The organism is Shewanella submarina (genome assembly GCF_042646185.1).
Taxonomy (GTDB): domain Bacteria; phylum Pseudomonadota; class Gammaproteobacteria; order Enterobacterales; family Shewanellaceae; genus Shewanella; species Shewanella corallii.
In genome coordinates this window covers 518,014-1,182,915 of record NZ_JBHRTD010000018.1, presented here as the reverse complement: position 1 = coordinate 1,182,915, position 664,902 = coordinate 518,014, and the positions used below count along the sequence as shown (strand labels likewise).

607 protein-coding genes, 19 tRNA genes, 2 pseudogenes and 3 riboswitches are annotated in these 664,902 nt (G+C 50.8%); of the genes and pseudogenes, 248 read left to right on the top strand and 380 right to left on the bottom strand.

The window, feature by feature from the left end; all coding sequences use genetic code 11:
- Positions 1 to 163: 163 nt before the first annotated feature.
- On the bottom strand, positions 164 to 1,573 hold the full coding sequence (gene gltX, locus ACFOE0_RS22380; protein WP_248934736.1) for a glutamate--tRNA ligase: 1,410 nt from the start codon (positions 1,571 to 1,573) through the stop codon (positions 164 to 166).
- Between the two features lie 364 nt (positions 1,574 to 1,937).
- On the opposite strand from gltX, the gene ACFOE0_RS22375 reads away from it, so the two are divergent.
- The gene (locus ACFOE0_RS22375) at positions 1,938 to 2,162 is read left to right on the top strand and encodes a hypothetical protein (protein ID WP_248934735.1); all 225 of its coding nucleotides are present in this window, start codon (positions 1,938 to 1,940) and stop codon (positions 2,160 to 2,162) included.
- Between the two features lie 63 nt (positions 2,163 to 2,225).
- Here the strand turns inward: ACFOE0_RS22375 and ACFOE0_RS22370 are convergent, their stop codons facing one another.
- Positions 2,226 to 3,446: an MFS transporter gene (locus ACFOE0_RS22370; protein ID WP_248934734.1), complete on the bottom strand. Its 1,221-nt coding sequence runs from the start codon at positions 3,444 to 3,446 to the stop codon at positions 2,226 to 2,228.
- Between the two features lie 130 nt (positions 3,447 to 3,576).
- Here ACFOE0_RS22370 and ACFOE0_RS22365 point away from each other — a divergent pair, with 130 nt between their 5' ends.
- Entirely contained in the window at positions 3,577 to 4,458 is an 882-nt protein-coding gene (locus ACFOE0_RS22365) for a LysR family transcriptional regulator (RefSeq protein ID WP_115134835.1), read from the top strand.
- Between the two features lie 68 nt (positions 4,459 to 4,526).
- Here ACFOE0_RS22365 and katG read toward each other — a convergent pair whose 3' ends face one another.
- The 6 genes from katG to phhA form a co-directional block, all read right to left on the bottom strand.
- Complete coding sequence (gene katG, locus ACFOE0_RS22360; protein WP_248934733.1) at positions 4,527 to 6,686, bottom strand: catalase/peroxidase HPI; 2,160 nt, start codon at positions 6,684 to 6,686, stop codon at positions 4,527 to 4,529.
- Positions 6,687 to 7,232: 546 nt separating this feature from the next.
- The gene (gene maiA / locus ACFOE0_RS22355) at positions 7,233 to 7,874 is read right to left on the bottom strand and encodes a maleylacetoacetate isomerase (protein ID WP_248934774.1); all 642 of its coding nucleotides are present in this window, start codon (positions 7,872 to 7,874) and stop codon (positions 7,233 to 7,235) included.
- Positions 7,875 to 7,919: 45 nt separating this feature from the next.
- Positions 7,920 to 8,906 carry a fumarylacetoacetate hydrolase family protein gene (locus tag ACFOE0_RS22350; RefSeq protein WP_248934732.1) on the bottom strand — a complete coding sequence of 329 codons (987 nt, stop codon included), beginning with the start codon at positions 8,904 to 8,906 and terminating at the stop codon, positions 7,920 to 7,922.
- Positions 8,907 to 9,132: 226 nt separating this feature from the next.
- Positions 9,133 to 10,671, bottom strand: coding sequence for a transcriptional regulator TyrR (tyrR, locus tag ACFOE0_RS22345; RefSeq protein ID WP_115134838.1), 1,539 nt, complete (start codon positions 10,669 to 10,671; stop codon positions 9,133 to 9,135).
- Between the two features lie 252 nt (positions 10,672 to 10,923).
- The gene (locus tag ACFOE0_RS22340) at positions 10,924 to 11,262 is read right to left on the bottom strand and encodes a 4a-hydroxytetrahydrobiopterin dehydratase (RefSeq protein ID WP_248934731.1); all 339 of its coding nucleotides are present in this window, start codon (positions 11,260 to 11,262) and stop codon (positions 10,924 to 10,926) included.
- A gap of 34 nt (positions 11,263 to 11,296) precedes the next feature.
- Complete coding sequence (gene phhA / locus ACFOE0_RS22335; RefSeq protein WP_248934730.1) at positions 11,297 to 12,094, bottom strand: phenylalanine 4-monooxygenase; 798 nt, start codon at positions 12,092 to 12,094, stop codon at positions 11,297 to 11,299.
- A 294-nt stretch (positions 12,095 to 12,388) separates the two neighbouring features.
- On the opposite strand from phhA, the gene galU reads away from it, so the two are divergent.
- The 3 genes from galU (at position 12,389) to ACFOE0_RS22320 (ending at position 14,944) form a co-directional block, all read left to right on the top strand.
- Entirely contained in the window at positions 12,389 to 13,297 is a 909-nt protein-coding gene (gene galU, locus ACFOE0_RS22330; protein WP_248934729.1) for a UTP--glucose-1-phosphate uridylyltransferase GalU, read from the top strand.
- The gene (galE, locus tag ACFOE0_RS22325; RefSeq protein ID WP_248934728.1) at positions 13,297 to 14,310 is read left to right on the top strand and encodes a UDP-glucose 4-epimerase GalE; all 1,014 of its coding nucleotides are present in this window, start codon (positions 13,297 to 13,299) and stop codon (positions 14,308 to 14,310) included. Before galU ends, galE begins: the two co-directional genes overlap by 1 nt.
- A 220-nt stretch (positions 14,311 to 14,530) precedes the next feature.
- Positions 14,531 to 14,944 carry a bactofilin family protein gene (locus ACFOE0_RS22320; RefSeq protein WP_248934727.1) on the top strand — a complete coding sequence of 138 codons (414 nt, stop codon included), beginning with the start codon at positions 14,531 to 14,533 and terminating at the stop codon, positions 14,942 to 14,944.
- 126 nt (positions 14,945 to 15,070) lie between these two features.
- Here the strand turns inward: ACFOE0_RS22320 and ACFOE0_RS22315 are convergent, their stop codons facing one another.
- The 3 genes from ACFOE0_RS22315 to cysQ form a co-directional block, all read right to left on the bottom strand.
- Positions 15,071 to 15,760 (bottom strand): DUF2982 domain-containing protein, encoded by a 690-nt coding sequence (locus tag ACFOE0_RS22315; RefSeq protein WP_248934726.1) that lies wholly within the window; start codon positions 15,758 to 15,760, stop codon positions 15,071 to 15,073.
- A complete protein-coding gene (locus tag ACFOE0_RS22310; RefSeq protein ID WP_248934725.1) occupies positions 15,753 to 16,508 on the bottom strand; it encodes a YdcF family protein in 756 nt (251 codons plus the stop codon). The genes ACFOE0_RS22315 and ACFOE0_RS22310 overlap by 8 nt, the downstream gene beginning before the upstream one ends.
- Positions 16,509 to 16,619: 111 nt before the next feature.
- Positions 16,620 to 17,420, bottom strand: coding sequence for a 3'(2'),5'-bisphosphate nucleotidase CysQ (cysQ, locus tag ACFOE0_RS22305; RefSeq protein ID WP_248934724.1), 801 nt, complete (start codon positions 17,418 to 17,420; stop codon positions 16,620 to 16,622).
- Positions 17,421 to 17,603: 183 nt separating this feature from the next.
- Between cysQ and ACFOE0_RS22300 the strand changes: the two genes are divergently transcribed.
- Positions 17,604 to 18,044, top strand: coding sequence for a copper resistance protein NlpE (locus tag ACFOE0_RS22300; protein WP_248934723.1), 441 nt, complete (start codon positions 17,604 to 17,606; stop codon positions 18,042 to 18,044).
- A 64-nt stretch (positions 18,045 to 18,108) separates the two neighbouring features.
- Here ACFOE0_RS22300 and ACFOE0_RS22295 read toward each other — a convergent pair whose 3' ends face one another.
- The 22 genes from ACFOE0_RS22295 to rfaH form a co-directional block, all read right to left on the bottom strand.
- On the bottom strand, positions 18,109 to 20,067 hold the full coding sequence (locus ACFOE0_RS22295; RefSeq protein WP_248934722.1) for a nucleoside-diphosphate sugar epimerase/dehydratase: 1,959 nt from the start codon (positions 20,065 to 20,067) through the stop codon (positions 18,109 to 18,111).
- Positions 20,068 to 20,094: 27 nt separating this feature from the next.
- Positions 20,095 to 20,646 carry a sugar transferase gene (locus ACFOE0_RS22290; protein ID WP_248934721.1) on the bottom strand — a complete coding sequence of 184 codons (552 nt, stop codon included), beginning with the start codon at positions 20,644 to 20,646 and terminating at the stop codon, positions 20,095 to 20,097.
- Positions 20,647 to 20,650: 4 nt separating this feature from the next.
- Positions 20,651 to 21,568: an NAD-dependent epimerase/dehydratase family protein gene (locus ACFOE0_RS22285; RefSeq protein ID WP_248934720.1), complete on the bottom strand. Its 918-nt coding sequence runs from the start codon at positions 21,566 to 21,568 to the stop codon at positions 20,651 to 20,653.
- A complete protein-coding gene (locus ACFOE0_RS22280; protein WP_248934719.1) occupies positions 21,556 to 22,485 on the bottom strand; it encodes a glycosyltransferase in 930 nt (309 codons plus the stop codon). Before ACFOE0_RS22280 ends, ACFOE0_RS22285 begins: the two co-directional genes overlap by 13 nt.
- A gap of 28 nt (positions 22,486 to 22,513) precedes the next feature.
- Positions 22,514 to 23,527 (bottom strand): acyltransferase family protein, encoded by a 1,014-nt coding sequence (locus ACFOE0_RS22275; RefSeq protein ID WP_283106317.1) that lies wholly within the window; start codon positions 23,525 to 23,527, stop codon positions 22,514 to 22,516.
- Positions 23,524 to 24,708 (bottom strand): hypothetical protein, encoded by a 1,185-nt coding sequence (locus ACFOE0_RS22270; protein ID WP_248934717.1) that lies wholly within the window; start codon positions 24,706 to 24,708, stop codon positions 23,524 to 23,526. The genes ACFOE0_RS22275 and ACFOE0_RS22270 overlap by 4 nt, the downstream gene beginning before the upstream one ends.
- Position 24,709: 1 nt before the next feature.
- On the bottom strand, positions 24,710 to 25,585 hold the full coding sequence (locus ACFOE0_RS22265) for a glycosyltransferase family 2 protein (protein ID WP_248934716.1): 876 nt from the start codon (positions 25,583 to 25,585) through the stop codon (positions 24,710 to 24,712).
- The gene (locus ACFOE0_RS22260; protein ID WP_248934715.1) at positions 25,575 to 26,741 is read right to left on the bottom strand and encodes a glycosyltransferase; all 1,167 of its coding nucleotides are present in this window, start codon (positions 26,739 to 26,741) and stop codon (positions 25,575 to 25,577) included. The genes ACFOE0_RS22265 and ACFOE0_RS22260 overlap by 11 nt, the downstream gene beginning before the upstream one ends.
- 53 nt (positions 26,742 to 26,794) lie before the next feature.
- Positions 26,795 to 27,913: a polysaccharide pyruvyl transferase family protein gene (locus ACFOE0_RS22255; RefSeq protein WP_248934714.1), complete on the bottom strand. Its 1,119-nt coding sequence runs from the start codon at positions 27,911 to 27,913 to the stop codon at positions 26,795 to 26,797.
- Between the two features lie 22 nt (positions 27,914 to 27,935).
- Positions 27,936 to 29,297 (bottom strand): Coenzyme F420 hydrogenase/dehydrogenase, beta subunit C-terminal domain, encoded by a 1,362-nt coding sequence (locus ACFOE0_RS22250; protein ID WP_248934713.1) that lies wholly within the window; start codon positions 29,295 to 29,297, stop codon positions 27,936 to 27,938.
- A gap of 4 nt (positions 29,298 to 29,301) precedes the next feature.
- A complete protein-coding gene (locus tag ACFOE0_RS22245; protein ID WP_248934712.1) occupies positions 29,302 to 30,783 on the bottom strand; it encodes a hypothetical protein in 1,482 nt (493 codons plus the stop codon).
- A 172-nt stretch (positions 30,784 to 30,955) separates the two neighbouring features.
- Entirely contained in the window at positions 30,956 to 31,855 is a 900-nt protein-coding gene (locus tag ACFOE0_RS22240; protein ID WP_248934711.1) for a glycosyltransferase family 2 protein, read from the bottom strand.
- Positions 31,856 to 31,869: 14 nt separating this feature from the next.
- Positions 31,870 to 32,982 (bottom strand): DegT/DnrJ/EryC1/StrS family aminotransferase, encoded by a 1,113-nt coding sequence (locus tag ACFOE0_RS22235; protein WP_248934710.1) that lies wholly within the window; start codon positions 32,980 to 32,982, stop codon positions 31,870 to 31,872.
- A 1-nt stretch (position 32,983) separates the two neighbouring features.
- Positions 32,984 to 33,442: an acyltransferase gene (locus ACFOE0_RS22230; RefSeq protein WP_248934709.1), complete on the bottom strand. Its 459-nt coding sequence runs from the start codon at positions 33,440 to 33,442 to the stop codon at positions 32,984 to 32,986.
- Positions 33,423 to 33,842: a sugar 3,4-ketoisomerase gene (locus ACFOE0_RS22225; protein WP_248934708.1), complete on the bottom strand. Its 420-nt coding sequence runs from the start codon at positions 33,840 to 33,842 to the stop codon at positions 33,423 to 33,425. The genes ACFOE0_RS22230 and ACFOE0_RS22225 overlap by 20 nt, the downstream gene beginning before the upstream one ends.
- Before the next feature lie 11 nt (positions 33,843 to 33,853).
- Positions 33,854 to 34,399 carry a dTDP-4-dehydrorhamnose 3,5-epimerase gene (gene rfbC, locus ACFOE0_RS22220; protein ID WP_248934707.1) on the bottom strand — a complete coding sequence of 182 codons (546 nt, stop codon included), beginning with the start codon at positions 34,397 to 34,399 and terminating at the stop codon, positions 33,854 to 33,856.
- Positions 34,400 to 34,401: 2 nt separating this feature from the next.
- Complete coding sequence (gene rfbD / locus ACFOE0_RS22215) at positions 34,402 to 35,289, bottom strand: dTDP-4-dehydrorhamnose reductase (RefSeq protein ID WP_248934706.1); 888 nt, start codon at positions 35,287 to 35,289, stop codon at positions 34,402 to 34,404.
- Positions 35,290 to 35,292: 3 nt separating this feature from the next.
- The gene (rfbA, locus tag ACFOE0_RS22210; protein ID WP_248934705.1) at positions 35,293 to 36,174 is read right to left on the bottom strand and encodes a glucose-1-phosphate thymidylyltransferase RfbA; all 882 of its coding nucleotides are present in this window, start codon (positions 36,172 to 36,174) and stop codon (positions 35,293 to 35,295) included.
- Positions 36,171 to 37,241, bottom strand: a complete 1,071-nt coding sequence (gene rfbB / locus ACFOE0_RS22205) for a dTDP-glucose 4,6-dehydratase (RefSeq protein ID WP_248934704.1) — start codon at positions 37,239 to 37,241, stop codon at positions 36,171 to 36,173. The genes rfbA and rfbB overlap by 4 nt, the downstream gene beginning before the upstream one ends.
- 112 nt (positions 37,242 to 37,353) lie before the next feature.
- Positions 37,354 to 38,328, bottom strand: a complete 975-nt coding sequence (locus ACFOE0_RS22200; protein ID WP_248934703.1) for a Wzz/FepE/Etk N-terminal domain-containing protein — start codon at positions 38,326 to 38,328, stop codon at positions 37,354 to 37,356.
- 76 nt (positions 38,329 to 38,404) lie between these two features.
- The gene (locus ACFOE0_RS22195) at positions 38,405 to 41,179 is read right to left on the bottom strand and encodes an SLBB domain-containing protein (RefSeq protein WP_248934702.1); all 2,775 of its coding nucleotides are present in this window, start codon (positions 41,177 to 41,179) and stop codon (positions 38,405 to 38,407) included.
- A 624-nt stretch (positions 41,180 to 41,803) separates the two neighbouring features.
- Positions 41,804 to 42,346 (bottom strand): transcription/translation regulatory transformer protein RfaH, encoded by a 543-nt coding sequence (gene rfaH / locus ACFOE0_RS22190; RefSeq protein ID WP_248934701.1) that lies wholly within the window; start codon positions 42,344 to 42,346, stop codon positions 41,804 to 41,806.
- 444 nt (positions 42,347 to 42,790) lie between these two features.
- Here rfaH and ACFOE0_RS22185 point away from each other — a divergent pair, with 444 nt between their 5' ends.
- Entirely contained in the window at positions 42,791 to 44,314 is a 1,524-nt protein-coding gene (locus ACFOE0_RS22185) for a peptide MFS transporter (RefSeq protein WP_248934700.1), read from the top strand.
- Positions 44,315 to 44,411: 97 nt separating this feature from the next.
- Here ACFOE0_RS22185 and ACFOE0_RS22180 read toward each other — a convergent pair whose 3' ends face one another.
- Together ACFOE0_RS22180 and ACFOE0_RS22175 are read right to left on the bottom strand one after the other, a co-directional pair.
- A complete protein-coding gene (locus ACFOE0_RS22180; protein ID WP_248934699.1) occupies positions 44,412 to 45,515 on the bottom strand; it encodes a response regulator in 1,104 nt (367 codons plus the stop codon).
- 42 nt (positions 45,516 to 45,557) lie between these two features.
- On the bottom strand, positions 45,558 to 46,328 hold the full coding sequence (locus ACFOE0_RS22175) for an MlaA family lipoprotein (RefSeq protein ID WP_248934698.1): 771 nt from the start codon (positions 46,326 to 46,328) through the stop codon (positions 45,558 to 45,560).
- Between the two features lie 251 nt (positions 46,329 to 46,579).
- Between ACFOE0_RS22175 and ACFOE0_RS22170 the strand changes: the two genes are divergently transcribed.
- Positions 46,580 to 47,806, top strand: coding sequence for a hypothetical protein (locus ACFOE0_RS22170; RefSeq protein WP_248934697.1), 1,227 nt, complete (start codon positions 46,580 to 46,582; stop codon positions 47,804 to 47,806).
- Between the two features lie 3 nt (positions 47,807 to 47,809).
- On the top strand, positions 47,810 to 48,100 hold the full coding sequence (locus ACFOE0_RS22165) for an EscU/YscU/HrcU family type III secretion system export apparatus switch protein (RefSeq protein WP_248934696.1): 291 nt from the start codon (positions 47,810 to 47,812) through the stop codon (positions 48,098 to 48,100).
- A gap of 73 nt (positions 48,101 to 48,173) precedes the next feature.
- Here ACFOE0_RS22165 and ACFOE0_RS22160 read toward each other — a convergent pair whose 3' ends face one another.
- The 50 genes from ACFOE0_RS22160 to ACFOE0_RS21915 all read right to left on the bottom strand — a co-directional run bounded on the left by ACFOE0_RS22160 (position 48,174) and on the right by ACFOE0_RS21915 (position 96,071).
- Entirely contained in the window at positions 48,174 to 48,584 is a 411-nt protein-coding gene (locus tag ACFOE0_RS22160) for a DUF2802 domain-containing protein (RefSeq protein WP_248934695.1), read from the bottom strand.
- A gap of 182 nt (positions 48,585 to 48,766) precedes the next feature.
- Positions 48,767 to 49,258, bottom strand: a complete 492-nt coding sequence (locus tag ACFOE0_RS22155) for a chemotaxis protein CheW (protein WP_115135510.1) — start codon at positions 49,256 to 49,258, stop codon at positions 48,767 to 48,769.
- Between the two features lie 7 nt (positions 49,259 to 49,265).
- Complete coding sequence (locus ACFOE0_RS22150; RefSeq protein WP_248934694.1) at positions 49,266 to 50,315, bottom strand: chemotaxis protein CheW; 1,050 nt, start codon at positions 50,313 to 50,315, stop codon at positions 49,266 to 49,268.
- Complete coding sequence (locus ACFOE0_RS22145) at positions 50,299 to 51,090, bottom strand: ParA family protein (RefSeq protein ID WP_248934693.1); 792 nt, start codon at positions 51,088 to 51,090, stop codon at positions 50,299 to 50,301. The genes ACFOE0_RS22150 and ACFOE0_RS22145 overlap by 17 nt, the downstream gene beginning before the upstream one ends.
- Positions 51,091 to 51,114: 24 nt before the next feature.
- Positions 51,115 to 51,585, bottom strand: coding sequence for a hypothetical protein (locus ACFOE0_RS22140; RefSeq protein WP_248934692.1), 471 nt, complete (start codon positions 51,583 to 51,585; stop codon positions 51,115 to 51,117).
- Positions 51,578 to 52,717 (bottom strand): protein-glutamate methylesterase/protein-glutamine glutaminase, encoded by a 1,140-nt coding sequence (locus ACFOE0_RS22135; RefSeq protein ID WP_248934691.1) that lies wholly within the window; start codon positions 52,715 to 52,717, stop codon positions 51,578 to 51,580. The genes ACFOE0_RS22140 and ACFOE0_RS22135 overlap by 8 nt, the downstream gene beginning before the upstream one ends.
- 17 nt (positions 52,718 to 52,734) lie before the next feature.
- Complete coding sequence (locus ACFOE0_RS22130) at positions 52,735 to 54,915, bottom strand: chemotaxis protein CheA (RefSeq protein WP_248934690.1); 2,181 nt, start codon at positions 54,913 to 54,915, stop codon at positions 52,735 to 52,737.
- A 17-nt stretch (positions 54,916 to 54,932) separates the two neighbouring features.
- Complete coding sequence (locus ACFOE0_RS22125) at positions 54,933 to 55,673, bottom strand: protein phosphatase CheZ (RefSeq protein WP_248934689.1); 741 nt, start codon at positions 55,671 to 55,673, stop codon at positions 54,933 to 54,935.
- An 11-nt stretch (positions 55,674 to 55,684) separates the two neighbouring features.
- The gene (gene cheY / locus ACFOE0_RS22120) at positions 55,685 to 56,068 is read right to left on the bottom strand and encodes a chemotaxis response regulator CheY (RefSeq protein WP_115134899.1); all 384 of its coding nucleotides are present in this window, start codon (positions 56,066 to 56,068) and stop codon (positions 55,685 to 55,687) included.
- A gap of 42 nt (positions 56,069 to 56,110) precedes the next feature.
- On the bottom strand, positions 56,111 to 56,830 hold the full coding sequence (locus ACFOE0_RS22115) for an RNA polymerase sigma factor FliA (RefSeq protein WP_115134900.1): 720 nt from the start codon (positions 56,828 to 56,830) through the stop codon (positions 56,111 to 56,113).
- Complete coding sequence (locus ACFOE0_RS22110) at positions 56,823 to 57,704, bottom strand: MinD/ParA family protein (protein ID WP_115134902.1); 882 nt, start codon at positions 57,702 to 57,704, stop codon at positions 56,823 to 56,825. Before ACFOE0_RS22110 ends, ACFOE0_RS22115 begins: the two co-directional genes overlap by 8 nt.
- 4 nt (positions 57,705 to 57,708) lie before the next feature.
- Positions 57,709 to 59,106 (bottom strand): flagellar biosynthesis protein FlhF, encoded by a 1,398-nt coding sequence (flhF, locus tag ACFOE0_RS22105; protein WP_248934688.1) that lies wholly within the window; start codon positions 59,104 to 59,106, stop codon positions 57,709 to 57,711.
- A gap of 11 nt (positions 59,107 to 59,117) precedes the next feature.
- Entirely contained in the window at positions 59,118 to 61,217 is a 2,100-nt protein-coding gene (gene flhA, locus ACFOE0_RS22100) for a flagellar biosynthesis protein FlhA (protein WP_248934687.1), read from the bottom strand.
- Between the two features lie 123 nt (positions 61,218 to 61,340).
- Positions 61,341 to 62,474: a flagellar biosynthesis protein FlhB gene (flhB, locus tag ACFOE0_RS22095; protein WP_248934686.1), complete on the bottom strand. Its 1,134-nt coding sequence runs from the start codon at positions 62,472 to 62,474 to the stop codon at positions 61,341 to 61,343.
- Positions 62,474 to 63,271, bottom strand: coding sequence for a flagellar biosynthetic protein FliR (fliR, locus tag ACFOE0_RS22090; protein ID WP_248934685.1), 798 nt, complete (start codon positions 63,269 to 63,271; stop codon positions 62,474 to 62,476). The genes flhB and fliR overlap by 1 nt, the downstream gene beginning before the upstream one ends.
- Before the next feature lie 3 nt (positions 63,272 to 63,274).
- The gene (gene fliQ, locus ACFOE0_RS22085) at positions 63,275 to 63,544 is read right to left on the bottom strand and encodes a flagellar biosynthesis protein FliQ (protein WP_115134909.1); all 270 of its coding nucleotides are present in this window, start codon (positions 63,542 to 63,544) and stop codon (positions 63,275 to 63,277) included.
- A complete protein-coding gene (fliP, locus tag ACFOE0_RS22080; RefSeq protein ID WP_380712811.1) occupies positions 63,541 to 64,284 on the bottom strand; it encodes a flagellar type III secretion system pore protein FliP in 744 nt (247 codons plus the stop codon). Before fliP ends, fliQ begins: the two co-directional genes overlap by 4 nt.
- Positions 64,285 to 64,292: 8 nt before the next feature.
- On the bottom strand, positions 64,293 to 64,649 hold the full coding sequence (gene fliO / locus ACFOE0_RS22075; RefSeq protein ID WP_380712764.1) for a flagellar biosynthetic protein FliO: 357 nt from the start codon (positions 64,647 to 64,649) through the stop codon (positions 64,293 to 64,295).
- Between the two features lie 11 nt (positions 64,650 to 64,660).
- A complete protein-coding gene (gene fliN / locus ACFOE0_RS22070; protein ID WP_248934683.1) occupies positions 64,661 to 65,050 on the bottom strand; it encodes a flagellar motor switch protein FliN in 390 nt (129 codons plus the stop codon).
- A 9-nt stretch (positions 65,051 to 65,059) separates the two neighbouring features.
- Positions 65,060 to 66,088, bottom strand: coding sequence for a flagellar motor switch protein FliM (gene fliM, locus ACFOE0_RS22065; protein ID WP_248934682.1), 1,029 nt, complete (start codon positions 66,086 to 66,088; stop codon positions 65,060 to 65,062).
- A 21-nt stretch (positions 66,089 to 66,109) separates the two neighbouring features.
- Positions 66,110 to 66,625: a flagellar basal body-associated protein FliL gene (gene fliL / locus ACFOE0_RS22060; protein ID WP_248934681.1), complete on the bottom strand. Its 516-nt coding sequence runs from the start codon at positions 66,623 to 66,625 to the stop codon at positions 66,110 to 66,112.
- An 89-nt stretch (positions 66,626 to 66,714) separates the two neighbouring features.
- Positions 66,715 to 68,370 carry a flagellar hook-length control protein FliK gene (locus ACFOE0_RS22055; RefSeq protein WP_248934680.1) on the bottom strand — a complete coding sequence of 552 codons (1,656 nt, stop codon included), beginning with the start codon at positions 68,368 to 68,370 and terminating at the stop codon, positions 66,715 to 66,717.
- A gap of 161 nt (positions 68,371 to 68,531) precedes the next feature.
- Positions 68,532 to 68,975 (bottom strand): flagellar export protein FliJ, encoded by a 444-nt coding sequence (fliJ, locus tag ACFOE0_RS22050; RefSeq protein WP_248934679.1) that lies wholly within the window; start codon positions 68,973 to 68,975, stop codon positions 68,532 to 68,534.
- Positions 68,976 to 69,002: 27 nt separating this feature from the next.
- Positions 69,003 to 70,343 (bottom strand): flagellar protein export ATPase FliI, encoded by a 1,341-nt coding sequence (gene fliI / locus ACFOE0_RS22045; RefSeq protein ID WP_248934678.1) that lies wholly within the window; start codon positions 70,341 to 70,343, stop codon positions 69,003 to 69,005.
- Positions 70,312 to 71,397 (bottom strand): flagellar assembly protein FliH, encoded by a 1,086-nt coding sequence (fliH, locus tag ACFOE0_RS22040; protein WP_248934677.1) that lies wholly within the window; start codon positions 71,395 to 71,397, stop codon positions 70,312 to 70,314. The genes fliI and fliH overlap by 32 nt, the downstream gene beginning before the upstream one ends.
- Positions 71,384 to 72,430 carry a flagellar motor switch protein FliG gene (fliG, locus tag ACFOE0_RS22035; RefSeq protein ID WP_248934676.1) on the bottom strand — a complete coding sequence of 349 codons (1,047 nt, stop codon included), beginning with the start codon at positions 72,428 to 72,430 and terminating at the stop codon, positions 71,384 to 71,386. Before fliG ends, fliH begins: the two co-directional genes overlap by 14 nt.
- Positions 72,423 to 74,111, bottom strand: coding sequence for a flagellar basal-body MS-ring/collar protein FliF (gene fliF, locus ACFOE0_RS22030; RefSeq protein ID WP_248934772.1), 1,689 nt, complete (start codon positions 74,109 to 74,111; stop codon positions 72,423 to 72,425). The genes fliG and fliF overlap by 8 nt, the downstream gene beginning before the upstream one ends.
- 32 nt (positions 74,112 to 74,143) lie before the next feature.
- Positions 74,144 to 74,479, bottom strand: coding sequence for a flagellar hook-basal body complex protein FliE (gene fliE, locus ACFOE0_RS22025; RefSeq protein WP_248934675.1), 336 nt, complete (start codon positions 74,477 to 74,479; stop codon positions 74,144 to 74,146).
- 123 nt (positions 74,480 to 74,602) lie between these two features.
- Complete coding sequence (locus ACFOE0_RS22020) at positions 74,603 to 75,958, bottom strand: sigma-54-dependent transcriptional regulator (RefSeq protein WP_248934674.1); 1,356 nt, start codon at positions 75,956 to 75,958, stop codon at positions 74,603 to 74,605.
- The gene (locus ACFOE0_RS22015; protein WP_248934673.1) at positions 75,958 to 77,040 is read right to left on the bottom strand and encodes a sensor histidine kinase; all 1,083 of its coding nucleotides are present in this window, start codon (positions 77,038 to 77,040) and stop codon (positions 75,958 to 75,960) included. Before ACFOE0_RS22015 ends, ACFOE0_RS22020 begins: the two co-directional genes overlap by 1 nt.
- A 93-nt stretch (positions 77,041 to 77,133) precedes the next feature.
- Positions 77,134 to 78,567, bottom strand: coding sequence for a sigma-54 dependent transcriptional regulator (locus tag ACFOE0_RS22010; protein ID WP_248934672.1), 1,434 nt, complete (start codon positions 78,565 to 78,567; stop codon positions 77,134 to 77,136).
- A 277-nt stretch (positions 78,568 to 78,844) separates the two neighbouring features.
- Entirely contained in the window at positions 78,845 to 79,255 is a 411-nt protein-coding gene (gene fliS / locus ACFOE0_RS22005; protein WP_248934671.1) for a flagellar export chaperone FliS, read from the bottom strand.
- 7 nt (positions 79,256 to 79,262) lie between these two features.
- Positions 79,263 to 79,586, bottom strand: a complete 324-nt coding sequence (locus ACFOE0_RS22000) for a flagella biosynthesis chaperone for FliD, FliT (protein ID WP_380712758.1) — start codon at positions 79,584 to 79,586, stop codon at positions 79,263 to 79,265.
- Between the two features lie 7 nt (positions 79,587 to 79,593).
- The gene (gene fliD / locus ACFOE0_RS21995; protein WP_248934669.1) at positions 79,594 to 80,958 is read right to left on the bottom strand and encodes a flagellar filament capping protein FliD; all 1,365 of its coding nucleotides are present in this window, start codon (positions 80,956 to 80,958) and stop codon (positions 79,594 to 79,596) included.
- A gap of 31 nt (positions 80,959 to 80,989) precedes the next feature.
- On the bottom strand, positions 80,990 to 81,373 hold the full coding sequence (locus ACFOE0_RS21990; protein WP_248934668.1) for a flagellar protein FlaG: 384 nt from the start codon (positions 81,371 to 81,373) through the stop codon (positions 80,990 to 80,992).
- Positions 81,374 to 81,486: 113 nt separating this feature from the next.
- The gene (locus ACFOE0_RS21985) at positions 81,487 to 82,305 is read right to left on the bottom strand and encodes a flagellin N-terminal helical domain-containing protein (RefSeq protein WP_248934667.1); all 819 of its coding nucleotides are present in this window, start codon (positions 82,303 to 82,305) and stop codon (positions 81,487 to 81,489) included.
- Positions 82,306 to 82,533: 228 nt separating this feature from the next.
- Positions 82,534 to 83,355, bottom strand: a complete 822-nt coding sequence (locus ACFOE0_RS21980) for a flagellin N-terminal helical domain-containing protein (RefSeq protein WP_248934666.1) — start codon at positions 83,353 to 83,355, stop codon at positions 82,534 to 82,536.
- Between the two features lie 90 nt (positions 83,356 to 83,445).
- On the bottom strand, positions 83,446 to 84,645 hold the full coding sequence (gene flgL / locus ACFOE0_RS21975) for a flagellar hook-associated protein FlgL (protein ID WP_248934665.1): 1,200 nt from the start codon (positions 84,643 to 84,645) through the stop codon (positions 83,446 to 83,448).
- Between the two features lie 11 nt (positions 84,646 to 84,656).
- Entirely contained in the window at positions 84,657 to 86,570 is a 1,914-nt protein-coding gene (gene flgK / locus ACFOE0_RS21970; RefSeq protein WP_248934664.1) for a flagellar hook-associated protein FlgK, read from the bottom strand.
- Positions 86,571 to 86,574: 4 nt separating this feature from the next.
- Positions 86,575 to 87,582, bottom strand: coding sequence for a flagellar assembly peptidoglycan hydrolase FlgJ (gene flgJ / locus ACFOE0_RS21965; RefSeq protein ID WP_248934663.1), 1,008 nt, complete (start codon positions 87,580 to 87,582; stop codon positions 86,575 to 86,577).
- Positions 87,583 to 87,597: 15 nt separating this feature from the next.
- A complete protein-coding gene (locus ACFOE0_RS21960) occupies positions 87,598 to 88,689 on the bottom strand; it encodes a flagellar basal body P-ring protein FlgI (protein WP_248934662.1) in 1,092 nt (363 codons plus the stop codon).
- An 11-nt stretch (positions 88,690 to 88,700) separates the two neighbouring features.
- Positions 88,701 to 89,378: a flagellar basal body L-ring protein FlgH gene (gene flgH / locus ACFOE0_RS21955; protein ID WP_248934661.1), complete on the bottom strand. Its 678-nt coding sequence runs from the start codon at positions 89,376 to 89,378 to the stop codon at positions 88,701 to 88,703.
- Positions 89,379 to 89,388: 10 nt separating this feature from the next.
- Positions 89,389 to 90,177 carry a flagellar basal-body rod protein FlgG gene (gene flgG / locus ACFOE0_RS21950; protein ID WP_115134963.1) on the bottom strand — a complete coding sequence of 263 codons (789 nt, stop codon included), beginning with the start codon at positions 90,175 to 90,177 and terminating at the stop codon, positions 89,389 to 89,391.
- Between the two features lie 15 nt (positions 90,178 to 90,192).
- Complete coding sequence (gene flgF, locus ACFOE0_RS21945) at positions 90,193 to 90,936, bottom strand: flagellar basal-body rod protein FlgF (RefSeq protein WP_248934660.1); 744 nt, start codon at positions 90,934 to 90,936, stop codon at positions 90,193 to 90,195.
- 165 nt (positions 90,937 to 91,101) lie between these two features.
- Positions 91,102 to 92,460 (bottom strand): flagellar hook protein FlgE, encoded by a 1,359-nt coding sequence (gene flgE, locus ACFOE0_RS21940; RefSeq protein WP_248934659.1) that lies wholly within the window; start codon positions 92,458 to 92,460, stop codon positions 91,102 to 91,104.
- Positions 92,461 to 92,516: 56 nt separating this feature from the next.
- Complete coding sequence (gene flgD / locus ACFOE0_RS21935; RefSeq protein WP_248934658.1) at positions 92,517 to 93,299, bottom strand: flagellar hook assembly protein FlgD; 783 nt, start codon at positions 93,297 to 93,299, stop codon at positions 92,517 to 92,519.
- 24 nt (positions 93,300 to 93,323) lie between these two features.
- Positions 93,324 to 93,740, bottom strand: a complete 417-nt coding sequence (gene flgC / locus ACFOE0_RS21930; RefSeq protein WP_115134971.1) for a flagellar basal body rod protein FlgC — start codon at positions 93,738 to 93,740, stop codon at positions 93,324 to 93,326.
- 3 nt (positions 93,741 to 93,743) lie between these two features.
- A complete protein-coding gene (flgB, locus tag ACFOE0_RS21925) occupies positions 93,744 to 94,142 on the bottom strand; it encodes a flagellar basal body rod protein FlgB (RefSeq protein WP_248934657.1) in 399 nt (132 codons plus the stop codon).
- Between the two features lie 111 nt (positions 94,143 to 94,253).
- The gene (locus ACFOE0_RS21920; protein ID WP_248934656.1) at positions 94,254 to 95,096 is read right to left on the bottom strand and encodes a CheR family methyltransferase; all 843 of its coding nucleotides are present in this window, start codon (positions 95,094 to 95,096) and stop codon (positions 94,254 to 94,256) included.
- Between the two features lie 54 nt (positions 95,097 to 95,150).
- Positions 95,151 to 96,071 carry a chemotaxis protein CheV gene (locus ACFOE0_RS21915; RefSeq protein ID WP_248934655.1) on the bottom strand — a complete coding sequence of 307 codons (921 nt, stop codon included), beginning with the start codon at positions 96,069 to 96,071 and terminating at the stop codon, positions 95,151 to 95,153.
- A 187-nt stretch (positions 96,072 to 96,258) separates the two neighbouring features.
- Here ACFOE0_RS21915 and flgA point away from each other — a divergent pair, with 187 nt between their 5' ends.
- The 3 genes from flgA (at position 96,259) to ACFOE0_RS21900 (ending at position 97,787) form a co-directional block, all read left to right on the top strand.
- Complete coding sequence (flgA, locus tag ACFOE0_RS21910) at positions 96,259 to 96,966, top strand: flagellar basal body P-ring formation chaperone FlgA (RefSeq protein ID WP_248934654.1); 708 nt, start codon at positions 96,259 to 96,261, stop codon at positions 96,964 to 96,966.
- Positions 96,967 to 97,042: 76 nt separating this feature from the next.
- Complete coding sequence (gene flgM, locus ACFOE0_RS21905; protein ID WP_115134978.1) at positions 97,043 to 97,363, top strand: flagellar biosynthesis anti-sigma factor FlgM; 321 nt, start codon at positions 97,043 to 97,045, stop codon at positions 97,361 to 97,363.
- Position 97,364: 1 nt separating this feature from the next.
- On the top strand, positions 97,365 to 97,787 hold the full coding sequence (locus tag ACFOE0_RS21900; RefSeq protein ID WP_248934653.1) for a flagella synthesis protein FlgN: 423 nt from the start codon (positions 97,365 to 97,367) through the stop codon (positions 97,785 to 97,787).
- 474 nt (positions 97,788 to 98,261) lie between these two features.
- Here the strand turns inward: ACFOE0_RS21900 and ACFOE0_RS21895 are convergent, their stop codons facing one another.
- Both ACFOE0_RS21895 and ACFOE0_RS21890 read right to left on the bottom strand, forming a co-directional pair.
- Positions 98,262 to 98,708 (bottom strand): LPP20 family lipoprotein, encoded by a 447-nt coding sequence (locus ACFOE0_RS21895; RefSeq protein WP_115134982.1) that lies wholly within the window; start codon positions 98,706 to 98,708, stop codon positions 98,262 to 98,264.
- Positions 98,705 to 99,349, bottom strand: a complete 645-nt coding sequence (locus ACFOE0_RS21890) for a FlgO family outer membrane protein (protein WP_248934652.1) — start codon at positions 99,347 to 99,349, stop codon at positions 98,705 to 98,707. The genes ACFOE0_RS21895 and ACFOE0_RS21890 overlap by 4 nt, the downstream gene beginning before the upstream one ends.
- Positions 99,350 to 99,564: 215 nt before the next feature.
- On the opposite strand from ACFOE0_RS21890, the gene ACFOE0_RS21885 reads away from it, so the two are divergent.
- The 4 genes from ACFOE0_RS21885 to ACFOE0_RS21870 all read left to right on the top strand — a co-directional run bounded on the left by ACFOE0_RS21885 (position 99,565) and on the right by ACFOE0_RS21870 (position 102,486).
- Positions 99,565 to 100,716: a flagellar assembly protein FlgT gene (locus ACFOE0_RS21885; RefSeq protein ID WP_248934651.1), complete on the top strand. Its 1,152-nt coding sequence runs from the start codon at positions 99,565 to 99,567 to the stop codon at positions 100,714 to 100,716.
- A gap of 10 nt (positions 100,717 to 100,726) precedes the next feature.
- On the top strand, positions 100,727 to 102,031 hold the full coding sequence (locus ACFOE0_RS21880; protein WP_248934650.1) for a motility associated factor glycosyltransferase family protein: 1,305 nt from the start codon (positions 100,727 to 100,729) through the stop codon (positions 102,029 to 102,031).
- On the top strand, positions 102,024 to 102,281 hold the full coding sequence (locus tag ACFOE0_RS21875; RefSeq protein ID WP_248934649.1) for a hypothetical protein: 258 nt from the start codon (positions 102,024 to 102,026) through the stop codon (positions 102,279 to 102,281). The genes ACFOE0_RS21880 and ACFOE0_RS21875 overlap by 8 nt, the downstream gene beginning before the upstream one ends.
- 129 nt (positions 102,282 to 102,410) lie before the next feature.
- Positions 102,411 to 102,486: transfer RNA gene (locus ACFOE0_RS21870), tRNA-Arg, on the top strand.
- 81 nt (positions 102,487 to 102,567) lie between these two features.
- Here the strand turns inward: ACFOE0_RS21870 and ACFOE0_RS21865 are convergent.
- The 6 genes from ACFOE0_RS21865 to ACFOE0_RS21840 form a co-directional block, all read right to left on the bottom strand.
- Positions 102,568 to 103,134 (bottom strand): hypothetical protein, encoded by a 567-nt coding sequence (locus ACFOE0_RS21865; RefSeq protein ID WP_248934648.1) that lies wholly within the window; start codon positions 103,132 to 103,134, stop codon positions 102,568 to 102,570.
- An 82-nt stretch (positions 103,135 to 103,216) separates the two neighbouring features.
- Complete coding sequence (locus tag ACFOE0_RS21860) at positions 103,217 to 103,804, bottom strand: YagK/YfjJ domain-containing protein (protein ID WP_248934647.1); 588 nt, start codon at positions 103,802 to 103,804, stop codon at positions 103,217 to 103,219.
- 258 nt (positions 103,805 to 104,062) lie between these two features.
- Positions 104,063 to 104,536, bottom strand: a complete 474-nt coding sequence (locus tag ACFOE0_RS21855; RefSeq protein ID WP_248934646.1) for a hypothetical protein — start codon at positions 104,534 to 104,536, stop codon at positions 104,063 to 104,065.
- A gap of 10 nt (positions 104,537 to 104,546) precedes the next feature.
- Positions 104,547 to 104,753 carry a helix-turn-helix domain-containing protein gene (locus tag ACFOE0_RS21850; protein ID WP_248934645.1) on the bottom strand — a complete coding sequence of 69 codons (207 nt, stop codon included), beginning with the start codon at positions 104,751 to 104,753 and terminating at the stop codon, positions 104,547 to 104,549.
- Positions 104,754 to 104,881: 128 nt separating this feature from the next.
- Positions 104,882 to 105,427, bottom strand: coding sequence for a hypothetical protein (locus ACFOE0_RS21845; protein WP_248934644.1), 546 nt, complete (start codon positions 105,425 to 105,427; stop codon positions 104,882 to 104,884).
- A gap of 1 nt (position 105,428) precedes the next feature.
- Positions 105,429 to 106,703 carry a tyrosine-type recombinase/integrase gene (locus ACFOE0_RS21840; RefSeq protein ID WP_248934643.1) on the bottom strand — a complete coding sequence of 425 codons (1,275 nt, stop codon included), beginning with the start codon at positions 106,701 to 106,703 and terminating at the stop codon, positions 105,429 to 105,431.
- Between the two features lie 408 nt (positions 106,704 to 107,111).
- Here ACFOE0_RS21840 and ACFOE0_RS21835 point away from each other — a divergent pair, with 408 nt between their 5' ends.
- The 11 genes from ACFOE0_RS21835 to ACFOE0_RS21785 all read left to right on the top strand — a co-directional run bounded on the left by ACFOE0_RS21835 (position 107,112) and on the right by ACFOE0_RS21785 (position 114,795).
- Positions 107,112 to 107,324: a hypothetical protein gene (locus ACFOE0_RS21835; protein WP_248934642.1), complete on the top strand. Its 213-nt coding sequence runs from the start codon at positions 107,112 to 107,114 to the stop codon at positions 107,322 to 107,324.
- Between the two features lie 201 nt (positions 107,325 to 107,525).
- On the top strand, positions 107,526 to 107,855 hold the full coding sequence (locus ACFOE0_RS21830; protein ID WP_248934641.1) for a hypothetical protein: 330 nt from the start codon (positions 107,526 to 107,528) through the stop codon (positions 107,853 to 107,855).
- A gap of 405 nt (positions 107,856 to 108,260) precedes the next feature.
- Entirely contained in the window at positions 108,261 to 108,674 is a 414-nt protein-coding gene (locus tag ACFOE0_RS21825) for a hypothetical protein (RefSeq protein ID WP_248934640.1), read from the top strand.
- A gap of 451 nt (positions 108,675 to 109,125) precedes the next feature.
- Positions 109,126 to 109,929 (top strand): hypothetical protein, encoded by an 804-nt coding sequence (locus tag ACFOE0_RS21820; RefSeq protein ID WP_248934639.1) that lies wholly within the window; start codon positions 109,126 to 109,128, stop codon positions 109,927 to 109,929.
- Positions 109,930 to 110,067: 138 nt separating this feature from the next.
- Positions 110,068 to 110,307 carry a hypothetical protein gene (locus ACFOE0_RS21815; RefSeq protein ID WP_248934637.1) on the top strand — a complete coding sequence of 80 codons (240 nt, stop codon included), beginning with the start codon at positions 110,068 to 110,070 and terminating at the stop codon, positions 110,305 to 110,307.
- 136 nt (positions 110,308 to 110,443) lie between these two features.
- The gene (locus ACFOE0_RS21810) at positions 110,444 to 110,890 is read left to right on the top strand and encodes a hypothetical protein (RefSeq protein ID WP_248934636.1); all 447 of its coding nucleotides are present in this window, start codon (positions 110,444 to 110,446) and stop codon (positions 110,888 to 110,890) included.
- Between the two features lie 117 nt (positions 110,891 to 111,007).
- A complete protein-coding gene (locus ACFOE0_RS21805) occupies positions 111,008 to 111,604 on the top strand; it encodes a hypothetical protein (protein WP_248934635.1) in 597 nt (198 codons plus the stop codon).
- 869 nt (positions 111,605 to 112,473) lie between these two features.
- On the top strand, positions 112,474 to 112,800 hold the full coding sequence (locus ACFOE0_RS21800) for a low molecular weight protein tyrosine phosphatase family protein (protein ID WP_248934634.1): 327 nt from the start codon (positions 112,474 to 112,476) through the stop codon (positions 112,798 to 112,800).
- A 244-nt stretch (positions 112,801 to 113,044) separates the two neighbouring features.
- Positions 113,045 to 113,362, top strand: coding sequence for a hypothetical protein (locus ACFOE0_RS21795; protein ID WP_248934633.1), 318 nt, complete (start codon positions 113,045 to 113,047; stop codon positions 113,360 to 113,362).
- Positions 113,363 to 113,537: 175 nt separating this feature from the next.
- Complete coding sequence (locus ACFOE0_RS21790; RefSeq protein WP_248934632.1) at positions 113,538 to 114,320, top strand: MBL fold metallo-hydrolase; 783 nt, start codon at positions 113,538 to 113,540, stop codon at positions 114,318 to 114,320.
- A 52-nt stretch (positions 114,321 to 114,372) separates the two neighbouring features.
- A complete protein-coding gene (locus tag ACFOE0_RS21785; protein WP_248934631.1) occupies positions 114,373 to 114,795 on the top strand; it encodes a hypothetical protein in 423 nt (140 codons plus the stop codon).
- 118 nt (positions 114,796 to 114,913) lie between these two features.
- Here the strand turns inward: ACFOE0_RS21785 and ACFOE0_RS21780 are convergent, their stop codons facing one another.
- Both ACFOE0_RS21780 and ACFOE0_RS21775 read right to left on the bottom strand, forming a co-directional pair.
- Positions 114,914 to 115,534, bottom strand: a complete 621-nt coding sequence (locus ACFOE0_RS21780) for a response regulator (RefSeq protein ID WP_248934630.1) — start codon at positions 115,532 to 115,534, stop codon at positions 114,914 to 114,916.
- Between the two features lie 3 nt (positions 115,535 to 115,537).
- Positions 115,538 to 116,866, bottom strand: coding sequence for a cache domain-containing protein (locus ACFOE0_RS21775; protein ID WP_248934629.1), 1,329 nt, complete (start codon positions 116,864 to 116,866; stop codon positions 115,538 to 115,540).
- 418 nt (positions 116,867 to 117,284) lie between these two features.
- On the opposite strand from ACFOE0_RS21775, the gene ACFOE0_RS21770 reads away from it, so the two are divergent.
- From ACFOE0_RS21770 to ACFOE0_RS21755, 4 genes are all read left to right on the top strand, one after another.
- A complete protein-coding gene (locus ACFOE0_RS21770; protein WP_248934628.1) occupies positions 117,285 to 118,352 on the top strand; it encodes a TRAP transporter substrate-binding protein in 1,068 nt (355 codons plus the stop codon).
- 106 nt (positions 118,353 to 118,458) lie between these two features.
- Positions 118,459 to 118,974 carry a TRAP transporter small permease subunit gene (locus ACFOE0_RS21765; protein ID WP_248934627.1) on the top strand — a complete coding sequence of 172 codons (516 nt, stop codon included), beginning with the start codon at positions 118,459 to 118,461 and terminating at the stop codon, positions 118,972 to 118,974.
- Complete coding sequence (locus ACFOE0_RS21760; RefSeq protein ID WP_248934626.1) at positions 118,971 to 120,266, top strand: TRAP transporter large permease; 1,296 nt, start codon at positions 118,971 to 118,973, stop codon at positions 120,264 to 120,266. Before ACFOE0_RS21765 ends, ACFOE0_RS21760 begins: the two co-directional genes overlap by 4 nt.
- Before the next feature lie 34 nt (positions 120,267 to 120,300).
- Positions 120,301 to 121,335 (top strand): DcaP family trimeric outer membrane transporter, encoded by a 1,035-nt coding sequence (locus ACFOE0_RS21755; protein ID WP_248934625.1) that lies wholly within the window; start codon positions 120,301 to 120,303, stop codon positions 121,333 to 121,335.
- Positions 121,336 to 121,658: 323 nt separating this feature from the next.
- Here ACFOE0_RS21755 and ACFOE0_RS21750 read toward each other — a convergent pair whose 3' ends face one another.
- From ACFOE0_RS21750 to ACFOE0_RS21740, 3 genes are all read right to left on the bottom strand, one after another.
- Complete coding sequence (locus ACFOE0_RS21750) at positions 121,659 to 122,057, bottom strand: hypothetical protein (protein WP_248934624.1); 399 nt, start codon at positions 122,055 to 122,057, stop codon at positions 121,659 to 121,661.
- A 133-nt stretch (positions 122,058 to 122,190) separates the two neighbouring features.
- Positions 122,191 to 123,651, bottom strand: a complete 1,461-nt coding sequence (locus ACFOE0_RS21745) for a M4 family metallopeptidase (protein WP_248934623.1) — start codon at positions 123,649 to 123,651, stop codon at positions 122,191 to 122,193.
- 290 nt (positions 123,652 to 123,941) lie between these two features.
- Positions 123,942 to 124,955 (bottom strand): 3-oxoacyl-ACP synthase III family protein, encoded by a 1,014-nt coding sequence (locus tag ACFOE0_RS21740; RefSeq protein ID WP_248934622.1) that lies wholly within the window; start codon positions 124,953 to 124,955, stop codon positions 123,942 to 123,944.
- A gap of 91 nt (positions 124,956 to 125,046) precedes the next feature.
- Between ACFOE0_RS21740 and ACFOE0_RS21735 the strand changes: the two genes are divergently transcribed.
- The 13 genes from ACFOE0_RS21735 (at position 125,047) to ACFOE0_RS21675 (ending at position 137,064) form a co-directional block, all read left to right on the top strand.
- The gene (locus tag ACFOE0_RS21735) at positions 125,047 to 126,132 is read left to right on the top strand and encodes a 3-oxoacyl-ACP synthase III family protein (protein WP_248934621.1); all 1,086 of its coding nucleotides are present in this window, start codon (positions 125,047 to 125,049) and stop codon (positions 126,130 to 126,132) included.
- 13 nt (positions 126,133 to 126,145) lie between these two features.
- Positions 126,146 to 126,889, top strand: coding sequence for an SDR family NAD(P)-dependent oxidoreductase (locus tag ACFOE0_RS21730; RefSeq protein WP_248934620.1), 744 nt, complete (start codon positions 126,146 to 126,148; stop codon positions 126,887 to 126,889).
- Complete coding sequence (pseG, locus tag ACFOE0_RS21725; protein WP_248934619.1) at positions 126,882 to 127,916, top strand: UDP-2,4-diacetamido-2,4,6-trideoxy-beta-L-altropyranose hydrolase; 1,035 nt, start codon at positions 126,882 to 126,884, stop codon at positions 127,914 to 127,916. The genes ACFOE0_RS21730 and pseG overlap by 8 nt, the downstream gene beginning before the upstream one ends.
- Before the next feature lie 24 nt (positions 127,917 to 127,940).
- Entirely contained in the window at positions 127,941 to 129,068 is a 1,128-nt protein-coding gene (locus ACFOE0_RS21720; RefSeq protein WP_248934618.1) for an aromatic ring-hydroxylating oxygenase subunit alpha, read from the top strand.
- Entirely contained in the window at positions 129,061 to 130,155 is a 1,095-nt protein-coding gene (gene pseI, locus ACFOE0_RS21715; RefSeq protein ID WP_248934617.1) for a pseudaminic acid synthase, read from the top strand. Before ACFOE0_RS21720 ends, pseI begins: the two co-directional genes overlap by 8 nt.
- Positions 130,152 to 130,886, top strand: a complete 735-nt coding sequence (locus tag ACFOE0_RS21710) for a glycosyltransferase family protein (protein ID WP_248934616.1) — start codon at positions 130,152 to 130,154, stop codon at positions 130,884 to 130,886. The genes pseI and ACFOE0_RS21710 overlap by 4 nt, the downstream gene beginning before the upstream one ends.
- 82 nt (positions 130,887 to 130,968) lie before the next feature.
- A complete protein-coding gene (locus ACFOE0_RS21705; protein ID WP_115135021.1) occupies positions 130,969 to 131,208 on the top strand; it encodes an acyl carrier protein in 240 nt (79 codons plus the stop codon).
- Positions 131,209 to 131,211: 3 nt separating this feature from the next.
- Positions 131,212 to 131,979, top strand: coding sequence for an SDR family NAD(P)-dependent oxidoreductase (locus ACFOE0_RS21700; RefSeq protein ID WP_248934615.1), 768 nt, complete (start codon positions 131,212 to 131,214; stop codon positions 131,977 to 131,979).
- 9 nt (positions 131,980 to 131,988) lie between these two features.
- Positions 131,989 to 132,549, top strand: a complete 561-nt coding sequence (gene pseH / locus ACFOE0_RS21695) for a UDP-4-amino-4,6-dideoxy-N-acetyl-beta-L-altrosamine N-acetyltransferase (protein ID WP_248934614.1) — start codon at positions 131,989 to 131,991, stop codon at positions 132,547 to 132,549.
- A gap of 2 nt (positions 132,550 to 132,551) precedes the next feature.
- Positions 132,552 to 132,791 carry a hypothetical protein gene (locus ACFOE0_RS21690; RefSeq protein WP_115135027.1) on the top strand — a complete coding sequence of 80 codons (240 nt, stop codon included), beginning with the start codon at positions 132,552 to 132,554 and terminating at the stop codon, positions 132,789 to 132,791.
- Between the two features lies 1 nt (position 132,792).
- The gene (locus ACFOE0_RS21685; protein WP_248934613.1) at positions 132,793 to 133,947 is read left to right on the top strand and encodes an AMP-binding protein; all 1,155 of its coding nucleotides are present in this window, start codon (positions 132,793 to 132,795) and stop codon (positions 133,945 to 133,947) included.
- Complete coding sequence (locus ACFOE0_RS21680; RefSeq protein ID WP_248934612.1) at positions 133,944 to 134,669, top strand: SDR family NAD(P)-dependent oxidoreductase; 726 nt, start codon at positions 133,944 to 133,946, stop codon at positions 134,667 to 134,669. The genes ACFOE0_RS21685 and ACFOE0_RS21680 overlap by 4 nt, the downstream gene beginning before the upstream one ends.
- Positions 134,670 to 134,682: 13 nt before the next feature.
- The gene (locus ACFOE0_RS21675; RefSeq protein WP_248934611.1) at positions 134,683 to 137,064 is read left to right on the top strand and encodes a class I SAM-dependent methyltransferase; all 2,382 of its coding nucleotides are present in this window, start codon (positions 134,683 to 134,685) and stop codon (positions 137,062 to 137,064) included.
- Positions 137,065 to 137,138: 74 nt separating this feature from the next.
- On the opposite strand, the gene pseC is transcribed toward ACFOE0_RS21675, so the two are convergent.
- Together pseC and pseB are read right to left on the bottom strand one after the other, a co-directional pair.
- Complete coding sequence (gene pseC, locus ACFOE0_RS21670) at positions 137,139 to 138,284, bottom strand: UDP-4-amino-4,6-dideoxy-N-acetyl-beta-L-altrosamine transaminase (protein WP_248934610.1); 1,146 nt, start codon at positions 138,282 to 138,284, stop codon at positions 137,139 to 137,141.
- Positions 138,281 to 139,276, bottom strand: a complete 996-nt coding sequence (gene pseB / locus ACFOE0_RS21665) for a UDP-N-acetylglucosamine 4,6-dehydratase (inverting) (protein WP_248934609.1) — start codon at positions 139,274 to 139,276, stop codon at positions 138,281 to 138,283. The genes pseC and pseB overlap by 4 nt, the downstream gene beginning before the upstream one ends.
- Positions 139,277 to 139,568: 292 nt before the next feature.
- Here pseB and ACFOE0_RS21660 point away from each other — a divergent pair, with 292 nt between their 5' ends.
- The 3 genes from ACFOE0_RS21660 (at position 139,569) to ACFOE0_RS21650 (ending at position 143,271) form a co-directional block, all read left to right on the top strand.
- Positions 139,569 to 142,019, top strand: a complete 2,451-nt coding sequence (locus ACFOE0_RS21660) for a motility associated factor glycosyltransferase family protein (protein ID WP_248934608.1) — start codon at positions 139,569 to 139,571, stop codon at positions 142,017 to 142,019.
- 106 nt (positions 142,020 to 142,125) lie between these two features.
- A complete protein-coding gene (locus ACFOE0_RS21655; RefSeq protein WP_248934607.1) occupies positions 142,126 to 142,605 on the top strand; it encodes a DUF2947 domain-containing protein in 480 nt (159 codons plus the stop codon).
- A 105-nt stretch (positions 142,606 to 142,710) separates the two neighbouring features.
- Positions 142,711 to 143,271, top strand: coding sequence for a chalcone isomerase family protein (locus ACFOE0_RS21650; protein ID WP_248934606.1), 561 nt, complete (start codon positions 142,711 to 142,713; stop codon positions 143,269 to 143,271).
- Between the two features lie 17 nt (positions 143,272 to 143,288).
- On the opposite strand, the gene ACFOE0_RS21645 is transcribed toward ACFOE0_RS21650, so the two are convergent.
- Positions 143,289 to 144,152: a DUF6268 family outer membrane beta-barrel protein gene (locus tag ACFOE0_RS21645; RefSeq protein WP_248934605.1), complete on the bottom strand. Its 864-nt coding sequence runs from the start codon at positions 144,150 to 144,152 to the stop codon at positions 143,289 to 143,291.
- 62 nt (positions 144,153 to 144,214) lie between these two features.
- A complete protein-coding gene (locus tag ACFOE0_RS21640; RefSeq protein WP_248934604.1) occupies positions 144,215 to 144,826 on the bottom strand; it encodes a TetR/AcrR family transcriptional regulator in 612 nt (203 codons plus the stop codon).
- A 235-nt stretch (positions 144,827 to 145,061) separates the two neighbouring features.
- Here ACFOE0_RS21640 and ACFOE0_RS21635 point away from each other — a divergent pair, with 235 nt between their 5' ends.
- The gene (locus tag ACFOE0_RS21635; protein WP_380712809.1) at positions 145,062 to 146,123 is read left to right on the top strand and encodes an efflux RND transporter periplasmic adaptor subunit; all 1,062 of its coding nucleotides are present in this window, start codon (positions 145,062 to 145,064) and stop codon (positions 146,121 to 146,123) included.
- Between the two features lie 2 nt (positions 146,124 to 146,125).
- Positions 146,126 to 149,191: an efflux RND transporter permease subunit gene (locus tag ACFOE0_RS21630; RefSeq protein ID WP_248934602.1), complete on the top strand. Its 3,066-nt coding sequence runs from the start codon at positions 146,126 to 146,128 to the stop codon at positions 149,189 to 149,191.
- On the opposite strand, the gene ACFOE0_RS21625 is transcribed toward ACFOE0_RS21630, so the two are convergent.
- The 8 genes from ACFOE0_RS21625 to purL all read right to left on the bottom strand — a co-directional run bounded on the left by ACFOE0_RS21625 (position 149,188) and on the right by purL (position 160,786).
- Positions 149,188 to 149,433, bottom strand: coding sequence for a YdcH family protein (locus ACFOE0_RS21625; RefSeq protein ID WP_248934601.1), 246 nt, complete (start codon positions 149,431 to 149,433; stop codon positions 149,188 to 149,190). The genes ACFOE0_RS21630 and ACFOE0_RS21625 overlap by 4 nt on opposite strands.
- Before the next feature lie 217 nt (positions 149,434 to 149,650).
- Positions 149,651 to 149,767, bottom strand: a complete 117-nt coding sequence (cydX, locus tag ACFOE0_RS21620; protein ID WP_248934600.1) for a cytochrome bd-I oxidase subunit CydX — start codon at positions 149,765 to 149,767, stop codon at positions 149,651 to 149,653.
- 17 nt (positions 149,768 to 149,784) lie between these two features.
- Positions 149,785 to 150,921, bottom strand: a complete 1,137-nt coding sequence (gene cydB, locus ACFOE0_RS21615; protein WP_248934599.1) for a cytochrome d ubiquinol oxidase subunit II — start codon at positions 150,919 to 150,921, stop codon at positions 149,785 to 149,787.
- Positions 150,922 to 150,933: 12 nt separating this feature from the next.
- Positions 150,934 to 152,490 carry a cytochrome ubiquinol oxidase subunit I gene (locus ACFOE0_RS21610; RefSeq protein WP_248934598.1) on the bottom strand — a complete coding sequence of 519 codons (1,557 nt, stop codon included), beginning with the start codon at positions 152,488 to 152,490 and terminating at the stop codon, positions 150,934 to 150,936.
- A 324-nt stretch (positions 152,491 to 152,814) separates the two neighbouring features.
- Positions 152,815 to 152,931, bottom strand: coding sequence for a cytochrome bd-I oxidase subunit CydX (gene cydX, locus ACFOE0_RS21605; protein ID WP_115135060.1), 117 nt, complete (start codon positions 152,929 to 152,931; stop codon positions 152,815 to 152,817).
- A gap of 17 nt (positions 152,932 to 152,948) precedes the next feature.
- Positions 152,949 to 154,085 (bottom strand): cytochrome d ubiquinol oxidase subunit II, encoded by a 1,137-nt coding sequence (gene cydB, locus ACFOE0_RS21600; protein WP_248934597.1) that lies wholly within the window; start codon positions 154,083 to 154,085, stop codon positions 152,949 to 152,951.
- A gap of 12 nt (positions 154,086 to 154,097) precedes the next feature.
- The gene (locus ACFOE0_RS21595) at positions 154,098 to 155,654 is read right to left on the bottom strand and encodes a cytochrome ubiquinol oxidase subunit I (RefSeq protein WP_115135064.1); all 1,557 of its coding nucleotides are present in this window, start codon (positions 155,652 to 155,654) and stop codon (positions 154,098 to 154,100) included.
- A gap of 1,253 nt (positions 155,655 to 156,907) precedes the next feature.
- Positions 156,908 to 160,786: a phosphoribosylformylglycinamidine synthase gene (purL, locus tag ACFOE0_RS21590; RefSeq protein ID WP_248934596.1), complete on the bottom strand. Its 3,879-nt coding sequence runs from the start codon at positions 160,784 to 160,786 to the stop codon at positions 156,908 to 156,910.
- A 241-nt stretch (positions 160,787 to 161,027) separates the two neighbouring features.
- On the opposite strand from purL, the gene mltF reads away from it, so the two are divergent.
- Together mltF and ACFOE0_RS21580 are read left to right on the top strand one after the other, a co-directional pair.
- Entirely contained in the window at positions 161,028 to 162,449 is a 1,422-nt protein-coding gene (gene mltF, locus ACFOE0_RS21585) for a membrane-bound lytic murein transglycosylase MltF (protein WP_248934595.1), read from the top strand.
- Positions 162,450 to 162,629: 180 nt separating this feature from the next.
- Positions 162,630 to 162,752 (top strand): hypothetical protein, encoded by a 123-nt coding sequence (locus ACFOE0_RS21580; RefSeq protein ID WP_283106315.1) that lies wholly within the window; start codon positions 162,630 to 162,632, stop codon positions 162,750 to 162,752.
- Between the two features lie 18 nt (positions 162,753 to 162,770).
- Here ACFOE0_RS21580 and tadA read toward each other — a convergent pair whose 3' ends face one another.
- The gene (tadA, locus tag ACFOE0_RS21575) at positions 162,771 to 163,277 is read right to left on the bottom strand and encodes a tRNA adenosine(34) deaminase TadA (RefSeq protein ID WP_248934594.1); all 507 of its coding nucleotides are present in this window, start codon (positions 163,275 to 163,277) and stop codon (positions 162,771 to 162,773) included.
- 95 nt (positions 163,278 to 163,372) lie between these two features.
- Here tadA and ACFOE0_RS21570 point away from each other — a divergent pair, with 95 nt between their 5' ends.
- Positions 163,373 to 164,335, top strand: coding sequence for a GGDEF domain-containing protein (locus tag ACFOE0_RS21570; protein ID WP_248934593.1), 963 nt, complete (start codon positions 163,373 to 163,375; stop codon positions 164,333 to 164,335).
- Between the two features lie 64 nt (positions 164,336 to 164,399).
- Here ACFOE0_RS21570 and guaA read toward each other — a convergent pair whose 3' ends face one another.
- Both guaA and guaB read right to left on the bottom strand, forming a co-directional pair.
- A complete protein-coding gene (gene guaA, locus ACFOE0_RS21565; RefSeq protein ID WP_248934592.1) occupies positions 164,400 to 165,977 on the bottom strand; it encodes a glutamine-hydrolyzing GMP synthase in 1,578 nt (525 codons plus the stop codon).
- A gap of 82 nt (positions 165,978 to 166,059) precedes the next feature.
- Positions 166,060 to 167,526, bottom strand: coding sequence for an IMP dehydrogenase (guaB, locus tag ACFOE0_RS21560; RefSeq protein ID WP_248934591.1), 1,467 nt, complete (start codon positions 167,524 to 167,526; stop codon positions 166,060 to 166,062).
- A gap of 121 nt (positions 167,527 to 167,647) precedes the next feature.
- Here guaB and xseA point away from each other — a divergent pair, with 121 nt between their 5' ends.
- A complete protein-coding gene (xseA, locus tag ACFOE0_RS21555; protein ID WP_248934590.1) occupies positions 167,648 to 168,997 on the top strand; it encodes an exodeoxyribonuclease VII large subunit in 1,350 nt (449 codons plus the stop codon).
- Positions 168,998 to 169,077: 80 nt separating this feature from the next.
- Here the strand turns inward: xseA and ACFOE0_RS21550 are convergent, their stop codons facing one another.
- From ACFOE0_RS21550 to ACFOE0_RS21535, 4 genes are all read right to left on the bottom strand, one after another.
- Positions 169,078 to 169,656, bottom strand: a complete 579-nt coding sequence (locus ACFOE0_RS21550) for a thymidine kinase (protein ID WP_248934589.1) — start codon at positions 169,654 to 169,656, stop codon at positions 169,078 to 169,080.
- Between the two features lie 113 nt (positions 169,657 to 169,769).
- Positions 169,770 to 171,329, bottom strand: coding sequence for a Na+/H+ antiporter NhaC family protein (locus ACFOE0_RS21545; RefSeq protein ID WP_248934588.1), 1,560 nt, complete (start codon positions 171,327 to 171,329; stop codon positions 169,770 to 169,772).
- 107 nt (positions 171,330 to 171,436) lie between these two features.
- Positions 171,437 to 171,633, bottom strand: a riboswitch (Lysine riboswitch).
- An 89-nt stretch (positions 171,634 to 171,722) separates the two neighbouring features.
- Positions 171,723 to 172,646, bottom strand: a complete 924-nt coding sequence (locus ACFOE0_RS21540) for an electron transfer flavoprotein subunit alpha/FixB family protein (RefSeq protein WP_248934587.1) — start codon at positions 172,644 to 172,646, stop codon at positions 171,723 to 171,725.
- A complete protein-coding gene (locus ACFOE0_RS21535; protein WP_115135090.1) occupies positions 172,647 to 173,396 on the bottom strand; it encodes an electron transfer flavoprotein subunit beta/FixA family protein in 750 nt (249 codons plus the stop codon). It abuts the gene before it with no gap.
- A gap of 618 nt (positions 173,397 to 174,014) precedes the next feature.
- On the opposite strand from ACFOE0_RS21535, the gene ACFOE0_RS21530 reads away from it, so the two are divergent.
- From ACFOE0_RS21530 to ACFOE0_RS21475, 12 genes are all read left to right on the top strand, one after another.
- Positions 174,015 to 174,410 (top strand): H-NS histone family protein, encoded by a 396-nt coding sequence (locus tag ACFOE0_RS21530; protein ID WP_115135092.1) that lies wholly within the window; start codon positions 174,015 to 174,017, stop codon positions 174,408 to 174,410.
- Between the two features lie 155 nt (positions 174,411 to 174,565).
- Positions 174,566 to 177,634, top strand: a complete 3,069-nt coding sequence (locus ACFOE0_RS21525; protein ID WP_248934586.1) for an amidohydrolase family protein — start codon at positions 174,566 to 174,568, stop codon at positions 177,632 to 177,634.
- Positions 177,635 to 177,649: 15 nt separating this feature from the next.
- Positions 177,650 to 178,915 (top strand): amidohydrolase family protein, encoded by a 1,266-nt coding sequence (locus ACFOE0_RS21520; protein WP_248934585.1) that lies wholly within the window; start codon positions 177,650 to 177,652, stop codon positions 178,913 to 178,915.
- Between the two features lie 66 nt (positions 178,916 to 178,981).
- The gene (gene rcsF / locus ACFOE0_RS21515; protein WP_115135100.1) at positions 178,982 to 179,368 is read left to right on the top strand and encodes an Rcs stress response system protein RcsF; all 387 of its coding nucleotides are present in this window, start codon (positions 178,982 to 178,984) and stop codon (positions 179,366 to 179,368) included.
- Positions 179,369 to 179,409: 41 nt separating this feature from the next.
- A complete protein-coding gene (gene tsaA, locus ACFOE0_RS21510) occupies positions 179,410 to 180,135 on the top strand; it encodes a tRNA (N6-threonylcarbamoyladenosine(37)-N6)-methyltransferase TrmO (protein WP_248934584.1) in 726 nt (241 codons plus the stop codon).
- A 125-nt stretch (positions 180,136 to 180,260) separates the two neighbouring features.
- The gene (locus ACFOE0_RS21505; RefSeq protein WP_248934583.1) at positions 180,261 to 180,527 is read left to right on the top strand and encodes a DksA/TraR family C4-type zinc finger protein; all 267 of its coding nucleotides are present in this window, start codon (positions 180,261 to 180,263) and stop codon (positions 180,525 to 180,527) included.
- Between the two features lie 96 nt (positions 180,528 to 180,623).
- Positions 180,624 to 181,265 (top strand): acyltransferase, encoded by a 642-nt coding sequence (locus ACFOE0_RS21500; RefSeq protein ID WP_248934582.1) that lies wholly within the window; start codon positions 180,624 to 180,626, stop codon positions 181,263 to 181,265.
- A gap of 124 nt (positions 181,266 to 181,389) precedes the next feature.
- Complete coding sequence (locus ACFOE0_RS21495) at positions 181,390 to 183,099, top strand: proline--tRNA ligase (RefSeq protein ID WP_115135106.1); 1,710 nt, start codon at positions 181,390 to 181,392, stop codon at positions 183,097 to 183,099.
- A gap of 233 nt (positions 183,100 to 183,332) precedes the next feature.
- On the top strand, positions 183,333 to 183,794 hold the full coding sequence (locus ACFOE0_RS21490) for an FKBP-type peptidyl-prolyl cis-trans isomerase (RefSeq protein WP_115135108.1): 462 nt from the start codon (positions 183,333 to 183,335) through the stop codon (positions 183,792 to 183,794).
- 245 nt (positions 183,795 to 184,039) lie between these two features.
- Positions 184,040 to 184,774 (top strand): DUF2076 family protein, encoded by a 735-nt coding sequence (locus tag ACFOE0_RS21485; RefSeq protein ID WP_248934581.1) that lies wholly within the window; start codon positions 184,040 to 184,042, stop codon positions 184,772 to 184,774.
- Between the two features lie 195 nt (positions 184,775 to 184,969).
- The gene (gene azu / locus ACFOE0_RS21480) at positions 184,970 to 185,422 is read left to right on the top strand and encodes an azurin (protein ID WP_248934580.1); all 453 of its coding nucleotides are present in this window, start codon (positions 184,970 to 184,972) and stop codon (positions 185,420 to 185,422) included.
- Between the two features lie 159 nt (positions 185,423 to 185,581).
- Entirely contained in the window at positions 185,582 to 186,751 is a 1,170-nt protein-coding gene (locus tag ACFOE0_RS21475) for a patatin-like phospholipase family protein (protein ID WP_248934579.1), read from the top strand.
- A gap of 2 nt (positions 186,752 to 186,753) precedes the next feature.
- On the opposite strand, the gene ACFOE0_RS21470 is transcribed toward ACFOE0_RS21475, so the two are convergent.
- A complete protein-coding gene (locus ACFOE0_RS21470; protein WP_248934578.1) occupies positions 186,754 to 187,296 on the bottom strand; it encodes a redoxin domain-containing protein in 543 nt (180 codons plus the stop codon).
- Between the two features lie 116 nt (positions 187,297 to 187,412).
- On the opposite strand from ACFOE0_RS21470, the gene ACFOE0_RS21465 reads away from it, so the two are divergent.
- Complete coding sequence (locus ACFOE0_RS21465) at positions 187,413 to 187,823, top strand: winged helix-turn-helix transcriptional regulator (RefSeq protein WP_248934577.1); 411 nt, start codon at positions 187,413 to 187,415, stop codon at positions 187,821 to 187,823.
- 4 nt (positions 187,824 to 187,827) lie between these two features.
- Here the strand turns inward: ACFOE0_RS21465 and ACFOE0_RS21460 are convergent, their stop codons facing one another.
- Genes ACFOE0_RS21460 through ACFOE0_RS21450 form a run of 3 tightly spaced genes read right to left on the bottom strand, consistent with a single transcriptional unit; the run spans position 187,828 to position 190,891 of the window.
- Complete coding sequence (locus ACFOE0_RS21460) at positions 187,828 to 188,889, bottom strand: DUF4056 domain-containing protein (RefSeq protein ID WP_248934576.1); 1,062 nt, start codon at positions 188,887 to 188,889, stop codon at positions 187,828 to 187,830.
- A complete protein-coding gene (locus ACFOE0_RS21455; protein ID WP_248934575.1) occupies positions 188,889 to 190,049 on the bottom strand; it encodes a BamA/TamA family outer membrane protein in 1,161 nt (386 codons plus the stop codon). The genes ACFOE0_RS21460 and ACFOE0_RS21455 overlap by 1 nt, the downstream gene beginning before the upstream one ends.
- Complete coding sequence (locus ACFOE0_RS21450) at positions 190,049 to 190,891, bottom strand: virulence protein (protein ID WP_248934574.1); 843 nt, start codon at positions 190,889 to 190,891, stop codon at positions 190,049 to 190,051. The genes ACFOE0_RS21455 and ACFOE0_RS21450 overlap by 1 nt, the downstream gene beginning before the upstream one ends.
- Positions 190,892 to 191,015: 124 nt before the next feature.
- Between ACFOE0_RS21450 and ACFOE0_RS21445 the strand changes: the two genes are divergently transcribed.
- Positions 191,016 to 191,621 carry a TetR/AcrR family transcriptional regulator gene (locus tag ACFOE0_RS21445; protein WP_248934573.1) on the top strand — a complete coding sequence of 202 codons (606 nt, stop codon included), beginning with the start codon at positions 191,016 to 191,018 and terminating at the stop codon, positions 191,619 to 191,621.
- Positions 191,622 to 191,625: 4 nt separating this feature from the next.
- Here the strand turns inward: ACFOE0_RS21445 and ACFOE0_RS21440 are convergent, their stop codons facing one another.
- Positions 191,626 to 193,572, bottom strand: a complete 1,947-nt coding sequence (locus ACFOE0_RS21440) for a monovalent cation:proton antiporter-2 (CPA2) family protein (protein ID WP_248934572.1) — start codon at positions 193,570 to 193,572, stop codon at positions 191,626 to 191,628.
- 176 nt (positions 193,573 to 193,748) lie between these two features.
- Between ACFOE0_RS21440 and ACFOE0_RS21435 the strand changes: the two genes are divergently transcribed.
- Positions 193,749 to 194,639, top strand: coding sequence for a GGDEF domain-containing protein (locus tag ACFOE0_RS21435; RefSeq protein WP_248934571.1), 891 nt, complete (start codon positions 193,749 to 193,751; stop codon positions 194,637 to 194,639).
- A gap of 2 nt (positions 194,640 to 194,641) precedes the next feature.
- Here ACFOE0_RS21435 and tilS read toward each other — a convergent pair whose 3' ends face one another.
- The 17 genes from tilS to rpsB form a co-directional block, all read right to left on the bottom strand.
- A complete protein-coding gene (gene tilS, locus ACFOE0_RS21430; protein WP_248934570.1) occupies positions 194,642 to 195,985 on the bottom strand; it encodes a tRNA lysidine(34) synthetase TilS in 1,344 nt (447 codons plus the stop codon).
- Positions 195,985 to 199,458, bottom strand: a complete 3,474-nt coding sequence (dnaE, locus tag ACFOE0_RS21425) for a DNA polymerase III subunit alpha (RefSeq protein ID WP_248934569.1) — start codon at positions 199,456 to 199,458, stop codon at positions 195,985 to 195,987. Before dnaE ends, tilS begins: the two co-directional genes overlap by 1 nt.
- A gap of 175 nt (positions 199,459 to 199,633) precedes the next feature.
- Positions 199,634 to 200,260, bottom strand: a complete 627-nt coding sequence (gene rnhB / locus ACFOE0_RS21420; RefSeq protein WP_248934568.1) for a ribonuclease HII — start codon at positions 200,258 to 200,260, stop codon at positions 199,634 to 199,636.
- 18 nt (positions 200,261 to 200,278) lie between these two features.
- Positions 200,279 to 201,427 (bottom strand): lipid-A-disaccharide synthase, encoded by a 1,149-nt coding sequence (gene lpxB, locus ACFOE0_RS21415; RefSeq protein WP_248934567.1) that lies wholly within the window; start codon positions 201,425 to 201,427, stop codon positions 200,279 to 200,281.
- A 1-nt stretch (position 201,428) separates the two neighbouring features.
- Positions 201,429 to 202,199: an acyl-ACP--UDP-N-acetylglucosamine O-acyltransferase gene (gene lpxA / locus ACFOE0_RS21410; protein WP_115135141.1), complete on the bottom strand. Its 771-nt coding sequence runs from the start codon at positions 202,197 to 202,199 to the stop codon at positions 201,429 to 201,431.
- Positions 202,196 to 202,657, bottom strand: coding sequence for a 3-hydroxyacyl-ACP dehydratase FabZ (fabZ, locus tag ACFOE0_RS21405; protein WP_115135143.1), 462 nt, complete (start codon positions 202,655 to 202,657; stop codon positions 202,196 to 202,198). Before fabZ ends, lpxA begins: the two co-directional genes overlap by 4 nt.
- 30 nt (positions 202,658 to 202,687) lie before the next feature.
- Entirely contained in the window at positions 202,688 to 203,713 is a 1,026-nt protein-coding gene (gene lpxD / locus ACFOE0_RS21400) for a UDP-3-O-(3-hydroxymyristoyl)glucosamine N-acyltransferase (protein WP_248934566.1), read from the bottom strand.
- A gap of 4 nt (positions 203,714 to 203,717) precedes the next feature.
- Complete coding sequence (locus ACFOE0_RS21395; RefSeq protein WP_240316969.1) at positions 203,718 to 204,224, bottom strand: OmpH family outer membrane protein; 507 nt, start codon at positions 204,222 to 204,224, stop codon at positions 203,718 to 203,720.
- Positions 204,225 to 204,279: 55 nt separating this feature from the next.
- Positions 204,280 to 206,757 carry an outer membrane protein assembly factor BamA gene (gene bamA / locus ACFOE0_RS21390; RefSeq protein ID WP_248934565.1) on the bottom strand — a complete coding sequence of 826 codons (2,478 nt, stop codon included), beginning with the start codon at positions 206,755 to 206,757 and terminating at the stop codon, positions 204,280 to 204,282.
- A 31-nt stretch (positions 206,758 to 206,788) separates the two neighbouring features.
- Positions 206,789 to 208,159, bottom strand: coding sequence for a sigma E protease regulator RseP (gene rseP, locus ACFOE0_RS21385; RefSeq protein ID WP_248934564.1), 1,371 nt, complete (start codon positions 208,157 to 208,159; stop codon positions 206,789 to 206,791).
- A gap of 14 nt (positions 208,160 to 208,173) precedes the next feature.
- Positions 208,174 to 209,364 (bottom strand): 1-deoxy-D-xylulose-5-phosphate reductoisomerase, encoded by a 1,191-nt coding sequence (gene ispC, locus ACFOE0_RS21380; RefSeq protein WP_248934563.1) that lies wholly within the window; start codon positions 209,362 to 209,364, stop codon positions 208,174 to 208,176.
- A 5-nt stretch (positions 209,365 to 209,369) separates the two neighbouring features.
- A complete protein-coding gene (locus ACFOE0_RS21375; protein ID WP_248934562.1) occupies positions 209,370 to 210,230 on the bottom strand; it encodes a phosphatidate cytidylyltransferase in 861 nt (286 codons plus the stop codon).
- Positions 210,231 to 210,252: 22 nt separating this feature from the next.
- Positions 210,253 to 211,080 (bottom strand): polyprenyl diphosphate synthase, encoded by an 828-nt coding sequence (gene uppS / locus ACFOE0_RS21370; RefSeq protein WP_248934561.1) that lies wholly within the window; start codon positions 211,078 to 211,080, stop codon positions 210,253 to 210,255.
- An 83-nt stretch (positions 211,081 to 211,163) separates the two neighbouring features.
- Positions 211,164 to 211,685, bottom strand: coding sequence for a ribosome recycling factor (frr, locus tag ACFOE0_RS21365; RefSeq protein ID WP_283106357.1), 522 nt, complete (start codon positions 211,683 to 211,685; stop codon positions 211,164 to 211,166).
- Between the two features lie 74 nt (positions 211,686 to 211,759).
- The gene (pyrH, locus tag ACFOE0_RS21360; protein ID WP_115135162.1) at positions 211,760 to 212,488 is read right to left on the bottom strand and encodes a UMP kinase; all 729 of its coding nucleotides are present in this window, start codon (positions 212,486 to 212,488) and stop codon (positions 211,760 to 211,762) included.
- Between the two features lie 194 nt (positions 212,489 to 212,682).
- Positions 212,683 to 213,555 (bottom strand): translation elongation factor Ts, encoded by an 873-nt coding sequence (gene tsf, locus ACFOE0_RS21355; protein WP_248934559.1) that lies wholly within the window; start codon positions 213,553 to 213,555, stop codon positions 212,683 to 212,685.
- 134 nt (positions 213,556 to 213,689) lie between these two features.
- The gene (rpsB, locus tag ACFOE0_RS21350) at positions 213,690 to 214,418 is read right to left on the bottom strand and encodes a 30S ribosomal protein S2 (RefSeq protein ID WP_248934558.1); all 729 of its coding nucleotides are present in this window, start codon (positions 214,416 to 214,418) and stop codon (positions 213,690 to 213,692) included.
- 321 nt (positions 214,419 to 214,739) lie between these two features.
- On the opposite strand from rpsB, the gene map reads away from it, so the two are divergent.
- The 3 genes and pseudogenes from map (at position 214,740) to dapD (ending at position 219,064) form a co-directional block, all read left to right on the top strand.
- The gene (gene map, locus ACFOE0_RS21345; protein WP_248934557.1) at positions 214,740 to 215,537 is read left to right on the top strand and encodes a type I methionyl aminopeptidase; all 798 of its coding nucleotides are present in this window, start codon (positions 214,740 to 214,742) and stop codon (positions 215,535 to 215,537) included.
- A gap of 54 nt (positions 215,538 to 215,591) precedes the next feature.
- Positions 215,592 to 218,162: pseudogene (gene glnD / locus ACFOE0_RS21340) on the top strand (bifunctional uridylyltransferase/uridylyl-removing protein GlnD); the annotation flags it as partial.
- Between the two features lie 77 nt (positions 218,163 to 218,239).
- On the top strand, positions 218,240 to 219,064 hold the full coding sequence (gene dapD, locus ACFOE0_RS21335) for a 2,3,4,5-tetrahydropyridine-2,6-dicarboxylate N-succinyltransferase (RefSeq protein WP_248934555.1): 825 nt from the start codon (positions 218,240 to 218,242) through the stop codon (positions 219,062 to 219,064).
- 54 nt (positions 219,065 to 219,118) lie between these two features.
- Here dapD and ACFOE0_RS21330 read toward each other — a convergent pair whose 3' ends face one another.
- The 4 genes from ACFOE0_RS21330 to ACFOE0_RS21315 form a co-directional block, all read right to left on the bottom strand.
- Positions 219,119 to 220,882 (bottom strand): HD domain-containing phosphohydrolase, encoded by a 1,764-nt coding sequence (locus tag ACFOE0_RS21330; RefSeq protein WP_248934554.1) that lies wholly within the window; start codon positions 220,880 to 220,882, stop codon positions 219,119 to 219,121.
- 100 nt (positions 220,883 to 220,982) lie between these two features.
- Entirely contained in the window at positions 220,983 to 221,432 is a 450-nt protein-coding gene (locus ACFOE0_RS21325) for a flavodoxin (protein WP_248934553.1), read from the bottom strand.
- 248 nt (positions 221,433 to 221,680) lie between these two features.
- Complete coding sequence (gene truC / locus ACFOE0_RS21320; protein WP_248934552.1) at positions 221,681 to 222,475, bottom strand: tRNA pseudouridine(65) synthase TruC; 795 nt, start codon at positions 222,473 to 222,475, stop codon at positions 221,681 to 221,683.
- On the bottom strand, positions 222,462 to 222,782 hold the full coding sequence (locus tag ACFOE0_RS21315) for a YqcC family protein (RefSeq protein WP_248934551.1): 321 nt from the start codon (positions 222,780 to 222,782) through the stop codon (positions 222,462 to 222,464). The genes truC and ACFOE0_RS21315 overlap by 14 nt, the downstream gene beginning before the upstream one ends.
- Before the next feature lie 178 nt (positions 222,783 to 222,960).
- Between ACFOE0_RS21315 and ACFOE0_RS21310 the strand changes: the two genes are divergently transcribed.
- Both ACFOE0_RS21310 and ACFOE0_RS21305 read left to right on the top strand, forming a co-directional pair.
- Complete coding sequence (locus tag ACFOE0_RS21310) at positions 222,961 to 223,971, top strand: DUF3549 family protein (RefSeq protein WP_248934550.1); 1,011 nt, start codon at positions 222,961 to 222,963, stop codon at positions 223,969 to 223,971.
- Entirely contained in the window at positions 223,968 to 224,357 is a 390-nt protein-coding gene (locus tag ACFOE0_RS21305; RefSeq protein ID WP_248934549.1) for a DUF3301 domain-containing protein, read from the top strand. Before ACFOE0_RS21310 ends, ACFOE0_RS21305 begins: the two co-directional genes overlap by 4 nt.
- Positions 224,358 to 225,908: 1,551 nt before the next feature.
- Here the strand turns inward: ACFOE0_RS21305 and ACFOE0_RS21300 are convergent.
- Positions 225,909 to 226,229, bottom strand: coding sequence for a DUF962 domain-containing protein (locus tag ACFOE0_RS21300; RefSeq protein WP_248934548.1), 321 nt, complete (start codon positions 226,227 to 226,229; stop codon positions 225,909 to 225,911).
- Entirely contained in the window at positions 226,222 to 226,860 is a 639-nt protein-coding gene (locus ACFOE0_RS21295; protein ID WP_115135187.1) for a GNAT family N-acetyltransferase, read from the bottom strand. Before ACFOE0_RS21295 ends, ACFOE0_RS21300 begins: the two co-directional genes overlap by 8 nt.
- A 127-nt stretch (positions 226,861 to 226,987) precedes the next feature.
- Here ACFOE0_RS21295 and ACFOE0_RS21290 point away from each other — a divergent pair, with 127 nt between their 5' ends.
- Positions 226,988 to 227,221, top strand: a complete 234-nt coding sequence (locus ACFOE0_RS21290; RefSeq protein ID WP_248934547.1) for a DUF2789 family protein — start codon at positions 226,988 to 226,990, stop codon at positions 227,219 to 227,221.
- A gap of 51 nt (positions 227,222 to 227,272) precedes the next feature.
- Here ACFOE0_RS21290 and ACFOE0_RS21285 read toward each other — a convergent pair whose 3' ends face one another.
- Together ACFOE0_RS21285 and ACFOE0_RS21280 are read right to left on the bottom strand one after the other, a co-directional pair.
- Positions 227,273 to 227,659 carry a DUF3192 domain-containing protein gene (locus tag ACFOE0_RS21285; RefSeq protein ID WP_248934546.1) on the bottom strand — a complete coding sequence of 129 codons (387 nt, stop codon included), beginning with the start codon at positions 227,657 to 227,659 and terminating at the stop codon, positions 227,273 to 227,275.
- 17 nt (positions 227,660 to 227,676) lie between these two features.
- Positions 227,677 to 228,051, bottom strand: coding sequence for a DUF3192 domain-containing protein (locus ACFOE0_RS21280; protein WP_248934545.1), 375 nt, complete (start codon positions 228,049 to 228,051; stop codon positions 227,677 to 227,679).
- 129 nt (positions 228,052 to 228,180) lie between these two features.
- Here ACFOE0_RS21280 and ACFOE0_RS21275 point away from each other — a divergent pair, with 129 nt between their 5' ends.
- Together ACFOE0_RS21275 and ACFOE0_RS21270 are read left to right on the top strand one after the other, a co-directional pair.
- Positions 228,181 to 228,498 (top strand): hypothetical protein, encoded by a 318-nt coding sequence (locus ACFOE0_RS21275; RefSeq protein ID WP_248934544.1) that lies wholly within the window; start codon positions 228,181 to 228,183, stop codon positions 228,496 to 228,498.
- Complete coding sequence (locus ACFOE0_RS21270; RefSeq protein WP_248934543.1) at positions 228,498 to 229,271, top strand: Zn-ribbon-containing protein; 774 nt, start codon at positions 228,498 to 228,500, stop codon at positions 229,269 to 229,271. Before ACFOE0_RS21275 ends, ACFOE0_RS21270 begins: the two co-directional genes overlap by 1 nt.
- A gap of 56 nt (positions 229,272 to 229,327) precedes the next feature.
- Here ACFOE0_RS21270 and ACFOE0_RS21265 read toward each other — a convergent pair whose 3' ends face one another.
- On the bottom strand, positions 229,328 to 230,158 hold the full coding sequence (locus ACFOE0_RS21265) for a pirin family protein (RefSeq protein ID WP_248934542.1): 831 nt from the start codon (positions 230,156 to 230,158) through the stop codon (positions 229,328 to 229,330).
- Between the two features lie 292 nt (positions 230,159 to 230,450).
- On the opposite strand from ACFOE0_RS21265, the gene ACFOE0_RS21260 reads away from it, so the two are divergent.
- The gene (locus ACFOE0_RS21260) at positions 230,451 to 231,647 is read left to right on the top strand and encodes a hypothetical protein (protein ID WP_248934541.1); all 1,197 of its coding nucleotides are present in this window, start codon (positions 230,451 to 230,453) and stop codon (positions 231,645 to 231,647) included.
- Positions 231,648 to 231,709: 62 nt separating this feature from the next.
- Here ACFOE0_RS21260 and syd read toward each other — a convergent pair whose 3' ends face one another.
- The gene (syd, locus tag ACFOE0_RS21255; protein ID WP_248934540.1) at positions 231,710 to 232,357 is read right to left on the bottom strand and encodes a SecY-interacting protein; all 648 of its coding nucleotides are present in this window, start codon (positions 232,355 to 232,357) and stop codon (positions 231,710 to 231,712) included.
- A 60-nt stretch (positions 232,358 to 232,417) separates the two neighbouring features.
- Here syd and queF point away from each other — a divergent pair, with 60 nt between their 5' ends.
- Both queF and ACFOE0_RS21245 read left to right on the top strand, forming a co-directional pair.
- The gene (gene queF / locus ACFOE0_RS21250; protein ID WP_248934539.1) at positions 232,418 to 233,275 is read left to right on the top strand and encodes an NADPH-dependent 7-cyano-7-deazaguanine reductase QueF; all 858 of its coding nucleotides are present in this window, start codon (positions 232,418 to 232,420) and stop codon (positions 233,273 to 233,275) included.
- Between the two features lie 211 nt (positions 233,276 to 233,486).
- Positions 233,487 to 234,671 carry an alginate export family protein gene (locus ACFOE0_RS21245; RefSeq protein WP_248934538.1) on the top strand — a complete coding sequence of 395 codons (1,185 nt, stop codon included), beginning with the start codon at positions 233,487 to 233,489 and terminating at the stop codon, positions 234,669 to 234,671.
- 531 nt (positions 234,672 to 235,202) lie between these two features.
- On the opposite strand, the gene fusA is transcribed toward ACFOE0_RS21245, so the two are convergent.
- Entirely contained in the window at positions 235,203 to 237,233 is a 2,031-nt protein-coding gene (gene fusA / locus ACFOE0_RS21240; protein WP_248934537.1) for an elongation factor G, read from the bottom strand.
- A gap of 111 nt (positions 237,234 to 237,344) precedes the next feature.
- Complete coding sequence (locus tag ACFOE0_RS21235; RefSeq protein WP_248934536.1) at positions 237,345 to 238,145, bottom strand: 4'-phosphopantetheinyl transferase family protein; 801 nt, start codon at positions 238,143 to 238,145, stop codon at positions 237,345 to 237,347.
- A gap of 272 nt (positions 238,146 to 238,417) precedes the next feature.
- On the opposite strand from ACFOE0_RS21235, the gene ACFOE0_RS21230 reads away from it, so the two are divergent.
- The 5 genes and pseudogenes from ACFOE0_RS21230 to ACFOE0_RS21210 form a co-directional block, all read left to right on the top strand.
- Positions 238,418 to 239,251, top strand: coding sequence for a transcriptional regulator (locus ACFOE0_RS21230; RefSeq protein ID WP_248934771.1), 834 nt, complete (start codon positions 238,418 to 238,420; stop codon positions 239,249 to 239,251).
- Complete coding sequence (locus tag ACFOE0_RS21225) at positions 239,248 to 246,660, top strand: type I polyketide synthase (RefSeq protein ID WP_248934535.1); 7,413 nt, start codon at positions 239,248 to 239,250, stop codon at positions 246,658 to 246,660. The genes ACFOE0_RS21230 and ACFOE0_RS21225 overlap by 4 nt, the downstream gene beginning before the upstream one ends.
- Entirely contained in the window at positions 246,660 to 248,813 is a 2,154-nt protein-coding gene (locus ACFOE0_RS21220) for a PfaB family protein (RefSeq protein WP_248934534.1), read from the top strand. The genes ACFOE0_RS21225 and ACFOE0_RS21220 overlap by 1 nt, the downstream gene beginning before the upstream one ends.
- Positions 248,797 to 254,625 (top strand): hotdog fold thioesterase, encoded by a 5,829-nt coding sequence (locus ACFOE0_RS21215; protein ID WP_248934533.1) that lies wholly within the window; start codon positions 248,797 to 248,799, stop codon positions 254,623 to 254,625. Before ACFOE0_RS21220 ends, ACFOE0_RS21215 begins: the two co-directional genes overlap by 17 nt.
- A gap of 146 nt (positions 254,626 to 254,771) precedes the next feature.
- A pseudogene (locus tag ACFOE0_RS21210) lies at positions 254,772 to 256,205 on the top strand (PfaD family polyunsaturated fatty acid/polyketide biosynthesis protein); the annotation flags it as partial.
- Positions 256,206 to 256,290: 85 nt separating this feature from the next.
- On the opposite strand, the gene ACFOE0_RS21205 reads toward ACFOE0_RS21210, so the two are convergent.
- Both ACFOE0_RS21205 and ACFOE0_RS21200 read right to left on the bottom strand, forming a co-directional pair.
- Positions 256,291 to 256,809 (bottom strand): hypothetical protein, encoded by a 519-nt coding sequence (locus tag ACFOE0_RS21205; RefSeq protein WP_248934532.1) that lies wholly within the window; start codon positions 256,807 to 256,809, stop codon positions 256,291 to 256,293.
- 99 nt (positions 256,810 to 256,908) lie between these two features.
- Positions 256,909 to 257,391: a DUF2569 domain-containing protein gene (locus ACFOE0_RS21200; protein ID WP_248934531.1), complete on the bottom strand. Its 483-nt coding sequence runs from the start codon at positions 257,389 to 257,391 to the stop codon at positions 256,909 to 256,911.
- Positions 257,392 to 257,681: 290 nt separating this feature from the next.
- Between ACFOE0_RS21200 and ACFOE0_RS21195 the strand changes: the two genes are divergently transcribed.
- From ACFOE0_RS21195 to ACFOE0_RS21185, 3 genes are all read left to right on the top strand, one after another.
- Complete coding sequence (locus tag ACFOE0_RS21195; RefSeq protein WP_248934530.1) at positions 257,682 to 258,002, top strand: hypothetical protein; 321 nt, start codon at positions 257,682 to 257,684, stop codon at positions 258,000 to 258,002.
- A 436-nt stretch (positions 258,003 to 258,438) separates the two neighbouring features.
- Complete coding sequence (locus ACFOE0_RS21190) at positions 258,439 to 258,912, top strand: magnesium transporter (protein ID WP_248934529.1); 474 nt, start codon at positions 258,439 to 258,441, stop codon at positions 258,910 to 258,912.
- A complete protein-coding gene (locus tag ACFOE0_RS21185) occupies positions 258,909 to 259,940 on the top strand; it encodes an HlyD family secretion protein (RefSeq protein ID WP_248934528.1) in 1,032 nt (343 codons plus the stop codon). The genes ACFOE0_RS21190 and ACFOE0_RS21185 overlap by 4 nt, the downstream gene beginning before the upstream one ends.
- 25 nt (positions 259,941 to 259,965) lie before the next feature.
- Here the strand turns inward: ACFOE0_RS21185 and ACFOE0_RS21180 are convergent, their stop codons facing one another.
- The 3 genes from ACFOE0_RS21180 to ACFOE0_RS21170 form a co-directional block, all read right to left on the bottom strand.
- Entirely contained in the window at positions 259,966 to 261,267 is a 1,302-nt protein-coding gene (locus ACFOE0_RS21180; RefSeq protein WP_248934527.1) for a glycosyltransferase, read from the bottom strand.
- A 64-nt stretch (positions 261,268 to 261,331) separates the two neighbouring features.
- The gene (locus ACFOE0_RS21175; RefSeq protein WP_248934526.1) at positions 261,332 to 261,988 is read right to left on the bottom strand and encodes a hypothetical protein; all 657 of its coding nucleotides are present in this window, start codon (positions 261,986 to 261,988) and stop codon (positions 261,332 to 261,334) included.
- Positions 261,985 to 262,263, bottom strand: a complete 279-nt coding sequence (locus ACFOE0_RS21170; protein WP_115135225.1) for a DUF4242 domain-containing protein — start codon at positions 262,261 to 262,263, stop codon at positions 261,985 to 261,987. The genes ACFOE0_RS21175 and ACFOE0_RS21170 overlap by 4 nt, the downstream gene beginning before the upstream one ends.
- A 284-nt stretch (positions 262,264 to 262,547) precedes the next feature.
- On the opposite strand from ACFOE0_RS21170, the gene ACFOE0_RS21165 reads away from it, so the two are divergent.
- Positions 262,548 to 263,051, top strand: coding sequence for an ACT domain-containing protein (locus ACFOE0_RS21165; RefSeq protein ID WP_248934524.1), 504 nt, complete (start codon positions 262,548 to 262,550; stop codon positions 263,049 to 263,051).
- A gap of 61 nt (positions 263,052 to 263,112) precedes the next feature.
- Here ACFOE0_RS21165 and ACFOE0_RS21160 read toward each other — a convergent pair whose 3' ends face one another.
- From ACFOE0_RS21160 to ACFOE0_RS21145, 4 genes are read right to left on the bottom strand one after another with little or no spacing between them, the layout of a single operon-like run.
- Positions 263,113 to 264,306 (bottom strand): sensor histidine kinase, encoded by a 1,194-nt coding sequence (locus ACFOE0_RS21160; RefSeq protein WP_248934523.1) that lies wholly within the window; start codon positions 264,304 to 264,306, stop codon positions 263,113 to 263,115.
- On the bottom strand, positions 264,300 to 264,998 hold the full coding sequence (locus ACFOE0_RS21155; protein WP_248934522.1) for a response regulator transcription factor: 699 nt from the start codon (positions 264,996 to 264,998) through the stop codon (positions 264,300 to 264,302). The genes ACFOE0_RS21160 and ACFOE0_RS21155 overlap by 7 nt, the downstream gene beginning before the upstream one ends.
- A 24-nt stretch (positions 264,999 to 265,022) precedes the next feature.
- Positions 265,023 to 265,304, bottom strand: coding sequence for a hypothetical protein (locus ACFOE0_RS21150; RefSeq protein ID WP_248934521.1), 282 nt, complete (start codon positions 265,302 to 265,304; stop codon positions 265,023 to 265,025).
- Positions 265,305 to 265,361: 57 nt separating this feature from the next.
- Positions 265,362 to 265,877 (bottom strand): PepSY domain-containing protein, encoded by a 516-nt coding sequence (locus ACFOE0_RS21145; RefSeq protein ID WP_248934520.1) that lies wholly within the window; start codon positions 265,875 to 265,877, stop codon positions 265,362 to 265,364.
- A gap of 272 nt (positions 265,878 to 266,149) precedes the next feature.
- On the opposite strand from ACFOE0_RS21145, the gene ACFOE0_RS21140 reads away from it, so the two are divergent.
- The gene (locus ACFOE0_RS21140; protein ID WP_115135237.1) at positions 266,150 to 266,893 is read left to right on the top strand and encodes a sporulation protein; all 744 of its coding nucleotides are present in this window, start codon (positions 266,150 to 266,152) and stop codon (positions 266,891 to 266,893) included.
- Between the two features lie 51 nt (positions 266,894 to 266,944).
- Here the strand turns inward: ACFOE0_RS21140 and amrA are convergent, their stop codons facing one another.
- Complete coding sequence (gene amrA / locus ACFOE0_RS21135) at positions 266,945 to 267,538, bottom strand: AmmeMemoRadiSam system protein A (protein WP_248934519.1); 594 nt, start codon at positions 267,536 to 267,538, stop codon at positions 266,945 to 266,947.
- Positions 267,510 to 268,295: an AmmeMemoRadiSam system protein B gene (gene amrB / locus ACFOE0_RS21130; RefSeq protein ID WP_248934518.1), complete on the bottom strand. Its 786-nt coding sequence runs from the start codon at positions 268,293 to 268,295 to the stop codon at positions 267,510 to 267,512. The genes amrA and amrB overlap by 29 nt, the downstream gene beginning before the upstream one ends.
- Before the next feature lie 118 nt (positions 268,296 to 268,413).
- Between amrB and amrS the strand changes: the two genes are divergently transcribed.
- Positions 268,414 to 269,484 carry an AmmeMemoRadiSam system radical SAM enzyme gene (amrS, locus tag ACFOE0_RS21125; protein ID WP_248934517.1) on the top strand — a complete coding sequence of 357 codons (1,071 nt, stop codon included), beginning with the start codon at positions 268,414 to 268,416 and terminating at the stop codon, positions 269,482 to 269,484.
- Positions 269,485 to 269,812: 328 nt separating this feature from the next.
- On the opposite strand, the gene ACFOE0_RS21120 is transcribed toward amrS, so the two are convergent.
- Positions 269,813 to 270,151, bottom strand: a complete 339-nt coding sequence (locus ACFOE0_RS21120) for a zinc ribbon domain-containing protein YjdM (RefSeq protein ID WP_248934515.1) — start codon at positions 270,149 to 270,151, stop codon at positions 269,813 to 269,815.
- A 118-nt stretch (positions 270,152 to 270,269) separates the two neighbouring features.
- Entirely contained in the window at positions 270,270 to 271,052 is a 783-nt protein-coding gene (locus tag ACFOE0_RS21115; protein WP_248934514.1) for a choice-of-anchor H family protein, read from the bottom strand.
- 225 nt (positions 271,053 to 271,277) lie between these two features.
- Between ACFOE0_RS21115 and ACFOE0_RS21110 the strand changes: the two genes are divergently transcribed.
- The 6 genes from ACFOE0_RS21110 (at position 271,278) to ACFOE0_RS21085 (ending at position 277,837) form a co-directional block, all read left to right on the top strand.
- Positions 271,278 to 271,568: a PepSY domain-containing protein gene (locus ACFOE0_RS21110; RefSeq protein ID WP_115135249.1), complete on the top strand. Its 291-nt coding sequence runs from the start codon at positions 271,278 to 271,280 to the stop codon at positions 271,566 to 271,568.
- 1 nt (position 271,569) lies between these two features.
- Positions 271,570 to 272,250 (top strand): response regulator transcription factor, encoded by a 681-nt coding sequence (locus ACFOE0_RS21105; protein ID WP_115135251.1) that lies wholly within the window; start codon positions 271,570 to 271,572, stop codon positions 272,248 to 272,250.
- On the top strand, positions 272,247 to 273,569 hold the full coding sequence (locus ACFOE0_RS21100) for an ATP-binding protein (RefSeq protein ID WP_248934513.1): 1,323 nt from the start codon (positions 272,247 to 272,249) through the stop codon (positions 273,567 to 273,569). The genes ACFOE0_RS21105 and ACFOE0_RS21100 overlap by 4 nt, the downstream gene beginning before the upstream one ends.
- 118 nt (positions 273,570 to 273,687) lie before the next feature.
- Positions 273,688 to 275,133, top strand: a complete 1,446-nt coding sequence (locus tag ACFOE0_RS21095; protein ID WP_248934512.1) for a DUF3300 domain-containing protein — start codon at positions 273,688 to 273,690, stop codon at positions 275,131 to 275,133.
- A gap of 241 nt (positions 275,134 to 275,374) precedes the next feature.
- A complete protein-coding gene (locus ACFOE0_RS21090; protein WP_248934511.1) occupies positions 275,375 to 276,532 on the top strand; it encodes an iron-containing alcohol dehydrogenase in 1,158 nt (385 codons plus the stop codon).
- A gap of 141 nt (positions 276,533 to 276,673) precedes the next feature.
- Positions 276,674 to 277,837 carry a PQQ-dependent sugar dehydrogenase gene (locus tag ACFOE0_RS21085; RefSeq protein ID WP_248934510.1) on the top strand — a complete coding sequence of 388 codons (1,164 nt, stop codon included), beginning with the start codon at positions 276,674 to 276,676 and terminating at the stop codon, positions 277,835 to 277,837.
- A 66-nt stretch (positions 277,838 to 277,903) separates the two neighbouring features.
- On the opposite strand, the gene ACFOE0_RS21080 is transcribed toward ACFOE0_RS21085, so the two are convergent.
- Positions 277,904 to 278,212 carry an ArsR/SmtB family transcription factor gene (locus ACFOE0_RS21080; protein ID WP_248934509.1) on the bottom strand — a complete coding sequence of 103 codons (309 nt, stop codon included), beginning with the start codon at positions 278,210 to 278,212 and terminating at the stop codon, positions 277,904 to 277,906.
- Between the two features lie 223 nt (positions 278,213 to 278,435).
- Here ACFOE0_RS21080 and ACFOE0_RS21075 point away from each other — a divergent pair, with 223 nt between their 5' ends.
- From ACFOE0_RS21075 to ACFOE0_RS21060, 4 genes are all read left to right on the top strand, one after another.
- Positions 278,436 to 279,341 (top strand): permease, encoded by a 906-nt coding sequence (locus tag ACFOE0_RS21075; protein WP_248934508.1) that lies wholly within the window; start codon positions 278,436 to 278,438, stop codon positions 279,339 to 279,341.
- A gap of 143 nt (positions 279,342 to 279,484) precedes the next feature.
- Entirely contained in the window at positions 279,485 to 280,606 is a 1,122-nt protein-coding gene (locus ACFOE0_RS21070; RefSeq protein WP_248934507.1) for a PQQ-dependent sugar dehydrogenase, read from the top strand.
- Positions 280,607 to 280,806: 200 nt separating this feature from the next.
- Positions 280,807 to 283,464: a TonB-dependent receptor plug domain-containing protein gene (locus tag ACFOE0_RS21065; RefSeq protein ID WP_248934506.1), complete on the top strand. Its 2,658-nt coding sequence runs from the start codon at positions 280,807 to 280,809 to the stop codon at positions 283,462 to 283,464.
- Positions 283,465 to 283,561: 97 nt separating this feature from the next.
- Positions 283,562 to 283,804 carry a putative hemolysin gene (locus tag ACFOE0_RS21060; protein WP_115135267.1) on the top strand — a complete coding sequence of 81 codons (243 nt, stop codon included), beginning with the start codon at positions 283,562 to 283,564 and terminating at the stop codon, positions 283,802 to 283,804.
- 65 nt (positions 283,805 to 283,869) lie between these two features.
- Here the strand turns inward: ACFOE0_RS21060 and ACFOE0_RS21055 are convergent, their stop codons facing one another.
- Positions 283,870 to 286,365: a TonB-dependent receptor plug domain-containing protein gene (locus ACFOE0_RS21055; RefSeq protein ID WP_248934770.1), complete on the bottom strand. Its 2,496-nt coding sequence runs from the start codon at positions 286,363 to 286,365 to the stop codon at positions 283,870 to 283,872.
- 786 nt (positions 286,366 to 287,151) lie between these two features.
- Between ACFOE0_RS21055 and ACFOE0_RS21050 the strand changes: the two genes are divergently transcribed.
- From ACFOE0_RS21050 to ACFOE0_RS21035, 4 genes are all read left to right on the top strand, one after another.
- Entirely contained in the window at positions 287,152 to 288,645 is a 1,494-nt protein-coding gene (locus ACFOE0_RS21050) for a PAS domain S-box protein (RefSeq protein ID WP_283106314.1), read from the top strand.
- 137 nt (positions 288,646 to 288,782) lie between these two features.
- On the top strand, positions 288,783 to 289,454 hold the full coding sequence (locus ACFOE0_RS21045; protein WP_248934505.1) for a DUF2461 domain-containing protein: 672 nt from the start codon (positions 288,783 to 288,785) through the stop codon (positions 289,452 to 289,454).
- Between the two features lie 10 nt (positions 289,455 to 289,464).
- The gene (locus ACFOE0_RS21040) at positions 289,465 to 290,133 is read left to right on the top strand and encodes a glutathione S-transferase family protein (protein ID WP_248934504.1); all 669 of its coding nucleotides are present in this window, start codon (positions 289,465 to 289,467) and stop codon (positions 290,131 to 290,133) included.
- Between the two features lie 125 nt (positions 290,134 to 290,258).
- Complete coding sequence (locus tag ACFOE0_RS21035) at positions 290,259 to 291,581, top strand: RsmB/NOP family class I SAM-dependent RNA methyltransferase (protein WP_248934503.1); 1,323 nt, start codon at positions 290,259 to 290,261, stop codon at positions 291,579 to 291,581.
- Positions 291,582 to 291,905: 324 nt separating this feature from the next.
- Here the strand turns inward: ACFOE0_RS21035 and ACFOE0_RS21030 are convergent, their stop codons facing one another.
- From ACFOE0_RS21030 to ACFOE0_RS21005, 6 genes are all read right to left on the bottom strand, one after another.
- Entirely contained in the window at positions 291,906 to 292,451 is a 546-nt protein-coding gene (locus ACFOE0_RS21030; RefSeq protein ID WP_248934502.1) for a YfaZ family outer membrane protein, read from the bottom strand.
- A gap of 81 nt (positions 292,452 to 292,532) precedes the next feature.
- Entirely contained in the window at positions 292,533 to 293,048 is a 516-nt protein-coding gene (locus ACFOE0_RS21025; protein WP_115135519.1) for a GNAT family N-acetyltransferase, read from the bottom strand.
- Positions 293,049 to 294,168: 1,120 nt separating this feature from the next.
- Positions 294,169 to 295,140, bottom strand: a complete 972-nt coding sequence (locus ACFOE0_RS21020) for a PstS family phosphate ABC transporter substrate-binding protein (protein ID WP_115135278.1) — start codon at positions 295,138 to 295,140, stop codon at positions 294,169 to 294,171.
- 195 nt (positions 295,141 to 295,335) lie between these two features.
- Positions 295,336 to 296,640 (bottom strand): phosphate regulon sensor histidine kinase PhoR, encoded by a 1,305-nt coding sequence (phoR, locus tag ACFOE0_RS21015; RefSeq protein WP_248934501.1) that lies wholly within the window; start codon positions 296,638 to 296,640, stop codon positions 295,336 to 295,338.
- 50 nt (positions 296,641 to 296,690) lie between these two features.
- The gene (phoB, locus tag ACFOE0_RS21010) at positions 296,691 to 297,380 is read right to left on the bottom strand and encodes a phosphate regulon transcriptional regulator PhoB (protein ID WP_115135280.1); all 690 of its coding nucleotides are present in this window, start codon (positions 297,378 to 297,380) and stop codon (positions 296,691 to 296,693) included.
- 244 nt (positions 297,381 to 297,624) lie between these two features.
- Positions 297,625 to 298,590, bottom strand: coding sequence for a porin (locus ACFOE0_RS21005; RefSeq protein ID WP_248934500.1), 966 nt, complete (start codon positions 298,588 to 298,590; stop codon positions 297,625 to 297,627).
- A gap of 434 nt (positions 298,591 to 299,024) precedes the next feature.
- Here ACFOE0_RS21005 and rdgC point away from each other — a divergent pair, with 434 nt between their 5' ends.
- Complete coding sequence (rdgC, locus tag ACFOE0_RS21000; protein ID WP_248934499.1) at positions 299,025 to 299,936, top strand: recombination-associated protein RdgC; 912 nt, start codon at positions 299,025 to 299,027, stop codon at positions 299,934 to 299,936.
- Between the two features lie 50 nt (positions 299,937 to 299,986).
- On the opposite strand, the gene ACFOE0_RS20995 is transcribed toward rdgC, so the two are convergent.
- From ACFOE0_RS20995 to ACFOE0_RS20985, 3 genes are read right to left on the bottom strand one after another with little or no spacing between them, the layout of a single operon-like run.
- Positions 299,987 to 300,619, bottom strand: coding sequence for a hypothetical protein (locus ACFOE0_RS20995; protein ID WP_248934498.1), 633 nt, complete (start codon positions 300,617 to 300,619; stop codon positions 299,987 to 299,989).
- Positions 300,612 to 301,217, bottom strand: a complete 606-nt coding sequence (locus tag ACFOE0_RS20990; RefSeq protein ID WP_240316974.1) for a sigma-70 family RNA polymerase sigma factor — start codon at positions 301,215 to 301,217, stop codon at positions 300,612 to 300,614. Before ACFOE0_RS20990 ends, ACFOE0_RS20995 begins: the two co-directional genes overlap by 8 nt.
- Positions 301,218 to 301,235: 18 nt before the next feature.
- A complete protein-coding gene (locus tag ACFOE0_RS20985; RefSeq protein WP_248934497.1) occupies positions 301,236 to 303,005 on the bottom strand; it encodes a vWA domain-containing protein in 1,770 nt (589 codons plus the stop codon).
- A gap of 222 nt (positions 303,006 to 303,227) precedes the next feature.
- Between ACFOE0_RS20985 and dauA the strand changes: the two genes are divergently transcribed.
- From dauA to hydF, 8 genes are all read left to right on the top strand, one after another.
- Positions 303,228 to 304,943 carry a C4-dicarboxylic acid transporter DauA gene (gene dauA, locus ACFOE0_RS20980; protein ID WP_248934496.1) on the top strand — a complete coding sequence of 572 codons (1,716 nt, stop codon included), beginning with the start codon at positions 303,228 to 303,230 and terminating at the stop codon, positions 304,941 to 304,943.
- A 471-nt stretch (positions 304,944 to 305,414) separates the two neighbouring features.
- On the top strand, positions 305,415 to 306,647 hold the full coding sequence (gene hydA, locus ACFOE0_RS20975) for an iron hydrogenase large subunit HydA (protein ID WP_248934495.1): 1,233 nt from the start codon (positions 305,415 to 305,417) through the stop codon (positions 306,645 to 306,647).
- 12 nt (positions 306,648 to 306,659) lie between these two features.
- Positions 306,660 to 306,977 carry an iron hydrogenase small subunit HydB gene (hydB, locus tag ACFOE0_RS20970; RefSeq protein ID WP_248934494.1) on the top strand — a complete coding sequence of 106 codons (318 nt, stop codon included), beginning with the start codon at positions 306,660 to 306,662 and terminating at the stop codon, positions 306,975 to 306,977.
- 14 nt (positions 306,978 to 306,991) lie between these two features.
- A complete protein-coding gene (locus tag ACFOE0_RS20965; protein WP_248934493.1) occupies positions 306,992 to 307,675 on the top strand; it encodes a cytochrome b/b6 domain-containing protein in 684 nt (227 codons plus the stop codon).
- A 124-nt stretch (positions 307,676 to 307,799) separates the two neighbouring features.
- Positions 307,800 to 309,251, top strand: coding sequence for a [FeFe] hydrogenase H-cluster radical SAM maturase HydG (hydG, locus tag ACFOE0_RS20960; RefSeq protein WP_248934492.1), 1,452 nt, complete (start codon positions 307,800 to 307,802; stop codon positions 309,249 to 309,251).
- A 1-nt stretch (position 309,252) separates the two neighbouring features.
- A complete protein-coding gene (locus ACFOE0_RS20955) occupies positions 309,253 to 309,888 on the top strand; it encodes a hypothetical protein (RefSeq protein WP_248934491.1) in 636 nt (211 codons plus the stop codon).
- Positions 309,885 to 311,036, top strand: coding sequence for a [FeFe] hydrogenase H-cluster radical SAM maturase HydE (gene hydE, locus ACFOE0_RS20950; RefSeq protein ID WP_248934490.1), 1,152 nt, complete (start codon positions 309,885 to 309,887; stop codon positions 311,034 to 311,036). The genes ACFOE0_RS20955 and hydE overlap by 4 nt, the downstream gene beginning before the upstream one ends.
- On the top strand, positions 311,020 to 312,276 hold the full coding sequence (gene hydF, locus ACFOE0_RS20945) for a [FeFe] hydrogenase H-cluster maturation GTPase HydF (protein WP_248934489.1): 1,257 nt from the start codon (positions 311,020 to 311,022) through the stop codon (positions 312,274 to 312,276). The genes hydE and hydF overlap by 17 nt, the downstream gene beginning before the upstream one ends.
- A 508-nt stretch (positions 312,277 to 312,784) precedes the next feature.
- Here the strand turns inward: hydF and ACFOE0_RS20940 are convergent.
- The 8 genes from ACFOE0_RS20940 to ACFOE0_RS20905 all read right to left on the bottom strand — a co-directional run bounded on the left by ACFOE0_RS20940 (position 312,785) and on the right by ACFOE0_RS20905 (position 316,776).
- The gene (locus ACFOE0_RS20940; RefSeq protein ID WP_248934488.1) at positions 312,785 to 313,198 is read right to left on the bottom strand and encodes a DUF7832 domain-containing protein; all 414 of its coding nucleotides are present in this window, start codon (positions 313,196 to 313,198) and stop codon (positions 312,785 to 312,787) included.
- Positions 313,199 to 313,317: 119 nt separating this feature from the next.
- Entirely contained in the window at positions 313,318 to 313,752 is a 435-nt protein-coding gene (locus tag ACFOE0_RS20935) for a hypothetical protein (protein WP_248934487.1), read from the bottom strand.
- A gap of 77 nt (positions 313,753 to 313,829) precedes the next feature.
- Complete coding sequence (locus tag ACFOE0_RS20930) at positions 313,830 to 314,099, bottom strand: hypothetical protein (protein WP_248934486.1); 270 nt, start codon at positions 314,097 to 314,099, stop codon at positions 313,830 to 313,832.
- Positions 314,100 to 314,173: 74 nt separating this feature from the next.
- On the bottom strand, positions 314,174 to 314,557 hold the full coding sequence (locus ACFOE0_RS20925) for a hypothetical protein (protein ID WP_248934485.1): 384 nt from the start codon (positions 314,555 to 314,557) through the stop codon (positions 314,174 to 314,176).
- A 114-nt stretch (positions 314,558 to 314,671) separates the two neighbouring features.
- Positions 314,672 to 315,166, bottom strand: a complete 495-nt coding sequence (locus ACFOE0_RS20920) for a DUF3887 domain-containing protein (RefSeq protein ID WP_248934484.1) — start codon at positions 315,164 to 315,166, stop codon at positions 314,672 to 314,674.
- A 71-nt stretch (positions 315,167 to 315,237) separates the two neighbouring features.
- Entirely contained in the window at positions 315,238 to 315,714 is a 477-nt protein-coding gene (locus tag ACFOE0_RS20915) for a YcxB family protein (RefSeq protein ID WP_248934483.1), read from the bottom strand.
- Between the two features lie 110 nt (positions 315,715 to 315,824).
- Positions 315,825 to 316,205 (bottom strand): hypothetical protein, encoded by a 381-nt coding sequence (locus ACFOE0_RS20910; RefSeq protein ID WP_248934482.1) that lies wholly within the window; start codon positions 316,203 to 316,205, stop codon positions 315,825 to 315,827.
- Between the two features lie 97 nt (positions 316,206 to 316,302).
- Positions 316,303 to 316,776, bottom strand: coding sequence for a hypothetical protein (locus ACFOE0_RS20905; protein ID WP_248934481.1), 474 nt, complete (start codon positions 316,774 to 316,776; stop codon positions 316,303 to 316,305).
- Between the two features lie 754 nt (positions 316,777 to 317,530).
- On the opposite strand from ACFOE0_RS20905, the gene ACFOE0_RS20900 reads away from it, so the two are divergent.
- The 4 genes from ACFOE0_RS20900 (at position 317,531) to ACFOE0_RS20885 (ending at position 321,608) form a co-directional block, all read left to right on the top strand.
- Positions 317,531 to 317,869 (top strand): cytosolic protein, encoded by a 339-nt coding sequence (locus ACFOE0_RS20900; RefSeq protein ID WP_248934480.1) that lies wholly within the window; start codon positions 317,531 to 317,533, stop codon positions 317,867 to 317,869.
- A 780-nt stretch (positions 317,870 to 318,649) separates the two neighbouring features.
- On the top strand, positions 318,650 to 319,141 hold the full coding sequence (gene purE / locus ACFOE0_RS20895) for a 5-(carboxyamino)imidazole ribonucleotide mutase (protein WP_115135297.1): 492 nt from the start codon (positions 318,650 to 318,652) through the stop codon (positions 319,139 to 319,141).
- A gap of 5 nt (positions 319,142 to 319,146) precedes the next feature.
- Positions 319,147 to 320,229 carry a 5-(carboxyamino)imidazole ribonucleotide synthase gene (gene purK, locus ACFOE0_RS20890; protein ID WP_248934479.1) on the top strand — a complete coding sequence of 361 codons (1,083 nt, stop codon included), beginning with the start codon at positions 319,147 to 319,149 and terminating at the stop codon, positions 320,227 to 320,229.
- A 212-nt stretch (positions 320,230 to 320,441) separates the two neighbouring features.
- On the top strand, positions 320,442 to 321,608 hold the full coding sequence (locus tag ACFOE0_RS20885) for a sensor domain-containing diguanylate cyclase (RefSeq protein ID WP_248934478.1): 1,167 nt from the start codon (positions 320,442 to 320,444) through the stop codon (positions 321,606 to 321,608).
- A 66-nt stretch (positions 321,609 to 321,674) separates the two neighbouring features.
- On the opposite strand, the gene ACFOE0_RS20880 is transcribed toward ACFOE0_RS20885, so the two are convergent.
- The 6 genes from ACFOE0_RS20880 to ACFOE0_RS20855 form a co-directional block, all read right to left on the bottom strand.
- Entirely contained in the window at positions 321,675 to 322,292 is a 618-nt protein-coding gene (locus ACFOE0_RS20880) for a transglycosylase SLT domain-containing protein (protein ID WP_115135300.1), read from the bottom strand.
- A 164-nt stretch (positions 322,293 to 322,456) separates the two neighbouring features.
- Positions 322,457 to 322,894: a hypothetical protein gene (locus ACFOE0_RS20875; protein ID WP_248934477.1), complete on the bottom strand. Its 438-nt coding sequence runs from the start codon at positions 322,892 to 322,894 to the stop codon at positions 322,457 to 322,459.
- Complete coding sequence (gshA, locus tag ACFOE0_RS20870) at positions 322,894 to 324,492, bottom strand: glutamate--cysteine ligase (protein ID WP_248934476.1); 1,599 nt, start codon at positions 324,490 to 324,492, stop codon at positions 322,894 to 322,896. Before gshA ends, ACFOE0_RS20875 begins: the two co-directional genes overlap by 1 nt.
- A 273-nt stretch (positions 324,493 to 324,765) precedes the next feature.
- The gene (locus ACFOE0_RS20865) at positions 324,766 to 327,588 is read right to left on the bottom strand and encodes a M16 family metallopeptidase (RefSeq protein ID WP_248934475.1); all 2,823 of its coding nucleotides are present in this window, start codon (positions 327,586 to 327,588) and stop codon (positions 324,766 to 324,768) included.
- Between the two features lie 40 nt (positions 327,589 to 327,628).
- A complete protein-coding gene (locus ACFOE0_RS20860; protein WP_248934474.1) occupies positions 327,629 to 329,560 on the bottom strand; it encodes an alpha/beta hydrolase family protein in 1,932 nt (643 codons plus the stop codon).
- A 98-nt stretch (positions 329,561 to 329,658) separates the two neighbouring features.
- The gene (locus ACFOE0_RS20855) at positions 329,659 to 330,087 is read right to left on the bottom strand and encodes a YqaA family protein (RefSeq protein ID WP_248934473.1); all 429 of its coding nucleotides are present in this window, start codon (positions 330,085 to 330,087) and stop codon (positions 329,659 to 329,661) included.
- A 267-nt stretch (positions 330,088 to 330,354) separates the two neighbouring features.
- On the opposite strand from ACFOE0_RS20855, the gene ACFOE0_RS20850 reads away from it, so the two are divergent.
- A complete protein-coding gene (locus tag ACFOE0_RS20850; protein WP_248934472.1) occupies positions 330,355 to 331,602 on the top strand; it encodes a dicarboxylate/amino acid:cation symporter in 1,248 nt (415 codons plus the stop codon).
- 107 nt (positions 331,603 to 331,709) lie between these two features.
- Here the strand turns inward: ACFOE0_RS20850 and ACFOE0_RS20845 are convergent, their stop codons facing one another.
- The 13 genes from ACFOE0_RS20845 to ACFOE0_RS20785 form a co-directional block, all read right to left on the bottom strand.
- Positions 331,710 to 332,840 carry a sodium ion-translocating decarboxylase subunit beta gene (locus tag ACFOE0_RS20845; RefSeq protein WP_248934471.1) on the bottom strand — a complete coding sequence of 377 codons (1,131 nt, stop codon included), beginning with the start codon at positions 332,838 to 332,840 and terminating at the stop codon, positions 331,710 to 331,712.
- Positions 332,841 to 332,849: 9 nt separating this feature from the next.
- Complete coding sequence (oadA, locus tag ACFOE0_RS20840) at positions 332,850 to 334,646, bottom strand: sodium-extruding oxaloacetate decarboxylase subunit alpha (protein ID WP_248934470.1); 1,797 nt, start codon at positions 334,644 to 334,646, stop codon at positions 332,850 to 332,852.
- 39 nt (positions 334,647 to 334,685) lie between these two features.
- Entirely contained in the window at positions 334,686 to 334,925 is a 240-nt protein-coding gene (locus tag ACFOE0_RS20835; RefSeq protein WP_248934469.1) for an OadG family protein, read from the bottom strand.
- Positions 334,926 to 335,616: 691 nt separating this feature from the next.
- Positions 335,617 to 335,693: transfer RNA gene (locus tag ACFOE0_RS20830), tRNA-Arg, on the bottom strand.
- A gap of 27 nt (positions 335,694 to 335,720) precedes the next feature.
- A tRNA-Arg gene (locus tag ACFOE0_RS20825) sits at positions 335,721 to 335,797 on the bottom strand.
- 17 nt (positions 335,798 to 335,814) lie between these two features.
- Positions 335,815 to 335,906: transfer RNA gene (locus ACFOE0_RS20820), tRNA-Ser, on the bottom strand.
- Between the two features lie 9 nt (positions 335,907 to 335,915).
- Positions 335,916 to 335,992: transfer RNA gene (locus ACFOE0_RS20815), tRNA-Arg, on the bottom strand.
- A 25-nt stretch (positions 335,993 to 336,017) separates the two neighbouring features.
- Positions 336,018 to 336,094, bottom strand: a tRNA-Arg gene (locus tag ACFOE0_RS20810).
- 28 nt (positions 336,095 to 336,122) lie between these two features.
- Positions 336,123 to 336,199: transfer RNA gene (locus ACFOE0_RS20805), tRNA-Arg, on the bottom strand.
- 29 nt (positions 336,200 to 336,228) lie between these two features.
- Positions 336,229 to 336,305: transfer RNA gene (locus tag ACFOE0_RS20800), tRNA-Arg, on the bottom strand.
- A gap of 59 nt (positions 336,306 to 336,364) precedes the next feature.
- Positions 336,365 to 336,441 (bottom strand) — tRNA-Arg (locus ACFOE0_RS20795).
- Between the two features lie 35 nt (positions 336,442 to 336,476).
- A tRNA-Arg gene (locus ACFOE0_RS20790) sits at positions 336,477 to 336,553 on the bottom strand.
- Between the two features lie 24 nt (positions 336,554 to 336,577).
- A tRNA-Ser gene (locus ACFOE0_RS20785) sits at positions 336,578 to 336,669 on the bottom strand.
- Positions 336,670 to 337,197: 528 nt separating this feature from the next.
- Here ACFOE0_RS20785 and ACFOE0_RS20780 point away from each other — a divergent pair.
- Complete coding sequence (locus ACFOE0_RS20780; protein WP_248934468.1) at positions 337,198 to 337,383, top strand: hypothetical protein; 186 nt, start codon at positions 337,198 to 337,200, stop codon at positions 337,381 to 337,383.
- A 38-nt stretch (positions 337,384 to 337,421) separates the two neighbouring features.
- Here ACFOE0_RS20780 and csrA read toward each other — a convergent pair whose 3' ends face one another.
- The 5 genes from csrA to recA all read right to left on the bottom strand — a co-directional run bounded on the left by csrA (position 337,422) and on the right by recA (position 343,306).
- Positions 337,422 to 337,619, bottom strand: coding sequence for a carbon storage regulator CsrA (gene csrA, locus ACFOE0_RS20775; protein ID WP_115135310.1), 198 nt, complete (start codon positions 337,617 to 337,619; stop codon positions 337,422 to 337,424).
- Positions 337,620 to 337,737: 118 nt separating this feature from the next.
- On the bottom strand, positions 337,738 to 338,988 hold the full coding sequence (locus ACFOE0_RS20770) for an aspartate kinase (RefSeq protein ID WP_248934467.1): 1,251 nt from the start codon (positions 338,986 to 338,988) through the stop codon (positions 337,738 to 337,740).
- Positions 338,989 to 338,998: 10 nt separating this feature from the next.
- Positions 338,999 to 341,620 carry an alanine--tRNA ligase gene (gene alaS / locus ACFOE0_RS20765; protein ID WP_248934466.1) on the bottom strand — a complete coding sequence of 874 codons (2,622 nt, stop codon included), beginning with the start codon at positions 341,618 to 341,620 and terminating at the stop codon, positions 338,999 to 339,001.
- A 187-nt stretch (positions 341,621 to 341,807) separates the two neighbouring features.
- On the bottom strand, positions 341,808 to 342,233 hold the full coding sequence (locus ACFOE0_RS20760; protein ID WP_380712806.1) for a regulatory protein RecX: 426 nt from the start codon (positions 342,231 to 342,233) through the stop codon (positions 341,808 to 341,810).
- Between the two features lie 23 nt (positions 342,234 to 342,256).
- Positions 342,257 to 343,306: a recombinase RecA gene (recA, locus tag ACFOE0_RS20755; RefSeq protein WP_380712683.1), complete on the bottom strand. Its 1,050-nt coding sequence runs from the start codon at positions 343,304 to 343,306 to the stop codon at positions 342,257 to 342,259.
- Positions 343,307 to 343,691: 385 nt separating this feature from the next.
- On the opposite strand from recA, the gene mutS reads away from it, so the two are divergent.
- Positions 343,692 to 346,271: a DNA mismatch repair protein MutS gene (mutS, locus tag ACFOE0_RS20750; RefSeq protein ID WP_248934465.1), complete on the top strand. Its 2,580-nt coding sequence runs from the start codon at positions 343,692 to 343,694 to the stop codon at positions 346,269 to 346,271.
- Between the two features lie 39 nt (positions 346,272 to 346,310).
- Here mutS and ACFOE0_RS20745 read toward each other — a convergent pair whose 3' ends face one another.
- The 14 genes from ACFOE0_RS20745 to rlmD form a co-directional block, all read right to left on the bottom strand.
- Positions 346,311 to 347,276, bottom strand: coding sequence for a sigma-70 family RNA polymerase sigma factor (locus ACFOE0_RS20745; RefSeq protein WP_248934464.1), 966 nt, complete (start codon positions 347,274 to 347,276; stop codon positions 346,311 to 346,313).
- 165 nt (positions 347,277 to 347,441) lie between these two features.
- Positions 347,442 to 348,443 (bottom strand): RNA polymerase sigma factor RpoS, encoded by a 1,002-nt coding sequence (gene rpoS, locus ACFOE0_RS20740; RefSeq protein ID WP_248934463.1) that lies wholly within the window; start codon positions 348,441 to 348,443, stop codon positions 347,442 to 347,444.
- 85 nt (positions 348,444 to 348,528) lie between these two features.
- Positions 348,529 to 349,419: a peptidoglycan DD-metalloendopeptidase family protein gene (locus tag ACFOE0_RS20735; RefSeq protein ID WP_380712804.1), complete on the bottom strand. Its 891-nt coding sequence runs from the start codon at positions 349,417 to 349,419 to the stop codon at positions 348,529 to 348,531.
- A 30-nt stretch (positions 349,420 to 349,449) separates the two neighbouring features.
- Entirely contained in the window at positions 349,450 to 350,088 is a 639-nt protein-coding gene (locus tag ACFOE0_RS20730) for a protein-L-isoaspartate(D-aspartate) O-methyltransferase (RefSeq protein ID WP_115135318.1), read from the bottom strand.
- Complete coding sequence (surE, locus tag ACFOE0_RS20725; RefSeq protein ID WP_248934462.1) at positions 350,085 to 350,831, bottom strand: 5'/3'-nucleotidase SurE; 747 nt, start codon at positions 350,829 to 350,831, stop codon at positions 350,085 to 350,087. The genes ACFOE0_RS20730 and surE overlap by 4 nt, the downstream gene beginning before the upstream one ends.
- Positions 350,828 to 351,904, bottom strand: coding sequence for a tRNA pseudouridine(13) synthase TruD (gene truD / locus ACFOE0_RS20720; RefSeq protein WP_248934461.1), 1,077 nt, complete (start codon positions 351,902 to 351,904; stop codon positions 350,828 to 350,830). The genes surE and truD overlap by 4 nt, the downstream gene beginning before the upstream one ends.
- 20 nt (positions 351,905 to 351,924) lie before the next feature.
- Positions 351,925 to 352,410, bottom strand: a complete 486-nt coding sequence (gene ispF / locus ACFOE0_RS20715) for a 2-C-methyl-D-erythritol 2,4-cyclodiphosphate synthase (protein WP_248934460.1) — start codon at positions 352,408 to 352,410, stop codon at positions 351,925 to 351,927.
- Positions 352,407 to 353,141 (bottom strand): 2-C-methyl-D-erythritol 4-phosphate cytidylyltransferase, encoded by a 735-nt coding sequence (gene ispD / locus ACFOE0_RS20710; RefSeq protein WP_380712678.1) that lies wholly within the window; start codon positions 353,139 to 353,141, stop codon positions 352,407 to 352,409. Before ispD ends, ispF begins: the two co-directional genes overlap by 4 nt.
- Positions 353,142 to 353,155: 14 nt before the next feature.
- The gene (gene ftsB / locus ACFOE0_RS20705) at positions 353,156 to 353,455 is read right to left on the bottom strand and encodes a cell division protein FtsB (protein WP_248934766.1); all 300 of its coding nucleotides are present in this window, start codon (positions 353,453 to 353,455) and stop codon (positions 353,156 to 353,158) included.
- Positions 353,456 to 353,553: 98 nt separating this feature from the next.
- Positions 353,554 to 354,846: a phosphopyruvate hydratase gene (gene eno, locus ACFOE0_RS20700; RefSeq protein WP_248934458.1), complete on the bottom strand. Its 1,293-nt coding sequence runs from the start codon at positions 354,844 to 354,846 to the stop codon at positions 353,554 to 353,556.
- A gap of 246 nt (positions 354,847 to 355,092) precedes the next feature.
- Positions 355,093 to 356,730 carry a CTP synthase gene (locus ACFOE0_RS20695; protein WP_248934457.1) on the bottom strand — a complete coding sequence of 546 codons (1,638 nt, stop codon included), beginning with the start codon at positions 356,728 to 356,730 and terminating at the stop codon, positions 355,093 to 355,095.
- Between the two features lie 119 nt (positions 356,731 to 356,849).
- The gene (mazG, locus tag ACFOE0_RS20690) at positions 356,850 to 357,644 is read right to left on the bottom strand and encodes a nucleoside triphosphate pyrophosphohydrolase (RefSeq protein ID WP_346347845.1); all 795 of its coding nucleotides are present in this window, start codon (positions 357,642 to 357,644) and stop codon (positions 356,850 to 356,852) included.
- An 11-nt stretch (positions 357,645 to 357,655) separates the two neighbouring features.
- Positions 357,656 to 359,863 (bottom strand): GTP diphosphokinase, encoded by a 2,208-nt coding sequence (relA, locus tag ACFOE0_RS20685; RefSeq protein ID WP_248934456.1) that lies wholly within the window; start codon positions 359,861 to 359,863, stop codon positions 357,656 to 357,658.
- Positions 359,864 to 360,059: 196 nt separating this feature from the next.
- Positions 360,060 to 361,385 (bottom strand): 23S rRNA (uracil(1939)-C(5))-methyltransferase RlmD, encoded by a 1,326-nt coding sequence (gene rlmD, locus ACFOE0_RS20680; RefSeq protein ID WP_248934455.1) that lies wholly within the window; start codon positions 361,383 to 361,385, stop codon positions 360,060 to 360,062.
- Between the two features lie 100 nt (positions 361,386 to 361,485).
- Between rlmD and barA the strand changes: the two genes are divergently transcribed.
- From barA to ACFOE0_RS20665, 3 genes are read left to right on the top strand one after another with little or no spacing between them, the layout of a single operon-like run.
- Positions 361,486 to 364,323 (top strand): two-component sensor histidine kinase BarA, encoded by a 2,838-nt coding sequence (gene barA / locus ACFOE0_RS20675; protein ID WP_248934454.1) that lies wholly within the window; start codon positions 361,486 to 361,488, stop codon positions 364,321 to 364,323.
- Positions 364,280 to 364,876 carry a YjaG family protein gene (locus ACFOE0_RS20670; protein ID WP_248934453.1) on the top strand — a complete coding sequence of 199 codons (597 nt, stop codon included), beginning with the start codon at positions 364,280 to 364,282 and terminating at the stop codon, positions 364,874 to 364,876. Before barA ends, ACFOE0_RS20670 begins: the two co-directional genes overlap by 44 nt.
- A gap of 4 nt (positions 364,877 to 364,880) precedes the next feature.
- Positions 364,881 to 365,105: a hypothetical protein gene (locus ACFOE0_RS20665; RefSeq protein WP_248934452.1), complete on the top strand. Its 225-nt coding sequence runs from the start codon at positions 364,881 to 364,883 to the stop codon at positions 365,103 to 365,105.
- Between the two features lie 20 nt (positions 365,106 to 365,125).
- Here ACFOE0_RS20665 and ACFOE0_RS20660 read toward each other — a convergent pair whose 3' ends face one another.
- Positions 365,126 to 366,025 carry a LysR family transcriptional regulator gene (locus tag ACFOE0_RS20660; protein WP_248934451.1) on the bottom strand — a complete coding sequence of 300 codons (900 nt, stop codon included), beginning with the start codon at positions 366,023 to 366,025 and terminating at the stop codon, positions 365,126 to 365,128.
- A 200-nt stretch (positions 366,026 to 366,225) separates the two neighbouring features.
- On the opposite strand from ACFOE0_RS20660, the gene recN reads away from it, so the two are divergent.
- Together recN and guaD are read left to right on the top strand one after the other, a co-directional pair.
- Entirely contained in the window at positions 366,226 to 367,887 is a 1,662-nt protein-coding gene (gene recN / locus ACFOE0_RS20655; RefSeq protein WP_248934450.1) for a DNA repair protein RecN, read from the top strand.
- 259 nt (positions 367,888 to 368,146) lie between these two features.
- Positions 368,147 to 369,520, top strand: coding sequence for a guanine deaminase (gene guaD, locus ACFOE0_RS20650; RefSeq protein WP_248934449.1), 1,374 nt, complete (start codon positions 368,147 to 368,149; stop codon positions 369,518 to 369,520).
- A gap of 73 nt (positions 369,521 to 369,593) precedes the next feature.
- Here the strand turns inward: guaD and gltS are convergent, their stop codons facing one another.
- Positions 369,594 to 370,817, bottom strand: coding sequence for a sodium/glutamate symporter (gltS, locus tag ACFOE0_RS20645; RefSeq protein WP_115135332.1), 1,224 nt, complete (start codon positions 370,815 to 370,817; stop codon positions 369,594 to 369,596).
- Between the two features lie 553 nt (positions 370,818 to 371,370).
- Between gltS and ACFOE0_RS20640 the strand changes: the two genes are divergently transcribed.
- Positions 371,371 to 372,294, top strand: a complete 924-nt coding sequence (locus ACFOE0_RS20640) for a M14 family metallopeptidase (protein ID WP_248934448.1) — start codon at positions 371,371 to 371,373, stop codon at positions 372,292 to 372,294.
- 50 nt (positions 372,295 to 372,344) lie between these two features.
- On the opposite strand, the gene ACFOE0_RS20635 is transcribed toward ACFOE0_RS20640, so the two are convergent.
- The 10 genes from ACFOE0_RS20635 to glyA form a co-directional block, all read right to left on the bottom strand.
- Positions 372,345 to 372,530 carry a hypothetical protein gene (locus tag ACFOE0_RS20635; protein WP_115135334.1) on the bottom strand — a complete coding sequence of 62 codons (186 nt, stop codon included), beginning with the start codon at positions 372,528 to 372,530 and terminating at the stop codon, positions 372,345 to 372,347.
- A gap of 487 nt (positions 372,531 to 373,017) precedes the next feature.
- The gene (locus ACFOE0_RS20630; RefSeq protein ID WP_248934447.1) at positions 373,018 to 373,512 is read right to left on the bottom strand and encodes a phosphatidylglycerophosphatase A family protein; all 495 of its coding nucleotides are present in this window, start codon (positions 373,510 to 373,512) and stop codon (positions 373,018 to 373,020) included.
- A complete protein-coding gene (thiL, locus tag ACFOE0_RS20625; protein ID WP_248934446.1) occupies positions 373,513 to 374,469 on the bottom strand; it encodes a thiamine-phosphate kinase in 957 nt (318 codons plus the stop codon).
- Positions 374,470 to 374,527: 58 nt separating this feature from the next.
- Complete coding sequence (gene nusB / locus ACFOE0_RS20620) at positions 374,528 to 374,932, bottom strand: transcription antitermination factor NusB (RefSeq protein WP_115135337.1); 405 nt, start codon at positions 374,930 to 374,932, stop codon at positions 374,528 to 374,530.
- Positions 374,933 to 374,947: 15 nt separating this feature from the next.
- Complete coding sequence (ribH, locus tag ACFOE0_RS20615) at positions 374,948 to 375,424, bottom strand: 6,7-dimethyl-8-ribityllumazine synthase (protein ID WP_115135338.1); 477 nt, start codon at positions 375,422 to 375,424, stop codon at positions 374,948 to 374,950.
- 168 nt (positions 375,425 to 375,592) lie between these two features.
- Positions 375,593 to 376,696, bottom strand: a complete 1,104-nt coding sequence (ribBA, locus tag ACFOE0_RS20610) for a bifunctional 3,4-dihydroxy-2-butanone-4-phosphate synthase/GTP cyclohydrolase II (RefSeq protein ID WP_248934445.1) — start codon at positions 376,694 to 376,696, stop codon at positions 375,593 to 375,595.
- A gap of 77 nt (positions 376,697 to 376,773) precedes the next feature.
- Positions 376,774 to 377,430: a riboflavin synthase gene (locus tag ACFOE0_RS20605; protein WP_248934444.1), complete on the bottom strand. Its 657-nt coding sequence runs from the start codon at positions 377,428 to 377,430 to the stop codon at positions 376,774 to 376,776.
- A 57-nt stretch (positions 377,431 to 377,487) separates the two neighbouring features.
- The gene (gene ribD, locus ACFOE0_RS20600) at positions 377,488 to 378,630 is read right to left on the bottom strand and encodes a bifunctional diaminohydroxyphosphoribosylaminopyrimidine deaminase/5-amino-6-(5-phosphoribosylamino)uracil reductase RibD (protein WP_248934443.1); all 1,143 of its coding nucleotides are present in this window, start codon (positions 378,628 to 378,630) and stop codon (positions 377,488 to 377,490) included.
- Positions 378,631 to 378,677: 47 nt separating this feature from the next.
- A complete protein-coding gene (nrdR, locus tag ACFOE0_RS20595) occupies positions 378,678 to 379,127 on the bottom strand; it encodes a transcriptional regulator NrdR (protein ID WP_115135342.1) in 450 nt (149 codons plus the stop codon).
- Between the two features lie 160 nt (positions 379,128 to 379,287).
- Positions 379,288 to 380,541 (bottom strand): serine hydroxymethyltransferase, encoded by a 1,254-nt coding sequence (gene glyA / locus ACFOE0_RS20590; RefSeq protein WP_115135343.1) that lies wholly within the window; start codon positions 380,539 to 380,541, stop codon positions 379,288 to 379,290.
- A gap of 429 nt (positions 380,542 to 380,970) precedes the next feature.
- Between glyA and ACFOE0_RS20585 the strand changes: the two genes are divergently transcribed.
- Together ACFOE0_RS20585 and ACFOE0_RS20580 are read left to right on the top strand one after the other, a co-directional pair.
- Positions 380,971 to 381,171, top strand: coding sequence for a hypothetical protein (locus ACFOE0_RS20585; protein WP_248934442.1), 201 nt, complete (start codon positions 380,971 to 380,973; stop codon positions 381,169 to 381,171).
- A gap of 8 nt (positions 381,172 to 381,179) precedes the next feature.
- The gene (locus ACFOE0_RS20580) at positions 381,180 to 382,394 is read left to right on the top strand and encodes an MFS transporter (RefSeq protein ID WP_248934441.1); all 1,215 of its coding nucleotides are present in this window, start codon (positions 381,180 to 381,182) and stop codon (positions 382,392 to 382,394) included.
- Between the two features lie 165 nt (positions 382,395 to 382,559).
- On the opposite strand, the gene ACFOE0_RS20575 is transcribed toward ACFOE0_RS20580, so the two are convergent.
- Positions 382,560 to 383,621 (bottom strand): hypothetical protein, encoded by a 1,062-nt coding sequence (locus tag ACFOE0_RS20575; protein WP_248934440.1) that lies wholly within the window; start codon positions 383,619 to 383,621, stop codon positions 382,560 to 382,562.
- Positions 383,622 to 383,970: 349 nt separating this feature from the next.
- Here ACFOE0_RS20575 and ettA point away from each other — a divergent pair, with 349 nt between their 5' ends.
- Together ettA and ACFOE0_RS20565 are read left to right on the top strand one after the other, a co-directional pair.
- Positions 383,971 to 385,638 carry an energy-dependent translational throttle protein EttA gene (gene ettA, locus ACFOE0_RS20570; RefSeq protein WP_115135346.1) on the top strand — a complete coding sequence of 556 codons (1,668 nt, stop codon included), beginning with the start codon at positions 383,971 to 383,973 and terminating at the stop codon, positions 385,636 to 385,638.
- Positions 385,639 to 385,851: 213 nt separating this feature from the next.
- Entirely contained in the window at positions 385,852 to 386,157 is a 306-nt protein-coding gene (locus ACFOE0_RS20565) for an antibiotic biosynthesis monooxygenase family protein (protein WP_248934439.1), read from the top strand.
- 24 nt (positions 386,158 to 386,181) lie between these two features.
- On the opposite strand, the gene sigZ is transcribed toward ACFOE0_RS20565, so the two are convergent.
- On the bottom strand, positions 386,182 to 386,718 hold the full coding sequence (gene sigZ, locus ACFOE0_RS20560; RefSeq protein WP_248934438.1) for an RNA polymerase sigma factor SigZ: 537 nt from the start codon (positions 386,716 to 386,718) through the stop codon (positions 386,182 to 386,184).
- 114 nt (positions 386,719 to 386,832) lie between these two features.
- On the bottom strand, positions 386,833 to 388,029 hold the full coding sequence (locus tag ACFOE0_RS20555; RefSeq protein ID WP_248934437.1) for a dicarboxylate/amino acid:cation symporter: 1,197 nt from the start codon (positions 388,027 to 388,029) through the stop codon (positions 386,833 to 386,835).
- Positions 388,030 to 388,280: 251 nt separating this feature from the next.
- On the opposite strand from ACFOE0_RS20555, the gene ACFOE0_RS20550 reads away from it, so the two are divergent.
- Complete coding sequence (locus ACFOE0_RS20550; RefSeq protein ID WP_248934436.1) at positions 388,281 to 388,883, top strand: TIGR02466 family protein; 603 nt, start codon at positions 388,281 to 388,283, stop codon at positions 388,881 to 388,883.
- Positions 388,884 to 389,064: 181 nt separating this feature from the next.
- Positions 389,065 to 390,156 (top strand): metallophosphoesterase, encoded by a 1,092-nt coding sequence (locus ACFOE0_RS20545; RefSeq protein WP_283106350.1) that lies wholly within the window; start codon positions 389,065 to 389,067, stop codon positions 390,154 to 390,156.
- Between the two features lie 690 nt (positions 390,157 to 390,846).
- Here ACFOE0_RS20545 and pyrC read toward each other — a convergent pair.
- On the bottom strand, positions 390,847 to 391,875 hold the full coding sequence (gene pyrC, locus ACFOE0_RS20540) for a dihydroorotase (protein WP_248934434.1): 1,029 nt from the start codon (positions 391,873 to 391,875) through the stop codon (positions 390,847 to 390,849).
- 410 nt (positions 391,876 to 392,285) lie between these two features.
- Here pyrC and ACFOE0_RS20535 point away from each other — a divergent pair, with 410 nt between their 5' ends.
- The 3 genes from ACFOE0_RS20535 to ACFOE0_RS20525 all read left to right on the top strand — a co-directional run bounded on the left by ACFOE0_RS20535 (position 392,286) and on the right by ACFOE0_RS20525 (position 397,643).
- Positions 392,286 to 393,383, top strand: coding sequence for an efflux RND transporter periplasmic adaptor subunit (locus ACFOE0_RS20535; protein WP_248934433.1), 1,098 nt, complete (start codon positions 392,286 to 392,288; stop codon positions 393,381 to 393,383).
- Entirely contained in the window at positions 393,383 to 396,523 is a 3,141-nt protein-coding gene (locus ACFOE0_RS20530) for a multidrug efflux RND transporter permease subunit (protein ID WP_248934432.1), read from the top strand. The genes ACFOE0_RS20535 and ACFOE0_RS20530 overlap by 1 nt, the downstream gene beginning before the upstream one ends.
- A gap of 97 nt (positions 396,524 to 396,620) precedes the next feature.
- Positions 396,621 to 397,643: an FUSC family protein gene (locus ACFOE0_RS20525; RefSeq protein ID WP_248934431.1), complete on the top strand. Its 1,023-nt coding sequence runs from the start codon at positions 396,621 to 396,623 to the stop codon at positions 397,641 to 397,643.
- A gap of 174 nt (positions 397,644 to 397,817) precedes the next feature.
- Here the strand turns inward: ACFOE0_RS20525 and ACFOE0_RS20520 are convergent, their stop codons facing one another.
- Together ACFOE0_RS20520 and ACFOE0_RS20515 are read right to left on the bottom strand one after the other, a co-directional pair.
- Entirely contained in the window at positions 397,818 to 398,414 is a 597-nt protein-coding gene (locus ACFOE0_RS20520) for an FMN-binding negative transcriptional regulator (protein ID WP_248934430.1), read from the bottom strand.
- A gap of 213 nt (positions 398,415 to 398,627) precedes the next feature.
- Positions 398,628 to 399,053 (bottom strand): OsmC family protein, encoded by a 426-nt coding sequence (locus ACFOE0_RS20515; protein WP_115135358.1) that lies wholly within the window; start codon positions 399,051 to 399,053, stop codon positions 398,628 to 398,630.
- Positions 399,054 to 399,263: 210 nt separating this feature from the next.
- Here ACFOE0_RS20515 and ACFOE0_RS20510 point away from each other — a divergent pair, with 210 nt between their 5' ends.
- Together ACFOE0_RS20510 and ACFOE0_RS20505 are read left to right on the top strand one after the other, a co-directional pair.
- Positions 399,264 to 399,683 carry a thioesterase family protein gene (locus ACFOE0_RS20510; RefSeq protein WP_248934429.1) on the top strand — a complete coding sequence of 140 codons (420 nt, stop codon included), beginning with the start codon at positions 399,264 to 399,266 and terminating at the stop codon, positions 399,681 to 399,683.
- Positions 399,684 to 399,788: 105 nt separating this feature from the next.
- Entirely contained in the window at positions 399,789 to 400,121 is a 333-nt protein-coding gene (locus ACFOE0_RS20505) for a DMT family transporter (protein ID WP_162807077.1), read from the top strand.
- Between the two features lie 29 nt (positions 400,122 to 400,150).
- On the opposite strand, the gene ACFOE0_RS20500 is transcribed toward ACFOE0_RS20505, so the two are convergent.
- Complete coding sequence (locus ACFOE0_RS20500; protein ID WP_248934428.1) at positions 400,151 to 401,647, bottom strand: putative bifunctional diguanylate cyclase/phosphodiesterase; 1,497 nt, start codon at positions 401,645 to 401,647, stop codon at positions 400,151 to 400,153.
- A 24-nt stretch (positions 401,648 to 401,671) separates the two neighbouring features.
- Positions 401,672 to 402,517, bottom strand: coding sequence for an HDOD domain-containing protein (locus tag ACFOE0_RS20495; RefSeq protein WP_248934427.1), 846 nt, complete (start codon positions 402,515 to 402,517; stop codon positions 401,672 to 401,674).
- A gap of 406 nt (positions 402,518 to 402,923) precedes the next feature.
- On the opposite strand from ACFOE0_RS20495, the gene trhP reads away from it, so the two are divergent.
- Entirely contained in the window at positions 402,924 to 404,273 is a 1,350-nt protein-coding gene (gene trhP / locus ACFOE0_RS20490; RefSeq protein WP_248934426.1) for a prephenate-dependent tRNA uridine(34) hydroxylase TrhP, read from the top strand.
- A 490-nt stretch (positions 404,274 to 404,763) separates the two neighbouring features.
- Here the strand turns inward: trhP and ACFOE0_RS20485 are convergent, their stop codons facing one another.
- From ACFOE0_RS20485 to ACFOE0_RS20465, 5 genes are all read right to left on the bottom strand, one after another.
- A complete protein-coding gene (locus tag ACFOE0_RS20485) occupies positions 404,764 to 405,054 on the bottom strand; it encodes a hypothetical protein (protein ID WP_248934425.1) in 291 nt (96 codons plus the stop codon).
- 14 nt (positions 405,055 to 405,068) lie between these two features.
- A complete protein-coding gene (locus ACFOE0_RS20480) occupies positions 405,069 to 405,794 on the bottom strand; it encodes a hypothetical protein (RefSeq protein ID WP_248934424.1) in 726 nt (241 codons plus the stop codon).
- Positions 405,766 to 406,581 carry a lipase family protein gene (locus tag ACFOE0_RS20475; RefSeq protein WP_248934423.1) on the bottom strand — a complete coding sequence of 272 codons (816 nt, stop codon included), beginning with the start codon at positions 406,579 to 406,581 and terminating at the stop codon, positions 405,766 to 405,768. Before ACFOE0_RS20475 ends, ACFOE0_RS20480 begins: the two co-directional genes overlap by 29 nt.
- A 349-nt stretch (positions 406,582 to 406,930) precedes the next feature.
- Positions 406,931 to 407,218, bottom strand: coding sequence for a hypothetical protein (locus tag ACFOE0_RS20470; RefSeq protein WP_248934422.1), 288 nt, complete (start codon positions 407,216 to 407,218; stop codon positions 406,931 to 406,933).
- Between the two features lie 85 nt (positions 407,219 to 407,303).
- Positions 407,304 to 407,798: a hypothetical protein gene (locus ACFOE0_RS20465; protein WP_248934421.1), complete on the bottom strand. Its 495-nt coding sequence runs from the start codon at positions 407,796 to 407,798 to the stop codon at positions 407,304 to 407,306.
- Between the two features lie 528 nt (positions 407,799 to 408,326).
- Here ACFOE0_RS20465 and ACFOE0_RS20460 point away from each other — a divergent pair.
- Positions 408,327 to 408,746: a globin family protein gene (locus tag ACFOE0_RS20460; protein WP_248934420.1), complete on the top strand. Its 420-nt coding sequence runs from the start codon at positions 408,327 to 408,329 to the stop codon at positions 408,744 to 408,746.
- A 106-nt stretch (positions 408,747 to 408,852) separates the two neighbouring features.
- On the opposite strand, the gene ACFOE0_RS20455 is transcribed toward ACFOE0_RS20460, so the two are convergent.
- Positions 408,853 to 410,139 (bottom strand): NCS2 family permease, encoded by a 1,287-nt coding sequence (locus tag ACFOE0_RS20455; RefSeq protein WP_248934764.1) that lies wholly within the window; start codon positions 410,137 to 410,139, stop codon positions 408,853 to 408,855.
- 377 nt (positions 410,140 to 410,516) lie between these two features.
- Here ACFOE0_RS20455 and ACFOE0_RS20450 point away from each other — a divergent pair, with 377 nt between their 5' ends.
- From ACFOE0_RS20450 to ACFOE0_RS20435, 4 genes are all read left to right on the top strand, one after another.
- Complete coding sequence (locus tag ACFOE0_RS20450) at positions 410,517 to 412,055, top strand: amidohydrolase family protein (RefSeq protein ID WP_248934419.1); 1,539 nt, start codon at positions 410,517 to 410,519, stop codon at positions 412,053 to 412,055.
- A gap of 247 nt (positions 412,056 to 412,302) precedes the next feature.
- Positions 412,303 to 413,154 (top strand): hypothetical protein, encoded by an 852-nt coding sequence (locus ACFOE0_RS20445; RefSeq protein WP_248934418.1) that lies wholly within the window; start codon positions 412,303 to 412,305, stop codon positions 413,152 to 413,154.
- 45 nt (positions 413,155 to 413,199) lie between these two features.
- A complete protein-coding gene (locus tag ACFOE0_RS20440) occupies positions 413,200 to 414,294 on the top strand; it encodes a hypothetical protein (protein ID WP_248934417.1) in 1,095 nt (364 codons plus the stop codon).
- A gap of 38 nt (positions 414,295 to 414,332) precedes the next feature.
- On the top strand, positions 414,333 to 415,427 hold the full coding sequence (locus ACFOE0_RS20435) for a ribosome-inactivating family protein (RefSeq protein ID WP_248934416.1): 1,095 nt from the start codon (positions 414,333 to 414,335) through the stop codon (positions 415,425 to 415,427).
- A 40-nt stretch (positions 415,428 to 415,467) separates the two neighbouring features.
- Here the strand turns inward: ACFOE0_RS20435 and ACFOE0_RS20430 are convergent, their stop codons facing one another.
- Positions 415,468 to 416,028: a DUF2799 domain-containing protein gene (locus ACFOE0_RS20430; protein ID WP_248934415.1), complete on the bottom strand. Its 561-nt coding sequence runs from the start codon at positions 416,026 to 416,028 to the stop codon at positions 415,468 to 415,470.
- A 682-nt stretch (positions 416,029 to 416,710) separates the two neighbouring features.
- Between ACFOE0_RS20430 and ACFOE0_RS20425 the strand changes: the two genes are divergently transcribed.
- Positions 416,711 to 417,703: a DMT family transporter gene (locus ACFOE0_RS20425; protein ID WP_248934414.1), complete on the top strand. Its 993-nt coding sequence runs from the start codon at positions 416,711 to 416,713 to the stop codon at positions 417,701 to 417,703.
- An 87-nt stretch (positions 417,704 to 417,790) separates the two neighbouring features.
- On the opposite strand, the gene ACFOE0_RS20420 is transcribed toward ACFOE0_RS20425, so the two are convergent.
- Entirely contained in the window at positions 417,791 to 418,696 is a 906-nt protein-coding gene (locus tag ACFOE0_RS20420) for a pirin family protein (RefSeq protein WP_248934413.1), read from the bottom strand.
- A 216-nt stretch (positions 418,697 to 418,912) separates the two neighbouring features.
- Here ACFOE0_RS20420 and ACFOE0_RS20415 point away from each other — a divergent pair, with 216 nt between their 5' ends.
- Both ACFOE0_RS20415 and putP read left to right on the top strand, forming a co-directional pair.
- On the top strand, positions 418,913 to 419,821 hold the full coding sequence (locus tag ACFOE0_RS20415; protein ID WP_248934412.1) for a LysR substrate-binding domain-containing protein: 909 nt from the start codon (positions 418,913 to 418,915) through the stop codon (positions 419,819 to 419,821).
- A gap of 345 nt (positions 419,822 to 420,166) precedes the next feature.
- Positions 420,167 to 421,639, top strand: a complete 1,473-nt coding sequence (gene putP, locus ACFOE0_RS20410; protein ID WP_248934763.1) for a sodium/proline symporter PutP — start codon at positions 420,167 to 420,169, stop codon at positions 421,637 to 421,639.
- A 109-nt stretch (positions 421,640 to 421,748) separates the two neighbouring features.
- On the opposite strand, the gene ACFOE0_RS20405 is transcribed toward putP, so the two are convergent.
- The 5 genes from ACFOE0_RS20405 to ACFOE0_RS20385 all read right to left on the bottom strand — a co-directional run bounded on the left by ACFOE0_RS20405 (position 421,749) and on the right by ACFOE0_RS20385 (position 425,487).
- Entirely contained in the window at positions 421,749 to 422,087 is a 339-nt protein-coding gene (locus tag ACFOE0_RS20405) for a hypothetical protein (RefSeq protein WP_248934411.1), read from the bottom strand.
- A 33-nt stretch (positions 422,088 to 422,120) separates the two neighbouring features.
- Positions 422,121 to 423,194 carry an MFS transporter gene (locus ACFOE0_RS20400; RefSeq protein ID WP_248934410.1) on the bottom strand — a complete coding sequence of 358 codons (1,074 nt, stop codon included), beginning with the start codon at positions 423,192 to 423,194 and terminating at the stop codon, positions 422,121 to 422,123.
- A 98-nt stretch (positions 423,195 to 423,292) separates the two neighbouring features.
- On the bottom strand, positions 423,293 to 423,865 hold the full coding sequence (locus ACFOE0_RS20395; protein ID WP_248934409.1) for a hypothetical protein: 573 nt from the start codon (positions 423,863 to 423,865) through the stop codon (positions 423,293 to 423,295).
- 275 nt (positions 423,866 to 424,140) lie between these two features.
- Positions 424,141 to 424,560 (bottom strand): hypothetical protein, encoded by a 420-nt coding sequence (locus tag ACFOE0_RS20390; protein WP_248934408.1) that lies wholly within the window; start codon positions 424,558 to 424,560, stop codon positions 424,141 to 424,143.
- Positions 424,561 to 424,743: 183 nt separating this feature from the next.
- The gene (locus ACFOE0_RS20385) at positions 424,744 to 425,487 is read right to left on the bottom strand and encodes a DUF805 domain-containing protein (RefSeq protein WP_248934407.1); all 744 of its coding nucleotides are present in this window, start codon (positions 425,485 to 425,487) and stop codon (positions 424,744 to 424,746) included.
- A gap of 243 nt (positions 425,488 to 425,730) precedes the next feature.
- On the opposite strand from ACFOE0_RS20385, the gene ACFOE0_RS20380 reads away from it, so the two are divergent.
- Positions 425,731 to 426,483, top strand: coding sequence for a tetratricopeptide repeat protein (locus ACFOE0_RS20380; RefSeq protein WP_248934406.1), 753 nt, complete (start codon positions 425,731 to 425,733; stop codon positions 426,481 to 426,483).
- Positions 426,484 to 426,560: 77 nt separating this feature from the next.
- Here the strand turns inward: ACFOE0_RS20380 and ACFOE0_RS20375 are convergent, their stop codons facing one another.
- Positions 426,561 to 426,992 carry a hypothetical protein gene (locus ACFOE0_RS20375; RefSeq protein ID WP_248934405.1) on the bottom strand — a complete coding sequence of 144 codons (432 nt, stop codon included), beginning with the start codon at positions 426,990 to 426,992 and terminating at the stop codon, positions 426,561 to 426,563.
- Between the two features lie 244 nt (positions 426,993 to 427,236).
- Positions 427,237 to 429,969: a PKD domain-containing protein gene (locus tag ACFOE0_RS20370; RefSeq protein WP_248934404.1), complete on the bottom strand. Its 2,733-nt coding sequence runs from the start codon at positions 429,967 to 429,969 to the stop codon at positions 427,237 to 427,239.
- Between the two features lie 277 nt (positions 429,970 to 430,246).
- On the opposite strand from ACFOE0_RS20370, the gene ACFOE0_RS20365 reads away from it, so the two are divergent.
- Positions 430,247 to 431,089 carry a hypothetical protein gene (locus ACFOE0_RS20365; RefSeq protein WP_248934403.1) on the top strand — a complete coding sequence of 281 codons (843 nt, stop codon included), beginning with the start codon at positions 430,247 to 430,249 and terminating at the stop codon, positions 431,087 to 431,089.
- Between the two features lie 6 nt (positions 431,090 to 431,095).
- Here ACFOE0_RS20365 and ACFOE0_RS20360 read toward each other — a convergent pair whose 3' ends face one another.
- Complete coding sequence (locus ACFOE0_RS20360; protein WP_248934402.1) at positions 431,096 to 431,305, bottom strand: hypothetical protein; 210 nt, start codon at positions 431,303 to 431,305, stop codon at positions 431,096 to 431,098.
- 650 nt (positions 431,306 to 431,955) lie between these two features.
- On the opposite strand from ACFOE0_RS20360, the gene ACFOE0_RS20355 reads away from it, so the two are divergent.
- Both ACFOE0_RS20355 and ACFOE0_RS20350 read left to right on the top strand, forming a co-directional pair.
- The gene (locus ACFOE0_RS20355) at positions 431,956 to 432,297 is read left to right on the top strand and encodes a hypothetical protein (RefSeq protein WP_248934401.1); all 342 of its coding nucleotides are present in this window, start codon (positions 431,956 to 431,958) and stop codon (positions 432,295 to 432,297) included.
- Positions 432,298 to 432,458: 161 nt separating this feature from the next.
- Positions 432,459 to 432,788, top strand: a complete 330-nt coding sequence (locus ACFOE0_RS20350) for a hypothetical protein (RefSeq protein WP_248934400.1) — start codon at positions 432,459 to 432,461, stop codon at positions 432,786 to 432,788.
- Positions 432,789 to 432,887: 99 nt separating this feature from the next.
- On the opposite strand, the gene ACFOE0_RS20345 is transcribed toward ACFOE0_RS20350, so the two are convergent.
- The 4 genes from ACFOE0_RS20345 to rhlP form a co-directional block, all read right to left on the bottom strand.
- Positions 432,888 to 434,798, bottom strand: a complete 1,911-nt coding sequence (locus ACFOE0_RS20345) for an alpha/beta hydrolase family protein (RefSeq protein ID WP_248934399.1) — start codon at positions 434,796 to 434,798, stop codon at positions 432,888 to 432,890.
- Positions 434,799 to 435,238: 440 nt separating this feature from the next.
- A complete protein-coding gene (locus tag ACFOE0_RS20340) occupies positions 435,239 to 436,630 on the bottom strand; it encodes an alanine/glycine:cation symporter family protein (protein WP_248934398.1) in 1,392 nt (463 codons plus the stop codon).
- Between the two features lie 327 nt (positions 436,631 to 436,957).
- Positions 436,958 to 439,996 carry a DUF2339 domain-containing protein gene (locus ACFOE0_RS20335; RefSeq protein WP_248934397.1) on the bottom strand — a complete coding sequence of 1,013 codons (3,039 nt, stop codon included), beginning with the start codon at positions 439,994 to 439,996 and terminating at the stop codon, positions 436,958 to 436,960.
- 172 nt (positions 439,997 to 440,168) lie between these two features.
- Positions 440,169 to 441,002, bottom strand: coding sequence for a rhombotarget lipoprotein (gene rhlP, locus ACFOE0_RS20330; RefSeq protein ID WP_248934396.1), 834 nt, complete (start codon positions 441,000 to 441,002; stop codon positions 440,169 to 440,171).
- Positions 441,003 to 441,389: 387 nt separating this feature from the next.
- On the opposite strand from rhlP, the gene ACFOE0_RS20325 reads away from it, so the two are divergent.
- From ACFOE0_RS20325 to ACFOE0_RS20305, 5 genes are all read left to right on the top strand, one after another.
- Positions 441,390 to 444,293: a TonB-dependent receptor gene (locus tag ACFOE0_RS20325; RefSeq protein ID WP_248934395.1), complete on the top strand. Its 2,904-nt coding sequence runs from the start codon at positions 441,390 to 441,392 to the stop codon at positions 444,291 to 444,293.
- A 333-nt stretch (positions 444,294 to 444,626) separates the two neighbouring features.
- The gene (locus tag ACFOE0_RS20320; RefSeq protein WP_248934394.1) at positions 444,627 to 444,878 is read left to right on the top strand and encodes a YfhL family 4Fe-4S dicluster ferredoxin; all 252 of its coding nucleotides are present in this window, start codon (positions 444,627 to 444,629) and stop codon (positions 444,876 to 444,878) included.
- 161 nt (positions 444,879 to 445,039) lie between these two features.
- The gene (locus ACFOE0_RS20315) at positions 445,040 to 445,594 is read left to right on the top strand and encodes a YbhB/YbcL family Raf kinase inhibitor-like protein (RefSeq protein ID WP_248934393.1); all 555 of its coding nucleotides are present in this window, start codon (positions 445,040 to 445,042) and stop codon (positions 445,592 to 445,594) included.
- Positions 445,595 to 445,607: 13 nt separating this feature from the next.
- Entirely contained in the window at positions 445,608 to 445,910 is a 303-nt protein-coding gene (locus tag ACFOE0_RS20310; protein WP_248934392.1) for a hypothetical protein, read from the top strand.
- Between the two features lie 377 nt (positions 445,911 to 446,287).
- Entirely contained in the window at positions 446,288 to 448,213 is a 1,926-nt protein-coding gene (locus ACFOE0_RS20305; RefSeq protein ID WP_248934391.1) for a BCCT family transporter, read from the top strand.
- Between the two features lie 58 nt (positions 448,214 to 448,271).
- Here the strand turns inward: ACFOE0_RS20305 and ACFOE0_RS20300 are convergent, their stop codons facing one another.
- Together ACFOE0_RS20300 and ACFOE0_RS20295 are read right to left on the bottom strand one after the other, a co-directional pair.
- Entirely contained in the window at positions 448,272 to 448,985 is a 714-nt protein-coding gene (locus tag ACFOE0_RS20300) for a class I SAM-dependent methyltransferase (RefSeq protein ID WP_248934390.1), read from the bottom strand.
- Positions 448,986 to 449,124: 139 nt separating this feature from the next.
- Positions 449,125 to 450,783: a methyl-accepting chemotaxis protein gene (locus ACFOE0_RS20295; protein ID WP_248934389.1), complete on the bottom strand. Its 1,659-nt coding sequence runs from the start codon at positions 450,781 to 450,783 to the stop codon at positions 449,125 to 449,127.
- Between the two features lie 385 nt (positions 450,784 to 451,168).
- Between ACFOE0_RS20295 and ACFOE0_RS20290 the strand changes: the two genes are divergently transcribed.
- On the top strand, positions 451,169 to 452,704 hold the full coding sequence (locus tag ACFOE0_RS20290) for an MFS transporter (protein ID WP_248934388.1): 1,536 nt from the start codon (positions 451,169 to 451,171) through the stop codon (positions 452,702 to 452,704).
- Between the two features lie 37 nt (positions 452,705 to 452,741).
- Here the strand turns inward: ACFOE0_RS20290 and ACFOE0_RS20285 are convergent, their stop codons facing one another.
- The 5 genes from ACFOE0_RS20285 to ACFOE0_RS20265 all read right to left on the bottom strand — a co-directional run bounded on the left by ACFOE0_RS20285 (position 452,742) and on the right by ACFOE0_RS20265 (position 457,092).
- Complete coding sequence (locus tag ACFOE0_RS20285) at positions 452,742 to 453,689, bottom strand: sensor domain-containing diguanylate cyclase (protein WP_283106310.1); 948 nt, start codon at positions 453,687 to 453,689, stop codon at positions 452,742 to 452,744.
- A 46-nt stretch (positions 453,690 to 453,735) separates the two neighbouring features.
- Complete coding sequence (gene thiE / locus ACFOE0_RS20280) at positions 453,736 to 454,350, bottom strand: thiamine phosphate synthase (protein ID WP_248934387.1); 615 nt, start codon at positions 454,348 to 454,350, stop codon at positions 453,736 to 453,738.
- A complete protein-coding gene (thiM, locus tag ACFOE0_RS20275) occupies positions 454,347 to 455,168 on the bottom strand; it encodes a hydroxyethylthiazole kinase (RefSeq protein WP_248934386.1) in 822 nt (273 codons plus the stop codon). Before thiM ends, thiE begins: the two co-directional genes overlap by 4 nt.
- Before the next feature lie 77 nt (positions 455,169 to 455,245).
- Positions 455,246 to 456,076: a bifunctional hydroxymethylpyrimidine kinase/phosphomethylpyrimidine kinase gene (thiD, locus tag ACFOE0_RS20270; protein WP_248934385.1), complete on the bottom strand. Its 831-nt coding sequence runs from the start codon at positions 456,074 to 456,076 to the stop codon at positions 455,246 to 455,248.
- 64 nt (positions 456,077 to 456,140) lie between these two features.
- A riboswitch (TPP riboswitch) is annotated at positions 456,141 to 456,258 on the bottom strand.
- 111 nt (positions 456,259 to 456,369) lie between these two features.
- On the bottom strand, positions 456,370 to 457,092 hold the full coding sequence (locus tag ACFOE0_RS20265) for a pseudouridine synthase (RefSeq protein ID WP_248934384.1): 723 nt from the start codon (positions 457,090 to 457,092) through the stop codon (positions 456,370 to 456,372).
- Between the two features lie 119 nt (positions 457,093 to 457,211).
- On the opposite strand from ACFOE0_RS20265, the gene ACFOE0_RS20260 reads away from it, so the two are divergent.
- Together ACFOE0_RS20260 and ACFOE0_RS20255 are read left to right on the top strand one after the other, a co-directional pair.
- Positions 457,212 to 457,688 (top strand): YcxB family protein, encoded by a 477-nt coding sequence (locus tag ACFOE0_RS20260; protein ID WP_248934383.1) that lies wholly within the window; start codon positions 457,212 to 457,214, stop codon positions 457,686 to 457,688.
- 143 nt (positions 457,689 to 457,831) lie between these two features.
- Positions 457,832 to 458,209 (top strand): hypothetical protein, encoded by a 378-nt coding sequence (locus ACFOE0_RS20255; RefSeq protein WP_248934382.1) that lies wholly within the window; start codon positions 457,832 to 457,834, stop codon positions 458,207 to 458,209.
- 147 nt (positions 458,210 to 458,356) lie between these two features.
- Here the strand turns inward: ACFOE0_RS20255 and ACFOE0_RS20250 are convergent, their stop codons facing one another.
- A complete protein-coding gene (locus tag ACFOE0_RS20250; protein ID WP_248934381.1) occupies positions 458,357 to 459,580 on the bottom strand; it encodes an L-lactate MFS transporter in 1,224 nt (407 codons plus the stop codon).
- A 355-nt stretch (positions 459,581 to 459,935) separates the two neighbouring features.
- Positions 459,936 to 460,802, bottom strand: a complete 867-nt coding sequence (locus ACFOE0_RS20245) for a TPR end-of-group domain-containing protein (RefSeq protein ID WP_248934380.1) — start codon at positions 460,800 to 460,802, stop codon at positions 459,936 to 459,938.
- A gap of 209 nt (positions 460,803 to 461,011) precedes the next feature.
- Here ACFOE0_RS20245 and glnD (ACFOE0_RS20240) point away from each other — a divergent pair, with 209 nt between their 5' ends.
- The 7 genes from glnD (ACFOE0_RS20240) to ACFOE0_RS20210 all read left to right on the top strand — a co-directional run bounded on the left by glnD (ACFOE0_RS20240) (position 461,012) and on the right by ACFOE0_RS20210 (position 469,434).
- On the top strand, positions 461,012 to 463,624 hold the full coding sequence (gene glnD, locus ACFOE0_RS20240; RefSeq protein WP_248934379.1) for a [protein-PII] uridylyltransferase: 2,613 nt from the start codon (positions 461,012 to 461,014) through the stop codon (positions 463,622 to 463,624).
- Between the two features lie 184 nt (positions 463,625 to 463,808).
- Entirely contained in the window at positions 463,809 to 464,702 is an 894-nt protein-coding gene (locus ACFOE0_RS20235; RefSeq protein ID WP_248934378.1) for a MipA/OmpV family protein, read from the top strand.
- 38 nt (positions 464,703 to 464,740) lie between these two features.
- The gene (locus ACFOE0_RS20230) at positions 464,741 to 465,133 is read left to right on the top strand and encodes a DUF3019 domain-containing protein (protein ID WP_248934377.1); all 393 of its coding nucleotides are present in this window, start codon (positions 464,741 to 464,743) and stop codon (positions 465,131 to 465,133) included.
- Positions 465,133 to 465,849, top strand: a complete 717-nt coding sequence (locus ACFOE0_RS20225; protein WP_248934376.1) for a winged helix-turn-helix domain-containing protein — start codon at positions 465,133 to 465,135, stop codon at positions 465,847 to 465,849. The genes ACFOE0_RS20230 and ACFOE0_RS20225 overlap by 1 nt, the downstream gene beginning before the upstream one ends.
- Positions 465,850 to 465,874: 25 nt before the next feature.
- Positions 465,875 to 467,134: an ATP-binding protein gene (locus ACFOE0_RS20220; protein ID WP_248934375.1), complete on the top strand. Its 1,260-nt coding sequence runs from the start codon at positions 465,875 to 465,877 to the stop codon at positions 467,132 to 467,134.
- A 269-nt stretch (positions 467,135 to 467,403) separates the two neighbouring features.
- The gene (locus tag ACFOE0_RS20215) at positions 467,404 to 468,567 is read left to right on the top strand and encodes a porin (RefSeq protein ID WP_248934374.1); all 1,164 of its coding nucleotides are present in this window, start codon (positions 467,404 to 467,406) and stop codon (positions 468,565 to 468,567) included.
- A 198-nt stretch (positions 468,568 to 468,765) separates the two neighbouring features.
- Positions 468,766 to 469,434, top strand: a complete 669-nt coding sequence (locus ACFOE0_RS20210; RefSeq protein WP_115135422.1) for a response regulator transcription factor — start codon at positions 468,766 to 468,768, stop codon at positions 469,432 to 469,434.
- A 101-nt stretch (positions 469,435 to 469,535) separates the two neighbouring features.
- On the opposite strand, the gene ACFOE0_RS20205 is transcribed toward ACFOE0_RS20210, so the two are convergent.
- From ACFOE0_RS20205 to pedF, 13 genes are all read right to left on the bottom strand, one after another.
- Positions 469,536 to 472,121 (bottom strand): PAS domain-containing hybrid sensor histidine kinase/response regulator, encoded by a 2,586-nt coding sequence (locus tag ACFOE0_RS20205; protein WP_248934373.1) that lies wholly within the window; start codon positions 472,119 to 472,121, stop codon positions 469,536 to 469,538.
- Positions 472,114 to 473,307 carry a nitric oxide-sensing protein NosP gene (gene nosP / locus ACFOE0_RS20200; RefSeq protein WP_248934372.1) on the bottom strand — a complete coding sequence of 398 codons (1,194 nt, stop codon included), beginning with the start codon at positions 473,305 to 473,307 and terminating at the stop codon, positions 472,114 to 472,116. The genes ACFOE0_RS20205 and nosP overlap by 8 nt, the downstream gene beginning before the upstream one ends.
- A gap of 7 nt (positions 473,308 to 473,314) precedes the next feature.
- Positions 473,315 to 475,627, bottom strand: a complete 2,313-nt coding sequence (locus tag ACFOE0_RS20195; RefSeq protein WP_248934371.1) for an insulinase family protein — start codon at positions 475,625 to 475,627, stop codon at positions 473,315 to 473,317.
- Between the two features lie 12 nt (positions 475,628 to 475,639).
- Positions 475,640 to 476,776 carry a pyrroloquinoline quinone biosynthesis protein PqqE gene (pqqE, locus tag ACFOE0_RS20190; protein WP_248934370.1) on the bottom strand — a complete coding sequence of 379 codons (1,137 nt, stop codon included), beginning with the start codon at positions 476,774 to 476,776 and terminating at the stop codon, positions 475,640 to 475,642.
- Positions 476,754 to 477,020, bottom strand: coding sequence for a pyrroloquinoline quinone biosynthesis peptide chaperone PqqD (gene pqqD / locus ACFOE0_RS20185; protein WP_115135427.1), 267 nt, complete (start codon positions 477,018 to 477,020; stop codon positions 476,754 to 476,756). The genes pqqE and pqqD overlap by 23 nt, the downstream gene beginning before the upstream one ends.
- Entirely contained in the window at positions 477,017 to 477,775 is a 759-nt protein-coding gene (gene pqqC, locus ACFOE0_RS20180; protein WP_248934369.1) for a pyrroloquinoline-quinone synthase PqqC, read from the bottom strand. Before pqqC ends, pqqD begins: the two co-directional genes overlap by 4 nt.
- A 10-nt stretch (positions 477,776 to 477,785) precedes the next feature.
- Entirely contained in the window at positions 477,786 to 478,703 is a 918-nt protein-coding gene (pqqB, locus tag ACFOE0_RS20175; protein ID WP_248934368.1) for a pyrroloquinoline quinone biosynthesis protein PqqB, read from the bottom strand.
- Positions 478,704 to 478,781: 78 nt separating this feature from the next.
- A complete protein-coding gene (pqqA, locus tag ACFOE0_RS20170) occupies positions 478,782 to 478,853 on the bottom strand; it encodes a pyrroloquinoline quinone precursor peptide PqqA (protein ID WP_248934760.1) in 72 nt (23 codons plus the stop codon).
- Between the two features lie 105 nt (positions 478,854 to 478,958).
- Complete coding sequence (locus ACFOE0_RS20165) at positions 478,959 to 481,055, bottom strand: NosR/NirI family protein (RefSeq protein ID WP_248934367.1); 2,097 nt, start codon at positions 481,053 to 481,055, stop codon at positions 478,959 to 478,961.
- Between the two features lie 57 nt (positions 481,056 to 481,112).
- On the bottom strand, positions 481,113 to 482,633 hold the full coding sequence (gene exaC / locus ACFOE0_RS20160; RefSeq protein WP_248934366.1) for an acetaldehyde dehydrogenase ExaC: 1,521 nt from the start codon (positions 482,631 to 482,633) through the stop codon (positions 481,113 to 481,115).
- Between the two features lie 283 nt (positions 482,634 to 482,916).
- A complete protein-coding gene (locus ACFOE0_RS20155) occupies positions 482,917 to 484,632 on the bottom strand; it encodes a PQQ-dependent methanol/ethanol family dehydrogenase (RefSeq protein ID WP_380712800.1) in 1,716 nt (571 codons plus the stop codon).
- Between the two features lie 215 nt (positions 484,633 to 484,847).
- Entirely contained in the window at positions 484,848 to 485,747 is a 900-nt protein-coding gene (locus ACFOE0_RS20150; protein ID WP_248934364.1) for a substrate-binding periplasmic protein, read from the bottom strand.
- A 12-nt stretch (positions 485,748 to 485,759) separates the two neighbouring features.
- Positions 485,760 to 486,179: a cytochrome c-550 PedF gene (pedF, locus tag ACFOE0_RS20145; RefSeq protein ID WP_248934759.1), complete on the bottom strand. Its 420-nt coding sequence runs from the start codon at positions 486,177 to 486,179 to the stop codon at positions 485,760 to 485,762.
- Between the two features lie 339 nt (positions 486,180 to 486,518).
- On the opposite strand from pedF, the gene ACFOE0_RS20140 reads away from it, so the two are divergent.
- The 5 genes from ACFOE0_RS20140 to ACFOE0_RS20120 all read left to right on the top strand — a co-directional run bounded on the left by ACFOE0_RS20140 (position 486,519) and on the right by ACFOE0_RS20120 (position 491,005).
- Complete coding sequence (locus ACFOE0_RS20140) at positions 486,519 to 487,667, top strand: ABC transporter substrate-binding protein (protein WP_248934363.1); 1,149 nt, start codon at positions 486,519 to 486,521, stop codon at positions 487,665 to 487,667.
- 3 nt (positions 487,668 to 487,670) lie between these two features.
- The gene (locus ACFOE0_RS20135; protein WP_248934362.1) at positions 487,671 to 488,642 is read left to right on the top strand and encodes a YVTN family beta-propeller repeat protein; all 972 of its coding nucleotides are present in this window, start codon (positions 487,671 to 487,673) and stop codon (positions 488,640 to 488,642) included.
- Positions 488,635 to 489,375 carry an ATP-binding cassette domain-containing protein gene (locus tag ACFOE0_RS20130; RefSeq protein ID WP_248934361.1) on the top strand — a complete coding sequence of 247 codons (741 nt, stop codon included), beginning with the start codon at positions 488,635 to 488,637 and terminating at the stop codon, positions 489,373 to 489,375. Before ACFOE0_RS20135 ends, ACFOE0_RS20130 begins: the two co-directional genes overlap by 8 nt.
- Positions 489,372 to 490,145 (top strand): ABC transporter permease, encoded by a 774-nt coding sequence (locus tag ACFOE0_RS20125; protein ID WP_248934360.1) that lies wholly within the window; start codon positions 489,372 to 489,374, stop codon positions 490,143 to 490,145. The genes ACFOE0_RS20130 and ACFOE0_RS20125 overlap by 4 nt, the downstream gene beginning before the upstream one ends.
- Before the next feature lie 287 nt (positions 490,146 to 490,432).
- Positions 490,433 to 491,005 (top strand): hypothetical protein, encoded by a 573-nt coding sequence (locus tag ACFOE0_RS20120; RefSeq protein ID WP_248934359.1) that lies wholly within the window; start codon positions 490,433 to 490,435, stop codon positions 491,003 to 491,005.
- Between the two features lie 237 nt (positions 491,006 to 491,242).
- Here ACFOE0_RS20120 and ACFOE0_RS20115 read toward each other — a convergent pair whose 3' ends face one another.
- Together ACFOE0_RS20115 and ACFOE0_RS20110 are read right to left on the bottom strand one after the other, a co-directional pair.
- Entirely contained in the window at positions 491,243 to 493,588 is a 2,346-nt protein-coding gene (locus ACFOE0_RS20115; RefSeq protein WP_248934358.1) for a TonB-dependent receptor, read from the bottom strand.
- Between the two features lie 152 nt (positions 493,589 to 493,740).
- Positions 493,741 to 494,013 carry a DUF1289 domain-containing protein gene (locus tag ACFOE0_RS20110; RefSeq protein WP_115135439.1) on the bottom strand — a complete coding sequence of 91 codons (273 nt, stop codon included), beginning with the start codon at positions 494,011 to 494,013 and terminating at the stop codon, positions 493,741 to 493,743.
- Positions 494,014 to 494,185: 172 nt separating this feature from the next.
- Here ACFOE0_RS20110 and ACFOE0_RS20105 point away from each other — a divergent pair, with 172 nt between their 5' ends.
- From ACFOE0_RS20105 to ACFOE0_RS20090, 4 genes are all read left to right on the top strand, one after another.
- The gene (locus ACFOE0_RS20105) at positions 494,186 to 494,731 is read left to right on the top strand and encodes a DUF4136 domain-containing protein (RefSeq protein WP_248934357.1); all 546 of its coding nucleotides are present in this window, start codon (positions 494,186 to 494,188) and stop codon (positions 494,729 to 494,731) included.
- A gap of 219 nt (positions 494,732 to 494,950) precedes the next feature.
- Entirely contained in the window at positions 494,951 to 496,126 is a 1,176-nt protein-coding gene (purT, locus tag ACFOE0_RS20100) for a formate-dependent phosphoribosylglycinamide formyltransferase (RefSeq protein WP_248934356.1), read from the top strand.
- 429 nt (positions 496,127 to 496,555) lie between these two features.
- Positions 496,556 to 499,003 (top strand): TonB-dependent receptor, encoded by a 2,448-nt coding sequence (locus ACFOE0_RS20095; protein ID WP_248934355.1) that lies wholly within the window; start codon positions 496,556 to 496,558, stop codon positions 499,001 to 499,003.
- A 183-nt stretch (positions 499,004 to 499,186) separates the two neighbouring features.
- Positions 499,187 to 501,202, top strand: a complete 2,016-nt coding sequence (locus ACFOE0_RS20090) for a tetratricopeptide repeat-containing sulfotransferase family protein (RefSeq protein WP_248934354.1) — start codon at positions 499,187 to 499,189, stop codon at positions 501,200 to 501,202.
- A gap of 227 nt (positions 501,203 to 501,429) precedes the next feature.
- On the opposite strand, the gene ACFOE0_RS20085 is transcribed toward ACFOE0_RS20090, so the two are convergent.
- The gene (locus tag ACFOE0_RS20085; protein ID WP_115135444.1) at positions 501,430 to 501,996 is read right to left on the bottom strand and encodes a phosphoribosyltransferase; all 567 of its coding nucleotides are present in this window, start codon (positions 501,994 to 501,996) and stop codon (positions 501,430 to 501,432) included.
- A 344-nt stretch (positions 501,997 to 502,340) separates the two neighbouring features.
- Here ACFOE0_RS20085 and proB point away from each other — a divergent pair, with 344 nt between their 5' ends.
- Both proB and ACFOE0_RS20075 read left to right on the top strand, forming a co-directional pair.
- Positions 502,341 to 503,441: a glutamate 5-kinase gene (gene proB / locus ACFOE0_RS20080; protein ID WP_248934353.1), complete on the top strand. Its 1,101-nt coding sequence runs from the start codon at positions 502,341 to 502,343 to the stop codon at positions 503,439 to 503,441.
- Complete coding sequence (locus tag ACFOE0_RS20075; protein WP_248934352.1) at positions 503,438 to 504,685, top strand: glutamate-5-semialdehyde dehydrogenase; 1,248 nt, start codon at positions 503,438 to 503,440, stop codon at positions 504,683 to 504,685. Before proB ends, ACFOE0_RS20075 begins: the two co-directional genes overlap by 4 nt.
- A gap of 160 nt (positions 504,686 to 504,845) precedes the next feature.
- Here ACFOE0_RS20075 and ACFOE0_RS20070 read toward each other — a convergent pair whose 3' ends face one another.
- Entirely contained in the window at positions 504,846 to 507,032 is a 2,187-nt protein-coding gene (locus tag ACFOE0_RS20070; RefSeq protein WP_248934351.1) for an OsmC domain/YcaO domain-containing protein, read from the bottom strand.
- Between the two features lie 251 nt (positions 507,033 to 507,283).
- Between ACFOE0_RS20070 and ACFOE0_RS20065 the strand changes: the two genes are divergently transcribed.
- Complete coding sequence (locus ACFOE0_RS20065) at positions 507,284 to 507,823, top strand: hypothetical protein (RefSeq protein ID WP_248934350.1); 540 nt, start codon at positions 507,284 to 507,286, stop codon at positions 507,821 to 507,823.
- A 21-nt stretch (positions 507,824 to 507,844) separates the two neighbouring features.
- On the opposite strand, the gene ACFOE0_RS20060 is transcribed toward ACFOE0_RS20065, so the two are convergent.
- From ACFOE0_RS20060 to ACFOE0_RS20050, 3 genes are all read right to left on the bottom strand, one after another.
- Positions 507,845 to 508,198: a hypothetical protein gene (locus ACFOE0_RS20060; protein ID WP_248934349.1), complete on the bottom strand. Its 354-nt coding sequence runs from the start codon at positions 508,196 to 508,198 to the stop codon at positions 507,845 to 507,847.
- A complete protein-coding gene (locus ACFOE0_RS20055; protein WP_248934348.1) occupies positions 508,195 to 508,929 on the bottom strand; it encodes a flavin reductase family protein in 735 nt (244 codons plus the stop codon). The genes ACFOE0_RS20060 and ACFOE0_RS20055 overlap by 4 nt, the downstream gene beginning before the upstream one ends.
- A gap of 144 nt (positions 508,930 to 509,073) precedes the next feature.
- On the bottom strand, positions 509,074 to 510,837 hold the full coding sequence (locus tag ACFOE0_RS20050) for an alkaline phosphatase D family protein (RefSeq protein WP_248934347.1): 1,764 nt from the start codon (positions 510,835 to 510,837) through the stop codon (positions 509,074 to 509,076).
- Between the two features lie 287 nt (positions 510,838 to 511,124).
- On the opposite strand from ACFOE0_RS20050, the gene ACFOE0_RS20045 reads away from it, so the two are divergent.
- From ACFOE0_RS20045 to ACFOE0_RS20025, 5 genes are all read left to right on the top strand, one after another.
- Entirely contained in the window at positions 511,125 to 511,568 is a 444-nt protein-coding gene (locus tag ACFOE0_RS20045) for a CBS domain-containing protein (protein ID WP_248934346.1), read from the top strand.
- Positions 511,569 to 511,672: 104 nt separating this feature from the next.
- Positions 511,673 to 512,323: an oxygen-insensitive NAD(P)H nitroreductase gene (gene nfsB, locus ACFOE0_RS20040; RefSeq protein WP_248934345.1), complete on the top strand. Its 651-nt coding sequence runs from the start codon at positions 511,673 to 511,675 to the stop codon at positions 512,321 to 512,323.
- A 158-nt stretch (positions 512,324 to 512,481) separates the two neighbouring features.
- The gene (locus ACFOE0_RS20035) at positions 512,482 to 513,156 is read left to right on the top strand and encodes a DNA-J related domain-containing protein (RefSeq protein WP_115135454.1); all 675 of its coding nucleotides are present in this window, start codon (positions 512,482 to 512,484) and stop codon (positions 513,154 to 513,156) included.
- Between the two features lie 169 nt (positions 513,157 to 513,325).
- Positions 513,326 to 514,000: a thiol:disulfide interchange protein DsbA/DsbL gene (locus ACFOE0_RS20030; RefSeq protein ID WP_248934344.1), complete on the top strand. Its 675-nt coding sequence runs from the start codon at positions 513,326 to 513,328 to the stop codon at positions 513,998 to 514,000.
- 189 nt (positions 514,001 to 514,189) lie between these two features.
- Positions 514,190 to 514,402 carry a hypothetical protein gene (locus ACFOE0_RS20025; protein WP_248934343.1) on the top strand — a complete coding sequence of 71 codons (213 nt, stop codon included), beginning with the start codon at positions 514,190 to 514,192 and terminating at the stop codon, positions 514,400 to 514,402.
- Positions 514,403 to 514,442: 40 nt separating this feature from the next.
- Here the strand turns inward: ACFOE0_RS20025 and ACFOE0_RS20020 are convergent, their stop codons facing one another.
- The 7 genes from ACFOE0_RS20020 to hemG form a co-directional block, all read right to left on the bottom strand.
- On the bottom strand, positions 514,443 to 514,877 hold the full coding sequence (locus tag ACFOE0_RS20020) for a hypothetical protein (protein WP_248934342.1): 435 nt from the start codon (positions 514,875 to 514,877) through the stop codon (positions 514,443 to 514,445).
- A gap of 190 nt (positions 514,878 to 515,067) precedes the next feature.
- Positions 515,068 to 515,583 (bottom strand): hypothetical protein, encoded by a 516-nt coding sequence (locus tag ACFOE0_RS20015; RefSeq protein WP_248934341.1) that lies wholly within the window; start codon positions 515,581 to 515,583, stop codon positions 515,068 to 515,070.
- A 197-nt stretch (positions 515,584 to 515,780) separates the two neighbouring features.
- Positions 515,781 to 516,188 (bottom strand): hypothetical protein, encoded by a 408-nt coding sequence (locus ACFOE0_RS20010; RefSeq protein WP_248934340.1) that lies wholly within the window; start codon positions 516,186 to 516,188, stop codon positions 515,781 to 515,783.
- A gap of 6 nt (positions 516,189 to 516,194) precedes the next feature.
- A complete protein-coding gene (locus ACFOE0_RS20005) occupies positions 516,195 to 516,602 on the bottom strand; it encodes a hypothetical protein (RefSeq protein WP_248934339.1) in 408 nt (135 codons plus the stop codon).
- Between the two features lie 440 nt (positions 516,603 to 517,042).
- The gene (locus ACFOE0_RS20000; protein ID WP_248934338.1) at positions 517,043 to 517,951 is read right to left on the bottom strand and encodes an aspartyl/asparaginyl beta-hydroxylase domain-containing protein; all 909 of its coding nucleotides are present in this window, start codon (positions 517,949 to 517,951) and stop codon (positions 517,043 to 517,045) included.
- A gap of 592 nt (positions 517,952 to 518,543) precedes the next feature.
- The gene (locus ACFOE0_RS19995; RefSeq protein WP_248934337.1) at positions 518,544 to 519,056 is read right to left on the bottom strand and encodes a cytochrome b/b6 domain-containing protein; all 513 of its coding nucleotides are present in this window, start codon (positions 519,054 to 519,056) and stop codon (positions 518,544 to 518,546) included.
- Positions 519,053 to 519,598 carry a menaquinone-dependent protoporphyrinogen IX dehydrogenase gene (gene hemG, locus ACFOE0_RS19990; protein WP_248934336.1) on the bottom strand — a complete coding sequence of 182 codons (546 nt, stop codon included), beginning with the start codon at positions 519,596 to 519,598 and terminating at the stop codon, positions 519,053 to 519,055. The genes ACFOE0_RS19995 and hemG overlap by 4 nt, the downstream gene beginning before the upstream one ends.
- Before the next feature lie 344 nt (positions 519,599 to 519,942).
- Here hemG and ACFOE0_RS19985 point away from each other — a divergent pair, with 344 nt between their 5' ends.
- Positions 519,943 to 520,782 carry a TIGR03899 family protein gene (locus ACFOE0_RS19985; protein ID WP_248934335.1) on the top strand — a complete coding sequence of 280 codons (840 nt, stop codon included), beginning with the start codon at positions 519,943 to 519,945 and terminating at the stop codon, positions 520,780 to 520,782.
- 56 nt (positions 520,783 to 520,838) lie between these two features.
- Here the strand turns inward: ACFOE0_RS19985 and cysC are convergent, their stop codons facing one another.
- Genes cysC through cobA (ACFOE0_RS19960) form a run of 5 tightly spaced genes read right to left on the bottom strand, consistent with a single transcriptional unit; the run spans position 520,839 to position 526,501 of the window.
- Entirely contained in the window at positions 520,839 to 521,450 is a 612-nt protein-coding gene (gene cysC, locus ACFOE0_RS19980; protein WP_248934334.1) for an adenylyl-sulfate kinase, read from the bottom strand.
- A 14-nt stretch (positions 521,451 to 521,464) separates the two neighbouring features.
- Positions 521,465 to 523,207 carry an SLC13 family permease gene (locus ACFOE0_RS19975; protein ID WP_248934333.1) on the bottom strand — a complete coding sequence of 581 codons (1,743 nt, stop codon included), beginning with the start codon at positions 523,205 to 523,207 and terminating at the stop codon, positions 521,465 to 521,467.
- Positions 523,208 to 523,225: 18 nt separating this feature from the next.
- Positions 523,226 to 524,671: a sulfate adenylyltransferase subunit CysN gene (gene cysN, locus ACFOE0_RS19970; RefSeq protein WP_248934332.1), complete on the bottom strand. Its 1,446-nt coding sequence runs from the start codon at positions 524,669 to 524,671 to the stop codon at positions 523,226 to 523,228.
- 29 nt (positions 524,672 to 524,700) lie between these two features.
- On the bottom strand, positions 524,701 to 525,639 hold the full coding sequence (cysD, locus tag ACFOE0_RS19965; protein ID WP_248934331.1) for a sulfate adenylyltransferase subunit CysD: 939 nt from the start codon (positions 525,637 to 525,639) through the stop codon (positions 524,701 to 524,703).
- Positions 525,640 to 525,694: 55 nt separating this feature from the next.
- The gene (gene cobA, locus ACFOE0_RS19960; protein ID WP_248934330.1) at positions 525,695 to 526,501 is read right to left on the bottom strand and encodes a uroporphyrinogen-III C-methyltransferase; all 807 of its coding nucleotides are present in this window, start codon (positions 526,499 to 526,501) and stop codon (positions 525,695 to 525,697) included.
- Between the two features lie 255 nt (positions 526,502 to 526,756).
- Here cobA (ACFOE0_RS19960) and ACFOE0_RS19955 point away from each other — a divergent pair, with 255 nt between their 5' ends.
- Both ACFOE0_RS19955 and ACFOE0_RS19950 read left to right on the top strand, forming a co-directional pair.
- A complete protein-coding gene (locus tag ACFOE0_RS19955; protein WP_248934329.1) occupies positions 526,757 to 527,677 on the top strand; it encodes a phospholipase A in 921 nt (306 codons plus the stop codon).
- 213 nt (positions 527,678 to 527,890) lie between these two features.
- Positions 527,891 to 529,255, top strand: coding sequence for a S41 family peptidase (locus ACFOE0_RS19950; RefSeq protein WP_248934328.1), 1,365 nt, complete (start codon positions 527,891 to 527,893; stop codon positions 529,253 to 529,255).
- A 41-nt stretch (positions 529,256 to 529,296) separates the two neighbouring features.
- Here ACFOE0_RS19950 and ACFOE0_RS19945 read toward each other — a convergent pair whose 3' ends face one another.
- The 3 genes from ACFOE0_RS19945 to ACFOE0_RS19935 all read right to left on the bottom strand — a co-directional run bounded on the left by ACFOE0_RS19945 (position 529,297) and on the right by ACFOE0_RS19935 (position 532,177).
- On the bottom strand, positions 529,297 to 530,988 hold the full coding sequence (locus ACFOE0_RS19945) for a hypothetical protein (RefSeq protein WP_248934327.1): 1,692 nt from the start codon (positions 530,986 to 530,988) through the stop codon (positions 529,297 to 529,299).
- An 86-nt stretch (positions 530,989 to 531,074) separates the two neighbouring features.
- The gene (locus ACFOE0_RS19940; protein ID WP_248934326.1) at positions 531,075 to 531,602 is read right to left on the bottom strand and encodes a thioredoxin family protein; all 528 of its coding nucleotides are present in this window, start codon (positions 531,600 to 531,602) and stop codon (positions 531,075 to 531,077) included.
- A 44-nt stretch (positions 531,603 to 531,646) separates the two neighbouring features.
- Entirely contained in the window at positions 531,647 to 532,177 is a 531-nt protein-coding gene (locus ACFOE0_RS19935; protein WP_248934325.1) for a thioredoxin family protein, read from the bottom strand.
- A gap of 103 nt (positions 532,178 to 532,280) precedes the next feature.
- Between ACFOE0_RS19935 and ACFOE0_RS19930 the strand changes: the two genes are divergently transcribed.
- Together ACFOE0_RS19930 and ACFOE0_RS19925 are read left to right on the top strand one after the other, a co-directional pair.
- Positions 532,281 to 533,786: a S10 family peptidase gene (locus ACFOE0_RS19930; protein ID WP_248934324.1), complete on the top strand. Its 1,506-nt coding sequence runs from the start codon at positions 532,281 to 532,283 to the stop codon at positions 533,784 to 533,786.
- Between the two features lie 54 nt (positions 533,787 to 533,840).
- A complete protein-coding gene (locus ACFOE0_RS19925) occupies positions 533,841 to 534,413 on the top strand; it encodes a LysE family translocator (RefSeq protein ID WP_380712798.1) in 573 nt (190 codons plus the stop codon).
- A 62-nt stretch (positions 534,414 to 534,475) separates the two neighbouring features.
- On the opposite strand, the gene ACFOE0_RS19920 is transcribed toward ACFOE0_RS19925, so the two are convergent.
- A complete protein-coding gene (locus ACFOE0_RS19920; protein WP_248934322.1) occupies positions 534,476 to 534,796 on the bottom strand; it encodes a DUF3144 domain-containing protein in 321 nt (106 codons plus the stop codon).
- 120 nt (positions 534,797 to 534,916) lie between these two features.
- On the opposite strand from ACFOE0_RS19920, the gene ACFOE0_RS19915 reads away from it, so the two are divergent.
- Positions 534,917 to 535,240 (top strand): DUF2956 domain-containing protein, encoded by a 324-nt coding sequence (locus ACFOE0_RS19915; RefSeq protein ID WP_248934321.1) that lies wholly within the window; start codon positions 534,917 to 534,919, stop codon positions 535,238 to 535,240.
- Between the two features lie 16 nt (positions 535,241 to 535,256).
- Here ACFOE0_RS19915 and ACFOE0_RS19910 read toward each other — a convergent pair whose 3' ends face one another.
- On the bottom strand, positions 535,257 to 535,550 hold the full coding sequence (locus ACFOE0_RS19910; RefSeq protein ID WP_115135477.1) for a winged helix-turn-helix domain-containing protein: 294 nt from the start codon (positions 535,548 to 535,550) through the stop codon (positions 535,257 to 535,259).
- Positions 535,551 to 535,674: 124 nt separating this feature from the next.
- Between ACFOE0_RS19910 and ACFOE0_RS19905 the strand changes: the two genes are divergently transcribed.
- Genes ACFOE0_RS19905 through ACFOE0_RS19895 form a run of 3 tightly spaced genes read left to right on the top strand, consistent with a single transcriptional unit; the run spans position 535,675 to position 538,300 of the window.
- Positions 535,675 to 536,214 (top strand): PH domain-containing protein, encoded by a 540-nt coding sequence (locus ACFOE0_RS19905; protein WP_248934320.1) that lies wholly within the window; start codon positions 535,675 to 535,677, stop codon positions 536,212 to 536,214.
- The gene (locus tag ACFOE0_RS19900; RefSeq protein ID WP_248934319.1) at positions 536,207 to 537,703 is read left to right on the top strand and encodes a PH domain-containing protein; all 1,497 of its coding nucleotides are present in this window, start codon (positions 536,207 to 536,209) and stop codon (positions 537,701 to 537,703) included. The genes ACFOE0_RS19905 and ACFOE0_RS19900 overlap by 8 nt, the downstream gene beginning before the upstream one ends.
- A gap of 57 nt (positions 537,704 to 537,760) precedes the next feature.
- On the top strand, positions 537,761 to 538,300 hold the full coding sequence (locus ACFOE0_RS19895) for a DUF924 family protein (protein WP_380712796.1): 540 nt from the start codon (positions 537,761 to 537,763) through the stop codon (positions 538,298 to 538,300).
- 15 nt (positions 538,301 to 538,315) lie between these two features.
- Here the strand turns inward: ACFOE0_RS19895 and ACFOE0_RS19890 are convergent, their stop codons facing one another.
- The 5 genes from ACFOE0_RS19890 to ACFOE0_RS19870 form a co-directional block, all read right to left on the bottom strand.
- Complete coding sequence (locus tag ACFOE0_RS19890) at positions 538,316 to 538,765, bottom strand: hypothetical protein (RefSeq protein WP_248934317.1); 450 nt, start codon at positions 538,763 to 538,765, stop codon at positions 538,316 to 538,318.
- A gap of 22 nt (positions 538,766 to 538,787) precedes the next feature.
- Positions 538,788 to 539,798: an adenosine deaminase gene (locus ACFOE0_RS19885; protein ID WP_248934316.1), complete on the bottom strand. Its 1,011-nt coding sequence runs from the start codon at positions 539,796 to 539,798 to the stop codon at positions 538,788 to 538,790.
- 84 nt (positions 539,799 to 539,882) lie between these two features.
- Positions 539,883 to 539,982, bottom strand: a riboswitch (purine riboswitch).
- Between the two features lie 121 nt (positions 539,983 to 540,103).
- Positions 540,104 to 541,180: a DUF4331 family protein gene (locus ACFOE0_RS19880; RefSeq protein ID WP_248934315.1), complete on the bottom strand. Its 1,077-nt coding sequence runs from the start codon at positions 541,178 to 541,180 to the stop codon at positions 540,104 to 540,106.
- A gap of 24 nt (positions 541,181 to 541,204) precedes the next feature.
- Positions 541,205 to 541,750 carry a cytochrome P460 family protein gene (locus tag ACFOE0_RS19875; protein ID WP_248934314.1) on the bottom strand — a complete coding sequence of 182 codons (546 nt, stop codon included), beginning with the start codon at positions 541,748 to 541,750 and terminating at the stop codon, positions 541,205 to 541,207.
- Positions 541,747 to 542,379, bottom strand: coding sequence for a cytochrome P460 family protein (locus ACFOE0_RS19870; protein ID WP_248934313.1), 633 nt, complete (start codon positions 542,377 to 542,379; stop codon positions 541,747 to 541,749). Before ACFOE0_RS19870 ends, ACFOE0_RS19875 begins: the two co-directional genes overlap by 4 nt.
- Before the next feature lie 128 nt (positions 542,380 to 542,507).
- On the opposite strand from ACFOE0_RS19870, the gene ACFOE0_RS19865 reads away from it, so the two are divergent.
- Both ACFOE0_RS19865 and ACFOE0_RS19860 read left to right on the top strand, forming a co-directional pair.
- Positions 542,508 to 543,422 carry an AraC family transcriptional regulator gene (locus tag ACFOE0_RS19865; RefSeq protein ID WP_283106343.1) on the top strand — a complete coding sequence of 305 codons (915 nt, stop codon included), beginning with the start codon at positions 542,508 to 542,510 and terminating at the stop codon, positions 543,420 to 543,422.
- Positions 543,415 to 543,759 carry a DUF1801 domain-containing protein gene (locus ACFOE0_RS19860; protein ID WP_248934311.1) on the top strand — a complete coding sequence of 115 codons (345 nt, stop codon included), beginning with the start codon at positions 543,415 to 543,417 and terminating at the stop codon, positions 543,757 to 543,759. The genes ACFOE0_RS19865 and ACFOE0_RS19860 overlap by 8 nt, the downstream gene beginning before the upstream one ends.
- Positions 543,760 to 543,779: 20 nt before the next feature.
- Here ACFOE0_RS19860 and ACFOE0_RS19855 read toward each other — a convergent pair whose 3' ends face one another.
- The 4 genes from ACFOE0_RS19855 to ACFOE0_RS19840 form a co-directional block, all read right to left on the bottom strand.
- Positions 543,780 to 544,214 carry a hypothetical protein gene (locus tag ACFOE0_RS19855; protein ID WP_248934310.1) on the bottom strand — a complete coding sequence of 145 codons (435 nt, stop codon included), beginning with the start codon at positions 544,212 to 544,214 and terminating at the stop codon, positions 543,780 to 543,782.
- 134 nt (positions 544,215 to 544,348) lie between these two features.
- Positions 544,349 to 545,626, bottom strand: a complete 1,278-nt coding sequence (locus ACFOE0_RS19850) for a serine hydrolase domain-containing protein (protein WP_248934309.1) — start codon at positions 545,624 to 545,626, stop codon at positions 544,349 to 544,351.
- A 153-nt stretch (positions 545,627 to 545,779) separates the two neighbouring features.
- The gene (locus tag ACFOE0_RS19845) at positions 545,780 to 546,220 is read right to left on the bottom strand and encodes a universal stress protein (protein ID WP_248934308.1); all 441 of its coding nucleotides are present in this window, start codon (positions 546,218 to 546,220) and stop codon (positions 545,780 to 545,782) included.
- 133 nt (positions 546,221 to 546,353) lie between these two features.
- The gene (locus ACFOE0_RS19840) at positions 546,354 to 546,737 is read right to left on the bottom strand and encodes a SpoIIAA family protein (RefSeq protein WP_248934307.1); all 384 of its coding nucleotides are present in this window, start codon (positions 546,735 to 546,737) and stop codon (positions 546,354 to 546,356) included.
- A 209-nt stretch (positions 546,738 to 546,946) separates the two neighbouring features.
- On the opposite strand from ACFOE0_RS19840, the gene ACFOE0_RS19835 reads away from it, so the two are divergent.
- Positions 546,947 to 548,371 (top strand): coniferyl aldehyde dehydrogenase, encoded by a 1,425-nt coding sequence (locus ACFOE0_RS19835; RefSeq protein WP_248934306.1) that lies wholly within the window; start codon positions 546,947 to 546,949, stop codon positions 548,369 to 548,371.
- Between the two features lie 9 nt (positions 548,372 to 548,380).
- A complete protein-coding gene (locus tag ACFOE0_RS19830) occupies positions 548,381 to 548,959 on the top strand; it encodes a TetR/AcrR family transcriptional regulator (protein ID WP_248934305.1) in 579 nt (192 codons plus the stop codon).
- 58 nt (positions 548,960 to 549,017) lie between these two features.
- On the opposite strand, the gene ACFOE0_RS19825 is transcribed toward ACFOE0_RS19830, so the two are convergent.
- The 16 genes from ACFOE0_RS19825 to aqpZ form a co-directional block, all read right to left on the bottom strand.
- Positions 549,018 to 549,794: a CsgG/HfaB family protein gene (locus ACFOE0_RS19825; RefSeq protein ID WP_248934304.1), complete on the bottom strand. Its 777-nt coding sequence runs from the start codon at positions 549,792 to 549,794 to the stop codon at positions 549,018 to 549,020.
- 2 nt (positions 549,795 to 549,796) lie between these two features.
- Positions 549,797 to 550,189 (bottom strand): curli assembly protein CsgF, encoded by a 393-nt coding sequence (locus tag ACFOE0_RS19820; protein WP_248934758.1) that lies wholly within the window; start codon positions 550,187 to 550,189, stop codon positions 549,797 to 549,799.
- A 60-nt stretch (positions 550,190 to 550,249) separates the two neighbouring features.
- Complete coding sequence (locus tag ACFOE0_RS19815; RefSeq protein ID WP_248934303.1) at positions 550,250 to 550,639, bottom strand: curli production assembly/transport protein CsgE; 390 nt, start codon at positions 550,637 to 550,639, stop codon at positions 550,250 to 550,252.
- Positions 550,640 to 550,799: 160 nt separating this feature from the next.
- Positions 550,800 to 551,966, bottom strand: a complete 1,167-nt coding sequence (gene iadA / locus ACFOE0_RS19810) for a beta-aspartyl-peptidase (protein WP_248934302.1) — start codon at positions 551,964 to 551,966, stop codon at positions 550,800 to 550,802.
- A gap of 91 nt (positions 551,967 to 552,057) precedes the next feature.
- Entirely contained in the window at positions 552,058 to 553,398 is a 1,341-nt protein-coding gene (locus ACFOE0_RS19805) for a sensor histidine kinase (protein ID WP_248934301.1), read from the bottom strand.
- A 28-nt stretch (positions 553,399 to 553,426) separates the two neighbouring features.
- Positions 553,427 to 554,788: a sigma-54-dependent transcriptional regulator gene (locus tag ACFOE0_RS19800; RefSeq protein WP_248934300.1), complete on the bottom strand. Its 1,362-nt coding sequence runs from the start codon at positions 554,786 to 554,788 to the stop codon at positions 553,427 to 553,429.
- A gap of 57 nt (positions 554,789 to 554,845) precedes the next feature.
- The gene (locus tag ACFOE0_RS19795) at positions 554,846 to 556,054 is read right to left on the bottom strand and encodes an FtsX-like permease family protein (protein WP_248934299.1); all 1,209 of its coding nucleotides are present in this window, start codon (positions 556,052 to 556,054) and stop codon (positions 554,846 to 554,848) included.
- Positions 556,055 to 556,064: 10 nt separating this feature from the next.
- A complete protein-coding gene (locus ACFOE0_RS19790) occupies positions 556,065 to 557,372 on the bottom strand; it encodes an ABC transporter permease (RefSeq protein WP_248934298.1) in 1,308 nt (435 codons plus the stop codon).
- Between the two features lie 10 nt (positions 557,373 to 557,382).
- Positions 557,383 to 558,090: an ABC transporter ATP-binding protein gene (locus tag ACFOE0_RS19785; protein ID WP_248934297.1), complete on the bottom strand. Its 708-nt coding sequence runs from the start codon at positions 558,088 to 558,090 to the stop codon at positions 557,383 to 557,385.
- Positions 558,091 to 558,118: 28 nt separating this feature from the next.
- A complete protein-coding gene (locus ACFOE0_RS19780; protein WP_248934296.1) occupies positions 558,119 to 558,331 on the bottom strand; it encodes a hypothetical protein in 213 nt (70 codons plus the stop codon).
- 15 nt (positions 558,332 to 558,346) lie between these two features.
- On the bottom strand, positions 558,347 to 559,609 hold the full coding sequence (locus ACFOE0_RS19775) for an efflux RND transporter periplasmic adaptor subunit (protein WP_248934295.1): 1,263 nt from the start codon (positions 559,607 to 559,609) through the stop codon (positions 558,347 to 558,349).
- 331 nt (positions 559,610 to 559,940) lie between these two features.
- The gene (locus ACFOE0_RS19770) at positions 559,941 to 560,324 is read right to left on the bottom strand and encodes an MAPEG family protein (protein ID WP_248934294.1); all 384 of its coding nucleotides are present in this window, start codon (positions 560,322 to 560,324) and stop codon (positions 559,941 to 559,943) included.
- A gap of 31 nt (positions 560,325 to 560,355) precedes the next feature.
- Positions 560,356 to 561,318: a D-2-hydroxyacid dehydrogenase gene (locus ACFOE0_RS19765; RefSeq protein ID WP_248934293.1), complete on the bottom strand. Its 963-nt coding sequence runs from the start codon at positions 561,316 to 561,318 to the stop codon at positions 560,356 to 560,358.
- A gap of 43 nt (positions 561,319 to 561,361) precedes the next feature.
- Positions 561,362 to 562,003: a porin family protein gene (locus ACFOE0_RS19760; protein ID WP_248934292.1), complete on the bottom strand. Its 642-nt coding sequence runs from the start codon at positions 562,001 to 562,003 to the stop codon at positions 561,362 to 561,364.
- A 273-nt stretch (positions 562,004 to 562,276) separates the two neighbouring features.
- On the bottom strand, positions 562,277 to 562,693 hold the full coding sequence (locus ACFOE0_RS19755; RefSeq protein WP_248934291.1) for a DUF1801 domain-containing protein: 417 nt from the start codon (positions 562,691 to 562,693) through the stop codon (positions 562,277 to 562,279).
- On the bottom strand, positions 562,683 to 563,378 hold the full coding sequence (gene aqpZ, locus ACFOE0_RS19750) for an aquaporin Z (protein WP_115137984.1): 696 nt from the start codon (positions 563,376 to 563,378) through the stop codon (positions 562,683 to 562,685). Before aqpZ ends, ACFOE0_RS19755 begins: the two co-directional genes overlap by 11 nt.
- Before the next feature lie 241 nt (positions 563,379 to 563,619).
- Here aqpZ and ACFOE0_RS19745 point away from each other — a divergent pair, with 241 nt between their 5' ends.
- Positions 563,620 to 564,939 (top strand): M20 metallopeptidase family protein, encoded by a 1,320-nt coding sequence (locus ACFOE0_RS19745; RefSeq protein ID WP_283106308.1) that lies wholly within the window; start codon positions 563,620 to 563,622, stop codon positions 564,937 to 564,939.
- Positions 564,940 to 564,945: 6 nt separating this feature from the next.
- A complete protein-coding gene (locus ACFOE0_RS19740; RefSeq protein ID WP_248934290.1) occupies positions 564,946 to 565,260 on the top strand; it encodes a zinc-ribbon domain-containing protein in 315 nt (104 codons plus the stop codon).
- Between the two features lie 59 nt (positions 565,261 to 565,319).
- Here the strand turns inward: ACFOE0_RS19740 and ACFOE0_RS19735 are convergent, their stop codons facing one another.
- From ACFOE0_RS19735 to ACFOE0_RS19720, 4 genes are all read right to left on the bottom strand, one after another.
- Entirely contained in the window at positions 565,320 to 566,225 is a 906-nt protein-coding gene (locus tag ACFOE0_RS19735; protein ID WP_248934289.1) for a discoidin domain-containing protein, read from the bottom strand.
- A 245-nt stretch (positions 566,226 to 566,470) separates the two neighbouring features.
- Positions 566,471 to 566,776 (bottom strand): hypothetical protein, encoded by a 306-nt coding sequence (locus ACFOE0_RS19730; RefSeq protein WP_248934288.1) that lies wholly within the window; start codon positions 566,774 to 566,776, stop codon positions 566,471 to 566,473.
- A complete protein-coding gene (locus tag ACFOE0_RS19725) occupies positions 566,773 to 567,639 on the bottom strand; it encodes a sterol desaturase family protein (protein ID WP_248934287.1) in 867 nt (288 codons plus the stop codon). Before ACFOE0_RS19725 ends, ACFOE0_RS19730 begins: the two co-directional genes overlap by 4 nt.
- Positions 567,640 to 567,652: 13 nt before the next feature.
- Entirely contained in the window at positions 567,653 to 568,717 is a 1,065-nt protein-coding gene (locus ACFOE0_RS19720) for a DUF2804 domain-containing protein (RefSeq protein ID WP_248934286.1), read from the bottom strand.
- Positions 568,718 to 568,973: 256 nt separating this feature from the next.
- On the opposite strand from ACFOE0_RS19720, the gene ACFOE0_RS19715 reads away from it, so the two are divergent.
- From ACFOE0_RS19715 to ACFOE0_RS19690, 6 genes are all read left to right on the top strand, one after another.
- A complete protein-coding gene (locus ACFOE0_RS19715) occupies positions 568,974 to 569,549 on the top strand; it encodes a YajG family lipoprotein (RefSeq protein ID WP_248934285.1) in 576 nt (191 codons plus the stop codon).
- Positions 569,549 to 570,133 carry a peptidylprolyl isomerase gene (locus ACFOE0_RS19710; RefSeq protein WP_248934284.1) on the top strand — a complete coding sequence of 195 codons (585 nt, stop codon included), beginning with the start codon at positions 569,549 to 569,551 and terminating at the stop codon, positions 570,131 to 570,133. The genes ACFOE0_RS19715 and ACFOE0_RS19710 overlap by 1 nt, the downstream gene beginning before the upstream one ends.
- Before the next feature lie 155 nt (positions 570,134 to 570,288).
- On the top strand, positions 570,289 to 570,612 hold the full coding sequence (locus ACFOE0_RS19705) for a hypothetical protein (protein ID WP_115137992.1): 324 nt from the start codon (positions 570,289 to 570,291) through the stop codon (positions 570,610 to 570,612).
- A gap of 161 nt (positions 570,613 to 570,773) precedes the next feature.
- Positions 570,774 to 572,174, top strand: a complete 1,401-nt coding sequence (locus tag ACFOE0_RS19700; RefSeq protein WP_248934283.1) for an AmpG family muropeptide MFS transporter — start codon at positions 570,774 to 570,776, stop codon at positions 572,172 to 572,174.
- 394 nt (positions 572,175 to 572,568) lie between these two features.
- Complete coding sequence (locus ACFOE0_RS19695) at positions 572,569 to 575,706, top strand: ligand-binding sensor domain-containing protein (protein WP_248934282.1); 3,138 nt, start codon at positions 572,569 to 572,571, stop codon at positions 575,704 to 575,706.
- Complete coding sequence (locus tag ACFOE0_RS19690; RefSeq protein WP_248934281.1) at positions 575,690 to 576,340, top strand: response regulator; 651 nt, start codon at positions 575,690 to 575,692, stop codon at positions 576,338 to 576,340. The genes ACFOE0_RS19695 and ACFOE0_RS19690 overlap by 17 nt, the downstream gene beginning before the upstream one ends.
- Positions 576,341 to 576,376: 36 nt before the next feature.
- Here ACFOE0_RS19690 and ACFOE0_RS19685 read toward each other — a convergent pair whose 3' ends face one another.
- The 5 genes from ACFOE0_RS19685 to ACFOE0_RS19665 form a co-directional block, all read right to left on the bottom strand.
- Entirely contained in the window at positions 576,377 to 578,842 is a 2,466-nt protein-coding gene (locus ACFOE0_RS19685; protein WP_248934280.1) for a hypothetical protein, read from the bottom strand.
- Complete coding sequence (locus ACFOE0_RS19680) at positions 578,839 to 579,471, bottom strand: hypothetical protein (RefSeq protein WP_248934279.1); 633 nt, start codon at positions 579,469 to 579,471, stop codon at positions 578,839 to 578,841. Before ACFOE0_RS19680 ends, ACFOE0_RS19685 begins: the two co-directional genes overlap by 4 nt.
- Before the next feature lie 441 nt (positions 579,472 to 579,912).
- The gene (locus tag ACFOE0_RS19675; protein WP_248934278.1) at positions 579,913 to 581,043 is read right to left on the bottom strand and encodes an HlyD family secretion protein; all 1,131 of its coding nucleotides are present in this window, start codon (positions 581,041 to 581,043) and stop codon (positions 579,913 to 579,915) included.
- Positions 581,043 to 581,459, bottom strand: a complete 417-nt coding sequence (locus ACFOE0_RS19670; protein ID WP_248934277.1) for a DUF3302 domain-containing protein — start codon at positions 581,457 to 581,459, stop codon at positions 581,043 to 581,045. The genes ACFOE0_RS19675 and ACFOE0_RS19670 overlap by 1 nt, the downstream gene beginning before the upstream one ends.
- 209 nt (positions 581,460 to 581,668) lie before the next feature.
- On the bottom strand, positions 581,669 to 582,151 hold the full coding sequence (locus ACFOE0_RS19665) for a YajQ family cyclic di-GMP-binding protein (RefSeq protein ID WP_248934276.1): 483 nt from the start codon (positions 582,149 to 582,151) through the stop codon (positions 581,669 to 581,671).
- A 153-nt stretch (positions 582,152 to 582,304) separates the two neighbouring features.
- On the opposite strand from ACFOE0_RS19665, the gene ACFOE0_RS19660 reads away from it, so the two are divergent.
- Both ACFOE0_RS19660 and ACFOE0_RS19655 read left to right on the top strand, forming a co-directional pair.
- The gene (locus tag ACFOE0_RS19660) at positions 582,305 to 582,673 is read left to right on the top strand and encodes a VanZ family protein (RefSeq protein ID WP_115138106.1); all 369 of its coding nucleotides are present in this window, start codon (positions 582,305 to 582,307) and stop codon (positions 582,671 to 582,673) included.
- A gap of 10 nt (positions 582,674 to 582,683) precedes the next feature.
- The gene (locus ACFOE0_RS19655; protein WP_248934275.1) at positions 582,684 to 583,577 is read left to right on the top strand and encodes a ketopantoate reductase family protein; all 894 of its coding nucleotides are present in this window, start codon (positions 582,684 to 582,686) and stop codon (positions 583,575 to 583,577) included.
- Positions 583,578 to 583,606: 29 nt separating this feature from the next.
- Here the strand turns inward: ACFOE0_RS19655 and ACFOE0_RS19650 are convergent, their stop codons facing one another.
- The 4 genes from ACFOE0_RS19650 to kdsA all read right to left on the bottom strand — a co-directional run bounded on the left by ACFOE0_RS19650 (position 583,607) and on the right by kdsA (position 586,230).
- Positions 583,607 to 583,846 (bottom strand): GNAT family N-acetyltransferase, encoded by a 240-nt coding sequence (locus ACFOE0_RS19650; RefSeq protein WP_248934274.1) that lies wholly within the window; start codon positions 583,844 to 583,846, stop codon positions 583,607 to 583,609.
- Positions 583,847 to 584,148: 302 nt separating this feature from the next.
- Positions 584,149 to 584,409, bottom strand: a complete 261-nt coding sequence (locus ACFOE0_RS19645; RefSeq protein ID WP_248934273.1) for a DUF2164 domain-containing protein — start codon at positions 584,407 to 584,409, stop codon at positions 584,149 to 584,151.
- Between the two features lie 30 nt (positions 584,410 to 584,439).
- Positions 584,440 to 585,315 carry a DMT family transporter gene (locus ACFOE0_RS19640; RefSeq protein WP_248934272.1) on the bottom strand — a complete coding sequence of 292 codons (876 nt, stop codon included), beginning with the start codon at positions 585,313 to 585,315 and terminating at the stop codon, positions 584,440 to 584,442.
- 66 nt (positions 585,316 to 585,381) lie between these two features.
- Positions 585,382 to 586,230: a 3-deoxy-8-phosphooctulonate synthase gene (gene kdsA, locus ACFOE0_RS19635; RefSeq protein WP_248934271.1), complete on the bottom strand. Its 849-nt coding sequence runs from the start codon at positions 586,228 to 586,230 to the stop codon at positions 585,382 to 585,384.
- A gap of 291 nt (positions 586,231 to 586,521) precedes the next feature.
- Here kdsA and ACFOE0_RS19630 point away from each other — a divergent pair, with 291 nt between their 5' ends.
- Positions 586,522 to 587,418, top strand: coding sequence for a DMT family transporter (locus tag ACFOE0_RS19630; protein WP_248934270.1), 897 nt, complete (start codon positions 586,522 to 586,524; stop codon positions 587,416 to 587,418).
- Between the two features lie 55 nt (positions 587,419 to 587,473).
- Here ACFOE0_RS19630 and ACFOE0_RS19625 read toward each other — a convergent pair whose 3' ends face one another.
- The gene (locus tag ACFOE0_RS19625) at positions 587,474 to 588,040 is read right to left on the bottom strand and encodes an energy transducer TonB (RefSeq protein ID WP_248934269.1); all 567 of its coding nucleotides are present in this window, start codon (positions 588,038 to 588,040) and stop codon (positions 587,474 to 587,476) included.
- 269 nt (positions 588,041 to 588,309) lie between these two features.
- On the opposite strand from ACFOE0_RS19625, the gene ACFOE0_RS19620 reads away from it, so the two are divergent.
- Positions 588,310 to 588,717, top strand: a complete 408-nt coding sequence (locus tag ACFOE0_RS19620) for a hypothetical protein (RefSeq protein WP_248934268.1) — start codon at positions 588,310 to 588,312, stop codon at positions 588,715 to 588,717.
- 546 nt (positions 588,718 to 589,263) lie between these two features.
- On the opposite strand, the gene ACFOE0_RS19615 is transcribed toward ACFOE0_RS19620, so the two are convergent.
- The 6 genes from ACFOE0_RS19615 to hemA form a co-directional block, all read right to left on the bottom strand.
- Entirely contained in the window at positions 589,264 to 590,520 is a 1,257-nt protein-coding gene (locus tag ACFOE0_RS19615) for a DUF819 family protein (protein WP_248934267.1), read from the bottom strand.
- A 129-nt stretch (positions 590,521 to 590,649) separates the two neighbouring features.
- Positions 590,650 to 591,417, bottom strand: a complete 768-nt coding sequence (locus ACFOE0_RS19610) for a SirB1 family protein (protein ID WP_248934756.1) — start codon at positions 591,415 to 591,417, stop codon at positions 590,650 to 590,652.
- Between the two features lie 56 nt (positions 591,418 to 591,473).
- A complete protein-coding gene (locus tag ACFOE0_RS19605; RefSeq protein ID WP_115138109.1) occupies positions 591,474 to 591,869 on the bottom strand; it encodes a SirB2 family protein in 396 nt (131 codons plus the stop codon).
- 136 nt (positions 591,870 to 592,005) lie between these two features.
- Positions 592,006 to 592,851 carry a peptide chain release factor N(5)-glutamine methyltransferase gene (gene prmC / locus ACFOE0_RS19600; protein WP_248934266.1) on the bottom strand — a complete coding sequence of 282 codons (846 nt, stop codon included), beginning with the start codon at positions 592,849 to 592,851 and terminating at the stop codon, positions 592,006 to 592,008.
- Positions 592,851 to 593,939: a peptide chain release factor 1 gene (prfA, locus tag ACFOE0_RS19595; protein WP_248934265.1), complete on the bottom strand. Its 1,089-nt coding sequence runs from the start codon at positions 593,937 to 593,939 to the stop codon at positions 592,851 to 592,853. The genes prmC and prfA overlap by 1 nt, the downstream gene beginning before the upstream one ends.
- A 15-nt stretch (positions 593,940 to 593,954) precedes the next feature.
- Positions 593,955 to 595,205 carry a glutamyl-tRNA reductase gene (gene hemA / locus ACFOE0_RS19590; RefSeq protein ID WP_248934264.1) on the bottom strand — a complete coding sequence of 417 codons (1,251 nt, stop codon included), beginning with the start codon at positions 595,203 to 595,205 and terminating at the stop codon, positions 593,955 to 593,957.
- Positions 595,206 to 595,450: 245 nt separating this feature from the next.
- Between hemA and lolB the strand changes: the two genes are divergently transcribed.
- From lolB to gpt, 4 genes are all read left to right on the top strand, one after another.
- Entirely contained in the window at positions 595,451 to 596,095 is a 645-nt protein-coding gene (gene lolB, locus ACFOE0_RS19585; RefSeq protein WP_248934263.1) for a lipoprotein insertase outer membrane protein LolB, read from the top strand.
- Positions 596,096 to 596,101: 6 nt separating this feature from the next.
- Positions 596,102 to 596,956, top strand: coding sequence for a 4-(cytidine 5'-diphospho)-2-C-methyl-D-erythritol kinase (ispE, locus tag ACFOE0_RS19580; RefSeq protein ID WP_248934262.1), 855 nt, complete (start codon positions 596,102 to 596,104; stop codon positions 596,954 to 596,956).
- 79 nt (positions 596,957 to 597,035) lie between these two features.
- The gene (locus ACFOE0_RS19575; protein WP_115138018.1) at positions 597,036 to 597,983 is read left to right on the top strand and encodes a ribose-phosphate diphosphokinase; all 948 of its coding nucleotides are present in this window, start codon (positions 597,036 to 597,038) and stop codon (positions 597,981 to 597,983) included.
- A 225-nt stretch (positions 597,984 to 598,208) separates the two neighbouring features.
- Positions 598,209 to 598,664, top strand: coding sequence for a xanthine phosphoribosyltransferase (gpt, locus tag ACFOE0_RS19570; RefSeq protein WP_248934261.1), 456 nt, complete (start codon positions 598,209 to 598,211; stop codon positions 598,662 to 598,664).
- Positions 598,665 to 598,751: 87 nt separating this feature from the next.
- Here the strand turns inward: gpt and ACFOE0_RS19565 are convergent, their stop codons facing one another.
- The 15 genes from ACFOE0_RS19565 to ACFOE0_RS19495 form a co-directional block, all read right to left on the bottom strand.
- Positions 598,752 to 599,144: a hypothetical protein gene (locus tag ACFOE0_RS19565; RefSeq protein WP_248934260.1), complete on the bottom strand. Its 393-nt coding sequence runs from the start codon at positions 599,142 to 599,144 to the stop codon at positions 598,752 to 598,754.
- Between the two features lie 12 nt (positions 599,145 to 599,156).
- On the bottom strand, positions 599,157 to 599,606 hold the full coding sequence (locus tag ACFOE0_RS19560; protein ID WP_248934259.1) for a hypothetical protein: 450 nt from the start codon (positions 599,604 to 599,606) through the stop codon (positions 599,157 to 599,159).
- A gap of 102 nt (positions 599,607 to 599,708) precedes the next feature.
- Positions 599,709 to 600,335 carry a Type 1 glutamine amidotransferase-like domain-containing protein gene (locus ACFOE0_RS19555; protein ID WP_248934258.1) on the bottom strand — a complete coding sequence of 209 codons (627 nt, stop codon included), beginning with the start codon at positions 600,333 to 600,335 and terminating at the stop codon, positions 599,709 to 599,711.
- A gap of 86 nt (positions 600,336 to 600,421) precedes the next feature.
- The gene (pdxY, locus tag ACFOE0_RS19550; protein WP_248934257.1) at positions 600,422 to 601,291 is read right to left on the bottom strand and encodes a pyridoxal kinase PdxY; all 870 of its coding nucleotides are present in this window, start codon (positions 601,289 to 601,291) and stop codon (positions 600,422 to 600,424) included.
- Positions 601,292 to 601,761: 470 nt separating this feature from the next.
- Positions 601,762 to 601,836 (bottom strand) — tRNA-Gln (locus ACFOE0_RS19545).
- A gap of 42 nt (positions 601,837 to 601,878) precedes the next feature.
- Positions 601,879 to 601,955 (bottom strand) — tRNA-Met (locus ACFOE0_RS19540).
- A gap of 172 nt (positions 601,956 to 602,127) precedes the next feature.
- Positions 602,128 to 602,202 (bottom strand) — tRNA-Gln (locus ACFOE0_RS19535).
- A gap of 42 nt (positions 602,203 to 602,244) precedes the next feature.
- Positions 602,245 to 602,321 (bottom strand) — tRNA-Met (locus ACFOE0_RS19530).
- 2 nt (positions 602,322 to 602,323) lie between these two features.
- A tRNA-Gln gene (locus tag ACFOE0_RS19525) sits at positions 602,324 to 602,398 on the bottom strand.
- A gap of 32 nt (positions 602,399 to 602,430) precedes the next feature.
- Positions 602,431 to 602,505: transfer RNA gene (locus tag ACFOE0_RS19520), tRNA-Gln, on the bottom strand.
- A gap of 32 nt (positions 602,506 to 602,537) precedes the next feature.
- A tRNA-Leu gene (locus ACFOE0_RS19515) sits at positions 602,538 to 602,622 on the bottom strand.
- A gap of 29 nt (positions 602,623 to 602,651) precedes the next feature.
- Positions 602,652 to 602,728: transfer RNA gene (locus ACFOE0_RS19510), tRNA-Met, on the bottom strand.
- 541 nt (positions 602,729 to 603,269) lie between these two features.
- Positions 603,270 to 604,361, bottom strand: coding sequence for a redox-regulated ATPase YchF (gene ychF / locus ACFOE0_RS19505; RefSeq protein WP_115138023.1), 1,092 nt, complete (start codon positions 604,359 to 604,361; stop codon positions 603,270 to 603,272).
- 102 nt (positions 604,362 to 604,463) lie between these two features.
- On the bottom strand, positions 604,464 to 605,051 hold the full coding sequence (pth, locus tag ACFOE0_RS19500) for an aminoacyl-tRNA hydrolase (RefSeq protein ID WP_115138024.1): 588 nt from the start codon (positions 605,049 to 605,051) through the stop codon (positions 604,464 to 604,466).
- Between the two features lie 201 nt (positions 605,052 to 605,252).
- Entirely contained in the window at positions 605,253 to 606,425 is a 1,173-nt protein-coding gene (locus ACFOE0_RS19495) for an FAD-dependent oxidoreductase (RefSeq protein WP_248934755.1), read from the bottom strand.
- A 229-nt stretch (positions 606,426 to 606,654) separates the two neighbouring features.
- Between ACFOE0_RS19495 and ACFOE0_RS19490 the strand changes: the two genes are divergently transcribed.
- The 6 genes from ACFOE0_RS19490 (at position 606,655) to lnt (ending at position 612,620) form a co-directional block, all read left to right on the top strand.
- A complete protein-coding gene (locus ACFOE0_RS19490; RefSeq protein ID WP_115138025.1) occupies positions 606,655 to 606,951 on the top strand; it encodes a hypothetical protein in 297 nt (98 codons plus the stop codon).
- 142 nt (positions 606,952 to 607,093) lie between these two features.
- Positions 607,094 to 608,521, top strand: coding sequence for a tRNA (N6-isopentenyl adenosine(37)-C2)-methylthiotransferase MiaB (gene miaB, locus ACFOE0_RS19485; RefSeq protein ID WP_248934256.1), 1,428 nt, complete (start codon positions 607,094 to 607,096; stop codon positions 608,519 to 608,521).
- A gap of 133 nt (positions 608,522 to 608,654) precedes the next feature.
- Positions 608,655 to 609,695: a PhoH family protein gene (locus ACFOE0_RS19480; protein ID WP_248934255.1), complete on the top strand. Its 1,041-nt coding sequence runs from the start codon at positions 608,655 to 608,657 to the stop codon at positions 609,693 to 609,695.
- Positions 609,685 to 610,146: an rRNA maturation RNase YbeY gene (gene ybeY, locus ACFOE0_RS19475; protein ID WP_115138027.1), complete on the top strand. Its 462-nt coding sequence runs from the start codon at positions 609,685 to 609,687 to the stop codon at positions 610,144 to 610,146. The genes ACFOE0_RS19480 and ybeY overlap by 11 nt, the downstream gene beginning before the upstream one ends.
- Positions 610,147 to 610,175: 29 nt before the next feature.
- Positions 610,176 to 611,054, top strand: coding sequence for a CNNM family magnesium/cobalt transport protein CorC (corC, locus tag ACFOE0_RS19470; RefSeq protein ID WP_248934254.1), 879 nt, complete (start codon positions 610,176 to 610,178; stop codon positions 611,052 to 611,054).
- Complete coding sequence (gene lnt, locus ACFOE0_RS19465; RefSeq protein ID WP_248934253.1) at positions 611,055 to 612,620, top strand: apolipoprotein N-acyltransferase; 1,566 nt, start codon at positions 611,055 to 611,057, stop codon at positions 612,618 to 612,620.
- A gap of 36 nt (positions 612,621 to 612,656) precedes the next feature.
- Here lnt and ACFOE0_RS19460 read toward each other — a convergent pair whose 3' ends face one another.
- Positions 612,657 to 613,613 carry a hypothetical protein gene (locus ACFOE0_RS19460; protein WP_248934252.1) on the bottom strand — a complete coding sequence of 319 codons (957 nt, stop codon included), beginning with the start codon at positions 613,611 to 613,613 and terminating at the stop codon, positions 612,657 to 612,659.
- Between the two features lie 166 nt (positions 613,614 to 613,779).
- Between ACFOE0_RS19460 and ACFOE0_RS19455 the strand changes: the two genes are divergently transcribed.
- Positions 613,780 to 614,070 carry a DUF6482 family protein gene (locus ACFOE0_RS19455; protein ID WP_115138031.1) on the top strand — a complete coding sequence of 97 codons (291 nt, stop codon included), beginning with the start codon at positions 613,780 to 613,782 and terminating at the stop codon, positions 614,068 to 614,070.
- Positions 614,071 to 614,134: 64 nt separating this feature from the next.
- Here ACFOE0_RS19455 and ACFOE0_RS19450 read toward each other — a convergent pair whose 3' ends face one another.
- The 3 genes from ACFOE0_RS19450 to ACFOE0_RS19440 form a co-directional block, all read right to left on the bottom strand.
- Positions 614,135 to 615,340: an EAL domain-containing response regulator gene (locus tag ACFOE0_RS19450; protein ID WP_248934251.1), complete on the bottom strand. Its 1,206-nt coding sequence runs from the start codon at positions 615,338 to 615,340 to the stop codon at positions 614,135 to 614,137.
- A 120-nt stretch (positions 615,341 to 615,460) separates the two neighbouring features.
- Positions 615,461 to 616,591 carry a pyridoxal phosphate-dependent aminotransferase gene (locus ACFOE0_RS19445; RefSeq protein ID WP_248934250.1) on the bottom strand — a complete coding sequence of 377 codons (1,131 nt, stop codon included), beginning with the start codon at positions 616,589 to 616,591 and terminating at the stop codon, positions 615,461 to 615,463.
- A gap of 253 nt (positions 616,592 to 616,844) precedes the next feature.
- Positions 616,845 to 617,345: a zinc ribbon-containing protein gene (locus ACFOE0_RS19440; protein WP_115138034.1), complete on the bottom strand. Its 501-nt coding sequence runs from the start codon at positions 617,343 to 617,345 to the stop codon at positions 616,845 to 616,847.
- A gap of 300 nt (positions 617,346 to 617,645) precedes the next feature.
- Between ACFOE0_RS19440 and leuS the strand changes: the two genes are divergently transcribed.
- The 17 genes from leuS (at position 617,646) to dpsA (ending at position 633,875) form a co-directional block, all read left to right on the top strand.
- Positions 617,646 to 620,225 (top strand): leucine--tRNA ligase, encoded by a 2,580-nt coding sequence (gene leuS / locus ACFOE0_RS19435; RefSeq protein ID WP_248934249.1) that lies wholly within the window; start codon positions 617,646 to 617,648, stop codon positions 620,223 to 620,225.
- A gap of 30 nt (positions 620,226 to 620,255) precedes the next feature.
- Positions 620,256 to 620,783, top strand: coding sequence for an LPS-assembly lipoprotein LptE (locus ACFOE0_RS19430; protein WP_248934248.1), 528 nt, complete (start codon positions 620,256 to 620,258; stop codon positions 620,781 to 620,783).
- Positions 620,783 to 621,817 (top strand): DNA polymerase III subunit delta, encoded by a 1,035-nt coding sequence (gene holA / locus ACFOE0_RS19425; protein WP_248934247.1) that lies wholly within the window; start codon positions 620,783 to 620,785, stop codon positions 621,815 to 621,817. The genes ACFOE0_RS19430 and holA overlap by 1 nt, the downstream gene beginning before the upstream one ends.
- 35 nt (positions 621,818 to 621,852) lie before the next feature.
- On the top strand, positions 621,853 to 622,512 hold the full coding sequence (gene nadD, locus ACFOE0_RS19420; RefSeq protein WP_248934246.1) for a nicotinate-nucleotide adenylyltransferase: 660 nt from the start codon (positions 621,853 to 621,855) through the stop codon (positions 622,510 to 622,512).
- A 99-nt stretch (positions 622,513 to 622,611) separates the two neighbouring features.
- Complete coding sequence (gene rsfS, locus ACFOE0_RS19415; RefSeq protein ID WP_115138039.1) at positions 622,612 to 622,938, top strand: ribosome silencing factor; 327 nt, start codon at positions 622,612 to 622,614, stop codon at positions 622,936 to 622,938.
- Positions 622,938 to 623,408 (top strand): 23S rRNA (pseudouridine(1915)-N(3))-methyltransferase RlmH, encoded by a 471-nt coding sequence (rlmH, locus tag ACFOE0_RS19410; RefSeq protein ID WP_115138040.1) that lies wholly within the window; start codon positions 622,938 to 622,940, stop codon positions 623,406 to 623,408. Before rsfS ends, rlmH begins: the two co-directional genes overlap by 1 nt.
- Before the next feature lie 60 nt (positions 623,409 to 623,468).
- Positions 623,469 to 625,328 (top strand): penicillin-binding protein 2, encoded by a 1,860-nt coding sequence (gene mrdA / locus ACFOE0_RS19405; RefSeq protein WP_248934245.1) that lies wholly within the window; start codon positions 623,469 to 623,471, stop codon positions 625,326 to 625,328.
- Entirely contained in the window at positions 625,325 to 626,431 is a 1,107-nt protein-coding gene (gene rodA, locus ACFOE0_RS19400; protein WP_248934244.1) for a rod shape-determining protein RodA, read from the top strand. The genes mrdA and rodA overlap by 4 nt, the downstream gene beginning before the upstream one ends.
- A gap of 34 nt (positions 626,432 to 626,465) precedes the next feature.
- Entirely contained in the window at positions 626,466 to 627,464 is a 999-nt protein-coding gene (gene mltB / locus ACFOE0_RS19395) for a lytic murein transglycosylase B (RefSeq protein ID WP_248934243.1), read from the top strand.
- Entirely contained in the window at positions 627,445 to 628,251 is an 807-nt protein-coding gene (locus ACFOE0_RS19390; protein ID WP_248934242.1) for a septal ring lytic transglycosylase RlpA family protein, read from the top strand. The genes mltB and ACFOE0_RS19390 overlap by 20 nt, the downstream gene beginning before the upstream one ends.
- Before the next feature lie 279 nt (positions 628,252 to 628,530).
- Positions 628,531 to 629,709 (top strand): serine hydrolase, encoded by a 1,179-nt coding sequence (locus ACFOE0_RS19385; protein WP_115138045.1) that lies wholly within the window; start codon positions 628,531 to 628,533, stop codon positions 629,707 to 629,709.
- 129 nt (positions 629,710 to 629,838) lie between these two features.
- A complete protein-coding gene (ybeD, locus tag ACFOE0_RS19380) occupies positions 629,839 to 630,117 on the top strand; it encodes a DUF493 family protein YbeD (protein WP_248934241.1) in 279 nt (92 codons plus the stop codon).
- 112 nt (positions 630,118 to 630,229) lie between these two features.
- Entirely contained in the window at positions 630,230 to 630,886 is a 657-nt protein-coding gene (gene lipB / locus ACFOE0_RS19375) for a lipoyl(octanoyl) transferase LipB (RefSeq protein ID WP_248934240.1), read from the top strand.
- The gene (gene lipA / locus ACFOE0_RS19370) at positions 630,883 to 631,848 is read left to right on the top strand and encodes a lipoyl synthase (protein WP_248934239.1); all 966 of its coding nucleotides are present in this window, start codon (positions 630,883 to 630,885) and stop codon (positions 631,846 to 631,848) included. Before lipB ends, lipA begins: the two co-directional genes overlap by 4 nt.
- Positions 631,849 to 632,002: 154 nt before the next feature.
- Positions 632,003 to 632,443 (top strand): excinuclease, encoded by a 441-nt coding sequence (locus ACFOE0_RS19365; RefSeq protein ID WP_115138048.1) that lies wholly within the window; start codon positions 632,003 to 632,005, stop codon positions 632,441 to 632,443.
- Between the two features lie 116 nt (positions 632,444 to 632,559).
- A complete protein-coding gene (locus tag ACFOE0_RS19360; protein WP_248934238.1) occupies positions 632,560 to 632,979 on the top strand; it encodes a hypothetical protein in 420 nt (139 codons plus the stop codon).
- Positions 632,980 to 633,401: 422 nt separating this feature from the next.
- Positions 633,402 to 633,875, top strand: coding sequence for a DNA starvation/stationary phase protection protein DpsA (gene dpsA, locus ACFOE0_RS19355; protein WP_115138049.1), 474 nt, complete (start codon positions 633,402 to 633,404; stop codon positions 633,873 to 633,875).
- Between the two features lie 101 nt (positions 633,876 to 633,976).
- Here the strand turns inward: dpsA and rimI are convergent, their stop codons facing one another.
- Together rimI and ACFOE0_RS19345 are read right to left on the bottom strand one after the other, a co-directional pair.
- A complete protein-coding gene (gene rimI, locus ACFOE0_RS19350; protein ID WP_248934237.1) occupies positions 633,977 to 634,423 on the bottom strand; it encodes a ribosomal protein S18-alanine N-acetyltransferase in 447 nt (148 codons plus the stop codon).
- Positions 634,424 to 634,444: 21 nt separating this feature from the next.
- Positions 634,445 to 634,810 carry a DNA polymerase III subunit psi gene (locus ACFOE0_RS19345; protein ID WP_248934236.1) on the bottom strand — a complete coding sequence of 122 codons (366 nt, stop codon included), beginning with the start codon at positions 634,808 to 634,810 and terminating at the stop codon, positions 634,445 to 634,447.
- Between the two features lie 192 nt (positions 634,811 to 635,002).
- On the opposite strand from ACFOE0_RS19345, the gene ACFOE0_RS19340 reads away from it, so the two are divergent.
- Complete coding sequence (locus ACFOE0_RS19340; protein ID WP_248934235.1) at positions 635,003 to 635,248, top strand: hypothetical protein; 246 nt, start codon at positions 635,003 to 635,005, stop codon at positions 635,246 to 635,248.
- A gap of 194 nt (positions 635,249 to 635,442) precedes the next feature.
- Here the strand turns inward: ACFOE0_RS19340 and lysS are convergent, their stop codons facing one another.
- Together lysS and prfB are read right to left on the bottom strand one after the other, a co-directional pair.
- A complete protein-coding gene (gene lysS / locus ACFOE0_RS19335) occupies positions 635,443 to 636,951 on the bottom strand; it encodes a lysine--tRNA ligase (protein WP_248934234.1) in 1,509 nt (502 codons plus the stop codon).
- Between the two features lie 16 nt (positions 636,952 to 636,967).
- Positions 636,968 to 638,066 (bottom strand): peptide chain release factor 2 gene (gene prfB, locus ACFOE0_RS19330; RefSeq protein WP_248934233.1). Its coding sequence is split into 2 segments (ribosomal slippage): positions 636,968 to 637,990 and positions 637,992 to 638,066, totalling 1,098 coding nucleotides; the frame shifts between segments, so codons are not numbered across the junction.
- A 489-nt stretch (positions 638,067 to 638,555) separates the two neighbouring features.
- Between prfB and ACFOE0_RS19325 the strand changes: the two genes are divergently transcribed.
- Positions 638,556 to 639,539, top strand: coding sequence for a pentapeptide repeat-containing protein (locus ACFOE0_RS19325; RefSeq protein ID WP_248934232.1), 984 nt, complete (start codon positions 638,556 to 638,558; stop codon positions 639,537 to 639,539).
- A gap of 43 nt (positions 639,540 to 639,582) precedes the next feature.
- On the opposite strand, the gene ACFOE0_RS19320 is transcribed toward ACFOE0_RS19325, so the two are convergent.
- Positions 639,583 to 639,828 carry a hypothetical protein gene (locus ACFOE0_RS19320; protein ID WP_248934231.1) on the bottom strand — a complete coding sequence of 82 codons (246 nt, stop codon included), beginning with the start codon at positions 639,826 to 639,828 and terminating at the stop codon, positions 639,583 to 639,585.
- A 585-nt stretch (positions 639,829 to 640,413) separates the two neighbouring features.
- Here ACFOE0_RS19320 and fdhF point away from each other — a divergent pair.
- From fdhF to ACFOE0_RS19295, 5 genes are all read left to right on the top strand, one after another.
- Entirely contained in the window at positions 640,414 to 644,805 is a 4,392-nt protein-coding gene (gene fdhF, locus ACFOE0_RS19315; protein ID WP_248934230.1) for a formate dehydrogenase subunit alpha, read from the top strand.
- A 793-nt stretch (positions 644,806 to 645,598) separates the two neighbouring features.
- Entirely contained in the window at positions 645,599 to 646,318 is a 720-nt protein-coding gene (locus tag ACFOE0_RS19310) for a hypothetical protein (RefSeq protein ID WP_248934229.1), read from the top strand.
- A 386-nt stretch (positions 646,319 to 646,704) separates the two neighbouring features.
- Positions 646,705 to 648,666 carry a RecQ family ATP-dependent DNA helicase gene (locus ACFOE0_RS19305; protein ID WP_248934228.1) on the top strand — a complete coding sequence of 654 codons (1,962 nt, stop codon included), beginning with the start codon at positions 646,705 to 646,707 and terminating at the stop codon, positions 648,664 to 648,666.
- A 35-nt stretch (positions 648,667 to 648,701) separates the two neighbouring features.
- Positions 648,702 to 648,893, top strand: coding sequence for a hypothetical protein (locus ACFOE0_RS19300; protein ID WP_248934227.1), 192 nt, complete (start codon positions 648,702 to 648,704; stop codon positions 648,891 to 648,893).
- Positions 648,894 to 648,929: 36 nt separating this feature from the next.
- Positions 648,930 to 649,325 carry a hypothetical protein gene (locus ACFOE0_RS19295; RefSeq protein WP_248934226.1) on the top strand — a complete coding sequence of 132 codons (396 nt, stop codon included), beginning with the start codon at positions 648,930 to 648,932 and terminating at the stop codon, positions 649,323 to 649,325.
- Between the two features lie 165 nt (positions 649,326 to 649,490).
- Here ACFOE0_RS19295 and chrA read toward each other — a convergent pair whose 3' ends face one another.
- The 3 genes from chrA to ACFOE0_RS19280 form a co-directional block, all read right to left on the bottom strand.
- Positions 649,491 to 650,639, bottom strand: coding sequence for a chromate efflux transporter (gene chrA, locus ACFOE0_RS19290; protein WP_380712792.1), 1,149 nt, complete (start codon positions 650,637 to 650,639; stop codon positions 649,491 to 649,493).
- Between the two features lie 186 nt (positions 650,640 to 650,825).
- Positions 650,826 to 652,286 (bottom strand): disulfide bond formation protein B, encoded by a 1,461-nt coding sequence (locus ACFOE0_RS19285; protein WP_248934224.1) that lies wholly within the window; start codon positions 652,284 to 652,286, stop codon positions 650,826 to 650,828.
- Positions 652,286 to 652,453 carry a hypothetical protein gene (locus ACFOE0_RS19280; protein ID WP_205407358.1) on the bottom strand — a complete coding sequence of 56 codons (168 nt, stop codon included), beginning with the start codon at positions 652,451 to 652,453 and terminating at the stop codon, positions 652,286 to 652,288. Before ACFOE0_RS19280 ends, ACFOE0_RS19285 begins: the two co-directional genes overlap by 1 nt.
- Before the next feature lie 709 nt (positions 652,454 to 653,162).
- Between ACFOE0_RS19280 and ACFOE0_RS19275 the strand changes: the two genes are divergently transcribed.
- Positions 653,163 to 654,038, top strand: a complete 876-nt coding sequence (locus ACFOE0_RS19275) for an alanyl-tRNA editing protein (RefSeq protein ID WP_248934223.1) — start codon at positions 653,163 to 653,165, stop codon at positions 654,036 to 654,038.
- Positions 654,039 to 654,115: 77 nt separating this feature from the next.
- Here ACFOE0_RS19275 and ACFOE0_RS19270 read toward each other — a convergent pair whose 3' ends face one another.
- Positions 654,116 to 656,971, bottom strand: coding sequence for a nitrate reductase (locus tag ACFOE0_RS19270; RefSeq protein ID WP_248934222.1), 2,856 nt, complete (start codon positions 656,969 to 656,971; stop codon positions 654,116 to 654,118).
- Between the two features lie 757 nt (positions 656,972 to 657,728).
- Between ACFOE0_RS19270 and cobA (ACFOE0_RS19265) the strand changes: the two genes are divergently transcribed.
- From cobA (ACFOE0_RS19265) to ACFOE0_RS19245, 5 genes are all read left to right on the top strand, one after another.
- Positions 657,729 to 658,463 carry a uroporphyrinogen-III C-methyltransferase gene (cobA, locus tag ACFOE0_RS19265; protein ID WP_380712573.1) on the top strand — a complete coding sequence of 245 codons (735 nt, stop codon included), beginning with the start codon at positions 657,729 to 657,731 and terminating at the stop codon, positions 658,461 to 658,463.
- 8 nt (positions 658,464 to 658,471) lie between these two features.
- A complete protein-coding gene (gene nirB, locus ACFOE0_RS19260) occupies positions 658,472 to 661,045 on the top strand; it encodes a nitrite reductase large subunit NirB (protein ID WP_248934220.1) in 2,574 nt (857 codons plus the stop codon).
- Complete coding sequence (nirD, locus tag ACFOE0_RS19255; protein ID WP_248934219.1) at positions 661,042 to 661,383, top strand: nitrite reductase small subunit NirD; 342 nt, start codon at positions 661,042 to 661,044, stop codon at positions 661,381 to 661,383. Before nirB ends, nirD begins: the two co-directional genes overlap by 4 nt.
- Positions 661,384 to 661,481: 98 nt before the next feature.
- Positions 661,482 to 662,957 carry a NarK family nitrate/nitrite MFS transporter gene (locus ACFOE0_RS19250; protein WP_248934218.1) on the top strand — a complete coding sequence of 492 codons (1,476 nt, stop codon included), beginning with the start codon at positions 661,482 to 661,484 and terminating at the stop codon, positions 662,955 to 662,957.
- A gap of 14 nt (positions 662,958 to 662,971) precedes the next feature.
- Positions 662,972 to 664,828, top strand: a complete 1,857-nt coding sequence (locus tag ACFOE0_RS19245; protein ID WP_248934217.1) for a bifunctional protein-serine/threonine kinase/phosphatase — start codon at positions 662,972 to 662,974, stop codon at positions 664,826 to 664,828.
- Positions 664,829 to 664,902 lie beyond the last annotated feature (74 nt).

Sequence of the window (664,902 nt, the reverse complement as noted above, 5' to 3'; positions counted from 1 at the left end):
CGCGGGATCGAACCGCGGACCTCTTGCATGCCATGCAAGCGCTCTCCCAGCTGAGCTATAGCCCCGAAATTCCTTTACATTTGAGTGCGCTGCCGTAACTCGACGCTCCCCTCAACTGCGAGGCGCATTCTATGCAGCACACCCAAATGTGTCAACGGCTTTTTTAGGAATTTATTCTGGTTGCTACAAATTCAATCGCCTTGGAGATTCTTTGTTCGCAACGTGCCTGACCAATGAGCAACATGGTCAAATCAAGCGCAGGAGACTGGCCTGCACCTGTTACGGCAACACGCAGTGGCATACCTACTTTACCCATACCGACTTCCAGTTCTGCTGCAGTCTCTTCAATCGCATTGTGAATCGCTTCCTGAGTCCACTCAGTCAGAGCAGCCAGCTTCTTCTGGATCAGTTGCAGAGGCTCCATCGCTACACCACGCAGATGCTTCTTGGCAGCAGACTCTTCAAACTCAGCAAAGTCCTCATAGAAATAGCGGCTGGATGCAGCCAGATCTTTCAGGGTCTTGGCACGTTCAGCCAGAGCCGTCACGATTTCGGCCAGTGCTGGGCCGTTGCTGGTATCGATCTGTTGGTCAGCCATGTGCCACTCAAGGTGTTTGGCAACATATACAGGATCCAGGCTCTTAATATAGTGCTGGTTCAGCCATACCAACTTCTCAGTGTTGAACGCAGAAGCGGCTTTGTTGATATCATCCAGCTTGAAGTACTGCTTCATTTCTTCAAGAGAGAAAACCTCCTGATCACCATGGGACCAGCCCAGACGCACCAGGTAGTTGAGCAGAGCTTCTGGCAGGTAACCATCATCGCGGTACTGCATAACGCTCACTGCACCATGACGCTTGGACAGCTTAGCGCCATCATCACCCAGAATCATGGACACGTGGGCATATTCAGGAATAGGTGCACCCAGTGCCTTCAGGATGTTGATTTGGCGTGGAGTGTTGTTGATATGGTCTTCGCCACGAACAACACAGGTAATCCCCATATCCCAGTCATCAACCACAACACAGAAATTATAGGTAGGAGTACCGTCACTGCGGGCAATGATCAGGTCGTCCATCTCTTCATTGGCAATTTCAATACGACCACGAACATGGTCATCAAAGACTACGCTGCCTTCAGTTGGGTTTTTGAAACGAACAACGAATGGCTCATCGGTATCACGAGGCCCCTGATCACGGCAGTGGCCATCATACTTCTGACGTTCGCCTTTGGCAGCCTGCTCTTCACGCAGAGCTTCAATACGCTCACGGGAGCAGTAACACTTGTATGCAGTGCCCTCTTCCAGCATCTTGGCAATGATTTCGTTGTAGCGATCGAAACGCTTGGTCTGATAGTAAGGACCCTCGTCCCAGTTCAGACCCAGCCACTCCATACCTTCCAGAATGGCGTCTACCGCTTCCTGAGTCGAACGCTCAAGATCGGTATCTTCAATACGCAGAACAAATTCACCCTGATTGGCGCGGGCCTGAAGCCAGGAATACAGCGCAGTACGGGCACCACCAACGTGCAAAAAGCCGGTTGGGCTTGGAGCAAAACGCGTCTTGATTGTCATAACGGGACACTAACCTATCAATTTCGCCTGAGAAGTCAGGCTTTCACGAGAAAAAGTGGCACTTATTCTAACAGTCAATTACTGAAACGGAAAAGAGAACACATGCCCGCAGTTTGTTAACCAGGATAAATGTGTAACAACTCCCCCTCCTCTTCCATGCTAATGGATAGATCACGCCTGCCCATACCGATTCCTGGATTATCAAAGGCTTGGAATTGGATTTATAGCACCATATATCCGGCATAGATATTCGGGCAATATTGATAGAAAAAAACAGCATAGCGATTGACCCGAAATTGGTTTTACTCCGTAAACCTTGGTCAACTAAGCTAACGCCAACGCACTCAGTAGAAGGAGTCACGCCATGGCCAACGTCAGCCAATCAGCGTCACTGGATAGCATTGCCGAGTATCTTAAACATGCCAACAATTATGACAGCCCAACTGCCATGCGTGAGGCCAAAGAGGTGATGCACAATTTGGTGACCATGCGACAGAAAGGGTTTATCACCGGCTGGTACTTCGATGAACAGGGACACCTGGAGTTACTCCCCAGCGATGCCGTGATGGATAAGCTTGACAAGGGCTGAGCCGATATTTAACTCGAGTACCAGCTCTCCCCTTCCCTTTTTCAACAGCTATAGCCCAGGAATTTAGTGTTCTGCTGCCCTGCCATTATATTTGGCCAACAGATGCTGGAGCACAAACAAGCCTGAGATTACCAGCAACGAACCCAACACCACTCCGGGCCATTTGCCCTGCTGCCAAAAAGGCATAAGGTAAGGTCCACCCAATGCTGCTCCGAGATAGTAACAACACAGGTACAGCGCCGTTGCCTTGGCCCGGTGGCTCACCGCTCTGGTTGCAACATATGAATTACAGCAGGCATGAGTCAGAAAAAAACCCCAGGCAGAGATAAGAAAACCCAATAGGATCGTCAGTATATGGTCATACAGGGTCATCAGGCTGCCCACCAACATGGCTATAGCAGCCAGTCGCCAAAGCTTGTGACTTCCATAACGTGCAATGGCTTTGGCAGATTTGAATGACACCCAGGTACCGCTGAGATAGCACAGGAATATCAATGTTGCTTCAAACCGGCTGAAGCCATAAGGGGCACTCATCAAGTGCAACTGAATAAAGCTGAACTGATTGACCATCACCATAAATGCGCTGCCGCCTATCAGATAGACAAGACACATTTGAGGGTCCTTAAGGTGCAACCAGAAGCCCCTCACCTCGGCACTCAATGTATCTCTGCTTGTACTGACAGCCGCTGTTTTTGGCATAGGCATGATGTAGATAATCAATGCGGACGCTGCAGCCGTCATCAATGACAGACACCACATAGACTCCTGCCAGGTAAGATGTTGTGCCATAGCCCCACCAATTAACCTTCCGACAATGCCGCCCAGGCTGTTGGCACCAATATAAAAGGCCCCGGCCTTCAACAACCAGTCACCGGTTAAATGGTCTTTAAAGCAGGCCATCGCAGTAGCGGGGATCACTGCCAGAATAATGCCCTGCATCAAGCGCAGCCACATCAGTTGGTCAAAGCTTGTGGCATATACCAACAGGGGGTTGGTAATCGCCAATAACACCAGCGACCAGATAATAGGCCGACGCCGACCAAACCGGTCGGACAGCAGTGCCATCAAGAGTAGTGACAGTGCCAGTGAGAATACTGTCGCCGACAGCAGCAAGGTGGCATGTCCTGGTGTGGTATGAAAGTGTTCAGCAATCAGTAGCAGCATTCCCTGCATCACATACAGATTGACGTACACCACGACAGACGCCAAAGACAGCGACCAGATCAGTGAGGCGCTGAAGCCAGGATTCACGATATTAAGACGAGATAAAAAAGAGTTGTTCACCAAACACCTGCATTGCGCAGACAGATAACCTGTAGTGATATTAGCAAGTGATTAAAAATAAAAATAATAGATATTTTACACGCCAAATATATGCAAAAATTATATTAAATCTCCTTTGTCAGTTCTGTTTATGGAAATCAGACAGCTCAACCAGTTTTGTACTCTGGCCAACGCCAAAAGCTATACCCAGGCAGCTAATCAGTTGAACATTGCCCAGCCCGCTCTGAGTCAGAGTATGAAGAAGTTGGAGCAAGATCTTGGAGTGACTCTGCTGGTACGTCGGGCAGGAAAACAAAATGGCTCAGTAACCCTTACCGCCGAAGGGGAAGTTTTGCTGCAGCATGCCAGGCTGGTGTTAAGCCAGATAAATACTGCCAGGAATGAAATCCGGTCTATGGCCTCATTAGAGGCGGGCGAAGTACGCATTGCCGTGCCGGGTATGTTGGGCTCATTTTATCTGCCCAGTCGACTCATGGCGTTCAGGCATCAGTACCCGGGGCTGAAGCTGTCACTGTTCTCCGGAGGCACCCGGGACGCATTAAAAATGTTGCAGCAGGAAGAGGTCGATGTCGCCATTATTACAGCTGAAGATCTCAGGCCTGAATTTGGCCATGAGCATCTGGTCAGAGAGCAGATGGTGGTTGCTGTTGCGAATGAGCATCCATTGGCAGAGAACCACAGTGTCACTCTTGAGGCCTTTTTCCAGCATGAGCTGGTGATGTTCAAAAAGGGCTACTTTCACCGGGAGTGGTTGCAACAGCAAGCAGAGCAATTGGGCCTGAAGGCGGATATCGCTTTCGAAACCAACTTGATCAATCTTATCAAGCAACTGGTCGCCCAAGGCTTTGCCATTACCAGTATGTTGGATATGGCAGTGTCCAGTGATGAGGGAATTGTCTGCAAACCATTTTCGCCACCGGTATTCCTGGACTTACACATCGCCTGGAAGCAACAAAGGCCGTTGGGACAAGCAGACAGGGCCTTTGTTGATTTCCTGCTGGCCAATGCCTGAACTAAAAAAAGCATAAAGAAATCCCCGGACAAGCCGGGGATTTTTGTCAGTAAGGGACCTGGTACAAATTACAGCAGGTCGAATCTGTCGGCATTCATCACCTTGGTCCAGGCAGCAATGAAGTCTTTCACAAACTTCTCTTTGTTGTCGTCCTGGGCATACAACTCGGCGTAAGCACGCAGAATAGAGTTGGAACCGAATACCAGATCTACACGGGTTGCAGTGAACTTCACGTCACCTGAAGTACGGTCACAGATATCGTACGAGTTGCGACCGGTTGGCTTCCAGGTATTACGCATATCTGTCAGGTTAACAAAGAAGTCGTTGCTCAGAGCACCAACGCTGTCGGTGAACACACCATGTTTGCTGTCACCATAGTTGGTGCCCAACACACGCATACCACCTATCAGTACCGTCATTTCAGGAGCGGTCAGCCCAAGCAGTTGAGCTTTATCCAGCATCATCTCTTCAGGGTTTACCACATAATGCTGTTTCTGCCAGTTACGGAAACCATCGGCCACAGGCTCCAATACTTCAAATGAGTGAGCATCGGTTTGCTCGGCACTGGCGTCACCACGACCGGGAGCGAAAGGCACTTGCAGATCAAAGCCTCCTGCTTTAACCGCCATTTCCAGACCGACATTACCACCAAGTACGATAGTGTCGGCAACACTGATGCCAAACTCTGCGGCGATAGGCTCAAGTACTGCCAGCACTTTGGCCAGACGCTCTGGTTCGTTACCCTGCCAGTCTTTCTGTGGAGCCAGGCGGATACGGGCACCGTTGGCACCACCGCGACGGTCTGAGCCACGGAAAGTACGGGCACTGTCCCAGGCTGTGTTCAACAACTCTTGTTGAGTCAAACCACTGGCAGCGATTCTGGCCTTAACGGCATCCACATCATAGTCAGTGCGACCTGCTGGGACTGGATCCTGCCAAATCAGCTCTTCAGCCGGTACATCAGGACCAAAGTAACGAGACTTGGGACCGAGATCTCTGTGTGTCAGTTTAAACCAGGCACGGGCAAAGGTTTCGGAGAAGTAATCAGGATCCCGGGCAAAGCGCTCAGCAATCTTGCGATACTCAGGGTCAATCTTCAGCGCCATATCAGCGTCGGTCATGATTGGGTTGTAACGGATGCTTGGGTCTTCCACATCGACAGGCTTGTCTTCCTCTTTGATATCGATTGGTTCCCACTGCCATGCACCGGCCGGACTCTTCTTCAACTCCCATTCGTAATTGAACAGCAAGCGGAAATAGCCATCATCCCACTGAGTTGGGTTGGTCGTCCAGGCACCCTCAATACCACTGGTAACGGTGTCGCGACCAATACCGCGTGAAGTGTGGTTATTCCAGCCAAGGCCCTGCTCTTCAATCTCTGCACCTTCAGGTTCAGCACCCAGCTTGCCTGCATCGCCATTACCGTGCGCCTTACCCACAGTGTGTCCACCAGCAGTCAGGGCAACGGTTTCTTCATCATTCATCGCCATGCGCTCGAAGGTTACACGCATATCTTTGGCAGTTTTCAGTGGGTCTGGGTTACCATCCACACCCTCTGGGTTTACATAGATAAGCCCCATCATCACAGCTGCGAGCGGGTTTTCCAGCTCACGTTCACCCGAATAGCGGCTGTTTTCGCTGCCGCTTGGCGCCAGCCACTCTTTTTCAGCTCCCCAATAGGTATCTTTCTCTGGGTGCCAGATATCTTCACGACCGAAGGAGAAGCCATAGGTTTTCAGTCCCATCGATTCATATGCAATGGTACCGGCGAGGATCATCAGATCAGCCCAGCTGATTTTGTTGCCGTATTTCTGCTTGATTGGCCACAGCAAACGGCGGGCTTTATCCAGGTTGGCATTGTCAGGCCAGGAGTTCAGAGGAGCAAAACGCTGGTTGCCAGTGCTGGCACCACCACGTCCATCGGCAATACGGTAGGTACCGGCTGAATGCCACGCCATACGGATCATCAGGCCACCATAATGCCCCCAGTCCGCAGGCCACCAGTCCTGGCTGTCGGTCATCAGGGCTTTAACGTCGGCCTTAAGTGCTTCAACATCCAGCTTTTGCAGCTCTTTGCGATAGTTAAAATCCGCACCAAATGGCGTACTTTTAGCATCATGCTGGTGAAGGATGTCTAGGTTAAGGGCCTTCGGCCACCATTCCATTTTTGCAGTGCCTTCAGATGTCGCGCCACCGTGCATCACCGGACATTTATTACCTGAACTCATACTGTATTCTCCTTAGCCGTGCAGCGCTCCCAGCGCCACACTCAACAAATCAAACTGGATAATTCCCGATAGTCACCACTGTCGACCACCGATTGCATAGGCATAAGCTAATCTACAAATGTAGTTAAGAAAATCAGATTTAACCGATTAACCTGATAGCTTAAGCCGCACTTATCAGTCATCTGGTTCCAAACGCCATGAAAGATAGCAATCTTTACTGACCTAAAATCTATATCCAGATCAACATTTGATAACCATAGATTGCTTTTTACGCCATTTTTAATGACTTTCATCACGACAACGGGAATATTGAGATGTTCAACCACTGAATAGTTACACCCGGTTTGTAACCGGATAATGAACGTCAGATTAACTTGTACCAATCACTGTTCAGAGTCGGGGAACAAACAGTTTGATGATTCAGAAGACGAGCCGACAAAGTGAAATATCCCAGCGGAACAATCGCCCGTTAATGGAATACATGAGCTCCAGACAAAAAGCCCGGCTCTTGGCCGGGCTTTTGGTTAAGTTATCGCTCTTTAAAACCTAAACCGCGTCGGCCTGGTTTTCGGGTGCTGCCTCAGCAAAAGCTGCCAGTCGGTTACAGTTTTCGACGATACGCACTATGTGGGGGTAATTGTCCAAAGGGATCTTGAATCGACGGGCATTGTAGACCTGAGGCACCAAACAGATATCCGCCAGTGTTGGTGAGTCACCAAAGCTGAACTCGCCTGCGGTGTCAGCCAGCATAGCCTCATAGGCGTTGAAGCCTGTGACTATCCAGTGCTGATACCAGGCGTCCTTCGCTGCATCATCCAGACCCGCCTCACCTTTTAAATACTGCAACACGCGCAAGTTATTGAGAGGATGAACATCGCAGGCGATGGCATTGGCCAGGGCTCTGACTTTAGCTTTAGCCAAAGTGTCTGAGGGTAGCAATGGTATCTCGGGATGGGTGTCCTCCAGATATTCCAGCATAGCCATGGACTGAGTCAGCACTTCGCCATCATCAAGCACCAAAGCGGGCACCAACTGCTGCGGGTTAAGGGAGATATAATCAGCATGATGTTGCTGACCACCATCCTTGACCAGATGCACAGACTTATGATCAACCTCAATACCCTTGAGATTGAGCGCTATGCGCACCCGGTAAGCAGCACTCGAGCGCCAGTATCCATACAAAGTCATCATGCTGTTTCCCCTCTCCTTTTATTGACTAAGCAGCTTAAGGTCTTACCCTTTATACTCGACCACCTGCTGATCGATAGTACCGAAAATGTTATTACCTTCATCATCGAACATTTCGATACGTACTTTGTCACCAAAGCCCATAAATGGAGTCGACGGCTTGCCATCGGCAATCACTTCCAACATACGCTTTTCAGCCAGGCAGCTTGAACCGGCACTGCGATCATAATTGGAGATAGTTCCTGAACCTATGATGGCACCTGTGCCCAAAGGACGGGTCTTTGCCACATGAGCAACCAGCTGGGCGAAGTTAAAGGTCATATCAACGCCAGCATTAGGCTTGCCAAACAGCTCATCGTTAAGGTGAGTCACCAGAGGCAGATGCAGCTTGGTATCCTGCCACTTATCACCCAGCTCATCCGGGGTTACAGCTACAGGGGAAAAGGCGCTGGATGGCTTGGACTGGAAGAAGCCAAAGCCCTTGGCCAGCTCACCAGGAATAAGGTTGCGCAGTGACACATCATTGACCAGCATGAGTAACTTGATATGGGCTTCAGCATTGTCGGCGGATACGCCCATAGGCACATCATCGGTAATCACTGCGATTTCAGACTCGAAATCGATCCCCCAATCTTCGCTGGCCAGTGGGATATCGGCGCGGGGAGCAATGAAGCTGTCTGAACCGCCCTGATATACCAAAGGGTCAGTCCAGAAGGTTTGTGGCATTTCAGCACCACGGGCTTTACGTACCAACTCTACATGGTTGACGTAAGCGCTGCCGTCCGCCCACTGGAAAGCGCGTGGCAGTGGAGAGTGACACAGGGTTTCGTCAAAATCCACAGCGCCTTCTACCGAACCGGCATTCAGAGCCTGATAGATCTCTTCCAGCTTGGGTGCCAATTCATTCCAGTCATCCAGTAACTGTTGCATTGTCTGGGCAACCTGAGGAACAGCAACTGCGCGGCTGAGATCACGACTGACCAGCATTAACTGTCCATCGCGACGACCATTTTGATAAGTGGCTAATTTCATTATCTCTATCCTTATATATTCCGGCAGGATCCTGCCCACTGCTCTTCTGGCAGTTAGATTTACCTTATGTGTTTACACAAATAAACCATGTGACGCAGATCACTGGTTCGACTGTCATCAGTGACTTTGTAAACCCTCGATTACAGACCTTGTCCACCAGCATTTCTGCTGACATGCAGCTGGATATAAAAATGCCCAAAGCAGTCAACTTCGGGCATTGTCACTGTTATTTGGGTTTGCTGATTTTGTACTCTCTAAGCTTATTGGCAATGGCAGTATGGGAGACTCCCAACTTGCGCGCCAACTGGCGAGTACTTGGATAAGCCGGGTAAAGGCGTCTGAGCAAACTGGCCTCAAACTGCTTCATGGCTTCATCCAAAGAGCCTTCAAACTCATGGTCAAAGTAGCCAAAGCCTTCAGCATAAGAAGGTAATTTAAGTTGCTCTACCGTCAACTCGCCGCTGCCATCCCACATTGACACTGCCCGGAATACGGCATTTTTCAACTGTCGCACGTTACCAGGCCAGGCATAAGTCATTAAATGGTCACGGCACTCAGCCGATATCCGTCTAACCGGACTGGAAAGCTGCTGACTGTAATGCTCAAGGAACATCTCGGTCAGCGGCAGGATATCAACACGGCGCTCCCGCAATGATGGCAGGTGGAAACTCAGTACATGAATCCGATAGTAGAGATCCTCGCGAAAATCTCCGGTTTGACATAGCTCAGCCAGATTTTTTTGAGTCGAGCAAATAATACGTACATCTGCCCTGACCTCTTCGTCACCACCAATACGGCGGAAACTGCCATCCTGAAGCAGGCGCAACAATTTGACCTGAGCGGCTTTAGACATCTCCGCCACTTCATCCAAAAATACGGTGCCGCCCTTAGCCTCTTCGAAGAAGCCTTTTTTCACCACCTTGCCATCACTGACGTAACCAAACAGCTCCTCTTCAGCCACGCTATCAGGTAAAGCGGCACAGTTAATGGCGATAAATGGATGCTCGCGACGCATACTGGCATCGTGGCAGGCTCGAGCCATCAACTCCTTGCCAGTTCCAGTCTCGCCGGTAATCAGCAAAGGAGCATCCAATTGCGACATACGCTTGGCCTGCTCGACCACCTGTTTCATCTTGTCGCTGATCGCAAGCACAGATTCGAATCCTGCGGTCTGGTTCTGCAATGCGTTAAACTGCTTACCCACCCGGGCCGGTGACTTAAGAGACACTACTGCCCCTGCCAAAATACTGCCCTGATTCTCATCCGGCAGATAAATCGGCAACATCTCGGCCAAATATTCGCTTTGCCCAATATGCACTCTGGTGGCCTGTGCCAATACCTGAGGTTCAGACAACCAGCGACTGAAGTTAAACCCCTGCACCCAATGATTCAGGGGCTCTTCTACCACTTCATGTTCCGCCATTCCCAGCGTCAGCAGTGCTGATTCATTGACGATACGAATTCGTCCTTTGGAATCGAGGGAAAATACCGAGTCCGGCAAAGTTTTCAGCAATGTTTTGAGGGCGTAGTGCTCTTGCTCTGAGGGCATAAATGAGACGGTTCTGACATCGTTGACCGACTCTACTTTACGGATTTGGGGCATGAGCTCACTGAGGGTGTTGAATGTCACCTCAGCAAACTGAAAATAGAGAAAACCTTTATTACTGGCATCAATGGCAATCAGGTTGATGCCGTAACGCTCCAGTACCACCAGAATATCTTTGGCCAACCCGATTCTATCCTGACAACTGACTTCCAAGCGCATTGTATGATTCCTATTCAGTGGCCTACGACTTTTAATTATTGATTGAAGTGCCGTAAGCATGGCCTTATACCCAGACAAAAAGTCAGTCTGAACATATGATGTGAGCTTCCCGCTCGGGCGCTCGCGGGGTATACGTTAAAAGGAAAAGAGTTTGCTGGCAAGAGTTGTTTACAGCATTAATACAATGCAATAAAAAACGCGCAGTAAATACTACGCGTTTTGCAGAGTTGAAGATCTTAGTTAGTCACTTAGTTAGTCGAGCAATTTGTCAGTCTTGGCCGCCATAATGAAATCGTTCTTGTGCAGACCTTTGATGGAGTGTGACCACCAGGTCACTGTGACTTTACCCCACTCGGTAAGAATCCCAGGATGGTGGAACTCTTCTTCAGCCAGATCCGCCAGCTTATTGGTGAACGCCATCGCCAGCTTAAAGTTCTTAAACTTATAAACGCGTTCCAGCTGCATAATGCCGTCCCGTACTTCCACACTCCAGTCGGGAATGGCTCGAATAAGCTCAGGTAACTCGGCATCGGTTACTTTAGGGGCATCAGCCTGGCAGGCTTCACACTTCATAGATGCTAAATCAGACATTTGTTACTCCTTGTAATTCTTCTTTATGGCCTTATCAACCCGCTTTGGCTTTAGGTTCAAACAGAGGCTCATGTAAACCCAATCGCTGTGCCTCTTTCACTGCCGCCATGATATCCATGCTTGCAATTTCATCGAGGAAGTCAATCTTATCAATCACATAATAGATCGGCTGCATAATGTCGATGCGGTATGGCGTTCTCAATACATCAAGCAGTTCAAAAGGTTTACGAATGGGCTCATCGCCCATGGCATATAGCGTCTCACCGGGAGAGCTGAGGATACCTCCGCCGTAAATCCTTAAAGGTTCATCTTTTGCCTGAACCAAACCAAACTCCACGGTAAACCAGTAAAGTCTGGCTAAAAAAACCCTTTCCTCTTTACTTGCCGCGAGGCCCAACTTGCCATACACCTCAGAGAAGTGGGCAAAAGCCGGATTCGTCAGTAAGGGGCAATGACCAAATATTTCATGAAAAATATCCGGCTCCTGCAGGTAATCGAACTCCTTTTTGGACCTGATAAAAGTCGCTACCGGAAACTGACGACTGGCCAGGAGTTCAAAGAACTTACCGAACGAGATAAGGGCCGGCACAGGTGCCGTCTTCCAACCAGTGGCATCCAATAATACCCTGTCCACTTCTTTAAGCTGCGGGATTCTATCTGTCGGTAAGCCCAGCGCCTGCAGGCCATCCATATATTGCTGGCAGGCACGCCCCGGTAAATTCCCTTCCTGGCGAGCGTACAGCTGTTGCCAGGTGTCATGCTCATCATCGGGATAGAAGATAAAGCCATCTTCATCCGGCAGACGTGCAGCATATTCCGTATTCTTGCTCATCCTGATGATCTCTTGATTGTTTGCTCTCAGTCATAGTGTGACAGCGCGCACGGATTGTTAACTTTTTGCTGCACGGAAGTCTGGTGGCATGAGGTTGAAATACGTAAACCAGGCGTTACAAACCAAAACCACTCGCCTACAATCAAGTGTATAGCCGCAACTTCCGCTGTTGGGTTTTGTTGACGCGTCAAGAAAAAATCGAATTTGATAGTGGTTCAACTAAGTTAATGATGGCGTTTGTAACCTCGACAATTACAATATGACTCAACTGAAAAATGGAGATGTTAGTCGCTCATGATTAAGCACAAAGTCAGAAAAGCCGTCATACCAGTGGCTGGGCTGGGAACCCGCATGCTGCCCGCCACCAAGGCTATTCCGAAAGAGATGTTACCGGTAGTCGATAAACCGCTGATTCAACACGTGGTCAACGAGGCGATCGCGGCCGGCATTACAGAGATTGTGCTGGTGACCCATGCCAGTAAGAATTCAATTGAGAACCACTTTGATACCAGTTTCGAGCTGGAAGCCCAGCTTGAAAAACGGGTTAAAAGACAACTTCTGGAAGAAGTACAAAGCATTTGTCCCAAAGGGGTCACCATTATTGGTATCCGTCAGGCACAGGCAAAAGGTCTCGGACACGCCATTCTATGTGCCCGCCCAATTGTGGGCAATGAGCCATTCGCGGTGCTGTTACCGGATGTCATTATTGATGATGCCAGTGCAAGCCCGGGGCAGGATAATCTGGCGGAAATGGTTAACCTGTTTGATGAAACCGAAATTGGACAAATCATGGTGGAAGGCGTCCCCCATGAACTGGTTAATCAGTATGGTATTGCCGATGTGGATGGGCATAAGTTAGCTCAAGGGGAGTCTCATCCGCTTGTTCAGTTGGTAGAAAAGCCGAGCCTGGATGATGCGCCATCAAATCTGGCTGTTGTGGGCCGTTATGTATTGCCTGCAGCTATCTGGGATCTGCTGGAGAAAACTCCTGTAGGTGCTGGTGATGAGATCCAACTGACCGACGCCATTGCCATGCTGATGGAGAAGCAAACTGTTAACGCTTACTATATGAAAGGCAAAAGCCATGACTGTGGTAACAAGCTTGGCTATATGCAGGCCATAGTGGAATACGGTATGCGTCACCCTGCCATAGGCGAAGAGTTCACTGCTTACCTGAAAACCATAGCGAAAGGATTGAAGTAATGACGATTCTTGTTACTGGCGGTGCCGGCTATATTGGCTCCCACACTGTAGTAGAGTTGCTTAATGCCGGAGCCAATGTTGTGGTACTGGATAATTTATCCAACTCCAGCGTAGAGTCACTGAGACGGGTCGAAGAGATCACTGGTAAGTCTGTGACCTTTGTCCAGGGAGATATTCTCAATAAACCACTGCTGCAAAAATTGTTTTCTGACTATTCATTTGAGGCCGTGATTCATTTCGCTGGCTTGAAAGCTGTAGGAGAGTCGGTAGCGCAACCTCTGCGTTACTATGAGAACAATGTCACAGGTACGGTAATTCTGTGTCAGGTAATGGCTGAGCATAAGGTTAAGAATCTGGTATTCAGCTCTTCTGCAACTGTATACGGCGATCCTGCCAGCCTGCCCATCACTGAAGAGTTTCCCACCGGGGCTACCAACCCCTATGGGCAGTCCAAGCTCATGGTAGAGCATATCCTTGCCGATCTTCACCAGTCAGATAACAGCTGGAATATTGCCCGCCTGCGTTACTTCAATCCTGTTGGCGCTCATGCCAGTGGTCGAATTGGTGAAGACCCCAATGATATCCCAAACAACCTGATGCCATTTATCAGTCAGGTTGCCGTGGGTAAACGCGAGTACCTGAGTGTATTTGGCGATGACTACAACACACATGATGGAACCGGGGTACGTGACTATATCCATGTAGTGGATCTGGCAATGGGCCACCTTAAAGCGTTGGATAAGTTAGCCACCAAACCAGGCCTGGTGACCTACAACCTTGGGACCGGAACCGGTTACAGCGTACTGGATATGGTAAAGGCGTTCGAAAAAGCTTGCGGCCAGCCCATAGCTTACCAAATCGCCCCCCGTCGTCCGGGTGACATTGCCGCCTGTTATGCCAATCCTGATAAAGCCAAAACGGACCTTGGCTGGGAAGCAACTCATTCCATCGAGGATATGGCCAACTCCAGCTGGAAGTGGCAATCCAACAATCCTAATGGATACAGTGAGTAAGCTGAAAGGGGCCTAATGGCCCTTTTTCTTTTGTTACTTCAAATCCCATATTCCCACCTAAACAACTGATAACTGAGTGCTGTCTCCTAGGCGTTTTCGATAAATGCTGCCAATCTGGCCCGCTGCCAAATTTATGACTGAAGTGTCAAATTTTAAGGCTTGTAACTTTAGACTGAGCAGGTAACATCAGAAGCTAAAATAACAAACGCCAATAATAATTATGTTCGGAAAAAAGAAATCACAGGCGGGGCTGACCTATATTGCTCAAGGTACCAAAATAACTGGCGAGTCCCAGTTTTCGGGTGACGCTCTGGTCGGCGGTGAAATTCATGGGACTGTCCAGTCCGAATCCAGCATTACCATAGAGCCACAGGGACTGATTAACGGCGAGGTAGCGTGCAAAGAGATAAAAATCTCCGGCTACTTTAAAGGTAAGCTTCAGTGCGAAAAGTTAACCATCACAGGTAGTGGCACGGTTGAAGGTGAAGTAGCCAGCAGTCAAATGGAGATCTTTGAAGGCGGCCAGTTCATCGGGGTGAGAGTTAAAGAGCAGACGGAGCTGCTGCAAAATCCAAATCTGGTGGATGAGCAAAAATTACAGCAGATTATGGATCTGGATAAAGCCCAGGCGTAAGCCTCAGGCACAGATTACTCATTGAGTAGAAAAACGCCCCACATTAGATTGCGGGGCGTTTTTTATTTAGCCTCATATCACTCCAAAGCTACAAAAAGCCTGACTAACTTAAAGGTATACCCAGTGCTACGGGGCCACACCATCGAGCTCATATTGGCATGCTTTAGCTCTGAACTCCTTCAACAAAGCTAAAAACTCTCCCGGGTCTCTATCCATACTGTCCTGAGGCAAAAACAGGTGAAAACCCAGAGTATCACTCAGCAACTCACATCTGTGGCCAAACATAGCCAATACACCACGGTATCTGTCTCCATTGGACTCATAGGGGGTAAACTCGGCACTTAGCTGATCCTCCAGTTTGCCAAGATCATCTGTTTGGGTCGTGGCGGTCATCAATAAAGGGCGCTGTTCACTCACCAAACCGGTTGCCAACCTGGGGGAGATAGAGTCCAGCACAGGGTTTATCTGCCTGAGCTTTATCCCTATATAAGGTAACTCTGTAATGTCCACGCCCTGAGTCACCCTCGGAATATCCATTCGCTGAATATTGTCCCAATCCACATACAGCTGGCCTTTGCGATGTCGAAACAATAACCCTGGCGGAGACAATTCAAAGCTTATTTCTGGCTCGCCCAGTTTGCTGACCCCAAGGATTAGAGAAATAGCACCAAACGTGAAAAGTACCAGGCCGGGGGCAAAACCCTGCGGGAAACCAACAAATAACCAGAAAGCCAGTGACAGGAGCAAAGCTCCAACAGCAGACAGGGTTATGCCATTACGCTTATTTACGGGGCGAACGAATAGAACATCAGTCATCGTGTTTAGCTTGTCCATCATCATACTTTAGGTTAAACCATAGCTGCCCTGCCCACTCATGAATTGCCCTCTGAGATGTGAGTAAATTATCTGCACTTAGCACCCACCAGTGCGAACTTCGACGCCTGAAGTCCGCTGGCGCAGCCTGAGGGTGCATTCCCGCATGCTCAAATATCTTTATAGCTCTGGGCATATGAGCCGCGGATGTCACTAAACGAAACGGGACATCCCCCAGTTCCATTTTCAAATACTGGGCTTCTTCTATCGTGTCTTTTGCCAGCGGCAATTGAATAATCCTGGCTGGGTCAACTCCCAACTCTACGGCTGCGTCTGCCGCAACCCTGGCATAGGAGTTCCTGTTTAACTCTCCCGACCAACCGCTGGTTATTAACATACAATCACTACCCAGGCTTAACTGTCTGAGCCCTTCGCTGAGTCTTGCCAGCCCGACAGATGAAAGTTGGTGTATAGCTTTGCCTTCAATACTGTCATCCATAGCGCTGCCCAGAACCATCACCACACAGCCGTCAGATATAGGAGCATTATTAACCTGATACTCTTGCTCCAACATACCAGTCAACCAATTACTAACCCCATTGGAGGACAAAGCCCCCAACAGAAGCATTGCAGCGCACACCAGTTTTTTTCCTGCTCTGCGCCAAAACACCAAAGCCATCATCAGTAACAACAACGTCAAAGGTATCGGCATAATAAGTTGAGATACGACTTTTTTAAGCCAAAAGGTCATGCGATTCCCTCCGCATTGCTAACTGTCCAAATACTATCCATCTAACACCAATCAATTCCGGCCAATCGTAACGTTCAGGCTTTCAACCCCATTCCAAATCAAAGCCTTGGCTTACTCGACTACGGGCCCAACACCAGGGGCGCACGCAACAAACCAGGGATTAAGTAAAGACTCTTTGCTGTTATATCTGAGCGGCTCACCGGAAACATAGTCAACCACCACGCCCCCTGCACTCTCGAGCACTGCCTGGGCAGCGGCAGTATCCCACTCACTGGTGGGGCCCAATCTTGGGTAAAGGTCTGCCTTCCCCTCTGCCAACATACAAAACTTGAGTGAACTGCCTACCGGCAAAATAGTGTGCTCCCCCAAACGTTCCAGGTAACCAGCCAGCTCAGGAGAGGGATGAGAGCGACTCCCCACAACCACTGGAGCCCGATTACCAGAGGTATTACCAACCAATGTCATGGTCTTACCCTGATGAATGACCCAAGCGCCTTGTGTCAACTCACCGACATAACACTTACCGGTTACCGGCACATAAACCACACCAGCGACAGCCTGACCATCAACGACCAACGCAATATTGACGGTGAACTCACCATTGCGGTTAATAAACTCCTTGGTGCCATCAAGCGGGTCTACCAGCCAATATTTACTCCATGCAATTCTTCTCTCAAAAGGGATCTCATTGGACTCTTCGGACATCACCGGAATATCTGCAAACGTCTGCTCGAGTCGACGACATATAACATTATGACTGGCGAGGTCCGCAGCAGTCAGAGGGCTATTATCATCCTTTAACTCAATACCGCGCTCATCAGCCATGTAAATATCCATAATGGCTTCACCAGCTTCTTTGGCTATATCAACCAACAGCTCTAACTCTTCCTGACCCATGTAGGGAGAAGTCATGATCACTCCTGTAAATCACTAAATGGAAGCCATTATGCCAGTTAACGTCTCAAGTGTTTAATAACCAAATAAAAACCTTCAAAACCAAAGGCTATGAACACCCACCAAGATGGCTTAAATTTCGTTCAAGAAGCAAGAAAACCGTCTTACACTACACACATAAGTCGTTGACAGGACTCACATATGAAATCCGTATCTAAGTGTACATTACTGTTGCTCACTGCTTCGATGCTAACAGCATGCAACACCAATGAACCCTTTAATCAAGTTGAGCTTCATCAGATAGGTTTACTTCAACCAATCGGAGATACCAGTCGCAACTCGCTGAATTGGGCTGGGACCTATGAAGCCACGCTGCCCTGCGCCAGTTGTGCAGGTATAAAAACCTTGCTCACATTAAACTCTGATGGCTCATACCAACAGAGCAGAGTTTATCAAAGCGAGGAAGACGGAAAATTCACCGAAAAGGGGACTTTCAAGTGGGATGGAAGTGGCAGCTACATCACGCTAAGCAATGGAGATAGTTACAAAGTAGGAGAGAACCAATTATTTATGCGTGACCTTAATGGCAACCGGCTTACTGGACAACTAGAAAACCATTATCGTCTGATAAAGAATAACTGACTATACCAAGCCCAGTTGTCAATGGGATTGAAGGCCCCAATAGAACAGGGGCCCCAAAATATAGTTAAGCAGATGTCAACTCAACTACAGTTTTCTTGTCCATAGGCAAGGGCTCGCTTGACTGAGCTTGTATTCCCTTTTCCCGCCAGACCAAGTCACATATGCCATCAGTCGGAGAGAAGCCTGTTGGTGCTTCCAGGAGCAGAGCTCTTATAGACTCATGATCAAAAGCATGACAAGCGAGATCCAATTTACCCAGAAGAGAATGAAGCTTATCCCAGGGCAAATGTGTTTCGTTAGCTGTCATAATCCGCTCATGCTCAGTTCCCATCACATCATCACCAATAAGCAACTCTTCGTACAATTTCTCTCCCGGCCTCAGACCCGAATAACAGATCTCAATATCTCCATCTGGATTGTGTTCGTCTCTTATGTCGAATCCACTCAGCCGGATCATTTTACGGGCAAGGTCCACAATCTTTACGGATTGCCCCATATCCAAAACGAACACGTCTCCGCCTTTGCCCATAGCGCCGGCCTGAATGACCAATTGAGATGCTTCAGGAATAGTCATGAAGAAACGCGTAATCTCCGGATGAGTTACGGTAACCGGACCACCATTAGCGATCTGCTTTCTGAATAGGGGGACAACGGAACCACTGGACCCTAGAACGTTGCCAAACCGTACCATACAAAAACGTGTAGTGTTTTGCGTTTCAGCTAAAGCCTGGAGCACAAGTTCAGCCATTCGCTTGGTTGTCCCCATAACGTTGGTCGGACGAACCGCCTTATCTGTAGATATCAAGACGAAAGTTTCCACTCCCGCAGATATAGCAGCTCTGGCGGTAAATAATGTGCCAAACACATTATTACGAACTCCTTCTACGACGTTATGCTCTACCAAAGGTACATGTTTGTATGCTGCCGCGTGATAGACAGTGTTAACTCCGAAGGCGTCCATCACCGCCTGAAGCCTGTTTTCTTTTTGTACAGACCCCATTAAAGGCAAGATTTCAACATCCAAATTCAGCTCAGCCTTGCGAGCCTGTAACTCTCTTTCTATGGCATACAATCCATACTCAGACAGCTCAAACAAAACTAATTTACTGGGCTCTTGTCTGAGGATTTGTCTGCAAAGCTCAGAGCCTATTGAACCGCCTGCGCCAGTAACCATGACCACTTTGCCGGCAATGTCAGCAGCCATAAGATCAGGTCTTGGCTCTACTGCATCCCGTCCTAGAAGATCCTCAATCTCCACTTCTTTAACGTCGCTGAACAACTTATCGCCACTCACTAAATCGGACATAGCGGGAAGCGTCATGACTTTAACTGACAAGGGTTCAAGACTTTGCAATATATGCTGTCTCCTTGCTCTACTGGCACTTGGCAAAGCCAACAACACCCTTGAAGCATGCTTCTGGGCGATCAGTTTCCTGATTATAGATGGGGAATGGATGTGCAACCCCTGTATTACCGTCCCATGCAAAGATTCATCATCATCAACAAAAGCGACGGGATGATATTCATGACTCTGAGCAAGAGCCATGGCCGTTTGCCGCCCACTGACTCCGGCCCCATAAATAATGACAGGCTCGCCACGGCGATTAATACCCCGCCCGACCATTGACCTCATTAAAGCGCGAGAGCCGCCAACCATCACGATTGCAAAAGCAGCGTAAATCAACGGAACTGTACGAGGAAGCTCGGCATCTAAAAAGTATGCAAAGAACACAAGGGAAAGAGTACTGACTAAAACCCCCCCGACAATAGCTGATAAAGCTTGAGTGCCTAGGTATCTGAGCACGGCTCGATAAAGACCCAACTTTACAAATGCGACAAGACTAATGGGGATAACCGTTGCCAACAGCAACCAGTAATGGCCTTGAAGCAAGACCTCTGCGCTATCGACCCTAACCATCAGAGCTAGCCAAAAGGCCAGAGCAATAAAGGTTGTATCGAACAGAACGCTAACCAGTCGTTTGTTTGACCGTTTCATCGAAAAAAGAAACTGAAATAAATCCATTTCTAATACCTTTTGGTAAATCAAAAGTCAGGACTTAACCCGATCCCCTTGTCCACTTCCTGAGACTGTCATCAGAATATACTTAAAGTAATTTGACAGTGACATAGAAGAGATCATTTTAGCATCTGTTTGTGCTAATAGCTCAGGGGTAGACATGTCAATATCGGAGACTTGAGCCAGACCGGTAATGCCAGGCCTAACATTGTAGACACCAAACGTTTGTCGCTCAGCGATCAACTCTTCCTGATTGAAAAGATTTGGTCTTGGGCCTACAAGGCTCATCTCACCTTTAAGGACATTAATCAACTGGGGTAACTCATCCAGTTTGGTTTTGCGCAAAAAAGCTCCCAATTTAGTGATTGAATTGCTGCTGGCAAGATGGCTGGCAACAGACTGTGTATCCAAAGCCATTGTACGAAACTTAATCAACTTAAAGGGCTTCAAATGACGACCAACACGTTCTTGGATGAACACAGGAGAACCAGTATCAAAAAAACCAACCAAGATGATAATAAGAAATACAGGCCAAAGCAGAAGAAGCCCAAAGAATGCAGCTAAAAAATCCAAAAAACGAATCATAAAGTTAACTACCTTTACTTTTTAGAAAAGTCATTGCCTTCGCCATTGTATATGGCGCTGACCAATTCAAAACTATTTCGGCATCAGACGAGTTAACAGCCAAACTCCCTGTTAACTGGTTTATCACCGAAGATCTTCCCGTCACACGACCGAGCATATCAAACAGGAACTGAGGAACAGGAATTTGTACAACCTTCCGGTCAAGTCCTTTAGCTATCGCATTCGTAAACTGCTTAATTGACACCGGGCGACCATCTGAAGCTAAAAATATATGACCAGGGGCATTTTTGTGAGTTGAGCATGTTATCAACAGGTCTGCCAAATTCTGTACGGCAATAAAGTCTCTGCGATTATGGATCGAAGCAAATGGCAAGACAGGAAGACGCTTAACAAGTTTTGTTAAGAGACCAAAATTACCGGGAGCATCTGGTCCGTATACCAGAGTAGGTCGGACTATGATCAGTTCGAATCCCATAGATTCGGATAGGTTCTGCAGACCTAACTCTGCCTCATGCTTTGACCGGGTGTAGGCATTAAAGGGCGATGCCCGATCATAGGGAGTAAAAGGAGCTTCTACCGTTTGCTGCCCGTTTACCCCAATCGAGCTTACAAATACAAAACGTTTCACGCCCGCAAGCACGGCTTGTTCAGCTAAATGCAATGTGCCATCGACGTTAATTCTACGGACGTAATCTTCATCACTGCTGGCGTTATGGGCAATGCCTGCCAAATGAACGATACACTCCACATCCTTTGGAATCAGTCGAGACCAATTAACGGAACTATCAAGTTCTGGGACAACTATAAATGAACCTTCAGCCTCCCGGGGCTGATGACGGGTGACCCTATAGCAATTTCCTGCGATTTGACACAAATGTCTGCCGACAAACCCTGTAGCGCCGGTGACCATCAATCTCGACATTGATTGCTCCTTCCGACAGTACTACACAATACTGCCATAAAAAACAAAACCTTATCTTTTTTATTGCGGCGACATTGGTTCGCAAGAGACAAAAGCTTGGCCGAAGAGCGAAAAGAACCACACTGTATGAGCTGTATAGGCTTAAGCCTATCTATGCCCAGGACGCTTGCTTGCTTAATAACCTTATCGAATGCATCGCCACTCATGACGCTATTAATGCGTTTTAACAAAGAGTCGAGACCCGAGTTGGCCCCGACTGAATTAGCACTGTGTTGCCGGTACTGCATGTAGCTTTTGGAATCGATAATCCAGCTATAACCGCGCGCCCTGGCAAACGCATAGCAAAACCAATCATGCAGCCAAATATCTGTAATTTTCTCGCCAATATTATTCAGAAACTGTTTGATATCCAAAGCAAGTCGCCGAGTCATCACAAAAGTACAACCAGGACCGGCGGATTCAAACAAAAAATCAAACTGTGACTGAGGAGAGGATTTTACAATCATTTTCTCTCTGCCATCTTCCCAAAACGCTGTCACATTCGAGGAATAACCATCATAACCTCGAGAATTAAGCATTGTTACTGCTGAAGACAACTTATCCTTCAACCATATATCGTCTTGGTCGGCAAAGGCTACGTAGTCGTATCCAGAAAAGTCAACTTCCTTTATCAGCCTAAAAAAGTTTTGCCCTGCACTGCCATAGGTTTCTCCATAACTCAGCAGCTTGATATTCTCATGGCGTTCAGCCAAATCTAACAATAATTGATAGGATTCATCAGTCGACTTGTCCAAGCTAATATAAATATCGCATTGAACTTCTACCTGACCTAATATCGTACGTAATTGTTCTAAAAGATAATCCTTCCCATTATAGGCAGCTAACAGGACAGCAATTCGTCGGGGACATTCTTTCATTACACACATCATTCATTACCTTACTACATCACTTTTCCGCTACTTGACGAATTAATCTCACCCTAACTTCATCTGAAATTCTGGATAAAAGTCTATCTACTACTACAGACAGACCCAGGGATACGGCTAAAGATATCACACTAAAAAATACAAGAAATGGCAGTTCAAAACCATATAAATTATCAAAAACTTTCCCGAACAACGATAATACTGGCTGATGCAGCAGATATAGGGTGTAAGAGGCATTCCCTAAGAACACGAAAATTCTCAACTTAAAAAACTTTCTAGCAGCGTCTTTATGTTCGAGTAGTAACAAAGCGCCAACTATTAATATTGCAACTATCATATGTTGCGTATACGAACCAAATGTAAACAATAAAACACACAACATAAAAAGGTATAAATACCTAACCGAATAGGATGTTGAGCTTTTAAAGTAGAACATTCCTAAAAGCATTCCAGCTAAAAACTCTAAAATAATGGGTTTAGACCAAAAGATAAGAGGGGTTGAATCAAATACACTAAAGTGACCGCCAACGACAAGGCCACTAAAAATTATGAATACGCCTAATGTAAAATACTTTCTTAAAATTAGAATTGCCAACGCCAAAACAGCATAAAACAGCATCTCATAGTTCAACGTCCATCCTACCCCTAAAACTGGATAGACACCATCTACCGTCTTGTAAGGAATAAATGCCAAACTAGTTAACAAGTCCTTATAATCTAATTCTCGAGGGTTATTAAGGATATAGACGTATCCAACATAAATTACGAATGTTACAAGAAAATACTGAGGAATAATCCTAATAAACCTTGCTTTTAAAAATTTAACGACGAACTTAGAGTCGAAGACTTGAACCTTTGACAATACCGCAATCATTATAAAACCACTGATTACGAAAAAAATGTCTACACCAATGTGAAAAAACTCAAACCAAGGATGCGTAATATCAGCATATATTCGAACTATATGATAAACGTGGTAAAAGAAAACGAATAACGCTGCCACCCCTCTTAAAAAGTGTATGCTATATATCAAAGCTTAACTTTCCTCATCAGAAAAATTGGGGATATATAAAAGATAAGTATAAAACAATACAAACCAATATTAACAGGAATCCCTTCCCTTACAATAAGTCTAGAAAAAACGATAAAAAGAGTAATCAACAAAACAGCATCTATGTTTTTTACTTTATATACTTGCCGGTACAAAATAAACATGAATGATGTTAGTAGTGTTATAGACGCTATGAGTCCATAGAAACCAAAGTATAAAGATTCAATCAGGAAGTTCGATCCTAAACCATAACCACGAGCAACATCTCTTGCTATAAACGTACCTGGCAGTATATAAGTATTCGATATTGACTCTCTCAACGGCTGAACAATGCCAAATAAAAGACTACCAATATATGTTAGAAAACTACCATTCCCAACATAATCAACATCTGTTATATAGAGGGGCAATGTAATATATGTTTCCCTAAATTCACCAATAGCTGAGATATACCAAGGTACGTTTTGAACGACATTGTCACTGCGTACAACTCCAATAGCCAGCATAATCATAAATAAAGCCAACAGTTGAGTTAGGTAGAGCTTCTTGTGTCTAATTATAAAACATATCAGTATAGGAACAAGGCAAATGAACGCAGTTGTTCTACTACCATGCAGTATATCTAGCAAAACGATTAAAATATTAGGGATAAAAACCCAAAAGCGATACTTATCAAAATACAGATATATTGATACTGGTATCAATAGATACGCAATATTTTTTAGTTTATAGGGATCCTTTGCCGCATCCGCATCATATAAGAAAGCGTTAGAAAATACACCTTCAGATAATTTTAATTTAAACAACCAAAAGATATAACTAACAATAACTAACCAGACACCCCATATTAAGACAGGTGAATGGCTATCTTTTTCTAAGATTATAGCACCGATATGTTTTGAGCTAAATAAGCATAATAAAAAAGAAAAATATACCGTAACCAATAGCGTTAACAATCTTGAATACAGTATGTCTGCACTAAACAGTCCCCAATTATAATAATTACTTATCTGCTCTGAGAATAAAGACGGAATGGCAAAATAAAAAAGTATCAATAATACAACCCAGGAAAATGGGTTTAGAACAATTAAATAACCCGATTTCACATAATCGAGACATAAAGCTAGAAGACAAATAGTAAGGGCTAACAGTGAAATCCACATATCAAATAATTACTTTTACGATGGCTTTCCTAATCACTTTGTATATAGATAACAACAAAAAAGATAGCTTAGGAACGCGATAGTTGATCAGTAACAAATCCAATTTATGGCTTTTCAAAAACCATCGTAATTTGCCTTCATATAGTTCACTATTGATTAAATTTGACTTTGCGACTTCGAGCGCAACCACCAACCTTGCATTTACACTCTTACGACTCAGATTACCAGTGTGAACTCGATAGTTAGCGACAGCTTGTGGTATAAATACCAGTAAATCATGGGCTAATAACCTTAGATAGAAATCCCTATCCTCAATAGCAAGTTCTTCATTGTAACACCCAACTTTATCATATGCTTTCTTGCTAATAAGCAAGGTGGGTCCCACAACAGCCCAACGTAATACTAATTCATCGACAATATTCTTTTGCAGTCTAAACATATTTGAATGATATAGAGATATCATCGCACTATCCGACACAACCGAAGAATGTTGATCTATTACTGTGGCATCACCAATACAGGCAAGCTTATCAGGATAAGCCGTCAAGCATTCTAATCGGGATGATATACTAGTTGAAGTTAAGCTATCATCGCTCGCGCATATTGTAATATATTCACCTCGGGCAAGGCTCACCAAGGTGTTTAACGTTTTACACACCCCTTGGTTTTCCTGACTAATATATTTACTTTTAATATCAGGGTGTTTAGCCAGCCACTCTTTAATCTTAGCATCTGAATTATCTGTTGAACCATCATTACAAATCAGGACTTCTATATTTTTATAGTCTTGCAAAATAACGGAGTCTAAACACTCAACAATATAATTTTCATGATTATAAACTGGAACCACTATGCTTATTAAAGGATTAACATTCATCCAAAATATCCCTGATACTATTTATAAGGCTTGTTTTATAGTTGTCCAGAGAATATCTCTCCAAACTATCAGCCTGAATAGCTAATGCCCTGCTTTTTAATAACTCAGATTCAAGCTTATCTACTTCATGTAAAACCTGAGTAATACTTAATTTTGAAAGTTCTATTTTAAATCCATTGTCTCCAATATCGAAACCACATTCCTTAGTAACAATTGGCAGCATGGCCCCATTAGCGACACAGGTAATAACCGCAGTTGCTAGCCCCTCAGAACAGGAAGGCAATAGGACAAACCCACAATCAAGACAAAGTGCCTTAAATTCTTCCGAAAATACATTGACAAAACCGTGTACAACTACGTTTTCGGGCAAACTAATAGCATCCAGTAGTTCTTTTTCCGCTTCGGTATAACCACAGATATGGAGTGTCCAACTGGGGTTTTCTCTAAACGCTTCAACGGCCAAGTCCAACCCTTTATGGAGGAGACCGTAGCTACCAAACCATAGGGCTGAGCGGCGACATGTGTCAAAGTCTTTTGATTGCCCAATGGTTAATGCATCTTCTCTGGCGTGAAAGCTGGGATCAAGACTATATACGCTTGACGCGCCCTGCTCCTTAAATGTGCTTCTTGTGACGTCGTTACCTATACATATAACTGCATCAGCCAATGACGCCGCTACTCCCCAACGGTAATCGTTGGTTCTTAATGAACCTGTTGCCAAAAACGCCTTTTGTCGATAAAAATCGATCAATCTGGATATTGATTGCTGAGAACAATGGAACGGATGGGAACCTGTACCATAATAAATCTTTAGCGCGTTTGTCTCAGACTGTAAAGCTTGATATAACGGTAGTCCTTCACCAAAAATAACGTCATAAGATGATAAATCAACTTTGGTAAACCTATTGTTGTTTACCACATCGACTTTATACCCCAAACTATGAAAAACTTCAGCTATTACCAGTGACTCGCTGTAATTAGAGTGTTTAACATAGTTGCCTTTCCTGAAGTGATAGGTACTATAGCTAAACAGTACCTTCTTATCATAAACAGAACTAAATATGTTAATCAAATCTCTCTGAAATATTGACTCATAGATATTAAGTAAGAGAGTGGACTTTTTAACCTTAATCTTTAGCTTATTTAATATAGACACGTTCTACTCATTAGTCACATTGAAATGGCATATCAAAAATAAAGATTTCAATATTATTTTTTGGCATTGAGCGCTGAATCAAAGAATGACTTTGTCTTTTTAATCTCAGCTGAACGAATATTATTTACCGCCACAAAATCGATCTCTCGATTGACCAACTCCTCAGTAACATCCTCTATTTCAAATACCAATCTGTCTTTAAGCTGAAAAAGTTCTAGAATTGATGTGAATCGCGCCAATCCCCTACCTTTATTTGCTATCGCAATAAAAGGCTTATTAAAAATAATGGAAAATGCGACTCCATGGAATGAATCTGTTACTACGAATTTAGCGTCCATAAATCCCCGTAGCCAAGCCGTAACAGGAGGAAATATGCCTGTAACCGCATCCTGCATGACAGTAAATGGAGAAAGACCTTTGATTGAAGCAACCTTCTTTATCATATCCTGCTTTATTGGATTCTTATCAAGCACGTATACCATCATATTGCCATCAGAAACAGCAATTTGGTCATTTTCAACCAAGGCAGCATAATCGGATGTGTCCAACAATAACGTTGGATCGACCACATGAATAGCATCAGCTGAAAAAGACTCTCTACATATGTCTACGGCAGATGACTCTCTAACTCCGATTGCATCAAATTGACTCAAGCACCGTGAGTAATTTGATAAATCTTGCTGTGTATATTCATTACAATTATCAACCCCGAAAGATGCGGCATAGGCTATACGTCTTACATCATAGCCTTTAACAAAGTCCAAAAAGAAGGCTGGTAGACCTGGAGAATAAATGGGTCTCCATACTTGGTCGCTGCCCACGACGTACGCATCGAACCCATAATTTTTGATATAATCAAATTCCGATAATGATCTGATAGTCTGCGTCGTCTTTATATTCTCTGCACAGAATCGTGCAGTATGTTTTGCAATCTCTCTTTGCTTGGACTTTGACATGGCAAAGACGTTAGCAACCGGTCTTCTTAACACATACTTACATATAAGGTTGTAGACAACTTCACGAGCTCTATCCCGCAATGATGGCTCGTCTCTATAAAAATCTACCGTCAAGACATCGTGACCATTGTCTTTTAGATATTTTTGTAGAGCAAACGCTTGCAATAGTCCACCATAATTATTAAAAAGTGGTTGAGTGAGAATGGCAATTTTCATTAATCTAATCCGTAAACAATACTTATACGTGTCTTCTTTTCAAGAATCTAACGACGGGCCTCAATACCCGAATGACTTCACTTTTCACAAATCGAAATAAGTCACCGTTTTTATGTTCGAACTTAAGGATCTTTATAAATAGCTTTGTAAAAAATAGGAAATACTTCCTTGAACCGACAGCGGAGGTGAATTCCATTTGACTATACTCTGATAGTTCCCACCGTCTTTTATACAAATCAAAGCGGTCTTCAGTATAGTGCTTTTGACAAAGCTCTATTCTCTTCTTCGGCTTCCAACCGTTTACAAATTTATTGCGTGCAATCACGCCACCACGACGGTGCCTGAAATTTCCCAGCTGACTATTAATCACATCCTGAGGACTTATCGCTTCAAAATAAATATCATTTTGAGATTCGAAGTGATTAAGTAACTCGCGGTTACGTATGATTACGACGTTCGTACCTCGCCAGTCAGAAGTATACTTAGGAAGCCATGCGTCACCGAAAACAATATCGCATGTCTCACCCGATATATCATCGCAAAATTCACAAGCCTTTGGCTTAAACAACCCATAACCCCAGCTATTGGCGAAAAGTTCACTTATACGTCCATATTTAGTATTGTTACTTAAATCCGTAACTGACATAAAGTAGTCGTCAGATCTGAAATTCTCAGATTTAACTCTGAAGTCATAAGACCTGATATTATTTGGCTTAACGCCTAACTGCAATGCATTAAATTGATGAAAATACTCAGACTTATAGTGACCACAAAATATACCAACAACAAATTTGATATTAGTTAACATGCCATTTCGCTGCAATAACCTAATTGCTTTAGCAAAGCATGGAATTGCCGTGATCGCATAATTTGATCCTGTATCATTTGCAACAGCTTCTATAATTTCATTTAAGGATACAGGATAGTACTTCGACTTACGCCCTTCCTCCAATGAACTTACCGATTCTGAGATAGAAAATTCGTATAGCCTGTCAGAAGACTTGGATTCCTTTACATGTATTACTTTGTCTATCTCTCCTTTAAGTAACAATTGCTGTAAAATCCAAGTTGCCCCACCACCGGAGCTACTATCAGTGACTTTTTTGTCATCTAGCCTAAACGCATAAGTCCCTACAGCTCTTCCTATATTATCATCGTATGAGGAAACATCTTTGAATAACTCATCCGCTATCTCTGTCTCACTAGCAGCGCCTTCTGAGAACGGACAAATCATGTCCAAACGATTGTTATCTTCTCTTTCTATAGAATCCAGATTAACAACAGGTATTCCTTCAACCTTTTTAAATCTCAGTTCTTTCTCTACAAGTTTACATGCGCCACAACCTATGCAGTAGCCATTTTGAACAACGTTACGAAAACTCATAAATCTACACTCTATTGGTCGTTAGTTTACTTATACTAGTTGCGACTATTTTTTTCAGAAAACTTCGCTCGTCGCTGTCCAAACCCAAAAAGTAAACCGTGATAGCGATGAATAATATGGATGACGAAACGACTACAAAAAATTTCAAATTAGTTGTTAGCTCTAAAGAATTAACAATTATGGAAGGCAAACCCGCGACGACAACGATAGATATAACTTTCAGAATAACCAACTTGAAGAAAGAAATGACATCAAAGCTCATCACCCTGGTTAACAGAACTATTCTTGCTCCGAAAGCCAACACAGACAACATAATTGCGACCCAAGCAACAACATATGGAGCAGCACCAAAGGACAAAAAAGCATAAGAGATGGGAATATTAAGGAGCAATATTCCACCTACAATAACTTGATAAGCTTTGATTTTACCAGTAGCTTGAAAAGCTGTCATCAAGCCACTAGATAAGATCACTATTAAAGAATCAACCAATATAAGTTGACAAAAAATATTTGCATACTCAGGAACCACACCGAGCCATAAGTCTAATATGTAGTCAATCTGCAACATTAGTGGAAGACTTATTAAAAACATCAATATGAAAGAATATTTAGTCCCTTTGAAAACCAAATGTTGCATATAGGACAAATCTCCATTTGCATAAGATTTGACAATCTGGGGATTAATGGCTGTCATCAAGCTATTAATAAGTCCGGTTACAGCCATCTGAACTTGAAACGCAATTGCCCTTGAAGCATTAACCGTGACGCCGAAAAACACATTTAGGATTATGTTAATTCCTTGTACCGACATAACAGATGACAAGTTACCGAAAAGGTTCCACCCTGTGTATGAAATTAATGTATTAAATAATTTTTGATCCCAATAAAAGCTATATTTTGAACATGCAAATCTGGTTTTCACATAAGCCATATGGAATATCAATACAAGAAACGAAGAAATGCAGAGTAAAAAACCATAGGCCTCTAACTTGTCGGTCGCTAGAAACTGCAAAGAAATGGCTACCAAAAACTTTAATACTACATCGACAATCCCTAACGCAGCAAAAACCGTCATTTTTTCGTAAGCAATTATCAATGCATTATAAGGTACCTGAATGACGCTACAGCAAAATGAAAATACGGCACAATAAAATATAAATTTAGCGGCCTCTTGCTTGTCGGGTTCAACATTTAGAACTGAATCGACAAGATACAATCCAAATGTAAGCGCTACTACAATCCCTATCGATACAATAAGAATATGAATATTCAAACTAGTATTGAATATGTTTTTCAACTCAATCGAAGATTTCCCACAGTCGCCCAATGTATAAGAGAAAAATCTTTGGTTAGCTGAAGCCATAGCCCCGCTGAGAAAAGACATTATCGTTACGGTGCCGCCGACAACAGAGAATATTCCAAAATCTTCTATACCTAGAGATTGTAAAACTAGTCTCGAAGTATAAAGCGTTATTATCAGTGACAATATCATTCTGGCGTATAGAATGATTGAGTTCTTTAGAAGCCTTTTATTATTCTGGCTATTAAATTTTCTGGATGGCATTATCGTTACTTATTTTTTAACAACCTATTCACAGCGTCATTAAAAATCACGGATTGTGTTGTATTATTTTGCAATCAATATCATTAATAATAGTCTAACCACGTTTTGCAGGCATAATAATAGCCAATAAGACCATCAATTTTAGCTTGGTAAATCGTCGTCCCCGAAAATTGTCTAATAGTAATTTAATTGCTTTTTTCTTATGCCCTACTCTCGCATTGTTGAAGGCTCTTTCAAGATCATACTTCTCTATAAACAAGTCAATACTTTTTATATAACTGCTACCTTCTTTTCGTTTTTTTAGTCTGGTGATAAAAGGCAACTCTTCGACCACACGACGCTGGGAAGTCAAACTATTCTCGTCAGCCATCATGTTGTATTTCGAAAGAGCTTTCGGGATGTGGACCAAACTGCCATTTTCTGCGAGGTGAAACCATACTTCTTGGTCCTCACCTAGTGATTCGCCTTCTGGAAACCATTTGTGATGGTATTGAAAGTACTCCTTTCTTACGACAATTGATGAAGCACAGAAAAATGAATCAATCGCCCATAGGCTGTAAAAATCTTCTATCAGAAAAGGTGACTTTGCATATCTGTCAGGATTGAATGAGCGAAGTTTTTCTCGGCCTCTAACTTTAAAAAAACCTGTGCAGAAAGCATCAGCGTCAGGAAACTGTTCGATAGCCAAATTTATATTTTTTAAAAAACTAATTTCGTATTCATCATCAGCATCAAGAAACGCGACATATTGTCCTTCGGCTTTTTTAATTCCATAGTTTCTAGCAGAAGATACTCCACCATTTTCCTTTCTAAATAACTTAAGACGTTCGTCATTCAATCCTGAAATTGACTCTATAGAACCGTCCGTCGAACCATCGTCGACCACGATAATCTCAAAGTTAAGGTACGTCTGAGATAACACACTTTCTATAGTCTTACTGATAAGTCCTTTTTTATTATAAAGAGGAATTATGATGGAGAATCTAGGCGTCATAATCTTTACCACTGCTACGATTTGTAAAACTGCTTAATGCTGCTGATGATAAAGTCAACATCAATATCGGACATAGTAGGATCAATCGGTAACGACAAGACCTGTGAATGAATGCGTTCAGTGATTGGCAAATCGTAACCATCAAATTCACTAGCATATGCTTGCTGGGCATGCGGCGCGATAGGATAATGAATTAATGTTTGAACTCCTGAGTTCAGCAAGTGGTCTGCTAAATCTTGTCTACAATCAGTTTGAATTACAAATAGATGCCATACGTGTTCATTCTGATTATTTACAGTCGGTAGCTTAATCTGTTCAACAGTGGCTAGTCCAATGAGGTATTTAGCCGCAATTTGTTGTCTGCGAGCAGTTTCAGCATCCAAGTGCTTCAGTTTAACCCTCAGCATCGCTGCCTGAATCTCATCTAAACGTGAATTGACACCTTTGTATTGGTTCTCATATTTTCGGTGAGAACCGTAATTTCTCAGCGCCCTTATGACATTTGCTAATTCATTGTCATTGGTTACGATAGCTCCTGCGTCACCGAGTGCTCCAAGGTTCTTCCCTGGATAAAAACTGAACGCGCCAGCATGTGCCCAGCTTCCTACTTTCTTACCATCCATATTTGCGCCATGAGCCTGTGCGCAGTCTTCCAATACCAACAGTTCAAATTCCTGGGCTATCTCCATGATTTGAGGCATAGGGCAAATTAAGCCGTAAAGATGAACTGGTAGTATGGCCTTGGTTTTGTCGGTTATTGCCGCCCTAATATTTGTTGGTGAAATATTTAAAGTTTCTTCATCAGGCTCAACCAAAACGGGAGTTAACCCATTCTCAGAAATTGCAAGTATCGAGGCTATATACGTATTTGCAGGAACAATCACCTCATCACCAACGTTCAATTTACCCAGCTCTTTCCAGGCGCGTATAGTTAACACCAGAGCATCCAAACCATTTGCCACACCTATGGCATATTCAGTTCCACAATACTGAGCAAACTCTGATTCAAAAGCTTCTAATTCCGGACCCATTATATACCAGCCAGAATCGATGACTCTTGAACATGCGTCTTTTAACTCGTTACTGTATTGGCTATTTATGGATTTTAAACTCAGGAAGTTAATCATTTTATCTCTCTAAATACTTTATAATCTTAGCGGGATTACCGGCAACGACCGCATTCGGCGGCACATCTTTTGTTACGACAGCTCCTGCTCCCACCATACAATTATGTCCAAGCTTGATGCCTGGTAGTATTGTTGCATTTGCACCAATAGACACACCATCACAAACGATTGTGTTTAAAAACTGTTCTGGATAAACCTTTGACCTTGGAGTTTTATCATTAGTAAAGGTTGCTGAAGGACCAACGAAAACATTATTACCTATTGTTATACCGTCCCAGATATAAACCCCGGACTTAACCGTAACGTTATCCCCAATTAGAACATCATTCTCAATTAGCGTATGAGCGCATATATTACAGTTGCTTCCTATTTTAGCTCCCGCCAAAATTACTGAAAATTGCCAGACTCTAGTTCCTTGACCAATACTATCGGTTTGGACATCACTTAGTGGATGGATCATTTGCTTCGCACTCTTTCAAAAAATCTTCATAGTTACGAATGTAGTCACTTTCATCATATTTTTCACTAGCGACTACCATCAATACACAATCTTCACTAAAGTCATGCATTTCTCTCCACAAACACGAATCGATCAACAATCCTTCATTTGGTGACTTAAGCCATACATCTTCTCTAGCCGTTCCATCATCCAGTACAAAGCGGCAACTACCCTTAATAGCAATAGCTACCTGCTTTAAGTTTTTATGCGCATGTAGACCACGAATCACATTTTTTTTTGTATCGAAAATATAATAAATTCGCCTAACTTCAAATGGGATATTATTATTTTGCTCGAGAGCAATTAAACTACCACGTTCATCGCCAAGAGCATTGAACTTTAACATTTTAACTATTGACATCAGCGCACCATTTAAATTGTCGGAGCATCGCATAAACTAATCGCATTGTTATCTTTCAAAGATAGCTGCGGGGTTTCGGATAGAGGCCATTCGATGGCTATAGCAGGGTCATCCCATCGAATCGAAATCTCTGATCCGCTGTTATAGTAATCAGTGCACTTGTATACAAACTCTGCCTCTTCGCTCGTAACATAAAACCCATGAGCAAAGCCTTCAGGTATCCACAGTTGACGCTTATTTTCAGCAGATAGGTAAACTCCAACCCACTTTCCGTATGTCTTAGAGTTTTGTCGAATATCCACTGCAACATCAAAGACCTCACCAGATACAACCCTCACCAGTTTTCCTTGGGTATGCTCTGTCTGGTAATGTAAACCACGCAAGATGCCTTTCTTAGATTTAGAGTGGTTATCCTGTACAAAATTGGTAGGGCGTCCGGAAACCAACTCTTCAAACTTCTGCTGTTGCCAGGTTTCCATAAAGAAACCTCGTTCATCACCAAACACTGTCGGCTCGATGATTTTCACATCAGGTATAGTCGTATCGATAACTTTCATACTTAATTCTCTAACTCACTGAATGCTATGACTTTGCTCAGTCCTAACTTCCAGTTACTCGGCTCAATACCAAAAACGACTTTGATTTTACTGCAGTCCAGCATTGAATTCGCTGGTCTGGATGCAGGTAATGGATAATCCACAGTCGCAATCTTTTTCAATGCTGGACTAGATCCCAAGCGACCACAATTGATAGCAGTGTTGAAAATTTCCTCGGCAAAATCGAACCAACTGCAGTGAGGAGCCCCCGAAAAGTGAACAATCTCTCGGCACGCCTTTTTGTCAGTCTGTATCTGGATCATCATACTAATCAATGCTGCAGCAATATCATCGGCATATGTTGGACCACCCAGTTGATCACCGACGATTCCCAGCTCCGGCTTTGTGGCCAGTTTCAACATCGTATTGACGAAATTATGTCCGTGCTCTTCAAAAACCCACGCGGTGCGAAGAATGACATGGCGACAACCCACCAACTGGATCTGCTTTTCTCCGGCCAGTTTGCTTTGACCGTAAACGGTTTGAGGGTTAGTCTCGTCGAGTTCCTGATAAGGCTCAGCTTTAACGCCGTCAAATACGTAATCTGTTGAAATATGTAGCAACAGCGCATTGTTTGTCTTGGCTGCCTTTGCAAGGTTTTCTGGGCCAGTGCAATTAATAGCGAAAGCCAAATCCTCTTCCTGCTCCGCTTTATCTACAGCGGTATACGCCGCAGCATTTATGATCACATCCGGGGCGATTTTCTCAAGCAATGCGCTTACCTGCTCGCCATCGACAATATTCAGAGCTGTTTTGTCCAATGCATAAAGCTCGATATCAGATCGCTCATTTAAGCGCTTAACCAAACATCGGCCTACCTGCCCCTGACAACCCGTAACGACTATTCTCATTGGTTAACGGCCTTTTGATTGTTCTGAAACCAATTTGCAGAGATATTGCCCGTAGTCATTTTTCATCATCGGCTTAGCAAGCTCTAGCATCTGCAAATCACTCAACCAACCGTTGCGCCACGCAATTTCTTCAAGACAAGCAACTTTAAGCCCCTGAACATTTTCTATGGTTTGCACAAAAGATGAAGCTTCATGCAAGCTTTCGTGGGTCCCGGTATCAAGCCAGGCAAACCCTCGTCCAAGTAGCTCTACATTCAGTGAACCATCTTCAAGGTAACGTTGATTAAGGCTCGTGATCTCTAGTTCGCCACGAGCAGAGGGTTCAACTTCTTTCGCCCACTCAACAACGCGATTGTCATAAAAATAGAGGCCCGTTACAGCGTAATCGGACTTTGGAGACTCGGGCTTTTCTTCAATCGATATTGCCTTCATATCTGCGTCAAACTCCACAACGCCAAAGCGTTGTGGATCTTTGACCTGGTACCCGAAAACTGTCGCTCCATGACCGCGACTTGCTGCCCGTTGTAACGTTTCGGTGAAGCTTTGGCCGTAGTATATGTTGTCTCCCAACACCAAGCAGACGTTATCATCACCGATGAAGTCTTCACCTATGATAAATGCCTGTGCTAAGCCATCAGGAGATGGTTGCACCCGATACTCCAATTGAATACCGTAATCTGAACCATCACCCAGTAAACGCTGGAAGTTTGGCTTGTCTTCGGGAGTTGTGATAATCAGAATTTCCCTTATTCCAGCGAGCATGAGTGTTGAAATAGGGTAATAAACCATAGGTTTATCATAAATAGGTAATAGTTGTTTGGAGGTCCCTCTGGTCAAAGGGTAAAGCCGGGTACCAGACCCACCTGCTAACACTATGCCTTTCATTCCTGCTCTCCTTCCCCAAGACGAGTCAATTGGTATTCTCCTGACATGACTCTTTCCCACCAGTTAGTGTTGTTGAGGTACCAAGCGACGGTTTTACGAATACCCGTTTCAAAGCTTTCTTCAGGTGTCCATCCAAGTTCGTTGGCTATTTTACGGGCATCAATGGCATACCTGACATCATGGCCAGGACGATCTTTCACAAACGTAATCAGGTCCTGATAGTGATCCACTCCTTTAGGTTTGGTCGGTGCCAATTCCTCTAACAGATCACAGATTGTTCGCACAACCTCAATGTTTCGTTTTTCATTGTGGCCGCCGATATTGTAGGTTTCACCAACTTTTCCTTCAGTCACAACCTTATAAAGTGCGCGCGCGTGGTCCTCAACGTACAACCAGTCTCGAATCTGATTACCGTCTCCGTATACTGGCAGCGATTTGCCATGAATCGCATTAAGAATTATGTGAGGAATGAGTTTTTCAGGGAAGTGGTAAGGGCCATAGTTGTTCGAGCAATTGGTGATTAAAATCGGCAGACCATAGGTTCTGCCCCAGGCTCGAACTAAGTGGTCTGAACCCGCTTTGGAAGCGGAATACGGGCTACTTGGTGCGTATGAGGTTGTTTCGGTAAACAGATCATCTGTCCCCTCTAAATCGCCATAAACCTCATCGGTAGAGATATGGTGGAACCTGAAACTAGCCTGCTTGTCTAACGGCAAAGCCTGCCAATATTTGCGGGCACATTCCAGAAGATTGAATGTACCCACCAAGTTGGTCTGGATAAAGGCAGCAGGCCCATCAATTGAGCGGTCAACATGAGATTCAGCGGCCAAGTGCATAACGGCATCTGGCTGATGTTCTACAAAGATGCGTTCGACTTCCTCGCTATCGCATATATCAACTTGCTCAAAGATATATCGCTCACTCAAAGATACTTTACCGATGGATTCTAAGTTTCCAGCATACGTGAGTTTATCGAGGTTTATTACAATATCGTTTGTATTTTCTATAATATGTCTTACAACTGCAGACCCGATAAAACCTGCACCACCTGTTACCAAAATTTTCATCATCAATCTCAAATATAAATAAATGGCTATTTAAAACGATTATTTAAGCTAAACCAAAACTGTTACGACTAAAAAAACAGTTTAGGAATGCTATCCATTAGTTAACTTGCAGTTATTTTTTACTAACAAGAAAGTATTTAAGGAATACTATTACCAAGCCAATAACAAAACCAAACAGTGTACCTAATATGCATATCAAAGAGCGTTTAGGTTCACTTTTTTCTTCTGGTACAACTGCAGGATCAATCGTTTTAAAAACGTATTCTTCACGAACATTTGCAAACATAATGGTCTTTTGAGCTTGTTCCATCAATTGATATAATACCGCTCGCATATCGGCGACATTCGTCTTTCTCAATTGCTGCTCCAAGAAGTTTTGGCCACGAATTGCTTCTTCTACATCACGCTGCTTCATCACTTCATTTATATCTATAATCAACCATTCTACCCATTGTTGAGCAACATATGGAGACAAGTGCTTTACTGTGACCGTAACCATACCTGTGGTTTTAGATTTACTGATACTAAATATCTTCAAAAACTCTTTGTACGCTTCCTGCATTGATGGTTCTGACTTGAATGGAGGGGCAACTTTTCGAACCCACCTTTCCCCTTTTGGGTCATACACTTTATCATCATAACCAATTTGGTTATTGTGCATATCCCATTTTTTTGCGGCCATCAATTCAGGCAATATCCCATGTTTTTCAATAAAGTTAGTCAAAAACTGACGAGACTTCATCACTTGGATTGCCATTTCAGTCTTATCGGCGCCGTTACTGTCGAGGTTAATTCCCGCCATGCTTGCCAAACCGCCAAATTGTCCAGCCAAAGCTGCTAATCCGCCAGCACTACCTTCAGCTTCAGCTGGAGCCAACAACGCTTCAGATTTATATACATTAGGTTGAGCAAGAGCGAATATCACAGAGCCGATAGCAAACACTGCTGTGATAGCAATAATCAGCCATTTACCTTTCCAGATGACAGAAAAAAGCTCACGGAGAGAAATTTCATCGGAGCTTTCTAAATACCGGGTGTTACCTTGAAAATGTCCGTCTTGGTAGTTAGGTTGTATTTCTTTATTCATATATTGAGTTCTAGATTCTAGGTTTAGGGCGCTCACATTTTGAGCGCCCTGAATTTACCAATACTACCTTCAACGGTTATAAGCCGCTGATCGTTGCCACAGCTACTGCGGTGTTATAAATAATCTGAGTAACTTGACTCCACAACGTCAGATTATCTTTGTACTCAGTGTCGAGAGGCACAATTACTGTGTCACCAGGAATAAGCTCATCACGGTTATTGAACCACATCGAAGCACTTGGAAGCATTACGCTACCGTCTGCTTTCAATACATAAGTGCGGTCATCATCGGCACGACGGCGGGGGCCGCCAGACATATCGACATAGTCTTCTACTGTCAGACCTTTCTTGTACCGGTGAGTTGCTGCGTGTTGCACCTCTCCCATAACAGACACAGTTTGACGGGTAGATGGAACATAAAGCACATCTTGATCTTCTAACTGCAAATCAGCTTGTTGAACACCCAATGCAATTGCCGGTAAGTCGACAACCAAGCGACCTACTGGTTGGATATTTTCCAAATCAGTAAGCATCAACTGAGCATCAGCGTAATTAACGACGTTTCCATCTTTAGAAACCCCACGAGTCGCAATATCACGACGTAATTGATCAGCAAGCTTCTTAATTTCCAGTTGTTCCTGTTTACGCACAGATTCACGTACAAACACGGAAGCAGGAAGGTAAGCGTACTCAGTAAAACCACCTGCACGATTCAGAACATCTGCCAAGGTTTCACCACGTCGAATGTTATAAACGCCTGGGAATTTCACTTCACCACGAATTTCTACAGACTGATAGTCCTGCCAATCGGGGGTAGTTTTAACGGTTAAAATATCTCTGCCTTCCAGTAATATATTGGCGTTTGATTCGCCTTTCAGCGCTTGATTAAGAGCAACGGTTTTGTGTTCAATTGTAGAAGCAGCCTCGCTGGTCACAGTACGGGTTAATTCCGCACGGGTAGTATAGGCTCCTTCTTTTAAGCCACCGGCTGCCTTAACCAAGTCCAGCACTTTCCCACCAACTGATAATGGGTATAAGCCTGGAGCACGAACCTCGCCATTGATAGCGACGACCTGAACAGGGTCGCCAGCCCTGGCCTGGCTGTTCAATTTGATGATTATCGGATAAAGCAGCTCATTACGGTTCATCTCGCCGCTAAGCTTAATGAGATCGGCATCTTCAAACATGTTGGCAAGCATTTTGTTCACTTCGCCAGTGATAAGTTTCTGCTGCTCATCAGACATAGCTTCAGAGTCACTGCTGATCACTACACCACCCAGCTCGTGACGCTGTGAAAGCGTTCTTTGCTGCAATTGAGAGAAACCAGCCTTGAAAAGATCTGAGCCAATCAAGCTGTCACCGGAAAGTGCGGTGACTTTCTCAACACGTTCTTTAACCAGCTTGTTCAGCGCATAACGATTTTGAGTTTCGTCATTGAAATTGAAGATAATGACTTTATCACGAGCCTTTAACTTCAGATTTTGGGAAGCATCTTTATTAATGATGGCGAGACCCGGAGCAAATTGATGGACTTCAATGTCACCGAAATCGTTCTTCTCTCGGATAATTAAGCCAAAATCCAGATCAGCGGACATCGCCAGCTCACCCCAGATTGACGGCAACAGGTCACTGACCCGTTGCCCTTGATACCATTGGTATTTACCTGGGCGAACGACCGCACCGACGACGGTAATCGCATCTTCAAATTGGTTTGATGCGCTTTTAACATTCAGTGCATCACCACCACGGGCTTTAAGCTGCTTTCCTTTAGCAAGTGTTAAGTCAACATTGATAACAGATTTCAATCCCTGAGCATTGAATCGTTCAATTGAACTGGACTTTGGATAGGCACCGGATTTGAGACCTGCGGCCATAGTCAAAACATCAGCCAGTGTATCGCCTTTAGTAAGCTCATAGATTGCTGGACGACGCACCTCACCTGTCACTCTGATTTGATCTTTAACAGAAGGAATAAATACCACGTCACCTGACTGCAAACGTACATCACCGGATGCATCGCCCTTCATTAGCAAGTCGTAGAGATCAAATGACCCTACTAGTTTACCGTTTCGCTTGACCTGGATATGACGCAATGAGCCAATGTCGTTGACTCCGCCGGCTACAAATAAGGCTTGAGTAACGGTAGACAAACTGGAAACCGTGTATGACCCGGGCTTATAAGCATCGCCTGCAACAAAGATACGGATTGAACGCAACTCACCCATAGTGATGTTGGACTCAACGCCAATCATCTGGTTTTTAATTTGCTTCGCCAGAGATTGACGCAATTCAGAAAAGGTCAAGCCAGCAACAGAGATTGGGCCCAAATCAGGAAACTGAATGGTGCCGTCACGGTTAACCATCAGGTTAAGTTCTTTATTGTCCTTGCCATAGAGCTGTACCTTGATGTTATCACCAGGGCCCACCACATACTCGGAAGGAACCGGTACGTCTGATACTGGTGCAAAAGTAGTGGGTTCACCAGCGAACAGGTCAATACCAAAACGCTTCAGTTCCTGTTTCTCTTCGCTTTCTTCGAAAGTAAGCTCTTTTTTCTGGTCCCCTTCCTGCACTTGCATTGGCATCATCGGGTCGTTACCCATTGGCATCCCGGTGCGAGGGTTAATCAAGTTGGGGTTTTCCATTGTCTGGTTGTTATTCCCCCCGGCTTTACCACTGAGCATCGATGGGTCAATACCGTATTGACGAGCCAGTCGCTCCTGCTCAGCTTTTGGCAGTTGCTTGAATTGCTCAATCATTTGGGGGGATGGGGTAATGGCATTGGCCTGTCCCGTCAGGATTGCAAAAGCGCTAAGGCCTGCAATGATCAGGGTTTTGGTTTTGTTAAACACCGGTCTCTCCGTGGCAAAAACAACAAGATTAACGATTGGAATTATTTTGAATGCTCGAGGGGTGAGCAGAATTTAGTTCGAGGTTCTGGGTGAAATCCGATTATAGAGAGTCGACAACAGACCGCTACGCTTATCAGTAGACCAACGGCCGCTCCGCAGCGACGAAGTCGCGTTCTGGGATTCAGGCACGCTACCGCCCATGGATTGCGGCCTCCAAATTGCCCTTAGATTCCTCTAAACATCTATTTTTTAATAACTTACGGATAATGACTTCAAAAATCGTTATTCGTAAATGTTATCTGGATTGTGCCTTCACCAACTCAACTTAGTGTTGCGGCCCCTCCAACACTATTAACTCTAACCAGCCTCCAATCTATTGCCTTGCCTAACAGCAGGAGGCGCAGATCAAGCGCGGAATTATAGCAACTCTTAACAACACAATCTGTTCACAAATCCAGCGACTGTCATTAAATCACTTTATATTCACCAAGATTCAGCGCTTGACTCTAATGAGCGCATCTAATGCGGAACATTAATTCGACTATTTATTCTCCCGGCGTCAAACTGAACCCAAAATGAACATAGTCACATGGCAAATGTCTTACACCCGAGAAGGCAGATTTCTCACCCCTCAACTCTGACCAGTTGCTCAATGGACACTTTGGTTGACTGGAGTTTCCCAAGAACCTGCAGCAGCACCATGCACCTTTTATCACCGCTTTTTTGCTCAAACACCCCTTCAAGGGCAGCAAAAGGACCGTCTTTGAATTTCACTTTTTCACCGGGCTGGAACTCAGGTATCTCTATCTCCAGGTCTTCAGCCAAGTCCTCCAATGGCAACCCATCTTCATTCAGAATTCCCAACGCTTTTTCCTGTCTGCGCAACGCAAAAACCAGGTGACACAAAGGCGTCATCTGCTCGCGACAATCAATAATACTGGCGACACCCCGGGTAGATTTAATACGGGCGACACTGGTCACGGCAGGATCAAATCGGGCGAAGATATAATTGGGAAACAGAGGAACAGACTCGACCACGTCTTTGCCACGCAGGGTTCTTTTTTGTCGAACCATAGGGAGATAAGTCTGGATATGTTGCAAATTCAGATTTTGTTGCGCCCGTATTTCATTTTTGGGCTTACAGTACAGCAGGTACCATGCATTCATTTGCAACTCTCGTGGTATCAATAAGATGGGTTCAGCAATCCTTTTGCTGGCGAGAATTCTACTAAAATGCGGGTCTATTTAAAAGCATCCATTAACTGGCTGCTCACTTTGTATCACCTTGTATCAGTGCGGTTAATTTTGTAATACAAAAGTCTAGTTACACCCACTGAGGGGTGGGTTAATTCCCCCTCCTCGATAAGTCAGGATAAACGCAAGCGAAACGCCCTCTTTCGTTGACTTCTACCCCGCTTAAAGGGTATATAAACTGGGCATTTTGGGCATTTCGATGCCAACAACTATAAAAAAGTCCAGTGAATTGCCTTTTTGGTGGTAGCAACCCAGACCTGACATTTGTCGTTGCTGTCGTGGAAAAGTCAGTTTGCCGATAAATTCTGACGGCCAATGTAGCCGGTCAGACGTACACAAGCTGAAGGTGGAGTTTTAATGAGCGCAGCAAAACCCCAGGGGACTGTATTGGGTCACCCTAAGGGATTGTTCCTGTTGTTTACAACTGAGCTATGGGAACGATTCAGTTACTACGCGATGCGTGCCATTTTGGTACTGTATCTGGTTGATCAGGTTCAAAATCAAGGTGGTGGTGGTCTGGGTTGGACCCAGGCAGACGCCCTTTCCCTCTACGGTACTTTTACCGCTCTGGTATATCTGACACCTCTGATTGGTGGTTGGCTGGCCGATAACTATCTAGGCCAGCGTAAAGCTATTTATCTGGGTGGTGCACTGATGGCTATTGGTCAGTTTACTCTGGCAGCACCTCATGATTGGATTCCTGGAATGGAGACCAGCGTCTTTTATATCGGTCTGGGTATCCTGATCCTGGGTAACGGTCTGTTTAAGCCAAACATCTCCACCATGGTGGGTGACCTCTATGAAGAGGGTGACCATCGCCGTGACGGTGCATTCACCATCTTTTATATGGGTATTAACCTGGGTGCAGCATTGTCAGGTTTCGTCGTGGCCTGGGCATACACCCACTTTGGTCACACCGAAATTGTAGGTGGCGAAGAGATCTTCGTTAACAACTGGCAGGCAGGTTTCTTCTGTGCCGGTATTGGTATGGTGCTTTCACTGATTATCCAGTTCCTGTTCGCCCAGAAGCTTTTGGGTGACATTGGTACTGTGCCAGCAGCCAAGCTTGAAAAAGAGCGTGCTGCCGAACGTGGCGAAGTCCGTAAAGAACCTCTGACGAAAGAAGAGCGTGACCGCATCAAAGTGATCATGGTCATGGGTTTGTTCACCATCATCTTCTGGGCCGGCTTCGAGCAGGCTGGCGGTCTGATGAACCTGTTTACCAATGACTTTACCGACCGCTACATTGGTAGCTGGGAAGTTCCAACCACTTACTTCCAGTCGCTGAATGCTATCTTCATCGTACTGTTTGCCCCTGTTATCGCTTCCATCTGGGTGCGTATGGGCAGCAAAGAGCCTAACTCCCCTGTGAAGTTTGCCATGGGTCTTTTCCTGCTGGCTGTTGGCTTTGTATTTATGATGGGCGCCGTGGTTGAAATGGATGGTGACCCAACCAACAAGTCAAGCATGTGGTGGTTGGTGGGTGCATACTTCTTCCACACCATGGGTGAGCTGTGTCTGTCTCCAATTGGTCTGTCCATGGTGACTAAACTGGCTCCGCTGCGTATCGCTTCTCTGATGATGGGTGCATGGTTCCTGTTTATTGCGGCCGCAAACAAAGTCGCTGGTCTGGTTGGTTCTCTGATTGGCAGCGGTGGTTCTCAGGAAGACCAGCTGGCAAACGCCATGGCTATCTTCTCTGGTATCGCAATTACGGCAACAGTTTCTGCAGTCCTGCTGTACTTCATGGCTGACAAGCTGGTTGACTGGATGCATGGTGCTGAAGAAAGCCACCATAAAAATGAAGAAGAAGCGCTGGAAGAAGAGATCGCTGTAACCGGTGAGCACGAAGCCATTATTAAAGACGCTCCTAAAGCTTAATTTGGCTGTTCATTTCTGAATTAAAAAACGCCTCTAATTGAGGCGTTTTTTATTGGTTCAATGGCCATTGAATCTGCCTTGTGGCGACCAATAAAAATCAGTTCAGTGACAGTTGAATATAGCCCCCGCCACTGACTCCAGAGTCATAGGTCAACCCAGTGAACCTGTTACCAAGAAGCCTTTCCTTATGCTCTGCAGCATGACTGACAATACAGAGTGACTCACCTATCTCCAGGCTACGAAACTGGGAACTCGGCTTCCCCCACCCAAGTATTCCCAACTGCAACGAATCATGCATCGCCAGAGGCATAATCCCTTCTGAATTGCGGATGTAACACCTTAGCCCCTGGCCAGCCTGAGCAATCGCGACTCTGTGTTGCTCTGTATCCACTACCAGGTAAATCATATCGACTGTAAGGTCCAACCCCGACTTCACCAATCTGTCGTTGAGATAACAAAGCAGATTGTATGGCTCCAGCACTACACTGTTAGCACCGTTCCGATGAGCCTTAAGTTTTTGATTGATAAAGCTCCTGAGCAACACTGAAGCAAATGCGGAGCGGTTATCCTCAGGATTGAAATGCGCCATGTAAATCATCATATGGCGCTTGCCAATCATGGCGGAATCAACGAAGTAAGCGCTGACCTCACTCTGTTTAAACAGGGTATAGGACACTTCCGCCAGCGCAGATTTTTGAACAGGTTCAGGGAAGAGTTGGGTTTGAATCTGCCCTGCTGCCTGTGCATTTTGCGAGAGCAGTTCGAGGTTATCCTCCAGCTCCTGATGCGACAGCATTTCGAGATCGGCAGTCAGTGGTTGCGCCATTCTATGTTGCAGACACTGGTGTATCGCCTGCTCGATAGCGAGCAAGTCCATCACAGGTTTCACCAAGTAATCATTGGCTCCGATCCTCAGTGCCTCAACAACATCAGCCATGACATTGTTTCCTGAAATAACGATAGAGGGAGTGCCTGGCTTGAGGCGGGACATCTCTTTCAGCATGTCCAGCCCGCCGAGATTGGGCATGGAGAGGTCTGCCAGCACCACATCGTAATCAGCTCGTTGGAACTTATCGATGCCATCCTGACCATCACAGGCTTCCGTTATTGCAGCACCACGGCTGTGCAGGAAGTCTGCGACTAATTTTCTGAATACCGGGTCGTCCTCCACCAACAACACGGATACATCGGGTAACGCCATGTCAGATCCTTCTGGCCGGTTACCCTTTTATTGTTTTCGGGGTTAATCCAGCTCGTCTAAGTATTCATCCAGCAATTCGTCATCGTCCTGGGTTACAGGGACATTGCCGTCATAAACCTTATAATCCATATGTTGAAAATAAGCATTCTTTACAAAGGTATAGGGATCCAGCGAGTTGTCAATCAAACGCTCCTGATCGATAGCATCTGCTCGTGCATGCAGACTTTTAATACCCCATTTCAATGCCGATTGAATAAAGGTCAATTCCGACAAAGGAAAGTATAGATCATCCACCCAATCAGTCGCGATTTCACGGGTAACATAAGGACCCAATACAGGAGCCATGACATAGGGACCATTGGGCACACCGTAGTAACCAAGCACTTCGTTAAAGTCATCCTGCTTACGCTGCATTCCCATCATGTCGGCGACATCAATAAGCCCGGCAAGACCTATAGTGGTATTAACTACAAACCGGCCACCGGCGTTGGCCGCATAGCCCCATTTACCCTGAAGCGTGTTGTTGACCAGACTGGAGGGCTCCTCCAGGTTGTAAACAAAGTTAATCAGGCCCAGCTTAACCGGATCAGGCACATAATCTTTATAGGTGTGAGCAACAGGCTTGGCGATATACCTGTCCAGATAGTCATAGTTGAAGTCCCACATGGCACGGTTAAAACCTTCCAATGGGTCTCTTGGATCATCGTAAACCACTTCAATGGTCTCTGTTGTGGAGCTTTCCTGCTCCTGCGCTGACGCCCAGCCAGACCCCAGTCCGGCGAAAAGCACCATAAATATCAGCTGATATTTCATATTTCTCTCTTGTTGTCACCGGAACAGAGTATCGCCCTAAAGTATTCCGGCGCATATGACGATAAGTCCATAAGCGCTTTTTATCGCTTTTTTAATGAATGTGCCCTTTTCCCTGTAGCGACGCTCTACAAAGTCAACTATCGCTCCAAGGGTTAAAATAGCCTTAGCCGGGAAAGGATACTGACTGTGAAAACAGAATCAATTTTTATTTGTGAATAATAGTGTCTATTCAGTCGAATATGGGATCAGACATGCTCAATACAGTCAAATCCCCTGAAAATGCAGCATCTGCCTCAAGCTCGCTTAAAAATGCCGTGAGCGAGTCAACTGGTTGGCAAACTGCTGTCAGGACCGGCACTCATACTTTAGTGAGCGGCGGCATTCAATATAGGTCTCAAATGCCCATCCCCCAGTCCAGCATGCTGCTTGGTTTTCAGGGTGGGCAAGCAATGCTTTACCGTCTTGGAACGGGTGAACAGCTCACTCTGTCCGCAATGCAATTGGCTGCTATCCAGCACAGCATTAAGCCATCGGATTACATTCAGCTAAGAACAGAGCAAAGGAAAATAGAACTGGGAACATTGCGTCTGTCACTGCCGCACCTTTTGCAAGGCGACTCCGTCATTTTCGCTCGCTTCGAAAACAACAGCACTGCAAAGGTTTTCCTGTATCCAGCCATCCTCCTGGGAAAGGTGACCCGGCTGTCTGCCTCAGAACAGCAATTAAATACAGTGCAAAGCCCTTCTTCATTGGGCATCATAAAGCCAGCCGTACAAGGCTCATCTTCAGAGCTTATCCTTCGCTCTCTCGCTTACCTGTATCATTCAGACCGTCAATCCCAGCTTTCGCTTTCCCCCTTGCCGACCTTGCTGCAGTTATTTAACCCTGCACTACTTAAAACGCACCTTCTCGAGTTCAACAGCCAGCAACCCGCAAGCGCTTCTCCCCTGGCCAGCTTGCTGCTCTCATTACTCGGCAGGCAATCGTCCAATATCAGCAAGCGATATCGACAAAGTGAGCCCTTACAACGCAGTACAAACAGCCTCTCCTCTATGGCAGACCTGTTCAAAGCCTTGCAAAGTATACAGCTGAGAAACCATAGCCATAACGCTGGAAAGCGCGAGTGGCTGCTGCCTTATCAAAGCAAAAATGGCCCGGGGGAGGTTCGATTATCTCAATTAACCGTACAAACATATCATCAGAGCCCCGAGAGTAAGTCCTCCCTCGCCGAACGCGGTTGGCAGCTCAAGCTTTCATTGATGTCAGAGAAAGGGCCTGTGAGCGTCGATGTCTCAAATCAGCAGCAACGCCTGACAATTAAACTCAGTTTGCCAAGCAAGGAGTGGATAGCAAAAGCATACAGGCTGTTCCCTGTTATCAGCACCAGGTTGACTCGCCTTGGGTTTCAACTGGCTCCATTACAGGCCGTTATCAACGAGACAGACGGCCATTTCGGTGACACTGATGAGGCGAAATAGATAATGACAATAAAAAAGGCAACAGCACTCCACTACGAAGGTATAGGCGCCCCTATTCTGTTGGCCAAAGGCACTGGCGTTAATGCAGAGTCACTAATCGAATTGGGGAAGCAAGCAGGAATCCCCATTCATGAAGATCCTTACCTGTGCGAATACCTGTCGATGCTGGAAGAGGGAACTGCCATTCCGGAGGAGGTATATAGGGTTGTGGCTGAACTGCTGGCCTTTATATACCTGCTGGAAGGCAAAACACCTCCCGGATGGGAGGCTGAAGGTATAGATGTCACTTTATAGGGATAACACAGGGTCGGCACCAGCTTACTTTTCCAAAGTACCCAGGAAGGCTTGCTGGGTTTAATAACGCAACTTATCCGGCCTTACGATGAAGTCTCAACAGTAGCTCTGCCTCGGCTCTGGGCAATTCACACTCAGCGACAAGTTCATCAACCCCCGCCCCCAAACCGACCATCTTCGCCGCGCGGGTATAAAGTCTGGCGCCAGGATCCTGCTCGGCATTCTCTTCCAGTCGGGCCTGTTGTTGTTTGAGTGACTTTTCCAGGTCGAGGACACGACGTCCCACACCTATAGTCCCACTTCTTAGCTCTGTTAACTCCTGACGCAGCTGCTCAGTTTGTTTCTCCGCTTCTCTCAGCACCAGAGTTGTTGCTTCAAGTTTGGCAGTCATCAAACGCATACTTTGTCTTACCCATATCCCCAAACCCAATAAAGCGATCAGGAATACCGCGACTACAACCAATAATTCAGGATTTACCGACATTACGACTCTCACTTTAGCCAACATAAACCAAGAATGGTGTGTCAGAATTCTGCCACCGATTCTTCATTTGGGTTGATTCCTGCAATTTAGATACCAAAAATCTACTTTATCCTATGGACCCTTCTTCAATTGTTGGCACAAAAAAACCCGCATATAAGCGGGTTTTAATATGAAGCTGAGGTCTACATCTCTTTCAGATCAGCCCATTCTTCGTCTGTCAGCAATTTATCCAAGTCCACCAGAATAAGCAGCTCTTCTTCACGATTACAAACCCCCTGAATGAACTTGGCGCTCTCTTCAGTACCAACATTAGGCGTATTATCAATTTCACTGCTGCGCAGATAGACCACCTCAGCAACACTGTCTACCAGAATACCGATAACCTGCTTTTCAGCCTCGATGATCACAATCCGGGTAGAGTCGTCTACCTCGGTGGAAGGCAAACCAAAGCGGGAACGGGTATCAATCACGGTAACCACGTTACCACGCAGATTAATAATGCCCAGCACGTAGTGCGGCGCACCAGGAACCGGCGCAATCTCCGTGTACCGCAACACTTCCTGCACCTGCATCACATTAATGCCGTACGTTTCATTATCAAGATGAAACGTTACCCATTGCAATACAGCGTCTTCCTTGGTTGCCACTGCTGCTACGCTACTAGTTTCGGTCATAATTACCTCAGCCAATCGGATCCTGACACCCTAACCCTGCATCAAGCATAGTAATCAAAGCGTCTACATTCAAAATGCCACACATCTGTTCCTTGACGACCCCCGCCAACCATGGGCGTTTCCCTGGTTTGGTGCGCCAATTGACCTGCGACTTGTCGATTCGGGTCGCATTCAACAGGGATTCGCAAGCCAAACCCCAGTTGCTCTTTGTTAATTGTACAACATATTGATAATTTTTCGATTCAACCGACTCTTTATCTATATGTTCCGGCATCACCCAGGCGCAGGTATCCACGACGTTAATCTGCTCACCTCTGTGGTTCTGCAACCCAAGATACCAGGCTGGGCGACCAATAATATGATTCAACTTCTCCAGCCTGACGATTCCGCCCAGACTCACCAGAGGAACTGCCAGTGTCAAACCTGCAATTTTGAAAAACAGCACCTGGAAATCATCTTCCAGACTATCGGCAAGTAACCCGGTATTCGCTGGGGGTACGCTGCCCGTTTGCGTCTCTGGAGTAACCTTGGTACTGGTCAAGCCTGCAAGATCTTCAGCCACTATATCCGCCAGACGCCTGACTGGTTCTGTGGCGGTGGCTGGCTCTTCCTCGCTGGTATTAAGCTTAGTTTTAACCTCAGGTTCAGCCAGCTTGCTTACCGGACTGTCTTCAACTCTGGTGCCAGTTTGGGCACTGGTTTTCGCTTTGGTTTGAGCTTTGGTGCTCGCCTTGACCCGGGGCGCTATCTTAACCTCAGGTGAGGTCATAACTCCTGGGTCAACCTTCTCAGTCTCTACTTCAGGTGACACCACAGGCGCCAATAAGCGCTCAAGCACAGCCCTGTCCACCTCAGGCTTATCCAGAGTTGCTGTCATCAAATTATCGATATCTTCAGCCATTAACTTGGTAACGGGCTCTATTTCAGGCGCTGGCCTTCTATCCAGGCCAGGTTCAGCCACAGCTAAATCCGACTCGTCATCCCCAATAGATGATATCGGCTCTTTCAGCAATAAACTGAAGTAATCAAATACCGCGGAATCACCCGTTGCTGACATGGTCAAATTCCCCGGCAATTAAATAATCCAATAACTTGTCATAGGCTTTAACACCTCGACTGGATGGTGCGTACTGAGGTGCCGGTAAATTAGCCAGACTGGCGTCTCTGAATTTGGTATCAACCGGCACTACATCAGGCCAAAGACTGTCGCCGTATTCTTCACCCAGCTTTTGCAATGCCGCCGGCGACGCCTTGGTTCGTCGATCATACATAGTCGGCACTATGGTGAAGCTATATTGCGTATGCTTGGAGCGCCCCATTAACTCCATAGTTTTAAGCATACGATCCAATCCTTTTATCGCCAGAAACTCAGTCTGTACCGGGATAACGATATGCTGACTTGCAGCCATGGCATTTACCATCAAGACACCCAGAACCGGCGGACAGTCGATAATGGCAACATCGTAATCATCATCAAGCAGCTTAAGCATGTTGCGTAAAATCAGCCCCATGCCCTCCTGATGCCCCAATGCTCTGTCCAGAGTTGCCAGCGCCATAGTCCCTGGCAACAGGTCCAGATTATCCACCAGAGTCGGGACAATCAGCCCTTTTACCTGTTCTGTGTTCAGGGTTTTATGTGCCTGAAACAGGTCATACAAAGAGCCTGGGACCTCTTCAGAGTCAATCCCCAGGTAATACCCCAGAGAGGCATGGGGATCGGTATCCACCATGAGCACTCTTTGCCCCTGTCTCGCCAACAAACCGGCCAGACTGGCTACAGTGGTGGTTTTACCTACCCCACCTTTTTGATTGGCTATCGTCCAGACCTTCAATTTCTACCCTAAATGCGTTTTTATTTAGTTATCGTCGCGCGTCGTTACCCGGATACCACCATGGGGCAGACGAATAATTTTAATACCCTGGTCATTCACTGATTCGACTGTCACGCCCTGTGCAGGCTGCTGTTGCGAAGAGGTCTCAGACGTCACAGACGTTTGTGCCGGAGTAACAGTTTCATCAGCTCCGACGCTGGGTTCAGCTTTTGTATCGCCTTCAATTTCGACACTCAAACTTTCCCTGTCTCTGGCCATCTCCAGTAATTCATCCACCTGCTCGGGATTCCTGCCGAGCCAATCAGACAATTGCTGCGCCTGGTTATCAGGCACCATCAGCATCACCTGAGAGGCTTTTAACTCAGTCACTTCAGCTTGCAGCTTGTTGTTTACATCCCACTGTTTAACCAACATAAAGCCGGTCCAGGTGAGGCAACCAATACTGATTGCCAGCGCCAGCACCAACAGCAGGATAACAGGTGACAACTTAACCATTGAATGACTCTTTCAAAATCGCATCAGCCATCTGCTCAATACCCACAATATGGCTGGCAAGACCAGCATTAACTACAGCCTGAGGCATTCCATAAACCACACAACTGGCTTCGTCCTGAGCCCAGATTGTCGCCCCAAGGTTGTTGAGCATACGTGAGCCTTCCCGGCCGTCAGCCCCCATGCCAGTGAGCACCACCGCCAGAATATCGCCACCATAAATTTTAGACGCTGAGGCAAAGGTGATATCCACACTTGGCTTATAATTCATATCGGCCTTACCGGCGAGAATTTTAATGCGACCATATCCGCCGGATTTTTCAATCATCATCTGCATGCCTCCGGGTGCCAGATAGGCGCAGCCCGGCTGCAACATCTCCCCGTTTTCAGCTTCTTTCACCCGAATCTTACACAGGCCATCCAAACGACTGGCAAAAGCAGGCGTGAAAGCTGCAGGCATATGCTGAATAAGCAGGATCGGCAACGGGTAATTGGTCGGCAGTTGCGTCAGCACCTTTTGAAGCGCCACAGGCCCCCCGGTCGAGGTTCCAATCAGCAAGGCTTTGTAGCGTTTACCCGAGGCGCTTGAAAATCGCTTGGGTACAGGAGCGCTGCCAACAGCAGGGCCGGACACAGGGCTTGGGGTCACACGTTCCGGCCTGCGGTTAACCAAAGGCTCTCTAACCGGCGAGGTGCCAGCGGTAGAGTTTGTCCTGACAGGAGCAACACTGCCACCTCTACGTCTGGCAATGCCTTTTATGCGATTTTGCAGCAGCGTGATGGCTTCCTGCTTATTGGTCGCAATATCTTCGAAGCGCTTGGGCAGAAAATCCAACGCACCGGCATCAAGGGCATCCAGTGTGGCTTTGGCACCATCGTGGGTAAGAGAGGAAAACATAAGAATTGGAACCGGGGTCGCCGCCATAATGCGTCTTACGGCAGTGATCCCATCCATAATAGGCATTTCAACGTCCATGGTGATGACGTCCGGCCGCAATTTGGCGGCCATGGCAATTGCCTCTTCCCCATTAGTGGCTGCACCGATGACTTCCAGACCAGGATCCTGGTTAACAATTTCAGACACTCGACGCCTGAAAAAGCTGGAGTCATCGACAACCAGTACTTTGATCGCCATTTAAATCCTTCGGCTTGTTATTGTTTTTTTGCGTACGCGTTTATCAGTCCGGGAATATCCAAAATCAGTGCAATACCACCATCAGAAGTAATCGTCGCACCGGCCATGCCAGGTGTTCCCTGCAACAGTTTGCCCAGAGGCTTAATCACCACCTCTTCCTGGCCAATCAGAGAATCAACCACAAAGCCCACCAATACATTGGCCAACTGCACTATCACCACATGGCCAAAAGACTTATCGCCGTGTTTGAATGCGCTGTCCTTGGTCAACCAGCTTTCCAGATAGAAAAGCGGAACCGCTTTGTCCCTGACATTCACTGTACGCTGACCATCAACCACATTGGTTTTGGTCAAATCCAGATGGAAGATTTCATTCACATTGGACAGAGGCAGAGCGAACACCTGCTTGGATACTTCGACCATCAGCGTCGGCATAATTGCCAGCGTCAGTGGTACTTTAATTTCCAGTATGGTGCCCTTGCCCTTGGAAGAGTCGATATTCACGGTACCATTGAGCTGGGTAATTCGGGTTTTCACCACATCCATACCCACGCCGCGGCCAGAAATATCAGAAATCTCGGTTTTGGTAGAGAAGCCGGGCGCAAAAATCAGATTATAGGCTTCGTTATCTGACATACGCGAGGCGGCATCTTCGTCCAGAACACCACGCTCAATAGCAATCTCTTTAAGCTTGTCCGGGTCCATACCACCGCCATCATCTTCGATGGTCAGCAGGATATGATCACCTTCCTGACTTGCAGACAGAGTAATGGTACCGGTTCTGGATTTGCCGTTCTTCTCGCGCACATCAGGCATTTCAATACCGTGGTCCACCGAGTTTCGAACCAGGTGAACCAGAGGATCCGCAAGCGCTTCAACCAGGTTCTTATCCAGGTCGGTTTCCTCACCCACCATCACAAGTTCTATATCTTTCTTCAAGCTTCTGGCAAGGTCCCGTACCACACGGGGGAATCGGCCGAACACCTTCTTGATGGGCTGCATGCGGGTTTTCATTACCGCACCCTGCAGGTCACCGGTCACCAGATCCAGGTTAGCCAGCGCCTTACTCATCTCCTCATCTTCACGGGTGATGCCCAAACTGACCAAACGGTTACGAACCAGTACCAGCTCACCTACCATATTCATAATTTGGTCAAGGCGGGCAGTGTCTACACGTACTGTGGTTTCGCCCTGAGGGACGGCTTTTGCCGGCGCCTTATCTTTGGCGGGGGCTGGAGCTGATTTAGCCGCAGGAGCTGCCGCCTTCGGAGCAGCTTTGGGCGCTGCCTTGGGAGCCTCAGGCTTGGCTTCAGCTTTGGGTGCCGCTTTGGGCGCTGCTGCAGCAGCCGGAGCTTCAGTCTCTTTCAGGCTGGGCCCAGTGCCTTCGCCATGAAGTTCATCCAACAGCTTTTCAAATTCATCATCTGTGATGTCATCGGATGGAGCAGCATCTGCCGCCTTCTCATCGCCACCGGCTTCGCCTTTAAAACTACCTGAGCCATGAAGCTCATCAAGCAGAGCTTCAAACTCGTCGTCGGTAATATCGTCACTGTCGGATGCAGGAGCCTGGGATTTGGCCTCAGGTTCAGATTCAGCACCGGGTCCATTCCCCTCTCCATGAAGGGCATCCAACATGGCTTCGAACTCACCCTCGTCTATCTCATCGATAGAGCCACCGTCACTGGCCTCAGGAGCGGGAGCCGGTTCAGGCTCAAACAGACCATCATCGTCCACAGGTGCGGCCTCAGCCACCTCCTCTACGGTTTCTGATTCAGCAGCAGGCTCCTCACCACCTTCAGCGGGCAAAGGAGCGCCACTGGCCAGCAACTTCAGATTGCCCAGAAGTTCATCTGAAGCCTCTTCCTGCTCCTGACCGGACTGTGTCTGTTCATATTGGGTATTAATGGTATCGACAGCCTGGAGAATGATATCCATCAATTCCGGGGTCACGGCACGCTTGCCATTTCGCAGCAAGTCGAAGGTATTTTCTGATTCGTGACAGACTGCCACCATGGGGTTCAGCCCAAGGAATCCGGCGCCGCCTTTAACTGTATGAAAACCACGGAAAATAGCATTGAGCAATTCCGTATCATCCGGATTGTTCTCAAGGGATACCAACTGTTCCTGGAGTAACTCCAGAATTTCCCCGGCTTCGACCAGAAAATCCTGCAGGATCTCTTCATCCACATCAAAGGCCATTCACTTGACTCCTTAGCTTAGAACCCGAGACTCGACAACAGGTCGTCGACTTCATCCTGTCCGGCGACCACATCCTCTCGCATTTCGGCGTTCATAATCGGTCCTTCTGCCTCGATACCCGAAGGTTTCTCTGGCTCAGATTCCAAATGAGGGATATCCCCAAAGACCGTCAGTAGCGATACCAAATTGGTTTCTACATCTTTCACCAGCTGAATCACCCTGCGGATCATCTGACCGGTTAAATCCTGGAAGTCCTGCGCAAGCAGAATTTCGTTGAGCAGGTCTTTGACCCGTAATGAGTCCTGCTCAGTGCGTTGAATAAACTGTTGAACGTCGTGACACAGACTCTTGAACTCGGCAATGTCCAGGTCACGGCGCATCAGCTTGTCCCACGACGGTTGTACCTGCTGAACGTTTACTGCCAGCGCATCGGCCAGCGGCAAACACTCCTCAACTGCGTCCATGGTTTTATTGGCCGCATTTTCAGTCATATCGATAACGAAGTTCAGGCGCTCTTTGGCGTCAGGCAGCTCAGACTGAGCCAACTCCTGCAACTTGCTGTCAACCTGAAAGTCCACCAAAGCGCTGTGCAATTGCCGGGTGAGTTTGCCCACCTCGTCAAACAGATCTTTCTGTAAAGGTGAAGCCATTTCCCGGAACAACTCATCAGCCTGCTCCTGCTCTCCGGCACTGAGCAGCTCAACCAGGCGTTGAGCGTCTTCCAGGCTGATCAGTCCGGACATCCCTTCCTGCTGCATCCGCGCCTACCTTAGCCCAGTCGTTCGAAGATTTTATCCAGCTTCTCTTTCAGCGTTGCCGCTGTAAAAGGCTTGACCACATAGCCATTCACACCGGCCTGGGCAGCAGCAATAATCTGCTCGCGCTTAGCTTCGGCGGTAACCATGAGTACGGGAAGGTGTTTCAGGCTGTCATCGGCGCGAATGGCCTTAAGCAAATCGATACCCTGCATGCCCGGCATGTTCCAATCGGTCACTACAAAATCGAAATCGCCTTTTTGCAGCATAGGCAGTGCGGTTGATCCATCATCTGCTTCCTGAGTGTTGTTGAATCCCAGGTCGCGCAACAAGTTCTTGATGATCCGTCTCATGGTTGAAAAGTCATCAACAATGAGAATTTTCATATTCTTGTCCAAGGTTTCCTCCGATGAGCCTTAGTAATTGCTCGATTATTAATATTATGTCTGCGTCCAATGCTTGAGCTTTGCTTTGAGTCTCAGTAATGCCTGACTCAGGATCTGGCTGACTCGCGATTCACTGACTTCAAGTATGGCACCAATTTCTTTAAGGTTCAGTGCTTCATCGTAATAAAGCGACAACACCAATGCGTCTCGCTCCGGCAACTGCTTAATCGCCTCTACCATTGCGGACTGGAACTGAGACTGAGCGACCAACTCATAGGAACCGTCATCGAGGTCCTCTTTGTGAGTCAGATAATCAGTCGTGCCCCCTAAATCTTCTATCCCTATGATTTTCCCAACGGAAACATCGTTAAGAATATGATGGTATTCATCCAGCGACATATCAAGTCGACTGGCAATTTCTGCATCTTTTGCGTCCCGACCCAGCTCCTGTTCCAACTCATCCATCGCCTGAGCGACCATGCGCTGGTTCTTGTGAACTGAACGGGGGACCCAATCTCCACGCCGTATTTCATCCAACATGGCGCCACGGATACGGATCCCGGCAAAAGTTTCAAACTTAGCGCCTTTGCTGCCATCAAACTTAGCGGCAGCTTCCAGCAGACCTATCATCCCGGCCTGCAGCAAGTCATCCAGCTGCACCGAGGCCGGTAACCTGGCCAAGAGATGATGCGCAATTCTTTTGACCAGCGGTGCATACTGTTCGACGATAGCGGTTTTATTGTCAAAGCAGGTATACGCTGCGGCTTTATTCACTCGCCCTGTCCCCTTGATATTCTGGACGCTGAACCAAACGTTCTACGAAGAACTCAAGATGTCCCCCGGGCTGTTGGGGAACCGGCCAGCTGATTATCTTGTTTGCCAGTCCGTGATAAGCAATAGTAGCCGGTGATTTTGGAAACGCCTCTACTACTAATTTTTGCTTACGTACTGATTTACGCAAGTTTTCATCAAAGGGAATTGTCGCAACCAACTCCAAAGCCACATCCAGAAATCTGTCAGTAACCTTACTCAGCTTAGCAAACAACTCCATTCCTTCACGTAAACTGCGCACCATGTTGGCGACAATCTTAAAGCGGAATACCCCATGCTCACGGCTGAGAATTTTGATCAATGCGTAGGCATCGGTAATGGAGGTGGGCTCATCACAAACCACGACCATTACATCCTGCGACGCACGGGAGAAACTCAGCACCATGTCTGAAATACCTGCCGCAGTATCAACAATCAGCACATCAAACTGAGTGCGCATTTCACTGAAAGCACGGATCAGACCCGCATGCTGTGCAGGGCTCAATTCCACCATGCCCTGAGTACCGGATGTCGCCGGCACAATGCCAATCCCTTTAGGACCACGCACCACGATGTCGTCCAGTTCAGCTTCACCGGATAATACATGCGACAGATTTCGCTCGGCTCTTAAGCCCAACATGACATCGACATTGGCCAAACCGAGATCAGCGTCCAAAACCAGAACACGTTTACCCTTTTCCGCCAACGCAACCGCGGTGTTAATCGATACGCTGGTTTTACCAACGCCACCTTTACCACCGGTTACGGCTATTACTTTTACTTTTTCGTTATATGGTTGATTCATAGTACGTAAACCGCTTGCTTGATCCCGGGTCATCTCTCTACTCAAATGCATAGGTCATCTCTTCTGACCGGCCAGATTGTGGCATGAATTCCTCATCGTCTCTTTGCTCCAGCACCGCCAGCGCCTGTTTGGCCAGCGCCAGGGTGTCGGCAACACTGAGGTCTTCAGGTACCCGCTGCCCGTCCGTCACATAGCTCAATGGCAAGGCGTTTTGAATCAAAACACTGAGAGCACCGGCCAAAGAAACAGACTCATCCAGCTTTGTCAGTATTGCACCGGAAAGAGGAATTCGCTTGAAATGTTTCACTGCATCCTGCATGACTTTGCGTTGCGCTGTCGCTGACATCACCAGATAACTTCTGATAGGTAAGCGTTTGTTCGCAGCCAAATTGTCCAGTTGCTGATACAGGCGCATATCTCTCTGGCCCATACCGGCTGTGTCTATCAGCACCAGTTTCCTGTTACGGAATTGGTAAAGAACCTGCTCAAGTTCATTAAAATCATGAGCCTGCTTTACCGGACACCCCATTATTTTGCCATAGGTTGCCAGTTGCTCATAGGCACCGATACGATAATGATCAGTTGTTATCAGTGCAACCTGATCGGCCCCATGATATGCGGCAAATCTGGCGGCTATTTTTGCCAGCGTCGTAGTTTTACCCACTCCGGTTGGCCCCACAAAAGCGATAACACCGCCCTGCTTGACGATATCGTCCCCTCGGTTATCCAACATATTCGCCAGACTCTGAGGCAGAGTCTTTACCAGCTCAGCTGGCTCATAATGCTGACTGAGTGCTGATAATTTCGCCGCCAATTCAGGAGAAAAGTCAGCCTGACGCAATCTTTGCTGCAACATGGCACCGACGGGATCATGACGCTCCCTTTGCTCCGTCATCAGGCTTGAAACCTGGTGAGTCAGCAGCGCACGTAACGCTGACATCTCTTCACGTAACTCGGCAACGCCGGGAGCCACATCCTGCATTTGTGCCTGCGATGGTGCCTGAGCACGACGTTGCTCTGGTCTTGATTGTTGCTGAGACTGTGGCTGCGCCGCTTCTGTCAGGCCGCGAGCCCAGGCAGGCAGTTCCGGCTCAGGTTCAGGCTGGCGACTTTGTTCACTCAACCTTTGCTGCTGACGCTCAAGCAGTGCCTGGAGAGAGTCTGCCGGGACCTTTTGAGCCTGAGCAGGTGCATTGCTGCGAGTCTTAACCACATTGCTCTTACCGAGGGAAACTGTATCCTCGTTCATACCCATGGTGGCGGGAGCCGCCGGACTTTGTCTTGGCTTGGGGTCGTCATAATCAACGGCAGCGACAATCTCGATGCCACCGGCCACTTTTTTGTTGGACATGATCACGGCATCAGACCCCAGGGTATCTTTGACCTGAGCCAGGGCCGTTCTCATATCTCTTGCGAAAAATCGTTTTATCTTCACTTATCAACCCTCTATTGACCGACGGCAGACACAATTCTTATCTGTTTCTCATCAGGAACTTCCTGATAAGAGATCACCCGCATATTGGGGATGGTGTATTTAATAAACCGGGACAGGGTGGAGCGCAGCATGCCTGATGTCAGCAAAATTGCCGGTTGCCCCACCATTTCCTGCCTTTGAGCCGCATCTGCCAGTGACTGCTGCATTCGCTCTGCAAGGCCGGGCTCGATATTCGGGCCTTCCCCTCCGGTTGCCTGCATAGACTGATGCAACATTTGTTCCAGCTCTGGCGCCAAAGTAATGACGGGGATTTCGGCTTCAGGTCCGGCTATCTCCTGCACTATCATCCGCTTCAAGGCGATACGAACCGCGGCGGTCAAAACTTCGGTATCATTACTCTTGCTGCCATACTCCAGCAGGGTCTGAATAATGGTGCGCATATCCCGGATAGAAACACCTTCATTGAGCAGGTTCTGCATCACCTTCACCACATTCCCCAGGCTCATCACATCAGGAATAAAGCCATCTACCAGCTTGGGTGATTGCTTGCTGAGCATATCCAGTAACTGCTGCACTTCTTCATAACCCAGCAACTTGGAAGCATTGTTGGTCAACAATTGACTGATATGTGTCGCCACCACTGTGGCAGCATCAACGACGGTATAACCCAGAGTTTGCGCGTGCTCACGCTGCTGAGGTGTTACCCACACGGCCTCCAGACCGAAGGCCGGATCACGGGTTGGCGTGCCCTCCAGCTTGCCAAACACCTGGCCTGGGTTGATTGCCAGCTCGCAGTCGTGGCGTACTTCTGCTTCACCGACAACCACTCCCATAAGTGAAATACGATAGGCGTTAGGCGCCAGGTCGAGGTTGTCGCGAATATGCACTGCAGGCACCAGGAAACCCAACTCCTGAGACAGCTTTTTACGGACCCCTTTAATCCGGCCCAGCAGTTCTCCGCCCTGCCCTTTATCAACCAGAGGGATGAGTCGATAGCCCACCTCCAGACCTATGGTGTCAACATGCTGTACATCATCCCAGCTGAGCTCTTTGGGTTGGCTCTTCATGGGATCCAGCTCGCCCTCCTTGGCCTTCTCCAGTGCTTCCTGCTTTTTAACTTCTGCCCGTTTTCGAATGTACCAGGCACCATAACCTGTTAAACCGGCAAAACTCAGAAACACCAGATGCGGCATGCCGGGAACCAGCCCCATAATCAGCAATACACCAGACGCGATAGCCAGTGCCTTTGGGCTGTCAAACATCTGGCTCATCACCATCTGGCCCATATCGCCGGTTTCATTCTGACGGGTCACCATCAAAGCGGCGGCAATAGAGAGCAACAGACCCGGAATTTGTGCAACCAGTCCGTCACCTATGGTCAGCAGGGTATAAATTTCGGCTGCAGTGGAGAAGTCCAGATCATGCTGCAGCATGCCGATAACGAAGCCACCGATGATATTGATAACCAGGATCATGATGCCCGCAATGGCATCCCCTTTAACAAACTTTGAGGCACCATCCATTGCACCGTAAAAGTCAGCTTCTTTGGTGACTTCATCACGTCGCTGCCTGGCCTGTTCCTGATTGATAATGCCTGCGTTAAGGTCGGCATCAATCGCCATCTGCTTACCTGGCATAGCATCCAGAGTAAAGCGGGCGCTCACTTCTGAAATACGACCGGCACCTTTGGTGACCACGGCAAAGTTGATAATAATCAGGATCAGGAACACCACCAGACCTACGGCATAGTTGCCACCTATCACCACAGAACCAAACGCCTCAATCACCTTACCGGCGGCGTCCCCGCCGTTATGGCCTTCAAGCAGTACCACCCGGGTAGAAGCAACGTTCAGTGCCAGTCTAAGCAACGTCGCAATAAGCAGTACTGTGGGGAATGCGGCAAAATCGAGAGGACGCTGGGTATAGATGGCAACCAGCAACACCACCAAAGCCAGAGCAATATTGAAAGAAAACAGAATATCCAGCAAAAAGGCAGGCATGGGCAGTACGACCATAGCCAGGGCAGCCAGTACCAATGCTGGAGTACCTATGCCTTTGAGGTGCTTGGGCCTGACCTCTTTCACCCGCCCTAAAGTGGCTTTTACATCCATCTCAACTTCCGACTGATAATTGACATCACCAGTGGAAAAGCAAATAGCGCACCAAGTTTAATTAGTGCAATGTTTGAAAGGGTTAACCCGGATAATCTGAGATGACAGAGACAGCACCAGAGATCAGTGTTTCAGCTCATCGGGAATAGGCTGATTAAGAGGAATAGGAGTGGGACGTCGGCCTTTCCCCTGCTGGTATTGCTTAAGCTGGAACACATAGGCCAACACCTGTGCCACCGCGGTAAACAGACCTTCAGGGACCTGTTGGTCGATTTTGGTAGTGTGGTAAATTGCCCTGGCAAGCGGTGGCGCTGAGACGATAGGAATCTCATACTCCCGGGCAATTTCACGGATCTTGAATGCGACTTCATCCACCCCTTTGGCCAGCACAAAAGGCGCTGAAGAACGGCTGATGTCATATTTGACCGCAACCGCGTAATGCTCCGGGTTAACGACGATAACGTCAGCATTTGGCACCTCCGCCATCATACGTCGCTGTGCCATCTCCCGCTGCAGCTGTCTGACCTTACCTTTAACTTCCGGCTTACCTTCAGTGTCCTTGTACTCGTCCTTCACTTCCTGCTTGGTCATCCTTAGCTGTTTATTGTGATTCCAGATCTGAAACGGCACATCTATCAGCACAATAATCAGTATCGAAGAACAAAGCAGGATGAACAGCCACACCAGAAGGTCCAGCGCATGATGCAGATTGCCCGGCATATACTCTTTAGACAGAGAGAGAATCTCTTCAAAATAGATATACAGCAGGGTAAAAGCCGTTATTGCTACCACAGAAAATTTTGCCAGTCCCTTGCCCAGCTCCACCAGCGCCTGAATACCAAACATTCGCTTAAAGCCGTTAATTGGGCTCATTTTGGAGGTTTTGGGCATAATGGCGTAGGAGGAAAATGTTATCCCCCCCAGCAAGATATTCCCCACAAAAGAGACCACAGCAAGAATACTGATAAACACCAACATAGGCATGGCCAGCTCGGCAAACACTATCTGCCAGATATTCAGCATATGGTTGGTGTCGAATACCTGCTCCCGCGTCATGGTAAACAAGCGGGTCATGACGCTGTCCAACGCCAACGCCAGTGAGGGACCGGTAATCAAAAATCCAAACGCGGCGGCAAGCAACACAGCGGCCGTGCCCAACTCTTTGGATCTGGCCACCTGCCCTTTAGATTTCGCATCCTGTAATCGTTTGGGGGTGGCCTCTTCAGTCCTTTCCTGACTGGTATCATTCTCCGCCATCAGAGTCCTCCATCCACGCGGCACTGCAGATTGGCAATGTCACATAGCAGGATTTGAGCACTGGTCCAGACCTGATCAAAATGTGCCATCACAGGTGACAGCGTCAGCCACAGAATGATCAGACCGCTGATCATTGTAATAGGAAAGCCTATGGCAAAAATATTGAGCTGGGGCGCCGCCCGGGTCATCACCCCAAAGGAGAGGTTAATCATCAACAGCGCGACAATGGAAGACATCGCCATGGTCAGCGCATTGGTGAACATGGTGCTGCCCCACTCCGCCAAAGTACGGTAGTTCTCGACGCTTATCCCCGCCATGGAAACCGGCAGAGTCTCAAAGCTGGTCACCACCATGCGAATAAGGGTCAGATGACCATCCACCGCCAGAAAAATCATGGTCGTCAGCAGCAAAAACAGGTTACCTACCACTGGAGTCTGCTGGCCGGATGACGGGTCGACCATTGAGGAAAAACCCAAACTAGTCTGCATACCAATAATCTGCCCCGTGAGCACAAAGGTCTGTACGATAAGAATGGTCACCAATCCCATGGCGCTGCCAATCAGAACTTGCTGGGCGATCACAAACACAGCAGCCAGGGAAAACAGCTCTATGCCCGGCATGGGAGGTAATATTGGGGCAATGGCAAAGGTGATAGCTACAGCGGCCAATAGCCTGATCCTTGCAGGCGTGGTAGTCGCACCAAAGACAACCATCACCATCAACATGGAAGAGACGCGAACAAAGGGCCACAGGTACGCAGCCAGCGCACTGTTGATGGTATCCATCAGGATATCCAAAAGCTACCCCACCACAACCGGGATTAACTGCACCATCTGCATAAAGAAATCCATCAACTTCTGAATAAGCCAGTGGCCCAGAAACATCAATGCCAGCAGGGTGACCAGCAGACGGGGAAGAAAACTCAGGGTTTGTTCGTTGATGGAGGTCGCCGCCTGAAATACAGCGACAACCAATCCCACCAACAAGCCAGGAACGACGATGGCGGAGACTATCATCACAATCACCGCCAGGGCTTCACGAAAGATATCGACTAGGGATTCTGGTGTCATGTGCCGAGTCCAAAGCTATTGGCCAGCGTCCCCATTACCAGAGTCCAGCCATCCACCAACACAAACAACATGATTTTAAAAGGCAACGACACAATCATGGGAGACAGCATCATCATACCCATGGCCATCAGAATACTGGCCACTACCAGGTCAATCACCAGAAATGGGATAAACAACATAAAGCCGATTTGGAAAGCGGTTTTAAGCTCGCTGGTAATAAACGCCGGGACTATCACGCTCATGGGACTCTGCTCCGGCGTACTGATATTGTCGTAACCGGCAATATCAATAAAGGTCTTGAGATCTGTCACCCGGGTTTGAGCCAGCATAAAGGCTTTCAGCGGCTCTTTGCCCCTGTCATAGGCCTGCTGCAGTGTCAGTTGCTCATCCATATAGGGCTTTACACCGACATCGTAAATCTCGCTGAAAATCGGTGACATAATAAACATGGTCATAAACAGGCTCAGACCAATCAACACCTGATTGGACGGGGTTTGCTGCAGACCGATTGCCTGTCTGAGAATAGAGAGAGTGACAATAATACGGGTGAAGCAGGTGAGCATGATGACCATGGCGGGCAGGAAGCTCAGCGCTGTCATCAACAGCAGGATCTGCATGGTCACCGAGTATTGAGTGCCGCCGTCAGGAGTTTGAGTGACAGTGACAGCCGGCAGTATGCCATTATCGGCAAACGCCGCGCTGCTCAGAATCATCAGCAGCATCCCTGCCAACCAGGCCATCCTTTTCATCATTGCTGTGATCTCACCTTTTGCAGTTGTTCAGCAAAACTTGTGGGGGTTATATCTATAGGCTGTTCAAGTTTGTCTATCAGATTGATTTGATGAGGAGTGACACCAAGCAGGTACTGCTGCTCCCCTACCTCCACCAACACCAATTTCTCTTTTTGCCCCAAAGGCGTTACCGCCAGGGTTTTCATCTTGCCGTTGCTGCTGGGAACCAGATTGAAACGCTTAACCAAAAAGGCCAGCGCGAAGATCAGCAAAAGCACCAAAATCAAACCACCCACCATGCTGGCCATGGTGGCGAGGTTGGATGAAGGTGTCGCCGTCTGAGCGGCCGCAGAGGCCGCCATTATTGTCATCATTACTTGCCTGCTTACTTGAGCTTCTTGATCCGCTCTGTCTGACTTATCACGTCTGTGAGACGAATACCAAACTTGTCGTTAACCACAACCACTTCGCCGTGGGCGATCAGGGTGCCATTAACCATCACATCCAAAGGCTCACCTGCCACTCGGTCCAATTCAACCACTGAGCCCTGGTTCAACTGCAGCAGGTTACGAATACTGATAAAACTGCGACCCACTTCCATTGAAATGGTCACGGGAATATCCAGAATCGAGTCCAGCTTGGCCTGTTCTTCGTCAGACAGCGGGCTGGATTCATCTTTAAGCTCATCAAGCTCTACCGCCTGTGCAGCAGCCTCCTCTTCGACCTGCTCGGCCATGGCAGCAGCCCAATCATCTCCGATATCTTCTTCACTCATACAAACACCTTATAAGTCATCTATATTTTTGGATTTCCCTTTACGGGTAATCAGCTGCAATTCTGATTTCACAGTTTCAGGCCGCGGTATCTTTTCGTAGACCTTTAATGCCAGGTTGTCTTTTGACTGGCCGAGTTTACAGCGGAAACTGGGGAGCTCTTCAACATCCATAATGATGTATTCAGGCATCTCCACCGGAATAATGTCACCCGCTTTCAGCTCCATCACATCCCGCAGACTCACAGTCTTCTCGACTACCTGAGCCTCGACACCGACTTCCACATCCATAATTTCTTCGCGCAGTGCCTTGGACCAGCGAATATCCGTATCCTGGGTATCACTCTGAACACCGGCATCCAGCAGCTCTCGAATCGGCTCAATCATGGAGTACGGCATGGTGATATGGAAATCACCACCACCACCATCCACTTCGATATGGAAGGAGCTAATCACCACAACTTCTGTCGGGCTTACAATGTTAGCCATGGCCGGGTTAACTTCGGCGTCCAGATATTCAAACTCGGCATCCATTACCGGTGCCCAGGCGTCCTTGTAATCTTCAAAGATGATTTTCAGCAGCAGCTGCACAATCCGGCGCTCGGTCGGAGTGAATTCCCGGCCCTCAATCTTGGCGTGAAAGCGGCCATCACCACCGAAGAAGTTATCCACCAGAATAAAGACCAACCTGGCTTCCATGGTAATCAGTGCGGTGCCTTTCAATGGGTTGAAACGCACCATATTAAGGCTGGTCGGAACAAACAGAGTGTGTACATATTCACCGAACTTGAGCATCTGCACGCCGTTAATAGACACCTCGGCTGCGCGACGCATCATATTGAACATGCTGATCCTCAGGTGGCGGGCGAATCTCTCATTCACCAGCTCAAGGGTCGGCATCCGGCCACGGACGATTCGATCCTGCGAAGAAAAATCAAACGACTGGGTGGCCCCCCCACCATCGCCGGGAGAATCTTCTTCGACGTCATCGACTCCATGGAGCAGAGCATCAATTTCGTCTTGGCTTAATAAGTCGGTCACGCTAAGGCCTCTGGTAACGGGTTACTGCATTACAAAACCGGTGAACAGTACTTTCTCCACCACTTTCTTTCCGGCAACCGGATTCAGGGTGTTCTGCACGTTCAGCAGGGCTTTCTGCCTCAGGTCATCTTTACCAACCTGAGTTTTTAACTTGCTGACATCTGCGGTACTGAATGTGGACAGCAGCGCGTCTTCAATAAGGGGAATGTGCTTCTTGGCGGTCACTTCATTTTCGTCACCGCGTACCATTAACTGCACTTTGATTTCGACCAGCCGACTCTTTTGAGGTCCGGCAAGGTTAAACAGGAAGGGTCTGGGCATTCCCACATACTTGGCTTCCCCGGTATTGGTTTCTTCAACTTGCGCAACAGCTTCTCCGCCGGATGCAGCTTCTTCTGCGGCAGGTTCTTCACCTCCCATCATCAGAAATGCCGCCGCACCACCGCCAAGCAAAACCACCACAATACCGATAATCAGAAACAGCTTACCTTTGCCTTTGGGCTTTTCTGTTTCTTCCAATTCCAATTCGTCAGCCATATTTGCATCCTTGTGTTTTATCTACCCGCTAAGTCCCGGAATAATTTCATTTATATTCCGACTCCTGACTTCCAGTATAGGTTACTCACTCAGGCGTAATAATCTATACCTGAGGTTCCTGTGCGGGTCGGATTTATTGTACTTGTCTGAGCGTCTGCTGCATTTTCATCCGAATCCGGGTTATTACCGCCTGAAGCGCTATTGGCTTCGCCGTCTCCCTGACCACCGGATGAACTGTCCTGGGATGAAACCTGACTGTCTGCCAACTCCATTCCCTGTGACTGCAGCATTTCTCTCAGTCTGGGGATGGCCTGTTCCAGCATGTCCCGGGTTTGCTGCTGCATCGCCTGGAACTGCACCTGAGTTTGGTCACCGTTGACCTGGATCCTGACCATCATCTGCCCCAGCTCAGGCGGGTCCAGTCGAATCTCTGCCTGCCCGATCCCTTTACTCACCATATTGACCAGTTGCTGCTGCATCAAAGGCGCAAACTTTTGAACCATATTCTGCTGTTGCACCTGAGCTTCCTGTCCCTGGCGCACAGAAAGCTGGAATTGAGGAACTTCGCTGCGGTGAGTTTGGGTCATCGCGCCCTGGTTCTGCGTCAGTTGATTGACTCTTTCGGCAGCATCTTCTGCATCTCCCGCAGTCAGAGTCAATTCAGCCCTTTGCAGTTGGACAGCGGCATCGGACAAGCTAATCTTTTCACCTTTGCCAACCAGCTCAGGTGTAAGCAATTTGATATCAGGATTGTGCTTTGGCAGCTCTTCACGGTTTGCTGATAGCGCAGTCTGAGACGAGGCTGTCACAGAAGTGGAGGCGCTTAATGCATTTTGAGTTTTGCTCGGCTCAGCAGTCTGTGCAGCTGTACTGGGAATCTGAGCGTCACGACCACTGGTTGGCAGCTCTCCACCCTTACCCACACTGTTTTCAGCCTTGATAGGCTGCACATTCTTTTCAATTAGAGCAGTGAGTTGCTGCTGTATCTTTGGCGGCAACATATCCAGCTTTGAAATAAGAGCCTGCAACTCAGCCTTGTCCATTTTGGCCAGACTGGTGACAGGAATATCGGTCAGCCTGGAAAGGGCTTGCAGATCAAGTTCTCCCTCTTTGATCAGGGTGGACATTGCGTCCACTTTACCTTTTATCTCCGGGTCAGAAGACAATAACGCCCCAATCAGGCTTTTCAGCTCTGGCTGCTGAGCAAGCAGCTTTTCAATCTCAGCAGGGTCAACCTCATCACTGCCCAGCAGAGTCATCAGCTGCTCCAACCCTTCGACTTTGCCGGGATTGCTTTGTAGGTGGACAATTATTTCCCCCTCTGGCGGCAACTCAACGCCCCCCTCGGGCTTAGTCTGCCAATTCTGGGCCAGACCGATTTGCGCGAACAGCAGATCCACTGCAGCAGGTATAGCGTCACTTTCAGTATCCTCCTGGCCAGAAAGCCCGGACTCAACCTCTTCTTCAGCCACCAGCTTCAACTCTTCTTCAGACGCCTCAGCGCGGACCTCCTCATCAGACACGCCTTGCTGCGCCAGCATAGACTCGTCCACATTGCTGACTTCTTCAGTGTCATCAAGGGTTACAGAGCCTTTCTGCGCCCTGGCTGCCTCATGGGTTTCGGCGTCCTGGTATTGCTTCTGGATCTCGGAAAACATCTCTGAAAAGCCTTCTCCCTGACTCTCTTTGTTCGAGCCGGAAGGGGCTTTATTGCCACCCAGAAGAATAGAACTGACCTGCTGCATATTAACCTCCGCTATTCTGTCGGTCTTGTGTCATTCCGCCGACAGTCACAATAGACTGGAATATGTAAAGCAAATACCTTGCCAAAAACCTTAGGTTAGGGTGGTTAAATCGATAAGAAGTTGGGGCGGGAAAGAATCAACGACAGGTTTCGCAAAGGGCACTATCTCAGATTACGTCGATGAAACTGTTGCATGGCGAACTCATCGGTTTGCTTCTGCTCCAGTCTCACCATCCTTTGCTCGGCTGCTTTGGCTTTCTTGTCCAGTAACTGCTCTACAGCCTTACGCTTTTGCTGTTTCTGCAGCCAGTTTTGCTGCCTGTGCTGTTGCATCTCCTGGCCTTCGGCGACCGAGTTAACCTGCTGCTCAATTGCATCATCAATCTGCTTGATGAACTTATGAAACTGCTGGTAAAAAGTCACACTGATATGGCCACCGGCTTTATCTTTCAGCTGTTGCATATACTCAAGACGATAGCTGTTAAGCGCCTGCAACTGGGCCTGACGCTTTTGCAGCTCGCCCCGGGCAGCCCGCAACTGCAGTGCCGCCTGCTCTTCAGCCTCTTTGGCCAGGGACAAAACGGTGAACAAAGGATCTTTAGCCATTCAACTTCTCCCAGACTACATCCGACGCTAGACCTGACACTGCGCGGCCATCTGAGTCATCATCAATTGACTGCTTTCCAGCGACACGGTTTCCTTCATGGTCTGACGCAAAAACGCATTCATCGCCGGTTGTAACCTGATGGCGTTATCCACTCTGGGATCACTGCCCTGACTGTAAGCACCAATAGAAATAAGGTCGCGGTTTTGTTGATAGAGGGAATAGGTTTGTTTCACCTTACGCATGGCATCAAGGTGCTCAGGTGATATCACCATAGGCGCGACCCGGCTGATAGAAGCCTCAATATCAATCGCGGGATAATGTCCTGCATCTGCCAGGGTTCGGGACAGCACGATATGACCATCCAGAATCGCCCTTGCGGCATCGGCAATAGGATCCTGCAGGTCATCCCCTTCGGTCAGTACCGTATAGAAAGCAGTAATTGAGCCCTCTCCCGGGGCGCCATTGCCGGCACGCTCAACCAGGCGTGGCAAACGAGCAAATACTGATGGCGGATAACCTTTGGTTGCCGGGGGCTCACCCACAGCCAGAGCCACTTCCCGCTGGGCCTGAGCATATCGGGTGAGACTGTCCATCAACAGCAGTACGCTGTACCCCAGCTCTCTGAAATACTCAGCGACACGGGTTGCCGTTTCGCAGGCGCGTAAACGCATTAATGGTGAGTTATCAGCTGGAGCAGCAACGACCACGGATCTTGCCCGCCCGTGCTCACCCAGGATCTCATCAATAAACTCTTTCACCTCACGGCCACGTTCCCCCACCAGACCAACCACCACGATATCGGCAGCCGTGCCCCGGGTCATCATGCCCATCAGCACACTTTTACCTACACCCGAGCCAGCAAACAGCCCCATGCGCTGGCCCTTACCTACGGTCAACATGGCATTGATTGCCCGCACCCCAACATCCAAAGGTTGAGTGATCGCCTCGCGGGTCAGAGGGTTGATAGGTTGACTGTGTGCCGGTGCCGTTTCACTGGTTTTAAGCGGTCCCAGCCCGTCAAGAGGCTGACCACTGCCATCCAATACTCTTCCAAGCAGTGCCAACCCCACCGGCAGACGGCTTTTCTCTCCCAGTGGTGTGACTCTGGCTCCGGGCAGTACCCCCAGAAGTTCATCCACCGGCATCAGATAAAGCAGTTCATCATCAAAACCCACGACTTCGGCGACCATCTCGCCACCCATGGTCTCAATGGCGCACAGACTGCCCACAGGCGCGCGGCAACCACAAGCCTCCAGGGTTAACCCCACCACACGTACCAACTGACCGCTAGCTACAGGACGATAAGGGGGAATGCTGTGCTGCTGTTTACGGATATTAGTCAGCAGTTGGCTCTTGCTGCTGTCCATCATCTGCCTCCTGCTTATCAGCCTGCTCTGCAATGTTTGATTCACCTTCACCGCTGGCAATCGGCTGATGCTCACTGCTCAATGGGGATGTGTCATCGGGTTGAGGCTCCTGCGCTGGCTCTTCAATGGAAGAGCTTTCAGCAACACCCTCAGCGTCAACAGCATTGCTATCGATGGTCTGTTCCTTGTTGATGGATTGTTGACTGAGTTGATTAGATGCCTCGAGTTCATGCCTGCGACTGTCATAGTCACGCTGCAATTCAGCCAGCTGCTCATCCGGCATAGCCAGCACTTTAGCCAGTCGCTCAGACAGTCTCAGATCGACCTGAGAACGCTGCGTCTGCACCAGGCAGTCGCCTTCACTCAGGGTTGGGTCGGATTCAATCTCCCACCCCTGTTTTTCCAACTGACTGTGGCTGTAGGCTTCGCCTACCCGACGCGCATCTTCAGGATGAACTCTGATACTCACTTGTTGCTGTTTAATGGGAAGAGCATCAACGCCCTGGCGCAAGGCCGTCAGCACATGCTCCGGGTGAGTTTTCAACTCTGCCATCACCACAGACTGCGCCAGCATCATGGAAAACTTCACCAGCTCCATTTCCACTTCGGTATCCAGTAACGCCAAAGGAGCCTGCAGCTTAGCCATGGCAGACTCGAGCTTGGCCAGCACCTCTGTGCTGCGCTGCATCCCTTCATCGAATCCCTGTTGACGTCCCTGCTCCAGCCCTTCTGCCATACCCTGTTCATGACCCTGGGTATGACCCTGCTCCAGGCCTTCGCGGTAGCCCTGCTCCTTTCCTTCAGCAAAGCCCTCCTGCTCAGCTTCGGCTCGAATTTGCTCCAGCTCCGCCATGGTGGGCGGCATCATGTTCTCTGACTCTTCCTCATCAGGTCGGCCCAGGCGCTCTTTGTAGCCAAAAGCATCCGACTTTGGGGCTGTGTCTGACATGCCGACATTGGGCAAATCCCAGGCTTCAAACAGCCGGGTATCATCGCCGCTCAAATAGGGCTTGCGACCTGTTACAACCTTGGTGTCAGTATCAGAGGAACTCATCGCCACCACCGCCGCCTAGCATAATCTCACCGGCATCAGCCAATCGACGGGCAACACCGAGGATCTCTTTCTGGGCCAGCTCCACTTCGCTGATACGGATTGGCCCCATGGCTTCAAGGTCGTCACGCAGCATATCTGCAGCACGCTTGGACATATTGCCCAGAATCTTCTCCTTGAGTCCTTCCTCGGCCCCCTTAAGCGCTTTCATCAGCACTTCCTGCTGAACCTCACGCAGCAAGGCCTGAATACCTCTGTCGTCGACATCGATCAGGTTGTCGAATACGAACATCAGATCCTGGATCTGCTGTGCCATCTCTTCGTCTGCCTCGCGCATAGTCTCCATAATCTGAGACTCCACCGCGGTATCCAGGAAGTTCATAATGTTGGCAGCCGCTTTCAGGCCACCCATCTTCGCTGCCTGAGCACCACCCTGACCGGCAAACTGCTTCTCCATAATGTCGTTCAATTCCTGCAAAGCCGCTGGCTGAACCTCTTCCAGGTTGGCGATACGCATCAGCAGGTCAAGACGAGTATTTTCAGGGAACTGAGAGAAGATCTCGGCCGCCTGATCCGGTTCGAGATAGGACAGCACAATGGTTTGGATCTGCGGGTGTTCGTTGGCAATAATGGTCGCCACCTGACGTGGGTCCATCCATTTGAGCGACTCCAGACCTTTGGCGCCACTGCCCATCACAATCTGTTCAATCAGATTGCCAGCTTTATCTTCACCCAGAGCGGCTGTCAGCGCTTTACGCACAAACTCTTCACTGTTGAAACCAATGGAGGAGTATTTCTGAATATCGTCGAGAAACAGCTTGTGAACGGCAATCACCTTTTCCTGACCAAAGTCCCGCATTGCCGCCATATTTTTACCCACCATCTGAACCTCTTTAGGCTCCAGGTGCTTCATAATGGAAGCCGCGTCGGACTCGCTCAGGCTAAGCAGCAAAATCGCCGTTTTCTCAATGCCGGAGAGTTCTTCAACGTTGAAGGCTCCGCCCTCACCGCCTTTTTCTTTCACTTTATCATTCATTTGTTGCCAACCAGTTCTTAATCACCTGGGTCGACAATTCAGGCTCATTGGCTACCAGAGCCCGAATTGCTTTAATCATGTCGTCATCCTTGTGCAGATCCGGAATGGTGATGGAGCCGTCTTCTGCATAGGAGTACTCTGAATCATGGGGCTTGAGCATACCCAGGGTATCGGCAGCATATTGGTCTTCAATTTCTGCCAGCTCATTACCCAGTCCAGGTTCATCGGGCATATTGTCCGCGTCGGGGTAGATAAGGCGCTTGAGCATAGGCCTTACCACAGCCAGGATAAGCACCAGAATAACCAGAGCCCCCAATACCAGTTTAACTGCTCGCCAGAACCAGGGCTGTTCCCACATTTCCGGCGCCGGGCCAGACTCCACCAACTGATCCATAAAGGGTACTGTCACCACTTCGATGGCATCGCCTCTCTGGGTGCTGAAACCAATAGCTCCTTCAATTAAACGGCGAATATTGGCCAGCTCCTCTGCGGTACGGGGAACCCGGGTCACTTCGCCATTTTCAGCGGCAGCACCGGCTTTAAAGTCCACAGCCACAGAAACACTGACGCGACGAACATTGCCCACCTGCTGACGGGTATGACTGATAACCGTATCCAGCTCATAGTTGCGGGTTGCCTCTCTGTGGCTACTGCCACTGGATTCTGAACTGGCTGCCGCGGCATCTGCCGCATTCTGTGGAATATTGGCTTCCATAGGAGGCTGATTGGTCAACGCGCCGGGAATGCCGCCAATGGTTTGACCGTTGGAGTTGTTTTCAACCGTCATCTCACTGCGCAGAGCTGGCAGATCCGGGTTATAACGTTGTGCAGTCTCTTCCACGGCAGTGAAATCAAGATTCACATCGACCTGAGATGTAAAGTTCTCAGGGCCCAGAATAGGGATAAGAATAGATTCAACCTTGGCCCGGTATTCAGCTTCCTTCTGCTGCACCAGCTCAAGCTCACGTCTGGCACGGGCAGAGACACCTGTCTGGCTGCCGGAGTTAAGCAAACGGCCATTGGCGTCTGTCACTGTCACCCGGGTTGGATCCAAACCTTCAACCGCTGACGCCACAATATCCACTACGGCGTCCACTTCACCCTGATCAAGGCCGGCACGACGAGTGGTCAGTACCACAGTTGCGCTTGGCTGGCTGCGATGGCGGGCGAATACATTTTCCTTGGGCAGTGCCAGAATTACTTTGGCACGGTTAATACTGTTGAGCTCTTCAATGGCACGGGCCAGATTCTGCTCCTGGCTGGCTTTCAGACGCGCACGTTCCATACGCTGGCTTACACCAAAGCCTGAATCCTTGCTGAGATAGTCCTGCTCACCGGCCCCAATGGCATCAACACCTTCCCGGGACAGCAGCATTTTGACTTCCTGATACTGCTCTTCCGGTACCTTGATAACATCGACGTCTATTTCGTAGGGGATTCTGGCCTTATCCAGGGCATCCAATACCTCAACCATCTGCTGGGTATCCATCTTGCCCAGCGGACGATACTCTGGCTCCTGCGCCCAGAACATAATAAATACGGCGACAGCCAAACAGATAGCCAGCGCGAGAATCATAGTGATCTGCTTTAACACATCCACTCCGCCCATACTGGCAACCACGCCGGGTTTGTTTTCCTGTGCAGTGGCGGCATCTGCCGAATCTCCACTGCCCACAACCATTTCAGTACTCACAGCTCACTCCTGTCCTGGCATTACACCGGCATGCTCATAATTTCTTTATAGGCCTCAACAAACTTGTTGCGAACCTGCACTGTTGCTTCGAAAGCGACGCTGGCCTTCTCTCTGGCAATCACAGTGTCTGACAGGGTGACCCTGGAGTCCCCCATCTCTAAACGGGTAGCCAGCTGAGCAGAGTTTGACTGCAGCTCAGTGACTGTCCCCAAAGCCTGAGACAGCAAAGCACTGAAATCGGCACCACTGGTGTTGTTAACCTGCTGGGTAACCTGAGTTTCAAGCCCCTGTGAAGGCGCAACTTCTCCTCTGAGGCGTTGCATTTCCATCATTAGTGGGTTGTCTGTAATCTGCATGCTGGACTCCTGGCGTCGAATTGTTGACGAGTCAATATCCCTTACATGAGTTAATGCAATTAGTTTGCCAAACTGAAAAAGCAGGCCAATTGGCCTGCTTTCTCTTTGAAAAATATGAAGGAGTTAGGCAGGCAGCTCAATGCCCAGTTCGCGCATTTTCGCCATCTTGTATCTCAGGGTTCTGGCACTGATCCCCAGCTTCTCGGCCACCTGTTTACGGCTGCCGTTACACTGACTCAGCGTCTCCAGAATAATGACATGCTCCTGCGCCTGCAGTTCCCGTCCAAGACTGTCTGCTGAAACGTCCTGGCTCATAGGTTGCTCAACAGGCGTACTCATGGCCATGGGCACATCCTGCAGATCCAGAATAATATCGTCGGCAACCACCCTGCCGCCCTGTGCCAGGATCAAGGCTCTTTGCATCACGTTATCCAGTTCCCGCACGTTCCCCGGCCAGCGATGGGCAAGCAACTTATGTCTGGCGTCATCATCCAGTATTGGGGGATGAGTCATTCCCTGTTGCTGACTGTGACGTCCCAGCAGATGCTCAGCCAAAGGCAGAATATCCTTTGGACGCTCGCACAGTGCAGGCCAGGCCAGCGGAAACACATTGATTCGGTAATAAAGGTCTTCGCGGAATCCGCCTTCTACAGCCATCTGCTTGAGGTCCCGGTTGGATGTAGCCAGTACTCTGACATTCAGCTTGATAGTCTTGCGACCACCCAGTCTTTCCACTTCTCTTTCTTGCAGCACCCGTAGCAGCTTGGCCTGCAGCCCCAAATCCATCTCGGAGATCTCGTCCAGCAGCAAAGTGCCGCCCTGGGCTTGCTCAAACTTACCGGGACAGGCCTGATAGGCACCGGTAAAGGCCCCTTTCTCATAACCGAACAAAGTGGCTTCCAGCATATTCTCAGGGATGGCTGCGCAGTTGATAGCAACAAAAGGTTCATCCTGTCGGTTGCTGTGTCTGTGGATATACTGGGCCATCACCTCTTTACCACTGCCGCTTGGGCCAGTAATCATCACTGAAGCGTCGGAAGTCGCAACACGCTGAGCCAGAGCCAGCAACGCATGACTGCGTTCATCGGCGACCACAGGGTCATTGCCCGGCGCTTTTGTCGGCAGATAACGACTGACCTGATTCAGCAGTACCTCCGGCGCAAATGGCTTGGCCAGGTAATCCACGGCTCCCAGTTTAATAGCATTGACCGCGTTATTGACCGTGGCATACGCCGTCATCAGCAACACAGGGATCTTGGGATAATTCTGCTGCAGAAAATTCAGCAGCCCCATGCCATCGACCCCCGGCATCTGAACATCAGTAATCACCATATCCACAGTATTGGATTTGAGCGCAATAATGGCCTCTTCACCGTCACAGCAGGTAATACACTCATACTGTCCCAGCATCAGCGTATCCTGCAGTGCTTCGCGCAATGAGTGGTCGTCTTCAACCAACAGTATTTTTGCCTGTACCATCAGATTGCCTCCGGTTGTTTTTCAGCTGCCTGGCTGTGCTGACACAAAGGCAGGGTCACAGTGGCTATGCAACCTTTGCCGGGCTGGCAACTCAGCTGCAGTTGGCCACCATGATTACGGATAACCGATTGCACGACGGCCAGACCAAGTCCGGTTCCCTGCGCCTTGGTGGTAAAGAAAGGTTCCAGTACCTGTTGCTGTAACTTGGTATCCAGTCCCTTGCCGTTGTCTATCACCTGCAATACAAGACTGCCACCTTGCTCCCGGGTGACCAGAGCAACCTGTGACGCCCCCGCTTCCAGACTATTCATCACCAAATTGCCAATGGCACTGGCAAGGGCATTGCTGTTGCCAAGGACCATACCCTCACTGTGTTCATCACGGCTAATGACCGCCGACTGACGTTTGGCGATCGGCTCACAGTTGGCCATCACAGCATCCAATACTGTCTGTAACTGCAGGCTTTCCGCCATACCATCCTGACGGCCTTTGGCCATCAGCAGCATGTCGTTAACCTGACGCTCAAGATCATTGAGCCTGTCCACCAGCTTTTGCTGGAAACGGTTTCTGGAGTCCGGCTGCAGCGTGGCACTGCCAAGATTGGAGGCATACAGAAGTGCAGCAGATAAAGGAGTGCGGATTTGATGCGCCAGCGTGGCAACCATTTTGCCCAGCGCTGACAACCGCTGAAGGTGAGACAGGTTTTTTTGCAACAGGCGGGTTTCAGTCAGATCAGTCAATACAATCAGCTGACCAGGCTCTGGGTCCAGAGGCGTCATCGCCAGTTTGACCCGACGACCATTTCGCAGCGATACCTCATGACCATCATCATCTTGAGGCGCAAAAGAGCGCTTGATGATATTCAGCCAGCGCTCTCCTTCCAGGGGCTCCCCCAGAAGCTCCACCGCAACCGGGTTGGCCTCATACACAACACCGTCGCCATTAAGCAGGATCACTCCTGAAGGCATGGCCTGCAGAATATGCTCCATGCGGGAGGACATATTGGCCGCCTCCTGCATGGGGATCCACTGCTTTCCCGTGTGCTCTATGGTAGTAAACGAAGCCAAAGAGTTCGCTGACATAAAAAACCCCGTCAAAAAAACGTTTCTGACGGGGTTTATGCATTCACTATGCCAACAAAAGACTTACTTTTAAGCTAGTGTTATTTATGGGTTTTAATCTTTACCCATACCGTATTTACGCATCTTCTCGACCAGAGTCGTACGGCGAATACCCAGCATTTCAGCAGCCCGGGCAACCACATTGTCCTGCTGCTCCAGTGCCTGACGTATCATATCGATTTCAAGCTCGGCCAGCAGATCTTTGAGGTTAACACCTTCAGGAGGCAGCTCACTGGGGAAGCGGGAATCAGGAATTTCTACCGGCTCCTCGTCACTAAAGATAGACGCCAGCGCATCACGCTCCATCTGCTCTTCGCTGACTTCAACACAGTATTCAGGCACATCGATATGACGATACTTCACCGGCAGGTCGTTGACATCTACCAGGCCGCCCGGATAAAGGATGGTCAGGCGTTCAACCAGGTTGGAAAGCTCACGCACGTTACCCGTCCAGCTGTGTTCTTTCAGGGAATCAATAGCGCGCTGGGTAAAACGCACCTTACCACGGCCTTCGTTATATACCCGGCTGACCAGCTCCTGCAGCAACAGCGGGATATCCTCTGCACGTTCGCTCAGTGATGGCATTTCTACCGGGAACACGTTCAGACGATAGAAGAGATCCTCACGGAACTCATTCCCCTCGATCATCTTTTCAAGATCTCTGTGAGTCGCAGCGACTACCCGTACATCCGCTTTCAATGTCCTGGTGCCACCGACCCGCTCATATACCCGTTCCTGCAACACTCGCAGCAACTTAACCTGCATCTGCAGCGGCATATCTCCGATCTCATCGAGGAACAGGGTACCGCCTTCAGCCAGTTCAAAACGGCCTTTTCGGGAGCTGATAGCCCCGGTAAAAGAGCCCTTTTCATGACCGAACAGCTCACTTTCCAGTAGTTCAGGCGGGATTGCACCACAGTTCACCGGAATAAAGGGGCCATCACGTCGCGTAGACAGGTAGTGGATATTACGGGCCACCACCTCTTTACCAGTACCTGACTGTCCCAGCACCAGCACTGTCGCATCAGAGCCAGCAACCTGATTAATCAGATGACGGACCCGGGCAATGCCTTCGCTTCGACCAACCAGGCTACGGAACAGCTTGGTTTGGTTACCGCTGGTAGGCACTTCAAGGCGTTTGGCCTGACCGAAGACCTGACAGAAATGAAGGAGCTCAGTGAGCTGGGGATAATTGAAAGGTTCTTCAATGGTGCCCAGCATGTTACCGGCAAGCGCGCCGTCTACTGAGCCCAGCAGCAACATAGGTTGCCAGGGAAATTTTGCCGAGATGGATTTCGCATCATCAAAGGAAACATTATCCAGCGAGATGATAAGGGCCCGAAAACGAGTCGCATCCAGCTTGGCCGATAGTTCATCCATGGACAGGTGTTCAACCTGCTCGCCCAAAAACTCAAAGATACAGTTCAGGCGGGTTAACCGCTCTGACGGCTTTGAGACAATTAAGATTTGTTGTTCTGTTTGCATCATTCAGTAGGCCGTAAAGCTCAGTTATCGGGTTTGTGGCATTTATTCTAGATGTTAGTTGCTCAGACACCCTGTTTTGGTGGGGCACAGCTTTCTGTTCTGAGTATTTTACCAAGGGCATATTCTAATATCGATGCCCCGGACGCAAGTTTCTGTGCACTCTATTTGCTCGGTAACCTAATGATAGTTCAATTCAAGCCTGCGAATGCGACAATAACGTCAAATAACCGTCAAACGTCAAAAAGGCGCATAGATGCGCCTTACTGGTCGATTTCCCTGGTCACACAGCTTCACTGTGGGAAGTCATATGGTGTTGATCTTCCGGGATAGCGTCCCAACCTTCTTTGATGTTACGCAAGATTTCCATAACATCGTCGATGGCTTGAACATCATTGTTCAAATTAGCCTCGGAGATACGGCGGAGCATAAAGTTGTATAACTCACTGAGATTATCAGAAATCTCACCACCTTCTTCCATATTCAGACTGTTATTCAAACCATTGATAATCCCGACAGCTTTGCCAATCAAAATACCCTTATTGGCGAAATCCTGCTGTTCAATGGCGTAACGGCTCTGCGCCAGTCGTTCCAGCGCCCCGGCGAACATCATCTGAATAATCCTGTGGGGCGATGCAACGGCAATTTCACTTTCCAGCGAAACCTTTCGATATGACTGCAGCGATCCTCTCATAACTCACCTACCTATTTGCATCTATCGCTTTGTAAACATTAACCTGACGTTTGCTCTTACTCCCGAGATGCAACAGGGCCTGACGATGGGCTCTCATCTCTGTCGACTGACGGGTAAAGCTTTCAGTTAATGCCAATTGCTGTTGCAAATAGGCTTTATCTGTAAAACTCTCGTCGGCCAACAAGGTATTGAGTAAAAGTTGACGCTTGCCTACTAAAGCAAGCAAATCTGATACCAAGTTGTCGACAGTTTCATCTTCAGCGGGTAAAGCTGTAAGTTTGCCGAGCAACTCAGTCAGCTGAGTATTCAATTCATCCAACGCCTGCATCATCACATCCTTAGCCGATTACGCCGGGCAGAGAGTTCAGTCTGTCCGCCAGTCCGGCACTCTGCTGGTTAAGCTGAGCAACCACCAGATCCATAGCATTGAACTGCTTAAGTAGCCGTGCTTCCAACAGTTCCATTTTTCGAGCAAAGGCTTCTCTCTGATCATCCAGCCTTTGCTGCTCAGAAGTGTATGAATTCTTACGACTGTCAATCACACCACCGGCTTTGACATAGCTTTCTACCGTGGTGTCCAGTCGATTTGCCAAACCTGTGGTTTCTGTGGAAAACAGACTCTCCAGTTTGCTCATATCATTCTCGACGGCATCAGACAGCTTACTGCTGTCTACCGACATTTTGCCGTACCTGTCCACCGAAATGCCGATGTCGTAAAGGGCAATTGTCGAGCCGTTGCCATCATCAACGCGCTCACTGATGGTATTTCTGAGCTGAGACTCCAACGAACGGATCATAGAGTCGCCCTGCAAAGCAGCGGCCTCTTTCTTGTCGGCGTCGTAGGAAGAAAGCTTGTCGATGGAGCTGATAAGGTCGTTGTAAGCTGTCACAAACGCATTGACGTTTGCTGTCACAGCTTCGTTATCCTGTGCAATGGTCAGGGTGCTGGTTTCATTGAGGTCGGCATCGGTCAATGTCAAAGACACACCTGAAATCGCCCCCTGCACCTCATTGGACTGAGAAGTGAGTTTCTGGCCGTCAATATAAATAATGGAGTCTTTGGCGTCCTGAATAGTCTCCAGGTTGCCAGTGCCAAACATATCGTTAAGACCAGTTCCCGTGGTATCGGTCGCCGTCACATTGACAGCACTGTCTGTGCCAGTTTCCTGGGAGCTGAATACCAATCGGCTGCCGGCATCACTTTTCACTACAGCAGCTGTAATACCTACATTGTCTGCGGCGCTGTTGACTTTGGAGGCAATGGCGGCCAAATCATCACCACTGGCGATATCCACGCTAAAGCTCTCGCCATTGACGGTAAAGGCAAGGCTGCCCTCACCCACTCCGGCAGTAGCATCGGCTACATTGGTGCCACCAACTTTATTGGCCTGCGCCAGCTGCTCAACAATAATGTTATAGCTGCCAGGTTGAGCTGATTTGGTCGCTTCAGCAGTGAAAAAACTGCTGTCACCAGTGGACACAGATCTTTGGTTAAGACTGTCTCCATCTTTCAGCTTTTCAAGCGCATCCTGGAAGGTGGACAATTTACTTTTCAGGGTGCCTATCGCCGACACCTTTGACTCAATGGTTTGTTCGGTTTTGTCGAAAATGGCTTCCTTTGGCACCTTTTCCGCATCAACCAATACCTGCACAATGCCGGTAATATCCAACCCTGAACCTATACCTGTTGCCGTCAGACCCATAACAACCTCTGAAAAGTGGAAGACGTAAGCTTTATGCCTCCGTCTTCATCAAAAGTCCTGTGACTTCAGTCAGTTTTGCCGCAAGCTCCAACGCTTCTTCGCTGGGAATTTGACGCAAAACCTCCCCTGACTCCACATCCAAAACACTCACCACACTGGTGCCCGAACTGTCGTCCACTCGAAAGGCCAGGCCTTTACGCATCATGGACATCATATCTGACATATTAGTTGCCAAATCCTCAAGCTGCTTCTCGGTGGGCTGCTCTTTCGCATTCTCTTTTTTGGCACTTTCTTCCACTGCATTGATCGTGCCACGTGGGTCCAGTTCAGGTTGCATTTGGTGCGACTGTTTGACCTGAATCCCACTTGCATCCTGCTTAGCGAGAGTTGATGTCGTTGCTGTTTGAATATCCATAGCGATTTCTCACCTCAACTAGCTATCTTAATGTGCTTTAACTTCAAAGCACGAAGGGAGATCCGTCACCGAATCTCCCTCCAAACCTCAGATTTTCGGTGCTTTCCTCAACCTTAGAGGAGGGAGAGCGCAATCTGTGGCAGCTGATTGGCCTGAGCCAACATGGCCGAACCTGTCTGTTGCAGCACCTGGTTCTTGGTCATGGTGGAGGTTTCTTTCGCAAAATCCACATCCACAATACGGCTCTTGGCATCTGCAACGTTGGCCTGAGTATTGGCACTGTTACTGATGTTGTGGCTCAGACGATTCTGAATCGCACCCAGTTTTGCGCGCTGGGTATCAATGGTGTTAATCGCCGCATCAATCCTGCCAATTGCAGAGTCACGACCCGCAGAGGTAGTTACTGTCAGGGCATTGACTGATAGTGAGCCGGCGTTACTTTCACCTACAGAGATAGCAACGTCTTCTCCGTCCTGGTGGCCTACCTGGAACAGCTTACCGGCAGAAAAATCACCGTCCAGCAGCTTGGTGTTACCGAAAGCGGTGGTGTCACCAATCGCAGTGATCTCTGTAGCCAGCTGAGTAATCTCATCCTGCAGGGCCTGTAAGTCAGCAGTGCTGTTGGCACCGTTTTCCGACTGAACTGCCAGGTCACGCATACGTTGCAGCATGTTAGTTTGCTCCTGCATCGCACCTTCAGAAATCTGTGCAATGGAGATAGCGTCGTTTGCGTTACGCATACCAACTTCAAGACCACGTACCTGACTGTTGAGTCGGTTGGAGATCGCCAGACCGGCGGCGTCATCCTTGGCACTGTTAATCCGCAGACCACTGGACAGACGCTCCATGGAGGTAGCCAGATGGCTGTTTGACATGGTCAGGTTCTTTTGCGCCTTCAGTGAGGTCACGTTCGTGTTAACTGTAATCGCCATAATCCTATCCTCTTGAATAACCTGGCTTGGAAACATGCCTGTCTTTCATGTCAAGCCAGGCGGGTCTTTCTCGTTACAGTCACTTTAACGGCACCAATTGGATGAACTTTAGCCTTTTTTTAAAAATTTACCCCTAACGGAATATTCACACATAAACCAATGATTTGTATAACAAAAAAGCACCGGCGGAATTCACTTCCACCGGTGCAGCTTATTTTATTTACCAATTTATCCCAGCAAAGACAGGGCGATCTGTGGCAACTGGTTGGCCTGAGCCAACATGGCAGAACCTGTTTGTTGCAGCACCTGATTCTTGGTCATAGTGGAAGTTTCTTTGGCAAAGTCGACATCCACAATCCGGCTTTTCGCATCGGCAACGTTGGCCTGAGTGTTGGCACTGTTACTGATGTTGTGGGACAGACGGTTTTGCACCGCACCCAACTTCGCACGCTGGGTATCAATTCTGTTGATCGCATCATCAATACGACCAATGGCAGAGTCACGTCCGGCAGATGTCATTACCGTGATGGCGTTAACTGACAAGCTGCTGGCGTTATTGGTGTTCACTGAGATAGTCACATCTTCGCCATCCTGGTGACCCACCTGGAAAAGCTTGCCTGCTGAGAAACCACCTGTCATCAGCTTGGTATTACCGAAGGCAGTACTGTTACCAATTGCAGTAATCTCTGACTTCAGCTGATTGATCTCATCCAACAGTGCCTGCAAGTCATCAGTACTGTTTGCACCGTTCTCCGCCTGGATTGCCAGGTCACGCATACGCTGCAGCATGTTGGTCTGCTCCTGCATCGCACCCTCGGCAATCTGTGCGATAGAGATAGCATCGTTGGCGTTACGCATGCCCACTTCCAGACCACGAACCTGAGAGTTCAGACGGTTGGAGATCGCCAGACCTGCCGCATCGTCTCTTGCACTGTTAATCCGCAGACCACTGGACAGACGCTCCATAGACGTTGACAGGTGGCTGCTGGACATATTCAGATTCTTTTGAGCCTTCATGGACGTTACGTTTGTATTAACAGTAATAGCCATTTTCAGTTCCTCTTCCTAGTTGTAACGCCAAGGCTTGGAGCTTGGCTAATCTTCAAACTAAATTCGCTTTGCACTTGGTCAGCTAAATCTCTAGAGATAATCAAACAGAGATAAATTACTGACTCTGCCAAACACACTCGACACCGCATTCAAAGCCAACTGCTGCTTTTCAAACTCGGTAATGGCCGAGGCGTAATCCAGGTCTTCCAGCAGAGAAAGAGCGCCGGTATTGGCCAACTTCTCTTCCTCGTGCCTGGAGGCATAACTGTCAAAGCTCTTTAGACTGTTACCAGTCTCGCCTCTGGCAATACTGATCTGGTTAAGACCGCTATCAGTGTTATTCAAAAGCTGTGCCAACTGTGCCTTGCCGGCCGGAGTATTAATATCTTCTGTTTCCAGCAGCGCGATCGCATCGGCGAAATTATTCAGCAGATTGATCTCTGGCTCAGGCGTCAAAGTCAGGCTATCTCCGGCTTTCGGGGTGCCGCTGAGCTTGACCTCAATACCATTGAAACTCACGGGATTAGCGGCATCGAAGTTATTTACAGTAGTCACAAGGCCGTTACCGGGGTCCCTGACCTCCAGATTCACGCCACCCGCGCCGTTATCGATAAAGTTGAAGGTATAGTCCTGCTCCACATGGGTAGCCGGATTGGTGATTTTGGCGCTTTTCACCTCGAATTCACCTGTCTGTCCAGCCAAATAATTGACGGAATAATCACCAAGTGCATTAGGAAAAACAAAGGCTTGGTCACCAGGAATATTGGTTGCCACCACCACGCCATTCGCCACTGCAGCGTCGCGCCTGCCGTCGTCTCCGGCGTACAGGTATTCGCCGTTTACATCAGTTTCAAAAGGCAGGGTGTCGGTTTTGTATCCGGCAAACAGATAATTGCCGGTTTCATCCTTGGTATTGGCAAGATTCAGCAGCTCTTCCAGGGTGTCACGCATCTCATCGGCAATCATTTGCCGCTCTGACTGACTCAAGCTGCCGTTAACGGCATTGAGGATCTGATCCCGCATCGACATGGACATCTCTTCAGCCGCGCCCAACTTGGTTTCGGCCAAAGACAGTCTGTGGGTGGCATAGTCAATGTTGCGCATATACTGATCCACCAGCGCATTTTGCTGATTCAGATTATCTATGCCGTTGGCCGCTACAGGATCGTCGGCAGAAGTGTTCACTTTTTTGCCGCTGGAAAGCTGCTCGAGTACACCGGCGGCAGAACTTTGCTGCTTCAGAATGCTGTTAATGTTCTGGTTGAACATTTGAGTCGTTGAAATACGCATAACCTAATCTCCTACCGCGCCGAGGTGATAAGACTGTCGAAAATCTGCTGAGATACCGTCATGATCCTGGCAGCAGCCTGATAAGACTGTTGAAAGCGCATCAGATTGGCGGCTTCTTCGTCGAGGTTGACGCCAGATGTACTCTCTACCCTGGCCTGTGCCTGCAGGTAAACGGCTTCCGCTGCTTCCATACTCACTTCGGCAGACTTGGTTTTATGTCCCACATTCTGCTTGGTGGTTTCATACACATCGGCAAAGCTGGACTTACCGCCATTCATCAACTTGGCTTCATTCAACTTGGCCATCTGCAGTGCATTACTGTTGTCACCGGGCTTGATTGACAAATCGAAGGTAAAGCTTTCAGTTGTCGCACCATTGGCAGTCACTTCGAAGGTAAAGCCGAATGCACTGATGGAAGGTGGTGTGTAAGCCGTTGGGCCACCAACCGCATTGCCATCAGCGTCATACACCTGGTATTGATTGGTGGCGGTGTTGATTTCAAAAGTCAGCTCACTGCCGGTCACCGGGAAATTGGCCGCACCGCGATTGTCTATGCTGGTGATCTGCACCTCGACATCACCGGCATTATTCTCATCGGCGCTGACGCCTGTGCCCGCTGCTATACCTTTAGGGTCGGTCATTTCGACTTTTAACCCGGACGCGGCACCGGCAGTGGGACGAATAATGAACTCATCACCATCTGCCAGGGCACCGGAATCAATATTGATGATAAAGCCGTCACCACCGGTCAATGTGGTTCCACTTAGAGTCAAATTCTGAACATTACCGGTGCGAGAGTCCTTCAGTTCATAGGTTGAAGGCGCGGTGAAGCTAAGCTCATATTGAGTGCCATTAAGCGCGGCGGTATCGGTTATCTCTACTGATAACGCGGCCGTACCTGCGTTATCAGACACAGCACCTACCCTTCCGAAACTGGCCACAGGATCATTGATATCGTTGAAGATGTTGCTGCCAACTTCACCGTTGAGATCCAGTCCCTGCTTCTGCATTTCATTGAATGCATCGGCCACACCCAGCGCCAGCTGGCCAATCTCATGCATTGATGGCAACAGAGTCTCATCCCGATATTGGAACAGAGCGCCGAGTTCGCCACCGACCTTGGTGCCATCAATGGCCACCGGATTGCCACCTACCTCGACAGCCAACTTAGGCTCCTGTGGGAATGGGTCACCATCCTGCAGGCTGACGGTCATCACCTCCTGACCGGACACCAACATGGCTGAGCCGCCCAGCATGACGCTCTTTACTCCGCCTTCCTGAGGAATGACATTAATCTGAACGTAACCGCTGAGCTCTTTAAGCAGTCTGTCCTGCTCATCCAGCAGCTGCATATTGTCTTCACCTGTCTTAAGCAGTTCACCGTTCAGGTGAGCCAACTCGGTGGAGATTTCATTAATGCGCTTGGTCACACCTTCTATCTGGTCATTGGTGTACTGCATCTGACCATCCAGTCCTGACTGGATCTGATTAATGGCATTGGCCAGCTGACCGGCAGAGTTGAGCACCCCACCACGGATCCCCAGGTCATCGGGCTGATCCACCAGATTCCCCAGATCGCTGAAGAGATCATTCAGGCCCTGAGGCACAGCTTTGCCTATCTGAGAAAACAGGGCGTCCAGTTCGGTCAACTTGGTATGACTGGTTTCGGCGTGGCTCAGGGTAGATTGGCCCAGTCTCAGTTCACGGGATGCAAACTCGTTATAGATACGCTTTACATCACTGACATAGGTACCCGTGCCATAAAAATTGCCGCCAATCTGCTGAGGTAACAGGGCAGACTGCTGAGCCACCTGACGGTGATACCCTTCAGTGTTGACGTTAGTGATATTGTTACTGGTCACACCCAGTTGTGACTGGGAGGCCAATACCCCTGTGCGGGCAATATTCAGTAAATCTACACCCATCTAGTTATCCTCCGGACGCCTTGTTACCGGCAATCCCGGCAACACCGGACGCCACTTGTTCAACTACTCTGCCCATTACGCCAATCACTTTGTCCGCATAAGCCGGGTCAGTTGCGTAACCCGCCTGCTGCAGCGCTTTGATAAATTGATTTGGATCTGAGGCCACAGCACGGGCATCACTGTACCTATCGCTGCTACTGATAAAGTTCACAAAGTCTTCAAAGCTGCTTGCCAATGAATCGTAAACACGGAAGTCAGCCTGCTGACGCACAGCAACTCCCTGTTCAAACTCCAGGGTAGACACTCTGGCGCGCTCACCATCCCAGCGCTTGTCAGCTTTAATATTGAATAGGTTGTTGCTGGGGCTGCCATCACCACGGCGCACCATTTTCTGGCCCCACCCGGTTTCCAGAGCGGCCTGAGCCAATAACACTTCCGGCTCGGTGCCCAGCTTATCGGCGGCTTGTTGCGCCAAAGGATGCAAGGCGCTGACAAACTCCTCTGGGGAGGCAAAGCGTACCGCTTCCTCTCCGGCTTGCCGCGACGGCAAAGATTTGCCACTGATCACTTCATCCAGCTTTTCGTTCAGTGGCTTAAGCTGTGTTTGTGATTGAGCCGGTAACGACTCCAGTGTTGAAGCTGACTGAGATACAACCGGACCATTGAAGCCACCTCTGAGTACACTGGCCGGCATAATGCCCGACTCAACCGGAGACAACTGCTGCACCATAAGGTCTGCCAGACCCAGTGCGCCCTGAGCGCCGAGCTCGACCGACATCTGCTGGTCACGCATCTGCTCATAAAACTGGGTGTATTGGGTATTGAAAGGACTGTCTGATTTAAAGGCTTCGTTGGCATCCCGCATGCTTTGCATCAGCATTTGTACGAAGATACCTTCGAATTGCTGCGCCACTTCCCTGAGGGCTGCCTTGTCATCCTGTTGTGCCCGGGCCCTGAGATTATCCAGGGCACCGAGGTCAAGATATTGTGCCGAATTTGAAAGCTTATCCATGGCCAGTGCCGGAAATCAGATGATGATAAGCTCACCATGCAAAGCGCCTGCCACTTTCAAAGCTTCTAAAATTGCCAGTACATCGGAAGGCGCAGCGCCCACCAGGTTAACCGCTCTGACCAGCTCATCCAGCGTGGTTCCGGGGTTAAACAGGAACATGCGGCGGTTGTTTTCTTCCACACCTATGGTGCTTTCAGGTGTCACCACAGTATCGCCGCCCCCCAGAGGGTTCCCCTGAGACACATTGAGTGATTCAGCAATAGTCACCGTCATGCCACCATGGGTGACCGCCGCTGGCAACAATCTGACGTTCTCGCCAACCACTATGGTGCCGGTACGTGAATTCACTATCACCTTGGCGGCTTCTTCAGCCAGATCCACCTGAATATTTTCCAGCGTTGCCAGGAATGACACCCGCTGAGAAGGATCTCTTGGCGCATTTACCTGAATAGAAGAAGCATCCAGCGCTCTGGCCATTTCAGGCCCCAGTAAGCTATTGATTGCAGTCGCCATATTTCTGGCGGTGGTGAAATCAGCTCTATGCAGATTAAAGGTCAGAAAGTCGCCACTGGCAAAAGGATTGGGCACGCTGCGCTCAACAATCGCGCCATTGGGAATACGACCCACGGTCGGTGTGTTCTGAATAACCTGAGAGCCATCCTGACCTTCAGCACTGAAACCACTGACCACCATACTGCCCTGGGCAATAGCATACACATTGCCATCAACCCCTTTCAGAAAGGTCTGCAGCAGAGTGCCACCACGCAGGCTCTTGGCCTCACCCAAGCTGGATACGGTGACATCCAACGTCTGACCCGGCTTGATAAAGGCAGGCATATCCGCATTCACTGCCACCACAGCCACGTTTTTCACCTTGGGCCTGAAGTTGTCCGGCAGATTGATGCCGAAGTTCTTCAGCATGGTTTTGAAGGTCTGTTCGGTATACCGGGTTTTCTCGCCGGTTCCGGGCAAGCCCACCACCAGACCGTAACCAATCAGTTGGTTCGAACGCACCCCCTGAATATTGGCGATATCTTTAATTCGCTGGGCGTCCGCCGGCAAAGAAAGCAGCATCAGGGCGGCAGCGATCAGAGTGGTAAATTTCATCCTGAGCCTCCTTAGAATGGCCACCAGTCACTGAAGAAGAACTGGTTCAGCCAGCCCACCTTCTGGGCTTCAGCAAAGGTGCCGGAACCGCTGTACTGAATACGGGCATTGGCCACCCGGGTTGATTCTATGGTGTTGTCGGGACGGATATCCTGAGAACGTACCAGCCCGGTCAGACGGATAAACTCTTCACCATTGTTGATGGTTATCCACTTCTCGCCACGGATCACCAGATTGCCGTTGCTCAGCACCTGCATCACGTTGGCAGAGATACTGCCCGACAGGCTGTTACTCTGATCTGCGGCAGATTCACGACTGGTATTCATGCTGTCTTTGTAGGCCAAATCAATCGGCACACCTTTAATGGTGATATTGCCGCCACCCGCCTGAATGGGGTCCAGCGTTATGTCTGAACCTTTACTGATGTCATTGTTGGCGCTTTTACTGGCCTGGGTAGATTCGCTCAATACCACGGTAATAATGTCGCCCACTTTGTGTGCGCGAATGTCCGAGTACATGCTGGCGGCCTGACTGTCCTGATAAATGGACCCCGTCACCTGCACCTTGGTCGCAGGTTGGTCCGGATAGACAGGCGCATAGTAAGGGTCATCCGGTATTGGCTTGTGGGAGGTGCTGGCACACCCCACCGTCAGCATCAAAGTACAGGCAACAACTGAGAGCCTAATCATAATTACCGCCTTACAGCTGCTGATTCACATAGCTGAGCATCTGGTCCACCGCAGAGATAACCTTGGAGTTCATCTCATAAATGCGCTGGCTTTCAATCAGGTTCACCAACTCTTCGGTGACATTCACGTTGGACGTTTCCAGCGCCCCCTGACGAATCGAACCCAATCCATCCAGAGAAGCTGTCCCCTGAATAGGTGCACCGCTGGCACCGGTTTCCAGATACATATTCTGGCCGATAGGGTCCAGACCGGATGGATTGATAAAGTCAGACACGCTGAACTGACCCACCACCTGATTCTCAGCATTACCCGGTGTCTTTACCGACACTTCGCCTTCGGCAGAAACCGTAATGGCAATGGCATCTTCAGGAATAGTGATCGGAGGCTGAACCACATAGCCGGCACCCGGCGTCACAATCTGACCTGTATCATCCAGGGTAAACTGGCCGTTACGGGTATAGGCGGTAGTCCCGTCAGGCAAGCCGATTTCGAAAAATCCCGGGCCTTCGATCATCACATCCAGAGAGTTGTCTGTGGTCAGCATATTGCCCTGAGTAAACATCTTCTGGGTGGCGACCACCTTGGTACCAGCGCCAATATTCAGACCATTGGGCAGTTTGGTATTGGCAGCACTGACACCACCTGCCTGATTGACAGTTTGGTACAGGAGATCTTCAAACACAGCGCGGGTTTTCTTGTAACCCACAGTGCTGGCGTTGGCCACATTGTTGGAAATCACCGAGATGTCGGTCTGTTGGGCATCTAAGCCTGTCTTACTTATCCATAGTGCGGGATGCATAATACTTTCTCCTGCTTAACCAATGCGCATCAACCCGGCCGAAGCGCGGTCATTTTCTTCAGCGGTTTTCATCATCTTCACCTGCATTTCAAACTGTCTTTGCAGGTCGATCATGGCCACCATTTCATGTACGGCATTAACGTTACTGCCCTCTACGGCACCACTTAAGATGCTGACAGTCGGGTCGGCCGCGGCGGGTTCACCATTAATTTGACGGAACAGGCCGTCCTGGCCCCGCATCAAGTTTTCATTGCCCGGATTCACCATCTTTATCTGGGCGACCTCTTCAATAACTTCGGCGGTTGCCCCCTGGGGACGCACTGAAATAATGCCGTCTTTGGAGATCTCAACCTTCTCAATAGGCAGCGGCAGCACAATCGGACCGGCATCGCCCATAACAGGGTTACCTCTGTCATTGCGCAGCAAGCCTGTGGCGTCAAAACTCAGGCTGCCAGAGCGCGTATAAGCCTCGCCGCCGTCTTCGGCCTGCACCGCAAACCAGCCATCGCCGTCTATGGCGATGTCCATGTCCCGGCCGGTGGTCTTGATAGAACCGTCAGAAAAGTCAGCCAGCGGGTTCTCCGTCATGGCGAAGACTCTGGTGGGTAAGCCTTCACCGAAAGCCTGCATGCTGCGGGCCTGCTCGATATCAGCCTTGAACCCATCGGTATTGGCGTTGGCAAGATTGTTCGCCCTGACCGCCAGCGAATGCATGTTCTGCTTGGCGCCTGTCATCGCGACATAAAGAAACTTGTCCATTGGCCACTCCGTCAAAGAATTTACTTAACCTAGGGTTGAGCAATCTTTGTGCCAATGATTTAAGGGAGGTAAGCGATTGAAACTGGGGAAGGAAAATCGAAAGAGAAAGATAAGCGGCAGCCATTTGCCGCAATGCGGCAAATGGCTGTTTACAACGTTAACGAATTATCGGATCTGCAGTATGGTCTGTTGCAGGGTGTTGTTCACTTCCAGAGTACGCGAGTTGGCCTGGAAGTTACGCTGGGCAGAAATCAAATCCACCAGCTCTGTGGTCAGGTCCACGTTGGACTGCTCCAGAGCCGAAGAACGGATATCACCAAAGGTACCACTGGCAGCTTCACCGGCCAGCGCCTGCCCGGATGCCAGACTTTCTTTCCAGGAGGTATTACCCACCTGAGTCAGACCCTGCTCGTTGGCAAATCGCGCCAGTGCCACCCGGGCCAGCGGTACAGTTGCACCGTTACTGTAAGAGGCAGTAATCAACCCATCAGTGCCAACTTCAACATTGGTCAGACGGCCCACAGTGGTACCATCCTGTGTCAGAGCCGTGACTTCAAATGGCGATGCGTATTGAGTCGGGGCGTTGAAGTTGATAGTTAACGCCTGAGTACCATCAGCACCTGCGCCCAGGGCTCCTGCACCATTGATACCCAACTCTTCAGTGGTTATCACAGCCGGATCTGAGCCGGTGAAGGTACCGGTGTCGTTAAAGCTCAATACCGCGCCAGTCCAGCCACCCACATCAGCGGTACCAGTTGCATCCGGGGTACCATCACCATTGGTATCAGTCTGGTAACTACCGGCGGCACCGGACATATTTACCGGCACACCGTCCACGGCCTGGAACGATACCCAATGGCTTTCACCTGTATATGCCGCGTTTTCTGGGCGAATAAAGTAGGTGGTCAATACATGAGGCTCACCCAGAGAATCGTAGAAAGTCAGCGAGGTGGAGTTGTTAAAGGTATCCGGATCATCAGGGTCAAAGTCGGCCAGCACCTTGGTAGGTTCACCGGCATTCAGGTTCATCTGCAAGCCAACCTGCTCAGTCTTCTGTGGGCTGCCCGCGGTATCAGGGATCTGTACTGAACTTGTGGTCGACAAACTCACAGAGGTGGAGTTGCCGTCTTTATCTACCGGGAAAGTCTGCAGGAAGTTACCGGCAGCATCGGTCAGATAGTTATTGGCATCAATCTTAAAGGCACCGGCACGGGTGTAAGAGTAATCCTGGTTACCTGAACCGGCAGAGGTGATAAAGAAGCCACCGCCACTGATTGCCATATCCAAAGCATTGCTGGTGAACTGCAAGCTGCCCTGATGGAACTGCTGTGCCACCTGAGTCGTGGTGACACCGCCGCCCACCGCTGTCCCCGCGTTGGAGAAGATGGAGTTGGCATACACATCGGCAAACTCAGCACGGGACTCTTTAAAGCCGACTGTACCTACGTTGGCGATATTGTTGGCCGTGGTATTCAGGTCTTTTTGCGAAGCCGCAATACCACTCAATGCAATGTTAAAAGACATAATTCACCTCTATTAATTCAGATGGAGGCGAACACGCGCCTCACGTACTGCGTGCATCAGCTTTCCGCTACCGCCAATACATCCGATAATTTCACGCCGCCAATCCCTTTAAGATTGAGGACAGCCCCCGTGGTCGCACTACCCAATGACACACTGGTAACGTGGGCATAGGTTGAGACCGCCAGTTCCTGGGATTCACCATCAACCCGTCCACTGGCCTTAAAGCTATAGTTACCTTCCGGGACCGGCTCGCCTTTGCTGTTGAGGCCATCCCAGGTGAAATCGATATTGCCGCCTGCGCTGCCATCAACCTTGAAGGTGGTAACCAGCTGGCCCTTGTCATCTTCAACCCGGACAGTGATCTCTTCTATCTGCTCTGGCGCAGTGACGACGGCTTTAACCTCCTGCTCTTCAGCACTGACATGGCCGGTACCTGATGGGATGAGTACCTTCTGTCCCACCAGACCAGAAGCCTGCAACGCCTGGCTGGAAGTCATGGTGCTGTTGAGGTTGAGGATCTCTTCGTTCAGCTTGGCGATACCATCCACGGTGGAGAATGAGGCCATCTGAGCGATCATCTGGTCGTTCTCAACCGGCTTGAATGGATCCTGCATAGACAGCTGCTGCGACAGCAGAGCAAAAAAGTCTTCCTGGGTCAGCTCCTGACCCTTTTGCTCAGGTACAGCCTGCTCAGTCTGCAAACGCATTGGGTCCAGTACCGGACTCTCGTTGCTGACCTGGTTACTCCCGGTGCCGGCATTGTTACTCTGCACCTGGGATGGGCTGCTTTGTTTACTCAGGGGTGATGCCGCACCGCTGAGGGGATTAATGAGGCTCAAGACTTACCTCCTGCTCTACCCGGATTACTTGCCGATATTCAGTGTCTGCTGCAGCATGGATTTTGCTGCCTCAGCCACCTGAACATTCATTTGATAAGAGCGCGACGCTGAAATCATGTCCGCCATCTGCTCCATCACGTTGACGTTGGGTTTGTAAATAAAGCCATCTTTATCTGCCATCGGATGCTGGGGTGCGAACTCTTTCTGCAGTGGCGCATCACTCTCTACAATCCCCATTACTTTTACACCGGTCGCTTCCTGCTGCTGATGACTGGCTTTTGCCAGCTCAGCCTGGAATACCGGATACCGGGCACGGTAGGTTTGATCTATGCTGCTGGACACCGCATCAGCGTTGGCAATATTACTGGCCGTAGTGTTCAGGCGAACCGACTGGGCTGACATGCCGCTGCCTGATACGTCGAAGATATTGAACAGACTCATGGATTAACTCCCTTTCAGCGCCTTTTTCAGGCCTGCAAACTTACGGTCCAGAAACCCCAGCGACATTTGATACTCAAGGGCGTTTTCCATAAACGCCGCCTTTTCCTGCTGGATGTCTACTGTGTTGCCATCACCCGTATCCGGCTGGTTAGGCACGCGATACTTAACATGTTGCTGGGTGAGGGCCTGCAAATCGAAGTGCTTGTCGTGGCTGCGCGCCATACTCAAGCCGCCCTGATGACTCTTTGCATCCTGCAGCGCAGTAGCAAAGTCCACATCCTGAGCCTTGTAATGAGGAGTATCCGCATTGGCGATATTGCTGGAGATCACTTCGGCACGCTGTGCACGAATGCCCACCGTGTGTTGATGAATGCCGAGAGCTTTATCAAATGAGAGCGCCATAAATTTGCCTCCTCAAAACCGTTGTGGATTTAAACTGCAAATCATGTGCCAATAAAAAAGGGACGACATAATGTCATCCCTTTTCAATCCTGGTGGTTAGCCGCAAAACCTTTAGCTGCGCTTGCGGTAGTAAATTCCGGGGTTGCAACGAACCATGTCAAACTCTTCGGTTACCCCGGCGGCAGATTCAGATGCCCCCAGAAACAGAATGCCGCCTGGATTCAAAGCGGCAGCAAATTGCCGCAGTATGTTGCTCTTTGCCTCCGGCGAAAAATAGATCAGCACATTGCGGCAAAAGATAATGTCGAACTTACCCAGGGAGGCGTAGCTGTCCAGCAAGTTATGAGGACGAAAGTTCACCATGCGTTTGACGTTATCTTTCAGCTGCATGGTGCCCGTATTACAGGGTTCAAAAAACTGGCGCTTACGCTCTTCCGACAAGCCACGGGCCAATGCCAGAGAGTCATATTCCGCTTTGCGGCAACGCTCCAGCATAGAAGGTGAAAGGTCTGTCGCCAGAATAGAGACGCCGGCAGAAGGAACCGCACCGAGTGCTCTTTGTTGGCACTCCAGCACTGTCATGGCAATGGAGTATGGCTCCTGTCCCGATGAGCAGGCTGCCGACCAAATTTTCAATGGTCCGCCTTTGCCGGCAAACTCAGGCAGTAACTCACTGGCGAGCAATTCGAAGGGATACTTGTCCCGAAACCAAAGGGTTTCATTGGTGGTCATGGCATCAATCACTTCGGCACGCAGTTGGCGCTCTGCGGGTTTCATCGACTTACTGACCAACTCAGATAAAGTTGGCAAGTCGTACTTCCCCATCAAAGGCGCCAGACGGCTACGCACCAGGTACTGCTTGTTGTCCCCCAACACTATGCCACTGTGTTGTTCCAGAAATTGCTTGAACTGAGTGTATTCAGTCTCCGCAAGTGTCTTATTCGCCACTGTCATTCCTATTCACTGCACTCGCAATGCGAGCTAAACCCTGTCCCCGAAAATCCGATCTTACAAACTAAGGTGTTTGTTTACTGTGGTTGCCAGTTCATCCGGATTGAACTTGGCAATAAAATCATCTGCACCAACCTTCTCAACCATGGCCTGGTTGAATACCCCACTCAGAGAAGTATGCAATACGACCTTGATATCTTTAAGTTTTGGGTTAGCCCGTATCTCAGATGTCAGCGTATAGCCGTCCATCTCTGGCATCTCAATATCCGAAATGATCAGCGGGATTTCATCTGCCAGATTCTCATGGTCTTCAGCAAACTCCAGCAACATATTCAAGGCATCACGTCCATCTTTGGCGGTATCAATTTCCAGCCCAAGTGACGTCAAAGAACGAATAATCTGCTTGCGCGCCACAGCCGAATCGTCAATCACCATGATGTGGTAATTCTTATCCTCTTCCAGCGTTAACTGCTCCTGGGCTTCTTCGCTGAGTTCAGTTTTCACCGGCGAGATCTGATCAAGAATCTTCTCTACATCGAGAATCTCCACCAGTTCACCTTCAATCTCGGTCACCGCCGTCAGGTAAGAGCCCTTGCCGGTACCATCCGGTGGCGGCATCACCTCTTCCCAGTTGGTGTTGATAATGCGTTCTACGCCCTTCACCAGGAAGCCCTGAACACTGCGGTTGTACTCAGAAATGATAATAAAGCAGTCGCTGACATCCTCGATGGGCTTGCCACCGGTCGCCGCACTCAGATCAATTACAGACAGAGTCTGCCCACGGATCTGTGCAATACCGCGGATAAAAGAGCTCAACTTTGGGAGATTGGTTAATGGCGGGCACTGCAGCACTTCTTTCACTTTGAATACATTGATACCAAAGCGCTGACGGCCATTAAGTTTGAATAACAGCAGCTCCAGCCGGTTTTGACCCACCAGCTGTGTCCGTTGATTAACAGAATCAAGAATGCTTGCCATAAAAATGCCCTAGCTGCTCGTTTTTGTGAGATGCCTACCTTGGAGTATAGGCATATTCCTTGCTTTGTTCCTGACTGAGGGCCTCGATAGCAAAATATCGACAATCCTTTGACAGTTTTCCCTGAGGGTGCAAACCCGCAGAGGAAAGTATAGGTGTAATCTGACACGACAAGCTAGTCTGTAACTAATGAATATTAAAGCATTTAACATCACAGCCACTTTTTTGCTCGGATTTTGCGCACAGGTCTCGGCACAAATTTCAGTGCCCACTCAGGAAGAAATTCATCAACTGGCTAAAGCGACCGTCGCGGCGAAAATCGATAATATTGCTGGTGCAAAGGTGAATATAGAACCCCAAATGCTGGCCACTCGAATGAGCCCCCCAAGATGCAGTGAACCCATGCAGGGGAGCATGGCCTCAGATCGCGAAATCGGTAAAAACAACACAGTCAAAATTTCCTGTACCTCGCCGGACATGGATTACCCCTGGCAGATGTTTATCTCGGTACGGGTAGAAATTCTCAGACCGGTAGTGGTCGCAGATGCACATTTGGGTTCCGGGCAACTGATCGACCCGGACAAAATCAGACTTGAGTGGGTTGACCAATCTCAGCTGCGGGGGTCACAGTATGAAGACACTCAGGATTTGGTCGGCACCCGCGCCAAAAGGCGGATTGCCAAAGACTCTCCCATATTCTCTGCCAATGTGTGCTTTGTTTGCCGTGGCGACAAGGTTGATATCATGGCCCGTACTGACGGCTTTATGATCAAGACCCAGGGCGAAGCCCTACAGGATGGTATTGTCGGTGACAGTATCAGGATAAAAAACAGCCGTTCAAACAGACGCTTGGATGCTACAATAATTGGCATTGGCGAAGTTGAAGTGAAAATGTAAAATTTCCCTAAAGCTATCTGCTATGCAGCCGATAAACTGTTACAGACTCTAGAGACAATCACGCAGGAGCCAAGAAATGGCTATTGATATCAACAAATTAAGCGGCGTAAACAATACCCGTAGCCGGACGGCGGTTGGTGAATCCAATCAGGCGCCCAAGTCCACAGATACTCAACCTGCGGCGTCCGGTAATAAACCTGACTCGGTAAACATTACTCCTCAGGCTCAACAACTCCAGGGAGCACACAGTAAGATGGCATCCATGCCAGAGGTCGATGTACAGAAGGTTGCCGAAATCAAACAGGCAATAGCTGAAGGACGTTACAAGGTTGACGCTGAAAAACTGGCGTCCAATATCGCTCAATTTGAGCAGGAACTTCAGGACCTGAACAACTGATATGAGCAGCGATATCGCCGTGTTGCTGGACTCACAGCAACAAACCCTGACCTCGCTCAGGGAAGTTATTTCGGAAGAAAAGCAAGCACTCAGCCAACAACAGGCTGAGTCTTTGCTTTCTCTGGCCGAGAAAAAACAGCAGTTGCTGATGCACATTCAGCGTCACGACGAACTGCTGGCCGCTCACCCGGACAAAGCACGGCTGACCGCAGACCTGGCGCCCAAGGTAGATGAAATCAAACAGGCTCTGGATGCATGTCAGCAGGCCAATGAAGCCAACGCCCAGTTGATTGATATGAACCTGGCCAGTATCAACCGCCTCGCTTCTGCACTGCAGGTGAGCCGCAATGCCACCAGCCTGACTTACGACGGTAAGGGTAAAACCTCCACTATCTCCACTCTGGGTAACAACCTCAAAGTTTAAGTCTGTGATTTAATGCCCGCAGTAAGTCTGTCTGCGGGTGTATGTCCTTCCTCAGTCACTTCCACCGTTTACTCTCATTACTGCTTACTCTCATTCCTTTTAGACCCACTCTCGCAGCAACCGAAAGTCCAGCCTCACATCCATTTCAGCTAGCTACAGCATTTACGACTTACATGACGACCGTTTGAAACAAGCACAGCGCTACCCTCACCTGGGTGCTTTGCTTGCCATAAAGCGTTGTTCAGCCCACCTAAGCGGATAGCGGCTGATGGTCGGCGCGCTCTTCGCAATTGGAAAAGCGCTATTGAAAAAGGCCAGTAGAGAAGAGAGCAAATTGGGAAAGGCTGATTGAGAAAAGACCAATTAGGAAAAGCACATTGGCAACAGAGTTAGCAGCAGGCATAAAAAAACGCCTCACCCTGAAGGAAGTGAAGCGCGTTGGAAATCAAATGGCAGCACTGCTGCCCAAGACAATCAGAAGTAAGTAATGGACTTCACTTTCTGTGGACGGTTCTCCTGCTGGTACAGATCCCACACCAGGCCGAAGTCCAGCTCAAGTTCGGTGACATAGTGTTCTCCGGCAGGATAGCTCTTCACCACCCGGGCACCACGGATAAGACCACTGACATTGGTCTTGACCTGATCGCTTTGCAGCAGCCAATCACCCACCTGACTGGTGGCAGAGAGTTGCTGACCATAAACCTGCTCAGCCAGTTCACGATAAGCGGCAATCTTGGACGCCTGCATCGCCATCAACACTTTGTGAGATTGCTCTTCAGCAGGTTGAGTTGCCAAAGGCGCGTAACCAATAGCGGTCAGCTTGGGAAAAGTCTTGGGGGCTTCAGTTTCCCACTGCACATATTTGTCATTGCTGGAGCATGCGCCCAGCAGCAGTGTCATCGCCAGTACCAGTATTCTCATATTTCATCCCCCAACAGCAGCGCCTGACCACGACCCGGCTTTTCATAGCGATAAAGCAGCCCGTTTTCTGACACCACTTTTTCTGATGCCATCAGGTACTCACCCAACTCGTTATAACTGGCAAACGCCTGCGAAGCCGACACCACACGATTATTGGCAAGGTCAATCAGACGACTGTTCAACTGCAGGCCATTAACATCCAGGCTCATGGTCGACACCAGGCTATATTCCACCAGTACATCACCGGGCAGCTGACGCCAGTCACGACTCAAAATAAAGTTGCCGTCTTTGGTCACCCGCATCGCCTCGGCTACATTCATATCCACCACGTTGAACTGATTAATATGCAGCGCCGCCATCATCCCCTGCTGCAATTGCTTGCCCAGGGCATTAGTGTCATTAAAGTCACCCACCATCACAGGGGTAGCCACCACAACCGGCTGGGTCGGACGCAAAGCATCATTGTTCATCATCAACTCAAATACCGCACGGGATGCCAGATGATTGACGGCAGACTTAGGAGGCTTGCCCATGTCATGTTGCAGGCTTTGCTGTGACAGCATGTGAGCCTGATCCGGCATTTCCGATGCACATGCCGTCACCAATACAAAGAGTGGCAGCAATTTCATTTGTTTGAACATGGTGTCGTCCTTAATCACAGACGCGATAACACAACGTCTGAGTTGATCTCATTGCATACTTTATCGACCGGTTCGCCCATGACTTTACCCCTGCTTTTGCATTTTTCCTCTTTACCTCAGCGTCCAAGGTTCTCCCCGTTAAGGCATAGATATTGCTTTGATTGGTCAGGAAAGATTGCAATGCCAACACAATGACGTTGGAGAGGACCAGAAACATGCGGACTTTTATCGCATTTGTCGCCGCCCTGATGACATTTCCAGCCTTCGCGGCCTGGATTAATGCCCAGGGAAGTGCCCAGATAGTGGATGACGATATCCAAACAGCACGGGAAGAAGCTATCGCCCAGGCGGTCAGCTATGCCTCGCTGCAAACCGGCGTCACCATTACCAGCCAACAGCAGGTGACCGGCGGACGATTGACCAGTGATCAGTTCACCATGACATCCCAGCTGAATAATCCGGATATCAAAATCATCAGCGAATCAGTCAACGGCGATATGCTGACGGTGAACTTGCAAATTGCTGCCAAAGACAACATGACCAGCCAGTGCCTGGAAAGCTCTGTCAAAGCAGCAGTGCTCATTCCTCAAAGCCTGCTCAAGCACAGAGAGCACCTAAGCTATGGTCAACTGGTAGGTTTTGAAACGGCGCTGTCGGCTCGCCTCGGCGATATGTTGGATGCACAGTCCCGCGCGGCATTCAGCCACCAACATCAATATGACAAGCTGGACATCAACAGCTCTGTGGCCGACATCAGTGGCTATGCCCTGCCCACTTGGCTGACCGAACACACAGACAGCCAGTATCTGTTGATTCCCAGCATCCGCGACCTGTCAGTTTCGCCGGCCGAATCAAGCTTTCTGGGACTGTGGCAGGACGACCCACTGCGTAACTTCGCCATCACGCTGACGCTGTTCCACGGCATCAGCGGCGAACAGATCTGGAGTCAGGATTACCACACTCAGGCCGAGTGGCAGTTCGACCGTCAGGTCAGTGTGCCCCCTACCGCCAACTACTTCTGGCAATCTGATTTTGGCCGGGAAATAGATAAAACCCTGAGCAATGCTATAAAAGATATGGATAACGCATTGATTTGTCGCCCTGTATTAGGTCAGGTCATCGCCCGTGACAGCAATCGCATCATGATTAATCTGGGTCGCAAGCACGGGGTACACACAGGGGATAAATTCAAGTTGGTACTGCAACAACAGATGACTGACAGATTTTCAAATCACAGAGCGCTGGCACACGCCAGCAATACTGAGATAACCATAGATCAGGTAACTGAGACCAGCGCCACCGCCCTGTTGGGAGCCCAACCCGGTGCCATGGCTATCCAGCTCAGTGACCTGGCAATTAAACAATAGCGGAGACCCTATGACGGATCTGTTGCAGCTTAATCTGCAAGTCATACAAGAACGCTGGCCGGATATTGCCGCCCAACTGCAACCTTTAAATATTGAAGAGCTGGATGCCGGACTCATTGAGGGTCTTGAACAAACCATCATGGTCAATGGCCTGCAGCTCTCCAGCCGTCATGCCCGGCAGCGCGAAGCCGAGCTGCTGTGCAATACATTGCCGCAGGATGCCAAAACCGTACACCTTTATGGCGTAGGTATGGGCGATACCCCAATTCGTTTGCTGGAAACCAATCGCTGCACCCAGCTTGTGGTACATCTGATAAATCCCTGCGTCTTCAAGCTGCTTATCAGCTACACCAACCAGAGTGAATGGCTGAGCGACCCCAGAGTCAGCTTAAGTATTAAGCCGGAATCAGATTACCCGCTCCTGCCCAATATCAGCATCACCCCGGAACTGACCCTGTGTGATGGTGACTACGCCTGTGTGCGTGACCTGCTGGTCTATGAGATCAACCGCGAACACGTGAATCAAAACCGCGCCAAACAGATTGAACAGTTCAAAGACAGGCTGGAGCTGAATCTGCCACGCCTGCAGCAACATCCGGATGTGATCGAGCTACTGCCCGAACACGCCAACAGCAAAGCCATTATCGTGGCATCCGGCCCCAGTCAGGAAGAAGCCTACTCAAGACTGAAAGCCATCAGTGACCTGCCTAAAGCCCAACGACCTTTGATTATCGCTGTCGATACGTCGTGTCAGGCACTTAACCAACATGGGATAAACCCTGACATAGTGGTGACGGTTGATGAGCTAATCACCCCGGAGATCGTCGATGTCGGGCAGAGCGCAGGCCGCGCTTTGGTCTATATGGCCAAGTCCAGCCCTGAGCTGATAGATGCCTGGCAAGGCCCTAAATTCAACGCCCACTCCAACCTGCCAAGAGATGATGCACTGGCAAGTCTGCTGCCGAAAACCCGCCTGTTCCTTAACGGCAGTGTTGTGCAGCCAGCGATCCATCTGGCCATCCTCCTTGGCGCCAAAGAGATCACCTTTGTTGGGGTCGACTTTGGTTATCCCGGCAAAAAAGCCTATGCCTTCTGGCAACCGGGCAACACCCTGGTGGGAATGAACAGCACCGACAGCCCCCACTGGGTATTGGATGGTCATGGCGAACGTCTGCCAACAGCCCTGAACCTGAGAGCTTATATGCGTTCACTGGAGCACTTTATCCGTAAACACCCGGATATCCGTTTCTACCGCGACAGCAAGAGTGGCGCAGCCATTAAAGGCACTGAATTCAGGGAGCTAAGCCATGACTAAAGACCAACTGACCGCCTTGCTTTCAGATACCGCCAGCCTGTTTCGACTGGGGCAGGAAGGCAAAGCCAATGCCCAGTATCAGCAAATCATAGGTCAGGTACAGGCCTGGATTGCCGCCTCAAAAAACAAAGAGGCTTACATGCCGGTACTGACTCAACTGTTGAATGCCCAGGAGCGCAAAGACTGGCTGGATCTGGCCGATACCCTGGAATATGAACTGACCGCTCTTATTCAGCACACTGATAACTAATCGGGTACAGAACATAAAAACAGCAAAGGCGGGCCTTGATATCATCTCGGCCCGCCTTTCTGATCAGTATTTAATCACTTGAATCTCAGCGCTTTTCATCCGGAGCAAAACCAGTATAATCAAACCCGTCTCCCTATAGCTCAACAGGATAGAGCAGTCGCCTCCTAAGCGATCGATCGGGGTTCGAGTCCCTGTGGGGAGACCATATCTTAAATAAATCCATTATTTTCAGTGATTTACGTGATAACTTGGATTTTTAGCCACCTATAGACCACCCCGTGTCGCATTAGATTAAATCAACCTCCTTTGCCAGCACGCCAATTCTCTTGCTTAACCGCACAAACCGCTGTTCAAAACACTCCAAATAACTAAGCTCAGCTTTATTCAACTTGTATACTGCATCAGCGAACTTTTGACGCCTTGCCCGTTTGGGCTTATCGAATGGATACGACCACTCCAAAGTATCAAGTGACGCATCAGCGCCCCAAATAGCCTTCCTTTGCTTTCTGATACGTTTCCTTAGCCTTTCCTCTGTTCCCATAGATTGAACGCTGTAATGCAGTTTTAGACACACCCTGCACGCCCAACCGTTAGCAGCCCCATAAAGATGCAGCCTTTTCTTACAACAACTAGGGCATAGAAACACCAAGCGAGGGTATCTGGTATTGTCCCACAGCAAAGGCACCGGAAAATTGTCATAATCCTGGCTCTCAAACCACAAAACTGCCGCATATTCAGCATGTGCTGCCACAGTGAAAATCTGAGGGAATTTATCCGAACAATTGAGTTTGCAGCGCTGCCCTTTATGTGACACTGCTGTTTTGAATGTTTTTGCTTCTATGCGCTGCTGCATATCAACATAGCGCCTAACCCTATCACCCTGAAAGCATCCAACCATCCGAAAAACCTTTCCTTAACCCGTAAAACCACCAGCACTAAAAAGCAGAGTCATTCGCAGCACGAATTTTTATTCGGCTTGCGCCATAGTCTTTACCCTGTCTGGCTTTGTATCCTTTGCCGCGCTTCTTTGCCAAATAGCTGACACGCTTTATCAACTCCGCATGGCGTGATTTGTCGCCCCGCTTTACCAAGTAATATGGGTTTTCGGGCACATGGGGGTGAATGTCTGTCAACCGCTCCCATACATCAGTAGCACAACTTAAAAAAACGTTTGCCGTTGGTATGCGCTCTGCATCGACCAAAAACACAAAATGGTAATGCTGGCTCTTTGCTTTTTCTATTTCTCGCACCCAAAGATAACCCAGTAGCAAGCCGGGATAATGCCGCCTTAGTTTCTTGAGCAGCCTGCGCCTGAACTTCTTAATAATGGCGTTATTTTCCGAATACCCCGACATATGGCAGTCAAAGCGAATAACTAACGCTTTACTGGTATGAGTGAGCAGTGCGTCCAGTTGATTAAGACACGTCACCAAAATATCTCTGTACCAACCTAAATGCCCATTAAGAACCGGATAGAAAACCCCCTGATAGCAAAATGTCTCCTTTTTACAGGCATACTTCATAACAGCGCACACCTATAGATAATATTTAAACGGGTCACAAACCGGTGAAACACATCCCGCCAACACACCAGCACCAAGCAAGTCTTATTTTTTGAGGGGTCACAAACCGGTGAATGAAAAGAGTTACAAACCAGTGAAAAATGATGGGCGCTTATTGCGTTTGAATGATTGGGCATAACTGACTATCCTCGAACTATGGTTAGCGGTCGTTCCGCCAAGATTGAACCGCTAACCATGTTTTACCGAAAGGGGTTTAAGTTACGGCTTAGGCTCCTTTTGTTCTTCTACGTCATACAAAGGATCATTAGCTGCTAACTCGCCTATCCTATCAACTAGCCAGCTCTCGCCCCTCCACTTAATAGCCTTTCTCAGCTGCCTATCAAGGTCTCTGGTGCGTTTTGCCCATACTATAGCAGCGACCCGTTTTCTCATTGTTTCTCTGTCATGCAAAAATTCATGGATCTGCGCTATTGTCATCATGTGATAACAGTAATTCCCTCTCACCTTTTTGCTGGTGATTTCAATATTCCAGTTAACTCTGAGATTGGAAATAATCGCATCCTCTTTATCAACCTCATACTCTGCGTAGCCTCTGGCTGGTGGGCTTACCGTCCCCTCGTTTAAAAGAACAAGCATCACTCGCCGCATGTTCGGTTCCATTGCCATAAGCTCGCTGAAAGCGTCAGGATGCGTAGTTTGCATAGACTCAAGCTGATAGATATCAGTTGTCATATCCGCCCCCTTAATTGGTCTGCGTGTGAGTACGTGACGCAATGAATGCATCCAAGTCAGATTGGCGGTAGAACACTCTTCTGCCGACTTTGATGAATGGGATGGAATACCGCCCACAAGACCGCCACACCGATAGAGTCTCAGGCTTTAAGCCCAGATAACTGGCGGCTTCTCGGTTAGATAAGCGATCTTGCTGAAAGGAAATAGTTTGATTCATGTTTATAGCTCCTTGGGTTTGCAGGTTTACCTAATCTGCTGGAGCTAGTTTGTCGTTACTGTACCTACTTTGCTGGACATAAGAGTCACTTTATTCGCTTCCACTGTCCGCTGCCAATATGCTAATCGCTACTTTTTTCGAAAGAAGCATTCAGTTTCTACGCCCCCCCTTAAAAGCAAAAGTGGGCTATGAAGTTTATCTTTATGTCGTGCAATAGCCTTTCTTGTTGCGTCAGGGGATAGTTCTAATATCTCAGCTACCAACGCTTTGAACCATTGTTCTTTGCCATATTCCTGAATAAGTCTAGTGAGTACAAAATCACGAACATCGCGAAACGGGGAGGTGATAGTTTGTGATATATCAAGCATACGCTTGAGACCATCCAATCCATCGCCGACCATCTCACCTAAGCTGGTTTTCGCTTTGTCGCCATTTGTTGATATGAAATCAGCCTCACTTTTTAAAACCATTTCCTGAAAAGATAGAGGTGTATTTTTTAACTGTCTTTCCAATTTTTTTATTGTATCCACTAGCTGCTGCTGCCATTCACCATTACTTGCTGCAAAGTTATTTCCTGCGTCAATAATTTGATTTACGCGTCTATAAACGTTTTCTAACTCATCGCCAGATAAGCTGGTGGCACCCTTGATCTGCGATTTACTTAATTGGTTCATCCTACAGCCCCCCTAACAGTTCTTTGCGCTGCTCTGGTGTCAATGCCTGTAATTCAGCCTTTAAGCCCTCAAGCTTGTTTGAGGTCGCTTGGATATGCTCAAGCCCTGCTCTCACCTGTGATAAGTCATGGTGGGCATAGGTGCGCTGGGTAATGGCAATAGATGAATGACCTAGCGCCTTTTGAATAATGGCTAGCTCAATGCCAGCCCTTGCCATACGGGTCGCTGTAGAGCGCCTGAGATCGTGAAAAGTCAGCCTTTGCGCTTTGTCATCCGAGTACAAGCCAGCACGCATGGTTATACGCCGCCAGAATGAGCCTTGTCCGGTTTTCTCAACTACATGCCCTAACTTGCTGCGCTTATTGGGAAATACAAAACCTTCGCCCTGCTCTGCCGCTTGACTGCGCCGCTGCAATATCTCCATCGCAGAGGGTATCAAGGGCACCACCAGCCCTTTTTTAGATTTGGCTTTGCTGGCAGGTATCGCCCAAATACCTTGGTGTGGGTCTATTTCTTCCCAACGCATCGACAACACACAGTTTTTGCGTTGTCCGGTCATCAAGGCAATTAATACTATGTCCTTATAGATCTTTGGCTCATCATCCAAAGCAGCTAACAGCCTGATTTCCTCATCTTGCGTTAACACGCGCTCTCTTGGCTGCTCTGCGAACTTTTTAAATACAGCAAAGTGGTTTTCACCTAACAAGCCTTCACGCTTGGCAAAGTTAAACAAGCTCTTAATCTGGGTAAGTGCTTTGTTGCTGGTGGCTGCGCTTTTGGTTGTTTTCAGGATACCGATTACCTGGCGCGCATCCTCATTGGATAGCAGCCTAATATCTGTACTGCGAAAAAGCGGGTGAGTGTGTTGCTTATACATGGATTCGGCATCTTCTAAGGATTTGCGCCTGCGCTCACCTGCCCGAATCCTTACCTCAAAGTCTGCTTTGTAGATATTGAACAAGTCGGAAAACAGAAAAACGTTTTGATGTTGCCTGCGCTTGGCTTTCTTTTCAGCATTAGGGTTTATCCCCTTACGCATTAACTCCAAGCATTCCAGCGCCGTTCTACGGGCTTGCTCGACCGTCATTGTTGGGAAACTGCCAAGCGTTACGGTCAGCTTTCGCCCTTCAAATTTCTTTATTAACTTGAACTTTTGACCACCGCCGGATGAGATTTCAAAGAAGAGTTCTTTGATTTCGCTGTCGCCGCAACGGGCTGTATCTCCCGTCACGGCTAGCTTTGAAAGAGTAGACTTAGTGAATTTGAGTCGCTGCATACTGCTTTATCCAAACCACCTATAGACCACCAGAGCAATCAAAAATAGGCTATTTTCGTATAGATTCGTAAAGCAGAGCATACCACTAAAAACGCAATAAACCATTGCTACATAAAGGTTTATATAGAAACGTCAGCAAAGGTGCATTAGTTAGACTTATCCCCTGTGGGGAGACCATAAGCAACGCCATTTCCGGCAACCTCTGCTTAGACTCATTGTTCCAATCTGCTTTGCTCAGCTCGTTTCACCAAGCTCCAACTCCATAAGTTAGCTCCTAATACGAAGGTACAGAGTTTCCTCGCTTTGTTGACCTTTCCCCTTGTATCCAGCTAAATGACCCACTAATCGCAAAAGCCAAAAAACAACAAACCCTCGTAATAAATCAATGGATTGGAAGGAGAGTAAAAGATGGGACAGATAGAAACCGTGGGAATGTTGATAAAAGTTGTATTTATAATCGGATGGCTTCTTATCCCACTCTTTGTCATCTTAATTTACCTACATGTAAAGCAGATGCGTGAAACCGCAGTGGAAATGCAAATGGAGATAAAAGAACTGAATGCCAACATAAAGTATCTGAAAAGACGATTTAACGAGAAAGAGACTGAGGGCAGCAGTTGATGTCCATAGCATTGCTGAAGGAGAACTGTTGATCGCCATCGGCAAGTCTCTAAGCGTCTACAACCAGTAACATTGCTCTGCTGACTTATCCGGACCTCCTCCTCAGCTCACCCCTATAACAACACCCTGAATACCAATATCACTTCGCAAAGCATCAACTACCAGGGTACGAACATTCGCTTTCAGCACTTCCTGTGGAAGGTGAAACCAGAGACGGTATGTATCGACCTGGAACAGCACGCCACCCACTATTCCCGCTGCACCCAAAAAGCCAAGTCGATGTTTACGGAGATTTGCTCTGAGCTGTCAGGCAAACACCTTTTAAGCAGCAAGGCTCAAAGTCTGACCCGTATGTACTGCAAAGCCTCTATTAGCTACCAACCCGTGATAGCCAGCATTGGCGAACCTAAGCCTATAACAGCGACACAAATGCAGGAGAAAGAGTGCAACCGCCTCATCCTCAAGGCGATGCAGGACGACAGCCCGGAAGTCGCAGCAAAGAAAGAGAAGGTCTGCGCTTTGGTGAGGTAGGTTTTCAAGGGGAACAACACATTACCCTGCTGTTGGTATGGTCAATGTCTTACGTCCCAAGCCCTGACCTCCTTTCCCTGGAGTACTGTCACTAGGTTTACAGAAGTGGACTCATCTAACTTCCCCATTTTGATGAAGCACTTCTGACCATCAATGCGCGGATTCGCGTAATCATTGAGCGAATAAGCCTAAACATAAAAGAAATGGAAGATGTCTTACAGCACAGCAACTTATAACGTGATAACGTCCTGCCCTCTGTTAATGAAAACAGTCAAAATTTAACCCGTACAGGGCAGCAGGGACGCTGGAACCCGTAATTCAGGGGCGGAAGCGTGTCCACAATATTCCTTCATCAAAAGCTAATTCGAAATGCATGATCAATTAAAATCTGCGCAAGAGCGCCTAATGGAAGAAAAACTCTACGAATTAGTAGTAGAAGAGCTGCAAAGTGGCAAACAAAGAATGGGAATTTGGGCAAAAGCTCTCTCCCTTTCAGGTGGTAATCAAGAATTAGCCAAGGCGAAATATATAGATTTACGAGTACAGTCTATAAGGGATGAGCAATTCATTGCAAAACAGAACTCTAGAAGGAACGACCACTCCATCAATCAATTAATAGAGAAAGCTAGAAAAAAGAACGCAAACTTTCAAGACCTGAAAACACTATGCACATTTCTAGGCCTCTCTGCTGTAGGCAAGAAAGGATTATTCAGAGATAGTTGGAAAATAAAGGACGCGAATAATGTTGAGCACATATTTAATGACTCTGATGATCTAGAAGCATTTTTGGTTGCTAGATATGACAATGATAAAACTTGAAAGGGACACAACGATCCTCAACAGTGTTTTAACAATAATAATTTATTAGCAGACTTTTTGTATCGAGGAAACCCTTCTTCCGCAACCCAAAGATAAACCTCCCATACGCTGCTTCCGGGGTAGGAAATAAAACCTGACGTTATAACAATCGATACTGTCACTCCGTTACAGCTCTAAGCGAGGAGTCACTGGAGAGCCTGAATCAAACTCTTTGATCTCAATCACCGGTTGAGTTCAGGAATGATTTTTTGAGCGAGTGTGGCAAGGTCAAGCTACTTTCGTTCCTGCTCGGCTCGCGCAGAAGCCGAACTAGCAACCTGCTGTTGGTACGTTTTGCTTTGGCGGTACATAAATCTCCTCCTTCCTTAGAAGATAGGCCAAGCTTGCAAGGTAAGCTACCTTACAAGGTCTCACTAATAAAATATTATGCATCAAATAAAAGTTGGTATATATGAAATTTTTGAAAGAATGGACAGGTTCGGTTAGAAAAAACTTTGAACAAAGGCTATCAAACCCATTGCTAGGCGCATTCTCTATATCATGGGTATTTTTTAATTGGAAAGCGATTACTGTTCTATTAGCTAGTAACAAGGAAATTGAAGCCAAAATAGAGTTCTTAGAACAAAATTATTCTGATGTTAATTATCTTCTGTGGTTTCCTTTAATGTCATCTCTCACTCTAACAATTCTTTTACCTTGGGCCTCCTATTTTGTTCAATCAATCCAAGAGTTTGTTAACAAAAAGCGTTCGTTGAAACAGATTCAATACGATACAGACTTATTGAAAGCTAAAGAAGAATTGGTCACTATTCAGTCTAAGTTAGAGCATGTAAAAGCGTCTCACGAATTAGAGTTAGAGTTTTCTCGTAGGGAAAAAGAAATTATATTGGAGCGAGACTCGAAACTAGCTCAACATCAGTTCGAAAAAGAACATAAGATAATGGAAAATGATTTCCAACAGAATGCCCAAAGGCACCAGTTTGAGATGGAAATGGAGCGCCGTAGTCGAGAGTTAGAGATCGAGGAAAGACAGCAGAAGCATCGATTCGAGATGGAAAGAGACAAGCGTGAACGAGAGTTAGACTTAGAAGAAAGGCGTCAACGAAACCAATTTGATATGGAGTTAGAAAAATATCGAATGGAGAATGAATTTGAAGATAGAAAGCAAGAACGCCAATTACAAAACGAGTTAGAAAAACGGAATCGTGAGTTGGAGGTTGAAAAGTACAAAGCTAACCGTGGTGTTGCTGCATAAAAATCTGTTTAAGAGTGATTCGCAATGCTTGGAATTTTTACTATGCGTTGAGTCTAGAGTTGAAGGTGGTCTACGGCAGTATCGGTATTGCGTTGTTTACACCTTAACAGAGCATTATACGAAAAGTAAGTAAGAAATATGAAAGAAGAACAAGAAAGCAAGTACAATTTTTATTTTGTCTTTCATTCTGATTCATCTGCTCCAACAAGGCATCAAGAATCATTAGAAAGAGTTGAAGCATTAATTTCGAAAGAAAAAATCGCACATCATCGCGAAGACCACGATGGCTTCTCTACTATCAATATTCAAATAGATGATTATGAGCTGGCAATGAAAGTAAAGTTGGCTTATGACGACAATTACTATTGGCGAAATTAATACGTATCACCAGTTACAGCACAACAGCACGCAAGCGTGCTTGGATTTCGGCGCTTTCGCGCCTCGCATATGTGCAAGGCGTTAGGCATCATTTAACTAACAACATCAGAAGTAATTCAGCTAAAGAGGTAAGAAAATGGAAGCTGCTACAATACTGGCTAGATCTTTGGGGAACTTACTTAGGTACTTTCAGGGAGAGCGGCACCACCTTGATACTCTTCAACACAACAGACAAAAAGAACTTGAGGAAGCAATGCTTGCTACTCACCATGCTATAGTTGAAACCAATAAATACTTGGAAAAGTTTCGAGATAAGGAACTTCATGATATGTACTCAAGTCAAGATCGTGACATTGAATACAAACTTTCAGAGCTTTGGGCAATATCTGCGATACGATCAAGCAAGTTTATTGACGCTACTCCAGATTATGTGAAATCCCGAGAATGGTTAAACGGCATTCGATGGGAAACTTGGAATATGAGACAAGAGCGTCTCGACTCACTCGGTATAAGTCTTGAGCAGATTCAAGAGAGGCTTGAGCAAACGATGAAAGACTACTCAATCATTATCAAAAAGCAATAACAATGCCTAGCAAAGCATTTAAGAGTGACTCGCAATGCTTGGCATTTTCGCTTCGTTCAAGCATAGCCAAGCGTCGCTCACACCTCAATGCGGGGTTAAAAGGCAGAGGTAAAAATTGTGGGACATAAATTCATTTATCAAAAGAAACAAAATAAAGAAGAGATGTTTGATGCATTGGTAAAAAATGCAATCGATTTTTTGGACTCCTCGCTAGACGACCTTGATAAGAGACCAAAAAACTCTATTGTTGATTTTTATTCATCTGTTGAACTTTTTTTGAAAGCAAGGTTAATGCGTGAACATTGGACATTAATCCTTAGCCGTCCAGAGTTAGCAAACCTTGATAGTTTTCAAGTTGGAGATTTCCATTCTGTTTTCCTCGATGATGCAGTTAAAAGAATGAAAAACATTCTTTGTGAACCCATTCCTACGAAAGCGGTGGATGCATTCAAAGCTTTAGGAGAACATAGAAACCAAATCGTACATTTCGCGCATACTAATTATCATGATATTGGTGCTACTAAAGTTAGTGTTGTAGTTGAACAATGGTGTGCGTGGCATTATCTGCATGAGTTACTAGTCACAACTTGGTCTCCTGTTTTTGATGATTACATCGAGGAAATTCAACGAATTCACAAACGAATGATGAGTCAACAAGACTGCATTTCAGCTCGGTTTACTGAAATTTTCCCTGATATTGAAAATAGGAAATAGTCTGGAAAACAAATTGATGTTTGTAACCATTGCAAAATGGTTGCTGCTGAGGTGATTAAAGAAAACAGGTGGGGCAATGACTTCGAATGTTTAGTCTGTGGTGTCAAAGACACTTTGCTTAAAAAAACTAAGGCTACAATACCTTGTCAGAGTTGCAATAGGGACATTGAGTTCTTCAATAAAGACCTAAAAAAACTGTCCTCATTGTGACGTAGAGATCGAGCATGAATATGTATTAACAGTTTGTAAGGAACAATACTCTGATGGCGATGGCTGGTGTGAGGGAGGTGAGTGGATTGCTTACTGTCACGGATGCCATAACGATACTCCTTCCGTATTCTACATTGATGGTCTTTGGAGTTGCGTCTCTTGTTTTGATAGAGGTTGGGGAGCAATTTCATGCCCCAATTGCGATGAATTTGTTACAGGAGACATGGATACGATTCAATATTTTGCTTGTGTTAGATGCGAAAATGATGTCAGGGCGAGTATTGCGGAAAATGGTTTTTAACAAACTGTTTAAGAGAGATTCGCAACGCGTGACATTTTAACTATGCGTTGAATTCAGTAATTAAGGTGGTATGCAGGGACTTTGGTATTGCGTTGCTCACACCTTAACAGGGCGTAAAATTCTCTCCACTAATTCTCGCCTCTCCTCTGGCGAGAGTTCTCCTATTTCCCTGACAAACCGCTCTACCCTGCTTTCTTCGACCTTTCCATTCCTGCGCAATAACGCTGCCATAGTGCTCTCCAGCTCCCGCAAATCTCACAAAGTAGACCCAGCTTCCAAGCTAGGTTAGCTTACAAGGAGTCTCGTCGAATCAGCCCTCTGTTCAGCTTGTCGAACGCTATGAATATCAAGAAACGACATGAACCTACTCTTTGTATGCAGTGAAAATAGATTGAGAAGCCCAACCGGTGAAGCGGTGTTTTCTGCCTATGATGGCGTCAACGCCATTGGCGCAGGTACTAACAGCGACGCTGAAACCACTGTGAGCGGAGATCTGATCGAGTGGGCTGACATCATCTTTGTGATGGAAAAGTCCCACCGCAATAAAGTGTCCAGGAAGTTCAAAGACCTGCTCAAAGGCAAGAAGCTGGTGTGTCTTGATATCCCGGATAACTACGACTGTATGGACCCGGTTCTGATTCGCATACTGGAGAATAAAGTATCAAGACATGTTCGCTTGCGATAACGCATAAGTATGGGCGTCTCAATCAACTCTCGCCTTTCCTCTGGCCAGAGTTGTCTCTCTTACCCCAACATCAGTCTAGCCAACCGCTCAGCCCTTCTTTCCTCCATCTTCACTTTCCTGCCCAGCAAAGCTGCCCTAGTGCTCCATAGTCCTCGCCAACCTCATCAACTGGATCCTGCTTCCAAGCTCAGGTAGCTTAAAGGGGCGCGCTAATAAAAGGTTATAAGCCAACTTAGAACAAGCTATGGATGACGTCGAAGAGTTTGAAAAAGAGTTAACAACCTATATTCACGATTTGTTTCTGGATACTGAGTTCCTGGAATGGCGAAAAGGGCTTGAGCAATATTCAGAGGGGCAATGGCACTCTCTTATTGTAAAGCTAAGTAATGCTGACGCTCCGATAGATAGACTAAGGGACTTCGGAGAGCAAACATACTCCAAGTTAGTTTTTAACTATGTAAAAGCCCCAGATTACAAAGAATCAAAAATGTTAATGGTCCAGTTTACGGTTTCTGGTAGTTTGTGGCATTCCTTAGTGTGGCATTGTCCTAATCACAACTAAAGGCTTTCAACAAAGCCCTCTTTCATCGCCCGCTTTTTCCAACTTTACATCCCGCCCCAGAAAGCACTGCAATACTCCCCTACCTTAAGTTTGCTTACAAAAAGTGAGTTTACAGCGGTACTGAAATACCCGAGCTTGCCATGTCATTAATATCGCAATGTCTTTAGGACTGACGATGAACAAGTGCACCTTAATCCTTTGCCTGTTCCTTTCCTTGATAGCAGAAGCGAATGCTTCGCCAGCCATAACGACCATGAAGATATCCGATGGTACCTATGTGATGTCTGCCGTCGACTATGGCACCAACATAGGTGTTATCAGTACAAAAAAAGGCGTTGTAGTTATTGACCCTATGCCGGGCAAAGCCTTGTTACCCGAACTGGCAAAGCAGATTAACGACCTGACGCAGTCACAGGTTCGCTTTGTGTTGAACACTCACAATCATGAAGACCATACTGGCGGCAATGAGTTTTTCGTCGGTGAAGGTGCACAGCAACTCAACAGCTCAGATGCCATTGCTGAGATAGACTCAATCCTGGTTAACTCCCATACGCCCAAAGACCAAATCTTTTTCCTTCCGAAGGAGAATGTCGTTTTTACCGGTGACGTATTTGATACCAGCTGGCACCCAACATTTTACTCTGGTGGCATTAAAGGCTTTGATGACGCCATCGACAAGATTCTTGCATTGGGGGATGAGCAAACACTGATTGTGCCCGGCCACGGACAGCCTGCGGATAAAGCGGCATTACGCAAGTTCAGGAAAGATACTCATGACTGGGTTACCAGGGTTAAGGTGTTACATCAGCAGGGCCTGAGTATCTCTGAGATGAAGCAGCACCCTGATATCCAGTCGATATTGCAGCGATTCAATACTGAACAAAGAGCTGAGTTTATACCGGACAGGGCATTTCAGCGGTTTTTGGAGCGCACTGTAACATTAATTGAAACCCACTGAGCACATATGACCCGGGCACAAACAACTCATCAATCACCTTTGGGGAATCAAGATGACCGAACCCGCAGAGCCATATTCAGATTGGATAGGCAAAACCTATCAGGAGCTGCAGCAAGACAGCCATTTCCTGATACTGGTGGATGGCAGTAAACCTGAGATAGTAGATGACAGTCTCGATGACTTTTACATCTCATCGGAGGCCAGCAAAACTGAGTTTATTTTTAAACGTGAAAGCCAAAGGCTAATCGCGCTTATATTTTGGATGCGACCGGATGGACGTTTCCCCAAATCCCTTAACGCCGGAATGACGCGACAGGATGTACACGCGCTACTTGGCGAGCCCATCGAATCTGTCCCCGCCAGAAAAATCCCCGTACTGGGTGAAGTCCCTCCCTTTGAAAGATTCGAAGGAAAAGTCTCTGTGACCTATTCACTTAAAACAGATCAGGTTGAAGACGTCAGGTTTCACTCATAAAACAGATAGGCGGTTGGTATCGCCTATTTGCAGGAGACAAGAGGCAGGCATCTTGATTAGTCTGCTCTCAGTTTCGCTGACCATGAATCAAGTTTGATTAGCACAGTCAGGCAATTCCTTAGTCATCCAACCCGTGGTCGATAGCATAGCGCACCAGGCCAGCACTGGTTTTGATGCCCAGCTTTTCTTTGATATTACGCCTGTGGGTTTCTACGGTGCGGACACTGATATCGAGTTCCCGGGCCAGCTCTTTGTTATTCAAGCCTGAGGCCAGCAGCCGCAGCACTGTCTGCTCCCGGGTGGTTAACACAGTGCTTTTTTCCGGCTCAAGAGTGGTTTGCACCAGCAGCTCCAGAATACCCCGGCTGTAATAAATGCCGCCATTGTTAATGACTCTTAAGGCGTAGAACATCTCCGACGCACTGATATCTTTCAGGACGTAACCATTCACCCCGAGGTTCAGCACACTCAGCACGTACTCCTTGTCGTCGTGCATGCTCAGCACCAGGATTTTGATGTCAGGAAACTTGTCTTTGAAGATTTCGGTAGCATCCATACCGTTCATTTCCGGCATGCTGATATCCATCAGTACAATATCCGGTTTGAGGGCAGGCACTTTTTCAAGCGCCTCTTTGCCGTTGGCAGCCTGGCCGACGACGACAAAATCATCATCCATGGAAAAGCGGGCAATGAGCCCTTCTCTGAAAATTGGATGATCGTCCACAATAAAAATTCGCATCACCTACCTCTTTTCAGAATTGCCGTAATTCATCAGCTTTTTGGGCAGTTTTGCCACCACCTTGGTACCGGTTTTGGCACTGTATATGTCGAGCTTGCCGTCAAAATAGCTTATTCGCTCGGCCATATTCCTCAGTCCGATACCAACGTAGGGGGATTTGTTGCGACTTAATTTCTGGGTGTCAAAACCACAACCGTTATCGGTAATGGAAAGCTTAAACCAGGCGTCGTTTACCTGAAGCTTCACCGTCACTTTGGTGGCATTGGCATGTCGTTCAATATTGGTCAGCGCCTCTTGTGCAATGCGGTACAGCGTCGTTCTGGCATCGCTCGGCAGCAGCTTTTTTATTGCCAGGGGGGTAAAGGAAATATCGAGGCCCAGCCGACTTTTATAGTCTTCAATTAAAGCCGCCAGTGCAGCTGATAAACCATGGTCTTCCAGCAGGTTGGGGTGCAGATCCCTGGATATGCGGCGAACATCGTTAATGGTGGCATCCAGATACTGCTCGCACTGCGACAACTCCTTATCTGCGCCCTCACCTTTGTTCAGTTTAAAGATCGCGTTTTCAACAACATACTTTGTCGATACCAACATCTGAATAATGCCATCATGAAGTTCACGGGAGACACGCTGGCGCTCTATCTCCTGGCTGTCGACAATGCGATTGGTCAGTGCCTTCAGCTTTACATCCGCCAGTTTTCTCTCGCTCGCCTGCAGAAAAAGGCCAGAGAAAAACACCACCACAACGCCCGCCACCGTCAGCACCAGTATCACCAGAAATGTCTGGTTAATATGGCCGTTGATTTCTTCCTGCAGGGTCACCACATCCCGGTCGATATCATCAATATAGATGCCGGTTCCCACCATCCACTGCCATTTATCCAGCATCACAGAGTAGGCGAGTTTTTTAGCCATTAAACCTGTTGAGGGCTTTTCCCACAGGTACTCATGAAAGCCACCGCCTTGCTGCGCATTGGTAATCAAAATCTGAATCAGGGGATTACCGGATACGTCGACCCATTCCCAGAGATCCTGGCCTACTCGATAGGGTTGGCGGGGGTGCACTATGTTGATGCCGGTATCGCTGTAAACAAAAAAGTAGCCGTCTTCTCCGTACTCCAGTGTGTTGAGGATCTCGGCTACCTGCTTTTGTGCAACAGGGTCATCTTGATCGGCCGTGAGGTAAATATGGCTAATCGCCCCCATTGCCAATTCGATGTGGGATTGCAGTTGTTGCTTTCGCAACTCCAGAATTTTATCTCTGTAGGAAGCGCCACTCTGCTCTGACAAAAGTTCAGATTGGTGATGCAATGCCAACACAATGATCAGCATAGAAAGCACAAGCGGGAGAATCGTGAGGGCTATGATTTTTTGCTTGAAGTCCAACATCAGGCTCCATGGTCATTTTTATTTTTTATTGTCTTAATATTAGTGCACCCGCCTGATTAAATTTCAACCAAACGCCTAACCTCAGCATAAAGCTCCACCACCAGAAAGCCTCAACAAACCTCAACAGTAAAACCTAACCGCTTATTTTTATGAGAAATAATCCGCTGGATTTGTCTTGGTAAAAAAATCCCGCCCTCTGAAGTCAATCGCTCAGCCAAAGCGTGAATGTGACAAACAGGCGGTCGCGCCAGCGAATGCGACTACGTAAAAACCCGCAGAAGACTCAGTAATAAACCGAATATTCAGCCTGTCTGAAAATAACTAGCTTGGCAGTTCATTAATTAGATTAAGGGACACCAAGATGCTCAAACCTCTATTCACGACTCTCCTTATTTCGGCACTGTCTCTGCTGTCCACCAGCGCAATGGCCGATGAACAAAAGACCTATCGCTGGCGCCTGGCTGAAACCTGGCCAAAAGACTTTCCTGTATTTGGTGACACAGTCAAAAGCATGGCTCAGCGCGTTAAAGAGATGTCCAACGGTCGGCTTATCATCACCATCGACTCCAAGAATAAGCACAAAGCCCCTTTAGGCATTTTCGATATGGTTCGGGCCGGGCAGTACCAAATGGGTCATTCAGCTTCTTACTACTGGAAGGGAAAAGACCTCAATACCATGTTTTTTACCACCAGACCCTTTGGCATGACGGCAACTGAGCAATATGCCTGGTTTTACTACGGTGGCGGTATGGAGCTGATGCAGCAGGTTTACCAACCTTATGGTTTGCTGTCATTTCCCGGAGGCAATACCGGCAATCAAATGGGTGGATGGTTTCGCAAAGAGATCAAGTCGATAGATGATTTAAAGGGCCTCAAAATGCGGATTCCCGGCTTTGCCGGTGAGGTGATATCCAAGTTGGGTGCCAGCCCCGTCAATATCCCTGCGGGCGAGCTGTATACCGCACTGGAGCGCAACACCATAGATGCGCTGGAGTGGGTTGGCCCCTCTTTAGACCTCCGCATGGGCTTTCAAAAGGTCGCTCCCTTCTACTACACAGGCTGGCATGAACCGGCAACTGAGCTGCAATTTTTAATCAATGAGAAAGCATTCAATAGCCTGCCTGAGGATCTTCAACAGATTTTGATGGTGGCCATGCGTGCATCTGCCTACGACATGTATGCCCAGTCTATGCATGAAAACGCCCTCAACCTGGAAAAAATCGCCACCGAATACTCTGACATTCAGATAAGAACCTTCCCGGCCAGCATCATGCTGGAGCTGCAAAGGGCCAACGATCAGCTGATCGAGCAGTTCAAGCAGCAAGATCCACTCACCAGAAAAATCATCGAGTCTCAGGAACGCTATCAAGGCATTGCACGTCCCTGGACGCAGATCTCAGATCAGGTCTACCTGGAAATTGGCCAGTAACAGTCTGTGGGGCTGGCTTGCTGCCAGCCCTTAACCGGACTTGATGACTTGATTGAAGCCCGGCGGCATTCGCTTTTTATCCAGCGGTAAATATAAGAACAGTCACATGAGAAAAATACACAACTTACTGGGTAACCTACTGGATTACCTGGGCTATCTCTGCGCAGTTTTAATGGTGTTGATGTTGTTGAATGTCTTCTATGACGTCGTTATGCGCTACCTATTCAACAATATTTCCATCGCCATGCAGGAGCTGGAATGGCACCTGTTTGCAGCCATGTTTATGTTCGGCATCGGCTACACGCTGAAAGAAGATGGCCACGTCAGGGTTGATGTTTTCTACGACAACCTCAGTCGTAAGACACAGGCCGTGATCAACAGCGTGGGCATTCTGCTCACAGTGTTCCCCTTCAGTCTGCTCATCATCAATTTCGGGCTGGGCTTTGTGGAAGATGCCTTTCAGTTGGGTGAGAAAAGCCCTGACCCCGGCGGACTCAGTCATTTCTGGATAATTAAGTCAGTTATTCCGCTGTCTTTTCTGTTCGTGATTATCGCCGGATGTTATCGGCTCATAGGTGAAATCTCGGTTCTGCTGGGCGCGCCGGTGGAGGCTGAGTCATGACAGGTTTAGCCCTTTTTGCCATTGCAATGATCGCCATATTCTTTGGCTTTCCTATCGCCTTTACCTTCGCCGGAGTCTCTATGGTGGTGGGTATTCTGGTACTGGGTATCGACCTGTTTGCATTCATGCCATTCAGAATTATGAGCACTATGCAGAACACCATTTTGATGGCAGTTCCGCTGTTCATCTTTATGGGCATTGTGCTTCAAAAAACCAATCTGGCCGAAGAGTTACTTGAGTCCATGGGTAAGCTGTTTGGCGGGCTTAAAGGTGGCCTCGCGATCTCCACCATAGTGGTTGGACTGTTTCTGGCGGCATCGACAGGAGTGGTGGGTGCCAGCGTGGTTGCCATGGGCGTGATATCGCTGCCAGTGATGTTGAAACACAGGTATGACCCCAGGTTATCGACAGGCATTATCTGTGCCGCAGGAACCCTGGGGCAGATAGTGCCGCCCTCGATAATCTTAATCATTCTTGGTGATGTAATGGGGCTGCCTGTAGGCGACCTGTTCACGGCGGCTATTCTCCCCTCTCTGGTGCTGGTATCTGCCTATCTCATCTACATCCTGGCCATAGTCAATATCAAACCCGATATAGCCCCGGCCATAAACAATGACGTCGGCGAACCCAATCTGCGCATGGTGCTGAGATGCCTGAAGCTGATTATTCCTCCGCTATTTTTAATCATCGCGGTATTGGGCTCGATTTATACCGGGTTGGCTACGCCGACGGAGTCATCTGCACTTGGCGGCGTTGGCGCTCTGTTACTGGCCGCCATTTACGGCAAATTCAGGTTCAAACTCCTGTTCGAGAGCGCGCTGGAAACCGTCAAGGTGTCTTCGATGGTATTTGCCGTACTCATTGGTGCCACCGCGTTTTCAATGGTGTTCAGTTACAGCGGAGGTGAGTCCATTGTGGAGGAGTTTTTTGTCTCTCTGCCCAATGCTCAGTGGACATTCGTGCTGATCGCCATGCTTACCATTTTCATCCTGGGCTTCTTTATCGACTTTATTGAAATCGCCTTCATCATAGTGCCGATATTGACGCCGATTGCCCTGTCACTTGGGCTCGATATGAACTGGCTCGCCATTCTTATCGCCATGAATTTACAAACCTCATTTTTGACCCCTCCCTTCGGCTTCAGCCTGTTTTACCTCAAGGGAGTCGCCCCACCGCAAATCAAAACAATAGACATCTACAAAGGGGTCTTGCCGTTTATCGCCTTGCAGATGTTCATTCTGGCGCTACTGGTTTTCTTCCCCCAGCTATTTGGCCTTAGTCGGCTGGGTTAATGATTGAAACTAAACAATAAAAAAGGAGATATACATGAAGATTTCAACACTGACGCTTATCGCCTCGGCGCTGTTCAGCAGCTCAGGTTATGCTGCATATGAATTTGAACTCGGTGATAACAACACGCTCAAATTCGGCGGATATCTAAAGGCGGACATTCGTCATGTCGACGGCGATGTCCCCTACCGACCTTTTTGGATAGCCACAGGCACCACGGGGGAAGACTCCTCGCAAACTCACTTCAATATGAGGGAGTCAAGGTTCAACGCCAGTTATACCCACGGTAAGGTGATGGGGTTTGTCGAAGTCGACTTTTACGGCTCAGACGGCAGCGAGGCCGTGGTAAACAACTATGATCCCAGGTTGCGTCACGCCTTCATTAAATATGACAACTGGCTGGTCGGACAAACATGGTCCACCTTTATGCCGCTCAAGGCGATTCCAGAAACGCTCGATTTTGGCGGGCCACATGTGGGCGAAGCCTTTATTCGCCAAACTCAGATACGTTACACCTATGGTGGATTCCAGTTTGCGCTGGAAAACCCGGAAACCACAGGGGCTGACAATAAGAATGATTCATTACCCGATGTCGTAGGCCGCTACATACATAAAGCGGATTGGGGTGAGCTCGCCGTGGCGGCTCTGGTGAGGCAGTTAGACAGTGATGGCCTGGATAAAACCGTTGCCGCCTTCAACCTGTCCGGCAAGCTGCTGATTGGAGAGAAAGATGACTTTCGCTTTCAGGTTAATGTGGGCAAGCCTGGCCGGTATGTTGCTCCGGGGCTAACGACAGATGTCATTACCCATGATGATCAGCCAGCCGCAGAAGAGACCACCGCTTACACGGCGGCATACCGTCATTTCTGGAGCGAGAGTTATCGCAGCACCGTTTTCTACGGCCATGCCAAAACCGATATTCAAAACCGGGAAAGGCAGATGTGGGGGGTGAATTTGATTAAGCAACTCACGCCCTATCTATGGGCTGGTGTGGAAGTGGGCAACTATGAAGTCAGTGACGCCAATGCCGACTCGACCTACCTGCAGTTCTCAGTCAAATACACCTTATAAACGCCTGATGACAAGTCACCCTGGTTTCTATCCCTGGCTCACCCAGCCTTGATGTTGACATGAAAATTCATGTAGCCGCTTAGTGCTATTCCGCATAGGAGGTTCAGTCAGTCCAACTGAGCTTGCGACCCTATGCGAATTGGTACTGTTTGTAAGCGGCCTTTTTTGCTGAAAACTGCTTGTTATCACCTGTCCATATCACCATCCGGGCCCCGACAGCACCGCATTCTACCCTGTGGCATCTGGTTAAACAGTAAAAAACCGGCCATGTTACCGACCGGTTTTTATTGACTGTATTTTCATGCCAGCACAGGGAGACGACACTAACTCTCTTTACAGTACTTTCGCGCCTCGTAAAGGGTTGTGACCTCCCGGCCATTACAGTGTGGATAGGCAGATATGCAATCGAAATAGCCTGAGATGATTTTCCTGCCCTGCTTTCTACTCGAAATCATTTCGGGCAGTTCAGCGGGTAACTCAAGACGACACTCATCAAACTTGGCACTGATATATTCAGGACAAACTTTAATATTGATGTTGTAGTCCCGCGCATTGAGCTTGCACATCTCTATTGCTCTTTCTCCCCACAATTCAATGTATTCATAGGTGGGGACAGGGTTATTGGCAACATCGGTTATCCTTTCCGTCACGTCCTTATTGGCTTGTGCGTAAAGGTGATAACTTCCCCAGGCGACACCTATCATTAAAATCAGATTTCTCACTACAGCTTCCCTGAATCCTTCAATTGAAGTTCCAAATAAAAGCCGCCCTTTTTATCGGCCGGCGTTTATCAGGGAAGGTGCGAATCAGTCCCGAATATCAGGTGTTCGCACCTTCCCTGGATGCGTAGTCAGATTACTGACAGGCGACCCCAACTGAAGAGAATGCCGCCGTCACGTCAGCTACTGTGTAGCCGTAATCAGACGCTGCACTTTCTACACCACAGGCACCCTGGTTATAGGTGCTGGTTGGGCTCCAGTACATCTGGTTTGCCAGAACAAATACATCGAAGGCTTTATGAGTGTCCCAGCCAGTTTTGTTGGCCAACAGGTAGAATGCTTTGTTGTACACACCTGATGAGTAATGTACGTCCATACCTGAGGTGTAATCAGATGCATGGCCAATGGATTTTCCATCCTGAGTTGGGTCATCCATGTAGCGCAACGCACCATTACCCTTGAAGATGTCATAACCCACCAGCCAGTCATTGCTGCCGCGCATATAGAATTCAGCCGCTTCACCAGCCATGTCGGAGAAGGCTTCGTTCATACCGCCAGACTGTGCGCTGTACTCCAAACCAGAGTTCTGCTCGGTAAAGCCATGACTGACCTCGTGTGCGGATACGTCCAGGCTGACCAGAGGATAGAAATAGCTGGCGCCATCACCAAATGACATTGCGCGACCATCCCAGAACGCATTTTCATAGTTGCGGCCATAGTGAACACGCATTTCCAGCTGGAAGGTCAGCGGCGCAGTGTTGTACCAGTCGCTGTACATGTTGAAGATAACGTTACCGAAGTAGTGAGCATCGTTCAGCGGCGAGTAGGCACCGTTTATCTCTCTGTAGGTGTTTTCAGGGCAGGTAAATGAATAAACCGAGCCGCGACGGGTACTGTTGCCCATGTTGACGGTTTTCACATTGTCGTTGCTCATGACACAAACACCATTGGACTCACCTACTGGCAGGTGACCAAAATCGCTGCCGAAGTAGTACTGACCGATCTTGGCATTGCCACCAGGGCCTGTGGCATTAAATGGTGTAGTGGTACCACCGCCACCACCGCCGCCTGGCTTGCCTTTACCACCTTTGGCAGTCATCAATTCATTCCACTGGCGAATGATATTGCCGTTGGAGGCATCAACCAGACCTGCCGGACGGGAGATCTGATTTTGGTTTTCACTCAGATAGGATACGCGATAGGCCAGTTTAGGCTGGTCGCCTTCACTGAGAACCACCAACTCTACGTCCTTGTGTCCTGAGGTCAGTGAGCCGGGGAATGCGCGGTTTAACGCGGCGATAGCCTGACCCCGGGTAATACCGGGCTCAACACTGAAGTTGGCATCGATATTCGCAGCAGCGCCGGCATGAATGCCTTCAGCAGATACCACCAGATGATGGCCGTATACTTTTACGCCTTTGAAAAACTGCTGCTGTTTTACTTTTTCCTGTCCTTTGGCTGTTTTGAAAGACTTGCCGGGGGCAAAGCTATGCCCTTTGGCCAGACCCATGGATTGGGCCAGTGAACTATCTCCTGCCTGCAACGTTCCAGAGACACACAATGCGAGTGCTGCTGGAATAAAGGTATATGCTCTCATTTTATCTTCCTGTGTAATTATTATATTCCGAAGTTCAATCTCCGGTGCATGCAAAGTTACACAGCACAAAACCAAGCTCAATACTCACAAATACATAATTTTACATTTTAATTACAAATGAATCAGTGAGCGATACAACTTTCTGGTAACCCATGATTCAGGCTAAAGAAGCTGGACGCAGCCAAACACTCAACCAGCTGTATGGAAAGATCATTTCAGACAGCCTGCCTTAACAATAAAGCAGGCTGCGGACAGAAGGGTTACTCAGCCACAGGCTGCGTAATCATTTCTTAGGAGGAAAAGCTCAGCGTTTTACACACTTTCAAATGGGAAATTGTCATAGCCACACTTCCCCATGACCAGCCAACACCAAATCCTGATGCCAGAATTTTGGTTTCGCCATTCTTCAAGCTTTCAGCCAGCGTGCCAGTCATCACCAGCGGAATTGAGGCGCTGCTGGTATTACCTATCTGTTCAAAGTCCATCGGCAGGCGTTCACCGGTTACCCCCACCTTGTCACCCAGCCGGGTCAACATCATCTTGTTGGCCTGGTGCAGCACCAGGTAATCCAACTCATCGGTCGACCAACCATGGGTATCCAGACAAGTCTTGATACAGGCGGGGACTTCTCGCAGGGTAAACACAAACACCTGAGTCCCTTCCATAAACAGCGCAGGCGCTTTGTCTGGGTTAAGCGCACCACCATTAGGCTGGATCAGATAAGGCGCACCTGCACCATCGGTCCCCAGAGTGAAGGTCATTGGCGCGGCATTGGCCTGTTTTTCAACGGCAATCACACTGACACCATCGCCAAACAGCGGCGCAACTTTCCGATCATCATCGGCGATCTGCTGGGATGTTGTGTCACCTACCACCAGCAAAGCACGTTCACAATTCATGCCCTGCAGCAAAGAGGTGAGCTGCCAGAGTCCATAAACAAATCCAGAGCACCCCAGGTTGACATCGAAACAGGCGGCTGATTTATCCAGCCCCAACTGATGTTGCAGTTGCACCGCGTTGCCGGGCAAGGGAAAGTCTGCAGACTGGGTGACCATCATCAACAGGCCAACCGAATCAGGGGCCCAGTTCAACTCGCTCAGCAGCTCACTGGCCCCTTGCCGTGCCATGGCCAGTGCGGTTTCGCCACTGCTTATACGTCGGCCCGCAATACCTGTACTATCGATAATTTTCTGGATGTCAGCTTCGCCGATCACATCGGCCAGATCGGTGTTAGGCACATAGCGACCGGGCAGTACTGAGCAAATGCCTGTTATCTGCACACCGGATGTTTGAATGATGGCCATTTGTCCCCCTCTGGGAGTGATTTTCAAGCTATATTATGCAATGTTATAGTTTAAACCAATCATTTCAGGCAGTTAATATTCGGGGAAGAGTATGGAAGCGATTATCAAATCAGTCAGGATAGCGGGTATGCAAGCCGCTGTGCCGCCTCACCGACATTCCTATGTCGAAACCCCGGAGTTTTTCACTCAGGAAGAAGCAGACAAGGTTTATGCCAGCACCGGCATTCACAGTCGTCGTATATTGCCGACCCATTTGTGCGCATCCGATATGTGCCTGGCTGCCGCAGAGAGTTTGTTGGAAAATCTGGGGTGGGAAGCCTCCAGCGTTGATGTGCTGATTTATGTCAGTCAGGACGCTGACTATGCTCTGCCAGCCACAGCCTGCCTGATGCAGCATCGTCTGGGCCTTCCCAGGACCGCTGCCTGTCTGGACGTGAGCCTGGGATGTTCCGGGTTTATTTACGGCACCTGGATTGCCAGCCAGCTGCTGAACAGTTCCAGCGGCAGGCGGGCTTTGGTGCTGTGTGGTGACACCTCAAGTCGCCACCTGTTACCTGAAGACAGAGGCACCAAACCACTGTTTGGCGACGCCGGAGTGGCAACCGCACTGGAGTTTGACCCGGATTGGCCTGATTCCTATGCCGTCTTTGGCACTGACGGTACCGGGGGGCAACATATTGCCGTCCCTGCAGGAGGCCGCCGCCACCCAACCATGCCGGAAAAAGAGAGCTGGGATGAACCAACCCACGACCGCCTCTATAAAGATTCCCGATTACAACTCAATGGCGCAGAAGTATTTTCCTTCACCCTGAAAGTGGTCCCCAAGCTGGTGAAAGAGACCCTGGCACTGGCAAACATTACCGCAGATGATCTGGATATGTGTGTGATGCATCAGGCCAACGCCTTCATTCTTGAGCACCTGCGCAAAAAGGCCAAGATCGACAAAGAGAAGTACCTGATTGATATGGCTGACTTTGGCAATACCTCCAGTGCCTCCGTACCATTGGCGATTTGCCATAAGCTCACTGATTTCTTCGACGGAGAGCCTAAAAAAGTGCTTTTGGGTGGTTTCGGTGTGGGCTGGTCCTGGGGTGCAATCGTTGCAGACATAGGCAAGATGCCTGCAGGTATTGTTGAAATTGCCGACGACTTCCCGCCTCTGCAACTGGCTCAGTGATTCAGGAGCACGCATGACAACAAAGCTCATTATGGTGACAGGAGCCAGTGCCGACTCTGATATCGGCCTGGCGATTTGTCAGCAGTTGGCTGGTGACGGTTACCAACTGATATTGGTTGGCCGACGTGAAGAAGCACTGCAGGCCACTCAGGCTCAGATACCCGGCGAGCACATTATCGCCCCCATGGACTTAACCGCCCTGGACGATATCAATGGCTGGATGAAATCCCTTTGCAGTGAACACGGCAAACTGAGCGGATTGGTTCACAGTGCCAGCTATCAGGGCTATTCGCCTTTGCGGGGCATGAAAAGCAAGCAGATACACCAGTACTTTGACACCAATGTTGCGGCAGCGCTGATGCTGACAGCCGCTTTCTCCAAACCACAACATCACACACCGCCAGCTTCCATAGTACATATCGGCTCAGTCGCCGGATTTAAGGGGCTCAAAGGTCGCAGCCTGTACGCAGCCTCCAAAGCGGCATTGATGTCGATAACCCAGAGCTGTGCGCTGGAGTTGGCAGACAAGCAGATCCGGGTCAATTGTGTCGCCCCGGCTCTGGTAGATGGCGCGAAGGCTCAGCAGCAATTTGCCATGCTGAATCCAGAGCAGCAGCAAGCATTGAAAGATGAACATCCGCTGGGGCTGGTACCACCACAAAGGGTGGCTCAGGCAGTGGCTTATCTTATCTCTGACTCAGCCAGCCATATCTCAGGCCACACCCTGCCGGTGGACGGAGGATACCTGATTGCCTGAACATCATCTGGTTTGCTACGGCAACAGCTCAGCGACGCTGGGCTCGGGCCATATGATGCGGATGCTGGCCATAGTGTCCTGGGCTGACAAAGCCAATTGGCGCATCAGCTTTTGCGGAAAATACTGCCACCCGGCAATGGCGGCTCGTTTAGCCGATATGGGATTCGGGTTCACCGAGCTGTATGACCCACTTAATATTGCGCAGCTGGAAGCAATGAAAGCGGATGCCATCATCATTGATGACTACTTTCTGTCTCCCGCAGAGTGGCAAACACTGGCCCGACTCAACTGCGTTAAGCTGGCGCTGGATGATGCCATAGACACTCATCCACTGCCGGTCGACCTGGTGGTCAATCCCGCGCCCAATATGAGTGAAGCGGATTATCGCCCGCGCACCGCCGATGCGAGTTTGTTGCTCGGCCCCAGCTACACCCTGCTGCGACCTGAGTTCGGCAAGGTTGCCGATGTGGAATACCAAAATCGCCAGGGCGTGCTGATTACCCTGGGTGGTGCCGATGTCAAACAAATGGCGCTGCCACTGGCAAGCTCAATGTGTCAGCTGCTGCAGGATGCTGATATCACAGTATTACTGGGCAGCCTTAACCATGCACAACTGCCCGCACTTAAGGCGCTTGCCGCACAATATCCCCGGCTGACGGTACTTGAACATTGCGACCGGGTGGCTGAGGTGATGTCAGGCATGGCGCTGGCGATCAGTGCGGCCGGAGGCACTTTGGGAGAGCTCGCCGCCATGGGCGTGCCAACACTGGCGCTGTGTAGCGTGGATAATCAGACCCCAGCTCTGTCATCACCTTTACTCAATACCTGGTACAGAGCATTGGATGTCAGAACTTATGGCCAACAGGATGCCGCCGGGGACCAATTGATAATGGAACAAATAAGGGAACAGGTGAGCGATTTGTGGCACAAACCCTGCTTGCGACAGGATATGAGCCGCTTTGCGCGCCAATTAATTGATGTTCAGGGGTGTTCACGCATACTTGAGGCGTTGAAACAAAAGCTATAACCCCTGCTGCCAAGGAAACGGAATATGGCTGGCATAACCACTCCATCGTTACTACCCACGACTTATGTTGATGCTGACGTTCAACAGCAGGAACAGGAGCTGATCTTCAAAAAGCACTGGCTGTTTGTCGGGTTTGCATCCCAATTAGCCAACCACAATGATTTCATTACCCTGGAAATTGCCGGTGTTCCCGTTGTAGTTCAGAACTTTAACGGCGAACTGCAGGCACTGCTGAATATCTGCAGCCATCGTAAAGCACGACTGCAAACGGCTTCGTCAGGCAATCGACCACTCAGTTGTCCCTATCATTGCTGGAAGTTTGGCAAGAATGGTCTGCTGACCGGCGTCCCCAAGAACAACACAGACTTCAAACTCGATGAGGCAGACAGAAAGTCACTGTCTCTCAAACTCTTCTCACTGGCACAGGCAGGAGACTTCGTGTTTGTCCGCCTCTCCCCAGAAGGGGAAAGTTTGCCGGACTTTTTGGGAAAATATTTCAATATTCTCGAAAGCCTGTCGCATTACTTTTGCGAGCCCGTCCACCAGGGCCAGTATTTGTGGCAATCAAACTGGAAACTGGCGGTAGAAACTGTCCTTGAGGTTTACCACGTACCCGGTACTCATCCCGATACCTTTTCAAAACTCGCCAGAGCCGAGTTCGAGTTGGATCAGGACAAGCGGCATAACTCAGGACACACGCCACTGCAGCAGGCTCCCAAAGAGTGGTGGCAAGGTGTAAGAAGCAAGTTAAAGCTAACTCAACACCCAGAATATACTGAATATAATCACTTTTTTATCTACCCCAACCTGGCGGTGGGTATTACCAATGGTTCTCTGATGTCGGTACAAACCTATGACCCTGTGACCACTGACAGTTGCCACCTTAACTTCCGTCTGCAGATGTTAAGCAGCGCGGCAACACTGGGGCAAGAGTCCGATCTTCCCCGAGGCCTGAAAGCGTTCAAAAAGGCGGTGGTCGCCAACTTTACCGATTTCAATCACACCATTCTCGAAGAAGACAGACTGATGGCCGAAGCCTGCCAGAAGAACATGCAACATACAGATACCCCAGGCGTGCTTGGACAGTGCGAGTCGAGATTGGCCCTGTTCCACGCGGCCTGGCGACAGGATATGGATAATGCCCATGACTGAACCCACAGCATTTGCTCCACAACTTGAGATTGACGGTCGCCACATTGGTCCGGGCCAGGCGCCCTATATTATTGCCGAGCTTTCAGGGAACCATCAGGGCTCACTTGAACAGGCACTGGCACTGATTGACAGTGCTGCGGCAACGGGCGTGGATGCGATAAAAATCCAAACCTACACAGCAGACACCATCACCCTCAACCATGACGCACCTGAATTTGTCCTTCAGGGCGGGCTGTGGAAAGGCCGTAAATTGCATGACCTGTACCAGGAAGCGCATACGCCGTGGGACTGGCATAAAGCCTTATTCGACAAGGCCAGAGAGCATAATATCACTCTGTTCTCCTCCCCGTTTGATACCACTGCGGTAGACCTGCTTGAGTCACTTGGCTGCCCCGCCTATAAGGTTGCCAGCTTTGAAATCAATGATATCAACCTGATCAAGTACATAGCTGCCACCGGTAAGCCCATCATCATGTCTACGGGGTTGGCCACCAAAGCAGAGATTGCCGAGGCGGTTCAGGCCGTGCGCGATGGCGGCGGTACCCAGTTGGCGCTGCTGCATTGTGTCAGTGGTTACCCCACGCCAGTGGAAGATACCAATCTGATGACCATGGTGGATTTACAGCAGAGCTTTGGCACTGTGGTGGGCTTGAGTGACCACACTCTCTCCACCGCCACAGCCGTCGCATCTATCGCTTTAGGTGGCTGCATAGTCGAAAAACACTTTGTGGAAGATCGCAGCGCCGGCGCGGTAGACAGTGCCTTTTCGCTGGAGCCAGAGGAGTTTTCAACTCTGGTAACCCAATGCAATCAGGTCAGTTCGGCTCTGGGTCAGGTTAACTATGACATCAAACCCAGCGAAGCTGGCGGACGTGATTTCAGACGTTCTTTATATGTGTGCCGCGACATTCAACAGGGCGAAGCCTTCACCAAAGATAATGTGCGCTCGGTTCGCCCGGCATTTGGTCTGCATACCCGTTATTTGCCTCAGGTGCTGGGTCAGTGCGCCAGTCAGGATATTGCCTATGGCAGTCCGCTGAAAGCTGAGCACCTGCAAAACGGCATCGATGACGGAGAGATGGCATGAAGGTGATATGCATCACTCAGGCAAGAATGGGGTCAACCCGACTGCCGGGCAAGATACTCCTGCCAGTTGCCGACTCCTGCCTGCTGGATATGCATATGAGCCGTGTTGGTCGTGCCGCTTTGGTTGACCAACACCTGCTGGCGATTGCCAGTGGTGCAGAGAATGCCCCGCTGGTCGAACACTGCCAGGCCAATGGCTACCAATATGTCTCCGGCTCAGAGCAGGACGTCCTGTCGCGGTTTGTAGACGCCGCCCGATTTGCCGGGGCAGAACCAGGCGATGTGATTATCCGTCTGACCAGCGACTGCCCACTTATCTGTCCTGAGTTGATTGATGCCGTGGTAAAGGCTCACCAGCAGGGTAACGCCGACTACAGCTATCTGGATTTGGGCTTTCACCCCAGAGGTTTCGATACCGAGGTGTTCTGTATGGCAACCCTGTTGGCCATACACGAGCAATGCCACGCTCAGCCACAAAGAGAACATGTGACCCTGGGGATATATCAGGCAAACAGTGGATACCGCCTGCAAAACGTCCATCAGGGACAGGAAGAGTGGCACAAATATCGCTTATGTGTTGATGAGGCTGATGATTTGACGCTGATCAGACAACTGGTTTCCCAACTGGATGATTGGCGAAATGCAGACCATCAACAAATCTGTAGGCTTCTGGACAGCCAACCTGAGCTCGCTTCACTTAATCGGGCGGTTATCCAGAAACAGGCCCACTGATTCAGCATTGTAAAAAACGGCCGATAGCTTATTTATCGGAGAGACCGATAGATTTGTAGAGGTCATTTAAGGAGTAAAGAGTATGAACAAGCAAGAATTTCTGAACGCACTGGAAGAGATACTGGAACTGGACGCTGACACCCTGACTGAAGATCAGGTACTGGCAGATCTGGAATCATGGGATTCACTGGCATTTTTGAGTGTCATTGCCATGGCTGACGAAGAGTTCGATCTGGTTATTCAGGGCAGCAAGCTGGAAGAGATCACCAAAGTGGGCGATCTGATTGGCCTGGTGTCTGAGCACCTCTCAGAAGCTGCATAATTTATGACAGCTGAAGTCAATCCGCTGGACCTGACCGGTAAACACATACTGGTCACCGGGGCATCTGCCGGGATAGGCCGGGCAACCTGTGTGCTGCTCGCCTCCCTCGGCGCCCGATTAATGATACATGGCCGCAATGAGGCTGAGCTAAACCGAACCCTGACAATGTTGGCAGGCGACAACCACAGCCTGAGCCTGATGGATATGTCGCAAACCGATGAGCTGGCCCCCTGGGTTCAGCAGCTTGCTGCCGAGCACGGTCACTTTGACGGTTTTGTTCATTGTGCAGGGGTACAGATCACCAAAAGCATCCGCAGCTTTGATGCGGAATTCTTCGACCAGACCATGCGTACCAACCTGGCCAGCGCGCTGGCGATTTCCCGCGGTTTCAGATATCGCAGGCCCAAAGCCCAACAGGGCTCTATCGTGTTGGTGTCCTCCATCGCAGGCCTGATTGGCCAGCCCGGAAACATAGTTTATGGCGCAAGCAAAGCAGGTCTAATGTCGGCCACCCGCGGCCTGGCCATGGAGCTGCTCAGGGACAATATCCGGGTTAACTGCGTTGCTCCGGCTATGGTTGAAACCGAGATGGCGCAGCGAACCCGGGATGATATGACCCAGGCGCAATTCGCCCATATCGAAGCACAGCACCCTATGGGACTGGGCAAACCGGAAGATGTCGCCAATGCGATAGCGTTTTTATTGAGTGATGCCGCCAAATGGATCAATGCGGTCACGCTGCCAGTGGAAGGTGCCTATCTTGCTAATTAAGAGTGTTATATGGGCCTGAAGTTCAAGCGCATGACGCCGGATGACGCAGAGTTACTGCTTAAGTGGCGCACCCATCCGGAAATTACCAAAAATATGTTCACCGATCTGGTGAACCCCAGCGTTGAGTCTCAGCGTAACTGGATTATTTCAGCCAGCCAGCGTGAAGATTATCGCGGTTATTTAATCTGTGACGATGACACACCCATCGGCTTTTTGTGTTTTGCCGACATAGATTTTCATAACCAACGTTGCTCTACCGGCAGCTATATCTACGAGCGCGATGCCCGACTCAAATATGGCGTCACGCTGCACACCTATATCTGCAACTATGTATTCCACTGCCTGAACCTCAACAAGATCGTCAACTATGTGATGAACGCCAATGCCAAGGTGCTGAAAATACAGATGCTGCACAAAACCCGACTTGTGGGTCTCCTGAAAGAACACATACTCAAAAACGGGGAGTTTCACGATGTGCATGTATTTGAGCAGCTTAAGTCTGATTGGCAGAGCCAGAAGCAACACTTTTCGCTGGAACACATCAAGGCAGCATACAACGACTGGAAGTGACTATGTCTGACATTAAAACCCTGATTATTGCCGAACTGGAAAAAATCATCGCCGCCAAAGGCGAAGCCTGTCCTGATATCGTGGGAGAAACACGTTTTCTGCAGGACCTGCCAATGGACTCTCTGGATCTGGCGACCCTGTTGGTCACCCTGGAACTGGAAACCGGAAAAGACCCTTTCAGAGACGGATTTAAAGGCTTTCAGACCCTGAATGAGCTGTCAGCCCTGTACCAGGCGGCCTGATATGAACCCATGGATCCCGGCCGGTTTCCGCTGCATTGAACAGCAACAGCGCTGGAGCAGCGCGGCTTTGACATCTGGTCAGCCAGGAGACACATCAGCTGCTGAGTCCAGGCAGGCAATTATCCTTTCCTATGACGAATCAGCCCCCCTACTGGTTAAGGCCATGGTCAATGCCATCAAATTGGGGCACCAACTTGATAAGCCGGTGATTTTCCTGCGGGACAACAGAACTCCCATTCCCGACGCCCTGCCCGATAAATTCTGTGTAGGACTGCAAACCTCAGGTACAACAGGCGTTCCCAAGCTGGTATTCCATCAATGGGACAAGCTGCTGCCCACCAAAACCCTGAGCCCAGACTCCCGCTGGCTACTTTGTTACCACCCTATGAGCTTTGCCGGCCTGCAGGTGATACTGCAAGCCGTATGCAGTGGTGCCACCCTGATAGCTGATACCAGTGCCAGTCTGGAACAAAAATCCAGACTGGCCCTTACTCACAAGGTTAACGCCATCAGCCTTTCACCCTCTCAATTCAGAGTCATGTCTCTGTGCTGGCAAAATGACAAACCGCAACTGACCCGCCTCACCTTTGGCGGTGAAATTTGCGATCAGCACACGCTGGAACTTGCCCGCGATCTCTTTCCCGATACCAGTATCAGACATATCTATGCCGCAACAGAAGCAGGCGTGGTATTCACTGTTGCCGACGGCAAAGCCGGTTTCCCTGCCGACTGGTTGGGGAAGCCCGGGTTGCCATGGAAGTTGGAAGTCAAAGATGAAGAGCTGGTGCTGGTGCGGGATGGGCAAGTGCTCGCTACCGGAGACAGGGTCAGCCTGTCGTCTGAGCGTTGCCTGTTTAAAGGACGTTTGGACAGTATCGCCAATGTGGCCGGAGCCAAGGTTGATTTGGAAGCACTGGAGCAGGAGTTTATGGCCTTGCCCGGCGTGGTGGATTGTCGGGTTTATACCCGCGCAAACCCAATTACCGGCGCTCTGGTCTGCCTGGAAGTGGTTGCCGGTACAGATGAGTCCGACACCCGAAGCGAAATCGACCGACTCTGCAACCAGTTGCCGCCGACTCACAGGCCCAGAATTATCCAATTTACTCCCCATCTGACGCTGTCTCAGGCGGGTAAGAAGATCAGGAGCACCCCGTGAAATTCATTATCGTTACCGGCGTCAGTCGTGGACTTGGCCTGGGACTCACCAAGGCTCTGCTATCGAGCGGATATAAAGTTGCCGGTTGCAGTCGCAGCCGCTCCGATGCCCTGAATGAACTGGAAATGAGCAACGACAACTTCAAATGGTTCCCCTGTGAGGTTGGAGATGCCACGCAAACCCAGACATTTGTTAGCGATGCCTGCCAGTGGGCACAAGCTCCATTGTGGGGGCTTATCAATAATGCCGGTATCGCCAAAGAGGGGGTTCTGGCCACCTTCCCCAATGTTGACAGTGACGAACTGCTGCAGATAAACCTTAATGGCGCCCTATATATGGCCAGGGAAGCGCTGAGAATGATGCTCAGACAAAACAGCGGTGGCCGCATTATCAACATCAGCTCCATCATCGGCAGTCGCGGCTACACAGGGCTCGCCGCATACTCAGCCTCAAAAGCAGGGCTGGACGGTCTCAGCCGGGCATTGGCCAGAGAGAACGGTCGTCGCGGCATCACAGTCAACTCTGTAGCACCGGGTTACCTGGACACAGAGATGTCTTCCACCCTGAGCGACAGTAAACGCGCGCAAATTATTAATCGAACACCTTTGGGCCGGCTTGGCACAGTGAACGATGTCGCCCCGGCAATAGAGTTCCTGCTGTCTGACGGCGCCGCCTATATTACCGGGCAAACCCTCACCATAGATGGTGGCATTACCAACTGAGCAAGGAGGCCGTATGACACAGTGCGGTATTTGTGGGCGTGAAGCCTGGCAGGTTTTTGAGCATTTGACTTTTGGCGTGTGGCAGGCAAACGCAAAGCAACTGACCCGTGACACCAAAGATTATCCGCTCGGACAGTGTCAGCATTGCGGCCATGTACAATCCCTGACTGAATACTCAGAGAAGCTGCTGCAAACCCTTTATTTTCATGGTCCTCAGGAGCAGGTGTTCTGGCATGAACAGCTGGTAGGCAGCAACTTCCCCTATCACCAGATGGTGTCATTGTTTGCAGAGCTCCTGCCGGGCAATCCCAGCATTACCGATCTGGGTTGCGGCCCGGGCGCTTTGCTGAAAGCCTGCCGACATCAGTTCCCGGATGCTCAGCTCACGGGTGTGGACTTCAATGACCGCTGCGCCCTGGAAGGCATAGACTATATCAGCGCCAATATCGCGATTGCAGAGAATCTGCAGGGCCTTATTGCCGCGGGCAGTCAACACCTGGTGTGTGCGTCTCACACACTTGAGCACCTGCCAGACCCACACGCCTTTTTGCAAGCCGCCGCCGGGCTGCTGACCGAAGATGGCCTGCTGTTTATCGAAGTCCCGGATTTCACCGCCCCTTTGAGTGACAGGATTTGCGGACAGTCCAACCTGATTAACCTGCAGCATATTCACTATTTCAGTGAATCCAATCTGATTGCACTGGCAAGAGCGGCCGGGTTAGACCCCATTAAAGTGGAGAGACTGACCACAGGCTATATTCCCCGTCTGCAGATGTTAATGAAAGTACAGGGAAGCAAGGGACAGGGAAACAAGACACAGGGGTTACCGGACAAGGTGACCATGGACGGAGGTATTCGGGACAACATAGAGGCAGCCCGTTGCCACGGAGCCAATGTCCGGCGTCTGCTTGTTGATCAGTTGAAATCAGCCCTTTCCAACCCTGACACCAGCGTTGCCCTTTGGGGCATTGGCGCTGATGCCTATTTGCTGCTTCAGGACAGCGAGTTCGTCGATTTGCTCAACAATCCCAGACTGAGCCTGCACGACTATCAGTGGGCAGGCCACCAGCTGGGCGGCAAAACCATACTCGGCAGCGACCAGCTCAGTGACACCTCAGCCAGGATATTCCTGCTGCCGTCACTGGCCGAAACCCGGGTAAAGATGCACGCACTGGCCAAAGATTGGGGGATCAAGGTTACTGACCCCTATGACCCGGATAACTTCCCGCTGCCGACACCGGCCCCCTGCCAACTGTGCCAAACAGATCAGTGGCGTCATCTCGAGACCCTGAATACAGGTATCTGGGATAAATCGGGTGATGAACTTGTTCGCAAAAATCTGGCCTTCCCTGTCGGTGAGTGTCATCACTGTGGTCATGTGCAGATCACCCGCCCCCATAATGAGCAGGATATTGCGGCACTCTATTTCTCTGGTGGCGGCCAACCAGAAATGTGGCCGGTTCGCACCGATGGCAGCAATGCCTATCGCGAAATGGTTCAGGCAATGGGCGACGCCTTACCGATAAGCCGCAAGATTGCTGATTTTGGTTGCGGTGAAGGCTTGTTGCTGAAAGAGATGGCAGCAGTTCATCCTGATGGTGATTACCTGGGAGTCGACTTCAACCCTGTGGGGGCTGACGGCTCAATACCCCGGCTGAGGTGTGATTTGAACCAGCAGACGCAGTTGTTGTCTGTTGCTGATGGAGCACAGTTTGACCTGATCACCGCCAGCCATGTGCTGGAACACCTGGTGTCTCCGGTTGCCTTTTTATCGGCACTGGGCTCAAGGCTTAATCCAAATGGCCATATGTTTATTGAAGTGCCGGATGCCAGCTTCAATGACAGCAACCGGCTGCATGAAACCAATCTGGTTCATGGCCAGCATTTGCACTACTTCACCAAAGAAAGCGCCCTGGCTTTCGCGGCGGCAGCAGGACTTGAGTGCATCAGTTGCAATCAAATTCACACCGACAGTATTCCAAGGTTGCAGCTGCTGTTGAAGCCAGGTGAACGTCAGCCTCTTACATCGGCTCTGCAGCAAACCGCTGCGGCCTCTATCACCCAGAGGTTTGCTGGGCACAGGGAAGCATTGAGTAAGCTTCATACAGATATTCAGGAGCAGCTGGACTGTGGTGAGCAGGTGGCCCTGTGGGGAATAGGCGGTGACTTTGTGCAACTGCTGGCGCAGTTCCCTGATCTGAAAGCGCCTTTGGATGCAGGTCGGATTCAGTTGTTTGATATGGGCAGCCGTGGATACAGCATCGAAGGCTGGCAAATCCACTGCTCTTCATCTCTGCCGGACAGCAGCCAGCCATGTTTCATTGTGCCTCAATACCTGCCAACCCGATCAGGCATGCTGAAGCTGAGCAGAGGTTGGAAACGAGCACCACAATAACAGCGCTTCACTCTGGATTGATAAACAGAAAGTAAAAGGCCAGCCCCAATAAGGCTGGCCTTAGTTATATAGGTTTACAGACACTCAGCAAGAGATTCTGCAATATGGCTCAACTCGTCATTGGTTAAGTTGGGGTAAAGAGGCAAAGTCAGAATTGACTGATAAAAACGCTCCGCATTTTCGCAGTAACCTTCTGTGAATCCCAGATTCAGATAGTAAGGCTGCAAATACACCGGAAAATAGTGCACATGAACATGAATCGCCCTTTCTCGCATCGCATTGAAAACTGACTTTCTGTCAGCTGCATTGTGCAACCGCACCACCTGCAAGTGTCTTGCACTGAATGAATCCGGCAAAGGCGCTACCTGAGTAACCGGGAGTTCAGCCAACAATTCATCATACTGCTGCGCCAGAGTATTGCGCTGAGCAACGAACTCATCCAGCCGGGACATTTGACTCAGGCCCAGTGCAGCCTGCATATCTGTCATTCGATAATTAAATCCCAGCTGGTGCTGCTCGTAATACCAGTCCCCTTCATCCGGACGCAGCATCTCACCGGCATCGCGAATGATGCCATGACTGCGGAACATAGCCATCTTCTGCGCCAGACTTGCACAATTTGTTGTGGCCACACCGCCTTCAGCACTGGTGATGATTTTTACCGGATGGAAGCTGAATACAGTGATATCAGAGAACTCACAACTGCCCAGCTTATGCCCTTGATAACTGCCGCCGATGCCATGGGAGGCGTCCTCAATCACCCTGAACCCATACTCTTTGGCGAGTTCAGCGATAGCCTGCATATCACAACTGTGACCACACAGATGCACAGGAATAACCACCCTGGGCAGAGTACCAGCCTGTTTTGCCTGCGCCAGTTTTGACGCCAGAGCGGCGGGACACATATTGCCAGTGGCTTCATCGACATCGACAAAGTCAACCTCTGCCCCACAGTAGAGCGCGCAGTTGGCGGACGCGACGAAGGTAATGGGAGATGTCCATACCCTGTCTCCCGGCCCTATATCCAGAGCGAGACAAGCGATATGCAAAGCAGAGGTTGCGCTGTTAACCGCAATGGCGTGCCGGGCCCCGGTATAGTCGCAAATGGACTGTTCAAAAGCCGGAACCTGAGGTCCCTGAGTCAACCAATTGGATTTGAGTACGTCGACAACAGCATCAATATCACTCTGATTCAGATCCTGCTTTCCATAGGGGATCATGATGGGCAGTCCAGCGCCAGAATTTCGTCTGTACTCAGGAAACGAGGATTGGTGCCTGAGTTATATTCATATCCCTCAGGAACCGGTACACCCGCTTCACCCAATGCATTGGTATAGAAGTCTGTCTCTCTGCCGAAAAACTTGATACTTGGCGAAATAACGAAGTGATCATCAAATTCTATCGTATGATGAGAATCATCTGCAGGACACATAATTTCGTGCATCTTCTCACCTGGGCGAATACCGACAATTTCCTGTCGCATATCTGGTGCATAGGCAGACGCCAGTTCAGTGATACGAACTGACGGAATTTTGGGCACGAAGATCTCGCCCCCCTGCATACGGGCAAAGTTCTTAAGAACAAAGTCAACACCGTCTTGCAAGGTAATCCAGAATCGGGTCATATCCGGGTGGGTAATGGGCAAACTCTCTGCGCCCTCGGCAATTTTTGACTTGAAGAAAGGCACAACACTGCCACGACTGCCGACTACGTTGCCATAGCGCACTGCTGCAAAACGGGTTTCGCCCTGCCCCACCATATTATTGGCGGCGACAAACAGCTTGTCTGATGCCAGCTTGGTGGCACCATAAAGGTTGATTGGGTTTGCAGCCTTATCGGTTGATAGTGCAATAACTTTTTTGACGTTATTGGCAATGGCTGCCTGAATTACGTTTTCGGCACCATTAATATTGGTTTTAATACATTCCATGGGATTGTATTCGGCTGACGGAACCTGTTTCAGAGCCGCCGCATGAATCACATAATCCACACCTCTGAATGCCTGCTTCAGACGTTCAACATCTCTGACATCACCGATGAAATAGCGCATGCAGGGAGCATGATATTTCTGTTGCATTTCAAACTGCTTAAGCTCATCCCGAGACAAAATAATCAGTCGCTTTGGGTTATAACGCTCCAATAGCGTCTTGGTATATTTTTGTCCGAATGAGCCTGTGCCACCGGTGATCAATATCGACTTGTTGTCAAACATATTCAGTCTTCCACTAGGTTGTTTTCAGCACTGTCAAAAACGTGGCAGCAATAATCACGAAGCATACTCTATGCCAATCAATTGTCTAGTAAGCTTAGCTCATGATTTTAGTGATGAAAAATCGACTTATGGCTATGCTTTAGCTGGCGTCAATGATTAAGGCGACCCATAGGTTATTTTTCTTTAAGTGCTTTAACTCCCCTGTGGTGCGATTTTTGCTTTGAGATATGTAAATAAGCAAGTTTGACAGATTCAGGCACCGCCATTCGCGGGCATGATAGATGGAGATGATATGTCAGTGGTCAATACGCAACAGCTGGAATTTGCCGTCAGCCCCTTTGGAGAAGTCTATCTGCCCTCCATCAATCGGCAGCAATTTGAGGCACGAGAGTCCTCAAAGGTCTTTAACGATAAGTACAATGATCTGCTGAACGACGGCTACCTGAATATAGTTGTGGGTACCGACTCAGGACTGCTGGCGAATTACGTACTGGAAAACGCTGATCTTCAAAACAGCCGTTTTATTTTTGTGGAATTGGATTCGGTTCTGCAAACCCTGAATATAGAAATCCCACAGGAGTACCAGTCTGAGCTAAGGATTATCCAACACGAGGAGCTTGCTGCACTGCTTCAAGAGGACTGTAACAGTATCTACATCCTCAAAAATAAGCTTCGCCTGTATGAGTCTCAAGGGGCGAAAAAATCCTATTGTGACGCTTACCAATCCCTGAAGACTGTCTCCAACAATATCGCCGACAAGGCTGTTTTTGATGTCAGTGTAAACCTGAACCAGAAGAATTTTGTCCACAAGCAACTGATCAACCTCTGTGACAACCTGCACCCTGTGAGTCAATTGAAGGGCAGATTCACCAAGCAGAACTGCATTGTTGTTGGCGGTGGCCCCTCTTTGGATACCCATCTGGACTGGCTTAGAGAGAATCAGGCGTCGCTCTACACCATAGCGGTATCCCGCGCAGCTCATCAATTGCAACAAGCAGGAGTCCAGGTTGATTTTGTGGTCAGCGTAGACCCGCAGGGGGTCAGCTTTACTGTCAGCAAAGAGATGCTTGAGTTACCCGAGTCCACCATTTTTATCAATGCCGACCACGCGGTTCCTTCCCTCGTTGGCCAATGGCGTGGCGCCCAGTTCTATACCGGTTCCAGAGTCCCATGGGAGTCAGATAACAATATCGAAACCGCTGGCCCTACTGTCAGTAATGCTGCTATATGGACTGCCGGAAGCCTCGGATTTAAAAATATATTCTTACTCGGTGTAGACATGTGCTGGTCTCCTCAAGGGGTGTCCCATGCATCGGGAAGCCTGGAAGGTAAGATGGGGCCAGACATCAGTAAAATTGGTGTATGGGTCGATACCAATTCAGGGCATAAAGCAGAGACCACAGCCCAGTTGGCAGAAGCAATGAAATCGCTTCAACAACAAACTGAGCGACTCAAAGACACTCAAGTCATCAACCTGTCTGAGTTTGCAGCACAGATATCCGGCATATCCTATCAGTCACCGGCAGAGATAAGCCTTACCCCGGAAGTCGACAAACAGGCGGTACTGGCAGATATCAGAAGCAGCTTCCAACACAGGGCAGACAAAGAGCAGTTAATTCAGCTCAAAACGCAGATAAGCAGCGTCAATAAAAAGTACGGGCAGGTAGAAAAGCTGGCCGAAAAAGCATTGTCTTATGCCCAGCAGCTTCCTGCGACAGAGGACAAACTCAATCTCCTCGAGCAGGAACTGACAACCAAATACCCTGCTCAGATGAAATTTATGAAGTTCTATGGCTACGCCGATTTCAGCCGTTTCCTCTCCACCCGTAATGCTAATCACTGGGATCAGACTGAGATCACCACCATGTACCGGGACTACTATCAGGCAATGAAAAATGTAGCCAAGTCCATACAGGCAAGCCTGGGTGACGCCATAAAACACATTGAAGTGAGAGTCGAGGAGCAAAGAACCAAGCCTGATGCCACCTTGTTGCTGAAGGATTGGATCAGGTTCAATCAACCCCGACGGTTGGACATGGTGACGGCAGCAAACCCTGACTGGCTGGATGGTTTTACTGAAGAGCAACAGCAATTACTTGCAGAGCTGAAGCAAATCGAGGAATCCAGTAAACAGGAAACGCTACGACACAAATTTACCAATGAAAAGCTCACCAGTTGGGGACTGGAGATGGTCCCTCAGAAAATTCATTCCCTGGTCGAGACCGAAAATCGTGTAGGGCTGACCCAACTAATCAATGCACTGGATACCTATCAAACTTCAGATGAGTCGAAAGTCCTGAGTGCCAGAGCAAAAAGCCATTTGCATCAGCTTGAAGGGGATTTCCAATCTGCGTTCGATGTCCTTGCAAAGCTGCCTGACAGCTGGCGGGGAGAGTTGGAAAACAAGCAAATGGTACTCATGGCTCTCAATACCGGACAACTGGATGCCGCCGAGCAGGGACTGCGGACACTGACGCCTCTCTCTGATGAGTACCTGCCCCAACTGGCTCAGGTGCTGAAGATTAAGAAAGACTATCCTGCGTCGCTGGAAACCTGGCTGGAGTATCTCAATAAACATCCCTCAGACAGCTCATCATGGTGCCGCCTTGGGGAGATGCTATTGCAACTTGAGCAGTATCAGGATGCTCTCACCGTGTACCAACAGGCGCTGCAGGCCGACCCTGAAAACAAACTGGCAGAGCAGTATGTCACTGAATTATCAAGAGCTCTGGCGCAACAGTGACATGCCGCAGATTAACTCCATCCCTGCGATAGTATGAGGATGGAGTAATCTCAGATGTGTCAGTATAATGCAGGCAAATTTTTGCACTCACATTCCGGAGAACGGCTTGAGCCACACCTATATTCCGCTGGACCAGTACAAGCGCAAGTGGATTTTTAATCACAAAGATTTGCCCGTCACTGACGAAGATAAAGCACTGATTAAACCTTTGAGCGACAAAAGTGCCATGCAGGTTTGGAACAACCTGATCAGCGATAAGTGTGCAACTCCGGATAAATTCAGCAAAGGAGACTGGGCCACCAAACCCAAAGCCTGGACCAAGACTGATGAATGGCAAGGTGCATGGGATGCGGATGAACCTGAACTGCCACTGGCGCTGGAAGAGTTTATTCAATGGGAGGGCGATACTCAGGTGTTTTTCTGTTATGAAAAGTACCAGGTGATTGAAACCCGTTGGGATGTGTTTGCCCGTAACTGGAAGTGTTTTCTGTTCTTTGATGATGGTCCATTGCTGATCTCACCGAAAGACAGACAAGCCGTGATGTTCCATCAGGATGGAACATTTAATATGGGCTCTCGCGGCTGAGCCAGCGTCAGACATTACCAAAAACCGGGACTACTGCAGTCTCGGTTTTTGTGTGTTTGGCATACCAATAACTATCTCAACAACTCAAGTATTCCAAGAGGTTATATGAAGTCCCTCTGTTCACTGTCGTTAGTTTCCGCCCTGCTGTTTTCCGGCTCTGCGCTGGCTGTCACCAATGTTGCCGGTATTCAACTGCCCGGCTCAGTTATGATGCAGGATTCCCAACTGGCCCTGAATGGCGCAGGCGTACGCAGTAAGTTCTTTATGGACCTGTATGTAGGCAGCCTGTATCTGCCAAAGTCTGCCCACACTCTTGAGCAGGTTCTGGCCCAGCCTTCATCTATGGTGCGTCTGAATATCACCTCTGGCTTGATCACTGCCGAGAAAATGCAGGATGCGATTAACGAAGGTTTCGACCTGGCAACGGATGGTGATATCAGCCCGATTAAAGCCCAGATTGATACCTTTATGGCGATGTTTGCCGAGCCGATTAAAGAGGGTGATCAGTTCAGCTTCCTGACCAGCGAAGGCAGTGTCACCAGCTATAAAAATGGCAAGTTGCTGAGCACCATTGATGGCGAAGCTTTCCGTCTCGCTCTGCTGAAAATCTGGTTGGGCGATGAGCCTGCCCAGGACAGCCTGAAAGAGGCTATGCTGGGCGAGTAATCTGCACTCTTATCCCGCTAGAAAGCGAACTTGACCGCCAGCGCCACTGCCGCCTGGCTGTCGAGTTCCTGCTTCACCCTGCCCACTTCAAGTTCCGAGTCAAAATAGAAGCCCGCCAAAGCGCTCAGGGTCATGGCATCATTCATCTGCCAGGTGGCACGACCAAAACCAACCCACTCTTCAAGCTCTGCCGCTTCCTCCCCTTCAAGGGTGGTCAAAAACCGGGTGGTACGGCGTGAGTTGCCCAAACCAAACTGCCACTCATCAGACAGGTCATATCTCAGCTCCAACCCCGCAGGGCCACTGAATCCTGCCTGGAAGGGATTGGCGATACTCCAGCGCTCAGTCAGTTTCCAGTCGATGGCGAGATAAGGAATGGTTCTGACCTCTTCAATATCATTGAGATAAGCCACACCCAGCCCCAACGTATTGCCGGAGTCAAATCTATACATACCGGACATCACCACACCATAGGAGATGGCATCACTGCGATTGGCGCCGTCAGCCCAGGCATATTGTAATTTGGGCGCTGCCATAAAGCTCCAATGCTCGTTGGCCTGATACCGGACAAAGACACCAGCGTGGTATCGCTGGATCTCATCCCATCCCATTGAATAGGCCAGCGGCGTCCGGGTGGAATAATCCAGCCAGTCAGCACCGACCGATATACCTGCTACCCAGTTTTGGGAAAATCGCGCTCCGGCACTCAACTCCAGATTGGTACTCTGACGAGCGAGTTCATTACCACCCGGGAGCGTGGCGTCCTCTGATTGAATATGGCTGACGGTAATAGAAAAAGGTTTGATATGAGCAGGTCTGGCGTCGGCCAGGAAAGAGACGGATGTCGCCGTTGCAGCGAGACACAACACTCTGATTAACATATTAATTGGTCCCTATAGAAAACCCCGTAACTGGAGTAATACGTACAGCTTCAAGGTTCGGTTCAGCAGCGGTGAGCTTTTAAGAACATCGCCGCGGTATCCATCACATAGGCTTCCCGCTCGGCTTCCAAATCTGACGTATCCAACCCAAGCTCCAACTTGAGCTTCATCTCGCCAAACAGCATAAGACACAGGCGAATGGCGCCGTGGTGACAGTTACCAAACCGATACTGACCGTGCTTTTCCACCTCGGCCAGATAACCGGCTAACAGGCCAAGCACATTGGCAGGTCCCGCATCATAGAAAAGTCTGGAGATCTCCGGGTGAGTATCAGCCTGTGACACACAGGTTTTAAAGACATGCATACTTTCAGGAGACACTATCATCTCACCGAAGTGACGGGCAAAGCAGGCCAGTGTTTGCTCCGGGCTGGTGGGATCGGACAACATATCCTCACTCACCTGGTGCACATCACACTTGGACTCAATCGCCGCAACAAAAAGTTCATCCTTACTGCCGAAATGAGCGTATACAGTTTGCTTTGATACCCCGGCATGCTTAGCGACTTCGTCCATACTGGTATTAGGCAAACCCTGACTGGTAAACAGCTCAATGGCACTGCTGAGTATCTGTTGGCGTTTCTGCGCGCTGCGGCTGACAGCCACTGTCGACATAATGCTAACTCTCTTATATTTCAGGATTTAAACAATTAGGTCACATTTAAGCACAAACTAGACTAGACAGTCCAGTTTGATGTAACTAGACTGTTTAGTCTAATTTAACCTTTGTGTAACTATAGCCTTTATGGATATTCCGGCCATGGACATTAAGTTTTCAGCCCTTCTTCGCACCTCTTTCAGCAGCGCCCGCTGCCGCAGAAACAGCACAGGTGCCGCTCTGTTACTGGCTATGATGAGCCTTGCCGGTTGCGGTGAACAAACCGCAGCCACACCTGCCCAGGCGGCTATCACCCTGCCCAGCGTCAATACTCTTGAACTGAAACAGGTTCCGGCATACGAGCACGCGCAGACCTTTACCGGGACTGTCAGAGCCGGAAATACAACAGGTCTGGCATTTGAGCTGGCGGGAAAGCTGGATGCTTTAACCGCAGATACAGGCGATCGGGTGCGCAAAGGACAGGTATTGGCTCAGCTGGACACCTCTCTGCTGCAGGCTGAATTGAAAGAGATTACCGCCGCACTGGCCCAGAATGAGTCAGATCTGGCGCTGGCACAAAGGACACTGGATCGCAGTGAAGAACTCAGCAAGGAAAGCTATGTATCAGCCCAGCAGCTGGATGAAGTTAAAGGTCAGCAACAAAGCCTGCAGGCCGCCAGACAAAGACTACTGGCGTCAAAGTCTGCCACCGAGCTGAGATTACAGAAATCCACACTTATCGCGCCATTCAGCGCCGCCCTGTCCAAACGCCAATACAACCTGGGTGAAGTCGTTCCTCAGGGCAGTCCGGTATTTACTCTGGTCGAAGAGGGCAACCCCAAGGCTTATATCGGCGTACCGGTCGATGTCGCCCGGGAACTGAATAATGGCAAAACCCTGCCGCTGACCGTTGGCGAGCAGATATTTAATGCCACCATAGAAGGGATCAGCGCAGAAGTTAACCCGGTTACCCGTACTGTTGAGCTGAGAATGTCGCTGCCGCTGGATGCCAGAGTATTCAACGGCGAACTCGCCTACCTGGATTATCGTAAGACCATAGCGGCACCTGGCTTTTGGGTACCTGTCAGTGCCTTGACCGATGGCGTGCGGGGTCGCTGGAATATCTACGTGGTAGATAGCCGACAAGACGGCAAATTTGTGGAGCGCCGGGATGTAGAGATCCTCTACACTGACAAGCAAAGAGCTTACCTGCAGGGCGCACTGTCTGACGGTGAGCGTGTGGTCGCCAACGGCCTGCACAAATTGGTATCGGGCCAGCAGGTCAATCCGGTTAACCCGGTTGCGGCGAGGTAGCTATGGTCAAGTCGTTGATTGAAAACGGTCGCCTGGCCAGCCTGATTATTGCGCTGTTACTGGTGGCAGGGCTTGGGGCTATCAATACCCTGCCCCGCATGGAAGACCCTGACATCACCAATCGTTTTGCATCTGTCATCACCCAATATCCGGGCGCGTCCGCTGAGCGGGTTGAAGTGCTGGTCACAGAAGTGCTGGAGCAGGAGCTGCGCCGACTGGAAGAAGTTAAGCTGGTTATGTCCACCTCCAGGCCGGGCATTTCAGTTATCCAGCTGGAGCTTAAAGATGAGATTATCAATACCGATCCCGTCTGGTCCCGGGCCAGAGATCTGGTTGGTGACAGCCAGCACCTGCTGCCCGCCCCTGCCCAGAACACCATACTCAATGACCAGTTCGGCTTCGCCAATACGGTTATCCTGGGACTGAGCTGGCAAGGTGCCGGTGATGTGCAGCCGGATATTCTCAACCGTTACGCTATCGAGTTGCAAAACAGACTGCGGCTACTGTCGGGCACCGACTTTGCCCTGTTGGACGGCGAGCCGGTAGAGGAAGTGCTGGTTGAGCTCGATGGCGTCAAGATCAATCAACTGGGTCTGACCCCGGCAGCTGTGGCTGCGGCGCTCAACAACGCAGATACCAAGGTCAGTGCCGGTGAGATGATGAACCAGCACTTCCGTGCTTTGGTGGAAGTATCCGGTGAGCTTGATTCCCTTGCCCGTATCCGCAAGGTGCCACTGAAAATCGACAGCTCGGGTCAGGTTATCCGTCTTGGCGATGTCGCCACAGTGGAACGGCAGGTCAGGACCCCGGCCAACAGCATTGCTCTGATTGACGGCAAACAGGGCATTCTGGTGTCAGCCCGTATGCTGAGCAACACCCGGGTCGATATCTGGCAGGCCAAAGTGAGAGACACCATAGCCAATTTCGAAGCCAACCTGCCGACCAATATCAAGGTGGAATGGCTGTTCGAACAGGAAAGCTATACCAATATCCGTTTGTCTGAGTTGGTTCAGAGCCTGTTAATTGGCTTTGGACTGATTCTGGCCGTACTCATGCTGACCCTGGGGCTGAAAAATGCTTTGGTGGTTGCCATCTCCCTGCCCTTAACCGCCCTGTTCACCCTGGCCTGCATGAAGTTTGTGGGTCTGCCAATTCACCAGATGTCCATTACCGGTCTGGTTGTGGCGCTGGGTATTATGGTGGATAACGCCATTGTAATTGTCGATGCCATCGCCCAGCGCAGGCGTGACGGACAAACAGCCATAGATGCAGTGACAGCTACCCTTAAACATCTGTGGCTGCCACTGGCGGGTTCAACCATTACCACCATGCTGGCATTTGCCCCCATTGTTCTTATGCCGGGCGCAGCAGGTGAGTTTGTCGGCGGCATCGCTATCTCAGTGATGTTTGCCCTGCTGGGCTCTTACCTTATCTCTCATACCCTGGTGGCCGGTCTGGCGGGACGCTTTACCAGTTGCACCAACCACCATCACTGGTATGAATCCGGCATTGAACTGCCCTGGCTGGCCAGTGCCTACCGTGCCAGCTTGCTGTTTGCGCTGCGTAAACCTGTTTTCGCAGCGCTGGCCATCGGCATTCTGCCCCTGACCGGCTTCTGGGCCGCCAGCAAAATGACAGAGCAGTTCTTTCCCCCATCTGACAGAGATATGTTCCAGATTGAGGTGTATCTGGCTCCCCAATCGAGCCTGGACAATACCCTCAGCCTTATCCATACCATGCAGGAGCGGATGGCAGCCCACCAGGAAGTGCAGAGAATCGATTGGGTGGTAGGGGGTAACTTCCCCTCCTTCTACTACAACATGACTCAGCGCCAGCAAGGAGCTGCAAACTATGCCCAAGCCATGGTAAAGGTCAGCGATTTTGATACTGCCAATGAGCTGATACCTCAATTGCAGATGGAGTTGGATCAAGCCTTCCCCGAAGCCCAGATATTAGTGCGCAAACTTGAGCAGGGCCCGCCATTCAACGCCCCGGTCGAAATCCGGGTTTATGGTCCAAATCTGGATACCCTCACCGCCCTGGGTGAACAAGTTCGTGGCCTGCTTGCCGCCACCCCGGATGTTATTCAAACCCGGGGAACCCTGAGTGCTGGCGCCCCCAAGGTGTGGTTCCAGATTGATGAAGATGCAGGCCTGGCCAGTGGTCTGTCTCTTACCGACATTGCCAATCAGATCCAGATGTCCACCACAGGCCTGACCGGTGGCAGCATACTCGAACAGACCCAGTCTTTACCGGTGCGGGTGCGTCTGGGCGAGGAGCAAAGGACCGAAGCCAGCCGCCTCAGTGAGCTGATGCTGATCTCAAACGCTGGTTCAGGTATTCCGCTGTCGGCCCTGAGTGAAGTGGATATTCAGGTCAGTCGCGGGGCGATACCCCGCCGTAATGGTGAAAGGGTCAACACCATAGAAGCCTATATCACTGCAGATGTGCTGCCCGCCAAGGTACTGGAAGCCGTTAAACCCGGCCTTGCTGAGATGGACATCCCGGCGGGATACCATATTGAAGTGGGTGGTGAGAGCGCCAAACGGGATGAAGCCGTGGGCAACCTGATGTCCAATATCGTGCTGGTTGTCACCGCCCTGCTGACCACTCTGGTTCTGTCGTTTAACTCATTCCGCCTGACCGGCATCATACTGCTCAGCGCATTGCAAAGTGCGGGGTTGGGACTCCTGATGGTGTATCTGTTTGGCTACCCGTTTGGCTTTACCGTGATTATCGGTTTGCTGGGTTTGATGGGACTGGCGATTAACGCTGCTATTGTGATTCTGGCGGAGCTGGAAGACACCCCGGATGCCAGGCTGGGACAACCTGAATTAATTACGGCCACCGTGGCAACCTGTGGTCGTCATATTGGTTCGACTACCATCACCACGGTAGGCGGCTTTTTGCCTCTGATTATGGCAGGTGGCGGCTTCTGGCCACCTTTCGCTATTGCCATTGCCGGCGGCACCTTACTGACCACCCTGTTATCACTTGTCTGGGTGCCGGTAATGTACCGCCTGTGGATGAAGCCATCGGCCCGTCAACTGCGGGCGCAAACGGCCTAACTGGAATGTTGGGTTAACATATGGTGGAGTTCATCTTTGAGCTCCACCCGCTCTGCCTTCAACGCAATAAAGCGCTCGTCAGATGTGGGAACATCATTCAGTTCCAGGGTGCGGATTTCTTTATCTAGTTCGTGATAGCGCCGGGACCTGTGGGCGAAGTGTTCATTGGATTTGGTAAGTTGATGGATAAGATCGGTAAACTCAGGGAAGTCATGGGTAAGTGAGTGATTTTCTCCCAACATGGCACGCTCCTTAATCGTCTTGGTTGACTAAAAAACACACACTCATGCTATCAGGGAAAATCCCTGTGCCCTAGTGCCTGTTCGCAATTTAATACAGGGTTACGGCCCGGTTCATAGTTTTGATAATTTCTTCAACAAGTTGGCATAATCTTCGCCAGTTCAAACGAAAGCAGGGAGCGCCAGATGACACTCCCAGCAGACCACAAAAACACAAAAGCTAGCTTTCCAAACCGCCTTTTCTATCCCTGTTTTCGGTAGTCTCAAGCCACAGGGCGTTGATGATTCCGAATGAACAGGCCAGCAATACGCCTAAAATCCAGGTGAAATACCACATATACATCTTCTCCTTAATCAGTAGAGTGAAGTCTTGTTGTCTTCAACGTACTGACGGCTCAGGCGGCCATACATCTTGAAATAGGTCCAGATGGTGTAGCTCAGTACAATGGGCACAAAGATAATCGCTGCCCAGGTCATCACTGTCAGTGTGAGTTGACTGGCAGTGGCATCCCACATGGTCAGGCTCACATTGGGTTCCAGTGATGATGGCATCACGAATGGGAACATGGCTGCGCCACAGGTGAGTATTACCCCGGCAACAGCAAAGGAGCTGAACAGGAACGCAAAGCCGGAACGCTTAACCAGACTGGCCAGAATCACCAACATGGGCATCACCAAACCCAGCACAGGGAACAGCATAGTCGCAGGATAGAGGTCATAGTTTGCCAGCCAGGCACCAGCAACTATCTCGACGGTTTTGGCTGCGGGGTCGGATGCTGCAGCGGTATCAATAACTGAGGTCACGACATAGCCATTCATATGGGACAACCACAAGCCAGCCATAGCAAACAGAATCGCCATCACTACCGCAGCAGCCTGGGCGGCTTTGGCGGCACGCGCCCGCAGATCGCCTTCGGTTTTCATCTGCAACCAGCAGGCACCCTGCATCATAAACATGGACACAGACACCAGGCCGGCAAGAATACCAAAGCCATTGAGCAGGCCCAGCAAATTACCTTCGTAGTAAGCACGCAAGTACTCGTCAAAACGAAACGGCACGCCCTGCAGCAAATTACCGAACGCCACACCGATAATCAGCGGCGGAATAACGCTGCCAAAGAACAGCGCCCAGTCCCAGCTTTTGCGCCACTTTGGATTATCCAGCTTAGAGCGATAATCAAATCCCACCGGGCGCAGGTACAGTGCCAGCAGCACCAGAATCATGGCCACATAGAAGCCGGAGAATGACACAGCATAGACAGTTGGCCAGGCGGCAAACAAGGCGCCACCAGCGGTGATCAACCACACCTGGTTGCCGTCCCAGTGCGGTGCAACAGTATTGATCATCACCCGCCGTTCAGTGTCGTCCCGGCCAAGGACAGGCAGCAAGGCACCTACCCCCATATCGAATCCGTCTGTTACCGCAAAACCGATAAAGAGTACACCGATCAGCGCCCACCAGATGAGCCTTAACGTTTCATAGTCAAACATACTTGTCCCCTATCAAGCTGCCAGCTTTTCAAAGTGGTAACGGCCGGTCTTCAAACTGCTTGGGCCTTTGCGCGCTACATGGAACATAAGGAAGAGTTCAATCACCAGGAATATGGCGTAGAACAGGGTAATGGCACCGATACTGAACCAAAGGTCCGCCACACTCAGACTGGACGCTGAAATGGACGTTGGCAGCACGTTGTAGATGGTCCAGGGTTGGCGGCCAAATTCGGCCAGGAACCAACCACTCTCAATAGCCAGCCAGGGCAAAGGCAAGGCGAACAGGAACAGCTTCAACAAACCGGCTTTCTGCTGCAGTGCAGGCTTAAAGCAGGATGCCAGCGCCAGCAGCATCACCGCCAGCAGCGCCATACCCGCACCAATCATGATACGGAAACTCCAGTACAGAGGTGGCACATCGGGTACCGTATCCTGAGCGGCAGCCTTGATTTGCGCGTCGGTGGCGTTCACCACCTTGTCTGTATAGCGCTTCAGCAGCAGGCCATAACCCAGATCCGACTTCAGGGCATCAAACTGCTGGCGAACTTCAGGTGATTTATTACCATGACGTATCTTCTCCAGCAAACCGTAGGCCTGCATACCATTGCGGATACGCTGCTCATTTTTGACAATCAAGGGCTTGATACCCTCAACCTGAGTATCCAGACTGCGGGTGGCGATAAGACCCAGTGCATAAGGGATTTTTACCGGCATGCTGTTACTCATGGTGTGCTCATCGGGGAAGCCAAACAGCAATAAACCGGCCGGTGCTGGCTCAGTGTGCCATTCCGCCTCCATGGCAGCCAACTTGGTGGGTTGCACTTTACCAATCTCATAACCCGATTCATCGCCCAAAATCAGCGTCATCACAATAGCCGCTGCACCAAAAGCTGCCGCGATGGCGAAAGAACGGCGGGCAAACTCAAGATCACGCTTTTTCAGCAGATAGTATGCGCTGATGGCCAGCACAAACATGGCTCCGGCCACGTAACCAGCCGACACTGTATGAACAAATTTGGTTTGGGCAATGGGGTTAAACAGCACTTCCTTGAAGCTGGTCAGCTCCATGCGCATGGTGTGATCATTGAACACAGCGCCAACAGGGTTTTGCATCCAGCCATTGGCGACCAAAATCCACATCGCAGACAGGTTGGTGCCAACAGCCACCAACCAGGTTACGGCCAGGTGCTGGCGTTTGCTGAATCTGTCCCATCCGAAGAAGAACATCCCCACCATGGTAGATTCAAGGAAGAAGGCCATCAGGGCTTCAATGGCCAGGGGCGCACCAAAGATGTCGCCCACATAGTGGGAATAGTATGACCAGTTGGTACCGAACTGGAACTCCATTGCCAGACCTGTAGTAACACCCAGGGCAAAGTTAATACCAAACAACTTGCCCCAAAAGCGGGTCATATCTTTATAAATTACCTCGCCGGTCATCACGTAAAGGGTTTCCATGATGGCCAACAGGAACACCAATCCAATCGTCAGCGGCACGAACAGGAAATGGTACATGGCAGTCAGCGCAAACTGCAGGCGCGACAAGTCTACAACCTGATCCAGGATCATGTTTCACTCCAGAAATAGCTCTGAGATCCCCATGCGACGACGGGATTCGTCCAACTACAGGGGATAATTAAGAAGCGGTAAGTCCGCGGGAGGATGCGGGAGGCAAAGAGGTTGATCCCCCGAAGTCAGGCTGGAATAACTGTTGATTGAACCGACACACCCTCAGATACAAATTGTCACACCTGATGGCCGGACGATTTGTGACGCAGATCGCTTTGTTAATTTTGAATTGGCAGGCTTGAGTTAAATCGGATTCATCAATGATTACAAAATCAGCAAAAGCAAAAAGCCCCGCATTGCGGGGCTTTTTATCAGGTTATCCTGTTAGTCTTCCAGTTCGGAATCTCTGTCCATGTTTTCGGTAGTTTCAAGCCACAGGGCGTTGATGATACCGAATGAGCAGGCCAGTAATACGCCCAGGATCCAGGTGAAATACCACATACTAATCTTCTCCTTAATCAGTAAAGTGAAGTCTTGTTGTCTTCAATGTACTGACGGTTCAGGCGGCCGTACATCTTGATGTAAGTCCAGATGGTGTAGCTCAGGACGATAGGTACGAAAATAATCGCAGCCCAGGTCATCACTGTCAAAGTCATCTGGCTGGCAGTCGCATCCCACATGGTCAGGCTCACATTCGGCTCCAGAGAAGATGGCATCACGAATGGGAACATAGCTGCACCACAGGTCAGGATCACGCTGGCAATTGCCAGGGAGCTGAACAGGAAGGCAAAGCCAGAGCGGTTCATACGACTGAACAGAGCCACCAGCAGAGGCATAGCCAGACCCAATGCAGGGAACAGCATGGTCACTGGGTACTTGTCATAGTTGGCCATCCAGGCGCCGGAGACCAGCTCAACAGTCTTACCCGCTGGGTTGGATGCTGCAGCAGTGTCAATGGCGGAGGTGATGACGTAACCGTCCATGTTGGACAACCACAGACCTGCGGCACCAAACAGTACCACCAGTGCAACGGCAGCAAACTGAGCCGCCTTGGCAGCGCGGGCACGCAGATCACCTTCAGTCTTCATCTGCAACCAGGTCGCACCCTGCATCATAAACATAGATACAGATACCAGACCGGCCAGCAGACCGTATGGGTTCAACAAACCAAACAGGTTACCTTCATAGAAGGCGCGCAGGTATTCGTCGAAACGGAAAGGCACACCCTGCAGCAGGTTACCAAAAGCCACACCAATAATCAGAGGCGGTACGAAGCTACCGACAAACAGTGCCCAGTCCCAGGTCTTGCGCCATCTTGGATCTTCAATCTTAGAGCGATAGTCAAAGCCAACAGGACGCAGGAACAAGGCAAACAGTACCAGCATCATAGCTACATAGAAGCCAGAGAAAGATACTGCGTACACAGTTGGCCATGCAGCAAACAGTGCACCACCGGCGGTGATCAACCACACCTGGTTGCCGTCCCAGTGAGGGGCAACAGTGTTAATCATAATGCGGCGCTCGGTGTCATCTTTGCCCAGAATTGGCAGCAAAGCACCTACACCCATATCGAAGCCGTCGGTAACCGCAAAGCCGATAAACAATACGCCTACCAGGGCCCACCAGATAAATCTCAGGATTTCATAATCAAACATGGTATTCCCCTATCAAGCTTCCAGCTTCTCAAAGTGGTAACGACCTGTCTTCAGGCTGCTGGGGCCCAGACGTGCAAACTTCAGCATCAGGTACACTTCTACTACCAGCAATACAGTGTAGAAAGCAGTGATAGTGATGATACTGAACCATATGTCGCTGACAGACAGGCTGGAGGCAGACATAAAGGTCGGCAGAACTTCAGAAATGGTCCATGGCTGACGGCCGTATTCGGCAACGAACCAACCACACTCAATAGCGATCCAAGGCAGTGGCAGGCTGAACAGCGCTGCTTTCAGAACCCATGGCTTCTCTTCAATCTTATGACGAGTGCTCTGCCAGAAGGCTGCTGCGAATACGAACAGCATGACAAAGCCCAATGCCACCATGATACGGAAGCTGAAGAACAGAGGTGCTACAGATGGAATAGAAGAACGGGCAGCCGCTTTAATCTGCTCTTCAGTAGCGTCAACCACTTTATCTGTGTATGGCTTCAGCAGCAGACCGTAACCCAGGTCAACCTTAGCCGCTTCGAAAGCTGCACGCAGTTCAGGGGTTTCGTTGCCGGCACGCAGCTGCTCGAGCATAGCGTATGCCTTCATACCGTTACGGATACGGGCTTCGTGCTCAGTAACCAGATCACGGATACCGGTTACCTGCTCATCCAGCGAACGGGTCGCGATGATACCCATTACATAAGGGATCTTGATGGCATAGTCGGTTTCCATGGTTTCATCATTCGGGAAACCAAAGGCAGTAAATGCAGCAGGAGCTGGCTCAGTGTGCCATTCAGCTTCAATCGCAGCCAGTTTCACCTTCTGTACTTCACCGGTTTCATAACCGGATTCGTCACCCAGAACGATTACAGACAGGATAGAGGCCATACCAAAGCTTGCCGCAATAGCGAAAGAGCGACGGGCAAATGGCAGGTCGCGCTTCTTCAGAATGTAGTAAGAGCTGATGGCCAGTACGAACATAGCGCCGGTTACATAACCTGAAGCAACAGTGTGTACAAACTTAACCTGAGCAACCGGGTTGAACAGGACTTCAGCGAAGCTGGTCATCTCCATTCGCATGGTTTCGTAGTTGAATACGCTGCCCACAGGGTTTTGCATCCAACCGTTTGCAACCAGAATCCACAGTGCTGACAGGTTGGTACCCAGAGCAACCAACCAGGTTACCGCCAGGTGCTGACGCTTGCTGAAGCGATCCCAACCGAAGAAGAACATACCCACCATGGTGGATTCAAGGAAGAACGCCATCAGACCTTCAATGGCCAGAGGAGCTCCGAAGATATCACCCACGTAGTGAGAATAGTAAGACCAGTTGGTACCAAACTGGAATTCCATGGCCAGACCTGTAGTCACACCCAGGGCAAAGTTAATACCAAACAGCTTGCCCCAGAATTTGGTCATGTCCTTGTAGATCTGCTTGTTGGTCATCACATACAGTGACTCCATAATTGCAAGCAGGAAGGCCATGCCCAGAGTGAGAGGTACAAACAGGAAGTGATACATAGCTGTCAGCGCAAATTGAAAGCGCGATAGCTCGACAACCTCTTCAACAATCATCAGTCTCTCCTTACTTGGTACTTAACACCGGTATGTAGCCGGTGCGAACCTTTGTAAGATGGTTAAATTTTTCATTTCGTTTACCTAGACCAAGGCAAACGTCCCTTTATTTTCCCAGTTTGCCAGACTGAGGGGGAAGATCCCCGAAATTTGGTCAATTCCCGGCCTTTTTGCGACAAAGGTCACAAATTGTTGCAAATCGGCGACCAAGAACACACCAAGAAATCACCCAAACACCAACAAACACATATATTTCAATTACTTAGAAATGCACAAGTTTGTTGATTTACCTCAATTTTATACCACCTGCATTTGATGCAAATCAATCAAACTCAGTAGCTTGAATGGTTTTTGCGGGTAAGTGCACACTTCAACAGCCAACACAGTTGTCGACAGTCAAAAATCATGGTAGGGAATCTCTCCTGAACCCGCAAAATAGTCAGTTAATGACATTAATATGTCGATTTACCGAAAAACCTAAACAATCACATTATTTAACATTTAAATTACTATATAATCTAACTCAAAATCACTTAAAACAAATACCCAGTCCAGTACAAAACCATTTATAACAAGCATTTATACAAATAGAGCCAAGAGGTACAGAAAATAAACCAATAACTTTTTCTAATGTGAAAATACATTTTTTCTAGTTTGATCGTTTTTCACACTGTGGCTACTATATGCCTCGTGTTAAGGAGACGCTTGAATACACCCGCAGTAAACAAGTGGTGTATTTGCTCCGCGCACCAATCATCGAATTTGTGTGGAGATATTTGCTATGAAAAAGTTTTTTGAACGTCTGGTTAACTCTTACAAGCCTGTATTTACTGAACTTTTCAAATCGCGTGAGTTCTAATTCAGGTAAAGACAATTTGCTGTTTCTTGAGTTTTGTTAGCGCAAAACGGGCCCGGTATCAGTTTCTGAAACCGGGCTTTTTTCTTTCTGTTTCGGATAAGAAATTTAACTGCCAAAACCCGCAATTTGTAGAGACTCACTCTAACACCTATCGTTTGGCAACATTTACTTTACTTTCGTCATAACTGATAAAGCCAGCCCCCATCTGCTCAGGCCTCTGGCTATCGATAACTCACTACCAATCAAATTATCTCTTCTCCATACCAGCCCCCAACAGCCTTGAAAGCGACCAGAATCAGGTGTTTCTAAATTATTGATACGGCGCTGCTGAGATTTTGGGGCAATAAAAAAGCAGCCCTGAGGCTGCTTTCATCTATGCAGTGACAACCGGTTTTTAGCCCAGCTTCACTCTGGCATTGCGGAACATACGCATCCAGGGGCTGTCTTCACCCCACTCATCCGGATGCCAGGAATTGGCCACAGTACGGAACACACGCTCAGGGTGCGGCATCATCAGGGTGACACGGCCATCCAGGGTAGTGATACCGGTAATACCGTTAGGCGAACCATTGGGGTTCAGCGGGTACTGCTCGGCCACCTTGCCGTTACCATCCACATAACGCAGCGACACAGTGCCGGAAGCCTCTGCTGCAGCCAGCGCCTCGGGAGACGCAAACTCCGCCCTGCCCTCACCATGGGATACCGCGATTGGCATGCGGGAGCCAGCCATACCTTCGAAGAACAGAGATGGGCTCTGCTGTACCTCTACCAGAGAGAAGCGGGCTTCGAAGCGCTCAGAACGGTTGCGAACGAAATGTGGCCAGTGCTCAGTGCCGGGAATAATGGACTTGAGGTTGGACAGCATCTGACAGCCGTTACATACACCCAGAGCAAAGCTGTCGCCGCGCTCGAAGAAACGACTGAACTCCTGACGTGCCAGTTCATTAAACAGAATAGACTTGGCCCAACCTTCACCCGCGCCCAGTACGTCACCGTAGGAGAAGCCACCACAGGCCACCAGCCCCTGGAATCCTTCCAGACTGACACGACCGGACAGAATATCCGACATATGCACGTCACGGGATTCAAAGCCGGCGCGATCAAATGCCGCCGCCATCTCCAGATGAGAGTTCACACCCTGCTCGCGCAAAATCGCCATTTTCGGCGCAGCGCCCTTAAGGATATAAGGTGCGGCCACGTCTTCAGCCACGTCATAGCTGAGATCAACTGTCAGGCCGGGGTTATTGATATCCAGCTTGAGCGCGAATTCCTCTTTGGCGCACTCTGGGTTATCACGCATCGCCTGCATACGGTAAGTGGTCTCAGACCACAGCTTACGCAGCTCAATCAAAGGCTCGGTCAGCACTTCACGTTCGCCGTCGTACACTGACAGTTGCATGTCATCTGCCAGGTTACCTATCAGGTGGCAGCTGACGCCCACATCTTCAAAGCGGCTGATAATGTCCTGCGCATCAGAGGCGGGGATCTGCAGCACGCCACCCAACTCTTCGTTGAACAGACGGGAGACATCATCCCCTTCTATGCCACCCAGATTAATATGCAAACCTGTGTTACCGGCAAACGCCATCTCCGCCAGAGTCGCCAACAAACCACCGTCACTGCGGTCGTGGTAAGCAATCACTTGCTTATCGGCCACCAGCTGCTGGGTCACATCGAAGAAACCTTTAAGGTTGGCAGGCTTGTCCAGATCCGGTGCAGCATCACCCAACTCACCGAACACCTGAGCCAGACATGAGCCACCCAGACGCTGCTTGCCATCGGCAAGATCCACCAGCAGCAGCGCAGTCGCGCCTTTATCTGAGCGCAGCTCTGGGGTCACTGTATTGCGGATATCACGTACCACACCAAAGGCAGAGATCACCAAAGAAAGAGGCGCAGTGACGCTCTTGTCTTCACCGTTATCCTGCCAGGCGGTTCTCATGGACATGGAGTCCTTACCCACAGGAATGGTCAGACCAAGTTCAGGACACAGCTCCTCACCCACAGCTTTAACTGCTTCGTACAGACCGGCATCTTCACCCGGGTGACCGGCTGCCGCCATCCAGTTGGCAGACAGCTTGATACGCTTCATATCGCCGATATCAGCGCCGGCAATATTCATAATGGACTCGGCCACCGCCATACGGGCAGACGCGCCGAAATCGAGCAGCGCCAATGGCGTACGCTCACCCATAGACATGGCTTCACCGGCGTAGGAGTCAAAACTGGCCGCAGTCACAGCACAGTCGGCCACAGGTACCTGCCATGGCCCCACCATCTGGTCACGGTTAACCAGACCAGTTACCGTACGGTCACCAATGGTGATAAGGAAGGTTTTGTCGGCCACAGTCGGCAGACTCAGTACCCGGGATACTGCTTCTTTCACGCTAATCGCAGCAGTATCCAGTGCCTTACCTTCAGCCTTGAGTGTCTCGGCTTCACGGCTCATCTTGGGCGCTTTGCCCAGCAGTACTTCCAAAGGCAGATCTATGGGTTGATTGTCGAAGTGCTCATCGTTCAGCAGCAGGTGCTCCTGCTCTGTGGCTTCGCCCACTACCGCAAACGGTGCACGCTCACGCTCACAGATGGCGGCAAAGGTATCCAGGTCTTCAGCCGCTACAGACAACACATAGCGTTCCTGAGATTCGTTACACCAGATCTCCAGAGGGCTCATGCCCGGCTCGTCAGACAGCACGTTACGCAATTCAAACTTACCGCCACGGCCACCGTCACTCACCAGCTCAGGCAAGGCATTGGACAGGCCACCGGCACCCACATCGTGGATAAACTGGATCGGGTTGTCATCGCCCATCTGCCAGCAGCGGTCGATCACTTCCTGACAACGACGTTCCATCTCAGGGTTTTCACGCTGCACTGAGGCGAAGTCCAGATCTTCACTGGACTGGCCGGATGCCATAGAGGAGGCAGCGCCGCCGCCCAGACCTATGTTCATGGCTGGGCCACCCAGTACAATCAGCTTGGCACCTATGGTGATTTCGCCTTTCTGTACGTGGTCTTCACGGATATTACCCAGGCCACCGGCCAACATAATCGGCTTGTGGTAACCACGAACCTCAACGCCATTGTGGCTGGCGACCTGCTGCTCATAGGTACGGAAATAACCCAGTAGCGCAGGACGACCAAATTCATTGTTAAAAGCTGCACCGCCCAGTGGGCCATCCAGCATGATATCCAGCGCGGATACGATACGCTCCGGCTTGCCATAATCTCCTTCCCATGGCTGCACAAAGCCAGGGATCTTGAGGTTGGATACCGAGAAGCCTGTCAGACCCGCTTTGGGCTTGGAGCCACGTCCGGTTGCGCCCTCATCACGGATCTCACCGCCACTGCCGGTCGCTGCGCCCGGGTATGGGCTGATAGCCGTTGGGTGGTTATGGGTTTCCACCTTCATCAGCACATGCATAGGCTCTGAGTGGTAACGGTACACACCGTCGGAATCAGGGAAGAAACGACCTGCCACTGAGCCTTCCATTACCGCGGCGTTATCCTTGTATGCCGACAGCACATGCTCCGGGGTGGTTTCAAAGGTGTTTTTGATCATCTTGAACAGCGACTTGGGCTGCACTTCGCCATCTATGGTCCAGTCAGCGTTGAAGATCTTGTGGCGACAATGCTCTGAGTTGGCCTGGGCAAACATCATCAGCTCAATGTCGTTGGGGTTACGGCCCAGACGGACAAAGTTCTCTACCAGATAGTCGATCTCATCTTCTGCCAGCGCCAGCCCCATTTCGGTATTGGCAGTCACCAGAGCGCGACGCCCTTCACCCAGCACATTCACGCTGCGAAGTATGCCAGGCTCAGTGTGAGCAAACAGCATGGAAGCCTGCTCAAATTCACCCAATACCACTTCCATCATACGGTCATGGATAAGCGCCTTAACTCCGGCCAGTTGGGCCTGGGTCAGCTCACCCTCAACATAATAAGCAATACCCCGCTCCAGACGCTGAACTTTGTTCAGGCCGCAGTTATGGGCGATATCAGTTGCTTTGGAGGACCAGGGGGAGATGGTGCCGGGGCGAGGGGTGACGAAGAACAGGGTGCCGCTGGGGGCGTGGGATTCCATGGCTGGGCCATAGGTGAGGATTTTGGCAAGCTGCTGAGATTCGTTTTCATCCAGTGGCTCACTTAACTCAGCAAGATGTATGTACTCGGCATAAATCTCACTGACCGGAAGGGACTCACTGCTAAACGCTGCCAGCAGTTTCTGCACCCGGAACGACGATAGTGCAGGGGCTCCGCGGATGATCTCCATCACGTCTATTCACCTTTTTATATTATTGGATAACAGGGTAAGAGGAGGCGGTATTATAGGAAAAAGTGGCTCACAAATCATCAAATTGGCTTGGTGAAACCGCCCTGATTTGTGCTATAAACGCGCCTCATCGCCGAAAACATTTTCCCTGTAATCAAACGATGGAATACCGGGTCAGTGATCCCGGGACTCACCGTTCGGCTTATTGCATTTTTCAACCGCTGTCGCATTATTGTTCACTATGACATTCAAACGCCTGTTGGCGGTTCTGTTGTTTCTGCCTTTATTCTCAGGCTGCGAACCAGAGCCGGTAGAATCTCCTGCTCCGACCGAGCGCAGCGTGCTGCGGGTGGGGACTCTCTATGGCCCGCAGATATATGTCAGCACAGGTCAGGGACTCAGCGGCTTCGACTATGAGATGGCTGACAAATTCTCCCAGTACCTGAATAAGCCTCTCAAGATGATTCCCTACAACACTATCGGGGAGCTTTATCAGGCGCTGGAAAAAGAAGATATCGACATCATCGCTGCCGGGATGACAGATACCCTCGCCCGCCGGGAGCAGTTTCGTATGGGACCGCCCCTGTACCAGGTGGACCAGGTACTGGTCTACAAAGAGGGTAACAAGCCAGGTAAAAATCTTAATGAGTTGGGTCCAGGCCTCACCATTCTGGCAGACTCAGCCTTTGTCGATACCATGATGGCATTGAGGCAGGATAACCCTGAGCTCAACTGGCAGCAGGTGGCAGACAAAGACAGTGAAGAGCTGCTGGAGATGGTTGCCAGTGGCGAGATTGCCTATACAGTTGCAGATTCCTCAGCACTGCAGATCAATCGCAGGTTTCTGCCTGAACTGCGTATCGCTCAGGTCTTGCAGGAAGAGCAAAACGTGGTTTGGCTGCTGTCAGCCCGAAATTCAGACCGGATGATGAGTGAGTTACTGGCTTTCTGGGATTCAGAACGCAGAAACGGCACCCTGGATGAATTGAATGAAAAGTACTTTGGTCATGTGCAGCGCTTTGACTACGTAGATACCCGGGCCTTTATTCGTGCTGTGGACAGCAAGCTACCCAGATACCGCCCCTGGTTTGAACAATACTCAGGTGAACTGGACTGGCGCAAACTGGCCGCGACCGCCTACCAGGAGTCCCACTGGAACCCCCATGCCCGCTCGCCAACCGGGGTACGGGGTTTGATGATGCTGACCTTGCCTACCGCCAAACAGATGGGCATCAGCAACCGCCTCGACCCTGAGCAAAGTATTCGTGGTGGTGCCAAGTACCTGAGCAATATATTGACCCGTTTGCCCGCTTCCATACCTGAAGATCAGCGTATGTGGTTTGCTCTCGCCTCCTACAACATAGGTATGGGGCATGTTGAGGACGCCCGTAAACTGGCGCAATCAATGGGCTATAACCCCAGCAGCTGGGGCGACGTCAAGCAGGTGTTACCTCTGCTGCAAAAGCGCAAATATTACAGCAAAACCCGCTACGGCTATGCCAGAGGCAGTGAAGCTGCTCACTATGTGGATAATATCCGCCGCTACTACGATACCCTGGTATGGCTGGACCATCAGGCTCAGACGGAAGCTGCCAAGGCGGTAGCCAAAGAGGATAAAGCCACAGAGATACCGGGAGAGGAGGCTGTTACAGCACCACAGTAATTTCTCTCCCTGAGCCGGCCAAAGATAGCCGGGCAAGCCTATGAAAAATTAGTGATATTTCCCACCACATTCATATTTCTTTCATCAGAGATTGTGATACTGTCGAAATACATGGAGATCAGCGGGCGACCTGCCCGCCGCAAACAGTGATTCAGCAATGGAGAACTGTGAGGAAGAAGTATGAAACGAAAAATGATGAATAACGCAGCGGCCCGTCGCCGTACTCTTCAAAAGGCCCGTCATCAGCGTATGCTGCACCGCCAAAAACAATTTTTCACCTTTATCCAACTGCGCAACAGCTAGGCTCTGCTGACGTTATTATCAGCCGTTGGCCTGCTGATTTTTGGCTGCCTGCTTCAGGGCTTTCTTTTCCGCGCGGCGACGCTTGAAAAAATCACTCAGCATTGCTGCGCATTCCTGCTCTCTCACGCCGGAAGTGACTGACACCTGGTGGTTGAAGGCTGAGTTATTCAACAGGTCCACCACTGAACCCGCCGCACCGGTTTTGGCATCCCGGGCGCCAAACACCACACGCTTGATACGACTGTGAACCATGGCTCCTGCGCACATGGAGCAAGGTTCCAGGGTGACATACAAGGTGGCATCCAGCATACGATAGTTTTGTATCACCTGGCCCGCCTGCCGCAAACACTGCATCTCAGCGTGAGCACTGGGGTCATGTTGTCCGATACTGAAATTGAAACCGGCAGCCAGCAGTTGATTATCTTTAACCAAAACGGCACCGACGGGTACTTCCCCGCGAGCCTCGGCCTTGGCTGCCATTTCCAGCGCCAAACCCATCCAATGATTATCCTGTTCTGCCTGCATCAATTGCGCCCTATTCAATATTCAGACACGGAGTATATCAAGTTGCCAATGTCGGTCACACTGGTAACTTCTCCCGCCTGAACTAAACTTGGAAAATGATACCCAAATCTTCCTCTCTTTGGTTCATCAACTGGCCTCTGGCCCTTATCGGGATAACCTTTGCCTGGCTGCTGATACTGCTCGCCAATCATACATTGGTGCTGCCGCATTCGGGCACTCAGCTCACACTCGACGCTATTCCTGTTGTCGCCTGGCTGGGCATGACCCTGTTGATAAACCGGCCCAATCTGGGCGCCGTCAGTTTCTGGCTTGGAGCCGGTTTCAGCATGCTTTATCTCGGTGCGCTAATCCAGTTAAGTGGCCACCTCACCCAGGTCATCACCTCTGGTTGGCTGGAGCGGGTACCGGATGCCCTTGGCTGCCTGTTTCTGACCATAGGCCTTATCCGCTGTATCCACCAACTGAATGATCAGAACCAGCTGATGAGTCACCTGGCAACCGGTACGCCTCTGGCAAGTCTGGCCAACAGCCGTAACTTCTATCAACACACACCCAATGTCACCCGGGAACGCAGAGCCGCTCTGCTGATGATCTCTGTCGATGATTTTCAGCAACTCTGCCAACAACAGGGTCAGGCCTGCTGCGACTATCAATTGGTGAAGCTGGCAGAGTTGATCGGAGGATCAATCCGCAAGCATGACAGGGTTGTGCGCTGGGGAGGCGAAGAGTTTGTGCTTGAACTGGGCGGCGCTGACATGAATACCGCCAGAGTCAAAGCCGAACATTTGCGTATGATGATTGCCGAACACGCTTTTGGCTTTGCAGGCTTGTCGTTGCGACTGACGGCCAGCATAGGTATCGCGGAGTATGATGGCCTGCTGGCCAACCGGAAACTGGCAATATTGTCAGCCAAAGAGGTGATGCAACAATGCGCCGCCCTCGGCGGTAATAAAGTGATGGTGTTCGAGCCTGAACCCAGGGTGCAGGATACAGAGCAAACAGAATTGCCGGATGCTGCTAATGACCCTGAAAGTCGATCCAGCGGCAAACCCCATTAATCAAACTTCAGACAGTAAAAAAGCGACCCGGGGGTCGCTTTTTCAGTTGCGGTTCAAGTCGGGATTATTCCCACTCGATGGTCGCAGGTGGCTTACCTGAAATATCGTAAACCACACGGGAGATACCGTTAACTTCATTGATGATGCGGTTGGATACGCGGCCAAGGAAGTCATATGGCAGGTGCGCCCAGTGAGCAGTCATAAAGTCGATGGTTTCAACGGCACGCAGGGACACAACCCAATCGTACTTACGGCCATCGCCCATTACGCCTACAGAGCGAACCGGCAGGAACACGGTAAATGCCTGAGAAACCTTGTTGTACAGGTCAGCTCTGTGCAGTTCTTCAATGAAGATAGCATCGGCGCGACGCAGCAGGTCACAGTACTCTTTCTTGATTTCGCCCAGAACACGCACGCCCAGACCAGGGCCAGGGAACGGGTGACGGAACAGCATGTCGTATGGCAGACCCAGTTCCAGACCGATCTTGCGAACTTCATCTTTAAACAGTTCACGCAGCGGCTCAACCAGCCCCAGCTCCATATCTTCAGGCAGACCACCTACGTTATGGTGAGACTTGATCACATGGGCTTTACCGGTAGCAGAGCCAGCAGATTCAATCACATCTGGGTAGATGGTGCCCTGCGCCAGCCACTTGGCGTTAACACGCTTGGAAGCTTCTTCGTCGAAGATTTCCACGAACACGCGGCCGATAATCTTACGCTTGGCTTCTGGATCGTTTTCGCCTTTCAGGGCTTCCAGGAAGCGACCTTCAGCGTCAACATGGATGATGTTCAAACCGAAGTGGTTGCCGAACATATCCATTACCTGCTGTGCTTCGTTCAGGCGCAGCAGACCATTGTCTACGAATACACAGGTCAGCTTGTCGCCAATGGCGCGGTGCAGCAGCATCGCAGTTACAGAGGAATCTACACCACCGGACAGACCCAGGATAACTTCCTGATCGCCTACCTGCTGTTTGATGCGCTCTACTGCGTCTTCAATAATAGAAGCAGGCTGCCACTTGGCTTCACACTCACAGATGTTCAGCGCGAAGTGCTCCAGCATACGCAGGCCCTGACGGGTGTGAGTCACTTCAGGGTGGAACTGCACGCCATAGAAGCGCTTCTCTTCATTGGCCATGGCTGCAAATGGGCAGGTTTCTGTCTTGGCAACCTGTACAAATCCTTCCGGGATTTCGGCAACTTTGTCGCCGTGGCTCATCCATACATCCAACAGTGGGTTACCTGACTCACTGATGCCGTCTTCAATCAGGCTGAACAGTGCAGATTCTGCCAGAACTTCTACCTGAGCGTAGCCGAATTCGCCTTCGCCCACGCCCTGAATCACTTTACCACCCAGCTGCTCAGACATGGTCTGCATGCCGTAGCAGATGCCCAGTACAGGAACACCGGCGGTAAACACATACTCAGGTGCGCGTGGAGAAGCTTCAGCGGTCACACTCTCAGGGCCGCCGGCCAGAATGATACCGTTTGGGGCAAACTCACGGATCTGCTCTTCAGTGACATCCCACGCCCACAGTTCGCAGTAAACACCAATTTCGCGGATACGACGGGCGATCAGTTGGGTGTACTGAGAGCCGAAGTCAAGGATGAGTATCTTGTGCTCATGAATGTTGTTCATGGAAAACCTTCATCAAATATTATCAGTTACCTTTTACAAGGCTTTTTTATTAAGGGCGTCCATTTGGACGCCCTCGAATCTCTTAGCCGCGGCTGCGGTAGTTAGGTGCTTCTTTGGTGATGGTCACGTCGTGAACGTGAGATTCGCCCATACCCGCAGCAGTCACTTTTACGAACTCAGCCTTGGTGTTCAATTCTTCGATAGTGGCACAGCCAGTCAGACCCATACATGAACGCAGGCCGCCCATGTGCTGGTGAATGATCTCTTTCAGCTTGCCCTTATATGGTACGCGACCTTCGATACCTTCTGGAACCAATTTGTCTGCTGCATTATCGGTTTGGAAGTACCTGTCTGACGAACCTTGTGACATAGCTCCCAAAGAGCCCATGCCGCGGTATGATTTGTAAGCACGACCCTGATACAGCTCAACTTCACCAGGAGCTTCATCGGTACCGGCAAACATAGAACCGGCCATAATACAGGAAGCACCTGCAGCCAGCGCTTTAGCCAGGTCACCTGAGTAACGGATACCGCCATCGGCGATAACAGGCACACCGGTACCCGCCAGGGCTTCAACCGCGTCAGATACTGCAGTGATTTGAGGAACACCCACACCGGTAACGATACGGGTAGTACAGATAGAGCCAGGACCAATACCCACTTTAACGGCATTCACACCGGCATCAACCAGCGCCAGTGCGCCTTCGGCAGTGGCTACGTTACCGCCAATGATTTGCAGATCTGGGTACTTGGCACGGGTTTCACGGATACGTTGCAGAACACCTTCTGAGTGACCGTGGGAGGAGTCGATCAGCAGTACGTCAACACCGGCTTTAACCAGTGCATCTACACGCTCTTCGTTACCGGCACCAGCACCAACAGCAGCACCAACGCGCAGACGACCAAACTCATCTTTACAGGCGTTTGGCTTGCGTTCTGCCTTTTCGAAGTCTTTTACAGTAATCAGACCGGTCAGCTTGAAGCTGTCGTCAACCACCAGGATCTTCTCGATACGGTTGGCGTGCATCAGGCGCTGAACTTCTTCACGGGCTGTGCCTTCCTTAACAGTCACCAGACGCTCTTTTGGAGTCATCATCTCAGACACTGTCTTGGTCCAGTCAGTGTTAAAGCGCACGTCACGACCAGTGATGATACCCACCAGCTCGTTGGCAGCATTGACGACAGGATAACCGGCAAAGCCGTTCTTGGCGGTCAGTTCACGCAGCTCAGCCAGACTGGTTTCAGGGGTCACAGTTACTGGCTGCGCCACCACACCGGCTTCGTAGATTTTCACCAGGCGAACTTCTTCAGCCTGTTTCTCAATACTCATGTTCTTGTGAATAAAACCAACGCCGCCTTCCTGAGCCATTGCAATAGCCAGACGAGCTTCGGTCACTGTGTCCATGGCAGCAGACACCAGGGGCATATTCAGTTCGATGGTTTTGGTCAGACGGGTTTTGAGATTGGCGGTATTAGGGAGAACGGTCGAGTGAGCAGGGACGAGTAGAACATCGTCAAAGGTAAGAGCTTCTTTTTTTAATCGTAGCATGGCAACATCTCCCCATTTACATGGATTTACGAAGGTGAAATATTGCGGCGGCATTATACCTTGCGTCTTTCACTTGGTAAATGGAAAATTGTAAAAATCGGATGTTTTAGCGGGAAAGGCCATGCAAGTCCCTAAAAATAATATTTATACTGTCTCCCGTCTTAATGGTGAGGTGAGAAAACTGTTGGAAGGTGAGCTGGGTAAAATCTGGCTCAGTGGTGAAATTTCCAACTTTGCTGCGCCTGGTTCAGGTCACTGGTACCTGACACTGAAAGACAGCCATTCACAAATTCGTTGCGCCATGTTCAAGGGGCGTAACCAGAGCGTCACATTTCGCCCTGCCAATGGTCAGCAGGTATTGGTGCGCGCTGCCATCAGTGTGTATGAACCCAGAGGCGACTATCAGCTGATCATCGAGTCTATGCTGCCCGCCGGTGACGGCATGCTGGCTCAGCAATACGAAGCGCTGAAAATGCAGTTGGCCGCTCAGGGGCTGTTTACCCAGGACACCAAGCGGCCACTACCGGAGAATATTCAGCGTATTGGAGTGATCACCTCGCCTACTGGCGCAGCTATTCGCGATGTATTGCATGTACTTGAGCGTCGTGACCCATCCATTGAAGTGGTGATTTACCCGGCTCAGGTGCAGGGGGAAGCGGCAACCCAAACCATTATCAATGCCCTGGATATGGCCAATCACAGACTGGAAGTGGATGTGCTGCTGCTGACCCGTGGCGGTGGTTCACTGGAAGATCTCTGGTGCTTTAACTCTGAGAATCTGGCCCATGCCATCTATAACTCTGCCCTGCCTGTGGTCAGCGCCGTAGGTCACGAGGTGGATACTACCATTGCCGATTATGTAGCAGACGTGCGAGCCCCTACTCCTTCTGCCGGGGCTGAACTGTTGTCCAAAGACAAAGGCAACAAGCTGCAAAAACTGGCGGTGGCATACAGTCGTCTGGAAAGTGGCTGGAATCATTACCAGCTCAAGGCCGAACGCAAACACAGCCAGTTGCAGCACAGGCTGGCGCAACAAGATCCGGTAAGGTCTCTGCAGCAACTGGCGCAAAGATTCGATGAGATGCAACTCAGGTTGGAGTCGGCACTGGAACGCAGACTCAGCCATTTGTCCATGCAGCAACAGCGCCTGACAGCCCGGCTACAACAGCAGTCTCCGGGACACAGAGTCGCCGCAGAGCAAAATCGCTTGAGTTATTTAAGCAAGAGCCTGGATGAAGCAATGACCTACCGACTGGAGAAAGCGTCAGAGCGTCTGCAAAAAAATGCCGGATTACTGGGTAGTGTCAGTCCGCTGGCAACCTTGAGTCGCGGCTACAGTATCAGTTCGGCGGATGGCAAAGTGCTGCACACTGCACAAGAGGTCAAGCCGGGTGATGAGCTCACCACCAGACTGAGCGAAGGTGAATTGGTATCGACAGTGACTCAGGTTAAGCCCCGGACTGAGTGCTAATTTGAACTGCCGGGCGATCTGGCCCTGAATACACAAAAGGAGACGCAAGGTCTCCTTTTTGTTTAATCAGCGGATTGGTATTAATCCCAGAGCGCTTCACGAAAGTGGTTGCGGCACACTGACTCATAGCTTTCATTGCCACCGATAGCGACCTGCTCGCCCTCTTTCATGGCATTACCGTTGCCATCCAGACGCAGCACCATATTGGCTTTACGGCCACAGTGACAGATGGTTTTCAATTCAACCAACTTATCGGCCCAGGCCAGCAGATATTGGCTGCCCAGGAAGAGCTCGCCCTGGAAATCGGTGCGCAAACCATAGCAAAGCACCGGAATGTCCATCTTATCCACCACATAAGCCAGTTGCTTAACCTGCTCTTTGCTGAGGAACTGACATTCGTCCACCAGTACACAATGCAAAGTTTGTGCTGCATGGGAGCTGGCTATCATGTCGACCAGATTGTCACTTGCACCAAAAACCTGAGCATCAGATTCGATACCGATCCGGGATGCAACTTTGCCTACGCCATATCTGTCATCGATAGAAGCTGTCATCACCAGCGTATTCATACCGCGTTCACGGTAGTTGTAGGATGACTGCAATAAAGAAGTCGACTTACCGGCATTCATCGCCGAGTAGTAGAAATAAAGCTGCGCCAAAATCAGGTCCCCAATTAAATGTACCGGCGAATATTACCATTCCAGCCAGCCGCGTACACCTATAAAAAAGCGCGGCACTCCGGCCGCGCTGTAAAGTCAGTTTTGCGTTGTTATCAACGACTGCCCGCTTTTATCTTGAGGTAAATAACACTCAGGACAAACAGCACGCTACAGGTTGCCAGACCCGCCCATACCGACTCGGTAAAGCCCATCACGACATAACCGGCCAAACTCAGCAAAGCAACAATCACGGCGTATGGCAGCTGGGTGACCACATGGTCGATATGTGGGCAGCTGGCACCGGTAGAGGACAGAATCGTGGTATCTGAAATAGGTGAGCAGTGGTCACCAAATACTGCACCGGCCAGAACAGAAGCCAACATTGGCAGCATCATGGCAGAGTGACTGCCCATGGCCATATCTGCAGCAATTGGCAACATAATGCCGAAGGTACCCCAACTGGTTCCGGTCGCAAACGCAGTCAGACCAGCCAGAATAAACATTACCGCAGGCAGAAGTGCGAATGGGATATTGCCGGTGGCCAGACTGGCCATAAACTTACCGGTTTCCAGTTGGCCAATCACTGCGGCTATGGTCCAGGCAAACAGCAGGATCCAGATAGCAGGCAGCATGGACTTGGCTCCAGCGGTAATGCCCTGCAGGATCAGTTTTTTCTCAACACCCTGCTTGAGCACCATAGCCAGCGTCATGGCCAGGCCCACCAGAGCACCAAAGAACAGTGACTGACTGACGTCGGTATTTTCAAACGCTTTAATCAGGTCGAAAGCCAGGCCTTTCTCTTCCAACTTAGCGGCACCGCTGGACACCATAAAGTACACAGTGGCAACGACCAGAGTACCGATAGGCAGGAAGAGACCGGCAATCTTGCCTGTGTCAGCTTCCGGCAGATCCGCATCAGCCCCCGGAGGCGTTTTGGCAGGGTCCCACAACTCCCCCTTCTGAGCGTTCTGCTCATGGGTACGCATTGGCCCCACATCCAGTCCAAACAGCGCCACACAGATCAGCAGCAAGAGTGCGAAAATGGCATAGAAGTTCATCGGAATCATTTCGATGAACACATTCAGGTGACCCATTTCACTCATGCCATGGGTCGCCAGAATGCCACCAATCAAGGCAATGATGTATGCACCCCAGCTTGATACCGGTGAGATCACGCATACAGGCGCAGCAGTAGAATCCAGCAAATAGGCTAACTTGGCACGGGAGATATAGTATCTGTCGGTCAAAGGGCGACTTACACTGCCCACGACCAGAGAGTTGAAATAGTCATCAATAAAGACCACACAACCCAGGAAAATAGTCAGCAGCTTGGCATCACGTTTACAGCGAATACGCTGACGGGCCCACTCAGCAAACGCGCGGGCGGCACCACTGACGGTGATCAGCGCGGTGATCATGCCCAGCAGTACAAGGAATCCGAGAATATAGACGTTCCAGCTGTTCAGTGCGCCATCGGCCCAAAACAGTTTTACGGCACGGTCGCCTAAATAGGATGCAGTGTTAGCGACATTAAAATCAGTCAGCAACAGGCTGCCCAATAAAATACCCACTCCAAGAGATAACAATACCCGGCGCGTTAATATCGCCAGTACGATAGCTACCACAGGCGGCAACAAAGATAACGCCGAATCGGCATAACTGATGACTGTCATAATTGTTATATTTTCTTTCGTTGTTGAATACGACGAATGGAGAACACTGAAGGAATGGGATAAGTCACGGCCACGTACAGAAAGTACGCGGAATGAAGAGCACCTGTCCTGTCAGTAGCGCTCCATAGTAACCTCTTCCCATCATCCCGGTGGGAAATACTATGGCAGTGCTGCTCCTTTCGGAAACAGCCCCAGCGACTGGCCGCGATATGCTCAATCACTTCGGCGTCAACTCCTTTCCCGAAAGATTACAGGCATCACCCTAGCAATCGGTACTGATAGTTAACGCTCCTCTACTTAAGAACACCTGGATTTCAGGCGTGAATGAGATAAAACCATAAGCGGCCGGGATATTGTAATCCCAAAGCCGCTTATCGTGACCGAGTTCACAGATTAAATCAACTTGGTCAGTGCAGGCACAGCCTCAAACAGGTCAGCTGTCAGGCCGTAATCTGCCACCTGGAAGATAGGCGCATCAGGGTCCTTGTTGATCGCCACGATCACCTTGGAATCCTTCATACCTGCCAGGTGTTGGATGGCACCGGAAATCCCGACGGCGATATACAGCTCAGGTGCAACAATCTTACCTGTCTGACCAACCTGCAGGTCATTCGGTACAAAGCCTGCGTCAACAGCGGCACGGGAAGCACCAACAGCTGCCCCCATCTTATCTGCCAGAGCTTCCAGCAGTTCAAAGTTCTCGCCACTGCCCATACCCCGGCCACCGGAAATAATCACACCGGCACTGCCCAGTTCAGGACGCTCTGATTCAGTCAGGGCTTGAGACACAAACTCAGTGGAAGCTTCATGAACACTACCAACAGCAACAAGCTCAGCAGCGCCGTCGTTGCCTGCGGCATCAAATGCGCTTGGACGAACAGTCATCACTTTCTTGTCATCCAGGCTCTGAACTGTGGCCATAGCGTTACCCGCGTAAACAGGGCGCACAAAGGTGTCGGCATCAACCACTTCAACAACATCAGACAGCTGAGCGACATCCAACAGAGCTGCTACACGTGGCAACAGGTCTTTGCCCTGGCTGCTTGCCGGGGCCAGAATATGGCTGTAATCACCGGCGACCTCGACCACCAGCTTGGACAGGTTTTGGGCCAGGTGAGCACTGTATACCGCGTTGTCAGCCAGCAGGACTTTAGCCACACCGCTCAGGGTCTTGGCTTCCTCGGCTACCGCAGCGCAATCACTGCCAGCAACCAGCAGGTGAATATCGCCACCAATTTGTGACGCAGCATTAATGACCTTGGCAGTTTCAGGCTTCAGGCTGGCATTATCATGCTCTGCAATTACTAGAATCGTCATTTAGATCACCTTCGCTTCGTTCTTCAACTTCTCAACCAGAGCTTCCACAGAGTCCAACATCACACCGGCTTCACGGGCTGCAGGAGGGGTCACCTTAAGCACTTTCTGGTGGGACTTGAGGGTCACACCCAGCTCTTCCACTGTCAGCACATCCAGCGGCTTACGCTTGGCCTTCATAATATCCGGCAGCTTGGCATAACGAGGTTCGTTCAAGCGCAGATCCGCAGTCACGACAGCTGGCAAAGGCATGGACAGAGTTTGCAGACCACCATCCACTTCACGGGTAACGGTCAGCTTGTCGCCTTCTACTTTCACTTCAGAGGCGAAGGTCGCCTGAGGAGCATCCATCAAAGCTGCCAACATCTGGCCCGTCTGGTTGTTATCTCCATCGATGGACTGCTTGCCCAGGATAATCAAACCCGCCTGCTCTTTGTCCTGAACGGCTTTCAGAAGTTTGGCAATAGACAGTGGCTCCAGCGCTGCATCGGTTTCAACCTGAATACCGCGGTCGGCACCCAGTGCCATAGAGGTACGCAGTTGCTCCTGAGCAGACTTGTTGCCCACAGTCACTACTACAACTTCAGTGGCGATACCGGCTTCTTTCAGTCGGACCGCTTCTTCTACTGCAATTTCACAAAATGGGTTCAACGCCATTTTCAGGTTAGCTGTCTCAACATCGGATTGATCAGACTTAACCCGAACTTTGACATTGGCATCTACGACACGTTTTACCGGCACCAATACTTTCATGGGTTTCCTTCCTAGGCCTCTTATTTCACTGTAAAAAGCAACCAAACGAACGCTTGCTTTTACGGTTGCACTGGCACACCAGCACAGATGTTACGCCACTTTACTTATTGTTTACGTTTACGTCAACTAGACGCGTTTGACTTATTATAGTCGCGATTGCTCCTTTCCGTCAGACACGGGAGTCGCGGGATAAACATGCAATAAACAGAGATAAGCTCCACTGAATTTGCCGCTAATAAGTCGAGGGCAGAAAGTGGAAACAAGACAGTAAGGCAAACTCAAGCTGCGGGATAATTCTTCAACCACACATTATATAGAAAGGCTTTTATATAAGCAGAACACGCCACTCCCCCTGACTGCCAATAAAGCACTTAGGTGCCACATCTATCCCTTTTGTCTTCATTTGTGATAGACGCGCGCCACCTTTGTTAGGCTTATTTGCGGATTACACCGAGGCAATTAGCGTTAAAATTAGCCTGCTAATACTGAATTCTTATTAATGTATGCAAAAATAGCTTTTAAAAAATCAATTTTTATTTGATTCATGAGCTATTAGTTTCTATTATTCCTGCAGACATAAAATTTTAACTTAGTTTAATTAACTCGGAACATAAAGTTATGAGCGAATTCCTTGAAGTATTGACCCATGCCCGCCGTTTTAAAGCTGCTGTTAAAGAGCTGTCTTTGGAAGAGCTGCAGGATCTGGCCGCTAAGCTGAACAAAATCATTGAAGAGCGTGAAGCCGCTGCTGAAGAGGAACAAGCAGCAATGGCAGATCGTATTGCCAAGATTGAAGAAATCCGTAAGCAAATGGCTGAAGTTGGTCTGTCTCTGGACGACCTGGGTGGCGCTGCCGGTACCAAAGCAGCTCCAAAGAAGCGTGCTCCACGCCCAGCCAAGTACAAAATTGAAGTTGCCGGTGAAACCATCACCTGGACTGGCCAGGGCCGCATGCCTAAAGTATTCAAGGCAGAGCTGGACAAAGGCGCATCTATGGATGACTTCCTGATCTAATCAGGATTATCCCGGATACAAAAAGCCTGCCTTAATGGTGGGCTTTTTTGTGCCCATAAAAAGTTAAAAACACTTACAATTCCAACTTGGTTTTTACATTCCAATTAGATAGGCTCATGCTACCTCCGCCCTATTTATTGGATGACAAAACAAAAATGATAAATAACCCGGTCACCCGCTATTCGGCTTTGGGACTGTTGTTGTTTTCCCAGACTGCTTTAGCCAAAACTCCTTTGACCCAAGGTAACGAAGCCCTCACAGCACTTACCGGTGCAACCATTCATATTTCCCCTGAACAGCGAGTAGAAAATGCTACTCTGCTTGTCAAGGGCAAGAAAATATATGGCGTTGTCGATAACGATGATATTCCAGAGCACGCTCTGGTGCTGGATTTAGCAGGCTACACCTTGTATCCGGGATTTATTGATCCCTACGCTGATTATGGTATCGAGTTCAAATACCCAAAACCTGACAATAAACCACCTGTATATGAAGTGAAGCAGTTAGGTGCCAAGTCCGGAAACACTGCAATTCATGCCGAAAAAGATTGGGTCGACTACATTAGCCCAAATAAAGCAGCTGCCGCCAAATGGGTAAATAATGGCTTTACCTCAGTGCAAAGTGCCAAGCTGGACGGAATATTTCAGGGGCGTGGCGTCACCCTGTCATTGTCGGAAAAACCAGCCAATGAAGTGATTTACCAAAGCCAGGGTAAACACTTTATGTCCTTTCACAAGGGCTCTTCTATTATGGATTATCCAAACTCCCTAATGGGTAGTATGGCGTTAATCCGTCAGACGTTTGCCGATACTCTCTGGTATCAAAACAATAAAGATAAAGATGACTTTAATGCCTCATCTCCGGCTTTTGTTATGAATTCAGCCTGGGGCAATCTGGTTCCGCTGGAGCAACAACAGTTTATTTTTGCCACAGATAACCTCAATAGCCAGCTGCGCGCCGGTCACTTAATGCAGGAGCATTCCCTGTCAGCTACTTTGCTGGGTAACGGTAAAGAGTATGCTCGCCTTAATGAATTAAAAGGGATTAATGCGCCGGTTATTCTGCCGCTTAATTTCCCCAAAGCGCCTGATGTCAGCGATCGTGACGCCGAGCGTCAGGTCACCCTTGAACAGCTCCGTCACTGGGAGCGGGCACCGTTTAATCCTGCACTGTTGGCCTCTGAAGCCATCCCGTTTGCATTAACCTTGCATGACACAGATGCCAAAGCCTTCTGGAAACGTCTGCGGTTAGCGGTAGATATGGGACTGACTAAAGAGGATGCACTGGCAGCCCTGACAACGGAAGCGGCACAGATTGCCGGCGTCAGCGAGCTGGCCGGTAAGCTGGAGAAAGGGTATATCGCCGATATCGTAGTCGCCAAAGGTGACCTGTTTGAAGATGGCGAAATCTACAGTGTCTGGATGCAGGGGGACGAAACGATTCTCAAGCCCAGAGCTGAGCAGGCACTGATTGGTGAATATCAGATCAGTTTCAATGGCCTGGAGCTTGACCTCGTGCTTGAGCAAGGCAAGAAACTGTCTGGCGTGCTGTCCGGTGGTGAGCAGGAGATCAAACTCAGCAAGCCAGTGCTCAAAGGGCAGCGTCTGTCATTCAGTGCTGACCTTACCGAAGCCGGTGTTGAAGGTGTTGGCCGTTTCGTCATCTGGTTTGATGATAACAAGGGTAGCAGCCTGCATGGCCAGCTGACCGATGCCAAGGGCGCTATCACCCCCGTCGCCGGTACCCGCAACACCTCCTCCACGGCCGAAGACGAAGATAAAGACAATAAACCACTGCCCACTGAGTTGGTTGGTCGTCTGACTTCGCCCAATGTCGCCTATGGTTTAAGCAGCCTGCCATCGGCAGAAAAACTGCATATCAAAAATGCGACTGTGTGGACCTCTGAAGCTGAAGGTGTGCTGGAGAACGCAGATGTACTGATAAAGGATGGAGAGATCCAGGAAGTCGGTCAGTCTCTGAGAACACCATCGGGTTATAAAGTGCTGGATGCAGAGGGTAAGCACCTGACCGCCGGGATTGTGGATGAGCACAGCCATATCGCCATCAATGGCGGCACCAACGAAGGCTCAGATGCCATCACCTCTGAAGTTCGTATCGGCGACATTCTGGATCCTGATGCCATTGCCATCTATCGCTCTTTGTCTGGAGGTGTGACAACAGCCCAACTGCTCCATGGCAGTGCCAACCCGATTGGCGGTCAGGCACAACTGATTAAACTGCGCTGGGGCGAAGACGCTTCATCACTGAAGTTTAAAGGTGCACCTTCTGCCATTAAGTTCGCTCTGGGTGAAAACGTTAAACAAAGCAACTGGGGTGACCAATTTACTACCCGCTTCCCGCAAACCCGTATGGGGGTTGAGTCGCTGTTCCGTGATGCCTTCGATGCGGCAATGGAGCATGACAAGGCGAGAGCTGACTATGACAAGTTACGCCGTTCAAGCCAGCGGAAAACTCTGGAACCCAAGCCGGATTTGCGTCTGCAGGCGGTAGCCGAAATTTTGAAGGACCAGAGGGATATTCATATTCACTCCTATGTGCAATCAGAGATCCTGATGTTCCTGCAGCTGGCTGAGGAATATAACTTTGATATTGCGGCCTTTACCCATGTGCTTGAGGGTTACAAGCTGGCTGACGAACTGGCTGCTCAGGGAGCCGGGGCATCTACCTTCTCTGACTGGTGGGCCTATAAATTTGAGGTATATGACGCGATTCCGCAAAACGCCTGTCTGATGAATGACAAAGGAGTGCTGACCAGCATCAACTCAGATGATTATGAAATGCAGCGCCGTTTGAATCAGGAAGCGGCCAAGTCTGTGATGTACTGTGGCATGAGCGAAACCGATGCCCTCAATATGATCACCATCAACCCTGCAAAACAGCTGGGAGTCGGTGACAAGGTCGGTTCGATTAAAGAAGGTAAGCAAGCGGATCTGGTGCTTTGGGATACCCATCCCCTGTCTGTGTATGCCAAGACTCAGGCTGTTTGGGTAGACGGCAAGCGCTACTTTGACCGTACCCGTAATCAGCAGGAAACCCGCCTTCTGGGTGAAGAGCGTGCAGCACTGATCCAGAAACTGCTCGCCAGCCCGGCCAGTCGTAAACAGGGAGAGCTGCCAGCCGATAAGCAGGAGCCGGAATGGCACTGTGACACTCACTACAATGCCTGGGGCGAGAACGCCCATCTTGGCCATAACCATCACTAACTGGAAAGTATAAAGATGCGAGTTTTAGCTATGATGACTGGCCTGTTGATGGCCTCCCCGGCGCTGGCCCATGATATGGTGCCGGGCGCTCCCCAGTCACAACCAATATTGTTGCAAAATGCCCTGGTGCATACGGTTTCCGTTGGCAGCCTGGAAGATACGGATATTCTGATTGAAAACGGCATTATCACCGCCGTAGGCTCAGACCTGCAAGCCGACGGAGCTCAGGTAATCGACCTGACAGGTAAACAGGTTTATCCGGGCCTGATTGCGCTCAATACCTTTCTGGGGCTGACTGAAATTTCCATGGTGCGCGCCACCGTGGATACCGCAGAAGTGGGCAAACTCAATCCGGAAGTCAAAGCCTCGGTGGCCTTTAACCCGGACTCAGAGCTGATCCCTACAGTACGCAGCAACGGCATCACCCATGTTCAGGTGGTTCCTCAGGGACGTGGTCTTACCGGTCAATCCACTCTGGTCAATCTGGATAGCTGGACCATAGTCGATGGTGAAGTGGATACCCCGGCTGCCATCCATCTGCACTGGCCAACGGTTTGGCGCTGGTCCAGCGATGAAAAGAGACGTAAAAAGCAACAGGAACAACTGGATGCAGATATCCAGACTATCCACAGTGCATTTGAAGATGCTTACCGCTATCACCTGGCAGCAAAGGCAGACAAGGTCACCAGTTCAGATATCCGTTGGCAAGCCATGCTGCCGCTGTTCAGTGGTGAAGCCAAACTCTTTGCCCATGCCGATAACCAGGGTGATATCGAACAGATACTGGATATCGCCCGCCACTATAATATCAAGCCTGTGATTGTTGGCGGATATGATGCCTGGCGCATGCCGGAAATGCTCAGTGAAGCCGGGGCATCTGTCATTTATCCCCATGTGTTCAGCTTGCCCCGTCGCAGTGACGAACCGATTGACCTGCCATTTCGCATTCCAGCCATGCTGGAACAGGCCGACATCCCCTTTGCCTTTGGTTTCAGAGCTGACTGGGATGCCCGTAATCTGCCTTTTGCGGCAGGACAGAGCATTAGCTACGGCCTGAATAAGCAGGATGCACTGAAGGCTGTCACCCTGGATGCTGCCAGGATTATGGGAGCAAACAAAATGGGGTCGATTGCGCCGGGATATAAAGCCAGCCTGATTATCAGCAGTGGCGATATATTCAATCCCATGGAGGCCAATATCGAAGCCATGTATATAGATGGCCGTCAGGTGGATCTCAATAATCGTCACAGGCAGCTTTATCAAAAGTACCTGAAGCGATAGAATTTCCCCGGGAATCATTCAACAGCGGACAATGAGTCCGCTGTTTTTTATTGTGGCAGGGATACTATGAAACTACTTTCAATACCCTCTTGCATGCTGGCAGCAGGGCTGCTTGCAGGTTGTGCCGGAGACTATACCTTTAATTCCAATCTCAGCGGCAAGGCGGTAAATGAGTATTTCAAAGCGGGTGATGTCGCGCTGATTGAAAAGAATGTAGCACCGCCCAGACCATTTAATCCACTGGCCATGGTTGATGGGGAATCCTGTCAGATCTTTGCTGACGAACCTCCAGCATCCGCGGTGGATGCGCGCACCAAGATGCGTCTGGCAGCAGCTGATGCCGGAGGCAACGGTGTGATGCTGAACAACTGCGTAGAATACAAGGACCCCGAAGGTGGGTGCCTTTCCCGGGTGATCTGTATCGGCCGGGCCATCGTCATGGAAGATGAGTAACGTCGGCATTGTCGACCCTATTATTGAGAATCATTTAATCCATGAGTTTTACCTCCCAGATCCAGGCGGTAGCCTATTGCCGCACGCCTTATAAACAGAAGTTCGGGATCCCGCGCCAACCCGGTCTGGTGGAAGCCAGAGGTTATGTCGAGTTGGCCGGCGAGTTTAATCACATCGATGCGGTTCGTGGTCTGGAGCAATACAGCCACCTGTGGTTGCTGTTTTGCTTCCATGAGAATCTCGCCCAGGGCTGGAAAACCACAGTCCGCCCTCCCCGCCTTGGCGGCAATGAAAAGATGGGCGTTTTCGCGACCCGTTCAACCTTCCGCCCCAATGGTATCGGCCAAAGCGTGGTAAAGCTGCACGGTATCGTTAAGCGCAAGGGCAAAGTGTGTCTGGAGATCTCTGGCATGGATCTGCTGGATGGCACGCCCATTGTCGATATCAAACCCTACATCCCTTTCTCCGATGCCATCGACGGCGCAGTGGGGGGGATAGCTCAGGAAGCTCCTGAACTGATTGAGGTGGAATTCAGCCAGCAGGCGCTGACGCAAACCACCAAATACAGCATGCGTGAACACAGCCCTGACCTAGAGCCACTGATCCGCGCAGTACTGGCTCAGGATCCCCGTCCTGCATACAAAAAGGCCAAGGAAGACCCCAAGCTGTATCAGGTTGCCCTGTATGATTTGGATATCTTCTGGAAGATGCAGGATGGCAAAGCACAGGTGCTGGAACTGGTACCGGGAAAAATCCAGAGCCAGTAACCGCTCCTTCCTTCAAGATTATTACTTGCGGGTAAAAGTTAATTGCTTTTACCCGGGATTATCTCTGTTTCCAACAGGAATATAATCTTCTCCTGATTCAGACCTATATGAGCAAGGAGGAGATTATGGCTTCAGGCTGGGCAAAAGAAGGCGCGGTTCAGGATCAAATCGACTCAGATATTCTCGATGCCGTGACCCGGGCAAGGCTGCAATTACATCAGGGCGACAGCATGGCTTATTGCGAGCTGTGCGACGAGCCCATCCCAGTGGCAAGACAGCTTGCTGTTCCGGGAGTTCGTTTGTGTATCCAGTGCCAACAGGAACAGGATAAGTTGCAGCAAAGAGCTGTCAGTTTTAACCGCAGAGGCAGTAAAGACAGTCAGTTGCGATAGCGCCAACCTCACTCGTTATCGCTGTTCTTTACCTGAACTGGGAGGCACAGATAAAATGTAGCTCTCAGCTCTGCAACCCAATTTGACTTCCCACTAATGACTCCCGACTACCGCGCCCAACACAAGAAACGTCTTTCCTGGATGCCCTGGCTATATTTCTCATTGAAAGAGAAACACCTTGCCTGGGCACAACCCTGGCAGCAGCAGGTACAGGCACATTTCAGCGCGGTGGAAACTGTCCGTTTTGGTGACAACTGCTTTGTGGCACCGGAAGCAGAGCTGTTTGCCGAGCCCGGACGGGATATCACCACAGGCCATCAGTGCATGATAGCTGCGGGCTGCTTTTTACATGGTCCGCTGACGCTGGGTAATGAAGTGGCCATCAATCACGGCTGCTCCTTCGACGGCGGCAGCAAAGGGATCACCATAGGCGATCAGACCCGTATCGCCAACAATGTCACCATCTACGCATTCAATCATGGCATGGCCCCCAATAATGCGATTTATAAGCAAAAATCCCATTCCATTGGGGTGAATATCGGTAAGGATGTGTGGATTGGCGCCCAGGCCGGTATTGTTGATGGCGTCAACATAGGGGACCACGCCGTTATCGGTATGGGTTGTGTCGTCAGTAAAGATGTTCCGGATTGGGCAATTGTTGTGGGAAACCCCATGCGAATCGTCGGAGACAGGCGGGATAAACCAGAGCTGGCGTTGTTCCATCAGCAAGGCAACTGAAGCAGATTAACTTTTACCCATTGAGAATTGCTGAAATGCAGGTCCTATCTAGATTCTGCAGGTGACAAGTGCCTGCCAAGTGATAAAATGTCGCCCATTCAAATCACATTGGGACTATTTGGTAATGCGAGTCAGCAAATACCTGCTATCTACACAGAAAGAAACCCCTGCAAACGCAGAAGTAATCAGCCATCAGCTAATGCTGCGCGCCGGTATGATCCGTCGCAACGCTTCAGGTCTATACAGCTACCTGCCCACAGGTCTGCGCGTACTGCGCAAAGTTGAAGCTATTGTTCGTGAAGAGATGGACAAGGCCGGCGCCTGTGAAATCCTGATGCCTATGGTTCAGCCGGGTGATCTCTGGGTTGAGACAGGCCGTTGGGACAAGTTTGGTCCTGAACTGCTGCGCTTTACCGACCGTAACAACCGTGACTTCGTACTGGGCCCAACCCACGAAGAAGTGATCACTGACCTGGTGCGTAAAGAAGTCAGCTCATACAAACAGCTGCCTCTGAACCTGTACCAGATCCAGACCAAATTCCGTGACGAAGTTCGTCCACGTTTTGGTGTGATGCGCTCCCGTGAGTTCCTGATGAAAGATGCTTACTCTTTCCATCTGGATCAGCAAACCCTGGACGACACCTACAACGCCATGTATCAGGCATACAGCAACATCTTCACCCGCATGGGTCTGGAGTTCCGTCCTGTATTGGCTGACACCGGCTCTATCGGTGGCAGCGTGTCTCACGAGTTCCACGTACTGGCCAACAGTGGTGAAGACCTGATCGCCTACTCTACCGGCAGCGACTACGCCGCCAACATCGAGAAGGCCGAGTCGCCAATGCCGACTGAAACCCGCCAGGCTGCAACTGAAGAGATGCGTAAGGTTGATACTCCTGATGCCAAAACCATCGAAGAGCTGGTTGAGCAATTTGGTCTGGATATCAAGAAAACCGCCAAGACTCTGATTGTTCGCGGCTGTACCGAAGAAGCTCCTCTGGTGGCGGTTGTGGTTCGTGGTGACCATGAACTGAACGAAGTGAAAGCTGACAAGCTGGAACTGGTTGCTGCACCACTGGAATTCGCCACCGAAGGTGAAATCCGTGACGCACTGGGTGCTGGCTGTGGCTCTCTGGGTCCTGTTGGCCTGAACATCCCTGTCTACATCGACCACGCGGTCGCTGTGATGAGCGACTTTGTCGTGGGCGCCAACGAAGATGACAAGCACTTCTTCGGCGTAAACTGGGAACGTGACCTGCCACTGGCACAGGCCGCTGATATCCGTAACGTCGTTGAGGGTGAAACCACACCTGACGGTCAGGGCACCTATGCCTTTGCCCGTGGTATCGAAGTGGGTCACATCTTCCAGCTGGGCACCAACTACTCTGCTGCCATGAACGCGACTGTGCTGGATGAAAACGGCAAGGCTCAGACCCTGATCATGGGTTGCTACGGTGTGGGCGTAAGCCGTATCGTTGCTGCCGCTATCGAGCAGAACCATGACGACCGCGGTATCATCTGGCCAGCTGCCATCGCACCTTTCCAGGTGGGCATTCTGCCAATGAACATGCACAAGTCTCACCGTGTGACTGAAGTCGCAGAGAAACTGTATGCCGACCTGGCCGCTGCCGGTATCGATGTACTGTTTGATGACCGTAAAGAGCGTCCAGGCGTGATGTTCGCCGATATGGAGCTGGTTGGTATCCCACACACTATCGTGATTGGTGATCGCAACATCGACGCAGGTGTATTCGAGTACAAAAACCGCCGCACCGGCGAGAAGCAGGAGATCCCATTCGATCAGATTGTTGACTTTATCAAAGGCAATATCTAATCCGGATTACTCCACTTACCTAAAAGCACGCTCAATGCGTGCTTTTTTGTTTTACGGCAACAGTGCAACCCCGTCTGTGTAAGTTATTCCCCGGTTACCCTTTCATCACCAAGTTTCAACATGTTAGCATGTCACCACGTGTCGAAAAATTCGCCGCGTCCGGGCAGCGATATTTGCTTGTGCATTTATCTGATAAGGCTGCACAAATTCATGCCGAACCAAAGGACGGCCCCATGATTGAAAACAACAAAGTTGTCGCCATTGACTACAGTGTGACAGACGAAGCCAACCAACTTATTGACACCTCTGAGGGCCGTGAACCCCTGAAATATCTGCACGGCACAGGTAACATCATTCCCGGTCTGGAACAGGCTCTGAACGGCAAGCAGGCTGGCGATGAGTTCGAAGTAACAGTGTCACCTGCTGAGGCTTACGGTGAGCACAACCCGGACAATGTTCAGGAAGTCCCTATGGATGCTTTTCAGGGCGTAGAGAAGGTCGAAGTCGGCATGTCCTTTACCGCTCAGGGTGCCAACGGAAACTTCCAGGTTACAGTGACCAATATCAGCGACGACAATATCGTTACTGTTGATGCAAACCATCCACTGGCAGGTAAAACCCTCACCTTTAAAGGTGTGGTTCGTGAAGTGCGTGACGCCACTGAAGAAGAGATTGAACACGGCCACGTGCATTAATTTGCCAATGGCACAGTGACTTAAAGCCGGCAAATATGCCGGCTTTTTGTTTATTTAAATAAAAATAGGTAAATACCAATAAAACAATAAGTTATACATATATTAATTCTCATTCATACTCCCGTTCTGAGCCTTTGCAGTTACCTTAAAACCGATATAATCCGGAAATATATGAGTCCGGGGGAACAAAGATCAAAAACGATCGTGACTCACAACACCAAATAGATGAAAAAGGTAACCAGACAATGACCCCACAAGAGAAAGATCTGATCCAGAATGTCGCCCGCAAATTACAAAGCAGTCCTGATAAACCAAAGGACGCCGACGCTGAGCAACTGATCGCCTCTGAAATTGCCAGCCAGCAGGATGCAGTTTACAAACTGACTCAGGCAGTGTTGGTGCAGGAAATGGCTCTGAAAGAGCTGAAACAAAAGAATGACTATCTGGAGCAGAACGCGGAGTACTACCGCAATGAATCCCAGCGTGGTGCCATGAGCAAGATGTTCGGTGGCTCACGTCCTGCTCCGGTTCCACCTCAACCGGTTAACCAGCCAAGTGCGTTTGGCAGCTTTATGCAAACTGCTGCAGGCGTGGCTGCCGGTATGGTAGCCGGTCACCTGATCAGCGATATGCTGTTTGGTGACGAAGCTCAGGTTGAAACGGCCTCGGCAGATGCTGCTGCCGATGCAGCTACTGACAGTGCGGCAGATGCCGCAGCTGATACCAGTGCTGACACAGCAGCAGCCGACACAGGAGCTGACAGCAGCTTCCTGGGTGGCGACAGCGGATTTGCCTCAGAGTACACAGATTCCGGATTTGGTTCTGACACAAGCTTCGGTGCTGATGACACCGGCTTTGGTTCAGACACAGGTTTCGGCGGCGATGATATGTTTGCCAATAACGACGATACCAACTCAGGTTTCTTCGGCGGTGGCGACGACTTTGGCGGTGATGATTTCGGCGGCGACGACGATTTCTAAGCGCGCCAAGCCTATATCTCTATCATTCTGCTGACCTCTTCATGTTACAGAATGAGTAAAAACCGGCCTCAGGGCCGGTTTTTTATTGCCTGAGCTCCATACATAAGCTCATCCTTAAATTAATTAATGATAACGATTATCATTTGTGTTAGGGTGGTTTGGTATCAATTTAACGAAACAGGATGGAGGACACCTATGACACCCGTTACCCGCTTAGTACTGGCCGTTACATCAGTATTCTGGGCATTGCCTGCATTGGCCGATGAATGTGATATCAGCATTTCTGCCAATGATGCCATGCAATTTGATACCAAGGAACTGAGTGTTCCTGCCAGCTGCCAGCAGGTCACACTGACCCTCAAGCACACGGGTCAGTTGCCCGCGGGTGTTATGGGCCATAACTGGGTACTGACCAAAACGGCCGATATGTCAGCAGTTGCCACCGACGGAATGAGCGCCGGGGCAGACAACGCCTTTATCAAGCCAGATGATGCCAGAGTCATTGCCGCAACTGATGTTATCGGCGGTGGTGCCAGTACCAGTGTCACATTCGATACCAGCGCACTGAAAAAAGGTGAAGACTATAGTTTCTTCTGCTCTTTCCCCGGGCACTGGGCCATTATGCAGGGCAAGTTGCAGTTAACCTGAGGACAACGCCGGACATGCCTGAAGGATATCGACATGTTTGATTATCCTTCTACCGTTATTGCCTGCCATACAGATACTGTTAACTCTTGATTTTTATCCAACTCAACGCCTTAATTAAAGGTATAGGGATTGTGTTAGTGATGGGGTTAAGGGGACTGGATGGCAGCCAATATAGCGTTGGTATTAGGCGGCGGTGGTGCAAGGGCAGCTTATCAGGTGGGTGTGCTTAAGGCCCTGGTACAATGCTATCCACGTAATCATGGTATTCCCTTTAATATTGTCTGCGGCACCTCTGCCGGAGCTATCAACGCAACCTCAATCGCAACCCACGCATCCTGTTTTCACCTTGGTGTACGTAAGCTCGACTGGGTCTGGCGCCATATGGTGACAAGAAATATCTATGATACATCCGTCAAACATCTGCTGAGCCACCTGCTTGGCATGGGACTTAGGGTGTTTCAGGATGATCAGGTTAATACCGAAGCGCCCAGCCTGTTTAACAATGACCCTTTGCGAAAACTGCTGAATGAGTTGATCGACTTTGGCCGCATTGATCGCAACATTGCCAGGGGAGCGCTGCGGGCCATCAGTGTCGATACTTCCAGCTATAACACCTCCGGCTCTATCAGTTTCTTCCAGGGCAATGAGGAAATTGCCAATTGGCAGAGAGCACGACGTGAAGGTCAGCGTACCCAACTGAATACGGAACACCTGCTGGCCAGTGCCGCAATCCCACTGGTTTTTCCCTCCATCAGGCTGGGACAACACTATTTTGGCGATGGCTCGGTCCACCAGCTGGCACCACTGTCCAGCCCTATTCATTTAGGGGCAAGAAAGGTCATGGTGATCAATCTGGACAGCCCTCACAAGCATCAGGGTAAAGAGCTGCCCCACCATCCCAAAGCGGCAACCCTGGCAGGACACCTGCTGGACACCATCTTCTCGGATACCCTTAACAGCGATCTGGAACGTTTGGAGCGCATTAACTCAACCCTGGCTCATATCCCCGAAAGTAGCCGGGATAAGTTACCTCTCAAGCCGATAGAAACTCTGGTGATTAAACCCAGCGAAGATCTCAGCGTAATAGCGGCCAGACATTACCGGCATATGCCTGTCGGCGTGCGCAGTATGCTGAAGCTGATTGGGATCAATCAGGAATCAGACTCAAGTATCGTCTCCTATCTGCTGTTTGAGAAGAGTTACACCCGCGCCCTGATTGAGTTGGGATACCAGGACGCAATGTGTCAGATGGATGAGCTCAGGCAGTTTTTTGAAATTGACAGGCGCTCGGATAAGGTCACGCCGCTACCCGCCCGGGCAGCGGGCTGACCCTAATTCCCCTCAAATGTTCCGCGAATTGGATAGTGATTGTCAGGATTGCGTATCCACTCCAGACCACTGACCAGAGCTTCCAGTTGAGGCCGCACGAAAGGGTTGTTGGAGATATCTACCACCTGCACTGTGCCGTGTTCATTGACCACGAACAGGCCGGGTTCAGCAAATTCATGGTCGGTTTCCTGCTCACTGCGGGGAATTGAAATGTACACACCAAGCTCCCGCATCTGCGCCACACTCAGCCCATATGCCAGCGGGAAACTCACCTGCAGGCGACTCATATGCTCCTCCAATTGGGACTGGCTATCGCCACTGGCGGCAACCACATCAATGCCCAGGGCATGCAGACGGGGCAGAAAGCCTTCCAACTCATTCAGGTAACGGGTACACAAAGGGCAGTGTCTGCCACGATAGATCACCACTAATTGCCAATCGGCATCTCCCCTTGGCGCGCCCAGGGTTAACGCTTCACCGGACAGGGTTCGCAGAGTATGTTGTGGGTATTTAGCGCCAGCAGGCAGTTTATTTTGCCAATCCATTTAAATTCTCCCGATACAAAAATCTCACTGGATCTTTGGGTTTAACAGATGATGAAATAGTGTACTCAGCTATTATCAAACTCAACCGGTTTACTTTTGGTTACCTGGAGATACCCATGCCCGACGCCAGCCTTGCCAACACCATCGCCCTGCAAAAATCCCGAACCGAGAGTTATCAGAGCCAGCCAACACCACTGCCGGCAACTAAAGCTATCACCCTGAGTTGTGACGCTCCCTGCCCTATTGAGCAGGGAATGCGATTGATTGGTGGTAAGTGGAAGGCTTCGATTCTGTGGCACTTGCAGGGAGAAGGGCTCAGGTTTAATGAGGTGTGCAGGCAGGTCCCAGGAGCCAGTAAAAAGATAGTGGATGCCAGACTGAAAGAACTGGAGGCTGATGGCATGATCAGCCGCCATGTGTTGAGTGATAAGCCCATTGCAGTCGCCTACAGGATCACCCCAAGGGGGCAGTCGCTATTGTCAATTCTGAATCAACTCAAAGACTGGGTAATGGATGACGGTAAATAGCCCGTTATTGTCCGAGGCGAATATCCGCATCGCTCCGGATATTCAAGTCCTGCCCTCTGGCGAAGTCAGCCAGAGATTGAAAGTCACTGCCACGCCACACTGGCATTTTACGCAATGATGCTGGCAGGGTCTTGAAGGATGATTCACTGCCACCAGGTAAAAGTTGCAACTCGCCATACTGACTGATTTCCAGCGTTAACGGCGTCGGTGCCTCAGCTGCATGGGGCATCAATTCAAGACCAAGATGATAGTCCCGCTTTCTCAGCACCCACTTCTCCGGCAGGCGCTTGTCGCTGTCCCACCAGTCGCCATCCAGCGCCCTGATGCGTCTTTGGGTTTCAGCCTTCTCGACTTCCCCCAGTTTTTGCAAAGCCTCATCCAGCGCCACTTCAAATGCACTACTGAACTCCTTCACACTGGCTGTGGGAGTTTGCTCCAGCACCTGAATCGCCAACCTGGCCCCGAGCATATTGGAGTAAAGGTCTTCCGGTGAAAATGCTGACGCCAGCTCAGACCAGCCACTGACAGACTTGAGTCCAAACCACTGGGCAATTTCATGCCATTGTGCCAGTTGGAAAGCCAGCATACCCGCCAGCTTTATACCTTGCTGACGTTTGCTGTCATTATCATGCACAACATCATCGGCACGCATCACCACCCGACGCTGCCGGAGCTCAGCGGGTAATGTCAGGGTATGTTCACTGCCAATGTAAGGCCAAAGCTCGTGGTACAGGTAGTAGGTATAGTCAGCGGTATCACGCACATGGGCAATATCAATAAAGCCGCCACGGCGGGTATAGATCAAACCGTTGAGCTCATCAGCGATTCCCAACAAACTGCCTGCTACGCCCTGACTGCCATCGTTATAGACATGGCTGCCAAACTGCCCGGCATCCACCAGATTTTCCAGAGAGAAAAAGGGAACCGGCACGCCGCCAACCTGCGCCTTTAAATCTGTACCAAATGCACAGCAGGGACGTACTCCAGCAGGCGCTTCGAGCGCTTTGGCAAAGTTGGGAAGCATTAACAACAGCGTCAAGCCAATCAGCAGCCTGTGTCCTAACATCAAAATGCCTCGTTAATCTGAAAATAAAAACCGCTGGAGTCTTTGCCCAGCCCCAGGTCAAACCTGACATTCACTCTGGGCTTAAAAGCCAGACGGTAACCTACCCCGAAAGTCGGCAACCACTCGCCATGGAGGAGTTCACTGCGCTGCTGCCCCAGAGTGCCAGCCCCGGCCCAATACACCAGGCCATGGCGCTCGGTCAGTTGCTGTCGCAGCTCCACCTGACCATTGAATTGGTATCTGTCTCGGTACTGCCCCTGATAATAACCGCGCATACGTCCATCACGTCCCATTTCAGACAGCGCAAACCAGGGCACATCCCCTTCCACTCCCTGACCGAACAGTTCCCAGGCCAACACCAGTGATGGTGCCAGCCTTTGATATTGACGATAGTTGAGGGTCAGGCGCCGGAAGTTACGGTCAGACCCCATGACAGCGGTGTAGTCATCATATTTGGCACTCACCAGAACGCCTTCCCAGGCATTGGGGGCAAAATCACGACTGTCATAGGCCAACCCCAGGCTGATGCCGGAAATATCGGTGTCCTGCAATTCGGCAGGAGACAACGCCGGGCCGTCAGCGCTCATATCCCGGTAGGACTGCAACTCCCAGCCAAGGGTGGCATAGGTGTTAGGCAGCAAGCGATAAGCCACCCGGGGAGACAGCTCCAGGACACTGGCCTCGATCGCAGTTTTGTTTACAGGCTGCTGAGCAGCCTGCATACCAATTCCCCAATAATCTCTGGGAGACTCACTGATCCAGCCATCCAGCTCAAGACGCCAGCTGTCATCCCCAAGATAGGTACGATTCTCGACTCCAAGCCCATAAGAACCTGAAGTGGACACATAGGATTTAATCCCCAGCGTCGAAATCTGGGTGCTCTCTTGCCGACCTTTTGGTGAGTACAAGCCAATGGCGGCCACACCAATACCAAAGCCCTGCAGTGGATTAACAAAAGGCCCAGGTAACACGCCCCAGTCTATCCCTTTATCCAGCTCCAACTGCTCGCTGGCCCCCAGCTCTTCGAGCAGAGTATCCAGCCAACCTTTATCTTTCGCAGTATCGGCATGTTCAGCAGCAAGCAGGTTGCCACTCAGCAACAAAACGATGGAAAGCAGCAGCCCTGTGGCCAGCTGCTTGATGTAAAAACCGGATTGCATCAGAAGCGATATTCCATGGACAACATAGCGCTTTTACGCTCACCCAATCCTGCTTCGCCAATCAAAGACCAGTCTCTGGCGAACTGATATTGGAAACCCACCAGAGTATTCCATGGTGTCTTCAGGTGCTGCTCAACCTCAAAGCGACCTTCTCCCACAATAGAATCAATAATTGGAGGTAGACCTAGGTTTCCAATTTTCCCCGACAGATGTTGCTCCACTTCCTGGAACATCCCTCCAATCCAAACACGCAGAGGGAGGCCACTGTTAGCAAAGTCATAACCCACTCGTGGAGACAGCACAAAGGCGTCAATTTCACCATCGATTACCGTCAGTTTGGTTTTGGTCAGACTGGCATCTATAAGAGTAAACCAGCTCCCCACACCACCAGCGATAACAACGCCACCACCATACAAGTAACCATCTAGATCCAACTCGAAGTCGAATGGGATTGGCTTAGGACAAAATGGTGAAGGTTTACATCCAAAGTCAAAAGCTACGCGCGCTTTAGTAGAGCCGGTCATTTTCCCACCGATAGCATAGACATTGAGAAATGGCAGTAACCACGCATCCGCTCGAAGTGTATAGACCTGGCTATCCTGTACTCCACCTTCCAGCGGTGTAATTAAGTCCTCTGGTAATCCACCTAAATTCGACAAAGATATGCTGTCTACAACTATTCCCTGCTCAACATGCATGGCGCCAACACTCAAACCAAAAGGTTCGGGTAAGGTGTATCCCTGAGCCCTGGCCTCTTCGGCGAACAGGGGTAATTCAAAAGCTGTGGCACTGCTGCTGCCAAAAATCATTGCAGCACATGCCAGATATCGTACGCCGGTCATGGTTTTTCACTCTGAAACTGATGGAATGGCAGAATTTTATGTATTGGCGCACAAAAGTAAACCTCAGAGTGTACATTTGTGAGATGTGTTGATATTCTCGCCACTTCTTACCTGGGCGCCCGCAATGAAACTATCTGAAATCAAACACCTCGACATTCTGGATGCCGCTGAAAAAGAGTTCCTGGAGTTGGGATTTGATGGCACCAGTATGGATGCAATCAGTGCCAGAGCCAGCGTATCCAAACGCACACTGTACCGACATTTCGAAAGTAAAGAGGCGCTGTTCAGCGCTGTTCTGAGTCGTCTTCATCAACGAAATCATACTCAGGGGTTTAAGGAGTATGACAAAAATCAGTCACTTCATGACCAATTGCTGGCACTGCTGAATGATGAGCTCAAGCTCCACAGCGACACCTACAGTCTGCCTGTGCTGCGGATGATAGTCGTGGAACTGCTCAGACAACCTGAGATGGCGCGACAATTACTGACTGAGATTTATGCAGGCGACAACAGCTTTTTGCTCTGGTTACAGCAGGCCGGGCAGGCAGGCGCACTCAATAATCACGACTACCCACAGATGGCCAGGCTACTGAAAGGCATGTTCAGCGGTCTGGTAATCTGGCCCGGATTACTGACAGGCGACGCCCTTTCCTCAGGGGAGGAAACCAATCAACTACTGCAAGAGATAGCCAACGTCTTTTGCCGGGCCTATGGCGCCACTCAGGGATAAACCGTTATCCCTGCAGCAGATATTGCTCTGCCCTCTCCACCCTTCTTGGCTTGCCCTGCAGCAGCAATATATCACCCGTCTTGAGCAACCACTCCTTGCTGGGCTGTTCAACTTCTGCGCCGTCACGACGAACAGCCCTGAGCTCGACTCTGAGTTTCTCCCAGGGCAGCTCACCAATACGTTTGCCTACCACACTGGCACCCTCGGGCAGTGATACCGCATGCAGCTGCTCCAGTGTGAAATCGGATTCCACGCCACTGAAAAAGCCATGAAGATAACGATAGTGGTTGCGCCTCTCAGACTCCAGCCGCTTAAGAATACGTGACAGGGGAATACCACACTTGTAGAGCACCTGAGAAACCAGCATCAAACTGCCTTCCAGAGACTCAGGGATCACCTGAGTCGCGCCGGCATGCTCCAGCTGGTCAAGGGACTTATCATCCCGGGTACGCACCAGAATATTCAGCTCAGGAGCCATGTCCCGGCACATATGGACAACTTCTTCCAACGCCCGGGAATCGCAAAAGGTGACCACCAACATACCGGCATCGCGGATCCCAAGTTGCTTGAGAATACTGGCCTTACAGGCATCACCATAGTAAACAGGCTCACCGCCATTCCTTGCTTCCGTCACCCGTGCCGGATCCATATCCAGCACCAGATAGGGAATGGCTTCAATCTTCAGAAAACGGGCGATAGTCTGCCCTACCCGTCCGTAACCCAGAATAATCACCAGGTCCTTGGAAACCTCAACCGGAAACTCAGGTTCATCATCGAGATTATTGTCCACTCTGGCCTGCATACGCTTACCAATTTCAGCGCTGTGCCTGACCAGCCAGGGCGCAATTGCCATAGATACCACAGCCACCATCACCAACTGGGTACTGACCTGTTTGTCCAGCAACTCATAGTTAACGGCCAATGCCAGAATCACAAAGGAGAACTCACCCACCTGAGCCAAAGTCATGGCTGACGTGGCGGCGTTGCGAATTGGCTCACCGGAAAAACGCAGCAGCAGATAGACCACCATGCCTTTACCGACAATCACGGCAAACAGCAAAAGCAGGATCTGCCACCAGTAAGCCATCACCAACTGGAAATCCAGTAACATACCAATGGAGATAAAGAAGAGCCCCATCAGCAGATCCCTGAATGGCCGGATATCGGCTTCCAACTGACGACGATACTGGCTTTCACCGAGCAACATACCCGCCATAAAGGCACCCAGCGCCATAGACATGCCCATCCACTGGGTAAAGGCACCTGTGCTGAGAGCGACCACCAGAGTAGCGAGAACAAACAGCTCACTGGATCTGGCCCTGGCAATTTCATCAAACAATTTCGGCAACAGCCACTTGCCCGCCGCCATCAAGCCCACAAAGGCGACAGTGCCCTTAAGCAGACCGTAAAAAATATCCTGCAGTGCCAGTGCTTCACCATCCGTGGCCAACAGTGGCAACAGAATCAGCAAGGGGACAACAGCGATATCCTGAAACAGCAGCACACTGACCGACAATTCACCATGGCGACGTCTGAGCCAGTCCTGTTCATTGAGCAGCTTAAGCACAATAGCGGTAGAAGAGAGGGCAATAGCAGCACCGATAACGATAGCGGAGGCTGTGCTCTGATCGTAGTAAAGAGCGATACAGGCACTGATTGCCGAGGTTACCAACACCTGGGCGCTGCCGAGACCAAACACAGTGCGGCGCATGGCCCATAACCTCGGCAAGGAAAACTCCAGCCCCAGACTGAACATCAAGAGCACCACACCCAGCTCGGCAACCGAGTGCATTTGTGCCTGAGAGAACCAATTGAAACCACTGGGACCGCTGACCACCCCGGTCAACAAATACGCCAATATCGCCGGTAACCCCAGGCGCCTGAACAGGGCGATGGAGCCAATGGCGATCAGCAGCATCAATAATAGTGGGGTGAGGTATCCGTGCTCCATCATTTCTCCGGTCAAAAAGCTGACACCAGTAAACCAAATGAATTTATGGTGTGATTACTTCCAGATTAACCTAATGACAAACAAAGACAAATTTAATCAACAAGCGTATCGGCACAGACATTGCTTTAAATCCAGGCAATATCCCGGGAGAATCCGGAAAGAGTGAGGATTTCACAATGGCATATGGCAATACAACAGAAGTTTACGCTGACAATCAAGCAAAAACAGGGCGCATCTACCAGATGCACAGCGGCATGATGCCTCCACAGGCAGAACTGCTCAGCTCCCTGCAGTACTTGCATGCCAGCCTCGAGCCCAAAGATGTATTCGATACCTTTGCCGCTTTGGCCGGCAAACAATTGCCGCTTTCCGGCTTGCAACTCAGCTTTAATGACACCCTGCTTGAATGGGGTGAGCAGGGCTCAGTGGTGTTGCCCCGCCCATTCGTATGGGGAGCACAAACCGGCATTCTCAAGTATTACCTGTATCAGCCTGTCAGTGCTTCGCAGATGCGATTTATGACACAACTGGAGTTTCTGTTACAGCAGCCTATGTCCAATGCGCTGGTATTCGCCGAGATTAGCAGGCAGGCCACAGTCGACAGCCTCACGGGCCTTGGCAATCGCAGAGATTTCGAGCGTACCGTCAATCAGGCAATTTGCCGGGCTGCCCGCTCTGAAAGCCCCATGTCATTGCTGATTCTGGATCTGGACAACTTTAAGCAGCTCAATGACAACTATGGTCATGAAACCGGCGATCTGGTACTCACAGAATTCGGAAAACTGCTGCAAACCACAATTCGCAGCAGTGATCAGGCTTTCAGGCTGGGTGGGGATGAATTTGTGATTCTGGTGGAAGGCGACCGACAGGGCTGTGCATTACTCTGTGAGCGCATTATGGCCAGGCTGCAAAGTCACAGAGTCCTGTCCGGTTATCAGGTCAGTGCCAGCCTCGGTGGCACCCAATACAAGATAAATGACGATTTAAGCAGTATGTATCGCAGTGCGGACAAGGCACTCTATAAGGCGAAAAAAGCGGGGCGTAACGGTTACAGGTTGGCAGGCTGAGTTTATTCAACGCTCAGCGCCAGACTTACCCCGGTTTCACCCGATTTGGCCAGAAACGATTTTTCAACCCAGATACCGGGCACCGCAGCCAACTGCCCATCGATAAAGAGCAGTGGCAGATGCTGACGGATCCAGGGCGGAACCCCCGCCTCCTGCCAGCATTTCTTCAGCTCTCGCCCTTTATCACGGAAGTGAGGGTGACAGCGCGTGGCTCCGGTTATCCCAAACCCGGCCATAGTCGCCAACTGCCACTCTTCTTCGGATTTACCACACCTGACTCTGGGCCCTTCACTGGCTGAGTTCAGCGTCAACAAAAAGGCGCCGTAACTCACCTGCTCCAATCCCTTTTCAAGCGTCAGCTGGCCGGGAGTCATCAGAGCCTGGTTGGACGTTACGTAAATGCCACCGGCAAATCGTCGTATTACTGCCCCTGCAAATTTGAGCTCAACCCCCGCATCCTCCCTGGCCTCAAGCAGTTGCTGCAGCGCCTGCTCCAGCTGCACCTGAGAGGGCAATTCCAAACCGCTTTGTTCGATAAAGGCTCTGAGCAGCAGTTTTTGCCAGTGAGGTGCCTGCCTGGCAAGCTCGTCCAGGGCCAACGTCTTGCCCCAGGGGGTATCACACACCATTCCAGTGAGCCTGTCGCTGACCACCTCATCCAGTGCCAACTGCTGCTCGGCGCAAAGGGAAGCTGAGCGAGCGGCGGTATGGGCTATCTGGGGCCAACGGGATTTCAACAGAGGGATAATATCCTGACGCAGAAAATTGCGGTCAAAACGGGTGTCAAAGTTACTCTCATCCTGAATATGGGTCAGCTGGTTGGCGGCAGCAAATGCTTCGATCTGTTGGCGGCTACAGTCCAATAACGGCCTCACCTGCCAGCCTTTATCGAAAGGCTGGCATTTACCCATCGCCGCCAGCCCTCTGGGACCCTGGCCCCGCTTCAGTGCCAGCAGCAGGGTTTCCAGCTGGTCATCCTGATGATGACCGGTCAATAAAATATCACCAGGCTTCATCAACTGACTGATTGCCTGATATCTGGCTTTACGCGCCTCTGCTTCCAGGCTGGTTCTGGGTCCCTGATCAACAGTAACCCGGCAAAGCCTGAACTCAAGGCCATAATGGGCAGCCCGGGCTTCACAGTGTTGCACCCAGCTCTCGGCATTGTGACTGAGTCCATGATGTACGTGCACCAGAGTACAGTTTATTTCGGGATGAGCAGCTGCGTATTGCCCCAATAAACAGGCAAGCACCTCTGAATCCACGCCGCCACTGTATCCAAGCAAAACCCGGGTACCAGGCTTGGGAGCCAAGGCTTCCAGGCTGTCAGCAATCAGTACCGGCATCAGAACAGGATCCTGACCTTGTCCGGACCTATCATCTGCTGCAGCTCCAGCACCAATTCATCGCTTGGATTTACCCGCCATTCATCTCCCAGCCGGAACTGGCCTGAGGCCTGCTCCCTGGCATAGTTGATCACCACAGGAACCGCCCCGTTGCGCCAGGGATCCAGCACCCCACCAAAACGCTGCAACCAGTCCGGTGATACCCTGGTACCATCCATATCCACTTCCAGCGCCAGCGCAAAGTGACTGCGGGCTTCGCTGATATCGATCATATTGCGGATAGTCATACGGTTACCGCCGGAGAAGTCGTCATAACTGACCTCACCTTCGCAGATCAGGATCCTGTCCTTCTCCAGCAGATGACCAAATTTCTCAAACGCCTCAGTAAACAGCATGCACTCCAGACGGGCACTCTTGTCGTCCAGAGTCACCAGCCCCATTTTGGAACCGCGCTTGGTCAACATCACCCTGGAAGCAATCACCAGGCCGGCGGCTTTCACGGTTTTGCCCCGCTCTGTTGGGTGAATATCTTTAAGACGGCCAGAAGTGTACTGACGCAACTCCTTCAGATATTGATTGATGGGGTGGCCCGTGAGGTACAGACCCAGGGTCTCGCGCTCACCTTCAAGCCACACCTTGTCCGGCCAGGGTACGCACTCTACAAACTGCTGTTTGGTATCTTCCGGCTCGCTGTTGAGCAAACCAAACATATCACTCTGACCGATGGCGCTGGCCTTGGCATGCTGCTCTGCTGCGCGCATCGCTTCCGGCAGGGTTTCCATCATAGATGCCCTGTGGGGGCCCAGAGTATCCAGTGCGCCAGCGCGGATAAGACGCTCAATCACACGGCGGTTGAGTTTTTTCAGGTCCACCCGGGCACAGAAGTCGAACAGATCTTTAAACGGGCCATCTTCCCGGGCATGAAGAATGGACTCTACCGGGCCCTCCCCCACACCTTTAATGGCGCCAATGCCGTAAACGATATTCTGTTCTTCATCTACGGTGAACTTAAACAGGCCCTTGTTCACATCAGGTGGCAGCAGCGGCAAGCCCATACGCTCGCACTCATCCACCAGGGTCACAATCTTGTCTGTGTTATCCATATCGGCGGACATTACTGCCGCCATAAACTCTGCCGGGAAGTGAGCCTTGAGCCAAAGCGTCTGATAGGACACCAATGCATAGGCTGCAGAGTGGGATTTGTTAAAACCGTAACCTGCGAATTTTTCCACCAAATCGAAGATCTTCATCGACAGCTCGCCGTCGACGCCGTTCTTCACAGAGCCCGCTTCAAAGGTACCCCGCTGTTTGGCCATCTCCTCCGGTTTTTTCTTACCCATTGCCCGGCGGAGCATATCCGCACCACCCAGGGTGTAGCCTGCCAGGGTCTGGGCGATCTGCATCACCTGCTCCTGATACAGAATAATGCCGTAGGTGGGATCCAGAATTGGCTTCAAGCTCTCGTGTTGCCAGGTGGCATCGGGGTAGGAGATCTCCTCACGACCGTGCTTACGTTCGATAAAGTTATCTACCATGCCTGACTGCAGAGGGCCTGGGCGGAACAGTGCCACCAATGCGATCATATCTTCGAAGCAGTCGGGCTGAAGACGCTTAATCAGGTCTTTCATACCCCGGGATTCGAGCTGGAACACAGCTGTGGTTTCGTAGCGCTGCAGCATTTTGAACGACGTCTTGTCATCCAAAGGAATCGCGGCAATATCGACCGGCTGTTTGCCGGCCTTCTCCAGACGCGGGTTAATCATCCCCAGCGCCCAGTCAATAATGGTCAGGGTCCGCAGACCCAGGAAGTCAAACTTAACCAGACCGGCAGTTTCCACGTCGTTCTTGTCGAACTGAGTAACCGGGAACTTACCTTCACTATCGCAATACAAGGGGGCAAAGTCGGTGATCTTGGTAGGCGCAATTACCACGCCCCCGGCGTGCTTACCCGCGTTTCGGGTCACGCCTTCCAGCTTGCGACACATATCAATCAGGTCGCGAACTTCTTCATCAGCCTCATAAGCCTCAGGCAGGCCAGGCTCAGCCTCGAACGCTTTGGCCAGGGTCATCCCCGGCTCGGCTGGCACCATCTTGGAGATGCGATCCACAAAGCCATAGGGATGGCCCAGTACCCGGCCCACGTCGCGGATTACCGCCTTCGCCGCCATGGTACCGAAAGTAATAATCTGAGATACCGCTTCCCGGCCATACAGCTCGGCCACATGATCAATCACCTCATCCCGGCGATCCATACAGAAGTCAACGTCGAAGTCGGGCATGGATACACGCTCAGGGTTCAGGAATCGTTCGAACAGCAAATCGAACTCCAGCGGATCCAGATCGGTAATTTTAAGGGCGTAGGCCACCAATGACCCGGCACCCGAGCCACGGCCTGGACCTACAGGAATGCCGTTATCCTTACCCCACTGAATAAATTCCATAACGATAAGGAAGTATCCGGGGAAGCCCATCTGGTTAATAACCTTTAGCTCCACATCCAGACGCTCGTCATACTCACCGCGCTTTTCGGCCCGGACTTCAGGGTCAGGGAACAGAAACTCAAGACGCTCCTCCAGACCCACTTCCGAGACGTGAACCAGATAGTCTTCAATGGACATCTCACCGGTTGGGAAGTTTGGCAGGAAGTATTCGCCCAGGCGCACAGTGACGTTACAACGCTTGGCGATTTCAACAGTGTTTTGCAGCGCTTCAGGGATGTCGGCAAACAGCTCACACATCTCCTCCTCGGTTTTGAGGTACTGCTGATCACTGTATTTCTTTGGACGACGAGGATCGGCCAGGGTGTAGCCATCGTGAATAGCTACCCGGATTTCGTGGGCCTCAAAATCTTCCGGGGTCAAAAACACCACCTGGTTGGTGGCGACAACCGGCAAGCCCACATCACCGGCGAGCTCTACCGCAGCGTGCAAATAACGTTCTTCATCGGCCCGGCCGGTACGCAGCAGCTCAAGATAGAATCTGTCCGCGAAGTGAGTTTGATAAAACTGCGCCAGTGCTACGGCCTGACCTTTGTTGCCCTTCAACAACGCCTTGCCGATATCACCGTCTTTACCGCCGCTGAGCAGTAACAGGCCTTCCCCATACTCAATCAACCACTCCTGATCGATCACTACAGTGTCGTCGATATGGCCACGCAAGTAGGCACGACTGATCAGGTCGGTCAGGTTTTGATAGCCTGTGTTATCCATCGCCAGCACTGTCAGGGAGCAGAACTCCTTTTCAATGCCGGGGACTATCATTTTGAAGTCGGCACCGATAATGGGCTTGATACCCTTGTCATGACAGCCACTGTAGAACTTCACCAGACCGCAGAGGTTATTCTGATCTGTCAGGGCAAAAGCCGGCATTTCCAGCTCTTCAATCTTGCCCAGGATAGGTTTGACTTTTGCCACACCATCGGACATGGAGAAATCTGAGTGACAGCGGAGGTGAACAAAACGAGGCTGGGACATGGCGAAAAAATCGACTTGAGTATCTGAATTTCAAAAGAGAAAGATAACATGAAGCTGCATGGTCCCAAAGCGGAAAACCGATCCTGCCGAATAGATAATTACATCGGAGTCTGTGTTTGGCAGGAAACAAAAAAGGTGACTCTGAGGTCACCTTTACTTTCATCAGCTAAAGTTTTCAAACTCCGCCGTTCTGCTCCAGCCACTCCCGCACCGGGCGGAAGCTGCGCCTGTGCTCAGGCAGTACACCATGCTCTGCCAGCGCTTCAAAATGCGCCTTGGTCGGATAGCCCTTGTGCTTGGCCAGACCATATTGAGGGTATTTGGCATCCAGCGCTTCCATCTCTTTATCACGCACTACTTTGGCGATAATGGATGCAGCACTGATAGCAGCGACAAGACCGTCACCCTTCACCACTGCGTCAGCAGGAAGGCCAAAATCAGGCGTACGATTACCGTCCACCAATACCTTTTCCGGCCTGATAGACAAACCGGCCACTGCACGCTGCATCGCCGTCATGGTGGCGTGCAGAATATTCAGCTCATCAATTTCCGCCGGGCTGCAACGCCCTACGCTAACGGCCAGCGCCTTCTCCATAATCTCGCCATAAAGCGCGTCGCGCTTCTTCTCGCTCAGCTTTTTGGAGTCATTGAGACCGGCGATGGGGTTAGCCGGGTCAAGAATTACCGCAGCAGTCACTACATCACCAATCAGTGGGCCACGGCCGACTTCGTCAACACCTGCAACCAGACCAGATGAGAGTACAGCAGCCTGCTCAGGTGTCAGATTTTTTAATACAGCCATAGATAAACCAGATCCAAATCAGGATTCAATCAAAGCCATCACAGCATCGGCTGCACGCTCACTGGCATTGCAGCGAATCTGTTGATGAAGCTCGGTAAAGGAATCGAGCAATTCTCTGTTGTCATTGTTGAGCATATTGCCAACAGCGGCGGCAATTTTTTCAGGCGTACAGTCAGCCTGAATAAGCTCAGGAACCAGATCACGGCCGGCCAACAAGTTTGGCAGAGAATACCTGTTTATTTGCATCAGACGCTTGGCAATCCGGTAAGTCATAGGCGCCACCCGGTAGGCCACTACCATAGGACGCTTGACCAGCATGGCTTCCAGTGTAGCAGTGCCTGAAGCCAGCAAAATAGCATCACAGGCTGTCATTACCTCACGGGACTGGCCTTCCACCAGATGGATTTCCAGATCCGGCGCATGAGCTTTAAGGGCTTCAAGGAACTGCTGCCTGCGGGATTCGTTCACCAAAGGGGTGATAAAGCGGACATCGGGAAACTCCTGCTTGAGAAGGCTCGCCGCCTTCACAAAAGGCTCCGCCAGCATCTTCAGCTCGCCGCCACGGGAACCGGGCAGAATCGCAAGGTACTCAGCCTGAGGATCCAGTCCAAGCTGCTTGCGGGCTTCTGCCTTGTCGCTCTCCATGGGAATATCATCCGCCAGAGTGTGGCCGACAAAGGTACAGGGCACCTGATATTTATCGTAAAACGCTTTTTCAAAGGGCAACAAAGACAACACCATATTGGTGGCTTTTTCGATTTTGAAAATACGCTTTGGACGCCAGGCCCAGACTGATGGGCTGACATAGTGAACTGTCTTGATACCGGCCTGCTTCAGCTTAAGCTCGACACCCAGGTTGAAGTCGGGCGCATCGATACCGATAAAGCAGTCGGGTTGGATATCCAGAATTTGTTTAACCAGGCCTTTGCGGACGCTCAGCAGACGAGGTAACCGGGACAGGACTTCAACAATCCCCATCACAGCCAACTCTTCCATAGCGTAAAAAGATTCGAACCCAAGGGCTTCCATGCGAGGGCCGCCAATACCTACAAACCTGGCGTCTGGGTGTCTTTGCTTAAGTGCTTTGACTAAACCTGCACCTAAAATATCGCCGGAGACTTCTCCGGCGACCATAGCAAAAACAAGCGGTTTAGCTTTGCTTGTCATATCAGCGAATAATACCCCGGTTGGAACTGGTGCAGAATTCGATAAAGTCTGCCACTTCAGGGAATTGCTCAGCATCTTCCTTCATGGCTTCTACCGCTTCTGCCACTGTCAGACTGGAACGGTACATGGTTTTGTAAGCGCGGCGCATCGCCTGCTGGGTTTCCTTGGAGAAACCACGACGCTTCATACCTTCAAAGTTCAGGCCCCGTGGCGTTGCCGCCTGACCGGATGCCATCACGAACGGAGGTACATCCTGCAATACCAAAGACGCACCGGCAGTAAAGGCATGAGCGCCAATATGCACGAACTGGTGAACCCCTGTCATACCGCCAAGAATGGCGAAGTCATCCACATGGCAATGACCTGCGATAGATGCATTGTTGGCCATGATCACATTGTTTCCCACCACGCAGTCGTGAGCGATATGAACATAAGCCATAAACAGGTTATTGGAACCGATACGGGTTTCGCTGTTGTCCTGAATGGTACCGCGGTGAATAGTCACAGATTCACGGATGATATTGTTATCACCGATAATCAGACGAGTAGGCTCACCGGCATACTTCTTATCCTGACACTCTTCACCCACTGACGCGAATTGGAAAATCCGGTTGCCCTTACCGATAACGGTTGGCCCTTTGACCACCACATGAGAGCTCAACCAGCAGTCGTCGCCAATCTCTACGCCTTCGCCGATGTAGCACCAGGGGCCGATGGTGACGTTATTGCCAATTTTCGCATCTGGATGTACAAACGCTAATTTATCAATCACTTGCCAATCTCTCTGCGAGCACACATGATTTCAGCCGAGCAAACCAGCTCGCCATCAACTCTGGCTTCACCCTGGAACACGCCAATCCCGCGACGTTCCTTGATCATTTTGACATTAAAGTGCAACTGATCACCTGGCTCAACAACACGCTTGAAACGAGCATTGTCGATACCGGCAAAATAGTACAGCACATCAGGAGACGGTTTGTTGCTCATGGTTTTGAACGCCAGCAAGCCGGTGGCCTGAGCCATAGCTTCCAGGATCAATACGCCCGGCATCACAGGCTGCACCGGAAAGTGTCCCTGGAAGAAAGGTTCATTGATAGTAACGTTCTTAATGGCGTGCAGGGTTTCACCCGGGGTGAAATCCAGTACGCGGTCGATCAACAGGAATGGATATCTGTGTGGCAAATACTCAAGTATTTCCTTGATGTCCATTGTGTTCATTTCATTAGACACGAGCTCGTTTCCTCTAACAGTGCAGGACTGTCAATCTTCAGTTTTCATTGTTTTTTCAATCTTCTTCACCCGCTGGAACAACTCATCCAGTTGGCGGAAGCGCACTGTATTCTTACGCCAGGTACGATTGTCCATAGCTACAGTCGCAGAAGAGAGCAGACCCGGCTCTTTTACATTGTTGGTGATGTTGGTACTGCCACTGATGTGGACCCCATCACAAATGCTCAAGTGACCGGAGATAGCGCAATTACCACCGATAATACAGTGCTTGCCAATAGTGACGCTGCCGGCCACCACGGTACAACCTGCAATACAGGTATTGGCACCGATTATATCGTTGTGAGCAATCTGAACCTGATTGTCCAGAATCACGCCATCGTGAATTTCTGTATGGGCCAGCGCACCACGGTCGATAGTGGCACCTGCGCCAATCTCAACACGGTCACCAATTCGTACACCACCGGTCTGTGGGATTTTGACCCACTGACCACGCTCGTTGGCATAACCAAAGCCATCGGAGCCAATCACAGTACCTGAGTGAACAAGACAGTCCTGTCCCATATGCACATCGTGATAGACGGTGACATTGGCCCACAAACGGGTACCGCTGCCAATAATAGTGTCCTGACCAATCACGGTACCTGCACCAATCTGGACATTCTCACCCAGAATCACATTGGCACCGATAACCACATTAGCCCCAATAGCAACGCCCTCACCCAACTGAGCGGATGGGTCGATATGTGCAGAAGGATGAATACCATCAGCTTCACGTGGGGTGGTATCCAGCAATTGAGCTACCCGGGCAAAGCCCACATAAGGGTCTCTCAGCACCAGGGCATTGCCTTGATATGATTCTGCATCCTTTTCAGACAACAACACCGCACTGGCCTGAGTTTGCTCAAGCTGGTTGCGGTATTTGCTGTTGGCTAAAAAAGTCAGCTGGCCACTTTGGGCCAGCTCCAGGGTGGAAACACTGAAAATTTCAATGTTTTCATCACCCTTTACCTGGGCGTTCAGAAGCTCGCCCAGTTGTTTCAAGGTCACACTTTTCATTCAATTAGTTGCCTTTGCTCAAGGCCTCAACTACCTGATTGCTGATGTCTGCGTCTGGCTTAACATAGATTACAGCACCACGCTGCAGAACGATGTCGTACTTGCCTTTTTCAGCAACAGAGGTGATCACTTTCTGTACCTGACCCAGCAGTTTGTTCTGCTCTTCACCCTGACGGCGGCGCAGGTCTTCATCCAGAGCTTTTCCTTTCAACTGAAGATCAGCCTGCATGGACTCCATTTTACGCAGGGCTTCAGTTTTTTGGGTTTCGCTCATCAATGCAGCGTCACGCTGGTTTTTCTCAGCCATGGAGCGCAGGTCTTCCTGCAGTTTTTTAACTGCAGCCATACGATCGCCAAATTCGCTTTCCAGTTGCTTACCAATCTGCTCACGCTGGGGCAGCTGCTCAAATACTGCAGCCATATCAACTACCGCAATCTTCTCTGCGTGGGCCATCATTGGTGCACCCAGCATTACCAGAGTCATCAGTGCGCGGTTTACCGTCTTTTTCAAAATAAGCTCCTTTATCCTTGCTTTTGGCATTGGAAACGTGCCGAGTGTATTTGTTTTAGAATGTTTTGCCAATATTGAAGGAGAAGATCTCAGTATCATCATCCTCGTACTCCTTGATAGGCCATGCCAGGCTGAACACCATTGGGCCCATAGGAGACAGCCATTGTACACTCATACCCCAGGAGGCACGGATACGGGCCGGGTCACTGAAATCCTGCAGTTTGGCAAACTCATCTGCAGGCAGTGAACGATAAGAGTCATAGTCAAATTCGGTATCCCACACGTTACCGGCATCAACGAAGAAGCTGGTACGAACCGAATTGCTATAGGCTTCATCCAGGAATGGCGTAGGAACAATCAGCTCCATACTGGCCACCGCCATGGCGTTACCACCAATACTGCGTCCCTGACTTACCTCAATGCGATTTGGATCGCCCGGCAGGCTACAGCCACCACCACTTGGATCCGGCGGACATGGCTCATTATCGCGGATCACGTAGAAGGAGCGAGGACCAACTGTGTTGGACTTAAAGCCACGCAGTGAGGTGCCACCCAGGTAGTAGTTTTCCCAGAACGGCAGGATCTGGTCATTACCATTAAACTCACCATAGCCGTTGCCGTAACCAGCTTTAGCGCGAGTCAACAATACAAAGCTGTGACTGCGGGTCAGCGGGAAGTAGAAGCTGGTATCGAACTCAGTCTTGAAGTACTGCAGGTCTGAACCAGGGACTGTCATCTTACCGGACAGACGCTGTGACGAACCATCGGTTGGGAAGGTTCCACGGTTCAGGGTGGAGCGATACCAACCCAGACTCAGCTCGAAGTTATCGAAGCTCAGCTCACTGTTGGGGTCGTCGCTCTCGCGGTAAATATCGTAGAAACGCAGTGCCTGCTCATAGGCTGAGATTTCGGAAATCGTGTTGTGACGATAGCCAATACCCGCGTTGATACGGTTGTATTCGTTAATTGGGAAACCTGTGTTCAGCGCCACACCATAGGACTTGTTCTTATAGCGCTCAAGGTTAGCCTCGTTGGCGTCGAACTCGTTCCAGTAGATGCTGCCGCCCAGGCTCACACCATCTTTGGTGAAGTATGGGTCGGTGTAAGACAGGTTAACGTTCTTGGAGTATTTATTGGTAGACAGGTTGATACCCGCCTGATTACCTGTCCCCAGGAAGTTGCTCTGCTGTACACCAAACTGCAGGCTCAGACCGGATTCGGTACCATAACCCACACCCGCGTTAAAGGAGCCGGATGGCTGCTCTTTCACGGTGAAGTTCACATCCACCAAATCGTCACTGCCCGGTACCTGCACAGTTTCGGTATCGACAGTCTCAAAGAAGCCCAAACGGTTCAGACGTGCCTTGGAGGTTTCCACCAGGGCTGAGTTCAACCAGGAGCCTTCCATCTGACGCATTTCACGGCGCAGTACTTCATCTTTGGTGACTTCGTTACCTGTCACGTTGATGTTACGGACATATACCCGCTTACCCGGCTTAATATTGATGTTCAGAGTAACCTCTTTGGTCTCATCATCAATTTCAGGGTAAGTCTTTACTTCCGGGTAGGCGTAGCCGAAACGGCCCAGATACTTGGAGTACATCTCTTCGGTAAAGGTGACATCGCCGCCGTCATAGGTGGTACCAGCTTCAATAGGCAAAATCGCCTTCATCAGCTCTTCACGCCCCATCAGGTCACCGGTCAGATTAACCTCTTTCACCTTGTACTGGTCGCCCTCATCCACGTTAACCGTGATGTAAAGGCCCTTGCGATCCGGCGTCATGGCAACCTGAGTAGAGGTCACATTGAAGCGGATATAACCATCGTTCTGGTATGCGTTTTTGATGGTTTCAAGGTCAGCCTGTAGCTTCTGCTTCTGGTAGCGGCGCTCACCAAACAGATCCCACCAGGCCACATAGTCTTTAAGCTCAATCATGCCGCGCAGTTCAGCGTCGCTGAATACGGTATTGCCGACAAAGTTGATCTGCTTAATTTCCGCCGCCAGACCTTCGGTAAAGTTGAACTTCAACTCAACCCGGTTACGGGGCAGATTAATCACCTGAGCTTCCACCTTGGCGCCATATTTACCCACGCCGTAGTAGAAATCCTGCAGGCCTTTCTCGATACCGGAGATCATGGTGCGGTCCAGGGCTTCGCCTATCTTCACACCACTGCCGTCGAGACTTTCCTGCAGCTGCTCGTCTTTAATATCTTTATTGCCTTCAAAGGTGATAGTGCTGATTGTCGGACGCTCTTTCACTTCAACAATCAGTACACCGCCATCCCGGGAAACTTTGACGTCTTCAAAGTTGGTTGAGGCGTACAGGCTCTTGATGGCCTGCTGCAATTTTGTTTGGTCAACCGTGTCACCGACCTTGATAGGCAGACTCAGCAAGGCGGCACCCAGGGCAACCCGTTGCAATCCATCCACCTGAATATCAGTGACTGTAAATGGCTCAAAACCCGCGTGGGCATTCCCTGATACAGTCGCGCCGACCAATAACATCGAGGCAAAAAGTTTATTCAATCTCATAGAGCACTTCTAATTATTTGTCTGTCCTTGCTCAGAGTCGGGCAAAGTCGTTGAACAGCGCAACGCTCATCAACATCAGCAGCAGCGCTGCCCCAAATCTGAATCCAATTTCCTGAATTTTTTCAGGCACGGGTTTACCTGTTACCACTTCCACCAGGTAATACATCAAGTGGCCACCATCCAATACAGGCAACGGCAGCAGGTTGACAATGCCAAGATTGACACTGATCAACGCGAGAAAGCCCAGAAAATAAACCAGACCGAATTCTGCACTGTTTCCGGCCCCCTGCGCAATGGAGATAGGGCCGCTCAGGTTTTTCACCGACACATCGCCGGTCAGGAGCTTACCAAACATGCGAACACTGACATCCATCAGCTTCCAGGTTTTGTCCAGTGCAGCACCAAAGGCGTCTACTATGCCATACTGCATCTGCAGACGCATGTTTTCCGGCCAATTTTCCGCAGTTGGGGCGATCCCCATAACACCAACAGTCTTTCCATCAGCGCCTTCAGCCGCTTCCGGTGTTACTGTCAGCTGCAGTTGTTCGCCGTCCCGACGCACAGTGATATTCATCGCTTTGTCGGCACTGCCACGAATCGACTTGGCAAACGCATCCCAACCGGGGTAAGGCTTGCCGTCCACAGCCACTATCAGATCGCCTTTCTCCATACCGGCTTTGGCCGCGGCGCTGCCATCACTCACCACAGCGATAACAGGAGTAATAGCGGGACGATAAGCGTTCAGACCAAGACTGGTTGAAGGCAGTTGCTTGTCCGGGTCAAAATTCCAGTCGCGGGTGTCCAGTGTAAAGCTGCGACTGTTACCGGCATCCTGTACTCTGTCCAGAGGTGCCAGTGTAAGCTCAATGGATGGAGAGCCAATTTCTGCCATCAACGCCAGATTGACCTCTTCCCAGTTTCTGACCTTCTGACCATCCACCGCCAGAATCTCTTCCGGCTTGTCATTCAATTGCACCACAGCAGCAGGCGTATCAGCTTTAACGCTGTCGATAACAGGCTTGATAGAAGGAACGCCAATCAGGTACATGATGTAGAGCGCGAAGATGGCAAAAATGAAGTTAGCGACAGGGCCGGCAGCAACAATGGCAATGCGCTGCCAAACAGACTTGCGGTTGAATGCCTGGTCTTTCAGATGTTCCGGAACATCCTCTACCCTTTCATCCAACATTTTGACGTAACCGCCAAGGGGGATCATGGCGACCACATACTCGGTGCCATCCTTACCGACTTTACGCCATATAGCCTTGCCAAAGCCGATAGAGAAACGCTCGACTTTGACTCCGCATTTTCTGGCCACCCAAAAGTGGCCGTACTCATGGGCGGTAATCAAGATCCCGAGCGCGACAATAAATGAGCCTAAATTCCAAACAAAATCGAACATTCAAATCCTGTCTATCAAGTCAGCTGACGAATAAACTCCCTGGCCTTGGCGCGGGCCTCGGTATCCAGGGCCAAAATATCTTCAATGCTGGTCAGCGTTTGAGTTTGCAATGCAGACAAGCCATGGGCATTGACTTTGGCGATATCGGTAAAACCGATACCACCGGCCAGAAATGCCGCCACAGCGATTTCGTTGGCCGCGTTGAGCACTGTGGTCGCTTCCTGCCCCTGATGACAGGCTTCAATAGCCAGCTCAAGGCAAGGGTAACGACGGTAGTCCGGCTCACAAAAGCTTAATTGTCCGACTTTGAAAAAGTCCAAAGGTTCCACACCTGACTGAATTCTCTCGGGATAGGACATACAATGAGCAATTGGAGTACGCATGTCAGGGTTACCCAACTGGGCCAGCACACTGCCATCGCGATACTGCACCATGGAGTGGATAACGCTCTGAGGGTGAATAACTACTTTCAGCTGTTCCTGCTTGGTATTGAACAGCCAGCGCGCCTCGATAAACTCCAGGCCCTTGTTCATCATGGACGCCGAATCTACAGAGATCTTTGGTCCCATCGACCAATTTGGATGCTTACAGGCCTGAGCCGGTGTCATCAACTTAAGTTGCTCGATAGGAGTATTCAGGAAAGGACCACCGGAACCGGTCAACAAAATGTAGGAGATACCGTCTGCGCTCAGGTCGCAGTAGCCGAGGTTTTGCTGAATCGATTCAGGCAGACACTGGAAAATCGCGTTGTGCTCGCTGTCTACCGGCAGGATCTGCGCGCCGGATGCTTTGGCGGCATCCATAAACAGCTGGCCGGACATCACCAGTGACTCTTTGTTTGCCAGCAAAATGCGTTTGCCAGCCTTCACTGCCGCCAATGTCGGTACCAGTCCAGCGGCACCAACAATGGCCGCCATTACGGTATCTACGTCACCAGCAGTCACCAGCTCAAGCAGCGCCTGTTCACCTGTGGTCACCTCGATACCCAGTTCCGGGCTCAGGGCTTCATTCAGCGCTTTGGCGGCAGCCTCATCCACCATGTGCACAAACTGAGGTTTATGTTGGTGGCAGAGGGATAACATTTTATCGACGTTGGAGTGAGCCACCAACGCATAGGCGCGGTAGGCATCCGGGTTTTGGGAAATCACACCGAGTGTGCTGGCGCCGATAGAGCCAGTCGCACCCAAAATCACCATATTTTGCATATCAATTACATCCAGAATGCAACATAAATCAGGGTAAATACGGGCAGCGCTGCCGTCAGACTGTCAATACGGTCCAGCACCCCACCATGTCCGGGCAAAATATTACCTGAGTCTTTAATATTTGCACTGCGCTTGAACATACTTTCAGACAGATCGCCCAGCGCCGAGGCAACGGCGGTAATCAGAGTCACGGCAATCACCAGAGGTAACTCCTGCTCAGGAGACAGATACATCACCAGTGCCACCACCACCATAGTGGTCAACAGGCCACCCAGCAGGCCTTCGAGGGTTTTGGCAGGGCTAACATTGGGCATCAGCTTACGTTTACCCATGCTGCGGCCAAAGAAATAGGCACCAGTGTCTGCAGCCCACACCACCAGGAACACCAGAAATACCAGGAAGCCGCCGTAATAAGGATGAGCCATACTGCTCAAACTCTTGAGGGCAATAAGCGCTGCAAAGCAGGGAGCCAGTGTCAGCTGGCCAAACATAGACTTGAGCATGGGGCTTTTTTGCCAGAACTGGCTGCTGTTAGGGAACCCCACCACCAAAAAGGCTGAAACTATCCACCAGATAGCACCAAGACCGATAATCCCCTGATAAACAGGGTTGAGCCCCATACCACCTGCCCAGACAGCTTCAGCCGGCACCAGGAAGTTAAGGGCTATCAGCAAAATCCCCATGGTGAAGGTGAAGCTCCACTGGGTCACAGTGCACTCAGGCTCTATAAATTTGCCCCACTCTTTAGCGGCAATTAAGAAGATCGGTACCAATGCCCAGGCAAAATAGTCAGCCGGCAGATAGAAGACACCGCCCAGCACAAAAGGGATCAACAAGATTGCTGTTATTATTCGTTGCTTTAGCAAAAGACTTCCTCGCGAGTGGATTTTAAAGAGTGCGCAGCGCGTCAATCTGGGAACCGGTCAGGCCAAAACGGCGCTGACGGCTGGCAAACACGGCAACGGCCTGATGAAACGCCTGTTCATCAAAGTCCGGCCACAGGATGTCGGTAAACACCAACTCTGCATAAGCAGCCTGCCAAAGAATAAAATTGCTGATGCGATAATCGCCACCTGTGCGGATCATCAGATCCACTTCTCCCTGATCCTGCATGCACAGATGCTGGTTCAGAGCTTCTTCCGTGAAGGCTTCTGCCTTCATTTCGCCCGATTCGACCTTATCGGCCAATTTGCGGGCGGCCTGCATAATATCCCAGCGCCCGCCGTAATTGGCAGCCACATTAAGAATTAGCTTGTCATTATTTGCCGTCTGAGCTTCGGCGGTGCGGATCTGCTTTTGCAGACGCTCAGAGAAACGACTGGTGTCACCGATAATATTAAGTCGAACCCCATTTTTGTCCAACAGCTTGATTTCACGCTGCAGTACAGTGAAAAAGAGTTCCATCAGGAGGGTGACTTCTGTGTCGGGACGACGCCAGTTTTCAGATGAGAAGGCAAACAGTGTAAGGGACTTTACGCCCAGATTGCGGGCGGTACTCACGGCGCGACGAACGGCTTTTACACCGGCTCTGTGGCCTAATACTCTGGCCTTACCCTTGGCCTGTGCCCAGCGACCGTTGCCATCCATAATAATCGCGACATGATTGGGAACAGACTGCTGCAGTAACTCCGGTAATGCCAACGGCAACTCGTTTGCAGATGCGCAGGACTCCCCCGGGGAAGTCAAACCGGAATCAAGTTCCATCTTGGATGACATGTACAACAACCCTTAAAAATAAACAAACGCCGTGTAGTATACCGCTACACGGCGCTTCAACTCTAGTTACTTGAGCTTGGGAATTAAACTTCCATCAACTCTGCTTCTTTAGCAGCCAGAATTTCGTCGATTTGCTTGATGTGTGCATCAGTCAGCTTCTGCACTTCATCTTCACTGCGACGTACATCGTCTTCAGTACACTCTTTGGCCTTTTCCAGACCTTTCACGTCAGAGTTGGCATCACGACGAACGTTACGAACTGCGATACGACCGTTTTCAGCTTCAGCGCGAACCACTTTAACCAGGTCACGACGACGCTCTTCAGTCAGTGGAGGCAGAGGAATACGGATAGTGGCACCGGCAGACATTGGGTTCAGGCCCAGATCAGAGCTCATGATAGCCTTCTCTACTGCCTGGATCATACTGCGGTCAAACACGTTTACAGCCAGAGTACGGGAGTCTTCTACTACAACGTTACCCACCTGGTTCAGGGGAGTCATGGTGCCATAGTAAGAAACATGGATTGAGTTCAGCAGGCTTGGGTGAGCGCGACCGGTACGTACCTTGCTCATCTGGCCTTTCATTGCTTCAACACATTTGCCCATGCGCTCTTTAGCGTCTTTTTGGATATCTTCAATCACGTTAAATGTCCTTTTTTAGGTCATTACCCCATACGGGTTTAGATAGCTTTAATCAGTGTGCCTTCCTGTTCGCCCATAATGGCGCGGCGCAGTGCGCCTGGCTTGTTCATATTGAAAACCAGGATAGGCATATCATGATCACGCGCCATAGTAAATGCAGCGAGATCCATGACTTTTAATTCTTTTTCCAGTACTTCGTTGTAGCCCAGCACGTCATATTTGACTGCTTCAGGGTCTTTCATCGGGTCAGCGGAGTATACACCGTCAACCTTAGTACCTTTAAGTACCACTTCTGACTCAATCTCAATACCACGCAGACAGGCGGCAGAGTCGGTAGTACAGAATGGGTTACCGGTACCGGCAGCAAAAATTACCACTCGACCGGATTTCAGCAGGCTAATGGCTTCAGCCCAGTTGTAACGGTCACACACACCGTTAAGAGGAATAGCAGACATCAGGCGAGCATTCACATATGCACGGTGCAGCGCATCACGCATGGCCAGACCATTCATCACGGTGGCCAACATGCCCATGTGGTCACCCACTACGCGATTCATACCAGCTTTGGCCAAACCCTCACCACGGAACAGGTTACCACCACCGATAACCACGCCTACCTGAATACCCAGTTCAACCAACTCTTTGACTTCCTGAGCCATACGGTCGAGTACTTTCGGATCAATACCGAAGCCTTCCTCGCCCATCAGAGCTTCACCACTTAACTTCAAAAGAATGCGTCGAAATGCAGGTTTAGGATTGGTGCTCATATTTTTCTAGTCCTGGTATCAAACCAACTCTGTTTACTATTCATGTGTTGTTGCCGGATTACCGGCCTTTGATGCCCTGGCATCAAAGTCAATTTCGCAAGTATACCGCGACTCACGCCAAGCTGATATTGGGGTAGCTCAGGTATAACAAGACCGCAGCAAAGCCGCGGTCTTGATAACTTACGAGAAGGCGATTATTCGCCTTTAGCAGCAGCGGCAGCAGCGGCAGCGGCTTCTTGCTGAGCCTTCACTTCATCAGCGAAGTTCTCAACTTTCTTCTCGATACCTTCACCCACTTCCAGGCGGATGAAGTTAGAAACAGTGGCGCCTTTTTCTTTCAGGAATTCGCCAACAGTCTTCTTAGGCTCCATGATGAATGGCTGACCGGTCAGAGATACTTCACCGGTGAACTTCTTCATACGGCCTTCAACCATCTTCTCAGCGATTTCTTTTGGCTTGCCTTCGTTCATGGCGATTTCAACCTGAACTTCACGCTCTTTGGCAACAACTTCAGCTGGAACGTCGTCTGGAGTTACGAACTCAGGCTTAGAAGCAGCTACGTGCATAGCCAGGTGCTTCAGAGTCTCTTCGTCAGCTTCACCAGTTACAACTACACCGATACGGTCGCCGTGACGGTAAGTAGCCAGGTTAGAACCGTCGATGTACTCAACGCGACGAACGTTGATGTTTTCACCGATCTTGGCAACCAGAGCAACACGAGCTTCTTCAAACTGAGCTTTCAGGTCATCGATGGTTACTTTAGAAGCAGCAGCTACAGCCAGAACTTCGTTAGCGAAAGCCAGGAAGTTAGAGTCTTTAGCTACGAAGTCAGTCTGACAGTTAACTTCGATCAGAGCAGCGAAACCTTCGCCTTCCTTGATCAGGATGGTACCTTCAGCAGCGATGTTACCCGCTTTCTTAGCAGCTTTAGCAGCACCGCTCTTACGCATGTTTTCGATCGCCAGCTCGATGTCACCGTTGGTTTCGGTCAGAGCTTTTTTACAATCCATCATGCCAGCGCCAGTACGATCGCGCAGTTCTTTAACCAGGGCAGCAGTAATTGCCATTGTTAAGTCCTCTATAAATTAGGTTCGAAATAAATTCGATGATCTGTGTAGATATAAAACAGGGGCCCAAAGAGGCCCCTGTTAACCAATCAAATAGCTTGGTTAATAAGGGAGATGCGGTGCATCACGCCTTATTATTCGGCCTCTACGAAACCGTCTTGCTCAGCTTGAACAGCCAGATCCTGACCACGGCCAGCGTTAGCAGCGGCAGCAGCAGAAGAGGTGTACAGCTTGATAGCGCGCATTGCGTCGTCGTTACCAGGGATGATGTAGTTAACACCATCTGGAGCAGAGTTGGTATCAACTACTGCTACAACTGGGATACCCAGGTTGTTGGCTTCTTTGATAGCGATGTGTTCGTGGTCAGCACCGATTACGAACAGAACGTCAGGCAGACCGCCCATGTTCTTGATACCGCCCAGAGACTTTTCCAGCTTTTCCAGCTCGCGAGTACGCATCAGAGCTTCTTTCTTGGTCAGCTTGTCGAAAGTGCCATCTACAGACTGAGTTTCCAGTTCTTTCAGACGCTTGATTGACTGACGAACGGTTTTCCAGTTGGTCAGCATACCGCCCAACCAACGGTTGTCTACATAGTACTGGTCGCAAGAGATAGCGGCTTCTTTGATCGCTTCACTTGCTGCACGCTTGGTACCAACGAACAGGATTTTACCCTTCTTGGAAGCTACGTTGCTGATGAAAGCCAGAGCTTCGTTGAACATTGGAACAGTGTGCTCCAGGTTGATGATGTGTACACCGTTGCGAGCACCGAAGATGAATGGCTTCATCTTTGGGTTCCAGTAACGGGTTTGGTGACCGAAGTGTACACCGGCCTGCAGCATGTCGCGCATAGAAACTGTAGTCATTTTAAAATCTACCTTACATTTAAAGTGGGGTTAAACCTCCACGCATCCCATGCCTTCGACCCGAGTTTCCAGGGGCACCCCGAAGTATGTGTCGATACGTGTGTGATTTAGTATTTACGTTAATTGCCATGTATAATGGCCGCCACATTTTACGTGACCTGACCGGCAAGGCCAATCGGTTTTCACCGACACGCCACTCAAAACCGGAAATTCAGAGTCAAACATGACGGCGCGCTTTATACCATAATCCCGTTGTGAGCACAATTTTTTTACCGGACGGCAGTACGCCAAATTGTTCCGCCAATCCTTAGAGAAAGCCCAATGAGTATAGTCATCAAGACAGCAGAAGAAATCGAAAAAATGCGCGCAGCCGGTAAGCTGGCTGCAGAAGTACTGGCGATGATCGCCCCCCATGTTAAGGCGGGTATCACCACCAACGAACTGGACGCAATTTGCGCCAAGTACACCGAAGAGCAAGGCGCTATTTCAGCGCCTCTGAACTACCACGGTTTTCCCAAGTCCATCTGTACTTCGGTCAACGATGTTATCTGCCACGGTATTCCCGGTGACTACGCCCTGAAAGATGGCGATATTCTGAATATCGACATTACCGTTATCAAAGACGGTTACCATGGTGATACCTCAAAAATGTTTCTGATTGGTGACGTTTCGCCAAAAGATCGTCGCCTGTGCCGTATCGCCCAGGAAAGCCTGTATGTGGCTATCCGTAAAGTGCGTCCGGGGATGAAACTGGGTGAAATCGGTACCACTATCGAAAAATTCATCAAGAACAGCAAAAGCGGTCTGGACAAGTACAGCATTGTTAAGGACTACTGTGGTCACGGCATTGGTGCGACTTTCCATGAAGAGCCTCAGGTAGTTCACTACAAGAACAACGACAACGCAGTGCTGCGTCCGGGCATGTGTTTCACCATTGAGCCGATGATCAATGCCGGTAATTTTAAAACCAAGCTGGACAAAGATGATGGCTGGACAGTGACCACGACTGACGGTAAAAACTCGGCTCAGTGGGAACACACTTTGCTGGTGACAGAAACCGGCGTTGAAGTGCTGACTCTGCGTGACGAGGAAGACTTCCCGCGTTTTATCAATCACTAACAACCGCAATACAGCAAAGCACAATAAGAAGGCAGGCAAGACTGCTTTGAGGACACCATGGACACAGCACAGGTCGCCAAGTGCGCGCTGACAGATCAAAACCGGGATCTGCTCAGTAAATTTCAGGCCGGAACGGCTATTACGGAATTGGTGTTACAGAGGTGTCGGTTTGTCGATGCTTTGCTGTGCCAGGCCTGGCAGGATCTGGGCCTGGCAAAATATCCCATCGCCCTTATTGCCGTTGGCGGTTATGGCCGCAGCGAACTCCACCCCCACTCGGATGTTGATATCCTGTTCCTGCTCGGCGAGGAGCTGAGTCCGGCAGGCGAAAAAGCGCTGAGTGAGTTTATTGCCTATCTGTGGGATGCCGGGCTGGAGATAGGTCACAGTGTCCGCACATTGGCTGAAACCCTGTCACAGGGTCGTGGCGATATTACTATTGCCACTAACCTGTTGGAAGCCAGACTGCTGGCGGGAGAGCCCGCCCTGTTTGATGCCCTGTATGATGCGATCCGCGAAGGTGACTTCTGGCCATCCAATGCTTTCTTTCTTGCTAAGCGCGAAGAGCAGATTAACCGCCACGCCAAAGCCAGCGCCTTTGACCTCGAGCCCAACCTTAAGACCTGCCCAGGTGGTCTGAGGGATATTCAAACCGTTGCCTGGGTTGCGATGCGCCACTTCAATGCGGCCTGCCTGGAAGAACTGGTGGGTCATGGTTTTCTGGATCAGCACGAACTGGAAGAGCTGCTGGAGTCTCAACACTTCCTGTGGGAACTGAGATTCGCACTGCATATAGTCGCTAACCGGGACGAGAACCGACTGCTGTTTGATCTGCAACCCCAGGTTGCTGAAGTAATGGGTTACCAGGACGGTACCGTACTGGCAGTAGAAGAGATGATGAAGCGCTACTACCGCACGGTACGTCGGGTGATGGAGCTGAACGAGATGCTGTTGCAACTGTTCAAGCGCGCCACCCTGACCGATGAGGAAGTACTCACCATCAGTCCAATCGACAGTGACTTCCAGCGTCGCGGTCGCTTTATCGAAGCTCTGGATGACAAGCTGTTCGACAGCCCTGAACAGATTATCCGCCTGTTCCTGCTGGTTGCCCGTAACTCTAATATTCAGGGAATATTTGCGCCGACGCTACGCAGTTTAAGGCGCGCTCGCCGGGCCCAACTTCAGCCTCTGTGCAGTCATCAAGCCTGCCGCGAGATCTTTGTTGAGATCCTGCGTCATCCCAGGGGCATACCGGCCCTGTCGTTGATGCACAAACATGGGGTCTTGTCTGCCTACCTTCCGGCATGGCGGGCGATTGAGGGCCAAATGCAATTTGACCTGTTCCATGCCTATACCGTCGATGAGCACACCCACAGACTACTGCTGAATATCGAGCGTTTTTCCCAGCCAGAGCAAAAAGAGGAGTTTCCTCTGGGCTCGGTATTGATTAATCAATTACCCAAAAAAGGCCTGCTGGTGCTGGCCGCCATTTTCCACGACATCGCCAAAGGCCGGGGTGGTGACCACTCCACTCTGGGGGCGGAAGATGCGCTTAACTTCTGCAAGCAGCATGGAATGAATGACCACGACGGCCGTCTGGTCGCCTGGCTGGTAGAACACCACTTACTGATGTCGGTGACCGCCCAGCGCCGTGATATTTCCGACCCGGATGTGGTGGCCGAATTTGCCGATGTAGTGCGGGATGCGGTGCACCTGAGTTACCTTTACTGCCTGACAGTGGCTGATATCTGCGCCACCAACGACCGCCTGTGGAACAGCTGGAAAGGTACATTGTTGCGGGATCTCTATTTCTCCACTCAAAGGGTGCTTGCCAGAGGTAAAGAGAAACCGGTAGATATTCGGGCCAGGGTACGGGAGCATCAGGCCAAAGCCAGAAAAGACCTGCTGCGACGTGGCATCAAAGAGAAAGATATTGACCTGCTGTGGGGTCGGTTCAAGGCCAACTACTTCCTGCGCCATATGCCCAACCAGATTGCCTGGCACAGTGAGGCCATTCTCAAGCATCGTGGTGATGATGCTTTGGTGCTGCTGTCCAAGCAAACGTCCCGGGGCGGCACAGAACTGTTTATCTACTGTCCGGACAAACCCAAACTGTTTGCGACAGTCATGGCGGTACTGGACAACAAAAACATCGATGTGCATGATGCCATGGTGATGAGTTCCAAGGATAACTATGCGCTGGACAGCTTTATTATCCTGGAGCAGAACGGCGAAGCGGTTTCCCAGCTGTCGCGGATCCAGAGTATCCGTAAAGCGCTGGTTAAGGCGTTGGCCACTGATACGGTAAAACTGCCAAAGTTCCGTAAGCTGCCACGTAAGATGAAACCTTTTAAAGTTGCCACCCAGGTGAGTTTCCTGCCGGGTTCCCGCCATGATACAAGTAAGATGGAACTGATCGCACTGGACTCACCCGGACTGCTGGCTAAGGTTGGCGATATTTTTTATCGTTGCGGCGTAGTATTAGTCGCCGCCAAAATCACCACCATAGGTGAGCGTGCAGAAGATTTTTTCATGTTGCAGACCCGCGAAGGTGAAGCCCTCAGTGAGGTGCAGCAGCAGGATTTACGTGAAGCCCTGATCCAGGCGCTTTCACAACCACATTAATCAAGGGACTTTAATTGATGAGCGACTCTGACAGAGCCTTAATCACAAGTCCCCCCAATGTTTATCGGGAGATATCAATGGAGGCTTTACGCCAACGCATCGAGGCGGCTTTTGAAGCTCGCAACTCTATTACCCCTTCTACTGTTGAGCCAGGCGTACGTGCTGACGTAGAAACCGTGATTGACATGCTGGATAAAGGCCACGCCCGTGTTGCCGAGAAAATTGACGGTCAGTGGCATGTACACCAGTGGCTGAAGAAAGCGGTATTGCTGTCTTTCCGTATTTTCGACAATCAGGTGATTGAAGGTGCTGAAACCAAGTACTTTGACAAAGTCCCTATGAAGTTTGCCGATTACGATGAAGCACGCTTCAAAGAGGAGCAGATCCGCGTTGTACCTCCTGCGGCAGTGCGCAAAGGCTCTTTTATTGCCAAGAACACAGTACTTATGCCTTCTTACGTCAACCTGGGCGCTTATGTGGGTGAAGGCACCATGGTAGACACCTGGGCAACTGTAGGCTCATGTGCCCAGATTGGTAAGAACGTTCACCTGTCCGGTGGCGTAGGTATTGGTGGCGTACTGGAGCCGCTGCAGGCCGGCCCAACCATTATCGAAGACAACTGCTTTATCGGTGCCCGCTCTGAAGTGGTTGAAGGCGTTGTGGTTGAAGAAGGCTCAGTAATCTCCATGGGCGTTTATATCGGCCAGAGCACCCGTATTTATGACCGCGAAACCGGCGAAATCCATTACGGCCGAGTACCTGCAGGTTCTGTCGTGGTATCCGGCACTCTGCCTTCCAAGTGTGGTCAGTACAATCTGTACGCCGCTATCATTGTGAAGAAAGTAGACGAGAAGACCCGCAGTAAAGTGGGTATTAACGAACTGCTGCGTATGGCTGAATAAGCCCTGCGAACCGGATTTAAAAAGGCCCTTCATGGGCCTTTTTGCTGTCAGCTATCAGTGCTGTGCAATCGCTTTCCAGTCGAGTACCCCGATGGCGTTATTGTCCTTGTCGACAATCAACATGGGGTGATCTTCCTCACTCAGAATTTTAATCCCTTCATCCAGTGGAGTGTCTGAACTCAGAGTCAACTGCTCTGTCTGAGCGTAATCAAGCTCTACCATCTCTGATGTGAGCTTAAGATGACGCTTCAACATTCTGACATCCCATACCCCCAGCCAGTGGCCATTGTGCAGGGCAACATAAGGCTCTTCATTCTGTTTCAGCATATTGAGCAGCTCGAGCACTGGCAGCTCATCATTAACGCAAAAGCAGATGACAGGTCGCAACGGCAATTCGCTGACATAACTGACTCTTCTTTGGCTGTGAGATAACTCATCAAGACACAAATCTACAATATCAGCCCTGAGACAGCTGCCTCGCTGATCCATCAGCACCTTAGTCAGGGCCGATAACCCCAGTGCAGGACGATAAGGCCGGTGACTTAACATGGAGTCGGCAATATCCGCTACCGCAAGGATTTGAGCCTCCTCAAGGATCTGTTCTCCTTTCAGACCATAGGGGTAACCAGAGCCATCAAGCCGCTCATGGTGCTGCAAAATCATCTGTTTTATTGGCCAGGGGAAAGCCACGTCACCGATAATATTGGCGCCTCTGACCGGATGGGTCTGCACCAAAGCATACTCCTGCTCGGTCAAACGTCCCGGCTTTGACAGTATCTGATTGGGAATTGCCAGCTTGCCTATATCGTGAACCAGAGCGCCGAGGCGAACGCCTTCAAGACGATGAGCATCGTATCCCAACCGTCGTCCGATTCCCACGGCCAGCTCCGCGACAGATCTTTGATGATTGGCTGTATAGGCGTCCTTAAGCTCAAGGGCCTCTGACACCACATTAATCAGCTGCCGGAACATCTGGTGGTTTCCGGTTTCCAATGCCTCTACCCGGGCGTTTTTATCGGCTAGCTGAGCCTCCAATTGAGGTACCTGACGAATTAACCAAATCAGCAGGCCATAACGCTGCAGCAGTGCCCGCCTGTCCCCCTTAATGGATTCAAATGCAGCACCACCAATAACAGCAACAGTTTGACCATTGTAGCGGACAGGCTCAAACCACCAGAACGCACCCAGACTGTCGCGACAGCCACCGGCAGGACAAGGATGCTTTTGTGCCTCGGCATCGATTAGCTGGCAGGGGAATTCCGCTATGCTCAGCGCCTCCCCTTTCCGCCATCTATCGACACAGGAAAAACCATCACCATTCCCCAGCCAATAGGTAGGGGTAAACTCGAGCGTAGCCTCTTCCACCAGATGAAAGTAGCTGAACGGCACTTCCATACGGGACATCAGTTGCCCCAGGAGTCGTATACACTCCTGCTCTATATCATGAGGTTCGGGTAATTTGGGGGTGAACACCCGGCAACGTCGGCACTGTTCCTTCACACCCGGCTCTCCCTCGCTGTGCAACAGGAAATGCAGGTTTTCGCCCTGACGACAAAAATGAAAAAGGTGTCTGTCCGACCATTGCAGAGTGAAGTAGTTGGCATCTTCGGGAGTTTGCTGCAGCCGCTGATCCAAACCGGGGAAAAATGTCAGCAAAGATTCCTGGTGTAGCTGCGCCTCTGAAGTATTCAGCAGCCTTGCCAGCCTGCTGTTACCTTTGATAATTGACCAATTTGGGTCAACAAGTCCCTCAGCAGCAGGCACGGGGATCGCTGGCTTATACAACCTGAAGCCAGCTGCATTCAATGCTTCTTCCATGAAAGACGACTTCCAATAAATCTTTATATAACAGTAGATTAATTTACATAGCTGATATGAGCAACTGTTAACTTCAGATTTAAAACCCAGATAGCCGTGGTCAGTCCTTTAGTGGATACCAGCTGTCGACCCACTTAACTGCGTCTGCTTCAGGCTCCATGGTTTCCATGGCATCAATCGCCAGTAAAGGTGCAATCGGCTTGGCGCCTAACTCCTGCAGTAACTCATCTACCTGTCGGCCAGCACCACAAAAATTATCGTAGCTTGAGTCGCCCAATCCAACGACTGCGTAGCGCAGCTCAGGCAAGTAGGGAGCACTGTCCTTTACCGCGAAATACCAGGGAGCGATATCATCAGGCAGATCGCCCTGACCTGTGGTGGAGGTCACCACCAATAGCAGCTCATCCTGAGCCGGAACAAAACCATCCAACTCTGCAGGTTGCCACAGTTTAATATCGCCACCTTTGGATGACAGGGTGTCAGCCAACTCCTCGGCAACAGATTGAGCACTTCCGTATACAGTCCCGTAGAGCAAATTGATGCGTGTCATGGTATACTCCCTTCCCAAAATTTGACCTGCCCAGAGTAGTGATTCTTTACCAGTCAGGTCAATAGCTTGAAGACACACCAAAACAGAGAACAGCTATGCGACACGCCAAACGTCTTACCCGTATGCGCCACCTTAAGCAAATGCACAGGTCCGCTCACAACAGACGCAGCTGTTACTTCCGGTACCGGGAGTTTATGTCTCAGGAGTTGACTCAGTCGACGCAAGAGCTCCAGCCGGAACTAAAGGCTTCAGACAACCAGAAGTGATGGGGTTTGGGATAACGCGTCATCATCCCAGCCAAGACCTTCAAATACCGTCAGCCATTCAGGCTCAAGTTCGGCTTCGATTTGCATTGCCTCGCCGGTTACCGGATGGGTAAAGCTAAGCTGCTTGGCGATCAGCCACAGGCGGTTTAATGCAAAGTGCTCCCGAAAGAACTTGTTCTGTTTACCATCCCCATGGGTGGTATCGCCAATAATAGGGTGACGCAAATGCGCCATATGCCGCCGTAATTGATGTTTACGCCCGGTTAATGGTTCAAGCGCCATTAGCGCAAATCGACTTGTGGGGTAACGACCTGAGCTAAAAGGAATTTCCGCATTCAATAAGGGCTGATACAAGGTAACTGCACTCTGCGCCTCTTTCTCCTGATCAGCAAACTTATCGGCAATCTTATCCAGCTCTTCCCGCAACGGATAATCCAACTCGCCATTCTCATGCATATTACCGCGCACCAGGGCCAAATAGCGCTTACGAACCGAATGCTCAGTAAATTGCTGACACAATAGATTGGCAACCTCGCTACTTTTTGCCATCAGCAGCACGCCGGAAGTAGGCCGGTCCAGACGATGTACCGGAAAAACATGACAACCCACCAGGTCCCGGGTCATCTGCATAGCAAAGTACTTCTCTTTACGGGCCAGATAAGTGCGATGGACCAAAAGTCCTGCTGGTTTATGAATCGCCACCAGATGTTCATCTTCATACAGCAGGGTTATTTCAGGTGCCGGCAGCTCTTCAGGCAACAAACTATCTGGGTTCATTCAACAGTGTGTCCAAATCATTCAATATACGGATAAGGTGAATTCGCTCGGCATTGTCCTGCCAAACATGATGCGCCATTGGCGCCACAGCAATATTGGCTGGCAACTGAGCTTCAGTATCCAGCAACGCTTGCATTCGCGGGATAAAAATAAACTGTAACCAGTGTTCGAATGCCAGGGTGTCAACCGCAAAGGGGGCTGTGCTGGCCAAAGATTCAGGCGAAGGGGCTTCACTCGCCCACAGAGACTGACGCTTCAGCTCCGACTCCAATTGCAACAAATACTCGCGGGTAGCTTGATGCAGCATAAGTAACTTAAATCCAATACCAACAGATGTTGCTAATCATACCATCAACATCCTCCGGCCCATTGCATTTCTCGCCCATGACCAATTTCGGGTCATTAGCCGGTCCGCCCCCTTTCATACCCCATTGAAACCGCTATAATCCCGCACCATTGGAAAACTAATAAATCAAGGTCAGTTAATGACAGAACTCAACACTCTGGGCGATCTGCTCGGCGCCGCCAACAGTCAATTCCAGATTTATGATTTGGGACGCCGGGTTCAGCATATCGATATGATGGCATTCCATCAGATTGAGGCTATGACGACCCCCTACCCCTATCCGATTCAGGGACATGCACAGTTTGCCGTTGTGTTCTGGAATCAACACAAGCAGGAGTTTGTGTGGTTCTTGAAACTGCCTTTGGACGAACAGGGGCTGCTTAACCCTGCCGCCAGAACTCAATTTATTAAAATGGTATTGGAAGCACTGGGACAGGATCTCACCCAGGCCCTGTCCGAAGATCAACAGCAGCAGATGGGTAATCACCCATTTGCGTTTAAGCCCGGCCAGGAAAAACTGGCGGTCTTTAATGCACTTGTTCGTAAACAATTGGGACAACAGGCATCTTCTCAATATGAGTTTGCCATGCAGTACCTCACAGGCCAGATACCTGCGCAACAATGGCAACAGCTTGGGTTTCAGGGGCTGGCCGATATTTGTATCAGACTCACAGATCTCGACCACCTTCAGGCTATCAGCCAGGGTCTGCAACAGGGTGCTGATGAAGCGGTCGTGGCAATGTGTCAGTGCCTGGAGCATGTCTATTTACCCGACACTCTGGCGGCAGAAGTGCTGCAAAAGCTTAAATCGTCACCTGAACTGCGGCTGATGTTACTGCGGGCATTGGCTTCCCGCCCCGAGGAATCGGCACAGGCTATTATCTGGCTGGAGCAGCAAGGTATGCTGGATGCCGATGCGCTGCTGACGATCGCCGCCCGAAATTGGCTGGCATTGAAACAGGAGCAGGCTCGCACAATTTACTTTGAAGCGCTGGCATTGCAGGAGCAGCACTTTTTCAATCAGATATTTGCTGATATCGTCTCTATTCCGGCGCTGCGTACTGAGATGTTGGGTACCATCCGAAATCCCGACCGCAGCCCTCAGCTTTCTGCCGCCATAGGCGGTTTGTTCAGAGCAACAAGGACATGATGACAGATCTGTTGATAATACTGGGGTTGCTGGTAGTAGCAGCCTTCTTCTGGCAACTTCGCCAAATGGCTGAACAAAGCCGACGTTTCGCTGAAATTGAATGCCAAAAGCAGCGAGTCCAATTGCTGTCCGTGGCGATGGAATCTGCTCGTCCCAGTTTGGGCGGCCACACAGGCCTGTGCTGGAAGGCCAGATTCATGCTGGAATTCAGTACCGACGGTCTGAATCAGTACCGTGCTCATATCAATATGCATGGTAATCGGGTGACCAGGATTGAATGGCCGATATTCCCTGAGCCTGAGTGGCACCAGGCGCCCCAAACACGAGGTAGTATTGGTGGTAGCTGTGGCAGTCGTGGCAACTGCAACTCTGGCCGCTGTAGATAACCACAAATAAGTTGCTGAATAAGAAAAGGGCGCAACCCGAAAGGCTGCGCCCTATGTCTTTTTGTTAGCCATCCTGCTAAGTTTGTGCTCCCTGCTCCATCCTTGCGACTGACAATGCTCCTTGCGTCGTCCCTGTCTTTCCCTGATGTTCCATGTACTTTCGTACTGTTCGTCCCTGAGGCCCTGTCACTCCATGTTCCAGGCTTGCTGCTTCCTTGAGCGTGTCCACTGTCATCCTTGCCAAGACAACCTTCATCCTGAAGGGAATCTCTCCACACATTCCTTTGCTGCCATCCGGTGCAAGTGATTATCCATCCTGGATTCGCCTGTCCGTTGGCTACCTGAGCTTCCTGCTCAGTCTCATTCCGTGAGTTATTGGCTTCCTGCCAGACAACTTCCTGTTGCAGCTCACATCCTGTGATGACTTAAGTTTACGTAAACGCCAAAAGATTTGCCGTTCGCCATCGCTTAATACCCGGTGAAGTTCTGAGCACCCACACCAAACAAAAAACTTAACCATTTGTTTTTAAATAAGTTACTCTCCCGCCGACAGCCATACCTAACAAGAACTAAACCAAACTTCCTACATCTTTGTGGGAAATGTCTTACAAATCAGCGGGTGATATTGAAAATAGCAGCCCGGGCAAGGCCTCTTGGTTAACAATAATTGCGGCCATAGGTTAATGAGATTTAACGCTAAATCTGTGATGGCGACAAAATCAGTAAGGCATTTCAGCGCAGGAAACGGGAACTGGCAGGATCAGTGTGAAATCTGGGGTTCAGGGAGCTGGGGAGTGAGGAGGGATGAGCTTTAATCCTTAAACTTTTAACTGGTCGTTGGGATGTTCGTATTAGCGGCAAAAATGCTGTGTTGCACAGGATTTGAGCATTACCGCCCAGGCCAGCCAATATGCTATCACTCCTTTAACAGACGATAGAAATGAGAAAGGGGCGCGTTGAATAACGCGCCCCCTCATCTTTCTCGTAAGCCGTCCAGCTATTTCTCGTGCTCCCTGCACCATCCTTGCGTCTGCAAATGCGTCCTTAGCATCTTCCCTGCATCCATGATGTCCATGTACTTACGTACTGAGTCCATTCGCTTACCTGTCCGGGTAACATCGTTCCTTCCTGAAACGATTCAGCTTCCTGCCGTTCGAGTCAAAATCCGTTCAGACCCGTTATCCTTTAATCCTTTGCCCTTTTCCCAAGGGATTGCACCATCCTGTGCCTTTCCATATCATCCTTGCGGGTGTGTAAGCCAATTATTGCTGATTTTGGGTATGTTTCAGTCTGTCCTGTGACTGTAACACGACTTCATGTCCTTCCCTGACCGCGACATCCTGTCTTGTTGGCTACCACTTAAGTGTATACAGACCGGAAAATTGCTGATGGCGATTAAATCAGCAGTTAGATTGGAGGATATTTAAAGCAAAACCTATCAAGCTGTTTATTAAGACTTTTTAATTGCAAGACAGCTGTAACCCGAGCTTTTCCAATCTTTTTTCCTACGTCCTTGTAAGAGATCTCTCACAAAGCAAAAAGCAAATTGCCTCACTCCCCACGAATTTTTTTTGTGCGCCCGGTCAACATTTGCCAGAACATCACCCAGTCGCCCATCAAAGAATATAAAGGATATTGAAAAGTCGCGGGTTTATTCTTTTCAAAAAAGAAGTGTCCAACCCAGGCAAACCCATAACCTGTGACTGGTAAAAGCCATAACCAGCCCCAGTTTGCGGTTAAAACAATCCAGGCTAATTCAATCAGGACTAAAGCACTTCCAACAAAGTGCAGCCTGCGGCACACACTGTGACTGTGCTCTTTGAGATAGTAGGGGTAGAAGTCCCAAAAGGAGTCAAATACCGGCTTATTCATCTCTTTGACTCTCATAAAACATCAGTTCACCGGAAACATTGCCGATATTCAGGCTGGCTAAAGGGATAAAACCGTGACGGTTGAACAGATGCGCGTGGGACTCCTGTGACACAAACACACCTATTCCATCCAATTCCGGCTGCTCATCACACCAACTGGTGACTGCATCCAGCAATTTTGCTCCTAAACCTTTTTTCTGCTCAAAGGGGGCGACGCACACAAATTGGATGACGGCACAATTCTTACCGGGCAAATGTTCAAGAATGCTGCTCTCTTTATTCATTAATGCCTGGGTGGATTGCCAACCTGTGCTCAACATCATCTTAAGACGCCAGTTCCAGTAACGTCCCTCTCCAACCCCCGCCTGCTGAGAAAACACGCACACAACCCCAACCAATCTGTCATCTTCAAACAGGCCGACCAGAGTCTGTTCCTGTTGCCACAGGTCATTCAACTCCTCACGTATGGCAGCGCGCAGTTTTTGTTCATACTGGTGCATATCACCTTTGAACAGTGCATCTTTAAAAAAGGGATCATCATGGTACGCGTTGTAGATAATCGATGCGGCAATTCGCAAATCTTCTGCCGTCAGATAAACAGCGCGATAGTTGTCACAAGCTGGCGTTTCCATTAATGATTCCCCCTTCAAGATCACAAAAAATTAACCTATCAGGGAAATTCCTCAGTGTTAAGCACCATTGCATTTTTTTGAGTATGACGGATGCTTAAGCAATAGAAATCACCTAAGGGAGTCAGGTATGGATACAACCCCATCAGATCTCAGCCACCTGTTTGCCCAGCTTGGGCTGGCTGACAGCGACGAAGCTATAGAGTCATTTATTGGAGCCCACAGTATTGAACCCAATACCTGTATCAGCGATGCGAAATTTTGGAGTGATAGCCAGCGGGCATTTATTAAGGAAGCCATGTCACTTGATAACAACTGGACCGAATTATTGGATCAGCTGGATGCCAGACTCCATAGAGAGTGAACCTTGCCGCGTAAACAAGAAAGCCCTGAATCACTCAGGGCTTTTGGTTAATCAGATCTGTTGAAGTGACTGCTCACCCCAACCGATCAGTTGCCCTTGCTTAAACAGCAGGGGCGTACACTCGTCGCGGCTGGTTTTACCATCTTCAGCAGTTCGTTGAGTGCGGTAATACAAGACCACCATCTCCACTCCATCACGACTGAATCCCTCACTGAAGTCCGCTACCCCCATGCGGGATCGAACCTGCTCCAGGCTGTCACCAGGCTGCAATTGTGCAATGTTCGCGCGATTACGTTTCTCAGCTTTTTCCCAGTCACTGTTCCAGCTGTTACCGACTGAAAAATCTGTTCCATCTTTATCGACAACAACCATACAACCACTGAGCCCTGCAGTGAGCAGCGATGCCATGGCCAAAGGCAGTATTAACTTTGTCCTCATATGCGTTTCCCTATCTGTTAGATGCTGTTGTAAGCCCTGTCGCCCCATCCCACCAGCTTGCCCTGTTTAAATACCAGAGCCGTACATTCATCTTTGCTGGTTTTGCCATCGCCGTGGACACGCTGGGTGCGATAAAACAACACTTCAACCAGTCCATTATCCTTGCTGTATGCCTCTGAAAAATCGGCCGTCCCCAAGCGTGTTTTGATCTCTTCAATGGCCACGCCCGGAGTCAGATTTGAGATCAGTTCCCGGTTGCGGTTTTCTTCACTTTTCCAGCTGCTGCCGCCCCAATCGTTATCATGTCCATCTTCTCCGACATTGATAACACAACCGCTAAGTCCAAGACTCACTACCCCAGCAAGCAACAATGGAATAAACTTGGCTTTCATTTAAACGTCCTCTATCTGTTGTTTAATTATCGGTGAAGGCATAAGCATAAACCGCGCCAATAATTAAACCCATGTTTTTATTGGACATTTATCCAAAAGCACAATCCAGCTTGGGAAATATCACCACTCATGAGCCAAATAGACCAAGTCTTGGCCCTTGCCCGCAGTTTGCAACTTGCAGGTAAGCAGCCCAGCATTGCTTTGTTGAAAGCCAAACTTAAATCAGTCCCTATGCCAGTGTTAATTCAAGGCTTACAGAGATTTAAATCACTTTCAGCAGAAGAGTTGGCCGCACTTGTTCCTCAGGTTCCTATGCAGCCAAATGCAGCTGCGGAGCAGAATGAAGAACAATCGGAGCTGGTTCAGCTGCGCGAACAGGTGAAAAAGCTGGAGTCAGCCTACAATGAGCTGGCTCAAAGAGTGGCCGAGCTGGAGCGTAATCACTGATGTTTGTGACTGAACTGCGTTTCGAGTGTTTTGCCGATACCACAATTACCGCAGCAGAAAAGGCGATCAACAATCTGCTGGAAGCCTACCGGGCCAATGGTCAGGTGCTGGGCAGAGAATTTGCTGTGGCCTTTAATGAAGGTGAGTTCAGAGTACGTTTAATGCTCCCGGAAAAAGAGAGCCTGCATTACAGCTTCAACAGCACCTGGGTTAAGATGGCGCTGAAAGAACTGACGGAAGCCAAGATCCTGGCTCCCAGAGAAAAGCTTATTGGTCAGGATATCAACTCTGAAGTGAGCGCCACTGAATTTAGCGACTGGCAAGTGCTGTACACCAGCTATGTGCATATGTGCTCTCCTCTGCGTAGTGGCGATAACCTGCTGCCTATCCCGCTATATCGTATTCCTGCCACCTTTAATGGCGACCACAAACGGGTCATTCGCTGGCAAACTGAATGGCAAGCCTGTGATGAACTGCAGATGGCGGCAGCCACCAAAGCGGAATTTGCAGCACTGGAAGAGATAAGCTCGCCGTCCAGTGACCTGTTTCGTCGCGGATGGGATCTGCGTGGTCGTATCGAGTATCTGACCCAAATCCCCACCTATTACTATCTGTATCGGGTCGGTGGCGAGAATAAAGAAGCTGAAAACAATCGTCCCTGTCCCAGATGTGGCAGCCATGACTGGAAACTGGAAGAGCCACTGCTGGATATGTTCCATTTCCGCTGTGAGTCCTGCCGTATCGTTTCCAACCTATCCTGGGACCATCAGTGAGATAACTGGGCTCACGCCCGGTTATTTATTCCAATCAAAAATAACTTCACTGGGAGCTAAAGATCTATCGCACCAAACCTCCCGGCTTGATAGTCCATCACAGCTTGATGCAGCTGTTCCTGAGTATTCATTACAAAGGGCCCCATGTGCGCAACTGGCTCTCTCAATGGTGTCCCAGAGAAAATCAGGGCGCCACTCTCTACATCGGCGTGCATCTCTATAGCTTGCTGGGGATCCAGCAGTAAAGCTTGTCCGGCTGAATAACCATTGATGCGTCCGGTGTGGATATAAACAAACAGCTTCTCATATTGTGTACGCTCAATCTGAGCTGTGCCTCCGGCACTCAGTCTGATATCCGCCACAGCGGCATCGGATGCCAATGGCCCAACAGGGGACGCAGCGGATTGGTCGGCCAGCACCCAGTTACCAGCCAGTACCTTCAAACTGGCGCCACTGGTATTCTCCAGCACAGGTAAACCTGTCGCCACAGAATCCTGATACCTTGCAGGCCTCAATTTATCCGCGGCAGCCATATTCACCCAGATCTGAAAACCATGCATGCCTTCATTATCAGCTACCGGCATCTCAGAGTGGATAACACCAAAACCTGTGCTCATCCACTGGACATCTCCGCCGCTGATGACTTTACGATTTCCCATCTGATCTTTGTGTTCAAACCCACCTTTGATGATATAGGTAAAAGTCTCAATCCCGCGATGGGGATGAGGCGGAAATCCACCGATAAAATCAGACTCCTCATCCGACTTAAGCTCATCAATCATCAGAAACGGATCGAACATACGACCGCTGAAGTCAGCGACTCTGAAGATGTTTACTCCGTCACCATCCCTTGCTGCATGACTGCGTAGTTCACTGATTACTTTCATCCTAAAACTCCAAAATCTGTAATTGATATCAGTGTAAAAACTCAGGCAAGAGGTTGCTATTGGCATTATCAGTCGCAAGCATTCGGTTAAATCGAATATAAATTGAGCCAATCGCCAAAAACAGTCTATTCAGCTAAAACGTCCATATTGTGACTTGACCCTTGTCAGAGTATTTCCGTAACCTCCGCTTGTTAACAAAACCAAAACAAAAGACTGACTGTTGAAGCTTTATTGGAGTTTTACTCCATGAATGACGCAATCAGACATGATTAGAACAAGGAACCAAACACCTATGCATGAGCACCTCATCCCCCTGATAACCAGTTTAATGCCAGGAGATGCCCGCCTGTATAACCCGGATGTTCATGGAGAATGGGAACACACATTACTGGCGACAGAAGGAGGCACTCATGTTCAGCTGGAACTTGCTTATGTGATAGTTCGTTTTCCGGGCAAGCCCGAAATCTACGCACCTTTTATCGCTCCCGGTGTGTTTCTGCTTCCCCCTGACGGAGAGTATGAGTTTGACATCCAAAAACTGTCTGAAGCAGATGTCATCGACTATGTGGAAAAGAGAAAACGCCGACAAAAATGGCTGCTGACTATTTTTCTATTGTTGGTCCTGACCACAATCCTGGTGCCCATCTGGAGGCAACATCAATGGCAGCAGGATATGGAGCAATTCAACGAAGGCCTTATAAGCCAGCAGTATCAGGAGCAACAAACTGCCCGCTCCTCCAGCAACTTGCTGGAGGAGCTGCAAAGCAAGCTGGATTCAGTGGCAGCATCAGCTGGGGGGTTTGCAATACTGACCAATAGTGACGAAACCTTGAGTGCCACACTCTTGCCCAATCTGACCTCCTTTTACGGTAACCAGCATATTGTTGGGCCCCTGCTGGGTGATCCAGTGGACGAGACCCGGGCTTTTCTCCAGCAAGACTCAGATATAGGCTACAAGCTATTGCTTCAGTGGAATGATTCAGAACAACAATTATTGTTGGGACACTATTATCCACCAGCCCAACCCAGCAACGGTGGCGATGCTTTGCCACCTTCGGAGGCTCCAAGCCTTATAGTGAATGTGTTAAAGCCCGCCACTGATGAGCACATCCAAGAGTTGCTGGACACCATCAACTCGCCATTTATGACGACAAAAGAGGATCTGTTCCAGGTTTACCCGCTACTCGCGCAGGGCTATTACCTTAAGCACTATAATGTTTCCGCAGAGGAGCTAAGAGCAGTTACCGAACATCCAGGCAAAGCGCCAGGAAAATCAATCAATCCGGCAGAAGATATCTACTTCATTTCGGTTTCCGATTTGAACCTGCCTTTATCTGAGCAGCAGCGTCTTAGCCTTGCCTATCTAAACAGTCTCGGGGTGGGTACACCTGATGCAGAGCATTCAGCCAGCTGGCAAACGCTCTCACTCAAAGCGGCTAAATCGGCACTGCCGGACTGGCCGGATAACAGAGCCTGGAAAATTGATTAATTCCCTACAGCCAACAAATAAAAAAGCGCACCCAGGGTGCGCTTTTTACTACGAATATCAGGTTAACTCCTGCCCCGCAGGTTATTCCACATGATTTTCAGGCGGCAGATAATGCCCGGGTGTTCCAGTTGCGGCATAGGCAGTTCTTCATGTTTAACCGGCGGTGCTACTCTGGGGCTCAACTGAGAGATAAATTCCGCAATGCTGCCAGCCAGCTTTTCGCCCTGCTCTTCACCGGGCACTTCACTCCAAACACTGCCATCGTGGTTGTTCACCGTCAGCATCCTTTCGCCTTCATCCAGCAAACCAATAAACCAGGTAGGGGGCTGCTTGAGTTTCTGCTTCATCATAAGGTGACCTATGATGTTCTGCTGCAGGTATTCAAAATCCTCCTGATTCCACACCCCGGTCAGCTCACCTTCGCCAAAAGGGGATGAAAACAGAGTCGGCGCCATCCAGAAGCCACCGAAAAAATCATTAATATCCCCGTGCAGTTGAATATCCAGTGCCTGCTCCACATTGGCAAAATTCCCTTTGCTCTGCCGGGCAACCGGCTGCCACTGTACAGCACTGCCAGAGGTTACGTCACCACTGACCACACAGGGGGAAGATTCTCCCTGGGGAAAATAACGTGGATACTCATCCAGCTTGGATTGATAGGCGGTAACATACAGATTCAGAAAGCTTTCCAATGCAGGCAAACAAGACACTTAAGCAGATCCCAATTTGAGGTATAATTCAGGCTTAATTTTGACATGGAATGATTTTAGATGACACAGCATCACGACCCTTATCAGCATGCCGATGAGCTGAATGGGCTGACTCTGGGTAAAGCCACAGACTATAAGTCAGAGTATGACCCTTCTTTGTTGCAGGGTGTTCCCCGTACCCTGAACCGCGACGCCATCAATCTTACCGACCCCTTACCATTCCACGGCGTAGATATCTGGACCGGCTATGAGTTGTCCTGGCTGAATGCCAAAGGCAAACCTATGGTCGCCATTGCCGAGTTTTTCCTGAATCACGACAGCAAAAACCTGGTCGAATCCAAGTCATTCAAGCTGTATCTGAACAGTTTCAACCAGACTCGGGTTGAATCAGTGGAATCTCTCAAGCAGTTACTTACTGACGATTTGAGCCGTTGTGCTGAAGGTGAAGTCAGAGTTGAAATCATCGAACCCAAACAGTTTTGTCATCAACGTGTGGTCGAACTGCCTGGACACTGTATCGACGATCTGGATATCGAAGTGGAAGACTTTGAGTTTCGTCCGGAACATCTGGAAAACAGCACAGATGACAAGCAAATTGTGGCAGAAACACTGAACTCCAATCTGCTTAAGTCCAACTGCCTGATCACTTCACAGCCTGATTGGGGCAGCGTGATGATCCGTTATCAGGGGGCCAAAATAGACAGGGAAAAACTGCTGCGCTATCTGATCTCTTTCCGTCAGCACAATGAGTTTCATGAGCAGTGTGTCGAGCGGATTTTTACGGACCTCAAGCGCTTTTGCCAATGCAGCAAATTAACGGTTTATGCCAGATATACCCGTCGAGGTGGTCTGGATATCAACCCATTCCGTAGTGATTTTGAACACCCGCCAGAAAGCCAGCGACTGGCCAGACAGTAGCCTGTAGCATCACAAAACAGCCCCGATTCAGTCGGGGCTGTTTTCTTATCAACATTTACCCATGCAATATATACCACTTTATAGATACGCGGCATTGACAAAGATCTCACTTTGTTAACCAAAATAATCTTTCTGGTAACAACTTGTTTTAGATCAACCTTTACTAAAGCAACAAAGCCAACACTCATCCTATCCCCCCAACAGGAGAATTATGATGAGAACCCGGATGACCACACTGGCTATTGCCACACTCCTTGGAAGCTTCCCGGCAGTTGCCGAAGATCTGAAAACCACATTGATTGACGATGCCAAATTGAACCTGCAGTTCCGTGCCCGATTTGAGCAGGTTGATGTCGAAGCGCAGAGCAAGCAGGACCAAACGACGCTGAGAACCCGACTGACCTATCAAAGTGGCGATCTATACAACTTCTTTACCCTGGCAGAAGTGGATGATGTCCGCTCAGGTGACGATGAGCCTATGATTGCCGACTATCAATATACGGAAATCAACCAGGCATATATTGGCTATCGTGCACCGGCCGATTCAGTCCTCAAGTATGGTCGCCAAAGGATCCTGCTGGACAATCAGCGCTTTGTTGGTGGTGTCGGCTTCAGACAAAATGAGCAAACCTATGATGGTTTCAGCGCAGTCAGCACTGGTGTCCAAGATCTGAAAGCTTTCTATGCCTACATCAATAATGTCAACCGTATCTTCAGCGAGGACTCGGGCAAGTCAGATCATAAAAATAAAACCCACCTGTTCAACCTGCATTATGGTGCAGTGGAAGCCGCGCAGCTGACCGGCTACGCCTACCTGATTGATAACCTGGCGGTAGCTCGATTCTCTACAGATACCTATGGTGTGCGACTGACAGGTAAAACAGATATCGATCCGGTTAAATTGAGTTACGCGCTGGAGTACGCCACCCAAAGCAACGGCGGTAACAATACTCTGGATTACAGAGCAGATTACCTCTCGGCGGAAGCCAGGGCTGACTTTAGTGCTGTGGGACTGAAACTGGGATATGAAGTGCTTGGCTCAGATGATGGTAAAGCCGGGTTTATCACACCTTTGGCAACCCTGCATAAGTTCCAGGGTTGGACGGACAAGTTTTTGTTTGGTGGCGCAGGTAACTGGGATAAAGGCATAACAGATACCTATATTGCCGCTAACACCAGCCTGGCAGGCGTCAAGTTGCTCCTTGTGTACCACACTTTTGAGTCCGATGTCGGCAACATAGATATGGGCCAGGAGTGGGGGATCAGTGCAGGCTACAAGTTTGCCAACTATTACAATGCCAGCATTAAATATGCGGCTTTCAGTGGCGCGGATGCCGGCTATGGATTCAGCGCCGATACCGACAAGCTATGGCTGACACTGGAAGCAAAGTTCTGATGTTGACTTCATCATGATTTACAAACAAAAACAGCGCCTTGCGGCGCTGTTTCGTTTTGAAATTTGTAAAGAACCAAACGCTCTTCGCCTCCTTTGTCTGTGGGTAAATGTTACATACCCCTGAGATACGTCCCAGACCGGCCGGTTCAACCCGGGCAATGTGCTGTCAGAGTCATGTCGACAGCTGTATGTCTGCTTATGACCTCTCCGGCGCAACTGAACTGATAGCCATCCGGCCTGTGCTCAGGTTGATAACCTGGCCTAAAATGTTCTGTTGCCGCTATGGGTACAGGCTAAAAAAATTTGTGAGTAACGTCTGTGTGTTCCCCTCCGCGATGCGGGTGTCTTTCCCGCTCAATGGGACTTAACTGAACACAGATAAAAACAGTATGCTGTTTGCCATTAAATTCCGTACTCAGGTTCAGTATTTGTCCCGCTGTCACAAAAAGTCAATACAAGCTTAAATCTTGCCAACTCGTCAAAAATTGTGGGCTTTGACCGCTATTTTTTTCGGCCGCAGCCCTCTGCTCATCAGGCTTTTTCACTAACCATTTGTTGCTGAACGTGTTCCGGCACAGGCTCATACCTGGCAAATGCCATGGTGTACTCCCCTTCACCGCCGGTAATTGATTTTAGTCGGGTAGCAAAATCGTCCACCGTCGCCAAAGGAGCCTCCACACTGACCACTACTCTGCCGTCATTATCAGACTCAGTGCCACACACAAAGCCCCGACGACTACTGATATCACCGGTAATGTCCCCCACCTGAGCCGAGTCCACTTTAATCTGCATTTGAACGATAGGTTCAAGAATCACAGGTTTGGCCTCAGATACCGCATCCATAAAGGCTTTCTTTCCCGCCATAACAAAGGCAATTTCTTTGGAGTCAACACTGTGGTGTTTTCCGTCAAGCACAGTGACCTTGATATCCTCAACCGGATAGCTACCCAATTCACCGGCCTTCATTGCCTCTTTTACCCCTTTTTCCACCGCAGGGATAAACTGACCGGGGATCGCCCCACCGACCACCCTGGACTCGAACTTAAAACCTTCGCCCCGCGGCAGAGGTTCAACCCTCAGCTCGACCTCGCCAAACTGACCTGCGCCGCCAGATTGCTTCTTGTGACGGTATCTGGCCTGTCCCTGAGTCAGAATGGTTTCACGGTAAGCGACTGCAGGTTTTTCAGTGTGCATATCCACCTTGAATACCTGCAGCGCCTTTTCCAGTGCAATCTGAAGATGCATATCGCCCAGCCCCTGCAGCACTGTCTGGCCTTCCGCTTCATTGCGGGCAATGCTGAGACTGGGGTCTTCTGCCACCAGCTTATTCAGGACTTCGGCAATCTTCTGCTCATCACCGCGGCGCTTGGATGACACAGCCAGACCAAAAATAGGCTGAGGCAGCACCAGAGGTGGCAGATGGTACTCATCTTCATCGTGGCTTTCGTGCAGCACTGAGCCCACTTCCAGCTCATCAATCTTGGCCAGAGCACAGATATCACCGGGCACAGCCTGTCCCATTTCTACCTGTTTATCTCCCTGCAATGAAAGCAAATGGGTCACCTTAAATGGTTTGCGCTCGACCCCGGCAAACAGCTTCATACCATTGGTGATCTTGCCCTGATACACACGCATTATCGCCATACGGCCAAAATAGGGGTCGATATTGACGCGAAACACGTGGGCCAGCACATGGTCAGTGGACTTGGTACTGAGATCCACGGGTTTGACTTTGTCCCCTGTGCCATTCACAAACTGAGGTGGGTTGCCCTCTCGAGGGTTGGGCATAAGTTGAATGAGCAACTCCAGCAGCTCAGGGATACCCGTATCCTGCTCGGCACTGGTAAAGCACACAGGTACCAGATGCCCCATTCTCAAAGCGATTTCCAATGGCTCGTGCAGCTGCTCCGGGCTCAGGTTTTCTCCCTGCTCCAGATACAGCTCCATCAGCTTGTCATCCTCTTCCAGCACGGTTTCTACCAGCTGTTCATGGGCAGTGGTGACATCAGAGAACCGGGTCGCAGACTCAAAGGCAGGGTGCAGGTAACAATCGACAACACAATCATCGCCAGGCAGGTTCACCGGTAAGCATCTGGGACCAAACTGCTGCTGGATATCTGCAAGCAGAGCCTCAAGTCTGTCTTCGTTTCCATCTATGTGATTAACCACCAGCATCACAGCTTTGCCCTGGGCTCTGGCTGCCGCAAAGGCTCTGGCAGTAACACTTTCAATGCCGGTGGCGGCGTTTATCACCAGCAGTACTGATTCAACTGCAGGCAAGGGTTGCAGTGCACGACCAAAAAAGTCTGGAAGTCCGGGGGTGTCTATCAGGTTGATGTGGTGACCGTCATGGTCGATATTCAGAAAGGAAGGTTCAAGTGAATGTTGGTGGGCTTTTTCCTGGGCGGTAAAGTCGGCATGATTGGTGCCTTTATCGACCCTGCCCTTTTGGGCAATGGTCCTGGCGCCAAAAAGCAGCGCTTCTAGCAAGCTGGACTTGCCCGCCCCCGTGTGTCCCAACACGGCGAAATTACGGATCTGTCCGGTTCGATACTCAGCCATATCGTGGCCTCCTTGTGTCTCATATTCCGTCAGTCATATTTGAATATACAGACTGCCGGGAGCACAAAAGTTGACCGGGCGCATAGTTTGACATCAGTGGCAAAAGTGGGCCTACCAGAAACGACATACCACGGGCAGTTCATCCAGAGATGCACTGCAGGTCAGGGCGACCCGGTATTCATCTGTCAGGCGGACAAATCGACTGCTGAAATTATGAGTATGACTGCCGGACAGGGCGACAAATTCCCATGCTACTCCTCCAGAGCCCGGTTGCAAACGGGGATCGGCGCTTGTATCGACCGCAATTTTTGCACCACCATCCAGCGTACTGATCTCATAGGAAAAACTATCCAGCGCACGAGCCAGTCCCTGCCCTGTTGCCTTGATAAATGACTCTTTCAATGCCCATAAATCAAAAAATCGTTGCTCTCTTAGTGCCGTTGGCATTGCCATCAGTGAGGCTGATTCATCAGGTGCAAAGAAACGGTTCAACACAGAATCGACCGAGACTCCCCGGCGAAACCTTTCTATATCGACACCAATTTCCCTCTGGTCAGCGGCACCTTTAACCACACCAATGCCTTCAATCACGGCAATACACAGCCAATCGCCACTGTGACTGACATTGAATCCCAACCCGAACTGCCGTGTTTGCTGCTCACACAGAGCCGGTTTTCCCTGCTCACCGGTAACAAAACGCCACTGGTGCGGGGCCAGGTCACTGTGACGACTGAGCACATGGCGCAACATAGCTCTGGACACCAAATTGGCGCGCCCCGCTTTGGCATGGGTAAAGCCTGCCTGCCTTTGTCTCTCATCCTGACTCAGACAGTCGAGCATCTGTGCCTCGGAAATACCTTCAACAGGGTCAGTCAGAGAGATAAACCACACGTGCAACTGACAAGAATTCATCTTTAATCCATTAGCTAAATCTGTTTGGTATTGTCTCACAAACTCCCGGGGCTCAACGAAAAAAACCGGAGCCTGCGTTTAAATTGCTGCAAGTGTGATACCAGGCTGTTAATTTTCCAGTCCCACATGATTGTATCGAGTCACAATGTCGGCTAATCTTTGCCCTGATTTTATAAAAAACAGGCGGCACGAAGGATTTCTGCCCACTTCGGGACGAGTCATATTGACTATAGTCCCGGCTGATACTTCAACAACAGGGAAGCATAATGGCAATGCCACCGGAGCGTCCGCAAGGTGCTCCAGTTAAAGGGAAAAGTACAACCCGTAGTCAAACTACGCCGGAAATGCGGCGATTCATCCAGAACTCAGATCTGAGTGTGCGGGAACTGTCGAAGATCCTCAATATCAGTGAAACCACTGTACGCAAATGGCGTCGCCGCAGCGACGTCAAAGACAGAGATCACACCCCCCACCACCTTAATACGACCCTGACCCCGGCGCAGGAATATGTAGTGGTGGGATTGAGGTATCAGCTGAAGCTGACACTGGACAGGCTGCTTGAGGTCACCCGTACTTTTATCAATCCAGCCGTCTCCCGCTCGGGTCTGGCGCGCTGCCTTAAGCGTCACGGTGTATCCCGCATAGGTGAGATTGAACCCAGCGAATCCCTGCCCCCCAAACACTTTACCAAGCTTCCCGTATACCGCTCAGATACCATGGAAAGTTACACCCTCAATGCCAGTACGCTGGCGCAAACTTTGGACGAAGCCGAAGTTGTGCAGATTGAGGCAATGCATATCCCATTGGTCGATGAGCAGGACAACCAGGCCCCCAGTTCAGTCATGATAGGGCTGGAGCCTGCTTTTGATTGGATCTATGTCGATATTTACACCGACAGCGATACTCTGGCAGCCAATCGCTACATAGCTTATGTGCTGCAAAACGGGCCATTTAAACTCAAACGCCTGCTCGCCCGTAATTACCGCAAATTCCAGCAACGCTTTCCCGATGCAGATATCCAGCGTGCACTCAATGGCAACAGCACCAAACCCCAATTACCATCCAGGACCGCCAAAGGCGATCACAACACGGAGACTCAAGCATGAGCCATCCTGACACCCAGTCTGACACCCACTCCTCAACGGACGCCCGCCTCGGACGCCGCCTCAAGGATACGCCTGTGGCGATTGTGGGCATGTCCAGTTTGTTCGCCAATGCCAAATATCTGGATGAGTTCTGGGATCTGATTGTCGATAAGATCGATGCCATCACTCAGGTACCTGATTCACATTGGGATCCTAAAGATTATTTTGATGCTGACCCCAATACCCCGGACAGAGTCTACTGTCAGCGTGGTGGCTTTTTGCCTGAGATGGAGTTCAACCCGCTGGACTTCGGTCTGCCGCCCAATATTCTGGAACAAACAGATACTGCCCAGCTGCTGTCCCTGCTGGTTGCCCGGGATCTGTTGATTGATGCTGGTATCGAAGATGAAGCCAATTACGACAGAAACCGGGTTGGTATCACCCTGGGCATAGGTGGTGGCCAGAAGATCAGTCAGGCCATGAATGCCCGCCTCCAGTACCCGGTATTGAAGAAAATCTTTAAAAGCAGCGGCATCAGTGATGATGACTGCGAAATGCTTATCCGCAAGTTTCAGGACCAATATATCCCCTGGCAGGAGAATGCCTTTCCAGGCTCTCTGGGTAATGTGATCGCCGGACGAATTGCCAACCGCTTCAATCTTGGTGGCATGAATTGTGTGGTGGATGCCGCCTGTGCAGGCTCTCTGGCGGCAATGCGCATGGCGCTTGGAGAGTTGCTGGAAGGCCGCAGTGACATGATGCTCACCGGCGGAGTCTGTACCGATAACTCCCCCTACATGTATATGAGTTTCTCAAAGACACCTGCCTTTACCAAAGATGACAACATCAAGCCTTTTGATGCCGACTCCAAAGGCATGATGATAGGTGAAGGCATCGGCATGCTGGCCCTCAAGCGACTTGAGGATGCCGAGCGGGATGGCGACCGTATTTATGCTGTCATTAAAGGGATTGGCGCCTCCTCTGATGGTCGTTTCAAGAGTATTTATGCCCCAAGACCTGAAGGTCAGGCCAAAGCGCTGGCACGGGCTTATGATGATGCCGGTTTTGCGCCACACACAGTAGGTTTGATAGAGGCCCATGGCACAGGCACTGCAGCAGGTGATATTGCCGAATTCAATGGCCTGAACTCAGTATTCAGTCAGGATGAGTCCGGCAATCCAAGGGATGAAAAACAGCATATCGCACTGGGCTCTGTTAAATCCCAGGTAGGCCATACCAAATCAACTGCAGGAACTGCCGGGGTTATCAAGGCCGCTTTGGCACTGCATCACAAGGTGTTGCCCCCCACCATTAACGTCAGCAAGCCAAACCCGAAAATGGCTTTGGAAGACTCAGCTTTCTACCTGTCGACCCAGACCAGCCCCTGGCTGATCGGGCAAGATAATGCTCCCCGTCGTGCAGGTATCTCATCATTCGGCTTTGGCGGTACCAACTTCCATATTGTGCTTGAAGAGTATCAGGGCGAGCACTCCAGCCCTTACCGTCTGCGCCGGTCAACCAGACCTCTGCTGTTCTCAGCCCCTTCGGTTGAGGCACTGAGCCAAACCCTGAGCAGAGCCATTGAGGCACTGGGTAACAACTCCAGCGAAGCCTTTGACAGCCTTTGTCAGGAGTTTGCTCTGGCCCCCTGCAGCGATGAACACCCAAGACTGGGAATGGCTGTCAGCACCCCGCAAGAATTGAGTTCCCTGTTATCCCAGGCGCTGGATATGCTGACAAAATCCGGTTCAAGCCCCTGGCAAACACCCAACGGGGTGAGCTATCGCCCCTGTGCTCAACAAGGCAAACTGGCCGCCCTGTTCACCGGTCAGGGCAACCAGTATCTGCAAATGGGGCGGGAGCTTGCCTGCCTGTATCCAGAGCAACGCAACTGGCTGGAAAAGTTCAACACTGTATTTAAAGGCGCTGCGCTTAAGCCTCTGTCCCGGGTGATGTATCCGTTCGAAGCCTTTGACGATGAGACAAAAGCCCGCCAACAGGCCGAGCTGACAGATACCCGCTACGCCCAGAGTGCCATCGGCGCCCTCAGCGCAGCCCAGTATGAACTGATGCGTAACGCCGGACTCAAGGCCGATATGCTGGCCGGTCACAGTTATGGCGAACTGACAGCCTTGTGGGCCTCCGGTGCTATCTCAGATGAGGCTTTCTGCCAACTGTCGCTGGCAAGAGGACAGGCGATGGCTTTGGCATCTGCTCAAGAGCCCAAAGGCAGTATGGCCGCGGTAGTGCTGGGCAAACAGCAAGACAGAGCGCAACTCGATGCTCTGCTGGAGGCCAATCCGGGTGTTGCTATTGCCAATTTGAACTCTCCATCTCAGCTGGTCATAGCCGGTGAGGAAGCAGCGCTGGCGAAGGTGATTACCGGCCTCAAGGCTGAGGGAATTAAAGCGGTGGCCCTCAACGTAGCAGGCGCTTTCCATACCCCTATGATGGCGCAGGCTTCCATTGAATATAACCAGACGATCAGTGAGCAAAGCGTCAGCCAGCCTGACATTCAGGTTTGGAGTAATCAGACAGGCCAACCCTATGGTGACGATATTGTAGGTCAGCTGTCTGAGCATATGCTGAGTCAGGTGGACTATGTCAGCCAAATCAAAGGCATGATTGAATCCGGCGCCCGCACCTTTGTAGAGTTTGGCCCCAAGAATACCCAAAGTAAATTGGTCAGTGCCATTACTCAGGAGTACTTCCCCGAGCTTAAAGAGCAGGTGATTACCCTGAGCGTCAACCCGACACAGGTGAAAAGCTCATCGGGTGCGCAGGACAGCAGTGACAAACAACTGAAGCTGGCGGCCGTGCAACTGGCTGTGGCAGGTCAGTCAATGACAGACCCTGACACCTGGGCAATTCAACACAAGCGCCATTTGGTCAAACCTTCACCCATGAATATTCGCCTCAACGGCGCTCACTACGTCAGCCCGGCAACCCGGGAAAAGGCCAGCCTGTCCTTGCAGCAAGGCCAAATATCCCCGGAAATCAGAACTCAAACTATCGAAAAGGTCGTGGAAAAAATCGTGGAAAAACCTCAGTCATCACATCTGGGTTACGGCGCAGAACATTCCGCCCCGACCCAATCTGCTTCAGCAAGCTCCGTTGTTGCCTCCAGCGGCCATCTGCAAGCTCCTTCCGGCTCACCATTGGAGTCACTGTTTGGCGCTCAGTCTGAGGCGGCTAAGGTGCATCAGGCCTTTCTGGATATTCCCAAACAGTACAATGAGACCTTCAATGAGCTGATGCAGGCTCAGTTGCAGCTGGCCAAACAGGGGCTGCCTGTACCTGAAAGCCTGCAACGTTCCATCGAACTGTTTCATCAGCATCAGGCTGACACGCTCAGGGTGCATCAGGCCTATCTGGCACAAATGTCCGGGGCAACTCAATCGTCGCCATTGGCCTCTCAGGTATTGCCCCAGGCACAACCACAAACTCAGCCAGCAGTCAGTGCGCCATCAATTGCTTCAACAAGCGGGATTCCAACAGCCCGAGTTTCAACACCTGTGGCTCCGGCCCAGACGCAATCTCCTGCGCAATCTCCTGCTCAAGCCCAGGTTGAAACACAGATTCAGACGTCACACCCAGTTTCGGTATCGGTTGCATTAGCGGATTCAGCTTCGATTTCACCATCAACAGCAGCTGAACCCCAACAGGATGTTACCGGTACCTTGCTTGCGGTAGTGGCAGATAAAACCGGCTACCCGATAGAGATGCTGGAGCTGTCTATGGATATGGAAGCTGACCTGGGTATCGACTCCATTAAACGGGTGGAGATCCTGGGAGCTATCCAGGAAGCCCTGCCACAGCTGCCCGCCCTGAGCCCGGATGTGTTGGCAGAGTGCCGCACTTTGGAACAGGTTCAACAGGAAATCCTCAGTGCCCTGTCCACGCAAACGGCTGCAGGATCCAACGCGGGTACCTCACAGGCACAAACCGCTGAAGTGGATGTTCAGAGCGTGCTGATGGGTGTGGTAGCCGACAAGACAGGTTATCCGACAGAGATGTTGGAGCTGTCCATGGATATGGAAGCCGATCTGGGCATTGATTCCATCAAACGGGTGGAGATCCTCGGTGCAGTGCAGGAGGCCCTGCCACAACTGCCAGCCCTTAGCCCGGATGTACTGGCAGAATGTCGCACGCTGGAACAGGTTCAGACTGAAATTATCAGCACGCTTCCTGCACAGACCGCCCAGCCGAACTTAGCCAACAAAAGCATCGCCAACAAAAGTGCAGCCAACACAAACGCGGCGGCAGTCGCAGGACTGGATGTTCAGCCTGTGCTCATGGGTGTCGTCGCTGACAAGACAGGATACCCTGCAGAAATGCTTGAGCTCTCTATGGATATGGAAGCCGATCTGGGTATTGACTCCATCAAGCGGGTAGAAATTTTAGGCGCTGTGCAGGAAGCATTGCCCAACCTGCCGGCGCTGAGCCCGGAGGCCATGGCTGAGTGCCGAACCCTGGCAGAAATTTGCATTCTGCTGAGCCAAAGTGCCCCTGAGGCGCCCACTCAAGGTACCGCTCAATCCATCATGCCTGAGTCACTGTCTGCAATAGCGGATGCCCAGGTATCCCACTCTGACAGTGTCGATAATTCGAGCCACAGCGATCAGGATGTGATTGCCGTTCTGCTTAACGTAGTGGCAGATAAAACCGGCTATCCGGCTGAAATGCTGGAGCTGTCCATGGATATGGAAGCTGACCTGGGTATCGACTCAATTAAGCGGGTAGAGATATTGGGGGCGGTGCAGGAAGCCTTGCCTAACCTGCCATCCCTTAGCCCTGAAGCCATGGCGGAATGCCGGACTCTGGCTGAAATTACCGTGCAACTGGCATCAGCCTCACCAGCTACTCCACAGGCACCTTCAGCTCAGATGGCTGATTCTGCTGCAGATAATACGGAAGCCACTGACGAGTCCGCTCTGCCTCCCTATTCAGGTGTCGCACTGCATCAGGCCCCTGATGCATTGAGCACAATCGAATTGCCAAAGGGTGGAAAAGTACTCCTGCTGGATGATGGTCACCACGCCGGCGTTATCGCAGAGAAGCTCAAAGGGCTGGACCTGAGCCCAGTGGTGCTGTCCATGGGGACGCCCGGAGTGCTTGCCTCGGACATCAGTCAATTCACGGTCTCTGCAGAGGCTGTTGGCGAGGAAAACCTGGAAACTGAACTGGCCGCTGTTGTCTCTGAATTGGGTGACGGGCTGTGTGGTCTGGTCATACTGACAGACCCCACTCAATCCAGCGAGCAACAACTGGTATCGCTCAGGGCTGCAACCTTACTGGCCAAACTGGCGTCGCCACACCTAAAGGCATCAACCCCATCCCTGTTTGCCACTGTGACCCGACAGGATGGTGGCTTTGGCTACCTCAAAGGCACAGAGCAACTGCTCAGTGGCGGTCTGCATGGCCTTTGTAAAACCCTGCGCCATGAGTGGCCTCAGGTGCACTGTAAAGCCCTGGATGTCGATGCCGATCTCGATGGGCACACCTATGCATCGGCCCTGATAGCAGAGCTGACCCAGACCACTGACAATACCGAAACCGGCGTTAGTGAGCAGGATGGCAATCTGATTCGCCTGACACCGGTCGCCGCAAGTGCCGATTTGCAGGATGCCATAACCCTTGATGATGGCGATACCATCCTGGTCAGTGGCGGTGCCAAAGGTGTCACCCTTGATTGTACCCTGGAGCTGGCCCGTTGCAGTGGCAGCCACTTTGTGCTGCTGGGAAGAAGCGCCCTGCCTGAGTCACTGCCACTGTGGGCGGAGAATAAAGCCCCTGGCGAATTGAAAGCTGCGCTGCTTGCTCATATGAAAGAGTCGGGTAAAAAGCTGACACCGAAAGAGTTGGACGCCGAGCTGGCACCGATTGCCAGCGCAGTGGAAATCCACCAGGCGCTTGAACAGTTTACCCTTGCCGGTGCCAGTGCAGAGTATCTGGCGGTGGATATCACAGATGCCAAACAGCTGGATGAAAAGCTGTCACCTCTGGCCGCTATCCGTCCTTTCAATGGTCTGATCCATGGAGCAGGAGTACTGGCCGATAAGCTGATCGAAGAGAAAACCCTGTCCCAGTTCAACCGGGTGTTTGATACCAAGGTTATCGGTCTGCAAAATCTGTTGGCGCTGCTGACCCCGTCAGCACTCAAGTTTGTCAGCCTGTTCTCATCGGCAGCCGGTTTCTATGGCAACTCAGGCCAGAGCGACTACTCCATGGCCAACGAAGTATTGAACCGTTATGCCATCAGCCTTAAAACCCAATCACCAGAGTGCAAGATCACCAGCTTTAACTGGGGACCCTGGGATGGCGGCATGGTAACGGCCGGACTCAAGGCTATGTTTGAAAGCCGCGGCGTGTACGTTATTCCAAGAAATGCCGGTGCGAAACTGTTTGCTCAGCAAGTGCTGGAGCCAGGCTTACTGCACTGCCTGGTGGGCACGGATATGCAAGGCGCTGGGATTGATGAAAACTGGATTGATGAAAACCAGACCGAGAAAAGCACCGACACTGCGCCTACTGGAGACATTCAGGTAAAAAAGCCTGAAGGGGTGCAGGCAGACTGGCAACTCACGTTACAGAACAATGAGTTTTTAAAGGATCACAGCATTCTTGGAAACCCTGTGATGCCAACCGCCTGTGCCCTCAGCTTGATGCTCGACAACCTGATGAGTGACAACCAGCAAGAGCAAAACGGTGACTGGACAGCTTTGGGTCATTACCAGCTGCTCAAAGGCCTGGTGTTTGATGATAAAGACACTGCGAAGCTGTCACTGGAAGGCCTGAGTTCAGACTCGGGTGACAAGCTGCTGCTCAGTGTTGATGGTCGTCCCTGCTACCGGGCTGCACCTGTTATTGCCGGTGCTATAAGCACACCAGCCATACCCAAAAGGTTGCTGCAGGAGTATAAAAGCCACGGTGTTTCCGGGCGTGACAGCTATCAACAGGGGCCCTTGTTCCATGGGCCCGGACTGCAATTGCTGACCAGCCTCGCCATTAAAGAATCACAGTTACTGGCCAATGTCAGCCTGCCAGCAAATGCCAGAGACTTTGGTGACTTTTCCGGCCGTAAAAACCGGATTTGCGCACTGGACGCCATACTTCAGGGAGCACTGGTACTGGCCCACAACCTCAGTGGCCAGGACAGCCTGCCGGTGGGGTTTGCCCAACTTGCGGTTAACAAACAGCTGGATAGTTTCAATGAAGGACGCCTGTGGCTGCACAATGCCACTTTGATGGGTAACTCCTTCCAGTGTGATGCCAGCCTGTTTGCCGATACCGGAGAGACTCTGGCCGTGGTCAAAGGGGTCAAACTGACCCTCAGCACTACCCGTCTGAATGCCAGTGGTCAAAGTCAGGCTGTGGAAAGCAAAAGAACAGCTCAGCAGGAATCGGCTGCGGTGGAGAATGCCAATTAATGACGCCAGCGGCTGCCAACAGTGTCATTCCCATCGCTGTCCTTATACCGGAAGCTCTTAAGCAGGTTCCCACAGTTGAGCTCTTATTGAGTGCGGAGAGCCTTATTTCCGCACTCGTCCAGGCACAACAATATTTGCAGGAGAAAGCTGACGCCACCATCGCTCTGACACAGGGCGAGCGGCGTCTGTTACTGCTTGATGCCAGGCAGGCGATGAGAGGCCGTATCCATCCTCATGCCAGACTCTATCCTCACCACTGGAAAGAGGGGAAAGAGGGAGAAAAGGATTCAAGCGACAAGCTCAGTCGTCAGTCAGATGAGTCCCAGGCATTCCAATGGTTGTGGCAGGTTTGTCATTCTCTGGCCGCCAGAGATCTGCCTCCTGAGAATATCTCCAGTCAAGACAACTCACCCAGATTCAGCGGTGATTACTGGTTTTGTGAGCCAGAAAAAAGACGTGAACTGACCCTCACTATCGGCTCTGGCAAGAGTCAAAAATTCTCCCTGTTACTGGCTCAGGGCAGCGCTCTGCTGCCCCCAAAAACCCTGACCCAATATTGGTTGGAGTTCAGTGCTGACAGCGCTGCTAAGCTTGCTGAAAAACTCAAGCTTGCCGAAGAACTGGAGCTCGCTGACAAACTTAAGCACGAGTCACTGGCCCCGGTATCAGATTTACCTGAAGGTTCAGGCCGGAAACAGGAGCTCACTCCAAACTCTGCCCCAACACAGAACAGGACGGACAAATATCGGCTGGTGCTTGTGGCTGACAATGACAGCAGGCTGGAATCTGAACGTCAGGCCTTGCTGTCCCATATTGAGTCAAGATCCACCGCATGGATGCAAACGCCCCATGGCAGCTGCTACTGCCCGCCCCATCACAGCGTGAAGCCCGGAGAACTCGCCTTTATCTATCCCGGGGTCGGCACAGTCTGGCCCGGCATGTTTAAGGGACTGCATCTCTATTTTCCCTCCCTGTTTGAAGACAGCAAACATCTGCCACTGGCAAACATGCTGCAGTCTGAACAACTGCAAAGGGCTACTCAGGCTGGCTGCAGCAAGCCTGGAATGACTGATTTGTCGCTGGCTCAGCAGGCGGTGGCTGGTGTGGGACAATCCTGGTTACTGACCCAAATACTGACCCGGGAGTTTAATCTCAAGCCGGATATGGCGCTGGGCTATTCCATGGGCGAGATAAGTATGTGGGCTGCACTGGGTGTTTGGCGAAATCCAGAAACCTTGATTGCCCCGACACTGAACTCTCCCATCTATAACCGGGAATTATCAGGCTCCCTGAGCGCAGTAAAAGATCTTTGGCAGTGGCAGCGCCAAAACGCTCAAGTAGAAGGCCTTGAAGAGCAAATACAGCAGAGCCCGGACTGGGGCTGCTTTATGCTCAGAGCCGAGAGCGAACAGGTACAACAACAAATTGATACCCTGTTTGGCAACCACTGCAGGCTCTATATCCCTGTTCGCCACTTTGATTCCTGCATCCTGGCTGGAGACAAGGCGCAGGCTCTGAGTGTAATCACCGCACTGGGCTGTACCGCCATTCCGTCGCCGCTGATCACCGCCATGCATACACCGGCAACCTGGCACCTTCACGACCAGTTGCAGGCGTTCTATCACAAAGAGATAGCGTCCCAGAGCAAGCTGTATAATTGTGTGTTTTTCAGCGCATCCCAGCCACAGCCCCTGCTGACCTCAATGCCGGACTTAAGCCGCCATATCGCCACCAGCATTGCCGATACTTTGTGTGCCCCGCTGAACTTCCCCGCACTGATTTCGCGGGCAGTCAAACAGGGAGCCAGAGTATTGCTTGAAGTAGGGGCAGACCGACAGCTCTCCAGCCTGCTGGGTAAACAACAGTTGAGTTGGCATCCGGTCACCAACCTGGCCTGCAACAGCAAAGGCGCTGCGCCCCACACCGGTCTGCTTAAAGCTATCGCCGCACTGCGGGCGCTGGGATTGGAGTTGGATAAGCCTCTGGCTTATGCCCCTACAAATCAGCACACAAATGACCAAAAGAATATCGAACCAGTAGAAACAAGCGACTGGCTGCCCAACACAAACTCAAGCGCGGCCAATACTTCAGAGCCACTGGTTACACAATCAGGCCAAGAGCCACAGGAAATACAGCATGTCATCAGCCGCTAACTCTTCTCCCCCCCCCAGAGGCCAGTTTGCCATCGTCGGTCAGGCCTGCCGCTTTCCCGGAGCAGATAACCCGGACGCGCTGTGGCAACAACTGCTTGAAGGGGTTGATTGTCGCAGCGAGCTTACAAATTCACATCTGGGGGCTGACGTTACCGCATACACAGGCAATAAAGGTGAAGCGGATCGATTTTACTGTACCAGGGGCGGCTATATCCGGGATTTTAAGTTTGACCCCACGGGGTTTGAACTTGCCCAGGCTCAGTTGCAATCCCTTGATGAAAGCCAGCAATGGTTGCTGACCGTTGCCCGGGATGCCCTAATTGATGCCGGGATAGCCAACAACCAGAGAGCGAAAACCGGCGTCGTAGTGGGTGCCCTCTCTTTCCCGGATAAACAAACCAACAGTTACTGCTTGCCTTTGTATCACCACACGGTGAAATCAGCCCTGGCCTGTGCATTGGAAAAGCAGGATACAGAGTCCAGCATCCCCTTCAGTGCCTCTGGCAATACCAGACTATCCAATGCCTCTGATGCTGCCGCCAATATAGCCAGGGCGCTTGGCCTGGGGCCAAGTTACTTCAGTCTGGATGCCGCCTGCGCCAGCTCCCTGTATGCCATTAAGCTGGCCTGTGACTATCTTGCACAGGGTAAAACCGATGTGATGCTGGCCGCAGCTGTCAGCGGTGCCGACCCTCTGTTCATTCATATGGGCTTCTCGATTTTCCAGGCCTTCCCGGAAAATGGCATATCTGCTCCCTTCTCGCCAGAATCTCAGGGCTTGTTTGCCGGAGAGGGAGCCGCCGTATTGGTCATCAAGCGGTTGGAGGATGCCCAGGCTCAAGGCGACAGGATACTGGGTGTCATTCAGGGGGCAGGACTGTCCAATGACGGTCGTGGACAGTTTGTACTGAGTCCAAATCCCAAGGGGCAGATAGCCGCATTTGAACGCGCCTGGCTTCAGGCCAACGAACATGGCTTCACACCCGGACAGGTTGATGTGATTGAGTGTCATGCCACAGGTACCCCTCTGGGTGACAAAGTGGAACTGGGCTCTCTGGACAGTTTCTTTGGTGACAAGCTTCCTGAAACCCCTTCACCACAACGTCCACTGATTGGCTCAGCCAAGGGCAATGTGGGGCACCTGCTGACGGCAGCCGGTATGGTCAGCATGGTCAAGACCTTGAAAGGCATGCAGCAGGGAACAGTTCCCGCCAGCCCGGGATTGCCCCAAAGCTCTGAGTCTGGCTCTGGGTCAGAAGCAGCTCAAACCGGGACAGCAGCCGGATTTACAACTGAATTTGCCTCAGGATTTGCAGAGCGAGTCGCCAGAACCCAGCAAGCCTGGCCGAAAAGAGCCGATGACAACACAGCAGTTAACGGGCGCAAAGTCGCAGGAATATCTGCCTTTGGCTTCGGTGGCTGCAATGCTCATCTGGTACTGACTGATGGCCCAGCACAATCAGCAGATATTGAAATTGCCCCTTCGCGCCAGGCGACCAGCTCGACAACACTGGCCATCACAGGTGTGTCTGCCCATATCGGTGCCAGTGACTCACTGGAGGCTCTTAACCAAACGCTGAGTCAGGGTGCGGTAGCATTAAAAGAGTTACCGCCAAAACGCTGGAAAGGCCTTGAGCAACTCCTGCCAAATCACAAAGCCCCGAAAGGGGGGTATATCGAGAGCTTCCAGCTGAACATGATGCAGTTCAAGTTGCCTGCGACCGAGGAGGATAGGCTTATCCCCCAGCAACTGTTACTGCTCAAGCAAGCCGATATCGCCATACGTGATGCAGGCCTGAAAGCTGGCAGTAAAACAGCGGTACTGGTTGCCATGGAAACCGAGCCTGAACTGCATCAATTCCGTGGCCGGGTAGAGTTACATACCCTTCTGCCCGGGTATCTGGAGCAACTGGGTATCCAGCTGACTCAGGCTGAATACCAGCAACTGGAACCTCTGGTGATGGATGCCGTATTGGATAAAGCCCAACTGAATCAGTACACCAGCTTTATCGGCAATATTATGGCATCCAGAGTTGCCGCCCTGTGGGACTTCTCAGGGCCAGCTTTTACCCTGTCAGCCGGTGAGCAAGGGTTTGCCCGGGGTGTGGAGGTCGCAAGGCAACTGATTGATGCCGGAGATGCTGACGCTGTGGTGCTGTGCAGCGTCGATCTGGCTGGTGGCGCTGAAGCCTGTCTGCTGGGAGCCAATATGGACCTGCCTCCGGCTGATGCCGCGGCCGCTATGGTACTTTGCTCCTCCGGGCAGCTTGCATTGGACAGCAAGCAATATGGCCAGCTGAGCACACCGGTATTTAGCCTTGATGTTGCGTCAAACTCAGACTCACCTTCTGCTTTGGCTGATACCCTGCTCACCCATCTGGGCGGACAGTATCCGAATGCCACTATATGCCGCCATGTTCTGGCTGGCAGTGGCGCCCTGCTGGCCGACGTGCCAACACTCAAAACCGCCGAAATTCTGGGCCACAGTGGCGCAGCAGCTGGCATGATTGCGGCGGTTTCAGCCCTGTTGTCGGACCCTTCTTACAATCTTGAGCCAAACTCTCACTCAAACAAGCAATCTGCTCCTGAAACAGCAGCCTGCATGCTGACCTCAAGGCAGGATGAGCTCAGCAGTGCACTGCTGCTTAGTCAGTCCAGCTCAGATAAAGCGGCGCTCAAACGGCGTCTGGATAAAGGTGTCCAACCCCATGAAGGCCCCTCTTTGGTTAAAACCTTTACCCTGGGAGGGGAAAGCATTGCAGATCAGGTTCAGCAGGCTGCGCTGCAGGTTCTCGGTCACTACCTTACTAAGCCCAATACCATGAATTCGGCAAACACCGCACATACTCCAGAGCATACTTCAAAGAACATGCAAGCTTCAGAAACGACTCAAGATTCAGACACTGTGCAAATTTCAGAGACGGTGCAAACTTCAGAGACTGTGTTCACTCCCGAGACTCACTCAGTTGATGGAGCTGAAACGCCTGAGCACTCTGCCAATCACCCTGTTTATGACAATGCCCAGGCCAGTAACCGGGATCTGATGAGTGAGGTACATATTGAGTTTCTTAAAGGCCGTCACCATGGCCTGAGTCAGGCAGACACACTCCTGAAGCAGCAGATCGCCGCGATTCTTGGGCAAAGCCACAGCATAGCGGCAGCAACACAAACGACTCAGGCTTCTATTGCACCGTCAGCGCACACTCCATCACAAGCAGCTCAGTCACAGGTTGACCCGACTTTGGGTGCTGGGATAACGCAAAATCAAACGCTTGGTTCCCAGCCCGCCACTGCGGCAGCAAAAACCTGTATCTGGGATTATGATGATCTGCTGGAGTACGCCGAAGGCTCAATCGCCAAAGTATTTGGGCCTGAGTATGCCGAAATAGACAGCTTCCGCCGTAGAGTACGCTTGCCCTCCAGAGACTATTTGTTGGTGTCCAGAGTCACCAAACTAGATGCTCAGCTTGGACAATACCAACCCAGTACCATGACCACAGAATATGACATCCCTGTGGATGCGCCCTATCTGGTGGATGGTCAGATCCCCTGGGCCGTTGCCGTGGAGTCTGGCCAGTGCGACCTGATGTTGATCAGTTACCTGGGCATTGACTTCGAGAACCGGGGTGACAGGGTATATCGCTTGCTCGACTGTACCCTCACATTCCTCGGTGATCTGCCAAGAGGTGGCGATACCCTGAGATACGATATTTCCATCAATCACTATGCCCGCAACGGCGATACCTTGCTGTTTTTCTTCTCCTACCGCTGCTATGTGGGCGACACCCTGATTTTGAAGATGGATAACGGTTGTGCCGGCTTCTTTACCGATAAAGAGTTGGAAGATGGCAAAGGCGTGATCCGAACCGAAGCTGAAGAGACTGCTCGCAGAAATGCCATCAAAGGCAGCTTCACGCCGCTGTTGGAATGTCCCACTACCCAGTTCAACCGTGAACAACTTGAGCCACTGCTGACGGCAGATTTGGTCGCATGCTTTGGGGACTCCCATAGGCCAGCACAGGCTGCGCTGAAACAGGACTCACTGCGTTTCGCTTCCCACAAGTTTATGATGATCGAGCAGATAAGCTCACTGGACGCCAAAGGCGGTGCCTGGGGACTGGGAGAGGTGGTTGGTCACAAATTCCTTGAGCCAGACCACTGGTACTTCCCCTGCCACTTCAAAGGTGATGAGGTGATGGCCGGCTCGCTGATGGCAGAGGGATGTGGCCAGCTGTTGCAGTTTTACATGCTGTGGCTGGGGATGCACAGCCAGATGCAGGATGCACGCTTCCAACCTCTGATTGACGCACCACAGAAGGTGAGATGTCGGGGGCAGGTACTGCCCCAATCCGCAACCCTCACCTATCGTATGGAAGTCACTGAGCTGACCATGCACCCGACACCGAGAGCCAGAGCCAATATCGATATTTTGCTGGATGGTAAAGTCGTGGTGGACTTCCAGAATCTCGGCGTGATGCTCAAGGAGAATGCTGACTGCCACCAATATTCAGACGACTCAATTCAGTCAAATGTCGCGCAGAGTTATCCGGAAACAGCGCCTTTGATGCAGAAAGTCCCGGACCAGGAGGCGTCGACCAACAAAGGGGTCATCCCTTTTAAGCATCTTCCCGCTCCTGTTATGACGCGTTTCGCCAACCGGACTCCGGATACTTTGCCGTTCACTCCCTGGCACCTGTTTGAGTTTGCCACCGGAGATATTGAAAACTGCTTCGGCCCAGAGTTCTCCGTGTATCGTGGAATGGTGCCTCCCCGCACCCCTTGCGGCGACCTGCAACTGACCACCAGCGTGACTCATATTGATGGCGTCAGGGGAGAGTTCAAATCCATCTCAAGTTGTCGTGCCGAATACGAGGTTCCGCAGGATGCCTGGTATTTCAAGGCCAACAGTCACGCCTCCCAGATGCCCTATTCAGTGCTGATGGAAATTGCCCTGCAGCCCAATGGATTCCTGTCAGGGTATCTGGGTACCACACTCAGCTATCAGGATGAGCCGCTGTTCTTCCGCAATCTTGACGGTAAAGGCGAACTGCTCAGAGATCTGGACCTGAGGGGCCAAACCATCATCAATAATACTGTGCTCAACAGCACCATATTCTCCGGGGCCAATATCATTCAGAAGTTCAGTTTTATTCTGAGTACCAAGACAGATTCAGGTGCGATTCCCTTCTACAGGGGCGAAGCGGTATTTGGCTACTTTAACGACCATGCGCTGACTCATCAGGCTGGGTTGGACAGGGGCGAAACCCTGGAGCCCTGGCACATAACCCGGGATCAAAAGGTTGATATTGAGTTGGATTTGAACGCTATCAATGCCTTCGTCCCAGCTCCCAACAAGCCCCACTGGCATCTTGCCGGGGGCCAGCTCAACTTTGTTGATACCATCGCCATTATCAAGGATGGCGGTCAACAGGGGCTGGGTTATGCCTATGGTGAGCGTACAGTCGATGCCAGCGATTGGTTCTTCCCCTGTCACTTCCATCAGGACCCTGTAATGCCGGGCTCTTTAGGTGTAGAAGCCATGCTGGAACTACTGCAGGCCTTTGCGCTGGAAACCGGACTGGGAGATGATTTTAAAAACCCAAGATTCAGCTGGCCACAATCTGAGGTATTGTGGAAATACCGGGGCCAGATAACCCCACATAACAAACAGATGTCTCTGGAGCTTCATATCACGGCGATCGAGCAGGACGAAGCAGGATTACGCCTTACCGCCAATGCCAGCCTATCCAAAGATAAGCTGAGAATTTACGAAATCAGCAACCTGGCAATCAAAATAACCGAGGCTGATTAAGCCAACGATTAGAACCAGGCAATAAGAAGAGTATTGAACGCACAAGCAATGGAAGCAAAATAATGACCAACAACCCTGCTCCATCACACCAAGATGTTAACTTTGCAGCCGCTAATGAGCTGGCCGCCTTGCTGGAGGCAAATCCTCAGGCATTCGCACTGACAATAGATAATGGCCAGGCTGCCCTGCAGCAGATGCCAGACACCAATACCCGGGCCATGGTGCCTGCCCTGAAACCTTCAAATCTGGGGGACAGTGCATTTTGCCAAGCCCACGGGCTTAAATTTCCTTTATATGCAGGTGCAATGGCTAATGGCATTGCCTCAGAAGAGCTGGTCATTGCCATGGGCAAGGCTGGTATGCTGGGCTCCTTTGGTGCGGCAGGCCTGGTTCCCGCCCGGGTTGAACAGGCCATTGAACGTATTCAGTCAGCGCTTCCCAATGGGCCTTACTGTTTTAACCTGATCCATAGTCCCAGTGAGCCCGCCCTTGAGCAGGGTGCCGTTGACATGTACCTCAAGCATGGCGTCCGCACAGTGGAGGCCTCAGCCTTTCTGGCCCTGACCCCCCATATCGTCCGCTATCGGGCAGCCGGACTGAGTCGCAACCCTGACGGCAGTATTGAGATGGCCAATAAGGTCATAGCCAAAGTCAGCCGCACTGAGGTGGCCAAACACTTTATGTCGCCTGCTCCGGAAAAGTTACTGACTCCTTTACTCGAAGCCGGACATATTACTCCCGAGCAGTTTGAGCTGGCCCAGTTAGTGCCCATGGCTGACGATATTACAGCGGAAGCCGACTCAGGCGGTCATACCGACAATCGACCTTTGGTTACCCTGCTGCCCACATTAATCGCTCTGAAGAATCAACTTCAGGCTCAGTTCCAATACCCTGAGCCAATCCGTGTTGGCGCCGGCGGCGGTATAGGGACGCCAGAATCTATGCTGGCGACCTTTGCTATGGGTGCGGCCTTCGTCGTGACAGGCTCCATCAACCAAAGCTGTGTTGAAGCCGGTGCCAGTGAGCATACCCGCACATTGCTGACTACGACTCAGATGGCTGATGTCACCATGGCCCCAGCAGCCGATATGTTTGAAATGGGGGTGAAACTTCAGGTGGTCAAGCGCGGCACCCTGTTCCCCATGCGCGCCAATAAGCTATGGGAGATCTACAGCCGTTACGACAGCATTGAAGCCATACCGTCGGTCGAACGGGACAAACTGGAGAGCCAGATTTTCAGAAGTTCGCTGGACGAGATCTGGGCCATGACCCAGGCGCATTTTAATGCCAGAGACCCACGCCAGATTGAGCGGGCGCTTGATAACCCCAAGCGTAAAATGGCACTGATTTTCCGCTGGTACCTGGGGCTTTCGAGCCGCTGGTCCAACATAGGTGAAGCAGGAAGAGAGATGGATTATCAGATCTGGGCAGGACCGGCTCTTGGTGCATTTAACGCCTGGGTTGCTGATACCCCCATGGCACAGCCGGAAAACCGTAAAGTCGCAGAGGTCAATCTGCTGCTGCTCAATGAGGCGGCCAAGCTTTGGCGATTGGCCGTGGTCGAGGCTCAGCTGAGCTAAAATAAGCGGCCTGAATTAAAGGGACAAGGAGCACTGGCTCTTTGTCCCTGAATCTTAGTCAGGAACCAGTTATCAAAAGCTCATCTTAATTCAGGTTTTGAGATGCTATCAGTTGCTTCAGTGGATAACTTTGCTGAATTAACTCCCCATCATTGGTATCCAGGCTCACTGCAACTTGTCCATCTGCCAGTTTGATAAAACCATCATAGGTATTGTCAAAGGTTTTCAGCGTGCTCTTTTGCAGCAGTAATCCTCCAAGGCTTAAATACAGATCAAGCGTCATATACCCGCCGGGCGCAAATGCACCGGCACTGTGGTCATCAAGTACCAGATAATCACCACTCTCAAGCTGAAGCTTATCTTGATATCTCGGCCCCACCCAGCCAAATGCAAAGGTCAGATAGAGAACAAACAGAAAGCAGGAGGGAAACCACAGATAGATCTGATCTCTGCGTGCAGTGAAATAACTCACACCTGAAACCGTCACTATAAAGCTCAACAGATCCAGCCCAACATCGTAATCATTAGCATCCGGCAGGAAATACCAACCGGGATAAAGATTAAAAACAAGGGAAAGTCCCCACAGGGGCAACCAATGAAGCATGCAGCATAGCGCAATCACTTTGTTCAACTTACTTCGCTGTTACCCCATTCAAATCTCCCTGTGTATTTGCAATTTTGTTAAACCCACAACTCCATCTCACTAATTCACAAAAGTGGCTTTAACCCGCTCGGAAATCAGCACATAAGGGATCCAGATTGCGGCATGTACCAATGAGCGGATAATCTCCTTCAAGGTCTCAGGATCAAACACCTCTTCATCGGGCATAACGGCTGTAATCGCAAACGCATCAGCAAATTGAAAAACTATGGTAAACAATAAGATACCTATATACCAAGCTCGAAAAGCCTGCTTTTTGCTAAAGAACAGCCAGGCGATACCCAGCCAACCCAGAACAAAGGCTGCATTAAGCACTATTTCCGCGCCAAGAATAGGTAACCACAGGGCGTTATAAAACTCGGAGCCGGGAGTTGTCAGCAACTCCCAGGTTCCGTCAGAGAATATTGAAGAGTAAAGCGGGTAAACAGAAATAATAATTTTGACCGGTGAAAATACTATGCCTATCCCCACCAGTATCAGCCAACCACCCAGACCTTTTAGTTCATTTTCTTGTTCTTCTGTCATGATTTTCTTCCCGTCAAAAATTATCGTCTCAATGGTGAACCACTCCGTATCACCATTGACCCAACAAACAAGTTGAAGTTAGCAGGTAAAATCAAGGGGTCCTATCACCCATATAGATAGTGCTTTGATCATATGGGAGTTATTTTCAGCGCCATCCACAAAGCCTCACCCCCTGTCCCTGGATGGAGACCAATCTCTCGATAGGGTTAGTACTTTCTTCCGGGTATGCCAGCAAGGCAGATTGCAGTAAAAGGGTACAGGGGCTCGGTGCAAAACACGGAGAGAAAAATATGAAAATACCAATGTTCCTTTTAACCTTGATATTGTTGGCTCTGGCCAGTTTTTCCAATGTGGCTGAAGCTCACTGCCGTCCAAAACCCTGCATTATTGTTGATGATCCGGACGATCCTGTACATCCGCCGGTAGGAGATCCCGGAGACAGAGATAACAGAATGTATGACCCCAGCAGTGCCTATATGTTTTCAACCCAGGAGCGCTCAAAGCAACAAAGCCTGAATCTGTCCTGCTCAGTAAGCAGCGGGGACACTGACTCTCTGTATCAACAGGGAAAGCAACTGTGGAATCAGATGCTTTGCTCCATCAACCAATAATCACCACCATTAGGTATAACGCCCATTATGCCCCCTCTGACAGAGGTTTCGTCCCGACATTGATGTCAGAATGACGCCCCAAAACCAGAAACCCACAAACAGCAGACAGGCCTGTCTTGGCTTGCCTGCTGTTTTTTTGCATCAGCCCCAAACATCATAAACGCTCCATTAAGCAGGTATCTTCAAAACCTCTATCTGTCTGTACTCCTTAGTCAAAGACTAAAGTCACATCCGGTTTCACGGATCCCACTTAACAGAGAATTATATCGCTCAGAACTTGCTGAAATGGAGTTTCATTCAGTAACGGGCAAGGTGACTCTTTTCATAATGATGTCAGTAGATTGGCAATAAAACCTTTACTCGACTTCATCTTTGACGCTAGCGTTGCAAAACAAGGAAGAAGTAATGACAACCTATTGTCATATAAGGAGTTACCTTGACGAACAACACCTATGACCAGGCTAAAAAAACCAAGAGCAAAATATTAACCAAAGGCCTGGTGGCTTCCGCCATCATCGCCTCAGTCATCTTGCTGAGTTACCTTTTCTCCACCCTCGGGGATATTCACGGCCAACACCTGTCCGAAGGAGATTATTATCCCCATGGCGTCCCCAATATTCTGGGGCTGCTCGACTCAACCCTGTTTATGGGTTTTATCGTTATGGTCACCATCGCCGTCGCTGTGTACGTGCTGTATCTGTTCTGGCAGCTTCACGAAGTAGCAGTTCATCGGGCCAAAGCGATGGCCAGTGTACATACCCAACTGGTATTTGCCCTCTCCCTGTGCGGCTTGTTCCTTCACAAAGCCTGGTGGGTTCTTGCAATCGTCATCGCCTTTGCCCGTTGGGATGTGATTGGCAACAGCCTCTCCAGGATCATCAATAACGGCATCAAAGGAGAGCAATCATGAAAGAGATTATGTTGCCCTATATCCTGATCGTCTGGTTGCTGGTGCGGCTGGGAGTGATTCAATGGAACCTGCGCAATGCCGTTATCAGTGTAGGCCTGGGTGCCTTTATCGCCTTTATGCTGTTTACCTCCCACAGATTCTGGTCACCGGCCGATCTGACGGACTCCACCACAGTCAAGGCACCTCACGCCGTACTCAGCCCCCTGTTTGGTCAGGAGGTAGATGAAATTTTTGTGCAGCATAACCAGAAGGTAAAAGAAGGGGACCTTATTTATACTCTGGTGTCTGTGGATACCAGCGAAGAGCTCCGGGCTTTGAAAGCGCAAAAACAGGCGACAGAGTCTGAGATTGAAGCCTTTGAAATCCGTATGACCAATGATAAGCGTCACCTGCAGCGCCTGACCCAGCTCAGTGACTTTGCGAGCCAATCCAGCCGTGATGATCTCACCGCCTCGATTGATTCTTCAAAGGCCCAGATAGCCGCAGGTATCGCCAAAGTTCAGGCGATTGAAGCTCAAATTGCGGCGACCAAATGGCAGGATAAACGTCGCGAAGTTCGCGCTCCCTTTGATGGTCAGTTGTCGATCACCAATATCGCCGCCGGCACACGCATAGGCAACATGCACCTATATGACACCAACAGGAAGTTTATCGAGATGCGTATTCCCGATCAGTCATTCAGATATATTGAGCCAGGTCAGTTCGCCGAGTTCTACCTCAATGCCTACCCCGGGGAAATATTCAGGGGGAAAGTACACAGCATCACCACAGGTACAGGCGAATCCAGAATCACCCCTACCGCAGGCAGCCAGATGGTCAGTCGCCACGTGGGAATGAATCAGGGTAACCATGGCCGCACTGTAGTCATCGAGTTTGAACAGCCAGAGGGTTACGAAATCCCTATAGGAGCTACCGGCTCTGCCTGGATATCGGCCAAAAAGCCCCATGAAGCACTGGGCTTTATGGACATTATCGGTGCGGCCACTGTGCGCTTGAAAGCCTACAAGGCCTACCTTAACGCCCTGTAACCATCAACTTGAGCAACTGATTGCGTCATTTGCAGGCCATCAGTTGCTCAATCACTTCCGATGCCACCAGTGTACCCTGCTCGGCATTGAGCCTGGCCGCCAACTGTTCAGCTTTTTGTTGGTATTCCTGGCGAGTCGTCAATGCCTGAACCGCTGCGCCAAAGTTACTGCGGGTTAACTTGCGCGCAGGCACGCCGGCTGGACCTAGTCCCAGTTTTTCTACCTGACTTGCCCAAACCAGCTGATCGCCAAAGAAGGGACAGATCCAAACAGGCTTGCCCGCGTGCAGCGCCGCAGAGACAGTGCCAGCCCCACCGTGGCAGACCACAGCTTTGACTCTGGGAAACAACAGATGATGGGGAGCTGATTCAATAAACAGAATATCGGCATCTGACGTCATGGAACCCAGACCACCCCAGCCAGTGGCGATAACCGCACGTACGCCAAGTCGCTTAAGCTCATTGGCCATCAGGCTGGTTAGCTGCTCAGCTTTTCTCGAGCCCATACTGCCAAAGCCGATATAAATAGGCTTGTCTTTTTCATCCACCCCCTTTTCCAGAAAGGTATCCAACTCAGAGTTGAGTCTGACACCCATATCAGGCTCTGACCGCCAGAAACCAGTCACATGGATCTGCTTCGGCCAGTCCTGTGGTGACGGCAGCAGATGAGCACTGTAGCCCAGCAACTCAGGCAGAGGATGCCCTGTCCGGTCAGCGGTTAAGGAGAGGTGCTCAGCCCTGGGCAGCTTGTGCTGCGTACGCCACCTTGTGATGACCCCTTTCGACAGCCTTGCCGCGATAAAACCGGTAATTCGATAGCTGAACCTGTTCCAGTCTCCCCGCCATCCTTTGGACGAGGTGGCAGCAGGTAGTCCCAGAGAAGGAAACTCCCGTGTCGCCTCCCACTGAGGGAACAGAAATGCAGGTATCGCGGTAATATTCAGATACTCGGCGAAATCAATCGCCCAGCTGGTTTTACTGTTGTAGAGGATAATATCCGGCCTGTGTTTATTGGCCGCGTACCAGGAGTCGGTCAGGGCATCTGTCTGCAGCGAGCGAATGGTGCGCCTCAGACGCCAGAGAGTCTTAAAAAATCCTGTCACTCTGTCCAATCCGCTAACGGTTTGCTGCCCCAGGCCGGATTGCAACAGCTCAATAAAGCCGTTATTCATGGGGGCATATTCCAGCCCAGCCTCAACCACCTGCTTACTGAAAGCCAGATGGGTACAGATCACCACACTGTGTCCCCTTTGCTTCAGTGTTTGCGCCAGACCAAGGTAGGGGATGAGGTCCCCTGTTGAACCCAGTGTGGTTATAAGAATTTTCATCAAGTGCCACCTTGTTGTGTTAACAATAAAGTGACAGGCTTTCACTCCCGAAACAACCGCTTGGCTATTCCCCCGGAACAGGTATAAGACGAATTTCAGGTAGCCAGCGCTTACCGGTTTCCATCTCCTCGATATCAAATTCCCCTATGCCTGGAGCAGTTTCAGGCTCAGGTGGAGCGGCTATCAAATTGAGATCTACAGCATGAGCCGTACCTTTGATTTCGCCTGAATTCGTCAGGGTCAAAGGATAATAAATCCCATTCCATAAATTGGCCCCGAAGGAGGCCTTGTCCTTGAACATAAACATCAGGTCCTGCTCAAGCCAGGTCAAATCCGCTGCGCTTATCTTTCGTGGGTTATGGTAAGGATAGGGAACAAAACACCATAGCTCAGGGCCTTCAAGGCATTTGAACTCCTTCATGGACAGAAAAAAATCTTTAAATCGGCTGTGATCCATATGCAGCTCATAGCCAACACTTTGCTCTGTCCCGACATCAAGAGGTGCCGTTAGCTTAAGGCTGCCCACAGGATACGACTTGTCTTTGTTGTCCAGCAGCACGATCCGGTATTCGCTCTGCCCGGCCCAGCCCAGACAAGACAAGAAAAACGAGGTAAGTACCAAAACCACCGACGCCAGTGGCTTGATTACTCTTTTTCTCAGAGTTTGTGCCCACCCTTTGACCCGCGACAGTAAGCCCACGCCTGCTTGTGAGGCACTCATGCCAGCGTCGCCGTAGAAGGGTTGATGATGGCTGTCACCATAGAGATGTTATCGGCGGGAAAGCCGCCCTGCCGGGCATGCTGCCTGATAATATCCTCACTTTCGGCCAGGTAGACACAGTAAATTTTGTCCCCCGTCACATAGCTCTCCAGCCATTTAATCTCGGGCCCCAGCTCATTGAGCACACAGCAGGAGGTTTGGGAAATTCCGCTTAGTTGCTCCTGAGTGAGTTTGCCTGCATCTGGAATATTTCGCTCGATAATGTACTTATTCATAGCCAGCACTCCATCTGTGTATGTCTGTTCCAAGCTATCAGACACAGACAGCCCCATGCTTCATGCTTTAGCCTTGTCAAACTCATACTTTGGACCGCCGCTGCGCCCCCCCAACCGAGACAATACGAAGTTAGCGATTGATGCCTCAAAATTAATGTGATTTCAGCCAACAGGGAGGGGAAAAATATACCCCCTCCAAACAAACACTGATATGGTTGAAGGGCAAACAAAGCGGGGCTGTTTCCAGCAGTTATTCGTTCCTGCCCCGCTGAACGGGAGGCACTATGCAAGCATGTTTTATCAGTACTGTCAGTGGACCTTTTTCCCCGCATCTCATTGCAGATATCGCCAAAATCACCCGACAGTCAGGTGGCCACTGGCTCAGCAGCAAAATCATTCGTATCGACGATCAATTCAGTGCCATGATGAAGGTGGAGGTCAGTATTGGCGATCCTGAGACCCTGCAGGATCAACTGGAGTCAACTTTCCCTCAACTCAGGTTTACTTTCGAAGAAGCCGGTCCACAAAAAACCGAGCACAGGTTACTGTCCCTTACCCTGCATTGCGCAGACAGAAGCGGATTAACCCATGATATTAATACCCTGTTTGATGGGCTGGATATCGCCATTACCCATCAGGAAAATAACCGGGTCGCAGTAATGGGATCCAATGAAACGGTTTATCAGGCCAAACTGCAATTGGAAGTGCCACAGGCGATGACGGACGATGATATTGCCGGCGCGCTGGATACTCTGAATATCAATCACAGAGTCAGCTTCAGCGAATAGCCCATTCCTGCTCGTCGCCATTGACCGGAAAAAGCAAAGGGGAGCTCAAGCTCCCCTTTCTCTATTCCGCTGCACAGTTCGTTGGCAGAGTGATTTGAACACCCAGGCCGGGGTGGTTGTCATACAACCTGATACTGCCATGGTGCAGTCCGGCTACCGCTTTGGCAAAAGAGAGCCCCAGGCCAAGACCACCGTCAGTGCGACTTTTATCGACACGGTAGAGACGTTCAAATACCCGTAGTTTTTCAGCGTCATCAATACCCGGACCATTGTCCGCCACAGTCAGCAAAACCTGGTCATCTTCAGTATCACATGACAATCGAATCTCACTGCCCTGAGGGCAATATCTGAGAGCATTCTCCACCAAGTTGGCCAGTTGCTGGATCAGCAACTCTCTGTCTCCGTGAATCAATAACGCCTGCTGCGGGCAGTCGACATTGAGTGCCATACCCGCATCCTCCGCCACATCCACATAGATATCGGCAACTGTGGCTATCACCCCGGTCAGATCAATGCTGCTGAAGCGACTGCGTCTGGCGCCCGACTCTATCTGTGAGATTCTGAGCAAAGCATCAAAAATACCCGCCAGACGTTTGGACTCCGCCATCGCCAGCTCAAGTTCTTCATTGAATTGGCTGTCAGCCCTGGCGCCCTGTGACTCATCGGCAGCAGCCTTCAAGTTCAACAGGTTATGCTGCAGCCTGGCAATCGGTGTCTTTAGCTCATGGGCAATATTGGCCGAAATATCACTCATGGCTGCCACAGAACCTTCGAGTCGGGACAACATCTCGTCCACGGCAACGCCGATTCGGGCAAGATCATTCACTCTGCGCTTTTCACCGGTTCGGGCGGCAAGGTTACCCTCGGCCGCGGCAGCCAGAACCTGTTCAATCCGGCCCATTCGCCTTTGGCTCGCCCGGGTAATCACCACCACAATGGCAGCCGTGAGCAATGCCACCAGCACACCCGACAGCACAAAACCTGTCGTCAGCACAGCCATAATCTCATCGTCTTCAATGGGGTCATCGTCTATCTCCCCATGAGAATCATGAATCATCTCCCGGGTTTCTTTCACTATCTCCCGGTTCTGCTTTCCCAGTTCATAATCCACATAGGCCAGACTGATACTGGCCATCAGCACCAGGCTCATAAAAGAGACCAGTACAAACATCACCCCCTGTTGAGCTGCGCTGCTTTGCAACCACAGAGGCAGTCTCAGGGTATGTTTTAGCCTTTGCTTTAATCGCTTCAACATGAGCCAGCCTCTGCTTTATGCTCCAGCTTATAGCCTGCTCCCCGAACGGTTTGGATCAGGGTATCGCCAAAGGGTTTTTCCAGCTTATTGCGCAGACGGCTGATATGGGTCTCCACCACACTGGTTTGTGGGTCGAAATGAATATCCCACACATGTTCCAGCAGCATGGTACGGGTTATTACCCGGCCGGGGTGACGCATAAACAACTCAAGAATGCGAAACTCCTTGGGCTGTAAATCCAATACCTGCCCCTGCCTGCTGGCCGTGTGTTCAAACAGATTCAGAGTCAAATCCGCATATTTCAGCTCAGAGCTGGCCTGGGCTGTGATGTTCACAGAGCGACGTGACAAGGCAGTTACCCTCGCCAGCAGTTCTGAAAAGGCAAAAGGCTTGGTCAGATAATCATCACCACCAGCTTCCAGTCCCTCAACTCTGTCATCAACCCCACCAAGAGAGGTCAGAAACAGCACTGGGGTAGTGATTTGCGCTGCTCTCATGGCTTTCACCAAAGAGAGGCCATCCAGGCCGGGCAACATACGGTCGACCACAGCGACATCAAACTGCTCTGTCATACATAAGGTCAGCGCATATTTACCATTGTCTGTGACCTCAATCTGATGTCCGGCCTCATACAACCCCTTCTCCACGAAACGACTAAGGCTGGCATCATCTTCTACAAGCAATATCCGCATTTCGACTCTCTTTCTATGCCGTGCTCAGGCGGCAACAATTGGATCCTGATTGGTATTTCCCGCACTTTCCGCGGCTGGACTGTCCACCGCTTTCTCTGCCTGACTCGCCTTATAGGCTTGCCAACGGGCATACAATGCCAGGCCTGCGCCAGCCAGCAAACAGGCTCCCAGTGTAACCAGTCCCAATGTAAAAAACAGCGTAAAAGCAAACAGCTCGGCCAAGCCTTTAGGACCGTTCTGGCGCAGGGCATTCAAGGTCTGTCTCAGCCTGGCCCACGTATTTGAATAGATAGTTGAGTTTGTCATAACACCTCCTTTGGGGATGCCAGCCACTGACATCCCATTGCCAGGTCTCTACCGCCATTACTCGGCAGAGATACGGGTTTTAACCTTGCTGCCATCAGCGGCCAGCAGTTTTACCTCATAGGAGATGCCATAGTCATCATCCAGTTCAATCTCATACACCTGACCTGCATGCTTTGCTTCTGCCGCAGCCAGAGCGGTTTCTAGAGTCTGGTACTGACCGTTTTTCACCCCGGCCAGGAAGCTTGCCTGTTCCTGCAGATCTTCATGGTCATCTTCAAGATGTTCACGGCTTTTGATGATTTCGCCTGTGTCAGCGTCAATCACAGTGTGGAACTCTTTACCCTGCTCTCCGGCCAGTTCAATCTCATATACGATTGAGCCCATATGGGAGTCACGTTCAGCTTCCACAGGAACCGCGCCTGTATGCTGTTTGGCAATTTCTATCGCCTTTTTCAGACTGATGGCATCAGCATTCATGTTCTTTGGCGCGTCACCGGCCACTGCCGCACCGGCACAGAAGATACCCAGAACAGCAGCCACTACAGATTGTTTGAATTTGATTGAAGTTTTCATACTTGTTTCCTCACTTATTTAATTGAATGTGACAGGCCTCCCTGTCGATGTGGCTACTTTATAAAAGTGAGCTTGCGGCAAGCTTGCCCCAACTATACATTTTTGTAAGGTTCGCACTTTGCCGCCCCCAACCGGGATTTAGCTGCTTGCATTCGGTAACACAATCCCTTTGCGCCACAGCAGACAGCACAGACGATTTATGGTTAAGTGTTGCAACGCAACATCAATTCGCCCGATAACAAAGGGTTTGAAGAACAAGGAGCAAGCAAGATATGTTCAAAAAGATTCTGGCCTCTGTAGGCATAGGCGCCGCCAAGGTAGATACAGTGCTGCAAACCGAGCATCTGTTGCCCGGTCAGGAGTTCCATGCAGAAATTGTCATCACTGGCGGGGACGTCCCTCAGGAGTTGTCAGGTCTGGAGCTGGCATTAATGACCAAAGCCAAAGTGGAATCCGATGAGGGCAGCTACTTCCGTAATCAGGTTATCCAGCAATGGCACCTTGCAGACAAAACCACTATCCAGCCAGGTGAGGAGATCCGCATTCCTTTTACTGCTCAGTTGCACTCTGAGACGCCGGTTACCGAATTGCCGGTTCGCATGAACCAGACTGTGGTATGGCTGGCGACCGGCCTGAATATCGACATGGCCCTGGATGCGTCAGACAAGGACCATCTGTATATCTACCCCAATGAAGCAGTACTGGAATGCATGCAGGTGATGGAACGCGCTGGCTATCAAATGATGAAAGCGGATGTTGAAAAAGGCTATATCAGTGCACCTGGTTTCCGCTCTAACTCAGGAATCTATCAGGAGCTTGAATATCGTCCAAACAGTCGCAGCCTGTTTGGTGTCAAAGAGGTTGAGCTCTCCTTTGTCCCTGAAGCCCACCAGACTCACGTACTGATTGAACTGGACCGCGGCTTTCGCGGCGATGGCTATCGTTCTCTGACCATTGCCCACACAGATGCAGACATTGCCAATGTCCGCAACCAGTTGGAACATCTGCTGCGCTAAGTTAAACTTAAAAAGGCGACCACATGGTCGCCTTTTTACTCACTTTAAGTGTCAGGACTGCCAGTACGCCTCTTTGTGGCTGTCCACATTGAATATCTCAACTCTGAGCTCTGTCAGCGGTGTTTCGGCACTGATACCTGCTTTGCGTTTCAGGGCTGTGACAAACTCTTTGGGGGTTTTCAGCTTCTCCCAAACCTGAGGCAAAAATACTCCGCGGCGCTTACCCTGAGACAGGATCACCCCGGGATGATGCCGCCCCAGATAATTGAGACAGTCCTGATCTTTACCTGAAGCCAATAGACCGGGCTTGCTCAATACGGAGACTTCGAGTGTCAGAGTAGACAACTGATCCACAGTCAATGGGGGAAAACGTTTATCGCTGAAGGCTGCTGCCAGTGCCTTTTTGTGCACTTCCTGCAACAGAGGTTGCTGGCTGGTAATGGTTCCTATACAGCCCTGCAGCTCTCCCCTTACCTCCAGAGTGACAAAGCAACCGGCTGAGGCTGATAAACACTCGTCGTAATCTTCTGGGTTCGGCAGCTGCTGACCTTTCTGACCAAAATGTGTCGCTATTGCCTGGCGCGCCACCACCAGCAATTGGGACAATTCGGCCGCACTAAACCTGGCTGACGAGATAGCTGACATAGCCCACCACCCTGTTTTTATCACCGCCGGTATCACCGGAGTTCATATAACCTACCCGACTAAGCTGCCAGCCCCGGCTCTGAGCCAGGTGCAACAGGGTATTGATCCCGGTTGCGCCACAGGCCTGATGGGGCGTTAATCTTGGAACAAACTCCTCAATCATGGTCATGCTTTCTCCATCCAGCTGCGTTGCCTCTTCATAGTTATGGTAATGACTGAGATCTGAACTGATGACCAACAAGGTATCATCCGGGTCCCAGATATCGTTCAGTAATTCCTCAAGATGCCATGGCATGGCTCTGGAGTACACTATGGGTAATACACTGAACTCCCCCAGAGTCTGTTGCAGGAAGGGCAATTGCACTTCCAGGCAGTGCTCTTTGGCATGGGGAGCATCATCCTGGCTCACCAGAGGGTTGTCTCTGAGCGCCTCCACCAGCACTTTGTCTACAGGCACGTTACCCAGGGGGGTCACAAACAGATCTACAGAGGGAATTGCAACCCCTTTAAAGCTCATTGTATGGCTGGGCCCCAACAGAATAACCCGGCTGAATTTGTCCGCCAGCGGCTGAATATAGGAAAAAGCTTCAGCGGCCAGTTGTCCTGAAAACCGATAACCGGCATGGGGCACTATCACAGCGCGCAGCCTGTCGTCCCTGTCTCTGGGGCTCAGCCAGGATACAATTTCCTGCCTGAGCAGGTCAGATTCTCTGTGATAAAAACGCCCTGCCACCGCAGTGGGACGAACCTTGATCATCAGCAGCCTCCTTTCAATGCCATCGACTCAGCATAGCCAAGTTGTGATTCCGGCTCCAGTTCAACATCCACTGCCAACCGGCATATACTCAGGGTATTAACTCCGACCGGAGAGACTAATGGCAGAAAGCTATCCCACCCAATACTGGCGCGCACAGGAAAATGGACTGGTGCAGTGCACACTTTGCCCGCGACTTTGCAGTCTGCGCCCGGGGAAACGCGGTGCCTGCTTTGTCAGACAGGAAAATAATGGGGAAGTGGTTCTGACCACCTGGGGACGCTCCAGCGGATTCTGTATCGATCCTGTTGAGAAAAAACCACTCAATCACTTTTACCCGGGTTCCAGCGTGCTCTCATTTGGCACCGCAGGTTGTAACCTCAGTTGCCATTTTTGCCAGAACTGGTCCATCAGCAAATCCCGCCATATGGATACACTTTCCGGTCTGGCAACACCGGAGCAGATCGCCGCCACGGCTCATAAACATGGCTGCAAAAGCGTCGCCTTTACCTATAACGACCCGGTTATTTTCCATGAGTATGCCGTGGATACAGCTCAGGCCTGTCATCAACTTAGCGTCAAATCAGTGGCAGTGACTGCTGGCTATATCTGCGAGCAACCCAGAGAGGCTTTCTTCGCCCATATGGATGCCGCCAATATCGATCTGAAAGCCTTCAGCGACAGTTTTTATCATAAACTTTGTGGTGCCAGTCTGGCTCCTGTGCTGGAAACCCTGGAATATCTCAAGCATGAAACCTCTGTCTGGTTTGAAATCACCACACTGCTTATCCCAGGCGAAAATGACTCAGATGCTGAATTGCACGCCATGACAGAATGGATAGCCGACAGGCTGGGACCCGATGTGCCACTGCATTTCAGCGCCTTTCACCCTGACTTTAAAATGCAGGATAAGCCCAGAACCCCGGCGACGACATTGCTCAGAGCCAGAGACATCGCCCTGAGCAAGGGGCTGAGCTATGTGTATGTGGGGAATGTGCATCACAGTGAGGCCAGCAGCAGCTTTTGTCCCAACTGCAATGCCAGGGTGATAGAGAGAGATTGGTATCAGCTGGGTCAATATCAACTGGATGACTCAGGCCATTGCCTGCAGTGTGGCAGCCCGGTTGCAGGCCGATTTGAGCACTATGGCCGCCCATTTGGTCGCAAACGCCTGGCGGTTAGAGTGGAGTAACCAGGGTCTGTTGACCTTTGAAGATGGTTTTTGCAGCTATTTGTCGTTGTTTTATACAAAGCAACGCGATTGACGTGTAGTTGTTCTACATAAATGAGCGTTAATGCAGTAGAAAGCGACGACAAACGCTGCCCGAAGGGCTCGGCTATACGCGCTTTACTCTTTGTTGCAAGGTATTTGCTTAGGCCCACTAGGCGGCACACCTTGCGTCGCGATTAAAGCGCGTCTATCTCGAGCAAAACTCAACCATGAAAGGTCAACAGACCCTAACAAAAAGGCGAGCCCATTGGCTCGCCTTAATGCTGCTTTAAAGCTCAGAGTGCAAGAATCAAACTTTCTTCACGAACTGAGACTTCAGAGACATGGCACCGATACCGTCGATTTTGCAGTCGATGTCGTGATCGCCTTCAACCAAACGGATGTTCTTAACTTTGGTACCAACTTTAACCACGGAAGAAGAACCTTTGATCTTCAAATCCTTGATAACAGTTACAGTGTCGCCATCCTGAAGGATGTTGCCGTTGGCATCCTTGATCACACGCTCTTCTTCAGCTGCCTCAGTTGCACCTTCGGCCCATTCATGAGCGCACTCCGGGCACACCAGCATGGTGCCATCGAAGTAGGTGTATTCAGAGTTACATTTAGGGCAATTTGGAAGCGCTGACATTAGAAACCTCGGTCGTTCAACAAAACACGGGATTTTACACCATCGCCATGAACTCTGGCACGACAATAGTGATAATCCCACATTAAATTAAGGTCATAATTCAGCATGAGTCACAAAATCAAGCCTTTGCTGCTCTGCGGCCGATTCCGGCGATTGCCAGCCCAAGCAAAGCAAGCAGACTCACCGCGCCACCACCATCGCCTTCACTGGTACTGATATACTCTTCATCCCAGTCAGCACTTTCCAGCGGCAGGCCATACAGGGCGTCAGTCTCCAGCGAGCTGATGGTCGCAACAATATCGCCATAGCCCACCTCGTAAAGGTCAATCAGCACGTCGTATTCCCCCGGACGATAACCCCGCTCCAGAGTGGTCAGTACCTCATAATCATCATTGGACGACTCGCCGGTGATCACAAAGGCATCTGTCGTATAGTAATGCACCCAATCACCGCCGTTACGACTCAGATAAAGTTCGGCATACACAACCACCTCTTCCACCGGGTTATAACTGTGCAGGTCGGCGTCAAAGGTCACGCCGAAGGTACTGTAATAACCATCCCGGTCCACATCTTCAAACAGACGGGAATAAGCATCGTAAAAACTGAAGCTGTGCCAGCTGTAAGACTGCACATTTTGATTTCGCCTGGCTTTGTCGGCCAATACCTGCTGACGGGTTCTGGCCTGTTGAATATCCAAAGGCGTGCCTTTCAGTGCCTGCAGTTGGCCTGGCAAAGTTGCCTTGTCAGCATTAAGGGTGGAGCCGGCGACGGACTTTTGGGCTTTATCGACCAGGTCAGAAGCCCATGCCGATGAATAAGTCGCCGCCAGCACAGTGGTTATCAGCAGGGCTTTGGAAGCCTTGCCGCAAAAGTCAGATACAGGGTTCCGTGAAAATCTCATACGCGTCATCCCGACAATGGTTCATGGCTGCCATTAAAATTCTGCATGAGTGAACGCAAGCTGAACGCAAAAACTCCTGTGAGTCAGTGAGCTTGCAGCCAGACTGACTGTTCAGCCGCAGTTCATATTCATTAACGTAAAAATCCCAAGAAATACGCATAGCAACGTTTCTATAGCGCATTGATTCTTTTACACTGAGGGCATGACGCTCAATGGACAGCCCGGATGAAAATCACACGAATTCTGACACTTATTATGGTTATGCTGGTTCCTGCCACATTCCAGCCTCTTCAGGCCTCGCCATTAATGGCGGCGGCTCAGGGTGCTGCACTCAAAGTAAAGAGTGAGCAGCAGGCCGTTAGCCTGGCAAAAGGCAAGTACGGCGGTAAGGTGCTCAAGGTGGAAAGTGCCAGAGTGAATGGCAATCCGGGTTACAGAGTGAAACTGGTCACCTCTGACGGCCGTGTCATGCATGTAAAGATTGATGCCGCAACAGGACGCATACAGGGAGACTGAGATGAGACTGCTGTTGGTTGAAGATGACAAATCACTGCAGGAAAACCTGAAAACCCACCTGCAACAGGCCAACTTTTCCGTCGATACCGCCGATGACGGTGAAATAGGTCTGTTTCAGGCCACTGAATATCAATATGATGCCGCCATTATCGATGTCGGCTTGCCCAAGCTTGATGGTATATCCCTGATCACTCAACTCAGAGCCAGTGATATCGACTATCCGGTACTTATCCTGACCGCCCGTGACAGTTGGCAGGATAAAGTAGAAGGTCTTGATGCCGGGGCCGATGACTACCTCACCAAACCCTTTCATCCGGAAGAGCTGGTTGCCCGTATCAACGCCCTTATCCGCCGCAGTGCAGGTAAAGCCAGTCCCTTGGTGAACAACGGTCCGTTCAGCATCAATACCAGTACACTGGAAGTGAAGTGTGGTGATGCCCTTATCAGCCTCAGTGGTTCAGAGTACAAGTTGTTTGAGTACTTTATGCTGCATATCGGCGAAGTGCTGTCCAAAACCGTGCTGACAGAACATATCTATGATCAGGACTTTGACCTGGACTCCAATGTGATTGAGGTATTTATCCGTCGTCTGCGCAAGAAACTGGATGCCGACGGCGAGTTTGGTCTTATCGAAACCCTGCGGGGTCAGGGCTATCGCCTGAGGAGACTTGAGCAGGAATGAGTTCTGCCGTCCACAGCCTCAAATTCAGGGTGATGCTCAGTGCCGCCCTGATGATTCTGCTTATCCTGCCCCTGGTCGGCATTACTCTGGTCGACGCCTTTAACCAACATATGCAGCGAACCGCCAGAGATGAACTGGGTGCCCACCTCTATGGTGTGCTGGCGGTAGCAGAAGTGGAAAAAGGCGAACTGGTGATGCCTGCCGCCCTGTTGGAAAACCGCTTTAACCTGATCCAGTCCGGCCTGTACGCCGTTATCACCCAGGATCGCAAACCGGTTTGGCAATCCGACTCCCTGCTGGGACTCGAACTCCCGCCGCTACCCAAACCCGATACTGGCTCCCGCAACTTTGCCAGGGTCAACATCAAGGGGCAGCCCCACTTTGTAGAAAGCTACGGGGTGAGTTTTGTGACAAACAAAGGCAAAGATGCACCTTATACAGTGCATATCATCAAGGATATGGCTGAAATAAATGCCAGCTCTGCGGAATTTGCTGAGCAGATGCGTAACTGGCTATTGGTAATGACAGTCGTCCTTATGGTGATCAGTGGCAGCTGGCTGTGGTGGACCCTGAGACCCCTGCAACGTTTCCGTCAGGAGCTGAATGATGTGGAGCAGGGTCGCAGTGATGAACTCTCCACCGACTACCCGGCCGAATTGCATTCCGTCGCCTCCCAGCTGAATCGTCTGCTGCAAACCGAACAAAATCAGCGTAAACGTTTCCGTAATGCCCTGTCGGATCTGGCTCATAGCCTTAAAACACCGCTGGCGGTATTGCAGAGTGAACAAAATCTGCCGGTCTCGGCTCAGGAGCAGATCCAGGCCATCAGCCAAAGCATCAGCCGTCAGCTCAAGCGCGCACAGAGTGCCGGTGAATCCGCATGGCACCTGGGTACTGAACTCTCCCCTGTTGCCGACAAACTCAGTCGTACTCTTGCCAAACTCTACCCCAATATTGAGTTCAATCAGGCCGTGACTCCGGAACTCAGGTTCCGCGGTGATACAGCAGATCTGATGGAGATGCTGGGTAACCTGTTGGATAACGCCTGCAAGGCCGCCAACTCAAAAGTGATGATTTATGCCGTCAAGGCTGGCGACAGCATGAGTATCTCCATTGAGGATGATGGCCCGGGTGTGCCGCCGGAAAAAGCCGGTGAACTGGTACAGCGGGGTAAGCGCGCCGACTCCTATGATTCCGGCCATGGCCTGGGTCTGGCCATAGTGCAGGATCTGGCTGACAGCTACCGGGCCAGATTGGTTATCGACCGTTCGCCCTCCCTGGGTGGCGCCCGTTTTACCCTTAAATTCAGTGGCGACTGAGACCCCAATTTCCCCTCTTTGAAACCTTCAGCCTGCGTTCATCTTGACTTACCTAGACTGAGAACCATGATGCAAAATTGTGCAGCCTGGCTTACCGCAATGCTGCCGGGAGGGTTCCATGTTAAAAACACAGTCGCCACTCTTTCATAAATTGCTGACCCTATTACTGCTGACCGCAGTGCTGGTGATGTGCAAAACCGATGCATTTGCCAGTGAGCAACAGCCCAGCGAAGCCAGACTGGCTCAGCTGCTGGCACCGGTTGCCCTCTATCCTGACAGCCTGCTGACTCATATTCTTATCGCCTCTACCTACCCGCTGGAAATCGTTGAAGCAGACCGCTGGCGCAGCAAGAATAAGCACCTGGGCAATGAGTTACTGGTGGAACGCGCAGAAAAGCAGGATTGGGATCCCAGTGTCAAAGCCCTGCTGCCATTCCCAGATGTGCTTGAACGTATGAGTGATGAGCTGGACTGGACTTCAGATCTTGGTGATGCCTTTCTTGCCAATGAGAGTCGGGTATTGGATATGGTTCAAACCCTGAGGCAGGAAGCGGATGATGCCGGCAACCTGAAGCAGATGGACAATGTCACTGTGACCCGGGTTGAACGGGAGATCATTATTGAGTCGGCCTCACCACAGATAGTCTATGTTCCTTATTACGACCCAAGAGTGGTCTATCCCTACTGGCGCTGGCCAGCCTACCCACCGGTATGGTGGGCCTATGACCCGGTCTGGTTCAGCTATCGCTCACCCGGCTCACTGTTTTACTGGCGTCCGGGAATCCATATCTCATTCAACTTTTTCTTCGGCAGTGTTCACTGGCACAACCGTCATGTGATGGTACACAGACACGGTCATTACCACCACAGGCCCCATTATCGCCACAGAGTCGCCACCAGCTATGGTGCCAAACGCTGGCATCATAACCCTCACCACAGAAAAGGGATCCGCTATGCCAATCGCAATATCCATGACAGGGTGTACAAGCACCACAACAGGGTACGGGTGGCCGAGGGACATAAACAGGTAAAACGCGAGTTCAGGCAAACCCGTGTCAGAGAGATGGAGCACAGAACCCGTCAGAGACTGGACGGAAACAGACAGACCAATCAATATCGACAGGACAAGCCCGTTGCCAACCGATTCAATCGCGACACGGAGACAAGGCATGCCAACAGGCAAAGAAACAATCAAACAGAGTTGAAGGCGGCACTGAAGGAGCGTTCCATTAATGACAGAGAACGCCGCACCAATGTGCAACGCCAGGCAGGTATTAATTCAGAGCGCAGGATCAGATCTGAGTTAAATAGCCCAGACCGCCAAAGGGCCACAGCCCCTGCCGTCACAAGGCGTAACAATCAGTCGGTGAGAGTCAATCGCCAATCGCCCCAGCGACAAACAACTCAACGTCAAAGCCATGCACAGCGACAAACCGGTATGCAAAGGCAATCCGTGCAGCGCAGTCAGGTGCGACCTGTGAGACAGGCCCCAAGGACGGTGCGCAGCACTCCGCGCTCCCGCCCTTCAGGCAGCAATCATGGCAGTCGTCAGCGCAGGCACTAATTGGATTATTCAATAAACCGAGGGACATAAAGCAGTTGTCCCTGCCACCACCGCAGCTTAGAATCGCCAAAACAGTCAACCGGAGCCCTTCCGGAAGCAATCATGGCAGTCGTCAGCGCAGGCACTAATTGGATTATTCAATAAACCGAGGGGCATAAAGCAGTTGTCCCTGCCACCACCGCAGCTTAGAATCGCCAAACAGTCAACCGGAGCCCTTCCGGAAGCTATGACGGAGTCTGAGATGCAGTTTCACTACCACAACCCTACTCATATCCTGTTTGGCCAGGGCCAAATCGCCAACATCAATCGAATTATTACCCCTGAACAAAAAGTGCTGGTGCTCTATGGTGGTGGTTCCATCAAACGCAACGGCGTCTACGATCAGGTTGTTGCGGCCCTGCAGGGTTACCAGTGTCTTGAGTTCGCCGGTGTCGAACCCAACCCCACCAAGGAGACACTGGATAAGGCAGTGGCTCTGGTGAAAGCTGAAAATATTGACTTTATTCTGGCTGTGGGCGGTGGCTCAGTGATCGATGGCGCCAAGTATATTGCCGCGGCCGCCAGCTACGACGGCGATGGCTGGGATATAGTCACCGGCCAACACAAAATCTCTGCTGCCATTCCTCTTGGTGCCATCCTGACCTTGCCTGCTACGGGCTCGGAGTCAAACTCAGGCTCAGTGATCACTAAAGCGGAAACTCAGGACAAACTCAGCTTTATGTCTCCCTATGTTCAGCCGGTATTTGCTGTGATGGACCCGGATACCATGAAAACCCTGCCGGAATGGCAGCTGAAAAACGGTATCGTTGATGCCTGGGTGCATATTTGCGAGCAGTATCTGACCTGGCCCCAGGGCACTATGGTGCAGGACGGCTATGCCGAATCCCTGTTGAAAAACCTGCTGGTACTGGGCAATGACTTTGCAGACCATGACACCAATGAGTGGCGCAGCAACCTCATGTACACAGCTAACCAGGCGCTTAACGGCCTTATCGGCAGTGGTGTCGCCCACGACTGGGCAACCCACGCCATTGGCCATGAACTGACGGCGCTGTATGGGGTAGATCATGCCCGCTCTCTGGCGATCATCCAACCCTCATTGCTGCGCAATCAAATCGACTTTAAGCGAGCTAAACTGGCACAGATGGGCCGTAATGTATTTGGGCTTGAAGCCAGTGATAATTTGGCTGAACAAACCATTGATGCCATTGAGGCCTTCTACAATAGCCTGGGAGTTGCATCAATACTGACCAGTGAAGATCGTCAGGGGCAGGCAAAAGATGACGCGGTCACCGCCTTGATGACACAGCTGGAGAAACATGGTCTGAACGCCATGGGGGAAAACCAGGCGATTACTCCGGAAGAAAGCCGTAAGATCCTGATGGCGGCATTGAGCTGAATCTGAGTATTGGAAGTATAAAAAGGGGCCAGTGGTCCCTTTTTGCTATCCGGGAACTGGTAATTATTTAAGGAATAATCAAGCTACTAAGAGTATGTTGATCTATGAGGCTTTTTCAGCCGGTCGATATCAGGATGAGAAATGACATTGAAAACCGCATCAACTCCTCTGCTCCCCCCTATGCTTTTGATGGCATCATTGTTGACACTGAGCTTTGTCTGCTCCGCCGAGCCTGAACTACTTAACTCCAACAAGTACAAAATCAAAGTAGAGTCGATTGCCGATAGATTACGCCATCCATCCGCCATGGTGTTTTTGCCAACACCAGCCGAACAGGATTGGCAGCTGCTGGTCAGCGAGCGTCAGGATGGACTCAAACTGATCTCACAAAGCGGCAATATCACGCCAATGGCTATCTCTTTACCCGTCAGCCAAAGAGGTGATGGCGGCCTGTTGGGTCTGGCCGTTTCCCCTGACTTCAAAGAAGACAGGCAGATATTTGTTTCATACTCACATCAACATGAAGATGGCACAGCCAGTACTGCGGTAGCCAGGGGCCTGCTGAACGATAACCAGTTGTCAGCAATGGAAACCATCTTTATCAGCCAGCCGTCCTATCGGGGAAGCCGCCAGTTTGGTGGTCGTCTGGCCATTGAAGGCAACTGCCTTTGGTTGTCTGTCGGTGACAGAGGGGATGAAGCCAGTGCCCAGCAACCCAAGAATCACAGCGGTAGCTTACTGCGGATAGATGTTAATGGCGCACCCTGCGCGGGCAACCCCAATTGGGCGGAGCAATCCATCGATGCCAGGCCTGAAATTATCAGCTATGGACACAGAGAAGTTCTGGGCCTGACCATAGATGACTCAGGTCAGGTATGGAGCCATGAAGCGGGGCGGGACAGAGGCGATGAACTCAACCTGATTACCCCAGTTGGCAACTACGGCTGGCCTGTGGTGACTCAGGGTACACGTATCGCTTCCAGAGTGACTCAGGGAGCCCAGGAGAATATCGACGGTATGCTGGCCCCGGTTTTTACCTGGGTGAGCAGTATTAAACCATCGGGATTGTTGCGCTATAACGGTGAACTCTTCCCTGAATGGCAAGGCAATCTGTTTCTGGGCTCAATCAAATTTGGCAAGTTAATCCGTCTTGATTTGCGCGATGGTGAAGTGTTTAAGCAGGAACGACTGCTGAAAAATCGTTACGGGCCGATCCGGGATATTGCACAGGGTCAGGATGGCGCCATCTACCTGCTGACAGACTCAAGCAATGGCCATCTGCTGCGAATGACTCCCGCTAACTAGAATAGGTCTAATCATCAATAAAAACAGCAGGATTTGTCCTGCTGTTTTTTATCTCAAGGACGCTACTCACTCGCCAGTCGGAGCGCACTCGTCCTGACAACACTCCTCCTGCAGAAAGTCGATCACCGCATTCAACCTGTCATACTCCGGCACACAATAAAGCACCCGTCCTTCCCGCCTTTGGCTCAGCAAGCCCGCCGACATCAAACTGGCAATATGGTGGGACAAAGTCGAGCCGGGAATGCCCAACTCCTCCTGCAGGTTGCCCACGGCCAGCCCCTGATGTCCAGACCTAACCAGACGTCTGAAAATGCTGAGTCGAATTGGGTGCCCCAACTCTTTCAGCGCCTTGGCAATATCTTCTACCTGTGTCATCACCCCACTCCAATTGGGCTGCTCGCTCAGCCCATAAGATTAACACGTTGAACTATATCGATTTTACAAAAACCACAGTGAAAGATCTGATGAGATTCTCCAGATTCCAGCAGACCTATCGATAATCTATATTTCGATTTTATTAGAAATATCTTGACGAACACAAGTCCCATAAATAACATTTCGAATATTCTAGAAATGCGGTTCCGTGAGAGAGTTCGATATGTTTACTTCAGAGTCACTGCAGCAGGCGCTGCATATGTTTGCCTTCCTGGCGGTTGAGCTGACCCTGCTGTTCCTGCTGATCAGCTATGGCGTGGGCGTGCTGCAAAGCTATTTGCCACCAAAGAAGATTCAGCAGATCCTGGGTGCCAAACAGGGTAAGGGCTATTTTATTGCCGCAGCACTGGGGGCCATCACTCCCTTTTGCTCCTGCTCCACCATCCCATTTCTGAAGGGGTTGTTAAAGGCCAGAGCCGGGTTCGGCACCATGATGGTATTCCTGTTCGCCAGCCCACTGTTGAACCCCATCATCATAGGCCTGTTTGTGGTGACATTCGGCGTTAAAGTGGCACTCTTCTACTTTGCCGTCGCCATGGGGGTATCCCTGCTGGCAGGTTGGCTGCTGGAAAGACTCGGCTATGAAAAGTATATCCGCGCCGAGGCGCTGGAAGAGCAACAAGCCGCCGGCGGCTGTGGTTGCAGCTGTGGCCCGAAAGTCAGTCGCTGGAGAAAAATCTGGGACGGCACCTGGAAAGACTTCAAACAGGTACTGCCTTATCTGCTGCTGGGTATTGCCATTGGCTCAATGATCTATGGCTTTATGCCAACAGATCTGGTGGTCAAATATGCCGGTGAGAACAACCCGTTTGCGATTCCGGTTGCCTCTGTCATTGGTATCCCGCTTTATATCCGCGCCGAAGCAGTGATCCCATTGAGTGCTGCGCTGGCAGCCAAAGGCATGAGTCTGGGGGCGGTAATGGCACTTATCATTGGCAGCGCCGGAGCCAGTTTGACGGAAGTGATTTTGCTTAAGTCCCTGTTCAAGACCCGCCTGATCGTCGCCTTTGTTACGGTGATCCTGCTGATGGCAGTCATTGCCGGCTATGGTTACACCTGGCTGTTCTGATAACCTTCACGTTACAGGTCCCGCATCTATGTGGGGCCTTTTTACCTCATTGGCATTGAGATTGGTTACATTTATGTTCAGGACAAGATGCTTATATTCTGTACACTGAATCTTCACATAGATTGTGCAACAAGGATGACACCATGAAGCTCCGCACTCTGACATGCCTGACTCTGGCCACTTTAGCTGTAACCCAGACACTTGCCGCTGAAACCATCAAATCTCAGAACTACAGTATCCAGGTCGATACTTTGGCAGAAGGGTTGGAACGTCCCTGGTCTATGGCTCTGTTGCCCGGGGAGAGTCCACAGTGGCTGGTCAGTGAGCGCAATGGAGAGCTCAAACTTATCGGTTCCGACGGCAAGGTAACTGATATTGAAGGTGGCCCGGATGCCTGGCAACGGGGACAGGGCGGCCTGCTTGGTGTAGCCGTTTCACCTGAATTCGCCAAAACCGGCGAAGTGTTTATCGCTTTTTCAGAGGGTACCCGGGGTAATCAGGCCAGCACAGCCGTTGCCAAAGGTCAGCTGATGGGCAACCGCCTGGTGAATGTGAAAACCATCTTCTCGGCTAACCCCAAACATTCCGGTGGACGTCACTTTGGTGGTCGTCTGGCTGTACAGGACCAATGTCTGTGGCTGACATTGGGGGACAGGGGTGAGCGTCCTTCCAGCCAGGATTTAACCAGTCATACCGGCAGTCTGCTGAGGCTCACATTTGATGGCGCTCCCTGTGCGGGCAACCCCAGCTGGCAGGAAAAAGGCGCGCAGCCGGAAATCTACAGCTATGGCCACAGAAACATTCAGGGCATTGCCATCACAGATAAGGGGGATCTGTGGACCCATGAGCATGGCCCTCAGGGAGGCGATGAACTCAACCTGATAGCCAAAGGCAACAACTACGGCTGGCCGGTCATCACCTATGGCAAGAACTATGGCACGGGTACAGATATAGGTGAAGGCACTGAAAAGCAGGGGATGGAACAACCTGTCCACTACTGGGTGCCATCAATCGCACCATCCGGCATGACGGCCTACAAGGGCAAATTATTCAGTAAATGGAATGGCGACCTGCTGCTGGGGTCGCTCAAGTTTGGCTTGTTGGTCAGATTGGAGATTAAAGATGGCGAAATTGTCAGTGAAGAGCGGCTGCTTGATAACCAATTCGGCCGGATTCGTGACGTCGCCATAGACCCCGAAGGTGTTATTTACCTGCTGACCGACAGCAGCAACGGCAAACTGCTTAAACTCACTCCGCAGGGCTAACTCATTAATTTACAAAGGGTGGACTTTAGTTCACCTTCTCCCATCCCTTTAGCCTACGACTAATGTCTAATGCAAAACTGCAACCTTGGTTACATTTTTGTTAACACACAATTGTTTTTCCTGTATTGGTATGTGGTAAGACCTCCAAAGCAGGGGTCTGCAAACCTTACAAAAAATATTAGAGAAGACCAGGGGAAAACATGAAAGTGAGACACACCAGCCTGTATAAGGCGATGGTGCTGGCGTTTGCGTCCGGTACCGGAGCCATGATGTTCACCTCTTCAGCGGCCGCTGAAGATCAACAAGCCAAAGATGAAAATATCGAAAAAATCGCTGTCGTCGGGACCAGGGCTGCCCCCAGGTCTGTCACAGACTCACCTGTACCTCTTGATATTATCAGTGGTGATGAGTTTGTCCGTCAGGGCAGTACCGACCTTAAATCTCTGATGTCCAGCGTGACTCCCTCCTTTAACGTGAACGACCAACCCATCAATGATGCCTCTACTCTGGTGCGTCCTGCCAACCTCAGGGGCCTGGCGGCAGACCACACTCTGGTACTGGTTAACGGTAAACGCCGTCATCGCAGCGCAGTAATCACCTTCCTCGGTGGTGGTCTGTCTGATGGTGCTCAGGGGCCGGATATCTCAAATATTCCGGTATCTGCGCTCAAGCAGGTCGAGGTTCTGAGGGATGGCGCCGCGGCACAATATGGCTCAGATGCCATTGCCGGTGTGATCAACTTTGTCCTCAAGGACAGCAGTGACGGCGGCATGCTGGAGGCCAGATATGGTCAGTACTATGAAGGTGACGGTGATACTGTTCAGTTAAGCGGCAATATAGGTATGCCTCTGAGTGAGAATGGCTTCGCCAACTTCTCCGCAGAGTACCGTACTGTCGACGACACTTCCCGCAGTGTCCAGCGCAGTGATGCTCAGGGACTGATAGATGCAGGTAACACCTTTGTACCTGTTCCAGCCCAGATCTGGGGTACACCTGAGATCAAATCAGACTTTAAATTCCTGGCGAACTTCGGTCTGGATCTGAATGATACCGACGAAGCCTACATGTGGCTGAACTATGCCAAGCGCGAAGTCGATGGCGGATTTTACTATCGTAACCCCACCTCTCGCGGCGGCGTTAACAAAGGCATAGTACGGGATGTAAATGGCGTCAAAATGTACCGTCCGGATCCCAAAATCGACCCTGTCGGAGCCGCCGCATGGGATGCAGCAAACCCCACCATTCTGGTAGGTTCGCTGGACGGCTTGGATCAGCAGCTCAATTGTCCAATCGTGGAGCTTATGCCCAATGGTCTGCCGGATCAAAACGCCCTGAACTCCCTGGCCGCGGCCAACTGTTTTGCCTTCAATAACCTGCTTCCCGGTGGTTTCACCCCCAGGTTTGGCGGTGAAGTGACCGACATGGCCATGGTTATGGGAACCCGAGGTGAGTTCGGCGCCGACTGGGGTTATGATCTCAGTGCCAGTTTGGGTTACAGCAATGTGGATTACTCGATATACAACACCATAAATCCCTCGCTTGGCGCCGATACCCCATTTGAATTCGAGCCGGGCAGCTACACCCAGATAGAGCAGACCTATAACTTTGACATCACCAAAGGCATAGATATTTCCGGATGGGATGAGCCCGTTAACTTCGCTGCCGGTCTGGAATACCGGGTTGAGACCTTTAAAATAGAGGCCGGTGACGCCAAGTCATTTGCCATTGGTCCACTGGCAACCCAGGGCTTTGGCGTCGGCTCCAACGGTTTCCCCGGTTTCAAACCTGAAGATGCCGGTACCTGGTCCCGTTATAACTGGGCGGCCTATGTGGATATTGAATCTTACCTGAATGAAGACTGGTTGATGACTGCAGCGCTGCGCTTTGAGGACTTCAGTGACTTTGGCACCACCCTCAACTGGAAGCTCTCAACCCACTACCAGATTGGTGAAACCATAGGCCTGCGTGCCGCCGCCAGTACAGGCTTCCGGGCGCCGACCGTAGGTCAGAGCAATGTGCGTAATGTGACCACCGCCTTCTCGGCATCCGGTTTGGAAGATCAGGCAACCCTGCCGCCAACCAATCCTATCTCAGTGCAAAAAGGCGGCGAGCCGCTGGAGCCGGAAGAATCGGTTAACCTGAGTGCGGGTCTGGTCGCCGAGTTTGACAATGGTATCTATCTGACGGTGGATTATTTCCATATCAAGCTTAAAGACAGGATCAGTCAAACCTCGGCTATAACCTTAACACCAGGAGATATTAATAAGCTTCAGGCATTAGGTATTAATGATGCTTCCAGTTTCTCCAGCGTGAAGTTCTTTACCAACGACTTTGATACTACCACCCAGGGTGTAGATCTGGTCGCCAACTACAACACTGAGCTGTTTGGCGGTGATACCAAGTTTGCATTTGCCTATAACTGGACTGATACCAAGGTGGATTCTCGCAAGCAAGCAGGTACTGACGATGAGGGCAACCCAATTTACAATATCAATGACGCAAAAGTGGAGATGTTGGAGGACAACCTGCCTGCTCACAGGTTTACCTTTACCACTGACTGGCGCTATCAGAACGTCGACCTTTTAGCAAGGGTAAATTACTACGGCAACTACTTTGAAGACCATCTGGATTCAGGTGGCGAGTTGCCCATCTATGTCGGTAGTGAAATCACGCTGGATGTTGAAGCGACTTATCACTGGACCGACGCTCTGAGCACCTCCATTGGGGCCCAGAACCTATTGGACAATACCCCAGATGTTAATCCCTGGAAAGACGAAGTAGGCTCTTTGTATCCTGCAACCTCACCAATGGGAATTAACGGTGGCTTCTACTACGTCCGAGCCAACTACACATTCTGATTTTCAGATAAGTTAAAAAGCGCCTGTGGGCGCTTTTTTATTTGCGTCAGAGCCGACATAATCAATAGCCTCTCAACTGCGCACCAATGGAGTTTGTATGAAGAGTTATCCGCTGATGATTTGTGTTGGGTTAAGCCTGTTGACCTCCGCCTGTGCTCAATCTCCCCAACCGAATGAGAAAGCCGTTGGCATGGCCAACCCGGCCGCGACCCACTGTATTGAGCTGGGTGGCCAGTATCGAATTATCGATACCCCGGACGGACAGGCTGGAGAGTGCCTGTATCAGGGGCAAACCTGGGATGCCTGGGAGCTGTACCGTAAGGACCATAGTAACAAGTAAAGCTCTCCCGATTGCCAATAAAAAAGCCACCCTGAGGTGGCTTTTTGCTACTTATCTTGCTGGCGTCAGAACTTAAAGGTGACACCGGCATAGAACTGGCGACCTATGGTGTCATACACCTCAGGTACGGTACCGGCAGTATTACCGCTGGGCACTGCTGAAGGCTCCACATCCGTCAGATTCTTCACCCCAAAAGTGGCGGTATAGATATTGTTGAAGTGGTATCTGGCTGACAGGTTGTGATACAGCACTGCATCGACCTTATCGCCATAGTTGATATCTTCCATCTCACCGATATAACGGTTGGAGTAAATCAGACTCCAGTCACCCTGCCCGGCCTGAATGCTGAAGTTGTTCTTCACATCAGCATAGCCACCGAACATACCGCCTATGGTGCCGGTATAGTCCACCCCATCCTGCTCAAACTGAATCAGGTAGGTCAGATCATTGTTGACCTTCCAGTCCAGCCCAACGGCTTCAAAGCTGTACTGCAGGTTAAAGTCCACGCCACTGGTATCCTGATAGCCCACATTGGTCAGCGGGTTGGTCAGGTTGTCCAGGTTACCGTCAGGGCCAATGTTGAAGGTTTCACAGGCGGGAGGGTCCCCGTCAAAACAGGCGTTCAAACCCGCCTGTACGTCCAGTCGTGCAATGGCGTCGTTAATCTTAAAGCGCCAGTAATCCACGGTTATCGACATGCCATCGATATAGCCGGGGGAGTACACCAAACCTGCGGTATATGATTCAGACTCCTCCGCCTTCAGGTTTTCGTCCGAGGTGTAATTCACCAGAATTTGTGGGTCCTGCTCGTTACCCCAGGGGTCGGTCAAATAATCGTAAGAGCCGGAGTTACCACCATAGAGTTCGCTGACATTGGGCGCACGGAAACCAGTGGCGGCCACAGTGCGCAACATCAGATCATCTGTGGCTTCATAGGTCAGGCCTATCTTCCATGTGGTCGCTTTACCAAAGGTGGAGTAGTCATCGAAACGCAGGGCAAATTCACCTGTCAACTTGTCGGTGAAAGGCACTGCGACCTCCTGATATACAGACAGCACATCATAGCTGCCATCGGTCGGGTCCTGCTGAGCCGCCGTACCGTCACCTGCCACAATCACAGGGTCTGGATTGTAGTAGCCACTGTCGTGACGATACTCAGCACCTATGGCAAAGGCGACCGCTCCGGCATCCAGTTCGAACAACTCGCCATTGAGAATACCCGAAACAATATGCTGCTCGTTACCGCCATCAGTGGTTTCCAGATAGCTGATATCATTTATGATCGCATCTGACAGAGGATCGCCGCTGAACCAGGCATCCTGATTGTCATAGATAGACTGCTCCATCTTGGTGGCATTGATAGAGTTGTGGACCCAGGTCTCTGCTTTGTTCTTGCCATAGGTGTAGGAGAGATCCCAATCCATTCCGGTATGTACATCCAGACTACCTGCCAAACCGGCAGAAACACGGAAGGTATCTGTATCCTGTTCATAGACGCGATTCCCCACATCATTGGTACGACGGCGGTACTCCACCTTACCGCGCTCATCCGGGGCAATGCCTCCTGCTATCATTTCCGGCGTTAAGGTGATGCAATCTTTTTCAGGCACATTCACCTCACCACAGACATCCAGCATCACAGAAGCTGGCTGAGGAGCCATCATCTGCTCGGACTGGCGCTTGGTATACAGGAAGTCACCGGTAAAGGTCACCTCATTGGCAAACTCATGAATGGCGTTGGCAAAAAAACTGTACTTGGTGCTTGGGGTTTGCAACCAGCTGTCCTGGGTGTAGTCATAACCTGTGGTGCGGTCTACCCAGTTGCCGTCCTCATCCAGCACCTTGCCATCCAGAGATCCCGTTGGCAAAAAGGAGCTGGCACCTGGCTCAACCCAATCTCTGTCACCCTGCATCACTCCCTGTCGGTCTGCATAGGCCAGGCCAAAGGTGTAGTTGCCATTGTCCGTACTAAAACCATAAAGCGCGCTCAACTCCAGGTTTTCACCATCATTCTTGTCTGTCATACCGCCGGTAATATCAAACTGGAAACCTTCGAAGTCCTTCTTGGTAATAATATTTACTACCCCGGCAATGGCATCTGAGCCATATACCGCAGAGGCACCATCCTTGAGGATCTCAACTCTGGCGATCATGGCAACCGGGATAGTATTCAGATCCACCGCGCTGTCAGCGCCTGAGCCGGAGTTGACCATACGGCGACCGTTCAGCAGTAACAGAGTTCGGTTGGCTCCCATGCCACGCAGATCCACCTGAGCTATACCATCAGCACCGTTGTTGGTGGTTGAGCCCACAGCCATACCTGCCATGGCGGGCTGAGCCTGCAGAATTTCATCCACTGAGGTGTAACCTTCCGCCCTGATCGCACTGGCATCAATCACAGTAACAGGCGATGCCGTCTCCATATCCTGACGCTGGATACGGGAACCGGTCACCTCGATGCGTTCTACATCGGCATCCTCTTGTGCCATAACAACTCCGGGAGTGGCAGTTGTTACGATTCCGGCGCCGACCAGGGTGGCCAACTTGCTCTTGTTGCTCATCATGTAGGGACTCCTTATTGGTTGGAGGTGCAATCACGGCACCTCCTTTGTAATTTTTGTCTGTCCGGCACCTTGCAGCTCTATCAGGAAATGCCGAAACCGTCCCCGATACTCTTGGTCAAAAAAAACACCGTCAAACCACAACTCGTTAACCAACAAGCCCAAATGTTGCGAGAATGAACACCAAATAAAGCCAGTCCGATATCAAGCTGATAATCCTGATGAGTTCCACTCGCAATATCAGCTGATCACACTGGTTGAGGCTTAACCACCCAGGATTATCTGCACCACCGGGATTTACATTTATGCAACGCACAAAATCCACAAAATTGCGACCAACATCACAATAGACACATCAAAGCCTGGGAAGAAATTGCCCGTCTCCATCAAAAAACCGACACAAAGCAAACTCAAACAGAGCCATCAGACAGCTCCAACCGCCCTGCGACAACAAACAAGAAACATCTATTACTCAGTCGGTTGCTCTGACATTGACTGAATGCAACTCTGACAACAAATAACAAACAATCACAAATAGGCATTAATTTCATATAGATACAAAAAAGTTAAATGGGAACGCGTCGAGTCACAGTCACAAAAACCGTTAAATGATGAGCAGAGTCAACTTCTGAAATTGTGCTGCCCGATATGGTGAACAACAAAAAACCAACAAAGAAACCAAAGGATTGTCAGGCAAACTGAAAATAAGTATCTACACTTATTCTTTACCAGAGCACCTAAATCGGTGGTGCCGTTTCCAGGCAGCCTAATTGACAGGAAAGAGACATGGGACTTTTCAGCAAATTCCGGGCAAATGAAGGCAGTGACAACAAGCAGGTCACTCCTGAATTCAGCAATCCTCCAGCACAAACCAACGAGAGCCCTCTGCATCAGGCGATGGAGCAGGCCCTCGAGCAGGCATTGGATGCCGTGGTGATTATCGATGGCAAAAATAAAGTCGTCTTTATGAACAGCGCCGCAGAAAATCTGTGGGGTTACAATGCCGATGAAGTGATTGGTCAAAACGTCAAAATGCTGGTGCCGGTTGAACATCAGCCGAATCATGACAACTATGTCGATACCAACAGACGCACAGGTCGCAACAAGATTGTTGGTACCAAGCGGGAGATTGAGGTTACCCGCAGGGATGGCACCAAAACCTGGGTCAACTTGGCGCTGAACCGCACCACTGTGGGGGATGAGATTGGCTATACCGCCTTTATCCGGGACATCACCGCAGAGCGTCGTAAGCGGGAAGAGATCGACCAGACTCTGCAACAGGCTATTGATGCTGTTGTCAGTATCGATGCCAATAATATTGTCACCTTTTATAACCCTGCAGCCGAGGCACTTTGGGGCTACACCAAGGAAGAGGTGATAGGACAAAACGTCAAGATGCTGGTGCCCAAAGAGTTCCAGCCAAACCATGACGAATTCGTCAATCGCAACCGCCGCACAGGCAACAATAAGATTGTGGGGACCAGTCGCGAACTCAAGCTGGAAACCAAAGATGGACGCGAAATCTTTGTGGCCTTCTCCCTGTCCAAAGTGGATATAGATGGCAGCATAGGTTACACCGCCTTTGTCAGAGATATTACTGCCCAGCGGGAAACCCAGGAGTCGGTCAACCAAACCCTGGCCCAGGCATTGGATGCCGTCGTCACTATTGATGACAAAAATATTGTCACCTTCTTCAACAAAGCGGCTGAAGAGCTCTGGGGCTACTCTCCCGCCGAGGTGATAGGTCAGAACGTTAAGATGCTGGTGCCCATCGAGCATCAGGCCAACCATGATGGCTATGTCAACAGCAACCGCACCACAGGTCAGGATAAGATTGTTGGCACCCGACGCGAAGTCCCCATTTTCCGTAAGGATGGCCGACAGGACTGGGGCCTGCTGTCACTGTCTAAAATCCGTCTGGATGGCAAGATCATGTATACCGCCTTTGTCCGTAATATCACCAAAGAGGTTAACCAACGGGAAGATATGAATGTCATCATGGAAAACGTGGCTAAATCCTCCGGTGAAATCGCGGACATCTCCAAGGTGATTGACGGTATCTCCAGCCAAACCAACCTGCTGGCATTGAACGCAGCCATCGAAGCGGCACGGGCCGGTGAACATGGCCGGGGCTTCGCCGTGGTAGCTGATGAAGTACGCCAACTGGCGTCCCGCTCCTCAGAGTCCACCAACAAGATTAACCAGTTGTCGGAAGACACTCAGGGCTTCCTGAATCAGCTGTCGGCTCTGCTGCGTGAATCAGTGAAACGGGATGGCTGATACCCAAACCTTCTGTTGATGACAAAGCCCACCAATTACGGTGGGCTTTTTTAATGCCTGCTCCGGTCTGTATATTGACGCGAGCCGCTACTGTCTATTTACTGACATATCACTGCGATAACTTAGGGGAACAGAGAGTGTTTTCTGCCGATACATTCACATTTTTAGCCCAGCTGGAGAACAACAACAGCCGCGACTGGTTTAAACAGCACCAGGATGAATATGAAGCCAGGGTCAGAACGCCCGCCCTGCAGTTTATTGAACAGATGGCACCGGGTATTCAGGCTTTGTCGCCCAGGTTGACCGCTGTCGCCAAAAAAGTGGGCGGCAGCATGATGCGCCCCCAAAGGGATACGCGTTTCAGTAAGGACAAACGCCCTTACAAGACCAATGTGGGCATACAGTTTCGCCACTTTCAGGGTAAGGATGTGCATGCCCCCGGACTCTATGTGCATCTCTCCCCGGAAGAATGTTTTCTGGGAGCCGGCATCTGGCATCCTGATGCTCCCGCGCTCAGGGCAATACGTAACTGTATCGATGAAAATCCCAGAGGCTATCTCAAAGCCGTAGAGAGCTTAACCGCCGCAGGGTTTGAAATGACAGGTGACAGCCTTATTCGCCCTCCCAAGGGGTTTGATACAAGCCACGCTCTGATTGAAGAGTTAAAGCGCAAAGACTTTATTGCCGTGATGCCACTGTCACGGCAGGCATTGATTGAGCAGGATGCTGTTTCACTCTGCCTTGAAAAATTCAGCGCCACCCAAAAATTGATGTCATACCTCTGTTTTGCACTGGATTTAGACTACTGAGGATAAAAGGATGATCGACTTCTATTCAGCCGCCACCCCAAATGGCTATAAGGTAGCCATCGCCCTCGAAGAGATGGGACTGGAGTATCAGCTGCATCACCTGGACCTGATGGCCAATGACCAGAAACAACCTAAGTTTCTGGCTATCAACCCCAATGGTCGTATTCCCGCGATTGTCGACCGGGACAACAGGGATTTTGCGGTATTTGAGTCTGGAGCCATTCTGCTCTATCTGGCAGAAAAAACCGGTAAATTCCTGCCTGCAGACCCCGACGCCAGAAGTCGGGTTATTCAATGGCTGATGTTTCAGATGGGCGGTGTAGGACCCATGATGGGCCAGGCCAATGTGTTCTACCGCTATTTTCCGGAGAAGATCCCCGCAGCCATTGAACGCTATCAAAAAGAGGGCCGACGCTTATTTGAAGTCCTGAATACCCGCCTTGCAGAAGCAAGCTATCTGGGGGGTGATGAGTACAGTATTGCAGATATGGCGACCTGGCCCTGGGTTCGCATCCACGACTGGAGTGGCATCAGTATTGAAGGTTTGCCTCACTTGCAGCTCTGGCTGGAAGAAATCGCACAGCGGCCCGCCTGCCAGAAAGCCATGACAGTACCACCACCATCGCAAGCCAGCGATGAGGACAAGGCCAAAGAGATACGCAAAATGGTGACACGTTAAGTCACACTCAAACCTCTCTATGCGTAAACGCCGGAATGCTCAACTTCCGGCGTTTTCTTTGTTACACTTCGCGCCAATTTGATCAGCGGCCTCCTCTCCAGGCCAGAGTATCCCGGACAACACCCATGGCACATTCCCCAATCACACTGCCTGCATTCGATGCGCAGGCCATTACCGTCAGCAGCTCACAGGAAGTCCGGGCGCTGAGCTATGCCCGCACCCTGCATCAACTCATGTCTGACATTCAACAGGGTAAGCTGCCGGCTGACAAAATGCTGGCCAACTACTTTCGTGAGCATAAGAAGCATGGCTCCAAGGACAGACGTCTGCTGCGGGAAACCCTGTTCGCTCTGTTCAGATGGTGGGGATGGTTAAACAAACTGGCGACGACTGATACCCAGCAGCCCTGGCTGGCTATGCTGGCAACCGCAGCCATGCTTGAAAATCACAAATGGCAGGATATTGCCATGGCCTGGGCTCACCTGGCTGGCGTGAATATCAATGCCGAAGACAGCGCAACTCCCCTCACCAGAATCCAGACCTGCTTCCCGACGCTGAGCTTTGACAGCAAGGCCCTGTTGCCCGATTGGTTCTGGCAGTTTGCCGACAGTTCACAGGCTCAGCAGCTGGCAGACAGTCTGAGCCAACGTCCACCGATATGGGCTCGTGTACAGGGTATCTGTCGCGACAAACTGGTGACAGAGTTGCAAGCAGAAGGCATTCCTGCCGTGGCCAGTAAGGTCTTTGATGACGCTTTGACTCTGGGGCACAAGAGTATCAATCTGAATGATCTTGCCGCTTACCGAAATGGCAAGCTGGAGATCCAGGATCTGGCCTCTCAAGTGATTGGTCAGGTATGTGCGCCCAAGCCGGGTGAAAAGTGGTGGGATACCTGCGCCGGTGCCGGCGGAAAAAGCCTGCAGTTAAGTGCTCTGTCCCAGGCGAAAGGTAAAGCCGTAACCCTGACAGCATCGGATATCCGTCCTCAGGCACTGGAAGAGCTGCAAAAGCGCGCCAGGCGTGCGGGTCTGCGCAATATTCAGGTGGCCCCATGGCGCTCCGATGCATTGCCTGTGGCAACCGCTGAGTTTGATGGCGTGTTGGTGGATGCTCCTTGCTCCTGTACCGGCACCTGGCGTCGCAACCCGGACATGCGCTGGCTGGACAATGCCTCCGCCATTACCGACAAGCCTCAGCTGCAACTGGATATCCTGACCCGCTCCAGTCAGGCAGTTAAAGTAGGGGGTGTGTTGGTTTACGCTACCTGCTCTCTTGCTCAGGCGGAAAATGGTGATGTTGTAGATGCCTTCCTGGCTGCCAACCCTGAATTTAAAGCCATTGATTCTGTGCATCCCTTTACCGGCGAGACCCAAAGCCAGATTACCGTTTGGCCCTATGAGGCCGACAGTGATGGTATGTTTGTGGCGAGAATGACGAGAAAAGCATAACTAACTACTCCATAAGGAAATTTTTCCTTAATGGGCAAAATATTTTGCTTTCTCTGCTCAGGCAATTGAGCTAAAAATTGCGACTTAGTGAAAACAAAGGAAATGTACGCACTATGTCACACAGCCACAAATTTGATAAATGGGATGATGACCCCAGAAAGTCAAAGGCCAGAAAAACCAAGTTACGCCGGCGGGATAACAAACGCAGAAGCAATGATGATGACGCGCTGATTGCGCATGTCGACAAATGGAGTTGAACAGACAAGTAACCCGGTATAACTGAAAAAGCAGGCATTTAGCCTGCTTTTTTCCTATAAGCGCTTATCAGAAACGCGCCTTCACACCAAGGTAGAAACCTGTATCAAAGGTTTCATTGCGGGCGTGCTCATACTCAAAACGGATATAACGGTAGCCCGCATAGAAGCCCATCTGCGGGGTCAGGTCGTAACCCACGCCACTGCCCAGCTCATAATGACCTTCCATATCACCAAAAGCCAATACCGATGGGGTGTAGTAAGCCGTGTTCTGCCAGTACAGGTTGGAGCCCAGGTTCAGCTGGTACTTACCACCAACACTCAAGACTGTGCCATTCGGACGATCATCGGCCCATACGTGAGTCAGCTTGCCGCCAAACTGCAGATGGTGGGCACCGGCATCATGGGTCAGCGCCAATCCTACCTGCGCCAAATGACCTTCAGGCTCGGAATAGATATAACCTGCAGAGCCATTCAAACCCTGCATCAACTGACCTGTCACCTGAGTGGAAACAACGTCGTCATTCAGACCCAGTTCGAATTCGGCCGCATTGGCGGCACCAGCCAGCAAAGCAGAAGCGGACAACAGGGAAACAAGAGTGGAAGCGCTACGCATGAATACCTCAAAACTTCATGGATAAAATGAGCCGGGATAATACTCTATATTCACCTGAATAAGTGAATAAATTCAGCGTTATCAATCAGCTCTTACGCGATCACCCACCAGCTTTTCCATCATGGCATCAACATCCAGGTCTTCAACCAGCGGCATGTAGTACCAGCCGATAGTGTTGCCGGTACCCCGTACACTCAGGTAATTGCGCCAGAAGTGCCAGCCGTTTTTCAGCAAGTTGGCCTGACTGGCCTTGTTTTCATCACGTACAGTAGCCCACAGCAGTTTAATACCATCACGCCTGGCCACCTCAACACGCTCCTCGGTCAAACGCTGGGCAACACCGCGACGTCGATAAGCAGGAGACACCATCAGATAACCCATTTCCGCTACTTCACCCTCGCCTTCCTTGATGGCAGCGCAGCCAATCAAGCCGCCCTCATTGGTCATGGCGATCACCACAGATCGGGAACGGAAAAAGGATTCGTGGTTCAGGGGATGGGCATTATCATCCCGGGTATCCACCAGGTTAGCGGCGGCTTTCAGGTGAGCCGGTTCACTGGTCACTTTATAGATAAATGCAGAAGCTAAATCAGTCATGGAATGGACTAAACAAGGAAAGGTTGTAATAGCGGGATAATAACAGCTTTGACGCAAAAAACAGCCACCGCCAGTGAAAATCACTTGCCAGCTGTACAAACTCCAGTCGGATAGACAAGCCAACACAGGAGTACTCTGACCGGCGTCACCTTACTAATGGATTAAGCTAAGGATTCGGGATCCCCGAAACTCAAAAGTACGCTCACTTTATGCATTGATATATAAGGATTTTAAAAATCTCTCTGTTTTTTTCGATCCCGGCAGGAACTTTCAATCACTGCTACCCTCTAACATAGTGAACACAGGAATTTAGTTCTCACGTTCATCATTCTCCCTGGGACTTCTAGCGCAGTCCCCTTGATCTAAATAGATCTCCAGGCAGCCCCATATGGTGGCTGCTTTTTTTATGTCCGTACCAGCACTGAAAAAAAGATCCGATCTTTTTATCGCTGCGGTTGAACTTTTCCGGCAAAGGCCGGTCTCACTTTATAAACCGAACATTTAGACAGTGTTTCATCGTTCATCATTCTCCCTGGGACTTCTAGCGCAGTCCCCTTGATCAAAATTGATCTCCGGGCAGCCCCACATGGTGGCTGCTTTTTTTATGCCTAAGCCGCAGCGCTTATCCCGTCAGAAACCGGATTTAGAAAAACCTGATCTTTTTTCAGTGCTGGCAGAACTTTTCAGGCAAAGGTCGGTCTGACTTTATGAACCGAACATTTAGACAGTGTTTCATCGTTCATCATTCTCCCTGGGACTTCTAGCGCAGTCCCCTTGATCAAATTTGATCTCCGGGCAGCCCCACATGGTGGCTGCTTTTTTTATGCCTAAGCCACAGGGCTTATCCCGTCAAAAACCGGATTTAGAAAAATCTGATCTTTTTGCCATTGTGGCTGAACTTTTCCTGCAAAGGCCGGTCAGACTTTATGAACCGAACATTTAGCATAGTGTTTCATCGTTCATCATCCTCCCTTTTCAGATGGTGTTTAGCGCAACCATCATTCAACTTCCGAATTGAAGTTTCAGCGACCCAAATGGGTCGCTTTTTTTATCGCCAATTATTGGTATTACAAAAACAAAAAGGCCTCCCGAAGGAGGCCTTTAGCGAGCGATTTTTGCCTTACAGGCGGATACCGGCTTTTGCCAGGTCCTTGGCTACTACGCTCTTTGGCAGAGGTACATAACCATCTTTCTCTACCACTTTCTGGCCCTGCTTGGACAGAATGAAGCGGATGAACTCACGATCCATTGGCGCCAGTGGCTTGTTTGGATGCTTGTTGATGTATACGTACAGGTAACGGGACAGAGGGTAAGTACCGTTGGCTGCGTTTTCATTGGTGGCAGCGATATACTTATCACCCTTCTTGGACAGAGCCACAGCCTTTACACCGGCAGTCTTGTAACCTATGCCTGAGTAACCAATGGCGTTCAGAGACTGAGATACAGACTGAACTACAGAAGCACTGCCTGGCTGCTCGTTAACATTGCTCTTGAAGTCACCCTTACACAGGGCTTTCTTCTTGAAGTAACCATAAGTACCGGATACAGAGTTACGGCCATAGAGCTGAATATCACGCTTCTGCCATGCACCGGTCAGGCCCAGTTCACCCCAGCGGTCGATGTTCTTGTCACCGCACTTGTGGGTGGAAGAGAAGATACCGTCTACCTGCTCCATGTTCATGCCCTTGATTGGGTTGTCTTTATGAACAAATACAGCCAGAGCATCAATAGCAACACGAATAGCCGTTGGTTGATAGCCAAAGTGCTTTTCGAAAGCTTCAATTTCGTTAGGCTTCATCTTGCGGCTCATAGGGCCGAACTGAGAAGTCCCTTCGGTCAAGGCTGGAGGTGCAGTTGAAGAACCGGCAGCCTGAATTTGAATGTTGACGTTTGGATAGATGTGCTTAAATTCCTCAGCCCACAGTGTCATCATGTTAGCCAGGGTATCTGAACCGACAGAGGACAGATTACCTGATACGCCACTGGTTTTTTCGTAGCTGGGCAGCTGTGGGTCCAGTGCCGCAGAAGCGGAGGCCGCGAACATTCCTGCAGCAGTCAGGGTTATCGCGCCGACGAGTTGCTTCAGTTTCATTTTCATCTCCGAAGTTTTACGAACTTGTTGTAGTTGACGGTGCTCAGTATCCACCCGCTTTATGACATCCCCATGACCCGTTTGTTACATTAAAGTGACAAAAGCGGAGCAACTCATTGATTTTGGGATCGCCCTAGCTGAACACCGGGTTCAAGTATGACAATCCTCTTACAGAAAGATGTACCCGTCTCAGAATCAGGCGACAGATGAATGGGCAACTAAATGAGTGGGAATAATAAAGCTGAAGGTACTGCCTTTATTGGGCTCACTGACAATATTCAGTTCGCTGTGATGATGACCCAGCGCATGCTTCACGATAGCCAACCCCAGGCCACTGCCTCCCGTCTGTCTTGAACGGGCACTGTCAACCCGATAAAAACGTTCTGTTAAGCGAGCGATATGTTCCGCCGCAATGCCGATGCCATTATCTTTAACGCTGAATCTGGCGCCGCCACCAATGGATTCCCAACGCACGCTTATTTGGCCACCGGGCTCAGTATAACGAATTGCATTGGCAATCAGGTTAGAGCAAGCACTGCGCAGTTGCAGCTCATTACCATGGGAGTGAAGGCCGGGCTCACAATACCAATCAATCTGATATTGTCCCTGAGACAAGGCCTGAGCTTCATCTTTGAGGATCTCCATCATCTGGGCCATATTCACCTTCTGCTCCAGATCGATATCTATGGCATCCTCAATGCGCGACAGCGCCAGTAACTGCTCCACCATGGACTGCATACGCCGGGTTTGCTGCTGCATCATCTCTATGGGTTTGGCCTGCATAGAGTCCGGCTCAGCCATGGAGCCCATCATCTCCAAATAGCCTTGCAGCACAGTCAGGGGTGTCTTCAGCTCATGGGACACATTGGCCACAAAGTCTTTGCGCATCACTTCCAACTGGCGAATACGGGTGATATCCCGGGCGATAAGCAGAAGCTGCCTGTCCCCATAGGACATAAGCCGGATCTCAAGCAGTCGTCTTTCTGTAACAGGCGATGGTAATTCCAGAGGAGTATTGAACTGAGCTTTATGCAGATAGGCGATAAAGTCCGGGTGACGAATAAGATTATCCAGGCGTTGGCCTGAATCCTGGGGCCACACCAGACCCAACATTAACTGGGCCAGCTTGTTACACCAGACAATATTGTGCTCACTATCCAATACCACGGCAGCATCAGGCAAGGCTTCAGCGCCCTGACGGAAACGCCCCAGCAGGCCAATCAATTGATTTACCTTGCGACGGTTTTTGCCCTGTAAGCGGTAAATACCGTTAAACACCCCTTCCCAGCTGCCACTGCCGTGGGGCGGGGTCAGACGTCTTTCATGCCATAGCCAGTTGGATAGCCTCAGCAGCTGACGATAGTGCCAGACCAACAGCACTACTGCAGCCACCAGAGAAACCAGTACTACTTCATCCAGCAACAAGCCAAGCAGAATTGTTGCAATCACATACAGGCTGAGGCGGGAGAACAGCCTGTATCCGGAATAAGCATTAAACATGTCTGAGAAATTACTCCGGGAACGCTCTCAGCGTCCCTTTATCGACTGGGCTATCCCCGGGTCGAGAATCGGTAACCTGCTCCGCGAACAGTCTGGATCAATTTGTCATGACCCGAGACTTCCACAGCCTTACGCAGGCGTCGGATATGAACATCAACGGTTCTGTCTTCCACATACACATTGGTCCCCCAAACGTTATCCAGCAGCTGCTCGCGGCTGTATACACGCTCCGGGTGAGTCATAAAGAAATGCAGCAGACGAAACTCGGTAGGCCCCATATCCAGCACCAACTCTCCCACAGTCACTCTGTGACTCACAGGGTCCAGAGTCAATCCCTGAACATCTATGGTCTCTTCCAACCGGGTAGGCGCAGCACGGCGCAGTACCGCCTTGATTCTGGCCACCAGCTCCTTGGGTGAGAAAGGCTTGGTAATATAGTCGTCAGCACCGACCTCAAGGCCTTTCACCTTGTCTTCCTCTTCACCCCTGGCTGTCAGCATTATAATGGGGATCTGTCTTGAAAACTCATCCTGCTTTAGCTTCTTGGCCAGCTGAATTCCACTGCCACCGGGGAACATCCAATCCAACAGAATAAGGTCCGGGTAGGGCTCAGTCATCAGCGCCACAGCTGAGTCATAATCTTCAGCGGCATAGGCGGTGAAACCATGCTGTTCCAGTACAAATGTCAGCATCTCGCGGATGGCCAACTCGTCTTCAACAATCAGTATCCTAGCAGTCATAGTCTATGCGTCTGTCAGTGAACTCTATTTTGCATGACGTCATTATTGGTCAGTTTTATTACAAAATTATGATACAGGGTAGAAATCAAACGAAACACTATAAATATTAATCGAATAATCAATAATCTCCGAAACTTTACTGAGCTTTTTCAGTGAAAAAACCTGACTGTACCTGCCATCAAAACACAAAAAAGGCGCCAATTGGCGCCTTTTAAATCAATTATCCAGTATTTAGGGTCTAGGTTTAGAACGAGTGCTGGATACCTACGCCGATGTATTCATCGTCGTAAGAGGAGTTGTCATACTCACGGCTGGTGTAGAAAGCCAGCAGCTTGGTAGGCTTGGCCAGCTTGTAGTCTGCACCTACAGACCAGGAGCTACCCATGTCTTCCATATCCTGATACTGGCCTTTCAGAGTCACAGCCTGGATATCGTAAGAGGCACTGAACATATAGCCGGACTTGGACTTACCGTTCTGGCTCTCTTCCTGCTCCTGATACATACCACCAATCTTGAAGCCTGCGATCTTGCCCTGAGCAGTGGCACGCAACACGTCATAGCCTTTAACTTCTGAGTCATAGGCAATGGAAACAAATATAGGGGTCTTCTTCAGCTTGGCATCACCATACATGGCCGCAGCACTGAAACCATCAGTTTCTTTCAGAATTGTTTCGCCGGCACCATTGGTGTAGGTGTAGTCCTGATCAGAATCACCTTCGGCAACATAGGTCACACCAAAAGTGAAGTTACTGAAGTTAGGCGACATGTAGGTCGCAGTCTGGGCCAGTCTGTTTTCGCCTTTGAACAGCTTCTTGATATCGCCATCCAAATCGCTGAACAGATCCACTTTACCCTGAGACTTTTTCAGCATGGTGTCATTACGACCCATAGCAACAGAACCAAAGTCACCTCTCAAACCAACAAACTGGTTACGGGCTTCGAAGTTGTCTTTGGTGTCAGCACCGGTATCAACTTCATATTCGATGGTATAGAAGGCTTCCAGGTTGTTACCCAGGTCAAAAGCCCCCTTTACACCCAGACGTGAAGCATTGCTCTGGATTTCAGTTTTGGATTCGCCCTTTTCGTCATTGGACTGAGCAGTGACATTCAATTTACCGTATACAGTTACCGCATCGGCAGCTTGGGCACCGGATACCATTGCGGTAGCAATAGCAGAAGCGATCAAAGTTTTAGTGAGCGTGTTCATCATTTCATCCTTTAAAGGCAATAAGTCTAGTTTTAAAGACCAGTGTTGTTTTTGCAGCGAGGCAAGTGTCCTACCTTTATGTTGCAGTTTTATTTCAACTTCCTAAATTAATGTATGCTTTTTTAAAAATTGCAACTTTGAACGTCGAATTGATGAATATTTCAACAATTTTTGAGAGTTCAGCACGAAAAACTGTCACGAAATTGTAAATTTGGATAAATCGGTCACCCGCTATAATGCAAAGTGTTTAATACCATAGGGTTACCTCTTACCGTCGAAAGTTCGCCTTTTATTCATAAAAAAGTCTGATTCCCCCCGGGAATATTTCACAAAGCGCAATAACCCAATTGGGCAAAGTCAATTTTGTACCTTCCTTTACCCTGACCATCCTATGCCTTAAACTGCCCTACTTTTCATTCCTCAGCAGAGTCAGCCATATGTGGTTTAAAAATCTCACCCTCTATCGTTTCAATAAGCCATTCTCCGTCGATACCGAATCTCTGGAAAAAGCCATGGCGGATTTTCGATTTTCCCCATGCGGCAGTCAGGATATAAGTAAATTCGGTTTTTCCAACGCCATGGGAAAACACGGTGATACTTTGGTGCACTCAGCCAATAACCGTCATCTGATCTCTGCCACTAAAGAAGAGAAAATTCTGCCCTCTTCTGTGGTGAAAGAAGCGCTGGATGAAAAAGTCGGTCAGCTGGAAACCGAAGAGAACCGCAAACTGACCAAGAAAGAGAAAGATGCGCTGAAAGATGAGATCACGACCACTCTGCTGCCTCGCGCCTTCTCCCGTCGCAGTCAGATCCAGGCTTTGATCCTGCCTGAGCAGCAACTGGTGCTGGTTGACAGCTCCAGCGCCACCAAGGCCGAAGAGCTGCTGGCGCTGCTGCGTAAAGCCCTGGGCAGCCTGCCGGTTATCCCAGTCTCATTTGCCACGCCACTTGAGCAGCAGATGACAGACTGGCTGAAAGTGGGCAGTGCCCCTGCGCCATTTGAGATTCAGGATGAAGCTGAACTAAAAGCAGCTGCCGATGAAGGTGGCATTGCGCGCTTTAAGCAGCAGGATCTGCAGGAAGATGAAGTACTGGCTCACCTGGAAACAGGTAAGCAGGTTCACAAGCTGGCACTGCACTTTGGTCAGTCAGTCGCTTTCCTGCTGGGCTCAGATGTAACACTCAAGCGTCTGAAGTTCTCTGAAGAGTTCCGTGCCGGTAATGATGAGCTGGGTAATGATGATCCTATGGCTCGTCTGGATGCCGACTTCGCCATGATGAGCAGTGAACTGGTTGCCCTGCTGGAGTCCAGCATCAATGCACTGGGTGGCCTGGAGCCGACTGAGTAAGTCCGACGCCCAATAGTACAAATGAAAATCCCGGCCTGAGCCGGGATTTTTTATTGGTTGAGTACTTTACCCAGATCTTCATATCGAACCCGCCTGGGGTCCTCTTTGGGCAAGCGGGCCATGGTCTCAGCCAGCGCCTGATATTCGGCCCTGGCGTCAGCAAGCTTACCTTGCTCTACCAAAGTGCTGAGTCGTTGCAGTGCCTGCACCAGCTCAGTGTTATCCATGGTCAATTCCATGGCCATCCCCTGAACTTCCAACATTGCATTATCGGCGGCAGGCTCTGCGGATTTCATCATGCCGGGCTCGCTGCTGACCCTGAGCTTTTTCTGAACTGAAGGCGCAGGCATATCGGCCAGCGCTTCCTGCTCTGTCGCCCCCATAGGCTCAGGGCTGCGCATCAACACAGGCTCTGGCATAGCCGGGCCGTCAATTGCAGGTTTTTGTAATTCTGGCCAATAAAGGCTCAAGCCAACAATCAGCAACACTGATGCTGCACTGGACCATATCCAGGGAGAACGCCCGGACTTCTTGCTGGGCTGGGTTGTCGTCTGGGGCACACTCCGCTGCCGGGCCAACGCCAGAATCTCAGCATCCAGTGATTCTGGTGGCTCCTCTTTGGCCTGAACCAGATACAGGTGGCGAATTTCCTGCATATCCTGCTCTGAACGTTTGTTATTCACGACTCGCCTCCCACTTACTGGCGACACACTCTTTAAGGCTTTGATAGGCGTAGCGTATCCGGCTCTTGCTGGCCTCAAGACTGACACCGACTATCTCGGCAATCACCCGGGCAGGGAAGCCGGTTTCGCAATTGAGCAAAAACGCCTCCTTCTGCACCTGGGGCAGCAAACTGACACACTCTTTCAGCAGCCCTGCCTTTTGCTCCTCTTCCAAAGACACTCCCGGCTCCCCCTCATCGGCGCCAATATCAGGGCTGTCATTATCGGTTTGCACTTCAGTGAAGAGATCAACAGGTTTAACAGCCCGCACATGATCGACCAACAGATTATGGGCGATGCGATATAACCAGGTGGTGAACTTAGCCTGGGGCTGATATCCGGCGGCCGCCTTGATCACCCGACTCCAGGTTTCCTGATACAGATCTTCAGCCAGCGGCCTGTCCCCAATTTGACGAACAAAGTATCGGTATAAAGGGCCTTTATGTTTCAGATACAACTGCTCAAATGCGCGGCTGTCACCAGCGGCATAATCGAGCATCAGTTGTTCATCGCTGCCACCGCTGTCGGCGGCATTTGCCAATGCCATACTCAATTGCATCCCCCAATAACCTGACCGCTATGGATAAGCTCCTGGCTCAGGCGTCACTGTATGTTGAGATAACGCCGGAGCCTCTATCTGCGCCAACGCCTGTGCAGACAAAGCCAGGTTGATAAATTCTCTTCTGTAACCCCAAGTATCCTGCCCTACAGCGGAATTTGCCAGTGCTATCATGTCACCATAGTTGGCATTACCTATATAAGTGCCGCCATTCAGCAATTGTCCCAGCCCCGCAACTGCCGCGGCGAAGCGCATATCCTGACTGGCCTGATTCAATGACTCGTATGCAGTTCCCCAACTCACGGCTTTGGTCAATAACTTACTTTGGCCGCCCTGTGGAGGCTGATATCTGAGTTTCACGAATGCCAACTCATCATGCTCAGGCCCGCTATCATCGCCCTGGCCGCCATATCTCAGAGGGTCCATATCCCGCTGGCCATTCACCAGGGCCAGTTCATACAGGGCAGTGACCTGATGCCCGGCCCCAACTTCGCCACCATCTACCTTGTCATTATTGAAATCGGCGCGGTTCAGCTGACGGTTTTCATACCCTATCAAACGATACTCAGCCACCAGCGCCGGGTTGAACTCCAACTGCAGCTTCACCTCTCTGGCAATCACCGCCAGTGAAGAGGAAAGCTGGTTAACCAGCACCTTACGTCCTTCGGAGAAGTTGTCGATATAGGCGTAATGACCATTGCCTTTGTCTGCCAGCTGCTCAAGAGTATGTTCCTGTAAATTGCCGCGCCCAAAACCCAGCACAGACAGGAATACATCGCTCTGTTTGCCCTGACTGATGATATCCAGCAGTGCAGCTTTATCTGTTACCCCGACATTAAAATCGCCATCGGTAGCCAGAATCACCCGGTTGATGCCATCGGCAATAAAGTGGGCTTTAGCCAGGCGATAAGCGTCACGAATACCGGCGCTGCCATGGGTACTGCCACCTGCGGTCAGCGCAGCAATGCCAGCATCCAGCGAGGGGCTATCACCGGCTATACCCTCAAAGACCACGCGACTGCTGCCGGCATAGGTCACCAGTGACACCCTGTCATCACTGTCCAATTGTTTTGCCAACATCCGCATCGATTGCTGCAGTAAAGGCAGTTTATTGGCATCCTGCATAGAGCCCGAGACATCGACCAGAAATACCAGATTGGCGCCGGGCAGCTCCTCCATCGGCATGGACTGGGTGGCCAGCTGCACCTTGAGCAGTTGCTTGCCTGAGTTGTAAGGGGATGGTGCCAGCTCAGTCGCCAGAGTGAATTTCTCATCTGAGATACGGTCCCCCTGAACCTCATATTCAAAGTAATTAACCATCTCTTCAGTTCTGACTGTACCAGCTGGCAGCAAACGCCCCTGCTGCAGATAGCTGCGCAGCAGACTGTAACTGCCGGTATCCACATCCACGGCGAAAGTCGATACTGGTTGCTGACGGGTCGCAATCACAGTGCCGGGTTCTTGCCTTTGCAGCTCCTCCCGACTTATCTCCGGCATCCCCACCACAGGGGGAGGCAAAATATGAGCTTGCATTGCCATATCCATACTCATGCCCTGAACATGATAACCGGCGATTATGGCCTTCTTCTGAGCCGTCGCCTGCACAGGAGCGGCTTCAACCTCAGCCAGCGTGACCTCATGGGCACTCTGGTCTCTGCTACTTTCAGATGAGGCAGGCCTGGTTTGAGGGTCGTTGTCCCTGCCGGGACTGCAGGCTGTCAGCAGGGCTATAGTGACAATGGATATCAGTGGCAGCCCTGAACCGGGCCATATGTTGATCTTCTTCATCTTGCTCTCCTCTATTCCACTTACTCCCTATCAACGTCAGTGATTGGAAAAGGGGTTATCTGAGGCAGGATTTTTTATTTAGCGCCCGCAGGGAGATGCGCCGCTGAAGCAGATTAAATATTGCACAGGCATCTTGCGTGATCAGCTTCACAACATAGAATGGGTTCAAGACCTAAAATAGCGACCTCCTCACAAAACATTCATCTCGCGGAAACTCATATCGTGCCACACAGAGCCCACCTTTTTTCGCTTAAACCAGGTTACGCACTGTTAAAGTCATACTTTACAGAGCAATACACCAGGCAAAGATTCTTTAAAGACCTGCTGGCCGGCATCACGGTCGGTATTATCGCCATTCCTCTGGCGATGGCGCTGGCGATTGCCAGTGGCGTACCCCCTCAGTATGGTCTGTACACTGCTGTTATCGGCGGCTTTATCATCGCCCTGTTGGGCGGTTCCCGCTTCAGTATTTCCGGGCCGACAGCCGCCTTTGTGGTGCTGCTGTTCCCCATCGCCGAGCAATTTGGTCTCGCTGGCTTGCTGTTGGCCACTGTGATGTCCGGCATTATTCTGGTGCTGATGTCCCTGCTGCGTCTGGGGCGTCTTATTCAATACATTCCTGAGTCCATTACTCTGGGCTTTACCGCCGGTATTGGTGTGGTGATTGCCACCCTGCAACTGAAGGACTTCTTTGGTCTGAATATCAGCGAGATGCCTGAGCACTACTGGGATAAAGTCGCCACTTTGGTCAACTCGGCCCCAAGTGCCCACTGGCCCAGTATTCTGGTTGCCGGGGTGACACTGGCCGTCATGCTGCTGTGGCCAAAACTGAAACTGCCGGTACCGGCTCACCTGCCCGCCGTAGTGATTGGCAGCCTTATTGGCCTGTACCTGAACCATCATGGCTTTATGATTGACACCATTGGCAGCCGCTTCAGCTACACCCTGGACGATGGCACCACAGGTTTTGGTATTCCTCCTGTTTTACCGGAATTTATGTTCCCCTGGATGCAGGCCGGTGCCGATGGCCAGCCTCTGGGGCTGAGTTGGTCCATGGTACAGGCGCTGCTGCCCTCGGCCTTTGCCATCGCCATGTTGGGTGCCATCGAGTCTCTGCTGTGCGCCGTGGTGCTGGATGGCATGACCAATACCCGCCACAGTGCCAACAGTGAGCTGCTGGGCCAGGGTATAGGTAATATAGTGGCGCCATTCTTTGGTGGTATTCCTGCCACAGCCGCCATTGCCCGCTCTGCTGCCAACGTTAAAGCCGGTGCCACCAGCCCGATTTCCGCCATGGTGCATGCAGCCGTAGTCTTGCTGGCTCTGGTGGCCCTGACCAGGATCCTCGCCTATGTACCTATGTCAGCCATGGCTGCTTTGCTGCTGGTTGTGGCCTGGAATATGAGTGAAGCGCCCAAGGCTGTGCATCTGCTTAAAACTGCGCCACGCAGTGATATTCTGGTGTTCCTGGTGTGCTTTACCCTGACCGTGGTATTCGACATGGTGATCGCCATCAGTGTAGGTATGGTGCTGGCAGCCCTGCTGTTTATGAAAGAAGTGGCAGAGATGACCCGGGTGAGAGATATCAGCCAGACCCCAAGATATGTCAGTGGTGAACTGCCAGAAGGCAGCAAGGTGCTCAGAGTCGAAGGCCCACTGTTCTTTGCCGCCGCCGAAAATGTATTCGGTGAGATCAGCGCCCTGACCTCTGATTGCAGCACTTTGGTACTGCAGATGGATGCGGTACATCTACTCGATGCGGGTGGTTTGTCAGCTATGACCAAGCTTATTCAGCAATGTCGCCATAACGGTACCCGTCTGCTGGTTTGTGAACTTCAGTTCCAACCATTAAAAACACTGGCAAAAGCCGGAGTGCAACCTGTAGAAGGTGTTATTAAGTTTTTCCCAACTCTGGATGAGGCGCTGCAGGATATTTAATACTAAACGTTAATATTGCAGCAAATGAAATTTATAAGGCCGGTTATATAACCGGCCTTTTATTTATATATTCAGCTGGGACATTTTGGTCAGACAACTTGTCCATATTTATCCCAAAAAAACTCTAAACCACTGACATAAAGGCAGAATCAAGCGTTAGTTCACAGATTCTAATAAAGCTTACCGAGACCAACCAAAACCCTTTAAAACCAACGACTTGTGACAATTGAAATTTCGATATTACTAATTTAAAAATAAGTATTAACGATAAGAGTCACAAAAAGATATGAATTAACCCTAAAACAAATATGAACAGACTTAAATATTGACCTAACTCAATTTTGATATTTTTGCGCTCACCTATATTCAGCCCGCTTTATAAAAACAAACAATAAAACAGCTGTTGTCATAAACACTAAACAACCTTTCAATTCCTGCAATTGAGGTTGTGGATGAGGAACGCAAAAGACTATGACTGCTACCACCTATCAACCCGGTGAAATCCAGGGGCTGATCAAGATTGATGCATCTAAGTGTAAAGGTTGTGATGCCTGTAAGAAGTTCTGCCCGACCAATGCGATTGAAGGCGCATCCGGTGCTGCCCACTCCATCGACCAGGACAAGTGTGTTGGTTGTGCCCAGTGCCTGGTGAACTGCCCATTCAATGCCATCGAAGAAACCCACAGCGCCATTGAAACCGTCATTAAGAAACTGGCCGACAAAAACACCACTGTCGTTGCTATTCCAGCCCCTTCTGTGCGGGTTGCTATTGGTGAAGAGTTTGGTTTGGGTACCGGCTCTCTGGTGACCGGCAAGATGTACGGCGCCATGAACAAAGCCGGTTTCAGAATCTTTGACTGTAACTTCGCTGCCGACCTGACCATTATGGAAGAGGGCAGCGAGTTTATTCACCGCCTGCACGCCACGGTAAAGGGCGACCCAAATGCCGGAGCCCTGCCACAGTTCACCTCATGCTGTCCGGGTTGGGTACGCTATCTGGAAACCAACTACCCAAGCCTGCTGCCTAATCTGTCTACAGCCAAATCTCCTCAGCAGATGGCAGGTACAGTGGCCAAGACCTATGGCGCCAAGATTTACGATATGGAGCCGGAGAAGATCTTCACTGTCTCTGTGATGCCATGTACCGCCAAGAAGGTGGAAGCCTCCCGCCCAGAATTCAACGATGCCTGGAAATACCACAAAGAGCAGGGTTCCCGCGCCGCCGAGTATCCGGATGTGGATGCAGTATTGACCACCCGCGAACTGGCAAAGCTGTTCAAAATGCTGGATATCGATCTGGCCAGCACCCCTGAGTACAAAGGCGACAGTCTGTTCTCCGAGTACACAGGTGCAGGCACCATCTTTGGTGTGACCGGCGGGGTAATGGAAGCAGCGCTGCGTACTGCATACAAGGTGCTGACCGGCTCCGAAATGGCCAAGCTGGAATTTGAACCTGTTCGTGGTCTCAAGGGCGTTAAAGAAGCGTCAGTCACCCTGTTTGATAATGAACTGAGCCAGAACGTCACAGTTAACGTGGCCGTGGTTCACGACATGGGCAACAACATTGAGCCCGTGCTGCGTGACGTGATGGCAGGCACCTCCAAGTATCACTTTATCGAAGTGATGAACTGCGCCGGTGGCTGTATCAATGGTGGTGGTCAACCTATTGAAGGCACAGGTTCTTCCTGGCTTGGCAATATCTGATAAGGAATTCTCATGAGCAAGAAAAGCTATTTGTTCGCCGAAGACAGCTTCTTCCTGTCCCGTCGTAAATTTATTGCCATTGGTGCAGCCTTTACCGCGGCGCTGGCACTGCCTGTGGGCTGGTTCTCCAGCAAACTGGAACGTCGTAACGAGTACATCAAAGCCCGTACTGAGGGCCTGTACAAGGACGATGCCATTGCCAAACTGCGGGTAAGCCACGCCAACCCGGCCGTTGAAAAGTACTACAAAGAGTTCGGTGGTCAGCCACTGGGGCACCTGTCCCACGACCTGCTGCACACTCACTTTGTTGACCGTACCAAGCTGTCTTGATTGGAGAAACCAGGATGACTCACCAACATGATATGAGACCCATTCAGAAGCACCCGCTGAATGTTCGTATTTTCCACTACATTTTGCTGCTCAGCTTTCTGCCGCTGGCAGCGACCGGCTTGCTGCTGTACTTCAAGCCTCTGTCCCAGGCCGGTATGCAACTGACCTATGACATTCACATTATCGCCGGTGTGGTGATGGCGCTGGATGCCGTAGCCTTCACCCTGATGGCTTTTGACCGCGTGGTACTGTTTGTATCCCGTGTGTTCAGCTTCTCCGGCCGTGATGTGAAGTGGTTTATGGTGCTGGGCGGTTACCCACAGAAGTTCCTGCTGGGCAAGAAAGTCCCTGTTCCTCCAATGAACAAGTACAACTCAGGTCAGAAGCTGTTCGGTGCCTGCGTACTGATTGGCGGCACCATTCTGATCCTGTCCGGCCTGGTACTTTGGCTGATCCCACATGCTGCGCCACGCGACGTAGTGTACTTCCTAGGTCAGGCACACCTGATTTCCGGTCTGGTGCTGACAGCCTTCCTGCCTGTGCACCTGTTCCTGGCGGTTTACCGTTTCGACGACTTCAAGGCGATGATGGTTCACGGCAATGTGCCATACCATGATGCGGCCGAGTACACCCCACTGTGGGTGGAAAAAGAGATCGTGCCTGTAACGGCCAATGGTGAACCCGCTTCCGGTAAGTAATCAGCATCTCAAACAACAGCAGGCTGATATTAGCCTGCTGTTGTTGTGGGAATTTGCCGACATCTCTGGCGATTGCCGGGGATGTCGGCAAGTTTCCAAGCCCAGCAAGAGTTATTAATCGGTTATGACTTCACATCACCACGATATTTGCATCCGCGACTATGACCCCAACACCAGCTTTATCGACGATAACGCGATTTGGGATGCCATTAACCGAGCCTCAGCCCCCTCTGCCGACCAGGTTCGGGCTGTACTGGACAAAGCCCGCCAGTGCGAAGGGCTGAGCATAGAAGACACGGCAATTTTGCTGCAGAACCAGGACAAGTCACTGGATGAAGAGATGTTCGCCGTTGCCCGGGAGATAAAGAACATCATCTATGGCAACCGCATCGTGCTGTTTGCCCCGCTCTATATTTCCAACCATTGCGCCAACAGCTGCAGCTACTGCGGTTTTAATGCCGACAACCATGAACTCAAGCGCAAGACCCTGAAGGAAGATGAGATCCGCAAAGAGGTGGAGATCCTGGAACAGATGGGGCACAAGCGTATTTTGGCAGTGTACGGCGAGCACCCCCGCAACAATGTGCATTCCATCGTCGACAGTATCAACACCATGTACAGCGTCAAAGATGGCAAGGGCGGCGAGATCCGTCGCATCAATGTCAACTGTGCCCCTATGAGCACTGAAGATTTCAAAATTCTGAAAACCGCTGCCATTGGCACCTACCAGTGTTTCCAGGAAACCTACCACAAACAGACCTACGAGCAGGTTCATCTGAAAGGCAAAAAGAAGGATTATCTGTTCCGTCTGTACGCCATGCACAGAGCCATGGAGGCGGATATTGACGACGTGGGTATCGGTGCCCTGTTTGGCTTGTATGACCACAGATTTGAACTGCTGGCCATGCTCACCCATGTGCAGCAGCTGGAACAGGATTGTGGTGTCGGCCCCCATACCATCTCTTTCCCGCGTATTGAACCGGCTCACGGCTCAGAGCTTAGTGAGAAGCCACCCTATGAGGTGGATGATGAGTGCTTTAAGCGCATCGTTGCCATCACCCGCCTGGCCGTGCCCTACACAGGCCTGATTATGAGCACCCGTGAAAGTGCAGAGCTGCGTAAAGAGCTGCTGGAGCTGGGCGTGTCCCAGATCAGTGCTGGCAGCCGCACCGCACCCGGTGGCTATCAGGCCAGTCAGGATGCCAGTAATAAAGCGTCTCAGCATGACGCCGAACAGTTCAGCCTGGGGGATCACCGGGAGATGGAAGAGATCATCTATGAACTGGTCACCCAGTCTGACTCAGTGCCCTCTTTCTGTACCGGCTGTTATCGCAAAGGCCGCACCGGCGACCACTTTATGGGCCTGGCCAAGCAGCAGTTTATTGGCAAGTTCTGCCAGCCCAATGCGCTGATCACCTTCCGTGAATATCTGAATGACTACGCCTGCGACAAAACCCGGGTCGCCGGTAACGAACTGATTGAGCGCGAACTGGCCAAAATGAGCCCCGCACGTGCCCGCAACGTCAAAGGATGTTTGGATAAAACCGATGCAGGTCAGCGGGATATCTATTTGTAATATGGAAAGTTTAAACATGATTGCCGGAGTTACATTAACCCCTGGACTGGATACGGAACGCCTGCTGACACTGTTGCAGAGCGCCGAAGATATTGTAATGCACGCCGCCCTCTACAGTAATTTCGCCTCCGGCGCTGTGGATGAGCTGCTCAGAGACAGGCTGCTCGGTGGAGACCTTAAACACCTGACCCTGATTAAACTGGAAGCCCAGTCCCAGTGGCGGGATGAGTTCTCCCGCATTCTGCGCCCCGGACTCTATTCCGAGCAGGTGGATGAACTGTTCCGCCAGTCACGCCAGTGGTGCAGCGAGTTAAAGCTGCTCTCGCCGACTGCGGTCGACCTGCACACCTGCCAGGCCCTGCCCCTGCAACCTGTCATGCTGATCGGCGACACCCTGCTGGCCGGTCAGTATGCCCACAGCAGACACACGTCTGCAGAAGGTCTCTGGCTGGAACTGGATACTGTGGCACTGGGCCTTAAGCCGGGCACACTGCAGCTGTGGTTCAAGTCAGGTATTGCCCCTGAGGAGCTTGATGCGTCCCCCTGGTTGATTGCAGTCAGCCGTTATCTGGAGGAGTGTCGCCAGGCCGCTCACGATATCTGGATGCTGACGCCGGACCGAGAGCAGGCTTCATGACACTACCCAGCTCCTGGTCCGTGGCAGAGGCCACCAGGCAGTCAACAGGTGAGCAAGAGGCTTACCGGGCTGAGTCACAGGGCAAGGCATTTACTGAGAGTCAGGCCTTCAGCCAGAGCGAGATTGTCAGGCTGCTGAAAGGCGACGATGATGACTGGCTGTTTGCTGCCGCTGCCAGGGTTAACCGCCAGGCCTTTAACAACCAGGTGTATCTGCGGGGAATCGTGGAGTTTTCCAACTTCTGCCGCAACAACTGCCATTACTGTGGCCTGCGGGCCGCCAACCGCAAGGTGGAGAGATACCGGCTTACCCCTGAACAGATCCTCAGCGCCGTTGCCCTGATAGCGGAATCCGGATTGGGCACTGTGGTGCTCCAGTCCGGTGACGACTTCACTTACAAAGCCGATATCATCGCCAGGCTGATCCGCCAGATAAAATCCCGGTACCAGCTGGCCATTACCCTGTCGCTGGGAGACAGACACCATGAGGAACTGGCGCTGTGGCGTGAAGCAGGGGCTGACAGATACCTGCTGAAGATGGAAACCTTCGACCGGGAGCTGTTTTCCGCCAGCCGTCCCAGTGCCGCCAGCCGTCCTGATGCCAACAGCCGGATCGGTGCGGATTATGACGAGCGCCTTGCCCGGCTTAAACGCATTCAGCAACTGGGCTACCAAACCGGCTCAGGCGTAATCACCGATCTGCCCGGCATGACAGATGAGATCCTCGCCCGGGATCTGCTGACGCTCACAGGGATGCAACTCGACATGCTGGCCTGTGGCCCCTTTGTCGCCCACCAGCAAACCCCGCTGCACCAGAGCCCCAATGGTGATGTCCGTAAAAGCCACAGAGTCAGCGCCATTCTCAGACTGATGAACCCGGACGCCAATATTCCTGCCACCAGCTCGCTGGATGCCATTCAACCCGGTGCCCGCCTGCAAGGGCTGACGCTGGGCTGCAATGTGGTGATGCCCTCATTCACCCCGCAGCAGGTGTACGCCAGTTACAACATCTACCCGGGCAAGAACAGCGCCAGCGATACCCTGCAGGCACGACTGAGCGCGCTAAAACAACAAATCTCTCACCTTGGGCTGGTTGCATCCAATGCCCGGGGTGATGCCTTGAGGAACCCATATGTGCCAAGGTATTAACCCTGCCGAGCAGGCAAACAACCCACAAGCCCCCTTATCTTCAACTCCCAGGGGCATGCGTTATCAAGTCGTCCTGGTGGGCCGCCGCAATGCCGGTAAATCTTCACTGCTGAATATGCTCACAGGTCAGCAGATCTCCATCGTCTCCGACACCAAGGGCACCACCACAGACGCGGTGGCCAAACCTTACGAGCTGCTGCCACTTGGCCCGGTCACCTTTTACGATACCGCGGGGATTGATGATGAGGGTGAACTGGGAGCCCTGCGCATTCAGGCCACCCGCAAGGTGATGATCCGTGCCGATATGGCGCTGCTGGTGATTGACGAGCAGGGCCTGACCGCCTGCGAAACCGAATTGATGGATGAGATGCAGCAGATGAAGCTGCCCACTTTGGTGGTGTTCAACAAAGCCGATATCTGCTCGCCCAAAGCGGAAGATATCGCCTTCTGCCGCGCCCGCAAATTGCCCTGTATTGCCGTGTCCTCCACTTCCGGCCTGGGCGGCAAAGAGCTCAAGCGCATCATGGTAGAACTGGCCCCGGCAGAGCTGAAGGCTGAGCCTGTATTGGCAGGCGACCTGTATCAGCCCGGCGACGCCATTATCTGTGTGACTCCCATAGATGCCGCCGCCCCCAAGGGCCGGTTAATTCTGCCACAGGTTCAGGTACTCAGAGAGGCGCTGGATTGCAATGCCATGGCCATGGTGGTCAAAGAGACACAGCTGCCCGCCGCTCTGGATAAATTCAGCCAGCCGCCGGCGCTGATCATCTCAGACGCCCAGGTGATCAAGCAGGTGGCCGAAATAGTGCCTGAGTCAATTCCTCTCACCACCTTCTCCACCCTGTTCGCCCGCTTTAAAGGGGATATAGGCCCCCTGGTCAAAGGCGCTGAGCAGTTGGATAAACTCAAAGATGGTGACCAGATCCTGATTGCCGAAGGCTGCAGCCATAATGTGCAGGAGGATGATATCGGCCGGGTGAAACTGCCAAACTGGATTCGTCAGGTCAGCGGTAAGCAACTGACTTTTGATGTGGTATCAGGCCACGACTTCCCGGACGATTTGGAGAAGTACGCCATGGTGATCCACTGCGGCGCCTGCATGCTCAATCGTACTGAGATGATACGTCGTATCCGGGAGTGTGAACGGCGGGGTGTGGCGATGACCAATTATGGTGTGGCGATCTCTAAGTTACAGGGAGTGATGGGTCGGGTGGTGGCGCCTTTGGCGCATTTGCTTTAGTTGTGAAGCCCCAGCGGGGCTTACCGCTAACGCGGAGAGTTATCGTGGGATTCCGCTGCCACTGTGCCTTCGGCTGGTTGATTAGCCAGGCTTCGCTTGGCCGAAATCGAAGCCTTCCAGGCTTCACCCGGGTCAGGGGTATTGCTTGTCCAATACCCCTAACAACCCCAAGGACACCCCAACCGAAGTTGTTATCCATCGTTAAATGACTTCAATTACGCAACCGCCACCGATTCCACATCCCTGTATCAACGGTGACTGCCCCATCATCCATGACGGGACTTGCTATTGCAGCCATTTCCCTCCGGCAACTTCGGACGGGGACTTAGTGAAACCTGCAGCTTTGGTGTAACTCACTTGGGGACAAGAGTTACTTTGGAGTCAGGTAGAGATAACGACCAACTTTACCGGCCATAATGGTGGAAGGAGACTGGTAGCGAAGCGTTAAACAATGCTCATTCCAGCGCGTACGGTCCGGTGCAACTACTGGTTATGTGTTGCCTATATACTACTCGGTTAACTTGCCACTCTTGAGGCGGTTTTCCACCATTTCACTGAACTTCTTGAAATCATGCTTGTCCTCGGGAGCCACATAGCAGAGCTCATCAAAGTGCATGGAGTAGTCACCAAGATATAGGCCGTTGTCACCATAGTACAGCTCTGTGAAATGGTTCCCGTCATCAGATAGGTCTTCATCTGTGAACTTACCATCACAGTATTCGAAGAAGAACTCAGTAGCTGATTTGATGCCATCGATGACCTGCTCGACTACCTCAGGGTAATCTTCGGTGTGGATCTCACCAGCCCAACCTTTACAGAAGCACCACCTGAGGTAGAGGGCAATATGGGTGCCTCCGAACTCAGGAGGAGAGCTCTGTGGGAAATCGCCTTCTGAGTGCCAACTGGCATCATCGTACTTCATTTTGAATACCTTTCATTTCTCACACATAACACCCGCTTAATCAGCGCCAAATAGCAGGTTAAAATTAGCGACGAAAGAGCACAAGCCTTCTGTATTGCATCCCTTGGTTAAAACGTTTGTTAGTTGTCGTAGCCACCAAACCGTTCAAGGTAGTCTGATATTTTCGGCAACACATCAACACGTTTTACGATATTGTCCTTCAAGAAGAATAACTCTTTAGAGTTATCAACATAGTCAGAAAATTGACCGTCTTTAACTTCTAATTCTAAAGTTGGATAATGGCCAAGTAATTCTTGCTCTGTTAGTCCAATCGGATAAAAGCCATTGAGGCTTATTTTCGGGGTATAAACAAAAACTCCTACCAAGATAAAATTAAAATCAGGATCGAAGTCTAACCTTATACCAGTTTTTTTATACTCCCAGACTTCAGCTGTAATTCCATATTTACCACCTTCGTTTTCTATAACATCAGGCTCACCAAATAATTTGAGCGCGTCTTCTTTCGACGACCCAAATTTTAATTTGTCCAACTCTTGGAGAGTTTCAATTTTCATAAGACAACTAACACCTCCAGCAGGGGATGAAAAAGTGACGTGAAACGGCGCTTTTTTGTTCCATCTGGCTAGTATTGTTAAGGTTTTTGCTTGAATTCACTACTACTTATTTCCTGGCCAAATTGTTCAATAAACCTATTGCGGATTTTCTTTCGCCACTGCACTTCGTACTCTGGATTCATGCCTTCAGCGCTCAGGACCTCACATGCAAAGCTATCAGCTTCTATAAACTCCTTCGCTTTAATTCTTTCGGCGTCACTGGTGGGAATACAAAAGCCCCATTCAACACAGAGGTCTTTTAGTAAGTATTCCACAGCACGACACATTGTGAGCTTAGTCTTATCCATGTGGACTCCTAACGCCCAAAGCAGCGGCGCGCGTTAGCGCGTGCAGCCCGAAGGGCTGATGCTGCCTTTGCTTGTTAAGTAGCAACTGTGAAATCAAAGCCACTACTCCTAAATTTAAATTCGCCAAAATCGCTAGCTATTAACCAAGTACCGTTGCCATCTTCATATAAATCATCAATCGAACCGTAGTCTACGGAGCCATCAGGGTCTTCGGTTGGTAGTACATCTTCCATGGGTTTAAAGCCTTCCACACTTGGCACTGCATGAAATATGAGCTTGCCTTCTTTATAGCAAGTAAACTCATGCTCTTTAGGAGGTTCGTAGTGAGGACTTTCTGGCCACAGGCTTACGAGTAAGTTCAATGTCAATATATCCGATTGAAAACCCCATGAAAGAACGAAGGTGTCATTGAGTTCTACACCTCCGAAGTCTTTAAATTCTTTCCAGTGTCTATTCACGGATTTCTACTTAACGCCTTACTAATAGGCGCAAAAATGCTTGGCTAAAATTAGCGACGAAGGAGCGAAAGCCAAGTGTGTTATGCGCCCGCCCTTAATTGGCTTGTTAAGCATTTACCCTTCCGCATTAATACGAAACCCATAAATCTCATATTCATTGCCGCGAACCGCCAAGGTAACCTTTAAAGTACCAGATTGGCCGAATTTACTACGTTCAGATAACTTAACGGTGTAATACAGAGTTAAATATTGCGTATCACCATTTTGAGACAATTTTTCCGAATGAGTATAAGCTGCCGTAAAAATTGAATCAAAATAATCAACCATCTTACGCATTGCTTCATTTGATTTTTCTTTGCTTATTTGTGCTTTTGCGGCAGGACCAAATATGTTGTATAGCTCTTCATAATTTCTATCGTTAAAATTTTCAATGATACTAGAGCTTATATCCTCCCTAACTTTTTCTGAGATAAGCTTTGGTAATTCAAATGTAATATTTTCCATTTGAACTGTGTCATTTGCTCCTTTATTTGATAAAGCGCCAAACCAAATTGTCGCACACAAATTTAGAACTAAAAGTAAAATTATTACGATATTTGAATTCTGCACAAAAGTATCCTATGTCTGTTTAACGCCCACAACACTAGCCAGCTTTTAGCAAGTCCACGAGCTTGTGATTGTTATGCCTTTTTGGGGCCCACGTGTTTAAGCAACAAATTCGATAGTTCATTTTCGTTCTCTAGCACCCTTGATGGAACCATATAAAACATATTGCTAGTGACGTACAAAAGATACATGCCATCACGATATTTCCATTTATGGATATCACTCCACTTCAATTTGCTCTCGCCAGTTTCGGCTTTGAACTCAACTAGTTGCTCTGAAAATGAAATATGCATTTCGCCACGTAAAGCGCGATTTTGCTCGTACTGTCTCTTAGCATTAGACGGGATTATTAGGAACACTGTCACGAAATACCCAATAAGCCCACCAGCAGCTCCACCAAAGTCAATAGTCTTCAACTCAGTGAAGATACCTATAAGAACTAAAGCGATGCCCACGATAGCAAGTACGATTAATGTTCTATTGGTACCTCTTCCGTGAAGCTGAAGCGCGTTTACAAGCTCAGATTCAGTTAATGTGTAACTACACTCCATTCAGACCTCGTAGGGCATAACGCCTTAATAAACGGCGAAAAATAGCAGGCTAAACTAAGCGAAGAATGAGCGCAAGCCTACTATTTTGCGCCCATTGTTTAATTAACTTGTTAGTAGCCTTTAGCAAATAGGCAATAGTCTCTGTTACCGTAAAACACCCAGCTTAAACTTGGGGGCACTAAATAGAAGCTCAGGATATCTGTAGACTGCTGGAAATTGTTAAAGCTAGTCCAATTTAAGTTGAACTCGGAATTTAGCCTTTTAACTACACCTGTGGTTTTACAAACCCGCTCAAACGTCTCGAAAGCAAACACCTTTTCATTGCCTTGGTACTCTCCAATAACTGAAAAGACTTCATGAAACTGCTCTTCTAAGATCCAGTAACCACTTTCACTAACTGGAAGTTGCGTAACTTTCCAATTTGGCGATAGAAGAATTAACTCATTTTCATTCTCTATATCTAGCACTGACTTTAGCTCGTCAAATTGCAACAAAGCCTCCTAGGCTACTAACGCCCTCAACACAGGGCAATTTGGAGCGCAGCGTAAAATTGATCCACGTGATTGCGCTTGTTATGTGTAGACATCACTACACTTCTCCCAAACACAAGTAAGATTTTTTTCTACCACCCATTTCACAAGCTGAAGAAAACATATATTCAACCCCACCTTTTGTGAATATAAACAAAAGTTGATCACTTGGTGATACCGCTACCTGTTTACCAATAAAACCTTCTAATATATTTAGAATATCCCACTCTATTCGTACATCGTTCTCAAATTGAAAAAGTATATTCGATTGTTCCGATAATGACGTCGTCACATCTGGTATCTCTGATACTTGCCATTCAATCGCATCAAGTCCTACTTTTACATTCAAGAACAGTTCGTTTTTGAATTGCAACGATAGCGCTTCTCCGTTGAATTCAAAGGAAATCAGCACCTCTCCATTTATTTTTTCGAGGATTTTCTCTTTGACGCTATCAACGCTACTTACAGATTCTCGAAATGTCCTGTGAGATTTTAACTTGAATCCAAATTCAGCTGGTATTACCTTTTTCAATTTACTACCTACTACTCAGAGACACATAACATTTGTACAGTATGCATGCTCGTTTGTCACATCAGACCAGTGAAAACTGTGCCACTGTTTTGATCAATTATTCAACAGCGTGGCAACAAAAGTCCAGATTAAACTTTGAGTAAAAGCGTGCTGGCACATTATCTCCTTCTCATTGGCCTGTTATTTTTCAAGCTGCTCATCTATCGGCATGATTAAAAGAGATGTTTAAAACTCACTCGGGTGAAAACCGTGCCACCTGCTGCCAAAAAGTTGATTACAATCCATTAAAATCCAAATAAAACTGTATGCTTGCCCAGTGTTAAAAGGCTTATTGGAGAACATGATGACCAATAGCCCTATCTCTTGATCAGATTTCATCCGGATTCACCTAAATTGATCATGAAAGGTCAACTCAGCACAGTGTTCATAAACGCGATATAAGTCACTTAGCCACCTCTACAGCGCGGTCATGGAGTCGCTTTTCCGTTTGAGATAAAAAAGGAGGCGATTGCCTCTTTTCCTTCTCTAATGGTCATTTTCCGTTATGGTTTGGCACCCTCATCAATCATGTATATCAAGCTAGCCAATTGAGAACTAGGCCAAAACCAACTTTGGAGCAGATACGTGATTCAGGTTGGGCTAGAGAAAGCCCAGAGAGCAAAGTATTACCGCCTTTGACAGCTAGATCTCAACTATTACTGCCTTCTTTCCTGATAGTGGTAAAATCGCCACATCAGAATTACCGAGAAACTCTATGTTTATCCATCATGTTAACGGCATCGACTGGCTGGTGATCACAGCTTTTGAAGAACTGAAAACTATCTTTATTGAAGAAGCCGGTACGATCCCCTCTTGCTTCTCTACCGCCAGCGAATTGAACCTGATTGATCAAGCCAGGCGCTCTTACGGATATTTGTCTACACTCAGCGGCACAATCACTGACACAGGCACTTTTCAAAGTCAGGATAACGAAGAAGATTTAGACCCAATGCTTGCTTGCCTGGTTGAAGGGCGTGGTCGGGTGTTTATCTATCATGGCGGTTTTGTGGCTTTTGTGGATGACGAGCAAACCTTTATCACCCGAATGGACTGAAAATTATTCCGTTCGTTGAGTAAGTTGAGTACGTTGAAATTGAAGAATTGATCGGAGCGAGATCCTGGCTTCAATAAGTAAGGCAATCCTGCTGGTAACTCGCAAGCTGTATCCCTGAGAAGGAATGGTGCAACTCCGAGCTGGAGGAATACACCAATTCCCCGTCCGACACTGCCGAAGGCGATTGAGAAAATGGCGTAGCGAGGCATGGATGCCGAGGCAGCGACATCGAATCATGGACGAGCGTTTGTCGCGTTAGCCAATTTTCGAAATGAGCCTGAGGAGTCGTCAGTGTCGGTTGGGGCGGCAAGGGAGATCCAAGAGGGAATTGCTGTTGATCCCCTCTTGGTCGGGTGTGGGGCGAAGCTCCACGATGTTCTGCCAAGCGAAGCTTGGCGAGTCACCTTCCCACACGACAAGTGGAAACAACTTAACCCGCTGGCAAGCGGCATGTCCCGCAGGGACAAAACACCATTCCGCCAAACGCAGTTTGGCAATGCTCTGTCGCAGGCAGCTTGCTGCGCAGCACCAACAATAAGACCGACACGTCCAGTGTCTCAAAATCCGTACACTCTATTCTCCAGCAAAAAACAAAATCAAATCACCAACATGATATTATTGCGCGCCAACAGGGCATTGCCGACGCCACTGCAGGGTGACATGCAATAAACACTATCATTGCGGCCACTAAAGCAAAGCGAGATGCAATGAAGGCAATCATTGCAGCCAATGCCACATCTGTACCCAAAAACATATAAAAACCCTGAGTAAGGAGTGAACATGCAACCTTTGGTAGCTGTTGTCATGGGATCAAAGAGTGATTGGCCCACCATGGAAGCCGCAGCAGAAATTATGGATAAGCTGCAGGTCCCCTATCATGTGGAAGTGGTCTCCGCCCACCGCACCCCGGATAAGCTGATGAGCTTTGCTGAAACAGCCGCCGATAAAGGCTATCAGGTGATCATTGGCGGCGCCGGTGGCGCAGCACACCTGCCAGGCATGATCGCCTCCAAAACCCGTCTGCCAGTACTTGGCGTACCGGTTCAAAGCAAGGCTCTGTCCGGTATGGACAGCCTGCTCTCCATAGTCCAGATGCCAAAAGGCGTGGCGGTAGGCACCCTGGCCATTGGTACTGCCGGTGCCTTCAATGCCGGTTTGCTGGCCTGCCAGATGCTGGCCAACAACGACTCAGAGCTGGCTGCCCGTGTAGACGCTTTCCGCACCGAGCAAACCCAGACCATCCTGGACAATCCAGACCCACGGGAGGAGTAATCCAGATGGCAACAGCTAAGATTTGGGTGCTGGGCGATGGTCAGCTGGGTGCTATGATGCGTCATGCCGGTATGCCCCTGGCACTGGATGTTCGCCCCGTGGATATCATGTCCCCCTCAGAAGAGAAGCTGCCACTGGCCGCCGATGATATTATCACCGCCGAGCGCGAGCAGTGGCCTGAGTCCTGTCTGAGCCGTCAGCTCAGTGAACACCCCAACTTTATCAATGGTCCGGTATTTGGCCGTCTGGCCGACCGGTACACCCAAAAGAGCCTGCTGGATGATCTGGCCGTGGCCACTGCGCCCTGGGAACTGGTTGAAGACCAGACCGAGGAAGCCGAGCTGCATAACGCCTATGGTGAGCGGGTGCTGCTGAAGCGTCGTACCGGCGGCTATGACGGCAAAGGTCAGCACTGGCTGAAGCAGGCAGAAAACATCTCAATTCCTGCGGACTGGCGCAATCAAGCCATTGCCGAGCAGGCTATCAACTTTGATGAAGAGGTGTCTCTGGTGGGCGCTCGCAGCGCAGATGGCAAATGTCACTTTTATCCGCTGGCGCTGAACCTGCATCAGGATGGTATCCTGATGGCCTCTATCTCCCCCCTGACCCGTTTAAGCCCTCTGCAAGCCAAAGCGGAAGCTATGTTGAGCCGGATTATGGATGCCCTCAATTATGTGGGCGTGATGGCGATGGAGTGTTTCCGTGTGGGCGATACGCTGCTGGTTAATGAGCTGGCGCCAAGGGTTCACAACTCAGGACACTGGACCCAGGCAGGTTGTCATATCAGCCAGTTCGAGCTGCACCTGAGAGCATTGGCGAAACTGCCGATACCTGAGCTTAAACCGGCTCTGCCCATCGCCATGGTGAACCTGATTGGGGTTGACCATGACAGCAACTGGCTGAGCATTCCCGGTGCCGAACTCTACTGGTACAACAAAGAGGTTCGTCCCGGCCGTAAGGTGGGTCACCTGAATCTCGATGCCTCCGACAATGCTGAAGTCATAGATGCACTGCTGGCGTTGCAAACCTGGATGCCAGAGCAGTATCAGGCACCATTGTCCTGGATTATGAACGAACTTCAGGATTGATATTCATCACAGAACAAGCAGCGCCTGGCGCTGCTTTTTTTTTGTTCGCACAGACTGAAACTGTGCAGCACATCATGTTTCTCCCGAGCCGAAAAACCTATTGTCGACGCTATAATCCCCCCGATTTCCCTTTATCTTATGCGGGCACTTTTTCGTTGGACAAGCACAATCTCAAACCGGTCAAATTAAGGCACAATGATCTGCGGCACCATATGTTTTATCTGGTTATGCCGTTGGTGATTTTTGTCGGCCTGTTTTTGGTGGTTCTGGGTCCGGCAAACATTCCCTGGACACTGCTGGGTGTTGCTATCTCCTGCTATCTGTTGTGCTGGGGACTGGATTATGTGGTGTGCCAGCGCAAGTTGAACGATATGTGCAAGCACCTGGAAAAAGTGGTTCAGGTGAATCAAACCACCTATGAACTCATGGGGCTGTCCAGTAACTATGAAAATGAGCCTGAGTTCCTTGAAGCTCTGCTGCGTCGCTCGGTGGATCTGGTACCCGGTGCCGAAATGGGCTGTATTCTGATCCTGGATGAAGAGACCCAAACCCTGAAGTTTCAGACTGCCATCGGCATGGATCTGGCCCTGCTGCAATCATTGCAGCTGCCACTGGCCAACTCATTCTCCTATCGATTGACCCAGGGCAAGTGCGACCGTGTGGTCACCATCAATGATATGCGCGGCATGAATGCTGAAACCAGCTTCACTCAGGCCCAGCAGGATGCATTGATGAATGCGGCTCATAAGCCGATACTCTCCACCCTGTCATCCCCTATCTATGTCAATGGCAAGCTGTACGCCATGATGAATCTGGACAGCAGTCAACTGGATGCCTACGGCAGTTATGATCAGAGTCTGGCGAGCATTCTGACCCATGAGGCCAGCAACGCCATCAGCCTGTATCACAAGTCACGTCAAATCGCTGAGCTGGCCAGCCGTGACAGCCTGACCGGACTCTATAATCGCACCCGCTTTCAGGAGCTGTTGATGGCCTGGTCCAAAGACCATGCCCAGGAGTGCCAGTTGGTGGTGATCGATATGAATAACCTCAAGTCCCTGAACGATGAGCATGGCCATCAGGCCGGTGATAAAGCCCTGATTAAACTGGCCGACACCCTCAAACAGTATTGGGGAGAGCAGGCACTGCTGGCGCGTTTTGGCGGTGATGAATTTGTTGTGCTGCGCCATGGTTCGCCCCTGTCTGTCACCATGGAACTCAGTGAGATCCGTGCCAGTCTGGACTCTCAACCCGGCTATCCGGTGAGGTTCAGCGCCGGTCTGGCCCCCTTCGTCAATAACTGGAGCAAGGCCTTCAAACAGGCTGATCAGGCTATGTATTCCCAGAAGCGGATGCTGAAAGCGCAGGAAATTGCCTGAGCCCAAAGCTAAAAAAACCAGCCAAATGGCTGGTTTTTTGTTTCCTGTAATTTATCCCACACTAGCTTACCCAAAGAACAGGCGCCACAGCCAGGACTTATCCAAATCCTCTTTACACTGATTGTACTGGGCAGCATAACGGCGGGATCTGGCGTCCACCTTGGCGGCCACATTGATCAGCCATTTCTTGGACTTATAAGAACCTCGCTTATAGCCACCCCAGCCTTCGTGATAATTCAGGTACTGGTTTCTGGCATCCCACTTTGATACCCCGTTGATCTTATGGCTCTTGTAGATAAACCAACCCATAAAATCCATGGCATCGTCGAAGTTTGAGCGGCTGGACCAGGAATTACCTGTCTCCCGGGTGTAATCATCCCAGGTGATGGTTTTGGCCTGGGCATAACCGTAAGCACTGCTGGCCCGGCCGATAGGGATAAAACCGAGGAAATACTCCATAGGCGGCGCGGCATTATGCTTAAAGGAGCTTTCCTGATACATCATGGCCATAGGCACATGCACAGGCACGCCCCACTTTTCACGGGTGTTTTTGGCGGCGTCATACCAGTCTCTGTGCTCGGTAAAAATCGCACAGATATTTTCAGGTTCTCTTGGAGGAGAATTGGCGCATCCAGCCAATTGCAGTAAGGCCAATGCCATCATGGCACGCAAGGTCCAGTTCATGGTTATATACCAATCGCTTGTCATCAGGGTTAACACTGCTTGTTAGTGTCACAAACCCGGGCCAAGGTTGCAATGCAGATACTTGAATTTGATGAGGTAATACCAATCCTCATAGAAGGTTGGCATACAGAAGCACCGCCACGACCGGGCGGTGCAGTACTCTGTTATTGATTAACCAGTACTTTGGGCAATACACATCTGGCTTTATCGGTTTGCCAGACAACCGGCTCCCAGAAGCCTTCGCCCTGACCTTCTGGCAGGTATTTCGCCGCCAGATGCAGTCGCTCGCCGGTTTTCAAATCCAGCGACAAGGTCTTGGTTTTACGGGCATTAAGAGGAACATCCATCCCAGGAGCATGGATCAACTCCACCAGCGTCAGGGTATAACGCCCCGGTGCCAGTTTATAGTTGGGCTGGGAGATAACCGGTTTGCCATCAATATGGGTGACCAGCGCCCCGTACAGGTTTTCAGAGGCTGGCGGCTCAAGATAGGCAGAGAAGCGACCGCAATCTTCAGCCTGCTTCGGCTCTGAGGCGCAGCCAGCCAGGACTGCAGCCATGACACCGGCTAACAGGTACCCTTTCACTCTGCCTGCTGCCATCAATCTCTGATATCCCCGAAGTAGTCGGCGAGAAACTCATCAAAGCCCACTTTGTCCAGAGCTTCGATATCCCGCTGGCGGGCAATCGACTCAGCGGCGGCCTGAGTATAATCCTCAAGCTGCTCAGGGGTCAGCGGATAGTTGGTAAAATACTGGGTGTATTCCCGGGCCAGGCCCTTCACCCAACTGCCATTGTTCATGCCTGGCTCGGACAATGCCTGCATCACTCTGCCTGACAGTGTCTTGTCCGGGTTCTGAACCGCCTGTCGCCACTGGGCAACAGCTTGTTGATACTCATCGCCCTGAATATCCAGCAGTGTAGCCAGACGCTCCATGGCATCGAAGATATCACCGGCCCAGTCGCGCAAACTGATCGTCTCGCCCTTGTTGCTCAGCATCAGCTCAGGGTTACGGCCTTCCAGTACCACAGCATTCAGGTTCAGTGATACCTGCTGCTCTTCAACCTTATCGAAGGGCTCTGATGAGGCCAGCAGACAGTAAAGCAGGAACAGATCCAATATCCGAATCTGGCTTTCTTCAATACCTACCGGGCTGAATGGGTTAACATCCAACGCCCGCACTTCGATATATTCAACGCCACCACGCTCCAGCGCTTCAGAGGGTTTCTCACCACTGGCGGCAACCCGTTTGGCACGGATAGGAGCATAAAATTCATTTTCAATCTGCAGAATATTGTCGTTAAGCTGGCGATATTCGCCATCCACTTTCACGCCGATACGGGCAAATTTTTCCGACCGCATACGAATCGCCGCACGCATGCCGGTCAGGTATTCGCCCAGGGAGTTGTAGCTGATATTCAGCTTATCCTGTTCGTGGTTGGTATAGCCCAAATCACTCATGCGCAGAGAAGTCGCATAGGGCAGATACAGGGTGCCGTCATCCGTTTTGTTAAAGGGAATATCGGACTCGCGTCCCTTCACAAAGGAGCTGCACAGCGCAGGAGACGCCCCGAACAGGTATGGCAGCAACCACACACTGCGGCGGTAGTTGCGGATCAGACCGAAATAACGTTCTGAAATAAAATCTTCGCGGCTCAGTGATTTGTCACTGTTCTCGTACAGCAGTGTCCACAGTTCATCGGACACGGAAAAGTTAAAATGCACCCCGGAGATGATCTGCATCAGGGCACCATATCGGTAGGTCAACCCTTTACGGTACAGGGTCTTCATTTTACCGATATTGGAGTCGCCATATTGAGCAATGCGGATATCGGCCTCGTCGCCAACGAAACAGGGCATGCTCACCGGCCACAGTTGCTGGCCATTGAGGTTACGTACCGAAAATGCATGAGTTTGAGTCAGGCCATCCAGCAGTTCATTAATGCTTTTACTGACCGGAGTAATAAATTCCAGCAAAGCTTCACTGTAGTCAGTGGTAATTCGCGAGTGAGTCAGGGCGCTGCCCAGCACCTCTGGATGGGGATCCTGTGCCAGTTCGCCCTCGGGTAAAACACGCAGAGCTTCCCGCTCTATCCCTCTGTGAATACCTGCCAAAGCACGACGCCCGGCATCAGTGGCCAGGTAATCTATCAACGCATTGAATGACTTCAAGTTAACCTTCTCTCTAATTGGGTTCATAGACTGCTCGGCCAACCCGGACTGACAATGAACCTGCGCAATGCTTCAAAATATAAGTATCAGACACGGCCAGCAAGTATTTCTATTCAGCTAAAACGTAAAACTCTTTTACTGAAAATCAGCGACTGACGATGACACCTACAAAAACAGACGGCGACAGTGCTTAACTGTCGCCGTCTTGCATATATGAGGGCAATGATAATGATTACAATGCCCGGCGCAAATTTTTATCCAGGATCACAAATTCCCGGATAGTTAGTTATAGGTTCACTTTTACTTAATCACCTTAACCGGGTACCCAAGCGCCTCCAGTCCGGGCTGAATACTGGCTTTATCACCTACCACCAGCATCACCATCTCGCCCAGATTCAGGTTATCTTTGGCCAGTTGATCCAACTCAGCCTTACCTATGGTGTCGATAATCTTCGCCTGTTTGGCGGTATAATTAGCGGCGAGATCGTACTTTTGAATCGAGCGGATAAACCCGGCTTTCTGATAAGGGGTCTCATAATCCAGCGCCTTCCCCTGAGAGATTGAACTGCGCATAAAGGCCAGCTCCTCTTCGGTTATCCCCTGCTGCTGATAGTGGTTTATCTCCTTGATAAACTCCACCAGCGACTTGTCAGTCACATCGCTGCGTACACTGGCTTTGGCGACGAAAGTGCCCGAATCCTGTTTGCCACTGAAGCCACTGCGGGCACCATAGGTGTAACCCTTATCTTCCCTCAGATTGAGGTTAATCCGGCTGTTGAACGCGCCCCCCAGAGGATAGTTCATCAGCTCAGCCTTAAAGTACTCACCTGTGGCATCAAATGGCATCGCCCTTTTACCCAGCATAATCACTGACTGGGCAGCGCCGGGTTTATCAACTATGTATATAGTGCCTCCCTGCAGCTCAGGTAATGGCCCCTGCTCAGGTATAGGTGTGGCCTTACCCTGCCATTTAGCCAGTGGCGCAAGCTGCGGCAGTATCTGAGCTTTATCCAGATCCGACACCACCACGACTTCAGCGTTACCGGCACGGTACTGCGCTTTATAGAAGGCTTTCACATCGTCAAGGGTCAATCCGGAGACGGTTTTCAGGCTGGCGCCTACCCCTTTGGGGTTCTTATCACCGTAAAGCAGTTTGGCAAAGTTGGTTCTGGCAAGATAATCAGGCTCATTGAGCTGGTGCTGAAGCCCCTGCAGCATCTGCTGTTTCTGACGCTGGAAGTCAGCCTCTTTAAAGCCTGGCTCAAACAGTTTTTCCTGAAGAATTGCCATGGTCTGTGGCAGGTTTTCTGTTAACGCCGACACCTTGATGGTGCTCTGGTTGCCACTGGAACCAAAGCTGATGGAGGAACCCAGCATCTCCAGCGCTTGAGTAAGTTCCTCTGTGCTGCGCTTTGCCGTTGACTCATTCATCATGGAGGCAGTCAGCGCAGACAGACCTGATTTGTCGACCGGCACCAGATCATGGCCACCATTGAGGTAGATAAGCAGCTCAACCGTTGGTGTTTCATCACTCTCAGTGCCCATCACCTGAATACCGTTGGCCAACGCGCCAGTCCACAGTTCAGGCACTGTCATCACAGGTGCAGCGCCTTCGGCAGGACGAACAGAACGGTCAAAGCCCGAACTGGCTGGCTTGGCAGCCGCGGCTTGCTCTGTGCTGGCAACAGGCTCGGCGCGCTCGGGCGTATAGTTATCCGCATGGGCAATCAACTGAGTCTGTCCCTTGGGCACAACACTCATCACCACACTGGGTTTGCCCTTGATGTACTTGTTGAATACCCGCATTACATCTTCTTTGGTGACGCTGGAGTATCGCTCAAGATCTTCGGCAATCATATCCGGCTTACCGAAGAAGGTTTGGTTGTAAGCCAGCGACGTCACCTTGCCGCGTACACTCTGCAGACCGAATATGGTTCTGGCCTCTGACTGCACCTTGGCTTTTTGCAGGTCTTCATCAGTCACACCACGGGTTTCAAATTCAGCGATAGACTCGTTGATACGCTTTTCTATATCTGTCAGCGAGCCGCCTTTGGCTGGGTTGGCCAGGGCATACATAAACATCTGGCAGGCCAGTTCCTGACAGGGGTGACTGACACCCGCCTGCACGGCAAAGCCATCTTTCACCAGATTTTTGTAAAACAGGGATGTTTGACCGCCACCCAGAATAGTGGCCAGCAGATCAAGTGCAGCTTCATCTTCATGACGGGCATAAACGGTCGGGAAACCCACACGTATCAATGGCAGGTGCACCGCATCTTCCATGGAGATATAACGTGTCTTGTCCAAAGTCACCGGCGTCCTGGCCATATCCTTAACTTCCGGCCCACGGGGAATATCACCAAAGTACTTATTCACCCAGGCCAGGGTTTGAGCCTGATCAAAGCTGCCGCCTATGGTCAGAGTGGCGTTATTGGGACCATACCAGCGGGCAAAGAAGGCGCGGACATCATCAACATCTGCCCGCTCCAGATCTTCCGGCCAGCCAATCACAGGCCAGGAATAAGGGTGGCCTTTGGGATAGAACGCCTCGGAGAAACGCTCATTCATGCGGCCATAAGGACGGTTATCAACCCGCTGGGCACGCTCGTTTTTGACGGTTTCCCGCTGGACTTCAAACTTCTCTTCGGTCAGCGCCGGCAGGAAATACCCCATACGGTCAGCTTCCAACCAGAGCACTTTTTCCAGCTGGTTGCTGGGCACAGTCTCAAAGTAGTTGGTGCGGTCAGTATTGGTGGTGCCATTCAGGGTGCCACCGGACTCAGTGATAATTTTAAAGTGCTCTTCGTCGGCAACGTTTTCTGAGCCCTGGAACATCATGTGTTCAAACAGATGAGCAAAGCCACTCTTGCCAGGTACTTCTCGGCCGGAACCCACATGATAGGTCACGTCCACATGCACCAGAGGATCAGACTTGTCTTCATGGAGCACCACTGTCAGGCCATTGGCCAGCTGGTACTTCTTATAGGGAATACTGATACCTGCATTCTGGGTAACACTGGACTCCACCAGCTTTACCCCTCCAGGCAGACGGGATGTCTGGGTGTCTGAGGCGCACCCGGCCAATGCTGCAGATACAGCTACTGCCAGTAACAATCGCTTCACTGAAAGCTCCTTGTCAAAATTCTGTTCTGTTAAGACCCGCTCAATTAGCCGGGGTTCCCTTTCCTATATGGGTATCGAGAAAGCGCAACATGGTTTGATACATCTCAAGGATGTTCTCTTCGTTATAAAAACCGTGGCCTTCTTTGTCTTTAACCAGCCATTCATAGGGATGGCCTTTCTTGTCAAGCGCGTCACGCAAGGCATAGGCATGTTCGATATGAGCTCTTTCGTCGTCCTCACCGTGCACGATAAGCACAGGGGCTTTCAGCATATCAACATTTCGGGCCGGTGACTGGCTTTGCTGGGACGCGACATCTGTGCCCAGGGTCTTATCAAGATAAGCGTCTCCCCATTTGATGCTGCGGATATCCCCTTCGTCATACAGCATGGGCAGGTCATATACACCGACATAGCCTATGGCGCATTTGTAGAGCTCCGGCTCTCTAATGGCACTTTGCAGCGCACTGTAGCCCCCGAAGCTGGCGCCATAAATACAGATCCTGTCTTTATCTGCGACACCGGATTGAATGGCGTATTGAGTCGCCAGGGTAATATCATCCTGGATCTTATTGCCCCACTCTCCCCAGCCCGCCTGCTCGAAGCGCTGACCATAACCGGTTGAACCGCGGAAATTAACCTGCACCACAGCATATCCCTGGCTGGCGAGCATCTGGGCATCGGGGTGGAATCCCCAATAGTCTCTGGCATGGGGGCCACCATGGGGCATAACGATAGTCGGCAGATCTTTCTGTTTGCCCTGAGGTAGCGTCAGATAACCGTTTAACTGCAGACCATCCGGGGTTTTTAACCTGAAGGGTTCGGTCATGGCCAGCTGATCCGCTTTCAGCCAGGGGCGCGCTGCCAACAGGAAGCGGGCGCTCAGCTTATCTGTGTCTACCAGATAAAAGGCTCCCGGGTTGCGGTCTCCGTTAACCCAAACCACCATCTGTTTGCCATCCCGGGTCTTACTGGTAATCTCCACAGCATCGCCGTTAAAGGCTCCCACCAGAGCTTTATGAACCTGAGCTTCTTTGGTGTCGGGCTTGATAAACAGATAGGTTGGGAAGTCTTCATCCATTCGCAGACCATAGACTTCATTGAGGTTTGAGCTGATAGCATAGGTAGGGTCGGCAATCTCGCTGCGATACAGCTCTGAGGACTTACCGGTTTTCAGATTATATTGGTAAAGCCCTTTGGTACCGCCATCTTCACTCTGCAGCACATAAACACTGTCGTTGTCTGAGCTGAAGCCCAGCGGCTCGAACTCACCGGCAAACTCGTCTTTAAACAGCTCCCAGTCTTCACCTTTGGCAGGAGAGTAGTAGAGTTTGGTTTTACCATCCGAGGTCATGCCTGTGGCAAATCTGGGCACGCCATGGTTATCGATAAGAAAGCTGCCGTATGGCACGGGCGCTCTTTTAATTTTGCGCTCACGCCCGTTGTATACATTCAGCTTCACCACTTCCGGTAAGGCTCCGCCACTTTTGTTTATGGTTCGACGATACACCAGAATGTGCTTTTCATCGCCATCCAGATTATCCAACAAAAAGTAGGCATCCGCCGATAGGGCCATTCCGCCCTTGGAGCGATAACCGGCAATCATTCTGGCTTTGGAACCGTCATAATTGATGGCGAACAACTCTCCGGTAACGAAAGGCTTTTCCAGGGAGCCATGGCTTCGGCCAACCTGAACCACCACCCTCTCATCATTCACCCAATAGAAGTTTTCCGGCAGATCTTTACGGTCCGCCTTCAAAGCAAATACTGGCTGCAGTGTCTTGGTATTCAGAAATGCCAGCGATTTACCGCCGTCGTTGTTCATCAGTACCGCCAGATGCTTTCCATCCGGGGATATTTTGACATTGTGAAACTCACTGTGGCGGACAAAATCTTTCACATCCGGCGTTGCCGCCACAGACGATAAGCTGACAAGGGCCACCAGCAGCTGTCCACTTTTACGAAACAGGCTCATACATCACTCCCTGATAGTTTAGCTTTTCCTAAAAAGTTGATTTAGCTAACTTTTGAGCGATGTTAATTGTTCATCTTTTAGACGGCAAGTAAAAGTAATTAATTCGCCCAGTGCAATACTGCCGCCACAATCAACAGATATCGAACAGTTTTACCGATCAGAATAAGCAGAGTGGAGGTAAGGACTGGCAGGCGCAACCAACCGGCCAATACGCAGAGCAGATCACCGATTACCGGCGCCCAGGCAAGCAGCAAGCTCCAAACACCATACTTTTGCACCAACGCCAAAGCCCTTCGATACCTCCCGCTGGCCAGCTCTTCCGGTGATTTGGCGACACGTCCCAATCTGCCAAGCCAGAAACTGGTGAGTGACCCCAGAGTGTTGCCCACCGAGGCCGCCAGCCAGAGTGTCAGCCAGGCCTGGGGCTCTGCAGCCAATAAGCCAGCCAACAGCACCTCAGAACCTCCGGGGAGCAGTGTCGCAGCCAGAAAGGCACCACTGAACATGATCCACAGACTTTCGGTCATTCCATTATTGTCCTCAAACGGGGTTGTTTGCTCACCCGCTTTACATGCATTAACATAATCAAAACAAACTCACTTATTACAATAAGTTATATTAAAAACGATTTGTTTCCCAACTCTGTCTATCTATACAATGCTCAGCAGTTATTCTGTGAGCATATTTCGTGCAATTTCAGCCCTCTGGTGCTGTCCGGAAGATTTTTGTTCAGGGTGGGTTTTGCCACCAAAAGCCCTTGTTGGGGCAGTCTATAAAGCAGGAAGTGACCTGATATGATTAAGATGATTCAACGTATTCCGTTCTGGCAGCAAGTGCTTGCGGGTTTTGGCCTGGGTGCCATAGTCGGCCTGATTTTCGGCCCGGATGCAGCCAGCCTCAAGCCTCTTGGCGACCTGTTTATCGCCGCCATTAAAATGTTGGTGGCACCGCTGATTTTCTGCGCCATCGTCGTCAGCATTACCTCTCTGGGTAACAGCGCCAATCTTAAGCGCCTCAGTCTCAAGACGCTGGGGATGTTTATGTTTACCGGTACCATTGCATCTCTGATCGGCCTGACCATAGGCTCACTGATCGATATGGGCGGCTCCATGGAGCTGGTCACCTCTGAGGTGCGTGAGCGCAATGTACCAGGTTTTGCCCAGGTATTGCTGGATATGATCCCGGTCAACCCTTTTGCCTCTCTGGCCGAAGGTAAAGTGCTGCAGATTATCGTCTTTGCCGCTTTGGTGGGTATCGCGATCAACACTGTGGGTGAGAAAGCGGAGCCACTGAAAAAAACCATTGAAGCCGGTGCTGAGGTGATGTTCCAGTTAACCCGCATGGTACTGAAACTGACCCCAATCGGCGTATTTGGTCTGATGGCCTGGGTCATTGGTAAATACGGTCTGGAAACCCTGCTGCCGCTCAGCAAGTTTATCGGCGCTATCTATCTGGCTGCACTTATTCATATCCTCTTTGTTTATGGTGGCCTGATTAAGTTTGCTGCCAAACTGAGCCCGCTCAAGTTCTTCCGCAAGGCCATGCCGGCCCAGCTGATCGCTTTCTCCACCGCCTCCAGCTTTGGTACCCTGCCGGCAACCACCCGCTGCGCCAGCTCCATGGGTGTATCCAAGCAGTACAGCGCCTTTGTACTGCCTATGGGAGCAACCATGAATATGGATGGTTGTGGCGGTATCTACCCGGCAATCGCGGCTATCTTTATCGCCCAGATTTACGGCATCCCACTGGATATGACCGACTATATGCTGATTGCGGTGACCGCTACCGTTGCCTCAGTGGGTACCGCAGGTGTACCGGGCAGCGCCATGGTGATGCTGACGGTGACTCTGGGGGCTGTGGGTCTGCCACTGGAAGGTATCGCCTTTATCGCTGCCATCGACCGTGTGATTGATATGATCCGCACCTGCACCAATGTCACCGGCGATATGATGACAGCCGTGGTGGTAGGAAAGTCGGAAGGTCAGCTGGATGAAGTCCAGTTCAACAAGGATGAAATTGAGCCTCAGACTGCCAGCGCCTGATCTCCTGTCCCAAAAAGCTCCACATAAAAAAGCGCCGCTCCAATCAGAACGGCGCTTTTTTGATAGCTGTTTTAATAGCTGTGATTCGCAGCAGTAACTGGACTGGATTAACCCAATACCGCCAGCAGCACCCCGGCTGCTACCGCACTCCCCAGTACACCGGCCACATTCGGGCCCATGGCGTGCATCAGCAGGAAGTTCTGTGAGTTGGCATCCAGCCCCACCTTGTTGACCACCCGAGCAGCCATAGGTACCGCGGATACACCGGCAGCGCCAATCAGCGGGTTAACCTTGCCACCAGACAGCTTGCACATCAGCTTGGCCATCAGCACGCCTGATGCAGTGCCGATACCGAAGGCGACCGCACCCAGTACCAGAATACCCAGAGTCTGGATCTGCAAAAACTCCTCTGCTGACAGCTTGGAGCCTACCGCCAGACCCAGAAAGATGGTGACGATATTGATAAGTTCATTCTGTGCAGTCTGAGACAGGCGATCCACCACTCCGGATTCACGCATCAGGTTACCCAGGCAGAACATACCCACCAGAGGTGAAGCGGCCGGCAGGAACAGGATAGTTAACCCCAGCACCATCAGCGGAAACAGGATCTTCTCCTTCTTGCTCACCTCACGCAGCTGCTCCATCTTGATTTTACGCTCTGCCTCTGTGGTCAGTGCTTTCATAATGGGCGGCTGGATAATAGGTACCAAAGCCATATAGGAGTATGCTGCCACGGCGATCGCCCCGAGTAACTCAGGCGCCAGCATGGAGGCCACAAAGATAGCCGTTGGACCATCAGCCCCACCAATAATGGCGATGGCTGCCGCATCCTGCAGGGTAAACTCAAAACCGGGAACCAGATTCAGACCGATTGCCCCCAGCAGGGTGGCAAAGATACCGAACTGAGCCGCGGCTCCCAGCAGCAAGGTTTTAGGGTTGGCAATCAGGGCACCAAAATCAGTCATAGCCCCCACCCCCATAAAGATCAGCAGAGGGAAAATACCTGTCTTGATACCCACTTCATAGATGTAATAAAGCAGTCCACCGGGGTCGTTAAACCCTGCATTGGGAATGTTTGCCAAAATCGCACCAAACCCTATGGGCAAGAGCAACAGAGGTTCAAACTTCTTGGCTATCGCCAGATACATCAGCAGCAGGCCAACGGCCATCATCGCCGCCTGAGGCCAGGTGAAATGGGCTATGCCCGTCTCACCCAGAAACGCCATTAATCCTTCCACGACGCCTCCTTAACTCAGTGCCAGCAACTGAGAGCCAACGTTGACGCTGTCACCCTCTTTAACAAACAGCTTGGCGATCACACCGTCACAAATGGCACGCACTTCAGTTTCCATCTTCATGGCTTCCAGGATGATGACAACATCTCCCTCTTTCACCGTATCTCCCGGTGCCACATTCACTTTGAAGATGTTGCCGGACAGAGGCGCGCTCATTTCAGACTTTACTGCGCCACTGGCAACCTGTGCCGCAGGAGCAGAAGCAGCCGGCACGGGAGCAGCGACCGGAGCGACCTGAGTGATATCACCACCCGGAGTCACCTGGACCACATAGGCCTGGCCCTGAACGTTGACAGTGTATGTCTCACCTGCCTCAGCAGACTTGGCTGGCGCAGAAACTACCGGCTCAGGCTCATTGCCCGGAGCGGGTTCAAAGGCGTCTGGGTTGCCGCGGTTTTTCAGGAATTGCAGACCAATTTGCGGGAACAGAGCATAGGTGAGTACATCGTCATCCAGACCTTCCGCCTGAGCCAGCTGAATGCCTTCACTGCCGGCTTTACCACTCAACTCGGCTTTCAGCTTGTCAAATTCAGGTGCCAGCAGATCAGCAGGACGACAGGTGATCGCTTCGCCGCCCTTCAGCACACGAGCCTGCAGCTCGGTATTCACTGCAGCAGGCGTGGCGCCATATTCCCCCTTAAGAACGCCTTCGGTTTCCTTGGTCATCGACTTGTAACGCTCACCGGTCAGCACATTAATCACTGCCTGAGTGCCCACAATTTGCGACGTTGGGGTAACCAGTGGCAGGAAGCCCAAATCCTCACGCACCCGTGGGATCTCTTCCAATACCAGATCCAGTTTATCGGTCGCACCCTGCTCTCTGAGCTGGTTCTCCATATTGGTCAGCATGCCGCCTGGCACCTGAGCCTTAAGAATGCGGGAATCGATACCCTTGAGTGAGCCTTCGAACTTGGCGTACTTCTTACGTACTTCGCGGAAATAGGCTGCAATGTCTTCCAGGGCGCCCAGGTCATAACCTGTATCACGCTCGGTACCTTCTGCCATGGCAACCACGGTTTCTGTGGCCGTGTGACCATAGGTCTGGCTCATTGATGAGATAGCGGTATCCAGCACATCAATACCGGCTTCGATAGCCTTTTGGTAAGTGGCTGTACTCAACCCTGTGGTGGCATGGCAATGCATAGCAACCACAAGATCAGTTTGTTGCTTGAGACGGGAGATCAGCTCATAGGCCTCCATGGGCTTAAGCAGACCGGCCATATCCTTGATACAGATAGAGTCACAACCCATATCTTCAAGACGCTTGGCCATATCTACCCAGTTGTCCAGAGTATGAACCGGGCTGGTTGTATAGGAGATAGTACCCTGAGCATGGCCTTCCACCGCTTTAACTGCTTTGATAGCGGTTTCCAGGTTACGCACATCGTTCATGGCATCGAAGATTCGGAAGACATCAACCCCATTGGTTTTGGCACGCTCGACAAAGCGGGTCACCACATCATCAGCATAATGACGATAGCCCAACAGGTTCTGACCACGCAGTAACATCTGTTGGGGAGTATTTGGCATGGCTTGCTTCAGCAAACGGATGCGCTCCCAGGGATCTTCCCCAAGATAGCGGATGCAGGCATCGAATGTGGCGCCACCCCAGGATTCCAGCGACCAATACCCAACTTTATCCAGCTTCGCTGCAATGGGCAGCATATCTTCAATTCGAAGTCGGGTCGCCAGAATGGATTGGTGGGCGTCCCGGAGCGCAACATCTGTCAATGCTAAGGCTCGGCTCATAATTATCTCCCTTTGTTATATCTTTGCCCGTTATCGGATTCAGGCTTTGGTACGGTACTGATGGATAGCAGCAGTGATCGCTGCCAACACTTTGGGATCGACATTGGCTTGTGCCGAGTCTGGCTGAGGCTCCCCAATGTCCAGAGCAGGTTTGGGACCATATCGGGAGGCCACAAAATTGACTCCGGCAATCAGAATTCCCAAAAATACAAACACCATGACCATCCCCATAGCCATAATGCCAAACGCTACCGTCAAGGATTCAGTAATGGTTTCCATCTTGTCCTCTTATGATATTCAATCACTGCGCATACTCTGTCGCCGGGAACTCAAGTACTCCATTCAACCCGGCACAATCTGAAGCGAAAAACGGTTATCGCATAAATATGATCACAAAACCGCTAACGACCATAACCAATCTATAACAAGAAAGCCAACCCATTGTAAATTGGTCTGACCAATATTAGTAAAATCAAACCTTGCTGACAGAGAAAATAAAAATATTGAGCCGCAATTTTTAAGATTTCATCAATAACAAAGCCGATATTGTAGAAAACACTCAATTCAGAAAGTGTTAAATTAGCGTTTTAAGCCTCTGCTTTTGTAAGAAGCCAAAATCAGACCTGGCTGATACAAACGCTATTAACTGACTAGTTATGCATATCAAGAATATCTAATAGGTGTCTGCCGACATCGACCATTTGAAGCATTTGCAGCCAATCCAGCACTCGCGGGGTCAAACAGGAAGGGGCTAGCTTAAAGGGGGATTAGCAGGGGTTGTCGATTACTTCTTTTACTCGTGGGGATCAAAGGTCCAGGTAAAGGATACAGCAGTAAGGCGATAAACGAAGGGATGACGGAACAGGCCAGAGAGACTCCTGGATCCGATAAAGGAAATGACAAAGGGTAAATACAGCAGGATAACGGAAATGAAAAAGCCCCGGAGTTTGACGTCCGGGGCCTTTCAATATGGCGCGCATGGAAGGAGTCGAACCTCCGACCGCCTGGTTCGTAGCCAGGTACTCTATCCAGCTGAGCTACATGCGCTTTTTGTTCATTGATTTCAAAGAAAGATGGTGCGCGTGGAAGGAGTCGAACCTCCGACCGCCTGGTTCGTAGCCAGGTACTCTATCCAGCTGAGCTACACGCGCGGTATCTTTGAAATAAATGGCGGAGAAGGAGGGATTCGAACCCTCGATGGGAGATAAAGCCCATACTCCCTTAGCAGGGGAGCGCCTTCGGCCACTCGGCCACCTCTCCGACTTAAAATGGTGCGCGTGGAAGGAGTCGAACCTCCGACCGCCTGGTTCGTAGCCAGGTACTCTATCCAGCTGAGCTACACGCGCTTTTAAATCTAGTCTATCGTTATTTTGGTGCGCGTGGAAGGAGTCGAACCTCCGACCGCCTGGTTCGTAGCCAGGTACTCTATCCAGCTGAGCTACACGCGCAGTTCAAAATAATATAACAGGTTTTTCTTGGTGCGCGTGGAAGGAGTCGAACCTCCGACCGCCTGGTTCGTAGCCAGGTACTCTATCCAGCTGAGCTACACGCGCAGTTCAAAGAAAAACAGCAGTACTTTTTTTGGCGCGCATGGAAGGAGTCGAACCTCCGACCGCCTGGTTCGTAGCCAGGTACTCTATCCAGCTGAGCTACATGCGCGGATCAAAAAAGTCGGTACAATTTAATAAAGCGATAAGGCGATAAGGCGTTAAAGCAGATGGTGCGCGTGGAAGGAGTCGAACCTCCGACCGCCTGGTTCGTAGCCAGGTACTCTATCCAGCTGAGCTACACGCGCATAGAATTGTATCGGTACTGCAAAAAACAAAAAGCTGGTGCGCGTGGAAGGAGTCGAACCTCCGACCGCCTGGTTCGTAGCCAGGTACTCTATCCAGCTGAGCTACACGCGCACATCTATTTGCTTTAGTAAGAAATGGCGGAGAAGGAGGGATTCGAACCCTCGATGGGAGATAAAGCCCATACTCCCTTAGCAGGGGAGCGCCTTCGGCCACTCGGCCACCTCTCCGTGTTTCTTGGCGCACATATTACTGTTTGAAGAAAATAAGTCAAACGCTTTTTGGAAAGGAAAATTCGTTTGAGCTGATTTTAATCAAATTGCGCTGATATACATCAAATCCGCCTTGATAAAGCCCCCTATCGCTCTGTTTTTACACACTTCCTGGTCTTTTATTTCGATCAGAGCTTAACGTCGTCCAGGCAGCTCTGAGGCAAAATCAGGCGCAATAAATGGCAGCATTCACATAGTTGACGACAATTTGGCCGGCTAAGCTGGTTTGGCAAATAGAGTGAGTGTCACCTGGGTGCAAAATTTCAGCTGTACCCTGACTGTATTACCAGAAACAACCGCAGCGCTCATCACCCGATAAGCAGTAGCAGGCAGCTTAGACAGGCCAAACTTTTATATGGCTGGGAAAAACCTAAACGTGAACAGATAACCCGCAGCACTATATAAGTAGATGTGCTTGGTCTCCCGTCAATTGGAAGTGAGTTTCAATCACGGTTAAGTAATATCCGGATTGAGTAAGCAGAGTGGATGGAGGCAGCAGTTCGGGCAAAAGTTCAGGAAACAGCTCAGGGCAATAGTTCAGAGCTACAAAGAGGAATAATTGGTGAGGGTGCAAAACAACTGAGAAAGAACCGCACTAAAACAAAAACCCCCGCTTATGCGAGGGTTTTGGGCAATAAAAAAGTCAGTGGACAACTGACTCTCTTATTATGAGCGCGGCAACTGCGCTTGATTACCAATAGTCAAAACTATTAGAAATTGCCGCTCTCGTTACCTGAACCAGATTTTTCAGATTGGATTCTCTGATAAATCTCTTCACGGTGTACAGAAACTTCTTTCGGCGCATTTACACCGATACGCACTTGATTTCCTTTCACACCCAGCACTGTTACGGTGACTTCGTCACCAATCATCAGTGTTTCACCAACACGACGAGTCAAAATCAGCATTCTTTTGCTCCTTTAGTTCCCAATTCAGCAATAACTCGGTACACACCCGGTACTTATGCTTATTATAAGGTCAGCATAGTACAAATTAACAGTAGTCATTACCAAATCGGTTATTTACTTACAGCTCGTTTAGCTCAAAAGCGTGATGTAGCGCGCAAACTGCAGATCTTAGATGGTTCTGCGGAATCACCAATGCAAGTTTTATTGCAGATGAAGAAACCAACTTAACATGTATTCCGTGTTTGCCCAAGACATCGAAAACCTTGGCAGCAACCTCTGTTTTAGCCAGATTATTGTTCCCAACCAGGGAGACTCTGACCAGATCCTGTTCAAAGTAAACCGGACCTATATTGAGAGTTTGACTGACACTGTCCAGCTCGGCAAGTACCCTTTCCAACCAGGATTGAGCAATAGTAAAGCTGACAGTTGATGCACTGCTGCGGGTTTTGCTCAGCAGATCAGTTTCAATTCCCATTTCGGCAAGGCGCTTGAACAGCACTGCCAATCTATCGCTGGATTCATCCAATTCGTCGAAAGAGACCATGGCCAAATCAGCACTGACGGCAATCCCGACTACTTTACCTGCCTGATGATATTGACCATCAAAACAGATCAAAGTGCCCTCGCCATCCTCAAAACTGGACAACACCCTCAGTGGTACCCGGTATTTTTCGGCGTAAGCGACAGAATCAGGGTGCAGCACCTTGGCACCCAGGCGGGCCATCTCAAACATTGAGCTGAAGCTGATACTGTCGAGACGTTTGGCAGCAGGTTCCAGGTTGGGGTCTGTGGTAAATACACCGGTAACATCGGTAAAAATCTGGCATTCATCGGCACTTAATGCCGCTGCCAGCGCCACTGCCGTCGTGTCTGAACCGCCGCGTCCCAGCGTGGTGACATCCCCATTGGGGTTACGTCCCTGAAAACCTGCGACGACGGGGATAATGCCTTGTTCCAGCAATTGCTCCAGATAGTCGGTATCTACCTGTTCAATAGCGGCACGGCCAAACTGGCTGTTGGTATGGATTTGTACCTGATCACCTGTAAGGGATCGGGCTGGAATGCCACGCTTTTGCAGTGCCATGGCCATCAGGGCGATACTGATCTGCTCACCGGTTGAGATAAGCATATCCATTTCACGGGGATCACCATAAGCAGTGACCTGTCCGCCCAGTGCGATCAGGCGATTGGTCTCCCCCGCCATCGCGGAGCATACAATCACCTGCCTTTCACCGGCCTGATAAGCCTTGGCTATACGCTCGGCAAGCGCCTCGATGCGCTCGATTGAGCCCACCGAAGTGCCACCAAACTTTTTAACGTAAAGCTTACTCTTACAAAGAGACTGGCTAAGCTTTTGCTCTTCTGGCACTGACGACCTCTTACAGACGCTCGGTCAGCCAAGGCATAACATCAGACAGTGCTTTGTCCAGATGTTCTGGCTGACTGCCACCGGCCTGAGCCATATCTGGACGACCACCGCCCTTACCACCTACCTGAGCGGCCACCATGGCAACCAGCTCACCGGCTTTGACTTTACCCACCAGGTCTTTGGTCACACCAGCAATCAGGTTAACCTTGGCATCGCCTGCGATACCCAGTACCACAACGCCACTGCCCAGCTTCTGCTTCAGTTCATCCTGTAAGCCACGCAGTGCACCAGGCTCAACGCCTTCCAGCTTCTTAACCAGTACTTTCACACCATTAACTTCAACGGCGTCACCGGCCAGATCAGCACTGGCAGCAGCTGCAAGTTTGTCTTTAAGCTGAGCATTTTCTTTTTCCAGCTGCTTAGCTTTGTCCAGCTGAGCCTTCAGCTTGGCAACCAGAGACATGGCGTCGGCTTTCAGCAGGCCCGCTGCTTCGCGCAGTTCAGCCTCTTCCTGAGCGACATAATCCATAGCCGCAGCACCAGTTACCGCTTCAATACGGCGGATACCCGCTGCGATACCACCTTCAGAGGTGATCTTGAACAAACCGATATCACCGGTACGACCTACGTGAGTACCACCACACAGTTCGATAGAGAAGTCACCCATGGTAACTACGCGAACATCGCTATCGTACTTCTCACCAAACAGTGCCATGGCACCTTTTTCTTTGGCGGTATCGATATCCATCACTTCTGTTTTCAGCTCATGGTTACGACGGATTTGCGTGTTAACCAGCTCTTCAATCTCTTTCAGTTCGGCGCTCTTAACCGCTTCAACATGGGAGAAGTCAAAACGCAGACGCTCAGGGTCAACCAAAGAACCTTTCTGAGTCACGTGAGCCCCCAGAACCTGACGCAGTGCAGCGTGAAGCAGGTGGGTGACAGAGTGGTTCAGTTGAGTGCGGTGACGCAGTTTCTTGTCAACGGCAGTGCTCAGAGACTGACCAACTTTCAGCTCACCAGTGTGCAGTACACCCTGATGACCAGTCGCCTGACCGTACTTCTGAGTATCAGTCACTTCAAACTCGATACCTTCAGCCAGCAGCTGACCTTTGTCACCTACCTGACCACCGGACTCACCGTAAAACGGTGTGGTTTCCAGTACGATTACCGCCTTGTCACCCGCCTGAATCGCTTCAACCGCTTCGCCATCTTTATAGATAGCCACAACTGGGCTGTTGCCGGTCAGGTTGTCATAACCACTGAATTCAGTTTCGCCATCAATTTTAAGTACTGCGTTGTAGTCAGTACCAAACTTACCGGCTTCCTGGGCGCGACGACGCTGCTCAGCCATTGCGGTCTCAAAACCAGCTTCATCGACATTGATATTTCGCTCGCGGCAAACGTCAGCGGTCAAATCCACTGGGAAGCCGTAGGTGTCGTAAAGCTTAAATACGGTTTCGCCATCCAGAGTGTCACCCTTCAGGGCTTCCAGTGCCTGATCCAGCATACCCAGACCACGCTCCAGAGTACGGGCAAACTGCTCTTCTTCAGCTTTCAGCGCTTTCTCTACAATCTCCTGAGAAGCTTTCAGCTCTTTGGCGGCATCACCCATGACTTCAATCAGAGTCGGGACCAGTTTGTAGAAGAAGGTATCGGTTGCCCCCAGCTTATTACCGTGACGTACTGCACGACGGATAATACGACGCAGTACATAACCACGGCCCTCATTGGATGGCATCACACCATCGGCAACCAGGAAGGCACATGAACGAATGTGGTCGGCAATCACTTTCAGAGAGTTGTTGCTCAGATCTTCCACACCAATGATTTCAGCCGCTTTGGCGATCAGCTTGGTGAAGATATCAATTTGGTAGTTGGAGTGAACGCCCTGCAGAATTGCGGCAATACGCTCCAGGCCCATACCTGTATCAACAGAGGGCTTTGGCAGCGGGTCCATAGCACCGTCAGCCTGACGGTTGAACTGCATAAATACGATGTTCCAGATCTCGATGAAACGGTCGCCATCTTCTTCAGGCGTACCTGGACGGCCACCCCAGATGTGATCACCGTGATCGTAGAAGATTTCGGTACAAGGACCGCAAGGACCAGTGTCCCCCATCTGCCAGAAGTTATCAGATGCATAAGGTGCACCTTTATTGTCACCAATACGGATGATGCAATCTTCAGGTACGCCAATTTCATCTTTCCAGATGTTGTAGGCTTCGTCGTCAGTTTCATAAACAGTGACGCACAGGCGCTCTTTTGGCAGTTTCAGATCTTCAGTCAGGAAGGTCCATGCAAAGCGAATGGCGTCATGCTTGAAGTAGTCGCCAAAGCTGAAGTTACCCAGCATTTCAAAGAAGGTATGGTGACGCGCGGTATAACCTACGTTGTCCAGGTCATTGTGCTTACCACCGGCGCGCACACAGCGCTGAGAAGTGGTCGCTCGGGTGTAGCTACGCTTGTCTAATCCCAGGAACACATCTTTAAACTGGTTCATACCGGCGTTGGTGAACAACAAAGTTGGATCATTGCCCGGAACCAGCGAACTGCTGTCGACAACCTGATGACCATTTTTGGCGAAGAACGCCAAGAATGCGCTTCTCAGCTCTGCAGTGGTTTTGTACATGAAATCTTCCTGAATAGGTATCTAGAAAAATGCAAATGAGTAAGTGTACACACTCGCCCACAAATGCCCAGCATTATAAAGCAGACATTAGGCCAACAACCAGCCTTGTTTAACATTTGCTGCAGCAAGGGAAAAGAATAGAGGAAGAGAGAGAATTAACAGGGGGGAGATGACTTAAGTTATCCACTCAGTCATCAACATAGGGATCATAGTCCAGCGCATAGGCGACCTGGTCATAACTGAAGCCCTGGCCAATCAGGTATCTGATACGACGAGCCTTTTCTTTATGCTCAAGTTTTTCAGGCTCACCATATTTGCGGCTGGCCTTCTCTTTTGCCAGTTCGTACCAGTCGCAATCACTGCCATCAATCACAGATGACATGATCTCCCTGGGTACGCCCTTTTGGATAAAGGCCTGCTTTATACGAGCCGGGCCGTGGCCCTTGGCAATATGACTGCGCATCAGCAGTCCGGCAAACCTTTCATCGTCGAGATATCCCATGGACTCACAATAGTCCATGGCTATATCTGCATCGGGAGAATCAAATCCTTTGCCGAGCAGTTTTGATTTAAGCTCGGCTCTGGAGTGATCCCGCCGCGCCAAAATTGCCAGCGCGGCTTGCTTTACTTCCTGGCTCAGAATACTTCACCGGTTTCCATATCGATGTTTTCATTGCCTTCAGCTGGTGCAGCTTCGCCTTTACTCAGCAGCATGGCGCGCAGTTGCTGGTCAATTTCAGCAGCCACTTGTGGGTTTTCAACCAGGTATCTACCTGCGTTGGCACGACCCTGGCCGATCTTGTCGCCCTTGTAGCTGTACCAGGCGCCAGACTTCTCAACCAGTTTATGGGCAACACCCAGGTCAACCAGTTCGCCGGTGCGGTTAATACCCTGGCCGTAAAGGATTTGGAACTCAGCCTGCTTGAATGGGGCTGCGATCTTGTTCTTCACCACTTTCACGCGGGTTTCGTTACCCACAACTTCATCGCCCTCTTTGATGGCACCGGTACGACGGATATCCAAACGAACAGAGGCGTAGAACTTAAGGGCGTTACCACCGGTAGTGGTTTCAGGGTTACCAAACATCACACCAATCTTCATACGGATCTGGTTGATGAAGATACACATACAGTTGGACTGTTTCAGGTTACCGGTCAGCTTACGCATTGCCTGAGACAGCATACGCGCCTGCAGACCCATGTGTGAGTCACCCATTTCACCTTCAATTTCAGCCTTAGGTGTCAGCGCTGCAACCGAGTCAACAACGATAACGTCTACTGCACCACTGCGGGCCAGTGCATCACAGATCTCCAGAGCTTGTTCACCGGTATCTGGCTGAGAACACAGCAGGTTGTCGATATCTACGCCCAGTTTCTTGGCGTATACAGGGTCCAGTGCGTGTTCAGCATCGATAAAGGCACAGGTTTTGCCCTGACGCTGAGCCGCTGCGATCAGTTCCAGAGTCAGAGTGGTTTTACCGGATGATTCAGGACCATAGATTTCAGTAATACGACCCAGCGGCAGACCACCAGCACCCAGCGCTACGTCCAATGACAGAGAACCGGTAGAAATGGTTTCCACATCCATGGTGCGGTTATCACCCAGCTTCATAATAGAGCCTTTACCAAACTGCTTTTCAATCTGGCCCAGCACAGCTGACAGCGCTTTCTGTTTGTTCTCGTTCATTAACAGATCCTTTAATCACTCAGTGGTTTAACCCACCACTATGGCTAATATTCGTTTCATCACACCCGAAGCAGTGTCTTTTGAGTTGACTCAGGAAGCCGGAACCAATTCAAAATCCAGCTCACGCACCGGATGACCATTTGCAAATTAGTATACTGTACAATCATACAGTATCAAGTACTGTATAAAATTATTTTTGCTCTCCTCTCGCTCTCGCTGATTGGCGTTAGATAAATCTCAAACTGCTCCACACATCCGCCGGGTTTATTGTTAAAATCGCCCCCAATAAGAATGACACCAAAGCCTGGACTCGCCTGTCGGCCTCCAATGAGAGGTATAGATACAGGCGCAGTCACGACGGCACAATATAGGCATAAACGCGTTAATGACGACTGAAATCAACAACCTGGACCTGGAAAAGCACACTCCAATGATGCGTCAGTATCTGACGATGAAGGCAGAGCATTCAGATATGTTGCTGTTTTATCGTATGGGGGATTTCTATGAACTCTTTTACGACGATGCCAAAAACGCATCTGAGTTGTTGGGTATCTCATTAACCGCCAGAGGCAAGAGTGGTGGCGACCCTATTCCCATGGCAGGTATTCCTTACCATGCCGTAGAGGGCTACCTGGCCAAGTTGGTGCAGCAGGGGCAGTCAGTTGCCATCTGTGAACAGGTTGGTGACCCGGCGACCTCAAAAGGTCCGGTTGAGCGCAAAGTGGTGCGTATTGTCACCCCGGGAACCCTGACAGATGAAGCCCTGCTGCAGGAACGTCAGGATAACCTGCTGGCCGCGGTTTACGAAGGTAAACAGGGTTATGGCTACGCCACCCTGGACGTTGCCTCCGGCCGCTTTGTCATTGCAGAGCTGGATACTACTGAGGCGCTGGAAGCTGAGCTGCAGCGCACTAATCCGGCCGAACTGCTTTACAGTGAAGACTTCAGCCAGATGCAGCTGATTAACCAGATTAAAGGTAAGCGTCGTCGCCCTGAATGGGAGTTCGATTACGACACCTGTATCCGCCTGTTGCTGGAGCAATTCGGTACCAAAGATCTGCGTGGTTTCGGTATTACCGACGCCCGACTGTCACTCCAGTCCGCCGGCTGTCTGATGCAGTATGTAAAAGACACCCAGCGCACCGCCCTGCCCCATATCAACTCCATTGTTCGCTTTAACCAAAGTGACACTATCGTGTTGGATGCGGCAACCCGCAGAAACCTTGAACTGACGATGAATCTTGGGGGCGGCCGCGACAACACGCTGGCCTCGGTACTGGATGCAACGGCGACACCTATGGGTAGCCGTATGTTGCAACGCTGGCTGCATCAGCCACTGCGCAGCCATGACCAAATCAAGGCCCGACAGGCGGGTGTGACAGAGCTGCTGGAGTCCGGTCTGTATACAGATATCCACGACTCTTTAAAGACCCTCGGCGATGTTGAGCGAATTATGGCCCGTCTGGCACTGCGCAGTGCCCGCCCCCGCGACTTCGCCCGTTTGCGTCAGGCACTGGGCATGCTACCTGAATTGCAGAGCATGTTGAGCGGTTGTCAGTCCGATTATCTGGCTCGTCTGGCAGGCATGCTCGGGGAATTCCCTGAGCAGTATGAACTGTTGGAACGCGCCATCATAGATAACCCGCCAGTGCTTATCCGTGACGGCGGAGTCATCCGCGAGGGCTACAGTGCCGAACTGGATGAGTGGCGCGGCCTGAGTGACGGTGCCACCGGTTATCTGGAAGAGATGGAAGCCAGAGAAAAAGACCGCACCGGCATTCATACCCTTAAGGTGGGTTATAACCGGGTCCATGGTTACTACATCGAAGTGAGCCGCGCCCAGTCAGATCTTGTGCCTCTGAATTATCAGCGTCGACAAACGCTGAAGAACACTGAGCGTTACATTACGCCAGAGCTGAAAGAGCATGAAGAGAAGGTACTCTCCAGTCAGGGCAAGGCGCTGGCACTGGAAAAGCAGTTGTGGGAAGAGCTGTTTGACCTGATCCTGCCCCATCTGCATGAACTGCAGACCTTTGCGTTGGCGGCTGCCGAGCTGGATGTGATCAGTAATTTCGCCGAGCGCGCCGATATGCTGGACTACCATTGCCCTGAGCTGTGCCAGGAAACGGGTATAGGCATCGAAGGCGGACGCCATCCTGTGGTTGAACAGGTCAGCAGCGAGCCCTTTATTGCCAACCCGGTAGAGCTGCACGCTTCCCGTCGTATGTTGATTGTGACCGGTCCCAATATGGGCGGTAAATCTACCTATATGCGCCAGGTTGCACTGATCACCCTGATGGCTCACATAGGCAGCTTTGTGCCGGCACAACGGGCGGTAATCGGTCCTGTGGATCGTATTTTTACCCGTATTGGTGCCTCCGACGACCTGGCATCCGGGCGCTCGACCTTTATGGTGGAGATGACAGAAACAGCCAATATTCTGCACAACGCCACCTCCCACTCTCTGGTGCTGATGGATGAGATTGGCCGTGGTACTTCTACCTATGATGGTCTGTCTCTGGCCTGGTCAGCGGCAGAGTATCTGGCACGCAATATTGCCGCTATGACGCTGTTTGCGACCCACTACTTTGAGCTCACTCAGATGCCGATGACGCTTCCTCATGTACACAATGTGCATCTGGATGCGGTAGAGCATGGCGATACCATCGCCTTTATGCACGCCGTACAGGAAGGCGCTGCCAGTAAGAGTTATGGTTTGCAGGTTGCTGCGCTGGCAGGCGTTCCGGCTCAGGTTATCCGCAGTGCCAAACATAAGCTGAAGCAACTGGAAAATCGTGAACAGAATCTGGATATGGCGTCAGCGCCATCACAACAGCAGCTGATGTTTGCCGAGCCGGAAGAGTCTGCTGCAGTTACCCGTCTTAAACAGCTGCAACCGGATGAACTGTCACCCCGCCAGGCTCTGGACCTTATCTACGAGCTGAAAAAGCTGGCAGACGTCTGATTCTGAATAATAAAAAACGCACCCTGAGGTGCGTTTTTTTTACTCCTGAGCACTCAGAAACCTCAGGTCCATGCCTTCACGCCCAAGCATATTCTTCAATCGTCCCAGCGCTTCAAATTGAACCTGCCTGACTCTTTCGCGGGTCATATTCAGCGCCTTGGCGACCTGCTCCAGTGTGCCGGGCTCGTGTCCCTGCAAACCGAACCGACGGTTCAATACTTCCTGCTGTGAGTTATTCAGCTCTGATACCCAGACAGACATGGCATTGCTAAGGTCGTCATGATAACAATGTGCCTGAGGTTCTACCCCTGCTCTGCTGGGTAACACCTCAGATAAACTTTGCCCACCTTCGCTTCCCTGAGGCTTATCCAGACCAACGACACTCTCGCGCAAACTCAAAGTCTGCCGAACCTCCCGGGTCTCCATTTCAAGCTCTTTGGCCAGCTCTGGCTCTGAAATTTCACGGTCGAGGTCCTTCTCCAACTGCCTTTTCTGCTTGAGACAGGTATTGAGTTTCTGCACCGCATAGACAGGTAAGCGTACCATTCGCCCCTGATTCATGATTGCCCTTTCAATATTCTGGCGAATCCACCAGGTAGCATAGGTGGAGAATCTGAAGCCTTTGTCAGGGTCAAACCCCTCCACGGCCCGCATCAGTCCCAGGTTACCTTCCTCAATCAAATCAAGCAGCGCCAGGCCTCGGTTTCGATATCGGCGGGCGATGTTAACTACCAGCCTCAGATTACTTTCAATCATTCTATTACGGGACTTAACGCAGCCTTTGCGCGACTTGGTGGCAAAGTACACCTCCTCATCAGCACTTAATAAGGGCGACTGTCCAATCTGATTCAGGTAACACTGAGTTGCGCTTAACTCACCATATAAATCTTCTGTGGCACCTGCCGGATATGACGACGACCGGGACTGTCCATAGCTGGTATTGTATCCGGGCATATCGGCAAGTGTGCCGTAGTTGGCTTCTTTGGCCAGATTATCGTTTCGCATCTTTGCTTCCCCCCAAACAATTTCAATGCAAAGCGAAATCTTATCGGCACAAAATTCTGCAACTTTAGTTTTGTTGTTCAGTCCTGAGACTTGCAACCGGATTTATCGCTGGAACAGGCATAAAAAAACGCACCCTAAGGTGCGTTTATAACGTCATATTACAGGCTATTCGCTTCTGAACAGCGCCTCAACAGAGAGTCCCTGAGAGCTCAACAGCTCCCGCAGACGCTTCAGTGCTTCCACCTGAATTTGACGAACCCGTTCCCGGGTCAGGCCGATTTCGGCTCCAACATCTTCCAGAGTCGATGGTTCATAACCCAACAAACCAAACCTGCGCGCCAGCACTTCCCTTTGTTTGGTATTGAGTTCGTTCAACCAACGAACGATGGAATTGGAGATATCTTCATCCTGAACCTTAAAGTCAGGTCCAACACGATCATCATCGGGTAATACATCGAGCAATGCCTTGTCGTTCTCGCCACCCAATGGGGTATCCACTGATGAAATCTTCTCATTCAGCTTCAGCATGCGGCTGACATCTGCACTGTCGATATCCAGTTTCTCTGCAATCTCTTCCGCAGTCGGTTCATGATCCAGCTTATGAGCCAGCTCCCTCGCGGTACGCAGATAGACATTCAACTCTTTCACCACATGTATTGGCAAACGTATAGTACGGGTTTGATTCATAATCGCCCGTTCAATCGTCTGACGAATCCACCAGGTGGCATAAGTTGAAAAACGGAATCCTCTTTCAGGGTCAAATTTCTCTACTGCACGGATGAGACCAAGGTTACCCTCTTCGATCAAATCAAGGAGCGCTAACCCTCGATTGTTGTAACGGCGGGCAATCTTAACGACCAGTCTGAGGTTACTCTCGATCATACGATTGCGGGATTTTTCGCAACCTTTGAGAGCTTTACGTGAAAAGTAAACTTCTTCTTCTGCACTGAGAAGTGGGGAAAATCCGATCTCACTCAGATAGAGTTGAGTGGCATCAAGATTTTTATGCAGGTCTTCCTGAACCTGCTGCTCCAGTTCTGCTTCCTGAACCGGGCTAAGTGTATCTGACTCCTTGTCATCGACCGCACCCTGAAGATGGGGGTCGGGTTGTTCTACTGATAAATCTACAAGCTCGTCTGCCACAGCAGTGTTTTTTTTACGGCTCATAATTTACTCTCCCAAACCTAGTAACACTATCTAGAAACTACTGCACGTTTTTATCCTCCAATGCCAAACTGGCAACCTAACAAAGTTATCTCTTAGGCAAATATTTCAAAGGGTTAACAGACTTACCATGGTATCGAATCTCGAAATGCAACATGACTCGATTGGTCCCTGTACTTCCCATTTTCGCAACCGCCTGTCCGGCACTGACGAGTTGCTTCTCTTTAACCAAGATCTTTTCAGCGTGAGCATATGCACTCAGATAATCATCACTGTGCTTAATAATGACCAGGTTTCCATATCCTCTGAGAGCATTGCCTGCATAAACGACTCTTCCCTCAGCAGCGGATTTGATCACTGTCCCTCGCTCTCCGGCGATCTTAATTCCTTTATCTCCCTGCCCATTGGCAGAGAAAGTGCCGATCAACTTACCCTGTACAGGCCACACCCAGCGATTCACTTTATCGGGTAGTGAACTCACCTCGGGAACGACGCGATGGTTAACAGATTGTTGCGCACTTGTAACAGCGTACGCCTGTGATTTTTCCTTGGCAAGGGATTTTTCGCTGCTTTGACCGGTATTTACGCGATCTCCAACCTTCGTATGAGATTTGGCAGGGTTAGTATTTTTGGGTGATTTGTTCGCCACCTGAGTCTTGACAGGGGGTTTGGGCTTTGGCGCCGGGGCTTTCGCCGATTTTGACCTTGACGTCAATGTAAGCCATTGGCCCGGATAGATGGTATACGACTTATTCAATCCGTTGATTCTTGCCACCTCGAGGAAGTCCTTATCGGCACCCCAGGCGATAGAATATAGGGTGTCTCCCCGCTTCACCTGATATTTTGTGCCGTCGATAGATCCCTTCTGGTGAACCGGCCTGGACTCGAAGCTAATGCTTTCTACAGGCGCAGGACGACTGGCCTGAAAGCTGCAGCCTCCAAGCGAAATCAATATTCCTGTCAATAAAATCAGTCGAATCAACACCAGGCCGTTTTCCGGTAGTTATTATTATGCCAGTTCACCATTTACCAGAGGGACGAAGCGCACAGCTTCGATGATCTCCTGGTGCAGGCCTGTCTCTGTTCGGGTGATCTGCAACAAATTCTGATGTGCTTCACCCACGGGGATAATCAGACGTCCGCCCACAGCCAACTGTTCGGTTAATACCGGCGGCAGGCTTGCTGCAGCGGCGGTCACGATAATGGCGTCATAGGGAGCCTTGCTGGCCCAGCCTTGCCATCCGTCGCCATACTTGAAAGACACATTATGCAAATCCAATCTCTTCAGTCGCTGACGAGCCTGAATCTGAAGACTCTTGATGCGCTCAACGGTACAAAGCTGAGGCACAAGGCGTGCCAGAATCGCAGCCTGATAGCCTGAACCAGTGCCGATTTCCAACACCTTTGAGGGGTTGGACTGCAACACCAATTCGGTCATGCGAGCGACAATATAGGGCTGGGAAATGGTCTGTCCCTGGCCTATCGGCAGCGCCGTGTTCTCATAAGCTTTATGGGCCAAGGCACCGTCAAGAAACAACTCTCTGGGAGTTTGAGCAACGGCCTGCAACACCCGGTGATCGCAAATACCGACCTCGCTCAGTTTGCGGGCAAGGTTTTGAGCAGCAGTCATCGAGGCAAAGCCATTCATATTTGTTCTATCCAGTCCTGAAGTTGTGCAATCTGACGATAGGCCGTCAAATCAACAGTTAATGGAGTAATTGATACATAGCCATTGGCTACGGCATCGAAATCTGTACCCTCACCGGCATCCTGCTCTTCACCCGGAGGGCCAAGCCAGAATATCTCGCGACCTGCCGGGTCCTGGGTTCTGACCATACCCTCAGCTCTGTGCCGGGCACCCAGTCGGGTGCTCTTAATTCCCTGGATCTCATGCAATGGCAAATCCGGAACATTGATATTAAGTATCTGATCCGCAGCCAAAGGGGAGTTCTTTAATCCCTCTACAATACGACAGGCATAATGCGCAGCTGTTGCATAGTGCTGCAATTTACGGCCCACCAGTGAGACAGCAATGGCCGGCAGCCCCAGAAAACGGCCCTCCATGGCTGCAGCAACTGTCCCGGAGTAAAGCGTATCATCCCCGAGGTTGGCACCGGCATTGATACCGGACACCACTATACTGGGCTCATCTTCGTAAAGTTCCCGTATTGCCAGGTGCACACAATCAGTCGGCGTACCATTTACCGAGATGTAGCCGTTTTCTAACCTATTAATTCTCAACGGATTGGTCAAGGTAAGCGAGTTGCTGGCACCGGAGCAATTGCGGTCCGGTGCGACCACCATGACCCTGGCCACTGACGCCAGCTCGTCTGCCAGGGCACGTATGCCAGGAGCATGAACACCGTCGTCATTGCTGATTAGTATTTTCATTCCTGTCCCGCTTGTTCTGCCTGTTTGGCCGCAAGATATTCCTGGAACAGACGCTCCTGGACATCTTCATATTCACACAGCTCACGCAACACTGAGGTCGCAAAGCAGCCTGAAGGCAGCATAAACTCCAGCTGGATTGTGGTGTCATCCAAGACGGTATACTTCATCATCTCAGGACACAGCAGCAGATTACGACGCTCCTGTTCCAGACCCGCCTTTTCAAGACCATCGCAATCGGCAGCCAACTCATACTTGCTGATAACCGCCTGCTCAAATTCTGCAGCCTCCGCCTGAGATGGCAAGGCTCCCCGTCCCCACAAAGGTGCAGACAGCAGAATGTCACGCTCTGCCAGGCGACGGGTTAAGGTCTCGTCCCACTGCTCAGCGACAAAGAAAGAGCGTGTCCCCGCCAGCATGACACAGTCTCCGGTCAGTACATCCGTTCCCTTCTGCGCCAGTCGCTCTGAGGCGATCAAGTTAAACAGGTTGGAGCGCACGGCAGACAGATACATGCTGCGCTTGTTTCTGTCCTTAACCTTACGGCCGGCGAACATCTTGCGTCCCTGATCCAGATTACGACCGTCATGGCCGAAACGCTGCTCACCAAAATAGTTGGGCACGCCCTGCTTAACCTGCTCGATACGTGCTTGCATGCCAGCCATATCTGACACATTGCGCAGCGTCAGCTTGAAACGGTTACCGGCCAGAGCACCAATACGCAGTTTCTTGGCGTGACGGGCACTGGACAGTACAGTCAGAGACTCACTGTTCATCGCCTGCCAGTCCGGTGTTTCCTTACCGGGAATACGCACACCAAACCACTGCTCAGTGACGGCGTTCTTGTCTTTCTGACCCGCATAGGTCACCTCTTTAGGGTGTACCCTGGCAAACTCAGCCAGCGTTTTTGCCACCTGAACGGTATTCAGACCATCTTTGCGAATGTGCAGCAGGTGGTGCTCGCCTTCCCCGGACGGCAAAAACGGCAGAATTTCCTGAACCTGGAAATCAGCGTTATGGGTGCGCAAGTCGGCGGTAATGCCCGGCTTGCCGTACAGGTATGTCAATTCAATCATGTCAACTTATCGCTATTGTATTACCGGGCAACCGCAGTCATCAGCACGACGGCTTCAACGGCGATCCCCTCTTTGCGACCGGTAAAACCCAATTTTTCCGTGGTGGTCGCTTTAACATTGATCTGGTCTATATCCGATGCCAGATCACTGGCCAGCACTTCACGCATGGCCTGAATATGGGGCAGCATTTTTGGCGCCTGAGCTATGATGGTCACATCAAGATTGCCCAGTTCAAACCCTTTTTCCTGTGCCAGTTTATAGCAGTGGCGCAGTAGCACCCTGCTGTCAGCCCCTTTAAACTCAGGGTCTGTATCCGGGAAATGCTTGCCGATATCACCCAGAGCAACCGAGCCCAGGATAGCATCTGAGATCGCATGCAGGACAACGTCACCATCAGAGTGAGCTACCAGACCTGCGTCATAAGGCACCTCAACGCCGCCCAGGATCAGCGGCAGTTCTCCGCCGAACTTATGAACATCGAATCCATGTCCAATACGCATCTTCATTGTTGTTCCTCAGTCTTAAGCTTAGTGACATCAGAGGATTGACTCTGAGCCTGGATAAAGAGTTCCGCCAGCGGCAGATCATCCGGATGTGTCACTTTAATATTGTCTGCACGTCCTGACACCAATCCGGGGTGGACACCCGCCCACTCCATCGCTGACGCTTCATCGGTTACCACAGCGCCCGCCGCAGTAGCGTTGCGAATATTGTCAGCCAGGGCTTTCGCCGGGAACATCTGGGGTGTCAGCGCATGCCATAGGTTATCGCGACACACAGTCTGCTCAATTTCACCATTGGCCTGGGCACGCTTCATGGTATCGCGCACCGGCATAGCCAGAATTGCTCCCTGAGGAAAGGTCTCGCGGGAAGCCAGCAGCCTATCGATATCATCATGGTGTAAACAGGGACGCGCAGCGTCATGTACCAGTGCCCATACGTCCTGAGACTCCGTTAGACTGTCGAGGGCAGCCAATACTGAGTCAGCCCGCTCTTTGCCACCTATCACAGTCCGGATCTTGCTATGAGTTGACTGGGGCAATTTGGAAAACCACACATCATCCGGATGCAGGGCAATCACCACGGCGTCTATACCAGGGTGCGACAGTAATCTATCCAGCGTCTGACCAATAATGGTCTGGTCACCCAGTTGCAGATATTGTTTTGGAAAGCCAGCTCCCATGCGTGCACCGATACCGGCAGCGGGAACTATGGCCAGAGTGTGTTGCTTGTCCATTGGGGAAGGGGTCATCAATCAAAAGTTCGGGATGGGGATTGTTCACTGCCGACAACACGGTAGAAGGTCTCGCCTTCCTTAACCATGCCAAGCTCATTACGGGCCCTTTCTTCCAGAGCTTCTGTGCCCTGTCGCAGGTCGCTGATCTCTTCGCGCAGCACCTGATTACGTTCTATCAGTCTGGCATTGCTTTCCAGTTGACTGTGGATCTGCTCCTTCAGGGCAAAGTACTCGGGCAGGCTGTTCTCGCCCATCCAGAGTCGGTATTGCAGCATTCCCAGCAGCAGAATAAGTACAAACAAAAAGCGCTTCATGGCCTGATAATCAAAATCGTTGGCAATCAGTAGAAAATAGCCAAATAGTACAACAAAAAAGGCCACCCTGGGGTGGCCTTTTTCAACAGTCGGTAAAATTACTGACCTTTAACTTCGCTCAGACCGCGGAAAGGCGCTTTATCACCCAACTGCTCTTCGATACGCAGCAACTGGTTGTACTTGGCTACGCGGTCGCTGCGGCACAGAGAACCAGTCTTGATCTGGCCTGCTGCAGTACCTACTGCCAAATCGGCAATAGTGGCATCTTCGGTTTCACCTGAGCGGTGAGAGATAACGGCAGTGTAACCCGCTTCTTTAGCCATACGGATAGCAGCCAGAGTTTCGGTCAGAGAACCGATCTGGTTGAACTTAATCAGAATGGAGTTAGCGATGCTGTTTTCGATACCACGGGTCAGGATCTTGGTATTGGTTACGAACAGGTCGTCACCTACCAGCTGGATCTTGTCGCCCATGATCTGAGTCTGGTATGCCCAGCCATCCCAGTCAGACTCATCCAGACCGTCTTCGATAGAAACGATTGGATACTCTTCAGTCAGAGACTTCAGGAAATCAGAGAACTCGTTAGCAGTGAATACCTTGCCTTCGCCGGACAGGTCATACTTACCGTCTTTGTAGAACTCAGACGCAGCACAGTCCAGAGCCAGAGTGATATCAGTACCCAGCTTGTAGCCAGCGGCTTCAACGGCTTCTTTAATCACAGCCAGTGCATCAGCATTGGAGGCCAGGTTCGGCGCGAAACCACCTTCGTCACCTACGGAAGTGCTCATGCCCTTGGCAGACAGTACTTTCTTCAGGTTGTGGAAGATTTCAGCGCCCATACGCAGACCTTCGCGGAAGCTCTTGGCACCCACAGGCTGAATCATGAATTCCTGAATATCAACGTTGTTGTCTGCGTGCTCGCCACCGTTGAGGATGTTCATCATTGGCAGTGGCATGCTGTACTGACCAGGAGTGCCATTCAGCTCAGCGATGTGAGCGTACAGTGGCATACCTTTGGCAGCGGCAGCAGCTTTGGCGGCAGCCAGAGACACAGCCAGAATGGCGTTGGCGCCCAGCTTGTCTTTGTTTTCAGTGCCATCCAGGTCGATCATGGTTTTATCCAGATCAGCCTGAGCAGTTGCATCCATACCCAGCAGAGCTTCACGGATAGGGCCGTTTACGTTGGTCACAGCGTTCAGCACGCCTTTACCCAGGTAACGAGCCTTGTCGCCGTCACGTAGTTCCAGCGCTTCACGGCTACCGGTAGAGGCACCGGATGGCGCAGCAGCCATACCGATAAAACCACCTTCCAGGTGAACTTCTGCTTCTACGGTTGGGTTACCGCGGGAGTCCATGATCTCACGACCGATCACATTAACAATCTTAGCCATAATGTCCTCGACTTAGTCCTAATAATAAATTCACACAAATGTCTGCGCTGAGCTCAATCCGGGAAAAACCGGTTTTACCACCCTGGATGGCGTGAACTTAGGCTAATGAAAACGCAGATATTTGTGAAAACTGCTCGATTTGATGCGGGGCAATATGATGAGCTATTGCCCCTGTGGTTCGCAATGACTTTTGCACGTCCCAATGCAAAAAAAACCGGCCCCGCTAACCGGGTCCGGTTTTAAGTCTTACTCTACATCGCCTTTCTGGAAATCTCTGGCGGCGGCGACAAAGCCTTCGAACAGAGGGTGACCATCGCGAGGAGTAGAGGTGAATTCCGGATGGAACTGACCAGCCACAAACCATGGGTGGTTTGGCAGCTCAATCATCTCAACCAGCTTACGGTCGGTGGACAGGCCGCTGAATACCAGACCGGCTTTCTCCAGACGCTCAACATAGTTGTTGTTCACTTCGTAACGGTGACGGTGACGCTCGATACAGGATGCACCACCGTAGGCTGCTGCAGCCTTGGTACCTTCAATCAGGTGACACAGCTGCGCGCCCAGACGCATGGTACCGCCCAGATCAGACAGGTCATCACGCTGTTCAACGTTACCTTCTTTGTCGATCCACTCAGTGATCAGGCCCACAACAGGGTGTGGAGAGTTCTTGTCAAACTCAGTGGAGTGCGCACCAGCCAGACCGGCAACATGACGAGCGAACTCAATCAGTGCTACCTGCATACCCAGACAGATACCCAGGTATGGGATGTTGTTTTCACGGGCGTACTTGGCAGCCAGGATCTTACCTTCCACACCACGCTCACCGAAACCACCAGGAACCAGGATACCGTCCAGACCAGCCAGAACTTCATCACCCTTGGCTTCAACAGTCTGAGAGTCGATGTACTTGATAGTCACAGAAACACGGTTCTTCAGACCGGCATGCTTCAGCGCTTCGTTAACAGACTTATAAGCATCAGGCAGTTCGATGTACTTACCCACCATACCAATGGTCACTTCGCCATTCGGGTTGGCTTCCTGGTAGATAACCTGTTCCCACTCGGACAGATCAGCTTCTGGGCAGTTCAGGCCAAAACGCTTAACAACCAGCTCATCCAGACCCTGTGAACGCAACAGCGCAGGGATCTTGTAGATGCTGTCTACGTCACGCAGAGAAATAACCGCACGCTCTTCAACGTTACAGAACAGGGAGATCTTGGCGCGCTCAGAAGCGGGGATAGCACGGTCGCCACGACAAACCAGGATATCAGGCGCAATACCGATAGAACGCAGCTCTTTTACAGAGTGCTGAGTCGGCTTGGTTTTTACTTCCTGAGCTGGACCAATGAAAGGAACCAGAGTCAGGTGCATGTACATGGTGCGATCGCGACCCAGTTCTACACCCAGCTGACGGATAGACTCCAGGAATGGCAGAGATTCGATATCACCTACGGTGCCACCGATTTCCACGATAGCCACGTCATGACCTTCACCACCTTCCAGAACTTTCTCTTTAATGGCGTTGGTGATGTGCGGGATCACCTGAATGGTTGCACCCAGGTAGTCACCACGACGCTCTTTACGCAGAACTTCTTCGTAGATACGACCAGTAGTGAAGTTGTTACGGCGGTTCATCTTGGTACGGATGAAACGCTCATAGTGACCCAGGTCCAGATCTGTTTCTGCGCCGTCCTCAGTAACAAATACTTCACCGTGTTGAATTGGGCTCATGGTGCCTGGATCAACGTTGATGTATGGATCCAGCTTCATAATGGTAACGTTGAGGCCACGTGCCTCGAGAATGGCTGCCAGAGAAGCTGCTGCAATGCCTTTACCCAACGACGAAACCACGCCGCCGGTGACGAAGATATACCTAGTAGTCATGCTGAACCTGAGAAAATGAATATGAAAATTTCGTGCTTGTAAGAAAGCACTAGGACGGGGCGACAGTTTACTAAAGTCGCTCCTTTTAGACAAACAAAGAATCACCTGATCCGGTGATTTTATTTTGCTTCTTTGGCCTTGGCCTGCTGCCAATAGGCTTCCAGCTGATCCAGAGTGTGCTCAGTCATTTCCCGACCGGACTGTGAAGCCAACTGCTCCACCTGACGAAAACGTCGCTCGAACTTATCATTACCCTGACGCAGCGCCTGTTCCGGCTCGATACCCAGGTGGCGGGCAAGATTAACCACGGCAAACAGCAAATCACCCATCTCATCCTGTACTCTGGCCTTGTCGGGCTGGGGCACATTTACCTCAGCCAATACCTCGTCCACCTCTTCGTGGATTTTGGCTACCACATCGGCAGTGTTATCCCAGTCAAAACCCACACGGGCGACCCGCTTCTGGATTTTGGCCGCGCGGGACAGCGCAGGCAAAGATTTGGGGATATTATCCAGCACACTGTGCATATCCTTTTCAGCCCGCTCCTCAGCCTTGAGTTGCTCCCAGTTGGACTTAATCTCCTCGCTGGAGAGGTCCTTGAGTTCACCGAATACATGGGGGTGTCTGTGGGTCAACTTGTCACAGATACGTCCGGCGACCTGTTCAAAGTCAAATCTGCCCTGCTCCTTGCCCAGCTGGCAATAAAACACCACCTGAAACAAGAGGTCGCCCAGCTCATCGGGCAGTTCATCCCAGGCCATACGCTCTATGGTGTCAGCCACTTCATAGGCCTCTTCCAGCGTGAAAGGCACGATAGACTTAAAGTCCTGAGCCAGATCCCAGGGACAGCCATCCTGCGGGTCCCGCAGTTTGGCCATAATCTGCAGTAAACGGTCGAGATTACTCCCCTGCACTGTGTCACTCCTCACTTGCGGCGAACCTCATAAACACCTTCAATCTGTCCCAACCTGGACAGGACTCTGGAGACGCCATCGGAATCATAGAGCTCCAGTTCCAGCTCAATGGTGGCAGTTTGGGTCTTTACTTCCGAGCTTGAACTCATCGCCATCACATGGGATTTCTCCGAAGCCAGCACAGAGGTAAGATCCCGCAGCAAGCCGTATCTGTCATTGGCGGTAACCCGCACTTTAACCCGATAACCACCTGAGTAGTTCTCGCCCCAGACCACATCCACAGTGCGCTCCGGGTGCTGACGCATCAGCTCTTTAACCTGCTCGCAATCCTCTCGGTGAACCGAGATACCACGCCCCTTGGTGATAAAGCCGATAATTTCGTCGCCGGGCACAGGGTGGCAGCACTGAGCAATATGGCTGAGCAGATTACCCACACCATTGACCTCAACCTGGTCGCGATTCTTGCTGGCAGGTTTGGGCTGAGTCTTCTTAACCAGATCTTCAACCACTTCCTCTTCAGTCGGCTCGTCGTTGCGCAACTTACTCTGGATATGGTTTACCACTTGATTCAGGCGAACGTCGCCACCGCCAATGGCCGCCAACAGGTCATCCATGGATGTCACGTTAAAACGCTCTACCGCTGACTGGGCATCCTTCAGTTTAAGGTTGTGACGGGACAGCTCGGTTTCCAGCATCTCCCGGCCGGCGACAATGTTTTTATCCCTGTCCTGCTGTTTGAACCAGTGCAGGATCTTGGAGCGGGCACGGGAAGAGCGGATATATCCAAGGTTGGGGTTCAGCCAATCCCGCTTCGGACTGGGGGTCTTGGAGGTGATTATCTCAATACGCTCACCGGTTTCCACCTGATAGGTAAAGGGTACAATGCGGCCATCCACCTTGGCGCCGATACACTTATGCCCCACCTGAGAGTGAATATAGTAGGCAAAGTCGAGCACAGTGGAGCCCAGCGGCAGGTCTACCACTTCGCCGGATGGCGTGAACACATAGACTCTGTCTTCAAATACCTGGGAGCGGATCTCTTCCACCAGGTTTCCGCTTTCAGCCACGTCTTCCTGCCACTGCAGAATTTTACGCAGCCAGTTTATCTTCTCTTCGTAACCACTTTGCTTGCCGCCGCTGGTGCCCTCTTTATATTTCCAGTGAGCTGCCACCCCCAGCTCAGCATCTTCATGCATCTGCTGAGTTCGGATCTGTATCTCTACGGTTTTGCCTTCAGGCCCCACCACCACAGTGTGGATGGACTGGTAACCATTGGGCTTGGGATTAGCAACATAGTCATCAAACTCCCGCGGGATGTGATGCCACATGGTGTGTACGACACCCAGGGCACCGTAACAATCCTGAAGACGCTCAGTAACGATACGCACAGCGCGCACGTCAAACAGCTCGTCGAAGGCAAGGTCCTTGCCCTTCATTTTGCGCCAGATGGAGTAGATATGCTTGGGACGGCCATACACCTTGGCACGGATATGTTCTTCATCCAACCTTGCCTGCAATTGACTGACAAAGCTGTCGATAAAGGTTTCTCTGTCCAGCCGCTTGCCATCCAGCTGCTTGGCAATGTCTTTATAGGTCTCGGGATGCAGATAACGGAAGGAGATATCCTCCAGCTCCCATTTGAGCTGACCAATCCCCAGGCGGTTGGCCAAAGGCGCATAGATATCGGCGATCTCCCGGGCCAGCAGTACCCGGGTTTCCTCATCGGAGTTTTTCACCGCTCGCAGTAAACAGATGCGCTCCGCCAGCTTGATCACCACGGCGCGAACATCCTCGACCATGGCCAGCAACATGCGGCGAATATTGTCTATCTGCGGCTCGGCAGAGCGGGATTGATTATTAATCTTAAGGGCGCTGATGCCGTCCATGGTGATAACACTTTCAACCAGCTGAGCCATGCCTTTGCCGAACAGCTCTTCCAACTGCTCAGCGTCCATCAACCCGGCTTCAAGGGCCTCGAACAGCACCGCAGCCTGCAGCGTCTCGATATCCATATTCAGAGGAGCAAGGATCTCCACCATCTCCCGCGCCTTGGAAACCAGCTCCCGGCTTTCGACCTCTTGTGCTTTTGCCATGGCATCGATGCGGCGGATAAGTGCCAGCAGCATGCCGGCATCTTTGGTGTCGGCCACATAACGGTCTACCCACTTTTCCAGTTGAAAATCCGGATCATTAAAGTGTGCTTCGCGAACAGATACCATGGTGTCATACTTCCTTATTACATCAGGACAAAGTCCTGCAGGCCTTACTGTACTGCCTATCATCAGCATTGTTTGAAGCTTGTCAAACAAGCTGGCGTTAAGTGCGCAGATTTTTACCTTATTTCGCACAAAAATTATGAATTTAACAATTCATTCAAGGTTTTGAGTGCAAAACCTGCAGATTCAGCAGTTAATTTCAGCAGCGCTCAAAAAGTGCCATCGCCTCGATGTGATGAGTCTGGGGGAACATATCCACCAAAGCCAACTGAGCCAGACGATAGCCTTTCTCCTGCAGAACTTTACTGTCCCGGGCCAGACTGGATGGATTACAGGAAACATACACCAGACTGGCGGGCTTCATTTTGCTGAGCCACTGCAGACTTTCAAACGCACCGGCACGGGCCGGATCCAACAGCAATTTATCGATCTTGCCCAGCCAGGGCTCAGCGGAAAGGTCAGCGCTCAGGTCGCCGTGGAAAAACTCCACATTATCCATTCCCGCTTTAGTCGCATTGCCTCTGGCCTGCTCAACCATTTCAGGCACACCCTCCACACCAACTACCTGAGCACCTGTCCTGGCCAGTGGTAAAGAGAAGTTGCCCACACCACAGAAGAGATCCAGTACCCGCTCATCTGGCTGCGGCGCCAACCAGGCGACCGCGCGCTCCACCATCAAACGATTGATCTCGCCGTTAACCTGAATAAAGTTGCCGGGCTTGAACGCCAACTCCAGTTCATCCAGTTGATAGGCGACGCAGGCTTCCTCACCTTTAAGGTCGTAGCAGTGGCCCTCATTATCGGCCAACAGCACAATTACCTTGTGCTCTGCGGCAAAGGCTTCCAGCGCTGCTCCATCCTTTTCACTGATGGCTTTGGTGACCCGAATCACCACATATCGACCCGACTCCACCTCAATAAGTTCCACATGACCCAGAGTCGATTTCAGCTTCAACTTATTCAGCAGGCTGTGCAGAGGAGAAATCAGGTCTGACAGGGGCTCGGCCAACACGGGACAGGCATCGATCGCAACCACTTTGCTGCTGGCTTCCTGACGGAACCCCAGCTCCAGCTGCTTGCTTTGTTTGTCATACCAGGTCGCCAGACGGGCACGACGGCGGTAATGCCAGGCACTGCCCGACAAAATATCTTCGACCTTGAATTCCTGCCCCCAGGCACGGCTCATCATATTCCCCAGCGCGTCAGCTTTGGCGTTGCGCTGAGCGGCGACATCCATATGCTGCAAGTCGCAGCCGCCACAGCGGGCAAAATGAGGACAGTCTGGCTTGATACGGGCGTCACTGGCACGTTCAACTTTCAGCAGTTTGCCTCTGGCGTACTGCTTTTTCTGTTCAGTTAATTGCGCGGTGACAGTCTCTCCGGGCAGTGCCCCCGGAATGAACACCACTTTGCCCTGATGCTGGGCGATACCAGCCCCGAGATGATCCAGTGAGGTGATCTGGAGTGACAGCTTTGCCGAGAGTTGTTTGGATCTATTTGGTTTTGCTTTGAAAAATTGTGCCATTTCGGCCTCAGAATCGATAAATCTCTGGTAAAGCCTGCGAAATATCTGGCAGTCTTGTACCATTACAATGATTTGTCCGTTTAAGGATCTTCCCGCTTCAATGAATAATGCCCAAGACATGACCAAATACAGCCTGCGCTCCTGGGTAATGGTGCTGGCTTTGGCACCAACTATTCTGATGGGGATCCTGCTGGGCAGCTATTTTACCATAGACAGATTTTATCAGCTCGAAGAAACCCTGCTTGAACAGGGAAGCAATATTATCGAGCCATTGGCCATCGCTTCCGAAGTGGGCTTGGAAAACAACGACAGAGAATCCAGTAAACGCCTGTTAGCCAGTGCCCAATTAAGTCGTTCCCCTTTGGTCAAATCCATTGCAATTTTCGACAAGAACAATCAACTGTTTATCACCTCCCACTATCACAAAGACTTTGAGGTGATGCGCTATCCCGGCAATGTGGCCGAGCTGCTGAATACAGAGCATGAAACCCTGGGCGATACCGTCATCATGCGTACGCCTATTTATGAGGGGTATAAACCGGGTGAACTGAGAATTGTTGAGCCCTCTCAGGGCGCCAAGGGCCAGCCGGACAGTCCGAGGTACCTGGGGTATATCGCCCTGCTGCTCAACAAAGAAAAAACCCTGCTGGAATATCACAGAGCTGCCGTTGCCGCCTTTATTATCGTGCTGGTTGGCGTACAGCTGAATCTGCTGTTTACCTTCCGCCTGCTTAAGAACGTGACCCACCCTATTACCGAAATGGTAAAAGTCGTGGCGAAAATCCGAGAGGGTAAGCTGGACACCCGACTTGAAGGCAACCTGATTGGTGAGCTGGATCTGCTGAAACGGGGGATCAACGCCATGGCGTCCTCCCTGTCGGAATACCATGATGAAATGCAACAGAATATTGACCAGGCAACATCGGATTTGCGGGAAACCCTGGAACAGATTGAGATCCAGAACGTGGAGCTGGATCTTGCCAAAAAGCGCGCCCTGGAAGCCAGCCGTATCAAGTCTGAGTTCCTTGCCAATATGTCCCACGAACTCAGAACCCCGCTGAACGGTGTGATTGGCTTTGCCCGTCAGTTATTAAAGACCCCTCTTCACGCCAGTCAGCTTGAATATATTCGTACCATTGAGCGCAGCGCCGCCAACCTGCTTGGCATCATTAACGACATTCTCGATTTCTCCAAACTGGAAGCCGGCAAAATGGTGCTGGAGAATATGCCATTTGCCCTGCGGGATCTGATGGATGACACCCTGGCTTTGCTGGCTGGCAGCGCACGGGAAAAGGGCCTTGAGTTGGTGGTCAATATTAATGATGATGTACCCGAAGGGGTGAGTGGCGATGCCATGCGCGTCGGACAAATCATTACCAATCTGGTGGGCAATGCCATCAAATTCACCGATGAAGGCAGTGTTCAGTTGAATATCAAACTGGTGGGCGAAACCGGTGATAAAGTCACTCTCAGATGTGAAGTTATCGACACAGGTATCGGTATCAGTGAAGACCATCAGGAACTCCTGTTCCAGGCCTTCGGTCAGGCCGACTCCTCTATCTCTCGCCGCTTCGGTGGTACAGGCCTGGGACTGGTGATCACCAAGCGCCTGATTAACCAGATGGGCGGTCAGATCGGCTTTAACTCGGTCCAGCACAAAGGCTCTTCATTCTGGTTTACCCTGCCCCTGCTCAATGCCAAATTCCCCATTGGCGACAGCCTGTCGGTTGCCCAATTAAGGGATGCTCAGGTCCTGTTGTTCCAGCCCAAGAGTCTGAGTATGCAGGTACTGTCCAACCGTTTGGGCAAGTGGGGCATGAAACTGCTGCCGGTAAGCGACTACGCAGCCCTCTGCCACCTGATTGAAGATGCGCCTCAGGTGGATATAGCCATTCTCAGCTGTCTTGGCTTCCCCGATACCGAAAGCATCAGCAGAGCTGTCGAAACCCTCAAGCCCAGAGTCGGCAAACTGATATTGCTGGATGATTGCATCAGCAAACAGATGCTGCCGGAAAACTGCACCCGTCTGGCTGACAAGCTGTTAACTCCACCAGTAGGTGACAATGTGCTGGCCCGGGCGTTGCTGTTTACCCAGTTGGGCGACTCCTTTGTCAATGTGGAAAGCCCGGTCGCCGCTGCACATCAAAAGCATGAGCTCAAAGTGCTGGCCGTCGATGACAACCCGGCCAATCTCAAGCTGATGGATACCCTGCTCAATGAGTTGGTGACAGATGTGGTGACGGTCAACAGTGGTGACAAGGCGATCAGCGAAGCCCAGGCCCATAAGTTCGACCTGATTTTCATGGATATTCAGATGCCGGGTACCGATGGTATTACCGCGACCCGTCGTATCCGGATGAATTCCAATAATCGCAGAACACCCATCATTGCGGTAACTGCACACGCCATTGCAGAAGAGCGACAGCGCATTATGAGCAGCGGGATGGATGCCTACCTGCCCAAGCCCATTGATGAAGCGGCATTGAAAGAGGTGATAACCCGTTGGATCACCCGACCTGAATTTTCCGAGTTTGACCTGCAAACCCTGAACTGGGAGCAGTGCCTGGCACAGTCGAATCAAAAAGTAGACCTGGCGCTGGAAATGCTCACCATGCTGCTCGACAGCCTGCCACAAACAGGTACACAGATTGAAAAAGCCCTGCAGGACAATGACCAGCAGACCATGTTGACCACAGTGCACAAGCTTCATGGTGCCAGTTGTTACTGTGGCGTGCCAAACACCCGCAAACTGTGTCAGGAGATAGAGTCAGCCCTGAAACACAATACCGAAATCAGTGACCTCGAGCCGGAAATTCTGGAGTTACTTGATGAACTAACTAAGGTAGAATCTGCTGCGAAACATGTGATTTCCCAGCTAACTGCGGACGAAACCAATGACCAAAAAAACCGGCTTCTTCAAACGCCTAAAGGCGCTTGAACCACTGCAGAAGCAGTTGTTTGCCACCGCGCTTTGTCAGCGCATGTATCCCAACTATCAGCTTTTTGCAGAGGTCTGTGAGTTTGGTGACAGCCAGGTGCTGTCTACTGTTCTGGAACTCCTGTGGCAATCTTTGTACGACCGCAAACTGAAGTTCAACTATGAAGTCCACCTTGAGCGACTGGATGTTGTCACTCCTGACCCGGAGGACTTTGTTGTTTACGGCGCTTACCCGGCGATGGACGCTGCTGTTGCCCTGACCTCTCTGCTCAGTGCCATTCAGGGCAAGCAGGAAGATGACATGGTGAACATCAGTAAACTGTCTTCTGCCACCGTAGCCAACTATATTGAAGCTACAATAGATACAGAGCTGGACGGCGATGCGCTGGATGACTTTATCTTCGAGCAGGAGATCATGCAGGAAGAGCGAGAACTCCAGTCCTCTTTGCTGGATATTATCGAGCAGAACCCTATCAGTGCTGAGCTGGTGAAGGAACTGCGCAAAGACATTATCGCGTCCGGCGTGTCCAATATCGGCATATCGGCAGACTGATACCATGTCCCATAAGCTCATCATCGATGGATACATGCTCACCAATGATTCAGGCAAAACTGATCGCTGGAAGCTGGCCATAGGTGATGAAACCCGCCTGGGCTCGCTGTTTGAGCTTAAGCGGGTGATTAAGTTTTACCGTGAACTCGGGGTCATTCCCGAGGTTCGCTCTCACACCATCCCGCCAGCCACTTCCCCAGGTTCGACTATGCTGCGTTCACGCAGATAGCCAGCAGCTTGTTACTGCATTCAAGACATGGCGAACAACTCTTCCGCCTGCTGTTGCATAAACTCCAGAAACAGTCTCACCTTCACAGGTTGATGGATGCGCTGGTGATAAAGCAGTGATATACGCCTTTGCTCGCCAATCCATTGGGGCAATAACACCTCCAGCTCCCCCCGCTCCAACTGACCTTTGGCGAACAATTCCGGCCCATATAGAATGCCACCATCATCAACCGCCGAACGGATAGCGCCATGCAGATCAGACAGGGTTAAGTGCCCTGCGCCTTCATGGAAAAAGTTCTCACCATTTGGGTGTTTCAGATGCCAGTTATACAAAGGCCACACCTTGATGAGTCTGTGATTGGACAGATCATTGGCATGTTCAGGTCTGCCATTGGCAGCCAGATAGTTGGGAGAGGCCATCAACTTATAGTCCAGTACTCCAAGGGTTTTGGAGATCCAGGACGAGTCTGGTTGTCGCCCCCCCACGATCGCCACATCCACTCCTTCGTCAATCAGGTCGACCACCTGATTGGACTGGCTGATATGCAATCGAATATCAGGGTAACGCCGGCAAAACTCGTTGAAGGCAGGCATTAAGACCATGGACACAATCGCAATAGGCGCAGCCAGTCTCAGGGTTCCCTCGGGTCTGTCGCTGCGTTCACTGCTGAGCTCATCAAACTGGCTGACCACACTGCAGTATCGCTGAAACAGGATCAGCCCCTCTTCGGTGAGCCTGAGCTTACGGGTATTGCGCATTAACAGGTGTCTGTCCTGCACCGCTTCCAGTTTGGCCAGTTTACGGCTTACGGTTGCTACCGGCACCCCTAAGTTGCGCGCAGCAGCTGACATACTGCCGGCGTTTACTACGTGCACGAACAGGTAGATAAGTTCCAAATCATTCACTTTGGTGACGGTCAACAGCCTCTCCTCACACCTAAACCATGAATTAGAATTAGACAATAAACCCCTGAAAATGCGAAGTTAATCAAATCTTCTCCGGCACAAGGAGAGGAAATTCACATCCAGTAGTTTACTGTATATAAAATCAGTATATACTGTGTATCAATACAGTGTTTGCATTGTTTTTAGTCAATCAGCGTATTCCACGGGGAATCACTATGCTTTGCCAACTCAGCATCAACAATTATGCCATTGTCCGCTTTCTCGAGCTGGATTTTCGCCCCGGTATGACAAGTATTACCGGTGAAACAGGTGCAGGTAAATCCATCGCCATCGACGCCCTGGGTCTCTGCCTGGGTAATCGCTCCGACGCATCCAGTGTTCGGCCCGGTGCCGGTAAAGCTGAAATCAGCGCCCGCTTTTCTGTTGATGATATCCCCCTGGCCAAACGCTGGTTGGAAGACAACGACCTGGACGCCGAGCATGAGTGCATCCTGCGTCGCACCATCAACGCCGATGGTCGTTCCCGCGCTTATATCAATGGCAACCCGGTTCCCCTGCAACAACTCAAGTCGCTGGGTCAGCTACTGGTTGGTATACATGGCCAGCACGCCCATCACGCCATGCTGAAAAGTGAGCATCAACTTACCCTGTTGGACAGCTATGCCAATCATAAGCTGTTATTGGAAAATGTTGCCAAGTCCTATCAGAGATACAAACAAACCCAATCCGAATTGAAACGACTGCAACAGTCTTCTCAGGAGCGTATTGCCCGCAAACAACTGCTGCAATATCAGGTAGAAGAACTGGATGAATTTGCCCTGCAGCCCGGTGAGTTCGATGAGATTGAAGCCGAACACAAGCGTCTGGCCAATGGCAGTGCCCTGATAGAGAACTGTCAGCAGGGTCTGTATCTGCTCAGTGAAGGTGAAGATGCCAATGTGGAGTCTTTGCTGAACAAAGCCGTTATGCTGGCCGATGAACTGAAGGACTATGATCCGGAACTGGAAAGCATAGGCAATATGCTCAATGAAGCGCTTATCTCTGTTCAGGAAAGTGCGGCGGAACTGCAGCGTTACCAAAGTCATCTGGAGCTGGATCCTGAGCACTTTGCCCAACTGGAACAAAGAATGTCTCAGGCGATGCAACTGGCCCGCAAACATATAGTCTCGCCACAGGAGTTGGTTGCCCATCACACCAAGCTTAAACAGGAGTTGGACGCCATCGATGGCGACAACAGCAAGCTTGAAGGGATAGAGCAGGAGCTTGAGGCCAGCCGTCAGGCCTATATCGCCCAGGCGCAAAAGCTGAGCCAAAGTCGCAGCCGATATGCCAAAGAGCTGGATAAATTGGTAACCCAATCGATCAAAGAGCTGAATATGCCCAAGGGCAAATTCACTATCGACGTCAATTTCTGCGAGCAGACCATGTCACCCCTTGGCTCAGACAGTGTCGAATTTTTGGTGACCACCAACCCGGGTCAGCCACTACAACCGATCTCCAAAGTCGCCTCAGGGGGCGAGCTATCGCGAATCGGACTGGGGATTCAGGTGATTACCGCGCGCAAGGTCTCTACTCCAACCCTGATTTTCGATGAAGTAGATGTGGGTATTTCCGGCCCGACGGCCGCTGTTGTTGGTCGCATGTTGCGACAGTTGGGTGAGTCCACTCAGGTGTTTTGTGTAACTCACCTGCCTCAGGTTGCCGGTAACGGACATCAACATATGTTCGTCAATAAAGCCAATAAAGGGGGTCAAACTGAGACTTCCATGACTTCGCTGGATGCCGATCAGCGTATCGAAGAACTGGCGCGGCTGTTGGGCGGCGATACCATCACCACCAATACACTGGCCAATGCCAAAGAGTTGCTGCAGCATTAAGCTTCAGCTATCCAGTTAAGCCCGCCTTGCGGGCTTATTGTTTTCTCGCTCACCTCTCCAGCCCTCTCCTAAGTATGGTCGGCGCATCAGTTCAGCTGCACGTATCTTGTTAACCCAATTAGTGAGCTCACTACTTAGCTGACCAATAACTCACGCCAAGTGTGATCCAGCCCCCACACATCTCACATTCTGAATAACTGATATATGCAGTTGCTGTATGCTTCGCGCCATAAAGATACCCTCAACAAAAAGTACCAAGATGACCCTGAACCAAGTTCAATTTGCTGTATTGGGACAGCTTTTCCATACGCCGGTTAAAGGCGATTTTGAATACCTGCCGCAGGCACTGGTATGCATCGACAATTTGGGCAATATCCTGTCTGTGACCACGGATGATGACAGCGGATTCACCGCCAATATCCAGCAGCTTGAGCAAACCGGGAAACTGACCCGCCTGACTGATTCCCAATACCTGATGCCAGGTATGGTAGACCTGCATGTTCATGCCCCACAATGGCCTCAGGCTGGCAAAGGACTGGACCTGCCGCTGTACGACTGGCTTCAGGATTACACCTTCCCGCTGGAAGCCAAATTTGCCGATAACAGCTTTGCCCAGCCTATGTATCGCAGTGCAGTAGAGACTCTGCTCGCCAATGGCACCACCAGTGCCGTGTACTTCGCGACCATCCACAATGAAGCTTCTGTCACCCTGGCAAAAACCTGTCTGGAGCTGGGACAACGTGGCTTCGTGGGTAAAATCAATATGGATGATGCCAGTCAGTGTCCCGATTACTATCTGGAAGACACAGTTCAGGGGCTGGCTGATACAGAGCAATTTATTCAGGATGTTCTGGCGTTGCCGGGCAACGAGCAGCGTCTGGTATCCCCTGTGGTCACCCCACGCTTTGTCCCAAGCTGCACCCCTCAAATGTTGAAGGGTCTTGGCGAACTGACAACTAAGTACCAATGCCATGTACAGACCCATTGCTCCGAGAGCGACTGGGCCCGGGATTACAGTCTGGAGCACTATGGCAAGAGTGATGTGGCCATCTATCAGGAGATGGGGCTGCTGACCCGCAAAACCATACTGGCGCACTCTATCTTCCTGAGTGATGACGACTGTGACGCCATTAAGGCAACCGGTGCCAGCATCGCCCACTGCCCACTGTCCAATATGTACTTTGCCAACGCGGCCATGAAGACCCGCGAGATCCTGGATAAAGATCTGCATGTGGGTCTGGGAACCGACATCTCAGGGGCACCTGTACCTTCTGTGTTCCATACCTGTCTGGATGCAGTTAACCACTCCCGTGTCCGCGAAGATGGTACCAATACCCATCTGCCGGCATCTGAGCGTGGCGAAGCCGGTAGCCGCATCAGCTTCCTGGAGTCTTACTGGATGGCCACTGTCGGCGGCGGCCTGGCAATCGATACCAGGGTAGGTCTGTTCGCTCCTGAGTATGCTTTCGATGCCCTGATTATCGATACTCAGGCGCCTGACTCAGATCTGTTTGTGATTCCTGAGCTGGATACCCCAAGAGACAGACTCGAGAAGATTATTGCCCTGAACCGCCGCACCAATGTGCGCAAGGTGTATGTTCAGGGTAAGCAGGTGATCAACAAAGACGCCTGAGGCTTGTCTGAGTTGATATGAGCCAAACACAAAAAAGGAGCCAATTGGCTCCTTTTTGTTTTTAAGGCAGATGTTAACCCATCACAGACAGATAGGCCTGCAGGATAATCAGGTTCACAATGTCGATAAAGAAGGCGCCCACAATAGGGACAACCATAAACGCCTGAGGTGACGGACCATAGCGATTCACCACTGAGCCCATATTCATTACCGCCGTTGGCGTTGCCCCCAGACCAAACCCACAGTGACCACTGGCCATCACGGCAGCGTCATAGTTACTGCCCATCATCTTGAAGGTGATCCAGTAGGTAAACAGGCCAATCACCACTGACTGTACCGCCAGAATGATCAGGAATGGCACTGCCAGGTCAAAGATGTTCCAAAGCTTCAGGCTCATCAGTGCCATAGCCAGGAACAGCGACAGCGACACAGTGCCCAGAATATCAATGGTTTCAGTATCGATATGGCGTGTCTTGGTGACCTCCAATACGTTGGTCACCACCACACCAATGAACAGGGCATAGACGAAGTCAGGAATCGTCAGCCAGGAGATCTCAAAGCCGCTCACCCACTGCTCCAGATACTTGGCGCCGGTTACGCAGAGGATCATGATAAACAGCATCTCGATGACCTTCTTGGCGGTCACCTTATCCTCTTCGTTTTCGTTATAGGTCACCACTTCCGGGTGTGGTTGCAACTTGTCACCACAGCCATACTCAGACTCCAGCTTGTGCTTTTTGATAAGACGCTGAGCAACCGGGCTACCGATAATACCGCCCATAATCAAACCAAAGGTGGCTGACGCCATGGCGATCTCAAGGGTATTGTGCAGGCCATACATATCAGACAGGGTCTGTGACCAGGCTGCTCCGGTGCCATGTCCACCTGTCAGGGTAATTGAGCCAGCAATCAAGCCCATCAGCGGGTCCAGGCCAAGCATGGTCGCCAGGGAAACACCCACAGCGTTTTGCACCACAATAAACAGGGAAGCAATAGCCAGGAATACAAACACCTTGGCGCCACCCTTTAGTAACTGAGTGTAGTTGGCAGACAAACCCACAGTGGCGAAGAACATCAACATAAAGGTGTTCTGCAATGGCAGGTCGAATTTAAGCTCTATGTGATTAAAGTGCAGCGCGGTAATAATTGCTGCCACCACCAGACCACCCACAATGGGCTCAGGAATATTGAAACGCTTTAGTACTGGCAGCTTGGCATTAATACTGTGACCCAGGAAAAGTACGCTGATAGCGATTAGGAAGGACTCCAGCGGGCCGACGGAAATTACATGACTCATAGTACCTCATTTAGTTGTTGTAATACTCTCCTCCCTGATACCTGATTCTGCATTCTTCCATGTACTGGCTCCCTTAAGGGGCCGTGTGCCGTCAATTGGTATATCGTCATTTGCGAATTCACTATGGAATCACGATTAAATGATAAATGACAATCAACTAGTCAACTTCCTGATCTATTTCAAAATTCCGGCAAAATCTTGTTAATTTCCAACCCATTCTGATCGCAACATCAAAACCAAAACGCACCAAGCGCAGAACATGAACACATTTCAAAAACAAACGCATCCATTAAGGGGGTAAAAAGTGCGGATTCTGATGCCGGAAGGAAACTCTGCAGACGGGCAAATGATAATTAGCAAATACTAACATTCAAGGCATTTCAGACAGAGAATATTGTTGGCCGGGACAAGACTGACTGCTGACGGAGTGGAATATAGCAAAGCCAGGCTTACTCAGTGCTTTCCAATAAGTAATAATTCCTTAATGAGGCTGGTTTTCAGCACTCTGGGTACGTATGCTTTCCCTACCAAATTCTCAAGAACAAGAACCAAAATGAGCACAGCATTCTACCCAATCGGAACGCCGGGCATGCCCTGGGGTGAGCAGGAAAAAGCCCAGTGGCTGGCATCCATTACCGTAAAGCGCAGCTATCACAAAGAAGTGGTAGAGAAGATCCATGCACTGGCCGACAAATTTGATGTCATTCAGTATGGTGCACTGAGCTACGATGAAACCCGTTTTCCACTGCTGGCGTTGAAAAGCAAAAACTGGGATGAGCACAAACCCAAAGTGCTGGTGACCGGCGGTGTACATGGCTATGAAACCAGTGGTGTGCAGGGAGCGATTAAGTTCGCTCAAACCCGTGCTTGCGAATACGAGCATGACTTCAACCTGCTGATTGCCCCCTGTATCAGCCCATGGGGCTATGAGGTCATCAACCGCTGGAACCCTAATGCAGTAGATCCCAACCGCTCCTTTGTGGAAAACAGCCCGGCAGAAGAATCGGCAGGCCTTATGTCTCTGGTTGCCCTGTATGGCAAAGACTTCCTGATCCATATCGACCTGCACGAAACCACAGATTCTGACGAAGGCGAGTTCCGCCCTGCTCTGGCCGCCCGTGACGGTAAAGAGTATGAGCCTGATATCGTGCCTGATGGTTTCTATCTGGTCGGCGACAGCGAGAATCCTCAGGAAGGGTTCCAGAAAGCCATGATCGACGCAGTGCGCAAAGTGACCCACATCGCGCCACCAGACAGCAATGGCAATATTATTGGTGCGCCGGTCGAACAGGAAGGTGTCATCAACTATCCGGTGAAGAAGCTGGGCCTGTGCGCAGGTGTGACCGACAGCGAATACTGCACCACGACAGAAGTGTACCCGGACAGCCCCAAGGTCACCGACGACGAGTGTAATGATGCCCAGGTCGCAGCCGTAACCGCAGGACTGGATTACGTGCTGGCGCAGCTTAAGCAATAAACTGAAAAAGGAGCCTGAAGGCTCCTTTTTTCCCGCTATTGGTTATCGCATTAATGCTCATCAGCCTGTCCCCGGCTGGCCAACCAGGCGAAAGGGACAAACCATATGCCCACCATAACCAACATGGCTGTGGTAACAAATTCCTGATCTTCCACGGCAATCGACATTAATACAATGGCTGCGCCAAATGCTATCGACAGCAAAATATTCCAGAGCCCTGCTTTTCTGGCACTCATCCTGACCTCCTCCAGTCCGTTATCCTGTCGTCCAGCCTGAATATATGAGCGATGAATTCAGACCAAGCCTAACCAGATATTGCAGAGCTTATTGCAACTGAATCTCATTTGCAAGTAATTCTCATTTACAAATATTGTGGCTCGGGAAGTGTACGAACAAGGCCCGTTATCCGCTCACAAAAAAACCGCTCAATGAGCGGTTTTTATCAATGGAATAGTTATACCAATCCACATAGGAGTTTAGTCACTCAGCGAGAATTTAAAGGCACGGAGACAATCGGAGCGAGTGAAGGTCTATCGGGATAAATCAAGCGAGCTCTGGGCAGTATGCGGGCCTTTAAAACTCGCCCTTCGGGAGCCTGTCAGCCACACGATTACTGCCCCAAATTGTCTAGTCATAGAACCACTATGTCGTCATCAATTTGGGTTGCACTCGAATGGCTGACATGGCTCTGATGAGATCAATCTTCTATGCGGATTGGTATTGTTAGCCGAAGAAGTGGACCAGTACCTGCATCGACAGAAAGGCAAACACACCAGCCAATACATCATCGGCCATAATGCCCAGACCGCCATGCACCTTGGCATCCAGAATACGGATAGGCCAGGGTTTGAAAATATCGAACAGTCGGAACAACACAAACCCGGCAACCAGCCATTGCCATCCCACAGGGGCTGCAATCATGGTAATCAGCAGCCCGGCCACTTCATCCCACACAATGGCGCCATGGTCGTGTACCCCCATATCTTTGGAGGCTTTACCACAGATATAGATACCGGCCAGAACCGCCAGTGCGGTCGCCACCAGGTACCAGGTCAGCCCCAGAGGAGCCAGCACCAGATACAGAGGAATGGCGGCAAGGGTACCGAATGTGCCCGGTGCCTTGGCAGCGAGACCACTGCCGAAACCCAAAGCCAGAAAGTGCACCGGATTGGCCAGTGACAGGCGCTCCAGTGCTTCATCTTTTGCAAACAACTTCATTTAAAAATGCTCGAACCCCAGATTCTCGGGGGTAAATGGCTCGCCATCCTTGAGCAGCTTCAATTGGTTCCCGGCGCAGATCTGGCCAATTTTGACAAACTTAACGCCACTTTGACTCAGTGAGGTTTCCAAAGCCCCTTTCTGGGCTTCCGGCACGGTAAACAGCAGCTCATAATCTTCGCCGCCGGTCAGTGCCAGGCTTTGGGCAAACTCAGGAGACACAGTATCCTGCATAGCCTGAGACAAAGGCAAATCTTCCACCTTAACCACAGCACCAACACCAGATGCTTTCAGCACATGGCCAATATCTGACATCAAACCATCAGACAGGTCGATAGCACTGGACGCCAGGCCACGCAGGCACTGCCCTGCCAACACTCGTGGCGTTGGCCGGTAATGGCGACCGATCAGGTACTCTCTGTGCTCGGATCTGGCATCATGTTTCCCCTGCAGCAGTTGCAGGCCAAGAGCCGAATCACCCAAAGTTCCTGTCACATAGATCCAGTCACCGGCTTTGGCTCCACCACGGGTAAGCGCCTTATCTTCCGGCACCTGTCCATTGACGGTAATGGTGATAGATTTAGGGCCACGTGTGGTATCACCGCCGACCAGCGCAATACCATAGTATTCCGCAGCATCCAGCAGACCTTCAGAGAATCGACGCAGCCACAGCTCATCTGGCTCAGGCAGAGTTAATGCCAACGTCATCCAGGCAGGCTCAGCGCCCATGGAAGCAAGATCAGACAGGTTGACCGCCAGCGCTTTATAGCCGAGATCAGCGGCGGGCATGGCAGGCAAAAAATGAACATTCTCCACCAGAGTGTCGACAGAAATTGCCAGAGATTTATTGACGGCGGGTTGTACTACAGCACAGTCGTCGCCAATCCCTAGCAAGACATCGCGGCGCAGGGGACCCCGTCCGCTGAAGAAATTTTCGATCAGTTGAAATTCTTTCACTGTAAATTACCGGAGCAATCCATAGAAAAACGGTATCCAAAGGATACCGTTTTGTCTGTTACTTACGTGCAACCAGCTTGTCCAGAATACCATTGACAAACTTATGACCATCTTCAGCACCGAAGGTCTTGGCAGACTCGATAGCTTCGTTGATCACTACCTTGAACGGCACATCCTTACGGAAGGTTAGTTCAAAGGCAGCCAAACGCAAAATGGCTTTCTCGATTGGATCCACTTCATCCAGAGGACGCTCCAGGAATGGAACCAGCATCTCGTCCAATTGCGCAGTCTTGGTTGCAGCGCCCGCAAACAGTTCACGGAAATAAGCAACATCAACACCGTCCAGGTTCTGCTCAGTCAGAAACTGATGTTCCACATCAGCGACGTTGTTACCGCTCAATTGCCATGAATATACGGCCTGTACCGCTAAACGGCGGGCCTTACGGCGCTCAGAAGGCTTCATTGAATTTCCTGTTATTTACAGCTGTTGTTCAAGTTCTTGCAGCACATTGACCATTTCCAGCAGACCCAGGGCAGCTTCGCCACCTTTGTTACCGGCCTTGGTACCTGAACGTTCAATCGCCTGCTCAATGGTATCTGTAGTCAGTACACCGAAAGACACGGGTACGTCGAACTCCAGAGAAACCTGAGCCAGACCTTTGTTACATTCACCTGCAACGAAATCAAAGTGCGGCGTACCGCCACGGATCACTGCACCCAGCGCAATGATACCGTCGAATTGTCCACTGGCAGCTACACGACGTGCAGCCAATGGCAGCTCAAACGCACCTGGAACACGGACAACAGTGATGTTTTCATCAGCTACCTGACCAAAGCGTTTCAGCGTGTCAATCGCCCCTTCCAACAGGCTCTCAACCAGAAAGCTGTTGAAACGTGAAACAACAATCGCCACCTTGGCATTTTTCGCTTCGATATTACCTTGAACTACGTTCATTATCTTACCTATGTTGCTATAGCACCCGGGCTCGGGGCGAAAAGTGGCGGTATGATACCACAGGCTTTTCGTCCAAGCTCTATGCAATTTTTCTGAAAAAGTTAAATTCGACTCAATGATGCAGACCGCCTGTTATGACAAATAGTTAACAGGCGGCTGCACAAAATCTTATTCGGAAACGTACTCAGTCACTTCCAGGCCGAAGCCGGACAGGCTGTGGTAACGCTTCTGAGAACTCAGCAGTCGCATCTTGGTCACGCCCAGATCCGCCAGAATCTGAGAACCTACGCCCACGCGACGGGATGTCCCCTGCCACTTGGCAGCAATTGGCTGAGCGCCCTTATCTTCCGCTTCGAAGGCACGCACTTTGGCCAGCAGGTCATCAGTGCTCTCTTCATTGCCCAGCAGCACCAGCACACCACCTTCATCGGCAATACGCTCCATCGCCAGATCCAGCGGCCAGCTACGGCTCTGATTACGCTCAGAGAACAGCAGGTCATTAAAGGTGCTTGGCAGATGCACACGAACCAGTACATCCTCGGTGACATCGCCTTTCACCAGCGCAAAGTGCAACTGGTTGTCGATGGTGTCGCGGTAGGTCACCATGGTGAAATCGCCGTAGCGGGTTGGCAGCTGACACTCAGCTTCGCGCACCACTGTGGTTTCAGTATTGTTGCGGTATTCAATCAGGTCGGCGATGGTACCAATCTTGATGCCATGCTTCTCACTGAAGATCTCCAGATCCGGACGGCGCGCCATGGTGCCATCTTCATTCAGAATCTCAACAATCACACCTGAAGGTTCGAAACCGGCCAGACGGGCCAGATCGCAACCAGCCTCAGTGTGACCGGCACGGATCAGCACGCCACCTTCCTGCGCCATCAGCGGGAAGATATGACCGGGCTGCACCAGATCAGACGCCCTGGCATCTTTGGCAACAGCAGCTTTAACAGTCACCGCACGGTCGTGGGCACTGATACCAGTGGTCACGCCTTCAGCGGCTTCAATGGAAACGGTAAAGTTGGTAGAGAACTGAGCATTGTTGTTGCTTACCATCAGCGGCAGGTTCAGCTGCTGACAGCGCTCACGGGTCATGGTCTGACAGATCAGGCCGCGACCATGGGTCGCCATAAAGTTAATCGCTTCCGGGGTCACCATATCGGCGGCCATGATGAGATCACCTTCATTTTCCCTGTCTTCATCATCCATCAGGATTACCATTTTGCCCTGACGAATATCCTCAATGATCTCTTCGATTGTATGTAGCGCCATTGTAAGACCTTTATTTTGCTTTGACTGGAAGGAAACACTCCCAGCATTGTAGAAAGATTTGACTCAAATACTGTCGATTAACGCATAAAACCAGCGCGGGCCAGCAGCTCCATGGTGACGCCGCCAGCAGATTTGTCATCGTCTTTAAAGCTGATAAGCCGTTCCAGATAACGGGCGACCAGATCCACTTCAATATTGACCTGAGTACCGGCATGCATATCCAGCAGTGTGGTTTCCGCCGCGGTATGGGGCACAATCGTCAGACGGAAGCGATTGCCATCCACTTCGTTGGTGGTCAGACTCACGCCATCAATAGTGATGGACCCCTTGTGGGCGATATAGCGGGCCAGCTCAGCTGGCGCTTCCAGCCAGAATTCAATAGCGGCGCCGCGGTTGCTGCGTTCAGCGACGGTAGCAATACCATCCACATGACCTGACACCATATGCCCGCCCAGACGCGTGGTTGGGGTCACCGCCTTTTCCAGGTTCACCTTAGTGCCCACCTGATAACGGTTAAAGCCGGTCAGAGCCACAGTTTCAGCTGACACGTCGGCCACATAACCATCGGCCAGACGCTCAACTACCGTCAGGCACACACCATTGGTGGCAATACTGTCACCCAGCTTTACATCGGCCAAATCCAGTTTGCCACTGGCGACGGTCAGACGAATATCATCGCCCCGACGCTGGATCTGACGAATCGTCCCTACTGCTTCAATAATGCCGGTAAACATAGTTACTCACTCTGTAACCTCAGACGCATTAAGCCTCTGAGTTGGAAATTCTGTCGGTTAATCTGCGCGGCGCAGACTGAAGATATAACGTCTGTCGCTGCCAATCTTGCGCTCGTCACACAATGTCATGGCAGGAATGCTATCCATGGTTTGCCAGTCGGGCAAGACCAACATGTTACGACCGTGACTGCCGAGCAATTTTGGCGCCTGGTACAAAACCAGCTCATCAACCAAATCAGCCGCAACAAATGCCCCAGCCAGGGTCGCACCCGCTTCCACCAGCACGGCATTCACCCGTTTACCCAGCTCAGCCAGCAAGGCGGCCAAATCAACACGGCCATCTTTGGCGGCAAGCACCAGAGTTTCAACATGCTCAGGAAAAGCGGCCAATTGCGCATCACTGTATGCCAGAGTCGACACCAGCAGTATGGGCGAGGCAAAACCAAACAGGTTCGACGCCTGTTCAGCTGTCAGTCTGGCACTCGAGTCCAGCACCACACGCAAGGGTTGCTGCACATTGGACTCATCCAGCACGCCTGTCTCAGCGACCACAGAGCCCAGCTCATCAAAGCGCACATTCAGAGTGGGATTGTCAGCCAGAATGGTTTCAATGCCGGTAACCAGTGCCGGGTGACGGGCACGCAGGCGCTGCACATCCGCACGGGCCTGGGGACCGGTAATCCACTTGGAGACGCCGTTGGACAGTGCGGTTTTACCATCAAGGCTGGCCGCGACTTTCACAGTCACAAAGGGTAAGCCGGTTTCCATACGGGTCAGAAAGCCCGGATTCAAGGCACGAGCATCCACTTCCAGCAGACCTGTCTGCACCTCAATACCGGCATCTTTAAGCATATTGATGCCGCGACCGGCGACCTGAGGGTTGGGATCTGTCATGGCAACCACGACTCTGGCGACACCGGCTTCAATCAAGCCTTTGGCACAGGGAGGTGTGCGGCCGTAATGACTGCAGGGTTCCAGAGTCACATAGGCAGTTGCGCCCCGGGACTTATCACCGGCCATGCGCAAGGCATGCACTTCGGCGTGGGGACCACCGGCCTGAATATGAAAGCCTTCACCGACGATTTCATCGTTGACGGTCAGCACGCAGCCCACGTTGGGGTTGGGTGCCGTGGTAAAGCGGCCACGTTTGGCGAGCTGGATGGCGCGGGCCATCATTTGAATATCTTGAGCAGACCACATGGGAAGTACCCGGGTAGTAAAACCGGGCTGTGAAGCCCGGCATTCAATCACTTTTGCAGTTTGGCGATCGCTTCACCAAACTCGGAAACATCTTCAAATGCGCGGTATACCGACGCAAATCGAATATAGGCAACCTTATCCAGGTGCATCAACTGCTCCATCATCAGGTTACCAATCAACTCAGACGGAATTTCACGTTCACCTGTTGCACGCACCATGGACTTAATCTTACTGAGCGACTGCTCAATCTGATCCATGGACACAGGGCGTTTCTCTACCGCTCTGAGCATACCGCCACGCAGCTTCTCTTCATCAAAGGGCTGACGACTGCCATCTTGCTTAATCACACGTGGCATCACCAGTTCAGCACCTTCGAAGGTGGTAAATCTTTCGTGGCACTCTGTGCATTCACGGCGACGCCGGACCTGATGGCCCTCACCCACCAAACGTGAGTCGATAACCTTGGTATCGGTTGCGTTGCAAAACGGACAGTGCATTGTGCCTCCGGCAGAGCCTTAACTGGATATAGATCAAAATGGCCGCCGGGCAGTCAAGCTGCCGGCGGCCATCAAAGTCTATCCTATTTACACCAATGGAAAAAGCTGAGCTACCTCATATCTGGGTAAATTACTCAATCCATCAGCATCAATTCAGGATTCAGGCATACACAGGGAATTTGGCACACAGCTCAAGAACCTGCTGCTTCACCTTCTCAATGTTGCCTTCGTTGTTCACATCATCCAGCACGTCACAGATCCAACCGGTCAGCAACCTGGCTTCATCTTCCTTAAAGCCACGACGGGTGATGGCAGGCGTACCGATACGGATACCGGAAGTCACGAACGGAGAACGAGGGTCGTTTGGCACTGAGTTCTTGTTCACTGTAATGTTGGCGCGGCCCAGGGCAGCGTCAGCTTCTTTACCCGTGATATCTTTGTCGATCAGGTCCACCAGCATCAGGTGGTTTTCGGTACCACCGGAAACGATCTTGTAGCCACGCTCCAGGAACACTTCCACCATAGCTTTGGCGTTAGCCACAACCTGCGCCTGATATACCTTGAACTCTGGCTCCAGTGCTTCTTTGAAGGCCACCGCTTTACCGGCGATAACATGCATCAAAGGACCGCCCTGACCACCCGGGAATACGGCAGAGTTCAGCTTCTTGTGCAGATCTTCGTCGTTATGGGCAGACAGGATGATGCCGCCACGAGGACCGGCCAGCGTCTTGTGAGTGGTAGAGGTTACTACATGAGCGTGTGGCAGTGGGTCCGGGTATACACCGGCTGCAATCAGACCCGCTACGTGAGCCATATCTACAAACAGGTAAGCACCCACTTTGTCTGCGATTTCACGCATACGGGCCCAATCAACCACGCCTGAGTAGGCAGAGAAGCCACCGATAATCATCTTTGGCTGGTGCTCAACGGCCAGAGTTTCCAGCTCGTTGTAATCAATCTTGCCCGCTTCATCGATACCATAAGGAATGATGTCATACAGCTTGCCGGAGAAGTTAACCGGTGAGCCGTGAGTCAGGTGACCACCGTGTGCCAGGTTCATGCCCAGCACCTTGTCACCAGGCTTCAGCAGAGTCATATAGACGGCCTGGTTAGCCTGAGAACCTGAGTGTGGCTGCACGTTGGCATACACAGCACCAAACAGCTCTTTAGCGCGCTCGATAGCCAGGGTTTCTACTTTGTCGACATACTCGCAACCACCATAATAGCGCTTACCCGGATAACCTTCGGCGTACTTATTGGTCAGCTGAGAACCCTGCGCCTGCATTACGCGAGGACTGGTGTAGTTCTCGGAGGCGATAAGTTCAATGTGCTCTTCCTGACGACGGGTCTCATCCTCAATCGCCGCAAACAGGTCGGGATCGTAATCCGCGATGTTCATGTCTTTAGTCAGCATGGTCACTCCGGCTGTTAAATTAATAAACTTATTCTTAATCGTAGGGTTGCGCGGTATTCTACTCCGCGATTGATCACAATCACAGTCCAGTCATCCTGAAAATGTTGCAAGGCTGTATAGAAATCCGTTCATCGTCGCTATTTCACACAACCTGCAAACGACAATCCCTTTTCGCACAAGGCTTTGACGTGAACAGCCTGACTTGTTCGGCAAAACGTAAACTCAATTCCTGCCCCTTATCTTGCTACGTGCATTGTCGCCATTCAGTTTACCTGCCGTCTTTGTGCCAAATTCCCTTTGGAGCCAGTTCCAAATCACGAATACCTTCACACTATGCACCTGAGGCATAGGGGCAAGGACAATTTGTTATTGGAGAAACTGTGATCGGCCCAGTAAACTGCGCGGCTTTTATTACATTAGGCATTGTTTATGTTCTCCCAATCCCTGCGTGCCCAGCTATGTCGAATGACACTGCTGCTGACTGCCACCTTGCTGGTAGTACACCTCACGCCAGGCTTGATTGAGCTGCTGGCCAGTCATGCCACACAGGCCGGTTGCCATCAGGGCGGTCAGCATTCAACCGGCGAACAAAACACCCATCAGGGCGACTCTGCCCACCACCATCACTGAGTTTTTCTATGAGTATTTTCCGCTTCCCCCTGCTGGTTTGGTTGGGGATAGGGATATTGATCATCTGTCTGGGGATTAGACAATCATTCGGCATTTTCATGATGCCGGTTTCCGAGTTTTTCGGCACTGGCCGCGAGTTCTTCAGCTTTGCCATTGCGCTGCAGAACCTGTTGTTCGGTGTGTTTCAACCCTTTGTGGGAATGGCTGCCGACCGCTTTGGTGCCAGACGCGTGGTCATTGGTGGTGCCATTGCCTATGGTCTGGGTCTGTACCTGACCTCAGTCGCCACCGAGCCAGGTGTACTGCTGTTCTCACTGGGTGCCTTGGTAGGCCTGGGCCTGAGTGCCACCAGCTATGTCATTATTCTTGGTGCCGTGGCCAAGGTCGTGCCTGCCGAACATGCTGCCAAGGCATTTGGCCTGACAACGGCAGCAGGCTCTTTCGGCATGTTTGCGGTGATCCCCGGCGCTCAGTATCTGCTGAGTGATTTTGGCTGGCAGCAGGCCATGATGGTATTTGCCGCTCTGTGTTCAGTCATGGCTGCCTTCGGTCTGTTTATGAACACAGCAGCAAAGCCAGACGGCCAGAATCAAACGACTCCAGTACCGGAACAGACATTGAAGCAAGCGCTGAGTGAAGCCTTCCATCACAAAGGCTACTGGCTGATCCATGCTGGCTTCTTTGTGTGTGGCTTCCATGTGATGTTCATTGCCACCCACCTGCCTTCTTATCTGGCAGATAAACACCTGCCAGCCTCCAGCGCTGCCATGGCTCTGGCTTATGTGGGTATCTTCAACATCTTCGGTTCCTACTTCTGGGGCGTAATGGGTGACAAATTCAACAAACGCCACGTGATGTGCGCTCTGTATATGATGCGTACAGCCGTTATCGGTGCCTTTGTGATGCTGCCTGTCACCGTTGATACCGCCGCCATATTCGGCGCTGCCATAGGTTTTTGCTGGCTGGGCACTGTGCCCTTGACCTCAGGCCTGGTTCGCCAAATCTTCGGTGCCCGTTATCTGTCGACCCTATACGGTCTGGTGTTTTTCACCCACCAGGTCGGCAGTTTCCTGGGTGCCTGGGCCGGTGGCCGCCTGTACGACATTACCGGCTCCTACGATGCCATCTGGTATGCCACTGTGGTACTGGCCTTTATCGCAGGTATTCTGCACCTGCCAATTAACGATAAGCCGATTGAGCGTAATCAGCTTGCTGTCGCTTAACGCGAGACGATATCTTAAAGGTACTGTACTAAAGCGGGCTGCTACTGAAGAGTTGCAGCCCGCTTGGCTAAAGAGGTCTTAACTGATGATGTTTTACAAAATCAAGTATCGAAGAAGAGTTTGAGCCGTGGGCAATTCCTTACGTCCATAACTAAAATTTGAGTGTTACATCAATCCTAAATCGGTAGCCTTGGACTCCATACGCACAGGCCGTAATGCGGGCACTATAACTTCCTTCGAAACCTCTCCCCAGCTGTCCAGCTCTGTTCTTATAACTTTGTCAAATGGGTAATCTCTATATCTATCATTAACTACTGCCTCAATAATCTTCGCGGATATATTTATCAACTCAATTTCGGTTGGTGGGACATATTCCCTATCAAGAGCATTATGAAGAATTTGTCGTTGATCATTATAAAAACCAAAATATAGCAACTCCCCCGAAGAGTTCCTTGCTGTATGTGACCTTGAGAATGAATCTTGCAATACATGAAGTAATGAACCCAAAGCAATATTGCGTGTTGTTTCTTGGCTAAATGGAATTTGTTCACATTTTAAATCTGAGCGCCTTTTACATTTCAAACTAAATAGTCCGTCCGCTCTCCACATTTTCCTTTTAGGATTTCCCTCAAGCATTATCGATTTAAATATTTTTGCATTTTCTCCCGTCATCCGGTAATGAACGCCTTTGAAGTAAAGATCCCCATGTAATGAGCCCGTCGCCACCCGATACGAATACTCCATCCAAGCAATCATTTTTTTGTATGTATCTGCTGCTACCTCTGATTCACTACTGGCCATAGCATGTAAAAACTGCATGTCTCCGCAATGTGTTCTGTAGTGCAAATCCCATTCTGAATCCACTTTTTCTGCAATATCTTTTTTACAAGAATGCTTGAACGTTAAGGCGCCCCCTAAAATGTCCTGGCGAAACATTTGAAGAGGGTCATCATTCCAGCGGACACCTATAACTAGATCTTCTATTAAGTTTACTTTTTCCTCATCGTTCAGTTGAGGAAGATTCGCGGCCAGAACGGATTTCAGAATCAATGATTCATGAACCGGAACTCCTTTACCACTAATAAACTTACTATCATTGAAATACCACGCACCATTTTCTGATTTCAATTTGCTATCTAAATCAAGCTGAAACGCTTCTGTTCGTTCCCATGGGGCACAAATTAACAAAACGATTATAACGTTTAGAAACTGTCTCAAGAAAATCATCTCATCTTCCTCAATATGGAAAAGCGATCAATCCGTTACCAACGCCAATAAGACACTATCAGACAACTGGAGGATTTTCGAACCAGTCTATATGTATTTGTTGTAGTACCAGCAACTCATGTCACCAAACCGAACCGTCCCATTCAACCTACTATACTGTTGATAGTAGAATCCGGGGTGTAAATACCAGGAACAAAAAGAGCTATCCCTCAACTTGTTCAATCCTCCAACAAAGCAATGAATAGCGAATGTTTTTTCATCATCCATGAGTAGTAACACCACGCTACTCTCTGGCAGTAAATGCTGCAATTTAGTAAACTGCGGCCAATTTTGAACACAGGAATTAACCATGGCTCAGTTTGTTTACAGCATGCTGAGGGTAGGGAAAATCGTTCCCCCCAAAAAGCAGATCCTCAAAGATATTTCGTTAAGCTTCTTCCCGGGCGCCAAGATTGGTGTTTTGGGTCTGAACGGCTCAGGTAAATCTACCCTGCTGCGCATTATGGCCGGTATCGACACCGAAATTGAGGGTGAAGCCCGTCCTATGCCAGGCATCAAGATCGGTTACCTGCCACAGGAGCCAAAACTGGATCCTGAGCAAACCGTTCGTGAAGCCATCGAAGAAGCAGTGTCTGAGGCCAAAAACGCGCTGACCCGTCTGGACGAAGTTTACGCCGCATATGCTGAGCCAGATGCCGACTTCGACGCCCTGGCCAAAGAGCAGGGTGAACTGGAAGCAATCATTCAATCTCAGGATGCCCATAACCTGGACAACATTCTGGAGCGCGCGGCCAATGCTCTGCGTCTGCCTGAATGGGATGCCAAAATTGAGGTGCTGTCTGGTGGTGAGCGCCGTCGTGTCGCTATCTGTCGCCTGCTGCTGGAAAAACCAGACATGCTGCTGCTGGACGAACCGACCAACCACCTGGACGCCGAGTCTGTAGCCTGGCTTGAGCACTTCCTGCAGGAATATTCAGGTACGGTTGTGGCAATTACCCACGACCGTTACTTCCTGGATAATGCCGCAGGCTGGATTCTGGAACTGGACCGTGGTGAAGGTATCCCATGGGAAGGTAACTACTCCTCCTGGCTGGAGCAGAAAGACGCCCGTCTGCAGCAGGAATCTGCCGCCGAAAGCGCCCGTCAAAAGACCATTGCCAAAGAACTGGAGTGGGTACGTCAGGGTGCCAAGGGTCGTCAGTCAAAAGGTAAGGCCCGCATGGCCCGCTTCGAAGAGCTGAACACCAGTGATTACCAGCGTCGTAACGAGACCAACGAGCTGTTCATTCCACCTGGACCACGTCTGGGCGACAAGGTCATTGAAGTCAACAACCTGACCAAGACCTATGGCGACCGCGTACTGATCGACAATCTGTCCTTCTCTGTACCAAAAGGCGCTATCGTCGGCATTATCGGCGCCAACGGTGCCGGTAAATCGACGCTGTTCCGTATGATCAGTGGCGCAGAGCAACCGGACAGCGGTGAAATCTCACTGGGTGATTCGGTGCAAATTGCTTCGGTTGAACAGTTCCGCGATTCCATGAATGACAAGAACACAGTATGGGAAGAGATTTCCGGTGGTCAGGACATCATGCGTATCAACAACACTGAAATCCCGAGCCGTGCCTATGTGGGTCGCTTTAACTTCCGTGGTGGCGATCAGCAGAAGATTATCGGTCAACTGTCTGGTGGTGAGCGTAACCGTGTACACCTGGCCAAGCTGTTGCAGGCTGGCGGTAACGTATTGCTGCTCGACGAACCGACCAACGACCTGGACGTAGAAACCCTGCGTGCACTGGAAGAGGCCCTGCTGGAGTTCCCTGGCTGTGCCATGGTGATCTCCCACGACCGTTGGTTCCTCGACCGTATCTGTACCCACATCCTGGATTACCGTGATGAGGGTCAGGTGAACTTCTACGAAGGTAACTACACTGAATACTCAACCTGGTTGAAGAACACCTATGGCACCGATGTGGTAGAGCCACACCGCCTGAAGTACAAGCGTATGAGCAAATAAGCTCAGTCTTGTCCCCTGAAAGCCAGTGCTAAGCACTGGCTTTTTTATTGCCTGCTTCATTCGGAAACAAGCTAATAGTTAAACGATAAATGAAATCATAGCCATCTGTTTTCAAAGGCTTGTCGATAGGGAAAGGACAAGTTAGGGTGACCTCTCAAAGGTTGAATCTGCGCGAGCGTCTATCGCTCAGCCGTTAAAGAAAGGAATGCAGACATGTATATCGCCATGAATCGATTTAAAATTAAGCCCGGCTGTGAACAGGACTTTATCGATATCTGGGCTGGCCGTGACAGCTATCTGGAAACCGTGCCGGGTTTTAAATCCTTTAATCTGCTGCAGGGCGAAAGCAGTGAAGAGTTTACCCTGTTTTCTTCCCACGCCATCTGGGAATCGAAACAGGCATTTGAAGCCTGGACCAAGTCAGAGGCCTTCCGTAAGGCCCATGCCAATGCAGGTAAAGGTCGCAAAGATATCTATGCAGGCCCACCAAAGCTGGAGTGTTTCGAGGCTGTGCTTTAACCACCTAATAATCAAGCCGGGCTTTCAGCAGCGTTGAGATCCCGGTTTTTTGGGACTGAATGAAGTCACTCCGCCACGGCCAACCTCAATATCACAACAGGCAGTGAACTTCTCTTTGAGCAGTACCCGGCCGCGCTGAACGCGACTCTTGGCACCGGACAGGGACAATCCGAGTTCATCCGCTACCTGTTGTTGGTTCTTGCCATCCAGATCGGCCTTCTCCAGCGGCACACGATATTTCTCCGGTAACTCTTCCATTAGCGGACGCAAACACTCAGACAATTGCTGGTGCGCCATCTCTGTTTCGTCTGCGACAGCTGACTCCAGAGAATCCGGTAACTCATCCCAGGGCTTTGATTGGCGAAAATGGTCCATCAAATTGTTGTAGGCAATGCGATGCAGCCAGGCGCTCAAACTGGTTTGAGATTTCAGGGTGTGCCACTGAGTATGCGCCTTAATGTAGACCTCCTGCAGAATGTCATCTGTGTCGGCATCATGATTAAGATGACGGGCAAGATAACTTCGCAGTTTGGCTTTATGGAGCTGCCAGTGATGTTCCATAGTGTTATCCGGGGACTGACGTTTGCTGGGATTAGATACCGGCAATTTTAGCCGCAAAGTCCCGGGGAACAAACTCCCCGGGGTGTTAAAGCAATCTCGGGTTCAGGCCCGATACTATACTTTGTCCACCTGAGTCGATGCAGAGTCAGAGTCGGGGAACAGGCCTTCCAACATCAGAGCAATAGCACCATCACCGGTCACATTGGTAGCAGTACCAAAACTGTCCTGCAGCGCAAACACTGCCAGCAGCAAAGCCACGCCCGTGGCATCAAAGCCAAGCACACCAACCACCAGGCCCATGGAGGCCATTACTGTCCCTCCCGGCACACCCGGCGCACCAATGGCGAAAATGCCAAACAGCAGGATAAACAGCGCCATGGTGCCCATAGATGGCAGCGCGCCATACAGCATCAGGGAAATCACCATCACAAAGAAGGTTTCGGTCAGCACAGAGCCTGCCAGATGAATGGTCGCTCCCAGTGGAATAGCAAAATCCACAGTGTCTCGTCTCAGCACAGGAGACTTACCGGCGCACTCCAGTGCTACTGGTAAAGTGGCTGCGCTGGACATGGTGCCCACCGCCGTCAGGTAAGCCGGGCCGTAATGGCGCAACACCTGCCAGGGGTTCTTACGCGAAAGAGCGCCGCCAATGCCATAGAGCACCGCCAGCCAGATCACATGGCCGATAATCGCCAGCACCACCACTTTAAGGAATACCGGTAGCTGCTCGGTCAATGTGCCTTCATAGGCCAATCCCGCAAAAGTGGCCGCCACGAAGAAAGGCAGCACAGGGATCACCATGCCTTTAACCACCAGCAGCATGATAGATTCAAATTCACCCAGCAGGGCTTCAAACTGTTTGGCCTTGGTGGACAGCACAGCAATCCCCAATACTATGGCGGTGACCAGGGCACTCATGACTGACATCAAAGGTGGAATGTCCAGCTTGAATACCGCTTCAGGCACATGACGCAATGCCTCAATGGAGGTTGGCACCGACATATGAGGGATAATCCACAATCCGGCAAAATACGCCATAGTGGCCGCGCCGACAGCAGACAAATAAGCAATGGAGATAGCAGCGCCCAACATACGATTGGCATTATGCCTGAGGCGGGTAATCGCCGGCGCAATAAAGCCAATAATCACTAAAGGCACCATAAAGAAAATAAACTGGCCCAGGGTGTATTTAATGGAGCTCACCACGGCCATGGCATTTTCATCGGCTACCAGGCCAACTCCGGCCCCCAGCACTATGCCGCCAAACAATTTGAGGATTAATCCCCACTCTTTGAATCTGTTGCTTTGCACGCTTATATCCTCGGAAATCGGCGCCCTCAGGTGGCACCGGACTGTTAGACGTATCTTTCCATAAAAAGACGCAAAATAATGCCGCCCTGTCTCTGTAATTAGCCCGGTAAATGCGTACTGGATTACAAATGTGACAAAAGCTCCGTCACTGGATGAAGATTTAAGAAAAATAGGGGAAGATAGCTGAACACTTCTTATCCACTACTTATTCATGTTAGGGTGAACACAAATAATAAAAACAGACAGTTACCATGAAAATCGATCTTTGGTTTGCTACCCCTGTATACCACCATGATGCCAATGAAGCTGAGGCCGGGATGATCCAGTCCAGCGTAGCGCAAATGCTGGATACCGAATACAAAGAAATACTTTCCCGGGACGACGCCAAATCCCGCAGCTATATTCAGTCGCGCCACCTTGAGCACAGGCAGGTACTGCACAAATACCAACTGGATGAACTGCATCACTGGCTGACTCAACACTGCGGTGGCTTTATCAAAAAACTGCATCCGGATGCCAAAGCGCTGGAGATCAGGGAGAGTTGGCTGAACTTCTACTTCCCCGGCGATAGTCAGGAAGTACACCACCATATGCACCCCACCAGTCCCTCCTTTATCAGCGGTAGCCTGTACCTGGAAGCTGAGCCCGAGTCAGGGGATATCAAGTTCTACCACCCCGCCTTTGGCGCCAGCGGCTATCAGTCTTCACAGGGACTGGAAACCTTTGAAGCCAGCTATGCCCCCAAACCCAACCGTCTGGTGCTGTTCCGCTCCCACGTCCCCCATGGTGTGATGCAAAACCGTTCTGACAAGGTGCGGATCTCCCTGAGTTTTAATGTGTATATTCAGGATTAACTGACAGGGCTATATAGCGTTTCGTTTAATAAATTACATTTTCATTACAATCGGATTGTATACAGTTTCACCAGCTGGCAAGATAGGCTCACTTTACCCGGCAAAGACCGGGCTTACTCCAAAGACTCAAGACAAGGAAGATGTTGTGCCCTTTCGCCAAATTAGCCGCCGTCCTGCGCTGATGGCCTTGCCCCTGATATTCCTAAGCTCCGGTCTGCTTGCGACTGCCCTGACCGGCTCCTCCCTCGCCAGCCAGCATGATGTGACTGACGGCCCTTACGTGTTTGCACCGGATAGAAAGCCGGACAATGCCAGCTGGATCTGTCATAGCGAACACAAGCAAACCCATATCGATTCTCCCAAAGTACTGCGCCCTGAAAACTGTGGCGAACTGCCGCAGCCGACTCTGCATGAACTGAAAAACACGGTAGAAGCCGATAGCTTCTCCGGTGTCGACACCATAGTCGCCTTCAGTGATGTCCACGGTCAGTACGATGTCATGCACACACTGCTTCGCAATCAGGGCGTGATCGACAAAGATGACAACTGGGCGCTGGGTAAAGCACATCTGGTGATCACCGGCGATATGTTTGACCGTGGTCCACAAATCAACGAAGTACTCTGGCTGGTATACCAACTGGATAAACAGGCTCAGGAAGCAGGAGGCCGTTTGCACCTGCTGATGGGTAACCATGAGCAGATGGTGCTCAAAGGAGACCTGCGCTATATCCATCCAAGATACAAGGTCACAGAGGAGCTGACCGACAGGAAATATGATGCCCTGTATGGCACAGAAACCGAGCTGGGACAGTGGCTGCGCAGTAAGCACACCCTGGTGAAAATCAACGATATGCTGTTTATGCACGGCGGCATCAGCCCTGACTGGCTGGAGACAGATCTCACCATCAGTAAGGCCAATAACCTGTACCGCGAGCACATAGATACTCCCAAACAGGAGATCAAACAGTCAGAGCTGCTCAACTTCCTGTTCTACAAAAATGGCCCAACCTGGTATCGCGGTTATTTCAAAGGGAAAAATATGCTGAATGAAAAGCAGATTGACCAACTGCTGGCACATTTCGGCGTTAACCATATCGTGGTGGGCCACACCTCTCAGGACAGAGTACTGGGGCGTTTCAACAACAAGATTATCGCTATTGACTCCAGCATTAAGAGAGGCGAGTCCGGTGAACTTCTTTGGGTCGAGGACGGCAAGCTCAGCCGTGGCCTGTATCAGGGTGGCAAGGTCAGCCTGACCAGCGACCAGGATTGAAACTTAAGTCACGCTGACAAGGATAAAAGCCACTGACCAGAAAGCTGACAGCATAAGAGCATTTAGCCACGAAGAGCTCACTGCGTTTACTCACGAAGAACACGAAGGTAAGGCAATAAGGGCGGTAAGCTCCTTTGCTTTTCTTCGTGTCCTCTGTGTTCTTCGTGGTGATCCACTTTGGCTTTGAGAAACACAACAAGGCCACAGCGCTGACAGCAAAAGAATGTTTGGCCACGAAGCGCTCACTGCGTTCACTCACGAAGAAAACGAAGGAAAAGCGACGCAAACACGAAAACCATTTCCCAAGCCCTTGCCTGTGAAGCTTTTGCCCTTCTTCGTGTCCTCTGTGTCCTTCGTGGTAATCCGCTTTGGTTTTTCGAAAAACAGTCCAGCCACAGAGCTACCAGTAGAAGAGCGTTTGGCCACGAAGCGCTCGCGCTGCTCGCTTCACGAAGAACACGAAGGGGAAAACACCTAAGACATTACTGCTGTTGCTTTTCTTCGTGCCCTCTGTGTCCTTCGTGGTGATCCGCTTTTGCTTTTGCTTTTGCTTTTGCTTTTGCTTTTGCTTTTGCTTTTGCTTTTGCTGTTCCCCATAACCTCACAGCCCTTTGTGGTCAAAACCGCTTTTCCCGCAGGATCAAAAAAGCCGCTCAATGAGCGGCTTTTTTTTTTATTTAACACGAAAGCTTAGACCTTCACTTTCCAGCTAATAGTTTCACCGGCGCGGATAGGTACCACAGTGCCATCAGCCATAGGGTAGCTCGCAGGTACCTGCCACTCATCCTTCACCAGAGTCACAGTGTCTGTGTTGCGTGGCAGACCGTAGAAGTCAGGGCCATTGTGGCTGGCAAAGGCTTCCAGCTTGTCCAGAGCATTAACTGACTCAAAGGCTTCTGCGTACAGTTCCAGCGCCGCATGGGCGGTGTAAGAACCGGCACAACCACAGCTGGCTTCCTTCTTATCCTTGGTGTGCGGAGCAGAGTCTGTACCCAGGAAGAACTTCTTGCTGCCGCTGGCAGCCGCAGCCAGCAGAGCGTCCTGATGGGTATTGCGCTTCAGAATAGGCAGGCAGTAAAAGTGAGGACGAATACCACCGGCCAGCATATGGTTGCGGTTGTACAGCAGGTGGTGAGCGGTAATGGTAGCCGCCACGTTGTCGTTAGCTGACATCACAAAGTCCACCGCATCCTTGGTGGTAATATGCTCCAGCACTATCTTCAACTCAGGGAAATCCGCCACCACTTTAGACAGAATATTTTCGATAAAGATGCGCTCACGGTCGAAGATATCAATGGCAGAGTCAGTCACTTCACCGTGCACCAGCAGCAAGATACCCTCTTCCTGCATCACCTTAAGCACAGGGTAAATCTTCTCGACATTGGTCACACCTGAGTCAGAGTTGGTAGTGGCGCCGGCCGGATACAGCTTACAGGCAACCACTTTACCGCTGGCCTTAGCCTTACGGATCTCTTCAGGGTCAGTGTTGTCAGTCAGATACAGCACCATCAGCGGCTCAAAACCGGTTTCAGTGTGAGACTTGATGCGCTCATAGTATTCCAGTGCCAGTTGTGTGTTGGTCACAGGAGGCACCAGGTTAGGCATTACAATGGCGCGGCCCATATAACGTCCGGCGTCGCGAACAGTATCAGGCAGGGAGGCTCCATCACGCAGGTGAATGTGCCAGTCATCAGGGCGGGTAAGAGTCAAAGTGGTCATAGTGCTTATTCTTTATCTTTGTGGGTGGCAGGGATCTTATGTGCCCAACATCCCAAGGGCAAGTCTATCGTCGTTAATTTCATGTCAAAGCTGTGTAAAATCTACCCGGTTCGCAATTCCACTACCAAAACCAGGGCTTTATAGCTAAACAAAAGCACTGTTTTCAGGCTTTCCAGAGGGTAACAATAAACTAAGGCGAATTTTCAGAAGATAGCTTATATCTCCCTGACAAGAACTCAGGCCAAACGCCAGTAATACCTTGTTACAAAGCTGAACAACCAGGGTGATCCACATCACACAAACCAACAAATCAGTGGTGATATTTACATAGCTTTACCCCGCTTTTACTGCAATTTCATAGAATACGCTGTCCAAGTTTGCGTAATTGCCGTTTTGCGAGATAAGAGCCCATGAAAAAAGCCAGTAGTCCGCTGCTACCCCTATCCCTGTTCACCATGTTTTTCCTGGTGTGCCTGGGCCTGTTCAGTCCCTCCCTTTATGCTAAACCCGGCCATGGCGGGGCGGCCCGGGAAGTTGCCGTGGTAACCGGCCTGGTCGAGCAGGAAACCCTGGCCCAGCATGTCACCGTCATCGGCAAACTGGCCGCTAAAAAGTCGGTAGAGCTGGCACCTCAGGTCGCCGGTAAGGTGAGCCATATTCTGGTGACTGATAATCAAAAGGTCAGCAAGGATCAGGTGTTGTTCGAGCTGGACCACGCCCGTGCTCAGGCTGCCGAAGATGAAGCTCTGGCTTACCTCAAAGATGAACAGCGCAAACTGACCGAATTTGAAAAGCTGAAAGCCTCAGACGCAGTGACCCAGAGTGAAATTGACGCTCAGCGTGCCAAAGTCGCCATGGCCAAAGCCCGTCTGGAAGCGGCTGCAGCAGAGCGGGACTACCACAGCGTCAAGGCCCCCTTTGACGGTCATGTCGGCCTGATTGATTTCTCCGAAGGCAAAATGGTCACCACAGGCAGCGAACTGGTGACATTGGATGATCTGAGCCAACTGCACCTGGATCTGGCCGTGCCGGAACAATACCTGTCCCGCTTAAGCCGCGGCATGACAGTGCAGGCTCGCTCTCAGGCCTGGCAAACCACCCTTTTTAACGGCGAAGTGGTGGCTATAGATCCCCGGGTAAATCCGCAAACTCTGAACCTGACTGTGCGTGTTGCCTTTGACAACCCTGAGCTGAAATTGATGCCAGGCATGATGCTGTCTGCCGATATCAAGCTGCCCGCTGTGACTCAGGCGGCAATCCCGGTACAGGCGCTGGAATATTCCGGCACCAAACGTTTCGTTTATATCCTGGGTGATGACTCCAAAGTGAAGCGCACCGAGGTCAAACTGGGTGCCCGTATCGGTGACAAGGTACTGATCAACGACGGCGTAAAAGTGAATGACGTTATCGTGGTACAGGGTCTGGTGAATATGCGCGACGGCGTAAAAGTGAAAGTGCTGCCACAGCAGACCGCCAACAAAGTTGAAGTCGCAGGAGAACATGGCTGATGCTGCTGTCTGATGTATCGGTAAAACGCCCGGTCGTTGCCATTGTACTGTCGCTGCTGCTGTGCGTATTCGGCATGGTCTCTTTCAGCAAATTGTCTGTCAGGGAGATGCCGGATGTAGAGAGCCCGGTTGTCACGGTAATGACCACCTATAAGGGAGCCGCGGCTTCCATTATGGAAAGCCAGGTCACTCAAGTACTGGAAGACCAGATCACAGGTATCTCAGGTATCGAAGAGGTCACCTCAGTCACCCGTAACGGTATGTCCCGTATTACCGTGGAGTTCGAGCTTGGCTGGGATCTGATTGAAGGTGTGAGTGACGTGCGTGACGCCGTGGCCCGTGCCCAGCGCAGTCTGCCCGACGATGCCGACGACCCTATGGTCTCCCGGGATAACGGCTCGGGTGAGCCCGCTGTGTATCTGAACCTCAAGTCCGCGATTATGGACCGCACCCAGCTGACCGACTATGCCCAGCGGGTGTTGGTGGACAGATTCAGCCTGCTGACCGGCGTCAGCTCAGTGAGTATGACAGGCGCCCTGTATCAGGTGATGTATGTGCAGCTTGAGCCAGAGCTGATGGCGGGTCGTGACGTCACCACAGCTGACATTATTGCCGCGCTGCGCGCCGAGAACGTTGAGGCCCCGGGTGGTCAGGTGCGTAACGACACCACAGTGATGTCAGTACGTACTGACCGTCTGTATCAGCAGCCGGAAGACTTCGACTATCTGGTGGTGCGCCGCACTGCCGATGGCTACCCCATCTATCTGAAAGATGTCGCCCGGGTATTTATTGGTGCCGAAAACGAAAACTCCTCGTTCAAGAGTGACGGTGAAGGCAACCTGAGTATCGGCATCATCACCCAGTCCGACGCCAACCCGCTGCAGGTCGCCAAAGCCGTATCTGCCGAAGTGGACAAGGTGCAAAAGTTCCTGCCGGAAGGCACCACTTTGCAGGTGAACTACGACAAGACAGTATTTATCGAGCGCTCTATCGAAGAGGTGTACTCCACCCTGTATGTCACAGGTATTCTGGTGGTACTGGTGCTGTACGTCTTTATCGGTCAGGCCCGCGCCACCATTATTCCGGCGGTCACAGTACCTGTATCTCTGATCTCAGCCTTTATCGCCGCCTACCTGCTGGGTTACTCCATCAACCTGTTAACCCTGATGGCGCTTATCCTGGCCATTGGCCTGGTGGTGGATGACGCCATCGTGGTGGTGGAGAACATCTTCCACCATATCGAAAAGGGTGAGCCACCACTGCTGGCCGCCTACAAGGGTACCCGTGAAGTGGGCTTTGCCGTAGTGGCAACCACGGCAGTGCTGGTGATGGTGTTCCTGCCTATCTCCTTTATGGATGGCATGGTGGGTCTGCTGTTTACCGAATTCTCAGTGATTCTGGCCATGGCGGTAATCTTCTCCTCCGTGGTGGCATTGACTCTTACACCTGTAATGTCCAGCTACCTGCTGAAAGCCAACGTCAAACCTGGTCCATTTACCAAGTGGGTCGATAGGCAGTTTGCCGGTCTTGAGCGGGTATACCGCAAAGCCGTTGCTGTGGCAGTTCGCTTCCGTTTTGCCGCCCCTCTGGTGATTATCGCCTGTGTGGCAGGCAGTGTGGGCCTGGCCAAACTGGTACCGTCCCAGCTGGCACCACAGGAAGACCGTGGCGTGGTGTTTGCCTTTGTCAAAGGCGCCGAAGGCACCAGCTACAACCGAATGACAGCCAATATGGATATCGTTGAAGAGCGCCTGCTACCACTGCTGGGTCAGGGTGTGCTGCGTTCATTCAATATGCAGGCTCCGGCATTCGGTGGTCGCGCCGGTGACCAGACAGGCTTTGTCATCATGCTGCTGGAAGACTGGGAAGACAGAGATGTTCATGCCACTGATGCGCTGAAGATGATTGCCGGTGCCCTTAAGGACATTCCTGATGTGAAGGTATGGCCCATGATGCCGGGCTTCCGTGGTGGCTCCAGCGAACCGGTACAGTTTGTACTGGGAGGCAGTGACTATCAGGAGCTGAACAAGTGGGCTCAGCAGCTGCAAATCATCGCCGAAGAGTCTGGCATAGTCACAGGGGTGGATCTGGATTACGCCGAGACCACACCTGAGCTGCTGGTCACAGTAGATCGCCAGCGCGCCGCCGAACTGGGCGTCAGCGTCAAGGATATCTCAGACACCCTGGAAGTGATGCTGGGCGGCCGTAAAGAGACCACCTATGTAGAGCGTGGTGAAGAGTACGACGTCTACCTGCGCGGTGACGAAAACAGCTTTGACTCAGTGTCTGATCTGAGCCAAATCTACCTGCGCAGCGACTCAGGCGCATTGGTGACGCTGGACAGTCTGACCAAAATTGAAGAGGTGGCCTCTGCCCAGAAGCTGAGCCACACCAACAAGCAGAAGTCCATTACCCTGAAAGCCAACCTTGGCCCGGGTTATACCCTGGGTGAAGCGCTGGACTTCCTGGATGCTCAGGCAATTGAAAAGCTGCCAGCCGATATCAGCATCGACTATGCCGGTGAGTCCAGAGACTTCAAAGAAAACCAGAGTAATATGGCCATGGTGTTCGGTCTGGCACTGTTGGTCGCCTATCTGGTACTGGCGGCTCAGTTCGAAAGCTTTATCAACCCTCTGGTGGTCATGTTCACTGTGCCTATGGGGATCTTCGGTGGCCTGCTTGGTTTGCTGCTGATGAGCCAGGGTCTGAACCTCTACAGCCAGATCGGCATGATCATGCTGATCGGTATGGTGACCAAAAACGGTATTTTGATTGTGGAGTTCGCCAACCAGCTGCGTGACAAAGGTCTGGAGCTGAACGAAGCCATTATCGATGCTTCCGCCCGCCGTCTGCGCCCTATTCTGATGACAGCTTTCACCACACTTGTGGGTGCGGTACCTCTGATTATCAGTACCGGAGCCGGTGCCGAGAGCCGCATTGCCGTAGGTACAGTTGTGTTCTTCGGTATGGGCTTTGCCACCCTGGTGACCCTGTTTGTGATCCCGGCTATGTACCGTTTGATCTCAGGTAATACCAAGTCTCCGGGCTTTGTGGCTCAGAAGCTGGAAGCCATGGAAGCCAAAGCGGCACAACTGGCCAGTGAGCCTCCTGCCACAGGTCAGCCTCAGGCCGGGCAGTAATCGCCATTAAACATACTTCACAAAGGGCAGCTCAGGCTGCCCTTTGCTTTAGCGGTTTCATACACTAATCCCAATCCCCCCTTCAGAGAAAACACAGGTGCTGGAATCGCCAACCCGGTTTGAGTGGATCCGCGGCAGTGGCTATGCCATCGCCATGGGTCTGCCCTTGCTGCTCAGCTATATTATCGATGCCCCGCAAACCCTGGCCTTTGTGGCGCTGGGAGCCATGTTTGCTCTGCGGCTGGATCCCCGCCACGGTACCAGCCAGCAGGTGTTTGCCATCGTTGGCGGCATGTGTCTGATGATAGCTTCAGGCGCACTGGGTGTGCTGCTTGTGGGCCACAGAGAGCTGGCCATTGCCGCGCTGGTGCTTATCGCGTTTCTGGCCGGGCAGCCCAGGCCGGAACAGGCGTATTTGAGCTTACTGGGTAAGTTCACCGCCGCAGCCATGTTACTGGCCGAGATGGGACTGCCCGCCACACTCAATACCGCCCTCGCCTATCTGGTTGGTGCATTACTGGCGCTGCTTATCAGCTTTATTGTCGCCGCACTGGCAAAGGATGACCCGCAGGGCTGGTCGCCTGCCACTGAGCTTAAACAACTGATGGCCGGTGATATCAACGGCCCCCTGTTTGGCCTGACGCTGCCACTCACCATTCTGGCTGCCACCTTGAGTGGCCTTGCCCTGCATGCCCAGCACGCCGCCTGGGTAGGCCTGACCGTACTGTTTGTCATGCACGTCAATGATGCCAATACCTGGCAAAGACTGCGGCAACGCATTATCGGCACACTGCTGGGAGTGCTTATCGCTTATATGCTGGTGATGTGGCTGCCCAGAGACTTTTACCCGCCCATTATCCTGGTGCTGGCACTGTTTATCCCGGCGGTGATGCGCCAGAGTTACCAATGGTTCAGTCTGTTGATTTCAGTCCTGGTGCTGTTGGTGATTGATATTGCCATGGTACATCAGGGCGGCGACTTGCAGCTTATTCGCTGGCGCTTCTTCGATACCCTGATTGGCTGCCTGTGGGTAGCTACCGCTCTGGTCATTCTGAGGTTTGCCAAGCACTGGTGGCCGGAAAAAGCCAAGAGTAAGAACAAGAGCAACAACAGCATTTAGCCAGGGAGACGACGGCCAAAGAGCATTTAGCCACGAAGCGCTGCGCTTCACGAAGGACACGAAGGAAAAGCGATACAGGAGCGAAATGCCAAATCAGCAACCGCTCTTTATCGTTTAGGTGCCTTTGCCCTTCTTCGTGCTCTTAGTGTCCTTCGTGGTGAGCCGCTTTTAATGTCAGCTGCCCAGGCCAATTTCACGCCTGCGCATATATTGATAAAGCTGCTGGCTCTCCAGACTGTCTGATCCAGCAAGCGCCTGCGCCACCCCGGCTTGATCGGCCGCTGAGCGGTGTTGCCCCAGCTTCTCCTTACCCTGCAGGGTTTCTATAGTGATTTTAAAGCCGACTATGCCTTTGCTGAGTTTGTCCTTGTACTCAGCAGGTATCTCAAGTTCGGGTTCATATTTACTGACCGTCTTACCCAGCATCTGCATAGTGGTGGCATCATCAGTCAGTTCAAGCACGCCAACGGCATGCACGGCGGCATAGTTCCAGGTGGGCACAGCAGGAGATGACTGATACCAGGTTGGAGAGATGTAAGAGTGCGGGCCAGAGAATATCACCAGTACCCTGCCCACTGCGGTTTTCCAGTGACGGTTTGCCCTGGCAAAGTGACCGTAAAGCACACCCTGTTCGCCCTCGTCGGCACGCAGCAGCAGTGGCAGATGGGAAGCTTCAAAGTCAGGAGAGATTAACGCCCCAAAACCATGCGTCCGAATAAAGTCATGTATCTCATCTGTGGCATTCATTTGCCATTTTTCCGGTACATGCATCTGGGCTTTGTCCCTGTGTTAACACCTTCAGAAGGCCCAAGCTAGCAAAAAGCGGTACCAAATGAACAGCGCATTATTTTCACAGGCAGACCATATTCCCCTCTGATGCTGTCCCCATAAAAAACAAAGCCGCAATCAGTAACCTGACTGCGGCTTACAAAGACGATTTAGCCACGAAGCGCTGACTAACTGTTGCTTTAAGCTTTTACCAACTCACACAGGTTGATGATTCACCAGTGTCTTGTTGAGCAGGTTGTCGTGTACCGGGCAGCGGTGGCATACACGGTCGAGGAAAGCCAGTTTCTCTTCAACACTCATATCGGCGTCGATATCCGCATCAATATCTATCTGTTTAAAGCCGACAGGGTCGTCGCTGGGCTGGCCCAACAGACCCGCGCTGTTGAGGGAACCGCGCACCTTGATTTCAATGCCGCGCAGGGCGATTTTCTCTTCACGGGCCACCATCTTGGCAATGGTAGAGATACACCCGGCCAGCGAGAACAGAAAGGTCTCCAGCGGGTTCGCGCCCTCATTGGTACCGGTTGGCTGATCAATCACCAACAGGTGGTCCCTTACCTGTGCCGTCACCTTCCATCCGGCGCCCATTTGTGTGGTTACTTCAACTACCTTTTCAGCCATATTCCACCTCTGCTTTACTGCTGACTATCCTGTTCCACAGAACTGATTAGCAGTGCTGAATCCCGGGTTTTGTTCGCCCAATCAACACACTGCAAACCAACCATTAGAAAAATCTAATAAGACTTTACTCCCTGCTGACAAAGCATGCAAGTTGAAATAAGCAATTGATTATGCGAATGTGCGCCAACACAAACTTAAGTGCGCAAGCTGATGGACAAGCTGAATTTCAGCCGGGAATTTCACTACCCGGTACAGATATTTTACGAAGACACTGACTTCTCAGGTGTGGTGTATCACGCCAACTTTCTGCGTTACTTTGAGCGCGCCCGGGAAGAGATGATTGGGGCCAAATTGCTTAAGCAACTATGGCAGGAGCAGGGCTGCGGTTTTGCCGTTTATCGCTGCGATATGACCTGTCATCAGGGTGTGGAATTTGCCGATATTCTGGATGTCCGCAGTCAGGTGGCGTTCGAAAGTCAGTTCCGTACCGTGTGGAAACAATCTATCTGGCGCGAAGGTGCCAGCCGACCAGCAGTCACCGCCACCATCGAGATGGTTTCTCTGGGGCCTGACAAGCAGCTGATAGCCATTCCAGAGCAGGTTCTGAGCCGATTGCAGCAAGAGGTCTGACTCAGCTCACATAAACGCCGCCATCCCTGCGCTGAATAAGTTTTCATAGGGCAAAATAGCCAGATCGCATCCCCGCCGCGCCAACGTCCGGCATCTGAGGAGTTCATCATGGGATACATGTATCTGGCCATCGCCATCATAGGTGAGGTTATCGCTACCTCGGCGCTCAAAGCCTCTGAAGGTTTCACCAAACTCTGGCCCAGTCTGCTGGTCATTGCAGGATATGGCGTCGCCTTTTACTCGCTGTCGCTGGTGCTCAAAACACTGCCCGTCGGCAGCGCTTACGCCATTTGGTGTGGTCTGGGAATTGTGATGATTTCAGTGGTCGCCGCCGTCCTCTATAAACAGATCCCGGACTGGCCAGCAGTCATAGGCATGGGACTGATTATTGCGGGAGTTATGGTGATCAGCCTGTTTTCCAAAACCGGCGGGCACTGATTCAGGACGTGAGCAGAAATCTGTTGGTGTTATCTGCAGGCACCTGAATGCTGCTGTTTCTGGCGATGGAACAGCACCAAATCTTCCGCTGTCATAGGCAAACCTATCAGCTCACCCTGCAGCTTATCGGCCCCCATGGTCGTCAGCATTTCACAAATGCCATGGGTTTCCACCCCCTCCACTGTTACCTCAAATCCCAACTTTCTCGCCAGCAGGATACTGGTTTCCATAATGTGTTGAGCGTGGGGATCGGTCAGCAGATCATCGAGAAACGCCTTATCGATTTTCACCTCATCCACAGGCAGGTGTTTAAGATAAGCCAACGATGAGTGACCTGTACCAAAGTCATCTATGGCCAGCTTAACGCCCAGCTCTCGTAGCCGGTTCAGGGTTGCCAGCGCCTTGTCGACATTGGCCATCAGGGTACTTTCGGTAATCTCTACCATCAGCGCATCCGCTGGCAGGTCATACTGTTTCAGCCGGGTCTCTATCTCCTGGGAAAGGCTGTTACTGGACAGATCCTGAGTCGACAGATTCACCGCCACCTGCAACTCCAGCCCCTGTGCACGCCACTGCTGTTGCTGCTCCAATACCGTCATCAAGGCCCAGCGGCTGACCAGCTCTATCATGCCTGCATACTCGGCCAGGGGAATAAACTCACCGGGCGACACCATGCCCAACCTGGGGTGCTGCCAGCGAATAAGGGCTTCAACCTGACGGAAGCCGGACTCATTTACCCCCTGCTTGGGCTGATACATCATAAACAACTGCCCTTGCATCAGGCCTCTGGGCAGATCGTGGATCAGAGTCAGCTCCCGCACCTGATGCCTGTCGTCGCCTTCACCGTAAAAACCGATAAGGTCTTTCGACTCCCGGCTCTGCTTTAAAGACAGATCCAGCCTGCGCAGCAACAAACTGACATCATCGGGAATATGTTCGTGGGTCAGACAACCAAACTGCAGCTTAATGCTGATGGGCGTGCCGTTGATATCGAAGGGAACCTGCAGCCGTCCCCTCAGCTGGTTCAGCTTTTCCCTGTCTATCTCCTCATCGTAATAGAGCAGGAACTCATCCCCCTTTACCCGCGCCAGCAACTCAGGTTGCCGATGCAGGGTCTGCAAACGCTCGGTCAGCATAATCAGCAGCTTGTCGCCAAAGTTAAAACCGAACAGATCATTGACGTAGCGAAAGCGATGGATATCCAGAATCACAAAAGTGCCTGAGGTGATGGGCAACATTCTGCCCACCGCACTTTTGAAGCCAAGCCGGTTCAGTAAACCCGTGAGTTTATCTGTACCCAGATCCGCAGGCAGTGCATCCAGCAACTCTTCGAGGTTGTCACAAAGGGGTTTAAAACTGACGGGAATACCGTGGATATTAAGCGGTTCAGCAGGAAGCTTTCTACGGCGAATGCTGGCAACCAGCCGCCGCAGAAATTTTTGCTGGCGATACTGGATAACCAGCAGCACCAACACCATCAGAGCCAGCAGCAGAATTGCCAGCCCGGGCGCAGATGACCAATCCATCACAGGTAAACCCTGCCCTTGGAATTATTCATAACTGTGCTTGATTGAATGGTAGAGATCCTGAAAGGTATCACTTTCCAGCTCCTCCGGGGAGACCGGAAGGCCGCGTTCTACGAAAACGTTCATACGTTCTGCAAACGCATCCCCGGCCCTCAACTCGCCTGTATAAAAAGCGGCGGCACGAATAAAGTCAATATAGCCTACTCTTTTTGGCAAGTAATGCAGATCCGCCCAGCGATCGACCACTTCCATCACAGACGCAGAAAAGTCCCAACTCTTAAGCACGGCACCGCCAAGAGGGCCCTGCAGTTTACGCACTATGGCTCTGAGTTGGTCAACATCGATGAACAGTTCCGGGTGTGACTCCGCCTCGGTCAGCACAGGCAAGGCGCCAATATTATGCACCAGGCCAGCCAGACCAAGGGTTTCCATATCCAGCTCACCCTTACCATGGCGCATCTGGTATAACTGCAGCATGGCACCGGCGGCAGCCGTCACTTCAATAGAGGTCAACCACACCTCATCCATCACTTCCCATACCATCTCATTGGTAGAGACAAACAACTGCTCCATCGCGATAGAGGTGGCGATTTTACGGATTTGGTCCAGACCGATACGGTTAACGGCAACATTGATATTGTCCGCCCTCTTGGCTCCCCGGGAGTACATCACCGAGTTGGCCACCTTGATAAGACGGGCCGACATGGAGGCATCATGGCCTATGATTTCAGCAACCTGCTTAAGACTGGCGTCAGGGCGACCTGCGATCTCCTGAACCTGCATCGCTGCTTCCGGCAGCGTGGGTAACACCAGCGTGTCGTTTTTAAGTTTTCTGAGCAGTCCCACCAAAATCTGCTGTTCAACTGACATAGCTATTCCCTTTCTATCCTATTTTTCCAGCAAATAAGGTGATAAATACTGCATCCGCACATCGCCGCTGCAGTAGCTATCACACTCTATACCCTTATTATCACACGCTTTTTATCAAATCAGCACACAAGAATTAACAAAGCGTCAAAACGCAGAATTTAATAAAACAACAAATGCAGCTGGCTGTACCGCCAGCATAAAAAATTCACCTCCTATTTAGCTTAGTAGCCTTAGTCGAAAGCGACTGATTAAAATACCCCTGTCGAGCGCTCAGGAATTGATGTAGCGAGCCGGATTGAGTAAAATGCCGCCCCCGCGCTTGCTCACTTGAACCGAGCCAGCTGCCGAATTTGCCTCGGGCAACACAGGCACTGACCATGGGCGCCAACCCGAAAAGAGAATGAATATGTTTAAACCTGAGCTTTTGTCCCCTGCCGGGACCCTGAAAAACATGCGTTACGCCTTTGCCTATGGCGCCGATGCGGTATATGCCGGTCAGCCAAGATACAGCCTGCGCGTACGTAACAACGACTTCAAAATGGAGAACCTGGCTCAGGGCATCCAGGAAGCTCATTCTCTGGGCAAAAAGCTGTATGTGGTGAGCAACATCGCCCCCCACAACGCCAAGCTGAAGACTTATATCAAGGACATGGAACCAGTAGTTGCCATGAACCCTGACGCCCTGATCATGTCTGATCCGGGTCTGATTATGATGGTGCGTGAAGCTTTCCCTGATCAGGTGGTTCACCTGTCTGTACAAGCCAACGCCATCAACTGGGCATCGGTAAAATTCTGGGAAAGCCAGGGCATCAAACGTGTGATCCTGTCCCGCGAACTGTCACTGGACGAGATTGAAGAGATCCGTCAGCGCTGCCCGGATATTGAACTGGAAGTATTCGTACACGGCGCACTGTGTATGGCGTACTCAGGCCGCTGCCTGCTGTCCGGCTATATCAACAAACGTGACCCTAACCAGGGTACCTGCACCAACGCCTGTCGCTGGAAGTACGACGCTCACGAAGCTACCGAAAACGAAACCGGTGACGTAGTGGCAATTCAACCAGCCACCACTCTGGGTGCCGGTGAGCCAACTGACAAAATCTTCCTGCTGCAGGAAAACAACCGCCCGGGCGAATATATGCCGGCGTTTGAAGATGAGCACGGCACCTACATCATGAACTCTAAAGATCTGCGCGCCATCCAGCACGTAGAGCGTCTGGCCAAGATGGGTATCGACTCACTGAAGATTGAAGGCCGTACCAAGTCCTTCTACTACGTGGCCCGTACCGCTCAGCTGTACCGTCAGGCAATTGAAGATGCCGTTGCCGGTAAAGACTTCGACCGTGGCCTGATGAACCGTCTGGAAGGTCTGGCTCACCGTGGTTACACCGAAGGTTTCCTGCGTCGTCACGTACATGATGAGTACCAGAACTATGAGTACGGTCACTCCATCAGTGACAACCAGCAGTTCGTGGGTGAGTTCACAGGTAACCGTAACGCCGCCGGTCTGGCCGAGATTGAAGTGAAGAACAAGTTCCTGGTTGGCGACAGCCTGGAAATGATGACCCCACAGGGCAACATCAATCTGACTTTAGAGTCGCTGGAGAACCGAAAAGGTGAAGCAGTGGAAGCCGGTCTGGGCAGTGGTCACACTGTGTATATGCCAGTCCCAGCGGACCTGGATTTGAATGCGGGTATTTTGCTGCGTAACCTGCCTGAGGGTATGGATACTCGCAATCCTCATGCGGCGAAGTGATTTGGTTGCGCTTTGAGTAAGCGGTTGAAGCTAAGAAGGCTGCCTGAGGGCAGCCTTTTTTGTCTCCTTCGGAGACGGAGGGGGAAGGAGCTGCGCTCCTTTAAGCCTTCGGCTTTGGGAGGTGGGCGACCTGCGGTCACCTCCGCTTGTCAGCGGGATAGCGTTTGGAGCTTCGCTCCGTAGGTTTGAGGTGCCTTGCGGCATGCCAAGCTGCGCTTGGCGAGGTCGTGGGTTCCACCCACACGGGGCAAGAGGGGATCAACAGCAATTCCCTCTTGCATCTCCCTTGCCGCCCCAACCGAAGTTGTAATCCATCGTGATTAGCATGCAATTAACACGACCAGTGTCGATTTGCCATCCATGGCTCAACGACACTTACGCTGTCATCCATGACAGCGCCCGCTATTGCATCCTAAGTCCCTCCGGCAACTTCGGACGGGGACTGGTGTATTCTTTAGCCTAAAGACTATCACTCCACTTAATCGTCATATCAGCTAAGAAGGCCTGGAACCTTAGAGGCTATTTTTACAGCTACATCCCCAAGTTCCTCTATCCGTGCTTTTAATTCCGCTTGCTCAATATTAGCTCTAGATGCCTCTTTAACTACTGTGATTAAGTTATCGTAGGCCGCGACATCCGCTCCCCCCGGAACTATTGAATCTATCTCTGCTTTTGATAACGCCATAAGGGACTCTATTTTGTCTCTATACAATCCCTCAAACGACTGCCTATTCTCCGCAATCTTGGATTGTAGTAGTATTTTAAAATCTTCCGTATTCATTTCAGGTCCCTCATTTAAAGTCTGTTATATACTTCTTCGAATTTTTTTACGGCTTTGTCTAAATCATTTTCCTTTGAAACTGCATTTTTAGTTAACTCAGATATTTCTAAAGATAGCGAAGTTAAGTTTTCACCAACATTCACCCTTAAGTCACTTAAGCCAACGTCAGACAACAACTCGTTTTGTGCGTCATGCACCTTGACTACAGAGGCTAAATGGCCCGTAACAATTGAGTTAGCGTAATGTATTCTCTCGTACGATTCTCCAACATCACTTAATACTCTAGCTCTCTGCTCTTCAATTGAGACGATTTTTTCCCGACGGTATTTCTCAACCTCCTCAGAAATTAAGAGGTGAAATAACTTCAACTTTTCAAACGCCTCAACCCTCTCCTCTTTGGAAGAGTCACTTTTACCTGCCATTTCGATAGAGTTCATGAGCTCCAGTTTTATCAAATCATGAGATAATGTTTGCTGAATCTGATATGGGAGATACACTTCATCAATAAACTTATTCGTATTATCTATTAGTCCTTGGTAATAAATGTTTATAAGACTTACATGAGCCTTCTTCATTTCAACCATATCACGCCCCACTGTAGCTGATAACTCTACAGCTTCTTTTGGTATCTGAGCACAACCGAGCAACATAAAAGTTGAAATTATAAAGCTTAGACCAATCCTTTTCATTGTATATACCTGCCAGTATTTTTCAGTTGTAGTTCCATTTCTCAACTGCATCAAGGTAGTCACTCATATCGTGGTCTTCTATTACATCTATTCCATCTTCTTTTAATGCTTCTACAGCACCGTCGACATGATCAACAAACCTGAACCAAAAACCTGGCTCCGCATGTATTTCTTTTTCTTCAGTAATATACAAGTAACTACCAACATGACTATAACCCATTAATCTTGCTGGGACTCTCGTGACTAGGTCATTGTTATTGTGAAATCTATGAAATCTAGATTGGCACTCCATATTAAAAACTCTGGACGTTTCTCTGCTCATAACTCTGGGCTGACCAAAGGTATATACACTTGTGAATGGTATATCTTCATGAATAAACTTAGCAGCAGCAATTGTCGCCATCGCACCACCAAGACTATGACCAGTTATAAATAATGGTCTTTTTGAATCACGCATTAATACATCGTAATCATCTTTCAAACTATTCCATATATCATCTAGGGCGTTCCAGAAGCCTCGATGAAAATCACCAAATAAAACTTTTGTTGAGAACGCATTTATATTATCAAGCCAATCTCTTGGCTCATCGGTACCCCGAAATGCCATACATATATATTCTTCGTGCTCAACTAAAAGACCTTGAGAGCTTTTGTTATTATATCCCTTAACTCTTATGAACTTACTGTCCTCGCCCTTTAAAACAGCTAATATCTCAGTTTCGCAGGGCGTATTATCCTCATCTGACTTATTTATATATGCCAGTTTTGAAAGCCTTGCCATCCAATAAGCATTGCCACTGTCTATACTAGTCTTATAGGGTGATACTTTCTTAGTCATAACATCTCTCCTTGATTAATTACCCGGTCAAATTATCACCAGACGCTAACAAAGTCTGTAGCACATATCTCACATCACATTGTTTTAGTTGAATATTTTCCAATGAATAGATAGTTCAAGACGTTAATCCAATAGGTACGACTTGACTGGTAAGTTGAACTACCGTTGATACTTAAAACAGAGTTTCCCATATTATTTGTGTGGGTTTTAAAAGGGTTATTGAAGGGCTGATTTTGAGGTTGAGTTGGTTGCATGCGTTCACGCTACCGATAGCTTGTAGCACGTATGACTGACGATGGTTGGAGCCGTTCAGGAAAGAAGTGCGGGGTTTAGGCTAAGTGAGTGTGCGTCAGCCGCCTTTGAGTATGTCCAGGATGTTGCTGACGAAGTCGTCATCGACGAAGGGGCCTTTCCTGCGGTGGCGTTGGTTGTGTTCCCGGGTGACTTCCCTTGAGCGCTCGTGAATGTAGTTCAGCTCTGCTTCTTCCCGCTTCCACCTTTGCCGTTGTTGCTTCAACGTTTGTAGTTGCGCGTCAGTCAGGTGCTGCTCTTCCGTAATCTCGGCACCACAATACATGCAGATCTTATGCTCTGTGAGCTGCAGTTCACGCTGGCATTGGCGACATACTCTATCCATAGATTGTCTCTTCACTTGGCTACTAACTTGGCTCTTACTTCGAGCCTTTCATCAAAGGTAGCGGAACCGGCTGAAAATAGACAGGCTAGCTGTTGATCAGAACAACGGTGAAAGACACTGCGACAGAGAAAGCACCAACAACCAACGCCAAACAAGACATGATTAGATATCTCTTACACCTGTTCAAATCCTTGTCCAAACTAGCTTCTTCACTATCAATAGACTCAAGAAGATCATTTTCGGACTCCTTCAACCTCAACAGTCTGACAAAGTGTGTTAGGCAGTCTGATGAGTAATACCTATGCGCAAGAGCGGACAGCGCCGATATTGCAAAAGCCAATGCTCCGAGAACAAGAAATACTGGCCCAAGAAATCCATCAGTAAAAAGGTGCATCCCACCATCTTTTACTTTCAGGGCAACATTAGACACCAGGAATCCGTACCCCGCTATTCCCAAAAGCGCCAAACGCAGGAGCTCTGTAGAAAATGACTGATACTTTTCCAGAACAATAATATCGATACGGTAGCTATCTTCATTGATCGCATTCCCACCGAGGTATTTCTTCGTAAACGTACGCATATCCTTTAGCTTTTCCCTTTGCTTAAAAGTCTCCAATCCGCCCAAGACCTAACAGTACAGGGTTATAACTCTGCGTACAAAGGACAGCGAACTCTTCAAAAAGACCGGAAAGGCACAACTTGTACTTGATACCGGCAGGATACACCTTGTCTCCCTCGATGCCGCTGAAGGGCGTTGCCAAAAATACCGGACACGAGACAGGGACGTCGAGTGAAGAAGGTTGAGCAGGGACGCGAATCCCTTCTGGTCGGGATTTTAGGCGTAAGACCGAAGAGTTGTCGGCTTCGCCGGGAGTCGCAGGGGGTTTGCAAAGGGGGGATGTCGAAACTCTCCCCTTTGCCCGGGTGTGGGTTGGAGACCCACGACTTTATATCGCCTGAAAGGCGATTCATATAAAGGCCAGACAGCCATGTTAATAAAGACTGCCAGTCAATCATTTAGGCTCGTCAAACAGGTATACAGAGGCTTTTATATGATTCGGGGAAATATCAACTAACCTTAAACTGACTCACACTTTACGAGGCTGATATGTCCCTGACCCAAAATCAAGTCGAGCTAATCCAGGGCTCCTTTTGTCAAATAGCTCCTGACGCTTCCCGTATAGCCGACCTCTTCTACGACACTCTGTTTGAGCTGGCTCCGAATACCCGCCCCTTGTTTAATAACAGCATGAGCCTTCAGTGGCAAAAACTGATGCAGATGCTCTCTTCCACTGTGGCGGGTTTATATGACCAGGAAGCTCTGGTGCCAGTAATACAGGAAATGGGGCGAAGACACATAGGCTACGGCGTTAAACCTGAACACTTTACGCCGATGACTGATGCACTAATTTTCTCGCTTCAACAACATCTCAGTTCAGCTTTCACCCCTGAAGTCAGGGATGCCTGGACTGAGTTCCTGCAATGGGTGAGCGATGTGATGCAAGCAGCTATGCTTGCCAGGCGCTAACGTAAAGAACAGCAATATCTTTCGATAACAGATACAAAAACGCCGCTGGCTTGTTAGCTCAGCGGCGTTGTTTTATACGACTAAAATGTCAGACTGGCGTAGCCAATTAATGACCATCAATAAAGATGAACTTAATCAGGAAGAGTACCGCGACGACTACCACGCAAGGGTGGATATCACGCCATCTGCCACAGCCGGCTTTGATGACGCAGTAGCTGATAAAGCCTGCGGCAATGCCTTCAGTAATGGAGAAGGTAAATGGCATCATTACTGCCGTAATAAAGGCTGGTGCTGCTTCACTCAGATCGCTCCACTTCACCTTGGTCAGGCCGGCGGTCATCATCACGCCAACGTAGATCAGGGCACCGGCTACCGCATAAGCAGGCACCATAGCGGCCAGCGGCGACAGGAAGATCACACCAAGGAACAGCACACCTACCACTACCGAGGTCAAGCCTGTACGGCCACCCACAGCAGCACCGGAAGAGCTTTCAATGTAGGCGGTCACGCTGGAAGTCCCCATATAGGCACCAGCCACACTGCTCAGTGAGTCCACTTTCAGGGCTTTGCCCATGTTCGGGAAACGGCCCTTTTCATCATTGATGCCGCAACGTTCAGTCACGGCAATCATGGTACCCGAGCTGTCGAACATGCTTACCAGCGCGAAGGAGAAGATCACGCCAGCCAGACCAATATCCAAAATGGCACTCAGATCCAGCTGACCAAATACATGACCAATGGCAGGTGGCATAGAAACGATACCGCTGAACTGCACATCACCGCACAGGGCCGCCAGCAAAGTGACCACCAGAGTAGAGATCAGTACCGCTGAATTAACACCACGGTAGGCCAGAATAATGATGATAAAGAAGCCCAAAGAGCCCAGTACAACAGGTAGCGAGGTCAAATCGCCCACCTTCACCAGAGTGTTCGGGTCTGCCACTACCAGGCCACTGTTTTTAAAGCCCAGCAACGCAATCAGCAAACCAATACCGGCAGGAATACCGGTTCTCAGGCCCGCAGGGATATTTTCCAGCAGCCACTGACGCAAACCAACGACAGATACCAGAGCAAACACCACAGCGCCCCAGAATACTGTGCCCATGGCAACCTGCCAGCTTACGCCCATACCCAGGGTAACCGAGAACGCAAAAAAGGCGTTCAGGCCCATGGCGGGTGCAAGGGCAATGGGCAGATTCGCAATCAGCCCCATTGAGATACTGCCCAGCGCTGCCGCCAAACAGGTGACCACAAACACGGCTTTGGTATCCATGCCCGCCGCACCCAGAATTTGTGGGTTAACGAACACGATATACACCATGGTCATAAAGGTGGTGAAACCGGCGACCACTTCGGTAGAGGGCGAAGTGCGATTTGCGCTCAACGCGAACATACGATTCAGTAGCTGGCCAAATTTAGACGTAGGTTGGTAGTTAACGTCAGGTGCCTTGTTAACAGAGGAACTTTGCGGATGGTGCATGGATGGTTAGCTCGGGTTAAAAAAAAAACCCACCGGCTCTGAGCCAGTGGGTCTTGCCTAATTAAACCTCAAACAGCGGTAAAATTCGATCAGAGTTGCTAAATGTGTGACCAAAATCACCGTCAAGCATAAGGGGCCACCGACACCTTTGTCTTTTGTGCATGGAAACAAGTCTTTACAGTTTGAAAAACAACACCCTGGCACATCGCCAGAACATTCTGTTAGCTTGAGCAAGACCTTAAGAATAAAACACTAATTAGAAAACTCTCTAACGGAATGATGGGAATAATATGAACATAAAAAAGTGGATTCTCAGGATTTTTATTGGCGGTTCTTTGCTAACCCTGATCTGGGCTGTCTCAAGTTATTTCTTTGTAGATTACCAGCTGGACAAGATGTATGGCGGCCATACCGAGTTGGCCGAGGTTCCGGCTCTCGACTTTTCTCACTCCCGTTATGCTGTGACCAACTCTCATATTTTGGGGAGCGACGCCAACCACTTTCAATCAGGCCTGGCTGTCATTATTGATGATGGTGAGATAGCGGATATTGTTCCCCAGGATTCCTTGCCTGCCGATATCACTGTGGTTGATGGTCAGGGGGGCTATCTGGTTCCCGGCTTTACTGATTCCCATGTTCACCTATGGCAAAGCAAAAATGACCTGCTGCTTTATCTGGCCAATGGCGTGACTCAGGTAAGGGAAATGAATGGCAGTGAGCAACATATTCGCTGGCGGGATGAGATTGAAGCCGGAGCATTGGGGCCAAATATCTATGTGGTGTCACCGCAGCTGGCAACCTTCGACCCGCTTGAGGGGTGGTTTGTAGGCTGGACACAAAACAAGACTATTGTCAGCAGTGCCGAAGAGGTTGAAGCTGCGGTAAAGGGCTTTAAGCAGCAGGGCTATGATGCGGTTAAAGCCAGCAGCTTTTTGGATAAAGCAGGATATCAGGCACTCAGTGACGCCACTCAACAACACCAAATCCCTATGGTCGGACATATTCCCATTGCAGTCGGGCTTGATGATTTTATTGCGTCCTCGCAGAGTGAAGTGGCCCATGTGGAAGAGCTGGTAAAAGCGCTCGCCAGAGAATATGGCGGCTTCAAACCTGAAAATAAAGATGACTTTCTGACGTGGCTGCGAGGTCGAAGCCCTCAGGTGGCAGAGCAGTTGTTGGAACGTAATACATCAGTCACAACAACCCTGACGATTGTCGACAGCTTCCATCCACAAAAATCAGACCTGGCCAGCGAGCTTAAGCGGGTAGAGCTTAAGTACGTCAATCCCGGCATAGCTGAAGGGGTGATTATCACTTCTCAGGGCATGGGCTGGCTGCCGGATGTCAATATCTACCGCCTGTATGAGGGGATGACACCGGAACGTCGGGAAGAGGTACTTGAATACTGGCAGGCCTATGCTGAGGCACAATACATCATGTTCGACGAGTTACGGAAAAAAGGGGTACATATTCAGGCAGGAACCGACACCAATGTCCCTGTGATGGTGCCGGGTTTCTCTTTGCATGAGGAGATGCTGGCGATGCAGCAAGCCGGAATGAAGCCGACAGAGGTTTTAAGAGATGCGACTCTCTCGCCCGGTAACTGGATGGAGCAAAATGTCGGCCAAATCAGCCCGGGATACCAGGCTAACCTTGTTCTTCTTCGCGATAACCCAGGCGAAGATATTCGCGCCTCCCAGTCTATCGAATCCGTCATTATTGGCGGCAAGCTTTTATCTCGGGAGTATCTGGACAAGTTGCTCGCCAGTGTACTAACCGCAAACGATAACAGCCGCACTGTCGATCTTGAGGACCAGGACTGGCAATAACCTCAGCCCACCTGATGCCTGCAATAATCCCATGCAGGCATCTTTTTCATTTGAGGTCTCTCCAAGGCTGAAAACAAGCAGCCCCTGAGGTTGTTACAACGCCTGCTTTCCCTGCCCCAAACTGACTAAGCCCAAAGATGCACTCGCTTTTTTTAACCCTATCAATAGACAAATGACCGATAGTTACCTTGTAAGTCCCGTGGGAGGATAACTTCCAACTATCATAATTTGAGCTGGGTTTTAGCTGATGAGATTAGTGTTGTCGCTGTTGTTGACCTTAACCATTGCCGGTTGTGGTCAGTCCGAAGCTGAAAAGAAGTACACCATCAAAACCTTTACCACCATTGAGCAGATCATCGACGTGACCAGGGAAGATGTTTGGACTGATGCTGACGTAGCCCAGATTCATATTCAGCAGGCACGGCTGGGGTATATGGTGGAATTTCTGGACGATATCAACATTGGTTTGTTCACAACCCTGACCAAAGACATCCCCTATTATGCCGTTGGTTATCTTGACGGCGGATTCGAGCGCGCCCGACACCTGGTGATCTGCATAGACAGCCACTGTCCAACCCCGGAACAATTGCGTTTGCGGGAATATAACTTCAAGGTTTATCAATTTGAAGCCGCTGTGGTCACCGTGACTGACAATTGGGAGATCAGAGCCTCCAAAGAAACAGGTAAGGTCAGTTTCTCCACTTCAGATGACTATGTCGCAAAACGAAAATTCCAGGGGTCACAAAATGTACTTTCGCCTGAGTTGGTGGGTCAGGAGGGCTACTTTTATCAGGTAGAAATACCTTTAGAAAGCTCATCCCTGAACATGCAGGTTGTAAAGGGAGATCCGGTTAGTGTTGAGTTCAGCGGTAACAGCGACTCAATGAATACTCCATTCAATAAGTCCTACACGATTGATAAACCAGCCGTATTTCGTTACCACGACCACTTTATATTCGTTGCCACTGATGGTCAGCATTTGATGAGTACCGATACCAGTCTGATCAACTCAGAGTTTGACAAGGCGCCGCGGCCTATCGATGTCGATATATTGGCTGAATGGAAGCTCTCAACGGACAGGCCCAATACGAATGTGTGAACAAGTCAGTCACCAGGCTTAAGCCATTTAAAAAAGGACCACTAGATGAAGGCTTACGATAAAGCTATCCAGTACACAAAAGGCTTCAGCATTAAAGGGGCCGCTATACGCGACAGGCAAAATATCTTTTTGTTTTTTGAAAACCATTACGATGAGAAAAAACATGGCAAAGATTGGCAGCAAGAGTCGCGCATTGTCTATTATCGCCCGCAAACAGACAAAGTATGGGGAGGGAAAGGTTATTATAACTTGTTTAATGTCATGGGTATCTGCCTGCCAGACAAACAAAAAACCATGCTTTTCACCGATTGGGATGGCAACGCTTACAAACAGGGATTAAGTGATGGCTATGAGTTTATTGATGTACCTAAAATTCCTATTGAACAAGGAAATAGTTTCAATACGCTGAAATGGATAGATAGTGGGCTATATATCGGCGGAAACGGGCGCACATTGCTCGTTCAACAAGACGACAAAACATGGCGCTCGTTTGGACCCGGTGGTACCGCTGCCGAAGAGGAATCAGCGACACTATTGGCACTCACTTTTTTGTGTTTTGATGGCTTTGCTGCTGATGATATTTACGCTGCTGGCACCGATGGCGACTGCTGGCACTATAATGGTCAGCAATGGCAGCCCCTGGATATTCCTACCGATCAGGATATTAATACCCTATGCTGTGCAGGCAACGGCAACGTCTATTTAGGCTGTGATGGCGGGATTTTGCTGGAAGGCCGCGGCGATAATTGGCAACAGCTCCCTATTAAAGCCTATGACGATACCACGCTCATTACCCTGCTTCACTGGTTTCAGGAACGTCTTTATATTATCCCTGCCAATAGCTTCGATGGTGCCTACGAATATGATGGAAAGCAACTTCTGCCCAGCCAGTTGGGTAGCCTGCGAGTAGATACCAACAATATGTTCACTGACAATATCCTCGAAGCCATTAGACCCAGTGACAAACCTGGCCCAACAGTGCCTGGCGCGCCCAATGCCATATGTAGCTGTGATGATTTATTGCTGGTAGCAGGTGGAAATGAGGTTGTCGTATTCGACGGCACTCAATGGATGACACTGTTTCAATCTAACCTCACCGACGCGGAACTCGAGCAGACCGGCTGGCGTTATCAGCCCTGAAATCATCAGGCTTAAGCCATTTAAAAAAGGACCACTAGATGAAGGCTTATGATAAAGCTATCCAGTTCACAAAAGGCTTCAGCATTAAAGGGGCCGCTATACGCGACAGAAATAACATCTTTTTGTTTTTTGAAAACCATTACGATGAAGACAAAGACGGGGATGATTGGCAACAAGAGACACGCATTGTCTATTATCGCCCGCAAACAGACAAAATATGGGGGGGCCAAGGTTATAACAATTTTTTCGATGTGATGGGCGTCTGCCTGCCGGATAAACAAAAAACCATGCTTTTTAGTGATTGCTATGGAAATTCTTATAAACAGGGATTAAGTGATGGCTATGAGTTTATTGATGTACCTAAAATTCCGATTGAACGAGGTAGCCGCTTAAATACGCTAAGGTGCATTGATAGTGACATATTTATCGGCGGGAATCGGCGTACATTACGTATTAGACGGGATAATATGACCTGGCATGATTTCGGACCAGGAGGAACAGATGCGGAAAGGGAATTAATAACGCTATTAGGGGCAACCTTCTTATGCTTTGATGGATTTGCTGCTGATGATATTTACGCTGCCGGGGTTGATGGTGACTGTTGGCACTATAATGGCCAGCAGTGGCAGCCTCTGGATATTCCTACTGATCAAGATATTTATACCCTATGCTGTGCAGGCAACGGCAAAGTCTATTTAGGCTGCAGTGGCGGCATTTTGCTGGAAGGCCGCGGCGATAATTGGCAACAGCTCCCTATTAAAGCCTATGACGATACCACGCTCATTACCCTGCTTCACTGGTTTCAGGAACGTCTTTATATCATCCCTGCAAATAGCGTTGAAGGTGCCTACGAGTATGATGGAAAGCAACTGCTCCCCAGCCTGTTGGGTAGCCTGCGAGTAGATACCAGCAATATGTTCACTGACAATATCCTCGAAGCCATTAGACCCAGTGACAAACCTGGCCCAACAGTGCCTGGCGCGCCCAATACCATATGTAGCTGTGATGATTTATTGCTGGTAGCAGGTGGAAGTAAGGTGGTCGTATTCGACGGCACTCAATGGATGACACTGTTTCAATCTAACCTCACCGACGCGGAACTCGAGCAGACCGGCTGGCGTTATCAGCCCTGAAATCATCAGGCCGCCCTGGTGTTCCGCGTTGGCATCCCCATTAATATCCGACAGGAAATCCCATTCTTCTGGCATCATCTTTTGCCAAACCTAATTCAAAGTTCAAATTTCTTTTCTCTTTCTTTTTCCTGTTACGCTCCTCACTGAGCTTGTCCCGCTCGCTGGTGCTGAGTCCACTTTTCGCCAGCTTATCTCCCAGAGACTCTATTTCGTATCCAAGAGTCGCAATTTTTTGTTGTTTTATATGGATATTGTGAGCAGATTGATAGGCGCTATAAAACTCGGCTTCCAGCGATTTGGGGCAAGCATTTTGGTAGTACCCTCCGCTTATACCAACACTCCAGCCATTATCTCTGGTGCAGTATTGTGCTATCCCCTGCTGCCAACCTTTTTTATATTCAGGAACGGATACAGAGACACCAAACTCAGCACAATCATCAGCATATAAACTATAGGTATTTTCGGGTTGACCACTTTGCCCATCTGTTAAGCCCTGGGATAGCCAATCGGCATGATTACATTCAGATTGGTCCATACTGGCGCAGCCACTGAGGATAGATAAGATTAAAATGAAAAAAACAGACTGGTAGATTTTCCGCATAACTTTCTCCAAAACTTATTATTAATTTTATTTGCAGACTTTGCGATATATCTCCTCAGCTACACTAACACCTCCGACTCTGCAATAAAATGTATCCCAAATTGATGTTATGGCGGCTACTTGATCTGATTCAATTGGCATTTGACAGCAAAAAGCGAAATACAAACCCATCGCTAATTAATTACCTCCAACCAGGCTGAATTGCCCCATATCCGGCAAGCGACATAAGTCATCCAGGCCATTACCTAAATTTCAGTTCCATTTTGTAAACCACAAAAGCCTTGCGCCAGATCACACAAACGCCGACACAGTCAACTTTAGTTAACTACTGAGTTTCATAACTCCATATATTAGTAACCCTTAAAGGTTATCCAGCCTGCTAAAACCTTTCTCAAAGCCCACAAAAAGGTTGAACCAACACACAAAAACAACTGATTATTCGACATAAATCCCAGGCTCGTTTCAAATATAGCGACTTTGGCTCACTAAATTCCAGCATACGCATCAGGTCACATTTTTTAACTTAGCTGTGGGTAAAATGCCTCCACAGTAAACAATACTTAACCGAAATCTTAGCTTCCCTTTCCTCTCTCTTGCACACAAGCGTGTTGATAGTGGCTCAGCGACAGATCCCCGGTTCCTGCTTCAGTCTTAACAGGCAGGACACTTAAGGAAGAATGATATGAACATCACCAATAAAGACGTTGTTTTAGGATGGACGGCGGCCATTGCGGTTGCGGTAATATGGGGGGTAACAGGTGTAGTGTCCAAGCCACTTTCCCAGGCCGTAGACCCAATGACACTGGTATTTTTCCGCTACGTAACAGCAGTCATTGGCCTTTCAATCATCTTCTTCTTTACCTCCCGCAGTCAGAGTCTGAGCAAAGATCTGGGTGGCTCGCTGAAAATCGACAAGAAAGATATTCTGAAAATTGCGCTGTGCGGCATTATTGGCCAGGGTGCCTTCTCCTTGTTTAACTTCCTGTCTCTGTCTCATATCGGCGCCACTGAAAACGGCGTCATTCAGGGTATGCAGCCATTTGCCACAGTCTTTTTCGGCATGCTGTTTATGAACTTCCGCATGAATAAAATCCAGTGGGCCGCCTTTATTACCTCGGCTTTGTGTATTTACGCCATGAGTGTGGGGCCAACCAACAGCATTGAAGGTGGCACACCTATGCTGGGCTATATCTATGTCACCTGCTCCATGTTGTCTCTGGCCTGGACTGCTCACCTGCGTGCCAGCCTGGCTGACAAGTATGGCTCTGTAGTTTCTATGCTGTACCAGTACATCTCTGTAGCCATTGTCGGTTTCTTCGCGGTAATGGCGATGGGCCTGGATTTGAGCCAGATTTATATCATCCTGGATAGCCCACTGCTGATTGCTCTGCTGATCTTCCTGGGTACCGGTATCTCGGGTGGTAGCTACCTGATTCAGCTGTACTCTTTCAAACGCATCGGTGTAGAGAAGGCCACTATGGCACTAAACCTGATGCCTCTGGTGGGCTATGTGGTTGCAGTACTGACTCTGGGCGAGCAGATGGAGCTGAGCAAAACCATCATTGTGTCTCTGATTGTGGTGGCTCTGTATGTGTTTACCAAATATGAAACCAAAACGGACGACACTGCCGAAGCCGCGGAAGGTGCAACTGCCCTGAAGCCTCAAAAGGCCTGATTTCTCCAACCTGGCTGACACCTGGTGTCACTCTCAGTCCCCCGTCGACACATTGCGACGGGGGCTTTTTATTTAAATTCCGAAAGATTAATCAATACTGCCCAGTAAACCATCCTGATAAGCCTGCTGAACGGCAACAATCTCGCGTTCATTACTCATGACAAACGGCCCCTGCTGTACAAATGGTTCCTGAATAGCGTCACCGGACAGCATCACAAAGTGCACCGGACCTTCTCCTTCAAATATCAAGGGTAAATCCTGTTGATCATTTCTAAATGCCGCGGATTTTCCTGCGGGTATGGTCAGCGACTCTCCCTGGACGTTAACACTCAGGGTGCCATCGATAGCGTGCACCCAAACGCCCTGTGAAGCTTTCGCTGTATGCCGGAATTTGCCTTTATTGGACAAAGTGCCATCCAAAATCGTTACCCCTCCCGCAGGAGCCTGTACGCCCTCGACACCGTTGCTACTACCCAGTACCAGACGCACCCGATAATCCTGAGCAGCCAATATCGGCATAGTTGCCGCACTGACATGTAATGCCTCGGGAGCCGATTGCTTAAGCGTTGCAGGTAAGTTCACAAACACCTGCAATGCATGAGTTTTACTGCCGGGACGGGGGGCCTCATCATGAACAGCCCCCTGCCCGGCCTTCAGCCAGTAGAGATCGCCGGGCAGCAGATCCAATTCATTGCCCAGGGAGTCTTGGTTGTGGAACAGACCTTCACTGTCCTCAAACATCACTGTCACTGCTGACATCCCCGCATGGGGATGGGCCCCAAATGTCGGCCTGTCCATGGTGAAGTGATCCACCATCACCAAAGGATCCATCAATCCACTGAATTGCTTCTCTCTAAATCCCAGCGCCTTAAATCCTTTATGGTTATCTATCAGTTGGGGACTGATTATGCCTGAGCTCTGGTGCAGATTTGCCGCAGGAACCTGAGAGGTTTGAGTGTTTTTTGGGGTAAAGCCGTCTGTGTGAGTTTGCATAGTTACCTTCCTTGATTCAGTTCTGATTGTTATTGGAGCCTTGAGGAAATTTCTCTGTGCTCATCTGATGTTTTACATTTAAATATGGAACAATGACTTTGAAAACAGCCATATATGGAAACCATGAATCCATATATGGAACGATAAAGCAGCTAATCAAGGGACAGGTCAATTTTGGCTAACAAGCCCCATGGCCATAAAAGCAGGAAGCTCAGAATGACGGACTTAAATGACTACTACTACTTTGTGCACATAGTCGAAAAAGGGGGATTTGCTCCGGCAGGCAGGGCGTTAAATGTCCCCAAGTCCCGCCTGAGCAGGCATGTTTCAGCGCTGGAGGCAAGGCTGGGAGTGCGACTGCTGCATCGCTCCTCCCGTCACTTTTCAGTGACTGATATAGGCGCTGAATTTTATCGTCATGCCAGGTTGATGCTGGATCAGGTGGAGGCAGCCGAGGCGCTGGTTAACCGTCAAACCCAGGGTGTGTCAGGTACAGTTCGTCTATCCTGTTCTATCGGTGTCGCCCAGTTTGCCCTGAGCAAGTTAATGGGCACTTTTATGCAAACCTACCCCGCCATTAATCTGGTACTGCAGGTCACCAATGAAACCGTCAATTTGCTTGAAGATGGGTTGGATCTGGCACTGCGGGCACATATGGGTCCCCTGCCGGATTCCAGCATGGTACAGCGAACATTGGGCAACACTCAGTGGTTGCTGTTTGCCAGCCCCAGGTATCTGGATATCGCCGGTCGTCCCTGTGATACCTCGCAGCTCGCTCAACATGTCGGGCTGAAACTGGGGTGGCGGCCACAAACCGGCAACTGGTGTTTGTTCAACAAAGACGGAATAGAAGCCAGCGTGCCCTTCAGTCCGCGCTTTTGCTGTGATGACATCAGCAGCTTGAAACAGGCCGCCATTGAAGGCCTGGGAATTGTGGCGCTGCCCGGCTATACCTGCAAAGCAGAATTAACTGATGGCACTCTGGAACGGGTATTACCAGACTGGCATGCAGGCGTGGCAACGTTTTCCCTGCTGATGCCCACCCGCGCAGGCATTCAACCCGGGGTTCAGGTGCTGGCCGATTACCTCAAAGCCAAACTACCGCCATTGATATCTGTCAGTTGATGGTTAACACCAACCGACAAAGCCTGATTTGGGGGAATAAAGTCATTGAATGGACAGTCCCTTACTACTGCCGATAGCACACAAAACCAGTAGCAGACCAAAGCACAGACCAACCACCTGACCGGGCCTTTCATCCCCCAGACTTTACAGTCTAAAACATGAAGTTTGTCACACTTGGGTGGAGACATGGTTACTGGCTTGTTAGCATAGGGGCTAATTGGCTGAATTTTTTCATTTTTGGATATCCATCCAAGTTTGGCTGTCAGGAGAATAAGAAAACAACCGGGAGTCCCAGTGGAACCTAATACTTATACGCTTATTTCAATTGGATTGTATTTTATCGCCATGTTGGCGATTGGGCTGTACGCCTATAAAACCTCTACCGACGATGTGTCCGGCTATATGCTGGGTGGACGTCGCCTCGGCCCCGGCATTACGGCACTTTCCGCCGGTGCATCCGACATGAGTGGCTGGATGCTGATGGGTCTGCCCGGCGCCATGTACGTGGCTGGTATGTCGCAAATCTGGATTGCCGTCGGCCTACTGATTGGCGCATTCGCCAACTACCTGATTGTGGCTCCTAGACTTCGTGTTTATACCGAACTGGCCAATGACTCCATCACCATTCCGGATTTCTTTGCCAACCGCTTTGAAGACAAAGAGCGCTACCTGCGGGTATTCGCCTCCGTGGTGATCATCATCTTCTTTACCCTGTACACCTCAGCCAGCCTGGTTGCCGGCGGCAAACTGTTCGACAGCTCATTTGGTATGGACTACAGCACAGGCCTGATTGTAACCGCCGGTGTGGTATGTGCTTACACTCTGTTCGGGGGCTTTTTGGCAGTGAGCATGACTGACTTTGTACAGGGCTGCATTATGTTTGTGTCTCTGGTTTTGGTGCCCGTGGTGGCCTTTACCGAGCTTGGCGGCCTTGGCAGCGTGACCAATGAAGTGGCCAGCCTGGATCCCAAGTATCTGGAACTGTTTACCAATGCCAATACCGGGGAAGCACTGACGGCACTGGGGATCATCTCTCTGCTGGCATGGGGCCTGGGCTATTTTGGTCAGCCACATATCATTGTGCGTTTTATGGCGATACGCTCAGTCAAAGCGATTCCTGCGGCACGTAATATCGGCATGACCTGGATGCTGGTATCTATTATCGGTGCACTGGCAACCGGCTTTGTGGGCATTGCCTATGTCAACGAAACCCAAATGACGCTGGATGACCCAGAAACCATCTTCATTATCTTCTCCCAGTTCCTGTTTCACCCCCTGATTGGTGGATTCCTGCTGGCCGCGATTTTGGCAGCAATTATGAGTACCATTTCGTCGCAGCTGCTGGTGACCTCAAGCTCGCTGACCGAAGACTTTTATAAAGCCTTCCTGCGTAAGGACGCGACTCAAAAGGAACAGGTACTGGTTGGCAGAATTTCAGTATTACTGGTATCTGTGGTTGCCATCATGCTGTCGTGGGATCCTCAGAACTCGATTCTGAATCTGGTGAGTAACGCCTGGGCAGGCTTTGGTGCCGCATTCGGCCCCGTGGTTATTCTGAGCCTGTACTGGAAACGCTTCACCCGTAACGGTGCCCTGGCAGGTATGCTGGTTGGTGCTGCCACTGTGCTGTTCTGGATTTATGCGCCGGTCACCATCAATGGCGCCTCCCTGAGCTCAGTCATCTATGAGATTGTGCCCGGCTTTATCCTTTGTACCATTACCTGTGTTGTAGTCAGCAAGCTCACTGCTGAGCCATCTGACTCAATGAAACAGGTTCACGACAAGGTTGAAGACGCTATGCGTGAAGCCACCAGCTAATCGAAACGCTGAACAACAAAAACCGGAACTCATGTTCCGGTTTTTTTAGCTTCACGTCTCTTAGCAAACCACAAAGCAGTCTGACACAATATCGAAGATGCAAGGATAACTATCTGGCAGACTCTACGCCGAATTTGTAGGTAATCAGTTTGTCGAGTATTGCGATATCCTGCTCCCTCCCCTGAGATCTATACTCATTCGGGTTGGCATTCACCCAGCTCTCAACAACTCTCATGCCCGTTGGCGTACTTTCTAATTTCAGGGCAAAAATCAGATAGCCTGTCCAGCTGCGTTGAAAATAAATCCAATCGCCATCGGCAAAGATTCGCCATTTATCTTCCATGTCAGTAGGTTCCAACCCAGCGCGGATCTTCGCTGCCTCAGCATCTGAATACCGCGCCTGATACTTCAGGGGCAAAATTTCAGATGGCAGTTTGCTTGGTTTCATGGCAAGTCCAATATCTGTGGTAAAAGAAATCAGTCAGACAATCCACGTAATCAATCCAGCTATCCCTGCAGGAATAGCGGATAAGGCCGCTGCAGTAGTCGCAATAAACCTCGGGTCAGTGCGCTGCAATAATATCGACATAGAGATTGGGAACATCAGGGCTTCAACCAAGCCAACTATAGCGAGATATCCGAGGGCATATGCCATAAACCACTGATGCTCTGCCGCAGGAGCAAGCCCTGAACCGAAGTAACCAATCAGGTAAAGGGCGACCGCAACAATCAGTTTGGGTGTTGAGGCGCAGCTCCAAAACCAAAACAGCAGCCCCAATAGCAGTAATACCAACATCATTGTTGCTATTGGTGCATAGACGTACTGCACTGACGTTTTTCCAATCATGTCTGCCTGATCAAGATCGCCCACCAAAGTAATAACCACTGTGAGCGCCAATATGGCGACAACCCAGATTATTGAGGTATGCGGGGTATCCTGCTTGTGAAAAGCAATGCTTCTTGAATAGGTGCAGGAGGGTAATTTACGGTATGTAGCCAGAATACAAAGCAGACCGCAAAGTTGCGCAACAAAGGCGGCCATAAAACTACCACTCCAACTGAACAGATTCATACCATAACCTGCCACAATTCCACTTAGCAGTGCACCGAAGTTAATCAGGAAGTAAACCAGTAACATGGCTCCGTCGAGCTTATTTTTATACTGATTGAATACCTGTCCTAATATTCCCCAGTGACTGGAAACAAAACATCCACTGCCAAATGCTATCAGACCGACCGCAAGATAATGATCAAACTGCGCTGCCAACATCAGATAACCGACTATCGCACAAAGCCCACCAATCAGTAAGGTTCTGGCTGTCCCCAATATCAGATCGGACAAGAAGCCACCAGCAAGCTGAGCCAGAATCACAAAGGTGGTAAATGTCGCATACAATTCAAATGCATTTTCCTGATCAACCCCAGCGCCATTCTCGACATCCGTCAGATATAAAACCAAAACCGCTCGCATCGCATAGTAACCCATGCTCTCGAAGAACCTGGCAAAAGCCAGAAAGCTAAAATTGTGCAGATAATTTGAATGGCTGACTTCCATGTTTAAACACTCTCAATTCCATTTGTTGGTTGGGTGGATATGTAAGGTACAACTCAGGAATAACAGGACCACCTCAGTCCTGTTATTCCTGCAGAGGATCAGTAATAGATATAGTCGGAGTCGTAATCTCTTGGGGAATCAACCTGACCACCGGAGTCGGGCGCAAGATTGACCTCAAGCAGTACCTCTTCCCTGTCGGGACGGACAAAACGTGCATTCACACCTATAAATGAGTAACCGCCACCCGGGAACACCCCATTGTTGCCGATATAGGTGAAGATATGAGATTCGCCATCTGTGCTGTATTGCCATTCATCATTACTGACGTTTCGACCATTCATGTACTGGACTGTGTTGTCATAATCCACTGTGAAGTACTTGCCTATCGGCACAGAAAACTGCACGTTTTGCACGCCGTTACTGTCGATTCCTTTGATTTCACCGATAAAGATAACGAAGTCGAATACATCTTCATCAGACTCTATAAACAAGGTCTTATGGGTAAACAGTGTAGTGACATAGCTTGGGGTTTGCAGTTCAGGGAAGCCGCTGGAAGGGGTTATCTGATTAGCCCCAGCGCCGAAACTCATTAGCGTGAACGCAATCACAGCTGCGCCGCCTTTCACCGCACTTTTTACACCAGCCATTGAAAAATCAGTTATATATTTCATGTTCAGACCTTCCTCTCTGACATGAGAGCCAGCGCCTTAAGGCACATTTATTGCTGTTTTTATTGCTCTCAAGAAGGCGCACCAACAGGGTACGCAATAGTTAGGGTGAGCATGTCGCCACGGCAAGGTGTGAGTGAGATCTGCTCACACCTTCTACAGTCCCACACTAGAGCAGATTTCAGAGAGGATAAATCACTGGGTTTACTATATTTTGCTCACCCGGTTAGTAGGTTTGGCTTAACCCTGGGCAAAGCCCGGACCAACAACCGGGGCAATCAGGCGCTGCGCCGCCAGGGTTCCACAGGGGCTTTGATGTAGTGACTAAAGAAATAGCCCCAGGGGATGACAAGGGGCACCAGAATAATACCCAGCAGACAAGCGGCCAGAGTTTCAGTGGCGTACTCATCCAGACCTGCGTCCAGGTGCATACGAAGAGCAAATCCCAATACCCAGATGAGTTTCCAGGCAAGCTCAAAAATCAGTAAAGGCAACATTTTCAGCGGATACAGTAACCCCAGCAAACACAAGAGGCCCAGGGCACCGAGCATGGCATAAACCACTGAGTCGGTATCCGCCACGCCCCATGAAAAACTGATGATCTCCGGCCAGATTGTCATGCCGAGGCCAAACGCCATAAACAGATACATGGCCCTGAGAAGGTTTAATCGCAGAATGCTGACTGGGGGTTGGCTCATTGCTGGTTTCCCGAGAGTGGATTTCTCCCTAACTTATACAGCTTGTCCGTCAGGATACACCTGCCCGCCCTCTGCTCCGGGAGCTCCCCGCCAGGAAAGCCCTGTAATCCGTGACAACCTATTGAATAGGCAGGATATACACAAAGTTGTCAAAATCGTGAGCAAACGTTTCAATGACCAGGCTCAGCTGAACCAAGAGGAATAAGAAACCCAAACCCAAGCTACCATGAGGAAAACCAGAGTGAACATTATGGCTTTCATCAACCTACTCCTTAAACTCAGCAATATCAGCGAGATACCAAATAGCGAAGCAAGATCCAGAGTCCTCAGGGTGTAAGTCAGTAGGTCATAGACAACGTCTATATAGGCAAAGTGGATCGGCGGTGAGTCATACTGAATCGACAGCAGATCACTGGTGGCGAAAACGTAATGTCCCCCAATTCCATACAAGATCAGAATGACACCCAAAAGCACCAAACCATCCCGATGGCGGGAGTCCTGCTCATCACAAACAGGTTTTACACCATATTGGTTGTCACTATCCTGTGACCGACTGAGAAGCAGCACAAGCAACCAAATCGTACCTATGAGAGGAATCAATGGCAGGAGCAACATCCATCCAGTTCTACCAGTATCGTGCAGTCGACGAACCATAACGGCCAGTGCGGGTAACGCTGCAAGAGTGATGTAAATGAAGTAAAAAGGCCCGAACACGACATCATTGAGAACCAATACAAAGGCCTCTGTCGCGCTGTAGTAATCATCTGTCTCAAGTTTAATGAAGCGGTAGCCGATTACTATATCGTCCAGCACAGTTGCCAGAAAAGCGAAAATCAAGCTGACAAGATTGAACATCCAAAATTCCTGTCGACTCGCTCTGCCGCTGAAATCAAAACAGCGTCGCCATCCTCTCAGATAAAATTCCACCTTACCTCCCTGGAGTAGTCAGTTATCAGGCATTGAAGCCGCAAGGACTCTTATTGAAATCATTCACTTTCGGACGTGAAATCAAATATCAACCAGGCAACAAACACAATCATCCTAAAGCACTAACTGTGGTTATCGGCGTCTACCCATAAGTTGGGATATTCCTGACTACAACGCCACTGCGTTGACATTTATAAGCCTCATAGTCAGTTTAGAAACAACTAAACCAATAAGAATCCAAATATGCCGTTATTTATCATTTCTCTGATTATTCAGATTGCACTGATTGTCCACATCATTAAGACCGGGCGTAACACCATGTGGATCTGGTTGGTACTGCTTGTGCCACTGGTAGGTACTCTGGCTTATCTGATTGTGGAGGTGCTGCCGGACCTCTCCCGCTCCCGTACCGGCATTCATGCCAGGCGGGGATTAACCAATACCTTTAATCCAAACCGGGATCTTAACCAGGCCACCGAGTTGTATGAGCAAGCCGATACCGTTGCGCACAGAATGTTGCTGGGCCGGGAGTGCCTGAACAAAGGCATGTATCAGGATGCCAGGGAGATGTTTGAATCCAGTCTGACCGGTGTGCACGCAGAAGACCCGGATCTGATGCTGGGACTGGCGGAGGCTGAATTTGGGCTCGGCAACCCGGTACGGGCCAAAGAGTTATTGGATGAGTTAATCCGCCTCAACCCTGACTTCAAGCACCAGGAAGGGCATCTGCTGTATGCCCGTTGTCTCGTTTCACTGGAGCAGTGGGATGAGGCCGAACATGAGTTTGAAGTGCTGCATACCTACTATTCCGGCCCCCAGGCCAAATACTATTTTGCCCAACTTTTGGAGCAAAAGTCCGAGCCGGGGCGCGCAATGGATTTGTATCAGGAAATCCTTAAAACCGCCGACAGAAACCGGCATTACCGAAGCCTGAACAAGCCCCTGATTACTGAAACAAAGGCTGCACTGAAGCGGTTAAATAAAGGCCTGCATTGATAAGAGAAACAATGTGATGGGCTGATAACACCCTGCAAATAATAATGAGCCGATGGTTCACATCGGCTCGCGGGAAATCAATCTTCAACCGAATAGGGTGTCAGCAACTCATAGCCGTCACCGGACAAGGTAAAATGCACGCCGTATATATCTCCCGAACCGTACATCACCTTCCTGTCTTTAACCTCAATCCCCTTGGATGCGAATAACGCCTCACATCTGTCAGACGCCTTCCTTAACGCTTTCATATCCGTGGAGAACATAGATTCAGACATAATAAAAACCACCTGCCCATTGTTTCCTCCCGCGATACGAAGCGCAGTTCCATCCAGTTCGATATCTCGGGTAGCACCACTCATCTCTGAGCAATCGGTGTCAAGGTTCATGGTGCCACAACCTGCTGCAACGCTATAGGTGCCCACAGTCTTGCCGTTAAATTGCACCGACTCAGGTGTCGACATGCAAGCTGTCGCCATAAAGGCCCAAATTAAAACCAGTAACTTTCTCAATTTATTTTCCTCTTATTGTCGTTATCTCAATGCCACAACACACCAAACTAGCCAAACCGGCTGACAATCGGGATCAGCTGAAGGTATAGATTGCACACAGTGAATTCAGCCGTTTCAATCAACCACTACTTCACTAAGGACTAGATTGACGATGTAAGAGGGGAAATACGATAAACAAAAAAACGCGCTCACTGAGCGCGCTTTCTACTGCTGATCACTAGGGTCTGTTGACCTTTGGAGATGGTTACAGCTGACCTTCAATCCTGATGTCATCAATAGCGATATCGCCTTTCCAGCCACCGGCTGCCACGGCACGGAAGCGCACTTGAATATCACCGCTGAAGCCACTTAAATCCACATTGGCCTGAGTGTATTCGGCCGCTTCTGACTCATGCTGCTGCCCTGATACCACAAACAGATCTTCAGTCCACACGCCATTGTTCAGCACATCCACATGCAGACTGCCGATATTGGCACCATACATATGATAGAAGAAGCTCAGAGTGCGACTGTGACCCTTGATAACCGGGCTATCCAGATAAGCAGTGTCACCGGCGTTATAAGCATAGTCACTTGAGGTTTCAAAGTAGCCGTACTGACCGGTTGTTTGCGCACCACTGTCTGGGCCAGTGCTGTTCGATGGGGTGGTACCCGGCTCCTCAAACCAACTGTCTGTTGCGGCCAGGCTGTTGCTCCAGCCACCATCTATACCGGTTTCAAAGTCCAAACCAGCCAATAGCTGATTACCATTACCTGAACGGGTGCCATATATTTGCAGATTGTCGACGGCGATGTCCCCTTTCCAGCCCCCGGCAGCGACTACACGCAGACGCAGTTGCAGTTCACCGGAATAGCCGGAGAAGTCGACACTGGCAGAAGAGAACTCATCAGATGATGAATGCTGCTCGCCAGTGAGCTGCCAGATATTCTCTATCCAGTTGCCATTGTCCCTGATATCGACACTCAAACTGCCAATATTGGCACCGTACATGTGGTAATCAAATGCCAGACGCATCCCCTGCGCAACAAACACCGGGCTTTCAAGTGAAACGACATCACCGGCGTTGTAGGCTCCTTTGTTATTGGAGGTTTCAACATACAGGTAGTAATCGCTGCCTGCGGACCCTGACTGGGGACCGGTTGAACTGGAAGGCGTACTGCCGGAACGTCGACTCCAATCCCAGGTGTTGGAAGCAGAATTGCTCCAGCTGCCGAAACCTGACTCAAAGTCATCCATGGACAGCTGAGACGCGTCACTCACACCAACACTCTTAGTCTGGCTGTGGCTGGCCCCCTCATCATCAGTCACTGTTAAACTGACCTGATATGTTCCGGCGCTGGCATAGGTGTAAGCCGGAGACGCCGACGAAGATTGAGCGCCATCACCAAAGTCCCACATCCACTCAACAATGCTGCCATCGCTGTCCTGGCTTTGGTCAATAAAGTTGGCAGTCAATCCGTTGGTATTCACTACAAAATCTGCCACAGGAGGCTGGTTCACGGCCGCGCTGACCGACACCTGCGCCGCTTTGGTGTTGGTGGCACCATTGTCATCAGTCACAGTCAAAGAGACGTTATAACTACCCGTCGTTGCATAGGTGTGTACCGGAGACGCTTGGGTAGACTGATTACCATCACCAAAGTCCCAACTGTACAGATCAACACTGCCATCGGCGTCAGAACTCGCGTCAGTAAAGGTCACTGTCATCCCATTCACACTGCTGCTGAAATCTGCAACCGGAGGCTGGTTACCACCTGATGGGTCTGACTTGAATGCGGCAATGGTTGATGCCGTCAGGTTCAGTACTCTGGCGTTATCATGGGTGTCTGTGGTTCCCCGCGTAACGCCCTGAAAGCTCCGGGTCGGATCTGACCAGAAGTTCTGTCGGGTACAACATGAGTTACTGTTGTATGACATGATGGAGCGCCAGCCACCGCTGGTGTACAGGAAGCCATGACCAAACGCATAGGGCGTGGTTTTACTGTCCTGCTCCGGGTTATGTCTGGCCGACATCAGGTGCCCCAGCTCATGACCAAATGAGTAGTAGCCGGTAGCGCAGGAGTCTTTCACCACCATAAAGGCAGTATCCACAGTTGCACCAATCGCACCGGCGCGACCACAGGCACCGGCATCACCAATTAAAATCGCCGCGACATCGGCGCCATACTGATCCCGCAAACCATGCACTTCATCCATATAGCCGTCATTGGGCGCCTCGAAGCGGTCAAGATCGGTACCATGATTGCCGGTTTCTGCATAGTTCAGCTCGTACACATAGGCCAGCTCAACCATGGCATTGACGCCAGAATCAGTAAAACCCTGATTGGTCTCAGCCACGGCCAGGTCAATCAGCGACAGAATGCCTGGGTTCTGTCTTGCAGCTTCCGTGGTATACCCCACCAGCACCTTGATAACTGAAGTGGATGCTGTGGTCACCGATTGAGCAACAGGGAAAGATTGTAATGAACGCGCCTGACTCATGGGCTCAGGCAGATCTTGTGAGTGGTCCTTCGGTGTCAGGCTTTCATCAATCAACTGCATAACGACGCTGTCAGCAGATTGAGGCATCAACTTATATAGCTTGCCATTGACCCTGACTGTCCCGGACAAATACCCATCTCTGCTGACCAGGATGATTTGATTGTCTCCCGGTGACAGTGATTTACCTTTGTTGTTAACCCTGCCCTGCCAAACAAGCGCGCCACTGCTGCTGTGAAATGCCTTCAGGCGTTCAACTGAAATACTGCCCCCTTCGGGCAAGGCCAGCGTCAGGCGGGCAGTACCAAGATTCAGCGCACTGCGGGCCACACCATAGGCTTTGGATTGAATGATTTCTGGATCTGATGGCCCTGTTGATACAGCTTGCCGGGCCTGGCCGGGCGTCTCAATAAGCAAGGATGATGGTGCAGCCAGCGCCGAGGTGACTGTTGTCGCCACCAAAAAAGCAATTGATTGAGTTACAAGATTTTTTCGCATTGAATTTCCCCTGAAAGTTTTCCATAACTTTTGAAATCCCGGGGACTGCTGGAATTTCCGATAGGCGCATCACCACTGAGTGATACAGACCTTCAGGTATATACAAATCAACAGGGGGATTAACAGGCATCCAGTATCTTTTTTCTCTCTATTTAAGGCCTTCAAAAATAGATAAACACAGCTGTGAATTTGTCCTGTGACTCCTCAGCAGAAGTTAACTGGAGTCTGATTAGATTTACTTTTATAGTCAGAACATTAACCACTAACGCCCGGCGCTGTGAAACCAAGGTTTTTATCGACTCCAACCCGCTTGATATCTGCTGTCGTTGTCATGGGCAGCGGCTTGCTGCACTCCCTTGTTGTCGCCAATGAGCAACCTCAAAGCGTGCACTATGCCTTTGCCAATTATCTGGGCAGTGGTATTTACGGCTCTACCGGTAATACGGCAGCCGTGGTCAATATTCCGTTGAGTTTCGACCTCAGCCAGGATGACACCAGCAAGTTGATGCTGCGCTTGCCCTTCTCTGTTGGTTTTGCCAACTACCAGTGGGACCAGATACCAGATCTGGAATTGCCCGATACTGTGGGCAGCATGACCCTGACACCCGGCATTGAGTACCACTGGCAAGCTACTGAGCAGTTGAAAATGGAGGCCTATGGGGACCTGGGGTATGGCCATAATTTTGGTGACCACACCAATGTCGGCATTATTTCACTCGGGGTCTCTACCCTCTACTCATTTGGCCCGGCAGAGCTGTCGCCCCTGTGGGTGAGTCGCTTTTACAGCGCCGGCTACCGGGATCTGGAATCTGGCAAAGGTGATAGCTATTCGGCACTGCGAACCGGCGTCGATATGGGACTGGGGCTGTCTTTTCAGGCCTGGGACAGGCAGGTTGATCCCAGAGTATTTGCTGCCATGCACTGGTTTTTTAATCGTGGCCAGTTGGCAGATGACCTGGCGGGAGCATTAATGCATGACACAACACTGGAAACCGGTATCAGTCTGGCTTTTGACCGTCCGGTAGGCATAGACCCCATCACATTGGACAGGGTCGGAGTAAGTTACAGCAGAGTAGAAGGGGAAGATGTCTGGCGCCTGTTTTTCAGTCTGCCAATTTAATCCCGGCTATTTGGAATTATTACCGTCACCCGGCTCAGACACAGAGCCCATAGTCACTCCAATCGCCGCCCCCAGGGCGACGCCCAGAGAAATCCAAAGCCCAATATCGTCGGTCAATGCACCAACGACAGCACCGATTGCGATCCCCATACCTACACCAAGGCCCATTGATTTTTGTTTTGCGTTAAAGCTCTTGCTGCTTTTGTTTACTGTCATCTCAATTTCTCCCGATCAATGCAGCCCCCATAGGCACACCTTGCGTCGCGATTAAAGCGCGTCTATCTCGAGCAAAATTCAACCATTAAAGGTCAACAGACCCTTATGGCTGAAATGAAAATTCAGACTAACAAAGGGAACAGGCAAACAAAAGCCCGGTGCCATGATGAGGGGCTACCGGGCTCGCAGGGAGTGAATGATGAAATTAATCCGGACAAAGATGGAGGAGTTACCCGGAAGACAGTGCTCAAGTGTCTTTCATCATTACGACCCTCTCAGGTCGTTGAAGCCATTATTAAACAACTGAGTAACAAGGTAAAATTGATTAACCCTATTGCTACAATTCAGAAAACAGATTGGACTGTAAAACAGGGTTCCCTGTGTTCAGGAGCATCCGCTTACTCCAGCGCTGTTCGGCTATACAATTTTTGTTCAATCTCTCACCAGCCATTCATCAACACTTGTGACTCACCCCACACTTGTATCAATTCGTTACCAGATTTGGCCTTATCGGCAGAACCAATTCATCTCAAACCACTCACAAATACCAACAGGCTGATACAGATAACAACACCATAAGGTTACGAATATTCAAACTCTGTCTCATCCCACTGGCATCTTCGCTCTATTCAATAAAACCGGGAGGTAATTTGAGAGATTCAAAATGGTTATTGGTTGTTATTCCTGCATTATGTGCCTGTTTTGCCACACTGGTTGCGATACTTCATTACCTTCACATTGTTGAAGATAACTCAACCGCCCTAACCTTGATGTTTTCAGCCCTGGCTCTTTATCTATGCACCAGCATCACCCTTGGAATGACTACGTCAGGCAACGCCACCTATATTCTGTTCTCTGCGTTAATGTTCTTTATTGTATTTGTATTCGCCATCACCACTGTGACCAGCCACAACTGTGAACACCACTCATCACGTCCACAGATCCCAGAGACTCACATGTTGATTGTCAGCCCTGAACTGCTTAATGACTAATCCACAGAGCCGAATATTCGCGACGCAGGTCACATCTATAAAGAGAAAAAGTCTAATGAGACACGCCATCTGCCAGAATGTTCGGCAACAGATTTGATACCAACCCCAACAACTGACCAACACTCGCGTCAGTTTGTTACCGACACATCAGGAGACCGCGTTTGCAAACTACCAACAAGTATCTGGTGATGATCCCGGCACTGTGTCTGTGTGCCACTATCCTGGTCGCTGCCATGCACTACCTTCACTGGATTGAAAGCAGCAGTCTGTCCTTGCATGCACTTTATGCCATTCTGACCGTCGATGTGATAGCCAGTACGGCGCTGGTGATTATGGCCAGCGGCTACGGAGTTTATGTGCTGCTGTCAGCTTTTATGTTCTTTATCGTATTCGTGTTTTCAGTCGCCACCATCAGCCATCAGGGTCCGGCACCACAGAAAAGCCGGAGCGTGATGGCCCAGACCACACGTACTCTGGACTCCATGGAGTAGTTCTGCCCATCATCAGGCAAAAAAAAGCTGCCTTGCGGCAGCCAAAGGACACGGAGATCACATGCTCAGTTATGCATCCGGACTGGGGCAAGCCCAGAGTTACTGCATATGCTTTCGGACAAAGTCCAGGCTCCTCTGGAAGAGCTCGATTTTATTATCTTTATTAATAAATCCATGCCCTTCCGTGGGTTTGTATAGCCATTCGTAGCTGATATTACGTTCATCCAACGCCGCTTTGAGGTGCATGGCATTCTCAGGCACCACACGGGTATCCCGACCGCCTGTCACTATCATCAAAGGGGTTTTTAACTTATCTATGTAGGTCAGTGGCGACGCCTTGCGCCAGTGTTCTTCGTTGTCACCATATTTTTCCATGGCACCGATGGATACTGAGCTGCCATCCATATAGTCTGCGTGCCTCATTTGATGCAGCAGGTCATAGGCGCCATACATGGGAATCGCGCACTGATAGAGATCTGGTTCAATCAGGGATGCCATGAGTGCCGAATAGCCACCGAAACTGCCGCCCACAATGCATACCTTGCTGTCACTGATATCCGGCCTCGCCAAAGCCCAGCGGGTACCATCGATAATGTCATGCTGGATAAGGGAGCTGCGTTTCTGGTAGGCCACCTTCTCAAATGCTTTTCCATATCCCCCGGAGCCACGGAAATTGACCTGCAGCACAGCAAAACCATTATTCGCCCACATCTGGGGACTGGTATCAAACTGCCAGTCATCCTGCGAACCATAGGGGCCGCCGTGAACATCCACAATCAAAGGGAAAGGCTTGTTACCTGACTTTGGCAAAGTGAGGTAACCATGGATTTTCTGGCCATCCCTGGCATTAAATTGCACCAACTGTCTGGCGGCCATATCTTCTGGGTACAGCCAGGGTTTGGTACTTAACAGATAATCCAGGCTGCCCTTTTCCTGGTTGTACAGATAGAAATCGCCGGGACTCTTGTCAGTGATGACCTTAACGATCATCTCTTTGTCACTGACGCTGTTACTGCGGATGCTGATATCCGCACCGGGAAAGGTAGCGGTAACCCTCTGGTGTATTTTGCTGAAGGGCGAGTCATCCAGATAGTGATACTCCATGCCCTGATGCATGATCTCCACGGCGACTATGTTTCTGCTGTCCGGGGAGCGGATATAGGCATTGATATCGAAATCAGGATGATTAAACAGCAAGGTCGCCTTTTGGGTCTCCAGGTTGTATTGATACAGCCCGGTTGTGCCGCCATCTACCGACTTGGTCATATAGAGCAACTTGCCGTCATCACTCAAAGACTTATAGGAGTAGCCGTACAAAGGGTCTTGTTTGTTAATCGGCACCCACTCACCATTGCGATAGTAAAAGCGCCTGGTTTTACCCTCACGGTTTTTACCCTTGGCAATGACCGGCATCCCTTCACTGTCGACCACCACACTGACATTCCCCAGCGGTAATTGGGCAACCCGGGTTTTGCGTTGAGTGTAGACATTGACCTTGTACAGCATGTCCGGAGCATCACGGTCTGTACCCCATTTGGATGAGCGGATAAGAATATGTCTGTCGTCCTGAGGAAGCAGGTTGACTATGTAGCCATGGGCCTTGTCACCCCGCCTTTTGGACAGCTTATCCTGCTTACTGAAGCCGAATAATTGCTCCCTTTTGCTGCCATCGATATTACCGGCAAAGATCTCCCCTTTATAAGAGCGTCTTTCATAGCCCTGCTTTTTATAACTTTTGGTATAAACCAGGCGCTCATTGTTCACCCAGTAGAAGTCACCGATATATTCATTTCTACCGAAACCATAAGCGATGAGACGGGAGTTGTTCTTTCTGTCGATGACCACCAGTACATTGGACTCCTCTTTGGGCACTGTGGCGGCAAAGTACAGTCCATTGGGCGATAACTTAAGTTGGCTGAATCTGGCGGGCTCCGCAAAATGCTCCAATGGCAAAACCTCCGCCATCAATGTAAGGGGCAACAGCAGCAGGAGCAGAATTAATCGCTTCATCTTCTTCTATTTTTGGCTGTGACAATTAATTTCTTCCACCCTAACAAAGCAGATACGCTGAACAAGCTCAGTTCAAAGGAAACGACAGCAAAACGATAAATCGATGTTAAATAGATAAGGGAATTATCAGCAGGAACACCATCCTGAGCCATGATGCTTGCTGGAGAGAAGCGCTGAGCATTTCTGCCCCGGTAAAAACAAAGCCCGGTGCCACAAAAGCGACAGCCGGGCTTGCAAGGGAATGAATGATGAATCCGAATTAAGATGGAGGAGTAACCCGGAAGACAGTGCTCAAGTGTCTTTCATCATTACGACCGTTTCCGGTCGATGAGAAGATTATTGAACACCAGCCAACAAAGATAAAACAGATTGATTCTATTGTCGCAATCCGAAATTCAGATTACTCAAAGCCCTGAGTGACATCCGACTATGCCGCTAAGTCAACTTCTGGTTGTTTGCTTGAGCCTGGCGAAATAATCCTTTGCCGCCGCTTTTACTTTGGGAGCCAATAACAACGCGGACAGCATAGTGGGGATTGCCATCAATCCATAAGCGCCATCAATGATATTAACTATATCGCTGAGACTGGTGGTCGCCGCAAACAGAATCGCCAACAGGTAAAAATAGAGATACCAGCGCTCCAGTTTTGCTCCAAACAAAAAAGCGAAGCACTGACTGCCATAAAACGCCTGAGTAAATATGGTGGTAATGGCAAAGAAGCTGACACAAACCAGCAGCATCTTGGGGCCGATACCCGGCATGGTCGCGTCAAAGGCCGCGCTGGACAGACTGATACCATTGGCGCCCCCCGCTTCCCACACGCCGGAGATCAGTATGATCAATGCGGTCGCTGTACATACCAACAAGGTATCGATTCCCGGGCCCAGCATGGCAACCAATCCCTCTTTCACCGGCTCTGCCGTTTTGGCGTTACTGTGCGCCATCACCTCAGTCCCTATCCCGGCTTCATTGGAAAACGCGGCCCGTTTCACCCCGGTCAACATGGTTCCGAGAATACCACCAGCCACGGATTGAACCGAAAAAGCATCCTCAACAATACGCCACAGATACATGGGCACATCGGCAAGGTGACCGGCAATCACATACAGGGCGCAGCCGATATAAAGCAGAATCATCGCAGGCACGACCCGGGTCGCCACCGCAGCAATACGCTTAATTCCCCCCAGAATCACCACAGCAACCAGCAGCATGATGGCAATCCCCAGCGTCAGCTCCAACAGGAAGTGATCGCCACTGCCTACGGCAACACCCTCACTGCCGGGGGCCAGAAACAGATTCTCTTTCAGTATTTGTACCAGTTGATTGGTGTTAAACAGAGGCAGATTGCCTATCAGCCCCACCACACAAAAGAAGATTGCCAGTGGCTTCCATTTTTCTCCCAATCCCCGGGTGATGATATACATGGGACCACCGCGCACCTTGCCGGTTTCATCCTCTCCCCGATACATAATAGCCAGAGTGCAGGTAAAAAACTTGGTGGCCATCCCGACCAATGCCGCTACCCACATCCAGAATATCGCCCCCGGCCCTCCCGCGACTATGGCCAGAGCCACACCACCGATATTACCCATACCTACGGTACCGGCCATGGCACTGGACAGTGCCCCGGCATGACTGATATTGCCGGCAGCACCGGGTTCAGGGTATTTCCCCCTGACAATATTGATTGCGTGTTTTAAATACCGGAAAGGAACCAGCCCGGAATAGAGAAGAAAGAAAGTGCCACCGCCTACCAGCAGCACCAACATATGAGGGCCCCATGAAAAGGATGCAAAGGCAGCAGTAGCCTCCGCCAATGTCAGCTCAGTCATCTTGTTGTTTTTATGTAACCTAGGGTCTATTGACCTTTAGTGGTTGAATTTTGCTCGAGATAGACGCGCTTTAATCGCGACGCATGGTGTGCCGCCTAGTGGGCCTAAGCAAATACCTTGCAACAAAGAGTAAAGCGCATATAGCCGAGCCCTTCGGGCAGCGTTTGTCGTCGCTTTCTACTGCATTAACGCTCATTTATGTAGAACAACTACACCGCAATCGCGTTGCTTTGTATAAAACAACGACAAAGTGCTGCAAAAACCATCTCCAAAGGTCAATAGACCCTCACGACCAAGCTAACAGGATGAGTAGCTAATATAAAGCGGTCAGGCTGTTTCATCCTCAGCTGCTGATTGCGCGAGCCTCTGATTTCTTGCCTTCTGATAGTAGAAAGAGACCAGCAACAAAATCGCGCCACACAGCATAAAGGCTCCTATCTTGTGGATCATGGCGAAACGGGTCATATCAAAGGCCAGTAGCTTGATCAGCACCAGAGCATACAAGCACCCCGCCAACTTCAGCAGCATGTCGCAACCCGGACGCAGACTAAAATACATAAGCACACTGGCGTGCAATACCATGAGCACAGTAATCAGAGGTCCGGACACAGTTCCGGCAAACTCCTGCCCCCAAAGCAGATAACTGGCAAACAGCATCAGATTCCAGCCAACCCAGAGCTGAGACCGATTGACTTTAGATGCAAACAGCCTGGCCACGCCGGACTTTTGTGTCAGGAACCAGGCCATTAATACCAGGACGGCCAACTCAACCAGAACATCGATTGGCGATACAAAGATCTTGAGGGGCAAGGTCCACCAATGGACAACGACAGGTGCGACTGCCGCGCCAAACACCAATCCATAGGCCAACCCCAATGAGCTGCGCAGAGGTCTACTAAGCAGAGTGATCAATTTCCCGGAGCCCAGAATCAACAGCATAAAGTAAGCACTGAGCGCCAGGGCAATAAAGGTCAGGCCGCTGCCGAGAGCATAAGTCGGGTAGAACACCAGCGCGACAATAACCAGCGCGCCATAATAGGGAGCAAAGTACCAGCCCTCTTTCAGCAGTAAGCGCCATCTCTTATCCACCACCAAAAACTGCTTGAGTACAATCCCGGTAAACAGCAAACCAATAACCAGGGCTACAGCCCCCTGCCAGTCTGCTTTAAACACAGCAATAGCGGTCAAAGTTACAGCGGCAACAAATAACCACTGGCTCTCGGTCCGCAGCAGTTTGTAACCCGTCATATGAGCCAGCTTTAACGAGATAGCAAAGGATAGCCACAGAGCTGCCGGCAGCAAAGACTCAAATTCCCGGGCAACTTTGGGCAGGAAGAACAAAGGAGTAAGTGCCAGACAGGTGATAAATAACAGACGTGCTGTTTTTAACCAGCTCGAACGCCACATATATTTGAGGTACAGGGGATAGGCCAGCATCAGCGCGATAAAAATCTCCAGTCTTGCCAGCTTTGCAGCAAGAGGTTGGGTGGAGAAACGCATGGTGCCCACTTCCATCGCCCCCAACGCCAGGGGCACAAACAAGCCAAACAGACCGCCCCAGGCAAGCCACTGAGCCAGCTTGAGTTTCTCTCTCAGCGCAAATACAAACCAGAGTGCACTGGCGACAGGAAGCATATTCAACCAGTAATCAGGCGTTATCAGATAACAAAGTAGAATCACTGCCAGACCACCAAACAGACTGAAACCCTCGGCGATAATGCAGACAGCCTTTTGCTCCTGCGCAACCAGAATGCTGGCATAGGATTGCAACTGGCGATGGCTCTGATGCAAGGACAAAAACAGCAAGCTCACTACAGTCAAAAACAGGATCCTGGCCTGTAAGACCCCATACAGCAGATACTCAAATCCGGAGATCAAGCTGAACAGAGAGGTGGCTATGGCGATCACATACAAGACATAAGCTTCAACCCGCACTGCCAGATTCTGTTCACGGCAACCCAGCCAAAGCAATAAAAACGCCTCCAGCAAGAGCACCGCCCCCAGGTAGTGCATGCGGATAAAGTAGAGTGCAGCAAAACCCGCCATAGCTGCTGCGCCACAAACCAGAAAAGCGCTCAACTGAGGATATTTGCGGTACTTAACAAACAGCAGACTGATGAAACCGGCACAGGCCGCAAGCCAGTAGCCGGAGTAAAACGCGTAATCCATGATGGCGCTGATACTCAGCACCAATACCGACACCCCGAGCAACAAATGCCGCAATGACAGTTTGTTCTCTTCGGTCTGTTTTGTGGCACTGAGCAAAAGCGGGATCACGCCGAACAGGAAAAACTGGGCGGCAATACTTACCAGCACCACAGCCCCCATGACGCCCTGGTTGTCCAACGGCAGCACCAGGCGATAGGCCAACCACTGCACCGCACCAATCTGCACCAGGGCAGTGGACTCCAACAGGGGATGCCAATCAATTCTGCGCGCCTGAAACAGGGCACCAATCCCCAGCAACAGAAGATAAGGAAAGTAGATTAACGGGAAGCCCTGAGATGAAAACAGCAACAAGGGTGCCAAACTACCACCAAGGGCGGCAACCAGAGCGACCACCCGGGTTTGGTAACGATAAGCCAGGCCATAACCCAGCAAAGTATTACCAAACATCAAGCCAAAGCAGGCAACATCGGGTATCGCACCATAGTAAGGGCCAACAAAGTAGATGCAGAGGAAATTGAGCACCACCCCAAGACCCATCAGTCCTGAGCTGTAATCAGCCAGCCCTGAGTGTCGCCGCTGTACAAAGATGCCGGTACCGATAATCAGGTTGGACACCAGTGTTGCCAGCCCCACCTTCCCCATCTCAGACAACCAGTGGGTGAAGGAATACTGCAACAGATAACCAAAGCCAATAATCAGCGTAATAATCCCGGCAAGGGTCATTAACAGTACCGGGCCCTGACCTTTTTGCTGGTAATGCCGATACCAGCCCAGTACCTGATCAAATACCCGGGCAAAAGGGCCATTGACCGCCATCAGGGACTGACCAAGTGCATTGCCAAGCTGCTCACCAACACCACTCAGCGATGCTGAAATGGCGCTCTGCTTTGCCGCTTTATCAGTTTTCGGGTTATCAGAACCTGTTTGATGGGCAGGAGTTGGCTTGGGGGCAAGCTTATCATCAGCAATTAGCTGCTCAGACACGGGCACAGAGTTAACGACAGGATTACCAAGGGATTCAGAGGCTTGTACCTGATCGCCGGCCATAATTCGGCTTTCCAATTCAGACAGCTGTTGTTTCAGCCCAGCCAGATGTTCAACCAGTGCCCTGTGATTCTGTTGCTGCAAGGCTTCAACCCGATCCAGTTCACGGGCCAGTCGCTGCAGCTCATTCTTATCCCTGTTGTTATCTTCCAATCCTTACCCCACAGTATCCATTATCGGCAAGACCCAAGTCAGGCGTGTCATTATTGCTCAGACTACATGAAAGTAATCCCACTGATAATTCAACAAAATGAGGCTTTTAGTTTCTACCACTAAGAAGAAAGTACAGGTGCTCCCCCTCTTTGCGAGAGTTCCTGTTGATTTATCACCACCGTCTTATCGCCAGGCGATGCCACCCGAGAGCTACACAAGCAAACAGAAGAAACAAGGCACTGACAGCTCCGCCACTGTATCCCTCTTTATGCTCTACCTTAGCAATCTTCTCTTCCTTCACCCGGGTTTTGAACTGATCAAGCTCTTGATCCAAATTGACTATCATATCCGCTACAGCCAACTGAAAGCCCTCATTGGACTGGGCAGCTATGGTTTCATCAAGTCTGATGGCTGATGAGGAAGCTTCCACCTTGCTGAGACCGGGAGCCCGAAACATCATTTTTTGGCTTGCCACATCAAACACGGCCGTATCGACAAAGGTCTGAACCTGATTTTCATTACCGGCAATCAAGTACATACCGACTATTGTCCAGTACAGAAATGCGGCATTGTTTTCGGAGGACTGTGACAGCTGGTCATAGGACACCAGTGCCATCACCTCAACATCATAAAGCCTGGCGACCTGATCTAAATTGGTAAACCCTCCCCCGGGCTGCAGATAAGTGCTTGGAATAACCTCAATCCGGTCAATAAAATCCCTTTCAAGGAATGCCTGTTTAACTTGCCCCAATAACTCGAGCTCTGAATTCCGATTCAGGGATTCACCATAGCTGTTGGCTTGAGGAACAAACGCCAGTCCGACTGTGACAGGTAACCTGAGTAACGGCATTTGAGGTTGATGTTCTACCCGCGAAGATTCATCCGGATAGAGAAAGCTGCTCAGACTGCTGGAGACAGATTTTTTGCCGGTATTGGCACTCATCAACTGAGAACATGAGGCCAGGGTCAATAAGCCAAATAACACCCATAAGTATCGCTTGGTCATAATCATCTTCCTTGTACTGTTACCCGAATGGGCACCACAATTTGACCTGCACCGAAGCAGTTTGTTCATTTTGCGAGCAGCAAATTACGGCAAACCTTTAGTTAAGCCAGCAAAGCTCAACTAAGCGCCAAAATAATTTTTCATTTATAAACAATTCACTACAGACCTCACACTTGATTCACCTCACCCAACAAAAACATTTCCGCAACATTAATTTCCCACACTGTTGACATGGGTACATTCCCTCTCTAACTTATGTAAGCGCTTACTTATGTAAGCGCTTACACTTTAGGTCGTAGGTGTAATAGAGATGAAAACCTGTTGGTTTTACAACAATAAATAGCGTCCTGAGCTGCCATGCAGCCAGAGGCACTCGGAGAAGAATTGATGCGACAACTCGAGTTTAAAAAATCCAGATTGGCTGCCAGCGTCTCTTTGGTACTTGGCTTTGCCACCGCTCTGCCGGTGCTCGCCGAAGAAGCCCCTTTGAACAACGACAATATCGAAGTGATTGAAGTCACCGGGGTACGCGGTTCACAAGCTAAAGCAATGGAGCTCAAGCGCCAATCTGCCGGTGTGGTAGATGCCATTTCAGCGGAAGATATCGGTAAATTTCCTGACACCAACCTGGCAGAATCACTGCAGCGAATCACAGGTGTTTCCATCGATCGTGTCAACGGTGAAGGCAGTAAAATCACTGTGCGCGGCTTTGGTCCTGACTTTAACCTGGTTCTTTTAAACAACCGCATCATGCCCACCGCTCAGGTCGCGGGCGAATCAACCCGCTCATTCGAGTTTGCCAACCTATCCTCAGACGCCATCAGCAGTGTTGAGGTTTATAAAACCTCCAAGGCCAATATGAGCTCAGGTGGCATAGGTGCCACGATTAACATTCTTACGGCCCGCCCATTCAATACCCCGGGTATGGTTGCCAGCATTGGCGCTAAAGCGCATCACGATACCAGCGTGGAAGATGGCAGCGACATCACCCCGGAGATCTCAGGCATTTTCAGCAACACCTTTATGGATGACACCCTGGGCCTGGGCTTTTCAGCTTCGTACCAGAAGCGCGACAGCAACACCAAAAATGCCAATATTTCAGGCTGGCGCCAAAACATCCATGGCGAGTTAAATCCCAATGCCGAAGTGGTCAACGAAAATAAAAACCCTTACGGCAACACCTTCTATGCCCGTAACATAGGGTTTGCCAGTCAGGACACAGAACGTGAGCGTACCAATGCCCAACTGGTATTCCAGTATGCTCCTCTCGATACCGTTGAAATGACGCTGGACTACACCTATTCCAAGCTGTCAGATCTGTCCAATACAGATACCTGGGGGCTGTGGTTCTCAGGCCCGGGCAACGCCACTTACGCTCATATCAATGAAAACGGTACCTTCGACCATGTAACCGAAGTAGGCGGTGACTACTCCGGCACCATGCATCAGAATGGCTCGGACAATATCAATAAGTCGCTGGGCTTTAACCTTCAATGGCAGGCCACGGACACTCTGGAGTTCAGTTTCGATGCCCACGACTCCACAGCCACCGCCGAAGGCACCCTGGGTAATGATGCCGAGAATATTTTCTTCATCCTTGGCGCACTGAACGTCGCCGATAAGACCTATGATGCCTCAGGGACTGATATCCCGCTGCTCAGCGCCAACTATGCCAGCCTTAACCCCAACGGTGAGCCACATCTGCTGCCCGAGCATTACGCCTCACTGTTTGCCGGGGTCCGCGCGGGACGCAATGAGAGTGACGTTAATCAGTATCAGTTTAACGGTCGCTGGATAAATGAAAATGATGATGCAGTGTCATCCATAGATTTTGGTCTGTCGTTCACCTCTATGGAAACCCATGCTCAGGGCTCTTACACAGGCCCGATCAGCGCAGGCTGGTATGGAAATATGGGGATCTGGGAAGATGATGTGAGTTACGTTGGTCTGGGCTCAGACTTCCTGTCTGACTTCAGCGGTGGTGGCAGCGATATGCTGATCCCTTACTACTACACCTATGACCAGCAAGCCGCAATGGACAAGGCCCAACAACTCTATGATGTGCAATATGTGTCAGCTCCCTGGCAGGATGACCACAGGATTCAGGAAGACACGACAGCTGCCTATGTTCAGGTGAATATTGAGAGTGAATTCAATGATATGCCTCTGAATATTGTCGCAGGTTTGCGCTATGAACAAACCGATGTGACAGCCAGTTCAATGCAAAATGAAGCCCAGCAACTGGTATGGCTGAATCCCACCGAGTGGCAAACTGTTTACGCTGATGACTTCTCTTACAGTCACGAGTCCCATGACTACAAAGAGTTTCTGCCAAACCTGGATATCAACCTGGAGATGATGGACGACCTGATAGCTCGCTTCAGCTACAGCCGCACCATCACCCGACCAACTCTGGGATCCATGCGAGCGACCACAGCCTTGACCCCCATCCCCAAGGTTGGCTCACGTACTGGCTTTGCCGGTAACCCTTCACTGAGGCCATTCAGCTCAGAAAACATTGATTTATCGCTTGAATATTACTACGACGACGCCAGCTACGTGTCTGTAGGTTACTTCAATAAGGAAGTGGAAAACTTCCTGATGAATACCATAGAAACGGTTAAGTACGACCACCTGCGCGATCCTTATATAGGCCCAGCCGCAGAGCAGGCCCGTGCAGAGCTGATCGCCAACAACGAGACCCCAAGTGATGAAGCGGTATTCCAGTGGCTGATTGACAATGGCTATGGCAATGCCGAAGGGCGAGTACCTCAGTCTGGTGCAGACCCTATCGCCGAATGGAATATCAGCAAGCCAAACAACGTTGAAGACCTGGCCATCAACGGGTTCGAACTGGCCTGGCAACACTGGTTCTGGGATACAGGGTTTGGTTTTGCCGCCAACTACACCCTGGTCGATGGCGACACCTCCTACGATGTAGAGCGTATCGATGAGCAATTCGCCCTGCCCGGCCTGTCCGACACTGCCAACCTGTCAGTCTTCTATGAGAAAAATGGTCTGCAGGCACGTCTGGCCTACAACTGGCGTGACACCTTCCTGTCTGGTATGGACCAGGCCGAAGCCGGTGGCCCAGCTCCTCAATTCACAGAAGCCTATGGCCAGTTGGACATCAGTGTGAGCTACCAGCTCACTGAAAACCTGTCCATCTTCGCAGAAGGCATCAACGTGCTGGAGGAGGAAAAGCGGGTTTATGGCCGCTATGAAGAGCAGATGTTGCTGGCCCAGCAAAACGCTGCACGCTACGCCATAGGCGCACGTTACAGCTTCTGATAAGAAAGGAGAAACCTCCCGAAGAGCCCACTTGGACGAGAGGTCAAAACCAAGTGGTGTGCTCTTCGGGTTTTCAGCCCTCTTGAGCAATCCCGAAAAACCTCAATTTACTGAGCTTGTATTCACACCCTTACATTCTTACTGAGTGTCTAAACTCCTGCGGATATGGCACTGACGCCTGTCATCGGGCAGCTAAATTCTGTTACGCATTGAAGTGATAACACTGGTATACTCTGCTGTCGTTCATTTGGTGGTCAAGGCTATGCGCTCACTCTGTTTCAAAATACAGATAACCCCTTGCTACACCTGTATTTTTAAAGAGAAACAAAGATCATGGCATTAATCATTTTAGACAGTTGCATTAACTGCGACATGTGTGAACCTGAGTGCCCCAACCAGGCCATCAGCATGGGCGAGGAGATCTATGAGATTGATCCTAATCTGTGCACCGAATGTGTTGGTCACTACGATAAGCCAACCTGTGTGTCTGTATGCCCTATCGATTGTATTGACCCGGATCCCGAGCATGAAGAGTCTCAGGATGAGTTGCTGCTGAAGTACGCCAGCCTGACCGGCAAGCTGTAGTCCCGGACTTCAGCAGACAAAGCTCCGCCAAGCGGGGCTTTTGTATTAAATCGACTTCACAAAATCAAACCTGCCCAATAAAACCGTTAGACTCATGGTTCCCTTTTCCCACCTCTCCCGGCTGATGCTGTTTATATTGCAGGAGGGGACAAGGAGGCACCATGAATACAGGCATCAAACTGCTTACTCTCTCAGGTTTACTTTTTTCTTCCATGGCCTGTCAGGCGTTAACTTTGTCCAGTGACTCAGTGACCAATGACCAGAGCTTTAAAAATCCACAAATTTTCAATCAATGGGGATGCACCGGAGATAATATCTCTCCTCAACTCAGTTGGTCGGATGTTCCCAAAGGCACCAAGAGCTTTGCCTTAACCATGTATGATCCTGACGCGCCCACAGGCAGTGGCTGGTGGCATTGGCTGGTGATCAATCTGCCTGCTGACGCCAGAGGCTTACCGGCAGGTGCCGGTGCTTTGGGTGGTGCGAAGCTGCCAAAAGGCGCAGCCATGGTCACCAATGATTTCGGCTTCAAAGGTTATGGCGGCGCCTGCCCTCCACCAAACTCCAAACCACACCAGTACCACATTACTCTGTATGCACTGGATACCGACAAGATCGAAATTCCGGGCAATGCCACTGCAGCACTGGCTGGTTACAACATCCTGCAGCATGTGGTGGGTAAAGCGGAATTAACCGCCCCTACCAACGCCAGATAAGGTCAGGATCGTTATGGTAAAAGTAATAGCCGCGACCGGCCTGCTGCTCAGTATCGGGCTGTTGGCTGGATGCAGCAGCTCGCAACCTCAGGAGCCAACATCTGCTGCCGGAGTGACCTATACCGACCTGCGCGCCTATGGTGTCGACATGGGGTGTAAGGCTGCACTGCAGAATTTGGGCACACCAGAAAGCGACTGGAACAAAGCGCCCAAACTAACCGGAACCAAAGCGGATTATTTGGATGGCTGGAGACAGGGGTTCCAGAAATGCCGTATCGGTCTGGGACCGGTTCAACTGCCCCAGGAGCAAAAATAGAGTGACACCTATGGCCGACCGTAATGATGTAATGGTCGGCCATCACACTTATTTAAAAAGTGAGTAACCACTGCTCTTCATCACTTGTCACACATGAATTTCACACCCAAAAAACCGACACAAAAGCCACAACACCACCCACACCTAACACACCGCAAAGACACACTGGTAACACCCTGTATCACCGAATTGACCTGAATCACAAAAAGGATTTGGCGACACAACATTTTTGTCGACAGAAAAGCGATTTGAGAGTTAACTCCATCACAGATTTCCCATTCTGCGGACTTCTGTCAAAAATCAAAATAACAAGTTAGAACCTAGGGAAGGGTGACGCAATCAACCTTTCCCAAAGCTGTTTTGAAGGATATACAGCGATGAAGAAGCATTTCGAACTAATCGATAAACCCACTTTTTTTGGCGCATTGGCCTTACTGGTCTCTGTGATTGTTCCCTTGGCTCTATTCCCGGCGGAAGGGGCAGACTGGATCGCCGTCGCCAAAACATTTATGACTGATAAACTCGGCTTCGCTTACCTGACACTCGGGTTAGCCGCGTTTTTCTTTATGATTTACATCATTTTCTCCGACATCGGCCAGATCAAACTGGGCGACCCGGATGAAAAGCCTGAATACGCCACCGGCTCATGGGCAGCCATGCTGTTCTGTGGTGGTATTGGTGCCAGTATCCTGTACTGGGGATGTATTGAATGGGCCTACTACTACATGAATCCCCCATTCCAACTGGAACCGGGAAGTGAAGAAGCGGTGCGCTGGGCTGCCACTTACGGCATTTTCCACTGGGGCCCTATCGCCTGGTCCATTTACCTGATCCCTGCTCTGCCTATCGCTTATTTCTTTTATGTACGTAAACAGCCAGTGCTTAAGGTTTCCGCCGCACTGATGCCTGTGATTGGCGAAGCCCGCAGCCACGGCAAGCTGGGTAAATTTATCGACGTACTCTTTATCTTCGGTTTGTTGGGTGGTGCCGCGACAACTCTGGGTCTGGCAGCGCCTCTTATTAACGAAGGTATCAGCTACCTGTTTGATATCCCTACCAGCACCGGCAGCCAGATTGGCGTATTGATGCTGTGTACCGCTCTGTTCGCCTACTCCTCTTATAAGGGTATGGATGGCGGTATTAAGCTGTTGTCCAATATCAACTTCTGGGGAGCGCTGGCACTGCTGGCCTTCGTGCTGATTGCCGGCCCTACCGTGTTTATGCTGGAAACCGGCCTGGACTCTATCGGCCGTATGCTGTCCAACTTCTTTGTTATGGCCACCTGGGCTGAGCCTTTCGGCGGCATGGGCAGCTTTAAAGATACCCACTTCCCTCAGGACTGGACCATCTTCTATTGGGCCTGGTGGTTGGTATTCGCCCCGAGTATGGGTCTGTTTGTTGCTCGCATCTCCCGTGGTCGCACCATTAAGCAGATGGTAACCGGTTCTATCTTCTTCGGTTCTCTGGGGTGTGCGCTGTACTTTATGGTGCTGGGTAACTACGGCCTGTCGCTGCAGCTGTCCGGCCAGCTGGATGTAGTTGGCATTCTGCAGGATCAGGGCCCAACCAGAGCAATTTTCGCCATGCTGGAGCAACTGCCGTTCAGCTATGGTGTGATTGTGGTATTTACCCTGCTGTGTATCATCTTCACCGCGACCACCTTTGATTCTATCTCTTACATTCTGGCCTCTGTGGTTCAGAACAATGTAACTGAAGATCCACTGCGCTGGAACCGTCTGTTCTGGGCCTTTACCCTGTCAATCATGCCTTCAGTGCTGATGTTTATGGGTGGTCTGGCTACCCTGCAAACTGCAGCAATTGTTGGCGGTCTGCCACTGCTGATTATCGCGGTAATGCTGATGATCTCCGGTGTTAAAGCCGCCACGCTCGATTTGACTCATCAGGATGGCTATGTCGACCCTGTTATCAACATCGAAGACCTGCCAGAAGTGGACCCATGGAGCCGTGAAGGTACTGCTATGGCTAAGTTTGAGCAGCTGCGAGATGCCGCCATTGAAGCCGCAGAAGCTGAGCGCGATGCCCTGAATGCTATCTGGAAGCTGAAGAAGCGCATCCGTAAAGAAGCGCTGGAGCGAGGCGAGTCAGGTATGGAGCTGGGTGATGCACCAGACGAGATGATTGAAGAGTTGCAGCGTCTGACCACCGAAGCAATCAACGCCAAAGAGCGCAAACTGGAAGCCTCTGAGCAAGCTCAGGAAGCCCGTATCCGCTTTAATGACCTGATGCGTGAGAAAGAGGAGCTGGCTGCACAGGAAGAAGCAGCACCTCAGGCCAACGCCTGATAACTCCCCTCGACAATAACAAAGGGCGCCTTGTGCGCCCTTTTAGTTTTCCTGCAAATCAAAGCTTGCGGGCTTTCACAAACAGGAAGTTGGGCCTGGTGCTCAGATATTCATAGGTAGACTCATTCAAGGCTTTTGCTTCAGGCATAACCTCTCCTTCATTGAGCCCAGTGATAACAAAGTCATTGTCAGTGAGCGCCTGGGTAATCTCAGTTAATGAGCGACGATAGAAACTCACCTGAACTGGCTCACCCACGGTATTCCACTCCTCTGTGACCAACTCCTGCTCGAAGTAATTGCCACTACTGGAGCATTCATAATCCGCAAAGGGGTGATGGGTGGAAAATACAAGCTCACCGCCACTTTTCAGTACTCTGGCCACCTCAGCAAAGAAAGTGGGCAGATCCTCAAGGTAATGCAGCATCAGGGCGCTGACCACAAGATCATAACCGGCGTCGGCTTCACCTTTCAGACCCAGCGAGAGATCATGTGCATAGGTATGAACTCTGGCTTCAGCCCCAAGCCTGGCTACCTTCTGCTTAAGCAAAGCCAGCATTTGGGGAGAGCTGTCAATACAGGTCAGCTCTGACACACCGGATTGCAGGAAATACTCTGCATAAACGCCTGAACCTGCCCCCAAATCCAGGACGCGACGCCCGCGGACATCACCAATCAAACGCTTCATACTGGGCAGGTCCAGCATGGCATTGTAGATATTGTCTTTAATCACCTGATCATATTGGTGCGCGTGCTTACCATATAACTCAGACATGGTCAGAAACTCCCAGTGGATAACATTAACGGATTAACTGCTGCAGCCGCGCAGATGCGGGGATTATCTCAGCCCAGGTTGGCAAATCCCACAAAAAAGGCGCCCAGGGGCGCCTTTCAACTACCAGATCTAAATCAAGCTAAACCCTGAACTCACCCACCATGTTTTCCAGCTCTCTGGCAGTCTGAGCCAATACCTCAGTGTTGGCGTGGATCTGCTGTGCGCCGGTTACAGATATGGCCATACCCTGATGAACACTGACGAGGTTGGAGTTAATCTCTTCTGCAACCTGAGACTGCTCCTCAGCGGCCGTCGCGATCTGGGTGTTCATATCATTGATATGGGCAACGCTGCGGGTGATCGACTCAAGCGCTTCACCTGCCTGGGTGGCCGTGACGACACTGTCATCAGAGTAGCGGCGACTGTTCACCATCATCTCAGCGCTGCGGGCTGCGCCCTGCTGCAGCTTATCGATAGTGCTACGGATCTCCTCGGTGGAAGCCTGGGTGCGGCTGGCCAGCGTCCGAACCTCATCAGCCACAACGGCAAAGCCTCTGCCCTGCTCCCCCGCCCGGGCAGCTTCAATGGCGGCATTCAGCGCCAACAGGTTGGTCTGCTCGGCAATCGCCTGAATCACTTCCAGAATACTGAACACCTGCTGGCTGTGCTGCTCCAACTCCACCACAGCATCAGATGCCTGATTCACCTCTCCAGCCAGATGTTTGATTCGACCAACAGTTTGCTCAACAACCTGCTCACCATTATGGGCACTGGTATCAGCTTCAGTCGCCGCGTCTGCTGCCGCGACAGCGTTGCGAGCCACATCAGAGACAGTCGCACTCATCTCATTCATGGCAGTGGCCACCATATCCAGTTCCCGCTTCTGGTTATCAATCGCTTCCAGTGCAGATGCTGTGGCACTGCGGGTTTCATTGGCAGATACAGACAGTTGCGCGGCAGCAGCAGCTACCTGAGTAATACTGTGGTGGAACTTATCCAGCATATTGTTAAAGGAGCCTGACAATGCTGCCAGTTCATCCTTGCCCTGAACCGGAATTCGACGGCTGAGATCTGAGTGTTGCTCAATCTCTTCAATCGCAGTCTGCAGTGCCACAACAGGAACCAGAATAGATTTGAGGATCATGAAGATAATGCCGCATACCAGGGCAAACATCAGGATCAGGGTGACAGTCAGCTGATATTGGGTATTGTCCAGCTCGGCATTGGCTTGACGCTGAATGTCTGCACGAATCGTCTGCTCAAGGGCCACCAGTTGTTTGAAACTCTCCCTGGCGGCATTAGCGAAGGGGGTAGCTCCCTCACGATACTCCTTGTAAGCCCGAACCAAATCAAAGGTTCTGCGAGGTGAGTCAGCCAGCTCAGCCATACGTCGGAGGCCATCATCCACAAAAGCGCGGGTATCTTTTTCTGCCACTCTCACCAGCTGTTGTAATTCAGTACGCTGCTGAGCATCTGATATCTGTGCGATTGACCCTTTCAGATTGTCAAAGTGAGCAAAAATAGCATTGCGGTAACTCTCCAAACGGGCGAGGTTCTTGTCGTAGTCGTCCCCCAGCATAATCGCCCGGGTCAAACGGGAGACATAGTTCATATCCCGACTGATAGACAAAACCGACTGTTGAGTCGCAACAGCGCCAAGCTCAAACTCCTGATAGGCCTTCTCTATCTTGCCCAGTTTAAACATCAGAGATGCCAATATAACGACACCTGTTATCACCACCAGCACTATCACACCCCATAACCGACTGCGGATGGACATACTTGATAATCCTTTCATGCGAGTTCCTCGTTATTGTTTTGCTCGCGACAACTGAAATACCGGACACAGGTTCCGGTTGTGTCAAAACCCCGTAACTGACATCGGTTTATGCAGGTTTCATTCCCAAATAACTAAATTTGTTCAATGAGTTGAACCTGATGCCGTTCCACTGAAATGGCTTAATCCTTACTATCAAACGGCAGCCCGGCTGAAAGCTTGAGCAGTTCAGGATGATTTTTTGCCCACACTCACACCTTTGGCTAAAAACACCAGAATCAACGCCGTGAACTTTGGTTTTTGGACGATTTCGCGTTACAGTTTTCCGCTGCGCTACATCGCTTAACTTAAGCGGTGCAAAATTTAGAAAAACCATAAACAAAAAAATAATAATCAAAGGAAGGGTATGGCTAACAACAATAATCTTGCAGACAACGATCTGCGGGAGGTCAAACAACTGGGGATGTGGGCCTCCATTGCCAGTCTGAGCTATGTGTTCTGGCTGGTTGGCGGTATGGAACTGGTGGAAAGAATCGCCTATTACGGCGTAAAAGCCAGTGCCGGTCTCTACGCCAAGGCCCCGGTGTCTGAAGGTGGTCTGGGTATCACACTGTCTGACTACGGTATCATCATTTCCGTGTGGGCAATCCTGCAAACCTTTATCCCTGTGTTTACCGGCGGCATCTCTGACCGGGTGGGATATAAAGAAACCATCTTCGCCTCCACCATTATCAAGATCGCCGGTTACCTGTGTATGGCTTTCTTCCCCAGCTTCTGGGGCTTCCTGGGTGGTGCCATGTTACTGGCTGCCGGTACAGGTATCTTTAAACCCGGGATTCAGGGCACTCTGGTACTGGCGACCCGACGGGATAACTCCTCCATGGCCTGGGGTATCTTCTACCAGGTGGTGAATATTGGTGGCTTCCTGGGCCCATTGGTTGCGGTGCATATGCGTCAGCTGTCCTGGGACAATGTGTTCTACGCCTGCGCAGCCATTATCTCCCTCAACTTCCTGTTCCTTCTCGCTTATAAAGAGCCGGGCAAAGAGGAGCGACTGGAGCGCGCCGCCAAGATTAAGTCTGGCGAGATCCAACAGGAAGCACTGTGGAAAGACGCCTGGCATGAACTGAAAAAGCCTGTCGTCATCTACTATATGCTGGTGTTTTCCGGCTTCTGGTTCCTGTTCAATGCACTGTTCGATGTACTGCCTATCCATATCTCTGAATGGGTGGACACCAGTGTGATTGTGACCAGCCTGTTTGGCCCTGAGGGCACAAGCAACGGCATTTTGCAGTTCTGGCTGGGCCTGAACAACGAAGGCACCAAGGTGATGCCAGAGGGCATGCTGAACCTCAATGCGGGTATGATCATGACCACCTGTTTCCTGGTCGCCGCCCTGACGGCCAAATACCGTATCACCACAGCGATGCTGGGCGGCTGTTTGCTGAGTATCTTTGCCTTTGTGCTGATCGGTTATACCAATGCCGCCTGGATGATAGTGCTTGCTATTGCCATGTTCTCTCTGGGTGAGATGATGATCTCTCCCAAAAAGAATGAGTTTATGGGCAATATTGCGCCCGAAGGTAAAAAAGCCATGTATCTGGGCTTTGTGATGCTGCCTCAGGGTATCGGCTGGGGTCTGGAAGGTTACTTTGGTCCCAAGCTTTATGAGCACTATGCTTCCAAGGAAAACTTCTCTCGCCAGATGCTTGAGCAGGAAGGCATGAGCGCAACAGAAGTTGCCGCAATTCCCCAGGGCGAAGCCTTTACAACTTTGGTGAGCTATACGGGCGAGAGTGCTCAGCAGCTGACTCAGACGCTATACAACGCCCATAATATCGGTATGGCCTGGTACATCATTGCCGCTATCGGTTCTGTCTCTGCCGTGGGTATCTATATCTATGGTAAGTGGCTGCTGCAGATGCAGAAAACTCAGGCATAAGTACAGTCATTAAAAAACGCGGCAGCTGCCGCGTTTTTTAATTCAGTTTGGCCATTCGACTCCATGCGTCTGCCAACAAAGCTTCAATATCACCATGGTGGCCATGATCCAGCTCCACTGCTACCGAGGTGAACTTCAGATGAGTGGTACGACTCTGGCGGCGATTATAGTCATGAACCGCCAGTCTGAATCTCTCCAAAGCCAGCGCAGCTTTGGACTTATCGGCATTCGCCAAAAGCACTACAAATTCGTCACCACCGGTTCGGGCCAGCAGATCAGACTCCCGGAACACCTTTCTGAGTAACATGGCGAAATCCATCAACACCAGATCACCAAGATCCTCTCCATAGCCTTCATTGAACGCATCAAAGTTATCGATATCGAACAGCAGCATGGTCAGATTGATGCCGGAACGGTGACAAAGTTTGGTGCTGTGATCTCCAAGCAAAATCAAGCCACGGCCATTGACCAAACCGGACAGCTCATCGTGATGGGCCGTTTGTAAGGTTTCAAGTTCGCACTCGACCACTGCCGCCATAGACTTGAGTATCTGCCGCTCCCTGGCGGAGAACTCTCTGGGCTCGGTGTCGATAAGGCAGATAGTGCCCAGATTACAACCATCCTGAGCCTTGATTGGGCAACCGGCATAAAAACGAATACCCGGCTCACCCACAACCAGAGGATTATCGGCAAACCTTGTATCATCAAGCGCGTCGGAGACGACAAAGATATCCTGTCCCAGAATGGCATGCCCACAAAATGAGATATCTCTGGGGGTTTCAGTCAGGTGAGTTCCCTGTTTGGATTTAAACCACTGGCGGTCTTCATCCACCAGGGAGATCATGACGGTAGGGACATCGAACATCAACTTTGCCATTCTGGTGATAGCATCAAACCGGGTTTCAGGCAGGGTATCAAGCAGCCCCAGCGCCTTTAAGGTTTGTAACCGTTCAAACTCATTTTCCGGCCTTTCCGGTACCTGCATAACCCACATCCCTGTCCCTTGCTATCTATATAAGCGTAGACCAGGTTTATATCCTTGCCAGCAGTTCCCGGGCAGCAACACGAGGCTTCTGTGCACCACAAATCGCAGATACCAAAGCCACACCCGCGACCCCTGTCGCACAGACCTGCCCTATGTTCGCAAGCTCAATACCACCTATGGCCACAAGGGGTAATTGGGAGCAACTCTGTGCCAGCTCCAGACCCGGTACTCCCCACTCAAAACAGGTATCAGTTTTGGTTGGCGTAGCAAACACAGTACTGATCCCCAGATAATCCACAGGCAGACTCTGAGCCTCCTGCAACTGCGCCATAGATTCGACCGTCAGTCCCAGCAGTTTATCTTCACCCAACAGTTCCCTTGCCATCTCGGCAGGCATATCTGACTGTCCCAGGTGCACACCGTCAGCATTGATGGCCAGGGCCACATCCACCCTGTCATTGATGATCAAAGGTACTCCTGTACCCGCCAGGATAGTTTTGAGTAACTGCCCTCTATGGATAAAGCGACGGAGATCCCCCTGTTTCTCCCTCAGTTGCACCATGGTTACGCCACCTTCGACGGCCTGAGTGACCACATAGCAAAGCGCTTCATCACTGAGGCGCTCATCTGTCACCAGATACAAACGATAATCCGGGCTCATGACAACTCCGACACAGTGACTGAAGCCGCAAGCTGCTCAGGCGTTAACTGATACAAGGCGTCCAACATCTGCATTTGAAAACTGCCAGGCCCCTGACTTTGAGCCGCAGCCAGCTTGCCGGCAACGCCCATTACAGCTGCAGAAGCCAGCCCTGGGGAGAGATATTCCTGTTGAGGCAGGGCAGCAAAGGCCGCCGTCAGTGCAGTGAAAGTGCAGCCCATGCCTGTTACTCTGGGCATGATCTCGTGACCATCATGCAGGGTGAAAATGCGCCGCCCCACCACATAGTCAGTTTCACCGGATACCACCACGTCACAGCCATACTGACGATGAAGTGCCATCGCAGCCCCCAGGGCATTGTCACTGGACTCCAAACTGTCGACCCCTTTGGTGCTGCGTATCTCACCGGACAAGGCCATAATTTCCGAAGCGTTGCCACGAACGATAAATTTTTGCCCCAAGGCTTTGGCTATCTCACACAGCTCCCGGCTGGTATGGGTTCTCAGGTCACTGGCACCACAACCTACCGGGTCCAGTATCAAAGGTTTGTTCATCTGTACCGCCAGCTGGGCAGCATGCTTCATTCGCGCGACCCACTGCCTGTCCAGGGTACCGATATTAATAACCAGGGCGCCGGCGATGGTCAGCATCTCCTCCATCTCCTCATGGCTGTGGGCCATAATGGGGGAAGCTCCCAGCGCCAGCAGCGCATTGGCGGTGTTATTCATCACCACATAGTTGGTGATATTGACGACCAGAGGATGGGTTTGCCTCAGCAGCGCAAGCTGATCGGCCAGATATTGTCGGGGATCTTTCATTCAGCGTTCCTTCTTATCCAGACTGGCTCTATTTCTCTCAACCAAGTTTAGCCAAGCTATTCTGGCTGTGGCGTGTTTCAATTATGCAGACTGAAGAAGTGATCAACAGGCCCGTGCCCACTGCCTATCTGCCATTTGTCGGCGTATTTCAGTGCCTCGGTAAGATAGTGCTTGGCTTTGGTTACCGCCTGGCTGACACTCATCCCCTGGGCAAGATAGGAAGCAATAGCCGCCGACAGGGTGCAACCTGTTCCATGAGTATTGCGGGTCGGTACTCTGGGGGCCTGCAACAGCTCAATACCAGCTGAGGTGACCAACCAGTCCTGACTCATGGGCTGCTGATGCAAATGCCCTCCTTTAAGCAGCAATGACTGGGAGCTTACTTGCGGAGATATCTGAGTCAGCAGGGTCTGACAGGCATCCAGCATAGCGGATATTCCAGCCTGGTCTGTGACCTCAGGCACATCCAGCAGCTGCGCCGCTTCCGGCAGGTTTGGCGTGATAATATTGGCCAGCGGCAAGAGTTCACGTCTGAGGGTGTCAATTGCTGAGGTTTGAAGCAGCAAATCGCCACTGGTAGCCACCATCACTGGGTCCAGCACCACCCAACTGGGTTTGTACTGTCTGAGCTTGTGCGCTACCGCCGAGATGATCTCACTGTCGACCAACATACCAATTTTGACCGCTCTGACATCCAGATCGGAAAACACCGCATCCAGCTGCTGACACACAAAGTCAGGTGACACAGGATAAACACCACTGACGCCCTGCGTATTTTGCGCTGTTAATGCGGTAATGACAGAGCAGGCATAGCCGCCCGTGGCAGAAATTGCCTTGATATCGGCTTGAATGCCAGCACCACCGCCGCTGTCACTGCCGGCAATGGTCAAGGTAATGGGAGTATTCAACAATTTGCCCTCAAAGGGCGCAGAGAAGGAAGCGGAACCGGATATGGGGACAGGGTTCAATCCCGGATTTCCGTGCTTAGTTCCCTACGCCAGTATTAACTGGATCAGGTTCTACGGGTCCCGCAACAGCGGTCTCAGCCTGATGCCAATCACTCTGGCATCAGGCTCCCCGACTAAGTCAGACTGATCTTACAAGCGGCATCAGCAACTAAGCTGTCCGGCCCGACGATCAGTACCTGTGGATAATACCAAGCAGGTTGCAAGAGGAGCAAACAATTGTCGCTGCGATATATTTATGAGCCAATATCCCGCAGCGCCTGCTGCACCTCATCCCGGGTCAACGCTCGCCAATGACCCGGAGCCAGGTTTTCATCCAGGCTCAGCCCTCCAACCCGACTGCGATGCAGCGCCACCACAGGGTTACGAAAACGCCCGAACATGCGCTTGATCTGATGGTACTTACCTTCGGTCAGCACGACTCTGGCAATATGGCTGTCCAACACCTCAAGCCTGGCGGGGGCAGTGGTGATATCTTCAAAACTGAAGTACATACCTGCAGCAAAAGCCGGGGCATACTCTTCCGTCAGCGGGTTACCCAAAGTGACCAGATACTCTTTGGAGACGTGGGCGCCAGGTTGCATCAACGCTTCGGACCAACGGCTGTCATTGGTCAACAGCAATAAACCTGAGGTATTGAGATCCAGCCGACCGACGATATGCAATCCGGAACGCTCAGCTTCTGGCAACAGTTCAAGCACCGTCTTGTGCTCATCATCTTTGGTGGCAGACACCACACCAACCGGCTTGTGCACCATAAAATATTTAGGCGAGCAGGCCTGCAAAACCCTGCCATCACAGCTGATGGTATTGAACTCATCTATCAAGAGGTCCATATCTTTGGCAAGCAGGCCATCTACCTCAACTTTGCCAGACATCAATAACAATCGAACCTGTTTACGGGGGATCTGCAGGGCTTTGGCCAGATATCTGTCCAGCCGTGCGCGTTTACTTTCCAATTCACCAATATCCGCTGAGTGTCGTTAACTGTCGCTGATTATCAGTTATTCCGACTTTAATGCCTAATTCAGTCTGTCGGAGATATAATGGCAAAAATCTATCAGCTTTTTATTTTGCTATGAGTGAACCATTTCACTATCAAACTGAGTTCGTGCTGGACCGCAGCCACTATGAAGAGTGCTTCGATGAGTCGGCCAAACCACAGCCAGGCTGGCGACCTTACGCCAAAGCCATGGGATTTGTTGTTTTCGGCTTTGTATTGATTGCCATGCCGATTGAAGATGTGATCGGTTACCTGTTTATCGGTCTGGCAGCGGTGGAAGGACTCAGTGTTAAGTTTCGCCGTCCGTGGTGGCTTTGGCGCCAACTCATGAGCAAGGCAGCCAATCACAGTGTCAATTTCGAGTTGGATGATGACGGGATACGCATCAGCTCAGACTATGTAAACCAGTCCATTCGTTGGCAACAGATAGACAGTATTGACGCTACCGGCCGTGGTTACCTGCTCAATATCGGCAAAGGTCGCAGCTATATTTCCCGGCGGGTGCTGAATGATGAGGCAAACGCTTTTATCCGCGGCAAGATAAAATCCTAATATCCATTTTCAAAGCCATCCTCCGGGATGGCTTTTTGCTTTCAGGGATTTTCAAACCATATTGGCATACCACAGTCAGATGATCTCAAGCAGAAACTGTGACAGGGTAAAGAGAGGAAAAAGAGACAGCAAAAAAGGGAACGATGAAAGCATTTTTTACAGCAAGCTACGTCTGGTATCTGCAGTTGGCAATACTGGCCTTTGTGTTTCGGTTTTTTGTGGTTGAGCCCAAATGGAAAACTGGCAACTTTATGAGTATGACCTGGGCCGGGACTGCTGAAGCCGTTCTTATGCCTCTGTTTTTCTTTGGTACCATACTGGCGTTTGCCATCTTTATCTGTCTCAGCTTCTTCTACGCGGCCAATTGGTACCAGGGTTTGCTATTGATGCTCAGCAGTTTTCTGATACTGATGTGTCTTCAAGGACTCAGTCTACCAATATCCAGTTACCCCCTGATACTGGTCAACTACCTTGCACTGCTGGGCTTTACCCTGGCGGCTTATTTGGCTCTGCTGAAATGAAAAAAAGGCCGCTGCAAAACTGCAACGGCCTTTTCTGACCCGGATAAAGCGCCAGCTATTCCAGGTCTATTTCCACTTTTTGTCAGCAGCTGCGGAGAGACAGCAAACTGGATGCCTGGGAGAGAAGCAAATTGCTCCAAACTCCAATTAGGCTGCTACAGGCTCAGCAGCAATGTCGTCAGCGGTAACTGGTTTGGTAAACAGCGCCAGTACTACAGCTACGGCCAGCATAACGGCGCAGATGGTGTAAGCCATCACATAGTTACCTGTCATATCTACGGCAGTTGCAGCCACAACAGGACCAATAAAGCCGCTCACACCCCATGCGGTGTACAGCACGCCATAGTTACCGCCATAGTTCTTCAGACCATAGTAGTCGGCTGTGATAGAAGGGAATACTGCCAGCAGGGTACCGTAACCCACACCAGCCAGCGCAGCGCCTACCATCAGCATGATTTCGTTGTCATAAGTAGAGAACATTGCCATGTTCACGCCCTGCATGATGAAGGCCAGCAGCAGAGTCTTAACGCCACCGATCTTGTCAGACAGGATACCGGCAGCAACACGGCCACCAGAGTTGAAGATAGCCAGTACAACCACCAGGAATGCAGCCTGAGTCAGGTTAGCCTGCTTCACTGCGATAGAGGTGATGTTACCGATAACCATCAGGCCGGCAGAAGACGCCAGTGCATACATCATCCACAGAGAGTAAAACTGAGGAGTCTTCACCATTTCGCGCCAGCCCATGCTCACTTCAGCGCTGCCACTCTTGGCTTTGTAACCAGCCGGAGCCTCAGGCACGTAGTCTGCAGGAGGGTTATTGATGGTACAGGCCAGAGGTACAGCAATAGCCAGCACACCCAGACCCAGGATCAGGAAGCTGGTATTGATACCAAAGCCTTCGATCAGCACTGAAGTCAGCGGCGCCAGATAAACGGCAGCCAGACCGAAACCGGCCGCAATCAGGCCGTTAACCAGCCCCTTCTTGGATGGGTGGAACCACTTCATCGCCGCGGGAGACAGACAGGCGTAACCGAAACCGATACCACAGCCGGTGATCACACCGAAGCTCAGCAGCAGAGTCATTGGAGAAGTAGCAAAGCTGGAGATAATCATACCCAGGCCAACCATGATGGTACCCAGGATCAGCACTTTACGGGGACCCATACGGTCCTGCAGGTTACCGGCAACCAACAGAGACAGGGCAAAACAGATAGTCGCTACTGTGTAAGGCATGGAAGCATCGGCATTGGACCAACCCTGCTCAACCAGAGACTGCTTGAATACAGACCAGGCGTACAGGATACCGATACACATATTGATAAAGAAGCCAGCGGCCAATACACCGGTAGCTTTGTTCAATTTGTTCATCTTTCGACTCTATCAGGCTTAATCAACTGACAGTCGGACTCCACCACGGACGACCAACTGCAAAATTCATCGGAATTGGCATATTCTCAGTCCATGAAGTGGTGCCAAAGGGCGCGGAGTCTATCAGGGAAATTGCGGGTCGGCAAAAGGTTATTTTCAGCCTGCGCGAATGATCACAAAGCTGCAAAAACCGCATCACAAAAGGTGATCAGCAAGGCACTGGGGGAAGGTGGAAGCGTGACGGATATCACGCTGCAAGTGGTTATTTACAATGAGGTAGTACAGAAACTGAACCGACCCTTTTGGGTCGGTTACAAAGATGGACAGGTGTTTAATTTTTCAAATCAAGCCTGCTTCACTCTTCGGTGATTGACTCCAGCAACTGCTCAAATTCCGGCTTGCCTCTGAGCATGTCGAAATCGGGTTCATCCTGAGCCAGTTCGCGGAAAGAAGGTGCCAGAGAGATAGCCCGGGACAGATCCGATATCGCCCGCGAATCAGCCCCCATGGATGCCAAAGCACAGGCCCTTTGGTACAGAGCATGGCTGTTGGCATTATCCACTTCCAATACCCGGTTACACAGACTCAGCGCCCAGTTGAACTCACGGATCTCCATGGCCGCATCCGCCTTGTAGGTCAAAGCCTCCAGGTCGCCGGGTCTGATGGTAAGAATTTCGTCGTAAATCTCAATTTTCTGCTCAGGTGTCACTGCCCCCTGTGCCCTCAGCCAGAGGTTATGCACCTCGTTGATGATCTCAATTTCGCGGTTATTCTCGGTAATAATGCGGGTCTTGCGCTTAAGCTCCCGCTCCAGCTCCTTGAACTTGGCCTCATACTGCTCGGCAATCGCCTGCAATTGCTCCTCTGCCAACCGGTTGGTGTTGGCCTTAATCTCGCGGAAAGACTGCCAACCAATAAAGGCGATCATGGAAGCCACACCAGCGATAATGTAGAAGAAGTAGGTCACGGTAACATTGGCATAGTTAAGGGATTTATCGGCCACTGACAGCTCGCGGTCAGTGATCTCAATAATCATGCGCCGCTCCAGATCCAGCTGGTTTTGCCTCAGCGCTTTAAGCTCATCCATGACATAACGCTCCATCAGAGACTTTTCCATAATCTCCTTATTGGCCTGAATAATCTCCTCCTGGGTTCCCTGGGTTTGCGCAAAACCGGCCATAGACCAGAATGCCAACACCATAGTCAGGATAACTTTCAACATACTTCTCTCCTTGCATGGGAACGGGAGGCCTTAACCGACCGCCAACTGAGCTTTCAATGTATCACTCCAATTTCTCAAGATGAATGCAAACCACTGAATTTATATGGCCAAAAGTCAGGCTGCAGCGGTGATATACTGAGCTGACCTTGTTCCGGCAGTGATTATTCCCTAACCTAATAAGGCGTGAGCAGAAACCAAAGGGAAGTAATATGAATGGATTGCACTATGGTATCGACTGGCCCCAAAGCAGTGACGTCGGCGGTATCAAACAGGCGCTGGCGGATCAGTTGGAGTTTCTGGACCATAACTGTGCAGATCATGCAATTCGCGAGGTGCTGCAGGCCAGATCCGATTGCTTCGACAGCCTGCTGACCGCCCTTTGGCAAGAGTACGGATTCGGAGATTCAGGCCTCTCTCTCAACGCCGTCGGAGGCTATGGCCGCCGAACCCTTCACCCCTTTTCTGACATCGACATCTGTGTTCTCCATCGTGACTCTTTAAGCCCGGAACTGGAAGATAAGCTCAGATCCTTTATTACCTCACTGTGGGACTTCAACATTACCCTGGGCCATGGGGTGCTCTCGGTTGAACAGGCAAAGTCCCTGTGCGCCGAGGATGTGACCGCGGCCACCAGCATGCTGGATATGCGCCGCCTGGCAGGCGATCCTGAACACAGCCAAATCATCTCAGCGACTCTGCTTGAACGGGATATCTACTCCAGCGCCACTTTCTTCAAACTAAAACAGGATGAACAAAGCCGACGCCACACCAAGTCCAGTGGCAGTGGTTTCAGCCTGGAGCCCAATCTGAAAACCAGCCCGGGTGGCTTACGGGATATTCAGACTCTGGGCTGGATAGCCAACAAACATTTTGGCTCTCAGGATGAACAAACCCTGAGGAGGATGGGCTACTTTACTGCTGACGAATACGCCGAATTGATGGAAGCTCAAAACTTTATCTGGCGGGTTCGCTGGGCTTTACATATGGCAGTACGTCGCAGCGAAAACCGGCTGCAGATTGAAAACCAGTCGGAAGTCGCCCGCCGCATGGGCTTTGGTGGTGAAAACAATACCGCCATTGAAAAAATGATGCGCCAGCTGTACCGGGCACTGAGCCGGGTAAGGGAATTGAACCAGATGTTGATGGCCCACTTCGAGCACAATGTGCTGGCCAGCGAGGCGCCCTCATCCCCCCTGGTGCTCAATGAGCATTTTGAGATAGACAACGGCCTTATCCGTGCCCGGGACGAAGATGTCTTTATCGAGCGGAAACAGATCCTGATTATGTTCCGGCTTATCGCTGAACATGAGGACAAGATTAAAGGTATCGCGCCGGAAACTCTGCGTCTGTTGCGTCAGGTAAGACGCCGCTTATTGGGAGACCTGCAGGACTTCCATGCCTGCCGTCAGGAGTTTATCGCCCTGTTCCGTCATCCCAGAGGCATGGGATTGGCGATCACCCTAATGCATCAATATGGTTTGCTCGCCGCCTACCTGCCCCAATGGCGGGAGATAGTGGGCCAGATGCAGTTCGACCTGTTTCATGCCTATACAGTGGATGAGCACACCCACAGATTACTGAAAAACCTCTACCAGTTTGAAGTCGGTGAAGAGGACAAGAGTATCAAGCTGGTAGGTACTATTTATCGGGGCCTGGATACCAAAGATACTCTGCTGTTTGCCGCCCTTTACCATGACCTGGCTAAGGGCCGTGGTGGCGACCATTCCAAACTTGGCGCTGTGGATGCAGCCCACTTTGCCAGCTTCCATGGACTGAAGGCTTCCCAGGCCAAGACCATAAGCTGGCTGGTGGAAAATCACCTGCTGATGTCTATGACGGCCCAGCGTATGGATATTTACGACCCGGATGTGGTCAGCAACTTCGCCAAGGCGGTAAAGACGGAGAGCCGGCTGGAAATGCTCTACTGTCTGACGGTGGCAGATATTCAGGCCACCAACTCCAACCTGTGGAATGACTGGCGTGCTACCCTTCTGGCCGATCTGTTCCAGGCCTGCCGACGGGCGCTGCGCAGTGGTCTTGAGAATATGCTGGAGATGCGTTCTTTGATCCGTGAGCGCAAGGCTGACGCCCAAGAGATGTTGATAGCCGCCGACCCCAACCTGGATGAAGACAACCTCAAACAGCTGTGGAAGCAGATGCCTCTGTCCTTCTTCTCCAATGCCGACGCGGATGATATCTGCCGCTATACCCAGGCCATAGTCGGCTACCATGACGAAGACAGAGAGTCGCCGCTGATCCTGCTCGATGGTGAGGTCTACAAGGGCTGCAGTGACCTGTTTGTTTACACCAAAGATAAGCCGGGGCTGTTCGTCAGCCTGTTTAACACCCTCGCCAGCCTTAAGGTATCGGTGAAACAGGCGCAAATTTCTGTGACCCGACATGGCTATGTATTGGAGACTCTAAAAATACTGGATTACAACGACGAACCCCTGCTCAGCGATACACGTCGTCAACAGGTGCTCAATCGTCTGAACCAGGTGCTGGCGGGTAAGCCCGCGGGCTCCAAAGCCAAGCCCAAGCGTCGCCATGCCGCCTTTAACAATGTGCCCAAAGTTGAGTACCTCAACTCCCGCCGTCCAGGCCGCACTCTGTTGAATATTGCCGCGCTGGAAACCCCAGAGGTAATGAGTCGCATCGCCGATGCGTTCAAGGCGATGGAGTTGAATATCCACTCTGCCCGCATCAGTACTCTGGGAGAGAAAACCGACAATGTGTTCTCTGTGTCCAACCGCGAGGGCAGCCGCTTGAGTGATGAAGAGCAGAACACTCTGGTGCATCTGCTGAAAGAGAGTATTGGCTAAGCTAATAGCCAGGCCACTGCTAGTAAAAATACTGGTCCCAAAGGGGGCGTTCTACGCCCCCTTTGGCCGCAACAATTAAGCATCCCAGGTATCACTTTGTATCAATTCAGGCGTAACCCGCTGCCAGAAACTAACCTTTCTGTTAATCTCTCAAGCAACAAAACCTATTCAGATTGACGGACAGATGACACTGAGCTGGCGCGCGATACTGCTGATACTTTCTATCTTGCTGATGCCAAAGAGCTTTGCCTCTTCGGACAGCGAAGGCGTTTCGTCGCTTGGTGAACCTATGTCCCCATCTCAGTGGCAATTTGCCGTTGCCCTTGGTTGGGGACAAAAGTCCAATCCATTGTTCGACTATGACGATATTCCGGTTTATGTGTTGCCCAGCATAGCCTGGTATGGCGAACGTGCATTTTTCGATAACGGTGCCATCGGCTACACACTCTGGGACGGGTACGATTACAGTATCAACCTGATAGGCGGCTTCGGTGACGACGCAGGTTGGTTCAACCGCTGGGACCCAAGCAACCTGTTTGTCGGCGGCCTGAGCGGCGGCAGTCCTGCGCCTGCAGCAGATATGGGTACCCGATTTGCGCGCTTCGCAGATCCCTCCCAAACCGAACCCTCCTATGATCTAAAAAGCAGAAAACTGACCTATATGGGTGGGGGCGAGGTTAACTGGTATACCTCAATGGGTAATTGGCGCGCCCTCATTATGCAGGATATCTTGAACGTACATAACGGCCAGATTGCTATGCTGTCCTGGTACAATTACTGGCAAATAATGAAACTCAGGGTAGATTTAACACTGAGCCTTAGCTGGAAGAGCAGCCAGCTGGTGGACTACTATTATGGCATCACACCTGATGAAGCTTCCTGGGGTAGTCCTACCTATGATGGGAGAGGGACATTCAGTCCTGCCATCGAGCTGGATTTCAGCTATCCGATAACCAAGAAGCTGGAGTTATTGCTTCTGGGTCGTTACACTCGCTTCGGCGCAGGGATTGCCGATAGTCCGCTACTCAAGGAAGACAATAGCTTTGGTGTATTTTTCGGCGCTGCCTACAGGTTTTGATATTCGTGAACAAAAGCTCAGGATTGAGTCTATGCCTTGTGCGAGTGCATTTAGCGCTGGCGTTGGTATTGCTTTCTCCAATGCTTCACGCCGACTCCCTGCCCGCCGATAAACCCACACTGGAGGTATGGCCACAAATATGTGTGGCTGAGCCTGATACTCCCTGTAAACTGGACCTGCAACTCAAATGGCGGGGCACATCCCACAACCGCATCTGCATTTTGTCGGACAACGCACAGTTTACCCGTTGGTGTAACGACTCAAACGCGGTACATTCACTGACACTAAATATAACAACAGATAAAGATATTCAGTTTGAAATGGTTGACCCTGAAACCAACCGGATCATAGCCGATGCCAAATTTCGCGTGACTCAACTCAGCGAACCACAAAAACGTCGGCGTTATCGCAACCCTTGGAGTTTATTCTAATGACAACCCCTCAGTCTCCCTACCGTGTGTTGTTGGTGGAAGATGACATTCGTCTGTCTAACCTGATTGTGGACTATCTCAAAGAGCAAGGAATGCATGTAGAAGTCGAGCGTCGCGGTGATACCGTGCTGACCCGACTCATCAGTTACAAACCCGATATCATTCTGTTGGACATCATGCTGCCCGGTCTGGACGGCCTGTCCCTGTGTGAAAAGCTGCCTGACTACTTCTCCGGTCCTATCCTACTGATGAGTGCCCTGGGTACCAACGAAGACCAGATTAAAGGTCTGGAGCTGGGTGCTGATGACTATATCGTCAAGCCTGTTGACCCTGCCCTGCTGGTAGCCCGCATTAACAACCTGCTGCGTCGTCACTCCAAGCCTCAGCATCAGAACGAGTCTCACTGCCTTAACTTTGGCAAGCTGAGTATTGACCCACACTCCCAGACTATTCGCCTGGGTGAGAAAGCCGTGGATCTGACCAGTCATGAGTTCGAGCTGCTCTGGTTGCTGGCCTCCCAGGCCGGTCAGGTGTTGAGTCGTCAGTTTATCTATCAGTACCTGCTGAACATCGACTTCGATGGCAAGGACCGTAAGATCGACGTACGTATCTCTCGGCTGCGTAAGAAGCTGGGTGACAATATCGAAACGCCATTCCGTATTAAAACCGTGTGGGGACAGGGTTACCTGTTTGCTCCGGAAGCATGGAATAACTAATCCCTGAGGGATTGGGAGTCTGACTTTGCGGCGTCTGTTTATCAGCCTGTATCTTTTGATGAGCCTGACCATAATCGGGCTCGGCTGGACGCTGGAAACGCTCTGGGAGTCCAATATAAAGGAGCATAGTGCCGACCATGCTCCTTTATTGATCCTGGCTGACACCCTGGCACAACTGCCTCAGCCCCAGAGAGAGCAGGTGCTGCAGCAGGCGGTGTTACGACATCAACTGCCTATGGTTCTGCTCCCCGGCGATGCTGTCGCCCTCAACAATGAGCAAAATCTGCAACCGGGAAAAATCCTCACCACAGTGAACGAGCGGGATCAGCAGCGCCAGTTTCTGGTGGTGGATGATCAGGTGCTGATGGTCGGGCCGGTAGAACTTAATAAGTTTGCCCACTGGCAAGCAGCCTACACCCTCTCCTTTTATGTGTTGTTGGCCCTGGGTATTCTGCTGTGGATCCGCCCCCTCTCCCGGGATATCAAATCTCTTGAACAGGTCGCCATTGAGTTTGGTAAGGCCAACTGGCGCAGCCGGGTACAACTGCCCAAAAGCTCTCAGGTATTGCAGCTGGGTAATACCTTCAATCAAATGGCCGGTCAGATAAGCACGCTTATCGAGAACCAAAAGCATATGTCCAATGCCGTCTCCCACGAGATACGCACACCGCTGGCCCGGCTAAAGTTTGCCATTGCTTTACTGCCCTCCTACTGCAAACCGGAAAAGTCCGCCGAAGACAGAGACGCTTTTTTGCAGGATATGCGGGAGGATGTCAAAGAGATAGATACCTTGCTGGCTGAAATGCTGACCTATGCCAGTCTGGAGTCGAACGGTCCTGATATTCAGCATGAAGAGGCCGACCTTGTAGTGCTTTGTCGCCAGCTGGTGCTGAGACTGGAGCCCCTGTCGGCCACACCGGTAGTTTTCGACTCTGAAGTCGCTTCATTGATTATCAATGGAGAGCCTGCTCTGATGGAACGTGCCATCCAGAATCTGATCACCAATGCCCAGCGTTATGCCAAAACACAAATCCGGGTAACCCTGTCAGTACATAAACAAAGGGTGCGCGTCTCGGTGGCGGATGATGGTGTCGGGATCCCGACTGAAGAGCAGCAGAAGATTTTTGATCCCTACTATCGCAGCAAGCAAAATCGCAATGAGGACAAAGGCTATGGTCTGGGGCTGGCGATTGTTGCCCGCATCATGCAAAGAGCCTCAGGCAAAGTGACAGTGAAAAGCGAACCGGGCAATACCTGCTTCTCTCTGTTCTGGCCTCTGCCCTGACCCCGGATTTACCTTCAAACTCTCCCCGCTAGCCATTCTGTGGCTATCCCCCCTGCATAAGTTCACCCCGCCAAAGGATGAGATTTTTCCATGCTTATTCGTCATGGGGCTTATCAGCGTCAGTCTATAGGATGAAATCCAGCTGTGAATTTTTTATTGCAGCACCACTGAGAAAGGTAGGGGTTACTCCTGCGGCGGGTTCGCCAGAGTGAGTGTATGCAGCCTTCCCATCCAGTGGATGACAATTCTGAACCAGGGGGATAATAAGCATGAAAACTCACACCAAGCTGGTGCTGCCATTAAGTCTGGCGCTGATAAGTTCCGGCGCTAACGCCGCCATTACGCTTTATGAAGACGATACTCATTCGGTCAGCACAGATCTGCTGGTCAATGTGTTTTACTCCAACTCCAGCAACGATAAACTCGCAGACGCCAGCGACCCCAATTCAGGCATGGTCAGCCGCGATCAGTCCAGAGTTCGCATCGGTTTCCTGCCCAACTATATCGGCTTTAATTACAACACCAGCGTCAATGACCTCAAAATTGGTGCCCGCGCCTCTTTCTGGGTGACGCTGAACGATACCGACCTGCACCGTGGTGCTGAAGGTCTGGGAACCCGCTCAGGCATTGATGTTCGTCAGTTCTATGCCACGGTCGATGGCAGCTGGGGTCAGGTACTGCTGGGTAAAGATTTTGGTCTGTTCTCGCGCAGCAATATCCTTACCGATGAGTTACTCCTGGGTCACGGGCAGACCAGTGACTACTACGGCCTGATCGATGGTGGTAACGTCTCTTTCGGTAATATCGGCTCAGGCTATACCTATCCATTTCCCAAGTCGCAAATCACCTACCGTACTCCGAATTTCAGCGGATTCCAGCTGGCCGTGGGTGTGATGGACCCGAATAAGAGCAGTGCATCCAGCTCTGAAGATATGCCCAGATTTGAAACTGAACTGACCTACAACTGGGAAAAAGAGAGTACCAACTTTAAAGCCTATGCCAGCGCGGTGACCCAAAGTTCCGAAGATGGCAACAAAGACACTGACTCCAATGGATTTGCCGGTGGCCTGAGAGTCGGCTTTGCCGGATTCGCCCTTAACGCCTCCGGCTTCAGCACCGAAGGTCTGGGTACAGTAGCCGGTCTGGACACCATCATTGTCGATGAGATTAATGAATCCAAGGGCTACCTGGTGCAGGGCAGCTACAGCGTGGGTGATGAACGTTTTGTCGTGTCCTACGGCAAAACCGAAGTCGACACTCAGGATGTCACCACCCTGACCTACGATAATCTGGCATTTGCCTGGTTCCACAGCTTTAACCAGTACCTGTCACTGGTCGCTGAATACAACCGCACCGAGGCTGAAGGGCCAAGCCATATCGGCCTGATTGAAAAGAATGACGTTGTCGCCATTGGCGCCGTAGTCACCTTCTAAAGTCGTCACCAGTCAGAGGTGGCGTCAAAGCCACCTCTGTTTCAAGTCATACCTTAGTAGGAATAACCCTGCGGCCAAAGCCTGATTGACATTTAAGCAATCTGTGATGCAAGTTATGAACAGAACTAAAACAATGACATAGATCACCCTTGTTAAATCAATTCGATACGGGTGAACAATAACGGGCGAGGGCACACAATGGTAAATATACTGGTCGCAGACGATCATCCTCTGTTCCGCGAAGCTGTCTCTCTGGTACTCAATACCAGTCTTGAGGAGTGCAATATCCTCGAAGCAGAAGACGTGGAACAAACTCTGGCAATGATCCAAAGCCATGACGATCTCGACCTTATTCTGCTGGACCTGAATATGCCCGGCAGCGGCGGGCTTAATACCCTGCTTGAGATCCGCAATATTGCGCCTGCCGTACCAGTGGTCATTATCTCGGCAGAAACCAATCGCAAGATTATCCTGCAGACCATCACCTATGGTGCCGTGGGCTTTGTCTCCAAGTCCTCCTCCAAACAGGAAATTGGCAATGCCATCGAGCAGATTCTGGAAGGAAATGTGTATCTGCCAGCGGATATTATCCGGGCGGACACAGAGACGGTTCAGCCCAAGAGTCGTCAGCATGAAGCACAAATCTCGTCGGAGATGCTCTACACCCTGACCCGCAAACAACTGCTGGTGCTGAAAGCCATGGCCATGGGTTCATCCAATAAGCAGATCGCCTATGACCTGAATATCTCGGAAACCACGGTAAAGTCCCATGTGTCGGCGATTTTGAAAAAGCTGGGGGTCCACAACCGTACTCAGGCTGTAGTGGGTCTGTCCAATGTTGACTTTGACCAGTACCTGAAACGCTAACTCCTGAGCCCCTGGCTCCTGAAACCCAGGCTTCTGAAACCATGGCTCCCGAAATATAAAAAGGGCCTCTATAGGCCCTTTTTGATTGCACAGGTGCTTGCCTACCCCGACAGACTGACCTTCTCTGGGCCACTATCCAGCATCTGGATCAGGGTCATCTTAAGCCTCACAGGTACCACGGGCTTATGCAGTATTTGATAGCCTAGGTCCCTGACTTCCCGCTTAAGTGTGTCACTGCGGTTGGCCGTCAGCAGCAGGGTGGGAATATGCTGGGTTCTGCCGCCATTGATAGTACGGGCCAAATCTGTCCCCTTCTCATCATTATCAAGATGGTAGTCCACTATCAGTAATTCAACCGGTGAGCGATTGATATCCCGCTGGATTTGCAGTGACTGCAATGAAGTGGCGGTCACCACCCCGCAACCCCAACGCTCCAGCAGAGTTTGCATGGCATCGCAGATATTCTGGTCATTATCCACCACCCAAACCCGCGCTCCCTGCAGCGCCACACTTTGAATGGCCAGCACAGGCTCCCCCTCTTTGGGGAGTTGACTGACGCCACTGCGGGGGAGTTTGACTGAGAACACCGAGCCCTGCCCCGGCCAGGAGCGCACAGCGATGGGATGGCCAAGCACATTACAGATTTTATCGACGATAGCCAGCCCAAGCCCCAGCCCGGTACGGGTTTTACTGTGGCTGGGGTCCAGGCGTTTGAACTCCTGGAATATCTCCTGAAGCTTCTCTTTGGGGATGCCCACCCCCGTATCCCACACCTCTACCACCACAGCGTTATCCTGCTGACGACAGCCCAGCAAAATCCTGCCGCTCTGGGTATAACGCATGGCGTTACTCATCAGGTTACGCACCACCCGGGCCAGCAACTGAGAATCTGAGTAGATAACTGAGTTACTGCGTACATAGCGCACCTCAATCCCCTTCTCTTCTGCCGCGTAGGCAAACTCGTTGGCAATGTTGTCCAACAGGTCATGAAGGCGGAACGACTGCTTATCGGCCTTGACGATACCCGCATCCAGCTTGGAGATATCCACCAGCATGCCGATAAGTGACTCTACATCCGACAGGGAACTGGCCACTGACTGCACCAGTTGCCTTAAGGCCGGCGACATTCTGTGCTCCTGCAATGAGCCAGTGTAAAGCTGGGCAGCATTCAGGGGCTGCAGCAGGTCATGACTGATAGCTGCCAGGAACTTGGTTTTTGACAGATTAGCCTGCTCAGCCTCGGATTTGGCCTCAAGTAATCGGCTCTCAATCTGGCGTCTCTCGCCAATTTCCGCCAATAGCTGCTGGTTCAACTCTTCCAGCTGCGAAGTGCGCTCCCTGACTCTTTGTTCCAGATGTTGATAGGACTGCTCCAATGCCTCTGCATTACGCTTACTCTCTGTGATATCCCAGTTGAGCACAAACAGGCCGGTTACCCTGTCGCCGTCAATATTGGGCACATAGCTCTTCATCATGTAGCAATCCAGCAACTGGGCGTTACGCTCCTTCAGCTCGAAGGTGACAGACTCCCCGGCCAATGCCCGCTCCACATAGGGCATCATCATCTGCAACTCCTGCTCGTTGCGACTGACACTGATATGCTCGCCCAGGAGTTTGCCTTTGTCGAAGCCGTACCATTGCTCATAGGCCCTGTTGGTAAACCGGAAACACAAATCCTCCCCGACATAGGCGATAAGCGCAGGTACATTGTCGGTGATAAGACGCAACCAGCGCTCATTTTCCCTCAGGGTTTCCGCATATCTGTGACTCTGGGTGATATCTGTGTAGGTATTCACATAACCACCGATGGACAGGGCATGGCTGCGTACTTCAATCACGTGCTCCAGATCCGGTGTCTGAGTGGTAACCTCTTTTCTCGGGTCGACCGGATTGAGCGACAGCGGCAAATCCGGCAGGTCGGTGAGCTTACGCCCCAGCAAATAACTGGGTTCGCTCACCCCTGTCATGGCACAGAATCTGCGATTGACCACCTGCACCAGCCCCTGGGCATTGACCATCACCACCCCCTGAGACAGGTTATCCACCATGAGTTGCAGCAGGCGGGATTTCTCCGCCAAAGCTGCCGCAAATCGGGCTTCCTCAGCCTGCTTTATCAGGGTGATATCCTTGTGCAGCAGGACCAGTCCCCCCTCCATGGTGCGGCGTTCCAACAGCTGCATCCAGCGACCTCTGACATCCTGATAAACCCAGGCTCCGGGCTCTTGAGACACAATCGCCTGATCTCTTATCAGGCCGCTGTCATCAATCAGAGCCCTCAGCCCGGAAAAACTGTCTCCCTGGGATAAACTGACGCCGAACTCGGCGAGGTATTTCTGCAAACGGCAGTTGGCGTAGATTAAGTTACTGTCAGCATCGAACAGGGCGAAGCCATCACTGATGGACTCAATGGCATCCACAAATCTCTGCTGGGCATCACCGATAAGGCGGTTGGCGTGACTGAGCTGCACATTCTGCTGCTCCAGTGCCATCAAAGCCGCATTCAACTCTTCGGTTTTCTCCCGTACCTGCTCAGCCAGCACGACGGAATATTGAAAGGCATGATATGGGTCGACATTATTAACGCCCCGGTTCTCTACCCTGGCAATCAAAGACTGAATCATCTTTTTCTGGCGGGCATTTTCCTGCTTCAGTCGTTCCAGTTCCTGCTCCAGCTCCCGCTTATTCATCAGCGTCCTCCAGAACTTGAGAGCCGGGCTTACCTATCATGACGCCGGTCAGGGTCTGGTTCATATGAACACCATTAAGCTGCTCACCATAGGTATTGAAGCCCACCAGCCGAAAGCGTTTGTACAAGCTACTTAATTTGTCGTGCAGATCTCGCTTATCGGACTCCAACTCCCGCAAAAAGCAGTCGCACCCCAGCACCATCTCAGTTTCACCAAACTGTTGTTGCAGCTCGGTCAGCTTGGCTTCAACACTGGTGTAGAGATCACCGGGCTCCATAGCCGTCAGCACTATGCCGCAGTCCACGGCACAGTAAAAATCCAGGCTCAGGTCGTCGTTCACCTTCTGAATTGAGCGGATATAGTACTCACCGCCAATCAGCACAGCTAAAGGGTGCAGCGCATAGACTTCAGGTTGTAGCTCTTCCAGCGGCAACCCAGCCTCTCTGGCATAGACCAAAGCTGCAGGTTCGGCATTCAGCTCATACACCCGGCGCTTGTCGCTGTCAGCTTCGGTCACCACCAGCTTCTGATCCAGACTCTTGATATGGTGGGTGGTAAATACTTCGAAGGGGCAGATGGTATTGACCATGACCACCACAGCCGAGTCTGAATGAAAACTGCCGTTGCAATACACATGGGTATAGGCAAGGTTGACGTCATCCCCAGCACTGCCACCAAAATGGGGGATTTTGCCCAGTGCGGCATTGAGTATCGCCAGAAACAGCTCCTCTTTGGGAGACAGTCCATCGATCAGAGTCAGGACAAAACTGTTACCTGCAACGGGCGCAATTCCTCTTTGATTACAGCCATTAACCAGTTCAGCCACACAGGCCTGAGCCTGGTTCAGTGAGAAGTTATCCAGTGGCAGCAGTTCACTTTCCAGAGTGAAGGCGTGATTGCTGAATCCCAGTGCCAGGATGCTGTTCTTGCTGTAACCCCGCTCAGTAATCTCGCCGGATGTTGTACAACCCACCACTTTCCGACCGACGAACCGGCTCTCCATCTCTTTGGCCAGCTCCGAAAGGTCGTAGGAGGCTGAACAGAAAAACAGCACAAACTCCAGGTCCGGTCTGTCCAGACCGGCAGCCAGCTCAGCTGCCGCCTTTGCTGCATCATTGTGGATACTGGATGCCACCTCTATCAGTGGACTCTCCAACCCGGACTCTTTGCCTGTTTCCTGATCCATACTCATCTCACTGTATTTTGTCTGTTTCATCAAACCAGGTTATTTCACTGTCCAGCATCTGCTTCAGTGTGGCAATTGGCATATGGTCGCAGTGATTGATTTCCACACCGGCAAGACGGTAGCAATCCGCCTTTATGCCGGAACTTTGCCTTTGCCAGTCGCCTTTTGCTCTGGCCAGCAACCCGGACAATATCTCAGCAGTGGGCAAGGCACTGAGCTGGTTTTTCATCAATTGCACACTTTGGTCCGGATGCAGGTCCAAACTGGTATATACAAGTGCAATCCCCATCTCGGGCAGCACCCTGCAACCATAGCCATATACCTGCCCCTGTACCCGCAATGGCAGCAAAGAATGCTGAAGGTGATGAGCCAGCATATATAGGGCCAGGGGATCAGCAGCTCCCGCGAGCTCAGGCACCTTTACCCCAAGCACAGCAAAGCCCGGCCCGCTATGACTGACCAGGGTGCCCTGTAACCTTTTGCCCGTCGTGGTTTGGCTTGCGTCTGGCCCTGAGAACCTTTCTTTGGATTGCGTTGAAGTGCCTGCCCCGGGGAGCAACTTGACCAGCGCCAGCTCTGTGCCCAACCAGCATCCATGGGTATTAAGGCTCTGCAGTGCAATACCGCCAGGATAGCTATGTGTATCCGGGCTGTGACCAGAAGCCGGGCTCAGATAGTGACGGATATGGGAGACTGCTGCCGCCAGATCCCAGCCCCCTGAAAGTTCACTTACGACATCAGGCTCAGGTATTGGCAAAGCTTGTTTGCACAAGCTGGCCAGATAGCTCTGTACCCTGACGGCATCCCTGTCTTCACATTGAATGATGAGCCCTGTAATGGGCTCAACATCCATCAGCTCGCACCTGGCGGGAGTCAGGCTCTCACGGCTCCATATCATGAATTGTTGCCGCGCAGCCTTTAGCCATCTGGCGATCAGCTCGGCGCTGCCAGGCTCACCCTTGCCTTGCTCCTTGCCTTGCTCCTTGCCTTGGTCCTTGCCTCTATAGCGGATCAGCAGAGCGACCTCTCTGGTAGTTAAGATTGCGGGGTAAGACTCAGTGCCGATCCGTTTATTGTCATCGTCCTTACAGCTCTCTGAGTCAGAGTTACCCTTATCTGCCGCTTTTCCTGCCAGGCAGGCGGGAGCAAGATTATCGACATGCTGATAAAGCGCTGCCAATCCCCTCCCCCATTTGCGGGCCTGCTCAGCATGGGATTCAAGTTCTGCCTGTCGATACCAGTACTGGTTCACGCTGAAGTTTTGCTGCTGCGCTTCCAGCATCTCTGCCAGCCAAAGCTTGAGGTCAGGTCCCGGCAGAGCATCTTGCCTTAAGGATACCAAGGGGATAACAGACACAGAGTCATCAGCCAGCGCTCGCCACCCCTTGCTGTTGAGGCAAGCCGTGGCATCAGCATGCTTAAGCGCACTGATAAATGCCTTTTGCTGCCAGCGACTGAGAGAGGAGACTGAAAACAGTAAACACGCCTGCCCGTCTGAGCCCAGATGTTCGGAAACAGCCCGGTTTATCCCGGGCAAGGGGAATGCCTCTATCAGTTCAGAATGATTACCCTGTGAGTCACCTGGGCCATTAACTTCATACAGATGGTGCATCTGCTCCAGCATGGCGGCGATTTCTTCTGCTGGCCAGGGGCCACTGGTCACCAAAGTCATAAGTTCAGGTCGATACCAGTGTCTAAAGCACTGCCTCAGTCTCGCCGGAGTCAATTGAGAGATACATTCAGGGATACCGCCATAAGCGTAATAAGAGCCAGCCAGAATTTGCTGCTGCAGTGCAAAGTCCGCCTTTGCCATATAGCTGCACATCTCCCGGTACAGCACTCCGTCATCACATGCAGTGCCGTCTTCATCAGCAGGCTGAGTGTCAGGGTTGAATATCTCACTGTTGAACTCCTCCTCCCGGAGCAGAGGGGCTATGGCGGCGTGAAGCAGGTAGTCCAGCATGGTGAGTCCGGCATTGACCTCGGTGGTCGACAGATGAAAACAGGTTCTGTCTCTCTGGGTACTGGCATTGAACTCACTATAATTCAGGCTTTGCCTCAGGCTAAAAAACTCATCCGGGTCTGGATATTTCACTGAGCCCCTGAGCACCCAATGCTCCAGCGCATGGGCAGCCCCCGAGTCATCAAAAGCCGGAGTGGGAATAATCAGACTGGCCAGCAGCTCATTGTCCTCATTGCCAAGGATAACGGGACAGTGCCAATGACTCAGACCGTTTCGGGTTCGCTGCTTTATCCAGCGTTCAGGGCAGGATGAGGCCTCAGCAGAGACAGGCAAAAGAGTGGACAAGCTGCTGGACACGCTAAAGCCCGCCTATACCCGGGTTTGCATAATGATCTGGCTGTTTCGCACTGTTCGCGCCAGAGTATCTCCATTGCGACAGGCTGCTGCAGATTCAGCGGCTGAAACTATTTTGTGGTGGTGCGGCGACTTATCACACACGGGATCGGCATTGGCAGCATCTCCGGTCAGCAACAATGCCTGACAACGACAACCACCAAAATCTTTCTCCTTTTCATCACAGCTGCGACAGGGCTCGGGCATCCAGTCAAACCCGCGGTACTTGTTGAACAGCTCAGACTCATACCAGATAGACTTCAAGCTCGAATCCCGCACATTGGGGAAACTCAACGGCAACAGAGCGGCACTGTGACAGGGCATGGCCCGGCCATCAGGGGCAACACTCAAAAAGATATTTCCCCAGCCACTCATGCAGGCCTTGGGGCGGGTTTCATAATAATCCGGGGTCACAAAGATAAATCTGGGGCCGACACCATTCTGACTGTCACGCACCGCATTCACCTGAGCTTCGGCTGTACGAACCTGCTCCAGCGTGGGCATCAGTTGATCCCGGTTCTGCAGTGCCCAACCATAGTACTGGGCGGTAGCCAGCTCGACATAGTCAGCTTCAAGCGACTGACTGAGCTGCATAATGGCATCGATGTTTTCAATATTCTGTTTACTGATCACAAAGTTAAGCACCATGGGAAAGCCATGGGCCTTAACCTGCCGCGCCAGCTCCTGCTTGGTCTCAAAGGCTTTGCGCTTACCGGCAATGGCATCATTGGTATCAGGATCGGCGGACTGAAAACTCACCTGAATATGATCAAGCCCGGCATCCTTCAGGGCCTTAAGGCGCTTATTGGTCAGGCCTATACCTGAGGTGATCAGATTGGTGTAGAACCCCAGCTCTCTGGCTTTGGCAACTATCACCTCCAAATCCTTACGCAGCAGCGGCTCCCCCCCGGACAGGCCCAGCTGCACGGCTCCCATGGCTCTGGCCTGCTCCAGTACCTTCAGCCAATCCTCGGTAGACAGCTCATCAGCCGGGTCCCCCAAATCAACCGGATTGGCACAATAGGGGCAACTGAGCGGACAGCGATAGGTCAACTCCAGCAGCAACCACAGAGGTGGGTTAATGGAATTCTCAGCAGATCCACTGTTTGGCATGGGCTTCCCCCAAAAACTCGGTCACATCTTCCGCCAGGGTATCTGCCTGGGGGAACCTGGCCTGCAGCTCGGCGATCATCTGAGCCACCGTGCGCTCACCATCCAGCATACGCAGGATCTCACCGGCACTTTCACTGAGTTTAATCATGCCCTCAGGATAGAGCAGCACCCAGGCATTCTGCGCTGGCTCATATTGCAAACGGAACAGCTTATGAACCTGATAAGCCTGATTTTCCTGGATCATAACTGCAGTCCTCTGTGGTAAACCTGCTCATCAGTCACTGTGTGAAACGGTGGCCTTTTGTACTCATAAGCCATGGACATTGCATCCAGCATGGACCAGAGAATATCCAGCTTGAACTGAAGTATTTCCAACGCCTGCTGCTGTTTTTCTGCCGTATCAAAAAAGTCGAGCGTGACCTCCAGGCCATGGTTTACATCCCGTCTTGCCTGACTCAGCCGCTGGCGGAAATAAGTCAGCCCCGCCTGATCAATCCAGGTGTAATGCTGTGGCCAGGTATCCAGTCTGGATTGATGGATTTCAGGGGCAAACAACTCGGTCAATGAAGAACAAGCCGCCTGTTGCCAACTGGCGCGACGGGCAAAATTCACATAGGCATCCACCGCAAAGCGCACTCCGGGCAGCACATGACGCTGATCAATAATCTCTTCCCTACTCAGACCAACCGCCTCCCCCAGAGCCAGCCAGGCTTCTATGCCACCCAGGGTTTCTCCCAGACTTTCGTGACCGTCATGATCCAGAATGCGCTGGATCCACTGGCGGCGGGTATGAATGTCCGGGCAATTGGCCATAATGGCCGCATCCTTCATTGGGATATTAATTTGATAGTAGTAACGGTTGGCCACCCAGCCCCGGATCTGCTCAGGCGTACATTTCCCCTGATACATGGCCTGATGAAAAGGGTGGTGGATATGGTACAGACGGCCTTTGTCTTTTAAAGCTGCCTCAAATGCCTCCCGGGTCATTGGTGCCTGCATGCCTTTCTCCTTACACTTGGATCAACATGCCATCAAAGGCAACTTCTACACCGGCGGCACGTACCTGAGCGTGCTCACTTGAGTCAGGATCCAGAATCGGGTTGGTATTATTAATATGGATCAGGATTTTTCTCAGTGCTGTAAATGGCTCCAGCAGCTTGAGCATGCCTTCGTCACCGGATACCGACAAATGCCCCATATCTGAGCCTAAACTGGTGCCCAGCCCCAGGCGAATCATCTCGTCATCCTGCCACAGAGTGCCGTCCACCATGGCGCAATTTGCACTGTCCAGCGCCGCCATCACATCCCGGTTTATCTCTCCAAGACCCGGGGCGTAAAACAACACCTTTCCCGTATCCTTGTCGGTAATCTTCAAACCTATACTGTCGCCCACATGGTAGTTGTTTCTGTGTGGCGAATAGGGAGGTGCATTGGACTTCAAAGGCACAGGTTCAAACGACAAGCCTGCCACTTCCTCAATCTCAAATGCTTCAACGGGGTTCACCTTAATCTCATTATGGCGATAGCCCCCATGCCAGTGTTTCATCATCGCCAGAACGGGGAACGACTGGGTGAGGTCGGCTCTGACCATCTCAGTACAATAGAGATTCAGCGGCAATCCTTCCCGTAAAATCAACAAACCTGTGGTGTGGTCTATCTGGCTGTCTGTGACTATCACTGAGCGGATACCTGAGCCTCTGGGACCATTTGCTTTGGCTATCTGAGGATTGGCATTAATTTGCTGTCGAATATCGGGAGAGGCATTGATCAGCACCCAGTCCTCACCGTTCTGACTGACGGCTATAGATGATTGAGTTCTGGGTTGCGCATTGGATGTACCCTGTCGGCAGGCAACACACATGGGACAGTGGCAATTCCATTGGGGAAAGCCCCCGCCCGCCGCCGAACCCATTACCAATACCTGCATCCTTTCTCCTCCCCGATTTAGCTTGCGTAAGATAGAAAAAGCCCCCGGGGCAATAGCGCGCCGGAGGCAGATTTAAGCTCAGCGGTTGCTGATATACAGCGTCACTTCAAATCCGAGACGCAGTTGCTGATAGGATGGCTTAACCCACATAGTCAGTCTCCTTCATATTTGACGTTTACACCCAAAAGCCTGTCCGGCCTTCAATATCAAGCATATTGACCCCCCTGCGCGGGTAAAATGCTACTTTGTGATGAATTATGTCGTCTTTATCTCTACCACTTTTACGCCAGTATTCTGATTTAACGTGCGTTTCCGGCTTTTGTTGCCATATCGACTGACCACACAGCGCTTGCTGTCATCAATAATCACCAAACATTCCAGACACTGAATACATTCGTCATAATCAATCCGTCCATCACTGTGAATGGCCTTAATCTGACACTGCTTGTTACATAACTGGCAGGGCTGGCCACACTCATCTCTGCGTCTTAACCAGGAAAACAATCTTAAGCGCCCCAAGATCGCCAACCCAGCACCCAAAGGGCACAGATAGCGACAATAAAACTTATGAATAAACAGGCCTGCGGCCAACAGCAGCAATGCGTATAGCATGAAAGGCCAGTAGCGGACAAAGTTCATGGTCACTGCAGTTTTGAATGGCTCTACTTCAGCCAGGGTTTCCGCCAGGGACAGGCTGTAAAAAGACACGGCTACCAGCAGCAATAACATTGGGTACTTAATCAACTGCAGTCGCCGATGCAGTCTGTCATCAGGCTTCCACTGTGGCAGCCTGAGTTTCGCAGCCAACTGCCCCACCAGCTCCTGCATAGCGCCAAAGGGGCACAACCAGCCACAAAACAAGCCTCTGCCCCACAGAAACAGAGAGACAAACACAAAGCTCCACAGGATAAAAATCACGGGATCCAGCAGGAATACCTGAATATCGAAGCCATTCCACACTGACAACAGCAAGGTGTAGATATTCACCACAGACAACTGCCCCTGGGTGTAGTAACCAATAAAGCCAATGGTAAACAGCAGGGCAACTAATCTGGCCTGAGGCAGGTATCGGCCAAAACGGACCGACAAACTGCGCTGTTTGGTAAAGAGTATCCCCAGCAGCAGGAGGTAAATGGAGAGCATGATGATTTCAGTCAGCCGCTGCTTCCAAATCTGCATCCACAACGGCAGCGGAACCTCGGCCTCAGGAGGAGGCTCAGTTAACGACTCAGGCAACTGAAACGGCTCGTTCAACTGCCCCAGCCTTGGCAGTAAAAAGTTGTTACTGAGATTGACGGTCAGCCGCCAGTCCATCACCTTTGCCGGGTCAAAGCCACTGCTTCCCTGAATCACAAACACCCGGATATTGGAGTAACCATCAAGCTCATCGCTGACCCTGGGTGAGTAGTAGCTGTAAAAATCAATATCCCGCAAATCCACAGCAAACTCATTCTGCATCAATCCCAGCCGGCTGGGAGAAGTGCCGGCAACAAAGTCATCGCCAACAAAATCAAACGCACCTCGGGACAGGAGTAAAACGGCGATTTCCCCTTCAGCCAGCTCGTCAAGCAGCCGCTGGTACTCCTGTTGCCCAAGCAGGTTAATGCCTATCAGGGGACTGGATACAAACAGCGCCTGAATATCAATAAAGCTTTCACCTTCAGATGTATTGGTCACATCAGCCAGGCGTCCGGGTTGAATATCAAGGGCATCAGCCGCTTCATCCAGCGTCATTTGCCAGTGGAATATCGCCCCCAGCTCAGCCAACTGCGACAAACTGGCAGCTTCATAATTATCCTGCTTCAGGCTGGATACCTCAGCGCCCCCGAATCCCTGCAACTTAGCTCTGGCGACCTTGGAGGCAGCTGTTATCAGGGTGTCATTAACCACCATGACAGACACAGTCGCCTTGGTTACACCGTCCAGATAAACGGTCCGGCCATCTGCCATCTTGCCCTGACGACTGCCAACAATAAACCTGTGCTTAATCTGCCTGCCGACGTACTGGGCAATGAACTCCAGTAACGGGTCCTCCCCCAGGCCATGCAGGAAAATCGGCTCATGGTGGCGGACTATCTCAACGCCCTGAATCACTCCCTGCATATCCAGTCCGACCCTCAGATTAATACTCTCTCCGGAGAAGCCGGGGAAATTAACCAGATCATCAGACTCAAATACAAAACCCAACTGTTGGTTCAGTTGGAACACAGGGGTCAGCCCCATCTCATCTGCAACCTGAGTCCGGGTGGCTGTGGGAAAGAGTTTGGCAACCTCAGGGGTGACTTCCATCCACTGGGCCAACACAGAGAATGGCAACAAACATAAGGTGATTAGCAGGCGGATATGTATCATGCCAGGCCTCCCAAAAACCAAGCCGGCACTGGGCCGGCTTGGATTGGGACAATGAGCTTAGAAGAAGCCCAATGGTGATGGGTTATAGCTGACCAGCAGATTCTTGGTTTGCTGGTAGTGATTCAGCATCATGCGGTGAGTCTCACGGCCGATCCCTGACTTCTTATAACCACCAAAAGCAGCATGAGCCGGATACAGGTGATAACAGTTGGTCCATACACGGCCCGCTTCGATTCCGCGACCAACACGGTAGGCACGGTTCATATCACGGGTCCACAGACCTGCGCCCAGACCATAGATGCTGTCATTGGCAATCGCCAACGCTTCTTCTTCCGTCTTAAAGGTGGTAATACCCACCACAGGACCGAAGATCTCCTCCTGGAATACACGCATGTTATTTTCGCCCTTCAGCAGGGTTGGCTGAATATAGAAGCCCTCTTCCAGACCACTGCCCGCTGCACCTTTGTCACCGCCAATCAGTACTTCAGCACCTTCCTGACGACCAATATCAATATAGGAGAGGATCTTGTCGTACTGTTCACGGCTCACCTGAGCACCCACCTGACTATCGGTATCCAGCGGGTTACCCTGCTTCACCGTCTGCACTCTGGCAACCAGCTTCTCAACAAACTTCTCGTAGATAGATTCATGCACCAGAATACGGGATGGGCAGGTACAAACTTCACCCTGGTTAAGGAATGCCAGCGCCGCCCCTTCCAGACACTTGTCCAGATACTCATCTTCATAGTTAAAGATATCTTCGAAGAAGATATTGGGAGACTTGCCGCCCAGCTCAACTGTAGCTGGGATCATATTAGAAGCAGCCTCTTTCAGCACTATGCCACCCACTTCACTGGAACCAGTAAAGGCCAGCTTGGCGATACGCTTGGAGCTGGCAAGAGGTGCACCGGCCTCGGCGCCCATACCGTGAATCACATTGAGTACACCCGGTGGCAACAGGTCGCCCACTAACTCAAGGAACAGGCAGATAGAGAGCGGCGTCTGCTCCGCAGGCTTAAGTACAATACAGTTACCGGTAGCCAGTGCTGGTGGAATTTTCCAGGCAGACATCAGCAGTGGGAAGTTCCAGGGGATAATCTGACCAACCACACCCAGAGGCTCGTTGAAGTGGTAAGCCACAGTATCGTTATCTATCTGGCTGTGCGCATTTTCCTGGGCACGGATACAACCGGCAAAATAACGGTAATGGTCAATTGCCAGTGGCAAATCCGCTGCCAGAGTTTCTCGAACACACTTACCGTTATCCCAGGTCTCTGCCAACGCCATCAGCTCCAGATTGGCTTCCAGGCGATCGGCAATTTTCAGCAGGATATTGGCACGCTCGGTAACTGAAGTCGCGGCCCAGGCATCTTTGGCTGCATGGGCAGCATCCAGCGCCTTATCGACATCTGCTGCGGTGGAACGGGGAACTTCACAAATAAAGTCGCCATTTACCGGTGAATGATTTTTGAAGTAGTTTCCTTCTGCCGGCGCAGTCCACTGGCCGTTAATATAGTTTTCGTAACGGGTTTTGAAGCTGACATTGGACTCCGGGGTCCCTGGTTGTGCATAAATCATGATTCCACCTCATTGCGTTATTCGAAATGGCCAAAACGGAAAGGTGTCGGCAAGCCCTGAATTTGACTCGTCCCTGGCTTCCCGGAGCCATGCTTCATTCTAGGCAGAGCAACAATTCCGACTCTATTGGCCGTTGGGTGAGAAAATTTCATACTTTTGGAGGGAATGACGCTGGGTTTAGTTTTCCCTTCAACGGGATGACAACCCTGTAATGTCATGAAACCAATTAAGAAAACATAAAAAAAGGCCTGCACTGGGCAGGCCTGAAAAAACAGCAGTCATATCACTGTTTCGGGAGTTTAAAGGTCCAGACTGTGCCGCCCTGGTTGAAGTTCTTCACCCGCTTGGCCACATCGCCGCCCCACAGGGGTACTGCACCACCCCAGCCGGACAGGACGCTGACATACTGCTCGCCGTCCATAGTCCAGGTGACCGGACTGCCCACAATGCCAGACCCCGTATTGAACTTGTAAAGCAGCTCGCCCGTCTTGTCGTCAAAGGCCAGCAGATAGCCCTCAGGATTACCGGTAAACACCAAACCACCGGCTGTGGTCAGCACGCCGCCCCATAATGGCGCGTAGTTTTGGTATTCCCAGACAATCTTACCGGTTTTGGGGTCAATAGCTCTGAGCACACCAACATAATCTTCATTGATGGTTTTGATGGTAAAGCCTGCCCCCAGGTACGCCGCTCCACGCTTGTAGGCGGTAGGCTCGTTCCAGATATCCATCTCCCACTCGTTGGATGGCACATAAAACAGCCCTGTCTTCTGGCTGTACGCCATCGGCATCCAGTTCTTACCGCCGAGGAATGACGGAGCAGCAACAACGGTATTACCCTGCTTGCCATCGGCTGAATCGGTAGGGTTACCGGGACGATTGGACGGAACAAAGATGGGACGGCCATTTTCATCCAGGCCACTGGCCCAGCTGATCTTGTCCACAAAAGGGAACCCACGGATAAACTTGCCATTGGTGCGGTCCAGCACATAGAAGAAACCGTTACGGTCAGCGGTGGCTGCAGCCTGAACCTTCTTGCCTTTATCTTTGTAGTCAAAGGCAATCAGCTCGTTTACACCATCGTAATCCCAGCCGTCATGAGGCGTGGTCTGGAAGTGCCAGACAATCTTGCCATCATCAGGGTCAATTGCCAGACGGGATGAGGAGAAGAGGTTGTCGCCCGGACGCATATGGGAGTTCCAGGGAGCCGGGTTACCCGTACCGAAGAACAGCAGGTCGGTATCCGGGTCATAGGTTCCCCCCAACCAGGGGGCTGCACCGCCGGACTGCCAGAGATCTGCAGGCCAGGTCTTGCCCGGCGCACCACCGGAAATACCTGTCTCAACTTTTTTGCCATCCTTCCACATATATCCCATGTGGCCTTCAACGGTTGGGCGTTCCCACACCAGGGCACCTGTCCTGGCGTCGTAGGCACGAACTTTACCTACAATACCGAACTCACCACCAGACACCCCGGTAATCACCTTGCCTTTGACGACTATGGGCGCGGCTGTGATTGAGTAGCCACCTTTGTAGTCCTCAACCTTTTTCTTCCAGCGCACCTTACCTGTTTTGGCATCCAGCGCCACCAACTTGGCATCCAGCGTACCGAATATCACCAGGTCATCGTACATGGCGACACCACGGTTGATCACGTCACAGCAAGGCATAATGCCGTCAGGCAAACGGGCATCATACTGCCAGATCTCATCCCCCGTGCGGGCATCGATGGCATAGACGCGGGAGTAGGAGCCAGTGACATACATCACCCCATCTTTAATCATGGGCTGAGACTCCTGACCACGCTGCTTTTCGCCACCCAGGGAAAAGGCCCACGCCGGACGCAGCTCTTTTACCGTGTCCTTGTTCAGCATATCTATGTCACTGTAGCGCTGTGCCTGCAGTCCCATACCATAGGTCAGCACATCGCCCGGTGTTTTCTGGTCATTGAGCAGATCTTTATCGGTAACGCCGGCCGCCATCGCAGAGGATGCCGTCATGGCAAACACCAGCAAGCCCGCCTTTGTAAATGACTCCATAATTGAACCTCGTATTGTTATCGTTTCTCAATTTAGATGCCCGATGCTGCTCAACTCCGGCATTTTTGTCTCACCTGGTATCCCATGCTAAAAACAGCCCGCTGAAATGAACATTGGCCGGTTGTCAGGGATCACTCATTCATTGGCACTCATCCAAAAGAATGAAAACCCGCAGTTCAGCGCGACTCCTCATAGCGCGGCGGCATCTGGTATTCAAAGCCGTTATCACTGGCCCACTGCGCCATACGGCCATCTTTCAGCGCCGTCAGCATGATGTCTTCCAGAGCGTATGCCAGCTGTCGATAGTCATCCTTTACCGCCATCCCCAACTCCCAGGTCTGCTTACCGAACAGAGGGTAGGTTCGGGTGGCCAACCGCCCCTTACCCGGATCCCGGCTGTCCAGCCACTGTATCTGGGACAGCATCCCCATTACGGCATCCACCTCACCTTTGGACATGGCATCCCAGGCGCCGGGCAGATCGGCAAAGCTGCGGGTGTTATTACGAAGACGGCCACCGAAAGCTGTGGTCAGGAAAAACTGGGGGGCAGAGTCGATTTCCACACCTATAGGGTGATACTGGAATACCGCCATGGTGGGCACGTCCTCTATCTTTTTCGGGTTAAAGGCCAGTTGCCAGCGTTCCTGATGATAGGGACCAAACATGTGCACCAATTCATGGGCCAGACGCCCGGTATCGTCTCTTTGCTGGGCATAGGCTTTGTCATAGGGAATACGCAGCATGACATCGGCTTTCACCCGGGTTCCATCTGTGGTGTGAAGGTTGCTGCCTTTCCACAGGTACTGACGCAGGTCATCCCCCGTGTTCTCTCCCGGCGTCGCCCACAGAATTTCCAGCCGCGTCTGCATGCCTTCAGCAAGCGCTTTGGCCAGCTCCACATCCAGGCCTTTGGCCTGACCATTCTGCATATAGGAAAAAGGCGGAAAGTCGCGATAAAGGGCGACCTTGAGAACACCGCTGTCGACTATGTCGTCGTAGCTGCGGCCAGTGGCGAAAAAAGAGAATGCCAGCGACATCAACAATGTCGCCAGCACCTGAAGAAACAGTTTATGCATTTATCACTCCGGCTATAGATCTTCCGGGGCGACAGACTCCAGCCAGGTTCGAATCGCCCACAGGGCTTCCTGATTCAAATGCTCTGTCATCTTGGGCATATACACGGCGCCATTGCGCACCGCGCCATTTTGTACCCGGTACACATACCACTCATCACCGTCGTAATCGGGAGGCAAAATCCTCAGATCAGGTGCAATGCCACCGGATATTCCCTCCAGACCATGGCAACGGGCGCAATTCTGGTTATAGGCCGATGCGCCAACTCTGAGGATCTCATCCCGGGCACCACCGGTTTCTTCGCGGTAGGGATTGGTTTCATGCCAATCTTCACCCAGGTTGGGCAGAGCGCTGGTATCGATTGACTGAGGCGTAACATCTCCATGGGCGACAGCATATGCGCTGGTCAGCATCAGGGCAGCAAGGCCCGCCATAGTGATGGTTCTTATTCCCCTGGGGTTGGCTGTCTTTAGCTGCTTCATATTCTCTTTCTCTGATCTGTTAACCAAGGTTATCGCCCGCTGCTCTTTGGCAAGGTTGGCCATAACACGCTTAGCCAGTGTAGAAAATATGAACAAGCCACCCAATGATACCAAAGCGGGTTAGCGTCTCATCCTTTAGGCGGAAAAGCGTCATCCCCAGCTTTGGTAGGTTTGAATTCTTTTAGTGTAATCAATAGAGTGGATTCACCATCACGCTACACAGAGTGCCAGCCAATGCCCTTTGCAAGCCAATTCCCTTCAGGATTTATCCTTCCTTTGCTGGCTTGCTCTATGTCATTGCTACTCTCCTTCTTCGTCAACGCCAACAACCAGATTAATGAACTTAAAGTGGGTGTTTTGGTCCAGTTTCCTGAAATCCCCTCCGCCGTTCCCGACTACTTAAAACCAGACGAGAGTGAAGGGTTGGCGGGAGCATTGCAGGCAGCCAAAGACAGCAACCGCACCGGCAAATTTCTGGGCCTTGGTATTAATCTCAATATGGCTCAACTTGACGACCAAGAGGCCCTTATCAGCCAGGCAAAGGAATGGATGGCTGACGGCGTTCAGATACTCCTGGTGGACGCTGACACTCAAGCTCTTCTGGCCCTCAGGAAGGCCCTTCCAGATGAACTTATCCTGATCAACACAGGCAATCGCGAGGATAGCCTCAGAACAGAAACCTGCCTTGCCAATACCCTGCACACGGCTGCCAGCTTCAGCATGCAAACCGATGCACTGGCCCAGTGGCTGCGCAGCCGTCGTCTGTCAGAGGTGATGTTGGTCAAGGGAGATTCAGAGTCTGATAAAAAGTATGTTGAGGCTGCCAAAGCCAGCCTTAAAAAGTTTGGGCATAAGCTGGTGGCTGAAAAGAGCTGGAGCTTTGACACAGATCTTCGACGTGTCGCAGGAAAAGAGCTGCAGGCGTTTACCCAGGGGCCTGAGTATGATCTGGTGTGGGTTGCAGACACCCGCAATCTGTTTGGCCAATTGCTGCCCTACAACACCTTCCTGCCAAGACCCGTTGTCGGTACCCACGGGCTTGAAGCCGGTGAGTGGAGTCAGGTAATTGAGGCCTGGGGCGCGGTACAGATGCAGAACCGCTTCTTCAAAGATAACCAGAGGCCGATGACTGCCAGGGATTACAACGCCTGGATTGCCATACGGGCGCTGTCGGAAGCCATGACCAAGACCCGCAGTACTCAAGGGGCAGAGCTGTTGACTGCCATGTTAAATCCAGATTTCTACATAGCGGGCTACAAAGGCAGAAAGCTGAGCTTCCGCCCCTGGAGTGGTCAACTCAGGCAACCAGTGCCTTTGTTCAATCAGCAGGCACTGGTGGCGACAGCCCCCTTTGAGGGCTTTTTACACCCCAGAAATGAGATGGATACTCTGGGAGCTGACCGCAGGGAAAGCAGCTGTACTTTAGCCAGTCAGGAGTAACCCATGTACTTGCAAGCCTTACAAAAACTCTGCCTTACCGCGCTACTGCTACCCGGTCTGTCCTGGGCGGGACAGGTCTATGTATCCAATGAGAAGGATGACACCGTCAGTGTTATCGATCTTGATAGCCTGGAAGTGGTGGATACCTGGCAGGTAGGTGACAGACCCAGAGGCATTATTCTCAGTAAGGATCAGAAGTATCTTTATATCTGTGCCAGCGAGTCAGACACCATACAGATACTGGATAGGGCAACGGGTCAGATAGTCGGTGAACTGCCGTCCGGAGAAGACCCTGAGCAGTTTATTTTGCACCCCAATGGTGATTGGCTCTATGCCGCCAATGAGGATGATGCTCTGCTGACAGTGATAGATATCCCGGGCCGCAAAGTGATTACCCAGATTGACGTGGGCCTGGAACCGGAGGGGGTTGGCATCAGTCCTGACGGCAATACCCTGATTGTCACCTCAGAAACCTCCAATATGGCCCATTGGATAGACACCCGAACCAACGAAAATATCCACAACTCTCTGGTGGATGCCCGTCCCCGGGATGCCAAATTCACCGCCGATGGCAAACAGCTGTGGGTGAGCGCCGAGATTGGCGGCACAGTGTCAGTGTTCGACGCCAACAGTCGCGAAGAAATTAAGAAGATCCACTTTGCCCCCAAAGGGGTTCATGCCGATAAAGTGCAGCCTGTGGGTATCCGCCTGACAGAAAATGGCAAATATGCCTTTGTGGCACTGGGCCCCTCCAACCATGTGGCGATAGTGGATCAACAAACCCTTGAGGTACTGGATTATCTGCTGGTGGGCCGCCGGGTCTGGCAAATAACCATGACACCGGATGAGAAAATGCTGTTTACCACCAATGGGGTCAGTGGCGATGTTTCTGTTATCGATGTTGACCGGCTTAAGGTGATCAAATCCATCAAAGTTGGACGTTTCCCCTGGGGAGTCGCAATCGCAGATGAATAACTCCCAACCTTCAGTGAAAGTCGATAAGCTCGGTTTCAGCTATGGGCAAAGGCAGGCACTGAGGGATATCAGCTTTAACCTCTACCCCGGTATCACCATGTTGCTGGGTCCCAATGGTGCCGGGAAGTCCACACTGTTTGCATTGCTGACGCAACTCTATCGTCAGCAGCAGGGCGAAATCCGCTTTGCCGATGAGCCGCTGAAACAATTGAGACACAGGGCAAACGCCAAACTAGGTGTGGTATTTCAGCAGCATACCCTCGATATGGATATGAACGTCAGCCAGAATCTCTGCTATTTCGGTGCACTACATGGGCTCAATTCATCATCCAGCTTAACCCAGGCCATCCCTTTGCTGTCTCACTTCGGCCTGGACGACAGACTGCAGGATAAGGTCCGTACACTTAACACAGGCCACAAACGCAGACTGGAGATTGTCAGAGCCCTGATGCACTCACCTGCCATTCTATTGTTGGATGAACCCAGTGCCGGGCTGGACCCTGCAGGCCGCAGAAGCCTGATGCAAACGGTGCGGGAGTATTGCGCCAACCACAGGGTAGCAGTCCTTTGGGCCACTCACCTGTTGGACGAACCGGGAGCAGAAGACCAGCTACTGATACTTCATCGGGGGCAATTGCTCGCCAGCGGCCAATGCCAGGCACTGATTGCTGACCATGGTTTACCGGATCTGCCGCAGCTGTTTGCCCACCTGACCGAGGCGCCACGGCCATGATTTACTGGTATGGATTCAGCGGCATCTGCAAGCGTGAGTTACTGCGGTTTTGGTCACAAAAATCCCGCTTTTTCAGCGCGCTGGTTCGTCCATTACTCTGGTTGATTGTATTTGCTGCCGGGTTCCGTGCTGCACTTGGCATCGCCATTATTGAGCCTTACGAAACCTATATAAATTATGAGGAGTATATATTACCAGGGCTGTGCGCCATGGTGCTGCTGTTCAACGGTATGCAAAGCTCACTGTCCATGGTCTATGACAGAGAGATGGGCAGCATGAAGGTACTGCTGGTCAGCCCATTGCCCCGTGGTTTTCTGTTGCTGTCAAAGGTAGTCGCTGTGGCGCTTATCTCACTGCTGCAGGCCTCGGCATTTTTGCTGTTTGCCTGGCTTTACGGCATTGAAGCGCCTCTGACAGGTTACCTTTGTGCGCTCCCGGCCATGTTGCTGACAGCCATGATGCTTAACACCCTTGGCTTGATTATCGGCGCCTGGGTACGTCAGTTGGAGAACTTTGCGGGAGTGATGAACTTTGTCATCTTCCCTATGTTTTTCATGTCCTCAGCCCTGTACCCGCTGTGGAAAATGCAGGAAGCCAGCCAATGGCTCTACCTGATCTGTAGCTATAACCCCTTCACCTTCGGCACTGAACTCATACGTTTTGCCCTTTATGGCGAATTCAATGCCCCCGCCTTTTGGGTTGTCACCCTCTGCACCCTGCTGTTCTCCGTGATGGCAATTGCCAGCTTCAGACCGGAACGACGTTTTTAAGATTCCTCGTAGCGCCAATAATATTGAAATAAATGAATATTTCATTTTTTGAAATATTAAATACCAGTCAAATATAGGCAGAAAGCTTGTTATGCCGGAATAAAAAGTTTACAACTTGATCCAATTCACATAGTTACACTCTGATACAAGACATAAGTCATTGACCTGATTAAGAGTCATAATAATTCGTCTGAAATTGTGGATTATATAGAATTACGCAGGGATAATTTACGTATAAAATATATAAATAACCTTAGCCAAATTATGGCTGTCTGTTTTGAGGTTTTATGCTGCACATTAAAGACAAGAGTTTGTTCAGTCTTAAAATTTTAAGCTTTGAATATATAAAATTAAAACTGGAAAACCCCGGGCAACAGGATATCACTCAGTCACCAAAGTACCGCAATGAGGCATACTCCTATCAGGTACTGGCACGGGTGGCTGACATTGACGACAGCTTCGAGCAGATCAAGTCCCGCGAAGCCCCGATAGCTCTGGACGACCTCCCCGGCAACTACCTTGAACTGGTGGACCGTTGTTACCTGCTGGTCGGCACAGCCATTGGTCTGGATGAAACACAACTGCAACCCGGTTGCTCCCGGGATAGTATCAGAAGTGCACTCAGACAATATCCGGAAGCCATTAGTTCTCGCCTGCAACAAATTGAATATATAGCTAAAAAATGCCGTCATACTAAAGCTGACAATAAGTTTATTTTAGATAAGTGTCACAGTTTAAAAGTACCGAAAAGTAAGGATGGACACAGTCCTTGCTGTATTAATGACTTACATCGTTCGGTAGCCGATCTGCAATTCAGCCTGAAAGATGTATTTTCAATGAAACTGCAAAGAATACATTAAGATTAATTACTTACTCATAAAGACCAACTTATATTCAGGCAATTCTTAATTTAGTATTAAATAATTGCGAAAAGACTTTATTTCGCTCAATAAAAAGTCAACATTAAAAGAGTCTTGTCATATTAATATAAGATATCAATAAGTTATGTCATCAACTGCAAAAGCCATGTAAAAGCCGGGACATCAGTGCCCCGGCTTTTTATCAGCGATCCTATAAGAGAGGACAATCCGTCCTGATTAGAAGCTCACCTTAACACCTGCGGCAAAGGTTCTTGGTGCACCCGGTCCGACAAAACGGGCATCATCAAAGCCCGGGTAGACGCCCTCCAGCACCTCATCAGACTCTCCATAGGCCCCAAAGGTCTCGTAATCAGTATCAAACAGATTATCGACTCTGGCATAAACAGCCACCCACTCGTTAATCCTGTAACTGGCTCTCAGGTCCACCAGGGTAAAGCCATCCAATTGCTCATTCTCATTGGCTTCATCCCCACGATAATACTGACCACTCTGATACAGCAGGTCTGTGCCCAACAGCAGATCGCCCCAATACCATTCAAGACTGGCTTTGGCACTGTGCTCAGGCAATCCCGGAATACGATCTCCCTTTTCAACCTGACGATTCCCTCCTAAAGGATTGTTGGGGCTGAATGAGATATAGGGGGATTGGAAAGTCGCATCCAGATAGCTGTATGACACACTCAGGTGCCAATCCTGCCATTGCTTGCTCAGATAAGTCTCAACGCCCTGCCTGAGGGTATCGCCAACATTATCGAAGTACCCCTCTGATGGCAGTCCTCCAGCCTGTTGAAAAATGATGTCATCCCGGTTCATGGCGTAGAACAAGGTCAGACCCGCCTGCAGTGTCCCGGCCTGATGGTCAACGCCCAGCTCCCAGGTATCTGTGACCACTTGTTCCAGTGGTGGGTCTGAAACAAAGCCATTGGGCAGTTTGCAGGGTGCATCAGGATCGGCACAACTCAACTCTACCGGTGTTGGCGCCCGGCTGGACTGCGCCCAGGACGCATTCAATGAGGTTTGATCCATAAACTGCCAGGTCAGCCCAACAGAGGGACTCAGGTGGTTAAAATCATGGTCACCATCCAATGTGGTGCCATCTTCCCCCGGCGCCAAATCTATCATCTCAATATTGGTAAAGTCGTACCTTGCCGCTGTCGTCAGTTGCAGGTTATCCCGCAGCGCCAGGCTACCGGCAATAAAGCCATAATATTGAGTTCGATTGCTGTCCAGACGCACGATGGAATCCTCATCGTACAGACCTACCCCGGATGTGGATCTCGGCGAACCAACTTCCTCATTCATCAACTCAGCAAACTCTGTATCTGAGCGAAAGTCGATATCTGCCCAGCTTGCCCCGGCACCAAATACCCACTGACTGGGGAAGCTGCCACGTTCCAAATCGAGTACCAATTGGGCCGACACGCCACCGGACTTCTGTTTGGTTTGAGAGGTATTGTTCAAACCATCCAGATCATCCGCTTCCAACCCCATCTCATCCAGGTCAACATCCAACGCCTTGCCATGGCGGTCAACAAACTCTACCGGCTCGTCATCTTCATCGCACAGGGTCTCTTCACCATCGACCTCACACTCCTCAAAATCACTGTCGTCACCATTAAGTGTGTTGGTCTCTGAATCCCGGTAGTACAAATTCAGATCCAATGACAGGTTGGACGCCAGTTGAATATCCCCGGCGAGGGAGGCAAACCAATGGTCGTTCTCGGTTTGATCAGGATGGGTATATACCGCTGAGCGACCTTCCAGCGCCATCAAATCAAAGGGCACGGCACCGTTACCGATCAGATCGCTGCGACTGGCTGCAGCCAGCAAATCCCAGCGATTACCTTCGCCCCCCTTCCAGGTCAGATTCGTTAGAAACTGAGTCACTTCGGTAGGAGAGAAATCCCGCCAGCCATCTTCTTCATATCGACTGACGACAGCATAGTAACCAAGTTCCCCTGAGTTACCGCCGCTCTCTACAGTGCCCTGCCACATACCATGGCTGCCGCCACGGACATCCAGCACATTGTCCTGAAAACTAAAACCGTCTTTCACATCCAACACCAGAGCGCCGCCCAGTGTGTTCTGGCCAAACACAGGATTGGATCCGGAATAGAGGCTCACTTCCCGCAATGCCGTCAGGGGAATAAGGTCCCAGTTAACCGTATCGCCAAAAGGTTCATTAAAGCGTACGCCATTAACATAAACCGACATGCCCTGAGGCAGCCCCAGCAGAGGAGACAGAGTAAAACCCCGGTACTGCAAGTCCATCTGGAACGGGTTGTTCTGTACGTCATTGACGCTCACACTGACGAAACTGGATTTCAGCAACTGCCCCAAATTGGCATCCAGGCTGCGCTCAATGTCAGCCATATTGGCGTGTTGATGGGCGCCTGGGTACCACTGGCCGTCACGCTCATCGGCATGTCCCAATATAGTAATCACTTCAGGTTTCTGATCATCGGCAATAGCGCTCACAGGTATGTAACCCGCGATTGCCAGCGTCAGCAAAGACAGAACGGGCTTTGACGATTTGGCCCTGTTTGTTGATTGGTATTTCACCCTACCTCCCACTGAATTCCGGAGTTTTACAGCCGCAAAAGGCTTTGTGTTTAAGCTAGGTAAAACGTCGAGGGGAAAGTATTGGGAAAAGGCGGGAAAAAATTCCTACTTTGGGAGGAAAAGACGACACTAATACATTGAAATAAAAGGTATCACTCCGGGTCATCACCGAAGTTAAGCTGACCATTCATCTCATCTCGCTGCTGCTTTATCTGCTCTTTTCTGGCCTTGAGAATGGCCAGTTGGCGATTGCGGCGGCGACGCTTACACAGGCGAATCACTTCCAGCTTCTGGACGTCGGTAAACTGTTGCCAATGAAATCTCTCGTCCCTGCTGCGCAGGCAGCCAAGACAGTAACCCCGGTTATCGGTTTTACACACCCCCAAACAGGGGCTGGGGATCTCAAAAAAGCCCAACTGCTCCATAAAACTGAGTCTGCCTCCTGAATGAAAAAGTCGCGAAGCGGTGAACAGGTTATTCCTAGGTATAACACCTGCTACTGAAATTAAACAGGTCAGTGGGCGTAATTAACTTGTCACAGGCTATATGAAAGCCATACCCTTGAATAAATTGGAATGCCGACTATTGGAGAAGTCTATGAAGTGCCGCCAACTTTTCGCCATATTGCTCAGCGCAACCCTGTTATCTGCCTGCGCCGGAAAGCCGCCAAGAACGGATTATGCCGTGGACTTTGATTTCAGTAAGCTGGAGAACTTCACCATGCTGCCGGCACCTGCAACTGATGACCCCATCAGCGCCGAACGTATCAGTAATCAGATCAGTCGGGATCTGCAAAACAAAGGCTTTAAAGACTACCCGAGAGCACCTGATTTTCTGGTTGGCTTTAACCTGTCCACCGGTGACAAGCCGGATGAATCAAATGTCTCCATCGGCTTGGGAACGGGCTCCTGGGGACGCAGTGGTGGTATCAGTGTTGGCACCGCCGTTGACCTGCCTACCAGCAAGAATGTCAAAGAGCAGGAAGTCGATATTCGTATCTATGATCCCAGTCGCCGCTTGATCTGGCGTGGTACCGACAGTTACGACTTTAAAGATGGTGGAGAAAAGAAAGCCACTGCAGCCCAGAAAACGGTCGACAAAATTTTGGCTCAGTTTCCTCCCCAGCCGGAAAAAGCAAAGTAAGTCACTCATTCAAAGGCCCGCAAATGCGGGCTTTTTACTATCCTTCCCGCCTGACTTTCTGCTCTACCAATCTGTAAATTCTGAACAAAATACAATCCGGTGATCGGTTGCACAAATCACGGTTATTCCCACTTTCGGCGGGTTAACAGACAGCGGCTTCGCGGTACACTCCAGCAAAATTCCAATAATCACCTCACACAATAAGAAGGTACCCACACCATGATTGGCACTCCAAATACCCAGGGGGCAACCCGGGCCATGTTGCTTGGTTGCGGCGAGCTGGGCAAAGAAGTCGCGATAGAACTGCAGCGTCTGGGCGTAGAAGTGATCGGTGTCGACCGCTATCCCAATGCCCCAGCCATGCAGGTGGCCCATCGCTTTCATGTGATCAATATGCTGGATGGCGAAGCGCTTAAAGCTCTGATTACGCAGGAGCAGCCGCACCTGATCATCCCTGAGATTGAAGCCATTGCCACCGCCACTCTGGTTGAGCTTGAAGCCGAAGGTCTGAAGGTGGTGCCCACCGCCAAAGCCACCGCCCTGACGATGGATAGAGAAGGTATCCGTCGACTGGCTGCCGAGGAGCTGGGGTTGCCAACCTCCCCTTATCAATTCTGCGACACCCATGAAGAGTTCATAGAAGCAGTCAATAAGATAGGAATGCCCTGCGTCGTTAAGCCGGTAATGAGTTCTTCAGGCAAGGGCCAGAGCGTTATTCGGCAAGTCTCTCAGATAGACACAGCCTGGGATTATGCTCAACAGGGTGGCCGGGCCGGAGAAGGCCGGGTGATTGTGGAAGGCTTTGTCGCCTTTGATTATGAAATTACCCTGCTAACCATCAGCGCGGTTAACGGTATTCATTTCTGTGCCCCAATTGGTCACAGACAGGAGGATGGTGACTATCGCGAATCCTGGCAGCCACAACTCATGTCTCCGGGCGTGCTTGAAAAAGCTCAGGCGGTGGGCAAGTCTGTGGTAGAAGCACTGGGAGGCCTGGGTCTGTTTGGTGTTGAACTGTTTATTAAAGACGATGAGGTGTACTTCTCCGAAGTCTCGCCTCGCCCACATGATACCGGCATGGTCACCCTTATCAGTCAGGATTTGTCTGAGTTTGCCCTGCACGTTCGGGCGATTCTGGGGCTGCCTGTTACCAATATCGCCCAACACGGTCCCTCAGCCTCGGCAGTGGTACTGGCTAACGGCGAGTCCACCAATATCCGCTATCAGGGACTGGCAGAAGCACTGGCCCAGCCTGATACTCAGTTGCGTTTGTTCGGCAAGCCCGAAATTAATGGCCGTCGCCGCCTGGGCGTCGCATTGGCGAGGGATATTGATATCGATGCAGCCATCAACAAAGCGGTAACTGCCGCTTCCAAAATAGAGCCCATCTTCTGATGTGAGATTTAGACCGCTGACAATCTGCTTCAGGTGGATTAAGTCAAAGTAACGACTCAATGCCGGCAGCCTCTTCAGGCTTAGCCGGCTTTTTTATCTCAACTCATCCTCTTTTCGCTAAATAGAACGGCCCATTGATTTCAGCTCAATCTAATAAACCACCTCTCCACAACAGAGAAAAGCTCTCCCTGAACGGTCATTAATGCTAAAAAACCAAAGCTTACAACAACAAATAAACAACAAAACTGCAACCAAATACCCCGCTGTGCTAACATAATGCATTGAGCTCTAACTATTTATCTTGAAACCTTTCAGAGGACTTCAGGGAATATGGGTTAACTCTTTGACTATACGTCTTTTTTGCTATGGAGAGCCTTTGGGACAGCAACTCAGGGCATCATAAACACACAAAATAAAAAAGGTTTTTACATGTTCAGACAAAACCGCCTGAATCAGGCCATTGTTTGCGCGCTGGCGACCTCTGCCAGTTTCAGTATCAGCGCAGACGACCTGAAAGATGTAGAACGCAAAATTGAGACCATCGAAGTAACGGCTACCAAGCGTGTCCAGAATATTCAGGACACCGCCGTTGCAGTCCAGGCAATGAGCGCTGAAGATCTGAAAGATCAGAACGTGGGTAACTTCGACGACTTCGTCCGCTATATGCCAAACGTGAATGTGGGTAGCCGTGGTCCAGGCCAGGCAGATATCTTCATCCGTGGTATGGCGATTCAGCCGATTACCGTCATGCTTTCAGGCGCTCAGGGCACCATGCCCAACGTAGCCCTCTATCTTGATGAGCAACCCGTTACCGCGCCCGGCCGTAACCTGGATGTTTATGCCGCTGATATTGAGCGCATCGAAGTACTGCCTGGACCTCAGGGCACACTGTTTGGTGCCAGCTCTCAGGCGGGAACCATCCGTTATATCACCAACAAGCCAAAAATCGATGTATTCGAGGCAGGTTTCAGCTCCTCACTGGAAACCACCAAAAGTGGTGACATGAGCACAGTGATCGAGTCGATGATCAACCTGCCGGTAACCGATAACCTGGCTATCCGCGGCACCATTTACAGTGTTAACCGTGGCGGCTATATCGATAATGTTCAGGGCAACTTTACTCTGGACCCAAGCATTAACCCTGAGTCTGCGGTTAACTTGCCCGGTGCCAAGTATGACTCAGCCAACAATGCAGCTCTGGTGCAGGAGAACTTTAACGACAGCTTCTACAAAGGCGGTCGCCTGGGTCTTAAGTACCTGATCAACGATGACTGGGATCTGCTGGTACAAACGATGCAGCAGGAGATTGGCGCTGACGGTGTATTTGATTACGACCCTGAGGTGGGTGATCTGCAGGTGCAGCGTTACTTCCCCGACAGTCTCAAAGACAAGTTCAACCAGACCTCCTGGACTTTGGAAGGTCGCCTGGATGCATTGGAACTGGTTTATACCGGTGCCTTCCTGGACCGTGAAGTGCAGCAGTCAATCGACTACACGGGCTATAACAACTCAGGCGCCTTTATCGCTTACTACACCTGTACCTATGATAACCCTGACTACATCATCAACTATGACATTGACCCCAATGTGATTACCGATGTGCGCCACTGTAAAGACCCAACCAAGGGCTTTAAGGGGCAGCAGGATCATAAGCGTATGACCCATGAGTTCCGTATTACCGGCGACATCACAGATAGCCTGCGCTATGTAACAGGTATCTTCTATGATGACTACGAGATTGAAACTCAGGATGACTATTACTACATGGCCACCCCTGAGTTGGGCTTTGCTCCCAATGCACCTATCTCTGATGCCAATAATATTAATCCCAACACCCGTCCTGCCGGCGTCGCCTTCTTCAATGACATAACCCGAACTGAAGAGCAGATCGCCCTGTTCGGTGAGATGGCCTGGGACATTACCGATGATCTGACTGCCACAGCTGGCCTGCGCTGGTATGAGATTGAGTCAGACTTTACCGGCTCATCCAACTTTGCCGACGGTATATTCCAGGGCTCTAAAAATACAGACCGTGGCCGTGACTATGACAAGTCAGGTGGCCACACCACTGAGCCGCTGAAAATTGATGACATCATCACCAAGTTCAATCTGTCCTATAAAGCCACTGACGATGTGTTGCTGTACGCCACCTACTCAGAAGGCTTCCGTCCCGGCGGTTTCAACCGTGGTGGCGGTATCCCTTCCAATAATGCGGCTTTCCCGGATGTGGAAGTGACCTATGGAACGGATGATGTAGTCAACTATGAGATGGGCTGGAAAACCCTGTTGGCGGATCAAACTGTGAAGTTCAACGGTAACATCTACTTCATCGAATGGAACGATATGCAGGTGTCCCGTTTCGATCCGGTAAACGTCTCGATTCTTACCTTTATCGAAAACGCAGCTGACTCTGAGATTCTGGGTATTGAGTCCGATGTGGTGTGGAACGCAACCGACAACCTGACTGTCTATGGTGCAGTATCCTACAACGAAACTGAGCTGACCAACCTCAAAGGACAAGTCATTGAGATGGCCCCTGTTGGCAGCGAACTGCCGTTGACGCCCAAGTTCCAGGGTAACCTGAGACTGAGGTATGACTGGGATCTGGCAGACTACTATGCCAACTGGCAGCTGGGCGTCCAGTACGCAGGTAAGTCCTGGAGTTCTATCGTTGCTGAAGAACGTGAGCAGCAGGATGGCTACACCATGGTCAACTTCTCTGTAGGACTGGAGAAGGACAACTGGGGTGTGAAGCTGTATGCCAATAACCTGACTGATGAACGTGCTGAACTGTTTATCAACACCCAGGATGATAACCGCCGTATCAGTACCAACCGTCCTCGCACCTTTGGTGTGAACTTCAGCTACTACTACTAAGCATCAGACATAAGTCGCTGATAGTTTAGCTGTAAACATGATAAGGCAGCCTGCGGGCTGCCTTTCTTTCACCTACCCATGATTATTTAACTGTGAAGCCTTAATCTGTTCAGACTTTACAGATAAATGATCATATCGGGTCCCGGATAAGCGGAACGAGCAAAAGCGTAAAAGGGCAAAATAATGACAAGCTCCCCTGAGCAATCCCATTCAACCGCTGAGCTGAACGACAGCATCAAGCAGATAAAACAGCAGATGCAGGCAGGCCAAATCAAGGCTGCCAACGAACTGTGTCAGCAGCTGTTACCTTTGCACCCAAAACACACAGAACTTGTGTATATGAGCGCCGTCTGTGCCAGATACAGTCAGCAGCTTTCCAGGGCGCTGGAGCTTTGCCAGCAGCTACAATCCCTGGCGCCGGACTTCGGCCGGGCATTTCAGGAGCAGGGGCATATATTGCTGGCTATGGATAAGCTGGAGCTGGCCCTGCAGGCCTATCGTCAGGCTGTAAAACTCAACCCTGCATTAACAGCAAGCTGGCAGCGTCTGGCTCAGTTGGCCGCTCAGGCAGGAATACAGGGCGAAGTCACCCACGCGGTTGCCCACCTTGAACATTACAGTGCCCTGCCGCCGATTCTGGTTTCCATCAACTCCATGCTGCATGAAGGCAAGCTGCAGAAGGCTGAGCAGCTGTGTCGCCACTATCTGCAGGCCAACCCCAAAGATACTGAAGCCATGCGCCTGTTGGCGCAGTTGGGAATGCGCTTGAATGTGCTGGATGATGCCGAGTTTCTACTGGAAAGCGCGCTGGAATTTGAGCCGGATAATCGCCAACTGCTGTTTGACCACATTCAGGTACTGCACAGACGCCAGAAGTTTGCTCAGGCCCATAAAGCCTCTGAAAAACTGGTCAGCATCTACCCCAACAACCCCAGCTTCGACACCTGCCATGCCAATCAGTGTGTTGCCATCGGCCGCTATGACCAGGCGCTGGAACTCTACGACCGGGTCATCGCCCAGTTGCCGGACAACGCTGATCTCTATCTGGTTCGGGGCCACGCGCTGAAAACTGTTGGCAGACAGGATGACGCTATCGCCTCTTACCAAAAGGCGTACCAGCTTAAGCCGGCATTTGGTGATGCCTTCTGGAGTCTGGCCAACCTTAAGACCTACAAATTCAACGATGTTGAGATTCGCTGGATGCAGGAGCAGCTGCAGGCAGACTCAACCCGACTGCAGGACAAGTACCACCTCTGCTTCGCGCTGGGTAAAGGACTGGAGGACAGGAAACAGTTTGAAGAAGCCTTTGGTTACTACCATCAGGGCAATGAACTGAAACGTCAGGAGCTCAGATACGAGTCAGAGCGTATTGAGCGCGACTTTGGCTTGCAAAAACAGTGGATCACCCCTGAGCTTATCGCCGATAAAGGTGGCAGGGGCAATCCCGCTCCGGACCCCATTTTCATTCTCGGCATGCCCAGAGCCGGTTCGACCCTGATTGAGCAGATTATCGCATCCCACTCCATGGTGGATGGCACACTGGAGCTGCCGGATATTCTGGCAATGGCCCATCGTCTTAATGGTCGTCGCAGACTGGATGAAGCACCAAGATATCCAGAGAATTTGACGGAACTGAGTGAGAGTGAGCTAAAGCAGCTGGGCCAGGAGTTTCTGGACAACACCCGGGTGCATAGAGGCAGCGCGCCCTTCTTTATCGATAAAATGCCCAACAACTTCCGCCATATCGGCCTGATAAAGCTGATACTGCCCAACGCCAAAATTATCGATGCCAGACGCAACGCCATGGCCTGCTGCTTCAGTAACTTTAAGCAGCTGTTTGCCGAGGGCCAGGAGTTTACCTATGGCCTTGAGCAGGTTGGCCGTTACTACTCAGGCTATGTGGATTTGATGGACCATTGGCACAGTGTGTTCCCCGGAGAGATCCTGCATGTACAGTATGAAGATGTAGTCGATGACCTGGAGACTCAGGTGCGCCGCATTCTCGATTATCTGGAGCTACCTTTTGAGGAAAGCTGTGTTGAGTTCCACCGCACCAAGCGCTCGGTTCGCACCGCCAGTTCGGAGCAGGTTCGTCAGCCCATCTACAAACAGGGAGTGGATCAGTGGGTCAACTTCGAGCCCTGGCTGAATGAGCTGACTCAGCATCTGTCTGATAAGGCATTACCAAAACAGCAGTAACTCTCTCAGGGCTGGAAAAGCAATCAACCACCAAGTGCAACGAATCACGAAAGAAAGCCCTCTTTCTCGTATTGCCTTCGTGTTCTTCGTGAAGCCAACGAAGTTGGTGCTTCGTGGCAAGACGCTTTAAAGCCTGGAATTAAAAAAGGCTGCCTTCCAATTGAAGTGCAGCCTTTCTTTTTCACTTACCCCAGCAGAACGCTGCCAGAGCTTTCTTGCCAGTGAAATTATTTGAATAAATGGCGAATGTTCGCCAAATCACTCTTACCTTCATCCAGCTCTTGCTCGGTCAGACCAGCCACTTCGTGTGGGAATACCAGCCACTCATCAGAGTTATGGATGTAGTAATCCGGCTTCAGCGGTACCTGAGTATTGGCAGGCTTATAGTAAGGGCAAGCGATACGGATATCCTGAGGCAGGTTCAGACGCATCTGCTCCTTCAGCACTTCCATCAGAGCGTGTACGCTGCGGCCAGAGTCGAATACATCATCAACAATCAGCAGGCCGTCTGAGGCGTTGGCATTTTCGATGATGTAGTGCAGACCATGAACCTTGATCTCTTTGCTCTGCTTATCAGTGCCGATGCCATAGTAGGAAGAGGTACGCACAGCAATATGGTCGGTTTCTACTTTTTTGAAGTCGAAGTATTCCTGAACTGCGATACCGATTGGGGCACCACCACGCCAGATACCCACAATAAATTGTGGGCGGAAACCACTTTCATACACCTGGGCAGCCAGGCGGAAGGAGTCTTCGAGGAGTTCCTGAGCGGTAATAAAACGTTTTTCTGTCATGGTGCGATTCTCTTTATGTTATCCAAAGATCCACCGGACAGTCCCAAAGTCTGAGGGCAAGGTCTTGAGCTGACCGGGCAGATATTGGGAGCGCATTTTACTCGAGTTCAGCTTCTTTTGCTCGCAATATTTGCCACCCCCTTAAGTCAAAGTTCCATCGACCTCAAGCTGAAAATAATTCCACATCTAATCTTTATTTCGCATCCAAATCATCCGAACGTCGCTGGAAAATATCATACCAGTCGTTATACTTAGCACCCGCAACATCAAATTTACTTTCAACTCAAATTAAATGGAGTGTAATTGAAGTGCCATGACTGACCAAGGTCACCATGCTCTTCTGGATGATGAAATCTGTTAACCAATGGAAAAGAGTTGTCGTTAAAGTTGGCAGCGCCCTTATATCCCCCAATCGCCACGGCTGCAGCAGCCGTTACCTTCTCAGCATCGCTCAGTTCATTCTTCAATGCCGGCAACAACAGATAGATGTTGTACTTGTCTCCTCCGGCTCAGTAGCCGCAGGTGCCTACCTGGTTGATAAACCCGGCAGTGATTCAGTTGCAGTACGTAAAGCCAGAGCCGCCGCCGGACAGATGGAGATGATGGCGACCTGGTCAAGATTCTTTGATGATGCCACTGCTCAGTTGCTCATTACCCATGCTGATCTGAGAGATAAGGAGCGCCACCAGAGTATCCGCGAAACCCTGTTTGCTCTGTTGGATAACCAGTTGCTCCCCATAGTGAATGAGAATGATGCCGTCACTACCAAACGCCTTAAGGTTGGCGACAACGACAACCTGGCCGCTATGGTTGCCGCCGCTGCGGATGCTGATGCCCTGATCCTCTGTACCGATATTGAAGGCCTGTATACCGCAAACCCTAAAGAGGTTGCCGATGCGACTCTGGTTCCTGTCGTCAACAAAATTACTCCTGAGGTGTTTGCCATGGCGGGTGGCTCAGGGTCCGATGTAGGTACTGGAGGTATGTTCACCAAGGTAGAAGCCGCTGAGAAGGCCACAGCTCACGGCATAGATACTTATGTACTGGATGGCCGTAATAACGCCAGTTTTGATGCTCTGCTTAAAGGTGAAAACCCGGGCACCTGCTTTGTTGGCCGAAGTAATCCAATGACCTCAGGGGATCACTGGATGGCTCATACGGTCAGAACCTTCGGCAAGGTTGTTTTTGAAGAGGAGTGGGACACCAAAGCCCTGAGCGAGGGCAACACAGAGGGACTGACCTCAGAGGTGATTGCCCAGGTTGATGGCAGCTTTCAAAAGGGAGACCCCATCAGTCTGTATGACAGTGATGGCAATGAGATTGCCCGTGCCCACAGTCGCTACAGCAGTTGTCTACTGGAATATTTTGCTACTCACAACATGCCAGCCAATGAAAAAGTTAATGACATTATCGAGCCGGAAGTCGTTGTTATGGAGAACAAATGAGTTTAATCAAAGAGATTGCCCTGAAAGCCAGCCAAGCCGCCAAAGTACTTGCCGGTGTATCGACCGACACCAAAAACCAGGTATTGCAGGCGATGGCCAATGCGCTGGAAGCCCAGCAGCAACAAATTATTGAAGCCAACCGTCAGGACCTTTCACAGGCCGATGAGCTGGGATTAAGTGCCGCTATGGTCGACAGACTGACCCTGACCCCGGCACGTGTTGCCGATATGGCACAGGGTCTGCGTACTTTGGCCAGCCTGGAAGACCCGGTAGGCAAGACACGTTTGCAAGCAGAGCGCCCCAATGGTCTTAAAGTCGAAAAGATGCGCATTCCGCTGGGCGTGGTTTGCATGATCTATGAGGCTCGCCCCAATGTGACAGCTGACGCCGGAGCACTGTGCTTTAAATCGGGTAATGCCGTTATCCTGCGCGGTGGTAAAGAGGCGCTTGCCTCCAGCCTCGCCATCTCAGCTATTCTGCAGCAGGTGCTGGAGCAGTTTAACCTGCCCGCAGCACTGATCAGCGTGGTCCCCAACCCTGATCGTGCACTGATGCAGGAATTGATGGAGCAGCAGGGACTGATTGACGTGATAATCCCCAGAGGCGGTGAAGGACTGATCCGCTATGTTACGGAAAACAGCAAGGTTCCGGTTATTCAGCACTTCAAAGGTGTGTGTCATCTCTATATTGACCGGGATGCGGATATCAACCAGGCACTGTCCCTGCTGGTCAATGGTAAAACCCAGAGAACCGGCGTGTGCAATGCCCTTGAGGGCTGCCTGGTTCACAAAGATATTGCCGCTGACTTCCTGCCACTGGCTGCAGAAGCCCTTAAAGAAAAGTCTGTCTTTATCAATGGCTGTGAGCAAACTGCGCAGCATATTCAGGTGGGCAAGGTGCTGAAAGAAGAGGAGTTTGGTCAGGAGTATCTGGATCTGGAGATCGCCATTCGCCAGGTTGACAACGTCGATGCCGCGCTGGCCCATATTGACCGCTTTGGCAGCCACCATACCGAAGTGATCTGCACCACCAATGAAGAAACCGCTGCGCGCTTCCAGCGCCTGGTTGATGCTTCTGTGGTGATGTGGAATGCCTCTTCCCGCTTTTCAGATGGCGCCGAACTGGGGCTGGGAGCAGAGATCGGTATCGCCACCACCAAGTTACACGCCTACGGCCCTATGGGACTTGAGGCCCTGACCGCCGAGAAGTTTGTGGTGACAGGCAGTGGCCAGATAAAAGGTTAGCCTAAGGAAGGTACGAATAAGTCCCGTGCGTGCTCTGCGAGTGCTGACAGCCTCTAGATGCGCGACGCAGCTCGAAGTTAATGGCCCTAGTCCTTATCGAGAACTGCTTCCCTTATAAAAACGCCGGCAATTGCCGGCGTTTTTAGTTCAAACAGTCAGCTCAGTATTTATCTGCCAGACGGGCGCGGGCCTGATGCAACTTCTTATAGCTGTCGATCAAACGCAGATGGCGATCCAGGCCTTCCAACTTCATGCTGGTAGGCGTCAGACCGGCAAAGCGCACCGAGCCATTGATTGAGCCAATCACCTGGTCCATGCGCTCTTTACCAAACATGCGAGTGAGGTTGTAGTTGAAGTCTTCCAGCTCCAGCTCATCATCCAGTGCAATTTCCAGCACAGCCTGCATTGCCTGATAGAAAAGATTACGATCTACCGTATTGTCGTTGTACTGCAGGAAGGTTTCCACCAGCTCAATAGCCGCTTCCAGCTCGCCCAGCGCCAGATAACCCAGCAGCTTTAGCTCCAGAATAGTCAGCTGTCCCCACTCGGTATTCTCATCAAACTCGATACCGATCAGGGTCTTGATATCTGTGTAGTTATCCAGCTCGCTCTCTTCCAGACGCTCAATCAGATCGGCCAGTTGGCTATCGGACAAACGGTGCAGGTTCAGAATGTCTTCGCGGTAGTCCAGCGCCTTGTTGGTGTTGTCCCACACCAGATCAGTCACCGGATATACCTCTGAGTAGCCAGGCACCAGAATACGGCAGGCGTTACCAATGGCGGTAAACTCAGCCACATAAGCTTCCAGTCCCAGCTCCTCCAGAATACCGAACAGGGCTGCGGACTCTTGTTCGTTGCTGCCGGAGAAATCCCACTCAACAAAGTCATAGTCTGCTTTTTCGCTGAAGAAGCGCCAGGAGATCACGCCGGTTGAGTCGATAAAGTGCTCAACAAAGTTCTCAGGCTCCTGCACTGCCATGCTGTTAAAGGTTGGCTTTTGTACATCGTTCAGGCCTTCAAAGCTGCGGCCCTGCAGCAGTTCTGTCAGGCTTCGCTCCAGCGCCACCTCAAAGCTTGGGTGGGCGCCGAAAGAGGCAAACACACCGCCGGTACGTGGGTTCATCAGGGTTACGCACATCACTGGGAACTGGCCGCCCAGAGAGGCGTCTTTAATCACCAGAGGGAAACCCTGAGCTTCCAGTGCTTCGATACCCGCCATAATGGATGGATACTTGGCCAGTACTTCTTTGGGAACTTCCGGCAGGGCAATCTCTTCTTCGATAATCTGGCGCTTCACCGCCCGCTCGAAGATTTCAGACAGACACTGCACCTTGGCTTCATCCAGGTTGTTACCCGCACTCATGCCGTTGGACAGGAACAGGTTTTCAATCAGGTTAGACGGGATATAAACCGTCTCGCCATCGCTGTGGCGCTTATAGGGGATGGCACAGATACCGCGCTCAACATTGCCTGAGTTGGTATCAATCAGGTTGGAGCCAGCCAGTTCACCGTCCGGATTGTAAATCTCCAGCGTGTACTCATCCAGAATGCCTTCAGGCAGTTCATCGTTAGGGCCTGGCTTGAACCACTTCTCGTGTGGGTAATGCACGAATTCGGCATTGGCAATCTCTTCACCGAAGAACTGATCGTTGTAGAAGAAGTTGCAGTTCAGACGCTCAATAAACTCGCCCAGCGCCGAACACAGCGCACTCTCTTTGGTAGAGCCTTTACCATTGGTAAAGCACATAGGTGATGCGGCATCACGAATATGCAGTGACCACACATTCGGCACCAGGTTACGCCAGGATGAGATCTCAATCTTCATGCCCAGATCTTCCAGCAGCGCTGTCATATTGGCGATAGTCTGCTCCAGCGGCAGATCTTTACCCAGAATAAAGGTACTGTCGCCATCAGCTGGTTTCACCATCAACATGGCCTGAGCGTCTTCATCCAGGCTTTCCACTGTCTCGATTTTGAACTCAGGGCCTGTCTGCACCACCTTCTTCACTGTGCAGCGATCGATAGAGCGCAGAATGCCCTGACGGTCTTTGTCAGAGATGCTGTCCGGCAGCTCAACATGGATTTGGAAAATCTGGTTATAACGGTTCTCAGGGTCCACAATATTGTTTTGAGACAGGCGGATACCTTCGGTTGGGATCTCCCGGGAAACACAGTAAACCTTAACGAAGTAAGCCGCGCACAGGGCTGAAGACGCCAGGAAATAATCGAAAGGGCTTGGCGCGCTGCCATCGCCCTTATAACGGATTGGCTGATCGGCAACTACAGTGAAGTCGTCGAACTTGGCTTCCAGTCTCAGGTTATCGAGAAAATTAACTTTGATTTCCATGGGTTTGTTCCGAAAGAGAGTTCCGAAGTGTGACGCCGGCAAACCACATCAACACCCTTAAGGAAAGGTGAGTAAGTGCCAGCGTCTGCGGATAATGCGAATTGCCTCGCATTATCCTTGTTTTTCACGCTATGTGAAAGGCGAATAAAGGTAGGGCTAACATACACAATGGAAAGTAAGTTTAAGTCGCGACCATTGATCCTGGCATGCGTGATTGCACGTATCAGAGGAAACGAAACAAGGAGTGTGAAATGAAATCTCTAGCTAACTCACTGATGGTTATCATAATTAGCATCACCCTTGGGGCATGTTCCAGCAATTACCCCAATCAGGATCCCATCGGACAAGCTTTTCCAACCGTGCCCGGCACCACACTGACCAAAGAGCAGGTTATGCTGCCGGAGCATTTTCAGGGTCGACCTGTAATAGTACTGCTGGGTTATGTGCAGGATGCCCAGTTTGATATCGACCGCTGGCTGATTGGTCTGGACATGACCCAAACCAAGGCTGATGTGTTCGAAGTGCCCACCATAGCAGGTATGGTGCCCCGTATGTTTGAAACCCAAATTAACAATGGCATGCGCGCCGGTATTCCCAAAGCCCTCTGGGGCGGCGTGATTACTGTCTTCGAGGATGGCGATAAGATGCAGGCGCTGACCGGCAATATGAACCCCAATAACGCCAGAGTCCTGTTGCTGGATAGCAAAGGGAAAATCCGTTTTTTCTACGATGAAGGTTTTGCGGTCGTACCGCTTAAAGCGCTGCGTTCGGAGTTGGCAAGCTTGCAGTAAAGGTCGCAACCAACAGACGAATCAAGGCTCCGGCGGCTTGTCTTTCGCCATACAAATGCCTTTGAACAGCAGAGGATACCGGCGCAGGCGTCGGCCGGTGTCCGAATCCTCAAATACGGCTCGCCGCAGCAGCTCAATATCCTCTCCCAAATCCAGCACCCACTCGCAGCGCTCGATTGCCCGGATAAACCCCCTGGGCAGAAACCGTTGCTGGCGATACTCATCCAGATTCGCCCTCACCTGGGCAATTTTGCCCGGCTGCCGCGCCAGCTCATCAAATACCCGGCTGAGATAAGCAAGATTGACGGATGCCTCGTCCCGTTTGCGGGGACGGCGTTGACGCCGTGCAGCAAAAGCGTGAAAAGGAACAGTCATACTATTTTCACTTCAACCAGAGCATCACCATCTGTGCTCTTCTTTGTATCAGTCTGGCCAGCAGTAACAGGCCGCAATGACTCAGACTGGTCAGGTTCACATATCAAGTCGCGCACTGGTAACCCAGGCTTGGCATAAGCCAGGCGCCCCAGTCTGGACGTTGTGTGGTAACTGTCCAGCGATGAGACAGCCACCAACCCCAGCGCTTCGACATCCAGATAACCATCTTCACTGAGAGTATCCACTCTGGCGCTGACCTCGACCACTTCCCCTACCAGCATGACGGTGCCATTAACCTCCAGAGTTTGATGCTCAATATACTTGAGGCCAATTTGCAGAGGGCTTTCGGCCACATAAGGCGCTGGGTGAGATTGATTGAAATAGCCTGTCAGGCCCACAGCTTCAAATTCAGAAACGTCACTGGGGTAGCGCGCCGAAGTTTGGTGCGCCAAACGGAAGAACTCTTCACCGACACCGTTAAGGGTATAAAAGCCGGTATCGAGAATGTTTTCCAGTGAATCCCGTGACACCGAATGTGGCCTGAATATCATCCCCATCAGCGCAGGGTCGGCCCCCAGATGAAACACGCTGCTGACGATAGCCAGATTGGTTTGCCCTGCTTTGCTGACGGAGCCCACCAGATTGGCACTTTTGAAGCCGGACAGACTATTGATAAACAGTGCACGGCGGCGTTGAGAGAGCGCTTGAATCTCTTCTTTGTTCAGATACATAGGGTCGTTTCCATAAACCAGATACCTGATTTACGGCCTTGCTAAGGGCAAAGATCAGAAAAGGCGCCCCAGTGGCTATTGGAGCGCCTCGTTACCCATACGCCTGACCGCCTTAAATCAGGCTGTCAGCTTTACCGTCAGGAGTTACCCCAGCTCAACGCCCGGGTTACCGGCAGCGCTGCTGGCGCTCATTCTGCGCTCTGTCTGCTCTGTGTATTCAGCAGACTTAATAGAGCTGACATAGCGCCACTCACTGCTGACCTTCTCAGGGGTAAAGGTCACCGTCATATACCCTCGGTCCGCCAGGTTGGTGTACTTAAGATCGCTGACCAAACCGGTAATCGCGGCCTCTGTGGGTACCACCTGCTCAGGCGTCAACCCCAGATACAGCTCCAGACCGGGAGAGGAGACAGACGCCGTGGCAAACTCCACCCCCACCACATCGCCATTAATATCCCGCAAATCATTGGCCCAGGCATTGTGAGTGTCACCAGCCAGTACGACCAGATTCTGATTACGGGATTTTGCGGTCCCCAGAATCACTTCACGCTCATAGGCATAACCATCCCAGGCATCCAGATTGTAAGGAATAGATGGCAACTGCAGCAGTGCCAGCACTTCCGGCGTCAGCTTATGTTGATTGGCCTGCAGATAAGCCAGCTCTTCCGGGGTCAGAGTCGGATCACCAGCCTGAGCTCTGGCCGCCAATTGGGCCAGCGCACCCAACTCAGCATACTGAGCAACCGTTAATTGCTGGGTGGCAATAGCCGCAGGCAGGAACATCTTGCCCATAAGCACCTGTTGCCCAAGCACCTGCCACTGACCGTTTGCACTCAGCAGCTGCCCTTGCAGCCAGATCAGCTGTAACTGACCCAGCATGGTGCGATCTGTTGAGCCAAGGTCCTGCTCGAACTTTTCACCATCAAAGGCACCAGTGGTGGGATCTATGTAGGTATCGAAGGTCAACTGTTCATCACGGCCAATGATTCGGGTATCCAGCATGTGCAGGTCAACCAGATCACCGTAATTGAAGCTGCGGAAGATCTCTTCATTGTCATCTTCACGGTAAGGGCGAATTGGCAGCCATTCGAAATAAGCCTGTAAGGCGTCCATCTTGCGCTGGTCAAAATCGCCTTCACCATCGTTGTGATTCTCGGCACCATTCTTCCAGGTGTCATTGGCAACCTCGTGGTCATCCCACACGGTAATAAACGGCACGGCAGCATGCAGCTTTTGCAAAGATGCATCGCCACGATACTGGGCATAACGGGTGCGGTAGTCATTCAAGGCAAAGAGTTCACCCTCTGGCAGAACTTCACGGCCAAGTTCGGCAGCATCTTCACTGGCATACTCACCTCTGGCGTATTCATACAGGTAGTCACCCAGGTGCAACACAGCGTCAAGATCTGACTCATTGGCAGCCATGTCATAAACATGGAAATAACCTGCGGGAAAGTTGGCACAGGACATCACTGCAAACTTCACCTGGCTGACGGCCCCCTCGGGCAGGGTTTTGGTCGTTCCAACAGAAGAGGTGTTGTCACCTGTCTTAAAGCGGTAATAGTAGGTTGTACCCGCTTCCAGGCCTCTGGCGTCAACCTTGACTGTGTAATCCTTGTCGGCATTGGTACGCATGCTGCCAGCGTTAACCACTTCGTTAAACTTGCTGTCCAGCGCCACTTCCCAACTGACCAATACCGCCCCGGCAGATTCAGGGGTTGCACGGGTCCAGAGAATCACTGCGTCATGCAGTGGATCACCACTGGCTACTCCGTGCATAAAACTTGCTGGTACAGTCGCTTCGTCCTCAGAGCTACTGCACCCCAACAATCCATAAGACACCACTGCGGCGCCAATTCCCCTGGCTGACATAGCCAAAAAATCCCGGCGGGAAACTGTCCGTTTCATCTAATCATTCCTTTTGCTTTATCAGGCGGAGGCTGCCAAGAGGGTTATCGTCCACTTGCTTCACCTTGTTCTTATATTCACTCCTCAGTCAGACAGCAGACTTGACGGGGAAAGCATGGAAGGGTTCACAGCCCTGTGGTCTATACTTTCCAAGAGGTACGATGAGTTTGCCCTCCTCAAGTTACACAAGTGTGACCAGATGTTAAGTCTTTTTCTGTAATCACTGGGTAAGTCCTCGATATTTGGTAGAATTAAACCTGTCATCTGAGTCGGCACAAGGAGGAGCCATGCCTGACCACACAATTCAAATCCATGAAATCATGACCCCTGATCCCATCTGTTTACACAAAGATGCCACTGTCCACGATGCTCATGCACTGATGAAACAGGTCAAGCACTTGCCGATTATTGATGACGATGGACGCCTCGTTGGAGTGCTTAGTCACAAGAAAATCGTGTCCACAGTCATTCACCTGCTTAACAGCTATGGACCGGGTGTACTGCAGCGAAAAGAGAAATTTATCCATGTTCATGAGGTAATGGAGTCACCTATTACCCGCAAACCACATGATCCTGCCTCAGAAGTGATTGAGTACTTTTTGCAAAATCGCCTCTCCTGTATGCCGGTTGTCGATGACGATATGCAAGTTAAGGGCATAGTAAGCGCATCGGACTTCCTCACCCTTTGTCACGAGCTGATGTTGCATATCACTCCAAAAGTTGAACCCTGATAAAACGGGTTTAATCCTTTGCGACCTTGCCACGCATCCGACAGCTGAGCCAGAATGTGTCCGGGCCAATGCAGGCCCTAATCACAAGCAGTCAGAGGATTAACATGGATATTGCCGCATTGGCCCAAAGCCGATACACCACCAAAGCATTCGACGCCACCAAGCGTATTCCTGCTGAGCAGATCGAACAGATTAAAACCCTGCTCAGATTCAGCCCATCATCAGTAAACTCACAGCCCTGGCACTTTGTGATTGCAGGCACTGATGAAGGTAAACAAATGCTGACCAAAGCCACTGAAAACTTCGCCTTCAATACCCCAAAAATCCTAAATGCTTCCCATGTGGTAGTACTGTGCCGCCGCACCGATATCGACGCCCAATACCTGCAGCAACTGACCGCTCAGGAAGAGGCCGACGGCCGGATTCCAAATGAAGAGGTGAAGCAGACAATTCTGGGTGCCCGTCAGTTCTTTGTGGGGCTGCATACTGACACATTGAAAGATGCACCGGACTGGATGGACAAGCAGGTTTACCTGGCTCTGGGGACACTGCTGTTGGGCGCTGCCGCATTGAATATCGATGCCTGCCCTATTGAAGGGTTTGACGCCGATACCCTGGATCAGGTGTTGGGTTTGAAGGAAAAAGGCCTGCGTGCCTGTGTTGTTGCAGCTCTGGGCTACCGTGCCTGTGATGACTTTAATGCCGAGCTGCCCAAGTCTCGTTTACCTGTGGAGCAGGTGATTTCCGAGATCTGATCAGGCACTCAAAAGGCTTGCTGAGCCCTCACACTTTCGGTTTGAAAATCAGTCTTTTCTCAAATTGACGCTGCTCTCTTCTGCCACCATAGTAAAAGAAAGGCTTGGGAATAACAGAATCAGTCCTGTTCTTCCCGGTCGCTGAATGGAGAGAGCAGATGCCGCCAACGCCAAATAGTCTCGCCACTACACGCCAATCAACCGGCTGCCGCAATGGTCAGGATAATCCCCTTATCTGGCCCTTACTCAGTCTGCTGCAATCCTCACAACAAAGCTGGAAAGTTCATCACCTCGCGGTCGCATTGAAAGAACAGGGGCTGCTGGATGATCTGGATGAAAGCCCGGACAAAGATCTGTTCAAACGCAACTTCCTGCTGATGAATGCTCTTTATGAGTTACAGGAGATGTTGCTGCCACAACAATGGCTGCAGGTGCAGGCGATGGAGATCCGGCTGATGACGGCTCCGCCCGGCGATATGGAGTTGGAACTGGCCAGAGATATTGCGTTGCGGGAGTACTACTTTAATTGGGATAACTATGACACCTGCGCCAACGTCGTTCGCGAGATGCTGCAATCATTCTGGAACCGTTATCAGGATTATATCGGCATGGGTCAGGAACCCGGCATGCATAAGGTAAAGGCGATGCAAATCCTCGGGCTGGAAGTTGGTGCAAGCCCAAGAGATGTCCGCCGCCAGTGGAAAAAACTCGCCCTGAAATGGCATCCGGACCGTCCCAAAGGTGATGCCGCCCGTTTCCGCCTTATCTGTGAAGCCTGGCACACATTGCGAGGCCACAATGACCAACCAATGGAACCGGAAGTTCATACCTGAATTGGCTGGAGTCTGTGCCACAATCTTTTGAAACTCCTGCTCAGGTCACATTTCAGGGGGCGAACCCCGCCTCAGTTTCAGACATAATTAAGCCAGTCGACCTACTCTGGGGACATTCGGCAAGCGACAAAGCTGTGCCTCAAGTTCCTGAACGATTTCCGAGGATAATATGATCAAGAAAGCCGCCCTGGCACTGACCCTGGCCGTTGCCTCTATGAGCAGCTATGCAGCCACTTTCTACGAAGGTAAGCACTACACTGAAATCACTGATAAGGCCCCAAGTGTCCAGCCTAAACTGACTGAGTTTTTCTCTTTCTACTGCGATAACTGCTATGCGTTTGAAGCTCAGTACATGCCGGCTATCAAGCCTCACCTGAATAAAGAGATCAAATTTGAATCCAAGCACGTTGAGTTCCAGCGCAATGAAATGATGACTGAAATGATGCGTGCACTGGCAGTAATCCATCAGTTGGCCGGTGATGATGTCAATAAAATGGGTGAAATGACCCTGGCGACATTCACTGCAATGCAAGGTTCCGATGCTGCAGCTGGCCATGCCGCCAGCGGCCATGGTCACCACCACGAACAGCACATCACCAGCCGTGATGACCTGAAAAAACTGTTCTCAGGCTTCGGCGTTTCTGCCAAGCAGTACGACGAAATGGCTGACAGCAAGGTCACCAACGAGAAAATCGCCCTGTGGCGTAAGCAGGCTCAGGAGTTCCGTATCCAGAGCGTGCCTTCTTTCATCGTGAACGACAAGTACATGGTTAACCTGGGTCAAATCCGTAACCTGGGCGAAATGATCGAACTGATCAACTTCCTGTCGACCAAGAAGAGCTAACAGCCGGTCAAGAATTCCCAACCTCCTATCCCTACGCAAAGCCCCTCAATTGAGGGGCTTTTTATTGCTCCAACCAAAACGGTGGTTTTTAGCTAACGCACTGAACAATTTGGGTTTACCCACAACATTGACTATGTTAGGTTCCGATTGCATTTTGGTCTTATGTATATGGATTAAAGGAGTAATGCCATGTCTATTAATGCCACCTTTCTGGGTCAACTGATTATCCTCAACGCCCTCATCTTAATCCCTCTGACATGGTGGTTTGCCCGCGGCAAAACCCGACAACTTGTCAGCACCGTGTTTATGGCAGTCATATTGTCGATTATCTTCTTCCCACTGGGTTGGCTATATTGTGGTTACTGGTCAATGAAGTCGCCATCGCCCGAAGTTCAAGGATAAACTTCAAAGCAAAAAGTATTAACACTGCCCAAAAGCAGTGTTAATACACATCCGGCAAATAAAAACACCACACATTATTTGACAGCTCTCCTGCGGCAAACATAAGCGTTTGCTCCTCTGTTTGTAGCTCGTACACGTCAAGCGAGTGAATCTGTCCGGGATAATCCGGGTGTTCCACAGAGATCTGCTGCTCGGTTTCCTGCCATGCCAATGTCCAGACATTCCGTCCACCGATAACGACTGGCTCCCCCTGAGCAGCGACCTTCAGCAAATGCCAACCAGTATTCTGTCCATCGGCGACAATAGGTTGAGATGATTGCCACCCGGCCATAGCCGCTTTGACTTCCGGCAACTGCGTAAAATCCAATATCCGGCGCTGGTTGTATCGCTCCGGCTGAAGACGCACAGATGAAGCAAGTTCATCCAGTGCGATATCTCCCCGTTCCCCATATCCCTGAACCTCGACCGGAGACAATTGAAACTCCAGCGTAAACAGTGCTGACGACCCACAAACCACGGACAGCAAGTGTCTGGTCCCATCGTCAAACAAGGTCCAACTATATGAACTTGAAGCCAGCACCTGCATACCCTACTCCATTCATTCCCGGTCAATTGGTCCTTAAAGGCACAAGCTCATTGGGCAGCTGAGCAGCCTTATTTTCAAGTCACCAATCCTCATCATCGCTGTCCAGCCACTCCTGATAGCCTTCCACTAACTCCTCCCAGTAATAGCGCTCACCGGATAGATCCACCATTTTTTTGCTCATTGTCGCCAGCAGTTCGGGGTCACGAATGCAGGAGTCTATGGGGCCGAGCAAGCTGTCAGCCTGATTGGCTGTCGTTTTAAGATAACTCAGGGTGTTAAGAAATGCCTCCAGAGAGGTGGCAACCTCATCAGCACTCCAACTGCCCATGCCATGCATGGCGGTATACACGGGAAGCTGAGGTTGTGTGGTATCCACAAAGAAAGGGTCGCCCAACTGAGTATCTCTGGCCACCACCACCCAGCCCGGCTGCCAATCCCCCTCCCCGGTACCGGTCAGATCGCTGCCATCCGGATGACGACTATAGCCAAGCTGCATATCCTCAAGCCCTGACTCGGTGGCAACATCAAATCCGCGGGAACCGAACCAAACCTGAGTGACTCCGGCACAGTTCAGTAGCTTTACAATATCCTGCATTCAGTACTCCTTTTGGCCTCAGACAACAGACGCCTGAGTGCCCCCAAACTAATAGCAGCACGTCAGTGACACAAGCTGGAAAAAAGTAGCAATTTGCCCCCGAAAACAATAAGGGAATAGCCTGTGAAAGGTAATAGATGAACAGCCAGGAACCACTCAGACATCCAAGGGAACCCACCATTTCAATAGGTTAAACCTCAGGGTAAATCGATACAGCTAAAAGTGCTCCGGTCTATTTTGCCCGCTGTATCGGTATGGAACTTCAAGATTCGGCTGGAACATTCATGGATCTGCGATGGCTTACAGTCTGTGTAACTCAGAGTACAAATGCCCTCTGAGCATCCCAAGGAAAGCATGTTCCTGCTGTGTCTGGCATTGAACTCGACGAGAGAGGCTACAACCGCGCCCACTGTCCTGGCCCGCTTGCCTTCACAGGCATAGTTATCATCCGAAATCTGCACATTAGCGTAGTTCAGAACTTTCTCCAGTGGCAGATTGTTGCCCGTTACTGGCTCGATTTCGCCATAGGAGCTAAGCCATTGACAGATAACCCCAACGCCAATACCCACGACAAACGCTATTCCCATCCCAAAGGTTTTAGTCATCGCAAATTAAGCCTCAGCTCTGGTCACCTTGATAACCTTGCTCAATAATCCCTGCCAGGGGTAGTTAACTGACAACTCAAAGCGTTCAGAGTCGTTAAAAACCAGCTCATAACGGTTCGCAGACAGCATCTTGATATCCGTTAACAACAAGCTGTTATAGAAAGGCTGAAAGCTGTAGCTGCCCACCAGGTTCCAATCCTTACTGATAATCAGCAGCTCACAGCCCTCCTCGAAGGGACAATCCCAACTATTCAACAGCATAAAATAGTCAGCAAGCTCAAACTGTCTCTCTATCAACCACCCGGCAACCCTGAGCCTGGTGTCAGCACCATCAAAGTAGAGCGATGATTTAAGCGCACGCTCACCGGATATCCCCTCCCGGCTATGCAAGCTGAACCTATCTATCGGTGTCACAACCTCACTCCCTCGCACAAACAACCAACAACTTAAAGCCACCCTACTGGCAGCACATTGGAGTTACAAGCTGGAACAAGGTCTACAGAGAGTCAAATGACAGGGGGAAGAAGTTTACTTGAGCATGTCATGTCTGCATTTGGGGCGAGTGAAAATGAACGAATACGAATCGGTCCCCGGCCACTGAATGGCTATGCCATGAGCACGTCAGCCCCGTTGATAACAGAGGTGTGCAGATTTAAAAAATACTAAGCAATTTTATAGCCTTGCATACAAACCTATTGATATTCGTGTTAGTAATCTGCTCAACGCTTCCTCTTGCTTCAGACGTTTACATTGGGTTGCTGCCAATCCAGTCGTCCTTGTGTGGCTAGACTAACCAGTTCCTTTAGCCACAACTAAACCAGCCATGTAAAAAATAAACTGGAACCATAAAAAGACTAAACCATTGACTTATAAATTAAAAAACCAACCAAAACGACAATTAGAATTTTCAAAGATTTATAGACCGTCCTGTTCCATCTTTTTATTTTTTTTATGTAAGCCATGTATTTGGCATGAATGGGGGTAATTCTATTACCGATACCCGTCTTACTGGTGTCAATGTTGTCCACAACAAACAAGCTATTGAAAAATCTTGCAAAATAGTAATATACCATTTGAACAGCCTTGATCTTTAGCGGACGATCTATATCAGACATCAGGATAATACGTGGAGCGTCACTATCATTATGAGTGTGGTGAGCATAAGTCTCATCAAAGAGAATTGACTCGCCGTCACGCCAGGTATGCCATTGCCCATCAACTGAAATAGCACAATCTTTGGAGTTTGGCGTACTCAACCCAAGAGAGTATCGTAAGCTCAACGCAAAGGGATCATGGTGCTTACCCAGCTTCTTCCCTGAGTTTAGACAGGCAAATAACGCCAGGTTCATCCCGGGCACCTGATCAATCAACTCCATGGTTTTAGGTGCCAATTTACGAGCTGACGGGATGTCACAATCGTATACTTTCAAATAAAAGCTGGTCCATCGATTGTCTTTATAAAAAGAACTGGCAGGCAAATCATTTTTAATCGCAATGTGCCCGTTTTCATATAGAGCTAAAGCTTCGTCTCGTATTAACTCCCAATTACTTTGCAAAATCTCAAGCTCTGGAAAATGTTTACGGTCAACAAATGGGGTTAATGGCACTTTAGATAAAAGGTACACCGGAATATTAAAGGGGACCATAAAAGTAGAAAAATCAGATAGCTGCCTACTCAAGCCAAACCTATCTCTATTACGGATACGGACAAACAAGATTGAAAAGATATAAATTAACAGAACGAACAGAGCAAAAAACAGCATAATTCAACATCCATCAAAGCATTAAGAAGTGAGTAATATCAGAGCTGGTGCCTCTTGGCGGGACAACTAATCTGATTTTTTAAAGTGAGCAATCCACGTCATGCTGCTAACCTTTGCTTGCGAAAGTACACCTCTTCGGGGGTGAGATTTTCAAGGCTTTGATGGTGTCACTGTACGTTATCAAACACCATGTAGTGCCCGATATCAACTTCTGCTTCTTTCCACGTCTTGTAGGTCTTTAACTATATCTCCTTGTATTTCAAGCCAGGCAACAGGTACTCCAGCGCTGGAAAAAGTAACAGCTTGCAAGGCACGATGGGGGACAACTTCGGCACGGGCATCCCAGGGTGAATAGGGTCAATGTTTGCTTGAGCCAAATGCGATCATAAGAGAGTGATAGAGGACGATCTGGCTGTTAAACATGGATGTTGTTTAACAAGATGAGCACCCCCCCTGATCCGGGTGTGGACAGGACTAATTGAGAACCCGGCTTAGCCAGCACCAAAGGGCCAAAAACAATCGAGCCGGGCTGGATTCAATATCCACCCCGGCTCGCAAAGAAGTTACTCGTTCCTAACAGGGGAACCCCACCCTATTGGCGCAAAAAATCCAACAGATGAGACAGCGCACACACCACATGCACACACAGCAGACCAACAAACATCATGGCACTGTCGATATGCCATGCCCGCCAGCTTAGCGCGTCGGCGCTGCCCTGGGTGAGATACCACATCAGGCCGGTAATACCTGTAGCAACCAGCCCCAGCATGGTCAGGCCTTCAATCACACTGAACAGGCCCCGACCACCGGCGACCGGCAGTCTGAGTTTGAACAGCCCGATAATGTCCTTCAGCAAAGGTTGAATATCACCGGCTATCCAGGGGAAATACTGACGCCAGGTTCCGCCCAGAAGATTGGTAAACAGGAACAGGCAAGCAAGCAAGCAGGTCAGCAGCCCCAGATAAACATGGGAGAGATTCCAGAAAGAGGCATTGGCCGGCAGTTGCCGCGCCATAAATATCCAGGGACTGGTCACCAGCAGAAACACAGTTGGCAGCATTACCAACAGGTGCAATCTGTCACTCAGTCGCTGCCACCATTTCATGCTGCTTGTCCCACAGTGCCGGATTGATTGGCGAAACGACCGGCAAAGGCCTCAACCTTGTTCCAGTCGGTAAAGTCGATATCCACATTGGGATCGGTCGGCCCCTTGGTAATCCACATGATGAAGCGAATGATGTTTCTGTCCATCGCCCCATAGCCACCATAGTTCAGGCGACCACCAAACACTTCCAGCATCTTTGGCTGCCAGCTCACCTGACTCAGGAACGCCTGCATATAAGGGTTGGTATCCGCAGTATTTTTCATCGGCTTACGAGCCACCAGGCTCACAGAGAAGAAGCCGTTTTGTTTGCTATCCAATTCATCCTTATGCTCATTCACATAAGTCAGCACCGCCGGGTTATGCTTACCGTGGCGGATGCTGGCACCAATAAGCACCTTATCAAACTCAGTCAGTGATGGTGCCTCGGCAAAGGTGCTCAGGGTGACATTTTCCCCCTGTTCACACAATTGCTGCTTGATGCGTTCACAGATTTTATGGGTGTGGCCATGCACACTGGAATATAGGATCAGGGTTTTGCTCATCTGAGACTCTGCTGGTTTGCACTTTTTCTCAGCCCAGTGTAGGGGATATGTTCCGGCAGTTTTATGAAGCGGATCACTCTCTGCGTCCATCAAAAACAGCAAAAGATGAAACTTATACCCAATTCACAAAAATTCTTTCTACCAATACCTTCAAAAACATTAACTTAGAATTGTAGATTGCAAACAACAAGATTCTAATTTACTGATTCTGAAACAGAAAGCATCGACAGCCAGATGAAGTTTGAGCATCAATGGTTTCTGCGATTTTCATCTGGCCTGCGCATTCAGCCTGGGTTAGTTTATAACCATTGGAAAAGGAATGACTTAACAGAGCAGGGATAGTCATGTCAGATGATCAGCAAACATCCGGAGCAGTCACCAGCCAGGCGTCGGATAAGGAAGTTTCCGCCAGAAAGAAAGCAATATTGCTGGGTCGGTATCTGGGGATGGCCAGCACCACAGACTTTAACGCCCATGGCAGCAGCACCGAAGAGAGAGCTGAACACAGACTCAAATTGCAGGCAATGCAGTATCAGCAGAATCTGGAAACCATTTACAAACTGGCGTTGGCCCATACCCCATCTGATGTAACCGGCAGCGATCTTGACCCGGACTGGCGGCATCAGTTCCTGCAGATGGCTGAGCAGATCTTCAGCCGTAAAATGCAGGAGTTGTGGGCCCGAATCCTGGCAGCAGAGATAGTGAACCCAGGACACTTCAGTGTACGTACCCTGCATACTCTGAAACAGCTAACCCAGAGAGAAGCCCAACTGCTGGAGCGAACCCTGGGACTGGCCTGTAACATTAATGATGACAAGCGGCTGAAAATCATCACGGGCTACAGAGTCACAGGCGGGATCTCTCAGGTATTCAGAAAGTCGCCTCAAACCCAGTTGAGCCTGTCCCAGTGTTGTCTTCCCTATTCCGGCGTGTTAACCCTGGTGGATGCAGGCATACTGCACAGAGGCGAGTTTGAAACTGGCCTGCTGCAACCCAAAACGCAACTGGCGCTGAACCTTCCCGGCGACCATATCACTTTGACCCCGAAACACCCTCACCTGCTGCTGAGTTACTACAGCTTTACCGGCCTGGGAGAGGAGTTGGCTCAGTTGGTCACCGCCCGTCCCAATGCCAAATACACAGGCATGCTGCGCGGCCAGTTCAAGCGAGATTTCGGTGTCTGATAAAAAATCCCCTCAGCGTTGAGGGGATTTTTGTTATCAATAGCGACTTAACGGATTTATTTTTTGAGAATGCCCAGAGCGGTCAGATAGTGCAGCAGAGCCAGCACTTGAGAGGCCAGATCGCCCCTGCTGGTATCTATGGTCAGCTCAGCATTCAGTGGTTCCTCGTAGGGAGCAGAAATCCCGGTAAAGTTGGCTATCTCGCCTTGACGTGCTTTTTGGTAAAGCCCCTTGGGATCTCGCTCTTCACACACAGCCAAAGGTGTGGATACATGCACCTCAATAAACTGTCCGGCAGGAAACAGCGCGCGAATTCTGTCTCTCTCTTCACGGGTAGGGGAAATAAAGGCGGAAAGTACCACCAACCCTGCATCTACCATCAATCTGGCAACCTCACCGACACGGCGCAAATTCTCATCTCGATCGGCCTGAGAGAAGCCAAGATCTTTGCACAAACCATGGCGAACGTTATCCCCGTCCAGCAAATAGGTGTGAAAGCCTTCACTGTAGAGGGCCCGCTCCAGAGCGCCTGCCAGAGTGGACTTACCCGCACCTGAAAGGCCGGTAAACCAAAGCAACACAGGTTGCTGACGCTTCTGTTCGGCTCTGGCCGCCTGATCCACTGCATGCTGATGCCAGACAATGTCCGGATTTACTTCTCGACTCATTTCAGCTCCAAGCTTCAAAAAGGGAACAACACAGGTACCAGAAGTACCACAATTAACGAATACAAAAGGGACAGGGGCAAGCCCAGTCTCACATAGTCGGAAAAACGATAGTTACCAGCACTGAGCACCATAAGATTGGTTTGATAACCATAGGGTGAAATAAAGCTGGCGCTGGCCCCGAATACCACTGCCAGAATAAAGGGCCGGGTATCCACTCCGTAACTCAGCGCAATGGCGTAGGCGATAGGGAAAGCCAAAGCGGCAGCCGCATTATTGGTGATCAACTCAGTCAGCAGCAAAGTCAGCAGATAGACGGCAACAAAGGCCCCCATCACCCCGAATCCGTTAAATACCCCCAGCACTGAATCAGCCAGAGACTGAGCCAGACCCGATGACAGCATCAAGGCCGCCAGATTCAGGGCACAACCGACAACGATCACCAGCTCCAACGGAAAGCGTCTGCGCATCTCCCTGACGGTCACAGCACCACAGCCAAGATAAACCAGCAGCAGTAACACCAGACCTTTCACCAGCGGCAGCACTCCCGCTAAACTGGCCGCAATCACAGCGGCAAAGCCCCCCAATACCAATCGGCTGCGAGCAGTATCCAGCCTGACACTCAGGTCCAGACCACTGATAGCCGCGAACTCAGATGCCAGATGGCTGCGACAGGCGTTGTTTTTGTCCGGGCAGAATCCCGGCCCCGGAGTCAACAGCAGTACATCACCAGCCTTGAGTTCGATATCCCCAAGGCCGCCCTTGAGCGGTTGATTACCACGGCGAATAGCCATCACAGCAGCATCAAACTTCTCCCTGAAGCGAGCAGATTTAAGCGACCTTCCCACCAAAGACGAGGTAGGAGCCAGCACAGCCTCCATCAGGTTTTGCCCCCTCGCCTGCTGCTTGCCGAACCACTCAAGACCATCAAATTGATGCAGCAGCTCCACTGCCTCCGGGTTGCCGGAGAAACGCAGCACATCGCCGCCACTGAGCACCAACTGAGGTGGTACAGGACAAATACGGATACCGTGACGCTCCAGCTCCACCAGATACAGATGCTTAAGAGCTCTGAGGTGATTGTCCTGCACACTTTTGCCCACCAGCGCAGAACCATCCGCGACTCTGGCTTCCAACAGGTAGGGCAAGGACTCGTCAACACTGGCGTCATCCCTTTCAGGCATCAGATGACTCAGCAGCACCAGCAGACCAACGCCCAGCACCACAATCACCACACCCACAGAGGTAAACTCAAAGAAACCCAGTGGCGTCAGCCCCGCCTCCTCAACAAAAGAGTTCACGATCAGGTTGGTGGACGTTCCAATCAGGGTCAGGGTGCCCCCGAGAATCGCAGCGTATGACAGCGGCAACAACAGCTTGGTTGGCGCATGGGCCGGATTGCGACGCACAGCGCCAATCAAAGAGGCCACCACGGCCGTGTTATTGGTAAATGAAGACAGCAGTGCAGTGGAAAACCCCAGCCTTGCCAGCGTCATACTCAATGAACCCCGACCAATCAGCTTACTCATGCGTCCCAGCAATGAGGTCTTTTCCAGCGCCAGCGTAGCAAGCAACAGCAGCACCAGAGTAATCAGTCCCGGGTTGCTGAAGCCGTGCAGCAACTGCTCCAGATTGACCAGACCCAACAGATAGGTCAGCAGCGAGGCCATAAAGAACAGGGCCGCAGGGCTGGCGACACCGGCGATCAAACCAGCTACCAGTCCTGTGAGTATTAATGCCAGCTGTATGCTTTCAGACAATCTGTGTCTCCTGCCGGATCAGAGTTTACTGATATCCAGTGCCTGCCAGTGTGGATAGTGCTTGCGGATGTAAGCATTCAACTCAAGCTCCTGAGCACTGAATTGACGCTGACCTGTATTTGACTCAACCGCTTCAACCACCATGGCAGCACCGAGTGTGACGTTGCTCAGACGGTCAATCACAATCAGGGCGCCGGTTTCGCGGCACAGCTCATAGGGATCAACAGCAATGGTTTCAGTCAGTTCCAGTACTACTCTGGCAATGCCATTCAGCCCCAGGGTTTCCGCCTGATGCTGCTCATAGCTGTTTACATCCAGCTGATAACGTACATCGCTGACTCTGGCCTGGGTTTTCTTACCAGCCAGCTTGATGTCGTAAAGCTGCCCGGCAACCATAGGCGTTTCAGCCATCCACACCAGATCAACCAGGAGTTGACCAGCACTCTGAGCCGGTTTGCTGACGGCGCACAGCATGTCGCCACGGGAGACGTCGATTTCATCCTCAAGGGTCAGAGTGACCGACTCACCACTGAAAGACTCAGGCTTATCACCATCAAAAGTCACTATGCTGGCAACCTTACTGCGCTTGCCCGATGGTAACGCCACCAGTTCATCCCCCACTCTGACGCTGCCTGCCGCCACTGTGCCAGCAAAGCCACGGAAATCCAGATTTGGACGGCTGACATACTGAACCGGGAAACGGAATGGCTGAGCATTGAGCTCCCGGTCGATCTCTACTGACTCCAGATGCTCCAGTAGAGTTTCCCCGGCAAACCATGGGGTGCGGCCGCTGCGCGATACCACGTTGTCACCATCCAGTGCTGACATAGGCACATAATGCACATTTAACTGCGCGCCATGGTCAGCCAACTCACTGACCACACCGGCAAACTGTTCGCTGATCTTGTCGAATACCGCCTGGTCAAAGTCCAGCAGATCCATCTTGTTGATAGCCACCACAAAGTGACGAATCCCCAGCTTGGAAGCGATAAAAGCGTGACGACGGGTTTGGGTCTGCACCCCGTATCTGGCGTCAATCAGAATCACCGCCAGGTCACAGGTAGAGGCGCCGGTAGCCATATTGCGGGTGTACTGCTCATGTCCCGGCGTGTCGGCGATAATGAACTTACGCTTATCGCTGGAGAAATAGCGATAGGCCACATCAATGGTGATGCCCTGCTCCCGCTCCGCTTGCAGGCCGTCTACCAGCAACGCCAGATCGATCTTTTCACCTGTAGTGCCCATTTTGGCGCTATCGCTTTTCAGACTGGCCAACTGATCTTCATAAATTTGTGCGCTGTCATGCAGCAGCCTGCCAATCAGGGTGCTTTTGCCGTCATCCACACTGCCACAGGTCAGTAACCTCAGCAGGCCTTTTTGCTGCTGGTTGGCCAGATATTGTTTGATACCCTGCTCTGACAACTCCTGTGCCAGTCGGGTCTGTTGATTTACTGCAGTTCCCATCTTCTCATCCTTTGCACTTGTCTGTGTTGTCAGAAATAACCCTGGCGCTTTTTCAGTTCCATGGAGGCGGCCTGATCTGAATCGATTAGGCGTCCCTGGCGTTCGCTGGAGCGGGTCAGCAACATCTCTTCAATGATCTGTTCCAGCGAGTCAGCCTCCGAGTGCATAGCTGCTGTCAGGGGGTAGCAACCCAGAGTGCGGAAACGCACCTTCTCGTGGCGAACCTCATCTTCCGGCGTTAACGGCATACGCTCGTCATCCACCATAATCAGCTGGCCTTCACGCTCCACGACAGGACGCTCTTTGGCGAAGTAGAGGGGTACAATCTCAATATTTTCCTGGTAGATGTACTGCCAGATATCCAGTTCGGTCCAGTTGGACAGCGGGAATACACGAATGCTCTCGCCCTTGTTTACTGCACCGTTAAAGTTGTGCCACAGCTCGGGACGCTGATTTTTGGGGTCCCATCTGTGGTGAGTGTCGCGGAAGGAGTAAACCCGCTCTTTGGCCCGGGACTTCTCTTCATCACGGCGGGCGCCGCCGAAGGCGGCGTCAAAACCATACTTATCCAGCGCCTGTTTAAGCGCCTGAGTCTTCATGATGTCAGTATGTTTGGCACTGCCATGGTCAAAGGGGTTGATGTTCTGCGCCAGCCCCTCAGGGTTAGTGTGCACCAAAAGTTCAAAGCCGAGGTCTTTAGCCTGGTTATCACGAAACTCAATCATTTCGCGGAACTTCCAGGTGGTATCCACATGCAGTAGAGGAAAAGGTATCTTGCCCGGGTAAAAAGCCTTGCGGGCCAGGTGCAGCATGACAGAGGAGTCTTTACCAATGGAGTAAAGCATCACTGGATTATCAAATTCCGCAGCGACTTCCCGGATAATCCTGATACTTTCCGCTTCCAGCTGTTGCAAGTGGCTTAATCGAGCCGCTTCCGGGAGTGAGTCCCGGGATGTTTCACCTGTCATCTGTTTACTCCATTCCAATCTGACTGGGCGGAATTCCGCCTGTTATTACACAGATTTATCTGTACTGTTGCAATTTTGATTGCGATTCCTGCTGTTGCGCGAACCAGTTCATCTGCTCGGTATAGCGCACCACTTCACCTATGATGATGAGCGCTGGCATCTCCAGCTCCGGGCTGGCGGCCAGCTCAGGCAGGCTGGCCAGCGTTGCCGTCATCACTGTCTGTGCCGGGGTACTGGCTTTTGAGACTATCGCCACCGGGGTATCGGCAGCGCGTCCGGCGTCAATCAAGCCACGGCTGATAATCCCCGCATTAAGCGTGCCCATATACACAACCAGCGTCTGATTGGTATCGGCATACTGTCGCCAGTTAAGGGGCTCAGACTTAAGCTTGCAGTGGCCGGTCACAAAACTGACACTCTGGGCGCAATCCCTGTGAGTCAAAGGTATGCCGCCATAGGCTGCCGCGCCGCTGGCGGCGGTAATACCGGGAACCACCTCAAAGGGGATCCCAGCCTCCACCAAACTTTGTAACTCTTCGCCACCACGCCCGAATATAAAAGGATCCCCCCCTTTCAGACGCACTACCCTGTTACGGGTAAATCCCTTGGTGACCAGCAGCTGATTGATATCATCCTGATGGGCGCTGTGCTTACCGGCACGTTTGCCAACGGCAATCATTTCGGCGTCCTCTGGTGCAAGCGCCAGAATCTCAGCGCTGACCAAAGCGTCATACAAGACCACATCAGCTTGCTGCAGGCAGCGCCAGGCCTTCATTGTCAACAACTCGGGATCCCCCGGTCCTGCACCTATCAGATAAACCTTGCCCCGGGGAGATTGTCCGGGTATTGCCACCAGTTCCATGCCTTTGCCCCACCAATGATTTCTGCATGGACTATAGCCCCCCTTTTATTACTAAAAAAATAGAAAATAATTAACATCTATAACCAAATGTTATTAGAAGCCTTAATAGGGATGAACATTTGCCTGTGATATGGTGTTTCGGCCCTCAAACACAGGTAAATAATAGAAAAACTCTGTTGAGCATGGCGGATACCAGCAGGTTTGCAGGGAGAAACAGCTCTAACTTATGCCAATTTGATAGACAGGAGGTTCATAATGGCAGGGACATATGCCCGAATTCTTGGGCTGGTTATCAGTCTCATCGGGGTGCCTTTGGCTACGGCAGCCGATAACCGGGAGCAGGATGAAAGCAATCCCGACTCTTTAATCAGTGAGAGAGTTAAGGATGAATTGGCAACCGCCGATCTGCCGTTTGTAATTATTCCTCACAAAGTCAATTACATACTGCCAGTCACCTATGACCCCAGCCCGAACACTGTCCCTTATGAGCAGGAGTTTGCCGATACCAATGGCGAACTGGATCAGTTTGAGGCCAAGTTTCAGATCAGTTTTAAGTTGCCGCTCTGGTACAACGTCTTCGGTGACAATGGCCACCTTTTCTTCGCCTACACCAACCAATCCTGGTGGCAGGTATACAACAAAGATATCTCCTCCCCATTTCGTGAAACCAACCACGAGCCCGAACTCTTTATGCTGTTCAATAACGACTGGGAAGTGTTTGGCATGACCAACTCTTTCTGGGGAGTAGGCGCAGTGCATCAATCCAATGGTAAATCAGGCAACTTGTCCCGCAGTTGGAACCGCTTGTACGGCACCATGATTTTCGATGCCGGTGATTTGGCAGTTGGAACCAAAGTATGGTGGCGACTGCCGGAAGACGCTAAAGAGTATCCGGGCGATCCCCGTGGCGATGACAACCCGGATATCAATAGATTTATGGGAAATTTTGAGCTGACGGCGGTTTATGGCCTGGGTAAACAGCGCTACAGCATGATGCTGCGAAATAACCTCAGGCGAGATAACAAAGGCGCTATTGAGCTGACATGGAGTTATCCAATTTTGGGCAATCTCAGGGTTTATGCACAATACTTTAACGGGTATGGAGAGAGTCTGATCGACTACAACGCCAGCACCCAAAGGATAGGCATAGGTTTGGCTCTCAACGACTTGTTATAGGAAGGCTGAAGGCGCAAATATCCGCCCGTTCCAGCCTTCCGCAGGCTTGGGGCGGACCTTTCCCTTTACCGGCCACTCATCGTCAGCAAATGGACCTGCTGTGCACCTCTCCAAAAGAGGTGCGCGATTTGTCGACCGGTAATCACTTAGCTCCCCCCCAGTCGCCGGATGAATTTGGGTTTTACCCCGTCCGGCATGGGAAAGGGGAGGCTCATGAAGCTCGACTACAAGGGTATTTTCGCCCTGTTTATATTGTTCTTACTGCTCTGCAGCGTCAGGTTGGGCTGGTTTCTGCTGCCGGATAGTCTTCCGGAGCGTCTCAGCCAAACTCAGATTAACCAGGAGCTTTATCTGGTGAAACGCTGGCTGGAAAATGAATCGGCGTTCTTCCACATATTGCCAAAAGCGCAGCAAGCAGAGATTGAAAAACAACTGCGCCTGACAGGAACCCGGGCCACTGGCCAGTCGCTGTCCACATACAGGGACAGGCTCTCCCTGCTGCTGGCACCACTTGGCGACCCCGCAGCCAACGTCACCTCTGACTCCCCTTCACGATTTTCGCTGCAACTCTATCCTGAAAATGGTCGCTGGCTCGCGACCCGCGACGATGCGCTGCTGGATCCACGTCATCCCTTTATCACCCATATTGATGGCCTGCCGCTGACACGGTTTCTCAAGCAGGCGAGTAAACACCTGCCCGCTTCGCTGGGACAGGATCCCGACGTGCTGCCTCCCTTATTGTCACAACTGCAGTCATTAAGACAGCAGCTGGGACTGGATATCTCCCGGCCCCCCAGATTGACCCTGGTCGATGAACTTGCCGACTCCCGCCGCACCTATTGGCTGTCAGAACATAATGGCGGTTTATCCTTTGCCAAAGCTCCAGCAAATAGATTGAGCTATCTTGCCGATAATGCGGCGCTGCTTGTGGTGGCAGATCTGGATAACCTGAGCCGCGATATGCTCACCCAGGCAATGAAACGTGATGCGCTTATTCTGGATATCAGTGGTGCCCGCCATGGCAATCCAGAGCCCCTAACCCCCCTGCTGACAAAGCTCGCCGATGGCAGAGAGCTGCCCGGACTCACGGCTCGATATCGCCCCTTTGGTGCCCATAAGCACCACCAGCTGGAACAGTTGGGGTTACGTCAGACGGGGAACAGCCATGAACAGCAAGGACTAAGCCCCCTATTCTCGGGGCAATTTAAGCCTGAAAGGGCAAGCGGAACCGCCAGCGCCTTCTCATCTGTGGTGGTTATCGTTGATTCAGGTTGCAGTCGTGCCTGTGCTCAGCTTGCTTACCTTGCCCGCCATCTACCCAATGTCACCCTGGCAGGAACCCGGTTTGCCGGTGACTTCAGTCCACGCACTCAACTGAGGCTGCCACACTCTGGTATCACGCTAAGCGCATCCACCAGCCTGTTTTATGACGACCAGGGCAACAAGCTCTCTGGTCTGGCGATCAATCCTGATATTTCACTGGCTCGCTACCAGACAATGGACTGGCATACGCTGACGGCACTCCTGAGCCAGGGTACTCAGCAGCAGCTCACTGCCGATATCAACTCACAGCCATAAAAAAAGCCGGACTCAGTCCGGCTTTTTCTTCAATCGTTTAGTTATTCCGATTTCGCGGCCATGCGGGTGTCAAACACCAGGCCTTTGTCAGTGACATCGAAATCGAACAACACCTTCATATTGGCATCTTTCATACCTTCGATTTCAGGTGGGATCTCCTCGCCCATCGCCTCCATCACATCGAACAAAGGAGTGAATACTTTCTTGTAGTCCGCCGTCATCACCATGATGCCGTTGGGCTTGATGGAGTCGACCACACCCAGCTCATTGGCCAGCTCAGTCGAACGTGAACCGGTATAGAGCACCAGATGCTTACCTTTGGCGGCCAACATCACTTTACCAATTGGCGGCAGTCCCAGCATATCTGTGACATCAATCGGGCTGCCATCGGCAGGCAGCTGTACCCCGGCCAATTGAGGCAGGAAGCTTGCGCTCATGGCGTACAGAGTTTGAGGGTCTTCAACAGCCAGGCTCACCATGGCATCTACACTTTTAGGCTCGCCATACTCATCCAGTTCAAAACCAGACACCACGACAGAGACACCTTTAGCTCCCTGAGCCATACCGGAAAACATCCCCAGCATTGCAGGGTTTGCCTGACTCAGTTCTGATTGCATTGCGGCCAACGGCAGACATTGCATCTGAGGCGTCATCATCTCCTGCCAAACCTGATTCAGGGACGAGGCCAGGTTATCGCTGTCCAGTCCCAGGCCAACCGAAAATACGCTGTCTCCCATACGACTGGCTGCCGGGGCAATAAAGCCACGCAATGACTGCAGCGCTGACATCACCTTGCTGTTGTTGGATTCAATAACGGTGCGCACATCCATATCGGCATGGCGCTCATCTACGCTCATGTGGGTTAAACCCGCAACAGTCATAGGCCAGTTTGCAGCAATACCCGCCATCTCCTGCTGACATTCAGCGGTGCGAATTTCCTGCAACTCACTGGCATCACTCAGCTCAGCCAGCTTGGTCAGTTGCTGACCCATCAGGCCTTCTCCTTTGGTCAGCGCAGCCACTATGGTTTGATGATTGATATAGCTGACACTCTCAGACAGGAAACCATGACGTTTGACGATATCCTTAAGCAGAGTGGTTTGAGTCAGATTGTTCTCTACTGCCTTGAGTCCCAGGGATTGCTCCAGGGTAACAGGGTCCTGACCGGCAAAAGCCAGCGTCATGGTCAACCAGCCCTTATGATCGGACACCAGCATCTGGATGTCGCCGCTCTCATCGTCAAGTTCATAGGCGCGGACATTCAGCTCACCAACCTTACGAACAGTATGACTCCAGCCACTGCTCTGTTCCGCTGCATCCAGTTGACCATAAAAAGCTGCCGGTTCTTTGATTTGCAGCTTCATCACAGGAATCAAACCCAGAGTATAAAAATAGCCTTCAACACGGTTGTCCAGGCCAAAGCTCTTGATGAATTCGTCGGGTTGCTTCAGTTGACTTGTGTACTGCTCAAACAGGGCGTAAAAGAAGCGCTCCTGTGGCGTTTCCAGCATATCCAAAGGAATAGAGGAAGGGTTCTGGTAGTTATTCGCTGTGGCGACCAGATAGTCACGCAGCGGGAAAGGGTGCAATTGTCCCGAAAACACGGCCGTGTCTGCAGGCACATATTCAAGCGCTCCATTTGGCTCGTATCCCTGCTTGCCACTTTGTTGTGCCATGTAGTACAGCGTGCCGCCCGCCAGTGCTATGACCAACACTATCAATAGGTTTTTCATTCATCATCTCCAGATGTTTTCTGTATGCGCTACATTCGTATCACAATGAAACACTATGGATATGACAGATGCAATCCGCTGTATGGCTAATTTGCCCTTAAGGCGCTCATAAATGCCTTCATATTCAGTTCTCTGGGCATAGCTATACCGGCAGGATGAGCGGGAGTGTAGATTTTGGTGAAGGGAATACCGATTGCGCCCTGCTGGCGCAAATAACGGTCGGCTATCGGGTGAGGCTCGGACATTTCCGCCTGCATCAGCACAATATGGCTGGCCTCCAGCGCCGCTACCACAGACTCACGGTGCAGGACTTCAGCATCATTCTTTCGGCAAATCGCGCACCATTTGGCAGTAACACTGACTACGACCGTTTTACCGTCAGCCACCAGCGCCGGGATCTGTTCCGGCTCAAGGGAGGACCACACCAATCTTTCCCAGGCGGTGTAATCTTCGCCCCGATTAACAAAGTTCACCACTGAGCCCACACCTAACGTGAACACCGCAAGCATGATGATAAGCACCAAAGGCACCGGCTTGCCTCTGAGTCGCTGCACGACCAGCAGAACAAGCGCCAGCGCAAACAGTCCAACCAGTCCCCAACCTGCTAATTCCATTCGATTCTGTCCTGATGTTTAAAATGACCGGAGTTGCACCCCATTTAGTTGGCTTCCAACGCCGCCATAAAGTTGTGGAAGGTCAGTTCAGCCGGTAGTTCCATCCCCTCAGGGTGGGCCGGACTGAAGATAATATTGTAGGGCACGCTGGCAATACCACGTTGAGTCAGATACTGCTCCGCCACAGGATGAGGCCTGGTCATATCCGCCAGCATTAACACGATATTATCAGCTTCCAGTGCCTCAACCACAGGCTCACGACGCAACACTTCAACGGTATTCTTACGGCAGGCAAAACACCAATCGGCCGTCACATCTATCACCACGGTTTTACCCTCAGCTACCAAAGCGTCAATTCGCTGTGGCTGCAACTCCTGCCACTGCAGTCTCTGCCAGGCGGTATAGTCCTCACCGCGATTAACAAAATTAGCCACCAAGCCAAAGCTCAGAGTGAACAATCCCAGCATTATCAGGGCAAATACAGGGATCTGCTTACCCCGGATTTTTTGCCATACCAACAAGCACAGCAGAATGGAGAATATTCCGGTGAGCGCCCAGCTCATGTTTGCCATCATGGAGTTGTCCTTAAGTTTCCTTACATTGCTGAAATTGCGAGCAACCTGGCATCACTGTATCCTGCGCTGCTGAAACAACAATTAAAACCCTACGGATAATGCAATGATAAAGCTAACAAAAGCGTCTTTACTCGGCGCCACATTGCTGCTCAGCCCAGTAGCATTGGCCAATGACGAGTATCAGCCAAAGTCGTCATACGAAGCCCCTGTGTCAACAGATCATCAGGTCAAAATCAACGGCGATAAGGTCAGATACCAGGCCATTGCAGGTGAAACCCTGCTGAAAGACACCAAAGAGAAAGATTGGGCAGGTATCTATTCTGTCAGTTATCTGCGCACCGATGTGAAAAACAGCGAAAACCGTCCCGTGACCTTTGTGTTCAACGGTGGCCCGGGCAGCGCCTCTGTCTGGCTGCATCTGGGCATCTATGGTCCAAAGCGCGTGGTGGTTCCGGGCGATGCCAAAGATGATGGTTCAGCTCCCTTCACCCTGATCGACAACGAATACTCGCTGCTGGATGTATCCGATCTGGTGTTTATCGACCCTGTAGGTACAGGTTACAGCCGTCCTATGGGCGAATATGAAGGCAAAGACTTCTGGGGCGTCAATGAAGATGCCAAAGTGCTGGCTGAGTTCATCCGGGTGTGGCTGAATGACAATGGACGCTGGAACAGCCCCAAATATCTGGCAGGTGAAAGCTATGGTACCGCTCGAGCAGCGGCGCTGGTCAACCAACTGCAGGGCGGCTGGACTGACATTGCTGTCAACGGCGTGATGTTGATCTCCTCCATTCTCGACTTCAGCCACGCCAGATACCAACCCGGTAATCACCAGCCTTATATCGGCTTTTTACCCACCATGGCAGCAACTGCCTTTTACCACGGTAAAGTCAGTGCATCAGACAAAGCCAGGGGACTGGAGCAATTTGTTGAAGCGGCACGCCAGTTTGCCCTTAATGACTATGCACTGGCCCTGCTGGCAGGCAATCGCTTGAGCGATGCAAAATATGCGGAAGTACGCCGCGAGCTGGCACGCTTTACCGGTCTTGATGAAGCTTATCTGGACAGGGTCAATCTGAGAGTCAGTGGCCCACGCTTCTCCAAGCAGCTGCTGAGGGACCAGGATATGACTGTTGGTCGTCTTGACTCCAGATACAAGGGGGTGGACTACGACAGTGGCGGTGAGTACTCAGACGGAGATCCATCCGGCTATGGTATTGATGCTGCCTACACTGCAGCCATCAACCACTACCTGAGAAGTGAACTGGGTGTCACCACATCCCGCCGCTTTAATGTGCTGTCAGGCGATGTCTACAGCAACTGGAACTGGGATATGGGCAGAGGCCAGCCAAAGTATGTTAATGTCGCGCCTTACCTTGGCAAAGCCCAGCGTGAAAACAAAGACTTCCGCATCTATATCGCCAATGGTTACTATGATCTGGCCACTCCTTTTTTCGCCACAGAGAACACCATTGCCGACAATGGCATAGATGCAGACAGGGTTGAAATGCACTATTACCCTTCGGGGCACATGATGTATGTCGAGCCTGAGTCTCTGGCAAAACAGGCGGACGATCTACGCCGTTTTTATCAAACATCAGAGGACTGATCCTTGGAACTGACAGCCTGGCTGAGCCTGCTTTCTATCTGTATCCTGGGTGCAATGTCGCCCGGCCCCAGTCTGGCAATAGTGATCCGCCACACTTTGGGTGGCGGCCCGCTAAAGGGCATAGTGTGCGCCTGGGCCCACGCTTTGGGGATAGGGATTTACGCCCTTATCACCCTTCTGGGACTGGCGGTGCTGCTTAAGCAGGCACCTCTGCTGTTTAATGGTATTGCATTGGCAGGGGCAGCTTATCTTGCCTGGCTGGGCTGGCAGGCGCTGAACGCCAAAGGCGGAGTGCAGGACAAGCTTGATTCCGGCACGCAAGCCAGTTGGCTGACTGCTGCCCGTGACGGTTTGGCTATCTCCCTGTTTAATCCCAAGATCCTGCTGTTCTTTCTGGCGCTGTTCAGCCAGTTTGTGAAAGCCGCGGACACTGTCACTGGTCAGACGTTGATCGTGCTGACGCCACTACTGATGGACGGCCTTTGGTACACCCTGGTGGCCTTGATGCTCTCCCATCCCAGAGTGCTGCCGAAACTCAGAGCCAATGCCCAATTGATTGATAGATTGTCGGGAATCGTACTGATACTGTTGGCCTGCAGAGTTGTCTATACCACGCTGTGGAGTTAACGCTCACAGGCACATAAAAAACGCCATCAATTGATGGCGTTTTTTTTGTTACTTTGCAGTGATTAGCCTTTGAAGATCTGCACAGAGTCGTCCTGGGCAGCTTCTTCAGTTTGAGTCACTGGCGGATTGGCAATATGGTCATCCAGGTTGTCGCTCAACATCTCTTTGAACTCACTGGCAAACCACTCCAGCGCATTGTCTTTTTCAGCGGCCAGATCCGCAGACTTTATCGCGGCTTCAAAGGCGTTGAAACGGGCGGCGGCAAAACGCAGCGCAGTACCTACCTTACCAACATCCTGCTCTTCCTGTGCCAGTTCATTGGCCAGTGCGATAAATTGGTCAGCCAGTTGGTACAGGCTCTTGCCGTTTGCTTGCTCAGACATCTGCGGATAACTCCTCTAACATTCAATTGCCCGCATCATACCTCAATTTACGTCCATGTTAACCCGCAAAAGCAGTGAGCGTGATATAGTCGGCGGCAATTCCCACCGATAGTGCCAGCAATGAAAAACAACGTGTCAGAAGAAACCCGCAACGAAGCTATGCGTGTTGCCAAAGCTACCCAGAAACCGGGACAGACCAAAGAGCAAACCAAGCTGATTGCACAGGGAATTGAGAAAGGGATAGCGGAATATAAGAAGCAGCAGAAGGTCAAAACCAGAGAAAGGGATAAAGCCAGGAAACAGCAACAGAAAGCCAAAACCTCTGCGGCTAACGAGGTCCAACAGCCAACAGACTACTCCGCCCCTGGGCGCGCCTGGCTGCCCTGGGCCTTGCTGGCATTGAGCTGGCTTGGATTTATCTCACTCTATGTGATGACGCACTAACCCAAGCTAATTGGATTCAGGATGAAGCCAATAGCGATGCCATATATGGAAGCCTTTGTGCTATCCAATCTGACTGGATAGGTCCCCAGTCATCAATCTGATAATAGCCGGCGTTATTTCTGACGCCGCTTTGCACAAAACTCACCTCAATGCCGACATCACCAAATGCCGCAATGGCATCCTGTAATGTGCGTCTGGGCATACCCGTGACCTTTTGCAAAGACAACAAATTGTGTTGTTCGCGCCCAATCAGATAGGCTAAATACAGTTTCCGTAGAAACGCCTTATGCTGCTTGCTGACATTTTCCATTCCATATGCCTTTTATTCGTCCCGATAAATCAATATGTTTACATTTGTAAACAAGCCATGGTGTGTCACCTATGGCCATTGTTATAGTGATGCTCTATGAGCAACTTTTAGTCAGGGATACATCATGAGCTGCCGCTACGCGCAAAGCCGTAGACAACTTCCTCCCAGTCAGTGGACGCCACTTGATCGCCAACCTCTGACATTTGTCGGCGATGCTTATGTCACCATGGTCTCCTGGGTTTCAAGTTTAGGTGTGCTACTGGTATTCAGCATCGTTTCCGTGCTGCTTTACCTTCGTGCAACCATCACCTCGCCCCAGTTAATCATGCTGATAAGCCTGATGTTTTTTATAGGCGCCTTATTCATCATAGTGATACATCTGCAAGCAAAACAACTCCAATATGCCGTTTTTCCGTATGAATTTATGATCCGTAAAGGACTTTTCTGGCGCTCAACCATCGCTATGCCTTACACCAGGCTGCAACATGTCAGCCTCGAACAAAATCCAGTGGAACGCAAATTCAAACTATTCACATTAAAGTGTTTCAGTGCCGGCAGTGGCAGTGCCGAAATTGAGCTGCCAGGGCTCAGTACTCAGGTTGCAGAGCAACTCAGGCAGCATTTACTTAAACTGGCTTCTGCAGGACACGAGCCTGATGAGTGAACTCAAGTCCTGGTCCCGACTCTCCCCCTGGGCAATCATCAACTATGTATTTAAAAGTGCCATCGAACTGCTGAGTAATGGCTTCGCAGTCATCCCCTTTGTGGTCACGGGCTGGAAAGCTGGATTCGACTCCCCCTGGATCCCCGTTGCCATAGCCGCTGGGTTACTCTTGATTCTGGGTTATGCCTTAATCCAGTGGCTCAAGTTTCGCTACCGCTTGTCCGATGACAAATTAAATGTCCGTTCCGGAGCCCTGTTTACCAAACGTCAGGAGCTACCACTGGACAAGATCCAAAATGTACGTCTTGAACAGCCCTTTTACTATCGTCCTTTCGGGCTGTGTACTCTGGTGGTCGAATCTGCCGGTTCCAAGAAAGATGAGGTCGAGTTAGCGGCCATTGCCAGAGAACAAGCTCAGCAGATGAAGCAACATTTACTCAGGCTGGGTAAAGGTGACAGCCAGGAGATAAGTATCTCGACCGACCTGAGCCTGGACAAAGGTCACGAAGGAGAATTGCTGGTCATCAGGGATGCCAAAGCCCTTTGTTTATTTGGGCTTTATAGCAATAACCTGATTTGGGCGGCCGCAATTTTAGGCCCATTATCCGGTACCCTGGAATGGAGCGTCTGGGTGGATATGGTGCAACACAACGCCCTGATAGAAGGCTTTAATCACCAAGGCTTGATACTGCAGATTTTGCTGGCCACTGTGCTTTTGTTGGTACTGGCGGTGCTGATAACCGGAATTAATGTGCTGGCGACTATACTCAAGTACTACCCCTTTCGTCTTACGAGAACAGCATCAACCATGCAACGCTCCGGCGGAGTCATTTCCCACCAGCAAGACGGCTTGCCGATACGCAGAGTACAGATATTAGAGGCATCACAACCCTTCATCGCCCGGTTGTTGGGACTCTGGACAGTGATATTCAGACAGGTTCAGGGCCAGGAGGTCGAAAAAGTTGTCGACAAATCCCTGCTGACTCCCTCGCTGAAGCCCTTTGAAGTGAATCAGCTTATTAGCCGGACTTTTCCTTTTTCAGACGCTGACAATAAACTGCCTTCCCGATATTTACCCATCCACAGTGACTGGCTTTGGCGACGCCTGCCATTGCCTTTTATTATTCCCTTACTCAACTCTTTCAGTTTGGGTGCCAATCCATTCACACTGACCCTTTGGTTGGGGGCAACCCTGGCATCAGTGGTGATCTGGCTCAGGTACCGAAAGTGGGGATACCGCCTGGGCAAAGAGGTGGTGTGGCAACATACAGGAGTGATAGGCCGCAACTGGAAGCGTATTCCCCTGGGTAAAGTGCAGCATGTCTGTATCCGCCAGACGCCGGGCCAGAGACGTAAACATCTTGCGAATTTGCAACTCGGGCTGGCCAGTGGCACAGTAAGTCTGCCCTCAATCCCTTTGCGCCATGCGCGTTTGATCGCAGAGAAGGTGCTTAAGCACACGCGAACTGACCACAGCAATTGGATTTAGAGCAGCAATTCAACCCTGAGTAAGGCTTAACAGCCAGCCGAGGAGCCAGCTATGTCAATGAGTCCTGAAAGTGTGCTGACGTTTTGGTTTGAAGAGATAGAGCAGAAATCCTGGTGGGTGAAAGATCCGGCATTTGATCAACTGGTCGCTGAAAGATTTGGCTGCATCATTGAGCCAGCCAAAAAAGGGGAACTCTATCACTGGCGTTCCACCCCAAAAGGCAGGCTGGCTGAAATTATCGTGCTGGATCAGTTTTCCCGGAATGTCTACCGTGACTCCCCCATGGCATTTGAAGCCGATACCATGGCGCTGGCGCTGGCCCAGGAAGCTGTGTCGCACCATGCAGAAGAGGAACTTTCTCAGGCGCAGATTCAGTTCCTTTACATGCCCTATATGCACAGTGAGTCCAGAGTCATTCATGAAGTAGCAGTGACCCTGTTCAGCAGAGACGCGGTAAACGACAATCTGCCCTTCGAACTGAGGCACAAAGAGATTATCGACAGGTTTGGACGTTACCCCCACAGAAATAAGATTCTGGGCCGTAAGTCCACACCTGAAGAGGTGGAGTTTCTCAAACAGCCCGGCTCATCTTTCTAAGGCTTGCAGGTCAGATTAATCCATATTGGCCGGGCATTCAGCTGGCAAGGTGTCATCAAAGTCCACTAATCGACGTAACTGAATAACCTCATCATAGTCAGCGGCAAATCCGTCGCTGGCTTTGCCGACCGCCTCCCCCACAAACTCGATGTAAACTGCAGGATAAGGCTCACCTCTGGCAAGCCGGAGTTCATGCACACGGTTCTTTAGCCTATCGAAACCGACATCCGTCTGGGCCAGGCTCAGCCAGTAATATTGATCGGGTGAGTTACAAGGGGCGAATTCGCTCACTTCGACGCCACTGGTGTAAATACCACGCCACACCGTCGGCGTCGCCGGATGAGTTTGATATTGACCTTCAGCAGCCTTCGGGTCTGTCACTATGGGCTGAATACAATTATCAACAACACAGCCCAGCAAACTAAAGGATATCAAAACGACTAACGCCCCTCGGCCTAAAAACATAGCGCTTCCCTGCATGATTATCCTACTGCGCAAAAGCCAGCATATAAGCTCTGACTCTGGCTACCATGGCAATCTTTTCGGCTTCATCCACAAAACTCGCCTCGATGGCATTCAGAGTAAACTGCGCCAGCTCATCTTTGGTCAGCGGCAGCGCATCGGCAATGGCATTGAAGTTGTCTGTCATATAGCCACCGAAATAAGCCGGGTCATCAGAGTTTACGGTCACGCAAAGACCCCGGCGCAGCAACTGGCCGATGTTGTGCTCCTGCATCTGCGCAAACACCTTGAGCTTGGTGTTAGACAATGGACACACGGTCAACGGCATGCGAGTTTGCGCCAGTTCATCCATCAGGCTTTCATCCTTTGCACAGGCTACACCATGGTCGACCCGACTGACTTTGAGCAAAGACAGAGTATCGCGGATATTCTGGGGTGTGCCCTCTTCGCCGGCATGAGCCACAGTCAAAAAACCCTCTTCCAGTGCTTTGGCAAATACCTGCTCAAACTTCTGAGGTGGATGCCCCAACTCAGATGAATCCAGTCCAACCCCGACTATCTTGTCTTTGTGCGGCAGAGCCATCTTCAACGTGGCAAATGCAGCCTCTTCAGAAAGGTGACGCAGGAAGCACATGATTAACTGACTGCTGATCCCCAACTCCTGCTCACCCTTAACCAGAGCCCCGTGAATCCCATTAATGACAGTCTCAAACGAAACCCCTCTGTCGGTGTGAGTTTGCGGGTCGAAGAAGATCTCCGTGTGCATCACATTGTCATCCTGACAGCGCAGCAGGTAAGCCCAGGTCAGGTCGAAAAAGTCCTGTTCATGCAGCAGCACATTGGCCCCCTGATAATAGATATCCAGAAATGACTGCAGATTATGGAACTGGTACGCATTACGCACAGCTTCAGGGGAGTCAAAAGGGATCTGTACCTGATTGCGCTGTGCGAGCTCAAACATAAGCTCAGGCTCAAGGGTGCCTTCAATGTGGAGGTGGAGTTCTACCTTGGGTAAACCGGCGATAAAGTCTTGCATAGATTCTCTCAATATCGTTTTACGTTAGAAGAAAGATATGAGGTGAAGCTCTGGTACCAAATAGATTGAAAATACAAAGAGCGGGCAGTTCACCTCACTCTTCGTAATCTGGAGTTTATGGTTCCAGGTAGAGACCCCCGTACCGGATTAACGGGGTTATACGAAGTAAGCTGCCAAGAGTTATCTCCATAGGCAAGCTTTGCGCGAATTTTTCCATAAAGCGTTTTAATGGGCAACCATGACTTTTACCGAATTGAAAATGCCGATGGCTTAGCCATCGGCATTGATATCCAACTCACATCGAATCAGGGGTTAATCGGTACTACGTAGGGAAAGGTCTGAGGGTGGCGGTCAAATGTATTGGCGTTGTCAGTAATCTCCCTTCCCACCAAAATACTCAAGACCGCATCCATCGCATCATCGGCAGGGTTTCTGCCATTGATTGACTCAAAACTGTATTTCGCTTTTGAGCCGACCTGATAAGGGATCATGTCAGGCAACATCATTTTGGCCACCTTATCTGCGTACGCAACAGGCAACGCCATTTTTCCATCCAGAACCACTGCTCTTAAGGTCACTCCTGAGACGGCATATTCCCGGGAAGCATCTGAGTCAGGACGATGATGAACATGCTCGGCAATTTCCATCTTATTGTTTGCCATAAACATATGCGTCATCAGGGGATTAGCCAATCGGTTAACCTGAACCCAGGTATCTTTTAAATACATGGCACTGGAAGCATAGGTGTATATCTTGCCAGACAAGATGCTGTTGGGTACTTCAATCAGAATCACACTACTCTGAAAGTCTTTAAACAGATCGACCCCCTTATCAAACGCAGAAAGATCAAATTGCCCATGGCCCAGCAGCTTACCCATAAATCCGAGAATCCCTTCAGAGTTGCCCACAAATGTATCCCGGGCAGCGCCAGTCCAAACCTTGATGCCATTGCCAAAGACTTTGGTTGTTCCAACCTTGGCCTTACCGAAAGTGTTACCTTTGACACCAATAGCTGCATTGGCGCCTTCAGCCATCCCAAAGCTCCACTCATCTCCCTGCAGCGAAGCCGTTATTGTGATTCCCTCCAACCCGGCAGCTTTATCAAATGCGATATGAAAACTGTATACCCCGTTTTCACCAAACCCAGGCTTGCCATCTCTGGCAGTGGCAGGATTCACATTCATCATAAAACTGGTGTAATTGGGTTGCTCCGAATCAAATACAAACAGGTCAGTGATATCAAATTGAGGGTATTGACGGGACAAATCACTTTCGAAGTGATGGCTGGCCAGAGAAGGGGCCACAACGGCCAGGCACACAAGGAGTGCACTGACGGCTTTGACACCAAAACCATTAAGCAATCTCTGCATATTAGCGGTCATAGTTTCCTCCTGTTTATGCAAGCCTTACTTGCCGCTCAAATCAACAGAAATCAAAGTCGGATAGCCCTGGGTGTAGATCCAATCCTTGTCCTTTACCGGTACATGGCATCCCAGACAATCCTGCTTATAGTTAGCGGACTGATTGCCCTGAACACCTGGCTTAAACAGGGCCCATCCCCAACCTTCTCCCCAACTTGGGCTGTCGGCAAAGCGGTTTTTGCTGTCTTTCACCATCACAAACCACTGCTTTACGTCTGTGGTGCTGTAACTCACATCTTTACCCGTGGTGAAGTCACCACTTGCCGCCGGACGAAGCTCTTTTACCACTACTGTGCCATCGGGGAAGGTACCGGACTGACGATATGCTTCGACACCTTTGCGGTCGGCATAAACATCATGAAAGCCAGAAGCATCACCTTCAGGCACAAACCAGGAACCCAGATGCACCATATCCATCCGGAAGTTTTCCGGCATGCTGATCTCTCCCTTGCCGTCGACCACTGGCGACAATTCGCCGGCCATTACAGGAGTTGCTGCCAACAAAGCCACTAATGCAATTGTTCTCATCATTTGCCTCCCTTGGGCTCTACATAGCTGTTATTCAGTTTGTCGTCATAACCACCGCTGGCCGCTTTGCCCTTACCTTTACCGGCTCTCAGTACCGGATAGTATTGGGTAAACACAAAGTCATCAGCCGCCGCTGATTCATGACAGGCATTGCAAGCTGCCGCCGGGAATGGTTTGGCTGTCTTGCTCAAATTCTTGTGGGTCGCATCAGAGAAGGAGTAGTAAGCCCAGTTGCCCGGTTCGTTGGGGAAATGTTTCTTGCTCTTGATGGTGGCTTCCAACCCGAGGAACTCACCCTGGAAATACCCCTGACCGCTGACCGCATTTTTGCTGCCCACACTCACCAGTTCTTTGATAAGAATGGTGCCATCTCTGAACTCGCCGGTTTTTTTCCAGTGCTTCCAGCTCTTGGGGTCAATGTACACATTGTGGTGCTCGGGAAATGCCGCCTTGCCATTGTTCATATCATTGGGTGTCACCGGCGTACCGACATATACCCACTCGCGGTAACCGGTCGGCCGCTCGAGCTCACCATTCTTGATACTGTAGTATTCATCGGCCAATACTCCGCCGCTGAACCCCAGGCCAAGCAGCAAGCCTCCCAGCTTTAACGCACGATAAGTTGTATTCATCACTCTTCCTCGATATTGTTTTTACATTGCGTTAACAACTATAAACAGTGTGGATATTCAACTTGACCTCCGAAGCGCGCATAAAACACTCCGAAACAATCAATCCTCAACAAAACAGCCTGGATGTTATGGGGGATATGTTTGATGTCCTGAAACTCAGAGGCAGTATATTTTTCCATTCCAGTCTCGCCGCCCCATGGGGAATGAGTTTGCCTGCGATTAAAGCTCCCAGGTTCCATATCTCCATGGAGGGGAACTTCGTGGTGGGGAGTGGCGAGCAGGTGCGTGATGTCAGTGAGATGAATATTGCTCTGCTGCCCCAAGGCGGGCAGCACTGGATTGCCGATATGGAAGGCAGAGAGTTGGCAGAAAGTGAAGCAGTCATAGATGCCTGTAAACTACATGCACCTTTATTCCAACATGGTGAAGTCACCAACAGGGTGATTTGCGGAATGGTGGAGTACGAAGAGCTACTGAGTCACCCCATGTTGGAAGCTATGCCGGAGATTTTGGTCGCCCATGATATTTCCCATGATGAGCCTCTGTGGCAAACCGTGTGCCTGATAGATTCAGAGATCCGCGCAACTGGCAATCTTCGCAGCCCTATCATAGACAGGCTTTCTGAAATCCTGTTTATCCTGCTTGCGCATCGTTGTATGAAAAGGGACCCTTCACCTTCAGGCTTTGTGGCGGCGCTACGAAACCCCAGGCTGAGTCAGGTGCTGGCCCATATTCACAGAGACGCTGCCGCTCCCTGGACCCTCTCCTCTCTTGCCGCCACTGCCAATATGTCTGCCGCCACCCTGGTCAGGCATTTTAATACTGAACTGGGGATGTCTCCTATTCAGTATGTCACTCAATGGCGACTGAATAAGGCTTTCCAGCTTATTCAACATTCACGCTTACCCTTGGATTTGGTGGCTGACAAAGTGGGTTTTGCCACAGGAAAAAGCCTGAGCCGCGCTTTTATTCGTCAGTTTGGCTTTCCCCCGGGAGACCTGCGCAAGCCCAAACCTGAGCAAACAGGAGTCAAAGATGTCTGAATTTGAAATAAACGCCTGGCTGCACAAGGTGCCCGCTCCTCAACTGACAACAGTAAACAGCCTCAGACACAGAATTTTGCAACTGGGCGATGATATCAGGGAGGAGTTCAAGTGGGGACGCCCCTGCTATTCCAACAGCAAAGGTCTGTTCTGCTATCTTGATTCAGCCCAAAATCACGCCACTCTGGGATTTGAGCTGGGAGCTGGCTTGTCTGACCCTGAAGGGCTGCTTGAAGGCGATGGCAAATTGATGCGGCATATTAAATTCAGTGGCTCACTCAGCCACGACTCACTGCCAGTCGTGGCTTTGCTTGAGCAGGCTTACCATGCTGGCTGATTGAGCCGCTTGGCACAGAGTTATTCCACAGACTTGTCGTAATTTGCTTCACCAACGACAACCACCTCTCCGGTTTCCGGATCAAGGTAAGCGCCAATGGGAGCCTCTTCGCCAGGTTCGGAATTTTTTTTATCGACTATGACAAAATCATAGCAAACTCTTCCTTCTCCATATCCCCCAACTCGCTTGCCTTTGCCCGCAACCTTTCCCTTATCCCGTGATGCCAGAACTTCATCGGCAACAGTCCGTAAAGGCGCTTCATCGGAACTGCCGAACAGGCCTGAATTGCTGTAACAAACCATAATATTGGGATGATCTTCTTTATGTGGAGGAGGCACCTGATACTGCCTGCCATCATTGGCGTTATAGATGCCTTTGTTACCATCAAATATCAGGGCGTAATCCGTCTGTGCCTGGATGGTCTTTACTGTATTAACCACCTTGAATGCCTCCATGGAGCCACACCCGGATAGCAATGAAGCGGAAAGGGATAAAGCAACGAGAAGACAAATATTCGAAATAGAATAGACTTTCATAAAGCGCTCCAGCCGCCCTTATGGGCGGCAATTGAATCTACTGGCTGTGGTTGTCAGCTGCGGGCTGCAGCTTTCAGCAAAGTTGGAATTACATCCAAGAAGGTGATGGCAACCGTTCGAGTGGCCTGGGTTTGCTCCTGGGCACCATTCATATGGATAACAACTCCAGTCGCTGGCTCACCGACAGTGACCTGACCATGGATACCGACAAAGGCGATAAACGTATGACCATCGTGGTTGAAGACACGAAGCTGATCCTGATACCAGGCATTGGGCGCCAATTGGGATTCAGGCCCAAGTTTCCAGGCCGCTTTTGCCTCTTGGGTTCCAGCCAACAGGTTATCAATAAAGGCTTTGGGGACAACCTGCTCACCGGCACGGTTCTTTCCACCATTAATAACGACATCCATCATGCGAGCCACATCTCTTGGGGTGGCGTTCAGACCACCAGAGCCCACGGCTTCACCTTTGGCGTTGGCCATCAATTTGGCATCCTGTTCAAAGCCCACTTTTTTCCACAGTCTTGCCTCCAGTTCCTCGGCTAATGGTCTACCTGTTACCCGGGACACAATCAGGCCCAGCATCTCGGTATTAATACACTGATAGTCATAGGCTTCGCCGGTAGCCACATCGGAGCGGGCATTTAAAAGACTGGCAAAGTCCAGCACTGACTCAAGCTCTGGGTGAGTGGTATTAACACCATTCCAATCTTGCACTATGGTCATCCGCTCATCCCAGCTCTTGTCTGGTTCAGCCTCGATCTTAATACCTGATCTCATATCAGCCACCTGTTGCACAGTCGCATTGGCGAAAGCAGGCGAAGATTTCAACTCTGGTAAGTAAGTGGTGATAGGCGCATTCATATCAACTTTGCCCTCGGCCACCAGAGTTGCCAATGTCATGGAGGTAAATGACTTGGTTACTGACATTTGCAAATGGGTGCTGCTTTGGGACAGTCCGTTGAAGTAGTACTCATCAACCAATTTGCCATCTTTAAGGATCACCAGAGCCTCCTGGTTCAATCGGTCACGAATGATGACATCCATAGGATGAACACCATCTACATCCAATGCCGCCAGCTTGGTCAGGTCGAGCCCTGATGCTTCCCCCAGATGATGAACATATTCACCTTTCTCCAACACATAGTGGTGGGTAAATCGCCAGGCATGTTGCATGGTTAGTTTGGCATTCTTGCCGCTATCCCAGTTTTGCTGAGTAACGCCAACAGCCTCTGCCTGAGCCAGAAAGGCCTTGTCAGGTCCGTGAAAAGAAGATGCCTGTGCACCAACGCAAACCAGCCCCAGCATGACCGCAATAATTGATTTTTTCATAAACGCCTCTCTGAAAAGTGTTCTTCCTGATTGATTCAGGTACAGATTAGAGGGGCGGAAATTACTAAGGCAGTAGAAGAGTCTTAGTGATTGTTGGTAATAGAGAAAAACCAAAAGGGTCCAATGGACCCTTTTGCAATGGGAATGTACTGATTACTTAACGATAAGCACTGGACATTCAGCTTTTTGAGCCACCTTTTCGGCGACATTATCGTGCCAGAAGTGAGATAAACCTGTGCGCCCGTGGCTGGCCATCACAATCATCCCTATATCGCCCTGCCCCGCCTCTTTAACTATCTGTTCGGCAATATTGTTCTCTTCACAGCGGCGAACCAGAGTTTCCACTTTCAGGTCGGTGTTCAGGCCAGCCAGCAATTTCTGCATCTCCTGGGCAGCTGCCGCCTCCATACTCTGCATCAGTTCTTCCGGCGTAATCACCAACACCTGGAAATTTTCATCGCCGGAGAGCTGTTCAACAACATGCAGAACCCTGAGTCCAACATTATAAAGATTTGCCATTTCAACAGCATAGGAAAGGGCATGGGAAGCAGTCTCAGAAAAATCAGTAGGCCATAAAATATTGCGGGTACGCATAATTAACTCTCCTGTTTGTAGCCCTGACAGTCAACCGGGGAGCCTGAGGGCGGAAGTTTTCCAGCTTATCCCTACCTGTAATACCCGGGCTTCCCAACCCGAGGTTAGCACAGCCTATTGCGCGAATTATGAACTAATCCTTCAGCCAGACTATCGCATCAAATTGAGTTACAAAGAACTTTACGTCGGCGGGCGTAAACCAGTCTGCAATCTTTGTCAGCCACTCCTGAGTGGTAGAGTTACCCACCACGGCGATCTTTTCAAAGTGCTTACCATGTTTGATACCCAGCTTGAGATCATCCCACATGGCTCTGGCTTCCCAGCCTTCCAACTCGGTCACATCACATACAGCGTATATATCCGGGTCCTCCACTCCAGCGATAGCCGACTCCAGCATGGGCACCATACGTTGGTAATCTTCATGGGTTAACTTCCCCACCGCCTTGAAGGTCAGAAAAAAATCATCATCACCGATTCGCTCAATGCCCACAGAAATACCATGGCGCTTGATACTCATATTCCCTCCTCAATGGCATTGTCTTAACTGGCAACTTCCCGCCCTGATGACTTCTGGCCAGGAATTTACCTTTCGGTTTCAGTGTAAGTCTGACACCAGAATGCAGACGTGACACAGATCACGCAAGCGCAAAATTTGCACTGAAGCATCAGCTCACGTAGGATTAGACCGACTAATCAGTCGGTTTAAGTATCACAGGGAGAAACGCAATGAATATGGCCATCAATGAGCAACATATGAGTGATCTGGACAAGCTCCTTACGAGTCAGCGTCAGGCTTACCAAAGTCAACCCTATGCTGATACTGCAACCCGTATTGAGTGGCTGAAGAAATTGAAGCAGGCTTTGCTGTCCCACCAGGCGGAAATCACAGAAGCCCTTAGCCATGATTATGGTCACCGCAGTGCAGATGACACCATGCTGTCTGACATTATGCCGGTCATCAACAATATCAATTACAGCATTAAAAACCTGAAGCGTTGGATGAAACCCAGCCGTCGTCACGCAGGTCTGATGCTGGCTCCAGCCAGCGTAAAAGTGCATTACCAACCATTGGGGGTTGTAGGCATTATTGTTCCCTGGAATTTCCCCGTCATGTTGTCTCTTGGTCCATTGACCACTGCTCTGGCTGCGGGTAACAGAGCCATGCTTAAGATGTCCGAGTTCACTCCGGCTACCAATGCCGCGGTGCGCAAGATGCTGGCTTCAGTGTTCCCGGAGGAGCAGGTTGCCATCGTCGAAGGTGAAGCCGATATAGCCGCAGCTTTTTCTGCCCTGCCTTTTGACCATTTACTGTTTACCGGCTCCACGCTTGTTGGCCGACATGTTATGCGTGCCGCAGCAGATAATCTGACACCAGTCACGCTGGAACTGGGAGGCAAATCACCTGTGATTATTGCTCCCGATATCCCTATGTCGGATGCGGTTGAGCGTATGATTTACGGGAAGTGTCTGAATGCCGGTCAAATCTGTGTAGCTCCCGACTATGTACTCTGCCCGAATGATCGCATTGATGAGTTCGTCGCCGCCTACCAACAGAAATTTATGTATATGTACGGCGAAGTGGCCAATAACCCGGACTACGGCAATGTGGTCAATGACCGCCAGTACCAAAGACTGCTGGAGCTACTGGATGATGCCAAAGCCAAAGGTGCCACAGTTCACAGTGCTTCAGGCGAAGCGGTCAACCCGGATAGTCGCAAACTGGCTACTCAGGTGCTGACAGGTGTCACTCAGGATATGCGTCTGATGCAGGAAGAGATATTCGGCCCACTGCTGCCAGTAATTGGCTATCAAAATCTCGAACAGGCTATCAGCTTTATCAACGACAGACCCCGCCCTTTGGCCCTGTATCTGATGAGCTTCGATTCAGCCACCCAGCAAACCATACTCAATCAAACCCATTCAGGTGGTGTCTGTATCAATGAAACCGTGTTCCACGTGGCCGCCGACGATGCTCCCTTCGGTGGCATAGGCCCTTCAGGTATGGGGCACTATCATGGCAAAGAAGGTTTCCTGCAGTTCAGCCATGCCAGAACTGTGCTGGCCCGGGGTAAGTTGAATACCGGGAAATTGGTCCACCCTCCCTATGGCAATTGGCTGCAAAGGATACTGGTTAACTTCTTCGTGCGTTGAGGAGGTAAAATGCGAACAGATAAGAAACAGGCAATTCTTGATGCGGCCTTAGCCCTGTTTACCGAGCAGGGCTACCATGCCACATCCACAGCATCCATCGCCAAAGCGGCAGGGGTAGCAACCGGTACTCTGTTTCATCACTTTGCCAGCAAGGATGCTTTGCTTGCTGAGCTCTTCCTGACGGTAAAGCAGGAGCTGGCCGTGGAGATGCAGGCAGGGCTCAAGCCTGAATCCGGTTTGCGGCATAACGCCCATCATGTTTGGCAAACCGGGATGCAATGGGCACTCAATAATCCACAGAAACAACTTTTCTTCCAGCAGTTTTGTATGTCTCCGGCGTTATCACCTGAGATACGCAAGATGGCGATGGAGGAGGTTTTGGGATTTTTGGGAGACCTGTTGCAACAGGGTCAGCAAGCCGGCGAGATAGCAGACTTCCCGGTAGATTTGATGCTGGAGAACTGCCATGGCCAGTTTTTGGCTGCCACCCGCTTTTTTCTGGACAACCCGGCACGCTGGCAACAGCCGCAATATCAGGCTGCTGCCTTCCAGCAGTTTTGGCAGTCAATAGCGCCAATTCACAACTGACGGCATTTCAAAACAAAAAAGCCCGCATCTTAAGCGGGCTTTTTGCGGAAAAATACCATCAGCTGCCGTTTCTGACCAACTCCTGCTCCGATCGCCAAAACCCTTTGGAGATCCCCTGCTGGATAAGTTCAGACACCGCCAGCTCAATCGCTGACAATACACAAAACTGTACAGGCTCATTGGTGGTAAAACCCACCTCAGCCTCTGCCAACTCTTTAAAGCTGATATAACGGAACAAACCGGCCCGCATCTCCTGAGAGTAAACCCGCTTGGTGGTAGAAACGGACATCATCACTTTGCCGGTATACACATCCACAGCTCTCAGATAAATGGTGACCTGATCTTCACGAAACAGCTCCGAGGCTGAAATACCATAGTAGCCCAGGCCACTGCCGCCTGTGTTGATATTGGTTTCGTAGGCGATAATCCCGCCCTCAATCAAGAGCCTGGCATCTGTCAGCGCTGGCAGCTCCTCTTTGCCTTTGCTCTTGTTGGTAATCTTGCGCTCTGTCAGCAAGTTTTGCAGTCCTTCCCGCTCCACCGGAGTGAACCAGCCGGACTCCAACAAGGTTTGCACCAGCATAGAGGTCGCGCCCTGCGTGACCGCAGTAGAAAAGGAGGACACATTGGCCTGGGGTTTATATTGACCAGTTTGATCTCTGAAGGAGTAAACCGCCACCGGGATAGTACTCCTGGGGACAGGCATAGCCTTGATGGACTTCATAGTGTCACTGACCGGATTGACTTCTGCCTCGGTGAGATTCACATCCGGTTTAGGGAAGAGACTGCACCCTCCCAACAGCAGCAGGATGGCTGATATCAATAGCTTTCTCATGATTAGCCGCCTCCCGGAGTATCAACTTCAATCACAGTGACCTCACCGGTTTGAATATTGGTGATGGTAATGGTGACACCGGAAGCGGTAGGCGTTATCTGGATTTCATGCTGTCCCGTGTTGTAATAGCCTTCAGTCAACTCGCCATCAGCGACATTGCGGGTAATGGTATTAATAATGTTGCGCTCAAGGGATTCCCGGAATCGGGTTTCGAAGTCTTTGTCGTCGGCCGCTTCTGTATGCTTATTCTGGGCATTGGCCTTGTTCAACAAAAAGGTGCCATTAAGTGGGTTTCCACCAAAGGTAGGGTTGATCGGCGTATAAACCAATTCTGTCGCCCCGGAGGAAGCGCAGAAAGCCAGACTGAGTCCTGCCAGTAATGGCCGCCACCCGATTAGCTTTGCTTTATTTGTCATCTTTATATTCCCAATCCTTGGCCCAATACAGCGGGGAAATCACTGTCCCCCGGCCGCCAATTCACCTGACAATGCCTCAGCCTGAATATGAGCCAGATAATCCACGGTTCTCAGTACTGCCTCTTCGGCGCGCTCTTTCACGGGAGAAGCACGTCGACCAAAGTGAGTCACATAGATAAGCGTGCCGTTGATTTCGACGGTCAGCTTGGTTCCAGCCTGAGGGAAGACAGTCTCAGTCAGGGTCACATTTGCCCCTTGAGTAAAAGTCAGGTCCCGCCAGTAACCCGAATAATAAAAGGCGAAATCTTTACCAAACCGGGTCAGGGTTCGGTCGATCACCAATCCACTAATTTCTATGTCGTCACTGGCCCGGGAAGCCGGAGCAATCAGCAGCAGAATTACCAGTATCAGAGTTTTGCAGACAAACATCTCTCACCCAACCAGAGTCCAGTTCCGTGACAATTGACCACGAAATCCGATACGAACGAAGTTTTAATCTAGCAATACCGACTCAGCAAAGCACCAGCGCAGAAACAAAATAGCCCGACCGGGTAGGTCGGGCTATCTCAGATACTACTTTGGGGTAGGGTCAATTAGCTTGAAACGTTCCCCTGACAACAGGCTTGCCCTCAGCAACAAGCTGACGACCACGACTCCAAACAGATTGAATGGCAAACTCTTTATTCAACAACACCATATCGGCGTCACCGCCCACCTCAATCACACCTTTACCCTTAAGTTTCAGCGTCCTGGCGGCATTGCGGGTAAACATGGGCAAGACATCACCCAGTGACATTTTGGCGTTAAGACAATCCGCCAGAGCTTCAAACAGACTGCCTACCCGTCCCACTTCCAGTGAGACCAACTCTCCCTTGTCATTGAATACAGGCAGGCTGGCATTACCATCTGAACTGAGGCTGATATTGTCGGGGGAGACTCCGGCCTCAATCGCCTGACGAATGGCATCCACAACAGGTACTTCGCCACTGGCGAGACAGGACTCATTGGTAGAAGTAGTAAAATCTATCATGCCGCCAGCTCTGGCAAAGGCTATCCCCTCATCCAGTACGCGCTGGCTGCGGTTGATATGGGTCGGATAAAACTGAGTCAGAGGTATATCTGACTGCTCAGCCACCTGGTGCAGGATGTTAAGCCCGGTTTTGCCATCGCCCACATGCACAAATACGATACCAGCCTTGCCCGACAACATACCTCCCACACGGCACTGGGCAGCCACTCTGGCCAACTCGCAGGCAGACAGTTGGGAACCTCTGTGGTCGGCAATGGCTATCTCACCGACACCGATCACCTCATCCACCAGCAACAGGTCCCGCTCTATATCCCCGGTCAGGGTTTTCACAGGAAAGGCGTAGGAGCCTGTGTAGCAGTAAACATTCAAGCCTTCGTTTTTCAGTCCTTTGGCCCTGGCCAACAGATCTTCCAGTGTACGGCTGACAGAATCTGTGCCCAGACAGCCAACCAGAGTGGTCACCCCATATAAGCTGGCTTCGGTAAACTCCATCGCGGGCGTCCGTGTGTGAAAACCACCCTCTCCACCGCCACCGGTAATATGGGCCAATGGGTCCACCAGCCCGGGGATCAAGATCATATCTGAGCCATCAAGGACCTCCACCTGCTCACCCTGAATATTAAGGTTTTTGCCTATTGCCAATACCTTGCCTGCGGCAAACAGCAGATCCTGACGTCCCATGGGCTCAGGGGAATAAAGGTCAACGTTACGGATAAGGGTAATCATGGGGGCTTCCGTTTTAAGTTACCGCAAAGCGGCTGAGGGCTAATTTGAGCCCAACATTAGCGAAAGCCAATAAATGCGACAAGCAAGGGGCTTATTGAGTGTGACGCTTGTCCTGTTGTGCAGCTGAACTATTAGCAAGTGGCAGCCAGATGTTCACGCTCAGTCCGCCACCTTCCCGGTTGTGCAGACTTATCTGACCATCATGGGCTTCGACGATTTCACGACACAGCGACAAGCCAATACCGGAGCCGGAGCGTTTGGTAGAGTAGAAAGGCAACAGGGCCTGTCGCAGTACATCGGCACTCATCCCTGAGCCCCTGTCGCTGACACTGATACGCACACCGGATTTGCTCTCTCTGTGTTCAGACTCCAGCAACATACAGATGTCATCATTGGCAGAGCCTGATTCGTGAGCATTTTTCAGCAGGTTCAGCAGCACCTGCTCCAACTGAATACGGTCAAACCACCCGGGATATTCGGGTAAAGCGCCCTCCAGTTTAAAACTGTATTGAGCAGCAAGCTGCGCCAGAAATGGGCTCCACTCTACCGTTTCCTGGCTCGGCAGAGGCATTTTGGCAAAGCGGGTATAGTTGAAAATAAACTGACTCAGGTGGGCCGTTCTGTCCTCAATTGTGTTGAAGATAAGGTCCAGCTTGGGTTCATGATAGTCACGGCAGATGAGTTTGCCCGAGTTAACCATAGAGCTGATGGGCGCCAGGGAATTATTCAGCTCATGGCCAATCACACGAATGATTTTTTTCCAGACACTGACCTCCTGACGACTCAATTCCCGGGTCATCTGCTTGAGCAACAACAGGTGATGACGCTGACCATTAAGCTGAAAGCGGCCACGGCTCAGGTGCCAGGTCTGCACTTCCCCGTCTCCGACAGAGAACAAACCATCAGTGCCTGACTGCAGAGCGTTATGAAACTCAGTCGGCAGGCGAACTTCAAGCTCAGACAACATCAAACCATTAATCATCTGGCCCTGATTCAACAGATGACGGGCTGCGTCATTGGAGTAGATCACCCTGTTGTTGTCATCCAACAGCAGCATCACGTTGGGAGAACTGTGGATCACCTTGTCCAGCAACAACTCTCGCTGGTAGATATACTGACGCTCCTGTCTCAGCCTGGCTGCAGCCTCATTAAACAGAACGGAGAGATTATGTAGCTGACCACTTCCGGTTTCGGGGATACGCACACTGAAGTCATTATCTTTGAAATTTAACAGACCGGTTTCCAGGCTGGCCAGGCTGGTATGCAGCTGACGGGTCAGTAATCTTGCGGCCAGCCCTGCAACCATACAGGCGATAACCAATGCTGCCAATATCGCCCCGGCGCCCAGCCATTGCCACATCCAGATACCCAGAGCCGTCCCCAACAAAGAGCTGGCAACACATACCCCAGTGAGTCGCAGAGCCAGTGTCATTCCTGTTACTCCCAAAGCCTTTGCTTCATCAGCGGGCAATCCCCAGCTTATCCATTCGACGGTAAAGCGCCTGCCTGCTTAGCCCTAAAGATTTGGCAACATGAGCCACTACACCCTTGTGAGCCGCCAGAGCATCTTCAATATCGGCGCGTGAGATCTCTTCAGCAGGGAGAGAGGAAGCCGTTGGTGCATTAGTCTGTCCAGACTCCATAACTTGCCCCGTCAACCCAAAGTCCTGCGCCTCCAGTCTGGCAGATTTTGCCAACAGCACTGCTCGCTTACAGGCGTTTTCCAACTCCCGCACATTGCCTGGCCAGGCGTGTGCCAACAGTGCGGCTCTGGCGTTGGGGCTGATACTGAAATCCGGGCCGATGAAATGGCTGGCCAGCGCCGGAATATCATCCTGTCGCTCAGCCAGTGATGGCAGCACAAGTTCAATCACATTGAGTCGATAAAAGAGATCTTCCCGGAATCGGCCTTCGGCAATATCTTCAGTCAGGTTGGCATTGGTGGCACTGAGCACCCTCACCTTCACTTTTCGGGTCTGGTGACTGCCAAGGCGCTCAAACTCGCCGGTTTGCAGTACCCTGAGCAGCTTTATCTGCCCCGACAAGGGCAAATTGCCGATCTCGTCCAGGAACAGGGTGCCACCATCAGCCGCCTCAAAACGCCCTATTCTGGCCTTGGTCGCACCGGTAAAAGCGCCAGCTTCAGCACCAAACAGTTCAGCCTCAAGGAGATCTACCGGCAGCGCCCCTACATTGACTTTTATCAGGGGCTTATCTTTAAGGGCAGAGTTGGCGTGGATAATATCCGCCAGCCTGTCTTTACCAGCCCCATTGGGACCGGTAACTAGCACTGGCACGTCAGATGCCGCCACCTGAACTGCCAAGTCGACACAGCGCTCCATGGCGCCGGAGGCAAATATCAGGCCGCACAAATCTGCGTCCCGAATTCCCTGCTGACGCTGCGTTTGTTGTCTTACCAGAGTGGAGTTCTCGCGGGATAAGCGATGTAGATTAAGCAGATTAGCCACACTGGTCAGCAGCTTGGCATCATCCCAGGGCTTACCCATGTAGTCGGCATGCCCGGTCTTTACCAGCTCAACTGCGGTATTCAAATCAGTCCAAGCCGTCATTAAAATCAGCGGCATATTGGGGTGACGGGTACGGATATCGTAGAACAGCTGTCGCCCCTCCTCTCCCGAGGTGGTGTCCTGGGTGAAATTCATATCCTGAATCACCAGATCAACCTCCCGGGAGGAGAGCACCTCAAGGGCTTCATCCGGTCCCAGGCAGGTAACTGCCTGGTAGCCCTGAAGCTCCAGCGTCAGAGCCAGCGCCTGACAAACCGCCTGATTATCATCTACTACCAGTATGGTTTCCGTCACAGCCTCATCCACTCCTTGAATTTAAAGCCCTAAGATACAACAAGTTGGCAACATCATCTAGACAGTACGGGTGGCAATAGCCGGGGAAATCAGTGCCGCTTTCCGTGCTGGCAACAACACGGCAACCGTAGTAATCACCAATAGTCCCGATACCGTCATTGCAGGCCATTGCCAGCCCATCATAGGCAAGCTGAACAGGGTCATCAATTGACTGCCAAGTTCCATCGCCAGCAAACCTCCCAGCAAGCCACCACTAAAACAGATGAGCCAGTTTTCCACCAGAAACATGCCCACGATATCCCGCTTGCGTGCCCCCAGGGCTCTTCGGGTGCCTATTTGCTTGGTACGACGTTGAATATTGAACATCACCATGCCTGACAATCCCAATGACGTAATCACCAACAACAAAATGATCATTATCGACAACATACCAGCCATCACCGCATGGAAGGCGTAGCTCATATCTTTCAATTCTCTGAGCGTATTGAAGTTACGAATCACCCGATCAGGGTTCTCCGCTCTCAGAGCCTGCTTGATGGTCTCCTCCAGTGCCGGAATATCCCTGCGATCAGCCCGGACCATAAATTGATTATTGCGGCTTTCATTCAGCTCGATATTCTGAATCACGCTGTAATCAAACTGGTCACTGTCAACCCAGGCCCCCTGCAGGGTTTCTACAACACCAATAATCTCAATCTGGTTGTCACTGCCCTGATACATAATCTGGCCAACGGCCGACTCTTCGCCAAAAACTTCTTTGGCCAAAGGCGCACTCATCAGGGCTTTCATACCACTGTCGGTGGTGCTGTGATTCAGCTCATCAGCGCGAAAATTACGCCCTTCGATAACATTGACCCCCAGGGTGTCGACCATCTGTTCGCCCCCCAGATACCATGCAAATCCCGGCGTTGATTTTGCGGTTTCCGGATCTGGCCCATCAACGAACCTGTCGGACCAACCACTGCCAGACAGCGGGAGCATATTGGTTGAGGTGGCCGCCTTAATGCCGGGGATATTCCGGAGAATCTCAAGATCCCGCTTAAGCTGCTGAGGCAGGTTAACTTTCTCGCCAAAGTTATACACAGAAAATGACAGCACGCTCTGCTCTGCTACCCCAGAGCTTCTTTGCATCAGCGCCAGCCTTTCCTGAATAATGAATCCGGCATTGGCCACAATGGCAACAGACAGCACAATTTGCAGCAGCAAGAGCAAGGGGCCAGTGCGGCTTCGCAACAAACTGCTTAGAACGGGTTTAATGGTAAACATAGCAGCCTCCTTACTGGCTCTTGAGGTACACGCTGGGTTGGGTGCGGCATATCACCCAGGCCGGATACATACCCGCCAACATGGCGGCCCCCAAAGCGATACTGGGTGTCAGGATCCACATACTGGGGTCCAGTCTGCCAAGCGCCTCTTCCATCCCCAGGTGGCCAGCCAGAGTCGTCAGACCAAACCAGGCCCAGACCAATCCGATGACGCCCCCCAGCAGACCAATCAAACTCACCTCAACCATGTGTTGCAGAAATATCTGTCGGCGGCTGGCACCTATTGCCCGGCGTACTCCGACTTCCGGTGCGCGCTTAAGAAACTTGGTTAACAGCAGTCCCAGAATGTTGACCAGACACACAGCCAGAAACAGGGCGCTCAAGCCGATCATTATCCGGTTGTCTTCGGGCACCACTTCACTGTCGGTCAGGTATTCAGCAACATCCAGAAGGCGCGTCCAGCTGGTGCGGGTATTGTCAGTGAAGCGTCCCAGAGCCTGCTGCTGCTCTACATAAGAGGTCAGCCACTGTGAAAACTGCATGCGGGCGTTAGCATCCGGCAGCTCGGCCCAAAACTGAATCCAGGTTTTTTCTGACAACAAGCGGTCGTTGTAGGTGATCAGGGGTTCAAACTGCCAGCCACTGGTATTCCCCCAGACAGGAAACTCCTCCTGGGGCGTCAATGAAAACGGCACGAACAGACTCTCAGCAAAATTCATGGAGCCGTTGGTGACATCATAATATTTTGGCCTTGGCATCCAGTGGTCGATAATGCCGACAACCTGGTAGGGCGTCGCATCCAGGTAAAGGATTTTGCCAACATTATTGCCTCCCCCGAAGAAGGTCCGATTCAGGTCATCGTTAATCACAACCACATGTGCCGCTTCCCTGTCGACCGACTTATCCCAACTGCCGCCATACAGGAATGGCACTGAGAACATGGCAAAAAAATCACTGTCGGTAACTCGAATACTGCGCATTTCCGGCTCAGCATCACTGCCCTCAGCATGGATTGCGCCACCGGTACGAAACGAAGCTACAGAACGAACAGGAATGTCACTTTGCCTCAGGTTCATGGTGTCCTGATAGGTCAGATTGGCATTGTACTCGTCCCAGGTGTCCGGCCCCTGGCTCCATAGTTGAGTCATATGCAACACACTGCTGCGCTCACCGGCAGGGTTATGGGACATCAACTGAAACACATTGAGCGATATCAGGGTGATGCCAATTCCGATTGAGATCGCCATGACCATCAGGGCTGACAGTACCGGGGTTTTGCGAATTGAGCGCCAGCCCAAATCCATATAGTGGGTTAACATGCCGCTCTCCTTATGCTCTGGCAGCCTGAGGCTCATCACCACCGTGATACAGGGTAAAGTCACACACCTGACCATCGACTATCTGAATATTACGCTGTGCCCGACGAGCCAACTCAGGGTCGTGGGTCACCATGATGATGGTGGTTCCGTTGCGGTTAATCTCTTCAAGCAGCTCCATCACCTGACGGGCCATCAGAGAGTCCAGGTTCCCTGTTGGTTCATCAGCCAGCAGAAATCTCGGCTCACCGGCCAGCGCTCTGGCAATAGCAACCCTTTGCTGTTGACCACCGGAGAGTTGCGACGGCAGATGCTTCATTCGCGCCCCCAGGCCGACCTGTTCCAATGCCTGCTCTACCCTGCGCTTACGCTCAGCAGTGTTAAAGCCACGATAGCGCAGTGGCACTTCTACATTCTCTGCCAGGTTCAGATCCGGGATCAGATTGAAGCCCTGAAAGATAAAGCCAATTTTTTCATTGCGAATTCGGGCGGCCTGATTGTCGTTGAGCCGGGAAACATTCACGCCATCCAGGGTGTACTCGCCCTGGGTGAAGCCTTCCAACAGACCAGCTATATTCAGAAAGGTGGTTTTGCCTGAACCGGAAGGTCCGGTTACTGCCACAAATTCCCCCTCTTCCACCTGCAAATCAAAGTCCCGCAGCGCATGGGTTTCCACCAGATCAGTCTTAAATACTTTGTTGATTTTCTTCATGGATAACATGGTTAAATTCCTTATTTGATACTGCGGCTCAATCAATACAGAGCTGTAAATTAGTCAGGCTGACATTCCAATCCAGAGGATTCCAGGAAACCTGAGCAACCGCTTCCAACGGCTCCAGCCAATCCAGTAATGCCAATCCCGACCAGCCAATGCTGTCGCCAAAGCTCAGCTCCACTGCCAGCGCCAACAATGCCAGGGCCAGCAGGGCAATAACCTGCTCGGGACACTTAAGTTTGTTCATGATTTGCTTCCTCACTCAGTACACCCGGATTTGTTCGGCGTTATTGAACCTGTCCACACCGGAGATCACCCAGAGGTCTCCTTCCCGGCCACCTTCCAGCACCTCGATATGACTCATGCTGCGGGCACCCAGTTTTACGTTTACCCGACTGGCCGTATCGCCTTCCATCAGGTACGCCTCAAGGCCTCCACCTTCGGTGACAAAGGCACCGCGGCGGACCATCAATACATTGGCTCTGTGTTCCAGCAGAATGCGGGCTGACAAACGTTGATTCTGACGCAGTTTGATCGCGTCCTGATGGTCGAAACGCACCCGGGCCGTCACTTCGCGGTTACGCACTTCGGGTGAGATTGAAGAGAGGTCGCCATAGAGTGTGATATCGCCGAAATTCAGCTCCACTTCCATTCCCAGGCCCAGCTCATCGGCATAGGTTTCTGACACCGCCAGCTCAGCCTCAAAGGCGCTGAGGTCGACCACAGTCAATATAGGCTGTGCGCGGCCGATTCTGGCTTGCTGCTCAGTCAGCCAATTACCTATGATGCCGTCTACCGGAGCCCGAATAGCCAGAGCTTCCACCTGGCGATGCAGGTCATCCACCACCAATTGCTGGCGGTCAACATCCAGTTGCTTGTTCTTGAGTTCAAAGGCCTGAGTATCCTGCATCAGGGCAACCTCCTGACCCGCATGGGCATAAAGGAGTTTGGCTTTCTTCAGGTCATCCTTGCCTTTCTCAAAGTCGATACGGGAAATCAGATTACTGTCTATCAACAGGTCGCCCCTGCGGCTTTCTCTGTCAGCAGCCTCCAATTCAACCCTGGCCATATCCAGCGCCTGATTGGCGGTCAGCAACTGACGTCTGGCATCCAGTTTGGCACGTTCCATTTCACCACTCATAGCATCCAGTACCGCCTGTTGCTGCTTCAGCTCATTCGTCAGGCTCGGACTGTGCAGGCGGGCAACTATGTCATCTTTAACAACCTTGTCGCCCGGATTAGCCAACAAGCTCACAGTGCCCTCTTCGGTGCTGTACAGTACCGGCGCATTGGCCGCCACGATTTTTCCTCTGGTCACAACATCCCGAACCAGAGTGCCGCGGGTCAGGGTATCCATCACCAAATCGGCTCTGGGCACCGAATGGCTGGCCTCGGAACCTGTGACGAAACGCCACCCCAACAGAGCCAGTACAGCGACAGCTGCAGCAGGTATCAACCACCATTTCAGGCTGGCCAGCCGGGATGGCTGTACAACTTTGTCCTGTCCGCTTGTGTCCTGAATCATCTGCTTACCCTCAATGCGCAAAATCCTTATCTACACTTGAGGTATCAATAAGCGTGCCAATAAATTTAATACATTAATTTCAGTGATTTAACGATAAACAAGAGTTACTTAAGTGTCCGCGGACACCCAGAAAGTGTCCGCTTATTACATCAGTGTCCGCCACCGGACAGCCCGGACACCCGCTGGTAACATGATGATTTGAAGCGTGAAAAACGAAGCTGTGTTTCCTTCAGGCAGAGACTGACTCAAACAGACCAGTGGTAAGAAGAAGCGGGGGAAAGAAAGTAAAAAGCCCGCAATCAGCGGGCTTTTAGAGATAAACAGTATTAACTCAGAATGCCTGAGCCAGAATCACAAAGCTGGGAATAATGCCGGCAAACCAAGCAGTAGAGCGCAGTTTGTCATGATTGCTGAGGTAAAAAATATGGTAGGCAATGCGGGCCACCACATGCACTATTGCAGCAGTTTCTGCAGTGTCGTTTACTGAGTCTGTCGCCAACACAGCCACCACAGCCAGGCCAAATATCAGCAGAGACTCAAAGGCGTTCTGATGGGCTGCCACAGCACGCGCTCCCATACCTTCCAGTCTGGCCTGCTGGGCTCTGGGGTGTTCATTGTCATAACCACCGGCCTTCGCCATGGCGAACCCCACCGGCAACTTAGACAGGTAAGGTAACAGCATGGCAATCAGTAAACAGGTCAGCAGTATGGTCATGAAAATTCCTTATGGTTAGTAGTATTAATTGTTAAGTTACCCGGTTAATACTCTGACCATCACTAAAACCGATCAGATTGTTGAGTGCGATATTCAACAGGTTTTGCCTTGCCTCCCGGGTTGCCCATGCGTTATGTGGTGTCAGCGACACATTGACAGCCTTTAGCAGGGGGTTATCTGGTGACGGCGGTTCACTGCTGAGCACATCCAGCCCTGCACACACCTTGCCGTTATTCAGGGCGTCAGCCAGTGCCTGCTCATCTACCAGTCCGCCCCTGGCCGTGTTTATCAGCAGAGCACCAGGCTTCATCAGCGTAAGAGACTCCCGGTTAATCATCCCCTGAGTTTGCTCAGTTAAAGGGCAATGCAAGGACAGAATATCGGACTGACTTAAAATTTCCTGCAGACCGACCCAGGTGGCATTGCCAACGCCATTCAAATCCGGCTCTGTGCGGGTATGGATGAGCAGCTTCATATCAAAAGCGGCCGCAATTCTGGCCACCTGACGACCAATATCACCAAAACCCACCAGCCCAAGTGTTTTTCCCTTGAGCGACATCAGCGGCGACAGGGTAAAACAGAAGTCCCGCCTCTCCTGCCACTGACCATCACGAATCGCCGAGTCATGGTCTGAGACCTGCTGGCAATGGTGCAGGATATGGGCAAACACCATTTGCGCCACCGCGTCCGGTCCATAGCCAGGCACATTGGTGACAACTATGCCCAGCTTTGCGGCAGCCTGGGTATCCACTACATTGGTTCCGGTTGCCAATACCCCTATGTACTTAAGCCCGGGTAATTGCGACAAGGTGTCGGCATTCAGCGGTGTCTTGTTGGTAAGCAGTATGTCAGCTCCCTGAGCGCGGCCCAGAATCTCGCTGTCAGGGCTTCTGTCATATTCGACGAATTGCTCCGCCAGATGGCTCACCGGCGACCAATCAAGATCGCCGGGATTAAGGGTATAGCCGTCAAGGACGACAAGTTTCTTGAACATCTTATTTCTTGCCTGTATCACCATTCAGTGATCGCTGAAGGTATTAGAACTTAAACTGAATACCGATATTGGCCTGGCCCTGTACCAGGGTACTGGCCTGCAGTTTCCAGACGCACCCCTGGTCACCACAGAAAATCTCGTTATCTGTATCCATAAAGGTGGCGAAGCCTCTTACTTCAGCCATTAAAGCCAGATGCTCGGTAATTCGATATTGGGTTCCCAGCCCCAATCCCATGGAAAAGCGGGTCTCACTATCCAGGCCACCATCGGGGCGAAGTTGAGTCAAGCCTGCTGTGGCCGTCACATAGGGCTCCCAATTGCCATTGGGGAAGTAGAGTGTACCGCCAAGATGCAGGTAATCTACGGCAAGATCGGCAATCCGCTCACCGGCAAATACCCCGCCACTGTTCAGGGTTGCACTTTGGTGGGAATAAAGCAGGTATACATCGCCCGGGTCATTGGTCGTTAACCCCAACATCAGGCCATAATTGGCATCTTCCGAGATAGAAAACTTATCTTCCAGGTCGCCGTCATTCTGGGCAAAATCCAGCTCCGTGGAGCCAAAGCTATAACCGCCCACTGGGGTGATAAAGAAATCCTGGGCCAGGACCTGAGCTGGCATAGCCAATCCCAAAATCAATGCTGGCAGGGAAAGAGAGAAAATTCCGGGGTGTTTCACTGGCATAAACTGCAACTCCTTGTGAAATAGGCTCAACTTTTATACCGCGCACTTAAAAGGCGCGCAACAGGCTCTTGAAGATAGATCTTAACCAGGCTTAACCATGGCAGTGTCGATTAGCCAGGCGATCACAAACAGCACCAGCACTGACACCAACAAGGCGCCGACAATGGCAAATAAAAATCTCAGCAGGGTTTTCATTTTAGGTCCGGCAACAAGCAGTTACTGCATGCTCCCAAAGCTCACCAGGCAGGTCAAGCTCAAGGGCCAATGGGGCAATCATAAGCCCAGAAGAGGCAAATGCTTTCTTTGGTGATAATCCAGCGCCAGAGTCAGGAAAGTATCTATATCAGATTCAGGCCAGGGAAGATTTATTGGCAGCTCTATCGCTCTGTTGCCATGCAGGGTTGTCAGCCCGGGAGTCACTTCTCTGAGGGTATCAATAATGCGGGAACTGCAGTGAACATAAAGAAATACACTGTCGGGAAAACTGGGGTTCCAGCCAAATCGAACCGGCGTGCCACCAGAGACGACAAAGCTTGGCTCTCCCCACTTCAGCGCCTGGGTTACCGACTCCTTGCCCAGCGCTAAAGCAGTAGCTGTTATCCTCACCAGCAAAAACTTAAGTCTTTCTCTGGCTGCCGGCGGATATTCCTTTATCCGCTCAGCGATTTCAGTTGATAACTCAACTTTCACTGTCAGGAGCCAGCCAGCGATACGCCAACCCAGCCAACAAAGCGCCAATAAACGGAGCCAGCCAGAACAACCATAACTGCTCCAGCGCCCAACCTCCCTGCAACAAAGCAGGTCCGGTGCTTCGAGCCGGATTAACAGAAGTATTGGTCACGGGAATACTGATAAGATGGATCAGAGTCAGGCATAAACCGATAGCCAGCCCTGCCATGGCAGGCGTTGCAGCTCTATGGGTGGCTCCCAGCACCACGATCAGGAACATAAAGGTCATCACGATTTCAGTCAGCAGCGCGGAAGTGAGGTCATAGCCACCGGGCGAATGCAGATCATAGCCGTTGGCAGCCAGGCCATTGGCCAGGGAATACCCAGCTTTACCGCTGGCAATAAGGTAGAGGACTGCAGCAGCGACAATCGCCCCCAGCACCTGAGCAATCATATAGGGGATCACTTTGGTTGCTTCGAATCTTCCACCGACCCAGAGGCCCAGAGTGATCGCCGGGTTCAAATGGCAACCGCTGATATGGCCAATGGCATAAGCCATGGTGACTACGGTTAAACCGAAGGCCAGGGCAACGCCCAGAAAGCCAATCCCCATCTCGGGAAAACCGGCGGCCAGTACTGCGCTGCCACACCCTCCCAGTACCAACCAAAAGGTACCAATAAATTCTGCACTTAATATTTTAATCATAATTGCTCCTTGGTTTTCAGGCCGGTCGGCTAAGCCAAACCGGATGACCCTTGCCGGGAACCACTGCGGTCAAGTTGCTTTCCCAAGTTAGCGGAATTTAGCTGTCTGCCAAGTAAAAAATCAGCATTGCAAGCCGGAGCGGGTTGGCGAGCACTGACATACAGGATTGCCAAAGCCATTGAAATAATGTGATATGTACTCATAAATGGTGACAAAAACATCACAACATCAGGGACTACAAATGATCTTCAAATACTTTCTGGGAACGACACTGGCACTAACCTCAAGTCTGGGACTGGCCGCGTCTCCCACGCTGGATATGGAGAGTGACAAGCAGTTTCTTGAGCAATTTTATCGGGATCTTCACCAGCACCCTGAGCTTTCGTTTCAGGAGCAGCAAACGGGTAATAAGTTGGCAAAGCAACTTGAAGCACTGGGGTTCGACGTGACTAAAGAGGTCGGTGGCTACGGCGTTGTCGGCCTTTATGCCAATGGCGAGGGGCCCACGGTGATGATACGGGCCGACACCGATGCGCTGCCCATTACCGAGGAGACCCGCAAGCCCTACGCTTCAAAGGTGAAGGTGACTTTGCCATCGGGACAAAGCTCCGGAGTAATGCATGGCTGCGGTCACGATATTCATATGACTAGCTTTATCGGCGCCGCCCGTCAACTGATTGCCAATAAAGACAGTTGGCAGGGAACTCTGATGATGGTGGCCCAACCGGCAGAAGAGGTCGGTGCAGGAGCCAAAGCCATGTTGGCTGAAGGCCTGTTTGAAAAGTTTGCCAAACCCGACCACATTCTGGCTCTCCACGTCAGCGCCAACTTACCTGCAGGCACTGTAGGCATCAAACCTGAATATGCTCTGGCCAGCGTTGACTCAGTTGATATCAGTGTATTTGGCAAAGGTGGACATGGTGCTTACCCTCATACCACCATTGACCCCATAGTGCTGGCGTCACGCATAGTGCTGGGGCTGCAAACCATTACCAGCCGGGAATTATCGCCACTGGAGCCGTCTGTTATCACAGTGGGCTCTATTCACGGTGGTACCAAGCACAATGTGATCTCCAATGAGGTCAAGCTTCAACTCACCCTGAGAAGCTACAACCCGGAAGTCCGCGACACCCAGATAGCCGCTCTCAAGCGTCTGACCGCCGGAATCGCCATGAGCGCGGGCCTGACACCCGAACTCTATCCCAGGGTCAAAGTACATCAATCGGAATCTATCCCCTCCACTTACAATGACCCGGCACAAACAGCAAAAGTCAGACAAGCCATTGAAAAGGCTATTGGAACGGATAAAGTAGAAGACACATTGCCTGTGATGGCGGGCGAAGATTTTGGCCTGTTTGGCCGCACTGAGGATAAGCTGCCCATAACCATTTTCTGGCTGGGGGCGGTTGAACCCAAATCGTATTCCCGAGCAATGCAAAGTGGTGAGACTTTACCCTCACTGCACTCGAGTAAATTTGCCCCCGACTATGTCAACGCCATTCCCACAGGGGTAAAGGCCATGACCCACAGTGCAATCTCACTTTTCAACCAACAGAGGTAACATCAGGTGCTGTTTATTATCGGAATGGACAAGCAGCATGAGCATTTAATGCCACTGCTGGAGACTCATTGTCACCGCTGTGGTGAGGTCACCCAGTGGCATTTGTGGAAAGAGATAGAAAAGGCCTCGTTGTTTTTTATTCCAGTATGGCGCTTCGCACCCGACTATCTGCTGGTGTGTGAACAGTGTCATGATCCGGTGAAGTTGCCCCGGGAGTTTGGCAAGGCATTGCTGGAGGTCGGCAACCATAACGACGCCAATCAGGCTGAGCTCGAAGCGCTCATCGACAAAGAGCAACACCGCAGCCGTATCAGGCCCTGAACTATCCCGGCCTCAAGCTCAATCCAGAGCTAAGGCCGGGATTGAAGCCTGTCTGTGAGTTATCGCTGGAACGACAGCCCCCACATCATGACCTGCCCATAGCCGTAAGCTCCTGAGTCGTGTGATGATTTTGCTGATATACGAATTCGGTCAGCGTACACGGTGCGAGGCAGGTTGAACTCCTGCCGCTGATAAGCTGGACCGGGAATCGCCGGAAATTCAAAGTTACCCACGACTTGCCATGACGCCTTAGTACTATCCCACACAGAAAAGCTGAACGCTTTGAGTTGTGCTCCATTTTCCAGGTTGGCGGATCCCAACCTGAACGTCTTCATTTTCATTGGTTGCTTCAAATCCAGATATACAGACATAGGCATATCCTCATGCCATTGAGCATTCGCTTTGGCATAAAAGCCCTGACTTAAATCCAGATTGAAACCGTCTTGATAGTCATTGGTAAAATGCAGGTCCAGCCCACCCAGGTCCATTAAAAAACCGGGATTCAAAGGGTTGTACTCATTACCTTCACGGTTGAAAACCTCATCGGTGTAAAAAGCCAGTACATCTCCATATTGGGGCACGCCGTCTTCAAGAACTTTGGTGTGCAAGCTGAAATCCCCCTGCTCACCGTTGGGGCCATACCAAATACCTTCCCAGTACTGGCCATCGACACGCCCGAAATACCAGGTCCTTGTATCACCGTTATGTATCTCAAACTGGAACCTTTCCTGCTCACCGGAGCCGATATAGTGGCTGTTTTTATTCTCAACCCTGCCTGAAATCATCGCGCCAGCCTCTGTCTTACCAACAATAGTATTGCCGGAGAGCCCCAGCTCAAGACGCAGATGTTGTTGATAATCCATCACACCATCCAGCTGATCGTCAAAGTGAAGAAAGATGGTGTTATCGGCGGCCATAGCCGTGGGGGATAGCAACAAAAAAGCAGAAAGCAGAACCTTGCGCATTGAACACTCCTAATTCGCTGCAAGCAGCATCATGATTATTTTTGGAAGAAACCCACTCAGGGCTCAAATAATCAGAACGGCTTAAGAGTGAACAATCTGAAATGGATACCGACTTGAGTGAAATGCAGGTCTAATGAGGCAAAAAGCGCAGCCAGTCTTCATCTCATACCCACTGCGGCAGCGAAACGAGAGAGGCTGGCTAGCAAGGTAAGCCTGGAATTGTGGCAATTTAGCTCCCGGAGTGGTTAGTCATCCGAGCCAGGAGCCAAGCAGCTTTGATACACAGAGCGCCACTGAGAAAGGTTCAAGCCCCGGGTCCAGTTATCATCGCAAGCATCATTCGTTTCAGGGCAATAGGCTTCGCAGAGATCCGCTAACTTCTCAGTGACACACCCGGACATAAACTCCTGTTCCAACACCCAGGACTCCAGCATTTCAGCCTGTTCCGGGCTTATGCCATTTTGTGGCAAGTTACAGTGAGTCTCAGGAGGTGCTGCACAAGCCGTTAACCCCATACTCATCCATAAAACCCAGAGTATTTTCCGGCTCACTTATCCTCTCCTTTGGGAGCGGCTGGTGGAGCGATAAATGCATCCAACCTTTGTTTCCAACCAATGCCGGGAGCACAGGCTTCAGCAAACATATCCCGCCACTCAATAAAGGTCACTTTCAGAGGGTTGTGACTGTTCACAGGTTTGGTAATGCCATAATCCACAGGTTCCTGTTCCGCCACAAAGGTCCCAAACATCTTGTCCCAGATAATCAACACCCCGGCATAGTTCTGATCTATGTACTGGGGGTTACGTCCATGGTGCACCCTGTGGTGGGAAGGCGAGTTAAAGATCAGGTCAAATACTCCAAAGTTCTTAATCCACTGAGTATGAATCACAAACTGCAACGCCAGATTCAACAGTACAGAGAACACGACCCAGTTTGGCGGAAACCCGACGATGACCAGAGGCACCCAGAAGATCCACATTCCAGCCACCGGATACATCAGACTCTGACGGAATGCGGTGCTGAAGTTCATATTTTCTGAGCTGTGATGGACAGAGTGTGCCGCCCAGAACCAGCGCACTCTGTGGCTGGCCCGATGGAACCAGTAGTAACAAAAATCCTGTGCCAGCATCAGCAGCAGGAAGAAACCGACATTCATTTGAATATCAAACAGGCGCCAGTCAAACACTGCAAAATAAAGTTTAAGGATCAACAGACCAAACAAGAGATCGCTGAGCTGGTGCAATGCGCCCAGAGTGATATTGCAGGCCACTTCCTGCCATCGGTATTCTGCCGACGCAGGCAACAGCGCGCGCTTTATCCCCAACCGCCACTCAAGCACCATAGCCGCAAGAAATACCGGAGCAAGCGCCAACAGCAGCCAATCCGGGTGTTGCAGTAAAATCTCCATATTCAAAATCTCCTGCCCACTACCAACGGGCGTAGTGGTCTTCGGTCAACCCGACCAGGTTATTCAGTTGATGGCAATGGCCATTGCCATCGATAATACGGCCGCTGAAATGGCCGATAAACTGACGAAAATTACTTCTGAGCAGCCACAGATTGAGCTTTTCCTCGCGACGATTTCTGGGATGAAAACTCAGCTCTACCCGCCCATCCAAGCTGTAAATTCGCCAGGGTGAATCCGGGCTTAGGCGCTCAAACTCAAACTGTATCGGCCCCAGCAGGTGGCGTTCGCCGTTAAACCAAAAGGCATTTTCATTGAGGCCGGTTTCATTGACCCCGGCAGCCAGATTCAAACCCAGGGTATTGCCATCCAACTCACCATTAATGGATGCCCAGCGCCAACTGGTGTCACGTCTCATATAACCGGCAGAGAAGTCATAGCCCGCCAGCGCTGAATCAAGCGAGACCCGTTCGCCCTCCACCTCCAGTAATCCGGTAACCTGAAGACCATTGTGTTTCTGGGTATAGGTCCAGCCGTTGTAGCCAGTGGGATTACAAATCGCCAGTGGCAGGCCCAGCGCCGGAGCCTCAAGGCTGATATCTGCCCTGACAGCCTCGCTATCCAAACGTACCCGCCAGCGTCCGTTTTCAATTGAGAAGCTGAGGTCACCTTTGCCCCCCCGAATATGACCCTGGCCGGTTACCGGAGAAGGCGTGGTGCGATAGTCGCCCCCCTTTGGCTTTAGCCAGTTAATTTCAATCAAGCGGTTGGCCCGGATATCCAGCAGATAAGCAAAGCCAGAACCCAGGTAGCGGATATCCGCCAATGCCATGCCAAGTACATAGCCTCTGGTGACGACAGAGACAAACTGGAACTGTTTATAGTGGAAATGACGTGACCAGGCTGAAGCGGGTTTATCCATCACATTGCGATAGTCAAACCTGTCCGGTGCCATATAGGTGACCGGCCCATCAAAATAGCCAAAGCAAGGGCGGCCCCTGTTATCTATCAGAGATTCAGGCGGTTTCTGGGTCTGCAGTGGAGCCTTGCCGGGTTGAGTCGGATTGCCCTCTGATTTTTCTGTCATAACTGGCAAAAGTGAAAAGTTGAATTTTTACTCTAACCTGAAGGCGAATAACAAAAAACCCCTTGGCGGACGTCTTGTTAAAATAAAGTTGCATAACGCCCCAATGGTTCAGGTACACCGCAAAAAATCTCAGCAACAGCACATTGGTCAGCCATACCTCCCGATTAAGCGAACAGATCTATCCCCGGGTTATTTGTGAATCATTAAATTCTGATATCCTCAATGCTTTGAAATTTTTATCGGCAGTGGAAATTCCATGAAATCAGTCATCTTAACCTTAGCGGGCGCACTTATGCTGGGCGCCTGTGCCAGTCAAACTCCCAACTACATAGTGCTGGATCCTCAGCTGGACACTATTGCCCGTCAAACCGAGCATAATCTGCCTCTGAGTATTTCTACCAAAGATCTGCGAACCGCCAACTATGTGGTCAAGTTTGAAGAAGGAGATGGCGCCGCCCGCCTGGTCAGCCCGTCTGACTCTCCCAGAGCGCAACTGGAAGCCATGTTGAGAAAAGGCTTCAGCGAAGCCGGTTATCAGGTCGACCCGGCCAGCGCCCGCACCATGCATGTAGAGCTGGATCGCATGCTCACCCTGGTGACAGAGTCCACCTTCGACTATGAAGCCAATACCCAGATAGCTATTAAAGTACTGGCAACCAATGGCAATAAAACCCTGGCAAAAGAGTTTGTCACCAAAGGGCGCAAAACCGGACCAATGGGTGCCGATTTTGCCAGTCTTGAGCTGGAATTGAACAAACTGATGACAGAGATCACCACAGCCATTATTCAGGATGGTGAGATCAATCAATTCTTAATTAATGGAGATCTGTAATGGGCAAATGGATTGCAGCACTCAGCCTGCTGCTGGCCAGCCAGAGCGCGCTGGCTGTCGATATTCAAAAGGACAACCTCTACCCCATGGTAAAAATGGAAACCAGCATGGGAACAATAGTGGTGGAACTGGATAGAAAGCGCGCCCCCATCACAGTCGATAATTTCCTGACCTATGTGGTCAAAGGCGAATATAACAACACCGTCTTCCACCGTATTATTGCTGACTTTGTGGTTCAGGGTGGCGGATTAAACCCGGAATTTGCAGAGCTGCCAAGCATAGCCCCTATCGTCAACGAGTCAGGCAACGGCCTGTCCAACCAACCGGGTACCATTGCCATGGCAAGGGACAATAACCCCCACTCTGCCACCCGTCAGTTCTATTTCAATGTGGCTGACAACACCAAGCTGGATCCATCCCCCCGCCGCTGGGGTTATGCGGTATTTGGTGAAGTCACTGAAGGCATGGATGTACTGCAGGCGATGTCCGGAGTCGCGACCGGCTATAACCAGACGTTGGGCTGGCCAGATGTACCACTGGCGCCGGTGATTTTGAAGAAAGCCACGCTGTTATCGGAGGAGTAATTCAGTCCTGAGTATTAAGCGACAACGATCTTTGATCTGACCGTAATACTTAGTAACGATATTACATGTTTTGTCATATTTCGGAATGGTGAGTCGCGCGCTTCCTCCTATACTGAATTTTGCAGCTCAGCTGCAAACAATAAGGAGGCGAAACGATGACCCGTGACGAGTTCATCGATAAAAAAGCGCCCCAGCTGGCTTTCTATGGCAAAGCGTTTCTGAAGGATCAGATTCACTTTGACGAGATCCAGCATTACCTATGGGACACTCTGGAAGAGTGGCAGTATCACGATTACCAGGGTGAAGCGCAGTCAGATATGGAGAGAGTGTTCTGGCACCTGCTGCATAGCTTCGACAAATGGCCAGACTGGGTAATTCGCGGTAATCAGTATCTACGGGTACAGATTGATGACTATTGTGATTACCTGAGTCTCGGTGGTCGTTGTCCACCTAATAATTGCATCGGATGCAGACCTTAATTCAGCAGTAACCCTATGGAAGATGGGTTCGACGTTATCTGCCGAACAATGGCCCGGTCTAAATGACGGGCCATTTTATATTCCTGATTTTCTTTTTAATCATCACATTTGTCGACAGTTTGCGTTAGGCTATCGGCACCTTATCACCGTCAGGATTTGTTATGTCGTTTGCCCTTAAGGTCAAACAGGCCCTCTCCGTCTATTGCCACCGCAGAGTCCTTATTCTGCTGCTTTTGGGTTTTTCCTCCGGCCTGCCCTTAATGCTGGTATTTTCCACTCTTTCATTCTGGCTGCGTGAAGCAGGCATTGACCGTGCCGCCATTGGCTATTTCAGCTGGATTGCCCTGACCTATGCAGTCAAGTGGATATGGTCACCACTGGTTGACCGGCTGTCGCTGCCATTGTTAACCGGTTGGCTGGGGCGTCGCAGAAGCTGGATGCTGCTGGCCCAATCTACTCTGGTGGTGGCTATTCTGGGTATGGCACACAGCGACCCCCAACAAAACATCACTGCCATGGCGCTGTTCGCGCTGTTGGTCGCCTTTGCCTCTGCAACTCAGGACATAGTCGTAGATGCCTTCCGTATCGACTCGGCCCCCGAAAAGATGCAGGCAGCCTTGGCAGCCTCGTATCAGATCGGTTATCGCTCCGCTATGATCCTCGCTACCGCAGGTGCTCTGACGATTGCCGCGTGGGCCTCACCTGAGGATGGCAGCTACTCTTTGATAGGTTGGCAAACCGCATATATGGCCATGGCGGGTATGATGTTTGTGGGGCTGATTACCACCTTGTTTGCCACAGAGCCTGTGGTTGATACCCGGGAAGCTGATGCCGAAGAACTTAAGCTGAAAAACAGACTCGCAGAGAAATACCCTATGTGGGCAGCAAGCAGCCTGTCCTGGGTTTACAGCGCCGCAGTGGTACCATTTGCTGACTTTTTCAAACGCTATGGTAAGCATGCGTTGCTGATTTTAGCCCTGATCTCCTGCTATCGAATTTCCGATATCGTGATGGGGATTATGGCCAATGTGTTCTACGTGGATATGGGCTTCTCAAAGGAAGAGATTGCCTTTCTCTCCAAGGTCTATGGCCTGATTATGACTTTGGTAGGTGGCGCTGTTGGCGGATTGCTGGTGAGCAAATATGGCACCATGAAGATACTCTTTCTCGGCGCCTTATTGGTGGCTACCACTAACCTGACCTTTGCCCTGCAAGCCTGGGTAGGTTACAACATATCACTGCTGACAGTAGCGATTGCACTGGACAACCTCAGTGCTGGTATCGCCACGGCAGCCTTTATCGCCTACCTGTCCAGCCTGACATCCAGTGGCCATACCGCGACTCAGTACGCCCTGCTTTCCTCTATTATGTTGCTGTTCCCCAAGTTTGTGGCCGGTTTCTCTGGCGAGTACGTGGATGCCTTTGGCTACGTTAGTTTCTTTATTGCCTGCAGCTTGATTGGATTCCCGGTATTGATATTAATTTCAATGGTTAACCGAAGGTTTCCCGCGACCAAGAAAGATGAGCAAGCTGAAAGTACTGATATCAAAGTAGAACAATAGCAGTCACAATGAGTAAGAAACCGGCCCAGTGGCCGGTTTTTTCATATGGTGAGCTGCGCATACTCTTCCATCCACCTGATAATATTGCTGTTCAGTCTTGCTTTGTCTTTGCCGGGAGCAAAGAAAACATTCAGTCCCAAACAGCCAACCAAACCAAATCACCTTAATCAGACCACCCAACCAACGAACCAGCCTGACCAGAGCAAACTCACAGCATAAAACACCAGAAAAACCTTAAAAAGATTGAGAGAGCGAGGTAACCTGTACCTAAGGGAATAAAAAATTATTAAATGCGCATAAAAGGGCATACATCATGCGCCATTACCTTCTCAGAGGTTGCCAACTAACATTATCCTTTCGGAGTGCTTCCTCCGGTAAGCACCCTAGCCATGTGATGCTTAAAACAATATTCCTGATATCGATTGTTTTACTCATCTATCCCCGCTTCGCAATCGCAAACTTTATCCCCTTTGCCCAGGAAAGAGGATTAACCCCATCAGTCGTCACTGCCATTTTGATAGATCAGACAGGCATGATGTGGGTAGGCTCCCGGGAAGGCCTGTATCGATTTGATGGCAAGCGGGTCGAGAAGTTTATTCCGGATGACACGCAACCCGGTTCCATCAGTGACTATGATATCAGGCAGCTTTACCAAACCCGCGATGGTGCTCTGTGGGTAGCTACCAATACTGCAGGTCTAAACCGTCTTGACCCGCAAACCTTTAAGTTTACCCAATACAGACATAACCCCGCCGACCAAACCAGTATCAGCTACGACAGTGTTTACGACATTGTTGAGATGACTAATGGTGATATCTGGATCGCGACTCAAATCGGCCTTAACAGGTTGACAGCTTCCGGCAAGTTCGATCGTTTTACTGCCGATAACCATCCCGGCTCTATCAGCCATGACTATGTTTACCGACTGTTCAGGGACGACTCCGATGGCCTTTGGCTGGCCACCATAGGAGGCGGCGTCAATTATCTCGCCCCCGGCAGCCAGGAGTTTGAACACCTGCGCCCGGCAGCCCAAACCGGTGAACCACTCCATGATGATGTACTGGCAATACTCCCCACCCCTGACTATGTCTGGATTGGTACCCGCAATGGCTTACTCAGACTTGACCGCGAGACCGGCCGCTACAAAGAGATTAGCCTTCCCACCATGGGCCAGGTGTTCCCTAACCTGCAGCCGTTCAATGACCACCAGCTACTGTTGGCAACCATGTCAGAAGGCCTGTGGCTACTGGATGTGAATACGCTGACCCTCACCCCGCTGTCAGATAAAAGCATTGGGCAGGATGGCCAGTTACCTGCGCTGCCGCAACTGTGCATCACCCGGCATAAGGATATGTTGATGGTCGGAACCTGGGGGGCTGGCGTATATGTGATGCGCCTGGCGAGCTTACAGCTGCAGCAACTAGGAAGCCCCGACCAGGAAGAGTCCCTCAGATATCAGAACATCCTCGCCATTTCTGCAGCAGGCAATGGCTCAGATACCCTCATCAGCAGCTTCGGTGGCGGCGCTCAAATGCTCACACAGGGGAATCGTCTCGTCCCTCAGCCTGATGTAGAGCATCCCCGCGCAGGAGTCACTTCACTGCTGGAATCGGCTTCCGGTGACTGGTGGCTGGGCACAACCAAGGGACTACTTAAGCTGGACAGTGATGGGAGAGAGCTTTTCCATTTCCGTCACGCGCAGGAGAACCCCAGCTCCATAGGACAGGGCTATATTACCGGGCTGGCAGAGTCCTCCACCGGCCTCTGGGTCGGTACCGGAGGTGATGGCCTCTCCTTTCTGCCAACCGGCAGCACAGAGTTTATTCACTCCCCCTATCAAGATGGCGAGCTCAGAGGAGATTACATCAGGGATCTGCTCCTGATAGATGATCAGTACCTCTGGACAGCTACCCGCTCCAACGGCTTAACCCTGTGTCAACTTGAGCCCTGGCAATGCCACTGGTTGGATCCACAGGTTTACCCCCAGCTAACCTCCCATGCGGACAAGACCACCAGCCTGTATCAGGCTGACGACGGGACAGTTTGGTTGACTACCAATGGTGGGGGGCTTTACGCCATAACCAGGAATAAAAAGCAGATCGCCCTGATCCACTACGGCTCAGAAAATCTGCTGGTCAGCGACAGTATCATGGGCATAGCTCAGGAGTCTGAAGACAGATATTGGGTTACCAGTGATGCAGGACTAAGCCTGTTGCAGCCACTGAGCCAGAAAATGATCCACTTCGGCGCGGATACAGGCGTTCCTCCTCTGGACTTCAATGCCGGAGCCGCGCTGTCCCGCAGCAAGGACATACTGCTGGGTACGGTTAACGGCCTTTTCAGTTTACCCAAAGGGCTAAGTTTCAAAGTCCCTGAAAAACTCCCTTTGCAGTTCACTCAACTTAAGTTGTTAAACCGCCCTTTAACCAAGCGCTGGCTTACGCCGCTCAAGTCATCAGAACAACTTAACTTCCGCCACGATGATATCTTTACCATCAGCTATGCCATGCTGGACTACTCCAGCCATCACCATGAATACAGCTACCAGTTGCAGCGGGGCGGTGACTGGATAGATACAGGGAATCAATCCACTATCACCTTTGCCAACCTGTCCGGCGGCGAATATCAATTAACTGTTCGTGCCAGAGATATGTATGGCCAATGGCAACAGTCCCCCATTCTGAACATGATGGTCACGCCACCTTTCTGGCAACAAACCTGGTTCCTCGCCATGTTGGCACTGTTATTCCTGACCCTGTTTTTCAGCTGGCATCACATCAGGACCTACAGGCTGAGGCAGCAAAATATCCGGCTGGAGAAACTGCAAAAACAGAAAGAGCATGCGCTGTCACAGAGTGAAGAGCATAAGCAGGCCCTGAACCTGGCCAACCAAAAGCTGCGCAAGCTGAACAATGCCCTCAGCCACGCCAAAGAGCTTGAGCGACTGCGAATATCCAGGGAACTGCATGATGAGCTGGGGCAGAACCTGACCGCCACCAAGCTTACCCTGCAACTGGCAAGGAAAAAGCAGCAGGTCTCCATGCTGGATGAAGGCGTTAAGCTAATCGACAGAATGATTAACCAGGTGCGCAATGTCGCCCTGTCAATGCGCCCGCCGCTGCTGGATGAGATGGGGCTGGAATCCGCCATCAAGTCTCATGTGGCCAGTCTCTCCAAACTGAGTCAATTCAGCATCAAACTGGCGATATCGCCACTGCCGCCTTTGGGTAAGTCACTACAAAGTGGGATCTTTCGGATTACTCAGGAGGCCCTCAACAATATCCAGCGCCACGCAGATGCCAGCTCAGTCACCCTGACACTGGCCGCCAATGACCCGCTGTTGATATTGACTCTGGAGGATGATGGCAAGGGTTTTGACCCGGAAGAAGCCAGACATCAGTCCCCCGGACATCTGGGACTCATCTCAATGACAGAGAGAGTAGAAGGCTTTGGCGGCACCATAAACATAATGAGCAAACCAGGCTGTGGCTCCCGACTGGAGATACGTATCCCTTATGAAAACCATCAATAACCTGCTGTTGGTCGACGACCACCAAATTGTCAGGGAGGGCATCATTGCCCTGCTCTCTACCATGGATTGGGTCAGGCAGGTCGATGCCTGTGGCGATGGGGTGGATGTGATGCCCTTGGTTCGTAAACTCAAGCCCCAACTTGTCCTGATGGATATCACTTTGCCCGGACTCAATGGCATCGAACTGGCCCAGCAGATCAAGCACGATTATCCGCAAATTAAAGTGCTGATCCTGAGTATGCACTCAGCGCCTGAGTATGTCGCCAAAGCCCGTGTGGCAAACGTGGATGGCTATTTGATTAAGGACGCTGCATTTGATGAATTGGCAGGGGCAATCCACCATGTAATGCAAGGGGAGTTTTATCTCAGTGAATCAATCGATCCCGAAACTGTGTCCCATTACCAACAGGTTGCAGACCAACACGACATGTTGGCGATGTTAACCCCAAGACAAAGGCAAATTCTGCAGTTAATAGCAGAAGGATTATCGACCCGGGATATTTCACAGCGCCTGTGCCTGAGCAGTAAAACCGTTGAAACCCACAGAGCCCAGTTGATGGCTCGGGTTGGCGTAAAGCATGTCGCTGGACTGGTAAAAATCGCCATTGCCAATGGCTTGATAGAACTTGAATAACCGACCCGCTACCACTTGGGTCGGTTAATATATTGGTTAACCCTGATGCTCACAGCGTCCCAACAGTGCACCGCGCTGCACCTGTTTGATCATCTGTTTAGGGAAAGATACTTCACGGTTGCGGCCATTCTTACAGACAAAGGCCTTGTCCATATCCAGAATCCAGGTAAAGACCACTCCGGGTAAGCCCCCTACCAGAGTGTTACCCTTTCCATCCAGTGCCAGCGGATTCTGAAGTCCCAGGGTTCTGGCTTCAATCACCCCCTGTTTCTCCAGGAAGTCATCCATCTCCATCCAGCCAATGCCTTCCAGATATAAAGCGCCATAGAAACCGTTAAAGAAACTGCCGGCCCGGCCAATCATGACATCACCTTTATCAGACATATCAAACACCAGAGTCGGTACTGCACCAATCTGGTCAAAGATGTAATCCCAGTCATCGGTATCGACCACGCCATCTCCATTCAGATCCATCTCACAGAAGTTACGACCGAAAGAGTTATAGGGCAGATCATAGCAATATCTCAGACCACCAATATCGGTGAATGGCTCAGTGCGGCTCTTGGGATTCCACAGCACAATACCATTGCGGGTACTCAATGCCGCCTTGGTACCATCTCTGCTGTTGGCATAGGCATCAGTGGCCCCCACCATGGCATACAGATCGTAAACTTTGTCACGGTACCAACCTATCGCCTGGCCAAAGCTGTTAATGCCCAGAATCACCTGACCATTACCGGAAACGCCCTGGGCCCGGGTAAAGCCTCGCAAATTAAGGCCTTCGGTAGACAGCTTTTTCATACCGAACTTGGGCGTCCACTTATAGGCGAAAATTTCAGAGCCGTCCTGGCGCTGACAACTGCCATCACCGTCGGCATCCACATAGGCCATACCTACAACAGTCTTGCCATAATCATCCATGGCCCATGGCACAGCAGCGTTCGAACCGGATGATGAACCGCCACCACAGGTATTGCCGTTGAGATCCCCCAGCAGCGTGGTTCCCAGGCCTTCCTGATAGATTGCGGGTTCACCTATGCCATTACCGTCAGGATCAGCACCGCCGACCAGGAAGTCGACACCCTGGCCATCAACAGCCACATTAGAGGTGCTGAACTCTCCCTCCTCACCAATCAGGCTGAAACCTGTATTACGATCCCATTTAAATGGCGTTGAGCCAGCCGTACCTACGGCCACTTTGCCGTTTCTGGAAAGATCTGTCACAAAAGCCGAGACCAGAGGAGTGTACTGGATACCGTCCGTATAGCCATTCCAGTAAAGATCTGCCTGCTTGGTTTGACCCGCTTCCGCCAGGATTGGAGTCACATCACAGACTCGGTCGCTGACAGGGTCTGAGCTTTCTCCACTGTTCCAGTATTCCAACTCGGACACAGGCTGCATTGGCGTGGTGGGATATCCTCCACTGACAATCTGATCCAGATAAACAACATAGCTTTCACCCGGTGTCAGGTTGTTAATCTGGAAGCGACCATCAGGGCCTATCTTGCCCTGAGTCCATGCTCCCGTCATACCTGAAACCGCATCGCCCAATGGGTCGTTAACGTTACGGGCAATGATATTCAGGCCACTGTACTCAGTAACCCCATCTTTGAGCCTGAGAACACCTTTGATACTGCCGCGTGAGGCATGGTAATCAGGGGTTGGATAGATATCTGAAATTGCTGCCATATCGTCCGGCATATCAATACTGGCCTGCCCCGCTCCACCGTCATCATCCACCCGGATAAATGGGTACATGGTTTCATTATCATCCGGCATCGCAGTTTCAAAACCTGGCACAGGTGAACGGTAGGAATAAACAGGGTCTACACAGCCCTCAATACCCGGCGTTAATGGCCGGTAGGAGAAACTTTCATACACCAGGCGGCCATTCGTCTGAGAGTGGGACAGGTTAATGGCATGACCAAACTCATGGGTAAACACACCTGAGTACCGGTCAATATTGGGGTCGGTATCCCGTACAGCCCAGCCATTAATCAGTGCTGTGCCCTCAACAATCACGCCGTTATCATCAGCCCACTCAGGAAAGGCAATCCCCAATACCGAGTTACGGTTAACCCCGAAAATGTCTTCCATGATGCTGCCATCTGTATCGTACAGCACCCAGAAGCCATAGCCATTTTGCTGAGTGTAAAAATCAGTGGCATTGGCACCAGTCACATCGGCCACGCCGGTTTGTGATTCAATCGTGCCGGCAATGACTGCAGAAAAGGTGGATGTCGGTACCGCCGACCATTGTGCGAAGCCTTCGGCGGTCGCTTCATTGGCGCGTTCAATCGTAATAAACGGCGTTACGCCATCAAAGTCATAGGTAAAGGCGCCACCACCATCTGTGTATACGGGAATGGGTCCCTGGCTGGTATCCCAATGGTATGGTTGGGGATCGGGACCATCAGTTAAAAACAGAGGCCCTGCCGCCATCACAGGTGCACTGCCAAGCAGACCGACCCAGAGAAAACAGAGAGGATTTCTGATATTCATTTCATGACTCCTCTTTCAATCCATTGCTTTGAAACCGCCTTTTCAATCAAACCTGTCAGCACCTGCAAATCCGCAGGTCCACTGCCACCCAGCATCTTGTTCTCTGCCGGGGTAAGTTGCACCTTGCTGAACTCTAGGTCATCAAACAAACCATAATTGTTGTGACTATTGGCAGCCTTACCCGCGGCCAGCAGCAACTTGCCCTGAGTCAGCCCGGCTGTGGTTTGAAAACCTGTGATTTTGGCGGGTTGATACATAAACAGCATCACATTTTCATCCTTGTGCCAGCGGGGAAAGCCTTCAGGAGAAATGCCAAGATAGTGGTTTCCGTTCTCCATTTTCCTCGGCTTCAACAAGCCGAACTGGCGGAAGGTATAGGGCTTGTTCTGCGCCATTTTCCCTTTAAGTGAACGGCCCACATTGATAGTCACCTCGGTATAGGGCAGCCCCTTTTCATTAAAACCGTCGGTAACATTGGTGACCTGGCCGATAATAATGCTGTTGGCATCCTTTATCAGAGAGGTCAGGTTCTGGGGTTTAAGCTTGGTGGCATAAGCAGGTGTCAGTACAAAACTACACAACAGACATAACAGACCTGAGAACCACATTGAGCGTGTTTTTCTTCTCATAACGTCAGTTTCCTTTCTGGTGTTAAGCAACCTCCAAATGGGAGAGTGCTACTCCAAGCTAAAGAACCGACGAAAAAATGGATATCAGGAAAACTCTGATATTCAGCAAGGAAACTTATACCAATCCGCATAGAAGATTGATCTCATCAGAGCCATGTCAGCCATTCGAGTGCAATCCAAATTGGTGACGACATAGTGGTTCTATGACTAGACAATTTGGGGCAGTAATCGTGTGGCTGACAGGCTCCCGAAGGGCGAGTTTTAAAGGCGCGTATACTGTCCAGAGCTCTCTTGATTTATCCCGATAGATCTTCGCTCGCTCCGATTGTCTCCACGCCTTTAAATTCTCGCTGAGTGACTAAACTCCTATGCGGATTGGTATTTAGCCCAAAAAAAGGGCCGACATGGGTCGACCCTTAAAGAACTCATAGACTTCCGTTATCAATGATCCAGATACAGATAGTTCTGCCAGCTCTTCATGCGAATAAGCACTTTGCGCATAATGGAGACATGCTCAAAGCTATCTGAATAAACCGCGACCTCAAATGCCATACCCAGTGGCATATGGTACTGGGACAGGTCCTCTGTCATGCGCAACGTGACCAGCACCCTGCCGTTGGTTCGCAGCGCTTCAGTGCCAAGCAGGGTTCCGCGGGCCTGAATCTGGCTCTCGCCAATCGCCGGAATCACTTCCACCACCTCCCCCTTGAACACACGTCCGGGCGCGGCACGAAACAGGAATTCAGCTTCAAACCCATGCTTCAGCCGCTGCAAGGAGTTTTGCCTGAATGCCGCAACGTACAACCTTTCCTCAGTGTGGATAAAGGTCATCACAGGAGACAAAGGCAGAGGAACTGCCATCATACCTGGGCGCAGTGCCAGTTGGGTGACATAGCCATCTGTTGGTGCGCGAACCACAGTTTGTTCCAGGTTGAATTCCGCCTGACGCAGTTGTGCCAGCAGACCGGCAACCGTAGTGTTTTCACCGCCAATTTCCGAATCCAGTGCCAGCTTAGCCTGAGTCACTCTTTGGTTTGCCACTTCAACGGCAGCTTCAGCCGCTTTGTATGCCTGCCTGCGAGTATCCAGTTCCTGTTCGGTAAAGGCGCCACTGTCAAATCCGCGTTGAAACCTGTCGTATTCGCGCATTGCCTTATCACGATTGGCGACCGCCTGATCTTTACCCGCCTCTGCTTCCTGCAAAGCCGCCTCAAGTCCCAGCGCTCCCTGATTGGCTTCTTTCACCATCGCCTTGATACGGTCAACCTCTGCCTGAAAAGGCACGGGGTCGATACGGAACAAAACCTCGCCTTTACTCAGGGGCTGGTTGGGGATCACTGGCACGTCAATGACCTTCCCCCGCACTCCGGAAACAATCGGGGTAGCGGTAAACACCTGATTACCTGTCTGGGTATAGGGATGGTTGTAGTTCATCAGCAGGATCAAGGTGCCAATCAAGATCACGCCCCCCAACACGGCGGTGGGCACAGTCCACTTATTCAGAGGAATTTTGAATACCTTGAATACCGCAATACAAATGGCGGTATAGGTCAGGATAAGTAACAGATCCATCAGTTATCCTCCCTGTTGTCAGCGACTTGATTGCCGGAAGAGTCGGCTGTTGGCGCGGGTTTTACCGCCGAAGGGACAGTCTTGTCAGCTTTTAATGCAGCCACTTCCTGTTGCAACTGTTCCACCTGTTCCATCAACAGCTCCATTCTATGGTGGGTATCATGCTGCTCCTGTTCCAGCTTCTGGAATCCCCAGCCTCTCTCCTTGCGCCACAAGGTTGCCCAAATCCAAAGGAAGGGCCAGATGGCGTGCAGGGTAAACAAACTTACCCAGCCTGCATGGTGAATAGCATCCTGATGGGGGTGATCCCGCTCTTTGGCGATCTCATAGGGAATATCATGGATAACAATAATGCCGTAGAAGATCACCAGTGCGACAAACACCAACAACCCAAGGGCAAAGTAGTCAAGGAACATAGCGGATTCCTTCCGACGGGAAATGTGGTTTTTATACTAGCACCAGGGTTAATCGCTTGAAAACAATGTAAACAGATTGATTTCACACAATATTGATAAGGATATATTTCAGGACTGCTGAGAATGGTCTATCAGGGGAGAAAGGCGGTTGGAATGGCTGAAAACAAAACAGCCACCCTGAGGTGGCTGCTGAGTCAGAACAGGAATGATTAATCCCTGAAATTTTTAAACTGGAATGGCTGCAGATTGGATTCACGCACCAGTGCCATGGCAGCCTGCAGATCGTCGCGTTTTTTACCGGTAACCCGCAGTTCTTCACCCTGGATTTGCGACTGCACTTTAATCTTGCTGTCTTTAATCATCTTCACCAGCTTTTTGGCGACGTCTTGCTCGATACCCTGCTTAAACTTTACTACCTGAGTGAACATCTTGCCGGTATGGACCACCTTGTCTTCCACTTCCATAGCCGCAGGGTCCACTTTGCGCTTAACCAGTTGGGTACGCAGCACATCAACCATCTGCTGACACTGGAAATCAGACTCAGAACTCAGCTTGACCTGATGGTCTTTGTAGCTCACTTCAAATTCAACATTGCGAAAGTCAAAACGGCAATCCAGTTCACGCTTGGTGTTGTCCACCGCATTGCGCAGTTCTACTTCATCCACTTCAGAAACAATATCAAATGAAGGCATTTGGCCCCTTCCTCTTAAATGCAAAACCTGCTGAATATTACCATGGCACCAAACAAGATACAGTCTATGGCGAACACTTGTAGCCGGTATTGATGACAACGCAGTCAGCTTTGCCTATTATGGGCGGCATTGGCTCCCTCAAACCCTGTAGCTGTGTTTTCAAGAAGTCGCTTTTTCCAATTCGCACTGTTGGCTGCCCTGCTGGTAGTCAGCTATCTGGTGTTTTCCCGCCCGTCCTACCCTCAGGGAATTCCCCATCTGGATAAAGTCGGCCATCTGGGGAGCTTCCTGCTGTTATCCTGGCTCACTTTTGAAGCCTTCCGTCCCCGCTGGTTTGTGCTGGTCCCCTTGATGGCTGGCTATGCCCTGACGATTGAACTGGTGCAGGCTTATTTGCCCTACCGCAGCGCTTCTTTGGCCGACTTCGTTGCCGATATGCTGGGCGTGGGACTCTTCTACCTGTTGTCCCGTCTGTTGACACGTATGCCGATTCCCGGCCTGGTGCGAACCTGCAAAAACTGACGGAAACCCAATGAATCGTATCGCCATCCTGGGCCCGGGCTCCATCGGCCAACTGCTTTGCTGGCAACTGCGACATCACAAGCCGGTGTTATTGGGCCGCAGCCCTGCACCTGACGCGCTGGTGCATACAGATATCAAGGATGAACACCACAGCTTCACACCCGAATACCGCCCACTGGACAAAGCAAGACTCGATGATATTGGCCTGCTGATTGTCACCGTCAAAGCCTATCAGGTATTGGATGCCATCACGCCACTGCTGCAAGACCTGCCAGCAGATTGCGCCATACTTTTGATGCACAATGGCATGGGGCCGCACCTCGACTTGGCGCCATTACTCAATGGCCGCAGTCTGCTGCTGGGCACAACCTCTCAGGGCGCCCTAAAACAGGGACTATGGCATATTCGCCACACAGGCAAAGGGCTGACACAAATCGGTCTGTTATGTGGTGATGCAGACTCAGGCAAAACCAGGGTAGAGCCTTTGCTGGATAAGATAGAAAACAGCGAATGGGTCGACGATATTCTGGCCGCCTTGTGGCAGAAGTTAGCGGTCAATGCCGCCATCAACCCGCTGACGGCGATACATGATTGTCGCAATGGCGCACTGGCAGCTAATGAGTATCGCGGGCATATTCACGCCATAGTGGCAGAGCTGGTCAAGGCAGCGGCCGCCGATAGCATTGTTTTGGATGAAACCACCCTGCTGGAAAGGGTTTACAAGGTGATAGAGCTGACCGCGAATAATTTCTCATCCATGCATCAGGATATTGCCCATGGCAGACAAACTGAAATTGATGCCATCAATGGCTTTGTGGTCAAACGTGCACAGGCAAATGGCCTGGAGGCACCGGCAAACCTCAGCATGCTTGAGCAAGTTAAATCACTTCAGCCTCGGCGCTGAGCGTTATTTCAGAAACTCACTTTAAGAACTTATTTTAAGAACTTTTGCACATACCAGCAGCTGGCACTGATATTCAGTTGCTGCGCTTTGGCCCAGGTCAACCCGGCCCTGACCAGCTTTTCTGCCACGCCTTTGCCTCTCATCTCCGGCGGAACAAAAGTATGGCTGAAATTCACCTCATCCCCCTGAAGCAGGTAATCCAACTCAGCCAGCTGACCATCAAGATTGATCACAAATCGGCTGTTGTCGCTTTCATGTATCACTTCCACTTGTCTCTCCTGAATCTAATACCAATCCGCATAGAAGATTGATCTCCTCTGAGCCATGTCAGCCATTCGAGTACAATCCAAATTGGTGACGACATAGTGGTTCTATGACTAGACAATTTGGGGCAGTAATCGTGTGGCTGACAGGCTCCCGAAGGGCGAGTTTTAAAGGCGCGCATACTGCCCAGAGCTCTCTTGATTTATCCCGATAGATCTTCGCTCGCTCCGATTGTCTCCGCGCCTTTAAATTCTCGCTGAGTGACTAAACTCCTATGCGGATTGGTATAAGTCGTTAAGGATGGCAATCAGGTGCTGGAAGACTGCATCAGGTCGTCGATGCCGTAGGCTGCTTCATCAAGACTGTCGTTAAGCTTGTCCATCATCAGGGTTCTGGCGTCATCCAGGCCCTTGTTGTACCAATGATGCCCAGCCTCTCTGGCAATAAAATCCAGCAGAAACTCGGCTTCAAACTCCCCCGCCTCGGTATCCAGCTCATCAGCAAGATAGTCCTGCAGCTTGCTCACCAACTCCTGTTTGACCGTCTTATCCAGCGTTATCTCACTCATTCCCTGTATCACCTATTGTCTGTGATCCGTTTATTTTCCCCACATCACCATGACACCGGCGATGGCAATCAGCAAGAGCCCAAATACCTCTTTGAGGGTGATTTTATCCTTAAGCCACAACCCGGAGATTAACAGGGTAAAGAATACCTCCACCTGCCCCAATGTTTTGACATAGGGCACAGGTTCCAGCGCCATGGCGCTGAACCAGCCTATGGAGCCGATGCAACTGCTGATGCTGATAAGCCAGGTAAGCCGTGAATATTTGAATAGTTGTGTCAGGGTATGACGGTCCCGCCAGCCAAGGTACAGCAACAGGATGATGGTCTGCAGCAGGATAACGCTCAGCAGTACCCAGGCAGCACGATGAGGAAAAGGCACATTGAGCACTAAACTCGCCTCACGCACCCACAGGGAGGTAAGCGCGAAACAGCTGCCACAGGCCAGCCCCAGCATCACAGTGGACAGTGACAACTGACGCCAGCCCTTAACGCTGGAGAGCATAAAGATAGCCACAGTCCCTAAAAGCACGCCACCCCATCCCATGGCACTGATACCTGTGCCAAAAAACAGAGTGCCCAGCACTGCCGCCACCAAAGCTTCACTCTTGGCAAGGCCAGCGCCTATGGCAAAGTTTTGCAGTTGAAACAGCTTCACCATCAAAGCCGTTGCCAGAATCTGCATTAGCCCGGCACCCACCACAAACTGCCAGAACCCGGGGGTAAAGTCAGGAACAGGCTGCGGCTGCCATTGATACAAGCCAAACAGGTAAAGGCCTGCCAGAGGGCCTGCCCAGATAAAGCGGGCCAAAGTGACCCCGATGGCATTCACCTCACGGCTGAGTTTGCTTTGCAGGGCATTGCGCCAGGACTGGGCAAAAGCCGCCATCAGGGTGAATAGAATCCACATAGATCTTCCTTGAGTGGTAGGACACAGAGATAAAAAAGCCCGGATAAACCGGGCTCTTATAACAAATTACTTGCTGGTATCGATTGGGTCGAATGACTTCACCAGATCATCGATGGCTTTCATCTGGGTCAGATAAGCTTCCAGCTGGTGCAGTGGCAGCGCACATGGGCCGTCACACTTGGCATTGTCCGGATCCGGGTGAGCCTCGATAAACAGACCTGCCAGGCCCAGCGCCATACCGCTGCGTGCCAGCTCTGTCGCCTGGGCACGACGGCCACCAGCGCTGTCTTCACGGCCACCAGGACGCTGCAGCGCGTGGGTGGCATCGAAAATCACCGGATAACCGGTTTGCTTCATCTCATCCATACCCAGCATGTCTACTACCAGGTTGTTGTAACCAAAGCAGCTGCCGCGTTCACACAGGATGATCTTGTCGTTACCAGCTTCGTTGAACTTCTTGATGATGTGGCGCATCTCATGAGGAGCCAGGAACTGAGGCTTCTTCACGTTAATAATGGCACCGGTTTTGGCCATAGACACAACCAGATCAGTCTGACGCGCCAGGAAAGCTGGCAGCTGAATAATATCAACCACTTCAGCAACAGGGGCACACTGGTAAGGCTCATGTACGTCAGTAATCAAAGGCACGTTGAAGGTAGATTTGATCTCTTCAAAGATCTTCAGGCCTTCTTCCATGCCAGGACCGCGGTATGAGTGAACAGAAGAGCGGTTGGCTTTGTCGAAAGAAGCTTTGAATACGTAAGGGATGCCCAGCTTTTGGGTCACTTCCACATACTTTTCCGCAATGCTCATGGCCAGATCGCGGGACTCAAGTACGTTCATGCCGCCAAACAGCACAAAGGGTTTGTCATTGGCGATTTCGATGGCGCCCAGCTGGATGGTTTTGTTGGTCATCACACTGTCTCTCTTGTAGGCCGACGCCGACGGCATCGGTACTGAATCAGATTTGGAGGCAAAGTATACCCCAATTGCGCGCGGAGTGTGATGCCTGCTGCAGCAAGTTTGACTCCGTGGTTCACTGTGATAAATGTGACCCTGGGCAAGATATTGGCATCGGGTTTAAGTCGGTAAATAGTTATAATCCGCGACTCAGCAAACAAAGGCTTCTCCAGTCATTTATCTTTCCTTGTTTGCATTAACTTACCCTGCTCAACCCGGTGTACCCGGGCTTTTTTGTGAGTACTTATGCTTAACTCAGAACACAAAGCGACACTCGTGCTGGTTCTCACCACAATGATCGCCGCCCTTGGCTGGATATTTTCCAAAGAAGCGATCGCCGGTCTGCCCCCCTTTGGCTTTATTGGCCTGCGATTTACCCTGGCCTCACTCTGCCTGTTACCCCTTTGCTACAAGCCCCTTAAAGCTGCCAGTGGCAAGGATATTCGTGCCGCAGCCGGTGTTGGCATTATTTTAAGCGGCGCACTCATGTGCTGGATCCATGCCGTTTCCATCAGCGACACCCTGGGTGAAGGCGCCTTTATTATGAGCCTGTCTATGCTGCTGGTTCCTGTCATCGCCTGGGCTCTGTTCCGACAGCGCCCGCGCAGGGTGTTCTGGGTATCTCTGCCCATTGCGGCGACAGGTTTGGGTTTTCTGTCTCTCAGTGGTGGCTGGCAGGAGTCCAGCAGTCAGCTGTGGTTCCTGGGCGCGGCTTTGATGTTGGCGCTGCACTTCAATATCAACAGCAAATACTCCCAACGTTTGCCGGTTTTGCTGCTGACCTGCATCCAGCTGATGGTGACAGGCCTGGTTGGCCTGACTATGTCATCCATCTTCGAAACCACGCCACCACAGGTCTCTGCCGATATCTGGGGGTGGTTTGCCCTCAGCACCCTGCTGGCCACCAGCCTTCGCTACGTTATGCAGACCCTGGGGCAGAAGTTTGTGCCCACAGGCAATGCGGCGCTGATTATGCTACTGGAGCCTATCTGGACTGTTGTGCTCAGCCTGCTGTGGTACCGGGAAGTATTGAGCAGCAATCAGCTGCTCGGCTGTGGCTTAATTCTACTGTCATTGCTGCTGTATCAAACCGGTGGACGATTGCGAAACCTGATCCGTTATCGACAAAGATCTGCTGCGTGACAGCAAAACCATGCATCAATGTAGATAAAAAAATGGGCCTGTCGGCCCATTTTTGTTACTGATCCATTTTAAAGTCCAGCCTCACAAATTGGTTAGGCTGAGGAACAGCCTGACCATCAACAACTCTGGGCTGGTAACGCCAACGTTTGAGTGCACTCTTTGCAGCCTTATTGAAGATCCGTTTGGGCTCTGCATCTTCAACCCGGATATTGTGAACAGAGCCATCGGCCCGCACATCAAAGCTCAGCACCACATAACCCTCTTTACCCGCCTGTAAAGCAACAATGGGATATTCAGGTGCTATCTGCACCATAGGTATCGCCATCATATCTCCGCCGCCACGACTCTCTCTTGGTGTGGCTGGCGGTAATTTGGGTAACTCGTTCAGTGTCAGGTTTGTTGGTTTGGTAATCTCGGGCCCTTTAACTAAAGTCCCGGTCACTCCGGTATTGGGGACTTTTAATACCGGCGGCATCTCCTCAGGCTTTGGCCTGTCCTCTACCGGCTTTACCGGTGGCGGAGAGTAAGTCATTATCAAAGGATCGACATCGACTTGAGGTTCAGGCTCAGAAAATTGGTTATTTACCAAAGACGCCATAAACACGAACATCAACAACGTCATTAATAAAGCCGACAGAAAAATCAAAGCCCTGACAAGCAGTGGGTGTGACATTAAGTGTGATAGTGGGTGTGGTAATTCGAACGGCATAGACAGCCTCCTTTTACTGTGAACCCACCTATATGAATACCACCTAACCTACAACAGCGCCCTACAACTATGGTCTAGAATTGCATTGACCCAACTAAACCAGAAGCTCCCCCACAAACGTCATTTGAAACTTTCCCCGTCACTGGTCATCATCATGAAACGCCCATAACGCACACTGATAAATGACAACCAGATCAAAAAGCTTTCTGATTGGACTGCTCTGCGGCTATAGCCTGTTCGGCACCGTGGTGCTTATTCGCGGGGAACTGCTGTTGCTCTGGCCGCTGCCCGGAGGCATGCCACTGGGTAACCTTATCGCTGCAGCTACGTTAATCTCAGTGCCAGCCCTGAGCTGCCTGCTGACCAACAACAGACTTGTTATCAGACTCAGCACCATCACCTGCATAGTGGCAGCCTTGTGGCTCCCCATCTCCATCTGGCTTGCTGGCAATATCCACCTGAACTTCAGTGGCGATATGGGCCATCACTGGCAAACAGCCACAATGGTATTCGGCAGTTGGGAGCTTATGCTCATAATCGCCGCTTGGATTGCTGGAAGAATAGAGAAGTACAAAGCTGGGAAAGCGTAAAACGGTGGACAATAAAAAAGAGCGGACTTACCGCTCTTTTAGGCTCAACCAGCGTCAATCCATGTGCTTTTGCCTTTGTCTTTTCTCAGTGTGACCAGGACCTTGAAAACGCCTTTGATTTCCGCACACAAAACATGAACAAAGACAGGGCGTATCAATACATATCCCATTGGATTTTGCATTTTTTCCGGCAACCCCACCCCAGTATCGTTTACGGTTATTGGTCAGCCTTGAGATATGAGCTCGTCGCAAAGCGCGATTGTTGTTTTTCATAAATTTTATCCCGAATAGATTTTAATACCCGGGTGATCACTCCTTCGAATGACCACCTAATCGGGTAACGGGATAAATTGAAGTTATTCATAATGCCCCTTTAATGGCTTACTTAGTGATGGCCGATCAAAGCATTTGTCATTTCAGGTGACTCAATCGAGTGATAAAGACCTTCAATCGAGGCCGCGAGTCCCGACGTTTAGCAGCGCTAAATGAGGGACGAAGCAACAAAGAGTGAGGGTCTTTAGTGCCGATTACCTGGCAAAACAGCAATTAGTGGGCGACAGCCTGAAGTATCTGCCCACATATCCACGCCATATACGTCCCCAGCGCATACCCAAACACCGCCAGCAACACACCCACTGGAGCCAGTGCAGGATGGAAAGCCGCCGCCACGACAGGCGCAGACGCCGCACCGCCGACATTGGCCTGACTCCCGACAGCCATATAAAACAGTGGCGCTTTAATCAGCTTGGCAACACCCAACATCAGAGCGGCATGAACCACCATCCAGATAACACCCACCATAAAGTAAATTGGGGTATCCACTATCTTGGTGACATCCATATGCAGACCGATTGTGGCCACCAGAATGTAGAGGAAAGCAGACGCGATCTTTGATGCGCCGGCGGCTTCCAAATGGCGGGCGGGACTGAAGGACATGGCCAAACCGATACTGGTCACTATCACGACCAGCCAGAAGAACTTGGAGGTCAGGCTGTAATCACGGGTCTGTGGGTAATGCTCAGCAAAGAAGGGGCCGAGGAAGTCAGCAGCAAAATGCGCCAAACCTGTTACCCCAAAGCCCACTGCCACGATCAACATAATGTCCCGCAGCGAAGGGATACGGGCATTCTCAGCATGGTACTTCTCAACCTTCTCCTTCAGAGTTTCAATGGCTGAGGTATCCGCGCCGGTTCTGGCATCAATCTCTTTGGCTTTGGAAGCCAAAAACAGCAGTACCGCCATCCAGATGTTGGCAACAATCACATCCACAGTCACCATCACAGAGAAGATATTGCCGCCCACCTCATAGATCTCTTTCATCGCCGCCTGGTTGGCACCACCACCAATCCAGCTGCCAGCCAGCGTCGTCATGCCGCGCCATACCGCATCAGGTCCCTGCCCGGCTGTCAGGCTGGGGTCGATGGCTGACATGATCAGCAATGAAATGGGGCCACCAATCACAATGCCCACAGTCCCCGTGAGAAACATGATCACCGCTTTGGGACCCAGTCCCATAATGGCTTTCAAATCGACACTCAGAATAAGCAATACCAGACACGCCGGCAGCAGGTAGCGGGATGCGACATAGTAGAGTTGAGAGGTATGGCCGTCGACCACGCCGAAGGTGTTTAGCAGTGATGGCAGGAAGTAGCACAGCAGCAGGGCCGGTACAAACTTATAGAACTTTTGCCAGAATGGATGACTGCTGGAACTGGTGTAAAACACAAATCCCAGAATAACCGCCAACAGGCCCATGGCCGTGGCGTCGTTGGTAATTAATGCCTGGTGTTCTGAAACACTCATAGGTCGCTGTTCTCCCTTGCGATTTTATTATTATCTTACGGCGTTCCACACCGGGCTTCCTGATGAGGGACTGTGCCCTCCTGATAGCAAAAGCGCACTTAAACAGTGCGCTTTAGGTCCTGAAAGCTATCAGTGATACGTCTCGGCGTGGTCACTTAAATCCCGCAACTGCATTTTTACCAGCTCAATCACAGGATCGTGTGGATTTTGATCAACAAAATGCTGCAAATCTGACGCGGCCAGGGTAATACACCCCAACTGCTGTGCAATAAATGCACGCTCGCGGTGAATATGTACATCATCCGGATGCCATTGCAGTAACAGGTTGCAACACTCAAGTGCACTTTCAAAACGATTGGAGACGATACAGCCCGCCTTCAACTCGTGGATCATCCGGGTCAGCAGTCTTTGCACCTTGACCGCCTTAAAATAGGTGGCTTTAAGGCGGGCACCATTGCCCAGTTCACCACGCACAAGTGCATGGATATAGTGACGACTGACAAACTCTCCGGTTAAAGGGTCCAGATAGCGGCTTTGCTTGCCAACGCGGTGCAGCAGCAGGGTATGACCCGGCAACAACACTGGCTCAAGTACCAGATCCAACTGTTTGGCCAGCAGCATCAGCACCACAGCCAGAGTACTGGAGTTACCTTCCCTGTGCTGCAGACAAAAGCCCAGGTCCGCAGCGTCGGCACCAAAGTAATCTTCCTTGGGCTTGAATCCCAGATCCCGGTAAAACCAACGGATAAGCCGCTGCAAGCGCTCCTCCTGATCAACCAGATAGTGGCTCAGTACAGCACCGGAGATCTCATACCAGGCCCAGGTGGAACGCTTGAGATCAGACAGCCCCAGATGGGCAGCTATCTCAAGAGGGGTTTCCGGCAGGGAAATCGCCATGGTCTCCAATGGGGAGTCCACCTGGAAAGTTTGTTCAGAAGATGACAATTCAGACATTAGCCAATCAATACCGCTTGTTTAAAGTGAGCTAATTTCGCCGCATACACGATCCAGCCCAGAGCGCCTATCAGGGCGAATACTCTGAACAACCGGTTGCGGTCACTGCGCATAGCCATAAAGGCCAGCAAAATATAGGCGACTACCGCCAGGATCTTCTCGGTCAGCCAGGTATCCACAAACGGATACTGCTTGATCAAAACACACAGTAACAGGCCAGACAGCAGCAAGAAAGTATCGACAATATGCGGCGTGATCTTCAACCATTTGCGCGCCATCAAAGGCGACTGACGTTCCTTGAGTACAAAACGAACCAACAGCAGGGTAACACTCACAGCTATCAGTAACAGGTGAGTGTGTTTAACAGCTGGATAAATCGAGTAAAAAGCTTCCATGTCATCCGGGGTATCAGCAAAAACAGGGCCAGTAGTGTAACCCAGTGACTGTGTCATGCCAAACCCCATGGACACTGGGATTCAGCCAATAAAAAACGCCTCATAAAAGAGGCGTTTAATTAAGGCTGATAGGCGATTATCCCGGCCAGCGACCCAGAGTACATCTGTCATTGCTGCCGAAATCCCGCACGGTAGCAACATCCTGATAGCCAAGCTCTGTCAGCTTCTCTCTGAGCACTTTAGCCTGCTGATAGCCATGCTCCATCAGCAGATAACCGCCCGCAACCAGATAGGCTCTTGCCTGGGTGGCAATATGGAACAGATCGGCAAAGCCTTCGTCGGCAGCTGTCAGCGCACTGAGTGGCTCAAATCTCACATCCCCCTGAGACAAATGCTCGTCGCGCTCATCAATATAGGGCGGGTTGGACACCACCAATTCAAACTGGCGACCTTCCACTGCGCTGAACCAGTCGCTTTGCAGCACTTCAACCTGTGGCAAAGCCAACTTGTCGCGGTTCATTTTCGCCAGAGCAACGGCGTCATCTACCTTATCGACAGCTGTGACCTGCCAGGACGGACGCTCACTGGCCAATGCCAGCGCAATAGCGCCTGTGCCGGTACCCAAATCCAGTGCACGGCAGTTATCGGGCACTTTAAGGTTAAGGGCAGTTTCTACCAGGATTTCAGTATCGGGACGGGGGATCAGTGTGGTGTTGTTCACCAGCAAAGACAGTGACCAGAACTCGCGCTCACCGGTAATGTGAGCCACAGGGTGTCCTTTGGCACGCTCATTGACCATAGCCATATAAGCCTGCCAATGCTCAGCACTCAGGTCTTTATCGGGCCAGGTAAACAGATAAGTGCGGGAAACCGACAGCACATGCTGCAGCATCACCTCAGCATCCAGCATGGCGGAGTCAGACACCCGCTCCAGCTGGACACTGGCCCACTTAAGGGCCTCGCCGATACTGATCCCGGACATTAACTCTCGTCCGCCAGCGCCGCCAGCATGTCGGCCATATGTTCCTGAATGATTGGATCCAGCAGCAGATCAACTGCGCCTTCCATCACTTCAGCCAGACGGTACAGCGTCAGGTTAATACGGTGATCACTCACCCGGCTCTGTGGATAGTTGTAGGTACGGATACGCTCCGAGCGGTCACCACTGGCAACCAGAGAGCGACGGGTGCTCTCCTCTTCCAGACGGCGCTTCTCATCCTCTGCAGCCTGAATACGGGCAGACAACACACTCATCGCCTTGGCGCGGTTCTTGTGCTGAGAACGCTCATCCTGACATTCCACCACAATACCAGTAGGAATATGGGTAATACGGATCGCAGAGTCAGTGGTGTTAACGTGCTGACCACCGGCACCGGAAGAGCGGAAGGTATCCACTTTCAGGTCGGCGGGATTGATCTGAATCGCTTCAGCTTCAGGCACTTCAGGCATCACCACCACGGTACAGGCCGAGGTGTGGATACGCCCCTGAGATTCGGTTTCCGGTACACGCTGAACACGGTGACCACCGGACTCAAACTTGAGTTTGCCGTAAACGCCTTCACCACTGAACTTGGCAATAATTTCTTTAAAGCCGCCGTGCTCACCTTCGTTGGAGCTCATTACCTCTACCTGCCAGCGTTTGCTTTCAGCATAACGGCTGTACATGCGGAACAGGTCTCCGGCAAAGATAGCGGCTTCGTCACCACCGGCACCGGCGCGGATTTCCACGAAGGCACTGCGGTCATCATTGGGATCTTTAGGCAGCAGCAGGATCTGCAATTCGCCGTCCAGACGCTCCAGAGTCTCATTGGCGTCAGCAATTTCCTCTTCCGCCATGGCTTTCATATCTTCATCGTCTTCTGCCAGCATCTCTTTGGCAGACGCGAGATCAGCCTGAGCCTGTTGGTACGCCTTAAAACCGGCGACCACATCTTCCAGCTGGGAATACTCTTTGGACAGGGCGCGAAAACGCTCCTGATCGGCAATGATACCCGCGTCACTGAGCAGCGCCTGCAGCTCTTCATGACGCTCAATCAAGCCTTCAAGCTTGCGGATTACAGAATCCTTCATTGTGTCTGGCTAACCTTACTCTTTATCCAAGCCGAGCGCGGTACGCAGTTGTCCAAGGGTGTTGTAGTCCCCCTGGCGACTGGCCGCTGTCAGCGCCTGAGTCGGCGCGTGGATCAATCGGTTGGTCAGCTTATTCGCCAACTCCAGCACCACCTGTTCGGCATCTCCACCCTGTGCCAATCTGTTCAGGGCGCGGGCAACCATCTCATCTTTGATGGCCATGCTCTGGGTGCGGTAGTCGCGAATGCTGTCAACCGATTCCAGCGAGCGGATCCAGTCCATAAACAGGTGGGCCTGTTCATCGGCAATGATTTCCGCTTGCTCGGCTGCCTCCTTACGGGAGGCCATATTCTGTTCAATAATGCTTTGCAGGTCGTCGACTGTGTACAGGAAAGCATCATCCAACTCGGCGACTTCCGCCTCGATATCACGTGGGACTGCTATATCAACCAACAACATAGGTTGATGACGACGCTGTTTCAGCGCTTTTTCTACCATGCCCTTGCCCAGGATAGGCAGCGGACTGGCGGTAGAGGATATCACGATATCGGCCTGAGGGAGAAAGTCCGGGATCTCTGTCAGTGTAATGGCTTTGGCGTTGAACTCCTCACACATGCCCTGGGCACGCTCCAAAGTTCGGTTGGCCACCACCATTTCATTGACGCCATTCTCTTTTAAATGACGGGCAACCAGTTCAATGGTCTCACCGGCACCGATAAGCAGCACCTTGGTATGACTGAGCGAGGAGAAGATATGCTTGGCCATAGAGACCGCAGCAAAGGCCACGGATACAGCAGCCGCACCAATTTCAGTTTCGGTACGAACTTTCTTGGCCACCGAGAAGGTGTTCTGGAACAGACGGTCCATGGTCACGGCTATGGTGCCGGCCTCTTTGGCCTTGGCAAAGGATTGCTTTACCTGGCCCAGGATCTGCGGCTCACCCAGTACCAGAGAATCCAGGCCGCAGGCGACCCGCATCAGATGCTTCACGGCCATCTGACCTTCATATTGGTACAAGCACGGGGCCACATCGCTATGACTCAGTCCGTGATAATGCTCCAGCCATGCCACCACATCTTCCCTGGAGGCATTATTACAGTAGAGCTCGGTGCGGTTGCAGGTGGATACAATCACCGCCTCACCGGTTTGCGTAGTACAAGCCAGACTCTTCATCGCGTCATGGATCTTGTCCGGAGAGAAAGCCACTTTCTCTCGCAGGTCTACTGTGGCTGTTTTGTGGTTAATCCCGATTGCTACAAGACTCATCTGACTCTATTTCTGAAAACTGGGCGTTCAAAAGATGGTATAGGGGTCATTCTACTGAATCGGCAGGGTTAAAAATAGAATATGCTTAACAAAACCGAATAAAGGTTGTTAACCCAATTCATTTTTCAAACCAAATCATTAGCTCATTTATTGCTGAGCATTCCCCGTGTTGTCGGGACTTGGTAATCCCAAACAGCCGACCTATCATAGGGACTTTGGCACCACAGTTATAGGCGAATAATTTGATGCGCTTCACAAAACCCCTGCTGTCAGGGCTGATTATAGTCACCGCTGCCCTATCGGGATGTGTATCCAAACCTGATTTGCCTCTGGTTCCTGTCGATATTAAACAACCGGCTGCCGCCTATGCGTGGGATCTGTCCGGTAAGATTTTGGTTAAAACCCCTGATGACAAGGTGAGCACCAACCTCTACTGGCTGCATAGCCCCAGGCGCGATGAAATGCGCCTCACCTCTATGCTGGGCACCAGCCTGATGTCCATGAGTGTTACCCCAGAGGAAACCAAACTGACAGCTGATGGTGATACCTATACAGATGATGACCCGCAGCGCCTGCTTTATCGCCTGTCAGGCTGGAGTATCCCGGTGGACAAGTTGCCCTTGTGGCTAACCGGCCAATTCGAAGGGGCCACCGTTATCAAAAAAGATGCCCAGGGGCGCCCCAGTGAACTGCTGGCCACAGGCATTCAGCCCTGGACCATACAGGTACGCAGCTGGCAGCCTGATAATCCGGTTCTGCCAAGGCTGATGCTGGTATCCCGCCCGGGAATGGAGCTAAAAGTACAGATTAACCGCTGGCAGGCGCTGGCACCGGCTGCACCCGCAGCCAATTCGCTGCCCACTAATGATCAGGCCAATACTCAGAGCTAACTCAAGATGACCGACACTATTTCACGTAACTGGCCTGCTCCGGCCAAGTTGAATCTGTTCCTGCACGTTAATGGTCGCCGTGAAGACGGTTACCATGAACTACAAACCCTGTTTCAGTTTGTGGATCATGGCGACACCATGGACTTTAAGGTGACGGACAAACCTGAGCTGATTCTGCACTCAGATATGGCTGAACTTGTCCCAGACAGCGATAACTTAATTCTTAAAGCCGCAAAATCACTCAAAGAAGCAAGCGGTTATAGCGGTGGCGCAGAGATATGGCTGACTAAAATACTGCCCATGGGCGGCGGCCTGGGTGGCGGTAGCTCTGATGCAGCGACTGTATTGGTAGCACTGAACGCACTTTGGCAAACCGGCCTCACAAAACAGCAACTTGCTGCTATTGGCTTAAAGTTGGGCGCTGATGTTCCTGTTTTTATTAATGGTTTAGCCGCATTGGCAGAAGGCGTGGGTGAGAAACTGGAGACGGTAACACCGGCTGAACCCTGGTACCTGGTGATTCACCCCAAAGTCCATGTATGCACCAAAGCTGTATTCCAAGATCCTGATTTACCAAGAAATACGCCCAAGCTCACATTAAACTCGCTAATGTCCAATCCCTGGCAAAATGACTGTGAGAAACTGGTCGCAGAGCGTTACCCCCAAGTTGCCAATGCGTTGGCGTGGCTGATAGAATATGCGCCGTCCAGAATGACCGGCACAGGTGCCTGTGTGTTTGGCTCATTCGACACGCAACAAAACGCACTGGATGCGCTGGCTGAAATGCCTGCTGAATTTGATGCTTTTGTTGCCAAAGGGATGAATATATCGCCGTTGGAGCAGCGCCTGCGCCAGCTCTGACCAAACTATCTGGACGGTGACAATTGCGCTTTGTTACCGCCAGCCACCAGAAATAAAGCAAACGCCTGAGGTTCTTACAGTGCCCGACATCAAGCTCTTTGCTGGGAATGCCACCCCCAGTCTTGCTAAGAAGATTGCTGACCGTCTATTTTGCAAACTTGGCGACGCCGAGGTAGGTCGATTCAGCGATGGTGAAATCAGTGTCCAAATCAACGAAAACGTGCGTGGTGCTGATGTGTTCATCATCCAGTCTACCTGTGCACCGACCAATGATAACCTGATGGAACTGATCGTAATGGTAGATGCGCTGCGCCGTGCTTCTGCCGGCCGTATCACCGCCGTTATTCCATATTTTGGTTATGCCCGCCAAGACCGCCGCGTTCGCAGCGCCCGGGTACCTATCACCGCTAAAGTAGTAGCGGATTTCCTGTCCAGCGTAGGTGTTGACCGCGTACTGACCTGTGACCTGCACGCTGAGCAGATCCAGGGCTTCTTCGACGTACCGGTAGACAACGTTTTCGGTAGCCCAGTGCTGCTGGAAGATATGGTGGCTAAAGAGCTGGACAACCCTGTAGTGGTTTCTCCGGACATCGGTGGCGTGGTTCGCGCACGTGCCGTAGCCAAGCTGCTGGATGATTCCGACCTGGCTATCATCGACAAGCGTCGCCCACAGGCAAACGTTGCTCAGGTAATGCACATTATCGGTGACGTAAAAGATCGCGACTGCATCATAGTTGATGACATGATCGATACCGGCGGTACCCTGTGTAAAGCTGCTGAAGCCCTGAAAGAGCACGGTGCCCGTCGCGTATTTGCTTACGCCACTCACCCAGTGTTCTCCGGCAATGCTGCTGACAACATTGCCAACTCAGTTATCGATGAAGTGATCATCACCGACACTGTGCCTCTGTCTCCAGAGATGCAGAAAGTGGGTAAAGTAACTCAGTTGACCATGTCTGCTATTCTGGCTGAAGCTATTCGTCGCGTAAGCAACGAAGAGTCTATCTCTGCCATGTTCAGACACTAATACGGCTTAACCCGTATCGTAAAACGCGCTCACTGTGAGCGCGTTTTTTGTTTCTGGGGTTTGGCGATAAAAGCTTGCAGATTTGCTTAACAAAACTGTGAGTTACAGCGCAAAACTGAGTTTGTATCCGCTCCTGTTTCCGGACAAAATACGCCGCAACCTAATATCTGGTATTAGCATACTCCCTACCCACAGGGCTCCAGCCCTCCAAGACAAGGTTGCGACATGAGCAAGAAATTTCTAATCACCTGGGACAACATGCAGATGTACACCCGTGAGTTGGCCGAGCGCCTGCTGCCAGCTACTCAGTGGAAAGGCATCATTGCGGTAAGCCGCGGTGGTCTGGTACCTGCTGCGATTCTGGCCCGTGAACTGGGCCTGCGCCATGTTGATACCATCTGTATCGCTTCTTACGATCACGATCAAAAAGGCGAAGCGAATATCCTGAAACAGGCTCCCGGTGATGGCGAAGGCTTTATCGTAGTAGACGACCTGGTTGATACCGGCTCTACCGCCAAGCTGATCCGCGAACTGTATCCAAAAGCCAGATTTGTGACCGTGTGCGCCAAGCCTGCCGGTGCCTCTCTGGTTGACGACTATATCGTCGACATTCCACAGGACACCTGGATTGAGCAGCCCTGGGACACAGGCGTTAGCTTCCGTGCACCACTGCACAAGTAATATCGCTTTGAGCTGATACAACAAAGCCGGCGTGGAGTGACTCTGCGCCGGCTTTTTAGTTTGGATAAATAAAAGAGCTACTGAGTATCAAAAGTTTCGAAATGAATCTCTTGCTTCAACCGTTACCTCATACGCCAGTGTTCTTCTCAAACGAATCATCAATTTATCTACAGTGCTCTGCTTTACTTTACAGCCTTCACACTCCACGGATTTTAACTTCACTGTGATAGCATCATCGACAACGACAAATTCCGCTTCCAGTAAGTACTTTTTATAAAGCAAGCTCGCCAGGTATTCTCCATTCTGGCTGCCCAAAAGTTTCCATTTAGCTCTTTGTGTCGTCTTTTTCAGCAGTTCAGGGACATCCTTTACATATCCTCCCATGGGCACAGGGTTTTCATATCTTTGCAACTCGTATCCGGACGCCCCCCCACAAACCAACGCACTCAAAACGACCAGGCCACTCAATAACTTTGTCATACTGTTCCTTCCTTAGTATTTCAGTTGCTGGTGAATACTCTTACGCAGGTTTTTGATGTAGTTGTAATACCCCCGCCCGTTCTTATAGCAAATATCCTCGATCAGGTTTTTGCAGACATAATCACCAAGTGCCGCATGGTATTTGAGCTGCACATAGTCCTCATCATATTCAATCCGCATCACGTTTGTATCACCCCGATAGTCGAATCGAGCCAGGATATATCCGTCTCCTTCACCTTCATAAACCCAGGAAAAACCCTTGGTTTTCAACATGCCTTCGAAAATTGCGTAGCGGATCTGGCCCACAGACTTTCCGTTAACAGGAATCTCTTTGTGAACGGCATTTATATATCGCTCGAAGGATTTGGGCTTAGCGCTGGAATCAATGACCAAAGGCACAGGTTTGGCAAAGCCAGGGCTGGACAGCAGCAGTGTGAATAAAATGGCAATGGGCAGCTTCAACGTATGACTCCTTGTCAATCAGTTAGAAAAACTGACGAAAAATAGATAAGTGCCTCCAAACCTCTCATAGTTTTGTGTTTCTGCAAAATCAACAGATGATAGTTATACCTTCCACACCGGCGATCCAAAACTAACCCACTCTTGTCCCTGCAGGGCCAATACATCTTGATCATGCAGCAAAACCACTGGCCTGAACTGATCAGCTTGTCGTAGCCAGCCATGGTTATCATCAAGCGGTAAGTGGGGCACCAGATTGAACTCCATCAGCCCTGCTCCTGCGGGATCCTGCAAGCCTATGTCATTGCGATCACCACACACAGCTGCACTGGCAATAGAAGGGGCGAGTATCATGGCGCCGGCACTCAAGCCCACCAAACCACCGCCAGACAGCGCAAACTCCTTCAACCTGAGCAACAGCTCTCTTTGCTTAAGCCAGTAGAGAAAACGAAAAGTATCGCCACCGCTCAAATGAATGATGTCGCAAGCAAGCAGTCTGTCTACCAGCTTGGCATCATAGCCCTGCTCGAGCTCAAGGTAGAGATTCATCTCAATACCCAGGCTGGCATACCAGTCTTTCACCGGCCGATAGTATTCCCGGTTAGGATCCGGCTGCGAGGCGATGTAAGCTGCAGTCATCTCAGAAGAGTCTGAATGCAGTCGGGCTCTCAGCGCTGCCACCGCTGTTGAGGCATGCTTCGAATCCATCGAGCTTAACAATACCAGTTCCATACCCCTTCCGTGTCAGTGATCCATAAAAAAGCCCCCACATCATGACTGACGCAGGGGCGGATATTCAATGACTTTAATAGTCGGGCTTACTTAACCTGTTTGGCGTGCTCGGCAATCACGGGGTTGGCAATGGCATCCTGAGCCAAAATCAGCTGCAGTTCATAGGCGTTTTGCTTGAAGGTTTCCGCCAACACTGCATCAACAGACGCATTGGTGCGCTCAAATGCAATCACAGGCTCGAAGCCAGCCATCAGGTTAGCCAGCATCAGACCACTGATCAGATCACCCACGCCTACAGGCTGCTTGTTCGCGGCGAATTCATACAAAGGACGATTCGCCAGCCAGGCACCCTTGGCGGTCACCAGCAGGATTTCAAATTTCTCAGTAGAGGTTGCAGCACGGGAGAGGTGCTTGACCACGACCATCTTGATACCTTTGGCGATCAGGCTTTCACAGGCCTCAATAGCTTCATCCAGGTTATGGATAACGCGATCAGTCAGGGTTTCCAACTCAAGCAGGTTTGGCGCTATCACATCTGCTGCAGCCAAGGCCTTGGTACTGAGGAATTCTGAAACGCCGGGGGCCACAATACAGCCCTTTTCAGGGTGTCCCATCACAGGGTCACAGAAATAGATTGCATTAGGGTTCGCTGCTTTCAGCTTTTCCACGGCTGCGACTATCTCTTCGCCCTGCTCGGCACTGCCCAGATAACCACTGAGCAACGCATCAACTGTGCCCAGCACCTTAATGTTCTCCAGCCCCTGCACCAGTTCAGTAATCTGGCCTGCTGGCATCACCATACCTTTCCAGCCTTCAGCGTACTGGGTGTGGTTGGAAAACTGCACTGTGTTGATGGGCAGCACATCCATGCCACTGCGACGCATAGGAAAGACCGCGCTGCTGTTTCCGGCGCAGCCATATACCACGTGGGATTGGATGGAGATGATCCGCTTCATGGGTAAACCTTTTATAAGTATGCAATTAAAAAATAATTGTAGATTGAGGGCCAGACAGGCAACCGAGTGCGCAAGTATAACACCTGCTAAAGCATGCGCAGTGCTGCAGATAACGCTGAGCGTTTAGTTGTACGCGTTTTAATCTGGTGTTCATCTAAATCAAGGTGACAAGACTGTTGGCCTCAAGCAATTGTCTTTGTGCTAACCCAGGTGAGATAGGGTCAAATCAGCTCAAATGGCCAGGAAGAAAACCTGACTGGAAGATCTGCAGAGGCAAAAACTGCCAGATAGTAAGACTTAGAGATATTGGTTGGGCAACCTGGACGGAGCTAAGCCAGGGCAAATACAACGGGTACAAAAAAGCCTGTCAACATGGACAGGCTTAGATGTAATAGCTGAGGCACCAGAATTCTAACCTGGGCATAGATGACGGGATCAAAACCTGTCAGCTAATTCACCATACTAAATAATGGCTGGGGTACCAGGATTCGAACCTGGGAATGCCGGGATCAAAACCCGGTGCCTTACCGCTTGGCGATACCCCAAAACTGGGCGCAAGAGGAAGAAAACTTCAACTCACTGAAATATGGTAGCAATGGCGGGACTTGAACCTGCGACCCCCGCATTATGAGTGCGGTGCTCTAACCAGCTGAGCTACATTGCCAAAGCTTGAGTATTTCAATAACAGCTATATAGCTTGTGTTATCAAATCACGCTTTGAAACAGAAAGACCCGTCGCGTGACGGGTCTTAATGTATGGCTTGGGTACCAGGCTTCTAACCTGGGCATAGATGACGGGATCAAAACCTGTCAGCTAATTTCACCATACTAAATAATGGCTGGGGTACCAGGATTCGAACCTGGGAATGCCGGGATCAAAACCCGGTGCCTTACCGCTTGGCGATACCCCAAAACTGGGCGTAAGACGAAGAAGACTTCAACTCACTAAAATATGGTAGCAATGGCGGGACTTGAACCTGCGACCCCCGCATTATGAGTGCGGTGCTCTAACCAGCTGAGCTACATTGCCAATGGCTGGGGTACCAGGATTCGAACCTGGGAATGCCGGGATCAAAACCCGGTGCCTTACCGCTTGGCGATACCCCAATCAAGATTGGAAACACGGTAAATAAGGAAGATGGCTGGGGTACCAGGATTCGAACCTGGGAATGCCGGGATCAAAACCCGGTGCCTTACCGCTTGGCGATACCCCACCTGTACTTCTAATTACTTCAAATCGCTAAAATGGTACGGGAGGAGAGACTTGAACTCTCACACCTTGCGGCACCAGAACCTAAATCTGGCGTGTCTACCAATTTCACCACTCCCGCAGCGACTTTTAGTATCCCATCCCGAAGGATGGTAGCAATGGCGGGACTTGAACCTGCGACCCCCGCATTATGAGTGCGGTGCTCTAACCAGCTGAGCTACATTGCCACTTTGTTTCCTGCATCCCCCTCAGCGGGGAACGGGGCGTATTATGCTTATTCCACCCAAACAGGTCAACCGGTTTTTTCCGCCGAAACCCGGTTATTGTATCGTTCGGCTATTAACTCATCAATATGAGCATTTCAGGAGCATAACAAGGCAAAAAAGCCGCTGTTTACGTGGAATTTTTTCATTTTCAGCAGAAAAAACCAGATTCCATTAACTCTCGGTGAACAGCTGCTGACCAGACAATCAAAGCGCCTGATTAAAGCGTCGCCGATCCCATGGGATCTTTCTGGCAGCACAGAGATCCCGCAGGCCTTTATCTGTGTCATCTGCCACTGACTGACATAAGCCGGTCAATTCACCACCTATATAATAGTGGTCAGTTGCTTCGGATAATTACCGGACCAAAAGTCAGCCAACAAAAAAGGAGCCCTCAGGCTCCTTTTGATTCGCAATCAGCTTAAATCGCACATTTAATCCGGCATCGGAAGAGCTATGTCGGCTCGCCTTGCGCTGCGACTGCCAGCCCTCCATACCACAGCGATTAAACGTTAAACAGGAAGTGCATTACATCGCCGTCTTTAACGATGTAGGTCTTGCCTTCAACACGCAGTTTACCGGCCTCTTTACAGGCCGCTTCACCTTTGTACTGAATGAAGTCATCGTAAGACATTACCTGAGCGCGAATAAAGCCGCGTTCAAAGTCAGTGTGAATCACACCGGCAGCCTTAGGAGCACTGGCGCCAACAGGGATGGTCCAGGCACGAACTTCTTTTACACCAGCAGTAAAGTAAGTTTGCAGGTTCAGCAGTTCATAACCGGCACGGATTACACGGTCCAGGCCTGGCTCTTCCAGACCCAGATCAGCCATAAACTCATCACGCTCTTCAACATCCATCTCAGCCAATTCAGACTCGATGGCTGCACATACAGCAACAACCACGGCGTTTTCGTTGGCCGCAATGGCGCGTACCGCATCCAGATGAGGGTTATCTTCGAAACCGTCTTCAGATACGTTGGCGATATACATGGTTGGCTTCAGGGTCAGCAGGTTCAGATAACCAACTGCTTCCAGCTCTTCTTTGGACAGTTCCATAGAACGCAGCATTTGGCCTTCGTCCAGAACCGGACGCATTTTTTCCAATACTTCCACTTCGAACTTGGCATCTTTATCGCCACCCTTGGCACGCTTCTGCTGGCGGGTAATGGCACGCTCGACGCTATCCAGGTCCGCCAGAGCCAGTTCAGTGTTGATCACTTCGATATCACCAGCAGGATCGACACGGTTGGCAACGTGAACAATGTTGTCATTGTCAAAGCAACGAACCACGTGACCGATAGCATCGGTTTCTCGGATGTTGGCCAGGAACTTGTTACCCAAACCTTCACCTTTGGAAGCACCGGCAACCAGACCAGCGATGTCCACGAATTCCATGGTAGTTGGCAGAACACGCTCAGGCTTTACGATTTCAGCCAGAGCATCCAGACGGGAATCCGGTACAGGTACCACGCCGGTGTTCGGCTCGATGGTACAGAAGGGGAAGTTTGCCGCTTCGATACCAGCCTTGGTCAGCGCATTGAACAGAGTTGACTTACCTACGTTTGGCAAACCAACGATGCCGCATTTAAAACCCATAGTTTTACCTTTCTATATTAATGACGGCTTGGCCAACTGAATGCCAAACCCAAAATGCTCAGGTCCGCAGATGCGGGCCCCTCGATATTTAAGCAGAAAAAGTTACTCAGCTTTGAAGCTGTGCAGTCTGGTTTGTGCCTTCACCATGCCGTCTTTAAACAGCACTTCGGTGGAACGAACCGCTTCATCCACAGCTGCCAGAATCTTCTCCTGATCCGCCTGCGGCGCCTTGTTCAGCACATAACCCGCGACTTTATTCTTGTCACCCGGATGACCTATGCCGATGCGCAAACGGTAAAATTCTTTGTTGTTACCCATTTTGGCGATGATATCTTTCAGGCCGTTATGACCACCGTGACCGCCGCCTTTTTTGAACTTGGCGATACCAGGCAGCATATCCAGCTCATCATGGGCAACCAAAATCTCTTCCGGCGCGATGCGGAAGAAGTTGGCCAGCGCAGATACCGCTTTACCACTTAAGTTCATATAAGTGGTTGGGATCAGCAGGCGTACATCCTTGCCGTGCAAAGTGACTCTGGCTGTCAGGCCGAAATATTTGCTGTCAGGCGTCAGGCTGGTGTTGCAAATACGCGCCAGCTCTTCCACATACCAGGCACCGGCATTATGACGTGTCTGGGCATATTCGGCGCCCGGATTGGCCAGGCCGACAATCAGTTTAATTTCACTCATGCTTATTATTTGTGACCGTCCTGAAGACGGTATTTTCCACATCGAATTTTCAAAAACGCGGCATTTTAACACTCAATCTCGGCAGGCAACAAATTTCAGACAGCATAAGCATTAAATCCTCTGGAAAGCAGCGTATCGAGCAACAAAAAACGGGACCTCAAAGTCCCGTTCAGCGGAATGTATGCGCCCATGGCTTCAACCTTAAGCCTGGTTCAATCCCAGAGCGTATTTAAGCACCTGATCTTTTATTAGACCGGCGTTATCAGCCAGCTTCAGCGCGGCGTTACGCAACAGCTTAAGAGGCAGCAGATCATTGCTGAAACCTGCATAGAAGGCATCCATTGTGCTCATCATCAGCAGGTTATCCTTATATCTGGCGTCCTGATAACGGCGCAAGCTGGCCTGGCGCCACCACTCGCTTTCTCCTTTGGCTTTATCAAGCAGTTCAACCAGTGCATCTACATCTTTAAAGCCCAGGTTCACCCCCTGCCCTGCCAGCGGATTAATGGTGTGAGCGGCATCACCGAGAATGACCAGGTTATCGTCCACATATTGTTGAGCATGGCGTCTGGTCAGCGGGAAACTGCCGCGACCAAGCACAGTAAAGTCTCTATCCAAACGTTCCGGGAAATGGGCTTTAATCTCGGCTTCCAGTGCAGGCAGGCTGAGTTGATTCAGCTGTCTTATCCTTCCCGGCGAGTCGTACCAGACCAAAGAGGCAAACTTGCCCGGCAGAGGCAGCAGTGAACGAGGGCCACTTGGGGTAAATTGTTGCCAGGTGACATCCTGCTGCTCACAACCAGTAGCAATATTAATCAGCATGGCGTGCTGACCATACTCCCAACCGGTCACACCAATGCCTGCCCAGTCCCTGACCTGGGAATTGGCACCATCCGCCCCCACCAGCAAACGACACTCAACCTCAGACTCATCGTCCAGTATGACATTGATGCTGTCTTCACGACGCTCGAAACGGCTGACTTTGGCAGGACACTTAAGGGTAATAGACTCGACCGTTTCCAACTGCTGCCACAGCGCCAACTGAATGACCCGGTTCTCGACGATATGTCCCAGGTGTGAAGCCTTTATCTGGTCAGCGTGAAAGCGGGTAATAAAGCCTTCCATCTCCCAGGTTTCCAGCCCCATATAAGGTACGCTGCGCATCCCATGAATGGCATTCAGTGCGCCAAGGCGGTCAAGCAGCTTTTCAGAGGCAACACTGATAGCAGAGACTCGCAAGTCCAGCGGCTGCTCGGGAGCAAATGGCTTGGGCTCAAAGGCTTCAATCAGGGTAACCCTGTATCCCAACTGTCCCAATCCAATGGCGGTTGCCGCACCTACCATGCCACCACCAATAATGACTACATCCTGCATCTCTGATCTGTCCAAGTGTATTACCTGTTCTATTCATGCCCACTTTCTCCGTGAGCAAATGAACTATGTCTGAATATTTCCGGGAGGGGAATTACACATATTTACTTACAACCCGCAGGGCCTACCCGGAATTCCTTGCCTACACTCAATACATGGCTTGACCTTTTTGCCGTTGAAATGAGTTCAACGCGTCGTTGAGCCAATCGCACCTGTAATAAGTGAGGATATTATGAAGACACTATTCGCCTCTGCTGTACTTGCCCTCTTTGTAGCTGCACCGGCCAGTGCCAATTTGCAGCCAGCTCATTATTCTTTGGATAATATTGAGCGCATCGAAGTGCTGTACGAAAACAGTGTGGATTATGCCTTATCCCGTGATACCAAGGAATGGCTGATCCAGGAACTTGATGTCCTGTCTAACGATACTTACCACAGAGTCAAACAGCAAAACCTGTCACTGATCAAAGCCTTTGAGGTGAACGTACCAGTGTCGGGCGGTTTGGCTCAAACCTCTACAGTGAGGTGATCCGGCCAAACCCTCACTGGTTGTGGGGTTTGACAGTAAGGTCAGTGGCTAAATTAATTCGGACAAATGCTGGTCAGTATCTGGCAGAATGGGTAAAATACCGCGCTATTTTTTACCCTGGTTCGAAGAGCGAAGCACACTGATGAGTAAAAAACTCCATATCAAAACCTGGGGCTGTCAGATGAATGAGTATGACTCATCCAAGATGGCCGACCTGCTGGGCGAAGCTCAGGGCTATACCCTGACTGAAGAAGCAGAAGACGCAGATATCCTGCTGCTGAACACCTGCTCGATTCGCGAAAAGGCTCAGGAAAAGGTATTCCATCAGCTGGGCCGCTGGAAAACCTTGAAAGACAAAAACCCTGAGCTGATCATCGGCGTGGGTGGATGTGTAGCATCACAGGAAGGCAAAGCGATTAAAGAGCGTGCCCAGTGTGTTGATATCATCTTTGGCCCCCAGACTCTGCACCGTCTGCCGGAAATGATTGAACAGGTTCGCCGTGGCGAAAAAGCGGTTATCGACGTTTCTTTCCCCGAAGTAGAGAAGTTCGATCGTCTGCCTGAGCCTCGCGCTGAAGGCCCGACCGCGTTCGTTTCTATTATGGAAGGCTGCAGCAAGTACTGCTCTTTCTGCGTAGTGCCATATACCCGTGGTGAAGAGGTCAGCCGTCCTCTGGATGATGTGATCCTGGAGATCGCTCAGCTGGCTGAACAAGGCGTACGTGAAGTGAACCTGCTGGGTCAAAACGTAAATGCTTACCGTGGAGCCACTCACGACGGTGAGATCTGTAGCTTTGCCGAGCTGCTGCGTTATGTTGCGGCCATCGACGGTATCGACCGTATCCGCTTCACCACCAGCCACCCGATTGAATTCACTCAGGATATTATTGACGTATACGCCGATACCCCTGAGCTGGTGAGCTTCCTGCATCTGCCGGTACAGTCTGGTTCAGACCGCATTCTGACCCTGATGAAGCGTAACCATATGGCCATTGAGTATAAGTCCATTATCCGCCGTCTGCGTCAGGCTCGTCCTGATATTCAGATCAGCTCTGACTTCATTATTGGCTTCCCGGGCGAAACCCAGGAGGACTTTATGGATACCATGAAGCTGATTGAAGATGTTAACTTCGACCACAGCTTCAGCTTTATCTACAGTGCCCGTCCGGGAACTCCGGCAGCCGATCTGCCTGATGATGTCGATCTGGAAGAGAAGAAGCAGCGCCTGGCGATTCTGCAGGACCGTATCACTCAGCAGGCGATGCGCTTCAGCCGCCATATGCTGGGCACAGTTCAGCGTATTCTGGTAGAAGGTCCGTCGGTACGTAATCCAATGGAACTGCGCGGCCGTACTGAAACCAACCGGGTGGTGAACTTCGAGGCGGATCCAAAGCATATCGGCAGCTTTGTGGATGTGGAGATTGTGGATGTATTCCCTAACTCTCTGCGCGGTAACTTTATCCGTGGTGAAGATGAGATGGATCTGCGTCGCAACCTGCGTCCGTCAGACATTCTGGCCAAGCACAAACAAGACGACAATCTGGGCGTAACTCAGTACATTCCTGAGTAAGATCTCAGCAAGATGACAAAGGGCGGCCCCATGGTCGCCCTTGCCGTTTTTTGGGAGTAAGATAAGTGCCAACACACGGGTCCAATGCGTTCAGTAGCAACCCGTTTTACTAATGCAAACAAGGGAGCATTCGTTGTCCAGCAAATTAAATACGATGAATTTGTACCTCGAACCCGCCGACAATCGCCGTCTGGCATCACTGTGCGGTCCCTTCGATGACAACATCAAACAACTCGAGCGCCGCATCGGCGTAGAGATCAGCTACCGTAACAACCATTTTAAAATTGTCGGCCTGCCTCGCAACTGCTTAACCGCCAACAATCTGCTGAAAGAGCTCTATGTAGAAACTCAGCCGGTCAAGGGCAGCACTCCTGACCTTGAGCCGGATCAGGTGCATATTGCCATTCAGGAAGCCATTGCACTGGAAGTGGAAGAGCCCGGCGACGATAAAGAGCTGTATATCAAAACCCGACGTGGCGTAATTAAGCCTCGCAATCCAAACCAGAGTCAGTATGTGGCCAATATTGTGCGCCACGACATCACCTTTGGTATTGGGCCGGCGGGTACAGGTAAAACCTACCTGGCGGTTGCCGCTGCGGTTGATGCACTTGAGCGTCAGGAGATCCGCCGCATCCTGCTGACCCGCCCAGCAGTTGAAGCCGGTGAGAAACTGGGCTTCCTGCCCGGCGACTTGAGCCAGAAGGTGGACCCTTATCTGCGTCCTCTGTATGACGCCCTGTTCGAGATGATGGGCTTTGAAAAAGTGGAACGCCTGATCGAGCGTAATGTTATCGAAGTCGCGCCTCTGGCTTATATGCGTGGCCGTACCCTGAACGACGCCTTTATCATTCTGGACGAAAGCCAGAACACCACAGTTGAACAGATGAAGATGTTCCTGACCCGTATTGGCTTCAACTCCAAGGCGGTAATCACAGGAGATATCACTCAGATCGATTTGCCACGCAATGCCAAATCCGGCCTGCGTCACGCCATCGAAGTACTGGGCAACGTGGAAGAGATCAGCTTTAACTTCTTCCAGGCCAAAGATGTGGTGCGCCACCCTGTGGTTGCCCGTATCGTTGAAGCCTATGAAGCTCATGACCAGAAAGTTCAGGCCGCCAAAGGTGTGACTGACAGTCAGTACAGAATTGAGGAAACCAGCCATGAGTCTTGATTTGGCTATGGACCTGCAAATCGCTGTGGAGGGCTATAACCTGCCCTCGGAAGCCCAGTTTGAAACCTGGGTTCGTGCAGCACTGGGCAACACCATGGACGAGGCGGAACTCACCATCCGCATTGTGGAAGCCGAAGAAAGCCAAACCCTGAACCGGGACTACCGTGGCAAGGACAAATCAACCAATGTGCTGTCCTTCCCATTTGAAGCCCCGCCGGGAATTGAACTGCCTCTGCTTGGAGATCTTGTCATTTGTGCCGAGGTCGTTGAAAATGAGGCTGCCGATCAAAACAAGCCGGTCGAAGCCCACTGGGCACACATGGTTGTGCACGGTTGTCTGCATCTGCTAGGTTATGATCATATCGAAGATGCCGAGGCGGAAGAGATGGAGTCCATCGAGACTCAAATCGTTGAAAGCCTTGGATTTGAAGACCCTTACAAGGAGCAATAATTAGCTTGAAACAAGCTAAGAGCAACACTATGAGTGACGACATCCCCCCGAGTACGAACGCCCCTAAAAAGAACTGGTTTGATCGCGTTAGCCAGTTGTTCCAGGGCGAGCCTCAGAATCGCGAAGAACTGGTGGAAGTGATCCACGACGCTGAACAGCGTGAACTGATCACTGAAGACACCCGTGAAATGATTAAAGGTGTATTGGAGGTTTCCGATCTGCGTGTGCGTGACATTATGATCCCGCGTGCCCAGATTGTAGCCGTTCAGATCAACAACACAGTCGAAGAGCTGCTCTCCACTGTGATCTCCTCTGCCCACTCCCGCTTCCCTGTGGTGAATGAAGACAAAGACCACATCGAAGGGATTTTGCTGGCGAAAGATCTGATCAAGTACGGTTTTAACATGAGCGAAGAACCATTCGCCCTGTCAAAGGTGCTGCGCCCAGCAGTAGTAGTGCCTGAGAGCAAGCGAGTGGATGTGCTGCTGAAGGAGTTCCGCTCCCAACGCTACCACATGGCAATCGTAGTGGATGAGTACGGTGGTGTGTCCGGTTTGGTCACCATTGAAGACATTCTTGAAGAGATCGTGGGCGAAATCGAAGATGAATTCGACCATGACAGCGCAGAAGAAACGGAAATCCGTAAGGTAAGTAACCGTGTCTATATGGTAAAAGCTTTGACTCCGGTTGAAGACTTTAACGAAAAATTCGCCACTCAGTTCAGTGACGAAGAGTTCGATACCATTGGTGGCCTGGTGTCCCATGCCTTTGGTCATCTGCCTGAGCGCAATGAAAAAATCACCATTGAAGGTATTGAGTTTAAGGTTATCAATGCTGATACCCGTCGCCTGATCCAACTCAGGGTAACTCTGCCTGCCTCCGAAGAGGCTGAACCGACAGAAGAATAAATGCTGTTGACCAAGACCCGGGACAAACTTTTGTCCCATCCTGTTGCGGTACTGCTCACGGCCTATGCGGCCGGCGGCAGTACCGCTCTTGCTTTTGCGCCCTACAATATTTGGGTGCTCTATCCTCTCGCACTGGCCTTCGCCCTTTGGCGTATGCCCACACACAGTTTTAAAGCTGCCTTTGGTTATTGGCTGAGCTTCGGCTTTGGCGCTTTCAGTATTGGTATCAGCTGGGTCCATGTCAGTATGGACAGGTACGGCGGTCTGCCGCTGGTTGCCTCGATAGGTCTGATGGCACTGCTGGCACTGTATCTGGCGCTGTATCCTGCTTTGGCCGGTGGTCTGCTGCAGAAACTGAGCCGCCGCAACGACTACTGGCGCTATCTGGCGCTGTTCCCTGCCTTGTGGACACTGACAGAGTGGTTGCGGGGCTGGATAATGACAGGCTTCCCCTGGCTGTGGGCCGGTTACAGCCAGACTGATGGTCCGCTGCGGCCGCTGGCATCCATCACAGGCACTCTGGGGTTAAGCTTTGTGGTGGCCTTTATGGCCGGTGCCATCTTGCTGGCACTGAGCAAGCGCTGGAAGCCATTGGCCATTGCCCTGCCAATCTTGCTGGCAGTGACCATGGCGGTCCCATCACTGAATGACATTGTGTCTCAGAACAAACAGGTTAAGGTCGCACTGGTGCAGGGCAATATAGCCCAAAGCATGAAGTGGGAACCTGATCACCTGTGGCCCACCATGCTCAAATACATGGACCTGTCCCGCCCTGTACTGGATGCCGATATCGTGATTTGGCCCGAAGCGGCTATTCCGGCGCCAGAGTATATGGTCAATGACTTTCTGGAGAACGCCAATAAGGCCGCTAACCTGAATCACGCAGCTATTATCACAGGCATTATCAGTTACCAGCAGGACAAGTTTTATAACTCACTGATCGTGTTGGGGAACCACTTTGGCAAGCAGCAGCCTGCGGGCGACTATCTGGGTGACGGCGTCAATGAGTTTCGCAAACACCACTTGCTTCCCATAGGTGAGTTTGTACCTTTTGAGGATCTGCTGCGTCCGATTGCGCCCCTGTTTAATCTGCCCATGTCCTCCTTTGCCCGGGGTGACTATCAGCAGCCAAACCTGAGCGCTCTGGGTTATCAACTGGCACCGGCCATCTGTTATGAAATCGCCTTCCCTGAGCAGGTCAGAGACAATGTTCACAGCAACACAGATATGCTGATGACAGTCTCCAATGACGCTTGGTTCGGCGAGTCCAACGGACCACTGCAGCATATGCAAATTGCCCGTATGCGTGCGGTGGAGCTGGGCAGGCCTTTACTGCGAGCCACCAACAATGGTGTTACTGCCGTGGTGGACTATCAGGGGAATGTGATTAAGTCCCTGCCTCAGTTTGAAGCTGGAGTATTGACCGCCGAGGTGCCATTGGTAACCGGCATGACCTGGTTCAACAAGCTGGGGCAATGGCCGGTTCTGGCACTGGCTGTGGTGCTGATGGCACTGAGTATTGCCAGAAGACTTAGCCTGTTGGGATTGCCTAAGTCCGCTGACTGATAAAAAAGACCGCCACATGGCGGTCTTTTTCATTCTTCATTTGGGACGATTTCCACCCAGAGCCAACAATCTGGACTTTGGCACCTCTACCGGATACTTGTAGAGCTGAGCCCGCCGCATGGCACTGATATGCTCTTTATCCAGCACCACCTGGCCATCTTCCTGAGATACCCCGAACCATGCCAGTGCTGAGCTGACATCCGGCATCTTGTCGCTGTCACGCCACTTATCATAGTAATAACTGAACAGGCTCATCCCCAGTTGCTCATCCAAAGCCGTAATGAACTCCCGCCCGGTTTTATAACTGCTGTTGTTACGGCAACAGCTCTGGTAACTGGACAGTACTGCCAACAGCTGTTCACCATGCAGCTGCAGCGCGTACTCCATCTGCAAATAGTAGGCAGCGCCCACCCAGTAAACCCTCATATAACTGTGCTGTGACTTCATTTCCCTGCTCGCCTGACTGAGGTTGCCGGAAAATCGGCTGTTGTCTGCCCGCGAAAATCCATCTATCAGCCCCTGCCACACCGCCTGCTCACTCTTGAGTCCCGCATTGAACATCAATATGCCCTGATACCAACTGGCCAGCCCTTCAGATAGCCATACATCACTTCGCCCCGGGTATGGCATCAGCAGGTGACTTAACTCATGAGCAGCGGTCCAGTCCGCCATCAGAGTGTATGAACTCAGCTCCTGACCAAGGTAAAAGTTGACCCCTTCTACGCCTTCTCTTCGGACTTCCGCCCAGGGCACAGGTCCTTTGCCATAGCTGGCCCGTCTAACCTGGTACCTGGCCTGTTCTACCGGAAAGCGACCATAAAGCCCGGCCAACGCCTGACTGTAGCGCTCGAGCCAGCGAGTCACTACCTTCCTCTCGCTGGCATCAAATCCATCTTCAAAGTGCACTTCAAGCTCTGCACCACCAACATGGAGGAGTTCATCAGCCTGAGCGTGACCAGCAAGCAGAATGAAGATAAGCAGTATCTGTTTCATGCAACGTCTCCCATCAGGGGATAAATGGAGCCTTTGCGGTTCAAGTTTCACTCTACCCTTAACTACGCCCTCTGTCGGCGGACGATCAGCAAAGGTGATAAATAGACTGAACGGTTTTCACTCTGCCTGCGTAACTATTCAGGAATGGACAATCAGGAGAGCTTAAATGCTGGCAGAACAACTTATGCAACAAATTCAGCATGGTCAGGGTGAAGCCATGATCATCAGCTATGCAGACAGCAATCACTATTTGGCAGGACTTGAAGATGGGCATGGGTTGTTTCATGCATTGAAAAGTAAACGTGGCGAGCTGATTACTTACAACTCCATCAGTGAAGCTGAACATGCCCTGGCATCCATAGGGGTAAAAACCGCTACTGTGCAACTTCAGACTGCATACGATGAAATGGTAGGACAAACTGAATCATCTTCCAGCCGCTACACAGTCGGGCTGTAATGACTCACCTGGACTGAGCCCTGTTGTGGGCTCAGCTTAACGTCTTTATTCAGTGCTTGCTCTGTTACTGCATACTGACAAACTGTTTTTGCCAGCTCGCGTACCAGGCCGCCAGAGCTTCAACCGGTCTGGGCAGACAAATCAGATATCCCTGAACCACCATTTGGTCACAGTTATCAATCAGGTATTTCAGCTCTTCCACCTGCTCGATCCCTTCCGCAACCAGGGTAACACCCAGCTGCTTTGCAATATCCGTCAATGAGTGCACCACAGCCTGACAGAATGCATCACGATGGATATTGATAATCAGGCTCCGGTCGATTTTCACCTCGGAAAATGGCAGGGTTCGCAGTTGATTCACATTGGTAAAACCTGTGCCAAAATCATCCAGAGACACTCCGAAACCGCGCATTCGTAAACGATTGAGCGTTTCCAGTTGCCGCGCATTTCTCAGCGCTCTCTCTTCAGTGATCTCCAGCACCACCTTATCAATCATCACGCCCTCTTCCTTAAAGGCGGACTCCAGACGTTCAACCAGCCCCTCCTGCTCCAGCTGGGGAGGCGACAGGTTAATCCCCAGTTTGACCTGCTCCCCGAATATCTGTTTAAGGTAATGACCGGATTGACACGACTTATGAATCAACTGAAATGTCATGGCATCCAGCAAACCATGCTTTTCTGCGGCTTCGATAAACCGCCAGGGAGTAATGGCGTTAACCTCTCCCGGACGCTTGATACGCATCAGCACTTCAACACTGTCCACCTTATTGGTCACCATATTGACCTTGGGCTGGTAGTAAGGGGTAACCCATCCCTTATCCAGAGCCTCAAGCAGTTCAGCCTTACTGAGCTCCTGTTTGTCTTTACGGACATCGCCCATCAGCTCTTCTGCTTTCAGCAGCAGTCCGTTGAGATCATTTGGCTGAATCGGCTTGGGCACACAGCCAATCAATCTCAACCTGTGATGCTGGGCAATCTCGGCTGCGAGAGTAATGATTCTGGGCTCCATCTCGGAGATGATCCCCACCGCCCCTTTGAACTCAATTTCTCCCAGCTTACGTAATAGCTGCATACCATCCATATCCGGCATATTCAGATCGGTAAGCAGCAAGGCATATTTTCCCGGGTTTCGGTCAATCACTTTGATAGCCCTGGCAGCACAATCCACACAGGTCACCTGATGGTAACCCTGTTTGTCGAGCATGGATTGCAGCAATAAAAGAATGGCCCGGGAGTCATCAATGACCAGAATATGTTTGTCCTTCAACATAAGCATGCAGGTAATAAAAGTTATGCTTTAAACCTAGTAAAAGAAGGCGTTTTTGCAAAAATAATAGAGGTGAAAACAGTGGAAAGTTGCAGGGCAGCGATTGCCCTGCAACAAAGGAAATCAGACCCAGCCTTGCTGACGGAAACGGATCAGGGTTTTGCAGAAAGTCACCATCTCATCGGGACGTCCCAACGACAGGCGATTCCAGCCATTGGTGTGGTTAAAGCTACGGCCCACCAGAATACCCGCCTCTTGCATACGTTTCTGATACACAGAAGTATCGCCATTCACCTTATGGAAAATAAAATTGGCGTTGCAGGGCAAGGCTTCCAGACCCAAAGCTGCCAGAGTTTCCATCACCAATTGCAGTGACTGCTGGTTGCTCTTGATACTCAACTCAACCCAACTGCTATCTTCCAGCGCCGCTTTTGCGGCCACGCAGCCGGCAATGTTGGCATTATCTATACTGGCCTGTGCAGCCATACGCTCAAGCATGCTGGCCTGGGCAATACCATAACCGACCCGCAGACCCGCCAGGGCATAAATTTTAGAGAAGGTTCTGGCCACGGCGATATGTGGATTGCCCGCCTTCACCTGAGCAAGCGCTGATACAAAATCCGCATCCTGAACATACTCGGCATAGGCCTCGTCGATGATAAATTCGAGCTTATCCGAACCCTGCCCCAGCCATTGACTCAGCTCAGCACCCGGCAACAACAAGCCGGTTGGATTATTGGGGTTACACAGATACACCACAGATTTCCCCGGGTGAGCTGCCACAGCGGCTTTCATGCCCGCAATATCTGTCTGCAAACCGGCGGTGACAGGTACTTTCACCACTTTCATGCCCCGGGCAAGGGCATAGTCTTCAATCACGCCAAAGGTGGGGTCTGGCATCACCAGCTGAGCGCCATCTGCCGCCATGGCATCCAGACTCATTTTCAAAATCTCAGATGAGCCATTGCCATAGATCAACTGATTGGTCTGAACGCCATAATGACTGGCCAGCGACTGCATCAGTTCAGTCCTGGCAGCATCGGGGTAACGGAATGCACCGGGAAGGGCCTGTTGCAGCGCCTTCATGGAAGAGGCCGGTAACCCAAGACTGTTTTCATTGAAATTCAGCGCCAATGGGCCGGTTTGAGCAGGCATAGCCGCAGCAACAGGGACAGAAGAGGATTGGCAGCCAGCCAGAGCGAGAGTGCCCACAGCGGCACCAGCAGAAAGAAAGTGGCGACGGGACAGTTGCATAGAGTTTACCTTTATTTGAATTTTTATTTTCAGGCATCTTAGGAAAAGCCTTGGTAAACACCAGAGTATTAGTTCAATTAGTTGCGAACAGTCACAATATTTATGCAAACAAAGACGGATTTGGTGAGTAGTTATGCAGGTGAGTTAAGAAAAACAATCAGCAGGAACCCTGGCAAAGGCTGGTTCCTGCAGGAAAGAATGAATTGCCCCGCCTCTCAGTAGGGCTTATTGGGAATAATCTTTAGCAAGTGTGCTATGGAGCCAACGCCTCACGGACAAACTCGCCATTGTCACACTCTGGGCAGTCGGGGATCACACCGGGAAACTCGATACTCATGGCGTGACCACACTGGGTGCAGATCACTTTGCCCTGATTGATAATCTCGCCACTGTGATAATGGCCTTCAGTTTTCAGATCCTGAGCCAGCTCATGCCACTCAACCTGACTGCGGTCGGTAATCTCGCTTAACCAGTGCCAGAAGGTACTTTCCATCGACAACAAGGTTGGACTGTAACTGACGTCTCCTGCATGTTGCTCAGCCAAAAAGCTGATGATATCCCGCTTAAGAAAGTGTTCCACCAAGCCAAGCTCTGTTTCATCCGCGCTCTCCCTGAGCGTCAGAAACTCACGACCACTGGTGACTGACGCCAACAGGTCTTTGGTCGTCAACTCAGGGTCTTTGGCATATTCAGCTTTAACCTGATCGATGAGCTTTTGGTAAAGGGCCAACAGTGCTGCACTCTTGTCACTCATGAGTCTTACTCCTTTTCCTCAAATCCGGCCTGGGCGGTCGCTATCAGACACACTAAAAAATCTTTATGCCCTGTATCCAGTTTACTCCCAAAACAATCCCTCTGGGCAAGTGTAAAAATCTTAATCAGGAATTTCGATTTCCAGTCAAAACCGGCCAAAGCATCTCTGTATGCAAATTAAAGCAATCTCCTGCTGCTTCCTTACTTGGGTATAAAGCGCTCTTGGTTTATTCTATGCAGATCCAATCGCGCAGTAACTGGCGCAAGATCAAAAATCAAGCGGCAAGGCCGGAAGAGATCGATGCAAGAACAATACAATCCTTCAGCTATCGAGCCATTGGTGCAGAAGCACTGGGCCGATAAGAAAACCTTCGAAGTCACCGAAGACCCAAACAAAGAAAAGTTTTACTGCCTGTCCATGTTCCCGTATCCATCCGGTCGACTACACATGGGTCACGTACGTAACTACACCATTGGTGACGTAGTATCCCGTTTCCAGCGTCTGCAGGGTAAGAACGTGATGCAGCCAATCGGTTGGGACAGCTTCGGTCTGCCAGCTGAGAATGCCGCGATCAACAACAAAACTGCACCAGCTCCATGGACTTATGAAAACATTGAGTACATGAAAAACCAGCTGAAACTGCTGGGCTTTGGCTATGACTGGAGCCGCGAAATTGCGACCTGCACCCCAGAGTACTATCGTTGGGAACAGTGGTTCTTCACCAAGCTGTATGAAAAAGGCCTGGTATACAAAAAGACCTCTGCCGTTAACTGGTGCCCTAACGACCAGACAGTTCTGGCCAACGAGCAGGTTATCGACGGTTGCTGCTGGCGCTGTGATACCTCTGTTGAACAGAAAGAAATTCCTCAGTGGTTTATCAAGATCACCGACTATGCAGAAGAGCTGCTGAACGATATCGACACTCTGGATGGCTGGCCTGATCAGGTTAAGACCATGCAGCGTAACTGGATTGGCCGCAGTGAAGGTATCGAAATGACCTTCAAAGTGGCTGGCAGTGACGAGACTTTCGATATCTACACTACCCGTCCTGACACTGTAATGGGCGTGACCTATGTAGCTATCGCTGCAGCTCACCCTCTTGCTGAAAAAGCAGCTGAAACCAATCCAGCACTGAAAGCCTTTGTTGATGAGTGCAAAAACGCTAACAACACTGAAGCTGAGCTGGCGACCATGGAAAAGCTGGGCGTGGATACCGGCCTGAAAGCCATCCACCCACTGACTGGGGAAGAAGTACCGGTATTTGCTGCCAACTTCGTGCTGATGAACTATGGCACCGGCGCGGTAATGTCTGTACCTGCACATGATCAGCGTGACTATGAGTTTGCCAAGAAGTACGGCCTGAACCTGAAAGCGGTTATCAAACCTGCTGACGGCGAAGTCGACATCTCTGAAGCGGCTTACACAGATAAAGGCGTACTGTTTAACTCTGGTGAGTTTGACGGTCTGGAGTTCCAGGCAGCCTTTGATGCTATCGACGCCAAACTGTCTGCAGAAGGCAAAGGCAAGCGTCAGGTGAACTATCGCCTGCGCGACTGGGGTGTATCCCGTCAGCGTTACTGGGGCGCACCGATTCCAATGGTGACCCTGGAAGACGGTACCGTTATTCCAACACCTGAAGATCAGCTGCCGGTTATCCTGCCTGAAGATGTGGTCATGGACGGTGTTCAGAGCCCAATCAAGGCGGACAAAGAGTGGGCCAAGACCACAGTAAATGGTCAGAGCGCCCTGCGTGAAACTGACACCTTCGACACCTTTATGGAGTCTTCCTGGTACTACGCCCGTTACTGTAGCCCACAGGCTGACGAAATGCTGGACCCAACCAAGGCCAACTACTGGCTGCCGGTTGACCAGTATATCGGTGGTATCGAGCACGCCTGTATGCACCTGCTGTATTTCCGCTTCTTCCACAAGCTGCTGCGCGACGCTGGCCTGGTGAACTCTGATGAGCCAGCCAAGCAACTGCTGACTCAGGGCATGGTACTGGCTGACGCCTTCTACTACACCAACGAAAAAGGTGCCCGTGTTTGGGTTTCTCCGCTGGATGTGACCGTTGAAGAGCGCGACGACAAGGGTCGTATCACCAAGTGTGTGGACAACGAAGGCCATGAGCTGGTGTACACCGGCATGAGCAAGATGTCCAAGTCCAAGAACAATGGTATCGACCCTCAGGTAATGGTTGAGAAGTACGGTGCTGATACCGTGCGTCTGTTTATGATGTTCGCTGCGCCACCAGAGCTGACTCTGGAATGGCAAGAGTCTGGCGTGGAAGGTGCACACCGCTTTATCAAGCGTCTGTGGAAACTGGCTCACGACCATATTGCTGCTGGCCCGGTTGCCGCCCTGGATGTGACGTCACTGAGCGCAGATCAGAAAAACCTGCGTCGTGAACTGCACAAGACCATCGCCAAGGTATCCGATGACATCGGCCGTCGTCAGATGTTCAACACTGCTGTTGCAGCAGTGATGGAACTGATGAACCACCTGCAGAAGGCGTCTACTGAATCTGAGCAGGACCGTGCCCTGATGGCAGAGGCCCTGTCAGCGGTTGTTCGTCTGCTGTACCCAATCACTCCGCACCTGAGCTTCAATCTGTGGAATGAGCTGGGCAACGAAGGCAACATCGAAGACACTCGCTGGCCAGAAGTTGACGAAGCAGCTCTGGTTGAAGATTCCAAGCTGATCGTAGTTCAGGTGAACGGTAAACTGCGTGCCAAAATCACTGTTGCTGCTGATGCCAGCAAGGAAGAGGTTGAGGCTCTGGGGATGGGCGAAGAGCAGGTTCAGAAGCACACCGAAGGCAAGACTGTCCGCAAGGTCATCTATGTCCCAGGTAAGCTGCTGAACATAGTCGCCAACTAATTCTGAGCCAATAAGGAAATCCCTAAGCTTATGCTGAAAAAAAATCTGTCATTCAACAGTTTTTCACCTAAAGCACTGGGCTCAGTACTGCTGGCACTGGTTATTTTGACCAGTGCCGGTTGTGGCTTTCAGCTGCAGCGGAGCTATCAGATCCCGCCGCAGCTGACTACGCTGCACCTGAGCAGTCAGGACGAATACAGTGAACTGACACGTCTGGTTCGTGAACGTCTGCGTTTGAGTAACGTCAACCTGGTCGACAGTGCCAGCAAAGATGTTGCCGACCTGCGCCTGATCCGCGACTCACTGGAGCGCGCCACTTTGTCACTTTATCCAACAGGTAACGTGGCTGAGTATGAACTCATCTATCAGGTTGAGTTTGCTGTCGCCCTGCCAGACAGTGCTCCCGGCTTCTACAATGTGGAAATTCGCCGTGATTATCTGGATGACCCCCGTACAGCACTGGCCAAAAGCCGCGAAATGGATTTGCTGACCAAAGAGATGCGAATTCAGGCTGCCGACCGAATCGTACAGACCCTCTCCTCCATTGAGGTGAACTGATGCGGGTTTACCCCAATCAACTTGCCGCTCAACTGACCAAGCTCAAATCTGTTTATCTGGTATTCGGTGATGACCCCTGGCTGACAGACAACTGTAAGCAGCAGATCCTCAGCGCTGCCCGCAACCAGGGTTTCGATGAACGTATTACCCTGGATACCCAGGACACAGGATTCCAGTGGAGTCAGGTGGAGCAGGAGTTTCAGGCCATGAGCCTGTTTGCTTCCCGTCGTATCATCGAGCTGCATCTGGCCAACGCCAAACCCGGTACAGATGGTGCTGCCATGCTGCAGCAGTTGGTTGCCCACCCAAACCCGGACACCATACTACTGTTGATGGGGCCCAAACTGGGGATGGATCAAACCAAAACCAAGTGGTTTAAAGCTCTGGATGCTCAGGGTATATATCTGCCCTGCACCACGCCTGAGGGAGCCCAGTTTCAGCGCTGGCTGGTTGACCGCATTCGCGAACTCAAGCTCAAGCTCAGCCGCGATGCCGAAGCCATGCTGTTTAACCTGTACGAAGGCAACCTGCTGGCGGCAGATCAGGCACTCAAGTTACTTAAACTGCTGGCCAATGAAAAAGAGCTGACGGCAGAAGAGCTGAGCCACTATTTCGAAGACCAGTCCAGATTCAGTGTGTTCCAGCTGTCCGATACCCTGCTTGAGAACCACAAGAGCCGGGCCATGCACATGCTGTCTCAGTTGAAAGCTGAGGGCACCGCCATGCCTATCGTGTTGTGGGCACTGTTTAAAGAACTGGCGCTTCTGCTCAAACTCAAGTCTGCTCAGGAAGCCGGTACCAATCTGAACGCTATGTGGAGCAGTCTGCGCATCTGGGATAAGCGTAAACCTTTGTATCAATCTGCGTTGAATCGATTGAATCTACTGCAAATAGAGAAGATGCTGGCGGTGGCTGCCAATCTGGAAACCAAGCTGAAACAGCAAGGCGAAGAGGACTGGGTAGGCCTGAGTCATCTGTGTTTACTGTTTGACCCAACCGCCCACAGACAACTTGCTCATATCGAGGTGTGCTGATGCACTTTATTGTCCACAGCAGGAACGGCTGAGATATGGCACAAACCTCACCCCGCCGTTGGATTGGTCTGTTGGGCGGCACCTTTGACCCTATACATTACGGCCACCTTAAACCCGCTCTGGAAGCCCATAAACAGCTCGGACTGGATGAAATCTGGTTAATGCCCAATGCCATTCCGCCCCACAAGGATGGCGAGATAACTGACTCTGTGCATCGCCTTGCGATGGCCCGCGCCGTGTGCGACGTCCATAGCGGATTCAGCCTCTGTGATATTGAGCTTGAGCTTGCGGCTTCCGGCACTCCCAGTTATTCGGTCAACACTCTCAAGGTCCTCAAGCAAAGATACCCTGACTGTGACTTCGTATTCCTGATGGGTATGGACAGTCTGTTGTCCCTGCATTTGTGGCACGAGTGGCAGCTACTGACCGGGCTGTGCAGCCTGCTGGTCGCGATCCGGCCGGGGTGGCAGCTTGAAATCAGCCAGCTGCCCGGGCAGGTACAGGCCCAAATAGTCAGCCAACTCAGCCGTGGCAGTACAGGGCAGATCCAGATGCTGGACGTCCCGCCACAGGATATCTCCTCCACGGAAATCCGGGCTCAACTCCGGCAGGGGAACTTACCGGCGGCCATGATGCCAAAGGAAGTAGCCGATTATATTCAGGCGCACAACCTCTATCTGTCCCGGCCAGACTGACCAATTCAACCGTTCGGCCCCTGTAGTGATTGGTCGCTTACCTGATATTGTTGCCGTATAATGTGCGGCTGTTTTTGAATTATTGATGAGGACTCTTACGTGCAAAGCGCGGAGTTGAAAGCATTTGTTGTCGATAAGGTCGACGACCTGAAAGCCAAAGATATTGTTACCTTTGACGTTTCCAACCAATCTACTATCACTGATTACATGGTGATCTGCTCCGGTACTTCCAGTACTCACGTGCGTTCCATGGCAGAGTACGCGGTGAAAGAAGCCAAGCAGGCCAATATTGAAATTCTGGGTGTTGAAGGCCGTGATGGCTCCGAGTGGGTTTTGGTGGACTTCGGCGGTGTGATTCTGCATGTCATGCAGGAACAAACCCGTGACTTCTACCAGCTTGAAAAGCTCTGGTCTGAAGGCGCCTGATGAAGCTGCAACTCGTGGCAGTCGGCACCAAAATGCCGGACTGGGTAACCCGTGGCTTCGAGGAGTACCAACGCCGTTTCCCCCGGGATATGGCGTTGGAACTGATTGAGATCCCGGCTGGCAAGCGTGGTAAAAACGCTGATATCGCCCGCATCCTGCAAAAGGAAGGGGAGTTGATGCTGGCGGCAATCCCCAAAGGCAACCATATTGTAACCCTGGATCTGCCCGGCAAGCACTGGACGACGCCACAACTGGCGACACAGCTGGAAAAGTGGCAACTGGATGGTCGGGATGTCAGCCTCTTGATTGGCGGGCCCGAAGGGTTAGCGCCGGCATGTAAAGCCGCTGCCGCTCAAAGCTGGTGTCTGTCAGCTCTGACCCTGCCCCATCCCATGGTACGGATTGTGGTGGCAGAGAGCCTTTATCGGGCCTGGAGCATCAACAACAACCACCCGTATCACAGAGAGTAATACTCGCTAATCAAGACTTGGCCACAAATTTGTGGCCCGTAAACTGGTCGGAGAGCATAAGTGTCGCCAAGAAAGCGCATTACCATGCATGATCACGCAGCTGAGGCGTCGCTGTTTAAGCGCCGGGCGCTGTTTACTTTTGTTTGCGTCATTCTCATGGTGTCCATCCTGCTGGGTAACCTTTATCACCTGCAGGTCACCTCATTCAACGATTACACCACACGTTCAGATGACAACCGCATCCGGGTACTGCCTTTGCCTCCAAGCCGCGGTCTGATCTACGACAGGCACGGCGTATTGCTGGCAGAAAACCAACCTTTCTACTCGCTTGAACTGGTCCCAGAGAGTGTCAAAGATATCCCCGGCACCATAGATGGACTGGCGGCCATTATTGACATCAGCGAAGATGAAAAAGAGGACTTCAACAAGTCCCTCAAGCATCACAGACGCTTTAAGCCTTTAACCCTGAAAGCCCGCCTGACTGAGGAAGAGGTCGCCATATTCAGTGTTAATCAGCACAAGTTTCCCGGTGTGGAAGTGGAAGCTGGTCTCAAGCGTTATTACCCCTACGGCAGCACCCTGACCCATGCCCTTGGCTATGTGGGCCGCATTAACTCCCGTGACCGTGAATCACTTGAACGCAGTGGCGACTGGAGTGATTACGCCGGAACCAAGTTTATTGGCAAACAGGGCATTGAAAAATTCTATGAGCCGGTACTGCATGGCAAACCGGGACACCTTGAAGAAGAGGTGAACAACCGTGGCCGCACCATACGTACCCTTAAAGTCTCTGAGCCCGAGCCGGGCCAGGATATCTATCTCACAATAGATTTGAAGTTGCAGCAAAAAGCCCAGGAGCTGCTGGACGGCCGCCGCGGCAGTATTGTAGCTATCGACCCAAGAGATGGTGGGATTCTGGCGCTGGCTTCAAGCCCCAGCTATGACCCCAATCAGTTTGTTCACGGCATCAGCTCCAAAGCCTACAGCGAACTGCTGAACAACCGCTCCCGTCCATTGATCAACCGAGCCACTCAGGGCCAGTACGCACCAGCATCGACAGTAAAACCCATTATGGCGCTGCTGGGACTGGAAGAGGGTACCGTCACCGAGAAAACCCGCATCTGGGATCCCGGCTTCTGGCAAATTCCCGGCGTTGACCACAAATACCGGGACTGGAAGCGTTGGGGCCATGGTTGGGTGGATGTGTACCACTCCATTATCGACTCCTGTGATACCTACTTTTACGACATGGCATACAAGCTGGGTATCAACAAGATCTCAGAGTTTATGACCCAGTTTGGCTTCGGTCAGCCCACCAATGTGGACATTTATGAAGAAGCCTCCGGCATTATGCCGTCACGGGACTGGAAGCGGGCACGCTACAACCAGCCCTGGTGGATTGGTGACACCATCTCTGTGGGCATTGGTCAGGGCTACTGGACTACAACCCCACTGCAGCTGGCTGCCGCCACTGCTATTGTTGCCAACAAGGGCAAACGCTTCTCTCCTCACCTGATGAAGGCGGTGACTCAGAATGATGGCACCCTCAAAACCCCTGTAGATAAGATGCCGCCTGTTGTGCTCAAAGATCCCAAAAACTGGGACATTATCAATGACGCCATGCAGCAAACCGCCCACAAATCCCGCTTCACCGACGCCAAATATACGGCGGCCATGAAGACAGGTACTGCTCAGGTATTCTCTGTGGCCCAGGACGCCAAATACGATGCCGAAAACATCGATGAGCGCCTCAAGGATAACGCCCTTATTGTGGCTTATGCCCCCTATGAAAACCCCAGAATCGTATTGGCTGTAGTGCTGGAAAACGCCGGTTGGGGTGGCGCCAACGCAGGTCCTGTGGCCCGCGCCATGCTGGATGAATATATTCTTCGCGACACCAAGGAGCCGACCAAAGAATGAGTGCGCATCCAAGTCGCCAAACTTTTTGGCAACGCATCCATATTGACCTGCCTCTGCTGGGCGGCATTTTAATCCTGTTCTGCTTCAGCCTGTTTGTGATCTATTCAGCAAGCGGTGGCAGCCTGGCGATGATGGACAGGCAGATGATCCGCATGGGGTTGTCTTTGCTGGTGATGTTGACCGTAGCCCAAATCAACCCGGAAGTGCTGCGTCGGTGGGCACTGCCTATCTATGTAATAGGCGTTATCCTGCTGCTTGCGGTTCACTTCTTTGGCGAGATCAACAAAGGGGCACAGCGCTGGTTAAACCTGGGCTTTATGGAGTTCCAGCCATCAGAGCTGATGAAGCTGGCGTTCCCCATTACCATGGCCTGGTTTATCAGTAAGTTCCCTCTTCCTCCCAAGAAGCGACATCTTGCCGGGGGGGTTGCTATTTTGCTGATACCTACCCTGCTTATCGCCAGCCAGCCGGATCTGGGTACCTCGATTCTGGTTGCTGCGTCCGGGGTATTTGTGCTCTTTCTGTCCGGTATGAGCTGGACCATTGTAGGCGGAGTATTGCTCGCCGTACTGGCGTTTCTGCCCATCCTCTGGTTCTTCCTGATGCACGACTACCAGCGCACCCGGGTACTGACCCTGCTCGATCCTGAGAAAGACCCTCTGGGTGCCGGTTACCATATTATCCAGTCTAAAATTGCCATCGGCTCGGGCGGATTCTGGGGTAAGGGCTGGCTGGAAGGTACTCAGTCACAGCTGGAATTTCTGCCGGAACGTCACACCGACTTTATCTTCGCCGTAATAGGAGAGGAGTTTGGCTTAATTGGTATTCTGCTGTTGCTGGCCCTCTATGTGTTTATCATCGCCAGGGGACTGACTATCGCGTCCCGTGCGCAAACCAGCTTTGCCCGCCTGCTGGCAGGCTCCATTACACTGACATTCTTTGTATATGTATTTGTAAATATTGGTATGGTGTCAGGTATTCTGCCTGTAGTGGGGGTTCCACTACCGCTGATCAGTTATGGGGGAACCTCCATGCTGACACTGATGACGGGCTTCGGAATTCTGATGAGTATTCACACTCACAGACGCTTTATCGACCGTTAAACCAAAGCACACAACGGAAAAGAGAATCACCGGAATGACAAGAATCTCCTCGTTACTCGCGCCACTCTTCGCTCCAATAGGCGCCCTCTTGCTTGGCTCAGTCGCTGTTGCTGAGCCTCTGGACACCAAGACGCTGACTGCTGACTTTATCAAAGAGCAGCAAGCCAAAGGCTTTACCCAAGCGGAAACTGAAGCATTTCTGGCCGATGCCAAACTCAACCAGGATGTGCTGGATGCCATTTCCCGACCATGGGAAGCCAAACCATGGCATGTTTATTATCCGATTTTCCTGACCGAGAAACGGCTGGCAGCAGGTCTAAAGTTCTGGAATGAGCATGAGCAAACCATCGCCCGTGCGGCCAAAACCTATGGTGTCGACCCACAGGTGATTGTTGCCATTATCGGTATCGAAACCTTCTATGGCGGTTACATGGGTAAGTACCCTGTACTGGATGCCCTCTATACTCTTGGCTTCCATTATCCACCCCGGGCCGACTTCTTCCGCTCTGAACTGGGCCAGCTGCAGCAGCTGATTAAAGAGGAAAAATTACCTCTGGATGAACTAAAAGGCTCCTATGCAGGTGCCATGGGCTATGGCCAGTTTATCTCCTCAAGCTATCGTCATTACGCCGTGGACTTTGACGGTGATGGCCAGCGGGATCTGCTGACCAACCCTGTGGATGCCATCGGCTCCGTCGCCAACTACTTCCATGAACACGGCTGGCAGGCTGGCGAACCTGTGGTCTTGCCACTGGTGAATGAAGGAACGCCAAAAGCCAAGGTGTGGAGTGGCGAGCGGCTGAATCTGACCGTTGCAGATATCCTCAGCCCGGATTTAAGCCTGAAGAAGAATCAGGACCTCAACGCCAGCCAAAAAGCGATGTTGGTGGCGCTGGAACAGGCAGACAGTACGGAATATTGGCTGGGACTGAAGAACTTTTATGTGATCACCCGTTATAATCGCAGCCCTTTATACGCTATGGCGGTCTACCAATTCAGTGAACAACTTAAACATGCCCATGACCAAAGCTAAAACCCTGCTGCTGTGCGGCCTGCTTTCTACCTCTGCCTTACTGGCAGGCTGCTCCGGTGGTGGACGTTACGATATGGCGGACGATGAGGCCCCGAGTAATGCGCCTGACGTCACCAAAGTAGAAAACGCCCAACCCAGGTTTGAACCATACAGCCGTCAGGGCAACCGCCGATACACAGTACTTGGCAAAACCTATGATGTGATGCCAACCAGCCAGGGCTACACCGAAAAAGGTGTCGCCAGCTGGTATGGTGCCAAGTTCCATGGCCACCTGACCTCCAATGGTGAGCGCTATGACATGTACTCCATGACTGCCGCTCACAAAACCCTGCCGCTGCCCAGCTATGTCAAAGTGACCAACCGCGACAACGGCAAGCAGGTAATAGTGCGTGTGAATGACCGTGGCCCTTTCCATGGCGGACGGATTATCGATCTGTCTTATGCTGCCGCTGCCAGGCTGGATATGCTGAAAACCGGCACCGCCAATGTGGAAGTGGAAGCCATCTATATCGCCAGCCCCCAGGTCCCCCAACTGGCAGAGCTGACCGGCGAACAGACCTACTATATTCAGCTGGTCGCATCCAAAGATAAAGCCAGACTCGCAACCCTGGCCGCAGAACTGGAGACCAAACACCAGTTACAGTCGCGTCTGCAACAGCAAGGTGATATTTATCGACTGCAGCTTGGTCCAGTTGGCCAGTTAACTCTGGCCAATAAACTGCTGGAAACCCTGCGAGCCGACGGTTTTCCCGAGAGCTTTTTGGTCACGCCACCGCCAGCCAAGTAATAAACCCGCCCCCTCTGTGTAAATGAATACCTCATTGGTGTGAACTTTTGAGCATTTTATTTGTTTAATAACACATGGGGGCAAGTAAGCGGGTATTGAGCAGGAATTGACCCATTGCTACACAGGCTTGCTGCTGTTGCTAACAAATTCAAACAATTTGCAGTGTTGGTCAGCGCGTAAGATGAACAGCCGCTAATTAAAATCCCACTGTAGATAGTGATATACTCCGCTGCAGTTTGCAGTTCCGAACCCAATACAACCAAAAGACGTACTGAAGTAATGAAGAATTTTGTCAAAGGACCTTTGAAAGCCATCCTGGTGTTTACCGGGCTTGCCGTTTCCGTTGCAACTCAGGCAGCACCTATGGTCATTCCGGACTCCCCGGATGTGGCCGCCAAAGCCTATGTGCTGATGGACTACAACACAGGTAAGGTGATTGCTGAGAACAACGCCTATGAAAGCCTGAACCCAGCCAGCCTGACCAAGATGATGACCAGCTACGTTATCGGTCAGGAGATCAAACGTGGTAACGTCAACCCGGATGATGAAGTCCAGATCTCCAAGAACGCCTGGGCCAAGAACTTCCCTGACTCCTCCAAGATGTTTATCGAGGTGGGCACCAAGGTTAAAGTCTCTGAACTGAATAAAGGCATCATCATTCAGTCAGGTAACGATGCCTGTGTGGCCATGGCCGAGCATATTGCCGGTACCGAAGGCGCCTTCGTTGATCTGATGAACTCCTGGGCCAAGCAGCTGAACATGACTGACTCTCACTTTGAGAACTCACATGGCCTGGACTCTGACGACCAGAAAACCACTGCCTATGATATGGCACTGCTGGGCGCAGCGCTGATCCGTGACGTACCAGATGAGTACAAGATTTACAGCGAGAAGCAGTTCACCTACAACAATATTCCTCAGTACAACCGTAACCGCTTGCTGTGGGACAAGTCACTGAACGTTGATGGCATTAAAACCGGCCACACCTCAGGTGCAGGCTACAACCTGGTAAGCTCTGCCACCAAAGACGATATGCGTTTGATCGCCGTGGTACTGGGCACCAAGAGCGCCAACGCCCGTGCAGCAGAGAGCAAAAAGCTGCTGAATTATGGTTTCCGTTTCTTTGAAACTGTGACCCCATTCAAGGCCGGTGAAACCTTTACCGAAGAGCGTATCTGGTTCGGTGACAAAGAGCAGGTGAAACTGGGCGTAATGACTGACACCCCTATCACCATCAACCGTGGTCAGGGTAAGAACCTGCAGGCTCATTATGAGCTGACCAAAGAACTGACTGCGCCTATGGCCAAAGGTGAAGTGGTGGGTCGTCTGTACTTCCAGCTGAACGGTGAAGATGTAGCCCAGTTCCCTCTGGTTACCCTGGAAGAGGTGAATGAAGGTAGCTGGTTCAGCAAGCTGATGGACTACTTCAAGCAACTGTTTGCCAGCTGGTTCGGTTAATTCCGACAGTTAATCCAGAGAAAGCCACCTGCGGGTGGCTTTTTTATTGCGCGCTCTCACTGCCTGCACTTGAAAAGCGTACAATAAGCACCATATAGGATTCATTACACCCGATTTAGAGAGTTCACCATGACTAATTCCGATCTGAATACCCGTTTTGAAGAGCTGATGGAGTTTCCGGCTTCTTTCCCATACAAGGTAGTGGGCGATGCTGATGACACTCTGGCAGACCGTGTGGTTGCCGTAGTACAGAAGCATGTACCGGGTGACTATGTGCCAAGCACCAAGGCATCAAGCAAGGGTACCTACTACTCAATTACCATCCGCGTCACAGTGGAAAATAAAGAGATGGTTGAGACCCTGTATACCGAACTGGCAGCCATCGAAGGCGTTAAGCGGGTTCTATAATTCATTTGCAGATCACAGTTCAAATCTTGCCAAAGTAAAACTGTGATCTGTATACCGTTGTCAAACAGTCAAGTATAATGGCGCCACTGATTTCAGAGGGGAGAGGTTGCCCTTGCATAACGACACTTTGCATGTTCGTCATCTGGGTCGTCAGGACTATGAGACTGTCTGGCATGCGATGCAACACTACACAGATAACCGGGATGAAAACAGCCCAGACGAGCTCTGGCTGGTAGAGCATCCACCGGTATTTACTCAAGGCCAGGCCGGCAAAGCGGAACACATACTGAATCCGGGAAATATCCCTGTTATTCAGGTGGATCGTGGCGGTCAGGTAACTTATCACGGTCCGGGCCAATTAGTGGCCTATCCCCTGCTTGATATCAAACGCCGTAAAGTCGGTGTCCGCCAGCTGGTGACCGAAATCGAACAGAGCCTGGTCGACCTGCTCAAGGGATATGGCATTGAAGCCTACGCTAAAGCTGACGCTCCGGGCGTCTACGTGAATGAACGCAAGATAGCCTCTTTGGGTCTGAGGATCCGCAAAGGTTGTTCGTTCCACGGACTGGCTTTAAACGTAGATATGGACTTGGAACCCTTTCTGCGGATCAACCCCTGTGGCTATGCGGGACTGGAAATGGTCCAGTGTAAAGCCCTCGGCGGGCCGCAAACCGTTATTCAAGCTGGTGATGACCTGGTCACCACCTTTACCAAGCGTCTGAATTACGGCCAAGTGATTCACCTTGAAGGATTAGCAAACACACTATGAGCAGACCTGAGAGATTACAACCCGGAGTCAAACTCCGCGACGCCGACAAAGTCGCCCGTATCCCGGTTAAAGTCATGCCTTCCGAGCGCGAAGACATGCTGCGTAAGCCTGACTGGCTGAGAGTAAAACTGCCGGCATCCAGCCAGCGTATCGAAGGTATCAAGCAGGCGCTGCGTAATAACGGTCTACACTCTGTCTGTGAAGAAGCCTCCTGCCCTAACCTGGCAGAGTGTTTTAACCACGGCACAGCCACCTTTATGATTCTGGGTGCCATCTGTACCCGTCGTTGCCCATTCTGCGACGTGGCCCACGGCCGCCCGCTGAAGCCGGACGCTGAAGAGCCAAAGAAGCTGGCCAAAACCATCTCTGAGATGAAGCTCAAGTATGTGGTGATCACCTCGGTTGACCGTGATGACCTGCGTGATGGTGGCGCTCAGCACTTTGCCGATTGTATCCGCGAAATCCGTGTGCTGAACCCGGAGATCAAGATTGAGATCCTGGTACCTGACTTCCGCGGTCGTATCGACGCTGCCCTGGATATCCTGGCCACAGAGCCACCGGATGTATTCAACCATAACCTGGAAACCGCTCCGGCTCACTACCGTAAGGCCCGTCCGGGTGCCAACTATCAGTGGTCACTGGATCTGCTCAAGCGTTTTAAAGAGCGTCATCCGGATATCCCAACCAAGTCCGGCATCATGCTGGGTCTGGGCGAGACCAACGAAGAGATTGAACAGGTACTGCGTGATCTGCGTGAGCACAATGTCAACATGCTGACTCTGGGTCAGTACCTGCAGCCTTCCAAGTTCCACCTGCCGGTGAAGCGCTATGTGACTCCTCTGGAGTTCGATGCCTTCCACGACTATGCTACGGAAATTGGTTTTACCCATGCAGCCTGTGGTCCTCTGGTTCGTTCCAGCTACCATGCCGACCTGCAAGCCAAGGGTGTTGAAGTTAAATAGGCTCCAGCATACTGATAAAACAGCGCCAATTGGCGCTGTTTTTGTTTATGCCTGCGGCGGTAAAACCCCACCATGGTGTGATTTTCAGCCGATTGATATCCCGGTATTATGTCCATAAATCGCACACCGAATATGGAAATCAGGATAGTTCAAGATGAAGAAGCTTATTTTAACTGCACTCCTCTCCCTCTCTTTTACCTCAGTCTCTGTACAGGCCAGAGATGATATTGGCGCATACTCTATTGCCGATACCATGGCGCTGCCTGTCGCTCAGAACAAGCTTGGCAATGATATCGCCTTCTACTTTGGTGATCAGGCCTATGGTGAGGTTGAGCAAAACTTTGGTGAGTTTAAAACCAACAAAAAAACCAATGCCTTTAATAAGACCGACGAAGAAGCCTGCCAATGGGTATTTCTGTCAGCCATGATTTCCCTGAAACAGAGGGCAATCAAAGAAGGAGGCAATGCGGTGGTCAATATCAAGTCCAACTACAAGAACAACCTGACCTCAAGCACTGAGACTTTCCAGTGCGGGGCAGGTGCTTTGATTGCTGGTGTCGCCCTGACCGGAGATGTGGTCAAACTGAAAAACTAACCGTCAGAAAAAGCAGCACTTTTAGTGCTGCTTTTTCTTCTGCTTTGCCCGTCCTGAAACAGGTTTATACCTTTGAGACCTATTTTTGCTTTCAGACAGAGAGACGGTGAAGGTGCATGAAAAAATTAAAATACCTTAGTCTGTTAGTCGCGATTACTGCGTTACTGGTCTTAATGCTTTTTGTATACGAGGGTGATCTTAGCGGAAGCGGTACCGCTCGCTTTGATGTTTCTCCTGATTCTGAATATATCGTTATGCGTGTAGTTATTGACAGCGAGCCTTACTACTACCAAATGTTAATGACGCCAGAAAAAGAAATACTGTTTGTGAAAAAAACCAGTTTGGAGAGTCCTATCACCAATAATGCGACCTGGGTAGGTGAAGAGGAACAGGACCCCTTGGGCGAACATGTGCGGGTTGCTTATGAGAATGTAATTGAGCTTCCTCCCTCAGCATTTCAACGGGCTTATGCTTGGTTGTTTGTTAATTTAAATGGCTTTGATATAGACAATTTAGATATGAAACCAATTGATTAACAGCTACTGATAATTTGCTAACAAGGCCATGGTCGAGAAAGACCATGGCCTTTGTGTTTATAGGGTGACTGACGAGCAATTTAGATACCCGTTTTTTGGGATATAGCCTTACGAACACTTGATTTGGCTGACTGTATATTACCAGCGTCAGGAATACCGGGCTTATCGAAAGCGACGAGTTCAGGAACATGACTGTCGCTACGATAAAGCGCTAACGAACCTTAGGACGACACAGCGATAAGTTAATGCTCCGACCTGCTTGCCTTAATACGGCCTCTGATACTCTGTTTACCATTCTCGACAGTCCCGCTGAGCGGACGCATCGACCACAACAAAATAGATTAGAACCATCGAGTTTAATTGATATATCAATTTTCAGTATCGCCCTATACTGGGTCTATTGAAATTCGGAGGAACGCACTATGAACCAGATTAATATCGGCATTGAACAGGCAGATCGTGAAGCTATCGCCGCAGGCTTGAACCAACTGCTGGCAGACACCTATAGCCTGTACCTGAAAACCCACAGCTTCCACTGGAACGTAACTGGCCCAATGTTCAACACATTGCACCTGATGTTTGAAGGTCAATACACAGAGCTGGCGTTGGCGGTAGACGTGATTGCTGAACGTGTTCGTGCTCTGGGTGCCCGCGCTCTGGGTTCATACAGTGCTTACGCCAAACTGACTCAAATCAGCGAAGACAACGGCGTATCTTCTGCCAAAGCCATGATTCAGGAGCTGCTGGAAGGTCAGGAGATTGTTATCCGTAACGCCCGCGCCCTTTACCCATTGGTACAGAAAGCGGACGACGAAGCCACTGCAGACCTGCTGACCCAGCGTATTCAGCTGCATGAAAAAACCGCCTGGATGCTGCGCAGCCTGTTGGAAGAGTAATCAACTTCAGGTAGTTGTCGCTGCCACAATGAAGGAACGCAAAAAGTAAAACGGTCACCTGAGTGACCGTTTTTTATTTGCGCTTTTTCAGTGCGCCATCTTTACACCAAAGGCAGGCTCATCAGCACCGCATCTTCTGTACCGTCGGCGGTTTTGTAATAGCCCTTGCGCTCACCTGTGACTACAAAGCCCAGCTTCTGATAAAGGCCTATGGCACTGGCATTACCGGCGCGAACCTCCAACATTAACTGTTCCGCCTCTGTTTGCTTCAGCCAGTCGATACCTGTTTGCATCAAGGCCTTCCCCCACCCTTGCCCCTGAGATTCAGGTGCCAGGCAAATATCCATGACAGTTGCCTCTTCAAACAGCTGGTGAAGAATAATAAAGCCCACCAGGAGGTCGCCATCAAAGGCACCATAACAGCGGTAAAAGTTTCCAAAGCAACTGGCGATGGTGTTCTCGCTCATAGGGTGACTATGGGCTGCGGCGGCAATCTTTGCCATCAGGGGGGCCTGTTCAACAGGCAATTGGCGGATTTCGGTACTCATCTTGATGCTTAATATTGGCTTTTATTTGTCGGCGACAGTGGCAGCTTGTTGTTGCCGGGCTTGTTGCCATTGCCAGATTTGCTGCCACAGAGCACGCTTCCCCTCACTGCCAGCCAGCAGTTTACTCAGAGGAGATGAGTAGATGGTGCCCGGCTTGTGTGGGCGATTCATCAGGCGCATATCCCAGATGACTCTATCACCTGTCTGCACCTGATCGACAATATAGATATGCTCAGGATCGATATCGAGCACCTTGAGCACGGCAGCAACCAGAGGATGACCATCAAGCTGTCTGGGATCATCGCACAAGAGTAAGTTGCGAGGCTCACCTGTGCGGGGGCGCCAGCGGCTGATCCCCATGGCATCCAGATAATCTTGTTGTTTCATCGTGTTCCTGTCTTTAATTTGTGGCGTTTTCAGCGTTTTGTTGCCGCTGTGCTGCTAAGGATACCAGCAGTTCTTCCATAAGACAGCTTCTCAAACCAGACTCACGTCATCAATACTCCGGCTGCGGATAAAACCGGCAGGGTTTCCCGCTTGCCTGGGGTAGAATGAAGCAAATATTTTGAGGACACACACATGAACAGCTATAGCTTCAGCCTGCTCACTGAAACCCCTCTGGTCGAGATGGATGACTTTGAGAATATCCGTATGCAATTGATTCAGGTGGAATGCATCGACGCACTGATCCACTCAGTCAACGATAACCTGGTCCTGGATTTCGAGCGCAGAGCAGAGTCCGTAGAAGCCGCCATTAAAACCGTGAAAGAGGCCCTGAGCCATACGCATATCAAGGTGACAGACACTGTGATTATGGGTCAGTAATACCCATCCGCATAGAGGATTGATCTCACCAGAACCATTTCAGCCATTCGAGTACAATCCAAATCGGTGACGACATAGTGGTTCTATGACCAGGCAATTTGGGGCAGTAATCGTGTGGCTGACAGATATTAAAAAGCCGACAACTCAATGAGTGTCGGCTTTTTGTCTACCTGCTATCAACTAAGCGTTGGCGATTAAGCCTCTGGACGCATAGCCGGGAACAGGATCACGTCACGGATGGTGTGAGTGTTGGTGAACAGCATAACCAGACGGTCAATACCGATACCCTGGCCAGCAGTTGGTGGCAGGCCGTGTTCCAGAGCACGAACATAGTCAGCATCGTAGAACATAGCTTCGTCGTCACCAGCATCTTTAGCGTCAACCTGAGCCTTGAAGCGGGCATCCTGATCTTCAGCATCGTTCAGCTCGCTGAAGCCGTTGGCCACTTCACGACCACCGATGAAGAACTCGAAACGGTCAGTGATGAAGTCGTTACCATCGCTGCGACGGGCCAGCGGAGAGATATCTGCTGGGTAGCCGGTGATGAAGGTAGGCTGCATCAGTTTAGGCTCTGCGGTTTCACCGAAGATCTCTTCCAGCAGCTGACCACAGCTCCAGAAAGTTTCCACTTCAATGTGCAGGCTCTTGGCCAGCTTGCGCATGAAGTCCAGGTCTTTAACTTCTTCATAAGTCATGGCCTGAATGGTTTCATTCTCTGGGTTGTAGTGCTTGATCGCTTCCAGCATGGTCATACGGGTGTATGGACCACCGAAATCAATGGTGTGCTCGCCGTAAGGCAGCTTGGTGTCACCACACAGATCTTTGGCGATAGAAGACAGCATCTCTTCAGTCAGGTCGATCAGGTCGTTGTAATCAGCGTACGCCATATAGAATTCCATCATGGTGAATTCTGGGTTATGACGTGGAGACAGGCCTTCGTTACGGAAGTTACGGTTGATTTCGAACACGCGCTCGAAGCCACCAACTACCAGACGCTTCAGGTACAGCTCAGGTGCAATACGCAGATACATGTCGATATCCAGCGCATTGTGATGTGTGATAAATGGACGGGCAGAAGCACCACCTGGGATCACGTGCATCATTGGCGTTTCAACTTCCATGAACTCTTTGTTGATCATGAAGCTGCGGATAGCCTGCATCACCTTGGAGCGCATTTTGAACGCGTCACGGGACTCTTCGTTAACGATCAGGTCAACGTAACGCTGACGGTAACGGGTTTCCTGGTCAGTCAGACCGTGGAACTTCTCAGGCAGAGGACGCAGTGCTTTAGTCTGCAACTGGAACTCGTCCATGTTTACATACAGGTCGCCTTTACCAGACAGGTGCAGCTGACCGGTTACACCAATGATGTCACCGATATCCAGGCCCTGATACTGTTCTTTCAGTGCAGCCTGAACACCTTTGTCGGCGTAAGCCTGAATACGTCCGGATACGTCCTGGATTACCAGGAAAGGACCACGCTTGGCCATAACACGACCGGCGATGCTGGTGCGGAAACCCAAAGCTTCCAGCTCTTCCTTCGACTTAGCACCGAATTCAGCCTGCAGCTCGGCAGCCTTATGGGTGCGGCGGAAGGTGTTTGGGTGGCCGTTGGCAGGGCTGTCTTTACGGATGTGGTCCAACTTGGCACGACGTTCCGCAATCAGCTTGTTTTCATCTTGGATTTGAACTTGTTCAGTCATTTTCCGCTCTTCTCAATTACAGCCCGGACTTCAGGCTGGCTTCAATAAATTTATCCAGATCGCCGTCCAAAACGGCCTGGGTATTGCGATTTTCAACACCGGTACGCAAATCTTTAATCCGTGCGTCATCCAATACGTAGGAACGGATCTGGCTGCCCCAACCGATATCAGACTTGGCGTCTTCAGCGGCCTGGCGCTCGGCGTTCTGCTTCAGCATCTCCAGCTCATACAGTTTCGCTTTCAACTGTTTCATGGCCGTGTCCCGGTTTTTATGCTGGGAACGATCATTCTGACACTGTACTACCGTGTTTGTCGGAATGTGGGTGATACGGATCGCAGATTCAGTTCTGTTAACGTGCTGACCACCGGCACCGGATGCCCGGTAAGTATCGACACGCAAATCAGCAGGATTGATCTCAATCTCAATGGAATCATCGATTTCAGGGTATACAAACACTGAGCAGAATGACGTATGACGACGGCCACTGGAGTCAAACGGAGACTTACGAACCAGACGGTGTACACCTGTCTCGGTACGCAACCAACCAAAGGCATATTCACCGCTGAACTGAATGGTCGCACTCTTGATACCGGCGACATCGCCGTCAGAGACTTCAATCAGTTGCGGGTTAAACCCATGGTCTTCGCCCCAACGCAGGTACATACGCAGCACCATGTTGGCCCAATCCTGAGCTTCAGTACCACCTGAACCAGACTGGATATCCAGATAACAGTTCAGATGATCATTGGTGCCGGAGAACATACGACGGAACTCCAGCTCTGCCAGCTTGCTTTCCAGGTCATCCAGTTCACTTTTGGCATCGTTGAAGGTGTCTTCATCATCTTCTTCAACTGCCAGCTCCAGCAGACCTTCAACATCCTCCAGACCTGAGTCCAGGGTATCGATAGTCTTAACTACAGCTTCCAGGTTTGAACGCTCTTTACCCAAAGCCTGGGCACGTTCAGGGTCATTCCACACATCAGAGCTTTCCAGCTCACGCGTTACTTCTTCCAGACGCTCTTGTTTGGCGTCATAGTCAAAGATACCCCCTAAGGAGCATAGTGCGGTCAGCCAGCTCCTTAATCTTGAATTTCACCGGATTTACTTCAAACATTGACCTGATAATCCTATGGTTTGACGAGTGATATTTGGCATGCCGACCCGGCTGACAATTGTCCCCGGCTCCACCTGCACATAAAAACCGCGTATTTTAACTTATGAATACACAATTACCAATGCCGCAGAGCCGGTATTACAGGGGAATATTGCAAATAATTTTCCCTTACTTCTCACTGCCGTCGGCGGCTTAAGGCGTTTTCGATTAAAGCTGAAAACTCCTCATGCCGGTCAACGGTTATTCAGCAGCTTACCCCACTCAAGTTGCCGCTTTTTCAACGCAGCATTAAATCGCGTGCATCTTCATCATTTTTTTAAGAAAGTGCGCGCTTGGTCCACAGAAGCATCACGCTTTCCTCCTCCATATCAGAGACGCAAGTTGCGCTCGCTGCAGCTTGCTATCTGGCGTCTATACTCAAATCAGAGCACTGAAGTTAATCATCAATCTTCAGACAAACCTCAGGTGCAAAAGGACAAGCAGAGGACTATGGATACCAAACACACTCGCTGCAGTTACCATGAGCAAGGTGGCCACAAATGCCATGAGACCGCAGGTAAATCAGGTCTCTGCTACTGGCACGACCCCAACATCACCAAAAACCATCCTGAAGATAAAGAGCGACTCGAAGAGTACGCCAAAAACGGTGGCCAACTGCGAGGCATCAGCTTACGCAGAGCAGATCTTGAAGGCATAGATCTGGTTAATCATCACCATAAGCAGGGCTATGATATGGCCCACGCGGATTTCTATCGTGCCAATCTCTCCGGTGCCCACCTGTTCCACCTTAAGCTCAACGATGCCAATTTGATGAAAGCCGATCTGCGGGACGCCAACCTGCATATGGCAGATGTGGATAATGCCAACCTGCTGGGGGTTAAGTGGAACGGTGCCAAGATTGAGAATATCAATGTTGGCCGCAGCTTGATGCAGGAGCGATTGGCGGATAAAGCGCTGGAGGTAAATGAGAACGACATTGCCCTGGATTATTATGAGCAGGCTGAGGAGATCTATCGTGATCTGCGTAAGGCTGCTGAGCGGGAAGGCTTATTTGGTATGTCGGGCAACTATATTCGCCATGAGCTGACCATGCGCCGCTACCAGATGCCGAGGATATCTACCGAACGTAGCGTTTCCAAGCTGATCGACCTCTTCTGTGGCTATGGAGAAGCGCCACTGCGGGTAGTAGGCTTCTCTATGGTGCTGATCTTAATCTGTGCTGTTTGCTATTTCTTTACCGGCCTGAGCTATGGCGGCGAAGAACTGGTATTTAGCCCAACTGAGTCAATATCAGAACAGTTCTCGCTGTTCTTCAACTGCCTTTATTATTCGGTCGTCACCTTTACCACCCTGGGCTACGGTGACTTTACGCCCATAGGCTACTCCCGGGCGGTAGCCGCCTTTGAGGCCTTCACAGGCAGTTTTACCATCGCCCTGTTCGTGGTGGTATTTGTGAAAAAGATGACCCGCTGACAATCCCCCTGGAAACGGCGGGCAAGTGCCAGAGAGAGACAGGTCAGTGGTCTCGCATTTCCCACATTTCCAGCAAGTGGTGAGCCCTGAGCGTCATCCATAAGAGCGACGCCATCGTCAGATTGTACAGAATGAAAGCCTTAACCAATTCGCTGCTCAGGGTATGTATCACTGACAGAAAAAGAAAAACCAGAAAGGCCGCCACAGCCAGAACAATCTCTACAGCAAAACGGGCAACTCTGAGCTTAAATTTGGCCCTTTCCATCCACTTATCACTTTGTCCTTCCATACCCTGCTCTGCTCAGTATCTAGGGTCTGCTGACCTTTCATGGTTGAATTTTGCTCGAGATAGACGCGCTTTAATCGCGGCGCAAGGTGTGCCGCCTAGTGGCCTAAGCAAATACCTTGCAACAAAGAGTAAAGCGCGTGTAGCCGAGCCCTTCGGGCAGCGTTTGTCGTCGCTTTCTACTGCATTAACGCTCATTTATGTAGAACAACTACACTGCAATCGCGTTGCTTTGTATAAAACAACGACAAAGTGCTGCAAAAACCATCTTCAAAGGTCAACAGACCCTGGTATTAACGGCAGCATCTTAATCATCCCCGGTTTGGGGTCAAGGTGGAGTATTGTCAGCTGTCGCGCCCATCACTAATTCACTCACCAACACCAGCAAATGTGACACCCATCACCACCAATTGGCCAGCGAACAAGCGAAGCGCTCAATTAGCAAAGGCTTTGTGAGCAACGCCTCAATTAGCACACAAATGAAGACTGGCCAGACCGTGAGATTAGAGGCCGGTGAGTATACTTGGCCGGATCTGTCGGCCTGCAGTCTCAGGCCGGATGCATGTTTCAGGACGATAAGGTCTTTCCATGATAGAACTGATTATTGACGGACAAACCGTGACCGCCGAAAGCGGCGAGACGCTGTTGACCTGTGCCACCCGCGCCGGAATTGAAATCCCCCGCCTGTGCCACCAGTTCCCCCACGACGCAGATGCCGACATAGGCAACCCACAAAAACAAGAATGTAACCTGTGCGTGGTGGAGATCCTTCAAGCTCCCCCTACAAATAATGAACAGGCGACCACAGCCTGTCAGACTCATGGTTCCTGTGAAAAAGTTAACGCCTGTCAAACCGCTCACGCCTGCAAGACAGAGGTCAGCAACGGCCTGATTGTCACCACCCAGTCGGCTCAATTGAGCAAACTGAGACAGGATGCCCTGCAAACCATTCTTTCAGACCACTTTGCCGACTGTGAAGCCCCCTGTCAGCGTGCTTGCCCGGCTGGTGTCGATGTACAACAGTACCTGTATCACATAGCCCAGGGTAACCACACCGAAGCGGTAAAAATCATCAAGCAAACTCTGCCACTGCCTTTGAGTATCGGTCGTGTGTGCCCGGCCTTCTGTGAGTCTGAATGCCGTCGCGGCTTGATTGATGAGCCTCTGGCAATTCGTCAGCTTAAGCGTCACGCCGCCGATTTGGATCTGAATGATGAAGACCCATGGATGCCTGAGCGCGAAGCTGATACGGGTAAGAAGGTGGCCATTATTGGTGCCGGACCTGCCGGTCTGGCTGCCGGATACTTCCTGTCCAATCAGGGCCATGAGGTCACTATTTTCGACAGTGCCCCCCAGGCCGGTGGCTGGCTGAGATACGGTATTCCCGAGTACCGCCTGCCCAAGGCGATCCTCGATAAAGAGATTGAACTCTTGTGCCGCAACGGTCTGAATATTCAAACCAACACCCGTCTGGGCCAGGATATTCAGCTGAGCAATCTGGTAGAAAGTTATGACGCAGTATGTCTGGCCATTGGTGCCCAGAAAGCTGTGCCTATGGACTATCCCGGCAGTGATTTAGCCGGTTGCTATCTGGGTGTGGACTACCTGCGCGACTACTGCACAGAAAAAACCTACAGCACAGGCCAGAAAGTGGCTGTAATTGGTGGTGGTAACACAGCCATCGACTGCGCCCGTACCGCGCTGCGCGACGGCGCCGATGTCACCCTTATCTATCGCCGTACCCGCGAAGAGATGCCGGCTGAGCCCTATGAAATTCATGAAGCCGAGGTAGAAGGGGTTAAGTTCCACTTCCTCACCAATCCGCTGGAAAACCACGCCGATGACACTGGCCGGGTAAACTCAGTCACCTTCTCCAAAATGGCATTGGGGGAGCCGGATGCCTCAGGTCGCCGCGCGCCGGTTGCCACCGGGGAAACCTTTACCGAAGCGTTCGATACCGTAATTGCAGCAGTATCTCAGATGCCGGATATGGAGTTCCTTAAGTATCCGGAAAGCCAGCTGTCCAATGGCCAAATCGCCCTGACCCGCTGGAACACCTTTGCAGGTTGCGAACATACCATGTCGGCAGGTATCGAGAAGCTGTTTGTTATTGGTGACTCCCGTACTGGCCCGGCGACAGCTGTGGCAGCAATCGGTGATGGTCGCCGCGCCGCTGAAGCGATTCACAAGCAACTGTCTACCGGTCTGGTGTGTGAGCTGGTGCCTGAGCAGTTCAATGCCGCCAAGGCCAAAAAGACCGCCACACTGGATACCAGTTTGTATCCCAATATCCCGGTTGAACCCAGGGTTAAAATGCCTGAGCTGACACCGGCTCAGCGTGAGCAGAATTTTGCTGAGGTGGAACTGGGCTTTGGCTATGACTCAGCCCTGAAAGAAGCCGCCCGCTGTCTTGAGTGCGCCTGTCAGGCCAACAAGCAGTGTGATCTGCGGGACTATGCCACTGAGTACAGGGTCGATGCCAAAGCTATCGCACAGGATGCGCCAACTCAGGCCCGCCGCTTTACCGTGGATACCAGTGCACCCTTTATCACCTTCGATGCCAACCGTTGTATCAGTTGCGGCGCCTGCGTCGATATGTGTCAGCGTCAGTCCGGACATAAGGCGATCTGCTTTGAAGAGGCCAGTTTCTCTGCGATTCCGGGCTGCAGCGCCAATGACAGCGTGAACAAAGATGCGATTCGTCGTGCACCTCGTGCCGGATTCAGCGTTTCCATGGCCGACTCCAACTGTGTGCAGTGTGGTAACTGTGTGCAGGTATGCCCTACCGGCGCCCTTGTGGATGCCAGAGACAAGTCCCAGGCGCGAGCCAAAACCCAGCTGGAAAAAATCTCCACCGTCTGTACTTACTGTGGCGTTGGCTGCCGGGTAGAGATGCATGTGGATAAAGCCAGCAACCGCATTATGCGGGTAACAGGTGACTCTGAGTCCAAGGTCAACGAAGGCATGCTGTGCGTCAAAGGTCGTTTTGGCTTTGACTTTGTTCAGAGCCCTGAGCGTCTGACCACGCCTATGGTACGTAAGCAGGGGCAGCTGGTCCCTGTCAGTTGGGATGAGGCCATCAGTCACGTAGCTCGCAGACTCACTGAAATCAAAGCCGAGTATGGCAGTGATTCGCTGGCGACCCTGGCATCAGCCAAGGCCACCAACGAAGAGAACTTCCTGCTGCAGAAATTTACCCGCAGCGTACTGGGCACCAACAATATCGACCACTGCGCCCGTCTGTGCCACGCCTCAACGGTGAGCGCGCTGTACGACACCCTGGGCAGCGGCGCCATGACCAATGATATTCCGGGCATTGCTGAGTCTGATCTCATCTTTATCCTGGGCTCAGACACTACCTGCGCCCACCCGATTATCGCCTCGCGTATTCGTGAAGCAGTCAGTACAGGCAAGGCCCGTCTGGTAGTTGTCGACCCGAAACGGGTTGAGATTGCCGACAGCGCCGAGCTGTATCTGGCCCAGCGCCCTGGCACAGACGTGATGCTGCTGAACGCCATCATGCAACAGATTTTGCTCAATGGCTGGCAGGATGATGCCTACATCGCCGCACGCACCGAGCAATTTGAAGCGGTTCGCACTGAGGTGATGAAGAGTGATTACAGCCTGGACAATGCCGCCATTATTACCGGTATTGCCGCTGAAGATATCGCCAAACTGGCCAAACTTATCGGTACTGCCGACAAGACAGCCATCTACTACGCCATGGGCATCACCCAACATACCTGCGGCCATGACAACGTACTGGCTATCTCCAACCTGCAGCTGATGCTGGGCAATATCGGCCTTGAAGGCGCAGGTATTAACCCCCTGCGTGGTCAGAGCAACGTACAGGGCAGTTGCGATATGGGGGCCCTGCCCAACTATCTGCCCGGCTATAAAAAGCTGGTCGACGCCGATAACCGTGCGCCGGTTGAAGCGGCCTGGAATGTCACCCTGCCGACGCAGGAAGGTATCCCGGCATCCTATATGATGAAGGCGCTGGTGTCCGGCAAGCTTAAGGCCATGTACATCATGGGTGAAAACCCTGTGCTCAGCGACCCGGATCAGGCCCATGTACTGGATGGTCTGGCTGCAGCCGAGTTTATTGTGGTGCAGGATATCTTCCTCACCGAAACTGCAGCCCTGGCCGATGTAGTTCTGCCTGCCGCGGCTTTTGCCGAGAAGCGCGGTCACTTCACCAATACCGAGCGTCGGGTGCAGCAGCTGCAACCTGCTGTGACCTCTCCGGGTCAGGCCAAGCCTGACTGGCAGATAGTTCAGGCCATTGCCAACGCCATGGGCGCCGAGTGGCACTATGAAGCGGAAGAGCAGATTTGGACTGAAGTAAACCAGCTGACTCCTCAATACCGGGGTATTACCTGGGAGCGTGTTGCGCCAACCTCTATCAAGGGTAAACAGGGTCTGCAGTGGCCATGTCTGGATGAGCAGCATCCCGGCACCCGCATCATGCACCAGACTCAGTTTATCCGCGGTGCTCAGGCCAAATTTGAGCCGGTCAGCTTCCGCCTGCCAGCCGAGATGCCCTGTGAAGAGTTCCCGCTGGTGCTCTCAACCGGTCGTCTGCTGGAGCAGTTCCACACAGGGACTCTGACCCGCAAGACCAAAGGTCTGGATATGCTGGCAAGCCCAAGGGTGATGATGTCGGTATTCGATGCCGAGCAGCTTGGGGTGAACAATGGCGATATGCTGAAGCTGGCGACCCGCCGTGGCGAAATAACCATTCGGGCCTTTGTGACCCGCCGCGCCCAGGCTGGCGTGCTGTTCCTGCCATTCCACTTTGTGGAAGCCGCAGCCAACAAGCTGACCATCAATGCCCTGGACCCGGTTGCTCATATTCCTGAGTACAAGTTCTGCGCCGTACGCGCCGAGAATTTGGGGGCCATGGAAGGTTATGGCGATACCCTTGATGAGGTGTTAAATGACGCCTCATTGGAGAGTGAAGGTATTCCAGCCGCTTAATCCGGTAAGCTGAGGATCAGCTTCTATCCATCTTTTGATGGATTAAAACACCCTGGCAGGGTTTGCTTGCCAGGGTGTTTTTTTGCCAGTTTGCTGACTGGCTGGCAGCTTGATTATGGACTTGCAGTCCATTGTGCCTGCGGCACTACGGGGGCAAGCTGCACTTGCAATTATAGGTTTGTCCCTGCGGGACAGGCCGCTTTCAGCGGCAGAAAGTCGTGGGTTCCACCCACACTGGGCAAGAGGGGATCAACAGCAATCCCCTCTTGCATCTCCCCTGCCGCCCCAACCGAAGTTGTAATCCATCGTAAAATGCCTTCAATGGACGCAAACACCGCCGATTCGCCATCCCTGGCTCAGCGGCGTCTGCTCTGTCATCCATGACAGAGCTTGCTATAGAAGTCATTTCCCTCCGGCAACTTCGGACGGGGATTAGTGTGTCGTTAAACAGTAGATTGATGAGTTTCATTCCACTAACGTTCCCCTAAGGCCTCTGGCCGCCACGCGAAGACTGACGTATCCCGCCAGCTCGGATTTGCCCCAATGTGATTTTTACGTCTGGTTATTCCATTAAATCAGAGAGAACAGGAGTAGCTCCTGTTATCCCAAAAGGACAGCTCACGGATAGCCAATACCAATAAAAATTATTCTATTCATATAGTTAGTGTTAATATCACATTTAATGAGCGTGAGTAGCAAAATGGAAACTGAGACCTATCCTTTTGCCCTAAAAGTACTATACCTATAAAGTTTTTAAGTAGCTGATTTACAAGTTGTAGCACTGGAGAGCGATATGCCAAAAAGTCGTTTTTTTGAAAGGGATCGCACTGTTCAAGAAAGGTGGTATCGCATGAAGCTCCACCAAAAGTTTGGTCAGAGTCTCAAGAGATTCTTTTTATCTCGTTTGCACAGAAAACTTCAAAAAGAGTTTCGCGCCAAAGATAAAGTAATTCAACAAACAATTGAGACTACTGTAAGAGAACATAAGAAAGTTGATGGAAATTTATTTCCAGCCACAAAACTATTATTGAATATCAGCTTATATTTTCTTCTTGCAGAGCACGACATGCAAGCTTTGAAAGCTGATGCGTTTGCACATCCAAATACAACAAAGAGAAATATTGCGTTACGTACACTTCTTCTTACCATCTACGAACTAGACATGGGAAAAGTGACCGGCAAACAGATGAACCAAATCTATAGTATTGAGTTGCTTACGGATGCCACGAGAATGAACTTAGTAGAAGCTATAAAAAGCTTAAAGAAAACTCGAAGAATTATCGAAAGCCAGCTTTCTGAAGCAAGACATAATACAATTGCTCACAGAGAGCCTGATGCCATACTCCAGTACGAGATAATTAGGAAGCTTGATATTAGAAATTTCGAGGCCGCGTTAACGGATTTCTATATGGCAGCAGGAAAATTACTTGCTGCTTTAACTCTTTCACTTAACGAAGCAAATTCAAAGCGAGGGTTACTAATGCAACTAATCAAAAAGCCCAGAGGTACCTAACAATTATATCTGGGTGACATCTAAGACAGATTAGAATTTCATTATCTCCACTGTTTCAAAGTAAATTCTGCCCCAGAGTCATTTTCTCCCGACTTGAAGGTTGCACCATGTCCCCATCAGAAGTTGCCGGACGACTGCATGGATGCAGGAGGTAGAATGAAGCAGGATGCCAGAATCGAGGGGTTTGCATGACATAGGTAGCGCTGAGCCGTGGGAGAGTTTTGTGCAGCAATAAGCTCTCGAACGCAAACTGGCGTTATGCTTGGATGCACATGGCTTCGATGTTAGGCCAGGCAAAGCTTGGCTATAGTTCCGGGCATTCGGGGCATTATACCAGCAATGGTGTAAACTCCACTCTGAACTAACACAGTGATAATGAGGACAATATGCAAGAGGACGCCACGTATTTGGGCACGCTGAAGCGTGTTTTTGGCTTTGAAGGATTACGTGGGGGTCAGCAGGCTGTAGTGGATAAGGTGCTGGCGGGGCATTCGGCGGCAGCGATTTTTCCAACCGGCTCCGGTAAGTCATTGTGTTATCAGTTGCCGGCGTTGCATTTACCTGATTTGACTCTGGTGATCTCTCCGTTGCTGGCGCTGATGAAAGATCAGTTGGATTTCCTGCGTTCAAAAGGGATTGCAGCAGCCTCTATTGACTCTTCATTGACCTATGATGAATCCCGTGAAGTGATGCGCTCGGTGAAAGCGGGGGAAACCAGGATTCTGATGATCTCTGTGGAGCGTCTGAAGAATGAGCGTTTCCGTCAGTTTATTGGGTCTGTGCCTATCTCTTTGCTGGTTGTTGACGAAGCCCACTGTATCTCCGAATGGGGGCATAACTTCCGCCCGGATTACCTGAAACTTCCAGCTTATCGCAATCAGCTGAATATCCCTCAGGTGTTGTTGCTGACCGCCACGGCTACCCCTCAGGTGATTGAGGATATGCGCAGTAAGTTTGGTATTGAGCAGGAAGATGTAGTGGTCACCGGCTTTTACCGGCAGAACCTCGACCTTAATGTGCTGCCCTGCATAGAGCAGGAGAAAGCCTCTGCCCTGCTGGGCTTATTGCAAAGTGTCCCCTTCCCTCAGCCCACCATAGTCTATGTAACCTTGCAGCAAACTGCTGAAAGTGTTGCCCGCCACCTGCAATCCAATGGCGTTGCCACGCAGGCGTATCATGCAGGGATGGCCAGTGATGATCGCCAGCGTATTCAAAACGCCTTTATGCAGGGAGAGGTCAACTGCATTGTGGCGACCATTGCCTTCGGCATGGGGGTTGATAAAGCAGATATCCGTGCCGTGATCCATTACGATTTGCCAAAGTCCGTGGAAAATTACAGCCAGGAGATTGGCCGCGCCGGACGCGATGGGTTGCCATCTATGTGCAGCGTACTGGCCAACCGCGAGTCGGTCAGCGTGCTGGAGAACTTTGTCTACGGTGATACCCCGGATCTGATGTCGATTCGTGCCGTTATAGATGAAATCGGCGCAACACCAGCAGGTAAGCAATGGGAGGTAATGCTTACCCGCCTGTCCAGAGACTGCAATGTGCGTCAGCTGCCCCTGAAAACCTTGCTGGTTTACCTCGAACTGGCAGGGGTTATTGAGCCCCAGTTCAGTTACTTCGCCGACTATCGCTTCAAAATGTCAGTATCTGAAGAGCAGGTGTTGAATCAATTTGAGGGTGAAAGAAAGCTGTTTGTTGAAGCTCTGCTGCAGGCTTCCCCCAAGTCCAGAACCTGGCATACGGTGGACTTCGATGCTTTGTGGCAAACCTGTCAGGGCGATAGAAAACGTGCTGTTGCGGCGCTTGACTACTTTGCTGACAAAGGTTGGATTGAACTGGAAAGCAAGCAGATGACAGACGTCTACCGCGTTAATCAACTGCATGCCTGTCAGGGCCAGGAGGCAGAGCGACTGAGCCAGGAAATGCACCATCTTTTCCTGTCCAAGGAGCGCTCCGAAATCAATCGTGTTCACGCTATGCTGGCACTGTTTGAAACTGACACCTGTCTGAGTCATCGTCTGGCGAATTATTTCGCCGATACCCAGGCACCGGTGCAATGCGGGCACTGCTCTGTATGTCGTGGTCAGGTTGCTACACTGCCCAGTGCCAGCGTTCAAGAGAGCATAGACGCAGCGGCTTTGCAGCGCCTCATTCAGCCGCTGAAAGATGCTGCCGCAAAAGATGGCATAGAGCTCACTGCCGAAGCCGCAACCCGATTCCTGTGTGGCATTGCCACGCCGCTGACCGGACGTCTGCGTGCAGGCAAAATGGAAGGATTTGGTAAGCTCAGCCAATATCCCTTTGATGAAGTAAAGCAACAGGTGCAGACACTGAAAAGTTAGTTTACTGCCCGGCGCCAAGGAACATGGGAGTCAATATGGACAAGAAAAACAGTAATGGTGATTCTCGCAACAACCGCTTGTCGCTTGGAATTGGTATAGGCGTAGCCATAGGATCAGGTGTAGGACTGGCGCTGGGCAATTTAGCCCTGGGCGTCGGTATTGGCATTGCCATTGGTGTCGCCTTCGCTTTGGGGTTTCAAAAGAAGCCCCATGACGACGAACAATAGCGAACGCTTTTCAGATAACACGGAAATCAAAGCGCCATGCCCAACAAGCACAGTCTCATCATCTTAAAAAGTATTGATGATGTGAAAAAGCTTTACCGGGAACATCCGGACGTCAGGGATGATTCCCTCTCCTGCCTGCAAAGCTACATTGTGGGCCCAAATGACATTATTGATATGACATCATATCAATTTGAATTTGAGCCCTATATATCGTTGGCTCATACCCTTGGAATGGATCACTTCGGGATAGACAGCTCGGGCAAACGACTCTATCTGACTCATATTAATCTGGGCGGCCACACCGCTTTATGTACCGTCAGGCCAGTCACCTTTGAGCAAGTGCAGGATATGGAATATCTGCAGCATCTGTTGAGTAACTACTGCGGAAACCTGGAACGGAAGGCGCTAAAGCTTGGAGAGGTTCAACTCTGAGGAGTCAGGGACTTCCCGGCGTAATTTGCCATTGTCGGTGTTATCCCCGGCCATGGAATCCAGGTGTGCTGAAACAACAAAGGGAAATAACTAAAGCACTCAAATAACCAAGCCATAACGAAGGCGCTGTGATTATGCAGCGCCTTTTTGATTAACCGCTGAGAGTTACACCAGCGTCATCAGCATACCTGCCGCGGCAAAACCTGCCACCAGCAACACGATATGCACCCGCATCAATTTCAGAATGCCGAAACCCGCCACCACCAGGGCCATATCTGCAGCATTCAGCACTCCGGAAACAAACACAGGACTGTATAGGGCTGACAGCAAGAGGCCGACTACACCGGCGTTAATCCCCGCGACAATACCGGCCACCTTAGGGCGTTGACTCAGGGCATGCCAGCTTTTGATAAAGGCCAACATCAGCAGAAAACCGGGCAGGAAAATTGCCAGTGTGGCCACCAGAGCCCCTATAAATGGATTGCTCAGCCAAACTTCAGCACCAAGGAAAGTCGCCAGGGTGAACATGGGGCCAGGCACAGCCTGAGCCAGGGCATAACCGGCAAGGAAACGGTCCGGCGCCATCTCACTGCCCACTGTACTTTCCAGCAGCGGCAGCACCACATGACCGCCACCAAATACCAGAGACCCCGCCTGGAAGAACTGGCCAAACAATCCTGCCAGAGAGCCGTTACCCGCGATAACACTGCCGCCGACCAGCAAAATGCCAAAACTCAGCAGGTAACCCCAGCGAATACCGGCGTCTTGCTCTGGCTTGGTGTCTGACTCAGGGTGAACCAAAAACATATACCCCAGCACTGCTGACAAACCTATCAGCGCTATTTGCGCGACTATGCCACTGAACAAGAGTAAAAGCACTGTGCTGAACACCATAATCGCCCTGGCAGCTGGCTTCTGACAGAACTGACGGAACATGCCCATAACGGCATCAGCTACCACCACAACAGCCAGCAATTTAAGACCATGAATGGCCCCCTGAAACAGGGAGTGATCCAGCCAGATACTGCTGGTCACCGCCATCAAATACAGCAGCAGGAAGGATGGCAGGGTAAAGCCAATAAAAGCAGCAACCGCACCGGCAATACCGCCCATATGGTAGCCGATGGCAAAGCCCACCTGACTTGAGCCCGGTCCGGGTAAAAACTGACTGAGTGCTACAATATTGCCGTAGCGCTTGTCATCCAGCCAGTTCAGCTGAGAAACAAAGGTCTGGCGAAAATAGCCAATATGCGCCGCCGGGCCACCAAAGCTGATCAAACCCAGGGTAAAAAAGCGGACAAAAATCTGCCAAATCATAGTGCGATCATTCTCTTTTATTTCTCTATCTTTATGTAGTGAATGATATGACAGAAATATTGCAATTCAATGAAAACCGGAACGGCCTGGATAAGGTTTTCCTGTTGGCATGGAGCCGGAAACGAAAAGCGAGTGCCGGAGCACTCGCTTTATTACACACTTTGATGAGTTGAAGCCCTGGGCTTACCTGAAGTAGAAGCGAACCTGGTTGTTACCTTCAGCAGCATCTACCACCAGCAGCTTGTCACCCTGGACAGTCAATGCTTGCAGGTTACCAGCTTCTGCCAGGTTGGCGGCAGAAACCACAACACCGGTCGCGGCATCCACAGTCAGCAACTGCTGGCCGGACTGGCTCAGCATCACCAGCTTATCTCCGTCAACCAGAGTGCCGGTCACCATTGGCAGAGCCTTGGTGTCGATGCCGAGGACGCGCTCAGAATTCAGTTTGAAGTCCTTACCGCTCAGACGAACTTCTACAAAGTTGTTGCGCTTGGCATCCGGCAGGGTCACCATCACGTACTCGTTGCTGGCGGCGTCGTAACCTACGCTACCCACATAATTGTACTTAGCACGGGCAGTCTCGAAACGACCGCGCTTGAATTCAGTGATGCCGTCGGTGCCTTCAAAGAAGTTAGCGTAGTAATCGGCGATCCTGGCACTTGGATCATAAGCCACGCGAGCAAAGCTCTTGTGATCGGCTGTGACCAGTACGCTGTTGTCAGAGTCGAAGGCAACACCTGCCAGGTTAGAGATTTCAACAGAGAAGTTAGGATCAATCTCGGCCTTAGCCAGTACCTGAGTCATGTCTTCGTTCAGGAAAGCTACCCAGTTGCTGTCGGTGACAACCGCGACCAGTTTGCTGCTTGGGTTGTAACTGATACCAGTCACGGCACCATCAAGCTCAGCAGGCAGAGTTACAGTTTTTACAGCACTCACAGTAGACTGGGCATCAGCGCGGGTTGCGTCGTTCACAGCCATGTCGGTGAAGTTCGGCTTGGTGATGCCGTAACCGCCACGCAGAGACATGTTAGTCAGGCCATCCCACTTACCAGCAGACCAGATGATATTCTGCGGGTTAAAGCTCATGCGAACCGGGTCGCCCTGACCCAGGAACGGAGCAGGACCAGTCTGGGTGAAGGCTTGCACTATGTTGAAGGCAATAACCACCAGGAACACGTTGGCGGCGGTTTTGTTCAGGCCTTCCCAGCGGGTCTTCTCGCTCCACTGGATCAGTTTGTCCCCCTGAACGAACATCAGTAGGCCGGCGGCGATCAGAACCACCAGGAACACTACCATTACCCATACATAAGTGTGTACGCCCATAATGGCTGGACCAAAGCCCTGACCGATATCACGCAGCATGTGCGGAGCGCTGTGGCGGAAACCGGCGAACAGGCCATACACAGACGTCAGCAGCAGCAGACCTATGTACTTTGGCTTCAGGCCGTACCGCGTAATAAACAGGGCAATCAGGGAAACCAGCACCATGGCAGTACGTTCCTGCCAGCACAGAGCACATGGGTTATCCCCCATACCATAGCCCAGCACGATACAAGCGATGCCAACCGGCAGAGCGATCAGCAGCAAAGACGCCACCGCAACTATGCGGTTCATGACTACGTCATTGATAAGTTCTTTGTTCATTACAGGTTCCCCGGTGGAATGATCATACCAGCAGTCATCACGATCCAGATGAACACGCTGAGCAGAATGCTGGAAACCAGTAGACGGCTGGCCAATTTTTCTTTTTCGGGCTTAAAGGCCACCAGAGCGGCTGCCGCGAATACAAGACAGAAGAGAATGAACTCCACGGTATTTCTCCGTTGAAACTAATGGAGCCTCACAGGATGATTCTCAGGTAAAACACCTAAACAGCCCTATGAAGACTCGGACAATAACGCACTTCAGGCACAAAGCTCTGCCGTGCAGCAGAGCGCTAAATTAGCAAGAGCGAAAGACAGGTGAATGAGGCCCAGATCTCATATCACCAAAGAGGTATTTTTTAAGATGCGAAAAATGAGATTTGGATTTTCATTCCTCGCAAAGGCGTGATTTATGGCTGGGTTAAGAAAGTTTATTTCTGAGGCCACACACAGAAATGGCGCATCTTTGAAGCATCTCTCACCAGCGAATTGAGCCGCTTCACAATCATCAATGAAATTGAGGTTTTACCCGTTGTAATACCAATCCGCATAGAAGATTGATCTCATCAGAGCCATGTCAGCCATTCGAGTGCAAGCGAAATTGGTGACGGCATAGTGGTTCTATGACTAGACAATTTTGTGCAGTAATCGTGTGGCTGACAGGCTCCCGAAGGGCGAGTTTTAAAGGCGCGCATACTGCCCAGAGCACTCTCGATTTATCCCGATAGACCTTCAATTGCTCTGATTGTCTTCACACCTTTAAATTCTCGCTGAGTGACTAAACTCCTATGCGGATTGGTATAAATTGCCGCTAACCAGATACGGTGCGCTTTGTTATCATTCCCCATCCCTTCGACTGAACCAAGTACAACGACAAATGACAGCGTTTCAGGTATCACCAACTCAGGTCACCTTCACCCAACAGATTTTTCAACTGACGGCCAAAGTACAGATATGCCAACAGCAGGCCGACACCACGTTGCTGGTGACGGACCAGACTCCATTTCATCCTGTCTCCCATATCTGGCCTGATCACCCTGCAGACAAAGGAACTGTGACTATTGATGGTCAGGGTATCGAGGTTATTGATTGTTTGACCGGTGCCTGGGATGTAGATAATCAGCAGCTGTATGTGGGTAAAGCGGTACCGGTCAAGCGTGATGAGCCGGGCTGGCACTTTGTGGTGGTGCATCAACTGGCAGGCAATATCAGCCTGACCACCGGCACTGAAGTTGAGCTGAGCGTGGATGCCGATTATCAGCAATCACTGAGTCGTCCTCACAGCGGCGCTCATCTGTCTGCACTGGCGCTGAACAAGGTATTGCAGCAGAACTTCTGGCGAAAAGAAACTGGCAGACTGGATGCACTGGGACAATATGATTTCCACAGCTATGCCGAAGAGACCAGCTTTGTGACGCCACATGCTTGTATCGATACCTATCGTATGGGTAAAACGCTGAAGAAGCGCGGCTTCAACAATGATGATTTCGTTGCCGCTCTGGCAGAGGTTGAAGTAGAGGTAAATGCCCAGCTGAGCGAGTGGCTGGCCACAGACCAGACCATCACAATGCATCGCGAAGGCGATACCCTCACCGACTCCCGCTACTGGCAAACTCAGCTGGACGGCAAGCCGATCAGTATCCCCTGCGGCGGCACCCATGTGGTGAATATGAGTGAGCTTAAAGGCTTGCATATTGAGCTGAAGCGCAATGAAGATGGTGATGTTGAGATGATCACCTCTACGGATAAGTGATAGCCTCAGACTGCAAACAAGCCAAAGAAAAAGCCAGGCTGCTCAGCCTGGCTTTTCATTTATGAGGCCAGGTTTGTTCAAGCTTGCTGACAGCGCAGCTGACATTCTCGGAGCAATTGACTCAGTTCTGATTTACAGGTTCCACAACCTGTTCCCGCCTGAGTAATTTGGCCCAGCTCGGCGACAGTCTGAATATTCTGTGCGGATATCACCTGCTGTACCTGCGCTTTACTGACCTGTTTACAGGCACACACCATACTTGGTCTTTGAGCCAGCTTTCCTGCCAGAAAGGCATGTACCAGTTCCAATGGAAAATCCTGCTTTACCAAAGTCGCAATATCTCCTGCGGCCACCCTCTTGTCTCTGACCTCCCAGGCCAGAGTGCCCAGGCTGAACAATGGCTTTGTTTCGGGCTGGGATTTGAGATGGGATTGGGGCTGAATGGCCAAGCCATCGTTTGCTTGCGCAAAGGCATCATTCGCTTGCGCAATGGCATCGAACAGGACAACGCGGTGAATCACGCGGCGATACTCATCTGACGGTTCTGATACCAGCGTCTCTCTGCCTGACAGCATCAAACCGTTCGCCTCCAGCAGTTGCGAGAGCTTGTGCACAACTGGCTGTACCTCGTCTTCATACTCCAGATGATACAGATAACCATTGGCCACCCTTTGCTTCACCCAGAATACAGGCTCCAGTTGCTCAAGCACAAAGAGTGGCAGTGCCTGCTGCACCAGAATACTGACCCGACTTTGAGTTGCAACCAAGCTGATATCCACCGGCGTGGCTTTAAATTCCGGTTGGCCTGAAACCGGATCGGTGAACGCCGGGATCAGTGAACTCACTTTAGCGGACGAGCAATGACTCTTGCTCCAGTGAATCGGCGCAAAACATTGCCCCCTTGATATCTGGTTCGACAAACTCGCCACAAAGATCTGGCTGGCCAACTGACTGGCCACTTTCACCAAATCTCCCTCTTCGATAGCTTTGCTTCTGGCATCCTCAGGATTCAGCACCAGCAGTGGTTGGAAATCCTGGGAGTTGAGCCTGGTCGATAATCCGGTACGTGTCATGGTATGCCACTGATCCCGCAGCCGTCCGCTATTCAACATCAAGGGAAACTTATTGTCCGGGGATAATGCCGGAACCTGATAGTAGACAGCCACAAATCGGCCACGGCCATCCTGAGTACTGAAACGGCCATCGGCATAGAGCCTGGAGGGTTCGCTGCAGCCTGACACAGGCCATTGGGTCGGTTTGAAGTGCTGGTACTCAGTCGGCGTCAATTGTCCCAGTCCACCAAGATTAAGCTGCCTCTTCAGTGAACTTTCCCTGCTGTTGGCAATAGCGGTCAGCGCAACATACTCGTTGAAGATCTCCAGTTCAGAGGCATAGTCAAAGGCGGACGCAAAGCCCATTCGTTTGGCCACCTCAGAAATAATCCACCAATCAGGCTTACCCTCTCCCGGAGTTGGTAACAAACGCCGCTGCCGGGACAGACAACGTTCTGAGTTGGATACAGTGCCGGATTTTTCACTCCAGCCCTGAGCCGGCAGGCAGATATCCGCATGCTTCAGGGTGTCATTATCTGCGACCACATCTGACACTATCACCAGCGGACAATCCGCCAGTATGCTGTTAATGCGTTCACTGTCTGGGAGGCTGACTGCCGGGTTGGTCGCCATAATCCAAATCGCTTTAATCTGCCCCTGCTCAATAGCATCAAACATATCCACGGCCTTCAGTCCCGGAGAGGTCGCCAGCTCGCTGCACCCCCAATAGTCGCTGAGCAAGCAGTGATGATCATCCCGGCCAAATTCAAGATGTGCCGCCAGCGTATTGGCCATCGCCCCGACCTCCCGCCCACCCATGGCATTGGGTTGGCCGGTAATGGAAAACGGCGAACTACCCGGCTGGCCTATACGCCCGGTGGCGAGGTGGCAGTTAAGGATACTGTTGACCTTGTCTGTGCCTGAAGATGACTGATTCACCCCCTGAGAAAACAGTGTGACCGTGCGATGAGTTTCGCCAAACCAATGAAACAGAGTGTTGATATCTTCTTCGTTAAGCCCCGTCACCTCAGACAGCTTAGAGATAGGCGCAAATTCTGCCGCCGCTTCGACCGCTTTATCGAATGCTTTGGTGTGCTCAGCAATATAATCCTGGTCAACCAACCCCTGACCATGCAGATAGGTCAGCAAGCCATTAAACAAAGCAACATCAGTGCCCGGCTTAATCGCCAGGTGCAAGTCGGCAATGTCACAACTGGCCGTCACTCTGGGATCGATCACCACCACCCGTGTGCCGCGCTGCTCTTTGGCGGCCTTGAGCCTTGCAAACAGCACAGGATGACACCAGGCCAGATTGCTGCCCACCAGCACCACCAGATCGGCCATTTCAAGATCGCCATAGTTGCCCGGCACGCAATCTTCGCCAAACGCGCGCTTGTGACCGGCTACGGCGGATGCCATACACAGGCGGGAATTGGTATCTATATTGCCGCTGCCAATAAAGCCCTTCATCAACTTATTAGCCACGTAGTAATCCTCAATCAGCAACTGACCCGATACGTAAAAGGCCACAGCGTCCGGCCCATGTTCGGCGATCACCTGATTCAGTGAGGAAGCGACAGTATCCAACGCCTGTTGCCAATCGCAGGCCTGCCCATGCACCGAGGGGCTTAACATACGCCCTGTGGTGGAAAGGGTCTCCCCCAGTGCCATTCCCTTGGAGCACAGACGCCCATAATTGGCAGGATGAGTCTCGTCGCCCCGCACCATAAGTTCGCCATCAGCGGCTACTCTGGCTTCGATGCCACAACCCACACCACAGTATGCACAGGTAGACTTGGTCCAATTTTCCCCGTTACCTGAATGCGGTGCTGCAACCTGACTAATCTGCATCTCATTATTCCCCGTTCTGGCCTTACTCATTTAAAAATTCAGTTCATATAAAAGGCCAATTTCATTTTAAAGGCCAAGTTCATTAAAAATTACTAAGCCCATCAATATAGAAACAAAGTTAAAACGACCTGAAACTGTATTTACTTCCCTCTCACGCCATTAATCAGACGGCAAAAACAAGTTAATTTCGAATAAATCAGTTTTTAAAACCTGTCTGTTCACCATCAAAAAAACGCTGACAATTAACAGTAAGCAGAAAGTATGAAATCAGTTTTTAATTCACTTTCAGACTCAGCAATTTATAAGCCAGCACCAACACAGACAAACACAAGCAACTGTTACCAAAGACAATTATTTAACACCAACACCTTACCCCCTTGAATGAACAGCGATTAATTGGCTGCTGATGTTTTATTCTGGTGCAGGGAAAGCGACCGTCTGCACATAAAACGTGCAGACCGTTTATTTCATTACTTGAAAGCGAATACCCATTTAGTGATATTCGAACTTTAACGTCTTATTTAAAAACAGCAACTTAAATAAATTAGTTTATTAATTTCAACTCGATGGCATTTAACTTGCTCCTGTCATTCACAAATAGAATATTCGGGATAACGTGAGTCAGGTGGTGACAATGTCGGAAATTAATGAAGTCAAATCAGAGTCAGCTCAATCATTATCTGGACTGCCATCAAAGTTGAGCAGCATCCAAGACACGCTGAAAAGACTCCCAAATGAACCGGGCAAAGTGTTTCTTATTGGAGCGGGGCCGGGAGATCCTGAACTCATGACCCTCAAGGCCAGTAAGTGCCTGCAGGGATCAGATGTGATTGTGTACGACAAGTTGGTCAGCCAGGCCATTATCGACGCTCTGCCCTCTGGCAAACAGCTTATCTACGTTGGTAAGGCTAAAGGCCTGCACAGCGCTACACAGAGTGAAATCAATCAACTGCTGCTCCGACACGCCCTTGCGGGTAAAACCGTGAGCCGACTCAAAGGGGGCGACAGTTTCGTATTTGGCCGGGGTGGAGAGGAGATGCTGGAACTGCATCAGGCCAATATCCGGGTCGAAGTGGTTCCCGGCATTACAGCCGCCTCTGGCTGCACCAGTTATGCCGGCATTCCGCTGACTCACAGAGGCCTGTCACAGGGCTGCAGTTTTATTACCGCCCATGCTGAGAAGTCTTTAGAAATCAATTGGCAGGCCCTGGCAGCCCTCAATCAGACACTGGTGTTTTATATGGGTCTGTCCAAATTGGAGCTGATAAGTCAGCAGCTGATGACTGCCGGTATGTCAGGCTCGACCCCGGTGGCGATTATTGAAAAGGGCTGTACAGATCAGCAAAGGGTCATTTCAGGGCAGCTGCATAACATTCATTCCAGAGTGGCCACTCAGTCTGTGCAATCACCCGCGTTGATTGTGGTGGGCCAGGTGGTCAGTCTGCGCGAACAACTGGACTGGTTTACTCCACAGAGCCAACAACTCCCTGAGACCTCATTACTTCAACAACTTTCAGCATAGGAGGCAGCATGAGCAAGCAACGTATTATCGTGGTAGGCAATGGCATGGTTGGCCACCGCCTGATTGATGAACTATGCCAGCGTAACGAACAACAACTGGACATAGTGACCTTTTGTGAAGAGCCGAGACTGGCCTACGACAGGGTGCAACTCAGCAGTTTCTTCGCCGGAAGCCGGGCGGAAGACTTAATGCTGACCAGTGAACAGGCTTACGACGATCAAGGTGTCAGTTATTTTCTTAATGAACAGGTCACAGCGATCGACAGAGCCAACAAAAGAGTAGAAACCAGTAAAGGTCGACAGCTGACTTACGACAAGCTGGTGCTGGCTACAGGCTCTTTTCCATTTGTACCTCCCATTAAAGGCAATGATCAGCCCCACTGCCATGTATACCGCACCATAGAGGATCTTGAGGCTATTCAGGCATCAGGCAAAACCAGCAAAGTTGGCGTCGTTATAGGGGGAGGCCTTTTGGGGCTGGAGGCCGCCAATGCCATTAAGCAGATGGGGCTGGAAACCCATGTGGTTGAGTTTGCGCCCAGGCTGATGGCAGTGCAGCTGGATGAGGGGGGCGGAGAGTTGCTGAGACAGAAGATCAGCCAGCTTGGAGTTCAGGTTCACACCCAAAAGGCCACCACAGAAATTAAGGCCGGAACAGAGTGCAGGTATCAACTGGTGTTTGCCGACGGCAGCAACCTGGAAACCGACATGCTGGTATTTTCTGCGGGTATTCGCCCCAGAGATGCGCTGGCAGAAGCTGCTGAGCTAACTCTGGGAGAACGCGGCGGCATAGTGATCAACGATCAATGTCTGACCAGCGACAGCAACATTTATGCAGTGGGTGAGTGTGCCCTGTGGCAGCAGCGTATATTTGGCCTGGTGGCCCCCGGCTATCAAATGGCAAAAGTGGCCGCTGCAAATATCTGTGGCGACAGCGCTGGGTTCACAGGCGCGGATATGAGTACCAAGCTCAAGCTACTGGGGGTAGATGTCGCCAGCATCGGCGATGCATTGGGCAACACTCCGGGTTGCCGCAGCTACACCTTCAGTGATGGTATCGAACAGATCTACAAGCGCATCATAGTGTCAGAGGATGGCAGCAAGCTGCTGGGTGCCGTGTTGGTGGGCGATACCGAAAGCTATCCATCACTGTTGCAGACCATGCTCAACGAACTGCCTCTGCCTGAGTACCCCTCCACTTTGTTGATTGATACCGGAGAAGACACAGGTGGCGCCGGGGTTGGTGTCGCCAACCTGCCTGATTCAGCCCAAATTTGCTCCTGCTTCGATGTCAGTAAAGGGGATATTCGCACTGCTGTTGCCGATGGTAACTGCACCCTTGCCGATATCAAAAGCTGTACCAAGGCCTCGACCGGATGTGGCGGGTGCGGTGCCCTGACCAAGCAGGTGTTGGATGCTGAGTTGGCCGCCCTGGGCCACGAGGTGAATAACCACCTGTGTGAACACTTCCAGTACAGTCGTCAGGAACTGGCAGATATTGTCAGAGTCACCCAAATCAAAACCTTTGATGAACTGCTGGCCCGCCACGGCAGTGGCCTGGGCTGTGATGTTTGCAAACCTACCGTTGCCTCTATTCTCGCCTCATTCTGGAACGATTATGTGCTGCAGGAACCCCATATTGGCCTGCAGGACACCAATGATATTTATCTGGGCAATATGCAAAAGGATGGCACCTACTCTGTCGTTCCCAGAGTGCCTGGGGGCGAGATCACCCCGGACAAACTTATCGTGCTGGGGCAGATAGCCAAAGAGTATGGCCTGTATACCAAGGTCACCGGCGGTCAGCGTATCGATCTGTTCGGTGCTCAGCTGCATCAGTTGCCGGAGATCTGGCGCATTTTGGTGGATGCCGGATTTGAAACCGGCCATGCCTACGGTAAATCCCTGCGCACGGTGAAGTCCTGCGTGGGCTCCACCTGGTGTCGCTATGGTGTGGATGACAGTGTCGGCTTCGCCATTGAGCTGGAGAACCGCTACAAGGGTCTGCGCTCTCCCCACAAACTCAAGTTTGCCGTCTCCGGATGCACCCGGGAATGCGCTGAAGCTCAGTCCAAAGATATCGGCGTGATTGCCACGGAGAACGGCTGGAACCTTTATGTTTGCGGCAACGGAGGTATGCGACCCAGGCATGCCGACCTGTTCGCTTCAGATCTGGATAAGGCCACGTTAATCCAATACATAGACAGAATCCTCATGTTCTATGTTCGTACAGCCGACCGTCTGCAGCGTACCTCCGTCTGGCTGGAGAACCTTGAAGGCGGCCTCGACTACCTGAAACAGGTGGTGATTGACGACAAGCTCGGCATTGCAGCGGAAATGGAGACTGATATGGCCAACAGCCTGGGGCGCTATCAATGCGAGTGGAAAACCACCTTGGAGTCCCCCAAATTACTGCAGCGCTTTCGCCACTTTATCAACAGTGATGCCAGCGACAGCCAGCTGAGCTATCGCATGGTACGCGGCCAAAGAATTCCGGCCACAGACTCGGATAAAAGCGCAGGCACCAAAGCGGGTCAGATCATAGATATCGTCTATCTGGAAAATGAAGGAGCGCAGGTATGAATATCTCAGGTGCCCAATGGCACACCATCTGCCAGGCGCAGGAGTTGATAGGTAACACTGGTGTGTGTGCCCTGTTCAACAATACTCAGGTGGCCATATTCCTGTGCGGTGCGTCCGGAAAACTATACGCCGTGGATAACTTCGACCCCATAGGCAAAGCCAATGTTCTGTCCCGGGGCATTATGGGGTCCGTCGGCGATCGACCGACTGTGGCCTCTCCATTGTACAAACAGAGATTCTGTCTGGAGTCCGGCGAATGTCTGGATGATGACCAGTGGCATATCAAGACCTACCCGGTTCGCTGCTATCAGGGTGACATTCAGCTCGGCGTGCCATAACTGCCGCCCGAACCAACCAGCAATCAACCAACCAATCAATCATCAGCGATGAGTCAAGACTCGTCGCAGGGCACCTTATTCGCTATCGGGAGCACAACATGTCGGGAAGTGAGAAATTTAATCTGTTTTCCTTTCAGGGAAAAATGAAAACCCTGCACTTGAGTTGGATGGCATTCTTCATCACCTTTGTCGTCTGGTTTAACTTCGCGCCTTTATTACAGGCGGTCAAAGAGTCGTTAGGCTTAACCACGGCAGAGATTAAAACTCTGCTGATCCTAAACGTGGCTTTTACCATTCCTGCCAGGGTGCTGATCGGCATGCTGACAGATAAGTTTGGCCCCCGGCTGACATACTCACTGCTGCTGGCCATCTGCTCCCTCCCCTGCTTTGCCTTCGCTCTTGCAGACAACTTTGTTCAGGCGGCTATCGCTCGCTTTGCGCTGGGGTTTATCGGTGCAGGATTTGTTATCGGTATTCGTCTGGTTTCTGAATGGTTTCCCCACAATGAACTGGGAACGGCTGAGGGTATATACGGCGGTTGGGGAAACTTCGGCTCAGCAGCTGCCGCTTTTACCCTGCCAACCCTGGCGGTCATCTTTGGCGGCGATGATGGCTGGCGTTATGCGATGGCAATTACCGGCCTGATGAGCCTGGTGTTTTCTGTCATCTTTTATCTTAATGTCAGCGACACGCCAAAAGGCGCCACCTACTTTAAACCCAAAAAACTGGGTGCCATGGAAGTGACCTCCAAAGGCGACTTTTTGCTGCTGCTGATCATGAAACTGCCTATGTACGGAGCTCTGGCACTACTGGCGTGGAAGCTGTCTCCGGCGGGCATAGGCATGTTCGGTACCACCACAGTTAATCTGATCTATCTAGGACTGGCGGCCCTGTATTTGCTGGACGCCTGGAAAGTATGGAAGGTCAATAAGGAGGTGTTTTATACCCAGGTGGCCGACATTCATAAATATCCATTCAAGCAGGTCGCTGTTTTGAGTGTGCTCTACTTCGCCACCTTTGGTTCCGAGCTGGCCGTGGTTTCCATGTTGCCACTGTTTTTCTCCGAGACCTTTGAACTCACCCCTGTGGTCGCAGGCATGGTGGCTTCCGCTTACGCCTTTATGAACCTGATGTCCCGCCCAGGTGGCGGCTGGCTGTCAGACAAATTTGGACGCAAACCGACTCTTCTTATCCTGACCGCTGGCCTGGCCGCTGGCTACTTCCTGATGGGTCAGGTCAATGGAGCATGGCCGGTATGGGCTGCGGTGGTCGCCGCTATGGTTTGCTCTTTCTTCGTGCAGTCCGGTGAAGGCGCCGTATTTGCCGCTGTGCCGCTGATCAAACGCCGTATGACAGGCCAGATTGCCGGTATGACAGGCGCCTATGGCAACGTGGGAGCCGTGGTGTATCTGACAGTATTGTCTCTGGTGGATTACAACACCTTCTTCTACATTATCGCCGGTACTGCGGTACTGGGGTTTGTCACCCTGTTGTTTATGGAGGAGCCATCAGGACAAATGGCCGAAGTGAATGAAGATGGCAGTATCACCATGATAGATATCGCCAAGGCCTGAGAATACGCGTGAGTATGAGTCGGGATAATCCCCAGACCAGGGCCCCAACCACTGGAAGAGCCGGGGCGGCCCATGGGCTGAAAGTCAGAGCCGGAGGCTGCTCCCGTGCCGGAGAGAATGGGCCGAACCAGGATGCCTTTGCTGTTTCTTTGCCCAGGCGTCAGCAAGTGTTGCTGCACAAAGGAGTGGTAGCAGCCATTGCTGATGGGGTAAGTGTCAGTGGCGTCAGTGATAGAGCTGCCGAACTCGCCGTTAACGAGTTTATTGGCCAATATCTGGAAACCCCGCCAACCTGGTCGGTTAATCACGCCGCTGAGAAGGTACTCAGGTCTCTCAATCAGTGGCTCTATCAGCACGCGTTGCAGTATTCCTCACGACAGGGACAGCTGACTCAGGCAGACAGCGCTATGGCCTGTGCCTTTGCCGGAGTAGTCATCAAGTCCAACACGGCTTATATCTTCAGTGTTGGGGACTGCCGGGTTTGGCTGTATCGGCAAGGTCAACTTCAACAGCTTACCCGGGATCACAGATGTTTTGCCGGCGACAGATACCAGCTTACCCGGGCCCTGGGGATTGACTCCCACCTGCAACTGGATTGCCAGGCAGTCCCCCTGCAACACGGGGACCGACTACTGCTATCCAGCGACGGTATCCACGACTCTCTGAGTCAGACTCAGCTGCAACACCTGATGGATGGGCCCTCAAACACTGAGGGGCAAAACAACACAGGCTCTTCGGCGCCCTCCCGAGACCCATTGGAGTTGATTGCCGACGCTATGGTGGCTCAGGCCAGCGCTCAAACTCAACAGGAGAAGAAAGCCAAACAGGACGATATGAGCGGTGTCATCCTGGCAATCGACTCGTTGCCTACACCGAATCTAAATGAATTTACTCAGTTTATGGGTAAACGGCTAATCCCCAAGCCGATGAAGCCGGGACAACAACTGGACCACTACGATATCGTTCAAACTCTGTATGACGGCAGCCGCAGTCATCTCTATTTGGTTCACAGCCAGTTGGATGGAAAGTCCTATGTGTTGAAAGCACCTTCTTTGAATTTTGCCGATGATCCCACCTATATCAGTGCCTTTTTAAAAGAGGGCTGGCTCGGCGTTCAACTTAACTCGCCCTATATCATTAATCTGCACCCACCCTCACAACACTCGGGCTACCTCTATCACATAAGCGACAGGGTTGGTGGCTGCAGTGCCAGACAGTGGCTACTGGACAACCCGAAGGCATCGCTCAGTAATATTCGCATTGTCGCCAGAGGGGCAATCAGAGCTCTGCGGGCGCTGCAGCGAATGTCAGTACTTCACAGGGATATTAAGCCTGACAACTTTATGGTGGACAGCAATCTGTCGGTCACTCTGATCGATTTGGGCTCAGCGACCGCTCCCGGACTGGAGGAGCTCAATGTCAATAAAGAGGACTATCCTCTGGGAGATTTGAATTATCTGGCACCTGAGTGCCTGCAGGGGCAAACCGCCAGCCTGCAATCGGAAATCTATGCGCTGGCCGTGACCCTGTATGAACTGCTAACCGGTCACCTGCCCTATAAGCCAGTCAACCCATCCCGGCCAACGCCGCCGGGTCGCCATGAATACATCCCAGCCAGCCATTGGCGTTCAGATGTCCCGGACTGGATGGACGCTGCACTGAGAAAGGCCTGCCACCCGACGCCCAACCAAAGATACAGCGCTCTGTCGGAGTTTGATCAGGACCTGAACGCCCCCAACCCCCAGCTCATCAAACAGCAAAAACGACTGCCACTGCTGGAGCAAAACCCACTGAGATTCTGGAAAGCAGTCAGCGCAATCCTGCTGCTTACCAGCCTAACACTGGCCATGTTATTGATTGGGAAAAGCTAGAGGAAAAGAACAAGCGACCAGGGAGAGAGCAAGCACTAAAGTCTCTACCGGGCGCTACGGCGAGAAGACGCCAT

Excerpts from the sequence above, each read along its gene's own strand:
- gltX (WP_248934736.1), bottom strand. The coding sequence starts at position 1,573 with ATGACAATCAAGACGCGTTTTGCTCCAAGCCCAACCGGCTTTTTGCAC.
- ACFOE0_RS22375 (WP_248934735.1), top strand. The coding sequence starts at position 1,938 with ATGGCCAACGTCAGCCAATCAGCGTCACTGGATAGCATTGCCGAGTAT.
- ACFOE0_RS22365 (WP_115134835.1), top strand. The coding sequence starts at position 3,577 with ATGGAAATCAGACAGCTCAACCAGTTTTGTACTCTGGCCAACGCCAAA.
- katG (WP_248934733.1), bottom strand. The coding sequence starts at position 6,686 with ATGAGTTCAGGTAATAAATGTCCGGTGATGCACGGTGGCGCGACATCT.
- maiA (WP_248934774.1), bottom strand. The coding sequence starts at position 7,874 with ATGACTTTGTATGGATACTGGCGCTCGAGTGCTGCTTACCGGGTGCGC.
- ACFOE0_RS22350 (WP_248934732.1), bottom strand. The coding sequence starts at position 8,906 with ATGAAATTAGCCACTTATCAAAATGGTCGTCGCGATGGACAGTTAATG.
- tyrR (WP_115134838.1), bottom strand. The coding sequence starts at position 10,671 with ATGCGCTTGGAAGTCAGTTGTCAGGATAGAATCGGGTTGGCCAAAGAT.
- ACFOE0_RS22340 (WP_248934731.1), bottom strand. The coding sequence starts at position 11,262 with ATGTCTGATTTAGCATCTATGAAGTGTGAAGCCTGCCAGGCTGATGCC.
- phhA (WP_248934730.1), bottom strand. The coding sequence starts at position 12,094 with ATGAGCAAGAATACGGAATATGCTGCACGTCTGCCGGATGAAGATGGC.
- galU (WP_248934729.1), top strand. The coding sequence starts at position 12,389 with ATGATTAAGCACAAAGTCAGAAAAGCCGTCATACCAGTGGCTGGGCTG.
- galE (WP_248934728.1), top strand. The coding sequence starts at position 13,297 with ATGACGATTCTTGTTACTGGCGGTGCCGGCTATATTGGCTCCCACACT.
- ACFOE0_RS22320 (WP_248934727.1), top strand. The coding sequence starts at position 14,531 with ATGTTCGGAAAAAAGAAATCACAGGCGGGGCTGACCTATATTGCTCAA.
- ACFOE0_RS22315 (WP_248934726.1), bottom strand. The coding sequence starts at position 15,760 with ATGACTGATGTTCTATTCGTTCGCCCCGTAAATAAGCGTAATGGCATA.
- ACFOE0_RS22310 (WP_248934725.1), bottom strand. The coding sequence starts at position 16,508 with ATGACCTTTTGGCTTAAAAAAGTCGTATCTCAACTTATTATGCCGATA.
- cysQ (WP_248934724.1), bottom strand. The coding sequence starts at position 17,420 with ATGACTTCTCCCTACATGGGTCAGGAAGAGTTAGAGCTGTTGGTTGAT.
- ACFOE0_RS22300 (WP_248934723.1), top strand. The coding sequence starts at position 17,604 with ATGAAATCCGTATCTAAGTGTACATTACTGTTGCTCACTGCTTCGATG.
- ACFOE0_RS22295 (WP_248934722.1), bottom strand. The coding sequence starts at position 20,067 with ATGGATTTATTTCAGTTTCTTTTTTCGATGAAACGGTCAAACAAACGA.
- ACFOE0_RS22290 (WP_248934721.1), bottom strand. The coding sequence starts at position 20,646 with ATGATTCGTTTTTTGGATTTTTTAGCTGCATTCTTTGGGCTTCTTCTG.
- ACFOE0_RS22285 (WP_248934720.1), bottom strand. The coding sequence starts at position 21,568 with ATGTCGAGATTGATGGTCACCGGCGCTACAGGGTTTGTCGGCAGACAT.
- ACFOE0_RS22280 (WP_248934719.1), bottom strand. The coding sequence starts at position 22,485 with ATGAAAGAATGTCCCCGACGAATTGCTGTCCTGTTAGCTGCCTATAAT.
- ACFOE0_RS22270 (WP_248934717.1), bottom strand. The coding sequence starts at position 24,708 with ATGTGGATTTCACTGTTAGCCCTTACTATTTGTCTTCTAGCTTTATGT.
- ACFOE0_RS22265 (WP_248934716.1), bottom strand. The coding sequence starts at position 25,585 with ATGAATGTTAATCCTTTAATAAGCATAGTGGTTCCAGTTTATAATCAT.
- ACFOE0_RS22255 (WP_248934714.1), bottom strand. The coding sequence starts at position 27,913 with ATGAAAATTGCCATTCTCACTCAACCACTTTTTAATAATTATGGTGGA.
- ACFOE0_RS22250 (WP_248934713.1), bottom strand. The coding sequence starts at position 29,297 with ATGAGTTTTCGTAACGTTGTTCAAAATGGCTACTGCATAGGTTGTGGC.
- ACFOE0_RS22240 (WP_248934711.1), bottom strand. The coding sequence starts at position 31,855 with ATGACGCCTAGATTCTCCATCATAATTCCTCTTTATAATAAAAAAGGA.
- ACFOE0_RS22235 (WP_248934710.1), bottom strand. The coding sequence starts at position 32,982 with ATGATTAACTTCCTGAGTTTAAAATCCATAAATAGCCAATACAGTAAC.
- ACFOE0_RS22230 (WP_248934709.1), bottom strand. The coding sequence starts at position 33,442 with ATGATCCATCCACTAAGTGATGTCCAAACCGATAGTATTGGTCAAGGA.
- ACFOE0_RS22225 (WP_248934708.1), bottom strand. The coding sequence starts at position 33,842 with ATGTCAATAGTTAAAATGTTAAAGTTCAATGCTCTTGGCGATGAACGT.
- rfbC (WP_248934707.1), bottom strand. The coding sequence starts at position 34,399 with ATGAAAGTTATCGATACGACTATACCTGATGTGAAAATCATCGAGCCG.
- rfbD (WP_248934706.1), bottom strand. The coding sequence starts at position 35,289 with ATGAGAATAGTCGTTACGGGTTGTCAGGGGCAGGTAGGCCGATGTTTG.
- rfbA (WP_248934705.1), bottom strand. The coding sequence starts at position 36,174 with ATGAAAGGCATAGTGTTAGCAGGTGGGTCTGGTACCCGGCTTTACCCT.
- rfbB (WP_248934704.1), bottom strand. The coding sequence starts at position 37,241 with ATGAAAATTTTGGTAACAGGTGGTGCAGGTTTTATCGGGTCTGCAGTT.
- ACFOE0_RS22200 (WP_248934703.1), bottom strand. The coding sequence starts at position 38,328 with ATGAATAAAGAAATACAACCTAACTACCAAGACGGACATTTTCAAGGT.
- rfaH (WP_248934701.1), bottom strand. The coding sequence starts at position 42,346 with ATGAATGCATGGTACCTGCTGTACTGTAAGCCCAAAAATGAAATACGG.
- ACFOE0_RS22185 (WP_248934700.1), top strand. The coding sequence starts at position 42,791 with ATGAGCGCAGCAAAACCCCAGGGGACTGTATTGGGTCACCCTAAGGGA.
- ACFOE0_RS22180 (WP_248934699.1), bottom strand. The coding sequence starts at position 45,515 with ATGGCGTTACCCGATGTATCCGTGTTGTTGGTGGAGGACGACCCGGTA.
- ACFOE0_RS22175 (WP_248934698.1), bottom strand. The coding sequence starts at position 46,328 with ATGAAATATCAGCTGATATTTATGGTGCTTTTCGCCGGACTGGGGTCT.
- ACFOE0_RS22170 (WP_248934697.1), top strand. The coding sequence starts at position 46,580 with ATGCTCAATACAGTCAAATCCCCTGAAAATGCAGCATCTGCCTCAAGC.
- ACFOE0_RS22165 (WP_248934696.1), top strand. The coding sequence starts at position 47,810 with ATGACAATAAAAAAGGCAACAGCACTCCACTACGAAGGTATAGGCGCC.
- ACFOE0_RS22160 (WP_248934695.1), bottom strand. The coding sequence starts at position 48,584 with ATGTCGGTAAATCCTGAATTATTGGTTGTAGTCGCGGTATTCCTGATC.
- ACFOE0_RS22155 (WP_115135510.1), bottom strand. The coding sequence starts at position 49,258 with ATGACCGAAACTAGTAGCGTAGCAGCAGTGGCAACCAAGGAAGACGCT.
- ACFOE0_RS22150 (WP_248934694.1), bottom strand. The coding sequence starts at position 50,315 with ATGTCAGCAACGGGTGATTCCGCGGTATTTGATTACTTCAGTTTATTG.
- ACFOE0_RS22140 (WP_248934692.1), bottom strand. The coding sequence starts at position 51,585 with ATGGTTAAGTTGTCACCTGTTATCCTGCTGTTGGTGCTGGCGCTGGCA.
- ACFOE0_RS22135 (WP_248934691.1), bottom strand. The coding sequence starts at position 52,717 with ATGGCGATCAAAGTACTGGTTGTCGATGACTCCAGCTTTTTCAGGCGT.
- ACFOE0_RS22130 (WP_248934690.1), bottom strand. The coding sequence starts at position 54,915 with ATGGCCTTTGATGTGGATGAAGAGATCCTGCAGGATTTTCTGGTCGAA.
- ACFOE0_RS22125 (WP_248934689.1), bottom strand. The coding sequence starts at position 55,673 with ATGCAGCAGGAAGGGATGTCCGGACTGATCAGCCTGGAAGACGCTCAA.
- ACFOE0_RS22110 (WP_115134902.1), bottom strand. The coding sequence starts at position 57,704 with ATGACCCGGGATCAAGCAAGCGGTTTACGTACTATGAATCAACCATAT.
- flhA (WP_248934687.1), bottom strand. The coding sequence starts at position 61,217 with ATGGATGTAAAAGCCACTTTAGGGCGGGTGAAAGAGGTCAGGCCCAAG.
- flhB (WP_248934686.1), bottom strand. The coding sequence starts at position 62,474 with ATGGCGGAGAATGATACCAGTCAGGAAAGGACTGAAGAGGCCACCCCC.
- fliQ (WP_115134909.1), bottom strand. The coding sequence starts at position 63,544 with ATGACACCAGAATCCCTAGTCGATATCTTTCGTGAAGCCCTGGCGGTG.
- fliP (WP_380712811.1), bottom strand. The coding sequence starts at position 64,284 with ATGGCCTGGTTGGCAGGGATGCTGCTGATGATTCTGAGCAGCGCGGCG.
- fliO (WP_380712764.1), bottom strand. The coding sequence starts at position 64,649 with ATGATGACAATAATGGCGGCCTCTGCGGCCGCTCAGACGGCGACACCT.
- fliN (WP_248934683.1), bottom strand. The coding sequence starts at position 65,050 with ATGAGTGAAGAAGATATCGGAGATGATTGGGCTGCTGCCATGGCCGAG.
- fliL (WP_248934681.1), bottom strand. The coding sequence starts at position 66,625 with ATGGCTGACGAATTGGAATTGGAAGAAACAGAAAAGCCCAAAGGCAAA.
- ACFOE0_RS22055 (WP_248934680.1), bottom strand. The coding sequence starts at position 68,370 with ATGCAGCAGGTCAGTTCTATTCTTCTGGGTGGCAATAAAGCCCCTTCC.
- fliJ (WP_248934679.1), bottom strand. The coding sequence starts at position 68,975 with ATGGCTAAAGATCCTTTGTTCACCGTTTTGTCCCTGGCCAAAGAGGCT.
- fliI (WP_248934678.1), bottom strand. The coding sequence starts at position 70,343 with ATGGACAGCAGCAAGAGCCAACTGCTGACTAATATCCGTAAACAGCAG.
- fliH (WP_248934677.1), bottom strand. The coding sequence starts at position 71,397 with ATGAGTTCCTCTGATACTGACACCAAGGTTGTAACAGGTCGCAAGCCC.
- fliG (WP_248934676.1), bottom strand. The coding sequence starts at position 72,430 with ATGAATGATAAAGTGAAAGAAAAAGGCGGTGAGGGCGGAGCCTTCAAC.
- fliF (WP_248934772.1), bottom strand. The coding sequence starts at position 74,111 with ATGGTTGTGGGCAGTGGAGATTCGGCAGATGCCGCCACTGCACAGGAA.
- fliE (WP_248934675.1), bottom strand. The coding sequence starts at position 74,479 with ATGCAGATTACAGACAACCCACTAATGATGGAAATGCAACGCCTCAGA.
- ACFOE0_RS22020 (WP_248934674.1), bottom strand. The coding sequence starts at position 75,958 with ATGGTACAGGCAAAAATACTGTTGGTTGAAGACGACCACTCATTGCGC.
- ACFOE0_RS22015 (WP_248934673.1), bottom strand. The coding sequence starts at position 77,040 with ATGTCAGCGAACTCTTTGGCTTCGTTTACTACCATAGAGCACACGGGA.
- ACFOE0_RS22010 (WP_248934672.1), bottom strand. The coding sequence starts at position 78,567 with ATGATGCAAACAGAACAACAAATCTTAATTGTCTCAAAGCCGTCAGAG.
- fliS (WP_248934671.1), bottom strand. The coding sequence starts at position 79,255 with ATGAGAGGATCGCTGCAGTCATATCGAAAGGTTTCGCTGGAAAGTGAA.
- ACFOE0_RS22000 (WP_380712758.1), bottom strand. The coding sequence starts at position 79,586 with ATGATGCAGGCGTTGGATGAATTGAATACTCAGCTGACTGAGTTGCTC.
- fliD (WP_248934669.1), bottom strand. The coding sequence starts at position 80,958 with ATGGGTCTGACGGCAACAGGTATAGGTTCAGGGTTGGATATTACCGGC.
- ACFOE0_RS21990 (WP_248934668.1), bottom strand. The coding sequence starts at position 81,373 with ATGGATATTCAAACAGCAACGACATCAACTCTCGCTAAGCAGGATGCA.
- ACFOE0_RS21985 (WP_248934667.1), bottom strand. The coding sequence starts at position 82,305 with ATGGCGATTACAGTTAACACGAACGTGACCTCACTGAAGGCGCAAAAG.
- ACFOE0_RS21980 (WP_248934666.1), bottom strand. The coding sequence starts at position 83,355 with ATGGCTATTACTGTTAATACAAACGTAACGTCCATGAAGGCTCAAAAG.
- flgL (WP_248934665.1), bottom strand. The coding sequence starts at position 84,645 with ATGCGTATTTCAACGACTCAAATGTTCAACCAGAACATTAACAGCATT.
- flgK (WP_248934664.1), bottom strand. The coding sequence starts at position 86,570 with ATGGGTGTAGATTTACTGAATATTGCCCGCACAGGGGTATTGGCCTCC.
- flgJ (WP_248934663.1), bottom strand. The coding sequence starts at position 87,582 with ATGGATAAGCTTTCAAATTCGGCACAATATCTTGACCTCGGTGCCCTG.
- ACFOE0_RS21960 (WP_248934662.1), bottom strand. The coding sequence starts at position 88,689 with ATGAAATTTACCACTCTGATCGCTGCCGCCCTGATGCTGCTTTCTTTG.
- flgH (WP_248934661.1), bottom strand. The coding sequence starts at position 89,378 with ATGATTAGGCTCTCAGTTGTTGCCTGTACTTTGATGCTGACGGTGGGG.
- flgG (WP_115134963.1), bottom strand. The coding sequence starts at position 90,177 with ATGCATCCCGCACTATGGATAAGTAAGACAGGCTTAGATGCCCAACAG.
- flgF (WP_248934660.1), bottom strand. The coding sequence starts at position 90,936 with ATGGACAAGTTTCTTTATGTCGCGATGACAGGCGCCAAGCAGAACATG.
- flgE (WP_248934659.1), bottom strand. The coding sequence starts at position 92,460 with ATGTCTTTTAACATTGCATTGAGTGGTATTGCGGCTTCGCAAAAAGAC.
- flgC (WP_115134971.1), bottom strand. The coding sequence starts at position 93,740 with ATGAGTCTGTTCAATATCTTCGACGTATCAGGCAGCGGCATGTCAGCC.
- flgB (WP_248934657.1), bottom strand. The coding sequence starts at position 94,142 with ATGGCGCTCTCATTTGATAAAGCTCTCGGCATTCATCAACACACGGTG.
- ACFOE0_RS21920 (WP_248934656.1), bottom strand. The coding sequence starts at position 95,096 with ATGACAGTGGCGAATAAGACACTTGCGGAGACTGAATACACTCAGTTC.
- ACFOE0_RS21915 (WP_248934655.1), bottom strand. The coding sequence starts at position 96,071 with ATGGCAAGCATTCTTGATTCTGTTAATCAACGGACACAGCTGGTGGGT.
- flgA (WP_248934654.1), top strand. The coding sequence starts at position 96,259 with ATGAATATTAAAGCATTTAACATCACAGCCACTTTTTTGCTCGGATTT.
- flgM (WP_115134978.1), top strand. The coding sequence starts at position 97,043 with ATGGCTATTGATATCAACAAATTAAGCGGCGTAAACAATACCCGTAGC.
- ACFOE0_RS21900 (WP_248934653.1), top strand. The coding sequence starts at position 97,365 with ATGAGCAGCGATATCGCCGTGTTGCTGGACTCACAGCAACAAACCCTG.
- ACFOE0_RS21895 (WP_115134982.1), bottom strand. The coding sequence starts at position 98,708 with ATGAGAATACTGGTACTGGCGATGACACTGCTGCTGGGCGCATGCTCC.
- ACFOE0_RS21890 (WP_248934652.1), bottom strand. The coding sequence starts at position 99,349 with ATGTTCAAACAAATGAAATTGCTGCCACTCTTTGTATTGGTGACGGCA.
- ACFOE0_RS21885 (WP_248934651.1), top strand. The coding sequence starts at position 99,565 with ATGCGGACTTTTATCGCATTTGTCGCCGCCCTGATGACATTTCCAGCC.
- ACFOE0_RS21880 (WP_248934650.1), top strand. The coding sequence starts at position 100,727 with ATGACGGATCTGTTGCAGCTTAATCTGCAAGTCATACAAGAACGCTGG.
- ACFOE0_RS21875 (WP_248934649.1), top strand. The coding sequence starts at position 102,024 with ATGACTAAAGACCAACTGACCGCCTTGCTTTCAGATACCGCCAGCCTG.
- ACFOE0_RS21865 (WP_248934648.1), bottom strand. The coding sequence starts at position 103,134 with ATGCAGCAGCGCATAGAAGCAAAAACATTCAAAACAGCAGTGTCACAT.
- ACFOE0_RS21860 (WP_248934647.1), bottom strand. The coding sequence starts at position 103,804 with ATGAAGTATGCCTGTAAAAAGGAGACATTTTGCTATCAGGGGGTTTTC.
- ACFOE0_RS21855 (WP_248934646.1), bottom strand. The coding sequence starts at position 104,536 with ATGACAACTGATATCTATCAGCTTGAGTCTATGCAAACTACGCATCCT.
- ACFOE0_RS21850 (WP_248934645.1), bottom strand. The coding sequence starts at position 104,753 with ATGAATCAAACTATTTCCTTTCAGCAAGATCGCTTATCTAACCGAGAA.
- ACFOE0_RS21845 (WP_248934644.1), bottom strand. The coding sequence starts at position 105,427 with ATGAACCAATTAAGTAAATCGCAGATCAAGGGTGCCACCAGCTTATCT.
- ACFOE0_RS21840 (WP_248934643.1), bottom strand. The coding sequence starts at position 106,703 with ATGCAGCGACTCAAATTCACTAAGTCTACTCTTTCAAAGCTAGCCGTG.
- ACFOE0_RS21835 (WP_248934642.1), top strand. The coding sequence starts at position 107,112 with ATGGGACAGATAGAAACCGTGGGAATGTTGATAAAAGTTGTATTTATA.
- ACFOE0_RS21825 (WP_248934640.1), top strand. The coding sequence starts at position 108,261 with ATGGAAGAAAAACTCTACGAATTAGTAGTAGAAGAGCTGCAAAGTGGC.
- ACFOE0_RS21820 (WP_248934639.1), top strand. The coding sequence starts at position 109,126 with ATGAAATTTTTGAAAGAATGGACAGGTTCGGTTAGAAAAAACTTTGAA.
- ACFOE0_RS21815 (WP_248934637.1), top strand. The coding sequence starts at position 110,068 with ATGAAAGAAGAACAAGAAAGCAAGTACAATTTTTATTTTGTCTTTCAT.
- ACFOE0_RS21810 (WP_248934636.1), top strand. The coding sequence starts at position 110,444 with ATGGAAGCTGCTACAATACTGGCTAGATCTTTGGGGAACTTACTTAGG.
- ACFOE0_RS21800 (WP_248934634.1), top strand. The coding sequence starts at position 112,474 with ATGAACCTACTCTTTGTATGCAGTGAAAATAGATTGAGAAGCCCAACC.
- ACFOE0_RS21795 (WP_248934633.1), top strand. The coding sequence starts at position 113,045 with ATGGATGACGTCGAAGAGTTTGAAAAAGAGTTAACAACCTATATTCAC.
- ACFOE0_RS21790 (WP_248934632.1), top strand. The coding sequence starts at position 113,538 with ATGAACAAGTGCACCTTAATCCTTTGCCTGTTCCTTTCCTTGATAGCA.
- ACFOE0_RS21785 (WP_248934631.1), top strand. The coding sequence starts at position 114,373 with ATGACCGAACCCGCAGAGCCATATTCAGATTGGATAGGCAAAACCTAT.
- ACFOE0_RS21780 (WP_248934630.1), bottom strand. The coding sequence starts at position 115,534 with ATGCGAATTTTTATTGTGGACGATCATCCAATTTTCAGAGAAGGGCTC.
- ACFOE0_RS21775 (WP_248934629.1), bottom strand. The coding sequence starts at position 116,866 with ATGCTGATCATTGTGTTGGCATTGCATCACCAATCTGAACTTTTGTCA.
- ACFOE0_RS21770 (WP_248934628.1), top strand. The coding sequence starts at position 117,285 with ATGCTCAAACCTCTATTCACGACTCTCCTTATTTCGGCACTGTCTCTG.
- ACFOE0_RS21765 (WP_248934627.1), top strand. The coding sequence starts at position 118,459 with ATGAGAAAAATACACAACTTACTGGGTAACCTACTGGATTACCTGGGC.
- ACFOE0_RS21760 (WP_248934626.1), top strand. The coding sequence starts at position 118,971 with ATGACAGGTTTAGCCCTTTTTGCCATTGCAATGATCGCCATATTCTTT.
- ACFOE0_RS21755 (WP_248934625.1), top strand. The coding sequence starts at position 120,301 with ATGAAGATTTCAACACTGACGCTTATCGCCTCGGCGCTGTTCAGCAGC.
- ACFOE0_RS21745 (WP_248934623.1), bottom strand. The coding sequence starts at position 123,651 with ATGAGAGCATATACCTTTATTCCAGCAGCACTCGCATTGTGTGTCTCT.
- ACFOE0_RS21740 (WP_248934622.1), bottom strand. The coding sequence starts at position 124,955 with ATGGCCATCATTCAAACATCCGGTGTGCAGATAACAGGCATTTGCTCA.
- ACFOE0_RS21735 (WP_248934621.1), top strand. The coding sequence starts at position 125,047 with ATGGAAGCGATTATCAAATCAGTCAGGATAGCGGGTATGCAAGCCGCT.
- ACFOE0_RS21730 (WP_248934620.1), top strand. The coding sequence starts at position 126,146 with ATGACAACAAAGCTCATTATGGTGACAGGAGCCAGTGCCGACTCTGAT.
- ACFOE0_RS21720 (WP_248934618.1), top strand. The coding sequence starts at position 127,941 with ATGGCTGGCATAACCACTCCATCGTTACTACCCACGACTTATGTTGAT.
- pseI (WP_248934617.1), top strand. The coding sequence starts at position 129,061 with ATGACTGAACCCACAGCATTTGCTCCACAACTTGAGATTGACGGTCGC.
- ACFOE0_RS21710 (WP_248934616.1), top strand. The coding sequence starts at position 130,152 with ATGAAGGTGATATGCATCACTCAGGCAAGAATGGGGTCAACCCGACTG.
- ACFOE0_RS21705 (WP_115135021.1), top strand. The coding sequence starts at position 130,969 with ATGAACAAGCAAGAATTTCTGAACGCACTGGAAGAGATACTGGAACTG.
- ACFOE0_RS21700 (WP_248934615.1), top strand. The coding sequence starts at position 131,212 with ATGACAGCTGAAGTCAATCCGCTGGACCTGACCGGTAAACACATACTG.
- pseH (WP_248934614.1), top strand. The coding sequence starts at position 131,989 with ATGGGCCTGAAGTTCAAGCGCATGACGCCGGATGACGCAGAGTTACTG.
- ACFOE0_RS21690 (WP_115135027.1), top strand. The coding sequence starts at position 132,552 with ATGTCTGACATTAAAACCCTGATTATTGCCGAACTGGAAAAAATCATC.
- ACFOE0_RS21685 (WP_248934613.1), top strand. The coding sequence starts at position 132,793 with ATGAACCCATGGATCCCGGCCGGTTTCCGCTGCATTGAACAGCAACAG.
- ACFOE0_RS21675 (WP_248934611.1), top strand. The coding sequence starts at position 134,683 with ATGACACAGTGCGGTATTTGTGGGCGTGAAGCCTGGCAGGTTTTTGAG.
- pseC (WP_248934610.1), bottom strand. The coding sequence starts at position 138,284 with ATGATCCCCTATGGAAAGCAGGATCTGAATCAGAGTGATATTGATGCT.
- pseB (WP_248934609.1), bottom strand. The coding sequence starts at position 139,276 with ATGTTTGACAACAAGTCGATATTGATCACCGGTGGCACAGGCTCATTC.
- ACFOE0_RS21660 (WP_248934608.1), top strand. The coding sequence starts at position 139,569 with ATGTCAGTGGTCAATACGCAACAGCTGGAATTTGCCGTCAGCCCCTTT.
- ACFOE0_RS21650 (WP_248934606.1), top strand. The coding sequence starts at position 142,711 with ATGAAGTCCCTCTGTTCACTGTCGTTAGTTTCCGCCCTGCTGTTTTCC.
- ACFOE0_RS21645 (WP_248934605.1), bottom strand. The coding sequence starts at position 144,152 with ATGTTAATCAGAGTGTTGTGTCTCGCTGCAACGGCGACATCCGTCTCT.
- ACFOE0_RS21640 (WP_248934604.1), bottom strand. The coding sequence starts at position 144,826 with ATGTCGACAGTGGCTGTCAGCCGCAGCGCGCAGAAACGCCAACAGATA.
- ACFOE0_RS21635 (WP_380712809.1), top strand. The coding sequence starts at position 145,062 with ATGATGAGCCTTGCCGGTTGCGGTGAACAAACCGCAGCCACACCTGCC.
- ACFOE0_RS21630 (WP_248934602.1), top strand. The coding sequence starts at position 146,126 with ATGGTCAAGTCGTTGATTGAAAACGGTCGCCTGGCCAGCCTGATTATT.
- ACFOE0_RS21625 (WP_248934601.1), bottom strand. The coding sequence starts at position 149,433 with ATGTTGGGAGAAAATCACTCACTTACCCATGACTTCCCTGAGTTTACC.
- cydX (WP_248934600.1), bottom strand. The coding sequence starts at position 149,767 with ATGTGGTATTTCACCTGGATTTTAGGCGTATTGCTGGCCTGTTCATTC.
- cydB (WP_248934599.1), bottom strand. The coding sequence starts at position 150,921 with ATGTTTGACTATGAAACGTTAAGGCTCATCTGGTGGGCGCTGATCGGT.
- ACFOE0_RS21610 (WP_248934598.1), bottom strand. The coding sequence starts at position 152,490 with ATGATCCTGGATCAGGTTGTAGACTTGTCGCGCCTGCAGTTTGCGCTG.
- cydX (WP_115135060.1), bottom strand. The coding sequence starts at position 152,931 with ATGTGGTATTTCACCTGGATCCTGGGCGTATTACTGGCCTGCTCATTC.
- cydB (WP_248934597.1), bottom strand. The coding sequence starts at position 154,085 with ATGTTTGATTATGAAATCCTGAGATTTATCTGGTGGGCCCTGGTAGGC.
- ACFOE0_RS21595 (WP_115135064.1), bottom strand. The coding sequence starts at position 155,654 with ATGATTGTTGAAGAGGTTGTCGAGCTATCGCGCTTTCAATTTGCGCTG.
- purL (WP_248934596.1), bottom strand. The coding sequence starts at position 160,786 with ATGGAGATCATCCGCGGAGCCCCTGCACTATCGTCGTTCCGGGTGCAG.
- mltF (WP_248934595.1), top strand. The coding sequence starts at position 161,028 with ATGACATTCAAACGCCTGTTGGCGGTTCTGTTGTTTCTGCCTTTATTC.
- ACFOE0_RS21580 (WP_283106315.1), top strand. The coding sequence starts at position 162,630 with ATGAAACGAAAAATGATGAATAACGCAGCGGCCCGTCGCCGTACTCTT.
- tadA (WP_248934594.1), bottom strand. The coding sequence starts at position 163,277 with ATGCAGGCAGAACAGGATAATCATTGGATGGGTTTGGCGCTGGAAATG.
- ACFOE0_RS21570 (WP_248934593.1), top strand. The coding sequence starts at position 163,373 with ATGATACCCAAATCTTCCTCTCTTTGGTTCATCAACTGGCCTCTGGCC.
- guaA (WP_248934592.1), bottom strand. The coding sequence starts at position 165,977 with ATGAACAACATTCATGAGCACAAGATACTCATCCTTGACTTCGGCTCT.
- guaB (WP_248934591.1), bottom strand. The coding sequence starts at position 167,526 with ATGCTACGATTAAAAAAAGAAGCTCTTACCTTTGACGATGTTCTACTC.
- xseA (WP_248934590.1), top strand. The coding sequence starts at position 167,648 with ATGCAAGTCCCTAAAAATAATATTTATACTGTCTCCCGTCTTAATGGT.
- ACFOE0_RS21545 (WP_248934588.1), bottom strand. The coding sequence starts at position 171,329 with ATGACAGTCATCAGTTATGCCGATTCGGCGTTATCTTTGTTGCCGCCT.
- ACFOE0_RS21540 (WP_248934587.1), bottom strand. The coding sequence starts at position 172,646 with ATGACGATTCTAGTAATTGCAGAGCATGATAATGCCAGCCTGAAGCCT.
- ACFOE0_RS21535 (WP_115135090.1), bottom strand. The coding sequence starts at position 173,396 with ATGAAAGTATTGGTGCCGGTAAAACGTGTCGTAGATGCCAATGTCAAA.
- ACFOE0_RS21530 (WP_115135092.1), top strand. The coding sequence starts at position 174,015 with ATGAGCGAATTCCTTGAAGTATTGACCCATGCCCGCCGTTTTAAAGCT.
- ACFOE0_RS21525 (WP_248934586.1), top strand. The coding sequence starts at position 174,566 with ATGATAAATAACCCGGTCACCCGCTATTCGGCTTTGGGACTGTTGTTG.
- ACFOE0_RS21520 (WP_248934585.1), top strand. The coding sequence starts at position 177,650 with ATGCGAGTTTTAGCTATGATGACTGGCCTGTTGATGGCCTCCCCGGCG.
- rcsF (WP_115135100.1), top strand. The coding sequence starts at position 178,982 with ATGAAACTACTTTCAATACCCTCTTGCATGCTGGCAGCAGGGCTGCTT.
- tsaA (WP_248934584.1), top strand. The coding sequence starts at position 179,410 with ATGAGTTTTACCTCCCAGATCCAGGCGGTAGCCTATTGCCGCACGCCT.
- ACFOE0_RS21505 (WP_248934583.1), top strand. The coding sequence starts at position 180,261 with ATGGCTTCAGGCTGGGCAAAAGAAGGCGCGGTTCAGGATCAAATCGAC.
- ACFOE0_RS21500 (WP_248934582.1), top strand. The coding sequence starts at position 180,624 with ATGACTCCCGACTACCGCGCCCAACACAAGAAACGTCTTTCCTGGATG.
- ACFOE0_RS21495 (WP_115135106.1), top strand. The coding sequence starts at position 181,390 with ATGCGAGTCAGCAAATACCTGCTATCTACACAGAAAGAAACCCCTGCA.
- ACFOE0_RS21490 (WP_115135108.1), top strand. The coding sequence starts at position 183,333 with ATGATTGAAAACAACAAAGTTGTCGCCATTGACTACAGTGTGACAGAC.
- ACFOE0_RS21485 (WP_248934581.1), top strand. The coding sequence starts at position 184,040 with ATGACCCCACAAGAGAAAGATCTGATCCAGAATGTCGCCCGCAAATTA.
- azu (WP_248934580.1), top strand. The coding sequence starts at position 184,970 with ATGACACCCGTTACCCGCTTAGTACTGGCCGTTACATCAGTATTCTGG.
- ACFOE0_RS21475 (WP_248934579.1), top strand. The coding sequence starts at position 185,582 with ATGGCAGCCAATATAGCGTTGGTATTAGGCGGCGGTGGTGCAAGGGCA.
- ACFOE0_RS21470 (WP_248934578.1), bottom strand. The coding sequence starts at position 187,296 with ATGGATTGGCAAAATAAACTGCCTGCTGGCGCTAAATACCCACAACAT.
- ACFOE0_RS21465 (WP_248934577.1), top strand. The coding sequence starts at position 187,413 with ATGCCCGACGCCAGCCTTGCCAACACCATCGCCCTGCAAAAATCCCGA.
- ACFOE0_RS21460 (WP_248934576.1), bottom strand. The coding sequence starts at position 188,889 with ATGTTAGGACACAGGCTGCTGATTGGCTTGACGCTGTTGTTAATGCTT.
- ACFOE0_RS21455 (WP_248934575.1), bottom strand. The coding sequence starts at position 190,049 with ATGCAATCCGGTTTTTACATCAAGCAGCTGGCCACAGGGCTGCTGCTT.
- ACFOE0_RS21450 (WP_248934574.1), bottom strand. The coding sequence starts at position 190,891 with ATGACCGGCGTACGATATCTGGCATGTGCTGCAATGATTTTTGGCAGC.
- ACFOE0_RS21445 (WP_248934573.1), top strand. The coding sequence starts at position 191,016 with ATGAAACTATCTGAAATCAAACACCTCGACATTCTGGATGCCGCTGAA.
- ACFOE0_RS21440 (WP_248934572.1), bottom strand. The coding sequence starts at position 193,572 with ATGGAGCACGGATACCTCACCCCACTATTATTGATGCTGCTGATCGCC.
- ACFOE0_RS21435 (WP_248934571.1), top strand. The coding sequence starts at position 193,749 with ATGGCATATGGCAATACAACAGAAGTTTACGCTGACAATCAAGCAAAA.
- tilS (WP_248934570.1), bottom strand. The coding sequence starts at position 195,985 with ATGCCGGTACTGATTGCTGACAGCCTGGAAGCCTTGGCTCCCAAGCCT.
- dnaE (WP_248934569.1), bottom strand. The coding sequence starts at position 199,458 with ATGTCCCAGCCTCGTTTTGTTCACCTCCGCTGTCACTCAGATTTCTCC.
- rnhB (WP_248934568.1), bottom strand. The coding sequence starts at position 200,260 with ATGGCTGTATTAAAAAATCTGACACCTGAGCAGGCTGCTGTACTCTCA.
- lpxB (WP_248934567.1), bottom strand. The coding sequence starts at position 201,427 with ATGACAAGCAAAGCTAAACCGCTTGTTTTTGCTATGGTCGCCGGAGAA.
- lpxD (WP_248934566.1), bottom strand. The coding sequence starts at position 203,713 with ATGAAAAGTGTGACCTTGAAACAACTGGGCGAGCTTCTGAACGCCCAG.
- bamA (WP_248934565.1), bottom strand. The coding sequence starts at position 206,757 with ATGAGATTGAATAAACTTTTTGCCTCGATGTTATTGGTCGGCGCGACT.
- rseP (WP_248934564.1), bottom strand. The coding sequence starts at position 208,159 with ATGTTCGATTTTGTTTGGAATTTAGGCTCATTTATTGTCGCGCTCGGG.
- ispC (WP_248934563.1), bottom strand. The coding sequence starts at position 209,364 with ATGCAAAATATGGTGATTTTGGGTGCGACTGGCTCTATCGGCGCCAGC.
- uppS (WP_248934561.1), bottom strand. The coding sequence starts at position 211,080 with ATGTCATCCAAGATGGAACTTGATTCCGGTTTGACTTCCCCGGGGGAG.
- frr (WP_283106357.1), bottom strand. The coding sequence starts at position 211,685 with ATGGGCAAATGTGTTGAAGCAATGAAAGGCCAGATGAGCAAGGTACGT.
- pyrH (WP_115135162.1), bottom strand. The coding sequence starts at position 212,488 with ATGAGCACCAATCCTAAACCTGCATTTCGACGCATTCTTTTGAAGTTA.
- tsf (WP_248934559.1), bottom strand. The coding sequence starts at position 213,555 with ATGGCAATTACTGCTGCCCTGGTTAAAGAACTGCGCGATCGTACTGGC.
- rpsB (WP_248934558.1), bottom strand. The coding sequence starts at position 214,418 with ATGACTACAGTTTCTATGCGCGACATGCTGCAGGCCGGTGTACACTTC.
- map (WP_248934557.1), top strand. The coding sequence starts at position 214,740 with ATGAGTATAGTCATCAAGACAGCAGAAGAAATCGAAAAAATGCGCGCA.
- dapD (WP_248934555.1), top strand. The coding sequence starts at position 218,240 with ATGGAGGCTTTACGCCAACGCATCGAGGCGGCTTTTGAAGCTCGCAAC.
- ACFOE0_RS21330 (WP_248934554.1), bottom strand. The coding sequence starts at position 220,882 with ATGGAAGAAGCATTGAATGCAGCTGGCTTCAGGTTGTATAAGCCAGCG.
- ACFOE0_RS21325 (WP_248934553.1), bottom strand. The coding sequence starts at position 221,432 with ATGACACGCATCAATTTGCTCTACGGGACTGTATACGGAAGTGCTCAA.
- truC (WP_248934552.1), bottom strand. The coding sequence starts at position 222,475 with ATGAACCCAGATAGTTTGTTGCCTGAAGAGCTGCCGGCACCTGAAATA.
- ACFOE0_RS21315 (WP_248934551.1), bottom strand. The coding sequence starts at position 222,782 with ATGCTGCATCAAGCTACCCGCGAGTATTTGTTGCAATTGGAGTCGGAG.
- ACFOE0_RS21310 (WP_248934550.1), top strand. The coding sequence starts at position 222,961 with ATGACAGAACTCAACACTCTGGGCGATCTGCTCGGCGCCGCCAACAGT.
- ACFOE0_RS21305 (WP_248934549.1), top strand. The coding sequence starts at position 223,968 with ATGATGACAGATCTGTTGATAATACTGGGGTTGCTGGTAGTAGCAGCC.
- ACFOE0_RS21300 (WP_248934548.1), bottom strand. The coding sequence starts at position 226,229 with ATGAATAAGCCGGTATTTGACTCCTTTTGGGACTTCTACCCCTACTAT.
- ACFOE0_RS21295 (WP_115135187.1), bottom strand. The coding sequence starts at position 226,860 with ATGGAAACGCCAGCTTGTGACAACTATCGCGCTGTTTATCTGACGGCA.
- ACFOE0_RS21290 (WP_248934547.1), top strand. The coding sequence starts at position 226,988 with ATGGATACAACCCCATCAGATCTCAGCCACCTGTTTGCCCAGCTTGGG.
- ACFOE0_RS21285 (WP_248934546.1), bottom strand. The coding sequence starts at position 227,659 with ATGAGGACAAAGTTAATACTGCCTTTGGCCATGGCATCGCTGCTCACT.
- ACFOE0_RS21280 (WP_248934545.1), bottom strand. The coding sequence starts at position 228,051 with ATGAAAGCCAAGTTTATTCCATTGTTGCTTGCTGGGGTAGTGAGTCTT.
- ACFOE0_RS21275 (WP_248934544.1), top strand. The coding sequence starts at position 228,181 with ATGAGCCAAATAGACCAAGTCTTGGCCCTTGCCCGCAGTTTGCAACTT.
- ACFOE0_RS21270 (WP_248934543.1), top strand. The coding sequence starts at position 228,498 with ATGTTTGTGACTGAACTGCGTTTCGAGTGTTTTGCCGATACCACAATT.
- ACFOE0_RS21265 (WP_248934542.1), bottom strand. The coding sequence starts at position 230,158 with ATGAAAGTAATCAGTGAACTACGCAGTCATGCAGCAAGGGATGGTGAC.
- ACFOE0_RS21260 (WP_248934541.1), top strand. The coding sequence starts at position 230,451 with ATGCATGAGCACCTCATCCCCCTGATAACCAGTTTAATGCCAGGAGAT.
- queF (WP_248934539.1), top strand. The coding sequence starts at position 232,418 with ATGACACAGCATCACGACCCTTATCAGCATGCCGATGAGCTGAATGGG.
- ACFOE0_RS21245 (WP_248934538.1), top strand. The coding sequence starts at position 233,487 with ATGATGAGAACCCGGATGACCACACTGGCTATTGCCACACTCCTTGGA.
- fusA (WP_248934537.1), bottom strand. The coding sequence starts at position 237,233 with ATGGCTGAGTATCGAACCGGACAGATCCGTAATTTCGCCGTGTTGGGA.
- ACFOE0_RS21235 (WP_248934536.1), bottom strand. The coding sequence starts at position 238,145 with ATGAATTCTTGTCAGTTGCACGTGTGGTTTATCTCTCTGACTGACCCT.
- ACFOE0_RS21230 (WP_248934771.1), top strand. The coding sequence starts at position 238,418 with ATGCCACCGGAGCGTCCGCAAGGTGCTCCAGTTAAAGGGAAAAGTACA.
- ACFOE0_RS21225 (WP_248934535.1), top strand. The coding sequence starts at position 239,248 with ATGAGCCATCCTGACACCCAGTCTGACACCCACTCCTCAACGGACGCC.
- ACFOE0_RS21220 (WP_248934534.1), top strand. The coding sequence starts at position 246,660 with ATGACGCCAGCGGCTGCCAACAGTGTCATTCCCATCGCTGTCCTTATA.
- ACFOE0_RS21215 (WP_248934533.1), top strand. The coding sequence starts at position 248,797 with ATGTCATCAGCCGCTAACTCTTCTCCCCCCCCCAGAGGCCAGTTTGCC.
- ACFOE0_RS21205 (WP_248934532.1), bottom strand. The coding sequence starts at position 256,809 with ATGCTTCATTGGTTGCCCCTGTGGGGACTTTCCCTTGTTTTTAATCTT.
- ACFOE0_RS21200 (WP_248934531.1), bottom strand. The coding sequence starts at position 257,391 with ATGACAGAAGAACAAGAAAATGAACTAAAAGGTCTGGGTGGTTGGCTG.
- ACFOE0_RS21195 (WP_248934530.1), top strand. The coding sequence starts at position 257,682 with ATGAAAATACCAATGTTCCTTTTAACCTTGATATTGTTGGCTCTGGCC.
- ACFOE0_RS21185 (WP_248934528.1), top strand. The coding sequence starts at position 258,909 with ATGAAAGAGATTATGTTGCCCTATATCCTGATCGTCTGGTTGCTGGTG.
- ACFOE0_RS21180 (WP_248934527.1), bottom strand. The coding sequence starts at position 261,267 with ATGAAAATTCTTATAACCACACTGGGTTCAACAGGGGACCTCATCCCC.
- ACFOE0_RS21175 (WP_248934526.1), bottom strand. The coding sequence starts at position 261,988 with ATGAGTGCCTCACAAGCAGGCGTGGGCTTACTGTCGCGGGTCAAAGGG.
- ACFOE0_RS21170 (WP_115135225.1), bottom strand. The coding sequence starts at position 262,263 with ATGAATAAGTACATTATCGAGCGAAATATTCCAGATGCAGGCAAACTC.
- ACFOE0_RS21165 (WP_248934524.1), top strand. The coding sequence starts at position 262,548 with ATGCAAGCATGTTTTATCAGTACTGTCAGTGGACCTTTTTCCCCGCAT.
- ACFOE0_RS21160 (WP_248934523.1), bottom strand. The coding sequence starts at position 264,306 with ATGTTGAAGCGATTAAAGCAAAGGCTAAAACATACCCTGAGACTGCCT.
- ACFOE0_RS21155 (WP_248934522.1), bottom strand. The coding sequence starts at position 264,998 with ATGCGGATATTGCTTGTAGAAGATGATGCCAGCCTTAGTCGTTTCGTG.
- ACFOE0_RS21150 (WP_248934521.1), bottom strand. The coding sequence starts at position 265,304 with ATGACAAACTCAACTATCTATTCAAATACGTGGGCCAGGCTGAGACAG.
- ACFOE0_RS21145 (WP_248934520.1), bottom strand. The coding sequence starts at position 265,877 with ATGAAAACTTCAATCAAATTCAAACAATCTGTAGTGGCTGCTGTTCTG.
- ACFOE0_RS21140 (WP_115135237.1), top strand. The coding sequence starts at position 266,150 with ATGTTCAAAAAGATTCTGGCCTCTGTAGGCATAGGCGCCGCCAAGGTA.
- amrA (WP_248934519.1), bottom strand. The coding sequence starts at position 267,538 with ATGTCAGCTATCTCGTCAGCCAGGTTTAGTGCGGCCGAATTGTCCCAA.
- amrB (WP_248934518.1), bottom strand. The coding sequence starts at position 268,295 with ATGATCAAGGTTCGTCCCACTGCGGTGGCAGGGCGTTTTTATCACAGA.
- amrS (WP_248934517.1), top strand. The coding sequence starts at position 268,414 with ATGGCAGAAAGCTATCCCACCCAATACTGGCGCGCACAGGAAAATGGA.
- ACFOE0_RS21120 (WP_248934515.1), bottom strand. The coding sequence starts at position 270,151 with ATGTCAGCGCTTCCAAATTGCCCTAAATGTAACTCTGAATACACCTAC.
- ACFOE0_RS21115 (WP_248934514.1), bottom strand. The coding sequence starts at position 271,052 with ATGAGATTTTCACGGAACCCTGTATCTGACTTTTGCGGCAAGGCTTCC.
- ACFOE0_RS21110 (WP_115135249.1), top strand. The coding sequence starts at position 271,278 with ATGAAAATCACACGAATTCTGACACTTATTATGGTTATGCTGGTTCCT.
- ACFOE0_RS21105 (WP_115135251.1), top strand. The coding sequence starts at position 271,570 with ATGAGACTGCTGTTGGTTGAAGATGACAAATCACTGCAGGAAAACCTG.
- ACFOE0_RS21100 (WP_248934513.1), top strand. The coding sequence starts at position 272,247 with ATGAGTTCTGCCGTCCACAGCCTCAAATTCAGGGTGATGCTCAGTGCC.
- ACFOE0_RS21095 (WP_248934512.1), top strand. The coding sequence starts at position 273,688 with ATGTTAAAAACACAGTCGCCACTCTTTCATAAATTGCTGACCCTATTA.
- ACFOE0_RS21090 (WP_248934511.1), top strand. The coding sequence starts at position 275,375 with ATGCAGTTTCACTACCACAACCCTACTCATATCCTGTTTGGCCAGGGC.
- ACFOE0_RS21085 (WP_248934510.1), top strand. The coding sequence starts at position 276,674 with ATGACATTGAAAACCGCATCAACTCCTCTGCTCCCCCCTATGCTTTTG.
- ACFOE0_RS21080 (WP_248934509.1), bottom strand. The coding sequence starts at position 278,212 with ATGACACAGGTAGAAGATATTGCCAAGGCGCTGAAAGAGTTGGGGCAC.
- ACFOE0_RS21075 (WP_248934508.1), top strand. The coding sequence starts at position 278,436 with ATGTTTACTTCAGAGTCACTGCAGCAGGCGCTGCATATGTTTGCCTTC.
- ACFOE0_RS21070 (WP_248934507.1), top strand. The coding sequence starts at position 279,485 with ATGAAGCTCCGCACTCTGACATGCCTGACTCTGGCCACTTTAGCTGTA.
- ACFOE0_RS21065 (WP_248934506.1), top strand. The coding sequence starts at position 280,807 with ATGAAAGTGAGACACACCAGCCTGTATAAGGCGATGGTGCTGGCGTTT.
- ACFOE0_RS21060 (WP_115135267.1), top strand. The coding sequence starts at position 283,562 with ATGAAGAGTTATCCGCTGATGATTTGTGTTGGGTTAAGCCTGTTGACC.
- ACFOE0_RS21055 (WP_248934770.1), bottom strand. The coding sequence starts at position 286,365 with ATGAGCAACAAGAGCAAGTTGGCCACCCTGGTCGGCGCCGGAATCGTA.
- ACFOE0_RS21050 (WP_283106314.1), top strand. The coding sequence starts at position 287,152 with ATGGGACTTTTCAGCAAATTCCGGGCAAATGAAGGCAGTGACAACAAG.
- ACFOE0_RS21040 (WP_248934504.1), top strand. The coding sequence starts at position 289,465 with ATGATCGACTTCTATTCAGCCGCCACCCCAAATGGCTATAAGGTAGCC.
- ACFOE0_RS21035 (WP_248934503.1), top strand. The coding sequence starts at position 290,259 with ATGGCACATTCCCCAATCACACTGCCTGCATTCGATGCGCAGGCCATT.
- ACFOE0_RS21030 (WP_248934502.1), bottom strand. The coding sequence starts at position 292,451 with ATGCGTAGCGCTTCCACTCTTGTTTCCCTGTTGTCCGCTTCTGCTTTG.
- ACFOE0_RS21025 (WP_115135519.1), bottom strand. The coding sequence starts at position 293,048 with ATGACTGATTTAGCTTCTGCATTTATCTATAAAGTGACCAGTGAACCG.
- ACFOE0_RS21020 (WP_115135278.1), bottom strand. The coding sequence starts at position 295,140 with ATGAAACTGAAGCAACTCGTCGGCGCGATAACCCTGACTGCTGCAGGA.
- phoR (WP_248934501.1), bottom strand. The coding sequence starts at position 296,640 with ATGTTTAATGCTTATTCCGGATACAGGCTGTTCTCCCGCCTCAGCCTG.
- phoB (WP_115135280.1), bottom strand. The coding sequence starts at position 297,380 with ATGACTGCTAGGATACTGATTGTTGAAGACGAGTTGGCCATCCGCGAG.
- ACFOE0_RS21005 (WP_248934500.1), bottom strand. The coding sequence starts at position 298,590 with ATGATGAACACGCTCACTAAAACTTTGATCGCTTCTGCTATTGCTACC.
- rdgC (WP_248934499.1), top strand. The coding sequence starts at position 299,025 with ATGTGGTTTAAAAATCTCACCCTCTATCGTTTCAATAAGCCATTCTCC.
- ACFOE0_RS20990 (WP_240316974.1), bottom strand. The coding sequence starts at position 301,217 with ATGCAATTGAGTATGGCATTGGCAAATGCCGCCGACAGCGGTGGCAGC.
- ACFOE0_RS20985 (WP_248934497.1), bottom strand. The coding sequence starts at position 303,005 with ATGAAGAAGATCAACATATGGCCCGGTTCAGGGCTGCCACTGATATCC.
- hydA (WP_248934495.1), top strand. The coding sequence starts at position 305,415 with ATGACTGCTACCACCTATCAACCCGGTGAAATCCAGGGGCTGATCAAG.
- hydB (WP_248934494.1), top strand. The coding sequence starts at position 306,660 with ATGAGCAAGAAAAGCTATTTGTTCGCCGAAGACAGCTTCTTCCTGTCC.
- ACFOE0_RS20965 (WP_248934493.1), top strand. The coding sequence starts at position 306,992 with ATGACTCACCAACATGATATGAGACCCATTCAGAAGCACCCGCTGAAT.
- hydG (WP_248934492.1), top strand. The coding sequence starts at position 307,800 with ATGACTTCACATCACCACGATATTTGCATCCGCGACTATGACCCCAAC.
- ACFOE0_RS20955 (WP_248934491.1), top strand. The coding sequence starts at position 309,253 with ATGGAAAGTTTAAACATGATTGCCGGAGTTACATTAACCCCTGGACTG.
- hydE (WP_248934490.1), top strand. The coding sequence starts at position 309,885 with ATGACACTACCCAGCTCCTGGTCCGTGGCAGAGGCCACCAGGCAGTCA.
- hydF (WP_248934489.1), top strand. The coding sequence starts at position 311,020 with ATGTGCCAAGGTATTAACCCTGCCGAGCAGGCAAACAACCCACAAGCC.
- ACFOE0_RS20940 (WP_248934488.1), bottom strand. The coding sequence starts at position 313,198 with ATGAAGTACGATGATGCCAGTTGGCACTCAGAAGGCGATTTCCCACAG.
- ACFOE0_RS20935 (WP_248934487.1), bottom strand. The coding sequence starts at position 313,752 with ATGAAAATTGAAACTCTCCAAGAGTTGGACAAATTAAAATTTGGGTCG.
- ACFOE0_RS20930 (WP_248934486.1), bottom strand. The coding sequence starts at position 314,099 with ATGGATAAGACTAAGCTCACAATGTGTCGTGCTGTGGAATACTTACTA.
- ACFOE0_RS20915 (WP_248934483.1), bottom strand. The coding sequence starts at position 315,714 with ATGGAGTGTAGTTACACATTAACTGAATCTGAGCTTGTAAACGCGCTT.
- ACFOE0_RS20900 (WP_248934480.1), top strand. The coding sequence starts at position 317,531 with ATGTTTATCCATCATGTTAACGGCATCGACTGGCTGGTGATCACAGCT.
- purE (WP_115135297.1), top strand. The coding sequence starts at position 318,650 with ATGCAACCTTTGGTAGCTGTTGTCATGGGATCAAAGAGTGATTGGCCC.
- purK (WP_248934479.1), top strand. The coding sequence starts at position 319,147 with ATGGCAACAGCTAAGATTTGGGTGCTGGGCGATGGTCAGCTGGGTGCT.
- ACFOE0_RS20885 (WP_248934478.1), top strand. The coding sequence starts at position 320,442 with ATGTTTTATCTGGTTATGCCGTTGGTGATTTTTGTCGGCCTGTTTTTG.
- ACFOE0_RS20880 (WP_115135300.1), bottom strand. The coding sequence starts at position 322,292 with ATGAACTGGACCTTGCGTGCCATGATGGCATTGGCCTTACTGCAATTG.
- ACFOE0_RS20875 (WP_248934477.1), bottom strand. The coding sequence starts at position 322,894 with ATGGCAGCAGGCAGAGTGAAAGGGTACCTGTTAGCCGGTGTCATGGCT.
- gshA (WP_248934476.1), bottom strand. The coding sequence starts at position 324,492 with ATGAACCCAATTAGAGAGAAGGTTAACTTGAAGTCATTCAATGCGTTG.
- ACFOE0_RS20860 (WP_248934474.1), bottom strand. The coding sequence starts at position 329,560 with ATGAGCCTGTTTCGTAAAAGTGGACAGCTGCTGGTGGCCCTTGTCAGC.
- ACFOE0_RS20855 (WP_248934473.1), bottom strand. The coding sequence starts at position 330,087 with ATGACCGAAAGTCTGTGGATCATGTTCAGTGGTGCCTTTCTGGCTGCG.
- ACFOE0_RS20850 (WP_248934472.1), top strand. The coding sequence starts at position 330,355 with ATGATTAAGATGATTCAACGTATTCCGTTCTGGCAGCAAGTGCTTGCG.
- oadA (WP_248934470.1), bottom strand. The coding sequence starts at position 334,646 with ATGAGCCGAGCCTTAGCATTGACAGATGTTGCGCTCCGGGACGCCCAC.
- ACFOE0_RS20835 (WP_248934469.1), bottom strand. The coding sequence starts at position 334,925 with ATGGAAACCATTACTGAATCCTTGACGGTAGCGTTTGGCATTATGGCT.
- ACFOE0_RS20780 (WP_248934468.1), top strand. The coding sequence starts at position 337,198 with ATGGAGGCAGCAGTTCGGGCAAAAGTTCAGGAAACAGCTCAGGGCAAT.
- csrA (WP_115135310.1), bottom strand. The coding sequence starts at position 337,619 with ATGCTGATTTTGACTCGTCGTGTTGGTGAAACACTGATGATTGGTGAC.
- alaS (WP_248934466.1), bottom strand. The coding sequence starts at position 341,620 with ATGTACAAAACCACTGCAGAGCTGAGAAGCGCATTCTTGGCGTTCTTC.
- recA (WP_380712683.1), bottom strand. The coding sequence starts at position 343,306 with ATGAACGAGAACAAACAGAAAGCGCTGTCAGCTGTGCTGGGCCAGATT.
- mutS (WP_248934465.1), top strand. The coding sequence starts at position 343,692 with ATGACGACTGAAATCAACAACCTGGACCTGGAAAAGCACACTCCAATG.
- ACFOE0_RS20745 (WP_248934464.1), bottom strand. The coding sequence starts at position 347,276 with ATGCGAAACGATAATCTGGCCAAAGAAGCCAACTACGGCACACTTGCC.
- rpoS (WP_248934463.1), bottom strand. The coding sequence starts at position 348,443 with ATGAGCCGTAAAAAAAACACTGCTGTGGCAGACGAGCTTGTAGATTTA.
- ACFOE0_RS20730 (WP_115135318.1), bottom strand. The coding sequence starts at position 350,088 with ATGAATGGCTTTGCCTCGATGACTGCTGCTCAAAACCTTGCCCGCAAA.
- surE (WP_248934462.1), bottom strand. The coding sequence starts at position 350,831 with ATGAAAATACTAATCAGCAATGACGACGGTGTTCATGCTCCTGGCATA.
- truD (WP_248934461.1), bottom strand. The coding sequence starts at position 351,904 with ATGATTGAATTGACATACCTGTACGGCAAGCCGGGCATTACCGCCGAC.
- ispF (WP_248934460.1), bottom strand. The coding sequence starts at position 352,410 with ATGAAGATGCGTATTGGACATGGATTCGATGTTCATAAGTTCGGCGGA.
- ispD (WP_380712678.1), bottom strand. The coding sequence starts at position 353,141 with ATGGACAAGCAACACACTCTGGCCATAGTTCCCGCTGCCGGTATCGGT.
- ftsB (WP_248934766.1), bottom strand. The coding sequence starts at position 353,455 with ATGAAGCGCTTTTTGTTTGTACTTATTCTGCTGCTGGGAATGCTGCAA.
- eno (WP_248934458.1), bottom strand. The coding sequence starts at position 354,846 with ATGGCTAAGATTGTTAATGTGATCGGTCGTGAGATCATGGACTCCCGC.
- ACFOE0_RS20695 (WP_248934457.1), bottom strand. The coding sequence starts at position 356,730 with ATGACTACTAGGTATATCTTCGTCACCGGCGGCGTGGTTTCGTCGTTG.
- relA (WP_248934456.1), bottom strand. The coding sequence starts at position 359,863 with ATGGTATCTGTTCGCGAAGCACACTTTAATGATCCGGATTTTCAACTG.
- rlmD (WP_248934455.1), bottom strand. The coding sequence starts at position 361,385 with ATGGCACAATTTTTCAAAGCAAAACCAAATAGATCCAAACAACTCTCG.
- barA (WP_248934454.1), top strand. The coding sequence starts at position 361,486 with ATGAATAATGCCCAAGACATGACCAAATACAGCCTGCGCTCCTGGGTA.
- ACFOE0_RS20670 (WP_248934453.1), top strand. The coding sequence starts at position 364,280 with ATGACCAAAAAAACCGGCTTCTTCAAACGCCTAAAGGCGCTTGAACCA.
- ACFOE0_RS20665 (WP_248934452.1), top strand. The coding sequence starts at position 364,881 with ATGTCCCATAAGCTCATCATCGATGGATACATGCTCACCAATGATTCA.
- recN (WP_248934450.1), top strand. The coding sequence starts at position 366,226 with ATGCTTTGCCAACTCAGCATCAACAATTATGCCATTGTCCGCTTTCTC.
- guaD (WP_248934449.1), top strand. The coding sequence starts at position 368,147 with ATGACCCTGAACCAAGTTCAATTTGCTGTATTGGGACAGCTTTTCCAT.
- gltS (WP_115135332.1), bottom strand. The coding sequence starts at position 370,817 with ATGAGTCATGTAATTTCCGTCGGCCCGCTGGAGTCCTTCCTAATCGCT.
- ACFOE0_RS20640 (WP_248934448.1), top strand. The coding sequence starts at position 371,371 with ATGAGCACAGCATTCTACCCAATCGGAACGCCGGGCATGCCCTGGGGT.
- ACFOE0_RS20635 (WP_115135334.1), bottom strand. The coding sequence starts at position 372,530 with ATGAGTGCCAGAAAAGCAGGGCTCTGGAATATTTTGCTGTCGATAGCA.
- ACFOE0_RS20630 (WP_248934447.1), bottom strand. The coding sequence starts at position 373,512 with ATGAAGTTGTTTGCAAAAGATGAAGCACTGGAGCGCCTGTCACTGGCC.
- nusB (WP_115135337.1), bottom strand. The coding sequence starts at position 374,932 with ATGAAGCCTTCTGAGCGCCGTAAGGCCCGCCGTTTAGCGGTACAGGCC.
- ribH (WP_115135338.1), bottom strand. The coding sequence starts at position 375,424 with ATGAACGTAGTTCAAGGTAATATCGAAGCGAAAAATGCCAAGGTGGCG.
- ribBA (WP_248934445.1), bottom strand. The coding sequence starts at position 376,696 with ATGGCGCTACATACAATCGAAGAGATCATTGAGGATATTCGTCAGGGC.
- ACFOE0_RS20605 (WP_248934444.1), bottom strand. The coding sequence starts at position 377,430 with ATGTTTACCGGCATTATTGAAGCAGTAGGGACGATTCGTCAGATCCAG.
- ribD (WP_248934443.1), bottom strand. The coding sequence starts at position 378,630 with ATGTGGTCTGCTCAAGATATTCAAATGATGGCCCGCGCCATCCAGCTC.
- nrdR (WP_115135342.1), bottom strand. The coding sequence starts at position 379,127 with ATGCACTGTCCGTTTTGCAACGCAACCGATACCAAGGTTATCGACTCA.
- glyA (WP_115135343.1), bottom strand. The coding sequence starts at position 380,541 with ATGCTGACTAAAGACATGAACATCGCGGATTACGATCCCGACCTGTTT.
- ACFOE0_RS20585 (WP_248934442.1), top strand. The coding sequence starts at position 380,971 with ATGTTCTCCCAATCCCTGCGTGCCCAGCTATGTCGAATGACACTGCTG.
- ACFOE0_RS20580 (WP_248934441.1), top strand. The coding sequence starts at position 381,180 with ATGAGTATTTTCCGCTTCCCCCTGCTGGTTTGGTTGGGGATAGGGATA.
- ACFOE0_RS20575 (WP_248934440.1), bottom strand. The coding sequence starts at position 383,621 with ATGATTTTCTTGAGACAGTTTCTAAACGTTATAATCGTTTTGTTAATT.
- ettA (WP_115135346.1), top strand. The coding sequence starts at position 383,971 with ATGGCTCAGTTTGTTTACAGCATGCTGAGGGTAGGGAAAATCGTTCCC.
- ACFOE0_RS20565 (WP_248934439.1), top strand. The coding sequence starts at position 385,852 with ATGTATATCGCCATGAATCGATTTAAAATTAAGCCCGGCTGTGAACAG.
- sigZ (WP_248934438.1), bottom strand. The coding sequence starts at position 386,718 with ATGGAACATCACTGGCAGCTCCATAAAGCCAAACTGCGAAGTTATCTT.
- ACFOE0_RS20550 (WP_248934436.1), top strand. The coding sequence starts at position 388,281 with ATGAAAATCGATCTTTGGTTTGCTACCCCTGTATACCACCATGATGCC.
- ACFOE0_RS20545 (WP_283106350.1), top strand. The coding sequence starts at position 389,065 with ATGGCCTTGCCCCTGATATTCCTAAGCTCCGGTCTGCTTGCGACTGCC.
- pyrC (WP_248934434.1), bottom strand. The coding sequence starts at position 391,875 with ATGACCACTTTGACTCTTACCCGCCCTGATGACTGGCACATTCACCTG.
- ACFOE0_RS20535 (WP_248934433.1), top strand. The coding sequence starts at position 392,286 with ATGAAAAAAGCCAGTAGTCCGCTGCTACCCCTATCCCTGTTCACCATG.
- ACFOE0_RS20530 (WP_248934432.1), top strand. The coding sequence starts at position 393,383 with ATGCTGCTGTCTGATGTATCGGTAAAACGCCCGGTCGTTGCCATTGTA.
- ACFOE0_RS20520 (WP_248934430.1), bottom strand. The coding sequence starts at position 398,414 with ATGCATGTACCGGAAAAATGGCAAATGAATGCCACAGATGAGATACAT.
- ACFOE0_RS20515 (WP_115135358.1), bottom strand. The coding sequence starts at position 399,053 with ATGGCTGAAAAGGTAGTTGAAGTAACCACACAAATGGGCGCCGGATGG.
- ACFOE0_RS20510 (WP_248934429.1), top strand. The coding sequence starts at position 399,264 with ATGGACAAGCTGAATTTCAGCCGGGAATTTCACTACCCGGTACAGATA.
- ACFOE0_RS20500 (WP_248934428.1), bottom strand. The coding sequence starts at position 401,647 with ATGGATTGGTCATCTGCGCCCGGGCTGGCAATTCTGCTGCTGGCTCTG.
- ACFOE0_RS20495 (WP_248934427.1), bottom strand. The coding sequence starts at position 402,517 with ATGTCAGTTGAACAGCAGATTTTGGTGGGACTGCTCAGAAAACTTAAA.
- trhP (WP_248934426.1), top strand. The coding sequence starts at position 402,924 with ATGTTTAAACCTGAGCTTTTGTCCCCTGCCGGGACCCTGAAAAACATG.
- ACFOE0_RS20485 (WP_248934425.1), bottom strand. The coding sequence starts at position 405,054 with ATGAATACGGAAGATTTTAAAATACTACTACAATCCAAGATTGCGGAG.
- ACFOE0_RS20480 (WP_248934424.1), bottom strand. The coding sequence starts at position 405,794 with ATGCAGTTGAGAAATGGAACTACAACTGAAAAATACTGGCAGGTATAT.
- ACFOE0_RS20475 (WP_248934423.1), bottom strand. The coding sequence starts at position 406,581 with ATGACTAAGAAAGTATCACCCTATAAGACTAGTATAGACAGTGGCAAT.
- ACFOE0_RS20470 (WP_248934422.1), bottom strand. The coding sequence starts at position 407,218 with ATGGATAGAGTATGTCGCCAATGCCAGCGTGAACTGCAGCTCACAGAG.
- ACFOE0_RS20465 (WP_248934421.1), bottom strand. The coding sequence starts at position 407,798 with ATGCGTACGTTTACGAAGAAATACCTCGGTGGGAATGCGATCAATGAA.
- ACFOE0_RS20460 (WP_248934420.1), top strand. The coding sequence starts at position 408,327 with ATGTCCCTGACCCAAAATCAAGTCGAGCTAATCCAGGGCTCCTTTTGT.
- ACFOE0_RS20455 (WP_248934764.1), bottom strand. The coding sequence starts at position 410,139 with ATGTTCGCGTTGAGCGCAAATCGCACTTCGCCCTCTACCGAAGTGGTC.
- ACFOE0_RS20450 (WP_248934419.1), top strand. The coding sequence starts at position 410,517 with ATGAACATAAAAAAGTGGATTCTCAGGATTTTTATTGGCGGTTCTTTG.
- ACFOE0_RS20445 (WP_248934418.1), top strand. The coding sequence starts at position 412,303 with ATGAGATTAGTGTTGTCGCTGTTGTTGACCTTAACCATTGCCGGTTGT.
- ACFOE0_RS20440 (WP_248934417.1), top strand. The coding sequence starts at position 413,200 with ATGAAGGCTTACGATAAAGCTATCCAGTACACAAAAGGCTTCAGCATT.
- ACFOE0_RS20435 (WP_248934416.1), top strand. The coding sequence starts at position 414,333 with ATGAAGGCTTATGATAAAGCTATCCAGTTCACAAAAGGCTTCAGCATT.
- ACFOE0_RS20430 (WP_248934415.1), bottom strand. The coding sequence starts at position 416,028 with ATGCGGAAAATCTACCAGTCTGTTTTTTTCATTTTAATCTTATCTATC.
- ACFOE0_RS20425 (WP_248934414.1), top strand. The coding sequence starts at position 416,711 with ATGAACATCACCAATAAAGACGTTGTTTTAGGATGGACGGCGGCCATT.
- ACFOE0_RS20420 (WP_248934413.1), bottom strand. The coding sequence starts at position 418,696 with ATGCAAACTCACACAGACGGCTTTACCCCAAAAAACACTCAAACCTCT.
- ACFOE0_RS20415 (WP_248934412.1), top strand. The coding sequence starts at position 418,913 with ATGACGGACTTAAATGACTACTACTACTTTGTGCACATAGTCGAAAAA.
- putP (WP_248934763.1), top strand. The coding sequence starts at position 420,167 with ATGTTGGCGATTGGGCTGTACGCCTATAAAACCTCTACCGACGATGTG.
- ACFOE0_RS20405 (WP_248934411.1), bottom strand. The coding sequence starts at position 422,087 with ATGAAACCAAGCAAACTGCCATCTGAAATTTTGCCCCTGAAGTATCAG.
- ACFOE0_RS20400 (WP_248934410.1), bottom strand. The coding sequence starts at position 423,194 with ATGGAAGTCAGCCATTCAAATTATCTGCACAATTTTAGCTTTCTGGCT.
- ACFOE0_RS20395 (WP_248934409.1), bottom strand. The coding sequence starts at position 423,865 with ATGAAATATATAACTGATTTTTCAATGGCTGGTGTAAAAAGTGCGGTG.
- ACFOE0_RS20390 (WP_248934408.1), bottom strand. The coding sequence starts at position 424,560 with ATGAGCCAACCCCCAGTCAGCATTCTGCGATTAAACCTTCTCAGGGCC.
- ACFOE0_RS20380 (WP_248934406.1), top strand. The coding sequence starts at position 425,731 with ATGCCGTTATTTATCATTTCTCTGATTATTCAGATTGCACTGATTGTC.
- ACFOE0_RS20370 (WP_248934404.1), bottom strand. The coding sequence starts at position 429,969 with ATGCGAAAAAATCTTGTAACTCAATCAATTGCTTTTTTGGTGGCGACA.
- ACFOE0_RS20360 (WP_248934402.1), bottom strand. The coding sequence starts at position 431,305 with ATGACAGTAAACAAAAGCAGCAAGAGCTTTAACGCAAAACAAAAATCA.
- ACFOE0_RS20345 (WP_248934399.1), bottom strand. The coding sequence starts at position 434,798 with ATGAAGCGATTAATTCTGCTCCTGCTGCTGTTGCCCCTTACATTGATG.
- ACFOE0_RS20340 (WP_248934398.1), bottom strand. The coding sequence starts at position 436,630 with ATGACTGAGCTGACATTGGCGGAGGCTACTGCTGCCTTTGCATCCTTT.
- rhlP (WP_248934396.1), bottom strand. The coding sequence starts at position 441,002 with ATGACCAAGCGATACTTATGGGTGTTATTTGGCTTATTGACCCTGGCC.
- ACFOE0_RS20325 (WP_248934395.1), top strand. The coding sequence starts at position 441,390 with ATGCGACAACTCGAGTTTAAAAAATCCAGATTGGCTGCCAGCGTCTCT.
- ACFOE0_RS20320 (WP_248934394.1), top strand. The coding sequence starts at position 444,627 with ATGGCATTAATCATTTTAGACAGTTGCATTAACTGCGACATGTGTGAA.
- ACFOE0_RS20315 (WP_248934393.1), top strand. The coding sequence starts at position 445,040 with ATGAATACAGGCATCAAACTGCTTACTCTCTCAGGTTTACTTTTTTCT.
- ACFOE0_RS20310 (WP_248934392.1), top strand. The coding sequence starts at position 445,608 with ATGGTAAAAGTAATAGCCGCGACCGGCCTGCTGCTCAGTATCGGGCTG.
- ACFOE0_RS20305 (WP_248934391.1), top strand. The coding sequence starts at position 446,288 with ATGAAGAAGCATTTCGAACTAATCGATAAACCCACTTTTTTTGGCGCA.
- ACFOE0_RS20300 (WP_248934390.1), bottom strand. The coding sequence starts at position 448,985 with ATGTCTGAGTTATATGGTAAGCACGCGCACCAATATGATCAGGTGATT.
- ACFOE0_RS20295 (WP_248934389.1), bottom strand. The coding sequence starts at position 450,783 with ATGAAAGGATTATCAAGTATGTCCATCCGCAGTCGGTTATGGGGTGTG.
- ACFOE0_RS20290 (WP_248934388.1), top strand. The coding sequence starts at position 451,169 with ATGGCTAACAACAATAATCTTGCAGACAACGATCTGCGGGAGGTCAAA.
- ACFOE0_RS20285 (WP_283106310.1), bottom strand. The coding sequence starts at position 453,689 with ATGCAGGTACCGGAAAGGCCGGAAAATGAGTTTGAACGGTTACAAACC.
- thiE (WP_248934387.1), bottom strand. The coding sequence starts at position 454,350 with ATGAGCCCGGATTATCGTTTGTATCTGGTGACAGATGAGCGCCTCAGT.
- thiM (WP_248934386.1), bottom strand. The coding sequence starts at position 455,168 with ATGAAAGATCCCCGACAATATCTGGCCGATCAGCTTGCGCTGCTGAGG.
- ACFOE0_RS20260 (WP_248934383.1), top strand. The coding sequence starts at position 457,212 with ATGAGTGAACCATTTCACTATCAAACTGAGTTCGTGCTGGACCGCAGC.
- ACFOE0_RS20255 (WP_248934382.1), top strand. The coding sequence starts at position 457,832 with ATGAAAGCATTTTTTACAGCAAGCTACGTCTGGTATCTGCAGTTGGCA.
- ACFOE0_RS20250 (WP_248934381.1), bottom strand. The coding sequence starts at position 459,580 with ATGAACAAATTGAACAAAGCTACCGGTGTATTGGCCGCTGGCTTCTTT.
- ACFOE0_RS20245 (WP_248934380.1), bottom strand. The coding sequence starts at position 460,802 with ATGTTGAAAGTTATCCTGACTATGGTGTTGGCATTCTGGTCTATGGCC.
- glnD (WP_248934379.1), top strand. The coding sequence starts at position 461,012 with ATGAATGGATTGCACTATGGTATCGACTGGCCCCAAAGCAGTGACGTC.
- ACFOE0_RS20235 (WP_248934378.1), top strand. The coding sequence starts at position 463,809 with ATGACACTGAGCTGGCGCGCGATACTGCTGATACTTTCTATCTTGCTG.
- ACFOE0_RS20225 (WP_248934376.1), top strand. The coding sequence starts at position 465,133 with ATGACAACCCCTCAGTCTCCCTACCGTGTGTTGTTGGTGGAAGATGAC.
- ACFOE0_RS20215 (WP_248934374.1), top strand. The coding sequence starts at position 467,404 with ATGAAAACTCACACCAAGCTGGTGCTGCCATTAAGTCTGGCGCTGATA.
- ACFOE0_RS20210 (WP_115135422.1), top strand. The coding sequence starts at position 468,766 with ATGGTAAATATACTGGTCGCAGACGATCATCCTCTGTTCCGCGAAGCT.
- ACFOE0_RS20205 (WP_248934373.1), bottom strand. The coding sequence starts at position 472,121 with ATGAATAAGCGGGAGCTGGAGCAGGAACTGGAACGACTGAAGCAGGAA.
- nosP (WP_248934372.1), bottom strand. The coding sequence starts at position 473,307 with ATGGATCAGGAAACAGGCAAAGAGTCCGGGTTGGAGAGTCCACTGATA.
- pqqE (WP_248934370.1), bottom strand. The coding sequence starts at position 476,776 with ATGCCAAACAGTGGATCTGCTGAGAATTCCATTAACCCACCTCTGTGG.
- pqqD (WP_115135427.1), bottom strand. The coding sequence starts at position 477,020 with ATGATCCAGGAAAATCAGGCTTATCAGGTTCATAAGCTGTTCCGTTTG.
- pqqC (WP_248934369.1), bottom strand. The coding sequence starts at position 477,775 with ATGCAGGCACCAATGACCCGGGAGGCATTTGAGGCAGCTTTAAAAGAC.
- pqqB (WP_248934368.1), bottom strand. The coding sequence starts at position 478,703 with ATGCAGGTATTGGTAATGGGTTCGGCGGCGGGCGGGGGCTTTCCCCAA.
- ACFOE0_RS20165 (WP_248934367.1), bottom strand. The coding sequence starts at position 481,055 with ATGATACATATCCGCCTGCTAATCACCTTATGTTTGTTGCCATTCTCT.
- exaC (WP_248934366.1), bottom strand. The coding sequence starts at position 482,633 with ATGATTTATGCACAACCAGGGACCCCGGAGTCCAATGTCAGCTTCAAA.
- ACFOE0_RS20155 (WP_380712800.1), bottom strand. The coding sequence starts at position 484,632 with ATGACGGCATCCTCTGCGATGGCGGCCGGCGTTACCGATAAAGATCTG.
- ACFOE0_RS20150 (WP_248934364.1), bottom strand. The coding sequence starts at position 485,747 with ATGCATAAACTGTTTCTTCAGGTGCTGGCGACATTGTTGATGTCGCTG.
- pedF (WP_248934759.1), bottom strand. The coding sequence starts at position 486,179 with ATGGCGGGCCTTGCTGCCCTGATGCTGACCAGCGCATATGCTGTCGCC.
- ACFOE0_RS20140 (WP_248934363.1), top strand. The coding sequence starts at position 486,519 with ATGTCATTGCTACTCTCCTTCTTCGTCAACGCCAACAACCAGATTAAT.
- ACFOE0_RS20135 (WP_248934362.1), top strand. The coding sequence starts at position 487,671 with ATGTACTTGCAAGCCTTACAAAAACTCTGCCTTACCGCGCTACTGCTA.
- ACFOE0_RS20130 (WP_248934361.1), top strand. The coding sequence starts at position 488,635 with ATGAATAACTCCCAACCTTCAGTGAAAGTCGATAAGCTCGGTTTCAGC.
- ACFOE0_RS20125 (WP_248934360.1), top strand. The coding sequence starts at position 489,372 with ATGATTTACTGGTATGGATTCAGCGGCATCTGCAAGCGTGAGTTACTG.
- ACFOE0_RS20120 (WP_248934359.1), top strand. The coding sequence starts at position 490,433 with ATGCTGCACATTAAAGACAAGAGTTTGTTCAGTCTTAAAATTTTAAGC.
- ACFOE0_RS20110 (WP_115135439.1), bottom strand. The coding sequence starts at position 494,013 with ATGGAGCAGTTGGGCTTTTTTGAGATCCCCAGCCCCTGTTTGGGGGTG.
- ACFOE0_RS20105 (WP_248934357.1), top strand. The coding sequence starts at position 494,186 with ATGAAGTGCCGCCAACTTTTCGCCATATTGCTCAGCGCAACCCTGTTA.
- purT (WP_248934356.1), top strand. The coding sequence starts at position 494,951 with ATGATTGGCACTCCAAATACCCAGGGGGCAACCCGGGCCATGTTGCTT.
- ACFOE0_RS20095 (WP_248934355.1), top strand. The coding sequence starts at position 496,556 with ATGTTCAGACAAAACCGCCTGAATCAGGCCATTGTTTGCGCGCTGGCG.
- ACFOE0_RS20090 (WP_248934354.1), top strand. The coding sequence starts at position 499,187 with ATGACAAGCTCCCCTGAGCAATCCCATTCAACCGCTGAGCTGAACGAC.
- ACFOE0_RS20085 (WP_115135444.1), bottom strand. The coding sequence starts at position 501,996 with ATGACAGAAAAACGTTTTATTACCGCTCAGGAACTCCTCGAAGACTCC.
- proB (WP_248934353.1), top strand. The coding sequence starts at position 502,341 with ATGATGAAATCTGTTAACCAATGGAAAAGAGTTGTCGTTAAAGTTGGC.
- ACFOE0_RS20075 (WP_248934352.1), top strand. The coding sequence starts at position 503,438 with ATGAGTTTAATCAAAGAGATTGCCCTGAAAGCCAGCCAAGCCGCCAAA.
- ACFOE0_RS20070 (WP_248934351.1), bottom strand. The coding sequence starts at position 507,032 with ATGGAAATCAAAGTTAATTTTCTCGATAACCTGAGACTGGAAGCCAAG.
- ACFOE0_RS20065 (WP_248934350.1), top strand. The coding sequence starts at position 507,284 with ATGAAATCTCTAGCTAACTCACTGATGGTTATCATAATTAGCATCACC.
- ACFOE0_RS20060 (WP_248934349.1), bottom strand. The coding sequence starts at position 508,198 with ATGACTGTTCCTTTTCACGCTTTTGCTGCACGGCGTCAACGCCGTCCC.
- ACFOE0_RS20055 (WP_248934348.1), bottom strand. The coding sequence starts at position 508,929 with ATGTATCTGAACAAAGAAGAGATTCAAGCGCTCTCTCAACGCCGCCGT.
- ACFOE0_RS20050 (WP_248934347.1), bottom strand. The coding sequence starts at position 510,837 with ATGAAACGGACAGTTTCCCGCCGGGATTTTTTGGCTATGTCAGCCAGG.
- ACFOE0_RS20045 (WP_248934346.1), top strand. The coding sequence starts at position 511,125 with ATGCCTGACCACACAATTCAAATCCATGAAATCATGACCCCTGATCCC.
- nfsB (WP_248934345.1), top strand. The coding sequence starts at position 511,673 with ATGGATATTGCCGCATTGGCCCAAAGCCGATACACCACCAAAGCATTC.
- ACFOE0_RS20035 (WP_115135454.1), top strand. The coding sequence starts at position 512,482 with ATGCCGCCAACGCCAAATAGTCTCGCCACTACACGCCAATCAACCGGC.
- ACFOE0_RS20030 (WP_248934344.1), top strand. The coding sequence starts at position 513,326 with ATGATCAAGAAAGCCGCCCTGGCACTGACCCTGGCCGTTGCCTCTATG.
- ACFOE0_RS20025 (WP_248934343.1), top strand. The coding sequence starts at position 514,190 with ATGTCTATTAATGCCACCTTTCTGGGTCAACTGATTATCCTCAACGCC.
- ACFOE0_RS20015 (WP_248934341.1), bottom strand. The coding sequence starts at position 515,583 with ATGCAGGATATTGTAAAGCTACTGAACTGTGCCGGAGTCACTCAGGTT.
- ACFOE0_RS20010 (WP_248934340.1), bottom strand. The coding sequence starts at position 516,188 with ATGACTAAAACCTTTGGGATGGGAATAGCGTTTGTCGTGGGTATTGGC.
- ACFOE0_RS20000 (WP_248934338.1), bottom strand. The coding sequence starts at position 517,951 with ATGCTGTTTTTTGCTCTGTTCGTTCTGTTAATTTATATCTTTTCAATC.
- ACFOE0_RS19995 (WP_248934337.1), bottom strand. The coding sequence starts at position 519,056 with ATGAAATGGTGGCAGCGACTGAGTGACAGATTGCACCTGTTGGTAATG.
- hemG (WP_248934336.1), bottom strand. The coding sequence starts at position 519,598 with ATGAGCAAAACCCTGATCCTATATTCCAGTGTGCATGGCCACACCCAT.
- ACFOE0_RS19985 (WP_248934335.1), top strand. The coding sequence starts at position 519,943 with ATGTCAGATGATCAGCAAACATCCGGAGCAGTCACCAGCCAGGCGTCG.
- cysC (WP_248934334.1), bottom strand. The coding sequence starts at position 521,450 with ATGAGTCGAGAAGTAAATCCGGACATTGTCTGGCATCAGCATGCAGTG.
- cysN (WP_248934332.1), bottom strand. The coding sequence starts at position 524,671 with ATGGGAACTGCAGTAAATCAACAGACCCGACTGGCACAGGAGTTGTCA.
- cysD (WP_248934331.1), bottom strand. The coding sequence starts at position 525,639 with ATGACAGGTGAAACATCCCGGGACTCACTCCCGGAAGCGGCTCGATTA.
- cobA (WP_248934330.1), bottom strand. The coding sequence starts at position 526,501 with ATGGAACTGGTGGCAATACCCGGACAATCTCCCCGGGGCAAGGTTTAT.
- ACFOE0_RS19955 (WP_248934329.1), top strand. The coding sequence starts at position 526,757 with ATGGCAGGGACATATGCCCGAATTCTTGGGCTGGTTATCAGTCTCATC.
- ACFOE0_RS19950 (WP_248934328.1), top strand. The coding sequence starts at position 527,891 with ATGAAGCTCGACTACAAGGGTATTTTCGCCCTGTTTATATTGTTCTTA.
- ACFOE0_RS19945 (WP_248934327.1), bottom strand. The coding sequence starts at position 530,988 with ATGAAAAACCTATTGATAGTGTTGGTCATAGCACTGGCGGGCGGCACG.
- ACFOE0_RS19940 (WP_248934326.1), bottom strand. The coding sequence starts at position 531,602 with ATGGAATTAGCAGGTTGGGGACTGGTTGGACTGTTTGCGCTGGCGCTT.
- ACFOE0_RS19935 (WP_248934325.1), bottom strand. The coding sequence starts at position 532,177 with ATGATGGCAAACATGAGCTGGGCGCTCACCGGAATATTCTCCATTCTG.
- ACFOE0_RS19930 (WP_248934324.1), top strand. The coding sequence starts at position 532,281 with ATGATAAAGCTAACAAAAGCGTCTTTACTCGGCGCCACATTGCTGCTC.
- ACFOE0_RS19925 (WP_380712798.1), top strand. The coding sequence starts at position 533,841 with ATGTCGCCCGGCCCCAGTCTGGCAATAGTGATCCGCCACACTTTGGGT.
- ACFOE0_RS19920 (WP_248934322.1), bottom strand. The coding sequence starts at position 534,796 with ATGTCTGAGCAAGCAAACGGCAAGAGCCTGTACCAACTGGCTGACCAA.
- ACFOE0_RS19915 (WP_248934321.1), top strand. The coding sequence starts at position 534,917 with ATGAAAAACAACGTGTCAGAAGAAACCCGCAACGAAGCTATGCGTGTT.
- ACFOE0_RS19910 (WP_115135477.1), bottom strand. The coding sequence starts at position 535,550 with ATGGAAAATGTCAGCAAGCAGCATAAGGCGTTTCTACGGAAACTGTAT.
- ACFOE0_RS19905 (WP_248934320.1), top strand. The coding sequence starts at position 535,675 with ATGAGCTGCCGCTACGCGCAAAGCCGTAGACAACTTCCTCCCAGTCAG.
- ACFOE0_RS19900 (WP_248934319.1), top strand. The coding sequence starts at position 536,207 with ATGAGTGAACTCAAGTCCTGGTCCCGACTCTCCCCCTGGGCAATCATC.
- ACFOE0_RS19895 (WP_380712796.1), top strand. The coding sequence starts at position 537,761 with ATGAGTCCTGAAAGTGTGCTGACGTTTTGGTTTGAAGAGATAGAGCAG.
- ACFOE0_RS19890 (WP_248934317.1), bottom strand. The coding sequence starts at position 538,765 with ATGTTTTTAGGCCGAGGGGCGTTAGTCGTTTTGATATCCTTTAGTTTG.
- ACFOE0_RS19885 (WP_248934316.1), bottom strand. The coding sequence starts at position 539,798 with ATGCAAGACTTTATCGCCGGTTTACCCAAGGTAGAACTCCACCTCCAC.
- ACFOE0_RS19880 (WP_248934315.1), bottom strand. The coding sequence starts at position 541,180 with ATGACCGCTAATATGCAGAGATTGCTTAATGGTTTTGGTGTCAAAGCC.
- ACFOE0_RS19875 (WP_248934314.1), bottom strand. The coding sequence starts at position 541,750 with ATGATGAGAACAATTGCATTAGTGGCTTTGTTGGCAGCAACTCCTGTA.
- ACFOE0_RS19870 (WP_248934313.1), bottom strand. The coding sequence starts at position 542,379 with ATGAATACAACTTATCGTGCGTTAAAGCTGGGAGGCTTGCTGCTTGGC.
- ACFOE0_RS19865 (WP_283106343.1), top strand. The coding sequence starts at position 542,508 with ATGGGGGATATGTTTGATGTCCTGAAACTCAGAGGCAGTATATTTTTC.
- ACFOE0_RS19860 (WP_248934311.1), top strand. The coding sequence starts at position 543,415 with ATGTCTGAATTTGAAATAAACGCCTGGCTGCACAAGGTGCCCGCTCCT.
- ACFOE0_RS19855 (WP_248934310.1), bottom strand. The coding sequence starts at position 544,214 with ATGGAGGCATTCAAGGTGGTTAATACAGTAAAGACCATCCAGGCACAG.
- ACFOE0_RS19850 (WP_248934309.1), bottom strand. The coding sequence starts at position 545,626 with ATGAAAAAATCAATTATTGCGGTCATGCTGGGGCTGGTTTGCGTTGGT.
- ACFOE0_RS19845 (WP_248934308.1), bottom strand. The coding sequence starts at position 546,220 with ATGCGTACCCGCAATATTTTATGGCCTACTGATTTTTCTGAGACTGCT.
- ACFOE0_RS19840 (WP_248934307.1), bottom strand. The coding sequence starts at position 546,737 with ATGAGTATCAAGCGCCATGGTATTTCTGTGGGCATTGAGCGAATCGGT.
- ACFOE0_RS19835 (WP_248934306.1), top strand. The coding sequence starts at position 546,947 with ATGAATATGGCCATCAATGAGCAACATATGAGTGATCTGGACAAGCTC.
- ACFOE0_RS19830 (WP_248934305.1), top strand. The coding sequence starts at position 548,381 with ATGCGAACAGATAAGAAACAGGCAATTCTTGATGCGGCCTTAGCCCTG.
- ACFOE0_RS19825 (WP_248934304.1), bottom strand. The coding sequence starts at position 549,794 with ATGAGAAAGCTATTGATATCAGCCATCCTGCTGCTGTTGGGAGGGTGC.
- ACFOE0_RS19815 (WP_248934303.1), bottom strand. The coding sequence starts at position 550,639 with ATGTTTGTCTGCAAAACTCTGATACTGGTAATTCTGCTGCTGATTGCT.
- iadA (WP_248934302.1), bottom strand. The coding sequence starts at position 551,966 with ATGATTACCCTTATCCGTAACGTTGACCTTTATTCCCCTGAGCCCATG.
- ACFOE0_RS19805 (WP_248934301.1), bottom strand. The coding sequence starts at position 553,398 with ATGACACTGGCTCTGCGACTCACTGGGGTATGTGTTGCCAGCTCTTTG.
- ACFOE0_RS19795 (WP_248934299.1), bottom strand. The coding sequence starts at position 556,054 with ATGTTTACCATTAAACCCGTTCTAAGCAGTTTGTTGCGAAGCCGCACT.
- ACFOE0_RS19790 (WP_248934298.1), bottom strand. The coding sequence starts at position 557,372 with ATGTTAACCCACTATATGGATTTGGGCTGGCGCTCAATTCGCAAAACC.
- ACFOE0_RS19785 (WP_248934297.1), bottom strand. The coding sequence starts at position 558,090 with ATGTTATCCATGAAGAAAATCAACAAAGTATTTAAGACTGATCTGGTG.
- ACFOE0_RS19780 (WP_248934296.1), bottom strand. The coding sequence starts at position 558,331 with ATGAACAAACTTAAGTGTCCCGAGCAGGTTATTGCCCTGCTGGCCCTG.
- ACFOE0_RS19775 (WP_248934295.1), bottom strand. The coding sequence starts at position 559,609 with ATGATTCAGGACACAAGCGGACAGGACAAAGTTGTACAGCCATCCCGG.
- ACFOE0_RS19770 (WP_248934294.1), bottom strand. The coding sequence starts at position 560,324 with ATGACCATACTGCTGACCTGTTTACTGATTGCCATGCTGTTACCTTAC.
- ACFOE0_RS19765 (WP_248934293.1), bottom strand. The coding sequence starts at position 561,318 with ATGTTCAAGAAACTTGTCGTCCTTGACGGCTATACCCTTAATCCCGGC.
- ACFOE0_RS19760 (WP_248934292.1), bottom strand. The coding sequence starts at position 562,003 with ATGCCAGTGAAACACCCCGGAATTTTCTCTCTTTCCCTGCCAGCATTG.
- aqpZ (WP_115137984.1), bottom strand. The coding sequence starts at position 563,378 with ATGATTAAAATATTAAGTGCAGAATTTATTGGTACCTTTTGGTTGGTA.
- ACFOE0_RS19745 (WP_283106308.1), top strand. The coding sequence starts at position 563,620 with ATGATCTTCAAATACTTTCTGGGAACGACACTGGCACTAACCTCAAGT.
- ACFOE0_RS19735 (WP_248934289.1), bottom strand. The coding sequence starts at position 566,225 with ATGCGCAAGGTTCTGCTTTCTGCTTTTTTGTTGCTATCCCCCACGGCT.
- ACFOE0_RS19720 (WP_248934286.1), bottom strand. The coding sequence starts at position 568,717 with ATGACAGAAAAATCAGAGGGCAATCCGACTCAACCCGGCAAGGCTCCA.
- ACFOE0_RS19715 (WP_248934285.1), top strand. The coding sequence starts at position 568,974 with ATGAAATCAGTCATCTTAACCTTAGCGGGCGCACTTATGCTGGGCGCC.
- ACFOE0_RS19710 (WP_248934284.1), top strand. The coding sequence starts at position 569,549 with ATGGGCAAATGGATTGCAGCACTCAGCCTGCTGCTGGCCAGCCAGAGC.
- ACFOE0_RS19705 (WP_115137992.1), top strand. The coding sequence starts at position 570,289 with ATGACCCGTGACGAGTTCATCGATAAAAAAGCGCCCCAGCTGGCTTTC.
- ACFOE0_RS19700 (WP_248934283.1), top strand. The coding sequence starts at position 570,774 with ATGTCGTTTGCCCTTAAGGTCAAACAGGCCCTCTCCGTCTATTGCCAC.
- ACFOE0_RS19695 (WP_248934282.1), top strand. The coding sequence starts at position 572,569 with ATGCTTAAAACAATATTCCTGATATCGATTGTTTTACTCATCTATCCC.
- ACFOE0_RS19690 (WP_248934281.1), top strand. The coding sequence starts at position 575,690 with ATGAAAACCATCAATAACCTGCTGTTGGTCGACGACCACCAAATTGTC.
- ACFOE0_RS19685 (WP_248934280.1), bottom strand. The coding sequence starts at position 578,842 with ATGAATATCAGAAATCCTCTCTGTTTTCTCTGGGTCGGTCTGCTTGGC.
- ACFOE0_RS19680 (WP_248934279.1), bottom strand. The coding sequence starts at position 579,471 with ATGAGAAGAAAAACACGCTCAATGTGGTTCTCAGGTCTGTTATGTCTG.
- ACFOE0_RS19675 (WP_248934278.1), bottom strand. The coding sequence starts at position 581,043 with ATGGATCTGTTACTTATCCTGACCTATACCGCCATTTGTATTGCGGTA.
- ACFOE0_RS19670 (WP_248934277.1), bottom strand. The coding sequence starts at position 581,459 with ATGTTCCTTGACTACTTTGCCCTTGGGTTGTTGGTGTTTGTCGCACTG.
- ACFOE0_RS19665 (WP_248934276.1), bottom strand. The coding sequence starts at position 582,151 with ATGCCTTCATTTGATATTGTTTCTGAAGTGGATGAAGTAGAACTGCGC.
- ACFOE0_RS19655 (WP_248934275.1), top strand. The coding sequence starts at position 582,684 with ATGAATCGTATCGCCATCCTGGGCCCGGGCTCCATCGGCCAACTGCTT.
- ACFOE0_RS19645 (WP_248934273.1), bottom strand. The coding sequence starts at position 584,409 with ATGAGTGAGATAACGCTGGATAAGACGGTCAAACAGGAGTTGGTGAGC.
- ACFOE0_RS19640 (WP_248934272.1), bottom strand. The coding sequence starts at position 585,315 with ATGTGGATTCTATTCACCCTGATGGCGGCTTTTGCCCAGTCCTGGCGC.
- kdsA (WP_248934271.1), bottom strand. The coding sequence starts at position 586,230 with ATGACCAACAAAACCATCCAGCTGGGCGCCATCGAAATCGCCAATGAC.
- ACFOE0_RS19630 (WP_248934270.1), top strand. The coding sequence starts at position 586,522 with ATGCTTAACTCAGAACACAAAGCGACACTCGTGCTGGTTCTCACCACA.
- ACFOE0_RS19625 (WP_248934269.1), bottom strand. The coding sequence starts at position 588,040 with ATGACGTTGTTGATGTTCGTGTTTATGGCGTCTTTGGTAAATAACCAA.
- ACFOE0_RS19620 (WP_248934268.1), top strand. The coding sequence starts at position 588,310 with ATGACAACCAGATCAAAAAGCTTTCTGATTGGACTGCTCTGCGGCTAT.
- ACFOE0_RS19615 (WP_248934267.1), bottom strand. The coding sequence starts at position 590,520 with ATGAGTGTTTCAGAACACCAGGCATTAATTACCAACGACGCCACGGCC.
- ACFOE0_RS19610 (WP_248934756.1), bottom strand. The coding sequence starts at position 591,417 with ATGGCGATTTCCCTGCCGGAAACCCCTCTTGAGATAGCTGCCCATCTG.
- ACFOE0_RS19605 (WP_115138109.1), bottom strand. The coding sequence starts at position 591,869 with ATGGAAGCTTTTTACTCGATTTATCCAGCTGTTAAACACACTCACCTG.
- prmC (WP_248934266.1), bottom strand. The coding sequence starts at position 592,851 with ATGTCCGGGATCAGTATCGGCGAGGCCCTTAAGTGGGCCAGTGTCCAG.
- prfA (WP_248934265.1), bottom strand. The coding sequence starts at position 593,939 with ATGAAGGATTCTGTAATCCGCAAGCTTGAAGGCTTGATTGAGCGTCAT.
- hemA (WP_248934264.1), bottom strand. The coding sequence starts at position 595,205 with ATGAGTCTTGTAGCAATCGGGATTAACCACAAAACAGCCACAGTAGAC.
- lolB (WP_248934263.1), top strand. The coding sequence starts at position 595,451 with ATGCGCTTCACAAAACCCCTGCTGTCAGGGCTGATTATAGTCACCGCT.
- ispE (WP_248934262.1), top strand. The coding sequence starts at position 596,102 with ATGACCGACACTATTTCACGTAACTGGCCTGCTCCGGCCAAGTTGAAT.
- gpt (WP_248934261.1), top strand. The coding sequence starts at position 598,209 with ATGAGCAAGAAATTTCTAATCACCTGGGACAACATGCAGATGTACACC.
- ACFOE0_RS19565 (WP_248934260.1), bottom strand. The coding sequence starts at position 599,144 with ATGACAAAGTTATTGAGTGGCCTGGTCGTTTTGAGTGCGTTGGTTTGT.
- ACFOE0_RS19555 (WP_248934258.1), bottom strand. The coding sequence starts at position 600,335 with ATGGAACTGGTATTGTTAAGCTCGATGGATTCGAAGCATGCCTCAACA.
- pdxY (WP_248934257.1), bottom strand. The coding sequence starts at position 601,291 with ATGAAGCGGATCATCTCCATCCAATCCCACGTGGTATATGGCTGCGCC.
- ychF (WP_115138023.1), bottom strand. The coding sequence starts at position 604,361 with ATGGGTTTTAAATGCGGCATCGTTGGTTTGCCAAACGTAGGTAAGTCA.
- pth (WP_115138024.1), bottom strand. The coding sequence starts at position 605,051 with ATGAGTGAAATTAAACTGATTGTCGGCCTGGCCAATCCGGGCGCCGAA.
- ACFOE0_RS19495 (WP_248934755.1), bottom strand. The coding sequence starts at position 606,425 with ATGCAGGATGTAGTCATTATTGGTGGTGGCATGGTAGGTGCGGCAACC.
- ACFOE0_RS19490 (WP_115138025.1), top strand. The coding sequence starts at position 606,655 with ATGAAGACACTATTCGCCTCTGCTGTACTTGCCCTCTTTGTAGCTGCA.
- miaB (WP_248934256.1), top strand. The coding sequence starts at position 607,094 with ATGAGTAAAAAACTCCATATCAAAACCTGGGGCTGTCAGATGAATGAG.
- ybeY (WP_115138027.1), top strand. The coding sequence starts at position 609,685 with ATGAGTCTTGATTTGGCTATGGACCTGCAAATCGCTGTGGAGGGCTAT.
- corC (WP_248934254.1), top strand. The coding sequence starts at position 610,176 with ATGAGTGACGACATCCCCCCGAGTACGAACGCCCCTAAAAAGAACTGG.
- lnt (WP_248934253.1), top strand. The coding sequence starts at position 611,055 with ATGCTGTTGACCAAGACCCGGGACAAACTTTTGTCCCATCCTGTTGCG.
- ACFOE0_RS19460 (WP_248934252.1), bottom strand. The coding sequence starts at position 613,613 with ATGAAACAGATACTGCTTATCTTCATTCTGCTTGCTGGTCACGCTCAG.
- ACFOE0_RS19455 (WP_115138031.1), top strand. The coding sequence starts at position 613,780 with ATGCTGGCAGAACAACTTATGCAACAAATTCAGCATGGTCAGGGTGAA.
- ACFOE0_RS19450 (WP_248934251.1), bottom strand. The coding sequence starts at position 615,340 with ATGTTGAAGGACAAACATATTCTGGTCATTGATGACTCCCGGGCCATT.
- ACFOE0_RS19445 (WP_248934250.1), bottom strand. The coding sequence starts at position 616,591 with ATGCAACTGTCCCGTCGCCACTTTCTTTCTGCTGGTGCCGCTGTGGGC.
- ACFOE0_RS19440 (WP_115138034.1), bottom strand. The coding sequence starts at position 617,345 with ATGAGTGACAAGAGTGCAGCACTGTTGGCCCTTTACCAAAAGCTCATC.
- leuS (WP_248934249.1), top strand. The coding sequence starts at position 617,646 with ATGCAAGAACAATACAATCCTTCAGCTATCGAGCCATTGGTGCAGAAG.
- ACFOE0_RS19430 (WP_248934248.1), top strand. The coding sequence starts at position 620,256 with ATGCTGAAAAAAAATCTGTCATTCAACAGTTTTTCACCTAAAGCACTG.
- holA (WP_248934247.1), top strand. The coding sequence starts at position 620,783 with ATGCGGGTTTACCCCAATCAACTTGCCGCTCAACTGACCAAGCTCAAA.
- nadD (WP_248934246.1), top strand. The coding sequence starts at position 621,853 with ATGGCACAAACCTCACCCCGCCGTTGGATTGGTCTGTTGGGCGGCACC.
- rlmH (WP_115138040.1), top strand. The coding sequence starts at position 622,938 with ATGAAGCTGCAACTCGTGGCAGTCGGCACCAAAATGCCGGACTGGGTA.
- rodA (WP_248934244.1), top strand. The coding sequence starts at position 625,325 with ATGAGTGCGCATCCAAGTCGCCAAACTTTTTGGCAACGCATCCATATT.
- mltB (WP_248934243.1), top strand. The coding sequence starts at position 626,466 with ATGACAAGAATCTCCTCGTTACTCGCGCCACTCTTCGCTCCAATAGGC.
- ACFOE0_RS19390 (WP_248934242.1), top strand. The coding sequence starts at position 627,445 with ATGCCCATGACCAAAGCTAAAACCCTGCTGCTGTGCGGCCTGCTTTCT.
- ACFOE0_RS19385 (WP_115138045.1), top strand. The coding sequence starts at position 628,531 with ATGAAGAATTTTGTCAAAGGACCTTTGAAAGCCATCCTGGTGTTTACC.
- ybeD (WP_248934241.1), top strand. The coding sequence starts at position 629,839 with ATGACTAATTCCGATCTGAATACCCGTTTTGAAGAGCTGATGGAGTTT.
- lipA (WP_248934239.1), top strand. The coding sequence starts at position 630,883 with ATGAGCAGACCTGAGAGATTACAACCCGGAGTCAAACTCCGCGACGCC.
- ACFOE0_RS19365 (WP_115138048.1), top strand. The coding sequence starts at position 632,003 with ATGAAGAAGCTTATTTTAACTGCACTCCTCTCCCTCTCTTTTACCTCA.
- ACFOE0_RS19360 (WP_248934238.1), top strand. The coding sequence starts at position 632,560 with ATGAAAAAATTAAAATACCTTAGTCTGTTAGTCGCGATTACTGCGTTA.
- dpsA (WP_115138049.1), top strand. The coding sequence starts at position 633,402 with ATGAACCAGATTAATATCGGCATTGAACAGGCAGATCGTGAAGCTATC.
- rimI (WP_248934237.1), bottom strand. The coding sequence starts at position 634,423 with ATGAGTACCGAAATCCGCCAATTGCCTGTTGAACAGGCCCCCCTGATG.
- ACFOE0_RS19345 (WP_248934236.1), bottom strand. The coding sequence starts at position 634,810 with ATGAAACAACAAGATTATCTGGATGCCATGGGGATCAGCCGCTGGCGC.
- ACFOE0_RS19340 (WP_248934235.1), top strand. The coding sequence starts at position 635,003 with ATGAACAGCTATAGCTTCAGCCTGCTCACTGAAACCCCTCTGGTCGAG.
- lysS (WP_248934234.1), bottom strand. The coding sequence starts at position 636,951 with ATGACTGAACAAGTTCAAATCCAAGATGAAAACAAGCTGATTGCGGAA.
- ACFOE0_RS19325 (WP_248934232.1), top strand. The coding sequence starts at position 638,556 with ATGGATACCAAACACACTCGCTGCAGTTACCATGAGCAAGGTGGCCAC.
- ACFOE0_RS19320 (WP_248934231.1), bottom strand. The coding sequence starts at position 639,828 with ATGGAAGGACAAAGTGATAAGTGGATGGAAAGGGCCAAATTTAAGCTC.
- fdhF (WP_248934230.1), top strand. The coding sequence starts at position 640,414 with ATGATAGAACTGATTATTGACGGACAAACCGTGACCGCCGAAAGCGGC.
- ACFOE0_RS19310 (WP_248934229.1), top strand. The coding sequence starts at position 645,599 with ATGCCAAAAAGTCGTTTTTTTGAAAGGGATCGCACTGTTCAAGAAAGG.
- ACFOE0_RS19305 (WP_248934228.1), top strand. The coding sequence starts at position 646,705 with ATGCAAGAGGACGCCACGTATTTGGGCACGCTGAAGCGTGTTTTTGGC.
- ACFOE0_RS19300 (WP_248934227.1), top strand. The coding sequence starts at position 648,702 with ATGGACAAGAAAAACAGTAATGGTGATTCTCGCAACAACCGCTTGTCG.
- ACFOE0_RS19295 (WP_248934226.1), top strand. The coding sequence starts at position 648,930 with ATGCCCAACAAGCACAGTCTCATCATCTTAAAAAGTATTGATGATGTG.
- ACFOE0_RS19285 (WP_248934224.1), bottom strand. The coding sequence starts at position 652,286 with ATGAACAAAGAACTTATCAATGACGTAGTCATGAACCGCATAGTTGCG.
- ACFOE0_RS19275 (WP_248934223.1), top strand. The coding sequence starts at position 653,163 with ATGACAGCGTTTCAGGTATCACCAACTCAGGTCACCTTCACCCAACAG.
- ACFOE0_RS19270 (WP_248934222.1), bottom strand. The coding sequence starts at position 656,971 with ATGAGTAAGGCCAGAACGGGGAATAATGAGATGCAGATTAGTCAGGTT.
- cobA (WP_380712573.1), top strand. The coding sequence starts at position 657,729 with ATGACCCTCAAGGCCAGTAAGTGCCTGCAGGGATCAGATGTGATTGTG.
- nirB (WP_248934220.1), top strand. The coding sequence starts at position 658,472 with ATGAGCAAGCAACGTATTATCGTGGTAGGCAATGGCATGGTTGGCCAC.
- nirD (WP_248934219.1), top strand. The coding sequence starts at position 661,042 with ATGAATATCTCAGGTGCCCAATGGCACACCATCTGCCAGGCGCAGGAG.
- ACFOE0_RS19250 (WP_248934218.1), top strand. The coding sequence starts at position 661,482 with ATGTCGGGAAGTGAGAAATTTAATCTGTTTTCCTTTCAGGGAAAAATG.
- ACFOE0_RS19245 (WP_248934217.1), top strand. The coding sequence starts at position 662,972 with ATGAGTCGGGATAATCCCCAGACCAGGGCCCCAACCACTGGAAGAGCC.